General features: G+C 48.7%; 859 protein-coding genes, 11 tRNA genes, 2 other RNA genes, 8 pseudogenes, 1 CRISPR repeat array, 4 riboswitches and 2 other annotated features. Of the genes and pseudogenes, 578 read left to right on the top strand and 302 right to left on the bottom strand.

Going from position 1 to position 919687, the window contains the following annotated elements:
* The first annotated feature begins 84 nt into the window (after positions 1 to 84).
* The 4 genes from J5W02_RS00005 to J5W02_RS00020 all read left to right on the top strand — a co-directional run bounded on the left by J5W02_RS00005 (position 85) and on the right by J5W02_RS00020 (position 2586).
* Positions 85 to 160: transfer RNA gene (locus J5W02_RS00005), tRNA-Asn, on the top strand.
* A 460-nt stretch (positions 161 to 620) separates the two neighbouring features.
* On the top strand, positions 621 to 1238 hold the full coding sequence (locus J5W02_RS00010) for an HAD family hydrolase (RefSeq protein WP_219938333.1): 618 nt from the start codon (positions 621 to 623) through the stop codon (positions 1236 to 1238).
* A gap of 10 nt (positions 1239 to 1248) precedes the next feature.
* The gene (locus J5W02_RS00015) at positions 1249 to 1971 is read left to right on the top strand and encodes a 5'-methylthioadenosine/adenosylhomocysteine nucleosidase (protein WP_255575489.1); all 723 of its coding nucleotides are present in this window, start codon (positions 1249 to 1251) and stop codon (positions 1969 to 1971) included.
* Positions 1972 to 1986: 15 nt separating this feature from the next.
* Positions 1987 to 2586 carry a cyclase family protein gene (locus J5W02_RS00020; protein ID WP_219938335.1) on the top strand — a complete coding sequence of 200 codons (600 nt, stop codon included), beginning with the start codon at positions 1987 to 1989 and terminating at the stop codon, positions 2584 to 2586.
* Between the two features lie 52 nt (positions 2587 to 2638).
* On the opposite strand, the gene lexA is transcribed toward J5W02_RS00020, so the two are convergent.
* Positions 2639 to 3220, bottom strand: coding sequence for a transcriptional repressor LexA (gene lexA / locus J5W02_RS00025; RefSeq protein ID WP_219938337.1), 582 nt, complete (start codon positions 3218 to 3220; stop codon positions 2639 to 2641).
* 339 nt (positions 3221 to 3559) lie between these two features.
* On the opposite strand from lexA, the gene J5W02_RS00030 reads away from it, so the two are divergent.
* From J5W02_RS00030 to J5W02_RS00045, 4 genes are all read left to right on the top strand, one after another.
* Positions 3560 to 4288 carry a M23 family metallopeptidase gene (locus tag J5W02_RS00030; RefSeq protein WP_219938339.1) on the top strand — a complete coding sequence of 243 codons (729 nt, stop codon included), beginning with the start codon at positions 3560 to 3562 and terminating at the stop codon, positions 4286 to 4288.
* 271 nt (positions 4289 to 4559) lie between these two features.
* Entirely contained in the window at positions 4560 to 4997 is a 438-nt protein-coding gene (locus J5W02_RS00035; protein WP_255575490.1) for an adenine nucleotide alpha hydrolase family protein, read from the top strand.
* Positions 4998 to 5162: 165 nt separating this feature from the next.
* Complete coding sequence (locus J5W02_RS00040) at positions 5163 to 5837, top strand: HAD family hydrolase (RefSeq protein ID WP_219938343.1); 675 nt, start codon at positions 5163 to 5165, stop codon at positions 5835 to 5837.
* Between the two features lie 3 nt (positions 5838 to 5840).
* Positions 5841 to 6671 (top strand): FUSC family protein, encoded by an 831-nt coding sequence (locus J5W02_RS00045; protein WP_219938344.1) that lies wholly within the window; start codon positions 5841 to 5843, stop codon positions 6669 to 6671.
* Positions 6672 to 6704: 33 nt separating this feature from the next.
* On the opposite strand, the gene J5W02_RS00050 is transcribed toward J5W02_RS00045, so the two are convergent.
* The 6 genes from J5W02_RS00050 to J5W02_RS00075 all read right to left on the bottom strand — a co-directional run bounded on the left by J5W02_RS00050 (position 6705) and on the right by J5W02_RS00075 (position 14457).
* Positions 6705 to 8090, bottom strand: coding sequence for a penicillin-binding transpeptidase domain-containing protein (locus J5W02_RS00050; RefSeq protein ID WP_219938346.1), 1386 nt, complete (start codon positions 8088 to 8090; stop codon positions 6705 to 6707).
* Complete coding sequence (locus J5W02_RS00055) at positions 8090 to 9766, bottom strand: FtsW/RodA/SpoVE family cell cycle protein (protein ID WP_255575491.1); 1677 nt, start codon at positions 9764 to 9766, stop codon at positions 8090 to 8092. Before J5W02_RS00055 ends, J5W02_RS00050 begins: the two co-directional genes overlap by 1 nt.
* Positions 9767 to 9903: 137 nt before the next feature.
* Positions 9904 to 10758 (bottom strand): pyridoxamine kinase, encoded by an 855-nt coding sequence (locus tag J5W02_RS00060; RefSeq protein ID WP_219938348.1) that lies wholly within the window; start codon positions 10756 to 10758, stop codon positions 9904 to 9906.
* Between the two features lie 69 nt (positions 10759 to 10827).
* Complete coding sequence (locus tag J5W02_RS00065; protein ID WP_219938350.1) at positions 10828 to 11496, bottom strand: acyltransferase; 669 nt, start codon at positions 11494 to 11496, stop codon at positions 10828 to 10830.
* 73 nt (positions 11497 to 11569) lie between these two features.
* Positions 11570 to 12673, bottom strand: coding sequence for a hypothetical protein (locus J5W02_RS00070; protein WP_219938352.1), 1104 nt, complete (start codon positions 12671 to 12673; stop codon positions 11570 to 11572).
* Between the two features lie 398 nt (positions 12674 to 13071).
* Positions 13072 to 14457 carry a TrpB-like pyridoxal phosphate-dependent enzyme gene (locus tag J5W02_RS00075; protein WP_219938354.1) on the bottom strand — a complete coding sequence of 462 codons (1386 nt, stop codon included), beginning with the start codon at positions 14455 to 14457 and terminating at the stop codon, positions 13072 to 13074.
* A gap of 465 nt (positions 14458 to 14922) precedes the next feature.
* Between J5W02_RS00075 and rlmD the strand changes: the two genes are divergently transcribed.
* From rlmD to J5W02_RS00100, 5 genes are all read left to right on the top strand, one after another.
* On the top strand, positions 14923 to 16296 hold the full coding sequence (gene rlmD / locus J5W02_RS00080) for a 23S rRNA (uracil(1939)-C(5))-methyltransferase RlmD (protein ID WP_219938356.1): 1374 nt from the start codon (positions 14923 to 14925) through the stop codon (positions 16294 to 16296).
* Between the two features lie 183 nt (positions 16297 to 16479).
* Positions 16480 to 17088 (top strand): hypothetical protein, encoded by a 609-nt coding sequence (locus J5W02_RS00085; RefSeq protein ID WP_219938358.1) that lies wholly within the window; start codon positions 16480 to 16482, stop codon positions 17086 to 17088.
* A 439-nt stretch (positions 17089 to 17527) separates the two neighbouring features.
* On the top strand, positions 17528 to 18388 hold the full coding sequence (locus J5W02_RS00090; protein WP_219938360.1) for an RES family NAD+ phosphorylase: 861 nt from the start codon (positions 17528 to 17530) through the stop codon (positions 18386 to 18388).
* Positions 18389 to 18819: 431 nt separating this feature from the next.
* The gene (locus tag J5W02_RS00095; protein ID WP_219938362.1) at positions 18820 to 19758 is read left to right on the top strand and encodes a hypothetical protein; all 939 of its coding nucleotides are present in this window, start codon (positions 18820 to 18822) and stop codon (positions 19756 to 19758) included.
* A complete protein-coding gene (locus tag J5W02_RS00100; protein ID WP_219938364.1) occupies positions 19737 to 19961 on the top strand; it encodes a DUF2188 domain-containing protein in 225 nt (74 codons plus the stop codon). The genes J5W02_RS00095 and J5W02_RS00100 overlap by 22 nt, the downstream gene beginning before the upstream one ends.
* 41 nt (positions 19962 to 20002) lie before the next feature.
* On the opposite strand, the gene J5W02_RS00105 is transcribed toward J5W02_RS00100, so the two are convergent.
* The 45 genes from J5W02_RS00105 to J5W02_RS00330 all read right to left on the bottom strand — a co-directional run bounded on the left by J5W02_RS00105 (position 20003) and on the right by J5W02_RS00330 (position 58464).
* On the bottom strand, positions 20003 to 21577 hold the full coding sequence (locus tag J5W02_RS00105) for a recombinase family protein (RefSeq protein ID WP_219938366.1): 1575 nt from the start codon (positions 21575 to 21577) through the stop codon (positions 20003 to 20005).
* Entirely contained in the window at positions 21564 to 21995 is a 432-nt protein-coding gene (locus J5W02_RS00110; RefSeq protein WP_219938368.1) for a recombinase family protein, read from the bottom strand. The genes J5W02_RS00105 and J5W02_RS00110 overlap by 14 nt, the downstream gene beginning before the upstream one ends.
* Positions 21995 to 23557 carry a recombinase family protein gene (locus J5W02_RS00115; protein ID WP_219938369.1) on the bottom strand — a complete coding sequence of 521 codons (1563 nt, stop codon included), beginning with the start codon at positions 23555 to 23557 and terminating at the stop codon, positions 21995 to 21997. The genes J5W02_RS00110 and J5W02_RS00115 overlap by 1 nt, the downstream gene beginning before the upstream one ends.
* Positions 23558 to 23617: 60 nt before the next feature.
* On the bottom strand, positions 23618 to 23830 hold the full coding sequence (locus J5W02_RS00120) for an SHOCT domain-containing protein (RefSeq protein ID WP_219938370.1): 213 nt from the start codon (positions 23828 to 23830) through the stop codon (positions 23618 to 23620).
* 132 nt (positions 23831 to 23962) lie between these two features.
* Positions 23963 to 24688, bottom strand: a complete 726-nt coding sequence (locus J5W02_RS00125) for an N-acetylmuramoyl-L-alanine amidase (protein WP_219938372.1) — start codon at positions 24686 to 24688, stop codon at positions 23963 to 23965.
* A 22-nt stretch (positions 24689 to 24710) separates the two neighbouring features.
* Positions 24711 to 26183 (bottom strand): hypothetical protein, encoded by a 1473-nt coding sequence (locus J5W02_RS00130; RefSeq protein ID WP_219938374.1) that lies wholly within the window; start codon positions 26181 to 26183, stop codon positions 24711 to 24713.
* Positions 26180 to 26608 carry a phage holin family protein gene (locus tag J5W02_RS00135; RefSeq protein WP_219938376.1) on the bottom strand — a complete coding sequence of 143 codons (429 nt, stop codon included), beginning with the start codon at positions 26606 to 26608 and terminating at the stop codon, positions 26180 to 26182. Before J5W02_RS00135 ends, J5W02_RS00130 begins: the two co-directional genes overlap by 4 nt.
* Positions 26609 to 26686: 78 nt before the next feature.
* Positions 26687 to 29041, bottom strand: coding sequence for a phage tail protein (locus tag J5W02_RS00140; protein ID WP_255575492.1), 2355 nt, complete (start codon positions 29039 to 29041; stop codon positions 26687 to 26689).
* A gap of 14 nt (positions 29042 to 29055) precedes the next feature.
* Positions 29056 to 29559, bottom strand: a complete 504-nt coding sequence (locus J5W02_RS00145; protein ID WP_219938379.1) for a hypothetical protein — start codon at positions 29557 to 29559, stop codon at positions 29056 to 29058.
* 15 nt (positions 29560 to 29574) lie between these two features.
* Positions 29575 to 31503, bottom strand: coding sequence for a siphovirus ReqiPepy6 Gp37-like family protein (locus tag J5W02_RS00150; protein ID WP_219938381.1), 1929 nt, complete (start codon positions 31501 to 31503; stop codon positions 29575 to 29577).
* Positions 31504 to 31505: 2 nt separating this feature from the next.
* The gene (locus tag J5W02_RS00155) at positions 31506 to 32357 is read right to left on the bottom strand and encodes a phage tail family protein (protein ID WP_219938383.1); all 852 of its coding nucleotides are present in this window, start codon (positions 32355 to 32357) and stop codon (positions 31506 to 31508) included.
* 13 nt (positions 32358 to 32370) lie between these two features.
* On the bottom strand, positions 32371 to 35115 hold the full coding sequence (locus tag J5W02_RS00160) for a phage tail protein (RefSeq protein ID WP_219938385.1): 2745 nt from the start codon (positions 35113 to 35115) through the stop codon (positions 32371 to 32373).
* Positions 35116 to 35129: 14 nt separating this feature from the next.
* Positions 35130 to 35270, bottom strand: a complete 141-nt coding sequence (locus tag J5W02_RS00165; protein ID WP_219938386.1) for a hypothetical protein — start codon at positions 35268 to 35270, stop codon at positions 35130 to 35132.
* Positions 35271 to 35317: 47 nt separating this feature from the next.
* Entirely contained in the window at positions 35318 to 35728 is a 411-nt protein-coding gene (locus J5W02_RS00170) for a hypothetical protein (protein WP_219938387.1), read from the bottom strand.
* 12 nt (positions 35729 to 35740) lie between these two features.
* Entirely contained in the window at positions 35741 to 36331 is a 591-nt protein-coding gene (locus tag J5W02_RS00175; RefSeq protein WP_219938389.1) for a major tail protein, read from the bottom strand.
* 3 nt (positions 36332 to 36334) lie between these two features.
* Positions 36335 to 36676 (bottom strand): hypothetical protein, encoded by a 342-nt coding sequence (locus J5W02_RS00180; protein ID WP_219938391.1) that lies wholly within the window; start codon positions 36674 to 36676, stop codon positions 36335 to 36337.
* Entirely contained in the window at positions 36673 to 37104 is a 432-nt protein-coding gene (locus J5W02_RS00185; RefSeq protein ID WP_219938393.1) for an HK97-gp10 family putative phage morphogenesis protein, read from the bottom strand. The genes J5W02_RS00180 and J5W02_RS00185 overlap by 4 nt, the downstream gene beginning before the upstream one ends.
* The gene (locus J5W02_RS00190; protein WP_219938395.1) at positions 37104 to 37439 is read right to left on the bottom strand and encodes a head-tail adaptor protein; all 336 of its coding nucleotides are present in this window, start codon (positions 37437 to 37439) and stop codon (positions 37104 to 37106) included. The genes J5W02_RS00185 and J5W02_RS00190 overlap by 1 nt, the downstream gene beginning before the upstream one ends.
* A gap of 2 nt (positions 37440 to 37441) precedes the next feature.
* Positions 37442 to 37759 carry a head-tail connector protein gene (locus J5W02_RS00195; RefSeq protein ID WP_219938397.1) on the bottom strand — a complete coding sequence of 106 codons (318 nt, stop codon included), beginning with the start codon at positions 37757 to 37759 and terminating at the stop codon, positions 37442 to 37444.
* Positions 37760 to 37778: 19 nt separating this feature from the next.
* Positions 37779 to 38138 (bottom strand): head fiber protein, encoded by a 360-nt coding sequence (locus tag J5W02_RS14850; protein ID WP_219938399.1) that lies wholly within the window; start codon positions 38136 to 38138, stop codon positions 37779 to 37781.
* 12 nt (positions 38139 to 38150) lie between these two features.
* Positions 38151 to 39359, bottom strand: coding sequence for a phage major capsid protein (locus J5W02_RS00205; RefSeq protein ID WP_219938401.1), 1209 nt, complete (start codon positions 39357 to 39359; stop codon positions 38151 to 38153).
* A gap of 20 nt (positions 39360 to 39379) precedes the next feature.
* A complete protein-coding gene (locus tag J5W02_RS00210; protein WP_219938403.1) occupies positions 39380 to 40102 on the bottom strand; it encodes a head maturation protease, ClpP-related in 723 nt (240 codons plus the stop codon).
* Positions 40099 to 41358, bottom strand: a complete 1260-nt coding sequence (locus tag J5W02_RS00215; protein WP_219938404.1) for a phage portal protein — start codon at positions 41356 to 41358, stop codon at positions 40099 to 40101. Before J5W02_RS00215 ends, J5W02_RS00210 begins: the two co-directional genes overlap by 4 nt.
* A gap of 16 nt (positions 41359 to 41374) precedes the next feature.
* Complete coding sequence (locus J5W02_RS00220) at positions 41375 to 42976, bottom strand: terminase large subunit (RefSeq protein WP_219964399.1); 1602 nt, start codon at positions 42974 to 42976, stop codon at positions 41375 to 41377.
* A gap of 131 nt (positions 42977 to 43107) precedes the next feature.
* Positions 43108 to 43335, bottom strand: coding sequence for a DUF7678 domain-containing protein (locus J5W02_RS00225; protein ID WP_219938406.1), 228 nt, complete (start codon positions 43333 to 43335; stop codon positions 43108 to 43110).
* Between the two features lie 12 nt (positions 43336 to 43347).
* Complete coding sequence (locus tag J5W02_RS00230; RefSeq protein ID WP_219938408.1) at positions 43348 to 43527, bottom strand: hypothetical protein; 180 nt, start codon at positions 43525 to 43527, stop codon at positions 43348 to 43350.
* Between the two features lie 122 nt (positions 43528 to 43649).
* Entirely contained in the window at positions 43650 to 43826 is a 177-nt protein-coding gene (locus J5W02_RS00235) for a DUF5049 domain-containing protein (protein WP_219938410.1), read from the bottom strand.
* Positions 43816 to 44052 carry a DUF4314 domain-containing protein gene (locus J5W02_RS00240; protein WP_219938412.1) on the bottom strand — a complete coding sequence of 79 codons (237 nt, stop codon included), beginning with the start codon at positions 44050 to 44052 and terminating at the stop codon, positions 43816 to 43818. The genes J5W02_RS00235 and J5W02_RS00240 overlap by 11 nt, the downstream gene beginning before the upstream one ends.
* Complete coding sequence (locus tag J5W02_RS00245; protein ID WP_219964460.1) at positions 44042 to 44890, bottom strand: virulence protein; 849 nt, start codon at positions 44888 to 44890, stop codon at positions 44042 to 44044. Before J5W02_RS00245 ends, J5W02_RS00240 begins: the two co-directional genes overlap by 11 nt.
* Positions 44891 to 45250: 360 nt before the next feature.
* Positions 45251 to 46483 carry a site-specific DNA-methyltransferase gene (locus tag J5W02_RS00255; RefSeq protein WP_219938414.1) on the bottom strand — a complete coding sequence of 411 codons (1233 nt, stop codon included), beginning with the start codon at positions 46481 to 46483 and terminating at the stop codon, positions 45251 to 45253.
* Complete coding sequence (locus tag J5W02_RS00260; RefSeq protein WP_219964400.1) at positions 46480 to 47040, bottom strand: P27 family phage terminase small subunit; 561 nt, start codon at positions 47038 to 47040, stop codon at positions 46480 to 46482. The genes J5W02_RS00255 and J5W02_RS00260 overlap by 4 nt, the downstream gene beginning before the upstream one ends.
* 96 nt (positions 47041 to 47136) lie before the next feature.
* Positions 47137 to 47505, bottom strand: a complete 369-nt coding sequence (locus tag J5W02_RS00265; protein ID WP_219938416.1) for an HNH endonuclease — start codon at positions 47503 to 47505, stop codon at positions 47137 to 47139.
* 114 nt (positions 47506 to 47619) lie between these two features.
* A complete protein-coding gene (locus J5W02_RS00270) occupies positions 47620 to 48039 on the bottom strand; it encodes a DUF1492 domain-containing protein (RefSeq protein ID WP_219938418.1) in 420 nt (139 codons plus the stop codon).
* A 1-nt stretch (position 48040) separates the two neighbouring features.
* Positions 48041 to 48259, bottom strand: a complete 219-nt coding sequence (locus tag J5W02_RS00275; RefSeq protein ID WP_219938420.1) for a hypothetical protein — start codon at positions 48257 to 48259, stop codon at positions 48041 to 48043.
* Between the two features lie 73 nt (positions 48260 to 48332).
* The gene (locus J5W02_RS00280; RefSeq protein ID WP_219938422.1) at positions 48333 to 49697 is read right to left on the bottom strand and encodes a DEAD/DEAH box helicase; all 1365 of its coding nucleotides are present in this window, start codon (positions 49695 to 49697) and stop codon (positions 48333 to 48335) included.
* A complete protein-coding gene (locus J5W02_RS00285; RefSeq protein ID WP_219938423.1) occupies positions 49678 to 49959 on the bottom strand; it encodes a VRR-NUC domain-containing protein in 282 nt (93 codons plus the stop codon). Before J5W02_RS00285 ends, J5W02_RS00280 begins: the two co-directional genes overlap by 20 nt.
* Before the next feature lie 126 nt (positions 49960 to 50085).
* Complete coding sequence (locus tag J5W02_RS00290) at positions 50086 to 52359, bottom strand: phage/plasmid primase, P4 family (protein WP_219938425.1); 2274 nt, start codon at positions 52357 to 52359, stop codon at positions 50086 to 50088.
* Positions 52359 to 52682, bottom strand: a complete 324-nt coding sequence (locus J5W02_RS00295) for a hypothetical protein (RefSeq protein ID WP_219938427.1) — start codon at positions 52680 to 52682, stop codon at positions 52359 to 52361. Before J5W02_RS00295 ends, J5W02_RS00290 begins: the two co-directional genes overlap by 1 nt.
* Complete coding sequence (locus tag J5W02_RS00300) at positions 52666 to 53103, bottom strand: DUF7768 domain-containing protein (protein WP_219938429.1); 438 nt, start codon at positions 53101 to 53103, stop codon at positions 52666 to 52668. Before J5W02_RS00300 ends, J5W02_RS00295 begins: the two co-directional genes overlap by 17 nt.
* A gap of 82 nt (positions 53104 to 53185) precedes the next feature.
* The gene (locus tag J5W02_RS00305) at positions 53186 to 55126 is read right to left on the bottom strand and encodes a DNA polymerase (protein ID WP_219938431.1); all 1941 of its coding nucleotides are present in this window, start codon (positions 55124 to 55126) and stop codon (positions 53186 to 53188) included.
* Between the two features lie 58 nt (positions 55127 to 55184).
* Positions 55185 to 55346, bottom strand: a complete 162-nt coding sequence (locus tag J5W02_RS00310) for a hypothetical protein (RefSeq protein ID WP_219938433.1) — start codon at positions 55344 to 55346, stop codon at positions 55185 to 55187.
* A gap of 14 nt (positions 55347 to 55360) precedes the next feature.
* A complete protein-coding gene (locus J5W02_RS00315) occupies positions 55361 to 55936 on the bottom strand; it encodes a DUF2815 family protein (RefSeq protein ID WP_219938435.1) in 576 nt (191 codons plus the stop codon).
* Between the two features lie 13 nt (positions 55937 to 55949).
* The gene (locus J5W02_RS00320) at positions 55950 to 57077 is read right to left on the bottom strand and encodes a DUF2800 domain-containing protein (protein ID WP_219964401.1); all 1128 of its coding nucleotides are present in this window, start codon (positions 57075 to 57077) and stop codon (positions 55950 to 55952) included.
* Positions 57078 to 57130: 53 nt separating this feature from the next.
* A complete protein-coding gene (locus J5W02_RS00325; RefSeq protein WP_219964402.1) occupies positions 57131 to 57481 on the bottom strand; it encodes a DNA ligase in 351 nt (116 codons plus the stop codon).
* A 290-nt stretch (positions 57482 to 57771) separates the two neighbouring features.
* Positions 57772 to 58464: an RNA polymerase sigma factor gene (locus tag J5W02_RS00330; protein WP_255575493.1), complete on the bottom strand. Its 693-nt coding sequence runs from the start codon at positions 58462 to 58464 to the stop codon at positions 57772 to 57774.
* Between the two features lie 250 nt (positions 58465 to 58714).
* Between J5W02_RS00330 and J5W02_RS00335 the strand changes: the two genes are divergently transcribed.
* The 52 genes from J5W02_RS00335 to J5W02_RS00590 all read left to right on the top strand — a co-directional run bounded on the left by J5W02_RS00335 (position 58715) and on the right by J5W02_RS00590 (position 119136).
* Entirely contained in the window at positions 58715 to 58912 is a 198-nt protein-coding gene (locus tag J5W02_RS00335) for a helix-turn-helix domain-containing protein (protein WP_219938437.1), read from the top strand.
* A gap of 48 nt (positions 58913 to 58960) precedes the next feature.
* Positions 58961 to 61633 (top strand): type I restriction-modification system subunit M, encoded by a 2673-nt coding sequence (locus J5W02_RS00340; protein ID WP_219938441.1) that lies wholly within the window; start codon positions 58961 to 58963, stop codon positions 61631 to 61633.
* Positions 61627 to 62856: a restriction endonuclease subunit S gene (locus J5W02_RS00345; protein WP_219938443.1), complete on the top strand. Its 1230-nt coding sequence runs from the start codon at positions 61627 to 61629 to the stop codon at positions 62854 to 62856. The genes J5W02_RS00340 and J5W02_RS00345 overlap by 7 nt, the downstream gene beginning before the upstream one ends.
* A 15-nt stretch (positions 62857 to 62871) precedes the next feature.
* A complete protein-coding gene (locus J5W02_RS00350; RefSeq protein WP_219938444.1) occupies positions 62872 to 66018 on the top strand; it encodes a type I restriction endonuclease subunit R in 3147 nt (1048 codons plus the stop codon).
* The gene (locus tag J5W02_RS00355) at positions 66018 to 68591 is read left to right on the top strand and encodes a YgjP-like metallopeptidase domain-containing protein (protein WP_219938446.1); all 2574 of its coding nucleotides are present in this window, start codon (positions 66018 to 66020) and stop codon (positions 68589 to 68591) included. Before J5W02_RS00350 ends, J5W02_RS00355 begins: the two co-directional genes overlap by 1 nt.
* A 125-nt stretch (positions 68592 to 68716) precedes the next feature.
* Positions 68717 to 69712, top strand: a complete 996-nt coding sequence (locus tag J5W02_RS00360; protein WP_219938448.1) for a restriction endonuclease — start codon at positions 68717 to 68719, stop codon at positions 69710 to 69712.
* A 70-nt stretch (positions 69713 to 69782) separates the two neighbouring features.
* Positions 69783 to 70694 (top strand): HNH endonuclease, encoded by a 912-nt coding sequence (locus J5W02_RS14820; protein WP_219938450.1) that lies wholly within the window; start codon positions 69783 to 69785, stop codon positions 70692 to 70694.
* A 148-nt stretch (positions 70695 to 70842) separates the two neighbouring features.
* The gene (locus J5W02_RS00370) at positions 70843 to 75432 is read left to right on the top strand and encodes a DUF3883 domain-containing protein (RefSeq protein WP_219938452.1); all 4590 of its coding nucleotides are present in this window, start codon (positions 70843 to 70845) and stop codon (positions 75430 to 75432) included.
* A gap of 330 nt (positions 75433 to 75762) precedes the next feature.
* Complete coding sequence (locus J5W02_RS00375; protein WP_219938454.1) at positions 75763 to 76056, top strand: MGMT family protein; 294 nt, start codon at positions 75763 to 75765, stop codon at positions 76054 to 76056.
* Between the two features lie 140 nt (positions 76057 to 76196).
* Positions 76197 to 76727 carry a VanZ family protein gene (locus J5W02_RS00380; protein WP_330659639.1) on the top strand — a complete coding sequence of 177 codons (531 nt, stop codon included), beginning with the start codon at positions 76197 to 76199 and terminating at the stop codon, positions 76725 to 76727.
* A gap of 35 nt (positions 76728 to 76762) precedes the next feature.
* Positions 76763 to 77167, top strand: a complete 405-nt coding sequence (locus J5W02_RS00385; RefSeq protein WP_219938456.1) for an iron chaperone — start codon at positions 76763 to 76765, stop codon at positions 77165 to 77167.
* Positions 77168 to 77169: 2 nt separating this feature from the next.
* Entirely contained in the window at positions 77170 to 77373 is a 204-nt protein-coding gene (locus J5W02_RS00390) for a hypothetical protein (protein ID WP_219938458.1), read from the top strand.
* On the top strand, positions 77370 to 77717 hold the full coding sequence (locus J5W02_RS00395; protein WP_219938460.1) for a DUF2200 domain-containing protein: 348 nt from the start codon (positions 77370 to 77372) through the stop codon (positions 77715 to 77717). Before J5W02_RS00390 ends, J5W02_RS00395 begins: the two co-directional genes overlap by 4 nt.
* Positions 77718 to 78060: 343 nt before the next feature.
* The gene (locus J5W02_RS00400) at positions 78061 to 79278 is read left to right on the top strand and encodes an ROK family transcriptional regulator (protein ID WP_219938462.1); all 1218 of its coding nucleotides are present in this window, start codon (positions 78061 to 78063) and stop codon (positions 79276 to 79278) included.
* A 5-nt stretch (positions 79279 to 79283) separates the two neighbouring features.
* A complete protein-coding gene (locus tag J5W02_RS00405; RefSeq protein ID WP_219938464.1) occupies positions 79284 to 80114 on the top strand; it encodes a Cof-type HAD-IIB family hydrolase in 831 nt (276 codons plus the stop codon).
* A gap of 43 nt (positions 80115 to 80157) precedes the next feature.
* The gene (locus tag J5W02_RS00410) at positions 80158 to 81735 is read left to right on the top strand and encodes a sugar ABC transporter ATP-binding protein (protein ID WP_219938466.1); all 1578 of its coding nucleotides are present in this window, start codon (positions 80158 to 80160) and stop codon (positions 81733 to 81735) included.
* Positions 81722 to 82969 carry a sugar ABC transporter permease gene (locus J5W02_RS00415; RefSeq protein WP_219938468.1) on the top strand — a complete coding sequence of 416 codons (1248 nt, stop codon included), beginning with the start codon at positions 81722 to 81724 and terminating at the stop codon, positions 82967 to 82969. The genes J5W02_RS00410 and J5W02_RS00415 overlap by 14 nt, the downstream gene beginning before the upstream one ends.
* Positions 82970 to 83025: 56 nt before the next feature.
* Entirely contained in the window at positions 83026 to 84165 is a 1140-nt protein-coding gene (locus tag J5W02_RS00420; RefSeq protein ID WP_219938470.1) for a substrate-binding domain-containing protein, read from the top strand.
* 383 nt (positions 84166 to 84548) lie between these two features.
* On the top strand, positions 84549 to 85517 hold the full coding sequence (locus J5W02_RS00425; protein ID WP_219938472.1) for a carbohydrate kinase family protein: 969 nt from the start codon (positions 84549 to 84551) through the stop codon (positions 85515 to 85517).
* 281 nt (positions 85518 to 85798) lie between these two features.
* Positions 85799 to 88195: a GH36-type glycosyl hydrolase domain-containing protein gene (locus J5W02_RS00430; protein ID WP_219938474.1), complete on the top strand. Its 2397-nt coding sequence runs from the start codon at positions 85799 to 85801 to the stop codon at positions 88193 to 88195.
* Positions 88196 to 88247: 52 nt separating this feature from the next.
* Positions 88248 to 89663 (top strand): phosphoglucomutase/phosphomannomutase family protein, encoded by a 1416-nt coding sequence (locus J5W02_RS00435; RefSeq protein WP_219938477.1) that lies wholly within the window; start codon positions 88248 to 88250, stop codon positions 89661 to 89663.
* A gap of 291 nt (positions 89664 to 89954) precedes the next feature.
* The gene (locus J5W02_RS00440; RefSeq protein ID WP_219938479.1) at positions 89955 to 91709 is read left to right on the top strand and encodes a sensor histidine kinase; all 1755 of its coding nucleotides are present in this window, start codon (positions 89955 to 89957) and stop codon (positions 91707 to 91709) included.
* A gap of 107 nt (positions 91710 to 91816) precedes the next feature.
* Positions 91817 to 93133: an ABC transporter substrate-binding protein gene (locus tag J5W02_RS00445; protein WP_219938481.1), complete on the top strand. Its 1317-nt coding sequence runs from the start codon at positions 91817 to 91819 to the stop codon at positions 93131 to 93133.
* Positions 93134 to 93222: 89 nt separating this feature from the next.
* The gene (locus J5W02_RS00450; RefSeq protein WP_219938483.1) at positions 93223 to 94110 is read left to right on the top strand and encodes a carbohydrate ABC transporter permease; all 888 of its coding nucleotides are present in this window, start codon (positions 93223 to 93225) and stop codon (positions 94108 to 94110) included.
* A 13-nt stretch (positions 94111 to 94123) separates the two neighbouring features.
* Complete coding sequence (locus J5W02_RS00455) at positions 94124 to 95020, top strand: carbohydrate ABC transporter permease (protein ID WP_219938484.1); 897 nt, start codon at positions 94124 to 94126, stop codon at positions 95018 to 95020.
* Positions 95021 to 95146: 126 nt separating this feature from the next.
* Positions 95147 to 95911, top strand: coding sequence for a response regulator transcription factor (locus J5W02_RS00460; RefSeq protein ID WP_219938486.1), 765 nt, complete (start codon positions 95147 to 95149; stop codon positions 95909 to 95911).
* A 167-nt stretch (positions 95912 to 96078) separates the two neighbouring features.
* Positions 96079 to 96600, top strand: coding sequence for a putative immunity protein (locus J5W02_RS00465; protein ID WP_219938488.1), 522 nt, complete (start codon positions 96079 to 96081; stop codon positions 96598 to 96600).
* Positions 96601 to 96671: 71 nt separating this feature from the next.
* Positions 96672 to 96863, top strand: a riboswitch (cobalamin riboswitch).
* A 92-nt stretch (positions 96864 to 96955) separates the two neighbouring features.
* On the top strand, positions 96956 to 98491 hold the full coding sequence (locus J5W02_RS00470; RefSeq protein WP_219938489.1) for a cobyric acid synthase: 1536 nt from the start codon (positions 96956 to 96958) through the stop codon (positions 98489 to 98491).
* On the top strand, positions 98457 to 99518 hold the full coding sequence (gene cobT / locus J5W02_RS00475; protein ID WP_219938490.1) for a nicotinate-nucleotide--dimethylbenzimidazole phosphoribosyltransferase: 1062 nt from the start codon (positions 98457 to 98459) through the stop codon (positions 99516 to 99518). Before J5W02_RS00470 ends, cobT begins: the two co-directional genes overlap by 35 nt.
* 63 nt (positions 99519 to 99581) lie before the next feature.
* The gene (locus tag J5W02_RS00480; RefSeq protein WP_219938491.1) at positions 99582 to 100124 is read left to right on the top strand and encodes a bifunctional adenosylcobinamide kinase/adenosylcobinamide-phosphate guanylyltransferase; all 543 of its coding nucleotides are present in this window, start codon (positions 99582 to 99584) and stop codon (positions 100122 to 100124) included.
* 14 nt (positions 100125 to 100138) lie between these two features.
* Positions 100139 to 100909, top strand: a complete 771-nt coding sequence (locus tag J5W02_RS00485; RefSeq protein ID WP_219938492.1) for an adenosylcobinamide-GDP ribazoletransferase — start codon at positions 100139 to 100141, stop codon at positions 100907 to 100909.
* 29 nt (positions 100910 to 100938) lie between these two features.
* Positions 100939 to 101322: a bifunctional adenosylcobinamide kinase/adenosylcobinamide-phosphate guanylyltransferase gene (locus tag J5W02_RS00490; RefSeq protein ID WP_219938493.1), complete on the top strand. Its 384-nt coding sequence runs from the start codon at positions 100939 to 100941 to the stop codon at positions 101320 to 101322.
* Positions 101295 to 101906, top strand: coding sequence for a histidine phosphatase family protein (locus tag J5W02_RS00495; protein WP_219938494.1), 612 nt, complete (start codon positions 101295 to 101297; stop codon positions 101904 to 101906). Before J5W02_RS00490 ends, J5W02_RS00495 begins: the two co-directional genes overlap by 28 nt.
* A gap of 11 nt (positions 101907 to 101917) precedes the next feature.
* The gene (cbiB, locus tag J5W02_RS00500) at positions 101918 to 102907 is read left to right on the top strand and encodes an adenosylcobinamide-phosphate synthase CbiB (RefSeq protein WP_219964405.1); all 990 of its coding nucleotides are present in this window, start codon (positions 101918 to 101920) and stop codon (positions 102905 to 102907) included.
* A 9-nt stretch (positions 102908 to 102916) separates the two neighbouring features.
* Complete coding sequence (locus tag J5W02_RS00505) at positions 102917 to 103957, top strand: pyridoxal phosphate-dependent aminotransferase (RefSeq protein WP_219938495.1); 1041 nt, start codon at positions 102917 to 102919, stop codon at positions 103955 to 103957.
* Positions 103954 to 104589 carry a precorrin-8X methylmutase gene (locus J5W02_RS00510; RefSeq protein WP_219938496.1) on the top strand — a complete coding sequence of 212 codons (636 nt, stop codon included), beginning with the start codon at positions 103954 to 103956 and terminating at the stop codon, positions 104587 to 104589. The genes J5W02_RS00505 and J5W02_RS00510 overlap by 4 nt, the downstream gene beginning before the upstream one ends.
* 2 nt (positions 104590 to 104591) lie before the next feature.
* On the top strand, positions 104592 to 105713 hold the full coding sequence (cbiD, locus tag J5W02_RS00515; RefSeq protein ID WP_219938497.1) for a cobalt-precorrin-5B (C(1))-methyltransferase CbiD: 1122 nt from the start codon (positions 104592 to 104594) through the stop codon (positions 105711 to 105713).
* Positions 105710 to 106468, top strand: a complete 759-nt coding sequence (gene cobM, locus J5W02_RS00520; protein ID WP_219938498.1) for a precorrin-4 C(11)-methyltransferase — start codon at positions 105710 to 105712, stop codon at positions 106466 to 106468. Before cbiD ends, cobM begins: the two co-directional genes overlap by 4 nt.
* A complete protein-coding gene (locus tag J5W02_RS00525; RefSeq protein WP_219938499.1) occupies positions 106465 to 107520 on the top strand; it encodes a cobalt-precorrin 5A hydrolase in 1056 nt (351 codons plus the stop codon). The genes cobM and J5W02_RS00525 overlap by 4 nt, the downstream gene beginning before the upstream one ends.
* The gene (gene cobJ, locus J5W02_RS00530; RefSeq protein ID WP_219938500.1) at positions 107510 to 108241 is read left to right on the top strand and encodes a precorrin-3B C(17)-methyltransferase; all 732 of its coding nucleotides are present in this window, start codon (positions 107510 to 107512) and stop codon (positions 108239 to 108241) included. Before J5W02_RS00525 ends, cobJ begins: the two co-directional genes overlap by 11 nt.
* Positions 108238 to 110256, top strand: coding sequence for a precorrin-6A reductase (gene cobK / locus J5W02_RS00535; RefSeq protein WP_219938501.1), 2019 nt, complete (start codon positions 108238 to 108240; stop codon positions 110254 to 110256). Before cobJ ends, cobK begins: the two co-directional genes overlap by 4 nt.
* On the top strand, positions 110253 to 111611 hold the full coding sequence (locus tag J5W02_RS00540) for a cobyrinate a,c-diamide synthase (RefSeq protein ID WP_219938502.1): 1359 nt from the start codon (positions 110253 to 110255) through the stop codon (positions 111609 to 111611). The genes cobK and J5W02_RS00540 overlap by 4 nt, the downstream gene beginning before the upstream one ends.
* A complete protein-coding gene (cbiQ, locus tag J5W02_RS00545; RefSeq protein WP_219938503.1) occupies positions 111595 to 112389 on the top strand; it encodes a cobalt ECF transporter T component CbiQ in 795 nt (264 codons plus the stop codon). Before J5W02_RS00540 ends, cbiQ begins: the two co-directional genes overlap by 17 nt.
* The gene (locus J5W02_RS00550; protein WP_219938504.1) at positions 112390 to 113211 is read left to right on the top strand and encodes an energy-coupling factor ABC transporter ATP-binding protein; all 822 of its coding nucleotides are present in this window, start codon (positions 112390 to 112392) and stop codon (positions 113209 to 113211) included.
* A 23-nt stretch (positions 113212 to 113234) separates the two neighbouring features.
* The gene (locus tag J5W02_RS00555; RefSeq protein ID WP_219938505.1) at positions 113235 to 113987 is read left to right on the top strand and encodes an energy-coupling factor ABC transporter permease; all 753 of its coding nucleotides are present in this window, start codon (positions 113235 to 113237) and stop codon (positions 113985 to 113987) included.
* On the top strand, positions 113984 to 114301 hold the full coding sequence (locus J5W02_RS00560; protein WP_219938506.1) for an energy-coupling factor ABC transporter substrate-binding protein: 318 nt from the start codon (positions 113984 to 113986) through the stop codon (positions 114299 to 114301). The genes J5W02_RS00555 and J5W02_RS00560 overlap by 4 nt, the downstream gene beginning before the upstream one ends.
* Positions 114274 to 115077 carry a sirohydrochlorin cobaltochelatase gene (locus J5W02_RS00565; RefSeq protein WP_219938507.1) on the top strand — a complete coding sequence of 268 codons (804 nt, stop codon included), beginning with the start codon at positions 114274 to 114276 and terminating at the stop codon, positions 115075 to 115077. Before J5W02_RS00560 ends, J5W02_RS00565 begins: the two co-directional genes overlap by 28 nt.
* A gap of 44 nt (positions 115078 to 115121) precedes the next feature.
* A complete protein-coding gene (locus J5W02_RS00570; RefSeq protein WP_255575497.1) occupies positions 115122 to 116030 on the top strand; it encodes an ABC transporter substrate-binding protein in 909 nt (302 codons plus the stop codon).
* On the top strand, positions 116017 to 117024 hold the full coding sequence (locus tag J5W02_RS00575) for a FecCD family ABC transporter permease (protein ID WP_219938509.1): 1008 nt from the start codon (positions 116017 to 116019) through the stop codon (positions 117022 to 117024). Before J5W02_RS00570 ends, J5W02_RS00575 begins: the two co-directional genes overlap by 14 nt.
* Positions 117017 to 117835 carry an ABC transporter ATP-binding protein gene (locus J5W02_RS00580; RefSeq protein ID WP_219938510.1) on the top strand — a complete coding sequence of 273 codons (819 nt, stop codon included), beginning with the start codon at positions 117017 to 117019 and terminating at the stop codon, positions 117833 to 117835. Before J5W02_RS00575 ends, J5W02_RS00580 begins: the two co-directional genes overlap by 8 nt.
* On the top strand, positions 117828 to 118574 hold the full coding sequence (gene cobI, locus J5W02_RS00585) for a precorrin-2 C(20)-methyltransferase (protein WP_219938511.1): 747 nt from the start codon (positions 117828 to 117830) through the stop codon (positions 118572 to 118574). The genes J5W02_RS00580 and cobI overlap by 8 nt, the downstream gene beginning before the upstream one ends.
* Before the next feature lie 196 nt (positions 118575 to 118770).
* The gene (locus J5W02_RS00590) at positions 118771 to 119136 is read left to right on the top strand and encodes a DUF4180 domain-containing protein (protein WP_219938512.1); all 366 of its coding nucleotides are present in this window, start codon (positions 118771 to 118773) and stop codon (positions 119134 to 119136) included.
* Between the two features lies 1 nt (position 119137).
* Here the strand turns inward: J5W02_RS00590 and J5W02_RS00595 are convergent, their stop codons facing one another.
* Entirely contained in the window at positions 119138 to 119608 is a 471-nt protein-coding gene (locus J5W02_RS00595) for a pyridoxamine 5'-phosphate oxidase family protein (protein ID WP_219938513.1), read from the bottom strand.
* A gap of 165 nt (positions 119609 to 119773) precedes the next feature.
* On the opposite strand from J5W02_RS00595, the gene J5W02_RS00600 reads away from it, so the two are divergent.
* The 3 genes from J5W02_RS00600 (at position 119774) to J5W02_RS00610 (ending at position 121681) form a co-directional block, all read left to right on the top strand.
* Positions 119774 to 120007 carry a hypothetical protein gene (locus J5W02_RS00600; RefSeq protein WP_219938514.1) on the top strand — a complete coding sequence of 78 codons (234 nt, stop codon included), beginning with the start codon at positions 119774 to 119776 and terminating at the stop codon, positions 120005 to 120007.
* A 335-nt stretch (positions 120008 to 120342) separates the two neighbouring features.
* Positions 120343 to 121263 carry an aspartate carbamoyltransferase gene (gene pyrB / locus J5W02_RS00605; RefSeq protein ID WP_219938515.1) on the top strand — a complete coding sequence of 307 codons (921 nt, stop codon included), beginning with the start codon at positions 120343 to 120345 and terminating at the stop codon, positions 121261 to 121263.
* Positions 121256 to 121681: an aspartate carbamoyltransferase regulatory subunit gene (locus J5W02_RS00610; RefSeq protein WP_219938516.1), complete on the top strand. Its 426-nt coding sequence runs from the start codon at positions 121256 to 121258 to the stop codon at positions 121679 to 121681. Before pyrB ends, J5W02_RS00610 begins: the two co-directional genes overlap by 8 nt.
* Before the next feature lie 53 nt (positions 121682 to 121734).
* Here J5W02_RS00610 and J5W02_RS00615 read toward each other — a convergent pair whose 3' ends face one another.
* On the bottom strand, positions 121735 to 122499 hold the full coding sequence (locus tag J5W02_RS00615) for a helix-turn-helix transcriptional regulator (protein WP_219938517.1): 765 nt from the start codon (positions 122497 to 122499) through the stop codon (positions 121735 to 121737).
* Positions 122500 to 122847: 348 nt separating this feature from the next.
* On the opposite strand from J5W02_RS00615, the gene ptcA reads away from it, so the two are divergent.
* From ptcA to J5W02_RS00695, 16 genes are all read left to right on the top strand, one after another.
* Entirely contained in the window at positions 122848 to 123864 is a 1017-nt protein-coding gene (gene ptcA / locus J5W02_RS00620; protein ID WP_219938518.1) for a putrescine carbamoyltransferase, read from the top strand.
* Positions 123865 to 123936: 72 nt separating this feature from the next.
* Complete coding sequence (locus J5W02_RS00625; RefSeq protein ID WP_330659640.1) at positions 123937 to 125319, top strand: APC family permease; 1383 nt, start codon at positions 123937 to 123939, stop codon at positions 125317 to 125319.
* Positions 125320 to 125344: 25 nt separating this feature from the next.
* A complete protein-coding gene (gene aguA, locus J5W02_RS00630; RefSeq protein WP_219938519.1) occupies positions 125345 to 126460 on the top strand; it encodes an agmatine deiminase in 1116 nt (371 codons plus the stop codon).
* Between the two features lie 117 nt (positions 126461 to 126577).
* Entirely contained in the window at positions 126578 to 127957 is a 1380-nt protein-coding gene (locus tag J5W02_RS00635; protein ID WP_219938520.1) for an APC family permease, read from the top strand.
* Positions 127958 to 127989: 32 nt separating this feature from the next.
* Entirely contained in the window at positions 127990 to 128928 is a 939-nt protein-coding gene (arcC, locus tag J5W02_RS00640) for a carbamate kinase (RefSeq protein WP_219938521.1), read from the top strand.
* A gap of 263 nt (positions 128929 to 129191) precedes the next feature.
* The gene (locus J5W02_RS00645; RefSeq protein ID WP_219938522.1) at positions 129192 to 130580 is read left to right on the top strand and encodes an aspartate ammonia-lyase; all 1389 of its coding nucleotides are present in this window, start codon (positions 129192 to 129194) and stop codon (positions 130578 to 130580) included.
* 81 nt (positions 130581 to 130661) lie between these two features.
* Positions 130662 to 131408 (top strand): copper homeostasis protein CutC, encoded by a 747-nt coding sequence (locus tag J5W02_RS00650; RefSeq protein WP_219938523.1) that lies wholly within the window; start codon positions 130662 to 130664, stop codon positions 131406 to 131408.
* A gap of 57 nt (positions 131409 to 131465) precedes the next feature.
* Entirely contained in the window at positions 131466 to 131924 is a 459-nt protein-coding gene (locus tag J5W02_RS00655) for an Lrp/AsnC family transcriptional regulator (protein WP_219964407.1), read from the top strand.
* Between the two features lie 246 nt (positions 131925 to 132170).
* Entirely contained in the window at positions 132171 to 132638 is a 468-nt protein-coding gene (locus tag J5W02_RS00660) for a divergent PAP2 family protein (RefSeq protein WP_255575498.1), read from the top strand.
* Between the two features lie 76 nt (positions 132639 to 132714).
* Positions 132715 to 133779: an acyltransferase family protein gene (locus tag J5W02_RS00665; RefSeq protein WP_219938525.1), complete on the top strand. Its 1065-nt coding sequence runs from the start codon at positions 132715 to 132717 to the stop codon at positions 133777 to 133779.
* A gap of 143 nt (positions 133780 to 133922) precedes the next feature.
* Positions 133923 to 134402, top strand: a complete 480-nt coding sequence (locus J5W02_RS00670) for a DUF4489 domain-containing protein (protein WP_219938526.1) — start codon at positions 133923 to 133925, stop codon at positions 134400 to 134402.
* A 320-nt stretch (positions 134403 to 134722) separates the two neighbouring features.
* Positions 134723 to 135904, top strand: coding sequence for an iron-containing alcohol dehydrogenase (locus J5W02_RS00675; RefSeq protein ID WP_219938527.1), 1182 nt, complete (start codon positions 134723 to 134725; stop codon positions 135902 to 135904).
* 42 nt (positions 135905 to 135946) lie between these two features.
* Entirely contained in the window at positions 135947 to 136792 is an 846-nt protein-coding gene (locus tag J5W02_RS00680; RefSeq protein ID WP_219938528.1) for a transketolase, read from the top strand.
* A gap of 1 nt (position 136793) precedes the next feature.
* Entirely contained in the window at positions 136794 to 137738 is a 945-nt protein-coding gene (locus J5W02_RS00685) for a transketolase family protein (RefSeq protein WP_219938529.1), read from the top strand.
* 135 nt (positions 137739 to 137873) lie between these two features.
* The gene (locus J5W02_RS00690) at positions 137874 to 138638 is read left to right on the top strand and encodes a threonine/serine exporter family protein (RefSeq protein WP_219938530.1); all 765 of its coding nucleotides are present in this window, start codon (positions 137874 to 137876) and stop codon (positions 138636 to 138638) included.
* Between the two features lie 3 nt (positions 138639 to 138641).
* Positions 138642 to 139082 (top strand): threonine/serine exporter family protein, encoded by a 441-nt coding sequence (locus tag J5W02_RS00695; RefSeq protein ID WP_219938531.1) that lies wholly within the window; start codon positions 138642 to 138644, stop codon positions 139080 to 139082.
* A gap of 117 nt (positions 139083 to 139199) precedes the next feature.
* Here the strand turns inward: J5W02_RS00695 and pap are convergent, their stop codons facing one another.
* On the bottom strand, positions 139200 to 140681 hold the full coding sequence (gene pap, locus J5W02_RS00700; RefSeq protein WP_219938532.1) for a polyphosphate:AMP phosphotransferase: 1482 nt from the start codon (positions 140679 to 140681) through the stop codon (positions 139200 to 139202).
* 221 nt (positions 140682 to 140902) lie between these two features.
* On the opposite strand from pap, the gene ruvC reads away from it, so the two are divergent.
* From ruvC to J5W02_RS00790, 18 genes are all read left to right on the top strand, one after another.
* Complete coding sequence (gene ruvC, locus J5W02_RS00705) at positions 140903 to 141418, top strand: crossover junction endodeoxyribonuclease RuvC (RefSeq protein ID WP_219938533.1); 516 nt, start codon at positions 140903 to 140905, stop codon at positions 141416 to 141418.
* A gap of 21 nt (positions 141419 to 141439) precedes the next feature.
* Positions 141440 to 142042: a Holliday junction branch migration protein RuvA gene (gene ruvA / locus J5W02_RS00710; RefSeq protein ID WP_219938534.1), complete on the top strand. Its 603-nt coding sequence runs from the start codon at positions 141440 to 141442 to the stop codon at positions 142040 to 142042.
* A gap of 160 nt (positions 142043 to 142202) precedes the next feature.
* On the top strand, positions 142203 to 143219 hold the full coding sequence (gene ruvB / locus J5W02_RS00715) for a Holliday junction branch migration DNA helicase RuvB (RefSeq protein ID WP_219964408.1): 1017 nt from the start codon (positions 142203 to 142205) through the stop codon (positions 143217 to 143219).
* A 34-nt stretch (positions 143220 to 143253) separates the two neighbouring features.
* A complete protein-coding gene (glmM, locus tag J5W02_RS00720) occupies positions 143254 to 144603 on the top strand; it encodes a phosphoglucosamine mutase (RefSeq protein WP_219938535.1) in 1350 nt (449 codons plus the stop codon).
* Positions 144604 to 144664: 61 nt separating this feature from the next.
* A complete protein-coding gene (locus J5W02_RS00725) occupies positions 144665 to 145528 on the top strand; it encodes a class I SAM-dependent methyltransferase (RefSeq protein WP_219938536.1) in 864 nt (287 codons plus the stop codon).
* Entirely contained in the window at positions 145525 to 146427 is a 903-nt protein-coding gene (locus J5W02_RS00730; protein WP_407928336.1) for an energy-coupling factor transporter ATPase, read from the top strand. The genes J5W02_RS00725 and J5W02_RS00730 overlap by 4 nt, the downstream gene beginning before the upstream one ends.
* On the top strand, positions 146414 to 147280 hold the full coding sequence (locus tag J5W02_RS00735) for an energy-coupling factor transporter ATPase (protein ID WP_219938537.1): 867 nt from the start codon (positions 146414 to 146416) through the stop codon (positions 147278 to 147280). The genes J5W02_RS00730 and J5W02_RS00735 overlap by 14 nt, the downstream gene beginning before the upstream one ends.
* Positions 147273 to 148088: an energy-coupling factor transporter transmembrane component T family protein gene (locus J5W02_RS00740; protein ID WP_219938538.1), complete on the top strand. Its 816-nt coding sequence runs from the start codon at positions 147273 to 147275 to the stop codon at positions 148086 to 148088. The genes J5W02_RS00735 and J5W02_RS00740 overlap by 8 nt, the downstream gene beginning before the upstream one ends.
* A 37-nt stretch (positions 148089 to 148125) precedes the next feature.
* Positions 148126 to 148875: a tRNA pseudouridine(38-40) synthase TruA gene (truA, locus tag J5W02_RS00745; protein WP_219938539.1), complete on the top strand. Its 750-nt coding sequence runs from the start codon at positions 148126 to 148128 to the stop codon at positions 148873 to 148875.
* 1 nt (position 148876) lies between these two features.
* A complete protein-coding gene (locus tag J5W02_RS00750) occupies positions 148877 to 150115 on the top strand; it encodes a DUF5711 family protein (protein WP_219938540.1) in 1239 nt (412 codons plus the stop codon).
* 75 nt (positions 150116 to 150190) lie between these two features.
* Positions 150191 to 150709 carry a CvpA family protein gene (locus tag J5W02_RS00755; protein WP_219938541.1) on the top strand — a complete coding sequence of 173 codons (519 nt, stop codon included), beginning with the start codon at positions 150191 to 150193 and terminating at the stop codon, positions 150707 to 150709.
* A 16-nt stretch (positions 150710 to 150725) separates the two neighbouring features.
* Positions 150726 to 151337, top strand: coding sequence for a CDP-alcohol phosphatidyltransferase family protein (locus tag J5W02_RS00760; protein WP_219938542.1), 612 nt, complete (start codon positions 150726 to 150728; stop codon positions 151335 to 151337).
* 47 nt (positions 151338 to 151384) lie between these two features.
* Complete coding sequence (locus J5W02_RS00765; protein WP_219938543.1) at positions 151385 to 153673, top strand: ATP-dependent Clp protease ATP-binding subunit; 2289 nt, start codon at positions 151385 to 151387, stop codon at positions 153671 to 153673.
* An 82-nt stretch (positions 153674 to 153755) separates the two neighbouring features.
* A tRNA-Gly gene (locus J5W02_RS00770) sits at positions 153756 to 153829 on the top strand.
* Positions 153830 to 153838: 9 nt separating this feature from the next.
* Positions 153839 to 153915, top strand: a tRNA-Arg gene (locus J5W02_RS00775).
* Positions 153916 to 153921: 6 nt separating this feature from the next.
* A tRNA-His gene (locus J5W02_RS00780) sits at positions 153922 to 153998 on the top strand.
* A 47-nt stretch (positions 153999 to 154045) separates the two neighbouring features.
* Positions 154046 to 154121: transfer RNA gene (locus tag J5W02_RS00785), tRNA-Gln, on the top strand.
* 88 nt (positions 154122 to 154209) lie between these two features.
* Positions 154210 to 154285 (top strand) — tRNA-Lys (locus J5W02_RS00790).
* Positions 154286 to 154500: 215 nt separating this feature from the next.
* Here J5W02_RS00790 and J5W02_RS00795 read toward each other — a convergent pair.
* Positions 154501 to 154860: a hypothetical protein gene (locus J5W02_RS00795; protein ID WP_219938544.1), complete on the bottom strand. Its 360-nt coding sequence runs from the start codon at positions 154858 to 154860 to the stop codon at positions 154501 to 154503.
* Positions 154861 to 155118: 258 nt separating this feature from the next.
* On the opposite strand from J5W02_RS00795, the gene J5W02_RS00800 reads away from it, so the two are divergent.
* The 5 genes from J5W02_RS00800 to J5W02_RS00820 all read left to right on the top strand — a co-directional run bounded on the left by J5W02_RS00800 (position 155119) and on the right by J5W02_RS00820 (position 161277).
* Positions 155119 to 157092 (top strand): alpha-amylase family protein, encoded by a 1974-nt coding sequence (locus tag J5W02_RS00800; protein ID WP_219938545.1) that lies wholly within the window; start codon positions 155119 to 155121, stop codon positions 157090 to 157092.
* A 58-nt stretch (positions 157093 to 157150) separates the two neighbouring features.
* Complete coding sequence (locus J5W02_RS00805; protein WP_219938546.1) at positions 157151 to 158431, top strand: 2-hydroxycarboxylate transporter family protein; 1281 nt, start codon at positions 157151 to 157153, stop codon at positions 158429 to 158431.
* A gap of 68 nt (positions 158432 to 158499) precedes the next feature.
* Positions 158500 to 158997, top strand: a complete 498-nt coding sequence (locus J5W02_RS00810) for a YhcH/YjgK/YiaL family protein (RefSeq protein WP_219938547.1) — start codon at positions 158500 to 158502, stop codon at positions 158995 to 158997.
* Positions 158994 to 159875, top strand: coding sequence for a 2-hydroxy-3-oxopropionate reductase (garR, locus tag J5W02_RS00815; protein ID WP_219938548.1), 882 nt, complete (start codon positions 158994 to 158996; stop codon positions 159873 to 159875). The genes J5W02_RS00810 and garR (J5W02_RS00815) overlap by 4 nt, the downstream gene beginning before the upstream one ends.
* A 247-nt stretch (positions 159876 to 160122) precedes the next feature.
* Positions 160123 to 161277, top strand: a complete 1155-nt coding sequence (locus tag J5W02_RS00820; protein ID WP_219938549.1) for a glycerate kinase family protein — start codon at positions 160123 to 160125, stop codon at positions 161275 to 161277.
* 73 nt (positions 161278 to 161350) lie between these two features.
* Here J5W02_RS00820 and J5W02_RS00825 read toward each other — a convergent pair whose 3' ends face one another.
* Positions 161351 to 162058 carry a GntR family transcriptional regulator gene (locus tag J5W02_RS00825; RefSeq protein WP_219938550.1) on the bottom strand — a complete coding sequence of 236 codons (708 nt, stop codon included), beginning with the start codon at positions 162056 to 162058 and terminating at the stop codon, positions 161351 to 161353.
* Positions 162059 to 162265: 207 nt separating this feature from the next.
* On the opposite strand from J5W02_RS00825, the gene J5W02_RS00830 reads away from it, so the two are divergent.
* Complete coding sequence (locus tag J5W02_RS00830; protein ID WP_219938551.1) at positions 162266 to 162616, top strand: hypothetical protein; 351 nt, start codon at positions 162266 to 162268, stop codon at positions 162614 to 162616.
* Between the two features lie 31 nt (positions 162617 to 162647).
* Here the strand turns inward: J5W02_RS00830 and gloA2 are convergent, their stop codons facing one another.
* A complete protein-coding gene (gene gloA2 / locus J5W02_RS00835) occupies positions 162648 to 163040 on the bottom strand; it encodes an SMU1112c/YaeR family gloxylase I-like metalloprotein (RefSeq protein WP_219938552.1) in 393 nt (130 codons plus the stop codon).
* A 218-nt stretch (positions 163041 to 163258) separates the two neighbouring features.
* The gene (locus tag J5W02_RS00840) at positions 163259 to 166729 is read right to left on the bottom strand and encodes a glycoside hydrolase family 3 protein (protein ID WP_219938553.1); all 3471 of its coding nucleotides are present in this window, start codon (positions 166727 to 166729) and stop codon (positions 163259 to 163261) included.
* A 319-nt stretch (positions 166730 to 167048) separates the two neighbouring features.
* Between J5W02_RS00840 and J5W02_RS00845 the strand changes: the two genes are divergently transcribed.
* Complete coding sequence (locus J5W02_RS00845; RefSeq protein ID WP_219938554.1) at positions 167049 to 168260, top strand: ROK family protein; 1212 nt, start codon at positions 167049 to 167051, stop codon at positions 168258 to 168260.
* 112 nt (positions 168261 to 168372) lie between these two features.
* On the opposite strand, the gene J5W02_RS00850 is transcribed toward J5W02_RS00845, so the two are convergent.
* From J5W02_RS00850 to J5W02_RS00860, 3 genes are read right to left on the bottom strand one after another with little or no spacing between them, the layout of a single operon-like run.
* Entirely contained in the window at positions 168373 to 169326 is a 954-nt protein-coding gene (locus tag J5W02_RS00850; protein WP_219938555.1) for a transketolase family protein, read from the bottom strand.
* A 1-nt stretch (position 169327) separates the two neighbouring features.
* Positions 169328 to 170173 carry a transketolase gene (locus J5W02_RS00855; RefSeq protein WP_219938556.1) on the bottom strand — a complete coding sequence of 282 codons (846 nt, stop codon included), beginning with the start codon at positions 170171 to 170173 and terminating at the stop codon, positions 169328 to 169330.
* A gap of 14 nt (positions 170174 to 170187) precedes the next feature.
* Positions 170188 to 171858 (bottom strand): ribulokinase, encoded by a 1671-nt coding sequence (locus tag J5W02_RS00860; RefSeq protein WP_219938557.1) that lies wholly within the window; start codon positions 171856 to 171858, stop codon positions 170188 to 170190.
* Between the two features lie 321 nt (positions 171859 to 172179).
* On the opposite strand from J5W02_RS00860, the gene J5W02_RS00865 reads away from it, so the two are divergent.
* The 8 genes from J5W02_RS00865 to J5W02_RS00900 all read left to right on the top strand — a co-directional run bounded on the left by J5W02_RS00865 (position 172180) and on the right by J5W02_RS00900 (position 180388).
* Positions 172180 to 173046 (top strand): MurR/RpiR family transcriptional regulator, encoded by an 867-nt coding sequence (locus tag J5W02_RS00865; protein ID WP_219938558.1) that lies wholly within the window; start codon positions 172180 to 172182, stop codon positions 173044 to 173046.
* A gap of 29 nt (positions 173047 to 173075) precedes the next feature.
* Positions 173076 to 173573: an ureidoglycolate lyase gene (locus J5W02_RS00870; protein WP_219938559.1), complete on the top strand. Its 498-nt coding sequence runs from the start codon at positions 173076 to 173078 to the stop codon at positions 173571 to 173573.
* 37 nt (positions 173574 to 173610) lie between these two features.
* Complete coding sequence (locus J5W02_RS00875; protein ID WP_219938560.1) at positions 173611 to 174387, top strand: SDR family NAD(P)-dependent oxidoreductase; 777 nt, start codon at positions 173611 to 173613, stop codon at positions 174385 to 174387.
* Positions 174388 to 174424: 37 nt separating this feature from the next.
* Positions 174425 to 175915 (top strand): FGGY-family carbohydrate kinase, encoded by a 1491-nt coding sequence (locus tag J5W02_RS00880; RefSeq protein WP_219938561.1) that lies wholly within the window; start codon positions 174425 to 174427, stop codon positions 175913 to 175915.
* 4 nt (positions 175916 to 175919) lie between these two features.
* Complete coding sequence (locus tag J5W02_RS00885) at positions 175920 to 176783, top strand: class II fructose-bisphosphate aldolase (RefSeq protein ID WP_219938562.1); 864 nt, start codon at positions 175920 to 175922, stop codon at positions 176781 to 176783.
* A gap of 54 nt (positions 176784 to 176837) precedes the next feature.
* The gene (locus J5W02_RS00890) at positions 176838 to 177809 is read left to right on the top strand and encodes a sugar ABC transporter substrate-binding protein (RefSeq protein WP_219938563.1); all 972 of its coding nucleotides are present in this window, start codon (positions 176838 to 176840) and stop codon (positions 177807 to 177809) included.
* A gap of 121 nt (positions 177810 to 177930) precedes the next feature.
* Positions 177931 to 179424, top strand: a complete 1494-nt coding sequence (locus J5W02_RS00895; RefSeq protein ID WP_407928337.1) for a sugar ABC transporter ATP-binding protein — start codon at positions 177931 to 177933, stop codon at positions 179422 to 179424.
* The gene (locus tag J5W02_RS00900; RefSeq protein WP_219938565.1) at positions 179408 to 180388 is read left to right on the top strand and encodes an ABC transporter permease; all 981 of its coding nucleotides are present in this window, start codon (positions 179408 to 179410) and stop codon (positions 180386 to 180388) included. The genes J5W02_RS00895 and J5W02_RS00900 overlap by 17 nt, the downstream gene beginning before the upstream one ends.
* Positions 180389 to 180496: 108 nt before the next feature.
* Here J5W02_RS00900 and J5W02_RS00905 read toward each other — a convergent pair whose 3' ends face one another.
* From J5W02_RS00905 to J5W02_RS00920, 4 genes are all read right to left on the bottom strand, one after another.
* Positions 180497 to 180844, bottom strand: coding sequence for a cupin domain-containing protein (locus tag J5W02_RS00905; protein ID WP_219938566.1), 348 nt, complete (start codon positions 180842 to 180844; stop codon positions 180497 to 180499).
* A gap of 144 nt (positions 180845 to 180988) precedes the next feature.
* Positions 180989 to 185788, bottom strand: a complete 4800-nt coding sequence (locus J5W02_RS00910; protein WP_219938567.1) for a beta strand repeat-containing protein — start codon at positions 185786 to 185788, stop codon at positions 180989 to 180991.
* A 928-nt stretch (positions 185789 to 186716) separates the two neighbouring features.
* Positions 186717 to 188003, bottom strand: a complete 1287-nt coding sequence (locus J5W02_RS00915) for a sensor histidine kinase (protein WP_219938568.1) — start codon at positions 188001 to 188003, stop codon at positions 186717 to 186719.
* Positions 188000 to 188737, bottom strand: a complete 738-nt coding sequence (locus tag J5W02_RS00920; protein ID WP_219938569.1) for a LytR/AlgR family response regulator transcription factor — start codon at positions 188735 to 188737, stop codon at positions 188000 to 188002. Before J5W02_RS00920 ends, J5W02_RS00915 begins: the two co-directional genes overlap by 4 nt.
* A 284-nt stretch (positions 188738 to 189021) precedes the next feature.
* On the opposite strand from J5W02_RS00920, the gene J5W02_RS00925 reads away from it, so the two are divergent.
* Complete coding sequence (locus J5W02_RS00925) at positions 189022 to 189993, top strand: hypothetical protein (protein WP_219938570.1); 972 nt, start codon at positions 189022 to 189024, stop codon at positions 189991 to 189993.
* 111 nt (positions 189994 to 190104) lie between these two features.
* Here the strand turns inward: J5W02_RS00925 and J5W02_RS00930 are convergent, their stop codons facing one another.
* The gene (locus J5W02_RS00930; protein ID WP_219938571.1) at positions 190105 to 191514 is read right to left on the bottom strand and encodes an SLC13 family permease; all 1410 of its coding nucleotides are present in this window, start codon (positions 191512 to 191514) and stop codon (positions 190105 to 190107) included.
* A gap of 33 nt (positions 191515 to 191547) precedes the next feature.
* On the bottom strand, positions 191548 to 192891 hold the full coding sequence (locus J5W02_RS00935) for an FAD-dependent oxidoreductase (protein ID WP_219938572.1): 1344 nt from the start codon (positions 192889 to 192891) through the stop codon (positions 191548 to 191550).
* A 216-nt stretch (positions 192892 to 193107) separates the two neighbouring features.
* On the opposite strand from J5W02_RS00935, the gene J5W02_RS00940 reads away from it, so the two are divergent.
* From J5W02_RS00940 to J5W02_RS00955, 5 genes are all read left to right on the top strand, one after another.
* Positions 193108 to 194331, top strand: a complete 1224-nt coding sequence (locus J5W02_RS00940) for a PucR family transcriptional regulator (protein ID WP_219938573.1) — start codon at positions 193108 to 193110, stop codon at positions 194329 to 194331.
* A gap of 16 nt (positions 194332 to 194347) precedes the next feature.
* Positions 194348 to 194473: a hypothetical protein gene (locus J5W02_RS14615; RefSeq protein ID WP_255575499.1), complete on the top strand. Its 126-nt coding sequence runs from the start codon at positions 194348 to 194350 to the stop codon at positions 194471 to 194473.
* A 97-nt stretch (positions 194474 to 194570) separates the two neighbouring features.
* Positions 194571 to 195302: a sigma factor gene (locus tag J5W02_RS00945; RefSeq protein WP_219938574.1), complete on the top strand. Its 732-nt coding sequence runs from the start codon at positions 194571 to 194573 to the stop codon at positions 195300 to 195302.
* Positions 195299 to 196411, top strand: a complete 1113-nt coding sequence (locus J5W02_RS00950) for an anti-sigma factor domain-containing protein (protein WP_219938575.1) — start codon at positions 195299 to 195301, stop codon at positions 196409 to 196411. Before J5W02_RS00945 ends, J5W02_RS00950 begins: the two co-directional genes overlap by 4 nt.
* 215 nt (positions 196412 to 196626) lie before the next feature.
* Complete coding sequence (locus tag J5W02_RS00955) at positions 196627 to 196908, top strand: zinc-ribbon domain containing protein (RefSeq protein ID WP_219963781.1); 282 nt, start codon at positions 196627 to 196629, stop codon at positions 196906 to 196908.
* Positions 196909 to 197049: 141 nt separating this feature from the next.
* On the opposite strand, the gene J5W02_RS00960 is transcribed toward J5W02_RS00955, so the two are convergent.
* Complete coding sequence (locus J5W02_RS00960; RefSeq protein WP_219963782.1) at positions 197050 to 197967, bottom strand: prohibitin family protein; 918 nt, start codon at positions 197965 to 197967, stop codon at positions 197050 to 197052.
* A 175-nt stretch (positions 197968 to 198142) separates the two neighbouring features.
* On the opposite strand from J5W02_RS00960, the gene J5W02_RS00965 reads away from it, so the two are divergent.
* Entirely contained in the window at positions 198143 to 198883 is a 741-nt protein-coding gene (locus J5W02_RS00965; protein WP_219963783.1) for a hypothetical protein, read from the top strand.
* A gap of 318 nt (positions 198884 to 199201) precedes the next feature.
* Here J5W02_RS00965 and J5W02_RS00970 read toward each other — a convergent pair whose 3' ends face one another.
* Positions 199202 to 200965 carry a PrpR N-terminal domain-containing protein gene (locus J5W02_RS00970; protein WP_219963784.1) on the bottom strand — a complete coding sequence of 588 codons (1764 nt, stop codon included), beginning with the start codon at positions 200963 to 200965 and terminating at the stop codon, positions 199202 to 199204.
* Positions 200966 to 201138: 173 nt separating this feature from the next.
* Here J5W02_RS00970 and pdxA point away from each other — a divergent pair, with 173 nt between their 5' ends.
* The 4 genes from pdxA to J5W02_RS00990 all read left to right on the top strand — a co-directional run bounded on the left by pdxA (position 201139) and on the right by J5W02_RS00990 (position 205408).
* Positions 201139 to 202161, top strand: a complete 1023-nt coding sequence (gene pdxA / locus J5W02_RS00975; RefSeq protein ID WP_219963785.1) for a 4-hydroxythreonine-4-phosphate dehydrogenase PdxA — start codon at positions 201139 to 201141, stop codon at positions 202159 to 202161.
* Between the two features lie 28 nt (positions 202162 to 202189).
* Positions 202190 to 203542: a four-carbon acid sugar kinase family protein gene (locus J5W02_RS00980; RefSeq protein WP_219963786.1), complete on the top strand. Its 1353-nt coding sequence runs from the start codon at positions 202190 to 202192 to the stop codon at positions 203540 to 203542.
* Positions 203543 to 203718: 176 nt separating this feature from the next.
* Positions 203719 to 204687 (top strand): 2-keto-3-deoxygluconate permease, encoded by a 969-nt coding sequence (locus tag J5W02_RS00985; protein ID WP_219963787.1) that lies wholly within the window; start codon positions 203719 to 203721, stop codon positions 204685 to 204687.
* 112 nt (positions 204688 to 204799) lie between these two features.
* Entirely contained in the window at positions 204800 to 205408 is a 609-nt protein-coding gene (locus J5W02_RS00990) for a class II aldolase/adducin family protein (protein ID WP_219963788.1), read from the top strand.
* 47 nt (positions 205409 to 205455) lie between these two features.
* Here the strand turns inward: J5W02_RS00990 and J5W02_RS00995 are convergent, their stop codons facing one another.
* Entirely contained in the window at positions 205456 to 207381 is a 1926-nt protein-coding gene (locus J5W02_RS00995; protein WP_219963789.1) for a methyl-accepting chemotaxis protein, read from the bottom strand.
* Positions 207382 to 207581: 200 nt separating this feature from the next.
* The gene (locus J5W02_RS01000) at positions 207582 to 208748 is read right to left on the bottom strand and encodes an AI-2E family transporter (protein ID WP_219963790.1); all 1167 of its coding nucleotides are present in this window, start codon (positions 208746 to 208748) and stop codon (positions 207582 to 207584) included.
* Positions 208749 to 209030: 282 nt separating this feature from the next.
* On the opposite strand from J5W02_RS01000, the gene J5W02_RS01005 reads away from it, so the two are divergent.
* On the top strand, positions 209031 to 210857 hold the full coding sequence (locus tag J5W02_RS01005) for an ABC-F family ATP-binding cassette domain-containing protein (protein ID WP_255575500.1): 1827 nt from the start codon (positions 209031 to 209033) through the stop codon (positions 210855 to 210857).
* 64 nt (positions 210858 to 210921) lie between these two features.
* On the opposite strand, the gene hypE is transcribed toward J5W02_RS01005, so the two are convergent.
* From hypE to J5W02_RS01090, 17 genes are all read right to left on the bottom strand, one after another.
* Positions 210922 to 211908 carry a hydrogenase expression/formation protein HypE gene (hypE, locus tag J5W02_RS01010; protein WP_219963791.1) on the bottom strand — a complete coding sequence of 329 codons (987 nt, stop codon included), beginning with the start codon at positions 211906 to 211908 and terminating at the stop codon, positions 210922 to 210924.
* Complete coding sequence (gene hypD / locus J5W02_RS01015; protein ID WP_219963792.1) at positions 211905 to 212945, bottom strand: hydrogenase formation protein HypD; 1041 nt, start codon at positions 212943 to 212945, stop codon at positions 211905 to 211907. Before hypD ends, hypE begins: the two co-directional genes overlap by 4 nt.
* Positions 212942 to 213220 (bottom strand): HypC/HybG/HupF family hydrogenase formation chaperone, encoded by a 279-nt coding sequence (locus J5W02_RS01020; protein WP_330659641.1) that lies wholly within the window; start codon positions 213218 to 213220, stop codon positions 212942 to 212944. Before J5W02_RS01020 ends, hypD begins: the two co-directional genes overlap by 4 nt.
* Complete coding sequence (hypF, locus tag J5W02_RS01025; RefSeq protein WP_219963794.1) at positions 213172 to 215445, bottom strand: carbamoyltransferase HypF; 2274 nt, start codon at positions 215443 to 215445, stop codon at positions 213172 to 213174. The genes J5W02_RS01020 and hypF overlap by 49 nt, the downstream gene beginning before the upstream one ends.
* Positions 215442 to 215783, bottom strand: coding sequence for a hydrogenase maturation nickel metallochaperone HypA/HybF (locus tag J5W02_RS01030; protein WP_219963795.1), 342 nt, complete (start codon positions 215781 to 215783; stop codon positions 215442 to 215444). The genes hypF and J5W02_RS01030 overlap by 4 nt, the downstream gene beginning before the upstream one ends.
* Before the next feature lie 30 nt (positions 215784 to 215813).
* Positions 215814 to 216176: a 4Fe-4S dicluster domain-containing protein gene (locus J5W02_RS01035; protein WP_219963796.1), complete on the bottom strand. Its 363-nt coding sequence runs from the start codon at positions 216174 to 216176 to the stop codon at positions 215814 to 215816.
* Between the two features lie 7 nt (positions 216177 to 216183).
* Complete coding sequence (locus tag J5W02_RS01040) at positions 216184 to 217263, bottom strand: hydrogenase large subunit (protein ID WP_219963797.1); 1080 nt, start codon at positions 217261 to 217263, stop codon at positions 216184 to 216186.
* 18 nt (positions 217264 to 217281) lie between these two features.
* Entirely contained in the window at positions 217282 to 217617 is a 336-nt protein-coding gene (locus tag J5W02_RS01045) for an NADH-quinone oxidoreductase subunit C (RefSeq protein ID WP_219963798.1), read from the bottom strand.
* Positions 217618 to 217619: 2 nt separating this feature from the next.
* A complete protein-coding gene (locus J5W02_RS01050) occupies positions 217620 to 218075 on the bottom strand; it encodes an NADH-quinone oxidoreductase subunit B family protein (protein WP_219963799.1) in 456 nt (151 codons plus the stop codon).
* A 17-nt stretch (positions 218076 to 218092) separates the two neighbouring features.
* Complete coding sequence (locus J5W02_RS01055) at positions 218093 to 218956, bottom strand: respiratory chain complex I subunit 1 family protein (protein ID WP_219963800.1); 864 nt, start codon at positions 218954 to 218956, stop codon at positions 218093 to 218095.
* 1 nt (position 218957) lies between these two features.
* A complete protein-coding gene (locus J5W02_RS01060; protein ID WP_255575501.1) occupies positions 218958 to 220862 on the bottom strand; it encodes an NADH-quinone oxidoreductase subunit 5 family protein in 1905 nt (634 codons plus the stop codon).
* Positions 220863 to 221223: 361 nt separating this feature from the next.
* Entirely contained in the window at positions 221224 to 222924 is a 1701-nt protein-coding gene (locus tag J5W02_RS01065; RefSeq protein ID WP_219963801.1) for a B12-binding domain-containing radical SAM protein, read from the bottom strand.
* Positions 222925 to 223112: 188 nt separating this feature from the next.
* Entirely contained in the window at positions 223113 to 223667 is a 555-nt protein-coding gene (locus J5W02_RS01070) for a rubrerythrin family protein (protein WP_219963802.1), read from the bottom strand.
* Between the two features lie 56 nt (positions 223668 to 223723).
* Positions 223724 to 224017 (bottom strand): hypothetical protein, encoded by a 294-nt coding sequence (locus tag J5W02_RS01075; RefSeq protein ID WP_219963803.1) that lies wholly within the window; start codon positions 224015 to 224017, stop codon positions 223724 to 223726.
* 259 nt (positions 224018 to 224276) lie between these two features.
* Complete coding sequence (locus J5W02_RS01080; RefSeq protein ID WP_219963804.1) at positions 224277 to 224651, bottom strand: desulfoferrodoxin; 375 nt, start codon at positions 224649 to 224651, stop codon at positions 224277 to 224279.
* A 75-nt stretch (positions 224652 to 224726) separates the two neighbouring features.
* Entirely contained in the window at positions 224727 to 225542 is an 816-nt protein-coding gene (locus J5W02_RS01085; RefSeq protein WP_219963805.1) for a family 1 encapsulin nanocompartment shell protein, read from the bottom strand.
* A 23-nt stretch (positions 225543 to 225565) separates the two neighbouring features.
* Positions 225566 to 225940 carry a demethoxyubiquinone hydroxylase family protein gene (locus J5W02_RS01090; protein ID WP_219963806.1) on the bottom strand — a complete coding sequence of 125 codons (375 nt, stop codon included), beginning with the start codon at positions 225938 to 225940 and terminating at the stop codon, positions 225566 to 225568.
* Between the two features lie 332 nt (positions 225941 to 226272).
* On the opposite strand from J5W02_RS01090, the gene J5W02_RS01095 reads away from it, so the two are divergent.
* The 7 genes from J5W02_RS01095 to J5W02_RS01125 all read left to right on the top strand — a co-directional run bounded on the left by J5W02_RS01095 (position 226273) and on the right by J5W02_RS01125 (position 234352).
* Complete coding sequence (locus J5W02_RS01095) at positions 226273 to 227130, top strand: response regulator (RefSeq protein WP_219964412.1); 858 nt, start codon at positions 226273 to 226275, stop codon at positions 227128 to 227130.
* On the top strand, positions 227130 to 227591 hold the full coding sequence (locus tag J5W02_RS01100) for a chemotaxis protein CheX (protein ID WP_219963807.1): 462 nt from the start codon (positions 227130 to 227132) through the stop codon (positions 227589 to 227591). Before J5W02_RS01095 ends, J5W02_RS01100 begins: the two co-directional genes overlap by 1 nt.
* A gap of 272 nt (positions 227592 to 227863) precedes the next feature.
* Positions 227864 to 229717, top strand: coding sequence for an autotransporter outer membrane beta-barrel domain-containing protein (locus J5W02_RS01105; protein WP_219963808.1), 1854 nt, complete (start codon positions 227864 to 227866; stop codon positions 229715 to 229717).
* Between the two features lie 212 nt (positions 229718 to 229929).
* Positions 229930 to 230835 (top strand): DUF2156 domain-containing protein, encoded by a 906-nt coding sequence (locus J5W02_RS01110; protein ID WP_219963809.1) that lies wholly within the window; start codon positions 229930 to 229932, stop codon positions 230833 to 230835.
* Complete coding sequence (locus J5W02_RS01115) at positions 230826 to 233108, top strand: GNAT family N-acetyltransferase (RefSeq protein WP_219963810.1); 2283 nt, start codon at positions 230826 to 230828, stop codon at positions 233106 to 233108. Before J5W02_RS01110 ends, J5W02_RS01115 begins: the two co-directional genes overlap by 10 nt.
* A gap of 32 nt (positions 233109 to 233140) precedes the next feature.
* Positions 233141 to 233662: a transcription repressor NadR gene (locus tag J5W02_RS01120; RefSeq protein WP_219963811.1), complete on the top strand. Its 522-nt coding sequence runs from the start codon at positions 233141 to 233143 to the stop codon at positions 233660 to 233662.
* A 99-nt stretch (positions 233663 to 233761) separates the two neighbouring features.
* Positions 233762 to 234352 (top strand): hypothetical protein, encoded by a 591-nt coding sequence (locus J5W02_RS01125; RefSeq protein ID WP_219963812.1) that lies wholly within the window; start codon positions 233762 to 233764, stop codon positions 234350 to 234352.
* 4 nt (positions 234353 to 234356) lie between these two features.
* On the opposite strand, the gene J5W02_RS01130 is transcribed toward J5W02_RS01125, so the two are convergent.
* The 6 genes from J5W02_RS01130 to J5W02_RS01155 all read right to left on the bottom strand — a co-directional run bounded on the left by J5W02_RS01130 (position 234357) and on the right by J5W02_RS01155 (position 240173).
* Entirely contained in the window at positions 234357 to 235481 is a 1125-nt protein-coding gene (locus J5W02_RS01130; RefSeq protein ID WP_219963813.1) for a GerAB/ArcD/ProY family transporter, read from the bottom strand.
* A 9-nt stretch (positions 235482 to 235490) separates the two neighbouring features.
* Positions 235491 to 235712: a hypothetical protein gene (locus J5W02_RS01135; protein WP_219963814.1), complete on the bottom strand. Its 222-nt coding sequence runs from the start codon at positions 235710 to 235712 to the stop codon at positions 235491 to 235493.
* Positions 235705 to 236847: a Ger(x)C family spore germination protein gene (locus J5W02_RS01140; RefSeq protein ID WP_219963815.1), complete on the bottom strand. Its 1143-nt coding sequence runs from the start codon at positions 236845 to 236847 to the stop codon at positions 235705 to 235707. Before J5W02_RS01140 ends, J5W02_RS01135 begins: the two co-directional genes overlap by 8 nt.
* Positions 236844 to 238346 carry a spore germination protein gene (locus J5W02_RS01145; RefSeq protein ID WP_219963817.1) on the bottom strand — a complete coding sequence of 501 codons (1503 nt, stop codon included), beginning with the start codon at positions 238344 to 238346 and terminating at the stop codon, positions 236844 to 236846. The genes J5W02_RS01140 and J5W02_RS01145 overlap by 4 nt, the downstream gene beginning before the upstream one ends.
* Before the next feature lie 129 nt (positions 238347 to 238475).
* The gene (gene spoIIID / locus J5W02_RS01150) at positions 238476 to 238724 is read right to left on the bottom strand and encodes a sporulation transcriptional regulator SpoIIID (protein WP_219963818.1); all 249 of its coding nucleotides are present in this window, start codon (positions 238722 to 238724) and stop codon (positions 238476 to 238478) included.
* 165 nt (positions 238725 to 238889) lie between these two features.
* Positions 238890 to 240173, bottom strand: a complete 1284-nt coding sequence (locus J5W02_RS01155) for a PucR family transcriptional regulator (protein WP_219963819.1) — start codon at positions 240171 to 240173, stop codon at positions 238890 to 238892.
* A 523-nt stretch (positions 240174 to 240696) separates the two neighbouring features.
* Here J5W02_RS01155 and J5W02_RS01160 point away from each other — a divergent pair.
* From J5W02_RS01160 to J5W02_RS01225, 14 genes are all read left to right on the top strand, one after another.
* Positions 240697 to 241713: a phosphotransferase family protein gene (locus J5W02_RS01160; RefSeq protein WP_219963820.1), complete on the top strand. Its 1017-nt coding sequence runs from the start codon at positions 240697 to 240699 to the stop codon at positions 241711 to 241713.
* A 22-nt stretch (positions 241714 to 241735) separates the two neighbouring features.
* A complete protein-coding gene (eno, locus tag J5W02_RS01165; protein ID WP_219963821.1) occupies positions 241736 to 243040 on the top strand; it encodes a phosphopyruvate hydratase in 1305 nt (434 codons plus the stop codon).
* Positions 243041 to 243127: 87 nt separating this feature from the next.
* On the top strand, positions 243128 to 244168 hold the full coding sequence (locus J5W02_RS01170) for an MtaA/CmuA family methyltransferase (protein ID WP_219963822.1): 1041 nt from the start codon (positions 243128 to 243130) through the stop codon (positions 244166 to 244168).
* 333 nt (positions 244169 to 244501) lie between these two features.
* Positions 244502 to 245539, top strand: a complete 1038-nt coding sequence (locus J5W02_RS01175; protein ID WP_219963823.1) for a Bug family tripartite tricarboxylate transporter substrate binding protein — start codon at positions 244502 to 244504, stop codon at positions 245537 to 245539.
* Positions 245540 to 245628: 89 nt separating this feature from the next.
* On the top strand, positions 245629 to 246126 hold the full coding sequence (locus J5W02_RS01180; protein ID WP_219963824.1) for a tripartite tricarboxylate transporter TctB family protein: 498 nt from the start codon (positions 245629 to 245631) through the stop codon (positions 246124 to 246126).
* 14 nt (positions 246127 to 246140) lie between these two features.
* The gene (locus J5W02_RS01185; RefSeq protein WP_219963825.1) at positions 246141 to 247664 is read left to right on the top strand and encodes a tripartite tricarboxylate transporter permease; all 1524 of its coding nucleotides are present in this window, start codon (positions 246141 to 246143) and stop codon (positions 247662 to 247664) included.
* Positions 247665 to 247696: 32 nt separating this feature from the next.
* Positions 247697 to 248350, top strand: a complete 654-nt coding sequence (locus J5W02_RS01190; RefSeq protein ID WP_219963826.1) for an RraA family protein — start codon at positions 247697 to 247699, stop codon at positions 248348 to 248350.
* A 237-nt stretch (positions 248351 to 248587) separates the two neighbouring features.
* Positions 248588 to 249220 carry an aldolase/citrate lyase family protein gene (locus J5W02_RS01195; RefSeq protein ID WP_255575503.1) on the top strand — a complete coding sequence of 211 codons (633 nt, stop codon included), beginning with the start codon at positions 248588 to 248590 and terminating at the stop codon, positions 249218 to 249220.
* A 134-nt stretch (positions 249221 to 249354) separates the two neighbouring features.
* Entirely contained in the window at positions 249355 to 250239 is an 885-nt protein-coding gene (gene garR, locus J5W02_RS01200) for a 2-hydroxy-3-oxopropionate reductase (RefSeq protein WP_219963828.1), read from the top strand.
* A 13-nt stretch (positions 250240 to 250252) separates the two neighbouring features.
* Complete coding sequence (locus J5W02_RS01205; RefSeq protein WP_219963829.1) at positions 250253 to 251149, top strand: dihydrodipicolinate synthase family protein; 897 nt, start codon at positions 250253 to 250255, stop codon at positions 251147 to 251149.
* 22 nt (positions 251150 to 251171) lie between these two features.
* Positions 251172 to 252131 (top strand): D-2-hydroxyacid dehydrogenase, encoded by a 960-nt coding sequence (locus tag J5W02_RS01210; RefSeq protein WP_219963830.1) that lies wholly within the window; start codon positions 251172 to 251174, stop codon positions 252129 to 252131.
* Between the two features lie 274 nt (positions 252132 to 252405).
* Complete coding sequence (locus J5W02_RS01215; RefSeq protein ID WP_219963831.1) at positions 252406 to 254280, top strand: sigma 54-interacting transcriptional regulator; 1875 nt, start codon at positions 252406 to 252408, stop codon at positions 254278 to 254280.
* 74 nt (positions 254281 to 254354) lie between these two features.
* The gene (locus J5W02_RS01220) at positions 254355 to 255488 is read left to right on the top strand and encodes a glycerate kinase family protein (protein WP_219963832.1); all 1134 of its coding nucleotides are present in this window, start codon (positions 254355 to 254357) and stop codon (positions 255486 to 255488) included.
* Positions 255489 to 255508: 20 nt separating this feature from the next.
* Positions 255509 to 256399, top strand: a complete 891-nt coding sequence (locus tag J5W02_RS01225; RefSeq protein ID WP_219963833.1) for an aldo/keto reductase — start codon at positions 255509 to 255511, stop codon at positions 256397 to 256399.
* 196 nt (positions 256400 to 256595) lie between these two features.
* Here the strand turns inward: J5W02_RS01225 and J5W02_RS01230 are convergent, their stop codons facing one another.
* From J5W02_RS01230 to J5W02_RS01265, 8 genes are all read right to left on the bottom strand, one after another.
* Entirely contained in the window at positions 256596 to 257237 is a 642-nt protein-coding gene (locus tag J5W02_RS01230; RefSeq protein ID WP_219963834.1) for an RpiB/LacA/LacB family sugar-phosphate isomerase, read from the bottom strand.
* A 53-nt stretch (positions 257238 to 257290) separates the two neighbouring features.
* Complete coding sequence (locus J5W02_RS01235) at positions 257291 to 258217, bottom strand: transketolase family protein (protein WP_219963835.1); 927 nt, start codon at positions 258215 to 258217, stop codon at positions 257291 to 257293.
* Between the two features lie 4 nt (positions 258218 to 258221).
* On the bottom strand, positions 258222 to 259034 hold the full coding sequence (locus tag J5W02_RS01240; protein WP_407928349.1) for a transketolase: 813 nt from the start codon (positions 259032 to 259034) through the stop codon (positions 258222 to 258224).
* Positions 259035 to 259064: 30 nt separating this feature from the next.
* Positions 259065 to 260063 carry an ABC transporter permease gene (locus J5W02_RS01245; protein ID WP_219963837.1) on the bottom strand — a complete coding sequence of 333 codons (999 nt, stop codon included), beginning with the start codon at positions 260061 to 260063 and terminating at the stop codon, positions 259065 to 259067.
* Between the two features lies 1 nt (position 260064).
* Positions 260065 to 261567 carry a sugar ABC transporter ATP-binding protein gene (locus J5W02_RS01250; RefSeq protein ID WP_219963838.1) on the bottom strand — a complete coding sequence of 501 codons (1503 nt, stop codon included), beginning with the start codon at positions 261565 to 261567 and terminating at the stop codon, positions 260065 to 260067.
* A gap of 154 nt (positions 261568 to 261721) precedes the next feature.
* The gene (locus J5W02_RS01255) at positions 261722 to 262705 is read right to left on the bottom strand and encodes a substrate-binding domain-containing protein (RefSeq protein WP_219963839.1); all 984 of its coding nucleotides are present in this window, start codon (positions 262703 to 262705) and stop codon (positions 261722 to 261724) included.
* 73 nt (positions 262706 to 262778) lie between these two features.
* Positions 262779 to 263537, bottom strand: coding sequence for an SDR family oxidoreductase (locus J5W02_RS01260; RefSeq protein ID WP_219963840.1), 759 nt, complete (start codon positions 263535 to 263537; stop codon positions 262779 to 262781).
* Positions 263538 to 263575: 38 nt separating this feature from the next.
* Positions 263576 to 264547: a C-terminal binding protein gene (locus tag J5W02_RS01265; protein ID WP_219963841.1), complete on the bottom strand. Its 972-nt coding sequence runs from the start codon at positions 264545 to 264547 to the stop codon at positions 263576 to 263578.
* Between the two features lie 501 nt (positions 264548 to 265048).
* On the opposite strand from J5W02_RS01265, the gene J5W02_RS01270 reads away from it, so the two are divergent.
* From J5W02_RS01270 to eda, 3 genes are all read left to right on the top strand, one after another.
* On the top strand, positions 265049 to 265735 hold the full coding sequence (locus J5W02_RS01270; RefSeq protein ID WP_219963842.1) for a GntR family transcriptional regulator: 687 nt from the start codon (positions 265049 to 265051) through the stop codon (positions 265733 to 265735).
* Positions 265736 to 265829: 94 nt separating this feature from the next.
* Positions 265830 to 266756, top strand: a complete 927-nt coding sequence (locus J5W02_RS01275; RefSeq protein WP_330659643.1) for a sugar kinase — start codon at positions 265830 to 265832, stop codon at positions 266754 to 266756.
* 33 nt (positions 266757 to 266789) lie between these two features.
* Positions 266790 to 267752, top strand: coding sequence for a bifunctional 4-hydroxy-2-oxoglutarate aldolase/2-dehydro-3-deoxy-phosphogluconate aldolase (eda, locus tag J5W02_RS01280; protein WP_219963844.1), 963 nt, complete (start codon positions 266790 to 266792; stop codon positions 267750 to 267752).
* 158 nt (positions 267753 to 267910) lie between these two features.
* Here the strand turns inward: eda and J5W02_RS01285 are convergent, their stop codons facing one another.
* On the bottom strand, positions 267911 to 269626 hold the full coding sequence (locus J5W02_RS01285; RefSeq protein WP_219963845.1) for a HAMP domain-containing methyl-accepting chemotaxis protein: 1716 nt from the start codon (positions 269624 to 269626) through the stop codon (positions 267911 to 267913).
* A gap of 79 nt (positions 269627 to 269705) precedes the next feature.
* A complete protein-coding gene (locus J5W02_RS01290; protein WP_219963846.1) occupies positions 269706 to 271118 on the bottom strand; it encodes a phosphoglucomutase/phosphomannomutase family protein in 1413 nt (470 codons plus the stop codon).
* A 248-nt stretch (positions 271119 to 271366) separates the two neighbouring features.
* On the opposite strand from J5W02_RS01290, the gene J5W02_RS01295 reads away from it, so the two are divergent.
* From J5W02_RS01295 to J5W02_RS01385, 19 genes are all read left to right on the top strand, one after another.
* On the top strand, positions 271367 to 272425 hold the full coding sequence (locus J5W02_RS01295) for an ABC transporter substrate-binding protein (protein ID WP_219963847.1): 1059 nt from the start codon (positions 271367 to 271369) through the stop codon (positions 272423 to 272425).
* A 167-nt stretch (positions 272426 to 272592) separates the two neighbouring features.
* Positions 272593 to 273678, top strand: a complete 1086-nt coding sequence (locus tag J5W02_RS01300) for an ABC transporter ATP-binding protein (RefSeq protein WP_219963848.1) — start codon at positions 272593 to 272595, stop codon at positions 273676 to 273678.
* Positions 273675 to 275345 (top strand): ABC transporter permease, encoded by a 1671-nt coding sequence (locus tag J5W02_RS01305; RefSeq protein ID WP_219963849.1) that lies wholly within the window; start codon positions 273675 to 273677, stop codon positions 275343 to 275345. The genes J5W02_RS01300 and J5W02_RS01305 overlap by 4 nt, the downstream gene beginning before the upstream one ends.
* Before the next feature lie 116 nt (positions 275346 to 275461).
* On the top strand, positions 275462 to 277249 hold the full coding sequence (locus tag J5W02_RS01310; RefSeq protein WP_219963850.1) for a cache domain-containing sensor histidine kinase: 1788 nt from the start codon (positions 275462 to 275464) through the stop codon (positions 277247 to 277249).
* A complete protein-coding gene (locus tag J5W02_RS01315) occupies positions 277242 to 278030 on the top strand; it encodes a response regulator transcription factor (RefSeq protein ID WP_219963851.1) in 789 nt (262 codons plus the stop codon). Before J5W02_RS01310 ends, J5W02_RS01315 begins: the two co-directional genes overlap by 8 nt.
* 23 nt (positions 278031 to 278053) lie before the next feature.
* Complete coding sequence (locus J5W02_RS01320) at positions 278054 to 278653, top strand: HAD family hydrolase (RefSeq protein WP_219963852.1); 600 nt, start codon at positions 278054 to 278056, stop codon at positions 278651 to 278653.
* Positions 278654 to 278929: 276 nt separating this feature from the next.
* Entirely contained in the window at positions 278930 to 280249 is a 1320-nt protein-coding gene (locus tag J5W02_RS01325) for a RuBisCO large subunit C-terminal-like domain-containing protein (protein WP_219963853.1), read from the top strand.
* A gap of 456 nt (positions 280250 to 280705) precedes the next feature.
* Positions 280706 to 282271: an FGGY-family carbohydrate kinase gene (locus J5W02_RS01330; RefSeq protein ID WP_219963854.1), complete on the top strand. Its 1566-nt coding sequence runs from the start codon at positions 280706 to 280708 to the stop codon at positions 282269 to 282271.
* A gap of 101 nt (positions 282272 to 282372) precedes the next feature.
* Entirely contained in the window at positions 282373 to 283209 is an 837-nt protein-coding gene (locus J5W02_RS01335; RefSeq protein WP_219963855.1) for a hypothetical protein, read from the top strand.
* Positions 283210 to 283420: 211 nt separating this feature from the next.
* Positions 283421 to 284392 carry a sugar-binding transcriptional regulator gene (locus J5W02_RS01340; protein ID WP_219963856.1) on the top strand — a complete coding sequence of 324 codons (972 nt, stop codon included), beginning with the start codon at positions 283421 to 283423 and terminating at the stop codon, positions 284390 to 284392.
* 378 nt (positions 284393 to 284770) lie between these two features.
* Entirely contained in the window at positions 284771 to 286090 is a 1320-nt protein-coding gene (locus J5W02_RS01345) for a RuBisCO large subunit C-terminal-like domain-containing protein (RefSeq protein ID WP_219963857.1), read from the top strand.
* Positions 286091 to 286311: 221 nt separating this feature from the next.
* Positions 286312 to 287754: an NAD(P)/FAD-dependent oxidoreductase gene (locus J5W02_RS01350; protein WP_219963858.1), complete on the top strand. Its 1443-nt coding sequence runs from the start codon at positions 286312 to 286314 to the stop codon at positions 287752 to 287754.
* A gap of 31 nt (positions 287755 to 287785) precedes the next feature.
* Entirely contained in the window at positions 287786 to 289057 is a 1272-nt protein-coding gene (locus J5W02_RS01355) for an NAD(P)/FAD-dependent oxidoreductase (RefSeq protein WP_219964413.1), read from the top strand.
* Between the two features lie 8 nt (positions 289058 to 289065).
* Positions 289066 to 289440 carry a DUF1667 domain-containing protein gene (locus tag J5W02_RS01360; RefSeq protein WP_219963859.1) on the top strand — a complete coding sequence of 125 codons (375 nt, stop codon included), beginning with the start codon at positions 289066 to 289068 and terminating at the stop codon, positions 289438 to 289440.
* Positions 289441 to 289742: 302 nt separating this feature from the next.
* Positions 289743 to 291302, top strand: coding sequence for an FGGY-family carbohydrate kinase (locus J5W02_RS01365; RefSeq protein ID WP_219963860.1), 1560 nt, complete (start codon positions 289743 to 289745; stop codon positions 291300 to 291302).
* A gap of 66 nt (positions 291303 to 291368) precedes the next feature.
* Positions 291369 to 292880 carry an iron-containing alcohol dehydrogenase gene (locus tag J5W02_RS01370; RefSeq protein WP_219963861.1) on the top strand — a complete coding sequence of 504 codons (1512 nt, stop codon included), beginning with the start codon at positions 291369 to 291371 and terminating at the stop codon, positions 292878 to 292880.
* A gap of 52 nt (positions 292881 to 292932) precedes the next feature.
* Positions 292933 to 293751, top strand: coding sequence for an HAD-IIA family hydrolase (locus tag J5W02_RS01375; protein WP_219963862.1), 819 nt, complete (start codon positions 292933 to 292935; stop codon positions 293749 to 293751).
* Positions 293752 to 293793: 42 nt separating this feature from the next.
* A complete protein-coding gene (locus J5W02_RS01380) occupies positions 293794 to 294600 on the top strand; it encodes an HAD-IIB family hydrolase (RefSeq protein ID WP_219963863.1) in 807 nt (268 codons plus the stop codon).
* A 319-nt stretch (positions 294601 to 294919) separates the two neighbouring features.
* A complete protein-coding gene (locus J5W02_RS01385) occupies positions 294920 to 296740 on the top strand; it encodes a glycosyltransferase (protein WP_219963864.1) in 1821 nt (606 codons plus the stop codon).
* A 62-nt stretch (positions 296741 to 296802) separates the two neighbouring features.
* Here J5W02_RS01385 and J5W02_RS01390 read toward each other — a convergent pair whose 3' ends face one another.
* From J5W02_RS01390 to cbiM, 5 genes are all read right to left on the bottom strand, one after another.
* Positions 296803 to 298830 carry a methyl-accepting chemotaxis protein gene (locus tag J5W02_RS01390; RefSeq protein WP_219963865.1) on the bottom strand — a complete coding sequence of 676 codons (2028 nt, stop codon included), beginning with the start codon at positions 298828 to 298830 and terminating at the stop codon, positions 296803 to 296805.
* Positions 298831 to 299085: 255 nt separating this feature from the next.
* Positions 299086 to 299262 carry a DUF1540 domain-containing protein gene (locus tag J5W02_RS01395; protein ID WP_219963866.1) on the bottom strand — a complete coding sequence of 59 codons (177 nt, stop codon included), beginning with the start codon at positions 299260 to 299262 and terminating at the stop codon, positions 299086 to 299088.
* A gap of 85 nt (positions 299263 to 299347) precedes the next feature.
* Positions 299348 to 300133, bottom strand: a complete 786-nt coding sequence (locus tag J5W02_RS01400) for an energy-coupling factor ABC transporter ATP-binding protein (protein WP_219963867.1) — start codon at positions 300131 to 300133, stop codon at positions 299348 to 299350.
* A gap of 5 nt (positions 300134 to 300138) precedes the next feature.
* On the bottom strand, positions 300139 to 300927 hold the full coding sequence (locus J5W02_RS01405; RefSeq protein ID WP_219963868.1) for an energy-coupling factor transporter transmembrane component T: 789 nt from the start codon (positions 300925 to 300927) through the stop codon (positions 300139 to 300141).
* Between the two features lie 23 nt (positions 300928 to 300950).
* Positions 300951 to 301949 carry a cobalt transporter CbiM gene (gene cbiM / locus J5W02_RS01410; RefSeq protein WP_219963869.1) on the bottom strand — a complete coding sequence of 333 codons (999 nt, stop codon included), beginning with the start codon at positions 301947 to 301949 and terminating at the stop codon, positions 300951 to 300953.
* A 444-nt stretch (positions 301950 to 302393) separates the two neighbouring features.
* Here cbiM and J5W02_RS01415 point away from each other — a divergent pair, with 444 nt between their 5' ends.
* A complete protein-coding gene (locus tag J5W02_RS01415) occupies positions 302394 to 303020 on the top strand; it encodes a flavodoxin family protein (RefSeq protein WP_219963870.1) in 627 nt (208 codons plus the stop codon).
* A gap of 62 nt (positions 303021 to 303082) precedes the next feature.
* On the opposite strand, the gene J5W02_RS01420 is transcribed toward J5W02_RS01415, so the two are convergent.
* The 3 genes from J5W02_RS01420 to J5W02_RS01430 form a co-directional block, all read right to left on the bottom strand.
* Positions 303083 to 303907, bottom strand: coding sequence for an undecaprenyl-diphosphate phosphatase (locus J5W02_RS01420; RefSeq protein WP_219964414.1), 825 nt, complete (start codon positions 303905 to 303907; stop codon positions 303083 to 303085).
* A 141-nt stretch (positions 303908 to 304048) separates the two neighbouring features.
* Positions 304049 to 304807: a protein-glutamine gamma-glutamyltransferase gene (locus tag J5W02_RS01425; RefSeq protein WP_219963871.1), complete on the bottom strand. Its 759-nt coding sequence runs from the start codon at positions 304805 to 304807 to the stop codon at positions 304049 to 304051.
* On the bottom strand, positions 304804 to 305805 hold the full coding sequence (locus J5W02_RS01430; protein WP_219963872.1) for a hypothetical protein: 1002 nt from the start codon (positions 305803 to 305805) through the stop codon (positions 304804 to 304806). The genes J5W02_RS01425 and J5W02_RS01430 overlap by 4 nt, the downstream gene beginning before the upstream one ends.
* A gap of 222 nt (positions 305806 to 306027) precedes the next feature.
* Here J5W02_RS01430 and J5W02_RS01435 point away from each other — a divergent pair, with 222 nt between their 5' ends.
* From J5W02_RS01435 to crcB, 10 genes are all read left to right on the top strand, one after another.
* Positions 306028 to 306813, top strand: coding sequence for a phosphopantothenoylcysteine decarboxylase domain-containing protein (locus J5W02_RS01435; protein ID WP_219963873.1), 786 nt, complete (start codon positions 306028 to 306030; stop codon positions 306811 to 306813).
* Complete coding sequence (gene coaBC, locus J5W02_RS01440) at positions 306810 to 307349, top strand: bifunctional phosphopantothenoylcysteine decarboxylase/phosphopantothenate--cysteine ligase CoaBC (RefSeq protein WP_219963874.1); 540 nt, start codon at positions 306810 to 306812, stop codon at positions 307347 to 307349. Before J5W02_RS01435 ends, coaBC begins: the two co-directional genes overlap by 4 nt.
* A gap of 84 nt (positions 307350 to 307433) precedes the next feature.
* Positions 307434 to 307985 carry a DUF2318 domain-containing protein gene (locus tag J5W02_RS01445; RefSeq protein WP_219963875.1) on the top strand — a complete coding sequence of 184 codons (552 nt, stop codon included), beginning with the start codon at positions 307434 to 307436 and terminating at the stop codon, positions 307983 to 307985.
* 144 nt (positions 307986 to 308129) lie between these two features.
* The gene (locus J5W02_RS01450) at positions 308130 to 309998 is read left to right on the top strand and encodes an urease accessory protein UreH domain-containing protein (RefSeq protein WP_219963876.1); all 1869 of its coding nucleotides are present in this window, start codon (positions 308130 to 308132) and stop codon (positions 309996 to 309998) included.
* A 20-nt stretch (positions 309999 to 310018) separates the two neighbouring features.
* Positions 310019 to 310162: an LDCC motif putative metal-binding protein gene (locus J5W02_RS01455; protein ID WP_219963877.1), complete on the top strand. Its 144-nt coding sequence runs from the start codon at positions 310019 to 310021 to the stop codon at positions 310160 to 310162.
* A gap of 99 nt (positions 310163 to 310261) precedes the next feature.
* A complete protein-coding gene (locus J5W02_RS01460) occupies positions 310262 to 310954 on the top strand; it encodes a response regulator (RefSeq protein ID WP_219963878.1) in 693 nt (230 codons plus the stop codon).
* Positions 310929 to 312347, top strand: coding sequence for a sensor histidine kinase (locus J5W02_RS01465; RefSeq protein ID WP_330659644.1), 1419 nt, complete (start codon positions 310929 to 310931; stop codon positions 312345 to 312347). The genes J5W02_RS01460 and J5W02_RS01465 overlap by 26 nt, the downstream gene beginning before the upstream one ends.
* Before the next feature lie 212 nt (positions 312348 to 312559).
* Entirely contained in the window at positions 312560 to 315133 is a 2574-nt protein-coding gene (locus J5W02_RS01470; RefSeq protein WP_219963879.1) for a PAS domain S-box protein, read from the top strand.
* Between the two features lie 106 nt (positions 315134 to 315239).
* Positions 315240 to 316256, top strand: coding sequence for a phosphate acetyltransferase (gene pta / locus J5W02_RS01475; RefSeq protein WP_219963880.1), 1017 nt, complete (start codon positions 315240 to 315242; stop codon positions 316254 to 316256).
* A 491-nt stretch (positions 316257 to 316747) separates the two neighbouring features.
* Positions 316748 to 317125, top strand: a complete 378-nt coding sequence (gene crcB / locus J5W02_RS01480; RefSeq protein ID WP_219963881.1) for a fluoride efflux transporter CrcB — start codon at positions 316748 to 316750, stop codon at positions 317123 to 317125.
* A 61-nt stretch (positions 317126 to 317186) separates the two neighbouring features.
* Here the strand turns inward: crcB and J5W02_RS01485 are convergent, their stop codons facing one another.
* Positions 317187 to 317633: an RrF2 family transcriptional regulator gene (locus J5W02_RS01485; RefSeq protein ID WP_219963882.1), complete on the bottom strand. Its 447-nt coding sequence runs from the start codon at positions 317631 to 317633 to the stop codon at positions 317187 to 317189.
* Between the two features lie 241 nt (positions 317634 to 317874).
* On the opposite strand from J5W02_RS01485, the gene cysK (J5W02_RS01490) reads away from it, so the two are divergent.
* Positions 317875 to 318807: a cysteine synthase A gene (gene cysK, locus J5W02_RS01490; protein ID WP_219963883.1), complete on the top strand. Its 933-nt coding sequence runs from the start codon at positions 317875 to 317877 to the stop codon at positions 318805 to 318807.
* A gap of 91 nt (positions 318808 to 318898) precedes the next feature.
* On the opposite strand, the gene J5W02_RS01495 is transcribed toward cysK (J5W02_RS01490), so the two are convergent.
* Positions 318899 to 319345 (bottom strand): flavodoxin family protein, encoded by a 447-nt coding sequence (locus tag J5W02_RS01495; protein WP_219963884.1) that lies wholly within the window; start codon positions 319343 to 319345, stop codon positions 318899 to 318901.
* 219 nt (positions 319346 to 319564) lie between these two features.
* Between J5W02_RS01495 and J5W02_RS01500 the strand changes: the two genes are divergently transcribed.
* The 3 genes from J5W02_RS01500 to J5W02_RS01510 all read left to right on the top strand — a co-directional run bounded on the left by J5W02_RS01500 (position 319565) and on the right by J5W02_RS01510 (position 323319).
* Positions 319565 to 319975: an RrF2 family transcriptional regulator gene (locus tag J5W02_RS01500; protein WP_330659664.1), complete on the top strand. Its 411-nt coding sequence runs from the start codon at positions 319565 to 319567 to the stop codon at positions 319973 to 319975.
* Positions 319976 to 320159: 184 nt separating this feature from the next.
* A complete protein-coding gene (locus J5W02_RS01505) occupies positions 320160 to 322064 on the top strand; it encodes an acyl-CoA dehydrogenase family protein (protein ID WP_219963885.1) in 1905 nt (634 codons plus the stop codon).
* Positions 322065 to 322113: 49 nt separating this feature from the next.
* Positions 322114 to 323319: an FprA family A-type flavoprotein gene (locus tag J5W02_RS01510; RefSeq protein WP_219964417.1), complete on the top strand. Its 1206-nt coding sequence runs from the start codon at positions 322114 to 322116 to the stop codon at positions 323317 to 323319.
* A gap of 41 nt (positions 323320 to 323360) precedes the next feature.
* Here the strand turns inward: J5W02_RS01510 and J5W02_RS01515 are convergent, their stop codons facing one another.
* Positions 323361 to 324266: a LysR family transcriptional regulator gene (locus J5W02_RS01515; protein WP_255575504.1), complete on the bottom strand. Its 906-nt coding sequence runs from the start codon at positions 324264 to 324266 to the stop codon at positions 323361 to 323363.
* A 123-nt stretch (positions 324267 to 324389) separates the two neighbouring features.
* On the opposite strand from J5W02_RS01515, the gene J5W02_RS01520 reads away from it, so the two are divergent.
* The 3 genes from J5W02_RS01520 to J5W02_RS01530 are packed head-to-tail and all read left to right on the top strand — an operon-like array spanning position 324390 to position 326088.
* Positions 324390 to 324962: a chromate transporter gene (locus tag J5W02_RS01520; RefSeq protein ID WP_219963887.1), complete on the top strand. Its 573-nt coding sequence runs from the start codon at positions 324390 to 324392 to the stop codon at positions 324960 to 324962.
* Entirely contained in the window at positions 324959 to 325528 is a 570-nt protein-coding gene (locus tag J5W02_RS01525) for a chromate transporter (RefSeq protein WP_219963888.1), read from the top strand. The genes J5W02_RS01520 and J5W02_RS01525 overlap by 4 nt, the downstream gene beginning before the upstream one ends.
* 14 nt (positions 325529 to 325542) lie before the next feature.
* Positions 325543 to 326088 carry a hypothetical protein gene (locus tag J5W02_RS01530; RefSeq protein WP_219963889.1) on the top strand — a complete coding sequence of 182 codons (546 nt, stop codon included), beginning with the start codon at positions 325543 to 325545 and terminating at the stop codon, positions 326086 to 326088.
* A gap of 305 nt (positions 326089 to 326393) precedes the next feature.
* Here J5W02_RS01530 and J5W02_RS01535 read toward each other — a convergent pair whose 3' ends face one another.
* The 4 genes from J5W02_RS01535 to J5W02_RS01550 all read right to left on the bottom strand — a co-directional run bounded on the left by J5W02_RS01535 (position 326394) and on the right by J5W02_RS01550 (position 329964).
* On the bottom strand, positions 326394 to 327368 hold the full coding sequence (locus tag J5W02_RS01535; protein WP_219963890.1) for a sugar-binding transcriptional regulator: 975 nt from the start codon (positions 327366 to 327368) through the stop codon (positions 326394 to 326396).
* Between the two features lie 18 nt (positions 327369 to 327386).
* Positions 327387 to 327737: a PTS glucitol/sorbitol transporter subunit IIA gene (locus J5W02_RS01540; RefSeq protein ID WP_219963891.1), complete on the bottom strand. Its 351-nt coding sequence runs from the start codon at positions 327735 to 327737 to the stop codon at positions 327387 to 327389.
* A gap of 80 nt (positions 327738 to 327817) precedes the next feature.
* Positions 327818 to 328690 carry a class II fructose-bisphosphate aldolase gene (locus J5W02_RS01545; RefSeq protein WP_219963892.1) on the bottom strand — a complete coding sequence of 291 codons (873 nt, stop codon included), beginning with the start codon at positions 328688 to 328690 and terminating at the stop codon, positions 327818 to 327820.
* 14 nt (positions 328691 to 328704) lie between these two features.
* Positions 328705 to 329964: a zinc-binding dehydrogenase gene (locus J5W02_RS01550; protein WP_219963893.1), complete on the bottom strand. Its 1260-nt coding sequence runs from the start codon at positions 329962 to 329964 to the stop codon at positions 328705 to 328707.
* Positions 329965 to 330263: 299 nt separating this feature from the next.
* On the opposite strand from J5W02_RS01550, the gene J5W02_RS01555 reads away from it, so the two are divergent.
* The 18 genes from J5W02_RS01555 (at position 330264) to J5W02_RS01640 (ending at position 349164) form a co-directional block, all read left to right on the top strand.
* The gene (locus J5W02_RS01555) at positions 330264 to 330656 is read left to right on the top strand and encodes a transcriptional regulator GutM (RefSeq protein WP_219963894.1); all 393 of its coding nucleotides are present in this window, start codon (positions 330264 to 330266) and stop codon (positions 330654 to 330656) included.
* A 36-nt stretch (positions 330657 to 330692) separates the two neighbouring features.
* The gene (gene srlA / locus J5W02_RS01560; protein WP_219963895.1) at positions 330693 to 331220 is read left to right on the top strand and encodes a PTS glucitol/sorbitol transporter subunit IIC; all 528 of its coding nucleotides are present in this window, start codon (positions 330693 to 330695) and stop codon (positions 331218 to 331220) included.
* The gene (gene srlE, locus J5W02_RS01565) at positions 331217 to 332206 is read left to right on the top strand and encodes a PTS glucitol/sorbitol transporter subunit IIB (RefSeq protein ID WP_219963896.1); all 990 of its coding nucleotides are present in this window, start codon (positions 331217 to 331219) and stop codon (positions 332204 to 332206) included. The genes srlA and srlE overlap by 4 nt, the downstream gene beginning before the upstream one ends.
* 185 nt (positions 332207 to 332391) lie before the next feature.
* The gene (locus J5W02_RS01570; RefSeq protein WP_219963897.1) at positions 332392 to 333042 is read left to right on the top strand and encodes an HAD family hydrolase; all 651 of its coding nucleotides are present in this window, start codon (positions 332392 to 332394) and stop codon (positions 333040 to 333042) included.
* Positions 333043 to 333112: 70 nt separating this feature from the next.
* The gene (locus tag J5W02_RS01575; protein ID WP_219963898.1) at positions 333113 to 333376 is read left to right on the top strand and encodes an HPr family phosphocarrier protein; all 264 of its coding nucleotides are present in this window, start codon (positions 333113 to 333115) and stop codon (positions 333374 to 333376) included.
* Between the two features lie 79 nt (positions 333377 to 333455).
* On the top strand, positions 333456 to 335087 hold the full coding sequence (gene ptsP / locus J5W02_RS01580; protein WP_219963899.1) for a phosphoenolpyruvate--protein phosphotransferase: 1632 nt from the start codon (positions 333456 to 333458) through the stop codon (positions 335085 to 335087).
* Positions 335088 to 335621: 534 nt separating this feature from the next.
* The gene (cas3, locus tag J5W02_RS01585) at positions 335622 to 338033 is read left to right on the top strand and encodes a CRISPR-associated helicase Cas3' (protein ID WP_219963900.1); all 2412 of its coding nucleotides are present in this window, start codon (positions 335622 to 335624) and stop codon (positions 338031 to 338033) included.
* 14 nt (positions 338034 to 338047) lie between these two features.
* Complete coding sequence (gene cas5c, locus J5W02_RS01590; protein WP_219963901.1) at positions 338048 to 338767, top strand: type I-C CRISPR-associated protein Cas5c; 720 nt, start codon at positions 338048 to 338050, stop codon at positions 338765 to 338767.
* Entirely contained in the window at positions 338768 to 340627 is a 1860-nt protein-coding gene (gene cas8c / locus J5W02_RS01595) for a type I-C CRISPR-associated protein Cas8c/Csd1 (RefSeq protein ID WP_219963902.1), read from the top strand.
* 2 nt (positions 340628 to 340629) lie between these two features.
* Positions 340630 to 341490 carry a type I-C CRISPR-associated protein Cas7/Csd2 gene (gene cas7c, locus J5W02_RS01600; protein WP_219963903.1) on the top strand — a complete coding sequence of 287 codons (861 nt, stop codon included), beginning with the start codon at positions 340630 to 340632 and terminating at the stop codon, positions 341488 to 341490.
* On the top strand, positions 341480 to 342151 hold the full coding sequence (gene cas4, locus J5W02_RS01605) for a CRISPR-associated protein Cas4 (RefSeq protein ID WP_219963904.1): 672 nt from the start codon (positions 341480 to 341482) through the stop codon (positions 342149 to 342151). The genes cas7c and cas4 overlap by 11 nt, the downstream gene beginning before the upstream one ends.
* The gene (gene cas1c / locus J5W02_RS01610) at positions 342148 to 343179 is read left to right on the top strand and encodes a type I-C CRISPR-associated endonuclease Cas1c (protein ID WP_219963905.1); all 1032 of its coding nucleotides are present in this window, start codon (positions 342148 to 342150) and stop codon (positions 343177 to 343179) included. The genes cas4 and cas1c overlap by 4 nt, the downstream gene beginning before the upstream one ends.
* A gap of 3 nt (positions 343180 to 343182) precedes the next feature.
* Positions 343183 to 343473 carry a CRISPR-associated endonuclease Cas2 gene (cas2, locus tag J5W02_RS01615; protein WP_219963906.1) on the top strand — a complete coding sequence of 97 codons (291 nt, stop codon included), beginning with the start codon at positions 343183 to 343185 and terminating at the stop codon, positions 343471 to 343473.
* A gap of 159 nt (positions 343474 to 343632) precedes the next feature.
* A CRISPR array of direct repeats spans positions 343633 to 345873; the repeat unit is 33 nt; unit sequence GTCGTCCCTCCCACGAGGGACGTGGATTGAAAT.
* Positions 345874 to 345894: 21 nt separating this feature from the next.
* The gene (locus J5W02_RS01620) at positions 345895 to 346620 is read left to right on the top strand and encodes a restriction endonuclease (RefSeq protein WP_219963907.1); all 726 of its coding nucleotides are present in this window, start codon (positions 345895 to 345897) and stop codon (positions 346618 to 346620) included.
* Between the two features lie 21 nt (positions 346621 to 346641).
* Entirely contained in the window at positions 346642 to 346863 is a 222-nt protein-coding gene (locus J5W02_RS01625) for a YdbC family protein (RefSeq protein WP_219963908.1), read from the top strand.
* A 73-nt stretch (positions 346864 to 346936) separates the two neighbouring features.
* Entirely contained in the window at positions 346937 to 347347 is a 411-nt protein-coding gene (locus J5W02_RS01630; protein WP_219963909.1) for a peptide deformylase, read from the top strand.
* Between the two features lie 125 nt (positions 347348 to 347472).
* Entirely contained in the window at positions 347473 to 348153 is a 681-nt protein-coding gene (locus tag J5W02_RS01635) for a DUF2461 domain-containing protein (protein ID WP_219963910.1), read from the top strand.
* 261 nt (positions 348154 to 348414) lie between these two features.
* Positions 348415 to 349164 (top strand): GNAT family N-acetyltransferase, encoded by a 750-nt coding sequence (locus tag J5W02_RS01640; RefSeq protein WP_219963911.1) that lies wholly within the window; start codon positions 348415 to 348417, stop codon positions 349162 to 349164.
* Positions 349165 to 349255: 91 nt separating this feature from the next.
* On the opposite strand, the gene J5W02_RS01645 is transcribed toward J5W02_RS01640, so the two are convergent.
* On the bottom strand, positions 349256 to 349450 hold the full coding sequence (locus tag J5W02_RS01645; RefSeq protein ID WP_219963912.1) for a capping complex subunit for YIEGIA: 195 nt from the start codon (positions 349448 to 349450) through the stop codon (positions 349256 to 349258).
* The gene (locus J5W02_RS01650) at positions 349443 to 350402 is read right to left on the bottom strand and encodes a YIEGIA domain-containing protein (RefSeq protein WP_255575506.1); all 960 of its coding nucleotides are present in this window, start codon (positions 350400 to 350402) and stop codon (positions 349443 to 349445) included. The genes J5W02_RS01645 and J5W02_RS01650 overlap by 8 nt, the downstream gene beginning before the upstream one ends.
* A 77-nt stretch (positions 350403 to 350479) precedes the next feature.
* Here J5W02_RS01650 and J5W02_RS01655 point away from each other — a divergent pair, with 77 nt between their 5' ends.
* From J5W02_RS01655 to J5W02_RS01685, 7 genes are all read left to right on the top strand, one after another.
* Positions 350480 to 352813, top strand: coding sequence for a xanthine dehydrogenase family protein molybdopterin-binding subunit (locus tag J5W02_RS01655; protein ID WP_219963913.1), 2334 nt, complete (start codon positions 350480 to 350482; stop codon positions 352811 to 352813).
* Positions 352810 to 353643 carry an FAD binding domain-containing protein gene (locus tag J5W02_RS01660; protein ID WP_219963914.1) on the top strand — a complete coding sequence of 278 codons (834 nt, stop codon included), beginning with the start codon at positions 352810 to 352812 and terminating at the stop codon, positions 353641 to 353643. The genes J5W02_RS01655 and J5W02_RS01660 overlap by 4 nt, the downstream gene beginning before the upstream one ends.
* 3 nt (positions 353644 to 353646) lie before the next feature.
* A complete protein-coding gene (locus J5W02_RS01665; protein ID WP_219964419.1) occupies positions 353647 to 354120 on the top strand; it encodes a (2Fe-2S)-binding protein in 474 nt (157 codons plus the stop codon).
* Positions 354121 to 354179: 59 nt separating this feature from the next.
* Positions 354180 to 354827, top strand: a complete 648-nt coding sequence (locus tag J5W02_RS01670; RefSeq protein WP_219963915.1) for a hypothetical protein — start codon at positions 354180 to 354182, stop codon at positions 354825 to 354827.
* Positions 354815 to 355453, top strand: a complete 639-nt coding sequence (locus tag J5W02_RS01675; RefSeq protein ID WP_219963916.1) for a nucleotidyltransferase family protein — start codon at positions 354815 to 354817, stop codon at positions 355451 to 355453. The genes J5W02_RS01670 and J5W02_RS01675 overlap by 13 nt, the downstream gene beginning before the upstream one ends.
* Complete coding sequence (locus J5W02_RS01680; protein WP_219963917.1) at positions 355389 to 355862, top strand: nucleoside-triphosphatase; 474 nt, start codon at positions 355389 to 355391, stop codon at positions 355860 to 355862. The genes J5W02_RS01675 and J5W02_RS01680 overlap by 65 nt, the downstream gene beginning before the upstream one ends.
* Before the next feature lie 262 nt (positions 355863 to 356124).
* Entirely contained in the window at positions 356125 to 356910 is a 786-nt protein-coding gene (locus J5W02_RS01685; protein WP_219963918.1) for a hypothetical protein, read from the top strand.
* Positions 356911 to 356991: 81 nt separating this feature from the next.
* Here the strand turns inward: J5W02_RS01685 and J5W02_RS01690 are convergent, their stop codons facing one another.
* On the bottom strand, positions 356992 to 357876 hold the full coding sequence (locus J5W02_RS01690; RefSeq protein WP_219963919.1) for a LysR family transcriptional regulator: 885 nt from the start codon (positions 357874 to 357876) through the stop codon (positions 356992 to 356994).
* Positions 357877 to 358049: 173 nt separating this feature from the next.
* On the opposite strand from J5W02_RS01690, the gene J5W02_RS01695 reads away from it, so the two are divergent.
* The 9 genes from J5W02_RS01695 (at position 358050) to cphA (ending at position 368910) form a co-directional block, all read left to right on the top strand.
* On the top strand, positions 358050 to 359093 hold the full coding sequence (locus J5W02_RS01695) for an isocitrate/isopropylmalate dehydrogenase family protein (RefSeq protein WP_219963920.1): 1044 nt from the start codon (positions 358050 to 358052) through the stop codon (positions 359091 to 359093).
* Positions 359094 to 359188: 95 nt separating this feature from the next.
* Positions 359189 to 360004: a sugar phosphate isomerase/epimerase family protein gene (locus J5W02_RS01700; protein ID WP_219963921.1), complete on the top strand. Its 816-nt coding sequence runs from the start codon at positions 359189 to 359191 to the stop codon at positions 360002 to 360004.
* A 102-nt stretch (positions 360005 to 360106) separates the two neighbouring features.
* Positions 360107 to 361408, top strand: a complete 1302-nt coding sequence (locus J5W02_RS01705; RefSeq protein ID WP_219963922.1) for a CitMHS family transporter — start codon at positions 360107 to 360109, stop codon at positions 361406 to 361408.
* Between the two features lie 123 nt (positions 361409 to 361531).
* Complete coding sequence (otnK, locus tag J5W02_RS01710) at positions 361532 to 362809, top strand: 3-oxo-tetronate kinase (protein ID WP_330659645.1); 1278 nt, start codon at positions 361532 to 361534, stop codon at positions 362807 to 362809.
* Positions 362802 to 363401 carry a class II aldolase/adducin family protein gene (locus J5W02_RS01715; RefSeq protein ID WP_219963924.1) on the top strand — a complete coding sequence of 200 codons (600 nt, stop codon included), beginning with the start codon at positions 362802 to 362804 and terminating at the stop codon, positions 363399 to 363401. Before otnK ends, J5W02_RS01715 begins: the two co-directional genes overlap by 8 nt.
* A 48-nt stretch (positions 363402 to 363449) precedes the next feature.
* On the top strand, positions 363450 to 364103 hold the full coding sequence (locus tag J5W02_RS01720; protein ID WP_219963925.1) for an aspartate/glutamate racemase family protein: 654 nt from the start codon (positions 363450 to 363452) through the stop codon (positions 364101 to 364103).
* A gap of 266 nt (positions 364104 to 364369) precedes the next feature.
* On the top strand, positions 364370 to 365494 hold the full coding sequence (iadA, locus tag J5W02_RS01725; protein WP_219963926.1) for a beta-aspartyl-peptidase: 1125 nt from the start codon (positions 364370 to 364372) through the stop codon (positions 365492 to 365494).
* A 4-nt stretch (positions 365495 to 365498) separates the two neighbouring features.
* On the top strand, positions 365499 to 366314 hold the full coding sequence (locus tag J5W02_RS01730) for a cyanophycinase (protein WP_219963927.1): 816 nt from the start codon (positions 365499 to 365501) through the stop codon (positions 366312 to 366314).
* Positions 366304 to 368910 carry a cyanophycin synthetase gene (cphA, locus tag J5W02_RS01735; protein ID WP_219963928.1) on the top strand — a complete coding sequence of 869 codons (2607 nt, stop codon included), beginning with the start codon at positions 366304 to 366306 and terminating at the stop codon, positions 368908 to 368910. Before J5W02_RS01730 ends, cphA begins: the two co-directional genes overlap by 11 nt.
* Positions 368911 to 369079: 169 nt before the next feature.
* Here the strand turns inward: cphA and J5W02_RS01740 are convergent.
* Positions 369080 to 369155: transfer RNA gene (locus J5W02_RS01740), tRNA-Val, on the bottom strand.
* A gap of 151 nt (positions 369156 to 369306) precedes the next feature.
* Here J5W02_RS01740 and J5W02_RS01745 point away from each other — a divergent pair.
* The 7 genes from J5W02_RS01745 (at position 369307) to alr (ending at position 379213) form a co-directional block, all read left to right on the top strand.
* Positions 369307 to 370161 carry a patatin-like phospholipase family protein gene (locus J5W02_RS01745; protein ID WP_219963929.1) on the top strand — a complete coding sequence of 285 codons (855 nt, stop codon included), beginning with the start codon at positions 369307 to 369309 and terminating at the stop codon, positions 370159 to 370161.
* A gap of 106 nt (positions 370162 to 370267) precedes the next feature.
* Complete coding sequence (locus J5W02_RS01750; protein ID WP_219963930.1) at positions 370268 to 371149, top strand: metal ABC transporter substrate-binding protein; 882 nt, start codon at positions 370268 to 370270, stop codon at positions 371147 to 371149.
* Positions 371150 to 371160: 11 nt separating this feature from the next.
* A complete protein-coding gene (locus tag J5W02_RS01755; RefSeq protein WP_219963931.1) occupies positions 371161 to 371901 on the top strand; it encodes a metal ABC transporter ATP-binding protein in 741 nt (246 codons plus the stop codon).
* Complete coding sequence (locus J5W02_RS01760) at positions 371898 to 372746, top strand: metal ABC transporter permease (RefSeq protein WP_219963932.1); 849 nt, start codon at positions 371898 to 371900, stop codon at positions 372744 to 372746. The genes J5W02_RS01755 and J5W02_RS01760 overlap by 4 nt, the downstream gene beginning before the upstream one ends.
* Before the next feature lie 91 nt (positions 372747 to 372837).
* Positions 372838 to 374064: a DUF1015 domain-containing protein gene (locus J5W02_RS01765; protein WP_219963933.1), complete on the top strand. Its 1227-nt coding sequence runs from the start codon at positions 372838 to 372840 to the stop codon at positions 374062 to 374064.
* A gap of 175 nt (positions 374065 to 374239) precedes the next feature.
* The gene (locus J5W02_RS01770) at positions 374240 to 378007 is read left to right on the top strand and encodes a phosphoribosylformylglycinamidine synthase (RefSeq protein ID WP_219963934.1); all 3768 of its coding nucleotides are present in this window, start codon (positions 374240 to 374242) and stop codon (positions 378005 to 378007) included.
* An 18-nt stretch (positions 378008 to 378025) separates the two neighbouring features.
* Positions 378026 to 379213 (top strand): alanine racemase, encoded by a 1188-nt coding sequence (alr, locus tag J5W02_RS01775; protein ID WP_219963935.1) that lies wholly within the window; start codon positions 378026 to 378028, stop codon positions 379211 to 379213.
* Between the two features lie 114 nt (positions 379214 to 379327).
* Here the strand turns inward: alr and J5W02_RS01780 are convergent, their stop codons facing one another.
* On the bottom strand, positions 379328 to 379681 hold the full coding sequence (locus J5W02_RS01780; protein WP_219963936.1) for a hypothetical protein: 354 nt from the start codon (positions 379679 to 379681) through the stop codon (positions 379328 to 379330).
* Positions 379682 to 379775: 94 nt separating this feature from the next.
* Positions 379776 to 381296, bottom strand: coding sequence for a lipopolysaccharide biosynthesis protein (locus J5W02_RS01785; RefSeq protein ID WP_219963937.1), 1521 nt, complete (start codon positions 381294 to 381296; stop codon positions 379776 to 379778).
* Positions 381297 to 381377: 81 nt separating this feature from the next.
* Between J5W02_RS01785 and J5W02_RS01790 the strand changes: the two genes are divergently transcribed.
* Positions 381378 to 382250 (top strand): MerR family transcriptional regulator, encoded by an 873-nt coding sequence (locus J5W02_RS01790; protein WP_219963938.1) that lies wholly within the window; start codon positions 381378 to 381380, stop codon positions 382248 to 382250.
* 155 nt (positions 382251 to 382405) lie between these two features.
* Here J5W02_RS01790 and trpS read toward each other — a convergent pair whose 3' ends face one another.
* Together trpS and J5W02_RS01800 are read right to left on the bottom strand one after the other, a co-directional pair.
* Positions 382406 to 383422: a tryptophan--tRNA ligase gene (gene trpS / locus J5W02_RS01795; protein WP_219963939.1), complete on the bottom strand. Its 1017-nt coding sequence runs from the start codon at positions 383420 to 383422 to the stop codon at positions 382406 to 382408.
* A gap of 18 nt (positions 383423 to 383440) precedes the next feature.
* Positions 383441 to 384634 carry an aminotransferase-like domain-containing protein gene (locus J5W02_RS01800; protein WP_219963940.1) on the bottom strand — a complete coding sequence of 398 codons (1194 nt, stop codon included), beginning with the start codon at positions 384632 to 384634 and terminating at the stop codon, positions 383441 to 383443.
* Positions 384635 to 384832: 198 nt separating this feature from the next.
* On the opposite strand from J5W02_RS01800, the gene J5W02_RS01805 reads away from it, so the two are divergent.
* A complete protein-coding gene (locus J5W02_RS01805) occupies positions 384833 to 387172 on the top strand; it encodes a SpoIIE family protein phosphatase (protein ID WP_255575507.1) in 2340 nt (779 codons plus the stop codon).
* Between the two features lie 241 nt (positions 387173 to 387413).
* On the top strand, positions 387414 to 388082 hold the full coding sequence (locus J5W02_RS01810) for a YjgB family protein (RefSeq protein WP_219963941.1): 669 nt from the start codon (positions 387414 to 387416) through the stop codon (positions 388080 to 388082).
* A 55-nt stretch (positions 388083 to 388137) separates the two neighbouring features.
* On the opposite strand, the gene J5W02_RS01815 is transcribed toward J5W02_RS01810, so the two are convergent.
* The 4 genes from J5W02_RS01815 to J5W02_RS01830 all read right to left on the bottom strand — a co-directional run bounded on the left by J5W02_RS01815 (position 388138) and on the right by J5W02_RS01830 (position 392612).
* Positions 388138 to 388908, bottom strand: coding sequence for a TatD family hydrolase (locus J5W02_RS01815; protein WP_219963942.1), 771 nt, complete (start codon positions 388906 to 388908; stop codon positions 388138 to 388140).
* Between the two features lie 7 nt (positions 388909 to 388915).
* Complete coding sequence (gene metG, locus J5W02_RS01820) at positions 388916 to 390859, bottom strand: methionine--tRNA ligase (protein WP_219963943.1); 1944 nt, start codon at positions 390857 to 390859, stop codon at positions 388916 to 388918.
* Between the two features lie 189 nt (positions 390860 to 391048).
* A complete protein-coding gene (locus tag J5W02_RS01825; RefSeq protein ID WP_219963944.1) occupies positions 391049 to 392191 on the bottom strand; it encodes an LCP family protein in 1143 nt (380 codons plus the stop codon).
* 163 nt (positions 392192 to 392354) lie between these two features.
* The gene (locus J5W02_RS01830) at positions 392355 to 392612 is read right to left on the bottom strand and encodes a hypothetical protein (RefSeq protein ID WP_219963945.1); all 258 of its coding nucleotides are present in this window, start codon (positions 392610 to 392612) and stop codon (positions 392355 to 392357) included.
* Positions 392613 to 392802: 190 nt separating this feature from the next.
* Here J5W02_RS01830 and J5W02_RS01835 point away from each other — a divergent pair, with 190 nt between their 5' ends.
* On the top strand, positions 392803 to 393156 hold the full coding sequence (locus J5W02_RS01835) for a helix-turn-helix domain-containing protein (RefSeq protein WP_219963946.1): 354 nt from the start codon (positions 392803 to 392805) through the stop codon (positions 393154 to 393156).
* 301 nt (positions 393157 to 393457) lie between these two features.
* Here the strand turns inward: J5W02_RS01835 and J5W02_RS01840 are convergent, their stop codons facing one another.
* From J5W02_RS01840 to J5W02_RS01860, 5 genes are all read right to left on the bottom strand, one after another.
* The gene (locus J5W02_RS01840; protein WP_219963947.1) at positions 393458 to 395077 is read right to left on the bottom strand and encodes a peptide ABC transporter substrate-binding protein; all 1620 of its coding nucleotides are present in this window, start codon (positions 395075 to 395077) and stop codon (positions 393458 to 393460) included.
* A gap of 169 nt (positions 395078 to 395246) precedes the next feature.
* On the bottom strand, positions 395247 to 396758 hold the full coding sequence (gene gpmI / locus J5W02_RS01845; protein ID WP_219963948.1) for a 2,3-bisphosphoglycerate-independent phosphoglycerate mutase: 1512 nt from the start codon (positions 396756 to 396758) through the stop codon (positions 395247 to 395249).
* Positions 396759 to 396790: 32 nt separating this feature from the next.
* Complete coding sequence (tpiA, locus tag J5W02_RS01850; protein WP_219963949.1) at positions 396791 to 397558, bottom strand: triose-phosphate isomerase; 768 nt, start codon at positions 397556 to 397558, stop codon at positions 396791 to 396793.
* A gap of 105 nt (positions 397559 to 397663) precedes the next feature.
* Positions 397664 to 398857 (bottom strand): phosphoglycerate kinase, encoded by a 1194-nt coding sequence (locus J5W02_RS01855; RefSeq protein ID WP_304518465.1) that lies wholly within the window; start codon positions 398855 to 398857, stop codon positions 397664 to 397666.
* 130 nt (positions 398858 to 398987) lie between these two features.
* The gene (locus tag J5W02_RS01860; RefSeq protein ID WP_219963950.1) at positions 398988 to 399488 is read right to left on the bottom strand and encodes a tRNA (cytidine(34)-2'-O)-methyltransferase; all 501 of its coding nucleotides are present in this window, start codon (positions 399486 to 399488) and stop codon (positions 398988 to 398990) included.
* Between the two features lie 115 nt (positions 399489 to 399603).
* Here J5W02_RS01860 and J5W02_RS01865 point away from each other — a divergent pair, with 115 nt between their 5' ends.
* Positions 399604 to 399786: a hypothetical protein gene (locus J5W02_RS01865; RefSeq protein ID WP_219963951.1), complete on the top strand. Its 183-nt coding sequence runs from the start codon at positions 399604 to 399606 to the stop codon at positions 399784 to 399786.
* A 79-nt stretch (positions 399787 to 399865) separates the two neighbouring features.
* Here J5W02_RS01865 and J5W02_RS01870 read toward each other — a convergent pair whose 3' ends face one another.
* From J5W02_RS01870 to J5W02_RS14800, 7 genes are all read right to left on the bottom strand, one after another.
* Positions 399866 to 401110 carry a type II secretion system F family protein gene (locus tag J5W02_RS01870; protein WP_219963952.1) on the bottom strand — a complete coding sequence of 415 codons (1245 nt, stop codon included), beginning with the start codon at positions 401108 to 401110 and terminating at the stop codon, positions 399866 to 399868.
* A 17-nt stretch (positions 401111 to 401127) separates the two neighbouring features.
* Positions 401128 to 402171 carry a type IV pilus twitching motility protein PilT gene (locus J5W02_RS01875; protein ID WP_219963953.1) on the bottom strand — a complete coding sequence of 348 codons (1044 nt, stop codon included), beginning with the start codon at positions 402169 to 402171 and terminating at the stop codon, positions 401128 to 401130.
* Positions 402172 to 402182: 11 nt separating this feature from the next.
* Positions 402183 to 403859 carry a GspE/PulE family protein gene (locus J5W02_RS01880; protein ID WP_219963954.1) on the bottom strand — a complete coding sequence of 559 codons (1677 nt, stop codon included), beginning with the start codon at positions 403857 to 403859 and terminating at the stop codon, positions 402183 to 402185.
* 11 nt (positions 403860 to 403870) lie between these two features.
* A complete protein-coding gene (locus J5W02_RS01885; RefSeq protein WP_219963955.1) occupies positions 403871 to 404647 on the bottom strand; it encodes a prepilin peptidase in 777 nt (258 codons plus the stop codon).
* Complete coding sequence (locus tag J5W02_RS01890) at positions 404647 to 405213, bottom strand: hypothetical protein (protein WP_219963956.1); 567 nt, start codon at positions 405211 to 405213, stop codon at positions 404647 to 404649. The genes J5W02_RS01885 and J5W02_RS01890 overlap by 1 nt, the downstream gene beginning before the upstream one ends.
* Entirely contained in the window at positions 405210 to 406802 is a 1593-nt protein-coding gene (locus J5W02_RS01895) for a type IV pilus biogenesis protein PilM (protein WP_219963957.1), read from the bottom strand. Before J5W02_RS01895 ends, J5W02_RS01890 begins: the two co-directional genes overlap by 4 nt.
* A 158-nt stretch (positions 406803 to 406960) precedes the next feature.
* Positions 406961 to 407380 (bottom strand): prepilin-type N-terminal cleavage/methylation domain-containing protein, encoded by a 420-nt coding sequence (locus tag J5W02_RS14800; RefSeq protein WP_219963958.1) that lies wholly within the window; start codon positions 407378 to 407380, stop codon positions 406961 to 406963.
* Between the two features lie 261 nt (positions 407381 to 407641).
* Here J5W02_RS14800 and J5W02_RS01905 point away from each other — a divergent pair, with 261 nt between their 5' ends.
* The 11 genes from J5W02_RS01905 to ptsP (J5W02_RS01955) all read left to right on the top strand — a co-directional run bounded on the left by J5W02_RS01905 (position 407642) and on the right by ptsP (J5W02_RS01955) (position 422657).
* Entirely contained in the window at positions 407642 to 409372 is a 1731-nt protein-coding gene (locus J5W02_RS01905; protein WP_219963959.1) for a hypothetical protein, read from the top strand.
* Positions 409362 to 409811 carry a type IV pilus modification PilV family protein gene (locus J5W02_RS01910; RefSeq protein WP_219963960.1) on the top strand — a complete coding sequence of 150 codons (450 nt, stop codon included), beginning with the start codon at positions 409362 to 409364 and terminating at the stop codon, positions 409809 to 409811. Before J5W02_RS01905 ends, J5W02_RS01910 begins: the two co-directional genes overlap by 11 nt.
* The gene (locus tag J5W02_RS01915) at positions 409808 to 410332 is read left to right on the top strand and encodes a hypothetical protein (RefSeq protein ID WP_219963961.1); all 525 of its coding nucleotides are present in this window, start codon (positions 409808 to 409810) and stop codon (positions 410330 to 410332) included. Before J5W02_RS01910 ends, J5W02_RS01915 begins: the two co-directional genes overlap by 4 nt.
* Positions 410333 to 410625: 293 nt before the next feature.
* Positions 410626 to 411834, top strand: coding sequence for a hypothetical protein (locus tag J5W02_RS01920; RefSeq protein WP_219963962.1), 1209 nt, complete (start codon positions 410626 to 410628; stop codon positions 411832 to 411834).
* Between the two features lie 96 nt (positions 411835 to 411930).
* Entirely contained in the window at positions 411931 to 413250 is a 1320-nt protein-coding gene (locus J5W02_RS01925) for an MORN repeat-containing protein (RefSeq protein ID WP_219963963.1), read from the top strand.
* An 18-nt stretch (positions 413251 to 413268) separates the two neighbouring features.
* Entirely contained in the window at positions 413269 to 414612 is a 1344-nt protein-coding gene (locus tag J5W02_RS01930) for a hypothetical protein (protein ID WP_219963964.1), read from the top strand.
* 347 nt (positions 414613 to 414959) lie between these two features.
* Entirely contained in the window at positions 414960 to 417761 is a 2802-nt protein-coding gene (locus J5W02_RS01935) for an Ig-like domain-containing protein (protein ID WP_219963965.1), read from the top strand.
* A 331-nt stretch (positions 417762 to 418092) separates the two neighbouring features.
* Positions 418093 to 419406: an MBOAT family O-acyltransferase gene (locus tag J5W02_RS01940; RefSeq protein WP_330659646.1), complete on the top strand. Its 1314-nt coding sequence runs from the start codon at positions 418093 to 418095 to the stop codon at positions 419404 to 419406.
* Positions 419407 to 419447: 41 nt separating this feature from the next.
* Positions 419448 to 420641 carry a DHHW family protein gene (locus tag J5W02_RS01945; RefSeq protein ID WP_219963967.1) on the top strand — a complete coding sequence of 398 codons (1194 nt, stop codon included), beginning with the start codon at positions 419448 to 419450 and terminating at the stop codon, positions 420639 to 420641.
* A gap of 114 nt (positions 420642 to 420755) precedes the next feature.
* Positions 420756 to 421013, top strand: a complete 258-nt coding sequence (locus tag J5W02_RS01950; RefSeq protein WP_219963968.1) for an HPr family phosphocarrier protein — start codon at positions 420756 to 420758, stop codon at positions 421011 to 421013.
* A 15-nt stretch (positions 421014 to 421028) separates the two neighbouring features.
* A complete protein-coding gene (gene ptsP, locus J5W02_RS01955) occupies positions 421029 to 422657 on the top strand; it encodes a phosphoenolpyruvate--protein phosphotransferase (RefSeq protein WP_219963969.1) in 1629 nt (542 codons plus the stop codon).
* Between the two features lie 74 nt (positions 422658 to 422731).
* On the opposite strand, the gene J5W02_RS01960 is transcribed toward ptsP (J5W02_RS01955), so the two are convergent.
* A complete protein-coding gene (locus J5W02_RS01960; RefSeq protein WP_219963970.1) occupies positions 422732 to 424702 on the bottom strand; it encodes a heavy metal translocating P-type ATPase in 1971 nt (656 codons plus the stop codon).
* Positions 424695 to 425066 carry an ArsR/SmtB family transcription factor gene (locus tag J5W02_RS01965; RefSeq protein WP_219963971.1) on the bottom strand — a complete coding sequence of 124 codons (372 nt, stop codon included), beginning with the start codon at positions 425064 to 425066 and terminating at the stop codon, positions 424695 to 424697. The genes J5W02_RS01960 and J5W02_RS01965 overlap by 8 nt, the downstream gene beginning before the upstream one ends.
* 506 nt (positions 425067 to 425572) lie before the next feature.
* Here J5W02_RS01965 and J5W02_RS01970 point away from each other — a divergent pair.
* The 11 genes from J5W02_RS01970 to J5W02_RS02020 all read left to right on the top strand — a co-directional run bounded on the left by J5W02_RS01970 (position 425573) and on the right by J5W02_RS02020 (position 436392).
* Positions 425573 to 426490, top strand: a complete 918-nt coding sequence (locus J5W02_RS01970; protein WP_219964422.1) for an ABC transporter permease — start codon at positions 425573 to 425575, stop codon at positions 426488 to 426490.
* 21 nt (positions 426491 to 426511) lie between these two features.
* Positions 426512 to 427570 (top strand): ABC transporter permease, encoded by a 1059-nt coding sequence (locus J5W02_RS01975; RefSeq protein ID WP_219963972.1) that lies wholly within the window; start codon positions 426512 to 426514, stop codon positions 427568 to 427570.
* Between the two features lie 11 nt (positions 427571 to 427581).
* The gene (locus tag J5W02_RS01980; RefSeq protein WP_219963973.1) at positions 427582 to 428592 is read left to right on the top strand and encodes an ABC transporter ATP-binding protein; all 1011 of its coding nucleotides are present in this window, start codon (positions 427582 to 427584) and stop codon (positions 428590 to 428592) included.
* The gene (locus J5W02_RS01985) at positions 428589 to 429557 is read left to right on the top strand and encodes an ABC transporter ATP-binding protein (protein ID WP_219963974.1); all 969 of its coding nucleotides are present in this window, start codon (positions 428589 to 428591) and stop codon (positions 429555 to 429557) included. Before J5W02_RS01980 ends, J5W02_RS01985 begins: the two co-directional genes overlap by 4 nt.
* Positions 429558 to 429624: 67 nt before the next feature.
* Entirely contained in the window at positions 429625 to 429774 is a 150-nt protein-coding gene (locus J5W02_RS01990; RefSeq protein WP_219963975.1) for a hypothetical protein, read from the top strand.
* 80 nt (positions 429775 to 429854) lie between these two features.
* The gene (locus tag J5W02_RS01995; protein WP_219963976.1) at positions 429855 to 431303 is read left to right on the top strand and encodes a peptide ABC transporter substrate-binding protein; all 1449 of its coding nucleotides are present in this window, start codon (positions 429855 to 429857) and stop codon (positions 431301 to 431303) included.
* Positions 431304 to 431699: 396 nt separating this feature from the next.
* On the top strand, positions 431700 to 432884 hold the full coding sequence (locus J5W02_RS02000; protein WP_255575509.1) for an ABC transporter substrate-binding protein: 1185 nt from the start codon (positions 431700 to 431702) through the stop codon (positions 432882 to 432884).
* Positions 432885 to 433001: 117 nt separating this feature from the next.
* Positions 433002 to 433883, top strand: a complete 882-nt coding sequence (locus J5W02_RS02005) for a branched-chain amino acid ABC transporter permease (protein WP_219963977.1) — start codon at positions 433002 to 433004, stop codon at positions 433881 to 433883.
* Between the two features lie 3 nt (positions 433884 to 433886).
* Positions 433887 to 434912 carry a branched-chain amino acid ABC transporter permease gene (locus J5W02_RS02010; RefSeq protein WP_255575510.1) on the top strand — a complete coding sequence of 342 codons (1026 nt, stop codon included), beginning with the start codon at positions 433887 to 433889 and terminating at the stop codon, positions 434910 to 434912.
* 3 nt (positions 434913 to 434915) lie between these two features.
* Positions 434916 to 435677 (top strand): ABC transporter ATP-binding protein, encoded by a 762-nt coding sequence (locus J5W02_RS02015; RefSeq protein WP_219963978.1) that lies wholly within the window; start codon positions 434916 to 434918, stop codon positions 435675 to 435677.
* Positions 435678 to 435687: 10 nt separating this feature from the next.
* Positions 435688 to 436392: an ABC transporter ATP-binding protein gene (locus J5W02_RS02020; RefSeq protein ID WP_407928350.1), complete on the top strand. Its 705-nt coding sequence runs from the start codon at positions 435688 to 435690 to the stop codon at positions 436390 to 436392.
* Between the two features lie 40 nt (positions 436393 to 436432).
* Here J5W02_RS02020 and spoIID read toward each other — a convergent pair whose 3' ends face one another.
* Positions 436433 to 437506 carry a stage II sporulation protein D gene (spoIID, locus tag J5W02_RS02025; protein WP_219963980.1) on the bottom strand — a complete coding sequence of 358 codons (1074 nt, stop codon included), beginning with the start codon at positions 437504 to 437506 and terminating at the stop codon, positions 436433 to 436435.
* A 392-nt stretch (positions 437507 to 437898) separates the two neighbouring features.
* Between spoIID and J5W02_RS02030 the strand changes: the two genes are divergently transcribed.
* The 3 genes from J5W02_RS02030 (at position 437899) to gap (ending at position 441398) form a co-directional block, all read left to right on the top strand.
* Positions 437899 to 439272 carry a citrate/2-methylcitrate synthase gene (locus J5W02_RS02030; RefSeq protein ID WP_219963981.1) on the top strand — a complete coding sequence of 458 codons (1374 nt, stop codon included), beginning with the start codon at positions 437899 to 437901 and terminating at the stop codon, positions 439270 to 439272.
* A gap of 20 nt (positions 439273 to 439292) precedes the next feature.
* Complete coding sequence (locus J5W02_RS02035; protein WP_219963982.1) at positions 439293 to 440279, top strand: DUF1129 domain-containing protein; 987 nt, start codon at positions 439293 to 439295, stop codon at positions 440277 to 440279.
* A gap of 102 nt (positions 440280 to 440381) precedes the next feature.
* Positions 440382 to 441398 (top strand): type I glyceraldehyde-3-phosphate dehydrogenase, encoded by a 1017-nt coding sequence (gene gap / locus J5W02_RS02040; RefSeq protein ID WP_219963983.1) that lies wholly within the window; start codon positions 440382 to 440384, stop codon positions 441396 to 441398.
* A gap of 154 nt (positions 441399 to 441552) precedes the next feature.
* Here gap and J5W02_RS02045 read toward each other — a convergent pair whose 3' ends face one another.
* From J5W02_RS02045 to J5W02_RS02055, 3 genes are all read right to left on the bottom strand, one after another.
* Positions 441553 to 442032, bottom strand: coding sequence for a PTS sugar transporter subunit IIA (locus J5W02_RS02045; RefSeq protein ID WP_219963984.1), 480 nt, complete (start codon positions 442030 to 442032; stop codon positions 441553 to 441555).
* Between the two features lie 94 nt (positions 442033 to 442126).
* A complete protein-coding gene (gene nagE, locus J5W02_RS02050) occupies positions 442127 to 443596 on the bottom strand; it encodes an N-acetylglucosamine-specific PTS transporter subunit IIBC (protein ID WP_219963985.1) in 1470 nt (489 codons plus the stop codon).
* Positions 443597 to 443643: 47 nt separating this feature from the next.
* On the bottom strand, positions 443644 to 444471 hold the full coding sequence (locus J5W02_RS02055; protein ID WP_219963986.1) for a PRD domain-containing protein: 828 nt from the start codon (positions 444469 to 444471) through the stop codon (positions 443644 to 443646).
* 535 nt (positions 444472 to 445006) lie between these two features.
* Here J5W02_RS02055 and glgB point away from each other — a divergent pair.
* The 7 genes from glgB to J5W02_RS02090 all read left to right on the top strand — a co-directional run bounded on the left by glgB (position 445007) and on the right by J5W02_RS02090 (position 453097).
* Positions 445007 to 446977 (top strand): 1,4-alpha-glucan branching protein GlgB, encoded by a 1971-nt coding sequence (gene glgB / locus J5W02_RS02060; RefSeq protein WP_219963987.1) that lies wholly within the window; start codon positions 445007 to 445009, stop codon positions 446975 to 446977.
* 16 nt (positions 446978 to 446993) lie between these two features.
* Complete coding sequence (locus J5W02_RS02065) at positions 446994 to 448217, top strand: glucose-1-phosphate adenylyltransferase (protein ID WP_219963988.1); 1224 nt, start codon at positions 446994 to 446996, stop codon at positions 448215 to 448217.
* A complete protein-coding gene (gene glgD / locus J5W02_RS02070) occupies positions 448217 to 449332 on the top strand; it encodes a glucose-1-phosphate adenylyltransferase subunit GlgD (RefSeq protein ID WP_219963989.1) in 1116 nt (371 codons plus the stop codon). Before J5W02_RS02065 ends, glgD begins: the two co-directional genes overlap by 1 nt.
* A gap of 39 nt (positions 449333 to 449371) precedes the next feature.
* Complete coding sequence (glgA, locus tag J5W02_RS02075; protein ID WP_219963990.1) at positions 449372 to 450805, top strand: glycogen synthase GlgA; 1434 nt, start codon at positions 449372 to 449374, stop codon at positions 450803 to 450805.
* Between the two features lie 44 nt (positions 450806 to 450849).
* Positions 450850 to 452127, top strand: a complete 1278-nt coding sequence (locus J5W02_RS02080; RefSeq protein ID WP_219963991.1) for a glycoside hydrolase family 3 N-terminal domain-containing protein — start codon at positions 450850 to 450852, stop codon at positions 452125 to 452127.
* A 26-nt stretch (positions 452128 to 452153) separates the two neighbouring features.
* Entirely contained in the window at positions 452154 to 452561 is a 408-nt protein-coding gene (locus J5W02_RS02085; RefSeq protein WP_219963992.1) for a hypothetical protein, read from the top strand.
* 323 nt (positions 452562 to 452884) lie between these two features.
* Positions 452885 to 453097: a hypothetical protein gene (locus J5W02_RS02090; protein ID WP_219963993.1), complete on the top strand. Its 213-nt coding sequence runs from the start codon at positions 452885 to 452887 to the stop codon at positions 453095 to 453097.
* Between the two features lie 92 nt (positions 453098 to 453189).
* On the opposite strand, the gene J5W02_RS02095 is transcribed toward J5W02_RS02090, so the two are convergent.
* Positions 453190 to 453894, bottom strand: a complete 705-nt coding sequence (locus J5W02_RS02095) for a helix-turn-helix domain-containing protein (protein ID WP_219963994.1) — start codon at positions 453892 to 453894, stop codon at positions 453190 to 453192.
* 171 nt (positions 453895 to 454065) lie between these two features.
* Here J5W02_RS02095 and J5W02_RS02100 point away from each other — a divergent pair, with 171 nt between their 5' ends.
* From J5W02_RS02100 to J5W02_RS02120, 5 genes are all read left to right on the top strand, one after another.
* Positions 454066 to 454770: a histidine phosphatase family protein gene (locus tag J5W02_RS02100; protein WP_219963995.1), complete on the top strand. Its 705-nt coding sequence runs from the start codon at positions 454066 to 454068 to the stop codon at positions 454768 to 454770.
* A gap of 55 nt (positions 454771 to 454825) precedes the next feature.
* Positions 454826 to 455072, top strand: a binding site (T-box leader).
* A 72-nt stretch (positions 455073 to 455144) separates the two neighbouring features.
* Positions 455145 to 456845, top strand: a complete 1701-nt coding sequence (gene leuA / locus J5W02_RS02105; RefSeq protein WP_407928351.1) for a 2-isopropylmalate synthase — start codon at positions 455145 to 455147, stop codon at positions 456843 to 456845.
* Positions 456846 to 456858: 13 nt separating this feature from the next.
* On the top strand, positions 456859 to 457932 hold the full coding sequence (gene leuB, locus J5W02_RS02110) for a 3-isopropylmalate dehydrogenase (RefSeq protein ID WP_219963996.1): 1074 nt from the start codon (positions 456859 to 456861) through the stop codon (positions 457930 to 457932).
* Between the two features lie 119 nt (positions 457933 to 458051).
* Entirely contained in the window at positions 458052 to 458771 is a 720-nt protein-coding gene (locus J5W02_RS02115; protein ID WP_219963997.1) for an AzlC family ABC transporter permease, read from the top strand.
* Positions 458768 to 459085: an AzlD domain-containing protein gene (locus tag J5W02_RS02120; protein WP_219963998.1), complete on the top strand. Its 318-nt coding sequence runs from the start codon at positions 458768 to 458770 to the stop codon at positions 459083 to 459085. Before J5W02_RS02115 ends, J5W02_RS02120 begins: the two co-directional genes overlap by 4 nt.
* Positions 459086 to 459255: 170 nt before the next feature.
* Here the strand turns inward: J5W02_RS02120 and J5W02_RS02125 are convergent, their stop codons facing one another.
* Positions 459256 to 459744, bottom strand: coding sequence for a deoxycytidylate deaminase (locus tag J5W02_RS02125; protein ID WP_219963999.1), 489 nt, complete (start codon positions 459742 to 459744; stop codon positions 459256 to 459258).
* Between the two features lie 314 nt (positions 459745 to 460058).
* Here J5W02_RS02125 and rsmA point away from each other — a divergent pair, with 314 nt between their 5' ends.
* Positions 460059 to 460916, top strand: coding sequence for a 16S rRNA (adenine(1518)-N(6)/adenine(1519)-N(6))-dimethyltransferase RsmA (rsmA, locus tag J5W02_RS02130; RefSeq protein WP_219964000.1), 858 nt, complete (start codon positions 460059 to 460061; stop codon positions 460914 to 460916).
* 29 nt (positions 460917 to 460945) lie between these two features.
* Positions 460946 to 461179 (top strand): hypothetical protein, encoded by a 234-nt coding sequence (locus J5W02_RS02135; protein WP_219964001.1) that lies wholly within the window; start codon positions 460946 to 460948, stop codon positions 461177 to 461179.
* Between the two features lie 46 nt (positions 461180 to 461225).
* Here J5W02_RS02135 and J5W02_RS02140 read toward each other — a convergent pair whose 3' ends face one another.
* From J5W02_RS02140 to J5W02_RS02160, 5 genes are all read right to left on the bottom strand, one after another.
* Entirely contained in the window at positions 461226 to 462455 is a 1230-nt protein-coding gene (locus J5W02_RS02140; protein WP_219964002.1) for a homocysteine S-methyltransferase family protein, read from the bottom strand.
* A 34-nt stretch (positions 462456 to 462489) separates the two neighbouring features.
* On the bottom strand, positions 462490 to 464184 hold the full coding sequence (gene argS / locus J5W02_RS02145; protein WP_219964003.1) for an arginine--tRNA ligase: 1695 nt from the start codon (positions 464182 to 464184) through the stop codon (positions 462490 to 462492).
* On the bottom strand, positions 464153 to 464617 hold the full coding sequence (locus J5W02_RS02150; protein WP_219964004.1) for a DUF1934 domain-containing protein: 465 nt from the start codon (positions 464615 to 464617) through the stop codon (positions 464153 to 464155). The genes argS and J5W02_RS02150 overlap by 32 nt, the downstream gene beginning before the upstream one ends.
* 65 nt (positions 464618 to 464682) lie before the next feature.
* Entirely contained in the window at positions 464683 to 465495 is an 813-nt protein-coding gene (gene murI, locus J5W02_RS02155; protein WP_219964005.1) for a glutamate racemase, read from the bottom strand.
* Between the two features lie 29 nt (positions 465496 to 465524).
* Positions 465525 to 466598, bottom strand: a complete 1074-nt coding sequence (locus tag J5W02_RS02160; RefSeq protein ID WP_219964006.1) for a D-alanine--D-alanine ligase family protein — start codon at positions 466596 to 466598, stop codon at positions 465525 to 465527.
* Positions 466599 to 466865: 267 nt separating this feature from the next.
* Between J5W02_RS02160 and J5W02_RS02165 the strand changes: the two genes are divergently transcribed.
* The 8 genes from J5W02_RS02165 (at position 466866) to rplL (ending at position 471255) form a co-directional block, all read left to right on the top strand.
* Positions 466866 to 467657, top strand: a complete 792-nt coding sequence (locus J5W02_RS02165; RefSeq protein WP_219964007.1) for a DUF7674 family protein — start codon at positions 466866 to 466868, stop codon at positions 467655 to 467657.
* A gap of 181 nt (positions 467658 to 467838) precedes the next feature.
* Positions 467839 to 467988 carry a 50S ribosomal protein L33 gene (gene rpmG / locus J5W02_RS02170; RefSeq protein WP_219964008.1) on the top strand — a complete coding sequence of 50 codons (150 nt, stop codon included), beginning with the start codon at positions 467839 to 467841 and terminating at the stop codon, positions 467986 to 467988.
* Positions 467989 to 468008: 20 nt separating this feature from the next.
* Positions 468009 to 468242 carry a preprotein translocase subunit SecE gene (secE, locus tag J5W02_RS02175; RefSeq protein WP_219964009.1) on the top strand — a complete coding sequence of 78 codons (234 nt, stop codon included), beginning with the start codon at positions 468009 to 468011 and terminating at the stop codon, positions 468240 to 468242.
* Positions 468243 to 468262: 20 nt separating this feature from the next.
* Positions 468263 to 468784: a transcription termination/antitermination protein NusG gene (nusG, locus tag J5W02_RS02180; RefSeq protein ID WP_219964010.1), complete on the top strand. Its 522-nt coding sequence runs from the start codon at positions 468263 to 468265 to the stop codon at positions 468782 to 468784.
* Positions 468785 to 468905: 121 nt separating this feature from the next.
* Complete coding sequence (gene rplK / locus J5W02_RS02185; protein ID WP_038323170.1) at positions 468906 to 469331, top strand: 50S ribosomal protein L11; 426 nt, start codon at positions 468906 to 468908, stop codon at positions 469329 to 469331.
* A 59-nt stretch (positions 469332 to 469390) separates the two neighbouring features.
* Positions 469391 to 470086, top strand: a complete 696-nt coding sequence (gene rplA / locus J5W02_RS02190; RefSeq protein WP_219964011.1) for a 50S ribosomal protein L1 — start codon at positions 469391 to 469393, stop codon at positions 470084 to 470086.
* A 42-nt stretch (positions 470087 to 470128) separates the two neighbouring features.
* Positions 470129 to 470277 (top strand) — a sequence feature (ribosomal protein L10 leader region).
* Between the two features lie 33 nt (positions 470278 to 470310).
* Positions 470311 to 470847: a 50S ribosomal protein L10 gene (gene rplJ, locus J5W02_RS02195; RefSeq protein WP_219964012.1), complete on the top strand. Its 537-nt coding sequence runs from the start codon at positions 470311 to 470313 to the stop codon at positions 470845 to 470847.
* Between the two features lie 33 nt (positions 470848 to 470880).
* Positions 470881 to 471255, top strand: a complete 375-nt coding sequence (gene rplL / locus J5W02_RS02200; protein WP_219964013.1) for a 50S ribosomal protein L7/L12 — start codon at positions 470881 to 470883, stop codon at positions 471253 to 471255.
* Positions 471256 to 471385: 130 nt separating this feature from the next.
* Here rplL and J5W02_RS02205 read toward each other — a convergent pair whose 3' ends face one another.
* Complete coding sequence (locus tag J5W02_RS02205) at positions 471386 to 472738, bottom strand: D-alanyl-D-alanine carboxypeptidase family protein (RefSeq protein ID WP_219964014.1); 1353 nt, start codon at positions 472736 to 472738, stop codon at positions 471386 to 471388.
* A 154-nt stretch (positions 472739 to 472892) separates the two neighbouring features.
* Between J5W02_RS02205 and J5W02_RS02210 the strand changes: the two genes are divergently transcribed.
* The gene (locus J5W02_RS02210; RefSeq protein WP_219964015.1) at positions 472893 to 473582 is read left to right on the top strand and encodes a metallophosphoesterase; all 690 of its coding nucleotides are present in this window, start codon (positions 472893 to 472895) and stop codon (positions 473580 to 473582) included.
* 77 nt (positions 473583 to 473659) lie between these two features.
* Here the strand turns inward: J5W02_RS02210 and recG are convergent, their stop codons facing one another.
* The 4 genes from recG to J5W02_RS02230 form a co-directional block, all read right to left on the bottom strand.
* Positions 473660 to 475687, bottom strand: coding sequence for an ATP-dependent DNA helicase RecG (gene recG, locus J5W02_RS02215; RefSeq protein ID WP_330659648.1), 2028 nt, complete (start codon positions 475685 to 475687; stop codon positions 473660 to 473662).
* A 4-nt stretch (positions 475688 to 475691) separates the two neighbouring features.
* Entirely contained in the window at positions 475692 to 477356 is a 1665-nt protein-coding gene (locus J5W02_RS02220) for a DAK2 domain-containing protein (RefSeq protein ID WP_219964016.1), read from the bottom strand.
* Positions 477357 to 477538: 182 nt separating this feature from the next.
* The gene (locus tag J5W02_RS02225; protein ID WP_038323180.1) at positions 477539 to 477799 is read right to left on the bottom strand and encodes a stage V sporulation protein S; all 261 of its coding nucleotides are present in this window, start codon (positions 477797 to 477799) and stop codon (positions 477539 to 477541) included.
* Between the two features lie 126 nt (positions 477800 to 477925).
* A complete protein-coding gene (locus J5W02_RS02230; RefSeq protein ID WP_219964017.1) occupies positions 477926 to 478690 on the bottom strand; it encodes a TIGR00282 family metallophosphoesterase in 765 nt (254 codons plus the stop codon).
* A gap of 498 nt (positions 478691 to 479188) precedes the next feature.
* Between J5W02_RS02230 and J5W02_RS02235 the strand changes: the two genes are divergently transcribed.
* From J5W02_RS02235 to J5W02_RS02245, 3 genes are all read left to right on the top strand, one after another.
* Positions 479189 to 479527, top strand: a complete 339-nt coding sequence (locus tag J5W02_RS02235; RefSeq protein WP_219964018.1) for a P-II family nitrogen regulator — start codon at positions 479189 to 479191, stop codon at positions 479525 to 479527.
* Positions 479517 to 479810 (top strand): hypothetical protein, encoded by a 294-nt coding sequence (locus J5W02_RS02240; protein WP_255575511.1) that lies wholly within the window; start codon positions 479517 to 479519, stop codon positions 479808 to 479810. The genes J5W02_RS02235 and J5W02_RS02240 overlap by 11 nt, the downstream gene beginning before the upstream one ends.
* Positions 479811 to 479913: 103 nt before the next feature.
* Positions 479914 to 481470 (top strand): ammonium transporter, encoded by a 1557-nt coding sequence (locus J5W02_RS02245; RefSeq protein WP_219964019.1) that lies wholly within the window; start codon positions 479914 to 479916, stop codon positions 481468 to 481470.
* 207 nt (positions 481471 to 481677) lie between these two features.
* Here the strand turns inward: J5W02_RS02245 and rny are convergent, their stop codons facing one another.
* Entirely contained in the window at positions 481678 to 483225 is a 1548-nt protein-coding gene (gene rny, locus J5W02_RS02250) for a ribonuclease Y (RefSeq protein WP_219964020.1), read from the bottom strand.
* 583 nt (positions 483226 to 483808) lie between these two features.
* Between rny and thrS the strand changes: the two genes are divergently transcribed.
* The 9 genes from thrS (at position 483809) to J5W02_RS02295 (ending at position 494594) form a co-directional block, all read left to right on the top strand.
* The gene (gene thrS, locus J5W02_RS02255; protein ID WP_219964021.1) at positions 483809 to 485749 is read left to right on the top strand and encodes a threonine--tRNA ligase; all 1941 of its coding nucleotides are present in this window, start codon (positions 483809 to 483811) and stop codon (positions 485747 to 485749) included.
* Positions 485750 to 486093: 344 nt separating this feature from the next.
* Positions 486094 to 486167: transfer RNA gene (locus J5W02_RS02260), tRNA-Gly, on the top strand.
* A gap of 676 nt (positions 486168 to 486843) precedes the next feature.
* The gene (locus tag J5W02_RS02265) at positions 486844 to 487875 is read left to right on the top strand and encodes a hypothetical protein (RefSeq protein WP_219964022.1); all 1032 of its coding nucleotides are present in this window, start codon (positions 486844 to 486846) and stop codon (positions 487873 to 487875) included.
* Positions 487875 to 488177 carry a hypothetical protein gene (locus J5W02_RS02270; RefSeq protein ID WP_219964023.1) on the top strand — a complete coding sequence of 101 codons (303 nt, stop codon included), beginning with the start codon at positions 487875 to 487877 and terminating at the stop codon, positions 488175 to 488177. Before J5W02_RS02265 ends, J5W02_RS02270 begins: the two co-directional genes overlap by 1 nt.
* A gap of 37 nt (positions 488178 to 488214) precedes the next feature.
* On the top strand, positions 488215 to 488430 hold the full coding sequence (locus tag J5W02_RS02275) for a hypothetical protein (RefSeq protein ID WP_219964024.1): 216 nt from the start codon (positions 488215 to 488217) through the stop codon (positions 488428 to 488430).
* 17 nt (positions 488431 to 488447) lie between these two features.
* Entirely contained in the window at positions 488448 to 488663 is a 216-nt protein-coding gene (locus J5W02_RS02280) for a hypothetical protein (RefSeq protein ID WP_219964025.1), read from the top strand.
* 176 nt (positions 488664 to 488839) lie between these two features.
* Complete coding sequence (locus tag J5W02_RS02285; RefSeq protein ID WP_219964026.1) at positions 488840 to 491197, top strand: LuxR C-terminal-related transcriptional regulator; 2358 nt, start codon at positions 488840 to 488842, stop codon at positions 491195 to 491197.
* A 224-nt stretch (positions 491198 to 491421) separates the two neighbouring features.
* Entirely contained in the window at positions 491422 to 491667 is a 246-nt protein-coding gene (locus J5W02_RS02290) for a hypothetical protein (protein ID WP_219964027.1), read from the top strand.
* A 14-nt stretch (positions 491668 to 491681) separates the two neighbouring features.
* The gene (locus J5W02_RS02295) at positions 491682 to 494594 is read left to right on the top strand and encodes a DUF5018 domain-containing protein (protein WP_219964028.1); all 2913 of its coding nucleotides are present in this window, start codon (positions 491682 to 491684) and stop codon (positions 494592 to 494594) included.
* Between the two features lie 72 nt (positions 494595 to 494666).
* Here the strand turns inward: J5W02_RS02295 and J5W02_RS02300 are convergent, their stop codons facing one another.
* From J5W02_RS02300 to J5W02_RS02335, 8 genes are all read right to left on the bottom strand, one after another.
* Positions 494667 to 495443: an LPXTG cell wall anchor domain-containing protein gene (locus J5W02_RS02300; RefSeq protein WP_219964029.1), complete on the bottom strand. Its 777-nt coding sequence runs from the start codon at positions 495441 to 495443 to the stop codon at positions 494667 to 494669.
* Positions 495444 to 495514: 71 nt separating this feature from the next.
* Complete coding sequence (locus J5W02_RS02305) at positions 495515 to 496171, bottom strand: TasA family protein (protein WP_219964030.1); 657 nt, start codon at positions 496169 to 496171, stop codon at positions 495515 to 495517.
* A 110-nt stretch (positions 496172 to 496281) separates the two neighbouring features.
* Positions 496282 to 497439 (bottom strand): TasA family protein, encoded by a 1158-nt coding sequence (locus J5W02_RS02310; RefSeq protein WP_219964031.1) that lies wholly within the window; start codon positions 497437 to 497439, stop codon positions 496282 to 496284.
* Positions 497440 to 497464: 25 nt separating this feature from the next.
* Positions 497465 to 498157 carry a SipW-dependent-type signal peptide-containing protein gene (locus J5W02_RS02315; RefSeq protein WP_219964032.1) on the bottom strand — a complete coding sequence of 231 codons (693 nt, stop codon included), beginning with the start codon at positions 498155 to 498157 and terminating at the stop codon, positions 497465 to 497467.
* Positions 498154 to 498813 carry a signal peptidase I gene (locus tag J5W02_RS02320; RefSeq protein ID WP_219964033.1) on the bottom strand — a complete coding sequence of 220 codons (660 nt, stop codon included), beginning with the start codon at positions 498811 to 498813 and terminating at the stop codon, positions 498154 to 498156. The genes J5W02_RS02315 and J5W02_RS02320 overlap by 4 nt, the downstream gene beginning before the upstream one ends.
* Positions 498814 to 498840: 27 nt before the next feature.
* Positions 498841 to 499359 (bottom strand): hypothetical protein, encoded by a 519-nt coding sequence (locus J5W02_RS02325; RefSeq protein WP_219964034.1) that lies wholly within the window; start codon positions 499357 to 499359, stop codon positions 498841 to 498843.
* Between the two features lie 35 nt (positions 499360 to 499394).
* Positions 499395 to 499679 carry a hypothetical protein gene (locus J5W02_RS02330; RefSeq protein ID WP_219964035.1) on the bottom strand — a complete coding sequence of 95 codons (285 nt, stop codon included), beginning with the start codon at positions 499677 to 499679 and terminating at the stop codon, positions 499395 to 499397.
* 208 nt (positions 499680 to 499887) lie between these two features.
* The gene (locus J5W02_RS02335) at positions 499888 to 501126 is read right to left on the bottom strand and encodes a BTAD domain-containing putative transcriptional regulator (RefSeq protein ID WP_219964036.1); all 1239 of its coding nucleotides are present in this window, start codon (positions 501124 to 501126) and stop codon (positions 499888 to 499890) included.
* A 290-nt stretch (positions 501127 to 501416) separates the two neighbouring features.
* Here J5W02_RS02335 and J5W02_RS02340 point away from each other — a divergent pair, with 290 nt between their 5' ends.
* The gene (locus J5W02_RS02340; protein ID WP_219964037.1) at positions 501417 to 502142 is read left to right on the top strand and encodes a LytR/AlgR family response regulator transcription factor; all 726 of its coding nucleotides are present in this window, start codon (positions 501417 to 501419) and stop codon (positions 502140 to 502142) included.
* 43 nt (positions 502143 to 502185) lie between these two features.
* Here J5W02_RS02340 and J5W02_RS02345 read toward each other — a convergent pair whose 3' ends face one another.
* The 3 genes from J5W02_RS02345 to J5W02_RS02355 all read right to left on the bottom strand — a co-directional run bounded on the left by J5W02_RS02345 (position 502186) and on the right by J5W02_RS02355 (position 504001).
* On the bottom strand, positions 502186 to 503061 hold the full coding sequence (locus tag J5W02_RS02345) for a patatin-like phospholipase family protein (RefSeq protein WP_219964038.1): 876 nt from the start codon (positions 503059 to 503061) through the stop codon (positions 502186 to 502188).
* A gap of 562 nt (positions 503062 to 503623) precedes the next feature.
* Positions 503624 to 503779 carry a hypothetical protein gene (locus J5W02_RS02350; RefSeq protein ID WP_219964039.1) on the bottom strand — a complete coding sequence of 52 codons (156 nt, stop codon included), beginning with the start codon at positions 503777 to 503779 and terminating at the stop codon, positions 503624 to 503626.
* Between the two features lie 27 nt (positions 503780 to 503806).
* Positions 503807 to 504001: a hypothetical protein gene (locus J5W02_RS02355; RefSeq protein ID WP_219964040.1), complete on the bottom strand. Its 195-nt coding sequence runs from the start codon at positions 503999 to 504001 to the stop codon at positions 503807 to 503809.
* Between the two features lie 210 nt (positions 504002 to 504211).
* Here J5W02_RS02355 and J5W02_RS02360 point away from each other — a divergent pair, with 210 nt between their 5' ends.
* The gene (locus tag J5W02_RS02360; RefSeq protein WP_219964041.1) at positions 504212 to 505543 is read left to right on the top strand and encodes a DEAD/DEAH box helicase; all 1332 of its coding nucleotides are present in this window, start codon (positions 504212 to 504214) and stop codon (positions 505541 to 505543) included.
* Between the two features lie 67 nt (positions 505544 to 505610).
* On the opposite strand, the gene J5W02_RS02365 is transcribed toward J5W02_RS02360, so the two are convergent.
* Both J5W02_RS02365 and J5W02_RS02370 read right to left on the bottom strand, forming a co-directional pair.
* Positions 505611 to 505832, bottom strand: coding sequence for a hypothetical protein (locus J5W02_RS02365; protein ID WP_219964042.1), 222 nt, complete (start codon positions 505830 to 505832; stop codon positions 505611 to 505613).
* 96 nt (positions 505833 to 505928) lie between these two features.
* Positions 505929 to 506990 carry a sporulation protein gene (locus tag J5W02_RS02370; protein WP_219964043.1) on the bottom strand — a complete coding sequence of 354 codons (1062 nt, stop codon included), beginning with the start codon at positions 506988 to 506990 and terminating at the stop codon, positions 505929 to 505931.
* 106 nt (positions 506991 to 507096) lie between these two features.
* Here J5W02_RS02370 and J5W02_RS02375 point away from each other — a divergent pair, with 106 nt between their 5' ends.
* From J5W02_RS02375 to htpG, 38 genes are all read left to right on the top strand, one after another.
* Complete coding sequence (locus J5W02_RS02375; protein ID WP_330659649.1) at positions 507097 to 507348, top strand: YabP/YqfC family sporulation protein; 252 nt, start codon at positions 507097 to 507099, stop codon at positions 507346 to 507348.
* A gap of 9 nt (positions 507349 to 507357) precedes the next feature.
* Positions 507358 to 508539 carry a sporulation protein YqfD gene (locus tag J5W02_RS02380; RefSeq protein ID WP_219964044.1) on the top strand — a complete coding sequence of 394 codons (1182 nt, stop codon included), beginning with the start codon at positions 507358 to 507360 and terminating at the stop codon, positions 508537 to 508539.
* 114 nt (positions 508540 to 508653) lie between these two features.
* Positions 508654 to 509613: a PhoH family protein gene (locus J5W02_RS02385; RefSeq protein WP_219964045.1), complete on the top strand. Its 960-nt coding sequence runs from the start codon at positions 508654 to 508656 to the stop codon at positions 509611 to 509613.
* A gap of 5 nt (positions 509614 to 509618) precedes the next feature.
* Positions 509619 to 510128, top strand: a complete 510-nt coding sequence (ybeY, locus tag J5W02_RS02390; RefSeq protein ID WP_219964046.1) for an rRNA maturation RNase YbeY — start codon at positions 509619 to 509621, stop codon at positions 510126 to 510128.
* Between the two features lie 2 nt (positions 510129 to 510130).
* Positions 510131 to 510613: a diacylglycerol kinase family protein gene (locus tag J5W02_RS02395; protein WP_219964047.1), complete on the top strand. Its 483-nt coding sequence runs from the start codon at positions 510131 to 510133 to the stop codon at positions 510611 to 510613.
* A 12-nt stretch (positions 510614 to 510625) separates the two neighbouring features.
* Complete coding sequence (era, locus tag J5W02_RS02400) at positions 510626 to 511549, top strand: GTPase Era (protein WP_219964048.1); 924 nt, start codon at positions 510626 to 510628, stop codon at positions 511547 to 511549.
* A 235-nt stretch (positions 511550 to 511784) separates the two neighbouring features.
* Positions 511785 to 512537 (top strand): DNA repair protein RecO, encoded by a 753-nt coding sequence (recO, locus tag J5W02_RS02405; protein ID WP_219964049.1) that lies wholly within the window; start codon positions 511785 to 511787, stop codon positions 512535 to 512537.
* Between the two features lie 126 nt (positions 512538 to 512663).
* Positions 512664 to 513308: an AzlC family ABC transporter permease gene (locus J5W02_RS02410; protein WP_219964429.1), complete on the top strand. Its 645-nt coding sequence runs from the start codon at positions 512664 to 512666 to the stop codon at positions 513306 to 513308.
* On the top strand, positions 513305 to 513640 hold the full coding sequence (locus J5W02_RS02415; RefSeq protein ID WP_219964050.1) for a branched-chain amino acid transporter permease: 336 nt from the start codon (positions 513305 to 513307) through the stop codon (positions 513638 to 513640). The genes J5W02_RS02410 and J5W02_RS02415 overlap by 4 nt, the downstream gene beginning before the upstream one ends.
* Before the next feature lie 58 nt (positions 513641 to 513698).
* Positions 513699 to 516065 (top strand): endonuclease MutS2, encoded by a 2367-nt coding sequence (locus tag J5W02_RS02420; protein WP_219964430.1) that lies wholly within the window; start codon positions 513699 to 513701, stop codon positions 516063 to 516065.
* Positions 516066 to 516152: 87 nt separating this feature from the next.
* Entirely contained in the window at positions 516153 to 516770 is a 618-nt protein-coding gene (locus tag J5W02_RS02425) for a hypothetical protein (RefSeq protein WP_219964051.1), read from the top strand.
* A 121-nt stretch (positions 516771 to 516891) separates the two neighbouring features.
* Positions 516892 to 517254 (top strand): YlxM family DNA-binding protein, encoded by a 363-nt coding sequence (gene ylxM, locus J5W02_RS02430; RefSeq protein WP_219964052.1) that lies wholly within the window; start codon positions 516892 to 516894, stop codon positions 517252 to 517254.
* A 16-nt stretch (positions 517255 to 517270) separates the two neighbouring features.
* On the top strand, positions 517271 to 518596 hold the full coding sequence (ffh, locus tag J5W02_RS02435) for a signal recognition particle protein (RefSeq protein WP_219964053.1): 1326 nt from the start codon (positions 517271 to 517273) through the stop codon (positions 518594 to 518596).
* A gap of 67 nt (positions 518597 to 518663) precedes the next feature.
* Positions 518664 to 518906 carry a 30S ribosomal protein S16 gene (rpsP, locus tag J5W02_RS02440; RefSeq protein WP_219964054.1) on the top strand — a complete coding sequence of 81 codons (243 nt, stop codon included), beginning with the start codon at positions 518664 to 518666 and terminating at the stop codon, positions 518904 to 518906.
* A gap of 17 nt (positions 518907 to 518923) precedes the next feature.
* Positions 518924 to 519157: a KH domain-containing protein gene (locus J5W02_RS02445; RefSeq protein WP_219964055.1), complete on the top strand. Its 234-nt coding sequence runs from the start codon at positions 518924 to 518926 to the stop codon at positions 519155 to 519157.
* 90 nt (positions 519158 to 519247) lie between these two features.
* Positions 519248 to 519344, top strand: a riboswitch (THF riboswitch).
* Positions 519345 to 519409: 65 nt separating this feature from the next.
* Positions 519410 to 519964 carry a folate family ECF transporter S component gene (locus J5W02_RS02450; protein ID WP_219964056.1) on the top strand — a complete coding sequence of 185 codons (555 nt, stop codon included), beginning with the start codon at positions 519410 to 519412 and terminating at the stop codon, positions 519962 to 519964.
* Between the two features lie 47 nt (positions 519965 to 520011).
* On the top strand, positions 520012 to 520527 hold the full coding sequence (rimM, locus tag J5W02_RS02455; RefSeq protein ID WP_219964057.1) for a ribosome maturation factor RimM: 516 nt from the start codon (positions 520012 to 520014) through the stop codon (positions 520525 to 520527).
* The gene (trmD, locus tag J5W02_RS02460) at positions 520517 to 521284 is read left to right on the top strand and encodes a tRNA (guanosine(37)-N1)-methyltransferase TrmD (protein WP_219964431.1); all 768 of its coding nucleotides are present in this window, start codon (positions 520517 to 520519) and stop codon (positions 521282 to 521284) included. Before rimM ends, trmD begins: the two co-directional genes overlap by 11 nt.
* 256 nt (positions 521285 to 521540) lie before the next feature.
* Positions 521541 to 521804, top strand: coding sequence for an HPr family phosphocarrier protein (locus tag J5W02_RS02465; protein ID WP_219964058.1), 264 nt, complete (start codon positions 521541 to 521543; stop codon positions 521802 to 521804).
* A 95-nt stretch (positions 521805 to 521899) separates the two neighbouring features.
* Complete coding sequence (gene uvrC / locus J5W02_RS02470) at positions 521900 to 523756, top strand: excinuclease ABC subunit UvrC (protein ID WP_219964059.1); 1857 nt, start codon at positions 521900 to 521902, stop codon at positions 523754 to 523756.
* A gap of 68 nt (positions 523757 to 523824) precedes the next feature.
* On the top strand, positions 523825 to 524373 hold the full coding sequence (rsmD, locus tag J5W02_RS02475) for a 16S rRNA (guanine(966)-N(2))-methyltransferase RsmD (protein WP_219964060.1): 549 nt from the start codon (positions 523825 to 523827) through the stop codon (positions 524371 to 524373).
* Positions 524373 to 524861 carry a pantetheine-phosphate adenylyltransferase gene (gene coaD / locus J5W02_RS02480; RefSeq protein ID WP_219964061.1) on the top strand — a complete coding sequence of 163 codons (489 nt, stop codon included), beginning with the start codon at positions 524373 to 524375 and terminating at the stop codon, positions 524859 to 524861. Before rsmD ends, coaD begins: the two co-directional genes overlap by 1 nt.
* Positions 524862 to 524865: 4 nt before the next feature.
* The gene (locus J5W02_RS02485) at positions 524866 to 525339 is read left to right on the top strand and encodes an ATP synthase subunit B family protein (protein ID WP_219964062.1); all 474 of its coding nucleotides are present in this window, start codon (positions 524866 to 524868) and stop codon (positions 525337 to 525339) included.
* Between the two features lie 236 nt (positions 525340 to 525575).
* Complete coding sequence (gene mraZ / locus J5W02_RS02490; protein WP_219964432.1) at positions 525576 to 525995, top strand: division/cell wall cluster transcriptional repressor MraZ; 420 nt, start codon at positions 525576 to 525578, stop codon at positions 525993 to 525995.
* A 15-nt stretch (positions 525996 to 526010) separates the two neighbouring features.
* Entirely contained in the window at positions 526011 to 526937 is a 927-nt protein-coding gene (gene rsmH / locus J5W02_RS02495; protein WP_219964063.1) for a 16S rRNA (cytosine(1402)-N(4))-methyltransferase RsmH, read from the top strand.
* Positions 526938 to 526978: 41 nt separating this feature from the next.
* On the top strand, positions 526979 to 527476 hold the full coding sequence (locus J5W02_RS02500) for a hypothetical protein (protein ID WP_219964064.1): 498 nt from the start codon (positions 526979 to 526981) through the stop codon (positions 527474 to 527476).
* A gap of 130 nt (positions 527477 to 527606) precedes the next feature.
* On the top strand, positions 527607 to 529826 hold the full coding sequence (locus J5W02_RS02505) for a penicillin-binding transpeptidase domain-containing protein (RefSeq protein WP_219964065.1): 2220 nt from the start codon (positions 527607 to 527609) through the stop codon (positions 529824 to 529826).
* A gap of 26 nt (positions 529827 to 529852) precedes the next feature.
* Entirely contained in the window at positions 529853 to 530353 is a 501-nt protein-coding gene (locus tag J5W02_RS02510) for a hypothetical protein (protein WP_219964066.1), read from the top strand.
* 81 nt (positions 530354 to 530434) lie between these two features.
* Positions 530435 to 531442 carry a phospho-N-acetylmuramoyl-pentapeptide-transferase gene (gene mraY, locus J5W02_RS02515; RefSeq protein ID WP_219964067.1) on the top strand — a complete coding sequence of 336 codons (1008 nt, stop codon included), beginning with the start codon at positions 530435 to 530437 and terminating at the stop codon, positions 531440 to 531442.
* A gap of 111 nt (positions 531443 to 531553) precedes the next feature.
* Complete coding sequence (gene ftsW / locus J5W02_RS02520; protein WP_255575513.1) at positions 531554 to 532789, top strand: putative lipid II flippase FtsW; 1236 nt, start codon at positions 531554 to 531556, stop codon at positions 532787 to 532789.
* A gap of 213 nt (positions 532790 to 533002) precedes the next feature.
* Complete coding sequence (gene murG / locus J5W02_RS02525; protein WP_219964068.1) at positions 533003 to 534124, top strand: undecaprenyldiphospho-muramoylpentapeptide beta-N-acetylglucosaminyltransferase; 1122 nt, start codon at positions 533003 to 533005, stop codon at positions 534122 to 534124.
* A 64-nt stretch (positions 534125 to 534188) separates the two neighbouring features.
* The gene (gene murA / locus J5W02_RS02530) at positions 534189 to 535442 is read left to right on the top strand and encodes a UDP-N-acetylglucosamine 1-carboxyvinyltransferase (protein WP_219964069.1); all 1254 of its coding nucleotides are present in this window, start codon (positions 534189 to 534191) and stop codon (positions 535440 to 535442) included.
* Between the two features lie 22 nt (positions 535443 to 535464).
* Positions 535465 to 536403 carry a cell division protein FtsQ/DivIB gene (locus J5W02_RS02535; protein WP_219964070.1) on the top strand — a complete coding sequence of 313 codons (939 nt, stop codon included), beginning with the start codon at positions 535465 to 535467 and terminating at the stop codon, positions 536401 to 536403.
* Positions 536404 to 536576: 173 nt separating this feature from the next.
* Positions 536577 to 537668, top strand: coding sequence for a cell division protein FtsZ (gene ftsZ, locus J5W02_RS02540; protein WP_219964071.1), 1092 nt, complete (start codon positions 536577 to 536579; stop codon positions 537666 to 537668).
* 368 nt (positions 537669 to 538036) lie between these two features.
* Entirely contained in the window at positions 538037 to 538960 is a 924-nt protein-coding gene (locus J5W02_RS02545; protein WP_219964072.1) for a magnesium transporter CorA family protein, read from the top strand.
* Positions 538961 to 539052: 92 nt separating this feature from the next.
* Complete coding sequence (locus tag J5W02_RS02550) at positions 539053 to 539583, top strand: FumA C-terminus/TtdB family hydratase beta subunit (RefSeq protein WP_219964073.1); 531 nt, start codon at positions 539053 to 539055, stop codon at positions 539581 to 539583.
* A gap of 2 nt (positions 539584 to 539585) precedes the next feature.
* Positions 539586 to 540761, top strand: a complete 1176-nt coding sequence (locus tag J5W02_RS02555) for a cation diffusion facilitator family transporter (RefSeq protein WP_219964074.1) — start codon at positions 539586 to 539588, stop codon at positions 540759 to 540761.
* 121 nt (positions 540762 to 540882) lie between these two features.
* Positions 540883 to 542766 carry a molecular chaperone HtpG gene (htpG, locus tag J5W02_RS02560; protein WP_219964075.1) on the top strand — a complete coding sequence of 628 codons (1884 nt, stop codon included), beginning with the start codon at positions 540883 to 540885 and terminating at the stop codon, positions 542764 to 542766.
* A gap of 97 nt (positions 542767 to 542863) precedes the next feature.
* Here the strand turns inward: htpG and J5W02_RS02565 are convergent, their stop codons facing one another.
* From J5W02_RS02565 to J5W02_RS02575, 3 genes are read right to left on the bottom strand one after another with little or no spacing between them, the layout of a single operon-like run.
* Positions 542864 to 545443, bottom strand: coding sequence for a transglutaminaseTgpA domain-containing protein (locus tag J5W02_RS02565; RefSeq protein WP_219964076.1), 2580 nt, complete (start codon positions 545441 to 545443; stop codon positions 542864 to 542866).
* Positions 545440 to 546627: a DUF58 domain-containing protein gene (locus tag J5W02_RS02570; RefSeq protein ID WP_219964077.1), complete on the bottom strand. Its 1188-nt coding sequence runs from the start codon at positions 546625 to 546627 to the stop codon at positions 545440 to 545442. Before J5W02_RS02570 ends, J5W02_RS02565 begins: the two co-directional genes overlap by 4 nt.
* Positions 546628 to 546636: 9 nt before the next feature.
* A complete protein-coding gene (locus J5W02_RS02575) occupies positions 546637 to 547575 on the bottom strand; it encodes an AAA family ATPase (protein ID WP_219964434.1) in 939 nt (312 codons plus the stop codon).
* 159 nt (positions 547576 to 547734) lie between these two features.
* On the opposite strand from J5W02_RS02575, the gene J5W02_RS02580 reads away from it, so the two are divergent.
* Positions 547735 to 548457: an NAD-dependent protein deacylase gene (locus J5W02_RS02580; protein ID WP_219964078.1), complete on the top strand. Its 723-nt coding sequence runs from the start codon at positions 547735 to 547737 to the stop codon at positions 548455 to 548457.
* A gap of 30 nt (positions 548458 to 548487) precedes the next feature.
* Here the strand turns inward: J5W02_RS02580 and J5W02_RS02585 are convergent, their stop codons facing one another.
* From J5W02_RS02585 to J5W02_RS02610, 6 genes are all read right to left on the bottom strand, one after another.
* Complete coding sequence (locus J5W02_RS02585; protein WP_219964079.1) at positions 548488 to 548955, bottom strand: DUF4358 domain-containing protein; 468 nt, start codon at positions 548953 to 548955, stop codon at positions 548488 to 548490.
* Between the two features lie 12 nt (positions 548956 to 548967).
* Entirely contained in the window at positions 548968 to 549822 is an 855-nt protein-coding gene (locus tag J5W02_RS02590) for a GDSL-type esterase/lipase family protein (RefSeq protein WP_219964080.1), read from the bottom strand.
* Between the two features lie 178 nt (positions 549823 to 550000).
* Positions 550001 to 550321 (bottom strand): DUF1540 domain-containing protein, encoded by a 321-nt coding sequence (locus J5W02_RS02595; protein WP_219964081.1) that lies wholly within the window; start codon positions 550319 to 550321, stop codon positions 550001 to 550003.
* Positions 550322 to 550435: 114 nt separating this feature from the next.
* Positions 550436 to 551821, bottom strand: coding sequence for an MATE family efflux transporter (locus J5W02_RS02600; protein WP_330659650.1), 1386 nt, complete (start codon positions 551819 to 551821; stop codon positions 550436 to 550438).
* A gap of 109 nt (positions 551822 to 551930) precedes the next feature.
* Positions 551931 to 552767, bottom strand: a complete 837-nt coding sequence (locus tag J5W02_RS02605; protein ID WP_219964082.1) for an OmpA/MotB family protein — start codon at positions 552765 to 552767, stop codon at positions 551931 to 551933.
* 14 nt (positions 552768 to 552781) lie between these two features.
* Positions 552782 to 553585, bottom strand: a complete 804-nt coding sequence (locus tag J5W02_RS02610) for a motility protein A (RefSeq protein WP_219964083.1) — start codon at positions 553583 to 553585, stop codon at positions 552782 to 552784.
* A 281-nt stretch (positions 553586 to 553866) separates the two neighbouring features.
* On the opposite strand from J5W02_RS02610, the gene J5W02_RS02615 reads away from it, so the two are divergent.
* From J5W02_RS02615 to J5W02_RS02630, 4 genes are all read left to right on the top strand, one after another.
* On the top strand, positions 553867 to 554238 hold the full coding sequence (locus J5W02_RS02615; RefSeq protein ID WP_219964084.1) for an MmcQ/YjbR family DNA-binding protein: 372 nt from the start codon (positions 553867 to 553869) through the stop codon (positions 554236 to 554238).
* Positions 554239 to 554691: 453 nt separating this feature from the next.
* Entirely contained in the window at positions 554692 to 555738 is a 1047-nt protein-coding gene (locus J5W02_RS02620) for an ABC transporter substrate-binding protein (RefSeq protein ID WP_219964085.1), read from the top strand.
* A 21-nt stretch (positions 555739 to 555759) separates the two neighbouring features.
* Positions 555760 to 556677 carry an ABC transporter permease gene (locus J5W02_RS02625; RefSeq protein WP_219964086.1) on the top strand — a complete coding sequence of 306 codons (918 nt, stop codon included), beginning with the start codon at positions 555760 to 555762 and terminating at the stop codon, positions 556675 to 556677.
* Positions 556655 to 557464: an ABC transporter ATP-binding protein gene (locus tag J5W02_RS02630; protein ID WP_219964087.1), complete on the top strand. Its 810-nt coding sequence runs from the start codon at positions 556655 to 556657 to the stop codon at positions 557462 to 557464. The genes J5W02_RS02625 and J5W02_RS02630 overlap by 23 nt, the downstream gene beginning before the upstream one ends.
* Before the next feature lie 93 nt (positions 557465 to 557557).
* Here the strand turns inward: J5W02_RS02630 and J5W02_RS02635 are convergent, their stop codons facing one another.
* Positions 557558 to 557989, bottom strand: coding sequence for an RrF2 family transcriptional regulator (locus J5W02_RS02635; RefSeq protein ID WP_219964088.1), 432 nt, complete (start codon positions 557987 to 557989; stop codon positions 557558 to 557560).
* On the bottom strand, positions 557973 to 558422 hold the full coding sequence (locus J5W02_RS02640; RefSeq protein ID WP_219964089.1) for an RrF2 family transcriptional regulator: 450 nt from the start codon (positions 558420 to 558422) through the stop codon (positions 557973 to 557975). The genes J5W02_RS02635 and J5W02_RS02640 overlap by 17 nt, the downstream gene beginning before the upstream one ends.
* Before the next feature lie 285 nt (positions 558423 to 558707).
* Between J5W02_RS02640 and cysK (J5W02_RS02645) the strand changes: the two genes are divergently transcribed.
* The 8 genes from cysK (J5W02_RS02645) (at position 558708) to J5W02_RS02680 (ending at position 568977) form a co-directional block, all read left to right on the top strand.
* Complete coding sequence (gene cysK / locus J5W02_RS02645; protein ID WP_304518466.1) at positions 558708 to 559640, top strand: cysteine synthase A; 933 nt, start codon at positions 558708 to 558710, stop codon at positions 559638 to 559640.
* Between the two features lie 339 nt (positions 559641 to 559979).
* Positions 559980 to 560672: a response regulator transcription factor gene (locus J5W02_RS02650; protein WP_219964091.1), complete on the top strand. Its 693-nt coding sequence runs from the start codon at positions 559980 to 559982 to the stop codon at positions 560670 to 560672.
* Positions 560650 to 562080, top strand: coding sequence for a sensor histidine kinase (locus J5W02_RS02655; RefSeq protein WP_219964092.1), 1431 nt, complete (start codon positions 560650 to 560652; stop codon positions 562078 to 562080). Before J5W02_RS02650 ends, J5W02_RS02655 begins: the two co-directional genes overlap by 23 nt.
* Before the next feature lie 70 nt (positions 562081 to 562150).
* A complete protein-coding gene (locus J5W02_RS02660; RefSeq protein ID WP_219964093.1) occupies positions 562151 to 563107 on the top strand; it encodes an NAD(P)H-dependent glycerol-3-phosphate dehydrogenase in 957 nt (318 codons plus the stop codon).
* 176 nt (positions 563108 to 563283) lie between these two features.
* Complete coding sequence (locus J5W02_RS02665; RefSeq protein ID WP_219964094.1) at positions 563284 to 564132, top strand: Mrp/NBP35 family ATP-binding protein; 849 nt, start codon at positions 563284 to 563286, stop codon at positions 564130 to 564132.
* 234 nt (positions 564133 to 564366) lie between these two features.
* Positions 564367 to 564822 carry a MarR family winged helix-turn-helix transcriptional regulator gene (locus tag J5W02_RS02670; RefSeq protein ID WP_219964095.1) on the top strand — a complete coding sequence of 152 codons (456 nt, stop codon included), beginning with the start codon at positions 564367 to 564369 and terminating at the stop codon, positions 564820 to 564822.
* Between the two features lie 13 nt (positions 564823 to 564835).
* Positions 564836 to 567079, top strand: coding sequence for an ABC transporter ATP-binding protein (locus J5W02_RS02675; RefSeq protein WP_219964096.1), 2244 nt, complete (start codon positions 564836 to 564838; stop codon positions 567077 to 567079).
* Positions 567076 to 568977: an ABC transporter ATP-binding protein gene (locus J5W02_RS02680; protein WP_219964097.1), complete on the top strand. Its 1902-nt coding sequence runs from the start codon at positions 567076 to 567078 to the stop codon at positions 568975 to 568977. The genes J5W02_RS02675 and J5W02_RS02680 overlap by 4 nt, the downstream gene beginning before the upstream one ends.
* 69 nt (positions 568978 to 569046) lie before the next feature.
* Here J5W02_RS02680 and abc-f read toward each other — a convergent pair whose 3' ends face one another.
* Complete coding sequence (gene abc-f, locus J5W02_RS02685; RefSeq protein ID WP_219964098.1) at positions 569047 to 570528, bottom strand: ribosomal protection-like ABC-F family protein; 1482 nt, start codon at positions 570526 to 570528, stop codon at positions 569047 to 569049.
* Positions 570529 to 570923: 395 nt separating this feature from the next.
* Positions 570924 to 572477: a recombinase family protein gene (locus tag J5W02_RS02690; protein ID WP_255575514.1), complete on the bottom strand. Its 1554-nt coding sequence runs from the start codon at positions 572475 to 572477 to the stop codon at positions 570924 to 570926.
* Positions 572478 to 572969: 492 nt separating this feature from the next.
* Here J5W02_RS02690 and J5W02_RS02695 point away from each other — a divergent pair, with 492 nt between their 5' ends.
* The 5 genes from J5W02_RS02695 to J5W02_RS02715 all read left to right on the top strand — a co-directional run bounded on the left by J5W02_RS02695 (position 572970) and on the right by J5W02_RS02715 (position 575974).
* Positions 572970 to 573290 (top strand): PadR family transcriptional regulator, encoded by a 321-nt coding sequence (locus tag J5W02_RS02695; RefSeq protein ID WP_304518469.1) that lies wholly within the window; start codon positions 572970 to 572972, stop codon positions 573288 to 573290.
* Positions 573274 to 573621, top strand: a complete 348-nt coding sequence (locus J5W02_RS02700) for a DUF1048 domain-containing protein (protein WP_219964100.1) — start codon at positions 573274 to 573276, stop codon at positions 573619 to 573621. The genes J5W02_RS02695 and J5W02_RS02700 overlap by 17 nt, the downstream gene beginning before the upstream one ends.
* A 9-nt stretch (positions 573622 to 573630) precedes the next feature.
* Positions 573631 to 573981: a DUF1048 domain-containing protein gene (locus J5W02_RS02705; protein ID WP_219964101.1), complete on the top strand. Its 351-nt coding sequence runs from the start codon at positions 573631 to 573633 to the stop codon at positions 573979 to 573981.
* 277 nt (positions 573982 to 574258) lie between these two features.
* Complete coding sequence (locus tag J5W02_RS02710) at positions 574259 to 574795, top strand: Chromate resistance protein ChrB (protein ID WP_219964102.1); 537 nt, start codon at positions 574259 to 574261, stop codon at positions 574793 to 574795.
* A gap of 9 nt (positions 574796 to 574804) precedes the next feature.
* Positions 574805 to 575974: an MFS transporter gene (locus J5W02_RS02715; RefSeq protein ID WP_219964103.1), complete on the top strand. Its 1170-nt coding sequence runs from the start codon at positions 574805 to 574807 to the stop codon at positions 575972 to 575974.
* 222 nt (positions 575975 to 576196) lie between these two features.
* Here J5W02_RS02715 and J5W02_RS02720 read toward each other — a convergent pair whose 3' ends face one another.
* Both J5W02_RS02720 and J5W02_RS02725 read right to left on the bottom strand, forming a co-directional pair.
* Positions 576197 to 576724: a nitroreductase gene (locus J5W02_RS02720; RefSeq protein ID WP_219964104.1), complete on the bottom strand. Its 528-nt coding sequence runs from the start codon at positions 576722 to 576724 to the stop codon at positions 576197 to 576199.
* Positions 576725 to 576741: 17 nt separating this feature from the next.
* Positions 576742 to 577278: a flavodoxin family protein gene (locus tag J5W02_RS02725; protein WP_219964105.1), complete on the bottom strand. Its 537-nt coding sequence runs from the start codon at positions 577276 to 577278 to the stop codon at positions 576742 to 576744.
* 124 nt (positions 577279 to 577402) lie between these two features.
* On the opposite strand from J5W02_RS02725, the gene J5W02_RS02730 reads away from it, so the two are divergent.
* Complete coding sequence (locus tag J5W02_RS02730; protein WP_219964106.1) at positions 577403 to 577729, top strand: winged helix-turn-helix transcriptional regulator; 327 nt, start codon at positions 577403 to 577405, stop codon at positions 577727 to 577729.
* Positions 577730 to 577878: 149 nt separating this feature from the next.
* On the opposite strand, the gene sigK is transcribed toward J5W02_RS02730, so the two are convergent.
* The gene (gene sigK / locus J5W02_RS02735) at positions 577879 to 578526 is read right to left on the bottom strand and encodes an RNA polymerase sporulation sigma factor SigK (protein ID WP_219964107.1); all 648 of its coding nucleotides are present in this window, start codon (positions 578524 to 578526) and stop codon (positions 577879 to 577881) included.
* Positions 578527 to 578653: 127 nt separating this feature from the next.
* Here sigK and J5W02_RS02740 point away from each other — a divergent pair, with 127 nt between their 5' ends.
* Together J5W02_RS02740 and J5W02_RS02745 are read left to right on the top strand one after the other, a co-directional pair.
* Positions 578654 to 580030: an MATE family efflux transporter gene (locus tag J5W02_RS02740; protein WP_407928339.1), complete on the top strand. Its 1377-nt coding sequence runs from the start codon at positions 578654 to 578656 to the stop codon at positions 580028 to 580030.
* Positions 580031 to 580122: 92 nt separating this feature from the next.
* A complete protein-coding gene (locus tag J5W02_RS02745) occupies positions 580123 to 580620 on the top strand; it encodes a hypothetical protein (RefSeq protein WP_219964109.1) in 498 nt (165 codons plus the stop codon).
* A 67-nt stretch (positions 580621 to 580687) separates the two neighbouring features.
* Here J5W02_RS02745 and J5W02_RS02750 read toward each other — a convergent pair whose 3' ends face one another.
* Positions 580688 to 581593 carry a CFI-box-CTERM domain-containing protein gene (locus J5W02_RS02750; RefSeq protein ID WP_219964110.1) on the bottom strand — a complete coding sequence of 302 codons (906 nt, stop codon included), beginning with the start codon at positions 581591 to 581593 and terminating at the stop codon, positions 580688 to 580690.
* The gene (locus tag J5W02_RS02755; RefSeq protein WP_219964111.1) at positions 581590 to 581979 is read right to left on the bottom strand and encodes a metal-dependent transcriptional regulator; all 390 of its coding nucleotides are present in this window, start codon (positions 581977 to 581979) and stop codon (positions 581590 to 581592) included. The genes J5W02_RS02750 and J5W02_RS02755 overlap by 4 nt, the downstream gene beginning before the upstream one ends.
* A 174-nt stretch (positions 581980 to 582153) precedes the next feature.
* Between J5W02_RS02755 and J5W02_RS14925 the strand changes: the two are divergent.
* From J5W02_RS14925 to J5W02_RS02780, 6 genes and pseudogenes are all read left to right on the top strand, one after another.
* Positions 582154 to 582693: pseudogene (locus J5W02_RS14925) on the top strand (ATP-binding cassette domain-containing protein); the annotation flags it as partial.
* Between the two features lie 54 nt (positions 582694 to 582747).
* On the top strand, positions 582748 to 583752 hold the full coding sequence (locus J5W02_RS14930; protein ID WP_456237058.1) for an ABC-F family ATP-binding cassette domain-containing protein: 1005 nt from the start codon (positions 582748 to 582750) through the stop codon (positions 583750 to 583752).
* Positions 583753 to 583868: 116 nt separating this feature from the next.
* Positions 583869 to 584735 (top strand): MurR/RpiR family transcriptional regulator, encoded by an 867-nt coding sequence (locus J5W02_RS02765; RefSeq protein ID WP_219964113.1) that lies wholly within the window; start codon positions 583869 to 583871, stop codon positions 584733 to 584735.
* 173 nt (positions 584736 to 584908) lie between these two features.
* On the top strand, positions 584909 to 585358 hold the full coding sequence (locus J5W02_RS02770; protein ID WP_219964114.1) for a MarR family winged helix-turn-helix transcriptional regulator: 450 nt from the start codon (positions 584909 to 584911) through the stop codon (positions 585356 to 585358).
* Positions 585359 to 585388: 30 nt separating this feature from the next.
* Positions 585389 to 586768, top strand: a complete 1380-nt coding sequence (locus J5W02_RS02775; RefSeq protein ID WP_219964115.1) for a citrate/2-methylcitrate synthase — start codon at positions 585389 to 585391, stop codon at positions 586766 to 586768.
* Between the two features lie 260 nt (positions 586769 to 587028).
* Positions 587029 to 588822, top strand: a complete 1794-nt coding sequence (locus J5W02_RS02780; protein WP_219964116.1) for an aminopeptidase P family protein — start codon at positions 587029 to 587031, stop codon at positions 588820 to 588822.
* A gap of 50 nt (positions 588823 to 588872) precedes the next feature.
* Here J5W02_RS02780 and J5W02_RS02785 read toward each other — a convergent pair whose 3' ends face one another.
* The 6 genes from J5W02_RS02785 to J5W02_RS02810 form a co-directional block, all read right to left on the bottom strand.
* Entirely contained in the window at positions 588873 to 589637 is a 765-nt protein-coding gene (locus J5W02_RS02785; RefSeq protein WP_219964117.1) for an amino acid ABC transporter ATP-binding protein, read from the bottom strand.
* A gap of 10 nt (positions 589638 to 589647) precedes the next feature.
* Positions 589648 to 590289 (bottom strand): amino acid ABC transporter permease, encoded by a 642-nt coding sequence (locus J5W02_RS02790; protein ID WP_219964118.1) that lies wholly within the window; start codon positions 590287 to 590289, stop codon positions 589648 to 589650.
* Between the two features lie 185 nt (positions 590290 to 590474).
* Positions 590475 to 591332 (bottom strand): amino acid ABC transporter substrate-binding protein, encoded by an 858-nt coding sequence (locus J5W02_RS02795; protein ID WP_219964119.1) that lies wholly within the window; start codon positions 591330 to 591332, stop codon positions 590475 to 590477.
* A 215-nt stretch (positions 591333 to 591547) separates the two neighbouring features.
* Positions 591548 to 592342 carry an ABC transporter ATP-binding protein gene (locus tag J5W02_RS02800; protein WP_219964120.1) on the bottom strand — a complete coding sequence of 265 codons (795 nt, stop codon included), beginning with the start codon at positions 592340 to 592342 and terminating at the stop codon, positions 591548 to 591550.
* Positions 592339 to 593313 (bottom strand): ABC transporter permease, encoded by a 975-nt coding sequence (locus tag J5W02_RS02805; protein ID WP_219964121.1) that lies wholly within the window; start codon positions 593311 to 593313, stop codon positions 592339 to 592341. Before J5W02_RS02805 ends, J5W02_RS02800 begins: the two co-directional genes overlap by 4 nt.
* A gap of 72 nt (positions 593314 to 593385) precedes the next feature.
* Positions 593386 to 594414 carry an ABC transporter substrate-binding protein gene (locus tag J5W02_RS02810; protein WP_219964122.1) on the bottom strand — a complete coding sequence of 343 codons (1029 nt, stop codon included), beginning with the start codon at positions 594412 to 594414 and terminating at the stop codon, positions 593386 to 593388.
* Positions 594415 to 594744: 330 nt separating this feature from the next.
* Here J5W02_RS02810 and J5W02_RS02815 point away from each other — a divergent pair, with 330 nt between their 5' ends.
* The 14 genes from J5W02_RS02815 to J5W02_RS02875 all read left to right on the top strand — a co-directional run bounded on the left by J5W02_RS02815 (position 594745) and on the right by J5W02_RS02875 (position 608915).
* Positions 594745 to 595632, top strand: coding sequence for a phosphate ABC transporter substrate-binding protein (locus J5W02_RS02815; protein ID WP_219964123.1), 888 nt, complete (start codon positions 594745 to 594747; stop codon positions 595630 to 595632).
* A gap of 8 nt (positions 595633 to 595640) precedes the next feature.
* Positions 595641 to 596987, top strand: coding sequence for a phosphate ABC transporter permease subunit PstC (pstC, locus tag J5W02_RS02820; RefSeq protein WP_219964124.1), 1347 nt, complete (start codon positions 595641 to 595643; stop codon positions 596985 to 596987).
* Entirely contained in the window at positions 596977 to 597849 is an 873-nt protein-coding gene (gene pstA, locus J5W02_RS02825) for a phosphate ABC transporter permease PstA (RefSeq protein WP_219964125.1), read from the top strand. Before pstC ends, pstA begins: the two co-directional genes overlap by 11 nt.
* Positions 597850 to 597853: 4 nt before the next feature.
* Entirely contained in the window at positions 597854 to 598609 is a 756-nt protein-coding gene (pstB, locus tag J5W02_RS02830) for a phosphate ABC transporter ATP-binding protein PstB (RefSeq protein ID WP_219964126.1), read from the top strand.
* 73 nt (positions 598610 to 598682) lie between these two features.
* Entirely contained in the window at positions 598683 to 599348 is a 666-nt protein-coding gene (phoU, locus tag J5W02_RS02835) for a phosphate signaling complex protein PhoU (protein WP_219964127.1), read from the top strand.
* 10 nt (positions 599349 to 599358) lie between these two features.
* The gene (locus tag J5W02_RS02840) at positions 599359 to 600054 is read left to right on the top strand and encodes a response regulator transcription factor (protein ID WP_219964128.1); all 696 of its coding nucleotides are present in this window, start codon (positions 599359 to 599361) and stop codon (positions 600052 to 600054) included.
* A 12-nt stretch (positions 600055 to 600066) separates the two neighbouring features.
* A complete protein-coding gene (locus J5W02_RS02845) occupies positions 600067 to 601800 on the top strand; it encodes an ATP-binding protein (protein WP_219964129.1) in 1734 nt (577 codons plus the stop codon).
* A gap of 293 nt (positions 601801 to 602093) precedes the next feature.
* Positions 602094 to 604898, top strand: a complete 2805-nt coding sequence (locus J5W02_RS02850; protein WP_219964130.1) for a cation-translocating P-type ATPase — start codon at positions 602094 to 602096, stop codon at positions 604896 to 604898.
* A gap of 21 nt (positions 604899 to 604919) precedes the next feature.
* Entirely contained in the window at positions 604920 to 605570 is a 651-nt protein-coding gene (locus tag J5W02_RS02855) for a potassium channel family protein (protein ID WP_219964131.1), read from the top strand.
* Positions 605571 to 605583: 13 nt separating this feature from the next.
* Positions 605584 to 606243, top strand: a complete 660-nt coding sequence (locus tag J5W02_RS02860; protein ID WP_219964132.1) for a potassium channel family protein — start codon at positions 605584 to 605586, stop codon at positions 606241 to 606243.
* 91 nt (positions 606244 to 606334) lie between these two features.
* Positions 606335 to 607669, top strand: coding sequence for an FAD-dependent oxidoreductase (locus tag J5W02_RS02865; RefSeq protein WP_219964133.1), 1335 nt, complete (start codon positions 606335 to 606337; stop codon positions 607667 to 607669).
* On the top strand, positions 607662 to 608546 hold the full coding sequence (locus tag J5W02_RS02870) for a tocopherol cyclase family protein (RefSeq protein ID WP_219964134.1): 885 nt from the start codon (positions 607662 to 607664) through the stop codon (positions 608544 to 608546). Before J5W02_RS02865 ends, J5W02_RS02870 begins: the two co-directional genes overlap by 8 nt.
* A 69-nt stretch (positions 608547 to 608615) precedes the next feature.
* The gene (locus J5W02_RS14625) at positions 608616 to 608750 is read left to right on the top strand and encodes a hypothetical protein (RefSeq protein WP_255575515.1); all 135 of its coding nucleotides are present in this window, start codon (positions 608616 to 608618) and stop codon (positions 608748 to 608750) included.
* A 12-nt stretch (positions 608751 to 608762) separates the two neighbouring features.
* The gene (locus J5W02_RS02875) at positions 608763 to 608915 is read left to right on the top strand and encodes a hypothetical protein (RefSeq protein ID WP_219964135.1); all 153 of its coding nucleotides are present in this window, start codon (positions 608763 to 608765) and stop codon (positions 608913 to 608915) included.
* Between the two features lie 143 nt (positions 608916 to 609058).
* On the opposite strand, the gene J5W02_RS02880 is transcribed toward J5W02_RS02875, so the two are convergent.
* Together J5W02_RS02880 and J5W02_RS02885 are read right to left on the bottom strand one after the other, a co-directional pair.
* Positions 609059 to 609229, bottom strand: coding sequence for a hypothetical protein (locus J5W02_RS02880; RefSeq protein WP_219964461.1), 171 nt, complete (start codon positions 609227 to 609229; stop codon positions 609059 to 609061).
* 168 nt (positions 609230 to 609397) lie between these two features.
* Positions 609398 to 610873, bottom strand: a complete 1476-nt coding sequence (locus J5W02_RS02885) for a glycoside hydrolase family 25 protein (RefSeq protein WP_219964136.1) — start codon at positions 610871 to 610873, stop codon at positions 609398 to 609400.
* 528 nt (positions 610874 to 611401) lie between these two features.
* Here J5W02_RS02885 and J5W02_RS02890 point away from each other — a divergent pair.
* Both J5W02_RS02890 and J5W02_RS02895 read left to right on the top strand, forming a co-directional pair.
* On the top strand, positions 611402 to 612985 hold the full coding sequence (locus tag J5W02_RS02890; protein ID WP_219964137.1) for a peptide chain release factor 3: 1584 nt from the start codon (positions 611402 to 611404) through the stop codon (positions 612983 to 612985).
* A 28-nt stretch (positions 612986 to 613013) separates the two neighbouring features.
* On the top strand, positions 613014 to 613976 hold the full coding sequence (locus tag J5W02_RS02895) for a bile acid:sodium symporter family protein (RefSeq protein WP_330659651.1): 963 nt from the start codon (positions 613014 to 613016) through the stop codon (positions 613974 to 613976).
* Positions 613977 to 614064: 88 nt separating this feature from the next.
* On the opposite strand, the gene J5W02_RS02900 is transcribed toward J5W02_RS02895, so the two are convergent.
* Positions 614065 to 614439 (bottom strand): VOC family protein, encoded by a 375-nt coding sequence (locus J5W02_RS02900; protein WP_219964139.1) that lies wholly within the window; start codon positions 614437 to 614439, stop codon positions 614065 to 614067.
* A gap of 116 nt (positions 614440 to 614555) precedes the next feature.
* On the opposite strand from J5W02_RS02900, the gene J5W02_RS02905 reads away from it, so the two are divergent.
* From J5W02_RS02905 to J5W02_RS02915, 3 genes are read left to right on the top strand one after another with little or no spacing between them, the layout of a single operon-like run.
* Positions 614556 to 615305 carry a Crp/Fnr family transcriptional regulator gene (locus tag J5W02_RS02905; protein ID WP_219964140.1) on the top strand — a complete coding sequence of 250 codons (750 nt, stop codon included), beginning with the start codon at positions 614556 to 614558 and terminating at the stop codon, positions 615303 to 615305.
* A gap of 24 nt (positions 615306 to 615329) precedes the next feature.
* Positions 615330 to 615839 carry an HD domain-containing protein gene (locus J5W02_RS02910; RefSeq protein WP_219964141.1) on the top strand — a complete coding sequence of 170 codons (510 nt, stop codon included), beginning with the start codon at positions 615330 to 615332 and terminating at the stop codon, positions 615837 to 615839.
* 1 nt (position 615840) lies between these two features.
* Positions 615841 to 616776, top strand: a complete 936-nt coding sequence (locus J5W02_RS02915; protein WP_255575516.1) for a TIGR01212 family radical SAM protein — start codon at positions 615841 to 615843, stop codon at positions 616774 to 616776.
* 44 nt (positions 616777 to 616820) lie between these two features.
* Here the strand turns inward: J5W02_RS02915 and J5W02_RS02920 are convergent, their stop codons facing one another.
* Positions 616821 to 617549: an MBL fold metallo-hydrolase gene (locus J5W02_RS02920; RefSeq protein WP_219964143.1), complete on the bottom strand. Its 729-nt coding sequence runs from the start codon at positions 617547 to 617549 to the stop codon at positions 616821 to 616823.
* Positions 617550 to 617573: 24 nt separating this feature from the next.
* A complete protein-coding gene (gene mltG / locus J5W02_RS02925; RefSeq protein ID WP_219964144.1) occupies positions 617574 to 618560 on the bottom strand; it encodes an endolytic transglycosylase MltG in 987 nt (328 codons plus the stop codon).
* Positions 618561 to 618695: 135 nt separating this feature from the next.
* Here mltG and J5W02_RS02930 point away from each other — a divergent pair, with 135 nt between their 5' ends.
* On the top strand, positions 618696 to 619517 hold the full coding sequence (locus J5W02_RS02930) for a mechanosensitive ion channel family protein (RefSeq protein WP_219964145.1): 822 nt from the start codon (positions 618696 to 618698) through the stop codon (positions 619515 to 619517).
* A gap of 91 nt (positions 619518 to 619608) precedes the next feature.
* Here the strand turns inward: J5W02_RS02930 and J5W02_RS02935 are convergent, their stop codons facing one another.
* The 3 genes from J5W02_RS02935 to J5W02_RS02945 all read right to left on the bottom strand — a co-directional run bounded on the left by J5W02_RS02935 (position 619609) and on the right by J5W02_RS02945 (position 623400).
* Positions 619609 to 620889, bottom strand: a complete 1281-nt coding sequence (locus J5W02_RS02935; protein WP_219964146.1) for an O-acetylhomoserine aminocarboxypropyltransferase/cysteine synthase family protein — start codon at positions 620887 to 620889, stop codon at positions 619609 to 619611.
* Positions 620890 to 621199: 310 nt separating this feature from the next.
* Positions 621200 to 622429 carry a class I SAM-dependent rRNA methyltransferase gene (locus tag J5W02_RS02940; protein ID WP_219964147.1) on the bottom strand — a complete coding sequence of 410 codons (1230 nt, stop codon included), beginning with the start codon at positions 622427 to 622429 and terminating at the stop codon, positions 621200 to 621202.
* 26 nt (positions 622430 to 622455) lie between these two features.
* A complete protein-coding gene (locus J5W02_RS02945) occupies positions 622456 to 623400 on the bottom strand; it encodes an L-lactate dehydrogenase (protein WP_219964148.1) in 945 nt (314 codons plus the stop codon).
* A 251-nt stretch (positions 623401 to 623651) separates the two neighbouring features.
* Between J5W02_RS02945 and J5W02_RS02950 the strand changes: the two genes are divergently transcribed.
* Positions 623652 to 624038 (top strand): hypothetical protein, encoded by a 387-nt coding sequence (locus J5W02_RS02950; RefSeq protein ID WP_219964149.1) that lies wholly within the window; start codon positions 623652 to 623654, stop codon positions 624036 to 624038.
* Between the two features lie 134 nt (positions 624039 to 624172).
* On the opposite strand, the gene J5W02_RS02955 is transcribed toward J5W02_RS02950, so the two are convergent.
* Positions 624173 to 624865: a DUF554 domain-containing protein gene (locus J5W02_RS02955; protein ID WP_219964150.1), complete on the bottom strand. Its 693-nt coding sequence runs from the start codon at positions 624863 to 624865 to the stop codon at positions 624173 to 624175.
* 128 nt (positions 624866 to 624993) lie between these two features.
* Here J5W02_RS02955 and pglX point away from each other — a divergent pair, with 128 nt between their 5' ends.
* Positions 624994 to 628254 (top strand): BREX-1 system adenine-specific DNA-methyltransferase PglX, encoded by a 3261-nt coding sequence (gene pglX, locus J5W02_RS02960; RefSeq protein WP_219964151.1) that lies wholly within the window; start codon positions 624994 to 624996, stop codon positions 628252 to 628254.
* 16 nt (positions 628255 to 628270) lie between these two features.
* Positions 628271 to 628924 carry an HAD family hydrolase gene (locus J5W02_RS02965; protein ID WP_219964152.1) on the top strand — a complete coding sequence of 218 codons (654 nt, stop codon included), beginning with the start codon at positions 628271 to 628273 and terminating at the stop codon, positions 628922 to 628924.
* A 44-nt stretch (positions 628925 to 628968) separates the two neighbouring features.
* On the opposite strand, the gene J5W02_RS02970 is transcribed toward J5W02_RS02965, so the two are convergent.
* Complete coding sequence (locus tag J5W02_RS02970; protein ID WP_219964153.1) at positions 628969 to 629742, bottom strand: hypothetical protein; 774 nt, start codon at positions 629740 to 629742, stop codon at positions 628969 to 628971.
* A 180-nt stretch (positions 629743 to 629922) separates the two neighbouring features.
* Between J5W02_RS02970 and J5W02_RS02975 the strand changes: the two genes are divergently transcribed.
* From J5W02_RS02975 to J5W02_RS02985, 3 genes are all read left to right on the top strand, one after another.
* Complete coding sequence (locus tag J5W02_RS02975) at positions 629923 to 630360, top strand: YaiI/YqxD family protein (RefSeq protein WP_219964154.1); 438 nt, start codon at positions 629923 to 629925, stop codon at positions 630358 to 630360.
* A 97-nt stretch (positions 630361 to 630457) separates the two neighbouring features.
* Positions 630458 to 631879: an NAD(P)/FAD-dependent oxidoreductase gene (locus J5W02_RS02980; RefSeq protein ID WP_219964155.1), complete on the top strand. Its 1422-nt coding sequence runs from the start codon at positions 630458 to 630460 to the stop codon at positions 631877 to 631879.
* Between the two features lie 119 nt (positions 631880 to 631998).
* Entirely contained in the window at positions 631999 to 633018 is a 1020-nt protein-coding gene (locus tag J5W02_RS02985; RefSeq protein WP_219964156.1) for a hypothetical protein, read from the top strand.
* A gap of 31 nt (positions 633019 to 633049) precedes the next feature.
* Here J5W02_RS02985 and J5W02_RS02990 read toward each other — a convergent pair whose 3' ends face one another.
* Entirely contained in the window at positions 633050 to 633733 is a 684-nt protein-coding gene (locus tag J5W02_RS02990; RefSeq protein WP_219964157.1) for an SGNH/GDSL hydrolase family protein, read from the bottom strand.
* 104 nt (positions 633734 to 633837) lie between these two features.
* Positions 633838 to 634833, bottom strand: a complete 996-nt coding sequence (locus tag J5W02_RS02995) for an asparaginase (RefSeq protein ID WP_219964158.1) — start codon at positions 634831 to 634833, stop codon at positions 633838 to 633840.
* 214 nt (positions 634834 to 635047) lie between these two features.
* Here J5W02_RS02995 and J5W02_RS03000 point away from each other — a divergent pair, with 214 nt between their 5' ends.
* From J5W02_RS03000 to J5W02_RS03045, 11 genes are all read left to right on the top strand, one after another.
* A complete protein-coding gene (locus J5W02_RS03000; RefSeq protein ID WP_255575551.1) occupies positions 635048 to 635713 on the top strand; it encodes a response regulator transcription factor in 666 nt (221 codons plus the stop codon).
* Positions 635710 to 636714: a sensor histidine kinase gene (locus J5W02_RS03005; protein ID WP_219964160.1), complete on the top strand. Its 1005-nt coding sequence runs from the start codon at positions 635710 to 635712 to the stop codon at positions 636712 to 636714. The genes J5W02_RS03000 and J5W02_RS03005 overlap by 4 nt, the downstream gene beginning before the upstream one ends.
* Positions 636715 to 636816: 102 nt before the next feature.
* Positions 636817 to 637584, top strand: a complete 768-nt coding sequence (locus J5W02_RS03010) for an ABC transporter ATP-binding protein (RefSeq protein WP_219964161.1) — start codon at positions 636817 to 636819, stop codon at positions 637582 to 637584.
* Positions 637574 to 639616: an ABC transporter permease gene (locus tag J5W02_RS03015; protein WP_219964162.1), complete on the top strand. Its 2043-nt coding sequence runs from the start codon at positions 637574 to 637576 to the stop codon at positions 639614 to 639616. The genes J5W02_RS03010 and J5W02_RS03015 overlap by 11 nt, the downstream gene beginning before the upstream one ends.
* Before the next feature lie 169 nt (positions 639617 to 639785).
* Positions 639786 to 640499, top strand: coding sequence for a DNA alkylation repair protein (locus J5W02_RS03020; RefSeq protein WP_219964163.1), 714 nt, complete (start codon positions 639786 to 639788; stop codon positions 640497 to 640499).
* Positions 640500 to 641165: a M48 family metallopeptidase gene (locus J5W02_RS03025; RefSeq protein ID WP_219964164.1), complete on the top strand. Its 666-nt coding sequence runs from the start codon at positions 640500 to 640502 to the stop codon at positions 641163 to 641165.
* Between the two features lie 73 nt (positions 641166 to 641238).
* Positions 641239 to 642474 carry an aminopeptidase gene (locus J5W02_RS03030; protein ID WP_219964165.1) on the top strand — a complete coding sequence of 412 codons (1236 nt, stop codon included), beginning with the start codon at positions 641239 to 641241 and terminating at the stop codon, positions 642472 to 642474.
* Between the two features lie 225 nt (positions 642475 to 642699).
* Complete coding sequence (locus J5W02_RS03035) at positions 642700 to 642933, top strand: FeoA family protein (protein ID WP_255575519.1); 234 nt, start codon at positions 642700 to 642702, stop codon at positions 642931 to 642933.
* Positions 642930 to 644936, top strand: a complete 2007-nt coding sequence (feoB, locus tag J5W02_RS03040) for a ferrous iron transport protein B (RefSeq protein WP_219964166.1) — start codon at positions 642930 to 642932, stop codon at positions 644934 to 644936. Before J5W02_RS03035 ends, feoB (J5W02_RS03040) begins: the two co-directional genes overlap by 4 nt.
* Positions 644937 to 644952: 16 nt before the next feature.
* The gene (locus J5W02_RS14855; protein WP_407928340.1) at positions 644953 to 645102 is read left to right on the top strand and encodes a FeoB-associated Cys-rich membrane protein; all 150 of its coding nucleotides are present in this window, start codon (positions 644953 to 644955) and stop codon (positions 645100 to 645102) included.
* 133 nt (positions 645103 to 645235) lie between these two features.
* Complete coding sequence (locus tag J5W02_RS03045; protein ID WP_219964167.1) at positions 645236 to 646591, top strand: APC family permease; 1356 nt, start codon at positions 645236 to 645238, stop codon at positions 646589 to 646591.
* A 150-nt stretch (positions 646592 to 646741) separates the two neighbouring features.
* Here J5W02_RS03045 and feoB (J5W02_RS03050) read toward each other — a convergent pair whose 3' ends face one another.
* The 6 genes from feoB (J5W02_RS03050) to J5W02_RS03075 form a co-directional block, all read right to left on the bottom strand.
* Complete coding sequence (gene feoB, locus J5W02_RS03050) at positions 646742 to 648889, bottom strand: ferrous iron transport protein B (protein WP_219964438.1); 2148 nt, start codon at positions 648887 to 648889, stop codon at positions 646742 to 646744.
* An 85-nt stretch (positions 648890 to 648974) separates the two neighbouring features.
* The gene (locus J5W02_RS03055; protein WP_219964168.1) at positions 648975 to 649211 is read right to left on the bottom strand and encodes a FeoA family protein; all 237 of its coding nucleotides are present in this window, start codon (positions 649209 to 649211) and stop codon (positions 648975 to 648977) included.
* 166 nt (positions 649212 to 649377) lie between these two features.
* A complete protein-coding gene (locus tag J5W02_RS03060) occupies positions 649378 to 649671 on the bottom strand; it encodes a Dabb family protein (protein ID WP_219964170.1) in 294 nt (97 codons plus the stop codon).
* 50 nt (positions 649672 to 649721) lie between these two features.
* Positions 649722 to 650141: a PPC domain-containing DNA-binding protein gene (locus J5W02_RS03065; RefSeq protein WP_219964173.1), complete on the bottom strand. Its 420-nt coding sequence runs from the start codon at positions 650139 to 650141 to the stop codon at positions 649722 to 649724.
* A complete protein-coding gene (clpB, locus tag J5W02_RS03070) occupies positions 650138 to 652762 on the bottom strand; it encodes an ATP-dependent chaperone ClpB (RefSeq protein ID WP_219964174.1) in 2625 nt (874 codons plus the stop codon). Before clpB ends, J5W02_RS03065 begins: the two co-directional genes overlap by 4 nt.
* A 30-nt stretch (positions 652763 to 652792) precedes the next feature.
* Positions 652793 to 653458 carry a hypothetical protein gene (locus tag J5W02_RS03075; protein WP_219964175.1) on the bottom strand — a complete coding sequence of 222 codons (666 nt, stop codon included), beginning with the start codon at positions 653456 to 653458 and terminating at the stop codon, positions 652793 to 652795.
* A gap of 210 nt (positions 653459 to 653668) precedes the next feature.
* On the opposite strand from J5W02_RS03075, the gene J5W02_RS03080 reads away from it, so the two are divergent.
* The gene (locus tag J5W02_RS03080; RefSeq protein WP_219964176.1) at positions 653669 to 655231 is read left to right on the top strand and encodes a putative bifunctional diguanylate cyclase/phosphodiesterase; all 1563 of its coding nucleotides are present in this window, start codon (positions 653669 to 653671) and stop codon (positions 655229 to 655231) included.
* 30 nt (positions 655232 to 655261) lie between these two features.
* Here J5W02_RS03080 and J5W02_RS03085 read toward each other — a convergent pair whose 3' ends face one another.
* The 3 genes from J5W02_RS03085 to J5W02_RS03095 form a co-directional block, all read right to left on the bottom strand.
* Positions 655262 to 655606 carry a GIY-YIG nuclease family protein gene (locus J5W02_RS03085; protein ID WP_219964177.1) on the bottom strand — a complete coding sequence of 115 codons (345 nt, stop codon included), beginning with the start codon at positions 655604 to 655606 and terminating at the stop codon, positions 655262 to 655264.
* Positions 655607 to 655608: 2 nt separating this feature from the next.
* A complete protein-coding gene (locus tag J5W02_RS03090; protein WP_219964178.1) occupies positions 655609 to 656088 on the bottom strand; it encodes a DUF6530 family protein in 480 nt (159 codons plus the stop codon).
* Between the two features lie 124 nt (positions 656089 to 656212).
* Complete coding sequence (locus tag J5W02_RS03095) at positions 656213 to 657058, bottom strand: YitT family protein (protein ID WP_219964179.1); 846 nt, start codon at positions 657056 to 657058, stop codon at positions 656213 to 656215.
* Positions 657059 to 657259: 201 nt separating this feature from the next.
* Here J5W02_RS03095 and J5W02_RS03100 point away from each other — a divergent pair, with 201 nt between their 5' ends.
* The 5 genes from J5W02_RS03100 to J5W02_RS03120 all read left to right on the top strand — a co-directional run bounded on the left by J5W02_RS03100 (position 657260) and on the right by J5W02_RS03120 (position 661841).
* Positions 657260 to 657667, top strand: a complete 408-nt coding sequence (locus J5W02_RS03100; RefSeq protein ID WP_219964180.1) for a Fur family transcriptional regulator — start codon at positions 657260 to 657262, stop codon at positions 657665 to 657667.
* A gap of 32 nt (positions 657668 to 657699) precedes the next feature.
* Entirely contained in the window at positions 657700 to 658242 is a 543-nt protein-coding gene (locus J5W02_RS03105) for an NADH peroxidase (protein WP_219964181.1), read from the top strand.
* Positions 658243 to 658493: 251 nt separating this feature from the next.
* Positions 658494 to 658988 (top strand): COG2426 family protein, encoded by a 495-nt coding sequence (locus J5W02_RS03110; protein WP_219964182.1) that lies wholly within the window; start codon positions 658494 to 658496, stop codon positions 658986 to 658988.
* Between the two features lie 14 nt (positions 658989 to 659002).
* On the top strand, positions 659003 to 660253 hold the full coding sequence (locus J5W02_RS03115; protein ID WP_219964183.1) for a BaiN/RdsA family NAD(P)/FAD-dependent oxidoreductase: 1251 nt from the start codon (positions 659003 to 659005) through the stop codon (positions 660251 to 660253).
* Positions 660254 to 660263: 10 nt separating this feature from the next.
* Positions 660264 to 661841, top strand: a complete 1578-nt coding sequence (locus J5W02_RS03120) for an NAD(P)/FAD-dependent oxidoreductase (RefSeq protein ID WP_219964184.1) — start codon at positions 660264 to 660266, stop codon at positions 661839 to 661841.
* A gap of 164 nt (positions 661842 to 662005) precedes the next feature.
* Here the strand turns inward: J5W02_RS03120 and J5W02_RS03125 are convergent.
* The 3 genes from J5W02_RS03125 to J5W02_RS03135 all read right to left on the bottom strand — a co-directional run bounded on the left by J5W02_RS03125 (position 662006) and on the right by J5W02_RS03135 (position 662725).
* A tRNA-Ser gene (locus J5W02_RS03125) sits at positions 662006 to 662095 on the bottom strand.
* A 41-nt stretch (positions 662096 to 662136) separates the two neighbouring features.
* Positions 662137 to 662225, bottom strand: a tRNA-Ser gene (locus J5W02_RS03130).
* Between the two features lie 113 nt (positions 662226 to 662338).
* Positions 662339 to 662725, bottom strand: coding sequence for a putative ABC transporter permease (locus J5W02_RS03135; protein WP_219964185.1), 387 nt, complete (start codon positions 662723 to 662725; stop codon positions 662339 to 662341).
* A gap of 215 nt (positions 662726 to 662940) precedes the next feature.
* Here J5W02_RS03135 and J5W02_RS03140 point away from each other — a divergent pair, with 215 nt between their 5' ends.
* The 4 genes from J5W02_RS03140 (at position 662941) to J5W02_RS03155 (ending at position 668266) form a co-directional block, all read left to right on the top strand.
* Positions 662941 to 665187, top strand: a complete 2247-nt coding sequence (locus tag J5W02_RS03140) for a bifunctional diguanylate cyclase/phosphodiesterase (RefSeq protein ID WP_219964186.1) — start codon at positions 662941 to 662943, stop codon at positions 665185 to 665187.
* Between the two features lie 159 nt (positions 665188 to 665346).
* Positions 665347 to 666099, top strand: coding sequence for a glucosamine-6-phosphate deaminase (gene nagB / locus J5W02_RS03145; RefSeq protein WP_219964187.1), 753 nt, complete (start codon positions 665347 to 665349; stop codon positions 666097 to 666099).
* A 101-nt stretch (positions 666100 to 666200) separates the two neighbouring features.
* A complete protein-coding gene (locus tag J5W02_RS03150; protein ID WP_219964188.1) occupies positions 666201 to 667580 on the top strand; it encodes a Sapep family Mn(2+)-dependent dipeptidase in 1380 nt (459 codons plus the stop codon).
* Positions 667581 to 667591: 11 nt separating this feature from the next.
* Positions 667592 to 668266 (top strand): HD domain-containing protein, encoded by a 675-nt coding sequence (locus J5W02_RS03155; protein WP_219964189.1) that lies wholly within the window; start codon positions 667592 to 667594, stop codon positions 668264 to 668266.
* Between the two features lie 104 nt (positions 668267 to 668370).
* Here the strand turns inward: J5W02_RS03155 and J5W02_RS03160 are convergent, their stop codons facing one another.
* Both J5W02_RS03160 and J5W02_RS03165 read right to left on the bottom strand, forming a co-directional pair.
* A complete protein-coding gene (locus J5W02_RS03160) occupies positions 668371 to 668844 on the bottom strand; it encodes an HD domain-containing protein (RefSeq protein WP_219964190.1) in 474 nt (157 codons plus the stop codon).
* Positions 668845 to 668958: 114 nt separating this feature from the next.
* Positions 668959 to 669213 (bottom strand): AbrB/MazE/SpoVT family DNA-binding domain-containing protein, encoded by a 255-nt coding sequence (locus tag J5W02_RS03165; protein WP_219964439.1) that lies wholly within the window; start codon positions 669211 to 669213, stop codon positions 668959 to 668961.
* 136 nt (positions 669214 to 669349) lie between these two features.
* Between J5W02_RS03165 and J5W02_RS03170 the strand changes: the two genes are divergently transcribed.
* The 4 genes from J5W02_RS03170 to J5W02_RS03185 all read left to right on the top strand — a co-directional run bounded on the left by J5W02_RS03170 (position 669350) and on the right by J5W02_RS03185 (position 673326).
* Positions 669350 to 669973, top strand: a complete 624-nt coding sequence (locus J5W02_RS03170) for a nucleoside recognition domain-containing protein (RefSeq protein ID WP_330659653.1) — start codon at positions 669350 to 669352, stop codon at positions 669971 to 669973.
* Positions 669966 to 670487 (top strand): spore maturation protein, encoded by a 522-nt coding sequence (locus tag J5W02_RS03175; protein WP_219964191.1) that lies wholly within the window; start codon positions 669966 to 669968, stop codon positions 670485 to 670487. The genes J5W02_RS03170 and J5W02_RS03175 overlap by 8 nt, the downstream gene beginning before the upstream one ends.
* 9 nt (positions 670488 to 670496) lie before the next feature.
* Positions 670497 to 672350 (top strand): ferrous iron transport protein B, encoded by a 1854-nt coding sequence (gene feoB / locus J5W02_RS03180; RefSeq protein ID WP_219964192.1) that lies wholly within the window; start codon positions 670497 to 670499, stop codon positions 672348 to 672350.
* Between the two features lie 211 nt (positions 672351 to 672561).
* A complete protein-coding gene (locus J5W02_RS03185; RefSeq protein ID WP_219964193.1) occupies positions 672562 to 673326 on the top strand; it encodes a type III pantothenate kinase in 765 nt (254 codons plus the stop codon).
* Between the two features lie 138 nt (positions 673327 to 673464).
* On the opposite strand, the gene J5W02_RS03190 is transcribed toward J5W02_RS03185, so the two are convergent.
* Positions 673465 to 674643: a DegT/DnrJ/EryC1/StrS family aminotransferase gene (locus J5W02_RS03190; protein ID WP_219964194.1), complete on the bottom strand. Its 1179-nt coding sequence runs from the start codon at positions 674641 to 674643 to the stop codon at positions 673465 to 673467.
* Between the two features lie 351 nt (positions 674644 to 674994).
* Here J5W02_RS03190 and J5W02_RS03195 point away from each other — a divergent pair, with 351 nt between their 5' ends.
* The 6 genes from J5W02_RS03195 (at position 674995) to J5W02_RS03220 (ending at position 681662) form a co-directional block, all read left to right on the top strand.
* Entirely contained in the window at positions 674995 to 675597 is a 603-nt protein-coding gene (locus J5W02_RS03195) for an acyltransferase (protein WP_255575522.1), read from the top strand.
* Entirely contained in the window at positions 675598 to 676725 is a 1128-nt protein-coding gene (locus tag J5W02_RS03200; RefSeq protein WP_219964196.1) for a DegT/DnrJ/EryC1/StrS family aminotransferase, read from the top strand.
* A gap of 18 nt (positions 676726 to 676743) precedes the next feature.
* The gene (locus J5W02_RS03205; protein WP_219964197.1) at positions 676744 to 678063 is read left to right on the top strand and encodes a nucleotide sugar dehydrogenase; all 1320 of its coding nucleotides are present in this window, start codon (positions 676744 to 676746) and stop codon (positions 678061 to 678063) included.
* 92 nt (positions 678064 to 678155) lie between these two features.
* The gene (locus J5W02_RS03210) at positions 678156 to 679256 is read left to right on the top strand and encodes a Gfo/Idh/MocA family protein (protein ID WP_219964441.1); all 1101 of its coding nucleotides are present in this window, start codon (positions 678156 to 678158) and stop codon (positions 679254 to 679256) included.
* Positions 679257 to 679272: 16 nt separating this feature from the next.
* Complete coding sequence (wecB, locus tag J5W02_RS03215) at positions 679273 to 680367, top strand: non-hydrolyzing UDP-N-acetylglucosamine 2-epimerase (protein WP_219964442.1); 1095 nt, start codon at positions 679273 to 679275, stop codon at positions 680365 to 680367.
* Positions 680368 to 680405: 38 nt separating this feature from the next.
* Complete coding sequence (locus J5W02_RS03220) at positions 680406 to 681662, top strand: glycosyltransferase family 4 protein (protein ID WP_219964198.1); 1257 nt, start codon at positions 680406 to 680408, stop codon at positions 681660 to 681662.
* Between the two features lie 44 nt (positions 681663 to 681706).
* Here the strand turns inward: J5W02_RS03220 and J5W02_RS03225 are convergent, their stop codons facing one another.
* Positions 681707 to 682270, bottom strand: a complete 564-nt coding sequence (locus J5W02_RS03225; protein WP_219964199.1) for a uracil-DNA glycosylase — start codon at positions 682268 to 682270, stop codon at positions 681707 to 681709.
* Positions 682271 to 682438: 168 nt separating this feature from the next.
* Between J5W02_RS03225 and J5W02_RS03230 the strand changes: the two genes are divergently transcribed.
* Complete coding sequence (locus J5W02_RS03230; RefSeq protein WP_407928352.1) at positions 682439 to 682999, top strand: PduL/EutD family phosphate acyltransferase; 561 nt, start codon at positions 682439 to 682441, stop codon at positions 682997 to 682999.
* A 79-nt stretch (positions 683000 to 683078) separates the two neighbouring features.
* Here J5W02_RS03230 and J5W02_RS03235 read toward each other — a convergent pair whose 3' ends face one another.
* The 3 genes from J5W02_RS03235 to J5W02_RS03245 are packed head-to-tail and all read right to left on the bottom strand — an operon-like array spanning position 683079 to position 684844.
* Positions 683079 to 683879, bottom strand: coding sequence for a YhfC family intramembrane metalloprotease (locus tag J5W02_RS03235; RefSeq protein WP_219964201.1), 801 nt, complete (start codon positions 683877 to 683879; stop codon positions 683079 to 683081).
* 55 nt (positions 683880 to 683934) lie between these two features.
* Entirely contained in the window at positions 683935 to 684570 is a 636-nt protein-coding gene (locus tag J5W02_RS03240; protein WP_219964202.1) for an SdpI family protein, read from the bottom strand.
* Entirely contained in the window at positions 684560 to 684844 is a 285-nt protein-coding gene (locus J5W02_RS03245) for an autorepressor SdpR family transcription factor (RefSeq protein WP_330659654.1), read from the bottom strand. The genes J5W02_RS03240 and J5W02_RS03245 overlap by 11 nt, the downstream gene beginning before the upstream one ends.
* A gap of 195 nt (positions 684845 to 685039) precedes the next feature.
* On the opposite strand from J5W02_RS03245, the gene ffs reads away from it, so the two are divergent.
* The 6 genes from ffs to ssrA all read left to right on the top strand — a co-directional run bounded on the left by ffs (position 685040) and on the right by ssrA (position 688808).
* Positions 685040 to 685138, top strand: an RNA gene (ffs, locus tag J5W02_RS03250) — signal recognition particle sRNA small type.
* Positions 685139 to 685214: 76 nt separating this feature from the next.
* Positions 685215 to 686864: a DNA polymerase III subunit gamma/tau gene (gene dnaX / locus J5W02_RS03255; RefSeq protein ID WP_219964204.1), complete on the top strand. Its 1650-nt coding sequence runs from the start codon at positions 685215 to 685217 to the stop codon at positions 686862 to 686864.
* 21 nt (positions 686865 to 686885) lie between these two features.
* Complete coding sequence (locus tag J5W02_RS03260) at positions 686886 to 687236, top strand: YbaB/EbfC family nucleoid-associated protein (RefSeq protein WP_219964205.1); 351 nt, start codon at positions 686886 to 686888, stop codon at positions 687234 to 687236.
* A 2-nt stretch (positions 687237 to 687238) separates the two neighbouring features.
* The gene (gene recR / locus J5W02_RS03265; RefSeq protein ID WP_219964206.1) at positions 687239 to 687841 is read left to right on the top strand and encodes a recombination mediator RecR; all 603 of its coding nucleotides are present in this window, start codon (positions 687239 to 687241) and stop codon (positions 687839 to 687841) included.
* A gap of 76 nt (positions 687842 to 687917) precedes the next feature.
* A complete protein-coding gene (smpB, locus tag J5W02_RS03270; RefSeq protein ID WP_219964207.1) occupies positions 687918 to 688382 on the top strand; it encodes an SsrA-binding protein SmpB in 465 nt (154 codons plus the stop codon).
* Positions 688383 to 688460: 78 nt separating this feature from the next.
* Positions 688461 to 688808: a transfer-messenger RNA gene (gene ssrA / locus J5W02_RS03275) on the top strand.
* A 266-nt stretch (positions 688809 to 689074) separates the two neighbouring features.
* Here the strand turns inward: ssrA and J5W02_RS03280 are convergent.
* Positions 689075 to 689950, bottom strand: coding sequence for an AraC family transcriptional regulator (locus J5W02_RS03280; protein ID WP_219964208.1), 876 nt, complete (start codon positions 689948 to 689950; stop codon positions 689075 to 689077).
* A 512-nt stretch (positions 689951 to 690462) separates the two neighbouring features.
* Between J5W02_RS03280 and J5W02_RS14860 the strand changes: the two are divergent.
* The 25 genes and pseudogenes from J5W02_RS14860 (at position 690463) to J5W02_RS03405 (ending at position 714547) form a co-directional block, all read left to right on the top strand.
* Positions 690463 to 691534, top strand: a pseudogene (locus J5W02_RS14860) (IS3 family transposase).
* Positions 691535 to 692156: 622 nt separating this feature from the next.
* Entirely contained in the window at positions 692157 to 692975 is an 819-nt protein-coding gene (locus J5W02_RS03290; protein ID WP_219964209.1) for a ParA family protein, read from the top strand.
* A complete protein-coding gene (locus tag J5W02_RS03295) occupies positions 692932 to 693861 on the top strand; it encodes a ParB/RepB/Spo0J family partition protein (protein ID WP_219964210.1) in 930 nt (309 codons plus the stop codon). Before J5W02_RS03290 ends, J5W02_RS03295 begins: the two co-directional genes overlap by 44 nt.
* Before the next feature lie 66 nt (positions 693862 to 693927).
* Positions 693928 to 694515 carry a hypothetical protein gene (locus J5W02_RS03300; RefSeq protein WP_219964211.1) on the top strand — a complete coding sequence of 196 codons (588 nt, stop codon included), beginning with the start codon at positions 693928 to 693930 and terminating at the stop codon, positions 694513 to 694515.
* A 43-nt stretch (positions 694516 to 694558) separates the two neighbouring features.
* A complete protein-coding gene (locus tag J5W02_RS03305) occupies positions 694559 to 695149 on the top strand; it encodes a hypothetical protein (RefSeq protein ID WP_219964212.1) in 591 nt (196 codons plus the stop codon).
* A gap of 66 nt (positions 695150 to 695215) precedes the next feature.
* The gene (locus tag J5W02_RS03310; protein ID WP_219964213.1) at positions 695216 to 697078 is read left to right on the top strand and encodes a DUF5057 domain-containing protein; all 1863 of its coding nucleotides are present in this window, start codon (positions 695216 to 695218) and stop codon (positions 697076 to 697078) included.
* A 29-nt stretch (positions 697079 to 697107) separates the two neighbouring features.
* A complete protein-coding gene (locus J5W02_RS03315; RefSeq protein WP_219964214.1) occupies positions 697108 to 697989 on the top strand; it encodes a DUF6017 domain-containing protein in 882 nt (293 codons plus the stop codon).
* A 57-nt stretch (positions 697990 to 698046) separates the two neighbouring features.
* On the top strand, positions 698047 to 698400 hold the full coding sequence (locus J5W02_RS03320) for a DUF7768 domain-containing protein (RefSeq protein WP_219964215.1): 354 nt from the start codon (positions 698047 to 698049) through the stop codon (positions 698398 to 698400).
* A 1-nt stretch (position 698401) separates the two neighbouring features.
* Complete coding sequence (locus tag J5W02_RS03325) at positions 698402 to 698614, top strand: hypothetical protein (RefSeq protein ID WP_219964216.1); 213 nt, start codon at positions 698402 to 698404, stop codon at positions 698612 to 698614.
* A 36-nt stretch (positions 698615 to 698650) separates the two neighbouring features.
* Positions 698651 to 699142 carry a PcfB family protein gene (locus J5W02_RS03330; RefSeq protein ID WP_219964443.1) on the top strand — a complete coding sequence of 164 codons (492 nt, stop codon included), beginning with the start codon at positions 698651 to 698653 and terminating at the stop codon, positions 699140 to 699142.
* Positions 699139 to 700929 carry a VirD4-like conjugal transfer protein, CD1115 family gene (locus J5W02_RS03335; protein WP_219964217.1) on the top strand — a complete coding sequence of 597 codons (1791 nt, stop codon included), beginning with the start codon at positions 699139 to 699141 and terminating at the stop codon, positions 700927 to 700929. Before J5W02_RS03330 ends, J5W02_RS03335 begins: the two co-directional genes overlap by 4 nt.
* Positions 700930 to 700972: 43 nt before the next feature.
* Complete coding sequence (locus J5W02_RS03340) at positions 700973 to 701188, top strand: Maff2 family mobile element protein (protein ID WP_013485766.1); 216 nt, start codon at positions 700973 to 700975, stop codon at positions 701186 to 701188.
* Between the two features lie 122 nt (positions 701189 to 701310).
* A complete protein-coding gene (locus tag J5W02_RS03345; protein WP_407928353.1) occupies positions 701311 to 702120 on the top strand; it encodes a VirB6/TrbL-like conjugal transfer protein, CD1112 family in 810 nt (269 codons plus the stop codon).
* A gap of 16 nt (positions 702121 to 702136) precedes the next feature.
* The gene (locus tag J5W02_RS03350) at positions 702137 to 702547 is read left to right on the top strand and encodes a DUF3848 domain-containing protein (protein ID WP_219964219.1); all 411 of its coding nucleotides are present in this window, start codon (positions 702137 to 702139) and stop codon (positions 702545 to 702547) included.
* Entirely contained in the window at positions 702548 to 703006 is a 459-nt protein-coding gene (locus tag J5W02_RS03355; protein ID WP_219964220.1) for a PrgI family protein, read from the top strand.
* Positions 702906 to 705311: a VirB4-like conjugal transfer ATPase, CD1110 family gene (locus tag J5W02_RS03360; protein ID WP_219964221.1), complete on the top strand. Its 2406-nt coding sequence runs from the start codon at positions 702906 to 702908 to the stop codon at positions 705309 to 705311. The genes J5W02_RS03355 and J5W02_RS03360 overlap by 101 nt, the downstream gene beginning before the upstream one ends.
* A gap of 35 nt (positions 705312 to 705346) precedes the next feature.
* Positions 705347 to 707074, top strand: coding sequence for a C40 family peptidase (locus tag J5W02_RS03365; protein ID WP_219964222.1), 1728 nt, complete (start codon positions 705347 to 705349; stop codon positions 707072 to 707074).
* A gap of 20 nt (positions 707075 to 707094) precedes the next feature.
* Entirely contained in the window at positions 707095 to 707340 is a 246-nt protein-coding gene (locus J5W02_RS03370; protein WP_219964223.1) for a DUF4315 family protein, read from the top strand.
* Complete coding sequence (locus J5W02_RS03375) at positions 707327 to 708037, top strand: DUF4366 domain-containing protein (protein ID WP_219964224.1); 711 nt, start codon at positions 707327 to 707329, stop codon at positions 708035 to 708037. Before J5W02_RS03370 ends, J5W02_RS03375 begins: the two co-directional genes overlap by 14 nt.
* Positions 708034 to 708213, top strand: coding sequence for a hypothetical protein (locus tag J5W02_RS03380; RefSeq protein ID WP_219964225.1), 180 nt, complete (start codon positions 708034 to 708036; stop codon positions 708211 to 708213). Before J5W02_RS03375 ends, J5W02_RS03380 begins: the two co-directional genes overlap by 4 nt.
* Positions 708194 to 710254 carry a DNA topoisomerase 3 gene (locus J5W02_RS03385; RefSeq protein WP_219964226.1) on the top strand — a complete coding sequence of 687 codons (2061 nt, stop codon included), beginning with the start codon at positions 708194 to 708196 and terminating at the stop codon, positions 710252 to 710254. The genes J5W02_RS03380 and J5W02_RS03385 overlap by 20 nt, the downstream gene beginning before the upstream one ends.
* Positions 710251 to 710553 (top strand): immunoglobulin, encoded by a 303-nt coding sequence (locus tag J5W02_RS03390; protein WP_219964227.1) that lies wholly within the window; start codon positions 710251 to 710253, stop codon positions 710551 to 710553. The genes J5W02_RS03385 and J5W02_RS03390 overlap by 4 nt, the downstream gene beginning before the upstream one ends.
* A gap of 83 nt (positions 710554 to 710636) precedes the next feature.
* Entirely contained in the window at positions 710637 to 713084 is a 2448-nt protein-coding gene (locus J5W02_RS03395) for a YodL domain-containing protein (protein WP_219964228.1), read from the top strand.
* Position 713085: 1 nt separating this feature from the next.
* Complete coding sequence (locus J5W02_RS03400) at positions 713086 to 713307, top strand: transposon-transfer assisting family protein (RefSeq protein ID WP_219964229.1); 222 nt, start codon at positions 713086 to 713088, stop codon at positions 713305 to 713307.
* A gap of 130 nt (positions 713308 to 713437) precedes the next feature.
* The gene (locus J5W02_RS03405) at positions 713438 to 714547 is read left to right on the top strand and encodes a phospholipase D-like domain-containing protein (RefSeq protein ID WP_219964230.1); all 1110 of its coding nucleotides are present in this window, start codon (positions 713438 to 713440) and stop codon (positions 714545 to 714547) included.
* A 72-nt stretch (positions 714548 to 714619) separates the two neighbouring features.
* Here J5W02_RS03405 and J5W02_RS14645 read toward each other — a convergent pair whose 3' ends face one another.
* Positions 714620 to 715405 carry a hypothetical protein gene (locus J5W02_RS14645; protein ID WP_255575524.1) on the bottom strand — a complete coding sequence of 262 codons (786 nt, stop codon included), beginning with the start codon at positions 715403 to 715405 and terminating at the stop codon, positions 714620 to 714622.
* Between the two features lie 22 nt (positions 715406 to 715427).
* Here J5W02_RS14645 and J5W02_RS14650 point away from each other — a divergent pair, with 22 nt between their 5' ends.
* Entirely contained in the window at positions 715428 to 715781 is a 354-nt protein-coding gene (locus J5W02_RS14650; protein WP_255575525.1) for a TnpV protein, read from the top strand.
* 119 nt (positions 715782 to 715900) lie between these two features.
* A pseudogene (locus J5W02_RS14865) lies at positions 715901 to 722041 on the top strand (DEAD/DEAH box helicase family protein); the annotation flags it as partial.
* 20 nt (positions 722042 to 722061) lie between these two features.
* Here the strand turns inward: J5W02_RS14865 and J5W02_RS03415 are convergent.
* Positions 722062 to 722322, bottom strand: coding sequence for a hypothetical protein (locus J5W02_RS03415; RefSeq protein ID WP_066647768.1), 261 nt, complete (start codon positions 722320 to 722322; stop codon positions 722062 to 722064).
* A gap of 66 nt (positions 722323 to 722388) precedes the next feature.
* Here J5W02_RS03415 and J5W02_RS03420 point away from each other — a divergent pair, with 66 nt between their 5' ends.
* The 3 genes from J5W02_RS03420 (at position 722389) to J5W02_RS03430 (ending at position 723910) form a co-directional block, all read left to right on the top strand.
* Positions 722389 to 723150: a DUF3849 domain-containing protein gene (locus J5W02_RS03420; RefSeq protein ID WP_219964232.1), complete on the top strand. Its 762-nt coding sequence runs from the start codon at positions 722389 to 722391 to the stop codon at positions 723148 to 723150.
* Between the two features lie 2 nt (positions 723151 to 723152).
* Complete coding sequence (locus J5W02_RS03425; RefSeq protein WP_219964233.1) at positions 723153 to 723491, top strand: plasmid mobilization protein; 339 nt, start codon at positions 723153 to 723155, stop codon at positions 723489 to 723491.
* A gap of 128 nt (positions 723492 to 723619) precedes the next feature.
* Positions 723620 to 723910: a CD1845 family protein gene (locus J5W02_RS03430; RefSeq protein ID WP_219964234.1), complete on the top strand. Its 291-nt coding sequence runs from the start codon at positions 723620 to 723622 to the stop codon at positions 723908 to 723910.
* 194 nt (positions 723911 to 724104) lie between these two features.
* Here the strand turns inward: J5W02_RS03430 and J5W02_RS03435 are convergent.
* Both J5W02_RS03435 and J5W02_RS03440 read right to left on the bottom strand, forming a co-directional pair.
* A protein-coding gene (locus J5W02_RS03435) for an IS3 family transposase (RefSeq protein ID WP_219964235.1) occupies positions 724105 to 725279 on the bottom strand; the annotation gives its coding sequence in 2 pieces (ribosomal slippage) (positions 724105 to 725037 and positions 725040 to 725279; 1173 coding nt in all).
* Positions 725280 to 725326: 47 nt separating this feature from the next.
* A complete protein-coding gene (locus tag J5W02_RS03440) occupies positions 725327 to 726535 on the bottom strand; it encodes a hypothetical protein (protein WP_219964236.1) in 1209 nt (402 codons plus the stop codon).
* A gap of 250 nt (positions 726536 to 726785) precedes the next feature.
* Here J5W02_RS03440 and J5W02_RS03445 point away from each other — a divergent pair, with 250 nt between their 5' ends.
* The 8 genes from J5W02_RS03445 (at position 726786) to J5W02_RS03480 (ending at position 737611) form a co-directional block, all read left to right on the top strand.
* The gene (locus tag J5W02_RS03445) at positions 726786 to 728192 is read left to right on the top strand and encodes a relaxase/mobilization nuclease domain-containing protein (protein ID WP_219964237.1); all 1407 of its coding nucleotides are present in this window, start codon (positions 726786 to 726788) and stop codon (positions 728190 to 728192) included.
* 284 nt (positions 728193 to 728476) lie between these two features.
* Entirely contained in the window at positions 728477 to 728689 is a 213-nt protein-coding gene (locus J5W02_RS03450; protein WP_219964238.1) for a helix-turn-helix domain-containing protein, read from the top strand.
* 25 nt (positions 728690 to 728714) lie between these two features.
* Positions 728715 to 729920 carry a three-Cys-motif partner protein TcmP gene (gene tcmP, locus J5W02_RS03455; RefSeq protein ID WP_219964239.1) on the top strand — a complete coding sequence of 402 codons (1206 nt, stop codon included), beginning with the start codon at positions 728715 to 728717 and terminating at the stop codon, positions 729918 to 729920.
* Entirely contained in the window at positions 729917 to 730675 is a 759-nt protein-coding gene (locus J5W02_RS03460; protein WP_219964240.1) for a radical SAM protein, read from the top strand. The genes tcmP and J5W02_RS03460 overlap by 4 nt, the downstream gene beginning before the upstream one ends.
* 114 nt (positions 730676 to 730789) lie before the next feature.
* Positions 730790 to 733543 carry a type I restriction-modification system subunit M gene (locus J5W02_RS03465; RefSeq protein ID WP_219964241.1) on the top strand — a complete coding sequence of 918 codons (2754 nt, stop codon included), beginning with the start codon at positions 730790 to 730792 and terminating at the stop codon, positions 733541 to 733543.
* A gap of 1 nt (position 733544) precedes the next feature.
* A complete protein-coding gene (locus tag J5W02_RS03470; RefSeq protein ID WP_219964242.1) occupies positions 733545 to 734285 on the top strand; it encodes a restriction endonuclease subunit S in 741 nt (246 codons plus the stop codon).
* Positions 734264 to 734821 (top strand): restriction endonuclease subunit S, encoded by a 558-nt coding sequence (locus J5W02_RS03475; protein ID WP_219964243.1) that lies wholly within the window; start codon positions 734264 to 734266, stop codon positions 734819 to 734821. Before J5W02_RS03470 ends, J5W02_RS03475 begins: the two co-directional genes overlap by 22 nt.
* Positions 734822 to 734836: 15 nt before the next feature.
* Positions 734837 to 737611: a type I restriction endonuclease subunit R gene (locus tag J5W02_RS03480; protein WP_219964244.1), complete on the top strand. Its 2775-nt coding sequence runs from the start codon at positions 734837 to 734839 to the stop codon at positions 737609 to 737611.
* 56 nt (positions 737612 to 737667) lie between these two features.
* Here J5W02_RS03480 and J5W02_RS14660 read toward each other — a convergent pair.
* Together J5W02_RS14660 and J5W02_RS03485 are read right to left on the bottom strand one after the other, a co-directional pair.
* A pseudogene (locus tag J5W02_RS14660) lies at positions 737668 to 738669 on the bottom strand (glycoside hydrolase family 3 N-terminal domain-containing protein); the annotation flags it as partial.
* Positions 738670 to 738963: 294 nt separating this feature from the next.
* A complete protein-coding gene (locus J5W02_RS03485) occupies positions 738964 to 740007 on the bottom strand; it encodes a GntR family transcriptional regulator (RefSeq protein ID WP_219964245.1) in 1044 nt (347 codons plus the stop codon).
* 286 nt (positions 740008 to 740293) lie between these two features.
* Here J5W02_RS03485 and araA point away from each other — a divergent pair, with 286 nt between their 5' ends.
* The 4 genes from araA to J5W02_RS03505 all read left to right on the top strand — a co-directional run bounded on the left by araA (position 740294) and on the right by J5W02_RS03505 (position 746161).
* Positions 740294 to 741769 carry an L-arabinose isomerase gene (gene araA, locus J5W02_RS03490; protein WP_219964246.1) on the top strand — a complete coding sequence of 492 codons (1476 nt, stop codon included), beginning with the start codon at positions 740294 to 740296 and terminating at the stop codon, positions 741767 to 741769.
* Positions 741763 to 742476 (top strand): L-ribulose-5-phosphate 4-epimerase, encoded by a 714-nt coding sequence (gene araD / locus J5W02_RS03495; RefSeq protein WP_219964247.1) that lies wholly within the window; start codon positions 741763 to 741765, stop codon positions 742474 to 742476. Before araA ends, araD begins: the two co-directional genes overlap by 7 nt.
* The gene (locus J5W02_RS03500) at positions 742476 to 744083 is read left to right on the top strand and encodes a xylulokinase (RefSeq protein WP_255575526.1); all 1608 of its coding nucleotides are present in this window, start codon (positions 742476 to 742478) and stop codon (positions 744081 to 744083) included. Before araD ends, J5W02_RS03500 begins: the two co-directional genes overlap by 1 nt.
* Positions 744084 to 744379: 296 nt before the next feature.
* A complete protein-coding gene (locus J5W02_RS03505) occupies positions 744380 to 746161 on the top strand; it encodes an alpha/beta hydrolase (protein ID WP_219964249.1) in 1782 nt (593 codons plus the stop codon).
* Between the two features lie 623 nt (positions 746162 to 746784).
* On the opposite strand, the gene J5W02_RS03510 is transcribed toward J5W02_RS03505, so the two are convergent.
* The gene (locus tag J5W02_RS03510; RefSeq protein ID WP_219964250.1) at positions 746785 to 747297 is read right to left on the bottom strand and encodes a hypothetical protein; all 513 of its coding nucleotides are present in this window, start codon (positions 747295 to 747297) and stop codon (positions 746785 to 746787) included.
* A gap of 385 nt (positions 747298 to 747682) precedes the next feature.
* On the opposite strand from J5W02_RS03510, the gene J5W02_RS03515 reads away from it, so the two are divergent.
* The 5 genes from J5W02_RS03515 to J5W02_RS03535 all read left to right on the top strand — a co-directional run bounded on the left by J5W02_RS03515 (position 747683) and on the right by J5W02_RS03535 (position 757702).
* Complete coding sequence (locus J5W02_RS03515; protein ID WP_219964251.1) at positions 747683 to 753472, top strand: beta strand repeat-containing protein; 5790 nt, start codon at positions 747683 to 747685, stop codon at positions 753470 to 753472.
* A gap of 116 nt (positions 753473 to 753588) precedes the next feature.
* Entirely contained in the window at positions 753589 to 755328 is a 1740-nt protein-coding gene (locus J5W02_RS03520) for a histidine kinase N-terminal 7TM domain-containing protein (protein WP_219964252.1), read from the top strand.
* Positions 755306 to 755980: a response regulator transcription factor gene (locus tag J5W02_RS03525; RefSeq protein WP_219964253.1), complete on the top strand. Its 675-nt coding sequence runs from the start codon at positions 755306 to 755308 to the stop codon at positions 755978 to 755980. Before J5W02_RS03520 ends, J5W02_RS03525 begins: the two co-directional genes overlap by 23 nt.
* A gap of 341 nt (positions 755981 to 756321) precedes the next feature.
* Positions 756322 to 756684 carry a type I restriction endonuclease subunit R, EcoR124 family gene (locus J5W02_RS03530; RefSeq protein WP_219964254.1) on the top strand — a complete coding sequence of 121 codons (363 nt, stop codon included), beginning with the start codon at positions 756322 to 756324 and terminating at the stop codon, positions 756682 to 756684.
* Between the two features lie 19 nt (positions 756685 to 756703).
* Positions 756704 to 757702: a restriction endonuclease gene (locus tag J5W02_RS03535; RefSeq protein ID WP_219964255.1), complete on the top strand. Its 999-nt coding sequence runs from the start codon at positions 756704 to 756706 to the stop codon at positions 757700 to 757702.
* 333 nt (positions 757703 to 758035) lie between these two features.
* Here the strand turns inward: J5W02_RS03535 and J5W02_RS03540 are convergent, their stop codons facing one another.
* The 4 genes from J5W02_RS03540 to J5W02_RS03555 form a co-directional block, all read right to left on the bottom strand.
* Positions 758036 to 758983, bottom strand: coding sequence for an alpha-hydroxy acid oxidase (locus J5W02_RS03540; protein ID WP_219964256.1), 948 nt, complete (start codon positions 758981 to 758983; stop codon positions 758036 to 758038).
* 218 nt (positions 758984 to 759201) lie between these two features.
* Complete coding sequence (locus tag J5W02_RS03545; RefSeq protein ID WP_330659670.1) at positions 759202 to 760074, bottom strand: EFR1 family ferrodoxin; 873 nt, start codon at positions 760072 to 760074, stop codon at positions 759202 to 759204.
* A gap of 28 nt (positions 760075 to 760102) precedes the next feature.
* A complete protein-coding gene (locus tag J5W02_RS03550; RefSeq protein ID WP_219964258.1) occupies positions 760103 to 760525 on the bottom strand; it encodes an RrF2 family transcriptional regulator in 423 nt (140 codons plus the stop codon).
* A 188-nt stretch (positions 760526 to 760713) separates the two neighbouring features.
* A complete protein-coding gene (locus tag J5W02_RS03555) occupies positions 760714 to 761052 on the bottom strand; it encodes a winged helix-turn-helix transcriptional regulator (RefSeq protein WP_219964259.1) in 339 nt (112 codons plus the stop codon).
* Between the two features lie 224 nt (positions 761053 to 761276).
* Here J5W02_RS03555 and J5W02_RS03560 point away from each other — a divergent pair, with 224 nt between their 5' ends.
* Positions 761277 to 762791 carry an MFS transporter gene (locus tag J5W02_RS03560; protein ID WP_219964260.1) on the top strand — a complete coding sequence of 505 codons (1515 nt, stop codon included), beginning with the start codon at positions 761277 to 761279 and terminating at the stop codon, positions 762789 to 762791.
* Between the two features lie 256 nt (positions 762792 to 763047).
* Here the strand turns inward: J5W02_RS03560 and J5W02_RS03565 are convergent, their stop codons facing one another.
* Entirely contained in the window at positions 763048 to 763686 is a 639-nt protein-coding gene (locus J5W02_RS03565; protein ID WP_219964261.1) for a TetR/AcrR family transcriptional regulator, read from the bottom strand.
* Positions 763687 to 763868: 182 nt separating this feature from the next.
* On the opposite strand from J5W02_RS03565, the gene J5W02_RS03570 reads away from it, so the two are divergent.
* From J5W02_RS03570 to J5W02_RS03600, 7 genes are all read left to right on the top strand, one after another.
* The gene (locus J5W02_RS03570) at positions 763869 to 765326 is read left to right on the top strand and encodes an MDR family MFS transporter (RefSeq protein ID WP_219964262.1); all 1458 of its coding nucleotides are present in this window, start codon (positions 763869 to 763871) and stop codon (positions 765324 to 765326) included.
* Between the two features lie 15 nt (positions 765327 to 765341).
* Positions 765342 to 766688 (top strand): radical SAM protein, encoded by a 1347-nt coding sequence (locus J5W02_RS03575; RefSeq protein ID WP_330659655.1) that lies wholly within the window; start codon positions 765342 to 765344, stop codon positions 766686 to 766688.
* A gap of 56 nt (positions 766689 to 766744) precedes the next feature.
* Complete coding sequence (locus J5W02_RS03580) at positions 766745 to 767377, top strand: cytidylate kinase-like family protein (RefSeq protein ID WP_219964263.1); 633 nt, start codon at positions 766745 to 766747, stop codon at positions 767375 to 767377.
* Between the two features lie 44 nt (positions 767378 to 767421).
* Positions 767422 to 767506, top strand: a riboswitch (cyclic di-GMP riboswitch).
* Between the two features lie 496 nt (positions 767507 to 768002).
* A complete protein-coding gene (locus tag J5W02_RS03585) occupies positions 768003 to 768428 on the top strand; it encodes a sigma factor-like helix-turn-helix DNA-binding protein (RefSeq protein ID WP_219964264.1) in 426 nt (141 codons plus the stop codon).
* A gap of 539 nt (positions 768429 to 768967) precedes the next feature.
* On the top strand, positions 768968 to 769153 hold the full coding sequence (locus J5W02_RS03590) for a hypothetical protein (protein WP_219964265.1): 186 nt from the start codon (positions 768968 to 768970) through the stop codon (positions 769151 to 769153).
* Between the two features lie 125 nt (positions 769154 to 769278).
* Positions 769279 to 770943 (top strand): recombinase family protein, encoded by a 1665-nt coding sequence (locus J5W02_RS03595; RefSeq protein ID WP_219964266.1) that lies wholly within the window; start codon positions 769279 to 769281, stop codon positions 770941 to 770943.
* Positions 770927 to 772585 carry a recombinase family protein gene (locus J5W02_RS03600; protein ID WP_219964267.1) on the top strand — a complete coding sequence of 553 codons (1659 nt, stop codon included), beginning with the start codon at positions 770927 to 770929 and terminating at the stop codon, positions 772583 to 772585. The genes J5W02_RS03595 and J5W02_RS03600 overlap by 17 nt, the downstream gene beginning before the upstream one ends.
* 95 nt (positions 772586 to 772680) lie before the next feature.
* Here J5W02_RS03600 and J5W02_RS03605 read toward each other — a convergent pair whose 3' ends face one another.
* On the bottom strand, positions 772681 to 774114 hold the full coding sequence (locus J5W02_RS03605; protein ID WP_219964268.1) for an SLC13 family permease: 1434 nt from the start codon (positions 774112 to 774114) through the stop codon (positions 772681 to 772683).
* Positions 774115 to 774194: 80 nt separating this feature from the next.
* Positions 774195 to 775406 carry an MFS transporter gene (locus J5W02_RS03610; RefSeq protein ID WP_219964269.1) on the bottom strand — a complete coding sequence of 404 codons (1212 nt, stop codon included), beginning with the start codon at positions 775404 to 775406 and terminating at the stop codon, positions 774195 to 774197.
* 234 nt (positions 775407 to 775640) lie between these two features.
* Between J5W02_RS03610 and J5W02_RS03615 the strand changes: the two genes are divergently transcribed.
* The 17 genes from J5W02_RS03615 to J5W02_RS03695 all read left to right on the top strand — a co-directional run bounded on the left by J5W02_RS03615 (position 775641) and on the right by J5W02_RS03695 (position 790151).
* Positions 775641 to 776534, top strand: a complete 894-nt coding sequence (locus J5W02_RS03615) for a LysR family transcriptional regulator (protein ID WP_219964270.1) — start codon at positions 775641 to 775643, stop codon at positions 776532 to 776534.
* A gap of 117 nt (positions 776535 to 776651) precedes the next feature.
* Positions 776652 to 778595: an oxidoreductase gene (locus J5W02_RS03620; protein WP_219964271.1), complete on the top strand. Its 1944-nt coding sequence runs from the start codon at positions 776652 to 776654 to the stop codon at positions 778593 to 778595.
* A gap of 365 nt (positions 778596 to 778960) precedes the next feature.
* Positions 778961 to 779251 carry a transposase gene (locus J5W02_RS03625; protein WP_219964272.1) on the top strand — a complete coding sequence of 97 codons (291 nt, stop codon included), beginning with the start codon at positions 778961 to 778963 and terminating at the stop codon, positions 779249 to 779251.
* On the top strand, positions 779248 to 780102 hold the full coding sequence (locus tag J5W02_RS03630) for an IS3 family transposase (RefSeq protein WP_219964273.1): 855 nt from the start codon (positions 779248 to 779250) through the stop codon (positions 780100 to 780102). The genes J5W02_RS03625 and J5W02_RS03630 overlap by 4 nt, the downstream gene beginning before the upstream one ends.
* A gap of 475 nt (positions 780103 to 780577) precedes the next feature.
* A complete protein-coding gene (locus J5W02_RS03635) occupies positions 780578 to 781228 on the top strand; it encodes a CatA-like O-acetyltransferase (RefSeq protein ID WP_219964274.1) in 651 nt (216 codons plus the stop codon).
* A gap of 109 nt (positions 781229 to 781337) precedes the next feature.
* Complete coding sequence (locus J5W02_RS03640) at positions 781338 to 781919, top strand: helix-turn-helix domain-containing protein (RefSeq protein ID WP_219964275.1); 582 nt, start codon at positions 781338 to 781340, stop codon at positions 781917 to 781919.
* 368 nt (positions 781920 to 782287) lie between these two features.
* Positions 782288 to 783337: a GNAT family N-acetyltransferase gene (locus J5W02_RS03645; protein ID WP_219964276.1), complete on the top strand. Its 1050-nt coding sequence runs from the start codon at positions 782288 to 782290 to the stop codon at positions 783335 to 783337.
* Positions 783338 to 783375: 38 nt separating this feature from the next.
* Positions 783376 to 784011, top strand: a complete 636-nt coding sequence (locus J5W02_RS03650; protein ID WP_219964277.1) for a DUF1905 domain-containing protein — start codon at positions 783376 to 783378, stop codon at positions 784009 to 784011.
* Positions 784012 to 784099: 88 nt separating this feature from the next.
* Positions 784100 to 785137, top strand: a complete 1038-nt coding sequence (locus tag J5W02_RS03655; protein ID WP_219964278.1) for a C45 family autoproteolytic acyltransferase/hydolase — start codon at positions 784100 to 784102, stop codon at positions 785135 to 785137.
* Between the two features lie 149 nt (positions 785138 to 785286).
* Positions 785287 to 785706 carry a YjdF family protein gene (locus J5W02_RS03660; RefSeq protein ID WP_219964279.1) on the top strand — a complete coding sequence of 140 codons (420 nt, stop codon included), beginning with the start codon at positions 785287 to 785289 and terminating at the stop codon, positions 785704 to 785706.
* A 44-nt stretch (positions 785707 to 785750) separates the two neighbouring features.
* Positions 785751 to 785942 carry a hypothetical protein gene (locus tag J5W02_RS03665; RefSeq protein ID WP_219964280.1) on the top strand — a complete coding sequence of 64 codons (192 nt, stop codon included), beginning with the start codon at positions 785751 to 785753 and terminating at the stop codon, positions 785940 to 785942.
* Positions 785943 to 785992: 50 nt separating this feature from the next.
* Positions 785993 to 786598 carry a hypothetical protein gene (locus tag J5W02_RS03670; RefSeq protein WP_219964281.1) on the top strand — a complete coding sequence of 202 codons (606 nt, stop codon included), beginning with the start codon at positions 785993 to 785995 and terminating at the stop codon, positions 786596 to 786598.
* Between the two features lie 75 nt (positions 786599 to 786673).
* Positions 786674 to 787135, top strand: a complete 462-nt coding sequence (locus J5W02_RS03675; RefSeq protein WP_219964282.1) for an effector binding domain-containing protein — start codon at positions 786674 to 786676, stop codon at positions 787133 to 787135.
* A 141-nt stretch (positions 787136 to 787276) separates the two neighbouring features.
* On the top strand, positions 787277 to 787933 hold the full coding sequence (locus J5W02_RS03680) for a CatB-related O-acetyltransferase (protein ID WP_219964283.1): 657 nt from the start codon (positions 787277 to 787279) through the stop codon (positions 787931 to 787933).
* Positions 787923 to 788618 (top strand): alpha/beta hydrolase, encoded by a 696-nt coding sequence (locus J5W02_RS03685; RefSeq protein ID WP_219964284.1) that lies wholly within the window; start codon positions 787923 to 787925, stop codon positions 788616 to 788618. The genes J5W02_RS03680 and J5W02_RS03685 overlap by 11 nt, the downstream gene beginning before the upstream one ends.
* Before the next feature lie 369 nt (positions 788619 to 788987).
* Positions 788988 to 789251, top strand: a complete 264-nt coding sequence (locus tag J5W02_RS14870) for a DUF6608 family protein (protein WP_407928344.1) — start codon at positions 788988 to 788990, stop codon at positions 789249 to 789251.
* 555 nt (positions 789252 to 789806) lie between these two features.
* The gene (locus tag J5W02_RS03695) at positions 789807 to 790151 is read left to right on the top strand and encodes a carbohydrate kinase family protein (protein ID WP_330659671.1); all 345 of its coding nucleotides are present in this window, start codon (positions 789807 to 789809) and stop codon (positions 790149 to 790151) included.
* Between the two features lie 428 nt (positions 790152 to 790579).
* Here J5W02_RS03695 and J5W02_RS14670 read toward each other — a convergent pair.
* Positions 790580 to 790777: pseudogene (locus tag J5W02_RS14670) on the bottom strand (IS3 family transposase); the annotation flags it as partial.
* A gap of 13 nt (positions 790778 to 790790) precedes the next feature.
* Between J5W02_RS14670 and J5W02_RS14675 the strand changes: the two are divergent.
* Positions 790791 to 790925, top strand: a complete 135-nt coding sequence (locus tag J5W02_RS14675) for a hypothetical protein (protein ID WP_255575563.1) — start codon at positions 790791 to 790793, stop codon at positions 790923 to 790925.
* A gap of 191 nt (positions 790926 to 791116) precedes the next feature.
* Here J5W02_RS14675 and J5W02_RS03700 read toward each other — a convergent pair whose 3' ends face one another.
* Complete coding sequence (locus J5W02_RS03700; RefSeq protein WP_330659656.1) at positions 791117 to 791542, bottom strand: glycosyltransferase; 426 nt, start codon at positions 791540 to 791542, stop codon at positions 791117 to 791119.
* Positions 791543 to 791612: 70 nt separating this feature from the next.
* Between J5W02_RS03700 and J5W02_RS14875 the strand changes: the two are divergent.
* A pseudogene (locus tag J5W02_RS14875) lies at positions 791613 to 791762 on the top strand (helix-turn-helix domain-containing protein); the annotation flags it as partial.
* 284 nt (positions 791763 to 792046) lie between these two features.
* Here J5W02_RS14875 and J5W02_RS03710 read toward each other — a convergent pair.
* From J5W02_RS03710 to J5W02_RS03730, 5 genes are all read right to left on the bottom strand, one after another.
* Positions 792047 to 792958 carry a LysR family transcriptional regulator gene (locus J5W02_RS03710; protein ID WP_219964286.1) on the bottom strand — a complete coding sequence of 304 codons (912 nt, stop codon included), beginning with the start codon at positions 792956 to 792958 and terminating at the stop codon, positions 792047 to 792049.
* A gap of 125 nt (positions 792959 to 793083) precedes the next feature.
* Positions 793084 to 794256 (bottom strand): AEC family transporter, encoded by a 1173-nt coding sequence (locus tag J5W02_RS03715; RefSeq protein ID WP_255575529.1) that lies wholly within the window; start codon positions 794254 to 794256, stop codon positions 793084 to 793086.
* A 39-nt stretch (positions 794257 to 794295) separates the two neighbouring features.
* Complete coding sequence (locus J5W02_RS03720; RefSeq protein WP_219964287.1) at positions 794296 to 795459, bottom strand: amidohydrolase family protein; 1164 nt, start codon at positions 795457 to 795459, stop codon at positions 794296 to 794298.
* Between the two features lie 32 nt (positions 795460 to 795491).
* Positions 795492 to 796805 (bottom strand): GntP family permease, encoded by a 1314-nt coding sequence (locus J5W02_RS03725; protein WP_219964288.1) that lies wholly within the window; start codon positions 796803 to 796805, stop codon positions 795492 to 795494.
* Between the two features lie 139 nt (positions 796806 to 796944).
* Positions 796945 to 798276: an enolase C-terminal domain-like protein gene (locus J5W02_RS03730; RefSeq protein WP_407928345.1), complete on the bottom strand. Its 1332-nt coding sequence runs from the start codon at positions 798274 to 798276 to the stop codon at positions 796945 to 796947.
* Positions 798277 to 798974: 698 nt separating this feature from the next.
* On the opposite strand from J5W02_RS03730, the gene J5W02_RS03735 reads away from it, so the two are divergent.
* The 3 genes from J5W02_RS03735 (at position 798975) to J5W02_RS03745 (ending at position 803009) form a co-directional block, all read left to right on the top strand.
* A complete protein-coding gene (locus J5W02_RS03735; protein WP_255575530.1) occupies positions 798975 to 800504 on the top strand; it encodes a spore germination protein in 1530 nt (509 codons plus the stop codon).
* Between the two features lie 5 nt (positions 800505 to 800509).
* The gene (locus J5W02_RS03740; RefSeq protein WP_219964290.1) at positions 800510 to 801643 is read left to right on the top strand and encodes a Ger(x)C family spore germination protein; all 1134 of its coding nucleotides are present in this window, start codon (positions 800510 to 800512) and stop codon (positions 801641 to 801643) included.
* A 244-nt stretch (positions 801644 to 801887) separates the two neighbouring features.
* On the top strand, positions 801888 to 803009 hold the full coding sequence (locus tag J5W02_RS03745) for a GerAB/ArcD/ProY family transporter (protein WP_219964291.1): 1122 nt from the start codon (positions 801888 to 801890) through the stop codon (positions 803007 to 803009).
* A gap of 353 nt (positions 803010 to 803362) precedes the next feature.
* On the opposite strand, the gene J5W02_RS14880 is transcribed toward J5W02_RS03745, so the two are convergent.
* Entirely contained in the window at positions 803363 to 803521 is a 159-nt protein-coding gene (locus J5W02_RS14880) for an integrase core domain-containing protein (RefSeq protein WP_219964448.1), read from the bottom strand.
* Positions 803522 to 803526: 5 nt separating this feature from the next.
* Between J5W02_RS14880 and J5W02_RS03755 the strand changes: the two genes are divergently transcribed.
* The 12 genes from J5W02_RS03755 (at position 803527) to J5W02_RS03810 (ending at position 813595) form a co-directional block, all read left to right on the top strand.
* Positions 803527 to 804231: a hydrogenase small subunit gene (locus J5W02_RS03755; RefSeq protein ID WP_330659672.1), complete on the top strand. Its 705-nt coding sequence runs from the start codon at positions 803527 to 803529 to the stop codon at positions 804229 to 804231.
* A 17-nt stretch (positions 804232 to 804248) separates the two neighbouring features.
* Positions 804249 to 804485 (top strand): hypothetical protein, encoded by a 237-nt coding sequence (locus J5W02_RS03760; RefSeq protein WP_219964293.1) that lies wholly within the window; start codon positions 804249 to 804251, stop codon positions 804483 to 804485.
* Between the two features lie 796 nt (positions 804486 to 805281).
* A complete protein-coding gene (yhfZ, locus tag J5W02_RS03765) occupies positions 805282 to 806184 on the top strand; it encodes a GntR family transcriptional regulator YhfZ (RefSeq protein WP_219964294.1) in 903 nt (300 codons plus the stop codon).
* Between the two features lie 26 nt (positions 806185 to 806210).
* Complete coding sequence (locus tag J5W02_RS03770; RefSeq protein WP_219964295.1) at positions 806211 to 806558, top strand: PRD domain-containing protein; 348 nt, start codon at positions 806211 to 806213, stop codon at positions 806556 to 806558.
* 20 nt (positions 806559 to 806578) lie between these two features.
* Positions 806579 to 806944 (top strand): DUF2620 family protein, encoded by a 366-nt coding sequence (locus J5W02_RS03775; protein WP_219964296.1) that lies wholly within the window; start codon positions 806579 to 806581, stop codon positions 806942 to 806944.
* 33 nt (positions 806945 to 806977) lie between these two features.
* Positions 806978 to 808282, top strand: coding sequence for a YhfT family protein (locus tag J5W02_RS03780; protein WP_219964297.1), 1305 nt, complete (start codon positions 806978 to 806980; stop codon positions 808280 to 808282).
* A gap of 95 nt (positions 808283 to 808377) precedes the next feature.
* Positions 808378 to 809280, top strand: coding sequence for a phosphotriesterase family protein (locus J5W02_RS03785; protein WP_219964298.1), 903 nt, complete (start codon positions 808378 to 808380; stop codon positions 809278 to 809280).
* A gap of 26 nt (positions 809281 to 809306) precedes the next feature.
* The gene (locus tag J5W02_RS03790) at positions 809307 to 810419 is read left to right on the top strand and encodes an aminotransferase class V-fold PLP-dependent enzyme (protein WP_219964299.1); all 1113 of its coding nucleotides are present in this window, start codon (positions 809307 to 809309) and stop codon (positions 810417 to 810419) included.
* Positions 810420 to 810424: 5 nt separating this feature from the next.
* Complete coding sequence (locus tag J5W02_RS03795) at positions 810425 to 811579, top strand: alanine racemase (RefSeq protein WP_219964300.1); 1155 nt, start codon at positions 810425 to 810427, stop codon at positions 811577 to 811579.
* A gap of 19 nt (positions 811580 to 811598) precedes the next feature.
* Positions 811599 to 812807 (top strand): phosphopentomutase, encoded by a 1209-nt coding sequence (locus J5W02_RS03800; RefSeq protein WP_219964301.1) that lies wholly within the window; start codon positions 811599 to 811601, stop codon positions 812805 to 812807.
* 50 nt (positions 812808 to 812857) lie between these two features.
* Positions 812858 to 813115 carry an HPr family phosphocarrier protein gene (locus tag J5W02_RS03805; protein ID WP_219964302.1) on the top strand — a complete coding sequence of 86 codons (258 nt, stop codon included), beginning with the start codon at positions 812858 to 812860 and terminating at the stop codon, positions 813113 to 813115.
* Between the two features lie 63 nt (positions 813116 to 813178).
* A complete protein-coding gene (locus J5W02_RS03810) occupies positions 813179 to 813595 on the top strand; it encodes a hypothetical protein (protein WP_219964303.1) in 417 nt (138 codons plus the stop codon).
* Between the two features lie 290 nt (positions 813596 to 813885).
* On the opposite strand, the gene J5W02_RS03815 is transcribed toward J5W02_RS03810, so the two are convergent.
* Complete coding sequence (locus tag J5W02_RS03815; RefSeq protein ID WP_219964304.1) at positions 813886 to 814137, bottom strand: hypothetical protein; 252 nt, start codon at positions 814135 to 814137, stop codon at positions 813886 to 813888.
* Between the two features lie 1040 nt (positions 814138 to 815177).
* Here J5W02_RS03815 and J5W02_RS03820 point away from each other — a divergent pair.
* The 5 genes from J5W02_RS03820 to J5W02_RS03840 all read left to right on the top strand — a co-directional run bounded on the left by J5W02_RS03820 (position 815178) and on the right by J5W02_RS03840 (position 820769).
* Positions 815178 to 816827 (top strand): peptide ABC transporter substrate-binding protein, encoded by a 1650-nt coding sequence (locus J5W02_RS03820; protein WP_219964305.1) that lies wholly within the window; start codon positions 815178 to 815180, stop codon positions 816825 to 816827.
* A 93-nt stretch (positions 816828 to 816920) separates the two neighbouring features.
* Positions 816921 to 817856: an ABC transporter permease gene (locus J5W02_RS03825; protein ID WP_219964306.1), complete on the top strand. Its 936-nt coding sequence runs from the start codon at positions 816921 to 816923 to the stop codon at positions 817854 to 817856.
* Positions 817853 to 818785, top strand: coding sequence for an ABC transporter permease (locus J5W02_RS03830; protein ID WP_330659657.1), 933 nt, complete (start codon positions 817853 to 817855; stop codon positions 818783 to 818785). The genes J5W02_RS03825 and J5W02_RS03830 overlap by 4 nt, the downstream gene beginning before the upstream one ends.
* Before the next feature lie 21 nt (positions 818786 to 818806).
* Positions 818807 to 819808 (top strand): ABC transporter ATP-binding protein, encoded by a 1002-nt coding sequence (locus J5W02_RS03835; RefSeq protein WP_219964307.1) that lies wholly within the window; start codon positions 818807 to 818809, stop codon positions 819806 to 819808.
* Positions 819801 to 820769 (top strand): ABC transporter ATP-binding protein, encoded by a 969-nt coding sequence (locus J5W02_RS03840; protein ID WP_219964308.1) that lies wholly within the window; start codon positions 819801 to 819803, stop codon positions 820767 to 820769. The genes J5W02_RS03835 and J5W02_RS03840 overlap by 8 nt, the downstream gene beginning before the upstream one ends.
* 14 nt (positions 820770 to 820783) lie before the next feature.
* On the opposite strand, the gene J5W02_RS03845 is transcribed toward J5W02_RS03840, so the two are convergent.
* On the bottom strand, positions 820784 to 821668 hold the full coding sequence (locus tag J5W02_RS03845) for a MurR/RpiR family transcriptional regulator (RefSeq protein ID WP_219964309.1): 885 nt from the start codon (positions 821666 to 821668) through the stop codon (positions 820784 to 820786).
* 144 nt (positions 821669 to 821812) lie between these two features.
* On the opposite strand from J5W02_RS03845, the gene iadA (J5W02_RS03850) reads away from it, so the two are divergent.
* The 4 genes and pseudogenes from iadA (J5W02_RS03850) to J5W02_RS14885 all read left to right on the top strand — a co-directional run bounded on the left by iadA (J5W02_RS03850) (position 821813) and on the right by J5W02_RS14885 (position 826000).
* Positions 821813 to 822943: a beta-aspartyl-peptidase gene (iadA, locus tag J5W02_RS03850; RefSeq protein ID WP_219964310.1), complete on the top strand. Its 1131-nt coding sequence runs from the start codon at positions 821813 to 821815 to the stop codon at positions 822941 to 822943.
* A 99-nt stretch (positions 822944 to 823042) separates the two neighbouring features.
* Positions 823043 to 824119 (top strand): M42 family metallopeptidase, encoded by a 1077-nt coding sequence (locus J5W02_RS03855; RefSeq protein ID WP_255575532.1) that lies wholly within the window; start codon positions 823043 to 823045, stop codon positions 824117 to 824119.
* 28 nt (positions 824120 to 824147) lie between these two features.
* Positions 824148 to 825551 carry a Sapep family Mn(2+)-dependent dipeptidase gene (locus tag J5W02_RS03860; protein ID WP_219964311.1) on the top strand — a complete coding sequence of 468 codons (1404 nt, stop codon included), beginning with the start codon at positions 824148 to 824150 and terminating at the stop codon, positions 825549 to 825551.
* Positions 825552 to 825782: 231 nt separating this feature from the next.
* Positions 825783 to 826000, top strand: a pseudogene (locus tag J5W02_RS14885) (DMT family transporter).
* A 494-nt stretch (positions 826001 to 826494) separates the two neighbouring features.
* Here the strand turns inward: J5W02_RS14885 and J5W02_RS03865 are convergent.
* A complete protein-coding gene (locus J5W02_RS03865; RefSeq protein ID WP_219964312.1) occupies positions 826495 to 827190 on the bottom strand; it encodes an alpha/beta hydrolase in 696 nt (231 codons plus the stop codon).
* 55 nt (positions 827191 to 827245) lie between these two features.
* On the opposite strand from J5W02_RS03865, the gene J5W02_RS03870 reads away from it, so the two are divergent.
* On the top strand, positions 827246 to 827596 hold the full coding sequence (locus J5W02_RS03870; RefSeq protein WP_330659673.1) for a zinc ribbon domain-containing protein: 351 nt from the start codon (positions 827246 to 827248) through the stop codon (positions 827594 to 827596).
* Positions 827597 to 827721: 125 nt separating this feature from the next.
* Here the strand turns inward: J5W02_RS03870 and J5W02_RS03875 are convergent, their stop codons facing one another.
* A complete protein-coding gene (locus tag J5W02_RS03875; protein WP_219964313.1) occupies positions 827722 to 828201 on the bottom strand; it encodes an SF0329 family protein in 480 nt (159 codons plus the stop codon).
* A gap of 234 nt (positions 828202 to 828435) precedes the next feature.
* Between J5W02_RS03875 and J5W02_RS03880 the strand changes: the two genes are divergently transcribed.
* From J5W02_RS03880 to J5W02_RS03935, 12 genes are all read left to right on the top strand, one after another.
* Positions 828436 to 829299, top strand: coding sequence for a hypothetical protein (locus J5W02_RS03880; protein WP_219964314.1), 864 nt, complete (start codon positions 828436 to 828438; stop codon positions 829297 to 829299).
* 171 nt (positions 829300 to 829470) lie between these two features.
* Positions 829471 to 829956, top strand: a complete 486-nt coding sequence (locus J5W02_RS03885) for an HTH domain-containing protein (protein WP_219964315.1) — start codon at positions 829471 to 829473, stop codon at positions 829954 to 829956.
* 12 nt (positions 829957 to 829968) lie between these two features.
* Positions 829969 to 830655 (top strand): WG repeat-containing protein, encoded by a 687-nt coding sequence (locus J5W02_RS03890; protein ID WP_219964316.1) that lies wholly within the window; start codon positions 829969 to 829971, stop codon positions 830653 to 830655.
* Positions 830655 to 831074, top strand: coding sequence for a hypothetical protein (locus J5W02_RS03895; RefSeq protein ID WP_219964317.1), 420 nt, complete (start codon positions 830655 to 830657; stop codon positions 831072 to 831074). The genes J5W02_RS03890 and J5W02_RS03895 overlap by 1 nt, the downstream gene beginning before the upstream one ends.
* A 62-nt stretch (positions 831075 to 831136) precedes the next feature.
* On the top strand, positions 831137 to 832378 hold the full coding sequence (locus J5W02_RS03900; protein ID WP_219964318.1) for an MBL fold metallo-hydrolase: 1242 nt from the start codon (positions 831137 to 831139) through the stop codon (positions 832376 to 832378).
* A 2-nt stretch (positions 832379 to 832380) separates the two neighbouring features.
* Positions 832381 to 832734, top strand: coding sequence for a hypothetical protein (locus J5W02_RS03905; RefSeq protein ID WP_219964319.1), 354 nt, complete (start codon positions 832381 to 832383; stop codon positions 832732 to 832734).
* Positions 832692 to 833003 carry a hypothetical protein gene (locus J5W02_RS03910; protein WP_219964320.1) on the top strand — a complete coding sequence of 104 codons (312 nt, stop codon included), beginning with the start codon at positions 832692 to 832694 and terminating at the stop codon, positions 833001 to 833003. Before J5W02_RS03905 ends, J5W02_RS03910 begins: the two co-directional genes overlap by 43 nt.
* Before the next feature lies 1 nt (position 833004).
* Positions 833005 to 833973, top strand: a complete 969-nt coding sequence (locus tag J5W02_RS03915) for an SMI1/KNR4 family protein (protein WP_219964321.1) — start codon at positions 833005 to 833007, stop codon at positions 833971 to 833973.
* Between the two features lie 126 nt (positions 833974 to 834099).
* Positions 834100 to 834435, top strand: coding sequence for a hypothetical protein (locus J5W02_RS03920; RefSeq protein WP_219964322.1), 336 nt, complete (start codon positions 834100 to 834102; stop codon positions 834433 to 834435).
* A gap of 67 nt (positions 834436 to 834502) precedes the next feature.
* Positions 834503 to 835297 carry a hypothetical protein gene (locus tag J5W02_RS03925; RefSeq protein WP_219964323.1) on the top strand — a complete coding sequence of 265 codons (795 nt, stop codon included), beginning with the start codon at positions 834503 to 834505 and terminating at the stop codon, positions 835295 to 835297.
* 57 nt (positions 835298 to 835354) lie between these two features.
* Positions 835355 to 835879 (top strand): hypothetical protein, encoded by a 525-nt coding sequence (locus J5W02_RS03930; RefSeq protein ID WP_219964324.1) that lies wholly within the window; start codon positions 835355 to 835357, stop codon positions 835877 to 835879.
* Positions 835880 to 836342: 463 nt separating this feature from the next.
* A complete protein-coding gene (locus J5W02_RS03935; RefSeq protein WP_219964462.1) occupies positions 836343 to 836507 on the top strand; it encodes a hypothetical protein in 165 nt (54 codons plus the stop codon).
* Positions 836508 to 836598: 91 nt separating this feature from the next.
* Here J5W02_RS03935 and J5W02_RS14890 read toward each other — a convergent pair whose 3' ends face one another.
* The 7 genes and pseudogenes from J5W02_RS14890 to J5W02_RS03965 form a co-directional block, all read right to left on the bottom strand.
* Entirely contained in the window at positions 836599 to 836691 is a 93-nt protein-coding gene (locus tag J5W02_RS14890) for an IS3 family transposase (protein ID WP_407928346.1), read from the bottom strand.
* A gap of 29 nt (positions 836692 to 836720) precedes the next feature.
* Positions 836721 to 836986 (bottom strand): annotated as a pseudogene (locus J5W02_RS14895) (transposase); the annotation flags it as partial.
* 29 nt (positions 836987 to 837015) lie between these two features.
* Entirely contained in the window at positions 837016 to 837549 is a 534-nt protein-coding gene (locus tag J5W02_RS03945; protein ID WP_219964325.1) for an IS3 family transposase, read from the bottom strand.
* 239 nt (positions 837550 to 837788) lie between these two features.
* A complete protein-coding gene (locus tag J5W02_RS03950; RefSeq protein WP_219964326.1) occupies positions 837789 to 841067 on the bottom strand; it encodes a X2-like carbohydrate binding domain-containing protein in 3279 nt (1092 codons plus the stop codon).
* 44 nt (positions 841068 to 841111) lie between these two features.
* Positions 841112 to 841477 (bottom strand): hypothetical protein, encoded by a 366-nt coding sequence (locus tag J5W02_RS03955; protein ID WP_219964327.1) that lies wholly within the window; start codon positions 841475 to 841477, stop codon positions 841112 to 841114.
* A 168-nt stretch (positions 841478 to 841645) separates the two neighbouring features.
* Positions 841646 to 843589, bottom strand: coding sequence for a sensor histidine kinase (locus J5W02_RS03960; RefSeq protein WP_219964328.1), 1944 nt, complete (start codon positions 843587 to 843589; stop codon positions 841646 to 841648).
* Positions 843589 to 844314: a LytR/AlgR family response regulator transcription factor gene (locus tag J5W02_RS03965; RefSeq protein WP_219964329.1), complete on the bottom strand. Its 726-nt coding sequence runs from the start codon at positions 844312 to 844314 to the stop codon at positions 843589 to 843591. Before J5W02_RS03965 ends, J5W02_RS03960 begins: the two co-directional genes overlap by 1 nt.
* A 630-nt stretch (positions 844315 to 844944) precedes the next feature.
* Here J5W02_RS03965 and J5W02_RS03970 point away from each other — a divergent pair.
* The 13 genes from J5W02_RS03970 (at position 844945) to J5W02_RS04030 (ending at position 855908) form a co-directional block, all read left to right on the top strand.
* Positions 844945 to 846867, top strand: coding sequence for a BglG family transcription antiterminator (locus J5W02_RS03970; RefSeq protein WP_219964330.1), 1923 nt, complete (start codon positions 844945 to 844947; stop codon positions 846865 to 846867).
* Positions 846848 to 847978 carry an amidohydrolase/deacetylase family metallohydrolase gene (locus J5W02_RS03975; protein WP_219964331.1) on the top strand — a complete coding sequence of 377 codons (1131 nt, stop codon included), beginning with the start codon at positions 846848 to 846850 and terminating at the stop codon, positions 847976 to 847978. Before J5W02_RS03970 ends, J5W02_RS03975 begins: the two co-directional genes overlap by 20 nt.
* Positions 847950 to 848321 (top strand): PRD domain-containing protein, encoded by a 372-nt coding sequence (locus J5W02_RS03980; protein ID WP_219964332.1) that lies wholly within the window; start codon positions 847950 to 847952, stop codon positions 848319 to 848321. Before J5W02_RS03975 ends, J5W02_RS03980 begins: the two co-directional genes overlap by 29 nt.
* Positions 848318 to 848686, top strand: coding sequence for a glycine-rich SFCGS family protein (locus J5W02_RS03985; RefSeq protein ID WP_219964333.1), 369 nt, complete (start codon positions 848318 to 848320; stop codon positions 848684 to 848686). The genes J5W02_RS03980 and J5W02_RS03985 overlap by 4 nt, the downstream gene beginning before the upstream one ends.
* Position 848687: 1 nt before the next feature.
* Positions 848688 to 849011: a DUF4312 family protein gene (locus J5W02_RS03990; RefSeq protein WP_219964334.1), complete on the top strand. Its 324-nt coding sequence runs from the start codon at positions 848688 to 848690 to the stop codon at positions 849009 to 849011.
* Positions 849004 to 849717 carry a DUF4311 domain-containing protein gene (locus J5W02_RS03995; RefSeq protein WP_219964335.1) on the top strand — a complete coding sequence of 238 codons (714 nt, stop codon included), beginning with the start codon at positions 849004 to 849006 and terminating at the stop codon, positions 849715 to 849717. Before J5W02_RS03990 ends, J5W02_RS03995 begins: the two co-directional genes overlap by 8 nt.
* A gap of 13 nt (positions 849718 to 849730) precedes the next feature.
* Complete coding sequence (locus J5W02_RS04000; protein WP_255575534.1) at positions 849731 to 850381, top strand: DUF4310 family protein; 651 nt, start codon at positions 849731 to 849733, stop codon at positions 850379 to 850381.
* A gap of 25 nt (positions 850382 to 850406) precedes the next feature.
* Positions 850407 to 851513, top strand: a complete 1107-nt coding sequence (locus J5W02_RS04005; protein ID WP_219964336.1) for a DgaE family pyridoxal phosphate-dependent ammonia lyase — start codon at positions 850407 to 850409, stop codon at positions 851511 to 851513.
* A 4-nt stretch (positions 851514 to 851517) separates the two neighbouring features.
* The gene (gene dagF, locus J5W02_RS04010) at positions 851518 to 852252 is read left to right on the top strand and encodes a 2-dehydro-3-deoxy-phosphogluconate aldolase (RefSeq protein ID WP_219964337.1); all 735 of its coding nucleotides are present in this window, start codon (positions 851518 to 851520) and stop codon (positions 852250 to 852252) included.
* Between the two features lie 16 nt (positions 852253 to 852268).
* Complete coding sequence (locus tag J5W02_RS04015; RefSeq protein WP_219964338.1) at positions 852269 to 852529, top strand: HPr family phosphocarrier protein; 261 nt, start codon at positions 852269 to 852271, stop codon at positions 852527 to 852529.
* 137 nt (positions 852530 to 852666) lie between these two features.
* Positions 852667 to 852864, top strand: coding sequence for an acetyl-CoA hydrolase/transferase C-terminal domain-containing protein (locus J5W02_RS14900; protein WP_407928347.1), 198 nt, complete (start codon positions 852667 to 852669; stop codon positions 852862 to 852864).
* A gap of 83 nt (positions 852865 to 852947) precedes the next feature.
* A complete protein-coding gene (locus J5W02_RS04025) occupies positions 852948 to 853130 on the top strand; it encodes a hypothetical protein (RefSeq protein WP_219964339.1) in 183 nt (60 codons plus the stop codon).
* A gap of 834 nt (positions 853131 to 853964) precedes the next feature.
* Positions 853965 to 855908, top strand: coding sequence for an endonuclease MutS2 (locus tag J5W02_RS04030; protein WP_219964340.1), 1944 nt, complete (start codon positions 853965 to 853967; stop codon positions 855906 to 855908).
* Positions 855909 to 855970: 62 nt separating this feature from the next.
* Here J5W02_RS04030 and J5W02_RS14905 read toward each other — a convergent pair whose 3' ends face one another.
* From J5W02_RS14905 to ku, 4 genes are read right to left on the bottom strand one after another with little or no spacing between them, the layout of a single operon-like run.
* Positions 855971 to 856126, bottom strand: a complete 156-nt coding sequence (locus J5W02_RS14905) for a zinc ribbon-containing protein (protein ID WP_255575535.1) — start codon at positions 856124 to 856126, stop codon at positions 855971 to 855973.
* A 43-nt stretch (positions 856127 to 856169) separates the two neighbouring features.
* Positions 856170 to 856517, bottom strand: coding sequence for a hypothetical protein (locus J5W02_RS04040; RefSeq protein WP_219964341.1), 348 nt, complete (start codon positions 856515 to 856517; stop codon positions 856170 to 856172).
* Positions 856502 to 856840: a four-helix bundle copper-binding protein gene (locus J5W02_RS04045; RefSeq protein WP_219964342.1), complete on the bottom strand. Its 339-nt coding sequence runs from the start codon at positions 856838 to 856840 to the stop codon at positions 856502 to 856504. Before J5W02_RS04045 ends, J5W02_RS04040 begins: the two co-directional genes overlap by 16 nt.
* A gap of 55 nt (positions 856841 to 856895) precedes the next feature.
* A complete protein-coding gene (gene ku, locus J5W02_RS04050) occupies positions 856896 to 857714 on the bottom strand; it encodes a non-homologous end joining protein Ku (protein ID WP_219964343.1) in 819 nt (272 codons plus the stop codon).
* A gap of 120 nt (positions 857715 to 857834) precedes the next feature.
* Here ku and ligD point away from each other — a divergent pair, with 120 nt between their 5' ends.
* From ligD to J5W02_RS04065, 3 genes are all read left to right on the top strand, one after another.
* Positions 857835 to 860276 (top strand): DNA ligase D, encoded by a 2442-nt coding sequence (ligD, locus tag J5W02_RS04055; RefSeq protein ID WP_219964344.1) that lies wholly within the window; start codon positions 857835 to 857837, stop codon positions 860274 to 860276.
* A 344-nt stretch (positions 860277 to 860620) separates the two neighbouring features.
* The gene (locus J5W02_RS04060) at positions 860621 to 861028 is read left to right on the top strand and encodes a VOC family protein (RefSeq protein ID WP_219964345.1); all 408 of its coding nucleotides are present in this window, start codon (positions 860621 to 860623) and stop codon (positions 861026 to 861028) included.
* 105 nt (positions 861029 to 861133) lie between these two features.
* Positions 861134 to 861748, top strand: a complete 615-nt coding sequence (locus tag J5W02_RS04065; RefSeq protein ID WP_255575536.1) for a YdeI/OmpD-associated family protein — start codon at positions 861134 to 861136, stop codon at positions 861746 to 861748.
* A gap of 119 nt (positions 861749 to 861867) precedes the next feature.
* Here J5W02_RS04065 and J5W02_RS04070 read toward each other — a convergent pair whose 3' ends face one another.
* Positions 861868 to 862206 carry a hypothetical protein gene (locus J5W02_RS04070; RefSeq protein WP_219964346.1) on the bottom strand — a complete coding sequence of 113 codons (339 nt, stop codon included), beginning with the start codon at positions 862204 to 862206 and terminating at the stop codon, positions 861868 to 861870.
* 527 nt (positions 862207 to 862733) lie between these two features.
* Here J5W02_RS04070 and J5W02_RS04075 point away from each other — a divergent pair.
* The 9 genes from J5W02_RS04075 to J5W02_RS04115 all read left to right on the top strand — a co-directional run bounded on the left by J5W02_RS04075 (position 862734) and on the right by J5W02_RS04115 (position 873819).
* Positions 862734 to 863906, top strand: a complete 1173-nt coding sequence (locus J5W02_RS04075) for a polysaccharide pyruvyl transferase family protein (protein WP_219964347.1) — start codon at positions 862734 to 862736, stop codon at positions 863904 to 863906.
* Positions 863903 to 865453 (top strand): lipopolysaccharide biosynthesis protein, encoded by a 1551-nt coding sequence (locus J5W02_RS04080; RefSeq protein WP_219964348.1) that lies wholly within the window; start codon positions 863903 to 863905, stop codon positions 865451 to 865453. The genes J5W02_RS04075 and J5W02_RS04080 overlap by 4 nt, the downstream gene beginning before the upstream one ends.
* A gap of 4 nt (positions 865454 to 865457) precedes the next feature.
* Positions 865458 to 866618: a Coenzyme F420 hydrogenase/dehydrogenase, beta subunit C-terminal domain gene (locus tag J5W02_RS04085; protein WP_219964349.1), complete on the top strand. Its 1161-nt coding sequence runs from the start codon at positions 865458 to 865460 to the stop codon at positions 866616 to 866618.
* Between the two features lie 688 nt (positions 866619 to 867306).
* Positions 867307 to 868356 (top strand): 16S rRNA (cytosine(1402)-N(4))-methyltransferase RsmH, encoded by a 1050-nt coding sequence (rsmH, locus tag J5W02_RS04090; RefSeq protein WP_219964350.1) that lies wholly within the window; start codon positions 867307 to 867309, stop codon positions 868354 to 868356.
* Positions 868357 to 868861: 505 nt separating this feature from the next.
* On the top strand, positions 868862 to 869311 hold the full coding sequence (arr, locus tag J5W02_RS14825) for an NAD(+)--rifampin ADP-ribosyltransferase (RefSeq protein WP_330659674.1): 450 nt from the start codon (positions 868862 to 868864) through the stop codon (positions 869309 to 869311).
* A gap of 168 nt (positions 869312 to 869479) precedes the next feature.
* On the top strand, positions 869480 to 870361 hold the full coding sequence (locus J5W02_RS04100; RefSeq protein WP_219964352.1) for a DegV family protein: 882 nt from the start codon (positions 869480 to 869482) through the stop codon (positions 870359 to 870361).
* Between the two features lie 87 nt (positions 870362 to 870448).
* Complete coding sequence (locus J5W02_RS04105; RefSeq protein ID WP_330659659.1) at positions 870449 to 871393, top strand: RluA family pseudouridine synthase; 945 nt, start codon at positions 870449 to 870451, stop codon at positions 871391 to 871393.
* A gap of 155 nt (positions 871394 to 871548) precedes the next feature.
* A complete protein-coding gene (locus J5W02_RS04110) occupies positions 871549 to 872076 on the top strand; it encodes a GNAT family N-acetyltransferase (RefSeq protein WP_219964353.1) in 528 nt (175 codons plus the stop codon).
* Between the two features lie 258 nt (positions 872077 to 872334).
* Positions 872335 to 873819 (top strand): C69 family dipeptidase, encoded by a 1485-nt coding sequence (locus tag J5W02_RS04115; RefSeq protein ID WP_219964354.1) that lies wholly within the window; start codon positions 872335 to 872337, stop codon positions 873817 to 873819.
* A gap of 50 nt (positions 873820 to 873869) precedes the next feature.
* Here J5W02_RS04115 and J5W02_RS04120 read toward each other — a convergent pair whose 3' ends face one another.
* The 3 genes from J5W02_RS04120 to J5W02_RS04130 all read right to left on the bottom strand — a co-directional run bounded on the left by J5W02_RS04120 (position 873870) and on the right by J5W02_RS04130 (position 876056).
* Entirely contained in the window at positions 873870 to 874205 is a 336-nt protein-coding gene (locus J5W02_RS04120; protein ID WP_219964355.1) for a hypothetical protein, read from the bottom strand.
* A 263-nt stretch (positions 874206 to 874468) separates the two neighbouring features.
* Positions 874469 to 875392: a DUF2935 domain-containing protein gene (locus J5W02_RS04125; RefSeq protein WP_219964356.1), complete on the bottom strand. Its 924-nt coding sequence runs from the start codon at positions 875390 to 875392 to the stop codon at positions 874469 to 874471.
* A gap of 145 nt (positions 875393 to 875537) precedes the next feature.
* Complete coding sequence (locus J5W02_RS04130; RefSeq protein ID WP_219964357.1) at positions 875538 to 876056, bottom strand: hypothetical protein; 519 nt, start codon at positions 876054 to 876056, stop codon at positions 875538 to 875540.
* A 353-nt stretch (positions 876057 to 876409) separates the two neighbouring features.
* On the opposite strand from J5W02_RS04130, the gene J5W02_RS04135 reads away from it, so the two are divergent.
* The 4 genes from J5W02_RS04135 to J5W02_RS04150 are packed head-to-tail and all read left to right on the top strand — an operon-like array spanning position 876410 to position 881535.
* Positions 876410 to 877051 carry a TetR/AcrR family transcriptional regulator gene (locus J5W02_RS04135; protein ID WP_219964358.1) on the top strand — a complete coding sequence of 214 codons (642 nt, stop codon included), beginning with the start codon at positions 876410 to 876412 and terminating at the stop codon, positions 877049 to 877051.
* A gap of 34 nt (positions 877052 to 877085) precedes the next feature.
* Positions 877086 to 877790, top strand: a complete 705-nt coding sequence (locus tag J5W02_RS04140; protein WP_304518468.1) for an ABC transporter ATP-binding protein — start codon at positions 877086 to 877088, stop codon at positions 877788 to 877790.
* Positions 877784 to 880141 carry an ABC transporter permease gene (locus tag J5W02_RS04145; RefSeq protein ID WP_219964359.1) on the top strand — a complete coding sequence of 786 codons (2358 nt, stop codon included), beginning with the start codon at positions 877784 to 877786 and terminating at the stop codon, positions 880139 to 880141. The genes J5W02_RS04140 and J5W02_RS04145 overlap by 7 nt, the downstream gene beginning before the upstream one ends.
* Positions 880142 to 880146: 5 nt before the next feature.
* Positions 880147 to 881535, top strand: a complete 1389-nt coding sequence (locus J5W02_RS04150; RefSeq protein WP_219964360.1) for an efflux RND transporter periplasmic adaptor subunit — start codon at positions 880147 to 880149, stop codon at positions 881533 to 881535.
* Between the two features lie 220 nt (positions 881536 to 881755).
* Here the strand turns inward: J5W02_RS04150 and J5W02_RS04155 are convergent, their stop codons facing one another.
* From J5W02_RS04155 to J5W02_RS04165, 3 genes are all read right to left on the bottom strand, one after another.
* Complete coding sequence (locus J5W02_RS04155) at positions 881756 to 881917, bottom strand: DUF6132 family protein (protein WP_219964361.1); 162 nt, start codon at positions 881915 to 881917, stop codon at positions 881756 to 881758.
* A 236-nt stretch (positions 881918 to 882153) separates the two neighbouring features.
* Positions 882154 to 883584 (bottom strand): sensor histidine kinase, encoded by a 1431-nt coding sequence (locus J5W02_RS04160; protein ID WP_219964362.1) that lies wholly within the window; start codon positions 883582 to 883584, stop codon positions 882154 to 882156.
* On the bottom strand, positions 883585 to 884268 hold the full coding sequence (locus tag J5W02_RS04165) for a response regulator transcription factor (protein WP_219964363.1): 684 nt from the start codon (positions 884266 to 884268) through the stop codon (positions 883585 to 883587).
* 199 nt (positions 884269 to 884467) lie between these two features.
* On the opposite strand from J5W02_RS04165, the gene J5W02_RS04170 reads away from it, so the two are divergent.
* Positions 884468 to 884896 carry a DUF2680 domain-containing protein gene (locus J5W02_RS04170; protein WP_219964364.1) on the top strand — a complete coding sequence of 143 codons (429 nt, stop codon included), beginning with the start codon at positions 884468 to 884470 and terminating at the stop codon, positions 884894 to 884896.
* Positions 884897 to 885253: 357 nt separating this feature from the next.
* Here J5W02_RS04170 and arsA read toward each other — a convergent pair whose 3' ends face one another.
* From arsA to J5W02_RS04210, 8 genes are all read right to left on the bottom strand, one after another.
* The gene (gene arsA, locus J5W02_RS04175; RefSeq protein WP_219964365.1) at positions 885254 to 887032 is read right to left on the bottom strand and encodes an arsenical pump-driving ATPase; all 1779 of its coding nucleotides are present in this window, start codon (positions 887030 to 887032) and stop codon (positions 885254 to 885256) included.
* Positions 887033 to 887044: 12 nt separating this feature from the next.
* On the bottom strand, positions 887045 to 887419 hold the full coding sequence (arsD, locus tag J5W02_RS04180) for an arsenite efflux transporter metallochaperone ArsD (protein WP_219964366.1): 375 nt from the start codon (positions 887417 to 887419) through the stop codon (positions 887045 to 887047).
* Between the two features lie 79 nt (positions 887420 to 887498).
* Positions 887499 to 887825, bottom strand: coding sequence for an ArsR/SmtB family transcription factor (locus J5W02_RS04185; protein WP_219964367.1), 327 nt, complete (start codon positions 887823 to 887825; stop codon positions 887499 to 887501).
* Between the two features lie 176 nt (positions 887826 to 888001).
* Positions 888002 to 890530, bottom strand: a complete 2529-nt coding sequence (locus J5W02_RS04190; protein ID WP_219964368.1) for a cation-translocating P-type ATPase — start codon at positions 890528 to 890530, stop codon at positions 888002 to 888004.
* Positions 890531 to 890641: 111 nt separating this feature from the next.
* A riboswitch (NiCo riboswitch) is annotated at positions 890642 to 890735 on the bottom strand.
* A gap of 168 nt (positions 890736 to 890903) precedes the next feature.
* The gene (locus J5W02_RS04195) at positions 890904 to 891443 is read right to left on the bottom strand and encodes a flavodoxin family protein (RefSeq protein ID WP_219964369.1); all 540 of its coding nucleotides are present in this window, start codon (positions 891441 to 891443) and stop codon (positions 890904 to 890906) included.
* 2 nt (positions 891444 to 891445) lie between these two features.
* Complete coding sequence (locus J5W02_RS04200; RefSeq protein ID WP_219964370.1) at positions 891446 to 891766, bottom strand: carboxymuconolactone decarboxylase family protein; 321 nt, start codon at positions 891764 to 891766, stop codon at positions 891446 to 891448.
* Positions 891767 to 891771: 5 nt separating this feature from the next.
* Positions 891772 to 892941: an iron-containing alcohol dehydrogenase gene (locus tag J5W02_RS04205; protein WP_219964371.1), complete on the bottom strand. Its 1170-nt coding sequence runs from the start codon at positions 892939 to 892941 to the stop codon at positions 891772 to 891774.
* A 15-nt stretch (positions 892942 to 892956) separates the two neighbouring features.
* Positions 892957 to 893367: a cupin domain-containing protein gene (locus tag J5W02_RS04210; protein WP_219964372.1), complete on the bottom strand. Its 411-nt coding sequence runs from the start codon at positions 893365 to 893367 to the stop codon at positions 892957 to 892959.
* A gap of 116 nt (positions 893368 to 893483) precedes the next feature.
* Between J5W02_RS04210 and J5W02_RS04215 the strand changes: the two genes are divergently transcribed.
* Together J5W02_RS04215 and J5W02_RS04220 are read left to right on the top strand one after the other, a co-directional pair.
* Entirely contained in the window at positions 893484 to 893930 is a 447-nt protein-coding gene (locus J5W02_RS04215; protein ID WP_219964373.1) for a MerR family transcriptional regulator, read from the top strand.
* A 383-nt stretch (positions 893931 to 894313) separates the two neighbouring features.
* Entirely contained in the window at positions 894314 to 894640 is a 327-nt protein-coding gene (locus J5W02_RS04220) for a hypothetical protein (RefSeq protein ID WP_219964374.1), read from the top strand.
* 237 nt (positions 894641 to 894877) lie between these two features.
* Here J5W02_RS04220 and J5W02_RS04225 read toward each other — a convergent pair whose 3' ends face one another.
* From J5W02_RS04225 to J5W02_RS04235, 3 genes are read right to left on the bottom strand one after another with little or no spacing between them, the layout of a single operon-like run.
* Entirely contained in the window at positions 894878 to 895987 is a 1110-nt protein-coding gene (locus J5W02_RS04225; protein ID WP_219964375.1) for a GerAB/ArcD/ProY family transporter, read from the bottom strand.
* 9 nt (positions 895988 to 895996) lie between these two features.
* Complete coding sequence (locus J5W02_RS04230) at positions 895997 to 897214, bottom strand: Ger(x)C family spore germination protein (protein ID WP_219964376.1); 1218 nt, start codon at positions 897212 to 897214, stop codon at positions 895997 to 895999.
* A 24-nt stretch (positions 897215 to 897238) separates the two neighbouring features.
* The gene (locus J5W02_RS04235) at positions 897239 to 898747 is read right to left on the bottom strand and encodes a spore germination protein (RefSeq protein ID WP_219964377.1); all 1509 of its coding nucleotides are present in this window, start codon (positions 898745 to 898747) and stop codon (positions 897239 to 897241) included.
* A gap of 163 nt (positions 898748 to 898910) precedes the next feature.
* Between J5W02_RS04235 and J5W02_RS04240 the strand changes: the two genes are divergently transcribed.
* On the top strand, positions 898911 to 899300 hold the full coding sequence (locus J5W02_RS04240; RefSeq protein ID WP_255575537.1) for a rhodanese-like domain-containing protein: 390 nt from the start codon (positions 898911 to 898913) through the stop codon (positions 899298 to 899300).
* Positions 899301 to 899410: 110 nt separating this feature from the next.
* Here the strand turns inward: J5W02_RS04240 and J5W02_RS04245 are convergent, their stop codons facing one another.
* Positions 899411 to 899950 carry a hypothetical protein gene (locus tag J5W02_RS04245; protein ID WP_219964378.1) on the bottom strand — a complete coding sequence of 180 codons (540 nt, stop codon included), beginning with the start codon at positions 899948 to 899950 and terminating at the stop codon, positions 899411 to 899413.
* A 350-nt stretch (positions 899951 to 900300) separates the two neighbouring features.
* Between J5W02_RS04245 and J5W02_RS04250 the strand changes: the two genes are divergently transcribed.
* Positions 900301 to 901191 carry an AraC family transcriptional regulator gene (locus J5W02_RS04250; protein WP_219964379.1) on the top strand — a complete coding sequence of 297 codons (891 nt, stop codon included), beginning with the start codon at positions 900301 to 900303 and terminating at the stop codon, positions 901189 to 901191.
* Between the two features lie 180 nt (positions 901192 to 901371).
* The gene (locus tag J5W02_RS04255; protein ID WP_219964380.1) at positions 901372 to 902190 is read left to right on the top strand and encodes a Cof-type HAD-IIB family hydrolase; all 819 of its coding nucleotides are present in this window, start codon (positions 901372 to 901374) and stop codon (positions 902188 to 902190) included.
* Between the two features lie 52 nt (positions 902191 to 902242).
* On the opposite strand, the gene J5W02_RS04260 is transcribed toward J5W02_RS04255, so the two are convergent.
* Positions 902243 to 903631, bottom strand: a complete 1389-nt coding sequence (locus J5W02_RS04260; RefSeq protein ID WP_219964381.1) for a glycoside hydrolase family 18 protein — start codon at positions 903629 to 903631, stop codon at positions 902243 to 902245.
* Positions 903632 to 903911: 280 nt separating this feature from the next.
* Between J5W02_RS04260 and J5W02_RS04265 the strand changes: the two genes are divergently transcribed.
* Together J5W02_RS04265 and J5W02_RS04270 are read left to right on the top strand one after the other, a co-directional pair.
* Positions 903912 to 904889 (top strand): Gfo/Idh/MocA family protein, encoded by a 978-nt coding sequence (locus tag J5W02_RS04265; RefSeq protein ID WP_255575538.1) that lies wholly within the window; start codon positions 903912 to 903914, stop codon positions 904887 to 904889.
* Between the two features lie 111 nt (positions 904890 to 905000).
* Positions 905001 to 905795, top strand: coding sequence for an NYN domain-containing protein (locus tag J5W02_RS04270; RefSeq protein WP_219964382.1), 795 nt, complete (start codon positions 905001 to 905003; stop codon positions 905793 to 905795).
* 52 nt (positions 905796 to 905847) lie between these two features.
* Here the strand turns inward: J5W02_RS04270 and J5W02_RS04275 are convergent, their stop codons facing one another.
* The 5 genes from J5W02_RS04275 to J5W02_RS04295 are packed head-to-tail and all read right to left on the bottom strand — an operon-like array spanning position 905848 to position 910561.
* Positions 905848 to 906570: an ABC transporter ATP-binding protein gene (locus J5W02_RS04275; RefSeq protein WP_219964383.1), complete on the bottom strand. Its 723-nt coding sequence runs from the start codon at positions 906568 to 906570 to the stop codon at positions 905848 to 905850.
* Positions 906557 to 907375 (bottom strand): ABC transporter ATP-binding protein, encoded by an 819-nt coding sequence (locus tag J5W02_RS04280; RefSeq protein ID WP_219964384.1) that lies wholly within the window; start codon positions 907373 to 907375, stop codon positions 906557 to 906559. The genes J5W02_RS04275 and J5W02_RS04280 overlap by 14 nt, the downstream gene beginning before the upstream one ends.
* On the bottom strand, positions 907372 to 908460 hold the full coding sequence (locus J5W02_RS04285) for a branched-chain amino acid ABC transporter permease (protein WP_219964459.1): 1089 nt from the start codon (positions 908458 to 908460) through the stop codon (positions 907372 to 907374). The genes J5W02_RS04280 and J5W02_RS04285 overlap by 4 nt, the downstream gene beginning before the upstream one ends.
* Before the next feature lie 4 nt (positions 908461 to 908464).
* Complete coding sequence (locus J5W02_RS04290) at positions 908465 to 909358, bottom strand: branched-chain amino acid ABC transporter permease (RefSeq protein ID WP_219964385.1); 894 nt, start codon at positions 909356 to 909358, stop codon at positions 908465 to 908467.
* Between the two features lie 30 nt (positions 909359 to 909388).
* The gene (locus J5W02_RS04295; RefSeq protein WP_219964386.1) at positions 909389 to 910561 is read right to left on the bottom strand and encodes an ABC transporter substrate-binding protein; all 1173 of its coding nucleotides are present in this window, start codon (positions 910559 to 910561) and stop codon (positions 909389 to 909391) included.
* Between the two features lie 493 nt (positions 910562 to 911054).
* Between J5W02_RS04295 and J5W02_RS04300 the strand changes: the two genes are divergently transcribed.
* Entirely contained in the window at positions 911055 to 911840 is a 786-nt protein-coding gene (locus J5W02_RS04300) for a bactofilin family protein (protein ID WP_219964387.1), read from the top strand.
* Positions 911841 to 911930: 90 nt separating this feature from the next.
* On the opposite strand, the gene J5W02_RS04305 is transcribed toward J5W02_RS04300, so the two are convergent.
* The 6 genes from J5W02_RS04305 to J5W02_RS04330 all read right to left on the bottom strand — a co-directional run bounded on the left by J5W02_RS04305 (position 911931) and on the right by J5W02_RS04330 (position 915939).
* A complete protein-coding gene (locus J5W02_RS04305) occupies positions 911931 to 912722 on the bottom strand; it encodes an amidohydrolase family protein (RefSeq protein WP_219964388.1) in 792 nt (263 codons plus the stop codon).
* Positions 912723 to 912793: 71 nt separating this feature from the next.
* A complete protein-coding gene (rpsR, locus tag J5W02_RS04310) occupies positions 912794 to 913048 on the bottom strand; it encodes a 30S ribosomal protein S18 (protein WP_219964389.1) in 255 nt (84 codons plus the stop codon).
* Between the two features lie 44 nt (positions 913049 to 913092).
* A complete protein-coding gene (locus J5W02_RS04315; RefSeq protein WP_219964390.1) occupies positions 913093 to 913548 on the bottom strand; it encodes a single-stranded DNA-binding protein in 456 nt (151 codons plus the stop codon).
* Positions 913549 to 913566: 18 nt separating this feature from the next.
* Positions 913567 to 913863, bottom strand: a complete 297-nt coding sequence (gene rpsF / locus J5W02_RS04320; protein ID WP_219964391.1) for a 30S ribosomal protein S6 — start codon at positions 913861 to 913863, stop codon at positions 913567 to 913569.
* 120 nt (positions 913864 to 913983) lie between these two features.
* Positions 913984 to 914859, bottom strand: coding sequence for a UTP--glucose-1-phosphate uridylyltransferase GalU (gene galU / locus J5W02_RS04325; RefSeq protein WP_219964392.1), 876 nt, complete (start codon positions 914857 to 914859; stop codon positions 913984 to 913986).
* 18 nt (positions 914860 to 914877) lie between these two features.
* Entirely contained in the window at positions 914878 to 915939 is a 1062-nt protein-coding gene (locus J5W02_RS04330; RefSeq protein ID WP_219964393.1) for an RING finger protein, read from the bottom strand.
* Between the two features lie 334 nt (positions 915940 to 916273).
* Between J5W02_RS04330 and prfB the strand changes: the two genes are divergently transcribed.
* Positions 916274 to 917401 (top strand): peptide chain release factor 2, encoded by a 1128-nt coding sequence (gene prfB, locus J5W02_RS04335; protein ID WP_219964394.1) that lies wholly within the window; start codon positions 916274 to 916276, stop codon positions 917399 to 917401.
* 33 nt (positions 917402 to 917434) lie between these two features.
* Here prfB and J5W02_RS04340 read toward each other — a convergent pair whose 3' ends face one another.
* The gene (locus tag J5W02_RS04340) at positions 917435 to 918427 is read right to left on the bottom strand and encodes an ATP-binding protein (protein ID WP_330659661.1); all 993 of its coding nucleotides are present in this window, start codon (positions 918425 to 918427) and stop codon (positions 917435 to 917437) included.
* Positions 918424 to 919440 carry a DnaD domain protein gene (locus J5W02_RS04345; protein ID WP_219964396.1) on the bottom strand — a complete coding sequence of 339 codons (1017 nt, stop codon included), beginning with the start codon at positions 919438 to 919440 and terminating at the stop codon, positions 918424 to 918426. The genes J5W02_RS04340 and J5W02_RS04345 overlap by 4 nt, the downstream gene beginning before the upstream one ends.
* A gap of 171 nt (positions 919441 to 919611) precedes the next feature.
* On the opposite strand from J5W02_RS04345, the gene J5W02_RS04350 reads away from it, so the two are divergent.
* Positions 919612 to 919687, top strand: a tRNA-Gly gene (locus tag J5W02_RS04350).

Below are 919687 nucleotides of genomic sequence, written 5' to 3' on the forward strand. Positions count from 1 at the left end.
CGAACACGGAAGTTAAGCTCACTGGTGCCGAAGATACTTGGCTGGCAACGGCCCGGGACAATAGGAAGGTGCCAACACAAATATTCCTCAATAGCTCAGCCGGTAGAGCATGCGGCTGTTAACCGCAGGGTCGTTGGTTCGAGTCCAACTTGGGGAGCCAGAAAGCCGTCCGTGAAACCGGACGGTATTTTTTTGTCTGGCAGGACTCGAACAGGGCGTTAAGAAAACAGTCCTGTGTACTGTTTTTAGCCCGCGGCCCGCAGGGCGAGTCCAACTTGGGGAGCCAGAAAATCACTTATCGAAAGATGAGTGATTTTTTTGTATTATTCTGCAGCATTTTCAGATCCTGCCGGATTTTCAACCGCATGGTCGCTTTTGGGGGAAAACTTTTAAAACATTCGATGGAACATTCTTAAAATCCTCGATGACTGCAAGTAAATGGGAAAAGGCGGGATCAAAAACGGCGTATCTTCCACATTGATTATAAATTATCAAACTGTCCCCGTAAAACTTGACAGATATCACTCGCATCCCTATAATGAGGGTACAAGAATATAAAATATTGCTGGTACGGACGGACCTACCCAAACGAACAACTGATTTAGAAAGGTAATATGCTGATGAATTATACTCATATCGTTTTTGATGTTGACGGAACTTTACTCGACAGTGAGGATACGGTTCTTCTCTCTTTTCAAAAAATGCTTTTTATCATACAGGGTAAGATGTATCCGTTGGAGGAGCTTCGCTTCTGCCTCGGAATTCCCGGGCATGACACACTGGAAAAGATGAAAGTGGAACCGCTTGAAGATGCTTTCCGTATGTGGGGCGAATTCGAGCAGGAATTTTCTTATACGATGAAACTGTTTAAAGAAATTCCTTCGGTGCTTCTGCAGCTGAAGAAGAACGGAATTGAGATGGGAATTATTACTTCACGCACGCGGGAAGAGTTTGAGGCCGTGGTTACTCCGTTCGGCGCCAACCATTATTTTAAACATATTATCTGCGCGGAGGACTCGCCCGGCCACAAGCCGGATCCCGCGCCGATGCTCAGGTATCTGGAGCTTACCGGAGCAAAAAAGGATAGGGTACTGTATATCGGAGATTCTATTTATGACTGCAGATGCGCACAGGGGGCGGGCGTAGATTTCGCGCTGGCTTTGTGGGGCTGCCGTTCTCCGGAGGGAATCTGCCCGGAGCATGCTTTGAAAAATCCGCAGGACATTTTTTCTTTATAAATGATAAAATATGAAATTTAGTCAGGAAAGTGCTGGTGTAGATATGATTGGAATTATCGGTGCCATGTCGGTGGAAGTGGAAAACCTAATTGCGGTAATGACGGATAAAAGTACGCAGACAATCAGTGAAGTGGTTTATTATTCCGGAAAAATAGAAAATATTGACTGCGTTGTCGCCAAATGCGGAGTTGGGAAGGTCGCATCCGCGATTTGTGCGCAGACAATGATCCTGAATTATCACCCCGGCGCGGTAATCAATGTTGGCGTTGCGGGCGGTATCGGTGAGAATATTCATATCGGCGACATTGTCGTTTCCAGCGGTCTGGTGCAGCACGACATGGATACCACCGCTATTGGGGACGAAAAAGGGCTGATTAGCGGACTGAATATTGTCATCGTCCCTGCGAGCAGCAGGCTGGTCGATTTGGTTGTTTCAACGGCAAAGCAGATTTACGGTCAAGGCGTGCATGTCGGGGTCATTGCGACGGGTGACCAGTTCATCAGCAGCGGCGACAGGCTGAAGGAAATCGCGCGGGAATTCGGCGCTTCCGCGTGTGAAATGGAAGGCGGAAGCATTGCGCAGGTTTGCTACATCAACCATGTGGATTTTGTGGTGATCCGCGCAATTTCAGACAACGCCAACGAGGCGGCGAACATTGATTTTGCCGCTTTTGCGATTTCCTCCGCGCATAAGACCGCGGAACTGATTATGAAAATATTGCCCTCCATCTAAAAAGGAGTGTAAGACATGAAGATGATCGACGTGTCGCGTGAGCTTTTTTCCACACCGGTCTACCCGGGGGATCCGGAGCCTTACCGTGATCCTGTGCGCCGGATGGAGCTGGGGGACGTCTGCAATCTTTCAGGTTTTTACACGGGGTGCCACAGCGCCACCCACGTTGATGCACCGCGTCATTTTATAGAGGACGGCGATACCATCGATCAGATCGACCCGGCGCGTCTGATCGGCTCCTGTACCGTTGTAGAGGCACGCGGCGTCATCACCGGCTCTGACATTGACGAGATCGTACCTTGTGCTCAGAAAATGATTTTGTTTAAGGGGCAGGCATTTCTTTCCCAGAGCGCCGCATTTGCGCTGACGGCTGCGGGTGTTACTTTGGTGGGTACGGACGCACTCAGCATTGAAACAGACAAAGACGATGCTTTTCCCGCACATAAAGAACTGCTGGGAGCGGGTGTACTGATTCTGGAGGGACTGGAGCTTTCAGAAGTGGAACCCGGTGATTACCGGCTGATTGCTCTTCCGCTTCTTCTGGGCGGAGCAGAGGCTTCTCCGGTAAGGGCGGTTCTGATTAGTGAAGAGAAGCTCGATTTTGACAGGTCATAAATAAAACAGGGAGGAAATCGATTTCGATTTCCTCCCTGTTAATTTTTTCTGGCTAATAATATCGGAAGACGGCGACGACTTTTCCCAGAATCAAAACATCCCTGGTATAAATCGGCTGGTAGTCCGGGTTTTCCGGCTGAAGGCGGATTCTGTCCTTTTCGCGGAACAGACGCTTTACCGTTGCTTCGTCTTCAATCAGGGCAACCACGATTTCTCCGTCAAGCGCGGTTGGAGTTTTCAGAGCAACCACGATATCTCCGTTGAGGATACCGGCGTCCTTCATACTTTCGCCGCGTACGTTCAGCGCAAAATATTCCTCGCCGGTGTAATGGATGGGTGCGAAGGGAACATATCCCTCGACTTCCTCAACAGCCAGAATCGGCTGACCGGCGGCAACCTTTCCCACGATGGGAACCTGTATGGTGCTCTGCTCCCCTGCAAGATGAATTGCGCGGTTCAGACCCGCGTCACGGCTGATATAACCGGCGCGTTCCAACGTTTTCAGGTGAGCGTGTACGCTGGAGGTTGACTTCAGCCCGGTTGCGCTGCAGATTTCGCGCACAGTCGGCGGAAGCCCGTTTTCGGCCCGGCTTTTTAAATAATCGTATACTTTTTGCTGGCTTTTGGTTAACATTCCGCAGCCCTCCCGTGTGTTTGGCTTTTATAGACATTATACCACATTTTTTCAAAAAATCAAACAAATGTTTGGGATATTAAAAATTCATAAGATATTCATAGCTATGTAACAACTGAATTCCGCCACGCGATATAATAAAGACGTAATCAAGGATATGGAGCCGCACCATTACTTGATACATGTTCTACCCTCCTCAATATACCCCTCAAGCTAATGAAAAAGGACCCAGTCGAGTTGGATTGGGTCTTTTTTCTTTTTTATATTTTTCTCATAAAAATGTCATACGCCGAATATAACGTTTCATTTGTGGCCAAAATATATTCGGAGGTGGCACGAATGAGTAATTTACATCTGTTAAACAACAAATCACAAAAGAATAACTCCAAGGGATTTTATATTGCGCTTGGTGTGTGCTTAATTGCGGTTGGTGTTGCGGCCTGGACTACCTATGACAGTGTGGTCAACTATGCGGCTCCCGATGAGGGAACGACAAGCAGTGCACAGGCACAGCATACAAATGAAACGGTAAGCGGAATCAAGGTGATCGCAGGGGAGACTTCTTCCACCGCAGAACCCGCCCAGTCGGAACCGGCAAAGGAAGAGCCTTCTCAGGCGCCGTCCGCTCCGCCGTCATCCGCAGTTCCGGCCAAACAGACCACGGCCAGCGTTCTGACCTTTACCAGTCCGGTTGAAAAAACCGTGGCGCTGAAATTCAGCGGCGAAAACCCTGTTTTTTCCACGACGATGAAGGACTGGCGTGTGCATAACGGCACTGATTTCAGCGCTAAGACGGGCACCGCCGTAAAAGCGATTGCAGACGGTACGGTCAAAAATGTTTATACGGATGACCTTTACGGCGTAACGGCGGTCATTCTGCACGGCAGCTACGAGACGTATTACTGCGGTCTGGACGCTGTGAGCGTTAAAAAGGGCGCGGCAGTCAAACAGGGCCAGCAAATCGGCACGGTCGGAACGATTCCGTGTGAAAGCGCAGATGCCGCTCATCTGCATCTTTCCATGAAAAAGGCCGGAAAGTATGTTGATCCCCTTTCTGTCATAAAATAACTTGCCCCCGAACCCTTACGATTAGGGGCGAAAGAAGGCTGCAGAACAAATGGCTTCTGCAGCTTTTTTATTTTATCTCAGTTTTGAGATTTGTAAAATCCGACATTTTGTGATATTATGATAGCGGAAGTGATAGATCTTACAAAAAATGTCGAAATTTTATTTAACACTTTGTTAATGATTTATACACTTTCTGTTACCATAACAGTAATCGATTCCAACTATACTAAGGATGGTTGGAAAATACGAAATTCGGAAGGGAGGCACAGTATTGAAAGACAGGAACACAACCCTCGTGTGCGTAACGGGTCAGCGTGACTGTGACAGACTGATTCGGGCCGGCAAAAAAATTGCCGAAGAGAGTTCCACTTCTTTACAGGTACTTTGTGTGCAGCCAACCTCTGCGGGATTTGAAACCAGCTGTGAAGAGCTCGAATATCTGCGTCAGACTGCGCGTGACGCACAAGCGGAAATGACCGTTTATTTTAATGACGAAGCGGCATTAATCGCTGTAGGGTTTGTAAAACAAATCGGTGCAATCCATATTGTAACAGGAATGGCGGAAGCACCGGTTAACGGATTTGTAGAAATGATTCACAGGCTTTTGCCCAAGATTCCGATCTCAATGGTGGCAAAAGAAGGAACGATTTATAATATTTGTCCCTCGGGCAAAAAACAGCAGACGGTTAAACTTTTAGTCCAGAATTAGTACATAGACGGGTGCCGGGGCTCTTGCTCCGGCGCTCTTTTTTGTCTGTTTCTATGGACTGTTTCCGTTCGGAACGGCTTTGGGGACTAGAAAAGGCTTGCAAATTGTTACAAAAATGTTTATTATTATAAATACATTTGTTATTTTGAATTGCAGGGTGATTGTTTGTATAAGGCATGTATTTTTGATTTGGACGGAACGCTGGCAAATACGCTCGCTTCCATCGCCAATTTCGCGAATACCGCAATGGAACAGTGCGGCTACAAGCCGATTGAGGTGGAAAAATACAAGTATCTTGTCGGGAACGGGACGGACAGGCTGATGCACGCCATGCTGGACACTGCGCTGGGAGCTCAGGCCTACACAGAGGACGACATCCTCAAAATGAGGCGGATCTACGATGATCTGTATGAAAGTGATCCTACCCGCCTTGTTACGAACTACAGCGGGATGCATGAGACGCTGGAAAAGCTGAAAGCCGAGGGAATCCGTATGGCGGTGCTTTCCAACAAGCCGCACAACTGCACCACCGCGATTATTGACGCGCTGTTTCCACAGGGAACCTTTGACCTGTGCTACGGTCAGCGGCAGGAGGTAGCGCGCAAGCCTTCCCCGGAAGGCGCTCTGCTGATTGCGGACGAGCTTTCTGTCCGCCCGGAAAACATCCTCTATATTGGGGACACCAACACGGATATGAAAACTGGTGCCGCCGCGGGTATGGATACGGTGGGCGTGCTCTGGGGCTTCCGGACTGAAGAGGAATTAAAGGAAAATAATGCGAATTATATTGTTGACAGACCGGAACAAATTTATGATATTGTTGCTGGCCGCATGAGGTGACCGATGAAGTGGCTGATAAATCTTCTTAAGACTGAGCACCGGCTTGGATTCCGGGTAGTCAAAACGGGCATCGCCGTTACCTTGTGCGTGGTGGTTTCTGTTTTTTTAAAGCTGGACGAGCCTTTTTTTGCCGTAATCGCCGCCGTTGTGACAATGGGGAAATCCATTGACGCGTCCATTAAAATGGGAAAAAACAAGCTGATCGGCGTATTGATCGGCGCTGCGGTCGGGTATGGTTTTGTCATGGTTTCGCCGGGAAACGCCGGACTCTGCGGAGTGGGGATTATCCTTACTCTGTATCTCTGCCATCTGTTTAAGCTGTATGGAGCCGCGACCCTGTCCTGCTTTGTGTTTGCCGCCATGATGTTTCAGGTCGGCACCGCTTTTAACTGTATTGCGGGCAGTGTGATCGGTATTGTGATTGCAATTCTTGTCAATCTGGTAATCATGCCGCCGAACTATGCGGAAGAAATCAAAAAATCTTTTGTTCAGCTGTGCGCTCAGGTGGAGCAGGCGATGGAGAACGCCGCTTCGTTCTGGCAGATTGACACCTGCGCGGTGGACAGCGCGATTCAGAAGCTGAGTTACAATGTCAAAATGTATATTGCGCAGGCAAAATTTCTGCGTTGGAACGATGATGAGGTTTTTGCAATTTCCTGTAAGATTTCCACTTATAAGATGATTCTGGACGAGCTCAAGGCACTGGAAGTCATGGAGCTGACGGAAGAGTCCGTAAAGTCCGGCGGGGAAGCGGAAATCGTTTACCGCTACCATATGGATCGAATGCAGAAGCTTTACGAACACGCACTTTCCGAAACGGAGGAAGCCAAATAAAAAAATGACCTGGAAAGGTCATTTTTTTATTGCCTATTTGATTGTTTTTGCCGCCGCGGTCATCAGTGCGGAAGCAACCTGCCCGGCGGAACTCATGCCGCTTTTTGAATTTTCCACCACGACCGCAAACGCAAGCGGCGTTTTTTCATTGGAGGAGAATCCGACCATCCAGCCGTTCGGCTTTTTTCCTCCGCCCACTTCCGCCGTACCGGTTTTGGCACAGACGGCAAGGCCGGGGAAGAGTCCGTCTCCGTAATAGCTGGTCACATTGTAGCGCATATACGCTTTCAGTTTTTCGGCGGTTTCCGCTTTGAGAAGCCGGCTATCCGTCTGGGTGTGCCCGCTGCGGACGGTCAGGCCGAACGGAGCCGTAATGCTGCCGATCATATACGGTCTGACCGGTACGCCGTCGTTCGCGATGGCACCCATCATCACCATCATGTGGAACGGATTGGTCAGGTCGGTGTACTGCCCGACACCGGACCAGCCCAGCTCGTTCGGCTGCGCGCCGTCCACCTTGTAAATGCTTTTGCTGGTGGAGATCCCGTCCAGGTCAAAGCTGCGGTTAAAGCCCATGGAATTTGCCATGGCGGTCATTTTGTCCGCGCCGAGCTCGATGGCAATCTGCGCAAATGCAACGTTGGAAGATTTCGCCAGCGCGTTTTTAAAGTTGAGCTTTCCGTAGGAGGCGACGTCGGTAATCTTATTGCCGTTGATGGTAACGCTGCCGTTGCATTCCCAGGAGCGGCTGTCCAGATCGGCAATATTTTCAATTGCCGCGGCGGAGGTCACCAGCTTGAAGATGGAGCCGGGGGTATAGGAGGAGGAGAGCACACGGTCAAGATAGACCCCGTCGTATTTTCCGGTTTTATCCGTGTCCAGATCCTTTGGCGGATTGGAAGGATCAAAATTCGGTGTGCTGACCGAGCAGAGCATTTCTCCGGTTTTATAGTTGTAGATGGCGACCGCTCCGCTGCTGCTGCCCAGTTTCTGCAGCGCAAGCTTGCAGAGCGTGCTGTCCAGTGTCAGCCTGATGTCGCTGCCTCCGCTTTTCCCGGTTGGGGTGGCCAGCCCGGTGATGAGATTGTACCCTGAAAGCTCGGAGCGGTAATTGTACTGAATGCCGGTGGAGATATAGCCGTTGCTGTCGCCTACGGTGTGGAGCATCGCGCGGCGGACGGTTTCATCATTATTGTATACCCGTTTGCCATTTTCGCTCTTGGCAAGCACAACATTGTTCCGGTCAAGGATTTTTCCGCTGTTGGCAAGCTGGCCGCCGGTGGTCAAATGCTTGTTAAACGGCTGCATGGCCCAGTTGCCGCCCTCTGTGACGATCCCGTACAGGAATACGCCAAGACCGAAAAGAAAAGCCATGCCCAGAATATAAAGAATTAAAGAACGGGAACCCGTTGTTTTCATCAGCTTTTCCTCCTTGCCGCGTAGGTGCGCTCATCGCTCGCCTTGATGAAGGCCAGCAGCCCCCAGACTGCCACCATACTGGAGCCGCCCATGCTGATAAAGGGCAGGGTGACGCCGGTCATAGGCAGAACATCCGTCGCGCCAAAGACATTCAGACAGGTCTGGAACAAAAGCATGCCGCCCGCGGCGCAGGATGAGATGGAGTAGAAGGTGGAGCGGCTGCGCGTAACGTCCGAACGCGCGTAGAACATCAGGAAGGCAAGCGTCAGCACGATGATGACTGCCAGAAGCATGCCCAGTTCCTCACAGACCATACCGAAAACAAGGTCGCTGGTGGACGCGAACACACTTTTCAGGGAACCGTTTCCGATTCCCAGTCCGAACAGCCCGCCGCTGGCGGAGTAGCTCAGCACGCGCGTCTGCTGGTAGCCGGATTCGTTCACATGCTCCCAGACATGTCGCCATGCCTCAAAGCGCTGCGCGACATAGGGCTTGAACTTCAGAATCAGGAACGCGCCGAATACCGCCACCGCGCAGATCAGCGCGATGGTGCGCACGCTTCCGGAACGCATGAAGGCAATAATAAGAAAAGTGACGAAAAAGACACAGGCAGTGCCGAAGTCGCGCATCAGAAACAGCGAGCCCATGCACACGGCGGAAAACCCGATAAACCCCGTCAGGTTTTTTGCCGTCTGAAGTCTGTCCAGTGTGGAAGTGCCGACAAAGACAAAGGCGATTTTAATAAATTCCGACGGCTGTATGCTGACGGGCCCCAGGCTGATCCAGTTCCGGGAGCCGTTGTGCTCCCGGGCAAGAACCAGATTGGCGGCAAAAAGCAGCACGGCTAGAATTCCGATTGCCAAACGCCAGCGCATGACCCTGTCCAGATCGCTGAGAAACCAGATCATGGTACAGAACAAAAGAATGCCGCCGAAAAGCGCGCCGAGCTGAAGGTAGGTGTTTTCCACTCCGGTACCGGAAATCAGAAGAATACCGATGCTGCTCAGCAGGAACGCGATGGTCTCCAGCTCAAAGCTGACATGTCCCAGTCCCTTCATGGAAAACAGGTACAGCAGCCATTCCATTGCGAAGATTGCACCGAACGGCACAGCGGGAAGATAACTGAATTTCCCGCCCCCAAAGCATGCCTGTATACACAGAAGCAGCTGCACAAAGGTCGTGGCGGCCAAAAGTCCGGCCGGCGACGCGGCGTGCCGAACCGTGCGCTTGGGCTTTTTGCTGTTTTTGACATCGCTTGTCCGCTTCAGCATCAGCGCGGTGGAGCCCATGGCAATCGAGTCCCCCGGCAGGATCTGCATTTTGTCCTTGACTTTGGTGCCGTTGACAAAGGTGCCGGATTTTGACCCCGTGTCTGTGACAATCCAGCCGCTTTCCCGGCGCATCAGGACGGCGTGGTCGCGGCTGACGGTGGGATCCTGCAGAACAATGTCGCAGCTTTTGCTGCGGCCGATGGAATTTTCCCAGTACAGTACGGGAATTGCTTCATGTGACACCATGTCTTCCAAAATCACAACGGGGTCTTCCCGTCTGCGGCCGCGTTTCATGGACGTAAAAGATCTCCAGATGACGATGATCGAAATCAGCGGGACGATGATTCTGAAAATATATAGAATCAGTTGAATGATATTTTGGACAACAGGATTGTTCAGCGTCAAAAAAACGCCTCCTTCCGTTTTGTGGGGGAAAACCCCTTTGTATCCAGATAAGAATAGTATTTACTGCTATATTATACAATTATTTATTGGCAAAGTAAACGGAGGGAACACAGTGTCCCCTCCGCGGTTTTGGCTGTCTATTCCGTTATTCCCAGTTCGCCCATGAATTTCAGGAGCCCTGCTTCAAAGTTGACGCCGTACCGGGGGTCGGTTCCGGCTTCTCTGGTTCGCCGGATGCAGCCCGCCGTAAAGTCGGCGGCGATCTGCAGAGCAATTTCCAGATTTTTTCCGTTCAGCAGACCGGACAGAAGGGAACTTGCAAAAATGTCGCCCGTTCCGTAATAATGTCCGTGAATTTTTTGGGAAAATGCGTAGCTGACTTTGTCCGTGCTGCGGTTGTAGCCCGCCGCGCCCAGAAGGTCGGGGCTGAACCAGACCCCGGTGATGACGACCTGACGCGGGCCCAGTCCGCTTAAGCGCCGCAGCAGGTTTTCCACATAATCGCGGGTATAGGGCCCTTCGTGGTATTTTTCACCCAAAAGAAACGCCGCTTCCGTAAAATTCGGTATAATCAGGTCGGCCTTTTTGCACAGGTTTACCATTCCCTCCGCCATCCGGGGAGTGATCGTCTGGTAAAGCCTGCCGCCGTCCGCCATGACAGGGTCAACCATAATAAAGGTTTCCTCTGTTTTAAACGCGTCAAAAAAATCCGATACAATGGAAATTTGTTCATACGACCCCAAAAAGCCGCTGTAAAGCGCTTCAAAGCTCAGGCCGAGCTGCTTCCACTGTTTCTCGAACCCGGGCATGTCGTCTGTCAGATCGCGGTAGGTAAAGCCCTCAAGATCCCCCGTATGAGAGGAAAGCACGGCGGTCGGGACGGGACAGACCTCGATTCCTGCGGCAGAAAGAATAGGGAGTGCAACCGTTAGGGAGCATTTTCCAAATCCTGAAAGGTCGTGAATCGCTGCGATCCTTTTTTGTTTGTTCATTCTATCACCTCACAAGTATTACATTAATCATATGGAATTTCGGGGTGAAAAATGTAAAAATCCCGGCAATTAAATTTTATTGGCGATCTCGCCGGCATGTTTGTAGATACTTCTTGCGGGAATGAATCCGCGTACCATGGAGAGGGGGTAGACGGTACTGTCCTTTCCCACAACGGTGCCGGGGTTCAGTACGGAGTTGCAGCCCACTTCCACGCGGTCGCCCAGCATGGCGCCGATCTTTTTCAGCCCGGTTTCCACCCGGTCGCCGTCGGCGCTGATGACGACGGGCGTCTTGTCGGATTTAATGTTGGAGGTAATCGAGCCCGCGCCCATGTGGGATTTGTAGCCAAGAATCGAATCCCCCACATAGTTGTAGTGCGGTACCTGAACTCCGTCAAAAAGAATGACGTTTTTCAGCTCTGTGGAGTTGCCCACCACACAGCCCGCGCCTACCAAAGCGTTGCCGCGGATAAACGCGCACTGCCTGACTTCGGTGTTCGGCCCGATAATGGCGGGGCCGTTGATGTAGGCGGAATCAAATACCCTTGCGGTCTTCGCAATCCATACGTCATCGCCGCGCCGGTCGTATTCCTCCGGGGAAAGAGCGGCGCCAAGCTTTACAATAAACTCGCCGATTTTCGGAAGCGCTTCCCATGGGTAAGTCAGTTTATCAAGCAGCGGGGCCGCTGCTGTGTGAGTCAGGTCATACAGACCATGAATGGATATTTTGTCAGTCATTATAAAATGCTCCTTCGTCTCTATTATTACATCCATTATATTTTGATTTAGAGACAAGGTCAATCGTACAAGGTCATTTTATGAGCTTTTTTATTTTCAGCAAATCGCCGGTCTGCAAACCGCGGCCGCTTTTGTCCGCAAGGCTGTCGTCACTGATTTTCGCCGCTTCCAGGTATGGCCCGGAAAGGGTTGGAGTCCCTCCCACTTCGGTTTGCGTAAAGTATTCGTACAGCAGGCGGCAGTCGTAGTCCGTTATGGTGCCGGAGCCGTCCAGGTCACCGGGAATGACCGCGGTGCAGGCGCTGACCGTTTTTCCGTCCTTCATTACGACGACGGTGTGACCCGTACCGATAGTTCCGCTTTTTATTTCTTTTTGATTACTGGAAAAAACACGAAGGTTTTGGTTCAGGCCGTTCGCGTCGAGTTCGCTTTGCAGGCCTTCCACAGTCACGGGGCCGGGGTAATCGTAGTTTTCGATTTTGGACGGTAAATCCGCGGGCATCTCATTCACGGAGGAAGATGTGGGAGCGGAGGATTCCGGAGCAGAAGATTCCGGAGCGGAAGAAGCCGGGGCTTCTGGTTCGGAAGAGCTTGGTTCCGGGTCAGGTGCCTGCGGGCTGATGACGCCGTTGTTGTGCGCTGCATCAAAAAGAAACGCCGCTGCGGGGGTGCCCGCATTGATCTGCTCCCCGGCGGGGACGGTGACAAGAGTTACCCTGTCCCGGTCGTCCGCACTGAAATCCCGTGAAAAGTCACAGCGGACATTCAGCACCTGATTGAGGATGCACTTTCCGGTGCTTAAATCCAGACGCCCAATCAGCGCACAGTTTTCCGTGACAGGGGAGTTTCCGGCCAGATACAGGTAATTCCCGCACAGGCAGGCGGCCTCGTAGGCAAACTTAATGGAGGTTGGTCCGCGGACGGAGCTGTAATCAAGCTTTCCGCCGCTGTCAAGAAGGGCGGCCTTCGTGCTGGATAATGAATCCGTACTGATTAAAACGAACCCGGTTCCCGGTCTGTGAAAAAACTGCTGCCTGTCCGCATAGTACAAACTGGGTTCAACAGCGCTGATGTCAGGGTAATCCTCCGCATAGCAGGCAACGGTCAATGGCACCAGTATTGCCGCGCACAGGCATACCAAGCCGAAAATCATCCGTCTTAGCCGCCGAATTTTCATATTTCTACACTCCTCGACAAATTTATTTCTTAAATGCATTATACAAAAGAGAAATACCGAAGAGGAATAATGTGAAAATATTTCAAGAGACTGCGCGTAAAAATAAAACAGGAACCGATATGCACCGGTTCCTGTTTTTGGGGAGGAGTTGTATTGAAAAGGTCGTGACAAATCCTTGCCACAGTCTTGTAAACTATTTTATATTGGATTCATTTCTTTTTCTGTGATTTTATTATAGTACCCGCGTTTCTAAGTGTCAATCAATAGATAATCGATTTGTCAACAATCTCTTTATTGTATAAAACGCAGTTTTTTGCAGTTCATATTTAGTTATTATTGACGATAAATTTTCGTGAATTATCGTAAAATGAATCCTGCAAAATTTATATCGCCGTATTTTACTGCTCCTGAATCCCGGGAATTGTTGGTAAAGAGTCAAAACCGGGCTTCAGATCCTCGTCTGTCGGAATATAATCCGTCATGGTGTGCTCCAGATAGGCGGTATAAGCAGCCATATCAAAGTAGCCGGTTCCGGTCAGCCCGAACAGGATGGTTTTTTCCTCGCCGGTCTCCTTGCATTTGACGGCTTCATCAATCGCGCAGCGGATAGCGTGCGCGCTTTCCGGAGCGGGGAGGATGGTTTCCAGTTTGGCAAACTGTACGGCTGCGTCAAATACCTTGGTCTGTTCCGCGGAGCGCGCCTCGTCAATGTAGCCGTCGTGGTACAGCTTGGAGATAATCGGGGACATGCCGTGGTAGCGCAGGCCGCCCGCGTGGTTCGCCGAGGGAATAAAGCCGCTGCCCAGCGTATACATTTTTGCCAGCGGGGTGACCTTTCCGGTGTCGCAGAAATCATAGGCGTAGCGGCCCCGGGTCAGGGATGGGCAGGAGGCGGGTTCCACCGCGATAAAATACGGATTCTTTTTGCCCAGCAGCTTATCCTGCATGAACGGTGCGATCAGTCCGCCAAGATTGGAACCGCCGCCCGCGCAGCCGATGACAATGTCCGGGTATTCCCCAAGCAGTTCCATCGCTTTTTTGGATTCCAGGCCGATAATCGACTGGTGCAGAAGAACCTGATTCAGCACCGAACCCAAGACATAACGGCGGTTAGGGGTGGAGACCGCTTTTTCAATGGCTTCTGAAATTGCGCAGCCAAGACTGCCGGTAGTATCGGGGTCCATTTCAAGGATTGCGCGGCCTACCTGAGTGGTATCGCTGGGGCTGGCGACCACATTGGCACCGAAGGTCTGGATAATCGCCTTGCGGTACGGCTTCTGGTTGTAGGAGGCCTTTACCATGAAGACATCCAGATCCATTCCGAAATAGGAGCAGGCTTCCGCCAGCGCGGTACCCCACTGACCGGCACCCGTTTCGGTCGTCAGGCCGGTCAGACCCTGTTTCTTTGCGTAGTAAACCTGCGCAACGGCAGAGTTGAGCTTGTGACTGCCGGAGGTATTGCTTCCCTCAAACTTGTAGTAAATCTTTGCCGGGGTATCCAGATACTTTTCAAGAGCATAGGCCCTGCAGAGCGGAGAAGGGCGATAAGCACGGTAGACATCCAGAATTTCTTCCGGAATATCGAAATAAGGGGTGGTACTGTCCATTTCCTGTTTTGCCAGATCTTCGCAGAAAATGGGGTAAAGCTCCTCCGTCTGAATCGGCTTTAAGGTGCCGGGGTTCAGCATCGGGTCGGGCAGGGACTTCATGTCCGCGCGGAGATTGTACCATTGTTTAGGCATCTGCTCCTCGGTTAGAATCAGTCTGTGCGGGATGTTTTTCATGGTGATTCTCCTTTCAGGTAAAAAATATTATGAGCGAAAAGGGTATAAAAAAACGCCCTTGCCCCTAAAACTTAGGGACAAGAGCGATTGCTCCTGCGGTACCACCCAGATTGCGCGAAAGCGCCTCTTTTTCCGCGCACCATCATGCGCGCTCCCTTGGTAACGGGCGGAGTTCCCGTCAGCGGCTACTCGTTCCCTTTCGCGCTGCCCTCGTAAGTCCATTCCGCAGACCCCGCCATACCGCAATCACACCGCCTGCGGCTCTCTGAAAAAGCGCTTTGCCTGTTTACTACTCTTACTCATCGGTTTTTTATCTTGTGCATTATTATATGCGGGTATTTGTCACTTGTCAAGGATTGTTTTTATATTTTGCGAATTTTCAGCGGTATTGTTTTTATACGGGTATAATGTTAAAATAATGGAATTAATAAGGGTGGCTGAATATACGATTTTACGGGGGAGAACATGGAAATTAAAAAGAATGATATAGTAGATATGGAAATAACCGGATATACGGCGGAAGGAAACGGCGTAGGCCGCTATCAGGACATAGCGGTGTTTGTGCCGCTTGCGGCGGCGGGGGATAAGTTGCGCGTAAAAATACTTAAAACGGCCAAAACTTATGCTTTCGGCCGTATTGATAAAATCGTGACCGCGTCCAAAGAGCGCGTACCGATGGACTGTGCCCAGTTTGCACAGTGCGGGGGCTGTGTGTACCGGCACATCGCCTATGGTGCGGAACTGAAGGCGAAGGAGCAGCGTGTGCGTGACGCCATCGAGCGCATCGGCGGATTCCATGATGTGGCGATCAATCAAATTGTCGGCGCAGAAAATCCCGACCGTTACCGCAACAAGACGCAGCTTCCCATTGGCCGGGGCCCCGGAAACGAAGTAAAGCTGGGCTTTTTTGCCAGCCACAGCCACCGGCTTATTCAATGCTCGGAATGTCTTCTGCAGCCCGATGAATTTACAGCGGCTATGGAGGGGTTTCAGGAGTGGGCGCGCCAGAGCGGTGAGGACGTCTACGACGAAGAAACCGGTAAGGGCAGATTAAGACATCTGTACCTGCGTCGTGCGGGTGCAACCGGGGAAGTGATGGTCTGTGTGGTTGTCAACGGCAACGGCGTACACTTTGAACCGGAGCTGGTGGAAATATTAAAGCAGAAAGTCCCGGGGCTGAAAAGCGTGATTATCAATGTCAACCGGGAACGAACCAATGTGGTTCTGGGTAAAAAATGCCGCACCGTTTGGGGCGATGACTATATTACCGATACCCTGTGCAGGCTGAATTTTCATATTTCTCCCATGTCGTTTTATCAGGTCAACCGTGACCAGGCGGAGCGGCTTTATACGCTTGCGGGCGAATATGCGGGACTGACCGGAAAAGAAACCCTGCTTGACCTTTACTGCGGAACCGGAACCATCGGTCTTTCCATGGCTAAAAATGCCGCACAGGTAATCGGCGTGGAAATCGTTGAACAGGCGGTGGAAGACGCAAAAAAGAACGCGGAGCTGAACGGAATCACCAACGCGGAGTTTCTTTGTGCAGACGCCGCCAAGGCCGCGTCCATGCTGAAAAACCGCGGAACCCGCCCCGATGTGGTCGTGCTGGATCCGCCGCGCAAGGGCTGTGACGCTTCCCTGATCGACACCGTCGCGGAAATGGCACCGCAGCGCGTGGTCTATGTCTCCTGCGATCCCGCCACCCTTGCCCGCGATCTGAAGCTGTTCGCGCAGAAGGGCTACGAGCCGAAGATGGTTACTCCCGTAGATATGTTCCCAAGGACGGCACACGTTGAGACTGTGGTTCTGATGACGAAATGTGGTTTGGATGAGTAATGAGGCAGATAACCACTATGATTTGGAATTGGAATGTGATTCCAATGTAGTAAAAAACCAAGGAGAATATTATAAAAGGCGTATAGTGACAGTTTATTAGAAATTATAAGTAATAGCTTAAATGCCAGAAAATCAAGCCGAAGTTTTTCATTCACCACAGAATATAGCGGAGGTAAGAAAATTATGGAAAAAAGATTTGAAAATATTCTGGTCATAAAAAGCAGAAAGAATGAAACCGCCTTTTTGATAATTGCACTGCTATTAATATTAATATCTAGCGGTTTGGTTGGATGTGCAAGTAAAGAAGTTAAAAGTGAAAGCAATTCCCAGGCGTCAATAGTCAAAAACACTAGTACCCCAACGAATAAATTGCCAAGTGAAAATATTACTGATAAACCGGGTACAGAAGTAAACCAGTCAACTCTAACGCCTGAAAGCCATAGTAATAGTTCGCAAGAGCGCAACCTCAGCGATTATTTAAATAGCGTTGATTCAGTAAGGTTTCAGGAAACAGTTTGGCAATTCGCTAAAGCATATTTTTCCTCTGATAAGGATGAAATAAAGAAATATTTAGCAGACGGAGTAAAGCCGGAGGTTTGGAAAGTCAATGCTTATGATAAATTGACCCGCTTAATCTTGAAGTGGAATCCAGAAGAATTATCAAAAGATAAAATAATGGATGTTCAATATGAGTTTTTATTTAAAGGCGATGATTCCTGTATGTATTTAGGAATGGTATTGAAATATCAAAATGATAAGTGGCTGGTTCAAGAGTATTATCTGGAAAAATAGCATTTATTGTAGTTTCGGGTGAATTGCTAACAGGCTAAAAAAGCTTGAGCTTTTAGATGAGTTTTTCGAAAATATGCCCCCGCCAAGGCCTTACCAGCTAAAGCGGCATCTTTTTTGACCGTTCAAGCCATGTTGAGACGGTAGTATTGATGTCAAGAGTAAAAGAGCGAGAGTGTGAAAAAACCTTATAAATCAATACTTTTGACACACATGGTTGTGAATCCCATTGATTGAAAACAAGATTTTTTCACTTCGCGGGAATAAGTCCATAATGGCCGTGTTTGATAGTTAAGTGGTCAGGTTAGATGTCAGCGCTTTGTGACTGTACAGGTTAGATGTCAGCCTTCGCGAGTGGACGATTTAGATGTTTTTTCAGAATATTTTAAGGTTGTGTGGTTAGGTTGGATGTTAGATAAATTCATTTAATGAAGGAGGTTTTATGTCACAAATTTTTGATTTTAGCAACCGAGAATCTGTTGAATCAACCATGAAAAAAACATGGAATGATTTTAGGACTGCTTTTGCACGGGGTGATTTAAAATACGATGAAGTTGAAAAAGCAAAAAAAGTAACTTTTCTAAAGGTGTTTGACGATCTCTTTTGTAATCATGGCGGAATAAACTATTTGACAAAATCATTAGGTGATATTAGTAAATATTCTCTTGGACGTGGTGCAAAACTAAAAAAAGATGAGCGTATTGATTATGAAAGGTTTATACCGAAAAATGAGTATATTACAGTTGATAACCGATTTAGCCCGGCAGGTATAGAATGGTTATACTTAGCATTAGGAAGTCAAGACTCTATTCAAGATGTTGCAAAACGCGAAATAGGAATTTTATCTGGAGATCGTTTTGGTTTTTGCTACTTCAATATAAGTAATTCGTTTTATGAGAAAAAGGTTGTTGACTTAACAGTGGCAAACGAGATTGAATTTGATGACATTAATCGCAGTTTAGAAAATTTTGCTAGTAATTGTATGCAAGAAGAAATTAAACAAACCCTTATGACTAGAAAAATTACTACGACAACGGAAAAAGATGAGTTAATAAAAAAACTTATGAAATGGTGTGTATTTACATACAGCAAATTGTTATCTGAGCAAATCTTTTTGCCAGTTGAAACTAATGAAAAAAAGTTAGAATATACACCTTTTCAAGCTATGGCGAAATATTTTATTACATTAGGTTATACTGGTATAATATATAGTAGTACCGTTTACCCAGACGGCAAAAACATAGTCCTATTTGACAAAAATATGGCATATCCTGTAGACACAATCATTGATATCATAGTATAAAAGAATCCTGTTAACCGTTATGGTGGCAGGATTTATTCATTAACCTACCGTTGGTTCGGACTCGTCGTATAAATTGCTCGCCTGTAATTTATTTATACATTACGGGTCGGTGTTTAAAAACAAGACACAATATATAGTATAAATCGGGTTGCTGTGCACTAAATATTGACATTTCGCTAAATGAACTATATAATATAATTACTGACAAAAGCAAATGAAAAAGCCTCATTGAGCTTTGGCTCTCAATAAGGCTTTTGGGAAACAATTTAAAGTGCTATTGTTTCAATCAACGTATAACCATTATAGCACTTTTTAGGCAGCACGTCAATGTTTCTTGCTAAATTATTGCCAAAAAGGATGTGTAGTATTTCTTGGCACAGCTCTTTTGCTTTGTGTATATATAGATATTTACAAAGTAATGGAGGAGTTAAATGTTAATAAAACAAAAAAGAATTAATTCTTTAAGGCACTTTTCGTTACTAGAAAAAGAATCAACGTTTAGGCTAATAGTTAATAATGTGGAGCGTTTCCCAGAAAAACTTATAGAGTTTGGGTTTAAATCTGATTCAAAAGCTGGTACAAAAATACTTCCCGCTGTTGTTAACAGATATGCACTAAAAAACGCTGAGCAGTACACTACAATCAATAGATCGCTCCCTAAGGAGGACTATTACCAAACAGTGTATTGGACTAGAACAGAATGGGCGGGACGAGGGGAAACCCGTGAAGTAACAGAGTTTACTGACATTAAGCGCCAGAGATACCATCGCGATTTTCACTTGCCTTTTTCCGTGGAATTTACTCTTAGTGAAGATAATGGGAATAAATTTATTTGCTCTGATGAAATAATTCTAACTGATGATAATTCAGATAAAATTATTAATACTGTTAATTTGTTGTTATTGTTCTTTGGAGAATGTGAAATTACATCTAATCAAATTGCATCCAATAGTAAAGTCATTTATGTATCATGGGATATTTTACCCGCAGGAAAATATCCTTGGAGTAAGGTTAAATCTGACATCGAAACGATAATAGAAAATAGAAATACTACACAACAGCATATGATGCTCAGAAATTGCGAAGCAATAAATAATCTTGGTCCAGATTTCGTAGCATATGGTCGTGCTGGGTTTAAAGGGTATGCAGTCTTTGGATTTACTAAAAAAAACTTATACATTTTAGAAAGTGTTATTCCTAATAATGCAACTTATATTTTTGAAAATGATTGGGAAGAGCTATCGAAACTATCTAAGGCTGAAATACTTAATTTTAAGTTGCATAAAGCTCGAATTGTTCATAATGCAAATTGGGAAAAAGAATTTGAAAAAATTGTGGAGGAATTAAAATGGGAAAAAATCAGCATGTAACACCTCATCCGGGCGGTGGATGGCAAGTTAAAGGTGCCGGTAACGAGAAGGCAACGGTAAGAACCTCCCGGCAATCTGATGCTATTACCGTTGCAAGAAATATCGCTATAAACCAGCAATCAGAAGTTGTTATTCATCGGCCTAATGGACAAATAAGAGAAAAAAATTCTTATGGGAATGACCCGTTTCCGCCTAAAGGCTAAGGAGTAGCAGGTGTCTTCAAAGGCACCTGCTATTTTATCAGTTAGTCGCATCCACCTACATCCACCGTCAATCCGGACTTGAACTCCACAGTAAACATATCCTCGTAGACTGTGACCTTCTCAATCAGACGCCGGACAAGCTGCTCGTTGTATTTGGCGAGGGCTGTGGATTGCTTCTTTAGGAATGTGCTCATATCGGCCATACGCTTCTTTAGCTCATCGCGGTTGGCGTTATCGAGGAGTAGCTTTTGCTTCTGGTCGCGCAAACGGTGTATTTCGTCGCCAACCTTTTCATAATCCGCATTTGAAGTGGCCAGCTTCAGAAGCTCCGTCTGCAGTTCTTCGAGCCGCTTGTCGATATCCGTCAGTTCCTTGTCACTTTCGCGGCTTATGACGGCAGCGATGTTGTCCCGCAGAGTAGTGAGGAAGCTGTCCTTGTCGCAGAGCGCATGATTGATAGCGGTGACGATTACCTGTTCAATTTGACTTTCCGGCACTGTCCTAGCATCACAGAAAAGACCGGTGTTTTCCAGTCGGCTGGCACAGCGCCAGACGATAGACTTTTTGCCTCGGTTGTTCCAATGTACCCTGCGAAAAACCTCGCCGCATTTGCCGCAGATGATTATCTGTGAAAAGACGTGGTTGCTGCTGAAGGTTCTTTTCTTCCCGCTCGGGCTGGTGTGGACAATTCGGCGGCGGATAAGCTCCTCCTGCACCTGCATGAATACTTCACGCGGGATGATGGCCTCATGGCTGTTTTCTACATAGTACTGTGGAACGATGCCGTTGTTCTTGACCCGCTTCTTTGTAAGAAAATCGACTGTGTATGTTTTCTGCAAAAGAGCATCACCAGTGTACTTTTCATTCCGCAGAATATTGTTAATGTTGCTGGTGTGCCAGCGCTCATTGCCTGCTCCGTTCAGGATACCGTCAGCCTCTAAGCCACGGGCAATCTTTAACATGCTCGCGCCTTCAAGGTATTCCCTGTAGATGCGCTTTACGATTTCGGCTTCTTCCGGCACAACCACCAACCGCTTATTCTCATCCTTGGTATAACCGAGGAACCGTGCGCAGTTAACTTGAATTTCGCCCTGCTGGTAACGATACTGCAAGCCCAGCTTCACGTTCTGACTTAAGGACTGGCTTTCCTGCTGAGCGAGGGAGGCCATGATGGTGAGCATAACCTCGCCTTTAGAATCCATGGTGTTTATGTTTTCCTTCTCAAAATAGACCGGAATGTTCTTGTCCTTTAGTTGGCGGATATACTTCAAACAATCCAGTGTGTTTCGAGCAAAGCGGCTGATGGACTTTGTGATGATCATATCGATATTGCCGGCCATACACTCGTCAATCATGCGGTTGAATTCTTCGCGCTTCTTAGTATTGGTACCGGAAATGCCGTCATCCGCAAAGATTCCCGCCAGCACCCAGTCAGGGTGTCCTTGTATGTAAGCGGTGTAATGTTCTATCTGTGTTTCATAGCTTGTAGCCTGCTCTTCACTGTCCGTTGAAACACGACAGTAAGCAGCCACTCGGAGCTTCGGCTTTTCTTCATCTTTACTCTTGAGCGCGTGCTTCCTTGCTGGAATCACAGTGACACTCTTACTTACTGTCATTCTTGTTCACCTCCATTTCGATTAAACTATAGGCGTATTCCGCCTGACCGAAGGGGTCGTCGAGTTCCTCTGTTCCTTCTTTCATGCGGAAGGTGGTAGGATAGACGACCTCCTTTACTTGTTTGGACTTTTTGGTACGGCCGAGTCTTTCCGCCCGCATAATTCGTTCCGCCTCGGCAGTGTTGAAAGTGTCTTTGTCAATTATAGCCGGATAAAACTCATCACCTAAATATCGTTTGTTGCGGAGAATCCTGCCAATGCCAGAATGGAAGCCTTTAATACCAGCTTTCTTGGCGGCTGTTGCCAATGAATCGCCGCTCAGGTAAGATTGGAACAATGTTTTTATCTGCTCTGCAGCTTCTTCATCAATTACGGCTTTTCCGTTCTCAATGCGGTATCCGAATGGTGTGTGTCCCATTATTTCACTATCCTTTCTTTCAGCGTAATGCCACATTTTAGTTCAAATCCAATTTCCGTCCTCGAATATACATGAATCCGATCTACAAAGCGGGTAAAAATTTCACCGTCAAAGCTCGTCAACATTGATGTCCTGGATGTAAACTGCAGCAGAGCGCTGACCTCGCTTAGGTTCTGAAAGTCGTTATTTAGAAATCGTGTTATGGATTCCTTCTGACGGCGTAGCCGTTCTGCCTCCTGCAGCAGTTCATTATTGCTCTTATTATAAATGGCTGGCTCAAGATAGCCTTTGGTCATCAGCCCAACCAGTACATTTCGCTGTTCCGCGTTTTCTTCTAGCTTCTTGTCAAGGGCGCGGATATTTTCCAGAGTTTCATCGGAATTTATTCCGCGCAAGCTAATGAGTAAAGGCTTCAGGACAGTTTCATGTCCGAAAATGAGCTTGTTCATCATGGTGACAAAGGCATATTCAATATCGGACTCCGGAACGTATTTCATTGAACATTTTTTGATGTCTGCTATATGAGTGGAGCAGCACCATGCGTATGGATGCTTGCCACTCGTATGAGTCCTTCTTTTGAAGGTTCCGCCGCACTGACCGCAGATTATTTTGCCTGAAAATGGATAACGGTTTTGATATTTCTTACTTTGCTTCTCCAGCCGTTTTTCTTTACCGCGTTGTTCGATAATATCCTGTGCGGCTTCAAATTCCTCATGACTGATAATCGCCTCGTGATGATTCCGAATTAGGTATTGATCTTTTTCTCCATGGTTGTTATGGCGGTTGAAGTGCTCGTCAGTATAAGTCTTTTGGAAAACGACATCGCCAGTATATTTTTCGTTACCGACCATCCCGCGTATCGTTGTTGAAGTCCAGTGACCACCTTTTTTGGTTGGTATCTTTCGCCTGTTTAGGTCGTCAGCAATTTTGTTGGTACCTTTACCGGCTAAAATCTCAGAAAAGATAAGACGGACAATTTTAGCTTGAGATTTATTGACAACCATTTCTCCGTCCACATTATCGTAGCCGTAAGGTGGATAGGAAATTTTATAGGTGCCATTCTGAAACCTGCGCTTTATCGACCATTTGTTGTTTTCGGCAATGGAGAACGATTCATTTTCAGCCAGTCCACTCAGGATTGACAGCATGAGTTCGCTTTCCATTGACCCCGTGTTGATATTTTCTTTCTCAAAGTAAATGAAAACGCCAAGGTCGAGCAGTTTTCTGACCAGTTCCAAGCAGTCTGTCGTGTTCCGGGCAAAGCGGCTGATAGACTTCGTTACAATGAGGTCTACTTTTCTATTTTCACAGTCGGCAATCATTCGTAGTAACTCAGGCCGCTTTTCCTTTTTGGTGCCGGTGATGCCCTCGTCATAATAAAGTCCGGCGAACTCCCATTCAGGATTTGCATTGATATAGGACTCGTAGTGCTTTATTTGAGTATCCAGACTTTCGAGCTGCTCATCGCTGTCGGTTGACACACGGCAGTAGGCCGCAACACGTAGCTTGGCCTGCTCAGTTAAATCAGTTGTGTTTTGAGCTATTTTCGTTACCTTTTTCAAATTCTCACCTCCTTGGTCAGTGTGTCATATTACCTCTGAAACGAAGTTATATCAACGATTTCAAGGCATAATCTCAGCAAATAATGGTGAGAAAGTTTTGCGGTTCAATTCGGTTATCTTGTTGAATTCCGACAAGGTAATTAAACCTTTCTCAAGCATAGAAGTGAGTATTTGCTGTGCTCTCACATAATCAACCTCACGCTGCAATTGCTCCTGTGGAACAGGTTTCTTCTCATAATTGATTTCTGGTATTGCACAAGTAACATTAGTCATGTATTTCTCCTCCAGTCTGTGAATCTCTGTCTTCACTACCCACTGGAGGTGAGAGAGCCTTTTTGACGAAAAATAAGCAAAAAAATAACGCCGATTAAAGGACAGAACCCTCAATCGGCATCATCATGTGTGTTATTCGCTGTATTTGATGAAGGCATCGGTGAAGCCAGCCGCCTTGACCTTGCTGAGCATAGCATCGGCATTCGCCTTGACAGAAAACGCGCCAAGCTGGATACGGTAGTATTTCTTCGGTGCAGTCGATGTGACGGGAGCGGGTGCTTCCGTTGTTACCAGCCCAGCTTTTACATCAGCACGAAAAATAACCATGTTCTTGCCGTGCTTCGGGAACCAGTGCATCACATCGCCGTGGTTGCTGGCAATCCCCAGCTTGTAACCCTCACTATGGCAGATGATGTCCTTTTCCGTCAGTCCGTACTGTTTGCAGAGATATACACAAAGCTCGACTGCCTCTGTGTATACTTTATTGAAATAAGCCACATCAGTCAGGCTGTCCTCACAGATCTCAAATGAGATATGCGTGTCGTTGCCGGAGCCCTTGGAACCGCTGCCGCAGTGCCAGCCGCGCATATTCCACGGCAGGGTCTGATATGTGGCAATGGAACCATCCGCCAGCTTGCCGATAAAGGCATGGACACAGACCTGCCGACCGTCCGGTGTGTTCTGGTTCCAATGGTTGCCGTACTGGTTTTTGCCCAGCAGTCCGTCATCCGGTCCGACGTAACGTTTCAGATTCGGGTTATTGGCTCCGGTGGAGTGGACCATAATTCCTTTTGGGTTAATTGATCTACCTGTTTTGTAGCAGGCGTTATTCGTCAGAATGAGTTTATGCAGGTTCATGAAAAGCACCTCACAGTTCAAATTAGTTATCAGCCGCAAGTGCGGCTGGATACAGATGATACGTAAACTTCAAGTCGCAGTAGGCAGTGGCCGACGTGCCATTGCTGCCAATACGGATGTACAGTCCATAACCGGCAGGCACACGGCTTTGCCGCATGGCGATCTGAACGTGCTGAGCCTCAGCGGAACTGTCCGAACCAATAGGCGTGCTCCTTGAGATTCGAGTAAATGTCTGCTCGTCGTTTGAAATATAAAAATCCAGCTCTTTTTCGCTTGTATCCGATTGACGGCAGATAGTGACCAGGTGGCAATCATATGGCACTGGGATAAGAGGGTCGTCTTGACCGCCGATTACCACACTACCTATGGGCAGAATTGTGTGCAGAGGGCCTCTGACGCTGTTTGCACCACCCGATCCGGTGGTATTCCCCGACAAGACATACCGCAGGTGTGGCATACGAGTGAAAGCGTTGATGGTTGACGTCGCGGTGGAGGTGAACGTCAGGGCGGTGTTGGTGTCCTCGGACTTTTCCAACAAAAACAGGCTTTCTCCGGGGACAATGGATATATCACCTACGGAAAACCGCTGTTTTGTCCAGTAACCCGTACAGGTAGGATGCGGATTTGTTCCGCTGCCATAGGTAATGTTCGCCGCATCCTGGACACCCCTTATGGCTTCGGCCAACTTTTTCACGGTGCTGCTGAGATTGCTCTGAACCAGTACCTGCACGGTATTTGCCGCAGGGATGCCCAAAGCTGAAACAAACGTATAGGTCACGCTGTCCAAGACCATATTGTTGCCCGCCGAGATGCCAGTAAAGGTGATGGACGCTCTCCGGCTCGCCATGTCCGGTGCTGAGGCTGTTTCAACCGGGTGCAGATGGTTGAGGATAATTCCAGTTCGGGTATACAGCTTGTCGCGCATGCTCAACATTTCGTTGTGCGTAGTATTAAGAAGTGTATGGCTGTCATTTAGCAGCCCGTGTGAGGTATTGAGCAACGTATAATTGTCGTTCAGTAATCCGTGCGTAGTGCCAAGCAAGGTGTAGTTATCATTTAACAGGTTGTAGGTGAGATTGAGCAGCGCATAAGCGTCGTTCACATCGATTGCCGCAAGGGCAGAAAGCACCTGATTCAGCCATTCTTGTGCGGGAGGCTCCGGCGGTTCGGCAATACCGTCCGAAAGAGCCTCCTCCACGATGGTGAGCACTCGCGCGCTTTTCCCGACCACATCTTCATGGGTAACCCTGATTTCCAGCTGTCCCACACCGACGATTTCGGTTTCAGCCGTGCCGGGTGACCAGGTCAGCACGCCGTCTGAGTAGCTTGTGACCACGGGATAGGCAATACCGTCCGGCCGTTTATATATGGCAGTCAACGTCTCGCTGGGATATTCGTTGCCAAGCAAACCGGAGACATCAAACTCCAGCTTGCGGAAATGGTTCTCTCCACGCCGACCGATGAACACCGTTGCAGACTTTTTCAAATCAATCATGCTCCATCACCCGGCTTTGTTGAATCGTCGCTCCGCCCGTGAAGCTGTTCCAGAGCTGCCTTGAGCTTGTCGGGGATAGGTAATCCCAGGTGCGCCGCGTTCTCCAGCATGGACACGCCCTCATTGGAGCAGTAGAAAAAGATAACGGCGGTGCGAATAACCTCGCCGTTTCCGATGAGATAGATGTCCATGATATGCCCGACACCCACCATTGCGAAAATCAGCACCTTCTTGCAGATGCCCTTAAAGCCGACCTCGCTGGACAGCTTTTTGTCAGCGATGGCGCACATGACACCGGTAATGTAGTCCACGATTACGAACACGAGCAGCGCGTAGAGGAAGCCATCAAAGCCACCGAAAAACCAGCCAAAAAAGCCGCCTATTGCTGCCACTAATACTTGAATCCAGTTCCATACTTCTTTCATTTACAAAACCTCCGTATGTGAATTTTGGTATATAAAAAGCGCTCCCGCCGTAGCGAGAACGCTGAAACATATATCCGGCTACAGGGACAGGAGCAGTTCCTGCAGCTGGATCATGACCGCAGCTTTTGGCCGGCCGGTCCCAATGGACAGCCATGTTACAGGCGGGACATCAAAGACTGATGAGGAATCAAAACCGTTGATCACCGTAATGACAGGCTCGATGGCTTTTCGAAGCTCCGTAATATGGAACGGCCAGTTTTTGACCGTGGTTTTTCCAGCGGCAATGTCCTCATTCCAAATTGTGGAGGATAGACCGTAATAGCTCCGCACTGTGTTTACAGCCATTCGGAGCGTCTTGATATGCGCTGCCTTAACATGAGTTTCGTTCGCGGTGATTGTCTCAAACGGCGTCGGCAGCACTGTAAAAGTCCGCACAACCTCCGGACTTGCCGACTCGATATCACTATCAAGGCAGCGGATAGTAATCGTGTGGTTTCCAGCTTCCAAAGTTTCTGCTTGATATATTGTTTTAGCACCGTTGCCGAGATAGCCGCTCGTGGAAAACCTCTCGGGATTGTCTACGCTGTTAACCCAAGCACCCGCATCGATTTTAACTTCTACAATCTGTGACTGTCCGTCCGGCTCGATGCCTGTTGTAATCATAAAGCGTGGAGTGGAATTATAGATGGAACTGCCGGATATCGGACAGACGATAAAGGGAGCAGTCGGAGGACTGTTTTTCTTCACTGTTCCGCTGACTACATAAGAAGAAACAGCGTCTAAGGTATCGGTTACGCTGATTCGGTAGCGGGTATATGTTCCGATTATCTGAGAGGCATTCGCTGAATACGTCCCCGAGGTGGCACTTGAAACGACGGTAGTCAGTGCTTCGTATGCTGACCAATTCGTTCCGTCCGTGGAGGTGGCCCGCTGAATGACATACTGTTTAATGGTACTGGTTCCCGGCGCTGCTCCGCTCCACGCAAGGGTTACGGTGTTTCCTTCATAGATCGCGGGCGCGGCGGTAAAGGATACCGGAGGCGTTGGAAGTGTATTTTTGCGAACAGTATTGCTGGACACTGTCCAATCAGAGTAGTAACTTTCACCGGCAGCGCCTTGTGTTCGCACTCTGAACTGACGGTAATTGCCCCTCGTGACGGGAGGACTGACGCTGACACTATTGCTTGTGGAGGTAGTGTTCACAGTCATCAGGGCTGTCCAATCTCCCCAGTTGATGTTGTTGGAAGAGTCACAATATTGAATTTCATAAGATGTTATAGCATTGCCTGCGCCGTCAGACGCACCGCTCCACGAGAGGGTTACGTTTCCTTCAGCCAATGCCGCGCTAACTGAGCATACTGTTGGCGCTCCACAGGCCGTGACGTCGCAGTAGATACTGTTGCTGATTTTTTCTACTGAATAAACATCAAATGTGTCTATCGTCCAAATACCAAATTGCGTATAAGTTCCCGGCGTGCTCGATACAGACGGATTATAGCTACCTCCGCTGGCCGACAATGTCAGTGTGACAAGCACATTCCACGCGCTCCAGGTGATATTGTCCGTCGAGGTACGTCTGGCGATCTGGTAGCCCTTCACCGCACTGGTTCCTCCTGATGCACCGCTCCACGTCAGTGTAATTGTCTCGTTACTGTATACTGAAGGAGATGCAATGGCTGAAGTCGCCGGTTTTGGAGCGGTATTTCTGCGGACGGAGTTCGTGGATACCTTCCATGCGGAGTAGTAGCTTGCTCCTGCCGTTCCGCGTGTTCGCACTTGGAATCTACGGTAATTGCCTCTTGTGGAAGGAGGAGATGTAGCCACACTGCCGCTTGTCGCGGTGGTGTCCACAGTGGCCAGCGCTGTCCATGCTCCCCATGTGGAATTATCTGTTGAATCGCTGTACTGAATCTCATAACTGGAAATTGCATTGCTTATGCCGCCCAACGCTCCACTCCATGAAAGTGTAACCCCGCCTTCCGAAAGTACAGGGCTTACCGAACAGGAAGTCGGTGCGGTGCAAGCTGTGGTAAGGAGCGCTGAACTTAACACCGTATAGCTTGAGTTGTCGATTACACCGGAAGAAAGCGACATTCTTCCGTCCGACACCACCTTAAAGCGCACACCCTGTGTGGCGTTTCCCGTTGTGGAAGCACAGGTGACTGTAACATACCTAAGCCTCGGAGTAGTCCCGTCCCAATCGTCTCCGTCCGCCGCCTTGATGCGCACTTGTGCAGATGAGCCGTTTACGGTCATGGTACAAAGCAAAGCATAACCGCTGTGGATGTATGAGCCCGAGGAACCCAGCGCAGCGGAGATGGTGAAGTTATAGGTCATCTGGCTGTTGTTCGGACGGCTCTTCGTATAGGTTATGGTGTAATGCACGGTCGGGCCTGAACCCGCCTGCAATGATATGCCATTAATATCTGCCATTGTCCTTCGCCTCCTTATTCATAGAATGCCGTCACAAGAGAGTTGACCAGCCCGCAAAGGCTGGTGTTCAACCTGGTATCGGTAATGTTATTCGCGGCGATCGACGTGGCGGCAGCTGGTATCAGTACATCTGCGATACCAAGTTCATAAACATCACTGGTCCTTGTCAGTGCCGGAGCCGATGGTGTAGCAGCGGGTGTACCAACGACGACGGCAAGCTGCATATTCCGGCTGACCTTGCTTAATCGAACCACAACCCGGTCAATTCGGGGATTGCTTCCGTTTGCCGTGGTGAGCGGTATATTTAAGGTGTCTGTATTCTCATACCGATACCCATTAATCCACGCGCTGCCAGCTGCTACGCTCACCGCCAATCCGCTTCCCGGAGACACTTGAAGATTTGTAGCCACCGCATAAAATACACCGTTTGAGACAAGGCTTCCAAAATACGATGCAAAATCCGCCGCGTCATAGATTCTGTCTCCATCCGATGAGTTGAAAAATCCGCTTTTCTCCATATTGATTTCCTCCCGTTAAGCTCTTGCGTAAGAGCAGGATATTAGATAATAGCCAGTGGGTAGCGTGGATGCGGCGGCATTCGCCACAACCCCGCTCGCATTGATTGTAATCGGCATATTGGTACCATTGCCACCCACCGCAGTCGCTACCGAGCGTACCGTCGAATAGGGGTAAAAGTTAGCGTTCGTGATTGTTAGAATTGTGCCGCCGGAGGCAACACCTGAAGAACCCACATTGATCTGCATTCCGATTGAAACAACACCCTTATTCACAAATGACATATTATAGCCCATGCTCACGTCGCTACCAAGCGAGTAAGTGAGGGATGTATCAGCTTCCTGAGCCATCTTTGCAGTAGTGACACCACCGTTTGCGATCCTCGTGCCTGACACCGGTGCGTTATAGACGTTGTTAATGCTGGCAGCAAATGTGCTCCCCCGAACTGCGGCAGCTATGTCTGTAAGTGTGCCGAGCGGGAAGCTCAGCCAGTTCGCAGTGCCCGACGGATTGTTGTATACGAACAGGGAAATTACATAAAACGTCATGGTATTGCGAGATATAAAGAAACCCATTGCTCTCTGGTAACCGGTCCCCGTGCTGTCACCGTTGTGTTTTACCAGAAAGACATGCCCGTCATCACTCGGCTGGTCGCTGAATTTATTGCCGCTCCATGAAGTGAAATAAAAGGCTTCTCCTGCTGCCATGTTGTGAAGAGCATACTGGCCGGCCGATATAGTACCCGCACCCACGTTGATTTCAAGCGCGGGTAGCTTTCCGAACAAATTGTTCACAGTAGCAGTAAAGGTTTCTCCTTGAATATCCGGGTCCACCTCCGACAGATCTCCCAGCGTTTCCGCTACCTGAGCTATACCGGTCGGGGCCGATAACGCCGTTTTGACCGCACTCATGTCGGAACGGATCTTCTGTGCGATTGTAAGCTCAGCCTTTCCGAATACAACGCTGATGTTCAAACCGTCTGCGTCATAGTTTTCTTCAACTTCGGTGATGCGCGTCGTCATCGATACGCCCCATGCCTTGGAGATTACTTTGACGGTCTGTCCAAGGTCGAAATCAGTCTTGTAGGTTAAGTTGCCGTGGGGGTTCACAGAGGTATCGAACGAATAACGAATTCCCTGTTCGCTCAGCTTGCTCTGTCCCCGGAAAATCAGTGCATCATTATAACCTGTACCGAAGTCAGCCTCCTGCAGGTCTTTAGCGTCCACAAAAATTTCGCGCCGGGTCTCGCCGGAGCCGCTTGTAATGGCGGCAAATGTTCGGCTTTCTCCCTCGCCTTCGCCGCCGATTAGAGCAGTGTTGGCATAATCTGTCGCGCTCTCTGTATAGCTCTGTTCCGTCAGGTTCTCATATTCCTTGGAGAACACTGCTTGAGAATTAACGCCCTTATACAGCGTCACGGTAAAGATACGTGTAGCCGGAGTAAATACGGTTTTAATTCCGATATCCGAGGCACCGCATAGCTCCGTCACTGTATCCATCAGGTTCCGGTACGATATCTGGGTGCTGACGGACACGCCCAGATTCGGGGACGAGAAGACGATGCCATCGATTTTCCTTGCCGCATCAGAGGGGCTGAGGAGGTTATGATTTATTAGCTGCTCAACGCAGTCGGAGAGATCTCCGGATAGTACTTCGGTTTGCCATAAAATACGGCGGGAGAGTAATGATGTAGCAAAGCGGCCGCTTGCGGTAATGATTTCTTTTTCCGCCTGAGCCATTTCAAGATGCTCAATGATACCGGCTTCCTCATCATCGTTCTTCCAGATGAAGTTTCCTTCTTGTAGAAGTGCAGTGTTTTCCGGCGTCGCGATAGCCTTCAGTTCAAAGGAGCCGCACTGTGAGTAACGTCTCGTCCATCGCAGGTATTCAAAGGACTCTACGATACCTGTAAGCTCCCGGTTTTGGTTGTAGATATACAGTTCCATACTCACACCCCCAAAAACTGCGGACGGTAATATATGCTGACCTCCAGCAGATCCATATTGACTGAAGCATCGTAGCGCAGAGTATTGACTCCAGCGGCGAGCTGAAAGAACGCTGAACCGGTATCCAAAAGTGAGAAAGCGTTTGTCACCGTTGTACCGTTGACGCTAACGACGCGCTTGCCTGCGAAATGGGTGTATACCCGCAGCTCGTCTCCTGCACTCATCGTCGTAAGGAGACGGATGTACTCCCCAGTGTCCATGTTCAGCAGTTCAGGATTCGTCACCGTTCCCAAAGCTTGAAAAATGATCTCACAGCCACAAGAAACGTCGCCAATATTGTCTACCGTGATAATCTGACTGGGCTGGCGCATTCCAAATTCCATGCCGCTTTCGGGTAGCTCCAATTCAAATTCGAACATCGGTATCCAGGACGCCAGTTCTTCACGCACTTCATCCTGTGTCTCAAAGAAGGGCGACGGGCAGAGCAGACTGACAAAGAAGCTGGGTATCCGCTGCCGCGTGGAAATCGTAAAGCCCGCCTCCTCTACAACACAGGCAATTTGCCGCTCCCGGTACAGAAGCGTTCCACTCACCTTGGGGCTGAATATTTGAAGAAAGCGGTGCCTTTGCGCATAGGCTTCATCAGGCGTGCCTGCTATGACTGTACCTTCCAGCGTAATATTGCGCATATCCAGCGTAGAGGAGATGTAAAAAGCGCCGTCCTGATCCGGCGCTTTGAAAGTGTTAACGGTCTGGCGTATGTCGCCTATGCCGTCTATCTTTGTAAGGAAATACGGGCGGCCTTGTTTGAGCGTAATGCTTTTGCCGTCTGCATTAATATAAGTTAGTTCCATAGCCGTCCCTCCTTTAATATTCCAGTGCCAGCTTGCGTGAGAGGTTCTTGAATTCCCGCGCTAGTTCCTTTTCAGACAGCGCCTTGGGCGTGACCACGGAAATGCTCTGATTGATAGTGGTGCCGGCTGCGCTCAGTCCTCTGGCGTCCCGGGCAAGGGAGCCGGATAAGTTGAGCCCGGCATCCACATCGAAGTCAGTGGGAATAGCGTTCTTCATATCCTCGCCGACGCGTCCCATAGCCCGCTCGAAGCCCACACCGATGCCGAGGCCTATATTTTCACCGAGTCCGGCAAAGAGAGTGGACGGAGAATTGATGCCGAAGAATTTCTTGATCTTGCTCATCACGTCCCCAAAGAAGCCGGATATCTTCTCCCACAGCCATGCGGCCGCGTCGTTGATTCCTTTCCACAATCCCTTGATCAGTTCAAGTCCGGCCTTGGCCAACTCGGGAACGCTTTTCACAATTGCCTTAACGATGGCAACGATGATCTGAGGTATGGCCTTTACGACCTCCACGATGATCGTCGGAAGGTTCGCAATCAGAGCCACCAGCAACTGCACACCTGCGAGAATAATCTTGTCAATGTTCCCAAGAATGGCACTTACCAGCGAAGTGATGATCTTGGGGATCGCCGCCACGATGGTAGAAATAATCTTGGGTAGGTTATCAATGAGGGCGATGAACAGTTTGATGCCCGCGTCGACGATCAGTGGTATCGCTTCAAATACAGCGGTCAGGATACTGTCGATGATTTTTGGTATAGCCTCTACAATCGCGTCGATGATTTCGGGCAGTGCCTCCACCAGAGCGGTCAGCAGGTCAATGCCCGCCTGTACAATCTGCGGCAGTGCGTCCAACACAGCACCAACGATTCCGTCGATGATCTGTGGCACAGCTTCCAATATCTGCGTGATGATAGTGGGGAGCGCCTGAATGAGAGATACGAAAAGCGCCACACCCGCCTGCACGATTTGGGGTATATTCTCGGTGATCACCGTGACCAGCGCCTGAACTATTTCCGGAATAACTGCGACAATCTGAGGAATAGCGTCGGTGACAAACTGGACAAGCGCGTCTATGACGGCTGGCAGAGCCTCGATCAGCACCGGGATCGCATCGACGATGCCATTCGCCAGACCGAGCACCAGCTGAAGTGCCGCGTCAAGGAGCAGAGGCAGGCTTTCGATGAGGGCCGTCACGATCTGGGTTACGGCAGACACGGCGGCCGGGATAAGTTCGGGCAGCGCCTGCGCGATGCCGTTGACCAACGTAGCGATCATTTGCACGGCTGCTTCCACGATGGCGGGAAGATTGGCGATGATGCCGTCCACTAATGCCAGAACAAGCTGGAGAGCGCCTTCTGTTATACCGGGTAAAGCGGAAATCAAGCCTTGAAGCAGGGTCATGACAATCTGTGACGCCGCATCTACCAACATTGGAAGATTGTCCATGATTGCTCCGCCGATACTGGATACGATGCTCATTGCCAGCTCGATGATCTGTGGGAGCTGCTCCATGATCATGTTTACCAGACCACCCACTGTATTGCCGATCACCTCGCTGATCTTCGTCCAGTCGCCGTTGGCCTCATTCAACCCCCGCGTGAAATCACCCAGCAGGCTCACGCCGTCGTCAGCGAGAATCTGCAGTTGTGGCAGGAGCACCATGCCGAGGGCGTTCTTGGCTGCTTCGCCGCCGGACTTGATCCGCTGCATGGAATCGTCGAACTTGGCGAGGGCCTCCAGCGATTCCTGGCTCATAACGGCACCCATCGACTTGGCTTCTTCAGTCAGCTGCTGGATTCCCTCCGACCCCTGTGCGATCAAAGGATTCAATTCCCGAGCAGATTTGCCGAAAAGCTGCATGGCAAGGGCATCCCGCTCGGTCTCATTGGACACATTCCCCAATGCATCAATAGCTTCCCAATATACTGTCTCCGAATCGCGGAGGTTGCCGCTGGCGTCGGTGACGGATATACCCAGCGCTTTGTATGCTTTAGAAGCTGCACCGGTACCATCTCTGGCGGAGGTCATGGAACGGACATTCCGGGCCATGCTGCCTGTCAGGGTTTCCATCGAGGTGTCTACCAGTTCGGCCGCGTACTGATACGCCTGAAGCGATTCGGTGCTCATGCCGGTGACGGTAGACATGGTGATAATATCGTCTGCATACTGCGATGCGCCAACGGTCATATCCGTCAGGGCTTTGGCCGCTCCGACTGCAGCTGTACCCACTGCTGCAAACGCAGCTCCCATCGCAACTCCGATGCCTTTGAGCACCGAGCCAAGTTTTTCAAGTTTATCGGAGGATTTCTCCACATCGGTGGTTGACTCTTCGACAATGTTTCCGAATTCATCGACTTTCTGTCCGGCATCGTTATAACCGCGATTAACATCCCGGAGAGACTTCTCGTTATCCGCAAGTTCGCCCTCCATACCGTTGAGTTCGGCCTGCGCCTTGTTCAGCTGTATCTGCCAGTTCTGCGTGCGCTTGTCGTTTTCTCCGAAAGAGGACGTGGCATTATCCAACGCAGCTTTCAGCGTGGATATTTTTTCTTTCTGGGCGTCGATTTCCTTGTTTAGAACCTCATTCCGTGAGGTGAGCGCTTGCACAGACTTGTCGTTTTTATCAAACTGACTGGTGACCAGCTGCATTTCCGAACCAAGAACCTTAAAGCTCTGGTTGATATCCGAGAGCGCTTTTTTGAACTCACGCTCGCCTTCGACACCGATTTTTAAACCGAAATTATCTGCCATACATACTCACCTCCCTAAATGCCCGGCGGAATGATATCGTCTATCGTTCGGGTTTTCTTCGGCTTCTCAATACCGATAAACTGCTTATGGCAGGCCCATAAGTCCAGAAACAGGCCGATGGGCATGAGCCAGAAATCCTCCGCACCCATACCCATCTGTACTGTTCCGTAATAATAAAGCCGGGTAAAGACCTCTGCGTCCGTTACCCGACTTCCACGTTTTTTGATTGATTTTCCTCTTCGCTTTCTACATTGCGCTTGGTGCCCCGGAACATGGCTTCCGTGATAGCGTTTTTGTATGCCGCCAGATCGAGGGGCGAGGTGAGAAGCTCAATCTCATCTTCTGTCAAAAGTTCCTGAAGGTCGTCCTTGTTTTTAAGGTTGTGAATCAAGATAGACTGGTTGGCAAGAAGAGTTAAAAGCCACACAATCTCATCCAGCGCCATCTCAAAATTTTCTGACTTCATAAGCTTTTCACCGAAGTTTTCAAGCCCGCCGTATCGGCCTGCAATCGCCTTTGTCGCGCGGGTGGTCAGTACCAGTTCATACGCCTTGCCGCCAATATTGATAGAAGCGCTTCTTTCGCCCAAATCTGATAAAATGACATTATTCATTCTGCATCCTCCTTACGGTGCCGGTGTGTAGACCGGTTCGTAAACCTCGGTAAACCAGCCGGTAATTGTAGCGGATGCGACTCCGGCGTCTCCTTCGGTAACCTCGGCTTTCCATGGGTGTTTGCCAAAGGCGTCCAGTTTGTTCCTGCGCATGACTGTTCCTTCAATAGTAGGCGTGGAGAAAGTGATGGAATCCGCCTTGGTTTGCAGGTTTGTCGCTGGTAAGCCGAATTTCACACGGTAAAGCCAGAAATAGCGGTATGTGCCGTTAGCCTTCTGCGCACGGAATCCTACCGCGACAGGTGTCCCCACATTTTCGCTTGCTGAGATAAGCACGCCGTTGTCGTCTGTGGACGCACCGGTCAGATCAGCTGCAGCCGCAGGACCGATGTCGTCTACGCCGAGGGTGAGCGTACCGCTGTTGAAGTCTTTCACTACCTCAGCTGCGCCATCATCGGCGTACAGTATAGCTTCCACCAGTTCCACCGAGAGTTCGGCGGTGATGGCTTTGGCGAGCACAAGAGGTGTGGAGTAGGTTTCTTCACCGTTGGAATCCTCGGTGATTTTTGAATAGTACAGTTTGTCAAGACCGATTGTCGCCATATCTTAATCCTCCTTCAAATCACAATGTTTTGCCACATCAATGGCGTAATGGTGGTACCCGGTATCGTCCTCATGGCCGATATACCGGCGGTCGGTAATCGTAAATTCAGCTGCCAGAAGCAGCGCTGTTATCTGCTTTTTCCTTTGGATGTAATTGCCTTTGGAAAACAGCGAAATCCGCACTTCAGAGATATCGAATAGCGGGGCGTTATCCCCAAACAGGGCAAATTCGTCTGTCAACGGTGTGAGTACGAGGTACTCATCGGGAGGAACGCCGGAGAAAACTCCCGTTTCCACAGGAAGGACAGGAGAAAGTAACGTGTTCAATTCTGTTAAAATGCTCATATTCCGTCGACCTCCTCCTGAAGCTTTGTCTTCATGGTTTCAATGCAGGCGTTTTTGCTCTGCGACTTTGCCGGTTTCAAAAAAGGCTTAGGCGGCTGACCGGATCTGCCGTATTCGAGGATGTTGGCGATTTTAGCGTTGGAGTCTCCGTCAGAGCGCGGCTCGGCAAAACCGATCTTCACATCCCAGTTGCCGTCCCGATTCTGCATGGCTGGAGAAAGTCCGAGGGAACGTTCCAATTCGCCTGTGGAGCGACTTTTTTCCTTTGTGCCGCTGCCGATTACGGCAGATAGATGGTCCTTTACTTTATCGAGAACGACATTTCCACCCTCCTCCAGCACCTTGGGGATAATCATATCTGTTTTCTCGGCAAGCTTCGAAACCTTAAGCATAAAGTCCTCGGGCATCTTAATTTCTGCTTTTGCCATTACCTCACCGTTCCTTCCTGTTTTTCCGCAAGCACCTCAATGTACATTCCGCGCCCGCGAACATCCTCAACGCTGACAATGCGGTAACGCTCGTCGCCACAAACGATAAACACCGAGGTAGTGATTGCTACATTGGGTATCTTTCGGAAGCGGAAAAGGGACGTCGCTTGGCTAAATGCTGCCATATTTGCCCATCGTTCGTTTCCGTGGCGATCTTCTTTATATGCGCGGATGGAAGCAACAATTTGGTCACCCTTGGCAACAAATCCGTCCGCATCCTTAACCGGGGCGCTGGAGACGATATCAATAGAGGTATTCATTTTTCCATAGCTCATTATCACACCTTCCAATTCCGGTCAAGCCGAAGAAGCAGATTGACAGTATCCCATACCTGCTGGCCGGCCTGCACGCTATCCGCAAAAAAGCCGCCTGTGCTGCCGTCCCGGCTTTCGTAAAAGAAGGACGACAGCATGATGACGGCTTGCTCTGTGGTAGGCGGCATGGGAGTTTCCTCGTAATATCCCTTAGGAAAATGCTGGTAGCTTTCGGCATAGGAGACAGCGGCGGCAATATAACTGAGCAACAGGCTGTCGTCTTCGTCGTATGACAAAATGAGGTGTGCTTTGACTTTGGGGAGAAGGTTATTTGCCGTCATGCCATCCGCCTCCCTTCGGTCATTCTTCGTCTGGGACCATCAGACCCGCCGCTTTCAGCTTGGCGAGAAGAGCATTGAAGTCAGCGACCAGACCAGTGGCATCAGTGGCAGTGCTGTCCGCCTGATTTGCAGCCGCAGGTATCTCGGGTACGACTGGATATGTTGGAACATAGAGGATTCCGTCTTCACCAATTTTGACGGGTACAGTGTCGGTTTCCTCCTTTGCAGCTGCTTTCACACCACCGAGAGCGGTTGCTGAAGCGGGCGCAGCAGTGGAGGTAAGCCCCGTTACCGAGGCTCCCTCCTTAATTTCAAGCGTTCCGCCGATTACGGTTTTCTCGCCGCCCTGTTCGGTGTAGTTTTTCGTGTTATAACTCATACCGCACCTCCTTTAAGCCTTCTGCTGGAGTACCTTGATAGCCTCCGGCAGAATGAGTTTGCCGTCAACACGCTGCGTGGCAACAAAGCCTACCTGACCGGTTGCAGCGTAGAGCTCATTGAGTCTCTTAAACACACGCCCCTGGCGGTCGGCTACCCAGTAATAGCTGAAATCTCCGAACACGATAGTCTTAGCGGTCGCAGCAATAGCGGGCACATATGCCGAGGTATACAGCGGACGGTTCAAAATGGTATCAGGAGTACCGGCCTGCAGAGAGGGCTGCCAGAGATACTGACCGTTGCCGTCCTTCAGCTTGCGGATCGCCTTTACAGTGGCATCGTTCATGACGAACACCGCTTTGTTTCTATAAGGTGCTTTCAGCGAATAGAACAGGTCAAGCACCTCTTCAATAGTGATAGCCGCAGCGCCTGCTGTGGTCACACCGACTTGAGCACCACCGGTTACAGCGAGGATACCGGTCGGTTTACCGGAGCCGTCTCCCGTGAAAAAGGCTTCTTCTTCCTTGCTGCCTATACGCCTTGCGAACTCTCTTGAAATATATGCTTCGAGCGGAAATACACTGTCGTTCAGCAGCTCCTCGGAAACCTTGATCATCGTTCCCAGCTTGTAAGCGCCGATGGAAACCTGACCGAAGCTGTCATCACTATCGAGGATAGCGCCTTCCTCATCGATCCAGGAGGCTGTACCCTTTGAAGCTACGACCGGAATCTTACGATCCCCAGAGGAAGTAGTAATGACCTTTGCCAGTCTGCGGAAAATGTTCTCTTCATCAAGAGCCTCTACAAGGGTGCGTTCGAACTCGTCCGGGACAAGGTATCCGCCTTCAGAATCGGTGCCGATCTGCAGAGCATTTTTCACGATAGGATCAAGGCCCTCACCGGCGCGGGTACGCATTGCATTCCAGAATGCTTTTCTGTACTCATCAGATGCTCTGCCTGTTTTGGTTTCCATACCGGGAACGGCAGGCTTGCCCGTGAGAGGTGTGTTCAGAGGTTTTGAAAGCTCGCGGTCAAGGGCTTCCTGCTTTTCAAGGCGGTCAATTTCTTTTCCGAGAGCGACTACGTCGGCTTCCATTTTCTCATAGGTAGCGGTGTCTTCAGGGGAAACCAGACCGTCAGTACCGCGCTTGGTATCGAGAAAAGCCTTAGCGGCTTCCCATGCCTTGGCGCGCTTTTCGCGCAGTTCAAGAATTTTGTTCATTAATATTACCTCCATAAAATTTAGTGGGAAATTAAAGAGAGCCGCTTCTCAAGCCAATCTGCAGGAGTGGCTTTGGCGACATCAACGGGTGTTCCTTTGTTCTGTTTGGGTATCTTGGGTTTGACCTTGTTAAGCAGCGAGTTTGTTACTGCTCGACGACTGAAAGCATAGGTGATGTCGTCCGGCTGAATCCGCTTTTTCTCATCTTCCAGAATGCCGTCGGCAAAGCCTAATTCAATTGCTTTGTTGGCATTTAGCCAGGTTTCAGCATCCATAAGGTGAGAGAGCTTCGCCCGGGACTGTCCGGTTTTGATTTCATAGGCATTGATGATGCTTTCTTTGACTTCGTCCAGCATGGCGATGGCTTTCTGCATTTCTTCGCTGTCGCCGATTGCGATGGTAAGCGGGTTATGCACCATCATGAGGGCTGTTGGGGCCATCAACACCTCAGTTCCCGCCATTGCGATAACGCTTGCTGCCGACGCTGCAATACCATCGATTTTTACAGTGACTTTGCCCTTGTAATCCATGAGCATGGTATAGATCTGACTCGCAGCGATACAGTCCCCACCGGGAGAGTTGATCCAAATAACAATGTCACCCTCTCCAGCATTAAGATCTGCTTTAAATGCTTTCGGGGTGACATCGTCGTCGAACCATGACTCTTCGGCAATTGTGCCGTCCAGATAGAGTGTTCTGACACCGGAATCTTCATCCCGTGCCCAGTTCCAGAATTTCTTCATTTGGTTGTTTCCTCCATTCCTTTTGAATTTGCGAACGCACCCGCGTCCTGTAATTTGGTCATCGCACCGTTGATGAGGTAAAGATCGCCGCCAAGTTCAGCAGGGATGCGGTCGAGGTTTTCAAGTTCACGGATATCGTTCGCGCTCATCCATCCGTTTTGTCTTGCGGTCGCATAACCGCTCATACGGCTTTCGTAATCGCCTCGCAGAAGTCCGTCTACGTTGAACTTGATAAACACTGTCGGTTTTTCGCTGTCGAAAAGCAGGGCGCGGCACATGGACTGCTCCCAGCGCACCACCCACGGGTCGAGCGTGTATTTCACAAACTCAAGGCTCTGCTGCTCGATGTTGCTGAAGGATGATTTTTCAAGGTCAGCGAGCATATGCGGAGGCACTCTGAAAATACGGGCAATCTCATTGATCTGAAACTTCCGTGTTTCCAGGAACTGCGCCTGTTCCGGTGAAATCCCTATGGGCTGATACTTCATGCCTTCCTCGAGTACGGCCACCCTGTGTGAGTTGGCTGAACCTTGGTAGGCGGCATTCCAGGATTCCTTGACTTTCTGTGGATCCTTAATCGTGCCGGGATGTTCAAGCACACCGCCCGGTGCGGCACCATTAGCAAAGAACTTAGCTCCGTATTCCTCTGTGGCGATTGCGAGGCCTACCGCGTTCTTTGCCATTGCGATGGGCGAATAGCCAACCAGACCGTCAAAGCCCAAGCCCGGAATATGCAGGACATCGGCAGGGGCAAGATAAACCTGGTTGTCTTTGCCGAATGAAGGTACATCCTCCGAGCTGCGCTGATATAAATAGAAAAGCCGGCCGTTTGCATCACGGTCGACTGTCATCTTGTTCGGCATCAGCGGATAGAGGGAAATGACCTCACCCTTAGCATTACGTATAATCTGCGCATAGGCATTGCCCCATAATAAAAGATGACTCATCAGCGTTTCTCGGAACGCAAATGAAGTCATCTCCGGATTTGGCTCGTCATGGAGCAGCTTATATAACGGGTGCTTCAGGTATTTTTCTTTGCCGCCACTGTCGTTGTACTTATACACATGAAGCGGAAGACCCGCCAGTGTTTCGGAAAGTATCCTCACGCAGGAATAAACAGCAGTCATCTGCATGGCAGTATGTTCGTTGACCGGCTTTCCTGAGCTTGTGCTCCCAAAGAAGAAGTCGTAGCGCCCGCCGCCAAGGGCATCCTTAGGCTTGTCACGTGCTTTGAATATTCCTTGAAAGATGTTCATAGGCATTTACCTCCAATCAAAAAACGAGCAGTCCGCGTGTGTCATACACGCTTTCGCTAGTAACATTGCCGCACCGTATTGCCCGGTCCAGTGCCATTATGGTGGCGACTGCACCATCGATTTTCTCTGTGGATTTTTCTTTGTCCGCTTTGATATTGCCCGCTGGGTCGGTGCGGATATAGATGTTATCCATCATCCAACGCAGTACCGGGTGACCGCCGTGAGCAAGTTTCTGTTCCAGAGTTAGTTTCATCAGTTCTTTTGTGGGCGGACTCATATCTTTGAAGCCCTGACCGAACGGAACAACTGTGAAACCCATGCTCTCAAGGTTCTGCACCATCTGCACAGCGCCCCAACGGTCGAAAGCAATTTCACGGATGTTGTATTTCTCGCCAAGTTGCTCAATGAACTTTTCAATGTATCCGTAATGGACAACATTACCTTCGGTGGTTTGCAAATGGCCTTGTTTTTTCCACACATCATAATTCACATGGTCTCTGCGTACACGCAAATCGATGTTGTCTTCCGGTATCCAGAAGAACGGAAGCACGGCATACTTATCATCCTCGTCCATCGGCGGAAAAACCAGCACAAAAGCAGTAATATCGGTGGAAGAGGAAAGGTCAAGACCTCCGTAGCAAACCCGGCCGCGTAAGGTTTCCGGGTTAACCGCAAAAGCACAGGCATCCCATTTGTCCATAGGCATCCAGCGTACAGCTTGTTTGACCCACTGATTCAAACGAAGCTGGCGAAAGCTGTTCTCCTCGGCGGGATTCTGTCTTGCTGATTCAAAAGCTGCTTTGACTTTATCCATGCTCACCGTAATGCCGAGAGAAGGGTTTGCTTTTTTCCATACCTTAGGGTCCGCCCAATCATCCTCTGGCGCTGCACCATAGATAACCGGGTAGAAGGTTGGGTCATGTTTTCTGCCGTCGATGATATCCAGCGCCTTCTGATGCACCTCCCAGCAGATGCTGTTCTGGTTATCTCCGGCGGTGGTGATTAAAAAATACAGCGGCTGCATTCTCGCATCACCGCTGCCCTTGGTCATAACATCAAATAGTTTTCGGTTCGGCTGGGTATGCAGCTCGTCAAAAACGACACCGTGGGTATTAAAACCATGCTTGTTTCCAACGTCAGCGGACAGCACCTGATAGATGCTCCCGGTCGGTTGATAGATAAGCCGTTTCGTTGCATCAAGTATTTTGACGCGTTTGGAGAGTGCCGGACACATTCGCACCATATCTGCCGCCACATTGAACACGATGGACGCCTGATTTCGGTCTGCAGCGCAGCCGTAGACCTCGGCGCGTTCCTCTCCGTCGCCACAAGTGAGCAGGAGTGCCACAGCAGCAGCAAGCTCTGATTTACCCATCTTCTTCGGAATTTCCACATATGCGGTGTTGAATTGTCGGTAGCCATTGGGCTTGAGTGTTCCAAAGATGTCACGAATAATCTGTTCCTGCCAGTCGATAAGCTCAAAAGGTTTACCGGCCCACGTACCTTTGGTATGTGAGAGAGCTTCGATAAAAGCAACAGCATAATCGGCGGCGGCTTTGTCGTAAATCGAATCTGTAGATTTAAATCGTGTCGGTTTGTATTTCTTAAGCTTCCGTATGCTGACCACCTCCTTCCGAGCATAAAAATAGACCTGTCAAATGCAACGTTTGCAAGCGCAAGCCTTCAAGATTTCTGTACGAGATACAGCCCCATGCAGGGCTGAACCTCGGTTATTTTATTGGAGCGGGTTTAGTGGTTATCGCTGTGAAGGAGAAGCTCAAGGGCAAGCTGTGTAACAGGGTCGGTTGGCTTGATGTCCCAACCTCTATCGTAGTTGCAAACAACCTCGCCGTTACGCTTGAGCATCAACTTGCTGATTCTGCCGCCTTCAATGCCAAATTCTGAACCCTCGTCGTATTGCTTCATCCAGTAATGAAAAACGCTGTCGTGAATTTTCAGGCTTCCTTCTTTCCACATGGCTACGTCCTCCTAAAATCTCTTGATGCTGGCGTTGCCGTCGGCGTCAAAGCTCACGTTGTAGCGGATTTCATAACCGTCAGTATTCTTGGTAATCACCCGGATGCCGCCCTCAAAGGCGGTGTACATTCTGTCGATTTTCTCGCCCTGTGGCAGTTGGCTTTCGATTTGCTTAATTTGTTTTTCGGTCATGGTGGTGTGCTCCTTTCGTTTTTGTATGTGTATATTCGCTCTAAAAGCACACGATAGCAAGACAATTCAAAGAAATATTACGGCATATAAGCACCAAAAATCCGAGCCTAAAAATGTGTATATTATGCTTCGCCAGTTAGGATGAAACGGGCATATTCCTTGCGGTTTTCTTCGAGATACACTACCAGCTCGTAGAAATCCATGTCGATTGCGATGCGCTGAACTGTGCTGACATCAAACATATTCGTCAGACCTGTGTCACGGATAGCCAGAATCTGCTTACGTACTTTATCTGTCATCGTCACACCTCCGGCAAATGTCCTCGCCATAAACTACTTGAAGCGTACTGCCGTTGTCCCACGCAACGCCCAAGCTGCCAATGTCATCGACATACCGAACGGTGCCTTTTGTGCCGATTGGCGGCGCTTGAGGATCGTCCATGCGTAGGAGTTCCACACGGCAACCAACCGGGTACTGTTTGCGGATACGCTCAACGGTTTCTCTTGACGGAAAATTATTGCTCATCGTCGTTTCCTCCAAAAATGGTCTTAATTTCGGCGCGTACAGCAGGGTCGGATTTGGCTTTGTCGAGGTCTTCCTGCGAGAAGATTTTCTTCTGACCGCTCTTGAAAGCAGCACTGCCAGTAAGGTTGCGGAGCAGAATTTTTCGTTCATCTTTGTACTCGTCGCCGATGAATCCAAGCCGCAGGAGAAAGCAGCGAAAAGCGTATTTGTCGTTGTCGGTTTCTTTTTCCTTGGCAGTGACACGCTTTTGCACCCTCGCCATCTCGCAGAGGGCCGTGACGAAATGCGAGTATGCCTTGACTGCGTCCGGGTCGGTGCCGTCCTCAAACCACGGGAATCTAACCTTGTCATCCGTTATTACAAGTTCAAGCATTTTCGTACCAAGCGCCTTTTTGATGAGGCTGTCTTTGCTTTCAACCAACCGCTTGAGGTTTTCAAGAGCGGTGTCGGTGAAGGAGGAGCGCGGTATTTCAATTACCAGACCGATGTTGTCATAGGGTTCGGGGACATCGCTTGCTTGCATACCGTTTTCTCCCTGAAAGTTTTCATGTCGGGTGCGTCCAAGTCCCAGTTCTTCACGGCCATCCATCCTTAGGTCTTCAAAGGCAATCACCTCATCTATCTGTCTTTGCATGGTTTCGGTAATGGTTGAGTTTGGATTGACATACCGTCCGGGGTTGTGTTGGTCGATATCCGGAAACTCATCAATCGCACCCAAGCCGCCAAGTCCGCTCTCGTAGGTGTCGGGTTCATCGTAGAGGCGGCTTTCGCCGTCTGCAACAAAGCCCTGTTGGTGGAGTGCGTCTTCAAGTTCGAGGTTATCGGGACCAGTAAGCACTCCTGCCTTATCGATGTGATATTTTCCGACCTCGTAGGCAAAGGTAGGAGCACCGAGGTAGTTAGTTGGAGCATCAAGCGCTGTACTGATTGTGCCAACCAGTGATTTGCGTTCACTGCCAGTAACATTATAATTGAGTTTCATTTTTCAAACCGCCTTTCTTTAAACCGAATTTATTCGGCTTCGGTACATACATTAATCACTCTGAATCGCTTATATAGCAACGGTTTTATGCGATTTCTGTGTAGAATACTGTACCGATTATTTGGCGGTTTCTTGTGTAGATAAAACAATACCGGACAGGCAAAATATACAAATGGCATGGCATCCTTTCCGTCGAAAAGTGAGATGAGCAGATGTTTACTCATCAACAGTTATATCCGCATATTTCATCGTGACACCATCGCGGATAACAGAAACGGCATCAGCACTGCCAATCTGCTCAATATAACGTTTTACAATGACATCGCAGTATTTCTCATCAAGTTCTATAGTGAAGCAAATTCTGTCGGACTGCTCACAGGCGATGAGGGTGGACCCGCTGCCGCCAAAGGGGTCGAGCACGATGCAGTTTGTGAGGCTACTGTTCAAAATAGGATAGGCCACAAGTGCAATCGGCTTCATGGTGGGGTGATCGGCGTTTTTCTTTGGCTTATCGAACTCCCAGATGGTGGTCTGCTTACGGTCGGCGTACCAGTTGTGCTTGCCTTTTTTCTTCCAGCCGAACAACACAGGCTCGTGCTGCCACTGATAAGGAGAGCGTCCCAGTACCAAAGACGGCTTTTTCCAGATACAGCACCCGGAAAGTTGAAAGCCTGCATCCGCGAATGCCTTGCGGAAATTCAAACCTTCGGTGTCAGCGTGGAATACATAAATAGAAGCGTCATGTGCCATTACTGCCTCGGTGTTCGTAAATGCCGCCAGCAGAAAGTCATAGAACGCTTCGTCACCCATATTATCGTTTTTGATCTTGCCGGCCGTACCTTCGTAGTTGACGTTGTACGGTGGGTCAGTTACCACGAGGTTCGCGAGCTTTCCGTCCATCAGATTGGTGAAGGTGTCAGCCTTGGTTGAATCGCCGCAGGCCAGCCGATGCCGACCGAGAAGCCACACATCACCGAGCTTTGTAATGGCTGGCTTTTTCAGTTCTGCATCAACATCAAAGTCATCGTCTTTAATGCCGTCCTTAAGTGAATCCTTGAAAAGGTCATCGATTTCAACAGGATCAAAACCCGTGAGCGATACATCAAAATCTGCACCCTGCAAATCTGCAATAAGCAAAGCCAGCTTGTCTTTATCCCAGTCCCCGCTGATTTTATTGAGTGCAATATTGAGCGCTTTTTCCTTTTCAGTATCCATCTCGACCACCACACACTCGACTTCTGTAATACCCATGTCGAGTAGTACCTTCAGCCTCTGGTGTCCACCAACGACATGTGACGTGGTCTTGTTCCATATAACGGGTTCAACATACCCGAATTCCTCAAGCGAACGTTTCAACTTTTCATATTCCATATCGCCGGGCTTTAGGTCTTTACGTGGATTATAGTCAGCGGGGATGAGCAGCGCAGTTTGTATTTTTTCAATTATCATGGCTTTTTGCCACCTTTCCGAGCATTAAGTAAACGTTCCATCACATCGTCCTGCGGATTCGTACCGCTGTACTCGCCGGTGCAGTTTTCCTTGACGATCTGAAAAATCTCCATCCATAGGCGGTTTGTCTGATTCATATAGTTCTGGCCCATCGCCACATACGGACTTTGAATCGCATTGCCTGTTGTAGGGTGCTTTGCTAAAAAGCCGTATTCAGTAACAGATTCCTCGCATTGAATCCATCGAGCCACGCTCATGGCGTAGCGTTCAAGAAGCTGCGGAGAAACAAGCACCGCACAACCTCGCTCGTTCAGCCACGTCCATGTGGATTTATATATCTCGCTTGCGACGAGTGTTTTGCCGTCCTTCTGTACAGCTTCAAGCATTTTATTTGGCTCAGGCATTTCAAGTCCTTTGAGATCTGCTGTATCCTGAAATTCCATCACGGTCAGTTTTCTGCCGCTTGGATTGCCTTCGGCTATTTTGTCGGCTAATGGCTTCTTTTTTGCGCCCGCGCCGATACGAGCACCGCCACGATTAGTACCGTCTTTTGCCAAAAATATCACCTCACTTAGCGGGGTTGGGGCTATTCCCCCGTTTGAAACTGCGTTTTTCAACACGAAGCCCCACGCCGCTGTCCGCTTAAAAAAGTTTTAGAGATTTGACCGGCCCCACCGGTCACCGCTCTCGACAGTGATTCGAGAGTGACAGGATTTACAAAGAGCCATGAGATTGCTCTTCTCATTGTTGCCGCCTTTGGAGAGCGGAAGGATGTGGTGGACTTCCTCTGCGGGTGTCAGCTTGCCTTGCTTCTGGCATCCCTCGCAGAGAGGGTGCATCTTGATGTAGCGATCACGGATTCGTTTCCAGCTTCTGCCGTAGCGCTTATTGGACTTGGGGTCACGCTCGTACTGGTTGTACTGTTTATCCATGACCTTCTGATGCTCGGCACAGTATTGCTCACATGCAGCGAGCCGACCGCAGCCGGGGTAGGCACAAGGACGTTTTGGCTTATATGGCATTGGTTCACCTCCTTGGGTATATGAAAAGCCCTGCGGGATTGCTCCCACAAGGCTTACTACATTTTACTTCCGCATTATAATACTATCATAAGGAACAGGTATCATGTGGTATCATCAGGTATCACGATGGAGAATTGCATCACAAGTGTCTAATGCGCCAGTGTGTAATTTGTATAAATGGTGAATGCTGTAGTTCATATCGACAGCAATCTGCTCCCAACTCATGTAGCAAAGGTAGCGTTTTTCCAGAAGGGTCTGAAATTCCGTGTTTTCAACGGATTTCACTAGTGCAACAATGTCTCGCTTAAGGTCAACAAGGCGGTCTATGTCACGGTTGATTTCCGCCTGTAAGTCAACAATCTTTGCAACAGCGTCTGCCATCGTGGAAGTAGCACGGTTCGGATTACGCGGCATGCCTGTAAGAGTGGAGGTTGCTTTTGTAGCCAGCTCGTTCAGTGCTTGCACCTGCTCCAGCTTAGAGTTTATGCGCTGATCAAGGCGGTAGGCTTGGGAGAGGTATTCTCTTGCCCTCATACTACGCCACCTCCTTACGGAGCCTGTTCATAAGCATTTCAGGATCGATACCTGTCAGAAGCCCAAACCAGCCCGAACGGAAGAAACGCTCAACTTCATCTTTGCTGATGGCCGCATCCTTATCATGGGGACTGTATCGAAGGGTGCCAAGAGCCTCCCGATAATCCTCAACGGCTCTCAGGATGATAGCATTTGCCAAGTTTTCATAGGGTGTGTTCATAATCTGTACCTCCGAATTTTTATTCCTCTCGGATTGGCACGGATTGTCTCAGGGACAATGTCCCTCATTGTCATCAAATTTTCAAATTCGCCTTTACGGCATTAATCAGGGCTGTCTGAGTTCGATCCTTGGTGGAGAGTGCCTTCAGTATCCGACTGTCTATGGTGCCCTTCGTAATGATATGCTGCACTACAACAGTATCCGCAGTTTGGCCCTGCCTCCATAGGCGGGCGTTGGTCTGTTGGTAAAGCTCAAGAGACCAGGTCAGCCCAAACCATATGATGGTGGAACCGCCGCTTTGAAGGTTGAGTCCGTGTCCGGCAGAGGCGGGATGTACCAGCGCCACAGGCAGTTCACCGGCGTTCCATCTGCGGATGCTCTCCGGAGTATCAAGCTTGGAAAAAGGAATGTGGAGTTTGTGCAGTCGCTCGGAAATTCTGGCAAGATCGTGCTTGAACCAGTAAGCTACAAGCACTGGCTTGCCGTTCGCTGCCTCAATTAAATCCTCCAGCGCGTCCAGCTTGCGGTCGTGAATATAGACTATTCCGCCAACATCGTCATAGACAGCGCCGTTAGCCATCTGGGAGAGCTTATTTGACAGGGCGGCAGCATTGGCAACGGTGATATCGCCATCCGGGAGCTGCAGTACGAGATCGTCCTTCAAAATGTTGTAGTGTTCCTGTTCTTCCTCGGAAAGCCGCACCTCATATTCGCTGCTGACGAGCTCCGGCATCTGTAGATGGTCGGTGGACTTCATGCTGATGGTGATATCCGCGATTTTGCTGTAGATTGCTTTTTCTGCGCCGGGCAGCGGTTTGTAGGAGTATATAATCTGGCCGTTCCGCTTGTCCGGCATGAAATAGTTGGTGCGATACTGACCAATAAAGCGGCCAAGGCGCTGGCCCATGTCCAGAAGCCTGTACTCAGCCCACAGATCCATGAGACCATTCGCGGAAGGGGTGCCGGTCAGTCCTACAATGCGGCGGATGCGCGGGCGAACCCTCATCAGTGCCCGGAAGCGTTTTGCCTGATAGCTTTTGAAGGAAGACAGCTCGTCGACAACCACAGTATCGAAGTCAAAGGGTACACCGCTGTCCTCTATGAGCCACTGGATGTTCTCCCGGTTGATAATGCAGATGTCCGTCTGCTGTAGGAGCGCCGCTTTGCGTTCAGCTTCGGTCCCAACCGCTATGGAATAAGTCAACAGCGACAGGTGGTCCCATTTCTGAATTTCGGAAGGCCATGTATCTCGTGCCACACGCAGTGGCGCGATAACCAGAACGCGATGGGCCACGAAGCTGTCAAACAACAGGTTTTGGATAGCAGTAAGAGTAATGCTTGTCTTGCCAAGGCCCATATCCAGCACGACTGCCGCGATGGGGTGCGTCTCGATGTAATTGATGGCATAGGTCTGGTAGTTATGTGGCTCGTATTTCATCAAGAATCCCTCCAATCTGACCGGCGTCGTCCAGCACAAAAACCTTAAAGCCCAGGTTTCGCAGCATCCGGTGTCTGGCTTCCTGCAAAGGGCGCGGCGCCTTTCCTGGAGACTTGACTTCCACGAAGGCCATGCGGCCATCCGGTAAAAGTACGATGCGATCCGGCATGCCGCTCATGCCCGGCGAAACGAACTTCAGAGCCAGACCGCCCGCCTGCTTTACCATCAGGGTGAATTTTTGCTCGATTTCTTTTTCTCTCATGACCGTTTTCTCCTTACAAGTGACCTCGGTGTATGTCATTTACTGAACTTTTTCTTATTGAGTTTTTTATACTCTTAAGAAAATTTTTTCTAATAGACCTTCGTCGAGGTCACTTGATTATTTCTTTTACTGTAGAAAGTTCTCAAAATCTCCATTATCGATTTTGAGCCGAAGCCCGGTAAATAGACGTCTGCCATCACGGACAATCCGCTCAAAGCCAGCTTTTTCAAGTGCAAAGTAAAAATCTGCCGTGCTGCGGACATATTCGTTTGTGTCAATGCTGTAATTTCGATACGCCTGATACAATGCACCGGAGCTTTCACGGAAACTGGGATCAAGCTCACATTTGTCGTCGAGAAAATGGCCAAACCAATCGTTCTGCGCCCGATATTCATCAATTGCTTTCTGCACGCATTCCGGAACGGGAATATTGTAGTCTAGCGCGATAACCTTCTGAGCACCTTCAATGATCCACGACAGAATGCTCTCTCCGGCATTGTTATAAAGATATTCGCCGTAGTTCTTGATGTCGTTGGAGCCTTTAATTTTAGCATTGAACGGAATCACGATCAGCCTGCGCCAGATGCCGTCGTCGGAAGCGCTAACCTTAGGAAGATGGTTTGTATAGAGTACCAACGTATGGCAGGGTGTAAAGCTGAACGGATCTTTATACTTTTTCTCTGCGAAAACGTCATCGGTAGAGCACAGCTGCTTGACAGTGGAATCGTTGAGTCGAGCGCCTTCCTGCATTTCGGCTGCGATTAACAGTCGCTTGCCCTTGACCTCGGCCAGTTCCGGCTTGATGTTGCGGCGACAGCCAACCGTCAAAGTGTCAGCTGAGATGTTGCCGCTGTATAGGCCCAGCACACGAGAGACAGCATTCCAGAAGGTTGACTTGCCGTTGCGCCCGCAGCCATAGGCAATGATCAGCGCCTCAACATAGACCTTGCCGATGGCGGCAAGACCGCAGATCATTTGCACATAATTGATGAGCTCCTGATCTTTGCAGAATATGAGGTCAAGGCTGTCATGCCAAAGCTGCTCACCTTTATTGCTGGGTGAGACTGAAGTGATTTTGGTGATGTAGTCAGCTGGCGAGTGTTCCCGTGCACCTGCTACACCTTTACGGAGATCGTAGGTGGCTTCCGGTGTGCAGAGGAGAAAACAGTCCGCGTCCAGATCACGCGGGGAGATCTCCAGCATCGGTCGCGCTTCTTTCAGCGTTGCGGTGATGTTCTTAGAGTCGCGGCGGCGAATCGCAAATGACTGATAGGCTTTAGCCGAAAGAAATTCGGCATAGGCTTCGGACTGCGCGTCGTTGAATAGGGCTTCAGCTTTTGCTTTGGAGGTCGTATCTAGAATGCTCTGTGCTCCACAGTCAGTCAGCTTCTTGGCGGCGGCCAGTAGGTCTTTCGTCGCTTCTTCCAGTTGTCGGCGGGTAAGCTCATGGGCGACCGCTTGTGCACCGGGCTCAGTTTCTTTCCAGTAATGTTCCGTGTAACGGATAAAATGCGTTGCCGGGGAATAGCGTAGCTCGCCGGAGAAGTGTTTCGCCAGCACCTCGGCTTGCCCGACGTCAGAGAAATCCCCAGGTTTATACGAGGTATCGTCGTTATAGACCTCCGGTGGAACATAACCGTCCTGCTGTTGTACTTTGGCGTAAAACCGCTGGGCACTGTGCCATATGGTTGAAAGCTCGGAATCCTCCAAAGGCGGTGTGCATTTAGCAGCTTCATCAAGGAAGCATTGGTATGCCTCCGCGCTGTCGCCATATTTCTTGATGACCCGACCGGCAAAGCGTGACATGGTGGCATTGCGGCTGCCTTCCGGGATTATCAGACTGGCCCCATAGCCGCCAGCCATATCCGCGTCAAAGTCGTCGTTCTCCAGAAACTCGGTCAGATTCATGTTGCCGGGAAAGAGCTCAACCTCGACATTAGTGGTGCCGAAGAAGAAACGTGCCGCATCCAGCGCCTTGTTATCGAAGTACGGAAAGATTGAGTTGACCAGCTTCTTCATGTCGCTGTAAGCGGCCGCATCAGTCATACGTGTGATGGGGAAAAGAATATGGAACTTCGGCCGGGCGGGCTTTCCGTTTTTCTCGCGCATGTTGTAGCGGCTGTAATGGACTGCAAAGCAGACATCTGGGAAAGCGGCGGCGACGTCAGTCGGCAGGACCCAATCGGCAGGGTCCTCTGAGTGGTCGTTGTCACAGTCGACTGGAAGGCAGTCCGCGCCGAGAAAGTTGTGGCCGCTTCGATAACTGTTTTTATACTCAGCGCAGACATAGTCGTGGCAAACTGCAGCTCGCAGGCTGTCCTCATCCGTGACCTCAGTTTTATTGGGATAGGAGCAGTTGCCGGGGTTGCCGATGATATCGGCACTATACAGGGTGAACATCAGTCATGCACCTCCTTTGCGCCATCCTCCAGCACCTTGGTGATGAATTTGAGCGCAGTGATGATTGTTTCGAGCTCACAGTCGCCGCCGAGGGTAACTTCGAAACCTTCATCACCATAACGGCCAAGTGGACGCACTTGAATATCTGTGCCACCTTCATTCTCAATTCGGAAATAGGTGCGGCTGCCATGTCCTGTATCGCCGCCCTGATAACCGTTCGTGCCGGCTTCGACTTCGAGAACATTGGCGCTTACGATTTCACGTTTATAAGTAGGAACTTCTATGCCGCCGATGCGGCGTATACCTTCAGTGATTGCAAACATCTTGTACCTCCTCCAAATCTTCTGTGAAGTAACGCAGGCGGTAGTTTTTCCACCTGGCTCTTTTGATCTCTACCTGCATGCCGGGAGAGATAGCGCTGCCGAACACCCACACTTCGGAGCATTTGCTCATGAGAGCATTTCCAAAGAACCATCCCAGTTCACGTTCCTGCGGGTCGGTGTCGTCCATAAACTGCGGAAAGAGCAGATGTGGTGCTACCGGTATGAACCCATTGTCCACAGCAAAACGGCAATAATCCCGCGCAGCTTTTACATTTTTTTCGATGTCTCCCGCATAGGGAGAGCAAATATATACGATTGGCCGGAATGCGCGGAGTGCGCGTTCCTCTTTCTCGATTAGCGACAAGGCTTCGTAGGCGGTTGGGTCAGGATAACCTTCGCTATTACGTTTATCAATACACATTGTGAGCCTCCTTTCACGATGGGCTGTCATCGCCCGTCTCTACTACCCACTGGAGGTGACAGCCCGCTTTTGACGAAAATAATCAGTCTTTTTTATAGAAATTTATTTCGTACCCATCAGCACGGAGCAGAAGTCCCTTCGCCCACGGTGGTGTTCTGCCCATCTGTTCGCAAACTGCCTGAAGAGACATACTCGGCTCGGCTTCAATGACGATTTCGTCGTGGATGTGCATGACAATCGAGCAGTTCCGCAGTGTCTGCATGGCATAACTTAGAATGTCGCGCGATGTGGCCTGCACAATGTTTTCCACGAATTTTGGACCGTAGGAATCGAGGCGTTCCCATTTCTTTGTGCCGCCGACGCCTTCATAGGTGATACACTGTCCGCCGAACTTGTTCTCGCCAATGCGCGGCTTCACATAAGATAGTCTCCGGCCGGAAGGCAGCGTGATAAAGAGCATCCCGCTTTGGCAGGAGAACATGATGCCATGCGTAATGTTGGTGTGCTTGTTGCGGACAACCTCAAGCGCAGCTCGGTCAACATCCCACCAAAACTTCACGATATTCGGGTTAGCCTGCCTCCACGCATCAACCAGCAGAGGAAGCTCGTCCTCGGTTAGTCCCATTTCCAGAGCGCCCATCGCTTTCAGTGCACCGACAGAACCGCCATAACCGAGCGCCAATTCTGCGATTTTGCCTTTTTGACGCAGGTGGCCGTTGACGCCATGTTTCTCAACTGAAACCTTGAACATCTGGCTGGCGCTGGCGCAATAAATGTCGCCGCCCTTGGCAAAGACATTTTGACGCCACTGTTCGCCAGCCAGCCATGCAATCACGCGGGCTTCAATTGCCGAAAAATCAGAAACGATGAACTTCGCGCCGGTACGTGGAATGAACGCAGTACGGATAAGCTGCGAGAGCGTGTCCGGTACATCTTCATACAGAAGCTCCAGCGCATCGAAATCTCCGCAGCGTACAAGGGCACGGGCCTGCTCCAAGTCGGGAAGATGGTTCTGCGGCAGGTTATGCAATTGAATGAGTCTGCCTGCCCAGCGTCCGGTTCGGTTGGCACCATAAAACTGGAACATACCGCGAGCACAACCGTCGGCACAGACGGCGGCTTCCATCGCCTGGTACTTCCGCACCGACGATTTGGCAAGCTGCTGTCGAAGGGAGAGGGCATGTCCGAGTGGTTCTGGTGCGGTTTTCAAAAGCTCTGCAACGGCTTTCTTTCCGAGCGTATCCGTTTCCAGCCCGTTATACGCAAGCCACTGCTTCATCTGCTGCACAGAGTTTGGATTATCCAGTTCGGTCAGCTTTTTCATAGCCGTAGTGAGCTGTTGCCGAGACTTACTGTCCATGTCAATGGATTGTTTGACCATCACCATATCCAGGGCGACGCCACGGTCGTTTATTTCCTGATCGAGGTGGTATTCATCCCACAGGCGATCTGGCACCGGAAACTTAGAGAGCTTCTCTTGAACGGACATTTCCGTTTCCACATCGCAGGTGTTATACCGCTTGAAGGTTACCCATTTGTCTGGTGCATGATATGGACGATTGCGGGTGCGGCCGTCATTAGATTTTGTAGGAGTGCAAGGCTGGCAGAAATATTTAATGAGGTCTTTGCCTTCGGTGAGTTTCTGCTTCTCGAGCCCCAGCACTGCACCTACACCTTCCAGCGACAGCGGCAGACCCATCGTCGCAGCCCATACCATTGAGCAGCGCCACTGGGACGGGTCGAGATATTCACCGGTCGGCAATCCAAGGAAGCGGGAGAGGCAGATACGTTCGAAATTGGCATTGAAGGCCCATTTTGTTACAGTCTCGTCAGTTAGTGCAGTCGTGATTACCTGTGGGAGCTTCTCCCCGCAGGCAAGGTCAATGACCTGAACAGGACCACAATCTGCGCTAAAACCGAACAGAAGAATCTCGAAGTCAGGAGCTTCTACATATTTATAAACACCGCATTTGGAGAGCGGTGCGCTGCTGTAGGTTTCAATATCAATAGAGAGTGTTTTCATAGGATTGTCCTTTCATGGAAACAAGGGCGGCAGAGAACGAGTCCCTGCCGCCGCGTGTTTACTCCGTTTTGATAGAAGTATCCTCGTCTTTCTGGCGTTTGCGGCGTTTTTCTTGGATCTCTCCTACGGCGAAGATGATAATCCCCACAAGGTTTCCGATTAAGTAGCCGACGGTGGCTCCGAAGCACACGGAAAGCATCATGCTTTGAATTTCAGACATGTCAGCCACCTCCATCAGGACAAGAAATCGTCGTCGTTCCCGGACGCGAAATCGTTCTCAGCGCTGGTCTTGCCGCCAAGAGGCTCTCCGGCGCGGATGAGCTGCAGATTATTGAGGCCGCAGGCAATACCCTTGTTGCCGTTGCTGTTGAAGGCATAGAAATTAATGCTGGCGCGGCCGTACACACCGGAATACACCTCAGAGCGGGTTATGACAGGGTTGCGATCCGCGTCTACAATGCCGGGTGCTGTCGTGGAGTTGGCATTGATGAAGTAAGCGTTAGCATAAGCCGGATCATCAGGGCGCTCGACGTCACCGTCTCGAAGCGGGTTTTTGATTGCGGCCAGAGGCGGCACAGTCTTGCCGTTGCCCTTGAGCTTGGACTCGCCTTCGCGATAAGCAGCTTCGATGGCAGCCTTCAGCTTGGCGACGGTCTTGGTGTCGGACTTTGGAATAATGAGGCTGACACTGTATTTCGGAGTACCGCCGTTGATGGATTTCGGCTCCCAGACGTTGGCATAGGACCAGCGGGTATCGGGACCGGTGATAACTTTCATGGGGTTGTTGACCTTGTTCGCATTGTTAGACATATGATTGTCCTCCTTAATTTTCATTAAAATCGGCTGCTGCCGTTGACATTGCCGGACGTTTATCGCTCTCCGGCACAAGTGTGGGTTTGCCTTGCGGCTTTTCAATGTAGGGACTTAAGAGTTCATCAAAGCGGGATTTTCCGAGCAGTTTCTGCATGGCTGTGACACCGAGCACCTTTCGCTCATACGGATCGAAGCCTGCGCGCTCGACGACATCAGCGACAACCGCGTCGTTAACGTATTTCCTGTTGGAACGGCCCTCGACCAACTTCCAGCCACTCCATTCTTTGCCGCTGATTGCCTGTTGCAGGGCGTATTCCTTGATGTCCGAGGCCCACGAGACAAGCTCATCCACCTTAGAGAGAATATCCTCGATGTCCTCATCTGTGAGGAGCGGCGGAAGCTTGAACTCATACTGCGCCAGAGCAAGATTCGCCTCGGCGCGGGCGCAGCAGTCGTTCTTTGCCTTACAGAAGCCGCACCACTCACCACAGAGGAAGTTGCCGTCACCAGCGAAAGCGAGCTCAGCGGTGGGCTTAAGGACTTCGTCAGCCCAGCGGTACAGGTTATCTTTGGATATTTCATAGGTGCTGACGTTGTCTCTACGCGGTTGGTAGATGGTCATGCTGACCGTTTTGATGTCGTAGATTTTGTCAAATAGTTCTAGTGCACCGAGGGCATAACACATGAGCTGCGGATTTTCCTCTGCTCGGACGAGCACGCCAAGCCCATGCTTGTAATCACAGATTTTTAGGGTGACATCCGCGATAATTAACGCATCCGCCGTTCCGAATCCGCCCTCCACCCAGCGTGAAAAGTCGACGCGCTGTTCGATGAGCACCACCGGATCGGTACAGACCTGCTTAGCGGCTTCGACCTGTTCAAGTACATAAGCGGCATAACCAGTGGCGCAGTCGTTCATTTCCTCATTGAACCATGTCAGGTTTTCGGTCGGATCATCGGCTGGGAGCCCCAGCGCCTTGCGGAGTTTGTACTCGCAAAGAGCGTGGGCATCGGTCCCTTCAGCGGCGTAATCGCTACCCTTGTCCTCGTAGCTTTCACAAAGCCGTGCGGAAGGCGGGCAATGGAGCCAGCGGTCAGCGCTGGATGCGGAGAGAATTGCATGTCCTTTAGGTGGCATCTCGTCGTCGCAAGCTTCATATCGCTCGCTTCCGTGAAAACACGAAAGCTCGTTCATTCCGCTGCTCCTCCTCTCCCCAAAGAATCTGTGGATTCTTCGGGGGCCCCGATATCCTCCACCTTGGCAAGTAGCGCCTTGTAGTTGGCAGGATCAAGCTGCGAGAGCTTATCCGCACCGAACTTTTGAAGCAGCAAGCGAATCTCGGCGGTGTGTCCTTTACGGGATTTTTCTGCGAGCACGGCTCTCACTTCTTCCAGTGTCAGTAACGGCTCTGATGCGGGAGCTTCTTCGGCCGGCTCATTAGCGCTAAATGCCTCAGCCAGCCAGTTTGCCACGTCGCTAATAGCGGCAGCAGCGTTGCGCAGTTCTTCGATAGACGCAGCTATTTCGCTCATTTTGCTCATCTGCTTTTTCTCCTTCCATGTGTTGACTCTGATCAGCAAGTATTATGAGTTTTCTTGCCAGACGTTTGGACACGACACTGATTGCGGTCAGAACTTCAATAAGCTCCCCGTCTACAGCGCGGGTCCGGGTATCGGTTCCGTTCATCTCGTTCACCTCCTTGGAAGGAGCAGTTGTCGTTTTTGCTCTTTCCACTACCCACTGGAGGTGAGGAGGTCGTTTTGACGAAGAAAACGAAAATATTTTGAAAAATATCTCCGACCGTCTTATGGGGCGGCCGGAGATGTAGGATTTAGAATAGGTCCGGGTATTCGCGCTGCAGGAGTTCTTTGGCCTTTTTCAGGCGGGAAAGAAATGTAGTACGTGGGACGCCAATTTTGTCAGCTATCTCCGCATCGGACAATCCAGACATACGCAGGTCGCCAATATGACGGGCTTCCGGCATGATTTCAGCGAGACGATGGAAGAGCATGTCCAATATGATCTGGTCGGTAACGACATCTTCGATGCTGTCGCTTGGATCGGCGAGCTTGTCCAGCATGGAGAACTCCTCGCCGTCGCTATTTTGGTATGTAAGGTCAAGTGAAAGGTTGTCCCCCGGTGCGTGGAATTTACAGATGAGGCAGTCGCCGTCGCACATCCAGTGCTTGTCCTTGGGGCACATACACTGGCGATGCGCCTGGGCGCGTTTTCTGGTAGCCCAGATGTCGCGATAGTAGGCGTAGTACTGCGTCTCAGTGACTTCGACCCACTGCTTGTCATGGGGCAGGTAGATCTTGTAGATACGGGTTTGGCTCTGATTTGCTTCGTTTGTCATTAAAAATTCCTCCGTTTTTCGATTTCTCGAAACGGAGGAATCTGCAGAGCTGACCTGAAAAATGGCAATGTTATGCCGTCCGCAGTCCTGACGGATTACTCCGTTTCGGATTGCAGCTTCCTGTTCAGTAGTCAGCCGTTTGTTATTCTTTTGTCCACCTCGTTGCACTGAACCATCTGTGATCAGCAGATGTACTACAAGGCGGTGTGGCCTCAGCCACTACAACAATTATCTCAGTATTTAACTCCAAAACCCCGGACATAGCTATGTCCGTTTTTTGTGCGCGTAAATAGAAAAGAATAGTATGATAATATCAACAAATAACAGAAAACCCATTGCAGTTTACATGCAATGGGTGTATTATATATTATTGAGTAGGTGTACTTACTGGCGATTTACAGCTTCGAGAGGTGGAAAAATGGAAGAAATCTTAAATGATAAATGGATTAGCATCGAAGAGGCTGCGGATTACTTGGGTGTCAAGCCCGTTACCGTTCGCGGATGGATACGCAGTGGTAAAGACATACCCGCACATAAGATAGGAAAGCAGTGGAAATTTAAACGTTCTGAGCTTGATACATGGGTGAAAAGCGGAAAAAGTGCAATTGAAAATTGAGCACAGCAAATCACTAAAAAACCCCGGTAAACGAAGGAGAATATAAACATGGCGGTTAAGAAAACAGAATTATACAGCTCCCTGTGGGCGAGCTGCGATGCGTTAAGAGGAGGGATGGACTCATCTCAATATAAAGACTACATATTGACGTTGCTTTTTATGAAATACGTCACTGATAAATTTAAAGGGCAGAAATACGGAGATCTTACTGTATTTGATAAAGCCCATGATCCAAATCCAGACCCAGAGAAAAGAACCGGTTGTTCTTTTGATGACTTTATCGCGCTTAAGAACAATAAAAATATTGGCGAAGGCATGGATAAAATAATCGCTCGGCTGGCTGAAGTAAACGATAGCCTGAAGGGTGTTATCGACATTGCCCATTTTAACGACGAGCAAAAAATTGGTGTAGGACAGGAAATGGTAGATAAGTTGACAAAACTCATTGCTATTTTTCAGCGTCCAGAACTGAATTTTACAAAGAATAAGGCCGAGGGCGATGACATTATTGGCGACGCTTACGAATATCTGATGCGTAACTTTGCCAGCGAAAGCGGTAAGAGCAAGGGCCAGTTTTATACTCCGGCTGAAGTTTCTCGTATTCTTGCCAAGGTAATTGGTATTGACCGTTGTAAGAATCATGATGCTTCTATATGTGATCCAGCATGTGGCTCTGGATCACTGCTTATTCGAGCTATGGCAGAGGCACCGTTTGATATAGATGGCTGTGGTCAAGAAAAAGATAGCTCGACTGCTGGCCTTGCCAAGATGAATGCTGTACTACATAACAAGTCATGGATCACCATCCGTAGCGGAAATACATTCTCAAATCCTCGCTTTATAAAGGATGATGACGCTTCCGAGCTACGCCGCTTTGACTATATTGTAGCCAATCCACCATTTTCTATGAAAAACTGGACCGACGGTCTTCAGGAGTTCGGCCGTTTTGACGGTTATGGCGACAGACCACCAGAAAAGAACGGTGACTATGCTTGGCTACTCCATATACTGAAAACGCTGAAGAACGACGGTAAGGCTGCTGTTATTTTGCCGCATGGTGTACTCTTCAGAGGAAACGCTGAGGAGACCATTCGTCGTTCCATTATCGATAAAGGCTGGATTAAAGGTATTATCAGCCTCCCGGCAAACCTATTCTACGGTACCGGTATTCCTGCTTGTATCTTGATTATTGATAAAGAAGGTGCCGCAAACCGTCAGGGCATTTTCATGATTGATGCCAGTCATGGCTTTGTTAAAGATGGAAATAAGAATAGGCTGCGCGAACAGGACATTTATCGTATCGTCACTACCTTTAACAAGCAGATTACAGATGACCCGAAATATGCTCGGCTTGTGCCGTACAGCGAAATCAAGAACAAGAGAAACAACTACAACCTTAATATCACAAGATACATTGATTCTTCTGATAGCGATGATGTACAAAATATCAATGCCCACATTAATGGTGGTATTCCAGCCGCTGACATTGATGGGCTGAGTAAATATTGGAAAGTATTTGACTCCCTGAGGGAATCTCTCTTTGCGGAAATGCGCCCCGGCTTCTATAAGTTGATTGCGGATAAAGACAAAATCCGGCATGTGGTTTATAGCAACGAGGCATTCGCCGCTTATGGCGAGCTGGTGGACAAGGCTTTTGTGCAGTGGAAGGAATATTCTTATCCTCAGCTTACCAGCATCGATGAGGAGCTTGAAATCAAGGAGATGATTGTTGACCTTGCTGAGGAGCTGATTACTCTTTATGAGCCGCTGGAGTTACTTGATAAATACGATGTGTATCAAGTGCTTCTGGCGTACTGGAACGAGGTCATGAACGATGATGTCATCATGATCGCCACCGATGAAAAGGGCTATGCACTGGCTCGAGAGACTGAAAACATCATGGGCGAATATACCTCCGGCAAAAAGAAAGGCGAAGAAAAGGTTGTTGGCTGGGAGGGCAAGCTTATTCCGAAGGCGATTATTGCTGATGCTTTCTTTGCAGCAGAAAAGGCCGCCATTGAAGAGATGGAGGATTTGGTGGCACAGACAGAAGCAAGAATTACCGAACTTATCGAAGAAGCGGATGAGGACTCCGTCATTACAGAGATTGCCGAAGACGGCAAGATCAAAGCTAAAGATGTGGATGCCAAGATTGCCGAAATACTCAGTAGCGTTACCACACCGGAGATAAAAGCGCTTGAAGCCATGTATGCCATATGGTCCGACATAAGTAAGAAAGCAGACTATACCGCTTACATTGCTAAGCATCCGCTATGCAGGTGTGTCCTTAACGATAAGGGCACTACCAGCAAGAGTGCAGTGTATGGAAAAATAAAAGAACTACGTGCAACGGCTCCTATTCCGGCAGCTTATACCGAGGATTATGAAACACTGAGCGCAGTAAGCGGGCTGCTTTCCAAAGTTGATGAGTATACAAAAACGGTGAAAGCTCTTTATAAGGAACTGGATGAAAAGTGCAAGGCTCAGTATAAAAAGCTGACCGATGAAGAAATCATTGATCTACTGGTAAACAAGAAGTGGTTTAACACTATCGCCAATGGTATCAATGAGCTATACACAGCCATCTCTCATAACTTAACAAATAGAATCGTCGTATTAGTTGAACGCTATGAACATACCTTACCGGAGCTTTCAAAAGACGTTCATGATTTCGATTCTAAGGTGAAGTCACATCTGGAAAGGATGGGATTCACATGGTAAAGGAAGGTTACAAACAAACAGAAGCAGGCTTTATACCTGAGGATTGGGATACGATTACCTTTAGGGAATGTTTTGATGTGCTTCCGAATAATACGCTTTCTCGTGCAGAGCTGAACTACAACAGTGGCAAGATAAAAAACATCCATTATGGTGATGTGTTGATTAAGTTCCCGGAGATACTGGACTGTGAGCGTGAAACGCTTCCGTTTGTAAACCCGGAATGTGTTTCCAAGCTCAGTACAGCCGTGCTTCAGGACGGCGACATTATCATTGCGGATACTGCCGAAGATAATACTGTTGGCAAAGCAACCGAAGTCATCGGAATTGGAGAACAACGCATTGTATCTGGTCTTCATACAATTCCTTGCAGGCCAAAACAGAAAGATCGCTTTGCTCTGAAGTGGCTAGGCTATTATGTAAACCATCGTGTTTACCATGATCAGTTGCTGCCCTTTGTCACCGGCATTAAGGTTTCTTCTATATCAAAAGGGGCTATAGCTGATACGGTTATTGCCATACCAAAAAAAGATGAGCAAAAACACATTGTTGAGGTACTCTCTGATATGGACAATCTCATTATTAGCCTTGAAGAACTTATTGTAAAAAAGAAGGCTATTATGGAAGGCGCAATGCAAGAGCTGTTGACAGGCCAGTGCCGACTTCCGGGATTTGAGGGAGAGTGGAAGAACTTTGCTCTCAGTGACGTTGCCACAATCGTGATGGGACAGTCGCCAGATTCAAAATATTATAACGAAGTGCAAGGAACTCCCCTTGTTCAGGGAAATGCAGATATAGAGAACAGGAAAACCATTATTCGTTTTTACACTACTTGTGTTACAAAGCAAGCATACAAAGGCGATATTATTTTTACAGTTCGCGCACCCGTTGGGAATGTTGCACATGCGACATTTGACTGTTGTCTTGGCAGAGGTGTGTGTGCCTTTAGAAATGCATCGCAGTTTCTATACCACCTTTTAGTATACAAACAAGAATCTTGGTCGGAACTGTCAACAGGATCAACGTTTGATTCTATTAACTCAGATAATTTAAGTAAAGTAGAGTTCAATATGCCAATAGATGAGGGTGAACGCGATGCTATCGCTGAGGTGCTAACCTCTATGGATTCCGAAATAGAATCCCTTCAGTTAAAACTTGAAAAATACAAAAAAATGAAATCTGGCATGATGGATGAGCTTCTCACCGGAAAGGTCAGGTTAGTGTAAAAGGAGGAATAGTAGATGAGTATTGGCGAGCCTGAAAAAATTACACAAGCAAAGGTCACGGGTTTCTTCAAAGACAGAGAAATTTTGGATTACACTTACTTAGGCAATTTGGAAGATAAGGCAAACGCGAATATCAAAGAAGACCTTTTACGCGCTTATCTCCATTCCTGTGGTTACGATCAAGTACTGATTGATGGCGCTGTGAATCAACTTGTCAAAGCGGCAGGAGATATGACTCGCGGTATTTATGATGCAAATAAGACCGTCTATTCACTACTGAAGTACGGCGCAAAAGTGAGGCCATCACCGGAGATGGCACCTAAGACGGTTTATTTCCTGGATGCCGACCACCCGACAAACAACCATTTCGCAATTGCTGAAGAGGTAACGATTGTTATGACGCAAGAAAAGCGTCCGGACATTGTTATTTATCTGAACGGCATCGCTGTTGCGGTTATTGAGCTTAAAAAGAGCAGCGTCTCTGTTTCCACCGGTATCCGACAAAATCTTACCAATCAGAAGGACAGCTTCATCCAGCCATTTTTTTCTACGGTGCAGTTCTGCATGGCAGGCAACGAGACCGAAGGACTGCGTTATGGCACTTTGCTGACAAAAGAAAAGTTTTATCTGGAATGGAAGCCAGATGGTTTCCATGACCATAAGGATGAGCGCACTGAAACCGACATCCGTATTGATGACGAGTGTGCAAAAATTAGTAATAAACTTCTGCGCCAGCTCTATGCCATGTTTGATAAGGAACGGTTCATAGACCTGATTGAGAACTTTATCGTCTTTGATAAGGGAATTAAAAAAGTATGTCGCTATAACCAGTATTATGGAATCAAGCGGGCACAGATGCGCCTTGCCAAAGATAAGGGTGGTATCATTTGGCATACCCAGGGAAGTGGTAAGACTCTGACAATGGTCTGGCTCTCTAAGTGGTTGTTAGCACACGGTTACGGCAAAAATCCGCGTGTGCTGATTGTTACCGATAGAGATGAATTAGACGAGCAAATTGAAAAGACATTCAAAGGGGTCGACGAAAGCATCACCAGAACTACAAGCGGTCAAGATTTGATTGATAAACTAAATTCTTATGATGATTCACTTATTTGCTCCCTTGTCCATAAGTTCGGCAAGCGAGGCGGTGAAGCATCGGAAGCCGACTATGATAAATTTATCGAGGAAATTATGAAGAGCTTGCCGGAAAGCTTCGAAGCCAAGGGTAAGCTGTATGTATTTGTCGATGAATGTCACAGGACTCAGTCTGGCAAGTTGCACGGCGCTATGAAAGCGATTATGCCGAAAGCTATCTTTGTTGGTTTCACCGGTACCCCACTGTTGAAAAAGGATAAAAAGACCAGCATTGAAGTGTTCGGCCCGTATATCCATGCTTACAAATATGATGAAGCTGTACGAGATGGAGTTGTTCTGGATTTACGCTATGAATACCGCGATATTCCTCAAGACCTTTCTTCACAAGATAAAGTCGATCTATGGTTTGATACAAAGACAAGAGGTCTTTCTCCACGCGCCAAGGCGAAGCTAAAGGAGAAATGGGCTACAATGCAGAAGGTTTACAGCTCCCGCTCTCGCCTTGAGAAAATCGCATGGGACATCATTGAGGACTTTGACCTGAAGCCACGTCTCATGGATGGTAACGGCAATGCCATTCTCGTTGCTGATTCCATATATTCTGCGTGTAAATATTATGAGATATTCCAGAGTAGAGGTTTTAAGAAGTGCGCGATCATTTCTTCCTACACACCGAATGTGGGTGATTTACGTACAGATACCGTCAGCGATGAAGATGATACAGAGACCTTTGAAAAATACGAGATCTATCTGAAGATGTTGGGTCTTGACCCTGAAAATCTTCCGGAGAAGTTTTCCATACAGAAGCGTGTTGAGGATTTCGAGGAAGAAGCAAAGCGCAAGTTTGTAGAAGAGCCCGCAAATATGAAGTTGCTAATCGTTGTGGACAAGCTTTTGACCGGTTTTGATGCTCCACCTTGCACATATCTTTATGTGGATAAGAGCATGCAGGATCATGGCCTTTTCCAAGCCATCTGCCGTGTAAATCGTCTGGATAACGACAGTGACAGCAAGGATTTCGGCTATATCGTTGACTACAAGCAACTCTTTGGCGACTTGAAGTCTGCAATGGATACATATACTTCTGGTGCCCTCTCCGGTTATGATGAAGTAGATGTCGCCGGTCTGATTAAGGACCGCGGCAAGGAAGCTATCGCGTATTTCAAAGAGACTTATGACGAACTGGAAGAACTGTGCGAAGGAGTCGAGGAGCCGCGCGAAGATATCCAGTATCTCCATTATTTCTGCGGCGCATCTGGCACCGACGAAGAGACACAGGAAATTTATGCCCGCATGAGAGAAAAACTTTACCGTCTAGTCAGCCGCCTCGTACGTGCTTATGCAGAAGCGAAGCCGTATCTCACGGAGGTGTACACATCAACCGAAATTAATGCTTATGAGGATAGGGTCCGTTTCTATATTGAGCTTAAGCAGGCTATCGGTAACGACAGCGGCGACTTCCTCGATTTTAAAGCATATGAGCCGGATATGCGTAAGCTTATAGACAACTATATCATTGCCTCTGAGAGCGTAAAAATCGGTGACTTTGATGATCTTACCTTGCTGGACTTTATTAAGAACAAGGGTAAAGATCTCGACGATGATGATAAGCCAAAGAGCACTAAAGATGGTGCCGCAGAGGCTATTGAAAACAATATTCGTCGTAAGATCGTGGAGAAAGTCACGGTTAATCCGAAATACTACGATAAGATGTCTGCAATTCTTGACAAGCTGATCGAACAGAGACATCAAGGCGTTATAGCATATTCTGAGCAGCTTGCCCTCTACATTAAGTTGGCAAAAAATGTTGAACACCCGGAAGAAAATGAGGATTATCCTGAAAGTATCCGTAATAGTCGGGCATTGCAGGCAATTTATGATAATGTTGGTGAAAACGAGGAACTTGCAATTAGAATCCATAAAGCTGTGCTCAAAAGCAAGTTGCCTGGATTTAGAGGAGACTCTGTTAAAGAACATAAAATTCAACGTGAACTGTTTCGGGTCCTAAATGATGATGATGAAGTAGCGCGCATCTTTAAGATTATCAAAAAGCAGGAGGAATATTGATGCAGATTGTCATTTCGGGAATCCCGATTAATGTGCAAAAAAAGAATATAAAGAACATGCATCTGTATGTCAAACCTCCAGATGGGCATGTCATTATTTCTGCACCTCTTACTATGGATGATAAAGCGATAGAAGTCTATGCCCGCACAAATGTAAGCTGGATAAAAAAGCAGATTCGGAAGTTTCAGGAACAGCCTCGAAGCGGTAAACGCCAGTATGTTTCTGGCGAAACCATCTATATCTGGGGAAAACAGTATTTCATAAAGTTCGTGCCAGACAGTAAAAAGAATAGTTTTGCCCTTCAAGGAGATCATGTTATTCTCTCAATGAGTAATGAAAGTACTGTCAAGCAGCGTGAGAATTATATTCACGAGCAATATCGCATTCTTTTAAAGCAGGAGATTGAGCGTCTGTTGCCAAAGTGGGAGCAGATTACGGATCTTCATTGTGAAAGCTGGCAGACAAAGTATATGGTCACCCGCTGGGGCACCTGTAACACAGAAAAGAAAAAGCTGTGGTTTAATCTACAGTTGGCCCAGAAGCCAATTGAGTGCCTAGAATTCGTTATCCTGCATGAGCTGATACATCTTCGGTCCCGAAAGCATGATGCTACGTTTATTGAATACATGGATTTGTATATGCCGAACTGGAGAGATATTCGCAACGAACTGAATGAGCGTAAGCTGGATTATTATGATGCACACGATGAAAGTCCACTCAAAAAGTTGATCAACACCGAGCGGTATGATGAAATCAAGGACGCCGCTCTCGCTTATTTGGAAACAGATCCAGAACTTGATAAAAAAAAGTACAATGTGGCGCTCTCAGATATCGAGATAGAAAACGTCGTACATATCGAGCAGCCATACGAAGGCACTATTGCTTTTGATGTTATTGTTTCATGTGATGTTGAGTCAATTGATCGTAATGGAAAGGGACAACCATATTTTTCCGAGAAATGGTTGAGCATTCATTGTGAGGTTTCCATTGGTATCGAGCTCTCTAATTTCTCGATTGTAAATGTCGGCAAATGCGAGGTTCAGGAAGAAAACGGAAATGACCGTTTTTCCGGGGAGCTTGTTCCAATTATTACTCGTGATGATTTTGATCAGGAAGCAACGCTTTTCCTTGAAAAATTCTATCCCGACGCCTTAGAAAAACCGGTGCCAGTTCCTATCAGGCAAATTGCAGAGAATATGAATCTCACTATAATCGAGGATACACGGCTTTCAGAAGAACTCTCTATCTTTGGTATGGTCGTGTTTGAGGACGGCAATATCGGTGGGGCCAACAAAGATGTACTAGTGCGTAAAGCAAAACGCGGGACCATGTATATAGACCCGCGCGTATATTATGAAAAAACTTATGGCACCGCCAACAGTACCATAGCTCATGAGTGTTATCACTGGTACAGGCATCGACCATACCACGCCCTCATGAAGATGATTGGTGCCAAGGATGATGTTGGGAAAGTAATACAGTGTGCTATCCAAGCAAATAACAAAGACACCGAAAAGTGGAAAGCTATAGACTGGATGGAATGGCAAGCTAATAGTGTAGTTCTTAACATCTTGATGCCTTATCAGACATGCAGAATCGTAATTGATAAGCTTCTAAAAGAGTATGTTGAATCAGTGGAAGAAGCATATAAACAGCAAGGCTTGGAAACCGTTATCGATAGAGTTGGCGAGTACTACGGCGTATCGCGACAAGCTGTAAAAACTCGTATGCGTCAGTTGGGATACTCCATCATTGATGGTGTTTACACATATGTAAACGGTCATTACATTCCGCATTTTTCTTTCAATGCGGAAGCTGTCGGCAGAAATCAGACCTTTACAATTTCTGCTACAGACTTATTCAAAGCGTACTGCTGTAGCAAGGAATTCAGAAAAATTATTGATTCTGGAAATGTTGTCTATGTCGATGGTCACCTCTGCGTAAACAAACCAGAATATGTGGAGATAGGTGACGACGGCACTTGTCATATGACAAAATATGGGCTGGCCCATGTAGACGAGTGCTGCTATTTATTTGATCTTGGCTATACATACGAGTCTAAATACCAGGGACTAAAAACTTACGCTCAATTCCTGACAAAAACAAATCCGCAACTGTCAGCCCGTGAGTGTTCTTATGACCCGACAAACGTGCATAACCAGGCGTTGAACGCCTTGATGGACAATGCGCCTCAGCGGTCTAATGCGCTTCGAAGGTATCCAGGGTCGTTTGCTGAAACCTTGGTACAGTTGATGAATGAACGTCATTTGTCAAATAAAAAGCTTGCTGACTTATCTCTTGTTGGAGAGAAGACAATCCAGCGCATACGCAATGATGAGGAATATCCGACATCAAAACAGACAGTGCTTGGGCTTTGTGTCGGCTTGAAATTATCGCCAGCTGAGGCTGAAGATTTTTTCGCTAAATCTGATTTTAAGTTAAATACTACAAAAACGGAAGACTACATATATAAGTGTATTCTTGGCTCGTGTGCTGTAAACTCAATTTATGCAATAAATGAAATGTTAGAAGCACATGGGGTTCCGCAATTGGGTAGTAGCTCGCAGGAGTAAGGAAAGGCATAACCAAATCTAATGATAAAAGTGAGTAGATAGAGTGCGATGTGCAAATGGAATAATAAAATTCCATCTAAACCCGACATTTCGAACTGAGTGGAGTGGGATAAGGAGGACTTATTATGAATAGCAACGAAGAAAAGCGAGTGTGGGGTATCCATACTATGAATGATGCCCTTTTCTTAAATGATAATGTTATTGCTATTGGTTGGAGAGAGATGGGTGATTTAAAGCAAATCGAAGGAAACAGAGAAGCGTTTAAAGAGCGTTATAACAAGGTATATCCTGATTCAAAAAAAGGTGCTGTAGCAAATGGCGTGGGAATGCTATACCGTTTTGTTTATGATGTGCAAATTGGAGATTACGTTGTCTTCCCGTCCAAAATAGATCGCCAAATAAATATTGGTACCGTTGAGAGCGATTATATATACAATCCGAATGCAGAAGAATATGTTCAGCAGCGTAAAGTAAAATGGCTGAAACATCTTCCTAGAACGTCATTTTCACAAGGAGCTTTGTATGAAGTCGGTTCTGCAATGTCTTTTTTTGCAGTAAAGAACTATGCCGATGAGTATTTAGGTGCGTTAGATAAAAGTTTCAAAAAGGCTGTAATTTCGTCAGAAGACGATGAAAGTGTCGGGGCTACAGCAGATGACATAGTTGAAACTACAAAAGACTATATACTCAAAGTATTAAGTAAGAATCTTAAGGGATATGAACTTGAAGAATTTGTTGCTGATTTATTGACCGCGATGGGATACCGGACGTCAATTTCGGCTCATGGCGGTGATAGCGGAATTGATATAACAGCATACAAAGATGAGTTGCCTCCTCGCATTTTAGTGCAGGTCAAAAGCCAGGATGGAGATATAAAAGAAACAACCATTCAATCGCTAAAGGGCGCAATGCGAGAGGGAGACTATGGGTTGTTCGTTACATTGTCTAATTACACGAAAAACGCGCAGAAGTATCTTGATAGCGTACCGATTATTCGCGGTATTAATGGAACCGAACTTGTGGATCTAATTCTGAAGTATTATGGGAACCTAAGTGAGAAATATAGACGAATGATCCCACTGAAGATGGTATATATACCAATGCCTAACGATAAAGAGTAAAGTTTATATGATTCTTGTCTGTCTAATATACAGAGTAAGGAATTCGCATATGAGATGAGAGGTGTAAAACGTGAAAATATACGTTGGAATAACCGATAAAGATTGGTATGAGCAACTTAAAGCTCAGAAACCAGAAGAGGTGAATTTCTGGAAGCCAGGATCGAGTAATTTTAAAGCCCTAGAGCCCAACGATATGTTTCTATTCAAATTACACCATCCTGCAAATTTTATCGTTGGAGGCGGTTTTTTTGTACGCTTTTCGCTATTACCTTCTTTCCTCGCATGGCAAGCTTTCGGAATGAAAAATGGTACAACCTCATATGAAGAGCTTCAGAAGAGAATAAAAAAATACCGTAGTCGTAATGGAATCAACAGTGATAACGCCCCAATTGGGTGTATCATACTTACTGAGCCGTTCTTTTTTGACGAGCATGACTGGATTCCAGTGCCTATAGATTGGAATCCAAACATTGTACAAGGAAAGACATATGAAACAACCACGGAACTTGGCAATCACTTATATTGCCAGATTCACGAAAGGCTTCAGTTGTGCAATAATGCGAACTTCAATGATCAGAAATCAAGGTATGCTGAATCATTGACTATGCACAGACTTGGTCAAGGCACTTTCAGGATAGTGGTGACAGAGGCCTATCAGCGTAGGTGTGCCATTACTGGAGAAAAAACGCTTCCTGTGCTAGAGGCTGCCCACATCAAACCCTTTTCTGAAAACGGGCCTCACGATATAAAGAACGGATTGCTTTTACGCTCCGATTTTCACACACTGTTTGATGATGGATACATAACGATAAACTCCGATTTTGTCATTGAGGTAAGCAAAAGGCTTAATGAGGATTATGGCAATGGAAAGGATTATTATAGATATCATGGTAGTAAACTGCAGTCAATGCCGTCTTCATCAGTCGAGCTTCCCTCACAGGAATACATAATGTGGCATAACGAACATTGTTACAAAGGGTAAATAGATAATGAATGACAACAATTAAGTGTAAGAGCATTACCGAAAGAAGACGGTCCTGCAAAGGTTTGTAGATTCGGTGAAAAGTGCAGGAGTAGGCTGTAAGAAATTCAAAAATGCAATGGCTAAATGAGGTTAGGAGAATGTTTAAATGAACGATAAAGTAACACACGCAATAGATACTATGAAAAAGGGCTATGCTCTTGACCCTAACCGCATATTAGCTGATTATAGAAAAGAAACGGCAGAAATTAGAGGGTATCATGGCCGTGAACTGTTAGAACTGCTCCAAAATGCAGTCGACGAACTCGGTGGAACAGATGACCGCTCTGTTGCTATAATATTAAAAGATAATGTGCTGACAATTAGTAATAACGGAAGCGTATTCACTTTTGAAGGCTTTATTTCGTTAATGTATTCGAACCTCAGTCCGAAGCACAATAAGAATGATTATATCGGCAATAAAGGTACAGGATTTCGCTCTATACTTAACTGGGCAGATCGTGTCCGCATTTATAGTGGTGATTTGTCTGTGGAATTTTCAGAAATCCATGCACGGGAAACGCTGACTGAGTTGCTTGAAAACGCTAATGTTGCTGAGTTTTGCAAAACACATGATGATGTACAGCTTGCGACACTCGTTGCACCTCGGTTGATTAAGCCTTTAAAAGACAAAGAATACGATACAGTAATTGAGGTCGCATTAAAAGATGACGTTGTTGATAAAGTGATAAGTCAGCTACAACAAATCAACTCAAAAACGCTTTTGTTTTTAGAAAAACTTGAGAAACTGACAATAGAATATAACGGAGAAATTTATATTTATAAAAAGATCATTTCTGAACGTGAAAACGGTATTAGAGACATACATATTACCACAACCAGAAATGGCGAGACCGTCGAAACAGACGATTGGTCTATCCTATCTCGAGAGGGCATCTTTGAGAAGCAAAAATATGGCGTGATGGTCGCATTTAAAGAAGATATGTCTGTTGTTCCAGACGTTTTATACAGTTACTTTAAGACAAAGGTACAATTCCCCGTTCATGCGCTTGTTCACGCAACGTTTGACCTAAACGCAGACAGAAATCACCTTAATGAAACAGAGGCGAATAAGTACATACTCAAAACTATTTGTGATACGCTAATTGAACTTGCACTACTGACAACTTCAGAGAGCGTGAATTATGCTCCTCTTGCCCTGCTTTCAACAATAAGAGATTTTCCTAATGAGTTAAGTTGGGACGATTTTTCTATTAGAGATTATTATCTTGAAGTGGTTGCTGCAAGCAAAGTATTTCCCACCATAGATAGCAAATATATATCGTTTGCTGAAAAGCCAAGATTTTATGATAGTAATATTGCCGATTTATTGAGCGGTGATGTATTTGCTACGTTAATGCCTCCAACGGATAATATTTCTATAAGAGCTATGTTAAAATCCATTGCAAAGTATAAAAAAACAAGTTTGCGGTATCCATATGGCGAAATCACAACTGGCATCAATGTTGTTTTACCGTCGTTTCAAATCAAAGAGAGGGCAGCATTATGGCTTGCATTTATAAACGAATATAAGAATGATATTTCACCGGAAAATAAGCCGCATTTTGTGTTGGACAGTCGAGGTAATTCTGTAACTGACGATCAACAAGTATTTTTACCAGCAGAAAATGTTGAATTTTCCTCACCGCCTGATTTTACGAAAATTGTTTTTATGAATAAAGACCTCGTAAGTGCTTTGCGTGACCTACAAGGCAAAGAAAGCACATTAAGAGGTCTTGCCATTGAACTCTCGAAATTCAATGTTCGAGAATATAATCTTGCAAACATTATTAACGCGGTAATTTCTCGTTTAAAAAGCCGTACACATCAAACAAGCAAGAAAACACGCGGGTGTTACGAAGAAACTATCGAGTGGCTATGGAAATTATGGAAAGCTAATGTTTTGAAAAACGAAATGGTTGCTTTAACAACAATTCCATTGATAAATCGTAAGGGTGAAGTTAAAAACGCAAACGAATTATATTTTGGACAAGAGTTTGGCAACGCAATAACTGAAAATTTGTTTGATAAAAATGATGCCCTTTTTGTTTCAATACCAAAGCGAATATCTTTAACTGATTTGACAAAACAACAGTACATGGAATTTTTGACGGCGTTAGGTGTCTCCCAGTTTCCTCGAAAGACTAAAGTACAAATCCGTCCAGTTCCAGAAGCGTACAAAGAAATTATATACAGAAGTATAAAAAAATACCCGTTGCTCGCAGAGGACAATCGCTATAACAACGAACAAGAATTTCGCAACGCAACTCTTAGATATGTTGAAATTGTTACTGTTGAACATCTTAATGAAATACTTGAAAAGGCAAATACCAAAAGCATAATCGATTGGATTCGACACGACGAGAACCTTCGCCTCTTGCTATCCGAATATGAGCCAAGCACAAGCCGTGCTTATGTTGATAATTTGTATCAGCAAAAATTCAGAGCCATTAGCGGTGAGCAGTTAGCTTCATACCTTCATTTTACCTTTGCAACGAGCAAGTGGATAGAGGTTGATGGTATCAGGTATTCTCCGAAGCAGTGTTTATTGGTGAGTAAAGTCGGCACATTATTTGCGCCAATAGTTGTCGCACCTAATTTGGACTTATTCATAGATAATCATAACCGCAAAATTTCGGAAACAAATGCTGTTCAGGATATTTTGGAACAGATTGGTGTCGCGTCTGATTATTCAGTACTTGACACAGGAACACTTTATTCATTGTTGCTGGCAATACCCCAAGCCGACGAAAACGGTGATATAAGTAAGGCACTTTATACATCCATTTTAAAGTCTGGCGGTCTAAGAAATTTCGACCCTAACAACGGAAAATATCGTGAATTTTTACAAAACGGGAAGGTTTATTGCAAAACTTCAAAAACATATATGGCGATAAAGGATGTGCGCTATCTTAATGAAAAGACGGTAAGTCGTGAAATACTAAAGGATTTTAATTTGATTGCTATACCCAGCAGACAAAATCAAGAAAATATTAAGCGTTATTTTGGAGTGTCGTCATTAAAAATCAAAGGGTCTGTAGTCGGCGATCCGACAATTCACCCAGAGAGCGCTGCCTTTGAACAAGATTTTAATGATTTTATATGTTATGCTTTTTGCTCTCGCGTGGATAGCGCAAAGCAGAGTGAGATTTCCACCGTGAAGTCCTTGAAGGTTCGTTTGTGTACCAATATAAAAGCAGACTATGGCAAAGGAGAAGTTGAATTAGGTGAAAGCTCTTATATCAGGGGAAAAAACTGTGTTTATGTTCAAGCACCTAGAAATGGTGGTAATTTAAAGCAGCTAAAGAGTAATGTTGATTTCTGTTCCGCAATTGCCGAACTTTTTATGACAGCCATTGATATTCAGGATGACACTCTTTTCGGGTATGTACGCTCTTTATATGAGAAGGAGCCGCACAATCGCAATGCTTTAATCCTACACGATTATGATGATTTAAGCATTCTCGAAAGGTCTCGCGATGTCTTAAATCGCACACAATCAGAAAAGGAAATGTTTCTTTCAGCTTGCATCCTTATCGCCGGCGAAGATATCATTGCATCAATTGAAGCAGACATAGACTCAATAAACTTTGCTGATTTTAACTCAACGGCAAATGCGGGGGCGCTTATTAATATTTTAAGCAGACTAAATGTTGATATTGAATATTTTAATGAAAAATCTGAAGTAAGCATAGACTTAACACCTTTTTATTTAGAGTGTTTACAAAAGAGGTCCAATGATGAATTCAATTCATATAAAAACGGATTGTTTGCAATGCTAAAAAAAGAGTCCATTAGTGTACAACGTACATTCTTGAAACAATTGGATGCATACAAAATGTTTGTTTTCAACCCGCCTAACAGCATCAATTACGATTGGAACGCTGAGTTTTTAAAGCACTTTGGAAATATAATTTCATCAGTGTCTAATGAGGACGCAAACTCGGCTTGGAAAACGAATAAGGAAATTTTTGTGAAAGATAAAGATATGCTCATAGTTAACGATATGTTCGTTGATTCAGAATTGGAGAGCCTGTTGTACTTCGGCAATTTTGATGAGTTAAACCAGGCATACAACTCCAGAAAAACGGAGATTGATAATGCTAAGGCACATGAATCAAGAATATTAAGCGCTACGTCCGCGCCCCCCATCCCGATTATTTCGGTTGATGTTTCTGCTCCACCGAACAATATAAACAATAATACAGGGCATACAACCCGTTCTGGTAATCGCTTGGCGGGAATGAAGCGTGAACGCAATATATCAGATTGGGGAGCGTTTGCCGAGAAACTCGTATATGAACAAATGAAATCTGTTTTTCGGAATGTGGTATGGGTATCGGAGAACGCAAAAAAAGAAGGGGTCAACCCTGATGGCATAGGTGGCTTGGGCTATGACCTCAAGTATTCTAATGAAAAAGGTGAAACCATTTATGTAGAAATAAAGTCTACTACCGGGACTGAAATTGCATTTGTAATTACGGAAAATGAACTGAACTTTGCAGAAGCACATCCGCACCAATTTGAGGTCGTATTGGTTACTGCGTTAATGAATGCCAACGAAAGAAAGATTTATAGACTTGTAGGTTTATTTAATTATGCAGATGGCGAAGACCGTTTTTGTAACTCGAAGTTTAGCATCACGGGAGATAACTATACGGTACATTGTCAGATTGATTCGGGAAACAAAAATGCATAACCTGCCAAGAATCAATTACTTCTGCTGGGCATTTTCCAACGTATACGTGGATTATCTATTAACTAAATAGCGGAGGTTATACTGCGTAGGGTAACATATAGTTCCGGCAAACTATGCGTCAACTGGAAATGTGTCTGAACAAACTTATTCCCGCGAACGGGCAAAAACTATTGACCTGTTCCCGCGAACCGATAATACCCATAAAAACCATGCTCGACCTATTCCCGCGAACAGGCAAAATGAAAAATACAGACCAGACATCAATCTGATGCTATCGAGGCATGTGGAGTGCTGCTGTTTGCTGGAACGTTCGATTAAGGAGTAGATATCATGTCCCCATTCTTTAAACAAGTATATGGCATTGTAGAACAAATACCTTGTGGGAGGGTGGTCTCATACGGTCAGATTGCGTGTATGTTGGGGCGACCCCGTGCGGCACGAGAGGTCGGATGGGCCATGCGATGCTGTCCTGACGGGTTGCCTTGGCAGAGGGTGGTCATGAAGGACGGTACGATTACGGGTGGTATTTATGAGGATATGCGCAGAGAAATTCTTAAAACCGAAGGAGTGACATTCCTGCCTGACGGCCGCGTTGATATGAAGTTATGCAGTTGGTTTGGCTGACCGCGGCGCTGTTAAAGCGATAAAATTTTACATCTTCGACAAGGATATACCAGCTTCGAGCGACATCATTATTGTCTACTCAAGTCATACGGGAGTCTGCTGTTTGATTGAGAAGGCATAAAGCCTTACAATTAAGGAGTGTGATTGATATAAAACCGGGAAAACGAAACACGCTTACACTCGTGTTATTTGCAATTTATTTACTGGCGTTAACTTGGCTGATTCTCTTCAAACTGCAATTTTCTATCCCGGTAACGAAAGAAGGACGAGTTGTCAATCTGATTCCGCTTTTGGGGTCTTTCGGGAACAATGGCGTGATTCGCTTTGCCGAAATCAGAGTGAATATTCTCGCTTTTATCCCTTTGGGAATCTATACTTGTATGCTGAAAGCGAAATGGCCTTTCGTGAAAAAGGTCCTTGCAATCGTTGGATTAACTTCTGCTTTTGAAATAATACAATTTATTTTTGCAATCGGCAGAGCCGACATCACGGACGTTCTTAGCAATACGCTCGGAGGGATCATCGGGATTGGCATTTACGCCTTGCTGTCCAAGGCTTTGAAAGGCAGGACAAACAAAGTTATTACTGTACTTGCCGCGGTATTCACCGTTTTGGCAGTATTACTTGTCGCTTTGCTATTAATAAGTCACCGATGGGTGATTATCAAATAGAGATCAGTAACACAATATTAAGGAGCGTGAATGAAATGTGGAAGTGCCCGAAGTGCGGACGTGAGTTCAAAAACACGGAGCAAGATCACTTTTGCGTGAAACCGAACAGCATTGACCAATACATCGCCGTACAGCCGGAAGATGTGCGGCCTCTGCTGCAAAGTATCCGAGAAACCATCCGCGCAGCCGCGCCGGAAGCCGCTGAGAAAATCTCGTGGCAGATGCCGACTTTCTGGCAAGGTGAGAACCTCATCCATTTTGCGGCGTTCAAAAAACACATCGGGCTGTACCCCGGCGGCGAAGCCACAGCCGAATTTGCGGAGCGGCTCATAGGCTATAAGACCAGTAAAGGAGCAATCCAGCTTCCGATCGGCAAGCCGATTGATTACGAACTCATCACCGACATTGTGCGGTGGAGGGTAAAGCAAGCGGAGGGATAAGAATGGCGGAATTTACAGCCGAAGAATTAAGCGAAGCGCATCGTGCCTTGCTGTCCACGCTCCATAAGTGCGAGAAGATAGACGCCGCGAAACTGGGTAAGTCACAGCAGACTCTTCTTGAACGGCGAATCGCCGCCCTGAAGGTTGCACTGACATTGATCGAAAAGGAACAAGCCCAAAAAGAACCGGGAGAGAAAATGCTATGAAACCAAGAATATTTACGACTGCTTTTTCTAAAGTCTACCCGCTGCTCGTTCAAAAAGCGGAGAAAAAGGGCCGCGCAAAAGCGGAAGTCGATTTGGTCACTTGCTGGCTGACGGGCTATGACGAGCATGGCTTGCGGGCGCAAATCGAGAAAGAGGTTGATTACGAAACGTTTTTTGCTGAGGCCCCGCAAATCAACCCAAACGCCCATAAAATCACGGGAGCAGTCTGCGGCATTCGCGTTGAGGAAATCGAAGACCCGCTTATGCAGAAAATTCGCTGGCTTGACAAACTGGTTGACGAATTGGCAAAAGGCAAGCCAATGGAGAAGATTTTGAGGAGTTGAGGCTGTGCTCTTGGGGATGATGAAGTCAAAGAGCCGCCACCTCTGTTCGTCTTGTCAAAACGCATGATGGTTACCATAAAATACAGTCTTATAGGAAAGAACAGGAAGGCCGTCCGCAATATTTGCGGACGGCCTTCCTGTTTTTACCCTTATTCATATACACACGCTGTCCATTGGATGCTGAAAGGAGCACGGCTTAGCTCTGGAAAGCAATTAGTACAAAAATAATTAACTTTTAAAAAAAATACTTGACATGTTGATGTTCATGAATTAATATATTAACAGAGTGAATGAATTAACTGCGTGTATACAGTCTAAAGCGAGTAAAGGACGGAAAGCGAAAATGACAGGTGTTATAGGGAAAAATAATAGTGATTTAACGGAAATGAATCGCTCTGCCGTTGTAAGAATCTTACAGCAGCAAGAGGTGTGTTCCCGGGCGGACATTGCCAGACAAACGGGTCTTACCCAGGCGGCTATTACAAAAATAGTAGCGTCGATGATGGAGATGGGCATTGTATCTGAAGTGGGAATTATAACGGGCAGCGACAACCGCCGCTCAATCGGGCTCAAACTGAACGCCGACAAGCATCAAATCATTGGGGTGAAGTTTGCAAGACAGATGTTCGCGGTGGGCGTGTTCGATATTTCAGGGAAAATATACTTCCAAACCGAAACAAAGTATCCGTTTGAGGAAGATCCCCAAAAGGTTCTTTCTGCTATGAAAAAGCAGATTCACGAAATGCTGAACAAATATGAAAATGTGGTTTCCATTGGGCTTGCTGTTCCGGGGCCTTACCTGAGGGATGAAGGCCGTATTGCGGTAGTGACCCAAATGTCTGCCTGGCACACGGTCAATTTTATAGAGGAATTCAAGGAAGAGTTCAATAAGCCCGTTTTTATAGAGCATGACGCAAACGCGGGCGCGTTGGCTGAGTGGCTGTTTGGAGGGCACACCCAGCCGCTGCATACGCTGGCATATTTTCTGGTAGGCGACGGCGTGGGTGCCGGTATTATTGAGCGCGGACGCCTTTTTCTGGGTGTGCAGGGCACTGCTTGTGAAACCGGGCACATTAGTGTGGACGTCCACGGCCCGCGCTGTGAATGCGGGAACTATGGCTGCTTAGAAATGTATTGTTCGGCTCCGGCCATATTGAAGAAAGTGAAGGAACGTGTGCCGGAATGCCTTCCCAGCGAAAATCCGCAAAGCAGCGACGCCTGCACCGCCGTTTTTGAAGCGGCCCGTGCCGGCAATCAAAAAGCGATGGATATAGTGCGAGAGACAGCGGAGTATATCGGTTACGGCTGCGTTACTCTGATAAACGGCTATAACCCCGACATTATTATTATTGGCGACGTCGTATCTCAGGGAGGGGATTTGCTGCTGCCGATTATTCAGGAAGTGGTAAGGCAGCGCGTGATTCCCGAGCTGCACACCAAGGTGCGGATTAAAATATCCGACCTCAAGGTGGATCCCACCCTTTACGGCGCAGCCGCAACAGCGACGGACAAGGTGCTGCAGCTGCCCAGTAAGTTTTCGGCAGCCGGAAAAAGGGGGTAAGATCAATGATTGCTCCCGAAACAATGCAATATAAAATGGTCTTTTGCGATATTGACGGGACTCTCATAGACTCGGAACACCGTGTTTCTTCGGGCACCATACAAAAAATACAGGAGCTCTATCATATCGGCATCCCTTTTATACTTGTTTCGGCGCGTATGCCCTCGGGAATTTTCCCTTTGCAGCGCGAATTGGGAATAAAAGCACCGATTGTTTGTTACAGCGGCGCACTGATTCTCAATGAATGCGGGGACCCGGTCAGAACAGCTGGGATCGACCGTGAAAAAGCGATTCTTATGGATAGCTTTGTGAAAAGAAAATGGAAGCAAGTTTGCTGCAGCGCGTATTGCCACGATGACTGGATTGCAGACAATGTTCATGACAAATGGATTTTGCAGGAACAAAGCATTACGGCGTCGGTGCCGAAAGAAGGCAGGATTTCCGACTTGGTTCCGCAAAAAGGGCATATACATAAGCTTTTGTGCATGGGAGAAGCCGGGGCGATAGCGGACCTCGGCAATGCACTGAAAGAAAATTTTTCGGGCCTTTCCATTTACCGCTCCAAAGACACCTATCTTGAAATTATGGACGGATCTGCCTCAAAATCGGGCGCGGTCAAGTATCTTTGCAAGGCCTATGATATTCCCATTGAGGCTACCGTATCCTTCGGCGACAATTTTAATGACATGGATATGCTGCTTGCCACCGGTACCTGCTTTGCAATGGGAAACGCGCCGGCGGAGGTAAAAAGGCAGGCGCGGAATGTGACGGCAGACAACGACCACGAAGGTGTGCTCGCAGGACTTGAACAGTTAATATTCGCAAAAAACGTTTAATAAATTTTGCTCGCAGAAATGCAAGCGTATGGGGAGTGAAGTTATGGAACGTCCCTTAATCCTGCAGATGCAAGGTATTACCAAGCTCTTTCCGGGCGTGCGTGCACTCGACGATGTCACGCTGGAGGTACGTCAAGGCGATATTCACGCAATTTGCGGAGAAAACGGCGCGGGAAAATCAACTTTGATGAATGTCCTTTCCGGTGTTTATCCTCACGGCTCCTATGAAGGCAAGATTATCTATATGGGGAATGAAATTGCTTTCAGGGACATTAAAGAATCGGAGAGAGCGGGAATCGCAATTATTCATCAGGAGCTGACAATGATTCCGGAGCTGTCCATTACCGAAAACATTTTTTTGGGAAACGAGACAGTCAATCACGGGCTGATTGACTGGGACACCGAACGGCGCCGTACAGCCGAGCTGCTTGAGAGGGTAGGGCTGACGATTGACCCCGGCACCCTGATTAAGCACTTGGGCGTGGGTCAGCAGCAGCTGGTGGAAATTGCAAAGGCGCTTTCCAAAAATGTCAGGCTGCTGATTCTGGATGAGCCGACCTCCGCGCTCAACGAGACCGACTCTGCGAACCTGTTCGAGCTCATGCGGGGCTTAAAAAGCAGGGATATCACCTGCATTATGATTTCGCACAAGCTCAATGAAATCGCGGAAATAGCCGACGCCGTCACAGTCATTCGCGACGGACGCACTGTCGAAAATTTCCACGTTAAAGAAGGACAGATTGATGAGGACTGTATTATCCGCGCTATGGTGGGGCGTTCCATCGAAAACCGATACCCCTCCCACGAATCCAACCCCGGAGAGGTGATCTTCGAAGTGTCCGACTGGCGCGTGGAAGACCCCGATATTCCGGGACGGCTGATTTGCAAGGACTCCAACTTCTTTGTCAGAGCGGGAGAAATCGTAGGGTTTGCCGGACTTATGGGCGCGGGAAGAACGGAACTGATGCGATCTATCTTTGGGAGAAACTACGGCATCTACCTTGGCGGTTCTATCAAAATCAAGGGCAAGGAAATTCGTGTTGCTTCGGTTTCCTCCGCTATCCGTCAGGGCATTGCCTATGTGCCGGAAGACCGTAAAAATCTGGGACTCAATCTGATAGATACCATCCGCATTACTACTGTTTCGGCAAATCTAAAGGCAATACTGCGCGGCAGGCTCCTTGATTTGGATAAGGAATTTCAGGTTGCCGAACAGCAGCGCTCTTCCTTAAATGTCAAAACGAACAGCGTTAACAGCGGCGTGTCCACCTTGTCCGGCGGGAACCAGCAAAAGGTTGTTCTGGGCAAGTGGATGTTTACTGAGCCGGAGGTTCTGATTCTTGACGAACCCACCCGCGGGATTGATGTTGGCGCCAAATATGAAATCTATCGCCTGATTCAGAAGCTTGCGGATCAGGGGAAAGCAGTTATCATCGTTTCCTCCGAGCTGCCCGAGCTGCTTGGGATATCGGACAGAATCTACACCGTTTTTGAAGGAAGCATCACCGGCGTGTTAAACCGCCAAGAGGCCAATCAGGAAAAACTCATGAGAATGATGACAAATACCTCTAAATTGGATTCGAACTCGGAAAGGACGGAAATGCTTTATGAGATATCTTAAGAAAGTACTTGGCGGCGGACTGCGGCAGTACAGCATGGTGATTGCTTTAGTGGCACTTACCCTGATCTTTAATATTACTTCGGGAGGAAGGATGATTACCTCCTCCAACTTTCAGAACCTGATATCCGGTAATGCGTATGTGTTGGTACTGGCGATAGGAATGCTGATGGTGATTGTAATCGGACAGATCGACCTATCTGTCGGCTCGGTGGCCGGATTCTCCGGAATGGTGATGGCTCTTGCGGCGCGGGACCTTGGATGGCCGTGGTGGCTCGCGGTGCTTCTCAGCCTTGCAATCGGCGCTGCTGCCGGAGCGTGGCAAGGGTTCTGGCTCTCCAGATTCGGGATTCCCGGCTTTATTACGACCTTGGGCGGCATGATGATTTTCCGCGGCGGCGTCATCTGGATTTCCAAGTCCATCTCGGTGCCGGCACCGACGGAACTCAAAGTGTTTGGCTCTGGGTATTTGCCCGAATGGGGCCCTGCTTTTACAGGAATGAACAACTCGACACTGCTGCTGGGCATCCTTGCGATCGCCGCTTTCGCTTTTACACAATTACGCCGGCGTAAACGTTCGGCAGCTCTGACCGGAAAAACAGAGGAGCTTTGGCCGGTGGTGGTTCGGATTATTTTGGTTGCTGTTGTCATTGGTTACATAACATGGATTTTCGGTACCGGGCGTACCGGCACATCGTTCCCCATACCGGGTCTGATCCTTGTGGTTTTGGTCATCATTTATAATACCATTACTCAGCGCACCAGATTTGGCCGCCATGTCTACGCGGTTGGGGGCAACAAAACATCGGCTGCGCTGTCCGGTGTGAATGTTCAGAAAACTTATTTCCTCACGATGCTGAATATGTCCCTGCTTGCGGCTTTGGCTGGAATTATGTTTGTGGGCCGGTCAACCGCGGCTGGTCCGTCGGATGGAACCGGATGGGAAATGGACGCCATTGCGTCGGTCTTTATCGGCGGCGCGGCTGTTTCGGGTGGTGTTGGAACCATTACTGCCACAATGGTCGGCGGACTGGTGATGGCCGTTCTCAACTCCGGGCTGATGCTCATGGGTGTCGGTGCTGACCGTACTCAGGTTATTAAGGGCTTTGTACTGCTTGCTGCGGTTGCTTTCGATGTTTTCAACAAGCAACAGGGCCGCGCATCCATCATAGGAAGACTGTTTCCCGCAAAGGAAGGCAAACCTCAAGAAGCTAACCCTGCCAGCAGCGATTCGTGAAAAACTGATGGCCGGGCCTTGCATATTAGTCGAAGGACTTAAAACAGGAGGTTAATATGAAAAAGAAAAAGTGTCTATCTCAGATTCTTGTAGCATCGCTCATCATGTCAATGGCACTGACCGGCTGCGGCGGAGCACGGCAGGCCGAAAGCTCTGCCGCCCCTGCGGCTGAATCGGCCGCATCGGTTGCTTCAGCCCCCGCTGCTTCAGGCGCTGCCGGATTTGCCGCGGACTCAACCATTGGTGTTGCGCTGCCCTGGCTTGGCACCCAGAACTGGAAAGAAGCCGATGAAATGTTCAGAACCCAGTTGGCAGCGGCTGGTTTTAAGGCAATCGTTCAGCACGCGGACAACAAGGTTCCTCAGCAGCAGCAGCAGATTGAGTCTATGATTCAGAACGGCGCCAAAGTCATCGTCGTCGGCCCTGTCGACGGTTCACAGCTCGGTTCGGTTCTGGAAGAAGCAAAGGCGGCCAACATCACTGTGATTGGTTATGACCGTCTCATTGAAAACACCACCGGTATTGACGGTGTGGTACAGTTTGGCAGTGTAAAGACCGGCGAACTGCAGGGTCAGGCTCTGCTCGACGGACTGGCAGCTAAGAAGGGCAAGGGCCCGTACAACATCGAGCTGTTCGGCGGCGGACCTGCCGACCCCAACGCTCCCAACTTCTTTAAGGGCGCCATGACAGTGCTCCAGCCCAAGATTGACGACGGTACGCTGGTTGTCGTATCCGGTCAGAAAGATTTTACCCAGTGCGCAACTTTGGACTGGGATAACTCCAAAGCTCAGGCCCGTATGGACTCCCTCCTCTCCGGTTTCTATTCGAAAAAGGAAATTGACGGCGTTCTTTCTCCCAATGACGGCATCGCCCGCGCGATCATTACCGCGTCTGAGCAGGCCGGTCAGAAGATTCCCGTTGTTTCAGGCCTTGACGCCGAGAACGAGTCTGTTGAGTGGATTTGGTCGGGCAAACAGTATTCTACCGTAGCCAAGCCAACCGACCTTCTGGTAGGCAAAACGATTGAAATCATCAAGTCTCTGCAGGCAGGCAGTGGGATGCCCGCACCCACCACAAAAGTGAACAATGGCAAGACGGACGTCGGTGTCTATGAGCTTGCTCCGCTTGTTGTTACAAAGGAAAATGCAAAAGAGGTATTTGCGAAAGACGCCGGCCGCCTGGCACTCTTGAAATAGGAAATTCTAAGACTGTATGCGTAAGTGAGAAATGCCGCCCAGACGGCCCATCTATGAATACAGGTTCTGGGCTCTTGTTGGAGGACGGCAAAGGATTATCCTTTGCCGTCCGATTTGTAGGCGCGGAAATTATTGATGAATTGAGCATTCATATGAAATTGCAGTGGTGTCAGATGATATTGCTTTGGGCGCAGGGATGAACCCGCTTGAGAAAATTCCCGACAATCGGAAACATAATTGAAATCGGCACTTCTTTTGTGCTAAAATAAAACGCAGAGCATGCATTTGACTGTGCAGTCGGAGCAATGGCCGCAGCTTGCGGGCTTCTGCCGCGAAACCGACGCAGACTTCAAACTGTATAAATTTTTTTCGGGAGTGATTGAATGTTCGATTTAGTCGCGTTGGGTGAGCTACTGATTGATTTTACATACCACGGCAGAAGCGAAAACGGGATGCGCCTGTTTGAGCAAAACCCCGGCGGAGCGCCCGCAAACGTGCTCTGCGTCGCCTCGAACTTAGGCTTAAGCACTTCGTTTATCGGCAAGGTGGGCAAGGATATGCACGGAGATTATCTGCGCAGGGTTCTTGAAGAAAGGGGCGTAGACACCAGCGGGCTGATTAGCGCGGAGGATGTGTTTACGACACTTGCGTTTGTTGAGTTGTCTGAAACAGGCGAGCGCAAATTTTCCTTTTCCCGCAAGCCCGGTGCGGACACTTGCCTTTCAGTGGGCGAGGTTAAGCGCGAGTTGGCAGAAGGGTGCAGGATTTTCCACTTCGGTTCCCTCTCACTGACCGATGAGCCTTCGCGTTCTGCGACAATAGAAGCGGTGAAAACCGCAAAAAAGGCCAGAGCCATTATCTCTTACGACCCGAATTACCGTGCTCCGCTCTGGAAAAGTGAGGACGAAGCCGCCAAGATCATGCAAAGCGTCCTTCCTTTTGCGGACATTGTAAAAATCAGCGACGAGGAAGTCGGGCTCATAACAGGCGAATCTTCTCCCGAGGCCGCCGCCGAGTCTCTTTTCCAAAAAGGGATCTCCTGCGCGGTGGTTACGCTTGGCAGCAACGGCGCCTATGCCGCAGTGGAAGGCGCGTCCGCGCTTGTTTCCGTTCCCGATGTTCCGGTGGTTGACACCACAGGCGCCGGAGACGCTTTTTGGGGCGGATTTCTCTATAAGCTGACCGTGAGCGGGCTTCGCCCCAATGAGCTTCGGGAAGCACAACTCCGGGATTTCACCGAATTTGCCAACGCGGTCGCCTCGCTGTGCGTTCAAAAGCGCGGGGGGATACCGGCAATGCCTACAATAGACATGGTCAGGGATTTTCTTGGACGAACAGGGAAACCCCTGTGAAACGCCGCAGTAAAGCCGGTGGCAATATTTGTATGCGGAAGGAAACAAGGAAAAATCGGAAAAGACTTCAATAAAGATTTCCCAATGGTTCAATGAAAACAAGGATGTAAAAAAATAAGGCAAGGCACCCTGCGTCGGATTTCGCAGAGTGCCTTGCTCGTTTTTGTGCTCTTTCTAAAGCTATACAAGAATATACAATTAAGTACAACATCTGTTATTTATTCAATTTTGGATCTGTTCTATAATGGATTCAGAATAGAGACCAAAGGAGAATTGGGAGAATGAGGTACGGTTATTTTGACAATAAAAATAGGGAGTATGTCATTGATCGCGTAAACACACCGGTTCCATGGACAAATTATATCGGTGTAAACGATATATGCGCTGTTCTCAGCCAAACCGCAGACGGTTATGTTTTTTATCAATCTCCGCAGTACCACCGCATTACGCGCTTTCGCCCGAACGCGCCGATCAGCCGCCCCGGACATTATGTGTATCTTCGTGATGACGACACCGGCGAGTATTGGAGCATTTCGTGGCAGCCTGTCGGAAAAGATTTGACCAAAGCGAAATATGAATGCAGGCATGGTCTTTCCTACTCGAAATATCGCTGTGATTATCAGGACATTTCCGCCTCGCAGACCGTGTTTATCCCTCTGAATGAGCCGGTCGAGCTCTGGGATGTGGTGCTGAAAAACAACGGAACCCGGCCGCGTCGGCTCAGCGTTTATTCTTACCTTGAGTTTTCGTTCCATCAAATCGATATGGACAATCAGAATTTTCAGATGAGCCTGTATGCCTCGGGTTCCAGTTATGCAGACGGCATCATTGAATATGACCTTTATTATGAAGAATTGGGGTACCAGTGGTTTACCTCCAGCTTTGAACCCGACGGATTCGACTGTCTGCGCGACAGTTTTTTGGGCGCTTACCGCGACGAAAGCAATCCGGTTGCGGTCGAAAAAGGGGAATGCTCCGGCAGCTTTGAAAAAACGGGCAACCACTGTGCCGTCCTGCAAAAGAAACTTGTTCTGCAGCCGGGGGAGGATGTTCGGCTTACCTTTTTGCTGGGTGAGGGAAAACGGGAAGCGGCCGTTTCCGTAAGAAAAAAATATTCTGATCCGGCCAACGTGGACAAAGCGTTTTCCGATCTTGCGGCTTTCTGGGAGGAAAAGCTCGGCAAGCTGCAGGTCGGCACTCCAAATCAGGGAATGAACACTTCGTTAAACATTTGGAATTTATATCAGTCCGAAGTAAATATTCTATTTTCGCGTTTTGCCTCGTTTGTTGAAGTGGGCGGCAGAACCGGCCTGGGCTTCCGTGATACCTCCCAGGATGCGATGACCATCGCGTCGTCCAACCCGGAAAAGTGCAGGAAGCGCATTGTTGAGCTTTGCCGCGGTCTCACACAACAGGGCTACGGGCTGCACCTGTTCCAGCCGGAGTGGTTTGACCCTAAGCTTCGGGGAAAACAGCAGAGCTTCAAATCCCCGACTGTGGTTCCCACTCCCAGCAGGGAGGAAATGATTCACTCCATCAAGGACGCCTGCTCGGACGACGCACTTTGGCTGATCGCCGCAATCAGCGAATACATTAAGGAAACAGGGGAAGTTTCCCTTCTGGATGAAACGGTTACCTACGCCGACGGCGGAGAGGATACGGTCTATCAGCACATGATGCGGATTCTTGATTTTTCCGACAAACAGGTTGGCGCCACCGGCATTTGCAAGGGACTCCGCGCCGACTGGAATGACTGCCTGAATTTAGGCGGTGGGGAAAGCGCCATGGTTTCTTTCCTGCACTACTGGGCAATCCGGCATTTTCTTGATTTGTCCCGATTTATCGGAAAAACGGAAGAAACGGAAAAATATGAAAAGATGGCCGCAAAGGTGAAAAAGGCATGTAACGATAACCTGTGGGACGGGGAGTGGTATATCCGCGGGATTACCGCCAATGGCAGGAAAATCGGTACCCATAACGATCAGGAGGGCAAGGTACATATTGAGTCCAACACCTGGGCGGTTTTTTCCGGTGTGGCTGACCCTGACCGCGCGGTCAAGGCGATGGATTCCGTTGATAAATACCTCTACACAAAATATGGTTTGATGCTCAATGCGCCGTCCTATACAAAGAGTGATGACGAAATTGGGTTTGTCACGCGGGTCTATCCCGGCGTGAAGGAAAACGGTTCGATTTTCAGTCATCCGAATCCGTGGGCGTGGTGTGCGGAGGCGACCCTTGGACGGGGTGACCGGGCAATGAAATTTTACAATGCCCTGCTGCCCTATAACCAGAATGATGAAATAGAAGTCCGGCAGTCGGAGCCCTATTCTTACTGCCAGTTTGTAATGGGAAAAGACCATACCGCCTTTGGGCGGGCAAGGCATCCGTTTATGACGGGCTCGGGCGGCTGGGCTTATTTTGCCGCAACCAGGTATCTTCTGGGCGTCAGGCCGGACTTTGACTGCCTGATTGTTGACCCGTGCATTCCAAAGGATTGGAGCGGCTTTGACGTTACCCGCGTCTGGCGCGGCGCGGCCTATCAGATTCATGTTGAGAATCCGAGCGGTGTCAGTAAAGGGGTAAAAACAATAGAGCTGGACGGGAAAGCCGTTTCCGGCGGAATTCCGGTGCAGAAAGCGGGAACACAGCACCGGGTGAAGGTCGTTATGGGATAAACAGCTCGCCGTGCAGAGCAGTTTGGTGTACGGAGAAAAGTGCGGTGAAGATATGATTAAATTCGGAACAGGCGGATGGCGCGCAGTCATCGGCGAGGAATTTACCAAAGCAAATGTTCAGCTGCTAACGGCTGCGATTGCCAAAAAGCTGAAAGATCAGGAAAAAGCTGCGGGCGGATTTGTTATTGGATATGACCGGAGGTTCCTGTCGCAAGAGGCGGCCAAATGGGCGGCGGAGGTCATGGCGGGGGAGGGAGTCCCCTGCCGCTTGATCGACAGGGAATCGCCTACTCCGTTAATTATGTTTACGGTGCAATATTATGGACTGCCTTACGGCATGGCGGTAACCGCCAGCCATAATCCCGCCATCTACAATGGGATCAAGGTTTTTATGAAGGGCGGACGGGATGCCGATGAAGTTCTGACAGGGCAATTGGAACAGTACATAAAAGACATAGACCCAACTGAAATTAAGCGGATACCGTTTGAGGACGGGGTAAGAAACGGCATGATTGAGCTGATCGATCCGATGAATCAGTACATTGACAGCATTATCCGTTCCATTAACATGGACGCGATTCGAAGCCGCAGCCTCAAAATTGCACTGGACCCGATGTACGGGGTCAGTAAAACGGCACTGCAGACCATCCTGCTCACGGCACGGTGCAATGTAGATGTTATTCATGAGCGGCGCGACGCGCTGTTTGGGGGCAGGCTGCCCGCGCCGAACAGCAAAACACTCGCCGGGCTGATGAATTATGTGGAGGAAAACCACTGCGACATTGGAATCGCAACCGACGGCGACGCGGACAGACTCGGTGTCATTAACGACAGGGCGGAGTTTTTGCATCCGAACAAGATACTGGTGATGCTCTATTATTACCTCATGAAGTTTAAAGGGTGGCACGGTGCGGCGGTGCGAAACATTGCCACAACCCATCTGCTTGACCGCATTGCAGAGGATTTTGGAGAAACCTGCTATGAAGTTCCGGTGGGATTTAAATATGTTTCTTCAAAAATGGCGGAAACAAACGCGATTATCGGGGGGGAATCCTCCGGCGGGCTTACCGTGCGCGGACATATTCAGGGCAAGGACGGAATTTATGCGGCTTCACTGCTGGTGGAAATGATCGCAACCACGGGCCGTGGCCTGTCGGAGATATATAAGGAAATTACCGACCAATACGGGAGCTGCGAAATGGATGAACGTGACTTTCGCTTTTCACAGGAAGTAAAAGAGAAAATAACGGGAATTCTGCTTCACGATAAACTGCTGCCGGAATTTCCGTACGAAATCGAAAAGGTATCCTATATGGACGGCTGCAAGGTTTACTTTAAAAATAAGGGCTGGATTATTGCGCGTTTTTCCGGCACAGAGCCGCTGCTGCGGATTTTTTGTGAAATGCCTACCCTCAAGGCCGCGCAGGAAACCGGCGATGTTTTCAAACAATTCCTTTCTCTTTCATAACCACTCCTCCCCAAAGGCAGCCGCAAATTACGGCTGCCTTTTTCAGACTGACGACAAAGTCGCGCAACCGCAAAATTGCAAAGCAATGTGCTTTCTGCGCTGGCTGCGCTAGCAAATTCCGGTCACATACAGAGAGTATGCTTCCTCATTTGCTACGCTTGCCGCCTTGACTTGCACGATTTGTCGCAGTTTGCTTTTTTGAAAGGTACTATTTATAATTGACGAAAATATGAAACCAATATAGAATTATACTATCAATCTGTTTTGAATCTATGGAAGCGGAGAACAGTTATGAAAATGAGGACGGAAAAGAATTCCCGGAAATTCTCTCTTAAGTGGGGGCTGGTCGGTATCATTATCGCATGCTGGATTTTGCCGATTGGCTTAATCAGCGCCGCGACCGGATATTACATTACGCACAATATAAACGATCAGATTACGGGAACAATCACTACCTCCGCAAATAATTCGTTAAAAATCGCGGTCAATCAGCTTGATTCCGCAATCTCCTCCTCCAGGTATGCTTCCTATAATCCGACCATCAGAGATGCCTACGGCAGTTTTAACCGAACAGGGGATGCCAATGAACTCTACGACCGGGTTACGGCGTTTTTATCGCAGCAATACAAATACGACGATAAGTTTTTAATAACGGCACTGTATTTCTGTAAGAAACCGGACAATGTTTATTACACCTTTAACGCAACCTACAACGCCACCTCCGCCGTACAGGAATACCGCAATCATGCGCATGAAAAAGTGCGGGAACTGTCGGAAACGCTGGGAAGCAATATCGGTTTTATCAATGCCGACGGAAGGATTTATATGGTCAGAAATATTCTTGACGGGGATTATAAGCCCTACGCGGTGCTGACCATGCAGCTGGATACCGCGAGCATGTTTGCCGGCATTAAAAATATTGTTTGGGGAAAGGACACGACCCTTTGGCTCAATGACACGCCGGTGGTACTGAACGGAGAACAGCTGACACCCGACCGTTTGGGAATTGTGCTGAAGTCAAACAGCCAGACGTTCCGGAATATCGGGGGCCGTACCTATCTTTATGGAATGAACCAGACGGGAGTATACCGGATTTCCTATGTAATTGCGGTGGACATTTCTCCGCTTGCGGCGGAGCTGAACAGATTTAAGATCATCCTGATCTGGATGGGAATTCTGATCGTTCCCCTGCTCGCCCTTGTCATCTGGTTTTTTACCCGGAACGTGTCACGCCCGATTGACCGGCTGATCGTGGAGGCGGGAAATATAGAGGAAGGGAATTTCGGCGTTCGGGTGGTAGGCGAGTCGCAAAGCATTGAATTTCAGTACCTTACGGACGCGTTTAACAGCATGTCGTCCAAACTGAAATATCAGTTCGACCGGATTTACCGGGAGGAACTGGCTCTGCGTGATGCCCGCATCATGGCGCTTCAATCGCAGATCAATCCGCATTTTCTGAACAATACACTGGAAATTATCAACTGGGAGGCAAGACTCTCCGACAATGTGAAGGTTTCCCGTATGATTGAAGCGCTCTCCACGATGCTGGACGCCGCTATCGACCGAAAGGGCAGGCCGGTTGTCCATGTTTCCGAAGAAATGATGTATGTGGACGCGTATCTTTACATTATTTCCGAACGGCTCGGGAAACGGCTGACCGTAAAAAAAGAAATCGACCCTTCTCTTTTGGACTTGTACGCGCCGCGCTTAATTATGCAGCCGATTATCGAAAACGCTGTCGAACATGGGATTCAACCGCAGCAGAAGGGAGTCATTGTCATCCGTATTTTCCGCGAGGGGGACAATCTGATTCTTGAAGTGGAGAACGACGGAGCGATGACGCCGGAGGATGAAAGCCGCATAAAGGCTTTGCTGTCGGATGAATACGATGCCGCAAATGAGAGCTCAAACAATCTGGGCATCCGCAATGTAAATCAGCGTTTGAAGATTCTTTATGGGGAAAACAGCGGACTTTCAATAAAAATGAACAGTTATGGCCATACAGTTTCCAGAATCGTTATTGCTATTAACCAATCCAAACAATAATATGCAACAAATGGCAAGATTGTCTATTATGTTTTTAGTGGCGGAAGCGTAATATAGTATTCACTGGAAAGCATACAGCATATTTCAAATAATATGGAGGTTGTTTTATGAAAAGGGTAATTGCGTTAGTCCTTACAATGGCGCTCAGCGGCGCAATGCTGGTCGGATGTCAGAGCACACCCGCGCCCGCGGCGTCCCAGGCCGCTTCTCAGGCAGCGTCTTCCGAGGCGGCGAAACCGGTGGAAATTACAGTTGTAACATCATACGGAGGCGATGACGGTAACCGGGCAAATTATGAATCTGCGTACAAGGCCTATGAGACGGCTACCGGCAACACGGTAAAGGATGCCTCCGGTACTTCCAATGAAGAGTGGAAATCCAAAATCATGGCTGACTTTGAGACAGGCGCCGAACCGGACGTACTCTTTTATTTTAACGGCGTGGATGCGAACAAGCTTGTTCAGGGCGGCAAAGTAGTCAGCATTGATGAAATCCGCAAGACGTATCCCGACTACGCGAGCAATATGAGGGATGATCTTCTTGGCGCGTCCCCCGCGGACGGCAAAAACTATTCCGTCCCGGTAAACGGTTACTGGGAAGGATTGTTTATCAACAAGAAGGTTCTCAAAGACTGCGGCGTGGAAGTTCCCGGTGCGGATTACACTTGGGACCAGTTTTTGAAAGACTGCGAGACAATTAAATCAAAGGGCATCACCCCGATCGCCTGTTCTTTACAGGAAGTTCCTCATTACTGGTTTGAGTACTGCGTGTTTAACCACGGCACATTGGCAACTCATACGAAGCTTCCCGCTTCTTCCACAGATGAGATCGGAAAAGTCTGGACAGACGGTCTCAATGACATCAAAACGCTTTATACAAAAGGCTACTTCCCAAAAAACACCACGACGGCAACAGACGCGGAAACCTTCCAGCTGATGGCTGACGACAAAGCTGCTTTCGCAATCGACGGTTCCTGGAAGATCGGCTGGTTCCAGGAAAATGCAAAGAGTATTGATGACTTTACCGTTACATATGTACCGGGCGAAAACGGAAGAAAATCCACGGACATCATCGGTGGTCTGTCCATGGGATATTATATTACCCAAAAAGCGTGGAGCGACCCCGCCAAGCAGAAGGCATGCGTTGATTTTGTAAAAGCAATGACAACGGATGAAGTGGTCTCCACATTCGGCGCGACGGCAGTTACCGCATTAAAGAACGGTACGGCCGCGAAAAGTGATACCGATTCTCTGGAAAAAGCGGCTATGGCCATGACAAAGGGGGCAACCGGAATCGCTCCCGCCACACAGGACGGTTTGATTCAGACAGCGCGCACCGCGTTGTTTGCGGACATTAAGAATATCGCAACCGGAAAAACAACGGCTGAAAAGGCAATTGATGCCTGCCTGGCAATTAAGAGCTAATTATTTATCTCACATATTTTCCTGTTCAATGTTAAAGACCGGAGAGTGGTGTATCAGCTCTCCGGCCTTTTTAAAGAGGGCGATGATCAATGAATTCTACGATTTACAAAAAAAAATCACCGTTGGCGGTATTCCTGATTCCCGCGTTCCTGTTTATGGCGCTGTTTCTCTACTACCCTTTTGCCATGAATATCTACAACAGCTTTTGCAATATCACGGGACTCGGTACGGCGGCGGTGGGGTTTAATTCCCCCTGGTATCTTAATTATACAAAACTGTTTCGGGACCCGATTATGAATACAGCACTGGTCAACACCATGCTGCTCATGCTTTTGACAATCATTTTTCAGGTTGGGATTGCGCTGCTGCTTGCGTTGCTGATTGACAACATTAGAAAGGGCACTCAGTTTTTCAGGACCGTGTACTTTTTTCCGATTGTCATTTCCGCTACGGCACTGGGTCTTTTATTCAACCTGATCTTTTTATATGACGGCGGCATGGTAAACCAGCTGCTGACGAAGTTTGGCGCAACCGATATGATCGACTGGAAGGACGAAATACATTACCTGTTTACAATGATGACGCCGGTGATGTGGCAGTATGTCGGATTTTATTTCGTTATTATCGTAACCGGACTGAATAATATTTCACCGGACATTTACGAAGCCGCAGAGATTGACGGTGCAAGCGGATTCAAACGGGTTCGCTATATTTCGCTGCCGCTCCTGCACAATGTTCTTATCACCTGTCTGATTTTGGCGGTGACAGGCGCGCTGAAGGTGTTTGACCTGCCGTGGATTATGATGGGCGCGGGAATGCCGATGGATAAATCGTGGCTGACCGGAACGTACATGTATAACCAGACATTTACCATGGGCGACGTGGACTACGGCTCCACTATTGCCATTGTGATTGTCGTCATCGGTGTTGTAATTTCGCAGATTGCAAACCGAATTTTCAAGGAGAAAGATTATTAGGGGAGGGGAAAAGATGCACACAGCAAATACACAGGAACCCGCACGGCCACACGGTGTCCGTCGCAGGGGAAAGCCGGGGGAAATTCTTATTTACATCGTTCTTTCCCTTTGGGCGGTTACAACCATTTACCCGTTTCTTTGGGTAATTATGAACTCGTTTAAGCTGAAAGGACTGATTCGGTCCGATTCTTTTTCTGTTCCGGTGGGGGACAGCTTTACATTAGATAATTATAAGACGGCTTTTGACCGTGTGGATATTTTCGGAGCCTATAAAAACAGCCTTGTCATTTCAATCACTGTTACCGTCGTGGTCGTTCTGCTGGCCGGGTTTGCGGCATACGGCATGGCACGCTATCAATTCAGGGGCAGAAATATCCTGCATTCCCTGATTATTGCGAGTATGATGTTCCCGGTTTTCTCCACGATTATTCCGGTTTTCCGCATGATGTTCGGCTGGCACATCGTCAACACCAACAGCGTGGCACTTTCTCAGCTCAGCGTCATTTTACCGCAAATTGCGGGAAATCTTTCCTTTGCGATTGTCGTTCTCATGGGATTTATGAGAGGGCTGCCGATTGATTTGGAGGAAGCAGCCTATTTAGAAGGATACAACGTTTATCAGATCTTTTTTAAAGTAATCGTTCCGATTGCAAAGCCGTCCTTTGCCACAGTAGCTATTTTCACTTTCCTATGGTCCTATAATGATTTGTTTACACAGATGTTCTTTTTACGGTACAAGGATGCCTTTACGATTACACGGCTGCTCAATGAAATCACGTCCATTGCCGGCGTAAATTACGGCTTAATGGCGGCCGCGGTCGTTCTGGTCGTAGTACCCGTACTGGTAGTTTACATATTCCTGCAGAAAAATATTATCAAAGGAATGACGGCGGGGGCGATCAAAGGTTAAAGGGTATCCATATTTGAATGATAATTCAGCATACAACGGATATGTTTTTTGTTGATACGAAAAATATATCCGTTTTTTCTGTGTTCTGTGCTATAATTTCAGTATAATGATTCGGAGGCATTCAGTATGTATAAAGTAATGATTATTGATGACGAAGATATTATTGTGGAAGGTCTTAAAAAAGTGGTCGATTGGGCGAAATATGACTGCGGGGTGGTCGCCACCGCGTCGGATGCAAAATCCGGCGCAAAAGCGATTCGGGAAAATAATCCGGATATCCTGTTTACAGATATCAAAATGCCCAATATGGACGGGCTCACCATGCTGGCCGGGCTCAAAGGGGAATTTCCCAACATGCAGATTACCGTGCTCACGGGATACCGGGACTTTGAATATGCAACGCGGGCAATTCATATCGGCGTAACAAGATTTCTGCTCAAGCCTTCTAAAATGAATGAGCTGGAGGAAGCGCTTCAGGTCATGACGGAAAATTTGAGAAAGCAGCAGAAAGGAATACCGGAATCAAAAGAGGAGCCCACGGAAGAATTGCAGGAAACAGACTCGGCAAACAACTTTATTGTTCGGAAAGCTTTAAAATACATAGAACTTCATTATGCAGAGAAGCTAACGCTTACGGAGCTCGCGGAAAAAGCATATGTGAGCCAGTGGTATCTCAGCAAGTTGCTAAACAAATATACGAATAAGAGCTTCTGCGACCTGCTGAATCAAACCCGAATTAAGAAAGCGGAAGAGCTGCTGCAGAACCCTTCCTTGAAAATTTACGAAATTTCAGACGTGCTGGGGTTCAATGACGTCAATCATTTTTCGCGGGTTTTTAAAAAGATTAAGCAGATGTCACCCAACGAATACCGCAACGCTATCTATAAGTAATCATCTGCCGCCAACGCCTGCGGGTTCTTATGTTAAGACTACCTCTTGAGGCAGAAATTTATAAAAATTCTTATTTTAACCGTGGACAAACGCCCAGCAGACAGGGACTTTGCAGGATTGCAAAATGGTGCGGTGAAACGTGAATCACTCTTGATTGGAGGAGACGTATGAAAAGAAAGATGCTAAGCGACTGGGAGGCACCGTATAGCCAATCGCTTATGAAAATCATTGAAACTCAGAGCAAGGTAACGCTTGCGCATTGGGCGGTTGATTATGCCGAGCGGGTGATACTGCCGCTTTGGAGCAAGTTCAATTCGGATGATCTGCGTCCGCAAAACGCTTTAAACGCCGCCAGAGAGTGGCTGTCGGGTGCAATCAAACTGCCGCAGGCAAAGGCCGCAATTCTTGAGTGCCATTCGGCTGCCCGCGAAGCGGAAGGAAATCCTGTTGCGCAGGCTTCGGCGAGGACAATCGGCCAATGTGCGTCGACCATCCACTCGGCAAGGCACTGTATCGGGCTTGCATTTTATGGAGCGTTAGCGGTCGCTTATGACCGACTTGGAACCGACGCGCCGTGGGAACAAATCGAGCAGTGCGCCGCCGAAGAGTGCGGACGTATGGAAGCCGCACTGCGTGCCGTTGCCGTGGAGAACGAGCCAAACCCGGCGAAAATCGCTTGGAAATGCTGACGAGAACCCGCCGGGCGCAAATTAAAATAATGCTGGTAAAATGATGAAAATTATATTATAATCAGTGTAATAAAATTGAATGCAGTTAAGGTGTCAGACAAGCGAAAGCTTTGTTCTGATGAAAAGGGAAACAGGTGCAAGTCCTGTACGAACTCGTCACTGTGATAAGGGAGTTGCGGCAAAAAACCACTGATGAAAATCGGGAAGGCGGCCGTAAACGATGATCTTTCAGCCAGGAGACCTGCCTTAAACGGAGCAACTACAGCCACGAGTAACTGGTCTGGAACAGATAAGGTAAGTTTGATGATGCCTTTTGATACCTCCATGCCTTTGTGGCAATGGAGGTGTTTTTATTATGGCGAAAGTAATCATGATTCAGGGGACGATGTCGAACGCGGGGAAAAGTTTGCTTACGGCCGGCCTGTGCAGGATTCTGAAACAGGACGGGTACCGTGTCGCCCCCTTTAAATCCCAGAATATGGCGCTGAACTCCTATATCACGGAGGAAGGGCTGGAAATGGGCAGGGCGCAGGTAATGCAGGCGGAAGCGGCAGGAATTGAGCCGTCCGTCCTGATGAACCCTATCCTGTTAAAGCCTACCAACGACGTGGGTTCCCAGGTGATTGTCAACGGGGAGGTAATCGGCAATATGAGCGCGAAAGATTACTTTGCTTATAAAAGACAGCTGATACCGGATATTCGCAAGGCTTTTCACGAGCTGGAAAAGCAGGCTGACGTGATTGTGGTGGAGGGCGCGGGCAGCCCGGCGGAAATCAATCTGAAGGAAAATGATATTGTCAACATGGGGCTGGCGGATATGCTGGATTCCCCGGTGCTGCTGGTAGGGGACATTGACCGCGGCGGCGTTTTTGCCCAGCTGCTCGGCACCCTGATGCTGCTGGAGGAACACGAAAAGGCAAGGGTAAAGGGGCTGATTATCAATAAGTTCCGGGGGGATCCATTTATTCTTGAACCGGGAATCGCTATGCTGGAAGAAAAAAGCGGCGTGCCGGTGATTGGGGTGGTTCCCTATATGGATATTTCCGTGGAGGATGAAGACAGCCTGACAACCCGCTTTGACACAAGGAAAGAGGCGCAGATCGATATTGCGGTCATCCGTTTTCCGCGAATTTCCAACTTTACTGATTTCTCCGTGTTTGAACAGATCAACGGGGTTTCCGTTCGCTATGTGGATTCCGTTTCTCAGCTGCACCGTCCGGATATGATTATTCTGCCGGGCAGCAAAAATACAATGGGCGACTTAAAGTGGATGCGACAGAACGGGCTGGAAGCGGCAATTAAAAAAAGAAACGGAGAAAGTGTCATTTTCGGTATCTGCGGCGGGTATCAGATGCTTGGGTGCACGGTTTCCGACCCTAACGCAGTGGAAGAGGGCGGTACGATGCACGGGATGGAGCTGCTCCCCGTGGAAACCGAGCTGGAAACCCAAAAAATTCGCACCCGGGTGGAAGGAACCTTTGAAAAGGTTTCCGGAGTTTTCTCCGGATTGTCCGGAAGGAAAATCAGGGGATATGAAATCCATATGGGTGTCAGCAAAGCGGCGGAGGGATGCTCCCCACTGTGTACGCTTACAAATGTGCTGGACGGCCGTAACAAAGAGGACGGAGTCGCTGGGGAAACGGTTTACGGAACCTATGTGCACGGAATTTTTGACGAAGGGGAAATCGCCTCCGTCATGGTAAGTGCGCTTGCACAGCGAAAGGGACTTTCCGTGGAAAACGGCCTGACGATGGATTACGGAGCCTTTAAGGAAACTCAATATGACAAGCTTGCAGATACGCTGAGAAAGCATCTGGATATGGACGGAATTTACCGGATTTTAAACGGAGGAACCTATGACAAAAGAAGCATTGACAAAGTTGAAAATTGACAAGCCTAACGAAGCGGCCCGACAAAGGGTAAAAAAAATCTGGGACGGGATTGCAAAGCCCCTGGACGGACTGGGGCAGTTTGAAACAATCGTCGCTCAGATTGGGGCAATCACCGGAACGGCACAGATTGACCTTAGCAAAAAGGCCGTGATTGTGATGTGCGCGGACAACGGCATCGTAGAGGAGCAGGTGAGTCAGTGCGGACAGGAGGTAACGGCGGTCGTTGCTTCCAGCATGGTTCGGGGGAACACCTCTGTCTGCAAAATGGCCAAAAGAGCCGGGGCGGACGTCATTGCGGTGGATATCGGAATCAACCGCAAAGAGGAAATTCCGGGGCTGATTCAGAAAAAGATTGCCCGCGGAACAAAAAATTTCCTGAAGGAGCCGGCCATGTCGGAAGCAGAGGCTTTGCAGGCAATTGCGGCCGGGATGGAAATTGCGGAAAAATGCGGCCGTCAGGGCTACCGGATTCTTGCGACCGGAGAAATGGGAATCGGCAATACTACCACCAGCAGCGCAATGGCGGCGGCACTGCTGCAATGCGATGCGGAAGAGATCACGGGAAAGGGCGCCGGACTGAGCAGAGAAAAGCTCGCGCATAAACGGGAAGTGGTCAGCCGGGCGCTGGACAGGTACTGTTTTAAGAAAGACGAGGCTCTGCGGATTCTGGCGAGCGTCGGCGGGTACGACATCGCCGGGCTTACGGGTGTCTTTATCGGCGGGGCCATCTGCCATATTCCCGTCGTAATCGACGGAGTTATCAGCGCGGTGGCGGCTCTCACGGCGGAACGCCTTGTTCCAGGGGTAAAAGATTACATAATACCATCCCATATCAGCAGGGAGCCCGCGGCAAAGAAAATTTTTGAAGAGCTTGGGGTTCACCCGGTCATTGACGCCGGACTGGCTTTGGGGGAAGGAACCGGCGCGGTCATGATGTTCACCCTTTTGGACACGGCGCTTGCAGTGTACGAAAATCAGACTACTTTTGACGACATCAGCACGGAGCAGTATGTCCGGTTTGAATAAGGCGGGAAATCCGTTTTACAGGAATCAATCAACAGCGCCGCAGTGCGGCGGCAGGGAGAAAAAATGACGGTGTTGATTACGGGCGGCAGCGGCAGCGGGAAGTCCGCGTACGCGGAAAAAACGGCGGTTTCGCTGGCCGGACAAAGCCCTTTGTATTATCTGGCGACCATGAAGATTTACGATGACGAGGGCAGAAAAAAGGTGCACAGACATCGTGATCTGCGGGCGGGAAAAGGCTTTACGACCATTGAGCAGCCGACCGATCTCCCAAAAGCCGTAACCGGGCTGAGCCGGGGAAAAGGAACGGTACTTTTGGAGTGCCTTTCCAATCTGGTCGCCAATGAAATGTTTCCCGGCGAAGAAATCTGTTCCGGCGTAGAGGTGGAACAGCGGGTGTGCAGGGGGATTTGCCTCCTTGCACAGAAGGCGGAGCATCTGGTGATCGTTACCAACAACGTCTTTGAAGACGGCATCCGGTATGAGGATACAACATGCGCCTATATGGAAGCGCTCGGCAGGGTCAACACATTTGCCGCGGGTATAGCAGACTCGGTGGTGGAAGTGGTGGTTGGAATTTCGGTTCCGGTGAAAGGAAAATTGCTTTAGATGGGAGTAGAAAGATGTCTGTTTTAAGATCAATGATTATTTCCTTTTCCATTTATTCCAAAATACCCGTTCCTCAGCTGGAGTGGGACGACCGGGATATGAAATACGTCCTTTGCTTTTTTCCTTGGGTCGGCGCGGTCATTGGCGTTCTCACCGTGCTGTGGGGCACGCTCTGCCGTTCTTTGGAGCTGGGAACGGTGCTGTACGCGGCGGTGGGGACGGCGATTCCGATTCTGATATCCGGGGGATTCCATGTGGACGGCTTTATGGATACGATGGACGCGTTCCATTCCTACCAGCCGCGCGAAAAAAAGCTGGAAATTTTGAAGGACTCCCACATCGGGGCGTTTTCTGTTATACAGATTGTAATTTATTACCTGATTTATTTCGGAGCGTATTCGGAAATTGACCAGCCAAGGGCGCTGGCGGTGGTCGGTACCGGGTTCTTCCTTTCCCGCACTTTGAGCGGAATCGGCGTGGTGACTTTTCCAAACGCGAAAAACGAAGGACTTTTGTTCCTTTTTTCCAGTAAGGCTCATGAAAAAACCGTGAAAATTTCTCTCTATATTCAGCTTGTACTCTGTGTGGCCGCAATGCTCTGGCTGTCTTTGTGGACGGGAATCGCTGTGACGGCGGGAGCGCTGCTCACCTTTTTCTACTACCGTCACCGCTGTTTTCGGGAGCTTGGGGGAATTACGGGGGACACCTGCGGTTATTTTGTAACGGTCTGTGAAGGGGTCACCGTAGTGGCCACGGCAATCTGCTGTATTGCCGGGCTGGTGTAACACAGGGACTTGATGGAAAGGGGCAGAATATGGAATTATATATCGGAGGATACGCACAGGGAAAATTAAATTATGTTCTGAACAAGACGGGGATTCCGATCAGCAAAGTGTACGACGCCGCCGAAACTGTGCCGGGCTGCTCCTTAACGGAGGCCGCGGTCATTAACCATTTTCATATTCTTGTAAAGAATTTTTTGCTGGAAGGGAAAAATCCCGAGGAATTTATTCGGAAAATTCTGATTGAAAATCCCGGGTTGATTATCATCAGCGACGAAGTCGGAAACGGGATTGTCCCTGCGGACGCACAGAAACGGGAATACCGGGAACGGCTGGGAAGGCTCCTTTGCAATTTGGCGGAAAAAGCGGAGAGGGTGGAGCGGATTCTATGTGGAATCGGGCAGAAAATCAAATAATGCTAATCCTGATCCGGCACGGGGAAACTCCTTCCAACGCGCTGGGCAGATATCTTGGCCGTACCGAAGAGGATTTGTCCGCCGCGGGAAGGGAAAAGCTGCTGCAAAACAGGCAGTCCGGAAAATATCCGCCCGCCGAAATCGTGTTTTCAAGCCCTATGAAACGCTGCATACAGACCGCCGGGCTTGTTTATGACTGTGCGAACCCTTTTGTAATTGAAGAATGGCAGGAAATAGACTTCGGGCGCTTTGAAGGGAAAAATTACCGGGAACTGAGCGGAAACGCGGAGTATCAAGCGTGGCTGGACAGCAACGGAGAGCTTCCCTTTCCCGGCGGGGAGAGCAGGGAAAACTTCATTGCCAGAAACCGGCGCGGGCTGGAAAAGGCGGCGAAGGAACTCGCAAAAAGGGCGGCCGCCCCCAACGCGGTTGCCGCTGTTGTTCACGGTGGGAGCATGATGGCGCTGTTAAGCACTTTCTGCGGAGGAAATTACTTTGATTATCAGTGTAAAAACGGAGAAGGTGTCCTTTGCCGGTTGACCCTGACGGACGTTCCCGCATTGGAGCTTTTGAGAAAATTATAGAGGATGGAACAATGGTTTATCATATTACAGCGTTTTTTGTGGGGTTCGTTCTGGATCTGATCTTCGGCGACCCGCACTGGCTGCCCCACCCGGTTCGGCTGATCGGTAAGCTGATTGCCGGACTGGACCGTGCTCTTTTGGGCGATGTTGACGGAAGAGAACGGGACAGCAAAAAAGAATTTCGACTGGGAATCTTACTGACCGCTTTGGTTTTGCTGTTTACCGTGACGGCAGCGGCGGTGATTCTGTATTTTGCTTACCGGTTTTCCACCATTTTGGGGACGGCTGTGGAAAGTATCATGACCTATCAGGCGCTTGCAACAAAATGCCTCAGGCAGGAAAGCATGAAGGTTTACGAAAAGCTGAGGGAAAACGATCTTCCGGGCGCCAGACGCGCGGTTTCCATGATTGTGGGGCGCGACACCGCGGTGCTGGACGAAACCGGAGTAGCCAAAGCTGCGATTGAAACGGTGGCGGAAAACACCTCCGACGGGGTGATCGCGCCGATGCTTTATCTTGCCCTTGGCGGGCCGGTACTGGGCTTTTTCTATAAGGCGGTCAACACCATGGATTCCATGGTCGGGTATCAAAACGACCGGTATTTGTACTTTGGCAGAGCCGCCGCCAAGCTGGACGACGCGGTGAATTTTCTGCCCGCAAGAATCAGCGCGGTGCTGATGACCGCCGCTTGTACCCTTGCCGGTAAGGATTGCGACTCAAAGAATGCGTGGAGAATTTACAGGCGGGACAGACGAAAGCACAAAAGCCCCAACTCCGCCCACACGGAAGCCACCTGTGCCGGGGCGCTGGGCATCCGACTTGCGGGGGACGCCTGCTATTTCGGCAAGCTGGTCAAAAAGCCCTTTCTGGGAGATGCGCTCAGGCCGGTGGAGTATGAGGATATTGTGCGGGTCAACCGCCTGCTGTATCTGACAGCGGGTCTGTGCGAAGGCGTCTGCCTGCTGCTTTTATGTCTCATTCAACTTTTCTTTTTACAATAGGAGGAATTTATGGTTCACGGCGGCGACATTTATCGGAATCAAGTCCGTATCGATTTTTCTGTCAATAGTAACCCCCTCGGAATTCCTGATTCCGTAAAGTCCGCGCTGCACGAAGCGGTCGGGCACTGTGAGCAGTATCCGGATATCCGCGCACAGGAACTGACGGACAGCGTTTCCAAAATGACGGGGGTTGAAAAAGAACACATCCTTTTTGGGAACGGCGCTTCGGAATTGTTTCTTGCCGTTATTCATGCCGTGCAGCCAAAACGGATTGTCATCCCGGTTCCTTCTTTTTTCGGGTATGAAAAAGCGGCATCCGCGTCGAACGCGCAAATATACTATTACGAAATGCAGGAATGCGCGGGTTTCGCTCTGAATGAGGGAATTCTGAAGGAACTGACCGAAGAAACGGATCTGCTGTTTCTGGCCAACCCCAACAATCCGGTCGGAAATCTGGTCGACAGCGCATTGCTGGAAAAAGTCGCGCGGGTCTGCCTTGAAAAAAAGATTACGGTGGTGCTGGACGAATGCTTTCTGGAATTTACCGGGGAGGAAGAGCGTCTTTCCTATAAAAACAGAATCACAGACTACCCAAATATTCTGGTGGTTCGCGCGTTTACTAAAATCTTTGCCATTCCCGGGGTCAGGCTGGGCTATCTCTTCTGCGGCGACCGGGAGCTGAAGGAGAAAATAGAAAATCAGCTGCCGGAGTGGAATCTTTCTGTTTTCGCTCAGGCTGCCGGGACTGCGGCGTGTTTGGAAAAAGAATATGTGGAAAAAACCGCCGGGTATGTAAAAACGGAGCGGGAATGTCTTACCGCTGAGCTAAAGCGGCTGGGGATCCGGGTGCATCCGTCGGCGGCGGATTATCTGCTGCTCAATACGGATCTGGATTTTTATCATTTCCTGTTAAGAAAAGAAATTCTTGTCCGTGACTGCGGCAGCTACAGAGGGCTGCAAAAAGGATACTACCGCGTTGCGGTAAAAAACCACGGGGAGAACGAAGCACTGATCCGCGCGGTGGAGGAACTGATGAGGGAAAAACATTGAACAACATAGAATTTATATTGCCGGAAGAAATTGAGAAGCGCAGCTTTGAAATCATTTCAAAAGAGCTGGGGGAGCGCGGCATTTCCTTAAAACCGGAGCAGGAAATGGTGATAAAACGCGTCATCCACACCAGCGCTGACTTTGAGTACGCACAGACGCTTACATTTTCAGAGGGAGCGGTGGAAAAAGCAAAAGAACTGCTTCGAAACGGCGCGGATATTGTAACGGATACCAATATGGGGCTTGCCGGGATCAACAAAACCGTGCTGGCCCGTTACGGCGGCGCGGCCCATTGCTTTATGGCTGACAAAGAGGTTGCCGAACTGGCAAGACAGCACCGCACGACCCGGGCGGCGGTCAGTATGGAAATGGCGGCCAAAATCGAAAAGCCGGTGATCTTTGCCGTAGGAAATGCGCCCACAGCGCTGATTCAGCTTTATGAAATGATCACCGCCAAATCTTTCCGACCGGCGTTCATCATCGGGGTACCCGTGGGATTTGTCAACGTGGAAGCGGCTAAAGAATTGATTTTAACGACAGAGGTACCTTATATTGTGAACCGCGGCAGGAAAGGCGGCAGCAACGTGGCGGCGGCGGTCTGCAACGCGATTCTCTATGAGCTTGGGAGATAGTTATGCGGTACGGATTTACGACCGGGAGCTGCGCGGCGGCAGCGGCCAAAGCAGCGGCCTACATGCTTTTAACCGGGAAAGAGAAAAAGACCATCACGATTGATACCCCGAAAGGGATTCCCTACAAGGTGGAAGTAGAGGAGATCATCCGTCAGGAATCCACGGTTTCCTGCGCGGTCAGAAAAGACGGCGGCGACGACCCGGATATGACCACCGGAGCGCTGATTTTTGCCTGTGTTTCTTTCAGTGATGAAACCCCGGAGGAAAACCGGATTACGATTGATGGGGGACAGGGAGTCGGCAGAGTGACCAAACGCGGACTTGACCAGCCGGTCGGCAGCGCCGCCATCAACCATGTGCCAAGGGAAATGATTGAAAAGGAAGTAACCGAAGTCTGCCGCCTGACCGATTACCGGGGGAGCCTGCGGGTGGAAATTTCCGTCCCGGACGGAGAGCGGCTGGCGGAAAAGACGTTTAACCCCCGACTGGGCATCACCGGCGGAATTTCGATTCTCGGCACCACGGGGATTGTAGAGCCGATGAGCAGTCAGGCGCTGCTCGACACTATCCGGGTGGAGCTGAATGTAAAGAAGGAAGAAGGGTACCGCGTAGCGGCGGTAACCCCGGGAAACTACGGTCAGGCGTTTATGAAGAATGTTTACGGATATGACCTTGACCGAAGCGTGAAGTGCAGTAATTTTATAGGGGATGCCATTGATATGGCGGCAGAGGCGGGATTTACCGCAATGCTTCTGACCGGGCATATCGGAAAGCTGGTGAAGCTTTCCGGCGGGATCATGAACACCCACTCCAAAGAAGGGGACTGCCGGATGGAGCTGATGGCGGCCGCTGGAATCCGGGCGGGAATTTCCGCAGCGACCGCAGGAAAAATCCTTGACTGTGTCACCACGGAGGAAGCGCTCAGAATACTGGAGGCCAATGGGAAACAGGAAAAAACGATGGATATCCTTCTGGAAAAAATCTGTTTTTACCTCAATAAACGAGCCGCCGGAAGACTTCGGATCGAATGCATTTTATACTCCAACGAATTCGGGGAACTGGCAAAAAGTGACGGAGCAGAGGAACTGCTGCAAATCATAAAGGAAACGGGTGAAAAGGAATGATCTATTTTGTAGGAGCCGGAACCGGGGCGGTCGATTTAATCACCGTAAGGGGAAAACGGCTGCTGGAAACAGCGGATGTCGTGATCTATGCGGGTTCGCTGGTCAATCCGGAGCTTTTAAAATATACAGGCGATCACTGCGTGGCTTATAACAGCGCGGAAATGACGCTGGAAGAGGTTGTAGAAGTCATGCGCCGGTCGGAAGAAGCCGGAAAGACCACAGTTCGCCTCCACACGGGCGACCCCAGTGTTTACGGGGCTGTGCGGGAACAGATGGACGTTCTGGATTCGCTGGGGATTTCCTATGAAAGCTGTCCGGGAGTCAGCGCATGTTTCGGCGCGGCCGCGTCGCTCAATCTGGAATACACCCTGCCGGGCATCTCCCAAAGCCTGATTATTACCCGTATGGAGGGAAAGACCCCAGTACCCGAGCGGGAGAGTATTGAAAGCCTTGCTTCTCATGGGACGTCCATGGCAATATATCTCAGCGCCGGGATGCTGAAAGAATTAAGCAGGCGGCTGCAAAAAGGCGGTTACCTGCCCGAAACGCCCGCGGCCATTGTCTATAAAGCCACCTGGCCGGACGAAAAAGCCTTTGTCTGTACCGTAGAAACTCTGGAAGAAACGGCAAAAGCCCACCGGATTACGAAAACAGCGCTGATTTTGGTTGGGGACGCCGTTGCGCATCAGAATTACCAGCGTTCCAGATTATACGCGCCGGATTTTGAGACGGAATTTCGAGGGAAACGGGAATGAAAATCAGTATCATCAGCTTTACCGCGAAAGGTGCCGCGCTGGCGCAATCCGTAGGGGAAAAGCTTCAACAGGAAATGGAAACTGCCGTTTATACCAAGCACAGGGGTCTGCCTGACAGCCTGAAAGCCGTGTATGTGGAACAAAATCTTTCCCGGTGGGCGGGGGGACAGTTTCAGGCGCACAGCGCCCTGCTCTTTATCGGAGCCTGTGGCATTGCCGTGCGTGGGATCGCGCCCAGTGTCAAGGATAAGCTGGAGGACTCCCCCGTATTGGTCATGGATGAAGCGTGCCGGTTTGTGATTCCGCTGCTGTCCGGGCATTTCGGGGGCGCAAATGAGCTGGCTGAAAGGATTGCGCAAATGACCGGGGCGGTTCCGGTCATCACAACCGCCACCGACGTGAACGGCTTGTTCGCGGCGGACGCCTTTGCCCGCAAAAACAAGCTGTCTGTCTGTAACCGGAGCGGAATAGAAATCGTTTCTTCTTCGCTTCTTGCAGGAAAAACCGTCACCATGGCTGTCGCTGGGACTTGCTCGGGAAGCTGGCCGGAGGAACTGACGCAAGTTCCTTATCCGGTGGACGGCAAAGCATCAGTCATAGTTTCTCCTTTTACGGGTGATGCCGAAAAAGCGGATTTGCAGCTTTGTCCCAAAGCTTATGTGATTGGAATCGGCTGCAAACGAGGCAAACCTTTTTCAGAAATAGAAGAAGCAGCGGAAAAACAGCTTAGAAATGCCGGAATTAGGTGGGAAGCTCTGGCGGCCGTTACGTCGGTTGACCGGAAAAAGGACGAGCCGGGTTTGCTGGAATTTGCAAAGAAGCACCGCCTTCCTTTCCTGACTTATTCCGCGGACAGCTTAAACCAAATCAGCGGCGATTTTTCCTCCTCCGCTTTTGTAGAGGAGCAGTTGGGCGTGGACAACGTCTGCGAGCGCGCGGCGGTGGCGGCCAGCGGGGAAAGCGGAAAGCTGATTATCCGAAAATATGCTGAAAATGGAATCACAGTCGCCATAGCGGAGAAAAAATGGAGTGTAAGTTTTAATGAAATATAAAATTTATATTGTGGGAATGGGGCCGGGCAAGGAAGAAATGATGACCTTTCAGGCGGTACATGCGCTGGAAGCAAGCGACGTCATCGTCGGGTACCCGGTGTACCTGAACCTGCTGGAAAATCGTTTTCAGGGAAAAGAACGGCTGTCCACACCGATGACGCAGGAGGAAAAGCGCTGCCGTATGTGCTTTGAGGAAGCGCTGAAAGGAAAGACAGTGGCGCTGATTTGCAGCGGGGACGCCGGTGTCTACGGGCTGGCTTCGCTGATGTATGAAATCGGGAAGGACTACCCGGACTGTGAGCTTACCGTCATTCCCGGAATCACCGCCGCCAACAGCGGCGCCGCCTGCCTTGGAGCTCCGCTGAATCATGACTACTGCGTGATTAGCCTGAGCGATTTATTAACCCCGTGGGAACAGATTGAAAACAGGCTGCGCGCGGCGGCGCAGGGTGATTTCTGCATTGCACTCTATAATCCTTCCAGTAAAAAGAGAGCGGATTACCTGCAAAAAGCGTGTGACATCCTGCTGGAGCGGCTGGAAGAAAGCCGGGCCTGCGGGTATGTGGAAAATATCGGTCGGGAGGGAACCCGAGCGGTTACCTGCACTTTAAAGGAACTGCGCGACAGGCAGGTCAATATGTTTACAACGGTGTTTATCGGTAATTCCCAGACTCAGCTGGAGGATGGAAAACTGGTAACCAAAAGAGGGTATCGCCTATGAAACAGATACTGATTTTTTCGGGAACGACGGAGGGCCGTCGGCTCGCGGAGCTGCTGTGCGCAAACGGGTTAGAGTGTACGGTCTGTGTGGCCACGCAATACGGGGAACTGGTGATGGAAAAAAGGGCGGGGCTGACCGTTCATCAGGGCAGAATGACGCCGGAGGAGATGAGGAGCTTTCTCAGCTCGGGGGATTTTCTGGCGGTGGTGGACGCCACCCATCCCTTTGCGACCGCCGTTTCCGAAAATATCAGAAGCAGTATGGCGGAAAGCCCGATTCCCCTTCTGCGCTTACAGCGGGATACGGAATATCTTCCGTCAGGCGAAAAAAACATTTTCCGGTTCCCCACGCATGAAAATTGTGCAGAGGCCTTAAAAGAGATACCGGGCAATATCCTGCTGACCACCGGCAGCAAGGATTTAGCTGCATATAGCGAAAAAAAAGAGCTTCTTCCCCGTCTATACGCAAGAGTTTTGCCCTCCCTAGAGAGCCTTTCCCTCTGCTATGAAAACGGGATTGAGGGAAAGCACATTCTTGCCATGCAGGGGCCTTTTTCGGTAGAAATGAATGAAGCCATGCTCCGGCAGTACGATATCCGTTGTATGGTGACAAAGGAAAGCGGGGGAAACGGCGGTTTTCCGGAAAAAATACAGGCCGCCCGCAGCACCGGAACAAAGGTGCTGGTAATCGGCAATCCAGAAAACGAGCAGGGAGATTCCTTTGAGGCAGTATGCGCAAAGCTGGAAGACCTGACTGGGAAAAAATTGCGGCAGGATAACCGGATGCAGATTGCCCTGATCGGTGTGGGAATGGGGAACCCCGCCATGCTGACAAAGGAAGCGGAACGAAAAATACAGGGGGCGGAGCTCCTCTTTGGCGCGCGAAGGCTTCTGGCGAAAATTCCGGGCCCGGCGGAAAAAGTACCCTGTTACCTCGCGGAGGAGATTTTACCGTATCTGAAAGAAAAAGCGGTGAAAAAGGCAGCTGTCCTTTTTTCCGGTGATACCGGTTTTTACAGCGGAGCGCAAAAACTCTACGCCACCCTGCAAAAAGAAATCGGGAAAGGTGCCATCAGCGCACAGGTGGAGCTTCTGCCCGGAATTTCCAGCGTATCCTGCCTTGCCGCAAAGCTGGGAATCAGCTGGCACGACGCAGAAATTGTAAGCATTCACGGAAGAAGCGCCAATGTGGCCGATGCGGTGCGGACGAACCCCAAAACGTTTTTGCTTGTGTCCGGCCTTGTGGATATGAAAGCGCTTGGCGCTCTGTTTCATGGGATGGAAAATATCCGAATCACAGCGGGCTATCAGCTCTCCTATCCGGAGGAAGAAATTCTGCGCCTAAATCCGGCGGACTGCGCGGCGCTTGAAAAGGACGGGCTTTATGTTTGCCTGATTGAAAACCCGCAGGCAGGGAAACAGCGGCTGACTCACGGATTCCCGGACAGTGATTTCCTTAGAGATCGGGTACCGATGACAAAGGAGGAAGTGCGCGAGGTTTCCGTCTGTAAGCTCCGCCTTACCCGGGACGCTGTGCTTTATGACATCGGAAGCGGCACGGGTTCCGTCGCGGTCGAATGCGCGGCACTATCCGACCGGGTACAGGTATATGCCATTGAAAAGAAGAAGGAAGCAGTATTGCTCACGGAGCAAAATCGGGCGAAATTTGGCCTGACCAATTTGACGGTGGTTGAGGGCGAAGCACCATCGGCGTTTGAGGGGCTTCCCGCCCCGACTCACGCGTTTTTGGGCGGCACCGGTGGCAACATGAAGGAAATCCTTGCGGCGCTTTATCGGAAAAATCCGCAGCTCCGCGTGGTGGTAAACGCCGTTACGCTGGAAACCCTCGGCGAGATCACCGGATTGCTGAAAACCCTGCCTGTGGAACAGGAAGAAATTGTTCAGATTCAAGTCGGCAGGGCGGAGACGGCGGGCAGGTATCATCTGATGCGCGCGGAAAATCCGGTTTTTATCATTTCATTTACTTTTGAGGGAAACGGGGAAAAAGACGAATGAAAGCACCCAGAATCATGATTGCGGCGGTCAGCAGCGGCAGCGGAAAAACGCTGATTACCTGTTCGCTGTTACAGGCTCTGCAGGACAGCGGGAAAAAGACGGCCGCGTTTAAATGCGGTCCGGATTTTATCGACCCCATGTTTCACCGGAAAGTACTCGGCGTTCCCTCCCGAAATCTGGATTGCTTTTTTACCGATGAGAACACGACAAAATTCCTGTTTCTTGAGGATGCCTCGGGCAAAGACATTTCCGTAATCGAGGGTGTCATGGGACTTTACGATGGTCTGGGCGGCATCCGGGAAGAAGCTTCCTCTTACCATCTGGCAAAGGTCACGAAGACGCCGGTGATTCTGACGGTCGATGCCCACGGGATGGGCCGGTCGGTCATCCCCCTGATTGCCGGGTTCTTACAGTATGACACCGCCCACCTGATTCAGGGCGTCATCTTGAACCGTACCGGAAAAATGTTTTACGATCTGATAAAACCGGAAATTGAAACGCAAACCGGGATTCCGGTACTGGGGTACTTCCCTGTTCAAACGGAAATAAAACTTGAAAGCCGCCACCTCGGCCTGCAAATGCCGGAAGAAATACAGGGGCTTCGCGGTCAGCTGAAAAAAACGGCGGAAGCCTTTCAGGCAGCCGTTGATCTGGAAAAGCTTCTGGCGATTGCGTCGCGGGCGGAGGAGCTCGAAGCCGTCGCGGTGCCTGTCCCGGTGGAAGTTCCCGGGGTACGGATTGGAATTGCCATGGATGAAGCCTTCTGCTTCTATTATGAAGATAATCTGCGCCTGCTCAAAAAAGCCGGGGCGGAGCTGATTCCTTTTTCGCCGCTGCGGGATAAAAAACTCCCTGAGCAACTGCACGGGCTGATTCTGGGCGGAGGGTACCCCGAGCTGTACGCGGAGCAGCTGGAACAAAACGTGGGAATGCGGCAAAGCGTGAAAGAAGCCGTCAAACATATGCCCTCCATTGCGGAGTGCGGCGGTTTTTTGTACCTGCACGAGGCAATGGAAAATCAGGAGGGGAAGAGCTTTTCCATGGCGGGAGCAGTGAAAGGAAATTGCCGCTATACGGGAAAGCTGGTTCGTTTCGGGTATATCGGTATCCATACGGAAGCGGAAACGTTCCTGCCAAAGGGCACGGAAATTCGGGGACATGAATTTCACTACTTTGACAGCACGGACAACGGGGACTCCTGTCTGGCAAGAAAACCTGTGTCGGGCAGGGAGTGGAGCTGTGTTCACGCCGGAAAAAACCACTGGTGGGGTTTCCCCCATCTGTATTATTATTCAAACCCGGACTATGTGACTCGCTTCTTAGGGAGGGCTAGAAAATATGCACAGAAATCATGAACAGATCACAACGGACTGCTATTCCTATCTTTCCGCCCTGGGAGAATGGAATACGGTTTATAAAGTCGTTTTTTCCGTGGGGGCGCTGGTGACGGTCATTGCCGCTGATTCCGTCGGCATTTCTGCTGTGACTCTGTTTTTTATGATGTTTCTCAGTGTGGGCGTAGGAAAAATCCCCGGAAGGGATTATTTTCGATTGATGAAAGTTCCCGCAGCCTTTATTCTGCTGGGTGGCGCGGCGATTGTGGTTCAGTTTGGCAGCGGGGACGGCAGCCTGTTCCGCACTGGTTTTTTTTGGACGAATCTGTTTATTACCGAAAGCAGCCTGAGTTTGGGGCTTCATGTGACCCTGAAGGCATTTTCGGCGGTAAGCGCGCTGTTTCTGATGACGCTGTCCACCCCGATGGGGGAAATCATTTCCGTTTTCAGAAAAATCCGTGTGCCGGTTCTGATTTTGGAGTTAATGCATCTGATTTACCGCTACATTTTCATCCTGTCTGAAACCAATCAGCGCCAAAAGGACGCCGCCGGGTCAAGGCTGGGGTACTGCGACCTGACAACGTCCCTGCGAACCTTCAGCGGAGAGCTGGCAAATCTTCTGATTATGTCCATGAAGAAGGCCGAAACATATTACGACGCAATGGAGGCGAGAGGCTACGAAGGAAACGCTCTGTTCTGGGAAGAAAAAAGGCCGCTCACAGCCAAACAGCTGCTGTACGGCGGACTGTATCTTGCAATTCTTGCAGGTGCTTTCTGTCTTGTGTGGAGGAGGGGTTGAATGAAAGAAAAAATTCTGGAGGTAGACCATCTTTCGTTTGCCTATGACAACAATCACAATGCGCTGAAGGATATTTGCCTTGCCATTTATAAACAGGAAAAAATTGCCGTTCTTGGGGCAAACGGGGCGGGAAAAACTACTTTTTTCCTGAACCTGAACGGGGTCAGGGAACCTTCGGGCGGGGAAATCCGTTACCGCGGCGAAACGGTCGGCAGGAAAAACATCAATCAGCTGCGCCGGAACGTGGGGATCGTCTTTCAGGACGCGGACAGCCAGATCATCGCCTCCACCGTAAAGGCGGAGGTTGCCTTCGGGCCGCTGAATATGAAGCTGCCCAGAACAGAGGTGGAGGAAAGAACACTCAGTGCCATCAGGGAAATGAAACTGGAAGACTGCGTCATGCGGCCGCCCCACTATCTGAGCGGCGGCGAAAAGAAAAGGGTCAGCATTGCCGATATTCTGGCAATGAATTGTGAAGTCATGGTGTTTGACGAGCCCACCGCTTCCTTGGACCCGGTCAACGCGGAAATTTTGGAGGAAGTACTGGACAAGATGGAGCAGCAGGGAAAAACCGTTTTGCTTTCCACGCACGACGTGGACTTTGCCTACCGTTTTGCCCAGCGGGTTCTGGTGTTCTGCGGCGGAGAACTAATCGGCGACGGGTCGGTGGAGGATATTTTCCGCAACGAAGCGCTTCTGCGGAAAGCAAACCTGAAAAAACCTGTTCTGATGCAGCTTTACGACCTGCTGTACGCAAAGGGGAAAATCAGCGAAGTAAAGGAGTGCCCCAAAAGAATCTCCGATTTTGCTTCGCTCTTATAAATAAGGAAAAGAGAGGGTTGAATATGACAACAAAGCAGAAAAAGCTGATTGGATCAGTGGCGGCTCTGTCAGTGGTTTTGGGGGTTACTCCGAACGCCTATGCCATGCACATTATGGAGGGCTACCTTGCGCCGCAGTACTGCATTGCGTGGGGAGTGCTGTGCATTCCTTTTCTGGTAACGGGTTACCTTTCGATCAATAAGAAGCTGAAGGAAAACAGAAAGAACATTACGCTGCTGGCTATGGCGGGCGCGTTTATTTTCGTAATTTCCTCCCTGAAGATTCCGTCTGTAACGGGCAGCTGCTCCCATATGACGGGAACCGGGCTCGGCGCAATTTTGTTCGGGCCCTCCGCCGTCAGTATCCTTGGCATTATTGTCCTGCTGTTTCAGGCGATTCTGCTTGCTCACGGCGGACTCACCACGCTGGGAGCCAACACTTTTTCCATGGCGATTGCCGGGCCGCTCCTAAGCTACGGAATTTTCCGACTCTGCAAAAAGCTGAACATAAATCAGTATTTTGGCATTTTTCTTGCTGCTTTTCTGGGGGATTTGTTCACTTACTGCGTTACCAGCGTTCAGCTGGCGATCGCTTATCCTTCCGCACAGGGAGGAATTATGGCTTCAGCCGTCAAATTCCTCGGCGTATTTGCTCCGACGCAGCTGCCGCTTGCGGTTTTGGAGGGAATCCTGACGGTTCTCATTATGATCGCGCTCAAAACTTACGCGGACCCGGAATTGAAAATGCTGAAACTGGATTTGGGGGAGATAAAATGAGCAGGACGAAAAAAACAGTGGTTGGGTTAATCATTGCGGCGGTATTGATGATGTTTGTTCCGTTGTTTGCTCTAAAAGGCGCTGAATTCGGCGGCTCCGACGACGCGGGCAGCGGCATGGTGGAGCAGATTGCCGGAAACTATCAGCCCTGGTTCACGCCGGTGCTGGAAACCGCGATTCACGGCGAGCTGCCCGGCGAGGTGGAAAGCCTTCTGTTCTGCTTGCAGACGGGCATCGGGGTCGGAGTGATTGCCTTTGTAATGGGACGGCTGGTAGAACGCAAAAAATGGACAAACGGAAAGGGAAACCAATGAAGCAGGGAATTCTGATTGTCAGCTTTGGAACCACTTACCGGGAAACCAGAGAGAAAAATATTGAAAAAATTGCTCAGTCGGTTCGGGAGGCATTCCCGGGCCGGGCGGTTTATCAGGCGTATTCCAGTAATATCGTCAGAAGCGTCCTGAAAAAAAGGGACGGCATCGTTATCAGCAATGTGGAAGAGGCTTTGCGGCAGATGGCCCGCGACGGAGTCACCAACGCCGCCGTTTTGCCAACCCATGTGATTGACGGTGTTGAAAACAGCAAAATGCAGTGTACAATAAAAGAATGCAGCGAGTTGTTTTCTGAAATCAGAACAGCCCGTGCGCTTTTAGGCAATGAAGAAGATTATCCCCTTGTCGCCGGAGCGCTGTGGCAGGAAATCGGGAAAACGGCTGGAAACGACCCGGTAGTACTGATGGGTCACGGTTCCGCTCACGAAGCGGACAAAAGCTACGAGGAGCTGGAAAAGCAGTTAAGAGCCCGTTCCGGGAAAGAAATCTACATAGCTACGGTGGAGGGTACCGTTACAATTGAGAACGTGATCGGACGGATGAACGCATCCGTGGAAAAAAGAAAACGCGTGCTGGTGCTGCCGTTTATGCTGGTGGCAGGCGACCATGCGGTCAACGATATGGCGGGAGAAAAGGATTCCTTTGCGTCGAAACTGAGAGCAGAGGGTTATAAACCGGAATGCGTCCTGAAAGGAATCGGGGAATACGAGAGCATCCGTAATATCTACATCCATCATTTAAGAGAGGCTATCGGGTAAAAAATATGCAGGCAACAGGAAAAATAATAGCGTTCGCATTAGGTTTGTGTCTTCTTTGCGGATGCGGGAAAATAGAAACCAACTCAGTTAAATCCGCGCCTTCGCCGTCTTCGGCGGCAAGCGCCGTTACCTTCACCGACGACCTTGGATATCAGGTAACACTAGAGCACCCTCAAAAAACGGCGGTATTGTCCGCCAGCTACGCGGACGCCTGGCAGCTGGCCGGGGGAACCGTTTCGGCTTATACGGATGACGCAAAGGGTACGATAGAAATAAAAGACGGCATGCTCAACCTGGGAAAACTCAACACCCCGAACATGGAGAGCATGATTGCAAATAAAATTGATTTTGTGATTTTGTCCGGCACAATTTCAGAGCATGTCAAGCTGAGGGAGACTTTGGAAAGCGCCGGGATTAAAACCGCGTATTTCAAGGTGGAGACCTTTGAGGATTATGGAAGAATGATGAAGATTCTGACCGACATTACCGGAAGAGAAGATTTGTATCAAAAGAATGTGGCGGAGCTGCAGGCGGAGATTCGGAAACAAACCGCAAGGGCGGACGGCAGTAATCCGACGGTGCTGTTTCTGCGGGCGTATTCCACCGGGGTAAAGGCCAAGGGCAGCGACAGTATGACGGGCAAGATGCTGAAGGATCTGGGCTGCGTGAATATTGCCGACCAAAAGAGCAGTCTGCTGGACGACCTGAGTATGGAGGCGATTGTAGCCGCGGACCCGGATTTTATCTTTGTGACGACGATGGGGGAATCCCAGAAAGCCGCGCTCGGCATGGTCAATCAGCTTCTGATTTCCAATCCCGCGTGGAGCGGGCTGACGGCGGTTAAGGAAAACCGCTATTATGTGCTGCCGAAGGAACTGTTTCATTTAAAGCCAAATAATCGCTGGGGAGAAAGCTATCAGATATTAGCGGACGATTTGTATGGAAAAAAGTAGACAATCGATCAGGGCAAAAAAAAGAATAGGGTTGATGCTGCTCCTGCTCCTGTTAATGATCGTGGTAGGAATTCTGGGCGGTTCGTCGCGAATTACCCTCACGGATTTTCGGGAGCTGTTTTCCGGACAGGAACTGACGGCTGCCGGACGGATCATCCTGTATGTCCGCCTGCCCCGGGTTGCGGGTGCTGTCATTGCCGGAATGGCTCTGGCGGTGGCTGGGGCGGTAATCCAGACCGTTCTGAACAATCCGCTCGCCGGGCCGAACATTATCGGGGTAAACTCCGGGGCCGGATTTGCGGCCGTTCTGTGCGGCGTTCTGTTGCCGAAATCGTACCTTGCTTTACCGGCTGCGGCGTTTGCCGGGGCTTTTCTGACTGTTTTATTTGTTTTTTACCTTGGCAAAAAGACAGGCTCCTCCAAAATAACGCTGATCCTTGCGGGCGTAGCCATCAACAGCTTTCTGGGCGGGGCAACGGATGCGGTCAATACGTTTAGTCAGGAATCGCTGATTGCGGCCAACGCGTTTAAGATCGGCGGGCTGAACGGAGTCAACGCCAATATCCTGAAATTTGCGTCCATCCTTGTCATCGTCGCCGTTGTGGCGGTGCTTCTTTTCCATAACGAGCTGGAAATATTGTCGCTGGGGGAAGAGACGGCAAAAACGCTGGGACTGCCGGTTTCTTTTTACCGTTTCCTGTTTCTGATGCTGGCGGCTGTCCTGTCCGGTGCGGCGGTCAGTTTTGCTGGCCTTTTGGGGTTCGTGGGACTCATCGTTCCCCATATCGCGCGGTTTCTGGTGGGAGAGGAATCGAAGGATTTTATTCTTTCCTCCGCGGTTCTGGGCGCTCTGTTTTTACTGATCTGCGATACCATAGCCAGAACGTGCTTTGCACCGTTTGAACTGCCGGTAGGCATTATTTTATCTTTTGTGGGCGCGCCGTTTTTTATCTGGCTGCTGTTCCACCGCAAAAGGAGGAACCGCAATGCTTAGGCTCGAGAACGTTTCCGCGGGCTATGGAAAAGTACCGGTCATCAGCAATATTAACGCGGAGTTTGAAAAAGGTCGGATTACCACCATCATCGGGCCCAACGGGAGCGGAAAAAGCACTCTGCTGAAGGCCATTGTCAGTCTCTGTGAGGTACAGCAGGGCACGGTGTATCTGAAAGGGGAAAACAGAGAGAAAATCGGGGACAGAAAATTTGCGCAGCAGGTCTCCTATTTGCCGCAAAGTCACACCGCCGGCGCCATAACCGTCGGCAGAATGGTGCTGCACGGCCGGTTCCCCTATCTTTCCTATCCCAGACATTACGGGAAAGAGGATTACGAGTGCTGCCGCAGAGCAATGGAGAGAATCGGAATCCTTTCGCTGCGTGACAAAAAGGTGGATGAGCTTTCCGGCGGGCAAAGACAAAAGGTATATCTTGCAATGGCGCTTTCGGGGGAAACGGATGTGTTTTTGTTCGACGAACCGACCACCTATCTTGACATCCGCTATCAGCTGGAGCTGCTGCACCTGATGGAGCAGCTGAAAGAGCAGGGGAAAACGGTGGTAACGGTTTTGCACGATCTGGACACGGCAATGCGCGTTTCGGATTCCATCCTTGTGATGCAGAACGGGAAAATCGTGGAGAAGGGAACTGCGCAGGAAATCCAGAGCAGCGGGATTATCGAAAAGGTGTTTCAGATCACGGCGCAGAGTTTCGTCGATCACGAAGGGAAAAAGCACTTTTATTTTGAACAGAAAACTTCCCTGCCCCCTTCTTTCAATATCATTCAGAAAGGCTCAGAAAACGATGGGTAAAATATTATACGGAATCGGAGTGGGTCCGGGCGACCCCGAGCTTCTCACCGTCAAGGCGCTGCGGCGGATCGGGGAAAGCAATGTGATTATCCTGCCGGGGAAAACAAGGGAAGAATGTTACGCCTATCAGATCGTGAAACAGGCATATCCCGAAATAGAGAAAAAAGAAATCCTTTGCCTTCCTTTTCCAATGATTAAGGATCACGCGCTGTTAAAAAAGGCGCATGATGAAATATTTTATAAAATAAACGGGCTTTTGCAGGCGGACAAAACGGTGGCGTTTCTCACCATCGGCGACCCCTGCGTGTATTCCACTTACAGCTATGTTCACCGCCGGGTGTTGGAAAGCGGGGGAAGGGCCGTCATTATCAGCGGAGTGCCGTCTTTCTGCGCGGCTGCGGCAGCGCTTGGAATTTCCTTGGGGGACAACCGGGAGGAAATTCACATTATTCCCGCTTCCTATGACATAAGCCATACCCTCGAGCTAAAGGGAACGAAAGTCTATATGAAGTCCGGAAAAAAGCTGGATGAGCTGAAAGCTTTGCTGATGGAGTCCAAAGAAGCCGACAGGCTGGAAATTTACTCCGTATCAAACTGCGGGCTGGAAAACGAAACGGTCAGCACCGGACTGGAGAATCTGGATACGCAAAGCGGCTATCTGACGATTGTTATCGTAAAGGAAAAGATGAAAAAGGAATGTCCGGAAAATTATGATCTCCTTGTAAAAATGATGAAATAGTCCTTCAAATTGGGAATACGAGCCGGGCTTCCGTAAAGAACTCCCGATATGACTATATCGGGAGTTCTTCTATCGCTTTATTTGTTTTGTAGAACCCGTGGCTTTTAAAGCTATAGGCAATCGTCAAAGCGGCTATTCTGTGGTATACTGACACAGAAATCAGGAATCGTGACAGACATTTTTAAGGAGGAACAATATGAATACTCAAATCAAAGAGAAGAACGGTGTGAAAATTGCGGCGGTAAACAGTGGGGAACCGTTTATCTCCGATGCACAGTCCGCTTTGGACTGGATGATGTCTGTACAGTATGAAACGGGATGCCGCCGCATGACAGTCAATAAAGAGGCGATTGATGAAAAATTCTTTATTTTAAGTACGGGTCTGGCGGGTGACATCCTCCAGAAATTCATCAATTATCATGTGAAGTTTGCGGTCTACGGTGATTTTTCAAAATACACCAGTAAGCCCCTAAAGGATTTCATTTACGAAAGCAACAGGGGAAAGGATATTTTCTTTGTAACAACCGAAGAAAAAGCATTGGAGAAATTAAGCAAAGTATGACTTATAAATGCTCCTTACAGGCCAGCTCGGACACTTTCAGCTGAAAGACGGCAACGGCTCTGACGGCGGTATCCGGGAAGGCCCAGTCGCTTTTGTCGGAATAATGCGCCATAATCAGCTGCAGGGCGGCTTTCTTTTCCTCAGCGTCGGTTAAAAGGCTGACCGTTCCTTGACCGATCACACTCTGATAGCGAAAGGAATAGTCGCACGCCGTTTCACCGCCGGTCACTTCGTGCTTTGTGTCCAGCTCAAAGCCGGCGCGGCCGGTTTGGTTTATCAAATCGATTTTTCTGCCTTCTTTCGCTCCGTGAAAATAGAAGCTTCTTTTGCCGTCTGCGCTTGCGTATCCAAAATTGAGGGGAACAATGTAAACTCCGTTTTCATCGGCGAACCCCAGCCGGCAGCAGTCGCAGGCCAAAATGATTTCGTCTATTTTCCGCGGGTCGGTAATTTCTCTGTCCTGTCTTCTCATAATCAGTACCTCCGTTTAATTTAAAAATTTTAATGCGTATTTAGATATTTAAAAAATTCACCACATCCTGTTGTAAAAAGCCGTTCAATGGGCAAAATACTTTCGGAAGCCGCTGAAATTCGGACTTCCGATTAAAAAAGTTGAATTAAACAGGAGATGTTGAAAATGTTTACCGAGGATAAAGAATTGAATGATGCAAAGAAAGCAAATCAAAAAGCGAAACAGGGCAATATGTCAAGCTATTCCAATTCTACTGACCCGAGCCTGCAGGAAACCAGACAGCTGAATCAACAGTCCGCAACTTCCGGTTCGAGTTCCAGCTCCAGCAGTTACGGAACCAGCAGCGAGGAAGAGGCAAAACAGTTGAATCAGAAATCAAGGCAGAACAAAAGCAAATAATCCCTAGCCGTTTTTTCACAAGTCACGCAGGTCGATTTCAGAATCCTCTGCGTGACTTTATTTTATGCAATCATGTGGTGTTTGTCCAGCGGAAATACGCAACAGGCTTGCGGACAGAGCCGCTTAATCTTCTGACGATTAGATAAATATGATAATTAATATTTTATAAAATTGGCTGTGTTTATCCATTATTACCATAGACATGGGCTCAACGGTAGTGTATACTAACAAATAAAATTTATCCGTTTGTATTGAGCTTCAGGGCACACTTTGAATCCGCTTCAAGGTGTGCTTCTTTTAGGGAATCCGGGTAAATTGGAAGCGTGGAGGTATTTATGAGACATTTGATTGACCCTCTGGATCTATCGGTTGTTGAAATTGACCGGCTTTTGGATTTGGCCGACAAGATCGCCGAAAACCCCAAAGATTATTCTCAGGTCTGTTCCGGAAAAAAATTAGCCACTTTATTTTATGAGCCTAGTACACGCACCCGTTTAAGCTTTGAAGCTGCAATGCTTAATATGGGAGGCAGTGTATTAGGCTTTTCTTCTGCAGACAGCAGCTCCGCCGCGAAGGGCGAGAGCGTAGCCGACACCATCCGTGCGGTCTCCTGTTATGCCGATATCTGTGCCATTCGCCACCCAAAGGAAGGCGCTCCGCTCAGAGCTTCCAATTATTCCAAAATACCGGTCATCAATGCGGGGGACGGCGGACATCAGCATCCGACGCAGACGCTGACGGATTTAATGACTATTCGGGCGAAAAAACACAGATTGAATCATTTAACAATTGGACTGTGCGGCGATTTAAAATTTGGCCGTACGGTTCATTCTTTAATTAAGGCTCTTTCCAGATATGAAAACATCCGCTTCGTTCTCATTTCGCCAGAAGAACTCAGGGTGCCGGACTATATCATCGACAATGTTCTGAAGGCGCAGAACATCCCCTACGAGGAAGTGGAGAACATAGAGGACGTGATTTCACAGCTCGATATTCTCTATATGACCCGGGTGCAGAAGGAGCGCTTCTTCAATGAAGAGGACTACATCCGGCTGAAGGACAGCTATATCCTGACAACGGCAAAAATGAAGAACGCGAAGCCGGACATGGCCGTCCTGCACCCGCTGCCCCGTGTAAACGAGATTGCGCTGGAAGTGGACGACGACCCCCGGACCGCGTATTTCGATCAGGTTCAAAACGGGGTCTATGTGAGGATGGCACTGATGATGACGCTTCTGGAGGTGGAACATGCTTAATATTGACAGCCTTGAAAAAGGAATTGTACTCGATCACATCCGCGCGGGCAGCAGTATGAAAATATACGATTTGCTGCACCTTGCCAATCTGGACTGCTGCGTTGCGGTCATTAAAAACGCAAAGAGCAGTAAGTTCGGTAAAAAAGATATTATTAAAATTGAGGGCGCGGTCGATATTGATCTGGATATTTTGGGCTTCATCGACCATGACATTACCGTCAATATCATTGACAATGGGAAAATCATAGAAAAAAAGCAGCTGGTGCTTCCCAAAGTCATCAAAAATGTGATAAGATGCAAAAATCCAAGATGCATTACCAGTGTGGAAGAGGAAATTGACCATGTATTCCATCTTACCGACGATCATACCCAAAAGTACCGCTGTATTTACTGCGAACAGGAATATCAGGATAAGTAACCGGACGGAAAAAAACCTCTGCTGCAGCGTTACTGGCTGCGGCAGAGGTTTTGTTATTTTCCGCAAACGACCCGTACCAGCTGGGACCGGTTTGAGACGTTCAGTTTTTCAAAAATATGAGCGACGTGTTTTTTTGTCGTATTGTCGGAAATAAACAGCTTTTCACTGATCTCGCTGTTGTGCATGCCAATGTTCAGCAGCTGCAGAATTTCGTACTCCCGCTGTGTCAGCCGGTATTTCGTCATCATATCGCTCTGAGGAGAGGTAGAAGCCTTATAGCTGATTCCGTTTGGAAAGATCTGCCGAAAGCGTCTGCAGAGGTGATCGTTCAGAATATTGCACACCTCCAGGTCATGGTCGGTAAAATCACCGGTTTTTTTGTTTCTCATCAGCGTTACGGAGCCGAACAGCGTGCCGCTTTCTACAATACTGGAACCGCCGCAGTAAAAAACATCCATGGGCTTGAGCCATTCATTGCAGAACAGCGATTTTTCCCGCAGTTCGTCCGGCAGCAGGTCCGTGTCCCGATACACGATGGGGGCGTCCTGGGAAAGCGCCCACACGGCGTAATCCAGGGACTCAAAGTGGTGGTAGTAGCTGTCCAGATTTGCGTCCGACATATCCACCGCAATCGGATCAAAGAATATATGATTGTCTCCTTTGCTGTCGCCAAGGTCAAAAAACGCTTTCTGATAAGGAACAAGCTTTCTGATTCTTTCCAGGAAATCCCCCCGCAGCGCGACAAGGTTGTTACAGCTGTAGATATTGGCGATCATGTGGTTGATTTGACACCACTCATCATGTGATAATTCGGCCATAATTTCCAACTCATTCCCTTCATATAGTTTTTAAGCATAATAACCCTTTATATAATATTCTAAAATAAAAGTCATGTCAAGACCCATAAAGACTGCTTGGATTTTTGTGAAAGCTGCATATTATCGTTATAATTCATGATAATGATGTACAATTTGAATTCCTGATCTTTTGGGGATTCCAACAAAATATCACCCGAACGGGTGATATTCAGTGTAAACAGGTGATTTTTAGGGTGTTATACCGCAGAGTAATTGTTTGTTTGGCGGGTAAACCCTTATAATAAAGTCGCAGCCGAAAGAGAGGGTTCTCTTTTGGCACAGTAAAACATGATTTGGAGGAATGAGACCATGGCGAGAATGAAGAATTTTGTCGACACCACGGACTTTACAAAAGAAGAATTGATGGATATCATCCATTTGGGGCTGAAGCTTAAAAAATGTGTGAAAGCCGGATATTATCCGCCGCTTTTAAAGAACAAAACACTGGGTATGATTTTTGAACAGTCATCCACCAGAACCAGAGTTTCGTTTGAGACCGCAATGGAGCAGCTCGGCGGCCACGCACAGTACCTGGCTCCCGGGCAGATTCAGCTGGGCGGGCATGAGACAATCGAAGACACCGCACGCGTGCTTTCCAGACTGGTTGATATTTTAATGGCCAGAGTCGTAAGGCACAAGACGATTGTTGACCTTGCCAAGAACGCCACCATTCCGGTGATTAACGGCATGTCCGACTACAATCATCCCACACAGGAAATGGGCGACGCCATCACGATGCTGGAGCATCTGCCACAGGGTAAAAAGCTGGAGGACTGCAAGGTGGTCTTCGTGGGCGACGCCACTCAGGTCTGCGCATCCCTCTGCTTCCTTTGCACCAAGCTGGGTATGAAATTCGTGCAGTTCGGGCCGAAAGGCTTTCAGCTCAGAGAAAACCATATTGCCATTGCAAAAGAAAACTGCAGGGTTTCCGGCGGCAGTTTCCTGATTACAGAAGATGCGAAGGAAGCTTTAAAGGACGCGGACTTTGTTTACACGGATGTTTGGTACGGTCTGTATGAAGCGGAGCTTTCCGAAGAAGAAAGATTAAAGATCTTTATGCCGAAATATCAGGTGAACAAAGAACTGCTTGCGCTGGCGAGCCCGCATGTTAAGTTTATGCACTGCCTGCCCGCGACAAGGGGCGAGGAAGTAACCGACGAGGTCATTGACTCCGACTGCTCCGTTGTATTTGACGAGGCGGAAAACAGACTGACCGCCATGCGCGCACTGCTTGTTTACTTCCTGAATCCTCAGCCGGTTAACGAATATAAGGCGGCGGCCGCGAAAAACGAGCTGGAAGAGTTTTTGGCGAACAGAATTTTTTAAAAAACGGCGGAGGAGCCGTAAAGATAAAGGTACCTGTTTTGGTAGAACATAACAAACATAGGGGTGATTTTTGTGGAAAAGAAAAAGTTTAAACTGTTTGACGCCATTTTGTCGGTAATCTGCGTTGTGTTCGTTGCGGAAGCGGCGGCGCCCGCGGCGGCAATCGGAAATTCCCAATTTTTCTGGTGGATTTTCCTCATCGTCGCGTTCCTTTTACCCTACGGCATGATTGCTTCGGAGCTTGGAACCACCTACGACGATGAAGGCGGCCTTTACGACTGGGTGCGCAGGGCTTACGGTGACAAATGGGGCTCCAGGGTCGCGTGGTACTATTGGGTGAATTTCCCGCTCTGGATGGCTTCGCTTGCCGTCATGTTCCCGTCAACCATCAACTTTATCACCGGTTCGGAAATGGGCGTTCTGCCCAGTATCCTGATTGAACTGGTGTTTATCTGGATTGTCGTATTGCTGAGCTTTTCGCGTGTCAGCGACAGCAAATGGGTGCTGAACCTTTCCGCATTTATTAAAGTGCTGATTGCCGTCGCGCTGGGCGGGCTGGGAATCTATGTTGCGGCTACCCGCGGCGCGGCCAACGAATACACGGTTCAGTCCATGCTGCCTTCACTTGATCTGAACAGTCTTTCCTATATTTCCGTAATCCTTTTCAACTTTATGGGATTTGAAGTCATTACGTCCTTTGCCTCTGATATGGAGAACCCGAAAAAGCAGATTCCGCAGGCAATTATTGCGGGCGGTATCGCTATTGCGGTCATTTACATTTTCTCCTCCTTCGGTATCGGCGTCGCCCTGCCGGCGGATCAGATCAGCACCTCCAGCGGCCTGATGGACAGCTTCCAGCTTCTCCTCGGTGAAGGCGGCGGAGCGTTCCTTATCATAGTAGCCATCCTGTTTCTGGTCACTCTGTTCGGCAATATGGTGTCCTGGTCCTACGGGGTAAACTATGTGGCGGATTACGCGGCAAAGAACGGCAGTCTGCCGAAAGTCTTTGCCCGTGAAAGCGCGAAAACCGGGATGCCTACCGGAGCCGCCGTCATGAACGGCATTGTGGCAAGCGTTTTGGTCGTTGTCGCACCGTTCCTGCCGAGTCAGGATCTGTTCTGGAGCTTCTTCGCCCTGAACGTGATTACTCTTTTAATGTCTTACATTCCTATGTTCCCGGCCTTCCTGAAGCTGAGAAAAATCGACCCGGACAGAGAAAGACCGTTTAAGGTTTCCGGCGGAGCGTTAAAGCTAAGACTGATGGTCATTGCTCCACTGGTGCTGCTGATTATCTCCATCGTACTGTCCTGCGTACCGCTGAACACTTCCGCGGATGAGCTTTCCGCAAAGGGCCCGCTCCTGGTCGGTACGCTGATTGCCATAGCAATCGGTGAAATCATCTGCCGCAGGTCTTCAAAAGTGAGTGAGCAGGAATCGGTTCAGAATATCAAGTAAATATAATTCGAAAGGAATTTAACATATGAAAACAATTCATCAGAATGACTCCACACCGAAAAAAGATGGATACAGAATGCCCGGAGAATTTGAAAACCATACGGGTACCTGGATGCTGTGGCCGGAACGCACGGACAACTGGCGCAACGGCGCCAAGCCCGCCCAGCAGGTTTTCAGCAATGTGGCAAAGGCAATCGCACAGTTTGAGCCGGTGACCATGTGTGTCAATCCGGACCAGTATGAAAACGCCAAAGCGATGCTCGCGGACTGCGACACCATCCGCGTGGTCGAAATGACCAGCAACGATTCCTGGATTCGTGACTGCGGCCCGACCTTTGTGGTCAATGGTAAAGGCGGCGTCCGCGCGGTTGATTGGGACTTTAACGCCTGGGGCGGTTTGTACGACGGTCTGTACTTCCCATGGGATCAGGATGCGCTGGTTGCTTCCAAAGTTTGTGAAATAGAGAAAGTCGTCCGCTATAAACCGGAAAACTTTGTACTGGAAGGCGGTTCCATTCATGTTGACGGGGAAGGCACCGTGCTGGTAACGGAGTCCTGCCTGCTCAGTCCCGGGAGGAATCCCGACCTTAAAAAGGAGCAGATTGAGGAAAATCTGCGCGAATACCTGAACGTGGAAAAGATCGTCTGGGTAAAAGAAGGCATTGATCCGGATGAAACCAATGGGCACATCGATGACGTCGCCTGCTATGTGCGGCCCGGCGTGGTGGCCTGTATCTGGACGGAGGATAAAAACGACCCGTTCTATACCATCGCCCACGAAGCCTATGAACTGCTGTCCAATACCGTGGACGCCAAAGGCAGAAAACTGACGGTCTGCAAGCTTGATTTGCCAAAGAATCCGGTTCGCATCACGCTGGAGGAATCCAAAGGCGTGGATGTTGTGGAAGGAACCCTGCCCAGAGAAGAGGGCGACCTTTGCCCCGGTTCCTACATGAATTTCCTGATTGTTAACGGCGGCGTCATTGTCCCGCAGTACGGCGATGAAAACGATGCGCTTGCACTGAGCCAGATACAGGGGATGTTCCCGGACCGCAAAGTGGTCGGCGTGCTGACCCGCGAAGTGGTTCTCGGCGGCGGCAACATCCACTGCATTACCCAGCAGCAGCCAAGCGGAAAATAATAATTCTGTCCCTATGCAGGCGGGGATGCATTCATTGTCTATGCATCTCCGCTTTTGCATTCCGTATGGTTTTCGTTTTGCAGCCATACAGACTTTTGCCGATAAGAGGAAATAGGAATGACTCAATTGCCTGAGAAAAAGAAATTTAAAATGTTTGATGCCGTTTTGGCTTCCGTCTGTGTGGTCATGACGATTGAAGCGTCGGCCCCCGCCGCAAAAATGGGGAATTCCCAGTTCTTTTGGTGGGGCATTCTGATTCTGACTTTTTTTCTGCCCTACGGACTGATTTCCGCAGAGCTGGGAACCGCGTATCAGGGTCAGGGTGGAATTTACGAATGGGTGAAAAAAGCGTACGGGCCGCGGTGGGGATCGCGGGTTGCCTGTTATTACTGGTTTAACTTCCCGGTTTGGGTCAGTTCCATCGTCCTTCTTTTTACGGAAATTTTATGTTCTGCTTTTCATTTAAATATTGGTACCGGCGGACTTGTCGGAATTGAACTTTTACTGATCTGGCTCGTCACTTTGTTAAGCTGTTTCCGTGTCAGTGACAGCAAATGGATTTTGAATCTGGCTGCGGTGTTTAAGGCGGTCATGATGCTTTTTTTGGGCGGATTGGGATTCTATATCGCGTTTCATAAAGGAGTGGCCAACCCGTTTACCCTTCAGTCCTTTTTACCGTCGTTTGATTCACAGGGACTTTCCTATGTGATTGTCATCCTGTTCGACTTGGTCGGATTTGAGGTTATCACAACCTATACGGATGATATGGAAAGGCCGGACAGCCAACTGCCGCTTGCCATCAAGCTGGGCGGCGCTCTGATTATTTTCTTTTACGTTCTTGCCGCCTTTGGAATCAGTGTCGCCATCCCGGTGAATGAGCTGAGTGCTTCTACCGGAGTGATTGAAAGCTTTCGCATCCTGCTGCACCGGACGGACGGCATCCTGATCGGACTGATTGCCGTTATGTTTCTGTACGCCCTGTTTGCCAACCTGATTTCGTGGTCGCTGGGGGTAAACTATGTACTGAAATCCGCCGCTCAGGATCACAGCCTGCCCGGATTCCTGGCGGCGGAAAGCAAAAAAAACAAAATGCCCGTAGGGGCCGCGGCGGCAAACGGGATCATCTCCAGCGCGATTGTCGTGCTGGGGGCGTTTATGCCCGACTCGGATGTTTTCTGGCAGTTTTTCGCAATGAACATGATTGTTCTGATGATGTCCTATGTGATGATGTTCCCGGCATTTTTGAAGCTGAGAAAAATTGACCCGTCCCGTCCGCGCCCGTTCAGGGTAAAAGGCGGTATGCTGAAGCTGAAGCTGATGGCCTATCTGCCGATGTGCCTGATTATTTTATCCATCGTTTTTACCGTATTGCCGCTGAACCTCAGCAGCGAAGAACTGAACGGTAAAATTCCGCTGATGATTGGCAGCGGACTGGTGATAGCAATCAGCGAATGGATTTCGTACCAAAGTACAAAAACGGAAGAAATTGTAAAGTAACCTTGTAAACAACTTTGTTTTGGAGGATATCTATGTCAAGAATTGTAATTGCCCTTGGAGGCAATGCTCTGGGAAACAACGCACAAGAGCAGCAGCGCATGATTGACGACGCTGCGCCTTCGTTAATCGGCCTGATTAAGCAGGGCCATGAAATTATTGTCAGCCACGGCAACGGGCCGCAGGTTGGCATGATTAACCTTGCCTTTGACAGCGCTTCTCAAAAGACGGATAAAATTGCAAAGATGGAGCTGCCCGAGTGTACGGCAATGAGCCAGGGGTATATCGGCTACCATCTGCAAAAAGGAATATTAAAGGAGCTCAAAAGAGTGGGAATGCCCTGGCACGTTGCTACCGTCGTCACTCAGGTGGAGGTTGACGGAAACGACCCTGCGTTTGCTCACCCCTCAAAGCCGATCGGTGCGTTTTACGACGCGGAAACCGCTGAGGAAATGATGCGGCAGCATCCGGAAACCGTGTTTGCGCAGGATTCCGGGCGCGGCTGGAGGCGGATGGTGCCGTCGCCCAAGCCGGTCAGCATTGTGGAACGGGACTCTATTCTGAATCTTCTGGATCATGAGTTTATCGTCATTGCCTGCGGCGGCGGCGGTATTCCGGTTATAAAGGACGCCGACGGAAACTATCAGGGTGTTTCTGCGGTGATTGACAAGGACTCTGCCTCTGCGGAACTGGCGGACGCGGTGGGCGCGCAGTACCTGTTCATTTTGACCGCCGTGGACAAGGTGGCGGTCAACTGGGGAAAGCCGGATCAGAAAAATCTGGACGAAATGACGGTGGAACAGGCGCAGAAGTATTGTGAGGAAGGTCAGTTCGGCGCTGGCAGCATGCTGCCGAAAGTGCAGGCGGCCATTCAGTTTGTAAAATCGGGAGAAAACCGCAGGGCGGTCATCGCCTCCCTTGAAAAAGCACCGCTTGCCATGCGCGGACTCAGCGGAACACTGATACACGCGTGATCTTACGGTCAAATCAGCATTGGTTATTCCGCCTGTATTTTACAGGCGGAATTTTTTGTTCCCGTGGATCAGCCTTTCTTTATTAAGGAATCCGGCCGATAAACTTTTTAAATAAATCAGACATGCGCGAATTCGATATTTAATTTTCCATTTGCCTTTCGCAGTTTACTCAATGTCCCTGCGGTGCTATTCTCATACAAGGCCAAAGAATACATATCATAATCCAATAACGGATTTTTTACGGGAAGCAGGAGGATATCAGTATGGACACAAGGGTGGAAAGCGATTCGATAGGCAGCATGGAAATTCCTTCGGATGCGTATTACGGCGTACAGACTTTACGGGCAAAACAAAATTTTTATATTACCGGACTTCAGATGAACAGCCGGTTTATCAACAGTCTGGCACAAATCAAAAAAGCGGCGGCCGTTACCAACCGCGACGCCGGAAATTTGGACGAAAATATTGCGGAAGCGATTATCTGCGTGTGCGACGAAATTATTGCGGGGAAATGGCACGACCAGTTTATCGTGGATCCGATTCAGGGCGGCGCGGGAACGTCGGCCAATATGAACGCAAACGAAGTGATTGCCAACCGGGCAATCGAACTGCTGCACGGGGTCAAGGGAGATTATTCGCTGGTTCACCCCAACGACCATGTCAATATGTCCCAGTCGACAAACGACGTGTTTCCCACAGCGGCAAAGCTGACGGTGCTGTCACAGATTCCAAGAATTTTATTCCAGCTTAACAGGCTGAAAGAAGCGCTGAACGAAAAAGGAAACGAGTTTGACGGGATTGTTAAAATGGGACGCACACAGCTGCAGGACGCGGTTCCCATCCGGCTCGGTCAGTCGTTCCGCGCCTATGCTTCAGTCGTGGAGCGTGACAGAAAACGGCTGGAAAAAGCGGAAAAGGAAATGCAGTCGGTCAACATGGGCGGTACGGCGGTAGGCACCGCGATTAATGTCAGTCCGGTTTACCTGAAAAATATTGCGGAAAATATCAGCAGACTGAGCGGTGTCAAGGTTCAGCAGGCACAAGACCTGATTGACGCTACCCAGAATCTGGACGGTTTTGTGTCGGTTTCCAACTCGCTGAAAACCTGCGCGGTCAACCTTTCCAAAATGGCAAATGATCTGCGGCTGCTTTCCAGCGGGCCGAAAGCGGGAATTGCGGAGATCAATCTACCTGCCAAGCAGAACGGCTCGTCCATTATGCCGGGGAAGGTCAACCCGGTTATTCCCGAAGTGGTCACGCAGGTGGCGTTCAATATCATCGGAAATGATATGGCCATCACCATGGCCGCCGAAGCTGGGCAGATGGAACTGAACGCGTTTGAGCCCGTTTTGTTCTACAATCTTTTTGAGTCGCTGACGACTCTGGAAAACGCGGTCACCACCTTTGTGGACAACTGCGTTTCGGGGATTACCGCCAACGAAAGCCGCTGCAAAGAATTGCTGGGGCAGAGCGTGGGGATTGCCACGGCTCTTTGCCCTTATATCGGCTATAAAAAGTCCGCTGAAATCGCAAAACAGGCTCTGCGCACCGGCAGGCATGTGGAGGAAATCGCGCTTGAGGACGGGCTGCTTACAAAACAGAGCTTGGACAACATCCTGAACCCGAACACAATGACACAGCCCAGAATGTAAGGAAAAGGTTGACGCAGTACCTGCCCGGGGGTAAAATGAAAAAAGAAAAGTTTGAATCTGCAGAAAGATGGAGGATCCGGGATGAAAGACTACATTTTAGAGGGCTGTGTTGATTCGGTGGAATCTGCGGTTGCCGCGGAAAAAGGCGGCGCAAACCGGCTGGAACTGTGCGGAAATCTGATTATTGGCGGCACCACGCCGGACATCAATCTGTTCCTTGCGGTACGCGAGAAGGTATCTATTAAGATCAACGTGCTGATCCGGCCCCGTTTCGGCGATTTCTGCTACACGGATGAAGAATTCAACATCATAAAAAAGGATGTTGAAATGTTTCGGGAACACGGCGCGGACGGCGTAGTGATCGGAGTGCTGCAGCCGGACGGAAATCTTGACCTTCCTAAGATGAAAGAACTGATGGCCGCCGCGGGAGATATGAGCGTTACTCTGCACCGCGCGTTTGATGTCAGCAGGGATCCGTTCCAAACTCTGCAGGATGCAAAAGACCTGCATATCAGCACCATTCTGACCTCCGGTCAGAAAAATACCTGCTATGAGGGCCGGGAACTGCTCGCGCAGCTGGTGGAAAAGGCGGCCGGGGAAATTGATATTTTGGTCGGCAGCGGTGTGAACAGCGCACAGCTGGAGGAAATGGCCGCCGTGACCAAGGCGAAGTCGTTCCATCTTTCCGGCAAGAAGAATTTGGAAAGTGCCATGACTTACCGCAAAGAGGATGTCAGTATGGGGCTGCCACTGATGAGTGAATTTATTATCTACCGCACAGACGCGGGTGAAATTGCAAAAGCAAGGGATATTTTACAGCGACTGTAAGGCGGCTGGAATTCAGGCCGGTGTGCCTGTGCTTCTGCTGTGGGGGAGACGGAAATGTTGGATAAAATAGACAGAAAATTGATTATGCTCTTGCAGTCCAATGCAAGGATATCGGTGAAACGGCTGGCGCAGGAGGTTTTTCTGTCCGCCCCGGCGGTGTCGTCCCGGCTGGAGCGGCTGGAAAAGCTGGGAGTCATCGCGGGCTATACGGCTACGGTCGATTATGTAAAGCTTGGGTACCATATTCTGGCGTTTATTAATCTGGAGGTGGCGCCCAGCGAAAAGGTCGTTTTTTATCCGTTTATTCAGCAATGTCCGAATGTGATTGAGTGCAACTGCATTACTGGAAATTATTCCATGTTGATTAAAGTTGCGTTTCCCAGTACGATTGAGCTGGACACTTTTGTCGGTCAGCTTCAGCAGTTTGGGCATACGCAGACACAGATCGTTTTTTCCACGCCGGTTCCGCACAGGGGAGTAGCTCCGGTAGAGGACGCGGAAAAATCGCCGCTGTAAATACATACGGCAAACAGGAGAGCATACCGGCGTTTTTTCAAACATTGTTTGAAAAGGGTCTGCGGTATGCTTTTTTTATAAAAAGCTAAAGAAAAATACGAAATGGGATGAAAAGTTTTTGCTTTATAATGCGGTAGATGGTATAATTAAATAATCACTGTAAAAGCAACAGTATCCGCGGCCGCGGGCGGCGTTTGGATATTCGAATACTTTGAAAGACGGGGATTACAGATGGTATTGAGGTTTTTGACATACAATTATTTAATTATGATCGGCATTATTTCGTGGATGTCGGCGCAGCTGATTAAAACCATCATTTTTTTATGCAGAAACAAACGGATTGATTTTAAAACGCTGTCCGGTTCCGGGGGAATGCCAAGCGCCCATTCCGCGCTTGTATGTTCCGTAGCTGTCGGTACGGCGCACGAATACGGTTTTGGTTCCCCGTATTTCTCCCTTGCCTTTACTCTGGCCGTGATTGTCATGTACGACGCCATGGGCGTGCGGCGCGCGGCGGGACAGCAGGCGAAAGCCATCAATGACCTTGTGGAATATCTGAAAGACAACAAATGCAATCTGCCGGATGAAGGAAAATACCTCAAGGATTCCGTTTGCCGGCTGAATGAATCGCTCGGCCATACTCCGCTGGAAGTTTTCGCGGGGGTTGTGCTGGGGGTCTGTGTCGCCGTCGTTTCCATCATCTGGTTCCGCTGACGGGTCGAACGGACTGTAAAAACAAGAGGGTGCAATATTGAGTCAAATCTCCGGAAATACAAGAAAAAATCGAAATATGAGTATTGAGCTTCTGCGGATTCTGCTGATGCTGATGATCGTGACCCTGCATTATCTGGGGCACGGGGGGATGTTGGATGCGGTTTCTCCGGGCGGCGGAAGATATGTCTTCGTCTGGACACTGGAAACTTTTTCCTACATAGGCGTAAACGGGTTTATTCTGATTAGCGGCTACTATCTTGCCGGCTCCGCTTTTAAGATGAAAAAGCTGATCGGCCTGATAATACAGATTGTTTCAACTTCTGCCGCTATTTATCTGATCTTTGTGGCAGCGGGCCTGGCCCCCTTTACGAAGGGACAGCTTTTCGGAGCTTTTTTCCCCGTCATCACGGGGAAATACTGGTTTGCCACCAGCTATATTGCGCTTTACTGCCTGTTCCCGTTTCTGAACATGGTTGTGAAAACGGCGACAAAGCAGCAAATGCAGATTCTGGTTTTTCTGCTGAGCGCAATGTTTTGCTCGTGGAACGCCTTTTTTCCGCCGCTGACCATTATGAGTACCAACGGCGGTTACAATGTGGTCTGGATGGTGTGCCTGTACTTCTTTGCGGCGTACCTTCGGCTTTACTGGGATCATCAGGTCAATAAATTCCTTTATCTGGCGGGGGCGGTTCTATGCTGTGTGTTTGTTGCTTGGAAAAAGTGTACGGGCAGCGACGCTTTCCTGTCCTACGTTTCCGTGCCGATTACGCTTGCCGCCATTCTTCTGTTCCTTTTCTTCCGGGAGGCTTCCATTACAAACCGGGCGGTCGGAAAAGTGATTTCCTTTGTGTCGCCGCTGACGTTCGGTGTATATCTTATCAGTGACAACACCTGGGTGCGCAGGATCCTTTATACCAATATTCTGCACACTTCCCTTTATTTTGAATCGTCGAAAATCGTTTATATGATTCCAGCTTCCGTTCTGGGAATTTTTGTAGTAAGCATGCTGCTGGAACAGGTCAGAAAGCTTTTGCTGCAGCCGTTTCTGGAAAGCGCCGCTTATCAAAAATTCTGCGACTGGATTTCGGGGCTGAAATTTTTGCAGGGCTACGCACAGAACGACAACGGCCGCGCCGCCTGACCGCCCCCAAAACGATTTTTTCGAGCACGGAGAATCCCCCCCTGCGCCGTTAAAAATGTGGAGCAGAGAGTGTACATACTGCCTGAAAGTAGCATAGTATAAAGCGGAGAACGTTCCCTAAAACTATATGTTAGGTGGATTATATGTACAATTATCAAAGTGGCGCTTGTAATTCCTGGAATCCTTATTCCAATCAAAGGAGACAAGTTGCTTTAAACGCATCAAGCGGCGGAGTCGGTCCGCTGCCGATCATCACCACATTGTTTGCCGAGCCGCTCAACGTGGTATCCACGACGATTGACACAAGCGGCATGGGTCCTACAAACAATCTGCTTCATTTCAGCGGCATCGTCAATCTGCCCTTGGGGATTTCCGTAACGCTGAACTTCCAGATTCGCCGTTCCGCCAGGGACGGGTCTATCGGCGTAGGTTCAACGTATACTTTCTCGACTCTTGTGGATGTTCTTGAAGCGGAAGCCTTCAGCTTCCAGTTCTTGGATGAGGAAGTGGAGCCCGGTTTCTACACTTACTCCATAGAACTCTCGACCAATTCCATTATTGATATAACGCCGGGTGCTTCGGTCAATAATGCAGTCCTTAGCGTCCTTGCGGTAGCGGATTAGCCTTCGACCCGCGATCAGCCGTACAAAGCAGCCTGAAAACCGGCGTACTTTGGTGCCGCCGGAAACGTATCGCGGCGGAAAGTAAGGTTAAGCGGAAATACTAAACAGTAATACAGCCACCCTTTAAACGATTGTTTACTGGGTGACTGTTTTTTTATTTTCTGTATTTTGTGAACAGGTACCACCAATGCCGGAAAAGCATTTGACAGAATACCGAAATCGTGTAAAATATAACATAGATAATAATGGGGAAGTGGCGCTGATGATTAGGTTAGGCATTACTTTCTTTATCAATTGAATTTAAGAAAGGATGGGATCGGATGAAAAATTTTACCTTTTACTCTCCTACCGAGGTTATTTTCGGTAAAGATACCGAGCTGCAGGTTGCCGATGAAATTAGAAAGCACGGCGGCACGCGAGTCCTGACTGTATACGGCGGGGGCAGCGTGGTGAAAAGCGGACTTTTGGAAAGAGTGGAAAAGTCGCTGGAAAAAGCCGGACTGCCGTTCACTTCTATCGGCGGAGTCAGCCCCAACCCCCGTCTTTCCCTTGCCAGAGACGGCGTGAAGAAAGCGGTGGAATTCGGCGCTGACTTTATTTTGGGCATCGGCGGCGGCAGTGTACTCGATACGGCAAAGGCCATTGCCCACGGCGCTGCAAATCCGGAGACCGATATCTGGCTTTTCTGGAAGAAAACAGCTGTGGTTACCAAAAGCAGCCCTGTCGGAGCAATTCTGACTATTTCCGCCGCGGGAAGCGAAACCAGCGATTCGGCGGTGCTGACCAATGGGGATACAGGGGAAAAGCGCGGCCTGAACACTCCGTTTAACCGGCCGCGGTTTGCCATTATGAACCCGGAGCTGACCTATACGCTTCCTCCTTTTCAGCTTTCCTGCGGAATTGTGGACATCATGATGCATACCATGGACCGTTATTTTACGCTCACGGAGGGAAACGAGCTTACGGATGAATTTGCCGAAGCCCTTCTGCGTGTGGTGATAAAAAACGGAACCAAAGCCATGGAAAATCCGCACGACTATGACGCAATGAGTGAGCTGATGTGGTGCGGCAGCCTTTCCCACAACGGTCTGACCGGCCTTGGCGCGGTGATCGATTTTGCTCCGCACCAGCTGGGGCATGAGCTGAGCGGAAAATTCGACGTGGCGCACGGCGCCAGTCTTTCCACTATATGGGGTTCCTGGGCCAGATACTGCTATCAGACGAAACCGGAGCGTTTTGTCCGTTTCGCGGAAAAGGTCTGGGGAATTTCCGGGGGCAGCGCAGAAGAAGTTGCCAACAGGGCGATTGATACAACCGTTGCATTCTTTGCGTCCCTTCATATGCCCACCTGCTTTACGGAGCTGGGTATCGGTATGCAGAGCGAAGAGGTGCTGGGCCAGATGGCGGACAGCTGCATGTTCTTTGGCAAGCGGAAAATCGGCGGGTTCCGGGTTCTGGACCGTGACGACGCTTTCCGGATCTATCAAATGGCGAACCACTAAAATCGGCGCAGTTGGTAAAACTACCCGAAGGAGGAATAATATATGAACAAAACGGAAAAGAAAGAATTGCAGAAACAGGCGTGCAAAGTGAGAATGGGTGCAATCGAGGGCGTTTACAACGCCAAATCGGGGCATCCGGGCGGAAGCCTTTCGGCTGCCGACCTTTTTACCTACCTTTATTTTAAGGAAATGAAGGTAGACCCGCAAAATCCCAAGGATGAAAACAGGGACCGCTTTGTGCTTTCCAAGGGACACTGTGCCCCGGGACTGTACGCAACCCTGGCTCTGAGGGGCTATTTCCCGATGGATGAAATGAAGAAGCTGCGCCATATCGGCGCGATGCTTCAGGGACATCCGGATATGAAAGGCACACCCGGTATCGACATGAGCACCGGTTCGCTCGGACAGGGTGTTTCCGCCGCCTGCGGCATGGCGGCCGCGGGGAAAATGGATCATAAGGATTACCGTGTGTATTCCATGCTGGGAGACGGTGAAATTGAAGAGGGTCAGGTCTGGGAAGCGGCGATGTTCGCGGCTCATCAGAATCTGGACAACCTCTGCCTTGTTGTGGACAACAACGGACTGCAGATCGACGGGACTGTCGCCGAAGTCGGCGGCCCGGAGCCGATTGATGAAAAATTCCGTTCCTTTGGCTTTGATGTTCAGGTGATTGACGGACATAATTTCGATGAAATAGAAACCGCCTTCAACCACGCAAAGACCGTCAAGGGCCAGCCGAGCGTAATCATTGCAAAGACCGTCAAGGGAAAAGACGTATCCTACATGGAAAACCAGGTGGGCTGGCACGGTACCGCCCCGAACGCAGAACAGTATGAAACGGCCATGCAGGACCTGAACAAGGTGCTGGCCGGATTGGAGGTGGAATAATATGGCAGAAATGGTGAAAAAGGCAACAAGAGAAAGCTACGGCGAAGCATTGGCGGAGCTGTCTGAAAAATATCCGCAGGTGGTCGTGCTGGACGCGGACCTTGCGGCTGCGACCAAGTCGGGCGTCTTTAAAAAAGCTTGTCCGGAACGTTTTATCGACTGCGGTATCGCGGAGTGCAACATGGTGGGCGTGGCCGCGGGCCTTGCCGCCTGCGGGAAAATTCCGTTTGCCACATCCTTTGCGATGTTTTCAACAGGACGCGCCTATGAGCAGGTGCGCAATTCCGTCGGATACCCGAAACTGAACGTAAAAATCGTCGGCTCCCACGCGGGGATTTCCGTCGGTGAAGACGGCGCGACTCACCAGTGCAACGAGGATCTTGCGCTGATGCGTACCATTCCCGGTATGGTGGTGCTGAACCCGGCCGACCACTATGAGATGAAAGCCGCCGTCAAAGCGTCAATTGAGCACCAAGGCCCGGTTTATATCCGCCTTGGCAGACTCGCCGTCAGCAGCTTCAACAATTCCGACGACTACAAATTCGAACTTGGCAAGGGCATTACTCTGCGCGACGGAAAGGATATCACCATCGTTGCGACCGGCCTGATGGTTTCCCGCGCTCTGGAAGCGGTCAAAACGCTGGAGGAGCAGGGCATTGACGCCAGACTCATCAACATCCATACCATTAAGCCGCTTGACCGCGAGCTGATTGTCAAAGCCGCGAAGGAAACCGGCAAGATCATCACCGTTGAGGAACACAATGTCATTGGCGGACTGGGCGACGCGGTGTGCGACGCGCTCTGCGAAGAGTATCCGGTTCCGGTTATCAAAATCGGCGTAAACGACGTTTACGGTCATTCCGGCCCGGCGGTTGATCTGCTCGACGAGTTCGGCCTGAACGCCGCACATATTGTTGAAGTAACAAAGAAAGCGCTTCAGAAATAAAATAAGCGGTCCTGATATTAAGGAAGGGGGCGGCCGGAATTTCCGGCCGCCCTTCGTTCATATTGTTTGGTACCCGAAAATATGATAGAATACAATCGGTTTCAAATGGGAAGATATTTTCAAAGGGTGTTGTGAATGAATTATGACGATCTGATTACGCTGACAACCGACGTGGGTTGCCTTTTGCTGGCAAACGGCGCTGAAATATACCGCGTGGAAGAATCCATGCAGCGTATTTTCCGGGCTTACGGGGTGGAGACCGGGGAAATTTTCGCGATTCCCACCTGTATCAATGTGACCATCACCACGCCGACGGGCAAGCCGGTTACCCTGATCCGGCGCATCCCCGTGCGGGGAACCAACCTTGATAAGGTGGAAAGAGGAAACGACCTCTGCCGGCGGATCTGCCACGATCGGCCGGACTTCAGAGCGGTTCGCCGCGAGTTGGCTCAGATTGAGCGCCGGCCGGTTTACGGACTGCTGTTTCAGATTCTGGCGTTTGCGATGGTAGCGTTTTTCTTTACGCTGTTTTACGGCGGGGATTTTACAGACGCGTATTGGGCTATGTTCTGCGGAGCGGTGATTAAGATCGTGTGTCATAATATGAACCGTTTCCATGCAAATTCCTTTTTCGTAAATATCGTTGCCAGCTTTGCGGCCGCGGCGCTCGCAATGCTTGCGGCGCAGTTCAATTTTGCGCTGGATACGGATAAGGTTATCATCGGTGCGCTGATGAACCTTGTTCCCGGAATCGCCATCACCAGTTTTATGCGCGACTTGATTGCCGGGGATCTGATGGCGGGACTGATCCGCTTTACGGAAAGTATGCTGGTCGCTACCGCGATTGCAATCGGAGCGGGTATTGCGCTCACAATGACGCGCATGATATGGGGGGTGTAAAGAATGAGTTTTCTACCCTGCCTTTGGGCGTTCTGCGCCTGCGTCCCCTTCGGAGCGGTCATGAACCTTCACGGCAAGACCCTGATTTTCGCGTCGGTCGGCGGCGGAATCGGCTGGGTTTTCTATTTGTTAAGCAGCCCCGTACACAGCGACATCATGCAGTATTTTATCGCGACCATCGCCATTTCCATTTACGCGGAAATTATGGCGCGGGTTTTCAAAATGCCGGTTACGGGATTCCTGCTGGTTGCGCTTCTCCCCATGGTGCCGGGGGGCGGCATTTATTACACAATGGAATATTGCGTTATTGGAAATAATTCCATGTTTATTGAAACCGGACTTCACACACTGGGCATTGCGGGCGCGCTGGCAATGGGGATTTTGCTGGTATCCTCCATTGTCAGACTGTGGACAATGATTGCAACGGAAAATAAAAAAGCATAAAAAACAGGCGCGGAGGGATGTTGAACAAATCATCCGGCCGTGCCTGTGTTTTTTATAGGAAGTCCGCAGGGCTGCCAGCTGGATACCCTGTTTGGATGAAAGAGTAGTTGGCGGAGATTAAAACCGTTTCCGTATGGCGTCGGTAATGATTTCCAGCGTTTGTATCCGCCCGTATTTTTTATCCTGCGACTCTATGATGTGCCACGGGGCGAATTTCGTTGAGGTATTTTGCAGCATATCGTTGACGGCAGTTTCATATTCCTCCCATTTCGAGCGGTTGCGCCAATCTTCGTCCGTGATTTTCCACTGCTTGGACGGAGTATTCTGCCGCTCCTGAAAGCGCTTCAGCTGCTCGTCTTTGTCAATCTGCAGCCAGAATTTAATGATGACCGCGCCCCAGTCGTGAAGCTGCTCCTCGAACTCATTGATTTCTCTGTACGCACGGCGCCAGTCCTCCTCGGTGCAGAAGCCCTCAATTCGTTCCACCATGACGCGCCCGTACCAGGAACGGTCAAAAATCGCGATGTGCCCGTCCTTGGGCAGGCTTTTCCAGAAACGCCACAGGTAGTGGCGGGCAGCCTCTTCCCGGTCAGGTGCCGCAATGGGGATCACTTCGTAGCCTCTTGGGTCAAGCGCCTGCGCAACCCGTCGGATGTTCCCGCCCTTCCCGGCGGCGTCCCACCCTTCGTAGACGATGATGACGGGCACTTTTTTCCGGTACAGTTTTCCGTGCAGTTCGCTCAGCTCGTCCTGCAGCTCGTGCAGGCGGGGCTTGTACCCCTTTAAGTCCAGTGTTTTATCAAGGGGAATTTCCGCAAGCTTCGGCATCGGCAGAAGCGGAGAATCTCCGGTATCAATGGGGCTGTCGGTTATCGCTGGTTTTGCCTGTCGCTTCAAAGCCGCGTTGATGCAGTCCACCACGACGGTGCGAAAAACTTCCAGCTCCGCGGCGGTTTTATCCATGCCGGACACAACGTGCCACGGCGCGTTTTCCGTGGAGGTGCATTCCAGCATCTCGTCAAACACTCGGTAATAGTCCTCGTACCGACGGTTGCGCTTCCAGTCTGTCTCTGTCACGCGCCACTGCGTATTTTTGGAGCTTTCCAGCTGTTCAAACCGCTTTTTCTGCTCCTTTTTGCTGATGTGCAGGAAAAATTTGATTATCAGATAGCCGCTGTCCGTCAGCTGGCGTTCAAAGGCTTTAATATCGTTCATGCGGCGCAGGTTTTCTGTGTCGCTGATAGGATCCTCCAGTCTTGCAACCGAAACATCCCGGTACCAGCTTCGGTCGAGCACGGTAATTTTGCCCTGCTCCGGAATGTTCAGCCAGTGCCGCCACAGAAGCGGTTCGCGTTTTTCCCGCTCCGAAGGCTCCGTAACGGAATACACCTTGAAGCCACGCGGGTCAAAGTTCAGAATCAGGCTGGAAATCAGACTGCCCTTTCCGGCCGCGCCCCAGCCTTCAAAAAGAATGATGACCGGCAGCTTGTTCTGCTTGATCGGCTGCTGCAGGGCGGCCAGCGCCGCTTTCAGTTCCTTTGCCTGCTGCTTGAAGTCGTTTTCAGATATTTCGGTTTTCAGGTCTGCTTTTTCCAGCATAGGGACACCTCCTGCCTTTGTACTGATTATATACTAAAATTTGATAAAAACAAATATAACTTTGACGAAATTACCGATAAACACCTGCCCTGAAAGTGCCCTGTTACACTTCACTATTGAAAATGGATGTGGTATAATAAAACGGATATTATGGGTTGCCCCGGCGATGGCGCTGTTTCCGCCGGCGGCAGGGAAACCGGCGTAAAGGGGGCGGACGACAAATGATGATACTTGGAATTGACCCCGGATACGCTATTGTGGGTTACGGAGTCATCCGGGCGGAGCGCGGAAGGTTCCAGCCGATGGAACACGGCGCGGTCGTTACACAGGCGGGCGAGGATTTTAACCGCCGACTGGAAATCATTTATGATTCGCTGGAAAAAGTAATGGCCCACTGGAAGCCGGACGCCGTAGCCATAGAAAAACTGTATTTTCAAAACAACCAGAAAACGGCGATCGGCGTGGCGGAAGCCAGAGGAGTCATCCTGCTGGCGGCGCAGAAGGCAAAGATAGAGGTTTTCGAGTATACGCCGCTGCAGGTAAAAATGGCGGTCACCGGCTACGGGCAGGCAATGAAGCCGCAGGTGATGGAAATGACAAGACGGCTGCTCTGCCTGAAAGAGGTGCCGAAGCCGGACGATACCGCGGACGCACTCGCCATGGCGATCTGCCACGGGCAGGCGGCGGGTTCTGTTTTCCGCCAGAGGATGCTGACCCGTACGGACTGTTTCAAATAAAGGAAAAGCAGGAGCAGAAAAATGTTCTACAGTTTAAAAGGAAGTTTAATTCATATGGAACCGGGACTCGCGGTCGTGGAGTGCGGCGGGGTCGGCTTTAAATGTCTGACAACGCTCAGTACCCAGCGCACGCTGCCCGCCGTTGGGGAGCAGGTGACGCTGTACACGCACCTGAATGTCCGTGAGGACGCGCTGGACCTGTTTGGGTTCGCGACTCTGGGGGAGCTGAACTGCTTTAAAATGCTGACGGGCGTCAGCGGAGTCGGCCCGAAGGTAGGTCTTGCCATCCTTTCCGAGCTTGCCCCGGAACAGGTCGCCATGGCGGTCGCCACCGGCGACAGCAAAACCCTTACCCGTGCCAGCGGGGTGGGCGCCAAGCTTGCGCAGCGCATTACGCTGGAGCTGAAAGACAAGGTCAAAGGAATGCAGACCAGCTCGTCGGCTTTTGCCCCGGCCGGAATTGTCTCCGCTTCGTCGAACGCGGGCGCCGCGGTCAACGCACTGACGGTACTCGGCTATTCGCCCACGGACGCCGCAGCGGTTGTAGGCCGCTTTGACAGCGCGCTGCCGGTGGAGGAACTCATCCGCCAGTCGCTCAAAGCGATGGGCAGCGGGATGAAATAACTTTTATTTTATTAAAAGAAAAATAAACACAAACGGAACTCTCAAAGGGAACTAAAACAAAAGAGCTAATAAAAATAAGGAGCCCCCGAAGTGCAGAAGGAGGGAGAACCGAAAGTTGAATTACGAAGACAATACAAACGACTATGATTTTGAAAACCGTATGGTAGCTCCGGAGTACGCACCGGAGGACGCGGAAGTGGAAAATCCGCTGCGGCCGAAGGTACTTTCGGAATATATTGGACAGGATAAAGTAAAAGAAAACCTTTCTGTTTTTATAGAAGCGGCAAAACAGCGCAAAGAGTCGCTTGACCATGTGTTGCTCTACGGCCCGCCGGGACTCGGCAAAACGACGCTTGCCGGGATTATCGCGAACGAGCTGAATGTCAACCTACGGATCACGTCCGGCCCCGCGATTGAAAAGCCGGGCGATCTGGCGGCGCTTCTGACCAACCTGAACCCGGGCGACGTCCTGTTTATTGACGAGGTGCACCGCCTTTCCCGCAGTGTGGAGGAAATTTTGTACCCCGCAATGGAGGACTACGCGCTGGACATCATTACAGGAAAGGGTCAGATGGCGGCTTCCTATCATCTGCCCCTGCCGAAATTCACGCTGGTCGGGGCGACTACCCGCGCCGGGCAGCTTTCCGCGCCGCTTCGCGACCGGTTCGGCGTCGTGCTCCGGCTGGAGATGTATTCCCCGCAGGAGCTTGCCCGAATTGTAACCCGAAGCGCGAAAATTCTTGACATCCCCATAGAAGCGGACGGCGCGCTGGAAATTGCCTCGCGCTCGCGCGGGACTCCGCGTATTGCCAACCGCCTTTTAAAACGTGTGCGTGATTTCGCGCAGATCATCAGTGACGGCGTGATTACCTACCATTCGGCGAAGGTTGGACTTGACCGGCTGGAAATTGACGAAATCGGGCTGGACGCAAACGACCGGCGCATGCTGAGCACACTGATCCGCTTTTACAACGGCGGGCCGGTGGGGCTGGAAACGCTTGCCGCCGCTATCGGCGAGGAAGCCGTGACCATTGAGGATATCTATGAGCCTTATCTGATGCAGATCGGATTTTTAAGCCGCACTCCCCGCGGGCGCTGCGCCACTCACGCGGCTTACCTGCACCTGGGTCTGACCCCGCCGGGCCGGGAGGAAGACAGCCAGCAAAAACTGTTCTGAATTCAACGATAAAACATATTAGGAGTTGTTTATAATGGGAAGACTTTTTGGTACGGACGGTGTCAGAGGAATCGCAAACAGCGAACTGACCTGTGAAATGGCTATGAATATCGGCCGCGCGGCGGCAATGGTACTGACGGACAACAACCACAGGCATCCGAAAATCCTGATCGGAAAGGATACCCGCCTTTCCTCGGATATGCTGGAAAGCGCGCTCACCGCGGGCCTTTGCTCCGTTGGGGCAAACGTAGTGCAGCTCGGCGTCATCCCCACCCCGGCGGTTGCCTTTCTGGTCGGAAAATATAAGGCGGACGCCGGCGTCATGCTGACGGCCAGCCACAATCCCTGCGAATTCAACGGCATTAAGATTTTCAGCGGCGACGGCTACAAGCTGCCGGACGCGCTGGAAGAGCAGATCGAGGCGATTGTGCTTGACCATGCGCAGAAGCCGGTTTGTCCGGTCGGCGGCGATGTGGGAAGCGTTACCCGCGCGGAAAATACGGTTCGCGATTACATTGACCATATCAAGAGTACGGTTCCGTTTTCCCTGGACGGGATGCGTATCGGCATCGACTGCGCTAACGGTGCGGCAAGCCGCACGGCGGAAAAGCTGTTTACCGAGCTGGGGGCAGAGTGCCATATGCTGGCGGATGCTCCGGACGGCGTGAACGTCAACGAGAACTGCGGTTCCACCCATATGGAGAACCTGATGTCCTTTGTCAGGGAAAATCATCTGGACGCCGGTGTTGCCTTTGACGGCGACGCGGACCGCTGCCTTGCGGTTGATGACAAGGGTCAGCTGGTGGACGGTGATTTCGTGATGGCGATCTGCGCCGCGGATCTGAAGAGCCGGGGAAAGCTCAGCAAGAGCACGGTAGTCGGCACCATTATGACCAATATGGGCTTTAACCGTTTTTGTGACGACAACGGGATCAAGTTTGCCGCCACCAAGGTAGGCGACCGCTATGTGCTGGAAGAAATGCTGCTGGAGGGTTACAATTTCGGCGGCGAGCAGAGCGGGCATGTGATCTTCCTCGACTTTGCCACAACCGGAGACGGAGAAATGACGGCGGCACAGTTGTTAAGCATTGTGCACCGCAGAGGGGCAAAGCTCAGCAGCCTTGCCACTTTGATGACACGTTATCCCCAGATCATTGTCAATGTGGAAGTCAGCCCGGAAGGAAAACTGCGTTTCTACACCGACGACAAGGTCAAGGAAGCCATAGAAAAAGCAAAACAGCAGCTGGGAACCAGCGGGCGCATCATTGTCCGGCCTTCCGGCACGGAGCCGCTGCTCCGCGTGATGATCGAGGGAGAGGATCCCGAATTTATCAGCGTGCTGGCTAATTCCGTGGCCGATGTGGTGCGCGACAGGCTGGCGTGAGCCATTCTTTATCGAGATTGTCTGAAAGAAAATGAATTCATAAGATAGAGTAGGGAACAAATTGAGAACTGCAAACTGGAAGGATTACGAACTGCTGGATACCTCTGCGGGGGAAAGGCTGGAGCGCTGGGGCGACATCGTCCTCATCCGGCCTGACCCGCAGATTATCTGGAATACGCCGAAGGCACACCCCCTGTGGAATTCGGCTCACGCGCATTATCAGCGCTCCTCTACCGGGGGCGGAAGCTGGCAGGAACTGAAAAAGGTGCCTCCCATGTGGAAAATCCGCTATGGCGAGCTGACTTTTCAGCTAAAAACCATGGGCTTCAAGCACACGGGTATTTTCCCGGAACAGGCTGTGAACTGGGATTTCGCAATGAAAAAAATTACGGAAGCAAACCGGCCGCTGAAGGTGCTGAACTTGTTCGGCTATACCGGCGCGGCAACGCTGGCCTGTCTGAAGGCCGGGGCGCAGGTCTGTCATGTGGACGCGTCCAAGGGCATGGTTGCGTGGGCAAAGGAAAACGCCGCCGCCTCCGGATTGGAATCCAGCCCGGTACGCTGGCTGGTGGACGACTGCGTGAAATTTGTTCAGCGGGAACAGCGCAGGGGAAACACCTACGACGGCATCATTATGGACCCGCCGTCCTACGGGCGCGGCCCGGGCGGCGAGGTATGGAAGCTGGAAGAACAGCTCTATCCGCTGGTGGAAATGTGTGTGCCGATTCTTTCGGAGCACCCTCTGTTCTTTATCCTGAACTCCTATACGACGGGGCTCTCCCCGGCGGTAATGGAGTATCTGCTGGGCGTGCTGATTCAGAAAAAATTCGGAGGCCGCGTTTCCTCGGACGAAATCGGTCTGCCGGTTACCGGGAGCGGACTGGTGCTGCCCTGCGGCAGTACCGCGATATGGGAAAGTAAATGAACGATAAACAGGTAGGTACGAAAATGGATTATATCAAAGCGGACAACATCTCCTTCAGCTATGACGAGCCGGAAACCGAAGAGCAGCGCGAAGTCCTGAAGGGCGTTTCGCTCGGGATCCGCAAAGGCGAGTTCGTAGCTCTTCTGGGCCATAACGGTTCGGGAAAATCCACCATTGCCAAGACGTTTAACGCAATGCTGCTGCCCAGCGGCGGCAAGGTGTATGTGGACAATATGGATACGATGGACGAGAGCGTACTCTACGAAATACGCCGCCGCGTCGGTCTGGTGCTGCAGAACCCGGACAACCAGCTTGTTGCGAGCATTGTGGAGGAGGATGTTGCGTTCGGCCCCGAAAATCTGGGCGTACCGCCCGATGAAATCCGAAAGCGGGTGGACGACGCGCTGAAAGCGGTGGAAATGTATGACTACCGGCTGAACGCGCCGTACAAGCTTTCCGGCGGGCAGAAGCAGCGCATCGCCATTGCGGGGATTATCGCCATGCAGCCGGACTGCATCGTGCTGGACGAGCCCACCGCAATGCTGGACCCGCGAGGACGTACCGAGGTTCTCAACACCATTCATAAGCTGAATCAGGAAAAGGGAATCACCATTGTCCTGATTACGCATTATATGGACGAGGCCGTACAGGCCGACCGTGTGATTGTCATGGACAGCGGCAATGTTCTGACCGAGGGCACTCCGCAGCAGGTTTTTTCTCAGGTGGAACTGCTCAAGAAGCATCAGCTGGACGTGCCGCAGGCCACCGAACTGATTTACCGCCTGAAAGCAAGCGGGTTTGACCTTCCGGACTGCGCGCTGACCATTGAGGAATGTGTCGCGGCGCTTGAGCCGCTTTTAAATAAAGCATCTTTAGGAGAAACGTATGCCGATCATTGAAACGAAAAATCTGACTTATACTTACGGGGAGGGGACTCCCTTCCGCAAAACCGCGGTGGATGACGCGAACGTTTCCATTGAGCAGGGCGAGTTTATCGGGGTCATCGGGCATACCGGTTCCGGGAAGTCCACCTTCATCCAGCAGCTCAACGGTCTGCTGCGCCCCACGTCCGGCACCGTGCTTCTGAACGGAAAGGACATCTGGGCGGAACCGAAAAAAATCCGCTCCGTGCGCTTTCAGGTCGGTATGGTCTTTCAGTATCCGGAGCATCAGCTTTTTGAAGAAACCGTCTTAAAGGATATTTCGTTCGGCCCTGGGAACATGGGGCTGGATAAGGATGAAATTTTGAAACGCGCGCGCTGGGCCGCGGATTTTGTCGGCCTGAGTGACGAACTGCTTGAAAAGAGCCCGTTTGAGCTTTCGGGCGGGGAAAAGCGGCGCGCCGCCATCGCGGGCGTCATTGCCATGGACCCGGAGGTGCTGATTCTGGACGAGCCCACGGCGGGACTTGATCCCCGGGGCCGCGACGTGCTTTTAAGCCAGATCGTCAGTTACCACGAGGTACGGCACAACACGATTTTGCTGGTATCCCACAGCATGGAGGACATTGCCCGCACCGCTGACCGCGTTCTGGTGATGAATTCCGGTAAGGTTGCCATGTTCGACAAAACGGAAAAGGTGTTCGCGCGCGACGCGGAGCTGGAGACAATGGGTCTTCGCGTGCCGCAGATTACAAAAATTATGGCTGTTCTAAAGGCAAAGGGCTATCCTGTTACCACTGTTCTGACCATTGAACAGGCGCTGCGGCAGCTGATGCCGCTTCTGGAAAGGGGGAGCAGGAAGCATGGTTAGAGATATTACGCTCGGGCAGTATTTTCCCGGAAAGTCCTTCATTCACCGCCTTGACCCGCGCGTGAAGATTATCATTACCTTCGTTTATATCGTTTTTATTTTTGTGGCCTCCAATTTTGAGGCCCTGCTCACCATGTCGGCTCTGATTCTGGGAATTTTGCTGCTGTCGGGCGTCCCGCTGAAACAGTATTTCAAAAGCCTGAAGGCGATTTTGTTCGTGGTGATTTTCACTTCCATACTGAATCTGTTTTACGGTGGGGGCCGGGTGCTTTGGAGCCTGGGATTTGTTCAGATAACAACCGGCGGCGTATCCAACGCCGTCTTTATCACCATCCGCATTGTCAGTCTGATTCTTTTCAGCTCCGTCCTGACCTTTACCACTTCCCCCACAGAGCTGACCGACGCGCTGGAGCGGATAATGAAGCCATTAAAGGTGTTTCACGTCAAGGTGCATGAAATTGCCATGATGATGACGATTGCGCTGCGCTTTGTGCCCACTCTGCTGGAAGAAACCGATAAAATCATGAGCGCACAGAAGGCGCGCGGCGCCGATATGGAAAGCGGCGGCCTGATGCAGAGAATCCGGGCGCTGATTCCCGTGCTGATTCCGCTGTTCGTCTCCTCTTTCCGCCGTGCCTACGACCTTGCCATGGCAATGGAATGCCGCTGCTACCACGGCGGCGAAGGCCGCACGAAAATGAAGGTGCTGCATGTAACCGGTCTGGACGCGGTTGCGGCTGTGCTGACGCTTGTCGTCTGCGCGGCAGTGATTTTCTGCAGCGTCTATTTCCCGGCGGCTCTGCGCTGATGAGAAAAACGAACCGCATGGAGAAAGGAGCGGCTATATGAGAAATCTGCTGCTGAATATTTGCTACGACGGTTCCCGCTACCACGGCTGGCAGATCCAACAGAACGCCGTTTCCGTACAGCAGGTCTTTCAGGAAGCGCTCTTTCGGGTCATTGGGGAAAAGCCCGATATCAAAGGCTGCAGCCGCACGGATTCGTTTGTGCATGCCCGGCAGTACTGCATCAGCCTGAAGACGGAGCATTCCATTCCGTGTGAACGGCTGGTCGGCGCGCTGAACCATTTTCTGCCCGAGGATATCGCAGTTCTGAACTGCCGGGAAGTATCCCCCGACTTCCACGCGCGGTATTCCTGCAAGGGAAAGGAATACATCTACCAGATCTGGAACAACCCGGTGCGCGACCCCTTTTTAAATCACCGCGCGCTGCATTACTGGTACAGTCTGGATGAAGCGCACCTGAATGAAGCTGCCGGATTTTTTGTCGGTACCCACGATTTTACGTCGTTTTGCACCATGGACGCGCGGGAGCGCGGCAATATGGAGAGAACCGTCACGAAAGCGGAGGTAAAAAGGGAGGGTGACCTCGTTACCTTTACTGTGGCGGCGGACGGTTTTTTATATAATATGGTACGCATTATGGTTGGTACGCTTCTGCGTGTGGCGCAGGGTAAGCTGGAACCGGAGGACGTTAAGCGGATTATTGAGGCCAAAAGCCGCACAGAGGCCGGCCCCACCGCGCCGCCCTGCGGATTGTTTTTAAACCGTGTTTTTTATGAGGATGTGAAATAACATGAGCGACAGGGGGCAGCGGTTCGACACAACCGAAATAGACACCGCCAAATACCAGCAAAAGACGGAAAATCGCAGACAGAAGCGCCGCAATCGGCGGGAAAGCCGCGTCCCGCGCTGGGTCTATAGAATTATTGTCATTCTGATTCTTTGTGTGTTTACCATGCTGATTTGGTTCAACCGCAACAACCTGACTCCGTCCAATGTGCTGGAATGGGTGCAGAACAGCGTTGTCGGTATGGGGATCGGCGACGGGTTTCCCACCAAGATTGCGGGGAATACCGTTTTAAAGGGGAACTTTCAGTCAGTCAATAAAGAGGCGGTTATTGTCAGCGATACTGCCCTGACCGTTCTGAATTCCACGGCAAAAGCCGTAGTCAGCCGTCAGCACAGTTTTTCCCGGCCCGTGATGAAAGTAAACGGAAACCGGATTCTGATCTACAGCCTGGGGGGAAAAGGATACCGGATAGAGACCCAGAGCAAAACGCTTTTCAAAGAGGACGATCCGCAGGATATTCTTGCCGGAACACTGGCCGCAAACGGCCGTTACGCGCTGATTACAGAGGCGGACGGCTATCTGGGGTGCTTGACCGCCTACACCGCGGACAACAAAATTCTGTTCCACTACTGGTTTTCCGATTATTACCCAACTGCCGTCGCGCTGAGTCCGGACGGCACAAAGGCGGCGGTGGCCGCCGTTGGTGCGAAGGACGGCACCATGACCTCCGCGGTGTACCTGCTCAATTTCAGCAACAGCAAACCGGTGGAACCGGCCGCGGTCTATCCGGAAAATATGATGATGGATATTTCCTGCAGTGACAACGGTACGGTGACCGCAGTCGGGGACCGGCTGACCGCTGTGATTGGTGCGGATGGAAAAACAAAAACAAATTTTGATTATCAGGGACTGCATCTTGCTGCATATAGTATGAATAACGGGAAGACCGCTTTGGGGCTTGCCCCTTACGGGAGCGCCGGAAACGGCAAGCTGGTTGTGCTGGACGACACCGGCACCGCGGCGGCATCCGTGCCGTTTGCCAAATCGGTGGACTCCGTTTCGCTTTACGCGGACGCGATGGCTGTCCTCTCACAGGGACAGGTGCATTTTTACTCCGCCACGGCGGGTACTTCGACCGGCACCTGCGACGCGGGAAGCGACGCCCGGGCCATTGCCCTTCACGACGAAACCTCGGTCTATATTCTGGGTGTTTCGGAGATTCGTTTGGCTAACAGTAAATGAGTCCCTTGTAGTTCCCTGTTTTTTGTGCTATATTAATTTTTATATAAAAAACCAACTGGGTCATGGAGGGGAAAATTGGGCACAATATTTGATGTGGCTTTTTGCGCGATTGCCTTGTATTTTGTGATTTCAGGCTTTAAAATAGGGTTTGTCCGGTCGCTGGTGGGTCTGGTTGGTTCCGTTTTTGCCATTGGTGCCGCGATTGTGCTGTCCAATTACCTGACGGGCGCGGTTTGCATTTATCTTGCAAAGCTGAGCCCTGTGACAATGTTTGGCCGCACAGCGGTTAAAGTAATATCTATAATGGTGCTTTTCGTGATTTTTCAGCTATTGGTTCAAATGACTTCCCGTGCGCTTGACGCCGTCTGCAAATTACCGCTTCTGCATGGGGTCAACTCTTTGCTTGGCGGTGTGTTTGGGCTGGTCAGGGGCGCCGTGGCGGTTGTGGTCATTTGTGCCGTTCTGCAGCTTTCCCTTCCGTTTCTTACCGCAAAGTTCCCGCAGATTCCGAAAGATGGCGTTGCACAGTCCAACATTTACAAGTATGTATACGCACATAATCCGGTATACTTACTGTACCAGGCGGAAATTTAGAACGAGGTAAATATGAATGAAAAACAGGAACAAGAATATTAATATACCAAACGGGCTGTCGGTTTTACGAATTATTTTGATCGTCCCGTTCGTTTATTATTTTATGCGCAATCAGCTGCTTCAGGCGGCGATTGTACTGATTGCTTCCGGCCTTACAGATATGTTTGACGGAATGATCGCGCGCAGGTTCAACCAGTTCACGGAGCTGGGGCAGATGCTCGATCCGCTTTCCGACAAGCTGACGCAGGGCGCGGTTGCGATTTGTCTTGCGATTGAGGAGCCGGTTCTGATTCCGCTTCTGGGAATCTTCGTTTTAAAGGAAGCTGTTATGGTCATTGCTGCCTGCTTTTTGATTAAGAAAAACAAAAGGCCGGGCGGTTCCAAATGGTACGGGAAGGTTGCGACCACCCTGTTTTATATTTCCTTTGCCGTGATCGTGGCGATGAGGGGCATCTGGAAAATTCAAGATCTGACTGTGACCATTATTTTGCTTTCCATTACCGCCGCGTTTATGATTTACGCATTTGTCCAATATTTTAAAATGTACCTTTTCATTCTGCATTCCAACGATCCTAAGGACAGCATGAATCTGGATGAATTGATGGATAAAAAATCAGCCAGAAAATAAATGAGCGAATGAATCTATTTTTTAAAGAGAAGAAGTGATCCATGTTTATGATGTGTTCGAGATGCCATAAAAGGCCGGCGGTTGTGTTTATTTCGCCGACGGTCAATTCAAAGGAAAGCCAGGGACTCTGCCTTGTCTGCGCCAAGGAGCTTGGAATTAAACCCGTCAATGATCTGATGGAGAAAATGGGAATTACCGAGGAACAGATGGAGGCAATGGAGTCGGAACTGAACGAACTGATGGCCGCAAATGCGGATGGCTCTGAAGATGAGGAAAGCGGAGACGACGGTTTTGTTCCGGGTGGCGCCGCGACTTTTCCTTTTCTTCAGAATATTTTTTCCGGCAGCGAAAGCAGTCCGGACAAAGTTCAGAACAGCGAACCGATCAAAAAAGACAGAAGAGAAAAAAAGAAAACAAAAAGGAAGCATCTGGACGCCTATTGCACCAATCTGACGGCAAAGGCACAGGCCGGGGAAATTGACAACATTATCGGCCGCGACAAGGAAATTTCCCGTGTCATTCAGATTTTGAGCCGCCGTACCAAGAACAACCCGTGCCTGATCGGCGAACCGGGCGTAGGAAAAACCGCCGTAGCGGAGGGCCTGGCCCTTCGTATAGCTAAAGGCGCCGTCCCCGCAAGGCTGATGAAGAAGGAAATCCATCTGCTCGATTTGACGGCTCTGGTTGCCGGCACCCAGTTCCGCGGCCAGTTTGAAAGCCGTATCAAGGGCCTTGTGGAAGAGGTAAAGGCCGAAGGGAATATTATCCTGTTTATCGACGAGGTGCACAATCTTGTCGGTACAGGCGACGCGGAAGGCTCCATGAACGCCGCCAATATCCTGAAGCCCGCGCTTTCAAGAGGCGAAATACAGGTAATCGGCGCTACCACGTTTGTGGAATACCGCAAGTACATTGAGAAAGACGCCGCACTGGAAAGACGTTTCCAGCCGGTAACCATAGCGGAACCCTCCGTAGAGGAGACCGTAGACGTATTGATGGGCATTAAATCCTATTATGAGGCGTATCATCGTGTCCGCGTGCCGGAGCAGATTGTGCGCAAGGCCGCGGTTCTTTCCGAACGGTATATTAATGACCGTTTCCTGCCGGATAAGGCGATTGACCTTCTGGACGAGGCCTGCGCCTGTGCCGCTTTGAGAAATATTTCCATGGCGGATTATGATTCGGCGAACTTTGAACTGGAAAAGCTAAAGGAGCGCGAGGAAGAGCTTGCCGCCGACGATGTTCAGCCGGATTATGAAAAGCTGGCTGAAGTTCGCACCGATATTTCCAGACTGGAAGAGAAGACGAGACAGTTAGCCCCCCTTGCTCTGGGAGCAGAGGTGGAGGAAAAAGATATCGCGCGTGTGATTGAGCTTTGGACCGGCATCCCCGCAAGCAGGATTCAGGAAAACGAGCTGAAAAAGCTGTCGGATATCGAGGGCGTTTTAAATTCGAAGGTGATCGGCCAGCAGGAAGCGGTAAAGGCTGTTTCGGCGGCGATCCGCCGCAGCAGGGTACAGATCAGTCCCCGCCGCAGACCCGCGTCCTTCATCTTTGTAGGCCCCACAGGCGTGGGAAAAACAGAGCTGGTCAAGGTGCTGTCAAAGGAACTGTTTGACACGCCGGAAACACTGATACGGCTTGATATGTCCGAATTTATGGAGAAGCATTCCGTTTCCCGTATTATCGGCTCGCCCCCGGGCTACGTCGGCTACGACGAGGCCGGTCAGGTTACGGAAAAGGTCCGCCGCCGCCCGTACTCGGTTCTGCTTTTTGATGAAATTGAAAAAGCACATCCCGATGTGATGAATATCCTTCTGCAGATTTTGGATGAAGGGCATATCACCGACGCACACGGCCGCACTGTTAATTTTGAAAATACCGTTCTGGTCATGACTTCCAACGCGGGCAGCGAAAAGAAGGAAGGTACCCTTGGATTTGCCAAGAATGACGCAGATGTTACCCGTGAAAAAGCAATGAAGGCTCTCTCTGACTTCCTGCGCCCCGAATTTTTAAGCAGGGTAGATGAGGTTATTATTTTCCGTTCGCTCAGTGTAGACGATTTTGAGGCCATTTCCCGCCTGATGCTGAATGAATATGTCGACTCTCTGAAGGAACGCGGGATCCGTCTGGTTTATGACGATAAGGCGACCCATTACCTTGCGCAGCATGCTTTCGGCGGAAAGAGCGGCGCCAGAGACCTCAGGAACCTGATCCGCCGTCAGGTGGAGGATAAAATCGCATCGTTAATTGTGGAGAATTACGGAGACGCCATTACCGGAATTGCTGTAACCGCGGATGAAAAAGATGGAATTATCCTGAATGTTTTAAAATAAATTTTAAAAATTTGGAGGAACGGTCAATAACGTGTTGACATTTGCCACTGAACTATGCTACAATAATAGCCGTCGCTAAAATGCGAGTGTAGTTCAGTGGTAGAACTCCAGCCTTCCAAGCTGGTCGTGTGGGTTCGATTCCCATCACTCGCTCCATGGGCATATGCGCCAATAGCTCAGCTGGATAGAGCAACTGCCTTCTAAGCAGTAGGTCAGGGGTTCGAGTCCCTTTTGGCGCGCCATATATGGTGGATGTAGCTTAGCTGGTTAAAGCGCCAGTTTGTGGCACTGGAGACCGTGGGTTCGAATCCCATCTTCCACCCCATTTAGAAATTGGCGCGGGGCAGAACTGAGTTGTTCCGCGCTTCATATTGGGCTGTAGCCAAGGGGTAAGGCAACGGACTTTGACTCCGTCATTCCGTAGGTTCAAATCCTGCCAGCCCAGCCAATAGGGCCTGTCTGCGGGCGTTGTACGCGGACAGGCAATAGATATTGACATTAGCTTCCAAAGCTGATATAATATACAAGTTGTTTATGAATCATTAGCTCAGTCGGTAGAGCACTTGACTTTTAATCAAGGTGTCCGGGGTTCGAATCCCCGATGGTTCACCAAAATAAAAGAGCACCCGCAGGGGTGCTTTTTATTTTGCCATTGGGGTGAGAACCCCGCGGTGCAGGTAGGGAGAAAAACAAAGCGAAAATTCATTTTGTTTCGGCGGGCCTATCAGAAAGTTTTCTCCATCTTGATGGGGACAGCCGGCGCCGGAGGCGCAAAAAGGCGCGGTGCGCCCGCGGGTGGAGCGTGCCAACACCCGATCTCCGATGGTTCACCAAAATAAAAGAGCACCCGCAGGGGTGCTTTTTATTTTGCCATTGGGGTGAGAATCCCGCGGTGCAAGGTAGGGAGAAAAACAAAGCGAAAATTCATTTTGTTTCGGCGGGCTTATCAGAAAGTTTTCTCCATCTTGATGGGGACAGCCGGCGCCGGAGGCGCAAAAAGGCGCGGTGCGCCCGCGGGAGTAGCGTGCCAACACCCGAATCCCCGATGGTTCACCAAAATAAAAGAGCACCCGCAAGGGTGCTCTTTTATTTTGCCATTGGGGTGAGAATCCCACGGCGCAGTCGGGGAGAAAAAAACAAAGCGAAAATTCATTTTGTTTCGGCGATGTGTCAGAAAGTTTTCCCATCTTGCTGCGGACAGCCGACGCTGGAGGCGTAAAAAAACAGCAAATTTAATCGTCATTTTCTTATATTTTCAAATTGACGGTGACACACTTGTGTAATATTAATAAAACCGAGCTAAATTATTTAGAAACTTTACAACTATACAAATGATCGCCACAACGATATAATGTATACAAAGTTATCGATAATTTACTATATTTTATGATTATTCTTAAAATATACATATTATTGTATACAATAATTAGGAGGAGAGTGTTGCTATGGCTTGGTGGCTGGAAAACAGAATGCGTATGATCCAGAATAATCTGCGCGACATTGATGCGCAAATGGACATCGATTACGAAATTCAAAAACTAAAAGAGTTTGGGGCGAATGTTGTTCAGGTGGGATGCGGGGGAATTACTTCTTTCTTCCCCTCGGAACTGGACTGCCAGTATCGTAACCCATACATGAAGGGCGATTTTTTTGGTGAGTTGATCCAGAAGTGTCACGAAAACGGAATCCGTGTGATTGCCCGTTTTGACTTCAGTAAAACCCATGAAAGCTTTTATTCACTTCATAAGGACGACTGGTATGTAAAATCCATTCAGGGAGAGCCGATCCGCTATCATGACACGATTGCAACCTGCGTAAATGGAAAGTACCAGCAGGCGTGTTCCCATGAAATTTTAAAGGAAGCATTGATAAAGTATCCGATTGACGGCGTTTTCTTTAATATGTTCGGGTACATAAACAGGGATTACAGCGGCAACTATACCGGAATCTGCCAGTGTGATTCCTGCCGCAAAAGATTTAAGGACATGTACGGATACGATTTGCCAATTAAGGAAGACATGAACGACCCCGTATATCGGCTTTATAAAAAATTCCAGATCGAAACCGTTGAAGATATTCTGGATAAAATCCGTACCACAGTGAAAGCGATCAATCCGGACATCGCGGTCAGCACATACAATCACAACGGCGTGGATATTATTCGCAATGAATCAAATTCTGCGGTTGACCGTCCGTACCCGTTCTGGGTTTATCAGAGCTCTCTGGACGTGTCGGAAGTTGAGGGTACATTTGACGACAAGGTTTCCTCAAACTGCTTTATCAATGCTGTGGATCTTCCGTATCGGTTCATGGGTGTGTCCAAGTATCTGGGTCAGATCCGTCTTTATGAAAACATCGCGAGCGGCTCGGGGCTAGACTGGTGCATTATTGGTTCTTTCGAAGATTACCCTGACCGGGAAAATTACGAAAGTGTAAAAGAAGTTTTTCATTTCCATCAAAAATACGAAAAAAAGTATTTTGGAAACTTCACTTCTCAGGCCAGAATTCTTCTTGTCAACGCCAATCCCATTTACCAGGGCTCTATCAGCCGCGAATTCCTTGGCATTTTCAAAATGCTCAAGGAAGAGCACCGTCTGTTCCGCGTTGTTGAGAGATTCGCGCTTGACCGGGTTGCAGATCAATTGGATCAGTATGATGTCGTTATTATTCCGGGAATTCCAAAAACCGGCAGCAAAAAGTTTGACAAGGCCATAGAAAGCACAACAGCACGCGTCATTGCGACTGGGTTGTCCTTTGAACAGCAGCCTGAAATTCTCAGCAGCGTGTTCGGAGTTGAACTGGGCGATGCTCTCGAACCCATCCGCGGTACTTACATGATGACAGAGCCGAAATCAGTGTTTAAGAGCTTTGAAAACAGGGATTGGGTGTACCTTGATAAGGAATTCCGCTGTATGAAGGCAGACGGCGAAAATGAAAAAATCCTGCCGCTTGTCAAAGCTGCCAGATTTGGTCCTCCGGAGCGCTGCTTTGGCCACGAGGCTTGCGATCTGTACTGCGTTTCCATCAAAAACGGCAGAACTGTCTATTTCCCCTGGCAAGTCGGCACGTTATATTTTCAGCATGGTTATGAGGATTTTAAATATCTGTTACTGAATACCATTGACCATGTTGTTCCGAATAACAACCCGTTTGTCACAAACGCGCCCAAAAATGTAGAGGTATTCTTTGATAAATGCGAAGAAAACACCTATATTGTACAGTTTATTAATCTTTCGGGCTTCAACGGAACAACGTTCTTTGAACCGAACCCGATTCATGACTTGGAGATTTCGTTCCCGGGACTTGAACCCACAGAAGTGTTTGAACTTGGGCAGGACGCTCCCCATGTGCTTCCGATACAGAATCGGATCCATATCGACAAACTAACAAACTATCGGGCCTTCATCGTCAAAATCTAAATCATTTCACTGCAAGGATTATATAATCGAGGGGATGAGTCAATTGAATTCGAAACTGATGGAAAAAACTAATATTATGGGACTCCCGTGGCCGGTTTTTCTTTTGTGCACAGTTGTTACGCTGATAGGCGCTTACACGGGTATTTTCCCGAAGAACACCGTCGGGGTTGTTCTGTTTTTGTTTATCGGAGGAACCATTCTCCAGTTTATCGGGGCGAAGATCCCGGTTTTTGGCAACTATCTGGGCGGCTCAGCCTTGCTGCCAATGTTCGGCGGTGCACTTCTTGTGGCTTTTAATTTACTTCCCAGTGGCATGTATGACCAAGTGAAGGGTGTGTATGACTCCGGCCTCCTGGATATACAAATTGCCGCGCTGATCTGCGGAAATATCCTGGGCGTAATCAACAGCAAAACTTTGAAAGCGGCTTCGCTGAAATATCTGCCCATGATTTTTCTGTCTCAGATTGCAACGGTTCTGTTTGTCGTAATGGTCGCTTTTGTGTGCCGGTTCGACATCAACCATTCCCTGTTTTATGTTTCACTTCCGTGTATTGCCGGCGGAACAGCGGGTGCAATTCTGATTCTGCCTCAGATGTTTGCAGGATATCTGGGCGTTGAGACATCCGCGCTCGTTGGGCCCATGGTCGGGGCACTTGTTATTTCGAATATTCTGGCCATTGTTGGCGGAGGCCTGCTGAATGGATTGGGTAAAAAATTCCCGAAACTCAGCGGCAATGGTCAAATCATTCACGATCCTGAAATGGAGAAGAAGATGAGTTCCGCTCCGAAACGTCCGGATTTGAAAGATGTTGCACAGCTTGGTACTGGTCTTATCATAACACTCGCCTTTTATCTTCTGGGCTACATTCTGAACCATTTTGTTCCCGCATTGGCAACGTATGTTTGGATGCTGATCCTCTGTGCGGTTGCTAATCTTACAGGGATCATTCCAGAAGAAATTCGCGATTGCACCGTGTATTTTTTAAACTTTGTCATCAAAAATTTTGCGCATATCTCCTTGTTTATTCTTGGTATTGTCGCCATCGATCTAAAGGCGGCCGCTTCGGTGCTCTCAATCCAGAGCTTTATTATCATTTTTGCTACGGTTTTGGCAATGACATTAGCACCAATGCTGCTAGCGAGACTGTTTAAATTTTATCCGATTGAGGCCGGTATGACGGCGGGACTTTGCTCCTGCAACATTGGCGGCACGGGTGACCTTGCCGTTTTGACCGCAGGTGACCGCCTGTCCCTCATGCCGTTTGCCAGAGTTTCAACCAGCATCGGCGGCGCTATGATGCAGATTGGCGCAGGCCTCCTTGCAGGATTTTTATTGTAATACTCAATCGACTTACCAGACCGAATTTTCAGCAATCGCACCAAAAATAAATAAATCAGGAGTAATAAATGATATTCGGTAATCTTAACACAAGTGATAATCTGACTATTTATCCGGAGGTCTTACAAAGAGCGATCCACTATTTGGGGGACCACGAATTGGCGGAAATGGATGAAGGGGTCTACCCTCTGGATGAATCGATTACCCTCAAAATACAAAATCCAATACTATGTCCCAGAGAAGGGAAATATCCTGAAGTACATCGTGAATACATCGACATCATGATGGTCTTAAAAGGGAAGGAACGACTGTATTTTTTTCCGGACACAAAAGGAAATCAAATACACGAAGTCATTCCAGAACGGGATCTCACATTCTATGAAAGCAGCAAAGAAGTCAATGAAAACACACTGGTTCTTTGCCCGAATGATTACGTCATTTTTTTTCCATGGGATGCGCATATTCCTTTCTGCACAGTTTCTCAGGAAGAAAATATAAAAAAATGTGTTCTCAAAGTTAAAATGTCTGCATTAGGAAAACTATCTGAAAAGGAGTCTTTAAAATGAAGGTTGGGTTTATAGGGCTAGGAATCATGGGCAAGCCAATGGCGAAAAATTTAGTCAAAGCCGGCTACAGCCTGATCGTCAGCAACCTGACGGAAGGTCCCGTGAACGAACTGGTTGCCATGGGTGCGCAAAAAGCCGGTTCCCCCAGCGAAATTGCCCGGCAGTGTGACGTGATTCTGACTATGCTTCCGAATTCACCACAAGTAGAAGAGGTTGCGCTGGGTAAAAATGGTCTGATCGAAAGCATGAAGCTGGGATCGGTCCTGATCGATATGTCTTCCATTAATCCAATGGCTTCAAAAGAAATATCCGCAGAACTTGCGAAGAAGGGCATTCAGATGTTGGATGCGCCGGTGAGCGGGGGAGAGCCCAAGGCGGTCGATGGAACTTTAGCCTTTATGGTTGGCGGTGAGAGAGAGGTTTTCGACCGATTCGAAGAACTTCTTTCGAAGATGGGCTCCTCCGTTGTTTACTGCGGCGGGATCGGCGCAGGAAATGTGACAAAGCTGTCAAACCAAATTATTGTTGCGGTCAATATCGCAGCTGTTTCGGAGGCTTTCATGCTCGCAAAAAGGACGGGGGTTTCTCCGGAAACAGTTTTTAACGCGATAAAAGGTGGACTCGCGGGCAGCACTGTCATGAACGCAAAAGCTCCCATGATGATTAGCGGGAATTTTGATCCGGGGTTTCGGATCGATCTGCACATTAAAGATCTGAACAACGCGCTGGCAACAGGTCATAGCGTCGGTTCTCCTCTTTTGCTGACCGCAGAAGTCATGGAAATGCTTCAGACCCTCCATGCGGACGGCCACGGTTCCGAGGATCATAGTGCCATTGTCAGGTATTATGAAAAAATTGCAGGCGAGACGATCCGGTAAAAGCAACTCCGAAAATATATTTCCGGACGGAACTCATGATGTTCCGAAGGTGAACAGCATTCTGTGCCGTCAGGCGTAAAGTCTGGCGGCACTTTGGTAAGTTGCAAGAAGGAAACCGCCCGAAATCCATACCGGAAGACAAATTCGCATTTTTAATCAACACGTTATTGAACAAGCCAGATTAAAAAAGTAAAAAAGGAGCGTATGATTGCACTGCAGACAGCGATGTGCATTGATAGGACTGTTTATGAAAAAGATTTTATTGATTCCGGACTCCTATAAAGGAACGATGTCCTCCAGAGAAATCTGCGCCATCATGGAAAAATCTATTCACTCGTTCTTTCCGGATACGGAAGTCGTCAGTATACCGGTTGCCGATGGCGGCGAAGGCAGTGTGGATTCTTTTCTGTCCGCCGTAGGGGGGGATAAAGTTGAACTGACCGTGAAGGGGCCTTATTTTGAGGACATACGCAGCTTTTATGGCCGGATACATGACAGTATTGCCGTAGTGGAAATGGCGGCGGCAGCCGGCCTGCCGTTGGTCGAAGATCATAAGCATGCCGAACAGACCACGACCTACGGGGTAGGCCAGCTAATCGAACATGCTGCCAGGGCAGGCTGCAAAAAAATCATTGTGGGCCTCGGCGGCAGCGCCACAAACGACGGAGGAGCCGGTGCCGCAGCCGCTTTGGGTATCTGCTTTAAAAATGCGGAAGGCAAATCCTTTATTCCCGTCGGCGGTACCCTGGACCAAATTGTTTCCATCGACGCGAGCGGAATTAGCCCTTATCTGGCTGGAGTAGAGGTTGTTACCATGTGTGATATTGACAATCTCCTGTGCGGGCCTCAGGGTGCATCCGCCGTATTTGGTCCCCAGAAAGGCGCCGACGAAGACATGGTTAAGCTTCTGGATGCAAATCTGGCGCATCTGGCTGAAATAGTGAAAAGGGATCTTGGGAAAGATGTTGCGAACCTTAAAGGTGCCGGTGCCGCAGGAGGAATGGGCGCCGGTATGGTGGCATTTTTCGGCAGCAAGCTGCAGATGGGAATTGAGACAGTACTGGATACTGTCGGATTTGATTCCCTCCTCAAAGGGGCCGATTTGGTCTTCAGCGGCGAGGGCAAAATCGATTTTCAGTCGCTTTGCGGCAAAGTGATAATCGGTGTTGCACACCGGGCCAAAAAGAAAAACGTTCCATTAATCGCTGTTGTCGGAGATATCGGCAACCAAATAGAAGAGGTTTACAAGGAAGGCGTTAACGCTGTTTTCAGCATCAACCGTGTGGCGGTTCCGTTTACGGAAGCTCGGTTACGCAGTAAAAGCGACCTGAGGCTTACTATGGACAGCATTATGAGGCTTCTGACCCTGAAGAATCGATCCGACTGCAATCTTCTGAAATAATCTTATGGAATACAGAAATCCCCGGTGCAGAATCAAAAATTCCGCACCGGGGGATTGTGTTTTTTCTCATATTTCATTGTTGGTCCGATTGATGTGTAAGCTGATTGTATGCAATTGCTTTCTTTACCAGTGATTCCGTACTTTTATAAAAGTGAATCTCCATGTATTTTTTGGCGAGCTCGCTGTCTCTGGATTCCATGGAACTTATAATATCCGCATGTTCTTTGCAGGTTTGAGCAATCCTTTCCTTTTTAAACGGAATAAACTGTAGAACCATCGATGTCTTGCGATATACTCCGGCAAGACATTCAATCAAAATCTGATTCTGGCTAGCCTGCGCGATCAGGGTGTGAAACTGTAGATCCAAATCACATGATTTCTGAGGATTTATCTCATCAAAATTGCTCATGGTTTTATTGATTTTTTTCAATTCATCAAGCTGTTCCTGCGTAATATGAGGTGTAGAGTCAAACACAGAGATTTGTTCCAGAACGCTGCGAATTTCATACAGATGCTCCACATCGTCCACTCCAAGGGTTGCCACCATCACCCCGTAATTGGGATTGTGCGTTACAAATCCTTCGGACTGTAAAATACGGAATGCCTCACGAACGGGAGTTCGGCTGACTTTCAGCCATTTGCACAGATCCGCTTCCCTTAGCTTGTCTCCCGGCCTTAACCGCCCGCTGATGATGCTTTCTCGGATTTTTTGCGCCGCAACCTCTGATGTGGATTCCTGAACCGTTTTCGTCGTGTCGTTTTCGGGCATCAGCTGATTCACCCCTTTGACTTTGTATACAATATTCTACCACTTTCCATTTGCAGATTCAATAAAATCTTCGTTGAAAATGGATTGCAATTTGTCTGATAGCGGGTTAAGCTTTTCAAACTTTGCCCCGCAGGGTGCCTGTGTTATTGCTTTTTGGAATAAAACTGATATAATAGAAGGTGATTCCTACCAAAATTATTTATCTGAAGGGGATACAGTATGAGTATAAATGGAATAGCAACACGATATCAAAATCATGCAACATATAGCACTCCTGGCGCAAAGAACAGCAGTAATACAAGCACGTTTGACTTTCAAAAAGAAATTACGAAATGGGAAAGCCGAATCAAGGAAACTCTCGATAAAGAGAAGGAAAACGACAGAAATGGCAGTATTCAAATGTCGGAAGAAAAATGGCGTACTATAATCAAAAAAGTGGATAGCGCAATTGATACTTATCAAGACAATATAAAAGAGCAGAAACAAGAAGACAAAAAACAGCTGGAAGAGAAAATTGGGGCGCAAAAAGATATTACGGATCATATCATTCAGAGCCGAGTCGTGAATTGACGGAAAGATGATGAGCATCTCAGTTAAAATATCAACTTTGATAAATTTCTATCGGAAGATCGTCTGGATCTCGAAAAAATGTATATTTTTTGTTTGTGAATTCATCAATCCGTATGGGTTCGACCTCCACGCCTTGCGCAAGCAGAAACGAGCAAACTTTGTCGATGCTTTCTACCTCAAACGCAATATGCCGTAAACCGGCAGCTTCCGGACAACTCAAACGTTTAGGCGGGGACGGAAATGAAAATAATTCTATGTTGCAGCAATCGTTGATTTTCAGATCGAGTTTGTAAGAATCCCGTTCACGGCGATAAACCTCGCGGATAACAGGCAGGCCTAAAAGCTCCACATAAAAATTTTTTGACTTCTCATAATCTGAGCAAATAATTGCAATATGATGAAGTTTATTAAAAATTGATGGCATATAACCCTCTTCTTAGTTCTATAAATAATTAGATTATGATGTTTTTCAGAGACACATTTTGCTAATTTTATACTTTTGATTATCATTATAATATAAGGGCTGCTTATATTCAACATTCAGAACATAAGCGGCCCTTTGTACTTGATGTCAACAACACACCCCCGATGGAATTTACCATTGGGGGTGTGCTTATAAAGAGAAACTCGCTTTTACATTTTTTACGCTATTGTTGCGACTGCAACAGGGTTCTTCTCGGAGTTAATATAGAGTCCCGAAGATCCTCCCGCTTTGCCGATCGGAATAATTCTGAAGAAATAGTCATTGCCGGAAGATCTAACGAATTCCACTCTAAAGATTCCTGCTGTACCGGGTACAATAGTCGGGCGCGAACCCGCAGTCAGTTTTATCACATAGGAAGCTCCGGATTTTATTTTGAACGGGTGGGTCGTATCGCTCTTTACTGTCGACACCGGCGCTTCAACCGTTGCGGCAAAGAGTTTAACACCGTCTAAATAAATACCGGCCTGCGTACCGGGCTGACCAATTGGAATCAGTTTAATAAAATAAATCTTACCGTCTGTTGTTGTCATCTGTACCTCAAAAACGCCCGCAGTACCCGCAACAATCCTTGGCGGCTGGCCATTTTCGCTGGTAATCTTAACAGTATAGCTGCCCTTAACGCGAACATCGGTTGTCGTATCGGTGATGAAGGTACCCGTGCTTGTTGTTATCACAGATCCGATTATTGTTGGGCCTGTGGGGGGTGTGGAACTGGTTCCGGAAGTTTTGGTTCCGCCTGAATGGTGTCCGGAGTTATTGCTGCCGGTTACAGATGATTTTTGAGTTTCAACATAATTGGGAAGTTCGAACTGGGATGAATATGATTTTGGCTTCAAATTATATTTTTTTGCAAATTGCGACGATTGCATAACAATGTTCAGAATATTGGCAACACTCTTTTGCAAATCGCCTTTTGTAATGTATGGCTGTTTGTATTCGCCGGCATAAGTAGTGTGGCCGTCAACAACTGTTGTCACATACTTATCCGCAGTATATTTTTCGCTCGACTTATGGCCTTCGTTGAGTATCGGGACAAAGCTGTTCCAATTCTCGACTTCCTGTTCACCGAACCAGGGGCTTGTAGTTTTGGTTAATTTTATGGTGCCGTCTTCATTAAACAACGGTTCGACAATACTGGCCGCCTGAATAATTTTGGTTTGTGATCCGCCGGGCTGAATCATGTCGTTGCCGGCATGCATGGATTCCCCAGCATCAGCCTGGCAGCCCCAGTCAGTCATAATCAGGCCTTTAAATCCCCACTCACCGCGTGGAATATCTGTACAGGTTTCATAGTTTGCTGCTACGTACTTGCCATTTAACTGATTGTAGGAAGTCATAATCGCCATCGGTTGTGCTGTTTTTACTGCGATTTCAAACCCTTTCAGGTAGATTTCGCGCAGCGTTCTTTCAGATACGATATTATTTTCGCTGCTGCGGTTATTCTCCTGATTATTTGTAAAGAAATGCTTGATGGTAACTCCGATACCCGGATGGGACTGAACACCGAGTGTTTCTGCGGAAGCACACAGCCCGGTAACCAGCGGATCTTCCGAGAAATATTCAAAGTTACGCCCGCAAAGCGGGTTTCTGTGAATATTCATACCCGGTGCAAGCCACAGAGTAACCCCATATTCGGACATTTCGGTACCGATTGCCTTTCCGACCTGCTGAACCAGGTCGCGGTCCCATGTCATTGCGAGTAAGGTGCCGATTGGCCATGCGGTGCAATATTGGTAATAGGTTTTTTCCTTGTTATCGTCATTGGCATCTTGACCTGTAAATTTTTGAGTAAGTCTTAGGCCAGCCGGGCCGTCGGAAAGAATCATGTTGCTAATGCCGGAATCCCAATAGAGCTTAGTCGTTTCTCCGGCTGCGCCGGGAACAGAGTCAGACGAGGATCCAATCACAGGAGTGCCGGATTGTCCCCATCCTATTCCGTTTACAATATTCGCCATTTGCTCAAGGCTCATCTGAGCAACGAATTCCTGCATCGTGATGTCTTTGTCATAGACATCTTTCAAAGTTAAACCGTCCTGTTTTTCCACAGTTTCTGTAACTTCATAATCAATACCGGAATCTTTTGCTTGGCCATCAACATCTCCGGAATCCTTATCTCCGGAATCCTTGACTTCGTTTTCTAAAAGATACGTTGTGACTGTTTCATCAGAGTAGGGCGATGCATGATCTTCTGTTTCAAAGTCTTCCGCACTTAGCGCAATGACCTTTGCCGTCTTGATTTCTGCCGCTTCGGACGGATAAGAATATGGCGTTTTATCCTGAGAAGAGATTTCCTCCAGCTCTTCCTCCGGTGTCAGCTGATTGCTAAGCTGTTCCGTGGTGACATCGTTGTCCAGACGTACGATTGCCCCCACATGGGTGTTTCTGGATGAATTGCCTGCACGAATGATATAGTCGCCTTTTTCCATAACATAAGAAGCGGAATCGGTGTCATAGGAAGACATCTCCGTCGTAAGATAGGAAATCGTCAGGGTTTGCTTCTGGCCCGGCGCCAGCAGATCGGTTTTTGCGTAGCCGGCAAGCTCCTGATACGGTTTTTCCAGAGTGCCCTCAGGCGCGGAAAAATAAACCTGAACCACTTCTTTTCCCGAATAGGTACTTCCGGTGTTTGTTACGGTCGCTTTTACCGTAACATTCTTTTTTGTCGCGGTAACGGAATCGATTTTCGTATTGAATGTGGTGTAGGATTTACCGTAGCCGAATTCATATTGGGGGGTGATATTAAAGGTGTCGAAATAACGGTAACCAACATAAATACCGTCCGTATATTCCTCTGATTTAGTGTTGCCGTCATTTGAGCTGAATGTTTCCGAAGATGAATAATCGGAATACTCCTTCGCCCATGTGTCCGTCAATTTTCCTGACGGCGTAACTTTACCGGAAACAACGTCGGCAACCGCGTTGCCCGCTTCCATCCCGGGCTGAGAAACCAAAAGCAAAGCATCCAGGCCGGGTATTTCATCGAAGAATTTTGTGTCGATTACACCGCCAACATTTAACAGTACAGCGACATTCTTAAAGTTGGCACCTAATTTCGTCAAATTTTCGGTTTCATTCTCCGTCAGCAGGTAGTCGCCTTCCTCATTTTTACGGTCGGAGCCTTCTCCGGAGTTTCTTGCAATCACATAGACTGCCGTATCCGTGGATTTGGAAGACGCAATCTGATCGTCGGTAATTTCAGTGTCCGGCAGAGAAAAAGCACTAAACATACCGCCTGACCAGTTGGCTTTTCCTTCTTCGTAGGCGGCATCATAGGCATTCAGCCATGCGGTGGAAGTAATTTCATAACCGGCTTTTTTAAATCCCTCATCGATTGAAATAACATACCGTTGATTAACATCTCCGGAGCCGGTTCCGCCTTTAACGGTGTGGCGGGCTCCACTGCCGAACAAAGCTATTTTCTTGTTTTTTGCAGTGATTGGTAAAACGTTGTCTTTATTTTCCAGAAGAACCATTCCTTGTGCGGCTGCCTGTCTGGACAACTGTGAATTTGTTGTTTCCCGATCCGATACTTCACTGGACGTACTTGCCGCAGATGCGCTGGTGCATATACCAACAACCAGCGTCAACACAAGCAAAAGCGCACACGCAGATTTTGAAATCCTTTTCATACACTCTACCTCTTTCCATAATTATAGTCTCCTCCAAAGCTGAGCTGCTGTATTTTTCACCTCCTTGCCATTTTTTTATTCTTAGAGACGCTCTCACAACTGGTTGCATCTCAGAATAAACAATGTTCTCAATTATTTGTTTAATTTATATATTCAATTTATTATTATTAATATTAAAACAAAACTATTGCAAAATTTTAATAAAATATGGTATTATTTTATATAAATTATTTTCCCTTTAATGACAGATTCTCTATGATAATATTATTATTTTGAACTGCGGGTATGATTTAGACAAACAGTAGGATTGGGAGCTAATATGGAACGAAAAAAAAGTTTTAATCAGGAAAAAATACAGATTGTAAACCGTTCTCTGGTTCTTGACCTCATCCGGCAGCAAACAATATGTTCCAGATCTACCCTTGCCAGCCTGTCCGGATTAAGGCTAATGACGATTACAAATATCATCAATGAGTTGATGAGCTGCGGGCTTGTAGTTGAAACAGGGTTGATGAGCGGCAACAGAGGAAGAAGATCCGTTGGTCTGAAGTTAAATGACGACAAATATAAAGTCATCGGTGTACGCATGACCAGATCTGTTTTTTATGTAGGCCTGTTTGGACTGTCTGGTCAGATCTGTAAAAAAAAGGAATATAAGGTTTCCCACAATGAGGATGTTGAGGTCACCATCGCCAGGATTCGCTCTGCGATTCAGCTTACTCTGAATGAAAACAGGGACTGCTCCGTACTTTCTGCCGCAATTGCTATCCCCGGGCCTTACAGGGAAGACATAGACCGCCTGCTGTTTGTTACCGAATTGCCGGGCTGGCAGAACTATCCGATAAAGGAAGCACTGACGAAAAATCTGGGAATTCCTCTGTATATTATTAACGACGCGGATGCCAGTGCGTTTTCCCAATACTGGTATCGCGATAAGAAGTATCTGATTTATGTTCTGGCCGGACAAGGAATTGGAAGCGGATTGGTGATAGATGGGAAGCTTGCCCGCGGCAGCACTGGCCTTGGAGGCGAATTTGGCCATACCAGTATCAATTTTAATGGACCAGAGTGTTTCTGCGGCAATCATGGATGCATAGAAAAATACTGCTCTCTGCTGGTTTTGTACGAAAATATTAAAAGCCGCCTGAAAGCAAAGGAGCCATCCTGCCTTTTCATTGACAATATAACCACAGAAACAGTTTCTGTGGCCGTTAAGAACGGAGATCGTGTGGCCTGTGAGGAATACAAAAAAGTGTGTGCTCTGCTGTCAATAGGAATTGTGAATTTAGTCAATCAATTTAACCCTGATATCATTGTACTGGGAGACGAACTGACACAAATAGATCCGGATTTCATGTTGTCTATTGTGAATGATAAAATAAAACAATGCATTCAACCTCTGACTCAAAAAGGCTTAACTGTAGAAATCAATCCGCTTTCCGAAAACCCCTCCCTGCTGGGGGCTGGGGCCATTGCCGCACAGCATATGATTGATGATCCGTCTTGTATCATGAATCAATTGAGAAGATAGATTTTAAACTGTTACTTAAATAAAAAAACAGTCAAAACCTCCGGCTTAGGCCGGAGGTTTTGACTTGTGGTGAAAAATTATAATTACTTGAAATTTTATAGTAGGTCTTATTTTATAATGATCGTTTTGTAATGGCTTTCTTCGTTACTTCAACAATATGTGCAGCGTTTAAGCCGAACTCGTCGAGCAGATCAACCGCCGGGCCGGAATGGCCGTAAACATCGTTTACGCCGATTTTGATAACCGGAACCGGATACTCTTCGCAGAGCGCGTCACACACCGCATCGCCCAGACCACCGATGACGTTGTGCTCCTCAACGGTAATGATCTTGCCGGTTTCCTTCGCAGCTTTGACAATAAGCTCGCGGTCAAGCGGCTTAATGGTATGGATGTTGATGAGTCTGGCGTCAATGCCCTGCTCCTCCAGTGTTTTGACCGCTTCCAGAGCGCGGGAAACCATCAGGCCGGTCGCGACGATGGTGATGTCCTTTCCGGCGCGCAGAGTAATGCCCTTGCCAAGCTCGAATTTGTAGTCGTCGGAATTGTTGAAGCTGTTGACGGCGAGTCTGCCAAGGCGGATATAAACCGGGCCGTTGTGCTCGATTGCCGCTTTGACGGCCGCCTTCATCTCATAGTGGTCAGCCGGGTTCAGCACGACCATACCGGGAATGGTACGCATCAGCGCAAGATCTTCGTTGCACTGGTGGGTTGCGCCGTCTTCGCCGACGGAAATGCCCGCGTGGGAACCGACGATTTTTACGTTCAGTTTCGGATATCCGACGGAATTGCGCACCTGCTCGTAGGCGCGGCCGGTTGAAAACATCGCAAAGGAAGTGGCAAACGGGATTTTGCCGCAGGCGGCAAGGCCCGCGGCCACGCCCACCATGTTGCACTCCGCAATACCGCAGTCGATAAAACGTTCCGGACAAGCTTTTTTAAAGACGCCCGACTTGGTCGCAGCCGCAAGATCCGCGTCCAGCACGACCACCTGCGGATATTTTTCAGACAGCTCAGCCAGCGCTTCGCCGTAGCTTTCTCTTGTTGCCTTTTTCACCATTTCTGCCATATTATTCCGCCTCCAATCCGGCCAGCACCTTGTTCAGGTCCTGCATGGCCGTTTCATACTGTTCTGCGTTCGGGGCGGTACCGTGCCAGCCCACCTGGTTTTCCATGTAAGATACGTCTTTTCCCTTGACGGTCTTTGCAATGATTACGCTCGGCTGGCCCTTGACGGTCTTTGCATGGTTGAAGGCGGCTTCTATTTCATCGAAATTATGCCCGTCAATCACCTGAACATCAAAGCCAAAGGAACGGAATTTTTCATCAATCGGCTCCGGGCCACCGACTTCGGCGACAGTCCCGTCGATCTGCAGCCCGTTGTTGTCCACAACAAGGCAGAGGTTGTCCAGATTCTGATGCGCCGCGAACATCGCCGCTTCCCAGACCTGACCCTCTTCAATTTCACCGTCTCCCAGCATGGAATACACACGGTAATCCTTATGATCCATTTTTCCCGCGGCCGCCATGCCGCAGGCGGCGGAAACACCCTGCCCGAGCGAACCGGTGCTCATGTCGATACCGGGTGTGCCTTTCATATCCGGATGCCCCTGAAGCATCGCGCCGATATGACGCAGTTTCTTCATTTCGTCCATCGGGAAATAGCCCCTCAGAGCCAGGATTGCGTACAGTCCCGGGGCACAGTGTCCCTTGGAAAGCACAAAGCGATCCCTGTTTTCATCCTTTGGATTTTTGGGGTCTACCTTCATTTCCTTAAAATAAAGGTAGGTAAAAAGGTCGGCAGCCGAAAGGCTTCCGCCCGGATGCCCCGATTTGGCGTTATAAACGCCCTCGATTGCACCCATTCTCACTTTGCACGCCTGTTTCTGCAATTCTTTCTTTTCCGTTTTGTTCATACTTGGCACTCCTATCACTGCTGACCGCCGAATTCTACAAAATTTCCGAATTTCAAAAACTTTTCATAAGTTTTTGCATAGGCGACGACATATTCTTCACGGGGGTAATAGTTCGTTATGTAGTCTTCGCAAATATGGGCTTGGGCTTCCGGAATGGAGGGATAAATTCCGGCGGCAACCGATGCATAGATGGCTGCGCCGCGTGCGCAGGCCTGAGTTGCTGCGGAAATGTGAATCGGACGGTTAAGAACATCTGCCATCAACTGCATGGAATAAGAAGATTTTCTGGCAATGCCGCCGACCGCAATGATTTCTTTGATTTCTATGCCCGCCGATACCAAACTGTCGAAAATAGTTTTGGAACCAAAACACGCTGCCATTGATAAGGCTTCAAAAATATCGGGAGCTTCCGTACCAAGCTTTAATCCATATATGCCGCTTTGAAGTGTTTCATTGATATTTGGATATCTTCTTCCGTTAAACCAGTCCAAAGCTACAATACTGGATACTTCGGGGACGGAATGTATATTTTTCTCAAGCGTGGAAATCATTTTTTCCTGCAGTTCTTCCGTTAATTTTTCTTTTTGCTCGTCTGTAATAAGGGAAGTATGGTTTAAAATATTGTGTGTTGGCCACATCAATGTTTTGCGGAGCCATGCAAAAATGTCACCGAATGCCGCCTGACTGGCCTCGATTCCTACATAGCCCGGTATGATGGAGTCCTCTGCCTGCCCGCAGAGCTGCTTTAAATTCTTGCCTTTCAGATTATCGTATTTTTCAATCAGCATATCGACTGTGGAGGTGCCCACAACTTTTACAAGGGTGGTTGGTTTGATGCCGGCGCCTACCGCTCCGGCATGCGCATCAAAGGAACTTCCGCCCACAACGGTTTTCTCACTGATTCCCAACTTGTCGGCCCATTCTTTTGATATTGTTCCGAGACAGGTTCCAGCATTTTGCGGGCCGCTGCCGTAATGTCTTGTAACGACTCCCAGATAAGGATCAATGCTGCTCAGGCAATCCGTTGGAGGCAGACCGTTAAATTCGCTGTTCCAAAGTGCTTTGTGACCGGCAGCGCAGGAACAGCGGTACATCGCCAGAGGGTCTGTGCGGTGAGTGAGAACAGCCGGAATCCAGTCGCTGTGCTCCACCCAGGACCAGGCTGCTTCTTTCACGCGCGGATCAATACGCGAAGTATGAAGTATTTTGGCCCACCACCATTCGGAACTGTAGGTGCCTTGAAATTTCAGATAATCAACTCCGTGGAAATTGGACAATCTATCATTAATCTCCTGAGCTTCTTTTATAGCGGTATGGTCCTTCCATAAATGGAACATCGCGTTGGGGTTTTCATGGAATTCATCCAAAAGAGCTAAGGGAACACCCTCCCTGTTTACCGGACAGGGAGTTGACCCCGTCGTATCGACGGAAATGGCATAGACGTGTTCGCCTGCGCTTGGCCCACATGCAAGAACGGCCTGTTTAACACATTTTTCAAAAGATTCCAGATAATCCAGCGGGTGCTGTCTGAATTGATAATTTTCCGGTTCGCAATATTTTCCTTCCGCCCACCTTGGATATGCGCATACGGCTTCCCCATTTGTTTCACCCGTTATAGCGTTTACGACGATAGCCCGAACAGAGTCACTCCCAAAATCCGCACCGATCACCAATTTGGTTTCCATGAAACAGTCCTCCTTATATTATACGGCTGAATGCGTGAAATAAAGATTCAACCAATATGACGTTTGCCTAAAAAACTCACTTTTCACATTAAATATAATCTACAGAAAGAATGTTGTCAAGCAAATAATGAATTAAATATTCAAATTTGATTCGTGAAAATAATCAATTACAATAAAAAAGCATTAATTTTTTAAAATCTATTGACATTTTACGCAAATAAAGATATTATAGCTGCAGACGAATGAAATATTCATTCAAAATGAATTTCAGCGTAAAATTGGAAGGCAGACTTCTAATGAGGTTGATAAGGGATGATCGGTATGGATAATATTGGCGTTGAAAATATCGGAACTCTGGTATTGGTGAAAAACATGCAGCATAAGCTAACATCCCAGCAGAAAAAAGTGGCGATGTATGTGATTGCAAACCCTGCAAAAACGCTGGATTTGACAGCGGCGCAGCTGGCAGAGGAAATCTCGGTCAGCGAGGCAAGTGTTGTTCGTTTTTCAAAAGAAATCGGTTTTAAAGGGTATTACGAGTTCAAAATTCATCTGGCAAAAGATTTGGGCGCAGATAATGAACAGCCGGTTCCTGAAAGTATTTTAAGAACGGACAGTTCCATGGATGTGTTTCAAAAAATTATGGCCTCTGAACAAGAGGATTTGAAGTACACTACCGAAATGCTGAATAAGGATGATTTCATTAAAGCGGTAGACATGATTAATAAAGCGGAAAAGATCGCCTTTTTCGGAATAGGAAGTTCGTATGTGGTCGCTTATGACGCTTTTTGGCACTTTTCCAATATCGGGAAAAAGGCTCAGGTGGAGCAGGATCAGGGCGCCCAGATATTATTGGCTCAGTCACTGGGAAAAAACGATTTGGCAGTTGCCATTTCCCTGTCGGGAGAATCAAAGATCACCAATTTAAATGTGAAGATTGCACATTCCAACGGCGTACCGGTTATCAGTTTAACCCAGAACTCAAAATCTGAAATAGCGCTTTTTAGCGACTGCGTGCTATTGACATACAGTAAAAATTATCAGACGCACGATTTGGCAACTGCGTCCAGAATCGCGCAGCTGGCAATTTTAGATGCTCTCTGTACCGGAGTAGCGGTTAAAAACTGGGACTATGCGTTGGAATATCATCACAACATTTCCAAGTTGATCCGATCTCAGCAATTTTAATATGTTTTAATAAAAGAAAGGATGAGAAGATGAGAAAAATTAAGGCACAAGAGTTAAGTGTGGCGGCCTTTGCTCCGTTTGGATCCTATGTGAGTGTTACGGATCCAACAACAAACAATTTAGGGGAAGGGTCGTGTACATTTTACCGTGACCCGGTTTCCATGCATGTGTCTCCGGGCATGGAGCTGACTTTTTCCATTCTTAAAGTACAGAAACCGGATAAAATTATTGTTAAGGCAAGTGAATATCACAATTTTACAGCAGAGGCCTGGATGCCGGTTAACGACGATGCAATTCTTTATGTCGCACCCGCAAGCAACCTCAAACCGGTTCCGGAGGAAACAGTTGCTTTTTATGTCCCTCAGGGAACACTGGTGAAAATGAATACCGGTGTTTGGCACTATGCGCCTGTTCCCGTTCATAAGGAATTTGTCAATCACCTGATCGTCTTACCGGAAAGAACGTATGCGAACGACTGCCATGAAGTACAGTACGACGAAGCGGATTGGATTGAAATTGAAGTCTAGTCAATCATTTTAATATCATTGTATAGGAGAGTAGAAAATGAGTGTTCAGGAACTTTTTAATTTAAAAGACAGAGTCACAGTCATTACAGGCGGGGGGCAGGGCCTTGGCAAAGAGATGGCTCTTGCACTTGCAGACGCCGGATCCAATATTGTGATTGCACAAAGAAATATGAAGACAGCGGAACAGGCCAAAGCGGAAATAGAGGCGCTTGGCGTAAAATGTCTGACAGTGAAAATGGACGTTACAAAGCCGGACGAAGTTGATGCGATGGTAAGTGCCGTGCTGAAGGAATTCGGAAAGATTGACGTGCTTTTCAATAATTCCGGCGTCTGTATCCTGGGTGATGCGGAAAGCATGCCGTTGGAGGATTGGAACACGGTTATCAATACCAATTTGAATGGTTGTTTTATCGTTTCTCAGGCGGTAGGAAAAGTGATGCTGAAGCAGGGCAAAGGAAACATTATCAATGTTGCTTCCATGTCGGGCATGATTGTCAACACACCGCAAAATCAGTGTTCTTACAATGCCTCAAAGGGCGGTATTATCATGCTGACTAAGAGCATGGCAACAGAATGGGCACAAAAAGGCGTCAGAGTAAATGCGCTTTGCCCGGGATATATGCGTACGGAAATGAGTGAAGAACATTATCAGAGCAAAGACCCAATGATAGACAGATGGTTCAGCATGACGCCGATGGGAAGATCCGGTGTGCCGTCTGAGCTGCGCGGCATTGCGGTATACCTTGCTTCAGACGCTTCCAGCTACGCCACGGGTGCCACCTATCTGGTGGATGGCGGTTATACGGCCTGGTAATCTATTTTGAACTTTTGTTGCAGGAGGGACCATAGTAATGTTGCTGATGGGCATAGACATTGGAACCACGAATTGCAAATTACACATTTATGACCAAAATGGAGATTATGTTGACGGGGCAAAATTCAGTATGGTTAGCAATGCAGAAGATTATGATTCGGACTTTGTATGGAATAATCTAAAGGATTGCATTAAAAAACTTGCGACAAATAGAAATCTGGGACAGCAAATTGTTGGAATCGGTATCAGCAGTCAGGGTGAGTCCGGATTGCTGATAGATAAAAATCATGTTCCTTTGACCCGTGTAATACCTTGGTACCACACGGGCGCGCAGGAAATTGTAGAAAAAGACAAGGGGAAACTTGACAGTACTGAAATTTACCAAATTACAGGGCTGGATCCCCATTATATTTTCAGTTTGCAAAAAATCAGATGGCTGAAGGAACACCATTTTTCCGAATATCAAAATGCATTTATGTGGCATTGTCTGAATGACTACATAGGGTTCATGCTTACAGGACAGGACCGAATGGAATATTCGTCGGCGTCGCGTACAATGGCGTTGGATATTGCGGGACGTCGGTGGTCCGACAAAATATTTGAGCTTACGGGTATTAAAAAATCACTCATGCCGGATTTAATTGAATCAGGTTCCCCATTGGGAAAAATCACTTCGGCAGTAGCCCGCGAGTTGAATATTAATCCGGAAGCGGTTGTTACACTTGCGGGTTTTGACCATATGGTAGGCTGCTTTGGAGTGGGGGCAAGCTGTCCCGGCACAGTGGTGGCTTCCATGGGAACAACGGAATCTGTCTGCATGATAGAGAAATCTGTAGAGCTTGGTCAGTCTTTTAACGGGTACCTATGGGGTGATAATGTCATTAAGGACAAGTTCTATAAAATAGGCGGAATTCCGTGCGGCGGCCGTACGATTGACTGGGCGATTGAGAATATATTAAACGCGGATATCTGTGAGGATACCTATAACTTGTATTCCCAAAAATGCAGAGAGAGCTCTACCGGAAGCGGAGGGGTTGTCTTTCTGCCTCACCTTAACGGCTGTTATACGCCTGAAATGAACAGCGACGCCAAGGCGATGTTTACAGGAATTACACTGAATACCACAACAGCGGATTTGCTCAGAGCTGTGATTGAGGGACTTTGCTATGAATTCAGAGTGGTCTTAGAGCAGGGCAAAAAAAGCGGGATTGATGATATCCTGGCCATCGGCGGAGGAACAGCAAACCATTTTTGGCTGCAGTGTAAAGCCGATGTTCTAAATATTCCCGTAAGAATAGTGGAGGTAAAAGAAGCGGTTACCTTCGGCGCCGCACTTTTAGCAGGACATGCTGCAGGTGTTTACTCTGAAAACCAGAACATTCTGGTAAAGACGAAGAAAACTTTTTATCCTGACCCCAAGGCGCATGCTGTCTATGAGAAAATCTATCAAAAAGTATATAAGAAGCTCTATGCCACAAATATACAAATCACGTCAGAACTTGACAATATTTTAAAGAAAGGTGGATGAATCATTGGGTCTAGTTACAATGGATGCTGTACTGAAAAAGGCAAAAGAGGGAAATTATGCAGTCCCTGCTTTCAATGTCTGTAATCTGGAATTTATCAAAACCGTTATTGAAACAGCTGAAAAAATGAATTCGCCTGTTATTGTAGCCACACATCCCGTAGAGATTGAGTACGCGGGAATCGATAGAATCAGCTCCATGGTTCAGTCTTTTGCCAGAAAGACACATATCCCGATCGTACTCCATCTGGATCACGGTGATACATATGAAAGAGCGGTAGACTGTATTGAACATGGGTATACCTCTGTTATGTTTGACGGCTCTGGGTTTCCGTATGAGGAAAATATAAAGCGGACACAGGCGGTTGTTAAAACAGCGCATGCACAAAACGTCAGTGTGGAAGCGGAGCTTGGACTGATCGGCGGAAACGAAGGAGATGCCTTAACCGAAGCAGGGGGCCTCAGCAGGGACAACCTGACTAATCCGGAACAGGCGGCGGATTTTGTTTTGAAAACGAATGTCGATTCTCTTGCGGTAGCAATTGGTTCGGCACATGGATTTTATAAGGGAATTCCGCAGATTGACGTCGACAGACTTTCCCAAATCCGTAACAGGGTTTCCATTCCTCTGGTTTTGCACGGGGGCTCCGGGATTCCGGACGAAATTATCCGTGACTGTGTGAAAAATGGAATCAGTAAGCTGAATATTGCTACAGAACTGAAATACGCCTATTACCTCGGCATTTTAAAGTCCATCAAAGAAAACCCGGACGAGTTTGATCCGAGAAGCGTGTTTGCCGTTGCAATGAAAAATGCGGAAGACCTGGTCAGGCAAAAAATTGAGTTGCTGGGTTCCGGGAACAAAGCATAAATGGTGAATTATATATTGATTATATAATTATTTATTATTTGGAGGAGTTTTAAAATGAAAAAGTTTCTATCCATTGTATTGGCATTGGCAATGACGGCAGCTCTTTTAGCAGGCTGCTCAGCAACGGGTTCCCAATCGGCTGCGGCAGGTTCGGCGGCACCATCTCAGGCGGCAGCCGGAAGTGAAGCGGCTAAAACAGTTAAGGTTGGCGTTTCCGTTGCAAATTTAGCCAATTCTTTCTATCTGGAAATCAAAGAGGGTCTTGAGAGCTCGTTAAAAAAGGGAGATCAGCTGATTATTACCGACGCGAACCTGGACAGCGCAAAGCAAATTAATGACATTGAAGACATGGTACAGCAAAAGATGGACATCATCCTTGTTGACCCTGTTGATTCAAAGGGAATTAAATCCGCTTTGGATTCCTGCGCAAAAGCGAATATTCCGGTTATCGCTTTCAATTCCCCGGTAGACGATGTTGACTTAGTAAAATCTACGGTTGCATCCGATAACTATATGGCCGGTGAGTTAATAGCAGAGGCGCTTGCAAAATCAATCAATGAAAAAGGCAATATTGCCATGTATAACTATAGCGTTGTTAAGGTCTGTAAAGACAGAGGAGACGGATTTGAAGCCGGTATCGCGAAATATCCGAACATAAAAATTGTGAACAAGCAAGAAGGCAAACCGGCAACAGACGCTTCCCTTCCTGTTATGGAAAATATCCTGCAGGCCAATCCCGACATCGTCGGAGTGTTCGCATTAAACGATCCTGCCGCAATCGGCTGCATTGCCGCCATTGAAAGCGCCGGGAAAATTAATCAGATCAAAGTCGTTGGTGTTGACGGTTCCAAAGATGGCAGAAATATGATTACCAATGGGAAAATGCTTGCTTCCGCAGCACAGTTCCCCAAACAAATCGGCTCTGTAAGCATTGAAACCGCATATAAGATTTTGGCCGGAGAAAAGGTTGAAGCCGATATAAAAATCCCGGTTGAGCTGGTTGATAAATCAAATGCTGCAAATTAATTAAAAGCGATTAAAAAACGGGCAGGTAAATAATGTAGGATTATTATCTGCCCGTTTTAATTTCAAACTCTAATTTCTGACTCACAAAGGGGCGTAAATGATGGATGAATATATTCTTCAAATGGAAAATATCAATAAAGCTTTTCCTGGAGTAAGAGTTTTGCATGATGTGAGTTTTTCAGTAAAACAAGGAGAAGTGCATGCCCTTATGGGAGAGAACGGCGCTGGAAAATCAACGCTGATGAAAATACTGGGCGGTATTTACAGCATGGATTCCGGAAAAATCAAGGTGAACGGAGAAGGCGCTGCAATCAGCTGTGTGGCGGATGCACAAAGATATGGCATCAGTCTGATTCATCAGGAGATTTGCTTAGCTAACAACCTCTCTATCGCGGAAAATATTTTTATGGGCAGAGAAATTACAGGAACAGTCAAAGGCTTTTTGAATTTTAAAGCGATGGTATCAGAAGCACAGAAAATCTTGGATTCCCTGAATATGAAAATTGACGCAAGAACACGCGTTGGGAAATTGAGTATTGCTCAGCAGCAGATGGTCGAGATTTGCAGGGCGCTTTCCACAAATGCAAGGATTATTGTTATGGACGAGCCGACGGCATCTCTGAGTAATAAGGAAATTGAAAATCTCTTCTTACAAATTCAGAAACTAAAAGCAGCGAATGTTGCAATTATATATATTTCTCACCGTATGGACGAAATATTTAAGATTGCAGACACCATTACCGTTTTAAGGGACGGTGAGCGTGTAGGCAGTATGACTACGCAAGAGCTGAGTCCTGATACGCTGATTAAAATGATGGTTGGCAGAGGGCTTAAAGAGGTGTTCCAAAAAGTCAAGCTTAATATTGGTGAGGATCTGTTAAAGGTTGAAGGATTCAACAATCAGTATTTAAAAAACGTCCATTTAAACTTGAAAAAAGGTGAGATTCTTGGAATTTCGGGATTAGTCGGAGCAGGAAGAACCGAACTCGCCCGAGCCATTTTTGGGATTGACCCTCTGGATTCAGGAAAAATCTTCATCGACGGCAAAGAAGTAAAAATTAAATGTCCCCAGGACGCGATTCAGCACGGGATTGCGCTTGTACCTGAGAGCAGAAAAGAAGACGGCCTGTTTTTAAATCAGACGGTATCATTTAATACGACAATATCAATTCTGGAGAAGTTTATCCGGTTTATCCATACGGATCATAAAAAGGAAAATGAAATTCTTGATAATTATATCAATACGTTTTCCATAAAAATGTCAAGTAGGAATCAGCTGGCCTTAGAATTGAGCGGTGGAAACCAGCAGAAAATTGTCATTTCCAAGTGGCTGGCCACGGAGCCTAAGATTTTAATTCTTGATGAACCCACCAGAGGAATCGATGTAGGTGCCAAGGCGGAAATTTATCAGATGATGTATCAGATTGCACAGTACGGGGTTTCCATTATTTTAATATCCTCGGAACTGCCCGAAATTATCAATCTGAGCAGCCGTGTCGCCGTTATGCATGAGGGCGAATTAGTCAAAATCATTGATATGGAAACAGAAGAAATTTCTCAGGAAAAAATTATGTATTACGCCGCAGGAGGATGGAATAATGAAAATAGTAAATAAATTGGCTCTGTCTGATAAATCCTCGAATCCGGTTATAAATTATCTGAAAGATAACGCGGGAACGTTGATCGGATTGGCAGGGTTAACGCTGATACTTTCTGTTACAACCACAATGTTTCTGGCCCCGGATAATCTATTTAATATTTTGCGGCAGGTATGTACGAATGCTACGCTTGCGTTTGGCATGACTTTTGTGTTAATTATCGGAGGAATCGATTTATCCGTCGGGTCTGTTTTGGCGGCGAGCGGAGTTACCGTTGTAATTCTTCTGGAACGGGGAATGCCGTGTATCCCTGCAATATTCATCGGCGTTTTAATGGGGGCCGTGTTCGGCCTGATTAATGGATTGATTATTGCTTACACAAACATGCCGCCGTTTATTGTTACCCTTGCAACACAGATGGGAATCAGGGGCATATCTTACATAATTACCTCGGGAAGATCCGTTGCCAGCACCGATCCGCAGTTTAATGCGATAGGGAACGGATATTTAGGCCCCATACCGATTCCGGTTTTGATGGTTGCGATTCTCATCATTCTTTCCTCTGTTATTTTAAATAAGACAAGATTTGGCAGAAGAATGTATGCTACCGGAGGAAACATAGAAGCCGCTACTTATTCCGGAATTAAAGTGAAAACAGTTCAGATATGGGTTTATACCATCTGCGGCATTTTGGCGTCCATAGGCGGTATTGTACTGGCCTCCAGAATGTATTCCGGTCAGCCGACCGCAGGGAATGCCTATGAAGGAGACGCAATCGCCGCCGCTGTTCTGGGCGGAACAAGTTTTAACGGCGGTATTGGAACGATTGGCGGGACACTGATTGGTGCGCTGATTATTGGCGTTTTAAATAACGGCTTAAATCTGCTGAAAGTTTCGTTTTACTGGCAGCTTGTCATTAAGGGGATCGTCATTTTAGCGGCAGTATATATTGATATCTTAAAAAAGAAAAAAAATAAATAAAGTCATGTTTTTTGAGACGATACTCATCAAAATAAAAGAGCACCCGCAAGGGTGCTCTTTTATTTCGCCATTGGTGGGGAGAACCCCGTGGGTAGAGTGTGCCAAGGGTCAGCTCTTGTACAGGTCCCCGCTGTTTTCCTTGTTTAGAGTACCGTCGAGTTCAATCATCAAAAATTTTGTCAATTCTTTAACAACAGGCCTGTGCCTCGTTCCTTTTGGGACAATAATCAATTCGCCTTCATCCACTTTTATCAATCCTTCATCGACTTCCAGGTGAAAACTCCCTTTGATAACATAAAATAATTCATCTGAATTCTCGTGAACATGGAAATCCAAAGTGCGATTTTCTACATTTACAACGCTGAGACTATGCCCGTTTAACCGACCGATTTTTTCGTATACATACAGTTTATCAACAGCATCTACCGCTGACTTGAGATTCACTTTTTCCAACATAATTACCCTCCATTTATAGATTACAGGGGTTACACTCCCATTGTATATAAACATTAAGCAAAGTTCAAGGAGTCCTTTTAACTGCGAATTACTTCTAAAAAGGGATGGATTTATCAAAATCCACCCCTTTAAAATTACAATGCCTTAAAAGATTGCTGTCTGTCTCCAGGAATCTCCGCTTGGCTTTACACCGTTTTTCACAATAAGCCGAACGGACGCATGGGCTTTGGTAATCAGTCTATTTTTATCGTCGTATACATCAAACATAATGTATGTCAGTCCCGGTGTTAAGCCGGTCACTTGATAATTGCCATTTTTTAACTTTGTAATCGTTACCATTCCCCGAGTGGAAGAGTAAACCTTAACAGTCGTATCTTTTGCATTTGTCATCTTGATACCAATTTCGTATTTACCCTTTACCGGCATGATGTAGCTTTTGGTGTCAAGCGTCAGCGAACGAACTGCATTCGGTAACAATACATAATCGGAGCAGTGGCTGATCTGTACGGTTACATTTCCATCCGCGTCTACGGTGTAGGCGTCTTTTCCGAGCGATTCGATTTGCTGGGTGGTTGGATTGTAGTAATAGAAGTAAAGCGTCTGCCCCGGTTTAAAACCTTTTTCCAGCGCGGAGAATTTTACACTGGCTACCGACGGCAGCAAACCGCTGTGGTCAAAGGAAAGCACCATGCCCTTGTTGGTCGGGGTAATCGCATTGACTTTCGGGACTTCCGTGGTAAGGTGCACGCTCATGGAAATATTGACGTCCGTCATAGGAATGGCGGATTTTGCCAGATCTTCCCCCTTGAACGTCCAACTGTAGGCGAGCTGCTGCGTATCGGCGTCTTTGATCTTTATGGTTACATCGGTCTGATTTACTTTTGCCGCCTCAAGAATTTCCTTGTTGGCATTGATAGTAACCGCGGCGTTTTCGACGGTGCCTTTTGCCACTTCGGACGGTACGGTGATGGTAAGATCAACGTCTTTTTTTGCAGTCAGCTGCTGCACGATTGCGTCCGTGGGTACATTTATCGTAACGGCTGCCTTTTTCGTTGTATCTACCGTGTTCCCGTTTGTGGAAGTTAAGGTGTTGTCCACGGTAACGCTTGGGACTCTTGTTTCAATACTGGTTGTGTCCCCGTTTGTACTGACGCTCTCCGGTCTTGTGGTTACGGTTGCGGTATTGCCTGTCGTATCAACTTTTGTCTCTGTCTTGTCGGTATTTACCGAGGAAGAAGTGCTGCCGGAGCTGTTTTTATCGGAACTCGTACTTTTCTTTTTCACGGTTACTTTAATTTCCGGGGCGCTCACGGAGCTGTCCAGAACATAACCGCTGTCGACATAGCCGCTGTCAAGCACGGCCTTAAATGTATAAGTGCCGGGAACATTCTGCTTATATGTGCTGCAAACCCAATCGGTAACGGCAATCCATAGGTTGGAAATTTCAGCTCCCATTGCTTTGATTTTTGCAGGAAGGTTCAGGGAAGCAAGCTTTGTACCGTAAGGTACCGTTTTCGTTGCATAATCCAACAGAAAGCCTGTGATTGTATGAGTCGGCGTGTCACCGCCGGTTGCTGCTTTTACGGTAACGCTGATTTCTGTTGTCAACTCCACATCGTTTGTATTGACAACTCCTGACGGAAGGACAACAGTTCCGGTTACCGTAAAGGTTTGTTCCGTTTTTTTGGATTTATCGTAGTCCGAACCTGCAACATCCCAATGTACTTCGGCGTCGACATCTCCGTCATCGGTGGTTAATACAACGGTTTCCGGCAACCCGAGGGCGGCTGCCGTCTTTGCCGTACCGTTGGTAATCCCTGTTATGGAGTCAGGATCAGCGATGCTCAGCAGTGTTTTGTCAATGGGGGACACAGCATCAACGGTAAACGCCGCCGCGGAAACAGCTGCCGAGCCATTGTAGCTTACAGCGATTACCACGCTTTGTGCTGAGTCTTTCTGTGCAATCGGTGTAAAGGCAAAGGTGATGGTCTGCGTTGACTCGTCCCACGAAAAATCGCTCAGAGGCAAGTTGGATGCCGTACTGCTGTCAACCTTGCAGGTCGCGGAAAAATCTGCTGCAGTCGGTGTAACCGAAGGCACTTTGTCAAGCGTTACAGTGATTGTTCCGTTTGTTGCCTCAACGCTGTCAACAGCTGCCGTTACCGGCAGCGCCGGCGTCGTAAACGTCTGATCCGCTCCGTTTGTGGTCCCTCCGGCACTCACTGCGACCACGCGGTAATGATAAGTGGTATTGGGCTGCAGATCTGAAAGAGAATAACTGACGGAAGTGGAGGACGTACCCGTCACCGGACTTTGCTTCGCTGTCACGCTGGTGCCGTAATCGGTTGTTTCTCCGTATTGAAATGTCACGGTGGTAGACGCGTTGTTTGCGTTTACGGTTCCGCTCAGCGTCGCGGCTGTGTAAGAAATATCACTTGCGGCGTCGGTTGTTACGGTCGGCTGGGCTGCCGGGGTGGTGAAGGTTTTGTCTTCTCCGTTGGAAGCACCGGATAAGTTTGTTCCCACAACACGGTAATGGTAGGTTGTATTGGGAGTCAGTCCCGAAAGAGAACAACTGACGAAGGTGGAAGACGTACCCGTGACCGAGCTTGGCGATGCCTCTATGGTGCGGCCGTAGCTGGCCGTTTCTCCGTATTGGAATGTCACGGTGGTCGACGCGTTGTTCGCGTTTATGGTTCCATTCAGCGTCGCAGCTGTGTAAGAAACAGCACTTGCGGCGCCGGTTGTCGCGGTCGGCGGGGCAATATAAGTAAACTGATCGGAACTGCTTGTTACGCTCGTGCCGCCTGCGGTAGTCACCGTAACGTGTACCGTGCCGGAACCGGCCGGAACGGTCGCGGTAATCTGGGTAGCCGAATTAATCGTATAGCCGGCTGCGTTGACCGTGCCGAATTTAACAGCAGTCGCGCCTGTCAATCCGGTTCCGGTGATGGCAACGCTGGTTCCGCCAGTGGCAGGGCCGCTTGTCGAGGAAAGCGATGTGACCGTCGGCGCGGCAATATAGGTAAACTGATCGGAACTGCTTGTTACGCTCGTGCCGCCCGCGGTAGTCACCGTAACGTCTGCCGTGCCGGAACCGGCCGGAGAGGTCGCGGTAATCTGGGTATCCGAATACACCGTAAAGGCGGTTGCGTTGGCAGCCCCAAATTTAACAGCACTCGCGTTTGTAAACCCGGTTCCGGTGATGGTAACGGTGGTTCCGCCAGCGGCAGGACCGCTTGTGGGGGAAATCGCTGTGACCGTCGGCGCGGCAATATAGGCAAACTGATCAGCGCTGCTTGTTGCGCTCGTGCCGCCTGCGGTAGTCACCGTAACGTCTACTGTGCCGAAACTGGCCGGAGAGGTCGCGGTAATCTGGGTGGACGAATTCACCGTAACGACGGTTGCGTCGGCAGTGCCGAATTTGACAGCGCTCTCGTCTGTAAAGCCGGTTCCGGTGATGGTAACGCTGGTTCCGCCGGAGGCAGGGCCGCTTGTTGGAGAAATCGCTGTGACCGTCGGCGCGGCAATATAGGTAAACTGATCGGAGCTGCCTGTAGCGCTCGTGCCGCCCGCGGCAGTCACCGTAACGTCTACTGTGCCGGAACCAGCCGGAGAGGTGGCGGTAATCTGGGTGGACGAATTCACCGTAACTCCGGTCGCGCTGGCAGTGCCGAATTTGACGGCACTCGCGTCTGTGAACCCGGTTCCGGTGATGGTAACGCTGGTTCCGCCAGCGGCAGGACCGCTTGTTGGAGAAATCGCTGTGACCGTCGGTTTAACAATATAGGCAAACTGATCGGAACTGCTTGTTACGCTCGTGCCGCCCGCGGTAGTCACTGTAACGTCTACTGTGCCGGAACCGGCCGGAGAGGTCGCGGTAATCTGAGTATCCGAATCCACCGTAAAGGCGGTTGCGTTGGCAGCCCCAAATTTAACAGCACTCGCGTTTGTGAACCCAGTTCCGGTGATGGCAACGGTGGTTCCGCCAGAGGCAGGACCACTTGTCGGGGAAATCGCTGTGACCGTTGGCGCAGCGACAAGATAGGTAAACTGAAAGCCTGTTGCGCTCGTACCGCCCGCGGCAGTCACCGTAACGTCTGCTGTGCCGGAACCGGCCGGAGAGGTCGCGGTAATCTGAGTATCCGAATTCACCGTAAAGGCGGTTGCGTTGGCAGCCCCGAATTTAACAGCACTCGCGTCTGTGAACCCGGTTCCGGTGATGGTAACGCTGGTTCCGCCAGCAACAGGACCACTTGTCGGGGAAATCGCTGTGACCGTTGGCGCCGTGTTTGCCTCGGTAACGGTAATTTGAATCGTCCGAGAAGCGCCACCATCTAAAATTAAAGTAAATAGATAAGTACCCGGAGTTGAAGCCTCAAACCCTATCGTTAGATCGCCGTCACTATCCATGGCGTGGTCATTATCACAGGGCATTGGGTAATGATCGTAACCTGAACCCCCTCCATCGAGAAACGCAGACGCGGCTGCGGGGTCCCCGCCGTTATAAGCAGTAAGAGATTTCATATAAAAGTTTGTCAATTCAAGGTCTTCACCTTCAAAAATGTCGGACAATAGCATGCCCCACTGTTCAATTGTTGTGATTTTGCCCTTAAAGTTTACCGCTGCCACAGTAATTGGTACGGTTATATCTACGGTGCTTGTTCCATCACTTACAGCTACTTTTACCGAAGTCGTTCCCGCCGCAACACCGGTCACAGTAACGGTCCCGCCGCTTAAGACCGCTGTGGCTACAGCAGAATCCGGAACAGCCGCAATGCCTGTTATGGACAAGGGATCATTGTCAGCATCCTGCGCAATATCAGCAGCGGTAAATTCTGCCGTACCGGTGCCGATTACCGACTGAGTAGGAACGGTACTCTTTGCTGTCGGCGCAATGTTGGGCGCCACAATATTAAGCTTACACGGAATATTATCTTCCATTGTATTTTGTACTTCAATACAATATGTTTTTCCATATTCAAGAAAAGCGGTAAAGGAGACATGCCCCATTTGATCATCATTTAGATCTTCCGCTATAATTGAACTATTTTCCCAAATACGGGCAAAAGTGCTCGAACCAAGATTGCTGGTGGCATCTGATGTTGAAATGATATAGGTGCCAGTCTGTAAAGGCGAAAATCTATAATAACTTGGAGCAACAACAGTCATTATTTCCGTGGTTCCTGAGTAAACCGAGGGAGCACTTTCCTTCTCCGTAGCTCCTTCAAGGGGTATCGCATAAGCTGGTAACGCCATCGAAGGAAACAATCCTATCAACATTGCCATGGTTAAGAATAATGCTATAAATTTTTTCATTTTTACGCCTCTTTCTCATTGGATTATGGTTTCATGTTTATTCTCTCAATATATTTTTGGCTGGTCTTATAAAAAGCTTTGTGAGAGAGTTTTTCTCATATTCTTTTCTATCTCCTATTTTAATATTTTTTTCGGCCAGTAGCACACACCTACGTCCAGTGAGCGGGGCTTGTCCAGATGAAAGTCGGAACATCGGCAGTACCAGCATTGCTGTATTCCATCCGGAGTATTGGATCTCGGCTCAAAAGCCGGACAGACTTGCCGTGGCCACACATTGCCCTCTGCATTAGGGGCAGAGAGGGGCGCGTCTTCCTGTCTGTGCCGTCGGTTATCCATCGTATCACGCTCCTTCAGACAGAAATATAGGGATAATATAAATGATTCATTATTGTCGGCCGGATGGTCGGCGTGGAGCAATCCGTGTATTGGATTTTACCAGAAAATACCATATAAAAATAAAAAAATGAGCCTTTGCACTTAAAAGACTCATTTTTACACTTAAAAACTTATATTCACTTAAAATTTGCTTTTGATTCAACGGATTTATCTGTTCTCACGCCAGCAGACGAACCCGAAAAATACCCTTTTCAATGGAATAGATTAGCTCGCCGTCATATTTCTTTGCAAAGGTGATGACGCTTTTGCTGCCTAAGCCGTGACCCTCTTCATGGGTGACGGGACAGCCGTTTTCGTCAAGGGCAGTATCCTCTGTACATGGATTGTCCATTTCTAAAAGCAGCCTTCCCACATAGCGGCAAATAAAATTGATATATAACGGTTTGCTGCCCGATTGTTTTAAGCACGCCACAATGGCATTTTCCAAAAGATTTGACGCCACCATGGAAAGCTCCAGCGAATCCACCGGAAGGTCGTTTGGAACATCCAGCTCAATCACTGTGGGAATGCCCGACTGCTCTGCAAGCTCTGCATAATGGCAGACAGCGGCATTGACAACAGGATTTTCACAATAAACCTTGCCAATCTTGGGTGCCGTCTGATCCTGTTTTTTCAGAAGGGCGACAGCCTCACGGCTTTCCCCTTTCTCCAAAAGCTCTAAAAGCATATTGTTGAAATGGCGGCGGTCATGGGCGGCAAGGCTGTTCTGCGCCGACACCTCCTCCATCAGTGTAAGCCGTTCTGCCATATTGCCGGCGGCTAATTGCAGATATTCCCGCTCCGCCTGCATTTTTTGATTCTCTTCTTTCACCTGATACTCTTGCTGAAGATATTTGATGGACAGAAAAATAGAGCAGTAGGCCGCAAGTCCGATAAAAATCACTAAAAGCAGCGGAACAGCCTGTTCGGTCAGGGTGACAACAATGTCATCCGAGGAAAGAACATAGTAATTAAATGTAATGTAAATGCCCAGCGCCACAGCGAAATACGCCGTCCAATGCTTCACTGCCTGCCGATACAGCGGGCGCACATAGCGCGACAGGACCAGCAGAAATGCGCCGAACAGGATCACGCGCAGCAGCGAGTTTGCGTAGACGGGAAACGGCAATTTCCTTGAGCCGATAAAGCTGAGGACAATCACGGCGTCGCTGATGTTCTGGACGGTGAGGTAGGAAAACAGCCACTGCATAAAAGTGTCTTTAAACAGCGGCCGCACAACGAAACACAGCACCGCAAACAAAACAATGTCAAGCTTTGAAAGCAGGGTCAGGTTCCCGCTGAGGTAACAGAAAATCGCCGTGCCCAAGTCGGCGGCGAGAACGCCGAGCATGGTCAGCCGTGTAATCTTTTTTGAGTACTTCGGCTGCAAAAGCGTCATCATCAGCAGGACATTGGCGGTGGTAGAGACCGCCGCCCGCACCAGGTCGGGAAGAAGCTGGATCATCGCTGTCCCTCCTTAGGCATCAGGTAGTTCATATAGGCATCCCGCACTGCGGGGTATTGCTTTGCCGCAATGGGGACCGTTTTGCCGCCGCACAGCGTAAAGCTGTCCTTGGCAAAACGCTCTACCCGCCGCATATTAATGAGGTACGAGGTGTGACATTGTAAAAAGTGAGCATCCTTTAAAACGGGCATGCTGTATTCCGCAAAACTTTCCCGAATGGTACGGCTGATGATCTCCTCGCCGTTTGTCAGGGTGAAGATGACAGCATGGCTGCGGTATTCGCAGCAAAGAATATCTGACAGCCTTAATACCCGAAGACCGTCAGTGGTTTTAATCGTAACGGTCTGCTCTTCGGACAAGTCTGTTTTCGAGATGGCAAAAGTGAGTGTGTCGAACAGCTGCTGTTTATCGATCGGCTTAATCAAATAGTTGACGGGGCTTGCGGCATAGGCCTGTAAAGCAAATTGAGGCTCGGCGGTGGCATAAATAATTTGAGCCTCGCGGTCAAGGCGGCGAATTTCTTTGCCAAGTTCAATGCCGCTGACCATGGGCATGACAATATCCATTATGTAAAGATGAAAGCTCTCGGTTCCAATGGCGGTCAGCAATTTGTCAGAGTGAGAAAATTTTTTTACCTCTGCTTCCAATGTGTGGGCAGCAAGGTACTCGGTTATGTATGCGCTGATAATTTCCAACTCTCTCGGCTTGTCGTCACAAATGGCGATTTGCAGCATTGTCGCACCTCCTGCAAAGCGGCATATCCGTCTTAATTTATGCAAGAACGAACGCCGTAAGCATTATCAATAGTCTTTGAAACCATTATATCATGTCGAAAGCTGCAAGTCTATCGTTCTATATATGCAGGCGGGATCAACTTACGATCGAACAGCAAGCAAGAGGCTGCCGCAAAACAGCTTATAGCTATTTTTCCCTCAAATAACCTTTCAGTATGAAATCAAAGCAACAAGAGATAATAGGAATAAAATAAGGAATTATTATGGAGGATATTTAATCTCATATGAAAAATAAAATAAAATGCAAAAAAATTTTATCCATATTACTTGTATTCATACTTGTTCTGCTTACTGCGTGCAGCAGTAAAAGCTCTCAGCAGTCTTCTGAAGCGGAGTCTTCTAAATCCGGTTCGGAGTCGGAAGAAGTTCCTTCAGATTTAACCGAGCTTGAAAATAATATTGAAATGATCGAGCAAACTCTGGATGGGCCGTCCATTCAGACAAAACCAATGCAGCAGGCCGGTCAAAGCACGCAGTCCGGCGAAGGTGCGCAGTCCGGAGATGATGCGCAGTCTGGCGGGGGTGCACAGTCTGGACAGAGCGATCAAAGCCAGCCAGGGAGTCAAAGCTCGCAGCAGGGGCAGGGACAGCAGCAGAGCCAGCCGTCAAGTTCTAGCCAACAAGATCCAATAGAAAAAATTCCTGCAATTGTAGATAAAATGCACTATCAATGGAATAATCTAATGCCTGTAGCGATTAAAAAAGGGGCCAATAACGATTTGGTAAATAATTTCGGCAATAGACTAAACGATCTGTCCAGCACGGTTGTCAGTAAGAATAAGATGAAAACGTTGATAGCTGCAAATCAACTTTATGTCTATATACCGGATTTATATTTGCTTTTCAAGTCAAAGCTCTCACCGGAGATAAAGCGGGTCCGGTATTATTCCAGAAGCGCCATTCTGAACGCGTCAAGTGCCAACTGGACTCAGGCCGATTCGGATATGAGCAGTCTAAAATCCGTCTGGGCCGTGTATAGAAATAGCTTAAGCAAAGATCAGCAGGATAACGCAACCAAACTTGACTTATCTATCAATGAACTTGAAAAGGTGATTAAAGAAAGAAAGCAGCCATTAATTGCTATAAAAGGGAAAGTTGAGTTTTCAAACATTCAAGCTTTGGAAAAGGCGACTCAAAAAGAGTCCGGAGGACAATCCGGCGGCCAGCAGTCCAGTGAAGAACAATCCGGCAGTTAGCAAATCACTGAGTGGGTCTTTGAGCTGGTTTTTGAATCAATAATGGGAGCAGGGACGTCGAAATACGTCCCTGCTCCCACTTTAGTCTATACCTAGTTTTTGGAATTTTGCTCAGAGAATGCCGAGCAGATGCCAGAAAGGAATACAGGCCCAGAACCCCAGAATATTCAAAGCCATGTAAATATAAGACAGCTTGCTGATTGCGGGGAAGGAAATGTTTTCTTCCCCGCCGCCGGCAGAATAGCCGATGAGAAACAGACCGTTTTGATAAATTACATTCCAGGTCAGGATGGATGTGAAGACAACCATAGCACAAACCCAGGGACTGATGCTCATTGCCTGAGCAAACGGGATCAGCAGAACCACAAATATGGTAATGCTGGAAACCTGGTCTACATAAATAAACCGTATCAGGTAAATGGCAATTGCTACTACTGTAATAAATATGAATGGATTTCCGGTGAACAGGCCGATGTATGGCGCTAACTGTTTGCTGATGTAGGTTTGGATTTTGAGTTCGTTAAGGACGCTGCCAAAACTAATCATACTTCCTACCATAAACAGCATATCCCAGGGGATTTTTGTTTTAAAATCAGAAACGTCAATTACATTGGTAATCAGGAATATGAGAAGGGCCAACACGGCAACAACGGTGCTGTCAACGTTAATGACTTTCTGTAATGCCCACAGGACAACGGCAATCAGAAACACCCCAAGAGTCAGTTTTTCATTCATGGTCATGGGGCCCATGCCGGCCAGTTCCTGATTCACATAGTCTTTAGAAAAGTGCTTTTCTTCTTTTGGCCGATACAGAACCCAAATACTAATCAGGCAGCCCACTGCGACCACAATTCCCCAGGGCAGCATGCTGATGAACCACTTAATCCAGCTGAATTGAGCCTGTGTTTGGGCCGGAAGTAAACCAAATGCTATGTAACCGAAAAAGTTCGCGCTGATAAAGCAAACACTCATCAGCATAAACCCTGTGACCACAGCAAGGAAGAGGCCGTGCATTCCGTTGCTCTTTTTCTCGTAGCCCATAGCCTCGCCTACGCTTTCAGCAATGGGGATTCCCATGCAAAGCTTGGCGGTTGCACTGGGAATAAAAGGATTGATGATGATTCCCGAGACAATCAGCCCCAGAACTTGTCCTTTGTAAGTAGGCGAAAACAGCTTCATGATGGAGTAAGCAAAACGTTTCATCAAACCGGTCTTGGTAAGCGCCAGACTCATGCCAAGCGCGGCCAGCATAAACCACCAGGTAGAACTGGAAAAACCGGAGTACGCATGAGTAAACGGGACAACCCCTGTCAGCGCGAACAGTGCGCACATCAGCATAGAAGTAATAAAAATACTGAAGACCTGAAAAATCCAATAGGTAATTGCCCAAAGAGTAATTCCAAGTGCGACCATTGCCGGATGGGTCAAACCTTTAGGAACTGGCAGGCAGACGAAAACAACGGCAATCACAATGCCCAGAACAGCGCCTAACACTCGCTTAGCATCTGTTTTTTTCAACATGAACACTCCCTCTATTTTAGCGTCTCAAGCTTATTAAATTTTCGGAAGGTATACTCCTTGATTTCTCAGAATTTCCTGCAGCTTAACAACGTCAATGTCGCGGGGCTGTTTGCCGGACTGAACCGCAAGATAAGCAGCGGCGCCGGAAGCTTCTCCTGTTGCTACGCTGTGCGGAATTAAATTCAGCCAGTTATGAGCGCGGACATCCGCACTCAGGCATCGTCCTGCCGCAAGAAGATTGTCCAGCTTTTCAGGAACCAGAGCTCTGAACGGAATGCTGAGGGCGGATTCACCGTCCGGTTTGTTAAAGCTGTGCATTGCCGGAGTGACAGCAACCGCATCTGAAAATGTCTTTCCCTGCTTTAAGTCGTCAAATGTAATTTGATATTGTCCTTTCAGTCTTCTGGAGTAGCGGCAGCCGACAATGGATGCAATATCCATCAGGTAACAGTCTTCAAAACCCGGCAGTTCTTTCCGCAAATAGCGGACAACATCTGGGATGGCCTTTTTAATCTTCATTTCCACATAGGTAAGGTCTTTAATCTTCATACTGTTTTTTTCCGGAATCCAGTTGTTTACCCACATGTTGTCGTTGCGGTTGGAGGGAATAGGCAGCAGTTTGTATCCCGCCACTTCATTTAAGCGCTGCAGCTTCTGGGCGCACTCTTCCGGAAATGCGACTTTGTAGGCTGCGTATTTTGCATAGTCTGTGTCGGCAAGGCGGAAACATTCCGCCATATTGGAATTACGGATCGTAGGATCTATGCTATTGTCAAACTCGGCGCCCGCGGAGGCAAAAATATCTCCTTCGCCGGTCGCGTCAATGACTACTTTGGCCAAAACGGCTTTTCGTCCTTCTTTACTTTCAAAAAAGACACCTTTCAGTTTTCCGTCGTCCATAAATGCTTTAGCCGCCCAGCAGTGGAAGTAAACGGTGACCTTTGCTTCTTCTACCATGTCGTTTAAGACGATTTTCATCAGCTCCGGGTCAATAAAAGTGGTATACATTACTTTGTTGTTCCACACGGCGCCAAAATAATTGGACCATTTTTTAACCAGTTCCGAATTGGTGCTGCCTGCTTCGCGATCCTTGGGTCCGAATACAGCGTCCGGGTATTTCCCAAGACGCGTCATCCATTCTTTTTGGATTCCCAAAACCTTGTCGCCGGTACCGTTGTCAAGATTTGGAATCATACAGACCTGACCGCCGGTAACAAGACCGCCCAAAAAACCGTATCTTTCCAGCAAAATTACTTTCGCACCGTTTCTTGCAGCCGAAATGGCAGCGGCGCTGCCTGCAGGACCACCTCCTACGACTAATACGTCAGCCTCGTCAAATACTGGAATTTGAGCCTGCGGCTCGAGTACTGTTTTCATAAAGTCAAACCTCCCCAAGCTATATTCTGTGAATGGATGAATATAGCTTATTTAAAATTTAGTTATTGTGTTCAAAATATATAAAATATCCTCATAATTATGGAACATTTTGTCCTATGTTCCTATTATATCATTGCAAATTTTGTTTTACTATGCTAAACTCTGAGAAAAGATTCAGTTTTGTATCCTATAAATAAAGGATAAGGTGAAAACAAGATGCCTGAATTTGTAAATAATGACCAAATTAAGCTCGAATTGTACGAATCACTGCAAAAAAAAGACATGATGGCAGAGCTTGCAAACCTGTCATCACGCTATTTAGGCAATCCTGTGTTCCTGATGGATGCGGATTGGAATGTTGTTGCTGTCAGTGAAAATGCACCGAAAAATGATCTTGTGCAACGCATTAAAAGCCGCGAAGGCACTTCTTTTATGGAATATGCGCGCTGTGTGACGGAAGCAATTGACAGCGTACGGCTTCAGCCGTATATTTTGGATTCTCCGGCCGCGGGGCAGCGGCGTATGATCGTGCGGGCTTATTGGGAAGGGTTTTATCAGGGACATCTTACAATTTTAGAAAAAAACCGGCTGCTGACGGAAGTGGATGAACCGCTTGCAATGATGATTGCACAGGTTTATGCTCTTGCACTCAGAATACAAAAGGCAAAGGCTTTTCCGCTGCCGGATCACGCCTGGACAAAGTTGCTGCAGGATCTTCTTACTCAAAAGCTGTCCAGACGCACGGAATATGAGTTGCGCCTTCAGGTTTCCACCACGTTGTATCTGCCCTCCAGAATGAAAATCTGCCGAATTGATTCGCGCAGTGGAAATATTACCGCAGACATGTATCAAAAAATAGTCGGATGCCTTGAATCCAGAAAAGATTATGTGGCAACGGCACGATATGATGGCAGTATTGCCTTGCTTGTAGATATCACCAAAGGAGACGGGCCGCTTTCTTCCGAAAAGGAGATTCTTGAGCTTGCATACAAAAATGCCGTATATTTTGGAATCAGCAGTGAATTCAACGATCTTTTCTATGTCCATCGCTATTTTGAAGGAGCGTCACGGGCTGTTTTGTTTGCAAAACGCTGGGGAATGCAAAATCCGGTTCAAAATTATGATGACTGTAAGCTTTATGACTTAATGACGGATGTCCATCCGCCAACCGGCAATCTGAAACAATATGTGGCGGATGCGATCCTTTCCATGATTGAGTATGATGAGAAAAATTCCACTCAGTTTTACCATACGATCAAAACATATTTTGATTGCAATCAAAACGTGTCACAAACAGCGGATAAGCTCTATATTCATAAAACAACCCTTACCTATCGTTTAAACCGCATGCAGATACTCTTCCACATTGATTGGAAGGATCCCTCTCAACTGCTTTTTTTGCAGGTTTCTATTTATATCATGGAAATTCAGCTGACATGAATCACATTTGGCGGGGATGTCACAGAAGCCCTGCGACGGCAGGCCGTTTGGGCCACAGGGGCGCAAGAGGCTGGACGACGACCCTATTGCCGTGAATTGTAGCGCTGCGCTCTCCTTCTATATGTTTCCGCCGGAGTATTGAAAAGCCGCAGGCAATGTTATACAATAACGAAATAACATAGTGAGGAAATTAATGTCAGTGACATATAAGCTCACATATGCTTGGAGGGTGTAATGAATTGGAAGACTTTGATCGTAAAGCGGTTCGGGCTGCCAAGGACGCACAATCAATGGACGAGTTTCTTCTGGAAAGCGAGCCGTTTATATTAAAGTGTGCATATTCCGCAACTCATCAATATATAACAAAAAGTGATGATGAATGGTCGGTAGCTTATTTTGCATTCTCAGAATCAGTTAAGGAGTATTCTATTGACAAAGGAAGCTTTCCGCAGTTTGCGAAACTGGTGATACGCAGAAGGTTAATTGATTATTTTCGGTCGCAGTCAAAATATCATGTGGAAGCCTCTGTTAACCCATCTGTTTTAGACTCTGAACTGGATGAACAGGAAAACGCGGACGGCCTGAATATTGAGGTCAAAAAAGCCATATACCATTCGGTTCAAAGCGGCGCTGAAAATTCCTTGAAAATAGAAATCGAGTCGGTTAATCAGGTGTTTGCTTCCTATGACTTCTCATTTTTTGACTTGAGTGAGTGCTCGCCCAAAGCGCAAAAGACGAAAAAGGCCTGTGCAAAAGCGGTCGTATACATAATTCGAAATCCCATTCTTCTGAATGAAATGAGAAAAAACAGAATGCTTCCGCTGAAATTGATTCAAAATAATACGGACATACCCCGAAAAATATTAGAACGTCACCGAAAATATATTATAGCGGCGGCAGAGATAATGACCGGTGATTATCCCTTCCTCGCTGAGTATATGCGATTCATTCGAGAGGAGCTGCACAAATGAAAGCATGTGTTGTTGAAATCAGGAAAAATTTCGCTGCTGTTCTGACGGATGATGGTTGCGTAATGAATGTTAAAAACAGGAATTATACGATTGGACAGGTGATTGATTTGAAAAAGAGCACCCTTCATTTTTCGGTGAAAACAGCGGCTGTGGCAGCATCCATTGCGGTTTTGCTTGTGCTGAGCGGTGTGACTGCGTGGGCTTATTACACACCATCTTGCTATGTCAGTCTTGACGTAAATCCGTCTATCGAGTATTCAGTGAACAGGTTTGACAGGGTTTTAAGTGTACAAGCCGTTAATAATGACGGAGCGGACATTATAAGCAATCTGGATCTGAATAATCAAACCATTGACGATGCGATTAAAAGTACGGTAGATCAGATTCAGTCGGAAGGCTATTTCAAAGATTCCGGTGGTATTATTATTTCCACCTCGAGCGACAACGCACAAACCTCCGAGGAATTAGCGGAGGATTTGCAGAATGTTGCAATTGAGGCAACAAAAGATTCCGGTGCTCCCGTAGAAGTGGAAGCAATCAGCGTGGGCCGTGAACGGGTGTTGGAGGCGCAAAAGCTCGGTACAACTCCAGGAAAGCTTAATTTAGTACAAAAGCTGCAGAAAAGTGCCGGAAACGAAGATATCAGTGTGGAAGAATGGCTGAAAAAACCGGTAAAGGATATTATGAAAGCCATAAAAACCGCAAGGCAGGAATCAAAATCAACAGATGGTTCCAGTGAAGATCCGGTGGATTCGAGCAGTTCGTCAAGTGCTGAAGGGGTAGTCAGCTTTGAAGCAGAAGCGGAATCACAGGCTCAGAGCAGCTCTGCTGAAAGCAAAATTTCATCAAAAAAACCAGCGGGAAATCCGGCGGCCGAAAGTAGGCCAAGCAGTAAAGCGCCCCATGGTTCCAGTGCTTTGCCGAATGCTAAGAATGAATCCAAAGTCTCTGAGAATAAAAATAGCAGTTCAGACACGTCTGTAAAGAAAAACAGCGATGTAGATACAGATAAAAGCGGCCAGTCGGGCGGGAGCGGCAATTCCAACGCCAATACCAATGCATCCGAAAAAGGAAACAGTAAGAGTAAAAATGGAAACAGCAAAAAATAAGATATCTACATAGTCACTCTGTATCATCCCTTTCTGTACTGTGCTAATCTGGCTTCTGTGCAGTAAGGGATGAATATTATATGAGGGTAAATCCTCATATTACTGCTTGCCGCAATTTTTAAAATTTCTATTTGACATTCTGCATAAAATAATCTATAATTATCATAATGCTTACCTTGTAGGCATATATTTAGAAATTGAGGTAATTTACTCACATGTACGAAGACAAAACATTGATTTGCAAAGACTGCGGGGCCGAATTCGAATTTACTGCAAGTGAACAGGAATTTTATGCATCCAAAGGTTTTACAAATGAGCCGCAAAGATGCAAAGCTTGCCGTGATGCGCGCAAAAACGCAAAAGGAAATTCAAATGGCGGTAACCGTGAGATGTTCGAAGCTACCTGCGCATCTTGTGGAAAAACTTGCAGAGTCCCTTTTAAACCTCGTGAAGATCGTCCTGTGTATTGCAGCGATTGCTTTGCAAACAGAAGATAATATAAATAAGGTTTTAAGTGTGCCTCTTTGGAGGCACACTTTTTTTGCAGTCAGGCGAGAAAACGTTCCTGATTTCTATAAATAAAAGAGCACTCACAGAGTGCTCTTTTATTTTGCGGATTTTGATTTTGTTTAAAGAGTTTATTTGTCCTGATTCTGCGGTGTACTGGCAATCACGGAGCCGCCCTGCACAGTAACCCAGCCGAACTTCTGTCTTGCTTCCATTTCCATTCTTTTCAATAGCTCGGGGGTGATTGACTGGGAGATGATTTTGTTGGAATCGGCCTCAGCCTGCGCCTGAATCAGCTTTGTCTCCGCTTCAATTTTGGCCTTATCCTTGTTGGCCTGAGCTTCCACCACGCGCTTTTGGGCTTCCACCTCAGCCTTCAGTTTTTCCTGCTCGGCCGTCTCTACGGCCTTTTTGGCGACCGCTTCATCCTGAATCGCTTTTTCTATGACATTTCCGGCATCCGTGTCATCAAAGTTAATGGAAACAAACGTAATCCCGTTTTCCGCCAGCCGTGCTTTCAGGTCTGTTTCGACTTCCTTGTATAAATTATTGCGCTTTTCGCCCAGAACTTCCATAATGTTGTAGTTTGTTGAAACAGATTCAATACTTCTTTGAACAAGCGGCGCAATCAGATTCGTTGATACATTTTCAAGGTTCCTGTATTGCTTGAATACTTCAAAGGCCTTTGAGCGGTCGACCTTGTATTTCACATCTATAATCATCGTAATATACTGTGCATCTTTTGTTTGACCGGAGATATTCTCAAGCTTTTTTGTCTGGACCTCCGTGTTGATCTGGTAGACTTTATCGAAAACTCCCTTAAAATGAACCCCTTCAGACAATGTGTTTTCACTTACCCCGTTGAACGGGCTGTAGGAAACTCCCACACTGTTGGCAGGAATAATCGCCACGCTCGCGGCGGCAACGCTGAGCAATAATGGAATTACCGCAAGAATTACATGGGGCAGCCCGATTTTTGCTCTGGTTTTTATGTAGAACAGTACCAAAGCCGCTAAACTTAACACGATTCCGATTAAAATAATGATCATTTCTCTTTTTCCCCTTATCAACGAAATAATTTCTTTTTTCATTTTACCTTAATCCGGTCCGGGGAGTCCATGTCCAAAATTTGGATAATCTTTAACTTCCCAGGGGTTGGAAAGAATTACCTTTGTGAATATATTATGAATTCAGTATAATTTAAGAAAAATGGAGAAAGAGTGATTGCAGATGCACCAATGGTTCCTTTCCGTAAATGGTTCAGAACATGAAATTGTGTTTGAAGGATTTAAGATTTCCGGTAAGACAAAGCTCCGTATCGACGGGATTCCAATGCTGTATTCCCCCTTTATTGTAAAAAAAGTGGGATTTTTTTGCCCTTGTGAAGTGGACGGAAGCCAGATCATCATCAGGTTTGATTTGAAAAATCATCCGGTTGGGCTTATACAGGATGGTTTTTATCTGGATACGGGTGCGCCGATGGAAGAAGATGTGCTGTCCGCTTTTCGTGCTGTCGCGGAAGCCCAGAATCCACTGGTTGCCAATGACAAGGCGGGAATGGGCGCATTTCTGACATTCGTCGGGCTTACCTATGTCAACCTGGTTCTGATTTTTGTAAACGCCCCTTTTTCATTCCCTTACAGTGCTACCGTGCCGCAGCTTATTCTGGGGGTCGCGTTATCTCTGACCGCTGAAACTCCGTCAACGGTTATTTTTGCTGCCGGTATTTTAATTTCGCTGTTTTTCACTTCGGTGTACCTGATTTTATATCTGCTTGCGAAGAAGAGATTTTGGCCCGTTGTAGCCACTTTTGTCCTGGTGCTGCTGGACACATTTGTCGTTATTTATCTGTCTCTTGACGATTTTTCTTTCTACATAATCGACATTTTGTTTCATGCGTGGCTGATATGGTCGCTGGTAAAGCTGATATCCGCGAGAAAAAAGCAGGTACGGCAGATTGGTTGAACCAAATAGGAAAGGCGCATTGAAACAATTCAATGCGCCTTTCCTTCGTGCGCTCGCAGTCCACAAAGACCATAGAGGATAAATTGAAATTTAACATAACCTTGACAGCGCGTTCATGGTATTTTAACAGAAGACCGGTACAATAAAGACATCAAACAAAAACACTGTCACACTGATGGGCATGGACGGAATACCGAACCATAAAAAGGTGGCAGACAAACAATAAGTGCCTTCTGAAAGGCTTTATATATAACTTTTTCATACTCTCCTCTCAACAACCGCTCCGTAAGGAGCGGATTTTTTTTGTCCAATTCCGTTTTATTTTAGGATACGCCAGAGTGTTGTACGGCTGATTCCAAGCTGTTTGGCAGCCTTGGTTTGATTCATACCATTTGCAAGCATAGCCTTCTGTACTGCTTCAAATGTGAGTTCCTGCAATGTATGCATTTTCTCTGAATCCCGCTCGTATTTTGCTTTTTTATTTCCAATAGTTTCGTCGTGCAATATTGAAATAGTATCCTTTGTAGTAACATATAGTCCCTGTGTTAAAACAAAAAGCTGTTTCAATACTCTTTTAAACTGTTTGACATTATCGTACCAGTCAAATCCCTGCAGGTACGACATAGCCTCCGGTTCGAATCCTACTATATTTTGTCCTAATTCCTTGTTCATTTCATTAAGGTAAAGGGTTGCCAAATTCGGAATATCTTTGATCCTTTCCCTCAAAGGGACAAGATACAGCGGAAAAGATCCCAGCCGGCTCACCAGCATTTCGCACAGGCGGTTATCCAAAGATTCGGCAATTTTGCAGGTAATTGAGAAAATAACCTTATTGTTGCGTAAACAGGCTGACTGCTGTAGAAAATCAACAAGCTCGTCAATGTATTTTTTGTTTGTAAGGTTCAGCTCTTTAAAATAAAGCGTAACATGTGTTGAATATAGCGGAGAGGTGGTATTGCGAAACATATAATTGATTCCGTATTTATCAAGCTGTTTACAGTCCACTACATACAGTAAATTGTTTCTGTATTCGGAATTATCATAGATGTAATCCGCTAACCTGCTTTTTCCGGTTCCCGATTCCCCGATGATGACAACGGGATCATTGGCATTACTGTAGGCTTTCACCTTTTGCCTGAACGGCAAATTGCACAAGTCATCATAAAAGATGTTGAAAAAATCTTTGCTGAGGTTACTTGTGTTTTTAATCATAATTCCCGGAATATGTGTTTTTGTGTTTTCCAGAGAATGTTTGATTTCAAAAAAAAGAAAAGGCTGACCGTCAATTTCTGAAAGAATCCCTTTGAACAGGTACGGCTGCTTGTCGACCATCTTCAGCTTTGAGATTTCTTTTTCCTGAAGAAGTGTGGGAATCATGTTTTGTGCCATCTGAACCAGGCAGCTGTTTGCAGCGCAGTTAAACGTTTCAACCGGTTTTCCGTCTTTACTGAATACGACATGGATTGTTTCGGTTATATGGACGTAGTGCTCTAAGAGGGTCAGCTTGTTTTCCGCTTTGTTCAGTGACTCCAGCATGGATTGCACAGTGCCAAGGCATTGCGTTAAGGTTTGATAGCTTGTGGTCAGCATAATGTTTGTAATCCCGCATTCATTGCAGATTCTGCTTTCTTCCGGCGTGGTAATGATAAGGGAATATCCTTCGCTGTGGAGCTTTTCAGCGGTTTTGCAGACATCGTCTTCCTTCCCCAAAGAAGAAGTCCCTACGTTCAGTCCCGCCAGATTTAAAATATTTTCCGCCCGTTTTGACAAATCGGATGGGAGCATCAGAATGCTTTTTCCCATGTATCCGTGCGCCAATTTTGCCGCTGCCAAAATATCGTAGTCCGAGACGGGCATTTCCACAACCGGCTTGTTACAGGTTCTTTTTAGATCGTTGTAAGCGTCTCCCTGGGCTACGATCAGACGGTATTCCTCTAGGGATTTTGACAGAAACGCCGCACCGCTGACCGGGTTCTCGTAGTCCGGCCAAAGGTCAGCTTCAAATCCGGAGAAACAGGATAAAGCGGACTGCAAAACTTGCGTAATTCCCTTATAGGGCAGGATGAACAGTATTTTCTGCAAATTGCTGCGCCTCCAAGTGTTCAATATTGAAACATATTTTTAGAGTTTTAAAGAATGTTTTAGTAATTTTATATAACGTTTCATATTGTAACAGATAACTGTCTGGTTGTCACTACCCAAATGAAAAGAAAGACTTTAAAATGCAGATATACTAAAACATTGAAGGAGAATCTATGGTGTATACAGATAAGCGTCCAATCATTTCAATAACAATGGGAGACCCCGCCGGGATCGGCCCTGAAATTTGTGTTGGCTGTTTTGGCAATGCGGAAGTTTTTGAAAATGTCCGGCCTGTCCTGATTGGCGACGAGGAATTGCTAAAGCGTGCAATGCGTTTAAAGAAATGTAATGATAAGATCAATTTTGTCAAAGACCCTAAAGAAGGAAAATATGAGCTTGGAACAATTGATTTCCTGCCGGTTTCCTGTGAAGCGGGAAGAAACTTCACTTATGGGGAACCAAGCACGGACGCTGCGATTTGGGCCTACCATTTTTTTGAAAAAAGTATCGAATTAGGTAAAAACGGGCAGGTAGACGCAATATGTACCGCTCCAATCAATAAAGAGATGATGAAAAAAGCCGGTTTTGCCCAAACCAACCACACCTCCATTCTCAAGCATTTTTTCCCTGAGATTGTTTCCACCTCGATGTTCCATTGCCGTGAATTAAAGGTTTTTCATTATACAAGGCATATGTCGCTGCGCAATGCACTGGACGCCATCAATGTGCCCGGACTGGTAAAATCCCTGCATAGTGTTCAAAATGTCATGCAAAGCATCGGTTATGAAAATCCCCGCATCGCTCTTGCGGCGGTTAACCCCCATGCTTCGGACAACGGTTTATTCGGCAGCGAAGAAAAAGATTATTTGAAGCCCGCAGTAGAACAGTGCCGAAAAGAAGGAATCAATGTAGTAGGGCCGATTCCCGCCGACGCGGTGTTTTATCAGCAGAAAAAGGGCCTTTATGACTGTGTTCTTTCCCTGTACCACGATCAGGCGCTGATCGCCTGCAAGACGTATGACTTTGAAAAGACGGTCTCCTTAACATTTGGTTATCCGTTCGTACGCAGTACCGTAGACCACGGAACAGCTTATGATATTGCAGGAAAAAATATTGTGAACAGCGATAATATGGATTCGGCTGTCTTAACGGCGGCATATTACTGCAAAAAGCGAAATGAGTTAAATCAAAAATAACAGAAACATGGAATTAGGAGAAAATCTGATGAAAAAACTGGGATTAATCACTGATGATATGACCGGCACCATGACCTGCGGCGTGTTGCTCGCAAAAGCCGGTATTCAGGCATGCTCCTATTTTTCTCCCGATCATCTGGCAGGCGCTGAAAAACAGGAAGCAGTCATCATTAGCGCAAACAGCAGAAACCTGCCTCCCGAACAGGCGAAGCAAAACGTGAAAAGAGCATATCGGGCGCTTATCGCTCAGGGCGCGGCGTATTTTACAAAGCGGATTGATACCACTTTTCGCGGCGGAATCGGGTATGAAGTGGACGCACTGCTGGAAGAGATGCCGGAAGACACCATTGCCGTTATGGCGGCGGCGATGCCGGACACCCATCGTGTTGTTGTTGGGGGATACTCAATCATTGACGGGGTTATCCTGACGGAGACGGGCGCGGCCAGGGATGTCCTTTCACCGGTTAATCAGGCCCACATTCCAACCTTAATGCGCAGTCAGAGTAACAATCAGGTTGAAGAAATCAATATTAATACCGTGCTGGCGGGACAGGATGTTTTGGAAGAAGAATTATCCGCCAAGAGATCGGCGGGCGGCAAGATCATTGTGATTGATGCTTTAAGTACGGAACATCTGCATACCATTGCACACGCAGTTTATAAACTCGGATGGAATGTTTTATGTGTCGACCCGGGTGCTTTTTCGCAGCAGCTCGCCCTGTGCCGCGGATTCGGAAATCCGGAAAGAGTTCCCAAACAGCCGGGGAATTTGATTGATTTGGAAAGCTGTACAGGAAAGGTGATTGTTGTCGCCGGAAGTGCCACAGATGTTACCCGTAAACAGATCGGTGTGCTTTCCGGTGAAAGCTGTGCGGAAAGTGTATCCGTCGATGCTTCTGTGCTGATCCGGAAGGATCAAAGGGCTGAAGAAGAAATTGAGCGTGCGATTTCGCGCGGAAAAGAATGCGCTGAAAAGGCAGGCTGCAAAGTTTTAATTTTTGAAACGGCGGTATCCGGCAAAAAGCTGGTTTTAAAAGAGGAAGAGGAACGCCTGGGGCTGAAAAAAGGAGAAGCATCCGGAAATATCAACGCGGCTCTGGGGAAAATTGTAAACGCCATCATCAGTATGCCGGAGATGAAAGATCAGCTGAACGGCCTTTATATGACCGGCGGTGATACCCTTGTTACCGTTTTGCAGGCAATCGGAGCGGCCGGAATCCGGCTGATCGATACGGTTATCCCGCAGACCAATCTTGGCGTGATAATTGGAGGAGCGCTTGAAGGAACTTCTATTGTTGGAAAGGGTGGGATGATCGGAAAAGACGATACGGCGATGTTAGCGGTCAACCGCTTGTTTTTTGAAACATCAGACAAGAAATAGCAGAAAGGCTGTATTGCTTGACCGATGGATATCTATGCCAAAAGGCAGTATCACGATGGAGGAGGGTAGGTAAGATTTGTTCAAGCTGGCCATAAGATCAAATTTGTATTTCAGTTAAAAAGGAATCTTTTGTGCGGAATAGTGGTCTGCACGGAAACATCTGAGGAGGAATTGTAATGATAATGAGATTCATGAAAAAAGTACCTGCTGGATTAATGGTCGTTCCTTTAATTTTAGGCTGTCTTGTGAACACTCTTTTCCCGGAAGCACTGAAAATCGGCGGAATCACCACAGCGCTGTTTTCAAAAGCAGGCTCCGCGACCGCTCTGGGAATGCTCCTGTTCTGCATGGGTACCAAATTGCAGCTGAAAGAAATGCCGGTCGTTCTGAAAAGAGGCGGACTGCTTCTATTTTCCAAATTTGCAATAGGCGCCGCGCTGGGAATTCTGGTGGGTAAGTTCTGCGGTCCGGCCGGCTTCCTGGGACTTTCCAGCTTAGCAATCATTTGTGCAGTTACCAACAGCAACGGCTCTATCTTTTTCGCCCTTATGACAGAATACGGCGATGAGAAAGACTGTGCCTGTATGCCGATTCTTGCAATCAATGACGGGCCGTTCTTAACGCTGGTTGCCTTAGGCTGCAGCGGCTTGGCCAATATTCCCGTAAAGGCGTTGGTGGCTGCGATTATTCCGATTTTAGCCGGTATGATTTTAGGAAATATAGATAAAGAATTCAAGAATTTCTTTGGAGCGGCATCGAATGCCCTGATTCCGTTCAACGGTTTTTCACTGGGTGCCGGAATCAGCCTGATCGATGTCATTAAGGGAGGACCCTCCGGTGTTCTTCTCGCTTTCCTGACCATCTTTGTCGGCGGTATCTTCATTGTGCTCTGCGATAAGTACATAGGAAGAAGACCCGGGTACGCTGGTTGGGCAGTTGCGACAACAGCGGGAAATGCCGTCGCGGTTCCGGCGGTAATCGCCACCGCGGACGTGGCGTTACAGCCGTTGGTTGCATCGGCAACCGTGCAAGTTGCTGCATCGACCGTATTGTCAGCCATTATTGTGCCGTTTATTGTCGGCTGGTGGGCAAAAAAATACGGTTGTCCTCAGTTCCCTCTTGAGAAGACGGAAAAGGCTTCGTAATCCTTTAGGTATAGCCAAAATAACGGTTAGACCACTGCGCGATGAAATAAAAACCTCTGGGTTAATGCTGAACAATGCATCAATCCGGAGGTTTTGTAATAACAAATCTAATATGAATAGGGTGACAGAAATAGTCATGCAGTTGGATGAAGCAAAACAGCAGGCGGTCTGGGTAGCGCACAGCCTGTTTAACAGAAATAAGGTCAGCGGATCCTGTGCGAACCTCAGCTTCCGCTGTGACGACAAAATTTATATAACGGCAAGCGGCACTTGCTTTGGAATATTAAAAGAATCGGATTTTGCTGTTGTTGATCTGGAGGGAAATTCTCTTTCCCGCCTGAAACCGAGTATAGAGTTTCCTTTGCATCTTTCTTTATACCGGAAATCAGCAGATATCGGGGCTGTTCTCCATACACACAGCGTTTATTCTGTTCTGTGGAGCTTTCATCCCGCGGAAAACGAGAGCGACTGTGTTCCGGAATATACTCCCTATTTAAAGATGAAAGTGGGGACTGTAGGATTAATCCCATATGAAAAGCCCGGTACTGCAGAATTGTTCCGGGCCTTTCAGAACCGTCTGCAACTGAGCGACGCTTATCTACTGAAACAACACGGACCGGTTGTCTGCGGAAAAAATATGATGGACGCTTTTTACGGTCTGGAAGAACTGGAGGAAAGCTGCCGAATCGCTTGGGAGCTGCGGGGCCTTCCCCGTGAATAACTGACTCGGATTTTCATCGGGAGCTTTCTTTACACATTGCCGGCGCACTATCCTGCGCTCTCCTTCAGGCGGAATCTGGATAAAAGGTCGGTCAGAGTATTTGACTGACCGAAGAGTTCTTCCCCCGCGGCGGCACTTTTTTCCGCCATGAGGGAAATGTTCTGAATCGCGTCTGAGATTTGTGAAATACTCACCGTGGTCTCCGCGACAGAATCCGCCTGTGCATCCGATGCCTCTGCAATCTCATTAACAAGTCCGAAAAGCGTCTCCGATTTTTGCACGATGACCTGCAGGGATTTTCCCACCTCATCCACAGCTTCGGAGCCGTGTGCTATTGCGGAAACGGTATTGACAATCAACACGGACGTATCTTCTACGGCATGAGTACTTTTTCCCGCCAGATTGCGAACTTCATCTGCTACTACGGCAAAGCCTTTGCCGTAAACCCCGGCACGAGCCGCCTCCACAGCGGCGTTCAGAGCCAGTATGTTTGTCTGAAAGGCGATTTCGTCAATGGTTTTGACAATCAGCCCTATTTTCTGTGAAGTCTGGGAAATATCCTTCATAGCGGCAACCAGCTGGTCCATTTTTCGGTTTCCATCCTGAATATCCTGCACGATGCCGGACAGCATGGAATTTGCCTGGCGGGCGTTTACGGCGCTTGTCTTCGCATGGCCGGAAATTTCATCAACGGATGCGGAAAACTTTTCGATGGAGCAGACTTCCTCTGAAGCGTTCATAGCAAGGGCTTGAGCTATCTCAGAGGTCTGTGCCGCAGAGGTGTCCACCTGTATGGCGACCAGGCGAATTTGTGAAAGCGTCCGGTTCAGACCGGAAAGAATTTCTTCTGTTGCCGTCCGTATTTCATGGAAATCTCCGGGATAGGCGGCGCTGCTTTGGCGGGACAGGTCTCCAAGGGCAATCGCATTCAAAATCATACAAAGATCTGTGATTATTTGGCGGAGACTCTCCGACGTCGTGTTGAGGGCATTCGCAATTCTGCCGGTCTCATCCTGAGATTTCACTTCGAGACAGATGTCCAGACCTCCGCCGGATATTCTTTCAATGCCTTCCGTTACCTGCATCACCGGCCTGGTGATATCCCCGGCAATCCGAAAAGCAAAGAAGAGGGCAATGAAGAAAGACAGAAATCCGACGCCGATCATCAGGGAAATGGCAGTGGGTACGCTGGACATGAACTCTGAGCGGGCTTCCGAAACATTTACGGACCATCCGTCCGTTCCTGAAATGGGAGCGTATGCGCCGAAATATTGCTGACCGTTCTTTTTGTAAAGGGCAAATCCTGTTTTTCCCTGAACCATGTTGGCTTCCATTTTGGCGACAACAGGATCGGATTTGCTGGTTTTTTCCATTGCATCAGCGGCTGAATTGCTTTGTACCACTTTTGTGCCGGAATGATTGAGAATGTATGTACTGCCAAGATTGCCTACTTTCACTTTGGCGGCAACGTCACCCAGTGAATTGTACGGGATTCTGATGAGAATGACATGCGGCGCAGAGGGATAGGCATAGTCGAAATGTGTTTCTCCGCCTTCCGTGACAGGGCCGCTTAGATAGGGGACTCCATGTGTTGCCTGTAAAAAGGCCTGATTTTCATGGTAGTCGTTGCCGTTCAGGGTGGAAATACCGTTCTCCTTGACGATATCCACCTTTATCAGACCGTTTTCCTTAACCAAACTGTTAATATACTGTCTGGTGGCGCCGTAATCTGCTCCGACAGTATTTTTAATCATTGCGACCGACTGTGCCATAATTTCATACTGCCTAAGCTGTGCGCTGATTTCGGAAGAGACGATGCTCGATGTTTTACTCAGCGTTTTTTGCAGGGACTGCTCCGTGGAGCGGACAATGAAGAAAACCGAAAACAGGCACAGAACGCTGACCGTGCAGAGAATAATGAGTGCTGTAAACCGAACAAGCTTATTTTTTATTGTGGTCTGTCTAGTACGCAAAATATGACACCTTTCCCATTATTTAGTATTTTTTAACGGTTTCAGTATATCATTTTTTGCCGCTGCTACACGCGATTACCCCTGATTTTAAGGAAGAATTAACCTGACATTAACATGGAAGAGAATTTCTTTGATATCGTGATTGTGCTGATATCAAAAGGGGAAGCATTGTCAAATGCTTCCCCTTTTGATAAGCTGATTTACTCTTCCTTTGGCAGCTGACGTTTCAGCTTTTTCTCTTCCAGCCGTTTATTTACATTTTCACGCAGCAACGTGTACATAACAGCGCAGAGCGGAATGTTGACCAGCATCCCCACAAGGCCGAACGCGTTGCCGCCAATGGTGACGGCTGCCAGTACCCACAGCGCCGGCAGCCCGACTTTGGAGCCGACCACACGCGGGAAAATCAAATTGCCTTCCAGCTGCTGGAGGACAACGAAGAATACGATGAACCAGACCGCCTGAATGGGGTTGACAACCAGAATCAGTAGGGCTCCGATACAGGTGCTTAAAAACGCCCCGAAAATCGGAATCAGCGCCATAAAAGCCACGATCACAGATACGAGCAGGGCGTAGGGGAAACGGAAAATCTGCATGCCGATAAAGCAGAGCGAACCGAGAATGCAGGCCTCCGTGCATTGACCTGCAATGAAATTGGAAAAGGCGCGGTTGGTCAGGCTGCATACCCGCACGATGGTTTCCGCCGGTTTTACGGGGAAATACGCGAACAGGAAACGCTTTGTCTGGGCCTCCAGCTTCTCTTTCTGGACAAGAATGTTAATGGAAAAGACCAAACCAAGCACCAGCGTAATCAGCGCATGGAACAAGTTTGCGGCGACGGTTACGGTGGAACCCACCAGCGTATTGGCGAGCTTTTGTCCGTACTGCGCCAGCATCTGACTGATATTTGTCCAGTCGATCCGGATATTGCTGACATATTCCCTTACAGCCGGGTATTTGTTTTCCATTGAGACCAGATTGTTTTGAAGCTCTGTAAAAAAGCTCGGAATATTGTTGGTCAGGCTGGTAATCGTGCGGACAAGCTCCGGAATCAGAATCAGCAGAATCAAAGCGATAATTCCGATGACGATCAGGAAAGTAATCAGGATACTGATTGAGCGCCGCACTTTTGGCCAGTTTTTGGTGTAGCGGCGGTTAATGGGCGCGAGCAGACGGCTTTCAACCTGCCGCATCAGGACATTGAGGATGAAGGTGATGGCAAGGCCGAGCAGAATTGGTTCAAAAATACCGGCAACAATCCCGGCCAGTTCAGAAAAACGGTATAGATTTTTCAGCCCGAGATAAAGCGCAATGCTGAACGCAATGAGCAGGGCGATTTTTTTCATATTGCTTTTGTTGAGTTCCATTTTTGTTCCTTTCCAACCTGCCGGTGGTCTGTGGTACGAACTGACAGGATGTCCCATTTAACTGCATTATACCATAACCCGCATCAATAGAAAATGGCCGCTTCAGAAAGCTTTCCTTTTTATTTTAGCACAATTTTTCCGGTAATATCTGAAATCGGGTAAATTTAACAGGATGATTATGGCTTACGCGGTTTTCATTCGGAGCTATCTATGTTATTATTTAAGATATTATGATAAATGGCCAATGGGTGGTGCCGGCTCGCGGAGCTGGTACCATTCCAGATGATTGATACAGGAACAGAGGATAAGATTGTGCTATTGTTATCTGCGGAAAAAATAAGAAAAAGCTACAGCGAAAAAATCCTGCTCAAAGATGTTTCTTTGGGAATTCAGGAAGGGGATAAAATCGGAATTATCGGAGTAAACGGTACCGGCAAGAGCACCCTCCTGAAAATTATTGCGGGGCAGGAAAGCCCGGACAGCGGTACGGTCAGCAAATTCGGCGGGGTTCGTGTCGGGTATCTGCCGCAGAACCCGGTTTTTCCGGACGGCATCACGGTACTGGAACAGGTCAGGCAGGGGATTGCGCAGCAGCAGAGGGAATCAAAGGAGTTTGAGTGCAAAGCAATATTGACCCGGCTTGGCATTACGGATTTTGACGCGCCCGTCAGCCGGCTTTCCGGCGGGCAGAAGAAGCGCGTTTCCCTTGCGAGCGCCCTGGTCACCACGGTGGATGTGCTGGTACTGGACGAGCCTACCAACCATATGGACAACGATATGGTCGACTGGCTGGAAAACTATCTTGCCCGCTACAACGGAGCAATGATTATGGTAACGCATGACCGGTATTTTCTTGACCGTGTTACCAACCGGATTGTGGAGCTGCAGGACGGGAATCTCTACAACTATCAGGCAAACTATACGAAATACCTGGAACTGAAAGCGGAGCGGGAAGGTATGGAGGCCGCCAGCGAGCGCAAGCGCCAGAGCCTGCTCAAAAAAGAACTGGAGTGGATTCAGCGGGGCGCGCGGGCGCGCAGTACGAAACAGCGCTTCCGCGTGGAACGGTTTGAGCAACTGAGCGCGCAGGAAGTCAAATCGGAACAGGAAAAGCTGACGATGAGCTCCGTGAGCTCGCGGCTCGGCAGGAAAATCATTGAAATAGACGGAATCGAAAAACACTACGGGGACAGACAGCTGATAAAAGGGTTTTCCTACAATCTGCTGCGCGGGGACCGTATTGGAATTATCGGCGCAAACGGGTGCGGAAAATCAACGCTTCTGAAAATAATCACCGGGCAGGTTCTGCCGGATAACGGGACGGTTACTGTTGGGGAGACCGTGCGCGTGGGTTTCTTTTCGCAGGAATGTGAAGAGATGGATACCGGTCTGCGCGCAATCGACTACATTAAAAATATTTCTGCGGAGATCATGACCCCGGAGGGAATGCTGACCGCTTCCCAGCTGATGGAAAAATTCCTTTTCGGGGCCAATCTGCAGTATTCCGTTATCGGCCGCCTTTCAGGCGGCGAACGCCGGAGACTGTATCTGCTTGGGGTTCTGATGCAGGCGCCGAATGTCCTGCTTTTCGATGAACCGACCAATGATCTGGACATTCAGACCCTTACCATTCTGGAGGACTATCTTCAGAATTTTTCCGGCGCCGTTGTTGTGGTGTCGCATGACCGGTATTTTCTGGATAAGGTTGCGGAGCATATTTTTGCTTTTGAAGGCGGAGAGATCCGCGATTATACCGGCGGTTATTCCGACTATCTGGCGGTCAGAAAGCCGGAGCCGGAGGAACCCGCCAAAACAAAAGAGAGCAAACCGAAACCGGCATACCGTGAAAAGCCGACCAAACTTAGGTTTTCCTTTATGGAACAGCGGGAATACGGGGAAATTGACGCGGTCATTGCGGAGCTGGAAGAAAGAATCGCCGCCAAAGAGCGGGAAATGGCCGAGCAGGCCAGCAATTATGTAAAACTTCCGGAACTGATTGCGGAAAAGGAAGCGCTACAAGCCGAGCTTGACGCCAAAACCGAGCGCTGGGTGTACCTGAACGATCTGGCCGATCGGATTGCGGAGCAAAACGGTGAAGAATCACCGTAAATCAAAAAGGGCTGTTGCAAAATTTTTATTTTGCAACAGCCCCTAAAAATATTTCTATAAGCCTTTAACAGATTCGCGGTAATCCTTCGCCGTACAAAACGGTAACAATACGGGTTCCCCCGATGGGGGTTTTCAGCAGAACCGTTCCCGACTCGCCGGAAACGACCTTGCCGATGATGGCCGCGTTTTCTCCGTACCGGCTTTTTTTCAGGCATTCGAGCGCTTTTTTTGCGTCCTGCCCGGCTACGACGACGGTCATTTTTCCTTCGTTTCCCATATACAGAGGGTCAAGGCCCAAAATTTCACAGAACCCCCGTACCTGTGCCGAAACGGGGATGGCTTCTTCTTCCAGCTCCATGCAGCAGGCGGAAGCACCGGCAAATTCATTCAGCACCGTACCCAGTCCGCCTCGGGTAACGTCACGCATGGCCTTTACCTTTACACCGCTTTCCAGAAGCGTGCTTACCATTTCATTCAGAGGAGCACAGTCGCTCTGAATGGTATTCTGAATATTCATCCGTTTGCTAAGAATGGCCGCGTGGTGGTCGCCCAGATTGCCCGAAAGCAGGATCATGTCGCCTTCTTCGCAGGAAGACGCGCTGAGCGAAACATCCGGCGGTACAAAGCCCACGCCGGCGGTATTGATATAGATGCCGCCCTTACCCTCTACGACCTTGGTGTCACCCGCTACAATACAGACTCCGGCTTCCGCGGCGGTTTCCGCCATGGAGGCCGCTATTTTTTTGAGGTCATCCGTGTCGGCGCCTTCCTCCAGAATGAATCCGCAGGTAAGGTAACGCGGCTTTGCGCCGCTCATCAAAAGATCGTTCACGGTACCGCAGACGGACAGCCTGCCGATATCCCCGCCGGGAAAAAACACAGGAGTGACAACAAAGCTGTCCGTTGTCATGGCGATTCTCTCCGCGCCGGGAACGACCGCGGAATCCTCCATTTTGGCCAGAACAGGGTTATGAAAGTGTTTTTCAAAGATATCTTCTATCAGCTCGGAAGTGGCTTTACCGCCGCTGCCATGCGCCATGGTTATTTTCATGATCGTTTCCTCATATTTGTAAAATAGTTGAAGCAGCTTCCTTCCATGGAGACCATACAGGCGCCCTGCGGCGTCTGAGGGGTGCAGGCGGAACCGAAGAGCGGGCATTCGTTTGGAGAAATTGCTCCGGTCAGCACCTGAGCGCAGCGGCAGTGGGCGTTCGCCCCGTGGTCGCCGTTCAGATTTTTGCTGCCCGCGTCGAAACGGGAATATTCTTCCCGCAAAAGAAGGCCGGAATCCGGAATGATACCCATGCCGCGCCACGAAGCGTCACAGGGAGAAAAATATTTTTCCACCATTTTCTGCGCGGTTTGATTGCCTTCTTTGGTTACCGCACCGGGATACAGATTCATCACGCACGCGCTGCCGCGCTTTCTGACAAGAGCGTAGATCGCCGCCAGAATCTGCGGCCCCTCAAAGCCGGCGACCGCAAACGGAAGTCCGTATTTTTCGGAAAGAGGCTGAAAAATATTGCTGCCGGTAATCACACTGACGTGACCCGGTGCCAGAAATCCGTCTACACCGCCCTGATTTTGGCAGATCCAGTCAATGACCGGGGGCATGGTTTTCAGGGAAGTCAAAATTTTCACATTGGAAATTCCCCGCGCCACCGCTTCTTCAAGGAGCATGGCATAAACCGGGGCTGTGGTCTCAAATCCGACTGCCGCGAAAATATAGGTACGCCCGGGGTCATTTGCCGCCAACTTCAGCGTATCCAGCGGAGAATAGACCATTTCCACGTGACCGCCCGCGGCCTTGGCATCATTCAGACTCTGGCTGCTTCCCGGTACGCGCAGCATATCCCCGAAGCTGACGACCACATTTTCCGGCTCCATGCAGAGCGCGACCAGCCTGTCGATATAGGCGGTGACCGTAACACAGACGGGGCATCCGGGGCCGGAGATCAGCCGGATGGCCGGGGAGAGCATCCCCGCGATGCCGCAGCGGGAAATCTGTGCCGTGTGGGTCCCGCAGACCTCCATCAGCCTCAGTGGCGGCCCGTCATACGTTTTTAAATAAACTTGAATGTCCGTCATAGTTCTTCTATTTCCTTCAAAAGCTCCTCCAGCGCACTGCGGTCCTGCTCCGTAAGTACCTGCAGAATACATCCCGCGTGAACCAGAACGCTGTCGCCCGGCTTGATTTTGACCAGGCCGGCCTGTGCCTCCATCGTATTTCCGCTGAAATCTACGGTCGCTTTTGTACCGTTCACTTTAACAACCCTGCCGGGCAGTGCAACACACATGGCAATCTCCTTACCGGTTAAATCCTCATTTTTTCGCGTGAATTTTCCGCCTGTGCGCAGATCCACGCCTGACCCAAACAGATACCGCCGTCGTTGGACGGTACGGCGGAATTTAAATAAACCTGAAAACCGTCCGCGGTCAGCCGGTCACGGCAGTCCTGAAGAAGAAGAAGATTCGCGAATACACCGCCGCTCAGCGCCACGCGATTTTCTCCGCTTTCCTCCCGGATGTTTTTGCACAGTGCCGCAACCATTTCGGCAAGCGCAACATGAAACCCAAGCGCAATGCGGTTTTTATCCTGTTTTTCGGCGACGGACTGCAGAAGCTGGCGGATAAAATCGGCCTGATCTGCCTCCCATTCACATTCGGAATTCTGACTGAGGGCCAGATGAAACGGAATCGGCTCCTCTCCGGCGCCTTTTGCCGCGGCGGCGGCGTTTTCCAGTGCGATGGCGCACTCACCCTCGTAGGAATTTTCTTCTTTGATGCCCAGTATGGCGCAGACCGCGTCAAACAGCCGTCCCGCACTGGAGCTTTCCTGTGTATTGACCTGATGCCGGAGGGCAGCTTTGACAAACGGAAAGCGTTCACTGCCGGATTCTTCACCCGCCGCGAACCGGTAGCAGTCCGAAGTCAGCACGGCGTTTTTTGCCGCCGCGTCGCCGCCGCACAGCAAAACGCGGCTCAGGTGTGCCCGGCGCTCAAAAGAGGAACCGCTGCACAGCAAAAATTCGCCGCCCCAGATCGTTCCGTCGGTCCCGTAGCCGGTGCCGTCGAAAACGACGCCGATACAGCCGTCTAGCCGGTGCTCCGCCATAACGGAGGCGGCGTGGGCGTGATGGTGCTGAATGAACACAGGACTTCCCAGTCCGAAATCTTTTACAATCCTTTGTGCCAGCAAGCCCGACTGGTAGCCGGGGTGCAGGTCACAGGCAATTTGCTGCGGAGAAATCATTAGCAGCTGTTCCATATGTTTCAGGCCGAATTTGTAATTCTCATAGACGCTGTAATTTTCAAGATCGCCGAAATATTGGCTCAGATAGGCACGGTCGCCGCTGAGCAGGCAGAAGCTGCTTTTCAGGTCGCCGCCCATGGCGAGAACCGGATGTTCCACGCGCTGTTCCAGTACGACGGGCAGGGGAGCGTATCCTCTGCTGCGGCGTAGAATCTGGGGAACTGAGCATGCGACCCGTGCCACGGAGTCATCCAGCGGAGTTACAATTCGGCGGGTATTATACAGAATTCCGGAAAGATAAGGGGTGTCCGACCGCATCATGTCGTCGTCCCGGTAGATAATCGGCTCGTTTGTAAAATTTCCGCTCGTGACGATTAAAGGGCCGCAGGCATCGGTCAAAAGCTGATGAAGACCGGTACAGGGCAGAAAGGCACCGAGAAAACGGCTTTCTCCACAGACCCCGGAACAAAACACATTTGCGTCTTTGTTCAGCAGCACAATGGGGCGAGCCATAGAAAGCAGCAACTTTTCTTCCTCTTTATTTATATTGCAAACCTCGCGGATTCTTTCCAGATTGGGGAACATGACGGCGAAAGGTTTCTTTTCCCGTCCTTTCAAAAGACGCAGGCGTTCCACTGCGTCTTCCTGATAGGGCGAACAGACAAACTGGTACCCGCCCACCCCTTTTACAGCCAGAACAGTCCCGTTTTTCAGTAAGGTAATCGCCTGCTCCAAAGCGTCCTGCTTTTCCAGCGTCATTCCGCCGGTGAGAAGATGCAGCTGAGGGCCGCAGCTGTGGCAGGAGATTGTCTGGGCGTGGCGTCTGCGTCCGTCCCTGTATTCGCGGGCGCAGTCGGGGCACATGGTGAAATCCTTCATCGTGGTGGTTTCGCGGTCATAAGGGAGCGTATTCATAATACTGTATCTTGGCCCGCAGGAAGCACAGCTGATAAACGGATACCCCCGGCGACGGTTTTTAGACGAATACAGCTCTTTTCTGCATTCGTCGCACATAGGCAGATCCGGCGGAATCATCGGCGGTTCTGTTTCTTTCTTTGCGGCACGGCCGCTTTTCAGAATGGAAAAGCCGTCAAACTGCTGTTCCGGCATCGGTTCCGTACGGATGTTGATTACCTGCGCGCCGTCCGGCGCGCTGTGCTGAAGGCTGTATAAGAACTCCTCCAGCCGCTGCTTTTCCCCGGAGGCGGCAATTTCAACAATCCCGCCGCTGTTGCGTACCGTACCGGAAATGCCCATCCTGTGTGCCAGACCGGCTACAAACGGGCGGTATCCCACACCCTGTACGATACCGGAAACGGTAACAAAAACGTTCATTCCATTTCAATACTTTCTATTTTCACTTCTCTGCCAACACCGCTGGGCTCTCCCTGAGTGCCGCATTTGGGGCAGGAAAAGTCAAAACGCTTCCGCTCAAACAGCTCGTTGCATGTGGGGCAGCGCAGTTTGGACTTAATGGACTGTACGCTCATCTGGGCGCCTTCGCAAACGGTACCCTTGGATAAATCCTCAAAGTACATCTGGATGCTTTCTCCGGAGTATCCGGAATCTTCCCCTACCGCAATGTTAATCTTGGTGACCTTGTTTTTTCCTGCCGCTTCTGCTTTTTCAGTGGCTTCCTTCAGAAAATCGGCAGCCTTGTGATAATCGTGCATGACAACTTGCTCCTTCTATTTCAAACTATTTTAAGACGCGTTCTGATTTTCTACCGGAGCCTTGGAAACGGTTTCAATGGTCTTACGCTCCGCGGGCTGCGTATAGCTCTGAAGCATGGAAAGACATTTTTTGGGACAGCTTTCCACACAGTAGCCGCACTGAATGCAGCTGAAGCGCTGAATGGACCAGCTTTTCCCCGCCCGGTCTACCTGAATAGCGCCGGTCGGGCACTTCTTGGAACAGATTCCGCACAGCACACAGGTTTCCACATCATTTTCAATGTGTCCCCTCGTGCGCTGCGGGTAATTCCTTGGCTGCTCCGGATAAGGACGGGTAGCCGGTTTTGAAAACAAATTGTGCAGTTCAATTTTTGCGAAAGTCAGTAAGCTCATTGTTTCATCACCTTTCGGTACAGCTGATGCAGGGATCAATTGTTAAAATTAAAATCGGAACGTCGGCAAGCTGACAGCCCTTCAGGGTTTCCAGCATTCCCGGCAGATTGGCAAAGGTTGGAGTGCGTACGCGCATACGGTCCAAAAACTTTGTGCCGTTTGCTTTTATATAGTAGATTGCTTCGCCGCGCGGCTGCTCCACCCGCATGAAATATTCCCCTTCGGGGAATCCCTTGACCGGCACGGCAACTTCGCCGTTCGGGATTTTTGCCGCCGCCTGACGGATGATATCGATGGACTGGAAGATTTCACGGATACGCACGTCGGTGCGCGCGTAGCAGTCGCCGACTTCGCTCGTAATCGGCTCGAACTCCAGATTTGGGTAGGCGGCGTAGCCGAGCTTGCGGGTGTCGCGGCTGATGCCGCTGGAGCGCATAAACGGGCCGACAGTGCCAAGGTCAAACGCCTGCTGTTTGGTCAGAAAACCAACGTCGCGCAGACGGCTGTTGACCGCGGAATTGTTCAGAAAAGTTTTCACAAGCTCTTTCAGGCTCCGTTCCATATCGGCAAAAACGCCAAGAAATTCCCGGATCATGTCATTATCCATATCCTTGCGCTGGCCGCCGATTTTGTTGACGGAAAAGATCACGCGGCCGCCGGTGGAATATTCAAACATGTCCAGCACCTTTTCGCGCATTCTCCATGTTTCCATAAACAGGCTCTCAAAGCCGAACGCGTCAGCCAGCAGGCCGAGCCATAAAAGGTGGCTGTGAATCCGCGACATTTCGCACCAGATGGTGCGCAGATATTTGGCACGGGGAGGGATTTCCACTTCCATGATATTTTCCACCGCTTCGCAGTAACCCATTCCGTGCATAAAGCTGCAGATGCCGCAGATTCGTTCCGCGACATATACATATTCGTTAAAGTCCTTTTTTTCAACCAGTTTTTCAAGACCCCTGTGGACAAAGCCGATGGAGGGGATGGCCTCTACCACCTTTTCGTCTTCCAGCACCAGATCCAGATGAATCGGTTCCGGAAGGACCGGATGCTGGGGGCCGAACGGTACAATGCTGCGTTTGGACATCTGGTATCACTCCTAGATTTATTTAAAAGGTGTTTTCTTTTCCGTACGGTACAGGGTACCCTGATAATCCAGAGAAATCATCTTAATCGGTACGCCGAAAAGATCGTGAATTTCATTTTCATATAAAAAAGACGCGGGATAAATTTCGGTGACGCTGGGGATTTCCACGTCCTCGCCGATGCAAAAGCGCAGGGTATATAAATCCAAGTCCTTCCCAAACGAATAGGACATCTCGTAGCCTTCCTCAATTCTGGTGGCACAGATCTGCACCAGACGGCAGCCGCTGCCTTTCATCTTTAGAACTTCTTCCAGCAGCCCCTCGGGGGAAATGGGGATGATGATATTTTCGGGCATGATTAAGCCTCCTTGTGCAATGCCGCCGCATTGCGTTTTTTCAGTTCACGCTTTCTGTCCAGAAGAGCGATTGCCTTGACCACGCCGTCAATAATCGCTTCCGGTCTTGCGGCGCAGCCGGGAACGTAAATGTCCACGGGGATCACTTTGTCCACACCGCCCAGAATATTGTAGCATTCTTTAAAAATACCGCCGTCACAGGCACAGATGCCTACCGCTACAACGACCTTGTTTTCCGGCATCTGGGAATAAATCTGTTTTACCACCGCTTCGTTTTGGCGATTGATGCCGCCGGTAATTAAAAGAATATCGGCATGTTTCGGATTGCCGGTATTGACAACGCCAAAGCGTTCCACATCATAAACGGGAGTCAGGCAGGCCAGCACCTCAATGTCGCAGCCGTTGCAGCTGGAGCCGTCGTAATGCAGCAGCCAGGGGGATTTTGATATCTTCATCATTCTCGATAGCGCCTCCCTTAATAAACGAGCGTCAGCACCAGCAGGTTAATCCCGCCGGCGACCAGTGTTACCAGCCATGTGGAGCCGAGCATCTTATCCCATTTGACACGGGGGAAAAGATTGTCGACAAATATTTCAAGAAAATAGCACAGAATGCATACCGCTACCGCCGCAAGGATGCTCCACCACTCCAGGTTGATGATGAAAAGCCCCACAAAGCCCAGCAGAAGCACGTCTTCATACCAGCCCGCCAGCTCCACGAGCGCCAGAACATTGCCGGACAGCTCGGTCGTCAGGCCTTTTACCATCTCTTGATGAGCGTGGTGCGAGGTGCTGATATCGAAAGGCGATTTGCGCAATTTAATAGTAAGAATATAAAGAAAGCCGAAAAACATACCCGGAAGAACGGCAATTACGGGCGTGGCGGTATGGACAATTTCGCTTACATTGAAGCTGCCCGTCGCAATATAGAACCCGATTGCAGCCAGAAGCATCATCGGTTCATAGGCCATCATCTGCACCAGTTCCCTCTGTGCGCCCATGGCGCTGTACGGGGAGTTGGCGGAGGAAGCGGACATGATTAGAAATACTTCCGCGAGGGTCAGCGCGAAAAAGACTAGCAGCAGGTCGCCGCCCGCAAAGAAGATACAGCCGGTGAATATGACGAAAACAAAGAATCCGCCGACCAGAAAATCCTGCACGCCGTTTACCACAACAGACTGTTTGGAAAAAAGTTTATGTAAATCGTAGAAAGGCTGCAAAAGCGGGGGACCCTGGCGCCCCTGAAACCGCGCGCCTATTTTTCTATCAAATCCGGAGAGCAGACCGCCCAGAACCGGTGCCAGAATCAGAAAAAGGACGACTTTTATCATAATCTGCATCTTAGATTACACCTCCAATTGCAACGATCATCAGGACAATCAAGCCGGCGGAGGCGAGAACCAGCGAGGGCCTCAGGATCTTCTTTTCCCCAAAAAGATCCTCCATATACCAGTTTGCAAGGTACATAGACGTCTCCTGACCGAAGGAATCCGTAAAGTGGCGGTCGTCGCCGCTGTTGGCGCCGCCCATATAGGAGATGACAATTTTATTTTCTTTGCCGAAGGTCAGCAGGCGCACCATGACGGGCAGAATCACAATGGTGCACAGCATCAGGAACATCGTCTTGAGGTCGCTGCTGCTGATGACCGCCGCGAGATTTTCATGGAACATCTGCACCAGGAACGGCTGCACCAGATAGGTGGACAGCAGCGGGAAAGATACGCACAGGGCAATGACCAGAAACGCGAGTGTGTAAATGGAAAACCAGTCGCTCTTTTCCAGTTTGTCCGGCAGCCGTTCGGAACGGTGGATGACCGCAACCAGCTTGCCAAGCCATTTTCCCCAGTAGAACAGGGTGCTGGCGCTTCCGAATACAAGGAAAATGACCAGCAGGATACTCTTGGAGTCCACGAACGCCTTGAGCGCCGCCCATTTGGAGATCAGCATCCCGAAGGGGGCAAGGAACATTCCGGAAATTCCCACGATCATCACAAAAGCCAGCTTCGGCAGCTTGACGATCAGACCGTGCATATCTTCAATATTGCGGCTACCGGTGCTGTTTTCCACCGCGCCGACCGACAGGAACATCAGTGATTTGGATACCGCGTGGAATACCAGAAGCAGGATGCCCGCCCACACGGCTTCATGCAGGCCCACGCCCGCGCACGCGGTAATCAGGCCCAAATTGGAAATCGTGGAGTATGCAAGGACTTTTTTGCCGTCGCTCTGCGAAATGGCAAGCAGAGAAGCCGCAAAAAAGGTAAATCCGCCAATGGTGGTAACCATGATTCCCGCAAGATTGCCGTACAGTGCGGGGGAAAGGCGAATCAACAGGTAGACGCCCGCTTTGACCATGGTTGCGGAGTGCAGCAGGGCAGAGGTGGGCGTGGGTGCGACCATGGCTCCCAGCAGCCAGCGTGAAAAAGGCATCTGCGCGCTTTTGGTCAGCGCGGCAAAGGCCAGCAGAATCACGGGGATGATTGCAGTCTGACTCCCCGTCCCCAAAGTGACCAGATCCTGTATATTGGCAATATCGAGCACCATCGAGCTGTAAAGAATGGCGACGGCAAAGCCCAGGCCACCCAAAAGGTTCATCCAGAGCGCGCGGAAAGAGTTCCGAATTGCTTCTTCCGACTGATTATAGCCGATGAGCAGGAAGGAGCAGATGCTGGTGATTTCCCAGAAGAAGTAAATCCAGGTCAGATTGCTGGAAAAAACAAGTCCGAACATGGCTCCTAAAAAAACAAAAAGCATTGAGAAGAAAAAAGAAGACCGATCTTTATATTCCGGGTGGTGTTTATGGTATTCCCTGATGTACCCGACCGCGTAAACACAGATCAGACAGCCGACCACACCGACGACCATACACATGATTACGGTCAGATCGTCCACCACAATATGGCTGCCGCCTTCTGCGGAACGGCCGGACAGCTCCATCCAGGCAATGGGCAGGGTCTGTGCCGCCGAAAGAAGCGCGGCGTAGTATTGCTTGTGCCGGAAAGAGTAGTAAAACACAAGCCCCATCAGCCCCAATTCCGCCAAAAGCATTCCTTTGTCCAGCAGCTGGGTTTCTACAAGGTAGGACTGGTTTCTTCCGTTGCACAAGGCGCTGACGGAAAAGGCCGTTACCGTCACTACAATCAAAACGCAGCTAGCAAATACGAAGAGATCCCGCAGTTTTCCAGGTTTGAGCATGGATAGAATCAGAGCTGCAATAAATGGAAAGACCATGAGTGAAACAATCATTGCGATAAAACCACCATTTCTCCATATTAACTTTTCCGTACAATTTACTAATTCAACAACACTTTTCCCCAGCGTGATAAATAAATGTCATAATTGTAACAGAAGCATGTTTAATAATAATCAAAAATCTTAGGAAGTGCAACGTCAATATTTACCCGTTTTATCCTGATTTTGAAATGGATTTTATCTATATTTAAAAAGATATAAATTTCTTTATACAGGAAACGGTTGTTTTGTGACAATAATTTATCAATAGGAATCATTTTAAATAAAATTGATTCAACTTTATTGCAATTATTTTCCATATAAAAAATGCATAAAAATCGGCTTGCTGAACAGTATTCATGTTCAGCAAGCCGCCTCATAGGGTTACAGTACCGGGATAAAATTCTTTTAAATAAAATTCTCCGTTAATGGGGTTCCTATTTTGATAGTCCGCGTAGGCAAGGCAGTGTTCGGAATACAGGATTGCGCACCCTCTCTTGACTCCTTTTGGAGTGGGAAATTCGTTTTCCAGTTCGCGGACTGCTTTGCCCAGTGAGGGGTCACGAACATAAAGAATGGGCGGAAGTTTGCCGGAAGCATTGGTGGACAGGCGGTCGCGAACCATTTTATCGCGAAGCACTTCTTTGTCAATGCCGTTCTGTCCGCTGAAAAAGGTAAAAACCAGTGCGATGTATTCATCCAGCGGGATTCTCTCCGTGCCTTTTTGCGCGGCAAAGGCCCCAAATCGTCCGAACAGCTCAAAAGGGGTCATTCCGCTTTCTTTCAGCAGATAGGCGAGCGTTCTGGGGAAGCGGCCGCTGTTGTACAGCCGCTCCAGTGCGTCCTCTGTTCGGTGCAGGTTTAGAAGCTCTTCTTCCGAAAGCCAGGGTGTGCGTGTGATCTCATACGGGGGCTGCGAATCGTAGGAGCAAGGGAATTCCTCCGGATTTTCTCTCATCGGCGCCCCGTACAGCAGCTTTAAGAAACCGAGCTGCAGCATATTGGGGTTCAGGCCATAGGCAATGTTGAAGCTTTCGGCAAAACTGGCAAGATCTTCGTAGGGAAGGCCCGCAATCAGGTCGATATGAATATGCATGTTGGCGTTGGCAATCAGCCGGAGAATGTTTTTTTTCAGCCGTTCCACATCCGTTTTTCGGTTGATGGCGGCGAGCGTTTTGGGGTTGAAGCTCTGCAGTCCGATTTCAAGCTGCATGGCGCCTTTCGGTGCCTGCGCCAGAAGGTTCAGGGTATCTTCATCCAGAATGTCGCCCGCAATCTCAAAATGGAAACAGACCCCGGCGGGGATTTCATTTCCATAGTTTTGAATAATAAAGCGAAACAGTTCATTTGCCCGCCTGCGGTTGGCATTGAACGTACGGTCCACCAGTTTGACCGTCTTTGCGCCGCTGCGGGCCAGAAGCAGCAATTCCTGTTTTGCCCTGTCCAGATCAAAGAACCTGGCGCTGCCGCACCGGCCCGAAAGGCAGAAAGCACAGGAATAGGGGCAGCCGCGGCTGGCTTCCAGATAGGCGATGCGCCCCTTCAGCGCGTCCAGGTATTTCGGGGTGTAAGGGGAGGGCGGGTCCTCCTCCGGAGTATGGGGCGGGACGATCACAGCCCGTCCGTCCCGGCGAAAGCAGACCCCGGGGATGTTTTCGGCAGCATCTCCGCGGCTGACTGCGTTCAGCAAAAGGGCGAAGGGCCTTTCCCCTTCACCGGAAATCACATACTGCACCAAAGGTTCCTCATTCAGCAGCTTTTCCGCGCAATAGCTTACCTCCGGCCCGCCCAGGACAATGACGGCGCGCGGCAGGCTGTTTTTTACAAGATGAATCAGCCGCTTTGTAGCGGAGATATTCCAGATATAACAGCTGAAGCCAATTACCTGCGGGTTCAGTGCCAGAATGCGCTGCGCGACAGCTTCCAGCCGTTCATTAATAGTGCCCTCCACCACTTCCGCGGTGATTCCGGGGACGCAGTAGGCGTCCACTCCCGCCGAAAGGCACCACGGCGCGAGAGAGGAATGGATATATTTGGAGTTTAAAACGCAGATGGCTGCGGTGATTTCATTTTTCATAATGTCAACCTTCTTTTCCGTCGATTTGCTTTTGCGGCGGATGTGTCCATTATACCATAATTTTTGTTCTGCCGTCAGTATTCCCCGCTGAGCAAACTCTGCGCATTGACGAAAAAAGGAGGATGCCTTACCATAAGACATCCTCCTTTTACCGGAGCGGCTGTTCTGTTTTTAGTATATTTTTTCGATCAGAACTCTACATACATTTCTTTTTTGGCTCCGCAGATGGGGCAGTTGTCAGGAGCGCCGTCCAAAATCGTGTGGCCGCAAATCGGGCAGATATAAACGGATTTCAGTTCCACGTCCTTGCTTTCCTTTGCGGCGTCCTGCGCTTTCTGAAACAGTGCGGCGTGAATCTTTTCTGCTTCCAGCGCAAAATGAAAGGAACGTGCGGCCCCGGTTTCGTTTTGGAATTTCGCGGCGCTCAGGTACACAGGGTACATTTGCTCCACCTCGTGAAGCTCGCCGTTGATTGCTCCCTGCAGGTTTTCCACCGTTTTTCCGGTTCCGAAGACTCCGCCTGCGGTTACCGCGGCATCGGCGGTAGTGCCTCCGATTTCACGGAAATGGTTTCCAGCGTGTACTCTTTCGGCGTAGGCGATTGCCTCAAACAGTTTTCCAATGTTCGGGAATCCCTCTTTGCGGGCTACCTCCGCCCAGATCAGATATCTCATATGTGCCATGCTTTCTCCGCCGTATGCGGAATGAAGAAAATCAGAAGTCATTGCATTTTTTACAGACATCACTTTGTTCCTCCTTTATTGTCGTTAGGTGAATTTATATTAAAATGTTTGCTGTGCTATTTCGCTTCTGCCGGCTGCAGACGACGGCGGTAAGAATCTCCCTTTTTTAAGCTGCTCAAGATTCTGGACAGGGCCGACGCAGAAGCAGAAAGGGCGGCTGTAAACGAGACGCCGTTCATGTTGTTCAGACGGTAGGCGGCGGAGTCCATTTCAGAAACGCCGTTCATATTGGCGTAGCGGAAGAAAATATCATCCCGGTCTGAAAAGGCATTCATATTGCTGATGCTGAAAATCAGTGCGTTTGTTCCGGAGATACCGTTCATGTTGTTGATGCTCAAATTGTTTCCCATAAGAAATCCTCCTAAATTAATAATAATAATTATTATTGTTTTATATTTATAATATACTCTTTATAAAAAGAAAATACAAGTGTTTTTTCAAAAAAAATCCGCATGAATTGTATTTTGATTTTATGCAATAGGTAGACTGTGTTTTGACTAAAGTGGGACGGTTCGCCATAATTTTTTTAATATAGAAGAAAAGGCTCTGCGGTCTGTGACCCGCAAAGCCTTTTTTGGATTGAGAAGTATGGTTCAGGAATGAGAAGAATTAAAATTCTGCTTTCCACAGGCCGTGCAGATTGCAGTACTCATAAACCGTGCCGGAAGCAACCTCCTTGAATTCCGCTTTCGGCTCCATGCCGGGTTTCAGATAGGTGATTTCCACTTTGTCGTCCGTGACAAGAGCAATCCACTCAATGTGGTGCTCGGGCAGCATGGGATGGAGAACGGAACCGACGGATACCTTGATTTTTCCGTCTTCCCTGGTGACGACCGGTACATGCTTTTCCTGTGCGGCGTCCGTGGTGTTGGCTTCCAGTTTGGTCATTTCCTGACCGCAGCAGGTGAGTGTTCCGCCGCCTTCCTTAATAAGAGCAACCATATTTCCACACAATTCACAACGATAAAAAGCAACCTTTGACATTTTACATTTCTCCTTTATTTGTTATTATTGAATAATGATTTGTAAAGCTGGCTGGGTTTACACAGCTCTGGGAATTTATTCAAAAGCCACGACGGCTTCTTTGCGTTTGATGCGCGGCAGTACCGTTTCCAGGATGCGGAAGCGATGATTCAGGTCTTTTTGCTCCAGATACGCCGTCGCCAGATCCTGGCCGATTACCAGGTCCATATAGCGGGGCTCCGAGCAGACAAGAACCGCTTTTTGGGTACCGAGTACAGGGGAGCTGAACACATTGCCCTTGAAAAGCTTGCTGATCCGCTCGATTTCCAGCAAACCTGTGCCGGGCTGAATCCGCTGCAGCTTCATGAAAAGATCCGGGCTGACAATCAGCGCGTATGTACCGTAGATACTGTTGGATGCGAACCACTCCAAACCGGAAACAAGGTCGGTAAAGGCGTTTTCCTCGGCGCCCCAGTCGGAGCGTTTGATTTTGTGGATCCCCGGCGCCGTCAGCAGTCCTTCATATCCGTTGGCCTCACTGCCGAAGAAAATCAGACGGTCTTCTTTTCTGGCGCAGGTTTCCGAGGAATAGGATGCGGCGGAAAGGTCGGCAGGATAACCGGTCTTCCGGTCGCTTTCCAAATCTTTTGCTAAAAGTGTAAAGTCATCAAATATGGTCGGGAGCTGAACATATTTTCTGCCCTTTGTGGTAATCAGACCGTCCGCCTCGGCTTCGTCAACCGATTGGGAGTCGTCCACTCGGATACTGTCTGCGCCAATCCCCAGCGGGCCGTAAATATGCAGAAACTTTCTTCCGGTCAGCGCGGCACGGGCCGCGGTCACTACTTCAGAATCGATTTTCTCCCATAATTCTGAATCAATCGGTGCGTTTTCTCTGGATAAGTAACTCATTAAGAATACCTCCTGTCATTCTGTTATTGGTTAAGCAAGCCGCCGACGGTCAGCGGTGCGGATGGTTCCGTGTTCTGTTCGGCCGGCGGTGCCGCGGCAAGCCCGAGCTCTTCCAGCATTTCTTTTACCTCCGATTCGCCGGAAGCAAACAACTCGGCTTCTTTGGGGTCCAGATGCCTTAACAGGGTCATTAATTCCCCAATATGCGCTTTTTCCTCGTCGCGTATATCGCCGATTACCTCTTTGGCCATCACATTGTCCGTAGCCTGCACATGTGCGTCGTAAAGATAAATTGCTTCCAGTTCGCCGGCAATATCCAGCCGGATAGCCTGAATCAGTTCTTCCATTGTCATTTTCCGTTCGACATTCCCTTGAAAGGGATTTGCAAAAGCTGGCATTTGTTTGACCTCCTAATATAGTAATAATAACTGTTATTGTTTTTGCTGTTATTAATATACACCTCTTTTTCTGAATTTGCAAGTACCTGGAATAAAAAAATTAAAATATTTACAAAAAAAATAAAATTGGACATTCTGCCACTGAGTACGGAAAAGCAAAGGAAAAAGCTGCCTAACTTATTGCGGAAAGTCAGCGGGATTTTTTATGGCTGCAAGAATTGAAAAATACAAAAAAATACATTATACTTTAAAATATGACAAAATTTGAGACCGATAATTTCCAATATGATAAGAATCCATCCACTAAAATTATAGAAAAAGCTGGGATGAATGTGAAAGAAATTAAGATTGTAGTAGTCGATGATTCTCCTTTTTCCGTGGCTATGCTGACCAACATCCTCATTTCCAGAGGCTTTGTTGTCGCGGGCAGCGCGAATTCTCTGGAAGAGGCCGTAGAGGCGGTAACCACGCTGAAGCCGGACATTGTTACCATGGATATGACAATGCCGGGCGCGGACGGGATTGAATGCACGAAGGCCATTCGTGCCGTCTGCCCCCATTTGAAAGTCATTATCGTAAGTTCCATGATGGATGACGAAATTGTACACAGAGCACAGAAGGCAAGAATCTCCGGTTATGTGCAGAAGCCTGTGGATGAAGAAGAACTCTGCCTGCTGATTCAGAGAATTATGTCCGACGACGAGCTGTTTTTACAGCTTGACGGTTTGTATTACAATGCGTTTCGCGAAGCGCTGGCCGACACGTTTAATAAGTTTTTCAAATCTGTCCCGGACTTTCAGGAAAAACAGACGACAAGGGAAGAACAGGTTTCCAGGGGGATGTCGGTTGTCATGGGCATTATCGGGAAATACGGCGGCAGAATGATTTTGGATATGTCAGAAGAAGCTGCGGAAAACATAGCGAAATTTCTGCTGAAAAAAGAGGAAGTCACAAAGGACCAGATTGTCAATGTGATGGGAGAAATCTCTAATATCGTGGCTGGGAATGCCTGTTCGCTTCTGAATAAAAGCAATTCTCTTTTCGGACTGCGCGTAGCGCCCCCGACAATTGTTTACGGGGAATGTATTAAAATTTCCAAAACGGTGCTTGACACGGTTTCTTCCGCCAAGGCAGAGACGGACTTTGGGGAAGTTTATTTCAATGTAGGTTTTAACAGGGGCGTGAATTGATGAATAAAGATTACACGGAGTCATTTTCCATTGCTTTTCTCGACGTGATGCCGCAGCTGGGAATCACGGATGTTCAACTTAAGGGGGAAACGGAATGTGGTCACTTAATCCGTTCTCCCGGTGTGGTCGTGGTCATCGGCATCACAGGCGACCTTCACGGGAACGTGTATTTTACCATGCAGGAAAGCTGCGCAAACTCCATTGCTTCCACCATGATGGGTGGAATGGAGGTTCTCCAGTTTGATGAAATGGTGCAGAGCGCGGTGTCGGAGCTCAGCAACATGCTTGCCGCGACAGCCTGTACGAACCTGTCGGAAAAAGGGATCGGTGCGGATATTTCAACCCCGACCCTGATTCACGGCGATTTTACGGCGGATGCCAGCCTGAAGCAGGCAAGCTGTCTGGAAATGCTGGTGGGTGAAAATCTGTTTGGCATTTATCTTTCCTTGGAAACGAAATAAACTGGTACATTAATTATATTAAAAAGGATTCACAGCAATACGCCGTGAATCCTTTTAATTTGATTTTATATTGTGATTTCAGGTTCTTTTCATTATAATAGGAATATGGTAAATTTTCCCGAATTGTAGATTCCGTGTGGTTGAGGGGGAATTTTATGGGCTCCGCGGGCGAAATCCCGCCCTTCACAAATCGGGAATCACGCCGATATATTTGATAATAAGGTAAAAAAGAAGCCGAAATGGGTTTGCTTTGCTCAGAAGGAGGAATTTTATTGAAAAAGATCATTTCAGTTTTTCTATCGCTGGCGGTGATCGTTCTGTCGGTGCCGGTGGCTGTACAGGCAGCGACCGATGCGGAAATTATTGACAAGCACGGTGCGAAAACCTACCAGGGAACTGCTTCTGCCTGGAGCACTGCATGGAATGAAGACAGTTTTACGGAAGTGACCGGCTCCAATGTCACCGCCAACAACAGCCTGACCATTAAGGCGGGCGAGGTCAAGGACGTTACGGTGTCCGGCAGCAGCAGTAAGGTGACGATCAGCGGCGGTACCGTGAGCGACGTTGTCTGTGACGGTTCAGCGGAAGTTTCGGGCGGCACCGTAAACTCTCTGCAATCGAACGGAGACATCACTCTAAGGGGCGGCACGATTAAACACGATGTAGAATCCTATCAGAAAGTGACAATCAGCGGGAAAATTGCAATCGGCGGTTCCGTGCTGGGGAATGATGTGGATATATCCAGCGGCAGCTCCGGCAGCTCGCTGTCCGGTTCCATTCAGGCCGGCGGAGTTATTTCTCTGGCCGGAAACGGAATGAAGATCAAAGAGATTAGCGGGGAAGATACGGCAACGCTGAGCCTTAAAAATTACAGCGGCAAGCTTCCTGTTTTAACGGATCTGGGAACGATCTCGGTGGATGCCAGCAGTACGGTGACGGCAAACGGAAATGTGGAGGCGGGCAACTTAACCATTGCCGCAAAGGGCGAATTCGTGACTGCCTCCTTGCTGGATCTGGATACGCTGACAGGTCCGGGCACTCTTTCCTTTAACACCGGCAAACTGACGGTACATAACAATATTTCGGAAAAACCCCTTCTGAATTTCAACAACTCTGCCAGAAACGGACAGACGGCCTTTAAAGCTGACAGGGGAATGGTGGGAGAGGACGAGGTTCTTTTGTATGATTTTGAGCTGGAAAGAGAAACGTCCGATGACGGTGATATGGATGAATTTGTGTTGTCCAGTACGCTCAAAGAGGGCGTTACCCTGAGTAAGTCCGCCGTTGCGCTGGACGGAAAAAATTCCGTCACGGTTCAGGCAAGTGTGAAGCCTTCCTTCTCACAGTTTGCGGAAGGGACAAAACTTGTCTGGGAAATGCACGGAGAAACCAGCGGGTTCACCATCAGCTCAAACGGACTTTCCTGTCAGGTTTCCGCAAAGGGCACGTCCTCTGATTCTTATAAAGCGACTCTGGTTGCTTATTTGGTAGATAAAAGAGGGGACAGACTGGCGGACTACAAGTCCGACTCCTGCACTCTCTCCTATGGAACACCGTCGAATTCAACCGGTTCTGACCTTACGCTGGACACCTATGCCGTTACCATCGGCGCGGGCGGAACCTACTGGGTTCTGGCAATTACGGATTCCAAAACGGCTCCGGTCGCCATGTCCTATAACTCTTCCGTGGCAACGGTGGGCGCCGCTGCGGCCTACAACAAAAACGGAAAAGTCGGATGGCTGTTTCCTGTAACCGGGGTTGCAAAGGGCGGAGTAACCATCGACATTGCCGGACAAAAGATGATTACCACCATTGCCGCGGGCAGCGTGGTGGTGGATACCGCTTCCTACACCATGGGCCCGGGCGGAAAATATTTTATCGGTGTTAAAATCAGCGGAATCGACCGCAAAAACGTCAATGTTCATTCCCAGAACGCCTGCACGATGGTTCAGTACGCCGGGAAAAACAAAAGCGGGCTGGATCTGTATGCGGTGACCGCGGGTCAGACCGGGGTCGGGGCCGTCATCTTTGAAATTGTCGGCGGCCAGTCGGTACAGACACAGATCACGGTAGCAAACGGCGCCAAGCCGCACGGCGTAAGCGGAAGGCTGATTGCCGCGGCGTAACGGTAAAAATATTCCACAGAAAAACAGGGAGCATATCCGGAAAAGTCCGCGGAACAGGGCTTATTCCGCATATGCTCTTTCCGCTTTTAAAAAATTCTGTCGGCGGGTTAAGTACGCCTTGCGAAAAAAATTCTTGACCGCAGGCTGAAGTTTTCGGTTTTGTGGTATAATAGAAATGATCCTCAAAAGAAAGAGATTAATAAGGAGAATTTATGCTTTCATTCAAACCAATTGAAGCTGACAATATTGTGGAGCTATCCAAGTATTTCCAGCACCAGCAGTTTAGGACCTGTGACTATTCCATTGCGGGTATCTTTATGTGGAGAAAATTTTTTTACAGTGAGTATGATATCTATGAAAATATGTTGCTTTTTAAAGTTACATATATTAATGGAGCGGTCGCGTTTACTTTTCCGGTTGGCCCCGGCTCGGTGGACGGTGCGCTGACGCAGCTGGAAAATTACGCAAGGGAAAACAGCATTCCTCTCTGTTTCTGCACGGTACCGCTGGATGCGTTTTCCATACTGGAAAAAAGATACGGCGGTAAGGTTTCCCAAACAGAAAACCGTGACTGGTTTGACTACCTGTACCTGTGTTCCGACATGCAGACGTTTGCCGGAAGAAGATTCAGCGGGCAGCGCAACCATATCAACAAGTTTAAAAAGCTGTATCCGGACTACCGTTATGTTCCCATTAACAACGGAAACATAGACAGGGTGGCTGAATTTTTCGGCAGCTACGCGGAGGAGCATATTAAGGACAACCCCATTGCCAAAGAGGAATCCTTCCGGGCTAAAGAAATCCTGCCGTATTTCGAGCAGTTCGGGCTGCGGGGAGGATTTATTGAGGTCGAAGGAAAAATCGTGGCCTTTTCCGTGGGTGAAATTGTGGGGGATACCCTTTTTGTTCATATAGAAAAGGCACTGAAGGAGTATGAAGGCTCTTATCAGGTCATGGTAAAGGAGTTCGCCGTTCATGAGGCAGATGAGAGAGTAGTTTATATTAACCGCGAGGAAGATATCGGCGACCTGGGGCTCAGAACCTCTAAGCTGTCTTATCACCCCGTTCACATCCTTGAAAAGTATTTTGTGACAGTGGAGGAATCCGCATGGAAATAACCGAGATTTCCGAATCCGACTGGGAGCAGGCCGCCGATCTGGCGGTTTCCTGCTTTATCAATGATTTATATTTTCAGAAGATGATCCCGGAGGAGCAGGAAAGAAAATCGGAATTAAAGAAAAATTTTTTAGATGCCGTTACTTACTGCGGCGCGGAAAACGGGGCGTTCGGCATTAAGGAAAACGGACGTCTGATTGCCTTTATTCTGTTTTTTGATTACGACCGGCTGAACAAGTCCAACCCGCAGCAGATGTCCCGCTTTTTTGGGTATGATGCGAGCGGTGGGTCCCGGTTTCAGCTGACCCATCCGACCACTGTATCGGATCAGAGATTCATTCAGCTGAAGGCGGAGGAATGCGGCGTGCGCACGACCTACCTCCTTTCCCTCGGCGTTGACGAGCCGTACAGGCGCGCGGGGCTGGCCACGAGGCTGGTACGGTTCGTGCGCGAAAGCTATCCGAACCATTCTCTGCTGAGCGACATTTCCAATCCGGAATCCATTGGCCTTTACAAAAAGCAGGGCTTTCAGATCAGGGAAATGAGTGAAAACTATTACTGGGTCAAAGGTGATCCCCTTCTGGACAGCGCCGGTGCGGAAAATGCGGAGCAGATTTATCTGGCGCTTCCCAATGAAGAAACCCTGTCCGCGGTGTTCGGCAACGAACAAATTGCGTTTGAAACTGCGGAAATATTCGGCTATCGGGTGGAAAAAAACAGCGCCGGTTACAGCTTCCTCAAAGAACCGTCTGCGTGCTGCCGGGCGGTCATCGCTCCAGTGAGCAGGGAACAGCTTTTTTTGTACCAGAAAACGATCTGCCTCGCCAACAACACGGAGGAATATCGCTCCGGGGGCGGGAAGAATTATTTTATTTATTACCGGACGTATCCTTATGACAATCCGGTTCTTTATAATGGTTTACTAAACGAAATGCTTCGTACCAGGCAGTCGGAGTGGAGCATAATTCCGGACGTGTATGTGAGTTTCCCTATTGAGTACAGCAGCATTTCCGCTCTGCAAAATGCCGGGCAGGGAAAGTACGATAAAACGATTGCACAGCTTTTGGATCTGCTCGATTTTCGCACTCATTTCGAGTCCGGAGTGCCAAAGCAGAACAGTTTGCCCAAAAACGGCAGCAGCTTTAAGGAACGCATCAGACGGTACTACCTTGGAAAGATCAAAATCGTGGTTGCGGGGGAGACCACGCCGGAGACTTATCTGACCGGCGGTGAAGAAATCGGCCGTCCCGCTTTTGTTGATCTGATTCTTTCCGTTGACCGACAGAGCAGCTGCGGCGTTGTTTCCGTGGCATCGCTATCCTGTCCGTTCCTGCTCAGCCATTTTCTGGACAGTATTGTCAGAAACCAGTTTACGGTGAAAAAGGACAACGGGGATACCGAGAATTTTTACGAATATCTGGAGCGCGAGTTTCAGGTGCTGAAGAGAGGAACGCCAAAGGCCTTTGTCACGATTCCCAACAAGCGCGGCCAGATTCAAAACAACGAGCTGGCGTCCCTGCTTTTTACGGAGACCATTTATCAGCAGGGGGAAAACATGGGAAGGGTCATAGACCGCGATGTTGTCCAGATAGTGGAAAATGAGCATGGAATGGCGCAGTATGAGTATGCGCACGGGTATGCGTATTCCAATATTTTTGTGCAAATATCGGACACTTTCCCGTTTGAAATAACCAATCGTATCGAGTTTGAATCCATTACTTTGTTTTACATAGAGCTCCTGATGTTCGAAGAGTCCGCCATCGTCACCACCAGCGAGAAAATTGTAGATTTCCTTTCGCCGGACGGCGGCCATACACCGAACGAGGTTCTCTCAAAAACACATCAGATTTTTGATGAATACTCCCGGACGATAGAATTCTGGGATATTCAGGTCAACTATCCGTCCTCCAAAAAATCGCTGGCCATGCTGCGCAATGCGTTCCGCATTGATGAACAGCTGCAGCGGCTGGAAAGAAATCAGAATCAGCTTCAAAGGGTGTTTGATACCCAGCGCGACCTTTTGGACAGGCTGGATTCTTCCAATCTGAATTATATCCTGCTGTTTTTCACTCTTCTGCAGGTGCTTGCCCTGCTGGTGCCGGGAATTTTTACAACCGGAGGAATTTTTACGGAGCAGAAAATTCTTGCGTATCTGTTTTTAGCGGCGGGGCTGTTTGTTTATGTAAAATTGAAAAACAGGATTCTGGCAAGAAGCGTTCGGGGAAAGCGCTCCTGGCGGAAGAAAAATTTTGAAGATAAACATCAGAGCGATTGATGCAATACAAAAAACTGAAAAGAGGGATACCGATGGATGCAGCGCAGAGACGCCAGGCAATCCTTGAACTTTTAAAACAAAGCACACAGCCGGTCAGCGCTGGTACCATTGCCAACCGGTTTCAAGTGAGCCGCCAGGTGATTGTGGGCGATGTTGCTCTTTTGAGGGCGGGAAATTCTGCCATTTCCGCTACCCCGCGGGGATATATTCTGGCGGATGGCGCAATGGAAAGCAATCAGCTGACCCGAACCATTGCCTGCCGGCACAGCAGGGAAAACCTCGCGGAGGAACTCTACACGATTGTGGACAACGGCTGCGGTTTAATTGATGTGATTGTGGAACACGCGGTTTACGGCCAGATTTCCGGTCAGCTGCATATTTTTTCCCGTTACGACGCGGACTGCTTTTTGGAAAAGCTGTCGAAAGATCACGCGTCGCCCCTGTGCGACCTCACGGGCGGCGTACATCTGCACACCATTTCCTGCCGGTCAGAGGAAGCCTATCAAAGGGTGCTGGCCGCATTGAAGGAGAAAGGAATTTTGTTTTCCAAATAGCAGCCTCTTGACAAATCTCGAAATAATCTTTACAATACTAATTGCAGGTGTCAAGACATATGTAAAGTTAAAAGCAGAGGATTGTCAAAGGGGGATATTATGAGAAATAGCGAAACGAAATTAATCAGTATGGTGATTGCGGCGCTGTTATGCGCGATCGGCATCGTCATCCCCATGTTTGCGCCGAAAATTATTTTAGAGCCGGCTTCCTTTACTCTTGCCAGCCATGTACCGATTTTTATTGCTTTGTTTATTTCACCGCCGGTAGCCGCTGCGGTCGCTCTTGGAACGTCGTTTGGCTTTTTGTTTGCCGGATTTCCGATAGTGGTCGTACTGCGTGCGCTCAGCCATGTGGTCTTTGCGCTGACAGGCGCGCTGCTTTTGAAAAAGAAAGAGGACATGCTCTCTACCGCTGGAAAATCAACGCTTTTCGGATTGCTTTTGGCAATGATCCACGCTGTCTGTGAAGTGACAGTCGTAACTTTGTTTTATTTCGGAAACAATATGCCGAAAAATTACTATACCAACGGCTATTTTATGTCCGTGCTCCTGCTTGTCGGGGTCGGCACCGTTATCCACAGTATGATTGATTTCGGAATTGCTCTGTTTGTGTGGAAGCCGCTGAGCCGTGTGATTTCCATTCCCGTCAGCGCAAAGGCCGTGCTGAAAAGAGAAGCCGCCGTAAAATAAAAGATTACGATCCTTCCGCTTCCTTGTTGGGGGCGGGAGGATTTTTTGTTTTTGTACGATTCTTTCTTGCCCTGATTTCCGCGCCGATCAGAATGACGACGGGCAGGAGAACCAGAAAAGGAATTGCGTAAATTTCATATATTTTGATCGACTCCATCCATTCAATCGTGTTCTCATAGAGCATACCCGACAGGGTGACCATCATTAGCCCGCAGGGAACTACAAAGAGCTTCTGATCCTCTGCATTCAGCAGTTTCGTCAGTCCAAGAGATGCGGAATACACGCAGACAGCCACTTTGATAAAACCCGCCAGCATCAGATTGACGCCGATTAATACCTCTATGCGGGAAAAAAATTCGCCGATGGAAATGATGCTGACCGCTTCGTAGGAAGGAAAGTAAAACATAGTTACGGAGGGAAATCCCAGTATCAGAATGTTTCTGATGTTTACAATCAGAATAATTGCGAGCGTCCAAATCATTCCCTGAAAATATACCTTGGACATTTTTACCTGATTGTCGACCGCGGACAGAAAGGATAGACAGATAATGATTTCTCCCAGCGGCAGTATGCACACAGATAAGGCACTGCTGAGCAGCGTTTTCATGTCGGTGTTCATAATCGGCTTCAGGTAACCCAAATCCATGTCTTTGATGCTGAGCACAAAGGTGACGAGGATGGAAGCAACCAGAATGGGGAAAGTGTATTTTGAAATTCTGCCAATGTTTTCCGGGCCGCTTTTTACTGTCCACACAGCCAGAAGGATGATAAAAAATAAAATTGCCGGTTCGGGGGTTTCCGGCATATTCAGCACATGAATGAAGGTGGAAAAAACATTCAGCACCAATGCGCCGAGATGAATAGAATACAGCACATAGATCAGCGTTATGACCCGGCCGAAAATTTTCCCGAAAACCGCAAACAATATTTCGTACAGATTTTTGCCCGGATACAGAGTGCTCAGGCGGATATATAAAAACATAAGGGGAAGAAACAGGATTCCTGCAAGCAGAATGGCAATCCAGGAATCCTGTTTGGCTTGTGAGCTGGCTCCTATGACAACAATGCTTCCCATCCAGAACATAAACAGGGTGGCTTCGATTTGTTTTGCCGTAATTTTATGATTCATGATCTACCTCTAATGAATAATTGACGTAACGATATTCCCAATGAACTTGCTGGGACTTGGAAGATTGGCACCAAAGCTCAGCATAATATCGGCCGTCAGGGTGAGAATGTAAACGGGGACAGCGACAAACAGTGCCTTCTTGTCTTTTTTTCGGATCATCGGAATCAGGTCAAAAACAATCAGAATACTGTAAAGGATAAGAAAAACAACCATGGATTCCATATCATTCACCGGCCTTAATTGTTGATTTTGCTACCGCTGTATTAAGGATTTTTACATCGGCGGTTACGGATACCTTCAGTGTTGGGAACAGTTCCCCCCATTTTGGTTTTTCCTTTTCCCAGTACTGGGGGTCGCTTTGATAAACTAAAGACCCAAATCCGAAAATATCGCTGTCGTATTTTGTCTGAACGGTCTGTATTGTGCCGGTAATGTCGGACTCGAGCATTTTATTGGCTCTTTCTTCGACCTTTTTCAGTCCTTCGAGTGTATCATAGCTCTTTGAAGTTTCATCTTCCGCAAGGGCACATGCCGTTTTAATATTGATTTGAATAGTAACAAGCTGATTAACAAAAACGGGCTTTATTTCCGTTTTGCTCTCTTTGATTTCCAGTGTGATTTTTTGACCGCTTGCATCGGGACTGACCAGCAGCAGGCCGCCTTTGATCTGATTTTTAATGAACAAAAGGTCTTTTGACTGATTTCGGTCCAAAAATCCCACCAGCTTATCTTGTTTGAAAACCGCAGTACCGGCCAGCTCAAGAGTCGATGCTGCCTTTTGCTTTGCTATTTTGATGGATGGAAGAAACAGAGAACTTCCCTGTCCCTCCAGTAGATTGTTGGCCTGGTACAATCTGATCTTCGGGGCTTCCGCCAGGTTTGCCGTATTCTGATCCAGAATCTGGTTGAGTTCCAAACAGATGAGATGGTCGGTTAGCGGTTTTTGCTGAAGAATTTCACCGGCGGTCTTTTCTTCCGAAATCATCGGGTGCAGAGTTATCCTTGGCTCGGTATCGCGAGTAACAAAATCCAACAGCGGGGCAATTCCCTCTGATGCGAGTTCTTTGCTTATCAAAATAATTTTGCAGTCGCTGAACATCAGCTTCTTCTGACTTTTGCTGATTGCGTTCCTGACTGCGTCAAATACAGTGTCCCCGTCGGTTTCCAGCAGCTTGGAACCCATATTTTCACTGGTCAGATCAAGAAATTCGAAAGTCAAATGATATTTATGCCCGTCTGTTCCCTTATCGATCGCAAAACCGGAAACCATGGCGAGAGTCTCTATTTCACGGTAATTCCAGCAGCCGTTCAGGAAAAACATGCTGACAATCAACAGCAGGACGCAAAGTCTTTTTCCTGTCTTCATTTTCTGCTCCTTGAAGCTTCCCTCGTCTCATTGGGGGAAAGATATTTCGGTCTCTTTTTCATAAACCACCACGGAGCGCGGACAGTAATGTCTTTTTTGTCCTGTAAAGTGCTCGCGTAGGTGCTGCTCATAATAGGAATACCAAATGAGTTCAGGTTAAAAAGATGAATCAGCAGTCCCAGCATTCCATACATATAACCGTAAAGCCCCAGAATGGACGCCATGCCCAGAAGGATGAAGCGCAGTAGAATTGTAGCGCCTTTTACGCGGGGAATCATCAGGCCGGAGATTCCGGTCACCGCCACGACAATAATCATCGGGGCGCTGACGATTTTTGCTTGCACGGCTGCCTGACCGATGACCAGCGCGCCCACAATGCTGAGGGCCTGTCCCATCATTCCGGGCATTCTGGCGCCGGACTCCCGCAGCATTTCAAACACCAGAAGCATCAAAACAGCTTCCACCACCGTGGGGAACGGAACTCCCTGCCGGGCTTGCGATATGCTCATCGTCATTGCAAGAGGAAGTATTTCATGATGGAAGGTCGTCAAAGCGAGGTAGATCGCCGGTACGCCGGTTGACACAAAAAAGGCTAACAGCCGCAGCATTCGGCCGAAGGACGCAAAGTAGTAATTCAGGAAGTAATCTTCGTCGCTTTGAAAATTTTCTATAAACAGGAACGGCATCGTCAAAACAACAGGGGTGCCGTCCAGTACCAGGGCCACCCTGCCTTCCAGCAGCTTTGCCGCGACTATGTCCGGCTTTTCCGTGCTCCCGATTGTTTTGAACGGGGAGTAGGGGGCGTCGTTAATAAATTCAGTCAGGTAGTTAACATCCAGAGTGCCGTCGATGGAGAAGGATTCCAGCCTTTTTTTCAAATCTGCAAGGACATCCTTGTTTACAACATTTTCCAGATAACAAATGCATGCCTTGGTATTTGACCGGGTTCCAAAGGACTCGAATTCCATTTTCAGATCCGGCGTTCTGATTTTTCTGCGGATTAAAGAGAGGTTTGTCATCAGCGCCTCTGTAAATCCTTCCCGGGGGCCGCGAAGAACCTTTTCATTTTCCGGTTCGGAGATGGAACGGCTGCTCCATCCCTTGGTGTTCAGAATCAAAAATTTAGAAAATCCATCCATCATTAAAATGCAGTCGCCGTAAATGATCGCCTGCAGAATCTTTTCGGCGTCGGATTCCTGTTCCACCGAGTTGGAAAGCATGACCTGCTTTGCGAGAATATCCAGCGTTAAGGATTCACGCTGCTCCGGCTTGTAGTCAACCAGAGGTTTGATAACGTCCTCGTTGACCAGCTTGTTATTGACCATCCCATCAATATATACAAGACAGAATTCTACGGATGGAACCATCGGATTTTCGATCTCTCTGAAAGTAAGGGTCTCGTCATTCTTAAAAATCTGCTTCAACAGCTCCATGTTGGAGCGGACACTGTCCGTAAAAACAATGTCCTCATTCTTTTGTTTCGAGCTTTCATTTCCCATTTTTTCACCTTCCGGACTCAAACAAGTCACCGTTAATATTTGTAGCGCCGGAAAAATTATGCATTTTCTGCTTTTGGTATAGAAAAACCCGCGTGCACAGTTTCAAAAAACCGTGCGTGCGGGTTTTGTTTATGCTTTTTTGTATTTCAACCTTGTAGCCATTCCGCCGCGGATGTGACGCTGCGCCTTGTTGATTTCAAGGATTTGCTTAACCTGTTTGTATAACTGGGGGTCTACATATTTCAAACGCTGCGCCACATCCTTATGTACGGTACTCTTGCTGACACCAAACTTTTTTGCTGCGCCGCGCACGGTGGTCCTGTTCTTAAGAATGTATTCGCCGAGCTCTACGGCGCGCTCCTCAACAATACCTTTCACTGTTCCACCCTCCAAACGAATCCGATTAGTAAATAATTATGCGGGGAGGAGGGGAATTAGTACAAAGAAAGGGGGCGTGCCGGAAACTAAGCAGATGTTCCTGAAAGACCATGAGGGATTGCCAACCGGAGAACAGCCGCAGCGTTTTATGCAGACAGAATTCATTTAATTATCAGTACCGTCCGCAGCTTCTTCCTTATCGTTAATATTCTCCACGGATGAAGCGGAGCCCGATGCTTGATTCATGCGGACATAGGTAGCCAGCATTTTTACCATAAAGGCGTCCTTAAAGCTGGTATAGGGGTCAAGCCCGGTCAGTGCCTTCAATTTTTTCATTCGGGCAGTAATGGTATTGCGATGGAGATATCCCTGCTGAGAGGCGTGGGAGATGTTCATGCTGTTTTCTACCAGTAAATCGGCGCAGTCAAGCAGTTCGGTTTGCACCACTCCATTTTTTTTAGTCAGTTTAGCCAATACCGGTTCAATAATTTTATTTACCAGTTGGGTGGGAAGGGACTGACATACATTGTCAAAAAGGATATCGTCCAAAACAAAAAAACCAAAGCTGTCATTCTTTTTCGATACAATATTAATGATGTTCTGAGCCTCATGGTAGCTCTTATGAATGTCCTCCACAGAAGAATATAAATTTCCATAGGCTATCCTGAATTTATAAGTATTTAAAGTGGAAAGAGAATCCGCTATGCTCTTGCAAATTTTATCAATTGCCAAATACACTTTGGAAATGTCACTGCTGGGATTAAAAGATTTGATGATTACAATATTTTTTTCTTCGTAGATGGTGTATAAATCCTGGGAATTAAGATACGGATTGGATCGGACCAGGTTTAATAATTGCTGATTGCTTTTTTCAATGGACGGCTGATACCCCAGATTAAGATTAATATTGAAATATTTGTTTTGTATGTACTCTAATTCAATAACGATGACGGTTCTGTAAAGGTACGGGACAATTTCAAGTTTATTCATGCTGGAAATAATGGAATTAACATCCGGCCTGTCTTCCAGCAAAGAATAAACCAAAGAAATCTGCTGGTTCTGACTGTTGACAATAGAATGATTAAACAATTCGAATTCCAAAGCTGATTCAACGGCGGCCTTTAATATGGCTCCAATACTGGTTACTTTCTTATAAGCGTCTTTTATAATAATGGTTCCCCAAAGCTTATTCTCTAAAAAAAGCGGGACGCCATAGGTGACGATTTGATCCTGCTCATTTTCAAACCGGCCCATAAGCTCACTGTTATCAATGATGGAAGAGCGTTTTAGGTTAAGGATATATCCGGCGGTAGTGCTTAGCTCGCCTTCCCGCGATTCATTGGTTGAAGCGAGAATTTTGGCGTTATTGTTGGTAATAGATACGGTTCCTGTAATAAAAGATTTATACTTTTCAAGCAATGCCTTCAAATATTTTTCTGTAATCAGCATAATGCGCCTCCGGTATTTTGATGGGCTATATCCGTCATACCATTTTTATTTAAAAAAATCAATAAAATGCACAGACTTGGATTTCAAATATGCTGTTTGCATTAGATCATATCAATTATATCTTATTGGAATATCATCAAAATTTGATATATGCAAAATACACACAATAATATTGGACGAATGTGCTTATTGCATTGATTATAAAATTATATATTCTCATTGATCACAATAAAAATTATTCCATGCAAAAGGCACAAATTTTTATGATATGTGTGATATTTTATAGGATTTGCATACAGATATCCGATTGAATTGTGAAGAATGTTTGTATACAATTAAAAATTAGTTGATCAACTTAATCTACTGGCAGGACGGTTTTTATTGATACTCTTCTGGTTATACAGCTGCTTTAGTAAGATAAAATATACCTTCCTATCTTTAGCTGATGGATGCAGATTTAAAAACGATTGATGCGGAATTCGAAAAGTGCGTTTTACAATTAAACATAAAAGAGGTTTCTATTATGATAGATATCGGCGTTGAAAAGATATTGAAAGAATATTTAATTACAAAAGGATTTGTTGCGGAGGACGGCAAAGTTTCCATTCGGTATTTTGACGGAGGAGTGTCCGGAACGGTAGCACTTGTCAATTTTGATGGCAAACTGATGCTGGTTAAACAGGCTCTGCCCAAGCTGAAAGTAAAAGAAAATTGGTTTTCCAACCCCAAGCGTATGCTGATTGAAAAGGATGGAAACGAGGTTTACTACTCTATTGTTCCGGAAAACACACTAAAGGTCTATTTTTACGACGAAGAAAATTATATCTATGGCAGGGAAGCCGCTTCGGAAGATTGTAAAATGTGGAAAACAGATCTGCTGGAAGGTTTACTGGACTTTCAGGTTGCAGATAAAGCCATCATGACTCTGGCAAAAATTCATGAGGCAGTTGCAAAAGATGAAGCACTAAAGGCCAAATTTTCAGATAAGAGTTTTTTCTATGATTTAAGAATATCTCCCTATATTGAGAGTGTAGTAAAAAAACATCCCCAGCTGGAAGCCTATGCCGCCCCTATCTGCAGGAAATTGATGGAATCATCCATCACGCTGGTCCATGGCGATTACAGCCCTAAAAATATTTTGGTAGAAGGGAGAAAAATCTATGTACTCGATTTTGAGGTAAGTCATTGCGGACATCCGGCGTTTGACTTGGCTTTCTTGGCAAATCACTTTTTGCTTAAATCCGTTAAAAACAAAGAACTGGCGCCATCTTATCTTAACATGCTGCATTTTATGCTGCACCGTTATTTTGACTACATAACCTTTATGGATCGGAACGAACTGGAAAAAGATACGATTCAGCTGCTGGCGCTGCTCTTTCTGGCACGGGTCGACGGAAAGTCTCCTGTGGAGTATATCGATCTGGAAAGCGATAAGAATATTGTTCGCCAGACGGCATTTGAGATGATCTCCTCTGGATGTGACACCTTTAAACAGGCGATTTCTATATTGGACAAATTCAACAAAGATATTCAGATATAATAAAGTGGTGAATGAGGGAACTATGACAGATTTTAGAATTCGAGAGATAAAAGCAAGGCAAATTTTTGATTCCAGAGCCAACCCAACAGTTGAAGTGGACGTTATATTGGAAAACGGAATTCATGGACGTGGAATTGCCCCTTCAGGTGCGTCTACGGGACAGTTCGAAGCATTGGAGCTCCGTGACGGCGACCCGGCGCGTTTGGACGGGAAGGGTGTATCAAAGGCGATACATAATGTACTATCGGTCATTGCGCCGGCTCTGATTGGGATGGATGCCCGCAACCAGGCGGAAATTGACCGAAAGATGATTGAGCTGGACGGAACACCGAACAAGTCCAATCTTGGGGCCAATGCGATTCTTCCATGTTCCATGGCGGTTGCGTATGCCGCAGCCAATGCAATGGGACTGCCGTTATTCAGATACCTTGGCGGAGCAAACGCGAAGGTGCTACCCGTACCAATGATTCAAATTATCGGAGGGGGAGCACATGCTGTCAATTCCATTGATATACAGGATTTTCTGGTTATCCCGATGAGCGCGGTGAATTTTGCACAGGCGTTTGAAATGGTGGTTAATGTATATAATGCTGCAAAAAAGGTGTTTACCGAACACCAAAAACCTTTGTCCATAGCGGATGAAGGCGGCTTTTGGCCCACAGATTTCAAATCGAATGAAGAAGGCCTCATTCTTCTGACCGAAGCAATTCATAGAGCAGGATACAAACCGATGGAAGATATGGCAATCGCGCTGGATATTGCTTCAAGTGAGTTTTACAACGCAGCCGACGGCACTTACACTTTCCGCCTTGAAAACCGGACATTCTCCAGAGAAGAGTTTGTCGAATTGCTTTGCGGCTGGGCAGAGAAATACCCCATCGTCTCCATTGAGGACGGCATGTCCGAGGTAGACTGGGAAGGTTATCAGCTTCTTACGAAACGTTTGGGCAATAAAATCCAATTAATTGGTGACGACTTATTTACGACTAACCGGGCAAGAATCCAAAAGGGAGTGGACATGGGCGTCTGTAATGCGGTACTGATTAAGATGAATCAGATTGGTACCATAACAGAAACGATGGACGCGATAGAACAGACTAAGTCCAGCGGCTACCTGCCGGTCATATCCGCTCGTTCGGGCGAAACAGAGGACGCCACAATTGCTCACCTGACTGTGGCGGCCAATGCGGGCCAGCTAAAAGTAGGTTCGGTAGCCAGAAGCGAGCGTGCGGTAAAATGGAATGAATCTATCCGCATTGAAGAATTCCTTGGCGAGGGCGGAGTATATTTGTCAAAGCATATTTTTGACAGAGTCATTAAAGAATAGCGGCTGTCCCCATTTGGACAGGCATTCAGCAGTCGGCGCGGGCGGATTCTTCAGCGGTACAGAATACAAAAATAGGGTGGTTATGATATGCAAAAAAATTCTATGACTCCCCGTGAAAGAGTCTTTGCGGCAATTGAAGGGCGCCCGTTTGACATGTATCCGGCGATCACACCAACATCGGTTGCAACGATTGAAAGCATGAAAGCGGTGAATGCTTTTTTCCCCGAAGCCCACACTTCCCCCTATGATGCGGTGAAACTGGCGGAAGCCGGCCATGCTCTGTTGGGCTTTGATTCAGTAATGCCTTATTATTCGGTGCATCTGGAGGCGGCGGCTCTGGGCTGCGAATTGAACTGGGGTACTTCTTATTCAATGCCTGTCATTACGAAAAGTCCGGTTAAAAATCCAGACGATTTCAGTCTTCCGGCCAACATTATGTCCAGACCGGAAATAACCAAAATGTTAAAAACAATCAGGCTGCTTAAAAGCAGAAACAGTGACGATACAGCCATTATTGGAAAAGTAATTGGGCCATGGACACTGGCGTATAACATCTACGGTGTGGAAAATTTGATTTTGGATACTATTTTGGAACCTGAACGGACAAAACGCTTTATTGCAAATCTGGCTCAGCTGCCCATACAGTTTGCCAAAGCTCAATTTGAGGCGGGGGCGAACCTTGTAACTTGGGCGGACCATGTAACCGCCGATTTAATCAGCCCAAAAATATATGAGGAGTTTGTTCTGCCCATCCATAAAAAAGCTGCATTTTCTCTTTCACAATACGGCTATATCGTTTTGCATGTTTGCGGAAATGTGATGGATCGCTTAGATTTGTTTCGCCAGTCAGGGTTCAAAATTTTTCATCTTGACTCACGAAATGATATTCGCAAGGCGTTGGATATTGTAGGAGATGAAATGGTTTTAACCGGCAGTATTAATAATCCTGTTACACTTGTGCAAGGGAGCCTTTCAGATATTCGCAAAGAAGTGGAAGCCGACCTTTCCGCCGGTATTAAATTGATTTCACCTGAGTGCGCAGTACCCTGCAATGTATCAAACCAAAGCTTAAAAGCAGTCGCAAAATATGCCCATGAGAGAAAAATTCAAGTTGTCAGTGCTTTATAATTTCATTCAAATGAAATAATTGCACGGCTGATTGAATTGAAATCATTTCAGATAATGAACGATCTATGGATTCATACAAAATTAAAATTATGTTTGTTTACAATATGAATTGAAAACAACCTCAAAATCATTAAACTAATAGAAGAATGAATTAAGGATTAGTGGACGCACGAGTTCACAGGCGCCCCATGAAGCTGGCTTTGGGCAGAGATGACCAGACGCGGATAGCAAATATGTACATAATGTCAGCAGGCTTAAAAACGAAATTAGTTTGTTTTGTTTAGTGCGAAATAGAACAAATCTAATATATAAAATGAAAAGAGGAGCAATGAAATGAAAAGAAAAAATGGATTCCTAGCTTTTGTTTTAGCAGCATCTATGATGGCATCGCTGGTTGGCTGCAGTGGCAGCAACACCGCATCTTCTGCCGCTGCGGGTCAGGCTTCTGACACACCGGCAGCTTCAGCCGCTGCTAAGTCTGATTTCCCGAAAAAACCGATTCAGATTATCTGTCCGGTAAAAGCGGGCGGAGACACCGACCGTAACGCCCGTTCTCTGGCGAAAGCTCTGCAGAAGTATTTGAACACGACGGTGGTTGTCACCAACGTAGACGGCGGTGCTACCGTTATGGGCATGCAGCAGTGCCTGAATTCAGATCCTGATGGTTACACGCTTGTTGTCAACGGAACCGATATCTTCGTACCTAATATGATGGGCACCACAGATATTAACCTTGACAGTTTTAAAACAGTCGGAATTCCTGCAATTGACAACAGTACTGTTCTGGCAGTGAATAAAGCATCCGGTTATAAAGATTTGAAAGATCTTGTAGAAAAATCCAAAGCGAAACCGGATTCCATTGAGTATGGCGGAAAAATCGGCGCGACCAACCAAATGTGCGGCGTTGCAATGAACACCGAATGGGGATCAAAACTGAAGTTCGTCGACGTAGGCAACAATGCCGCAAAAGTGACTGCGTTGTATGCTAAACAAACTGATGTAATCAACCTTTCCTATTCAGTCGCTAAAGATTACTTTACCAGTGGCGAATTTGTTCCTCTGGTCTTACTTGGATCAGAAAAGAATGATCTTCTCCCCAATGTTCCGCTGGCATCTGATTCAGGCTACAAAAATGTTGACTTCAGTAAGTTCTTCTGGGTTGGCGCACCTCCGAAAACTCCGGATGATGTTATCCATGTCCTTTCCGCTGCGGTAGAAAAAGCAAGCCAAGATCCTGATTTTGTTGCAGATATGAAAGCAAATTATCTTACCGCACAGTTTAAGGGAGAGAAAGAAGCACAGGAATACGCAGATAATTTCTATAAAGAGACAATGCTGCCGTACAAAGACGCTTTCTTAAAGGCTCAGTAAGCTTCTAACTCTATATTCGGCGTTTGATTTCCAGAGCCGGCTTTTGACCGGCCCTGGAAATCATAATAAATTAAGAAAGGGTGTGTCATTTGAGTAGTACTAGAAAAAACATTTTTTCGGGAATATTTTTTCTGCTGTTCGCTGCTTTTATCTATATAGAATCTAATTTCATTAATCTTTCTAAAGCAGACCCGATCGGACCGCAGTTTTTTCCAAGAGTTATAGCGATTGTAATGGCAATACTGGCAGTTGTTCAAATAGTAAAGAATTGGGTTGTGCTGAAAAAGGAAAAGGTGCAGCAAACAGACGAAAAAGCGGAGACAAAAAAATCTTCGTCAAAAATGGCGTTTTGGCTGACAGTGGCAATGCTGATTGTGTATCCGCTTGTCATTCAATATGTAGGATTTATTATTTTAACAAGCGTCTATCTTTTCTGTCAGATTTTTTTGCTCCTCCCGGAGGGTTCCATCCGGAGCAAAAAGAATGTGATTAAAGCGGCTATTATTTCTGTGGTCTTCACAGTTTGTGTATATTTCTTGTTTACCAAAATGTTTTTGATATTCCTGCCTTCAGGTTTATTAGGATAAGAAGGGGTGTATTTATGCAATTAATTAGTGGCTTTATATCAATTTTCCACCCGTTGACTCTGGCACTCATCGTGGGGGGAGTTATAGCGGGCATCATCTTTGGGGCGATTCCTGGAATTTCAGCGTTTACGGCACTTGCCATTATGATGCCGCTGACCTTCGCAATGGACCCGATTAACGGAATTTCATTCCTGATTGCAGTCTATGTAGGCGGTGTTTCCGGCGGTCTGATTTCTGCGATTTTACTTGGAATACCGGGTACGCCTTCCTCAATCGCCACTTGTTTTGACGGATATCCAATGGCCCAAAAGGGAGAAGCAAAGAAAGCAATGGGCATCGGTGTTCTGTATTCCTTTTTAGGCGGTACCTTCAGTGCGATTGTTCTTGTATTTTTAGGGCCCTTGATTGCTATGGTTGCCCTGCAATTCAGCCCATATGAATATTTCGCTGTCATTCTGTTTGCACTGACTACCGTTTCCTCTCTTGCAGAGGGTGACCTTGTCAGAGGACTGCTTTCCTGTCTGCTCGGTGTTTCGCTGGCATTCGTTGGCATGGATAAACTGAGCGCTTACACCAGATTTACGATGGGAATTAATGATTTGGGAAATGGATTCAGTCTGGTTCCGCTGCTGATTGGAGTATTTGCCGTATCCCAGATCATGGGTGCTGCGAAAAACAGATGCAAAGAAAAAGAAAAACAGGAAAATGTTCAGGAAAAAGTTGAACAGCGCAAGGTAAAAGGATTTGGCATCTCCATGCGTGAATTTATCGATGAAGGGTATAATGCAATTTCTTCCGCATTGATTGGCCTGGTAATCGGTATTCTGCCGGGAATCGGCGGCAATGTATCCAACCTGGTTTCTTACGCTTATGTAAAAAAGCATTCCAAACATCCCGAGAAGTTCGGAACAGGAATTATGTCCGGTATTGTGGCTTCTGAAACTTCCAATAATGCTGCGGTCGGCGGCGCGCTGATTATTCTGCTGACCTTAGGAATCCCAGGCGATAATGCTACTTCTATGATCCTTGCAGGCTTTCAGCTGCACGGACTTGCTCCCGGGCCGCTGCTGTTTTCAACCGGATCCGCTCTGATCTATGGTATTTTTGCCGCGTTTATTTTGGCCAATGTTGTAATGCTGATTACAGAGTTTTACGGTCTGCCGATTTTTGCAAAGGTCCTTTCCATCAGGACGGAAATCCTGATGCCAATGGTGATTGCGGCTTGTTTTGTCGGATCGTTTTCCTCAAACAGCCGGATATTTGATATTCTGGTAATGGTCATCTTTGGCTTCATCGGTTATATCATGAAGAAGTTCAAACTGCCGCTTGCTCCAATGGTGGTCGGATTCATTCTGGCTCCGTTACTCGAAGAAAATCTGCGCCGTTCGCTCATGCGTACCGGTGGCAGCATTATGCCGATCCTTGCCTCTCCTCTTGCAGACGTGTTCTTAATTCTGACTGTAGTCATGGTGGTTCTGGCTATCCGGGGAGAAATTAAAGATTCTAAGAAGAAAGACACAGCCGAAGCGACCGCCTGATTGAATCAGGGCAAAGTAAGGAGTAGTACATAATGATTGATGAGCAGGTTAAATTTTTAAAGAATACAGAAACAGGCGCTATTACGGATGCAATGAATTTAATCGGTGTGGATGGCTGGATGAATGATATTTACCCTGTTTCTTCTGACATGAAAATATGCGGAAGAGCATTTACCATCCAGTTTTCCACCGTACGCGATAAAGAACAGAAAACATTCAATATCTTTGAAGTGCTGGATATGTGCGAACCGGGCGATGTAGTGGTTGTTTCTGCCCACAGCACAGGTTCTACCATTGGGGAAAACATCATGCATGCACTGACCAATAAAGGACTTGCGGGTATGGTTCTCGACGGCAGAACCCGCGACTCCAGTGTGGTTGCCACGATGAAAACACCGCATTTTTCGTGTGGACCGGCGATCAAATTGGCACCGAATTTTAAAATTACCGCTGTTCAGGTACCGGTTTCTTGCGGAGGTATGATTGTTGAACCAGGCGATTATATTGTTGGAGATTGTGACGGCGTCATAGCGCTTCCTCAGGCTCGAATAAATGATGTAATCTATCAGACGGAAATGGTAGCCAAAGTGGAATCAGAACTGGAGCAGGCACTCAATAATAATGTTGAAATGTCCGGCGTTGCTAAGATTTCACAGAAAAAGAAAAGTCCCCGCCAGCCGAACTGAAAAGTTTTGCACGACGTAAGGCTATCCTTACATGAATTACTAAGTTTAAGGTTTACTTGAGAAAGGTGTTTTATTATGAAAGAAAATAGATTGCGATATTTATTGAACCACAATTTACCGTCAGTGAGCACAAGGCTGCTAAGCACTTGGCCGCTCATTACTGAAGCTGTCGGTTCGACCTCCAATTTCGATTACATTGAGTTTGTTGCAGAATATTCTCCATTTAACCAGAGCGATATGGAAAATATTTGCCGGGCAGCTGAACTGAACAATATGTCTTCCATGATTAAGGTGGATTTTCAGAACAGGGCTTTTGTTGCCCAAAAGGCCCTCGCATCCGGCTTCCAGGCGGTTCTCTTCACCGATCACAAAACCGCAGAAGAAGTGAAAGAAACCATGTTTGTCATCAGACCGGACACACCGGAGGACAAAGGCCGGTTTGGCCGCCCCAATAGAAGGTTTGTAGGATTTTCTCAGGGGATCCCGCAAATGGATTACGCCAAGATGGTAAGGGATACTGTCGTGGCTATTATGATTGAGAAAAAAGAGGCACTTGATAATCTTGACGAAATTTGTTCTGTGCCGGGAGTAGATATGGTTCAGTTTGGACCGTCTGATTATTCCATGAGCAAGGGCTGGAACGCAGGCGAGCATGTAAGTGAGTATAAAGCGGCAGAAAGAAAGATGATTGAAATTGCGCTGAAGCATGGGGTTCAGCCGCGGTGTGAAATTAATGCGCCGGAAGAAGCGCAATACTACCTGGATCTGGGAGTAAAACACTTCTGCCTTGGCGATGAACTTCGTACCAACCTGAACTACTGGAAAAACTCCGGCGGAGCGCTGCGGACGATCGTTGACTCTTTAAAATAATGTGAAAAGAACCAATCCGGCGGGCATACGCCGTGGCATTGATTCCAATTGCTGAAAACAATACTTTGCCTTGTTAAGTGGCATTGAAAAGAGAATTGATCTCTATCAACAATTGAAGAAATGAGGTATTTTTTATGAAAATCGGATTTATCGGATTAGGAATCATGGGGAAACCCATGGTAAGAAATCTGCTGAAAGCCGGCCATGAAGTTATTGTATTTGATATTACAAAAGCTAATGTGGATGAGGCGGTGTCATCGGGAGCAAAAGCTGCAACTTCGTCTAAAGATGTTGCGGAGCAATGTGCTTTCATTATTACCATGCTTCCGAATTCTCCTCATGTTAAAACGGTGGTAATGGGAAAAGACGGTGTGTTGGAAGGGGCAAAACCCGGCACCATCTTAATTGATATGAGTTCTATCGCACCGCTTGCTTCACAGGAAATAGAAAAAGCCTGCCAGCAAAAAGGTGTAAAGATGATCGACGCCCCGGTGAGCGGCGGCGAGCCGAAAGCAATTGACGGTACAATGTCAATTATGGTTGGCGGCGATAAGGCTGTTTACGATCAGGTTTATGATGTGTTAATGACGATGGGCGGCAGTGCGGTATACTGTGGAAAAATTGGCGCGGGCAATACGACAAAGCTGGCCAATCAAATTATCGTCGCTGTCAATATCGCAGCGGTGTCGGAAGCTTTCATGCTGGCCACCAAAGCGGGTGTGGATCCTAAGCTTGTGTTCGACGCCATCAAGGGCGGACTTGCAGGCTCTACCGTAATGAACGCAAAAGTTCCGATGATTCTGGACAGAAACTTCAAACCCGGATTTAAAATCGATCTGCACATTAAGGATTTGAACAATGCACTGGAAACCGGTCACGGCGTGGGGGCACCCCTTCCGCTTACTGCCGAAGTCATGGAGATGCTTCAGACGCTTCATGCGGACGGCTGTGGGCAGGACGATCATAGCGCCCTTGCAAAATATTACGAGAAAATCGTAGGAAATACGGAAATCCGCTAAGGAGGAAAAATTTTTGAATACGGATTTTATGAGAGGGATCGTTGTTCCGCTTCTGACCCCTATTGATAAAGATGAGAGAATCGATGAGACCAAGTTAAGAAAAATGGTCGATCATGTCATTAAAGGCGGCGTACTTGGTATTTTGGCGTTCGGAAGCAATGGTGAGTTTTACATGGTGGATGAAGATGAAAGTGAGCGCGGCCTGAAAATCATCTTGGATCAAACCAAGGGCAGAGTTCCGGTTTATTACGGAATTGGGGCAATAAAAACAAGAAAGTGCATCCAGCTGGCGCAGATGGCGGAAAGAGCGGGAGCTTCGGCGGTATCTATCTTGCAGCCGATGTTCCTGAAACCGACGGATGACGAACTGTATGAGCATTTTAAAGCAATTGCCCAGTCTGTTCCCAATACGCCTGTGCTGCTGTATAATAATCCCGGCAGAACCGGATATACACTATCTGCAAATTTGGTTAACAGACTGTCGCATGAAGTAGAGAATATTGTTGGCATTAAAGATTCAAGCGGTGATATGACCCAAACCAGTAATTTTGTCAGAATTACCAGAGACGTAAACTTCAAAGTCTTTGGCGGCAAAGATACCTTGATCTTCAGTGCGCTTGCAATAGGAGCTGCCGGCTGCATTGCCACTACGGCAAATGTTTTTCCGGAACTTGTCACATCAATATACGCCAGATTTTCTAAAAAAGATTATGAAGGTGCTTTGGAGGCGCAGTATAAACTTGATCCTGTCAGACTGCTGATGGACAAAGCAAGTTTTCCGGTTGCCACAAAAGACTATGCAAATCTTACGGGATTGGATGTCGGCGAGCCATACAGACCCAACCTTGCCACTAAGGGTGCTTTACTTGAAACAATGCAGAAGGAATTAACAGCAGCCGATTTGCTGTAACCTGCCGGAGAGGACACTAAGGATGAAAATAGTAATTTTGGATGGCTACACGGAGAATCCAGGCGATTTGAGCTGGGAAGGCTTTGAAAAACTGGGTGAACTGACCGTGTATGACCGCACACCCGCGGACAAAATCGTTGAGCGCATTGGCGGCGCGGAGGCTGTAATTATCAATAAGACTCCAATCAGCGCCGAAACATTCCATGCTTGCCCAAACATAAAATATGTCGGTGTTCTGGCAACGGGCTACAACGTGGTCGACGTGGCGGCCGCAAAGGAAAAGGGAGTGGTTGTTTCCAACATCCCGACTTACGGTACCGCCGCCGTCGGACAGTTCGCAATCGCGCTTTTGCTTGAAATCTGCCATCACATCGGCGAGCATTCCGCTGCTGTTATGCGCGGTGATTGGGCTTCCAATCAGGATTGGTGCTTCTGGAATTATCCGCTGATCGAACTTGCCGGCAAAACAATGGGCATCATCGGTTTTGGAAAAATCGGTCAGAGTACGGCAAGAATTGCGCAGGCGCTTGGGATGAACATCCTTGCGTTTGATGAGTATAAGAACCCGGCACTGGAAAGCGAAACCTGCAAATATGCTGCTCTTGATGAACTGTTGGCACAGTCTGATGTGATTTCCCTGCACTGTCCGCTTTTCCCATCGACAGAGGGCATCATCAACAAAGACAACATTGCAAAGATGAAGGACGGCGTGATTATCCTGAATAATTCCCGCGGCCCGCTGATTGTAGAGCAGGATCTGACAGACGCGCTGAACAGCGGTAAAGTTGCCGCCGCGGGTCTGGATGTTGTTTCCACCGAGCCGATTCAATCGGACAACCCGCTTTTGAAAGCAAAAAATGTTATTATTACCCCTCATATTTCTTGGGCTCCGAAAGAGAGCCGCCAGCGCTTGATGGACATTGCGGTTAAAGATCTAGATGCGTTTCTTTCCGGCAATCCGATTAATGTCGTGAATAAATAATAAAGTTAGACAAGATAGAGTACAAAATGTCTTTGGTACAGTAAAAAAGTGCGTTTCCGAACCGTGGAAACGCACTTTTCGGTTCAAAAGATGAATGAAAACAGCATTCCGCTTGAATCAGATTTGTTTCATATGCTGACATTTGTAAAATTGAGGCTTTTATTCTCTGATATTTTTATTTATAATGAAAAACAATACAATATTAAATGTAGATTTTGACCTCCGAGGTGATTACAGTATGTCCAATCTGGCTTTTTTTGCGTATAGGGCGGAAATGATTGAACAGGCACGTGCAGCATCTGTAAAAATAGGATTACCGTTAAAGGAAGTAAAGCTGGTTTCTACTGCAGATGTAGTCAATGAAGCGAATCTCTGTGTGAAAAATGGGATTGATATTATTATTGCGCGCGGCGCGCATGCCTTGCTCATCAAGCAGTACACAAATATCCCTGTGGTGGAGATTGTCCTTACCAGTCAGGAACTGGGACTGCTGATTACACAGGCGAAAGCAGTCCTTCATAAGGATAAGCCTACGATTGCATTTATTGGACCTTATAATATGTTTTGCAACATGGATTACTTTGGCCAGATTTTTAATGTCCATGTACTGCCCAGCTATGTGCGGAATGTGGAAGACCTGACATCTGCTGTTGATATCGCTGCTGCAAACGGAGCCGATCTAATTATTGGCGGAGACTGTGCGATTAAGCGCGCTCAGGAAATCAATATGCGGTCGCTTTTTCTGGCCTCCACTCAGGATTCCATTGATGAGGCGTTACGAGTTGCAAAAATGGTTGCTTACGCGACAGATCTGGAAAAAAAGACCAATGCGGAGTTATCGGTTTTGTTGAATTATTCCTTCAATGGAATTGTAAAAACGGATAACAATGGCTGCATCGTGATTTTTAACCATATTGCCAAAACAATATTTCGATCAGATTTGAGTGACAAACAGATTATCGGCTTGCCGCTGACAAAGCTGATCCCCGACTTTCACGAGGATACACTGCAGCATGTCCTGAAAGAAGGGGATGAAATTTATTCGACTTATATGACTCTGAATCACCATAAGGTGATGGCGAACCTTGTCCCAATTAAGGTAAAAGAAACGATTGAGGGCGCTATTTTTTCTTTTCATGAGATCAAAAAGCTGGCGGAGATTAATGATAAAATTCATCATGAATTGTATCAGGCAGCTTGCGTTGCCCAATATAATTTCAGCCTTGTAGGCGAGAACAGCGACGTCATTGGCCGTGTCATTCAAAGTGCCAAATTTTTCGCCTCCAGCGATGCTCCCGTACTAATCAGCGGTGAAGAGGGAACAGAAAAAGAAGTTTTCGCGGAGTGTATCCACAATGCCAGCCTGCGCAGTAATGCCGCCTATGTGTCTCTTGACTGCTCAGCCATGAGTGAAGAGGAACAAAAAAATGCTCTGAGTGACGATGTTTCATCCGGAAAGGATTTTCAGCCAAGCCCCCTCCACATCGCCCAACTCGGTACCCTTGTTCTCTCGCATATTGAAAAGATGACACCGGTTTGTCAGCGAATCCTGTTTCGTATTTTGCAAAACAAAGTACTGTCTTTTGAAAAAGGAGACGCAAAAAGGATCTATAATATTCGTGTCGTTGCCACAACGGACCAAAATCTTTGCACACTGACACAGCAGGGCGGGTTCAATGCGGAATTATATTATATGCTTAGCACCCTCACTTTGGAGATACCGCCTCTGCGTGAAAGACCGGAAGATATTTCTTATTGGGCTGAAGAATTCCTGAAAGAAAAATGCAGCCGGTATTCCCGTTTTCTTTCGTTGACCGCCGGCGCTCAAAAAGCCTTGTGTGCCTATCCGTGGCCGGGAAACCTGACACAGCTCAAGAGTTTTTGTGAGCGATTGGTCGTTACTGCACCGAGACGTTCTGTCGATGAAACTTTCATCAACTCTTCACTGGAATCCATATACCCGACTGCTCATTACCGGACCGCGGAGGGTACCAAGGTCATTTATCAAGATCCGAGGGCGGCAGACCTCATGGCGCTGTTAGCCAAATATCATGGAAACCGCACTTTGGTCGCCCGTGATATGAATATCAGTACCACTACGCTTTGGAGAAAGATGAAAAAATACAATTTGCCTTCCAATTACAAATAATGTCTATGTGGTCAGGAAGTTAGTTTAAAATGATGAACGGCGATCTGACAAATGTTCAGTGTGGAGGATAAAACATGAAAAAAATTTTACTGATACCCGATTCTTTTAAAGGGACAATGGATTCCTCTTCCATCTGCTCAATTATGAAAGAGCAAATTTTGAAATATTACCCTGAAGCGGAAGTCATTTCCATTCCGGTGGCCGATGGCGGAGAAGGAAGCGTAGACGCCTTTCTTTCCGCCATGGGTGGGGAAAAGCGCAGGGTTACCGTTACAGGCCCGTTTTTCAAACCGGTCGATTCTTTTTACGGTGTCGTCAATAAGGACACGGCTGTTATTGAAATGGCCGCCTGCGCGGGGTTGCCGCTTGCGGAAAATCATCTTGATCCCTATACTGCCACAACCTATGGCGTCGGTGAACTGATTGCCCATGCCGCACAGTCCGGATGCCGAAAAGTGATTGTGGGCCTTGGGGGGAGCTGTACCAATGATGCCGGAGCAGGTATGGCCGCCGCGCTGGGGATTCGGTTTTATAATGCTGACAATCAGGCGTTTATCCCTGCAGGCGGTACGCTGAAGGAGATCAAACGCATTGATCCTGCCGGCCTGCTTCCAATCTTAAAGGATATCGAGATCATCGCCATGTGCGATATTGATAATCCGCTCTATGGGCCGACCGGCGCGGCTTATGTGTTTGCTCCCCAGAAAGGCGCCGACGAAGCTGCTGTTATTGAGCTTGACAGCGGTTTAAAAATGATAGCGGAAAGAATCCGAAAAGACCTTGGCCAGGATGTTTCAGAACTTCCCGGCGCCGGTGCGGCGGGCGGCCTTGGGGCGGGATTTGCCGCGTTTTTACACGCCCGCCTCCAGCCCGGGATTCAGACTGTACTGGATACCGTACAGTTTGACAAGCTTCTTGAAGACGCGGACATGGTATTTACCGGAGAAGGAAAGCTGGACACACAAAGTCTTCGCGGCAAGGTCGTAATCGGTGTCGCTCAGCACGCGAAGAAGTGGAATGTGCCTGTATTGGCTGTTGTGGGCGATATTGGAGACGGCGTTGAGCAGGCTTACGAAGAAGGTGTTTCCGGCGTGTTCAGCATTAACCGTGTCGCTGCTGACTTTAAAGAAGTCAAACATCGCTGCAAGAGCGATTTGGCCCTCACTGTGGATAACCTAATGAGGTTTCTTGTTCGTTTGGGATATTAAAATATAAAGGAAGGGTGTCTATGGAAAGCACAGAATTGGATATTATTGGGGCGGATTGCGCGCGCTCCGTGATTCTTCCCGATGGCACGGCGGTTCCCGCACTGGGGCAGGGAACATGGCATCTGGCGGAACACCCGTCTAAGCGCAGCCGCGAAATCGAGACGCTGCAGACCGGCGTGCGGCTGGGCATGACATTGATTGATACCGCTGAAATGTACGGGGAAGGAACTTCGGAAAAGCTTATTGGAGAGGCAATCCGGCAAGTCCCCCGGGAAAAACTGTTTTTGGTGTCGAAGGTCTATCCTCACAACTCCGGACGGAGCCATATTTTTGAAAGCTGCAAAAATACGTTAAAACGCTTAGGTGTCTCCAGTTTGGATTTATATTTGCTGCATTGGCGCGGGCGGGTGCCGCTCGCTGAAACAGTTTCCTGTATGGAAGAACTGATTCGCATGGGACTGATACGCCGCTGGGGCGTTTCCAACTTTGATCTGGAGGATATGAAAGAACTTTGGAAGACTCCGGGCGGGAACCGCTGCGCGGTCAATCAGGTTCTTTATCATCTTGGTTCCAGGGGAATCGAGTATGACCTGATTCCCTGGATGGATTCTTACCATGTGCCGGTTATGGCATATTGCCCGCTTGCGCAGGCGGGGACGCTGCGGCGCGGCCTGCTGGAAAGCTGTGCAGTAAAAGAAGTGGCCCTGGCGCATAATGCTGCGCCTGCACAAATTCTCCTGAGCTTTGTCATGCACAGCGGTAAAGTAATTGCAATTCCGAGGGCCAGCTCTCCTGAACATGTATCTGAGAACGCAAAATCAAGGGTAATCGAGCTAACCCAGAAGGATTTAGAAACGCTTTCTCGGGATTTTCCACCGCCGCGGCATAAGGTACCGCTGGATATGCAGTGAGCCAGTGCCGGCAAAAATAAAATGAATTCAAGTTCTTAAAGATAGATATAAAATTTTTCGCCTTTCATCTTAAATGGAGATGGAAGGCGAACCTCTTAACTGTTTTAGAAGGTTACATAAATGTGGCGGCGGCAAAAGAATGCGGCCATCACAAAAGTGATGGCCGCATTGTGGTGATAAGTCAGAATATTCGGCTTTATTCGCCTACAACTGATTTTACGAATGCGGTAAGAGCTTCGTCCTTGCTGTTTGCGTAGAAAAGCTCTTTAAAGTGTGCGCCGCCAAGAGCGCCCTTCAGCAGTTCCTGATCGATGCCCTTCAGGCAGGTAATCAGGTCATGGAAATTGTTTGCCCGTACGGCGTCAAGAATCTTCTTGTTGCTGCGCTCGACCTGCTGCTTTTCCTTCGGGTAGCCGCCGCCGCTTTCGCAGCCGAACAGCTTTTCAAAGACATATTCCAGATTGCACTCCGCACCCCAGCCGAAGCCCTTTGCAAACGGCATGGAAATTGCGTTGCCGTCGTTAATCTGGGCAAACATGAACGCGTCGCTCGGATCAACCACATAGCCACAGATTACGCCGGGAAAGCTGTTGAGCGCGAGCATGGCTCCTTCGCCGGTGCCGCAGCCGGTAATGACATAGTCGGCTGCTCCGCTGTTCAGCAATACGGAAGCCAAAATACCGTTCTGCACATAGGTCAGCCATTCTTTGTCAGTGCCGGTATACATACCGTAATTGTAAACCGTATGGCCCATCGGTTCGACTACCTTTTTCAATACGCTGCAGATCAGTTCGTTTTTTGGAGCCTGACTGTTTTCATTTATCAGTGCTATTTTCATGATTTTTCTCCTTTATTTCCTCGGGCTGCATCAATTTGGTCCAAGGGATTCTTTTATAAAATGGATTCTATTTGTTTCAATACAGAATCAGTATCTAAACCGTATTCGCGCAAAAGGTCATCCGGCTTTCCGGATTGGCCGAAACGGTCCTGCACTCCGATTTTTTTGAACCGGAAATCGCCTTTGCCGATCAGCACGCCGGATACCGCATCTCCCAGGCCGCCGATTACGCTGTGTTCTTCAATGGTAACCGCCTTTTTGCACCGGGCAGCGTAGTGCAGAACGCACTCTTCGTCGATTGGCTTAATGGTGTGGACATTGACTACCGCAGCGGATACTCCGTTTTCTGACAGTCTGTCCGCACATTCCAGAGCAGTGGCCACCATGATGCCGCAGGCGAAAAGAACGACATCCTCGCCATCCCGCAGAACATTGGCTTTTCCAATTTCAAACGGCATCTCCTGCTCAAACACCGGCGACGCGGGTCTTGCAAGACGCAGATAAGCGGGGCCTTTCATAGCCGCAACCGCATTGACAGCGCGCTTCGCTTCCTTCGCGTCGCACGGTACAATCACCGTCATGCCCGGGATCACGCGCATCAGCGCAATGTCCTCGATGGCCTGATGGCTGCCGCCGTCCTCACCAAGTGTGATTCCCGCGTGCGTCATGCCCAGCTTTACGTTGAAATTCGGGTATGCAACGCTGTTGCGCACCTGCTCATACGCGCGTCCCGCGCCAAAGATGGCAAACGTGCTGCAGAATGGAATAAATCCCATCGTGGAAAGGCCCGCGGCCATGGAGATCATGTTTGCTTCCGCTATACCGCCGTTAAAGAAACGTTCGGGATATTTTTCGGCAAAGCCGTTGGTCATGGTTGCGTGCGCAAGATCCGCGTCCAAAACAACGATCTTGTCGTTTTCAGCGCCAAGGTCAACCAGCGCCTCGCCATAGGCGGCTCGTATTGCTTTTAATTCACTCATTGTATCAGCCCTTCATTTCTTCGAGCGCGGCATCCCGCTCGGCGGGAGACGGTGATTTCCCGTGCCAGCCCACTTGATTTTCCATAAAGGAAACCCCTTTTCCTTTGACCGTATGCGCCAGTATGCATTTCGGTTTTCCCGGTCTTGCGGGGATTTCCAGCGCGTCGATTACCTGACCGATCTCGTTGCCGTCGGCCAGCTCGATTACGTCAAATCCAAACGCTTCAAAACGGCTGCGCAGATTGCCCAGAGCCATGACCTGGTCGTTGGTACCGTCGATCTGCAGTCCGTTGTTGTCGATCATAATCGTAAGATTATCCAGCTTGTAATGAGCCGCCGCGGTACATGCTTCCCAGACCTGTCCCTCCTGCAGTTCGCCGTCGCCGAGAATGGTATAAACCTTTTGAGGGCCTTTGGCCGCTTTGGCTCCCAGCGCCATTCCTACGGCAATGGAAACGCCCTGGCCGAGCGAACCGGTGGAAGCGTCCACGCCGGGGACTTTTTTCGCGTCCGGATGCCCCTGAAGAATACTGTGAAGCTGACGGAAGTTCTTAAATTCAGCTTTGTCGAAAAATCCCATTTCCCCCAGAACCGCGTAGTAACAGGGCGCCGCGTGCCCTTTGCTGAGGACAAATCGGTCACGGTCCGGATCGTCCGGATTTTTGGGATCGACTCTCATTTGCGTATAATAAGTTGCGGCGAGCAGCTCCACCATGGAAAGGGACCCGCCCGGATGCCCGCTGGCCGCGCCGGCGATCATTTCAATGATGTCGCGGCGCAGCTGCATGCATAGGGAAACAAGTTGTTGATTGTCCAGTTTTTTCATCCTAAATACCCAGCTTCATTTTTATTTTTTCAGGGTACGGGCTTTTTTCAGATAATCGATATAGACCGCTCCCAAAATGACGCATCCTCTTACAACAAACTGCCAATAGCTGTTGATGCGGAGAAGATTCATACCGTTGTTTAAGACGCCGATAATCAAAGCACCGACGACTGTACCGCCAAGGGTACCGACACCGCCGTTAAAGCTTGTACCGCCCAGAACCGACGCGGCAATCGCGTCGCGCTCAAAGCCTTCGCCTACGGACGGCTGGCCGGAATAGAGGCGGGCTGCAAGAACGACGCCGGCAAGAGCAGCTAACATACCGCTCATCATGAAAACGCGCATCTGAACCGATTTGGTGTTGACACCGGCATATTTTGCTGCTTCCGCGTTTCCGCCTGTAGCGTAAACGTGGCGTCCGAATCCGGTGCGGTTCATAATAAAGAACAGAACTATGAAAACAAAGGCGACCACGAATACCGGGGTTGGAATTCCAAACAGATCGCCGGTACCGATCAGGTTAAATGTCTCGTTGGTACATTGGGTGGGCTGACCGCCGGTTACGACATATCCAACGCCGCGTATAATAATCTGTGTGGAAAGAGTTACGATAAAGGGAGGGATTGTTGTATGTGAAATGACATATCCGTTGAAAAGTCCGAGCAGCGCGCCAAAAACAAGCGCCGTCAGGATGCACACGACCAGCGGAAGCCCGGCGTTTGCCAGACGTACTGTAATAACACCCGCAGCCGCGGCGCACGAACCGACGGACAAATCAATTCCTCCGCAGATCAGCACGCAGGTAATTCCGAATGCAATTAAAACGTTTACACAGGACTGCCGCAACAAGCTAAGCAGATTTGTAGAAACAAGGAAAGTGTTTGTAGTGATGGAAAGCGCGACGCACAGCGCCAGCACCGCGATAATAGGAGCCAGGTTACGTCTCAGCCAGTTTACTGCTACGTTTCCCGTTCCACCGCTTTTCAATGCTGCGGAGTCCGGATGGTTTGTATTACCCATTTTATTTGTTTCCTCCTTCCACTGCGTAGGACATGATAATCTCCTGAGAGATTTCGTCTACATCAGGGTCTAATATCTTAACAAGTCTGCCTTCGCTCATAACCGCAATACGACTGGAGTTATTAATGATCTCAGGCAATTCGGACGAGATCATGATAATAGATACCCCTTCTTTGCTCAGGTCGCTCATCAGCTTGTAGATTTCCGCCTTTGCGCCCACGTCGATTCCGCGGGTCGGTTCATCCAGAATCAGAACCTTTGGCTTAGACGCCAGCCACTTTGAAATGACAACCTTCTGCTGGTTTCCGCCGGAAAGCTCACCTACCATTTGGTTGACGGATGCCATGCGTATCGAAAGTTTATTCTGGTATGTGGAGATTAAATTCGCTTCTTTTTTACGGTTGATTCTGAGATTATTGATAAATTCCTTCAACACCTGAAAAGTAAGGTTCACCGCAATGCTGTGGCCTAAAAAGAGTCCCTGTCCCTTGCGGTCTTCGGGGACCAGCGCAATACCCGCGCGAATTGCTTCCTTCGGACTGGAGATAGACACTTTTTTTCCTTCGATCCATACTTCGCCGGAATGGATTTTATCGATTCCGAACAGCGCAAGCGCCGTTTCCGTACGTCCCGCACCCACAAGTCCCGCAAAACCCAGAACCTCGCCTTTTTTCAGGTCGAAGGTGACATCCTTCACAACTTTGCTGCACAGTCCTTTAACCTGCATCAGCGTCTCGCCGCCCACAGCCCGTTCCTGACCGTAGATTTCGTCAAATTTGCGGCCGACCATCATGCTAATCAGTTCTTTTTCAGTTGCTTCCGATGTGTTTTTCGTTCCGATGAATTTACCGTCACGCAGCACGGTGACCGTGTCACAGACCAGGAAGGTTTCCTCCATACGGTGCGAAATGTATATGATGGCTACATTTTTTTCCTTCAGCATTTTTACCTGTCGGAAAAGATCCTCTACCTCGGCCTTGGCCAAAGAGGCGGTAGGCTCGTCCATAATAATCACTTTTGCGTTTTCATTAATGGCACGCGCAATTTCCAGCATCTGCTGTTTCGCAATCGACAAGCCCGTGATCTGGCGGTTTGTCGGCAGATCGATTCCCATTAGATCCAGTGCAGCGCGGGTATCGCGGTGCATTTTGCGCTGGTCGATCAGCCCCGCTTTTGTTTTGGGTTCCTTGCCAAGGAAAAAGTTTTCAGCAATCGTCATGCTGGGAACATTACTGATTTCCTGGTGGATAAAGCTGATGCCGTTACGGCGGGCATCATCCACAGTATTAATCTGTACCGCTTCTCCGTCTATCTTGATATTGCCTTGATCGGCATGGTAAATACCGCCGAGAATCTTCATCAAAGTGGATTTTCCGGCACCGTTTTCCCCCATCAAAGCACGCACTTCTCCCGGTTTAATGGAGATCGATACGTCATCCAGAACTTTGTTGGAGCCAAATGACTTAAAAATATTATTCATCTCAAGGGTATACTCACTTGGCATTGAATCACTTCCTTTTACTGCTTGCCGCCTGAAAAACGGCATTTACTTTGGAAAGAGGCAAATGAAGTTTACATAATTATTTGCGTAACCGGTCACCAATCCGCAAAGAGGTGACCGATCACGCCTGACATATAATCTGAAAACTGTTTTTTTATTAGCCTACGTTGCTGGCGTCAATAATGGACATCGGCATAATGACATTTGCTTCTACCTTTTCGCCGGCAACGAGTTTGTATGCGGTTTCTACTGTGGTACGGCCAATACCGCTCGGATCCTGAGCAGCGGAAGCGACCATTTCACCTGCACGGATAAAGCCTTTTCCTTCGTCGGAACCGTCTACGGATACAACCTTGACATCCTTAATTTTTCCTGCTTCTTTCAGCGCTGAAATCGCACCGCGGGCAGTAGGATCGTTAATGGTGAAAACGCCGTTAAGATCAGGGTAGGCGTTGATGAAGTCAACCATGATCGGCTGGGAGTAGTCAGCGGTTGCTTTTTCTACGTCTTTGCTCTGAAGGATCTTAATGTCAGGATAGTTTGCCTTGATTTCGTCTTCGAAACCCTTCTGACGGGCATGGCAGGTCGTTGTTGTGCTGAAAGTGATTTCAACAACATTGCCTTTGTTATTTAAGGCTTTTGCAAGTGCCTGAGCGCACATATGTCCGGAGGCTTCGTTGTCGGAAACAATGGTGCTGGCAACCAGTTCAGGGTTCTTAACGCCTACGTTAAAAGCGATGACCGGCACGCCGGCTTTCTGGCAGGTTTCAAGGGTTGCACGGACGCCGTCTGAATTGATGGGGGACAGGCCGATTACGTTGCAGCCTTGATTAATCAGATCGATAACGTCGTTCATCTGCTTGTTCTGGTCACCCTGGGAGTCCATAACCACAAGGCTGTCGTCCGGGCTCTTGAGTGCTTTCTGCATGCCTTCTTTAATCTGTACGAAAAATACGTTTGTGAGGTTCGGAACGGAAATGCCGATTTTGAGCGCTTTTTTATCAGTGGTTTTGCCCGACGCCGCGCTCGCAGCCGCACTGCCCGCCGCGCTGGCCTGTGATGAGGCCGTGCTGCTGTTTCCGCAGGCCGCCAGAGATAAAACCATAGCGAGTACCAGAATGATTGCACCTAATTTTTTCATTTTAAAGCTCCTTTTCATTTTTGTTTCTCCTCCTAGCAAATTATCATTATACCCGGTAAGACGGTATTATAAATCAGCAGCCAAGGTAACCGCCGTCTACCGGAATAATTGCGCCACTAAGATAATCGGATGCATGGGAAGCCAAGAAAACCGTTACACCCTTGAGATCGTCCGGCGTGCCCCAACGGCGTGCCGGTATGCGGTTTGTGATTTCAGCGTTGCGGGTTTCGTCTTCGATGATTTTCGTATTCATCTGCGTTGCCATATAACCCGGAGCAATTGCGTTTACATTAATTCCGTCTCTGGCCCATTCGTTAGAGAGTGCTTTGGTGATTTGGGCGACGCCGCCTTTACTGGCAGCGTAGGCCGGAACGGTGTAGCCGCCGAAGAAGCTGAGCATGGAAGCAATATTAATGATTTTTCCGCTCTTCTGCTTAAGCATTTCGCGTCCGGCAAGCTGGCAGAGCATAAAAACGGCGGACAGGTTGATGTTCAGCACCATATCCCAGTCTTCAATTGAAAAATCCTCCGACTTGCTGCGGCGCTGAATACCCGCAGCCGGAACAAGAATATCGATTTTCCCGCCAAGCTTTTCCAGCGCTTCAGAGAATGCGCGGTTCAGTTCGTCACGGTTGCCAAGATTGGCGCGGACGGCGTGTGCTTTGAATCCACGCTCGCAAAATTCCTTAGCGGCGGCTTCCGTGCCGGCTGAAATGTCGATAATCACAACTTCGGCGCCCGCTTCCATTAAGCCTTCGGCTATTCCATGGGACAGACCCGAAGCGGCACCCGTTACGATTGCTTTTTTTCCAGTTAAATCGAATAAGTTCATATTTTTTCCTTCCTTTTCAGCTAAGAGTGGCTCCATGATTACTTTCCGACGTCTGTGTTAACAACATTGAGAAGGGGCTGGTCCAGAGCACCCCGAGCGGCTTCTTCCGCCACCTTGCGTTCCAGCTCGATTGCGGACTCTTCCGAGTACCAGGCAATGTGCGGAGTTGCAAGAAAATTGGGAAGGCTCAGAAGCGGATTGTCTTTCGCAATCGGTTCCGGGCTGAAAACATCACATGCCGCCCCGGCGATTTTTTGATTGGAAAGGGCGCTGAACAGGTCCTGTTCGTTAATGATGCCACCGCGGGAAACATTGATGAGATAAGCGCTGCTCTTCATCTTCTCTAACTGTGCGGCCGCGATCAGATCGCGGTTTCCGTCCAGAGGGCAATGTACGGAAATAATGTCGGAACGCTCCAGAAGTTCATCCAGACCGACCATTTCCATATAGTCTTTCGTACGGCCTGTCTTTTGCGCATATTCATCATAGGCAAGGACTTTCATTCCGAAAGCTTTGGCTCTTTCCGCAAAAGCGGTGCCGATCCGTCCTACGCCGATTACGCCGACCGTCTGTGTGGATAGCCGGTAAATCGGGATTGCTTTTTGGTATTCCCATATACCGTTTTTTACATTGTCATTGTTAAAAACAATTTTTCTGGCAAGAGCCAAAGCAAGCGCCATTGCATGATCCGCCACTTCGTACATTCCGTAATCCGGTACATTGCAGACCTTAACACCGTGCTTTGAGGCAGCTTTCAGATCAATATTATCCACACCCACGCCGTAACGCACAATTACCTTGAGGTCCGGCAGATTTTCAAACACCTTTTCTGTAAAGGGGGCATACTGGTTAATCACTGACTTAAACCCTACGCATTCACGAATCAGATCGTCTTCCGTCTTACATTGAAGCCAGGGCGCTTCCAATCCGGCCGCTTTCAGCACTCCGGCTTCCACCGCAATACTGTCATGGTCGCAATCTGTAATCGCCACAAGATTCCGATTGGCCATTCGCTACACTCCTTTTTGAATTTTAAATCTAAAATTTGATTTCGATTCATATTATATCGGTGCGTGGATAATTGCGCAATAGTGAAAATCAATGAATAAATTTTTAATATAATAGTTAAAATAACTAAAAATACGATCATATCTGCCTTAAAACTCTTCTATAATTCGTTTAATTATATAATACAGGTTCAAAAAGCATTTTCAAGCATATTAAACATTTTGCTGGAAATACAACAAATAAATACTTGATTTTTATAGAAATTATTTATATAATAGATTTCGATATTAAATATAATATTTTATATTTGAAGGTTTATTAACAACTTATCTATATAATATTGACATTTTTTAATGACATATTATCTCGTTTGTGATAAAATAAACAAGTTGTTAAAAAATTCCAATTGTTTTAAGGCAGGCTGCTGACAGCCGTTTCAGCCTAAAAATGAATGCGAAGAAAAATGGATGCGCTTCTGCGCTGTCATCCATAGGAGGTCAAGTATGGAAAAGCAACCCCTTTCTTTATTGGAATGGGCTTACGCCCAGATCAGGGATCAAATTATGTCCGGCGCAATGGAGCCGGGCAAAAAAGTCGTTGTCAATCAAGTCGCCGAGAGTCTTTCCATCAGTCCTACCCCCGTCAAAGAAGCGATGAATCGTTTGGTGGCGGAGGGGCTGATGGACATGCTGCCCCGCCGCGGCTTTGTTGTAAAACAGCTAAGCATGGACGAAATCCACAATATAATGGATTGCCGTATTATGATGGAAACCTTTGCGGCGGTGCCGGCGGCTGAAAATTTTCACGCACATCCTGAAATTCAGGTAAAAATGCGCGAGGTATTGAGAAGGATGGCGGATATTCAGGCAAATGATTACGTTACGGCCAACCAGTACGAACAAATTTATCACGGAAGCATTATCAGGCTGACGGAAAACCAGAAGCTGGCGGAGCTTTACAATATGCTGATGGGCGTAAGCTTTTCTTTCCTCGTCTATGCTTCCTCCAGGCATCCGATGGAACGGCACGAAGCCGCCCATCAGGAGCATAAGCTGATGTATGAATGTCTGGAAGAGGGCGAGGGCAAAAAGCTGGAGATCCTGATCCGCACCCATCTGGAAAACACGATGAAGCTTTACGAGACGTTTTTACCGGCTTATACAAAAGATTCCAATGTATCCACATTTTGATTTTGCACGCCCTGCCTCGCGGCTTGGGCAAATCACGTTCAATATTTTGATTGAATTTCAGAAAGGACTTTATTTTAAGATGTCAAAAGGTATTATGTTGATCGGGGAACCGATGGGGCTGTTTATCGCGCAATCCGAAGGCCGTCTGGAGGATATCCCCAGCTTTTCCTGCGCCGTTGCGGGGGCCGAATTTAATGTTGCGGTGGGCATGACCAGGCTTGAACTTTCCGCAAGCTATCTTACAAAACTGGGACGGGATCCCTTTGGAAAACAAATCGTAAAAGCGCTGGAGTGCAATGGAATCAAAACCGATCTTGTTTCCTGGAGCGCGGACCACAGCACCGGTTTCATGATGAAATCCATGGTTTCCTCCGGAGATCCCGATATCTTTTACTTTCGTAAAAATTCCGCAGCGTCTACTTTGAGTGCCGAAGAGATTGCTCAGGTGGACTTTTCCGGCTATCAATGGGTGCATGTTACCGGAATTCTGCCGGCACTTTCCCAGTCCACCAGAGAAGCGACAATGTCTTTGCTGGAAAAAGCCCGCGAAAACGGGCTGACTATTTCTTTTGACCCCAATCTTCGCCCTCAGCTTTGGGCCAGTCAGCAGGAAATGGTACAGGTACTTAATGAAATAGCGGCGAAAAGCGACATTGTTCTTCCCGGCGATTCGGAAGGCCTTATCCTTACCGGAAGCAGGGAGCCGGAAGCCATTGCGGAATTTTACCTGAAACTGGGGGCTAAAACTGTGGTGGTCAAGCAGGGATCTAAGGGAGCCTATGCCGCACAGGGGGAAGAACGCTTCTTTGTTCCGGGATTCCCCGTGGAAAAGGTGGTCGACACGGTCGGCGCGGGGGACGGGTTTGCTGTGGGAATCATCAGCGCGTTAATGGAAAATCTGCCGCTGAGGGAAGCAGTGCGCCGTGGAAATGCAATCGGTGCCATTCAGGTAATGTCCCGCGGAGACAATGAGGGATTGCCAACCAGGGAACAGCTGCAGCGTTTTATGCAGACGAAATAAATAGGACTATTATTAAAGAAAGAGGAACCGATTATGAAAAACCTGATGGATATTATTACGGGCGCCGCCCTGATGCCGGTAGTTGTCATCGACGACCACACAAAATCTGTGGAGCTAGCCAGAGCACTGTGCGCAGGAGGGATTCCCGTGGCGGAAATTACCTTCCGCACGGATTGCGCCCGGCAGGCAGTGCAGGAGATTGCTGAAAAGGTACCGGAAGTCACTGTGGGAGCCGGTACGGTACACACGGTGGATCAGGCGAGAAGTGCTGTGGATGCCGGGGCAAAATTTATCGTAACGCCGGGCTTTGTCCCCGACGTGGTAGAGTGGTGCCTGGAAAACGATATTCCCGTGATTCCCGGCTGCTCCAATGCAACCGACATAGAGGCCGCTCTCCGCTTTGGTCTGGATACCGTTAAATTCTTCCCGGCCGAAGTCAGCGGTGGAATCAAGGCTCTGAAATCATTCGCAGGCCCTTATCAAGGTCTCCGATTCATCCCCACAGGAGGAATTGATGAAAACAATGTCGAAGAATACCTCTCTCTGTCTAATGTAGCCGCGTGCGGCGGTTCGTGGATGGTGCCGAAAAATTTGATCGAAGCGGGGGATTTCAGCCGGATTGTCAGCCTTTGCAGGGAAGCCGTTCGCAGGGCGTTCGGTTTTGAACTGCTGCATGTCGGCGTTAACACAAAGGATGCTCAGGAAGCGGCCAATATAGCAAACGACTTTGCCAATCTTCTCTCCATTCCGGTTAGAGAGTCCACGGGTTCTTATTTTGCCGGGACGATGTTTGAAATTATGAAGCGTCCGTTCCTGGGCAAAAATGGGCACATTGCCATTCAGGCAAACGATATGGAGCGTGCGGTCCATCATTTTGAGTGCATGGGAGCGGAGTTGGATATGAATTCGGCGGTGCGCGACGAAAAGGGCGGCCTGATTGCCATCTACTTTAAAGAGACAATCGGCGGGTTTGCCATTCATCTGAGGAGAAAGTAAGCTGTTCGGCAAAAAAGTCCGGCAGCTGGAACGAACCAAACCGAAAAAAGACTGAAGAATCCCCCAATCGTAGACAACAAACTACGATTGGGGGATTCGTTATATCAGCGATTCAGACTAAGGGAATGGTGCTTTTCTCGACCGTGCCTGTGGATACCTCAATTGCTGCATTCAAATGTTAGTTTGTCTGCCGCCATGGATTTTAAGGTAAACTGATTTGCCAGTTTTTTCAGCGATTGTGCCTGCGCGGAAAGTTCTTCGCTTTCCGCGGCGCTTTCCTGCGCTGTGGCGGAATTGGTCTGCACCACGTCCGAAATCTGTTCCACTCCGACGGTTACCTGAGCAATTGCTCTCGATTGCTGATTTGTGGCGGATGAAATTTTCTCAATGGTACCGGTTACTTCCTTAGCGCTTTCCACGACCCGAAGCAGGGATTTTGCCGTCTTGTCCGCAATCCTGGTACCGTGCTCCACCTGTTCCATAGAAGCGGTGATGTAAGCGGTCGTGTCTTTTGCGGCCCGCGCGCTTTTGCTCGCCAGATTCCGCACCTCGTCGGCCACTACGGAAAACCCTTTTCCTGCGGTGCCCGCCCGGGCCGCTTCCACGGCGGCGTTCAGAGCAAGGATATTGGTCTGAAAAGCAATATCCTCAATGGTTTTTATGATTTTTCCGATCTGGCTGGAGGATTCGCTGATGCTGTGCATGGATGCGACCATTTCGTCCATATACCGGTTGCTCAATTCTATTTCTTCAAGAACGGTATTTACATTCCCGCTGACACCGGCGGCCTGTTCCGCGTTCGACCGAACATTTTCGGATATTTCCGCAATGGTGGCGGTGAGTTCCTCTACGGAGCTGGCCTGTGCGGCCGCGCCCTGCGCCAGGGACTGAGCGCCCTGCGAGACCTGACCTGCTCCTCCGGAGACCTGTTCCGCCGCCTGAATAATCTGTCCGAGCGTTTGATTCAAAGAAAGCAAAATACTGTAAAATGATTCCTTGATTTCCATGTAGCCCCCGATATATTCCAGGTCGGTGCCGACGGTCAGATTGCCGTGCTCCATTTCACAGAGCATCCGTTTAATGTCGGCAATATATTCCCGGATGGCGGCAGACGATTTTTCAAAAGCGGCTCCCAGCTGGCCGATTTCATCGTTTGATTTGGTCTGAATGGTAAAATTCAAATCCCCGGCAGCCAATTTGTCGGCGGCATCCGCCATTTCTTTCAGCGGCTTTCTGATTCCACGGGACATTTTCAGCGTGATGACTACGGACAGAAGGACAGCCAGTAAAATAGCGGAAAGGATGATCCCCTTTGCCACGGCGGACTGTACTGCCAGGCTGGCTGACAGCTGCCGCCCGCTTTCCGTCTTTTCACTGACCAGCGCACTGGTGTCGGTAAATATTTTATTGGCGAGCGGGGTAGCCTGTTTGCTGAGAATGTTCTGGGCGTCATCCATGCTGCCGCTTTTTACAAGATCAACGATCTGCGACCGCAGGGATGCATATTTTTCTAAATTCTCACTGATGTCGTTGTAGAGGCTGATCTCCTTTTTGCCGGTCATGCTGCCTTTCATATTTTTAAACCAGGTGTTTACCTGATCATTTGAGGTTTCCAGCTGATTCATATAGGAATTCCGGTCTTTTACATCTGTTGTGTAAAAAATATCGCGGAGTGTGGCGCTGTTGTCTTTGAACCCTGTATTGAACAGACCGACTTCCCCCTGACCAAAACCGTAGTTTACCAGAGCGCTGCTGTATTCTGCCTCTGTGTTGGCTACTGCGAGAAACCCGACAATACCGCTCATGCTGCAGACGATCGTTACAAAAATAAAAGAAAGTGCCAGTTTTCTGCCGATCTTCTTATTTTTCAACATTTTTACATACCCTCTTCAATCGTGTTTCCGTTCTTTCACTCTGCCAGCCGGAATCAGCCATGGGGTCAGCTTATTCTATTCATAACCCCAGAAAGTCACGGAATACGCGGCTGATGCGTTCGGCTTCGGCAGCGTTTTCCATTTCGCAGAAAATACGCAGCACCGGCTCGGTTCCTGAAAAACGGCAGATAATCCATCCTCCGTTTTTAAAATAAACCTTGCATCCGTCCAAGTAAGAGATTTTTTCTACCGTCAAATCGAACAGCGGCAGTTGTTTTTCTTCAAAAAGCAGTTTCTGAAGTTCTTCCTTCCGCTCACCTGTCATCCGGCAGTCAAATTCGTCCATGACGAAATTACCGTATTTTCGGTGAATTTCGTCGAGAATGTCGCGCAAAGATTTGCCCATAACGCTCATCATCTCCACCAGCAGAGAGCCGGCGTAAACGCCGTCCTTACCGTGAATGTGCCCGCGCACGGTCAGCCCGCCGGAGGATTCTCCCCCAATGAGCGCGTCGGTTTCCTCCATTTTGGAGGAGATGTGCTTGAAGCCGACCGGAACCTCATAGCTGGTTTCTCCAAAGCTCTCCGCCATCCGGTCAAGGCAGTGAGTGGTGGCAATGCTGCGCACGACGGCGCCTTTCCAGCCCTTGTATTCGTGAAGATAATAGTAAAGCAGGACAAGAATATCGTTGGGATGGATGAAAGTGCCGCTGGAATCAATCAGGCCGATGCGGTCCGCGTCGCCGTCCGTGGCAATCCCTAGATCATAGCCGTTCTGCACTACCATCTGGGCTAAATGAGTCAGCGTCGAGCTGTTCGGCGCGGGAAGCCTTCCCCCAAACAAAGTATCATGCCGGTCATGGATCACTTCGACATTGCAGCGGCAGGTCAGCAGAATGGTCTGCAGGGTTGTTTTGCTGACCCCGAACATGGGATCAAGAAGGATTTTCAGATTTTTTTTCTTAATCGCTTCAATATCAATAACATTCAGAATGCTGTCGATATAATGGTTTTGCGGGTCAATTTCCACGATCAGCCCGTCTTCAACCGCCTTTTCGTATTCCATCGTGCGGATTTCCGAAGGGCGGATACCGGAGATTTCCTTCTCCACCCGGTCAGTGACCTCTTCCGTCGCGTCGCGCCCGCCGGAAGTAAAAAGCTTTACCCCGTTGTATTCTGCAGGGTTGTGGCTCGCCGTAACCGCCATCCCGTAGGCGGCGTTTTCCTGTAAAACCTGAAACATAATCAGGGGTGTCGGAGCGTCATGGTTGATGAGGTGCACCCCGATGCCTTCTGCCGCAAGAGTGCAGGCAATCCATTTTGACCCTAGATCGGACAGAAACCTGCGGTCGTACCCAATGACAACCGGATGGTTTTCCAAATGGTCTTTTTTTATCATTTTTGCTAAGGCTGCGGAGAGCAGTTCCAGATTGCTCCGTGTAAAGTCCTCACCGATAATTGCGCGGAATCCGCCGGTACCAAATTGAATCATATATAACCCCTCCCGTAGAATCTGGGGTTATTCTATCATTGGAAATTTCAATTTTCAAGATTGAATGCTTACAAATTGCACAGTTTTATGCAAAAAACTCTATGGTTTTAGTGAACATGTTAGAATCCTCTACAAAAGTACAGAATCGTCACATTGTATTTGCCCAGTCAAGATGCAATAATGAATACAAGATAACGCGGGGCAAGGCCCCCAGAATTCAAAATTTTTACGAACAGAGGGGAAGAGTTATGAAAAAGTTTTTCAGCGCACTTTTGGCAATAACCATGCTGGCCGGCGCATTAGCCGGATGCGGCAGCCCGGAAAGTGCATCATCCCAGGGTAAAACAGATGCCAGTCAGGCGTCGGAACAGCAGGCGTCAAATTCCAAACATGTTACGGTATATTCTCCGCATCCGGCTGACCCGCTGAATGCAGGAATCAAGGAATTCCAGGAAAAGACCGGCATTACAGTCGACTTGGTTGCCGCCGGTACCGGTGAACTGCTCAAACGTGTGGAGGCGGAAAGCGACAGCCCGCAATGCGATGTGTTTTGGGGCGGCGGAGCGGACTCCCTTGCGGCATACAGCAAATATTTCGATAAGTTTACCCCTGCCGAGATGGACAGCATTGACAAACAGTACGTCAGCAAAGACGGTCTCTGGACCGGTGAGTCCCCGCTGCCGATGGTCATTATGTATAATAAAAAGCTGGTCGGGGCAAACGATGTTCCGAAGGGCTGGGGCGATTTGATCGACGGCAAATTCAAGGGAAAGATCGCTTATGCGGATCCTGCAAAATCCGGTTCTTCCTACACCATCCTTTGCACCATGCTGACCGCGTTCGGCAAAGATGACGGCAAGGGCTGGGACTTCATTAAGAAGTTTGTTTCCAATCTGGACGGAAAAATCCTCGGTTCCTCCGGCGACGTTTACAAAAAAGTATCCGACGGCGAGTACAGCGTTGGCTTAACGCTGGAAAAGGAAGCCATTAAATATGTGCAGGCCGGAGCGGATGTTGGCATCATTTATCCGTCGGAAGGCACCTCGGCTGTTCCGGACGGTATTGCGCTGGTTAAGGGCTGCAAAAACAAAGAAAACGCCGAAACTTTCATGAACTTTGTTCTCAGCAAGGAATGCCAGACCATGATGGCGACCGACTTTGCCAGAAGAGGCGTTCGTCTGGACACCCAGGTTCCGAAGGATCTTCCGGAAATGAAGGACGTTAAACTGTTAAATTACGATTTTGACTGGGCTTCTTCTCAGAAAACACAGATTATGGAACAGTGGAAAGAGGTAGTTGTCGGTTAACTGCGGAAATGCGGTTTTGACAAATTCCACGCAAGTCAGGAGTCTTTGCGTGCAGGCGTTAAAAGCAGATGAGCGCCTGCACGCTTTCTATCATACGCCGGAACCGTCCGGCGCGGATGCTTTGGGAAAGCGTGTGTAACAGTGTTAGTTTAAAGGGGTTGAACAAATTGAGCCATGGTGTAAAAATTTGTAATGTAATAAAGAGATATGATGATTTTATTGCAGTAAATGATATTTCATGTGAGATCAAACAAGGTGAGTTTTTTACGCTGCTGGGACCTTCCGGCTGTGGCAAAACCACACTGCTTCGAATGATAGCGGGGTTTAACACAATTGACGGTGGAAAAATTTATTTTGATAACAAAGTAATTAACGATATAGAAGCCTATAAGCGCGATATTGGCATGGTGTTCCAGAATTACGCTATTTTTCCGCACATGACGGTCTTTGACAATGTTGCGTACGGACTGAAAGCGCGCAAGCTGCCGAAAAGCGAGATTGAACCCAAGGTAATGGAGGCTCTGGAGCTGGTGCAGATTAAGAATCTGAAGGACAGAAAGCCGTCCGAGCTGTCCGGCGGCCAGCAGCAGCGCGTTGCCCTTGCCAGAGCGATTGTCATTAAGCCGGGCGTTCTTCTGATGGATGAACCGCTTTCCAATCTGGACGCAAAGCTGAGGGTGCAGATGCGCACGATTATCCGCAAGCTGCAGAAAGACCTGAATATCACCACCATCTATGTCACGCACGATCAGGAAGAGGCGCTGGCGATTTCGGACCGGATTGCCATTATCAATGCGGGCCGCATCATGCAGATTGACACGCCCGCGACCATCTACAAAAAGCCACAGAATTCTTTTGTTGCCGGATTTATCGGTACCTCCAACTTTATGGAAGGGAATGTTGTACGGCTGGACGGCGATAGCACCGCTCACATAAAGCTGGACGCCGGATATGACTTTTCGCTGAAACTGAAGAAAGATCTTCAGGGGAAAATTAAGATTTCGGTTCGTCCGGAACAGTTTATTGTCGATGACGAAAACGGATCAGGCATCCCCGGTGAAATTCAGATGTACACCTTCCTCGGAGATTTCGCCAACTATGAGATCAAACTCGAAAACGGGCAGGTCGTACAGGCGAACGAATACACGAAGGATATTGATTTTGTCCGTGATATCGGCCATAAGGTGCGCCTGAGCTTTCATCCGGAAAAAATCAGCGTGTTTAACGAAGAAGGAACCGAGGTGTTTTCATGAGCACCGAAAATACTTCTCATAGAAACTTTGCAAAGTACTTTAATTTCTGGAATCTTGTAAAGTACGGTTCCATGCTTTTGCTGCTGGTGTTTCTGGTCTATCCGTTCTTTTCCGTTATTTTTCACAGCTTTCTCGGCAGTGACGGAAAATTCACCCTGAAATTTTATCAAGTTTTCTTTACCAAGCAGTATTATTACCGTACCCTGTGGAACAGCCTTGCGACTTCCGGGGTATCTACGATTCTGGCCATCATCATCGGTGTTCCGCTTGCGTACATAACCAGCCGGTTTAACGTGTACTGGAAAAAATGCATCAATATGCTGATTATCATGTCCCTGATGTCCCCTCCGTTTATCGGCGCCTACTCCTGGATTATGCTGCTCGGCAGAAACGGGCTCTTTACGAACGCGTTTGCGAAAATCGGTATCATCACACCGCCAATTTACGGATTCGGCGGAATTGTACTGGTGTTTACCCTCAAATTCTTTCCCTATGTTTATTTATATGTTTCCGGAGCCATGTCGAGCATTGACCGTTCTCTGGAGGAAGCAGCCGAAAACCTCGGCTCCAGCAAACTGAGAAGAACACTGACCATCACCATGCCGGTCATTATGCCCACACTCGCAGCAGGCGCCATTATGGCTTTTATGTCGTCACTGGCGGACTTCGGTACCCCAATGCTGATCGGGGAAGGCTATAAGGTTCTGCCCGTTCTGGTGTACGAGGAGTACATGAGCGAAATGGGCGGCAACGCCAATATGGCGGGAGCGCTCAGCGTCATTATTATCTGCTGCTCCACCGCGGTTCTGCTGATTCAGAAATATGTGGTGGCACGCAAAAATTATGTGATGACCGCGCTTCGCCCCCCAATTGTGGAAGAGCTTTCCAAGGGCAAGCGGATTCTGCTGACCGCACTGTGCATGCTCGTTGCCGGTGTTGCGTTTTTACCGCAGATCGTCGTAATTGTTACGTCCTTTATCAAGACGAACGGGCCGATTTTTGTGCAGGGCTTCGGTCTGGACAGCTATGAAAAAATCTTCTACAAGCTGTCCAAAAACATTACCAATACGTTTACGTTCTCCATCATAGCAATCATCATTATTATCATTTTCGGAATGCTCCTCTCCTATCTGGTCGTCAAAAAGAAGAGTAAAATCAGCAGTACGCTGGATTTGCTTCTGATGTTCCCCTATGTCATTCCCGGCGCGGTACTCGGTATCAGCATGCTCGTCGCGTTCAACAAACCTCCGCTCATGCTCTCCGGCACCGCAGTCATTATGATTATTGCGTATGTCATCCGAAAAATGCCTTATACCATCCGTTCCAGCAGTGCGCTGCTGTACCAGATTGATCCCAGTATTGAGGAAGCGTCTATTAACCTTGGCGTATCCCCCATGCGCACTTTCTTTAAAATAACGGCGAGGATGATGGCGCCCGGCGTACTGTCCGGCGCGATCCTGAGCTGGATTACCACGATCAATGAGCTGAGTTCCAGCATTATGCTCTACAGCGGAAAAACGGCGACGATTTCGGTCGCAATTTATACCGAAGTTGTCCGCTCCAGTTTCGGCACGGCCGCAGCGCTGGCGTCGATTCTGACGGTGGCCACCATTCTGTCGCTGCTGCTGTTCAACTGGGTCAGCAAGGGCAGGGTTTCCGTGGTCTGATACAAAGGAAAAAAGGGAGCAGGCAGAAAATGTCAGCTCCCCTGTTTTTGTAACAGGCTTTCCGAATGCCGGAAACCATTGTATAATGTTCTTAATAGATTGTGGATGGTGAGGATATGCGTTCTGAGAAGAAGTTAAAAATAAGCTTTTTTGCGCGGCTTTTTATTTGCTTTGCCGTAATCAGTATTGTACCGGTTGCGGTCTTGGGAACGCTTACCTACATCATTTCCTCCAATGTTTCTTTGCGGAACGTGGAAAACCAGTCCTCGAAAACCGTGAATAACGCCGCGATGAGCCTGCAGCAGACGATCGGCGAGTACCGGTCCGCGCTGTCGTATTTTTGTACAGACAGTGATACCGTACAGAAAATCAGCAATTCTGACGTTACCCCGGAGCAGAGCACCAGCATTTATCAGAAAATGTATATCCTGCTGGCGGGCAAGTCGTCCAATGTAACGATGCACTTGATTAAGGCGGACGGAACCTTTCAGATTTCCACCTCTGTGATACCGGAAGCCTACAACATCCGAAACCACCGGGAGTGGGGAATCTTCCGCGAACTGAACGAATCCTACGGGACCGTCATGTATTCCAACCATTATGTTTCGCCAAGCGGAAAGAACTACTGTATGTCGGTGGCCAACACCATCCGGAAAAATGGGAAAATCATTGCCTACGCGATTCTCGACATTCCGTCGGATGTGTTTCAGACCGCGCTTGACACGGTCAACGTATCGCTTCCCATCCGGTATGCCGTTGTGGATCAAAACAACTATTTCCTTTATGACGAGATCTTCAGCGGGCAGAACCAGATTTTTATGGATATGAACTTCCGCAATCAAATGCTGCAGGCACAGGACAGCAAAAAACTCTATCTGGAAAAGCCGAAGCGCATCATCACATGGGATGTCACCCCCGGGGACTACCCCCTGCGCGTCATGTCCTCGGTCCCGATTGAGCTGGTCGTCATCAACAGCAATTACATTATGGACACCGCCATTGCGGTTGCGCTGGGCGCCATTTTCCTGTGCGTGCTTATTTCGCCCATGCTGGTGCGCAGCCTGACCAAGCCCCTGAACGCCATTATGAGGACCATGGACAAGGTTCAGAACGGCGATACAAACGCACGCGTCGTCGTACACAATGATGACGAATTCGGCTATATCGGGCGCAATCTGAACTCAATGCTTGACCGATTGAATGAGCTGTTTGCCACCAATCTGGAAAAACAGAACCGGCTGCGCCTGGCGGAGCTGAAATCCCTGTACTCCCAGATCAATCCCCACTTTCTTTACAACACGCTGGATTCCATCAAATGGCTCGCCAAGCTGAACGGCGTGGACGATATTGTGCTGATCGTTTCCCAGCTGGGAAAGCTTCTGAAAAACAGTATCCGCAACCAGAAAGAGTCCGTGCAGATTTCGGAGGAAATCGGGCTGGTCGGCAGTTATCTTTCCATTCAGAAAATACGGTATGACGACAAATTTGATGTTTCCATACAGGTGAATGAAGAGATTATGGACTGTTATGTTCCGAAATTTATTATTCAACCGATTGTTGAGAACGCGATTATTCATGGCATTGAAGATAAAATCGGAAAAGCGCACTTAATCATCCGCGGCTGGCGGCAGGACGACAAAATTATCTTTCAGGTGGAAGATGACGGTGTGGGGATCAGCGAAGAAAAGCTGAACAGCATTAAAAAATCCGCCCACGCGAAAGCGCTTGACAGCGACAGCATCGGCATTGCAAACGTAGACAAAAGAGTCAAGCTGTATTACGGTCAGGATTACGGGCTAAAAATACAAAGCAAAGAAAATGTCGGCACAATCACACGGATCACAATGCCTTTTTCAACGATACCGCTTGGAAATGAAAATATGGGAGGTTCCGATCATGATTAGAGTCGTCGTCGTTGAGGATGAAGTTCTGGTGAAGAAGGGTCTGATTTTGACCACGGACTGGCAGAAATACGGATGTGAAGTAGTGGGGGAAGCCTCCAACGGGATAGAAGGTGTCCGGGAAATCGAGCGCATCAGGCCCGACATCGTGATTACGGATGTCCGTATGCCCGGACTTGACGGGATCGGCATGATCGAGCAGGTCAAGGCTGCAGGGCTGAAGCCGGAGTTTGTAATCATCTCGGGATACAGTGAGTTTGATTACGCCCGAAAGGCGGTAAAGCTGGGCGTGCGCGATTTTTTAGTGAAACCGATTGATGACGAAGATCTTGACGCCGCACTGAAAAGCACCTGTGAGGCCGTCCATGACAAGCAGCGGATCAACAAAATTCAGGATAAAATGAATGATGTTTCAGACAGCCGGGTCATGCTGTTCAAGGAGTACCTGCTGGATGAAAAAAAGGATAATGACTATGTTGCCCTTGCGGTAAAGCATATCAACTCAAATTATCAGAAGGACATCAGTGTGAAAAGCGTAGCCGACAGCCTGTTTATCAGTGAGAGCTATTTGAGCCGTCTTTTCAAAAATCAGGTAGGCCAGACCTTTGGGGATTATCTGGCTTATTACCGCATTAAAAAAGCATGTGAACTGTTAAAAAAACCGAACGGAAAAATATATGAAGTTGCTAATCTGATCGGCTACAAAGACCAGCGTTATTTCAGTATGATTTTCAAGAAACTGGTGGGGGTCACTCCGAAAGAGTTCCGCGAAGGTCTGGATTAAGTATGAGAAAGGCATGATAACCGATGATAAAAAATATGGTGTTCGATATGGGGAACGTACTGCTCGCCTATACCCCAGACGATTATATGAAAACAATTACGCAGGATGAAGAAGCCGCGGCCGCAGTGCTCAAAGAGCTGTTTCGGTCCGCGGAGTGGGAGCAACTGGACGCGGGCAGTATTACGGAGGAGGACGCCGTCGCTCAGGTCTGCGCCAGAATCCCGCAGTATTCCGATGTGGTGCAAAGGGCAATGGACAACTGGCACTCCGATTTGACGCCGATGACAGGGATGCCTGAAATTGTGGCACGGCTAAAGGAAAAAGGCTATCGGATTTATCTGCTTTCCAATACCAGTCTCCGCTTTTATCAATATCAGGATAAGGTGGATATGTTCCGCAGCTTTGACGGATTTATTGTTTCCGCAAAAGAAAAGCTGGTCAAACCGGATGTTGCCATCTTTGATTGCCTTTGTGAGCGGTACGGCCTTCAAAGCGGCGAATGCCTTTTTGTCGACGACCTGCAGCAGAACATTGACGGAGCCCAGAAAGCGGGGTTCCACGCACATCTTTTCCGAGGGGCGAAAGAGCTTTCCCGATATCTTGAAGAAAATCACGTCCTTTAAAAATATCCCTTCAGAAAAAATCATTTTTCTGTATGTGACCGCTTTAGTTCAATATGTGATTAAAAGCCGTTCTTTTCCTCTTAGGAGGAAGGGAACGGCTTCTTTACTTTTTGAAGGTTTCTCCTTGCTGTTTTACAAAAACCGTCTGTGAAAGATCAGCCTAAATTTTTAGATATTATTGAAATAAATTTCAATATTTTCTTATGATTTTTAGGTAGTTATAATAATGCCATAGGAAATACATAGCCGTAGAAAACAAAGAAGGAGTGAACAATTATGTATATTGATCCTATTATTATTCAATACCCGGAAGCACTGGAAAAGGACCGTTTTGTCATCGCAACCTATTATTGCGCAACAAAACGGAACACCAATATGATGAAGTTTGCTGCCGCTTTGGCATGTGAGCAAACCTGCGGAACCTGGATTCAGGTACCACAGGAAACCGCCGAGGTGCGTGAGAAATGCATAGGTAGGGTAGTTGGTGTATATGAGACGCCCGCTTACCAGATTGAAATTCCGAATGATGTCGAAGAAAGACATTTTATTATCCGTATCGCCTATCCGACAGGCAATTTCGGCAATGCACAGTTTGCCATGCTGTTGAGTGCCGTCATCGGCAACATTTCAAGCTCAGGGAAAGTAAAGCTGTTAGACCTTGAGTTCCCGGATTCTTTCCTGAATGAGTTCCAGGGCCCGAAATTCGGCGTACCGGGCATCAGGAAACTTCTCGGTGTTTATGATCGTCCGCTGCTGAACAACATGATTAAACCCTGCACGGGTCTTTCACCGGAAGCAACGGCGGCGCTGGCGTTTGAATCTGCCGTAGGCGGCGTGGATGTAATCAAGGATGACGAGCTGATCTCCAATCCTGTTCACTGCCCGTTGGTAGAAAGAGTAAAAGCGGTCATGGCCGCTCTGAAACGCGCGGACGAGGAGAAGGGCGAAAAGACGCTCTATGCCTTTAACATTACGGACAAAACAGAGAATCTGAGAGACAATGCATACAGAGCCATTGAAGCCGGAGCAAACGCACTGCTGCTTAACTATAACTCGGTCGGACTGGATGCAAGCAGAATGATCGCCGAGGACAAGAATATTAATGTTCCGATTTTGGGACATTCCGATTATACAGGTGCGGTTTACGAGTCACCGTGGTCCGGTATGAGCGCGACACTGATTGGCGCGACACTGCCAAGAATGGCCGGTATGGATATGATTATCGCGTTGACACCATACGGCAAATTCCCAATGATGATGGACACGTTTGTGGACAGCGGATACAAGATGCTGTCACCTCTGGGCAACCTCAAGGCGGTATTCCCAATGCCGGGCGGCGGCACGACACAGGGTCATGTGGAAGACGTTGTCAAGAAGTTCGGCAACGATGTTATGATCGCGAGCGGCGCCGGCATCCACGGCCATCCGATGGGGCCGAGGGCCGGAGCAAAAGCATTCCGTCAGGCAATCGACGCCGCTGTGTCCGGGCAGAACATGCTGGAAGCGGCAAAGCAGCACAAGGAGCTGCAGGCGGCGTTTGACGCTTGGGGCTACTATCAGGAAAGCAAAACAGGAATCTTTGATCTCAAGGGCTGATTTGTTTTCACCGATACCTTAGAATAGTGATATTACAAGACAGTTGAATGTGCCGGTGTGCGCATTCAGCTGTCAGATTTAAAAATAATATTTCGAAATTGAACAATAGAGTTCATAATTTTGGATAAACAACAATGGGTCACTTTCCGTATTGCGCTTATTTAGTTAGTACCAATATGGAAGGTGCCTTTTCCTTATATTTGTTTACAACTACCCAGTTAGAAAAGGGTGCTGCTTCATGGCTCCGTTTATGGGGATGAATCGGAACAGATTGGCAACTTTTCTGTGACAATAGCTTAGTCCCGAAACCATCTGAAACCATTCAGAGTTAAAGATGGATGTAATAGATTGGGAGAAAAGTTTTTTAAAAGGGTTGGAGTTGGTTACAGCAGGGCTTCTTAGTTGGGTCAGAACTGAAGAAGTGCAGTAAAAAAACAAATTACGGGGGGAATTGTATTGAAACAGAAAAAATACGTAGTTGGCGTAGACTGTGGAACAACAAGCAGCAAATCTTTTGTTTTTGATCTGGAGGGCAACTGCCTGGGCTCGGGACAGATCATGAATCCTCTCATTTATCCGGCGGTTGGACGGGTAGAGTGTGACGGACCGGAACTTATTAAGGTATTGCATGAGACAACCAGGCTTGCCATTAAGAACAGTGGTGTTGATCCGGAAGAAATTGCCGGGGTAAGCTTCGACATGTTCCGCTGTACCATGGTGACGCGCGATCGGAACGGTGGATTTACCACGCCGATCATTATCTGGCAGGATCTGCGCAGCGCCGAAATGCTCCCCAAAATGAGGGAGCAGCTTGCGGCTGCGGGAATGACGCCGGACGACTTGTACGATATGTGCGGGATGCCGCTGGGCGGTGTTAATCCGTCCGGAAAATTGCAGTGGGTAAAGGAAAAGAAACCGGAGTCGTATGAGAATGCTGTCAGAATCCACACTATGATGGGACTTATGACAAAAGCTTATGGTGCCGACGATTATTATGATGACATCAATGACACTCCGTGGCTTCAATTGAACGGACCGGATTTTCAGTACAGTGAAAATCTGTGTAAGGTATTTGGGGTGGACATTGGCAAACTTGCTCCTCTGAAAACGACGGGAACGATCATCGGAAAGGTATCTCCCGAAATCTCGGAAAAGACCGGACTTGCGGTTGGGACTCCATTGGTCATGGGTACAGGCGACCAGCAGGCGGGATGCCTCGGCTGCGGCTGCGTCAAGGAAGGCACAGGCTATGCCTGCGGCGGTACGGCGGGTATTACGGCTGGAAAATCCACCAGGTTGCTGAGGGATCCGGCAAAGAAATGCTACATACTGGGAACACCTGATGGAGCATGGGTCATGGAGGGGCAGGCGAATGCCGCGGGCAGCGCTTTCAAGTGGTTTAAGGGCGAATTCTGTGATGTGGAAAGTATGACCGCGAAGTACCTGGGGCTGGAGGCATATGACTTTCTGACGAAAGCGGCCCAGAAGTCCGGCCCGGGTGCGAACGGATGCTTCTTCCTTCCCTACCTGCAGGGGGCGAACACGCCCAATTACAACGCGGATGCGCGCGGCACTTACATAGGGATGACCTTTGCCCATACGAGGAACGATCTTGTCCGAGCGACGATGGAGGGGATCTGCTTCGATATCCGCGATATGCTGGAAGCCATGGTCAAAGGAAATGTTCCCAATTTTGATGTTGTCCGGCTGACCGGGGGAGTCGCCCGGTCCGGTTTCTGGTGCCAGATGCAGGCCGATATTTACAACAGACCCTGTGAGACCGTGGCGGTGGAAGAGGCTACGGGACTTGGGTGCGCCATGGTCGCGGCTGTCGGTGTCGGAATTTATCAGGATTTTGAGGAAGCCGCCGAACACATGGTCAAGGTTACAAAACGCTACGAACCGAATCCAAAAAATGTTCCAATTTATGAAGATGCTTACCAGACCTGGAAAAAAGTGTATCAGGCGCTCAACGGAGAAGCCTATTCCGCCGTTACGGCGTTTCAAGAAAAATACCGCTGAGCGATCCGTAAGAACCGACGGAAGTTTCCCGCAGTTTGTAAGGATCGGGCGGAAGCTTCCTTATACGGATTTTATCAATCTATATTACAGGAGGAATGAAAATGGTAAACGCTGTTAGTGTGATAGGAGCATTTGCAGGAGGATGTATTGGAGCGCTGGTCGGAGGAAACCCGGCTTTTGTCATCGCGGGTATTGTCGGTGTCACTTTTCTTTCTATGGGAAACGTGCCGGCGGCAGCGGTTCTGCAGCAGACTGTGGAATACACGCTGTTCACCCCATGTATCTGTTTTGCGGGCGGCGTGGCGGCGCTGGCCTTTGCCGCCAATAAAAGGAAATACGATATTAATGGCTTGAACCTCAATAAAGCGCTGGGTTTTACAAAGGACCCGATGACGGTTTTGGTTGGGGGAATTTTCGGCCTGTTCGGTTTTCTGTGCCTGAACCTGGCCGTCTATTTCAAGCTGCCGCTGGACGCGGGCGCTTTGACGGTGATGCTTTCCGGATTTATCGTCAGGCTGCTGTTCGGCAACCGTACGATTGTAAATCCCAAATTAAATGAAAACCTTCTTTTTCATAAGGAAGGCATCTCTCACTGGGTCTTTAAATTACTGGTCGGTCTGGTGGTTGCGGCCGTGGCTGCCTATGCCGTCCATCTGACAGGCATTGCGACGACCGGATTTTACATCAGTGCCCTTTCTCTTATCTTTTTCCTCAGGGACGGCGATTTTCCCGTTACCCACCATGTTACCCTGATCGCGGGCTACGCGACCCTTCGCTCCGGCAGCGTGCTGACAGGAGTCCTGTTTGGGGTGCTTGCCTGCATTGTGTTTGAACTGTATCAGAATATCATCAACTCCAATGTGGACTCCCATATTGACGCTCCCGCGTCCACGATCGCTACTTTAAGCCTCGTTATATTCACTGTCTTCCCTGCCTGAGCGAAAACGCCGGGCATTCAGCTCCTATATGCCGCCTCATCGGTCATTGGCCGTGGGGCGGCAGGAGCGTAATTTGTAAAATAAGATTTTTCCCAAAATTCAGACATGATTGTCATTATACAATAATTGATAGATATAATCAAAGTAGACGCTGTTCAATACCTAATGGTGGATTTTTATGTGCCGGATATCACTATGGGAGGAAAGAGTAATGAAAAGCGAAGTGTACAATCAGTCTGTTTGCATTATGGATTCCGTTGCGTATCTGTACTACATTGAAAAAAGGACTCTTGCAGAAATTTCGCAGGATTTGGGCATTTCCAAGCCTACCGTCTCGCGCCTTCTGAAGAGAGCGGTAGACGAGGGCGTCATTGAATTCAAAATTTCCAAGCCGTTTGCGGACTGCATTGATCTGGAGAAAAAAATCATGAGCCGCTACGGTCTGAAATCGGTGATCGTCGTCCCGGTATTGGAACCGGAAAAGCTTCTGAATCCAGAGGAGACCAAGAAAAGGGTCGCTCTGGAAGGGGCCCGCTATGTACAGCGGATCGTTACGGACGACGATATTCTCGGCATGAGCTGGGGCGGTACGATGTATCATCTGATCCAGTATCTGAACCCCTGTCGCAAGGTGAACGCCAAAGTCATCACAATGCACGGCAGCATTGCCGACTGCGACGAAAAGCTGGCGGTCAACAACCTTGTACGGCGTGCCGCCATGGCCTTCGGCGGAAAAAATGTATCGATATGCGCGAACGGCCTTGCCGACAGCAGGGAACATTGCCATCAGATTCAGGATGACGCGAAATTCCAGAAAATATTTTCCTTACTGAAATACATTAATATCTCCGTAAGCGGGGTCGGGGTGTTTTATCCCAGCGTGGATTCCCTGCTGGCTTCCTCCGGATATCTGAAGCCCCATGAAATGAAGGAACTGATTGAGCAGAAGGTTTGCTGCGACTTTGCTCTCCGTTTCATCAACAGGGACGGTCAGGAGTGTGAAAGCAGCCTAAAGGACAGGACCCTTTCCATCTGCCTTGATACATACAGGCAGATTCCCTGTAAAATCGTGGTGGCCTCCGGCAGCAAAAAGGCGTATGCCATCCGTGCCCTGCTGAAGGGAAATCTGGTCGACGTTCTTGTCATTGATTACTATCTTGCAAGCGCCCTGAACGCGCTTTGAAAGAGGTCGGAAACGGGTGCGGGTACCTCCCTTCTCACTTTGTATCCGTGTCTGTTTATATAGATGATGTTTTAAAATATTGGTTTGAAGCACCTTCCCGTGAAAGTAAGACCTCCTTTGAAACATCCTTGCAATATTGCGGGTTTTCTGATTTCGTTTCAGAAAACCCGCAATTTGTTATCGTCTGTTTTCTGGGCTGGCGGGGGTCATTTTGGGAGGCTTATACACCATGTAGCAAAGGTGGCGAACAGGATGGGACAAGCCTAAATTTTAGATAATATTGAAATAAATTTCAATATTTTCTTATGATTTTTAGGCAGTTATAATAATGCCATAGGAAATACATAGCCGTAGAAAACAAAGAAGGAGTGAACAATTATGTATATTGATCCTATTATTATTCAATACCCGGAAGCACTGGAAAAGGACCGTTTTGTCATCGCAACCTATTATTGCGCAACAAAGCGGAACACCAATATGATGAAGTTTGCTGCCGCTTTGGCATGTGAGCAAACCTGCGGAACCTGGATTCAGGTACCACAGGAAACCGCCGAGGTGCGTGAGAAATGCATAGGTAGGGTAGTTGGTGTATATGAGACGCCCGCTTACCAGATTGAAATTCCGAACGATGTCGAAGAAAGACATTTTATTATCCGTATCGCCTATCCGACAGGCAATTTCGGCAATGCACAGTTCGCCATGCTGTTGAGTGCCGTTATCGGCAACATTTCAAGCTCAGGGAAAGTAAAGCTGTTAGACCTTGAGTTCCCGGATTCTTTCCTGAATGAGTTCCAGGGCCCGAAATTCGGCGTACCGGGCATCAGGAAACTTCTCGGTGTTTATGATCGTCCGCTGCTGAACAACATGATTAAACCCTGCACGGGTCTCTCACCGGAAGCAACGGCGGCACTGGCGTTTGAATCTGCCGTAGGCGGCGTGGATGTAATCAAGGATGACGAGCTGATCTCCAATCCTGTTCACTGCCCGTTGGTAGAAAGAGTAAAAGCGGTCATGGCCGCTCTGAAACGCGCGGACGAGGAGAAGGGCGAAAAGACGCTCTATGCCTTTAACATTACGGACAAAACAGAGAATCTGAGAGACAATGCATACAGAGCCATTGAAGCCGGAGCAAACGCACTGCTGCTTAACTATAACTCGGTCGGACTGGATGCAAGCAGAATGATCGCCGAGGACAAGAATATTAATGTTCCGATTTTGGGACATTCCGATTATACAGGTGCGGTTTACGAGTCACCGTGGTCCGGTATGAGCGCGACACTGATTGGCGCGACACTGCCAAGAATGGCCGGTATGGATATGATTATCGCGTTGACACCATACGGCAAATTCCCAATGATGATGGACACGTTTGTGGACAGCGGATACAAGATGCTGTCACCTCTGGGCAACCTCAAGGCGGTATTCCCAATGCCGGGCGGCGGCACAACACAGGGTCATGTGGAAGACGTTGTCAAGAAGTTCGGCAACGATGTTATGATCGCGAGCGGCGCCGGCATCCACGGCCATCCGATGGGGCCGAGGGCCGGAGCAAAAGCATTCCGTCAGGCAATCGACGCCGCTGTGTCCGGGCAGAACATGCTGGAAGCGGCAAAGCAGCACAAGGAGCTGCAGGCGGCGTTTGACGCTTGGGGTTACTATCAGGAAAACAAAACAGGAATCTTTGATCTCAAGGGCTGATTATTTTTCCGCCAGCCTTAAAATAGTGATGTTACAGGACAGTTGAATGTGCCGGTGTGCGCATTCAGCTGTCAGATTTAAGAACATGTTTTCCCAAACGGAGGATATTGCCTTTTATCTTGGGGCAATAGGGGCCCCGTTTACCCAAATTGCGGTGTTGACTTTGATTCATAAGTTTTCTGGCCTGCTTATGAGACGAAAAGGACGGAGGAGTAATCATAATGTATGATGTTGTAATCATCGGCGCCGGGGTCACCGGGTGCTGTATTGCAAGGGAATTATCACGGTATCAGCTCAATGCGTGTGTGGTGGAAAAGGGTGATGATGTTGCGTCCGGCACTTCAAAGGCGAACAGCGGAGTCATCCATTCGGGGTTTGATGCAAAGCCGGGCTCACTGATGGCGAAATTAAATGTGGAAGGCAACGCTCTTCTCTGGAAATTGGCGGAAGAACTGGATTTTCCGGTGAAGAAGAACGGTGCTCTGGTGGTTGCCACCGACGAGGAGGAAATAAAGCATCTGGAGCTTCTGCTCGATCAGGCCCGTCAAAACGGAGTTCCGGGCGTACGGATCCTTACCCGTGAGGAAGTCATGAAAATGGAGCCCAACCTTACGGATAAAACGGTGGCTGCTCTTTACGCGCCTACGGGTGGAGTGATCGACCCGTTCAACCTTGCCATTGCCATGGGGGAAAATGCCAATGTGAACGGGATGGAATTCCGGTTTGAGACGGAGGTTCTGCAGATCCATAAAAAGGGCGAAAAATACGCGCTGGAAACCAATCACGGAACCATTGAGACGAAGTGCGTCGTCAATGCGGCCGGTGTTTATGCGGATAAATTCCACAACATGGTGAGCGAAGAAAAAATACATATTACCGCGCGCAAAGGAGAATATCTGCTGTTTGACAAAACGGTGGGGGACCTTTTCACCGCTTCCGTTTTCCCAGTTCCGGGAAAAATGGGGAAGGGTATCCTGATTGCGCCCACCGTCCATGGGAATTTGTACGTCGGCCCCACCGCCAACGACGTGGAGGATAAGGAATCAATCAATACCACACAGGATATCCTGCAGCTTCTGACAGAAAAGGCAAAGGCCAATCATTTGTCCAAGAAGGTGATTCCCATGAATAAGGTGATTACCTCTTTCGCGGGCCTGCGTGCGCATCAGGACAAACATGATTTCATTGTGCAGGAGGTTCCGGATGCCGAGTGCTTCTTCGACGCCGCGGGAATCGAATCCCCCGGACTGACCAGTTCGCCCGCGATTGGGGCAATGATGGCAAAAATGGTATCCGAAAAGCTTAACTTAAAGAAAAAAGAGAAATTTGTTTCAACCAGAAAAGGCGTCTTAAAGCCGGAAAAGCTTACGGATGAGGAAAGAAATCAACTGATTAAGAAAAATCCGGCATACGGTAATATCATTTGCCGTTGTGAAATGGTTACTGAAGGAGAAATTGTGGACGCAATTCACCGGCCTTTAGGTGCAAAATCCATGGACAGTATCAAAAGAAGAACCCGCGCGGGCATGGGCCGGTGTCAGGCCGGCTTCTGCACACCCAGAACGATGGAGGTTCTTTCGAGGGAACTGGGAATCGGCATGACCGAAATTACCAAAAAGGGCGGCGGCTCCCAGCTTGTTGTCGGTAAAACCAAAGAACTGTAAAAAGGTTCACGGAAGAAAGGCATGATGAATGATGAAGTCATATGAAATTGTTATCATCGGCGGGGGACCCGCCGGGCTTGCGGCAGCTTTGGAGGCAAAGGAGTCGGGCGTCGATAGTATTCTGATTCTGGAAAGGGACAGGGAACTCGGCGGGATTCTGAACCAGTGCATCCACAACGGGTTCGGACTGCATACTTTTAAAGAAGAACTGACCGGACCGGAATACGCTTATCGGTTTATTGAGAAGGTTCTTGAGGAGAAGATAGAGTATAAGCTCAATACCATGGTTATGGATATTACGCAATCTAAAATCGTTACCTATATGAACAAGACGGAAGGTTTGGTACATATTCAGGCAGAGTCGATCATATTGGCGATGGGCTGCCGGGAAAGACCCAGGGGAGCACTGAATATCCCCGGATTCCGGCCGGCCGGCATTTTCTCTGCGGGAACCGCCCAGCGGCTTGTCAATATGGAAGGCTATATGCCCGGCCGGGAGGTTGTCATTCTGGGTTCGGGAGACATCGGACTGATTATGGCGCGGAGATTGACGCTGGAGGGTGCCCATGTCAAGGTGGTTGCTGAGATCATGCCGTATTCGGGCGGATTGAAGCGGAATATTGTACAGTGCCTCGACGATTTCGGCATTCCTCTCCGGTTAAGCCATACCATTGTGGATATCCGGGGGGTTGACCGTGTGGAAGGTGTCACCATCGCACAGGTGGATGAACACATGAAACCTATTCCGGGGACCGAGGAGGACTACGACTGCGATACCATTCTGCTTTCCGTGGGCCTGATTCCGGAAAACGAGCTGTCAAATAAGATAAACGTTCAGATGAACGCTGTTACCAGCGGGCCAGTTGTCAATGAAAGTCTGGAAACCAATATCGAGGGTGTATTTGCCTGCGGAAATGTCCTTCATGTGCATGACCTGGTGGATTATGTTTCTGAAGAAGCCGCTTTGGCGGGAAAGAACGCCGCGAAATATGTACTTGGAAAATTCGACGGTCAGGAAGCTCCCGCGCACACAGTTACGCTGGAGGCGGTGGACGGGGTTCGCTACACCGTGCCGAAAACCGTGAATATCGGTCGCATGGCGGATACGGTCAAGGTGCGTTTCCGTGTAGGAAACGTCTTTAAGGACAGTTATGTCAGCGTTTATTATGATGATGAACGGGTACTGCACCGCAAAAAAATGATTATGGCTCCGGGGGAAATGGAGGATATTACTCTTGACAGGAAAAGACTGCAGGAATATCCCGACTTAAAGAAAATTACCGTTAAGATCGAAAGGGAGTAAGGAGCATCATGGAGAAGAGAGAACTGATCTGTATCGGCTGCCCGCTCGGCTGCATGATTACCGTAAATATGCAGGATGGTAAGGTGGTGAAGGTAACCGGGAATACCTGCCCACGCGGAGAAAAATATGCTTTGAAGGAAGTTACATGCCCAACAAGAATTGTAACGTCTTCGGTAGGGGTTTCCGGCGGGGACATTCGTGTGCTGTCAGTAAAAGCAAGGGAAGCGGTTCCCAAAGATAAAATATTTGATTGTGCAAATGCTTTAAAATCCATCAAAGTGGCCGCTCCGGTCAGAATCGGAGATATCGTTTTGAAGGACGCGGCGGGGACAGGGATTCCTTTTGTGGCTACCAAAAATGTAAAATCCGGCGGTACCCTCTGAGATAACCCGGTTATCTCCTGCTTCTGTCACTGTGCGGCGGGGCCGCATACAGTGTGATTTTTCCTCAGCCTTATTACACATTTATTATTAAACACAAATATCGTTGTACAAATATGGAATGATCCACTCGGGGAATGAGCCTAACAACAGGTTTTATATGGGTTGGAATTAGTTACAGCGGAGCTTTTCGGTTTGGTCAGGACTTGTAAAGCTGTGTAAATTTTAAGGCAAACCATCAAATTCTGCGGGCATTGTGGCTGCGGTAAAAGTATTGAAAAGGTTGATAAAGGGAGGAAAAAACAATGGCGAAATATTTAATTGGTCTGGACAGCGGAACAACGGGACTCAGGAGCAAGATTTATGATTTGAGCGGGAACGTAATCGCGCAGGGATACCGAGAGTATGATTGTGTTTATTATAAACCGGGATGGATCGATCAGGACATCAACATGATGGTCGAAGCGATGTACGACTCGCTGGCGGAGGTTGTGGCAAAAGGGAAAAAAGCCGGAGTGGACCCCAATGAAATTGCGTCAATCGGCTTATCTACCCAGCGTATTCTACATATGTATGTTGATAAGAACGGCAACGTCATGCGCAACGGCATGGGAATTTCCTGGCAGGATTCCCGCTGTGAGGCGGAGGCAAAATGGATGAGTGAATTCGGCGACGAATACACTCAGATTACGGGTCTTCCAGTAGGTACCGCATGGGGAAGCGGTAAAGTGAAATGGGTTTTGAATAACGAGCGGGAGACTTATGAGAAAGCTTCCAAAATTCTGACCACGCAGGAATATTTTCTGTATAAGCTCGGCGCAAGAGACGGCTGGTTCCAGGACTGGTCGAACGCTTCTTATTTTGGGCTGCTCGATGTACAGACAATGGAGTTCAGCGACCCGCTTCTGAAACGGTTCGGCATCAGCAAAGATAAATTGCCCCGTCTGGTCGGTTCCGGCTGGCAGGTAGGAACAATCGACAAGTATGCGAGCGAGCGCACCGGGTTACCAATCGGTATGCCGGTTTGTACCGGCGGCGGTGACCAGCAGTGTGCCGGAATTGGCGCGGGCGTCATACATGAAGGTCTGTGTGAGGTGACCTTTGGGACCTCCGGGGTCAGTTTGGCCGCTCTCGATACACCTAAGCACGATCCCAACAAGAAGGTTTCCCTTTCGGCTGCTGCTTTCCCGGAAAAGGCGTGGGAGTCAGAAGGACTGCAGATGGCGGCCGCCAGCAGCTACCGTTGGTTCCGCGACACCGTCGGTCAGGTATGCAAGATGATTGAACCAATTACACAGACCAGCCCTTACCAGATTCTTGACAGACACGCGGAAAAGGCACCCGTTGGCAGCAACGGCGTCATCTTCCAGCCGTATCTGGCCGGGTCCAACTGTCCGAACTACGACGGCACGGCCCGCGGCGCTTTCCTGGGACTTAGCTTTAAGAGCGATTTCGCATCTCTGGCGCGCTCGGTGCTGGAAGGCGTAACCCTGGAAGCCAGGAGTGTTTTGGAGGCGTTCTATTCCTTTATAGATATCGATGAAATCATCCTAAGCGGCGGCGCGACTAACTCCAAACTTTGGTGCCAGATTCAGGCGGATGTTTACAATCGTCCCGCAACAATGCTTAAGGAAGGCGAATGCACGGTTATGGGCGCGGCTATTTTGGGCGGCGTGGGCGCCGGCGTGTTCAAGAGCGTACAGGAAGGCGTAGACACAATGGTTAAGAAGGTAAGTACCTATGAGCCAAATCCGAAGACAGTACCGCAGTATAACGAACTGTACGACTTGTTCAAGACCGCCTACAGCTCGCTTGCGCAGGGAGATTTCTATCAGAAACTAAATAATTTTACTGAAAATCATTAATAGCATTTCCGGCTGCGAAAGCCTGAAAACGACTTTCGCAGCCCCGCAAAAAGGAAGGAGTTCATCATGTTAAATCGATTAATGCCTCCCGTATTTAAGTACGACGTTGGCAATATGAAGGATTTGAATGAGCGGATTAAACGCTGGCCGGATTACGATCAGATTCCGAAAATAGATCTGGAGGACGTGATCGTCGGCAAGGACGCTATTGAGCAACTGCCTGACGCACTGCAGTCTTTGCATGTCCAGGCCGGGCAAAGGGTGCTCGCGGTAATGGACGAGACGGTCATTCTCCGCAAGGGAGAAAAAGTAAAGGAACAGGTACAGGCGCTGCTGAGCCACGCCGGGTACGCTGTTGAAAGGCTTGTCCTTAAGGGGGACGAGTACGGGATCGTTCACGCGGACGCAAACCAGGTTCAAACGGTTCAGTCGCATCTGGATAAAACCTGCGCGGTCATTTCCATCGGCTCGGGAACCGTTACGGATATTGCAAAGCACGCATGCTTTCTTTATCGAAATGAAAACAACTGTGAACGTATTCCACTGATTTCCTTTATGACGGCCAATACGGTACCGGCCTATACGTCCTTTTCCTCCATCATTTCCAAGGACGGTGTCAAACGGACATGGCCTTCCCGTACACCGAACATAGTTGTGATGGACGTACAGACTCTGATGGATTGTCCGCTGCACTATACAGTGGGTGGCGTGGGCGATCTTTTTCCGGTGTTTGGTGCTTTCGCGGATTGGTATCTGGCCGACTGCATGGGTACCGCAACGGTACTGGACGGCTGCTGGCGTATTGTGGACGACATCAAAGAGCTTTTGATTCCGTATATGGAAGAAGTGGCCAATCGGTCTTTTGTCGGAATGGAAGTATTGGGGAAGTGCCTGTTGGTAACCGGGCTCACTATGACGTTTGCACGAGATTCCGTGCCGGTTTCCGGCTATGAGCATGTCATCAGTCATATGCTGGATATGACTGCGAATTACGACAAGAGAAAGACAGGGGTACACGGTCAGCAGGTGGGCGAATCGCAAATTCTCGCTTTAATCAATATGGAAAAGCTCGTCACCCGTCTTAATAGAAAACTGGCGGATGAAGAAATCGATATTAGCAATTGCTATCCTTCAGAGGAAGAAATGAAGAAAAAGGTTCTGGATACATTTCAGTCAATCGACCCCTCGGGAAAAATGGGCAGCGAATGCTGGAACGATTACAGCCAGAAGCTGAAAAAATGGAACGATAACCGCCCGAAATTTGAAGCCTTCTTAAAGGAGTGGCCCAAACACCGCACCGTTCTCAAAGAGCTGCTTCCTCACACAGCGCTTGACTGTGCACGGGCGTTGAATAAAGCGAAGCACCCACTGCTTTTTGACGAGCTGGACGCGCCTGTCACGGAAGAACGCTTCCGTTGGGCCATGCGCTGTGCCAATTTAATGCGCAAGCGCTTTACTTCCGCTGATTTGACCTATTTCCTTGGATGGTATGATGAGGATTGGGAAAATGACATTATCAGCCGATATTATGAAATAGTGAGAACTGTGCGTGCTGAGAATTCCTCGGCGGCACACTGATAAAATCAGACTTCTTGACGCGGGGAAAAGAGGGAGTCTTTGGAGGTTAACCATGAGCGACAATCGTATTAAGGTAAACGCGGATCCAGACCATCTTCTGGACAGAATTAAATGCTTTGCGCTGGATATGGACGGAACGATCTATCTGGGAGAACAGTGGATAGACGGTGCAAGGGACTTTTTGAACCGGGTGGAAGAAACTGGACGAAAATATGTTTTTATGACCAATAACTCTTCTAAAAGTGCGGATGTATATTTTGATAAGCTGGAGCGTATGGGGTTGAAAATTCGCCCTGAGCAGCTGATTACCTCTGGTCATGCGACCGTGGATTTTCTAAAGAAAAATTTTCCGGGCAAAAAAGTTTTCTTGCTGGGGAACCCCATGCTGACCGCGGAGTTTGAAAAAATGGGAATTCCGCTGGACGACGAGCATCCGGATTTGGTTATTACAGCTTTCGATACCTCTCTGGATTACAAAAAAATGTGCAAGGTCTGCGATTTCGTCAGAGAGGGGCTTCCGTACATAGCGACGCATCCGGATTTTAACTGCCCGACGGAGACCGGGTTTATTCCGGACGCTGGTTCCATTCACGCCTTTATAGAAGCTTCTACCAAACGCCGTCCAGACAAGGTAATCGGAAAGCCGAACCGTGAGATTGTAGAGTATACGCTGAAAATGACCCATTGCACGGAAAAAGAGACCGCTATGGTGGGTGACCGTCTGTATACGGATATTGCGGCCGGGGTCAACAACGGGTTGACGGGAATCTTTGTTCTCAGCGGCGAGGCACAGCTAAAGGACCTTCCGGATTCGGATGTCAAGCCTCATCTTATTTTTGATTCCGTCAAACAGATGATTCCCTGTTTGTAAAACCGATCTTTGTCATAAATCATTGAAAAGGGGGCGTTAGGAATGTCCATCAAATTGATTGCACTGGATGTTGACGGAACCCTGACCGATGAAGCGGGCAGAATCAGTACGGAAAATGCTTCCGCGGTAAAAGCGGCCATGGAATCCGGAATTCAAGTGATTCTGTCTACGGGCAGACCGCTTCAGGGAGTAGAGTCCATCTGCCGGGAGCTGGGGATGAACGGCCCGCTGATTCTGGGAAACGGGGCGCTGGTCCTGTCGGGAGATGAAGTATGGTATCAGGATTTTCTGGACCCGGAGGATTTGCGCTCTGTTTACGAACAGGGGATTACGGTTGGCGGCATCTCTATGCTGGCCTTCCAGCCAGAGATCATCCCCTTCTGGTTTCCGCAGGATATGGACAAAAACTGGCTGTCGAATATTCTGGATTCATTCCGGCTTTACAAGCGGTTCGATGTTCCTACACCGGCCGACCTGCCGCTTGAGCGGGTAAACAAGGTCATGTTTTTGGGTGACGCGCAGTCGGTCGCACAGGCGCTGGCCACATGGCCGGAGAAAATCGGGCATCTTGCGGCGGGTCGTTCCTACCCCTATTTGGGAGAGGTCAATACGCCGACGGCCAACAAGGGCAAAGCGCTGTCCATTGTGTGCGGGCGGCTGGGGCTTTCTCCGGAGGAGGTCATGGCGGTCGGGGACGGCGAAACGGATTTGCCCATGCTCGATTTTGCGGGAACAGCGGTATTTGTTCACCGGGGCTCCGCAATTCCGCCGCTGCCCGGTGGAGTGATTGTGGTTCCAACGGAAGAGCGCGATCGCGGCGTCGCCTGGGCGCTGGCGCACTGTATATGATTTTTTGGTTTTCTCAGGCAGTTGTAAATTTTGTACTTTTCATCCTGATCTTTTATCTTCTTTTAGAATTTGCGCACTGCCCTTTTTTAACAGGCTGCCGGTCCGTTCTGACGAGCGAATAGGCGGCCTGCTTTTTTATAATATAAAAGTGTGTGCGAAAAAATATCGGATGACAGAAAAATTAATTGAACCAGATATCTTCCAAATTCATAGAATGATAGTGAATATATTGAAAGCCTGAAGGAAACAGGCCCGCATTTTTGCGTTTCAAAACCCCGTACTCAGGCATTTTCAGAAATCCACAGGGAGTGATGCAGATATGGGTCGTAAAAGAACTCTCAGCCTGTGTGTCATTGTGAAAGAGGAAGAAAATACCATAGAAGGCTGTCTTGAAAGCGTAAGGGATCTCGCCGATGAAATCATTCTGATAAATACCGGTTCATCCGAAATCAGTGGGAAAATCACAGAAAAATTCGGGGCAAAGGTATATCCTTTTCCATGGAACGGCAGTATCAGCGACGCCAGAAATTATTCCATCGACAAAGCGGGAGGAAAGTGGGTGCTGCTGATGGATTCCTGTGAGGTATTTGAAAGAAGCGGACGCGAAGCGCTGATGGATTATGTTCAGAACTCGAAAACCCACGGATGCCATTTTACGGTTCTCAATTTTTCGGAAAACAGCAATGACGGCTCGCGTCAGCCCTTGGCAAATACCCTGCGTCTGCTGCGGAACAACGGAATTTACTGCTTCCGGGGGAAAATACATGAACAGCTCTTCAGAAAAGACGGCAAGAAGATCGCCAAAGGACTGTTCGAACGGAAGAATTTCAGAGTTTACCGGTTCGGCTGTGCGGATGAGAGCGCAAAGGAACGGCTGGAAAGGAAACGGAACTGTGCTGTCCTGATGAGTGAACTGGAAGAAGATCCGGAAAATCCCTTTCTCCTGTTTCATCTGGGGAATGAATACCTGTCGAATTCCGATTATAGAAACGCCGTGCTGTTTTACGACAGAGCGTACGCCGGAATGGAGGAATCACAGCCTTACGCATCCCATCTGGTTTATCGGCGCGCAGCTGCATATTATCATCTAAAGCAATATGAATCCTCTCTGAAAGCGATTGACGAGGCGCTCGCGCTCTATCCCCAGTGCACCGATTTGGAACTGCTCCGGGGGACGGTGTATGCGGAGTGGGGGAGATATACGTTGGCGATCGACAGTTTCCAGCGATGCATGCAGATGGGGGATTCCCCACCGGAGCTGAGGCTTGCCGGGGACAGTCCGGCCGGTCCGCTTTTATCGCTTGCCGGGTTGTACGTCCGCCTTTGTGATTATGAGAAAGCGCTGAATTGTTACAAACAGGCAGTTTTACAGGACACCGTTCATTATCAGACCCTGTACTCCGTCGGTCATGTACTGAACCTGATATATGACGATAAGAGAACCGCCGTTGCAAAGCTGACGGCGTTTTTTGCCAATCTGGATGACCCGCCGAACCTGATTGTACTGACGGATATTCTGATTGAAGAAAGGCTGTACGCCTACGGGGTTGTCTATTGGGATATTCTTGAAAAACAGCCCGGCTATGAGCAGGACAAAACATTTTTGAGGGCAAAGCTGTATTTTTATACACAGGAGTATCAAAAGGCCCGTGACCTTTTTGAGCCTCTGGTCATTACAAACACAGCTTGTTCCGTTTTGAGCAGGATTGGGGAAGAGAGCGCAGAGTACCTGTTTTTGCTGACTTTGATTCTCGACACCGGCGACACCGGAAAATGGATTCGTCTGGCGGAAAGATACTGTGACGGAACAACCGTGCGCACATTCCGGCAAATTTGGAACGTATACCGGGAAAACAGCGAGCAGGCTTTTTATAAAGAGGAAGATTGGAACAGCGTTTTAAACACAGTGACGGTTCTTTTTGGCCGGGTTATTCGTGTGCGGGAGTTCCATCTGTTTCAAAAACTGCTGTATGTTCTAAATGACATAGACAGTCCTGCGGCACTGACCGCTCTGGCCGGCGTGTATTTTGCCAATGGCTACGACACGCTGGCGGCTGACCAGATTGTGCGTTCAGTCAAAGAACTGAATTATCTGGACACCGCGGGGCTGAATATTCTGCTTCGTACAAGCAGAAAATAGAAAATTTCTGGGAAGAACGACAGCCGGCCGCTGATGCGGCCGGCTGTCGTTCTTTGTTTTTGTTAATTCTCTTCGAGGGATGATGTTTTGAAACGTTCCACCAGCATTTTCAGCATCTGCGCCTGTCCGTTCAGTTCTTCACTGGACGCCGCGCTTTCTTCCGAAGTGGCGGAATTGGTCTGTACAACCGCGGAGATCTGATCTACACCGGTTGTAATCTGATCGATTGAAAGAGCCTGATCTTTGGAGGCTTTGGAAATTTCATCAATCAGCTGAGTTGTTTTCTGGGCACTGTCAATCACCAGACTGAGCGACTGCGCCGTTTCCTGAACGATCTTTGTACCGTTGTTTACAGAGTAAATGGAGTTTTCAATCAGTGTGGTGGTGTTTGCCGCGGCTTCGGCACTCTTGCTTGCCAGATTTCTTACTTCATCCGCCACAACGGCAAAGCCCTTGCCCGCGGAACCCGCGCGCGCCGCTTCCACGGCGGCGTTTAACGCAAGAATATTGGTCTGGAAGGCAATATCCTGAATGGTTTTAATAATCTTTCCGATTTCGCCGGAAGACTGGCTCATATCCTCCATAGCCGCGACCAGCTTCTGCATCGACTCATTTCCGCGCTGAATTTCCACGGAGGTCTGTTCCGCAAGTTGGCTCGCGTTTGCCGCGTTGGAGGCGGTCAGATTGACCTGACCGGCGATTTCTGTAATAGAAGCGGACAACTCCTCTATTGAGCTTGCCTGTTCCGCCGCACCCTGTGCAAGCGCCTGTGACCCGTCTGCTACCTGACCGGAGCCGCTCGCGACCTGCTCCGCGGACTCGTAAATCCCCGAAAAAGTTTTTACCAATGTAGTTTTAATATTTTCCAGCGAATCTTTAATTTTGGAGAATTCTCCGACATAGTCGCATTGTAATTCAAAGGCAAGGTTGCCCACGGCAATCTGATCCAGAACCGAGGAAACCTCCTGAATATAGAGGATATATTCCCTGAGCCGGTCGACCGTGCGTGAAAAAGCTTGGGCAACCTGGCCGGTTTCATCTTTGGAGGTAATGTGGAGATCAACGTCCAGATCTCCGTCCGCAATTTTCCCCGCGGCGACCGTCAGCTTTTTCAGCGGGAGAATAATGCCTTTGGATACCAGAACAATCAGCGTCATCAGAATGAGCAGAGCGATTCCAAAAATAATGTAGACCGACATCTGCACCGCATTGTATTTTTCATTGAATTCTTTTTCCGGCAGGCCTGTTGTTACAGTCCAGCCTGTAGCTCCTATGGGGGACACATAGCCGTAATTGGTCTGATTCATAGCCGTGTATGTAATGGCTCCCGCAGTTTTGTTTTGAATTGCTGTGACAAGATTTTTGGACATATTGCTCTCGGAAACATTTTTATCATTCATTTCCTTGTCCGGATGATAAATGAATTTACCATCGTCCGTTGCCAGCATATAGAATCCAGTGTTACCCAGCTTATAGCCCGACACCATGGACTGCAGGTTCTTTATGCTGAAATCGATCGCGGTCACACCGATCAGGTTTTTGGTCCCTTTCTGGTAAACCGGCGCCACCACACTGACAGTCCATTCATTGGTATGTGCGTCCTGATACGGTTCCGTCAAGATGACTGTTTGCTTTTCCAAGAGCTCTTTGTACCAGGAGCGTTCCGTAATCTTCCAGTCCGCTCCGGATAAATATCCATCCGACTGTGTATATTGGCTGGAATCCACATCTGCAATCCACGAAATGACGATATTGTCCGGGTCGCTTTGCTTTACACTGTCCATCGAACGCTTTACGTTGTGGTACTCTTCTGTTGAAGTAAGGACGGTGCCGGGACCCGTTTTCAAAAAGATATCTTCGTATTGTGAGTTTGCAGCCATCTGAGTTGCAACTTCAGTATATTGGGCAAAATAGGCTTCAATCTGGTAGGAGGCAGCTTTGGAGTCTGTGGTGACCTGGTTATTTGTCAGCTGGGTAACCGTCTGCTTCACAGTGGTCAACACAATCGCCGCTGTTACACAAAACACAACTGCTACCGGAAGGACAACAAAGAGGAACATTTTGAATAGTACGCTTCTTTTTGGTTTCATGCCTGTATCACACTCCCTGCGTTATTTACAGGAAAACAAAATGGGGAACAGTAATCCTGTACTCCTTTTATCGGTTTATCTCACTAAAAGATTTGGGCGAAATCCTTGTTTTTTTAAATTTAGCACGTTTACCATTTCACATGTTTTTGGCATGAAAATTTTGGATATTTAAGATGCTGTTAATGTTTCAACAGAAAGAACCGAATGAGCAAAAAATGTTTTTTGCTCATTCGGTTCGGATTCGATTTGTTATTATTACTGTTTCACCTGAAAAGACTCGCAGTCCGTGCACTCTTCCACGGTCGGATTTGCCTCATGGGTACCTACTTTAATGCAGTCAAGGCTGCAGTAGTCCTGATTCTGGCAATGATATTCGCACTGGTCAACAGTACACTGAATGCTTTGATTGGCTTTTTTATCATTGTTCATCATTTTGAAAGACCTCCTTTCCAACAGATATTTTATCCGTAAAAATGTAAAATATCAGCTGGAAAGAGTTCGCAGAAAATGAAATCCGTCAAAACGGATGAATATGAAAATGCTGGTGCCCGGCACCCGGATGCTTATGATAAAATTCATCAATCAGATTCACTTTTTTCAAAAGGTCAATATCTTCCAGAAGCTCCTGTGCCGGTTTATCTGCGGCAACGGTGTGTTTTTCATCAAACAGCACCGCTCTGGTGGCGATTTCCTGAACCATCTCCAGATCATGTGTGGAGGAAATGAGCGTTTTCCCGGCTTTGTGCAGCTGAATCAGAAAAGAGACGAACCATCGCCGCGTCCGCGGGTCCAGTCCGTTCAGCGGTTCATCAAAAACAAGAACCTCCGGGTTGAGCGCCAGCACACAGGCAATGGCCACTTTCTTTTTTTCACCGCCGCTCAGATGATACGGCTGGCGGTGGCGAAAATTCTGAATGCTCAGAAGCGCGAGGCAATCTTCCACACGCTTTTCCACTTCCGTTTCCTCCATGCCCATTTGACGCGGGCCAAAGGCAATTTCGTCATATACGTCGGAGCAGAACAGCTGTGTGTCTGAGTTCTGAAAAACAAAGCCGACCCGCTGATGAAAGTGCTTGGAAAATACGGCGTCCTGCATTTTTTTCTGCGTAATACTTTCTCCGCCGAAAAGGTATTCCCCCGTGTCGGGAAAGATAATGCCGTTCAAAAGCTTTAAAAGGGTGGACTTGCCGCTTCCGTTGACTCCCATCAGGGCTACGGATTCCCCTTTTTCTATCCGCAGACTGACGCGCTTCAGCGCGGGGATTCCCTCATAGGAGTATGAGACATCGTTTAACTCAATCATTGATTTCATCCTAAATATACAAAAATGGTGATTAACAAAATATGAACCACGATATAAAGAAAATCTGCTGGGGTAAAGCGAAAACGCCGGCGTACACGGTAACTGCCGGTAAATCCCCGGCATTCCATCGCGGAGTACATATCCTCCGCCATTTCCTTCGATTTCAGGAACATCGTTCCGGCAATCCCTGAAAGAGAGGAATATTTTTCGACGTTTTTCCCGACCGATCTTAATTTCAGCGAATAAAACAGATCCAGAGACAGCTCGCCAAGCATGACGATATACTTGATGGTAATGTCCAGAACAAAAATAAAAATATCCGGGATAAAAAAGCTTTTCAGCGCGCCGGTAACGGCGTGCCATCCGGTAGTGTGGGACAGAATCCCGACCGCCGTGACGGTTGCCAGCGTTTTTAATGGAATCATCACAGGGCTGTACCGGTTCCCCATCAAAAATGCGGGCAGAAGAATCAGAAATGAGAAAAAAGAAATAATCAGGCCCGCTTTTATGACCCGGATAATCCTGTCGGCGGACATCAGGCTTAAAGCTGCCAGCAGATAAGCCCCGACGGCGGCAAGAAACCAGATGTTTCTGGAAACGGAAAGCAGCACAATCAGCAGAAACGTACAGGCCACCTTATAGACCGCATGTACGCTGTGCTTTCCGCCGGTGTAGCCGCTTTGTGCCCGGATGCGCGAAAGGATGCGCAGCAGGGAGAGGATACTTTTATCAATAAAAGTATCCCTGTCGGGAAGCGGTTGATAATTTTCATCCTTCAGCAGCCATTCGGGCATATCTTACGAGTTCCTTCCAAAGTTTATTCGTGAACGCTGTGGTTGGCTTTTTTCAGCGAAGAAATAATTTTAAATAAAATCAGCAGAAGGGCAACGCCTGCTACCGCGGAAAGAATATATCCCGCTATTTCGGGGATTCCGCCGACCGAGTAGTCGGGCATCATCGCTTCAAAGCTGAATCCGTTCTGCATCCCCTGTGGAATAAAGCCAAGTGCCTGACCGTTGGAGACAACCTCCTGAATTTCGTCGGCGCCCCACTCGCCCCATGCGGTGCCGGTGGCCAGAAGGCCGAGCGGTGTCATCAGAATCAGAGCGGCGAGCAGACCGTAAATGGCCTTGCTTTTTTCTTTTGCTCCTTCATAGATTGTGCCCGGAGAAACCTTTTTAATGAATGCGAAAATAGCAACGGTAAATACCGCTTCCACAACGCCGGCAACGAGCAGATGGGGAATCAGCATGGCCGGGATGGAAACAGACAGGGGGTACGGACTGTACAGGGCGTGACCCGCCGCGTCTTTGAACAGAAGCGGTTGGATTCCGAATTCAATGGCGGCGCAGAGCGCGGCAGCGTTGATGCCTATGTACGAACCGACGGCAATTCCAATAAACTCGCCTTTTTCGGTGCGCACTCTGTCTTTGATGAATTTATAAACAAAATATCCGACAAAAGGAAGAACAAATGCCATATTGAAGCAGTTTGCGCCGAATGAAAGGATTCCGCCGTCCCCAAAGAACAAAGCCTGTATCAGCAGTGCCACCGAAACGGAAATACACGCCGAAAACGGCCCCAACAGAATCGCAAGAAGGGTTCCGCCGACCGCGTGACCCGTAGTACCGCCCGGAAGAGGAACATTGAACATCATCATCAGAAAGGAGAAGGAAGCGCCGATCCCCAGAAGAGGCATCTTTGCCTTTGTAATTTCTTTTTTTACCTTTTTTACGGAAAGCGCCCACACGGGAGCTACCGCCGCACCCAGAGCCGCGCAGGTGGAAGGACTCAGATAATTGTCAGGAATATGCATGTTGTTACCTCTCAATCACAAAAAAATAACCCAAAAAGAAACTACTTCAGTAGTTGCTTCTTGAGCTCATTACATTCAATAAAAAAATGTCAGGTGTAAGCCTTCATGACTTACAATATCTGTAATAATATCACAGGGGAAGGCGTTTGTCAATTGGGGCTCGGCGGGGCATCTAAAAAGCGGAGAAGAAATATTTCAAAATTCCTCATTATTTTATTGACAAGATGTTTTTCAGAGAACATAATCTAATTGGAATAGATCGTTGACGTATTGCGTTTCCAAAAATCAGTCTGTATTCCTGTGTGCAGATCAAACCGGGCCGGTTGCTGTAATCGGCCCGGTTTGGTCGCCTTTTGGCAACGCTGTTTCCGCGGCAATTGTGATAGGTATTCTCCGCCGGATGCGGGGAATTATTGAAAATACAAACAGTACGGAGGGTTCACAATGAAAGTCATGTTAATCAACGGAAGTCCACACGAAAAAGGCTGCACTTACACGGCTTTGTGCGAGGTCGCCGGGGAACTTGAAAAAGCGGGCGTTGAGACCGAGATTTTTCAGGTCGGCCAGCAGCCGATCCGTGGCTGTGTCAGCTGCGGCTTCTGCAAAAAGAACAAAGGCAACAAATGCGTGTTCGGCAATGACCCCGTAAACGCCGCGCTGGAAAAAGCAAAGGATATGGACGGCTTCATTTTCGGGTCCCCCGTTCATTACGCGTCGGCATCCGGAATGATGACTTCTTTTCTGGACCGGTTTTTCTACGCCGGAACCGTTCTGAAGTACAAGCCGGGCGCGTCCGTTGTCAGCTGCCGCCGCGGCGGCGCAACGGCTGCGTTTGACCAGCTGAATAAATATTTTACAATTTCCAGCATGCCCGTTGTTTCTTCTCAGTACTGGAATATGGTACACGGCAACACGCCGGAGGAAGTGCGGCAGGATCTGGAGGGGCTGCAGACCATGAGGACGCTGGGCAGAAACATGGCCTGGCTTTTAAAATCCATTGAGGCCGGAAAACAGGCGGGAGTTTCGCTTCCGGAACCGGAAGAGCCGCAGATCACGAATTTTATCCGGTAAGCTCGCGTAAACAATCATAAAAATTGCCTGTACCGAAAGGGAACAGGCAATTTTTTATAAGATTATTTCCCCGCCAGCAGGAAATACAGAATAACCACGAGTCCCAGAACAATCCGGTAATAGCCGAACGCTTTGAAGTCATGCTTTTTAATGTAGCCCATCAGGAACTTGATGGCAAAGACGGAAACGAGGAACGCCGTAATCATTCCGGTTGCTAAAATCATCCCTTCCGCGGGGGTAAAGGCGAACCCGAACTTCAGCATCTTGATTAGGCTTGCTCCGAACATCACGGGAATCGCAAGGAAAAAGGTGAACTCTGCCGCAATGCTTCTGGAGGTCCCGATCAGCATAGCGCCGATAATAGTGGCCCCGGAACGGGATGTGCCGGGGATCAGCGCCAGAATCTGAAAGATCCCGATAAAAAAGGCCGTTTTATAGGTGAACTGAGAGAAATTGCGGATGGCCGGTCTCTTGTTCCGGTTGCGGTTTTCGATCACGATAAACAGTACTCCGTAGAGAATCAGGGTCACGGCCACGGTCTGATAGTTGTAAAAGATTTTGTCAATCTGATCGTTAAACGGAATGGCAACAGCGGCAGGCAGACAGGCAACGATTACCTTCAGCCACAGGTCAACCGTTTCCCTTTTTTGGATTGCGGTCTTCTTGGGGGAAAAGGGATTCAGCTTATGAAAATACAGTACGACGACCGCCATAATGGCACCGAGCTGAATGACTACCAGAAACATTTCCTTAAACGCGGGGGTTATGTTCAGTTTGATAAATTCATCCGCCAGAATCATATGGCCGGTACTGCTGATTGGCAGCCACTCGGTCAGGCCCTCTATAATTCCGAGAAGAAAAGCTTTCAAAATATCGATTAAGACCACTGTTATCACTCAAATCTTAAGTATTTATCGGGGCGTAAAGCCCGATTGTTTTCTATTATAAAATACTTATCTGTCAAATACAAGCAAATTAAAGCGCCGTCCCGCGTTTTTACGGGGCGGCGCTGAGTCTAAGCAGGGATGTCAGGCGGCGGCACGGCGGGAAATCCCGTAAAGCCGCTTGAAATTGGGCCTTCCGGCCGAATCGAGCAGATGGGCTTCTTCGTCCGCGTCCTCGCTCCGATTTTGGTTAAGTGCGCGGATAATCTGTTCAGCGCTGCGGATGCCGATTCCGTGCCCGTAATACTGATCTCCGCCAAGGTCAATGACGTTTTCTCCCTGCCACTGCGGAACCAGCGGGTCTACATCCGGATTCGCAAAGTACCGGCGGTCCCCCGGCAGATAGACGTCTCTTTTCACGATATAGCCCACTTCACGGAGAAGCGGGTCAATGTGGTGCCAGTTCATCAGTTCGATTTTCGGGAAGGTCTTGTCAAACAGAGTATCTCCGAAAACGGTCAGCAGAGCTTTGTAATAAACGATCATCATCGCGGTCGCGCACTCCGTACCGTACTTGGAGCCGTTTTCGTAGATATCCATAATCGCTTTGGACGGTTTCACGCCGCTTTTCAGCAGGAAACCGCCTTCCTCCGTCCTTTTCCAATAGTCCGGGTTGCACCGGGTTTCGCGGAAAATTTCAAATCCCATTCCGCTCCGGTAAAGCTGTTTAGAGGCTTCCATGATTTCCTTGCGCAGTGTCAGCTCAAATTTCAGCTGATCCACAGAGTCGTAGGTGTTGTTTCCGTTGGCCGCAAGCTGGTCAAGAATCGCTTTTTCCACGCCGCCCGGCGCGTATTCTCCCACACTGTCCGGCTGAACCGTATTTCCTGCTATCACAATCATACCAGTTCCCTCCGGCCATACTTGGCGATGTCAATCTGTCTGCCGACCGGATACTGCATCCATTGGCTCCAAGACGACTGATTCTGAGAATGCAGGCTGCTGGAAAAGGTGGCGAGAACGGCCTGCTCCTCTCCTTTGGCTTCGTGGAACTGTTCCAGATTGGCCAGCTCTTCTTCGGTCAGCGGCGTCAGCGGTCTGTTGTAGCGGGGAGAGATATCCTTACAAAGGTACTTTGCCTCCTGATTTACCCCGCAGACACAGGGCGCGTTGGTCAGCTGAAGACTTTCCCCTGTGAAATAGACGTAGGGGCTGTTTTCATCGAGCCATGCAAGGTAGTCCTCGTACTGCTTTTGCTTGTCTCTGTTCGTGTTGAGCGGCGTGTTTTCCGGAATATTCAGCAGCAGGCGCGCCAGCTCCACATCCTTTCTGCTGGGCGAACGCAGCCTTGACGCAAGGAGTCTGAGCGACTGGGGGTCACGCGCCTGAAAGAACGCCCAGACCATGTCGTGATTGTAGACTCCCCTGCGGTTGCGGCGGAAAATTAAATCCGCCATGACCGGCAGAACCGTTTTTTCGTGGTGTGTTTTAACCAGCACGGACGCGGTAATGTCCAGTACCTGGTCAAAATCGCTGCTCAGCCCGTCGTCCGCTGCCCCGGTGTTGAGCATCCAGAGCATCGCGGAATGGACTTCCTCGCTTTTTAAGGAAATTTCGCTTCCCGTTCCGTCCGACGGATACTTTGCGCTCATGATTTTTTGACATATGTTCAGCGCTGTGCGGTTGCGCCCACTGAGCTCCCGGTACAGGCCGCGCTCCCTGATTTCCGGCTGCAGGACAAACAGGGTCGCAAAGAGCAGCCGGTCGTCGTTGATGAGTCTGACGGCGGTTTGCCGGTTGCCCCTTTCCGTTCTCAGAAGGGTGTTTTTGCAGAAGTTCGCTCCCCGCGCGCGTCTGATACGGTCCAGATAGCCTGTGGAACCGTTATTGCCCGAATTCATCTTTATCGCGCTTCTTTCCATATACGGAATAGCCCCTCGGGGCCTTCCTTCCATAATATTTTGAAAGCGTGTTTTTGGTTTCTGCGATTGATGGAGTAAACGGTAAAAAAAGAAGAATTCTAATACGGTACCCCGATAGCCCTACAGCGGTTGACAAATTTTGCAAAATCATATACATTAAATCCATAGTAAATTTATATGGATTAACAAGGATGTGAGCGCTTGAATTTCATTGTTACCGCGGGCGGTACGCGGGAAAGGATCGACGCGGTCCGTACCATCGCGAACGAGGCGACCGGTAAACTGGGCAGCCTGATTGCGGATGAACTGAACAGCAGGCTGGCCGGGCAGGAACATACCGTCTATTATCTTTGCGGCACGGGTTCCTGTCTTCCCAATACACAGGACGGGAACATCCGCGTCATTCCCATTGAGGGGACGGACAGTCTGCAGGAAACGCTGATCGGCCTTTTGAAAGAGAAAAAGATCAGCGCGGTGATTCATTCCATGGCGGTAAGCGACTATAAGGTAAGCTGCGTGACCACACCGGAACAGATTGCGAACGCGCTTGCGGAAAAATTCCGTTCTGCCGCGGCCCCGCATACAGAAAAAGAGTGGGAGCAGGCGGTCAGAGAAGCGTTCTTTTCCAGTCCGATCAGCGCGAAACACAAAATCAGCTCCGACCTGAAACATCCGGCGCTGGTACTCGAAAAAACACCGAAAATTATCGGCCTGATCAAAGACGCCAGTCCCCAAACTCTTCTGGTCGGGTTTAAGCTGCTCAGCGGGGTAAGCCGAAAAGTGCTGATCGATACGGCGTATCATCAGCTGAAAAAAAACCGCTGCACTTACGTTCTTGCCAATGATATGGATTCCATTGAGAAAGGAAACCACGAAGGATTCCTTGTGGATGAAAGCGGAAACTATACGGCGTATTCCGGTAAGGAACAGATTGCGAAGGGCGTTGCGGACAGTGTACTGAAAAAGCTGATGGAGGTTAAGAAATGAAAAGCATGATATTGGGAGTGACCGGAAGCATTGCGGCGTATAAAGCCGCCGATCTGGCTCACCGCTTTTATAAACAGGGATATGAGGTAGAGGTAATCCTCACCAACGGCGCCACAAAATTCATCACGCCGCTCACCTTCCGCAGCCTGACGCAGAACCGCGTGTATACGGATGTGTTTCAGGACGATTTTCCGCATGAAATCAAGCATATCTCCCTCGCGACCAAAGCGGACGTTGTGCTGATCGCTCCCGCTACCGCCAACATCATCGGGAAAATTGCCTCCGGCATTGCGGACGACATGCTTTCCACCACGGTGATGGCCGTCAAGAATAAACCGGTGCTGATTGCGCCGGCGATGAACACAAATATGTGGGAAAATTCTATTGTGCAGGATAATATTGCAAAATTGAAAAAATACGGATATCAGTTTATAGAGCCGAAGGAAAGCCTTCTCGCGTGCGGAACCCTTGGAAAAGGCGCGCTCGCCGATCTGGACGATATCTGTAATGCGGTAAACGCCGCGGTCAATCCGTAACGTTTCACGTTCCATTCCATCTTCATAACTTCTCCACAATCTGTTGATAGAATGAAGCCAAAACAGATCAGAGGAGTGCATAAAATGGCTAAATTTTCAAAATCTGCGCCCGGCCGGAAACCAGCCGTGCAGAAAAAAAGCAATCAGACTCTTTTTATCAGCATCGGCCTTCTGGTCCTTGCTGCCGCCGCTTTTTTCCTTTTTAAAGGACTGAGCGCACCTAAAACGGATTCTCCGTCCGGAGCGGCCTCTGTCGGTACGGCACAGACGGGCTCGGATGTTCAGATTACAAAAAGCGAAATTACCGAAACAGCGAAATTTATTCCCTATAACGCCGACGGAACCAGCATGGAGCTGATTGCCGTGAAAGCGCCTGACGGCACCGTCAGAACAGCGCTGAATACCTGTCAGGTCTGCTATGATTCCGGCAGGGGGTACTATGTGCAGGAGGGCGACGAGCTTGTCTGCCAGAACTGCGGCAACCGCTTTCAGATCAGTCAGGTAGAAAAACAGAAAAACGGCTGCAATCCCGTGCCGATTTTGGATGACAGCAAAACGGACGACGGCACGACGATTACCGTTTCAAAAGATTATTTGCAGCAGAGCAAAGCTTTGTTTGAAAATTGGAAAAAATGATGCGTCAAGGAGCAGAATCGCCGGCAGGCGGTTCTGCTTTTCTGGTACCGGGCGTTTCCGGTAAAATTCAGGCCGCATCTTCATAAAATCTTCACAGCGGGCTGATAGGATGCAAATACAAGATTATGAAACGGGAGAAATGATATGGAACGGAAGCTGGCGCAAAAAACACTGAACATAGATGGGATGACATGTGCGAACTGTGCTCTGAAAATTGAAAGCACACTCGGCGGGCTTTCCGGTGTGGAAAAGGCTTCAGCAAGTTACGGCAGCGGAACAGCCACCGTCGTTTACGACCCGGAAATCATCAGCCTGTCAAAAATCATTGAGGAAATCGAGAAGCTGGATTATCATGTAATAGACGGCCAAACTCCAAAGAGCGGGAATCAAGAAAGCGCTGTAAAAGAAAAGCCGGAAGGTATGGCTGACAAAAAATTCGTCAGCCAGCTGATTGGAATCGGGCTGCTCCTCTTTGCGGGCTATTTGATTATTCAAAATACAGTCGGTCTGAATTTTATTCCGGAAGTTTCCCAGAACATGGGGTACGGCATTCTGTTTGTGGTCGGTCTGATTACTTCTCTGCACTGTGTGGCAATGTGCGGCGGAATCAATCTTTCGCAGTGCGTTTCTTACCGGTACGGCGAAAACGAAACGGGAAAATGGGCGAAGCTGAAACCCAGCCTGATGTATAACGCGGGCAGAGTGCTTTCCTATACGGTTGTGGGCGGTGTTGTCGGCGGTCTGGGTTCCGTTGTCAGTTTCTCCGGAACGGCAAAGGGAATCGTCGCGATTCTGTCCGGCGTATTTATGGTGATTATGGGTCTGAATATGCTCGACCTGTTTCCGTGGCTGCGGCGATTTGTCCCACGGATGCCCAAGTTCGTCGGCAGCAAAATTTACCGCAATCAGGGAAAACGCGGACCGTTCTATGTGGGGCTCCTGAACGGGCTGATGCCCTGCGGCCCGCTGCAGGCTATGCAGATTTACGCCCTCGGCACGGGGAGTATCCTGGCGGGCGCGTTGTCCATGTTTGTGTTCAGCCTCGGTACGGTGCCGCTGATGTTCGGCTTCGGTGCGCTCAGCTCTTTCCTGAGCAGTAAATTTACTCATAAAATGATGAAGGCCAGCGCCGTTCTGGTAATGCTTCTGGGTATTGTCATGCTGAACCGCGGCTTTGCCCTGTCGGGAATCGGGTTTCCCGGTGTCTCCGCTTCGGCGGCCGGGGCGGACAATGTTGCCAGAATCGAAAACAATGTGCAGACCGTATCCACCACGCTGCAGTCCGGCAGCTACAGCCCGCTTGTCGTGCAGAAGGGCGTGCCCGTAAAATGGACGATCAAGGCCGACGCGGATTCGCTGAACGGCTGCAACAGAACGATCACCATCCCACAGTACAATCTGACCAAAACGCTGGAGCCGGGCGATAACGAAATTGAATTCACCCCGCAGGAGACCGGCAATATCACCTATACCTGCTGGATGGGGATGATTCGCAGCAATATTACGGTCGTGGACGACCTTGCCAATATCAACCCGCAGGACGTCCGGCAGGACTCCAACCCTCTGTCAGGCGCGCTTTCCGCGGGCGGGTGCTGTGGCAACACCCCCGCGAGATTTGCGAACGGCGGCGTTCCGACTGACAGCATCGGTGTTGCCAAAATCAGCGGCAAAGAGCAGGAGGTGACCGTCAAAGTGGACGACCAGGGCTATACTCCCGCCGTCGTTGTCCTGCAAAAAGGAATTCCGGCCAGAATCAAATTCGACACCGCCCGGCTGAATTCCTGCAACTATCTTGTTGCTTTCCCCGAGTACGGCGGTCAGCTGGATTTGAATTCGGATAAGGAAACGCCGCTGATTACGCCCGTGCAGGATTTCACTTTCCAGTGCGGGATGGGAATGCTCCATGGCTATGTGAAGGTGGTTGACGACCTGAGCAAGGCGGATCTGGATGCGATCAAAGCCGAAGTACAGAATTATGTTCCCGCGAGCGGCGGTTCAGGCTGCTGCGGATAATCAGGAAAGAAGGAATTTGAATGCTAAGAATTTTTAAACGGATGAAAGCTTCTTTTAAGCGCTCCTTGGATCGGATGGCAAAGGAAAACCAGAAGCAGTTCGGCGGCGGTGTTCCGGATTGCTGCAAGATGAACAGTCAAACCCAGAACAACACCCGAAAATAACATACATGATTACGGAATTTTTCAGCAATCGTGGTATAATAATCAAAACGGCAGGCTCCTTTTTGAAAAAGGGGCTTTTGTCATTGGAGGGAAAAGCCTGTGAGCCGGAACGCAAAGCGGATTTTAATTGTGGACGATGAACCGAAAATTGTGGAGGTTGTCAAATCCTACCTTGAGAAGGATGGATTTGCCGTACGGGGAGTTTTCAGCGGGAAAGAAGCCTACGAAAGCTTTGGAAGGGAAAAACCGTCCTTAATCATTCTTGACTGGATGCTTCCCGACACGACGGGGGAAGAAATCTGCCGGACACTGCGGCAGAAATCGGATGTTCCCATTATCATGCTGACCGCGAAGGTGGAGGAAGAGGATATTCTTCGCGGACTGCAGATCGGTGCAGATGATTATGTGACCAAACCGTTCAGCCCCCGTCAGCTTGTGGCAAGGGTAGAGGCGGTTTTACGCAGAACGGAAAGCGATTCCGCTCCGATTCTCTCTTTTCGCGGGGGAGAGCTGACCGTGGATATGGACGGGTACGACGTCCTGCTGAGCGGCCGGCCAGTGGGACTCACCCCCAATGAATTTAAAATTGTCTGTGCGCTGGCCAGGCATCCGAACAAGGTATTTACCCGCGAGGAGCTGATCGCCATTGTCAGCGGTGATGATTTCAACGGATTCGACCGGGTCATCGACACTCATATTAAAAATATTCGCCAGAAGATCGAAACGGACACGAAAAATCCGAAGTATATTCTGACGGTTCACGGGGTTGGCTATAAGTTCGGAGGTGATTGAGCTGAAATACAGTTTAAAGTCAAAATTGTCGTTTTCCTATGCGGTGATGTCCCTCTTGATGGTCGCCCTCATCAGCTTTTGTATCAATGTTCTTCTGCAGAGCCGGTTTCAGGACTATGTCATCAAAGAGCGTGAACAAAAAAACACCGAAATCGTCAGTATGATTGAAAAACAGTACAATGGACTGAACGGCGGATGGAACACCGGCACCATTGAAAATATCGGCGTGAGTGCGCTGGAACAGGGGGTCATTGTCCGGCTGAAGGATGCAAAAGGGAAAACGGTCTGGGATGCCACCGTCCACAACAACGGCCTTTGTGTGCAGATGCTTACCCATATGTCCGAAAATATGAACAGCCGCTATCCCGGTTTCAAGGGTGGGTACGAGCAGAAAACGTATTCTTTGAAATCCGGAGGGCAGGAGGTCGGTCACGCGGAACTGGGGTATTACGGCCCTTATTATTTTACAGACAACGACATCGCTTTTTTAAACAGTCTCAACTCCATCCTGATTGCAGTTGGTGTTTTGTCGCTGATTATGGCGCTGATTTTAGGCGCGTTTATGGCAAAGCGGGTAAGCGGGCCGATTTCCAAGTCCATCCGTGCCGCGGGGCAGATTGCAAAAGGGAATTTTCAGCAGAGAATAACGGAAAGTTCCGGAACAAGGGAAATGGCGCAGCTGACGGATACGATCAACCATCTGGCGGATTCCTTGGAAAAGCAGCAGGATTTACGAAAGAGAATGGCTGCCGACGTCGCGCACGAACTGCGCACACCGCTGGCAAATCTGCAAAGCTCTATGGAAGCGATGCTAGACGGAATTTGGGAGCCCAGCGAAGAAAGGCTGGAGAGCTGCCACGAGGAAATCATCCGGCTGAACCGTCTGGTCGGCGATCTGGAAAAACTGGAACGGTATGAAGCGGAGAATGCTTCTCTTACGATCAGCGTGTTTGATCTTTCCGGGATCAGCCAGTTGATTCTGAATAATTTTGAATCGGAATTTCGCAAAAAAGGCATCGCCCTGCATTTTGAGGGAAAGTCCGTGACCGTTCAGGCGGACAGGGACAAAATCACTCAGGTCATTACCAACCTGGTTTCCAACGCGCTGAAATACACCCCGGAAGACGGGAATGTGAGCGTGAGCGTACAGGAATCGGAGCGCGGCGCGGAGCTGTCCGTAGCCGATACAGGCAAAGGAATTCCGCCCGAAGACCTTCCGTATATTTTTGAGCGGTTTTACCGGGCAGATCGGTCACGCAACAGGAGGACCGGCGGGCTTGGATTGGGGCTTACCATCACAAAAGCCATTGTGGACGCCCACGGCGGAACCATTGAAGTGGTGAGCGAGGTTGACAGGGGGACAACCTTTACAGTTACCCTGCCAAAAGACTGAAAACAGCTGCAAACCGGGTAGTTGTTCGGCCGCAACAATATTCTTGGAATTTATGACAAATTCCCCCTTTAATTTTCAGATAATACGATAAGTATTTATTTTTCGACTTGTCTTTTCAACATATCTATTTAATGGTATAATTTTCCTAATTCTATTTTTCATCCGCAAACGTATCCCTTTGTGCCAACCGCTACGCGAAAGGACTGTTGAAGATGACGGATCAATTTATGCAGGTTTTACTAAGGCGGCTCCCGTTTGGCTATGCATTCCACCGGTTGCTTCTCAACGGGCGGGGTGAAGCGGAGGATTCCTTGTTTCTTGATGTGAACAGCGCTTTTGAAAAGATGACGGGGCTTTTGAAAGGCTCCGTTATCGGAAAGAAAGCAACGGAAGTATTTGCCGGTGTAAAGGCAGGCAGCTTTCATTGGACAGCATTTTATGCGGATGCGGTTTCCACAGGAGAGACGCGTGAAACCACACAATTTATCGATATTTTTCAGAAATGGTTTAAGGTCACGGCGTTTTCTCTTCAGGAGGAATACTTTGTCACCATTTTTCAGGACGTTACTGCGGAAATGCAGAACCTGCACCAGCTGAAAAAACAGACAAAGCAGATTGAAACGGCTTATCGCGATCTGGATATTATTTTCAACAGTACCCATGACGCGATGTTTCTGGCGGAGTACAAAGACGAAACATTAAATTATATTCGCCTGAACAGCGCCCATCAAAAGCTTTCCGGGTTCCGCCCTCAGGATATACAGGGGAAAACACCCGTTGAAGTGTGGGGGACAGAGATCGGACCGGGAATTCAGGAAACCTATCTTCACAGCATGATGTCCGGGATCAATAAGACCTACGAAGAAAAGCTGGTGCTGAATCACGGCGATACTTATTTTTTGACCAGTTTGACTCCTGTTTATGAAAATGGGGCGCCGAAATATCTGGTTGGGTCAAGAAAAGATGTCACCGAGCTGAAAAAGATGGAAAAAGACCGGGACGAGCTTTTGCTGCGACTGGAATCCATGTTTAATGAGCACTCGGCCGTGATGATGATTATTGAACCGGAAACAGGGAAAATACTGGACGCAAACCCGGCGGCCTGCACGTTTTACGAATACTCCCGGGAAGAGCTTCTTACGATGGACATCCATGAAATCAATGTGATGCCGAAAGAAGAGGTGGAAAAGCGCCGTTCGTTGGCGCTGAACGGCAACAAACGGTATTTTCTTTTCCCGCACCGCCTGAAAAGCGGGCAAATCCGGCTGGTGGATGTTTATTCCTCCCCAATCAGGTATGCGGGGCAGACACAGCTCTTTTCCATTATTTTTGATGTAACGGACCGAGAAAGATACCGGGAGGATCTGTATTTTGAAAAAGAACTGCTGAGTACTACGCTGGAATCTATCGGTGACGGAACGGTCACGACGGATATTATCGGAAGGATTACTTCCCTGAACAAGGCCGCGGAAGAGATTATCGGGTGGAGCGATCAGGAAGTAAAAAACCATCCCTTTAAAGATATTTTTAAGCTGAAAAGCGAGGAAACGGGAAAACCGGTGGAGGATCCGGTTTCCAAGGTTTTGCTGACGGGCAAGATTATCGGTCTTGCAAATCATACCGTACTAATCAACAAGCAGGGAATTCCCGTCCCCATTGCGGACAGCGCCGCACCGATCAAAAACAAAAACGGACAGACTTTCGGCGTTGTGATGGTTTTTCGTGATGTGACAAAGGACAAGGAGCAGCAGGAGCAGATTCTTTTCCTCAGCTACCACGATCCGCTGACGGGCCTTTATAACCGCCGTTTTCTGGAAAGGGAAATGGAACTGCTGGACGAGCCGTCCCGGCTGCCCTTGGCGGTCATCATGGGGGATGTCAACGGGCTGAAGATAACCAACGATGTTTTCAGCCATGAGGCGGGGGACAGACTTTTACAGAAAGCCGCGCACATTTTGATGAGCAACTGCGGCAGAGATGATGTGATTTCCAGATGGGGCGGGGACGAGTTTCTGATTTTGCAGCCAAATACCACCATGGAGGCGGCACAGGAAACCATTCAGAAAATGAAGAGCCAGTTTGCCCCTGCCAGCGAGGGTGAGTTACACCTGAGTGTTGCACTGGGCTGCGCGGTAAAAACAAACCCGGAGGAGTCTTTGCAGCGCGTGCTTCAGGAAGCGGAGGAAAGCATGTACCATCAGAAGCTTCTGGAAGGGAAAAGCTACCGGAACAGCATTATTAATACTCTGCTTGCCACTCTGTATGAAAAGAGCATGGAAACGGAGGAGCACGCGGAACGGCTGAGGGACACCTGCCGTGCCATCGGTTCCGAATTTAAATTCTCTGAAGAAGAGATGAGCGAGCTTTCGCTTCTGGCTATTCTGCATGATATCGGCAAAGTGGGGATTAATCAGAACATTCTGCAGAAGCCGGGCCCGCTCACGCCGGAGGAGTGGGAGGAAATGAGACGTCATCCCGAAATCGGATACCGCATTGCGCAGAATACTCCGGAATTGATGGTGGTGGCGGAGTACATTCTTTCCCACCACGAGCGTTGGGACGGAAAGGGTTACCCAAGGGGCATCAGCGGGGACAATATTCCGGTACAGTGTCGTATTTTAGCTGTTGCAGATGCCTATGACGCAATGACAAACGACAGGGTATACCGCAAAGCGCTGAAGCATGAAGAAGCCATTTCGGAACTGGAGCAAAACGCTGGGACGCAGTTTGATCCTTACATTGTCGAGCTTTTTGTCAAAACAATGAATGAGTATCCATTTGCTTAAAAGAGGAACCGGCCGTTTTCGCGCGGCCGGTTTCTTTATAAAAGTGCGGATACGGGGGATTGTAATATCGGGATATGAGTGCTATAGTGAAAAAGAAATATTATCAATGAGCAGAAAGGTGATAAGCATGGAATTTATCGAAAGTATTATTGAAAGAGCAAAACAGACAAAAAAGACGATTGTCCTGCCGGAGAGCGACGATATGAGAACCCTGCAGGCCGCTGCGGAAATTCTGGAAAAAGGAATTGCCAACCTGATTCTTGTCGGCAATAAAGCGAAAATTGAAGCGCAGGCCGCGGGTCTGGATCTTTCCAAAGCACAGTTTGCTGATCCCCTGACTTCTTCCAGCCGGGAGGATTATATTCATACATTTTACGAGCTCAGAAAAGCAAAGGGCATCACTTTGGAGCAGGCCGAAAAAATTATGTCCGATCCTGTTTTCTGGGCTGTGATGATGGTTAAGAAAGGTGACGCGGACGGAATGGTTTCCGGTGCGGCGCACTCCACGGCGGATACCATCCGCCCGGCGCTGCAGATCATTAAAACCGCACCCGGCGTCAAGCTCGTTTCCAGCTTTTTCGTCCTTTCCGTTCCGGACTGTGAATACGGCAGCAACGGCAACTTTGTATTTGCCGACTGTGCGCTCAATATCAACCCGAACGCGGACGAGCTTTCCGAAATCGCCATCGCTTCGGCGAAGTCCTTTAAAGAAATGGTCGGTGCTCAGCCGAAGGTTGCCATGCTTTCTTTCTCCTCTTATGGAAGCGGCAAGGATGAACTGGTGGAAAAAGTAGTGGAAGCGACCAGACTGGCAAAGGAAAAAGCGCCGGAACTCACACTGGACGGCGAATTGCAGGCGGACGCTGCGCTGGTTCCGAGCGTGGGCCAGTCCAAGGCAAAGGGAAGCAGCGTGGCCGGTCAGGCGAACGTTCTCGTATTCCCGGACCTGAACTGCGGCAATATTGCGTATAAGCTGGTGCAGAGACTGGGTAAAGCAAAAGCTTTCGGACCGGTGCTGCAGGGAATTGCAAAGCCGGTCAACGACCTGTCCAGGGGCTGCTCCGCAACGGACATCGTCGGTGTTGTCGCCATGACGGCGGTGCAGGCACAGGCTCAGTCCTGAGTTTACAAGAATACAGAATACTGGAGGCCGCGCGTTTTACGCGCGGCCTTTTTGCGCAGAAAAATACCGCCTTTTTACGGGCGGTATTCTAAGAAAGAAGAGAAATATGAAAAAGATATTGGAACCCTCATCTGAGGTACTTGTAATTACTTTTCCGGCCCTTGCCCTGACGATTCGCCACAATCAAAGACCGGGATGCCAAATGTATTTGCGATGATTATAGTATAGGCATATTATGTGTATTTATGGTGAAGCTAACTTGAAAATTTTAAGAATTTCCATATATTTTTCAATACGGAATCGCGATAAGACGATAGAGCGGAAACAAGAAAATCAGTTTGTTTGGCTTAATGCTATTTTTACAAAAACAGTTTGGCGGTTTATTCTATAATAAATCAGGGAAAGTCTCTTCACAAAGCAAAGCTGACGGCTTCTGCCTTCAAACAGGAAAGCGGAAGCTGTCATTATTTCTGTAAGGTGGGTATTCATATTTGAAATGGGATAAAATTCTGATTGTCGGTTTGGGCGGATCACTCGGCGCAATGCTGCGATATATGATTTCCGACGCAACGGCTAAATATTTGGGGAATTTTCCGCTGGGCACATTAATTGTCAATGTTTTGGGCGGATTTTTAATCGGTTTTATTATGGAGATCAGCGAGGGTTCCTGGCCGGTTCCCGCTCATGTCCGCATTTTTTTGACCACCGGAATTATGGGTGGGCTGACAACCTTTTCCACTTTCAGCTACGAAACGGTTTCCATGCTGTCGGATGGGAAATATCTGTTAGGCGGAGCAAACGCCGGGCTGAATCTATGTCTTGCTTTGGCTGCCTGCTGGGCCGGAAAAGCGGTTGCCCGGATGCTGTGAGATTGATTTGTAAAAAAATGACCCGAAAAGACGTTGAAATACGCCTTTTCGGGTCTGATTTCTAAATATAGAACATAAATCCGGCTTCCTGCGTTCGCTTGTCCACATCGTCCGCAATGTCGTAAAGCGAAATTTTCTTCAGTTCCGCCTCGATTGCGGCATCAATTACGGAAAAAACACATTGCTGCATGGACTGCTCCATAACCGGGGCTTTCTTTTCCACCGATTCTTCCGTTTTTTCAAACAGAGACTGTTCCAGCGCCCGCAGAATTTCATACACGTTTATTTTTTGTGGGGGCATTGCGAGCTTGTACCCGCCCTGCGCTCCTTTGACGGCAATCACCAGTTCGGCTCTTTTCAGCAGGGAAAACACCTGCTCCAAATAAATTTTGGAAATTCCCAGTTTTTCCGATATGCTCACAATCGTAATGCATTCATTGGCGTTATAATTTTGACTCATGGTAATCATGGCGGCCAGTCCGTATCTTCCTTTTGAAGAAATTCTCATGGGTTTCTCCTTTTAAAGATAAAAATTTTATAATACCTATTTATCATATCTTGAAAGAAGGAATTCGTCAAGAGGAGCGCGGATTTTCCTGTTTGCCGCAATGCCTGTGAAAGATTTTCGGTCAGGTTCCCGCGAGGAATATCTTTACCGCACTTGACAAGGTGGCTCCTTCAGGCTAAACTGTTTATATATTAAACATATATGAAATTATATAAATCGTTTAAATGGAGGTCTTTTGTAAATGCAAAAAATTTATCATAGCCTGACCGATCTCATAGGGAACACCCCTTTGCTGGAGCTTTCAAACTTTGAAAAAAAACATGATTTGAAAGCGGCAGTCGTTGCAAAGCTGGAGTATTTTAATCCCGCTGGAAGCGTCAAGGACAGAATCGCAAAATCTATGATCGACGATGCGGAGGAGAAGGGGCTTTTGAAGCCGAATTCCGTCATCATTGAGCCAACCAGCGGAAATACCGGCATTGGTCTTGCCTGTGTCGCTGCCGCCAGGGGATACCGCGTGATTCTCACCATGCCGGAGACAATGAGTATGGAACGCCGCAATCTGTTAAAGGCTTACGGCGCGGAGCTTGTCCTGACCGACGGCAGCAAAGGAATGAAGGGCGCGATTGATAAGGCGGATGAGCTTGCCAAAGAAATTCCGCATTCTTTTATTCCCGGCCAGTTCGTAAACCCCTCCAACCCCCAGACGCACAGGCTTACAACCGGACCGGAAATCTGGCAGGATACCGAGGGCAAGGTTGACTTCTTTGTTGCGGGAATCGGGACCGGCGGCACGATTACGGGAACCGGGGAATACCTCAAATCCCAGAATCCCAATGTGAAGGTGGTTGCCGTGGAGCCGTTTGATTCCCCGGTTCTTTCCGAGGGAAAAGCCGGACCCCACAAAATTCAGGGGATCGGCGCCGGATTTGTTCCCAAGGTGCTGAACACGAGCATATATGATGAAATTATCAAAGTGAAAAATGAGGATGCTTTCCAGACCGGAAAAGAGCTTTCTAAAACGGAGGGCCTGCTTGTCGGCATTTCTTCCGGCGCGGCACTGTGGGCCGCCGCAGAGCTTGCAAAACGTCCGGAAAATTCCGGGAAAACAATTGTGGTGCTTTTGCCGGATACCGGGGAAAGATATTTATCCACCCCTCTTTTTGCGGAATAACCGCTCAAAACAGAACAGGCCGGGCAGTCGTCGACTGCCCGGCCTGTTCCGCTGTCACCCGGTACAGCTTACCGGGAGAATCTTTTCAGTTTTATTTGACCATTTTCAGAACAAAGTTTTTGGCGTCCTCCAGATCTTTGTCATTTGGGTGCCCTTTGGAAATGCCGCCGATCAGGGCTAACGGCCCATATGTGTCAAATCCCTTGCAGCCAAAGTCACCGGCTATGACGGCGCCCCGCTTTTCCAAAAGTTTATGGAGCGCGCCGTGGCTGCCGGTTCCGCCCCTTCCGCTTGTGGAAAATGCAAAGACGGTTTTGCCGCTGAGGCTGAGTCCTTCTACTGCGTTCAGCAGTCCGCTGTAATGTTTTCCTTTGTCGATACCTGCGCCGAATCCAACGATTTCGTATTCCGAAAGATTTTTATCCTTGACCTCGCTCGCTTTGCAGAGCTCAGCGCCGGAAGCTCCCGCCATGGCGGAGGCGATTTTTTCTGTGTTGCCGTGATGATAAGAGTCGTAAACAATCAGACATTTTTTCAAGGGAATCCCTCCTGGCAGTGTAATCATATGACTTGTATCTATGATAGTATGATAATCCGGGAGTTGCAATATCCCCCAAGGAAAAAATATGTAAAAGCAGTTTATTCTGTTTTGCAAAGAAAAATCCGGATATAAACTTGACAATTTATGTCCAGAATGCTACACTGTTGACAAAGAACAAAACTTCCATTTTTTGGAGCGGAGGGGTTTCAACTGCTGATTACCAGAGAAACGGATTACGCGCTGCGTATTTTGCGGGCGATGGCAAGCGGAGAACAGGTTACCACCGGGGACATCTGCAAGCGGGAACTGCTTCCGCAGCAATTTGTATATAAAATACTCAAGAAGCTGGAACGCGCGAATTTGGTTCAGATTACACGCGGGGTTGGCGGGGGCTGCCGGCTAGTGGCGGATCTGAACAACGTAAGCCTTTACGACTTAACGGAAATCATGGACGCGGAAAAGCTGATTAGTGCCTGTATGCAGCCCGGATTTCAGTGTGCGTGGCAGCAGAAATGCAGCACTCCCTGTACGGTTCATCGGCAAATTTTCCGAATACAGGAAATTCTCGACACGGAGCTGCGCGCGGTAAGTCTGCACCGGATGCTGCTTCAGGCGGAAGATGAGTGAAAAAAGTACTTCGGTCAGCGCGGCATTTTTTTACGATAAAACTGGATAAACTTTGTCAAGTATAACTGTTTCGCGGGGGTCTGATTTTCCGGCCTGCCGCATTTCATTGCGAGTTCCGCTTGATAAATCTTATTGCTGATTCATAAAATGAAATATAAATGGTTAATCAAAGGGAGGAGTCAATATGTCTTTTAAAACGACAGAAGATCACGAAGCTCTCCGTGCGAAAGTCCGGGAGTTTGCGGAGTCTGAGGTGAAGCCGTTGGCGTTCCTGCTGGACAAGGAAAACCAGTTTCCCGAGGAGATTGTAAAAAAACTGGGTCAGATGGGGCTGATGGGGATTCCCTATCCAAAAGAGTGCGGCGGTGCGGGGCTGGACATGGTCAGCTATGCCATTGCCGTGGAGGAGCTGGCTCGGGTGGACGGCGGTACCGGCGTTATTCTTTCGGCTCACACCTCACTGGGTTCGTGGCCGATCTTTGCCTACGGTACAGAGGAGCAGAAGCAGAAATATCTGGTTCCGCTTGCCAAGGGCGAAAAGCTGGGTGCTTTCGGTCTGACGGAACAAAACGCGGGGAGTGACGCGGGCGGAACAGAAACCACCGCAGTGCTGGACGGCGACCATTATGTTTTAAATGGAGGAAAGATTTTTATTACCAATGCCGACAAAGCGGATACCTATGTGGTGTTTGCCATAACCACTCCGGACATCGGCACCCACGGAATCAGCGCGTTTATTGTGGAAAAAGGCTGGGAGGGATTCACTTTCGGCGACCACTATGACAAGATGGGCATCCGCTCTTCCTCCACTGCGGAGCTGGTTTTCAACGATGTGAAGGTTCCCTGTGGAAATCTTTTAGGAAAAGAGGGGGACGGTTTTAAGATCGCCATGTCCACTTTGGACGGCGGCCGTATCGGAATCGCCGCGCAGGCGCTCGGCATTGCGCAGGGTGCTTACGAAAGCGCGCTGGAGTATTCCAAGGAGCGCGTCCAGTTCGGCAGACCCATCTGCCAGCAGCAGATTATTGCTTTCAAATTAGCCGACATGGCTACCAAGCTTCGCGCGGCCAGGCTGCTGGTCTACAGTGCCGCCGAGCTGAAGGAAAACCACGAGCCCTATGGGATGGAATCCGCCATGGCCAAACAGTACGCTTCCGATGTCTGTCTGGAAATCGTGAACGATGCTCTCCAGATTTTCGGCGGCAACGGATACCTCAAGGGGATGGAAGTGGAGCGCGCCTACCGCGACGCAAAAATCTGCACCATTTACGAGGGTACCAACGAGATTCAGCGGGTGGTGATCGCTTCTCATATTATTGGAAGGATGCCGAAAGATGCGGCTCCGTCAAGCGCTCAGCACGGCCCTGTCACCGGTGTGCGGAAAAAGATGATCCTGAAGGAGGGGACCGCCGGGGAACGTGTAAACGCGCTGGTGGAATCCTTAAAGGCGGATGGTTATGACTTTACCGTGGGCATCGACATTGATACGCCCATCGCTCAGGCGGAACGGGTGGTGAGTGCCGGAAAGGGAATCGGCGCAAAAGAAAACATGGAATTGGTAAAAGCCCTTGCCATTCAAGCGGGCGCCGCGCTCGGCTCCTCCCGTCCGGTGGCGGAAACACTGAAATATGTGCCCTTGAACCGGTATGTGGGGATGTCGGGCCAGAAATTCAACGGCAATCTGTACATAGCCTGCGGCATTTCCGGAGCCGGCCAGCACCTGAAAGGCATTAAGGACGCTACGACCATCGTTGCCATTAACAACAATCCCAACGCGCCTATTTTCAAAAACTGCGACTACGGGATTGTGGGTGATCTGCTGGAAATTCTCCCGCTGCTCTGTGCCGCTCTGGATAACGGGGAAGACAAGAAACCCGCTCCACCAATGAAGAAAATGAAACGCGCCGTACCGAAGAAGGTCAAACCGTCATGGCACACCTACGTTTGCAACGGCTGCGGTTACGAATACAATCCCGCCGTGGGTGACCCGGAAAACGATGTACGCCCCGGAACCCTGTTCGACGCCATTCCGGACGAGTGGATCTGCCCGGAATGCGGCGAGGAAAAAGACCAGTTTATTGAAGTCTGACCAGCGGAAAAGCTGAGAAACCATGATTTGTATCAAGGAGGATTGAATGATGCATTGTGTCAGAAAAGTAACGGAAAACCTTTATTGGGTCGGGGCCAACGACCGCCGGCTTTCCCTTTTTGAGAATATTCATCCTATTCCGCGCGGCGTTTCCTACAACTCTTACCTGCTGCTGGATAAACAGACGGTTTTGTTCGACACGGTGGACTGGTCGGCCTGCCGCCAGTTTTTAGAGAATGTGGAGTACCTGTTGGACGGAAGACCGCTCGACTATCTGGTTATTAACCATATGGAGCCCGACCACGGCGCATCCATAGAGGAAATTCTGCTGCGCTATCCCAAAACAAAAATCATCAGCACAGAGAAAGCATTTATGCTGATGCGGCAATTCGGTTTCCACATTGACGGACGCATGGAAGAAGTGCAGGAGGGGGACACCAAGTCCTTTGGAAAACATGTAGTGACATTTGTGTCCGCGCCGATGGTGCACTGGCCGGAAGCGATGGTGACCTTCGATACCACCAACGGAGTGCTTTTTTCCGCCGACGCCTTCGGTTCGTTCGGCGCTCTGGACGGAAAGCTCTTTAACGACGAGGTGAATTTCGACCGCGACTGGATTGACGACGCCCGCAGATATTACACCAATATCGTCGGAAAGTATGGGCCGCACGTTCAGGCTCTTCTGAAAAAGGCGGGCGGGATCGACATCAAGATCATCTGTCCGCTGCATGGGCCGGTCTGGCGCACGGATTTGGGATATTTCCTTGATAAATACGGTCACTGGAGCAGCTATGAGCCGGAAGAACAGGGCGTGATGATTGTTTACGCCACCATGTACGGAAACACGGAAAGTGCCGCGGGCGTACTTGCAGCCAAACTGGTCGAAAAGGGAATGACCAATGTCGTCATGTACGACGTTTCCAATACCCATGTGTCCTACCTGATCTCGGAAGCCTTCCGGCTCAGCCATATTGTACTGGCCTCCGTTACCTATAATCTGGGAATTTACCCGGTGATGCATAATTTCCTGATGGATATGAAGGCGCTCAATCTTCAGAAACGCACCGTCGCGATCATGGAAAACGGCTCCTGGGCGTGCAAGTCCGGAACCCTGATGCGTGAGTTCCTTGAGAATGAGATGAAGGATATGAACGTTTTGGAGGAGAAGCTTACGCTGAACTCCGCCATGAATGCAGACAATCTGCCGGATATGGACGCCCTTGCCGACGGCATCATTGCGTCGATGAAGAAATAATCCGTAAAGTTATAACAAATATCCTTAAAAAACCGCCGGAGTTAAAACTCCGGCAGTTTTTCTCTGTTCCAGGACTCTTGATTGTTTTCTCCCCACTTCTTGCAGAGATCTATAAACTTTTTTGCTGCCGGGGTCAGAAATTTATTACGGTGGTAAATAATCATGAACTGCCGCTGAAAAGATAATCCCTCTACGTTCAGCCGGCGCAGCTTTTGGTGGTTCTGGTAGCTGGGCAGCAGCTTTTGAGGAAGCACCGAAAAGCCCAGCCCCTCCGCAAGTGCGTTGACAATCGCCTGTGTGCTGGTGCTTTCCCACGCCGGGGTCATCAGGTAACTGTTCTGGTGTAAAATATGCTCTGAAAGTTCGCGGGTTCCGCTGTTCCGTTCCCGGCTGAGAAAGGGATAGTCCTTCAAATCCTGCATACGGACAAGTTTCTTTTTGGCAAGGGGATGCTCCTTGCTGCAGACAACTACCAGATCATCCGTGCAGAACGGTTCAAACTCAATGTTCTCATAGTGCACATTGCCTTCAATCAGTCCGAAGTCAACCTCATTGCGGAGAATCTTTTCCTCCACTTCTTCAGAGCTGTCCACAGCTACGAAAACGTCAATCTGCGGATAGAAATCTTCAAATTGCCGGACGAGCTTAGGAATCACAAGGTTGCCGATTGTAATCGATGTCCCGATTCGCAGCTTTCCTTTGGTGTCCCAGTTCTTGATGGTCGTCTCCATCTCCTCAAACAAAGAGACAATATGGAGCGCATAATCAAAAAGCCGCTTTCCCGCCTCTGTGATATACAGTCTTCGTGACAGGCGTTCAAACAGCGCAACTCCGTAGTAGTCCTCAAGCTCGCGGATGGCCACACTGACCGCGGGCTGGGAAAGATGCAGCTTTTCCGCTGCTTTTGTTACGCTGTTTTCCTGACTGACGGTAAGAAATATCTTCATGTGTTTTAGGGTCATCCGCGCTCTTCCTTTACATTTATATAAAATTTAATATATAATTGATAATATAATACTATTTTACTTATGTAATTTCAAGCGGTATACTGTAGGGGAAGGAGGGAATTTATGAAAAAAGATCTAAAATTTTTCTGGAAACTATTTACGTCGACTTTTAGCCTCAGTGCCTTTACCTTTGGCGGCGGGTTTGTGATTGTGCCACTGATGAGGAAAAAGTTTGTACAGGAGCTTCACTGGATTGAGGAAGAAGAAATGCTGGATTTAACGGCAATCGCTCAATCTTCGCCCGGCGCCATTGCGGTAAACGCCGCAATTTTAATCGGGTACCGTCTGGCCGGATTTTTAGGGGCCCTCATTACTGTCGTTGCCACCGTTTTGCCGCCGCTGATTATTCTTTCAATTATTTCCGTAGGGTATACGGCGTTTCGGGACAGCGTAATTGTCAATTACGTTTTAAAGGGTATGCAGGCCGGTGTGGCGGCGGTCATTGTGGATGTTGTCATTAACATGGCGCAGGAAATCGTAAAGGAAAAGCATGCCCTGCCGATTATCGTTATGGTGGGTGCTTTTATTGCAGCCTGTGTTTTCAAAGTCAATGTCATTTATATTGTACTGGCCTGTGGAATCATCGGCGCCTTTTCCGTGCGGAAAAAGAACCCAGCAAAGGAGGGTGAAAAATGATTTATCTGCAGTTGTTCTGGAGCTTTTTCCAGGTTGGACTGTTCAGTATCGGCGGAGGTTACGCGGCGATGCCGATTATACAGAATCAGGTCGTCACCCAGCACGGTTGGCTTTCCATGACGGAATTCGCGGATGTAATCACAATTTCGCAGATGACTCCGGGACCGATTTCCATTAATTCGGCTACCTTTGTAGGAATCCGTATTGCCGGAATCTGGGGAGCTGTAATTGCCACGGTGGGCTGTGTACTGCCGTCGTGTATCATTGTGCTCACTCTCGCGTTTATTTATTATAAATACCGCAATTTGACTTTGGCACAGGGAATTCTCGGCGGTCTCCGCCCCGCGGTAGTGGCAATGATTGCATCAGCCGGTCTTGCTATTCTGGTGCTGGCATTCTGGGAAGGGAAACCGGTGTCTGTAAATCCACAGGATCTGGACTGGATTTCCATCGTCCTGTTCTCCATCTGCCTTTTTGTATTACGGAAATGGAAAAGCGACCCGATTATCGTTATGTCGGGAGCCGGATTTGTTGGTTTGTGCGCTTACTATTTTCTTGGAAGATGAAAGAGGGTGTTGTGGTGAAATTATTTATCAAAAATCATTTGTTTAAAATGGTGGCCTGCGACCAGGACGGCCGACCGCTTTATCATATCAAAGGAAATCCGCTAAGTCCGAAAAAAGTAATTGCTGCCAAAGACAAAGTTCTTTATTGTACAGATATCATCAGCATGGAACCCCATCATTCTGACGAAGAAATTCCTGCCAGAGAGTATATTGTCCGCAAGAAATCCGACAATAGGGAACCTGTAATCACGGCTACGGTGAACTATGAAAATTCCGAATCTAAAAAGCGCCGCAATTTTCCGCATAAGCTGCCGCGTGCGGAACGTCTGAAGGTACAGATCAAGGATGCAGGGCCTTCCAATATGACGATACAAAGGCAAAAGGATGGTTCCTGTGTGTTTTACAATCAGCAGAATCAGCCGGTAGGAACCCTTTCCGAGTATCGTCCGCTGCGCGGATATGCTCTTGAAAGCAGCTTCATTGCGGACGGAGGACTGCTCTGTGCTTTGTTTGTGCTTACGCGCTACATGGCTCAGGAAGAGGAATTGATTGTGGTCTGATTTTAATATTGCAAAGTTGATTTGGCAGACAACTGTCGTCTTGAACTGCACCCAGTTTGTTAGACATGTGATGAAGGAAACATGTCTTAAGAAAAGGGGTGCAGTTTTTGTATGGCGAAAATTCCGTCCTGTATTTTTTGTTCGGTGTTCTTTTGGCATAAAAAATCACCCCAATCGTTATTCAGTATGTTATAACTGTTTAACTTTTGGGGTGAAGTATTATTCAGCTTTTTTTATTTTGCCATTGGGTCGGAAATCCTGCGGCGCAGGCCGGAGAAAGGCAAAAGCTCCGTTTTCAAATCTTGTTAACGCAAATCATTCGGATATTGCTGGGTACTGACATGCAGAAGCTTCTTTGCAGTGGTGATGTCGGTGATTAACGTGTCAATCAATCGGTAGCGGATGGCGATATAAATGCTCTCAACTTTTTCATCTCCACCGGCGACCCCGATCACTTCGGGTATCTTCTTGATTTCATCCAAGCTCAGCGACATCAGCTGTTGGTTCCATTTGCAATCCACCAACTGACCGCGCTCGTTAAAAAAATTGAAGGAAATGTCCCCTTTTATCAAATCGCTGACATTGTCGGTATACTTATCCATGCCGTGCAGGTAAGCTTCTGTCATTTCAAAATAGATGGGAGAACTGCCGAGGCCAACGATGGCGATGTCTGCGTTTCTCGCGTTATCCAGCACCTCCTTGATGAAGTGCTGCTTCATCAGGACCTGCTTGGCCTCCGGAGAATCGACGATGACAGGGGCATGGAGCTGCATGCTGTCACCGCCGCACTGGCGCGCAAAAATCTCGGCGATGACATTCGCCTGAGTGTCTCGGTCATTGCGCAACAGCCCGCCGGACAGCGGCACGAACGTCACGTCCGGAAACGGAACCGGAGAGGTAAAGCTGTTGGCCAGCGCGAAATTGGTCGCGCCCGATGATACTGCCACCAGCTTCACCGAGTGCATGCGTCTGAACAGGTATTTCGCCGCGGACTGTCCCAGCCGTTTCTTCGGCTGGTTGCTCTCGTCCACATTGACACAGATGACATCGTGAAGCTTGAAGGTCGACTTTAACTGATTTTCCAGCACATGGTAAGGCCGCACGCCGGCGTCATGGATAATCACCTGCACAATCCCGACAGCGCGCGCTTTTGTCAGCAATTTGGAAACCAGCGAGCGGCTCATGTTGTATTTCTTCGCAATTTGATCCTGCGTCAGGTAATCGTCATAATACAGATGCGCGATTTCCACCAGCAATTGCGTATCGTCGGAATTTGCCATACTCTAATCCCTCACAGCCTACATGAAAACAATCGAACTACCGACTTTGACATCCGGAACACCGGCCGGCGAGAGCACAATTCCCCCCGGAAGTGAGTCCTCCGTCGGATCAAACACCAGCGTCATATGCCCCAGACGGCTGAAATTCTCATTCGCCACCTCGCCAACCTGCTCGATGGTGTACTTTTTATCGTCAAACAGAATGTATCCGCCTGGACGCAGCATTTCGCCGCCCAGCTCGCTTTCAAATTCGTGGATGATACAGGAGTCCTGAAGTTCCTCGGGGCAATTCTTTCCAAATAGCACCAGCATAGGGCTTTCGTCAAATATGGCATCCGCTCCGATGGCGGTCACTGTTGTTTTGAACATTTGCATCATACTCCTTTCTATAATTATATTATAGCGCAGCGCTTCAAAAAAGAAAAGCAATCCATCATCGCAGTGCGAATTTACTTGCCGGCAAACACGCGCATGGCGCGCAGAACATCCGCTTTCATGGCGCTTGTAGCGCAAAGCGAGATTGCGTCGAAAAACAGCGCGGCATGGTCTGCTGTCAAATACTGCTTGACAGCCTCGCCGCCGGCCTTATTCATATAGGTGTAGTAATTGATCTTGCAAATGCCGTTCTGGATGGCAACTCTGTAGTCCGCGTCAGAAACGCCGGACCCGCCGTGCATAACAAGTGGAATACCTGCCGCGTCGCGGATTTTACTGACACGATCCAGATCCAGACGGGGTTCGGTGAGATACACGCCGTGTACAGTCCCGAACGCGACGGCCAGACAGTCGACGCCGGTTGCATCCACGAAGCGGCGAGCCATATCCGGGTCGGTATATATATCGTCGAGGTTATTGTAGTCATCGGCGCTGTCGGCGGTTGTGCCCTCACCGACAACAACCTTTGACGTAAAGACGTGGCCGAGCTCCGCTTCCACAGACACTCCCGAGGCGTGTGCAATCTTCACGATCTCCGCTGTCTGAGCAACGTTTGTGTCAAAGTCCTTCCCGGATGCGTCATACATCACGGACGTGAAGCCAAGCCGGATGGCCTGTACGCAGCGCTCATATGAACTGCCGTGATCCAGATGCACCGCAACCGGTACGGACGCGCGCTTGGCGTAGTGCAGCATCAATGGTGCGATCTCGTGCATGTCGATGATATTGTCATGACTCTGCGCGTGCTGCAGGATGACGGGACATCCAAGTTCCTCGGCGGCCGCGATAATGGCGCGCACGCTCTCCAATGTGGTGCCGTTGAACGCACCCACTGCGTATTTCCGTGCTTTTGCATCGGCTAAAACATCTTTAAGATTGGCTAGCATGATTATGATACCCCCTATTTCGTTGTGTCAACATTGTAGTGTTCAAGCAGAATACGCTCCGCCTCTGCGCTCCAGCAGCCTTTTGCACGATCGCAGGCATCCGCGAGTTTGCCGAACAGCGGGTTCTCCGCGCTCAATTTGCGGAAATCCGCAATTGCGGTCAGCGGCAGATCGATCTGCGTGTAAATCAGCTTTTTGCCGCCTGGAATCTGTGGCAGGTTCAAGGTCGTTTCGATTGCGCTGTTCAGTCCGCCAATATGTGTCAGCATGACAGTGGGGTTAATGCGCCCTTCATCCGACAGACGAATCGCGTCAAGCAAGTCCTGATTGGTGCTTCCGGTGAAACCGACATAATGCGTTTTAGCATAATGGATGTTATACATGTTGATCGTTGCGGACAGGTTTTTGTCTACGGGGCCGGAAAAGAAATTCAGGCATCCGTCGGTTGCCAGCACCTTGTCTGCCTGCTCAATCAATTTCTGCACGGGAGCATACACAAAGACATCGTCGTATCCCTTTCCACCGCTGAGGCTCAGCAGATCGCGCACGACATCATTGCTTTGTGCCGCATTGAAAAACACAAGCCGCTTGTTGTTGCGTGCGGGCAGTACGGTCTGGGCGCGGGCAATGCGCTCTTCAGAAACATCGACAGCTACGATGAGCGCCGGACCGTTTTCCAGCTGCAGCGCGTAATCGATAGCGGCGAGCCCCATCGGACCGCAGGCACCGAAAATAATTAGGTTTCCCTGCGGCTTGACGCCCATCGCGTGCTCGTGGTTCACATCAGAGGTGTGGTACATCCGGTTGTATCCCGCGATTACACATGCGATCGGTTCAGCCAGTGAAGACTGGAAGAAAGACTCCCCTTTGATCGGTATCAGGCAATTGAGTTCCATAACCTCGTTCGGGATCACACCGTAGGTACAGTCACCGCCAAAATAGGAGTATGAGTAGCCGGGGGTAATGAATGTTCCGTTAAAATTCAGGGAAGGCTGAATCGTGAACCGCTGGCCCGGCCGATATTTGTCCTTCCATTTGGCGCCCACCGAGATGATGACACCTGCCATTTCGTGGCCGACGATAACCGGATTTTCAGCTAAGTTGTCCGGCGCCCGCTTATGTGCGCCGCCCTGCTGAACCAGCTTGTATGTAGACATACATACGCTGTCTGTCATAATCTTTGCGAGAATTTCATCATCCCTGATTTCAGGTAAATCAAATTCTTCCACACGCAGGTCCTTTGCTCCATGGAGCCTGATTGCTTTTGTTTTCATGTATGTACCTCCAGATAATATAATGTTGTTATTCCCATGGTGGAATGATTGAGCATGCTTAATGACACTATAATAATAGCGACTGATGATTAGGGTTGTCAATTATTTGTGATACATTGGAACATATGTGATAACTATTTCGAAATTCAAATCAGTTATTTAAAAAAACTGTAGAATTTGTTCAAATATTAAAGATGATGTTGACATTTAATGTGCAATACTATAACATCATGAGCAAGTCAGGACATGATATGAAAATGGGAGAAAGGAGAAAACGAGTGGAAATGGGGGGTGATTCTATGACGATACTGTTGGGCGGATTGTTCTTGGCAATGGTATTGCAAGCATTTTTTGCATACAAACAGCTAAAGACCATGTACAGCACGCTGGGGCAGATGAAGCGGGAACATGCCGGTTCGGGATATCTGGCAATGGGGAGTGCGAAATCCAGAATTCCATTCCGAAAAGGCGTGGCTGTCATTATCGTGGTGGATGAAGCAGGAGTTGTCGTGGACTATCGTGAAATGCAGGGCAGAACCGTGTTCGCAAAATTTAGGCGGAAGGCGGAATTGATCGGCTTGACAATGGAGTCGGCAGTCAGCCGGGCGGCTGAGAAAATGAGAGTGGAAGCCTTGAAAAAGGCGATTGTGCTGATTGATGAACAGCGCAACCGGCAAACTGCCACATTGTAACAAGGATCAAACTGATAGGATTTAGGAGGGCGTTTTATGGATTTCTTAGTAAAATTTGCAGAGGTCTTTACCGGCGTGTTCCAGGCCGGAGGAAAAAACTTGACAGGACTAATCACGGGGATCCTGCCCACATTGCTGGTACTTTTAACAACGATCAACGCGCTGATCAAGCTGATCGGAGAGGAACGCGTCAATAATTTCGCGAAAAAACTGACACGGTTCCGACTGCTGCGCTATACGCTTTTGCCAATCATGTCGCTGTTTTTCCTGACAAATCCAATGTGCTATACAATGGGACGGTTTGTCGAGGAAAAGGAAAAGCCGGCCTTTATTGACGCATGTTTCTCGTTTGCGCATCCAATACTCGGAATTTTCCCGCACGCTAACCCGGGGGAGCTGTTTGTATGGGCCGGCATCTCCGCGGGCATTACAACGCTGGGGCAATCGGCTATGCCGCTGGCGGTACGGTACTTTATCGTAGGTATTATTGTGATCTTTATCCGTGGCAATGTGACTGAGCTTATTACAACGCTGATGATGAAGAGAAAAGGGGCGGCGAAATGATGACGGCAGTAAAAGTAACAAAAGGTCCCGGGGGCTGGGGCGGCCCGTTTACAGTACAAGAGACCGAAACCCGCAAAGTCGTAGCGTCAATCACAGGCGGCGGCATTCATCCGCTGGCTCAGAAGATTGCGGATTTGCTGCATGTTCCGGCCGTAGACGGCTTTAAGGAAAAGGTCGAGCCTGATACCATGATTATTGCTGTCGTAGACTGCGGCGGAACACTGCGGTGCGGCGTATACCCAAAGCTCGGGGTCAAAACGATTGACACCCATCCGATCTCACCGTCGGGCCCGTTGAGCCGCTACATAAACGAGGGCAATTTTGTATCGGGGGTTGTCGAGGAGAACATCAGCCTTGTGGAAACTGAAGAGACCGATACCACTGCCAAGACAGCTGCGAAGGCTGCTTCAGAACCAAAAGCAGCGGCGGCGGAGGTGCCGGCAGCCTCCTCAAAAGGAATGGTCGGGTTTATAACCAATTCCGGGCGAGCAATTGGAAACGTCGTGAATATCTTCTATCAAGCCGGCCGTGATTCCGTTGAAATCGTATTGAAGAGTATCCTGCCGTTTATGGTATTTGTCAGCATCATGGTCGGTATCATCAATTACACAGGGGTTGGCAATGTTCTTGCAAACGCTATTAAGCCGCTGGCCGGAAGTTTGCCGGGACTGTTGGGGCTGTCCGTTTTTTGTGCGATCCCATTTTTGTCCCCCGTATTGGGGCCGGGTGCGGTCATCGCGCAGGTCGTCGGAGTATTGTTGGGGGTTCAGATCGGAAAGGGCACGATTCCGCCATCCTACGCTCTGCCCGCGCTGTTCGCAATCAATTCTCAGGTCGGCTGCGATTTCCTGCCGGTCGCATTGACATTGGCAGAGGCGGAGCCGGAGACAGTGGAAACCGGTGTTCCGGCGATGCTTTTCTCCCGGCTCATCACGGGCCCCATAGCTGTATTGGTGGCGTTCCTTCTGAGCTTCGGACTTTATTAAACAAAACTGTTGAGAAGACAGGGATGCCCGGCAATGCCACCAGGAAAAATGCTGGAAGGCGTTTTCCTGGTGGTACGCCTAAAAAGCCAATGGAAAGCTGTTTCGAAAAATAACGGACGTGTAAACCGAGTACATAAAAACGCACAACCCTGCAAAACAGAGTATGTTTCAAGAGGTAGTATGGTATGAAAATAAAAGGCGTAATATTTGATCTGGACGGAACACTTCTTGATTCGATGGGTTATTGGAAGAATTTACGCATGGAATATTTGAAAAGGAAGAAAATCAATTTTCCACCGGGACTGGAACATACCTTGGTTAAAATGGGTTCTATGGAATCCGCGCAATATCTTCACATGAGATTTCATCTTGCGGATTCCGCGGAGGATATTAAGAACGAATTTGATGAGGAAATGACCTATCGGTATGAAAACTGTATCCGGCTAAAGCCCGGAGTGCTGGAAGTGCTGCAGCGGCTCACTGATAGGGACATCAAATTTTGCGCAGCCACTGCTACGGACCGTGCATTAATAGAAAAGCCGCTTAGAAGATTAGGAATCTATGAGATGTTCGCCGGAATATTGACCTGCCAAGAAGTCGGATTTAATAAGATGCATCCCAATATTTGGCGGGAGGGCCTTAAAATCCTTGATACGACACGCGATAATACCATTGTTGTAGAGGACAATATTCAGGCAAGCCGTACTGCAAAGGCAGACGGGTTCACAGTATACGCAATCTATGATGAAACGTCTAAGGACGAAAAGCAAATGCTTCAAGTACTTGCGGATCGCTATTTCAATTCATTTGAAGAGTTTTTAGATGATCTAAAGTAATGAAGCGATGGAATACGATAGTCGGAGAGACCTGTATGGCCTGTTTATTCAAATGATGAGAGGAATCAATATGGTAAGTCAAAAAGTGAAAATTCAACTAAAATACGGACTGCATGCCCGACCGGCCGGTACATTGGCAAAACTGGCGCAGCAGTATCCATGCGATGTCAAAATGCAGTTAAATGAAAAAATATTCAATATAAAATCAATCATGGGCGTGATTTCCGCTGGAGTAAAATGCGGTACGGAAGTCGAACTGATCTGCAATGGAACAGATGAGCGAAAAGCATTGCATGAATTGATTGGTGCGATTCAATCAGGTCTGGGAGAATAACAGAGATTTCATAAAATGGGCGGGGTTCATATAGCCCTGCCCATTTGTTTTCATATATGAATTCTAAGGAGGAAAAGGTATGACGGTTCTAAACGGGAAAGGCGTATTGGATGGGATTGCAATTGGGAAAATTGTGTTCTATCAGCGCAAAGGGCAGGAAGCAGTTAAACGTCATGTGGAAAATACGGAGGAGGAGCTCCGCCGCTATCAGGACGCAAAGGAGCAGGAAGCGGCAGATCTGAAGAAGCTGTATGAGAAGGCGCTCCATGAAGCGGGAGAGAAAAGCGCCAAGATATTTGAAATTCATCAGATGATTCTGGAGGATATCGATTTTTGCGATGCGATAACGGATACGATCAAATCGGAGCGGGTCAATGCGGAATATGCCGTGAAAAAGGCATGTGATACATATATTCAGACAATTTCCGCTATCGACGATCCTTACCTGAAAGAACGCGCCGCCGATATCAGGGATATATCGCAAAAGCTGATTGGAATCCTTACCAATTCTGAATCAGACACTTTTACATCGGAGGAACCTGTTATTATTGCCGCAGACGACCTCACGCCAAGTGAGACAGTGCAGCTGGATAAATCAAAAATACTCGCTTTTATTACCATAAACGGTTCGGTCAATTCCCACACTGCAATCCTTGCGCGGAGCATGAATATTCCCGCCGTGGTTGCCGTCGGAGAGGAACTAGGCTTGAAATATAACGGAAATAACGCAATTGTGGATGGAGCCTCCGGCCGGATATATATTGCACCGGACGCTGAGACGGTGAGACTTTTTTCTGAAAGGAGAGAAGCGAAAAAGGCGGAACAGGAACAGCTGCATTCTCTGAAAGGCAAAAAAAGCGTTACGATGGATGGAAAGGAAATTAATATTTATGCAAATATCGGCAGACCTGAAGACGTAGAGGCGGTTCTGCGCAATGACGCGGAAGGCATTGGGCTGTTTCGCAGTGAGTTTCTCTATCTTGGCAGAGAAACGTATCCAACCGAAGAAGAACAGTTTCAGGCTTATCGGTCGGTGGCGGAAAACATGCAGGGAAAGCAGGTTATCATCCGTACTCTGGATATCGGCGCGGACAAGCAGGCGGACTATTTTGAAATGCCAAAGGAAGCAAACCCCGCTATGGGCTGCCGTGCCATACGTATTTGCTTAACCAGACAGGATATTTTCAAAACACAGCTAAGAGCTTTGTACCGCGCTTCTGCATTTGGAAACATCGCAATCATGTTTCCCATGATTATTTCCGTGGGAGAGGTCAGGGCGATAAAGCAGATCATACATGCTGTCCAACTTGAGCTTTCCGGAGAAGGGGCAGCGTATAATCCGGAAACGAAGCTTGGTATTATGGTCGAAACTCCTGCGGCGGCTCTTATCAGCGATGAGCTTGCAAAGGAAGTGGACTTCTTCAGCATCGGTACCAATGATCTGACTCAATACACGCTGGCGATCGACAGGCAGAATCCAAGTCTGGAACATTTTTATGACGCACATCATAAAGCGGTGCTGACTCTTATCCGGATCACGGCTGAAAATGCTCACAAAAACGGTATTTTCGTAGGGATCTGTGGTGAACTCGGGGCGGATCTTTCCCTGACGGAAACCTTTTTAAGGATGGGAATTGACGAGCTTTCCGTATCGGCACCCTGTGTTTTGCCATTGCGAAAAAAAGTCATGGAAACCCGCATGGATCGTTAAATATTTCAGTGCAGGACCATATTGGTTTTGGGGTTATCTTTGCTTAATTCCAAGCTCTTACTGAGAACTATCGACGATTCTCCTGACAAGTATCGTTTTACGATCGCAAGCTTTTCTTCCCGGCTGTGAAAGGTATATCCTTTGCGCATGACTCTCACCTCATTTCTTAGTATACAACAAAAGATAGGAGACACGGTTTTTCGTGTCTCCTATCTTTATACCATTTCAATCATAAAAATCCGGTGGTCTTTTTGTATCCGGCAGGGATATAGAAGATGTGTTTTTTCTCTATGAGATCAGCATTTTAAAATTTGCCAAAAAGACTGAAATGAAGATTTAAAAAATAAAGAATATATCAGATCCAGCTTATTATTTGGTAATATTTGGTTGTATTAGATAAAAAATGAAAGTATAATGGAGAAAAAGAATATGACAAATTGGAAATTTTAATCTGTCAGCCCGATATATTTTTCTAATTAGATTAAATATATGACATTGTCAGCGAGTTTAGATGAGAAAAAGATTGGTGATAATATGGCGAAAAATCTTGCACATATCACTGAAATTGGTGGGAAAAAAATTGAGCAATCTGTGTTGACCCATTCTCTTAATGTGGCCAACTATGCAGCAGATAAGCTGAAAAGCATGAATCTCTATCATACTGCGTATCTGGCCGGCCTCTTGCATGACATGGGGAAATGCACTGGCAAATATCAGAATTACCTTGAGAAAGCTTCGCGCGGAGAAAACGTTGTTAAAGGAAGTGTGAACCACACCTTTTGCGGATGCATCTATCTGCTTCAACATTACCACACGGGCAGGCCGCAGGGCTTTGACACCATGACCTGCGAAATTCTTGCTTACACAATCGGCTCTCACCATGGGGAGTTTGATTGTGTTACGCTTGAAAATACCAGCGGTTTTGAGCACCGGCTGAACAAGGATGCCGCAGAAATAAGCTATGATGAGGCGGTGCGCAGTTTTCTTGCGGAATGTGCGTCAAGCGAAGAAATTGACCGCCTGTTTTTACTGGCACAAAACGAAATTACCGCGTTATTTCAAGCATTTAAAGCATGTTTTGGGAAAGACAGAGCACAAATCAGCTTTTTAATGGGACTGACAGCTCGTATGGTCTTATCGGCGGTCATAGACGGTGACCGTCGGGATACAGCGGAATTCATGAGCGGCTCAAAATTAGATTACCGTGACGTCTCAAAAGCATTGTGGTCAGATCAAACAGCATTCTTTGAGAAGAGAATCGCGAGCTTTGCTGCGGCAACGCCCATTAACCGGGCGAGGAACCATTTTTCAGAGCAGTGCCGTGATTTTGCGCAGAATTATGGCGGCGGCATTTATCGGCTGACGCTGCCCACCGGAGCAGGTAAAACACTTTCGGCGCTGCGCTATGCACTTTATCATGCAAAAACGTACGGCAAAAAGCGTATTCTGTTTGTCATTCCACTCCTGAGCATATTAGAGCAGAACAGCGCTGTCATCCGCAGTTACATACAGGATCAAAGCATTTTGACAGAGCACCATTCCAATGTGGTTAAAACGTTCGAAACGGTTAAGGAACTGGACAGATATGAACTTCTCACCGAAACGTGGGAATCCCCCATCATCATCACCACGCTGGTGCAGCTTCTAAACACGCTGTTTTCAGATAAAACGACCGCCATACGCCGCATGAGCGCGCTGTCCAACGCGATCATCGTCATTGACGAGATTCAGTCTTTGCCGAAAAAGACAACCAACATGTTCACGATGGCGCTGAATTTTCTGGCCTATGCCTGTGGCGCCACTATCGTGCTGTCGTCCGCGACCCAGCCTTGCTTTGACGAAACCGTCATGCCGCTGAAATATTCCGTTCCGGCTGATATTGTGCCTTATGAAAAAGAATCCTTCGAGGTGTTTAAACGGACGAAGATTGTCGATAAAACATCGCCCTACGGGATATCGGTAGAAGAACTGACCGATTTTTCGGCGGATTTATTAAAAACGGTTTCCTCGCTGCTGATTATCTGTAATACAAAAGAAAGCGCCTTAAAGCTTTACATCCAATTAAAGCAACAGTGCAGCGAATACCGGGTTTTTCATCTTTCGGCTTCGATGTGCATGGCGCACAGAACGGATACGCTCGTCCGCATCAATTCCGGCTTAAAAAACAGAGAAAAGACACTGTGCATCTCCACTCAGCTGGTCGAGGCGGGCGTGGATTTTTCTTTTGAAAGTGTTATCCGCGTGGCGGCAGGGATGGACAATATTGCGCAGGCATCGGGGCGCTGTAATCGCAGCAACGATTTTGGCGGCATATGTACTGTGTATGTGGTGAATTTTAATCAGGATGCTGAAAAGCTGGGCATGCTGCACGAGATTGAAGCAGCCCAGCGGTGCGCCGGGCTGCTACTACATAGATTTACCCAAGACCCCAAGCCCTATGCATACGACCTGTTAAGCGCAGAAAGTATGGCGCAATACTATCAATTCCTTTTTAACGACATCGATATAAAAGGAAAATTCAGTTACCCGCAAAAGCTGTCCTACGGCACTACCGAAAATTTGTTTGACCTGCTTGCGGATAACAGATTGCATATGGAACGGCCGGAGTTTAAAGGCAGGTATTTTTTGAATCAGTCGTTTAAAACCGCCGGGGAGTGTTTCAAGGTTTTTGATGAAAATACAACAGAGGTTATTGTCCCGTATAATGCCGAAGCGAAAGAGATCATAGCGGATTTATTTTCTCAAAAAGCCGCCTACGATGCTGGATTCCTGAAAGCGTGTATTGAAAAAGCAAAACCCTATACCGTGCAGATTTTCGAATACCAGAACAGAAAGCTGCAGGAATACGGAATGCTTTCATCAGAAAATCAAGGACATTTCACCGTATTAAACGAGCAGTGCTACAATGCCGAAACCGGATTAGTCATAGAAAACTTTATTTTTTGAAAGGAGGCATTCAAGTGCAGCACGAAAATATTGTCGAATTTGAAGTCAGTGGAGATTATGCTTTATTTTCCGACCCTATTACCCGCGTAGGCGGAGAAAAATTTACTTATCAGGTGCCAACCTACGAAGCGATGAAGGGAGTTTTGCAAAGTATTTATTGGAAACCGACCATCATATGGATTGTCGATTCCGTGCGTGTAATGAACCAGATACAAACCGAAACCAAGGGGATTCGCCCAATCAAGTATAGCGAAGGCGGCAACGATCTTTCCTACTATACTTATTTAAAGGATTGCCGTTATCAGGTGCGGGCGCATTTTATCTGGAATGAAAATCGGCCGGAATTAGCGGGAGACCGCAACGAGAACAAGCACCACAATATCGCTAAACGCATGATTGAACGCGGCGGGCGGCGGGATGTTTTTCTTGGGACACGGGAGTGCCAGGCCTATGTTGCGCCTTGCCGCTTCGGCGACGGCGAGAGCTTTTATGACGATACGCCGCAGTTGGATTTCGGCATGATGTACCATGGCATTACCTATGCCGACGAGGCTTATTCGGATGAAACCAAGGGGAAGATGACCGTGCGGCTGTGGCGGGCCGTTATGAAAAACGGCGTGATTGATTTTATCCCTCCTAATGAATGTATCCACCGTCCGGTGCGGGAAATGTATATCAAGCCATTTGGAGAAGAACTGAACAATTTTGCACCGGTAGAGTCGGAGGTGATTTGAATGGCATGGATGAACACGCTTTATCAAACCTATGAGGCAAATGCCCACATGGCCGGAAAACGGGTGGAGGGCGCACCGCTTTCACTGGTCGCTCACATGACGGCCAACGCGCAGATTGAAATCCTGATTAATCAGGACGGCGTATTTTGCGGCGCGCATTCTGTGGAAAAAGAAAATGCCAAAACGATCATTCCGGTGACGGAAGCCTCCGCTTCGCGTTCGAGCGGGGATGCGCCGCACGCCTTGTGCGACACCCTCTCCTACGTTGCCGGAGACTTCGGGCAGTATCTTTCGGACAAAAAATTGGCCGGTAAAACAGATAAAAAATTCGAAAAATATATTACTGCGCTGCAAAGCTGGGCGGAATCGCCTTTCTCACATCCAAAGGTAAGAGCCGTTTATGCCTATGCGGCCCAAAAACAGACGACACGGGATTTAATCCTGTCAAAGGTTCTTGAAACCGCTAATGGAAAGCTTTCAGATAAAAAGGTCAGCGGGTCTGCCTATGAAAAAGCGCTCGTGCGTTTCAGAGTAGTGGACAGCGAGCCGGATGCCGTTTGGCAGGATGAATCGCTCTTTCACTGTTACACCCAATATTATGTCAATTCACAGAGCGGTGAAAAGGATATCTGCTACCTTACCGGAAAAACCGATACCATATCGGTGAACCACCCGAAGGGCATTGTCGCCGCCAATTACGGCGCAAAGCTGATTTCTTCTAACGACAAGGATAATTTCACCTTTCGCGGGCGATTCAGTACTTCCGAACAGGCTTGTACCGTCAGCTATGAAGCCACACAAAAGGTACACAGCGCGCTGACTTGGCTGGCAGCCAGACAGGGCGTTACGGCAGGCACACAGGATAAGCGCACTTATATCTGCTGGAATCCGAACGGGAAAAAGGTGGTTGACCTTGAAGACCCTTTTGGACTGGAGGACGACGACGAGCCGCGTGCTTACACCGAAGAGGAATACAAAAAGCGCCTGATGAAAACCTTGAATGGATACCGCGGCGAGCTGGACAACAACGATGAGATTGTTGTAATCGGTCTGGACGCCGCGACAACCGGTCGCCTTTCCATCACCTATTACAACGAATTGAAGGGCACGGATTTTTATGACCGTCTGACCGACTGGGGTAAAACCTGCTGCTGGTACTTTACAAAGTTTTCGCTTGAAAAAAAGCCCTATGCCGCAGTACTGACCCCGCTGACAAAACAAATTGTTCTCTGCGCTTTCGGAACCGAACAGGGGAACTTTTTGGAGATAAGCGACAAGGTTATGAAAGAACAGTACCAGCGAATTCTTTACTGTATGCTGGACCGGCAGCCGCTGCCGCGGGATGTTGTTCACGCGGTCGCCCAGCGTGCTTCTATGCCGCAGGCCTATTCCTACGGCAACCGTGAACGGATTCTTTCAACGGCGTGTGCGCTGATTGCCAAATATTATAATGACAAAGGAGTGAATGTAAAAATGGCACTTGACCATGAAGACACCGACAGAAGCTATCTTTTCGGACGATTGCTGGCCGTGCTGGAAAAGACGGAGCGTTCCGCTTTTACAGTGGGTGAAACGCGAGAAACAAACGCCATCCGCCTGCAAAGCGCCTATGTCAATCATCCCATGAGCACATGGAGAATACTGGAGGACAAATTGAATCCGTATTTTCAGCGGATAAATCCGGGCTCAAGAAAATACTATAAAGATCTTATCTCAGAAATCACTGAAAAAATTGTCGTTTCCAATGCGGACATGCTAAACCGCCCGCTTGAAGAACGATATCTCATCGGCTACTACCTGCAGCGAGCAGAGCTTAATGCGTCACGCAGCAAAGACGAAAATAAAAAGGAGGATCAATAATCATGAAAGTACTTGAAAACAAGATCGACTTTGTGGTGCTTGTTTCGGTGACCAATGCTAATCCCAACGGAGACCCCTTAAACGGCAACCGTCCACGCACAACTTACACCGGAAATGGAGAAATCTCAGACGTTTGCATCAAAAGAAAGCTTCGCAATCGGCTTCAGGATATGGGCGAAAGCATTTTTGTCCAGTCTGACGAGCGCTGCGACGACGGATTTAACAGCCTGAGCGAACGCGCCAGTAAAACCATTACCGCCTATGATTCTAAAGATGATTATGCTGCACAGGCTTGTAGAAAATGGTTTGATGTAAGAGCCTTCGGGCAGGTCTTCGCTTATAAAAAAGGCAAGGATAAGGATAAAGAAGGTGTTTCAGTCGGTGTGCGGGGACCTGTGTCAATCCATCAGGCAATCAGCGTTTCTCCTGTGGATATCAACAGTATGCAGATCACCAAAAGCGTCAACAGCGAGCCGACAGAAGACGGCAAGAAAAGCTCCGACACGATGGGCTCTAAACATATGGTGGAATTTGGGCTTTATAAAATTAAGGGTGCCATCAATGTGCAGCTTGCCGAGAAGACTGGCTTCACCGAAGAGGATGCCGAAAAAATTAAAGAATGCCTGCGCACTCTTTTCATCAACGACAGTTCCTCCGCCAGGCCGGATGGCAGTATGGAGGTTGTTAAGCTTTACTGGTGGAAACACAATAACAAGATTGGGCAGTATTCTTCTGCCAAGGTACATAACACGCTGCAAATCAGCCAGAGGGACGGGGTGACATATCCCAGATCCGCACAGGACTATGAGATCACGCTGACGGCGCTTGAGGGCCTTGAACCTGAAATGATCGATGGCATATAACGAGGAGGATTTCCTGATGCTGTCAGGTATACAGCACTTTGCGTTTTGCCGTCGGCAGTGGGCCTTGATCCATATTGAACAGCTTTGGGAAGAAAATCTGCAAACGGTTGAGGGCGATCTGCTGCATGAAAACTGCCATGACGCCTATTTTTCTGAGAGCAGAAAAGAAGTGCTGATCTCTCGGGGCATGCCGATATTTTCCCGAAGTCTGGGCGCCAGCGGAGAATGCGATATCGTTGAGTTCAGAAAATCTGCCGATGGCATACCGCTGCACGGTAAAGACGGCCTTTATACCGTTTATCCGGTAGAATATAAGCATGGCGAACCCAAGGACAGCGATATTGATATTCTCCAGCTGGCGGCGCAGGCGGTTTGCTTGGAGGAGATGCTAAGCTGTGAAATTTCTAGCGGGGCGATATTTTATGGCAGGACAAAACGTCGGCAAAAAGTTGAACTGACAGGGGATTTAAAGGAGCGGGTCGGGTGCCTGTTTACCGAAATGCACGGTTATTTTCAGCGCGGATATGTCCCCAAGGTCAAACCGACCAAAAGCTGCAACGCCTGCTCGATTAAAAACCTTTGCCTGCCGAAACTGTGCAAAGTAAAATCCGTAAAGGATTATCTGGAGCAGAATCTCGGCGCCGAGGAGGCACAAACATGAAAAAACTTTTGAACACCCTTTATGTAACGACAGAAAACACCTATCTCGCTTTAGATGGAGAAAATGTTGTAATTCAAAGCGACGGCAATACACTGGGGCGGCTGCCGCTGCATATGATTGACGGCATCATGGCTTTCGGCTATATTGGCGCAAGCCCTGCACTGATGGGCAAATGCGCCGAGATGAACAAGTCGCTGGTGTTTCTAAAGTCCAGTGGGCGGTTTCTCGCGAAAGTCACGGGAAAATCCTATGGAAACATCCTTCTTCGCCGGGAGCAGTACCGCATCTGCGATAATGAAGAGCGTTCGCTGACTATTGCCAAAAATATCATCTCGGCAAAAATTGCAAACTGCAACACCGTTCTAAGCCGTGCTGTGCGCGACCATGCCATGCGGATTGACACCGACAAATTTGCTCAGGTTGGCGGGGTGCTTCAAAGCGGAAAGGTTAAATCCTATCATGCGCAAAGCGCCGACAGCCTCCGCGGAATCGAAGGTGAATGCGCCAATCTTTATTTTTCTGTATTTGATGCCATGATTTTGCAGCAAAAGGACGATTTTTTCTATCATGCACGGTCACGCCGCCCGCCCATGGACAATGTCAACGCGATGCTTTCGTTTTCGTACAGCCTACTTACTTCTATGTGTGTCAGCGCTTTGGAAGCGGTTGGTTTGGACGCTTATGCCGGTGTTTACCACACAGAAAGGCCGGGAAGATGTTCTCTGGCGTTGGATATGCTGGAAGAATTCCGCGCGTGTTTCGCAGACCGCTTTGTTCTTACGACCATAAATAAAAGAAGTATTTGCGGTAAAGATTTTGTTGAAAAAGAAAGCGGTGGTATTCTACTCACCGACGATGGACGAAAAAAGTTCTTATCTCTATGGCAGCAGAAAAAGCAGGAAGAAATCATGCACCCCTTTCTGCAGGAAAAAGTTGAGTGGGGGCTTTTGCCATATGTACAGGCTATGCTTCTGGCAAAATATGTTCGCGGGGATATTGACGAATACCCGCCGTTTATCTGGAGGTAGGCGATGCTTGTTCTTATAACCTATGATGTAAATACCCAAGACGCTCAGGGCGGCAAGCGGCTGCGCAAGGTGGCGAAAGCTTGCGTCAACTACGGGCAGAGGGTACAAAATTCTGTTTTTGAATGTCTTCTATCTCCCGCAGAATTATGCATTGTAAAAAATCAACTGCTCAATATCATGGATAATCAAAAAGACAGTTTGAGAATTTACAATCTGGGCAACAACTATAAAACGCGTATCGAACATTATGGTACCAAACAAACATATTCCCCGGAAGATCCTATGATTTATTAGCACGAATAGTAAGTACACATAGAATTGCAGGGATATTCGCGCCTGAATTTTGGCTAGTTTCTTCCAATAAAGGACTCTGAGTATACCAATGCCCAAATTTATATATTTATCATTACTAAAGAAACGGAATCAACGAATAAGAAATTTGTTGATTCCGCAGTCGTCCCTCCCACGAGGGACGTGGATTGAAATTTACCCCTGCGCAACCACTGAATAATCTTGTATGGTCGTCCCTCCCACGAGGGACGTGGATTGAAATACTTTAAAACTATTAAGACGGCTAAAAATCTTGAGTCGTCCCTCCCACGAGGGACGTGGATTGAAATATCTATGACTAACAATGTTTGATGCTCTCTGAACGTCGTCCCTCCCACGAGGGACGTGGATTGAAATTGCTTGCCGCCGGACGTATATTTGGCACAATTGGTCGTCCCTCCCACGAGGGACGTGGATTGAAATCTGTTTTGAATGACTACGATTATATTTGTGTGCGTCGTCCCTCCCACGAGGGACGTGGATTGAAATTCACCTACTCAGTACCGGAGAAATAACCAACCGAACGTCGTCCCTCCCACGAGGGACGTGGATTGAAATTTCTTGCCGGTGAAAGCCTTTTTACGCCAGCAAGTCGTCCCTCCCACGAGGGACGTGGATTGAAATTGTTTCTTTGGTAACATCGAAATATTCGACTTTTGTCGTCCCTCCCACGAGGGACGTGGATTGAAATACTGCATTCAGCAGTTGAAAAATCATTGTAAAAGTCGTCCCTCCCACGAGGGACGTGGATTGAAATGCGGCTCCTGTTGAATCGGTGCGCATTGTTCTGGCGTCGTCCCTCCCACGAGGGACGTGGATTGAAATCAAAAAACTTTCTCACGCTCCGCAAGCCAGTGAAGTCGTCCCTCCCACGAGGGACGTGGATTGAAATAATCTCAACAAGCAAATTTGCCTGTGCCGCGATAAGTCGTCCCTCCCACGAGGGACGTGGATTGAAATATGTTGCTTGACAAATTTCCTTATCTCCGGGTAGTCGTCCCTCCCACGAGGGACGTGGATTGAAATTACATTAATCACCATTTTAAAGTGGTGAAGATTGGTCGTCCCTCCCACGAGGGACGTGGATTGAAATCGTATCGTATTTATAAGCCATCGTCATGGCGTAGTCGTCCCTCCCACGAGGGACGTGGATTGAAATCGTTTGGACTTGTGTCTGCCTTGACTGCATAAATCGTCGTCCCTCCCACGAGGGACGTGGATTGAAATACCACCGGACTTGATGTAGAGTAGGATGTTGCAAAAGTCGTCCCTCCCACGAGGGACGTGGATTGAAATGCTCAGATTTGGGAAGTAGGGTTTCATTGCCCTGGTCGTCCCTCCCACGAGGGACGTGGATTGAAATCACTTCAGCGGTCAGCGCCGGAATATCGGTGCGGGGTCGTCCCTCCCACGAGGGACGTGGATTGAAATTTTCAGCGTCGGATCGTCGCCTTTGCCGGTATCGTCGTCCCTCCCACGAGGGACGTGGATTGAAATTATGTGGGGAAATGTTTGGACTTGATATTATCCGGGTCGTCCCTCCCACGAGGGACGTGGATTGAAATCACCTTGCCCGTTTGGATATTGCCTGTGATGATGTCGTCCCTCCCACGAGGGACGTGGATTGAAATTTTGAGCTCCGCAACATAAAGTTTATCTTTCATGTCGTCCCTCCCACGAGGGACGTGGATTGAAATAGAGCCTTCCGGCTTTGGCAATGAGGGGCAAAAGTCGTCCCTCCCACGAGGGACGTGGATTGAAATCTATCAGCTATCATGAGAAGCGCACAGACGCCCTGTCGTCCCTCCCACGAGGGACGTGGATTGAAATTTATCTCTTGCCAACAGTGAAAACAATCGTTATCGTCGTCCCTCCCACGAGGGACGTGGATTGAAATTGGAAGTGGTGAGTTTATGGATTGGGAATTAAGCAGTCGTCCCTCCCACGAGGGACGTGGATTGAAATATTCCTCCTTTATTGAGTATTTCCATAATATTATGTCGTCCCTCCCACGAGGGACGTGGATTGAAATCCGGTAAAAGCCTGATACCAGTAAGCTGTGGCGGTCGTCCCTCCCACGAGGGACGTGGATTGAAATTATGAATCCAAAGGCTGGATGATCGGAAAAAACAGTCGTCCCTCCCACGAGGGACGTGGATTGAAATCAGTACCATTTCCCCTTGACTTAGCTTTGCGTACGTCGTCCCTCCCACGAGGGACGTGGATTGAAATTGCTTGCCGCCGGACGTATATTTGGCACAATTTGTCGTCCCTCCCACGAGGGACGTGGATTGAAATCAATTTGTCACATTCGATTTGCTTATTCCTAACGTCGTCCCTCCCACGAGGGACGTGGATTGAAATTCGTGGTCGTAGTAATACTGGATGCTTTACACCAAAGGACAACTCAATCTGCAGGCAAGCGGCATTGAAACCAAAGAGACAAAACATAGTATGGAACAGTCCGGAGATATGCGGGAAGTACTGCCGGATATTATTTCATTTCTGCAGAATGAAACGAACCTTACCCGCCGCACAATCGTGCGTATCTTGACAGAGAGCAAAACCCTGCCTCTGTTTAAAAAGAACCCGCAAACCTATATGGATGAGGCAGCCAAGATGATTGTCCGCAAGATGAGGTTGTTTCTGGTTGACGGCATCAAATACACGAAAATCGGCGACAGTGAATTTTATGCACAGGAGTTGTTTGAGAGCGAAGAGCTTTCCGGCTATCTTTCTAAGAATATGGTGAACAGCACAAAATCTCCATTTGAGTATGTAGTTTATGATTCAGGCAAAGAACTTGAGTTTGCAGAGAAATTTGAAGATAATGAAGATATCAAAGTTTATGCGAAACTCCCGGACTGGTTTATCATCAATACCCCTTTAGGTGGTTATAATCCGGACTGGGCAGTTCTTGTCAATGTTGACGGTGAGCAGAAGCTCTATTTTGTTGTGGAAACCAAGGGTAATATCAATTCAGAGGCTTTGCGGCCGACCGAGTTAGACAAGATTGAATGTGGCCGCAAACACTTTGAAGCGTCGGGCAACACGATCCTATTTAAAGAGGCAGACGATTTTGATAAGTTCATTGAAAATGTGAGAGCTTGAAACTTTTAAGGAGAAATAGAAATGTCGGATATAAAATATGAAATCAGTAAGGAACTCGGCGTTTTATCGGAAAATGCAAAAGGCTGGAAGAAAGAGCTAAACCTGGTCTGTTGGAACGAGCGCGATGCAAAATACGACATCCGCGATTGGTCGGAAGGACACGAAAAGCTTGGCAAAGGGGTTACATTGACTGGCGAAGAAATCAAGAAACTGCGTGATATTTTGAATAATATAGATTTGTAAGTGCTTTCGTTCCTTTGCGTGATTTCATACGCAAAGGGACAGGCGGTCATTAGAACAGAATACGGAGAACGGTATGATTAGAGAAATTTGTAAAGATACCTTTATTTTAGGAAGAAAATCTGTGCCGGCAACTAAGGTTGATATGCCTGTGGTAGAGGATCTTCTGGACACGCTGAAAGCGAATGCGCATCGGTGTGTCGGTATGGCGGCGAATATGATTGGTGTCAGTAAGTGCATTATTGCGTTCAGTGTAGGGACGATGAACATCCCTATGATTAACCCAATTATCATAAAACATGCTGACCCGTATGAAACTGAGGAAGGCTGTCTGTCGCTGGACGGCGTACGAAAGACCACTCGCTACCGGTCCATTGAGGTGGAGTTCCTCGATCGAAATTTTGAGAAACAGAAGAAAACCTTTACTGGCTTCCCTGCGCAGATCATTCAACATGAGGTCGATCACTGCAATGGGGTCCTGATCTAAAGTTGATTGACAAGCGAAATGGCTCAAACCAAAATCATGCAGTTTAGAGGACGCGCTGAACTTCTCAGTTTGTTTATAACATTCGTTGCAAACACCACCAGATTATATATAAACGGGGTAATTGTATGAATACAACTGCTATCTTATCGTACTTATCAGATTTGGAACTACATAACGAGAGAGAATGGTACCATGGACATAAAACGCAATATCAAGAAGCAAATACAGAGTTTATTGATTTGTTGCGGCAGCTTATTTTGGAAATTGGTAAAACAGATTCCAGTGTACTCTATAACGACCCTCATGATTTAACTTTCAAGTTAGTGCGTGATACACGCTTCAGCCATGACAAGTCACCGTATAATCCGAACTTCAGAGCTCACATTTCCTCAAAAGGAAAGCTGCCGATTCCGGTTGGCTACTATATAAAAATTCAGCCGGGTAATCGTTCATTTTTAGGAGGTGGATTGTTTGCCGACATGTTTAAAGACGCCACAAACATGGTTCGGGATTATATTGCCGCGCATGGCGTTGAATGGCAGACGATCATCGATGAAAAATCTTTTTCAGAGACATTCAGTGTGAAGGGTGAATGTTTGAAAAACGTTCCTCGCGGTTACGACCCGGCGCACCCGCAGGCAGAATATTTAAAAAATAAGTCTTGGTATTTGGAATATCCTGTTTCAGACGATCAACTTCAAAAGGATTCCTTCATTAACTTTGCGGCAGATATATTGATACGCATGCAGCCATTTAACACTTTTTTAAACAATGCACTTATTGACTTTGTTATGCCAAAGAGATAAAGCATATTCTGAGCGCAAAGTGTCGTCTTCCCTGCCCTTCAAGCAGCTTGTTGTATATTCTTAAAGGATACAATCCTGCAAATTTAGCCACCGGATATCGAAAATCCGGTGGTTTTTGTGATTTGTAATTGTATTAGACGAAAAATGAAAGTATAATAAGAAAAAATATGATAGTTGAAAATTATAATCTGTTCATCCGATGGGAGTCTGACTAATTTAATTGGATTTAAAACAGAAGTTTAGATTTGAAGTGAGGTACACATGAATACTGATTTTGTAAACTTAACAGCAGAAAACCTTGTCAATGAGCATTTATGCTGCATTATCCGCAGCAAAAAGCCCCATCCAGGGATTGAAGCAAAGCGGCAATGGCTTTCGGAGCGACTAAAGGAAGGCCATGTCTTTAGAAAGTTAAATGAAAAGGCTACGGTTTTTATTGAATATGCTCCTCTTGAAACAGCTTGGGTTCCCATAGTTGGTGAAAACTATTATTATGTCTATTGCCTATGGGTTTCTGGTATTTACAAAGGAAAAGGATATGGGAAATCGCTGATGGAGTATTGTTTGGCTGATGCTAAAGAAAAGGGCAAATCCGGCATTTGTATGCTCGGAGCAAAAAAACAGAAGTCTTGGCTTTCTGACCAATCATTTGCGAAGAAGTTTGGCTTCGAGGTTGTTGATACGACTGATAATGGATATGAATTGCTTGCACTTTCTTTTGACGGAACAACACCAAAGTTCGCGCAAAATGCTAAAAGTCAAGAGATTGAAAGCAAGGAGCTAACAATTTACTATGATATGCAATGCCCCTATGTCTATCAAAATATTGAGATGATAAAACAGTATTGTGAAATGAATGACGTTCCTGTATCTTTCATTCAAGTGGATACGCTGCAAAAAGCAAAGGAATTGCCTTGTGTTTTTAATAATTGGGGTGTGTTTTATAAAGGAAATTTTGAGACAGTGAATTTGTTAGATGTCGCATACTTAATGAGAATACTGAAAAAATAAAAAACAACCAGTTTCTCACTGTTTTTTAATTAAGCCTGCTATCACAATAGCAGGCTTAATTAATTTTTATTTCAGACTTGGAACACAATTTCTATTTTTCCTGACTGATTAAAATATAATCCCCTGTACTTAATTGGACCACATTTGCCCGAAGGGCACGGGCAAGCTCAACCGTAATTTTTTTTTGTATGTCAATCTCCTGTATATACAAGGTAAGGGGATCCCCGCCTAAAACCCGCTTTTCGTCTGCAGTAACATAAACCAGTATTTCACTCGATTTACCCATTATGAGAACCTCCGCTGTTTTTCATGATTCGGTCGATCTTTCTGCTGTTTTCCAAAATCGGGGTATGCTTAATTGCTTTTATTACTTTCTCCGCATCATAATTAATCGGAATAAACGAGATGATTATTTTTCCGGTTTCAAAGTTTTTTCGAAGGAACTTATATCTTCTCACCCCTAATATGCGAATCGCCTCAAACAGAATTGCCTGACGCTGGCCGTAATTCTCCAAAGTAACTCTGCTTTTGGGGTCGTCTGGGGTGATTACAACCGCAATTCCTTTGCTTAAAAAAAGCTCTCTGCTGCGGTCTGTCCCAAGGTAATTTGTAACATACATGCCGTCGACATATAATTCAGAACCTCTGACTTCAATTTGACCCAAATTAACCTCACAAATTTCACCGACCGTTTTTCCTTTTGTAAAACGATAAATAAGAACCATCACAACAATTCCTGCGACTGCTCCGCAAAGGATTGAAACGACGATGTTTGCATTCCGCAATGCTTCCATAACAAGTACCGTTGCCAGCGAAGTAATTAGCGAGATATAATTTCTCGATTCAAACGTTTTGGCGATTCCGTCTATATACGCCTCTCCCCGTTGCGTGTATTCCGTATGCTCCAATTTTCCCAGGCTTTCCCGTTCTGCCACCCGAACATCGCGAAATTGCTGCACCGCAACTGTCAGAAAAGTCACCGCAACAAAATCTCCAGCCAAAAGCGCCGGAATGGCTACCGAACCGAGCGTGGCGGCAACAAATCCGAGAAATATATTGTTAAAAAAGGCAGTGGGATACGATGGTACCTGTCTAAAATCCACTTTGAGCGTAACAAGCCGTGCAATCGTTCCTATAATAATCCCGGTTGAAATCATATAAATATCCAAACTGTTCATCAATTTTAATGTTTCCAATATTACACCCCCATGACCATATTGTTTGCCTTTTTTATCCAATTAAACTTGGGGATAAATGGAATAATTTTCAGCTTCCAAGGTAAGATAAGTTTATCGCAATTTGGAGGGATGAAGAATTGGGTTCGATTGGGGTTGGACAAACGGTCATTCGGAAAGAAGCCTGGGAAAAAGTGACCGGGCAGGCAAAATATACGGATGATTTTATCTCGAATGATACTTTAACCGCTCAAATAGTTACCAGCACTTATGCGCATGCAAAAATACAAAAGATTGATGTATCCTCCGCTGCGTCCCTGCCGGGTGTAAAAGCCATTTTGACCGGAGAAGACTATCCGATTCTGTTTGGACAGCTGATAGAAGACCACCCTCCCCTGGCAAAGGGAATAGTGCGGTATTACGGCGAACCGGTTGCGCTTGTAGTGGCCGACAGCGCTTTTACCGCCGCGAAAGCTGTCGCAATGATACATGTTTTCTATGAGCCGCTTCCGGTAATCGGTTCCCCGTCGCAGGCAGTGGCCGCAAACGCGCCGCTGGTACATGAACAAATGATTCTTTATGAAATAGCGCAAAAGGATATTTATCCAAAGTATAATACAAATATTTGCGATCAGAAAAAGATCCGAAAGGGCGATGTAGAAAGGGGCTTTACACAATGTGACTGCATTGTAGAAGCAGAATTTCATTTGCCGCAGTCCGATCACATTGCGATGGAAACACGTTCCGCCCAGGCAAGAATTGACGCAAGCGGTACCGTTTACATTAAAACCGCATCGCAGTCCCCTTTTAACGTTAAGAAAATCATCAGTAAAGTTTTCCAAATTGACCAGAGCAAAGTAATTGTAGAGGTTCCGTTTGTGGGGGGAGGCTTTGGCGGGAAAGCCCCAGTACAGCTTGAAATTCTTGCTTATATTGCCTCCGCTTCGGTAGGCGGAAGAGCCGTCCGCCTTACGAATTCACGGGAAAACGATATGGTTTCCTCTCCGTGTCGAATGGGACTGGAAGCCAAATTCAAACTCGGCGCCACGAGGGATGGGATGCTGCAGGCAGTACAGATGGAATATTTGCTTGACACAGGCGCCTATTCAGACATTGGCCCAACATTGATTAAGGCCATTATAGTAGACTGCACCGGCCCTTATAAAATTGACAATGTATACTGTGACGCATTCTGCGTGTATACCAACCACCCTTATGTGACTTCATACCGGGGATTTTCACACGCCTCCAGCGCGTTCTGCATCGAGCGTATGATGGATAAGCTTGCACAGAAGCTAAACATGGACCCCGCGGAACTGAGGTACAAAAACGCGCTTCGGCCGGGCTGCACTTCTCCTACACAAGTTGAAATTACCTCCAGCAATTTCGGTGATCTTAATTCCTGCATTTCTAAATTACAAGAAATTATTAACTGGTCGGAAGGAACCCGCGTTGAAGTCGGGGAAAATAAAATACGGGCGAAAGGCATGGCCTGCTTCTGGAAAACCTCCAACTCTCCTACCGATGCGGTTTCCGGTGTATTCTTAACATTCAACACAGACGGCAGCATTAATCTGAACTGCGGATGTGTGGAATGCGGCCCCAGCATGAAAACGACCGCGGCACAGATTCTATCGGAAAAATTAAAAATGGATATTAACCGTATTCACGTCAATATGGATGTGAATACAAAATACAGTCCTGAACACTGGAAAACGGTTGCCAGCATGACGACCTACATGGTTGGACGGGCGGTTCTGCGTGCGGCAGAAGACGTGATCCGCCAACTGTCCAGTCTTGCTGCCGTTGTGCTCCGCTGTCCTCCGGAAGACCTTGAAGTGGCATACGAAAAGGTCTACGTTCGGCATGACCCGTCGCTTTTTCTACCGCTGAAAGAACTTGTACACGGCTACAAATACCCAAATGGCAACTCGGTGGAAGGTCAGATTTTAGGGCGCGGAAGTTTTATTATGAGCGACCTTAATGTGCTTGATCAGGAAACCGGAAAAGGAAAATCCGGCCCCTTCTGGACTGTTGGGGCTCAGGCAGTGGAAATTGAATACGATGAAAAAGAATATACGTACCGGTTTGTAAAAGCAGCAACCGTAATTGACGCGGGCAGGGTGCTGAATCCGAAAATGGCGGAAGGGTTAGTCAAAGGCGGCATGTGCATGGGGCTTGGACTAGGCAGCCGCGAGTCTTTTTCTTATGACGAGGAAGCAAGAGTTCAGGACACCAGTCTAAGGACTTATAAAGTGATGCATTTTGGAGAAACCCCTAAGTACCTTGTCTCTTTCGTTGAAACCCCCCAGATTGACGCACCTTATCATGCGCGCGGCATTGCGGAACACGGAATTATCGGAATTCCTGCGGCTTTGGGCAATGCCCTTTCCGTCGCTGTGCATGCAGAACTGGATGAGCTTCCGTTGGTACCTGAAACGATCTGGCACATGAAAACCGGAGGTATCCTATGATACCATTTGAATTTGATTACTATAAACCAGCTTCCATACGGGAAGCAACCGAGGCATTCACACTGTTGGATACCGCCGGGAAAAATCCGGTCTATTACGGAGGCGGCAGTGAGCTAATCAGTATGGCCCGTTTGGGAAACCTGCATTTTGGTTCAGTAATTGATATAAAAGAAATTCCGGAGTGCAAAATTTTGGGCTATGACCAGGACAATCAGCTCGTTCTGGGTTCTGCTCTGACATTATCAGATATATGTGAATCAAAGCAATTTCCTCTTTTAGAGAAAACCGCCGGAAGAATTGCTGACCACACGATGCAATGCAAAATCACTTTGGGCGGGAACCTGGCTTCCACCCTGATTTATCGTGAAACAGTACTCCCTTTGTTGTTGGTTGACAGCAAAATCACTGTTGCGGGAATAGACGGAGTCCGTGATTTCCCAATCAGCCAAATTTTCGAGAAAAGGCTAAATCTCCCTAAGGGATCGTTTGCTGTTCGAGTGAGCACAAAAAAGGGAATGATTAGTTCCCCGTATTTTCACATAAAAAAAACAAGAAACGAAAAAATAGATTATCCGCTTATGACCGTAGCAGGAATTAAAACCGGCGGCCAACTGCGTATCGCATTCAGCGGACTGATGCCTTACCCCTTTCGCAGCGTACGGGTAGAAAATATTTTGAATGATACAAATGATAACTCGGTTCGGGCTATGGAAGTGGTAAACCTGCTGTCCGATAAAATTCTGGATGATCTTAACGGATCCTGCGAATACCGTAAATTCGTATTAAAAAACACCATTCTCAATGTATTGGATACGATGAAGGAGGTTTGAATGATGTTTTGTCTGCAGGGGAAAAGTCTTGTTACAATCAATGTAAATAATGACGATCATGAACTGCTGATTCGCCCGTCCGATATTCTCTTAGATACCCTCCGGGATCAACTTGGCTTGACCGGCGCAAAGCCCGGCTGCCAAAACGGCGACTGCGGGGCGTGCACTGTGCTGGTCGACGGGTGGCCGGTCAAATCCTGCCTGATGCTGACAGCCGAAGCGGTGGGGAAGAAGATAACTACGGTAGAAGGCCTTAAAGATGCACCCATTCAAAAAGCCTTTATTGAGCAATTTGCATTTCAATGCGGTTATTGTACTTCCGGGTTTTTAATGGTCTGCTACGCGCTGGCAAATATTCACCCGAATCCGGAAGACATTGTAATTGATGAATGGCTGCAAAGCAATATCTGCCGATGTACAAGCTACGAGGAGATCGGAACTGCCATTCGCTCCGTTTTAGCCGGGAAAATAAAGTAATATTTTTTTCTTAACATTCATAGCTTATACAAACTCAAAATGAGGGAAGTGAATGAATCATGAAAAAACAAATCGAGATCGTTTTATTCTGGGGCTCCTTATGGGGGATTGAGGAAGCAACTCTGGGACATGTCCTGCATCTTCTTCCAGTCAATATCGGATGGCTTTTCTGGTTTCCACTGGCATATTTGTTTATGTTTCTCTCCTATCAAAAAACACATTATATTACTTCTATTTTATGGACGTCGGTAATTGCAGCTGCCATCAAGTTAATTGATTTATTGCTTCCGATACGAATTGATAAGGTCATAAACCCCACCGTATCAATTTTATTGGAGGGGGCCGCGGTATTTCTTTTGATTAAGGTAATGAATTCGCGCACATCAGCCCCCAAATACTTCTTTGTTATTCCGTTTGCTTCCAGCCTTCTCTACCAGTTATTTTATATTATTTATATTTCCATTGTACCGCTGCTTTTTACAGCTATTCCCGCAGCGGCCGGTATCTCTGCTTATTTGGACTATGGTTTGCACGGCATGGTAAACGGAATTTTGTTAGTCGTCATTTCCGCATGCTGCGTTCAGGTGATAAATAGAAAAGGAAAGGGACAACAAACAGTAAGGCCGTCCATGCAATTCTCCGTTTTGCTTTCGGTTTTATCCTATTTGCTGCCGGCGATTGCTTTATTCGTACAATGGAAAATGTAATTGGAATTATTTTAGCCGCCGGGTACTCATCCAGAATGGGTGAATTTAAAATGACGCAATTTCTGTCGGGACTTCCGGTCATTGAACATCCGATTCAAAACATGTATGACACCTGCAATAAAATTCTGATCGTTACTGGTTTTCAATTTGAAAAGTTACGGTATTTAGAAAAAAAATATCAGAAGGTAAGCCTGGTTTTTAATCCGAATTATTCTGAGGGGATGTTTTCTTCGGTTCTTGCCGGGTTAGCGTATTCCGAGGCCAAACGGTATGTTGTTATGCCGGGGGACTGCCCGGCTGTGCACTCAAAAACATTTCGTGATTTAACCGCCTTCAGCGGAGATATTTGTCTTCCGAGTTACCTCGGAAAAACCGGCCATCCGGTTATGATAAGCAATTTCGCCCGCAAGGAGTTATTAAGGGGTTCGTTTCTTACCCTGGAGCATTTTATAAAAAGTCACCCATACAAAGAAATACCGGTCAAGGATGCGGGGATTCTTATGGATCTGGATAGCCCGGAGGATTTTAGAAAGCTGGAAACGTTTTTGAGGGTCAGAAATCATGATGACAGTGATAACAGGCGATATCAACAGCGGAAAAACAACAGTATTAATCAATCATTATAAAATAAATCGGCAGGGCGACGGATTCGCTCTGCCAAAATTTTCTATCCCCGGCAGAGCGGCCGGGCAGAAAATCATGCGCTTATCGACCGGCGAAAAGAAAATATTGTCTTATTCCAATGGGTTCGAGATTTTAAACCCGTCAGAAGCTTTTCGCTACAAAAATTACCATTTCACAAAAAATGGAATTGCCTTTGCAAATAAAATCGCAGCAGATATCATTAACAATAATACAAATCCGGTGTATCTTGATGAAATTGGCCCGGTGGAACTGATGAAAAGCGGGTTTTATTACATTGTATTGGCAATGCTCGACCATAAAAAGGATATGTTTCTTGTGGTTCGCTCCACTTGCTTGGAAGACGTGTTAAATCTATTTCATATTCATGCTGACCGTATCATTGCTCTTTAGCCATTACCACAAAATCCATGCACAAGTCTTGAATAATTGGCTCTAGTTGCTTAACTTGGATCAATGTTTATACACATATGAAATATGTTAGGAGGATTGTTGTATGAAAAAAAGTCTAAAAGTAACCTCTCTGATTTTGGTATGCATGTTGATAACCTGTGTCTTCGGAATCACTTCTGCTTTCGCGACGAGTATAAAGTTTTTGAGCTTCTACCCCACCGGAACTCATACCATTGATGTCAATCAACAGGATTATTTTCAGGTGCTTTCCACCGCGGCGGAACCGCCGACAGTAAAGATAGGCGATACAACAAAGCTGAAAGTTGAATTTGACAAACAAATCGGAACCGCCACGCCGCAAAAGTATCAGTACAAATACGTGGGGTTAAAGGCAGGAAGTACAACCGTTACGCTCACATCGAAAGATGGCTTAACCGCAAAAGAAACTTTCACAGTGAAAAGCTCGAATGCCAATGATGTAGTCATCAAATCCGACACCACGGACAATCTCTTTATGAAACCGGCAAGTTCCTATACTCTGAAAATCACCTGTGCGACCAAGGGTGGAAAAGCTACTAAGCCAATTGTTACGGTTGGTGACAACAAGATATTGAAAGTAGAATATTTAAAGAAGAACGGCAGTAATTTCTACTACAAAATCACGGCAATCGGAAAAGCAGGGCAATCAGCCGGCCTTTATACTGCAGCAGCAGGAACAAAGGCTGTTAAGCAGTTTACTGTTATCATTACAAATCAAGTTATCAATACGTCTAAAAATATAAAAATAAAATGTGACACGACCAAGGATTTCGGTCTTAAAAAAGGAGCAAGTTATATTTTTAAAATGACTTCTGCCAATGGGGTTATGCCGATTTTTACAGTGGGAACAAAAGGGCTTTTTCGTTTTGAACTGATCAAAAAATCGGGTGATGATTATTTTTATAAAATTACCGCTGTCGGAACAGCGGGCAAGTCGGCAGGAATTTACACGACAATACCAAATGAAAATCCGGTCAGACAATGCAAGGTGACGATTTCGCACATCTAAATCTGTATTTAACAACGCCGCTTGGGTTTAGTCCCAAGCGGCGTTTTGTTTATTTTCCGGCCTGTCAGCCGGCAACGATAATTATCCGAACATACCCGGACCCTCAAAATAGTCCAGGCAAAAAAGCCGGAAGGAACGCACATGATTTTCATCGTCCGACTCATCACGGTGAATCATCCAATTATTTCTTGTAACCGGATTCCCGTTTTTATAATAAAGTGGCTGATATGATATGTTATCCTGAATATCCTTGAAGAAATTATCCGTTAAAAAGATCCCGTAGCCCAGGCCGCGCTTAATCATTTCGATACAGGTTTGACCTGATTTCAGTCTCATGGCAATATAAGGAGTTTCCGCAAAATGTTCATACCACCAGTTTTCTATCATGGTTTGAGCGGGGATATCCGCGTAAAAATCAATTCTGGGGATTTTGGGAATTTCTGATAAAGTTACGGGAGTCTTGCTGACGATATAAGCCTGATCGATTCCGATTAAATGTTTGTTCAGGCTGGCCATGTGATCGCCGCGCACAAATCCGATTTGTACATCCCGGTTGTAAACCAGCCTTACTACTTCACTGCTGTAACCGGTGACCACTTCAAAATCTACAAGCGGATGTATTTTTTTGTAACTGTAAAGAAGGTCTGGCAGCATATAGCAGGCCAATGAGTTGGAAATTCCGATGCGCACTGTGCCAAACACATCGTTTTTCATGCGGTTTAATTTTGCTTGGATCGCCGCGTAGTCATCGAGCATCTTTTTCGCGTGCTGTGCAATCAGCTTGCCTTCGGAAGTAAAAGTGATCCCTTTTGAGCTCCGCTTCACGATGGTGGTGTCGAATTCTTCCTCAATCTTTTGAATTCTTCTTGTCAGTGCCGGTTGTGTCAAATACAGTTTTTCAGCGGTAGTGTTAATACTTTTGTTGCTATAAAGAGTATCGATTATCAGACAGTCGTTCTGATTCATAAAAATTCCCCTTTCTAGCTCTTTGTATATTTTACATTATATCAGCAACTTTTATTTGCTTCAATTGTTTAATATGCAAATAACTTATAGCGTTCTATACATCAATTGCATTTCACAGTTTAAAAAATATATGAAATAATACAGTTAACCTATTATGAATTGGAGGTACAATCATGAAAATTGGTGTATTGAAAGGAAATGGGATCGGGCCTGAAATTGTTCAAGCGGCACAATATGTCGTCGATGCCTGCGGCCTGGATATCGAGTGGTTTAATATTCCGATCGCGGAAGAAGCCATTGAGGTATATGGTCATCCTGTTCCACAGGAGTCTATCGCTATGCTTCGCGACGTCAAAATCGCATTGAAAGGGCCGATCAGTGTTGAAAAAAAGCTCGGCCGTGTGACGTGCATTCATGACGACGGCTCGGAACATATCTATCCTTCTTTTAACAACGCTATCCGAAGGGAACTCAATCTATTCGTATGCATGAGACCGTCAAGGGGGGTTCCCGGAATTTCCGGAACGCACGATAAGATGGATCTTGTTGTTATGCGTGAATTGACGGAAGGCGTATACAGCGCAATTGAACACAGAATAGGCAACGTAGCCGCGGAATGTACCAATTTAGTCACCCGGGAAGCCACCGAGCGCCTTGCAAGATTCAGCTTTGAGTTTGCCAGAAAAAACAACCGCAAAAAAGTTACTTGTATTCATAAAGCCAACGCAATCAGCATTACGGACGGATTCTTCCTGGAATGTTTTCAGGATGTGGCAAAAGAATATCCCGATATTGAATCCGACGATTATTTCGTGGATGCAACCACTGTTTATCTGTTAAAGAAACCGAGTATGTTTGATGTGATTGTTACAACAAACCAGTATGGAGATATTCTTTCCGACTTGTGTGCCGGTTTAACGGGAAGTCTGGGACTGGGAGCGGGAGCGAATATTGGACTGAACGGGGCTGTGTTTGAAGCCGCGCACGGTTCCGCGCCCGACATTGCCGGAAAGGGAATCGCTAATCCGACCTCTCTGATTCTTTCCGCTGCATTAATGCTTCGCCACATTGGGGAAGAGAAAAGCGCAAAGCTTGTGGAAGACTGCACCAGGGCTGTACTCACCGGCAGACAAATTCTTACGGCGGACCTTGGCGGAAACGCTTCCACAATGCAGTTTGCCGACGCTGTTGCAAAAGAAATTCAGAGAGTAAAATAATCGAGACCCTATTTCAAAAAGAACGGACAGTTGGGAGAATGCAGCGGAATCAGAACAATCCGCTGCAGGACAGGAAAACCGTGGGGTGAAAAATTATGAAGCTGGCATATCCTATTGCGACTCCGGAAGTGTCAAAATCCATGATGTCATTTTGCGGGGACTTCAAACAAAACATAGCAAATATAAAAGCCATTGGGTACTGCGCGTTGGAGTTGATTGTCAGAGACCCCGAAGAGATGGACAAATCTTCAATTTGCAGGATGATTGACCAGAGCGGTTTGAAAGTAGCCGCCCTGGGATGTGGCCCAGCGGCCTTTGAAGATGGTTTAACATTGCTGAACCCTGATAAAAGGGTTCGTGAACGGGCGCTTACCCGAGCGATGGAAATCGTAAATTTTGCATCCATCTGGGGAGCGCCGGTCTGTATAGGCAAGTATCGCGGCCAACTCTGGACCAGCAGGGAAAAAGAGGCCATGCAGGTGCTGTCTGAAGCGGTCATGAAGATTGCCGCCTTTGCAGAAAAGAAAGGTGTCCAAATACTGATGGAACCACAGAACAAAAGCAATCTCAACAGCTTAAACACAACGGCGGAAACGGTTTCTTGGATTGAATACAGTCATATTCCCAATACAGGAATCCTGTATGATACTTTTCAGGGGAATTTAGCTGAAGTGTCGGTAGGCGCGGGAATTCTGAATGCAAAAGGAAAGATTGGATTTGTCCATTGTTCTGACAGCGGCCGTAATCCCCCCGGAACGGGCAATATTTCTATTTCAGACGCTTTAGCGGTACTGAAAAGCACGGGCTATGACCGCTATCTATCTATGGAGATATCCCAAAGGCCGGACAGTTTTACCGCTGCAGAACTGGCTTACAAGTCAGTTAGTTATATTCTTAATTATATCATTTGATTTTTTGATTTCTTATGTGTTGAAAAGTGTATCCCCATTCGGGCGGTCGGCAAAAAGAGTGAATCTATTGCCGAAAAATATTAAAGTAGGGAGTGTAGGACCATGACATTGGCATTATTGGGTTATCTAACGGTAATCGTATTCCTGGTTGTTATTTCCTCAAAAAAAGTCAGCCCGCTGGTTACGATCGTTGTTGTACCGACTATATTCGGACTTATCGGCGGATTTGGTATGGAAACCTTTAAATTTGCACTGGACGGAGTCAAAGGCGTGGCATCCACTTTTTCCATGATTCTGTTCGCGGTCTTGTATTTCAGCATTATGGTGGCAGTTGGACTGTTCGACCCAATGATGGACAAAATCCTGTCCATGGTAAAGGGCGACCCGGTCAAGATTATGGTTGGAGCCTCTCTGATGGCGGCGATTGTTTCCTGCGGAGGAGACGGTTCCACAACTTTTCTGGTTACCTGTACGGCAATGGTACCTATTTTCAATAAATTGAAAATGAATAAGCTGTATCTGGCATGTGTCATCATTATGCAGAATACGATTCTGAACCTGCTCCCCTGGGGAGGCCCTATGGCGAGAGTGGTCTCGGTTCTGAACGTTGACGCAGGTCAGCTGACGGCAATGATGGCGCCCGCAATGGCGCTTGGTATCCTCTATAGCCTTGGAGTGGCCTATTATCTGGGTGTTAAGGAAAGAAAAAGACTTGGTATCAGCAACCTCGGCATCGATATCAGCGAACTAAAGGTTGAGGTATCCCCCGAAGAGTTGGCTTTAAAACGCCCAAAGCTGTTCTGGGTCAACCTTATTGTCACGTTAGTGGTGGTTGCCGTACTGCTGCTTGGCATGATTCCTGCAACCATGTGTTTTGCGGTGGGCACTATGATCGCGCTGACAATCAATTTTCCAAATATTAAAGAGCAGAGAAGTGTCATCAACCAGAACGCTTCTGAAATAATGAATGTGGTCATCATGGTGGTTGGCGCCGGTGTTCTGATGGGTGTTCTGAACGGTACCGGCATGTCCGACGCAATTGGGAAGAGCCTTGTCAGCCTGATGCCTGCGTCCATGTCAAAATACTTCGGCCTTGTGATCGCCTTTATCAGTGCGCCGGGAACGGTTGCTTTGAGCAATGACGCTTTTTATTACGGCGTTATGCCCGTCCTGTCCCACACAGCAATAGCGTACGGCTTTACGGAACTGCAGATTGCGTTTGCGTCCATGATTGGTCAAGCATTCCATCAGCTGAGCCCATTGGTCGCGGCCATCTATTTGTTAATTGAGCTTACGGATATCAATTTGGATAAATATCAGAAATACACATTTCTGTGGTTCTGCGGCCTGTTTGTGATCTATCTTGTCTGCGGAATCTTTTCAGGCAACCTGATTCTCGCATAATCTAATCTGTGCCATATGTTTGCTTTTGTCTCTCAAAATCTACATATGTGTAAGAGGCCTGCTTATGGGCAGCAGCTCATTTGCAGGCTCTTTTTTAAATTTGAAATACCGGAGGAACAAAAAGTGGAACAAAACATTCGATTCGGCTGTATAGCCGACGATTTTACCGGTGCCAGCGACGCCGCGTCTTTCCTTGTAAAGGGCGGCGCAAATACGCTGCTTTTTAGCGGGGTGCCCGCTGATGACACGATGATACCGGAAGGGACGGACGCGGTAGTCATTGCCCTTAAAACACGGACGGAGGAAACCAAAAAAGCGGTTGAAGAATCGCTTCATGCTTTGCAGTGGCTGATTTCTAAGAACACGATGCAATTTTATGTGAAGTATTGTTCAACATTTGACTCGACGCCCAAAGGGAACATAGGACCCATATGTGACGCGTTTCTTCAGATGCTGGACGTCTCCTATACGTTGCTCTGCCCCTCTCTTCCGGTCAACAAACGAACGGTACAGTCGGGACATTTGCTTGTGGATCAAATTCCGCTGAATGAGACACACATGCGTCATCACCCTCTTACCCCCATGTGGGACAGCTATCTTCCAAACCTGATGCGAGGGCAAAGCGAGTATCCATGTGTCGTTTTTGACGAAGCTTTCATGAAGGGCGATCGGAATACCATATTCCAGGAAATCGACCGGCTGCAAGAAATGCATGAACGGTTTTATCTGATTCCCGAATATCAAACGGATGAAGATGCAAAACGGATTGTGGAGCTTTTCGGAAGCCTCAAACTTCTTACCGGTGGTTCAGGGCTGATGGAAGAACTGGGTAAAAAAATCAGCGGAGGTTTTTCGTCTGGATCGTCTGCGGATGACCATATAGGGGGCAAGGCCTTGATGATGGCCGGAAGTTGCTCTGTGGCAACACAAGCGCAGGTTCAGCATTTCCTTTCCGGCGGGGGATATGGAATTATGCTGAGTCCCTCAAAGCTTTTATCAGGAGAGCAGACCGCAGCGGCCGTATGGGAAGAAATCCTTCGGTCAGGGAGGAACGAGGTACTTGTTTATAGTTCCGGAAGTTATGGGGAACGGGACAGCTCCGAAGGAGCCAATGAAGCGGAGGCGGATGTACTGGAAAGAACGATGGCAGAGCTTGCGAAGCGTGCCGTGCGGGGAGGCTTTGGCAGGATGATTGTGGCAGGAGGAGAAACCTCCGGAGCGGTCACAAAAGCTCTTGGTTACAATGCATACCGTATTGGGGAGAGCATCGCTCCCGGTGTTCCCGTAATGACTCCGCTGTCCGCGCCGGATAAGCGCATTGTGCTGAAATCCGGAAATTTCGGACAGGAAGATTTTTTTGAAAGGACTCTTTTAATGACTGGAGTAACTCAAGATGAATAAAGAAGAATGTGAACTTGCAGTCAGCGATGCGCTGTGGATTGCTCATACACTATTCAACCGGAATAAAGCCACAGGGTCTACCGCAAATCTGAGCTTCCGGGCAGGTGAATATATCTATGTAAGCGGTACGGGTACCTGTTTTGGAAGATTGAAAAAAGAAGAATTCGCAATTATGGATCTTCAAGGAAATCATCTTGGAGGGGTCAAGCCCAGCAAGGAATATCCGCTGCACCTGTTATTCTATCAAAAAAACAAAGACATTGGAGCAGTCCTTCATACCCACAGTTTCTATTCCACTTTATGGTCCTGTTACTGCGAAGAAAAGGAAGGTTCGGCAATCCCCCAATATACCCCATATCTTGAAATGAAGCTTGGGCCGGTTGGATTGATTCCGTATGCGCCTCCAGGCTCACAGGAGCTATTTGATGTTTTCGCAAAGAATTTAAATGACAGAAGAGGGTATCTTCTGCGAAATCATGGCCCTGTCGTTGGCGATAAGGATTTACTTTCCGCGTTTTATGCTTTAGAAGAGCTGGAAGAAAGCGCCCGGATTGCATGGCTGCTTCGAAATGAAAGTATCGGGACACTCTGAAAAGGAAATCAAAATACGGATTGGCTCATTGATGGAAAGGAGATCTAAATGAAAAGAATCGGGGTCATCAGCGTTACTCTGAATGCAATATATCCCCTCATGCAGATTTTTTCCGAGCAAACGGGGAAGTACGGTGTAAAGAATTATCTGGATGAAGGCTTGCAGGAACTTGTGCAAAAGGAAGGGGGAATTACGGATCATAGTTTCAATAGAATGGTTGCTCTGATGACCAAGGCGGTGGAAGACGGTGCAGATGGAATTCTGCTTACCTGTACTGTCTTTACGCCATACATAGAGCGGTTACAACAATTGTTTTCCGTACCGGTTATAAGTGCTGATGGTGCAATGCTCAGAGAAGCGGCTGAAGCCAATAAAAAAACAGCTATTCTTTGCACATTCCCGGCTTCGGTTCAATCATCTGCGGAAATGTACCGTTATTATTGCAAAGAATTGGATATAGAGAATAATATGGATGTTTTCTTCCTTGAAGATGCTGCCTTGGCTATAAAACACGGCAATAAAGAAGAACATGACCAATGTATTGCCAGAAAAGCCATGGCGTTGGCAAGAGATTATGATTTAATCGTTTTGGCTCAGCTGTCCATGGCTCCGGCTAAGGTGCTGTTAGAGCATTGCCCGAAGCCTGTGTTTACCAGTCCTTCCAGTGCAGTCAATGCGCTAAACCATGTGTTCATAGTTTGACGTGGCAAATGTTTTTTATAACAAAAGGGCAAAAGCATAACTGCTTTTGCCCTTTTGTTATTATGGTGGACGTTATAGAACTCGAATCTAATTTAATAAACATAATCAAGAGATTTTTAAACAATTGTAAATGTATGATTTCTATTTATTCAATATTCCAATTCTTAATTTAGCCAATGATGGTTCAGTTAAACATCCTTGCAACCGTTGAATATTTCAGTATATCGTAGACATAATAGAAGCAATTTATAAATTGGACTGATAAAATGATTTTATTGAAGAATATAGAATGTTATAGCCCGGAGCCACTTGGAAAAAAAGACCTTCTGATTGCCTGTGATAAAATTGAAGCGCTTGTCCCGGCGGACAAGTTCTCCGATAACCCGCTCATCGAGACACAGCTCGATTGCAGCGGATTATTTGCGTTTCCCGGAATCATCGACCAGCATGTTCATATTCTTGGGGGTGGAGGAGAGCAGGGATTTGAAAGCCGAGCCAAAGAGCTGGATGTCAGCGATATTCGAAGTTCCGGCGTCACCACGATTGTGGGGCTGCTGGGTGCCGACGGTACAACAAGAACGCTGGAGAGTCTTTATGCGAAAGCAAAGTCGCTGGAGGCGCAGAATGTAACGGCCTATCTGTATTCGGGCAGCTACACGGTGCCTCCTGTTACCTTTACCGGAAACATCACGCGGGATCTTGTACTTATCGACATGGTGATCGGAGCGGGAGAAATCGCCGTTTCTGATTATCGCTCATCCTGCCCAACCCTACCGGAGCTTCTCCGCCTCGCATCGAACACATATCTTGGCGGAATGTTAGGCAAAAAAGCCGGTGTCGTGCATTTTCACATTGGAGATGGCAAAGACGGACTTACACCGCTCAAAAAAATATTGGATCAATCCGACCTGCCAAAAGAAGCTCTTGTTCCCACCCACACAAACCGGAACCCATTTGTTTTTAAGGAAGCGATGGGCTACTGCAGCGCGGGCGGATACATCGACCTTACGGCTGGGGAATCCGCAGGTATCGCAGTACCCGATGCCATTCATAGGCTGCAGAAAGAGGGAATTAATCTTTCGCGTGTGACCGTGAGTTCAGACGCGGGCGGCAGTATTCCGAGCGGCGGCGTGGCAAAAAATCAAGCGCTCTTCGACGACCTTGTCGCGTGCATCCGTTCCGGAATAAGTCCGACGGACGCATTTCGGCTAGCAACGGAGAATGTCGCCAAGCTTTTAAAACTTTACCCCCAAAAGGGTACCCTTCAAGAGGGCAGCGATGCGGATATTGTGATCCTGGACGAAGAATTCCATATTCGGATGCTGTTCAGCAGGGGAAAGTTAGTCCTGCAGAACGGTATGAAAGAAATAAATAACAAGACCGAGGAGTAGTGCAATGGAGGATATTGTGAAGGGCTTCCTGATTATTATCGGCGGAGCTGAGGATAAGACGGGAAACAGCATCATCTTAAAACAAGCGCGGCAGATGCTGAAAGACGATGAGCAGCTCACCATCCTGACAACGGCGACGGAAAAACCGGAGGAGGCGGGAGAAAAATACCTTAAGGTCTTCAATCGCCTCGGTATTACAAACATCCACGTCCTTAACATCAACACCCGTGACAATGCAGACGATGAGAAGTACTGTGCGGTACTGCGTTCCTCCCGCTGTGTTTTTATGACGGGCGGCGATCAGCTGCGCATTACGAGCATTCTTGGCGGTACATTGGCAAGCAGCATACTCGAAGAAATTTATTATTCCGGCGGTATCGTCATGGGCACCAGTGCAGGCGCTTCTGTAATGAGTTCCACAATGATTGTGCAGGGTCTGGACAACGAGCCTGCTAAAAAATGCACGCTGAAAATGGCACCGGGACTTGGACTCGTGAACAGTATGATTATCGATCAGCACTTTGACCAGCGCGGCCGCTTCGGGCGGCTGCTGTGCGGAGTAGCGGAAAACCCGCGTGTTTTCGGAATTGGCATCGACGAAGACACCTCCATTAAACTCTACCCCGATATGCATTTTGAGGTAATCGGTTCCAACGCCGTCACCGTCATTGACGGGAAGTCGATTCAGAGTTCAAACGTTTCAGAGCTGAACCAAGATGAAATTCTTGCTATTTTTGGTGTCACCGTGCATGTACTGCCCCAGGGCTATGGTTTTGACCTGAATAACAGAAAGGTTTTACGACTGAAAGATGAGAACTGACAAAATTCATATCAATGATTTTACCATCTACAGCGGAAGAAATATTTACAGTCACCGGCCTATTATGAAGATGATTGTGGACATTGGAAAATACGGCGAAATTCCTACCAGCCAGATACCGGGCTTCAACGAAAAGCTGCTCGCCTTGTTCCCCGGGCTTCGGACAAACGTCTGCGGATTAGGGCATGAAGGCGGATTTCTCGAACGGCTTGAAGAAGGAACCTACATGGCTCATGTTCTGGAGCATGTTGTACTTGAAATGCAGGCAATGGTCGGTTATGATCTTCATTACGGAAAGACAAGAACCATCAAAGAGCCATCCGTTTATTACCTTGTGTATGAATATGAAAATGAAGTGTGCGGGCTTGAGTGTGGAAAAGCGTCTGTCTTTATTTTGAACCATCTTCTGGAAGGCAAAGAAATAGAGATTGATGAATTTATCGAATATTTAAAACGCGCCTCGAGCGAAGCGGAGCTTGGGCCAAGCACAACGGCAATCGTAAACGAGACTAAAAAGCGGAACATTCCTGTTACCTGCATCGGGAACGACAGCCTTGTCCGTCTTGGATACGGAAAATTCAGCCGGCTGATTGAGGCGACGCTGACAGATGCAACTTCCTGTATCTCGGCGGACATTTCCTCCAACAAACAGTTCACAAAATTCCTGCTTAGCGAGCATCAGATTCCCGTTCCCTACGGCAAAGTGGTGTTTTCTGAAATTTCGGCTCAAATGGTTTCTAAACAAATTGGATTACCGGTTGTCATTAAGCCGTTCGACGCGAATCAAGGCAAGGGAGTACACCTCAACTTAAAAAACAAAAATGAGATTATAACCGCCTTTAAGGATGCTTCTAAGTACAGCAACGGAATCATTGTGGAGCAGTACATTTCGGGACGGGACTACCGCGTATTGGTAGTGGGCGGCAAAGTTTGCGCCGTTGCTGAACGTTTGCCCGCGCTTGTGATCGGCGACGGCGAACACACCGTAGAAGAACTGGTAAAAATAATTAACCAAGATCCGCGCCGCGGGGAGCAGCATGAAAAAGCGCTTACCAAAATCCGGCTGGATGCCGTTGCGGATAAATTGCTTAAATTGAATAATATGACACGAGAAAGCGTTCCCGCTGCAGGTGAGGTTGTGAAGCTGCGCGGAAACGCAAACCTGAGTACGGGCGGCACCGCCGTTGACTGCACCGACATGATTCATCCCGACAATGCCGATATCGCAGTACGGGCGGCAAACGCAATCGGCATTGACATTGCAGGAATTGACATCGTAACAGAGGATATCTCGAAGTCGGTTTATGACACTGGAGGAGCGGTTGTAGAGGTCAACACCGCACCGGGCATTCGTATGCACCTCTACCCAAGCAAAGGTACGCCCCGAAATGTCGCCGAAGATATCGTCCGCCTGCTATTTCCGGATGACAGCGCCGCTCATTTCCCCATTGTTTCGGTAACAGGAACCAACGGAAAAACCACAGTTGTGCGCCTGATTTCCCATGTGCTTTCAGCTGCGGGAAAATCTGTGGGAATGACCAGCACATGCGGCACTTATGTGAATGACCGATGCATCTGCCGAGGCGACAACTCCGGTCCCAGAAGCGCCCGGGCATTGCTCTCTAACAAGTCAATTGACGCGGCGGTACTGGAAACCGCGCGCGGCGGAATCGTGCGCGAGGGACTGGGCTATGATCTTGCAGACGTCGGTGTTATCACTAACATCACCAGCGACCATCTTGGGCTGGACGGTGTTAATACACCGGAAGATTTGGCGTTTGTCAAATCACTCGTTGTGGAAGCAGTCAAGGAATCTGGAGCTGCTGTACTGAACGCAGAGAATGAACTGACGCCTTTTGTCCTTGAACGCGTGAAACACAGGGTTATCTTTTTCTGTAAAGACAAAAATGCCGCAGAGCGATTTTTAAAGCCTGGTCAGACCGTTGTATTTGTGCGGGACGGCATTCTTGCGGCTGAAGAAAACGGGCGGCTGCAAACCATCGTTTCCGTTTCGGAAATCCCAATTACGATGCAGGGAAAAATCGAATGCAACATCGAAAACTGCCTTGCCGCCGCAGCAGCGCTTTACGCGTTGAAAATTCCGCCGGAAACAATTGCTGAGGGTTTTAAAACCTTTGAAAACAATACCGGCCGCTTCGAAATTTTTGAGCGGAACGGTGTTCGCGTTATGATGGACTATGGTCACAACCCTGCCGGATACCAGCAGGTGCTGAAAACGTGCCGTGCACTTGCATCCGGCCGCCTGACCGGGGTAATCGGCATGCCGGGCGACCGGCCGGACGACGCCATGCGCGAAGTTGGAAAGCAATGTGCCGAGGTCTTCAGTCGTATCATCATCAAAGAAGACGAAGATCTTCGTGGGCGTGTTCCCGGAGAAGTGGCTGATGTTTTCCGCAGAGCAATCGAAGAAACCGGATTTCCCTCAGCGGATTTATCCGTCATCGAAAACGAACTAAACGCACTAAAAAGCGCAATGGCAAATGCAGTACCAGGTGACTTCATTGTTGTGTTCTATGAAAAATACGCAAGAATAAAGGATTATCTGGAGAGCATAGGTGCCCGAAAAATTTTTTAATCAGACTACGCGTTTGAAAACATCTATGCCATGCGATTCGAACTGCCGACAAACCGGTACAACCGATTGTACAAAAGTAATTCTAAAACCGTAAAACAGGAACTTAGAAATCAATAAAATTTTTATTATATAAAAGGAAAAGGCAAGCAGAAAAACTGCTTGCCTTTTATGGTGGACGTTATAGAACTCGAATCTATGACCTTTCGCACGTCAAGCGAATGCTCTACCAGCTGAGCTAAACGTCCATATCTTTTGAGTGCTCGATTATTATAACGTAATTTGCTTTAAAAATCAATATAAAAATTCAAAAAAACTCATTTTTATTTCCTTCGCTTGTTTTCGACCGGGGATTAGCCTATAATAAAACATAAATATTTTTGATGTGAGGTGTTTGCTATGCCGATAGGTCTTGTACTGGAAGGCGGAGGTATGCGCGGAGCATATACGAGCGGAGTGCTGGAAGTCTTCCTGAATCATGGAATCGAATTCCCAAACGTTTACGGCATTTCAGCCGGCGCCTGTAATGCGCTCAGCTACATTTCCGGACAGAAGAATAGAAATTACGATATTTTCTACCAATATATCAGTGATAAACGATACATGAGCGTCGAGAACTTGAACCGTACTGGTTCTTTGTTTGGATTTGATTTTATTTTCGGAGAGCTTTTTCACACTCTGCTGCCGTTTGATTATGAATCCTTTTTTAATTCCCCGATTGATCTGAAAGTAGGCGCCACCGACCTGAAAACCGGACAGACCGTCTTCTTTGACAAAGCAACTCTGGATGAGAATTTTACCGCGGTCAAAGCCTCCAGCTCGCTGCCTTTTATTTCCAACACCGTATCCTACCGGGGGCATGAGCTGCTGGACGGCGGCTGCGCAACCCCAATTCCGATAGAACGCTCCCTTTTTGACGGCAACAATCTGAATGTGGTTGTACTGACGCGTGACAGCTCCTACCGGAAAAGCCCGAAGCCGGAATTTCCGCGCGCGGTGCTTCGTGTCAAATACGGCGAATATCCCAACTTCGTCAACACCATGCAGATTCGGGCGGAAATTTACAACAATGAGCTTGAAGTCTGCCGTAGACAGGAATCGGAAGAGAAAGCTGTGATTGTACGGCCAAGCAGGCCCATCGTTACGGGACGGTACGAAAAAGACCCACAGACTCTGAAAGCGATTTATGAAATGGGCATGAGCGACTGCGAGAAAAAGCTTCCTGAAATCTGTGCTATGATGGAACGTGCATAAATAATAATGAAGGGACGGATTTATCCGTCCCTTTTAACTTGACAACAGCCTGAGAACGGTCTATATTATAGATTGCAAATGATTTGCATTTAAGGAGGCTCTTAACATGATAAAACGGGTTGCTGCCGTAATTTTGGCGGCTGCCATTATGGTATTGTCCGTGGGGTGTGCCGGAAGAACGGAAAAAAATATTCGTTTCCGGGTAGTAACCTCCTTTTATCCTTTATATATTATGGCACTGAACATTACCGAAGGGGTCCCCGGTGTGCAGGTGGATAATATGGCAGGGCAGCAGACAGGGTGCCTGCACGATTATCAGCTGCAGTCCAAGGATATGAAAAACATTGAACAGGCGGATGTATTTGTGATTAACGGAGCAGGCATGGAAAGCTTCATGAGTAAAGTCACTTCTCAGCTGCCAAATCTGAAGGTGATCGATTCCAGCAAAGGCATTGAGCTTTTGACGGATGAAAGCGGGGAAGAAAATCCGCATATTTGGGTTTCTATTTCAAACTACATCCGGCAGGTTTCCAATCTGGAAAAAGGCCTGTCCCAGGCCGACCCGCAGAACGCCGAAGCCTACCGGAAAAACGCACAGGACTATCTGGCAAAGCTGAGCGTACTGCGCGACCAGATGCACCGCGAGCTGAGTCATATTACACACAGGGATATCATTACTTTTCACGAAGCCTTTCCGTATTTTGCCGAAGAATTTGACCTGAACATTGTAAGCGTGGTCAACCGTGAACCTGACAGTCAGCCAAGCGCCCGGGAACTGGCGGAAACGATTCGGCTGATTCGGGGCAGCGGAGTGAAAGCCGTCTTTGCGGAGCCGCAGTATCCGAAATCGGCCGCTAACATTGTGGCGAACGAAAGCGGGGCAAAGGTTTATTCACTGGACCCGGCGGTAACGGGGGAAGACAGCAAAGACGCCTATCTGAACGCGATGGAGGGCAACCTGAAGACGCTGAAAGAAGCGCTGGATTAAAGGGGAATGACATGGATACTTGTAAATGCAGCACACAGATACGCAACCTTACGGTAAGAAAACACGACGGGGTGATTCTTCACGATGTTTCCTTTGACGTGCATCACGGGGAAATTCTGGCTTTGATCGGGCGCAACGGCGCGGGGAAAACCACGCTGCTGAAAGCACTGCTGGGGCGTATTCCGTATACGGGAACCGTTGTGTTTCACAATTCCAAGGGGGAACAGATCTCTAATCCGCGTATCGGGTATGTTCCGCAGAATCTGGTGTTTGACCGCTCCATGCCCGTCACGGTCGGCGATATGCTCTGTTCTAACATGGGCGGGATGCCGGTCTGGCTGGGTCATAAAAAAGAAAAACTGAATCAAGCCCGCAAGCTGCTTGCCACGGTCGGGGGGAACCCCTCGCTGTTAAACAAAAGAATCGGCAGCCTTTCCGGCGGCGAGATGCAGCGCGTTCTGCTCGCATTTGCGCTGGACCCCAAGCCGGATCTTTTGCTGCTGGATGAACCGGTTTCTGCGGTGGACCGCAGGGGAATTGAGGTTTTTTATGACCTTGTTACCTCTATGCGCGCGGAACATCAGATGCCGATCATTCTGGTGTCCCATGACCTTTCCCATGTAGAGAAATACGCGACGCGGGCCGTCCTGCTGGACCGCACCGTTCTGGTCAGCGGCAGTGTCCGGGAAGTAATGAAAACGCCCGAAGTGCGGGAAGCTTTTGGGCTGAAGCTGACCGGAGGTGTAAAATGATGAGTACGGTATATTATTTGATCGACACGTTTCTTCCGTTCGAATGGACGGAATTCAGCTATATGAAAAACGCTCTGCTTGCCGTTTTGCTGATTACACCGCTGTTCGGGCTGGTCGGAACGATGATTGTAAACAACAAGATGTCCTTTTTTTCCGATGCGCTGGGTCACTCCGCGCTGACGGGGATTGCCATCGGCGTGCTGATGGGTATTGACAACTATCTGATCTCCATGATGGGCTTTGCGCTGTTGTTTGCGCTGTGCATCTCGGCGGTTATGGATTCCGGTACGTCATCGGCGGACACGATTATCGGGGTGTTTTCCTCCACCGGGCTGGCGCTCGGCATTGTGCTGCTGTCGGCTTCCGGCGGTTTCGCGAAGTATTCCGGTTATCTCATCGGCGATATTTTAACGGTACAGCCCGAAGAAATCGGTATGCTTGCTGGAATTTTGGTGGCTGTTACCGTGATTTGGTGCCTGTTTTTCAACCGGCTGCTGCTGACCAGCATCAACGCTGATCTGGCAGCGAGCAAAGGAATCAATACCCGTTTTGTTGAAAAGCTGTTTGTGGTGATCGTAGCGGCCATTGTAACCGTATCCATCAAATGGGTGGGTGTGCTGATTATCAATTCCTTGTTGGTTCTTCCGGCGGCTTCGGCCCGCAACCTTGCAAAAGGGATGCGCTCCTATCACCTGATTGCCATCGCCATTTCACTGTTTTCCGGGGTAAGTGGGCTGATTGTCTCTTACTATACGGGTACGGCTGCGGGCGGAACCATTGTGCTGATTGCGGCGGTGATCTTCTTTTTCAGCTATTTTCTTAACCGGGCTCGGGCTAACAACTGAAACAGGTTGCGCATTCCATCAAAAATGTGGTACTATTTTATTACTGAACAGGCGATGCCTTGAATTTTGTAATAGAACAGGAGATTTCTGAATGTTGCACCCTTATTTTAAACCCGCGGATATCCTGCTGCCAAAGGAAGTGCCGACCGAAAACTGGTGTGTGGTTGCCTGCGACCAATATACTTCCCAGCCGGAGTACTGGCAGGAAGCGAAAGAGGCAGCGGGGGATTTTCCGTCCACCTATCATATGGTATACCCGGAGTGTTATCTGGAAACGACCGACGCGGAGCAGTACGCCGCCGGAATCAACGCGGCCATGGAACGCTACCTCTCAGCCGGCGTTTTTCGTGAGGTGAAGAACAGCTACCTCTATGTGGAACGTACCCTGGCGGACGGGAAAATCCGCCACGGGGTCATGATGGCGCTTGATCTGGAGCAGTACCGGTACGAGGCGGGCAGTAAAACGCCCATCCGCGCGACGGAGGGGACAGTGCTGGAACGGATTCCGCCCCGTGTAAAGATTCGCCGCGGCGCTCCGCTGGAGCTGCCGCATATCATGATTCTGATTGACGACCCCGAGCGCAGTGTGATTGAGAAGATCAATCCCTCCGATTTGACCCTGGAATACGAAGGAAAGCTGATGCAGAACAGCGGGAGCATCCGCGGTTTCCGCCTGAATTCGGCTGCTGCTAAAAAGCTGGAGAACGCGCTCTCCGTACTTCCGGTTCGGGACAATCTGCTTTTTGCCGTGGGCGACGGCAACCATTCCCTTGCAACTGCCAAGGCCTGCTATGAGGAGCTGAAAAAAACGCTGCCGTCGCAGGAAGCAGAAGTCCACCCCGCGCGCTGGGCGCTCGTGGAGGTCGTGAACCTGTACGATGAGTCCCTGCAGTTTGAGCCGATTCATCGCGTGATCTTCCAGACCAATCCGGAGGAGCTGATGAAGGAGCTGTACCGCTTCTACGATGTTTCCGACGTACCGTGCGAGGGACACCGGATTACCTGTCTGCTGGGCGGAAAGAAGAAGGACATCTGGGTAAAAAATCCGCCGTCCAACCTTGAAGTGGGGACACTGCAGAAATTTCTGGATGCGCGCCTTGTGCAGGTAGGCGGAAAGATGGATTACATACACGGTGTGGAGGTAGCGGAAAAACTCTGTGCCGGGGACAGCGATTCCATGGCATTCTTTCTGCCGAAAATGGAAAAAAGCAGCCTGTTTGAAACGGTTGCCGTCGACGGGGCCCTTCCGCGGAAAACCTTCTCCATGGGTCATGCCTGTGACAAGCGCTTCTACATGGAGTGCCGTAAAATTAAATGAACCGAAACAGTGCCGGCGGGGAAATTTTCCCGCCGGTTTTTTTGCTTGCAAAACGTAAAATTTTATGGAAAATGTCAATGTTTGAATAGCCTCTTTATAATGGAAAACAATTGTGTTACTATTAAAAATAAAGTATGTTGAATCGGCTGCTTACGGGCGGCGGAACGGGGGAAATATGTCTGGCGTAATCAGAGTATTTGTGGAAAAGAAACCCGGCTTCGATGTTGAAGCACAGCACATCAAAACCGACCTTGTAAACAATTTGGGCATGGCTTCTATTGAGGAGCTCAGGCTGATTAACCGGTACGACGTATCCGGTCTGACCAAAGAAGAATTTGCCGCCGCGAGGGGAACGATTTTTTCCGAACCCAATGTGGACGACGTTTACGATGAAGCGGTTCCGGTTCCGGAGGATTTTGCCGTGTTTGCCATGGAATATCTTCCCGGACAGTATGACCAGCGCGCGGACTCCGCTGCGCAGTGTGTCCAGCTCTTAACACAAGGCGAGCGCCCGCAGGTGGCAACTGCCCGTGTGATTGCCGTGAAGGGCAATTTAAGCGAAGAAGAACTGAATAAGATAAAAAGCTATCTGGTAAACCCGGTGGAAAGCCGCCTTGCCTCTTTAGCAAAGCCCGAAACCCTCGATGTGGAAGCGGAGGTACCGCCGGACGTCGCTCGTGTGACGGGCTTTATCAGTTGGAGCGAAAGCGGGCTCAAAGCTTATTACGGGTCTATGGGCTTTGCCATGAGCTTTGAAGATCTGGTATTCTGCCGCGATTATTTTCGCAGGGAAGGCCGTGATCCCAGTGTGACGGAGCTGCGCGTGATCGACACCTACTGGAGCGACCACTGCCGCCACACTACCTTTTCAACAAAGCTGGAAAATATCACGATTGAGCAGTCGGCCGTCAGCGGTGCGATTGAAGATGCATTGAAAGCGTATTATGAGGCCCGTTCCGAGGTGTACGGCGAAACCGACCGCCCTGTTTCCTTAATGGATATGGCGGTTATCGGAATGAAGCTTCTGCGCAAAAGGGGACAGATCCCCGACCTTGACCTCAGTGAGGAAATCAACGCCTGTTCCATCGAGGTGCCGGTCACCGTGGACGGAAAAGAAGAAAAGTGGCTGGTGCAGTTTAAGAACGAAACCCATAACCACCCCACGGAGATCGAGCCGTTTGGCGGCGCGGCGACCTGCCTCGGCGGTGCCATCCGCGACCCGCTTTCCGGCAGGGCATATGTTTATCAGGCAATGCGCGTGACCGGCTCCGGCGACCCGCGCGTTCCGTTTGAGGACACGCTTGCGGGCAAGCTGCCGACCCGCAAAATCACGACGGGCGCGGCGCAGGGCTACAGCTCCTACGGAAACCAGATCGGCCTTGCGACCGGACAAGTAACCGAACTGTACGACGCCGGTTATGTCGCGAAGCGTATGGAAATCGGCGCGGTCATCGGCGCGTCTCCCAAGGAGAATGTCGTTCGCTTTGTGCCGGACGAGGGCGACATTATTGTGCTGCTGGGCGGGAGCACCGGGCGCGACGGCTGCGGCGGCGCCACAGGCTCCAGCAAGGCTCACACCGAGCAGTCCATTGAAGTCTGCGGTGCGGAGGTGCAGAAGGGCAACCCGCCGACCGAACGGAAAATTCAGCGCCTGTTCCGCCATCCGGAAGTCGCACAGAAAATCAAACGCTGCAACGACTTCGGCGCGGGCGGCGTCTGCGTCGCCATCGGCGAGCTTGCGGACGGACTGAAAATTGACTTGAATAAAGTTCCCAAAAAATACGAAGGACTTGATGGCACCGAGCTCGCCATTTCGGAATCGCAGGAAAGAATGGCGGTCGTGCTTGCCCCGCAGGATGTGGATACGTTCATTGCGGCGGCAAACGAGGAAAACCTCAACGCACAGGTGGTTGCCATTGTTACCAGAGAGCCGCGCCTGCGCATGACTTGGCGTGACGACACGATTGTAGACATCAGCCGCGCATTTCTGGATACCAACGGTGTGACTCAGAAAAACAGCGTGACCATTGAAGCGGTAGATTCCGAACGGTATTACCGGAATTTAGTGCCGGAATGCCTGAAAAACAAATCACTTGCAAAAGCGTTTGAAGAGAACCTCTCCCGGCTCGAGGTCTGCGGCCAGAAAGGCCTTTCCGAGCGGTTTGACGCAAGCATCGGCGCGGCGACCGTGCTGATGCCCTTTGCCGGAAAATATCAGCTGACCCCGGAAGAGGCAATGGCGGCGAAAATCCCCGTTATGCACGGCGAAACGGACGACGCCACCGCAATGTCCTACGGCTATATCCCGGGTATCGCGCGCTTCAGTCCGTTCCACGGCGCGGCCTGGGCGGTCACGGAGAGCCTTTCAAAGCTAGCCGCAATCGGCGCCGATCCGCTGAAAGCCAGACTGACCTTTCAGGAGTATTTTGAAAGATTGAATACCGACCCGAAGCGCTGGGGCAAACCGACCGCTGCGCTGCTGGGCGCGCTGAGCGCGCAGCTCGGCATGGGGCTGCCGGCCATCGGCGGCAAGGACAGCATGAGCGGCAGCTTTGAGCAGCTGGACGTACCGCCCACGCTGGTCAGCTTTGCCGTAACTATGACAAAGGCAAGCGGAACCGTTTCCGCTGCGTTTCAGAATCCCGGCGCGAAAGTGGTTCTGCTCCCCCTTCCCGAAAATGAGGACACTTTGCTGCCGGATTGGGAAAAGCTGAAAGAATACTACGCGGGAATTTATAATATGATTCACCGTCAGCGTGCGGTGGTGTCCACTTCCGTTGTCAAGGAAGGCGGCGCCGCGGCTGCGGTTGCAAAGATGTGCTTCGGCAACAAGTTGGGCTTTGTGTTCGATAAAGCGGCTATGGATGAGAAAACACTGTTTGCTCCTGCCTGCGGTGCGCTGGTTGTAGAGCTTGCAAAAGATTGTCAGTTGGATGAAAAATTCCATCCGGTTGTTTTGGGTAAAATAACCGAACAACCGCAGATGATACTGGGAAGCGACAAGTTGGAAATCGAATCGCTTATTCAGGTGTGGAGTGGCACGCTGGAAAAGATTTTCCCAAATCAGGCTCAGGAGCAGCCTCTTATGAAGGAAATTCCGCTCTATACGGAACGCTTTGCAAACGCACCTGCCATCAAAGCCGCAAAGCCGCGCGTGTTTATTCCGGTGTTCCCGGGAACCAACTGCGAGTACGACTCCGCGCGTGCTTTTGAGAACGCGGGTGCGCAGCCGGAAATTTTAGTCGTAAAGAATTTGACTTCCGCCGATATTGAAGATACAATTGAACGGATGGAAAAAGCAATCCGTCAGTCTCAGATCATCATGCTGCCGGGCGGTTTTTCCGGCGGCGACGAGCCGGACGGCTCCGGAAAATTTATTGCGACCACCTTCCGCAATCCGAAAATTGCCGAAGCGGTCAGCGACCTGCTGAAAAACCGCGACGGTCTGATGCTCGGTATCTGCAACGGATTCCAGGCGCTCATCAAGCTCGGTCTTGTTCCCTACGGAGAGATTACGGACCCGAGTGAGGACGCGCCGACCCTGACGTTCAACACCCTTGGCCGCCACGTTTCCCGTATGGTGTATACGCGTGTGACCTCCGTCAAATCCCCGTGGTTTGCGGGTGTGGGCGCGGGCGATGTGTTTGCCGTGCCGGTATCCCACGGAGAAGGGCGCTTTGTCGCCAGTGACGCAGTGATGAATCAGCTGATCGCCGGCGGCCAGATTGCGACCCAGTATGTAACCCCGGACGGAACTCCCAGCGGCAGCATTGAGTGGAACCCGAACGGCTCCGTCTGTGCGGTAGAGGGGATTACCAGCCCGGATGGGCGCATTTTGGGCAAGATGGCCCATTCCGAGCGCAAAGGAAAAGACCTGTATGCAAATGTTCCCGGAGCGAAGGACCAGATGATCTTTGAATCAGGAGTAAAATACTTCAAGTAATACGGGTGAAAGAATAGAATGAGTGAATTTTTCAGAAGAACCTGGGCCGAGGTCAGCCTTGACGCAATTGACCACAATTTTAAGATGATTCGCAAACAGCTCAAGCCGGAAACGCTGGTTTGCTGTGTGATTAAGGCGGACGCTTACGGCCACGGAGCGGAGACCCTTGCCAAGGAATATGAAAAGCTGGGCGCGGACTGGTTTGCCGTTTCCAATCTGGAGGAGGCAATACAGATCCGCAGCGCCGGAATCCGCCTTCCGATTCTGGTTTTAGGTTATACGCCCCCGTGTATGGCCGCACAGCTGAGTGAGCTGAACATTGCGCAGACTGTCCTTTCCGTCGGTTACGGCGAGGCGCTTTCCGCTGAGGCGGTCAAGGCGGGGGTTACGGTGCGCGTTCACATGAAGCTGGATACCGGCATGAGCCGTATCGGTTTTCTGTACCAGAATCCCGTCCGGGATGCCGGTGTGATCGATGAGATGGAAAAGGTCTGCAAACTTCCGTCGCTCGACCCGGAGGGCATTTTTACTCATTTCGCCGTTGCCGACGAGGGAAACGACGGACGCGGATATACCCTCATGCAGTTCGATAATCTGATGAAGGCGATTGCCCTGCTGGAACAGCGCGGCATCACCTTTAAAATCCGCCACTGCGCGAATTCCGCCGCAATATTCGATTATCCGGATATGCAGCTGGACATGGTGCGCCCCGGTGTGATTCTGTACGGCCTGATGCCGTCGGATATGATGAAGCATACCGTTGAGCTGATGCCCGCAATGGAGCTGAAAAGCATTGTGTCGCTGGTAAAAACCGTGGAGCCGCAGACCAGCGTCAGCTACGGTCGGAAGTACATCGCGAAAAAACAGATGAAAATCGCGACCGTGCCAATCGGGTACGCGGACGGTTACCCGCGCCACCTTTATATCAAGGCGAGCATGCTTGTGCGCGGCCACAAAGCGAAAATTATTGGCCGGGTGTGCATGGATCAGCTGATGCTGAACGTCACGTCCATTCCCGACGTAAAAGAGGGCGATGTTGTGACGGTGTTCGGCCGCGACGGAGACGCCTGCGTTACGCTGGAGGAGCTTGCCGGGTACAACAACACCATCAACTATGAGCTGGTCTGTATGATATCAAAACGCGTGCCGCGCATCTACTACAAGGACGGAAAAGAAGTCGGCGAGCTGAATTATATCTGCAAATAAATATCAGCAAAAATACCGTAAGCCTCATAAAGGCTTACGGTATTTTTATGCTCTTCCGAGAAACACAAACATCCCTCTATTAAGATGCCATATATCAGCTTCAAGCGGTTTCAATTAATCCCTCAAGCCAACGCCAATAAAATCATAAGAGTATTGATCCAGAAATACGCATACCGGCCCTAGGCTGACCTCATGCTCGTCGGTTTGAAACGTAATCATGTAAGTATCTTTTCCTTTTGTACTTACTACGCCGTTTGGCCCTCCGACCAGATAGCCGGCGGAGTCGTTTGATTTTTCAATTTCAATTTTTGCATTTTCCCAATCCACTATGGTTTTTTTGGTATTTTCACTCAGGTTTTCGTAGGCAGTCCGAATGATCTCCTGATCCGTTTTGACCGTTAAGCCGCATCCTGCCGTTTGCAGGAACACAAGCATGAATAAGCAAACAGACAGTATTCGCTTGTTCATAGCCACACCTGCCCTTCTTCCTTCTATACAATGTATTATATCATAGAAAGAAAAAAGTGCAATATTGTTTACGGTTCTGAAGTTTAGATCGCCGTTATTCTTTGCCTGATTTAGGGAAATGAACAAAGCCCTTTAAATATTGGAATTCGCGGGTGTTCCAGAAGAGAACCAGATAAACCGTGTTGGGAACAAGAAGACAAATCACGCCTTTTACGGCGAAAGCCGAAAATCCTGCATCCGGCAGGAGGGAACAGCACAGATAGGTGAAATACCCAACCAGCCCTGTCAGCACGGAGTAATAAAGGTACCGCGCAAAATACGTTCTGACCGGGCGGTGAAATCCGTGCCGGAACAGAACCAGCGGTTCCACCCAAAAGTCAATGGTCATGGTGCTGATAAAGGTTCCGATGAAAACGCCGATGATGCCGTACCGCTGGGCCAAAATGATGGAAAAGATCAGGTTGACCGCCGCTTCTAAAACCGCCTTGTACCGGTCGTACCAGAACAGGCCGAACGCGTCGCGAAAGGTCAGCGTCGCCTGCCGCATGCCGGTGACAAAAAAGTTGAGGGAAATTACAAAAACAATGGGCAGGGCGAACAGAAGATTCTCTCTTCTTGTCCACAGGGTAATAAACGGATTGAAAAGACAGAAGAGACTGATCGAGCAGAAGCTGAAAATCCAGAAACACGCAAAATTGATGGAAAGGTATATATCGTAAGATTTCTTTCTGTCCTCCAGCGCACCCAGGTTTCCTACACTGGCGGTAATTCCGCCGAAAATCTGCGAGGTCAGCCCGCGCAGAGTGGTTGTTATCAGGTAATAGTTGGAGTAGATTCCCACGCTGACGATGCCCGAAAAGCGGGAAATCAGCAGAATGTCGGTGCCGTTGACCACCGTACTGCCTATTCGGTGCATAAACATGGCGCGGATATTTTTAATAATGGAAGACTTATCACTTTTGCTGAGCTTTTCTTTTTCGTACTGTTTTAGGTATGGGTACATTTTATCCGCCTTGCGCGCAAGGAAAAAGTTCGTGAAAAAGCTGAACAGAATCTGAACGCAAAGGTACAGAATAAAGTTACGGGTTTGAAACAGAATGGCAATTTGGAGGATGTTCTGCAAAATGCAGAAGCCATACTGGTACAGAGTGCAGATATAATTTTTCTGGTCGGCCATGATAATAGACTGTTTATAGGAAAAGAAATAGGTGATGACCGTATTGAAAATATACAGCAGATAAATCACAGTCAGGTCCGGGATTCCGGGATCGTTTTTTATAAAAAGCGGGTAGAATGGGGTAAAGGCAAGACCCGCAATGCCGACAATCAGCCCGATGGTGTGGTAAGCCCTTCGGTACAGAGCCATCAGCGCCCCGATTTTTTTGCGGTCGTTCTGCGCCAGCGGTTTGTACATGCTGAAAATGATCGCGGTGCCCACGCCCAGCTCTGCCAGAGAAAGCAGGGTTAGGATATTGCTGAACAGCCCGCTGATCCCCAGATACGCTTCCCCAAGGGTTCGTATAAAAATGGTGCGGCACAGAAAGCTCAGCAGAATGCTGAACAGCTGGCTGCCGACATTGACAATAATATTCTTGATGGAATTTTTACTGCGCATAGTTCACAGCCCTTCTTTACAAAGAAATGTATTGACTGATACCCTGGGGAATGGTATATGATGAATTTGGGGTGATTTTGAATGTTAATCAAAGAAGTTTGCAGGGAATGTAAGCTTACCAAGAAAGCGGTTGAATATTATGAAAAACAGGGCCTGATTCAACCGGAAAAAGGCGAAAATAACTATCGCAATTACAGTGAAGAGGATCTATCCATACTGAAGAAAATATCTGTTTTACGGAAACTGGGGGTCGGTATTCCGGATATTCAATCGATTCTTACCAGCAAAAATAAGGCTGCGGCTCTATCCAGATGCAAATATCTTATGAACTTGAAGCTACAGAAGACAACTGCACAGCTCAAAGGGATAGAACAATTCATAAACAACGATAATATTGATGAGGAATTGGAATATATACAATCCGGCACGGAAGAATTTTTTACGATCAAAGAAAAGCTGGTACAGGCTTTTCCCGGAACTTACGGGATATATCTGTGTGTTCATTTCGGCCGGTTTCTCAATGGAAGGATTGACAGCAGGGAAAAAGAAGACGCATACCACCGAATAGTCGATTACCTCGATGGCGTTGATGATCCTGATTTTTCACCCGAATTGCTGGAATACCTGCAAAGCTGCTATACGGAAATAGATATGGAAAAAATGAACAGTGCAGTCATCGCCGCGATTGATAATATTGAGGATTATATTGAAAATAATCAGGATACGTTGGAAGAGTATTTAAAAATACGGAATTCAGAGGAATACAGGAACTCAACAGCATATCAAATACAGCAGCAGTTTCTGAAATTTCAGCAGAACAGTGGCTACTATAGTGTTTTTCTTGCAAACTTAAAAATACTGAGCCCATCTTATTGCGCGTATATGGATAAGCTCGAAAAAGCCAATCAACAGTTTATGGATAAATTTCCGCAGTCAAAGGATTTGTATCGCTAATGCCTTCAACGGTGTTCTTCGAAAGGGTATATTTGACCGGTATTCCCCATTATATATCAGATCAGCCAAATATGAAAGCAGAATTATGTAAATAAAGCAAGCAGGGACGGCACCGTTAGCGGTGCCGTCCCTGCCGTATTCAATGCCGTATCGGATTAAAAGCTTCTGGGAATGAAGCCAACCTTTTTCATGGCCTTGTTCAGAGTGTGCACGGAAATGGAAAGCGCTTTCTGCGCGCTTTCGGTATAGCATTTTTCTAGGTAATCCTTATTTTTAATATAGTCGGCGTACCGTTCCTGAATCGGCCGCAGATGCTCTACGACGGCTTCGCCCACAGCAGTTTTAAAGTCACCGTAGCCTTTGCCCTCAAACTCTTTTTCAATTTGCTCGTTGGAAAGCCCGGTTACGCAGGAGTAAATGCCCATCAGATTGTTGATGCCGTCCTTGCCTTCGCCGCAGCGCACACAGGCTTCGCTGTCTGTGATGGCGCGTTTGCATTTCCGCATGATGTCCTCCGGCTTGTCCAGAACGGCAACGTAGGCGTTGGCGTTTTCGTCGGATTTGCTCATTTTTCTGGTCGGCTCCTGCAGGGACATGACGCGCGCGCCCTGTTTGGGGATATAGGCGTCCGGTACGGTGAAGGTCTGACCATAAATGCCGTTAAAGCGTTCCGCAATATTGCGGGTAAGCTCCAAATGCTGTTTCTGGTCGGCTCCCACGGGAACAAGATCCGCTTGGTACAGCAGGATATCCGCCGCCATCAGGCTGGGGTAGGTGAACAGGCCGGCGTTGACATTGTCGGCGTGCTTGGCTGATTTGTCTTTAAACTGGGTCATCCGCTGCAGTTCGCCAAACTGGGTGTAGCAGTTCAGAACCCACGCAAGCTGGGCGTGAGTGCAGACCTGACTCTGGATAAAGAACGGGCTTTTTTCCGGGTCAATGCCGCAGGCCAGCAGAAGCGCATACGCCTCCAGCACATTGCGGCGGAATTTTGCGGGTTCCTGACGGACAGTGATCGTGTGCAGATCCGCCAGAGCAAAAATGCAGTTATATTCATCCTGCAGGCTGATCCAGTTTTTGAGCGCTCCCAGGTAGTTACCGAGGGTAATTGTGCCGCTCGGCTGTATTGCGCTGAATATGACCTTTTTGCGCTCGGTATTGACTGTTTCCATTTTTGAATGCCTCCAAAATTAATTCCTGATGAGTTCGCGGGCAAGCTCGCCCAGAATTTGAATTCCCTTTAACAGCTGAATGTCTGTGGGAGTGGAAAAATTAATGCGGAAGGATTGGCACGGATCGTTCTCGTTGGTCAGGAACGCGTTGCCCGGCACCACACACACCTTACGTTCCACCGCCTGTTTGCAGAAATCGATCATATCGACCCCGTCCGGCAGCGTGCACCAGAGAAACAGGCCGCCTTCAATCGGCTGATAGGTCACCATCGGCGCCAAATATTTGTCCAAAGCGCCCGTCGCTATCGCTGATTTTTTCAGGTAGACCTCGCGCAGCCTTTTCAGCTGTGCGTCAAAGTCATATTTTGTCATCAGCTCATGGCAGACAATCTGCGACCAGATGTTGGTGTGTACATCCTCGCCCTGCTTGCAGACGATCATTTTCTGTAGAATCTCCTGCGGCGCGATCGCGTAGCCTACGCGCATACCGGGGGAGATCACCTTTGAAAAGGTACCGGCGTAAATGACGATGCCGTCTTCGTCAAGGGATTTGACGGCTTCAATGTGTTCCCCGTAGAAACGCAGGTCGCCGTAAGGGTTGTCCTCCAGAATCAGAACGCCGTATTTTTTGGCCAGCGCGTAAAGCTGCCTGCGCTTTTCCCAGCTCATGGTGATTCCGGACGGGTTCTGAAAATTCGGGATGGTGTAAATGAACCTGACATTTGCTTCTTCCTGTAATGCCTTCTCCAGCTCGGTCATGTCCATGCCGTCGCTTTCCATGGGGATTCCGCGAAGGCGGCAGTTGTAGGAGCGAAAGGTGTTCAACGAGCCGATAAAGCTCGGCGCTTCACAGATTACCACATCGCCCTCATTGCAGAGGGATTTTGTCGCAAGGTCCATCACCTGTTGAGCGCCGCTCGTAATCAGAATATTGTCAAAATCACGGCCTACGCCGTGTGTTTTTTTCATATAGGAGGAAAGATGCTCGCGCAATGGCGCATAACCCTCGGTGATGCTGTACTGCAGCGCATCGATGGGGCGCTCCGACAGAATCCGTGCGGAGATTTCACTGACTTCCTTAATTGGGAATGCTTCCGGCGCAGGATTGCCCGCAGAGAGGGAAATAACACTGGGGTCGGACGCATACTTAAAAATTTCCCTGATAGCCGACGGTTTCAGCGATAAAACGCGGTTGGAAAATTGGTATTCCATATTGTCACCCTCTCATTGATATTGGTTTTTATTTTACCACAGAAATCGGCTAAAGACTATAAAAAACCGTACAATTTATAAAAATACTTATAAAGCGATTGGAAACGCCATTTTTTTACGGCGCGTTGTGACATCAGCAATCATATACATATAGTATAATAATTTTTAGCAAAAAATGGACAAGTTTCCAAATAATGTATGGCGGTGATAGGAATGTTAAAAGCAAAGACGGGGCATATCAGCTTTACAACAGCGGCTTTGGATCCCACAAAGGCTGTGGCCAAGCAGCTGGTTTATTTTACAGTGGCGCTGCTCTGCTCACGGGGGCTGGTATTCGGCAAATACGCACCGTTCGGTGTTGCGGCGGTTGCGGCGTTTCCGTACTCCGGAATTTGGAGTGTGGTGCTGGGTAGTACGGCTGGGTATCTGATGCCTTCGTCGGCGTCCGTGCCGGTGCATTATATTGCGGCGGTTTTGGCTGCCGCGGCAATCCGCTGGACGCTCAATGACCTTGTAAAGCTGAAAATGCATCCGGTGTTTGCTCCTGCGGCGGCGTTCCTTCCGGTGTTCTGTACGGGAATGGCGATTGTATTTGTCAATGGCTCCGCTTCTGCGACCGTGGCCATGTATATGGCGGAAGCGCTTCTTGCGGGCGGGATGGCCTATTTCTTCGCCCGTACCTCCAAACTGATCGGCTCCGGCAGAACGGTGGGCACCCTGAACGCGCAGGAGATTGCCTGTGCGGCGCTTTCGGTGGGCGTGGTGCTGCTGTCGCTTTCCAATTTGACAATCGGTCCGGTTTCCCTTGGGCGTGTTCTGGCAATTGTGGCAATTCTGTTCGCCGCGCGTTACGGCGGTGTTTCCGGCGGCAGCGTGGCGGGCATCGCGTCGGGTATTGTGTTCAGCCTTTCCACTACGGGCCTGAATTATCTTTCCGGCGCTTATGCGCTCGGCGGGATGATGGCGGGTGTCTTTTCCCCGGTGGGGCGGCTGGCGTCTGTGGTTGCTTTTATTTTTTCCAACGCTGTCGCTTCGCTTCAGGTCGGAAATCAGGAAGCAGTCATCGGGGGACTCTACGAAGTGATGATTGCGACCATTTTCTATATGCTGCTGCCCCAAAAAATTGGTGCGCCGCTGATCGGCATGTTTTCTCATGCCGACGATACATCCCGCTCCGACGGCCTTCGCCGTTCCGTCATTATGAAGCTTGACTACGCCGCAAAGGCGCTGGGCAGTGTTTCGGAATCGGTGGAAGAGGTATCCAAAAAGCTTTATACCGCGTGTGCGCCGGACATCAACGGCGTATATAAAAAGACAATTGAGGACGTCTGCTGCAGCTGCGGGTTAAAAGTTTACTGCTGGGAGCGGAATTACAGCGACAGTATGAACGCGTTCAATGATCTGACTGAAAAGCTCAAAGTCAAAGGAAAAATAGACCGCACTGATTTCAACGCGCAGTTTGCAACTCACTGCAGCAGGCTGCCCATGGTTCTGGACAGTGTCAACAGCAATTACAATGAATTCATGATAAGAGACGCGGCGGACAGCCGGGCACAGCAGGTGCGGAACATGGTTTCCGACCAGTTTGTCACTACCAGCAACATGCTGGAGGATATGGCGGCCGAGCTGGAGCTTTATGAACAATTTGACTTTGCGGCGGCGCAGAAGGTCGGGGAAGTCCTGCGGGGGGCGGGGATCCTGCCGATTGACGTGAGCTGCCGCACGGACCGCTTCAATCGAATGTCGATTGAAATTATCACCGCTCAGCTGGACGGTGTCCGCCTGAATAAAGCCGAGCTGACAGCGGAAATTTCTCGCGTATGCAGCCGAAAATTCCAGCAGCCCTGTATCAGTACGGTCAAAGGAAAGTGCAGGTTACAGATTTCTGAACGTCCCCTGTACCGGGTACAGGCCGGATGCGCCCAGCATTCCTTTGGCAACCGGCAGATCTGCGGGGACAGCTGGGATACTTTCTCCGACGGCAACGGGCGGCAGATCGCAATTATCAGCGACGGAATGGGGACGGGCGGCCGCGCGGCGGTGGACGGTGCAATGGCGTGCGGGATTCTTTCACGTCTGGTCAAAGCCGGCATTGGATTCGATGCTTCGTTGAAAATTGTGAATTCCGCATTGATGGTGAAATCGGGCGATGAGTCGCTTGCAACCATTGATTTGGCGGCACTGGATCTGTTTAACGGAAACTTGGAGTTTATGAAGGCCGGCGCGCCTATCAGCATCCTGCGCAAATCCGGCAGGGCAGTGGTGATTGATGCGCCCAGCCTGCCGATCGGTATTCTGAACGAGATCAATTTCACCAAGTCCTCCGACAGCCTTTTAAAAGACGACCTTCTGGTTTTGCTTTCCGATGGGGCGCTTGCCGCGGGGGACGACTGGATTTGTGAATCGGTGGAAAAGTGGAACGGTCAGATTCCGCAGGAGCTGGCGGAAGAAATTGTGACGCAGGCCATTGCCCGCCGTACGGACGGACACGACGATGATATCACGGTTCTAGTCATGAAAGTCAGAGAAAACGAATAGAGAAAATACCTCCTTAAAAAGTTACAGGGTGGGAATTTGCTTCCCACCCTGTTTTTTAACGCTCTTTCGGTGTATAATGAATCTGTAGGATTTGTAATAATCAGGAACTTTCCCTGCTAAATTACAGAAACTTTCGCGAGATTATCCTAAAGCTATCCAACGGAGATCTTCCCGCATTTTTCAGAGAAACGCGGGGCAACCGCCATAGTGCGGAATCATGATGAAAAACAGGAGTATTATTATGACATTCAACGTGAAAAGAACACTGGCGGCCTGTGCCTGTGCGGCGTGTACGCTTGCGGTAATGACAGGCTGCTCCAATTTCAATTCTTCCGGCAGCTCACAGGCTCCCTCTTCCGTTCCGGCAACTTCACAGACAGTTTCGTCCGCTGCCTCCGAGGCGAGTTCAGCGGCGGCTTCTTCCCAGCCAATCGACGCTCAGGCAACCCTTCTTAAACTGATGAAGGAAACAGCCGAAAAGGGAAAAGTTATCAACTGTGATTTTGCGGTTCAGAGCAATGTGATTGAGGATGTGCAGGAGAAGTGGGGCAAGGAAGATCAATCCGAGTACATTTCCGCCGCCAAGGGTACCTATGCGACTTATTCCAAAAAGGGATTTGTGTTCGGTTTCAACAAAGGTTCCCAGTTGTTTGAGGTTCGGTCATTTGACAGCCAACTGAAAGGAATTACCCTTTCAAAGACTGAAGAAATTTTCGGTAAGCCGGATTATGACGTGACTTCCGGTAAAGACAGAATTATCGGGTATGTTGTCAGCAAGGATTATAAAATGCTGATGGTTTTCCCGAACCCGAAAGCGAGCGGAGAGGACGCCGTACTGGATCATTACTCGGTATTCTATCCTGCCGGTACGGTCAACATGATGGCCGACGATCACGGCCGCCAGTGGTAACCAAAAACTGAACAACAAAAAAGGAAGCCGTTAAAACGCGCTTCCTTTTATTTTTCTATGCGATGTGAAAAAGTGTCTCTGCATTTTTACGCGTAACTTTTAAGATTTCCTCTGCGGTGATTCCCCGTATTTCTGCAATCCGCGCGGCAGTGTAGGCAATCAGGGTGGAATCATTGCGTTTGCCGCGGTACGGAACCGGCGCCATATAGGGGCAGTCCGTTTCCATCAGCATGCGTTCCAGCGGAATGGCGGCCGCCACTTCTACCGGTACGCGGGCATTTTTAAACGTCACCGCTCCGCCCAGGCCGATGTACATGCCGAGCCGTACACACTCCATAGCCATTTCCACGCTTCCGGAAAAGCAGTGCACCACGCCGGAGGGCTTGTGCCTGCGGAGAATTTCCATGGTGTCTCCGTGTGCGTCGCGGTCGTGCACAATGATCGGCAGATGATGTTTTTCCGCCAGAAGAATCTGGTTTTCAAACGCGGCTCTCTGAACGTCCTTCGGTGCGTTTTCTTCAAAATGGTAGTCAAGGCCGATTTCTCCGACGGCAACGACCTTGTTCTGCCCGGCCAATTCTTCCAGCTGTTCCAGAAAATTTTCCGGCGTGTCTTTTACACACTCGGGGTGGACGCCCACGGCGGCGTAAAAATACGGATAGTCCGCTGTCAGCCGGACGGAGGCGCGGGAAGAGTCCAGATCCGCTCCGCAGTTTATTACGCTGTAAATCCCGCGTTCGGGCAGTTCGGCAAGAAGCGTATCCCGATCACCATCAAAGGCCGAATCGTCGTAGTGCGCATGGGAATCGAAAATATTTTTCAGCATATCCATATCAGCGGACTTTGCTTCCCGCGGGAATTCCGTCCACGAAAATCACTTTTACGTCTTCTCCGGCATCCGCGGCAAGAATCATGCCCTGACTTTCCACACCGCAAAGCACAGCCGGCTTCAGGTTCGCAACCAGAATGATACTGTGTCCGGTCAAATCTTCCGGCTGATACCATTTCGCAATGCCGGACGCAACTGTCCGCTGGCCCTCTCCGTCGTCAATCGTCAGCTTCAGCAGCTTCTTTGCACGCTTGACCGGTTCGCAGGCAATGATTTTACCTACCCGCAGCTCGACCTTTGCAAAGTCGTCGATGCCGATCTGGGCAATGCCTTCGATTTTCTTTTCAGAGGCTGCTTCCTTCTTTTCTTCACTGGGGTTGGGGATCAGTTTGTTCAGTTCCTCGATTTCCTTGTCCACGTCAATACGCGGGAACAGGGTTTCCCCTTTGGAGATGACTGTGTCGGCAGGCAGAAGCCCCCACTTTGCCGAGGCTTCATAGGTCAGGACATCGTCCTTTGCGCCGAGCTGCGCCTGAATTTTCGGTGCGGTTTCCGGAATAAAAGGGGTAATCAGAATGGATACAATACGAAGGCTCTCACAGAGATTATAAATGACCGCTGCAAGGCGCGCGCGCTTTGCTTCGTCTTTTCCCAAAGCCCACGGCATGGTCTCATCGATGTATTTATTGGTTCGGGCAACCAGCTTCCAGATTTCGGTCAGCGCGTTGCTGAATTGATAGCCCGCGATGGCGTCGTCGCATTTTTGGCGAAGAGAAAGAGCCATCTGGATCAGTTCGTCGTCAATGGGAGCGCTTTCACGCTCGGCGGGAATTTTACCGCCGAAATATTTTTCGGCCATTGCGGTGGAACGGGAAAGAAGGTTGCCCAGGTCGTTCGCAAGGTCGGAGTTGATGCGGTTGATTAACGCCTCATTGGTGAACACGCCGTCCGCGCCGAACGGAATTTCACGCAGTAAGAAATAGCGGATGGCGTCCACGCCGTAGCGGTCGCACAAAATCACCGGGTCAACCACGTTGCCCTTCGATTTGCTCATCTTGCTGCCGTCGCCGAACAGCAGCCAGCCGTGACCGTAAACCTGCTTCGGCAGGGGAAGGTCGAGCGCCATCAGCATGGCGGGCCAGATGATGGTGTGGAAACGCACGATCTCTTTGCCGACAAAATGCACATCCGCCGGCCAGTATTTTTTATAATCGGAATCATCGTCGGAGCCGTAGCCCATTGCGGTGATGTAATTGGTCAGAGCGTCCAACCAGACATACACAACGTGTTTCGGGTCAAAATCAACGGGGATTCCCCATGTGAAGCTGGTGCGGGAAACACAAAGATCTTCCAGTCCCTGCTTAATGAAGTTAATCATTTCATTTTTACGGCTTTCCGGCTGGATGAAATTCGGCTGATCCTCATAGAGCTTTAACAGCCTGTCCGCGTATTTGGAAATGCGGAAGAAGTACGCTTCTTCATTGGCCATTTTCACTTCCCTGCCGCAGTCGGGGCATTTTCCGTCCTTCAGCTGAGTTTCCGTCCAGAAAGACTCACACGGGGTGCAGTACCAGCCCTCGTATTTTCCTTTGTAAATTTCCCCTTTGTCGTACAGTGCCTTGAAAATCTTCTGAACCGCTTTGACATGGTAATCGTCGGTAGTGCGGATGAAGCGGTCGTTGGAGATATTTAAAAGCTTCCATAAATCCTGAAAGCCGGCGACAATTTTATCGACATATTCCTTGGGGGTAACACCCTCTTTTTCGGCGTTGATCTCAATTTTCTGGCCGTGTTCGTCCGTGCCGGTCAGAAACATCACGTCGTAGCCCTGCATTCGCTTGTAGCGCGCAATGGCGTCGCTGGCAACGGTGCAGTAACTGTGGCCAATGTGCGCCTTACCTGAGGGGTAGTAGATGGGCGTTGTGATGTAAAAAGTTTTTTTATCCATTTTTTAGCCTCCAAGAGAATAGTATTCTCAAATAAAGTGATTAATTCTAATATTATACCATTATTTTCATCATTAGTGAATATAAAATAAAGAAACATGGAAGACTTACCCGTTGGAATCATAAAAATTGTCGAAAAAATACCGCTCCGAAATTGAAATCAATCCCGAAGCGGTACAATGATAATATGATTAATCTGAAACGGTATTGGATTCGCCGGCATCGGCGTCTTCTCCATAGAGGAAAGTTCTTAAAAGGCTGCAGTTCTGGGGCAGATCCGGATCAAGCACCTCACCGACTCCTTTGATAGTAGGTTCAGTGTAGGTGTTCAGGTTGGGAATATGCATGGTTTTCATCGGATAGTCGGTAACAGAGCCCGCCATGGTGGCAAGGTACATCAGCTCCGAATCGGTCAGGTTCGTTTTGACCAGCGGCAGAAAGTCATTCATCAGGCTGTTGATCTTGATCGGACCCAGACCTTCCAGCTTTTTAATCATGAGCTCCATGACCTCGCGCTGCCGGCCAGTGCGGCCGAAATCGCTGTCTGTTTCACGGATACGGGCGTAGTACACGGCAAGCCGTCCGTCCAGATGATTTACCCCGGGTTTGAGGTGGCTGCCCATATTCCGGTTTTCCGCGTCACAGAGCTTTTGGTCCATCTTGATATCAAGGCCGCCCATTTTGTCTATAATGGAAGCAAAATTCTCAAAGTCAACGGAAATATATTTGTCAATGTTGATTCTGAAATTGTTTTCCAAAGTCTGCATCGTCAGCGCCGCGCCGCCTTTGGTATAGGCTGCGTTCAGCTTCTGTTTTTTCATAGTGGGGATTTCAACGTATAAATCGCGCAGAAAGGAAACCAGGCGAAGAGTTTTATTTTTAGAGTCAATGGAAATCAGCATGGTAGTGTCGCTTCGGCTGCTGTTTCCGTCATCCCCTTTATCGGTGCCGATCAGCAGAATGTTGGTAATCTGGTTGTCCGAAATAACACCCCACGCGGGTGCGGCACTGGGCTGTTCTATATATTTTGAGGTGTTAATGTCCTCAGAGCGGTCTAATTTTGACATCAGAAACTTTCCATATACAAAAACACCCGCGCAAACAATCAGAATCAGACACAGCAGACTGACGAAGAATCTCTTCAGGCCGCTTTTCTTTTTGGCGTATCGTTTGCCGCCGTGCCGTGCAGGTCGGCTGGTGCTGTAAATGTCGCGGTCAACATAGTGGTACCGGTCGATTTCACCGGTGTCATAGTTTCCTCTTTTCCCCGCGTTTCGCGGTCCCGAAGCAATATCCCTACGCTGCGACCGGCTGTCGCGGTTTTGTCTGTTCATACTTCACCTCAAAAACGTTAATACACAAAGCAGTCTTATTCTATTGCAATTCCGAGCGCATGTCAATAGTTATGTAAACCAAAAAAAAAGAAAGCGGAATTGCCCCTGCTTTCAGTACGTTGTTTTTAGGTTAAAAAGAGAGTTAAAAAGAGCAACAGGAAGATCAGCTGTGATCGTCGTTATCATCGTATTTTTTTTGCAGCTCTTTCACATAATATTCTTTGGCGGAAGCTGCCGTTTCAAAACTTAAAGGTTTCATAAATATGTATGAGAGACTGGTGCTCCAGTCCTCAGCAGAAAACAGATTGGGATTCATGCTTTCCACTACGGGCAAAATAACGGCGCTGTTTTCCGACAGTCGAATATTCGAAACATACAGGCTGCACGACTCAGCAAGGTACTCTACCATCTTTTCACTCATTCACACATCGCCTTTCCTGGTTATAAACGGTAACAAAAATCCTGTAATAGAATTACCATATATCATTATATTAACGTTTTGTTACTTAGTCAACATATTTACACAAGTTTCAGCAAATTTAGTAACTGTTTGTTACATAAATTGCGTGTAAATTTCCTAAACTGTATAATTTCCGTAAGGGGATGATAAAGTGGTTGCTCGAAGAATAAAGGAGCTTCGCACGGAACATAAACTCACTCAGAATGACATAGCAGCCCTTTTGAATATATCACGAGAAGCATATTGTATGTACGAAAATCAGAGAAGACAATTGAATTACGAATCCCTTTGTATTCTTGCCGATTATTATCATGTGACACTGGATTATCTGTTTGGGCGGTCTGATCGGCCGGATTTGACCGGGCCGCTCGGGAGTGAGGAAAAACTGCTGCTTGAGTATTACCGGGCCATGGACCAGCGGGGACGGGAAAATGTCATAGGAATGGCCAAAGTGGAATATCAACGGCGAGCAAAGGAAAGTGATTTTTCGGAACCTGCAATATGATTCAGATAAAAGAATTATTCGTATAAGGAACGCTATGAAAGTTCACAGAATATTCACGGCTGATTTTGTGTTTTTGCTATAATAGATTGATAAAAGCAGGAAGGATAAAGGAGGAGATCGGAATGCAGAACCGTAAAGTATCGGAACACCATATCGATGTGCGCAAGCTGCTTGTTCGCGTGGTGGCGATCCTCTGCGCGGTGGTGATTGTTGGCTCCGCGCTTCTTGTTGCTTTCAGCTAAACAGCATTTTAACAGGACAAAAGGCTTCAGCTCACGAGCTGAAGCCTTTTTCTTTGACTTTATTCTTTTCCGGCTTGGATAAAATCGACACCGGCACCGTATGGGTGGAATACAACCCCGGTAACACCCTCCGCGGCGGCAAAATAATGTTTTTCATAATACAGAGGATAAAATACACCCTGCTCATTCAGGTATTTTTCTGCATTTGCAAATATCGCAGCGGAATCGGCCCCGCTGCTTTTTTCCGCACTGTCCAGAAGGGCGTCGTAAGCGGAATCCCGCAGTAAGGCGGGATTACTCTGTCCGCCGCTCTTAAACAAGGACAGTACCGCAAGCGGGCCGTCGCTGGTGGGCTGAACGGGACACAGTGCAATCTGGTAGTTGCCCGATTGAATGCGGGAAGCCAGCTGATCTGCGGAGAGCGGCTCCATATTGAAATAATTGTGGAATTGAACATTCCACGCGGCAATCATTTCATTGAGCATCAGCTTTACGTTCGGGTCATCCGGGCAGATGACGGTTACGCTTTTCAGCTCGGAGAGGGATAGTTCGCTCAGGCCCGCAGCAAGAAGAGAAGCGGCGTTTTTATCCTGCTTTAAATAAAATGAGCTTCCGCCGGCCTGACTGCGGTACGGTTTGCCCAGCAGAGAGGTGGAAGGGGTAATGATATCGTCCGCGGCGGACATATTTTTTGGCAGATGCTGCAGCACTTTCGCGCGGTCAAATGACTGAATGAACGCCCGCCGGATATTTTTGCTTTTCATCAGTTCGGACTGTGTATTAAAGCAAAGCCCCCAGGTGGTGTCCTCAAAAGAGGTAATGGTGCAGCCCTGCGCCTTAGCGGAGGCGGCCTGACTGCCGGTAACGGCAATTGCGTCTACCGTACCGGATTTCAGTGCCCCGACCGGGTCGGTGATGGCGTTATCCTTGTTTTGCACGGTAAATTTCAGATTGGCCGGCAGCGGCTTTTGCTTGCCTGTGTAAGTGTCTGAACGGACAAGATTCAGATACTGGTTGTGAGTCCATCCGTATTTTCCGTCTATTTCAAAGGGGCCGTTCCCAATCAGATATTTCCGTTCCAATCCGTAGCGGCCCGAAGTACTTTCAAAAAATTTCTGGTTGCAGGGCATAAAGACCGGCGCCGCGGTGACAGCGGGAAAATCGGGATAGGAGTAGTTGAGTTTTACCACCAGCGTACGGGCGTCCAAAGCGGTCACGCCAAGCTGATCGGCGGACACGGTGCCGGCGTTCACCTCTCTGGCGTTTTTGATGCAGAACATGCGGGAACAGGTCGGCGAACCGGTTTGCGGCAAAAGTGCCCGCCGGAACGCGTAGACAAAATCCTGTGCGGTTACGGGCGTTTTTTTGTCGTCAGACCATTTTGCGCCGCTGCGCAGGGTAAAAGTGAACACCGTGTCGTTTTCACTGCTGACCCATTTTTCCGCAACACCGGGATAGGGCTTATTGTCCGTTCCAAGACGCACCAATCCCTCAAACAGTGCGTCTATCGCCACAACGGCGGCACTGTCCGATGCGATCTGCGGGTCCAGTGTTTTTGGTTCCGAGGCAAGGTAGTAGTTGATTTTTTTATTGGCGTTCTTCGGTTCACTTTTTCCGCAGCCGGAAACAGAGAACAGTATGGTAAGGCAGAGCAAAGCTGCCGTTATTCTTTTCAGCAATCGTTGAGTCACCCCTTATTTTACGGGATTTCATAATTTTATCATTTTTTTTCGGCTATTGCAACGAGGTTAACATCATTGTTATATTTTTCTGCTTTGAACAGAATTCATTCTGAGTAAAACAAAAAAGCTCTTTCCCTTTTGGGAAAGAGCTTTTGGCAGCAAGAAATTATTCGATAATGCTGACTCCGTCCATTTCAGACGGCTGGGGCAGATCCAAAATTTTGAGCATAGTCGGCGCAATGTCCGCCAGTCTTCCGCCGGAGCGGAGGGTGCACGGGTAGCCGATCACACAGAACGGAACCGGATTTGTGGTATGTGCGGTAAACGGAGAACCGTCCTCTTCGTACATTTTGTCCGCGTTGCCGTGGTCGGCGGTAATCAGCGCTACGCCTTCCATTTCGGAAATGGCGTGGATGACCCTGCCCACACAGGTGTCAACCGCTTCTACAGCAGTCTTGGCGGCGCTGAAGATGCCGGTGTGGCCCACCATGTCGCAGTTGGCAAAGTTCAGGATAATCACGTCGTATTTCCCGCTCTTAATACGGTCTACTAAAGCGTCCGTAACTTCATATGCGCTCATTTCGGGCTGCAGGTCGTAGGTTGCAACTTTGGGGGAGTTTATCAGAACGCGGTCTTCGCCGGGATACTGTTTTTCCACACCGCCATTGAAAAAGAAGGTGACGTGAGCGTATTTTTCTGTTTCGGCAATCCGTAGCTGGGTCAGACCGTTGTCGGAGATATATTCACCGAAGGTGTTCTTCAGTGACTGGGGCTTAAAGGCCACCGTTACATTCGGCATGGTTGCATCGTACTGTGTCATACAGACATAGGTGAGCGGGAAGAATCCGTTTTTGCGCTCAAAGCCCTGAAAGTCCGGATCAACAAAGGTACGCGTGATTTCACGGGCACGGTCGGGGCGGAAATTAAAGAAGATGACGGAGTCATTTGCTTTGACGGTGCCGCTCTTCACACAGACGGTTGGTACGACGAATTCGTCGGTCACTTCCTTCTGATAGGAATCCTCTACGGCCTGAACCGGGTCTTCACACTGAATTCCTTCGCCGTACACCATGGCGGCGTAAGCTTTTCCCACGCGCTCCCAGCGGTTGTCGCGGTCCATCGCGTAGTAGCGGCCCATCACGGTGGCAATTTCACCAACGCCGATTTCCTTCAGCTTTGCAGCGCACTCGGCGACATAGCTTTTTCCAGAATCCGGGGGAACGTCACGGCCGTCCAGCAGAGCATGAATGTACACTTTTTTGCAGCCGCGTTTTTTGGCCAGTTCAACCAGTGCATAAAGATGCTGGTTGTGGCTGTGTACGCCGCCGGCGGAGAGCAGTCCGATCAGGTGCAGGGCGCCGTCGTTTTTCACTGCGTTATCCGCAGCGGCAAGAAGGGCGGGGTTTTCAAAGAAGTCACCGTCCTGAATGGATTTTGTAATCCTCGTCAGTTCCTGATAAACAATGCGGCCCGCTCCAATGTTGGTGTGACCCACTTCGGAGTTTCCCATCTGCCCGTCCGGAAGACCTACGTCAAGGCCGGAAGCGCCGATTTGTGTTATTGGGTTATTTGCAAAAAGACGGTCTATGTTTGGCGTGTGTGCCGCTTTGATTGCGTTGCCGCTCTCTCCGGCAATTCCAAAACCGTCGAGTATCATCAGTATTAAAGGTTTTTTCATGTCTTTAACCAATCCTGCCTTTCGGAATAATTTTACCTGCTTGCAGCTTTTACAATTTCCGCAAAGTCGGCCGGTTTCAGGGAAGCTCCGCCGATCAGGCCGCCGTCAACATCGGGCTGGTCGAGCAGTTCCGCTGCGTTTTTGGCGTTCATGGAACCGCCGTACTGAATGGTGATTGCGTCGGCGCTTGCGGTGTCGTACAGTTTTGCAACGGTTGCGCGAATCACGGCGCAGACTTCGTTTGCCTGCTGTGCGGTAGCGGTTTTGCCGGTTCCAATTGCCCAAATCGGCTCATAAGCGATAATAATTTTCTTCAATTCATCTTTGCTGACGCCGCCGAGAGCGATTTTGGTCTGCATGGCGACCAGTTCGTCGGTGATTCCCTGTTCGCGCTGCTCAAGGAATTCGCCCACGCAGAGAATAACGGAAAGGCCGTTGTCCAGAGCCGCGCGGATGCGCTTGTTTACGGTTACGTCTGTTTCACCGAAATAGGTTCTGCGCTCGCTGTGGCCGATAATGACATACTGAACGCCGGTGGAGGTCAGCATGTCGGCGGAAATTTCGCCGGTGAAAGCGCCGCTTTTCTCCCAGTGGCAGTTCTGTGCGCCGATGCCGATGTTGGAGCCCTTTGCGGCCTCCAGCGCGGCGGCAAGGTCAATGTAGGGAACACAGGCAACAACGTCGCAGTCCGCGTCTTTTACCAGAGGTTTGATTGCCTCGATCAGTTCGGTTGCCTCGGCAGGTGTTTTGTTCATTTTCCAGTTGCCGGCGATAACGGCTTTTCTAAGCTTCTTGTTCATAAAGCATTTCTCCTTTAAAAATATTCAGCGTTTCCGCAATTTTTTATTTTGGGGATTTTGCTATAAATGCGGCAGACCGGCTGCCGCATTTTTGCGTTCTGTATTTTATTTATCGTTCAGACATGCAATGCCGGGCAGCTCAAGACCCTCAAGGAATTCCAGGGAAGCGCCGCCGCCGGTGGAAATATGGGTCATCTTTTCGGCAAAGCCGAGCTTCTCAACCGCAGCCGCGGAATCGCCGCCGCCGATGATGGAAATCGCGCCGCTGTTGGCAACCGCTTTTGCAACCGCAATCGTGCCGGCAGCAAAGTTGTCCCATTCGGAAACGCCCATGGGTCCGTTCCACACAACGGTGCCGGAGCCCTGAATGGCTTCGGAGAACAGGACGGAAGTTTTCGGCCCGATGTCAAGACCCATCCAGCCGTCCGGAATCTTGTCGGAATCGACAATTTTATGGTCTGCGTCCGGCTTGTATTCCGTAGCAACCACGTTGTCGATCGGGATCAGGAATTTAACGCCCTTCTCTTTTGCCTTTGCCATCATGTCCTTTGCGAGCTCAACTTTGTCGTTCTCGCAGATGGAAGTGCCGATGGAGTAGCCAAGAGCGTTCATAAAGGTGTAAGCCATGCCGCCGCCGATAATCAGAGTATCGACTTTGTCAAGCAGATTGGTAATGACGCCGATTTTATCAGAAACCTTCGCGCCGCCCAGAATAGCGACAAACGGGCGCTTCGGATTGCTGAGAGCGCCGCCCATGATGGTGATTTCTTTCTGAATCAGGTAACCGCAAACGGCGGGCAGATAAGCCGCCACGCCCGCTGTGGACGCGTGGGCTCTGTGCGCGGTGCCGAACGCGTCGTTGACATAGATTTCAGCCAAAGATGCGAGCTGCTTTGAAAATTCAGGGTCGTTCTTTTCTTCTTCTTTGTGGAAACGGACGTTTTCGATCAGTTCCACTTCTCCGTCTTTTAAGGAGGCGGCTATGCTTTTTGCGCTGTCTCCGACAACGTCTGCAGCCATCTTTACTTCCTGACCAAGTACTTTGGAAAGGTATTTGGCAACAGGCGCAAGAGAGTATTTCATGTTGAACTCACCCTTCGGGCGGCCCAGATGGGAGCAGAGGATGACCTTTGCCTTGTGGCTGACTAAATACTGAATCGTCTTCAGTGCCTCATCAATGCGCTTTGAGTCGGTGATATTGCCCTCCGCATCAAACGGTACATTGAAATCGCAGCGGACGAGTACCCGTTTTCCGGCAACATCAATGTCCTCCACGGTTTTTTTGTTCAGATAGTTCATGCATAGCACTCCTTTATATTATGATAACAGAAAATACAAATTACCTCCGCTATTATACAATAATCCGTCGGTAAATTCAAGCATATTGCGGGCTGAAACAGTCGTTTTAGAAAAGTTTGTTAAAAAAGTATCACCACTGATATTCTCTTAATTGCCCTTTGCACAAAAGCTCCGGATATCCCCATTGCCGCAGAACCTCGTAAACACCTACCGCCACAGAGTTGGACAGGTTCAGGCTGCGCGCAGCGGCGTTGTCAATCATCGGAATCCGTACGCAGCGGTCGGGGTTTTCGTGCAGCAGTTTTTCCGGCAGGCCCGCGGTCTCTTTTCCAAAAAACAGATAGCAGTTGTCGGGGTACTGCACGTCCGAGTGGATATGCTGTGCCTTGGTTGAAAAAAAGTAAAAATCACCCGAATTTTTGCTGAAAAAATCGGAAAGGCTATCGTAATAGGTGATGTCCAGCAGATGCCAGTAATCCAAACCGGCGCGTTTCAGTTTTTTGTCGTCAATCCGGAAGCCCATCGGCCCCACAAGGTGCAGCCTTGCTCCGGTTGCGGCGCAGGTGCGGGCAACGTTGCCGGTGTTTTGGGGGATTTCCGGTTCGACCATGACAATGTTCAGTGTTGACATAGGAGACTCCTTTATTCAAAAAATTTGGCATTAATTTTCAAATATAAACGGAAGGAAAGAGGGGATGATATTGAAAGGCACTGGTTCTATATTTTCAGTCGGGAGGTTTTACGTTATGTATAAAGAAACGATGGGATTTGTCAGGGGAATCGGCACCGGTATGGTAGCCGGCATCGCGGTTGCCTCCATGGGCACTCGCATGATGAAGAATAACCGTAAATTGAGACGCAACGCCAACAAAGCTATGCACGCGGTAAACGGCATGTTTGACGACGTCCAGGGTATGTTTAAACAGTAATCGGCAGTATCCTAAAAAAGCGACAAATTTCAAAAGACATCGGCGGGGAATACCCCGCCGACAGTTGTTTTATCGGATTTTAACTGCCGGAGATCACGCTGTATATACTGAACATGGGGACTACAATCGAAATGACGACTGTGCCGACGATTACCGCGATGATAATCGTCATGGCCGGTTCCAGCGCGCTGGTCAGCTTCTTGGTGGATTCGTCCGTCTGCTGCTCATACATGGAAGCCATTTTGTCCAGAGTTTCAAACAGCATGCCGGATTCTTCACCGACCTTAATCATGGAAACGAGCAGCGCGTCAAAAATTGGGAATTTGGCCATGGAAGCGTTAATGGAGGAGCCGAACTTCACTTCGGAAACGATCTGTGTCAGCTGTTCCTTCATATAGCGGTTCGGGATAACGTCGCGCGAAATCTCAAGCGCTTTTACAATATCCACACCCGATTCCACCAACGAAGACATAATGCGGCACAGACGGGCAATATAGGACTGCCTCATCAGCGATCCCACCGCCGGAATCCGAAGAAACATCCTGTCCATTGCGGTGGCAAACGGAGCGTATTTCTTTTTCAATATAATAAAGGTAAAGATGAGAATAAAAACGACCAGCAGGATAAAATACCATTTTGCCATAATAAAGGACGAAAGAGCCATCACAAATCTTGTAATGACCGGCAGGTCGGTATTGAATTCCTTGAAAATATTTGCAAAATTGGGCAGTACGAATACATTCATAATCATCATGAGAAGCAGGGTGAGACACAAGAGGAAAATCGGGTATCCGGTAGCGCCCTTCAGTTTGGCGGTCAGCTCAATTTCCTTGTCCAGAATTTTTGCGCAGCGTTCAAACGCGGTGTCCAGCCGTCCGTTTGCTTCTCCTGACTGAATGATGTTGGTGACGATTTTCGGGAAAGCCCTAAATTTGGCCATGGCTTCGGAGATCGGGATGCCGGTATACAGATCGCTGTTCATCTCTTCCAGAATCTGTTTGACCTTTTTGTCCTTTTCGCCGCTGATGAGAACTTCCATGGCCATGGAAAGGGACACGCCCGCTTTCATCATGATTCCCATCTGATTCATGATGGTAAGCAGCTTTTTCTTTTTTATTTTTGCTTTATGAATGTCGGAACCGGTGATTTCCATTTTCCAGATGGAGGTGGGCTCGGCCTGCGCCTTGTTTTCGCCGCCTGTCAGGGAAAGTGCGGTCAGACCTTCGCTCTGCAGCCGGGCAATTGCGTCGGCTTTGCTGTCGGCATTGAGAAAGCCGTGGGATTTCTTATGTCTATAATCAACCGCCGTGTATTGATACCGCAATAAAATTCCCTCTTACCTTATGAATTTCGGGCGCCTGCGGCGAAGCCGAATTCCCCGGCGGTGCCGCTTGTAATAATCCCCCGCCTCACCAGGTCGTCAACGCTGCGTTCCAGCGTAATCATTCCCTGACTGACGCCGGTCTGAATGGATTGCGCTATATTTGCCGTTCGGCCCTCACGGATCAGGTTGCTGATCGCGGAGTTAATAAACATCATTTCAAAAGCGCCGACGCGGCCCTTGCCGTCAGCGGTGGGCAGCAGACGCTGGGAAATAACACTCTTGAGCACCAGCGAAAGCTGGATTCTGATTTGCTGCTGCTGCTCGGGCGGGAAGACGTCGATCAGGCGGTCGATGGTTTTTGCCGCCCCGATGGTATGCAGGGTGGAAAGTACCAGATGTCCGGTTTCCGCCGCGGTAACGGCAATGGAAATCGATTCCAGATCGCGCATTTCGCCAACCAGAATGATGTCAGGGTCCTCACGCAGGGCGGCTTTCAGCGCCCGGGCGTAAGAAATGCTGTCCGAGCCGATCTCCCTCTGATTGACGATGCTGTTTTTAGGGGTGTGCATGTACTCAATCGGGTCTTCAATCGTAATAATGTGACAGTGCCTGTTTTTGTTGAACTCGTTGATAATGGCCGCCAGCGTGGTCGACTTGCCGCTCCCGGTCGGGCCGGTCACCAGTACAAGACCGTCCTGCAGTTCCAGAATACGGCTGATGGAATCCGGAAGGTGCAGCTCTGCAATCTCCGGTGTATTGGCGTTGATAATACGCATTACCAGTGTGTCGCCGCGTACCTGACGGAACGCGTTGATACGGAAGCGGCCGCAGCCGCTGATTTCCGCGGAAGCGTCCATGTCGCCTGATTTTCGGAATTCCTCATATTTCTCAGGAGGAAGGCATTGGCGAATCATTCCGTCCGCTTCCTCCGGCGTCAGCGCGGGCAGGTCAAGAAAATGCATTCTGCCGTTAATGCGGTAAGCGGGCCGGTTATTTGTGGACAGGTGAATGTCCGAAGCATGGCTGGAAACGCCGTCTGAAACAATTTTTAAAAAATCCATCTTAGTTAGCCTCACATTTGCAGGGAATAAACCTCCATCATTTCCTGTACGGAAGTTCTCCCTTCTATTACAATTCTCTTGATATTGTCGTCAAGTGTGACCATGCCCTCTTTCACAGCGGTTTCCCGAATTTGATCCGTGCTTTTTCCGCTGTTGATGCAGGCTTTGATCCCGGAGGAAACGGGCATAATTTCATGAATGGCGGTTCTTCCGCGGTAACCTTTGCCGCTGCAGTAGCTGCAGCCCTTCGCCCGGTACAGCTTCAGCTGGGTGCCTTTGGGTTTTCCCAGAAGTTCCAATTCACTGTCATCCGCAAGGTATTCTTCTTTACAGTGGGGGCAGAGGGTTCGAACCAGCCTCTGCGCGATGACTCCCAGTACGGAGGAAGACACCATGTACGGCTCCACGCCCATGTCTATCAGACGGATAATGGAGCTGGGCGCGTCGTAGGTGTGCAGGGTGGAGAGCACCAGGTGCCCGGTAATGGCCACGCTGCTGGCGATTTCGGCGGTTTCCGTGTCGCGGATTTCACCGATCATCACCACGTCGGGGTCCTGGCGCAAAATGGAACGCAGCACGGCGGCGAAGGTCAGGCCGGCCTTTGCGTTGATGTCCACCTGTGTGATATTCGGGATAATCATTTCCACTGGGTTTTCTACGGTGACAATATTGATATCCTCACGCATGATCTCTTTCAGCGCGGTGTAAAGGGTGGTAGATTTACCGCTTCCGGTCGGGCCGGTCAGCAGGATGATGCCGTGGTTGTTGCGGAGCAAGGCATTGAATTTTTCAAGATTCTCCGGCAAAAAGCCGATCTCTTCCTTCACCAGTGAAAAACTGAGCGCCGTGGTGATACGAATGACCACTTTTTCACCGAATACGCAGGGAAGGATGGAGATTCTCATGTCAATATCCTTGCCGCCGATTCGGTAATTGATACGGCCGTCCTGCGGAATGCGTTTTTCAGCGATGTTCATCCCGCCGATAAACTTGATGCGGGAAACCACAGAGGGAATCAGTTCGGCGCTGGTTTCCATGTAAAGGCTCAGGCGCCCGTCCACCCTAAAGCGGATACGCATGGACTTTTCCTCGGGTTCAATGTGAATGTCGCTCGCTTTCAGAAGAACGGCCTGTTCAATCATATTATTGACGAAACGGATAATCGGCTGATCCGTCCCGCTCTGGCCTTCCATCTGATCGAGCGGGATATCCGGCTGCGCAACGGAAAGCTCCCGCGCGGCGGCAAACGCTTTCTGCGTGGTGTACAGCTCGCGGATTTTCGTTTCCAGCTTCTCTCGTTCCGCAATGACAGGATTCACCTTTAATTTGGTGTAGATGCCGATGTCGTTAATCCCGTTGTAATCCAGCGGGTCGGCAACCGCCACGGTCAGGATGCTGCCGGAGCGGCTGATCGGAACAATCAGATTGGAGCGCGCCAGATCTTCCGGCACCAGTGAGGAAAGAGAAGGATCCACACTGACGGAAGACAGGTCGAGATAGGGAATGGAAAGCTGTTTTTCCAGCGAGCGGATAATCTGCATTTCCGTAAGAAAACGATTGTCAATCAGAATTTTCCCCAAGCGCACATTGGTGCCCTTTTGGCGCTCCAAAGCCAGCTGAAGCTGCTCTTCGGTGAGCACTCCGGAATTTATTAAAATCTGCCCAAGCTTTAAATTCGTAATTTTCATGATAGGCTCCTTTACATATTCAGCAAAGACATATACCAGACGATAAAGGACTGAATCTGGCAGTGAAATGTCATAAACAAAAGCAGACTGAGACACAGATACGGCCCCAGCGGAATAGACAGATCCCGCCGGAACCGCTTGCGCAGCAGCAAATAGAGGATATAGAAAAACGCAAGGAAAATGGTCATAAAAAATACGAGGAAGAAATCAGGAAATCCCGTCAGGATTCCCGCGGCGGCGAAAAGCTTCACGTCGCCGAAACCCATCGCTTCTTTTCGGTAGACGATTCTGCCCACGGCGGCAAAAAGAAACAGCAGAACAAGGCCGGCGGCTCCGCCGTACAGCGGAGAAAGCCAGTTTGCGTGAAACAGGCGGCTGCCGCTGAGCAGGTCGTACAGAGAAACGGCGGCGAAAATCACAAACAGAACCAGTGTGAACTGATCGGGAATAATAAAATATTTATGATCCGCTTCCGCAATCATTAAGAGAACAACACAAGCGGCACAAAAAGCATAAAAGTAAAGAATATTCCCTTTATACTGAAAGTAGGTGATAATAAACGACAGAGAAAGGACAACCGTCATCCGAATTCCGTACGGCTTGAAAAAAAGCCTTTTGCGGTAGAGGTCATCGCCCGGCTGTTCGTCGTAGTCACAGAACCACCTTGCCGGCAGCGCGTTGAACAATCCGACACTAAGGTTTGCCAGGACGGCTGCGGTGGGGATACAGAACAGGCAGACAACGAAGTCGTAAACCCGCTGTGCATCCGCTAAATTCAGCGAACTCATTATTTGACACCTTCGGCAAAGTAATACAGGGTCATGGTAAGCACAGCGTCGACTTTTCCGGTATTGTCCGATCCCGCCGTGTATTTTACATGATTGACGAAATAGACCCCTTTGGATTCCTTTTCAAAATAACCGATCAGTGCGGGCAGCTGTGCCTGTGTGCACAGGACATTCAGTTCGACGGATGCCGTGTAAAGCTGTTTTCCGCTTGCGGCGGTTTTGCCCTTTTCGGCCTGCTCCGCGCCGACATTAATGCTTTTCAGGGTGACACCGGAGGAACCGACAATTTTTCCGATATCCTCGGCAACATTTTTTCCCGTTACGGTCGTATCGGCCTTTTCTTCGTTCAGCTGTGTTTTCAGGCCGTCTATCTTCTGCTGCAGGTCGCTGAACCGGGCCGACTGCAGCTCATAGGATTGTACCAGTTCCAGATTGCTGAGGTGCTCTTCGTTCAGCGTGGAAACTTTCTGGTTCAGGGGTAAAAATACATAATTGACGTAAAGCAGCAGAATCAGGGAAAAGCCGAACAGATAGAGCAGTACGCCGGATACCTTGATACTTTTCATTGCTGTCCGCCCTCCTTGCCGCCCGATACGGAAGGAGTAAAGTCCTTCACCTTTAGGGATACGCTACAGGTGCAGCCGCCGTCAGTGCCGATATCGACCCGGAACGGAACGGCAATTGAAAAATAGCCGTTGGACTCCACCTGATTCTTAATCGTCAGATAGCCGTTATAGTTTGCGGTCGTAAAGGTAAGGGCGACGGTGCCGGTCATATTATCCAGATCGCAGCTGTCCACCGATTTTGCTTTTGCGGTAATCTGGCTGATTAACTGGCCTGTCATTTCTTTTGCGTTGCTTTTGCCGGAAGGAAGCAGCTTTTGGTCATTTTTTAGTTTGGAAAGCCGCTGTTCCAGTTCGCTTTGTTCCTGCAAAAGGTCTTTTACCGCCTCATATTTGGAACCGTTCAGAGAAGAGTTGTCCTGCGCCTGCTGTTTCAGCGCGGACAGGTAAACAATCGGTTCCAGCGCCATGACCCCAACGGCGAGCAGAGTGATAAGGACAAGTACGGCTACATTTGCTGCGTGTGTACTGGAGATTGCCTTTACCAGAAGCAAAAAGTCAATGTCCTCCGATTTTTTGGCGGACAGAAGTCCGGCTTCCGAATAAAAAGCGGAGGGCTGGAAGCCCGCCCTTTTTGCGGCCGCGTTGAGCGCGGGCTGGGGGACGGAGCACGAAGCGACGTTTTCGATTGGGATGTCCAGTTCCAGCTTGGCGCAGAATTCATCAAACTTGGGAACAATCGAAAGACCTCCGCACAAAATCAGCCGGTTCAGTTCCAGACGTTCACTGGAAAGTACCATACGGATATTGCGGATAGCCTCGCTGACGCAGGCGTCCAGCAGATCGGAAATCTGCTGTGCAGCCGTTTCATCGTTTTCCACTGTGAATCCGTAAGCAGTCACGCTTCTGACCGCGTCTGCAAAGGATACTGAACGGTTTCTCATGATGATTTCTACAATATCGTCAAACACGGTTTCAAAGGTTCGCTGAAAAACGGGCATTCCGTTTTGAAAAAGGACAAGCCGCGTTTTTGTATAGTCAAAATCGAGCAGGGCAATTGTCTGATTCCGTTCGGCCGGAATTTTTTTGCCCGCGTGCAGTAAGCCGCTGATGGGGGGTACAATCTTAATGACGTGAAGGCCGTATTTTGAAAAGTTCTTCCGGATTTCGCCAAGCAGTTTGGTTTTAACCGCGAACAGGGAGCTTGTCAGTTTTCCGGTCATCGGATTCACGCGATTGTATTCGTAGTTCTGGATCATATACTCGTCAACGCCGTCCTGAAGCACCGTTTCGGCTTCCAGTTCCGCCAGCTTGAGCAGATCCTTCTTTTTACACGGCAGGTGCTGGTACTCTTTGCTGATGATATGGTCGTCTTCCAGACAGTAAATAATTTTATTGGTTCCCATTTTCACCGATTTTGCGCATTCCTGCACATATCTTGCAAAAGCGGGAAGATCATTGCATTCTTTTCCGTCACGCATGCTTTCGGGAAGCTCAAAGCACTGAGGCAGTCCAAAGACCGGCTTGCGTGTATATTTTACCCAGGTCAGATACAGTGCACTGCGGGTAGTTTGCAGCAGAATAACATTCAAAGCGGCTGACACCACACTTTTCTTATTTCAATGACGATCTCCCTGTATTATACAATATCCTATTATTTGCGACAATAGATTTTTTCATGTACAGCTAAAACAAGCCCCGGTTTCCCGGGGCTTGACATAGTAAAAGTCAGCAAATAAGTTTCCCTTATTTAGCTTTCTGCGTCCTTATTTTCTAACACGGATTTCAGAGTAGTAGTGGTATCCATAACGATTTTTACGCCGTCATCCTTATTGGCCGAAATTTTCACCTTACCATTTCTGATACGGTAGTTTCCGCTGGTTTTAATAGTGGGAAGCTCAGGAATTCCTTCTTGTTCTAGAGCCGCTTTAACTGTAACAGTATCCGCATCTACATCCCAAGTTTTAGCAGTTGCTTCCGCCTGAGCGGATTTGAGCGCCAGTTCTACCGTCTGCGCGTTGGCTTTGTCTACATTTGTATTCGCAGTTGAAATAACATTGCTGACAGTCGGAATGGCGATAGCTGCCAGAATCGCGAGGATTGCAATGACAATGACGAGCTCGACCAGAGTAAAGCCTTTTTTGTTATTTTTTCGCAAGGTTTTTACCATGTTTGTCCTACCTCTTTTTTGTTTAATTTTCAATAAAAAACGAAAATTAGAGACCGTTTTTATATTTCTAAGTTTGATTATAGAACGGAATACTTTTTCTGTCAATATACTCCATTCTTTTACAAAAAATTGTTTTTTACTGCACCCAATTTTTTCATAAAATATCTTAATTCTACAAATATGAAAATCCTTGCGCTCTTTCTTTAATCAGGCTATAATCAAGATGAATCTTTATACTTTTGAAAAGTGAGGTGCAGGCGGATGAAAACAGGTTCCAAACGGGGCGCTGCTTTGGCGTATGTGATCGTGACTTCGGCGGTCTTAATGATCCTGGCAACTGCTTTGGTGTTCAGCGCAAAAGTGAATCTGGATTCCGCCACCAACAGCCGGGAAGGGCGCCAGGCGTATCTGGACGCAAAGTCCGCCATTGAGTACGGCCGTGCGTATGTGCTGCAGAATCCCGACGTGGGCAACTTCACAATTGTAAAAACTTCCGGAAATCCGGGCTTCAAAATCGGTGCCGCCGGTGCCGCGGACGCGGTGGCTGAATATTCCAGTGAAGATAAATTGATTACGGCCAGCGCGAAATACCGCTCTTCCGATCGCGTCAGAAAGCTGGGCTACCAGTTTACGACGGAGGAAACAGGGGAAGGGGAAGAAAGCGGGGTAAATGAATTTTTATTAGCAGGGACAAACTATGGGAGCAATGTGGCTTATTATAACTGGTGGGCTCCGTCCATGTATCCGCAAAAGGTGTCTGACTATCCTGTTTTTATAAGTAACCGTCTTCAGGTATTGTCGGGAGAACATTTTTTAAAAGCACCCAGTATGATGCTTTTCGGTCTGAATGCAGATCATAGTATTATGTGTGATAATGCGTCCCGTGCTGAACTGACCAGTGATGCAATTTATTTTAATAAAGACATTCTGGGAGCACACCCCAATAAAGGAGATGTCAACGGTGCACCTCGCCTGGTTATAAAGAATATTACACCGGATCGCGGAGTGATCGTGTTTGGAAAAGACTGCAGAATTTACGGGCCGAACGATATTGTTATTAAGGAAGGCTGCTATTCTTTTCAAAGCGGTGTCGATCTGTTTAAACTGACAGATGACGAGTCGTCTTCTAATTATAAATACAAGTTGCTAACTCCTTTGGATGAGACTCCCGGCTATGCCGCAATCAGTGAAAGCATCCTCGAAAGTCCCGAAGAAGTTTTGAGTGGTGATGCGCAAAATACAGCGGAAAGCGGGCACGGAGCGGATTGGAGCAATTACGGAAAAATTGTCGGGACTCTTTCTCCTCCGGACAAGGGCAAAGGAAATACTCCGCGATATGTCATTTATAAGAAGAAGATTTCTGATTCAACAAAGATTAATAACGGACAGCCCATTATTGTGAATTACAATTCAGGAATTAACAACTATGAAAATAAAATTATCTATTGGTATCTGAATGATGTCAGCATATGGGGAAACGCTCTTTTGGGAAATGATGACCAAAACAGCAACGAATATTATACAAATGTTTCCAATGTTTATCTGGGGAAAGAAATCAATCTTCTCTATGTCAACGCCAGTACGGATTTTAAAATTCCGGAATATAAAACGGTGGTCTTTAAAGCTGACAGTGTCACGCTTAATACCAAACACAGTGACACGGAAGTCGGCACTGGAAGCACCCAGCCAAAAATTACGCATTCCGGAAGCGCCGCTCGGCTTATTATAGAAGCGCAGGACCCCAGTGACAGCGTTCGGTTGCATGTTCCGAACACCCTACAGGTTGAATATAACGATCAGAATGGAATTGTGCGCAAATATCAGATCAAAGCCGGTTGGTATGACGTAACACAAATCAACTTATTCAGTGACGACGCAAAAGAATTTTTTGAAAGTACAGAACCCGAAGAATCCAGCGGATCAAGCGGCTCCGGCGGCTCCAGCGGCGGAGGAACGGAAATTACCGGAGGTGTTTATACCGATGGTGAATAAGATGCTTTTGAATTTCAGGAGCAGAAAAGGGACGACTATGGTGGAGGTTCTCGCCGCGGTTGTGATTCTTGCGCTGGTTGTTACGGCGGTGCTGTCGACGATCGGTTTTTCGCAGCGGACGATTCTTTCCAAAAGTACGGAAAGCGGCGCGGCCGCACAGGCGCAGGAAATCGCGGATGCGCTCATTACAAAATTGCGTACAGCGGACGTTGCTTCGCTGAAAACTGCCGATGTGCTTGGAGCGAAATATGTGGATGACACCAGTTTTCCGGATCCGTCTTCCGCGAACGATAAACAGTTTACCTTTGTTTACGGGAAAAACGACACGGATGGAATTGAGGGTTACCAAATTAAAACCGCCGTTTATTTTAAGGGCGGTAACGGAAGAAAATGTGTGCAGATGACGGCGTTTGCGGCAAAGGACGGTGGCGCGTCATGAAAAAACTGCACGAAAAAAAGGGTATGACACTGGTAGAGCTGATTATTGCGGTGGCTTTCACAGCCATCGTGATTGCGGCAGCGTGCGCGGTGCTTTTTTTAGGCGGGAATTTTTTCAAAAGCGGTACGGTAAGCGCCGCCAATCAGCAAAGGGCTTCTCTTGCGGAAACCTATATCCAGCGGTATGCCTCCACCGCGTTTAAGCTCTCTTCCTCCAAGGAAATGGACGTCGGCGGCGTGGCTTTTACTCTTTCGGACAACGTACTCCGCGTAACCAAACAGACGGTTGAAGGGGGTACGGCGTCTTCGGAAGAGGTGGCCTCCATTGAAGGAATCGGCCGGGTGGAATTTCAGCTGGAAGGTACCGTCCTTTCCTATAAAATTATCTCTCAGGACGGAACCTATACCCTTTCGGGCGGGACGGTTTTGAACAATTTTATCAGCGGAGACGCGGCCAGTCTGACCGGCAGCAGCGGCGACTGTCTTTTTATGGATTTGACGGCTCCTGTGTCTTCGGAGTAATTTCCAGACTTTCGAAATTTGGGTAAATTATTGCAGAGCTTCTCTTTCCCTAACCGTGCAGATGTGCTATAATATAGTAATTAATACCAAAAACATGGTGGCTCTTAAGTATTTATTGGCATCATCGTAAGTTGGGAGCAGAGTATATGAATGCTAAAAGCATGAAAAAAGCATTACTGTTTAATGATTTTTTATCGACTCTTTCAGGGGAGCCGCTTGAAATCAAGTATAAGCATTTGGCTCACATCTTTCGCGTTTCAGAATCCACAGTTTCGAAACTGAGACATGCAAAATTGAATAAAATGCCCGCGGGGATGCACCCGGACATTATCGGCGCCAGCTTTGCTCAGGGAATCGTGCAGTCGTTCGCACCCTCCGGCAGCACGGTCAGGCGTTTTTCAGCGTATGCCCGTTTACTTTGCAACGGATATTTGGTATCCGAAAATCTTGAAAAAGCGGCGGTCCATCTTTCCGGGCTCGGTACAGTGGACGACGATGCCGCGAAAAAACTTTACACGGTTGAGATTCCGCAGTTTATCCGCAGCTGTTACGAAGAAGCCTACGCCAACTCTGAAATGGACTTTTCGGGCTGCATGGCTTCGCGCTATTCGGTTCAGTCCGACATCCTGTATCAGAAAATATGTGATATTGTCAACCGTGACACCTTTGACGACGACAAGCTCAAGCAGCTTTTAAACGTTGTTTACGCGGCCAATCTTCGGCATCAGCTCAATCCCATCATTGACGGCCGGTCTGTGGTTGACCTGGTGCACCGGTTTGTGCAGGATCAGACTTGCAAACCGTTTTACAATTTCGTTCACCGCATGGAAGTGATTTCTGTCAACGAAGACGCGCAGCAGCTGAAACGGACGATCAAAGGGCGCCAGCAGATTGTACTCCAGAATCTGAATCCTCAGGAGATTGTGCTGTGCCAGTCCTTGAATTACTTTGTGGATCTGCCCGACCAGGAAATTATTGCAAGGGCTTTTCGTATGGTCACCTGTACCATCAACCATATCCCGATTGTTCAGTATCTGAACATGCATGAAAACACGCAGTATACCAGCGCGGAACAACTTCTGACCGTCCGCCATGTGAGTGACAGCGTTGGCGGAACGACCAATACGGAACTGCTTTTCCGTTTTAACCTGTATCCGGGCATGGTTGGGGAAACGGTCAACATTTATTATGAGTGCTGTCTTGTTACACCGTTTATCAAAAATATTTCCTGCAATTACAGCTTTTCACTGCTTTACCCCTGCAAATTTTTAGAGCATGAGTTTGCGCTGGATGCGAAAACCAAAGAAAAATGGGGTGTTCAGGTTAAGCTTTTTACACCGATGACGACCAGCGCCTGTACTTCTGAAAACCCCGACGAGACCACGGTGCTGAGCGGGGGAACCAGCGACCTGAAGCGAATTACCTTTTACGACTGGGCGATGTCCGGCACCGGATATTGGCGCAATATCTATGAACTGAAATATGCGAACGGAAAATCCTAGGATCACAAAATTTCGATTCCGGAATTCCTATTGCATGCTCCCGGCAATATCCTATATAATAGTAGAAAGCAGATGCATGAAGGGGGGGGACTTCCGATGTTTTATACGGTCAGTTACAGGCGGTATGACGGCAATATCCAAAATCATGCCGTTCTTACAGATGTGCGGCGCAGCTATCTGGAAACTCGCAAAAGAGAGTCCGGTAAAATCCATGGCTGTCTGGACGGGATGGATTTTACCGTCCGATATAAAATAAGACCGAAAAAATTCATCTGGATAAAAACAAGCGGACAGACCGCTCTTCAAAAAGCATATTATCAAAAGTACGGATATTACATATTGACCCGTGACAGAGCGGGAGAAACCGTCAGCAAAGCGCGCTTCGGCCGGGATCACACCTGGCTGCAGACAGCTTATTATAAAGGTGATACCGCACACCCGGAAGCGGTTTTAATGCCGAAAGAGGGTACCGACGGCCTCGTTTTACTCAGCCTTGTTCCGGAAACGGGCAGATATACGCGCACAGCGCTTTTTCCAAGCGAAAGCTGCGGCGCGACCGCGCGGCAAAGTCTGGTCAACACCGTGGCCGGGGAGCCGGAGGTTTTTGCGGAAACGGAAAAAGGCGGATTTTTCTACTGCCCTTTCAAAGAGACGGAGCGCCGCATGGCGGTTCTAAAGGATCTCAGCTCCGGCAAAGAGAGCCCGGTACCGGAATGGCCGGTTGAAAAAGAGGAAACGGTTCCTTTTTCCTATATTGAAAATGACCGACCCGTTGCCCCGCCGCCGGCCGAAAAGCCGGAACTGCCGCTGACACAGGCGCCGGAAGAGCCGGATTACGCCGCCGACCATGAGCTTTACAGCACGGAGGAACCGGCCGCGCCGCCGACCCGTTATTCGGTAGCCGGGAAGGGGCTGAACGGCGGGACACAGGTCAGCGACTATATTCCCCTGCGTGTGGAGCGCGGCACGAAGCGGATCGTCATCAGCGCGGAGGAAAGCTATACCTATTTCGGTAAAGTGATCGACGGCCTCCGGCAGGGGCGCGGACGCACTCAGATGCAGAACGGCTGTACCGCCTATGAAGGCGATTACCTTGACGACAAGCGCGACGGCTTCGGCGCGTATTATTACAAATCCGGTAAAATCTGTTATGTAGGCGGATGGAAAGCCAATAAGCGGGAGGGGGTAGGGGTATCCTACAGCTCCAAAGACGGCTCCATTTTCGTCGGCAAATGGAAAGACAATATTCCCACCGGCAGCGGGGCGGCTTTTGACGCGCAGGGTAGGCTGATTTATACCGGCGAGTGGAAAAACGGTCTGCGCCACGGGCACGGGACGGAATATAAGGACGGGGAAGTTGTCTTTACGGGTGAATTCCGTGAAGATCAGTATTATTCGGGATATCAGCATATTTAGGTGACTGAGGGTGTGGAAATGCGGAGTGTAGAATTGCATCAGATGAACCGCGGCGAATGCGTTGTGCTGCGGGGAGTGGAAAAAAATATCCTGATGGTGGACTGTGGGGAACCGGCCTGCGGCGTTTCCGGCCTGATGAAGCGGTACGCCGCAGTGACGGCCCGCGGCTTGCTGCTGACTCACTGGCATGAGGACGGCCTGCTGGCGCTGGATCGGATTCTCCGCGTAAATCCCGACTATTTTCACCGGATTTATTTGCCCGCTTCCCCCTGCGATAAGCGGGGAAGGCCGCTGATGCTGGAATTCGCGCTGTTTGCGCATGTGTTTCAGGAAGAGCGGGAAGGTGTCTTTGACCTCAACACCGCCGTGCTGAGGCTTTTTCCGGTTCTTTCGGGGAAAGTAGGCGCCGGGCGCATCACCGCCTTACAGGCGGACAGAAGCTTTCGCTTTGACGGCGTGGAGTACGACGTACTGTGGCCGGCTGAAAAGGCTTTCCCGTTTACAGACCTGTTTTCTTCCGCGGTTGAAAATATGAACGTCTGCCTGTCGTCGCCGTTTCTGCCGGGGGCTGCGCAGGAGTTTTTAAAGCTGAAAGAAGAATTCTGCGCCGCGTATACGGCCTGCTGCCGTACTTTGCCCATGGAGCAGACAAGCGTTGACCGCATGACGGAATTCTATAATAGGATAGAGAAAATGATTCCGCGGCTACGGGCGCTGCCGCCCGCGCAGGATATTAAAGAGATCCTTGGCCGTCCGACCACACAGGCTGCTTACGCGTTTGAGTGCCGCGCGGCCAGCGTGATTTTCCACAATCGGCGCAAAAGCGAAGCCAGCACGGACGATATTCTGATGACCGGCGCCGCCGAACCGGAAAGCATGGACGCGGTTTCTTCGCGGCTGTATGGCGGCTACTATATCTTAAAAGCGCCCCGGCACGGCGCCGCCGGCGCGTGGAGCCATATTTTCGGTGAAATCAGCGCCGCGCATATTTTGATTATCCATGGGAATAACAGGGAGCAGGAAGAAATTGCGGGCGAATATATCGATCTGCCCGGCATCCGCCACTGTACGGACAGCACCGGCTGTCCGTGGCTGCAGAGCAGCGGGTGTTCCTGCAACCGGATGAGCTGCTGCTATGATTTGCCCCGCCCCGGACTGACGATCAAATGCCTTTTCTGCCAGGGCCCGGAAGCTGTCGCGCCGAGCGCGACGGAGGGGGTCAGCAAGCACAATCTGCCTGAGAGAATCGCCGTAGGCGCGTGCCGACCGCATGGTCCGGCATGCAAAATTTTGGTCATTTCTTCCACGGGTGCGCGCTCGTGCCTGTGCGATGGAAAACCGGCAAATATTAACTGGATGTGAACAACTTGGAAAATTCCCGTACATCATTTTCCTGTTGTACCAATGTTTTCCAGACTTATGGAGAAATATGGCTTGAATACTGGAAAATCCTTAGATATTGTGTAAATTTTATTAAAAAATATGTCCATTATATACTTGACATTGATTACCAAATATCTTATAATCCAATTAAACATATGAGTGGTGGTTGTGGCTGCGGCTATGCCAAACGCATCATTGGCAGAGTGTACCACAAAACCATTGCGAGTCAGGGGAGAAAATCTTAACACCCATGGCGAACATGTATGTTAAATTCTCATAGCACACGCAAATACGCAAAACGAACTATTTTAAGGAGGACAAAAAGGATGAAAAAAATCACAGGAAAAGTAGTTTCTCTTGTGCTCGCATTAGCACTTGTAGTAACTAGCTTTTCGGCAAACTTCGCTTTCGCTTCTACGAAGACGATAAGCGGAACAATCAGCGATACTCTGAACGATGACCTCTATCTTGTCAACAAAGACGGAGATAATGCTGAGTTCAATTTGGCGAATTGGTTGATCGATTCAACGCATCCCACACTTGAGACCAAAGAACATGGTGCAGCAAGTGATCCGACAATCTCAGCTATTTCTCATGTTTCCGGCGACAAGCTGGTTTCTGCGGACATTGATGAGGACGCAGGCACTGCATCCCTGAAACTGAAGAATAAGTCCGGTACAGAAGTGATTTCCGTTCTGTATTCCGGCAGCTACACTGACCCGGATGACGACGATGATACTGAATACACCGTTAAGGGCAGAGCAAACCTCACAATCCATGTCTATGATGAGGGTGACATCGTATTCGGCGAAGTGCCGGCTACTCTTCCTACAGATGGCAGCGGACTGGATGATTTCGAAACTTTCGCCATGAACAAGAATGCCACAAAACAAATCGGCATTTACAAGGCTGTTCAGGGTGCTAATTCTGCTGCAACTTTTGAAGAAGTACAGCTGGTCACAGCAAAAGAAGGCGTTACTTTTAACACCGGTGCTACTACTGACAATGTTTATTATTATGAAATGACCAGCGGCGACAGCGATGTCCATGTTGGCACACTTCAGTCAACTACGGCAGATGGTACTGCAGACTCCGTATTAACTGCACAAGTTGGTAGAGGAACACTAGCTGGTGGTTTGTATCCCGACGATGCAAAAACCGGTACGGTTACCATTAATGTTAAGAAAATGGTTTTAGACGATGATGGCACTTACAAGGCTTCTAAAGAATCCGATGATAAGTATACCTTAAAGACAAAAGTCGATAAGAAGGTTGCTGTAGGAGCTATCGCAGGATATGATAAGGCTGTCAATTATAGCATTAAAAAGGGTTCTGGCTCAACAACAGTTCTGTCTGGTACTGGTTTGACAGATACCAATGTCAAGGATTGTGAAGTTGTATTCCCAAGTTCTTCCGATACCGATTACTATAAGACCAATGCTTATACAGGTGATGTAAGTGTAGGTGAGAAGACAAGCGTTACCAAAATTTCCGGTGAACTCGGAACATTGAAGATCTCTGACGGTAAAGTCGGCACTGTTGCAGTTGATGTAGGCAATGTTGATGTAACCGGCGGTAAGGTCGGCGATATTACTACTAAAGACGGTAACGTTGATATCAATGGTGATGACGCTGTTGTCGGCAATATCAATACAAAAGACGACACAGCTGCTGTTGTAACGGTTGATGCAGGTACTGTTGGCGACATTAAGACCAAGGGTCACGTTGATGTTACTTCCAACGATGAAGATGTTGATGTTGCTGTTGGAACAATCACAGCTCCTTATGCAACCATTACTTCTGATGACGCGAAACTGGCTATCAAAGGCCTTGTAATCAGCGATGATAATGGCAAAACCACAATCGTGGGCCAGAGCAAACTGACTATCGGCTCCATTGATGCGGATTACTATGACACAGAATTTGCTTTTGGCGATTCCGATGAGTTTGTAGGAACAGTTCCTGCTCCGAAGAATGCAAAGAACGCAACCATTTCCACTGATAACGAAGACACTGTTCTGACTGTAACCGGTGCTTTAACTGCTGATACAATCGATGTTGGCAGTGACACAAACGTAACCTTCACAGACGCTGTTACCGTAAAGAATGTTGACGGCGACGGCACAATGAAGATTGCAGCTGGCAAACTGTATGTCAGCGACAGCGCTTCCAGCGTAACACTGAAGCTTTCTGACACAACTCTGGCTCCTGGCACAACCGTCTTCAAGGCTGACAAAGATGCAGTTGATGTTGACGATTTCGATACTTTCGGCTATACGCTCGATGTATCCTCCGGCACAGATGTTGATACCTTCAAGATTAAGACAATTTCCTTTGCTGGTATCGCAATCAACAAGACCTCCTCTTCCATTGCGAAGGGTTATTCCGAAACCTTTACAGCTTCCGCTTATCCGTTCGGCACATCCCTGCCGACCGGTGCAACCATCAAGTGGGAACTTGACGGCGGCAGCAGCGATGTCTTCACACTGACAACTTCTGGCAACACTGCCAAGGTTGATGTTGTAAGCGTCGACAAAGATTTCGCTTCTGAAAACAAGACCACTCTGACCGCTACTCTGTATGATGCAGACGGCGATGAGATGGACGATTATGATGCAGCTACTTGCGACGTTACAGCTCTTGCAGTGCCGGATGCTACTTCCGACACAACTAAGGACTTCTCAGTTGCAAAGGGTTCCTCCTATCAGTTCAAGATTACTTCCGCAACAGCTCCGACCTTCACAGTTGGTACTCCTGGTGTCTTCACAGTAGCTCTTGCTTCCAAGAATGGCAACGATTACTTCTACAAGATCACAGCTACCGGCAATGTTGGCGCTGCAACTGGTGTATACCTCAACGGAACAAAACTCCTTGTTGCTACTGTAAAAGCTCCTGCTTTCACAACAGACACAACGAAGGACATGACCGTTAAGGGTTCTTACACGCTGAAAGTTACTGCAACTGCTACACCGACCTTCGCTCTCGGTACCGCAGGCGTCTTCAAGGCAGAGTTCGTTTCCAAGACTGGCAACGACTATCTGTACAAGATCACTTCTGTCGGCGCAGCTGGCGCAAAGACTGGCGTCTATGTAAACGGCGTTAAGACTTTTGTTGCTACTGTTGGCTAAGTAATCTTACAGCACAGGCAATCTCTTAATTAAATTATTACTATCTCAACAAAATAAGTATAGTTGTATTTGCGTAGCGGCGGTTTGGGCGAAAGCTCAGGCCGCCGCTTTGTGCTATATTTTTGAAAAAATGGAACCGGTAAGTTGTATGCGCGTAGGGGAATTGCACAATACTTTGCTGGGATTCTTACTTGAAAAAAAGTCCTGGATAACGTAAAATAGAGGTATTATAAAAACGCAGGGGAACAGAAAAATGATATTCAGCAGTTTATTTTTTATCTTTGTTTTTTTACCGGTGGTTTTGATCGCCTATTTTTTGGTACCGCGAAAATTGAAAAACCTGTGCTTGTTCCTGTTCAGCCTTGTTTTTTACGCGTGGGGCGAACCCGTTTATGTATTTCTAATGCTGTTTACTACCCTATTTGACTATATTGCAGGATATTTTATCAGCAAGTATCGGGAAGAAAAGAAAAAAGCCCGTATTTTCCTGATTATCAGCATTTGTGTCAATTTGGGGCTGCTCGGCTTTTTCAAATATTCCGGGCTTTTGGTGGAAACCTTCAATTCCATTTCCGGCTTATCCCTTCCGCTGCCCGCGGTGGCACTGCCAATCGGCATTTCCTTTTATACCTTTGAATCACTGTCGTATTCGATCGATATTTATCGCGGCGAGGCACCGGCACAGCGAAATATCATTGACTTCGGCGCATACATTTCTTTTTTCCCGCATCTGGTGGCCGGGCCGATTGTTCGCTACGAAGATCTGGCGGCGCAGCTGCAGAACCGGCAGGAAACGCTGGAAAAGTTTACTTCTGGCGGCAGACGCTTTTTGGTCGGTTTATTTAAAAAGGTGTTGCTTGCAAACAATCTTGCCATGCTTGCCGATAAGGTGCAGTACATGGGTAACCCCAGCACCCTGACCGCGTGGCTTGGTATGCTGGCGTTCACCTTCCAGATTTATCTTGATTTTTCCGGGTATTCCGATATGGCGATCGGCCTTGCGGGGATGTTTGGCTTCCAAATCCCTGAAAACTTCCGGTATCCGTATATTTCCCGCAGTGTTTCCGAATTCTGGCGCCGCTGGCACATTACACTGGGAACCTGGTTCCGCGAGTATGTTTATATTCCGCTGGGCGGCAACCGCTGCTCAACAATCAAGAATGTACGCAACCTTGCCATTGTCTGGGTGCTGACTGGAATCTGGCACGGTGCCAGCTGGAACTTTGCAATTTGGGGCGCTTATTACGCAGTATTAATTATCTGTGAAAAGCTGTTTCTGCAGAAATGGCTTGACAAAATCCCCGCGTTCTTCCAGTGGTTATACAGCTTTTTAGCCGCGGTAATCGGATGGGTATTCTTCTCGTATCTGGACATCCATAAGGCTTTTGGCGTCATTGGAGCGATGTTTGGATTCGCCCCCGGCGCGGACAAGCTTGGCGTTTATTCCTTGATTACCTACGCACCGCTGCTGATCCTTGCGGCGCTCTGTAGCTCCACACTGGTCGGAACCTTGACAGAGCGGCTTCGTAAAAGCGGAACACCGGGCAAAATCATCTGGAGCCTTGGCTTTATCTGCCTGTTTGTCATGTCGATGACCTTCCTGGTGGATAATTCCTATAATCCGTTCCTGTATTTCCGTTTTTAAGGGTTGTGCAGAATGACAAATGTGTATTGTAAGAGGATAATATGAAATTATTTTTGAATATAAAAGAGAATATCAAGAAGTGTGAACTGGAATCCGTTGCAGTCACGGTTGTTTTGTTCGTGACGATTCTGGTTGGCTCCCTGTACCTGATCTTTGCGCCGAAACAGGATTTTTCAGAGGACGAAAACCGTGTGCTGGAGTCTGCCCCAAAGGTGTCATTGACTTCTCTGGCGGACGGTTCCTTTATGGATTCGATTGACAGCTACGTCGGCGACCATTTTATGCTCCGCAAAGCGAGTATTGCGCTTAACACCCGTATCCAGCTTTTCATGGGGAAACGGGACCTCGGTTCCAATTACAGCCGCACTCCTGCGGAGGGCGGCGTGTATTTCGGCAAAGACGGCCATTTGTACGAAGTCCTTTTGCCTAACCGAACCGACATTTTTGCGCGCAACGTTGCGGCAATGCAGCTGTTTGCTGAAAAAACATCTCTGCCGTTCTACTTTATGCCCGTTCCCTCCGGCGCGCAGGAGCAGCAGGACAGGCTGCCGTTTTCGGCGCCCAGCCACGACCAGCACGAAGAGCTGGAATCGATTCAGGCCGTTGCCGGACAGAACACGAAAGTGATAGACGTTTTTGATACGCTGAGTGACAGCACAGGAAACGATTATTATTACAAAACAGATCACCATTGGAACACATACGGCGCTTACAAGGGCTATGAGGCGCTTGTAAAAGCCATGGGCATTACACCGACGCCGCAGGATGATTTTGAATTTGAAGAGGCATCGGATTCTTTTTTGGGAACGCTGTACTCAAAGGCGATTTTGAACACTCAGCCGTCAGATGTGCTGTATCTTCCGGTCTATAAGAAAGCTTCTTCCGTCACGCAGCAAACAGGAAAGCAGCAGAGCGACAGCCTTTTCTGGAAGGAATATCTGGAGAAAAAAGACAAGTATTCCGTATTTCTCGGCGGCAACCACAGCGTAGATGTGGTCAGAAATCCCGCCGTTACCAACGGCAAAAAGCTGCTGATTATCAAAGATTCTTACGCGAACAGCATGGTGCCGTTTCTGGCGACAAATTTTCAAGAGATTCATATTATCGATCTCCGCTATTACACGCAGAATATCTACGATTATATCAGACAAAATAAGATCACGGACACGACGGCAATCTACAGCATTAAGCAGCTTTGCGAAGTGTTGGTTGCAAATAAGTTAAGCGCACGTTAAAATCAGTCATTGACAAATTGTGAAAAATTGGTACAATGAATTTAGTTATTATTACAAAACAGAAAATCAGACTTTGAAATAGGAAACAATAAAATTTTAGAGAGGTTGGTTAGTGTGCAGACGTTTCAACATATTATCAAGGATGAAGTGGGGCTTCATGCAAGACCGGCTGGGATGCTTGTAAAACTGGCATCTTCCTGCTCATCAGACATCAGCATTACGTTTGAGTCCAAAAAAGTGAGCGCAAAAAAATTGTTTGCCGTTATGGGTCTTTGCGCAAAAAGGAACGATGAAATCACCATTACGGTTGAGGGTGAAAATGAGGAGGCGGACTGCCTGCAAATAAAAGAATTCTGTGAACAAAATCTGTAAGGCTGGTGGTAACTGATGAAAAAAATACACGGTATCGGCGCGTCAAAGGGTTACGCAATCGGGAAACTGACTCTTTGCGTCAATATTGACGATCATATTCAGAAAAGAAGCATAACGGACATTCCAGCGGAGCTGTCAAGGCTTGACGCTGCCAAAGATGCGGCGGTAGAGGCGCTCAACGCCATTTACATGAAAGCGATTAAGCGTGTCGGCGAAGCGAATTCCATGATTTTTCAGATACATATCATGATGCTTCAGGACGAGGACTATTTCAACACCATTCAGGATGCGATTAAAAATGAAAAGGTAAACGCCGAATATGCCGTTTGGCAGGCCGGCAGACAGTTTTCAGAAATGTTCTCACAGATGGAAGACGAATACATGCGCGGCCGTGCCGCCGACGTCCTCGATATCTCCAAGAGGCTGATTCGTAATCTTGACAAAACTCTTGCCAATGGATTGGACTGCCTGACAGACCGGTCCATTGTTGGTGCGGTTGACCTGATGCCCAGCGAAACCGTACAGATGGATAAGAATCTGGTCCTCGCTTTTGTAACGCGCGAAGGCTCCAAAAGCTCTCATTCGGCAATTTTGGCCCGAACCATGGGGATCCCAGCCGTGGTTGGGCTTGCGGACGGCTACAGCGAGCTGACGGACGGAATTTCCATTATCGTTGACGGTGCTGCCGGGGACGTTATTCTTGAACCGGACGAGCAGACTCTTGCACAGTACCGGGAAAAACAGCAGGAATTCGCAAGTTATCAGCATGAATTGGCTCTGCTGAAAGGAACCAAGGCGGTTACAAAGAACGGTACCGTCATTGAAATCAATGCGAACATCGGGCATCCGGAGGATGTTTCAATGGTCCTTGAAAACGACGCGGACGGCATCGGCCTTTTCCGCAGCGAGTTTCTTTACATGGAGAGCAGCAATTTCCCGAGCGAGGAAGATCAGTTTCAGGCATATAAAAAGGTACTGGAGAAAATGGGCGGAAAGCGCGTTATTATCCGTACACTGGATTTGGGCGCGGATAAACAGGTACCTTACCTTGATATCCCCCATGAGGAAAATCCGGCCATGGGCTACCGCGCAATCCGGATCTGCCTGGACCGCCAGGAGCTTTTCATCACCCAGCTCAGGGCGCTGATCCGCGCTTCGGCTTTCGGAAAACTGGCCATCATGTTTCCGATGATTATTTCCGTTGAAGAAGTCAAAAAGATTAAGGAAATCGTGGAAAAAGTGAAAAAAGATCTGACGGAGGAGAACATTGCATTTGCTCCGGACTTTGAGCTAGGGATTATGATAGAAACGCCCGCTTCGGTCATACTGAGCGATCTGCTGGCAAAAGAGGTTGATTTCTTCAGTATTGGAACCAATGACCTGACCCAGTACACGCTTGCGGTAGACCGTATGAATCATACCATTTCCAAAATGTTCGATTCCCGTCATCCCGCAGTACTGCGCATGATTGAAAAAACGGCGGAAAGCGCAAAGAATGCCGGTATCTGGGTGGGCATCTGCGGGGAATCCGCCGCGGATACCGCGATGACGGAATTCTACGTTAAAATCGGCATCAGCGAGCTTTCGGTTACTCCTTCCATGGTGCTTGAACTGCGCAAAGCGGTACAGCAGATTGAATTGTAAGTTTCCATTGTAAAAACAGACAGCCTTCCGCTCAAACTGAGCGGAAGGCTGTCTTGCTGTGCAGAGTGGTTTCATCATCGGAATTTCAGAATTCGGGTTGCGTTGAGAACCGTAAGGATACAAACGCCCACGTCGGCGAATACGGCCATCCACATGGGGGAGTAGCCAAGAGCGGCGAGAACCAGCACCAATGCCTTAAAGGCGAGTGCAAAGAAGATATTGAACCGGATGATGCCCATCGCGCGTCTGGCGATTCGGATGGCAGGAGCAAGCTTGGAGGGTTTATCCAGTGTCAGTACAACGTCGGAAGCTTCTATGGCCGCGTCGGTGCCAAGTCCCATCGCGACTCCACAGTCGGAAGCAGCTAGGACGGGGGCATCGTTAATACCGTCGCCCACAAAAATGGTTTTTCCGGTTTCATTGCGAATGCTTTCCATCAATGACACTTTGCTTTCCGGAAGCAGTCCGGCGTGGTATTCCGTGATTCCGCATTCCTGCGCAGCGGCGGCAGCGGAGTTTTCATTGTCACCGGTCAGCATCACCACACGCTTTATTCCGATTTCTTTCAGCATCTTTACGCCTTCCGCAGCGTCGGGTTTGGCGGTATCATTCAGTTCCATACTGCCCTCTACAACGCCGTCAATCGCCACAAAGATAGAAGCCGGTGCATAACTCTCCATATTAAGTCCGTTTTGCTCCAGAAGATGTCTGCGCCCACAGACTACTTTTTTGCCGTCAATCACCGCAACAACACCGTGCCCCGGAATTTCCTCCGCCTGGTCTGTGGGAAGAAGTTCTATTCCTGCTGCGGCTTTTATGACTGCTTTTGCGGCCGGGTGGGTACTGTATTGTTCCGCAGAAGCAGCGATCCGCAGCAAATCGGCTTGTGGAAGGCTGCCGAGGGTGGTTACTTTGTTCAGTTTCAGTTCGCCGCTGGTCAGCGTTCCTGTTTTGTCAAACACAACCGCGTCGGTCAGCGCAAGGGCTTCCAGAAACCTTCCGCCTTTAATCAACACGCCGTTTTTGCTTTCGGCCCCGATGCCTGCGTAAAAACCAAGCGGGACTGAAATAACCAGTGCGCACGGACAGGAAGCTACCAGAAACACCAGCGCACGGTAAAGCCACACACGGAACTCGCCGAGTCCAAACAGAGGAGGCAGCACCATCAGCAGGAGTGCAAGGGCCATTACCAGAGGAGTGTAGATTTCCGCAAAGCGGGTAATCAGTTTTTCGGCTTTGCCCTTTCGTGCCGCGGCGGATTCCACCATGGCGATGATTCTGGAAGCCGCCGAGTTTTGCAGGTCATGGGTTACTTCAATGGTCAGCGGCCCCTGCTCATTCATCATGCCCGACAGGACTTCAGAGCCGGCAAACGCATCCGCCGGCGCACTTTCGCCCGTCAGCGCGGAGGTGTTCAGTGTAGAGTTACCGGAAAGAACGATTCCGTCCAGCGGAATTCGTTCAAAAGGGTAAACACGAATCGTATCGCCGATTTGAACGCTTTCGGCAGAAACAATTTCTTCGGTTCCGTCAAGCACTCTGCGCGCGGTATCCGCTCGGATTTCGGCAAGTTTTTCAATGCTGTCGCGCGAACTGTCTACCGCTTTGTCTTCTATCATTTCTCCCAGCTGGTACAGGACGGCCACCATTGCCGCTTCAAGAAACTGTCCCAGACCAAAAGCCGCAATCACCGCGACCGCCATTAATGTTGTTTCATCCATTCTCAGTTTCAGAAGGGAACGCCAGCCGCTTCGAAATACACGCCAGCCGGATAATATAATCGAGACCCCGAACAGAATTGCCGTAATCAGCGGGGGAGTCTGAAAGATATGTTCTGAGAGGAAACCTGCTGAAAAAAACAGCAGCGAAGAAATCATTTCGATTTTAAATATATTCGGGTTCTTCTCTTCTTCATTTCCGCAGTGTCCGCAGCCACAGCCGCAGGCTAAGGGAGGCTGATCTTTCTTTGTGTCCTGTTCATGCTCGTGCTCGTGTTCACAGCAGGCACAGCGGGTTTCGTGTGGTTGATTATCAAATTCATGCATGCGGGTTTTCCTCCTTTACATGGTTCAGGCCCTGTTCAAACAAGAGCCGGACATGTTCATCGTCCAGCGAGTAGAAGGAAGACTTTCCTTCGCGCCTTACCCGTACCAGGTGTGCGCTTCGCAGCAGACGAAGCTGATGGGAAATGGCAGATTGTCCCATATCCAATATTTCCGCTATGTCACAGACGCATAATTCGCTTTCAAACAGTGCGCAGATAATTCGTACTCTGGTGGTATCGCCAAAAACCTTAAATAATTCCGCAAGGGCAAACAATGTGTCCAGGTCAGGCATATTGTGCAGTGTTTTTTCGACAAGATTGGGATGAATGCATTTTTCTTCGCAATAATCGGTTAATTCTTCCATTTTAGTAATCACTCCTGTTCATATGAACACATATTCATTTGTTTGTTTTATTATATTCCGCTGTTCTGATTTATGCAATAGTTTTTAAGAATTTTATTTCTTAGATATTCCTGCTAAAAGGCAAGATTCCAAATTGTGGTATAAAAGAAAAAGACCTGCGGCAATCAATTCGGTTGATTCAGGGTTTGGTTGAATATTGGAAAAATAAATATGCAAAAGTCTCTACTTATTCAGAATCCTAAACAGAATTAACTTGAATTTTGAATTGATAATTGATATAATAATGCAATAGAACATGTCTTGTAGGGCACGCCTTGTGTAGGTGTGTCCTACAAAAGCATTTTAAGGTAAATAATAGACTCTGTTGAATTAAGGGTGTTTTTGTGGTATAATTTCGAATTGTATTCTCTTCTTTTAGAGTTTGAGTTTGCCTGTAGTGTTTATTCTGTTACCCGCAACATGAGGTTGCCTTTGCAAATAAACAGGAATTTTAAGGAGTGGCTGTAGTGACAAACTATGTGATAAAGCGTATTGCCTATGCGCTTTTGACAATTTTTCTGATTTCTGTCATCACCTTTGCGCTGATGAACATGATTCCCGGCGGTCCATTTTTGAGTGAGAAAGCGGTTTCACCGGCGACCACAGAGGCGATGAAGGTGAAATACGGATTGGACAAACCGCTGTATGTCCAATACGGAAATTATATGAACAATTTACTTCACGGCGATTTTGGTATTTCATTGAAGCAGAAGGGCCGGACGGCTAACGACATTATTACTTCAACTTTTCCCATTTCCGCCAAACTTGGCGGAATTTCGATTTTTATTGCGCTGTTTTTAGGGCTGACCATGGGCTCCGTGGCGGCGCTGAACAGAGGCAAGTGGGCTGACAGCCTTCTGATGGTTATTTCAACGCTGGGGATTGCGGTACCTTCCTTTGTCGTTGCAACCTTTCTGATGATGACTTTTGGCGTTAACCTGCACTGGCTGCCGACCATGGGGCTGAAAACCCCTTTGCACTATATCCTGCCGGTTGCCACGCTTTCCTTTTACCCCATGGCGTATATTACCCGGCTGATGCGTTCCAGTATGCTTGACGCGTTGAATCAGGACTACATACGCACAGCAAAAGCAAAAGGCGTAAGTAAATTCTCCATGCTGTTCAAACATGCCCTGAGAAACGCGATTATCCCAATTATCACTTATGTGGGCCCGCTGCTTGCCTATACGGTGTCCGGCAGCTTTGTGGTTGAGAAGATTTTCAACATTCCCGGCCTTGGCCGCGAATTCATCAACTGCATCAGCGGACGTGATTATCCCATGGTAATGAGTACGACTATTTTTCTTGCGGTGCTACTGGTTTTAATGAATGTCCTCGTGGATATTTGCTACAAACTGGTTGATCCCAGAATTAAATTGAAGTGAGAAAGGCAGGGAAGCACAGCAATGGAAGATATTAAGTTCAAGAAAAACCCTTTCAGCTTGCAGCTAAACGCAGAAGATTTTTTGCCTGCCAGCTCTGAAGATAAAGCACAGCTTGAGGTCATGCGTGAAAGTACGACCTACTGGAAAGACGCAATGCAGCGTCTGCGCAAAAATAAAGTGGCTATGGCCGCAATGATTGTCATTTTGTTTGTTCTGATTTTTGCATTTGTGATTCCGAATTTTTACCCCTATCAGTATGACCAGCAGGTTCGCGGAAGCGAAGATTTAACACCGATGCAGTACTCTCAGTCGGAGATCCAGAAGATGGAAGCCGGCGAGAAAGTATTCCCCCATATTTTTGGAACCGATAAATTCGGCCGTGACCTTGGAATCCGCGTAATGGTCGGCGCCAGAATTTCTCTTCTGGTCGGATTGATTGCCAGCGCGCTGGTCCTGTTGATCGGCAGTATTTACGGTGCGGTGGCGGGATATTTTGGCGGTAAGGTCGACATCATCATGATGCGAATTGTAGATATTATTTATTCCATACCGGATATCTTGATTATCATCCTGCTGCAGGTTTCGCTGAAGGAACCGCTGAATGCGCTGTTTGCCAGCAATCCTGCTTTTGCGGGACTGCAGAAGGTCGGCGTAGGTCTGATTAGTATTTTTATTACCTTCAGTATGCTGTACTGGGTTGGAATGGCCCGTATTGTACGCGGACAGGTTATGTCGCTGAAGGAACAGGAATTTGTTACGGCGGCCAAAGCGTTGGGCGCTTCAAACGGAAGAATCATTCAAAAGCATCTGATCCCCAACTGCATTGGCACCTTGATTGTTACAACGACTCTCCAGATTCCGTCCGCCATCTTTACGGAAGCGTTTTTGAGCTTTTTGGGTCTGGGTGTTGCCGCGCCGATGGCAAGCCTTGGATCGCTTGCTTCCTCGGCAATTGACGGAATCACGTCTTATGCTTACCGGTTGACCATCCCGGCAATTGTCATCAGTTTAATCATTCTTTCATTCAATCTTTTTGGCGACGGCCTGAGAGATGCGTTTGATCCAAAGCTTAAGAAATAGGAGATTTGATAATGAGTTCTAATTGTTTGCTTGATATAGAAAATCTTCAAGTTTCCTTTTTTACCCCCGCCGGAGAGGTAAAGGCCGTCAGCGGCGTATCCTATACGCTTGACCACGGCGAGGTGCTTGGAATCGTTGGAGAATCCGGAAGCGGAAAAAGCGTTTCCGCTTACACCCTGATGGGAATTATTGCCGACCCCGGTAAAGTAGTGGGCGGTACCGTTGAGTTTAACGGGCATCATATTGAAAAAATGAAGGAAAAAGAATTCCGGAAAATGCGCGGCAGTGAAGTCAGCATCATTTTCCAGGATCCGATGACCTCTTTAAACCCGGTTTATACCATTGGAAGCCAGCTGACGGAAATGCTGCGCCTGCACACCGACAAAAGCAGAGCAGAGTGCAAGGCAAGGGCCATTGAGCTTTTGGGGCTGGTCGGGATGAACGAACCGGAAAAACGCATGAAGCAGTATCCGCATGAGTTTTCAGGCGGTATGCGCCAGAGAGTGATGATCGCTATGGCGCTGGCCTGTGAGCCGAAACTGCTGATTGCAGACGAACCCACCACAGCGCTTGACGTTACCATTCAGGCTCAGATTCTGGAGCTGATGGTGGAACTGAAAAAGAAAATTAACATGTCGATTATTTTGATAACGCATGATTTGGGCGTCGTTTCCGACGTTTGTGACCGCATTGCGGTCATGTATGCCGGCAAGATCGTCGAAATCGGCAGTACGGACGATATTTTTTATAATCCGAAGCACTGCTATACGGTCGGCCTTTTGAACTCCGTTCCGAAAATCCACGAGCAGGGACACGAAAGGCTGATTCCGATCGAGGGAACCACCATTGACCTTCTGAACCCGCCGGCCGGATGTCCGTTTGCCTCCCGCTGCAGCCAGTGCATGAAGATCTGCCTGAAGCAGATGCCGGAGTTTACCGAAATTTCTCCGGGTCATAAAAGTGCCTGCTGGCTCTTGCAGAAAGAGCAGTTTGAAAAAGCCGGGGAGGGAAATGCGCAATGAGCGAAAAGCTGTTGGAAGTTCAGCATCTTCAGCAATATTTTCCGGTAAGCGGAGGTATATTCAAGACAAATTATGTGCAGGCTGTTGATGACGTAAGCTTTTATATTAATAAGGGAGAAACCCTTGGACTGGTTGGAGAAAGCGGCTGCGGAAAAACAACAACGGGCAGAACAATTCTGCGGTTGTACGAGCCGACCGCAGGAAAGATTTTCTATAACGGCGTCGATGTCACAAATATTGATTTTGCGCCTTACCGTAAAAAAATGCAGATCGTTTTTCAGGACCCCTACGCTTCTTTGGATGCCCGTATGACGGTCGGCGACATTGTCGGCGAACCGATTGATATACACAATCTGGCTTCCAGCCGTAAGGAGCGCAACGACAGAATTCTTTCCCTGCTGGAAAGGGTGGGTCTGAACTCCGAGCACGCAAACCGCTATCCCCATGAATTTTCCGGCGGACAGCGCCAGAGAATCGGAATTGCGCGCGCGCTGGCGGTCAACCCGGAATTTATCGTGTGCGATGAACCGATTTCCGCACTGGACGTTTCCATACAGGCGCAGGTTGTCAACATGTTTGAGGATTTGCAGCAGGAACTGGGCCTGACCTATTTGTTCATTGCCCATGACCTTGCCATTGTAAAGCACATCAGCAACCGTATCGGCGTTATGTATCTTGGTAAGCTCGTTGAGCTTGCGGACAGCGACTCCCTCTACGAGCACCCGATTCATCCCTATACGCAGAGCCTTCTTTCCGCCATTCCGATTCCGGACCCGAAGATGAGCCGCGCGAAGAAGAGAATTGTGCTTGAGGGCGACGTTCCCAGCCCGCTGAACCCGCCTTCCGGCTGCCGTTTCAGAACCCGCTGCCCGTACGCAACGGAACAGTGTGCGGCGGAGGTTCCGGAATTCAAAGAGTATGAAACAGGTCATTTTGCGGCCTGCCACCGTATCGGTGAGTTTTAACAGATTTTAATTTGCACTGCAAGTTGAAATATCGAAGAGAGAAATCATAAAAATGGAGGGATTATCTATGACAAAGAAATTGGTATCTTTGGTACTGGCGCTGTCTTTGATGGCCTCGGCTTTTCAGGCTGCGGCAGCAACACAACGGCATCGTCCGGAACCGCTGCAGAGGGAAGCAAAGCTTCTGCAGAAGCAAAAACCCTTACTGTCTGTGTAGGCGCGGAGCCTGCAACAATTGACCCGGTTCACAATCAGACGGTCGACGGCGGCACTCTGATCCTGCATGCTTTTGAAGGCTTGACTAAGCATGACAAGGACGGCAAAATTGTTAACGGACAGGCAAAAGACATTAAAGTAAGCGACGATCACCTTACCTATACAGCTACCCTGCGTGACGACATCAAATGGTCCGACGGCAAAGCGGTAACAGCGGGAGACTTCGTTTACGCGTGGCAGAGAGGCGTAGACCCGAAAACAGCTTCTGAATACGCCAACATTTTTGACCCGATCAAAAATGCCACCAAGATCCGCAACGGCGAGAAGAAAGCGGATGGTACCGCTTATGCTCCGTCCGAACTCGGCATTGTAGCCAAGGACGACAAAACACTGGAAATTACTTTGGAAGCACCTTGTGCTTACATTATGGAACTGTTCACCTTCCCGACCTATATGCCTGTCAGAAAAGACATTATAGATGCAAAGGGCGATCAGTGGACACAGGACCCCACAACCTATGTCAGCAACGGCTGCTATATGCTGAAGGACTGGAGTCATAAAGAAAGCATGACTTATGTCAAGAATCCGAACTACTATGACAAGGATTCCGTTACCAATGACACACTGAAATTCATGCTGATTGAAGACGATGCTGCGCAGTTGGCTGCGTATCAGAACAATGAAATTCAGTTTGCTTATCAGTTCCCTGTGGATGAAATTGCCGCATGGAAAGATAAGCCGGATTATCACACCATTAACCAGCTGGGCACTTATCTGGTTTGCTACAACACCCAGAAAGCTCCTTTCAACGATCCCAGAGTCAGAAAAGCTCTGTCCCTTGCCATCGACCGTAACTACCTTGTAGAAAAAGTTACCAAGGGCGGCGAAACTCCTGCCGACGCCATGGTTTCCACCGGCGTAACGGATCAGGATGCTTCCAAGCAGTTCCACGATGTCGGCGGCGGATACTATTCCGTAAAGCCGGAAGATTATGAAAAGAATGTTGCCGAAGCCAAGAAACTGCTTGCAGAAGCAGGTTTCCCGGACGGAAAAGGCTTCCCGGCATTTGAATATATCTTCAATACTTCCTCCAAGCATCAGTCTGTTGCAGAAGCTCTGCAGAATATGTGGAAGACCGAGCTGGGAATCAACGCCACTCTGTCCTCTCAGGAATGGGCAGTCTTTGTGGACACCCGTAACAAGGGTAACTTCAGCGTAGCCCGCCACGGCTGGCTCGCCGACTACAACGACCCGATTTCCTACCTCACTCTGTGGGTAACAGGCGATGCTAACAACAGCGGTAAATACAGCAACAAAGACTACGACGCTCTGATAAAGAAAGCGCTGTCTACCGATGATAACTCTGTCAGAATGCCCGCCATGCACGACGCGGAAAAAATTCTCATGGACGACATGGGTATTGCTCCGCTGTTCTTCTACACCCATCCGTATCTGATGAACACCAACCTGAAGAACTTCTATGAGTCTCCGCTTGGTTTTGACTTCTTCATGTATACGACAGTAGAATAATTTTCACAGACAGAAACAAACGAAAGGCGTTTCCCTTAACGGGAAGCGCCTTTTTTGTGCATATTTTTATTGTTATGAATGATGCGGGGGCGTTACACTGCATCAGAACAAAATTTTACTGGTTTAAAGCGATAGTTAGCCGATAAATTTGCAATATTATATACTCAATATTTCATTTATATAAGATCAGAGATTAAAAAGCAAATAAAAACTGTTGAATTATACGATTTTTAAAAATAAGACGAATAATCGCAAATATGCAGTTGCAAATTTGATTCATCAGTAGTATAATCAAAAACATTAGAATATTAAGGTCAGGGCATAAAGTCGGGTTGTTTCCATGATCCGGCTGCAACATAAAGATGCAAAATGACTATTTTACTTGGGAGGTAAAACATGATGAAAAAGCGTTTATTGGCAGCTGTTTTGGCGGCTGTAATGCTTTCTGCTTCTGCGACAGGCTGCGCCCAGGGAGGCGGAAACACGGATTCTGCGGCTGCGGGCAGTGCTGCGGCAACTGGTGAGACAATTAAGATCGGTGGTCTTGCACCGCTAACCGGAAACGTATCTGTTTACGGTATTGCTACTAATAACGGCGTTAAGCTTGCTGTAGATGCGATTAATAAGAACGGCGGTGTTCTCGGCAAGAAAATCGAATACATCTCCTATGATGAAAAAGGCGATGCAATCGAAGCGGTTAACGCTTACAACAAGCTCGTACAGGATGACAAGGTAGTTGCGCTGGTTGGCGACGTTACTTCCAAACCGACGATTGCGGTTGCTCAGAAGGCTGTCAAAGACGGTCTGCCGATGATTACTGCGACCGGTACCGCTGCGGACATTACAAAAGCCGGCGACAATATCTTCCGCGCCTGCTTTATTGACCCGTTCCAGGGCGAACTGATGGCTGCCTACGCGGCACAGAAGCTCGGAGCAAAAACCGCCGCTATCATCTACGACAACGGCGACGACTATTCCACCGGTGTTGCGGACGCTTTTGAGGCTGCCGCGAAAGAAGCCGGCATGACCATTACCAACAAAGAAGCTTATCAGAGCGGCAGCGTCGATTTCAAATCTCAGCTGACAAAGATAAAGGCCGGCAATCCTGATGTTGTTATGGTTCCGGTTTATTATTCCGATGTAGCGCTGATTGCCGTACAGGCAAAAGAAATCGGCCTGAGCGCGAAGCTCCTCGGCGCTGACGGATGGGACGGCGTTCTTGAGAAGATTGACAAAAGCAATCTTGACGCTGTAAAGGACTGCTACTTCTGCAGCCAGTATTCCGCGGAAAGCACCAATCCGGATCTGCAGGCTTTCCTGAAATCATACAAGGCAGCCTACAATACGGACGCGAACATGTTCGCTGTTCTGGGTTATGATGCCATGGGCATGATGGCCGCCGCAATCAACAAAGCCGGTTCTACCGATTCCGACAAGATTGTTGCAGCGCTCAAAGGGCTTGAGTATAAAGGCCTCACCGGCAACACCACATTTGATGAAAACCGCAACCCGGTCAGAGAAGCTGTTATTACGACCATTGCGGACGGAAAATATAAATTTGTTGAGAACTTTAAAAAGTAAGTTTACCCATTCTGTTAGGAATTAAAAAGGGGAAAAGAGGGTGAAGAAATTCGCCCTCTTTTCGGGTTTTTGCGAATAATATCAATGTTTTAATATTAATGCAGGAGGGTGCGGTTTATGGATTTCTTTTCGCAAATCATCAATGGTCTGGGCATCGGCAGTATTTACGCGCTGGTCGCTCTGGGCTACAGTATGGTTTATGGTATCGTACAGCTGATTAACTTTGCTCACGGCGATATCATTATGGTAGGAGCTTATGTCGTATTTGTTATTATAGTCATGATGGGTCTTCCTTTGTGGCTTGCGGTATTGGGCTCAATTATTTTCTGCGGCATCGCCGGTGTGCTCATAGAGCGTATTGCGTATCATAGGCTTCTGGTCCGGGACGCACCCAGAATTTCCCTGCTGATTACCGCAATCGGGGTCAGCATCTTTTTACAGAACCTTTTTCAGCTGCTGTTTGGTTCCGATGCGAAATCAATGCCGAGAATGTTTTCCTTCAGCCCGCTCCAGCTGGGCGGTCTGCAGATTACTTCTTCGACCGTTCTGAATATTCTGGTTTCTGTTATTATGATGGCGGGGCTGCAGCTGATGGTCAGCAAAATGAAAATCGGCAAAGCGATGCGCGCGACTTCCGAAGATGCTGGTGCCGCCAAACTGATGGGGATCAACACCAATACCACCATTGCCTTTACATTCGGCATCGGCTCGGCTTTGGCATCCGCAGGCGCGGTGCTTTACTGCAATACTTATCCGCAGATTAAACCGATTATGGGCGGTCTTTTGGGTCTGAAAGCGTTTGTCGCCGCTGTGCTCGGCGGGATCGGCAGCATTCCCGGCGCGATGCTGGGCGGTTATCTGCTGGGCGTTGCTGAAAGCCTGACCAACGCCTATATCAGCAGCAACCTGACGGACGCTGTTGTTTTCGGCATCCTGATTATCGTCCTGCTTGTAAAACCCGCGGGATTGCTTGGCAAAAATACAAGGGAGAAGGTGTAACAGATGTTGGGTATTTCCAGAAAGAAAAAGATTTCCTATGTTGTCAATCTGGCAATTGTTATTCTCCTGTATCTGGTCTTTACCATGCTGATCCGTCAGGGTATTGTAAACAGTTACTATTCGGATATTATGAATATGATGTGTATCAACATCATTATGGCCGTTAGCCTGAACCTGGTAACCGGTTTGCTGGGCCAGCTGGTTCTGGGCCACGCGGGATTCATGCTGGTGGGTGCTTATACAGCTGGTTTGTTCACAATTCATTCCGGGCTTCCGCTCCCGGTCGCATTCCCAATCGCGCTGGTACTGGGCGGACTGGTTGCGGCAATTTTCGGTGTCATCATCGGTGTGCCGGCACTTCGCCTGAAAGGCGACTATCTTGCGATTATCACCTTGGGGTTTGGTGAAATTATTCGTGTAATTGCCAATAACCTTACCATCACCAACGGTGCAAAAGGCCTTTACGGCATTGATTCCTTAAATTCACGGCATAATCTGACGGCGATGTTTACCTATATTTTCTTTATTGCTGTTTTGACTATTTTTATCAGCTTCACCTTCGGGACCTCGCGCCACGGACGTGCTGTTATTTCCATCCGTGAAGATGAAATTGCCGCGGAGGCTTCGGGTATCAACACAACCTATTATAAGCTGCTCGCTTTCATTCTGGCAGCATTCTTTGCCGGAGTTGCCGGCGGCCTTTACGCTCATCAGATCGGCTTGATCGATCCCTCAAAGTTCGATTTCAACCGTTCTGTGGAAATCCTCGTAATGGTTGTTCTGGGCGGCATGGGTTCCATTACCGGTTCCATTATTTCCGCAGGCGTTCTGACCATTCTGCCGGAGGCCCTGCGCGGTTTTGCAAGCTACCGTATGCTGCTTTACTCTATCGTATTGATTTGCGTCATGCTCTTCCGCCCCACGGGTCTGCTTGGCCGCAGCGAATTTTCATTGATGAAAACTGTGGATAAAATCAGAGGTGCTGTCAAAGGCAAAAAACAGGACCCGGCTTCAAATAAGGAGGGCTAACTGATGTCTGTACTGGAAACGAAAAACCTTGGAATTGCTTTCGGCGGCCTTCAGGCTCTTGAAGATGTGCATTTTTCTATCAATGAAGGAGAAATTATTGGTCTGATCGGGCCGAATGGAGCAGGAAAAACCACCGTGTTCAACCTGCTGACCGACGTATATATGCCGACACAGGGCGTCATTGAGCTCGACGGCAACAACATTGTAGGTAAAAAAACATACCAGATTACACAGAACGGAATTGCGAGGACCTTTCAGAATATTCGTCTGTTCAAGGATGCTACCGTGATTGATAATGTAAAAATTGCGATGAACAGCCAAATGAAATATTCCGTTCTGGCGGGAATGTTCCGTCTTCCTTCCTACCGCAGGGAAGAAAAGGCGGTTTCAAAACGGGCTCATGAGCTTTTAGAGGTTTTTAACTTGGACGGGTATGCGCATGATTCTGCGAAAAACCTTCCCTATGGCAAGCAGCGCAAGCTGGAAATTGCCCGTGCGCTGGCAACGAATCCGAAGGTTCTGCTTCTTGACGAACCTGCGGCCGGCATGAATCCGACCGAAACTATGGAATTAATGGAAACCATCATGCTGATCCGCGACAAATTCCATGTTGCGATCCTTTTGATTGAGCATGACATGAACTTTGTTATGGGTATCTGCGAACATATTGTGGTTTTGGATTACGGCAGAATTATCGCAGAAGGTACCGCAGAAGAAGTTCGCAGCGATCCGAAAGTCATCGCTGCGTATCTTGGAGGGGAATAATATGGGAGTAATGCTGTCGGTTAAAAATCTGGATGTTTTTTACGGATCCATCCATGCCATTAAAAATATTTCCTTCGATGTGCAGGAGGGAGAAATCGTTACCCTGATCGGCGCAAACGGTGCCGGAAAGACCACAACGCTTCACTCCATTTCCGGACTGGTCAAGCCGAAGAACGGTGAGATCAATTTTATGGGGAATGATCTTCGTACGACGGAGCCCCACAAAATTATCCGGCTTGGACTGGCTCAGGTTCCGGAAGGAAGACGCATTTTCGCAAAGATGACGGTGCTGGAAAATTTGGAAATGGGTGCATATATCCGCAACGACGGCGATAAAATCGAAGACGATTTTGAAAAGCTGTTTGAACGCCTGCCCCGACTGAAGGAGCGCCGCAAGCAGATTGCCGGGACACTCAGCGGCGGCGAACAGCAGATGCTTGCGATTGGACGCGCACTGATGTGTAATCCGAAAATGCTCCTGCTGGATGAACCGTCCATGGGGCTTTCTCCGCTTCTGGTCGGTGAAATTTTCAATATTATTCAGGATGTAAACAAGTCGGGCGTTACTGTCCTTCTGGTGGAGCAAAACGCCAAGAAGGCATTGGAAATTGCAAATCATGCCTACGTTCTTGAAACGGGCACAATTGCCATGGAAGGCGACGCAGACGAGCTGGCAAATGATGAAAAGGTTCGAAAGGCTTATCTGGGCGGCTGATATTTCGAAGAAAAGGCGGAAGCAATTGCTTCCGCCTTTTCTATGTACTGACAGTTGTAAGGGTGGTAGTGGGATAATACCAGGCCAAAATCTGCTTGTAATCGGAACCCTGGGACGCCATGTACTGTGCGCCGACCTGGCTCATGCCTACGCCGTGCCCATATCCTTTTACCACAAACGTGAATGTATTGTTTTTACAGGAGACGGTAAAGTTTGCCGAGCGCAGGTTAAACGCGTTTCGTGCGTCGTTTCCGGTTACGGAGACGCCGCCGATTTCTATGGTTTTCACGGAGCCCGCCGTGGTACGGGCAATGCTGCCGACCCACTTGGCCGCGTCCGCACCTAAGTTTGCTTTCGGCGCGACTTTCAGCGCGGCTGCCTTGAACTGGTCGGCGCTGAGCGTAACCGTGGTCTGGTATCCGCTGGAAAAGACATCTCCCGGACTGGCCACGGAAACCAGATAGCTTCGCTTGCCGCCCCAAATGTCCTCCGATGTTTCTGTATTTCCGGAGGAGATGGCATAATAGGTTGCATCCGCAAGATCGTCCCCGCTTTTCAATACCTGTCCGTAGACGGCGTTTACCACTTGAGTGAGCTTGTTATAGTATTCGTTGAAATTGGTTCCCCAGCGCTCCTGCATCTGCGCATTGGTGACGTAGATTTGCCACCCCTGAGTGTCCGCGGAAAAATCCGCGCCTTTTAGCGCGGCCGTGGGAGTGGTTCTCTCCTGCTCACGCAGGCGGCTGTAATAGGTGTACGCTGCGACTCCCTGCGCTTTTAGCGCTTCCGGCGAGGATTCCGGTGACATTTCGGTGGCAATCGCGCCGTAGAGAAAGCTTCGGTCATCCACTGTTAAGATCTGGCTGCTTTTCGCATCCAGTATTTTAAACTGCGCTGTGCCCTGAGCGGCGGGTGCAGTGCTCTGCGGCGTCTGTGACGTTGGCTGAGACTGCGGTTTTTCCTGTGATTGATTCTGTTTCTGCGGCGGTACGGACGAAGCCGCCTTGCTGCTCGGCTTGTCTGTCTTGTCCGGGATTTTCGCGCCCAGTGACAAGAAAGGAATCAAGAACATCAGAAAAAAAAGCAGAAGTCCCAGTAAGGTTTTGCCTTTCATTTTCAACCACCATTTCTCCGTGCAGTAAAAAATTTTGCTGAAGCAGCGGCCGAACCCTGCACGGAAGATGTTTTCGGCCTGTTTCCGATTTGGCTGGTCCGTTTTCTGAACATGGGAGCTACCGTATTACATTTTACATGAGCGTATTAAAAATTATTCATAAAATTATAAATATATTTCTACAGGAGAGCGATATGACAAAAAAATGAAATTTTTAATTGTTTTTGTTGCAAAAACAATTAATTTGCATGTAAACTTACTTGACTTTGATTTCCGGGTGATATATATTATATGCTAGAGTATTTATACGAGATAGTAGGTTGCCGTCGGTTCTTCCACGCGGAGCAGGACGGCTTTTTTGCTGAATTTGTGTGGAGAAATGGTGTGCTTTAATGGCAGAAATTGTACTTGAACAGGATAATCCGGGCTTAAAAAGCCTATGTGATGAATTCAGGGCGAACAATAAGATTCCGCCTGAAAAATTTGAATTATATCAAGTGAAACGCGGTCTGCGCAATCCTGACGGCACCGGCGTTATGGCCGGCCTTACCACCATCTGTAACGTACACGGGTATTTGATTGCGGACGGTGAACGCATTCCGGACGAGGGCAAGCTGACTTACCGTGGAATTGATCTCAGAGATATTGTGGAAGGCTGTATCGCAGAGAAGCGTTTTGGCTTTGAAGAAGTTGCGTGGCTTTTGCTCTTTGGCGAGCTGCCAAGCACGGAGCAGCTGCAGACGTTCTGCAAAACCCTCAACAGCTACCGTGAGCTCCCGGAATATTTTGCGGAAGATATGATTATCAAAGCGCCTTCAAAAAATATTATGAATAAATTGGCTCGTTCCGTGCTGGCACTGTATTCGTATGACGAAAATCCGGATGATACTTCCCTGCAGAACAACATGCGTCAGGCTATCCAGCTGATTGCGCGGATGCCTACGATCATGACGTATGCCTATCAGGTAAAACGCCGTCACTTCGACAAGCAGAGCATGTATTTCCATCCGATTGATCCTTCCCACTCCACGGCGCAGGCTATTTTGAACGCGATTCGTCCCGACCGTGTGTTTACAGACGAAGAAGCGAAACTGCTGGATCTCTGTCTGATTCTGCACGCGGAGCACGGCGGCGGCAACAACTCTACTTTTGCGGCGCGTGTGCTTTCTTCCACCGGAACGGATATTTATTCCTCCATGGCGGCCGCGATCGGTTCCCTGAAAGGACCGAAACACGGCGGCGCGAACCACAGGGTCATGATGATGATGAACGAGATCATGGAGAATGTGCACAATTGGGAAGACGAGACCGAACTGGAAAACTATCTTGAAAAAATTGTCCGCGGAGAGGCCTGTGACCATTCCGGGCTGATTTACGGGATGGGACACGCGGTCTATACGCTTTCCGATCCCCGTGCGGTCATTTTGAGAACAAAAGCGCATAAAATGGCTGAAGAAAGAAATATGCTCAAGAAATTTGAGTTGTTCGAGAGAGTGGAAAAGCTCGCGCCCAACGCTTTTGCGCATGTCAAAGGGGAGATGAAGGTCATTTCCGCCAATGTTGACTTTTATTCCGGGCTGGTTTATGAAATGCTTGGAATCCCGAGCGATCTGTTTACGCCTCTCTTTGCTGTTTCCCGTATTGCGGGGTGGTGTGCTCATCGCATAGAAGAGATGGAGACGTGCGGAAGAATTATGCGTCCGGCGTATCGTTCTTTGTCCAAGAGCAAGCCTTACATATCCCTTGACCAAAGAAACGCTAAATAAAGTTGGAAGGATATCACGCCATGAATATTAAGAACGCCTGGATCGTATTTGCAGTGGCACTGCTGGTTACACTGCCGACCAGGATGTATCAGATACTGTTTTTAGTGGATCAGGACACCGGCTTTTATACCGATGGCATGAAAACCACCGCGTTTGTTTCCGCCGGACTTGCAGCGGGCGTCATTTTACTGATTGCCATGTGTTTTATGGATAAGAGCGAAAAACCGAAATACAGCCCCATCAGGAGTATTCCGGCGGCGGTTTTCGGCGTTCTGGCCGGACTGGGGATCGTCCTCCAGTACGCCGTTGGCATCTTCACTTCAGGGGAATCCCAAAACCCGCTTCCTTCCCTGATTCTGGCACTGGTCGGGATTTGCGCGGGTGCGGTGATGATTCTGACCGCCTACCAGTTTGCTACAGGCGGCAACACCTTTGAAGCCCACCCGATTTTGGCGCTGGTTCCGTCCGTGTGGGGCTGCGTCAGCCTTGTTTCGCTGTTCCTTACCTATGTGGCGGTGGTCAATGTTGCGGAGAACATCTACGACACATTTACGGTGATCTTTCTGCTTCTGTTCCTGTTTGCTCAGGCAAAAATGTTTGCACGCATAGAGGATGAAAAAAGTGCAAAACTAGTCTATATGTTTGGTTTGCCGGCGGCGCTGCTTTTGCTGGTAACCGGAATACCGGGTACGGTCATGGTTCTTTTCAATATCAAGAGTGCAGGGACTTTCCCGGTTGGCCTGTATCCGGTAAATATTCTTCTTGCACTTTATGTGATTTTGTTTTTGGTGCAGTATTCCAAGGAAAAAGTGGACAGGCTTCTGCCCGCCGCTGAGGCTCTGGACGAGGAACCTCAGGTCAGTGAAGCGGTTACCGGTACGCCGGACACGGATGAGCGGGAGGAAGAAGCGCCGGGTCAGGAAAGCTGCCTGGAATTTTTGGGAAAGGCATACCACAGTCAGCTACAGTTCTGTGAAGAGATTAAAAGTCCTTTTTTTCACAATTGAAATAAAAAAAGTTAGTTAAATTTATGTCAGATGACTTGTAAAATATCTTAAAATGCTATAAAATAGGATAAGAAAGATTAATTTTTTCAGGAGGTATATTTTATGTCTATTAAGATTGGCATCAACGGGTTTGGCCGTATTGGCCGCCTGGTCTTCCGTGCAGCTGTCGCTCAGCCGGAAACATTTGAAATTGTCGGTATCAATGATCCGTTTATTGACGTTGACTACATGGTTTACATGGTAAAATACGATACCATGCACGGCCACTTCCAGGGCGACATTTCTGCTGAAGACGGCAAGCTTGTTGTAAACGGCAGAAAGATCAGTGTCTTTGCCGAGAAGGATCCTACCCAGATTCCGTGGGGCAAAGTTGACGCTGAGTATGTTGTAGAGTCCACCGGTGTGTTCTGCACAACCGAAAAGGCTTCCGCTCATATTGCAGCCGGCGCAAAGAAAGTTGTTATCTCCGCACCTGCCAAGGATAATACCCCGACTTTTGTCTGCGGTGTTAACCTCGATGTTTACACAAAAGACATGAAGGTTGTTTCCAACGCTTCCTGCACAACGAACTGCCTTGCTCCTTTGACCAAGGTTATCAACGATAAGTTCGGCGTTGTAGAAGGCCTTATGACTACGGTTCACTCCACCACCGCCACCCAGAAGACCGTTGACGGCCCTTCCAGCAAAGACTGGAGAGGCGGCCGCGCTGCAGCCGGCAACATTATTCCTTCCTCCACCGGCGCTGCAAAGGCATGTGCACTTGTTATTCCTGAAGTAAAGGGCAAACTGACCGGTATGTCCATGCGTGTTCCTACCTTGGACGTTTCCGTTGTTGACCTGACTGTCAGCCTTGCAAAACCGACTACTTACGAAGAGATCTGCGCAGCTGTTAAAGAAGCTTCCGAGAACGAAATGAAGGGCATCCTTGGCTACACTGAGGACGCAGTTGTTTCTTCCGACTTCCTCGGCGATTCCCGCACTTCTATCTTTGACAAGAATGCCGGTATCATGCTGAACGACCACTTTGTCAAGCTTGTGTCCTGGTACGACAATGAGTGGGGCTATTCCAACAAGGTATTAGACCTGATTAAGCACATGAACTCTGTAGACCATAAATAAGATACCTCATATCTGAAATCTACGGAAGTCTTAGCACCCCACAGCGGGCAATTGCCTGCTGTGGGGTGCTTTTTATTGCGGGCAAAACAAAAAAAGGAATGTCCGCGTATTTGCGGAACATTCCATTTATTTTCCAGATTAATGAGAGGCTGATCTACTGTTTGACGAAATTCATGACAACCGATTTTCCGCCGGAAACATTGCCTTGCTTGCATTCAAAGCTTTTGACGGTGTCCAGATTGGTAATAATGCAGGGGGAGATGGTGCTGTAGCCTTTTTCAGTAATTGCCTGAATATCCATATCCATTACTTTTTCCCCTGCGGCAACGTGCTGGCCGACCTCTACATGGCAGGTAAACCCTTCGCCGTTCAGTTTAACGGTGTCGATTCCAAGATGAACCAATACTTCTATTCCATCGTCACTCTCTATTCCGATTGCGTGGAGCGTATGCGCGATTTGTGCAATTGTTCCGGATACGGGCGAATAAACCTCGTTTGCTGTGGGCTGGATTGCAATTCCGTCTCCTAATATTTTATTCGCAAATACAGGGTCAGGTACTTCAGCTAATAGAATGACTTTTCCGGTTTGTTGGGCTAAAATGGTTCGTTTTTTATTTTTGCCGAATAATTGCATGATTGACCTCCGATGTTACTTTCAACGAATTAAGATGTAAAGGGTGTTTTCCTCCCCCAAAAACGGGGGAGGAAAACAAAAGGGGAGAGAGTTATCAGGCCGTCGCGTGGTCATGGCCGGGCAGGTATTTCTTCATTGCGTCAACCAAAAGCTCCGCCTTGGTGCCGACGATGATCTGGGTTACCTGGGTGCCTGCTTTCATGACGCCGGAAGCGCCGAGTGCCTTGAAATCTTTTTCATTCAGCTCTTTGTTGCTGACAAGGGTCAAACGGATACGGGTGATGCAGGAATCAATTTCTTTAATATTCTCTGCACCGCCGAGCGCCGCTATGTATTTCTTTGCAATATTATCAAAGCCCTGGTCGTCAACCAGTGCGGAGAAGCTGCTGGTTTCCTCGTCGTCTTCACGTCCGGGAGTCTTCAAATTGAATTTCTTGATGAAGAAGACGAACAGGAAGAAGTAAACAACAGCGAATACAAGGCCGACCGGAATAATCATCCAGCCGTTTGCCGCCTTGGTCCAGTTGATGAGGTAATCGAAAAGACCTGCCGAGAAAGTGAAGCTGTCGCGGATGCCGAGCATGTTGCAAACGACCAGGGAAAGACCTGTCAGAGCGGCATGCAGGACAAACAGAACAGGCGCGAGGAACATGAACATGAATTCGATCGGTTCTGTTACACCGGTCAGAAAAGCGGTCAGTGCAACGGAGAAAAGAGCGCCGCCGACAACTGCTTTATTTTCTTTCTTGGCGCAAACATACATCGCCAGAGCAGCCGCAGGAAGTGCAAACATCATAATCGGGAAGAAACCGGCGGTAAATACGCCGCCGTGGGGGTCGCCGGCAAAGAATCTCCACAGGTCGCCGGAAACGGCTTTGCCGTCAGCGCCGGTGTAAGTGCCGAAATTAAACCAAACAGCTGTGTTTACAACATGATGCAGGCCGAAGGGGAGAAGCAGTCTGTTCAGGGTGCCGTAAATGAATTCCCCGAGTCCGCCGCTGCCGGTCATCCAGTTTGCAGCCGCGTCCAGACCCTTCTGGAAGGTCGGCCACACGGTGCCGAGCAAGCCGCCGAGCACAAGAGAAACACCGCCGGTAACAATTGGAACAAAACGTCTGCCGCCGAAGAAAGCAAGCCAGTCAGGCAGCTTGGCACTGTGGAACCGGTTGTAGCAGAGACCGGCGATTACACCGGCAATGATGCCGCCGAAATGTGCCATGTTGATTTCGGTGATTCCTTCAGGAAGACCTGCCGCCGGCATGAAAAAGCTGCCAATCTGCAGGGCATGATTAACGGCTTGACCAGCCGCGTTCAGTACGAAATAAGCGACTGCGCCGGCCAAACCTGCCGCGCCGTTATTGTCCTTCGCAAGACCTACCGCAATACCGATTGCGAACAAAAGCGGAAGGTTGCTGAACAGGGCGTTGCCGGAATCCGCCAAAAGGGGAATGTTGAGCATATCGCTCTGTCCGAGTCTGAGAAGAAGGCCTGCGATTGGAAGCGATGCAATAGGCAGCATCAATGCCTTGCCAAGTTTTTGGAGTGCCGCTAAAACTTTTTGCATTGTTTTTCCTCCTAAAAAATATATTCAATCGAGCTCCCTCGAATTGGTTACAACTGTTTCAGCTTTTCAATATCCACTGCGATGAAAGAGATCGCATCCTCACTGAGCTGAACATCCATTTCCTCAAAAATCATTTTTGAAACCCGCAGCGCCACCTTGTAGGAATCGAGCAGACTCAGCTTGACTTGCTGGTTCAGCTTCATGACAATCGGGTTGTGATTCATAGTCAGCGTAACCAGGCAGTGCAGGGAAAGCAGAAAACTTTTTGCCGGCGCGTGGGTGTTATCCAGCTCTTTGCCAATGGTTCTTCCGACCATGTTAAGAATTTCGCTGTAAACGCGGGTGCTCTTCATTGCGGCGCGGATATGGCGGTTTTTTCGGGCGGAGTAGAGATGGAGCGCAATAAAGCCCGTTTCCCCGTCCCCAATTTCCACGCCGATCCGCTCTTTGATGATTTCGGCTGCGATCTGCGCGGTTTCATACTCCTGGCTGTAAAGGATCGCGATTTCGCCGCAGAACGGGTTGTCAATCGGCAGCCCCATATGTAAGCACTCAACCGCAAACGTGATATGATCCAGTAAAGCGCCGTACAGCTTGCTGTTGTCAATATGAAGCCTTTCGCGCGCCACCTCTACAATTTCTCTGGTGACCTCCTCCACTTGCTGAACCTGGGAGTCAATCTGTTTCAATTTTGCTGAATTGACGCTGTCGTCATGAATATAGAATATTTTTCGGTCTTCCGCATCATCGTGAAGCCTTTCGCCCACTTTTTTGCCGAACCCGATTCCTTTGCTCATCAGGACGACCTGATTTTCCTCTTCATCCTGCGCCAGAACCGCGTTGCTGTTCAGAATTTTTGCCACCTTGTAATTCATTTGCATCCCCTCAATGTGAATTGTGATTGAGATGAGGTCCGTGTACCAATGTGTGGACAGATTTCGTCAGAATTCTCACAGAAAAACAAAAGGCATAAACTACCATGAAAATTTAAATTCCATGAAAGTTTATGCCTGATCGAATCAGTTACACACTTTTTAATATTCTTTTAACAACTTCTATTATACCGATCGCTTGCCGTTTGTCAATATAAAATTTATAATTAATACATAAATTTTATTCACGACCCTGCGTCAGTTGTTGAATTTAACCATTTTTTGCAGGGGATTTTTAATTCATATTCACAATTATTTTTGAAAAGCAGCGCTTGGACAATGTAAATCAAAAAGCAGGTGCTCAGTTTGGCTGTTACAGGTCGAAAAAGGCTGATTTTATAACAAAATAGCCAAAATTATTAAATACACACAACATTTATTACAAATAAATAACGAAAGTATTGATATTTTAGGAATTTGTGATATGATAAATTCATTAATAAAAGGAACGATGAAACCCAGAAGGGAGTTATTTAAAATGCAAAAAGAAAGTGCATCAAATGACGGAAATCTGCCGCTTTATTTGTTCCATCAGGGAACTAACATAAAGGCCTATGATTTTTTAGGAGTACATAAAACGGTACAGGACGGAAAAGAATGCATGGTTTGCCGCGTCTGGGCGCCGAATGCCGAGGAAGTCTCCGTAGCGGGGGACTTTAACGACTGGCAGCAGGGCGAATATCCCATGGAAAAGATCAGCGACGGTGTGTGGGAGTGTATCTTGCCGTTTGTCATGCGGCAGTACCAGACCTATAAATTCTGTGTGGTCGGTGCCGACGGAAAACAGACCTTTAAAAGCGATCCCTACGCCTACCATTTTGAAACCCGTCCGGGAAACGCTTCCAAATATTATGATATTGAGGGCTTTAACTGGAGCGATACGGCCTGGATGAAACATAAGGCGGCGAAAAAACACTACAGTCAGCCGGTAAATATTTACGAATTGCACATCGGATCCTGGCGCAGATATCCGGACGGCAATGTGTTTTCTTACGATAAGCTGGCCGATGAGCTGGTTCCTTATGTAAAAAACATGGGGTATACCCATATTGAGCTGATGCCGGTTACGGAGCATCCGTTCGACGGCTCCTGGGGGTATCAGGTTACGGGATATTTTGCCCCGAGTTCCCGGTACGGGGAGCCGAAGGAATTTATGAGTTTTGTGGAAAAATGCCACAAGGCGGGAATCGGCGTTATCATGGACTGGGTGCCCGCCCATTTTCCAAAGGACGAGTGCGGACTCGCCCGGTTTGACGGCACGCCCTGCTACGAATACAGTGACCCGCGCAAGGGAGAGCACAAGGAGTGGGGGACTCTCGTTTTTGACTATGGCCGGAATGAGGTCATCAGCTTTCTGATTTCCAGCGCGGTATTCTGGCTTGAAAAATACCACATCGACGGAATCCGTGTTGACGCAGTTGCGTCTATGCTGTATCTTGATTACAGCCGTAAAGACGGGGAATGGGTGCCCAACAGGAATGGCGGCAGGGAAAATCTGGAGGCAGTCGCGTTTCTGCAAAAGCTGAACGAATCGGTTTTCGAGCTGTTTCCCGAAGTGATGATGATTGCGGAAGAATCCACATCATGGCCGATGGTTTCCAAACCAACGTACTGCGGAGGGCTGGGTTTCAACTATAAATGGAACATGGGCTGGATGAACGACATGCTGCATTATATGTCGCTCGACCCGATTTACCGTTCCTTTAACCATGACAACATTACCTTCTCTTTCTTCTACGCATTTTCAGAGAATTTCATTCTGCCGATTTCCCACGATGAAGTTGTTTACGGAAAACGTTCCCTTATTGAGAAAATGCCGGGGGACGATGCACAGAAATTTGCGGGTGTGCGGGCGTTTATGTGCTACATGATGGCCCATCCGGGGAAAAAGCTGATTTTCATGGGTACCGAATTCGGTCAGCGCAACGAATGGAATTATGAGCAGGGCCTTGACTGGCTTCTGTTAAATAAGCCCGAGCATCAGGTGCTGAACGATTTTTTCAGGAGTCTGAACCACTTTTATTTGGAGACGGCGGCTTTGTGGGAGGTCGATTTTTCCTGGGAAGGATTTTCTTGGATTTCCAACGACGATTATACCCAGAGCGTCATTGCGTTCCGCCGCATAGACAAAACGGGGAATGAGGTAATTGCCGTCTGCAATTTTCTGCCCGTCCAGCGCGCACCGTATTCCATCGGCGTCCCGTTTGAAGGGATCTATACGGAGATTTTCTCTTCCGACAGCGCCGAATTCGGCGGAAACGGAATTACAAACGGCAGCAGTATTCACTCTAGTTCAAAACCAATGCATGGGTTTGAACAGTCCGTTGAACTGATCCTGCCCCCGCTTTCGGTTATCTTTCTGAAATGCCGCCGCAAAGCAAGAACCCCAAAAAAATCTGCGGCGATTACCAAAACAATAAAAATTACACGCAAAGCAGCAAAAAAATAACAGGGAGGATCATAAAATGTTGCCAAAACAAGAAGTGGTTGCCATGCTGCTGGCCGGCGGTCAGGGCAGCAGACTTGGCGTATTGACGAAATACCTTGCAAAACCGGCGGTGCCCTACGGGGGGAAATACCGTATCATTGATTTCCCGCTTTCCAACTGTGTGAACTCCGGCATTGAAACAGTGGGTGTGCTGACACAGTACCAGCCGCTTGTATTAAATGAGTATATCGGAAGCGGCCAGCCCTGGGATCTGGACAGCATGAACGCTGGGGTGCGTGTCCTTCCGCCTTACCAGCGCGGCAGGAAGTCGGACTGGTACAAAGGTACGGCAAACGCGATTTATCAGAATATTCAGTACATAGAACGGTATAATCCTGAATATGTTGTCGTTCTTTCCGGCGATCATATCTATAAGATGGATTATTCAAAAATGGTTGCCTACCATAAAGAAAAGGAAGCCGACTGCACCATTGCCGTCATCGAGGTTCCGATGGACGAGGCTTCCCGGTTCGGTATTCTCAACACAAACGAAGACGGCTCGATCTATCAGTTTGATGAGAAGCCGAAGGTGCCGAAAAGCAATCAGGCGTCTATGGGCATTTATGTTTTCACCTGGAGCAAACTGCGCAAATATCTGGAATCGGACGAGGCCAACCCCAAATCCTCCAACGACTTTGGAAAAGACGTTCTGCCGGCGATGCTCAACGCCGGAGAGCGGATGTTTGCTTACCGTTTTGAGGGCTACTGGAAGGATGTCGGCACCATCGACAGTCTGTGGGAATCCAACATGGATCTGCTCAATCCAAAGATTCCTCTGGATTTGAGCGAAGAGGACTGGAAAATTTACTCCCGTAATCCGGTCATGCCGCCGCACTACATAGCCGGCGGAGCAAAAGTGCAGAATTCGCTTGTGGCGGAGGGCTGCAACGTGTACGGGGAAATTGATTTTGCCGTACTGTTTGCCGGCGTCTACATTGCGCCGGGCGCGGTTGTCAAGGATTCTATTATCATGCCGGGTTCCCGGGTCGAGGAAAACGCCATTGTCCAGTACGCGATTGTATCTGAGAACTCGGTCATCGGCAAGGGCGCCGTGGTGGGAGCCCGCCCGGAAGATATTGAAAACAAAGACGAATGGGGTGTCGCCGTTGTGGGCGACGGCTGTGTGATTGCCCCCGGCACCACCGTGCCGCCAAAAGCGATGATTGACGCGGAAACACTGGCAGAGGAGGCGGAAAAGTAATGCGTGGAAATAATGTGCTGGGACTGATTTTTTCCAATGTGCACGAGGAACGGATGCGTGAGCTGACCGAAAAGCGGACTATGGGCTCCGTGCCGTTTGGCGGAAGATACCGCCTGATTGATTTTCCGCTTTCCAACATGGTGAATTCGGGGATTAACAAGGTCGGCGTGATTACCAAGAGTAATTACCAGTCCTTAATGGATCATCTCGGCTCCGGGAAGGCGTGGGACTTATCCCGCAAAAGGGAAGGACTGTTTATTCTTCCTCCCTTCAGCGGAGAGTGCAGCGTAACCAACAGCCGCATAGAATCGCTTTCCTCCATCAATACTTTTCTTGCGAATTCCAGGGAAGAGTATGTGATTGTTTCCGACAGCGACGTGATCTGCAACATCGATTTTACAGACGTCATGTCCTCCCATATCCGGCATAACGCAGATATTACGGTGATATACCGCTCCGGCAAACTGCCCGAAAAAATCTGCGATCCTACGGTTTACACCATTGACCCGGACAACCGCGTGCGCGACATGCTCATCAATCCACGCACCGACGGGGAGTGTAATTACGGGCTGAGCATGCTGCTGATGAAGCGGGAGGCGCTCATTAAGATCGTCGCGGACTGTGTCAGCCGAAACCTGTATAATTTCAAACGCGATTTTCTGCAGCGCAACATCGCTAATTATCGTATTTTCGCCTACGAATTCAGGGGATTTACCCAGACGGTCTGCTCCATGAATTCCTATTTTGAAGCCAACATGTCCCTGATGCTGCCGAAGGTACGGTCGGAGCTGTTCAACGCCGACCGGCCGATTTTTACAAAGGTGCGCGACGATATGCCCGCGCGCTACGGGCTGGGCTCCAGCGTGACCAACTCTCTCATTGCCGACGGCTGCGTGATTGAGGGCACGGTGGAAAACTGTGTGCTGTTCCGCGGTGTCCACGTCGGCAAAGGAACCAAAATAGAGAATTGCGTGGTCATGCAGGACAGTGTCATCGGCCCGAACTGCCGGCTCAGCTATGTTGTCATGGACAAAGACGTGGTCATTAAAAACGACCGCTCTCTGCTTGGCTTTCAGTCGTACCCCGTATTTATCAGCAAAGGCAGCGTGGTCTGATGTTGCCGGAACCGACATTTCATTTAGGGAGGCTTAAAAATGAAAGTATTATATTGCACCAGTGAAGCAAGGCCCTTTGCGGCTACCGGCGGGCTGGCGGATGTGGCGGGTTCCCTGCCGCAGGCGCTCCGGCTCCGTCTGATCGGCTGCCGCGTGGTAATGCCGCTGTATGAGGACATTCCGCAGGAGCTGCGGGAAAACATGAAATTTATCACGAGCCTTTCCGTTCCGGTCGCCTGGCGCCGTCAGTACTGCGGCGTGTTTGAGGCAAAGGCCGGCGGGGTGATTTATTATCTGATTGATAACCAGTATTATTTCAAGCGCCACGGACTGTACGGACATTACGACGACGCGGAGCGTTTTGCGTTTTTGTCGCGCGCGGCTCTGGAAATGCTTCCGTATATTGATTTTAAACCCGACGTGATTCACTGCAACGACTGGCAGTCGGCTCTGGTTCCGATTTATTTCAGTATTTTTTATGCAAATAATGACTGGTACAAGGGAATAAAAACCGTTCTGACAATCCACAATATTCAGTATCAGGGAAAATACGGTAAGGAACTGGTGGAGGATGTGCTGGGAATTCCGCAGTCCGACATGTCGGTACTGGAATACGATGACTGCATCAACCTGCTCAAGGGTGCAATAGAGAGTGCCAACCGTGTGACTACGGTCAGCCCGACCTATGCGCAGGAAATCCTTGACCCGTGGTTTTCTCATGGTCTGGACAGCATCTTAAAGGCGCGCGAATGGAAGCTCTCCGGGATTTTAAACGGCATTGACACGGTCAGCTACGACCCCGCCAACGACGCCGAGCTTTACGCTCCCTTTACAGCGGAAGATCTTTCCGGCAAGGCGGAAAACAAGCGGAAACTGCAGGAAAGGCTCAGCCTCAATCAGGAGGCGGATACCCCATTAATTGGCATGGTAACGAGAATGGTCTCCCATAAAGGGCTTGACCTTGTTAAGGAAACGCTTGACAGGCTGATGAAGGAAACCAATACGCAGTTTGTGATTTTGGGTTCCGGCGACTGGGAATACGAGAGTTTCTTTAAGGAAATGCAAAATCAGTACCCCGGCAGACTTTGCGCCTGTTTTGGTTTCATTCCGGAGCTTTCGCGCAAGATTTACGCCGGTTCCGACATCTTTCTGATGCCGAGCAAGAGCGAGCCCTGCGGGCTTGCTCAGATGATTGCGCTGCGCTACGGTACCATTCCGGTTGTCCGCGAAACGGGCGGGCTGAAGGACTCTATCAAGGACAGCGGCGACGGAGAAGGCAACGGGTTTACCTTCCAGTCCTATGATTCCGGTGATATGCTGTATGCGGTCAACCGCGCGCTGGAGGGCTACGCCAATCCGGAGGGGTGGAATATTCTGGTGGAACGCGCCATGAAATGTGATTTCAGCTGGGGACGCTCCGCAAACGAGTACATTCGCCTGTACCGCGAACTGATGAAAGAAAATCAATCCTGATTTTCCGTCCGCCGCGGCGGTCTGACGGATGAAGAGGATACACAATGAGACAGGCAGAATCTAAAAATAAGAGGAAAATCCTTTTTTCAGCAGCGGGAGTCGTTCTGGCTCTCGCTGCCGCGTTTTGGGTCTATACACTGGGGAATCCTTCCGGGATTCCTTTTCTGCCGGGTGCTTCGTCGGGCGGGGAAAGCTCCCATACGGCTGTTTCTTCGGCGGGATTTTCCGTTTCGTCGCGTCCGGCACCGGCGGTGAGTTCGGCCGCACCGGCGGCCGGCAGCGCGGAAGTTTCCCCGATTGACGGAATTTTTGCGGATTACGGTGTGCCCGCACAGAAGAAGCTGGAGTCGATGAGCCTGAAGGAGCGGGTGGGGCAGGTGTTTGTTTTTCGCTGTCCCCAAGCGGGCGCGGCTCAGGCTGCCGCGGACTATCAGCCGGGCGGATACTGCCTGATGGCTTCGGATTTCAGCGGTAAAACCACAAAACAGGTACAAACCGTGCTCCAATCCTATCAGAACGCAAGCAAAACCGGAATGATTCTCTGTACGGACGAGGAGGGCGGAACGGTTGTCCGCATCAGCAAGTATCCGGCTTTCCGTAAAACCGCCTTTCAATCCCCGCAGCGGGTGTTCCGGCTTTCCGGCCTGAACGGGATTTACGACGATACCGTGGAGAAAGCCCGGCTTTTGAAAAAGCTGGGGCTGAATCTCAACCTTGCGCCCGTATGCGATGTTTCCACCGATTCGTCCGATTTTATTTACAATAGGACATTCGGCAAAAATGCTTCTAAAACAGCGGATTTTGTCCGGGTATCCGTCAGCGCGTATAACAGCCAGAACCTGTCCTGTACGCTGAAGCACTTTCCCGGCTACGGCAGCAATGAGGACACCCACACCGGGATTGCCTACGACAAGCGCGACTACAGCGTGTTCCAGAAGCAGGACTTTGTTCCGTTTGCAGCGGGAATCGACGCGGGTGCGCAGTGCGTGATGGTTTCGCACAATATTGTGAACTGCATGGATCCGGCCCGCCCGTCTTCTCTTTCGCCGAAGGTGCACGACATCCTGCGAAAGGAACTCGGATTTACGGGCGTGATTATGACCGACGATCTCTCCATGGGTGCCATTGCGGATTTTACGGCGGGGAAAAATCCCTCCGTCGCCGCTTTTACAGCGGGAAATGATATTCTGCTTTCCTCCAATATGGTACAGGATTTCAACGCACTGTACGCCGCGGTACAGAATGGAACCGTCAGTGAGCAGCGCCTTGACGAAAGTGTGCTGCGTATCCTTGCATGGAAGTATAAAATGGGTATAATATAAAAGACAGATAAAAGGGAGGAAATGACATGAACCTGAATGAACAAGAAAAAAATCTCCTGATGGATATCAGAAATTCAAAAAGATATCCGATTGTGCGTTTGGAGCTGCACAGCTCCGAAAACGAAGACGCGGTTTCCACCGCACTCAACTATGTCCGAATCACCGACCCGTCGGATTCTATGGAAACGGTCAAGGAGCGTTCCGCCGCGCTGAAAAGCCTGATGGAAAAAGGACTGGTCTTTATTGACTATACGGTGCGTGTGTGGGTATCGGGCGATTATGACGTCTACTATAAGAGTGAAATTTATGAGCTGCTGTGCCATACCGTGATGGAAGGCGCCAAGCAGCCCGGCGCGCTCTTCAACCTGCCGTATATGCGCAAGGGCTACGCTACCCTTACGCTGAAAGGTGAAAAGGCCGTAAGGCAATTGTAAATGATGGGTAAAATATTTTGGCTGCATCGGTAAAAACGATGCAGCCATTTTTAGGTTTTATTCTGTTTTCGGAAACAATTTCCTGCTTCGCTGACAGGTTGAGAGAATTAACATAAAAAAATATTTAAAAAAGCTTGGAAAAAAGTGTAACAAAACAAGGGGGTCAGTCGTTAATGTAATAGAAAGAAAAATAAAAGCCTTTAAATGCATGGCGCGCGACACGCATTAAAAAATGATTCTCGTTGGAAAAACAGATTTGTTATCCCATTAAGGCGTGAGCCACTAACACAGTTATGGGAACAGTTTCATTTAGGGGGCAAAAGATGAAAGCAAATTTATGGAAAAAAATTTATTTTGCCGTTAGTTGTTGTATAGCAATTATTATTATTTTTTCGCCGACGCTTATTTTAGGACACGGATATAGTGAATATATCAATATGGGTGTAGTGTTGGCAGGTGAAGTTGTTATGAGAATAACAACGCTCATGGTTGGCATGCTCGTTATTTATGACTCCATAAAAACGTATCTGAAATGATTTTCGTTGGGGATACAGCTTTTCAGGGAAAGCAAAAAACCGGCCTGCCAGTTTGGCGGGCCGGTTGCAATTTAAGTCGGATATGTTATAATTTATTTGCCGGGCTTCTTTGCGCCCATCAGTGATTCCGCGTTTTGAATCAGGTTAAACAGCGAGCTGGAAAACAGCGGATACTCTTCCGATATTTTTTCCGGCGAGAGCACAGGCAAATCCGTTTTGTCCAGTCCTTCCATATCGTCCGCGTTTTCTCCGCCGGCCAGACAGGCCGCGTTGGAATACGCGATTTCCATTGCCGCGCTGGAACGTCCGTCGCTCAGCTTCTGCGGAACGGAAAAAAGGCCCTGCGGATTTTTAGGGTTTGCGGAGTACAGGAGCCGGAAGCTTCTGTATACGGAAATATTCAGGTACGCCGATACTTCCGCGGTCAGCGACTTGTTGCCGCACTTCTGCAGCGTACTGAAAATAATATTCATCGAATTCGCAAGCAGCTTTTTGTTCAGAACGGGCAGAAGGCTGCCTTTCAGGATATTTTCCTTGCCAATGGCGTCCGGTTCCGGAATATCATCCACCTTAATGGTGGCCCCGCTGCGGTGCGGAGTCCTTCCGAGAAGGTAATCACAGGAAACATCGTAAAACTCAGCGGCTTTCACCACAAAGTCCAGCCCGCATTCACGGATTCCTTTTTCGTAATGAGAAAGCAAAGCCTGAGAAACATCCAGTTCCTCGGCCGCCTTTTTTTGACTTAACCCACGTTCTTTACGCAGCAAAGTAATAATTCTTGGGAAACTGTTATTCATTGAACTATCCCCTGTCGAAATATGGAAAAATTAACGCCTTGTAAAGTATATAACAAATATAACACTTTGTAAAGCCGCTAGATATCGTGCTTTTTCGCTCTGCGTCTACATGTATCTATGTTTTTCGCATTTGTCAAGACCTGAGAAGAAAAATTTTAAAGGAGCCAAAAAATGAAATCTTACACCATCCATTTAATCCGTCACGGAATTACAACGGGGAACCTTCTTGGCCAGTATGTCGGCCGTACGGATCTGCCCCTTGCGCCGGAGGGGATCGCTCAGCTGGAGGATCTGAAACGGCATAGCGCCTACCCGCCCGCACAGGTGTTTTACTGCAGCCCGCTCAAGCGCTGTCTGCAAACCCTGCAAATTCTTTACCCCGGAGCGGAGCCTACCGTGGTCGACGGCCTGCGCGAATGCGATTTCGGCGACTGGGAGGGAAAAACCGCGCAGGAAATCGCAACGGCTGATGAAAGCTTTACTCACTGGGTGGGAAGCGACGAGGTGGTGACTCCGCCGAACGGGGAATCCGGCGGCGCGTTTATGCAGCGTGTCTGCTTCGCGTTTGAATCCATTGTACAGGAGATGATGCGCTCCGGAACGAGCAGCGCCGCGATCATTGCCCACGGGGGCAGCATCATGTCCATTCTCTCCGCCTATGGACTTCCGCGCGCCAATTTTTACGATTGGATGACCAATAACGGCTGCGGATACTCTCTGCGCATCACGCCGGGACTGTGGATGCGCTCCATGGTGGCAGAGGTTTACGAAACCATTCCTCCGCGTCAAAAATCCGCGCAGGATGATGAAAGGCTGGTCATTGACCTTGCCCGGGAAGCTGCCGACCGCGCGTTTGGGAAAAAAGAGCAGGAATAAATTTAATCCTTGACAAAGGGACCCGCATAAAATATAATAGTAAATAATTTAATACGCAAAAGCGATGAAGGGAAAAAGACATCGGCTGAAACATTGCAGAGAACCGGCGGATTGGTGCGAGCCGGTGTGGAGGTCTTTGTGGATAGCTCATCCCGGAGCCGCCGTCTTCGATGCGGAAATAGCGGAGGAGCGGACGCAGTGGCAGCGTTAAAGGCCGGAGCCTTGTTAGAGGCTTGCTGAGGGCTTCCGCTTTGCGGAGCCAAATTTGGGTGGTACCGCGGATTTGTATATTCGCCCCGAACACAGAATTCTGTGTTCGGGGCTTTTTTTATACCACCGAACAACCTATGAAATTGACAAAGGAGTGTTGGATGATGTTTGAAGGCTGCAAAAAGTATATTCCGTTTCAGCCGATCAGCCTGCCGGACCGCCAATGGCCCGACAAAGTTATTGCAAAAGCGCCGGTCTGGTGCAGTGTGGATATGCGGGACGGGAATCAGGCGCTGATTGACCCGATGAATCTGGAGGAAAAACTGCTGTATTTTCAGACTCTTGTGGATATTGGCTTCAAAGAGATTGAGATCGGCTTTCCGGCCGCCTCAGAGACGGAGTATGAAATTCTTCGCGCACTGATTGAGCGGAACCTGATTCCGGACGATGTGACCGTTCAGGTACTGGTTCAGGCAAGACCGCACTTGATTTATAAAACCTTTGAAGCAATCAAAGGCGCAAAAAATGTCATCGTTCATTTTTACAATTCTACCTCAACCCTGCAGCGCAAGGTGGTTTTCCGCACCGACATGCAGGGGGTTATCGACATTGCCGTGGAGGGCGCAAAGCTGATTAAAGAGCTTACTGACGAGGAAATCAAAGTAAGCGGCGCGAATATCCGCTACGAGTATTCTCCGGAGAGCTTTTCCGGAACCGAAATTGACAATTCCGTGCTGATTTGCGAAAAGGTGATGGAAGTGCTCGGCTCCACGCCCGAGAACAAACTGATTTTGAACTTGCCCAATACGGTCGAAATGAGCACTCCGAACTGCTACGCCGACCAGATTGAGTATTTCTGCCGGCATCTGAAGAACCGCGAAAGCGCCATTATCAGTTTGCACCCCCACAATGACCGGGGAACCGCTACGGCGGCGACCGAGCTGGGACTGATGGCGGGAGCGGACAGAGTGGAGGGGACCCTCTTTGGCAACGGAGAGCGCACCGGTAACGCGGATGTGATGGTGGTTGCCATGAACCTGTATTCCCAGGGGGTGAACCCAGGACTCGATTTCTCCAATATGCGAGAAATTCAGGAAGTCTTTGAAAAATGCACCAAGATGAAAATTCACGAGCGTCATCCGTATGTGGGCGATCTGGTCTTTACGGCGTTCTCCGGTTCTCATCAGGACGCGATTAAAAAGGGCGTTGAGTATATGGCGCACAGCGGCGGCAGTTACTGGGAAGTCCCGTATCTGCCGATTGATCCCGCCGACGTCGGCCGCGAATATGAGCCGATCATCCGCATCAACAGCCAGTCCGGCAAGGGCGGAGCAGCCTTCATTATGCAGCAGAATTTCGGCTATGAACTGCCGAAAGCCATGCACCCGGAATTCGGCGCAATGGTAAAAGCCGCCTGCGACGAAGCGGGCCGTGAGCTTCAGCCGGATGAGATTTTCACTATCTTCCGCAAAGAGTTTCTGGAAGTCAATGCGCCCTACAACCTTAAGCAGTATAAACTTTACGAAGAAAACGATATCAGCGGGGACACACAGGTTCACTTTGAGGGAATCATCCGTTTCGGCCATGAGGATCATCATGTGAGTGCCAGCGGGAACGGGCCGGTCAGCGCATTCTTCAACGCGCTCAAGTCTGTCGGCATCACCGACTATCAGTTCGTTTCCTACCGTGAACACGCCATTTCCAGCGGCGCGGACAGCAAGGCGGTTTCCTATATCCAGCTGACCGCGCCGGACGGCAGCCCGGTGTTCGGCGTAGGGATTGACAACAACATCAGCCTTGCTTCCATCAAAGGCATTATCTGCGCAATTAACCGCACAAAGAATGCCGCTGAAAAAGAATCTTAAAGGGGGAACCACCATGAAAAACTACAAAATTGCCCTGCTGAAGGGCGACGGAATCGGCCCTGAAATTGTGACACAGGCCGTGAAAGTTCTGAACCGTGCCGCGGAACGGTTCGGGTTTACAATTTCCTATGACGAGGCGCTGCTGGGCGGCAGTGCGATTGACGCCACCGGAGTACCGCTTCCGCCGGAAACCATTGAAAAATGCAAAGCTACCGATTCTACTTTGCTCGGCGCGGTCGGCGGTCCCAAATGGGATTCTCTTCCCGGCAATTTACGCCCGGAGGCGGGGCTGCTGGGGATCCGCGGTGCGCTCGGACTGTTCGCCAATCTGCGCCCGGCGAAAATCTTTGAGCAGCTGCGCGAAGCTTCTCCGTTAAAAGCGGAAATTATCGGCGACAATCTTGACATCATGGTGGTGCGGGAACTGACCGGGGGAATTTATTTCGGCGAGCGGGGCCGCAGAACAGTCAACGGCGCTGAAGCGGCTTACGATACCGAGATGTATTCCGTACCGGAAATCGAGCGCATTGCGCGCGTGGGCTTCCGTATGGCGGAAAAGAGAGACGGCAGGCTTTGCAGTGTCGATAAAGCCAATGTGCTGGAATCCTCCAGACTGTGGCGCGCGACAGTTGCAAGAATCGGAAAAGAAGAGTATCCTGATATCAAACTGTCCCACATGTATGTGGATAACTGCGCCATGCAGCTTGTGCGTAACCCGAAACAGTTTGACGTGATTGTTACCTCGAACATTTTCGGCGACATCCTTTCCGATGAAGCGTCCATGATTAGCGGGTCTATCGGAATGCTGGCTTCCGCCAGTCTGAGTGAAGGAAAGTCCGGCCTGTATGAGCCGATCCACGGCTCCGCGCCGGATATTGCAGGTACGGGTTTAGCCAACCCGCTGGCAACCATTCTTTCGGCAGCGATGATGCTTCGCTACTCGCTGGAGGAACCGCAGGCGGCACAGGCAATAGAGGACGCGGTGTCAGAGGTGCTCAAAACCGCGCGTACCGCAGATATCTCTGCCGAAGGAATTTGGCAGGTCACCTGCGAGGAAATGGGCGATATGGTCTGCGGATTGCTGTAAATTTTGTCACAATTAGTATTATTATAAACATATATTACAAATGGTATAACTATTTATCATTAAAACATGAATTTTCTCCTCACAAACAGCAAAGGAGACATTAGTATGGGAGCACGGAAATGCACGGAACAGAGACTTTGACATTTAAAAAGGGACTGAAGGACGGGTTGCCGATCTGCCTGGGGTATATCAGCGTTTCCTTCACGTTCGGAATGATGGCGACGCAGGGCGGGCTGCCGCTTTGGGCGGTGATGCTGATTACCATGAGCAACATGACCAGCGCGGGGCAGTTTGCCGGAACGGAGCTGATTCTGTCGGGCGGGCTGTATCTGGAACTGGCCGTAACCACGTTTGTCATCAATATCCGCTATATGCTGATGTCTCTTTCCCTTTCGCAAAAGGTGGACAGTGCCATGACTTCTTTGCAGCGGCTGGTTCTTTCCTTCGGGGTTACCGACGAAATTTTCGCCGTAGCTATGAAACAGGACGGGAGCATCGGGGCGCGGTACCTTCTGGGGCTGATCCTCACTCCCTACACGGGCTGGACGCTTGGAACCCTGCTCGGCGGCACCGCTACCGGTTTGCTTCCGGTCAGTGTCCGCACCGCGCTGGGCATCGCAATCTACGGAATGTTTCTTGCCATTATCATTCCGCCCGCAAAACATACGCGCCCCATAGCGCTGGTTATCGCCATTTCAGTGGCCCTGAGCTGCCTTTTCCGGTGGACGCCGCTCCTAAATCGGATTTCCGGCGGATGGGTCATTATTCTCTGCGCGGTCGCCGCGTCGGCCTATGCCGCACTGCGTTATCCTGTGGATGATCCGGAGGTGCTGGAATGAATGTTCAGAGAATCCTGATCTGCACGCTGATTATGGCAACGGTTACCTATTTCATCCGTATGATTCCGTTGGCGATTTTTAAGCAGAAAATCCATAACCGGTTTATCCGGTCGTTTCTGGCCTATGTGCCCTATGCCGTGCTGGCGGCCATGACTTTTCCGGAAATACTGTATTCCACAGGGAATCTGTATTCCGCAGTCATCGGTCTTGCCGCGGCGCTGATCCTTGCGTATCAGGACAAGGGACTTCTCACCGTTGCTCTGGGTTCCACCGCCGCCGTTTTTATTGCGGAACAGGTGATGAGCTTCTTTTAACGTGAATTCATGGAAAATGCTTGGTAAAGATAAAATGCTTTACAAGATTTACAGATTTTTGCGTATCCACCAGGAAAATATCATTGAAAAGGATATTTACTTTACACAATGAGAGCATAAAATTGGGCATAAAAAAGCCGCTGCATCCGCAGCGGTTTTTTATGTAATCCTCAGTATCCGAATTTTCCGCTGAGGGATTCGTCATTGTCAACCCATTCCTGCACATAAACGGAGCAGAAAGAGTCCTTGGTGTTCCGCGCAACCACACGCGTGATGCCGGCGTTGATAATCAGCCGTTTGCACATGGAGCAGGGCGACGCGTTTTCCACATACTCGCCCGTCTTGGCGTCTCTTCCGACCAGATACAGCGTGCTGCCGATCATGTCGCGGCGGGAGGCGCTGATGATGGCGTTAGCCTCCGCGTGGACGGAGCGGCAAAGTTCATAGCGTTCCCCGCGGGGAACCCCCAGCGTTTCGCGCACACAGACGCCGGTATCGATGCAGTTGCGGCGGCCGCGGGGTGCGCCCGTGTATCCGGAAGATACGATCTCGTCATGCTGAACAATAATCGCGCCGAAATTCCGGCGCAGGCAGGTTCCGCGTTCCAATACGGTCTCAGCAATATCAAGGTAATAGTTTTCTTTGTCTGTACGGTTCATTTTTATGCCTCCCAGTCCTTTATTATAGCAATTCCATTTCAGTTTGCGAGCCGAAACACGTTCCTCCCCCGCCGAAGGCGGGGGAGGAACGCAACCTTGTTGCACAATCAACTGGAAATGCTGTAGTAATCCTATCATATTGTATTTTCGACAGATAATCAATGGAAATGAGACAATTTGTGTGATATAATCATTGAATAAAACAGTTTGAGCCGTTTTAAGAATATGATAAGGCCATAGGGGAATTTTAACGTGGGATGACAGTGGTCGGGCGGCCTTCAAAGTTCACACAGAAAAAGATATGGGGACAGAAAATGGATTTATCGGATATCAGAATCATTAAAAATATACTGGCGCGCCATGGCTTCAATTTTTCCAAATCGCTTGGGCAGAATTTTTTAATCAACCCGGAAATCTGCCCGCGCATGGCGGCGGAGTGCGGCGCGCAAAAAGGAGTCGGCGTACTGGAAATCGGGCCGGGCGTCGGGGTGCTGACCGCCGAGCTTGCAAAGCGGGCGGACAAGGTCGTTTCCGTAGAGCTGGACAAAAGACTGCTGCCGGTTCTGGACGACACACTTGCGGAATACGGCAATGTGAAAATCATCAACGAGGATATTTTAAAAACCGATCTGAAAAACCTGATTGAGACGGAATTTTCCGGCGGAGAAGTGGCCGTGTGCGCCAACCTGCCGTACTATATTACTTCACCGGTCATTATGCGGTTTCTGGAGGAGCGGCTGCCGATCCGCTCCGTTACGGTCATGGTGCAGAAGGAGGCGGCCGAACGTCTCTGTGCTTTGCCCGGAACCCGTTCCTGCGGCGCGGTGAGCGCGGCGGTGCGTTACTTTGCGGAACCGGAAATCTTATTTGAAGTAACCCGGGACAACTTTTTTCCGCAGCCAAACGTCGATTCGGCGGTTATCCAACTGAAAATCCGCAAGGAGCCGCCGGTCAAAATCAACAGGGAAAAAGATTTCTTTGCTCTGGTTAAAGCTGCTTTCGGCCAGCGGCGCAAAACGGTACTGAACTCTGTTGCCGCCGGGCTTTCCATGGACAGAACGGCGGTCGCGTCCGCGCTGGAAAGAGCGGAAATCGTCCCAAACGCGCGGGCGGAACAGCTTACGATGGAACAGCTTGCGGCATTGTCCAACGAAGTATTTTCAGACGAATGATTTTTTAAGATAAGGACGGAGGGCTTTTTATGAGCGACGGGAAACTTGCGGTTCTTTTTTTTGAAGCCGGTATTGCACTGACGCTGATTTCCATGGTGCTTGGTCCGTTTGACATCACCGGCTGGGCACTCGCCGCCGCGTCCGTGGCCTGTTTTGTAGCGATCGCCGGGATGTATCTGGCTTTCAGCAGCTGGAACGAGCCCGATGAAGACGAAGACCGGCCGGAAGGGGAGCTGCATGCCCCGGAAGATCACAAAAACTGAAATAAGCACAAAAACCCGGAAGCCAGACGGCTTCCGGGTTTTATCATTAATATACGATCGCGCCGTATTTCGCCGCAAGCGGCTCAATCAGTTCGATTTCAATGGGACAGGCGGAATCGACAATCAGCCGTCCCTGAAAATACCGGAGCGCCGCGTCAAGCACCGGCAGGCTGTCGCAGTAAACAGCAATGGGCAGACGCGTCATCGTGCTGTTTTCGCTTAACAGCATCGCGTCGTCCAGACTGTTGACCTCTACCAGAGCTGCGGTAACCTGTTCGTCATCCAGATCAATGAGATCCTCTCCAAGCGAACTGGTACAGGAAATCGGTTCGCTGAATACAATATCGTCTCCCAGAAAAAATGCTTCGCGTTCATTGGCGGCGGCGTAACAGTCCGGCTCCTCCGGAATTACCGGCGGGCCGAATTCCTTTGCCACCTGCGCCAGCGCTTTCAGATGCTCCGCGGTGGAACCGCAGCATCCTCCGACAATCCGTGCCCCTGCTTCCATCAGCCTGCGCATCTGGGCGGCAAACTCATCGGGGGTAAGGATTCCGCTATTTGCGGGAGAATTCCACATGGGTACCCCGGCGTTCGGTTTTGCGATGATCGGCACGCTGATATGGGGTGCAACCTGCTTTATATGCTCCAGCATGGGTTCCGGGCCAAAGGAGCAGTTCAGGCCGATGGCGTCAACCTCCATGGCCTGCAGAGTGATGACGGCCGGCAGAAGGCTTCCTCCCGTCAGGGTTCGTCCGCTTTCGTCCACGGTGATGGTTACGAAAACCGGCAGGTTGGTCGTCCTCGCGGCCAGTACCGCAGCGCGCATATCGGCAAGCGAGGTCTGCGTTTCGATTACGATAAAATCCACACCCGCGTCGTCCAGCGCGCGGATTTGTTCGCGGTAAATGTCGTAAATATCATCGAAATCCGCATCGCCGAAGGGCGGGACAAACAAACCGGTGGGGCAGACATTCCCTCCCACCAGAACCCTGGCGGGCTTCGCAACGCTTTGCGACAGCGCAACCAGCCTCTGATTGATGTCCGCAACCTCCGCTTCCAGACCGTAGCTGCTCAGGCAGGCCCGGTTCGCGCCGAAAGTCGGTGCATAGACTGCCTGTGCGCCCGCGGCGATAAAGCCGCTTTGCAGCCTGATTAGTTTTTCGGGATTTTCCAAAATCCATTTTTCCACACAAACGCCGCCCGGCATTCCGGCGGCGGCCAGATTTGTGGCGGTAGCGCCATCCAGCAACAGGGGAAGATGAAATGGGAAACTCATTTATTCTTCATTGCTCCTAACATGTTCAGCCTGCTTACATGCTTTCCGGTGCGGAAATCTTAAACATGGAAAGTACGTTGCAGATCACAGTGGAAACCGCGCTGCAAAGAAACATTCTTGCGGCGGTCAAACTTTCATTTTCACCTTTTACGCGGCATGCATTGTAAAATTTATGGAAGAGCGTAGCCAATGTAATGACATAGCGGGTGATTCTGGCGGGATCATAGTCCTGTGCCGCCGCTACAATTTCGCCCGTAAAGGCGGAAAGATGCCGGATCAGTTCAATTTCCTCGGGTGCGGTTAAAAGTGCCAGCTCCTCGTCGGTGCAGTCGCGCGGGGTGATTCCCTCTGCGGCAAGTGCCTTGAAAATGCTGCAGATTCTCGCCCGGGCGTACTGTACATAATAAACCGGGTTCTGCGCATCCTGCTGTACGGCAAGATCAAGGTCAAAATCCATCTGAGAATTTGCTTCCCGCATGTTGAAATGGAACCTTGCCGCGTCTACCGGCACCTCTTCAAGCAGGTCGGCGAGCTGAATCGCTTTGCCGGTACGTTTGCTCATCCTTACGACTTCGCCGCCCTTTACCAGCCTTACCAGCTGAATCAGTACGACGTCCAGCTTGCTGCCGTCCAGCCCGATCGCATCCATGGCACCCTTCATTCTGGCCACATGGCCGTGGTGGTCGGCGCCCCAGACATCAATGCATCGATTAAAGCCGCGCTTTGCAAATTTATTTCTATGATAAGCGATATCCGCCGCGAAATAAGTTGGATTTCCGTTCTGGCGGACCAGAACTTCATCTTTTTCCGCACCAAAATCCGTGGCGCGGTACCAGATCGCACCGTCCTTTTCGTAGGTCAGGCCTTTTTCCGTCAGAATCTGAATGGTTTCTTCCAGCTCGCCGTCGTTGTGCAGGCGGCTTTCCAAAAACCACTCGTCGTAGACAATCCCGTATTTTTTCAGGTCGTCCTTCATTCTGGCAATGTTCTTCGGGAGCGCAAAATCCACCAGCGCTTTTTTCAGCTCTTCAGGGTCGGCGTCCACATAGCTGTCGCCGTGTTCCTGTGCAAATTCAGAGGCCCTCTCGCGAATATCTTCACCGTGGTACCCGTCCTCCGGAAATTCAACGGCATCCTCGCCCTGAAAGATCTGCAGATACCGCACTGCAAGGGAACTGCCGAACTTCTCAATTTGATTTCCCGCGTCGTTTACATAGAATTCACGCCACACGTCGTAGCCCGCAGCGTCAAGAACCGAAGCAAGGGAATCGCCCAGCGCACCGCCGCGCGCGTTGCCCATGTGCATGGGGCCGGTCGGGTTTGCGGAGACAAATTCGACCATGACCTTTTCTTTTTTACCGAAATCACTGCGGCCGTAAGAAGCGCCGCTCTGTGCAATATCTTTCAAAATTTCCGAATAGAAACGCTGATTCAGAAAAAAGTTAATGAATCCGGGGCCCGCAATTTCAAAACGGTCAAAAAATGTGCCTTCCAGCACGATATGATCCGTGATGAGCTGTGCAATTTTTCTGGGAGCAAGACGGAACGCCTTAGCGGAAACCATGGCCGCGTTCGTCGCCCAGTCACCGTGGCTGCGGTCGGCAGGCACTTCAATTGCGAAGGGGGGCATTTCCCCCTGGGGCAGGTCGCCGCCGGCCTGTGCCTTTTCCACCGAGCGGAGAATTGCGTTTTTCAGTTCACTGGTCGCCTGTAACACTATTTTTGACATCTTTGTTGTTTGCCTCCTTGACCGTAATGAAGAGTTCGTTTAAGCTTGATAAATTGGAGTTGATATCCAGCGTATAGTTGACTTCCAGATTTCCGCCCATTTCTCCAAGACTGGATTTTACCCTGCTGGTGAAAACACCCACCATCATATTTCCAAATCCCGTGTCGTACTGGCAAAGGTGGCGTTTCCCGTTTTCCAGAATCAGGCGGGTGCTGTCGGCTCCGCCGCGCATCAGGGTCACTTTCGAGTTGCCGTCGACTTTCAGCACGGAAGTCTGCGCCGCGTTGTGGTTATCCGCGTCGTATTCCTTATATACAATGTATTGGCTGTTGCCTTTTTTGACATACGAACCAAGGGTGGTCAGTTCAATTTCGCCGGTTTCATCGTCTATTTTCTGCCGGCCGATAATGGAAATCAGGTAATTTTCCAGCATTTGTTTACTCCTTGCAAATTTATTCCGCGGGCCTTTTATCAAGAGTTTTGCTTGATAAACCAGGCCTAGTACAAATCAATATTCACATGGCTGACCTCACGCTTGATATCTTTCCCAAGAAAGATCCCTGCAATTTGAGAGAAGCCTTCCATCCTGTCGCTGACGTAAAACGAGCAGTCGCCTTGTGTGCTTCTGCCACACAGAAGCCCCCGCTCCTTCAGCATGGCGGAGCAGTACAATGCGGTTTCCCGTCCGCTGTCGATCAGAGTCACGCCGCTGCCCATCACTTCGGAAATGAAATGCCGAATAATCGGATAGTGTGTGCAGCCCATAATCAGGGTGTCAATCCCCGATTCCCTCAGCGGGGTCAGGTAACGCTGCGCAACCAGGCGGGTTACCTCCTCGTTTTCGGCGATCCAGCCGTTTTCCACCAGCGGGACAAACAGCGGGCAGTCGCGGTCGAAAACCTCGATTTCAGGATCGATTGCGGAAAGTTCGCGGCGGTACGAACCGCTGCGGATGGTTGCGGTGGTGGCAATCACTCCGATTTTCTTATTTCTGGTGCTCGCCGCCGCCGCAATTGCGGTCGGTTTCAGCACTCCGGTGTAAGGCAGGGACAGGCTTTCGCCGATTCCACTTGCGACCGAACTGACGGTACCGCAGGCGGCGATAATCATCTTCACATTTTTCGATTCCAGAAACGCCGTGTCCTGCGCGGCGTATTTCGTGATGGTTTCGCGGCTGCGTGACCCGTAGGGAACGCGGCCGGTGTCGCCGAAATAAATGATGTTTTCATTCGGCATAATGCTTAACAGCTCTTTTACGGCGGTCAGCCCGCCAAGCCCGGAGTCAAAGACACCGATTGGTCTGTTGTCCATTCTATTCCATCGCTCCAAAAAGATTCAATTTAGTACTGTGTCCGAATTTCAAAAGAAAGCGACACCAGTTTGTCGAGCAGTTCGCTGTAGGAAACGCCGGAGGCCTCCCAGAGCTTTGGGTACATGCTGATGGAAGTGAAACCCGGCATGGTGTTCAGTTCGTTCAAAATGACCTCTTTGCCGTCGCGTACAAAAAAGTCTACGCGGGCCAGGCCGGTGCAGCCCAGCATATAATAAGCTCTGCAGGCGGTTGAGCGAATCTCCTCCACAACCGCTTCATCCAGATGAGCGGGAATATAGAGCTGGGATTTTCCTGATTTATATTTGTCGTCGTAGTCGTAAAATTCGGCGGAAGCTGCGATTTCGCCGACAACCGAAGCCTCCGGCTCCGCGTTGCCCAGTACGGCGCATTCAACCTCCTGACCGACAATGGCTTCTTCCACAACGATTTTATCGTCTTCCTTTGCCGCCCTGGCTACCGCTTCGTCCAGCTCGGCTTCGCAGCTTACTTTGCTGACCCCTACGGAGGAGCCCGCGTTCGCCGGCTTTACAAAGATGGGGTAGCCCAGTCTTGCGTCGATTTTCCGCTTGATTTTTTCAGCGCCGGTCTTATATTTCTCGGCGTAAAACCACAGGTATTTGGCCTGATGAATCCCTGCCGCGGTCAGCAGGGTGTGAGTGACCGCCTTATCCATGCAGTCGGCGGAGGCAAGCGCGCGGCAGCCAACAAACGGAATTCCGCTCAGCTGCAACAGTCCCTGCACGGTGCCGTCTTCTCCATTTTTACCGTGCAGGACGGGGAACACGCAGTCCACCTTGATGACGTCAAAACCCATTTGGCCGTCGACGACAATTCCGCGGATGCTCCTGTCGGGAGAAATAAACGCGGGCTGGTTCAGCGGGTCATGCTCCCAGCGCCCGTCGGCGATTTCCTCCGGGGAACCGCTGAAAAGATACCAGCGTCCGTCCTTCGTAATACCCAGACAAACAATTTCATATTTTTCTTTGGGAAGGTTGTTGATAACCGAAGCCGCGGAAATGCATGATACTTCATGTTCGGATGAGCTGCCGCCGAAAATGACGGCAATCCTCTTTTTATTCATAATAATATCCTCCAAAGATCTGCTCTTTTCCTATTTAATAATATACATAATCCTACAAATACATATCATACCACAAGGCTTTTAGCGGTGCAATTGGAATTTTGTTAAATTGTATGGTGACAAAAAAGTGTTTATGTAGTATAATTTATAAACATTGAGAGTCATACTATTATCGGTTAAATATAAAAGGGAAATTCAGGGACACGCTGCGTTTGCGCCCTGTGCGGGAAAGCGGCGGGCAGAAATACAAATTCAGGAGTGATTTGTTTGGAGCAGAAGGCATTTGACCTGATTGCTGAAAAAGTCGGCGCGGTTTTAGACGGACAGGGGTTCGTAAGAACCGGTGAGGTACAACAGGATGGCGAAGGCCGTTCAGTGCTGTTTAAAGGGGAGAATACCGCTTACAGTATTCTGTATAATCAGGGAAAAAAGCGCTTTGAGCTTCGAACCTGCGATGCCGAGGATGGGGAGCCGGACTTAAAATGGAAATCCATTTCCATTTGGCTTTTTGACCCGGAAACGGACAGCCTTTCCGAAGCGGACAGCATTGTCAACGATTTCGTCGAAACCATTGAGGGCCCTAAGCGTCTGGCAGCGGCCAAGACGAAAAAAAAGCGCAAGAAGGACGATGAGAACAATGCAGACCCGTTGTTTTTCTTCAATCGCTTCGTGGGTATTTTCCCAGAGCTGAAAGATGAGCTCAACTATGAAAAAAGTCAGTATGACGAAGTCCGCGCGGTTCACTTCGCAAAGGAATCTCTGGTACCGAAAGTGGACATGCTCTGCTCACAGAGCGGCAGAACGGACAGCATCAAGCGCTGCTGCGATCTTCTGAACGACATGTACGCCAACGGCGACATGGATGTGCGTTCCATTATCACGATTGTGGTCTTGAACGGTTTAAGCAGCCAGTCGGTTGAAAATATGAAGCCGATGTTCACGGACGACCTGAAAAAAGGCTTTACAGCAGGGCTGAAATTCAAGGGGAAAGTGGTAAAGCCCGCAAAGAAAAAGAAAGAAAAAAGATTTGTTGCTGCAAATCTGAACGACATGAAATAAACGGAACAAACGGGACGGGCAAAATCCGCCCCGTTTTCTAAAAAAAACTTGACATATTTAGAAGAAGTATGCTATGATGTTTATACCTCATAAAGGGGTTATTTTTTTGCGCCCTTTTAAGAGGGAGGCTGAGGCCTTAAAAAAGGCCTAAATATTTTTCCGTATAACGGGAGGTGCCGTCATGAGAGTTAAAGTTACATTAGCCTGCACAGAGTGCAAACAGCGCAACTACAACACAATGAAGAACAAGAAGAATGATCCGGACAGGCTTGAGATGAACAAGTACTGCAGATTCTGTAAGAAACACACTCTTCACAGAGAGACGAAGTAATCCGGACGGAGGGACGAAAAATGGCAGATACAACAAAAAAAGAGAACTTTTTTGCCAGGGCGAGCAAAAACACCTCAAAGTTCTTGCGCGACTGCAAAAATGAAATCAAAAAGATTGTATGGCCCACACCAAAAGCAGTTTTTAAGAATACCGGTGTCGTTTTGGCAACAATATTTCTGATCGGACTGTTTATTTTTGGACTCGACACGTTGCTCATGAACCTGCTTGGATTGATTATGAATGTTGCAAAGTAGGATAAGCGGAGGAAATTACGATGCCTGAAGACGCAAAATGGTATGTTGTTCATACCTATTCCGGGTATGAGAACAAGGTAGCCTCTAATCTTGAAAAAACTGTGGAAAACCGTCAGCTCCATGATTTGATTCAGGAAATCCGTGTGCCGACGGAAACTGTTACCGAAATCAAAGATAACAAAAGGCGCGATGTCGAGCGCAAAATTTTCCCCGGTTATGTCTTGGTGAAGATGCTCCTTACCGATGAGTCATGGTATGTTGTCCGCAACATCAGGGGCTGTACGGGCTTTGTCGGTCCGTCTTCCAAACCCATTCCGCTTACGGATGAAGAAGTGGCAAAACTGGGCGTTGATCAGAAAGAAATTGAGGTTTCTTACAGTGTCGGCGATTCCGTACACATCATCGACGGTCCGCTTGAGGGCTTTGTTGGTACTGTGGAAGAGGTTGATGTCGACAAAAACCGCGTTCGTGTTACTGTGTCCATGTTCGGGCGCGAAACACCGGTTGAGCTTGAGTTGGATCAGGCTGAAGCGATGGAATAAAATCTATTCACAATAATTTGCGGGAGACCGCTTATTATGAGGGGCATTGCCCCTGTGGGAGGAACGGATAAACTGAATCATCCGCTCCGCCATCTACCACGAATTTTGGAGGTGCAAACAAATGGCTCAAAAGGTTACGGGCTTAATTAAGCTCCAAATACCTGCTGGCAAGGCTACCCCGGCGCCGCCTGTAGGACCGGCTCTTGGTCAGCACGGTGTCAACATTATGGCGTTTACAAAGGAATTCAATGAGCGCACAAAAAATGATGTAGGACTGATTATTCCGGTCGTCATCACCGTTTATGCGGATCGTTCGTTTACCTTTATCACCAAAACCCCGCCGGCTGCTGTCCTGATTAAAAAGGCTTGCGGCATTGAAAGCGGTTCCGGTGAACCCAACAAGAAAAAGGTAGCAAAGATTACACGCGAGCAGGTCAGAAAGATAGCTGAGACAAAGATGCCTGACTTAAATGCAGCTTCTGTTGAGACAGCCATGAGCATGGTTGCCGGTACAGCGCGCAGCATGGGCATTGAAGTCGTAGATTGACACCCGGGTGGGAGGAACTTTTCTACTCCGATTTTACCACTCAATAGGGAGGAAAACCAATGAAACACGGTAAAAAATACGTTGATAACGTGAAGCTTGTCGACCGCACAAAGCTTTATGATGCAAACGAGGCTCTTGACCTCTGTGTCAAGACCGGAACATCCAAGTTTGATGAGACCGTTGAAGTCCACGTCAAGCTCGGCGTTGACAGCCGTCACGCTGACCAGCAGGTTCGCGGTGCAATTGTACTGCCGAACGGTACCGGTAAAAAAGTTCGCGTACTGGCTATCTGCAAAGGCGACGCTGCCAAAGAGGCGGAAGAAGCCGGTGCGGAGTTTGTCGGTGCCGAAGAAATGGTACAGAAAATCCAGTCTGAAAACTGGATGGATTTCGATATTCTGATTACTACTCCGGATATGATGGGCCTTGTCGGCCGTTTAGGTAAGGTTCTGGGCCCCCGCGGCCTGATGCCGAACCCGAAAGCCGGTACGGTTACCCGCGAAATCGGCAAAGCAATTGCCGACGCCAAAGCAGGTAAGATTGAGTACCGCCTTGACAAGACCAATATTATCCACTGCACGATCGGCAAAGTTTCTTTTGGCGGCCAGAAGCTGCAGGAAAACTTTGACGCTCTGCTCGGCGCAATCGTAAAGGCAAAGCCGGCCGCTTCCAAGGGCCAGTATATCAAGAGCTGCGTCGTAGCTTCCACCATGGGTCCCGGCGTCAGAATCAACCCGAACAAGGTTGGCGTCTGATTCCAAAAGGCTTGACAGACTGCTGAGTCTGTGATAGTATAATATTCGCTGTTCTTTCATCCAAAGACAGCAGGCGCATACGCTTAATGGGTTTTCCCCAGCCTGCCGAGGATAGAGGCCGATACGCATTGTATAATGATGTATTTACGCCCTTTCCGCGGTATTGCGGGAAGGGCTTTTTTATTACTTTCGCGCCGCATTTCAACTGACGGAGGTGAATACATTTGCCAAGTGAGAAGATTTTAGAGCAAAAGAAGCAGGCGGTTGCCGCTTTAACCGAGAGTCTGAAGGGTGCCTGCACCGGTGTCATCGTTGACTATAAGGGCATTACGGTTGCTCAGGACACAAAGCTCCGTAAAGAGCTGCGTGAAGCCGGCAGTGATTACATGGTTGTTAAGAACACTCTGCTGCGTCTTGCATTGAAGGACGCCGGAATCGATGGTCTGGACCATGTTCTTGAGGGTACAACCGCACTTGCAATCAGCAAGGACGATTACGTTTCCAGCGCAAAGATCCTGGCTAAATTTGCTGAAACCAGCAAAACTTTTGAGCTCAAAGCCGGATTTGTCGACGGCGGTGTCATTGATGCCGACGGAGTCAAAGAATTGGCGGCCCTGCCTTCCAAAGAGGTTTTGGTTGCAAAGGCTCTGGGTGGCTTGAACGCTCCTATTACGGGCTTCGTTACTGTGCTTAACGGCACACTGAAGGGCTTGGTGGTCGCTTTGAACGCAATCGCGGAGAAGCAGGCTGCTAACGCATAAGTTTAATAATTAAAATTTTGGAGGTAATTAACAATGTCTGATAAAGTTGTAAAATTAATTGAAGATGTAAAATCCCTTACTGTTCTTGAGCTTTCCGAGCTCGTAAAGGCTCTGGAAGAGGAGTTCGGCGTTTCCGCTGCTGCTCCGGTTGCTGTTGCTGCTGCTGCTGCTCCGGCTGCTGCTGCTGCTGAAGAGAAGACCGAGTTCGACGTTATCCTTAAGAACTGCGGCGCAAACAAGATCCAGGTCATCAAAGTTGTCCGTGAGATCACAGGTCTTGGCCTGAAGGAAGCAAAAGAAGTCGTTGACAACGCACCGAAGGCTGTCAAAGAAGGCGCTTCCAAGGACGACGCAGAAGCCATCAAAGCAAAGCTTGTTGAGGCTGGCGCAGAAGTCGAAGTTAAATAATTTCACTTCCAATACAAAAAGCCCTGCTGTTTAAAACAGCAGGGCTTTTCCTATATCCGGGTGCTTTGAAGAAAAGCCTGTCCCCAAAAAATCCCCCGGCACTGCCGGGGGATTTCGCTTTGTTATTGGTTTACATTTTTCTGTATTTCTTTACTCTGCGCAGATTCTTTCTTTTACGGTTGTAGATCAGTGCGAGGATGATGTAGATAACCACCAGCAGAACGATGATCGCCGCAATAGCGATAAACCATGGGGAAGTAAAGATTGCCTTAACGGTATTGGCGGAATGCAGCAGTTCACTGCGCTCGATGCTTTCCGCCGCCACCAGATTGACGGTTGTCAGCTGCTGGTTGGCGTAGCTGAGGGTTGCCGTTCCAATGACCTGCCCCTTTTTGACCGGAGCCGTGACGGAATCCGGAATGTTTTTGGTAACGATGACACTGCTTGCTGAAACATTCATAGGAAGCATTGCCGAGTAATCCTTTTCGGCGACCAGAAGCAGCCGGTCTTTGTTCCAGGCATCTTTCAGTTTGACTTCGCCGATGGATTCTTCACTGTTCAGTATGTTTTTCAGTTCCAGATTTTTAAACGCCCACTGGTACAGTTTTTTGGTATCCACCAACTCACCGCGTGTCTTGATCTGGTTGCCGCTCGCGTCTACGGACGGCGCGCCGAGCGCCACACACAGATAACTGTAGCCCTCCGCGGTGGCGGAAGAAACCAGACAGTAGCCGGATTCATCGGTATGTCCCGTTTTAATTCCGCGCGCATACTGGTAATAATACTGGCTGCCGGTATTTTTATCAATCAGCAAGTTGGTGGTGGAAAGGTTGCGGAGCATTCCCGCCTCGGGACCACCCACCGGTTTATAGGAAGTGCGCGCCTGCGAAGTGATCTCCGTGAAGTGCGGTAAAGTCATCGCGTATTTTGTTATCAGGTACAGGTCGTGGGCGGTTGTGTAATGGTTCTCGTCGTGAAGGCCGTGCGGGTTGGAAAAGTGGGTGCCGGTACAGCCCAGCTCTTTTGCCTTTGCGTTCATCATATCGACAAAGGCGTCGACATTGCCTTTCCCCACATAATCGGCCAGGAACAGCGCCGCGTCGTTACCGCTCGGTACCAGCATACAGTTCATCAGCTGCAGGGCGGTCAGCTCGTCGCCGATTTTGATGTTGGACATGGAACTTCCCGTTCCAAGAAGTGTGTCCATTAACTCTTTGGTAATCGTTATTTTCGTGCCTTCCAGATCCTTAATATGCTCACTGGCTACAATAAATGTCATAATTTTCGTAGTGGAAGCAGGTTCCCGCCGGGCGTCCGCGTTTTTCTGATAGACGACGGTGTCCGTGTCCAGGTTCACCAGTTCTATGGCGGCACAGCTCGGGTCAAAATCAATGTTAAACGTGGCCGCGTTTGCCTTAACGGGCGAAAATACGACCAGTACGATCAAGACGGCAACAGACAGGAATTGGCGCATTTTTTTCATGGAACTTTTTCCTCCGATGTGATATTATATGTGTAAAGTCAAATATTTTATCAGGTTCGAACAGACCTGTAAATTAGTATAACAGCATTTCTGCAAAAGATAAAGGGCAGTTTGGAAATGTAATTAAATTGTAAGATTTTATGGAGGAATTACAGTGATTTACATAACGGGGGATACTCACGGCGAAATGTGTCGTTTTGACTCGGGTCAGGCGAAAAAGCTGAAAAAGGGGGACACGCTGATTGTATGCGGGGATTTCGGCTTTCTCTGGGACGGCGGCCCGAAAGAGGAAAAGAACCTGAAAAGGCTCGGCAAGAAGAAATATAACATTCTTTTCCTTGACGGAACCCATGAAAACTTTGACCTGCTCGAACAGTATCCCGTATCCGAATGGAACGGCGGAAAGGTACAGAACATCAGTGGCAATCTGTATCACCTGATGCGCGGTCAGGTCTATACCATAGAAGAGAAGAAACTGTTTGTATTCGGCGGCGGCGAAAGTACGGAAAAACAGATGCGTATTGCCGTCGGAAAATGGTGGGAGCGTGAAATGCCGGGTATGGAGGAAATGGGAGAGGGCGTCAGAAACCTTTCCGCGGTCGATATGACGGTGGACTACATCCTGACTCACGAACCCGCTCCAAGGGTAATGTCCAACACAGTAAACCCGAAAGAAACCACGAGTCAGCTGGAGGCGTATTTTGAACAGCTGGCAAAACAGGTAAAATTCGATAAATGGTTTTTCGGTTCGATCCATGTTGACCGAAAAATTACCGCTAAAAATTACGCGGTGTTCAACGATATCATCCCCGTGGAACCGCCGCAGTATAAAAGATTTCGATAAATTACATAACCGGCCCCGTATCCAGTTGGATACGGGGCCGGTTTTTCAGCAGGGGGGGCAATAGTGCTTTCCCTTGCTCAATCCGTCATATTTTCAAACAGCTGCTTTACTTCCGCGCGCAGTCCGCGGTGCTGCGGGAGCTCCAGGTCGGCGTCTTCGTTCAGAATGCCCTGCGCAACGGACTGGGCTTCTTTCAGCAGATCCATGTCGTGGATCATATCGGCAATTTTCAGATCGGGCAGTCCGTGCTGCCTGTGCCCGAAGAAATCACCGGGGCCGCGCAGCTTCAGATCCTGTTCCGCAATTTGAAATCCGTCGTTTGTAGCACACATGGTTTTCAGGCGGGTCACGGTTTCCTCGTTCTGCGCGTCCGAGATCAGAATACAGGTGGACTTGTACTGGCCGCGCCCCACGCGTCCGCGCAGCTGGTGGAGCTGGGAAAGGCCGTACCGCTCCGCGTTTTCAATCAGCATCACGACCGCGTTAGGCACATCCACGCCGACCTCCACAACGGTCGTGGAAATCAGAACCGCGATTTTTCCCTGTGAAAAATCCGCCATAACGGCTTCTTTTTCCTTCGGTTTCATTTTTCCGTGAAGCACGCCGATGGGATAGCCGCGAAGCCACTCGTTCCGCACCTTTTCCGCATATTCGTTTACACTCGCCATATCGTTCTGGCCTTCGTCGATCATCGGACAGATGATATAGCACTGTCTGCCTTCGTCAATATGTTTTTGGATAAAGCGGAAGGCTCTGAGCCGTTTGTCGCTGGTTACCGCATAAGTATCGATTTTCTGTCTGCCGGGCGGCAGTTCGTCCAAAATGGAAATATCCAGATCACCGTAAATCATCAGCGCAAGTGTGCGGGGAATAGGAGTCGCGCTCATGACCAGCATATGAGGATGGTCGCCCTTGGAGGCCAGCGCGGCGCGCTGAGCCACACCGAAGCGGTGCTGCTCGTCCGTAATCACCAGACCCAGCCGCTGAAACGCAACGCCTTCGGAAAGAAGGGCGTGCGTGCCGATAACCAGCTGGATTTCTCCGGTGAGAAGCCCCTGCAATACTTCCCGCTTTTTTGCGGCCGGCATGGAGCCGGTCAGAAGTGCCACGCGCATGTCCCGCAGCAGGGCGGACAAAGAAGCAAAGTGCTGTTGCGCCAATATTTCCGTGGGTGCCATCAGTGCCGCCTGCATCCCGTCCGCAACGGCGCAGAAGCAAAGTGCCGCCGCAACCGCTGTTTTTCCGGAGCCTACGTCACCCTGAATCAGGCGGTTCATCGGGAATCCGCTCTTCATATCCGCCACGGCTTCATTTACAGCCCTTCTCTGGGCCTGTGTGGGCTCAAATGGCAGTAATCCGTAAAATACCTCGGAACGGTCATGCTCAAGGCTCAGAGGGCTCACAACGCGACTGCGGCCCTTCAGACGGAGAAGCCCCAGCTGCAGAATCAGCAGTTCTTCAAAAATTAGGCGCTTGCGGGCAGTTTCCACGGCCGCCATGTCCTGCGGCAGGTGAATATTTTCCAATGCATCCCGCAGTGGGCAAAGACCGTACTTTTCCCGGATTTTTTCCGGAATAGGGTCGCGTATTCTGTCCGGCAGCAGGTCAAAAGCGCTTCTGACCGCGTTTTCGATCATACGGCTGGTTAGTCCCTGTGTCTGCCGGTATATCGGGCGGACGGGTGGACAGACCTCCGCGCGGACAAATTCCGGCGTCGTCATTTCCCGTTTCAGAAAATTGGCGGTTACTTTTCCGTAAAACACATATTCCTCATCTGCTTTGAGCATGGACGGGATGTAGGGATTGTTGAAATAGGTAAGCTCCATATCACTTTCGCCGTCGGTGACCTTTACCTTGCAGATCATCATTCCGGCGCGGATTCTTGTTTCGGTCGGCCGTTCCAGAACGGTTGCGCGGATTGCGCAGGGTTCGTTCAGCGGCGCCAGGCGAATCGGGTAGGGGCTGCTCAGATCTTCATACGCGCGGGGGTACAGGCGCAGTAAAGCGCCGACGGTCGGCGCGCCAAGCTTTGCAAACAGCTTGGCGCGCTTTTCGCCGACGCCTTTCAGGTCGCGGATATTCCGTTCAAATAAAGAACGCATCATCGCATCATTCTATAGAAACAATAAAGTAATACACCGGCTGACCGCCGTTGACAAGCGTAACCTCGGTTTCGTTGCCGACCTTGGCTTTAATCCGGTTGTAAGCTTCGTTTGCCTGTTCTTCCGTGACGTCCGCTCCGTAGATGATGGTAATAAACGAAGTGCTGCGGGTTACCATGGAGCGAGTCAGTTTGCTGCAGGTATGGACAATGTCCTTTTCAATCAGTTCCAGCTTGCCGTTGTTCAGGCCAAGAATGTCGCCCGCTTTGATTTTGTGTCCGCCAAACTCGGAATCGCGCGCGGCAAACGTAACGGAAGCGGTCGCTACGCTGGAAGCGGCCTCCATCATACCGACCGTGTTTACTTCTGTAGTGGCGTCGGGGTCGTAGGCAAGCATGGCGGAAAGCCCCTGCGGGATAGTGCGGGTGGGCAGAACAATCACCTTGCGGTCGTTCACAAGAGAAATGGTCTGCTCGGCCGCCATAATAATGTTTTTGTTGTTCGGCAGTACCAGCACAGTTTTTGCCGGGGTCGCCAAAATAGCGGCCAGCAGGTCGTTTGTGCTGGGATTCATGGTCTGCCCGCCGCTGACAACGTGGGCACAGCCCAGGTCGGTGAAAAGGGTTTTCAGTCCTTCACCGGCGGCAACGGCAATAAATCCAATATCATTCACAGGTTCCGCGGGTTCCAGGGAAACCGCAGCCTTTGCTTTGGCCTCTTCGTTTGCCTCAGCGGCCTTCCTGTGCTGTTCCTTCATGTTTTCTATTTTCACGGTAAGAAGCTGGCCGAAAACCAGAGCCGACTGCAGCGCGCTGCCCGGTTCTTCCGTATGCACGTGTACCTTGATGATGTCGTCGTCATCCACCAGTACCACGCAGTCGCCGATGCTTTCCAGATAGCTGCGGAGATCCTGCGGATCTTTCTTGCACTCGGGGTCGCGTCCCACGATAAATTCGGTGCAATAGGTAAAGTTAATCTCCTGATCGAATTCCGCGGCGGCATTTCTGAAAAAGTCGGTTTCAGCCGATTGCTCTTCCGGGGAATCCGCTTCGTTTGTAATCATAGTACCGTCTTTAAATACGCTCAGCATACCGTCAAGGATATGGCAGAGCCCCTTTCCGCCGGCGTCAACGACACCTGCTTTTTTCAGTACGGGCAGCAGTTCCGGTGTTTTTTCCAGTGCTTCGGCAGCGCCCTTGCAGATTGCGCTCCACACATAGACAGCATCGTCGTCAATGGCGGCTGCAGCCTTGCCTTTTTCACTGGCAACACGGGAAACGGTCAGGATGGTGCCTTCCGTCGGTTTCATAACAGCCTTGTAGGCCGCTTCCACGCCAACGCCCAGCGCATTGGCAAGATCGGCTCCGCCGACTTCTTCCATTCCTTCAATGCCCTTGGAAAATCCGCGGAACAGAATGGACAGGATCACGCCGGAGTTGCCTCTGGCGCCGTGCAGCATGGCGGACGCCGCGGCGCGCGCGACTTCGCCCGCGCTGTTGCTGGTGTTATTTTCCAAATCGCGGGAAGCGGAACTCATCGTCATAGACATATTGGTTCCCGTATCTCCGTCGGGAACAGGAAAAATGTTCAGTTCATCGACCGATGTTTTATGCTTTAAAATATTATTAGCGCCTGATATTATAGCGTTTCTCAGGTCAGTTCCATTTATCACTATTCAGCACTCCCTAAAATTCACTTGTTGCATTACCTTAATTTTCATCTTAATATTATATCATAGTGCACTGATAGATTCAATCTTAAATTATTTAGCCCAAAATTGCGGAACACATCCTCCGATTTTTTATCAATAAAAAATATCCTCACACGATGTGAGGATATAGATATGGGCTGAAGCTATCTGGGTTCAACAATTAACTTGATCGCCGTGCGTTCCTCGTTGTCAATCACTACACTGGCAAAGGCCGGGATGCAGACAACGTCGATTCCGGAAGGGGCAAGGTATCCGCGTGCGATCGCAATGGCCTTTATAGCCTGATTGGCGGCGCCTGCGCCGACAGCCTGCAACTCGACGGACCCTGTTTCGCGAATCACTCCTGCGACTGCGCCCGCAACGGAATTTGGCGCTGACTTTGACGATACTTTCAATATTTCCATAGGCCATCCTCCAGACTATGCAAAATGATAGTATCATCATAAATCGAAATACAAAGTTTTGCAAGTAGTATTTACCAAAAAGTTGTAAATTATGAAAAAAAAACTGTAAAAACCAACAAATTAAAATTATTGAATCTGAATTCGCTCCACAGAGACGGTTTTTCCGGTTTTTTCATCAATCTGGAACAAAGTGCATTCCATCTTACAGTCGCCTTCAGCCAGCGCAAATCGGACCGGCATTTTGGTTCTCATTTTCTCGATAACCAGTTCCGGTTTTACCCCCAGTACGGATTGGATAGGGCCTGTCATACCCAGGTCGGAAATATAGCCGGTTCCCTGCGGAAGCACGCATTCATCCGCCGTCTGAACATGGGTGTGCGTACCGAAGACCGCTGAGACGCGCCCGTCCAGGTAGTAACCGAAAGAACGCTTTTCTCCGGTTGCCTCCGCGTGAAAATCAATCAGCGTGATTTTGGGCATCTCCTTGAGCAGACGGTCAGCCATGTCGAACGGAGAGTCCAGACTCTCCATGTAGATGGTGCCCATCAGGTTGATAACTCCGACCTGTATTCTGCCCATATCCACAATACACGAGCCTTTCCCGGGAACCGATGCCGGAAAATTCGCGGGGCGAAGCAGATATTCACAGGAATCGTACAGCTCGTAGCTTTCCTTTCTGCGGAAGCTGTGGTTGCCGGAGGTAATCACATCCACGCCGCTGTCAAATAAAAATTGGACGGAGACAGGGGTAAGTCCATTGCCGTCGGCAGAGTTCTCACCGTTTGCAATGACCAAATCGATGCCTTTCATCTTTTTGAATTGGGGAAGATGCACGCGCAGAAAACGGCAGCCGATACTGCCCACGACATCGCCAATCGCAAGTATATTCATTCTGAAAGCCTACCTTCTATGTGGACGCCCCCAGAATTTCTGCGGGCTAAACCGTATTAAAATTATTGTAGCAGTTTATTTTTAGCAAGTAAATCCCAAATTAAAGATGATTCTGCCCAATATCTTTATTAATCTGGAAATCATTTGTAAATCCTTACAAGAAATTTGTGCGGAAGAATCCGGTTTTACAGCAATTACGCCGAATATAAACAAATTGTTAACAAAGGGTTGACTTTATCTGTTTTCAGAGTATGATAGGTTACAATTATTACAATAACTCAATAAGCAATTTTATTTTTTTAAATTGGTTCACTCTCCAATTTTTGCGGAGTATTATTTAATAATGGCAAAGGCGCCGGTATTCGTTTGGAACGGATACGGCGCCTTTTTTTGATCCCTTGGGTGGTAAACTGATCCCCTTAATACGGCAATGGTGCCGGTCTCGAGTAACTCGAGACCGGCATTTTTGATTTTATTCTTTAGAAAGGGATGGCTGCAATGAAAAAAGTGGAGCTGATTATCAGGCCGGAAAAACTGGAGGACGTGAAGGAAATCTTTAACGAGCTGCAGATTTACGGTATGACCGTCGCAATGGTGTCCGGGTGCGGTCACCAGAAAGGCAGAAAAAAGGTGTACAGAGGAACGGAGTTCAGCATCAACCTTCTGCCAAAACTGAAAATCGAGACAGTAGTTCATGACGAAGTGGTGGATCAGCTGATTTCAAAGGTAACGCAAAAAATCAAAACGGGAGAAGTCGGCGACGGCAAAATTTTTGTCTACGGCGTGGAACAGGCGGTCAGAATCAGAACAAGCGAGAGTGGTGAAAATGCAATCTAAACAGGGAGCACCTCCCGTCGGCACGGGGAAAAAGATAATTCTTGCGGTGCTGTTTTTCACTGCCGGAGCAATCTGCGCTTCCGGTGTTTTCTTTTCGGTCTACAGCTACCTGAACGGTGTCAGCCTTCAGGTAATGAATACCAGAGTTTCCGGGATTGTTTTTGGAGCAGTGGTGTTTTATCTGGGCGTTCGTTATATTGTGTCTCTGTTTTCCTTAAAAGCGGAACTGTATGAGCCGACATCCAGATTTTCCTGGGATCATTTCAAAAAGAAAAAGCAATAGCAGTCAATTATTGCATCCGGGTACTGTCAGTGAACATTTCCTTTCCTCCGCCGGCGGCAAAGGCGAAGAAAGGAATCTAATTTATTAGAATTGGGGTATTGCTATGAAAAAAGTAATGAAAATTCTCGGCCTGACTTTTGTGATCGCTATGGCAGCCTTGCTGGTTTCCACTGCGGCATTTGCCGCTGCGGATCCGACAGGTGCATCCTATGCAGCTTCCAGCGGGTCGGAAACAATTGCAGACGTTGCCGCAGCGGCGAACAAAGCACAGTTCAGTGCGAATTTCGTATGGGTCATGATTACCGGTTTCATGGTGTTCTTTTTCCAGTGCGGTTTTGCCATGGTGGAAACCGGCTTTTGCCGCGGGAAAAACGCGGCTCACACCATGACAATGAATTTCATGGTGTTTCTTGTGGGCGCGGTTGGCTACTTTCTTACCGGCTTTGCCTTTCAGTTCGGCGGCTCCGGCGGAGCGGCAGGACTGGGAACGGGAGGAGCGGCGCTGAACGGACTTCTTTCCATTCCCGGACTTGGCGGAATTCTGGGGTACAAGGGGTTCTTTTTACAGTCCGGCAATACATATGATGCCGGAATTTATGCTCTCTTTTTCTTCCAGATGGTGTTTATGGATACTACCGTTACCATTCCGACCGGCGCCATGGCGGAACGTGTGAAATACTCGGCGGTTGTTATTTCCTCCTTCTTTGTATCGATGATTTATTATCCGCTGTTCGGCAACTGGATGTGGGGCGGCGGCTGGATGGCGGCGCTTGGCAAAAATTTCGGCCTCGGTCACGGAGCGGTGGACTTTGCGGGTTCCGCGGTGGTGCATTCCATGGGCGGGATGATGGCCCTCGCGGGTGCCATCGTCATCGGGCCGAGAATCGGAAAATTTAAGAAGGACGGCACGGCAAGGGCTTTTCCCGGGCATCATATTCCCATGGCGATTGTCGGCACGATCATCCTGTTTTTCTGCTGGTTTTCCTTTAACGCCGGTTCCACGCTGAACGCGGGGGATTTCCGACTGGCCGTTGTCGCTACCAACACGATGATTGCCGGCGCGGTCGGCGGTCTGGTGGCGATGTTCTATATGTGGATGAAATATGGGAAACCAGACCCTTCCATGACCTGCAACGGCGCGCTGGCCGGACTGGTCGCCATTACAGCTCCGTGCGCGTTTGTGAATGGAATCATCGCTTTCTTAATAGGAGCAGTCGCGGGAATTCTGGTATGTGTCGCGGTTCCCTTTGTTGAAAACAAGCTAAAAATCGACGATCCGGTCGGTGCAATTTCCGTTCACTGTGTAAACGGGGTGTGGGGCGTTATTTCCTTGGGCCTTTTCGCGGACGGAACCTACGGCGACGGAATCAACGGGGTGGCAGGCGGAGTGAAAGGACTGTTTTACGGCGATGCCGGGCAGTTTGCCGCGCAGATGATTACCGTTGCCGTTCTGATCGTCTGGGGCTTTGGACTTTCTTTTGTGTGGTTTCATTTTCTGAACAAGGTGTGGGGCCTCAGAGTGAAACCGGACGTAGAAATTGAAGGGCTCGATATGGAAGAAATGGGGGCAGTGGGCTATCCCGATTTTGTGATTCAGCAGTCCGAACTCGACAATGTTTCTCCTGACCCAGTCATCATCCGAAAATATGTAAAAATGTAAATTCTCTCTTGCACACAACATCATTCGTTATTTAAGAAAAGGCCTGCGGAAAAAAATGATTCCGCAGGCCTTTTCCCATTTCTTTATGCTCAGTACAATTAAAATGGGGAACAGCATATGCTGTTCCCCAAAAACTTCTCCCCAATGCGCCGGTACGTCCTATATTACGTTCCGCCGCTTATGCGCCAAGAAGTACGTTTCGTCAAGTTACTTTGCGTACTCAATCGCGCGGCTTTCACGAATTATGTTTACCTTGATCTGTCCCGGGTATTCCAAGTCGTTTTCAATCTTGTTGCAAATGTCTCGAGCTAAAAGCACCATTTTGTCATCGCTGATCATTTCGGGTTTTACAATAACGCGGATTTCCCTGCCTGCCTGAATTGCAAAGCAGCGTTCAACACCTTCAAATGAGGAGGCAACTTCTTCGAGTTTTTCAAGGCGTTTAATATAGTTTTCCAGGTTTTCACGCCTTGCTCCCGGTCTTGCGGCTGAAATCGCGTCGGCCGCCTGTACAATGCAGGCGATTACTGTCTTGGCCTCCACGTCGCCGTGATGAGCATGAATTGCATGGATAACGGTTTCACTTTCCTTGTATTTGCGAGCCACGTCAACACCAATGTCAACATGGGAACCTTCAATTTCATGGTCGAGCGATTTGCCGATATCATGCAGCAAACCGGCTCTGCGTGCGATTGTAGGGTCCAAACCAAGTTCGGAAGCCATCACACCGGATAAAAAAGAAACTTCCAGCGAGTGGTTTAAAACATTTTGCCCGTAACTGGTGCGGTAACGCAACCGACCCAGCAGTTTAATCAGCTCGGGGTGGATTCCATTCACTCCGGCCTCAATCACAGCACGCTCACCTTCCTGCTTGATGGTGGCATCCACCTCGCGGCGTGCCTTCTCTATCATTTCCTCTATTCTTGCGGGATGAATCCTGCCGTCCGCGATCAAACGCTCCAGCGCGATGCGGGCTACCTCACGGCGAACAGGCTCAAAGCTGGAAAGAGTAATTGCCTCCGGCGTATCATCAATAATCAGATCGACACCGGTCAGAGTTTCAATTGCGCGGATATTTCTTCCCTCGCGCCCAATAATACGGCCTTTCATCTCATCGTTTGGCAGCGGAACAACGGAAATTGTAGCCTCTGCCACATGATCCGCCGCACAGCGCTGAATTGCCATAGAAATGATTTCACGCGCGGATTTGTCGGCGTCTTCACGGGTTTGCTGGTCAAATTCCATCAGCTTGACGGCTTTTTCGTGGGTAAGCTCGTCTTCAAGGTTTTTCAGCAGGTAATCCTTCGCCTGATCGACGGTAAAGCCGGAAATCCGCTCCAGCATATCGAACTGGCTTTTCTTAACGGCTTCTGCTTCCGCAAGCCTTTCATCCGCCTGTTTGTTTTTGTTGGTCAGGATTTCGTCCTTGGCTTCCAGACTTTCCATTTTCTTATCCAGGGTTTCTTCTTTTTGCTGGATGCGGCGTTCCTGACGCTGTACTTCTTTTCTGCGTTCGTTCAGCTCGCGCTCCGACTCGTTTCTTAAACGGTGGATTTCATCTTTGCCCTCTAAAACTGCTTCTTTCTTTTTGGCTTCGGATGACTTAATCGCATCGCTGATGATCCTTTTGGCTTCCAGCTCAGCAGAACCGATAGTGAACTCCGCCTGCTTTTTCCGATGAGCAATTCCGCCCAAGAATGCAATAATACCTGTAATAACCGCACAGACCAGCGCGATTATGATACATGTAAGCAAACTAACAGTGTTTGTGGTCAATTGTTGGCACCTCCTTGTCTTTCTTACTTTTTTAATATTTAAGTTTAAAATTAGTTAAGATGGGTGCGTTAAGCCCATGAATGCATATAAGTGCATCTTATTCATAATTGTATTACTTCTGGTACCCTAATGTCAAGAAATATTGCGTTCAATCGATACAAACTGTTCATATTATTTAAGAACGATGGTCGTTTCAGTCACATTGTTTTAAAAAAAACTGTATAATACTGACAAATCGTATCACTGTCTATTGACATACTCTATTTGCAGTGCTATTATAAATAATATATAAAAATATGTAAAAAATGTTGACGAGGAAGCCTTAATGCCGATGAAATTGCAGCAGAGAGCGCACGCAGCAGCTGAAAGCGGGCGCGCAGTTGACAGAGAGGAGACCGCCTCTGAGTGTGTGCCGAACGCAGGTTGCCAAAGGCATGCCGGGTAGCACCGTTACCTGCTGCAATGAGAGCGGATTTTTGTCCGCTGAAATTGGGTGGAACCGCGAGCGATAGCCTTGCCCCTTTTTGGGGTAAGGCTTTTTTTATTTGAAGGAGTGAAAGATATGGTAAAAGTAACATTGAAAGGTGATGCCAAAGAATTCGAAAGCGGCATTACGGTGGCGGAAATTGCAAAATCAATCGGAATGGGCCTCTACAAGGCTGCATGTGCCGGTAAAATAGACGGAAAGGTAGTGGACCTGCGAACACCGGTTACCGGTGACTGCGAACTGGAGATCCTTACCTTCGACAGTGAAGAAGGAAAGAAAGCCTACTGGCATACTACCTCCCATATTATGGCGCAGGCGGTGAAAAGACTGTTCCCCGGCGCCGGCTTTGCCATTGGCCCGGCTGTGGACAGCGGCTTCTACTATGATATTGATCTAGAACGCTCCCTGACTCCGGAAGATCTTCCAAAGATTGAAGCGGAAATGAAGAAAATTATCAAGGAGAATATTCCTATTGAGCGCTTTGAGCTTACTCCCGCCGAAGCCGTTGAGCTGATGAAAAAGGAAAACCAGCAATATAAGGTGGAGCTGATCGAGGAGCATTCCGGCAAGGGAGAAAAGATCAGCTTTTACCGTCAGGGAGACTACACCGATTTGTGCGCGGGTCCCCATCTGATGAGCACCGGCTGCGTAAAAGCCGTTAAGCTGACCGCGAATACGGCGGCTTACTGGCGCGGAGATTCCAAAAATAAAATGCTGCAGCGCATCTACGGCATTTCTTTCCCGAAGAGCAGTGAGCTGGAAGAATATCTGGCGAAAGTGGAAGAAGCGAAAAAGCGCGACCATAATATCCTTGGCCGTCAGCTCGGCTACTTTACCACCAGCGACCTGATCGGGCAGGGTCTGCCGATTTTACTGCCGAACGGCGCGCGCGTGATTCAGCTTCTGCAGCGCTTTGTGGAAGACGAGGAGCAAAGCCGCGGCTGGCTGCTGACAAAGACGCCTTATATGGCGAAAAGCGACCTTTACAAGCTTTCCGGCCACTGGGATCACTATAAGGACGGCATGTTCGTTCTTGGCGACGAGGAAAAGGATGAGGAGGTCTTTGCTCTTCGCCCGATGACCTGTCCGTTCCAGTATCAGGCTTACCTGAACAAAAAGCGCTCTTACCGCGATTTGCCGCTGCGTTATAACGAAACTTCGACCTTGTTCCGCAACGAAGCTTCCGGAGAGATGCACGGGCTGATCCGCGTCAGACAGTTTACGATTTCCGAAGGACATCTGATGTGCACACCTGCCCAGCTGGAAGAAGAATTCAAGGGCTGTCTGGAGCTTGCCATTTTCATGCTGAAAACACTCGGTCTTTACGAGGATGTTTCCTACCGCTTCTCCAAGTGGGACCCGAATGACCGCAAGAAATACATTGGCACGCCGGAACAGTGGGACGAAGCGCAGGGCGTTATGCGCAAGATTCTGGATCATCTGGAGATACCGTATGTGGAGGGTGTCGGTGAAGCTGCTTTCTACGGTCCGAAGCTTGACATTCAACTTAAAAACGTGTTTGGCAAAGAAGATACACTCATCACCATTCAGATCGACCAGATGCTGGCCGAAAAATTCGGAATGGAGTATACGGACGCGGATGGAAAGCAGAAGAATCCCTACATTATCCACCGTACTTCCATTGGCTGCTACGAGCGCACGCTGGCCCTGCTGATAGAGAAATACGCCGGTGCGCTGCCCATGTGGCTGATGCCCGAGCAGGTCAGGGTTCTGCCGATCAGTGACCGCCTGCAGCCGGAAGCCGATAAGGTAGTGGCAAAGCTGAAGGCAGTCGGCCTGCGGGCAACCTGCGATACCAGAAGCGAAAAAATCGGATATAAAATTCGTGAAGCACAGCTTCAGAAAATCCCCTATATGCTGATTATCGGGGACAAAGAAGCGCAGGAGGGAACCGTGGCGGTTCGCAGCCGCAAAGATGGAGACATTGGCTCTATGGATGTTGCTGCATTTGTTGCAAAAGCAATTGAGCAGGTTGCCGAAAAGTCCAAGGATTGATTTCCTTTTTGTCCAGGGCCGGGTGGATTACCATCCGGCTCTCTTTTTGTCTGCCGCTGGAAAACGCATCTGAAAATTATGTTTATGTCAACCTTTGCAACTTTTTATCATTCCACACTTTTCTTTCCACCGGTTAAATGATAAGTTGAAAAACGGAGAATTCCCCGATTTTTGTTTGCCGGAACTGTTGAAAACTCTGTTGAAAATGTGGAAGAAATTCTTTATTATGTGCATATAGAAATATTATGCTTGGATTTATGTAAAGTAAAAGAGAACGCAATGAAATTTTGAAATGAAACTTTTCACTTGATTCTTCAAAAATTTTATGCTAAAATAGGGAACATGCGGAAGTGGTTCAATGGTAGAACATCAGCTTCCCAAGCTGATGACGGGGGTTCGATTCCCCTCTCCCGCTCCAGAAAAAAGCAGCCCGGCCGATAGGCCGGGCTGTTTTTTTGCGGGCAGAGGAGGAAGAGAACCCAGGCGCAAGTGCGGAGAAAAAGACAGGCGGCAAGAGCGCAAAGAACGAGGGAGGGACTCGCGGAACGCGTATGGATGTACGACCACCCGATTCCCCTCTCCCGCTCCAGAAAAAGCAGCCCGGCCGATAGGCCGGGCTGTTTTTTTGCGGGCAGAGGAGGAAGAGAACCCAGGTGCAGGTGCGGAGAAAAAGACAGGCGGCAAGAGCGCAAAGAATAAGGGAGGGACTTGCGAAACGCGTGTGGATGTACGACCACCCGATTCCCCTCTCCCGCTCCAGAAAAAGCAGCCCGGCCAATAGGCCGGGCTGTTTTTTTGCGGGCAGAGGAGGAAGAGAACCCAGGCGCAGGTGCGGAGAAAAAGACAGGCGGCAAGAATGCAAAGAACGAGGGAGCTACTAGTCTGCGAGATATGATATCAAAATTCAGACGGCGTGAAGACAGCTTGGTAAGATTTAGAACAACGTAATACATTTTTAAAGAAGTTTAGCAATTAATTGAGAAATTTGACTATTTGTGATATTCTATTCTTAAAAATAAACGATCATCGATAAGCTGAAAGCTTTCTTTGAAAAGTATTTCGAAGTGGCATAAGCAGCAGAAGGAGAAAAGAAAATGGATAAATTTAATGTACCGGACGGCTCAAATGCCGACTTAACCGTTTTAGATTCAGAAGACATCTCTCCGTATGATGCTGCATACCCGGTTGTACTTCTTGCTGACGGAATGAAAAAAAGACTTGCACAGGCTGAAACTGCGGCAGAGCGTGTTTACAGAGCAGTTGTAAAACAAGCCCCCGAGATAGCGCAACTTCAGCAATCAATGAGGAAAGGATACAGGCTTGTCGTAGATGCATCAGAGAGCACACTAAAAGCAATCGAGCAAGGAAAAATTAAGCTTACTGCAGAAAATGGGAAAACATATGCACAGCTTTTAGATGCAAAAGGCCGTTACAGTACAAAACTTCCAATAAAAAAAGAAGTATTTGCAAAAGGAATCGACCCTGTCCAAATAGCAAATGCCATGCAAATGAAGGCTTTTCAGGATCAAATCGAAACAATTACTGAGCAAATATCTGTTATTGACCACAGCGTCCGAGAAGTGATACAAGGGCAGCAAAATGACAGAATAGGTCTTTATTATAGCGGCGTGGCACTTTATGTGGAAGCTCAGAATGTAACCGATGGCGATATGCAGCAAGCTTTGATGGCACAATCTTTAAGAGCTTTATCAGAAGCCACTTTCCAGCTTTTGCTTACCATGAAAACAGACATTCAATATCTGACTGATAGAGAATATGAAACTGTAAGAGGAAAACGAGCTGAATTGATTGGTAGTCGTATAAGCAACATAAATCAATCCTTTGCATTTATCCATCAGGCAACTCTTCTTCATGCAGCCATCTATTGTAATCAGGGAGAGCTTCCTGCCATGTTAACAGTTCTTGAAGAATACTCCCGCTTCATCGAAGGCACGGTGGCAAAGAATGCGCCTTTGTTGGCTCAGTGTGATGTATCTGATAATGGAACGGAGAATGGTATTTGGAAATCAAGAGCCAAATTGCAACTTGATGTAGCAGAAATCGCCAAGCAGTTGCGTAATCCCGAAAAAACTATGTATTTAGGCATAGTGGAGGTGAATGAATAATGGGAACGGTTAAAGGCTGCATAAATGAAAACTGTATTGCAAGGCAGAAGAAAACTTGCTACAAAAAGACAGATGAGTTCTGCTCAAAATGCGGTAACAAACTTTCTTATGTTTGCGCTGACTGCTTTAAACAGTTACCAGACGATTCCCAAAAGTATTGTATAACCTGTGCTGCTAAGCGAAAAGACACAAAGGACACTGTTAAGAATGCCGTGGGAAAAATCGGTGGCGGCGTTTTTGCTGTAGGTGGTATCGTATTATCCGCAGGTAAAGTTGTTGCTGATGTTATAAGGAAAAAATAAGGAACCGGTATTATCGCACATTCAATTATATTCCTTTATGGATGCGTTCAATAGCCTAATTAAAAAAGAGAGAGTAGGTTACGATGCCGTTATTAAAGCTTTGGGTGATACTACAGAACTGGTCGCCAGGCAGAAAAACGGTGCGGCGAGATTAGGGCTATTGCTGAGAATACCCACCGGTACGTTGAAGAAAATGCACATGAGGCAATTGCTAGCATTATTACCAACAACAATACGAGAGCCAAGTGGTTAAGCGTGAAACCCCTCAAGGTGAAACTTGATGAAATTGATGCGCAGAAAAGTAACCATATTACAACAGGTGAAAATATACACCGCTTGATCGAAACACTCACGTACAATGAGAAAATATTGCCTGAGTTTAACGAAGATGTATGGTTTGCTGTTGTAGAAAAAGTGGTTGTATATAATGACAGCAGTCTGATTTTCCACTTCAAAGGCGGGACAGAATTGCCGTGGAAAATTTAATATATATAATAGTAACTCCTGCAAGGTCTGGTATTTTAGTGTGCCGACTTTTTGGGAGTATTTTCGTTTATATCAAGCAAATTCCACAACCATGATTTTTCCATTTCTGTACTTTAGTATAGCGACAACAGTGAACGTGTTGTATAATGGTTAAAAAAAGAGGAGGTGTGTTTTCAATGGATACAAGGCAGATTGTAGGACGACCGGCCCTATATGAATCGTTTGAAAGGGAATTACTCAATAAAAAAGCAATTTATATCAGCGGACATACAGGCTGGGGCAAGACAACGGCTGTTCTTGATTGGCTGGAGAAGGCACACAAAAGTTACGTCTATCTCTCTGCAAAGCAGGAGGATTTTTCAGAAAGTATTACTCAGATATCAGATAAACTGATTGTCATAGATGATTTACACTGTATTACCCAGCCTCAGGAGGAACAGCTGATTGTAAGCGCTATGACCATGAACGCAGACAGCCGCTTTGTCCTAATTGGGAGAAGCGCGCTCCCAGCATATCTGAAGCCATTTCAACTGACGGCGCAGCTGGAGTGCTATCATCAAGAATCCCTGCGCTTTAACCGTTCTATGATTTCTGATTTACTTGCGCTGTATAAACTAACCGACCCATTCCTTCCCGCACAGGTGGAAGCGGCAACAAAGGGCTACGCAATGGGAGTCTGCTTTTTAATAAATCGACTTGCAAATGGAGAATTGATGAGCACTCAGACAGTGGAACGGGCAAGAATTGATATTTTTGACTGCTATGATGAGATGCTGTTTAAACACTGGGACTCTGATCTTCAAAAGTTTTTACTGCATATGGCTCCTTTTGATGAGTTTACAGAGAAGATGGCCGGTATGGTAACAGGCCGGAAAAATGTGATGTCTATTATCACATTGGCATTGTCCGGCGGAAGTTATCTTACTTTTATCCCTCCTGATACTTACTCGGTACATCCATTGTTCCACAAATACCTGATCCGTAAGCAGCACCTTGCATGTTCCAGAGATTTTATATATGCCACTTATCATAATGCTGCTCTCTATTATGAATTGGAAGATGATATTGAAAACGCACTGAAATATTATCAGTTAAGCGCCGATACCGAAAAAATATCGGAGCTGTTGATTCTTAATTCTCAGCGGCATCCCGGCAACGGCCATTATTATGAAACGGAAATCTATTACCGTGCCCTGCCGAAAGACACCATCCTTGCTTCTCCTGAGTTGATGAGCGGGATGTGTATGCTGTGCTCTCTGCGCTGTCAGCCCGAAGAAAGCGAATATTGGTTTTCAGAATTGGAACATTATGGGGAGATGTTGGAGAAGCAGGACAAAAATTATAAGCTGGTGCAGAGCAAGCTGTGTTACCTGAGAATTGCCCTGCCTCACAGGGGAAGCAAAAATATTACAGCGATCCTTCTTAATGTAGCAAAAGCATACAGCACAGGTTCCTTTCGGCTCCAGGAATTTTCCGTTACCAGCAATCTGCCAAGCGTACTAAACGGAGGGAAGGATTTTTGTGCGTGGGTCCGGCATGACAGGCAGATTTACAGGCTGATGAAAAAACCCTGCGAATTACTTCTCGGAAGATATGGCGTAGGGATTGCCGATGTTGCCCTTGCGGAAAGCCTGTTCGAAAAATGTACCTCCGACAACCTCACGGAGGTGATGATGCTCGCAAATGCGGGGCAAAACGCGGCCTCCTTTAAAGGCACGCTGGAAATGGAGTTTGCTGCAATCGGTATTTTAAGCCGTATGATGCTGATGCAAAACAATCTTCCCTCCGCTTACGCTTTGCTGGACAATATCCAAAACCGTGCGGAAAATGAAAAAATGCAAGGATTGACTGATAATATAGAAGCTTTACGCACCATGCTTTTATTGGTGGAGGGGAAAAGCGATGAAGCGTTTGTCTGGCTGCGAGAAAAAGCGCCGGATGAAAATGAGAACTTTCGTATTATGGAACGTTACCGCTATTTGGCAAAGGTGCGGTGCTATCTGACAACAGGGAAATATACCGATGCGCTTCAGCTTTTGAGCAGGCTTTTGGATTATTTCAAAAGCTACGATAGAACTTACGGCCAATTGGAGGCGGGAATTCTGCTTGCGATTACCCAGTACCGCATGGGGCAGGACGGATGGCAGAAAACGCTTGATGACACTCTTGTACAGTGCGAGAAGTATGGATTTATCCGCTTCGTTGCGGAGGAAGGCGCCGCCCTTTTGCCCCTTTTGCAAAAAGTAACGCTTTCCACAAGCGCGGAATATGCGGAACTTGTTTTAAAGGAAACAAGGTATTACGCTCTGCTTTATCCGGATTATCAAAAACCGAAGCAGATACTTGCGGAATCGCTGACTGATACCGAAAAAACAGTTTTGCGCTTGTTGTGCAAGGGACTTTCCAATGATGGAATTGCTGAATTGATGGGCGTTACCCTGCGAACGGTGAAATTTCACACAGGGAACTTATACGCTAAGATGGGAGTAAAAAGCCGCACGCAGGCGATTCAAAATGCGGCTGATCTGTTGTGATAACCAAAACGATATAACAGGATATCAAGATAATTAAATTATTGAAAAACAGCTGTTTGATTTCGGTTAGGCAGCTGTTTTTTTTGTAAAAAATTATTAAAAATTTACAAAAACCTGTACTTTGGTACGGCGACAAAAATGGGAACGCCCTTTATAATATAAAAATGGAAAATTTACCAATGATAGGCAACGTAAATACGACATGTCCGGTTAAGGAGTTTGCTATGAGATTTCAACGTGGTTTTCTTATTTGTGAAGATGAGGGTGAATACTTTTTTGCCCGTGACGGAACCAAAAAGGCTGTTTCAAAACGATATGAATCCATCATCCAAACGATGAAAAGCGGCGTAACGGCGGAAACGGAAATCATCGGCAAACTGATACAAAACGGAATGTCGGAAACGGAGGCCGCGCTTTTATGCGCCGAATTCATAATCGAATACTCCGATGCATTGGAATCGGAACAATAGAAAGAGGGAAAAATATGAAACAGATTACGCAAAAAGCATTGTCATTGTTACTTACCCTTGCCATGCTGTTCGGCATGGTGCAGTCTGCGGGCGTGACCGCGTTCGCGGCGGAAAACGATAGTGTTTGCGACTCGGGTTCTTCTCAGGATTCCGGGGTACCGGCAATGCTGCTCGCAGGAGTGCAGACATCAGAAAGTTGGAACGATCATCCGGCCAATTCCTTCGACGGGGGCAGCGGCACGCAGGATGCCCCTTACCAAATTGCCACGGCTGAACAGTTGTCAAAGCTTGCCGTTGATGTGGCAGATGGGAACGCTTATAACGGCACCTATTTTTGCCTTACAGACGATCTCGATTTGAGCGCGTATCGCTGGAACCCCATTGGGCTGAGAAAATGGGATTCAGAGGGAAATTCGATTACTGCCCCTTTCGGCGGCGTCTTTGACGGAAACGGCAAAACAATCACCGGACTTTATGTGGACGAAAGTGGCGATAGGTATGCCGCCGGTTTATTCGGCTACATTCAGGAGGATATTCACGCCGAGAAGTGCGGAGGAACACCGGAAGTAAAAGATCTCACAATTACAAATGCCCAGATCTATTCGAGCGAGTCCGGCCTTGCTCACTCATATTCCGGCATATTGGCAGGCCAGGCTATGATAAATGACGGTCAGCGGATCGTAATCAGTAATGTGAATGTTTCCGGTTTTGTCGACAATGAGATGATAAATGGGAATAATTCATCCGGTGGCCTGGTTGGTGACGCGTGCCGCGTTGATTTCACCGGATGCAGCGTCAACAAAGTGACGGTCTCCGGTGCTTCGAACAGCGGCGGTTTTGTCGGCATAGACTCTAACTGTACCTTTACCGACTGCTCTGTTTCCGGAGAAGTGTCAGGAACATGGGCAATTGGCGGATTTTCTGGCTTTTCCTCGACCAGCACAGTTGATGACGTACAGACGCAGTCTATATTCAAAAAATGTATTTCCACTGGGAATGTAACTGCCACAGACTGGCGCGTGGGCGGCTTTATCGGATATGCACAGTACGGCAAGATTGATAATTGCGCGGCCATAGGCGACGTGACCAGCGAGGTAACCGGTTGGAAACCAAAGGCTGGCGGATTTTGCGGAGAGATTATGACGGCCGCCATTGGTAAAAGCTATGCTGCCGGTCAAGTGGTCTGCGACCATCCTGACATCCAGGCCGGTGGCTTCATCGGCTATGATAATGGCGGTACGACAACAGCTTGTATGTTTGACGCAACGAAAAATCCATCTCTCACCGGTGTTGGTCAGACGGAAATCGAAGGATCAAACGATATTAAGGCCGATTCTTCTTCTTCCGTTCTTTCCCAAATTTGCACCGATGTTCTCACCGGCCACGATATTTCCAAAGTTGAAGCAAAGGCAGCGACAGAAACTGAAAACGGCAATATTGAGTACTGGTACTGCAGCTTCTGCGGAAAATATTTCAGTGATGAATCTTTGACTGAGGAGATCAGTGAGGAAGATACCATTATTCCCGCCACTGGAGGAAATTCAAAGCCGAAAGCCACAGATAAAGCAATTGGCTCTTTTGCAATTGGTTCAAGAACAGGCAAGGTTAATGAAGCCAATCATACCGTAGCGGTCACCGTTCCCTACGGAACAAACCTTACGGCATTAACCCCAACAATCACCGTGAGTAAGAACGCTGCGGTTTCTCCCGCGAGCGGGGTGGTGCAGAGCTTTACAAAACCGGTAACTTATACGGTTACTGCAGAAGACGGCACTAAGCAGAGTTATGTTGTTACCGTAACAGTTGGTTCAAAGCCAAGCTCAAAAGGAAATCCTTCTTCCGGTTCTTCAACCACCCCAAGCGCAACCATAACGACCAGTACCAACCCGAATGGCGGCACGGTCACGACGGTAACTCCAGCAGCGAATACTGCTCCGACCGTTTCCGGAAACCGGGCTGCTGTTTCCGTCACGGTTCCGGCAGAGGTATCATCTGTGATTACTTCTGCGACAGCGGAAAGACCGGCACAGGTACAAATTGACGTGCCAACCGCTTCTGTTGTAGGACAGTTACAAAACAGTGCGGTTCAGACAGTTGATATGACCGTTACAGTTCCGGCGGAAGTTGCGAACAACACCAACGCAAATGCAACGGTAACCATTCCTACGGCACTCGAGGTTTTGCAAGCGGCAAAAGATGCCAAAAAGGATGTTACTGTATCTGTTGTCAACGCAGCTACCGGAAAAGAAGCTTATAGCTGGACTTTTAAAGGTTTGGATTTGGCAAGTTCCACAGCGGCGGTTAAAAGTGTTGACCTTGCTTTGAGTGTGAAAACTACCGCCGAAGTTTCAAAGGTGAACGCCGTCACGCCAAACAATCAGGGGCTTGTACTCAATTTTGCCAGCAGCAACGGTGTCCTGCCAAGTGCGGCAACAGTTAAAATCAACGTTGCCGACAAGGGCTACAAAGCAGGGCAGACTCTGTATTTCTACTATTACAATCCCACTACAAAACAGCTGGAAACATTAGGAGCTACGCCTTACACGGTTGACGCAAACGGTTATGTGAGCGTAACCATTACTCACTGTTCCGATTATGTTCTTCTTCAAAAGGCAGCTCACTCCATCACGCTTGACACCACAAATTATAGAATGCCTCCTAAGGGCAGCTACCAAATCGGTTCAAAGCTGGTGGGCGCAGACGGTACGACGCTGAAAGTATATTCAACCAACAGCGGCATTGCCGCAGTGGCAAAACTTGCAAACGGAAACTACCGGGTAACCGGTAAAGGGACTGGTACAGCGTACATCATGTATGACGTGTACGACAAGAAGAACAAGAAGCTCACCCATGCTTCCGTTAGGATTAACGTGGTCAAGGGTACGAAGCCGTTCGGAAGTTCCGCAAGACAGACCGGTATATTCTAATTAGAAAAAACAGCCCGACCGACAGGCCGGGCTGTTTTACAAAAAGTGTTTTGATTATTTCATGAATGATACTTAGCTTTGCCGCCGTCTTCTTAATGAAAGGATTGCAACAATTGCAATCATTCCTGCGGCAGTCCCAACAAAGACGACCGGTTTTACAGAACGTTCACCGGTTTTTGGGCTGGCTTTGGGTGTTGAATCGTCCGGTACGGACACCGTTTCTTCGGAAGATGTCCCAACGGTCGGAACACTCTCCGCACCGATGATTTCGGTTGGTGTAATGACATTGCCGGCATAGTCGCCGCCACCGCCACCGCCGCCGCCGCTGGTAGTACTGTAAACAGTGGTAAAGACCCACTTTACCTGCATAGAAGACCCCTGGTATTCGTTTCCGATTCCTTCGCCCGGAAGATCAACACTGAAATCCAGCGTTTTGCTTGTGCCCGGGCTCATCGTTCCCAGAAAGATGGAATCGTCTCCGGAAGCTTTTCGGAAGTGCTCGCCTTGCGCAAGGTATGTGGCTCCGTCTTTCACGGTCAGCAGCATTCCGTCCGCAAGAGAAGCACCGTTTGGAGCGGATTCCGATTCGATCTGCGTCTTCATATACACTTTCAGATTATATCGTCCGGAATTGGTCAGCAGCAGGCGAGAAGCTTTGGTGTCACCGGGGTTCAGATTGCTGATGTCAGCCGCGGGATCCGGGGCAGTAATGCTCAGACCGCTGCTTTGACCGTTATTCTGGTACCCTGTGGCAACCCCTTCCGCCTTTGTGTGAACCATGCCGGGGACAAGGAGGGCGGCAACCAGAAGCGCCATAAAGAATTTCGCAGCTTTTTTGGTTCTCTGCATTGTCGGTTTCCCTCCTTCTCTCATCAGTTAAAAATACGTTTTTTAGAGTGTAGTCGTGTAACTTTCAAACCTTAAGTAGGATTGGAAGGAACAGCTGCGGGAACGGTCTCAGAAGACCAACTTACCAGATCCTCATGGGTGGCCTGAATGAGTTCAACAGATGAGGCACCCATCTTTAAGAACTTGCCCTGATAATCATTGTTTGTAAGAAGGCCATCAAAGCGGCCAGTAAATGTGAGATCAATTTGTCTTTGCAGATCTGTGCCGGCCGGGTAAGCTTCACCATCTGCCTTTGTTCCGGGAATTACGCCCGGTTTGCCTTCAAGAATTGTTCCGGTGTAATAAATATAGCCGTCCGCGTGTTTTTCCCAATCTGGAGGAAGTGTTACTTTTACGTTATCAATGGACAAACCATTATCTTCTGTATCTTCTGTGTGATCGTACCAGCCAATTGTTGGAATCTTGATTCTAAGTTTTACGGGTTTTGTGCCTTCATTGATAATTGTCAGACTTCCGGTAAAAGTATCGCCGGGGTTAATGTTATCATGAGTAAACCCACCTATCGTAAGGTTATTGGAAGAGTCACTCAGTCTTACCGTACCTGCTTTAAAAGTCGCACCTTCTACCGTTTGGGAATCCGTGAACCACGCCATTGTGGAGCCGCCAACCAATGCTACTGTCAGACCGACTGCAAGGACACTCGTTAAAATTTTTGTCTTGAAATTCATTTTTCTTTCCTCCGTATAAATTATTTTGTTTGAGATACCGGGTGTACCGTGTTCCGCGGGGATGTATTTCTGCGTCTGCGTCTTGTTAGGGCAGGCGTCAAAAACGGTGTTTACTCTGCGGGAGTACTGCTGTTGTACCCATCAAAGCCGTCCCAATTCCATTCGTCGCTGTGCGAATACTGAATCGCCTGGAAGGTGGGGGTTACCACAAGCCGTGCGTTCTGATATTCGTTACCGGCCTCCGTACTGAGTGTAACGGTCAGATCGAGCGCTGCGTTTGTTGGCTGACCGGCTGCCTCGGGCGTTTCACCGCCGTAGGTTCCCCTTAGCCCTTCTTGGTCGCAATAATAGAAATCACCAACTTTTGTCCAGCCTTTTGGATTACTAAGAATCACCATACTGGGATCTGCATCTGTCAGAGCGTCAGCTGCTTCCCAGGATTGCGTCTCTTCATTCCATGTTTCCCAGTGGGATTCCAGCTTTACCCGCACATCGATGTCCTTGGTGCCGGAATTCTGAACGTAGAAAGCGAGCTTGTTTGTGTCGCCCGGGTTCCAGTTGACTTCATCAAGAATATTTCTGCCGCAGATGTAGTCAATATCAAATCCGTCTTCACTTTTATTCTTTTTTCCGTTGGGCAATATTTTCAGCGTGGTGTCGACCAGCTTGACATATTTGGCGTTCGGTATCGGAATGGCAACCATACTGTCGTGGAAATTCCCTTTGGGGTCCGTCTGGTTTGAAACGGTTCCGGCAGGTTTCCAGTCAGTGCCGTCTGCACTTACGAAAACATCAGCTGTTTCAACATAATCTTTCTGGCTGTTGTTCCAGGTACCTTCCACAACCAGAATATCGCCCTTGAGAAGTCCTGTTTTCAACTCGACGGTAATGTCGCCGCCAAAACCCATGCTGTAGAGCTCATCTTCGCTGGGGCTGGTGCTTTCATCAGCTCTCGTCAGAATCGCGTCTGGAAAGCTGCGTACTTCCGTATTCAATTTTGGAAGGGGGGTATCGTTTTTTCCAGTTCCTCTGTGAACATCATAGACGCGCAGCGGTGCCGCGTCTTCGTAGTAAATGGGATTGCCTTTTTCATCGGTATCATTAACAACGGACTGACCTGCCTGGATTTTCACCGTGCCGGCGGTAAATGTGGAGCCTGCGACTTCCTTCTGGTCGGTAAACCAGGCCATGGTTCCGCCGCCGACTAAGGCGACTGCCGTTACGACCCCAACGATTCCCGTCAGAAGTTTCATTCTTGGTTTTGTCATTGTAGATCCACTCCTCCTGTTTTGCTTAACTTGATGGATTCTGTTCATCCTGGTCATCAAGGCTTTCGTCCATCGCCATCAAAGTATGGTCTGCGGAACTTTCCACCTGAGTAGCTAAGACGTTAAGAGTAAGATTCAATTTAAAATTGTCGAGAACAGCTCCATTGTTGTTTACCCGGAATTTAACGTCAAAAGTTACTGATTTTTCCGGCTTTACAGCTGTTTGAGTTAATTTCTTTCCTTTGGAACCCTTTGTATACAAATAACTGTCTTTGCTGGCGCCCTTTTTAGACATAGTCCATCCGGTGACTGATTTTGGAAGAAGGATCTTCGGTGTGGGAGAAGAGGAGGATTTTTCCGCGATCCGTTCCCATTCCGGGGACAAATTTGCCTGCAAAGTAACCGGCATTGTACTTTTATTGGTAATGGTCCATTGAACGTAATACACTTTGTCTTTGATGGGATCACAATCCGGAGTACAATCGGGAGTACACTCAATCTGAAAATCGGACTCCTCAACTTCGGCCAGATCCTTGCTAGGGCCACCTTTTTCTTTACTGCCCTGTTTGGTTACTTTGACCATGATCGCGGCGTGACCGGTAGAAATGTTTGCCGAGGGGGACTGTGTGTCTGTAAAGTAGGCGGCAGTGGACCCCCCTACCAGACTGAACGTGAGAATCACAAGGAGAACGCTCATAAAAACAGATTTTTTTATCATCGTTCCTCCTTTCCAACGGCTTGCGCGGTGATTTCCTGAGGAATACTTTCTTCTTTGGCCCGCTTTTTAGAACCAAAATAAGTTTGGAATAAGCTGCGGCATTCGAAGAAAAGCAACAGCGCTCCGGGAACGATAATCAGCAGCAGCAGTCCGTTCTTTGTCTGGGCAAAGTTCATGAAATAGCCAAGATAGGGGAGTGTAAAGCTGACTTTTCCAATCAGATTTTTTCCCGGAATGGGGTCGGGGTCGTTGGTACGATTCGCGTCCCCTTTGGTGAGAAATTCCAAGCCGTTTGGCGTTTGATTGATTCCAACCACCCTGTGCGTAGTCATTTGATCGCTTCCTGCGAACCCTTTAAAAGTAATAATATCGCCCTTTTTAATCTCGCCGGTATCAACTGGTTTGACGAAGGCAACGCTGCCGGTGTCAAACTGAGGAGACATACTTCCGCTGAGAACGACCAGCATATAGTGACCCGCAATTTTTGGAGCTCCGCCGGTCATTTTGCTTCTTACCATGAAAAACAGCATGAAAGCAATCAGAACCATTAATAGTGCAAAAAACACATTCCCGACCGTTTTAAGTATTTTTAAAGTGAGTTTGTGCGCGTCAATCTTCGGTGCAGAAATTTCTGCTGTTACTGTTTCAGGTTCCATTTTTACCTCCCAGGCAAAACGCCTTTTTTATGATTCCGCTCCGCTCTGAGTGGATCCTTGGGTTTCGGCGGTACTGTTTTGAGCTTCTGAAGCTGCTACACTGTTTTCATGAGTACCTTCCTGTACCGGTGAGCTTTGAATTTCGGAGCGGGACTCTGTTTCGGGTTGGGATACCGTGCTTTCCGGCGCGGTTGCGGCTGAGCTTGGAGCCGTGCTTTCCGGCGCGGTTGCGGCTGAGCTTGGAGCTGTGCTTTCCGAACTGCTCGCGGCAGAACTTGCCTGGGCGGCTGCGGAAGAGCTTCCTTTAAGCTGGGTGCCCGGTACAGCGTTCAAAGGGGATTCTTCCTCCGTGTTAAAGACAAAAGTGGCTGTGGCGCTGCCGGAAGCAGTAAAATTCGCTCCCGTCTGCAGGCGGGGGAGTGTATAACACAGGAAAGCCGTGCAGATGACGGCCAGAAGCAGAAATTTCCAAATTGTTTTAACAGAGAGCTGATCCGAATTTTGGGTTTGCTGCCGATTGCTCCATGATTTCCCTGCTCTGCGCATCCGTACTTCCTCCTTTATACTTTATGTAAAACACCCTATAGAGCGGTTTTAATGTGCTTTATGGGGTAATCCGCTTCCTCACTGTCGCTGGGAAAATCCCAGGAACGTAATTGAGATAAGTCGCTGCGGCTTTGCCGGATTCCCGTTTCAAGCAAATGAAAAAGTTCCAGGCTGCTTCGGAACGGAACGTATTTGTCTTCTTCAAGCCATCGGATATAGCCCTGTACGCTGTAATGGTCGGAACGAACGATCCTGATTAAAAAAGTGGGAGAGGAATCAGAAATTCTTCTGACGACGTTTGTTTCCTGACAAGGTTTCATAATGGTTTCCTCCGCACTCTCCTTTTTGATTTGTCCCCATTATAACAGGTGTCAATTTCATTACGAGGTTAAATGAATTTCATTTTCCGCACACTGGAATTTATTTCCAATTACAAACGAGGCACAATTCAATTACAAAAATAAAAAACGCCTTGTAAAGGGAAAAAACCCTCACAAGGCGTAGACATTTGTCGAATAAATCCGTATTTTATCGGTTGATTTGTTCGAGGTAATGGGATGGGATATCGCTGAACGATTTGAATTCCATGATGACCGTCAAAAATCCCTTTCCGACCTGGGTGTCAAAGCGTTTCTGGATACGGGAGCCGATCAGCATCAGTCCTTCCTGTTTCGTGTCTGTCAGCAGCAAAATCATCTGGTACTGGTTCCACTGGGTAAACACGTCTCCTCTGCGCAGGGAATCCTCCAGAATCTGTTTAAGTCCCTGACAGGCCGCTTCTATCCGTCCGGGGAAAAGCTCGTTTCCCGCGCCGGAGATGGTGGCAAGTCCCAGAAAAGCATTCCGGCCGCCTCGTATCCGGCGGCGTTCTTCAAGATTATAAATGATACGGAAATATTCCAGATCACAGTAAAGAGCGCCTTCCGGATCATCACACTGGGTAAAGTTTTTGCTCAAATCGGATAAGTCTGCCCGATGAACGTTCTGCTCCCCTGCGGTGATCCGCCGGTAAATACTTTTCATAGCGGAGGATGGTTTGACGGAAAGCTCACGGCACATTCGCTCGGTAATATAATTGTAGTGGCTCAGCGCCACGCTGTATTCGTTCTGGGCCAGAAGAGCCTCCAAAAAGCACAGGTGCAGCGATTCCTCCAGCGGTTCATGGCACACGGCCTGCTCAAAGTACTCTACAATTTCCGAGTGGCGTCCCTGCGCTTTCAGCAATTTAAAAAGACGAAGCAGTGACTGCACATAAAGCCGGTCGTAATGGGTGTGAAGAGGGAACGTCCACTCACAGTTGGGGCTCTCTGCCAGAAACGCGCCCTTATAAAGATGGACTGCCTGTTCATACAGTCTGATTGCCAGATTGGGATCGTCCAGCTGCTTTAAGTCGGCTTCCTTAATATTTCTTTCAAAGGCGTCCGTGTCGACCGTACAATCTTTCCCCACGTTAAAAATATAAAAACCGCTGTCAAAAACAAGACTGAAAGGCGTATCTCCACTCCCGTTTTTATCAAGCAGTTTCTCTTCCTGCAGGATTTGCCGCAGGCGAAAAATCTGGGTTCGAAGGGTGTTTTTGGAATCCACAAGATCAGCGTCGTCCCACAGGTTTTCCACAATATTATCCGGAGAAAGCCGTTTTCCCCTGTTTGCCATGAAATATTTTAGCAGTTCAAGGCTTTTGTGGGATCTCCGGTTTCCGGTAAAAAGTGATCTTCCGTCCTTCTGAATATCCCATCCGCCCAGCGTAAATACTTCCACCGACATTTGATTTCCTCCATCCTTTGGCGTCCTAACCGACTGCGTCTCTGCACAAGTGTCCGCTGTTTTTCTGCTCAACATGTCATTCTCTGTTCACATTATTTTAAGATATATCATAATGGAAAATTATGGGAATTATATATTTTTTGTGTGAATGGTCAATATTAAAGAGTGAATGGTAAAATAAGTAAAATATTTTCGGCTATTTTTCCTATAGAAGATATTACGACCAAATGATATGCTGAAAAAGCAAAAAAGCTTCCGCTTTTAATGACGGACGGGTTAGGAGGAAGAGTATGCGCTATCGAATTGCCATTTGTGAAGATGACACGGAGTGTGCCGCAAAGCTGAAAGAAATGATTAAAGAAATTATGACCGAACGGCGAACAGAATATCTTTGCGAGAGGTACGCTGACGCAGAAAATTTGACGTCCGCCCTGACCGATTCCCCAAAATATCAGATTCTTTTTCTGGACACAGTACTCAATGGAAAGAGCGGAGTGGAATTTGCCAAAAAGCTGCGGCAACAGGGAGTTCATTCCCCTATCATCTTTCTGTCATCCAGTTCTGCTCCCGCACTTTCTGCCTATGCCGCCGAGCCGACGCATTTTTTACTCAAGCCCGTCATGAAACAGGATCTGAACACGGCGCTTTGTCGGGTTTTCCGCCAGCGGGAGAGCAGCTTCGTCTGCATGGTGAAGACTTCCGACGGGGAAATCGCTGCGCTTTCGGCCAATGATATTCTGTATCTGGAAGTGTATGATAAAGTGATTCTGGTGCATTGCAGGGGAGGGAATACCCTGACCGCCGCCGGGCCGCTGACGAATTTCTGCGGGCAGCTGCCGGCCGGGCGGTTTTGCGCCTGCCACCGCTGCTATGCCGTTGATTTCGCCGGGGTCAGGCGGCTGCGTAGAAACGAATTTGTGCTTGAGGACGGAACTGTCATTCCGGTTGCCCGCCGCAGATTTGACCAGGTATTGTCGGCGTGGAAAACTTATATCAATGAAGAAAAAATGAAATAAACGGAGCCCTCACGAAAAGGAGAACTCCGTTTTGCTGTTGGCTTCATGCCCGGGGCTGCTTAAAAATTGCCTTGATCGCGGTCATGCTCATCTGCGCCGCTTCATATCCCGCATCCAGGCACCGCTCCATTTCGTCAAAGGTCAGCAGGCCGGATTCCTTGGGAAGCTGCGGTTTTAGAAGCAGCTTTTCTCCGTGAGAGTTTAAATCCTTCAGCCGCGTGCTCATAATGGATAAGGAGTGTGTGGTAATGTCAATAATATTCTTTTTATCGGGCATCTCGTAATTCTTAGTGACGTCGACCGCCAAAACATTGGATTCGCCCGCCGCTATGAGAAGATCCACAGGCAGGGTGGTTGTTACGCCGCCGTCGACCAGACAGAGATCCCCAATGGTTTTCGGCTGAAAAACGGCGGGAACCGCCATGCTTGCTCGTACCGCCTGACAGACGGGAATATCTGTTTTCCAGCTTACCCCTTCCACGGCGGAAACGTTTTTGATGGAACTTGCGTACACAACGGTTTCTCCCGAATTGATATCCACAGCCGGGATAATCGTTGGAATATCCGTTTCTGTAATGTTTTTATTGTCCGTATTTTGACACAGATATTTTTCCAGCCGGTTCCCTTTGAACAGACCGGTAATGTCGATTTTATGATGCAGCAAAAACTGCGGCACTGCTTTTAACAGGTTGGCAAAATCCGCATCACATAAGTACATACCGGTTTTGGACAGCTCCCTTACCATCCGTTTAAGTCCCCCTGCGTCCGTGCCCGTAGCGTAGAGTCCCGCTACAATGGCTCCGGCGCTGGTTCCGGCAATGGAGGAAGGAAACATCCCCGCTTCTTCCAGCGCGAGCAGAACACCCACATGCGCGGCTCCTTTTGTACCTCCTCCGGAAAGTGCAAGCCCAAAAGACATTTCTGTTTCACCGACTCTCTTAAAATGATAAACTTGCTTAGTAAAGTATATTAGAGAATCGGGAAAAGGGTTCGGCTTCTAAACGACGGTCCCTATGGACAATACGCAATCAGTTTTTCCTTGAAAAGCCCAGCGCGGATAAAACGGTCACTGCCGCACCGCACGCGGTGATGACAATGCCAATGATGAAGCTGGCTACAGACAGTCCTTTTTTCAACAAGATCACCTCTGCTGCGATTATACCTCAAACGGACGGATAAGAAAAGAGAAAAAAGCAATGGCGCCCGTTGTCAAGCGGGCGCCACACGTTCGCGGTTAATCTAAGGAGGCAGAAATTACGCAATCAGAAACAGCCACACCAGCGGCGTCTGCATCATCAGCGCCGCCGGCCCCGGAAAAAAGTTGTGACACATTTCGAACCATCCCCCTTTGGCGGGTTCGTATTATACTATGAAATCAGGGGACAGCTTGTCAATATGAAAGTAAGGAATGCACTGTAATGATAATGCCGGAGCCCCAACGGTATTTCGAAGGACTCCGGCGCAAGACGGGTTTGTGTATTTCATTGTTTCTGAGTAAGATTTTCGGCGATTCTGCGAAGATCTTCTTCGCAGCAGACTTTGGGGCCGGCCTGTTTGATGTTTTCCTGCACAAATTTCGGCAGGGATAAGAAATATTCGTTTTTATCCAGATTTTCAGCAAAATGATTGTCAGACATATTTTTCCTCCACTCGTTGTCAGTATTTTACAGGGTCCTTACAAATTCCTTCATGCTTTCCAGCTCACCTGTCAGCGGTACGCCGATGACCTTTGACAGAGCCTGGTTCAGTTCCGAGTACTGGTCGCCGTTCACGAGGATTTGTTCGGATTGATGATCCTTCAGCAAGGTAATTCGGCGGTCAAGTTCGTTAATCACCGCCTGCTTGATGTCTTTGCTCATGAAAGCACTTCCCTTCGCGGTTAGTATGTGTTTGGCTGGCAAAGATATTCGTATATCCCGATCTCCGCAAGCCCGGGAAACTCCGTTTCCGGCGGCCATTAGACTAATGCGAAAAGTTATGCTATAATTTAAAAAACTTGAAAATATAGAACATGGTAGTGAAAACAATAAACCGCCAGGTTATCTATAAATATAAATTTAGGAGTAAACATGAATTTTAAAGACCTTAACCTAAGTCACAGAATTTTAGATGCACTTGAGAAAGAAAACTATTCCGTGCCGACGCCCATACAGGAACAGGCGATTCCGATTGTGCTGTCCGGCAGGGATCTTCTGGGCTGTGCACAGACCGGAACCGGAAAAACGGCGGCGTTTGCCGTGCCGGTTTTACAGCATTTAATCAATTCGGAGGAGAAGAGCGAACCGCGCAAAATCCGCTCCCTGATCTTAACCCCGACAAGAGAGCTTGCCGTACAGATCTATGAAAACTTCCGCTCCTACGGGCGGTACACCCGTCTGCACACCTGTGTGGTATTCGGTGGCGTTTCCCAGAAAATGCAGGTGGAAAAACTGCGCCGCGGCGTGGATATTCTGGTTGCCACTCCGGGCAGGCTGAACGACCTGATGAATCAGGGGTATGTCCATTTGGAAAACGTGGAAATCCTTGTGCTGGATGAAGCTGACCGCATGCTGGACATGGGCTTTATCGCGGATGTAAAGAAAATCATTGCGAAAATCCCCAAGAAGAGACAGACGCTCCTCTTTTCGGCGACCATGCCCAAAGAAATTGAAGAAATGGTGAACACCATTCTGGTTGATCCCGCCAAGGTGGAAATTACGCCCCCCGCGACAACCGTGGATATGATTGACCAGTCGATCTATTTTGTGGATAAGGACAATAAGCGCAAACTGCTGGCTCATCTTCTGGAGGACAGGTCCATCCGTTCCGCGCTGGTGTTTACCAGAACGAAGCACGGAGCAGACCGAGTTGTCAAAGATCTGGAAAGAGCCAACATCAACGCGCAGGCCATCCATGGAAACAAATCTCAGAACGCCCGTCAGACGGCGCTGAACAGCTTTAAGAACGGCAGCATCCGCGTGCTGGTGGCTACGGATATCGCGGCCAGGGGAATTGACATTGAGGAGCTTTCCTGCGTGTTCAACTACGACCTTCCCGAAGTGCCGGAAACCTATGTGCACCGCATCGGCCGTACCGGCAGAGCGGGTTTGAGCGGCACGGCTGTTTCTTTCTGCTGTATTGACGAAAAATCGGATTTACGGAGTATTCAGAAGCTCATCGGCAAAACCATTCCGGTGGTGGAGGACAACCCCTATCCCATGCTGATTACCACCCCTACTCCAAAGTCCGAACTGCGCCGCCGGCGTTCGGCGCCTCCGGCTGCCGAACCCAGGAGAAAGGCTTATGCCCCGAGGGAGGCCGCGGGAAAAAACGGAGCCTTCGAAACCGCTAAGGGCAAGCCGCCTGTAAAAAAATATACGGATAAACCCAAATGGAAAAAGTCGTATTCCCGCAAGGGCTGAAAAAGGACCCGGAAAAGCGTCATTCGCTGATCCGGGTCCTTCTGCTGCCGGCCGTAACCCGACAGAGCTAAAGTTTAAATTCATCCGCGCTGTGCGGCTTGAGCGCCGGAATGCTGACCGGCGTGCGTTTCAAAGGGTCATAGACAAAACGGCTGCAGCTTCCGTCTGGTTCCAGGTACCGGTCAAATTTGCACACGCTCGCCCCGTCAAAGTCGGAGCTGTTGGCACAGTGCCTGCAGTCTGTCTCTATGTGATTTCCAAAAAGCTTTGCTTTCTTTTTTCCAAACATGTTCCTTCTCCTAAAGGCTTTTGTGTCCGCGGTAAACGGGTACGTTTTTGAGTTTTCTGCATGATTCCAGAAAAATCTGACAATATTATTATAACATTATTGTTCTTTCATTTCCAGTTTTTCACGCGGAAGACTGAAAATCAGCGCCGCACAGAGCGCAATCAGCGCGGCGGCTGCGGGAACGGAGCCGGAAAAGCCGCCCGCAAGCTGCTGGGTCGTTGTGCTGAACACTTCGACATCCTCCGGAAAGACGCGCAGCAGAGCCCAGGTGAGCACCGCGGCGGTAACACCGTGCAGCAGGCGGAACAGCATAAAACGGAGCAGGTTTACCCGGATGCCGGAAACGGCGGAAAGAACCTGAAAATGAACGCAGATTCCTCCCCAGCCGATGGCTAGGGACACAGCCCACAGCGGCACTTTCAGTTTTGCAAGATCGGAACAGCCGCCCGTGACCTCCAGCAGGGCAGAAAGCGCCGCGCCCGCGCGCGGCTCCGTCACCCACTGGCGCAGCAAGTTCAGAAAAGCCGCAAATAAAATGACGAAGCAGCACATATTAATCATGGCGCGTGCCGCGTCTGCTGCAGACAGAATCAGGGCGTCCGCCGCCCGGTTTTTTACCCGCTTTTTCACTGCCCGCGCAGAGGGGAATTCGTCTTCCGCGCCGATACTGCACATGACGCTTAAAATCAGGGAAGCGGCAAGCTGGGAAACCAGCAGAATCACACCGGAGCGCCCGTTGTGAAGAAACCCGATCCCAACGGCGGTAATGACGAACGCGGGGCCGGAATTTACGCAGAAGCAAAGCATGCGGGAGGCTTGGTTTTCACTGATGGAGCCGTTTTCGTAAAGCGCCGCAATGCTGCGGGCGCCGGTGGGATAGCCGCCGACCGCGCTCATCAGGATGCTTGCCGCGGAGCTGCCCGGCAGCTTTAAAACGGCACGGCACGGCGCTTCAAACACGCGGCCGATTTTTTCAGACAGTCCGCTTTTTACCACAAATACCGACAGCACCATAAACGGATACAGCGAGGGGACTAGAATCTGCAGGCAGTATCCGATTCCGTTTTTGGCCCCGGCCGTTGCCGGCGCGGGAAAAACCAGCAGCAGACAGGCGGCCAGAAATGTTGCGGTCAGCAGCAGACCCTGCTTTATTCTCATGGCGATCCACCCTTTCATAACTTTATATATATGATGCCGCGCGGATATTTACGCCGCCCGCCGCATAGGCTTTATAGGATAAATTCGATGTAGGGCGGGGATTCAAGTGGAGAAAAAAATCAATATCCGCAAGCTGACTTCAACAATGCAGATGCCCACTCATATGGAGATAAACGGAAATCAGGAAGTCATTGTCGACGGCTGCAGCGGCGTGCTGGAATACGACACCGACGTGGTCAGAATCAAGACGGGAAAACTCATTGTGCGCTTTGCAGGGCGCGGTCTGGTTATTAAATGCCTGACTGCGGATTCCCTGGTGGTAACGGGTTATCTGACCGGAATTGAGTTCTGTGTGTGAGGTGACGGGATGATTTCTTTACATTTGACGCGCTGGCTTCTCGGGTATGCGCGGTTTTCCGTTGTCGGCGGCAGCCACGAGCGCTTTTTGAACAACTGTGCCCGTTCCGGCATCTATCTTTGGGACATCACGGGGGGGAAGGACGGCGGGGCCTGTGTTGCCGTACAGAGTTACCGCGCTCTGCGTCCCTGCGCGCGCAGAGCAAACGCGAAGCTGAAAGTCCGGGAGCGCCACGGCTTTCCGTTTGCTACCAAGGGAATCCGCAAGCGCAGGGGGATTCTGGCGGGAGCCGTTCTGTTTATGGTGATCGTACAGCTGCTGTCGTTACATGTCTGGAGCATCGAGGTGGCCGGAAACTCCTCCATCCCCACGGAACAGATCGAAGCGGAACTGGTGCGCCTTGGCGTGACGCCCGGCACGCTGAAATCGAAGGTACAGCCACAGATGCTGCAGCAAAAGCTCATGCTGGAATTCCCACAGATCGGCTGGCTTTCCGTCAACACCAGAGGCTGCTCCGCACAAGTCCAGTTGCAGGAAAAGGTCGACCGGCCGCTGATCGTCGGGAGCCAGGGAGAGACAGTCTGCAATATCAAGGCCGCCCGTACGGGTCAGATCGTTTCCATGAACGTCTTTACCGGCACCGCGCAGGTCAGCAAGGGCGACGCGGTAGTGGAGGGACAGCTGCTGATTAGCTGTGTGGTTGAGGATAAACTCGGCTATATGTCCCTGCGTCACGCGGCGGGAAAAATTATTGCCGAGACCTCCCGTTCTCTTACGACGGAGGTCGACCTGAAACGCGCGGAAGTGAACCCCACCGGAAAGACACTGACGCGCAGATGCCTGTACCTTTTCGGCGCGCGGGTGCCGCTCACCTTTGCAGGGAAACCGGAAGGGGAATACCGGGCGGAAGGAGTGCACACCGACCTGAAGCTGATGAACGCCGTTCTGCCGCTGGGGTTTTACGAAGAAAAATGGACGGAGGAAAAATCGCGGCAGATCACGCTGACGAAGGATCAGGCGATTGCCGAAGCAAAGCGGCTGATGGAGCAGAAAAAGAAGGAAGAACTGAAGGACGCAAAGATCCTTTCCGTCAGTGAGGACACTCAATTTACCGATTCCAGACTGATTTACGCGATCAAAGTAAAATGCGAGGAAAATATTGCGCAAGAATCGGAAATATTAATAAAATAGTAAGATTTTTAGTCATTAATCATGGTGACTTAACAGGTTTCCTGTGTTATAATAAACCTAATTTATCTGAGGGAAGGTTTTCCACCTCTGGGCAAATCTTCAAAAGGTGATAGAATGTTTGAGCAAAGGATCAATATTGACCGCATGGAGCAGGCGGTCGCTCTTTTCGGCAACTTTGATGAAAATATCAGACTGATTGAAAAAGAGTACCATGTGGGCATTGTCGGGCGGGGAAGTGAAATCAAGGTTTCCGGTGACCCCGAGGATGTCGCGCTGGCCGTTCGCGCAATTGACAGCCTGCTGTCCCTCGTCAACCGGGGCGAAGCTTTAAGCGAGCAGAATGTCCGCTACTGTATTTCCCTTGTCAATGAAGGCAGTGAAGATAAAATTGAAACGCTTGCAGGGGACTGCATTTGTATAACGTCCAAAGGAAAGCCGGTCAAGGCCAAAACACTCGGGCAGAAAAAGTACTGTACGGCGATTAAAAGCCACACGATCACTATTGGAGTCGGTCCCGCGGGAACCGGAAAAACTTATCTGGCCGTGGCCCTTGCCGTTACGGCGTTCCGCGCGCAGGAGGTCAACCGGATTGTGCTGACTCGCCCCGCCGTGGAAGCCGGAGAAAAGCTGGGATTTCTTCCGGGAGATCTTCAGCAGAAGGTAGACCCGTATCTGCGCCCGCTGTACGATGCGCTGTTTGATATGCTGGGGGCGGAAACGTACCAGAAATATGTGGAGCGCGGCAACATTGAGGTGGCTCCGCTCGCGTATATGCGCGGCAGAACCCTTGACGACAGTTTTATTATCCTTGACGAGGCGCAGAATACCACCCCGGAACAGATGAAAATGTTCCTCACCCGTTTGGGATTTAATTCCAAAATGGTAATTACGGGGGATATCACCCAGATAGATCTTCCGGACGGCCGCAGGTCCGGCCTGAAGGATGTCATTAGGATCCTGCGTGATATCGATGATATTGCACAGGTTCGATTTAACGAAAAAGATGTCGTACGCCACAAGCTGGTGCAGGACATTATTAAAGCATATGAGAAAAACGAGGAGGCCGGGCATTAAAGATCATGGAAAAGGTGAGAGTAATCATTGAAAATAAGCAAAAAGAGGTTAAAATTCCTACGGGTTTGCGCATGCTGGTACGACGCTGCTGCAACGCTGTGCTGCGTATGGAAAAATTTGGTTCACCCGCAGAAATCAGCGTCACTTTTGTAAATAACGAACAGATTCATGAGTTGAACAAACAGTACCGCGGAAAGGATGTTCCGACCGATGTGCTTTCTTTCCCCATGGGGGAAGACGGTGTGTATGACATCAACCATTCCACCGGGGCGAAAATTCTGGGTGATATCGTCATTTCCATGGAAAAAGCGGTGGAACAGGCGGAGCGCTACGGCCACAGCCTTGAGCGCGAGGTGGGCTATCTTTCGGTGCATTCCATGCTGCATCTGCTTGGCTACGACCATGAGAACGGCGGAATCCAAAGAGTGCATATGCGCGAAAAAGAGGAACTGGTTATGACTCAGCTGGGCCTGCCCGGCACAAGCAGTTATGTCTTGGACGAGGATGAGGAGTAAGCTTGCGGTTTTTTAAAAGCTTTAAGTATGCTTTTCGGGGAATCATCTACTGCATTAATAATGAGCGGAATATGCGGATACATACGGTGGCTGCACTGTATGTATTTGTCTTTTCGTTCTTTTTTGAAATGTCACGGACAAGCTATGCCGCTGTTTTGATTGCGATCGCAATGGTAATCACCGCCGAGCTGTTCAATACGGTAGCGGAGGAGCTTTGCGATATGGCGGCGGCCAGCTTTCATCCGGTTGTACGGATTATCAAGGATATGGCGGCGGGCGCGGTGCTGATTTCTGCCGTTTTTGCGGCTGCGGTCGGTGTGTGTGTCTTCTGGCAGCCTGCGTCTTTTGCCGGAATCCTCCGTTACTTTGCTTCCAGCCCGCTTATGCTTTTGCCGCTTGCGGCGGTGACCGCAGTGTGCATTGTCTATATTGTTATGGGACCCATCGGTATTCGCGACTATATCAGAAAAAAACGTGAGAAATAAGGAGAGAATTCCATGGTGGATCAGAAAAATGAAAAATCCGCTTTTATAGCGATAGTAGGCCGCCCCAACGTGGGGAAATCTTCCCTTTTAAACGCAATGATCGGGCAGAAGGTCGCTATTGTTTCCAATAAACCCCAGACAACGCGCACCCGTATTATGGGTGTTCTGACAAGGGGAGAGTATCAGCTTGTCTTCATAGACACTCCCGGTCTCTTAAAGCCGCATAATCAGCTTGGGGAATACATGGTGCGCTCCGTTACGGAATCCGTTTCCGGCGTGGACGCATGCCTGTTGGTGGTGGAAGCGGGAAAGAAAATTTCCCCCGCGGATCAGGCGCTGATTGAAAGATTCAAGTCGCTCGGTATCCCCGCAATTCTGGCGATCAACAAGATCGACCTGCTGCAGGACAAGAGCGTTTTAATGTCACAGATATCCGAATTGTCTGCGTTATATGATTTTGAGGCCGTGGTGCCGGTTTCGGCAATTGACGGAAACGGAATCAAAGACCTTACCGGCGAGCTGGAAAAGCTTGCGATGCCCGGCGGGCATTTCTTTGAGGAAGATACGCTGACCGATCAACCGGAGCGTGTTCTGGCTGCGGAAATTATCCGCGAAAAGCTGCTTCGCCTCTGCAGCAAGGAGGTTCCCCACGGCATAGCCGTTGTGGTGGAAAATATGCACGAGCGCGGGGACAAAAGCGGCATCACCGATCTGGAGGCTACCATTTTTTGCGAAAAAGAAAGCCACAAGGGAATTATTATCGGCAAGGACGGCGCGATGCTGAAAAAAGTCGGCACGCTGGCCCGCACCGACATGGAGCGTTTTTTTGACTGTAAAATCAATCTGAAGCTTTGGGTAAAGGTGAAAGAGGACTGGCGCAATCGCACCGCGGTTCTGCGCAGCCTTGGGTTTGACAGCAACTCCTTCAACAGTTAGGCAAAGCACATTTTTACAAAAAAATTTGTCTGATTATGGGGTTAATTCATTTATTTACCGCTCATATAAGCTGAATTAAGGCAAATACTTAATTTAGTAAATTGAAAAGGAGCGGGAAATATGGATGAACAGACAGCGTGGAATTGTTTTCAACATACCGGAAATGTAAGCGATTATCTGATCTACAGCCAATGTAAACACAGTAGTGAAGAAAGGCAAATGCGGGAGGACGCAGATGCAGATAGAGACCAAAGGCCTAATCATCAGGGAGAATTCCGTGGGTGAAAGCGACCGCCTCGTGACTGTACTTACAAGCGGGGAAGGGGTTGTGCGCGCATTTGCCCGGCAGGCCAACAAAGTAAAGAACAGCAAGCTTTCCGCGACGCAGCTTTTCAGTTATTCCCGCTTCACAATTTTTAAGGGGCGGGATAAATACATAATTGACGACGCGCAGCCCATTGAAGTTTTTTTCGATCTTCGCAGGGATATTGAGCGTCTTTCCCTTGCCCAATATTTTTGTGAGCTGGCGGGTGCGCTGGCGCCGCAGGAAGCAGAGGCCGGGGATTTTTTGCGTTTAATGCTCAATTCCTTTCACTTTCTCTGCAAGGGGTCAAGGCCAAATTCGCAGATCAAGGCGATTGTGGAAATGAAAATGCTTTCGCTTGCGGGCTATATGCCCAATCTGGTGTGCTGTTCCGGCTGCTCGTGCTACGAAGCGGAGGAAATGTTCTTTCTTCCGCGCAAAGGGCTGATCTATTGCCGGGACTGCTTTTCGGATTTTACGGAACCCGCCGTTCGGCTGAGCCGCGGGGCGCTGACCGGACTGCGCCATATTATTTACGCCGATTTTGAAAAGCTTTTTTCCTTTGGCCTGTCAAAACAGGGCTTGAAGGAGCTTTCCGCGGCGAGCGAACAGTATGTTTTATCCACGTTGGAGCGCAGCTTCAACACGCTGGAATTTTACAGACAGATGAAAACGGAAGACTAGCCCTGCCCGAAAGCATTTGCGAATCTTTACAGACAAGGCTACTATGAATGAAAAGAATGATTGGGGGAAAACCTTTTGAAGCATAAAAGCGCGCTCCGCGCGGCTTTCCCGCACACCATTCCGGTGATGCTCGGATATCTCTTTTTGGGCGCAGCCTTCGGAATCCTGCTGAACAGCAAAGGGTACGGCTGGGGCTGGGCGGTGCTGATGAGTGTGTTTATTTACGCGGGATCCATGCAGTTTGTGGCAATCGGACTTTTGTCCGGCCCGTTTCTGCCGCTGCAGGCGGCACTGATGACCCTGATGGTCAACGCGCGGCACACCTTTTACGGAATTTCCATGCTGGAAAAGTTTAAAAGCATGGGCAGGAAAAAGCCGTACATGGTTTTTTCTCTGACAGATGAGACTTTTTCCCTGCTTTGCAGCGCCCGCGCGCCGGAGGGTGTGGACGAAAACCGCTTCCGGCTCTGGGTTTCCTTTTTGGATCAGATCTACTGGATTGTCGGCTCCGCGGCGGGCGGCCTGATCGGCTCTTTGGTTTCCTTTAATACAAAAGGGATTGATTTTGTTATGACGGCGCTGTTTACGGTTATCTTTTTGGAACAGTGGGAAAATAACAGGAATCATATTCCCGCTCTTGTCGGGCTGGGCGGCTCCGTCCTGTGTCTTGCCGAGTTCGGACCGGGGAATTTTATTCTGCCTTCCATGGTACTGATCGTAGCTATTCTCAGCCTTTTCAGAAAAGCCTCTGAAAAGGAGGAAACCGTATGACCATGACATCCGGTCAGGCGCTGATCCTGATCTTTCTCATTGCGCTGATGACGCTGTTTACCCGCGCCCTGCCGTTTCTCCTGTTCCCGCAGGGGAAGGAAACGCCGGCGTTTGTCCGCTATCTGGGCAAAGTCCTGCCCTGCGCGGTGATGGGGATGCTGATTATCTACTGTCTGAAAGGAGTCTCCGTCTTCTCCGCGCCGTACGGTGCGCCGGAACTGATTTCCGTTGCGGCGGTGATTCTGCTGCACAAGTGGAAGCACAGCACGCTGCTGAGCATTGGGGGAGGAACCCTTCTTTACATGTTTTTCATCCAGTTTGTATTCATATAAAGGATAAAAAGAACTACATTTTCATAGAAATAGGTAGAGGTAACTTATGGAAGATACAATGCAGAGACATTACAGAGCTTTGGAGCTCGATAAAATACTTAAGCTGTTGGCTGCCGAAACGGCGTGCGAGGACGCTCAGGAACTTGCCTTGCAGCTTACTCCGTCCGTTTCCCTTTCCGAGGTGCAGCGGCTTCTGGCCGACACGGACGAAGCCTTTACGCTGATGGCCCGGTTCGGCGCTCCGTCCTTCGGGGGGCTTTACAACACAACCAATTCGCTGCGCCGCGCGGAAGCGGGCGGTACGCTCAATATGGCGGAGCTGCTGCGCATTGCGGGCGTTCTGCGCACCCTGCGCGCCATTGTGGACTGGCGCGGGAAAAGCGCGGGGGTAAAAAGCTGCCTTGACTGGCGGTTTGACTCCCTGATGCCCAATAAATACCTGGAAGACCGGATTTACGGTGCGATTCTCTCCGAGGAGGAAATGTCGGACAACGCATCCGTTCAGCTTGCGGCCATCCGCCGCAAAATCCGTTCCGCGTCCTCCCGCGTGCGGGAACAGCTGGATAAAATGATTCGTTCCCCGCTTTATCAGAAATATTTACAGGACCCCATTGTCACCATGCGCGGCGGCCGGTTTGTCGTACCGGTCAAGGCGGAATGCAGAGGGGAGATCGCCGGGCTGGTTCACGATACCTCCTCCAGCGGCGCCACTGTGTTTGTGGAGCCGATGGGTGTTGTGGAAGCCAACAATGAGGTGCGGGTGCTGCAGTCGCAGGAACAGGCGGAAATCGAGCGGATTCTGGCCGAACTTTCGGCGGAGACCGGGAACTTTTCCAGCGGGATTATCAGCGGGTACCACGCCGCGGTGGAGCTGAACCTCATTTTCGCCAAGGCGAATCTGGGCTATAAAATGAAAGCCAGCCTTCCGGCGGTGAACGACAGGGGAAAGATTCTGCTGAAGAAGGCGCGCCATCCGCTCATTGATAAAAACAAGGTCGTTCCGACGGATATTGAACTCGGTATCCATTTTGATACGCTTGTCATTACCGGCCCCAATACGGGAGGAAAAACAGTATCGCTGAAAACCGTGGGACTTCTTACGCTGATGGCGATGTGCGGACTGATGCTGCCGGTGGCGGAAAACAGCGAGATTTCCGTTTTTCATCAGGTTCTGGCGGATATCGGCGACGAGCAGAGCATTGAACAGTCTCTGTCTACTTTCTCCGCGCATATGACCAATATTATCCAGATCATCGGTCAGGCCGATGAATCCAGTCTGATTCTGCTGGATGAACTGGGGGCAGGAACCGACCCTGTCGAAGGTGCGGCGCTCGCCATGGCAATTTTGGAATCTCTGCGCAAAAAGGGTGCGCGGGTGGCCGCGACCACTCACTACGCGGAACTGAAAGCCTATGCATTGCAGACGGGCGGCGTGGAAAACGCCTGCTGCGAATTTGACGTAAAGACGCTGAGACCCACTTACCGGCTGCTGATCGGCGTGCCGGGGCGTTCCAACGCGTTTGCCATTTCCCTGCGACTCGGGATGGAAGAAGAAATTGTCGAGCGCGCGAAAGAACTGGTATCCAGTGAGAACACGCGGTTTGAGGACGTGGTGCAAAGCCTGGAAACCAGCCGACAGAAGCTGGAGGGCGAGCGCTCCAAAGCGGAGCAGGCTCATCTGGAAGCTCTCCGGGCGCAGAAGGAAGCGCAGGAAATCCGCAGCAGCATCCAGGCCGAAGCGGACAAAGAAATAGAAAAGGCCCGTCAGCAGGCGGCTCAGCTGGTTTCCCGCACACGCGGGCAGATTGACGCCCTTCTGAACGAAATGGAAGAACTGAAAAAGCAGCAGAATAAAACGCTTTCCGCCGAGCAGAAAGCAAAGCTGAAAGCGGGGCTGCGCACTTTGGAGGAAGCGGCCGACCCCGTTCACGGCAGAAAGGACGAGGGCCCGTATGTGCTGCCGCGTCCGCTGCAGGTGGGCGATACGGTTTTGCTCTACGACATTGACAAGCAGGGAACGGTGCTGCAGCTGCCGGAGGGAAACAGTCAGAATGTTCTGGTGCAGGCGGGCATCATTCAGACGAGGGTGCCGCTTTCCAACCTGCGGCTGGTGCAGGAGAAAAAGGTGAAGGAAAAGCGCAGGACTGTTACCAGAAATGTGACGGGCAGAGCACAGGCGAAGGTGACGACCGAGCTTGACCTGCGCGGGCAGATGACTGACGAAGCCATTATGAATGTCGACCGGTTTATTGATTCGGCGCTGCTCAGCGGCATTGAGCAGCTGACGATCATTCACGGAAAAGGGACGGGAGCTCTGCGCGCGGCCGTGCAGCAGCACCTGAAAAAGCATCCGAGTGTACGCAGCTACCGGCTTGGCGTGTTCGGAGAAGGAGAGGCCGGCGTAACCATTGTAGAATTGAAATAAACTGCTCATCGAAAAGAGGGGGAGATTGCTCTGATTACGACTCAAACCCGAAGAAAACGTCCTCTGATCGTCCTGGGGTCTGTCATTGTGCTGCTGCTTGCCGCGGCCGGTATTCTGTTTGTACTGGCGCTGAACGACCCCAATCCGCCTCTTGTCCCGGCAGGGCAGACGGATACTTCCGCGGTGGCCGCCAAGCTTCTTGTTTCGGCCGGCAGCGGAAAGCCGGCGGAGCTGACCGGGGAAGAAGTCAGCGCGCTGATGACCGAAAAGCTGGCACAGAACGGCCGGGACGCCGTTTCCGGGGTGCGGCTAACCGTCAACAGCGACAATACCGTCGGCGCCTATCTGCCCGTTACCTATCAAGGAATGAAGCTGGGTGTCAGCGCCAATCTGACGGTTGGTTGGAACAGTACGAAAAACAATATCCGTGTCGTGGTCAACTCCATGAAAGTCGGCCGTTTGCCAGTCAATCCAGCCTGGATACTTCCAAAGGTCTCGGACTCTCTGCCAAAGGGAACAGAGCTGGAAGGCAATGTCCTGTATCTGCCGCCGCAGATGTTCGGAACCTATGAAATGCCGAACGACGCACCCGGGAACATCAGCGGGCTGGAAGTTCGCGACGGAAAATTCCTGCTGAATTTTACCGTGGACATGGCAAAACTGAAGGATTACCTTTCGGAACAGCTGAAATCTTTGCTTCCATAATTGCGGTAAAAATAAAAAGCGCGGCGCTGTGTCGTTTTTCCTATTGACAAGCGCCGCGTTTTATTGTATAATTCGTAACTGTAAAGTTAATTACTTTACAGGCTGAATGGAGGGGTATCGGATGTCGAAAAATCTGGAAATATCGTTATTGCTTGATTTTTACGGAGATATGCTGACCGACAAACAGCGTGAGGTAATTGAATATTACTATAACGAAGATTTATCTCTTTCCGAAATTGCGGACAACCAGGGCATTACCCGTCAGGGGGTGCGTGATTCCATTAAACGCGCCGAGTTTCAGCTGCTGGACATGGAGGAGCGTCTGGGATTGGCCCGCCGTTTCCGTGAAATGAGAGACGGGCTGGAGCGCATCGGTTCCGCCGCCGAACAGATTAAGGAATACAACGAACATTATATATATTCTAACGAGCTTGAAAATAACGCAAAGCTGATTCTTGACATTTCTCAAAAGCTTTGCGAATAGGAAGGAGGGGCCCCTGTTGGCATTTGAAGGTCTTGCCGATAAGCTGTCGGCCGCGTTTAAACGGCTGAAATCAAAAGGAAAACTCAATGAAGCCGACGTAAAGGAAGCAATGCGCGAAGTTCGCCTTGCCCTTTTGGAAGCCGATGTAAACTACAAGGTTGCTAAAGACTTTACCAATACCGTCAGCGCGCGTGCCGTCGGCACGGAGGTTATGGAAAGCCTGACCCCGGCGCAGATGGTGATTAAAATTGTAAATGAGGAACTGACCGCTCTCATGGGCGGAAGCGACGCAAAGCTTGCCAGTCCTCCGTCCCCTCCGACCATTATCATGCTCTGCGGTCTGCAGGGCGCCGGTAAAACCACCCACGCGGGCAAGCTCGGGCTGATGCTCAAGAACAAAGGTCACAGACCCCTTCTCGTCGCGTGCGACATTTACCGACCCGCCGCGATCAAGCAGCTGCAGGTCGTCGGCGAAAACGCCGGTGTTCCCGTTTTTGAAATGGGGCAGGAAGACCCCGTAAAAATCTGTAAGGCCGCCGTCAGACACGCGAGGGATTACGGCAACGACATGGTACTGATTGATACCGCCGGCCGACTTCAGATTGACGAAGTGCTGATGAACGAGCTCAAGAACATAAAGAATGAGATCGGCCCGCACGAGATTCTCCTTGTGGTGGACTCCATGACCGGTCAGGAGGCTGTCAATGTTGCCAAAACCTTTGACGAGCTGCTGAATATTACCGGTGTGATTCTGACCAAGTTGGACGGCGACACCCGGGGCGGCGCGGCGCTTTCCGTGCGCGCGGTAACGGGCAAACCGATTAAATTTGCCGGTACGGGCGAAAAACTGCAGGATCTTGAAATTTTCCACCCGGATCGTATGGCGTCCCGCATCCTCGGCATGGGCGACGTTTTGACGCTCATTGAAGAGGCGCAGAACAATCTGGACCGTTCCGCGGCGGAAAAGACCGCCCAGAAGCTGATGCAGAACAAGCTGGATTTCAACGATCTGCTCGATCAGCTGGCTCAAGTCAGGAAAATGGGCCCGCTGAAAAATGTACTTTCCAAAATGCCCGGCATGGAAAAGCAGCTGAAGGACGTGGACATTGACGACCGTCAGATGGACCGTGTGGCCGCGATTATTCTCTCTATGACCCCTGAGGAGCGCAGCAAGCCTTCCGTCATCAACCCTTCGCGCAAACGGCGTATGGCCGCGGGCAGCGGAATGAAGGTGGAAGACGTCAATCGGCTGATTAAGCAGCTGGAGCAGATGCAAAAGCTGATGAAACAGATCAAGGGCCGCGGAAAGCGGCGTTTCCCCGGCATGGGTATGCCGTTTTAACTGAATTCATCCAAGAAGGATTTCCCTTTTGGTGAAGATATTGATCAATTTATGGAGGTGAAACATCATGTCAGTAAAGATTAGATTACGCAGAATGGGCGCCAAAAAAGCTCCTTTCTATCGTATAGTTGTTGCAGATTCCCGTTACCCGCGCGACGGCCGTTTCATTGAAGAAATCGGCTACTACAATCCGCTCGAGGAGCCATCCGTTGTAAAGGTAGATGCTGAAAAGGCCAAGAAATGGATCGCCAACGGCGCACAGCCGACAGATACCGTGAAATCTCTGTTCAAGAGCCACGGCGTACTGTAATCGCGGAGGGTGAAACAATGAAAGAACTGCTGATTGCGATTGCACAGGGACTTGTCGAAGATCCGTCCGCCGTCCGTGTGGACGTTGACGAGCCCAGCGAGGAAGGAACCGTTGTTTATCATCTGCACGTTGCCGAAGACGACATGGGCAGAGTGATCGGCAAGCAGGGCCGCATTGCCAAAGCGATCCGCATTGTCATGCGCGCCGCCGCTACCCGCAGCAACGGCAAAGTTTCCGTTGAAATTGACTAAGCGTTCAAGCAGGGCTGCAACTGTGCTGTTGCGGCCCTGCTTTGTAAAAACGCGCCGCCCGGTGTAACGGGGCGAAAAAAATAAACCTATGGCAGAGTAGAATTTTGTGCGTTAAGTGCCGCCTGAACGGGGAGTTGTCAGGCGGACGAAAAGGAAACTTGCGGTACAAAATTCGCATCCCGCTGCTGCATACTCTGAGGAATCCCTCTTTTATGTAGCAGATGAATACACAACATAAAGGAGGAAATTTCTTTGAGTTTTTCTTTTCAATCCATTCGATCATCCGTTCGTGAGCTGAAAAATGTAACAACCATTGCCGTGTGCGGGCTGTTAATCGCCTTAAACGCCGTTCTGGGCGTTTTTACGGTGCCGGTTTCCGACGTTTTACAGATACGTTTTTCGTTTCTGACCATCGCTACCTCGGGTTTCCTGTACGGCCCGGTTGTCGGCGGCATGGTAGGGGCTATCGGGGACGTAGTCAATTATGTGCTTCGCCCGTCAGGCCCGTTTTTTCCCGGATTTACCCTGAACGCGTTTCTTTCCGGGTTTGTTTACGGACTGATTCTATACAAAAAACCGGTGACGGTATGGAGGGTTCTGGCCGCGAACACCATTGTAATGGTTCTGGTCAATTTTCTTCTGAATTCCCTGTGGCTTTCCATCATGTATGGCAAGGCCTTTCTTGCGGTTCTCTCCGTACGCATCGTAACCAATCTTATTTTACTCCCGATCAATGTGGCCATGCTTTATACACTTCTGAAATTTGTTCAGAAAATTCCCGTCCCGCGCCTTAGAAAAACGCACTAGTGTATAAAAGCTGCTGCGGGGAATCCTATCGATTCATGGAGGACATTATGGTTAATCAGTTTTTGGAGGCGGGCAAAATTGTGGGTACGCACGGCCTTCAGGGAGAACTGCGCGTAGATCCCTGGTGCGATTCAGCCGAATTTCTGGCTCAGTTCAAAACGCTCTACTGGGACAAAGGAGCTCAAGAGCTGGAAGTCACCTCTTCCCGCGTCCACAAAACGCAGCTGCTTTTAAAACTGAAGGGGATCACTACCATTGAGCAGGGCGACACGCTGCGCGGCAGAATCATTTACATCAGCCGCGAAGATGCAAAGCTGGACAAGGGCCGCTATTTTATGCAGGATCTGGTCGGGCTGGAGGTTTTTGACGCCGATACCTGCATCTACTACGGGACCCTGACGGAAATTATGCGCACCGGTGCGAACGACGTTTATCAGATAACGTCGGAAAATAAGAAGAATTATTTGATTCCGGCAATACCGGAAGTAATTATAGATATTAATATTACTAATGGTAAAATGCAGATCAGGCCGCTTAGGGGGATTTTTGATGATGCGGATTGATTTTCTGACCCTTTTTCCCGATATGTGTGAGGCGGTCATGTCCGAAAGCATCATTGGGCGTGCGCGCAGAAAAGGCGCAATTGAGGTGTACTGCCACCAGATCCGTGATTTTGCATATGATAAACATAACAGAGTTGACGACTGCCCCTTCGGCGGCGGCATGGGCATGCTGCTGATGGCGGAGCCGATTGCCCTGTGTATTGACGACCTGATTGAAAAGCTGGGGGAAAAGCCCCATCTTGTCTACCTGTCCCCCCAGGGGAAAACCCTGACCCAGCAGCGGGTCAAGGAGCTGGCGCAGCTCCCCAATCTTGCGCTGCTGTGCGGCCATTACGAGGGAATCGACGAGCGCATCATCGACCGGTATGTCGATGAGGAAATTTCCATTGGGGATTATGTGCTGACGGGGGGCGAGCTTCCGGCACTGGTACTGGCGGACTCTGTCTGCCGAATGATCGACGGGGTTCTTTCCAGCGAAGAATGTTTTCAGGAGGAAAGTCATTTCAACTCCCTTCTGGAGTATCCGCAGTATACCCGTCCGGCGGTGTGGCGCGGGGCAAAGGTTCCGGACGAACTGATGACGGGGCACCATGAGAATGTACGGAAGTGGCGGCGGCAGCAGTCGATTCTTCGGACTTTGCACAAACGGCCGGAAATGCTGGAAAAGGCTGATTTGACAAAAGAAGACAGGGCATTCTTGGAAAAACTGCTTTCCGAAACGGAAAACGCCGGCACGGAAAGCGAAAACGAAGGATAATCCGGGCGAAAAAAGGAAACAGTATAGCAGAGAAAACAAAAGTTTTCAACAATTATGGCACATTGCACAAATCAATACCAAACATAATCCTCCCGATTCGGTCATCAATCCAAAGTTTTTTTATTTTGTTGACGGTATGCTGAATTGTGATATAATAACTGTGAATCATATACCGATAATGATGTTAACTGATACTTTTAATTTATTAATTTATGGTTTTGCGGAAATGACTTTCTGTTTAGGAGTGAATGAAGTAATGTGTGTTAAAGAAGTACTGGTTCAGAATCAAGTGCGCCTTCATGCGCGCCCGGCTACATTTTTTATTCAAAAGGCAAATGAATACAAGTCCTCTATCTGGGTGGAGAAAGAGGAAAGACGCGTCAACGCTAAGAGCCTTTTGGGCGTTCTGTCCCTCGGCATTGTCGGCGGGACCACCATCCGGATTATCGCAGACGGAACGGATGAAGAAGAGGCAGTAAACAGCCTTATCGAATTGGTTCAGTCCGGTTTTACCGAGTAATTTGTTCAGCCAAACAGCACCGCTTAACCGGCGGTGCTTTTTTGTATTTACGACCCGTTTAAGGCACTTCGGGTTGTGTGGAGTGGAGGGATACCATGACAGATCATGAAAAGCATATCAAGGAGCTTCGAAGCCGCGCCATGCGTCTTCCGCTCAGCCCCGGTGTCTATATCATGCACGACAAGTCGGGCAAAATTATCTATATTGGCAAGGCAAAGGCGTTAAAAAACCGTGTCAGCCAGTATTTCGGCTCGGAAAAGAACCATGACGAAAAGGTTCGCCGCATGGTCAGCAACGTGGAGTATTTCGAGTATATTCTGACGGACAGTGAATTCGAAGCTCTTGTGCTGGAGTGCAGCCTGATAAAGCAGCACACGCCGAAATACAACATCCTGTTAAAGGATGACAAGGGCTACCATTATATTAAAATTACTGCCGGGCCGTGGCCCAGAATTTCGCAGGCGAAGCAGGTTCTTGACGACGGCGCGAATTATATCGGCCCCTACGTCAGCTCCTGGGCGACGAAGGAATCCATTGATGAAGCGCTCAAAATTTTCCGGCTGCCGTCCTGCTCCCGCAAATTTCCGCAGGACATCGGCAAAGCGAGGCCGTGTCTGAATTATTACATTAAGCAGTGCTGTGCGCCGTGCCGCGGAAGAATCAGCGAGCAGGAGTACAACGAGTTGGTGGAGGAGGCCATTGATTTTCTTCGCGGCGGAAGCGCAAAGAGTATGCGCGAACTGGAGAAAAAGATGAACGAAGCGGCCGAAGCGCTGGAATTTGAACGCGCCGCGCGGATTCGTGACCGGCTGACGGCAATTAAACGCATGAGCGACCGCCAGAAGGTGGTGGCTGCGCGTGTGCCGGAGCAGGACATCATCGCGCTGGCACAGGGTGCGGACACAAGCTGCTTTGAAGTTTTTCGTTTTCTGAACGGACGCCTTTGCGACCGCGAAACCTTTTTAATGGGTGAAACGGGGAATCCCAAAACGGCACGCGGGGAATTTATTGAACGTTATTACGCCATGCGGGACCGGATTCCGCCGCGCGTCTGTCTGGACGGCCCGACCGAAAATACGGAGCTGCTGGGGGAATGGCTGAGCCGGAAGGCGGAAAGAAAGGTAACGGTTTCCGTACCGCAGAAGGGCGAACAGGCCCAGCTTGTAGAAATGTGCCGCAACAACGCGGCGGAGCAGGTGGCGCAGGCTACGGGGCGGACTGTGCGGGAAGCCTCCGCTCTGGACGAGCTTGGCCGTCTTCTGGGAATGGAACAGCCGCCCATCTATATTGAATCCTACGATATTTCGAACCTTGCCGGCAGCGAGAACGTGGCGGGCATGGTCGTATTTGAAAACGGCAGGCCGCTCAAATCCGCTTACCGGAAATTCAAAATCAAAACGGTGGAGGGTCAGGACGATTACGCTTCCATGAAGGAAGTCCTTGAGCGCCGCTTCCATGAATATTTTGACGCACAGGGAAAAAATAGTACGGAAGGATTCGGACGTCTGCCGGATCTGATCCTGCTCGACGGCGGCAAGGGACAGGTAAGTGCGGTCAGACCCGTGCTGGAAGCCTCCGGACTTCAGGTTCCGCTTTTCGGCATGGTCAAGGACGACAAACACCGCACCCGCGCGATTGCGACGGACGGCGGCGAGATTGCGATCAACTCCAACCGGAAGGCTTTTACGCTGGTTTCTTCCATTCAGGACGAGGTACACCGTTTTGCGATTGGATACCACAGGCAGGCGCGCAAAAAAACAACGATTTCTTCCGAATTGACCACCATCGAGGGTGTCGGCCAGACCCGGGCTAAAGCGCTTTTAAAGCACTTTAAGACGATACGGGCAATCAAAAACGCGGATCTGGAGGAACTGGCCGCCGCACCCGGTATGACGAAACCGGCGGCGCGAAATCTGTTCCAATATTTCCATCCCCAAGAGGAAAGAAGTTGACACGGCGCCCTGTTAATGGGATAATAACGGTTATAGGATTATTTTGTAAATTTTAAGGAGATTCATATATGAGAGTTATCACCGGGTCTGCCCGCGGTTCGCGGCTGACCACACTGGAGGGCGACAGCGTCCGCCCCACGCCGGAAAGGGTAAAGGAGGCTCTGTTCAGCGCCCTTCAGTTTCAGATTGAGGGCAGAAGAGTGCTGGACCTTTTTGCCGGTTCCGGTCAGCTGGGAATTGAAGCACTGAGCCGCGGCGCAAAGCAGGCGGTGTTTGTGGACGCGAGCAAAAATTCTGTTTCTGTTGTTCAAAAGAATCTGGAGCATACCGGCCTTTCTGAAAACGCAGTGGTCAAAACCATGGATTTTGCCGCCTTTCTGCTGCAGAACCGGGAGCACTTTGACCTAGCGTTTCTCGACCCGCCCTACCGGACAGGCCTGCTGCAGCGCGCACTGCCGTTGACCGCGGAAGTGATGAATACCGGCGGAACGATTATCTGTGAGCATCCGCGCGACGAAGAAATGCCGCAGGAAGCGGGGAATTTTGTCCTTGCTCGCAGTTATCGCCACGGGAAAATCCAGCTGACCCTATACAGACATAAGGACGTGACCGAATAATGAAAATCGCTATCTGTCCGGGTAGTTTTGACCCGGTTACATTAGGCCACATGGACATCATCAACCGGTCGCGCAAAGTTTTTGACAAGACCATTGTTGCTGTTTTGGTAAATCCGGAAAAACACACGCTGTTCACTGTGGACGAAAGAATAGAGCTTTTAAAACGCTGTACCCGCGGCATGGATGACATAGAGGTGGTTGGTTTTGACGGGCTTCTTGCCGATTACGCCCGGGAGCGCGGCGTGACGGCGATTGTCAAGGGACTGAGGGCTCTGTCGGACTTTGAATATGAGTTTCAGCAGGCTCTGACCAATAAAAAGCTGAATCCCAATCTGGAAACCATGTTCCTGACGACCAGCGCCGAAAACATGTTTTTAAGTTCCAGTATTGTCAAACAAATTGCCCGCTTCGGCGGAGATATTTCTAATTTTGTGCCGGAGTGTATTTTGAGCGATATTAAAGAAAGATTGAGTTTAGGGGAGGCATAGCATTATGAGCGAGTTAAATACCGAAGACCTGGTCGACGAACTTTACGATATGGTGGATAAAGCGTGGAGCTTTCCGCTGAGCCGCGGACGTGCGGTGCTGGACGGTGACGAGATCAAACAGATTCTTGACGAGATCCGCGAAAGTTTTCCGCAGGAAATCCGTCAGGCAAAGGCGATCTGCGCGGACCGCGCACAGATTATCAGCGACGCGAAGCGCGAGGCCGAAACCGTCATCCGGGTGGCGGAGGAACGTGCCAAGGCCATGGTTAATCAAGACGAAATCGTCAAACAGGCGCAGCAGAAAGCAAACGACCTGCTCAGCCAGGCGCAGACGAAATTCCGTGAAATGCGAAAGGCCTCCAATGATTACATAGACGACCTGATGAAGCGTACGGATGACGGTCTTGCCGCCAACCTTTCGGAACTGCGTCAGACCAGACAAAATATAAAAGCTTCGCAGCGTTCCGGACAAAATTAAGCATAATTTTTATATTTCTGCAAAACCACGATACAAGATCTTGTACCGTGGTTTTTTTATGCACCAAAATAGGATTTTACGCGAAAAAACAAGGGAAAATGGTTGACATAATCAAAAAAATAACAGTTGCATTTTAAATATAAATACGTTATAATCAAAACACAAGTGGTGAAAGGTGGGGGTAAGTAGCACAAAGTGGTTTTCAGAGTGTGCTTTTACCCGAAAAGTGGCTTGCGATGTTAATCGGCGAGTACCAACATAATATAGACACCAAGGGCCGTGTGATTGTTCCGGCCAGATTCCGTGAGGATCTGGGCGAGCATTTTTATATCACAAAAGGGCTGGACGGCTGTCTGTTTGTTCTTTCACCGGAGGAGTGGACAAGGCTTCAGGACAAGGTAAAGGCGATGCCGATTTCCAAGGCAAGGGGCCTTCAGCGCTTTTTCTTTTCCGGCGCGGCGGAAGTCGAACCGGACAAGCAGGGGCGTATCCTCATTCCGCAGGTTCTGCGTGACCACGCGCAGCTTACCAAAGACGTGACCTTTATCGGTACGTCGAGCAGGGCGGAAATATGGGACAGCAAACGCTGGAATGATTTCAATTCCACTTTGACAGAAGAGAGCATAGCCGAAGCAATGGATATGCTTGAGCTTTAAGCGGGTGGTATCAGTATGGAATTTCTTCATAAACCGGTTTTGTTTGACGAAACCATTGAAAGCCTCGACATTCATCCCGACGGGGTGTATATTGACGGGACTGCGGGCGGCGGGGGCCATTCGCAGGCGATTGCGGATAGGCTTACAACGGGAAAGCTTCTTTCCATTGACCAGGATCCCGACGCAATTAAAACCGTTACCGAAAGGCTGAAGTCCTACAGCTGTTCCGTAATCTATCAGGCGAACTTTTCCGAAATGGCCGAAGTGGCGGCAAGCTTAAAGCTTACCCCTGTTGACGGCGTTTTACTCGATATAGGCGTTTCCTCCTATCAGTTGGACAACCCGGAGCGCGGGTTCTCCTACCATTCCGACGCACCTCTTGATATGCGCATGAGCCAGACGGGCGTTTCCGCCGCGGATCTGGTCAACAACCTGTCATGGCAGGAGCTTGCGCAGATCATCAGCCGCTACGGCGAAGACAAAAACGCCCGCAGCATTGCGAAAGGAATTGTAAAGGCACGGGAAGAAAAACCAATTGAAACTACCCTTGAACTGGCGGAAGTTATTAAGGAATCCGTTCCCGCAGCGGTTCGCCGCGAACAGGGACATCCCGCCCGTAAAACCTTTCAGGCGCTGAGAATTGAAGTCAACGGAGAACTGGACAGGCTCTCTCAGGGGCTGGACGCCGCATTTTCTATTTTAAAGCCCGGCGGAAGGCTGGCAGTGATTACGTTCCACTCTCTGGAGGACAGAATTGTCAAGCAGCGCATGGCTTTGTGGTGTACGGGCTGCACCTGCCCGCCGGATTTTCCGGTGTGTGTGTGCGGAAAAAAGCCAAGGGCGGAGCTGCTCTACAAAAAGGGACTTGCGCCGAGTGAAGCGGAACTGGAACAGAACCCCCGCAGCCGCAGCGCAAGACTCCGCGTCTGCATTAAACTGTAATAAATTTCTTATTATCATTCAGTATGACAGGAAGTGAAAATATGGCTTCTCCAAACAGCAACGAAGCTTATGATTTTGCGTTGTTTGAACCCAAACGACAGCACGAAGAACCTCAGAAAAAAAGCAATATTATTGAACTTCCAAAAGAAAAACTGGAGCAGAACAGAAGGGTAAAACTCAATCCTTTCCGTGTCGTGTCTACTTTTCTTGCGTTCGGCATTATGATTAGCATTGTGGGAACCATGGTATACGGGCAGGTGCAGCTGACTGAACTGACCGAGAATCTGAATGCCGCGACAAAAACGCTGAATGAGAGCGAAAGCGTTTATACGCAGCTTCAGATGAAATCGGATTCCCAGCTTTCCCTGCAGACCGTGGAAAATTATGCGACCAACAAGCTTGGCCTGAAGAAGATTGAGCAGAATCAGGTGGAGCCGATCGCCCTTTCCAAAGGGGATAAAACGCAGGTCGTTCAAAACAGCGGGGATGATAACTGGCTCACTTCGCTTTGGAACTCTATCCTGCAATTATTGTCATAAAAAAAATAATTGATAAATAAGTATTACTACCCAAATTTGTTGAGATGTTTGGTTTGGTATGCAAAAAAGGAGAGTTGAGAGCAGATCTTGACTCTCATTTTTGTAATATAGCTTTTCGGGAGGAGCAGCAATGGCAAAAGGTACGACAATCAGAATGTGGCGCCGCACGATCTTTGTACTGGTCGTGCTGATTGCCGTGGGATTCGGTGCAATTATTTTCAGCCTTGCCAGACTGCAGCTGGTGGAAGGGGAAAGCCTTCAGACCCGCGCGGTTGACCAGCAGCTGAAAGACACCTCCATCAGCGCCCAGCGCGGCACCATCTATGACTGCAACATGAAGCCGCTCGCCCAGAGCGCAACGGTTTGGAAGGTAGTGCTGGAGCCTGCCTTCATTACGGATAAAAACCGGGAGAAAATCGCGGACGGCCTGTCAAAAATCCTGGGCATGGATAAAAACGAGATTATGGAGCGCAGTAAGAAAAAGACGTATTACGACGAACTGAAGCGCAAGGTGGAAACAGATGTAAAGGATGAGGTCCTTAAATTCAAGTCGGACAATGAAATCGGCAGCGGAATCCGGCTGATTGAGGATTATAAGCGATATTATCCGTACGGTGCGTTCGCGGCCTCCGTACTGGGATTTACCGGAACGGACAGTCAGGGACTTTACGGAATTGAGAAGCAGTACGACAGCTATCTGACCGGCGTACCCGGTAAACTGGTTACCGCCAAAAACGCCATTGGAACGGATATGCCTTTCCAGTACGAGCAGAAGGTAGAAGCGCAGAACGGTTCCAGCCTGGTGTTGACCATTGACGAAGTGGTACAGCACTTTCTTGAAAAGAACCTGCAGGAAGGCGTTATTACCAATAAGGTCGGCAACCGCGCCTGCGGCATTGTCATGAACGTAAAGACTGGCGCGATTTTGGGGATGGCGGTCAAAGGGGACTTTGACCCGAACAACCCGTTTACCGTAGCCGACCAGACGGAGGCCGCGCAGATTGCCGCAATGCCCGAAGGAACGGCAAAAAACGATGCGCTGAAAGCAGCTCGGGAAAAACAGTGGAGAAATAAAGCGGTCAGCGACACCTATTATCCGGGTTCCGTATTTAAAATGGTGACGGGTTCCTCCGCAATGGAGGAGGGGGTAGTCAATGAAAACTCGACCTTCTTCTGCAGCGGCTCCATCAAAGTTTCCGACCGTACCATTCACTGCTGGAGATCTTACGGCCACGGGAGCGAGAACTTTGTGCAGGGACTCTGCAATTCCTGCAACCCCGTCTTTGTGCAGCTGGGTGAAAGACTGGGGCCCGACAATTTCTTCAAATATTTTACTGCTTTCGGCCTGACGGCCAAGACGGGAATCGATCTGCCCGGTGAGTCGCGCAGTATTTTCTATACCGCGGCACAGCTGAATCCGGTTGAGCTTGCCACAGAGTCGTTCGGACAAAACTTCAGTATTACGCCGATTCAAATGATTACCGCCGCTGCGGCGGTCGCCAACGGCGGCTATCTGGTGCAGCCCCATGTGGTCAGCCAGATTGTTGACGCTGACGGAAATATCGTCAAAACGGCCGACACAACGCCGAAGCGTCAGGTAATTTCCACGGACATATCGCAGCGTATGTGCAAAATTCTGCAGACCAACGCGACCATCGGTACGGCGAAAAACGGCTATCTGCCCGGTTACCGTGTCGGCGGAAAAACCGGTACGTCCCAGAAGATGGATGTGTTCCAGAAAACGGGAACCATGCAGTACATTGCTTCTTACTGCGGGTTTGCTCCCGCAGACGATCCTCAGGTTGCCATGCTGGTCTTCTATGATGAGCCCCACGGGGACAGCTACTACGGCGCAGCCGTAGCCGGCCCTGTTTTCTCCAGAACGATGGAGGAAATTCTGCCGTACCTCGGCGTAGAGCGCAAATATACCGATACGGAGCTGGCAAAGCTAGATGTGACCGCTCCGGACGTTGTTGGGAAAACCGTTGCACAGGCCAAAGCGGATCTTGTCAAGATAAAGCTGACCCCGAAGGTTTACGGAAGCGGGGAAAAGGTTGTTTCTCAGGTTCCGGAGCCGGGCAAGACGATTCCGCAAAACGGCACGGTGGTGCTGTTTATGGATGATTCGGGCGCAAGCAAGACGGCCACGGTGCCGAAGCTGGTCGGACTTTCTCTTTCCGCCGCCAACAAGAGGGCCGCGGATGCGGGAATCAATATCAGTATCTCCGGCGCGGCGCTGACCAACGGCAACAACCCGATTTCCAATTCGCAGAGTATTGCCGAGGGCACTAAAGTGGCGCCCGGGACGGTTGTGACCGTCGGATTTATAGAGCCGAATCAGGTGGAGTAATCATTTTGCGCAGGGGGATGACAATTTTGGCAAACTTTTATTCAGCGAAAAAACTGATTGCTGTCAGCGATAAAAAAGGGCATACTATTTCGATATTAAAGGATATATTGAAATTTTGCGGCCACGAAAACTATTTGCCTGCGGTCGCGGAGAATCCTGTCCCGCAAGACGTCCAGCGTGCGGTTCTGCTCCTTTGCGACGCGCAGTGCCCTCCTGTGGAAGGGTTCGCGGTCTGCGTGGCGGACTACGCCTTTTCCGCCATGCCCGAAATTGCCGCCCTGAAGCCGCTTACCTATTCTACTGTCAGTGACAGCGCCGATTTCACGGCAAGAAATATCCGCAAGCTGTCGGAAGGGTTTTCCGCCTTTGAAATGATTGGGGTCGGGGTGATCGGCAGGGTTCGGCTTGCCACGGAAAACTCCGACTGGGTCGGTCCCGCGCTGGCCGCTGCGGCGGCCGCCATCGCCTGCGGAATTCCGTTCGCCGAGGTTCTTGACGCATTGAACAGCCTTAAAATCGGGGATTAAAAAAACAGAAGAATTATGGTATAATATTACGTCCGCATTTTCAGTGCGGGCTACAACGATAAAAAGGTGGAGTCAGAACATATGAATTCGGTTTGGATCATTTCCGCGGTTATTCTGTCCTTTGGGATTACCGCTCTGCTTGGCAGGTGGATGGTGCCTTTTTTGCATAAAATCAATTTCGGCCAGACGATCCGTGAGGTAGGCCCCAAATGGCACCAAAAGAAGAACGGTACCCCCACCATGGGTGGTTTCATGTTTATGATAGGGATTGTTATCGCCGTTCTGACCTGTGTTCCGCTGTACTTCAGCGTAACCGAAAAGAATTCTCTGGAAATGATGATGAGAACGAAAATCTTTGGCGGATTGCTGATGGCGATCGGCTTTGGAGCGGTCGGCTTCTTCGATGATTATATCAAGGTTGTCAAAAAACGCAATCTGGGACTGAATGTACGGCAGAAGCTCGTTCTCCAGTTTGTAATTGCGGCCGCATATCTGTATTCCTTGCGTCTGGCCGGAAGCACCTCTGTCACCCTGATTCCGTTTGTGGGCAGTGTGAACCTGGGCATCTGGTACTGGGTGATTGCGCTGCTTGGTATCGTCGGAATGGTCAACGCCGTCAATTTTACGGATGGAATCGACGGATTGAACGCGACGGTTACTTTTTTTGTAAGCCTCTTTTTTATGCTGATTGCCGGAATGATCGGCATTCACGGTATGAGCATCTTTGCCGCCGCGTCGGCGGGCGGCTGCCTGGGATTTCTTATTTGGAACATGAACCCGGCGAAAGTCTTTATGGGCGATACCGGCTCGCTGTTTTTGGGCGGGATTGTGTGTGCCCTTGGTTTCGGGCTGAATCTTCCGATTTTGATTTTGCCGCTCGGCATTATCTATATCTGTGAAATTCTTTCCGTTGTGCTGCAGGTATCTTACTTTAAGGCGACACACGGAAAACGCCTCTTTAAAATGAGCCCGATTCATCACCATTTTGAAATGTGCGGTTGGGGAGAACTGAAAATCTGCCGTGTGTTCGGTTTGGTGACGGTTCTGTTCGGCATTGGCTCCGCTTTGCTTGTATATTACGGATTTTGACGGATATTTTCTCTACAGATGCACAGCATTGAAATTATGACAAATATTTTGTTTCTCATATGTTTAAATAAACAGGAATGCACGCCCTGAAAACGGGGAAGGGGGGACACCATGACAAAGACAAAAGAAAAACAGCATGCCGCCCCCCGCGGGTCCCGTAAGGCTGAGGCGGACCGGGATACCAAAGAGCCGGCAACAAGCGGAATCCGAAAAAAATTTCGGATTTTTTCCGTGCGTTCAGGCATGGATATGCCTTTTCTGTTTTTGATCCTTACCCTGCTTGTCATTGGTCTGGTGATGCTCTTTTCGGCGAGCTATGCCAACGCATACTACCGCCACGGGAGCAGCTACTTTTTCATCAGCCGTCAGGCCTTTTTTGCAGTACTGGGCGTAGCCGCAATGATTTTTATTTCTTATTTCGATTATCATCATCTGCACAAGTTTGCCATTCCCATTCTCCTTGTTTCGTTTATGGCGCTGGCGCTTGTGCTTTTCACGCCGCGCATCAACGGCGTTCACCGCTGGATTGATCTGGGGCCGTTAGGGCAGTTCCAACCGTCCGAAGTTGCCAAATTCGGAATGATTCTGGTGTTTTCCCACTTAATTTCCCTGAATTTTAAGCGAATGGACACCTTCCGGTACGGCGTTCTGCCGTATATTCTGATTCTTGGCGCCACGGTCGGTCTTTTGGTGCTGGAGCCCCATATTTCCGCTACCGTAATTATGGTAATTCTGGCAGGGGTCATGCTGTTTATCGGCGGGGTGCGTCTGCGCTGGTTCGGTCTTGCGTTTGGCGGGGCGGGCGCGGCGGTTGCGTATCTGGTTCTCTTTACACAGAAATTCAGCTACGCCAACGACCGTATCGTTGCCTGGCTGGACCCGTTTTCCACGGCGAGCAAGGCGATTATGGAGGATACCTGGCAGACGCGGCAGTCGCTTTACGCCATTGGCTCCGGGGGACTTCTGGGGCTTGGTCTTGGCCAGTCAAGACAGAAGTACCTGTATTTGCCCGAACCGCAGAACGACTTCATTTTTGCGATTGTCTGCGAGGAACTGGGTTTTATCGGGGCGTTGATTATCATCATCCTGTTTGCCATGCTGGTCTGGCGCGGCATCAGCATTTCGCTTAAAGCAAAAGACAAATTCGGCATGCTGCTGGGCATCGGTCTGGTGGTACAGGTCGGACTGCAGGTCGTTCTGAATATCGCCGTTGTAACCAACACCATTCCGAACACCGGCATCAGTCTTCCGTTTTTCAGTTACGGGGGTACCTCGCTGGTCATTCTGCTGGCGGAGATGGGGATTGTGCTTTCCATCTCACGAACGTCGGCCATTGAAAAAACTTAGCATCCGCCAGTGGCGGCCAATATAAAGAGAGTGTCGAAAAACTGTCAGGCGTCGAGAAATCGTGCAAGACAAGACGGCAAGCGCCGCAAATAAGGGAGCATACTTGTTGTATGTGACCGCAATTTGCAAGCACAGCCAACGCAGTAAACAAAATTGTAAAACAATTTTGCGGTTGCGCGACTTTATCGACAGCCTGATAAAAGAGGTATTGCCATGAAAGTATTATTTGCCGGCGGCGGCACCGCGGGACATATCAACCCGGCGCTTGCCATTGCCGGATATCTTCGTGAAAAGGAACCGGACGCGCAGATTTTGTATATCGGCGCAAAGGGCGGCATGGAGGAACGGCTGGTTCCCGCCGCTGGTTTTGATTTTCAGAGTATCACAATTTCCGGTTTTCAGCGTAAGCTGAACTGGAAAAACATCAAGAAAAACGTGAAGACCGTGGTGCATGTTTTCACCTCCAGCCGGGAAGCCAGAAAAATCATTCGGGAATTTCAGCCCGATCTCTGTGTGGGCACCGGCGGCTATGTTGCCGGGCCGGTTCTGCGCGAAGCGATGAAGCTGAAAATTCCGTCGATTATCCACGAGCAGAACGCGTTCCCGGGTGTGACCAACAAAATGCTGTCCAAACACGCGGACAAAACCATGCTTGCGGTGCTGGACGCTCAGAAATACCTTGACCCTTCCGCCAAATGCGTTCTTACCGGCAATCCGGTAAGACAGGCTGTTATCCGCGCAAACCGGGAGGAATCCCGCAAAGCACTGCATCTGGACGAGCGTCCGCTGATTCTGTCGTTCGGCGGCAGCCTCGGCGCACGCAAAATCAATGAGGCAGTTGCGGATTTGCTGGTCAAAAGCGCCAAAACGGGCCGCTTCCAGCATATCCACGGCTACGGTCAGTGGGGCGGATGGTTTCCGGATCTTTTGAAAGAAAAGGGCTTGAATCTTTCCGAGCATCCCGAAATTGACATCCGGGAATACATCAACAATATGCCGGAATGCCTTGCCGCCGCAGACCTTGTGATCTGCCGCGCAGGTGCAATTTCGCTCAGCGAGCTGCAGGCACAGGGGAAAGCGTCTGTTCTGATTCCGTCTCCCAATGTGGCGGAAAATCATCAGTATCACAACGCGATGGCTATGGTCAGCCGCAACGCGGCCGCCATTCTGGAGGAAAAGGATCTTTCCGGCTCGGCGCTGTGCAAAATGGTGGACGACCTTTTCCAAAAGCCGAGAACCATCCGGTCTCTTGGGGAAAATGCTCACAGCATGGCGATCCTTGATACGAATGAACGAATCTACAAAATTATGAAAGAGGTTCTCGCGGGCATCTGATAAAGCAATCACAGCAGAACAAAAGACCGCATAGTATGTGATTAGACTATGTGGGGGTGTTGTTATGTCAGAGCTTTTAATACAGGGACCGAATAAATTACAAGGAGAAATCCATATTCACGGCGCGAAAAACAGCACATTGCCTCTTATGGCGGCTTCTTTACTCTGCGGCGGTCAGTGCATACTACATAACTGTCCTATTTTGTCGGATGTGGACACATCCCTGAAAATTCTGCGATACCTGGGCTGCCGCGTGGAACGTTCCGGAAGTGACGTTGCCATTGATCCAACCAGCGCGAATGAATACGAAATCCCGGATCTTCTGATGCGGGAGATGCGCTCCTCTATTATTTTTTTGGGCGCAATTGTCAGCAGCATGGGCAGGGCGGAGCTTTCCTTCCCCGGCGGCTGCGAACTGGGGCCCAGACCCATTGACCTGCATCTTCTGGCGCTGCGCAAGATGGGGGTGGTCATTGAAGAGGACCACGGCTGTCTGAAATGCAGCGCACCGAACGGCATACAGGGAGCCTGTATCAATCTGTCGTTCCCAAGCGTGGGTGCGACAGAGAATATCATTATCGCGGCCAGCCGCGCAAAAGGAACTACGGTTATCACCAACGCGGCGCGGGAACCCGAAATCTGGGATCTGGCCGACTTTCTGAATTCCTGCGGTGCCAAAATTCAGGGCGCCGGAGAAAGCACCGTCGTCATTGAAGGGGTCAAAAGCCTGACCGGGTGCGAACACAGCGTGATTCCCGACCGCATTGCAGCGGCGACCTACTTAACGGCAGCCGCAATTACCGGCAGTACGCTGACTGTTGCGAGTGTAATCCCCGAACATATTGCTCCCGTTATTCCGGTTTTTGAAGAGTGCGGGTGCCAAATTGATGTTCTGGATCACAACATTAAAATTACGGCGCCGAAACGGCTGGGAAGAATTAAGAGTGTCCGGACGATGCCGTATCCCGGGTTTCCAACCGACGCACAGGCGCCGGTAATGGCAATGACCACACTGGCGGACGGAACCAGTATTTTTGTTGAAAATATCTTTGAAAGCCGATATAAGCATGTTGGAGAACTGATGCGTCTGGGAGCTACCATCAAGGTGGAGGGACGCGTGGCCATTGTGGAAGGCGTCAGCCGGCTTTCCGGCGCCCCGGTGGAGGCCGCGGATCTGCGCGGCGGAGCCGCCCTTGTCGTAGCGGGGCTTGCGGCGCAGGGCACCACACTGATTTCGGGCCTGAAGCATCTGGACCGCGGCTATGAAAGTATTGAAAAAAGCCTAGCGCTGCTTGGGGCAGACATTAAAAGAATCTAATCCCACTACCGGAGGATAACAAATGGACAGGAACCGAAAAGACAGGAAGAATCCCATTCCGCGTGTTTACGATAAGAACAGCGGGGAATACCGTCCGGTTTCCGATTGGGAAGAACAGGGCGGCGGGCGAAAGGGAAAGTACGCCACGCCCAAGAGCAGGGCGGATACCCGGAAACGGCGCAGACGCAGGTTCCTTCTCCTGTTTTATATTTTCCTGTTTCTTGCGGTGATTGTGGGGGCGGTTGTTGTATCCCTGACAGTTCTGTTTAAAATAGAAGCGATTGAAGTAGTTGGCACCTCCCGCTATCCGGCGCAGGCAATTGTGCAGGCGGGGGGGATTCAAAAAGGGGAGAACCTGTTTCTGGCCCATACAAAAAATGCGGCGGCTTCCATTGAGCAAAAGCTGCCGTACATTGGTACGGCAAAGGTTTCCCGGCGGCTGCCCGCAAAAATTGTGATTGAGGTGACGCAGGAAGCGGTTTCCGGCGCGATGGAGTACAAGGGAAAGTACGCAGTGGTCAGCGCGAACGGCAAGGTGCTTGAGCTTGCAACGAAGATGCCGGAAAATTGCACTTCCATCAAAGGACTCTCCCTTTCCAAGGCTGAGGTGGGAAAGGACATTGTTTACGGGGACACTTCCCAAAAAGAGACTTTTCAGGAGCTGAGTGCCGCTGTCACCAACAACAAGCTTGGAAAAATTACGGAAATGGACTTCAGTAATCCTTATAAAATCCTAATCGTTTATGATGGACGCATTATTATGAATTTAGGCTTGCCGTCGGACTTTGACTACAAGATCCGATTTGCGAAAAGTATTTTGGATGCGGGAAAAATAAAGGATAATGAACGCGGTACGCTGAATCTTTCTGTGGCAGTGGAAGAAAACAACGCTTTCTTTGATCCAAACTATTCGGTAACCTCTTCCTCAGCGGCTCAGTCTTCACAAAATAGCAGTGGTTAATTCTTATAATGAATATTATTATAACCGGATTATACTATACTTAATAAGATAGAATTTTATTGAAATTGTGACCAAATCGTGTTAAATTAATATTGAAATTAAAAAATGATGTTTGCGCCGCGGTAGTCCGCCGGACCGCAGACAATAGACGTATATTAAGGGGGATGCAGCACATGTCTTTCGAAATTGACAATGACTTTGACAACATTGTGCAGATTAAAGTAATCGGTGTAGGCGGCGGCGGCGGAAACGCCATTGACCGCATGGTCACTATGGGCGTTCAGGGCGTTGAATTTATCAGTGTCAATACTGACAAACAGGCGCTTTACCGTTCCAAGGCAACACAAAAAATACAGATCGGCGAAAAGGTTACGCACGGAAAGGGCGCGGGCTCCAAACCGGAAATGGGTCAGAAGGCCGCAGATGAAAGCCGTGAGGCGATCGCAGCCGCCATCCGTGGCAGCGATATGGTGTTCATTACCGCCGGTATGGGCGGTGGGACAGGTACCGGTGCCGCTCCGGTTGTCGCAGAGATTGCGCGCGACATGGGCGTATTAACGGTTGGAATTGTGACCAAGCCTTTCGATTTTGAAGGCCGGCGCCGTATGGAGCAGGCTGAAAGCGGAATTACCGCTCTGCGCGAACATGTGGACTCCCTTGTTGTCATCCCCAACGAAAGACTGAAGCTGGTCAGCGAACAGCGCATTACCCTTATCAATGCATTCTCTATTGCCGATGATGTTCTCCGCCAGGGCGTACAGAGCATTTCCGACCTGATTAAACTGCCGGGTCTTGTTAACCTTGACTTTGCGGATGTAACCGCGGTGATGAAGGACGCAGGCTACGCGCACATGGGCGTGGGCAGGGCTTCCGGCAAGGATAAGGCGGAAACCGCCGCCAATATGGCAATTTCCAGCCCGCTTCTTGAAACCGCCATCAACGGCGCCAAGGGCGTCATTATCAATATTACCTCTTCCCCGGACATCGGCTTGGATGAAATTGAAACGGCTTCCTCCATGATTGCCGCGCAGGCGCATCAGGATGCCAACATTATCTGGGGCGCGGCGTTTGATGAGAATATGGACGACGAAATGAGCGTCACCGTCATCGCCACCGGTTTTGCCACAAACAATGGAACCGTGTTTGCCCCGAACAAGTCCGAGCAGGAAGTAAAGAAGGACGAGCCCGCACAGCCGGTGAGCAAGGCAAACCCGATTGATGACGAGGACTTTACCGACATTATGTCGATTTTCAACCGCAAATAATTTGCTCTTCGGATTTTGGGCAAAAAGTCTCTGATTTCTACATAGCGGTGTTTTTGCCGCGGGGCAGTAGCTTTTATCAGTTTCGGCGGGTACGGTTTCGTATCCGCCGTTTTTTCATTTTATAAAACTAACAAAAAATTTGGGCATAATTGCCCTAATTCACTCAAAATTAGCCATGTAGAGCATTTTAGAACAGATTTGAACAAATATTGCTCAAAATACCCGGATTGCTCTTGTAATCTCGTGATATTGTGATATAATAACTTTTGGAATAAAAGAATCCGAATTTGAACATACTGGGGGTGGCATTGTGAAACCTGACCCTTTAAGTCGACATTTTATAAAATTTAATAAAGGAGATGAGCGCAATGCTATCCTATTACAAGACAATCAACGGCCACATCTCGCCGATTCCTTCCTGTGAGCCCGGATGCTGGATTAACTGCGTGGCACCAAATGATGAGGAAATCAACAACCTGATTGCGGATTTTCAGATTGAACCGGACTTTTTTCGGGCGGCTATGGATGAAGAGGAATCTTCCCATATTGACAAGGAAGACGAATGCACCCTGATTATTATTGACATACCGGTCATTGAGAAAACCGGTAAGAATATTACCTACAGCACGACGCCGGTCGGCATGATCTTAACGGAGAAAAACGTGATTACAGTATCCACCAAAGAGAACCCGATTATCAATGAATTTACGGATGACGTTGTCAAAGGCGTTCAGACCAACATGAAGACCCGCTTTGTTCTGCATTTTATGCTTCGTGTGGCATCGAGGTACCTGCAGTATTTAAAACAGATCGATAAAATCAGCAATTTTGTGGAGCGCGAGCTTCGTAAATCCATGAAAAATTCTGAGCTGATTCAGCTTTTGGATATAGAAAAATCTCTCGTATATTTTTCTTCTTCGCTCAAAGCGAATGAGATTACCATTGAAAAAGTCATGCGCGGCCGCGTTGTCAAGCTGTACGACGAGGATCAGGATCTGGTCGAAGACGTATTGATTGAAGTAAAGCAGGCCATAGAAATGTCAAATATCTACCTGAACATTCTTTCCGGTACGATGGACGCATTTGCTTCCGTGATTTCCAACAACCTGAACATGGTCATGAAGGTGCTGGCCTCCCTGACCCTTTTGATTTCCATCCCGACCGTTATTTCCGGTATTTACGGGATGAACGTCACCGGAATTCCGTTGACGAACTTCTGGTTCCCGGTATCGCTTTCTCTTGTTTGCATGGGGATTGCCTATTTTATCTTGAGAAAGAAAAATATGTTTTAATCCGTTCGGGTATATGCTATAATGAATAATAATAAAATAAATTGATAGGGAACTGTACTGCAGTTCCCTATTCTGATAGTTGTGAGGTTAGCATGGACAGATTGAGGATTCATACGGATGATATGGAGCAGGCCGCCAAAACCCTGCGCGCCGGGGACAAAATTCTGTTGAGCGGCACGATCTACACCGCGCGGGACGCCGCGCATAAACGACTGTTTGGGATGCTAGACAAAGGGGAGCCGCTCCCGTTTACCCTGAAAAACGCCTCCATTTATTACGCGGGTCCAACACCCGCGCCGGACCACTTACCCATTGGCGCTTGCGGGCCGACCACTTCCTCGCGCATGGATGTGTTTGCGCCCCGTCTGCTTGACCTGGGACTGAAATGCATGATCGGCAAGGGCGGGCGTTCTCCGGAAGTCATGGAAGCCATCCGGCGCAATCAGGCGGTGTATCTGTGTGCCATTGGCGGTGCGGGCGCGCTGGCGGCAAAATGTATCCGTTCGGTCAAGGTGCTTGCATTTGAAGATCTTGGCTGTGAATCTGTAAAAGAGCTGCAAATAGAGGACTTTCCGCTGTTTACGGCAATCGACTGCTGTGGAGGCAGCCTTTTTGAGGTGTAGCTATGTTTCAGTTTTTGATTCGCTGTTTTGTTAAGGACTATCAAAAAACAGATGACAGCACGGTGCGGGAGCGTTACGGAAAATTTTCCGGCGCGGTCGGGATCGTGACGAATATCCTGCTGTTTTTTATGAAGATTACAACGGGAATCGTTTTTCACAGCATCGCAATTACCGCGGACGCCATCAACAACCTTTCGGACTCCGGCTCCGCCGTTGTGACGCTGGTGGGCTTCAAGCTGGCGGGGAAACCGGCCGATGAAGAGCATCCGTACGGTCACGCACGCATTGAATATCTTTCCGGCTTGATTGTGTCGTTTGTCATTCTGATGGTTGGCTTTCAGCTGGTTCAGAGTTCCTTCGATAAAATCATGAACCCGGTGGACGCCGAATTCAGTTTGGTTTCCGTCGGTGTACTGCTGTTATCTGCACTGATTAAACTGTGGCAGTGCCTGTTTTATAAAAAGGTTGGGAAAACCATCGGCTCCTCCACCATTTCGGCAAATGCGGCGGACAGCCTGAACGATGTGTTTGCCACCCTGTCCGTTCTGGCAGGCATTCTGATCACTTATTTTACGGGCTTCAATCTTGACGGATACATGGGTGTGATTGTCGCTCTGTTCATTATGATTACGGGAGTGCGTCTGATTGTTGAAACGAGCAATCCGCTTCTCGGCATGGCGCCTTCAAAAGAATTGGTGGATGATATTTACGCTAAGATCATGAGCTACGACGGGATCTTGGGAATCCATGACCTCAACGTCCACAATTACGGGCCGATGCGCTGCTTTGCCTCTGTCCACTGCGAAGTCTCCGCCAGTCAGGACATTATGGTGAGCCATGATATTATCGACAATATTGAACGCGATTTTCTACAGGAAAAGGGAATACACCTTGTAATCCATTTGGATCCGATTGTCACGGACGACGAACGCACCAATCAGCTGAAAAAACAGGTTGCGGAGATTATCCGCAGCATTTCGCCCGAAATCAGTATGCACGATTTTCGGGTAGTGTGGGGCACCACTCACTCCAATCTGATCTTTGACATCTGCGTTTCCTTTGCGTTTCCCATGAGCGACAGCGAGCTGACCCGGCGGATAACGGAGGAAGTCGACAAGCTGGACCCAAACTATTTTGTGGTTCTTACCGTAGACCACAGCTATGTTCCGGAGCCGTAATGCCCGTCCGCAACAAAAAATTAACAATTCACCTACTTGCATTTTCCAAAAGCTTGTATTAAAATTATTTTAGCACTTGAAAGATTTGAGTGCTAAAATAATGGACAGAGGTAGGTTGATTATGGCAGTAAAACAGTTTAAAGCGGAATCCAAGCGTCTCTTGGATTTAATGATTAATTCCATTTATACCCATCGGGAAATTTTTATGCGCGAGCTGATTTCCAATGCCAGTGACGCCATTGATAAGCTGTATTACCGGACGCTGAGCGACGGCGACACCGGACTGAACCGGGATGATTTCTGCATTCAGATTATTCCGGATAAAGAAAACCGCACGCTGACTATTACCGACAACGGCTGCGGCATGACGAAAGAAGAGCTGGAAAACAACCTTGGCACCATTGCCAAAAGCGGCTCGCTGAACTTCAAAAAAGAAAACGAGCAAAAGGAAGATATTGAAATTATCGGCCAGTTCGGCGTGGGCTTCTATTCCGCATTTATGGTCAGCGAAAAAGTGACCGTCATCAGCAAACCTTACGGCGCAGAACAGGCTAATCGCTGGGAAAGCAGCGGAACCACCGGGTATACCATGGAGCCCTGTGAAAAAGCGGACCACGGCACCGAAATTATTTTAAAGATCAAGCCGAATACGGACGACAACAACTACGACGAATATCTGGATTCCTACACCATCAGGAACCTTGTAAAGAAATATTCCGACTATATCCGCTACCCGATTAAAATGGATGTAGAGAAAAGCCGCCTGAAGGAAGGCAGCAAGGACGAATACGAAACCTATACCGAAAATGAAACGCTGAACAGCATGGTTCCTATCTGGCGGAAAAATAGAAATGAAATCACCGAAGACGAATACAATGAATTTTACAAGAGCAAATTCATGGATTACGTTAATCCGATCAAGGTGATTCATTCCAGTACCGAAGGAACCGCAACCTATAACGCGCTGATGTTCATTCCCGCCAAGGCGCCGATGAACTTCTATACGCGGGATTACGAAAAGGGGCTTCAGCTTTACTCCAACGGCGTGCTGATTATGGACCGCTGTGCGGATCTTCTGCCGGACTATTTCAGCTTTGTGCGCGGCCTTGTTGATTCACAGGATCTTTCACTGAATATTTCCCGTGAAATGCTTCAGCATGACCGTCAGTTGAAAATCATTGCAGGACGTCTGGAAAAGAAAATCAAGTCCGAGCTGGAAACGATGCTGGAGAACGAGCGTGAAAAATACGAAGAATTCTTTAAGTATTTTGGGTTGCAGTTAAAGTACGGCATTTACCAGGATTACGGCATGCACAAGGACGTGCTTCAGGATTTGCTGCTGTTCTACTCTTCCAGTGAAAAGAAGCTGGTTACCCTTAAAGAATATATTTCCCGCATGAAAGAGGAACAGAAATACATCTACTATGCCAGTGGGGAAACCACGGATAAGGTGGATATGCTTCCGCAGACCGAGGCCTTGAAGGACAAGGGCTACGAAATCCTTTATCTTACCGACAATGTGGACGAGTTTGCCCTGCGCATGCTGATGAAGTATGACGACAAGGAATTCCGTTCCGTTTCTGCCGATGATCTGGGACTGGAGACCGAAGAGGAGAAGAAGGAAGCCGCAAAGCAGGTCGAAGAAAACAAGGATCTGCTGACTTTTATGAAGGATTCCCTTGACGGCAAGGTCAAACAGGTAATCCTGTCACAGAAACTGAAAACTCACCCGGTGTGTCTGTCTACGGACGGCGCGATTTCCATAGAGATGGAAAAAGTGCTGAACGCCATGCCGACCGACGAAAAAGTCACGGCACAGCGCGTGCTGGAGATCAACGCGAACCATCCGGTTTTCGCAAAGCTCCGCGACCTGTATGAAAATGACAAGGATACCCTGAAGGAGTACGCGTCCCTGCTGTATACACAGGCCCTGCTGATTGAGGGCGTCAGCATAGACGACCCGGTCGCGTTTTCCAATCAGATCTGCAGCCTGATGACAAAATAAATATCGATGCAAAGAGAAGCACCGGGTGTGGAGTAACAATCCACACCCGGTGCTTTTTTGACGTTTTCAGCAGGAAAGAAGCGGTTGAGCTGTGGCACTAAATCAGATTATCCACATATTTGAATGCGAACCGCTTTGCCCTTGGCAGCTGTTCGTAGCAAGTACGCGCCGTCTGTTCCGCATAGTTTACCATTCTGGTTCGTTCCTCTTCCGTAATGCCCTGACGGCTGAACCGGGCCTTCAGCGCGAGACCGCTGATTTCCTCGCTGATTTCTCCACCGTATTTCTCCAGCTTTGCAAGATAAACATAAATCGCAACAGCGGCTCTGCTGGCGTCTGTAAGCGCGAATGTCTTTGAACGGCGCTTTATTACAACTCGGCGTTTTATCACTGTAGAGACAATCAGAAGGGTAATAGACGCGGCGATAAGGACTAGCGGCAGAGTGGTAGTGCTTAAATCCGGGTTCCGCTGCGGTGCCACGCCGGGGGCGGAGCTCGCGGAAGAAGACGATTCGGTTTGCGCGGGCTGGGAAGAGGCGGTTTCCGGTTCGCTTTGCGCCGCGCTTTCCGGGGGTGCGCTGCTGGTTTCCGTTATGGCTGCCGGGGGCTGGTTTACCGGGTTGTTATCCTGTGTTAAGCTTTTTGCCGGATCAAAACCGGGCGTAACGTCAAACGGCTGCCACCCCAGTCCCGGGGAATAGAACTCCACCCAGGCGTGTGCCCGGCTGTCGGGAATATTTGCCCAGCCGTCGTTTCCCACATTCAGGTAGTCCCCCGCCGTGACAATATAGCCTTCCGCATAACGGGCCGGGACGCCCATTGCCCGCAGCATGACGGTGGCGGCAGTGGCAAAATGGACGCAGTAGCCCTCATGGCTCTCCGACAGAAAATAATCGGCAAAATCCATGCCCTGCGGCGGCTTTTTCGGCGAAAGAGTATAGTAGCAGTGATCGCTCAGATATTTTTTAACCGCGTTGGAAATGCTGCTTACAGACGCGTAGGAGTAGGAACTGGTTAAGTCTTCTGCAAAGAAACTTTTCAGCCGCTCGTCCTGTTTCATCAGATTCAATATTTTTTCTTTTGTGCCCTGCGGCAGCTGCGTATATTTGTCGTACAAAAAGAGCCGGTAATCCTGTTCCGCGCTGACAAAGGTTTTCTTTTCCCCTTCCAGACCGTTCAAAAGGCTGTCCGGCAGCGTGATTTTGTAATAATCCGCGATATTTGTGGAGTTGAGTCTGCTCAGGTGGTTTTGTGCAATCAGGTAAGCCTGCGCATCCCTTGTCCTGAACAGAGAATTCGGGGCCAGCGATAAAAGCATCTCCTTTGGGGAGGACTGGCTTGCCTCTTCCGACAGGGCATACGCATAAAGGCTGTATTCACCGGTGCCGAAAAGAGTGCCGGAGCGGATAAACGCGTCGTTAATAAACCGCACACCGGAAATCTGCTGCGGGGTGGTCGTCAGGTTATACGGCGCATAGATGCATTGTTTTGCCGCCGCGACATTCTGAACCTGAATCCCAAACGGTCGGAAATTAGGATTGTTTTGGCGGCGGGTCAGGATGGCGTATTTTTCGGACATGTTCTGAACGTTCAGCTCGCTGAGCTTTTGATTAATGCCGGTATAATCGGAATCCGGCAGCAGTTCCCAGCTGGAGCCGGTATAGACACTTCCGGCAAAGCTTTTCAGGTAGAGGGGATACGGCCGGTCCGTCTTGACGCGAAGGGCGGTTTTTCCGGTGAATTCCACCCGACCCGCCCCGGACAGGTCTACGTGGGATACGTTTCCGGCAAAGGCTTTTCCGCCGTTGAGCAGGCTGTCGTCCGTCGCGGTGTTAATCATGTCAGTACGCAGCTTTTCCGCTGTCTGGGGATGCCGGTAGTTTTGCGGCGGAAACACTGCCAGAATCAGCGCAAAGCTCAGAAGAACCGCCGGAACCGCCAGCAGTCCGCTTCTGGAGGACACCGCGTCGCTTTTCACGGAAAAGCCTTGCTTTCTCTTGGAAGAATCCTTTTTCTTTTCAGCGGACAGACGGGAAAGAACCATCAGTGTCCAGCAGAGGAACAGCAGTAAAACAGCGGGGAAATAGGGAGTTATCGTAAAAGCGAGCGCAGAGAGCAAAAGCGGAAAAGTGGCGGAAAAAGCCAGCCAGAAGCTTTTTCGCCTGATTACGGCGCTGCTTGTCAGCCCCGTGACAAGGAACAGGATAATCAGCACAAACAGGGTGCACAGCCGGGAATACTGCGCAGGCGGAGCCGAAACAAGGTAGATGGGGAACTCATAATCGGAATGTTCCGCGTAGGCTGTCATCATTCGGTTTACGGTAATCAGAAATCCCTGAAAAATCGATTGGCGCAGGTACCAGACCGCTGTGCAGTAAGCAAAACAAAACGCAAAGAGAAGCAGGGGCTGGAAACGCTTTAACGAGTCGATGACGGCGAAGGCGGCAGTAAACAGCAGGGTGTAGGCAAATACCGTCAGCGGCAGCACAGGGAGCGAAAATGCGGAAATAAAGCACCAGCCCGCGCCAAAAACACCGGACAAAATGACGAGCAGCCGAAACACCGTGTTCAGAACGGGGGACGGCGCCTGTCCGCTCAGGCGGGGCGGTGAAATATTCAAGCCGGAGGCGTCCGGCAGCTGATTTTCTGTATTCATGCGGCTCACCTGTTCCTTCATAGAATCAGGCCGGAAAGGCTCTGCTGTATTTTTTCGGGATAGATCGTTATGACTTCCGTGTTCATCGCGTGCAGAGCGTCCGCCAGCCGAAGCTGTTCACTGTCTGTTTCGTCACCGACCCACAGCACAGTAAGTTTTTCTCCGCTCGGCCGGTCGCAAAGCTCCGTAATTGCTTCGGTCAGCTTTCCGGTAATATAAACAGCGTGGGAAAAGCCGCCCGATTCCTGCTCTGTTTTGCCGCGGGACTTTAAAGCATACGATTCTTCACGGTAATACTGTGCGGAAAGCAGGCTGTTCAGCAGGGAAGCCAAATCCTCATCGCTCTGAATCAGTGCCGAATTCAGGCGGCCTTCCTCCTTACCGTACCATTCCACTCGGTGGCGGATCTGGTTTTCCGTAAAGAAATGAGATAAAGAGGCGGCCGTTTCCATCAGTGCGTCCAGTATTCTCATATCCGGCGCAAGCAGCTCCAAAATGATAACAATCCCACTGTCTACTGGAAGGCTGAATTCCTTTACCATCAGCTCGTCCAACTTGGAACTGAGCTTCCAGTGGATACTGCGCAGGCGGTCGCCGCTGCGGAACGCGCGCACGTCAAAAATTTCAGACGAGTCGTCGCCCGGCTTTTCTTCCGAATAGGTATTGTTTTCCGTACCCGCGGTAGCCGTCATGTCGACGGAGGAGTCGATCGGGTGCACCCGGGGAGCCACAAAGAACTCGGTTTGCAGATTCGTATTTTTTTTGATGCAAAACATTCCCAGCGGATCATAGTACTGAAGCAGGGTCAGTTTTACCGCGATCCGGCCGCAGTACCGTGACTGCATCCGGTATTGTGCGGTTTGTTCCGAGCGGGCGTTTGCCGGGGTGGATAGGGTTTGCTCCTGCTTTTCTCCGCTCAGTATGTTTTCAAAGGTAAAATGCATTTTTACCCGCAGAAGAGGGAACACGGAAGTGTTCCTCAGTGTTACATACACAGGGAATTCCTGATTTTTATAGGGGGTGGCATTTTGTGCCGTCAGTTCGATTATTGTGCCGCGCACGGCAAATGTCAGAAACAGCCGGGAAAACAGCGGCAGGACAAGAATAAAAATCAGCGTAAAGAAGGACAGATATTCCTTGAAAAAGATGAAGAACAGAACCGCGGCGGCAAGTACGGCGCAGTAGGAAGCACGACAGCGGAACATGGCGCGCCCCTATTTCTGCGCGACGGCGGGCGCGGGGACATCCCTTAAAATATCCCTGAGCAGGCCGGCTGCGGTCACGTTGCCTATTTTCGCCTGGGGCTTTAAAATAATCCGGTGCTCCACCACATCGGCGAAGACGGACTGCACATCCTTGGGGACCACATAGTCCCTGCCGGACAGGTAGGCGCTTGCCTGTGCCATCTTTACAAGAGCAATGGAGCCGCGCGGACTCGCGCCCAGCCGGATCAGGCTGTTTTCGCGCGTAGCGCTTACCAATCGGGCAATGTATCCGTATAAATCGTTTGAAAGATAAACGGTATCCGTCTCGTTCTGCATGGCGAGGATTTCCCGCGCGTCGGCAGCCTTTTGCACCGATTCCAGCGGGTCGTCCCCCTGTTTGCGCTTCAGAATCTCAATTTCGTCCGACAGCTCCGGGTAACCCATGGTCAGGCGTACCATAAAGCGGTCGAGCTGGGAATCCGGCAGCATCTGCGTGCCTACGGAACCGATGGGGTTCTGAGTGGCGATTACAATATAGGGCTTCGGCGTGGGGTGGGTGGTTCCATCCACCGTAATGCTGCCCTCTTCCATTACCTCCAGAAGAGCGGACTGCGTTTTGCTGGAGGTACGGTTGATTTCGTCAGCCAGAAACAGATTGCACAGGGCCGCACCGGGCTTGTACTCCAGTGAGCCGGTCGCCTTGTTGTAGATGGAAAATCCCGTTACGTCGGTCGGCATTACGTCCGGCGTAAACTGAACCCGTTTATAATCCAGTGACATTGCCTTGGAAAAGGCGAGAGCCAGCGTGGTTTTTCCGACTCCAGGGATATCCTCCAGAAGGATGTGTCCCTGCGCCAGAATCACCATCAGCACTTTCCGGATAATCACGTCTTTTCCAACGACTGCTTTTTTTACCTCGTTGATGATTCGCGCTGCCTTTTCCTGCATTTTCACATCCACCGCCCGTCTTTTTATTCTGTATTATTATAGTCGAAATAAATCATTTATGCAAATATGGCTATTTTTTTGCTTTGAAATTTTCTCTTGAAAAATTGCCGCCATAGGTGCAATATAAATATAGAAGTAGCAAAGAACGGAGGCTTCGTAATGGAACAGAATATTGAAAAGCTGCAGAATATGATTAGCGACAGCACACGCATTGTGTTTTTCGGAGGGGCGGGCGTGTCCACTGAAAGCGGGATCCCGGATTTCCGCAGTGTGGACGGTTTGTATCATCAGCACTACCGTTATCCGCCGGAAACCATGCTGAGCCACAGCTTTTATGAAACACATACGGAAGAATTCTACGATTTTTACCGGGCGAAGATGCTCTGCCTGACCGCGAAGCCGAACGCCGCGCACAAAAAGCTCTCTGAACTGGAGCAGGCGGGAAAACTGACCGCGGTGGTTACGCAGAATATTGACGGCCTGCATCAGATGGCGGGGGGCAAAACGGTCTATGAGCTGCACGGTTCCGTCCACCGCAATTACTGCCGGCGCTGCCACAAGCTATACGACGCGGAGTTCATATTGAACAGTACGGGAATCCCGACCTGTTCCTGCGGCGGCACCGTGAAACCGGATGTCGTTCTGTACGAAGAAGGTCTCAATCAGCGCACGCTTTACGGCGCGGTGGAGGCGATTGAGCGCGCGGACATGCTGATTATCGGCGGGACTTCCCTTGCGGTATATCCGGCCGCAAGCCTGATTGACTACTACAGCGGGGATCGTCTGGTTCTGATTAACCGCACCAGTACCCCGCAGGACCGCAACGCCAACCTGCTGATTCAGGGAAGCATCGGCGAGGTGCTCAGTCAGATCAAAGTATGAAAAAGAGGTGAGGACAGTGTCCTCACCTCTTTATTTTTTCACCGCTGAATCGTAGATCTTATTCAGTTCCTCGTATTGGGGGGAAACAATCATGCTGACGTAATTTCCGTTCTGGTTGACGCCGCATTTTTTCAGCATGGCGTATTCTTCCGGCAGATAGTCCTTCATTTCGGTTTCCTTCTGCTGGTAGCGGGCGTCCAGCTTTTCCTTGATACGCTTTGCCGCGTCAGCGTCTTTTCCTTCAAGAAAGATGATTTCGTCGCCCTTGATTCCAGTAGAATCAACATAAGCGGAGAACTGCTTGACATCGGCGGAATCAATTCCGTAATTCGGCATCAGATCCTCGGCGGATAAATCCATCATTTCCTGATTGGTGAGCTTGGCCTTCATTCCCTCCATCACCTTGGGCAGATCGGCCTGTTTTGTCCCGCCGCCGCCACACGCAGCCAGGGAACATAACATTGCCACCGTAAGCAGCAAAGATAAAAGCTTTTTCATTGGTATTCTCCCTTATTTCACAGTATGCGTCAAAATGTAATCAATCCATACCTGACAGGCCTTGTCGGTAAAGTGGATTCCAAGATTGTCGGGGTCGCTGCAGTACTCGGGAATCAGGTTGCCCTCGCTGTTACGCATGACCGCCGCAACATCAATGTAGTAATATCCGTTCTTTTTGCACATTTCAGCTAATTTTGCGTCGTAAGCCGAAAGGTTCGGATTGTTCAGAGTTGTCATCTGCTGTTCCTTGATAATCGGGGTTGCGGACTGAACAAATATTTTCGCCTCAGGGGATTTCCCCTTGATTTTTCCGATCAGCTTGGACATGTTGTCCACAGAACCGTCTATGCCGTAAAGGGCCAGATCATTGGCACCCAGCATGATATAGACTTTTTTTGCGCCCATGGCCGCAACATTGTCCTCTAAAAGTGCCTTGTTTCCGTTGTAGGATGGGTGAATGGAAGAAGTGTTCAGGGGTTTCAGCGCGTTTCCGCTGCCCATGCTGCCCGCGGCCAGAAACTGTGCTTTGCCGAAAAAGCTCGGATCGGATTTGCGTTTTGCAGTAACATAATTTTTCAGCTTTAAGGAAACGGAGTCACCAATGAACACCGCGTCGTCAAGGTAGCTTGCGTCCGCTTTGGCGCTTGCCTGAACCGCGACGGAATCCTCAGGCTGGGACGAGGTGACCGGCGCCTGTGAAGATGCCTCCTGTGAGCTAACCGCGGAAGAAACCTCGCTCTGTACCGCGGAGCTTGCCGGAGCCGAACTGGAAACGTTCGGCTGATTCTGCCCGCAGCCGGACAAAACCAGCAGCCCGGCAGCCAAAAGGGCGATTCCCGCTTTTCCATAGTCTTTATTATGATTCATATTTACACCTTCTAATCAACAAGTAAATTGATAAAAACAGTATATCATATGTACGCCTGTATCACAACAATTGTTACAAAATATGACAAGAAAGAAACAGTTTTCAAATCCTGCAAACAGAAAATGAGCGGAACCTTACGGCACCGCTCATTCCTTCTGTTATCTGACCGCGTCAAGCTTATTTATTCTCAAAGCTTGCACATTCTGTAGCCGATTGTGAGTGGGCACTGCTTCCGCAGTGCACGCTGATTTCGTTCGCGCCGCAGCGTTCATTGGAATTGAACCGGCAGTTTTCCGCTTCACAGTAAATATCCAGGGAAGTGTTTGGAAGCGAGCAGCCTACGGAATTCTGCGCGCCTTCCGTCGCGTCAAGAAAAGACGAACAGCAGGTTTGTTCACTGCTGCCGGCCTGACGGCCGCTGACCTGAATTTCCGGTCTGCAGCAGAAATTGTCCCTGTTGTTTGCACAGGTCATTACGTCGCAATGTAAATTTGGCATAGTCGGCACCTCTTTCAAAAAATCACTTTCCCTATTCTGTGCCGACTTGGAATTTTTATACAGAACTGCCCGCAATGTTTTCTCTGAACCGATGGGACAAAAGGCGGCGTATGCTTAAATCATGGCGTTTTCCGATTCAATCCCGGAATGGACAACGCTTTTATTTTTCCACCGTCCCATCTTATAGTAGGTGACGGTAATGACCGCGCCAAAGAACCAGCCGACCGCGTAGGACAGGTAGATATACTCTTTGCCCCAGTGCTGGGCAATCAAATAGGCGACCGGCACTCTGGCAAACCAGAGCGAAACAAAGGTAGAGACCATAGGAATCGTCATTTCACCCGCACCGCGCAGGACGGCGTTCAGGGTAAATAAAAGCGCCAGCAGGGCATAGAACGGAAGGACACCGTGCAGGTAGGCGACTCCGCCGCCGATGACCTCAGGATTCTGGTTGAACATGCGCATAAACAGGGCGCTCAGCGGGTAAATCGCCGCGCTGATGACAATACTGGAGCCTATGGAAAGGACTAGCCCCGAACGGGTGCCGGTTTTTACACGGTCAATCCGGGCCGCGCCCACGTTCTGCCCCACATAGGTGGTTACTGCGGTGGAGAAGCTCTGGATGGGCATAAACGCGAAAGTGTCGATTTTGTTTGCACCGTTAAATCCCGCCATGAAGGCAGAGCCGTAAGAGTTCACCAAAGCCTGCATGACCATGATGCCAATAGAAAACAAAGCCTGCTGAATGCCCGAAGGAATTCCGAGCTTCATGGCCTTTTTAAACAGAGCGGGGTCAAATTTGAATTTGAACACTTGAATATGAATAAACGAAAAATTTTTGTTGATAAACCAGATTCCAAATATCCAGGAGCAGAACTGGGCAATGATGGTGGCAAATGCCACCCCGAATACTCCCCAGCCGAAAGCAACCGTAAAGAGCAGGTCAAGGATAATATTGATGATCGTTGCAATCAGCAAAAATAAAAGCGAGGTTCGGCTGTCCCCGAGCCCCTGCAGAATACCCGAATTAATGTTGAAGCCAAGATTGCCGATCATGCCCACGAATACGACGATCAAATAAACCTTCGCCATGGCAAGGGTACCGTCGTCCGGTACCTTCATCAGCTGCAGGAGGGGACCCCCCAGCACAATGCCGATGATTGTCAGAGGAATCGTTCCAATCATCATCGCCGAGTAAATGGTATTGATGGTGTTTTCCACACTGTCAATATCTTTGGCACCGTAAAACTGAGAAATCATAATCGTGGCGCCGATTCCGAGTCCCATGAAAAGGGAACTCAGCATAAAAATAATCGGAAAGCCTGTGCCGACGGCGGCAAGTGCTTTTTCACCGACAAAATTACCTACCACGATACTGTCAACCATGTTGTAGAGCTGCTGAAAAACGTTGCCGATCAGCAGCGGAATGGAAAATGCAAAAATCAGCTTGTACGGATTCCCTGAAGTCATATCCGTAACGCCGGCCAGAGATTTTTTCACGAACGATTCTCCTTTTTCATATCTTCTTATTATGAGCATATTCATTTATTTTACCATAATATCTGTGATATGAGAAGAGATTCCCTTCCATAATAATCTTAAATCTCTTTTATTTTGCCTGACTTTCGGTTTTGCCCGCGGGATTTTTGACCACGGTTATTTCCACCCGGCGGTTTTTTGCTCTGCCTTCTTCAGTTAGGTTGGACGCAATGGGTGAAAAGTGGGCAAAGCCCTCTATGGAAAGCTTGTCCTCTTTCATCCCGTAACTGACAAAGCTGTTCATTACCGTAATGGCGCGCTCCGTGGACAGACGCCAGGAAACCTGGTCGCTCGCGATGGTATGTTCGCCCACGTCCGCGGTGTGCCCGCTGATGGTAATATAGTCAATTCGGTCATACACCTGCGACAGTGCTTTTTCAATTTCGTGAAGAACCGGTTCACTGGTGGGCAGCATTTTGGGGCTATCCGGAATAAACATCAGAGTATCTTTCAGGTGGATTTTTACATAGGTATCCGAATTGACAAGGCCCACCGAGTTTTCAAGGTTATTTTTCTTTACATAGCTTTGCAGAACACCGTAAATCTCATCCAGTGCGTCGGGATTGACTGCGGATCCGCCGTAGCCGTTTCCTGATCCCGTACCGTTTCCCGTTTCTGTACCGGTGCCTGTGCCGGTTCCCGTTCCTGTACCGGTGCCTGTGCCGGTTCCGGTGCCCGTACCAGTACCAGTACCCGCGTATGCCCCGGCGCTTGTGGTGGGGCTGTTTCCCAGTGCCGTGCCGAAGTTTTCGGCCATCTGCGCCACTTTTTTTGCATCAACGGTACTCATGGAATAGAGAATAATAAATAAAGCAAGCAGAAGAGTAATCATGTCGGAATACGTCAGAAGCCATCTCTCGCTGTTCTCTTCTTCTTCATGCTCTGTCGCCACATGTTTTTTAGCCATAATTTCCCCCAGACTTATTTCTCAATTCCTTCTTTATACTTCTTCTCGCCGCGCGGGAAGACCTGATAATAGACGGAAAGCTTGTTTTCAATACTGCGCGAAGATTCTCCGCGTGCGATCATGCAGATTCCCTCTGTCATCATTTCCCTTAAAATCTGCTGACGTTTCAAAACGCCCTTCAGGCGGCTGGCAAAAGGCATATAAAGCAGGTTGGCAAAAACAACGCCGTACAGGGTGGCGATGAAGGCGACACCGATGGAGGCGGTAAGCGATTCGGCGTCGGTCATATTCGAAAGCACCTGAACCAGACCCATAACGGTACCGATAACGCCCATAGTGGGGGAAAAACCGGCTGCGCTGGTAAACACGGATATTTCCATCTGCTTCTGTGCCGTATAGGCGCGAATATTTGACTCAAGGGCGTACTGAATTTCCTCGTCGGATTTCATGTCGAGCGCCAGTACCATACCGGCCTTCAAAACAAGGAACTCACTGCTGTTCAGCTCGGCATCGTTGATTAGCTCCTGTAGCTTCAGAATTCCTCCCTGCCGGCAGGCGTCGGCCATAAAGGTGATTTTCTGAATCACCTTGGTTGGGTCGCCAATGGATTTGTTTGAAAAAGTTCCAACAAGGGACTTGAGTGCCGACACAATATCGGAAAGTTTATAGGACAGTACGACAGCACCTATGGTGCCCCCGAAAACAATGACAATCGGGCTTAACAGAAAAAGAGAGCTTAAAACTCCGTGTTCCAGAGTGTAGCCCATAATCAGCGAACCAAAAGCAATGACGATTCCTAAAACGACCGAGATATCCAAACAAATTCCTCCGATATTTTAAAATGTCTGCCGAATTTTATTTACTTATTTCTTATAACGCATCATTCGACAGAAATCTATTTTTTACACTAATAATATCGACAGACCTAGTCAAATATGTAGCTTAAAAATGGCGGAATTCCTTTTTCTTAATGTAATCTTTATATAATCTTTATGGAGGCTGTGATCTTGACTTTGCGGAAAAAACAGCTACAATTTGAAGTAGCTTCAAACTGGGATAAGGTGTTTATCCGTTTGAGAAAGCAGGAGGAAAGTGCAGAATGCTGACGAAACGCGGGCTGATCGAATTTTGCCTTACTTTTCCGGGTGCGTATGAGGATTATCCGTTTGATGAAGACTCCGGGGCGGCCGGGGCGTGGGCTGTCATGCGTCACCGGGTTAACAAAAAAGCTTTTGCCTTTATTTATGAACGCGGCGGGATTGTCAGCATCAATCTGAAGTGCGATCCTATGTACGCGGATCTGCTGCGCGGCACCTATTCCGCGGTGACTCCCGCCTACCATATGAACAAGGTTCACTGGAACACGGTAAAAATGGACGGTTCCGTTCCGGAAGAAGAAATTTATGCATGGATCGGCCAAAGCTATGATCTTATCAGGCCCAAAAGACCCAAAAGAAAAAATAGTGCTTGACAAGTTCCTGCGTTTTGCATATAATAGCTGTCAAAGAGAATAAAGACCACAAACCGATGATTGAGAGTAGTAAGCAGGCATGTTGCTCGCGTAGAGAGCCGCAGATGGTGGGATTGCGGAGGAGTACGGCAGGCTGAATGGACTTATGAGGGCAAAATGAAAAGTGGAGCAGTCGGCTCTGCCCAGTAGCTTTTGACGGGAACTTCGCCCGTTACCAAGGAAGCATACATCATGGAATGTCGTGTATGGAGTGAGCGGGCGGTTTATACCGTCAATTTGGGTGGTACCACAGGAGTGAATGCTCTTGTCCCTGTTTTCAGGGGCAAGGGCTTTTTTTATTCCCAAAACGAGTTAAGGAGTGACGGAAATGGCAATGTACGGAAAGCGATGGCGAGGATGTATCAATCAACCATATCAAAAACGAAACAACTTAACTTTTAGGAGGAAACACCAATGAAAAACAATAGAAATCATGCAGTTAAAAAAATGATGGCGGGCGTTCTTGCGGCGGCGATCGCGGCGTCCTTTACGGCCTGTTCATCCGGTACGGCGGCAAGCTCCGCGGCCGCTTCTCAGGCACAGAGCCAGAGCGGAGCAAAGAACTTCAAGGTCGGCGTGATTCAGTACGCAACCCATCCGTCGCTTGACAACTGCTACACCGGGTTTAAAGCAGGTCTGGAAGAAGCCGGCTTCAAGGACGGCGGCAATATTACCATTGATTTTCAGAACGCTCAGGGCGATAACGCGAACGGCGATCTGATCGCAAAAAATATGGTTTCCAAAAAATATGACATGATTATGGGCATTGCCACACCGGCAGCCATGTCTGCGTACAGCGCGGCGAAGAGCACCGATATTCCCGTTGTGTTCACGGCCGTTTCCGACGCGGTCGCCGCGGGAATCGTAAAGTCCAACGAAAAGCCGGAAGTGAACTGCACGGGTTCGTCCGACGTGCTTCCGCTGGAACAGCAGATGAAAATGATCCGCGCGTTCCTTCCCAACGCGAAGAAAATCGGAATTCTCTACACCACCAGCGAGCCGAATTCCGTTTCCCAGCTCGCACAGTTCAAAGAGCTTGCTCCCAAATACAATTTTGAGATTGTAGACGTCGGCGTGACCAATGCCTCTGAAGTTGCCGCCGCAGCCGCGACAGCAGTTTCCAAGGGCGTTGACTGCATCAATAATTTTACCGATAATAATGTTGTCGACAATCTTTCCTCCGTTCTTCAGGCGGCCGGCAAAGCAAACATCCCTGTTTTCGGTTCGGAAGAAGAGCAGGTAAAAAACGGCTGTCTCGCATCCCAGAGCATCGACTATGTCGCTCTGGGGAAAGAAACCGGTAAGATGGCGGCAAAAATCCTGAAAGGGGAAGCAAAAGCTTCCGAAACACCGGTCTATATGGTCAAGGACTGCACCCCTGTCTACAACAAAGCGGTCATGGAAAAGCTGAAACTGACCCTTCCGTCGGAATACTCCGGCGCAACAGCGGTAACAAAATAACAGAAAGCTGGTAAACTCTCCATGGATATCATTCTGGGTCTGGTTGTCAATGTGCTGGAAGAGGGGTTCATTTACGGGATCATGGCCATTGGCGTATACATTACCTACCGTGTTCTGGGATTCCCGGATTTGTCGGTGGACGGGACCTTCCCACTTGGGGCGTGTGTCACGGCGGCGCTGATTACCGTTGGGATCGACCCCTGGCTGGCCTGCCTGATTGCCTTTGTTTGCGGCGCCGCCGCGGGCTGCCTGACTGGTTTTCTGCATGTCAAGCTGGGAATTACCGACCTCCTTTCCGGTATCCTTGTGATGACCGGGCTATGGAGCGTGAACCTTGTAATCACGAAGGGCAGCGCTGTGATGCCGTTTTACGATAAGAGCACCATTTTCAATTCCGGATTTTCCGGCGCGCTGGCGAGCGTCCTGCCGGAAAACTACCGGGTAGTGGTTATCGTGGCGGTTTCCTGTATCATTGTGAAGCTTCTGCTGGATAGTTACCTGAAGACAAAATCCGGTCTTCTGCTCCGCGCTTCGGGGGATAACGCACAGTATGTCACCTCTCTCGGCAGGAACCCCGGCGCGATGAAGATCATCGGCCTTGCCATCGGCAACGGCTGTACGGCGCTTGCGGGCAGTATCTTAAGCCAGCAGACGGAGTCCGCCAGTGTAGCCAGCGGTACGGGTATGGTGGTAATGGCGCTTGCGTCGGTCATTATCGGAACGAACCTTTTCCGCAAGTTCAGATTTATGAAGGCCACCACGGCGGCGGTCATCGGCGCCATTATCTACAAGGCATGCCTTGTGATTGCCATGCAGCTCGGCCTGCCGACCAACTATCTGAAGCTTTTGATGGCGGTCATTTTTACCGTCGCTCTGATATCCAACAATATGTTCATGGGGAGGGGGAAAAAGCAAAATGTCAATCCAACCCAAATCTGAAACAGGCGAAAGCTTTGTCAGCATGAAGCATATTTACAAGACCTTCAACCCGGCGTCCGTCAACGAAGTCGTGCTGTTCAGCGATTTCAATCTTGAAATTGAAAAAGAGCAGTTTGTTTCCGTCATCGGCAGCAACGGTTCCGGCAAGACGACCATTCTCAACATCCTGTGCGGCAGCATTGCCATAGACAGCGGCAGCGTTTCCGTGAACCATCGGGAAATCAGCCGGCTGAAGGAATACCAGCACTCCAAATTTATCGGCCGCGTTTTTCAGGACCCGTCAAAGGGTACCTGCCCGGAGCTGACCATTCTGGAAAATATGGCGCTGGCGGACAACAAAGGCGCTTCCTTCGGGCTGCAGCTCGGGGTGAATAAAAAGAAGATCGATTTTTACCGTTCGCAGTTGGAGCTGCTCAAGCTTGGTCTGGAAGATAAGCTCAACCTGCCGGTGGCGAGCCTTTCCGGCGGCCAGCGGCAGGCGCTGGCACTTTTGATTTCCACTATGACGCCGATTGATCTGCTGATTCTTGACGAACACACCGCGGCGCTTGACCCGCGTTCCAGTGAAAACGTGATGGAACTTACGGAACGGTTTGTCCGTGAAAAGAAACTGACCACACTGATGGTCACCCATAATTTGAAATTCGCCGTCAATTACGGCGACCGGCTGGTCATGATGCACCACGGCGGAATTGTGGTGGATGCTGCCGAAAAACAGAAATCGGCGCTGGCCATCAAGGATCTGACGGATAAATTCAATGAAATCAGCGTTGAGGTCGGGAACTGATTGTAACGCAGATACAATTACGATAAATAAAAGGAACGTTCCGCCTAACCGTTTTCGGTCAGGGAACGTTCCTTGTTTTTTATAGATATATATTTACAGTTCGGAGCAATCCGCGGAGGTATGCCGGGCTTCAATATCCTTCAGCACGTCCTCCAGTGTAGTACCGGTCAGCACCTCGTCCACACCGCGGTCAATCACATCCCAGACGTTGCGGTTCAAAAAGCTGCGGATTTCGGTTTTTTCACCCAGATTGTCATAAACCGACATGTCGCCTTCCAGTACGGTCATAATATCCCGAAGCGTGATTTCGCTTGTCGGTTTTGCCAGTACATAACCGCCCTGCGCACCGGCAATTCCTATTACGATTCCCGCCCGTTTGAGCGAAGCAAAAATACTTTCCAGATAATTAAGGGACAAATCCTGCCGCAGAGAAATTCCGGAGAGAGAAGCGCACCCCTCCGTACTGTTCATAGCTAGGTCAATCAGGGCGCGCAGCCCGTATCTTCCTTTAGTCGAGATTTTCATGGGCCTCGCCTCCGTTTTCTGCAATATATCTTTCTTTCAGTTCCCGCAGCGTCAGTTTGTCGGCCGTGTCGGATATTGCCGAGGAAATCCGTATCCAGACATTCCGGCTTACACAGTTTGACCGTACCTTGCTTTTGCAGGCGGAAAGACTGTGGATACATTCGACCGGTACCATATTGCCTTCCATGGCGCGTATGATCTTGCCGACGGTAATTTCATCTTGGTCTTCATTCAGAACAAAACCGCCTTTCGAGCCCCGAACGGTGGATACCAGTTCGGCTTTTTTCAGACTGAAAAAGATCTGTTCCAGATATGCCGCGGAAACTTGGATTCCCGCGGACAGTTCCTTGATGCTCAGCAGTTTTTCATTGCCGAAGATCGCCAGATACAGCATTCCTTCAAGCGCATAGCGGCTTTTTGTAGAAAGTTTCATAGGTCGCTCCTCATTTTGTAATTCCTTATTCAGTATCATACTATGTTATCACAATCGTTGCAATAAAAACATTACTTTTCCTATTGACATTCTCATATATCGGTTCTATAATAGAATCAAATCAAATATATTACTAAACAGATATGTTTTATAACGATTGGGGGAATGTTGGTGAATCGGCTGTTTTTTCTTAGGGCGGGGCGCAATATTTATTGTAGCAGCTTGCCAAATATTGTTTATGCCCCAAAAAAATACTATACTGTCAATATAAACTGCTAAGGAGAGATGATTATGTCTATAGCCAGAAATTTAACCGAACTGATTGGCAACACTCCGCTTCTGGAGCTGACCAACTATGAAAAAGCCAAGGAACTGGACGCCACGGTTGCGGCGAAGCTCGAATATTTTAATCCCCTTTCCTCTGTCAAGGACAGAGTCGGGTACGCGCTGATTAAAGATGCGGAAGAGAAAGGCCTTATTAATAAAGATACCACCCTGATTGAGCCTACCAGCGGCAACACCGGTGTCGGCCTTGCGTTTGTCGCGGCGGCCAAGGGGTACCGTCTGATTCTCACCATGCCGGAAACCATGAGCATTGAGCGCCGCAGACTGGTCGCCGCTCTGGGTGCCGAACTGGTTCTCACCGAGGGAGCAAAAGGCATGAAGGGCGCCATTGCCAAGGCGGAAGAGCTTGCGAAGGAAATCCCGAACTCGTATATTCCCGGCCAGTTTGTGAACCCGGCAAACCCGGCGATTCACCGCGCGACGACAGGCCCGGAAATCTGGCGCGATACGGACGGTAAGGTCGATATCTTTGTGGCCGGTATCGGCACCGGCGGCACCATTACCGGTGTCGGCGAATACCTGAAGTCGCAGAACCCGAACGTAAAGGTCGTCGGTGTGGAGCCTGCCTCGTCTCCGGTCATTTCCGAAGGAAAATCCGGCCCGCACAAAATTCAGGGAATCGGCGCGGGATTTGTTCCGGACATTCTGAACACCGACATTCTGGACGAAGTGATTACCGTTGCCAATGAAGACGCTTTCGCCACCACAAAGGCTCTCGCTTCCAGCGAAGGCCTGCTCGTCGGCATTTCCTCCGGCGCCGCCACATTCGCGGCGACCCAGCTTGCGAAGCGCCCGGAAAACAAGGGGAAACTGATTGTTGCGTTGCTGCCGGATACCGGCGAACGCTACCTGTCCACAGGCGTTTTTGACTGATTCATACCTTTGCTGACAAATCCATTTTAAGCAGCTGCGGCAGATTTCATTCGTCTGCCGCGGCTTTTTTATTTTCTCCGGCTCCCAGAAACCGTACATCATAACCGTTTCGTGCGTTTTTGGGGGAATAATTGATTGGCGGGATTAAATGTATTTTTTATAATTTTATTATTGCATAAAAACACTGTTCCTGCAAGCCCGTTCCGTGTTACAATACCAATATAAAAGACCGGTTTTCGCGGGAATTGCGGCAAATATCGCGGAACTGTCACAGAGTCTTCACAATATTAGGGTAAGATTACGATGTATCATAATCATTTAAAAGCGGGGGCGAACAGCTTGTATCATATTTTAGTAGTGGACGACGAGGAAAAAATAAGAGAACTGATTAAAAAATATGCCACCTTTGAGGGACATACCGTTACCGAAGCCGGGGACGGAATGGAGGCGGTTTCCATTTGCCGAAGCCATCCCAATGATTTTGACATCATTCTGATGGATGTCATGATGCCGGAATTGGATGGTTTTTCCGCTGTACGGGAAATCCGTAAATACAGCGCTACTCCTGTGCTGATGCTCAGTGCCCGCGGGGAGGAATACGACAGAATCCATGGATTTGAGCTCGGTATCGACGACTATGTCGTTAAGCCGTTTTCCCCGAAGGAACTGATGCTGAGAATTCATGCCATCATCAAGCGCGCCAGTCCGGAGAGCGGCGCGGCGCAGAAGGACGTTCAGCGGTTTGAGGGTTTGACCGTTGACTTTACGGGGCGGATAGTCACCGTGGACGGGGAAAAGGTTGACTTGTCTCCCAAGGAGTACGACCTTCTTTTCTATCTTGTGAACAATAAGAACATTGCTTTGACACGGGAAAAGCTGATTACCAATGTATGGGGCTATGACTTTTACGGGGATGACCGTACATTGGACACGCATATCAAGCTGCTTCGCCGCAGCCTGAAGGATTACAGTAAATTCATCGTCACGTTACGAGGGGTGGGGTACCGCTTTGAAGTTGAGAGAACACTTTAGGCGAATCGGGATTAAATGGCGTATCTTTGCTTATTTCGCCGGTTTTACAGCAGTTATTCTGGTACTGCTGTGGGTGTTTCAGGTGGTCTTTCTGAACAGCTTTTATAAAGCAATTAAAACACGGGAAATCAGGACGTCGGCCCAGACAATCGCGAAAAATATCGATTCCGACGATCTGTCCGCCGTGGTGCAGAACCTTTCCCAGAGAAATCAGATCGGCATTATTGTTTCCGACCAGAACGGGGTCACCTACTATAAGGAGGATTCCCTGCCCAACAGCGTTATCAGCAGGCTGAGCCTGTTCAACCTTGCACAGGTTTATGCGGCGACAGAAGCGCAGGGCGGTACTTATTTCGAACGGCTGCCGCGCAGTTTTTCAACGGAAACTTATCAGCACCGGCTGGAACCGCCGAAGATTGAGAGCATTATTTACGCTCAGATTGTGGAGAAGAAGGACGGCACGAATCTGATGGTTCTGCTGAACTCCACGATTTCGCCGATTGATTCCACGGTCAACACCCTGCGGGTTCAGCTCATCTGCATCACTGTCGTCATGCTGATTCTTTCCCTTTTGCTTGCTCTGTTCCTGTCCAGAAAAATCTCCACGCCGATTATTAAAATCAACGCGGCTGCAAAAATTCTTGGAACCGGGCAGTACGACGTAACCTTTGATGAGACGGGCTACCGGGAAATTTCGGAGCTCGGGCAGACCCTGAATTACGCGGCGAAGGAGCTGTCCAAAACGGAGGCGCTGCGGCGCGACCTGATTGCCAATATCTCCCACGATCTGCGCACGCCGCTGACGATGATTACCGGATACAGCGAAGTCATGCGCGACCTGCCGGGGGAGAATACGCCCGAAAATGTGCAGATCATTATCGACGAAGCCACGCGCTTGACCACTCTGGTCAACGACGTTCTGGATATTTCCAAACTGCAGTCCGGCACCCAGCCGCTCAGCAGGGAGGACTTTAACCTGACGGAAAGCATCCGCACAATTTTACAGCGGTACTCTAAGCTGACGGATTACAACATATCCTTCCATGCAGATGAAGACGTGACAGTCAATGCCGACGAGCTGAAAATTTCCCAGGTCGTCTATAACTTGGTCAACAACGCCATTACCTACACCGGCAAGGACAAAGTCGTTGAAATTACCCAGTCAGTGCGGGACGGCAGGGTGAAAATTTCCGTGCGTGACACCGGTGAAGGGATTCCGCAGGATAAACTCAACGACATCTGGGATCGTTACTATAAAGTAGACAAGGAACACAAGCGCGCCCAGATCGGTACCGGACTGGGGCTTTCCATCGTAAAGTCTATTCTTGACATGCACGGCGGTGCGTACGGCGTACAAAGTCAGGAAGGCAGCGGAAGTGTGTTTTGGTTTGAACTGGATATCCTGTGAGGATTGTTCCTGATTCCTCCTTTTTCACTGCCGCACAATATGGTATAATAAAAAAGAAGGAGGCGATGGAATGAATCTATCAGTCATCGGCTGCGGCAGATGGGGCAGCTTCTTGGCGTGGTATCTGAACAGATTGGATCATCGTATTACCCTCTATGGGCGCGCGGGTTCTCATAACATGAAAATGTTCCGTGAGACGCGCACCAATGGATTGGTTACATTGGATAAAGAAATTGAGCTTTCGGAGGATCTGGCCGAAACGGTGAAAAAGGCAGAGATTCTGATTGTTTCCGTGGGAGCGCAGAGCTTCCGTTCCCTGATGCAGCAGTTGTCCCCGCTCAGCCTGAGCGGAAAGACGATCGTACTGTGCATGAAAGGTCTGGAAGCGGGTACGGGCAGGCGGCTGACACAGATTGTGGAGGAGTACGCGCCGAAGGTACCCTGTGCCATTTGGGTCGGACCGGGGCATGTGCAGAATTTTGTGAAGGGCATTCCCAACTGCATGGTGATTGACAGCCGCAGTATGGAGATCAAGGAATATCTGGTCAAGGCGTTTTCCAGCGACTTGATCCGTTTTTACTACGGAACCGATCTTTTGGGCAACGAGGTAGGAGCGGCCGCCAAAAATGTCATCGGCATTGCGGGCGGTATGCTGGACGGACTGAACCGCACTGCACTGAAGGGCGCTTTGATGTCCCGGGGGACAAGGGAAATTGCCCGTCTGATTCAGGCGATGGGTGGCAATGAGATCACCGCTTACGGGCTCAGCCATTTGGGCGACTACGAAGCGACCGTTTTTTCGGAATTCAGCCACAACCGCAGGTTCGGGGAGCTGTTCGTCAAGGGCGAAAATTACGGCGAACTGGCCGAGGGTGTGGCAACCACCACGGCTCTTTTGAGGCTGGGGGAAGAGTACGGCGTGGAACTGCCGATCTGCCGCGCGGTGGACGTGGTCATTAACGGGAAAAAGGACCCCAAAACCGTTCTTTCCGACCTGTTTCTGCGCAGCCTGAAAATGGAATTCTGAGTTTTTTCACTGTCTCCCTCCGTTTAACCGGGGGAGATTGTTTTTAGGGCGAGTCTGCTATAAATATTTTGGGGATAAAGTTGACAAATTTGGTATATAATCTTACAATATATCTGTTCTAAGATCGGATTCTGCGGCTTGCCGCAAATCGTATTACTGAAAAAAGGATGATTATGATGAGCGAAGAAAATTGTACGCATAATTGCGATTCCTGCGGTGAGAATTGTCCGTCACGCGGGGCAAGCCCGGCTGATTTTCTGGAAGCCCCAAACGCAATGAGTAAAATTAATAAAGTGATCGGCGTAGTCAGCGGAAAAGGCGGAGTTGGCAAAAGCATGGTGACTTCTATGCTGGCCGTTCTTCTGAACCGCCGCGGCAGTCACACGGCTATTCTTGATGCGGATATTACCGGGCCGTCCATCCCCAAAGCGTTCGGTATTCACCAAAAAGCCATGGGAAGCGAACTGGGTCTGCTCCCGGTCAAAAGCAAAACCGGAATTGACGTGATGTCCGTCAACCTTCTGCTCGATGAGGAAACCGCGCCGGTCGTCTGGCGCGGCCCGATGATTGCCAATACGGTTAAGCAGTTCTGGACGGATGTGATCTGGACGGATGTGGACTACATGTTTGTCGACATGCCCCCGGGAACCGGCGATGTGCCGCTGACGGTTTTCCAGTCCATCCCGCTGGACGGTATCATTATTGTTACGTCTCCGCAGGAGCTTGTCTCCATGATTGTCGCCAAAGCGGTGAACATGGCAAAAATGATGAATGTGCCGATTATCGGCATTGTGGAAAATATGAGCTATGTGAAATGCCCGGACTGCGGAACGGTGATTAAGCCGTTCGGCGAAAGCCATGTGGAAGAAATCGCCGCAAAATTCGGACTGAAGGTTCTTGGCAAGTGCCCGCTCGACCCCGAGGTCGCGAAAAACTGCGATACAGGTCTGGTAGAGCTGGTCAATGCACAGTGGCTGGAAGGCGCTGCCGACGCGGTGGAACAACAGCCTGCAAAATCCAAATAATTTATTTACGGCAAGATACAATCCGCCCCCTGAACTGATTTCCAGTTTGGGGGGCGTTCCTTTTTTGCGTCATAACCTGCCAGAATCCGGTAAATATATGGATAGAATGTAAACAATGCGTAAAGAACGAAAAAAAGGGCTTGATTTCTGACAAAGATTGCGTATAATAATATTTCATGTAGTTAACTATTAATGTACTTAATATTCATGAATGGAACAAAGGAGGGCGAATGTATGGACCAGACGGAAAAGGAGAAACTGTTTGAGGCAATGCACAACCTGAAAAGGGCCCACGCGTGGGGGCCGCAGATGGAAGGGGCGTCCCGCGGCGAGTATTTTACCCTGCACATGATTCATCGGCTTACGGAAGAATCGGGCGAAAGCAATCCCGGTGCAAAGATCACCGATTTGAGCCGTTCGGCGCAGATGAGCAGGCCCGCCGTATCCCAGATGCTGAACACTTTGGAAAATAAGCAGCTGATTGAGCGCATCATGGCAAAAAGCGACCGGCGTGTTGTCTATGTCAAACTGACGCGGTCGGGGGAAGAACTGCTTCAAAAAAGCCATGAGCAGTTTCACTTCTGGTTTGACAGAGTGGTAGAAAAGCTTGGGCCGGAGGATACCGCGGAACTCACCCGGCTTGTCACCAAGCTGCGTATGATTATGGAAAATCTGCGGGCAGATCAATGAAAGGATATACTATATGAACAAACTGGCGAAATACTTAAAGCCCTATACGCTCATGATTCTTGTATCGATCGCTCTGCTGTTCGGGCAGGCGATGGCGGATTTGAATCTGCCGAATTACATGTCTGAGATTGTCAATGTCGGCATTCAGCAGAGCGGCATCGAAGACGCCGCGCCCGAAGCGATAAGCGCAAAAGGGCTTCAATTTATGACGAATTTTATGACGGAGGAACAGAAAAAGACGGTAGCAAGCAGTTACACGCTGGTATCTTCCTCCGGTTCGGGCGACAGCTACAACGGCTACGTCGGGCAATATCCTCTGCTGAAAACAGAGGATATCTATGTGCGCGGCAGCGTTGACAGCGCGACCCTTACAGAACTGAACCGGGTGTTCGGTGAATCGTCCTGGACTTTTATCAATACCATGAAAGCCCTTGCGCAGCAGTCCGGCAAAGGCCTGACGGATTCCGAAAACGGGAAGACTGATGTTTCGGAAATGGATTTCAGTAAGGTGTACACGCTGGAGCCGATGCTGACAAGACTTCCTGCCGGTGTGATTGAAAATGCGAGGAGCGAAGCGCTGAAGAATTCTGAATCCATGCTGGTGCAGAGCGGAACGGCAATGTGCAGAAGCTTTTACCGGGAACTGGGCATGAATCTCTCCGGCATCCAGACCGCCTATATTCTTAGAATGGGGCTTCTGATGCTCCTCATCGCGCTTGCAGGCGGCGCGGCGACCGTTATGGTCGGTTATTTTGCCGCAAGACTCAGTGCCGGTGTGGCGCGGGATTTGCGCCGCGCGGTATTCAGAAAGGTAGAAAGCTTTTCCAACCGCGAGTTTGATGAATTTTCAACCGCTTCTCTGATTACGCGTACCACAAACGATGTTACGCAGGTGCAGATGCTCCTGATGATGGGCGTGCGCATGCTTTGCTACGCCCCGATTATGGGAGTCGGCGGCATCATCATGGCGGTGCGCAAATCGGTGTCCATGAGCTGGATTATTGCGCTGGCCTGTGTGATTCTGGTCAGCATTATTGCAATCGTGTTCGGTGTTGCTCTGCCCAAATTCAAAATTGTGCAGCAGCTGGTTGACCGGCTCAATCTGGTTTCCCGCGAAAACCTGAACGGCCTGATGGTTATTCGTGCCTTTGGCACACAGAATTTTGAAGAGGAGCGGTTTGATATTGCCAACCGTGACCTTACTAAAAATTCACTGTTTGTCAACCGCATCATGGTGTTTATGATGCCGGTGATGATGCTGATTATGAATGCCGTCACCATCCTGATTGTCTGGGTGGGTGCGCACCAGATTGCAGACTCCGCCATGCAGGTCGGTGATATGATGGCTTTCATGCAGTACGCCATGCAGATCATCATGAGTTTCCTGATGATTTCAATGATGTTTATCATGGTGCCGCGCGCGGCGGTGTCCGGCAACCGTATTGCCAAGGTGCTTGATGTGGAGCCTTCCATTCAGGATCCGGAACATCCCGCATCCTTTGACGGGAACCAAACCGGTTATGTCGACTTTAAAGATGTTTCTTTCCGGTACAGCGGCGCAAGCGAAGATGTGCTTCAGCACATTACCTTTACTGCCAAACCGGGTCAGACGACCGCGTTTATCGGTTCCACCGGTTCGGGAAAAACGACCCTCATCAACCTGATTCCCCGTTTTTATGACGTGACCGGCGGCGAAGTGCTGGTGAACGGCGTCAATGTAAAGGATGTCTCGCAGAAAGAACTGAGGGATCAGATCGGCTATGTGCCGCAGAAGGGAATCCTACTCTCCGGTACCATCGATTCCAATCTGCGTTACGGCGACAAAGATGCGGCGGAACAGGATATCCGTACCGCGGCTGAAGTTGCCCAGGCAATGGAATTTATCTCGGAAAAGCCGGAAGGGCTTGAGTCGGAAATCGCTCAGGGCGGCGGAAATGTTTCCGGCGGCCAGAAACAGCGCCTTTCCATTGCGCGTGCGCTGGTGAAAAAACCTCCGGTTTATATTTTTGACGACAGTTTTTCCGCATTGGATTATAAAACCGACGCTGCTCTTCGGCTTGCGCTGAAAAAGCACACGGGGCAGAGTACTGTGTTAATTGTGGCGCAGCGTGTCAGCACCATTATGAACGCGGAACAGATCATTGTTCTGGACGAAGGGAAAATCGTAGGGATCGGTACGCATAAGGAGCTTTTGAAATCCTGCCCTACTTATTATGAAATTGCGTCGTCACAGCTTTCAAAGGAGGAACTGGCATGAGTAAAACGACCTCCCAGCCACGCAAACCGATGCAGGGCCACGGTCCCGGCGGTATGATTATGCACGGGGAAAAAGCAAAAGATTTTAAAGGAACCTTCAAAAAGCTTGTCCGCTACATGGGTACCTATAAATTTTCTCTGATTACTGTTCTTATTTTTGCCGTGGCGTCCACGGTGTTCTCCATTTTGGGGCCGAAGATTTTGGGGAAGGCGACCAACGCGCTGTTTACCGGAATTATGAGTAAGGTTACCGGCACAGGCGGCGGCATTGATTTCGGCTACATCGCGAACATCATGCTGTGGCTGATTGGGCTGTATCTGATTAGCACTCTGTTTTCCTATGTTCAGGGGTATATCATGACCGGCATATCCATGAAGGTGACCTATCAGCTTCGCCGCGAAATTGCGGCAAAAATTCAGAAGCTTCCCTTTCAGTATTACGATTCTACGAGCAACGGCGAAGTGCTTTCCCATATTACGAACGATGTGGATGCCATCAGCCAGAGCCTGAACCAGAGCGTTACGCAGATTATCACCTCCGTAACGACGATCATCGGGATTCTGATTATGATGCTGTCCATCAGCTGGCAGATGACGCTGGTCGCGCTGTGCATTATCCCCGCTTCCATGACTTTTATCCTGACCATTCTCAGAAAGTCGCAGAAACATTTTATAGCGCAGCAGACCTTTCTTGGCCATGTAAACGGCCACATTGAGGAAATGTACTCCAGCCATGTCGTGGTCAAAGCGTTCAACGGCGAAGCGGAGTCCGCCAAAACTTTTGACAGCTTCAATGACACCCTTTATACCTCCGCATGGAAGAGCCAGTTTATGTCCGGTATGATGATGCCCGTGATGAGCTTTATCGGCAACCTCGGCTATGTCGGAGTTTGCATTTTGGGCGGATACCTTGCCGCCAACGGCAGGATTTCCGTGGGTGACATTCAGGCGTTTATCCAGTATGTGCGCCAGTTTACTCAGCCGATGACGCAGGTCGCAAATATTTCCAATGTTCTGCAGCAGACCGCGGCGGCGGCGGAGCGCGTGTTCGCGTTTCTGGAGCAGCCGGAGGAAGTGCCGGAAAGCAGTTCGCCGATCAGCGTCAACACCGGCCACGGGCCGGATACGGAGCTGAATGTTCACATTCAGGGAAGCGTGCAGTTCGCGCACGTTCATTTCGGCTATCATCCGGATAAGATTATCGTCAATGATTTTTCAGCGAATATCAGGCCGGGGCAGAAGGTTGCCATCGTCGGTCCGACGGGCGCCGGAAAAACCACCATGGTGAAGCTTCTGATGCGTTTTTACGATGTGAACGAAGGCGCGATTTTGGTCGACGGTTACGACATCCGCGATTTCCGGCGCAATGACCTGCGTTCCCTGTTCGGCATGGTGCTGCAGGACACCTGGCTTTACAACGCCAGTATCGCGGATAATATCCGTTACGGCAGGCTGGACGCCACGGACGAGGAAGTGATTGCGGCGGCGAAAGCCGCGCAGGTGCATCATTTTGTTCGCACTTTGCCGGACGGCTACAATATGATTCTGAACGAAGATACCAGCAACGTGTCGCAGGGGCAGAAACAGCTTTTGACCATTGCGCGCGTCATTCTGGCTGATCCGCAGATCTTGATTCTGGATGAGGCGACCAGCAGCGTGGATACCCGTACAGAGATTCTGATTCAGAAGGCGATGGATAACCTGATGAAGGGACGTACCAGCTTTGTCATTGCGCACCGCCTTTCCACCATCCGTGACGCCGACCTGATTCTGGTCATGAAGGACGGCGACATTGTGGAGCAGGGGAACCACGAGGAGCTGCTCGGTAAAAACGGATTTTACGCCAACCTGTACAACAGCCAGTTCGTCAAGCCGGAAGCGCTTGAGGCGGGCGTATAAGTCAGCAGATATAAAGAACAGGCGGATGGCGGTCATTGACCGTCATCCGCCTGTTCCTATTTATCAAAATTAGCGAAAATCGACACGGCGGGTAGCCACCCTGTCGACGAAAGAGCTGTCATGTTCCACAAACAGCATGGTGGGCCGGTGTGCAAGGATGAGTTCTTCTATCTGCATCCGGGACAGAATGTCAATGAAGTTGAGAGGTTCATCCCAAATATATAGATGGGCCTGTTCGCACAGACTTTTTGCAAGGAGCACTTTCTTTTTCTGACCTCCGCTGAAGTCCGCCATGTCTTTTTCAAACTGTACCCTGGAAAAGTCCAGTTTACGCAGAATGGCCTTAAACAGACTTTCATCAATCCGGCTGTTTTCCGCGTAATCCTTTAAACTGCCTTTCAAAAAGGAAGTGTCCTGCGGGACATAAGAGATAATCAGGTTTTTGTCCATCTGCACAGTGCCGGTGAAGTCGATTTTTTCTCCGGTCAGCAGTTTGAGAATGCTGGATTTTCCGCAGCCGTTTTTGCCGCACAGTGCAATTCTGTCGCCGGGGCTGACCGTAAAGGAAAGCCCACCGCATACCTTTCTTTCTCCGTAAAAGACACAGAGGTTTTCCAGCTCGGCCATACGGCTCTTCGGGTATTCCAGCGGCCTGATAGACAGGCTTTCTGCCGTTTCAATATTTTTCAGAAGCTTTGCCTTTTCCTGTGCCGCTCGTTCCCTGCGTGCTTCAATTGCGCCTGCGCGTTTCATCATTTTGGCGGCTTTGTGGCCAATGTAGCCTTTGTCCGGCTTCAGGCCGGAGTTCAGGCTGCCGATTTTTGTTTTTTCTACCTTGTCCGACCATCCTGCAGTCCGCTTTGCGGCGTCGGACAGTTGAGTGATTTGTTTTTTCAGTTTTGCATTTTCTTCGGTTTCGTACTGATCCTGCATTGCCTTGTTTTGCAGCCAGGAGGAAAAATTCCCCTTTTGAACCTCAATGTTTGTTTTGTTGATGGACAGCACGTGGTCAATGCAGCGGTCAAGAAACGCGCGGTCGTGAGAAACCAGAATAAATCCCTGTTTCGTGTTCAGATAGTTGCCGACGATCCGGCGGGCTTCCATATCCAGATGATTCGTCGGCTCGTCGATCAGGAGAAAATGGTTGTCGTTTAAAAACAGTGCGGCCAGTAACACCTTGGTCTGTTCGCCGTTGCTCAATGTCCCGAAAGGGCGGTATAAAACGTCCTGGGAAACGTCCAGCAGGGACAGTTCCCGGTTCAGCTGCCAGAGCTCTGCTTCCGGACAGATACGGTTGACTGCGTCCAGTGTATCCAGTGTTTTGTCGGGAACATCAAAAGGAAAATAGTCGAACGGTACGGAAGACGAAATGGTTCCGGTATATTCGTACTTTCCCTGCAAAAGATTTAAAAAGGTAGTTTTTCCCCGTCCGTTCCGCCCCGTAAATCCAAGCTTCCAGTCGGTATCGATCTGGAAGGAAACATTCTCAAAGATGGTATCGTAACTGCCGTCATAGCAGAAGGTCAGGTTGCTGATTTGTATCAGCGACATAAGCATACACCTCCGATAAAAATAAAAGGCCTGCAGGAAAGCGAATTCCTGCAGACCGAAAATACAGCGCCGAACACTCCGTGCCGGTTGGCGCAGATATGTTCTGAACTTTATTCCGAGTATGAGATTTGCAACTTTCCTGCTTACGCACAGCAAAACAAACAGCCAAAGGGCTGCTTCTTTTGGGGTACACTATTTAATTCATAGTCAGCAAGAAAAATTGCGCATCTTTTCAACTCCAATTCTTATCGTTGTAACCATAATATATCATGGGCGGATTGCTGTGTCAAGGGAATATGTAATCAGTCATTTTGTAAAGCGCTTATACAAAGCGCCGAGTGATTTCTTTTCAATACGCGATACATAGGAGCGCGCTTATGGTAAGTAAGTTGCCTCTAAGAAATCGCCTCCGGCTGGCGGAAGCGAAAATGAATGATAATCTGTTTGTCTTCGGTCAGCTCCACACGCTCAATCAGGCTGACAAGCAAATCTCTGCTGCAATACGCGGTGTCGACAAAACGCTTTACAAGCTGCTTTGCAATCTCTGTTTGCTTATCGGGAGAATCATCCGGCGTATCAATCTCCGAGAGCTTTTGCTCGAGCGCAGACCGTTCTTCTTTAACCTTCCGGTAAATGCGTTCAAAATCCTGATCGTCCAGAAGTCCTGTCAGCTTATCCATGTACATTTTGTCGAGGTGAGCCGTTAGGCTTTCTATTTTACCCTGCAACGCGGCAATCTCATTTTCATGATCTTTCGTTTGCCGCGCTTCCGCAAGCGCCTGTTCCGCTATCGGAATCAACTCTTCTGCATGGAAATACGGCTGACATACTTCCCGTACTTTTTGTAATACCGCATTGGTCACAGTTTCTTCCTTGATGGAATGACAGGTGCAGACACCGGCCTTCGTGAAGCGCTGATAGGTACGGCAGACAAAGTATAGACAATCCTTACCTTTGGCGTTCGGGCGGTTGATGACTGCCAGCGGATAACCGCATTCGTGGCAATAAATCAGTCCCTTGAGCAGAAAATCATAAGTGCGGGAACGGGTCGTTTTGCGGCTGTTCACCATGCGCTGTACCTTGTCAAACATTTCAGGGTCGATCAGCGGTTCGTGCGTACCCTCCACAACAATCCAATTTTCACGCGGCTGCCGGATCGTTTTTTTCGATTTGTAGCTGATCTTTTTGCTGCGCCCCTGAACCATGTTGCCGATATACGTTTCATTTTGCAGCATATCGGAAATCCGTTCGCTGCTCCACCTTCCGGCGTATGGCCCGACGCGTCCCTGATTTAATCCGGCGTAAGATGCCGGAGTCGGAATTTTCTCCGCGTTGAGCTGAACCGCGATTTGCCGACAGGACATTCCCGTGAGCGCCATATCAAAGATGCGCCGCACGATTGGTGCCGTTTCCTCGTCAATGATGATTTTATTTTTATGATGCGGGTCCATTTTGTAGCCATATCGGGGTTTTCCTCCGATAAATAATCCCTTGCGCTGCTTGTCGTGCTTGACACTTTTGATTTTTTTTGAGATGTCTTTCGCATACATGTCGTTCATGATCGCGCGGAACGGCGTGATGTCGTTGGCGGTGCTCTCCACGCCCGTATCGATTCCATCCAATAAAGATATGTAACGCACGCGGTTTTCCGGAAAATACCGTTCCATGTAGTGCCCGGTCATGATATAGTCACGGCCAAGACGGGAGAGGTCTTTGGTGATGACCATATTGACCTTACCGGCCTCAATATCCGCAATCAGCCGATTGAAGCCTGGCCGGTCGAAATTTGTGCCGCTCCAGCCGTCGTCTATATAAATGTCAAAGACGTCCAGCTGCCGCTCTTGTGCAAAGGTTTTGAGCATGGAGAGTTGGTTGTTTACGCTTTCAGATTGCCCTTCGTTATCATCCTCTTTGGATAACCGAATATATAGTCCTACTTGATAGTCCATTGGATTGCATATTTCTAAAGACATATACTGCCTCCGCAAATAAGTGACCGTTCATGATGAATATCATACATGTGATGTCGCCGGCATTGCAGGTTTGCGGCCATCCCGCGCAAGTTCCCGCTGAAGAAAGAAACGAAAGGAACGAAACAGTATTTGGCAAGCCGTCTCTCCTTTGTCCGGAAAGACGCATGTCACTGTTATCTCAGGCTTACTCATCAATCTGCCCCCTTTATGCTGCGATAGTAAAAGGTATGCAAATCCGTGTAATTTTTGCCTGTCCGTCAAAAAAGAACCGAAATAGGAAACAGCCGCACTGTATATTTCCTATTCGCACATGTTAAATTTTGACGGTGAGATTCCTCCTTTGCGTTGAAATGAAATTCATTATCAAAGCAACCGCTATTGACAAATCAGCTATTATGCGTTACTATATAGCAGTAGTAAGTTATACATAATAGCAAAGAGGTGATTGTACTGGAAAACCTAACGGAAATGCTCAAAGGCGTGCTTGAGGGCTGCGTCCTTGAAATTATAAGCCGCGGTGAAACCTACGGCTACGAAATCACGCGGCGGTTGAATGCCCTCGGCTTCACAGATGTTGTGGATGGAACGGTGTATACCATCTTGGTTCGATTTGAAAGAAGCAAGCTGGTAGATGTTACAAAAAAGCCTTCAGACATGGGCCCGCCGCGAAAGTTTTTCGCGCTCAACGACGCGGGGCGTGAGGAACTGCGGAAGTTCTGGGAAAAATGGAAGTTCCTATCATCAAAAATTAGTGAGTTAAAGGAGAAAAGTAATGAATTTCTGGGATAAAGTTACCGGCAATGATATGACAAAAGAGTTGCAATCTTTTGAATCGCGAGCCAAAAAGCTGCCGGCTGATTATCAAGCGGCATGGGAAAACATGAAGGCCAGTCTTTGGCCGCACTCAGATTTCACCGGCCGCAACCTCATGCCAATTCTTGACGGTGTGCTTGGCCTGTTCGAAGAAACGGCCGCTGACGGTCAAAGTGCCCAGGAGGTTTTGGGTGACGATATCAAAGGCTTCTGTTCAGCGCTGGTCGGCGAAGATGGGGCAAAGTCTTTTCGTGACAAGTGGCGCGAGCAGCTCAACAATAATATTGCTAAGAAATTAGGGAAATAGGAGGATAAAATGAGCATACAAGATATGATCGAAGGTAAAAAAGAGTGGCGGGCGCACATGGCGCGTGTCAAAGCGCTCCCGCAGGATTATCAGATTGTTTATAAAGAAATTCAAAAATATCTCTTCAAGGTCGGCCCTGTTGAGCTAACCGAAGGGACGGGTCTGCTCTCAGGAATTGTCGATCTCTTTGAAGGGGATGCGGCCCTGGGGAAAGGCGTACTCGAAGTGACGGGCAGTGACGTAGCGGCTTTCTGCGACGATCTAATCAAAGATTCAAAAACTTACGCTGACATCTATCAGGAATCTGTTGACCAGGAAGTTAACAAGGCCATGAAGAAGGCTACGGATAAAACAAAGTAAAAGATAAACGGAAAGCAGCATGAAATTTGATCGGCAAACCATTTCTATCGGAGGACTTGTAACCAAGGCCTCCGATATTTTTATGGGTGGACAGGTCAAGCCCTGTATACTCGGCGTAGCTCATATTTCGTAGCTGTCCGCATAATGACAGGAGGCCGGTTCCCCGGATTGTTTCCTTAAAATATGGAATGATTTATAATATTCTATTGTAACCGGTATTACAATGTGATATTATTTTGTCTGTAACCAGTATTACATTTAATGAGAAGGCGATTTTGTGAATCAAAGAGAATGGAGCGCTATCAATTATACGCTGCCAAGGGAGCCGTCAAGGGCGCGGGTATCCATATGGAGAAAGCTGAAAAAAATCGGGGCGATCAGTATCCAGCAGTCCATGTGGATACTGCCTTTGAGCGATGAAAATTATAATCTGCTTAATGATATCAAAGATGAGGTTTCCCGGAACGGCGGCGAGGCATTTGTCATGACGATCTCGACAGACGAGGATGGGGAAAAAAGAATCATTAATAAATTCAACGCGGCAAGAGATGAGGAATATGGAGAACTTCTGGAGCAGTGCGAGGAATTTTTCAAAGAGATCGACAAAGAGACGGCCAGAAAGAACTTTACGTTTGCTGAAATCGAGGAAAACGAGGAAGAACTTAATAAACTGAAACAATGGTATGAAAAAATAGCCGCGCGGGATTCTTTCGGCTCGCCGCTTCAGGAAAAAGCAGAATCAATGCTGGCGAAATGTGCGGATATTCTGGATGGTTTCTGTGACAAAGTATATGAATTTAATGAGAAAGCGTAGGGAGCGGAAATGAAGCAGAAAAAAGTGGTATCCAATATTGTGCTAATCGGGCTTGTCAGCCTGTTTGTTGATATGAGTACCGAAATGGTCTATCCTTTGGTTCCGCTGTTTCTGACCGCTACGCTTGGTGCGTCGCCCGCCATCGTAGGGATCATCGAAGGAATTGCCGAGAGTATTGCATCGCTTCTCAAGGTATTCAGCGGCTACATCGGGGATGTGCACCACAATAAAAAGCGTCTTACTTTTATTGGTTATTCGACGTCTGTCTTGTATAAGGTGTTTCTTCTCCTTGCAGCATCATGGCCCGGCGTTTTATTGGCGAGAGTCATTGACCGCACCGGAAAAGGCATCCGCACCGCACCGCGCGATGCTCTTGTAGCGCAGTCAAGTGACGGCAAAAAACTCGGAGGAGCGTTCGGGCTGCATAAGATGCTGGATATGGCCGGTTCCTCTCTTGGCGCGCTGCTCGCTTATTTTTTCGTTGCAGCCAACGTTGGTTTTCACCAGGCGTTTCTGCTTTCCATCATCCCGGCGGTGATTGGAATTTTGATTATTTTTTCCGTCAGAGAAGACAAAAACGGTGTTACAGCAAGTGAGAAGCTCACTTTGAAAGGGCTAAAGCTTGATAGAAAGCTGAAAATGTACCTTGCTGTCATATTTGTTTTCTGCCTCGGCAATTCATCAAACACGTTTTTGCTTCTGAAAGCTCAAAAGCAGGGCTTTTCAGCGTCACAGGTCATGCTGCTGTATCTGATTTTCAATGTGGCCGCCTCCGTCCTTGCCATTCCGTCAGGCAAATTATCCGACAAGTTCGGCAGAAGCAGGATTCTTGTGCCGGGTTACCTGATTTACGGCCTTGTCTATCTCGGCTTTGCTTTTCTCTCCGCCAAGTCCACTATCTTGGTTCTGTTTATCGCATATGGCGCGTACACCGCGTTTATCAGCGGCGCGGAAAGGGCTTTTATTGCTGAAAATGCGCCGACAGGATTAAAGGGAACCGTTCTTGGGATTTACGGAATGCTGCAAGGTGTCGGACTGCTGTTGTCGTCAATCATAGCCGGATTCCTTTGGGACAGAATAAATTCCGGCGCTCCGTTCCTGTTCGGCGGCGTTCTTGGAATTATTTCAGCCGTCCTGATAGAAATTACACTTGGAAGGAATAATAGTGTTACGGAGTAAAAATGATACCGGGGTGAGGGGATGGAACCGAAAAGGGCTGGGGGGACAAGATAGCTGACGGGCCCGCGATGCTTTGGGCAACCGATGGCTTTTCGCTGATTGCAGGCTTCGATTTTCTCCTTTCTGATTGGCGCACAAAAAAGGACAACCGATTTCTCGATTGCCCTTACATGGTGGCAGTTATTTACTTTGAGATGCTGGTATTCCGGCTTCGTGCGCTCTTCAGTCTGCGTAAAACACATGATTTTCCTTGCGAGGCGCGGCTTGGGGAATCGGCCCGTCGGGATAGCCCAGCACACAGTGACCGATACCCTCGTATTCGCCTTCGATCCCAAGAGATTTGAGAATTGCTTTGCCCTCGTCGCTTTCGAATTCTTGCTTCGCCCGGTTAATCCAGCAACTGCCGATACCGAGGGAATGCGCCGCCAGCATCAGATTACCCATAACAAGGCTGCCGTCGTAGACGCAGTTCCTCCAGTTTTTCTCCGCCAGCACAATGAGCACGACAGGTGCGCCGTAGAACGGGTCGAAATCCGGTTCCCAGCCGCCGATCTCCGAATTCATCTTGGAAAGCCTGTCACGCAGTTCCTTGTTCGTCACGGCGACGATGATGGCCGATTGCCTGCCCATCCCGTTGGGGGCATAGGTACCCGCCCGGATGATCTTGTCGATAATTTCCTTCGGCACGGAGTCCGGCTTATATTGGCGGATACTTCTTCTTTCTTCCATTGCTTTCAGCACTTCGTTCATGTGTAAAACCTCCATGTTTACAGATTTTTTCCCAATTTATATGCTTGCTGTGGATAGTCGGTCTTCTCAATATCCTTCCGATCAGAACAATCGTAAGCCAGTACTTTTCCGCAGTCCTGCCATTTTAGATAGTGGAGCATTTCCTGGTAGCTGCCTACAATACCGTTCATGATTCGGGGAGCCGCATCGGCAACGGTCACGAGCAGCACCGCCTTTTTCCCAGAGCCCACCAAATCATTGTCAATACCGTGGAAGCGGTCGATGACGGTTTTGATTTGCGCGGATGCACCGTGATAGTACAGCGGCGTAACAAAAACCAATAAATCCGCTTTCTTCAATTCCGGGTACAGTTTCATCATGCCGTCTTCAAATACGCACGGAAATTTACCACATTCGCATTTATCACAGCCAATACAAGGATGGACTTCTTCAAATGCCGCATCAAAACGAAACACTTCGTGTCCAACTTCTTTTGCGCCTTTTATAAACTGCTCAGCCAGCAAAGCTGATGTTCCGGCTTTATGAGGGCTGCCGGTAACCATCACAATTTTCATAGATCGTACTCCTTTCGGATGTTGCACTGTGGATTGCACTCCGTTGTTCCTTATTGTATAATAGTATAAATCAACATACAAGTATGCACTTTATTGACGCATACTATCTCAGAGGGAAGTATAAATGGAAAATTTAGATGGCTATACAAAAATATCGGACACTCCATACGGTTACACACTAAGCATTATAGGCGGCAAATGGAAGATGATTATCCTCTATCTGCTGTCTAATCATAAAGTGGTTCGTTATAATGAATTACATAGAATGATTGGCTCGATTACCTACAAAACACTAAGTGTTCAACTGAAAGAGCTGGAAGCAGACGGGCTGATTGTGCGCAAAGAATATCCACAGATACCGCCAAAGGTGGAATACAGCCTTTCTACCAAAGGGGAATCCCTAATCCCGATTATGGATGCAATGTGCGATTGGGGACATGAGCATCAATAACGCCGATTAATCTACCCGCAAATTAAATACTAAAACAGGGCGTTCCATTCATTGAAGCGTCCTGTTTTATTGTTATAGCTTGTCTGCTTCATAATTCAAAAATTGATGAATAACCGCATCGATTTTTATGTATGATACCACTGCTTACATTAAGCGCGCTCGGATACATAGGAGCGGGAAATGCCCAGTTTCTGCGCCACTTCGCGCTGGGTCAGCGGACTACGTCCCGTCAGACCGTACCGCAGTTCAATAATGGTCTGCTCTCTGGGGGACAGTACCTCACGAATATACCTCTTGAGCTGCTCGGATTTGATTTTACAGTCAAGGTTGTCAACGATGTTGTCTTCCGTGGCCATGACATCCATCAGTGTCAGCGCGTTTCCGTCCTTATCGGTGTCGATCGGTTCGTTGATGGAGATATCCTGCGCGGTCTTTTTGGAGGAGCGGAAAAACATCAGCACTTCATTTTCAATGCATCGGGCCGCATAGCTGGAAAGGCGGATTCCCTTGCTGCTGTCAAACGTGTTTACCGCTTTGATTAACCCGATGGTTCCAATGGAAATCAGATCATCCTGGTCGTTTGAGTTGGCGTAGTATTTCTTGATGATATGGGCGACCAGACGTAAGTTGTGTTCAATCAGTTCATTCTTTGCCTTCAGATCCCCGTTTTTCAGCCGTTCAAGACAGTCCCGTTCCTCCTGTGCCGTAAGCGGTCTGGGGAAGGAACCCGAGCCAGTGACGTGAAGAATAAAAAACAGCAATCCGGAGAGCGCAAATCCAAGTACGGCACCAATCATATAGCCACCCCTTTCTATTGTCGTTTGTCATTATATGCCCCGTCTCCCTTGTCCGTTGCAAGTCCGGTGAGGGGCGGCTTTTTTATTTGCGTAAACGGAGTTGAAAAAGAACGAATGATCGTGTAAAATGAATGAGATAAACAAAGGAGTGAAATTTTTGGAGAAAACAGAAAACAAAATGGGTACGATGTCGGTTTTTCCGCTAATCATATCCATGTCGGTACCGGCCATGCTGTCAATGCTGGTACAGGCTATGTATAACGTGGTGGACAGCTTTTTTGTTGCAAAAGTAAGTGAAAATGCGCTGACTGCGGTTTCACTCGCATTTCCAATACAGACTTTGCTGATTGCCCTTGCGGTGGGTACCTCCGTCGGAATTAATTCCCTGGTATCGCGCCGGCTGGGAGAGCGCAGGCAGGAAAAAGCAAATTCCGCCGCTACGCACGGGATTCTTTTGGGAGCGTTTAACTGGGCAATTTTTGCGTTGGTCGGGCTGCTTTTTTCAGAGCCATTTTTCCGCAGCTTTACGGCAAATGAAGAAATCATAACCATGGGCACCCAGTACATGAGTATTGTGTGTATCGTTTCTATGGGTGTTTTTATTGAAATTAACATAGAAAAAACGCTTCAGGCCACCGGAAATATGATTTACCCCATGCTGTCCCAGATTTTGGGGGCTGTTACGAATATCATTCTGGACCCGATCTTTATTTTCGGATTGCTGGGAGTACCCAAAATGGGCGTTGCAGGCGCGGCGATTGCTACCGTGATCGGTCAGATTTTTGCGATGCTGTTTCTGATTTATATTATCGTAAAAAAAGATCATCAGGTAGTTATCAGCTTCCGGAACTTCAAACTTGATTTTTCAACCATCAGAGATATTTATTCCGTTGGTTTCCCGTCCATCATTATGCAGGCGATCGGTTCCGTTATGGTGGTTGGTATGAACGCGATCTTAATCGGTTTTACGGAAACGGCGGTCGCTTTGTTCGGAGTGTACTTTAAGCTGCAGTCCTTTGTATTTATGCCGGTTTTCGGCCTGATGCAGGGGGTCATGCCGATCATCGGGTACAACTTCGGCGCGCGCAGACGCGACCGCCTTTTATCTACCGTCAGAATCGGTTCCATCATTTCTGTTGTGATTATGGCAATTGGCACCGCTTTGTTCTGGCTGATTCCGGACAGGCTTCTGCTGATTTTCAACGCATCCCGGCTGATGCTGGAAATCGGTGTTCCCGCGCTGCACACCATCAGCATCTGTTTTGTACCGGCAGCGCTGGGAATCATGTTTTCAACGGTCTTTCAGGCTGTCGGCAGCGGCTTTAAAAGCCTGATTATCTCTGTGCTGCGGCAGCTGATCGTGCTTTTGCCAGCTGCGTTTCTGCTTTCAAAAATCGGCCTGCCTTTCGTCTGGTACGCTTTTCCGATCGCCGAGGGTGCATCGTTGATTGCAAGTATTGTGTTTTACCTTCAGCTATACAAAAAAAGGCTGAAAACACTTTGATTATTGCTCCGCAGTATGTTAGAATAATGATAATTTACATTGTATGATTGTGGGTGTCCGCGCAGCTGCGGAGCAGATCATATGCAATACAGGTGATAAAAGTGCAAAACGGGCAAAGACAACGGACTACTGCCAACTCCCAGAGCATTATCTATTTGAGTTCCATTAAAAGTGAAACTCTGAGAGGGCATGTTTACAGTGAATATTACAAAAAAATCCTGCCGTTTCGCAATGAGTGCGAGCTTTTGCGCGGAATGGACGATCTCTTTGACAGTATATCCTTTCCGCAGGCCTCTTTTGAGGGCCGAAAATTTGAAGTGAAGAAACCCAAGCCTATCATAGAAAAGGTGGATGACGCTGTGGATGAGATCATGAATAAGATCCTGAATGAAAAGCCGATAACCTTTGTTGTCAACGTTCAGTACCGAAAAAACGCTACCTGGCAGGGGACGATTACCTGGGTTGAGCAAAATCAGACCGTCCGTTTCCGGAGCGCGCTGGAAATGCTGAAGCTGATGGAGCAGGCGTCCCTGGACGGCGCTGCACCGGTCGTCAACTGGAGCGGCAAGAATTCCGGCGGATCAGAATAAAATAAGCAGAACCCGGGACAGTGTCATGAAATTGACCATCCCGGGTTCTTTTTTGATGCTTTATCGGCTAGTTCAGCCATTTTTGTTCAAGAGTCTTCATCATTTCTTCGTATTTTTCCGCGCATTGCTGCGGATTTGCGTTTTCCAGCGATTTTAGACAGGGGGAAAGGTAAGTCTCCCAGATTTCCCGATACTCAGTCCGGCATTTTTCAGACCGGTCAATCCTGTCTACAATCATGGGTGCAAAAAGGTAATATTCACCGATTTTGGCTTTGCCCTGCGGGGTAGCCGCAAGCCAGCTGTCGCGGAAATGTCGGAAGGCGTTTAGTTCGGGGCAATTGTCTCCTTTTCCAAGCGAGGAGCAGACCGCGGTGGTGATAAAGCACAGCTTTTTTCGAAAACCGCTGCTGATGGTTTCATAGTTCGATTTGCCCAGCGGATTTTTCGGGTAATGCTCGTTCCAAATCCTTAAAAAGCTGTCCGCCAGCGCTTCCGCTGCGGGTGTGTGCTGTTCCAGCATAGCCGGAACCGTGAAAGCGACGATCATATAGCGGTATTCGAAGAGCCGCGGATCGCTTTCCTTTTTAATTCCGTCTTCCGCTATTTTTTTCTGAAAACGGTCAAATAAAATGCCCGCAAAAAAGTCGGGCGCTTCGTCATTGCCCGGCGCGGCAAGACAGTACGCTTTGAGCGCGGGGGAAATCAGCTCGCGGTAATTTTCAAATGCGGTGGGGTAAACGTTCTGCTTGACGTTCTTTAATCCGTTTTTCACGGTAAAAATTTCTTCATTTAAAAGAGAGAAGGCTTCATCCATCAGCCTTTGATAGTCATTTTCCTTTGCGCGTTCCGATTCGGAGAGCAGGGATTTTACATGGATGGGCTGCGCGCAGTACATGCACACAATCTCTTCCGCGTCCTGTGGTACCTGCAGCTCTTTTTTGCAGTGGGGACACTGTGCGGTGATGTAATTCATACGGTACCTCCGTCGTTTTTGTGTACCTGCGTAAAGTGCTTGATACGGTCAAAGCTCTCTTCACTGATAATATGCTCAATCCGGCAGGAATCCTGCAAAGCAATGTCGCTGCTGACCCCGAGGGTCATTTCCAGAAACTGCGCAATCAAAGTGTGGCGTTCATAAACGGAACTCGCTTTTGTGCGTCCCAGCTCCGTCAAAACCAGATTGCCGTTTGCTTCCATGGTAAGATAACCCGCTTCTTTTAAGATGCTCATGGCACGGCTTACGCTCGCTTTTGTAAATTCCAAGTAGTTGGCAACGTCAATAGAACGGACATAGCCGTTTTTATTCTGTAAAATCAGTATTGTTTCCAAATAATTTTCGCCCGATTCCTGTATTTTCACCGGTATACCTCCTAATTGGCGCGAAAATGCGGTCCGTATTTTTCATATTGTAGCATTGTTCCTCAAAAATGACAAGCGTTATTGCGATTAGTTTATAATTTCCGCTATATTTTTCTGAGCGGTTTTATGTTAAAATAATAAAATATATATTTATGTTTTCACATTGGAGGAACTATGATTACTGTATCCGATCTTGGCCTTGCGTTTAACGGCCAAAACCTGTTTTCCCATGTTAATTTGCTGTTCACTGCCGGGAACTGCTACGGTGTCATCGGAGCGAACGGCGCGGGAAAGTCTACTTTTTTAAAAATTCTTTCCGGCGAACTGGAGCCTTCAAAGGGTGAGGTTGTTATTGATCCCCGTCTGCGGATGTCCGTGCTCAGTCAGGATCACCACGCCTATGACTCCTATACCGTTTTTGAAACTATTCTGATGGGCAACGCGCGTCTGTACGAAGTAAGACAACAAAAGGACGCTATTTATGAAAAAGAGAATTTCACCGATGAGGACGGGATTCTTGCCGCGGAGCTGGAAGCGGAATTTGCCGATCTGAACGGTTGGGACGCAGAAACCGAAGCCGGAAAGCTGCTGCAGGGTCTGGGTCTGGACAACGCGCTGCTGGATACCGTGATGGGTACCCTCACGGGTACGGAAAAGGTACGCGTCCTGCTTGCGCGCGCCCTGTTCGGGCAGCCGGACATCATCCTTCTGGACGAGCCTACCAATGATCTTGACAACAAATCCATTGCCTGGCTGGAAAACTTTTTAATGGATTATGAGGGAACGGTCATCGTAGTGTCCCATGACCGTCACTTCCTCAATAATGTCTGCACCCATATTGTCGACATTGATTTCAACAAAATCAAGATGTATGTCGGCAACTACGATTTCTGGTATGAGTCCAGCCAGCTGATGCAGCGCGTGATGCGCGACCAGAACAAGAAAGCGGAGGACAAGATCAAGGAACTGCAGAATTTTATTCAGCGCTTTTCCGCAAACAAATCAAAGTCCAAGCAGGCGACGTCCCGTAAGAAGCTGCTTGATAAAATCTCCGTTGAGGAAATGCCGGCGTCATCGCGCAGGTATCCCTATGTCGGCTTTACGATGGACCGTGAGCCGGGCAAGGAAATTCTTGAGGTCACCAACCTTTCCAAAACCGTTGACGGGGTGAAGGTGCTGAACAACGTCAGCTTCCGTGTGAACAAAGGCGACAAAATTGCCTTTGTCGGCTCCAATGAAATCGCCAACACTACGCTGTTCCGAATTCTGATGGAGGAGCTGGAGCCGGACGAAGGCTCTTTCAAGTGGGGTGTTTCCACCAGCCAGTCCTATTTCCCGCAGGATAACTCCGCCTACTTCAACGGCTGCGAGGAAAGCATCCTAAAATGGCTGGAGCAGTATTCCAAGGATACGACGGAAACTTATCTGCGCGGATTTCTGGGGAAGATGCTCTTTTCCGGAGAGGACGTTTTAAAACCGGTAAATGTGCTTTCCGGCGGTGAAAAAGTTCGCTGCATGCTCTCCCGCATGATGATGTTCGGCGCCAACGTGCTTGTGGTCGACCAGCCGACCAACCATCTTGATCTGGAATCCATTACCGCCGTGAACGACGGCCTGACGGATTTCAAGGGCGTGGTGCTGTTTGCTTCTCACGACCATCAGTTTGTTCAGACGATTGCGAACCGTGTCATTGAAATTACGGATGACGGCATTATTGACCGTATCTCCACCTATGATGAATATCTGGAAGCGCGCGACGGCATCCTCTCTTAATCGATTTTATATAAGCCGGGGATGGACAAACCCGGCTTTTTGTTTTAAACTGTTTTTATCAAGCCGAAGGCTCCGGAACGGAGTCCCGGCGATACGCTGCAAAAGGGGACGGAAAGATGGCAAACGGGGAATTTCTTTTAAAGATCAATTCGCGGTATAATCTTTTTACAAAGGCCGAAAAAAAGGTGGCGGATTATGTCTTGCAGGACCCGAAACGGGTTTTGTTTCTATCCATTACCGACCTTGCGGAAGCGTGTGAGGTGGGGGACACCAGCGTTTTCCGCTTCTGTAAAACGATGCAGCTGCAGGGCTACCAGGAATTCAAAATGCTGCTTTCCCTCAGCATATCGGACGAGGAGGACAGCAGCAGCATCACGACGATGCTGTCCGGAAAAATTACGCAGGAGGACACCATTGAGGATGTGGCCAAAAAGGTTCTGCAGACCAACATTAACGCGCTGAACGAAACCTATTCGCTGCTGAATTTTGAGGAGCTTTCCCTCACGATTGATTATATGATCGGGGCAGGGCAAATTTATTTTTTCGGCGTGGGTTCCTCTCTGCTGACCGCTATGGACGCGGTGGACAAATTTGTGCGCATTACTCCGAAGGTTCACAATTACGCCGACGCGCATTTACAGGCGATGGCGGCTTCCATCCTTTCCCCGGAAGATCTGGCGTTCATTATCTCCTATTCCGGTGCGACAAAAGATACCATTCAGGTGGCGCAGCAGGCAAAAAAAGCCGGCGCAAGGGTGGTCTGCATCACCCGGTTCGCAAAGTCCCCGCTCACCGCCTATTCCGATGTGGTGATTTTGTGCGGCACGAACGAAGGCCCGCTGCAGGGCGGCTCCACTTCGGCCAGAATTAGCCAGATGCTTCTGATTGACCTGATCTATATGGAATACTTTAAGCGAACCTATGAGAAGAGCAGCGCCAACAAGCAGAAAACCTCCGGAGCGGTGTTAAAGAAACTTTATTAATGGGGTATTCCCATACAAATGCCTCCGCCGTCCGGCGGGGGCATTTTTTACGTTTTTCCAAAATTAACACTACGTTCACAGAATTGCGGTTGAATTCTAAAGCAAAAATAGTTATACTATAAAAATATAAACAAATGTTTATTATCATGAAAAGTTTACTAAGGGTGTTTAAAATGGCAAATCAGTATGTACAGGCCGATGATGATATCTTTCATTTTCTGGTATTTGTTCACAGAACATTGGCAAAACCGTTTGAAGATCATTTCAGGGGAAAATTCACAAGCCTGCAGCTGAACGCGCTGTGCGTTCTGTGCGCTGGCGAGCCGATGACAATGAGTGAGCTGGCTGCCAGCTTGCATACGCCGCGTCAGCAGATGAGCCGCATGATTGAAAAGCTGTATGAGGAAGGCCATATTGTGCGCAGTCTGGACAAAAGGGACAGACGAAAAATACGAATTTCCGTTTCGGAGGCAACCGCCAAAGAAATCCGTGATGGACGCGAAGAATTCGACAAAGCACTGAAATTGGCTATGGAAGGTTTCAGTGAAGCGGAATACAGAGATTTTAACGCCGCAGTTCGTATCGTAAACAGAATTCTCACCAAAATTCCCCAAAAGGATTAGCGTATAATGAAAGAAAAGGAGATATGAAATATGGAGAGAAACGGAAACGCAGATTTCTTTACGGTAACTCCCGCAATTTTGGAGCTTACCGACCTTTGTAAGAACCACAGTACGATCGATCCCTCGTTGTTCGCCAAATATGACGTGAAACGCGGTCTGCGCGATATTAACGGAAAAGGCGTTCTGACCGGTTTAACGGAAATATCGGATATCATTTCCTCCAAGGAAGTCGACGGAAAAAGCGTGCCCTGTGAAGGAGAGCTGTATTATCGCGGCATGAATATTCAGAATATTGTACGCGGTTTTATAGCGGAGAACCGCTTCGGCTTTGAAGAGACGACTTATCTGCTCCTGTTCGGCGAACTGCCGACAGAGGAAAAGCTGGAGGAGTTCAAAAAGCTGTTGTCCAAATACAGAACCCTGCCGACTAATTTTGTGCGCGACATCATTATGAAGGCCCCCTCGTTCGATATGATGAACACACTGGCAAGAAGTGTGCTTACCCTTTACGCTTATGACGAAAGGCCGAACGACACCTCTCTGCCGAACGTGCTGCGCCAGTGTCTGGAAATGATCGCGCTGTTCCCGCAGCTTGCGGTTTACGGTTATCAGGCCTACGCCCACAATATGGATCCAAATTACAGCTTCTTTATCCATGCCCCCAAACCGGAGCTTTCCGTGGCGGAGAACATTCTTTACATGCTGCGTATCAATAATCAATATACCGCGCTGGAAGCCCGTATCCTTGACCTTGCGCTCGTTCTGCACGCGGAGCACGGCGGCGGCAACAATTCCAGCTTTACCACCCATGTGGTGGCTTCTTCCGGAACGGACGCGTACTCGGTCATTGCGGCGGCGCTCGGTTCCCTGAAAGGGCCGAAGCACGGGGGCGCGAACATCAAGGTCATGATGATGTTTGAGGATATGAAGCAGAATATTGACGACTGGGAAGACGAGGATAAGGTTGCCGACTATTTGAGCAGGCTGCTGAACAAGCAGGCCTTCGATCGGGCCGGTTTGATCTACGGGATGGGTCACGCGGTATATTCGCTGTCCGACCCGCGCGCCAATATTTTCAAGAAATTCGTGCAGAGCCTATCCGAAGAAAAGGGCCTTACCAAAGAGTATAAGCTTTATTCTCTGGTTGAGCGTCTTGCTCCGGAAGTGATCGGGCGCGAGCGTAAGACCTATAAGGGCGTCAGTGCGAACATCGACTTTTACAGCGGGTTTGTTTACCATATGCTCGGTCTGCCGCCGGAACTGTTTACGCCCGTTTTCGCCATGGCGCGTATTGCCGGATGGAGCGCGCACTTAATGGAGGAACAGATCAACGTCGGCAAAATCATCCGACCCGCATACAAGAGTATTTCCGCCCACAGGGCCTATGTTCCCCTCCACGAAAGATCATAAAATTTCATACGGCGGGCACTTCGGTTTTACGGAATGCCCGCCGCTTTTTCGTTTGTCTTTCCGGTGGATAAACTTGACAATACCTCCGATTAAGCCTATACTTTTTTATATTCTGAGGTTTCTTTTGTCCTTTTTCAAAAAGCTGTTTTTACCGATTTTGACCGCCCGATGCGGCGCCATTTCATGAAAGCGGCTTTCTGTTTTCAGACCGTGCAAACAGAAGGGAAATGTCATTTTATAGAGTTAAGGAGTAATGTATCATGAACAGCGTAAATGAAAGACTTGCCGCGCTGCGCAGCCAGATGAAGCAAAACGGCGTGCAGGCGTGCATCGTGCCTTCCGCCGACCCGCACATGAGCGAATATCTTCCCGCTCACTGGCAGGCCAGAAGTTATTTTTCGGGCTTTACCGGCTCCGCGGGAACTCTGGTTGTGACGGAGACGGAGAGCGGCCTTTGGACGGACGGACGGTATTTTATACAGGCAGCGCACCAGCTGGAGGGCAGCGAAATCGTCCTGTACCGCATGGCGGTCAAAGGGGTGCCGACCTACACGGAATTTCTGGCCGATAAACTGGAAGACGGTGAGACGGTCGGATTTGACGGCAAGATGCTTTCCGCGGCTTCCGTTGAAGAAATGCGGGAGAAATTTGCCGACAAAAAGCTGAAGATCAAAGCGGTTGACCTGATAAAGGATATTTGGACGGACAGACCGGACATCCCCTCTAGCAAAGTGTTTGTTCATGATGCAAAATATGCCGGTTATACCTGCAAAGAGAAACTGGAGCAGATTCGGGAAGAACTGAAAAAACAGCATGCGGACGGAGAAATTTTTACCAAGCTGGACTGTGTGGCCTGGCTGATGAATATCCGCGCGGACGACATAGAATACAATCCGCTGGCGGTTTCCTACGCAATGGTTTATTCGGATTCCGCTTATTTGTTTATCAATACCGCGCGCGTTCTGCCGGAGACGCTTTCTTACCTGAAAGAAAACGGTGTGACGGTCAGGGAATACGAAGAGATCGACCGTGCGCTGCAGGAAATCCATACGGACAGGACGATTCTGGTAGACCCCGTCAATGTCAATTACGATCTGTATATGCTCCTGAAACAGAACAGCCATGTGACTGTGAAAGAGGGGGGAGATACCGTTATTGCGCTGAAGGGCGTCAAGAATGAAACGGAGATCAAAAATATCATCGAGGCTCACATCAAAGACGGCCGCGCGCTGGTTGAATTCTGTGTGAAATTCGAGAATATGATGAAAAACGGAGAAACCGTTACCGAATGTACCGTGTGCGACATGCTCAGGGAATACCGGGCAAAGCAGCCGAACAACATGGGGGAGAGCTTTGGCACTATCGCGGCCTACAACGCAAACGCGGCCATGATGCATTACAGCCCGAAGCCGGAAACCTGCAGTACGCTGAAAAATCAGGGCTTCCTGCTGATCGATTCCGGCGGGCAGTATCTGGAAGGTACCACCGACATTACCCGTACCTTCGTTTTGGGACCGATCAGCCGCGAGGAAAAAGAGCATTACACCTATGTCCTGAAAGCCCATATCGCACTGGCAATGGCTGTGTTCCTGGAGGGCTGCACCGGCGGGAACATCGACATCCTCAGCCGTGTGCAGGTGTGGAAGCACGGCATCGACTACCGCTGCGGTACAGGCCACGGCGTAGGAATGTTCAGCGGGGTGCACGAGGGCCCGCAGAACATGAGAATCAGCAACAATGTCGCCTTTAAAAAGGGCATGACGATTACCAATGAACCGGGAATATATGAGGAAGGCAAGCACGGAATTCGCACGGAAAACATCATGCTGGTCACCGAGTTTGTCAATAACGAATACGGCCAGTTCCTGAAATTTGAGCCGATTACCTATTTCCCGATTGATACCGCGGGAATCCTGACGGAGCTGATGACGCACGAGGAGCTAGAATGGCTCAACAACTACCACCGTTTGGTCTGGGAGAAACTTTCTCCCGGTTTAGACGGGAAAGAGCTTCAGTGGCTGAAAGACCGCACCCAACCGATTCAAAAGGCATAAAACAAAGCCGCGCTTCACATTGTGAAACGCGGCTTTTTCATACCCAGATGTTATTCTTCGTTGAAGCGGGATAAAAATGCTTTTGTGCGGTCGTTCTGCGTATTTCCGAAAAGTTGTTCCGGGTTTCCCTGCTCAATTATTGTTCCGTTGTCCATAAAAACCACATAATCGGCCACATCCCGGGCAAATTTCATTTCATGGGTGACAACCACCATCGTCATATGCTCCGCGGCTAGCTCGCGGATGACCTTGAGAATTTCTCCCGTCAGCTCCGGGTCAAGCGCACTGGTCGGCTCGTCAAAGAAAAGGATATCCGGGTTCATCGCCAGCGCGCGGGCAATGGAGACGCGCTGCTGCTGTCCGCCGGAAAGCTGGCAGGGGTACGCGTCTGCTTTATCCGCCAGATCCATTTTTTTCAGCAGCTCCGTTGCGGCCGCCTCTGCTTCCGCCTTCGACCGGTGCAGGACGCGGATAGGCGCTTCCGTAATATTCTGCATGACCGACAAATGGGGAAACAGATTAAAATTCTGGAAGACCAATCCGATATGCAGCCCGATTTTGCTGCACGCCGCTTTGTCCGAATAGACAGCCTTACCGTCCGCGCCGTTTTTCACCAGCCGTTCGCCGCAGATGGTAATCTCGCCGGAATCGACTGTTTCCAGTTGGGTGACGCAGCGCAGCAGGGTACTTTTTCCCGAACCGGAAGGTCCTATAATCGCAAGCACCTGCCCCTTGGTTACTTCTATTGAAATTCCGTTAAGCACTTTCGTGCCGTCAAAGCTTTTACAGATGTTTGTCGCAGTTAAGATATGCATTTCCATCCTCCTAACGGTAGTAGTTCAGCTTGGTTTCGGCCATTGTAAAGCAGCGGGTGACCACGCCGTTCATGACAAGGTAGAACGCGCCGGCAATTACCAGCGGGGTCATGTTGACCGCCGAGGAAACCCAGTTGGAGGTTACCTTGAGCAGTTCAACAATGCCAATGACCTGTGCCAGGGAAGTGTCCTTGACCAGTGTGATAAACTCGTTGCCCATCGGCGGGATAATGTGCTTTACAACCTGCGGCAGGATAATGCGGAAGAAGGTCTGGCTGCGGGTAAAGCCGAGTACTTTAGCCGCTTCGTGCTGACCGCGCGGAATCCCTTCGATTCCACCACGGAAAATCTCCGCAAAATACGCCGCGTAGTTTAACACAAAGGCGACTTCCGCCGCCAGAACACGGTTAAGCTGAATGCCGATCAGGGGCTTCAGGGCGTAAAAGAAGAACAAAAGCTGCAGCATCAGCGGTGTTCCGCGCATCAGCAGTATGTAGAGTCTGACCGGAAGATTGATGATTTTGACCTTTGTCATGCGCCCTTTGGCAACAAGAAGGCCAAGCGGCAGGGAAAAAATGAGCGTAATGAAAAAAATACGCAGCGACATGAGCGTTGCTTCCAGCATTTGAGTTAAAAGCACCTGATAATTCATGAACGCGACCTCCATAAAATGATTGTGTAAAAAAAGCCAAAGGCACAGAACCGGACAGAGTCCGGCTCTATGCCGCGCGGGGGAGAAAATCTGTTTTGTCTTTCTGAGTGAAGAGAGTTCTCAGACGACAGCTATAAAACGATTCTTCGGTTACAGTATCCCTCAGAATGCAATGTGAAAGCGCTCTATTTTTCTACGGTGGTCACATCTTCACCGAACCATTTTTTGGAGATTGTCTCCATGGCGCCGTCTGCCGCCATTTCCTTCAAAACGCCGTTGAGCTTTTCGGTTAAAGCACTGTCCGTCTTGCGGAATCCGATGACATAATCCTCCGTGGCAAGGGAAGCGTCCTTACCGTCTTTATCCTGAAGCACCTTATATGCGTTGGGATTGTTGGTCAGATAGTAGCGCGCGACCACTTCGTCAATGCTGATTGCGTCAATGGTGCCGTTCTGCAGTTCCAGAACCGCTTTGGAGTAGTCGTCGATCTGTACGACGGATTTTAAGGTTTTTTTGAAATCCGCGTTTTCATTCAGTGCCACTTCCGCGGAAGAGTCCGACTGTACGCCGATGGTCTTTCCGGCCAGAGATTCAAGTCCCTGATAGGTGGAATCTGTTTTCACCAGAATGATCTGCTCATTTTTCATATAGGGAATGCTCAGGCTGAATTCCTTTTCACGCTCATCGGTTTTGCTGAAACCGTTCCACAGACAGTCGATATTGCCGTTGTTCAGTTCGGCGGTTTTGCTGTTCCAGTCAATCGGCTGTGTTTTCAGCTCGATGTTCAAACGCTTGCAGGCTTCTTTCGCAAGGTCAATATCAAAGCCAACCAGCTCACCGGTTTTGGTATCCACATATCCCATGGGAGGAAACGCGTCGTCAAGGCCAAGCACCAGCTTGCCCGCTTTTTCAACTTTTGTCCAGGATTCGTCCGCAGCAGGCGCGGAACCCGTACTCCCGGCGCTGCTGGCGGCGGCGCCGCCGCAGGCTGCGCAGGAAAGAGCAATGCCGGCCGCTAATAATAAAGATAATATTTTTTTCATTTATAATACCTCACTTCTCTTCGTTTGCCATGTTCAATGATAGTATTTTACCTTATTAGCACGCTAAAGTAAAGGGGTATTTTAAAATTTGGCGATATTGTACCAATCACAGCCGGTCATTTCCGCCCGATATACCGCGATATGGACAAAGAATTCCTATATAAAGGGCGGAACAGGCACGGAGATCATTCTCCGTGCCTGTTCCGTGAGAATTTTTAAGAAAGAAGCATCCTGTCGTTGTCCATGGCGTCCCCGCTCATGGTTTCGAATTTTTCCAGAAGGTCCTTTACCTGCAGGTTTTTCTTTTCCTGACCTTTGATGTCGAAGATGATTCTTCCTTCATGCATCATAATCAATCGGTTGCCCAGCCGGATGGCGTCTTTCATATTATGGGTAACCATCAGTGTGGTCAGGTTGTCCCGACTGACCATTTCGTCGGTCAGTTCCAGTACCTTGCGCGCGGTTTTGGGATCCAGTGCCGCGGTATGTTCGTCAAGCAGAAGAAGCTTTGGCTTCTGAAGGGTAGCCATCAGCAAGGTCAGCGCCTGGCGCTGGCCGCCGGACAGCAGCCCCACTTTGCTGGAAAGTCTGTTTTCCAGTCCAAGCTCCAGTGTTTTCAGCTTTTCCTGATAGACGGATCGCTCGCTTTTTTTGATTCCCCAGCCCAGCCCGCGCTTTTTTCCTCTGCGATATGCCATGGCAAGGTTTTCCTCAATGCCCATTTCCGCGGCGGTGCCCATCATCGGATCCTGAAACACGCGCCCCAGCAGCTTAGCACGGCGGTATTCCGGCTGTTTGGTCAGGTCGGTATCATCTAGGATAATCTGACCGCCGTCACAGGGGAAAACGCCCGCGATCAGGTTGAGCAGCGTGGATTTTCCGGCGCCGTTTCCGCCGATGACCGTAATAAAATCACCGGTTTCAATGGTCAGACTTAAATCGACCAGTGCCTTTTTTTCGTTAATGGTGTTTGCGTTGAAGGTTTTGCTCACTTTTGTCAGTTGAATCATTTTGCTTCCCCTCCGTTCGCGGCAGATGTCCTTGCACTTTTTCTGAAACGCGCGATAAAATTCTGCCATTTTTCAGCCAGATTTCTAAAGAATGCAGGGGATTTCCGCTTTACAACCGGAACCGCCAGTGCAACCGCAACCATAATGGCGGTAAGAAGTTTCAAGTCCGTAGACTTCAGGCCGAACCAGAGGACAAGGGCGATAATCACGCGGTAGATTACGGAACCAACGACCGCGGAAATCAACTTGTAGGCAAACGAGAAGCGGTTGCCCATCAGCACCTCGCCAATAATGACGGACGCAAGGCCGATCATGATGGTACCGGTGCCCATGCCGACGTCCGCGTATCCCTGGCTCTGCGCCACCATCGCGCCGGACAGCGCGACAAGGCCGTTGCTCAGCACCAGCCCAAGAATTTTGGTTTTGTCGGTGTTCACGCCCAGCGCGCGAACCATGTATTCGTTGTTGCCGGTCGCACGGACGGAGCAGCCGATTTCCGTACCGAAGAACCAGTACAGGAACCCAATCACAGCGGCGGCGAAAAGGAAGCCGATGATTAGCGAAATGATATTTACGCTGAGTGCCGGGTACAGCCCGGTCACCGTGGTGATGATGGTGGAAATGCCGAGAAGGGGAATGTTGGCCTGACCCATGATGCGGATATTGATGGAGTAGAGGGCGATCATGGTCAGAATTCCCGCCAGAATCCCCGGGATTTCCAGTTTCGTGTGCAAAAAGCCGGTGATAAAGCCGCAGACCATACCGGCTGCTAAAGCGAACAAAAGCGCCAGAAAAGGGTTCATTCCGTGAGAAATTAAAATTGCCGTGACCGCGCCGCCGGTAGCAAAGCTGCCGTCAACCGTCAGGTCGGCAAAATCCAATACCTTAAAAGTGATATAAACGCCAAGAGTCATGATGCTCCATAGAACACCCTGCGCCGCCGCGCCTTGCAATGCCTGTAATAGACCCATGATAAATTCTCCTTAACGCAACATGAGCGATAGGGGATTTTCCCCTATCGCCTTGCTGTTCTTTTTTGGTGTTTATTTGCTGGCAGTGCTCGCGGCACCTGCCTTATCCAGCAGTTCCTGCGGGATGGTCACACCGATTTTCGCGGCGACTTCTTTATTGATGGTCAGGTCGCAGTTGGTGGAATACTCAATCGGCATATCCGCCGGTTTTGCGCCGTCTTTCAGAATTTTGACCGCCTGTTTTGCGGTAATTAGGCCAAGGTCATAGTAATTGATGCCGTATGTAGCCAGTCCGCCGTTGTCCACCATGCCGGATTCGCCAACGATAATCGGCAGCTTTGCGGGCTGTGCAACCATCGAAACCGTTGCCATGCCTGCGGCGATCATGTTGTCGGTCGGGGCGTAAATTGCTTCCACCTTGCCGACAAGGGACTGAACCACCTGCTGAATCTCATTGGAATTGGATACTGTAGCGTCCACTGTTTCCAGCCCGAGTTCAGCCGCGCTCTTTTTGGCGATTTCCACCTGGAATTTGGAATTGGTTTCGCTGGAGCAGTACAGCATGGCAACCTTTTTTGCGGTGGGAATCAGCTGCTTTAACAGCTTCATCTGTTCGGCTACCGGAGTCAGGTCGGAAGTACCCGAAACGTTTCCGCCCGGCTTTTGATTGGAAGCGACCAGTTTGGCGTCCGCGGGGTCGGTGACTGCCGTGACCAGAATTGGAATGTCTTTGGTTGTGTTTGCCACTGCCTGAGCGGCCGGGGTTGCAATTGCAAGGATCAGGTCGGACTTGTCGTTTACAAGCTTGCTTGCAATGGTTTGACAGTTCGCCTGCTCGCCCTGCGCATTCTGATAATCCAGAGTAATGTTCTGGCCGTCAACGTAGCCTTCTTTTGCAAGGCCGTCTACAAAGCCTTTGTACGCCGCGTCCAGTGCGGGGTGCTCTACAAGCTGAACAATACCGATTTTCAATTTCTTTTCAGCCGCTCCGGAAGCTGCCTGTGACCCTGCAGCCGCGGATGAAGCGGGACTGCTGGAGGAACAAGCTGTGGCGGAAAGCGCAATCAGGCCGGATAACAGCAATGCGAGTGTCTTTTTCATGAATATACCCATCCTCTCGCTTAATTCTATTTTATCGCTTTAAAGTCATGCATACTTCATCGCTTTAAACTGATTTTTAAATTTTACAATATTTTTGCCGGTTAGTCAATCTTTATTTTTACTAAATATTCAAGGGGAAACTTTTGAATTTGGTCAAAGGTGTGTCGTCTAAAAAATATATTGTTTCGGATTGAGTTTCAGCGGCCGAAACGGATGGCATATTTATTTAAATTCAATCTAAACTATGTTTAACAGGGATTTAACATTGAATTCGTACAATAACAGTGTGCTAAAGAGACTGAAACATAATTTTTAGGAGGACTGTCCAAAATGAAAAAAATCATCTCTGCTGTATTAACAGCCGCGATTCTGGGCTCCGTATTTGTGGGGTGCAGTTCAGAAATTGAGGGAACCACTTCCAACGCTTCTGCGGCGGATACATCCAATACAGCCGTTTCTGAAAGCGGAGCCGCTCCTACTGAGCAGCTGAGCGGTAAACTGACATTGAACGGTTCCACTTCTATGGCGAAAGTATGTCAGGCACTGGGCGAAGCGTTCCAGGCGAAATATCCGGATGTTACGGTTGAAAAAAGCGGAACCGGTTCCGGCGACGCGGCAAAAGCAGTCAGTGCAGGTACCGCTTTGATCGGTGACCTCTCCAGAAAGATGAAGGATGAGGAAAAACCGGGAGATTATGAAATTGTACAGGTCGCCATTGACGGAATTGCCATTGCGGTCAATAAGGACAACAAGGTTTCCGGCCTGACTTCCGAACAGATTGCAAAGATCTTTACAGGGGAAATTACAAACTGGAAAGACGTTGGCGGCGAGGATGCCAAAATCACGGTGCTTGGCCGTGAAGCCGCAAGCGGTACCCGCGACGGGTTTGAGTCCATCTTCAAGGTAGCAGAAAAATGCAAATATGCCGCGGAACTTTCTTCCACCGGCGAAGTTGTTACCAAAGTAAGCAGCGACAAGGGTGCGGTCGGATATGTCTCCCTTGACTCTGTAAACGACACCATTAAGGCGGTCGATGTGGACGGTATCAAGGCGACCGAAGAAAATATCGTAAGCGGAAGCTACAAAGCACAGAGACCATTTATTGAAATCTACAAAAAAGGTACCGACAGCGATCTTGTAAAAGCATGGTTTGAATTTATGAAATCTGATGAAGGACAGGATGTCATCAAGAAAGCCGGATTGGTAACAGTAAAATGAGCATAGCAATGAACAGTGCAGAGAATGCGCTGAAAATCCAAAAAAAGAATAATGTGAAAAAAGGCCTGGCAATTGTGTTAGGCCTTATTTCCGTTCTCGCATTTTTTCTTCCGTACATTCAGTTTGTTTTTAAAAATACAACATACGTTGTCAGCGCTTTTCAGCTTGCAACGATAAGGGGCTTTCGGGTGCATGGACCGGCACTCAGCGGCCTTGTGACGATTCCGTTCCTTACTAGAATTTCGGTGGTCGCGGGCGTGCTTCTCCCGATTGCGGGAATCGTCCTGCTTTTCCTGAAAAGACCGGTGATGGCCGGCACCGCGTTTGTATTGTCCGGCATTACTCCTCTGATTGTACTGATTACCACGTCCAGCATTCAGACGGCGGTTACTCAGCTGAATATCAGCAAAATCTCCATCGCGTACCTGTGGCCGTCTATTTATATGCTGGCGGGCGGAATTGTCTGCGCGATTCTTTCCATCTGGACACAGGGAACGGAAAAGCTTGCGGAATCTATTTTTCTGGTTTTTTCCTGCGTGTCCGTCGGCTCGGTCATCCTGATTACCGTTTACATTTTTGCGGCGGGATCACCCGCCATTTTACAGATCGGTCTGGGGCAGTTCCTGTTCGGCAGAACATGGAACGCGGAAGCGGGTGTCTTCGGTATCCTGCCGCTCATCTTGTCGTCCATTGCGGGAACGGTGGGTGCTATCCTGCTGGGAGTCCCCGTTGGAATTCTGACGGCCGTGTTCCTTGCGGAAACGGCAAAGCCCCGGCTGGCCCGCCTTGTCCACCCGGCAATTGAGCTGCTGGCCGGAATTCCTTCCGTAATCTATGGCTTTTTCGGCATGCTGGTGATTGTTCCGGCTATCCGCAGCTTTCCTCCCTTCCGGAATCATACCATCGGCGACAGTCTGCTGGCTTCCATCCTGATTCTTGCCATTATGGTGCTTCCTACGATTGTCAGTGTAACGGAAACCTCCTTAAAAGCGGTGCCGCAGGCTTACCGGGAAGCGTCTTTGGCGCTGGGGGCGACGCCTACCGCTACCATTTTCAAGGTCAGCATTCCGGCGGCCAAATCCGGAATCCTTGCGGGCGTTATCCTGGGCGTAGGCCGTGCCATCGGCGAGACGATGGCCGTGATTATGGTCGCGGGCAACGTTGCCAATATGCCGTCTATTCTGGGAACGGTGCGCCTTTTGACCACCGGTATTGCTATGGAGATGAGCTATGCGTCCGGTTTGCACCGTCAGGCGCTTTTTACCATCGGACTGGTGCTGTTCGTGTTTATTATGATTGTCAATATCAGCTTTACCTATATCTCAAAGAAGGGGGTGCAGATGGATGCCGAGTAACTCTCTTTACGGAAAAAGGAAGCGTCCCTTTGACACGTTCCTCAAGGTACTGATTAATACGGCCGCCGCGGTTACTGTTGTTGTGCTTTTGGGAATTATCCTGTATATTCTATTTAACGGAATTTCTTATATTTCATGGAAGTTTATTTCCACGGCCTATTCGGAGACGAATGACGCTTTAAAGGGCATACTGCCCATGATCATCAACACCATGTATATTGTGGTTATCACCCTGCTGATTTCGGCGCCGATCGGCATTTCCTCGGCAATCTATCTGACGCAGTACGCAAAGCAGGGCAGACTGGTCAGAGCCATCCGTTTTACCACGGAAATTCTGTCGGGAATTCCCTCCATTATTTTCGGCCTGTTCGGGTACACGGTGTTCTGCATCCTGTTCCGTCTGCAGACGTCGATTCTGGCCGGATGCCTGACCATGACGCTGTGTATTCTGCCGACGATTATCCGTACCACGGAAGAGTCCTTACTTTCCGTGCCGTCGTCTTACAAAGAGGGAGCCATGGCGCTCGGCGCGGGCAAGCTGCGCGTTGTGATGGGCATTGTTCTGCCCTGCGCAATGCCCGGTGTGCTGACCGCCGTGATTCTTGCCATGGGCAGAATCGTGGGAGAAAGCGCGGCCCTGCTGTTTACCTCCGGTTTGTCCTACAATATGCCGAAAGGATTCCTCAAACAGATCTTTTCAAGCGGACGCACACTGACCCTGCATTTGTATCAAACCGCGCGCGAAGCCACGTCGCCCGACGCCATGCATATTGCCTTTGCCACGGCGTCCGTACTGCTGATTCTGGTTTTTTTACTCAACCGGCTCGCGGGACTTCTCTCCAGGGCTCTCAGGAAAGGATAGAAATATGGAAACTAAAATTTCAATTCAGGACTTAAATTTATTTTACGGCGATTTTCAGGCGCTGAAGGGGATCGGTATGGAGATACCCAAAAATAAGGTAACAGCCTTTATCGGCCCTTCCGGCTGCGGAAAATCTACCTGCCTGAAAACAATCAACCGTATGAACGATATGGTGGAAAACTGTAAGATTACGGGAAAGGTAACCATTGACGGCGAGGACATCTACGATCCCCGCACCGACGTCACCCTGCTGCGCAAACGCGCCGGCATGGTTTTCCAGAAGCCAAACCCGTTTCCCATGACGCTGTACGACAACATTGCCTACGGCCCTCGCGTTCATGGAATTAAAAACAAGCAGAAGCTCGACGAGATTGTGGAGCAGTCGCTCAGAAGCGCGGCACTCTGGGACGAAGTGAAGGACCGGCTGAAAAAATCCGCGCTCGGACTTTCCGGAGGGCAGCAGCAGCGTCTGTGCATTGCCCGCGCTCTGGCCGTGGAGCCGGATATCCTTCTGATGGATGAGCCGACCAGCGCGCTTGACCCAATTTCTACTCTGAAGATTGAGGATCTGATGGACGACCTGCGCGCAAAATATACCGTCATTATCGTTACTCACAACATGCAGCAGGCTGCGCGTATTGCCGACCGCACCGCGTTTTTCCTTCTGGGTGAGATCGTGGAATACACCGATACGCTTTCCATGTTCAACAACCCGAAGGACGAGCGCACGGAACGCTACATTACGGGACGCTTCGGCTGATTTTCAGACCGCGGCGTTCGGTTGCCTATGGCTATTTAAAAAGGAACATTGTATAATATGAGGAGGAAATATCATGCCGAGAAAAAACTTTGACCGGGAGATTGCGAATCTGATTGCACAGATGACCGATATGGGCAGCACGGTCAACCAGCGGATAGAGGACACCATTACCGCACTGCGCACCATGGACCTGGAAAAGGCGGCGGAGGTTGCGGGCAGCGACAATGAAATTGACCGCATTGAGCACAATATCGAAAAAATGTGTATGAATCTGATTGCGATGCAGCAGCCGATCGCCTCGGATCTGCGGGTCATCGCGGCCTGTCTGAAAATTCTGACGGATATTGAGCGCGAAGCCGACCAGTGCGCGGATATCTGCGATATCCTCACCATCGGCGAGTTGAACACCAACAGCCTTGCCATCACTCATGTGGTACAGATGCTGGAAGCGGCGAACGATATGTTCCGCCGGGCGATGGACGTCTTTCTCAGCCGCGACGTGGAAGCGGCGCGGAAGGTCTGCGAAAGCGACGATATTGTGGACGGTATGTTTTCAAAAATCATTCTGGAGGTCTGCGGCATCATTACGCAGAATCCGCAGAACGTCATGCGGGAGGTAGACCTGCTCTTTATTTCCAAGTATATTGAGCGAATGGGCGACCACGCGACCAATATTGCCGAATGGGTGATTTATATGGAGACAGGGGTGCATCCCGACCTGAATACCAAGGAAACGTAAGGAGGAACACATGGCTTTAGTTTATATTGCGGACGACGAACTGAATATCCGCAAGCTGGTTTCCTTCGGACTGAAGGACAGCGGGTTTGAAACCGCGGAGTTTCCGGATGGAACACAGCTGATGAGCGCTGTCCGGCAGCGCGCGCCGGACGCGATTATTCTTGACTGGATGATGCCGCAGCCGGACGGTCTGGCCGTTTGCCGGATGCTGCGGGAAAACGCGGCTACCCGCTCAATTCCGGTGCTGATGCTGACGGCGCGGGGCGAAGAGATCGACCGTGTGCTGGGGCTGGAGCTCGGCGCGGATGACTATATCGTAAAACCGTTCAGCATCAAGGAACTTTGCGCGCGCGTGCGCGCCGTTTTAAGAAGAACCGCTCGGCAGGAGGATCCTGCGGAGCAGGTGCTGACAAGTGGCGACCTCACCGTCGACATCACCCGGCACAGCGTGACCAAAGGGGAAACCCTTGTGGAACTGACTGTCAAGGAATTTGATCTGCTTGTTATGCTGATGAAAAACAGCGGCAAGGTACTTACACGCGACACGCTTCTTGATAAGGTGTGGGGGGTAGAGTATTACGGCGACACCAGAACGGTGGACGTTCATGTGCGCTACCTGCGGCAGAAAATAGAGAATAACCCCGACGACCCGGTCTTTATTCAGACGGTGCGCGGGGTGGGGTATAAATTCAGCGGACAGAATTAGTCGGAGGCTGCTATGAAAAAGAAGTTGATGCTCAGCAACGCGGTTATTATTGTAGTCGGCTTTATTGCGGCTTTTTTGGTTGCCGCCCTTCAGATCCAGCGCCAGTATCAGATTGAGTTTACCAGAAGGCTCGACACCGCGCTGAGCATTTTGTCCACGCAGCTGGATGAGATTGAAAGGAATCCTGAAACCGCCGCGACCAATGTCGGCATTGAACTGGAAAAGACCGGTCAGGAAATGCGCATCAGCATTATCGATCCGGACGGGAAAGTGACCGGTGACAGCGCGAAGGAAGAAATCAACCAGAACCACAGCAACCGGCCGGAAATTATTCAGGCAAGGAAAAACGGCCGCGGCTACGATACGCGTATCAGCGCAAGCCTGAACCAGCGTTATTATTATGAGGCTGTTTATGTGAAAGACCGGTTCTTTATCCGTGCCGCGCTTCCCACCGCAGACCTTGACAGGGTTCTGTACCGGCTGTGGACGGTTGCCGCACTCAGCATGCTGCTGGGCATCGCCATTGTCTGTATTGTGACCGGCATTCTCGTCTACCGCGTTACCGAACCGCTCAAGCAGCTCACCGGCGCGGCAAGGGAAATCTCCGGCGGTGATTATACCAGCCGTGTCACGGGCAGGTACGAGGATGAGGTGGGGGAACTTGCCTGTTCCTTCAACGTGATGGCACAGAGTACCGAATCGGCCGTTTCCCAGCTGGTCAGCAAGCAGAATCAGCTGGAGGGTGTGCTTCAGGGAATGGACGACGGTGTGCTTGCGGTCAATGCCGAAAATGAAATCCTGTTTTTGAATCAGAGTGCGCGGCGCCTGCTGGAAAAGCAGAGCCTTGCCGAAAAAGAAAGGCTGGAGGGCAGTCTTCTAATCAGTAAAATCGCCAATATGATGAAGCATGCCATCGAAAGCGCATCCTCTGGGAAAGAGACGGTGCTCTGCGGGCCGAATGAAAAGCAGTTCACCGTTTATGTATCGCCCATAGTGGGACAGGAGGAGCAGTCCGCCCTTGCCGTTATCACCGATGTCACGCGGATGCACAGGCTGGAGCAGATACGAAGCGAGTTTGTGGCGAACGTTACCCACGAGCTGAAAACGCCGCTGACCTCCATCCGCGGCAGCATTGAGCTTTTGAAAAGCGCGGACAGGGACGAGGATACCCGCCGCTATTTCTACGATGTGCTGGACATAGAAGCAGAGCGCCTTCACCGTCTGATCGACGACATGCTTGCTCTGTCACAGATTGAAAATGCCAGGGAAGATCCTTCCGTGCGCCGCTGCAGCGTCCGTCAGGAGTTGGAGCAGTGCATTGACAGGCTTGCCCCTCTGGCGGAGAAAAACAAAGTACAGCTTACGCTGGACGCCGACAGCACACTGTTTGTGGCCTGTTCTCCGACAAGGCTTCAGCAGATGTTCGGCAATCTGATTGAGAACGGAATCAAATACAACAAACCAAACGGCAGCGTTTCCGTTACGGCGCGCCGTCAGCGCCAGACGGCGGTCATTCAGGTGAAGGATACCGGAATCGGAATTGCGCCCGAACACTTCGACCGGCTTTTTGAACGGTTCTACCGCGTGGACGCCAGCCGTTCGCGCGAAATCGGGGGAACCGGGCTCGGGCTTTCCATTGTTAAGCATCTTGCCGCCCTTTATGGCGGGGAGGTCGGTGTGGAAAGCGAGGTCGGCAAAGGCAGCACCTTTATTGTGCGTCTTCCTCTTCTGAAAAACGAAGCCTGAGCATTTTTATCCATTGTACCCGCCTGCCATTTAAAATAGAGCAGCAACCTCCGGTTTAGCCGGAAGTTGCTGCTTTTTCATTTTCATTCATCTTTATACGCATATTAATATTGTATTAAGATTGTGCCTTTCAAATTGTAGATTGAATAACGAAGGTTTATAATGATTTCCTACCAGCGGGGAAAGACCTATTTTAGTACTAGATCTTTGTTCTCACTATTCTTCACCGTTCTTTTCCGGCATTATAAACTTTTATTCTTTTAGAAAGAAGGATTGGCAAACAATTGAGTACAATGGACAATACATCGGGTAATCAAGAAATCATATATAAACTTCCCGTAGATAAAGCTTATGCGGCTCTGGGAACAACTCTCCAGGGGCTGACGCAGACACAGGCGCAGGAACGGCAGAGGGAACAGGGGAAAAACCTGATTAGTTCCAAAAAGAAAAAATCTGCTGTTCTTACGTTTCTGAGCAACTTTACGCATCTGATGGCTGTGCTGCTGTGGGTGGCCGGCGCGGTAGCCTTTTTTGCAGGGATGCCGGAACTGGGAGTAGCCGTCTGGATGGTCAATGTCATTAACGGCGTTTTCAGCTTCTGGCAGGAAAGCCGTGCGGACAAGGCTACGGAAGCGCTCAAAAATATGCTGCCCTCGTATGTGCGTGTGATTCGCGGTGGAGAGGAAACGAAAATTCTGGCCGAAGATCTGGTAACAGGCGATATTATCCTTCTGGAAGAAGGGGATAAAATTTCCGCTGATGCCCGTCTGGTCGAATGCAATGATCTGCAGGTGGACCAGTCCACCCTGACGGGAGAGTCCAACCCTGTACGCAAAACAAAAGATGCCGTATTGAGGGATGATCTGACGCGGGCGGAAACGCCGAACCTGATCTTTGCGGGCACCAATGTTTCGGAAGGCAACGGAAAAGCCCTTGTTATCGGAATCGGCATGGGAACCGAATTCGGCAAAATTGCCGATCTGACTCAGAACATGGAGAAAGAAGAAAGTCCGCTGCAAAAAGAACTGAACCGGCTGACAAAACAGATTTCCATTATCGCCATCATGTTTGGTATTCTGTTTTTCCTGGCGTCATTCTTCTTTGTCAACGAACCTTTTGCCGCGTCATTCGTCTTTGCATTGGGAATGATCGTCGCGTTTATACCGGAAGGGCTGCTTCCCACAGTTACCCTGTCCCTTGCAATGGCTGTGCAGCGTATGTCTAAAAGGAACGCTTTGGTGAAGAAGCTTTCCTCTGTGGAGACGCTCGGCAGTACATCCGTGATCTGCACGGATAAAACCGGTACGCTTACACAAAATGAAATGACGGTCAGCCATTTATGGCTGGCGGAAAAAGAATTTGAAGTAACCGGCGTCGGTTATGAACCCAAGGGGGATATTCTGGAAGGCGGGAAAAAAGTCACTGCCCGCGACAATCAGGATCTGAACCTTCTGCTGACGGGCGCTGCCCTTTGCAGCAACGCCCGGCTGCTGCCGCCGAATGAGGAATCAGCCCGCTACACTGTGCTGGGCGACCCCACAGAAGCCTGTCTGGGCGTTGTAGCGGAAAAAGCGGGGATAGACGTCCATAGGCAAATGGAGCTGACTCCCCGCTTACGGGAGCTGCCCTTCGAGTCGCGTCGCAAAAGAATGACGACGATTCACCAGCTGCAAAAACCGATGGATGGTACCGATCGTATCGCGTATGTGAAGGGTGCGCCCAAAGAGGTTATGAAGCTAAGCGAATCTATCCTCGTGAACGGTCAGGTTCAGCCGATGACGGAGGAAATGCGCCGGAAGATCATGGAGGCCAACGACGGATATGCCTATGAAGGACTGCGCGTTCTGGCGGTCGCCTATCGCCTTCTGCACAAAGAAGACAATATTCCGAAAGCAATGAGTGCCTACACTCCTGAAATCATTGAACAGAACCTTGCTTTTGTGGGATTGGTGGTCATGGCTGATCCCCCGCGTCCGGAAGTTGCCGCCGCTGTGGAGGAATGCCACCGCGCCGGTATCCGTATTATTATGATTACCGGAGATTACGGTCTGACGGCTGAGAGCATTGCAAAACGCATCGGCATCGTGAAAAGCCCTAATCCGCGTGTGGTGTCGGGGCTGGAACTGGAAGAGCTTTCCGACGAGAAATTGAAGGAATATCTGAAGGATGAGATCATTTTTGCCCGTGTGGCACCGGAGCAGAAGCTTCGTGTGGTGTCCAATCTTCAGCAAATGGGCGAGGTTGTGGCTGTGACGGGCGACGGTGTGAACGATTCCCCGGCGTTGAAAAAGGCCGACATCGGAGTGGCCATGGGCATTGCCGGAACGGATGTGGCAAAAGAAGCGGCGGATATGATTCTGACCGACGACAATTTTGCTTCGATTGTCCATGCGATTGAAGAAGGCCGCGCAGTTTACAGCAACATTCGGAAATTCCTGCTCTACATTCTGAATTCCAACATGCCGGAGGCAGTTCCTTCCGCTATGTTCCTGTTTTCCAGGGGCGCCATTCCGCTTCCACTGACGGTTATGCAGATCCTTACCATCGATTTGGGTACCGATATGCTGCCGGCGCTGGGACTGGGAACGGAAAAGCCGGAAAAGGGGATTATGGATCAGCCCCCGCGTAATCAAAAAGAATCTTTATTGACAAAAAAACTGGTTGTCAAGGCATTTTTGTGGTATGGTTTATTAGGGTCCATTGCTTCGGCGTTTTCTTACTTTTTTATCAATCTGCAAAACGGCTGGCCAAGAGTGCCGCTTGCGGGTGGAGTGGACCCGATTTATATTAAGGCAACAACCATGGCGCTTGCCGGTATTGTTTTCTCGCAGATCGGGGCAGCGTTTAACTGCCGCACAGAAAAGCAGTCCGTTTTTCAGGTTGGGCTGTTTAGCAACAAACAGGTGAATTTCGGCATTGTCTTTGAGGTAATCCTGATTATTGCGCTGATTTTCCTGCCACCCCTGCAGTCCGTTTTCCATACGGCACCGCTGAATTTGCAGGATTTTATCATTTTGTGTGTATGGCCTCCGGTAATTCTGGTGCTTGAAGAGGTAAGAAAGGCATTTCTGCGAAAGAAAAATGCCAGACGCTATTAAAAAAACAGAGAGGTGAACGGCATGAAAGTGATCGTAGTAGGTTTAGGAAGAATGGGGACGGGAATCGCCCTCAATTTGACGAAAAAAGGCCATCAGGTAACGGTAATCGATTCTAATCCGGATGCTTTTAAGAATCTTGGCAAGGAATTCAGCGGCAACAAAGTAACCGGTATCGGATTTGACCGGGATGTACTGAATAAAGCCAGGATAGATCAGGTAGATGCTGTAGTATCCTGTACGGCGAGTGATGAAGCCAATGTTGTAATTGCAAGGATCGCCAAAAATATTTACCGTGTTCCCCGTGTGGTGGCGCGCCTTTATGACTCGAACAAGGCGGACCTGTACCGGCGGATCGGAATCCAGACCATTTCCACTACGGCGTGGGGCATTGAACGGGCGACGGAGCTCCTGATGTACCATCAGATGGACAGTGTGTTTGAAATTGGGAACGGAAACGTAAACATTGTGCGCATTGAGGTTCCCCCCCTCTTGGTCGGCCATACGGTCAAGGAGATTACGGCGATCGGGGAAATACAAGTATCCGGTGTCAGCCGAAGCAACAAAACATTTATTCCAACCACCGGTACCGTTTTTGAAGCAGAGGACATTCTGCATATTACAGTGATTGCTTCTGCTGTTGATAAACTGAAATCGATGCTGGGATTGGCATAAAGGGGGAATTAAAATGAAAGTCATTATCGTAGGCGGAGGACAGGTGGGTTCTTATCTTGCTTCCCTTCTGCTTTCCAATGGCCACGAGATACGGGTGATAGAGCACCGTGAAAGCGTTTTTCAAAAACTGGAAAAAGAACTGCCGCACGACACGCTGGTGTTCGGCAACGGTTCAGACCCGGAAGTACTGGAGAAAGTGGGCATCGCTACCGCAAATGTAGTCGCTGCCGTTACCGGTGCGGATGAGATCAACCTCGTGGTTTCCACCCTTGCAAAGATGGAGTTTGGCGTACCCAGAGTGGTGGCCAGAGTCAACAATCCTAAAAATACTTGGTTGTTTAACAGCGGCATGGGTGTGGATATCGGCGTGAATCAGGCGGAACTGATGGCGCATTTCGTAGTGGAAGAAATGAACATGAAGGATATGTTCACAATTCTGAAGCTCAACCGCGGAGATTACGCGATCGTCCAGATGAAGGTTCAGCCAAATTCAAGGGCCGTCAATCATTTGCTGAAAGATTTGTCCATTCCGAAAAAAACGGTGTTGATTGCCATAACGCGCGACAATGCCACCCTGATCCCGAAAGGGGACACTCAAATTTTAGAGGATGACGATATTCTGGCACTGACCGACAGTGAGAGCCGCGAGGCGCTGAAAGAAATCTTCGGATAAAAATAGAATCAAAAGCCGTCGGAAATAAAACCGGCGGCTTTTTTGCATATTACATTCCTTTCGGTAAACCTTAATTCCGGAGGGATTTAAAATGAAATCAATTTGGAGTGAAACCTGCACTTTCCCAAAAAGAGATCCGCTGAAAAATGACATTGTGGTAGACACCGCAGTGATTGGGGCGGGTATGGCCGGGCTTCTGACCGCTTACCTTCTTCAGGAGGAAGGACAAAAGGTGGTTGTTTTGGAAGCGGCGGAAACCGCGAGCGGAGTCACCAAAAACACTACGGCAAAAATCACGTCTCAGCATGATTTAATTTATGACAGCATGATTCAGGATTTTGGAGAAGAAGCCGCCGGGCAATACGCCGCTGCCAATCAAAAAGCTGTGGAAAAGTTCCGGACAATCATTACAGAAAGCAAAATTGACTGTGATTTTGAAAGTAAGCCGTCCTTTGTTTACTCCCTTGACCGGGAAGAGGAACTGAAAGCTGAAGCACAGGCGGCGGAAAAACTGGGAATCCCAGCGGAATTCACTACGGAAACCGATCTTCCGTTCCCGGTTCTGGCGGCGGTGAAATTCAGCAATCAGGCTCAGTTTCATCCGCTGAAATTTCTGAACTCCATTTCTTCCGGCCTGACAATTTTTGAAAACACCCGAGCGTTGATTGTTCGCGGAGATTCCATTATCACAAACCGGGGCAGGGTAACGGCGGATCATATTGTTGTTGCCACGCATTTTCCGATTGTCAATGTTCCCGGATGGTACTTCGCACGGATGCATCAGGAACGTTCCTACGTCATCGCGCTGAAAAATGCGGGTCAGCTCAAGGGCATGTATATCGACGCCGATCCCGACGGCTATTCCTTCCGCAGCTATGGTGACTATATCTTTCTGGGCGGGGCCGGGCACCGCACCGGCAAGCACCCGGAATCGGGCTGTTACGAAAAGCTGCGCAAAGCGGCAAAACAGTATTTTCCGGAAAGCGAGGAAGTTTGCCACTGGTCGGCGCAGGACTGCATGACATGGGATAACCTGCCCTATATCGGGCAGTACGCTTCTTCCACCCCAAACCTCTATGTGGCGACGGGATTCAAAAAATGGGGCATGTCCACCTCTATGGCGGCGGCCATGATCCTGACGGATACGATCTGCGGACGGGAGAATGAAGAAGCGGAAGTTTTTTCTCCCCAGCGCTTTCACGCCGCGGCCTCCGCTAAAAATATGATGACCGATTTCGGAACTTCCGCTGTGGAACTGACGGCCGGGCTGTTTTCACCGCCAAAAAGAAGATGTGCGCATTTGGGGTGCCGTCTGCAGTGGAATCCGGATGAAGAGACATGGGACTGCCCCTGCCACGGGTCAAGGTTTACCGAACAGGGAGACTTAATTAGTGATCCAGCGCTTAGAGGGATAAAGCATGACTGATTACCGCTCGCTCCACAGGCATCGCTCTTTTTTTGAAGGCTGGTATTTCAGGCATCAGGGTGCGGACGGCGCTGTCGCCTTTATTCCGGGTGTCAGTATCAGTAAGCAGGGGAAAAAGAGCACCTTTGTTCAGGTAATCACAAAGAGCGGTTCTTTTAATCAGACTTATCCTTATACTGCTTTCCGCGCCTGCCGGAAAAATTTTTCCGTGCGTATCGGCAGGAATGTTTTTACCGAAAAAGGGGTTCATATTGATATGAACGGCCCCGGCCTGCACTGTACGGGCGAGATCCGCTACGGCCCGCTTACGCCGATTTCGTCGGATATTATGGGCCCGTTTCGCCTGATTCCGTTTATGGAGTGCAATCACGGGGTTATCAGTATGAAGCACAGCCTGACGGGTTCCGTCACTCTGAACGGAGAAAGCATCAGCATGGACGGGGGAATCGGTTATATTGAAAAAGACTGGGGAAGTTCGTTTCCCTCAAGCTACCTTTGGGTACAGTGCAACCGGTTCTCCGACTCCTCCTGCAGTGTGATGGTTTCTATTGCGGAAATCCCGTTCTGCGGCACTCGTTTTCAGGGGTGCATCGCCGTTGTTTGTTTTCAGGGCAGGGAATACCGTTTTGCCACCTACCGTGGGGTGAAAATCATCCGCTGCTCGGAAACGGGATTTATCCTGAAACAGGGAGATTATTTGCTGGAGGCAGACATTCTTTCTAAACCCGCCCATCAGCTGCTTGCGCCCCAATCGGGAGAAATGTCGCGGGTGATCCGTGAGAATATGTCTGCCGCGGCGCGCTTTCGCCTGTATGAAAATAATCTCCTTCTCTTTGACCTGACCGGTGACGAAGTCGGATTTGAATATGTAAAATAGCACCCGGTGTACGAAATCTGCATAGCGTATTTCCCGTTGCACATAATAACAGCAAAGGGGGTGGATACTTTGCCGAAAGACAGTCAGCCGGACAACAAACAAAACCGGATGAAAAAGGCGAACGGACAAACGCCGATCACTCGGGAAAATCAGAATCAAAATAAAAACGCCAAAAAGCAGTCCATTAAAAATAACGACGTGTAAGGGGGAAGAATCTTGGCAAAAGCAGGGATGAGACGCCCGGACCCAAAAGAACCGCACGGAACGGAAAGCAATCATAAGACGCATATCCCGAAAAATGATGTGCAGCCTGTTCCCGAGCTTCAGGGAAAGGCAAAGCACACTAAGGAAAGAGCCCCGCTTATCTAGCGGGCAGCAACTTTTATGTAGACCGGGCGAGGTTTGAGCCTCGCCCTAACAGGGTATATATCCATGCACAAGGCACGTTTTTATAATTCATGATAAATGCCCCGCCACTCATATCTTCTCCGCTCCGGGCGGAGATATAACTGTCAATTTTTGTTTATTAGGTTCTGCACATAGTCCTGCATTTCCTGTTTGGACTGAATTTCGTGTGTATGCTGGACTATTTGCTGCTGTTCCGGCTGCGGAAGAGCGGAAAAGTACTCCATCGCCTGCACATTTTGGGCGAGTGCCATGCCAAATCCCAGCGGAAGCTCCACAGTTATCACCTCCCTGATTAGTGTTTGCCCGGTGTGTCAAATCATTCAGAACAATTTTAAAACAAAACCTCAGCCGGAAATAAAATAATATTCTATAAAAGAATTTATAAATTCAATAAAAAAGGCGGCGGAGAATTCTCCGCCGCCTCCTATGTATTTCAGAAGCTTTTATGCCACGGTTATCACACACTGGCGAACCGCCTGCTGGCCCGGAAGTGTGGAATAAACGCCGGTGCAGCCGGCGCTTACGCCGCTGATTTTATAGTAGTAGCTCGAACCGACTTTCTGCGTCAAGACGGGTTTGAGCACACTGCCGTTTCCCGTTGTGAAAACCGGTGTGGCGCTTGTGCCATTGGGTGTGAATTTAAACTGATAGGTCGCGCCGCGTTTGATTGTGAAAGGGTGGGTCGTGTCGGAAATTACTCCGTTCGCTTTTCCGTTTGCGGTAAAGCTGGCGGAAAGACTGCCCAGTGTGGTAGTGATTTCAGCAGCACCCTGGTTCACATTTGTGATTTTATAAAGATAGCCGCCCGTGGTTTTCTGGTAAAAAGCCACGCTTACCGACGAAGGGTTGGAAGAAACCGCCGTGGGTCTGGAGGCTGAATTGGTGGTGATTTTATAGATATAGGAGCTGTTGGAGCCGAAATTATACGGATAGGTTGTGTCCGACTTAAAAGTTGTGTCGGGAGAAACCTGGGAAGGATCTTCAACAGGAGTCGTAGGCTGATTGACGGAGGAGTAATCCACATAGGAATAGTTCTGGTCAACTGCGCCGCTGATTCCGGGAACGGTTGCGGAGCCGTATTGCCACATGGTGTACGGATTGCTGTATTTGGCCACATCCACGCCCCAGTGCGCCACCCATTTGTCATAGGGGTCAAGAATGGAGCTGGCAAGATTGGAGTTGTAGATACTGGGGGAGCTGTAAATGCCGGCCTTGTAGCCCGCGCTTTCAATCGCAGAGCAGAAGGTCTGGGCAATGCTGGACAGAAGCTCACGCGAAAGAACGCGCTGAGTACTGTCTTCAATATCGTAAAATACAGGGTAGTCGAGTTTGCGTCCATTTAAAATGCTGAGGCACATCCGCGCTTCTTCGGCTGCCGCCGCCACGGTGGTCGCATAGCTGAAATGATAGACGCCTACCTTGATCCCGTTTGCGGTTGCCCCGCTGTAGTTGGCATTAAAATAAGCGTCGGTTTGCTGATCCCACATTTCGCTGCCGTAACCGGTGCGGATGATGGCGAAATCAACGCCGCTGCTTTTTACACTGCTCCAGTTAATATTGCCCTGCCATGCGGAAACGTCGATTCCCTTCAGCACAACATGAACGTTGCAGGTGGCGGTCTGGCCGTCGCTGGTTGTTGCCGTAACGACTGCTCTTCCCAGTCCTGCGCCCGTTACCGTATTTCCCATTACGGTCGCCACGTTCGGGTCGCTGGATGTCAGGACAGCATCGCTCATAATGCATCCCATAACGGAAGCCGTCAGAGAGGCGCTTTCGCCGATTCTTAAAGCCAGTTTGGTGCTGTCCAGGGTCATAGGTGCAGAGGTAATCGTGCTGGTGTCCGTCGCGTAAGCGGCGGTTGTGCAGAGTGATGCAATCATCGCGAGCGCCAATACGAGAGAGACGAGCTTTCTTTTCATAGTTTTCCTCCAAATTGTTTTCGTTGTTCCATCATGTTTTACCCACTGAAATACGCAACAAAGTATGCATTTTTCTTCTCGGTCTTGAAGTAGCAATACTGCACAATACAGCAGGAACGATTTCATATCAATTATATTTTTAATTACTAATTATGTCAAGTAAGTATACTAAAAAACACCAATGCCTAAAATGCGTCAAATTTCCCAAAAAGAACAGCAAAACAGAAGAAAAGAAGCTAAAAATGGCAGTTTATCTGCGTATTAATGGAATACGGTCTTTCATACGCGGTTTTTTCCGTTGCTTTCTGGGTTTAATTACCATTTTGTTTTTTCCTGATCTTTTCAAGCACGGCAAAATTATATTTGATTATTTTCCGTAAATGCTTTACAATGAACAAGTGTATTTTTACAGCAATTCCGTTTCAGTTTGCGAGACAAAACACGTTTCTCCCCCGCCGAAGGTGGGGGAGAAACGCAAACTTTTTGTAGAATCAACTGAAACTGCTGTAGTTGGTTGGAGGAAGTAATTTGTCAAGTTATGTAAATGAGATTAAGAGAAGAAGGACATTCGCTATTATTTCCCACCCTGATGCGGGGAAGACGACCTTAACGGAGAAATTGCTGCTTTACGGCGGGGCGATTACGCTGGCCGGTTCTGTTAAGGGAAAAAGGACGGCGAAGCACGCTGTTTCCGACTGGATGGAAATTGAAAAGCAGAGAGGAATTTCGGTTACTTCTTCCGTTATGCAGTTCAATTACAACGACTACTGCATTAATATTTTGGACACCCCGGGTCATGAGGACTTTTCAGAGGACACCTACCGCACCCTGATGGCTGCGGATTCCGCTGTCATGGTCATTGATGCCTCGAAGGGCGTTGAAAAGCAGACCCGTAAGCTGTTTAAGGTCTGTACGCTGAGGAATATCCCTATTTTTACATTTATCAATAAAATGGACAGAGAAGCCAGAAGCCCGTTTGACCTTCTGGAAGAGATTGAACAGGAGCTGGGAATCCGGACTTTTCCCATGAACTGGCCGATCGGTTCGGGTAAAGAATTCAAAGGGGTCTATGACCGCAGTAAAAAAGAAATTATCGCCTTTACTGCCAACAACGGACAGCGGGAAGTGGAAGCGACTGAGGTCGACATTAATGATGAAAAACTGGAAGCGTTGATCGGAGAAGATCACCGCAAAATTCTGGTGGATGACATTGAGCTTCTGGACGGGGCGGGCGGCGAGTTCGATCTGGAAGCTGTCCGAACAGGCAGGCTTTCCCCTGTTTTCTTCGGTTCTGCGCTTACGAATTTCGGTGTAGAGCCGTTTTTGGAAGAGTTTTTGAATATGACGACGTCTCCCTTGCCCAGAGAGGCGGACACCGGCCTGATCGACCCGGTTACCAATGAGTTTTCCGCCTTCGTCTTTAAAATTCAGGCCAATATGAACAAGGCGCACCGCGACAGAATCGCTTTTATGCGCATTTGTTCGGGCAGGTTTGAAAAAGGCATGGAAGTCATGCATATGCAGGGCGGCAAAAAGATGAAGCTTTCCCAGCCCCAGCAGCTGATGGCACAGGACAGGGAAGTGATTGACGAGGCGTACGCGGGCGATATTATCGGCGTGTTCGACCCGGGCATCTTTTCTATCGGCGACACCATCTGCACCCCGCCACAGAAATTTCTGTTCAGCGGCATCCCGACCTTTGCACCGGAGCACTTTAACCGTGTCCTGCAGGTGGATACCATGAAAAGAAAGCAGTTTGTCAAGGGAATGTCACAGATTGCGCAGGAGGGCGCCATCCAGATCTTTCAGGAGCTGGGCGGCGGTATGGAAGAGGTGATCGTCGGCGTGGTGGGTACCCTTCAATTCGACGTTCTGGGATACCGCCTTAAAAATGAGTACAATGTGGATATTCGCATGGACGGCCTGCCGTATCAGTATATCCGCTGGATTGAAAATGAAGAGCTTGACCCCAAAACCCTGAACCTTACATCCGATACGAAACGGATACAGGATTTGAAGGGGAACCGTTTACTTGTTTTTGCGAATGAGTGGAGCATCCGCTGGGCGGAGGAGCACAATAAGGAACTGAAGCTGGCGGAATTCGGCAGATAACAGCGAATACAGTATGGGAGGGACTCTTGTGCGGTTTTTAAAGAGCTTTAATGCGTTTATTGAAAAGTGGATGGCATTGGTTACGCCGCTTTGCCTTCTTACCGGGGTGATTTTTGCGGATCAGTTCAGCCGCATGCTGTTTTTGGTTCCCTATATCTTTGCGTTTATGACCTTCTGCGGCAGCCTTGGCTCTAAATTTTCCGACATTGGGAAGGTGGTACAGCACCCGTTGCCTCTCATTCTCTCCGTGCTGATTCTCCATCTGCTTCTGCCGTTTCTGGCGCTCGGAGCGGGCAGCCTGCTTTTCCCGCAAAGCCCTTATATCATTACCGGCATGGTTCTGGAATTTGTGGTACCGAGCGCGGTAGTCAGTACCATGTGGGTATCCATCTATCGTGGGAGTACTCCGTTTACGCTGTCCCTGCTGTTGATTGACACGCTGCTGGCACCGTTTTGTGTACCGTTCAGCTTACGTTTGTTTGTCGGTTCCAGCGTGCAGGTGGATGCGTCGGGGATGATGAAAGAACTGCTGCTGATGGTGGGCATTCCGGCGCTGGTGGGGATGACGCTGAACCAGCTTACGCGGGGCTCGGTTAAGCAGACCCTTTCGCCCAAGCTGGCGCCGTTTGGAAAAATCGCATTAATACTCGTGGTTTGCGCTAATTCCTCTAAAGTAGCGCCTTTTATTCGCCATATGACGCCGCAGCTGTTTGCGGTAGCCGGGGTCATTCTGCTGCTCGCCGCGGCGGGATATGCTCTGGGGTGGGCCGTTTCGGCGGTGCTGAAGCAAAAGCGCGAGCTTGTCGTGTCCATGTCGTTCGGCTGCGGGATGAGAAATATCAGCGCGGGCGCGGTGATTGCCGCGGCGTATTTTCCGGCGGAAGTCATGTTCCCGGTGATGATCGGTACTTTATTTCAGCAGATACTTGCCGCCAGCTTCGCGCAGCTTTTGAAAAAGCATTATGGATTGCCCGGCGAAGATGCCTGTTGAGCAGCGGATTTCTACATATGCAAAACGCGCCCTGAACGGATGGAAAATCCGAATCAGAGCGCGTTTTTTTACCGGTATCGCTATAGGTTCAGTCCCTGTCTTCCGCCAGAATTTCCAGCCAGTATCCGTCGGGATCGGAAATGAAATACAGGTCCATGTCATGGTTTTCGTAACAGATGCAGCCCATTTCCTTGTGCAGGGCATAGGCTTCCGCCTTGTCGGGCACACTGAACGCAATGTGAATTTCGTTATCGCCCAGATTGTACGGCTCTTTGCGGTCACGCAGCCAGGTCAGCTCCAGCTGATGCTCCGTCTGGCCGTCCCCGAGAAAAGCCAGAATAAACGAGCCGTCCGACGCGGTTTTGCGTTTTATTTCTGTCAGCCCGAGCGCTTTTTTGTAAAACGCAATGCTTTTGTCTAAATCAAATACATTCAGATTGTTGTGAAGAAATTTCGCTTTCATAAAGACACCTCCGTCCGTTATGGGTTTATTATATTTCATATCCGGCAGCTTTTCAATATCGAAGTGTTGAAAACCGATGCGTCAGGTTGTTTTTTCGGCGGTTTCAGGCTATAATCATGCTGAGCCGTCTTGTAAAAAAGGCTCTTGAAACACCTCTGAAAGGAAGTGGTTTTCGTTTGAAGAAATCCGTCGGTGTACTGGAAAAATGCGTATTGTTTCACGGAATTACTACTGAGGAAATCTCTCAGATGCTGAACTGCCTTGCTCCGCGGCAGGCTGAGTATGTCAAGGGCGGAATCATCGCACAGGCCGCCGGACTGATGCAGGAAGTCGGAATTGTGCTCGACGGAACGGTCGCTGTCACAAAAGAAACCCCAATGGGAGAACGGATTGTTCTGAACAAAATCCAGCCCGGGGGCATCTTTGGAGAAGTGGCGGCGCTGTCGGACTTTCAGCGTTCTCCGGCGACGATTTTCGCGCTGGAAAAAAGTACGGTGATGTTTATCCGGCCATCCAAAATTCTGGTGCCCTGCAGCCATATCTGCCGCTGGCATACCCGGCTGACAGAAAATCTGATTCACATTGTGGCGGACAGGGCGCTGTACCTGAACCGAAAAATTGATTTTCTTACCATTAAAAGCATGCGCGGCAAGCTGTGCACCTACCTTTACGAGCAGTACTGCAAGTCGGGAAAACCGCGTTTCACCCTGCCGTATAACCGCAATGAACTCGCGGATTTCCTCAATGTTTCCCGCCCGTCCATGTCGCGGGAGCTTGGCCGGATGCGCGATGAAGGGATTCTCTCTTTCCACGGGGACAGTTTTGAACTGCTCGACGTGGAAACCGTAAAAAGTTATGTGCAGTAGGCGGAAACGAAAGGATGGGAGACAATGAACAATCTGAGCAATACCATTCTGAAAGCGATGATAAGCTATAATGTGGGAGACCCGAAAAGGGTACAGCACGCGCTGAAGGTGTACGCGTTTGCAAAGTCCATTGGCGAACTGGAGGGACTGGACGGAAATACGGCGGAAATTCTGGAGCTTGCCGCCATCCTTCACGATATCGGAATTTGCAACAGCGAGAAGAAATACGGTTCCTCCGCCGGAAAATATCAGGAGCTGGAGGGCCCGCCGATAGCAAAAAAAATCCTTCTGGACGCCGGTGCCGAACAGGCGGTGATTGACCGGGTTTGCTTTTTGATTGGCCACCATCACACCTATACCGAAATCAGTGGTCTGGACTATCAGATTCTGGTGGAAGCTGATTTTCTGGTGAATCTTTATGAGGACGGCATGGGTAAATTGCAGGCACAAACTGTTTTGCAAAAATATTTCAAGACGAAAACGGGCAAAGAATACCTTACAGAAATGTATTTACAGTCCGAAGCGGAGGAATGATTTGAAAAGCCCTTTTCTTTATTCCAACGATAATAAACGATATCATACCCTGAGCTATCACCTGAAACAGCGGTTTGACCGGCGGGTTTTCAAAGCTGTGATCGACGCGGGCTTTACCTGTCCTAATCTGGACGGTTCCAGGGGCTTTGGCGGCTGTACTTATTGTTTATCCGGCAGCGGGGACTTTACCCACGGAGCGGACAGGGACGTTGCCGAGCAGGTGCGCATGGAGCTCGATCGGGTGCGCGAAAAAACGCCCGGTGCGGATGTGATCGCCTATTTTCAGGCGCACACAAACACTTATGCGCCGCTTTCCAGACTGCGGGAACTGTATGAATCCGCCCTGAGCGTTGACGGCGTGTGCGGCCTCAGCATCGCCACGCGCGCGGATGCTCTGGAACAGGAGACGATGGATTATCTGGCGGAACTTTCCCAAAGGACGTACCTGACGGTGGAACTGGGGCTGCAGACCGTCCATGATGCTACCGCCGAAAGAATCAACCGGTGCCATACTTATTCCGAATTTGAAGAAGCTTTTCAGGCGCTCAAATCCCGCGGAATCCGTGTCTGTGTACACCTTATCAACGGACTTCCTGGAGAAACTCCGGAAATGATGCTCGAGTCTGCCCGGACGGTCGGTGAGCTTGAGGCGGACGCGTTGAAAATCCATCTACTGCAGATTATGAAGGGGACTCTCATGGAGCGCCAGCTTGCCGCAGGGGAAATGATCCCCATGACCCGGGAGGGTTATCTGGACGTTGTCTGCTCTCAGCTGGAGGTTCTGCCGCCCGAGACGGTGATTGAACGGATCACCGGCGACGGCGCTCACGACAAACTGATTGCGCCGCGCTGGGGCGTAGATAAAATCGCCGTGCTCGGCGGAATAGACCACTCGCTTGTCCAAAAAGACACCTGGCAGGGAAAGCGGTATCCATAAAAAAAGAGCGCCCTTTCAACGAAAAAGCGCTCCGAATCATCTTTTTATGCTTCTGATTTCTGAAACGAAATCAGTTCTCCCCTTCGGGAAAAGAATGCAATTTTCTCGCGGTAGCTTTCGGTGCGGCTGTCGGCTTTCAGCTCCTCAAAAACAGAAGTGTTTTCGCTGAAATGCATCGGTACAACCAGATCTGCGCCCACGGTTTTCATAAAGTAATCCAGACCGCGCAGAGCATTGTCTTCCAGTCTGGGGTCGGCGGGGACAAAAGCAATGTCGATTTTTTCGTCTTTCAGCGTGTCAATCTGTTCCCGATAACGGCGGGTCATTTCGCTGTTGTCGCTGTCGGGTTCCCCGTTCCAGTACCAGTCGTTTAAATCCCCGGCGTGATAAATGCACAGTCCGTCCGCCTTGACAAGAAACGCCACGCCGATATCTGTGGATTCAAGCGTTCGTACGCTCAGGTCGCCAAGGTCATATTCTTTGCCGGGGCTGACTTTGATTACGTCTTCCTGTGTTTTAATGTCGTCGGACAGGATATATCGGATATTGCCGATGGTTTTGCGCCAACTGAAAATCTTGGGATTATAGTGGTCGGGGTGGCTGTGAGAGACAAAAACAACCACATTCTGATCCTCAGTTTCCTTCGGGTCAACGACTCCCTTGTCAGAACCGCAGCCCTTCGGGGAATCTAGATAATAATCAAAAATAAAAAGATGGCTGTCCGTTTTCAGAGAAAATCCGCTGTTGTAAAGGTACCGGATTTCGGTTTTCATATCCATTCTCCTTCCTTTTAACGGTTACTGCATGCTTCCACCTTCTATAATGCCCGCTTTGGTCAGGTTTTGCTTGTGTTCCTCATAAGTTTTTGCGTAGTAGTAATTCCCGCTTGCATCCGCGGCAAAATAAAGGTAGTCGGTGTCCGCCGGGTTGACGGCGGCGTTCAGAGCGGCCTTGCCGGGATTGCAGATGGCGCCGGCAGGCAGGGCGGGGCATTTTCGGGTATTGTAATAGGAGTTGTACCGGTTGATGTCGCCCGTAAGGTTGGGCTTCAGATATTTTTCAACATAAATGACCGTTACATCCGCCTGCAGCTTCATACCGGCTTTCAGCCTGTTGTGAAACACGGAAGAAACCTTTGCCATTTCGTTTACATTTCCAGATTCCTTTTCAATAATGGAGGCAAGGGTGACGACCTGGTCGGTGGTCATACCGGAGTAGCTGTAGTTGCCGCCGATTCTGCTTTCCGCATTTTTCAGCATTTTGCCAAGCGCGTCCTGCGGCTTCATATCTTTGTAAAATTCATAAGTATCGGGGAAAAGGTAGCCTTCCAGCTTATAGCAGCGGCTTGCGCTGGACCCCAGCTTGCCGATCAGGGAGTAATAGCTGAAATCGTAGGAGTTTGCGGTGCTGAGCAGCTCGCTTTTTTTGCAGACGCCGTTTGCTTCCAACCGGTCGCCGATCTGGGAAAGCGTGTATCCTTCCGGAATCACCACGCGCACGGTCTGGGCCTTTTCCGGCTGAGAAGAAGAGGCGGGCGCGGAGGAGGTGTTCTGCTTTTGGGAGGAGGCTCCCTGCGAAGTAACTGCTCCCGCAGAAGAAACAGCCGAAGAAAGTACAGAACTGCTTACGGTACTGTCAGAGGAGTCCGGCACGGAGGAATCCGATTCACTGACCACGCTGCTGCTTGCCTGACTGGACACCGTGCTGCTGGTGTTGCTCTTGGAGCAGGCTGAAAAAGAAAAGCAGACTGCCAGTGCAGTCAGCATTGCTAGATATTGCTTCATTCTATTTAATCACCTTTATTCCTTTTCTATTATTTTATAACCTTTTCGCCTATAATTCAATAGAATGTTCCATTTTTTGACATCACCAAAAACAGGAAGCCGTCTTAATCAACTCACTCACAGGAGGTATTTTTTATGGGATTCAGCTTTGAAAAATACAGTCAGAACTTTCTTCTTCTGCTGGAATCGTCGCTGCCAAAACTTTTTGGTGCGCTGTTGATTCTGGCAATTGGCTGGTGGCTCAGCAATCAGGTGGTTCGGCTGATGTTCCGAGCCATGTCGCGTTCAAAAACAGACACCGGCTTTGTTACGTTCATCAGTTCCCTGACCAAAGTACTGCTGAAGACGATTGTTTGCATTACGGCGGCGGCCCAGCTTGGCATGAACGTCGGCTCGATTATTGCCGCGGTCGGCGCGGCGGGTCTGACCATCGGACTTGCCGTAAAAGATAACATGGCTAATATTGCCTGCGGCGCGCAGATCATCTTTACAAAGCCGTTCCGCGTAGGGGATTACATTCTCTTTGAAGAAACGGAGGGAACGGTGGAGCGCATTGAAACCATGTTCACCACCCTGAGAACCTTTGACAACAAAGAAGTTGTGATTCCAAACGCCAAAATCACCTCCGGCGTCATCGTCAACTATTCGGCCATGGCGACCCGCCGTCTGGACCTGAAATACCTGGTCGGCTATGACGAAGATCTTGCTGAAGTAAAAAATCTGCTCAGGGAACTGGTTGAGCAAAATCCCATGGCTCTGACCAGTCCCGCTCCGCTGATTGTCGTCGGTGAGCACCGCGACAGCGGTATTACGGTGGAAGTCCGGGTCTGGTGTAAAACGCAGGATTATCTTACACTCTATTTTGCCATGCAGGAAAAGGTGAAGCTTGCGTTTGACAAAGCGGGAATTCGTATCCCCTACAATCAGCTGGATGTCCATGTTAAGCCCGGGGAATAGAAAAATACGATAAAAACTGCGAAGAGCGGCAGCCCTGTTTGTACGGGGCTGCCGCTCTTTTAAAAATTCTGCTGCACCGGAGGCACGCGTCTTACGCCAGCGCCTGCTGCAGGTCAAACAGAATATCGTCTATGTGTTCAGTACCGATGGAAAGACGGACGGTGTTCGGCTTGATGCCGGACTGGAGCAGTTCGCTTTCGTTCATCTGGGAGTGGGTGGTGCTCGCCGGGTGGATGACCAGTGATTTTACGTCGGCCACATTTGCCAGCAGGGAGAAAACCTCCAAACGGTCAATGAAGTCTTTGGCTTCCTCAGCGCCGCCCTTGATCTCAAACGTGAAGATGGAGCCTGCGCCATTGGGGAAATATTTGTTATATAAAGAGTTGTATTTGCTGTCCGGTAAGGCGGGGTGATTGACGCGTTCCACCTTGGGGTGCTTGGAGAGAAAATCCACTACCTTCAGAGCGTTCTCAACATGACGCTCCACGCGCAGGGAGAGGGTTTCAAGGCCCTGCAGAAGCAGGAAAGAGTTAAATGGGCTGATGGTCGCGCCGGTGTCTCTCAGCAGGATCACGCGGATTCTGGTTACATAGGCCGCCGCGCCGACATCTTTTGTAAAGCTGATGCCGTGGTAGCTCGGATCGGGCTCGCTCAGCCACGGGAATTTGCCGGAGGCCGCCCAGTCAAAATTCCCGCCGTCCACGATGACGCCGCCTAATGAAGAGCCGTGGCCGCCGATAAATTTTGTAGCAGAATGCACCACAACGTCCGCGCCGTGCTCAATGGGGCGCAGCAGGTACGGTGTGGCAAAGGTGTTGTCTACAATCAGGGGAATTCCGTTTTTGTGGGCGACAGCGGCCACCGCGTCAATGTCAATGACGCTGGAATTCGGATTGCCCAGCGTTTCGATGAAAATCGCTTTTGTATTCGGCTGAATTGCGTTTTCAAAGCTGCCTTCCGAATCCGGATCGACAAATGTGGTGGAAATGCCGAAAGCCGCGAGCGTATGTTCCAGCAGATTGTAGGTTCCTCCGTAGATGGTGTTCGCGGATACGATATGGTCGCCCGCGTGAGCGATATTTTCAATCGCATAGGTGATGGCCGCCGCGCCGGATGCCGCTGCCAGCGCCGCCACACCGCCTTCCAGTGCGGCAATGCGCTGCTCAAACACATCGGAGGTGGGGTTCATCAGTCGGCCGTATACGTTGCCGCCTTCGGTCAGGCCAAAGCGCGCGGCAGCCTGTGCGGAATCCTTAAAGACAAAGGAGGTTGTCTGGTAAATAGGAACCGCTCTGGCATCCGTTGCGGAATCCGGCTTTTCCTGTCCTGCGTGTACCTGTATTGTTTCAAATTTATATTTTCTTTCGCTCATTGTTGTTACTCCTTCTGCATATTTATTTCAGTATTTCGAAATATCGGGTAATTCCCGGTCTTATTTTCTGTTACAACGGCAGGAGGCGCACATTCGCTCATGCAGAAAGAGGGGACGGTTCTGGTTGTTTAAACGGTACTTTTTTGTTTTCATAGGGCTCCTCCTTTTTGTTAATATTACAATACATATAATATTAGTAATATATTGTTGACATAGTACTACGATAAAGAAGAAATGTCAAGAGCTTTTCTTAAAAAGCGACCCGGAGCACAGGCATAAAAATTTCTGCGCTCCGGGTCGTATGAAAGTTTCAGGTAATCTGGAAAATGTAAAATTTAAGGTAATTCGTTTCGGGTACGCTCCATAGAATGGGGTGGTCGGGGGACTGCTGGCGCGCTTCGATCTGACTGAGCGACACCTGAGCGTCGAACGCCGCACTGCGCAGCATACTGCGGAAAAGCTCCTCCGTCATAAAGTGGGAGCAGGAGCAGGTCGCGAGGTAGCCGCCGCGGGGCAGCAGCTTCATAGCGCGCAGATTGATCTCCTTGTACCCCTTCATCGCGTGGTCAACGGTCTGACGCGACTTGGTGAAGGCCGGCGGGTCGAGAACGATTAAGTCGTAACCGTCTTTTTTGCCCATTGGCATCTGCGGAAGCAGGTCGAACACGTTGGCGGTCTGGAAGCTCATTTTTTCCTGCAGCTGGTTGCGTTTGGCGTTTTCCTCCGCCATGGCGACCGCGTCGGCGGAAATGTCCACCGCGTGAACGTGTTCCGCGCCGCCCTTCGCCGCGTTCAGCGCAAAGGAGCCGGTGTGGGTAAAGCAGTCCAGCACGCGCTTGCCGCGGCTGATTTTTGCGACCGCCTGCCGGTTGTATTTTTGGTCAAGGAAAAATCCGGTCTTCTGGCCGTTTTCAAAATCCACGGCGTATTCAATTCCGTTTTCCGTAATGGTTGTCTGCGTGGTCTGCGGCGTTTCCAACCCGGCAATGGGGAAGAAGCTTTTATTTTGCTGCATTCCTTCCAGTTCGCGGATGGCAACGTCGTTTCGCTCATAAACGCCGTTTATGTTCTGGCCGTCCTCCTTCAGAATCTTGCACAGCAGGGGGAAGAGAACCGGTTTCAGCTTTTCCATGCCGAGGGAAAGTGTCTGCGCGACCAGAATATTGTTGAAGCGGTCGACCGTGAGCCCGGGAAAAAGGTCTGCTTCACCGAAAATGATCCGGCAGCAGGAGACATCGTCCCCCATCACGGTTTTGCGGTATTCCCACGCGTGGCGCAGGCGGCGTTCGAAGAAGGCTTCGTCAAAGACGTCGTTCGCGCTGCGGGAAATCAGCCGGATTCTGATTTTAGAATGGTCGTTGATAAAACCGGTGCCAAGGTATTTTTCGCGAATGCTGAACACATCGACCAATGCGCCGTTTTCATAGGCACCCTCGATCTTGAGAATTTCCGTGTTGTAAACCCACGGGTGACCGGATTGAATGCTGTTTTCTGCCTTGCGGGTTAAAATGATCTTAGGGTAAGTTCTGTTTTGCTTCATGAATTTTCCTCACAACCTGATTATTTTTACAGTTGACTGCTGAATTCCCGGATGACCGCCACGGATTTTTTGAACGTAAGCAGCTCCTCGTCGGTCATACGCACCTCAACAACCTCTTTTACACCGTTTCTTCCCAATACAGCCGGAACACCCGCAAAAACGCCGTTTTCTCCGTACTCGCCGCACAGCAGCGTGGAAACAGGGATAATCCTGCTTTCATTGTAAAGAATCGTTTTGATGATTCCGGCGGTTGTAGTGGCGATTCCGTAATTGGTGTTGCCCTTGCGGTGCAGGATTTCCCACCCTGCGTTGGCGGTTTCGTGAACCATCTGCTTCAGGTCAGCACCTTTCAGCCGATCCTGATTGTCGGCGACAATATTGAAAAAATCTTTTCCGCCAACGGTTACGCGGCTCCACGGCACCATTTGGGAATCGCCGTGCTCGCCCATGACCGTACAGTGTACGCTTCTGGGGTCTACGTCGATCTTCTGGGCAATCAGGCATTTCAGCCGGGCGGTGTCCAGTGCGGTACCCGTACCGATGACCTGATTTTTCGGCAGGCCGGACAGCTGGTAGATATAGTAGGAGATAATGTCCACCGGATTGGATATTACGATGAAAATGCCGTCAAAGCCGCTCTTCATAATGGGGCCGACCATGCTGTCAATGATCTTCTTGGTTGTCCCCAGCATATCCAGACGGTTCTGCCCCGGAACATAGGGGGCGGAGGCGGTAATCACAACAATATCGGCATCGCCGCAGTCTTCATAGGTACCGGCGCTTACCCGGACATTGCGGTTCAGGTACTCAATGCAGTGCCGCAGATCCATTGCCTCGCCGACCGCTTTGCCCTGATTGATGTCTGTCAGGACTACGTCGTCGCAGATCCCCTGCGTTACCAGGCTGAACGCGGTGGAGGAACCTACGGCTCCCGCGCCGACAATGACAACTTTACTTTTATTGATAATCATAAAAAGGGCCGTTCCTTTCATAAGGATGCAATTATGGATTTATTATAACACGAATTTGCTCTCTTACAAGTAAGCCGCGCGGCTTTAATTTCCGTTCTTTCCGTTCGAAAAAATACAGATTTATTATTTTTTGCAGCCGTGGTTTACAGTTTTGTAGCAACCACTTACAGATCTGTTGCTTTTCTTGATTTCACGGTCGGCGGGTACTATGATAAATTTGTAAAGTGAAACTGAATAGGGGAGGAATTTCAATGAAAATGAGGAAGTTTGCGTCGGCTGTTGTCTTAGTGGTTTTATTGACAATTCTGACCGCCTGTTCAAAAGCCGGACCGGCTCTGAACAGTAAACCGGAAATTTTTCAGCCCACACAGTCGGTACAGAATATTGACCGCAGCGAAGCGGTAAACGTCATCAAAAACATGATCCGCATGGATTATACCAAATACAAGGTTGACCTCATCGACAGCAATTTTGAGTATAAAGGGAACCAGTACTATCAGTTCCTGATTTCCGACAGGAACGCATCCATCGAGCCGTCCATTATTGTCAGCAAGCACAACGGAACAATTCTTTGCTATTACCCTGACAACACGGTGACAGAGGTCTATCAGGACGGAGTGTTTAAGTCCAAATGTTAAGTAGCCCTGCATTCGAACAAGCGCGTTGCTTTTTGATCCATGAACCGTCTTGCCGGGCAGAGGAAAACAAAGTGGAAAAGATGAAAAGGCCGCTGCCGAAATTTTTTGGCAGCGGCCTTTTATGGTACACTGATTTATGCAATTCCGACTACCCGTTTGATAAAATAGTACAAAAAAGGAACCAGAATGGCCGGCAGCATATTGCCGACCTTAATTTTTTTAATCTTCAGCATGTTGAGCCCGATTGCCATAATCAGCACGCCCCCGACTGAGGAGATTTCCCGAATCATTTCGTCGGTCATCAGGGCCTTGAGTGAAGAAGCCAGCAGCGTGATGGTTCCCTGGTAAAGAAAGACGGCAACAGCAGAAAAAAACACGCCGAAACCCATGGTGGAGCTGAGGAAGATGGACACAATGCCGTCCAGTACCGACTTTGCGAACAGTGTCTGGTGGTTGCCGGTAAGCCCACTCTCAATGGAGCCTACAATCGCCATGGAACCAACACAGAAAAGAAGGCTGGCTGTTACAAAGGCTTTTGCCACGCTGCCGTCCGTGCTGGAAGTCCTGCTTTCAATCAGCTGTCCCAGTCCGGCAAGCCTGTCTTCAATTTTCAGCGCTTCTCCGACAATGCTGCCAATGACAAGGCTGAAAATCAGCAGCAGAAGGTCGTTCGTTTTGATAGCGCCCATTACCCCGATGAGCAGGACGGACAAGGCGACCCCGTCCATAATCGTCTCGCGGTAGTTGCTGCGAATACCGCTTTTCAAGATCAGCCCCAGCCCCGTGCCCAGCACAATGGCCAGCGCGTTGACAATCGTTCCCAACATGATTCAGCACTTCCCATTTCTTCATATAGCATTAATCATATATCATTTTGGGAATCCGTGTCAATAAGATTAACTTTTTGATGAAGATATGGTATGATAGACTCATTCAAAAGGAAGGGGATGGGAAGGTGAATAAGGCGGCAATTAAGGCCTTTGCGGTTGACGCGAGGGAAAAACTGATCGCATCCGTTTCCCGCCGTGCCATTGAACTGACGGCACAGAAAGAAAACCCGTTTCCTGACCTGACACAGGACATTGAGACCATCGGGTTTAAGGATGTGGTGGAGGAGGTCGCCTACACCTGGTTTATCCGTTTGATCGGTGTTCGGTTTATGGAGGTCAACGGCTATCTCCCGGGCGGGGTGCGTGTTCTCTCCTCTGAAACGCCCGGACGGAACATTCCGGACATCCTGGCACCCGAACCGCAGAGCAACCAAACAGACGAGCGCTTTACCGCGGTGTTTTTCTCTGTCTGCCGCTCGCTTACGAAAATCCTGCCCGAATATTTCGGGAGCGACTGCGGTTATTTGGAACCGCTTTTGCAGCTTTCCTTTTCCCAAGAGGGAGGAATTGTCCGCAGCCTGGTGGACGGAATCTCGGAAGAGGACTTTCGGGAAGCGGTCGAAATTATCGGCTGGCTGTATCAGTATTATAACGACGCCCGTCGGAGCGAGGTTATCAGCCTTTACGGCGGCAGGGTGAAAAAAGAGGATGTTCCGGCGGCTACGCAGTTTTTCACCACCGACTGGGTCGTGCGCAGCATGGTGGACAATTCTCTGGGCCAGTACTGGCTGGAGCGGAATCCGGGCAGCGCGCTCAGAAAAAAGCTGGAGTTTTATCTGGGTGCGGAAAGTGCTTCTGTTCAGGAGCAGATGCCGCCGCAGGAGCTGAAAATTCTTGACCCCTGCATGGGCAGCGGCCACATTCTGGTTTACGCGTTTGACCTGCTGATCGAGATTTACGGGGAATGCGGGATTAGCCCGCGTGACGCTGCGGAGCTGATTCTTCGACGCAACCTCTGCGGCTTTGACATTGACCGGCGTTCCTGGCAGCTCGCCTGCTTTGCTTTACTGATGAAAGCGCGTCGGTACAATGAAGAGATCCTGAATCTGGGCATTCCTCTCAACCTTTATGTGATCCGGGAAGGCACCGGCATCGGAGAAAATTTGCTCTCTTATGTGGCGGACGGTGACGACCAGCTCGGGGATGACCTGCACAATATTCTTTCAGCCCTTCACGGTGCCGCGGAGTACGGCAGTCTGCTCCGCGTCGAGCCGGCTGATTTTGACCGGATCTTCCGGCGGCTGGAGGCAATCCGGCAGGAACCGTGCGACAATCTGTTCAGCATTGCCTATCGGGAGGATACCCTTAAAAAACTTCTGCCGATTCTGCGGCAGGCCCGGGCCATGGCGGAGAAATACACGGTTGTGGCAACCAATCCGCCCTATCTGAACAGAATGAACAAGAAGCTGAAATCCTATATCAACCAGCATTACCGTGACTATTCGGGAGACCTGTTCTCCGTGTTTATATACCGCAATTTTGATTTTTGTACGCCGGACGGCTACTGCGCGTTTATGTCACCGTTTGTCTGGATGTTTATTAAATCGTATCAGAAATTAAGGGAATATATTATTCAGAATAAATCTATCTCTTCACTGATTCAGCTGGAGTACTCCGCCTTTGACGAAGCTACCGTGCCGATCTGTACCTTTGTGCTGAAAAACGGGCCGGAAAACAGGCCGGGGGTATACCTAAAGCTTTCCGATTTCCGCGGCGGAATGGAAGTTCAGAAACAGAAGGTGATGGAAGCGGTGCGCGACCCGCGCTGTGCCTATCGCTTTGAGACTTCAGCAAAGCAGTTTGCCCGGATTCCCGGGATGCCGATTGCCTACTGGGCGGGTGAAAAGCTGGGGGAGATCTTTTCCTCCGTCCAGCCCCTTGCCGAAAACGCGACGGTTACGAACGGTCTTTTTACCTGTGACAACAAGCGCTTTTTGCGATTTTGGTATGAAGTTGACCCCGAAAGCATTCATTTTCACTGTACTGACCGTGCCGACTGCCTGCAGGGCAAAAGAAAATGGTACCCTTATAACAAGGGCGGAGACTTCCGTAAATGGTACGGCAATCAGGAATATGTCGTGAATTTTCAGAATTTCGGGCGTGAAATCAGCGAGTATCGCGTCAAATCGGGACAGTCTGCTTCCTTTCCCGGTCAGAATTTTTATTTTGAACCAAGCGTATCCTGGTCGTTCGTCAGCTCTTCCAAATTCGGGGTGCGGTATTACCCGCAAGGCTTTGTGTTTGATATCGCCGGGTCTTCCGTTTTTCCCAATCGGGAGGAGGACTTGTATTATATCCTTGGATTTTTGTCCAGCAGCTGTGCTTTTGCCATGCTGAACCTGATTAACCCCACACTGAATTATCAGGCGGGCAATATCGCCAGACTTCCGCTGCAGATGGAGGAGAGCATAAAACAGCGGGTAAGCCGGCTTGTTGCTGAAAATATTGCCATTTCCAAAGAGGACTGGGATTCCTTTGAAACCAGCTGGAATTTTGATGTCCATCCGCTGATTCACTTCAGAGCGGAAAGGGAGAGCAGCAGAATTTCGGACGCCTTTGCGGCGTGGAAGAATTTTACAGATCTGCGCTTCAGCCGGATGAAGGAAAACGAAGAAGAGCTCAACCGGACTTTTATTGAACTTTACGGCCTGCAAAACGAGCTGTCGCCGCGGGTGGAGGACGGGGACGTTACCGTCCGCAGGGCGGATCTTGCCCGTGACATCCGCAGTTTTCTCAGCTTTGCGGTTGGCTGTCTGTTTGGGCGGTATACCGTGCCCGGCTTTGACGCGCGGGGCGGCACGGATGTTCTCCCGGTTACTCCGTATCTGGAAAACGACCTTGCCGGACGGGTGGTCTCCTTTGTAAAGCTCGTGTTCGGTGAGGAAACGCTGGACGAAAATCTGGCCTTTATCGCTTCCGCGCTCGGCGGGAGCGGGAGTGCAAAAGAAGTCATCCGCAGCTATTACCAAAATGAGTTTTACCGGGAACATATCCGTATTTATAAAAAGAGGCCGATTTACTGGCTGCTGGACGGCGGCGCTTTTCAGGCGCTCTGCTATCAGCATCATTACGATGAAAACACCCTTGACCATGCGCTGAGTTTCCTGGAAAAAGCGGAGTCCGGTTTGGAACAATATGTACAGAAGGAGGCGTTCACCCCAAAGCAGAAGGAGAAACTGGCAGCACAGCTTACTGGGCTGCGGGATTTTGGCAATCGGCTGGAAATTGTGGCCAAAAAGAAAATCCGTATTGATTTAGACGACGGTGTGCTGATGAATTACACGAAAGTACAGGGCGGGGAAACACTCTTCCCACCAATCAAATGATAAGTGAGGTTTCTACATGATAAAAGCAGTGGTACTGGATATGGACGGAACAATGTTCGACACCGAGCGCCTTTGCGCCGAAGGGTGGAAAAAGGCCGGGGAAGTGCTTGGCTGCGGCAATGTGATGGAATTGATTGAACAGGCCATGGGAGTCAGCGCCGCCGCCGAAAGAGAATTGTTTCTTACGAAATACGGGCCGGATTTTCCGTTTGATGAATTCAGAAAAATCAGTGCGGACTACAGTAAGGACTATATTCAAAAGAATGGCGTCCCCGTCAAGGAAGGCCTAACTGAACTGTTGGACTATTTAAAGCGGGAGGGTTACAAAATCGCGGTCGCAACCTCCTCTTCGCGCAGCAGCACCATGAGCCATTTTGAAAGAACAAAACTCACCGGATACTTCGATCAGATCATCTGCGGGGACATGCTTGAAAAAAGCAAGCCCGATCCCGATATTTATCTGAAAGCGGCACAGGCTCTGCAGGTTTCGCCGCAGGAATGCATGGCGCTGGAGGATTCCCCAAATGGCATTTTCTCCGCTTACCGCGCGGGGATGAAGACTGTTATGATTCCGGATACGGTGCCGTCCAATCCGGAGCTGGAAAAAATGCTCTTCGCTTGTGTACCCACTCTTCACGGGGTAATTCAGCTTCTGAAAAACTGGGAATAAGGCAAAGAAAAAAGCTGTCGTTTTTACGGCAGCTTTTTGCATATTCAGTTTAACCGTTCAATTTTGGTTACCGTTACAGCCCTTGTGCTGTTGCCGTCTATTGCGCCTTCATAGTAGATTCTCAGCCTTTTCCCCAGCTGCAGTCCGCTGCCGGAGCTGTCAAAATCGCCGCCTTCCTTTAAGAAGGTAATCGAGCGGCCGTCGTCCGTTTTAATGGTAATGGTCTGGGTCATGACTTCTTCCAGGGTGCCGTCCACAGTGGCAATGCCGCCGGAGGAAGCATCCGCGCCCAAAATCTGGAACCGGTTCAGAACGTCGCTGTCCGGCAGAACCATACTGTTGTAAAGATCCGACTTTGCTCCCACTTCATACGGGGAGTTTTTCGGCAGAGTAAAACAGTAGACGATGTCCTCTTTGGTTCCCAGATAGGTGGGCTTGGGGTCAAGTGTTTCGCCCTTCGTTTTTTCCCACCAGTCTTTTGATACAATCAGAATCGTAAGCAGTGAGCACTCTTTGTCATCCTGAAAAAGGAAATCCACTTTTGTATATTTTGTGCCGTCGTCCGACATGGTTTCAGTTGTAACCGCCGGGGTGTAATTTTTATCCTCCCAGCTGTCGGGAACCGCAAATGAAAAACTCAGCTTGTCGTTTGTATAAAACTTTTGAATGGCACTGCTTTTTGCGCTGCTTTTGGCTCTGATTTCGGACGGAGCGGCTTTGGCGAGCATGACGGCGGGCGCTTCTGCTTTTGACGCGCATGCAGTCAGCAAAACCAGCAGAGCCGATAGAAACAGCAATAAAAGCTTTGGTTTCCTCATAAATCTCCTCCATTCGGGCATAACTTTACAGCTACATCATATTCCGTGGCTTTGTAAAAGTCAATTATGGTATAACAATTGTAATAAATCATTACAATTCTGTTATATTTTAAAATCAGCCATCCACAGAGAATTCGTGATATAATAAAGCTGGAAAATTATTGAAGGCGGCGGTTGCTGATGAACATTCTGGTGGATGCCGATGCCTGCCCGGTCAAAGAGATTATTGTCCGGCTGGCAAAAAAGCAAAAAGTACCCGTGACCATGCTGACAGATACCAGCCATCTTCTGGATGACGGGTACAGCAGGGTAATTACGGTGGATAAGGGTCGGGACAGTGCGGATATCCGTCTGGTTAATCTGGTAGAGGACGGGGACATTGTTGTCACCCAGGACTTTGGCGTGGCGGCCATGGCGCTTGCCAAAGGCGCAAAAGTTCTGAACCAGAACGGTATGGTCTACGACAATTCCAATATGGACCGCCTGCTGTTTGAACGCGCGCTCGGCCAGGAAATGCGCCGTGCGGGAGTAAGAAGCGGAAAGATCAAAAAGAGAACAAAACTGGACGATGAATCGTTTGAACGGGCGTTTGTACGCATGATTAACGAAACTATTTGACAAACTAAAATTATATGATATAATACCATTGTTTTGCCTGCAGCACAAAAATCCTATTTGGAAAATTGCTAGAAACAGGAAGCGTGAGGTTACAAATATGTACGATTATGATTTGATTGTGATTGGTGCCGGCCCTGCCGGCATTTTTACGGCTCTGGAAATGGACAAGCTTGCACCCGAAAAAAAGGTGCTGGTTGTGGACAGCGGCAGCACGATTGACCGGCGTACCTGCCCGGCCAGAACCTCCGGGCAGTGCGCCCACTGCAAGACCTGCAACATTATGAACGGCTGGGCCGGTGCCGGTGCTTTTTCGGACGGAAAGCTTTCCCTCTCCGAGGAAGTGGGCGGTAATATTACAGACTATATGACGGTGGAAAAAGCGCGTGAACTGATTCACTACGCCGACGACGTCTACCTGCACTTCGGCGCGCCGGACAAGGTTTTCGGAAAAAGCGACAAGTTTGCGGAGAAGGTGTCCTATGAAGCGCGCAGGGAAAACATTCAACTGATTCCCTGTCCGGTTCGCCACATGGGCACCGAGTATTCCTTTGAAGTACTCAGAGGAATGTACCGCTACCTTTCCGAAAGACCGAATTTTGAGTTTCGGGAGTACACCACAGCGGATTCCATTTTTGTGGAAAACGAGAAAGCGGAGGGCGTTTGGCTGGTAAACCGCGCCGGGGAGCGCACCCTTGTCCGCGCGCCCTATGTGATAGCCGCACCGGGACGCGGCGGCGCCGAGTGGCTGGCCCGCATTGCCCAGGAAAACAAGCTCGCCACTACCAATAATGAAGTGGACATCGGTGTGCGTGTGGAAGTGCCCAACGCCGTGATGGACCATCTGACCAAAAATCTGTATGAAGCCAAGCTGGTTTACTATTCGGATACGTTTGAGAATAAAGTGCGTACGTTCTGCATGAACCCCGGCGGCATTGTCAGTGAAGAACATTACGACGGCGGCATCGACGGCGGAATTGCGGTTGTGAACGGCCATTCCTATGCCGATGAGGACAAGCACAGCGAAAACACCAATTTTGCCATGCTGGTTTCCACCCGGTTTACGGAGCCGTTCAATCAGCCGATCGAATACGGCCGATATATTGCGCAGCTCGGAAACATGCTTACCGGCGGCGGAATCATGGTACAGCGCTTGGGCGACCTGCTACTGGGCAGACGTACGGACTACACAAGGCTGAAAAAATCCACCACGGTGCCGACCTTGAAAAACGCGGTGCCGGGCGATTTATCCTTTGTACTGCCGCACCGCCACCTGACCAGCATTGTGGAGTCGCTCCGCGCGTTTGACAAACTGGCCCCGGGTCTTTACTCCAAAAACACCCTCCTTTACGGGGTGGAAGTCAAATTCTATTCCTCCAAGGTATCGGTCAAAAAGAATTTTGAAACGGAAATTGAAAACCTTTACACAATCGGCGACGGAGCGGGCATTACCCGCGGGCTGATGCAGGCTTCCGTAACCGGCGTAGTGGTTGCGAGAGATATTGCGAAAAAGCTGAGCTGAATTATTTTGAAAGTCTGAAAAGCGGCAAACCCGTTGGAACTGGGTTTGCCGCTTTTATGCATGTCTTAAGAATCCCGTCATATAATGTGATAAACAATCAATGGGGGGAGGACGAATCTTTGCCGGATTTTTCTTTAAATTATTTTATTGGGTCAAACAGTTCAAGAGGGTATGTCAGCTTTTTTCAATCGAATTTCGGCCGTCTGAAAACGGTTGTTCGCCTCAGCGGCTATCCGTCCATTATCGTGTCGGACATCGTGAGCAACTTGTGTTCCGCCGCGCGCGACAGCGGCTGTCACGCGCAATTAATACATAACTGTCTGGACAATTCCATGGAAGGGGTTATTATTCCGGAAAAAAACGCGGGAGTGATTAATTTTCCGTTTTACAGCGAAGAGGAATACCCGGTTGCGGCAATTCTCAATGACGATAATTTGAGCCAGACCCACGTCTGTCTGGCGTCCGCAGGGCGGCATTTCGCTGCCGCGCGGGAAATTCATGACAAATGGGAACAGATTTATATTGCCAATATGGATTTTGACGCCGCCAACCGGCTGGCCGCCCAGACGATTGAAAAAGTGGTCGGCGGTAAAACACTGGGGAAAAAGGGTGCACAGATTCACCGCTATTTCGGTGCGGCAACCGTAAACGGCGCCTATGATTATATTGACAACCTGACGGAAGATCTTGAAAAACGGTATTTTATCAAAGGCCGGCCCGGTACCGGGAAATCGACTTTTCTAAAAAAAATTGCGGAATATGCCACCGCGGCGGGTTTCAACACGGAAATTTATCACTGCGCGTTTGACCCGAACAGCCTTGATATGGTGATTCTGCGGGAGCTGAGCGTGGCGCTGTTTGACAGCACCTCTCCGCATGAGTATTTTCCTTCCCGCCCGGACGACGAGGTGATTGATATCTATAAGGCCGCGGTTACAGATAAAACAGACGAAAAATATCGCACGGAAATTACGGCCATTATGGTGGATTATAAGGCGGAAATCGGGAAAGCGACGAAGCAGCTTGCCCGCGCAAAACGATACTACGACGATGTGCAGAGGATTTTTCTCTCCAAACTCAGCGCCGAAGCACTCGGCATTGCGGAAGAAAGAATTCGCGATACTGTCTTTGGCAGTTAAAAAAGAACCGGCGGAAATTTCCGCCGGTTCTTTATGCGTTGGCAATCGCGTAGCGTTCAATGGTTTCTCCAATCAGCCGGTGCCCGTTTTCATTGGGATGAATTCCGTCTTCACAGATCAGCTTCTGGTAGTTCCCGGTTTTCAGGAATGCGCTGCTGATGTCGATCAGCGGGACGTTGTGCAGGATTGCGAGCCGGTTGACGGCAAGATTATACATTTCGTGCCAGCGGTAGATAAACTCCACATCGCCGAGCCAGCGCAGGATGTTTTCCGGATTCAGCCCGCGTGAGATCCACGCAAAGTACCGTTTCGCGTCAATCGGAGGAAGGGAAAGCAGGACGGGTCGGCCGCCACACGCCCTGACCTCATCGATCATCCGGGAGTAGTATTCTTCAAACACGGAAACCGGGGTGTTCGGAACATGGTCGCTCTCAGGGGAAGCCGAAATCTCCGACCAGTTAAAATCACAGTCGTTGCCGCCGAATTCCAGTACCGTGTAGTCATAGCGGTTCAGTTCGGTTTTGTGTCTGTCCAGTACCTCGCCGCCTTTTGTGACGGTGCAGCCGAATTTGGAAAAATTCCGAATCGCGATATGATTGCTTTTTTCAATCCTGCTGACAAAACTGTCCTTCAAAAGAATATATTTTTTAAGGACACTGTCAAAAACAATGCCCTTGGCTACGGAATCGCCGAAAACACAGACAGATTGAATCACAACAGCACTCCCTTCGTAATTGTAATAAATGTGTTATATAGTATTAAATACTATATAACACATTTATAAGAATGTCAATATTATAACGCAAAGAGTGCGAAATATTATGTTAGGCTGATTTCCCCTACAAAATTGGTGGCAAAAACCCGCTTTACCTCTTCGGATTTTTCTGTTTGCCCCAAAGCCCACATCAGCTTGGTGACCGCTGCCTCCGTCGTCATGTCAAAGCCCTGGACAACGCCGCTCTGCAGCGCTTTCTGTCCGGCCTGATAAATGGTGAAGTCGCTCCGTTCGTACAGGCACTGGCTGCAAACCACTACGGAAATACCGTATTCCACGATTTTCTGCAGCTGAGCGATCAAATCACGGCGGATAAAATTCAGCCCGCCCGCGCCGAACGCTTCAATCACAATTCCTTTATAATTCATTTTTAAAAGCATGTCGAATATTTCCGGGTTAAGGCCGGGAATGAGCTTCATCAGGAAAACGTCGGTGCAGAGCCGGTCTTCCAGAACGAATCCCCCCTCCATTTTCGGGAGGATGCTTTCATTGAACTTTAATCCGCCCGCGTCTACCACAGCGGCGGGAGGACAGTTGACGCTTTCAAAGGCGTCAAAGCCCGTGGTGCGCACCTTTACCGCGCGGGTACCCAAAATGACCTTGCGGTCAAACGCAAGATAGACGCCCGGCTTTTTGGAGCAGGCCATTGCGAAAGCGCAGCGCAGGTTTTCCACACCATCCGTCAGCGGGTGCCGGATCGGCAGCTGGGAACCGGTGATGACCACCGGAATGGGAACGTTGCGCAGCATAAAAGACAGGACTGCGGCGGTGTACGCCATGGTGTCCGTACCGTGGGTCAGCACAATTCCGTCGTAGTTCGGATATTCACGGGCAATGGTACGCGCAATGCACTGCCACTCTTCCGGCTGAATGTTGGAGCTGTCAAGCTGAAATAAATCTTCAACTTCCACGTCATATTCTGCAGTCAGCCCGCCGATAAAATCGGCCAGCTGCTGGCTGCTCAGCGACGGTGCAAGCCCTTCATCCGTCTGTTCGGAGGCAATGGTTCCGCCGGTGGTAATCAGCAGTAATTTATTCATGGTAACACCCCGATTATTATGATGAATAGGATTTACAATATACTATCATTAATAGAAACGAAAGTAAATGAAGCGATCTCTAAAATCAAGAAAATTCCAAAGCCTTTTTCGCGCAGCTCCTACAAAAGCGCCGATTGCTTCTCAGGGCGGAATCCTCTATAATGGGAACCAGGCAAAAGCAGTCAATCATATTTACTGGAAAGGGCGGATTTGTTTGTCCTCTGTTTTTATAGTGGAAGATGATGAAAAAATCAGAAGGGAACTGACAAGGCTTCTTGAAAAATACGGATATACCTGTGCTTCTTCGGGAGATTTTGCCCATATGCCGGAAGTAATCCTGCGGGAAAACCCTCAGCTGGTTCTGCTGGACATCAATCTGCCGGTTTACGATGGGTACCATATCTGCCGGGAAATCCGGCGCAGCTCCCAGCTCCCCATTATCATCGTAACCAGCCGCGACAGCGATGTGGACGAGCTGATGAGCATGAGTCTGGGCGCGGACGATTTTATCACCAAGCCTTACAATACGCAGATCCTGCTTGCGCGGATTGCGTCCGTTCTAAAGCGCGCTTATCCTGCGGAACCGGCCAGCGTGCTGGCTCACCGCGGGCTGGAGCTTGACCTTTCACGCGGAACCGCTCGGTTTGGGAGCAAGGAAACGGAACTTTCGAAAAATGAGCTTCATATCCTGCATTTGCTTTTGCGCAACCGGGGTCGGATTGTTTCCCGCGACGAGATGATGAACGACCTGTGGCAGTCCGAAGAATTTGTGGATGACAACACGCTTACGGTCAACATTAACCGGCTGCGCAAGAAGCTGGAAGGAATCGGCGTACACGATTATCTGACGACCAAACGGGGACTGGGGTATCTGGTATGAGCCTGAAAAATTTTTTAGCCGACAAAGTCTATCATTTGATTTTTGTGCTGCTTACGGCTTCCTTTGCGGCTGTGTTACTGGCTGTTCTGGGGGTAGGAATCTACGCCGCCGTATTTGTCCCCCTGCTGTTTCTGGCGGGGGAAGCGGCTGCGCTGACACTGGAATTTCTGAGGAAACGGGCGTTTTATAACGAACTGCTCCGGAACCTTGAAAAGCTGGATAAAAAATATCTGATCTCCGAAATGCTGGACGAGCCGTCTTTCTGCGAGGGAAAGCTCCTGTGCGAATGCGTGAAAACGGCCTGCAAGGCTATGAATGATGAGATAGCCGGGTATCGCCACGCTTCTCAGGAGTACCGCGAATATATTGAAACCTGGGTGCACGAGGTGAAAACGCCGATTTCGTCCAGCAAATTGATGATAGAAAACAATAAAAATGAAGTGACCCTCAGTTTAAATGAGGAACTGACGAAAATAGAAAATTATGTGGAACAGGCGCTTTTTTATTCCCGCAGCAACCATGTGGAAAAAGATTACGTCATTAAGACCACAACCCTAAAAGCGCTCGTCGGTTCGGCGCTTAAAAAGTATTCCGCCGCGCTCATAGAGGGAAGAATCCGCGTGGAAACCTCCGCTTTGGATAAAACGGTGTATACCGACCTGAAGTGGACGGATTTCATCATCGGCCAGATTCTGATGAACTCTGTAAAGTACAGGAGCGGGGAGCCGGAAATCAAGATCTATGGACTGCAAAATCAGAACAGTGTGACACTGATGATTGCCGACAACGGTGTCGGAATTCCAAAAAAAGATCTGGGCAGGGTGTTCGAAAAGGGCTTTACCGGCGAAAATGGAAGAACCTCTGCCAAATCAACGGGAATCGGGCTTTACCTCTGTAAGAAGCTCTGTGATAAACTCAATCTCGGCATCTCCATTGCTTCCACAGAAGGGAAGGGAACCCTTGTCTCCATTGTTTTTCCCAAAAGCAATATGTTTGAGTAGCGGAAACCTTACAAAACTGTAAGCTTGCCGTAAGATAAATCAATGGTTCATACCGCAAAATTGTATTATACTGTTAATACAATTTGAAAAGGAGAAAATGAAATGCAAAAAATTCTGACGGTTGAGCACGTTGAAAAATATTACGGCAATAAAGGCAATCTGACCAAAGCGGTAGACGACATCAGCTTTGAGGTGGAGAAAGGGGAATTCGTCGGCATCATGGGCGCGTCCGGCAGCGGAAAAACAACGCTTCTGAACTGCATTTCCACTATCGATTCCGCAACGGCGGGGCATATTGTCATCGACGGGATGGACATCACAAAGCTGAATTCCAGAAAGCTTTCCAAATTCCGCCGGGAGCAGCTTGGTTTTATCTTCCAGGATTTCAACCTGCTGGATACGCTGACCGCGTTCGAAAATATTGCGCTTGCGCTGACAATTGTAAAAACTCCGGTTGGGGAAATCGATGTCCGGGTGCATCAGGTGGCAAAAGAACTGGAAATTGAGGATGTGCTGAAAAAGTACCCCTATCAGATGTCGGGCGGGCAAAAGCAGCGTGTCGCCTCGGCCCGCGCCATCGTGACCCGCCCCGCCCTGATTCTGGCGGACGAACCGACGGGCGCGCTCGACTCAAAATCCTCCCGGATGCTGCTGGAAAGCTTTGAAACGCTTAACAGCAATCTGCAGGCGACCATCCTGATGGTGACGCACGATGCGTTTACCGCCAGCTACTGCCACAGGATTCTGTTTATCAAGGACGGCCGGATTTTCAATGAACTGGTGCGCGGCGAAGATACCCGCAGGCAGTTCTTTAATAAGATCATTGAAGTGGTGACCCTGCTCGGAGGTGACAATTCCAATGTTCTTTAAACTGGCTTTAAAAAATGTTACCAAAAGCATCAGGGATTACACCATCTACTTTTTAACCATGACGTTCGGGGTATGCCTGTTCTATATGTTCAACTCCATCGACTCCCAGAAAGCCATGCTCAATATCAGTGCCGTTCAGAATAAGTCGATGGAAATGCTGACCCAGTCTATCGGCTATGTTTCCATTTTCATTTCGGTCATTCTGGGCTTTTTAATTGTGTACGCCAACCGCTTTTTAATTCGGAGGCGCAAAAAAGAACTCGGCATTTACATGACGCTTGGTATGGAAAAGGGTAAAATTTCGCGCATTGTCGTTCTGGAAACCTTTTTCATCGGCGTGTTTGCCCTTGCCATGGGTTTGGTGGTCGGCATTTTTGCTTCGCAGTGGCTCAGCGTTGTTACCGCCAAAATGTTTGAAGTCAGCATGAAGGCGTTTCAATTTACCTTTTCTTTCAATGCGTTTTATAAAACGCTGCTTTATTTTGGCATTATCTTTCTGATCGTTATGATTTTCAATACCATTTCCATTTCCAAACTAAAGCTGATTGATTTACTGACAGACGGCAAAAAGAATGAAAAACTGAAAATTAAAAGGCTGTGGATTTCCGTCGTTCTGTTCCTTGTTTCCGTTGTCTGCCTTGGCGCGGCCTATTATTTCATTAATAAAAACGGAATGCTGGAAGTAAACGGAATGTTTACCGCATCGATTGTGTTGGGCTGCGTTGGCACGCTGCTGTTCTTTCTGTCGCTTTCGGGCTTTCTGCTGCGGGTGGTGCAGGCCAACAAACGCCTGTACTATAAAAATATGAATATGTTTATTCTGCGGCAGATCAACAGCAAGATCAATACGACTTTTGTTTCCATGTCGGTCATCTGCATCATGCTGCTGGTCACCATCGGAACCCTGTCAACCGGCATGGGGCTGGCGGATGTTTTAACAAAGGGTGTGAAGGAATCCACGCCTTATGACCTCACTTTTTCCTATGAATACCAAAGGGATAACACAAAAACACCGATCAACGATATCGCAAAGAAAATGGAGGATGACAAAATAGACCTCGGCCGTTACGCAAGGGAATACGCGCAGTTAAATTATTATTCTTCCGACCTGAAGTACGGTGATTTTCACTTTGACGATTCACTGCTCCGGCAGTATTTTGGTTACGACCAGATCAAGTTGGTCAACAAGTACCCAATGCCGATTATTTCGCTGACCGACTATAACCGCGCCGCCAAAATGCAGGGCAAACCGGAGATTTCTCTCAAAGACGATGAATTTGCCGTAAACTGCACGCTTTACCAATTTCAGCCTGCGATTGAGTCTTTCCTGAAAAACAGCGGCAAGATCGTTTTGAATGGCAAGCAGCTTACAACTGCGGGAAAAACTGCCTACCGCACCGCCCTGCAGACATCCATGTCCCAGACAGATTCCGGTACGCTGATTGTGCCGGACGCGATGATAAACAGCCTTTCGCTTCAAACTGAAGTCCTCAACGTGAATTATAAAGTCGGTGTGAACGAGCAGGAGCTGCTGCAAAAGCTGGAAACAGTGTACAGCGAAGATGCTGTGGAAAGCGGAAAGATTGTGCGGCCCTATGATATGGAACTTTCCAGAGCTCTCATTTTTGAACAGGGGGCCGGATTAAAAACGGTAGTTTCCTATCTCGCGATTTATATTGGGCTGGTCTTTCTGATTACTAGCGCGGCGGTTCTTGCCCTGCAGCAGCTTTCAGAGGCTTCGGACAACGCGGAGCGCTATGGGCTGTTACAAAAGCTGGGCGCGGAGGAGAGCATGGTCAACCGCGCGCTGTTCAGCCAAATCGCCATTTATTTCTTCATTCCCCTTTCGCTGGCCATCGTCCACTCCTATGTGGGAATCAGGGTTGCGAACAATGTGGTACAGATGCTGGGGCATCTGGATATCATGGGCAATACCCTGTTTACCGCCATGATTTTCCTTGTGATTTACGGCGGATATTTTCTCGCAACTTATTTCGGCAGCAGGAGCATGATTCATCAAAGGCAGAACTGATATGATTATTATTTTATTTATCAAACTGCTGCTGATGTATTTTCTTTCCTGGTGTGGAAGATTATTTTAAGCCTTTCTTTTCAGCCGCCGGCTATTTTGCCGGCGGCTGTTGTCTTTGTCCACAAAAGAATATATAATAAAATTACTAAATTTTGACTGAGGAAACACTATGCTGAATGATTTTGTATACACCGATTATCCTTCTCTTGCCCGGCACCTGCAGTCGCTGGCCGACGAGCCATACCGCAAAATGCAGTATAAAATTGTCCCCGGGGTGGAGCATATCCTTGGCGTGCGCGTGCCCAAACTGCGTGCGCTGGCCAAACAGATTGTGAAAGGCGGTTGGCGCGCCTGCCTTGCCGACCTGCGGGACGCCTCCATGGAAGAAATCATGCTGCGCGGGTTTATTATCGGCTACGCTAAAATGGAGCAGGACGAACTTTTTGCTTTGATTGCGGACTTTGTACCGAGAATTAACTGCTGGGCGGTGTGCGACGGCTTTTGCTCCACTCTGAAAGCGGCCGCGCAGGACCGGGAAAGGCTCTTCGCCTTTTTGCAGCCGTATCTGCAAAGCAGCAGGGAATACGAGCTGCGCTTTGCCGTGATTATGCTGATGGACTATTTTATCACCGATGATTCTATCGATGCGGTTTTGAAAATTTACTACAGGGTGCGTCATGACGGATATTATGTTAAAATGGGCGTGGCGTGGGCGCTGTCCGTCTGCTTTGTAAAATATCCCGAACAGACCATGGATTGCCTGAAAACGGGCGGTCTGGACGACTGGACATACAACAAAACGCTGCAGAAAATCGTGGAATCCTTCCGTGTGGACGACGAAACCAAGGCGGTCGTCCGGGGGATGAAACGCAGGGCGAAATAAATGGAATATCAGCTGACCCGTTCCCGGCGCAAAACCATTGCCATCTGTATTGACCGGGACGGCAACGTAACCGTTCGTGCCCCGCTAAAGGCCGGCGGGGCATTCATCGATCGCTTTATCACCGAAAAACAGGCATGGATCGAAGAAAAATCCGCACAGATGGCGGCAAACGCGCAGTCCCGGCGGGAATTCAGCGTTTCCCCCGGTTCGACACTTCCTCTGATGGGGAAGGAGTATCCGGTGCTGTCCGGTGAACGCGTCGCCTTTGACGGTGTATCCTTCTACCTGCCGGAAGAAGCTTTTGATACCCTGAAACCGAAGCTGATCTGCCTGTACCAGTCGATTGCGCGGGATTTCCTTTCCCGCAGGACGGATTTTTTTGCAAAGCAAACCGGCTTTCAGCCGACCGGTGTGCGGATTGGCTCAGCCCGTACCAGCTGGGGTTCCTGTTCCGGGAAAAACCATCTGAGCTATTCGTGGAAGCTGATTCTGGTACCTCCGGAGCAGATCGACTATGTGATTGTCCACGAGCTGGCGCATACCGTCGAGCATAATCATTCGCCGCGCTTTTGGGCGCTGGTAGGGCAGATACTGCCGGATTATCAGCTGCGGCGAAAACAGCTGAAGCTGTCCGCACTGGAACTGCAGAAACAGGGTTGGGATTAACGCAGCCCGTTGATTTCGCATAAACCGCTTTGTAAGGGGAACATTGAACATTAAAAAGAATAGAGGGTATTTTATGATTAAAGAGGAAATCTTGCGTAAATATGCGCGTCTGGCGGTCTGCATGGGGGTTGCTGTGCAGCCGGGGCAGCTGCTGGTTCTTACGTCATCTGTCGAGTGCGCGTATTTTACCAGGCTGTGCGTAGAGGAAGCGTACAAAGCAGGCGCCGGGGAAGTGCTCGTCCTTTGGAACGATGAGGCTGTCACGAAACTTGCGTTCCAGAATGAAAGCACCGAAACACTGTCCCGCATTGCCCCGTGGAAAATTGAACAGAAGAAGAACTGCATCGACCAAAAATGCTGTTTCCTGTACGTCGAGTCGGCGACTCCCGGTCTTCTGGCAGAAATCGACGGAAAGAAGCTTCAAACAGTCCGCATGGCGAAAGAAACCGCGTTTGAACCGTTTGAGTATTATACGGTGGCGAACTATGGTCAATGGTCCATTGTTGCAATCCCCACCGTTCCGTGGGCGAAAAAGGTCTTTCCGGAGCTCAGCGATGAAAAGGCTCTGGAAGCTTTGTGGAACGCGGTTCTTACCAGTGTCCGGGTTTCGCAGGACAACGACCCGGTCACCGAGTGGCAGCGGCACAATGAAGAGCTGCAGCATCACTGCGACTTAATGAACGGATTCCGCTTTCAATCCCTTCATTTTAAAAACGGACTGGGAACGGATCTGACGGTCGGGTTAATCAAAGACCATATCTGGGCCGGCGGCTGCGACAAGGCGAAAAACGGCGCGGTTTTCAATCCGAATATGCCGACCGAGGAAGTCTTTACCATGCCGGATAAATATCGGGTGGACGGCCGCGTATACGCCACAAAGCCGCTCAGCTATCAAGGGAAACTGATAGAAAATTTCTATCTTGATTTTCAGGATGGAAAGGTTGTGAGTTTTCACGCGGAAAAAGAGGAAGATACCTTGAAAAACCTTGTTGGGTTTGACGAGGGCAGCAGCTACCTTGGAGAGGTGGCGCTGATTCCGCATGATTCGCCGATTTCACGTCTGGGGATTCTTTTTTTGAACACACTCTTTGACGAAAACGCTTCCTGCCATCTGGCATTGGGGGCGTCTTACCCGGACAACTTGAAAAACGGTACGGAGCTGAAGCGGGAGGAACTGGACAGGCTTGGTTCCAATTATTCCAAAATCCACTGCGATTTTATGTTTGGCAGCGCGGACATGGAGATTACCGGCACCACATGGGACGGCAAACAGGTCGGCGTATTTCACAGCGGAAATTTTGTTCTATAACAGATGAGAAAAGGCGGCTCGCTTTTGCGGCCGCTTTTTTTACGGTTGAGAGAAAAAATCAGAAAAAGAATTTTAAAAGCGGCGTTCAAAAAATATTTGACAATTAGTCACGGCTTACTTGACAAAGCCTGCCGGGTAGACTAAAATATAATGTGTTAGCAGAGGCTAACACATTATGCTTGAGGTGTATGATAACGAAATAAAAATCAGATGATGGAGGCTCTTATGACCTTAGATGAACTGAAAATCGGCCATAAATCAAAGATTATTGAAGTGGGAGGCGAGGGCGCACTGCGGCGCAGACTGCTGGATATGGGATTAACTCCCCACACAGAAGTTATGGTACGAAAGGTTGCACCGATGGGGGATCCGATTGAAATCCATCTTCGGGGCTACGAACTGACCATTCGAATTGACGATGCAAAAAAGATTGAAGTGGAAGGGACGTTAGACCGATGATTTTTGCGCTTGCCGGCAATCAGAACTGCGGAAAAACAACGCTGTTCAACCAGCTCACCGGTTCCAACCAGCATGTGGGCAATTTTCCGGGGGTAACGGTTGAGCGAAAGGACGGGGTGATCCGCGGCCACCACGACGTAACGGTGGTGGATCTTCCGGGTATCTATTCCCTTTCCCCCTATACCAGTGAAGAGATTGTCACCCGTGATTTTTTACTGAACAATCATCCCGACGGGATTATCAATATTGTGGACGCTACAAACATAGAACGAAATCTTTATCTTAGTATGCAGCTGATTGAGCTGAACCTTCCGATGGTTATTGCTTTGAACATGATGGATGAGGTCCGCGCCAATGACGGGACCATTATTATAGAGAAATTCCAAAAAGAACTGGGCGTGCCGGTCGTTCCCATTTCCGCAAGCAAAAATGAGGGGATTGACGAATTGATCGAAACGGCAATCAGCACTGCCGGAGCAAAACAAAAACCCAAACGCCAGGACTTTTGCACCGGCGCAGTACATAGGGCCATTCATTCCGTTGCCCATCTGGTGGAGGATCACGCGGAGCGGATTGGTGTGCCGCCGCGATTCGCGGCAACAAAGCTGGTCGAGGGCGACGCCCCCATGATGAATGCGCTTAGCCTATCGGAAAACGAAAAAGACATGGTGGGTCACAGCGTGACGGAAATGGAGAGCGAGCTTGGTACCGACCGGGAAGCAGCCCTTGCGGATATGCGCTACACATTTATCGAGGGGCTGTGTAAGGATACCGTTGTGAAAATGGGGGAATCCAAAGAACACCGGCGAAGTGTTGCCATTGACAACATTCTCACTCATAAGTATTTAGCAATACCGATTTTTCTTGCCATTATGATGCTGGTTTTTTATCTGACCTTCGGGGTGATCGGCAGTGCGTTGAGCGATCTTCTTTCTTTCGTAATTGACTTTGTCACCGGAGCGGCCAGTGCAGGTCTGACCGCGTACGGTATTAACCCGGTCGTACATTCCCTGCTGATCGACGGGGTGTTTGCCGGTGTGGGAAGCGTACTTTCGTTTTTACCCATCATTGTGGTGCTGTTCTTTTTCCTCTCTATTCTGGAGGACAGCGGTTACATGGCCAGGGTGGCCTTTGTCATGGATAAGCTCCTGCGTAAAATCGGACTTTCCGGCCGCAGCTTTGTGCCGATGCTGATCGGCTTCGGCTGTTCCGTCCCGGCCATCATGGCGACCCGTACTCTTTCCAGTGAGCGTGACCGCAAGATGACCATCCTGTTAACGCCGTTCATGAGCTGCAGCGCCAAGCTCCCGATTTACGCAATGTTTACCGTTGCCTTTTTCCCCAAGCATCGCGCGCTGGTGATGATCGCGCTTTATGTAACCGGAATTGTAATTGGAATTATCAGCGGACTGATTCTGAAAAGCACGATTTTCCACGGAAAACCGGTGCCCTTCGTTATGGAACTGCCCAATTATCGCTTCCCCAGTGCGAAAAGCGTAGCGCTTTTGATGTGGGATAAAGCCAAAGATTTTCTGATGCGCGCATTTACCGTGATTTTTGTGGCAACCATTATCATCTGGTTTCTTCAGACTTTTGACACGCGCTTCAACGTGGTGGCCACGAGTGCCGACAGTATGCTCGCCGGAATCGGTAAGTTGATTGCGCCGCTGTTTGCTCCGCTGGGTTTTACCGACTGGCGTGTTTCCACCGCTCTTATCACCGGATTTACCGCAAAGGAAGCGGTCGTCAGCACACTGGCGGTTCTGACCGGAACCAGCGTTTCCAATCTGCCGGCCGCGCTGGCTCAGCTTTTTACTCCGCTGACCGCGTGGTCATATCTGACGTTTACTCTGCTTTATACGCCCTGTGTGGCGGCAATCAGCGCCGTCCGGCGTGAAATGAACAGTACCAAAAATGCGGTGGCCATGGTGTTTTATCAGACAGGCGTTGCCTGGATCGTAGCATTTTTGGTTTATCATATTGGCCTTTTGATTTTCCATTAACGGGGAAAGGAGCTTTATGCAGCCGATTGATTATGGGATCCTTGTGGTGGTTGTAATCCTGCTGGTGCTTGCTGTCCGGTATGCTTACCGGCACAGAAACGAATGTTGCGGAAATTGCAGCGGCTGTTCTTCCTGTCACGCATGCAGCAAAAAGAATAAGAAATAGGGATTCATCTCTCTTGTGTCTTACGGCAGAAGAGAGATTTTTCTTTCTAAGATACTATTCAAATGCGGCGCGCTGTGATAGAATAGAAACGCTGCAAAATGGCAGGCAAAAATGTATGGGGAGATAATAATATATGGAACAGACAAGGCACCATTACGGGCTATTCACTACGGTTACCATGATTATCGGTATTTGTATCGGCTCCGGAATTTTCTTTAAGAGCGACAATATTCTGAAAGCTACCGGGGGAAGCGTTCCGCTTGGTGTGCTTGTCTTCGTGCTGGGTGCAACCAGCATCATTTTCGGCGGACTCTGTATCAGCGAGCTGGCCTCCCGAACAGACCGCCCAGGCGGAATTATCACCTATGTGGAAGAGTTCGCGAGCGAAAAGCTTGCCTGCGGAATGGGATGGTTCCAGATCTTTGTGTATTTCCCCACCATTGCCGCGGTTGTTTCCTGGGTGGTAGGCATTTATATCTGTCTGCTGTTCGGATGGGAAGGAAGTCTGGAAAATCAAATGCTGATCGGGTTTCTTTTTTACACCCTCACCTTTGTAATGAACTCCCTGTCCGCCAGACTGGGCGGCGGGTTCCAGAATTTTTCCACCATCAGCAAAATGATTCCTCTGGCGATTATCGCGGTTTGCGGCCTGTTTTTCGGGAATCCCGCGAAAGGCTTCCAAAGCATTTCTCCCAGTACGCTGGGAGGTGCGGCGTGGCTGTCCGCTATTGGGCCGATTGCCTATTCCTTTGACGGCTGGTCCATTTCCACTTCCATTGCGCCGGAAATCCGCGATTCCAAAAAGAATCTACCGCGTGCGCTGATTATTGCGCCGATCATTATATTGATTACTTATGTCGCGTATTTTATCGGTGTTTCCAGCCTGCTTGACCCTCAGAAAATCATAGAACTGCAGGATGCTCATGTTTATATCGTTGCCCAAAACCTGTTCGGCGGTTTTGGCGCGCAGATCATTTTAATCTTCGTCATTCTTGCGGTAATGGGTACTGCAAACGGCATTGTTCTGGGATATATCCGTCTTCCTTATTCCATGGCCATTCGCGGACAGGGAATGTTCCCGTTTGCCGAAAAGCTGTCCAAACAGGATGATAAAAACGGGATGCCGGTAAACTCCGCAATTTTCTGTTATGCCATTACCACTTTCTGGGCGGCGATTCATTTTATTACCGTCAAATTCGGACTGCTCCCCAATTCTGATGTTTCTGAAATTTCCATCGTCATGAGCTATATTTTCTATATCATCCTTTACTACAAGGTTTTTACACTCTATCGCGCGGGGGAGATCAAAAGTGCTTATAGAGGAGTCGCGGTTCCTGTTTTGGCGACACTCGGATCCCTCTTTATTCTTTCGGGAGGACTGCAGAGCAAGCTGTTTTTCCTGTACGCCGCGTTCTGCATTCTGGTGGTGCTGTTGGCTCTGTTCTACTACAGGAAGCACCACGCCGATATGTCAGTTGGTACGAAATAATTGAGTATGTCCGGTGAGTACAGCGGGTTATTCATTGTTAAAACATAAAACATGCGCGTTGATTGGGCTTTAGCCCATGTCAATGCGCATGTTTTTATTGTAGGAGATTATATGCAAATTGTTTCTTAAACTCATATCAACAGATTTTTGCTAAATCAGCCCCAAAAGCCTGACGAAGCTTGCAAAGAGGAAACAGATCACCATGCCGGTAACGGTGGGAACCGCAAATGAAACAGCCGTCCATTTCCAGCTTTGCGTTTCCTTTCGGATTGTCAGGCAGGTTGTAGAGCACGGCCAGTGCATTAAGGAGAACAGCATCGTGCATACGGCGGTCATCCAGGTCCACCCGTTATTGAGAAGAAGGGTTTTGAGTTCTTCCAGACTGCTGAACTCCATAATACTGCCCGTGGACATATACGCCATAATGATAATGGGTACCACAATTTCATTGGCGGGGAATCCCAGGATAAATGCGAGCAGGATCACTCCGTCCAACCCCAGAAGATGTGCGAACGGGTCAAGAAATGTGGAGCAGCGGAGCAGCAGGCTGATTCCTCCCACATGGATATTTGCCATCAGCCAGATTATCAGTCCGGCAGGTGCGGCCACAGCGACCGCCCTGCCCAGAACAAACAGGGTACGGTCGCAGATGGAACGGACGATGACCTTTCCAATCTGCGGCCTGCGGTAGGGGGGGAGTTCCAGCGTAAAGGAGGAGGGAATTCCTTTCAGAATCGTGACGGACAGAAACTTTGAGATGGCAAATGTCATGAATATGCCCAGAATGATCGTTCCGGTCAGCAGACAGGTGGAAAAAAAGGACTGAAACGGAGCGGATACGGTCCCGACAAAGAACATGGTAATAATCGCAATCAGGGTGGGGAAACGCCCGTTGCAGGGAACGAAGCTGTTGGTAATAATGGCAATCAGCCGTTCGCGCGGGGAGTCGATAATCCGGCACCCGGCCACTCCGCAGGCGTTGCACCCGAATCCCATACACATTGTTAAGGCCTGTTTGCCGCAGGTATGGGCCTTTTTGAAATATTTATCCAGATTGAAAGCAATCCGGGGCAGGTAGCCTAAATCCTCCAGCAGGGTAAACAGCGGGAAGAAGATTGCCATAGGGGGCAGCATTACCGACACGACCCAGGCAAGTACGCGGTAAATACCCATGACCAGCATGCCGGTAACCCACTCCGGCGCCCCGATTTGCTTGAAAAATACGAGCAGAATATCCTGAAAGCGGAACAGAATATCCGAAAGCAATGAGGATGGGTAGTTTGCGCCGGTAATGGTAATGTAAAAAATCAGCATCAAGAGGAGAATCATGAGCGGATATCCGCTCCATTTGCTGGTTAGAATCCGGTCGATTTTTCTGTCCCTTTCGTTGTAGGTACTGGATTCAAACGATACCGCGTCAGCGCAGATTCCTTCCGCGGTAATAATCAGGCAGGACACGATCTGGTCGCGCAGCACCTCGCCGCTCAGCCCATTTTCTTTAAGGAATTGTCTGGCCTTCCGGATTTTCAGCGCGATGCTCTCTTCCTCCGCTAAGTTAAAGCCCAGATAGTCACTCATGCTTTTTAAAAGGCTTTCGTCACAGTCGATCAGCTTTAAGGCTGCCCAGCGGGCATTCAGTTTGTCTCCCAGACACGCTTTTACCGCAGGCTCCACAATGGAGATGGCTTCTTCAATCGGCGCGGTGTATTTCAGCCGGATTGGATTGATGAAATTTTCCGTTTTCAGGCTGCCGACTGTTTCCATCAGCTTTCCCAGTTTTTTTCCGCTCCTGGCCGTAACACCGACTACCGGAACGCCCAAATCCTTTTGCAGGCTGCCAAAATCAATATGAATATGCTTCTTTTTGGCTTCATCCATCAAATTGATACAGACCACTACATGATCGGTGATTTCAATGGTCTGCAGTACCAGATTCATGTTCCTTTCCAAACAGGTTGCGTCACAGACGACAATGACCGCGTCCGGATTTCCAAAGCAGATGAAGTCCCGCGCTACCTCTTCTTCGGCGGAATGCGCCATCAGAGAGTATGTACCGGGAATGTCGACCATGATATAATTGGTACCGTCAAAGGAGCATTTTCCCTGCGCGTTCGTTACGGTTTTTCCAGGCCAGTTGCCTGTGTGCTGGTTCATGCCGGTCAGTGCGTTGAAAACGGTGCTTTTACCTACGTTGGGATTTCCGGCCAGCGCGATGACTCTGTCATCGGGATTATTTTTGTTTATGGTAAGGCCGGAGTCAATCCACTTGATTCCGGTCGGTTTTGCAGCCAATCCAATCACTCCTTCATGATATTGTTTATGGAAAAGCAATTCTGCAAATGCAAATTTTCAATTGTATTCACAGAATTGCATTTAGTCCGGATTAATTGGCACTAATCATCACGTTTCTGCTGTCTTCCTGTCTGAGCGCAATTACCGCGCCGCGGATTAAATAGGCAATGGGGTCGCCCGAAGGACTTTTTTGAAGGCATTCGACCTGTGTCCCTTCAATTAATCCAATATCTTGAAGCCGGCGTCTCATGCTTCCGGTTGAGCTCAGCTTTTTCACAGTGGCGGTTTGACCGACGCTTAGGCTGTTTAACGTACTGATTTCATTCAATTCAGAAGCCTCCTTGCATTTTGAATGTTTTCTTTCCTCTTACACTATAATATTGGTGAAAATGATTTTTGTACCATTCAAAAGCCGAATATTCGTCATGAAACGAAAGAAGCAGGGCAGGCAGCCGACCGGCTGCCTGCCCTGCTTCTTATTAAGAATGAATCTGTTAAATTTCGTAGTCGACGCAGTCTCTGCCGCAAACGTGTGAGTGGACAATTTGTTTGATGGCAACATGCGCGGGGTGGTTCTGGTACTTATCCTGTGCTTCCTTTGTTGTGAATTCACAGTATAAAATCAAGTCAAAAGTACCGCCGTTGTAATTGCGGCCGACTTCAATCCCGGTCAGTCCGTCCACCACGCCCAGCAGTGCTTTGAATCTTTTCTGAAGATCATCTGCAACCGCGTCAATGTTTTTCTTGGCTTCTTCTGTCAGTGTCCATAGAACAATGTGTTTTACCATCGTAATTCTCCTTATTTGTTATTAGATAATATAAAATTAGTTGCTGTGATTTACAGATCAAATAAGTTTAGTCCGGTAACCTCATCCGGTTTCCGTCCCACGGAACCCTTTAAAGTGTGGATAAACATTTCGCAGGTACCGCTGATTACGGCCTCACTCAGATGGCCGCCAAACGCACGCCCTTTTTCGTCGGCAAAGCTGGCGTGCAGGTGCAGATAACTCTCTCCGTCTTTTTCGGTTACGTTGCCGACCAATGCGGTCATTTCCATTTCCCCGTCAAAGGTGTTGCTGCAATATTTTTTTTCCTCCACACGGTAAAGGCCCACGACCACATGATCCACCGCGCCCAGAGCGGAGATACTGGCGAGTTTTACGTTTTCCTTTTCACAGATAGTTTTGATACTTTGAACAATTTCCTCACCGCGGTCGATCCGGGCAACGATTGTGTCCCCAAAAGTCCTGTACATCATGATGGCAAATTCCCCGTTTCATTTTCTTTTACCATAAGCTTACCGCCATCATAGTCAATTGTCAACGTTGTTTTGGGCTTTAAGTCATGAGAGAGGATGGACTTTGCAATCAAAGTTTCCACCTTGCTCTGAATCAGTCTCTTGAGGGGCCTTGCGCCGTAGACCGGGTCGTAGCCCTGATCGGCAACATATTCTTTGGCCGCCGGGGTCAGGATAACGTTCAGCTGTTTTTCTTCCAGGCGTTTTTGCAGATCGGCGATTAACAGATCCACAATTCGGTCGATTTCCGGTCTTGTCAGCGGTTTGTAAAACACGATTTCGTCCAGACGGTTTAAGAATTCCGGCCGGAACTGCTGCCGGAGCATGGCTTCAACCTGTGCCTTTGCTTCTTCACTGATCTGGCCGTCCGGCTGAATTCCTTCCAGAATACTGCTGGAACCCAGATTAGAGGTAAGAATGATGATGGTATTTTTGAAGTCCACCGTTCTGCCCTGAGAATCCGTGATTCTGCCGTCGTCCAGAACCTGCAGCAGAATGTTGAATACGTCGGGGTGTGCCTTTTCCACTTCATCGAACAGCACGACGGAGTAGGGGTGACGCCGAACCGATTCGGTCAGCTGGCCGCCTTCCTCGTAGCCGACGTAGCCGGGAGGTGCTCCGATCAGGCGGGACACGGAGTATTTTTCCATGTATTCGGTCATATCAATGCGCACCATGTTATGCTCGTCGTCGAACAGTGCCTGTGCCAGTGCTTTGGCCAGCTCTGTCTTGCCTACGCCGGTGGGGCCGAGGAACAGGAACGAACCGATCGGCCGGTTTGGGTCCTGAATACCGGCACGCGAACGGAGAATGGCTTCCGTCACTTTTTCCACGGCTTCGTCCTGCCCAATCACTCTTTCGTGCAGAATGTCATCCAGCCTGAGGAGTTTTTCGCGTTCGCCTTCCATCAGCTTGGAAACCGGAATGCCGGTCCAGCGGCCGATGATTTTCGCAATTTCTTCGTCGGTGACTCTGTCGCGCAGCAGAGAATCGGAAGCCTGCGCCTTTTCCGCAATTTGCTCCTCCGCTTCCAGCTGCTTGGTCAGCTCGGGAAGCTTGCCGTATTTATATTCAGCGGCTTTGTTCAGGTCATAGCTGCGCTCCGCCTTTTCGATTTCCGCGTTGACTTTTTCGATTTCCTCACGCAGCCTCTGCACCTTGGAAATGGCCTGTTTTTCGTTTTCCCACTTTGCTTTCATTTCCTTGAATTGTGCGCGCAGGTCGGCCAGTTCCTTCTGAATTTCTTTCAGATGTTCCTGAGAAAGAGAGTCCGTTTCTTTTTTCAGCGCCGCTTCTTCAATTTCCTGCTGCATGATTTTCCGGGAAATTTCATCGAGTTCCGTCGGCATGGAGTCGATTTCCGTGCGCACCATTGCGCAGGCCTCATCTACCAGATCAATTGCCTTGTCCGGCAGGAACCGGTCGGAGATGTAGCGGTTAGACAGGACTGCGGCTGCAATCAGCGCCTGATCCTGAATTTTAACGCCGTGGAAAACCTCGTATCTTTCCTTCAATCCGCGCAGGATGGAGATGGTGTCCGCAACGCTGGGTTCTTCCACCATGACCGGCTGAAAGCGGCGTTCCAGAGCGGCGTCTTTTTCAATATATTGATGGTATTCGTTCAGCGTAGTCGCGCCGATACAGTGCAGCTCGCCGCGTGCAAGCATCGGTTTCAAAAGATTGCCCGCGTCCATGGAGCCTTCGGTTTTTCCCGCACCCACAATGGTATGCAGCTCGTCAATAAAGAGGATGATTTTACCCTCGCTCTTTTTAACTTCATTCAGGACGGCTTTGAGCCGTTCCTCAAACTCGCCGCGGAACTTTGCCCCGGCAATCAGCGCGCCCATGTCCAGAGAAAACAGCTTGCGCTCCTTCAGGTTGTTCGGTACATCGCCGCGCACAATCCGGATGGCAAGGCCTTCCGCTATGGCGGTTTTGCCCACGCCGGGTTCGCCGATCAGTACAGGGTTGTTTTTAGTCTTGCGGGATAGAATGCGGATGACATTCCGGATTTCGGAATCCCTTCCGATGACCGGGTCCAGCTTGTGGTTTTTCGCGAGCTCCACCAGGTCCTGACCGTATTTTGACAGAGAATCATAGGTTTCTTCCGGGCTGTCGCTTGTCACACGAGTATTGCCGCGCACGGTGGACAGTGCGGTGAGGAAATTGTTCTTATTGATGCCGAAGGTGTTAAAGACAGACTGCACCCCGGAGTTTGGATGGTTCAGGATTTCCAGCAGAATATGTTCTACCGAGACATATTCGTCCTTCATGCGTTCGGCTTCCTTTTCCGCGCCGACCAGCGCCGCGTCAACATCCGCCGAAACGTAGACCTTTCCCGGTTCGCGTCCCGGCCCGGTCACCCCGGGCAGCTTCGCAACCTGCTGCTCTACATTGCGCAGAACCGCTTCCGGCTGAATATCCATCTTTTTGAAAAGCTGGGGGATCAGGCCGTTTTCCTGCGTTAAAAGCGCCTGCAGCAGATGCTCTTCTTCAATCTGCATATTGTTGTGTTCTATTGCGATGTTTTGCGCTTCCTGGATTGCTTCCAGTGATTTTTGGGTAAATTTTTGAGCGTTCATAAAAGGATACCTCCTTGCTCATCTTTTGTGTCAGATGATAACACTGCTTTTGATATATTGGATGTATTTCTTTTCAAGTGCCGCCAGCGCGTTCCCCGGTTCGTCCAGATGGGAGAAATACAGCTTCATACAGGTGTCGAAAACATGAATGTAATCCGAAATCGCGGCCGCGATGGCCTCGTTCGTGTGCCGGGCGCTGTCCTGCGGCAGAAGGAACTGCCGGGCGCACCGTCCGGGTGTAATTTCACAGAAAACCTTTCCGTGGGGGAACAGGGAACCAATGTACTTATTTTCCAGCGTAAACCAGAAATCAAAGAAATCGTTTAAAATCGCGATCAGTTGGCTGCTCTGTGTCCTCATGGAAACGCGCAGCTCTCCGACAGTTGGTTCGCACGTTCGGTACAGCTCCAACATATAACGGATAGTGGGCTTGTATCGGTATCTCAGTGCGCTGCGGATAGAAATCATTGCGTCGCTGGGCTGGAGCTGTACCTGAAAGCTTTCCCAGTCGGACATTGTTTGCTCCACACTTTCAAAAATATCCCGCATGCGCATTTCCGGGGTGGAGTACGAGCAATATTCTGCCAGAATCTGGTTAATCAGGTTGCTGCGGCTTGTTTTCTTTTCATATGCAATTTTATCGATCGCGTCTACAACTTCATCAATCAGTACCAGACTGTATACACTTCGTTCCATGAAATTCATTCCAATCTAACATTGTCGATACTTTAATTAAAATTATATACAGATTATATAATTTGTCAATACAATTATATAATATTAATTGCAAATATTAAAAGCGAAAAATTTTCGATTTCGGAATTTGCATTGTAATTTGACGTATTTTGTAGTATTCTAAAAGAAACTCATTAATTTTCCATCCTACTGTTGATAGGCGGTGCACGATTGAAAAAACAATTCAGAAAGTATTATTCAAAATCGCTGTTTGTGGCCGCTGTTTCCATTATTTTTGTCTGTCTCACTGCGGCCGCCAATGAAATGAACCTTTATCATATACTCAATGTTTCCAATCAGCCGTATCTTCAAGAAATAACTCATCAGATTATTGCCCGCGACGCGGTGATCTCTGCCGCGGCGGTGCTGGTTTACTGCGGGCTCCTTTTCTATATCTGCCACAGCCGCAGGCAAAATGAGAGCAATCTGGAAAAGATGGCCTATTACGATAGTCTTACCGGCCTTTCCAATATTTATAAATTCGAGATGGACGTGGGGGAGAAGCTCGCTAAGAATCCCGCGGGCATGTATTGCATCTTCGTCTGCGATCTCAATAATATGGCGGTAATGAACGATCTTTACGGCCACCAGGCCGTGGATCAGCTTCTCTGCCGACTTGCACGGGCAATGACGGATGTTCTCAAGGAAGGCGGACTGTGCGCAAGAAATAAGGACGGCTCGTTTCTGGTGTTTCTACAGTGTAAAAACGATCAGGAAGCCATTGAATTCCTTCACTGCTTTTCCGCAAGGGCACACCAGATCAGCAACGTTAACTTTTTTGAAAAACAGGCGTTTTCATTTGGAATTTACCGTATTCGCGACAAAAGCATACCGGTTCGGAAAATGATCGACAGGGCCAGCCTTGCGCGCGAAACCACCAGCCTAAACAGCAACTACGCCTTTTTCGATGAAGCGATGCGCATGGAAATGAAGCGGAATCGGGAAATGGAAGATCAGATGGAGGAAGCGCTCAAAGAAAACCAGTTTACGGTGTATTATCAGCCGAAATACAGGCTGCCGGAAAGCACCGTCTGCGCGGCAGAAGCGCTGGTGCGCTGGAACAGCCCGAAATACGGCATGCTGCAGCCGAGCGAATTTATTCCGATTTTTGAAAAAAACGGGTCGATTATTGATCTGGATCTGAATGTTCTCAGCCAGGTTTGCCGTCAGCTGCGGGAATGGCTGGATAAGGGACTGACCCCTCCGCCGATTTCCATCAATATTTCAAGAATGGATTTATACCGATCGAATTTCGTGGACAGCATCTGTCGTCCGCTGAATCAGTATGAAATTCCGCCGAACATGATAGAACTTGAATTGACAGAAAGCGCCGTTTTCAGCAATATCCGGCTTTTTGTCACCCTGACGGAGGAACTGCACCGGATTGGCTTCCGCCTTTCCATGGACGATTTCGGGACGGGGTACTCCTCGCTGAATACCCTGAAGTGTCTGAGGCTGGACACACTCAAACTGGACCGCGGATTTTTCGTTGTCTGTGACGAAGAGGAACAGCGGCGGTCTGAAATTATCGTCAATCAGATGATTGGAATGGCAAAACAGCTGAACATTACCACTGTGTCTGAGGGGATTGAAACGGAGCAGCAGGTCGAATTCCTGAAAAAAGCGGGATGCGACCAGATTCAGGGCTTCTACTTCGCAAAGCCGATGCCGGTTGAAAATTATGAGAAATTGGTTTGGCAGCAGGAATATCACAACGGAAGGGTCGGTGCTTAAGCACCGACCCTTCCAATTTTCTCTTCCGTTTTAGTATAGCTCTTTTTCGGCGAGTTTTTCCGTCCACAACTCGTACAGAGTGTCGAGATCCATTTCAAACTCCGCCTGCGTCTGGGTTTCCTTTTTTGTGAGTTCTTCCAGAATCTCAAAATGAAAAGCGTTGATTCCGTATTTTTTCCAATCGTCCCGCAGCTTCAAATTCACGCAGCTGCCCGTTTGCCGGGAAAAGGAAAAACGGTTTTTACTGCCCTGTAAATCATAAGAGGACTGAAGCAGCATTTTACCCGTTTCTTCGTTTACAATCGCATACACGCCGCCGGTTATTTTTCGCTCCTTGTACGCTGCCGCCAGTTCTTTTTTGTTTTGCTTATCCATTGTCAATACCCCATATCCTTCAAAATGCGGGCCAGTGTTTTCAGCCGCTCACTTAAAAATTCATCGTTATTGCTGAGAGCCTGTGAGAAAAGCCGGATGTCTTCGTCTATCATCGGGTTGTCCGTACAGACGGAAACGGTCATGGCGTCACCCTGCAGGCCAATGCGGTCGATCGTGGTGTGTTCCGGGTCGTACAGCTTTTCAAAGCGGTACGCTTCGGAAAAATACTGCTTTGCCCGGCAGACAAGAATGGCGAGGTCAATTACGCGGTGAAGCGGCAGCTCTTCCGACTGACGCGACCATTTCTCGCCTGTGTACCGCCACACCTTAGCAGAAATATCCACCTTGCCCCGGTCGTTCCACTGTGCAAGACCCAAAGAAAGCCCCTTGGTGTCGGAATGGTACGCGTTGTGCCCGTCAATGTTTTCGTAGTTTTCAGAGACGATGACGGGTTTGTGCTTTAATGTTGCGGGAATTTTCATAACCTCACCCCAAATATTATTTAGTAAATTAGTAAATTACTAATTCATAATAGATCAAACCAATAAAAATGTCAAATAAAAAAGCGAAACGGGGTGCCCCGTTTCGCTTAGATAGCCTTTTGCGTCAACCGTGAAAGCCTTTGCCGATAATTTCGCTGGTGTTGGAAATCAGGATAAAGGCGTCCGGTTCCACGGTTTTGATATATCTTCTCAGCTGTACCGCCTGCGGACGGCGCATGGCGGTAAAAATAATATATTTGTGTTTATGGGAAAAGGCTCCCTCCGCGTCGCAGACGGTGGCGCTCCGTTTCAGTTCGTTTACAATATAGTGGCAGATGATTTCCGGGTTGGAACAGACCACATTGAAATACTTCGCAAGGTTAATGCTTTCAATTACGTTGTCAATGGCAAGCGATTTTGCCAGCAGGCCAAAAGCGGAGAACAGCGCAGTCTTGATGTCAAAAACCAAAAAGGCGGACAACGTTATCAGCACGTCGCTGTAAAACAAAGCGTGGCCAATGTCAAAGGTCGTGTATTTCTGCATAATCAGTGCGGCAATATCCGTTCCGCCACTGGAAGCATCCATGTTGAACAGCAGCGCGGAGCCAAAAGCCGGCAGCGCGACCGCAAACACCAGTTCCAGCATCGGCTGGTCGGTCAGCGGTTTGCTCATCGGGTAATAATGCTCCAGCCCTGACAGGCACAGCGAAAGTAAAAGGCTGGAATAGACCGTCTTGATTGCGAATTTTTTTCCTAAGAAGAGAAAACCCAGAATCAGGAGCACCACGTTCATAATCAGGTTGACGTTACTGGGGGATATGGGCGTGACCCTGCCAAGAACGACCGAAAGGCCGGTAACGCCGCCAAAAGTAAAATTGTTTGGGAATTTAAAAAAATAGACTCCCACTACAATCAAAAGTGTGCTGATCGTGATTGCAAAATATTCCTTTATCGTTGTTGCGTATTTCATAATATCCTCTTTATCTGTCCCACTTTTTTCAGTCCATGCTTATTGTATCAAAAAACAATGATAAATCAACCGATAATCTAAGTTTGGGAATAAAGTTTTTCAATAATTCAGAATTTTTTTCAGAAACCCCTTTACAACCCCAAAAGGGTGTGCTAATATATAAAACAAGAACAGTAATCATTATTAATTATGGAGAGCGATATGGAAAAGAAACAAAATTTCAGCCGAAAGCGCGAAGCGATTTTAAACGCAGTCAAAAATACGTCCATTCATCCCACTGCGGAGTGGGTTTACCAGACATTGAAGCCTGTTTATCCTGATTTAAGCCTTGGCACTGTTTACCGGAATCTGGCTCAGTTTAAAAATGACGGCGTAATCGTAAGCGTGGGAACGGTGAACGGGCAGGAAAGATTTGACGGCAACACGCAGCCGCATACGCATTTTATCTGTTCGTCCTGCGGGGCTGTGATCGATATTCCCGGCGAACCGGTATCTCTCAAATCCACAGATGAAATTGTTCGAAAATATCATATCGTGGTCGATTCCATAGACGTTCAGCTGCACGGATTGTGTGAAGAGTGCTTACAAAGGCAGACGCCTTTAAAATAATTTATAAATTCAATGATATGGAGGAAATGAAAATGAAAAAATTTGTATGTTCAGTATGTGGTTATGTTTACGAGGGCGAAGAAGCCCCTGATTTTTGCCCTCAGTGCAAAGCTCCCAAAGAGAAGTTTGTAGAGCAGACCGCCGACGCTCCTTTTGCCTGTGAGCATGAAGTCGGTATTGCAAAGGGGATCGACAAAGAAGTGTATGATGGTCTGGTTGCAAACTTCAACGGCGAATGCTGCGAAGTCGGTATGTACCTTGCCATGTCCCGTCAGGCTGACCGCGAAGGTTATCCCGAGGTTGCCGAAGCGTTTAAGAGATATGCTCTGGAAGAGGCCAATCATGCTTCCCGGTTTGCGGAGCTGCTCGGTGAAGTCGTAACCAACAGCACCAAGAAAAATCTTCAGATGCGTGCGGACGCAGAGGCCGGCGCATGCTCCGGAAAGCTTGACCTCGCAAAGAGGGCCAAAGAACTGAATTACGACGCAATCCACGATACTGTACATGAGATGGCAAAGGATGAAGCCCGCCACGGCGCCGGTTTCAAAGGTTTGCTCGCAAGATATTTCGCATAAGCCATCGTTATCTCCTTTCCTTTTTCTCTCGGCCGGCACAGCTCATTTGAGCTGTGCCGGTTTTCTGTGTTTTGTTCATGAAAAATTCACCGGATTCTTGAGGACTTTTCAGAATGAAATGTTACCATTCATAACGTCAGTAGAAATTGGCAGGATGATTAAAGGTTCCTGAGACAAGTGATTTTGAAAACCGCTTGCCATTTGCTTGTGAAATGCCTTATACTGTAAATAATAAGCCGAAGGAGAATCAGATGGATCAAATTGTAAAAAATGTTGTAGAAGGATTAGGCACGTCGTCTTCCAGCGAACTGATTATTTTTGTCGTGTCTATGCTGCCCGTTTTAGAGTTAAGGGGCGGAATTCTGGCTGCCGGAATGCTGAACGTCGATATGGTTCGGGCGCTTATTATCTGCATGGCAGGAACGCTGCTGCCAATCCCGTTTATTCTTCTTTTTATACGCCAGATTCTGGACTGGATGCGCAACACCCGGTTCGTAAAACTGGTGCATCGTCTGGAAGAAAAAGCGGAACAAAAAAGCCAATCCATAGAAAAATACAAGACCTTCGGCCTGTTCGTTTTTGTGGCAATTCCGCTCCCGGGCACCGGCGCGTGGACCGGCGCGCTGATAGCCGCGCTGATGGGAATGCGTTTTCGCCATGCCATGTTCTCGATTATTGCGGGGACATTGACGGCGGGAATTATCATGTGTTTCATCTCATATGGGATGCTGGGACGGATTTGGTAACTCGGGAGGGTAACATGAATTCTTATGATCTTGCGGTCATCGGCGGGGGAGCATCCGGGCTGATGGCGGCCGTGACTGCGGCGGAAGAATGCGCCAAAAACCGGATTTCCGCGAAAATAGCAGTGCTGGAAGCCAATCCGCGCGTTGGGAAAAAACTGCTGGCTACCGGAAACGGACGCTGTAATTTAACAAACAGATATGCCGATGTCACCCGGTTTCACGGCGATGCCGGTCTTGCGGCACCCATGATCGAAAACCATACGCCGCAGAAGCTGATCGAGCGCTTTCTGTCATTTGGACTGCTTTGCAAAGAGTTGGACGAGGGTCGGGTATACCCAAACAGTCTGCAGGCTTCCGCCGTGCTCGATGCTCTGCGCCTCCAGATGGAACGGCTGAAAGTGGAAACCATCTGCGATTTTCCCGTGACCGCGGTTAAAAAGTCCGGTTCCGGGTTTGATATTTCTTCCTCTTCCGGGCAGATCCGCGCAAAGCGGGTCATTCTTGCATGTGGGGGAAAAGCCTATCCGCAGCTGGGCTCCGACGGAAGCGGATATCAGTTGGCGTCGTCTCTGGGTCACAGCGTCACGGAGCTTTTTCCGGCTCTTGTTCAGGTGAAAACCGACCCCCGCCGCGCCAAACCGCTGAAGGGGGCGCGAAGCGCCGCCAGTGCAACGTTGTTCTTAAAAGGGAAACCGGTTAAGACAGTCAGCGGGGAGGTTCAGTTTACGGAAAACGGGCTGTCCGGAATTTGTATTTTTGAGCTTTCCCGCCAAATTGGACAGGCCGGTGCCGCCGGAAGACCGGAAATATCCCTTGACCTGCTGGCGGAGTATTCCGTTGAGCAGATTGTTCCCATGCTCACAACCAGAAAAGAAGCGCTGGGCGACCTGCCGGCGGCTGATCTGCTGAACGGCTGTGTCAACAAATTGGTGGGACGCGAGGTGGTTCGCGCCGCGCTCTTCCGGGTGCCGGAGCATGCCGCGTATTTGAAGAGGGAGGAGCTTTCCGCCGTTGCCGAAAGGGTAAAGGATTTCCGTTTCGATGTGCTGGGGACGCTGTCCTGGAAAGATGCCCAGATTACGGCGGGCGGAATTCCGCTGCGGGAAACGGACGAAAATCTGCAGTCTATACTGTGCTCAGGACTGTATTTTGCAGGGGAATTGTTAAACATAGACGGGGACTGCGGCGGTTTCAACCTTCACTGGGCGTGGAGCTCAGGGATTACCGCGGGAAGTGCCGCCGCTCTCTCATTACGAAAGAAATAAAGGGGATACCATGTACCGAATCTCTGAAATCAGTATAAAGCTGGACGGAACCGAAGAAGATCTGAAGCGGGAAGCCGCGGCTCGTCTGAAGGTTTCCCCCAGTCAGATAAAATCTTTGAAGCTGTATAAAAAATCCGTAGATGCCCGTAAAAAGAACGATGTGCATTTCATCTGTACGGTGGACGTGGAATGCGCTCAAAACGGCAATCCGAAAGACCGGAAAATAACGGAGACTGAGCCGTATCAATATCGACTTCCCGTCGGAAAACCGCGTGAAACCCGCCCCGTTGTCGTGGGCTTTGGCCCGGCGGGGCTTTTTGCCGCGCTGATTCTGGCGCAGGCGGGACTGCGGCCGATGGTATTTGAACGCGGAAGCGACGTGGACCGCAGAAAAGAGCAGGTCGAGTCCTTCTGGCAAACAGGACGACTGGACTCAGAAAGCAACGTCCAGTTTGGAGAAGGCGGAGCCGGGACTTTTTCAGACGGAAAGCTCAACACCGGAACCAAGGATTCCCGTGCCCGCAAGGTGCTGGAGGAATTTGTCGCTGCGGGTGCTCCGCAGGAAATTCTGTACCTCGCAAAGCCGCATATCGGTACGGACAGGCTTCCCGGCGCGGTCAAAAATATCCGTGAGCAGATTCTTGCGCTCGGTGGGGAGGTGCACTTTGATACCTGCCTGCAAAATATCATCATAAAAGACGGCAGAGTGGCCGGTGTGGCGGTAAAGCCGCACGGCGCCTCTGCTTATACCGTGGATACAGACTGTGTGATTCTGGCCGTCGGCCACAGTGCCCGGGATACCTTTGAAATGCTGTATTCTTTAAAAATACCGATGGAACAGAAGCCCTTTTCCGTGGGCGCCAGAATTGAGCATCCACAGGAACTGGTTAACCGCTCCCAGTATGGCGGATTTGCGGGTCATCCCGGTCTTGGCGCGGCGGATTATAAGCTGGCAGTACACCTGAAAAACGGCCGTGGCGTTTATACGTTCTGCATGTGCCCGGGCGGTCAGGTGGTCGCCGCCGCAAGCGAAGAAAATCGCCTAGTAACGAACGGAATGAGCAATTTTGCCCGTGACGGAAAAAATGCAAACTCTGCTCTGCTCGTCAGCGTAGGGCCTGAGGATTTCGGCAGCGAACATCCGCTGGCCGGCGTGGAGTTTCAGCGCAGGCTCGAAGAAAAAGCGTTTCAGCTTGGGGGCGGAGGCTACCGCGCTCCGGTTCAGCGGGTCGGGGATTTTCTGAGACGCGTGCCGTCTAAAACGACCGGCAGCTTTCAGCCCACCTATCAGCCCGAGGTGACCCCCTGCAGCCTGGACGACTGTCTGCCGGACTTTGCCGCCGATTCCATGCGGCAGGGTATTCTAATGATGGATCAAAAGCTGAAAGGGTTTTCGTACCCGGACGCACTGTTAACAGCGGTAGAAACCCGCAGCTCGTCGCCCGTGCGGGTATTGCGCGGAAATTCCATGCAGTCCATAGGTGTGGAAGGCCTTTATCCGTGCGGTGAGGGGGCGGGGTACGCCGGGGGGATTATTTCCGCCGCGGTGGATGGAATCAAATGCGCGGAGCAGATCATTACAGGATGACTCCCCAATAACACAAGGTGCCCGTTGGATTCATTTCCAACGGGCTTTTTTTATTCGAGTGGCAATAGAAGAAGCAATCGACTTCATCTGCTAATCAATATGAATCATTTTTTGATAAGTTAAGCAAACAAAAAAGCCGCATGAACGTAGCGTTCATGCGGCTTTGGCGGAGAAGAAGGGATTTGAACCCTTGCGCCAGTTACCCGACCTACTCCCTTAGCAGGGGAGCCCCTTCACCACTTGGGTACTTCTCCTTATTGGTGAAAACAAAGCAAAATATGAAGTTTCTTTTAATTGGCGGAGAGGAAGAGATTCGAACTCTTGGTCCCTTGCGGGATCACTAGTTTTCAAGACTAGCTCCTTAAACCACTCGGACACCTCTCCATCACAAGTGCGAGAATAATAATATCATATTTAAGGGCATTATGTCAATGCATTCCATGAAAATTCTTAAACAAATATCCGCCTCCGTTAATTGTAAGGAGGCGGATGCATTGCTATTCAGCAAGAAAAGGGGCCTTTTCACACAGTCCGCAGAGCCCCATTGCGGGAAGGGTAGCCACAAACCACAGCAGGGAAAACGGTACGCAGATTTGCCCCATAATGTTCATTGGCAGCGCGGAATAATCCCACACGTTCATTTTCAGCGCAACATTGACCAAAAGCCCGGTAGCGAATTCCACTGTAGTGATGATTCCCGAACCGATTAAACATTTTGCGGAAATCGGGCTGCTTTTCATACGGTGGTTGCAGACGCGGTCAATCAGGCATAAACACAGTCCGCCTGCCGCGGCCATGGAAATGTCGGTCCTTCCGCGGCAGATAATTTCCAGAGCCGGATATACGGTTCCACCCGTTAAAAATAAAAACGCATTTTTCTTCATCCTCTATCACCCCACTTTGCGTCCACTGAAATTGTTTGCAGGGTAAACAATTTTATTCGTACCGGCTTAAATTTGGAAAATAATGTCCGATATATTATTATCACATAATTTCTGAATGTTTTTATGCTAGACTTTTCATCTGAGACAGACACACATTTTAGTAATATCAGAAATATGATTCAATATTGCGAAATTTGTCGAAAATGGGTGAATAAATGAAGTACCAGAGGAATAAGATCATTCTGATTATTGCCGTTGTGGTCGCGGTTTTAATGATACTTGGGCTTGGGTTTGTGATGGGTGTGCGCGGGATTCTGACGAGAAGTACACAGACCTCTCTTCAGAAAATTTCCGAACAGGGTGCCAACGCGGTACATGTTGCAATTGAAGGAAATCTTGATGTACTCAGTGCCCTTTCAGAACAGAACGGGCTTACAGAGGGCAAGCAGGAACAAATGAGGATCCTTTCTGATGAAGCCAGAAGAAAAAATTTTGTGCGGGTGGCTTTTGTCGACAGATCCGGCCATGCAATTACCAGTGACGGCAAGGAAATCAGGATCAACGAAAGGGACTATTTTAAAAAAGCGATTGCCGGCTACGCCAATATTTCCGGTGAGCTGTACGACCTGTTTGCACCTCATAACAAGATCATTGCGTATGCGGTGCCCGTTATTCGTTCCCGAAAAGTGGTAGGCGCGCTGGTTGCCACCACGCCGGACGATGAAGACCTGAATATCATGGATCACATTGCCGTTGATTCGGATTATTCGATCTACATTATTTCCAATACCGGACAGATGATTTCCAACCGGAACGGCCAGGAGCGATTTGGAAACTTCTTTCAGTATATCGGGCCTCAGTCGTCCCAGCGGGAAATCAGCGCAATGAGAAGAGATTTTCTGTCGATGCGTTCCGGAAAAGGAGCCTGCACTGTCAACGGAACCGCTAAGTTGGTTGGGTACAGTAGTATCCCCCAAACGGACGACTGGATGTTTGCTGTGCTGGTGGCAGAAAGTAAAATCATGGCACCCGGCTATCAGATCATGGTCATGAGCGCAGTTTTGCTGGGACTGCTGATCTTGGAATTCATTATTGCCGCCATCGGCTTTTTCAAGTTCAAAAAAAGCAGCTACGAAGCAAATGTGCGGCGAAAAGAAGATATCAGCTACTACACCTATACCGATCCGCTGACCAATCTGCCGAACCGCAAGGGAATAGAAAAAAATATATCCGAATGGATTAAGTTCTCCCGGGCGAATGGAAAAAACGGGGCTGCATTTTTTCTGGACATCGACAACTTTCAGTCGGTCAACAATACTTTCGGCATTGAAATCGGGGATTCGTTTCTTGCTTCCGCGGCTGCCCGCCTGGCTTCCGTAGAAGGGGAAAATATCATGCTCGGAAGAATCGGCGGAGATGAATTTGTCCTGCTGATTTCCAATGTAAATACTTCGGAAGAGCTTGAAAAATACGCAAAAGATATTTTGAATTTGTTTAAGGAACCCTTTTTGATCCACGGCAATGTCATTCAGCTGTCCTGCAGCGTTGGCGCCATCCTCTTTAATTACCGTGAAAATATGAAGAATAATGGATTCGACGAAATTATCAACCGGGGCGAATTTGTTCTGCATGAGGCAAAGAGTAAGTCAAAGGGCAGCTACGCTCTGTTCAACGACGATTTCGGGATTACGATTGACCGTCAGCATCAGATGGAACGCGAACTCAAGCTGTCCATCCACAATAACGAGCTCTGCTGCTATTTTCAGCCGCAGTACGACTATGAAAAGAAGTCCATTGTGGGATTCGAATCTCTGGCTCGCTGGCACAGCGCCAAATTTGGAATGGTATCGCCGGTAACGTTTATCTCCATGGCGGAAAACACTGGCTTTATCAAGGAACTGGGGCGCTTTGTCGTTGACCAGACCTTTGCTTTCGCAAAAACCATTCAGGGCCGCGGGATTCGCGTGTCTTTTAACGCTTCCCCGGTGGAGCTTTTGCAGGCTGACTATGTTAATTATGTAATAGAACGCTTCTGCTACTATGGGCTGACTCCCGGCAGTGTTGCGATTGAGGTTACGGAATCCTCGCTGATTGAATCGTTTGATGAGGTCATTAAAAAATTTAAAATATTGAGCGGCTATGGGATTTATGTATATCTGGACGATTTCGGAACGGGATTTTCTTCGCTCACTTATCTGAAAAATCTTCCCATCCATTCCGTGAAAATCGATAAAAGCTTTATCGATGAGGTGGTGACCGACCGGGTGGGACGCGATATTGTGGACATGATTGTCCGTCTGGCGAAAAGGCTGAATCTAGAAGTCATTGCGGAGGGCGTGGAAACTCAGGCACAGATCGAGTGCATCTACGACTGTGGATGCAGAATGATTCAGGGCTATTTCATCAGCCCGCCGGTGCCTTGGGAAAGAGCGTTATCTTTGTTGGATGTAATGCATAAATAATGGACATACTGCGGGGTGAGATTGATTGATTTTGCCCCGTAGTTTTTTTTGCTTTTTGTGCTATAATTTGATTTAGAAAAGAAATTTTCATAGTTTTACGCTACAAATAAAAATAATTTTTATTTGGGAGCTTAACCGGGATATGAAAGGAAGAGTCATATGAAAATCATCAGCGCACCGGATTATCAGAGCATGAGCCGAAAAGCGGCCAACATTATCTCTGCACAGGTCATTCTGTTTCCCAATTCGGTTTTGGGTCTTGCCACCGGTTCCACACCGCTCGGCGTATATCAGCAGCTGATAGAATGGTATAAAAAGGACGACATTGATTTTTCAAAGGTTCACAGTGTTAATCTCGACGAATATTGCGGTCTGTCCGGCGAGCATGAACAAAGCTACCGTTACTACATGAATACAAACTTTTTCAATCATGTAAACCTTCCGATTGAAAACACCAATGTGCCTAACGGACTGGCAAAGGACATTGACGCGGAGTGCAAGCGATACGATAATGTTATCACCAGTCTGGGCGGCATTGATCTGCAGCTTCTGGGCATCGGCCATACCGGCCACATCGGGTTTAACGAACCGGACGATGATTTTGACAAAACGACGCATTGCGTGAAACTCAATCAGAAAACCATAGAGGCCAATGCGCGCTTCTTTGAAAACGCGGCGGAGGTTCCGCAGCATGCTCTTACCATGGGAATCAAGGCAATTATGCAGGCGAAAAAGCTGCTGCTGGTTGCCAACGGCTCCAGCAAGGCGGAAGTTCTCTGCCGTTCCCTCTTCGGGCCGATTACCCCGGAGGTTCCGGCGTCCATCCTTCAATTGCACAACGATCTGACGGTTGTTGCGGACGCAGAGGCGCTTGCGGTGATCCGTCAGCAGTACCCTTCTGCAATCGGCTAAAATTTAATCCGGATTTTACAGGGTGGACTGAGGTTCACCCTTATTTTTTGGCATTTTTTGTGCTATAATAAGTGCGACATAACAGGAAAGGAAGAATATCCGTGAGTTTTGGAAGTAAGATTTTAAAGTATCAGGAAGAGATCATACATGATTTGGCGGAACTGGTCACCATTCCGTCCGTACGCAGTGAAGCCAAAGAGGGAATGCCGTTTGGGGAAGAACCCGCAAGGGCGTTGAACCGCATCCTCGAGATGGCCGCTAACATGGGCTTTGCCACGAAGAATGTTGACAATTACGCCGGCCACGCTGAATACGGCGAAGGCAGCGAGGTCGCCGCGGTGGTTGCCCATATGGATATCGTACCGGCAGGAGAAGGCTGGGACACCGATCCGTTTACTCTCACAAAAAAGGGAAACCTTTACTATGGCCGCGGCACGGCGGACGACAAGGGAGCCGCGGTGGTCGCTCTCTATTGTTTAAAGGCTCTGAAGGATGAAAATATACAGCCGAAGCGCCGTCTGCGCGCTATTTTCGGCGCCGGCGAGGAAACCGCCAGCAACGACCTTGAAATGTACCTGCAGTCGGAGCAGATGCCCGTAATGGCGTTTACCCCGGATTCGGAGTACGGAATCTGCAACCGTGAAAAAGGAATTCTGCGTCTGACCGTTTCTTCGAAGGAACACACTTCGGCGGTGGTTCGTCAATTTTCCGCCGGTACCGTAGTCAATGCTGTTCCCGCAAAGGCAAAGGCGGTTGTCATGTGTACGGAGGAAGTGTTGGCAAAGTTGCAGAGTGCCGCTGATCGGGTGGAAGGCGAATTCCACTTTGAAAAAACGGAGGATGGAACGGAGATTACCTCAATCGGCACAGCCTCCCACGCCATGCAGCCGCAGGAAGGCTTTAACGCCGCAACGCATCTGATGAAACTTCTGGGCGAGGTCTTCTCTGAAGAAGAGCTTGGCGGACTCATCAGCTTTGTCAACAGAAGCATCGGCACCGAGCTGCACGGCGAATCGCTCGGCGTTAATGTCAGCGACAAGGAATCCGGCCCCCTGACCCTGAATGTGGGACTTGTCGGGATTTATGATGACACCGAATCCATCGGTATTGATATCCGCTACCCGGTTACCGCAAAAGGAAAGGATGTTTTTTCCTCTATTGCGGCAAGCGCGCTGCAGTACGGGCTGGAAACCACGCTGAATCAGGAAAACAAGCCCCTTTTCCTTCCGGAAAGCAGTCCGTTTATCACTCTGCTGCAGGATTCCTTTGCCGCGGTGACCGGCAAACCGGCGGAGGTCTACGCCACCGGAGGCGGCACCTATGCCCGTGCGTTTGAGGGCCGTGCCGTTGCGTTTGGTCCGTTTTTCCCGGATGAACCCGACCGCCGTCTGCACAATACCAATGAAAATATTGACATTGACCGCTTTATGGTTCACGCACAGGTGTGTTTGGAAGCGATGTATCGCATGCTGACACAGTAAACGGAGTATCAATGGGAAATTATAATCACGTCACGATAGAGGACATTTTAAAGAATGAAGAAATTAATGCGTATATTACCAATGGCAACGAGAATTTGGGGGTAATCGGTTTCACCGAGCACGGCTTTGCCCACGCAAAGCGCTCTTCCAATTACGCAAGCTATATTTTACGGACGCTTCATTACGACGACCGAACCTGTGAACTGGCGGCCATCGCGGGTTACATGCACGATATCGGCAATGTGGTCAACCGTGTTGACCACGCCCAGAGCGGTGCGCTGATGGCGTTTCAAATTCTGAACCGGCTTGGAATGCCGCCGGCCGAAATTGCGCTGGTCGTTGCTGCCATCGGTAATCACGACGAAGGAACCGCTGCCGCCGTTAACCCGATTGCCGCGGCGCTGATCCTTTCCGATAAAGGGGATGTACGCCGTACCCGCGTCCGCGACAAAGAAACAGTCAGCGCGGATATTCACGACCGTGTCAATTACGCGGTGGAGCGCGCGACTACAGAGGTGGATGCCGAGCAGAAGACGGCCACGCTCAACATTACGATTGATACGCAAATCTGCCCCGTTATGGAATATTTTGAAATCTTCATGACCCGTATGGTGCTTTGCCGTCAGGCGGCCATGTTCCTTGGGCTGCAATTTGAGCTGATTATCAACGATACCCGGCTTCTGTAGCCGGATTGGTAGCAAAACGCAACACAAAAAGAGACCCGGACAGGCGTTTCCAAACGCTTCTCCGGGTCTTTTCTTTTTCTTATTTATCATGCAGGGTAGATGTTTCAACGGGAAATCAATGCGGGGTAGATTCTCAAGATTTCAATAAGGGAACAGAATTTATCCGAAAGGCTGACGATCAGCGCCTCTTTGCATTTCGGCGGAGTGATGGTCAGCGGCCACATGTGCTTCACGATGATTTCCTTCTCACAATCGTTGAGCGTAAAATGCGCCTCGGCGTTTTCAAGCGCGGTCAGGGGATGTTTGAAACCGTGAAGCCCCTTTGGGTTCTTGGTCACATGCCAGTCGTACAGAAAGAAATCATGCAGCAGTGCGCCCCGGATAATGCTGCGGCAGTCGGCGTTCAGATTCAGTTTTCTGCACAGGCAGTAGCTGTAATAAGCCACAGAAATACTGTGGTCCAGACACGAAATGTTCGCGTGCTGAATATAAGTCCCCATCTGCTGAACGAACTCCGATTTCAGCAGCTCCAGGGAGCAGTCGGTAAAATATTGTCTTTCCTGCTGGGATAATTTCATTTTGCCATCTCCGCTTTAATATGGAATATCCTTATCATAATTCTTTTTTTCGTTCCTATCAAGCGAAAATTAAAAAAACAGCCGCCCCGCAGCGCGGAGCGACTGTTTTTGCTGTTATTCTTCCAGTCTGTTTGCGATTTTTTTCATGCATTCGTGGCAGACATTATGGCCTTTAAACGTGGCAACGTCATTCATGCTGTTGCAAAAAATGCAGGCAGGCTCATATTTTTTTAGAATGATTTTGCCATCCTCATCAACAAAAATCTCCAGAGGATCCTTTTCGTTTATGTTAAGGGTTATTCTGAGCTCCTTCGGCAACACAATTCTCCCTAATTCGTCCACTTTCCGTACAATACCGGTAGACTTCATTTTCTTCATCACCTTTCACTTTAATATGGGCTCTCAACTATTCGCTTTAACGACAAAATTATAGTATATTTTTCCAAAAATGTCAATTAAATGCATGTTTGTTAAGAGAAAAAATATGTGATAAGCTTAAAAACTCGTGAATACATATAATACGGGAACAACCCAGAAAGGGGTGAGCGCACTGCTGAATTATATTTGGGCGGGCCTGATTTTGCTGAGCGTTATCTGTGCTGCCGTGACAGGACGGATGCCGCAGCTGTCCGCCGGGGTGATGAGCGGGGCGGCCGGCGCGGTGGAACTGGTTCTTGCCATGATGGGCATGATGTGCGCCTGGACCGGTCTGATGAAAATCGCGGATGCCGGCGGGATTACGCTGATGCTGTCCAAGCTGTTTGACCCGCTGATGCGGCGGCTTTTTCCTTCCTGCAAGAAGGGTAGCCCCGCCGCGAAGGCAATCTGCATGAACGTTACCGCAAACCTGCTGGGACTTGGCAATGCCGCTACGCCGATGGGAATTGCCGCCATGAAAGAAATGGCAAAGCTGAATCCGACACAGACCGCGGACAATTCCATGGTGATGTTTGTGGTCATCAATTCCGCGTCCATCCAGCTGATTCCCACCTTTATGGGAACCCTGCGGGCACAGTACGGCTCTCCGGCTCCGTTTGACATTCTGCCGGCGGTGTGGCTTACTTCCGTTTGCGCACTCGGCGCGGGGATTACGGCCGCAAAGCTTCTGGAGGGAAGGAAACGTGGATAAGCTGGGCGTGTACGCCATTCCCACTGTGGTTTTCCTGATTGTTGTATTTGGGCTGATGCGGGGGGTACCTCTGTTTGATACCTTTGTCGCCGGGGCGAAGGAGGGCTTCTCTTCGTCCATTTCCATCCTGCCGTCCCTTGTTGGGCTGATGATGGCGGTGGCGATGCTGAACGCCTCCGGCGCTCTGGATATTCTTTCTTCACTTTTGGCGCCTGTTGCCCATTTTCTGGGGCTGCCGTCAGAGGTGATGCCGCTTGCGCTTATCAAGCCGGTGTCCGGCAGCGGCGCAACGGCGGTTCTGGCACAGATTTTTAAGAATAACGGCACCGAAAGCTTTGCCGGGCGTGTCGCTTCGGTCATGTCCGGCTCTACGGAAACGACCTTTTATGCCATCGCCGTTTATTTCGGCGCGGTCGGCATCAAAAAAACACGCCATACGATTCCCGCGGCGGTGACTGCCGATCTGACCGCTTTTATCGTATCGGCGCTGACCGTCAGACTGTTTTTTCATTAAGGGCTGACTATGAAAAATCGTAAACAAGCAAATCACTATACCGTCGCGCTGGCGGGAAATCCCAATTGCGGGAAAACGACTCTGTTCAATTCCCTGACCGGTTCCACAGCTTATGTGGGAAACTGGCCCGGCGTAACCGTGGAAAAAAAGAGCGGCAGCGCCCGTTTTGGCAGCGATACGCTGGAAATTGTAGACCTGCCGGGGATTTATTCGCTTGTGCCGTACTCGCCGGAGGAGGCGATTGCCGGAAGGTTTCTTGAACAGGAAAAGCCGGATTTAATCATCAATATTGTTGATGCGTCCAACATTGAGCGGAACCTTTACCTTACGACACAGCTGATGGAGCTGAATATTCCGCTCGTGATCGCGATGAATATGATGGATGTGGTGAAAAAACGCGGGGATTCGGTTGACTGCGGGCTTTTGTCCGAACTGACCGGAATTGCGGTCGTACCGATTTCGGCGTCAAAAGGGGAGGGGCTGTCCGAGCTTTTGAAAGCGGCGGACAGCGCGGCAAAACAGCCGGCCGCCTACCATCATATTCCCAGACCGGGAGCCGGCTCTAAAGATCCGGACACAGCGCTGGCCGACGCGCGGTACCATTACATAGGGGCAATTACGCGAAGAACCGTAAAAAAGCACAGCGCGTCGGTCAAGAGCGCCTCGGAAAAAATTGATCTGATTGCAACCAACCGCTTTCTGGCGATTCCGGTGTTCTTGCTGCTGATTGTTTTTATTTTCTACATCACCTTTGGATCCGTAGGATCCTATCTGGTGCATGGCGTTGAATTTTTTATCTCAAACTGTCTTTCCCCGCGCGCGGATGCCGCACTCGCGTCCGCCGGCGCTTCGCCCTGGGCGCGCAGCCTGGTTGTGGACGGAATGATAGCGGGAGTGGGGGCGGTGCTGAAATTTCTGCCGCAGATCCTGCTGCTTTTCCTGCTGCTCTCCTTGTTGGAAGACAGCGGCTACATGGCCCGTGCCGCCTTTATCATGGATGCGCCGATGCGCCGCATCGGCTTGTCGGGACGCGCGTTTGTCCCGCTGCTGATGGGCTTTGGCTGTACCGTTCCGGCGGTGATGGGTACGCGGATTTTGGAAAGCGAAAAGGATAAGCGGCTGACGATTCTGATTACGCCGTTTATGTCGTGCAGTGCGAAAACGCCGGTTTATTCCCTGTTCATTGCAGCGTTTTTCGTCGGAAACCGGCCGCTTGCCATGTTTTTGATTTATTCCTTCGGCATCCTCGTCGGCCTTTTGTCCGCACTGCTGTTTAAAAACAGCATTTTAAAAGGAGATCCCGCGCCGTTCGTCATGGAGCTGCCGGATTACCGGCTGCCTACGGCACGAACCATCTGGCTCCATGTCCGGCGCCGGGTGGGCGATTTTCTGCAGAAAGCCGGTACCACCGTGTTTATTGCGACGGTGGCGGTTTGGCTTCTTCAGTCCTTTACCGTTGGGCTGCAAATGACAAACGACAGCTCCAACAGCATCATTGCCACGGTTGGCAAAGCGGTTGCTCCCGTTTTTACGCTCTGCGGCTTTGGCTCCTGGAAGCCGGTTGTTGCGCTTCTGACCGGGTTAGTCGCCAAAGAGTCCGTTATCAGTACCATGAGCGTATTGTATTCGGGCAGCCTGACAGACGCTCTGCACGCGAACTTTACCACGCTGAGCGCGTGCTCCTATTTAATTTTCGTACTGCTCTATACGCCCTGTGTCGCGGCGCTGTCCGCCGTACGCCGGGAGATGGGCAGCCTGAAATGGACGGCTGTTACAGCCGTTTACCAGCTGGTCACCGCGTGGTACTGGTCCGCAATGTTTTATCAGTGCGCTGTTCTGATTCAGAATTTATTCCGTAAATAAGCCCCGTCATAACCCGAGGCATTTTTTATGTTATTAGGTCGGTTTCCCATATCGTCTGGAAAAACACAATGAGATAAAAATCACACAAATTAGATTATACAGGGAAAAAATTCCTTTTGCAATAGCCGTTAAATAATTATCAAATTAGCATTGCATCTTAAAAAAAACCTTGGTATAATTTGAGAATGTGAAAAAGATAGGGAGTACGAGTATGATTCTGACTTTGGATATTGGCAATACGAATATAACAATCGGTGTTTACGACGAAGAAAAGCTCCTGTTTGTTTCCCGCATGGCGACCGACTGCTCCCGCATGGAGGATCAGTATGCCATTGAGCTGCGGGATATTCTGGATATCCACGGCGTTTCACTTTCTGATATTACGGGCGCGGCGATCAGTTCCGTCGTTCCGCCGCTCACCGCGTACATCATGCGGGCCATCCGCTATCTGACCGGGGTGGATCCCATCAGTGTAGGGCCGAACACCAAAACCGGAATCAAGAGCAAGATTGAACACCCGGAGCTGACCGGTGCGGACATCGTTGTCGGCTGTGTCGCCGCCGGTAAAATGTTTGACGGGCCGTGTATTGTTCTGGACATGGGGACAGCGACCACCTTTGAAGTGATGGACAGGGATAAAAACATGCTTGGCGGTGCGATCATTCCCGGCGTGGGGATTTCACTGGACGCCCTGACTCACCGTACCGCGCAGCTGCCGCGCATCAGTCTGGAACCGCCGAAAAGCGTCATTGGGAACAATACGATTGAAAGTATGCGTTCCGGCATCCTTCTGGGAACCGCCTGCATGATCGACGGCATGATCGAACGTATGGAAGCGGCCCTTGGGGAAAAATGCGAAGTAGTCGCCACCGGAGGCCTATCGCGTGAAATTGTACCCCTTTGCAAACGCAGCATCCATTTCTGTGACACGCTGCTGCTCGAGGGGCTCAGAATGATTTATGAGGATAATAAATAGGAATCCAAAAAAGAAGCGGGGCTGTGCAGCGTTACACAGCTCCGCTTCTTTGTGCCGGGTCGCTTCAGAACCGCCCGGCTTCCATTAGGTATGATTGCAGGATCGCGCGGAATGCATGAGAGCATTCCTAAGGATCGCTTATTTGTGGTAGGTTTCTACGATATCTTTCACAGCGTCGATGACATACTGAACTTCCTCATCCGTCATGGTTGGGTAAAGCGGCAGGGAGATCAGGCGGTCAAAGTGCTTTTCGGCGTTCGGAAAATCTCCCTCTTTGTAGCCATAGCGATTCGTGAAGGCGCTCATATAGGTTACCGGAATGAAATGAACGCTGGTTCCTACGTTGCGCTCGTTCAGCTCAACAATGAACTGGTCGCGGTCTATAGTCAGCAGTTCGGGGACAATGCGCACGACATACAAATGCCAGCAGTGTGTGGTGTAATCGGGAACATACGGCGGGTCCATCGCGTCAATTTTGCCGAATGCCTCCTGGTATTTCGCAGCGATCTTCAGACGCGCCGCCTGCATTTCCTCCAGACGGGCCAATTGCTTTAAACCAAGGGCAGCCTGAATATCAAACATGTTGTACTTGAAGCCGGGCTCGCAGATGTCGTATTTCCAGGTGCCGCCCTTGGCGTAGCGGTTCCACGCATTTTTGCTCATTCCCTGTCCTGCGAAAATGCGCGCTTTCCGGTCGATTTCATCGTCGTCCGTGACCAGCATGCCGCCGTCGCCCGTGCACAGGTTCTTCGTAGCGTAAAAGCTGTAGGAAGCAGCACCCTGCAGCTTGCTGCCGATCAGCCTGCCTTTGTAGCGGCTCCAAAGGGCGTGCGCCGCGTCTTCAGAGACAAAAAGGCCGTGTTTGTCGGCAATTTCATAAATACGGTCAAGGTCGCAGACCTGTCCGCTGTAATGTACCGGAACAATCGCCTTGGTTTTCGGTGTGATTTTCTTTTCAATCTCGTCCGGGTCAATGCAGGCGGTTTTGAAATCCACATCCGCGAAAACGGGGGTTGCTCCCGTATGGATAATCGTGTTTGCGGTGGACGCAAAGGTCATCGGGGTGGTGATGACTTCATCGCCGGGGCCGATGTCTTTTGTCAGCAGCGCCACATGGAGTGCCGCCGTGCAGGAGTTCATGGCGATTGCGTGCTTCGCGCCAAGGTACTCTGCGAATTCCTTTTCAAATTCGTTGGTGCGGGGGCCTTTCGCCACCCATCCGGATTTCAGGGTGTCAACCACTTCGTTGATTTCCTGATCGGTGATGTTTGGCAGATTGTATGGAATGAATTTTTCTCTTTTCACGAACTGACTCATGATTTTCATCCTCTTTTTTAATCGTACTTTTCTTTAAAGTCTGGCAGTTTGTCATAGCGTGCTTCCAACAGGGAAAAATCCTTTTCTCTCTTCGGCAAGCGGGAAAACATCTTCGTTTTCCGCAAAGAACAGAAACTGCCGCAGTAATCAGTTTGACCAATAAATCAAAGTAAATGATAATACGATTGATAGTTAATGTCAACTATATTGCTTCGTGAAATATTGACTAAAAGCCCGGTTGGTTATATAATGTACAAGTTATAGCAGAATAATTTTTAATTGCGGCGAATGGGCGGATCAGGCAAAATCAGGAGGAAAAAATTTTGCCTATCCATAAGATTTTACCGCAGTTTGGTAAAGAATGGTGTTAATGTGAACAGCAAGGAAGATTTTTTTGTACATCCCAGCGCGTGTGTGGATGACGGCGCAGAAATTGGAAACGGTACAAAAGTATGGCATTTCTGTCACATCGGCGGCGGTTCCCACATCGGTGAAAACTGCTCCATCGGGCAGAACGTATTTGTGGCCCCGGGAGTAAAAATCGGCAGTTTTTGCAAAATACAGAACAATGTATCCATCTATGAGGGCGTGGAACTGAGCGACTACGTTTTCTGCGGGCCCTCTATGGTGTTTACCAATGTTCAGCGCCCGCGGTGCAAATATCCCCAGCGCGGCGCGGCTTTTTATGCCCACACCCCCATTGGGGAGGGCGCCAGCATCGGTGCGAACGCCACCATCGTCTGCGGCCACAGAATCGGCAGGGACGCGTTTATCGCGGCCGGCAGTGTTGTGACCAAGGATGTTCCGGACCATGCGATCATGATGGGCAATCCCGCCCGTCAGCACGGATGGGCCTGTGAATGCGGGGAAAAGCTCCCTGATAATTTAGTCTGCCCCAAATGCGGGAAAACGTATGTGCAGGCCGAAAACGGCCTTCAGGAGGAAACAAAATAAATGGAAAAGATTGCTTTTAATGACCTTGGCGCGCAATACCGCCATTTAAAGGACGAAATTGATAAAGGCATTGCCGACGTAATCAGCGACTGCCATTTTATTTCCGGCCCGCAGACGGAAGAGCTTGAAAAAGAGCTCTGCAGCTACACAGGGCGCAAGTACTGCGTAAGCACCAGCAACGGTACCGACGCTCTTCTGATGCCTCTGATGGCAAAGGGGATCGGTGCGGGCGACGCTGTTTTCGTACCGGCGTTTACCTTTTTCGCCACGGCGGAAGTAGCCAGCTTTTTAGGAGCGACCCCCGTTTTCTGCGATGTGGATGAAGATACTTTCAATATGAACCCCAAATCTCTTGAAAAGCAGATTAAAAAAGTGCTGGAAGAGGGCAAACTAAAGCCAAAGGCCGTCATTGCGGTTGATCTGTTCGGCCAGCCGGCTGACTTTACGGAAATTGAGCCTCTTTGCAAAAAATACGGCCTTTTCCTGATGGAGGACGCGGCACAGGGCTTCGGCGGGGCAATCGGCTCCCGGAAAGCCTGCAGCTTCGGCGATGTTTCCGCAACAAGCTTTTTCCCGGCCAAGGCGCTTGGCTGCTACGGCGACGGCGGCGCGATTTTTACGGACGACGAAGAAATCTATCGGCTGCTCGTCTCTATCCGTGTACACGGCAAGGGATCTTTTAAATATGAAAATGTGCGTATCGGTTTGAACGCAAGGCTGGACACTCTGCAGGCGGCCATACTGCTGCCGAAGCTTCATGAGTTTGACAAAGAGACACAGCACCGCAACTGGGCTGCTTCCCGCTACGCCGAGCTTTTGAAGGACAAGTACCGGGTGCCGGTTTTGAAGGACGGATTTTTCTCCAGCTATGGATATTATACGCTGAAAGCGGAAAGCGAAGAGCAGCGCTCAAAAATCATGGACGCTCTGAAGGCGGCGGGAGTTCCCACCATGATTTATTATCCTCTGCCTTTGCATCTGCAGAAGGTTTATGCGCCGCTCGGCTACCGAGAGGGCGATCTGCCAGTGAGCGAAAAGCTCAGCAAAACGGTTTTCAGTCTGCCGATGCATGGCTATATCACAGAAGATGTTATCAATTATATTTGCGCGACGCTGCAAAATATCTGATTTATGAGGAGAATACAAATGTCAAACGTGAAAACTGAGTTATTGAATAAAATTCAGGACAAGTCCGCTGTGGTCGGCATTGTCGGCCTTGGGTATGTCGGACTTCCCCTCGCCGTTGAATTTGCAAAGGCCGGTTACCGGACCATCGGCTTTGATGTTCAGTCCCAAAAGGTTGATTCCGTCAACGCGGGCCAGAACTATATCGGCGACATTGTGGGCGATACGCTGAAGCATGTGGTGGAGAGCGGAGCTCTTTCCGCAACCAGCGACTTTTCTTTCATCAAGGATGTGGACGCGGTGGCCATCGCCGTCCCTACTCCGCTGGACAAGTATCAGCAGCCGGACATCAGCTATGTAAAGGGTTCTACGGAATCCGTTGCGAAATACATGCACAGCGGGATGGTAATCATTCTGGAGTCCACTACCTACCCCGGAACGACCGAAGAGCTTTTGAAGCCAATCCTTGAGGCCAGCGGTCTGAAATGCGGCGAGGATTTCTACCTTGCCTTCTCGCCGGAGCGTGTGGATCCGGGAAACAAGCAGTATAAAACCAAAAACACCCCGAAGGTTGTCGGCGGCGTCGGCAAAGACGGCACAGAGGTTGCCGCGGCGCTGTACCGCAATGTGCTGGAGGGCGGCGTATACGAAGTTTCCTCCCCCGCTGTTGCTGAAATGGAAAAGCTTCTGGAAAACACTTACCGCAACATCAACATCGGCCTTGCAAACGAAATGGCGATTATCTGCAACCGCATGGGCATCAATGTATGGGATGTCATCGACGCGGCGAAAACAAAGCCGTACGGTTTTCAGGCGTTTTATCCGGGACCGGGACTCGGCGGTCACTGCATTCCGCTCGACCCGTTCTACCTTTCCTGGAAAGCCCGCGAGTTCGACTACCATACCCGCCTGATAGAGACCTCCGGTGAAATTAATACCAGCATGCCGGAGTACGTTGTGGACCGCGCGATGAAGGTTCTGAACCGCAACAAAACAGCGATGAACGGCGCGAAGGTTCTTGTGCTCGGCGTAGCCTATAAATCGGATATCGACGATTACCGCGAAAGCCCGGCGTTGAATGTAATCGATCACCTGATCGAAGAGGGCGCGGACACGACTTACTTTGATCCTTATATTTCGGAATATAAGCATAAGGGCGTTATCCATACCGGCGCAAAAGAACTGACGGACGATCTGCTGAAGAGCGCGGATATCGTCATCATCTGTACGGCGCACGCCTGCTTTGACTATGACCGGATTCAAGAGCTCTCTAAAGAAGTTTTTGATACCAGAAACGCCATGAAGGACGTAAAAGACCGTTCCAATATTGAGCTTTTATAAAATATTTCCCCCGTTTCCGAAAAGTGACGGGGGAATTTTGCGTGGAATAAACAGAGACGTTTTGGAAAATAATGTAATAAAGGGGAATGAAGATGAAGAAACTTCGTTTTGCATTGATCGGCTGCGGCCGCATTTCAAAAAATCATATTGCAGCGGCGGTTGCAAATGCCGAGACCATGGAGCTTGCCGTCGTTTGTGACCCAGTGCTGGAAAACGCCGAGAAGAAAGCCAACGATTATTTAGAAGCGACCGGCGTCAAACCGGTTGTTTACGCCGATTATAAAAAGGCCCTGAGCGAGCAGGAAATTGACTGCTGCGCGATTGCGACAGAGAGCGGTTACCACGCGGAAATCGCGCTGTACTGCATCCGTCTGGGCAAAAGTGTCCTGATTGAAAAACCGATGGCACTGAGCACCGCCGACGCGGAGCAGATGATCCGTGAGGCAAAGGAAAAGGGCGTGGCCCTCGGTGTCTGCCACCAGAACCGTTTCAACGCGCCGATTCAGGAGCTTCACAAAGCGATTGATGACGGCCGTTTCGGCAAGCTGGTCAGCGGAACCGCGTGTGTTTTCTGGAACCGCGGCATGCCCTACTATGAGCAGGCTCCCTGGCGCGGAACGTGGGCGCAGGACGGCGGTACCCTTATGAACCAGTGCATCCACGATATTGATCTTCTCCAGTGGAACCTGGGTGGCGAGCCGGAAACCGTGATGGCGATGACCGGAAACTACCTGCGTGATATTGAGGCCGAGGACTTCGGAGCAATCCTGATCCGCTTTAAAAACGGCGCGATCGGTATTGTGGAAGGCACCGCCTGTGTATACCCCAAAAATCTTGAGGAGACCCTTACAATTTTGGGCGGAACCGGTACCGCGGTCATTGGCGGAATTGCCGTCAACCGTGTGGAGACCTGGAACTTTGAAACCCCGGCGGAGCAGGATTCCCGCATTGCCGCGCTGGCCGGAACGGACCCGAAAGATGTTTACGGCAGCGGCCACAATCTGCTGTATGCCAATTATATTCACGCAGTCAATACCCACACCGATCCGTTGGTAAGCGGCGAAGAGGGAATTAAGGCCATGAAGATCATTCTGGCCGCCTACAAGTCCCAGAAAACGGGCAAAGCGGTTCCGTTTGAGGGCCTCAGCTTCTCCACGCTCGACATGGACGATTCCGACGTCCGCTGCCGCTGAGCCGGGGGAACGGATGATGAAAATTGTAACCGTAGTCGGCGCCAGACCCCAGTTTGTAAAGGCGTCGGTAGTGTCGGCGGCACTCAAGCCGGTTTGCACAGAGGTTCTTGTCCATACCGGCCAGCACTATGACCGTAATATGTCGGACGTGTTTTTTGAGGAGCTTGCCATTCCCAGACCCGCCTACAATCTGGGTGTCGGTTCCGGTTCCCACGGACATCAAACCGGCGAGATGCTGATGAAAATCGAGGATGTAATTCTGGAGGAAAAACCGGATGTCATGCTCGTTTACGGCGATACCAATTCTACGCTGGCGGGCGCTTTGGCCGCTTCCAAGCTGCACATTCCGGTCGCCCATGTAGAGGCCGGACTGCGCTCTTACAATATGCGCATGCCGGAGGAGCAGAATCGCGTGCTGACCGACCATATTTCCAAATGGCTTTTCTGCCCGACACAGACCGCGGCGGACAACCTGAAAAAAGAGGGCGTCACCGCCGGCGTTTCCGTTTGCGGGGACGTAATGCTGGATTCCGTACTGCATTTTCTGCAGGTCGCGAAGAGCAACCCTTCCAAAACCGATGTTTTTGCCCAGCTCGGCATCGAGCCGAAAAACTACCGCCTTGCCACTCTGCACCGCGCGGAAACGACCGACGGCGGGATTGACGCAATCATTGCCATCTTTCAGGCCTTTGAGCAGCTTCCACAGCTTGTCGTGCTGCCGATTCACCCCAGGACACGGCCGCTGGCGGAAAAGGCGATTGTACAATGCGGTTTCCGGAACATCAAGCTGATCGATCCGGTCGGCTATCTGGAAATGCTGCTTCTGACCTCCAATGCCTGTCAGGTTATGACGGACTCGGGCGGCCTGCAAAAAGAGGCATGGTTTATGAAGGTGCCGTGCATTACGCTGCGCGGCGAAACCGAATGGGTGGAGACGCTCAAGGGCAACTGGAATGTTCTGTCTGCGCTGACCACGGAGGATATTTACAATAAGGCAATGCACACAGTGGTAGACGAGGCCGCCCATGAGCAGATGCCCTTCGGGGACGGAAACGCGTCGCAGAAAATCGCGGATGTCCTGTCGCGCGAAATGGGCGCTGTCCGTCCGTAGACCAAACGCAATTCCTGTAAAAGGTTAAGAGGTAATTTATGAATATCATTTACATCAATCACTACGCCGGTTCCGACCGGCACGGCATGGAGTTTCGCCCGTACTTTATGGCGAAGCGCTGGGCCGCCGCCGGGCACAATGTGACGATGGTCGCCAGTTCCTACTCCCATCTGCGCACCGTGAATCCGGATCTGCAGGGAAAAAAGACAATGGAGGAAACGCTGGACGGCGTCCGCTATTTCTGGATTGAGGGACCCGAGTATCACGGCAACGGCATGGGGCGTATTCGGAATATGCTTTCTTTCCTGCACGGACTGTATCAGTATGCCGACCAGATCGCCGCACAGGGAAAGCCCGATGCAATCATTGCGTCTTCCACTTATCCGCTGGACATCTATCCCGCGCACCGGCTGGCAAAAAAATTCAATGCAATGCTGATTTATGAGGTGCATGACCTGTGGCCGCTCAGCCCAATCGAGCTCGGCGGAATGAGTCCGCACCATCCCTACATCATGCTGATGCAGGCTGCGGAGGATTATTGCTACAAGCACAGCGATTACGTTGTTTCCCTTCTGCCAAACGCAAAGGAGCACATGGTGGAACACGGGCTGAAGCCGGAAAAATATATCTGTATCCCTAACGGAATTGTCAAGAGCGACTGGGAAAAGCCGATGGCGGACCCGCCGGTTTATTATGAGCTCTTAAAGCAGTTCCATGACGAAGGCTATTTCCTGATCGGCTACACCGGCGCGCACGGAATTGCCAATGCGCTGGACAGCTTTGTGGAGGCGGGGGAGAAGCTTCGCGGCAAGAAAATCAAGCTGATTATGGTCGGTCCGGGCCCCGAGCGCGAGCGGCTCGCACAGCGGGTGGTCGACATGAACCTGCGCGATGTTGTCGAAATGCTGCAGCCGGTCAAACGCGACCAGATCCCCGAACTGCTCAGCCAGATGGACGCTTTATACGTTGGCCTTCAGCGTCAGCCGCTGTTCCGTTTCGGAGTCAGCCCTAACAAGCTGATGGACTATATGATGGCCGGAAAACCGGTGATTTTCGCGATTGAAGCCGGGAACGATATGGTAAAAGACGCCAAATGCGGGATTTCCATTCCCCCGGAGGACAGCTCCGCCATTGCAAAGGCCGCCAAAAAGCTTGCTGGTCTTTCCAAAGCGGAACTGAACGCTATGGGTCAGCACGGCAGGGAGTACATTCTGAATAACAATGAATACGACGTTCTTTCACAGAAATTCCTGGATGTATTTTCTATGCCTTATGAACCGAAACAAAAGAGCTGATTGCTTTTTATAAACAAATGGCAGCCTGTCGGCTGCCATTTTTCTTATAGATCAAGTTCTTTTATTTTGTCACGCAGTTTGATAAAATCGTCAAACGCTTCAGGCTTGTTGTTGGGATTGCGCAGAAGTGCGGCGGGGTGGAGCGTAGCCATCATCAGAACGCCGCTGCGCTCAAAGAAAATGCCGTGCTCCTTTGTAATTTTGATGTCCGGCTTAATGATTTTCATAGCGGCGATACGGCCAAGGCACACAATGATTTTCGGTCGGATCAGCGCCACCTGATTACGCAGCCAGTCAATGCACATCTCCTGCTCTTCAGGCAGCGGGTCGCGGTTTTTCGGCGGCCTGCACTTGACAATATTCGCAATATAAATGTTTTTATGCCGGTCAAGATCAACGGCGTCCAGCATTTTGTCAAGCAGCTGCCCGCTCCTTCCCACAAAAGGCTCTCCCTGTAAATCCTCGTTTTCCCCGGGGCCTTCACCAATAAACAGGACCCCTGCTTTTTCGTTTCCAACACCGAACACAACATTGGTCCGTCCGTTGCAAAGGCCGCATTTGCGGCATTCCAGACAAGCGGATTTCAATTCATCCCAGTTATCAAACAATGCGGTATCCACCTTCCTATTTGAATCCCTTTTATTATAACATGATTATCGTAGAATCGATATTGTATAATGCTTTTTTGTATAGAAAATTTGAATATTTTGCGTTACAATGTTGAAGTGACTATTGAAAAATGAGTAAATTAAGGACTGGAGATGTTCATCTTGAAAATGATCGTAGAAACGTCGGCGCGTCACATTCATCTGACACAGGAAGATCTGGAAACCCTGTTTGGCAGCGATGTTCAGCTGACTCCCAAAAAAGCACTGTCACAGGTCGGGCAGTTTGCCTGCGCCGAAAAAGTAGAGGTTGTCGGCCCCAAAGGTTCCCTGAAAATGTCCATACTCGGGCCGGTTCGCCCTGAAACGCAGATTGAAGTTGCCAAAACGGACGCCCGTACGCTCGGAATTGACGCCCCTATCCGTATGTCCGCCGATCTGGAAGGAACCCCCGGATGCAAAGTGATCGGGCCGAAGGGCGAAATTACTATTGACCGCGGTGTGATCGTTGCAAAGCGCCACGCTCATTTTACCCCGGATCAGGCTGTGGAATTCGGAGTAAAAGACGGACAGAACATTCAGATCAAACTGAGTTATAACGACCGTTCCCTGATTTTCGGTGATGTCATTGCCAGAGTCAGTAAAACGGCGGGACTTGCAGTCCATATTGACACCGATGAAGCCAACGCGGCGGGACTTCCCGGCACGGTAGACGGCGAAGTCATTCTTTAATTTTTATAAAAACAAAGGCCGGAGCATTGCTCCGGCCTTTGTTGACATCTGTGAGCCTTCAATTTTTGGGGAAACTTCATTAGGCTTTCAATGCCTGTGAATACGGTACCTCTTTGGGAAATTCCGGCTTCATCCTGAGAATCAGGAACAGCGCGGCAAGCGCTATTGCGAAGGCAAACCCTTCTCCGGCCCAGACGTTTACAGATCTCGTAAGTGCGACTGAACCGAAATCAAGCACCGCGTGAGCGGCAATGGCAAAGAAGTAATACCGGACTTTCTTTTCGTTTACCCCTTTGAAGATCAGCACGCTGGCGAAAATATGGAAAGTGACCGCGAACACGCGTTCCAGAATTCCCACATAGATCAACGGGGGTGTTGCCGATGTCATAGCGGACAGAAGCTGCTGAGCCGTGGCAGAGGGAAGCTTTGCAGCTATGGTACTGAAACTGCCGTTGTTAATCATTACTGTATAGATGATGTTGTTGATCTGAGCCATTCCGGTTAATAAAATGACCTCACAAAAACCGTGCCCCAGTCCAAACGCGAGCGCGTCACGAAAAGCGCGCTGCTTTTTCAGAAAGCAGCCCGCACAAAGGTATCGCGCACTTTCTTCAAAAAGCCCCGCGGTAATGGAGAGCATAACCAAGTACGGGACAGTGTTCAGTGCAAAGGATTGGAACCAGCTCTGCGTTCCTGCAGCCTGCAGCAGCGGGATCCTCAGGCAGATCTGAGACACGAAAAAAGCCGCCGCACCCAGAAACATGGGCTTGGGAGATATGATTTTTTTCACGCAGAGAATCAGTAGAAGAACGACCGGAAGCAGCAGCTCGGCGGCCGCCGCAATCAGAAAGGCGGCAAAAACAGAGGATGAAATTGTCATAAAAACATCTCCATTTATAGAAATTATTGATTTCCTAAAAAACGGGAACCGTGCTTCAGTTTTTCTCTTTTCGGAAAAGACAGTAGGAATATATTGCCGGAATCACGCTCAGCAGAAGAATTGCAGCGAGCAGCAGCGCCTTATACGGTAAAAAAGCGGAAATGATAATCACCACGCCGCCCACAATCCACACAAAGCCGGCAAAACGGTGTGTTTTCCTCCAGTTTTCTTCGCTGGCCAACGTCCACGGCAGTTTGATCCCCATCGTATAATTCGGCTTGCATTTGGGAAGATAGTTGCCTAAGACGGCGATTACAATCCCGACAAGGGCAGTAATCAGGACACTGATATTGAAGTCCTTGTACAGCACTTTCGCAATGACAGAAGCCTGCGTCACGTTGGCGATGATGACAACCAGCCATCTGGAAATCAGCTTCATCTGCGGCGACCGGTCAATATTCTGCCTTTTGGGGTCGGCGGAAATACTGAAATTCACGAATATCCCGCAAGCCAAAAGAATGGCGGGAATCCCAAACGCGGCGAAAAAGCGGGAAGAGTAGCCGTTTACATTTCCGGCGGCATCCCAGTGCGTGGGCATCGTCTCCGGCAGCCGGGAGTAGAAGGCCGCCGAAAGAAGGAAGGGAAACACCGCGGCCAGCCAGTACAGGTATTTGCCGATCTTATTTTTCATTGCGTTTATTCTCCTTGTCTAAAAAACCTTGGAACCAATTCATAACCTCTTCAAAGACAGATAGATTCAGTTCATAATAAATAAACTTGCCGGATCTGCGGTCTGTAATTAAATCCGCGTTTTTTAAGATGGTCAGATGGTGGGAAACGGTTGCGCCGGTCATATGGAAATGTTCTGAAATTTCCCCGGCGGGCAGCGCGCCGCCTTTCAGGATATTCAAGATTTCCCTGCGCGTCGGGTCGGAAAGAGCTTTAAACGTCTCTGGAAAAGACACGGCATCGGCTCCTTTCATTTAGAAATTTATCTAAATGTATAATACCATGTTTTTCTCGGTTGTCAACATGAATTTTCAGGAAGCAGGCGGGGCTGTTCTAAAAAATAGAGGTTGTCTTTTTGGGCCGAATCGTTTATAATAGGATAGTCGGAAATGAGAAGCAAGGCAGAAATGCATGCAATAGGATATGCAGGCGGGCGGGCTCTGTACGGCGGGACGCCATGAACCATGTCAGGCGGGGAACCGAGCAGCATTAAGTGGACTGCCCCGCGCGATACAGGCGGTCTGTTCGTCTGCATATCCTAATGCATGATAAACCGTTTTGATAACGGTCTGTCTTGCTTTCAATTTGTCTGGGGGTGGTGTTCGCATGTATCAGGTTCTGTACAGAAAGTGGAGGCCAAGGGTCTTTGCCGATGTTGTCGGTCAGCCCCAGGTCACCGTTACGCTGAAAAATGAACTGATGGCGGGCCGTATTGCCCATGCGTATTTGTTTACCGGTTCCAGGGGAACGGGAAAAACGACCTGCGCGAAAATTCTGGCCAAAGCGGTCAACTGCCTGCAGCCGGTGGACGGCGACCCCTGCGGCGAATGTGAAATCTGCCGCGCGGCAGACGCCGGTTCCCTGATGGACATTGTGGAAATTGACGCGGCCAGCAACAACGGCGTGGACAATATCCGTTCTTTGCGGGAAGAGGCCAACTTTACCCCCGCTGCTGCGAAATACAGGGTTTATATTATCGATGAGGTGCACATGCTCTCCACGGGAGCGTTCAACGCGCTGCTCAAAACGCTGGAGGAGCCGCCCGCACACGTCATCTTTATTCTGGCCACAACAGAAGTACACAAGCTGCCGGCGACGATTTTGTCGCGCTGCCAGCGTTTTGATTTTCGCCGCATTCCGCCAAACGAAATTGCGGAGCGTCTTACTTATGTGACTCAGCAGGAGAGTGCGGAGCTTGACCCGCAGGCCGCTCTGCTGATCGCCCGTCTTGCCGACGGGGCCCTGCGCGACGCGCTGTCCCTTTTGGATCAGTGCCTGGGCCGCAGCAAAAATATCACGGTGGACGTAGTGAATGAAACCGCCGGTCTGGTTGGGCGGGAGCACCTTTTTGAATTGACCGACGCCATAAAGCAACATGATTCCGGCACTGCGCTGGAACTGATTGACCAACTGCATAATTCTTCCAAGGATATGGCAAGGCTGTGTGAAGAACTGTCTTCCCATTTCCGGAATTTAATGCTGATTAAGACCACAAAAGACGCCCACGGCATGATCGCCGTACCGGACGCGGAATATGAAAGTCTGACAAAACAGGCGCTTTCTACGCCGCTTGCAGCCATTCTGCACGGGCTGGATACCCTGCAGTCCGCACTGGAGCGGATGTACCGCGGGGGAGACAGGCGTATTGAGTTTGAAATGGCGATGATCCGCCTGTGCTCGCCGGAGCTGGACTCCACGGCGGAAGCGCTGATCCGCAGGATCGAAGCGCTGGAACGCGGCGGAGCTGCGCCGAAGCCAAAGTCAGTCAGAGCGGAAGCGGAACCGGAAAAGAAACCGGTGACCAAGCCTCAGGAGAGCATCGACGAGAGTCTTTTGGCGGCAATGCCGCCGGAGGAACAGTCGGAACCACCCGCTGAAAAACCGAACGCTTTTGCCGCGGAGCCGAAAAAAGAGACGAATGGCCTTCAGAAGGAAGCAAGACGCCTTTCCGAATGGCCGGAAATTCTTCAGATATTAAAAAATTATTCCCATACCATTGCGGCTGCGTTTAACGGTTCCGCCGCTTATATCAGCGGAGCCTATGTGCTGATTGATGCACCGAACGACATGGCGTTCCGTTTGCTGCGGGAGCCGGCCCAGCGCGACAATATGCGCAAGGCGATTCAGCAGGTGACGGGAAAAACCTACAATCTGGGCCCTTACAAAGCACACGACAGCGAAAAAGCACGCGATCCGCTTGCCGAGCTGGCCGGGCTTGCTGAGAGCGAGGGCATTCAAGTCATAAAAAATAATTAGGATTTACAGGAGGAACTTTATATGAAAGCAAGATTGCCACAGGGATACGGCGGAGGCGGAGCTTCCAATTTGCAGCAGCTTGCCCGACAGGCACAGAAAATACAGGAAGATATGGATCAGGCGACAGCCGAACTGGAAGTAAAAGAATATTCCGCCACAGCAGGCGGTGATGCCGTAAAAGCAACGGTATCGGGTAAAATGGAAGTGAAAGCCATTGATATCAAACCGGAGGTCGTTGATCCTGAAGATGTGGAAATGCTTTCCGACCTTGTTCTTGCCGCGGTCAATGAAGCGCTTCGCGCTGCTGCTGCCGACAAGAGCGAACGCATGGAGAAAATCTCCGGCGGGATTAATATGCCCGGTATGTTTTAACGATGCCATCCTATAATGTGGCGCCTTTATCGCGCCTGATTGAGCAGTTTGAGCGGCTGCCCGGCATCGGACATAAGAGCGCGCAGAGGCTGGCTTACTATGTGCTCGGCCTTTCCAAAGAGGGCGCGCAGAATTTTGCAGACGCCATTATGGACGCTCACGAAAAAATACATTATTGTAAAATTTGCTGTAACTTGACCGACCAGGAGCTTTGTCCTGTCTGCCGCAATGAGGCGAGGGACAAATCCATCATCTGCGTGGTGGAGGATCCCCGGGACGTGATCGCGCTGGAGCGTACCAACGAATTTAACGCGACCTATCATGTGCTGCACGGCGCCATTTCTCCCCTCAGCGGAGTCGGCCCGGATCAGCTCTGCATCAAGGAGCTTCTGGCGCGCGTAAACAGCGATGAGATAAAAGAAGTCATCATGGCGACGAATCCGACCGTAGAAGGTGAGGCAACCGCCATGTATATTTCGCGCCTGTTAAAGCCGCTTGGTGTCAGGGTGACGCGGCTTGCTTACGGAATTCCTGTGGGCGGCGATCTTGAGTATGCGGACGAAGTGACGCTTACCCGGGCAATTGAAGGGCGCAGCGAAATATAGTTGACATAATGCTTGACATTTTTTAATGAGTATGATATGCTCATATACCAACACGACGGCTGGGAGGCTTTTTTATATGGCAAAAGATAATTTAAAAACTTTAGCGCAAAATAAAAAAGCCTTTCATGACTATTTCGTGGAGGAAAGCATGGAGGCAGGCATTGAGCTCTGCGGAACAGAGGTAAAATCGCTCCGCAAGGCGCAGGTGAACCTGAAAGATGCGTGGTGTTCCATTGTAAAGGGCGAGCTTCTGGTTAACGGAATGCACATCAGTCCGTATGAGCACGGCAACATTTTTAATCAGGATCCGAGGAGAGTCCGCCGCCTTTTAATGCACAGACGCGAGATTATGCGTTTGTTCGGTCTGGTTAAACAGGACGGCTATTCTTTGATTCCGCTTTCCGTTTACCTGAAGGGTTCTATGGTAAAAGTGCAGGTCGGCCTTTGCAAGGGTAAAAAGCTGTATGACAAACGTGCCGATATGGCGGAAAAATCCGCAAAGAGGGACATTGACCGCGCGATCAAGGAAAGAAACCGTTAGAAAGATTTTTGTATTTTTTTCTAAAAAATGCGTGTATAATAGAACCAGGCAAGCAAGTTTATCTGTCGATAAAAATATGGGGATGTAAAGGTTTCGACGGGGATTGTGAGCCTTAGTAAGCGAGTAGCGGCGCGGAACCGCTTTAAAAGCCGCAAACTTAAAATTAAACGACAACAATACTGTTGCGTACGCAGCCTAATTAGGCTGCCGTCCTTACCGAGTACACCGCGGCTCGGATAAGGGCGTCGATTAGCGGTGAACGTGAATTGGGTGACGTCTTTATCCCAGTCATGACTTAAAGACTACTGATCCGCAGAGCCTGCCTTTGGGCGCTGCGGGGAGGGAATGTTAAATCAACGGCTACACTCGTAGAAAGCTTTGGTAAGTGATTTTCGGACACGAGTTCGACTCTCGTCATCTCCACCATGGAAATAAATAGCATTAATTCCTTAATTTGGAATTAATGCTATTTTTATGATGCTTATCTAAGTGTTTTCTTCAGTATACCACCGCCTCGATGTATAAGTTATTGATCTACTACGAAGTTCAGTAGATATTTTATTCTCTTTATTCATAGCTGAATTGGAAAATGTCGCACTGAAAATTAGAATTTCATGTGGCCTTACTGCAGCGAAAGTGCACCGGACTTGAGGGCGGTAATGAAATCAATATTTCGTAGAGCCATCGCGTATTTAACTTTCAATTTTACGAACAGGAATCCATATCTCACTCTTATAATCTGGTCTGCTCGTGTCAGGGCTTTCATTCCACAGCAGCTCAGGTCCTCCAGTCAATTCATATCCTGATGCTGGGAACCATTCAGAGTATATTTTAGCCCATGTATTCTGAATAGCATCTGGGAAAGTACCAATCACTTTAAATACCGCCCAAGTAGATGCTGCGACATGCAGGATATCATAGGCGTTTAAAATCGTTTGAGAAGTTGCTACGCCAATAAACTGATCATACTCGGAACCTTCTATGGTTCGCTCTTGGAAATTTGTGGAAACATTGAGTATGCCTTTCGGCTCAATGTCGCATAAGCCTTTAAGTTCGGCAATAATTTGAGGGGTCAGTCTCTGGATCAAAGAATCCATCTGCGGATTAATGCCTTTGAATTGCAGTGTAATTCTCTTTTTGAAACCTACAATATTAAATTCGTCCTTTTCGACAATGCGATAATTCATTTCAATTCCTCCTCTAATTGTTAATTGGAAAGTCATGGGTGGCAATATTTTAAGTCCGGTATTTTCTTTTTTGGCTTGAGATGGAGTTACTCCATGCATTACTTGAAAAGCTTTGCTAAAAGCTTCAGGTGATTCATAGCCAAGTTGTAATGCTAAATCAATGACTTTTACTGGTTCAGTTTGTAACAATATCCCTGCTACGGATAACCGTCTGCGGCGAATATATTCACCTAATGGCATTCCTGCAAGAAAAGAAAACATTCTGCGGAAATGGTATTCTGAACAACCAGCTATGCGCGAAATCTGATTTAGCTCAATATTGCACATTAAATTCAGTTCAATATATTCCATGGCTTCATTAAATTGAGCTAACACATTCATACTAAATTCCTCCTTCCGGTATTATCATACCTAAATTCATAGATAAAGTCCTGTTGTTTTTGTTGCAGATAATCACAGTTTTTAAACGTCCGAACTTTCAGCGATATTTCTGTCGGTTAATCGACTTGCTATTGAAAGCATATCTCAAAATTCGATCATAAGTTAGAATAAGAAATGTAAATAATCAGAGGATTATAAAGAGATTATTTGTCAAACAGATTTTCCTGTATATAAAATAGATTCACCCATTGCGAAAGATGGATCATTGGCGAATCTAACATTTAGCTATATGCACTTTTTATTGAGGCATAGAAGTAACACTAACATTCCATTAATGAAATAAACGTGTTCGGATTTAGCGCGGTTATCTCCACCATCGCCTTGGAACCCTCATGAATACTGGGTTTCAAGGCCTTTTTGTATTAAGACCCCCGGCTGTGCCGGGGAGTTCAAAAAAAGCTTTAGTGTTCCATATAACAGAAAAACTCCTTTTGATATAATAAAGCTGCGGTCTGCCAACTGCAACAGGAATATCAAAAGGAGCAGCGGTAAAATTAGCACAAACTGAGGATAAATCTGTCCTCGACACAGCAAAAGGACTTGGCATTAGCCCCAGCAGTCTGCGCCGTTGGATCAACGAATATGATGAATATGGAGAAAGTGCGTTTCCGGGCCATGGAAACGCACTTTTTAATTCTACATATGAGATTAAGAAGTTACAAAAGAAAAATGAAGAACTGCAAATGGAGAATGAACTATTAAAAAAACTCCAGGCCTTCTTGAAGCAAAAGAATGTGTGAGATTTCAATTTTTGAAAGAAAATCAGAAAAAGTATAATATCAAGAAGGCTTGCAGAATTTTGAAAATCTCACGTTCCGGGTATTACGAATACCTACACCGGCGCAAGAGCAAAAGATCCATTGAGAATGAGGCTCTGGCAGAAATGATTTTAGATATTTTCAAAGAGAACGAAGGCCGTTACGGTTCACGTCGTATTCAGAAAGTGTTGTTACAGCGCAACATTAGAATTAATGAAAAACGAGTCTCCCACATCATGAGCGGGCAAGGGTTAATCGCCAAAGGAGCGAAGAAGCTATATCGTTATTATCCCAACAAAACCCAATATGAAGAACGGGAAAACATTCTGAACCGAGTTTTTTCAGCTTCGCAAAAGAACCAAATTTGGGTTGGAGATATTACATATATTCCTACACGGCATGGATTTCTTTATTTAGCCGTATTTATTGACATCTTTTCACGCAAGGTAGCTGGTTGGTCAATGGATACTAAAATCAAAGACGGCTTAGTTATGGCTGCTTTTTATCAAGCTGTTGGCCGTGAACACCCGCAAGAAGGACTTATTGTACATACGGACCGTGGTTCGCAGTATACATCACAGCGCTTTCAGTCCTTACTTCTGCGATATGGCTGCAAACAGAGCTTGTTCAGGATGCTGATTATGACAATCCTGAACAAGCCCGCATGGATATTTTTAAATACATTGAAACCTACTACAATACTAAACGGATTCATTCTGCGTTGGGTTGGCTAAGTCCTATACAGTTTGAAATACAAAATTCTTAAATGCTTAACTTTCTGTCCAGTTTTTCTTGACCTTCCCAACCTGTTGTAGAATTAAAAATACAACAGGGGGCGTTTGTATGACAAAAACCAGGGGCCACTTCAACAGCCGGGGGGTAATTTCGTTTTGAGCTGTTTTGCAACAGTCTCTTACATTACAAACCAATCTTTGAACATGCGTTATTCGGGAAGGTGAAAACGAAAAGGCAAAAACTCAGTATTCATGCGGGTTTGCGGCGAAGTGGCTCTCGGCCAAACCCTCTCTCAAACCTGAAAAAACCGGCTGAATGACGAATTGCATATCATTTTAGGACGTTCCTGCTTATGGAACGTCCTTTTTTATTGTAGCTTCAGCGCATAAAACCACCAGCTCTGCTGGTGGAATGAAACGCTTATAGCGATTTTCGTTTTTTCGGAGCGAAGCGGAGAAACTGACAATTCCATTTACTGTCGTAGAACCATAAGGCTTACGAATATTGCCCGTTCACGGGCCGTAGGGCGTGTAATGCGATTGACAGTATTTCGGTGCGTCTTGAGACGCGTGCCAGTACTATGCCCTTTCAGGGCTTGTGCATACCACGCGTTCAACGCGTGGTTTTGATTTCAGCGGGAGGTGAAAAATCACATGACCAATGTAATTGCCGTTGCCAACCAAAAGGGCGGCGTCGGCAAGACCACGACTTGTGCCAATCTCGGCATCGGGCTGGCGCAGGAAGGGAAAAAAGTGCTTTTGGTGGACAGCGATCCGCAAGGTTCCCTGACCATCAGTTTGGGCAATTCCCAGCCCGATCAACTGTCCGTGACGCTGGCGACGGTGATGGGCAAGGTGTTGAACGAAGAACCCATCGACCCCGGCGAGGGACTTCTTCATCATGATGAAGGCGTAAACCTGATGCCCGCCAACATCGAACTGTCCGGTATGGAGGTTTCGCTTGTTAACGCCATGAACCGCGAAAAGGTTCTGAAGCAGTATCTGGACGGAGTGAAGCACCAATACGACTATGTGCTGCTGGACTGTATGCCCTCGCTGGGGATGCTGACCGTCAACGCGCTGGCCGCAGCCGACAGCGTGCTCATTCCCGTTCAGGCGCAGTATCTTCCGGCAAAGGGCCTTGAACAGCTTTTACAGACGATCAACAAGGTTCGGCGGCAGATCAATCCGAAGCTCAAAATCGACGGTATTCTGCTGACGATGGTGGACAGCCGTACCAACTATGCCAAAGAAAGCAGCGTCCTGCTGCGTGATACCTACGGCTCAAAGCTGAAAGTATTTGACGTGGAGATTCCCCATTCCGTCCGCGCCGCCGAAATCAGCGCGGAGGGCAGGAGCATTTTTGCCCACGACCCGAAGGGCAAGGTTGCCGAGGCGTACCGTGAGCTGACGAAGGAGGTGCTTAAAATTGAAAAGCAGCGCCAAAAACATAAGTCTGAACAGCTACGATGATATTTTTTCCACGGAGGAAACCCGCGAGGACGCCAAGCGGGAAAAGGTCACGGATATGCCGCTTTCGGAGCTGCACCCGTTCCCCGACCATCCGTTTCAGGTGCGGGACGATGATTCCATGAAAGAAACCGTGGAAAGTATCAAGGAATACGGCGTATTGGTTCCCGCCATTGTCCGTCCCCGTGCGGACGGCGGCTATGAGCTTATTTCCGGCCACCGGCGTAAACACGCCTGCGAACTGGCGGGGCTTCCCACCATGCCGGTGATCGTCCGCGATTTGGACGATGACGCCGCGACCATTATCATGGTTGACAGCAACATCCAGCGTGAAAATATCCTGCCGAGCGAACGGGCCAAGGCGTACAAAATGAAGCTGGACGCCATTCGGCGTCAGGCCGGGCGACCGTCCAAAGAAAATTCCCGACAACTTGTCGGGAATTTAGAAAGTGCTGCGATTGTAGGAAAAGAAGCTGGTAAAAGCGGCAGACAGGTGCAGCGTTTTATCCGGTTGAACGAGCTGACGCCGCAGCTTCAGCAGATGGTGGACGATAAAAAAATCGCTATGACCCCCGCTGTGGAGCTGTCGTACCTGAAACCGGAGGAACAGACGCTTTTGCTCGACACTATCGAAAGCGAACAGGCCACCCCCTCGCTTTCGCAGGCCCAACGGCTGAAAAATTTCAGTCAGGAGGGTCATCTGAACGAGGACAGTATGCTGGCAATCATGTCGGAGGAAAAGAAACCGGAAAAAAACGACCTGACCATTAAGGCGGATAAACTCCAGAAGTATTTTCCAAAATCGTATACCCCGCAGCAGATGGAACAGATCATTATCCGGCTGCTGGACGGATGGCAGAAAAAGCGGCAGCGGGATCAGGAAAGGTAATAACCGTCGTTTCAGGCGTTCCGAAAGGAGCGCCTTTTTTTATGTCTTGATTAAGGAGGAAACCGCATGACAACTGAACAAGTCAACGAAAGTAAAGGTAAAAAGGAGGATAAAAAGCGAAAACGCAAGTGGCCGTACATTCTTGCGATTCTTCTGCTGTTGCTGCTTCTCCTGCTGCTTTTACTGCGGAGCTGCGGAAATCAGCACCCCTGCCCAAACCCGCCGCCGTCCAGCTCCGTTCCCTCATCGTCCGCTCCGTCGCTGGACGATACCGAGAGTGCGAAACCGGGAAGCAGCAGCACCCCGTCACGGCAGGAAATTCTGTCCCGGCTTCAAAAGCAGGAAGTTACCGTTACCGACAAAGTGAGCGCGCAGGCTTCCTTTTCCAGCGGTGCGAAAGGCAGCACCGGTACATGGGAAGTGGAGAATCCCTCCTCCAACACCGTCATTATGCAGTGTGAAATCGTGTTGAACGGCGAAACCGTGGCGAAATCCGCGCCGATCTATCCGGGGCAGCACATCGACGGGCTTACCCTGTCCCGTCAGGTTTCATCCGGGAATTACAGCGTGATGGCGACGATTCGGTATTACAACAAGGATACCAAGGCTTACCTCGGAATGGCCGACTACAAAATCCGTCTTTCCGTTTCGTAATCAACCGCTTTTGCGGTTGAAATAAAAGTATGGAGGTTTTCAAATGAAAACCAGATTCAAAAGAGTTCTCGCGGGCATCGTCACCTTTGCCGTGCTCGGCGTGACGGCGGCAGTCCCGGCGTTCGCCGCCGACAAGACCGACACCGGTACGGGCAGCGTCACGGGCAACGTGACGATCAACGGCTCCATCTCGCCGCTGACCATTTCCGTCACCCACCCGATCAACGTGGCCTACGCCATCAGCCCGGACGCCGAAACTTTTACCGCGCCGGACATCACCGTGACCAACAACACCAAAGTTGCGGTGATCGCCACGGTGGAATCCCTGAAAGCCGCTTCGGGTGGAACGCTTACCTTCACCGACGTTGACCCGTCCGCAAAAGCGTGGCGCTCGCTCAACCTTGCGGATTCCAAAAAATACATCGCGCTCGGCATTTCTGCAAAGGCCAATTCCGGCTGGAACAGTGGGTATAGCACTTCCACCCATTGGGCGGTGAACGATTCGCCGTTACAGGTTGGGACGCTGAATCCGAGCACTTCCGGCGCGTTGTTCCTGACAGCAGATTACGGCCTCGCCTTCGACGGGGCGTACACGGCCAACCATCAGCTTGTTTTTCAGTTCCAGCTCGCATAAAGGCACAAGTGGGAATCGGCCGGGATTTTCCCGGCCGACCTTCCACGCCGAAAGGGGGATTTTTATTTGAAACAATCATTCAGGCGGCTTTTTCTCGCGCCTCTGCTTGCCGCCGGGATTCTGCTGTCCGGTGCTTCACCCGCATTTGCGGCCTCCGCCGCATCGGTTCTGACACTGACCGCGACGCCGAACCCGTCCGGGAACTTTGTGGCGCTGAACTGGACAAACAGCGACAAAAGCCAGCCGTACAGCTACATGCTCTATTCCAAGTCTGCGCATGAATCGACTTTTCAGAGCATCCCTGCCAAAGACAGTGCGAAGGTTTTGAACATCTATCCCGTTGTCGATCCGACCGTTTCCTTTACGACATGGCAGGGCAAAAGCTACACCCTGCCGAAATCGGCGTCTCTCAAAATGTGGATGGAAACGCCGAACGAATACGATTCCAAGGGATACGGCAAGGGCCTCATTTCCGTGGACGCCGTGTCGATTTCCGATTTCAACGCGAACCCGGACGCTTATCTGAAAAACGCAGACGGCAGTTACAAATACGACGTGCTGTATTTCGGAGCATGGGACGCTTTCGCCAGTCAGGATTTGTCCGCCGTAGCGGAAACCAAGACCGACGCTTTTATCAAAACCGGGCGCGGCGTTCTGTTCGGGCATGACACGATGGTGGACAACGATACGATCTCCATGCCGAACTTTTTCAAACTCGCGCACTACTGCGATATTCAGACTATCCCGCATTATACCGTGCTCGGAAGTTCGCAAATCAAGGTTTCCAAGAAGGGTCTGCTCACTAACTATCCGTGGACAATCGGGGACGTGGGCACGGTTCTGAATGTTCCGATGTCCCATTCCAATCAGCTTGCTTTCGGGGATGTCTGGATGACGTATCAGCAACCCTACACTTACCCCAACAGCGCGGAGGCAACCGGTTCCGGCGGGCAGGGCACCAACACCTTTTATCTCACCAGTTGGTCGAACTGCGCCATGATTCAGACCGGCCATTCAAACGGAGAGGCCACGCCGGACGAACAGCGCGTTACGGCCAATACTCTGTTTTACCTCGCTCAGATCACGACCGACACAAGCTGGAACGACCACAAGGGGCAGGATTTGGACGCGCCGGACGAACCGGCGATTTCCGGCGTCACGCACAATTCCGACCGGACACAGTATACCGTCAATTATTCCTCGCAGGACAACGCGACGGGTTATCAATATTATGTGGAGGCTACCGGACAGAACGACGGCGCGAAGTACGATTCTCCGGTTATTTCAACATCCCTAAAAGCCGGAATGAAGGGATATTCCATCGTGGTGGACGATAAGTCCGATACCGTCCCGGACGGGAGTATTACGACTACATTAAACAGCTATACTTTCTCCCGCCCGTCCGGCAGCAGCTTTTACATCCATATCGCCGCCGTGGATAATGCCGGAAACATCTCGGCTGTCGCGCACTACCATACGGACGAACTGGTATCCGTGACCCATCCGGTCAGCATCAGTTACGCGATTGATCCGAACAGCAACACGCCGTTTACCGCACCGGACATTCCGATTATCAACAATTCCACATTTCCCGTCCAAGTTTCCGTCACGGGCCTGAAAGCGACCTCCGGCATCGGTGACGCCGCCCCCACGTCCTATTCCGACTGGAACAGCCTGACGGTGGCGCAGACCGGAAGCGAAATCGCGCTCGGCGTGGGAATCAACAAAACAACCGGTTCAGGCTGGACGGCGGTTGACCGGACAACGCCCGTTTACACAGGCGACCTTACGTCGGAAGTTCCGTTGGGGACGCTCGGCGCGAACGGAGCGTCAGGAAATCTTGCGCTTACCGCTAAATTTGGTCTGGCATGGGCAAAGGCAACGAACGTGTCCCATGAGCTGACGCTGAATTTTACGATTGCGGACTGAATCGTCCGTATAGAAGGGAGTGATACAAAATGGCGGTTTTTCGTGTGGAACGGACGCGGGATTACACGGTCATGAGCAACCATCATCTGAAAAACAGGGCCTTGTCCCTAAAAGCGAAAGGGCTGCTGTCCGTGATGCTCTCCCTTCCGGGCGATTGGGATTACACCACGCGGGGCCTTGCATCCATCTGCCGTGAGGGAGTGGACGCCATCGGAAAGGCGCTCAAGGAGCTGGAGAACGCGGGCTATATGGAGCGCCGTCAGCTTCGCGGCAAAGACGGACGCATCACGGACACCGAATACACCATCTACGAGCAGCCGCACAAGCCGCCGGGTACGCCTTTCCCGGATACGGATTCACCAGATACGGAAAAGCCGTATCTGGATAACCCGGATATGGGAAAACCGGATACGGAAAATCCCGCGCAATTAAATACTAAGGGAACTAATCTCCCTAAAAAATCAAATACGTATGGAGCAAGTACGTATCAATCCAATCCGGCAGACCGAAAGCCGGAAGCCGACGCCCCGGCTGATGCGATGGATGCGGCGGATGCCTACCGCGAAATCATCAAGGAGAATATTTCCTACGACGTCCTGCGTCAGCGGTGCGACCCGGAGCATCTGGATGAAATCGTGGGCATCCTGCTCGACACCGTGTGCAGCCGGAAAAAGGAAATCCGGATCGCCGGTGAGGACATGCCCGCTGAAAAGGTGAAAAGCAGGCTTTTGAAGCTCGACGACAGCCACATCGAATATGTGCTGGAGTGTCTCGACAAAAACACCACCGACGTCCGCAACATCCGAAGCTACATTCTGACCGCGCTGTATCAGGCTCCGACCACAATCAGCAACTATTACTCGGCGCTGGTCAATCACGACATGTACGGAAGCGGCCCGCCCGGACGGTAAACGCCCTGCGCGGGCTGTTTTTATGACCGACAAAAATCAGAAAGGAGTAATTGTTTCATGAAACGCCCCCTCGCATACATCACCGCCCCGTGGGGCGCGGATGAAATGGAAAACACCGAGGACGCGGCAGGGTATTGCCGCAAGGTCTACGACGCGGGCTTTTCGCCTATCTGCCCGGTCCTGTTTCTGCCGCTTTTCCTCAACGACGCCATTCCGCAGGAACACAAGGACGGCATCGACATTGCCTGCAACTTTCTGCGCCGTGCTCATGTGCTGGTGGTCTGCGGCAGAAACGTGGACGAAACCGTAAAAAACGATATCGCCACGGCGGAACGGCTGCATATCACGGCCACCACACTGGACGGCATCCTTACCGTCAAGGGACAGGGCCGGGAAAAGGAGCAGAGGTAACGTGCCGGACTATCAGAAAATGTACCACTCGCTGTTCAACGACGTGACCGACGCCATTTCAAAGCTCCAGCAGGCGCAGCAGAAAACCGAGGAAATGTACATGGACAGCAAGGAAACCGTCCTCACCCCGTTCTTGAAAAAGAGCGAGGAACAGAAAAATGACGGCAAACCGACCCCGGCAAAGAAAAAACCGCCCTCCCACGACGAACGGTAACGGAAGACGGTTTTCTCATGACAGGAGGTGTTTTGTTTGCAGGAAGAAATCGAAAACCGCTCCGTGACGCTCATCATCAGCGGCGCGAAGCTCTCGGGCCGGGTACTCAAAGAGGCCATAACCAAATATCTGGCTCACCGCAGGGATAAGAAGTACGCGAAAGCCCGCGCCGGTCCCGTGATCCCACACGGCAGGCAGACGGTAAAGCAGCTTGTCGGGCAGAACGCAGGCGTGTCCAACATTGAGATCACCGATAGCAACATCCGTTCCTTTGACCGCGTGGCGCGGAAATACGGCGTGGACTACGCCGTCAAAAAGGACCGCAGCGTGTCGCCGCCAAAATATCTCGTCTTTTTCAAGGCGCGGGACGCGGACGCGCTCACCGCAGCTTTTACCGAGTTCACGGCCAAAACGGTGAACCGGGCGAAAAGGCCCTCCGTCCTCTCGCGGCTCCGTCAGTTCAAGGATCTGGTCAAGGCGAATACCGTTGACCGGGTGAGACATAAGGAACAGGAGCGGGCGCGATGAGTGAAAAAACAAAAAAGCTGCTTCTGATGAATCTGCCCTACCTGTTCGTCGCATTGTTTGCCACCAAGTTCGGGCAGGCGTGGCGGCTGGCCGCAGACACGGACGCTTCGGGAAAGCTCCTGCATCTGATGAACGGCCTCACCGCAGCGTTTTCCTCTCCGCTGCCGAGCTTTTATCTGGCCGACCTCGGCGTGGGCGTATTTCTCGCCGCCGCCCTCCGGCTGGCGATCCACGTCAAAGGCCGGAACGCCAAGAAATTCCGCAAAAACGTGGAATACGGGAGCGCCTGCTGGGGCAAGGCCGAGGATATCAGGCCGTACATCGATCCTGTTTTTGAAAACAACGTCATTCTCACGCAGACGGAACGGCTTACTATGAACAGCCGTCCGAAGGACCCCAAGACGTCCCGGAACAAAAACGTGCTGGTCGTCGGCGGCTCCGGTTCCGGCAAAACGAGGTTTTTCATCAAGCCGAACCTGATGCAGTGCGATTCCAAGGACTATCCGACAAGCTTCGTTGTTACGGACCCGAAAGGCAGCATCATCGTTGAATGCGGAAATCTCCTGCGGCGCAGGGGCTACCGCATCAAAATCCTCAACACCATCAACTTCAAAAAGTCGATGCGTTACAATCCCTTCGCGTACATTCACTCAGAAAAAGACATTTTAAAGCTGGTCACGGCGCTGATTGCCAACACCAAAGGAAACGGCAAATCCGGAGATGACTTCTGGGAGAAGGCAGAGACTCTCTTTTATACGGCGCTCATCGGCTACATCCACTACGAGGCCCCGGTCGAAGAACAGAATTTTGCCACGCTGATCGAATTCATCAACGCCTCAGAAGTTCGGGAAGATGATGAGGAATTCAAAAATCCCGTGGATCTCATGTTCGAGGCGCTGGAAAAGGAAAATCCGAATCACTTCGCCGTCCGGCAATATAAGAAATATAAGTTGGCGGCGGGCAAAACAGCGAAATCGATCCTGATTTCCTGCGGCGCAAGAATGGCGCCGTTCGACATTCAGGAGCTTCGGGACCTGACGGCCTACGACGAGTTGGAGCTGGACACGCTGGGCGACCGCAAGACCGCCCTGTTCATCATCATCTCGGATACCGACGATACTTTTAATTTTTTAGTTTCGATGGCCTATACGCAGCTTTTCAATCTGCTGTGTGAAAAGGCAGACGACGTGTACGGCGGGCGCTTGCCCGTTCACGTCCGGTGCCTGCTTGATGAATTTGCCAACATTGGGCAGATCCCCAAATTTGAAAAGCTGATTGCCACCATCCGCAGCCGTGAGATTTCGGCCTGCCTTGTTTTGCAGGCGCAGAGCCAGCTCAAGGCCCTGTACAAAGACAACGCCGACACGATCATCGGCAACTGCGACAGCGCCATCTTCCTCGGCGGTAAGGAACGCACGACGTTGAAAGAACTGACGGAATCGCTTGGGAAAGAGACGATCGACACCTACAATACCGGAGAAAATCGGGGGCGCGAGGTTTCCCACAGCCTCAATTATCAAAAATTGGGGAAGGATTTAGCTTCGGTCGATGAGCTGTCCGTCCTCGACGGCGGCAAGTGCATCCTTCAACTTCGCGGCGTCCGGCCCTTCCTTTCGGACAAGTACGACATCACAAAGCATCCGAACTACAAATACCTGTCCGATTACGATCCCCACAATGCTTTCCATATTGAGAAGTTTCTGTCCACCAAATTGAAACCGAAACCGGACGATGTGTTCAACACGTATTCCGTTGACCTCTCCGGGGACCCGAAAGCCGCAGAATAGCGGCTTTTTTCATATATACAACTTAAAAAACGGAGGTAGTATTATGAGTTTCTTTCATTCCGCAATCGGCGTTCTCCAGACCCTCGTGATTGCCCTCGGCGCGGGCCTTGCCATTTGGGGCGCAATCAACCTTCTGGAAGGTTACGGTAACGACAATCCGGGAGCGAAATCGCAAGGCATTAAACAGCTTATGGCGGGCGGCGGCGTTGCCCTGATCGGCATTACGCTGGTTCCGCTGCTCTCCAACCTGTTCGGCTGATGCCGACGCCAAAACACTCCGCGCCCCCATTCACGGGGGCGCGGGAAAGGAGTTGATGCCGTTTGGATTTCATCAAGCAGCAGATTACCGAATGGCTGAAAGAAATACTGGTCGGCGGCATCATGAACAACCTGTCGGGCATGTTCGACAACGTAAACAGTCAGGTCGGGCAGATTGCCTCTCAGGTCGGAACGACGCCGCAGGCGTGGAACACCGGCATTTACAACATGATTCGGACCCTGTCCGAAAACGTCATGATGCCTATCGCGGGCCTGATTCTCGCGTTCGTCATGACGTTGGAGCTGATTCAGATTATCACCGACAAAAACAATTTTCACGATATTGAAAGCGCCGTTTTCTTTAAGTGGATTTTCAAAACGGCCTGCGCCATCCTCATCGTGACCAACACATGGAACATCGTCATGGGCATATTCGACGTGGCGCAGAGCGTGGTCAACAGCGCGGCGGGAATCATCGTTTCCGACACGTCCATCGACATCAGCTCCGTCACGGCGAACCTTCAGACGCGGCTCATGGCCATGGACCTCGGCCCCCTGTTCGGGCTGTGGTTCCAGAGCATTTTCGTGGGCTTTACCATGTGGGCGCTCACGATCTGCATTTTCATCATCGTGTACGGGAGGATGATCGAGATCTATTTAGCCACTTCCATCGCGCCGATCCCGATGGCGACGATGCTGAACCGGGAATCGGGCGGCATGGGGCAGAACTATCTGCGCTCCCTGTTCGCGCTGGGATTTCAGGGCTTTCTCATCATAGTCTGCGTAGCGATTTATGCCGTTCTGGTAAAAAGCATCAGCGTGAGCACGGATATCAGCAAGGCAATCTGGACTTGTATGGGCTACACGGTGCTGCTGTGCTTTACGCTTTTTAAGACCGGAAGCCTTGCAAAATCCATCTTCAACGCGCATTGACGGAGGTGATATTTCAATGCAGGACAAATTACAGGAACTTCTTGACCGACTGGACGCCAATCTTGAGGATTTTCGGAAAACGTGGGAATCCAGCGATAAGGCAAAGCTGATCGACGGTTCCCGCGAGATCACCGCGATTAAGGACGCCCATTATTATCTGACCGAAAGCCACGGCTTTGAACCGGAGGAAATCGACTATCTTCTCCTATTTGAAAACCCTTTACAGGTGGTCGCGGACAAATGGCTGGAACGCACGGAGGATCTGAGCGATTTCAGCTTTGCGCTCGACGAGGTGTTTGACAAGCGGGACGCGCTCCGGGATTACGAACGGAAAGAAAAGCCGTCCGTGCTGGAACAGCTCCGAAAAGCACCCGGTCCTACGCCTGAACCGCGTGAAAAATCCGCGCCAGCGAAGGAGGCGCGATAAATGGCTTATGTTCCCGTACCCAAAGACCTGACCGCCGTGAAAACGAAGGTCCTGTTCAATTTAACAAAACGGCAGCTTATCTGTTTCGGCGGAGGCGCGCTCATCGGCGTACCGCTTTTCTTTTTGCTCAAAGGGCCTGCGGGCCTGAGTGCCGGAGGCGCTTCCCTCTGCATGGTACTCGTCATGCTGCCGTTTTTCCTGACGGCAGTCTATGAGAAAAACGGCCTGCCGATGGAAAAAATTGTCCGCAACATCGCCCGGGTGCTGCTTCTCCGCCCAAAGCAGCGACCGTATCAGACCAACAATTTTTACGCCGTGCTCGCGCGGCAAAGCAAACTCGACAAGGAGGTGCGTCGGATTGTCAGTAAAAAAGCAAAAACCGGCCGCAGGACGGTCGTTGTCCCGCGCCGAGAGGCGTCAGATCGAAGCCGCCGTCGCAAAGGCGCGGCAAACCGATAAGAAAAAGCAGTCGGCGCAGGACAGCATCCCGTTTCAGCGGATGTTCCCGGACGGAATCTGCCGCGTGACCGACAGTTATTACACGAAAACCGTTCAGTTTCAGGACATCAACTATCAGCTCAACCAGAACGAGGACAAAACCGCCATTTTCGAGGGCTGGTGCGATTTTCTCAACTATTTCGACAGCTCCATCAAATTCCAGCTCTCGTTCCTGAATCTTTCCGCAACACGGGACAGCTTTGCGAAAAGCGTCACCATCCCGCCGCAGGGCGACGATTTCGACAGTCTGCGCTCGGAGTACACGGAAATGCTCCGGAATCAGCTTGCCAAAGGCAACAACGGCCTCATCAAAACCAAGTACCTGACCTTCGGCATCGAAGCGGACAGCCTGAAAGCGGCCAAACCCCGGCTGGAACGTATCGAGATCGACATTCTGAACAACTTCAAGCATCTCGGTGTGACAGCCGCTTCCCTGAACGGCGCGGACCGCCTGCGGCTGCTGCACGACATTTTCCGCATGGACGCACCGGAGCCGTTCCGCTTTTCGTGGGACTGGCTGGCCCCCTCCGGCCTCTCCGTCAAGGATTTCATCGCTCCCAGCTCGTTTGAGTTCAAAAGCGGGAATCAGTTTGGCATGGGGCGTCAGGTAGGCGCGGTGTCGTTCCTGCAAATCCTCGCACCGGAGCTGAACGACCGGATGCTGGCCGATTTCCTCGACATGGAATCCAGCCTCATCGTCACCATGCACATCCAGTCCATCGACCAGGTGAGCGCCATCAAGACGGTGAAGCGGAAAATCACGGACCTCGATTCCATGAAGATTCAGGAGCAGAAAAAGGCTATCCGTTCCGGGTACGACATGGACATCATCCCCTCCGACCTCGCCACCTACGGCGAGGAAGCGAAAAAGCTCTTGCAGGATTTACAGAGCCGCAACGAGCGCATGTTCCTCGTGACCTTCCTCGTTCTCAACGTGGCCGAGAACCGGCAGCGGCTCGACAACAACGTGTTTCAGGCAAGTTCCCTCGCGCAGAAATACAATTGCGCGCTGACCCGTCTTGACTTCCGGCAGGAGGAAGGGCTGATGAGCAGCCTGCCGCTCGGTTTGAATCAGGTGGAAATCCAGCGGGGCCTGACCACGTCGAGCACCGCTATTTTTATTCCCTTCACCACGCAGGAACTGTTCCAGACCGGGCGCGAGGCGCTGTACTGCGGACTGAACGCGCTTTCCAACAACCTCATCATGGTTGATCGGAAGCTGCTGAAAAACCCGAACGGCCTGATCCTCGGCACACCGGGCGCGGGCAAATCCTTCGCCGCCAAGCGGGAAATCGTCAACGTGTTCCTCGTCACGAACGACGACATTATCGTCTGCGACCCGGAGGCTGAATACGGCCCGCTGATCGAACGCCTGCATGGGCAGATCATCAAAATATCGCCCGCGTCCACCGATTATATCAACCCGATGGACATCAACCTCAACTATTCCGAGGAAGAAAACCCGTTATCTTTGAAATCGGACTTCATCCTGTCGCTCTGCGAACTGATCGTCGGCGGCAAAGAGGGCTTGCAGCCGGTGGAAAAAACCATCATCGACCGCTGCGTGAGGCTGGTGTACCGGAATTACCTCAGTGACCCGCGCCCGGAGAATATGCCGATTTTGGAGGATTTGTACAACGAACTGCGGCGGCAGGACGAAAAAGAAGCGCAGTACGTCGCCACGGCGCTGGAAATCTACGTCACCGGCTCCCTTAACGTGTTCAACCACCGCACGACCGTCAACGTAAAAAACCGCGTCGTCAGCTACGACATCCGGGAGCTTGGAAAGCAGCTTAAAAAAATCGGGATGCTCATCGTGCAGGATCAGGTCTGGAACCGCGTCACCGTCAACCGGGCCGTTGGAAAATCCACGCGCTACTATATCGACGAATTCCATCTGCTCTTAAAAGAGGAACAGACCGCCGCCTATTCCGTGGAAATCTGGAAGCGGTTCCGTAAGTGGGGCGGAATTCCGACCGGCATCACGCAGAACATAAAGGACCTGCTTTCCTCACGGGAAATTGAGAACATCTTTGAAAACTCGGATTACATTTACATGCTCAATCAGGCGTCCGGCGACCGGCAGATTCTCGCCAAGCAGCTCGGCATTTCGCCCCATCAGCTTTCCTACGTTACCCATTCCGGCGAGGGCGAAGGGCTGCTGTTCTACGGGAACGTCATTCTGCCGTTTATCGACCATTTCCCGAAGGACACGGAGCTGTACCGTATCATGACCACCAAGCCGCAGGAAGTGGCAGCAACATGAGTGCTCCTATTCAGCGGGATCGGAGGTGATACGGAATGGAAAAACGAGCGCCCCGCCTGCAATTCAAGCAAGAAGAACGGACTGATCCCACGCTAGAAAAGCCCATCTGGAAAGTAGACAGGGCTACGGCGAAAGCTAATCAGGCGCAGGCAGACATTCCGAAAAAGAAAGTCCTTCGCAAGCAGCGCACCTTTGATAAACCCACTGGTAAAACAAAGGTGCGCTTATATTTTGAGGAAGCGGACAAAAAAAAACCGTCCAAGCTCACCCACGCCGTCCGGGATGCGCCCGGAAACGCCGCTCTGATGCAGTTCCACCGGGAAATCCGGCAGTCCGAGAATGAAAATGTCGGAGTGGAGGCCGCGCACAAAAACGAGGAAGCCGCTGAAACGGGCGGGCGTCTGATGCGCAGCGCCCACCGTTCCCACAAGCTGAAACCCTACCGAAAATCGGCCAAAGCGGAAAAACGGCTTGACCGCGCCAACCTCGGTTATTTGCAGAAAAAGGCCGCGCGGGACAATCCGCAGCCCTCCGGCATTCCTTTGGCCCACTGGCGACAGAAGCGGGCTGTCAAAAAACAGTACGCCGCCGCGAAACGGACCGGGCAGTTCGCTGGATCTGCCGGGAAAGCCGCCGGAAACACCGCAAAGGCGGCAAAGGCGGCGGCGCGGGAAAGCAAACGGGCGGCGGCTTTTTTCGCGCGGCACCCGAACGGTTTTCTGATCGCCGCAGGTGTTTTTCTGGTACTGGTTCTGCTTTTTAATGTCCTGTCCTCCAGCTCGGTTCTACTGGAAGGGGCGCTGTCCGGCGTCGCCGCGTCCACCTATCCTTCCACGGACGACGCCATGCTCGGCGCGGAAGCCGCTTATGCCCAAAAGGAAGCGGACCTTCAGAACGAAATCGACCATTATCAGGAGCAGCACCCCGGCTATGACGAATATCATTACAGCCTCGATAAAATCGGGCATGACCCGTATGTGCTGGTTTCCATCCTGACCGCGTGGCACGGCGGCGAATGGACGCTGGATGAAGTCCGGGACACGCTTTCCGCGCTGTTTGCAAAAGAATGTCAACTGACGCAGAACGTAGAGACGGAAACCCGAACCCGCACGGAAACGGATACGGTGACGGACCCGGACGGCACGACCCATACCGAAACCTGGCAGGTCCCCTATACTTACACCGTCTGCAACGTGAAGCTGCACAACGAGGATTTGTCCCATCTACCCATCTCCATCATGAACGAGGATCAGGTCGGCGTGTACTCGATGTACATGTCCACTCTCGGCAACCGGCCCGACCTGTTCCCCTCGTCAACCTATCCGAACGCATCCACCCTCAAGACGCCGACGGAGTACGACATTCCCCCGGAGGAGATGACGGACGCTCGGTTTGCCGCCATGATGACGGAGGCGCAGAAATACATCGGCTACCCCTACGTCTGGGGAGGCAGCAGCCCGAAAACCTCGTTCGACTGTTCCGGCTATGTGTCGTGGGTGATCAATCACAGCGGATGGAGCGTGGGGCGGCTCTCAGCGCAGGACCTCTGCGACATCTGCACGCCGGTTTCTCCTGCCGATGCCAAACCCGGCGACCTGGTATTTTTCACCGGGACCTACGACACTCCCGGCGTGTCCCACGTGGGTATCTACGTCGGAAACGGTATGATGCTCGCGGCGGGGGACCCCATCGGCTACTCGAATATCGAAACAAGTTATTGGCAGAGCCATTTTTACACGTTTGGGCGTTTACCGAACCCATAAACAGATTGGAGGAATCAACCGTGAATTTGAAATTCAAAAAAATCGACGCCGAGTATGAAAAGAACGCAACAAAAATCTCCGCGCTGCAAACCCGGCAGAAGGAACTGGAGAAGCAGCGCCGGGAGATGGAAAATCTCGATATTGTCGGCCTTGTGCGGGGCATGGGCATGACAGCGGAGGAACTCTCCGCGCTCATGAAAGCATCCCGCGAAAATCGGCCCGTATCCGATCAGAATAAGCAGGAGGAAAATCATGAAGAAATCTAAAATCCGCATACTGGTTTGCCTGATGGCCGCCGTGTCCTGCACGGCGGCCTTTTCCGTCAACGCCCTCGCAGCGACTCCGACGACGAGCAGCACCGGTTCCGCGCAGAGCGGCACGGCATCGTCGGAGGCGTCCATGAAGCCTCTGACGCCGGACGGGGCCGGAACCGTGATCGACAATGTGACAAACGAGGACGGAAAGGAGTTTTTCACGATCACCACGCCGAGCAAGCACGTCTTTTACCTGATTATCGACCGTCAGAAAGATGCCGAAAACGTCTATTTTCTTGACGCCGTGACGGACAAGGACCTGCTTGCGCTGGCAAAGAGCGACAACGAGGACGTTTCCGGTTCTTCTTTGTCCAATACTGTTTCCACCCCGGAGGCATCCTCCGCGCCGACCGTATCGACGCCCACGGTTTCGTCCAACTCTCAGCCGGGAAAACAGAACAGCAGCGCCGGGATAGCGGCGGTCGCCGTGCTTGCGGCCGTTCTCGCCGGTGCGGCGATTTGGTTCTTCAAATTCCGCAAGCCGGGTAAAAAGGACAAAAACAAGCCCGACCCGGATGATTACGATTACGCCGAGGACGGGGATGAGGAATCCGAGCCGGATGATGAACCGGAAGCTCCTGACGAGGAAGCAACGCAAAAAGACGGTTCCGAATCATCCGACGGTGAAACGGAGCGTGAGAACGAATGACTTTTTTCACCGACAGCCCTTTCGAGCGGATGATGGTGCAAAAGCCCCGGTACAGGCGGGAGGAACGGCCTCCCGCCCCGCCGAAAGGCCGTCCTGACCGTTCCCGTGACTGTTACCGCGATCTTATCATCACGCCGAAACGAAAGGGGAATGAAAATGCGGCTTGTAATCAGTGAAAAGCCCTCGGTTGCTCAAAGTATCGCCGCTGTGATCGGCGCGAAACAGCGCGGCGACGGGTATCTGGAGGGTAATGGCTACCTCGTTTCATGGTGCCTCGGCCACCTCGCGGAGTTGGCCAGCGCCGACGCCTACGATGAAAGATACGCCAAATGGCGGCGCGAGGATTTACCCATTCTGCCGGAAAACTGGCGGTTTACCGTAAGCGGTGATAAACAAAAACAGTTCGGTATTCTCCGTACCCTAATGCGCCGCGACGATGTGGATGAAGTCATTAACGCCTGCGACGCCGGACGCGAGGGTGAGCTGATTTTCCACACCGTATACGACATGGCAGGCTGCTCCAAACCGATGAAACGGCTCTGGATTTCATCCATGGAGGATGAGGCCATCCGGCAGGGCTTTACCAATCTGAAACCGGGCCGCGATTACGACGGTCTGCATCAGTCCGCGCTCTGCCGCTCCAAAGCCGATTGGCTGGTAGGTATCAACGCAACGCGCCTGTTCAGTGTCCTTTACCACCGAACCCTGAACGTCGGGCGCGTCATGTCCCCGACGCTGGCGCTCATCGTGCAGCGGGAAGCGGAAATTTCCGCGTTCCAACCGGAGCCGTTCTACACGGTCAGCCTCGACTGCGGTGCCTTTGCCGCAACCGGCGACAAGCTGAAAGCGAAGCCGGAGGCCGAGGCTATTGCCGCTGCCTGCAAAGGCAAAACGGCTATCGTCAGGGCCGTGGAGCGGAAAGAAAAAGCCGAAAAAGCTCCCGCGCTTTACGACCTGACCACTCTCCAGCGCGACGCCAACCGACTGCTTGGCTACACGGCCCAGCAGACGCTCGACTATTTGCAATCGCTGTATGAAAAGAAGCTCTGCACATATCCCCGCACCGACAGCCGGTTCCTGACAAACGATATGGAAGGGACCGTCCCGGTGCTTGCTACCGCTGCCACCGGTATTTGCGGCACGGATGTTCCTGAAAACCTCAACGCCGGTCAGGTCTGCGACAGTACGAAGGTCAGCGACCATCACGCTGTTGTTCCCACCTCCGTCGCGGGCAAAGCGGATGTTTCCGCGCTGCCCGCCGGGGAGCGTGAAATTCTGCGGCTTGTTTCGCGGCAGCTTCTCTGCGCGGTCGGCAGTGCGCACCAATACGCCGAAACCGCCGTCACGCTGGACTGCGGCGGGTACAGCTTTACCGCCAAGGGCAAAACGATCCTCGTTCCGGGCTGGAAAGCCTATTTGCAGGAACAGGCCGACAAACCCCTTCCGGAACTGGCAGAGGGACAGGACATCCCTGTTTCCTCTGTTTCCGTCAAGGAGGGAAAAACCTCGCCGCCCAAGCATTACACGGAGGACACCCTGCTTTCCGCGATGGAGACGGCAGGCGCGAAGGATATGCCGAAGGATGCGGAGCGCAAGGGCCTCGGCACCCCCGCCACCCGCGCGGCCATTCTGGAAAAGCTCGTCGCCACCGGCTTTGTGGAACGGAAAAAGACCAAGAAAACGGTCAACCTCATCCCGTCGCAAATTGGCGTGTCGCTTGTCACCGTCCTGCCGGAACAGCTTCAATCCCCGCTGCTGACCGCCGAATGGGAGAACCGGCTCAAGCAGGTGGAGCGCGGCAAACTGGAACCGGACGCTTTTATGAACGGGATTTCATCCATGCTCCGGGAGCTGATACAAACCTATACGCCGGTCAGGGGCGCGGAGGTACTGTTCCCCTCCGGGCGTGAGAGCGTTGGCAAATGTCCCCGCTGCGGCGGCAGCGTGACCGAAAGCAAGAAAGGCTTTTTCTGTGAAAACGACGGTTGTCGGTTTGGGCTATGGAAGGACAACCGGTTTTTCGCCGCCAAGAAAAAGACGCTGACAAAAGCTGTCGCCGCCGCGCTCCTGAAGGACGGGCGCGTGAGGCTCACCGGCTGCTATTCAGAAAAGACCGGAAAAACCTACGACGCCACGGTGATTTTGGAGGATACCGGGGAGCGCGTCAATTTCAGGCTGGATTTTGATACGGGGACAAAAAAGCGCGGCGGATCATGAAACTTACCAAATATGAGCGGGAGACGATCATCTGCTATAACGAGGAAGAAGCGACGGCCAGCGTTTACACGCACAATAAAAAACTCATCCAAAAGCTCAAACGGCTCTCGGAAAAATACCCCGACAAGGTGAAACCGGAGCGCCCGGAGCATCGCGGGGCCGTCAGCTATCTTGTCCCCAAACGCTGTGTTTCCGTCCGGGAACCGTACAGCGACAAGAGGCGCGAAGCCGACAGTTTGCGGGCCAAAACAGCGAAAATACGCCCTCCCGACAGGGGCATACGCTCCGAAAATGAATAATGAGCGCGCTCCCGCATAGGTTTATCCCGGCCTGTGCGGGGGCGCGCTTTTTTCAATTCTATAAGCTGTGAAAGGAGCACACTATGGCCGAAAAAAATAAGGAACGGCTGAAAGAAATCACCGACAGCATTGAGCAGGGCATCAAAGACTTGTTCCAGAGCGACCGATACGCACAGTACCTCCGCACCATGTCCCGGTTTCACCGCTACTCCGTCAACAATACCATGCTCATCTACATGCAGAAACCCGACGCAACTTTGGTTGCGGGCTTTAATAAATGGCGCGATCAGTTCAGCCGAAACGTGATGCGTGGCGAAAAAGGCATTAAAATCATCGCGCCCACACCGTTCAAAAAGAGAATCGAGGAAGAAAAGCTCGACCCCGACACTAAGGTTCCCATGCTGGACGCGGACGGCAACATCATCATGGAAGAAAAGGAAATCAAAATCCCCATGTACAAAGTAGTGGCGGTCTTTGATGTGTCGCAGACAGAGGGAAAGCCGCTGCCGACGTTGGCCAACGACCTCACGGGGAATGTGAAACAGTTTGGATTTTTCATAGAAGCGCTGAGGCGTTCGTCCCCCGTTCCGCTTGCTTTTGAAGCGATGGAGCCGAATGCGGACGGCTATTTCAGCGAAAAAGACCAGCGCATCGCCATTCGGACGGGTATGAGCGAGGTACAGGCCGTCTCCGCCGCCGTCCACGAAATCACTCACGCCACGCTGCACAACTATGAACAGGCCCGGCTTGCCGCTGCCAAGAGTGATGAAACCGCCGAACCGCCCAAACCGAAGGACCGGCACACCGAAGAAGTGGAGGCCGAGAGCGTTTCCTACGCCGTCTGTCAGTATTACGGCATCCAGACCGGTGAAAACAGTTTCGGTTATATCGCCTCTTGGAGCCGCGACAAGGAATTGCCGGAGCTGCGGGCTTCTCTGGAAACGATCAATAAAACCGCCTCCGGCCTGATTTCCGATATCGACCAAAATTTTCGCGAGGTCTTAAAAGAGTATGATCCCGTTCTGGAACAGTTTGCCGGGGACGTATATCAGTATACGGCCTCCGTGATGGAGCCGCCGTTTCCTTTGAATTCCATCGAGGAAGAAGTCCCGGCCACCGTGGAAGATTTGAAAAGCGGTTACGGAAAAGATACCCGTGCGGCTATTCTCAATGCCGCCAAGATCGAGGACGCGACGTCTCCGGGCGAGTTGCTGCGGCGGCTGGATGAAATCGAAAAGATTTACCCGCCGAGGGAAACCGAGGCGGTGTATCTGCTGGACAACGCCGCCTATCTTTATTTGAAGGAAAATGAGGACGGATACGGCTATACCCTTTACGATAAAGCGAGCCTGCAGGAAACGGCAAGCGGGTTTGCCGACGAGGGCGTCAGTTCCATCCCGACCGCTTACGAACAGGCGCTTGCCCTTGAACACCTGACCCCAGCGGCCTCGAAAAAGGTTCCGCTTGACATTCTTCGTGATATTGCCGCCGTGCGTGAACAGGACGTTCAGGATTACATCCGTGAAAATAATTTGAGTGACCATGAGCAAATTGAGCCGGAAGTGCAGACAGCGCCCGACCAGCCGAAAGCGGCGGATATGCTGCCGGACACGCCGGAGCTGGCGCTCGACGAATATCCCATGCCGGATTCGGACCTGACCGTGGCCGATCTGGAAGCCTGCGGGTATCTGTACGGAGACCTGCTGCCGCTATCCAAAGACCGGGCGCTGGAGCTTTTTGAACAGGACCTCACCGTTTACATGACCGGGGACGGCGGCGCAAGCATGGCGTTCGATCCGGATGAGATTCAGGCGCACAGAGGCCTGTTCGCCGTTAGCCGCGAGGAATGGGAGGAAAGCTGGGAGTTTTCATCCGCTATAGAGGACCGGATGAAGCATCAGGAACAGCGGGAAGCCGCTTTCCTGAAAACTTCTCAGGACGCTTTCGCCATTTATCAGGTCAAGAGCGGCGACAAACTGCGGGACATCCGCTTTGAGCCGCTGAGCTGGCTGGAATCCAAGGGCATTTCCGTGGATCACGGCAATTATGATCTTGCCTATACCGCCCCGCTTACCAATACCGGCAATACGGAGGAAAAACTAGCCATCTTGTGGGACAGATTCAACAACGATCATCCCGCCGATTATCACAGACCGAGCCTGTCCGTCAGCGACATCGTTGCCCTCAAACAGAATGGCGTTGTATCCTGTCATTACGTTGACAGCTTCGGCTTTCAAGAGATTCCGGCCTTTCTGGAACCGGAAAATTACCTGAAAAGCGCGGAAATGTCGATGGAAGACGATTACGACATGATCGACGGCATCATCGACAACGGAAAAAATCCCACCGTCGCGGAACTGGAGCAGCAGGCCAAAAACGGTCAGCCGATTTCTCTTCTTGAGCTTGCCGAGGCATCTCGGCGGGAAAACGACGAAAAGAAAAAATCCGTCGTGGAACAGCTCAGAAACCAGCCGGTCAGCCGGGAGCACAAAAAATCAGCGCCAGACAGAGGCGCAGAAATGGAGCGGTGATATGTTTACCAATGATGAAATCAATCTGATGTGCATTTACAATACTGGGACGCGGGAGGGCCTGATCACAGAGTTGACACAGATGCGAGGCTATCTTGCAGCGGAGGAAACGGAGCTTCTGGCCCTAACGGATTCCGCGCTGGAAAAACTCCGGAATATGAGCAATACCGAATACGCCGAGTTTGACCTGCTCCCGAATTTTGAAAGAGAAAATGAAAAGTAGATACAATTTTATGGTGACATTGTTTTGAATAGACATTATACTGATAGATAAACAGGAATTTGGCGACAACATTGTGTGCAGGCTGTGTAGACCATCTAGATCATCAATGCGGGCAAGGAGGAACCACCATATGGAACTTTCGTTTAATGGCGGAAGGTTTGTATCACTCGATGGGGATTTGAACTATAGAGAGGTTCTTAAAGATTTTCCGACTGCGAAAGTCATCAGAATTATTACGTATAACATCTCTAAGAATCAACGATACGATGCGCTTCTGGACTCACTGAAAAACGTAGAAGCAGATGTTCAAATGATAACAAATGTGCCTTCACGCATGACTGAATATTATAATACAGACGCTGGTCGTAGAATGCGCTCCACTGCAAGACAGAATATCCAGATTTATATTTCAAAATTGAATCCAGATAATTTTCCAGGCAAGTTTACTCCGTTATTCAATGTCCAAAATCACGCGAAACTGATTGGTACGGAAAATATTCTTTATATCGGTTCAGCAAATTACTCTAATGAAAGCAAAGATAATATTGAGGCAGGAGTTCTGATTGAAGACAAAGATTTCATTCAGGAATTATATACTGAGTTCTTCGATAGGGTACGGAAAGATTCCTTATCTTATTTTGATGAGAATTTCAGTTCCTTCCAGCTTTTTATTTTGTCCCTTTATGCAAAATTCCAGCATCACCATCGTAAGATGCTAGAAGATTTGTATACAGACTATATGAGAACCAAAATGGTTGTGGCGGACTCGGTATTTATGGATGTAAGCGACCTTGAAGCACTTTATAGAGATCTCGATGAGCTTGATTCTGTATGTGGAGCTGCAGATGACACTTACGATGAAGAGGACGAAGAATATAATGATGATCTTGAACAACTCAAAGAGCGTTTTGACAGACTTGACATTGAATGGCTAAAGGAAACAATTTCCGAAGGCGGTACACTGTATCGACTCGTTGCTTTCAATACAGAAGATGAAGCTAATGATATCATGGAAAGAGAATATGCATCAGAGGCCTACGACGAAAAATTAGGCACATACGTTGAAAAAGCTATGGATAATGCGGCCGAAATATACTCCTCTTTGCATGATGCTTTTTCTGAGGAATCGGAGGGCTTTCTTTCAGAAATTGAGAAAATCTTATCTGCCTTAGAAGCTGCTATACGTTTCACAAATAGATGGAAAGCAGCAAAAGTAAATCCGGAGATTGACAACACCTGATTTGTTGTCATAACAATTCAATTTGATCGTGTCACCAAAACGGAAAGAACAGCCTTCGGGGCTGTTCTTTTTTTACCCAAAAGACCGAAAGGATGATTTTTTATTATGCCGAGTAATGTGCAGGCTCTGGCACAGATGGCCGACCGCGCGGCGACGCAGATCACCGCCAGTCACGAAAGCTGGACGGATTTTCTGAAAACCGCCGCGCGGCTCTACAAATACCCGTACCATGAGCAGCTCATGATCTATGCCCAGCGCCCCGACGCTACGGCCTGCGCCGGTTATGAAATCTGGAACGAAAAAATGCGCCGGTATATCCGGCGCGGAAGAAAAGGGATTGCGCTCATCGACGCATCCGGTGACAAGCCGAGAATCCGGTACGTCTTTGATATTTCCGACACAGGAGACAGTGAGAATTCCCGCCGTCCTTATCTTTGGCAATATCGCCCGGAACATGAGGACGCGGTTACGGCAGCGCTGGAACGGGAGTATGCCGTTTCCGGCGAAAAAGGTCTTGCCTACCAGTTGGAGCAGATTGCCGGACAGTTGGCAAACGAATATCGGCAGGAGCATCAGTACGACATTCTTCACATCGTTGACGGTAGCTTTCTGGAGGAATATGATGAGTTCAACATCGGAGCACAGTTCCGAAGCGCCGCCTCTGTCAGCATCACCTACGCGGTTTTGTCCCGCTGCGGGCTGGAACCCGACGAATACTTTGAGCATGAGGATTTTCTGAGCATCTTCGACTTCAACACGCCCGATACCGTCGCCGCCCTCGGCACGGCAGTCAGCGAAGCAAGCGAAAAGGTACTGCGGCAAATCGAAGTCACCGTTAAAAATTACGAACGCGAACATCTCGCGGAAAGGAGCGCCACACATGGAGAACAACCTGACCTACACCAAGAACGGGGATTACCTGATTCCGGACCTGACGATCACGGAGCCGACGGAGAGCATCGGGAAATACGGGAGGATGCGCAAAAATTACCTGAAGGAGCACCGTCCGGTGCTGTACAACAGCCTGTTGTTGTCGGAGAAGCTGTACCCGCACCTGTTGGAGATCGAGCGGACGGCAACGGCGCGGCTGGAGTGCATGATGCCGGAGCTGATGAAGTCGGCAGGCGTGACGGAGAGCCTGAAAGCCTCCGACCCGATGCGCTGGGTGGGCTTCATGAACGACCTGAAAGCGCAGGCCGAGGAAACGATACTGACGGAGCTTATCTACAGCTAAGTTTCTTCCCGTCGGAGCAGGAACAAATACAGCGGATCGACGAAGCGGAGAGCGAAAAGCCCTCCGCTTTTTCTGTACCCGCACCGCAGAAGTCGGAAAAAAGCGGTACGGCCCAAGCCGACATTGACGCCGCTCTTCAGGAATGGAACGGCAGTACCGAAAGTAAACGGGCCGTTGTCGAATATATGCGGGAACATGCCCGCGACAAGGACACGGCGGCATTTCTGCGCGCCGAGTACGGCGACGATCTCCCGGCCTTCCCCGTAACCGTAGGCCGCACATCGACGGATTTGCCGTGGCCGAAGGTGCAGCGGCGAATCGCCCAGCTCATCCGGGAAAATCGTTTTTACACACCGGAAGAACAGCCCGCGCCGCCCGATTTGAGCGATCAGCCGATCACCCGTACCGGCGACACCATCGAAAACGGCATCACTTTCCATAATGTGGTCTTGTCACTTTCCGGCGAGCAGAGGGAGGATGTCCAGCAGGCAATTCCCGAGAACGCCACAATCCCTCTGCCCTACAAGGTGGGCGACACGGTATATCTGGACAATAAGCCCTTTGAAATCACCGACATCGGAACTTCCGACGTCCAGCTCCACGACCCGGCGCTTGCCTATCCCATTTTTCGCGCAGAGAGCCGGGAGAACTTTGAAAATATGCTGCGCCGGGATTCCCGGAATGGCCCCATTACGGAATTTCTCGCTGCGGATTTGGAACACACGGAGGCCGATCTGCGCGAAGCCCTGACTTCCGGCCTGCTGGAACAGCGGGACAAGGAGCATATCGCGGGGTATTTCCGCGAAAACGAGGGCAACACCCGCGTGGCCCAGCGCCTTTCCCTAACTTACGCCGGGACTTCCGATACGATGGAGCTGACCACCGGCGAGACGGCGGATCTCTTTGCCACCACCACGGGTTTTGAAATCAATATCCACGACAAGTACAACAGCAAACGGAGTGCCCGTTGGGAAGAAATCGCCCCTATCCTCCGCGCCCTGTATCAGCGGGAGCAGGACGGCTTTTCCCATGAGCCGGTCCTGCGGGAGCCTGCAAATCTGGATGGCAAACCGTTTTATCAACCGGGCGGTCACGCGGTACTGGATTATGGAGGGCAGGAACTGTCCGGCACCGTGGGCTATGCCGGGGAAAAGGACGTTCGCATCGACACCGGTCCCTATTCGTGGAGCCATGAAGTGGTCAGCCGCGACGCCTTTGAAAACGGCATCCGGCAGGACGAACGCAACGCCGCTCTGTTTACGCCGGAGCAGCCCGCCGCCGAAAACTTCCGCATCACCGACGATCATTTGGGCGTGGGCGGCGCAAAAACCAAGTATGGGTACAATATCGCCGCCATCCGCAACCTGAAAACCATTGAGGCCGAGGGCCGCACGGCAACGCAGGAGGAACAGGAAACCCTCTCCCGCTATGTTGGCTGGGGCGGCATCCCGCAGGCGTTCGACCCGGACAACGCTGCATGGTCAAAGGAGTATACCGAGCTGGTCGGCGCGCTGACCGCCGAAGAATACGAAATGGCGCGGGCCTCCACCCTGAACGCCCACTACACAAGCCCGACAGTTATCAAGGCCATCTATGAGGCCGTGAAAAATCTCGGATTTCAAACAGGCAACATTCTGGAACCGGCCTGCGGCGTCGGCAACTTTTTTGGTCTGCTGCCGGATAGCATGGCGGCATCCCGGCTCTACGGCGTGGAACTGGACAACATCACAGGGCGGATTGCCAAGCAGCTTTACCCAAATGCCAACATCACTGTGGCGGGCTTTGAAACTACCGAGCGGAAAGATTTTTTCGATTTGGCGGTTGGCAACGTGCCGTTCGGCAGTTACAAGGTTTCCGACCGGGCCTATGACAAGCTTGGCTTTCCCATCCACGATTATTTCTTTGCCAAAACGCTCGATCAGGTGCGTCCGGGCGGCGTAATCGCGTTCGTGACCAGCCGGTACACGATGGATAAACAGTCTCCGGAAGTGCGGCGGTACATCGCCCAGCGCGCGGACTTGCTGGGCGCGATTCGTCTGCCAAGCAACGCTTTCAAGGCCAACGCCGGAACAGAAGTCACCACCGACATTCTTTTCCTCCAGAAACGCGATCGCCCCATCGTCATTGAGCCGGATTGGGTGCATCTCGGCCAAACCGAAGATGGAATACCCGTCAACAGCTACTTTGCCGATCATCCCGAAATGGTGCTGGGAACCATCAAATGGGACGATAAGATGCACGGCGATAAAAAGGAAACGACGTGCGAACCATTCCCTGACGCCGATCTTTCCGAACAGCTCCACGAAGTCGTTTCCCATATTCAGGGACAGGTCACGGAACTGGATACTCCCGATCTCGGTGAAAATGAGGAAATCGACGATTCCATCCCGGCAGACCCCGACGTGAAAAACTATTCTTACACGGTCGTGGACGGCGAGGTGTACTACCGGGAAAATTCCCGCATGGTGCGGCCGGAGCTGAACGAGACGGCCAAAGCCCGCGTCATGGGCATGGTGGAGCTGCGGGACTGTGTGCAGAAACTTATTAACCAGCAACTCGACGAATCTGCTTCCGACGCGGAAATCCATAAGACGCAGGCCGAACTCAACACTTTATATGGCGCTTTTTCTGCGAAATACGGTCTCATCAACTCGCGCGGCAACAGCCTCGCGTTTTCGGAGGATTCCTCCTACTATCTGCTCTGTTCTCTGGAAGTGATTGACGAGGACGGCAAGCTGGAGCGCAAGGCCGACATGTTCACCAAGCGCACCATCCGGCAGCGGAAAATCGTCACTTCCGTGGACACGGCGTCGGAAGCTCTCTCGCTCTCCATCGCGGAAAAGGCGCGGGTGGATATGGATTACATGGCATCCCTCACCGGCAAAACGCCGGAGACGCTGGCCGACGAACTGCGGGGCGTTATCTTCCGCGATTTTGGCGAACAGGACCCGGCGAGCGTTCCAAAAGCCTTTTACAAGCTGGACAATATTCCATTCGTCACCGCCGATGAATACCTTTCCGGCAACGTGCGCCGCAAGCTTCGGCTGGCCAAGGCCCTCGCGGAAATGCGGCCCGACCTCGCGGAGAAAATATCGCCCAATATCGAGGCGCTGGAAGCCGCCCAGCCGAAGGACCTTGACGCCTCGGAAGTCGAGGTGCGCCTCGGCGCTACATGGATCGACAAGGAGTACATTCAGCAGTTCATGGAGGAACTACTCAACCCACCGTCCGGTGTGCGCGACGGCATCCGGATAAACTATTCTTCCTTTACAGCAGAGTGGGCCATCTCTAACAAAAACAGCGTCGGGTACAACGACATAGCGGCTTACGTCACCTACGGCACCGACCGGGCCAACGCCTACCGGATTCTGGAGGACAGCCTAAATCTCCGGGATACGCGGATTTACGATACCGTGACCGACCCGGACGGCAAGGTGCGCCGCGTCCTCAATTCCAAGGAAACCACCCTCGCCCAGCAGAAGCAGCAGGCCGTCAAGGACGCTTTCCATGACTGGATTTGGCGTGATCCGGAACGACGCCGGACGCTGACGAAAAAATATAACGAGCTGTTCAATTCCAGCCGCCCGCGTGAATACGATGGGCGACATCTTGTATTCCCCGGCATGAATCCCGAAATCAAGCTGCGGGATCATCAGCTCAACGCCGTGGCGCACCAGCTTTACGGCGGGAACACCCTGCTGGCGCACGTCGTGGGCGCGGGCAAAACCTACGAAATGATCGCCGCCGCAATGGAGGGCAAGCGGCTGGGGCTGTGTCAAAAATCCCTGTTTGCCGTGCCGAACCACCTGACGGAACAGTGGGCCTCCGAATTCCTGCGGCTGTACCCTTCGGCCAACATTCTTGTTACTACCAAAAAGGATTTTGAGAAACGCAACCGTAAGAAGTTCTGCGCCCGGATCGCCACCGGCGACTACGACGCGATCATCATGGGACACTCGCAGTTTGAAAAAATCCCCGTCTCTCTGGAACGGCAGAAACGGCTGATTCAGGAACAGATTTGGGAAATTGAAAACGGGCTGGAAGAACTCAAGGACAGCGGCGCGGAGCAGTTTACCATCAAGCAGTTGGAGCGCACCAAAAAGGGACTTGAGGCCCGGTTGAAGCGGCTCAACGACAACTCCCGCAAGGATGATGTCGTGACCTTTGAGCAACTCGGCGTGGACCGTCTGTTCGTGGATGAAGCGCACAACTACAAAAATCTGTTTCTCTACACAAAAATGCGCAACGTGGCGGGCCTCTCCACCACCGACGCGCAGAAGTCCAGCGACATGTTTCTGAAATGTCGGTATCTCGACGAAATCACGCACAGCCGAGGCGTCGTGTTCGCCACCGGGACGCCGGTCAGCAATTCAATGACGGAATTGTATACGATGATGCGCTACCTCCAATATGAAACCCTGAAAGAGCAGAATCTCGTCCATTTTGATTGCTGGGCCTCAACGTTCGGAGAAACCATGACGGCCATCGAGCTAGCTCCGGAGGGGACCGGATACCGGGCGCGGACGCGCTTTGCCCGGTTCTATAATCTGCCGGAACTGATGCTGCTGTTCAAGGAAGCAGCGGACATCAAAACCGCCGACCAGCTCAACCTTCCCACGCCGAAAGCCGTATACCACAACGAAGTCGCGCAGCCCTCGGAAATCCAGAAAGAAATGGTGAAAAAGCTCTCGGAGCGCGCCGCCGCCGTCCATTCCGGTTCCGTTGACCCGCATTTGGACAACATGCTCAAAATTACGTCGGACGGGCGCAAGCTCGGCCTCGACCAGCGTGTTATCAACCCCATGCTCCCCGACAATCCCGGCAGCAAGGTCAACATGTGCGTCAATAACGTCTTTCGCTTCTGGCACGACGGGCAGGACAAAAAGCTGACGCAGCTTGTTTTCTGCGATATTTCTACTCCCAAGGGCCGCGCCGCCGCCAAGGAAAACCGGGCGGTCCGGGCTGGTGGAAAGCTCGCGGGCGGCACGGAGCTTCACGCTTTGCAGGATGCCACGCCGGAGGCCGATGCGCCGGAAGCGTTCAGCGTCTACTCGGACATTCGCGACAAGCTCATCGCGCGTGGCGTTCCCTCCGAACAGATCGCGTTTATCCACGACGCCGATACCGAAATAAAGAAAAAGGAGCTGTTCGCAAAGGTCCGTGCCGGACAGGTGCGCGTCCTCATGGGCAGCACCGCCAAGATGGGGGCCGGGATGAACGTGCAGGACCTTTTGATTGCTTCTCACGATCTGGACTGCCCGTGGCGTCCCGGCGATCTGGAACAGCGGTCTGGACGCATCATCCGGCAGTACAACACCAATCCCGAGGGACACATTTTCCGTTACGTCACCGAAGGGACATTCGATTCGTACCTCTGGCAAACTGTGGAAAATAAGCAAAAATTTATCTCGCAGATCATGACAAGCAAAAGCCCCGTTCGCTCCTGTGAGGACATCGACGAGACGGCGCTCTCCTACGCGGAAATCAAGGCCCTGTGCGCCGGGGACGAGCGGATCAAAGAGAAGATGGACCTCGACATGGACGTGGCCAAGCTGAAACTGATGAAAGCCAACCACCAGAGCCAGCAGTTCCGGCTGGAGGACAATCTGCTCAAATATTTCCCGGAGGAAATTGAGCGGAATAAAGGCTTCATCAAAGGGCTGGAAACGGATATGGCGACGCTGGAAGCGCACCCGCACCCGAAGGACGGATTTGCTGAAATGGTGGTGCGGGGCGATTCCCTCACCGACAAGGACAACGCCGGTGCCGCCATTCTGGAAGCCTGCAAAGAAGTCAAGGGGCTGGAGCCGATAGCAATCGGCAGCTATCGGGGCTTTACCATGTCTCTGTCCGTGGAGGGTTTCGGACAGGATTTCATCCTCACCCTCAAAGGGCAGATGAGCCACCGCGTCACGCTGGGCAAGGACGCGCGCGGCAATCTGATCCGCATCGACAACGCCCTTTCCGATATGCCGAAGCGGTTGCAGAATGTTTACTCCCAGCTTGATAATCTTCATTCTCAGATAGCGGCGGCAAAAGCCGAGATCGGCAAGCCGTTTCCGCAGGAAGCGGAGCTTGCGCAAAAGAGTGCCCGCCTCGCGGAGCTGAACGCCCTGCTGGACATCGACAGCCGCGCCCCCGCCCAGCGGCAGGCATCGGAGGTTCTGGAGAAAAGCGAAAGGCCCTCCGTGCTGGAGAGCCTGAAAACGCCCTGCGTCTGCGGGACGGGAAAAAAACTGAAACATGAATTGGCCCGATAAGAAAAGACTCCGGCACGGAATCATTTTGTGTCGGAGCCGTCATTTCGGGCGGCTGCGGCTTTTGCCCTGCGTTTCTGCTTTTGTTCGGATTTCTTCCGGCGCTTTTCATCTATTTCATGCAGCCAAACGCTGACCGGCGCTTTCCACGGCTCGCTTTTATTGGGGATGTTTTTGACGAGGCTGCGCGGATTCAGGCCGAGCCTTTTCGCCAGTTCAATGTCCTCGTTATTCAGGCGGCATTTCTTTTTCGCGTCCTGCCACATCTGTTCACTGTATGCCATTTGCACACCCCCATTTCCTATCGCAAATTATATCATAAATCAGGACAAAAAATCAGGAGGTTAAAAATGAATACGATACCCGTCTACAAATATCCCGCCGCCTATGCGCGGGAACATGGCGAGATAGAACAATACCGCGTATCCCACAAGGCGAACGTGGCCTGCAAGGGTGCAATTGAAACGGCCATCCGGGACAATTACCGCAATAATTGTCTCGGCAGCGACACCGCAAAACAGGTCATTGCCGAGTTTGGATTTGACCGCACTCTCTATGTGCTTGCGAACACTGTCCGCGAGAAAGATTGGGATGGGCGCATTGACCGCAGAAATAAGGATTGGGCGCGGACAATTCCTGTCTTTGACGATGAGAACGGCTTTGGGGATAATCGAAACCGGGAATTTATCGTAGATAGAGCGCATCCCGGTCTGGTAGACCTTTTCATCAATCAGGCGCGGCGCGAATATCTGTTGACCCAGCCTCTGACCAAAGAGGACATTCAGTCGGAGGCCGCGAGGCTTCTCCGGCGTCTGCAATCCGAACGTGAGCCGAACAGTCCCAGCGGGACGCATTTCATGGCGCAGATTTCGCCGGATTTTTTGATCCGCGCTTCCACCAAAGATCAAGACCGGCTGTTCGCGCTGCTGCCGTTCAAGTCCCTGTCGTTCTCCGCGCTCAACGACCGGAAAGGGATTTTCGCCTTAATCCAGAAGGGTGAAAACCGCGACCAGCCGCTTCGCCAGCGCAAGCCGTCCGTGCGAAAAAAGCTGGAGAACATTAAGGCGGCAGATACGCCGTCCTCCGTTAAGCGGGACGCCCCGGAGCGTTGACGATGGCAAACAGGGAACGGAAAGTCCAGCTCAAATTCCGCGTTACTTCGCAGGAGCGTGAAATGATCGAACAGAAAATGGCACAGCTCGGTACGAAAAATATGGCGGCGTATCTTCGCAAAATTGCTATCGACGGGTATGTGGTGAAGCTCGAACTACCGGAGCTGAAGGAGATGGTTTCCCTCCTGCGCCGGTCCAGCAACAACCTGAACCAGCTTACCAAGCGGGTGCATGAAACGGGGCGCGTTTATGACACGGATTTAGAGGATATTGTCCAAAATCAGGAACGGCTGTGGCAGGCGGCTACTGATATTCTCGCCGTGCTTGCAAAATTAAAATAGGGACGTATGTTCCGAAAAGCGGGGCGGTTTACGACGTGTAAGCCGCCCCATTATTTTTTTGCAGCATCCTTGTAAAAAAATATTCAGAGCAGTATGGTGGTATCAGAAATAAAAAGGGGGCCGATTTTATGAGGCTGATACTGAAAATACTCGTCGCTCCGGTCATTGTGGTTCTGACCGTTTTCGTCTGGATTTGCTCCGGTCTGCTGTACTGCTCGGCATGGGTATTTGGCCTTGCTGGAACGGTCCTCGGCATCTTCGGTGTGCTGACACTGATTACCCATCAGGTTACAAACGGGATCGTCCTGCTGGTGATGGCGATCCTCGTCAGTCCATACGGAATTCCGATGGCGGCGGCATGGCTGCTCGGCAAGATACAGGATTTGCGGTACGCGATTCAGGACCGGGTTTATGGTTGAAGAAGAGAGTCTCAGAATTAAAGGGCGCGGAGTCTTTGGAAAGCTCTACGCCCTTTAATCAGTTGTAAGGAGTAAGTGTAAACAAATTGGGAAGCTCCATCATCACCTAAAGCTTCACGGTTTACTCAAAATGCATGAGACAACTCAGATAAAATATCTTTTGCACATTCTTCGCTGCAGTTACTTTGTAATGGTCAAGCATTTTTGTAACACAACTGTCTAAATTGATTCAATCCATACCTTGCCTCATAGGGCGTTCGATAATCGTTGTAAGAGTGAGGGCGAACCTGATTGTACCAAACATAGGCGAATTCTGAAACAGCATGTGTCAATTCTTCATCGGTTCGAAAGTTGAAGCGATTGATCAATTCTGCCTTGAAAGTATTGTAATAACGTTCCATCGGAGCATTGTCATAAGGACAACCTGCGGCGCTCATACTCTGCGTGATACCGTGTTGCCGACAATAAAGGATAAATTGAGCGGAAGTAAACTGGCTTCCCTGATCGGAATGCAATATCAAATTCTGGGGTTTCTTTTTCTGGGAATGAAGGGCTTTTTCAAGAGTCATAATCGCTAAATCGCTCGTAATCCATTTGCCTGTTTCACTTGCGACCACGCTGCGGTCATATAAATCAATGATGGTACAGTTATAACGCATGGAACCGTTCGTAAGAAAAACATATGTAAAATCCGTACACCAGACCTGATTGGCTTTGTCTGCCACAAAGTTTCGTTCCAGCAGGTTTGGAAAGATTTTGTGGGCATGTCCCTTTTTGTACCCAGGCCGCTTACGGCGGCAGACACACTGCAGATGGAGCTCTTTGTTCATATATTTGTGAACCGTAGTTTTACTTAAAAATATCTGATCCCTTGCAAGAAAAACACGCATGCTTCTGTAGCCAAGAATTCCGCCGAATTCATGATAGATATCCTTGATTTTACGGCAAATCTCACTTTTCTTTGCACGGTAAGCAGCCTTGGCTTGTTTCAGGTAATTGTAGTATGCGTTTGGAAATATTCCCATTCGTTTTAACAGCCAACGGGTTCCGAAATGTCTCTGATGTTTCTCGATGAACCGATATGCCACTAATCGATTTCCTTCGCAAAGAATGCCGCTGCTTTTTTTAGAAAGTCGTTTTCCTTTTCAGCTTCTGCAAGTTTCTTCTGAAGCTGCCTAACTTCCAGCATTAATTCGTTTTCAGACTTTGCGGCATCATTTGTTTGGCATTCTTCACGGTAAGCGCGAATCCAGTTTGAAACGGTAGCGTGACAGATTCCGTATTCGGCAGCAAGACTGGCAATTGTGCGACCGTCCTGGATATGTAGTTTTACAACTTTCTTTTTGGTTTCCTCAGTAATTGTTTGCATGGCGTACTCCTTTTCTAATAGACATTGTAATCCATTAGGCAGGAGCGTTACAAGTTCACTATACCATTACACTTACACCATTTTGCTATTTTGGATTGATGTTTCTCTAACTTTGAAATAATTTCTAATATAGTGTGAGTAATACTCTCGCTATAAGTATAGAAATTTTGAAGATTATCATTCTTCATTTCTATAAATTTGTCATCTAATTTATTTACTTTCTCATATAATTCACTTATAGAAATATATAAGTCGCTATCACTTAATAAAACTAATTCTGTGCTATTGTCCTTCCATTTTTGGCTATTCATATTAAATGTATATTTTTCGATAAAGCTATCTGTGGCAACCAATTTATAGTACTTTTCACAAATATCATATAATCTTCCTTCGAAGCCATCAGTTTTTTCAAAACCCTTATAATACAAATCAAAAGTATCTTGATCAAATTGGCCTTCTTGGACAACATCTGAACTTATCTTAAACAGAACTAACTTTTCATACAAAAGGGCTACATCTGATTTATCTTTGTTTTCTTTCGTATTAAAATCTTTTATGCCGTTATAAATATATTTCAATATTTCAAAGTTGTTTTCTGATATATCATTTTTTGCAAATAAGTTCTCAAATGAATTTCGCTCTATGAAGGATTGTATTTGTATGAATTCTTTGTAAATATCTCTATCTTGATTCTTTTTTAATTCAATTATATATTGCTCTCTTTCATCTTTTAATTTTGAAACTATATGTATTTGCTTTGCTTCTAAATATTCATCATCATAAAATCTAAGCTCTTCAGTTTCGATTGCAGAATTGATACTTTCAATCTTCTGTGCCAAAATATACAAACAGTTTGGCTTTTCATATAACTTATCATTATCAAAGTAGAAATAATCAGTCTTAACCTTTTCCAGTTTGTTTAACACTTCAACTAGCAACTCTTTACAAAAAGCCAGCGGGAACTCTAACTCTTTATTTAGTATAACCTTTTCTTCATATTCAGATGTAAAATTCAGTATAGAGCCATTGTTTTCTAATAGTTCTTTTTTCACTAGCTCAATCTGTATAAATAGCCTGTTAAATTCTTTACGTCTGGTTGCTCTTTCAGCCAGTGCATAGGATATCCATGCTGCTAAAATTGGAACTACAACTCCAACTAACAATTCTGTAAGTGGAAGCTTATTTATAAAATCTAAGAACATGCTAAACCAATTAGATCTTGCAGAAGTAGCAACTTGCAAAACAACAAAGTACATTTTATTCTTCCTCTTTCAAAGCGCTTAACTGAACCTGTTGCTATTATCTACACTTAACCACAAATTCTATGATAGCTCATTTTCAATTCGGGAAATTATTACATACATTATATCAGATTCAATAACAATTTGTAAGGTATCCACATGACCTTTGCCTTAAAAAGAAATAATTGCGACTGATCGGCTATTTTCTTAATGCTTTTCTGGAAGCTTCATCGCTTCCTTTTTTTATTTACAGGGAGGAGTGTTTATGGCAACCACGCGGCTGATGCCGCTACATACGGGCAAGGGCCGGGACGTTTGCACGGCAATCAGCGACATTATTGATTATGCAGAAAACCCGGAGAAAACGGATTATGGCAGGCTTATCACCGGCTATGAATGCGATAGTCGGACAGCCGACGCTGAATTTCTTTTTTCCAAACGGCAGTATGCCGCGCTCACCGGCAGAACGCGCGGCGCGGACGATGTGATCGCCTATCATCTCCGGCAGTCCTTTGTCCCCGGCGAGATTACACCGGAGGAAGCAAACCGGATCGGCTGTGAGCTTACCAGACGCTTTACGAATGGGAACCATGCTTTCGTTGTCTGTACCCACATCGACAAACACCACATCCATAATCATATCATCTGGGATTCCACGTCCCTCGACTGCACACGGAAGTTCCGAAACTTTTGGGGAAGCACCAGAGCCGTGCGGCGGTTGAATGATACGCTGTGCATTGAGAACGGCTTGTCTATCGTGGAAACTCCGAAGCGTCACGGCAAGAGCTACAACAAGTGGCTGGGCGATCAGGCAAAGCCCTCCAACCGGGAAATTTTGCGTGTGGCAATAGATGCATCTCTTGCCCAGAAGCCTGCCGATTTTGACGCGCTCCTGAAGCTCTTGCGGAAAGCCGGATATGAAGTCAAACCAGGAAAAATTTCTTCCCTGCGCGGAAAGAATCAGAAGCGGTTTATCCGGCTGGATACGCTCGGCAGCGGCTACGGAGAAACGGAATTGCGAGCCGTCCTCTCCGGCGAAAAGGCACAAAAACCGCGTAAGGAAATCATCCGGTCTGTGTCTGAGAAACAAGTCAATCTGCTGGTGGATATTCAGGCCAAACTCCGCGCCGGAAAGGGCGTCGGTTACGAACGCTGGGCAAAGGTGTTCAATCTCAAACAGATGGCGCAGACGGTGAATTATCTCACCGAACACAGCCTGTTGGAGTACGATGCGCTTGCCTCTAAAACGACTTCGGCTACCGCCCGGTACAACGAACTTTCCACACAAATCAAAGTAGCTGAAAAACGTCTGGCAGAGATCGCCGTTCTGAAAACGCAGATCGTCAATTATGCCAAAACTCGCGACACCTACGTTGCCTACCGCAAGGCGGGGTATTCAAAAAAGTTTCTTTCGGAGCATGAGAGCGACATCCTTTTGCACAAGGCGGCGAAGAAATCGTTCGACGAGCTGGGTGTGAAAAAATTTCCCACTGTCAAGAGCTTACAAGCCGAATATGCGGCGATACTGGCAGAGAAAAAAGCGGCCTACGCTGATTATCGCAAGGTCCGAGATGAGATGAAAGATCTGTTGACCGTCAAGGCCAATGTGGATCGTTTACTCGGCACCGACAGGTGCCAAGAGGAGAAAGAAAAAGAGCATGGGCAGCGTTGAGCTGTCCACGCTCCCGGAAGCACGCGGAGAATGGGTAGTTGCAGAGATACACGTAAAATAGAAATACATTCTAAAATGCCCAAATAATGCAATTGCAAACTAATTTATGCTCACTAATGAATGATCGTAAGGGTCTGAATCCGTTTAGCATGTCATAGCAAAATTCAATATTTCGTAGAAATAATTCAAGCGTTTGTAAAGAAGAAGCATTGATTATGAATTGCTGGCGCGATATAATATTTTTGTGCTTTTTTACACCAACCATTTTCAAAGAGGTGATTGAAATGGCTATTAGCTATAAAAAACTCTGGAAGCTGCTGATTGATAAAGATATGAAAAAAAAGGATTTACAAAGGCTGGCGGGCGTAAGTTCTGCTTCTATCACAAAACTCGGAAAGAATGAGAACGTAAATACAGAGATACTTCAAAAAATTTGTACGGCGCTGAGCTGCGATATTAGTGACATTATGGAAATGTTACCTGATAACCACAACTAAAGCCGTTATATGCGAGGTAGATTGTATGGCGAAGAAAAATGATGACTTTTTTAAAGTTAAAAAACCATGGTCTGAAGTGAAAGATGAGCTTCTGGGCTGCTATCTGAAGCCATACATTCAAAAAATACTTCACACCCAACGTCCTATCATATATGTTGATTGCTTTGCTGGTAAAGGAAAATTTGAAGACGGAAAACCCGGATCACCTCTTATAGCATTGAATACCATACAGGGCTGTTTAGGCTATACCAAAATGAATGACTGGAACATTAAGCCCTTTTTCATTGATGTAAACTATGCAGATGATCTACGCACTAATCTCACGGAATATGGTGAAGTTGGTATCATTTCAGGACGCTATGAGGATGAAATTGAAAAACTGCTTTCAGACAAATCCGGATGCAACGTCTTTCTCTATATCGACCCTTATGGAATTAAGGCTTTAAACTATGGGCTATTTCAATCGTTTTCAACACGGTACAAATTTAACAGCATCGAGCTTTTAATCAATATGAATTCTTTTGGATTTATTCGGGAAGGATGTCGTGTCCTAGGGGTTCCTTTTGAAGATGCATCAATATTTGAAGACTTGATCGAATATGAAAGTACAAAACTTGAAGCAAACGAGAAATCTGTTAATGTGCTTAATAATATTGCAGGTGGTGACTATTGGCAAGAGATTATAAAAGCAAAAAACCGAAATGAAATATCCGTTTACGAAGCTGAAGCGCAATTTGCTGAACAGTATTGCGATCGGTTACGTCAAAATTTTAAATATGTACTTAATATGCCTTTGAAAATCAAACGCGGACAGCTTCCAAAATACAGAATGATTCATGCCACAAATCATGTTGATGGTTGCCTTTTGATGGTTGATAATATCTGCTGCCGCTGGCAATTAATGAAAGATATTCAAGATGGGGGACAAATGCAACTGTGGGAAGAAAACTATAATAATGATATGGTAGATGAGGAAGACATCCGTAAAAAAGTGGTCGAGCACGTTTCTGGGTATTTTTCGTTTTGCAGACTCAACATTGTTCTTGCAGACTTTTTTATGAAATATGGGCCGATATGCAAAGCAAGTGTGGTTAAATCGGTATATAAAGATTTGGAAGATCAGGGGATGCTTGAAGTGCAAAGGACTCCGGCATATACCAAGGGAGGAAAGCCATCTTCTTTTTTTGCAGATGAAAAAAAACAGAGAACAGAAATTAGGTGGCATTCATGAAGACAATCACTAGAAAAACCATGTTATACAAAACTGGTGTGGAGTATGGCGACTATACAATGAATCACGTGCAAGGATGCTCCCATGGTTGCAAATATCCTTGTTATGCATATTTGATGGCAAAACGTTTCGGAAAAGTATCTTCTTATGAGGATTGGATAGAACCGCGCCTCGTAAGTAATACTCTAGAAATTCTTGATAAGGAAATTCCTAGGTTAAAAAATAAAATCAAATCTGTTCAATTGTGTTTTACTACTGATCCATTCATGTGCGGATACGATGAGATAAAAGAAATGAGTCTTGCTGCAATACGTAAGCTTAATAATGCTGGAATCAAATGCTGTGTTCTTACAAAGGGAATACTTCCGATTGAACTTGCAGAATACTCAAAAAATAATGAATATGGAATCACCCTCATTTCATTGGATGAAGACTATCGTCAAAGGATGGAACCGGGTTCTGCTCCATATCAGGACAGACTTGCCGCACTACAGGCACTACACGACAGAGGGTTTTATACATGGGTAAGTGTTGAACCGTACCCAACGCCAAACCTTATTGAACAGGACATCCACAATATACTGGATGCTATCAATTTCGTAGACAAGATTATTTTTGGCCGGACAAATTATAGCAAAGACATTACTGCTTATAAGAGGCATAAAGATTTTTATAACGAACAAGCCGCCGCAGTTGTTGCTTTTTGTGAAGAGCGACATATTGCTTATCATATTAAGAGCGGAACAATCACCTGATATCGGTAATAGCCTGTTTCATGGCACATTTACCTGTGGGCATTATGAGGTATCGGTACAGACTAGGATTCCTTAAGCAATGTGCACGGCTTGAGGAACTTAAGGAGAGCAGCGATGAACAAGCAACAATTAGCGTCAAAAATCTGGGAATCAGCAAACCGGATGCGTTCAAAGATCGAAGCAAATGAGTATAAGGATTATATTCTTGGCTTTATTTTCTATAAATTTCTATCAGATGAGGAAATTGGCGTTCTAAGAAAAGATGGTTGGACAGATGAGGATTTGAAAAAACTTGTCGAAAGCGATGATGAATCTGTTGGCTATTGTCAGAGTCGGCTCGGCTATTTTATCTCTTATGAGAATCTGTTTACAACCTGGCTTAAAAAGGGCAAAGATTTCAGCGTGGCAAATGTCAGAGACGCTCTTTCTGCTTTCAGTCGCCTGATCAGTGATTCACACAAGAAGGTATTTAATAAGATTTTTGACACCTTGCAAACCGGTCTGAGCAAGCTCGGAGACAGTGCGGGGTCACAGACGAAAGCGATCAGCGATCTTTTACAGCTCATCAAAGACATCCCTATGGATGGGAAGCAGGACTACGATGTTCTTGGCTTCATCTATGAGTATCTGATTAGCAATTTTGCAGCGAACGCCGGGAAAAAGGCAGGCGAATTCTATACGCCTCATGAGGTTTCCCTTCTCATGTCTGAGATCGTCGCAAATCACCTGAAAGGCAGAGAAAAAATCGAGATTTATGACCCTACAAGCGGTTCGGGTTCTCTGCTTATTACGATTGGCAAAAGCGTTGCAAAGTATATTGAAAACAAAAAAAATATCAAATATTATGCGCAGGAGTGGAAAGAAAACACATATAACCTTACTCGAATGAATCTCGTTATGCGCGGCATTATTCCTGATAATATTGTAGTGCGTTGCGGTGATACCTTGGAAGATGACTGGCCCCTATTTGATGATGCGGACCCCGCAAGAACTTATACCCCGTTGTATGTGGATGCAGTTGTATCCAATCCGCCTTATTCGCAGCACTGGGACCCTTCAAATAAAGATACGGACCCACGCTATAAACGTTATGGTATGGCGCCAAAAAGCAAAGCTGACTATGCGTTTCTGCTGCATGATCTGTATCACATCAAACCAGACGGTATTATGACCATTGTTCTGCCGCATGGAGTTCTTTTCCGTGGCAGCGAAGAAGGAAAAATCCGTAAAAATCTCATTGAGAACAACAATATCGAGGCTATTATCGGCCTTCCTGCCAATATCTTCTTTGGTACCGGCATACCGACAATTATAATGGTATTAAGGCAGAAGCGACCGGATTCGGATGTCTTGTTTATCGATGCCTCCAAGGGGTTTATCAAGGCAGGCAAGAACAACAAGCTGCAGGCGTCGGATATCAAAAAAATCGTTGATACCATCGAAGGCAAAAAGACGATTGATAAATATTCGCGCCTTGTAACTAAGAAGACAATCCGTGAAAATGACTATAATTTGAATATTCCGCGTTATGTGGATTCGTCGGATGTCGCTGAATCATGGGATATTTATGCCACAATGTTCGGCGGGATTCCGAATGCTGAAATTGAACTACTGAAAGATTACTGGACGGCTTTCCCGCAGCTCCGGAATGTGCTGTTTCAAAATGACGGTACGCCCTATTCTTCCCTTGCGGTCAGCGACGTAAAAAAAGCTATTTCCGACAGCAGCGATGTAAAAGACTTTATTCGCACATTTGAAACTGCTTTCAATGATTTTGACGGCTATCTGGATTCTGAGCTGATTGAAAAAATGCAGGAGCTGAACATTACACAGGAAGAGGCTGCTATCAGCGAGAATATTTTCGGTCGCATCGCCGCGATACCGCTGATAGACAAATATAAGGCATATCAGTTGCTTGACGATGAATGGAGTAAAATTTCCACCGATTTAGAGATCATCCAAACTGAAGGCTTTGCCTCCACAAAGCAGGTTGACCCCAATATGGTCATCAAGAAAAAGGACGGCAAGGATGAAGAAGTGCAGGACGGATGGATCGGCCATGTGATTCCCTTTGAACTTGTTCAGACCACCTTGCTGAAAGAACAATCTGCCGAAGTAAAAGCAAAGGAAAAACGTCTGGAGGATATTACTGCCGAGTACACGGAAATTATTGAGTCATTCTCAGAAGAGGAAAAAGTCGGCGATTTCCTGAATGATGACAATGACGCCTTTGTCCCGGCCGAAGTCAGAAAAAAGCTCAAAGAAATCTATGAAGACGCGGATTCACCGGAACTTTCCGGCCTTTACGGATACCTTTCGCTAATAGATAAAAAAGAGAACAAGTCGGCAAAGCTGCAATATATCGCGGAGCATACCGAGGTGGATTGGTCGGCAATTGAGGGCAGCGGAGTTTATGCCAAAGGCAAAGTGACCGCGCGAATTAAGGCGTTGCAGGAAGGTTATACCTTCCCGGAAGATTCTTTCGAGGCCAAATTGGTTCAAGCGGTGTCTTTGATGGATGAGGAAAAAGATCTCAAGAAGGAAGCAAAAGAGCTTGCTGCCGCGCTGCATTTGCTGACGAAAAAGACGATTGAAAATCTTTCGGACGAGCAGGCTTTGGAACTTCTGTGGCTGAAATGGATCAGCCCGTTGTCCGCCTCTCTTCATGCGATGCCCGTCTCTATTATCAATGATTTGGTTCACTCCATACAAGCACTGGTTGAAAAGTATGCCGTGACCGGTTTGGATCTTGAAACGCAAATCAAAGAATCGGAAGCATCTCTTTCCGCGATGATCGACGATTTGCAGGGCAGTGAGTACGATAGGAAGGGCCTCAGCGAATTTCAGTCGCTGTTAAAAGGTGAGTGATATGGCTGAGAAGAAAAAACCAGATATAAGGTTTAAGGGATTCAAGGATGATTGGGAACAGCGTAAGCTTGGGGACACGCTTTCCAGCCTCCAAAACAATACGCTTTCAAGGGCGGAATTATGTTGCGAAAACGGTGCTGCAAAGAATGTGCATTATGGCGATGTGCTGATAAAGTTCTGTGAGTATTTGGATGTCAGTAAAGAAGACCTTCCAATGATTGCGGATGACTCTGTTGTCGCAAAATACAAAGCCTCATTTTTGAAGAACGGGGACGTAATTGTAGCCGATACGGCAGAGGATGAAACCGTCGGAAAATGCAGTGAACTAGCGGGCATAGACGGTGACATTATCCTCTCCGGTTTGCATACGATTCCATATCGTCCGCTGTTTGGCTTTGCGTCTGGATACCTTGGATACTATATGAATTCTGACTCATACCACAACCAGCTTTTACCACTTATGCAAGGCATAAAGGTTACTTCTGTTTCTAAATCTGCGATGCAAGATACAACAATTCGTTATCCGAGATCGACGGACGAGCAGGCTCAAATCAGTGCATATTTCCGCAACCTCGACTACCTTATCACCCTTCATAAGCGCAAGTATGAAAAACTGCAAAACTTCAAAAAAGCGATGCTGGAAAAATGTTCCCGAAAGATGGCGCGGATGTGCCGGAGATTCGTTTTAAAGGATTTACTGATGCTTGGAAACTGCGAAAGTTGGGAGAACTGGTACAAATAAAAGATAGTGCTAGAGTTCCTAATGAATTATGGGTAGAGTCTGGTGTCCGATATTTGCGCTCCAGTAACTTGGAGAATAGTGGAGAAGATAGTGAGTTGTTTATCTCGATTGGTGCATATGAAGATTATAAATCAAAGACAGGTGCACCAGAGCGCGGTGATGTATTGTTTAATAGTGGAGGTAATATAGGATTGTCGCTATTAAAGACCGACAATGCGCCAGTTTATGTACAAGGTGGAGCAATTTTATATGCTCGTACATCACAATCAAAAGAAGTAGATGGAGGCTATCTTAATGTATATTTTAGTACACCTCGGATGGGAAAATATATAGATATTTCATCGGCAGGTGGAACGATAAAACATTTCACTTTGAAACCTGCAAATGAGGCACCATTTATATTCCCTGATATAAATGAGCAAAGGAAAATTAGTGAATTTTTTGTACAGTTAGACAACCTTATTACTCTTCAACAGCAGAAGTTGGATAAATTGCAGAACATTAAGTACGCATTGCTGGATAAAATGTTTGTTTAAATCAGGAGGCAGAGTATGACATTCAATAACGAAGCCGGTTTTGAGCATGCTCTTATCAGCCTGCTTTTTGAAAAGGGCTGGGAGCCCGAAGTATTAAAGTATAAAACAGAAGAGGATTTGCTCCGAAACTGGGCCGAAATTCTCTTTGAAAACAACCGTGATGTCGATCGCCTAAACGACGCTCCGCTGACGGATGGGGAAATGCAGCAGATTATCGAACAGCTCAATCGTCTGCGTACGCCCCTGAAACTGAACGGCTTTATCAATGGAAAAACGGTCTCGATCAAGCGCGACAATCCCAACGATACGCTGCACATGGGCAAGGAAGTCAGCCTGAAAATCTATGACCGTCAGGAAATCGCCGCCGGGCAAAGCCGCTACCAGATTGCAGAGCAGCCGATTTTTTACGCGAAATCCGCTATGCTAAATGACCGCCGGGGCGACTTTATGCTCCTTATCAACGGGATGCCCGTTATACATGTTGAACTGAAAAAGAGCGGCGTCTCTGTCAGCCAAGCCTGCAATCAGATTGAAAAATATGCCCATGAGGGTGTGTTCACTGGGCTTTTTTCTCTGGTTCAGGTATTTGTCGCCATGGAGCCGGAAGAGACGGTTTACTTTGCCAACCTCGGACCGGACGAAAAATTCAACAAGGACTACTATTTCCATTGGGCTGATTTCAACAACGAGCCGATGAATGACTGGCGCGATATCGCCTCCAATTTGATTTCTATTCCGATGGCTCATCAATTGATTGGCTTTTATACCGTTGCAGATGATACCGACGGCGTTTTGAAGGTCATGAGGAGCTATCAATATTATGCTGCCAGCGCCATTTCCGACCGCGTTGCGCGTATCAAATGGGGCGAAGGCGATATTCACGGAGGCTATATCTGGCATACGACTGGCTCCGGCAAAACCATGACCAGTTTTAAATCCGCGCAGTTAATTGCCGATTCAAAAGATGCAGATAAGGTCGTTTTTTTGATGGACCGTGTGGAGCTCGGTACTCAGTCCTTACAGGATTATCGGGGTTTTGCAGACGATTCGGATTCCGTGCAGGCAACGGAAGACACTAATGTTCTTATTGCTAAGTTGAAAAGCGATGATCCGGCCAATACGCTGATTGTAACTTCCATTCAGAAGATGAGCCGAATCAAAGAAGAAAGTCCCGTTAATGGGCACGATATTGCGTTGATCAATGACAAGCGCATCGTTTTCATAATTGATGAGGCGCATCGCTCTGTCTTTGGAGAAATGTTGCGGATAATCAAAGAGACATTCCCATCTGCTGTTTTCTTTGGATTTACCGGTACTCCGATTCAGGTGGAAAACCAGAAAAAAATGAGCACTACTTCGGATGTGTTTGGAAACGAACTGCATCGATATAGTATTTCCGATGGCATTCGCGACAAGAATGTTTTGGGATTCGATCCATATCAGGTCCTCACCTATAAGGATATCGACCTGAGAAAGGCTGTGGCGCTGGAAAAGGCAAAGGCTGCAAACGAAGCGGAAGCTTTAGCAGACCCAAAGAAGAGAGAAATTTATTATTACTATCTCGATCATACCAAAGTTCCTATGGCCGGGTATAAGCAGGATGACGGGAAATACATCAAAGGCATTGAAGATTATATCCCCACTTCCCAATATGAACAGGAGAAGCATCAGCAGGCCGTCATGAAGGATATTCTTGATAACTGGACCATGTTAAGCCATGGCAGCAGATTCCATGCACTTTTTGCCACGAGCAGCATTCCGGAAGCAATTGATTATTATCGGTTGTTCAAAGCGCAGAACACCGGGCTGAAGGTCACAGCACTGTTTGACCCAAGCATTGACAACAACGGTAAAGGAATTATAAAAGAAGACGCTATCATTGAAATCGTAAAAGACTACAACCATCGCTATGACCAAAATTTCAAGATGGAAACCTATGCTGGCTTTAAAAAAGACATTGCCTTGCGGCTGGCTCATAAAAGGCCCTATCTGGCAATTGAAAATACGTCTGACCAGCAAATCGATCTTCTGATTGTAGTGGATCAGATGCTTACCGGCTTTGATTCAAAATGGATTAACACTTTATATGTGGACAAGGTTTTTGTTTATGAAAAGCTGATACAGGCTTTTTCAAGGACCAACCGTCTATATGGCCCTGAAAAGCCATTTGGGACAATTCGTTATTATCGCTATCCCTATTCCATGAAGCGGAACATCGAAGAAGCATTTAAAATGTATTCGGGTGACAAACCTCTTGGCCTGTTTGCCGACAAACTGGAACAGAACCTGAACAAAATGAATTCCATCTTCGATGAAATCGCAATGTTGTTCAAGTCTGCTGGAGTTGAAAACTTTGAAAAGCTTCCTGCTGAAAAATCAGAAAAGTCCAAGTTTGCTAAGCTATTCAAAGGCTTTAACGCGTATCTGGAAGCGGCAAAAATACAGGGATTCACTTGGGAAAAGCTCTCGTATCCATTTACGCAGGACAATGGGACAAAAACGAGCGTTGATCTCCATCTGGATGAAACGACCTATCTAATTTTGGCGCTCCGCTATAAAGAACTTTTTGAAAATTCCGGAGTTGGGCCTATCGACGAAGTGCCTTATGAAATTGATACATACCTTACCGAAATCAATACCGGTGTAATCGATGCCGATTACATGAACTCCCGCTTCACAAAGTACCTCAAAATGCTACAATCGGGAGAAGAATCCGAAGAGGTACTTGATGACTTGCACAAGTCGTTTGCAACATTGACACAAGAAGAGCAGAAATACGCCAATCTATAGTCTTTAATCGCATCCATCGAAAGATCGTCTGTCATAATGATTCCTGTGAAGTTCAGTTCATTCCTTAAAATCTGATGCACCACGGGTGAAAGCGAGGCAGGGACATCCTTTTCCATACAATTGACGATCGTATGTGCAACCAAAATACTTTCCGCACCCGCGTTTATTCCGTCCTCAAACGGAATAAAATCACTGTTTGCGAATGAGCTGTAAGGGCGGTTGTCGATAGCAATGCCGGTATGTGTATTCTTATTGTTTCCATATCCGGGAAAGTGTTTAAGAGTAGAAGAAAGTCCAGATTCCTGCATGGCATCTACCACCGTTGCGACATATTTTCCGGTCGCCGCCGCTGGCTGACCAAACGCCCTCGAATAGATATAATCGCGTGGGTTTAGTGATACATCTGAATCGGGAGCAAGGTTCAAATTAAGTCCCAGTTTATTTAAAAGAGCAGCTTTGTTCAAAGTATCCGAGCGTATTGCAGAAAGGCCCCCATGTGCGTAAACCTGTTGAGGCGACTGAAATTTTTTAATCGAAAGCTTTGGGTTGCTGCTGATTCGAACTACAGTTCCGCCCTCTTCATCGACCGCCGTCAGCATAGGAATATCTGATGTGCTTTGATATAACTTAATAGTCGATATAACCTGCTCTGCCGTTTTGTTTTTAAAATCCTGCTCAAACAGGATGTATCCTCCCAAGTGATATTTCTTAATACTTGTAGCAGCACTTTGCGAAGGGCAGCGCGCTAAAATCATCTGGCCGATTTTTTGCTCGAGAGTCATCGTGGAAAGCTTTGAATACGCTTTCGTATAATATTTAGAGAAAATCCCGTTGTCATTCCATCCGTCCGGAATGTTTTCGGCAGAATTGTCACTGGCGCCTGAATCCGGTCCTGGAGTAATATTCGAAGCCGAACTTTGAGGCTTGCCTTGGGAAACAGTGCTGCCAATTTCAGAAGTTATTCTGTCCTTAAAGCAGATTAAAATTGTTGCCCCTAATCCAAAGACGAAAAGGACTATTAAAAACGTCAAAGTAAATTTTTTCATATACAATATCATTCCAAATCAGGCTTTAATAATATGTTTACTCATATTATAGCGATTGAAAAGTTGATTAGCAACTGTACTGTCAGATATAGGCTATTGTTTGCTTCAGTTCCTAAAGAGTCTTTTATAAGGACTGGATGAATCAAAGGCCGTGACGATCTTATCAGGGCCGCTGTTTGGATAGCAAATAAAAATAAAAAGAAAGACTGTGGCAGTGTCAATTCAAATTGAGCTGCAGCAGTCTTTCTTTTTTGCTATTTTTCAGTGGCGGAAACGCCGTATCAGGGAACAAGTACTTGTTAACATTCATTCCCATGAAAGAACAGTGCTTTTTTCCGTATCGCCGTTCATAAGGCCAATCAGCTTTTTGGTTGCCTGCAGGCCAAGTATCTCCTTCGGATGCTGCAAAGAATAAAAATCCAGATTGCACTGCTGCGGAGATATAGTTCCATCGAAAGAACGAAGAGCCGTAATTTTCTTATTTTGAAAGTTAATCAGTTCAAACGCCTGCAAAGTAATTTCATCATTATAGCATACGACTGCCGTACATTCTTCCGGCAGGCAGGACTGGGAAAGCTGCTGACTAATTCCGAATTTCGTCTCTGTGTTAAACCAAAGAACATGTTCGTCGTTTACCGGAATATGATTGTTGACTAAAGCGTCCATGTAACCGGAAAAACGACGCATACCCTGTATATCGTCACTTTTGAAAATACCCCCGATAGAGGTATGGCCTTTTCGAATTAAATCGGATGTGAGTTCGTAGCCACCTTGATAATCATCCGTTACAACATAAAGAATGTTGCTATGCTTTGTTTCCAGGAGCTGAGGATAATAACCGTTGAAAAAGACCAAGGGGATGTTGCTGTCTGCAAGCGAACGATAGAAAGTCAGATTCGGATTTGGAAGCGCGGTTTTGGTTCCTTCCACGATAACTCCGTCGACATCATGAGCTGAAATATTCTCCAAAATATCATGTTCTTTCGCAATACTGTTGTTCGTGGCTTTCAGCAGGATGGAATAACCGGCTGAAGTTGACGTGGTTTCAATCCCGCGAAGGATGGACGGAAATATATAAGTGCTGATATAGGTAGTAATAACAGCAATACGCATTGTTTTTTTAAGCGGCAGCGCAGAATCGGATATAAAGGAACCGCTGCCCTGAACTTTGTAGATAATCTTGTCTGACTCAAGTTTGGCGAGCGCCTGACGAACAGTTTGCCTGCTGCATCCATATTCATTGGCAAAATCCAGTTCTGTTGGCAGTTTATCCCCAACAGAATAGTCCCCATTTTTAATCCGGTCAGTAATGGTATTATAAAGTTGTACGTACTTATTCTTCGAACTCATTGCGGTCACACTGTCTTTCTATCTCTTATGAATTACATTATAGTCCTAATATCCTTAAAATACAATACGCAAAGCAAAAACGTACAAATTTGTATTATTGATTATTTTTTACAATACATATTTAAAAATTGTGTATAATTTTGTAGCTTATCCATTGTAATATGCGATAAACTTATAATTTGCACTATAATTTGTATTGCATTTTACTTATTCTCATGCTAATCTTAAGCTACAAACACAAGCTACTATCAAAGTAAACAATAAAAAATTATTTGAGGTGAAGAATATGAAAGAAACGACCGAAAGGTCATTCTGGTTTGTGGTTGGATCCCAATCATTGTACGGACAAATTGTTTTGGATACAGTATCACAAAGAGCAGAAGAAATGGCCGGGGAAATGTCGAAGTGCCTACCGTTCCCTTTGGTTTATAAGGGAACGGTGAAAAGTTCTGCAGAGGCAACACAGCTGGCGAAAGAAGCAAACTGGGATGACAGTTGCTGCGGCGTCGTTACCTGGTGCCACACTTTTAGTCCAAGCAAAATGTGGATTGAGGGTCTTCATCTATTACAGAAACCTTACTGCCATTTTGCTACACAGTATAACCGGTCCATTCCCAACGATGAAATTGATATGGATTTCATGAATCTCAACCAAGCGGCGCACGGCGACCGTGAGCACGGATTTATCGGTGCGAGAATGCGCCTGGCGCGCAAGGTCATCATGGGTTATTGGAAAGATGAAAGACCTTTAGATGAGCTTGGCACGTGGATGCGCGCCGCTGTTGGGTACAAGGCCAGCAGAGAACTGAAGGTGATGCGCTTTGGAGACAACATGCGCGAAGTTGCGGTTACAGAGGGCGACAAGGTCGAAGCGCAAATCAAATTCGGGTGGCAGGTCAACACTTGGCCGGTTGGCGCGTTGGTGGAAGAAATAAATCGCGTTAGCGAAACCGATGTTGACGAGAAAATGGCAGAATACGCCGAGCGCTATGAAATGGCCACCGAGAATATCGACGCGGTACGGTATCAGGCCAGAGAAGAAGTTGCCATGCAGCGCATATTCGACCGGGAAGGCATGCACGCCTTCAGCAATACATTTGAAGACCTTTACGGTATGAAGCAGCTGCCCGGACTTGCCAGCCAAAACCTGATGGCCAACGGTTACGGCTACGGCGGAGAAGGTGACTGGAAAGTCAGCGCGATGACTTATATTGTCAAAGCGATGACCAAAGGGTTGAGCGGCGGCACGGCATTTATGGAGGACTATACATATAACCTGGAACAAGGCAGAGAGTATTCCCTCGGTGCTCATATGCTGGAAGTCTGCCCGTCGGTTGCGGCGCAAAAACCGCGGATTGAAGTACACCCGTTGGGAATCGGAGATCGCGAGCCGCCTGCCCGCCTGGTGTTTGAGGGGCATCCCGGCAAAGCCATCGTGATGACACTTATTGATATGGGCGGCAGATTCCGCCTCATCATTCAGGATATTGAATGTATAAAACCGCCTTTCGATATGCCGAATCTTCCGGTAGCCCGCGTTATGTGGAAAGCACAGCCCGATTTATGCACCGGCGCGAAGCTTTGGATTATGGCGGGCGGAGCGCACCACAGCGTTCTAAGCTATGATGCAACCGTCGAGATGATGACGGACTGGGCGGAAATGAACGAAATTGAAGTCGTACACATCACAGAAGGATCGACGGCCGAAGGGCTAAAACAGCAGCTGTTCCTCAATGACCTCGCATGGAGGCTGAAATGCTAGAAGAATTGAAAAAGAGGGTTTGCAGCGCGAATCTCCTTCTCCAAAAATATGGTCTTGTCACATTCACATGGGGTAACGTCAGCGGAATCGACAGAGAGTCGGGCCATATTGTGATTAAGCCGAGCGGAGTGGAGTATGAGACGATGAAACCGGAGGATATGGTTGTCGTCAACCTGCGCACCGGTGAAACTGTCGAGGGCAGGTATAAGCCATCGTCGGACACAGACACCCATCTGGTACTTTACCGGGAATTTTCTCACATTGGTGGTGTTGTACATACCCACAGCCGGTGGGCAACCACTTTTGCGCAGAGCGGACAGGGCATTCCTCCGCTTGGAACAACTCACGCCGACTATTTTTACGGTGAAATTCCATGCACAAGAAAGATGACGGCGAATGAAATCGTCGGCAGTTACGAGTTGGAAACCGGCAAAGTGATTGCGGAAACATTCCGGGAACGCTCATATGATGATATCCCCGCTGTTTTAGTTCACAGCCACGGTCCTTTTGCATGGGGCAGCGATCCGGAAAACGCGGTGCACAATGCGGTCGTTCTGGAAGAGGTCGCATGCATGGCATGGCAGAATCTTCTCCGGGACAGCACCCAGCCAGACATGCAGGCGGAGCTGCTCGATAAACACTACCTCAGAAAACATGGCGAGCATGCTTATTACGGTCAAAGCACGCCGGGGGGGCGTAAATGTTAATGAATGAAATTGATCAGATAAGACAAGAACTGGAATGCGGGCAAACCTGCCTTGGAATTGAACTGGGATCCACACGGATTAAAGCAACGCTTATCGACAGCAGTTTTCATACTATTGCCGATGGAAATCAGGATTGGCAGAACCAGCTTGTAGATGGAATTTGGACATACTCTCTGGACAGCGTTTGGGAGAACCTGCAGAAATGTGTCGCCAGTCTTATGGAAGACGTATGGAGCAAATATGGAATAAGGCTGAGAAACGTCGGTGCAATTGGCATTTCGGCAATGATGCATGGCTATATGGCTTTCAACAAAAGCGGAGAGCTGCTGGTTCCTTTTCGCACATGGCGCAACACAATTACCGATGAGGCGGCAAAAAAACTGACCGACCTGTTCAGCTTTAATATACCGCAGAGGTGGTGTATTGCCCATCTGTACCAGGCAATGCTGAACGGTGAACCGCATGTTACACAAATCGATTACCTGACAACCCTGGCAGGATATATTCACTGGCAGTTGACAGGCAGCCGGGTAATTGGAGTTGGGGACGCGAGCGGAATATTCCCGATTGACAGTTCTGCCTGCGATTACAACGCGGGAATGGAGCAGCAATTCAACAGCATTGCAGCGGAAAAAGGTTATCCGTGGAAGCTGACAGATATTCTGCCCAAAGTGCTGACTGCAGGGCAAGATGCGGGGAAACTTACACAGGCGGGTGCCAACCTGCTTGATCCGACAGGAACACTTCGGGCGGGTATTCCTTTCTGCCCTCCGGAGGGAGATGCCGGAACGGGTATGGTGGCGACCAACAGCATTAAAAAGCGGACAGGCAACGTCAGCGCAGGGACCAGCATTTTTGCCATGGTGGTTTTGGAAAACGCGCTGCAAAAAGTATATCCGGAAATTGACCTTGTCACGACGCCAGTCGGCGAAGCAGTGGCTATGGTACACTGCAACAACTGCACCAGCGACATTGACGCGTGGGTGAAACTGTTTCTGGAGTTTGCGGCAATTGCAGATGTGCCAATAAGTAAGCGGCGTGCCTATGATCTTCTTTATAATCAGGCGCTGAAAGGCGACACTGACTGCGGCGGACTGGTTTCATTCAACTATTTTTCAGGCGAGCCGATAACGGGATTTGATGAAGGCAGGCCGCTCCTTGCAAGGTTCCCGGACGCCGACTGGTCCCTCGCAAACTTTATGCGGGCGCAGCTGTATTCAGCCTGTGCTACGCTTCGGTTGGGAATGGATATCCTGTTTTCAAAAGAAAATGTCCATATAGAAAGCATTACAGGACACGGTGGATTTTTCAAAACCCAGTGTGTCGGGCAGCGCATTATGGCTGCAGCGCTTAATACACCGATAACCCTGCTCGAAACGGCGGGAGAGGGCGGCCCTTGGGGAATGGCGGTTTTAGCCGCATTTTTGCTTAAAAAAAGGAAAGACGAGTCATTAAGCGAATATCTTGATTTCTGTGTTTTTCAAAACAGCGAAAAAAACACGGTTCCGCCCGATACGGAAGAAGTTAGGGGATTTAATCGGTTTTTGCAGGCGTATAAAAATTGTCTTCCGGTGGAAAAAGAGGCAGTGCTGCGGTTATCCAGGTAAACATCTCTGTTATACAGAGAAAACAAAATCATAAGGTTCATCGTGATTTTTCTCCGAAAATAGATTTTGTTAAAACGCCAGCCTGTGTAACCACGGCATAGTACACTGCAGAAACTGTGCGATCAATATTGACGTATGGGTAAGATTCTTCGGCAAATCCAGCGGATTTTTTTTGCATTAGCTCTGTTCCGTTCTTGCAGTAAAGTCAATATGATAACGAGGAGGAAATGGTTGCTTATCATGACTTTACAATCTGTTCGAGAAAGATAACATAATAAAAGAGGAGAAAGCAAAAAATGAGAAAAAAAATTAAATGGGTGGCTATTTCTCTTGTCGTAGTCCTAATAGGAGTAATTTTATCAACACTGATTGGTACAAATTTCGGCAAGACCAAGATTGAGCATCTGCAGCTTGTCGATAAGGCAGGCTACCGTGTATCCGCAAATCTCTACATACCGAAAACAGCAACAAGCACAAATCCGGCTCCTGCGATGATAGTGGTTCCGGGCGGTGACGATGCGGCTGATTCAATGTCCCCTTGGGCAGATGAGTTATCACGCCGCGGCTATGTAGTAGTCACCGTTGACTATTCAGGGGAAGGCGATACTGAAGTCAATCCCAACGAACAGTATTTTTCGGCAGCAAACGGTGCAATGGAATTAGATACAGCGTATGACTATATCTCTAATTTGGCCTTTGTTGATAAAAATCAGATCGGTGTTGGCGGACATTCTATGGGTTCGATGTATTCCTTCAGGCTTGCTTTAGTGCGTCATGTTAAGTTTGTAGTTTCGGACGTAATATATAACGACAAATTACCGGACTATAATTTCAATTTCATTCAAATTTGCGCTACACATGATGAAGGTATTTTGGGAAGAGTTAGTAAGATTGAGGACTTGTATACTGATAAATTCCTCTGCAGCCTCTTCGGTACAGATAATATTACTCCCAATAAAGTTTACGGTTCATGGCAGGACTCAAACGCCCGCGTCCTTTATACTGTAAATCAAACGCATCCTGACGACATGGTCAGAGGCCAGTTTATAGAAAAAATGTTGTCCTCTGTTATGAAATCTGCAGATGCTCCAACCCCTATCAATCCGGACAACCATATATATGCCTGGAAAATTGTCGGCATGATAATTGCAGTTATTGGTATGGGCATGTTCCTGTTCAGCTTGGCTGGTGCTCTTCTTGAAACGGCTGAATTTGGAAAACTAAAGCTGTCAAATAATAAGCAGATTGCTGGCTTAGCATACAAAAGCAAAGCTTGGTGGATTTACGCCGTAATTTTATCTCTTGTCCCCGTGATTACATTTTTCCCGGGTACAGCGGTCGGCAACTCCATGACTTCAAATAATCTGTTCAAGCTTGGAACGACACCTAACGGATTCATGGTTTGGTCTTTGTTCAGCGCAGTTCTTATGCTGGCTCTTTTCTTTGTGTTCCATTTTACTGTCGGGAAAAAGCAGGGCGGTAACCTGAGCACATACGGTTTTGGGACAATTGAAAACAAAAACAAAATAACACTCGCTTATATTGGAAGATCTGCGCTGTTTGCAGTGATTCTATATGCAAGTGCCTATTTCCTGATGTATCTGATTTATAACTATGCAAAGACGGATCTTCATATTTGGACTGTAGACATGCGCCCGTTAGCTTTGCAGCGCATTGAAACATTCCCATGGTACTATTTAGGACTGTTGCCCTACTTTGTTACTTCCTTACTGGCTGGTAAGGCGCTCAGCTTTGGCAATGAAGATGACAGCAAAGGAAAGAGTCTGTGCAAATCAGTAATTTTTGGAACAGTTATTGGTATGATTGCTCTGGTGGCACTTTATATCGTACATGAAGTATACCTCCGCAATGGTACTAGCGGTGCATTTTATAAAGGTCATTTTGCTAATTTCTATATGACTTCATTGGAATGCATGATTCCTGAGTTTGGATTTGCGTCTGCTCTGGCATTGTACATCAACAAAAAGACGAAAAATAACTTTGCGGGTATCTTCATTGGAGTTGCTTTGGTAACATTCTTTATAATAACTTCAAACGCTCTTTCAATGATTATTTAATAAATCGTCAATACCATTTTCATAAACTGCGATGTTGTCTGTTCTGTACTGATTTAAATGTCATGTCTACTATGGTCTCGTGACAGTCAACACAATATTAAGCAGGGATAGGTACAAAAACTGTACTTATCCCTGCTTTTTTTACATACCTAAAGACCGTTTTCACGGTCTGATCTTATCGATGTTAAATTCTCCGATTGTTGTAAGTCCGCAGGTTCGACTCCTGTCAGAGTAGAGAAAAACGCGTTTTGCATCCTGCAAATTTTCAATTTGCAAGGCAACGGGCTTTTCACAATCACTTTCAAAAGGCCCGTCAGTCCGCATAGATACCGGTTTCACGGATTATGTAACTACGTTGTATGATAGACTGTCTTACTAGTACAATTTAATTCAGGACATAAACGGGCGCACAAAAAAGCCCTCCACAAAGGTGAAGGGCGCGGATTGTCTCCAGTGCAGCTGGAGCAAATATCCTCCGGTAAAACGGCGCGGAAAATCCGCAATCTGCGGGGTAAATCAGGGTGATATCCACGATTAACAGCGCTTCTTAATGCAGCTGCTACTCGGAAAGACTTTTGAAACAGTGTTCATGGTGTTCCGCCGGCAAAGTGCCATTGCAATCTTTATCCGTGAAACTGGTGATCGTGGTCATGGCCGCAGTGAGCGGCGGCAATCTGCTCTCCTGCCTCGGTCAGGGCTATGCTGCCAAGCTCCAGTACAGGGGTATTGCCCAGGAAATTGGGTCTGGTGGCTCCCTCCGCCACCGTTTCGCGGAAGTATGCGTAAAGCGCACTTTCTTTGTATTCCTCATAGTCGTATCCGTTCAGAGGAATGTCGTAATCCAGGGTGATAAGGCCCAGGTCTTCCAGATTTTGCAGGAAGGCCCCTGCCTCCTTGACTGTCTTCATGTCGTCTGATGCCGAGCACAGAAAAACCGGTGCCAGGGCGGTCGAGACAAAATCCACCTCCCGGCTATCCGTTACAGTAAACCGGGCCACGGGTAAATAATGTCTGTGGTGGAGTTGATGGAGAAATTCCCTTTGACTTTCCGTTACCTCAACCGGCGTGTCATTTGTATCAGCTTTGCGGGGGTGCTCATGGCCGCAGCCGCAATTGCAGTGTTCGTCGTGAGTCATTACTGTCCTCCTGTCTCTTTTATTTTGTGTAATTATCATACACAATTGGAGTAAAAAAGTCCACATCCATTTTTCACGTATAAGCGTGCTGTTTACTGAATTTGTTTGTTGGGTAAAGCAAACGCCCTCCACAATAAGAAGGGCGTGAACTCCTCCCGTTCAACTTTTGATAAATCATGACAATCATGTAACATGATGCTGAAATCGCAGTAAGACAGATAAATTTCCTTCTCAGACTGTACTTTCGTACATTGCGGAAAAATCTGGCGTTTTATAATTATTTATGATGAAAAATGTTACATATACTGATAGATTGTAAACAGTTGCCGTACTTTGCAGAACGCCATTCACGTATGCGGCCTGCGGAGTTTCTGACGGAGGAAAAATGAGAAAGTTAAAACAATTCAAAAAGGGCCTTGCCGTTGCGATAGCCATGCTGATGGTTATCACTATGCTGCCTGATGGCATATTGAAAGTCCGGGCGGCTGAAGGTGATAAAACCACGTTGTATATTGACGACGGGGCCATCTCCATTTCCGGAGACACGGCTAGTTACAATTCCGGCTTTTATACGGTAACCAACGCAAACGGGTTCATCATTACGCAGCACAACAGTGCGTCGCCCACCTTCTGGGATATTTCCGTGACGTGCGGCAATGCGGATATCACGCTGCAGAATGTGAACATCAATGAATATCTCAATGGAATACATTATTACAAGCCCGGATTTAACATTGCACATGGTGCGTCGGTGAAGCTTACACTCAGCGGCAGCAACATTCTGAAAGGCGATAATTCATGCGCCGGCATCTTTGTGCCTTCCGGAGCGGAGCTCACCATCAACGGCACCGGCAGTCTGACAGCCATCAGTGGGGGAAACGGCGCGGGTATCGGCGGCAGTAACTCCCCGGAATATGGTATAGGCGATACCAGCGGCGATGACTGCGGAACGGTAAACATCGCGGGCGGAACGGTAACAGCTACCGGCAACTACGGCGGTGCGGGCATCGGCGGCGGAGAATATACAGGCAGCGGTGGCACGATAAACATCACGGGCGGCACGGTGACGGCTACCGGTAATGGCGGCAGCGCAGGAATTGGCGGCGGAGAATACCTTGGCTCCGGAGGTAATGTCACCATTTCCGGAGGTATGGTAACGGCTACCGGCAGTGACGGCGGTTCGGGCATCGGCAATGGAAAAAACGGAGGAAACGCCGGCACCACCGTTATAACGGGCGGCTCGGTGCACGCTGCCGGCGGCGTGCGGGGAATTGTACAGGATGCTTCCGGACACACGGAGCATTGCGTAACAGTGAATGCCGGTACAATAATCGGCGCATCCGAAAGCCTGACCGCTTCAGTACAAGGCAGTTCGTTCAGCTCAATGCAGACCGACGAAAGCGGAAAGCTCTATTTCTGGATGGATGAAAATGCAACGGATCTGGCAACTGTGCAGTACAGCTCGGCTTTTTACAGGCTTTCGGTGCCCGTCGGCACAGCCGATACCAACGCAACGCTTAGCAGCGCAGATCAAATGGCCGTGCTCGATCTTTCACAGGAGAGCATTACCATCGGTGCTTCCTCCATCACGGCGAAAAACACAAACAAGCAGGATGCAGGCTTATGCTCCAACGGTTATGTCATCACACAGAGCGCGGGTGGCAGCACGACCAACACCATTACTGTCACCGGTGGCTCGCAAAAGATAACGCTGCAAAACGTGGATGTTGAAAATTCCGCCGGCAGCGCATTTTCCATTGCCTCGGGCGCGGCGGTGAATCTCTCGCTTTCCGGCGCTAATACATTAAATAGCATAAGCGGAGATGGGATAGATGTCCCACTCGGGGCATCGCTTGATATCGTCGGAGGTGACAGTCTTACAGCCGCAGGCAGTGCCAATAATGTGGGAATCGGAGACTGCGAAAACTGTGGTACGGTTACCATCGACGGCGGCACGGTGACGGTAAGGGGTGGCAGCAGCGGTTCCGGCCTCGGCGGCGCTTACTACGGCGGCATCGTACTATGCTCAATTACCATCAACGGCGGCACGGTTACCGCATATGGTGGTTATTCGAGTCCTGCCGCTATCTTTGGCGCGATCGTCATCAACGGTGGTACTGTTACCGCTATAGGAAGTGGCCCGGATAGTAATACCACCGGCAGCGGCATAGGTGGTTTTGGATCTTCAGTGACTATTAACGGCGGTACGGTCACAGCGAGAGGAGGAGGCGGCGGCGCGGGAATCGGCGGTATGACATGCCCGGTGACTGTCAACGGCGGCACGGTGGACGCATACGGCGGCAGCGATGGTGCTGGGATCGGCGGCGTCTACTATATGAATGATTACACGGTAAATATCACCGGCGGCACGGTTACGGCACACGGCGGTTACTCAAACGGTGCGGGAATCGGCAGCGGAAGCGGAAATCTTGTTTGGAGCAGCGAAACCGGAGGTACTGTGAATATTTCCGGAGGATTCGTGAAAGCTTACAGCGGCCAGCAGAGTGCCGGAATCGGTGGCTCTCTCAACATCTCAGGTGGAACGGTAAATATTTCCGGTGGTACCGTAGAGGCCTATGGCGATCGCACTTCAGGCATCGGCGGCGGCAACCGCAATACCAGTGTAGAGGCAACCATTACCGGCGGTTCGGTGAATAGCAGCATCCAAGGTACGCCGACAAACGGTGCAAATTCCGTTTACCTGACCGCCGTTTCGATCCCCGCCGGAACAGACGTGAGCAATCTGTCACTTCTGCAGAACGGCAGCAAGTATACCTATGGATATAAGAACATGCGGACCGACGGGGCAAGCCGCGGTAAACTTTATCTATGGCTGCCCGCCAATACGGAAACTGCGGCGGACGTAACAACAGACGGCGGCAGCTATAATGGGTATTATGGCAGCGTGGGTACCGGCAATAACAGCACGCTCAGAATGAACCAGAGTGTGCTTTCAATCGGAGGCATTACCGGCGGCGGAATATATACATACGGAAGCGTTCCGGCTGTTACAACCGGCGGCGGAAGCGGCGCAGGAAACGTAACTTATACTTTTACCGGCACGGATTACTATTCGGCCAGTGAGCCGACCGGCGTAGGTATTTTCAGCGTCACGGCCCAAAAGGCAGAGGATGCCTGCTATTACGCTTCTACAGCCACTGCATCCTTTACCATCGTGCCCAAAGAACTTACAGGTTCGGATGTCACGGTCACAATTCCGACACAGGAATACACCGGCAGCGCCCTGACGCCCGATGTAAACGTTGCGTATAACGGCGCCGTGTTGACAGAGGGGACGGACTATACCGTTTCTTTCATAAACAATACGAATATTGCGCAGAGTACGGATCAAGATTCTCCTGCCGCGGCGATCACATTTATCGGAAACTTCTCAGGCAGCATCAGCAAAGCTTTTACTATCGAGGCCAGGCCTGTTATCAGCGTTTCCCACGTCCCGGACAATCTTGATGAATGGTCTGCAAAAATAGACTTTACCGTTGAAGCAGCGGCGGGAAGTTCCGGAATAAAAAGCGTGACTGTCAAAAAAGATACGGATGAAACGTCCACTGATATACAGGATACTCTCAACGAAGGGAAATATTCCTTTACTGCAACGAAGAATGGGTCATATATATTCACAGTGACAAGTAATTCCGGCTTTACGGCATCTCAAACTGTGGAGGCGAGCAAAATTGACACCGCGGCGCCTTCCGTCGGAAGTATATCCGGCAACCCGGAAAGCCCTGAACAATCCGCCGCGCTCAGCGTGAAGGTGACGCCCGGCGTCTCCGGGATTGGCAGAGTGAAAGTCAGCCGTTACGGCAGCGGGCAGTGGACAGTTTTGACGGGCGTTCCCATTGCTGACACTGCAAATGCGGATGGAAGCCATACCTACATATATACCGTAACAGAAAACGGCACTTATAAATTTACGGTCACGAGCGCGGCGGGCGTTTCAACAGACAGCAACAGCGTAAACGTGACAAAGATCGACACTGTAAAGCCGACGGTCAGCGTCAGTGCAAAAAAAGCCGATGGCAGCGACTATGCCGGCGGCACATGGGCGAATCAGGATGTCACACTGAATGTTTCCAATACGGCTTCTAACCTTGGAACAACCGGGTTTGAATACAGCACCGACAGCGGCGATACATGGACAGCTTTTGACGGCAGTATTACCGATTTGGATGAGTGTACAAAAACCTACTCCTTCCGTACGACAAGCGCAAGTGGAATTGTAAGCGATGTCAAGAGCATCACTGTCAAAATCGACAAAACCGCGCCAACAAAAACGACCGTCGGCTTTAAACAGAATCCATTTAAAACGGTCTTACATTTTCTGACGTTCGGAATTTTCTTCGGTGATACGGTGGATGTTAATTTTTCAGCAGCCGACAACGGCAGCGGAATAGATCATTATGAATATCAGGTTGTGGCGAAAGATGATACTCCGGGCACATCATGGCAGACGGGTTCTTTGAACATCTCGCCGGAATTCAAGGGGACCGTGTATGTCCGCGCGGTTGATAAAGCGGGCAATACGTCCGGTATCGTAACGAAATCGCTTGTCGCGGACAAAACGGCGCCGACAATTGCAGTGCCTCAGACAACTCTTTTGACCACCAGCCCGAATGCTTCGATTCCCGCTGCCGTGGAGGACAACGGCGCAGGTGTGGGTACCGTCACTTATCAGGTAAACGGAGGTTCGGTACAAACCATCGATGTGACAGATGGTGCCGCTGATTCTCTTGGGATATATAGCTTTTCAATTGTCAGCCTGCCGGACGGAGTCTACGACGTAGTGATAAATGCGCAGGATAATTCGGGAAATTGCGCGGATTCAGTAACAGTGCATGTGAACAAGGACACCACACCAAAGGTAACTGACGTGACGGTTATGCCGAGTCCGGCTTCGGTTGATCATGGTGCGGCGCAGATCTTTGCAGCCGCCGTAACCGGCATCAACAACCCGCCGACTGACGTGATATGGACCGTTTCCGGCAACAGAAGCAGCGGTACGACAATTGATGCAAACGGCAGGCTGACCGTTGCGGCTGACGAGTCGGCGGTAGCCCTTACCATTACGGCAGCTTCCGTCTATGATAAAACAAAGAGTGGCCAGACCGCCGTTACCGTGAACACGGCAGACCAGACCGGATTTTCTTTTGCCTCTTCCTCTGTTACAAAAAAACGCAGCGACGAGCCGTTTACCGTTGATGCTGCCGGCGGGCAAGGCAATGGATCTGTGTCTTACATGGTGACAAGCGGGGCTGATGTAATTTCGATAAAAGGCAATACCGTGACCGTCAAAAAAGTGGGTACAGCCGTCATCACCGCCACGAAAGCAGCGGATGGCAGCTTCCGGCAGGCAGCGGCCGCAATGACCGTGTATATCGGCAGGGGAACGCCTGATGTCTCGACGCTGCCCGCGGCTTCGGGAATCAATGTTGTCGGCAAACTTTCGTCGTGTGAATTAACAGGCGGCAGCGCCGATGTGCCGGGAACTTTTGCGTGGACAAATCCTGATACGATTGTAACGGAATCCGGAAATTATGAAGCGACCTTCGCCCCCGCGGACACGACGGATTATTACAACCGCCCCTGCATGGTAAGAGTTACTGTCAATCCGGTTATCTGCAGCAGCTTATCAGACGTTTCCTTCGACCTTACCGGCGTAACGCTCCCGAACGGAGTGACTTCCATTTCGGTCGGCAGTTTCGTTGAACCGAAATCAAACGTAAGCTCAGTTTATTCAATTGTTGAAAACCGAATTGTAAGCGGGAAAAAACTTGAAGGCCTGACGGTTTACAATTTGAAATTGCTCGACCAGAATGGTAACCCGATTGAAGCATTTACCGGCAAAATCACGGTCAGAATCCCGATTCCGGAAGGCTTTAGCGGTGACCTGCATGTCTACTGGTACAACGATTCCGACGGGACGGTGACCGACATGAACGCAAGACAGGAAAACGGGTACCTTGTGTTTGAAACCACTCACTTCAGTTATTACGCCGTTGCGGAACTTTCTGTAAAAGCTTCTTCAGGTTCCGGTACGATCCCGAATCCGGATACCGGAGACGGTTCGTTCCCACTTGTTCCAATAGCACTGCTGGGTATTTACGGATGCGGGCTGGCTGTTGTCACCAAAAGCAGACGATTTAGGACAAAACAGTAAGCCTTTCGGAGACTTATTTCATTATTCGGGATAAACTGGATTTTCATCTCATTCGGCGATATAATTGAATCAGGAAAAATTCTTCTTTCAATTAAAAAACCGAAAGGATGGGGAACATGCGTTTTCAGTATATTTCCTACCTATGGCCACTTTTGATATCTTCGTCCGTCACGGTTTTGCTCTGTGTGTATGCGTTTATCCGGCAGAGGCACTCGAAATGTGCTGTCAGCTTTATAGTGAGCATGCTGCTTGTGACGGTCTGGTCTGCCGGAAACGCGCTGGAGATGGCCGGAGCCGATCTGTCCACCAAGTTATTCTGGGCGAATGTCCAGTATTTTGCCTACTGTTATTCGCCTATCGCTCTGCTGGCCCTGAGTATGCGCTTCACCGGCTACGCCAGGTGGCTGCGAAACCAGAAGTTCCGGTGGCTTTTGTTGCTGCCTTCAGTTATTATCGTTTTGGTCTGGACAGACGGCTTTTTCGGGCTGATGCGGTATAACATTCATCTCAGCTATAGCGGGACTTTCCCGGTGATTGCGAAAAATTACGGCCCGGCCTTTTATATCCATGCAGTTTACGAGCATGTCATCAATATTACCGCTATTGTGATGCTGATACGGGCGGTAATTTACCGAAAAACGGTTTACCGCAAGCAGGCCAGTATCCTTCTTATCGGCGCAAGCCTGATCGTATTTCCCAATCTTTTTTACATAACGGGGCTGAGCCCTGTCAAAGGATTCGACCTCACACCGGTCTTTTTCGGCCCCGCCGGAATGCTGATGGCCTGGGCAATTTTTCGTTACAAGATGTTCGACCTGGTGCCGCTTGCCCGCGCGACAGTTATGGAGACCATGGATACAGGCGTTATGGTGACGGATCTGCAGGGCAGAATATTGGACATCAACCCCGCGTTCGAAAAAATCATGGGAACATCCGTAAAGGCTGCTTCCGGCCGGGAAACAGCGGTAATCTTCCGTGATATTTCCGAATTTGCAAGTGCCTGTGCCGCCAGAGATACGGCGCATATAGAGTTTTCTGTCAAAACAAACGACGGCATACGAATTTACGAAGCCGTTTTTTCCCCTCTTGCCGATGGTAAAGGAGCTCCGATAGGAAGGCTTGCCATGGTCTATGAAATAACGGAAAAGAAAAGGGAACAGCAACGGTACCTGGAACAGCAGCGCCGGCTTGGCGCCGCGCATGAGAAGGAACGAATGGCCAGAGATCTGCACGACAACCTCGGTCAGGTTTTGGGGTTCATCAATCTGCAGGCACAGGGCATCCGTCAGGAACTGGTGACGGTCGGCGTCGACACCGTCAGCGACAAGCTGGACAGGCTTGTCGAGGTCACCCAGGCGGCACACGACGAAATCCGTGCGTATATCACAAGTGCCAGAAACCTGTTGCCTTCCGACAGTGATTTTCTGGAATCTCTCCGGAACGACATTTTGCAGTTTGAACAGCGGAGCGGCATACCGACTGAGTTTGTCACAAACATCGATCTGGCTGATATTGACCTTGCACCGCAGATTCAGCTTCATCTGCTCAGCATCGCGAAAGAGGCACTCAACAATGTGCAGAAGCATTCCGGGGCTGATCGTGTGAAGATTACTATCTCACGTAAAAAAGGGATATTGTTGTTATACATAGAAGACAACGGACGAGGGTTTACTGTTTCAGACAAGAACGACAGAGCCGGAAAAGCATTCGGGTTGAGCATCATGAGAGAACGCGCGGTGGAAATCGGTGCGGTGCTCACCGTCGAGTCCGCTCCGGGGAAAGGCTGTAAAGTAGCCTTGTCACTGCCAGTTTCGCAGAAAGGGGAAAATGCCCATGAAACTCATGCTGGTGGATGACCACCCTTTGTTTATCGAGGGTCTCAGCTATCTTCTGGAGACCTACGGTTTCGAAGTTTCTGGTATCGCAAATTCAGGCAAGGAAGCTCTCGAAAAAGCGCGGATTCTGAAACCGGACGTCGTTCTAATGGACATCAAAATGCCGGATCTGAACGGAATCGACACACTGAAGCTGCTCAAGGCCGAATGGCCGGAGATGAAAATCGCCATGCTGACGTCATCGGAAGAAGACGAAGACTTGTTTGACGCAATCAAGTACGGCGCATCGGGGTATTTGCTGAAAAGCACAGGCGCAAAGGAACTTGCGGAACTTCTTCACGGCCTCGAAAACGGTGAGGCGTTCCTTACCCCGGCAGTTGCCGAGCGAATCCTTCAGAATCTGAAGCGGCTGAACACGGGTGAGAAAGAAGGCGCCCGTCAACCTGCTGAACCGGACATTGAAGAGTCGCATCTCACCGAACGGCAGCTTGAAATATTGGAGATGGTGGCGAAAGGCGTCACCTATAAGGATACAGGTACCGCCTTTGGGCTTACCGAGCGGACGGTCAAATACCACATGGGGAGAATCATCGAACTTCTGCATCTGGAAAACCGGTCGCAGGTAATCGCCTATGCCGTAAAGATGGGGATTGTTCAGAAACCTCATATATAAAGGAAATAAATCTGTCACACAAAAAGTACGGGAATTTTTATAGTTCCGCTGTACTTTTTTTGTCAGACGGTACTTTGCCCATCAATGATCGCAGAAAATATCTGGTTACCTGGCTCATTGCCAGAGAAATTGTTGTTTGAGCTTTAGACTGAAGCAAACATTGTTTGAGAGTATAAAGCGGAATATTTGCGCGCTGCTTACGGTGTAAAAAATAATGTCGAATATTATGGAATGCTGTACTAAAGTACATTGCGCGGTTTATGTGTGGGGCTTACAATAAAACTGTGCCTGTCCCAAATGAAGGGATGCACGAATATTCTCACTGTTTTCAGAGAAAGGGAGTGAAACAATTCCTCCGTGATGTTCAGAGAGGCGATGTAACTGTTGAAGACGGCAAAACACTCCGGGATTATATTACAGAGTATCAGACAAAAGCAAAGAATGACCAAATACATAGATTTTCTGCAGCAACTGGAGTTGATGAAGAAGCACTACGTAAATTCATGCAACTCCATGTGACACAAGTTGATATTAATGCATTTGGACGATTCGACCAATTGAAAGATACGGTTGATTGGTCTGTTGCAAAAGCTTATCTGGAAAGAGTGGAAGGCGAGCCTGTTCCAATGCGTAAAGTCCGCATGAAGATTGACAAAACGCTTCGCCAATTCATCTTTAAAGATGGTTTTGATATTGACGATTAGCATTAAGGAGAAGATCAAAATGGATGGCAATGATGAAAAGCGCGTATGGGGTATTCACACCATGAACGATGCCCTTTTCTTAAATGATAATATTATCGCCATAGGCTGGAGAGATATGGGTGACTTAAAGCAAATCGAAGGCAACCGCGATTCATTTAAAGAGAGATACAATAAGGTATATCCTGATTCAAAAAAAGGCGCTGTAGCAAATGGCGCAGGAATGCTGTACCGTTTTGTTTATGACGTGCAAATTGGAGATTATATTGTCTTCCCGTCTAAAATAGATCGCCGAATCAATATTGGTACTATTGAAAGCGACTATATATACAATCCGGACGCAACAGAGTATGTACAGCAGAGAAAGGTAAAGTGGTTGAAGCACCTGCCAAGAACATCTTTTTCGCAGGGCGCGTTATATGAAGTTGGTTCCGCACTGTCATTTTTTGCTGTAAAAAACTATGCTGATGAATATCTGAACGCATTGGATAAGAGTTTTCAAAAAGCTATGATCTCATCAGAAGACGATGAAAGCGTCGGTGCCACAGCAGATGACATCGTTGAGACTACAAAAGATTATATACTCAAGGCACTAAGCAAAAATCTCAAAGGATATGAACTCGAAGAATTTGTTGCCGATCTATTGAGTGCAATGGGATATCGGACGTCAATTTCTGCTCATGGCGGCGACAGTGGAATTGATATAACGGCATACAAAGATGAACTGCCACCTCGCATCTTGGTGCAGGTCAAGAGCCAGGATGGCGATATTAAAGAAACTACTATCCAGTCGCTGAAAGGTGCCATGCACGAAGGAGATTACGGCTTGTTCGTTACACTTTCGTCATATACAAAGAACGCACAAAAATACCTTGAAAATACACCTATCATCAAAGGTATTAACGGCACCGAGCTGGTTGAACTGGTTCTAAAATATTACGACAGTCTGGATGAGAAGTACCGTAAAATGATACCTCTAAAGATGGTTTACATTCCCGTCTCCAGAGACGATGCGAGCTAATCAAGAAATGAGGCAATGTTATTCAAACCGAGTGGCAACCTTTTTATCGAACGGACAGACACACGGGTGGAATATTAACGATATACAGTTCATGCTCCTTTAATATTTGAAGCGTCCGCAGGACGTGCAGCCGCACAATTTATTGTGCGATCAAAGGGGGTTGGGGGCGCTGCCACCAACAAGCAAAAGGCCGGTTTCCGTGGAAGCGGAAGTCGGCTTTTTTAGCTTTGTGGGTACCACAAAGCATTGCTTGCCAATCTTATCGGCACATGCCGATAAACGCTATGAGTTTGGTCCCATGCAATGTTTTAATTACTTGATAGTTAGAACCCATCAAGACCATATTAAACTGGGCTCAATGTCATTAATATTTTGGCAGCCGGTAAGACTTAAAGTCCGCCGCAATTCTTCATTCGTACCTTCGAGAATTTTCCGTACACCTTCCATCCCCTCACAGGCAAGCCCCGCAACCACAGTACGCCCTACAAGAACTCCGGTCGCGCCTAAGGCCAATGCTTTAAAAACATCAGTACCTCTGGTAATTCCGGAATCGACGATAATAGGGATCTTCTTATCAATGATTTTGGCGATTTTCGGAAGTGCCTTTAACGGAGGTACGGCGTAATCCAGTACCGATCCGCCGTGATTAGAAACTACGATTGCACCTGCGCCGATATCCAAAGCTTTCTGTGCATCCTGTACGCTCAAAACCCCTTTTAATATAAAGGGTAGTTTTGTGGCCTGCACAAACTTTTTGATTTCATTGAGCGTTCTTGGGCCCAAAATGTTCGACATGACCCTACTGTCTCCAATTTCTCCTCCGAAGAAATAGTCGATATCCATCCCGACGGCAAAAGCGCCATTCTTTTCCGCCTGGTGAATTTTCTCATAGATTAGGTCAGTATCCTTGTATGGTTGGACAACTTTAATGGTTTTGGCTCCGGTCCCGATGATCGCTTTCAACTCTGCCTCGTCGCCTGTTCCAACCCACATGACCGTGTTTGCCGCCGCAGCCCCTTTTGCAATTTCAACCATACTATTTGGATAGACACCGTTAAGGCCCCCTAATGCGGCCACCATGACAGGCGTGGAGAAAGTTCCGCCAAAGAGTTTCATTTCCGTTGCAGCTTCTACCGCGTCGATCAGTCTTGTTTCAATCGCCAAAGAATCAATGTACTCTCTGTTCAGTCTCAGTCCGTTTGCTGTTTCAGCACCGTTCTTGCCGCCAATGCCTTTTTCCGCAAGTTTCTTGTTGCCGTCTTCCAATAATTTTCCGATCAAAGAACTTACCTCATTTCTGTATCATTTTTTTAAACTGCTGAATAAACTCGTCTTTTAAGAATCTACAATCACAATCCGTCTGGCTCACACGACTGGCATAGGATGTAATGCATGAATTATTCACCTCCTTCGCTTGATCATCAAGGTCCAGCCTCGGGCCGTATTCCTAGATTAATTTAAGTTTCATGCTGATAGAACGGAATAAATCAGAACTTATCTTATTCTATGTAATTTCTGTCGGCCGAGATGTCTGCGATTGAGACATGGGGATTGTGATACCGTTTCCGTTTTTCGGTTAGATTGAAATTCCTAATGAAGGGATATTTTTCTTTCATCTCCGGACTGACTTTATAATTGATTGCTTTTTTAGGACAATAACCGACACACGACATACAGAAATTGCATTGATGCATGAAGGAGGGCTTCCCATCCTTCATCAAAATGTTATTGCAGGGACAAACTTTTGTGCAGGTGCCGCAACCCACGCATTTATTCGTAACGACAAAACCTCTGTCGGCTTCGTGCAGCATGTTGGTATACTTCTCACTCGATGAATACATCATCCGAATCAGAGCGGAAGCCCGTGGATATTTTCGAAATTTCTGTTTAGCGATTTCAGCCGAAATGACGGTGAGCCTTTTCTCCGTTCTGGGAACCCAAAGCTTTGGAAACGGCATGGGGGAATAGGTCACCATCGAATTGCCGACGCTGTGCAACGTTCTGCCATAAGAGAGGGATGACCCTTTCTGCCTCAGTAAACGATCCAGCATTTCAAAGCTGTGACCATTAATAGCGGCAAGCGTAGAAATTCCAAAGATATACGCGCCGGGGTTAATTTTAAGCTCCTTTATAAACCTAACCGCCGCTTCCGGCATCGTCCAGAAGTAAACCGGGAAGACGAAGCCAATAATGTCGGCATCCGCTGCGGGGACCTCGGCGGGGTCGCAGCGCATGGAGATGATCTCGGTGTCGGTCAGCGCGGAAGCGATTCGATAAGCGGCCCTCATGCTGTTTCCTGTCCCGGAAAAATAGTAAATAACCTTTTTCGTTGTAAAGCCCCCATTCTTTCTAATAAAATTAATATTTAGTATATCTAGTTAATGGGATAAGATAGACCTATCACCTTAATTTATAGATATCGGCAAGCGTAGTATTTTTCAATGAATCCTTCATGGCCTTTTCTGCATCCTGCAGGCAGTTTATCACTTTTGATTTTAAATCGTCGACCTGCGGATTCTCAATAAAATAATCAAGCTGTGTTTTAAACAAAGGCGTTCCGTGCTCAATTGCCAAAAATACATCCAACAAGGTGATCTCCGAAATCGGCTTCGCCAAAAGGACCCCGCCTTTAGCCCCCTCCTTCGTTGTGGTAATACCCGCAGCATTAAGGCTCTTCAATATTTTTACCACTGTTGGAACGGGAGCCTTTAGACATTCGGCAATTACCTTGGCGGATACAAACTCAAACCGGAATTCCTCCATTTTTACATGGATAAGCAGGAGAATTGAAACCGCCTGTGAAAATGCTGTTGAGTATGCCATCTGTATTTCCCTCCGAACCACCGACAATGTCTTAATAAACTATATATCTCTTTTGTCTATTTGTCAACAGGCCTATTATAGTCATTAATTGAAAACAAGTTAAATCTACAGGCGTAAAATCCGTATATCAGAGATATTGCGCCTGTTTCTTGGATATTTTCTAAAGTTAACTGACCAAAGTCAACAAGTTAGATTTCTCCCAAATCCCTGTTTTCTTTTCCCCACTGAGACATGAGTCTTAATATAGGAATCAGCGTTTTCCCTCTTGCCGTCAGACTATACTCTACCTTTGGTGGAACTTGATTATATTGTTCTCGATGAATGATGTCGCAACTTTCCAGTTCTTTTAGCTGCTGGCTTAAAGTTTTATGTGCAATCGACGGCAGTTTACCCTTTAATTCACCATAACGTATTACTTTATGCTCAGAAATGATAAATAATATGACCCACTTCCATTTCCCACCTGCAACTGACAATGTATAAAGCATGGGGCAATCTTTTTCTGTAATATGCCCATCCGTTACCATAGCGCCATCACTCCTTACTTACTTTCCAGTTAGTATATAACAATAAAGTGCATACTTCACTTTTTCAAAACAATAATATACAATTCAAGCAGAGAAGTCAATCATCAATTAAGAAAAGCGGAGGAAAGGGTATGTGAACTATATTTTCTGTGCGGATAAGGCCATCTGTAAAGTCTCAATCTGTAATTTAATATTTTAAGAAAAGAGAGCTTGGAGGTTTCACTATGTCAATTCGGACAAAGAAGCGGTGTCTATTGATCGCGATGTTTCTTTCGCTTTTTATAGCACTGCTCGATATGAGTATTATTTCTGTTGCTTTGACCGCAATCCAAAGGAGTGTTAAAACGGATTTATCCGGGGTGCAATGGGTTACCGATGCTTATGTTCTGTGTTTATCCTGCCTTATGTTAACAGGCGGCGTACTTGGTGATCGATTTGGACGCAAACGTTTCTGGCTTATAGGCGTTGCTTTTTTTACAATCGGTTCGGCAATTTGTGGGTTTTCTTCCACAATAACAATGCTATTAATCGGGCGCGTCGTTCAGGGAATTTCCGCCGCATTATTGATGCCCGGCACGATGTCCATGATCGTTCAGGCGTATCCGGAGCCTAGGGAAAGAGCAAAAATCATCGGATGGTGGGGAATGTTTGGAAGCTTGGGCACAGCATTAGGGCCGGTGCTTGGCGGCGTTTTAATCAATTTTCTCGGCTGGCACAGCATTTTCTGGATCAACATCCCGCTCGGAATCATCACGCTTGTTTTGGGAGAGGCGTCCGCCAGCGAATCGTCCGACCCGGAGCAAACCTCTCTGGACCCTGCCGGGCAAATTTTTAGTATTGTCTGGATCGGTTCGCTGTCGTTTGCCTTAATCACGGGGCGAGGGTATGGCTGGCTATCCCCTGTCACCCTGATCAGTTTGGGGATCACGGTCATTGCGTTTCTCATTTTTGTCCGTGTGGAAATGAAGCAACCTAAGCCGATGCTCCCAATCAGGATGTTTTCTGATAAGAGTTTTGCCATACCGAACGCGGCCTCCTTTGTCATTGGGTTTGGGTCCTTCGCAGTCTCCCTTTACATCTCGCTGTATCTCCAACAGATTCACGGATATTCGGTTATGTCGGCGGGCTTGCGGCTATTACCTCTTTGCGCAGCTGAGACGATTGTCGCTGTATTTGCGGGACAATTGACGAGTAAGCTGGGACCGCGCATCCCTATGCTGATTGGATATTTTTCGATGGGCATTGGACTTTTAGGAATGTGCTTCTTTGAGGCGGATACCAATTATGCTCTTATCGCCGTTTTCACTGTGATAAACGGGTTGGGCATCGGATTTGCACTTCCTTCCACGACGGTGGCGCTTTTATCGTCGGTTCCTCGTGAACGTTCCGGGATGGCGTCGGCTACGATTAACGCGATGCGGCAAACAGGGGTTGCGCTCGGCGTTGCGGTGATTGGCTCTATCATATCGTCAGAAGCGTTAAATTCTCTGTCAAGCGCGCTTTCCCCTTATCACTTATCCTCATCAGAGAGCGCGAAAACAGCGCAAGCCATCTGGTCAAGCAACGGTTCCTCAGTTCCGACGGCAATACCTGCCAGCTTGGATTCCATTGAAAAGCTTTTTAGGTCTGCTTTTCTGTCGGGATACCATATGAGTACATTCGTGATTGGGCTTGTAACGGTTGCGATGGCGGTCGCTATTATTGGTTTAAAGCCAAAGGCGGAGAATGAATCATCATGATTGTACATCCGCTTTTCCGAACAGTCTTTCGCAATCAACTCAAAATAAAAATGCGTAAGAGAAATCAGCCTTTTGTCTTTAACAAGCCGTTGCTTTAGCGGTTAGAAATCCCCAAAATTTAAATTGCCAGACGGCGGTTTTTGATTTTATTACAAATCCACCGCTTTCTTTTTCAACTGGCGCCTTTGGAGCAGGAGACTCTTATGTTCCAGAAGCCGCTGCTTCCTATATGGGAGGAGTTGTTGCGCGGAAGATTTCAGTTATCTTCATTATCATTGTTCTCCGCCGATTGGTTATTCGATCGGACGACCGGCATAAAAATGTCGTCAACAATCTCCGTTATGGCTTCGTCAGATATGGGTTCCTGCATCGTGATCAGCTCGTACCGCAGTAAATCGAGCGGCAACGAAATAATTCGGGCCGACAATTTTTCAAAGCAGACTTCTCCTCGAATCTCCGCGTTTTTCAAAATCGCCGTCATAGCCACCATCAGTTTGCTCTCCGATCTCGGCTGGATGACCTGCGGCAAGGACGCAATTAAAGAGCCGCCCACAAGCGGTTCCGTCATAAGTCCTCTCATCGTCTGCGCGCCGATGGATTTCAGCGGTGCGGTAAGTCCCCGCAAATAGGTAACCACATCGTCGCGCAGGTTTCCGGTGTTCGGTATTTCATCCGTGATTTTCGGCACATATTTATGCAAGGCGGCAATCACAAGCTCCGACTTGTTGCCCCATCGGCGGTAAAGGACGGCCTTATTTGTCCCTGCCCTCGTTGCGACGCTTTCCATCGTCAGACGTGTATAGCCCGTTTCATAAAGTTCCTCGCAGGCGGCAAGCAGGATTGCATCTTCCAGAGCTTCCCCACGGCGGCGCATGCCTTTCTTTTGTCCGTCCATCTGTTATTTCCCTCCGACTCTCAGAAATAAATATACTTTTGTTGTAGAAATGCACATAAGAAACCTTTATAGTTTCTTGTTTCTATGTTGAGAATGACTATTGTATTCGAGTTGCATTTATTATATCATATTTATATAAGAAACGCAAAATGTTTCTTATATAATGTGAAGGGAGTTTTCTCATGAGTGCAACAAACGTAAAATCATCGCAGGATAAGCTCGACCCAATCGTACTCAGGGCGGCCATTATTCTGGTTGTCGGTGCCCTTGCTCCGCTTTTTGATTCGACGATGGTCAATGTGGCGATCAAAACAATAGCGGCTGATATGAAAGCAACCATTTCTACCGTGCAGTGGATCACAACCGGATACGTTCTGGCGATGGGGCTTACCGTTCCAATTTCGGGATGGGCCACCAAACGATTTGGATGTAAACGGTCCTACATGTTTTCATTGGCGGTCTTTCTGGTTGGTTCCGTGCTTGCCATGCTGTCATGGAACATCCAAAGCTTGATTGGCTTTGCGGTAATTCAGGGAGTCGGCGCGGGATTATTGATGCCGGTGCTAACAACAGAGCTCGTACAGCTTTCAGGAGGACATGGCCTCGGGCGGATCATGTCGATTGTCAGTATTCCCGCTCTGCTCGGGCCGATTCTGGGGCCGGTTTTGGGCGGAATAATCGTCAACGGCCTCGGCTGGCGAGCAATTTTCTTAGTGAATATCCCGATCTGTATTGTAGCGATCCCGCTGGCTGTCTGGGGAATCCCGGCCGACAAATTATTGGAGAAGAAAGCTTCTCTTGATATCATCGGTATGCTTCTGCTCTCTCCCGCGTTTGCCCTTCTAATTTACGGCATTGCTCAGATTGCCAAAAATGGGGGATTAAGCAGTAGTGCTGTCTATGTCCCTCTGATTATCGGTGTCGTTTTGATGGCGTTGTATGTCATTTATGCTTTAAACACGAAACGGGAACCGGTTTTGAATCTGAGACTGTTCAAATCCGTTAATTTTTCCGCGTCGAATATTTTGCTGATATTGACAGGCATTATTACAAACGGCGCTTTGCTGATTCTTCCGCTTTATTATCAAAATGTACGCGGTACAAGTGTTCTGTATACCGGGCTGTGGCTGCTTCCTCAGGGTATCGGTATGCTGCTGACCAGAAGTTGGGCGGCCAAGGTAGCCGACCGCGACGGTTCGCGTAATATTGTGTTGGTGAGTCTCGCCGCTATTGCGGTCGGCACAGTGCCGTTTGCTTTTGCGGGCGCGGACACAAATCTCATTCTTTTGGCCGCTGCTTTATTGGTTAGAGGAGCGGGACTTGGCGGTTTGCTGATTTCCATCATGACGTCCGCTTACATTGGACTTCAAAGGGAGCAGGTTCCTCACGCAAGCATCGCCACAAGAATCTTTCAGACCATTGGCGGAGCTTTCGGATCGGCGATTCTCGCGACCGTTGCCCAGCAGCAGATGACGGGCCACGCCGATTCCGATCTTCACGCGATTTCCCATGCGTTCAACATCTCTTTCTGGTGGGCCATCGGCTTTACTGTGGTAGCGGCGATTCCCACACTGCTTTTGACAATGCGTAAAAAACCAGAGCCGGAAGATGCCACTGCAAAAGACATCGCAGATGAATAAAGGAGGAGTAAAACTATGATGAAATCGGTCAAACAATTAGTCAGTACTGCCGTCATGAACGAGGCGTATCAGTACATGGCGAAGGATCCCATGAAAAATCTGCCCAAAATAATTGATTGGGCCGAAAAGATCAAAAAAGTCGATTATTATCAAAACACGCTGCAGATGTTCCGCGAAATCGCCCAAGACCCGGAAAATAACTGGAATCAGTTGATCCAACGGTATTTCAATGAGCTGAATCCAACCACACAAAAGAAGTTTCTGATTAATTTCATGGTCAACGCCGGTATGGTCGGGCAATCCGTCATTGACAAAAGCAAAGAAAAGTACGACTGCAATGTGCCGTGGGCCATTTTATTCGACCCGACCGCCGCCTGCAACCTGCACTGTACCGGATGTTGGGCGGCAGAGTACGGCAAGGGTATTTCACTTGATTATGCCACCATGCAGAAGATCATCCGGCAGGGCAAGGAGCTTGGCATTTACATGTACATCCTTTCGGGCGGCGAACCTACCGTCCGCAAGGATGAAATCCTCCGGCTCGCGGAGGAAAACGACGACTGCATGTTTCTTTCCTTCACCAACGCGACGCTGATCGACGATGCGTTTGCCTCGGAAGTGGAACGCCTCGGAAACTTCGCATTCGCCGTCAGCGTGGAGGGTTACGAGGAAGAAACAGATATGCGGCGCGGAAAAGGCACCTACCAAAAAGTGATGGATGCGATGGATATCCTTCAAAAGCACGGCATCATCTTCGGGTTCTCTACCTGCTACCACAGCAAAAATACGGAGGTCGTCGGAAGCGAGGAATGGGTGGATGACATGATCGCCAAAGGATGCAAATTCGGCTGGTACTTTACCTACATGCCGATTGGTAAGGATGCGGTGCCTGAGTTGATTGCCACGCCGGAACAGCGGGAATTCATGTACCATCAGGTGCGGAAATTCCGCGCGACCAAACCATGTTTCCTCATGGATTTCTGGAACGACGGCGAGTATGTCAAGGGCTGCATTGCTGGCGGCCGCAACTACTTACATATCAACGCGGGCGGCGATGTGGAACCCTGCGCGTTTATTCATTACTCCAATGTCAACATCAAGGACGTGGATTTGATCGATGCTCTGCGCTCTCCGCTGTTCATGGAATACAAGAAAAGCCAGCCTTTCAACGAGAACCACCTGCGTCCCTGCCCGATGTTTGACAACCCCGAAAAAATTCGGGAAATGGTCAACAAGTCGGGTGCCCATTCCACTCAGCTCGAAGATAGCGAAACGGTCGAGGAATTGACCGCCAAAACGATTCCGGCTGCCGAAAATTGGAAGCCCTTTGCGGATAAATTGTGGGCTTCTCCTCATGAATAATTTATAGTGATTGGTATGTGGCAAAACCTATAAGGAGAAGAAGGGGAGTAATTAGTATGGAAAAGAAATATGTCATCACAATCAGTCACCAGTTAGGATGCGGAGGAGCGTATATTGGGAATAAGCTATCTGAAAAGCTATCAATTCCCTTTATCGACCGTCAGATACTAAAAAGAGTTGCCGATACTCTTAATCTCCCGGAGGAAGATATTGAAGATCGAGAAGAAAAAGAATCCTCTTTCTGGGATGTCTTTTTCCGCGAAGGAGCTATTTCAGCCGAACCAATTTCCATGGTTACGCCGGATTTCATACTAAGCGATACGGAACTTTACGACTTGGAAACGCAATATATCGAAAATATAGCGGACGAAAAATCGTGCATCATTCTCGGACGCGGCGGCAATTACATTTTACGCAATCATCCTTGCCATCTCAGGGTATTCGTATGTGCGGACATGAAGGAGCGCATTCAAAGAGTATCCGGGCTTTACAAAGTCTCGGAATCCGATGCACGCAAAGTTATTGAAAAAAACGACAGAGAAAGGCAGGGATACATAAAGAGTTATACCGGCTGCGACATGCTGAATCTAAAGTATTATGATATTTGCATCAATACATCAGAAATCGGATTAGACAATTCCGTAACAATTATTCAAAACGCGTTAGAGCATAAATCTAGTACTCACTAAATGGTTTCCACGAAAATTGTAACGCTAGCTGACAAGAGAAAAGTAAATATTGTTAGCAAACCCGTCGAAAGACGGCGGCGCAAAGCCACGGGTCTACGGTTTTTAAACTATGACCGCCGAGTTGCAACAAAGAGGTCAAAACCCGCGAAGGTTTGACCTCTTTGTGTTTTTATAGCATCTAGCCAATTTGACCCAACGCAAAAGTTCATATCCTAAAATTGCGAGTAAAGCCGCCGTATTCTTTTTCAAAAACAAGATTACGGAGAGCGTAATAATTGTGCTCATTTTTATCGAGACTTTGGAACAGGAGGCTTTTATGTGCCTTAAGTCGTTGTTTCTATTATGGGAGGAACCGTTACCCTGCCGTAATGGTTTGGCTTAACTGACAGCCTAATCTTTTACAACTTCAAAAAAGTTTCAGAAATAATCGTGGGCGAATACTGCGCTCATTTTCAATCCAACACCTTGCGGGGGCCTCCCCGCACAGGTGCTTTTTTGTTTCTTCTCGCGGTATCGCATGACATGCCTTATCACTTCGAGCCAAAAGATGATTTAGCCCGTTGTCGTTCCCCGCCACCTCTGTTTCGATTTGCCAACCCCAAAAATCGAAATGGAGGAATATAAAATGGTCAAAATCAATCTGCGGAAATACTACCCCGATTTTTACAGCACCGACTGCATTATTGAAGTGCCGGACGAGGTTGCGGCGCTCCTGGGTTCTTCTGAACGGGCTGAAGCTGCCTATTATCTGCGGAGATACCGCCATAAGGCGTATTACTCTCTGGATCGCGGCGACGGAATCGAGCACGACATTCTGTTCGTGTCCCTGTCCCCCTGCGAGATCTATGAGCGCAAAGTGACGGTTGAGCAGCTCCATGCCGCTATCGCCGCCTTGCCGGACAAGCAGGCCAAACGCATCTATGCTCACTACTTCTTGGGGATGAGCAAAAGCGCCATTGCCAAGGCCGAGGGCGTCAGTAAGGCTGTGGTCGGTGACGCTATCGACCGGGGACTTGAAAACATGGAAAAGTTTTTGAAAAAGTCCCTCTAAGCTCACTTACTTTTGCCCCAAAAATGAAAAGGCTTATGAGGGAGTTGTTTTTATTCCTCACTGAACCTTGAAAATTTCATAAGGGACAAGCCGGATACATACCGCAAGCAGCGGCATACAGGGAGCCGGACGGCGGGTGCGCCACGATCTTTTCTTGCGCGGGAGAGGGTGATTGGATTTCAGCGTAACGGAAAGGGAGCGAAAAACACCAGCGCCGCAGGCAGAGCAGCGTCTTTTGGACGCAGGGCGGCTCTGCGGCAATCATCTGTATGTAATGAAACTTCCGTTCAGTCACAGTCCGAGCGTGATAAAACCGTCGCAGGCAATGAGAACGGCCCGCCATCAGAATGGGGGGAGGTGCAATCCCTATGGTAACAGGTACGCCGCCTGTTCGTCCGGAATGTCTGTAAACATAAAAAGCAAATCAAAACAAAGGGACAGCCGCGCCGAAACTCGCCAGCCGTATGGCTGCTTTAACCTGAAATCGGCGCGGCTGTCATCTTTTATATGGGTATGGTTTGGAATGGAGGTGCCTCTTTATGGAACAAGCCACACCATGCGGAAAAGCAAATACCTCTTACAAGGAGATCAAGATCGGGAATACGCTGTATCGCGTGACCAGCGTTTTTTCCGGAGAAAAGGACCTGGGGCATACGCTGGAGCAGCTCGCCGTCCGGCGCGCCATGACAGAGCTTACACCGCCCCGCGTCCCTTCTGTTTCTTAACAATAAAACCCTCTCGGCCAGCCGCATCCTTGCGCGGCGAAAGCTCCCGCGTTATCCTGATGATGTCCGAGAGCCATAAAACCGCACGGGGTATGATGCTAAGATAATCGGGAGGTAAAAGATAGATGATCGCAAAAACATACAACGTGGGCATCTACTGCCGACTGTCCAACGACGATGAGCGTGACGGCGAATCCGCCAGCATTGAAAATCAAAAGCTGCTGCTTCAACGGTATGTCCGGGAGCGCGGCTGGAATGAAATCGACGTATATACCGACGACGGATACACCGGAACGAATTTCGACCGTCCCGGTGTCCAGCGTCTGATTGAGGATGCCAAAGCGAAGCGCATCAACGTGATTTTGGTCAAGGACCTGTCGCGTTTCGGCAGAAACTACATTGAATTCGGGCAATATACGGATTACCTTTTTCCTTCCATTGGGTGCCGCTTCATTGCGCTGAACAACGGCATCGACACGGAGAGCACCAACGGCAGCACCGATGTCATGTGTTTTTTGAACTTATTTAACGAGTTCTACAGCCGGGATACCAGCAAAAAGGTCAAGGCCGTGAAGAAAGCGTGCGCGGAGGACGGAAAATTTCTTGGAACCTATCCCGCCTACGGCTACAAGCGTGACCCTACGGATAAACACCACCTCGTAATCGATGAGGAAACCGCGCCGGTTGTGCGCCGGATCTTCGCCATGCGCTGTCAGGGCATGGGCTTTTGGTCCATTGCCGTCGCGCTCAACGAGGATGGGATTCAGCCGCCCGGAGTGCTGTACTATCAGCGCAAGGGGCGAAGCGACCCGCGTAAAGTCAACCATCAGTGGGCCAATACCACCGTTCAGGTTATCCTCCGAAATGAGGTTTACATTGGTAATATGGTACAGGGCAAGCATGGGACGCTCTCCTATAAATCCCGCAAGCTCGTAACCAAGCCGGAGGATGAATGGATACGGGTGGAAAACACTCACGAAGCAATCATTCCCCGCGGTGTGTGGGACACGGTTGTCAGCATCGACCAAAAGAAGGTGCGGAAATCTCCCGCCGCCGCAGGCCGAAAAAGCATCTTTACTGGCCTTGTCTACTGTGCCGACTGCGGCTTCAAAATGCGGTCCCACAATGAGACGCGCAAGTACAGCGACGGCCATACGCAGGTATTTCACTCCTTCATCTGCGGAAATTACAGCCGCAGCGGGAAAACCGCCTGCACCGTCCACATGATTTATGAGGATGCGTTAAACAGTCTTGTGTTGGCGGATATCCGGGAAAAAGCACAGTACGCGGAGTACGACCGGGACCGGCTCATCGCGCAGATCACCCGTCTGAAGGATAAGGAAACCCGTAGCCGCCTGTCCTCTTATGAACAGGAGCTGAAAACGGCAACCGTCCGCGTTTCGGAGCTGGAAAAGCTGATGCAGAATCTCTATGAGGACAAATGCAAGGGCATTATTCCGCAGACCGTATTTCAGACCCTGATGCAGAAATATGAATCCGAGCGCGCGGAAAAAGCCGCCGCCATCCCAGAATTGGAGCAAAAGGTCCGGGCGCAGCGTGGAAACAGGCAGGACGCTGACCGCTGGACGGATATCATCCGGCGCTATACGGAAATCACGGAGCTGGATGAAACCATCCTGTTTGAGCTGGTGGACCGCATTGAGGTGGGCGAAACTCAAAAGCAGGGCGATCTTCGCGTCTGCGACGTTAAGGTGCATTACCGCTACGTCGGGAATGTGGACGAGGCGCTGACGCAGGAAAAGAGGGAGCGTTATGAAAAAGCTATATAAGGTCGGCATCTACTGCCGCCTGAGCGTGGACGACGCTTCCAATTCCGCAAAGGCGAAAAGCTACATCCCCGCCGACGAATCCGCCAGTATTGAAAATCAGCGGGAAATCCTCTCCAAGTTTGTGATGCTGAACGGATGGACGGAGGTAAAAACCTACGCCGACGACGGTTACAGCGGCTGCAACTTCCAGCGCCCCGGTTTTCTGGAAATGCTGGAGGACGCCCGGAAAGGCGCTATCAATTTGATCCTCGTCAAAGATTTGTCCCGGCTGGGGCGCGACTTTGTAGAGGTGGGCCGATACACGGACGTTGTGTTTCCCTCCATCGGGTGCCGCTTTGTTTCCGTGCTGGACTGTCTGGACACGGAGGGCGACAACACCGATATGCTCCACTTCCGCAGTTTGATGAACGACTACCATTTGAAGGATTTAAGCAACAAAATCAAGTCCGTGCGGTACGCCAAAATGAAAAGCGGGCAGTTCCTTTCCGCTTATGCCCCTTACGGCTACCGCAAAAGCGAGGACGATAAGCACAAGCTGGTGATCGACGAATATTCCGCCACCGTAGTGCGCAGGGCTTTTTCCATGCGGATGGGCGGCGTGGCCTACGGCAAGATTGCCGCCGCTTTCAATCAGGACGGCATCCTCTCTCCGCGCGGTTATTGGCACAGCCTGTACGGAACCGGCGAATGCCGTTACTCTCAGATATGGACCTACGCAACCGTAAAAAATCTTCTGAACAGCGAGGTCTACCTTGGAAACCTGCTTATGAATTATACCGGCTCCCGTTCTTATAAGGACGGCACGATGATTTATAAGCCGGAATCCGAGTGGATACGGTGCGAGGCAACTCATGAAGCAATCGTTATCCCGGAAGAATGGGAGGCCGTACAGGAAATCAATCAGGCTGCGAAGCGCCGCGTTGAGAACAACCGAAAGCCGACCCGGAGTCTTTTCTCCGGCAAGCTGGTCTGTGCCGATTGCAAAGGTCCCCTTGGCGCGAGTACAGAGACACACCGCCGTAAAAATGGCACCGTAAAACGCTATGTTTCCTACTGCTGTGAGAGATACATCCAGTCGGGCCGGAGCGTTTGTTCCTGGCACCGGATATACGAAATGACGCTGGCGCGGATTGTGATGGCTGAAATCAAAGCGGACGCCGAGGCCGTCACTCTGGATGAGGCCGGTGCGGTGGAGAAGCTCAAACGCCGGATGGCGCAGCATGATGAGCAGCGCATGGCGAACACCCATCAGGAAATCGGCAAACTGCGCCGCCGCTTGCAGGAGCTAGAGAGTATGACCGCAAAGCTCTATGAGGACAAGGTTAGCGGAGCGGTCAACAAAAGCACCTTTTCGGTGCTGATAACGAAAAGCGAACAGGAGCGCCTTGTCAAAGCGGAACGCCTTGACGTGCTTCTGTCCGAAGTCAAAAAATCCGATCAGGATGCTGCCGACATTCAGAATTGGGCGGCAATGATACGTAAATATCTGAACTTACAGGAACTTGACCGGGAAACCATCGACGAGCTGATAGACCACATCGAAATCGGTGAACGCACCGTTGTTGACGGAAAGCGCAGGCAGGATGTTAAAGTGTTCTATCGTTTTGTCGGGCAGGTCAACCGGGAACTTGATATGCAATGAAAATAGGCCGTCTTACAGGTTTTGAGTGTTTTTTAGCACGACGTTCCCGGATAATGTATGTTCTTCTACGAAATAGCGGTTGGTCGCTCTTGTTGTTATCCGAACAGATGTGAACTCAGCGGTATTCCGATTACCGTAACGATCAGGTAAGCGAGCATCATCATGACGGCTGAATACCGAATAATCGAACGGGTCGTGATCCACTGCCGGTTGCCATAGATGATTGCGGCGGTAGGAGAACCCGAGGGAAGCATGAAGTCAAGTAGATTTAGAAAGATCATGGAGGGCATAATAACCAGAATGTCAACACCGATCTGCTTCCCAAAGTTATAGGCGATGGGGATAAAAATCACCGCAACTACTGGATTGCTGAGAAAGTTGGTAGCGATCAGCACCAGAAGCAGCATGGAGGCCTGAAAAGCAAATGGTGTCATTCCTGAGAACACCACGGACAGCTTACTAATAAGAAATTTGCTGATCCCTGTTTCTGAACTGGTAAGGGCTGTGGAAATGCACAGTGCCGTACTGAACATAAACAACATGCCCCATATGAGCCCCTTGGATGCAATGGCGTCGATTGGAAAAATTTGCTTTCCGTCCTTCCTAAACACAAGGCATGCCCCGACTACGCAGGCAACGATTCCCGTATTACCGATCGCTTTGAGCAATTGACTCAACATCAAATCTGGAAAAAGATTCGGAAAGGAGAGCAGAACAATGATTAGAAGCATGGCTCCCAGAGCCAGCTTCTGCTCGAAAGAAAAAGACTCCGTGCCGCTTTGTACCTTATAGTTTTCCAGTGGCGACACCGATGGACGTGCGATCAGACGCATAAATCCGTAAAATCCCAGCAACATCAGGACGGAAAAAGTGCCAGAGTAGATCATATACGGAAGATACGCCACTGTTTTGGTCGGGTCAACCGCCTCCAGTATGGCATACATTCCAATGGGCGTGATTTGGAACGGAAAAAAACACATGCCTATGGTAGACGCGATGGCAACCCCGAACAACATGAGAGAGGGCCATTCGTCCTGCGGCTTGAAGCCTACCTCATGCGAAATCTGATACACAATATTCCAGCAGATCAGCATAATTGGGAGACCACCCACCGCCATCGCGGGCACATAGGCGGAGAGCAGCACCAGCAGTGTAATGAGCCATGGCTTCCCCTCCGCTCTTTTCGATGAAATGATTCTAAGCGCAATGGCTTTTGCCACTCCCGTTTGATTCATAATCCCGCTCAGCAGCAGCAAGAAAAAGACGAAGAGCACCGTATCGTTGCTCACTGCCAGCGCAAATGCCTGCTTGACGGTGGTGTAACCACTGCAGCCAAGCAGCACCAGTGCCGCGATGCTTGGCCAAACCATATCTACAGTACTCCAGCCGTATATCGCGCCCAGAACGATGCCCAGAATTTTCATCCCCATGGGGGTGATCGGGTTCGGCGCCGGAAGGTATCCAAGAAAGAGCATTAGGCCCATGGTGATTACACTGTTCAATAAGTAGCCGTTCTTGTTGTTTTTCATAAGTTCATCTTACCTCTTGTCCGCTGCCAGAAAATTCGCTTCGGCAACGAGTGCTGTCCCTGCAAAAGAAACCGGATCGCTTAATATGCTTTGCTTTCTTGCGCTTCGAATTTCTTTATAGCATAGCCCACGGCGACGATTGCAATCACGCCTACTATCAGCTCCATTACGCCCACAAAGCCGTACTTCCAACGGTAGATATCCATTCCTCCGTTGAAGGCCTCCGCGATCGGGTTAACAACATAAGGCGTAATGAATTGAGCAAGATGGATAGCGGCGACAAACAGTCCTGTTGTCATCACATAGAAATTGGGGTTTGTGGACTTCGTGCACAAGTAAGTTCCCTGCGCTACGCAAATATTGTTGCCAAGGCCGATAAAGAAGGCCCCGATCAGGCAGACGTCGATGCTGGGTGCGACGCTGAGAAGGCCAAAGCCCACTGCTAAACAGATTGCGCCAACCCCCAGCGTACCTTTCTTAAAGATCTTGACGAGCCACGCGAGAACAAAGCCCGCTACGATTGATCCGAGAGACACCATAGAAGAGACCAGGCCGGATTTAGCTGCTCCTCCAAGACCCGTGGATTTCATATAAAGTGCAATGTTCAGGCCGATGGAGTTGAAGAATACCATGTATAGAAAAGCAAAGGACAGGGCCGTGATGAGCAACATGTTCGGCTTGAATTTTTCAGTAACTTCACCGCTCTTTTTGATTTTGGCCACCGGCTTATCCTCAGGCAGCAGGATCAAGACCAGTACAATAACCAGAACGCCAATGAGATACATGTAAAACACCGCGGTCCAGGTAATCTCCGCCAGCCAACCCGCGATAATGGTTGCTAAAAACGAGCCGATCGCTGCCACGCTTTCCTTGACTCCGATAAACTTGTTGGCCTTATCGGGCTTTACATAGGTGGCGATGATGGAAACGGCGCAGGGAGAGGCCATGCCAAGACCAAGGCCCATAAACAGGCGCAGCGTTAAGATGGCATTAAAGTTGTCGATAAACAAAAGAGGGCCAAACCCGCCAATGGTGATGATAGCAGAGGAAATGAGCGCGAGCTTCTTTCTCGATATATACTGGCTCAAAGGCCCAGCGAGCAGTGCGCCAATCAAGGTGGGCAGCGCGACACCGCTGATCAGCTGCTGGATGGTTGTGATTGAGAGATTTGGGAAAGCTTCACTGATCAGAGAAAGCGCGGGCTGGATAAACTGTTTCCCTTGCTGGAGTACAGCAAGCAGACAGCCGCATACTACCGCCCGTGTTGTAATATTTTTGGTACTTGTTTCCACAAATATGTCCTCCTCATTATGTTTTATGTGGTGAGTGAGAGCTATTTTAGGTGCAGATGCATTCTAACACATTTGTTAAATTTTGAACAATATCATTTTCATATGACACTATTCCAAATTGTTGTTGCAAATATAAAAAAGTTTTGATTAAATATAGGTAGGTGCAAAATATGTTTTGACCATATGCAATGGTCACACGCATGAAAGAAGGGTTGAAAAATAACTCTACAGCAAATGAAATACATGGTTTCGGTTGCAAACTGCCACAGCTTTTCCCAAGCGTCCCGAGAGTGCTTTGTGGCGCAGACTGCTATTAGTAAACAAATTGCAAATCTAGAAAACGAGTTGAATTGCAAGCTGTTCGTTCGCGGCCAACACAGTGTTGAGCTGACTAAACAGGGAGAAATTTTTCTCAACTACGCCTCTGAAGTGCTCCATATGTGCGACAATGCCGTCCGGGACATCCATATGTCGCAGATCATGGGAAAGAAAAAAATGAGGATCGGTTACAGGGGTCATATTGAAAGGCGTCTGCTGACCGACATCGCGGTAAATTACACGGAGCTTCATCCCGATATCTTCATGACCTACCAATACGTCGGCCTTGAACGGATCCTGCCGTCGCTGCTGTCTCATGAGCAGGACATCATTTTTGCGCCCTATGAGCATGTTCAGGGGGTGCCTCACATCTCAAGCTACCATTTGCTTGATTGCCCCATCAATCTCGCGGTCAGTCTTTCGAACCCTGCCGCGAAACTTGACATGATTACACGCGACGTACTAAAAAATATGAATTTTATATCGCTGGACGTCACCGCCTCTCCGGGCCTCTGCTCCAAAGCGGAAAGGCAGTGGGCACAGCTGGGCTTTCGGCCAAACATTACCTACCATGCCTCCGAAATGGAGTCTGCGCTGCTGATGGCGGAATCCAACGCAGGAGTTATGTTGCTGCCGAAATTGCTTGACGCGTTTGAGCCAAGAAAGCTGAAATATGTGCCCATTGAAGGCTTTGGGTCTTTTGAGAGCCTGTGCATCGCCTGGCTCAGCTCCAATACGGAAGTGGAAACCAATCGATTCATTCAGTTTGTCAAGAAGTGGTTCAAGCAGTATGACTCTTCTGATGCGTGATTCCTTTTTGGCATAGCCGGATAACTTTTTCATGTTTGCCAATCTCGGAAGGTTTGTTACAATAATAACAATGGCGGTGAGAGGCTGTTGAGTGTAATATCTGTTACGGAGGCAACTATGAAAGCATATAAACATCTGTTTAAGCCTATTCGCGTGGGAAGGCTCACATATAAAAACCGTATTCTTCTGTCGCCCCAGAATCCGCACATTTCTCCGAACGGCGACATGATGAGCACTGAATTTATTGAATTTTACAGGAAGTTTGCTCAGGGTGGCGCAGCGCAGATCACCATCGGCTGTACGCCGGTCAACCGCGACCCGCTGGACGCGGTGCGCGGCGGATTCATGCTGCGTCTCGGTTCTGATTCGTCGCACATCGCTCTTGCCCGCTTTGCAGACATGGCCCACATGTACGGCTGCAAGGCCGCCGTCGAAGTATTCGCCGTTGCCAAAGGCGAGATCAAGGCTTATTCCGATCGAGGAGATAAGGGCAAGAATGCCGTAGAGATTATGCCCTCCGACATGAGCGTTAACGAAATTGAAAGGATTGCGGAGGACTTCGCGACAGCCGCCGAGCGCTGTGTAAAGGCTGGCGTGGACACCATTGTCTATCACGGCGCGCACGGTCAAATTTCCGCGGCCTTCTTTTCCAAAGCTTTTAACGACCGTGATGACGAGTTTGGCACGCAGACGCTGGAAAACAGAGCGCGCTTTACCGATCTGGTTCTGGATGCGATTCGCGCAAAGGTTGGAAACAGACTAAACATCGAATACCGCATCAGCTTGGAAGATATGGTTCCGAATTCCCCGACGTTTGACGAGCTGGTGTGGTTCGTCCGGCACATTCAGGACAGGATCGACGTGATCCATGTGTCAAAGGGTCTGCATAACGTCCATCGTCTGGCTCCGTATATGTTTCAGCCTCTGTATTTTGAGCATGGTATCAATCTCGACAACGCCGCGAAACTCAAGGCGCAAGTGGATATCCCTGTCTGTGCGGTCGGCTCCGTTACCATCGACCAAGCAGAGGAGGCCATCGCCTCAGGCAAGCTTGATTTCGTGGCCATGGCACGCGGACTCTATGCCGATCCCGATTTGCCCCGCAAGGCAATGACGGGCCAGGCTGACCGCATCCGCCCCTGTGTGAGATGCAACCAGTGTATCAACAACACGCACACCTACCTTCTCCCCACATGCTGTTCCGTCAATGCCGAAAACGCTCGGGAGGTCATCTTCTCGCAGATACCCGCACCCGCGGGCAGGCGAAAGGTTGCCGTGGTCGGCGGAGGCCCCGGCGGAATGGAGGCGGCTCGAGTGGCAGCTAAACGCGGTCATGAGGTCACTCTTTACGAAAAGGCCGACCATCTTGGCGGTGCGTTCGAAATCGCCTCCATGGCCAGCTTCAAGAGAGATAACCGCAGCTACATCGACTGGTCCTCCCGCGACATTCTGTCCACTCCCGGCATACGGGTCCTGTTAAACACTGAGGCCACGGCTGAAATTTTGAAAGCTGGCGGCTATGACGTGGTTATCGTGGCCAACGGCAGCAATCCGATTTATCCATCCGCCCTGAGGGATAAACAGAATGTCTGCTGGGTCGGTGACGTTGAGCTTGGACACGTTTCCCTGGGCGACAGGGTCGTCATTGCGGGAGCTGGCCTGTCCGGCTGCGAAACAGCCTGGCTGCTTGCAGAGGAAGGCAAGAAGGTCTCGATCATTGATATGCAGCCGCGCAGTCTAATCGGCGCCGGCGGTAGCACGATGAACATGTCGGCACTGATGGAAAAGTTGGACGAGCTTCATGTGGAGCTTCTTTGCGAGACTAAGCTGGAGGATGTGCAGGACGACGGTATTGTGGTCAGCACAAAAGCCGGCTCCCGTAAGCTTTTATGCGACAATGTGGTTCTCGCGCTCGGACTGGTACCTGACACAGCGCTCGGCGAACAGCTCTACCGTGAGCTTGATTGCCAGGTTGTCATGGTCGGAGACTGCATGACGCGTATGGGCACACTGAAAAACGCCGTCAGCACCGGGCATATGGCCGGGTATAACATTTTTTAATATAGAACCTGAAAGAGCTGCTGCAAAGCAGATTACTGTAAAAAAGGTCGAGGCAGCCACACAAAAAAGTGTAAGCTGCCTCGGCTTTTTGCATAAAATATAGCTGTTAAGCAAATTATAATGCCTTGCGTGGCATGGCACATTACACGTCAATTCTGCAATGCTTTCTGATCCTAACAGGTCCGGCACGCTCCTGTGTGGAGGTTTCCGCACTTCCGAAAGGTGCGCTGATTGGAATAGAATTGGTGGCTGAAATCAGGCAATTTATAGATGAAAAGCGGAAGCAGTGAACAGAACCGTGAAAAATGGACATTGAAAGAAAAAGCCTCTAGTCGTAGGATATAACTACGATTGGAGGTTTTCTCATGTCAGGAAGAAAAGGAATGCAAAGGTATAGTGAAGAAACGAAAGAAACCGTTATCAAGGCTTATCAAACAGGGACAAGTGTGTGTGAATTGAGCCGGCAATATGGAATTAGCCGTTATTCGATACAGAGTTGGTGTGGGCTGCGTAAAGAAGTAGAACTTCGCCATGAAGCTCCGTTACCGAAAGGCCGTCCCAACACGAAACCGGAAACACAAGAAAAGACTATTAAGCGCCTGAAAATGGAAAACGAACTGCTACGGAATTTTCTGTCAGCCGTTGGAAGGAAGTGAAGCCAAGATTGAAATATCAAATCATTCACACATTTGTGAAGAAATATCCTGTGTCGGACATGTGCCGTTTTTTTGAGGTCTCCCGTAGCGGATATTATGCCTTCCTTGATCGCAAAGGTTGTCCGGACAAGGACCAGCCACTGGCGGAACTCATCCAGGAGTGTCAGTCTAAAAGAGGGAAAATTCACGGCTATCGCTATGTCCATCTTTGGCTGGCCCGCCAAAAGCATCTACAATACAATCCGAAGACCGTGCTGCGGGTCATGCGTAAATATGATTTGCTCAGTGAGATCCGCAGAAAAAAGTACCATCCATGTGGTGAACAGTTGCATCGCTATGCCAATTTGCTGAACCGAAATTTTAAAGCTGAACATCCGAATTCCAAATGGGTAACTGACATTTCCTACATACCTACCCAGCAGGGATTTCTGTATCTTTCGGTGATTCGAGACCTGTTTGACAACAGTATTGTAGCCTACAAAACCAGTCGACAGCAGACAATCGCGCTTGTTCTGGACACCATCCGCTCCGCCATGGAAAAAGAATCGGTCGCCGGGGAGTTGCACCTCCACAGCGACCAAGGGTTTCAATACACCTCTCAAGCATATTTTAACCTGACTAAAGAATATGGCATTACGCCTTCCATGTCAAGGCGTGGTAACCCCTACGACAATGCTATGGCGGAAAATTTCTTTTCAATTTTCAAGACAGAGTGCATCTACCGACAGACGATTCAGACATTTGATCAGGCTGAAGTTTTGATTGACGACTATATCCATTTCTACAACTTTGAACGTTTGCAACTAAAATACAGGCTGACACCATTTGAAAAACGATGTCAACCTGCGTAATTTTAAGATATTCTACGATATGCTTTTCTTTTACCTGTCTATTTCCCGCGGGGCAGTTCAGCAGTTCCGCTTTTCAAGAAATAAGGGCCTGATTCGATGTACTTATTAAAGAATCCGGTAAAAGATTTTTGATAACGTCTTTATCATTTTCATTTAGTTAACCTAAGAACATTACATTGGCTTAAAATGGTTTTGCTCACATCTGCAGGGCGCTGGCTTACAGCAAGTATTGATACTCAGGCTGGAATATAAATCCATAGGTTTTATCTTCTGATTTGCTTTCCAATCTGGAAATAAATCTGGTCAATTTTCCTACCCAGTACCTTTAATAGGTGCGTTGTTTTTTCCAATGCCATTGCGTGTATCATCGTTCAATGCCAAGCAGATGGTGCACATAAAAGCAGATCAACTCTACGAAGCGTTGGTTGTGAAATGCTCCACCAGACGGTATGGTATGTATAAGGAGATGACATTTATGATATTTACATCTATTGATTTACAAAGCTGGCCTCGCAGACAAGTATTTTACTATTTTTCTAAAATGGCACCCACAGGATATTCTATGACGGTCAAGTTGGATGTTACAGCGTTGTGGAAGACGACCCACCAGAAAGGGGTGAAATTTTTCCCAGCCTATCTTTGGCTCGTCACAAAAAATCTGAACCGGCAAGTAGAATTCAAAGTTGCAGAGAAAGATGGCGTTCTCGGATACTACAATGAATTGACGCCACTGTATGCATCATTTCATGAGGATGATCACACTTTTTCCTTGATGTGGGTACCATACAGTGAGCAATTTTCTGATTTCAACCGTCAGTATTTAGAAAATCAGCGTCTATACCGAGATCATCACGGCGTTCTTGCAGTGCCACATACACCACCCGACAATGCGTATACAGTCTCTTGTGTGCCGTGGATCGGTTTTGAACATTTCGCGGTCCACAGTTACGAGAATAAGCTTTACTATTTTCCTTCTGTGGAGGCGGGAAAAGTGATTGAGCGCGATGGGCGTTTCTGGATGCCGCTCTCATTGACATGCCATCATGCGACAACAGACGGCTGGCATATCAGCCGATTCTTAGAGGATTTGAAATCGGATATGGTCCATTTTGAATGCTATTTATGATGATGGCAGAGAACTGGCTCCAGGATAATTTTCAGCGGGAGAAGGGGTTTACAATGCATAGGCTGGGTTCCCCTGTGTACTTTTTCATATTGATTGGAGGAAAGACAATATGACTTATATTACCGGTGAGACAATCAAAAAGCTACGAGAGAAAAAGAAACTCACACAAAGAGAATTGGCAGAGAAACTGATCGTATCTGACAAAACGATTTCGAAGTGGGAAACAAACAAGGGGCTTCCGGATATCAGCATCTTATCAGAACTGGCAGATGCTCTGTCTGTTTCTGTTCTGGAATTATTGAGCGGCGATATTGCGAAAAACAGCAACATCTCCGCAAACATGAAAAAAAGCAAATTCTATGTCTGCCCTGTCTGCAGCAATGTGATTCATTCGATGGGCGAAGGTGCCTTTACCTGCTGCGGTATTCGCTTGCCGGTTCTTGGAGCAGAAACACCGGATGCAGAACATAAGATTTGCATCCAATATATCGAAAATGAATTGTTTGTGCATTTGGATCACCCGATGAATAAGGGGCACTATATTTCCTTTATCGCGCTTATCACAGATAGTCACATTCAAATGGGAAAACTCTATCCAGAGCAAACGCCGGAGATACGCTTCCGCAGAGCCGGACACGGAAAAATTCTTGTGTTCTGTAACAGGCATGGTCTATTCTCTGAAACGGTGTAAGAAAGTCGTTTTGAAGAGTTATCCCCCCCTTTTTTGCAAAATGGCTCCTTGTGGCTATGAATAGAAAATGAAGCATCCGAAGGATGCGCTGCCGTACAAGCATTGTGCGTGAAAAGGGGCTTGGAGCTTGTTTTCAACAAGCAAACGGAGCCTGTGTTATGACACAGGCATTGCTTGCCGGTTAGTAGAATTTCCTTGGCATAGTGACTCTCTGCTTTGCGGTTCACTGCTTGGATTTCCGATCGTTGGCAATCGAAGTTTGCGTCTCATGAAAAAATTGAGCAATATTCAGCAATGGACTTGAAACCTGCGCACGAATGTATTATAATCATTGCTGAGCAATATTCAGCAATCGGAGGATGGATACGATGGCAAGAAAAGCAGCTACGGACGGCGGGAAGTACAATGACATTGTCAGCGCGGCATATGAATGCTTCTTTGAGAAGGGTTATGACGGCACTTCGGTGCGCTCCATTATGACCCGAGCAGGTGGCGAGATTGGTCTATTTTATTATTATTTTGACAGCAAAGATGATGCGTTCGACCGCGTCCTTGATCGATTCTTTGCCCACTATGAAGCGGACTTTGCCTCGATTGTGGCCCACGGCCGCCGAAACCCTTGCCGGGTCATGCAGGACTTTTTTGAGTACATGGAACGCGAGACGGCAAAGTTTCGCGCAGAATATGCTGCAAAGCTCCATCGAACCGTGCGCTGGGCCATCCGGGAGCACACGCTGGAGATCATTGAGCCGTATCTTTTGCAGGTGGTAGAAATTCAGAGCGGCTATTATCGAATCGCTCCGGCGATTGCGCCCCAGGCTGCAGCCATGTATCTGACCCATGGTGTGGGCAGCTCTATTTTGCATGAAGATACCAACGGATATGTTGCGCGAAGGGGAGATTTCAAGCGGGGAATCAGTTTGCTCATGGGGATGCCCATGGACGAGCAGGAGCTGCGCATCCCTTACCCGGCGACCCTTGATGATATTCCCGGATGGATGGCGCTGGTACATGAAGTCAAAGAAGAGTTCCCCGGACTTAAAGAAGCGGACTACGAAAAGCGGCTTGCAGAATACATTCAGCGCAACGAGGCGTGGGTGATTCGATACAATGGGGAGATCGCAGCTTCGCTGCTCTTTTCCAAAGCGCGGCGGGAACTCGACTTTCTGGCGGTCGCGCCGAAGTACCGGCGCAGAGGTCTTGCAGAAAAGCTTGTGGAAACAGCGGCCGCTCAGTTTCCTGTGGGAACGCAGCTTACCGTTACGACTTACCGTCAAGGAGATGTCCAAGGCAAAGTCGCACGGATGTTTTATGAAGCGCTTGGCTTTGCCCCCAGGGAGGAAGTGACTGTGTTTGACTATCCGTGTCAGAAGTTGGGGTTGACTGTGCCGGACGGCACGCCAGCAAGAAAAATGTAAATTGAGAACAGCGAACGGAAAGATGGAGGTTTCTTGCCATGATACTTGCGTTTCGAACCGCTCTGCGCGTGAATGGAAACCGCTATTATGCGCCTATACCGCTAAATATGTGGGAAAGAACCGGCTTGAAGGGCAACATTCCTTCAAGCGTATGCATACAGGAAAATTCCTTTGAATGCAAATTGGTGCCAAAGGGCGGCGGATTTTACTGGATTCCGGTCGGAAAAGTGATCGCGAGCGCGCTGCCGCAGGAAAAAGAATTTGATGTCACGTTGGAGCTGATTCCTTCCCTGTCAAGGATTAACCATAACAGCCCGTATTCCAGGGAGAATCCAGTTCGAAAAATCGACAGAATACAAACAATTCCAATTCAACCGGGGTTCTGCGGACATTGTTGCGTGGCCATGCTGGCCGGGGTCGGACTGGCGGATGTAGTATCTCTCATGGGGAAAAGCCATGCTTCATGGTCGAAAATTTTAGAGGCACTGGATTACTACGGAATTGCTTATGCGGAAAAGGCTGTATACCCTCGAAAAGAAGCAGTCCGGTTTCCACAATGCTGTATTGTGTACAATGATAGCAGTTTCTTGCTTTGGTACAAAGGAGCATTTTGCGGAGCAACCGACATAGACCTGAGCAAAACGACCTGTTACCTTGAAATTGTGCTGCCGTAAATTGTACAGCCGTTACATCCGGATTTGAGAAATTACCCATAGCTTATACTGCAAGCCATGTGCGCTGGCAAATGAGGAGGAACTTGCTATGTATCATCCGCGGTTAAAAGGAAGTCACTATGAAATGGGGCTTCGTTATGGAGAAATTTTACGAAAAGGCGGACAGGACTTTTCTTTCGTGCTTCAGCTGAGTCCAGGACAGCGAAGCTTTGGGATTGCATGTCTTTCCGTCTGTGAAACAGTTGTGCCGGAGTTGTGCCGGGAAATCAAAGGATTGGCCGATGGCCTTGGGGTCTACTATGAGGATCTGTCCGTATGGCTGCTGACTATGTATGGTCATGACGATGTTCACGGCTGCACCTGCTTCTGCTATACGGATTCCGGCAATACGTTTCTGGCTCGCAACAGCGATATGTTTCCTGAACTGAAAGACACCTGCGAGAGCATCCTCTACCGCCCGGACAAGGGCTACATCTTTTTAGGGCACAGCACATCATTCATTCAGATGGAAGATGGGATCAATGAGCATGGTCTTGCAGCAGGAATCAACTTTTTGATGTCGAAAACATATAAGCCGGGACTCAATACCGGTATGATCGTCCGTCATGTGCTGGAAAGCTGCCGCAATGTAAAAGAGGCCGTCGATCGGATCGGCGCTCTCCCCATCGCGACGACACAGAACATTATCCTTGCTGACCGAGACGGCGATATGGCTGTGGTAGAATCCAGCCCGCAGAAGATTGCCGTCCGCAGACCGCAACGCGGAGACGCGTGGCTTGTTTCTGCCAATCATTTTGTAAGCGAGACCATGCAGGCCGAGCACGCAAACCCGGAAGAAAACTGGTATCGCTCCTGCGACCGATATACAACTGTTCAAACGGCACTTGCATCTCCAGCAGTAAAAAAGGATACGGTATGGGCGCAGAATCTTTTAAGCGGCAAAATGGGGTTTATCTGTCAATACGAGAAAGAGATGAATTTTGATACTCTTTGGTCCGCCTTGTACAATGTGAGCGCGCTTAAGGTATTTTGCGCGGAGGGCAATCCGTCCAAGACGAGATTCAAAGAAGATACGAGACTTGCATGGGGGATTTCAAAAGCAGACTGCACCCCTTCTCACTTGTGACGCATTTTCTCGCGTTCAGCCTGGCTGGATAAAGCAAATATAAGCTACCTTTTGCGCTAGACAAAGGCTTGAGAAAATTGAGGTTGAGCGCTCAGGAGCGCCGGAGGCCTCTTTTGCAATATGTCCGAATGGAGATCGGAGAATAATACATGAACACTTCTGTATCTACGCTGACAATATTATTTGAAGCACCGTTTTGGATTGGCCTTTATGAGCGAGAGTGCGGCGGCCGTTATGACGCCTGCAAAATCACATTTGGAGCCGAGCCAAAGGACTACGAGGTCTATGACTTTTTGCTGAAGAATTGGAGCTCGCTTAAGTTCAGTCCATCCGTTGAAGTTGAGGCCGCGGCCGACAAGCGTGTAAATCCTAAGCGCATGAGACGGCTTATTGCAAAGCAAATCGATAATATGGGGATCGGTACCAAGGCACAGCAAGCGCTTAAGCTTCAGCAAGAGCAAGGGAAGACAGAGCACAAATCCCGCAGCCGTGAGCAGCGAGAGGAAGAGAAGCAACGACAATTTGAATTGCGAGAAGAAAAGCGCAAAGAAAAGCATAAAGGGCACTGAATTTTCGAAATCACGCGCAGCCGTGGCCTGACGACGCTTCTTACATGCGAACGGTATCATCGGAAAGTGTACAAGGAGGGGCCGGGCAGCTTTACGCTCCTGCACCGGAGAATTGGAAAGATCTGTTTGAGAAAGACCTGTTGGATGCCTATTCAGTGACGCCCGATCACTACGAGGATTTCGGAGACGGATTTTTTCAGGTTTATGTGATGATGGAAAACTTGTTCCCTATGTGACAGTCAACTCCCGCACTGACTGGTATCATGGATAACGGAAAGGAACCATAATGAAAAACGTACTGCCCCTTGTTGCTACATTTCTGATTGTCGCTTCGCTGACCGCCTGCGGCAGCGCGCAGCCGGAAATATCGTCAGCGCCATCCGTTTTACAAGCAACCTCCAGCTCGGCAGTTACTCCGGCGGTCTCCAACTCGGCCGCTCCCGCATCATCGGCAGCATCTGAATACGCCTGCTCTGTATCCAATTCTCCAGCGTCTGAGTACACTCCCACAGGCGACTCAAAAAAAGATGCGGCGGCCGCACTAATTTCGGTATTGGAAAGCATCCAGCTGAAGACGACCTGCGGCACGACCGACAGCCATATGATTGCTGTTCGTTCGGCGGCAGCGCTGCTGAATTGGGGCGTCGGCACCGAAATGGCAGAAGAAGAAATTCGAAGTACGGTAATTGACTGGATGGCGGCAAAAGGATACGGCGAATCGGTCGATATATGTAATAAACTTGCACTGGTCGATGAAGCCTACATGGAGCTTCTTGGCGATCATGCGAAAGAGTTGCTGGACTCCGCTGGTTGTGAGAACGCCGCTTACCCCTGGAGCGATCAGCCGGTCGACACCATTGAGGCCGTCATGACCGCCGCGGGGCTGCGGTGACGCAGAGAAAATAAAAGGACCTTGTCCGGTTGGATACGGACGATCACTGAAGCGATATTTGAAAGGAATACAAATATGGAGTACTTACTGAAGGAAATTATGTTGCGGGTGGATAACTCGCAGACGGGAATGGCAAAAATCAACGAGTTGTGGCGTGATGTCGTCAGCGGGAAAATCCCGCTGATGTATGACAGCGCTGGGAATTTCCAGCAGGGGCTTTCCCCTGTATCGAAGTATTCAAACTATGAATCCGATGAGACCGGCGAATATGATCTGAGCATTTTTACAGCAACGGCAGAATTCTTTACTCGGATGGCGCAGAAGGTCGAGGCTGGCGAATATGTGTACTACGACTTTGATGGCGTCGATATCAAAGAAGCTGCAAATAAGGCTTGGTCGCGCGTTTGGGCAGATAAAGAGAACAAAATAATCAGAAGAGCTTTTACGCAGGACTATGAAAGCACAGTACCGGGCGAATACACGAAGGACGGCAAGGCACATTGCTATCTTTATATAGCGGTGCAAACCAACAAGTGAAGCTGTATCACGTCGGCAAGCAGGTGGATTAAAAAGACATAATATTCTTTTATCGAAGAACAGAGGTGGTATGCGGTGAAGCGCTGCATTGGCCATGCCGGAATCGAACACTGAAACAATAAATGTATTTGGAGGCAAAACATGACGATTCCGGCTAATAAGATATATCCCCGTACAGGGGACAACCAAACGATTTATCTGAAAAACGTAATCACCGACCCCAGCATCGAGATCGGCGATTACACCATATATAACGACTTCGTAAATGACCCGAGGGACTTCCAGAAAAACAATGTACTGTACCACTATCCGATTAATCATGACCGTTTGATAATTGGAAAGTTCTGTTCTATCGCCTGCAGCGCAAGGTTCCTGTTTACCAGCGCCAATCACACGATGCGTTCGCTTGCCACCTACACCTTTCCTGTTTTCTTTGAGGAATGGGGACTTGACGTCAAGAACATTATGGACGCATGGGACAACAAGGGCGACATCGTGATCGGCAGCGACGTATGGGTCGGCTATGAAGCCGTAATCCTGCCCGGTGTGACCATCGGCGACGGCGCAATCATTGGTGCTCGAGCGGTTGTAACGAAGGATGTCCAGCCCTATACCATCGTCGGCGGTGTTCCGGCAAAGCCCCTGCGCAAAAGGTTCAGCGACGATACGATCGCAAGCCTCGAATGTCTGCGCTGGTGGGACTGGCCGGAGGAAAAGATTAAACAAAGCCTCACTGCGATACAGTCTGGAAGTATTCGCTTTTTGGAGGAAATCGGGAGGAACTACAATGAAAACTGAAAACTTTCAAATCAATCATATCTCCGCTGTTTTATACGGAGAACCAAGCCAAAAGGCCTGGCTTTTTGTCCACGGTCAGGGCGGCAGCAAGGAAGAAGCTGAGGCGTTTGCCGCAATCGCGATCCCTGCCGGGTATCAGGTTCTTGGCATTGACCTGCCGGAACACGGAGCGCGCAAAGGAAAACAGGACAGCTTTGATCCGTGGTCAGTTGTTCCGGAGCTGCAATCCGTCATTTCGCACATGAAAACTCGCTGGGCCAAAATTTCTCTTAGAGCAAACAGCATTGGCTCTTATTTTTCCATGCTTGCCCTTGCCGATGAACCTATTGACAAGGCGCTGTTTGTATCGCCTGTCGTGGATATGGAAAAGCTGATTATTGATATGATCGGCTGGGCCGGTGTGAGTGAAGAACTCCTTCGTTCCAAAGGAGAAATTCCGACCGATTTCGGTCAAACGCTCTCCTGGCAGTATCTCTGCTGGGTGAGAGAGCATCCGCTGTCAGGATGGCACACCCCAACCGCAATTCTCTATGCGGGGCAGGATAATTTGACCTCGCGGCAAACGATTGCAGCCTTTGCCAAGGCGCACAATACATCGCTTGAAATTTACGAACCCGGTGAGCATTGGTTTCATACCCCGGAACAACTGAAGGCACTTCAGGAATGGGAACGCAGCTGCATTTGAATTGAATAAACAACAATCCGGTTTGTAGAAAAGTTATCGAAGAGCCAGACGCACAGACGCAGAGCCGATAACCACGGGAAAACTCCGTTGGTTATCGGCTCATTTTGGTTTCTGCTGGCCGCCCAATGCGGCTTTCACAGCTGCATTGATGATTTTCATGGATTGTTCATCACAGTAGTGAAAAAACCATATGTGGCCCGCTGCCGGGGCTTCGCGGCTTTATTTTCAACATGGATTTGGAAACGTAGGTGCGAACTGTCTCTTCAACACGGAGCTTGGAAGGGCGATATGAAAATGAAGAAAGCACGGAACCTGTGATTAAAAAATGCAATGTTTTTGTATTGCATAATCTATACAATAGCCACCCTCATGAACAGTGTTTTGTACCTGTCAAACGGAGTCAGAAATGACCCGAACGGCAACTGGCATGAAATAACAAGGGCGATTATTGTATGGATTGGCGTTATTGCCTTTGAGATGGCAACGCGCATACCGGTCAAAAACGTGTTTCTGCGAGCTGCTGCTGCATATATTCCAACGCTGCTATTGGCTTTTTTAGCAGTGTGGTCAACCAGTTTTATTGAGCCACTGGCTTCCATCATTATAATGTCACCAGCGACAACGGGATGGTAGGCAGTCAACCATTCGCTCCATGCTTGCTTGCAGCAGGTCATTTCACGAATGTCCATAATGTCTATGCCCTCTGCTTTCTGCCATAGATTTTTCCACCAATCAATCGAGCGTATCGTCCTTGCTACTTCATCATTCCAGAACGGCTGCATTTCATTGGGAACATTGTTTCCGAATTCATATTTTAGTCCGGGGATTGCCACGGCGATATAGCCGCACTTTTTTACCAAAGGCACAAGTGGCGGGAGTATTTTATCTGTATCGCCAAAATAATAGTAAGCGTCCACTGAGGTAGAGCATACCGACATAACAAACGAGACTATCAGCATAATGAGCAGAGGCGGCACGATATTCTTACCCGCCCCCTGAAATGCGGAGGCAGGCAGTGCAATTTGCAGGATTGCTGAAATCAGTGCGCCACAGACAATAAAACGTCCCACATTTAGAAGCTCCATTCCTCCATGACGGAAAAATCCATCCCCGTTTAACAGCGCGCTGGCCAAGTGTGATTTCAGAAAGGTTTCCATTTTTCTCATCAACGAGATTGAAGGAGAGCAAATTACCGGAGAAAGCGAACCGGATCAGATTCTGAATGTCATGCTGAGTTGGTATCCGGATGCGAAAGTCGTGCTGACGCTTGGAAAATCAGGTGTCGTCTATCGAGATAAAGAGCACAAATATATGCATGGTACCTATCTTGTGGACGTTGTTGATACAACGGCCGCCGGGGACACGTTTACCGGATATTTTCTTGAAGCGTACTTAAATGGAAGCGCGGTTCCGGAGGCGCTGCGCGTGGCATCCATCGCATCGTCAATTGCTGTGTCCAGGAAAGGAGCGTCTGATTCCATCCCTTATTGCAAAGAAGTAATGGAGTCACGTTTGGAACTGGTACAAGAATGAAAGAAGGCTCCCGGCTTTCTAACTATAAATCAGTTTTGGTGTAAATACCGCTTCTTAATTGCCTATGAAGCCTTGATACTAACTTTTTTGAATAAATGCCGAAAGAATACCCGCACCATTACGAATGACCCTTTAGTGGTCATAATGACAAAAGCAGGCTGATGATGTTTCAGCCTGCTTTTGGTTGCGTCTATTTCGTTTTGCTTCTCGATCTGCTATGATATTGTTAATACTATGTATAAATGATTGGAAATTTATCGGGTAATTTTGAACTGCGGATTATGAGCATACTATGTAGCTGATAAAATCGAGCGGTCCGGTACCCCTCATAGGAGTCGGTCCGTTCTTTTTATAAACATTCTAAGTACCTGCCAGTCATTACTATATAAAGCTAGTGAAAACCACTTCGATGGATGGTATTGTGATGGTCAAGCGTTTTTGTAACACAACTGTCTAAATTGATTCAATCCATACCTTGCCTCATAGGGTGTTCGATAATCATTGTACGAGTGTGGGCGTACCTGGTTGTACCAAACATAGGCGATCTCTGAAACAGCATGTGCCAATTCTTCATCGGTTCGAAAGTTGAAGCGATTAATCAATTCTGACTTAAAAGTATTGTAATAATTAATCAAATCTATGACTATTTTGAAAAGAGCGGGTGATGAAATGGTAAAATATAAAAGAAGTTTAAAAGCGTATTTATTATTATGGATAGCATTTTTTATGCTTTTGGGGGCAAGCATTTTTGTTGCACAAAAATGGGCTTATTGAATTTATAATAGTATTTTGCTTTTTCGAAATCCCTTCGTTTGTTGCGTACCAATAGGATACCAAACAATAACGATTGATGACAGCAAGATTAGTTTCAATTTGTGGTTTATAAAATTACGAACATTTTCGTAATCGGAAATTTGTGAAACTAACATGTAGCATGCAGAAGACTGACATGCTCTACTCTAGGCTCAGCCGATGATGAAATTATATAACTCGTCACAAAAATCCTCGTTCGCCATCCATGCAGCAATCTCACGCGCCTTTGCCTTGTAGGACGGGGTGTTCCAAAGGTCAAGTAGCTTGGATTTTAGGTTTTCATATTTCAATTTCGCGCAGTATATCCCTCTAGGACCCGCTCCGGATTCGGCGATGATTTCGTCCCACATCGGTTGATCGACTGCGTGTGGTATCGCCATCGTGGCGCAACCGGCTTTCAGCGAGGAATGGACTGTCCCCGCACCGCCGTGGTGAACCGTCGCATACATCTTGGGAAATAGCCAGTCGTAGGGGACAGATTTCAGGAAAAGTATATTGTCTTTGTCATACGACTGAGGTTCCGCCAAACCGCCGCCGGAGACAGTCAAGATAGCAGGGATGCGGCAATCGCCAAGCACATCTAATAGCAGTTTTGTCTTTTGAATATCGATTGAAGGTTAAAAATGTGTTTTTGAAGAAGGAAAGTCCTACGGAGAAGCAGCAAAAAAATACCAGATAAACAAAAGCATGATTCAAAAATGGGTTGCCGCTTACCGAAAGCACGAAATTGCGGGTATTGAGAAACATCACGGCAATTATTCCGGTGAATTTAAACAACAGGTCGTTAAGATATGCTGAAATCCGGTCTTTCTTTACGCCAGACAGCAGCCAAATATAATGTTGCCGGAAGTAATATCGTGGAAATTGGAAGCGTCTTTACTTGGAGGAAGGGCCGGAAAATTTGTATGTAGACCGCAGGGGTAAATCAAGCTCATAAAATAATAGTTTCCCCATGTAGATCACGCCAAGTCTACATGGGGAAATCTCTAAAATCAAGCCGCGTTTTCATTCATAAATAGCCACACTAACCCCAAGCGGACCATAGCCCCGCCGAAGCGCATGGCTTTGATCCGCCGCTTTGTCTATTGGTTTTCTTTTTCGAAATAATCTTCCGCTAGCTGGATAAAACGTCTCGCCGCATGGCTCAGATACCGGTTTGACCGGTAACAGGCACATAGTGACCAGGAGGGGTGGTCGGAAAGATAAAAGCACGCGATGTCGTCTCGATCCCTCACATAATAATGGGGAAGGATGGAACAGCTCAGGCCGTTTTTTACCATGGAAATGTTCGCCCGGTTGCTGGCTGTTGTAAGAAAAATATTCAGATCCAGTCCATGCCGCGAGAAAATGGAATCAATGATCTTTCTCTGCGTGGATTCCTGATACATCAGGCTGAAGGTCAGACTTTCAAGCTGTTCCGCTTTCAGAACGGTCATTGGCTTTCCGGGGGGAGCCGCGAGCCCGGCCAACGGATGTGACGGCGGTACGATCAGGACAAACTCTTCCTTCAGAAGCGGTTTCAGCGTCAACCCGGGGATATTTTCCGGCGTCAGAGATACAAACCCCAGATCTAGCTCTTCATTCAGCAGCATTTCCAGCTGCTTTTTCACGCCGATTTCCCTAGGAAGGATGACAATTTCAGGGTAAGCCTGATAGAACTCCGGGTAAACGGACATAAACATTTCCATTCCACGCTCCGGGGCAAAAGCGAGGGACAAAGTCCCCTTTTGCCGGTCGGCAAGATCCTGAATCTTGTTGTACGCCTCATTCTTGAGAATCGAAATTCGTTTCGCATAGGAAATGTAGATCTTTCCTGATTCCGTCAGCGAAAAATTGTTACGGGAGCGAACAAAAAGCTGAGTGCCGAGCTCGTTTTCCAGCTTCAGCAGCTGCTGGTCCAACGCGGACTGACTGATAAAAAGTTTGTTGGCGGCTTTTGTGATCCCGCCTTCTTCCGCTATGGTGAGAATAAAGCTGATCTGTTTCGTATCCATATAATCTCTCCGTTTCGCTCTGAATCACGGTACACCGCTTTGCTGTTATCATAGTACGGAAAAAAGCGCAATGCAAGCTCTATCCCGGATAAGGTGAATAGAATTTGATAAAATAACAAATTGCTTTAGAGAAAAAACGTAAAAATTGGAATGGTGAAAAGGCTGAGCAGGGTTGTAACAAAGACACATTTGGAAGCGAAGCTGGCATCTGCACCGTATTTTTCACCGAGAATCGCCGTCGTTGAACCGATGGGCATACCGGTCAGAACGACCGCCACAGCGGTTGCCAGCCGTTCAAACCCCGTGGCTTTCAGCGCAATCAGCGCACACCCCGGCAGAAAGATCAGGCGGACAAAGGAAAGGAACAGAGCATCCTTACTGAAAATTGATTTTAAGTCGACTTCCGCCAAAATGGATCCCACCACAATGATGGAAATTGCCGTGGTGCAGTTGCCCATACCGGCAACGGCGGTATCCACAAAGCCAGGCAGGCGGATTTTCAGCAGCATGCGGGCAAGGCCGAGCTCCACCGCGATGATTCCCGGATTCAGCAAGACATCGCGGACCCAGTTGCAGCTTTTTCCTTTTTGAAACATGGAAACTCCCGTGCTCCACATAAAAATGCGGTTCGGAATAATAAAAATGGAAGCGTAAAACAGCCCGGTCGCGCCGTAAGCGCTCTGAATTACGGGCAGACCGGCAAAGCCGGAATTTGCCACCAGAGTCCCGTAACGCAAGATGCTCGCCTTTTCCTGTGGGTAGCGGCGGTAGATCAGCCACCCTACAAACCATGCAAAAAAGCTCAGTGCGAAAGCCACAGCCAAAATCGCGGCGGCGGAAATCATCTTCTGAGCGGAAATTTCCTGATGAAAAGAATTAAACACCATACAGGGCAAAAGGATCATGACCAGCAGATTGGTGATCCCGCCGCGCACAGACTGCGTGATTACCCCGAGCTTCTGCATCAGATACCCCACGGCAAGATAAATAAACAAGGAGGCCTGAACCCCCGACATCACTAAAAATTGATTCATGATAAAATATGAAAAGGAACAGCCCGGCAGAAATACCCGGTCAGGGCTTTCTGCGGCTGTCCTTAGTTGAACCGGAAAAACGTGAAACACTTTCCCCGGAACAGGTAAATTGTGGCGGAATGCTTTGAAAGCAGTCCGGCGGATGAGGATGCCGGCGCGCGGCAGGGCGCCGCGAAAGTCCCTTTCCGTTCCGCAGGTGGAAAGAGCTGCCGCTCTGACGGGCGGGAGAAGTACCCGCTCGCTGTTGCTGCGGTGAAGAAACATACTTAGCTCCGTTTTTCGGAATCGCTTAGAAACTCAGAATCACAGCCAGAAATCGGTCTGGCAGAACTGAATTTCTCCGGCGCATAGGGTCATCTGCGGAACAAGCAGAACATTACCCTGCAGGGTGTCGTTTTTCCAGTCTTTGTGCAAAACAGGGATATTCTTCTCCTTTAAAACTACAACATCCGCGTAAGCACCCGGCTGCAGCGTGCCAATCTGTCCGGCCATTCCCATAATTTCCGCCGGAACCTCTGTTACTGTTCTCAATACGGTCATGAGATCCAGTCCAAGGGTCAGATATTTTGACAAAACGGTAGGAAGATTCTTGTCGTACGGCGGCATATTAAATTTGTCATTCGTAAGGTCCGAACTGATAATATCCGGTAAAAAGTTTTTAGCCAATGCTCTTTTAGCGGTTTCGATCCCGAAGTTTCCTTTGCCGTTAGCGGCGTCAAACAATACGCCCCGTTTTCTGGCTTGTAGAACGCCAGAATCAATTTCCCCGTTTTCCAGTACCAGATTATTGCCGGAGCCTTGAAAGCAGTGGCAGAAAATGTCACCCGGCCGCAGGCACGAAGCCAGATCTCCCGCGGAAACAGGGGAATTTGTGGTGTGAACACAGACGCGAAGCGCAGTCCCCAGTCTGGCATTGAGCAAATCCGCCAGTTCGACTGTTGCCTTCAAATAATCCATTCCCTTGTCGTCCGGTACTACTCCTCTGGAAAAGCGTATTTTTAGACCCAGAATGTTGTCTCGGTATTTGTCCACAATCCGTTCCATTCGCTCCAGATTGAAAAGCGCCGGATTAAAGTCTTCACAAAGCTTTGGGTCCAGCTGACCGCCGGAATAAACGGTGAGAAAGCTTTTCAGCCTTACCGTCGAAGGAACCACCACGGTTTTGTAAAAAGATTCAAAATTGGCAGTGCCGGAAGTTCCCGCGTCCACCGCGGAAGTCGTTCCCTGCGGAATCATGAAATCAGGCCGGATTGCAATGGCGCTTCCCTCATAAAACACATGCGTATGGAAATCGATCAGCCCCGGCGACACAATGCAGCCGGTCGCATCGATGATATGATCGCATGAAACCGCTTCCCCCTGAGGGTCAACAATCCGGTTGTTACATATCACCAGATCCTGAATCCGGTCTAAGCCAGTACGGGGGTCCATGACCCTTCCGTTTCGTATAATATAACTCGCTTTCATTTTTTTAAATTTCCCTCTCCGTTATAAGATAATCAGATGATTCCGATTGAGCCCAAAATGCACGCGAGAATCGCACAACAAAACGGCATCAGCGCACAGGTAATAAATACATGCTTGTAAGTATCTTTCTGCGAAGTTTTCGCAATCTGGTTACAAACCACAATACCGGAAGCGTGAGGCATAGCATCAAATCCGGAAGAAGCAATACAGACCATGCGGTGCAGGAAGGAGGGATTCAGTCCCGTGGCAATCATATAATTTCCCATGCTGTTCAGGAAGATGTTGAGACCGCCCATGGACGAGCCGGTAATTGCTGCAATCACATTGATGGAAAGCAGAGCCATAATCAGCGGGTTAACGTTCATGCCCAGCAGCCCTTTAACAATCTGAGAATATGCAGGGGAAGCTGAAACAACACCGCCGAAGCCCATGATCGCGGAGGTAGCAATCAGGGCACCCAGGCCGCCCGAAGCCCCGTCGCAGATTGTTTTCTGGATTTTCAGCTTGTCTCGGTACAGGAAGCAGCCGACGACGATCGCCAGTATCATGGAGTAAGCGACCGCATACGAAGAAGGGATTTTTGTGGCTTTCTGCAAAATAAACATTGCTACCAGCAAAAGGATGATCGGCACATAGCATTTCCAGATTGCCGGCAGTTCTCCGTTGTCTGCGGCATTTAAATCCATAATGACTTCACCCTCGTTAGCCGTGAAGTGCTCTCCTTTCGCTTTTGCCTTTTTCATCTGCCAGTTGAGATAAAAATACGCTGAGGCAAACATGACCACGGAACAGATCAGTCCTATGGCGGAACCGGCATAAGCCGTTGTATGAAAGATCGTTGTGGGCAGCAGGTTCTGTGTAGAAGGTGAGCCTGGCAGCATCGCCATACAGACTGTCACAGGAGAAACCATGATGGTTGCAACGATTAATTTCTTTGAAATATCCGCTTTTTGAAACAGAGCAACCGCAATGGGATAGATGGAAAAAGCGATGATAAAAGTTCCGATACCGCCATAAGACAGCACCGTACCGGTAATCATGATGACAAGAATCACATACTTGTCTCCCAAGACTTTCAGTAGGTTGTTTGCAATGCCGATCGATGCTCCGCTGTCACCCATGACCTTTCCGAAAATAGCTCCGAGCATAAAGAGAAGAAACCAGTTTCCAGCGAAAGAACTCATTTGGGCCATAAAACTTTTCGTCAGTGTATCGGTAAGATTCATGCCATTAAATGCAATTACGACCAAAGCGCCCAACAAAGATACAATCGCCATGTGCCAATTTTTCCAAATTGTGAAGATAACTACGGCAACCGCTAGTATTAGTCCAATAATCCCTACCATAATAATTTCCCTCCAGTAAATTTTTTGCTATCACAGAATTCACGAGAAACCGAATACGATTGGCTTACCGAAGTACCAAACGCCTTTTCATTGCAGACTCCTCCCCCTCAAAATACTCTATTGATAAAGCCGGAAAATTTCAGCGCACCAGACAGGGACGTTTCGCATCGAATTTCCAGCCAGGAATCAGGTACTGCATTCCAATGGAATCATTGCGGCCCCCCAGGCAGTTTTCCAGATAGAGCCGGTGCGCTTTTTCTAGCTGACCGCGGTCGATTTCCACTCCGAGGCCGGGCACGCCGCGCCGCACGGCGACGCATCCGTTTACGATTTCAGGGCTCTTTTCACAAAGACGCTCGCGGCCCTCCTGCCAGATCCAGTGGGTATCGATTCCGTTCAGCTTTCCTGGCACCGCTGCAGCCGTATGTGCTACCATCGCAAGGGAAATATCAAAATGATTGTTGGAGTGGCATCCCCAGGTCAGACCGAAATCATTGCAGAGCTGGCCCACTCGGACGCTGCCGGTCATTGTCCAGAAATGCGGGTCCGCCAGCGGGATGTCCACACTGTTCAGCGCGAAGCTGTGCGCCATCTGTCTCCAGTCGGTGGCAATCATGTTGGTGGCCGTCGGCAAACCTGTGGCGCGGCGGAATTCCGCCATGATCTCACGGCCACTGAAGCCGTCTTCCGCCCCGCAGGGGTCTTCACAGTAAGTCAGAACACCGTGCATATCCCTGCAGAGTTCAATCGCATCCTTCAGGAGCCATCCACCGTTGGGGTCCAAAGTAATACGGGCGTTCGGAAATTCCTTTTTCAGCGCTTTGACGCATTCGATCTCCTCCTTGCCCGCGAGCACACCGCCCTTCAGTTTGAAATCCTGAAAACCATATTTTTCATAGGTTGCTTTCGCCAAACTGACAATCGCATCTGGGGAAAGAGCCTCCTCGTTGCGCATGCGGTACCATGCGCAGTCGCCGTCTTCTTCATGGTCATAGGGCAGGTCCGTCTTTTTGCGGTCGCCGATAAAGAAAAGATATCCGAGCATACGCACGCTTTCTCTCTGCTGACCGTCTCCAAGCAGTGACGCCACCGACTCGCCCAGATACTTTCCCAGCAAATCCAGAAGCGGAGTCTGAATGGCCGTCAGGACATGTACTCCGACCCTCAGGTCGAACGTCTGGGTTCCGCGGACATCTTTCTCGTTCCTGCGGGAAAGATAATGGCCGACCGCCAAAACCGTATTTCTATAATCGCCGACTCCGGTGCCCTCGACAAGCGGTTTCACCTCTTCTAGTGCAGAGGTGATCTTCTGACCGCCCGGCACCTCACCCACACCGGTCCTTCCCTCAGAATCCGTCAGAACGACAACATTTCTGGTAAAGTAAGGGGCATGGGCTCCGGAAAGGTTCAACTCCATGCTGTCTTTCCCCGCGACCGGAAACACTTCCATTTTTAGCACAGTTGGTGTCAAGGTTTTTCCTCCTAATAAGTACTGAATCATATTGATTCTAAAATTATTTTTGAGATTTAGACATTTTGCACATATTTTTTCTCAATTTGTTGATGTTATTATTATATCGTTAATTTTTGAATAAGTCAAAACGGATAAACTTATAGATCTATTCAAAATTTCGAATCATGTCACGACGCAGCACTGTATTTGTGCACAGTAAGCACATCCCTCCGACATGGCGCGCCGATTTGGGCGATTCGCCTGAATCAGAGCCATAAAGGATAGCAATTCAACCTAGATATAGTGTATCAATCGAATCATATTGCTTGCCTATTACTCGAAGTGTATCAATTTTTTACAAAGTCCAGAAGCAGCACTAACATTCCATTTACAAAATAAACGTGTTCGGATTTAGCGCGGTTATTTCCACCGTGGAAAAAAATAACATCATTTCCTAATCAAGGAAATGATGTTATTTTTATGTATAACGCGTTTGATTTTGCATTTTAACGGCAATGGCAACATTAAAATCTTACTTGTTTTTATCTCTTTATTATGTTCAGCATGTTTCATTTGTCTCATAAAAATCTACATCTACTATCAGAAGTGTCCAAACACTTAGATGGTGGGGTAGAGATCGTTTTTCTGACGGGGATAGAAGTTAAGGTAGGTGGATACTCAAAATATTGTTAATCGAGTGTTTAGATTATCAAAACATGGAAACAATTTACATGGGTGATATTATGTCTAAAAATATAGAAAAAGAAGCTTTGGATAATTCACTTGATAATAATATAGCTTTGTTTAAAAGGGTATTTAAAGATGACGAGACAGTGATTTTCAGAGAATTCCAAAACAAATGGTTAAAAGCTGCACGGTGTTGTATTATCTATGTCGATGGCATGGTAAATACAGAAATTGTTAACGAAAATATCATTCAGCCTGTACTTCGCAGTGATTTATCAGAAAATATGGAAAGTGAAAATCTGTTAAAAGAATTTCAGAGTAAGATCGTCGTTTCAAATGATGTAAAGACGGAAACGGCGATTGACGCAATAGTGAAATCTGTGGTTTATGGGGATACGCTTTTTCTGTTAGACGGATATGCCGAAGCGTTGGTCATCAGTTCAAAAGGTTGGCAATCACGGTCAATCAGCGAACCGGAGTGCGCAAAAGTCGTCCGTGGGCCAAGAGAAGGTTTTACCGAATCTATCATGGTAAATTTGTCGTTGGTGAGGCGTAAAATAAAAAATTCTGATTTAAAGTTTAAGTTTAAGGAAATTGGAGAAAGGACGCATACAAAGACCTGTATCTGCTATATCAAAGATTTGGCTTCGGATGATATATTGAGTGAATTGGAGCGGCGTTTGGATCAAATTGATATTGACGGAATTATTGATTCCGGCTACATTCAGGAACTGATCAGAGACGCACCATACTCTCCCTTCGAGACGGTAGGCTCAAGCGAAAGACCCGACATTATTGCAGCGAAGCTTTTAGAGGGCAGGATAGCCCTGTTTGTTGATGGAAGTCCCTTCGTTTTATCAGTTCCATATGTTGTTGTTGAGAACTTTCAATCAAATGAAGACTATTATAATAACTACATTTTTGGAAGCATGAATCGGCTTATCAGGGGCTTTACCGCCGTAACCGCAATTACTGTTCCGGCAATCTTTCTGTCAATTGTTGCTTATCATCAGGAAATGCTGCCTACCCCGCTGCTGCTGAGCATCTCGGCTTCAAGACAGGGTGTTCCCATTCCAACCGCGGTGTCGCTATTTCTTATGCTTTTTATATTTGATATTTTACGCGAGGTTGGTATTCGAATGCCGGCTCCAATCGGTCAGGCGGTCAATATTGTTGGTGCGCTTGTATTGGGCCAGGCTGCTGTTGAAGCAAATCTGGTAAGTGCTCCGGTTGTTATTGTAACGGCCTTAACGGGGATTATGACCTTGATTAATATGAATTTTCTCAGCGCGACGATCATTTTTCGCAACTTTTTATTATTGGGAGCTTCGGTTTTAGGAATCTATGGATTTTTTATGTGCATCGTTATTATGTATCTGCATTTAATGAGCATACGTTCTTTCGGTGTACCTTACATGATGAATGTCACGCGAGCGAAAAACAGTGATGGGCAAGATGCATGGATTCGTGCGCCATGGTGGACTATGACCTTAAGGCCTAAAATTATTGCGGCAAAAAACTTGGTCAGACAGTCATCAGCAAAAAGTAAGGAGAAATAGTTAATATGAAAAAAATCAAAATTACCTTTCTGATATTGATAATTTTGATCAATTCAATATTGTTTACGGGCTGTTGGAATTATAGGGAAATAGACCAAGTCTTAATAGTTGCGGGTTTAGCTGTTGATAAAGGGATAAATGATCAATATAAATTTACTGTTGAAATTGCACAGATTAGTGGGGGGAAAGATTCAAAAACAACATCAAAAACGATTACGGCAGAAGGGGAAACCATGTTTGACGCAGCAAGGAACTTGATATCCTTGTCCGGAAAAAGGCTTTATTGGAGCCATGCAAAAGTTATCATTCTAAGTAGGAAAGTTGCGGAGGAAGGGGTGGAAAAAGTTATTGATTGGTACACTCGAGATTCTGAGACAAGGGAAAATGTTTTTCTGTTGGTTTCTGAAGAAGCGACTGCTAAGGAAATATTCGATGTAGAAAGCACCACTGAGGGGATCAAGTCTTTTATATTGGGCGAAATGATAAAAAATCAAGTGAGTTTGAGCAAAGCTCCTATAACGGATATTCTTCAGTATGGAATAGAATCAAAAACGAAAGAAATATCAACAATAATCCCCGCTGTAAGTCTAAAGAAAATGAATGATAAAATGGTAGCTCAAGTGATGGGGAGTGCAATTATTAAAAACAATAAATTGGCAGGCTTTCTAAATGGTGACGAGACAAAGGATTTGAATTTCATTAGAAATCAAGTGAAAGGCGGAGTGTTGACCGAAGAAATGCAAACGGACAATGGACCCGCCTTAGCTTCTCTTGAGATATTTAAAAGTAATACAAAAGTTGTGCCTGCCGCAGATGGTAACAAAATTAAAATAGACTTGAATATCGAAACAACAGTTGCTATTGACGAAATCGAAGGCGTGGAAAATCTTATTAGTGAGGAACAACAATTGAAACTAGAAAAAAGTACCGAAAACACATTAAAAAAACAAATTCAAGAATTAATTAGAAAAGTACAATCAGAATATGGTGCAGATATTTTTGGATTTGGGGAAAAGTTACGAGAAGATAAAGCATCGCAGTGGAAGCGCGTGAGCAACAATTGGGAAGATGTTTTTAAAGATTTAAAAGTCAACGTTGAAACAAAGGTGCATATAAAAAACAGTGCCGTGTTATCATAGATTTTTGAAGAAAGGTGATTGAACGTGATGGCTGCAGTTGCAATTATCGGGTATTTTTTTCTAGCTGTCTATGATTTAATCCCCTTATACAAGCAGAAGCTTTGGCGTGACTTTTGGGTAACTGCCATATTAGGAACCTTTTCATTTACAATTGCCATATTATTGTGCCTGAATGTTAAAATTCCAAGTCCCGAACAGCCGATTCGTGAATTGATCACTTCTATATTCGGAAAGTAGGTTTATCATGCAAAAGGAACAAATTACGGACAAGCAAGCAATTTGTATTTTCATCCCCTTCATGATTGGAAGTACACTCATTATCGGCATCGGAGGAGAAGCTAAAAATGATGCATGGGTGGCCGGAATCGTGGGTGCTATTATGGCTGTTCCCATGTTACTTGTATATGCAAGAATGCTATCGCTGTTCCCAGGGAAAGATTTATTTGATATTCTGAATATAACACTTGGAAAGGTCTTTGGGAAAATTGTTGCTATTATCTACATTCTATATGCTTTTCATCTGGGTGCACTGGTGCTTCGCAACTTTGGCGAATTCATAAATACAGTAGCCATGCCTGAAACACCAATGTTTGTCCCTATGTTCTGCATGGGGATTGTATGTGTTATTGCTGTGCGGTTGGGAATTGAGGTGTTGGGAAGAACTACTACATATTTTCTTCCACTGATATTTTTCATCTTAGTAATTGTGCAATTGCTGGTAATACCTCAAATTCATTTAAACTATTTAAAACCTATTTTAGAGAATGATACAATTTCCATATTGAAAGGTGGATTTTCTACTTTTTCATTTCCCTATGCTGAAACAGTATTGTTTATTGGTGTTTTTGGTTCATTAAAATCAAAAAAATCACCAATTAAGGTCTATCTCTGGGGAACTTTGATTTCCACAATCATCATTATTGTCACCACAATCAGAAACATTGCAGTGTTAGGATCGATGATTGACCGCTTTTATTTTCCGTCTTATCAAGCGGTGAGCAGAATTAACATCGGAGATTTCCTGGAAAGAATAGAAGTCACCGTAGCTATTGTATTTATTTTTAGCGTTTTGATAAAAGGTTCAATCTGTTTATTGGTCGCTTGTAAAGGAATCCAAAAAGTATTTAATCTAAAGGATTACAGGTCGATTGTGATACAGACGGGACTATTAATGGTCTATTTTGCTTATACGATTTATGATAATAGCATGGAGATGAAATATTGGGCCTTTAAAGTTTATTCTTATTATGCGTTTCCTATGCAAGTCATACTGCCCATTATTATATGGGCAGTTGCAGAAATTAAGAGGAAAATAAACAGTTCAGCAGAAAAGGGAGAAGCTATTCCCGAATCGACCAGCAGATAGACTTACAAACCCCACACAAAAGGGTCTATCGTATAGTATCATTAATTTACGTAAGTTGGCACAGATTGTCGTTGTGATTTTTACTGTTATTTAAAATTTTGCTGGTTCGGCGTCTTCATGCCTAAATGATTGATCAAAGTCGATATCAATGATTACTTTTTAGCGGATTAATTCAAAAGGAGAACGAGCATACCACCTATCAGATATACGTGTTCGGATTTAGCGCGGTTATCTCCACCGTGGTAAAAAATAGCATAATTTCCTTAATTTAGGAAATTATGCTATTTTGGTATAAAACGTTTAATTTTGCATTATAACGGTGACCTGCCCCCCCAAACCGTCCAGATAGTAAGTTAGTAATCACCTGAAATTTTCTTGGCATATTCTGTTGGCGTCAAATTATCCAAAGAACTGTGCGGCCGAAGTTGGTTATATTCGTTTCGCCAGCCTTCAATGATTTCTTTCGCCTCATAAAGATTTTTGAACAGGTTTTGGTTTAGGCATTTTTCAATACCTCATAACCAATATGGTGAATCTTATATATAGCAACAGTCTGATGAGCGCGGAAGGGGAGACGGCAACCCAAAAACTGAAGGATGTTATCAATACTCCATACATATTAGCCGTTGAAGGTGCTGTCGCAACAGCAAACAGCGGCTATTACAATATCATTGGATCTATGGACGGAAAACCACTTACAGCTCTTTCCGCAGTCGAATTTCTTGGGTCACGGGCATTACATGTTCTTGCGGTGGGGGCCTGTGCGGTTCATGGTGGAGTATCGGCTGCAAAACCGAATCCGGCTGGATGCGTAAGTGTTACGAGTGTATTGCAAAGAAAAGTTATTCAACTTCCGGGCTGTCCCTGTCACCCCGATTGGTTCACCGGCACACTCGCGCATTTGCTGCTTTATGGAGAACCGGAATTGGATAGCCGGAACCGACCGGTTATGTTCTATTCACAGACAATCCACGACCGCTGTGAAAGAAGGTCTTTTTTTGACAAGGGGATTTTTGCGAAAAAACTGGGCGACGAGGGGTGTATGTTCAAATTAGGCTGCCGTGGGCCCGTCACACCGATTGACTGCCCCATCCGTAAATGGAATGGGCACATTAACTTGCCGGTTGGCAGCAGCACACCGTGCATCGGCTGTGCGCAGTTCGGATTTCCGGATAAGATGGAATCTTTTATCAGCTATGATGTCATAAAATCGGAGGAGTAAAAATTGCCGAAAGAATTTTGATTAATCCGCTTACAAGAATCAGCGGATTTTTGCAGGTGGAAGCGGAAGTTGAAAACGGCGTTGTGAGACAGGCCATGAACAGCGGCCTATTGTTTCGCGGATTTGAAAAAATCCTTCTGAACCGTAGTCCCTTGGACGCAGTTTGTTTTACCCAGAATAATTATTCAGCTGAGCTCGTAGTAGCCGGAACATTTGCAGCGCATGGATGGAATGTTGTCGTACTAAGCCTTTAAAACAGCTTGAATGCTAGTTTTTATTTTGACTTTAATCAAGGTGCCCGGGGTTCGGATCCCCGATGGTTCAACAGAGACAGGTGTGATCAAATGGTCATACCTACTTTTTTCGTCCTGCGGGGGATTCGAACCCGAAAGGGTTTGAGTGTGAAGACATGGCGCCGGTATGTTTTCAGCGAGGAGTGGTGCAGCGGCTCTGCGTAAGTCCGTTTAAAACTGAATATCCTAATTAAAGTGCTTTTATGCTGTCCGCACAAAATGGGGCGATACTTTACTGTCTGGGGTGAAGCTCAAATTTAAGCGGTGTCCATTATTCTTTAGGAGGCTTTCGCCTCAAAGTCAAACCATTGGCTTTTATCAATGCTAATTGACTTTCGCAAAATATTTCCATCAATTTAAAATATTCCCGACAAACATAGCAGTATATAACGGTTATTTTATCCTGAATCGTAAAAAAACAGACTTGATTTGGATTGGTTGAATGTATAAAAAATAGAAAGCTAAAAGAAAAACACGCGTGGAATCAAGGGGAGATATACATTGAATATACAAAATAAAATATATTTTGTAATTAATTTGGCTTTTAAAAAATATTGAAATTGACGATATAACAAAAAATATTTTAACTTAATATGTTTATATTTCATAAAAATTGACTTTGCATTTGAATTATATGACTATGGATATTCCTAAAAAAAGATGCTATAATAAATCCAATATACAAAATAATGTATATTAAGGAACTTTCAGTACGGTTCATAACGAAGGAGGTGATATTTTGCAGGCGGGCAAATTAATGCAAAAGGTCGGAATCATTGTCCAGACACTGGCAGGCAGGTTTATTCCGCTGCAAATCGGCGACCGGATTTCTACGATTGAAGAACTGACCGTGGAGTACAAAATTTCGCGCGGAACTATTCAGGCCGCGCTGAATCTGTTGCAGGAAGATGGGGCGATTGCATTTCAACCGCGGGGCCACATGGGTACTTTCATAACGGAGATTGACCGGCCCAAGCTGCTGGAACTTTCGGGAATTAAGACGATAGTAGGGGTTATGCCGCTCCCTTATTCCAAAAAATACGAGGGGCTGGCAACTGGGCTGTACACCTCTTTGCAGGACAAAGGGCTGAGCGTGGCGCTTGCCTTTATGCATGGATCAAACTATCGTCTGAACGGGCTTTTGGAAGGCCGTTATGATTTTGCGGTGATGTCCCAGCTTACCGCTCAATATTATGTCGAGCGGGGAGAGAACATCTCTGTGCTTGAGAATTTCGGTAGGTTCACCTACGTTGGAAAGCACGTTTTGCTGACACGGGAGGACTGCAAAGAGAATTTCGAAAATTGCAGGGTCGGAATCGACTATTCTTCTGTGGACCAAAAGATGCTGACGCAGTCTTTTTTTGCAGAGAGGCAGGTCGAGTACGTTCCGCTGATTTACAGTCAAATTGTACCGTTCCTCTCCACAGGAAAAATCGATGCCGCCGTGTGGAATTTGGACGACATAGATCTTAAGGGAAACCATCTCCGTTTTGAAACTCTGGATGAAAAGAAAATCAATATTGTCGACACGGAAGCTGTGATCGTTTGTAAAAAGGACAATCTGAGGATTTGCCAGATTATCCGCCAGATGTTGGAGAAGGAAAAGGTTCTCGAGGTCCAGAAGAGCGTGATTGACGGCGAAATATTACCGAAATACTAAAAAAGGAACAGGCAACGATGGATATAATGGAGCGAATTAACCTGATGAAAGAATGCGGAATGATCGACGATCCGGCTTGCGTTGATCTGGTGAGGATTGTTAAAATTTTTAAAGAGGATTTTCAGTTTGACCTGACTGAAGAAAACGGCGGAGTCATGATAACCCATATTGGTGCGGCGATTAACAGGCTAAAGTCTGGTGAAGAAATTGAACCCTTGGGTCGTGAGGTTTTAAAGCAGGCAGAGGAGGAGCCTTCCTATCCTACCGCACTTGCAATATTGGATCAGGTAAAACAGGAAATGGTCTGTAAGCTGCCGGATATCGAACAGGAATTTTTGCTGGTTCATATCTGCAATACTTTGGCGGCCAATTAAAAGAAAGGATGTTCTTGTAAATGAAAATTGCAATCGGCGGACTGAGTAAAAATGTCACAGCGGCTGCGGTTCAAAAATTTTCCGGGGGGAAAATTGAAACCGTGATTACTACAGACATAGGCGCTGTATCAATGCTGAAAAAAGGGGAGGTGGATTATTATTTCGGCGCTTGCGAGAGCGGCGGTGGTGCGGCGATATCAATTCTGATCGGAATGATCGGATACGCCAAGTGCTGCACGGTGGCAAAAAATGGGCAGGTTGTAAAGAAAGAGAATGTGGAAAAGTTTGTGAATGAGGGGAAAATCGCTTTTGGGATGTCGGTGGAAAGCATTGAGAAGACCGTCCCATTATTAGTCGAAGCATTGTTGGAAAAAAGTGGGGAATAGCACAGAACCAAAATATTAAGGAGGAAAGACATTATGACAGGGAATTTTTCGGTACTGAATTTTACAGTGGTAATCATACTGTGTGCATTTACGGCGTTCCTTTCCCACATGGGTATGGCGGTGTTCCACGACGGGCTTCGTCCCGTCATTCCGGAATACATTGAGGGGCGGATGAAGCGTCCCGAACTCGGGAGTATTGCATTCGGACTGAGCGTAGGGTTTATCGCGTCCGTCGGTATCGCGCACACCGTGGCAACCGGACTTTTGAACCCGTGGCTGCTGTTTCTGACCACGGATATTTTGGGAATTATTTCCCCAAAGAAATGGATCGCACCGATTCTCGGCGGTATTTGGGGCGCTCTGACTCTTACAGCCTTGGGCTTCATTAATACGGTTTTGACCGGTCTGCCGGTAAATTTCATCGGAGCTATGGGGGAAATCAGCAACCCGGTCGTTTCCTGTTTTGCACTGTTCCCGCTGATAGCGATTTTCATGCAGTTCAATGCGAAAAAAGGTATTATTTCTACTGTAATCACTTTTGCCGTTCGCATTCTGCTTACAAAATTTGTCCCATCCCTTTCTGCGGATGCTATGGAAATGTTTGTGGGCATCGTACTTCTTATCGGTTTCGCGGTTGTACAGGACAGCAAGCTAAAGCACACCGGTGAAGAGGAAGAAAATGTTTTCTCCGTGCGCACAGCCAGAATTCGGAAAAATATTGTTTTCCTGATGATCAGCGGAGCCTTGATTGCCGTGGCCTGTAATATACATATTTTCGGCGGTTCAGAGGTTTCCATCTATACGCTGGCTAAAGCTTATAAGTCGACAGATCCTGCCACATCTTCCGGCCTGATTCAGCAGGCGGCTCTTTCCGAATTTATGAGAGGCCTCGGTTTCATTCCACTGATTGCGACAACCGCGATTACAACCGGCGTTTATGGTGTTGCCGGGTTTACCTTCGTTTACTGCGTCGGCTATCTGATGCCGAATCCGGTCTTTGCGGCCATCGGCGGTGCCGCTGTCATCCTGTTGGAAGTTTTGCTCCTTGGCTGGGTCGGTAAATTCCTTGGCAAGTTCCCGTCCATCCGTGACGCTTCCGATAATATCCGCACGTCAATGACAACTGTGATGGAGTTTGCGTTGATCATCGGTTCCATTAATGCTGTTGTTAAAATGGGCGGATACACCGGCTTCTTTATTGCGGCTATGATTTATTTCATCAACGAAATGACAGGAAAGCGCATTATGAAGATGGCGATTGGTCCAGTGGCAGCTATTGCGACCGGCGTTATCCTAAATCTGTTGTGCTATGTTGGGCTGTTTGTGCCTATCAAATAAAAAGTAAAGCAATTTAAGCAATCGACAGGCGATCTGGGCAAAATTGCGGAGAGCTCCGCAATTTTGCTGGGTTGTCTTGCAGGAAGGAATATAAAATGATACAAACGGTTCGTGGAATCATTACAAAAGAAGAACTCGGCATCACTATGAGCCATGAACATCTATTGCTGGATTTGAGACCGGTCAGGCATGATGAGGTTTCTATTATCGACGATCTGGAGCTGGTTTCCGGTGAATTGAAGCCGGCAATCGAAATGGGGTGCCGCTCAGTCATTGAGGTCACCACTGTCGACATGGGACGAAATCCGGAAGGGCTTCGCGAACTGTCGAAGAGAACCGGAATCAATATTATCACTTCTACCGGTTTCTATTTGAAAGATTATCACAGCGACTGGCTGCAAAAGGCGCCGGTGAAGCAGTTGGAAGACTTTTTTGTAAAAGAAATTACTGTTGGAATAGACGGAACCAATATCAAGGCCGGAGCAATCGGAGAAGTTGCTTCTTCGGAGAAAATTTACCCCAGTGAACAAAAGGTTCTGACTGCTGCGGCGAGAGCATCTAAACGGACCAACGCGGCGGTGTTCACTCATTGTGACATGGGTCTGCTCGGCTTGGAACAGATTGATTTAATGCTGGGGCAGGGAATGGCTCCGGACAAGCTTGTTATCGGGCATACCGATTTGACGGCGGACGCAGATTATCAGACTGAGATACTGAGAGCCGGAGTGAACCTGGCATTCGACACGGTTGGAAAAAACAACTATCTTTCCGACGAAACGCGTGCGGAAGTTTTGATGCGTTTGCTCGAAGCCGGATGGGAAGACCATTTGCTGCTTTCCGAAGATGTTTCCAAGCAAACTTACCTTATTAACTATGGCGGACGCGGGTACACCGCTGTGCTGGGATATTTCGTACCCCTGCTTTGCGCAAAAGGCGTGGGCGAGGTGCAAATCCGCAAAATGCTTGTGGAAAACCCGGCCAGAATTCTTGATCGGTAAAAACTGATTAAAGGAGGATATGTAAAATGGATACGTTTCCCCTTTCATCCCTTACTTTGGAACAAGCCAAAGCGTTGCAGTTCAGAATTGTTGATATCGCAATGCGGCATTTCGACGGATTTCAGATTTTATCCGAAGGTGATCTCGGTGTTGTAAAGGGAAAAAATAAACCGGAATATACAAGAAAAGTTGAAAATATCATTGCGGAACTTTTTCATGCCGAAGATGCGGTTTTAGTACGCGGCGCCGGGACAGGCGCTATCCGCTGGGGGCTAGCGTCCATTTTAAGACGCGGCAGAAAGCTGCTGGTGCATTCCGCCCCCGTCTATCCTACGACACAGGTTACGCTGGAAACGATGAACGCGGAACCGGTGCGTGCGGATTTTAATTGTACGGGAGAAATCGAAAAAACGCTGGATGAGAACCCCGGTATTACGGCGGCGCTAGTGCAGTTAACCCGGCAGAAAATAGACGACAGTTATGACTGTGGTGAAGTGATTCAAACAATTAAGTCGAAAAATCCATCCGTCAGAATTCTCACGGATGATAACTATGCGGTTTTAAAGGTGCCGCAGATTGGTGTTCAGTGCGGCGCCGACCTATCCGCTTTTTCTTGCTTCAAGCTTTTGGGGCCCGCAGGGGTCGGAGCCTTGGTCGGTAGCGGAGACCTAATCCGATATGTGTGCGACTGTAATTATTCCGGAGGAAGTCAGGTGCAGGGCTACGAAGCAATGGCTGTTCTGCGCGGCATGGTTTATGCCCCCATGGCTTTGGCCGTTCAGGCCGAGGTTGGGGAAGAACTGGTAAAAAGGCTTCGTTCCGGGGAAATCCCCGAAGTGAAAAATGCTTTTCTTGCAAATGCGCAATCCAAGGTGCTGCTTGTAGAATTTCAGGAAGATATTGCGGAACAGGTACTGGAGTGTACGGCAAAACACGGAGCAGCCGCCTACCCTGTGGGCTGCGAGTCCAAATTTGAATTTGTTCCTATGATGTATCGTATTTCAGGCACAGTTCGCCAACAGGACCCCGCGCTGGAAAAACGGATGATCCGCATCAACCCCATGCGGGGCGGTGCGGAAACCGTGATGCGGATTCTTAAGGAGTCGCTGCAGGAAACGAAACAAATGAAAGGTGAATAAATTAAATGTTTTTAAAAAAAACATTGGAACGAAATCGTCCGCTGATTGAGACAGCGGTTAAAATGCATAAGGAAGGACTTCTTTTTCCGGATACTTATTTGGTGGACATGGATGCGCTGCTTGCCAATGCGTCTGCAATTAAAAGTCATGCGGAACAGAACGGGATACATCTCTATTTCATGCTAAAACAGTTAGGAAGAAACCCTGAGATTGCCCATGAATTGATTCAACTGGGTTATGACGGAGCCGTCGCAGTGGATTTCCGTGAGGCTGAGTCCCTCATCGACGAGGGGATTCCAATTGGGAATGTGGGCCATCTGGTTCAAACGCCGCGTGCGGCGCTGAAAAAAATACTGGAATCCGACCCGGAATATATGACGGTTTATTCTTTGGAAAAGGTAAGAGAGATCAATGACATCTGCGAGAAGCTTAGCGTGACACAAAAGCTTATGCTGCGGGTGCTAGGGGAATCCGATACATTGTATTCCGGGCAGTACGGCGGTTTTTCGCTGAACACGCTTGCGGAAACGGTAAAAGAAATCTCTAAATTTAATCATGTTCGCATTGCAGGATTGACTTCATTTCCCTGCTTCCTATTTCAGGAGGAAACCGGGATCATCGAGCCGACCCCGAACGTCGGTACGTTGCAGTCGGCAAAAAAGCTGTTAACCGATTTGGGGCTGGAAATCGAAGCAATGGACATGCCCAGCGTCACCTGTTCCGAAAGTATTCCTCTGATTCGCAAATTCGGCGGGACACACGGCGAACCGGGTCACGGTCTGACCGGAACCACACCTATGCACGCGGTCGAGAACTGTGAAGAAATACCGGCGCTTATTTATCTCAGTGAGATTTCCCATGAATGCGACGGGAAGGCCTATTGCTATGGTGGGGGGCATTATCATCGTTCCCATGTAAAACAGGCGCTGATCGGCGCACCGGAGGAAGGAAAGTTCCTCGATGTGATTCCTCCTACGGATGAGAGTATTGATTATTATTTTGGCCTGAATGGTTCTGCACGGGTTTCCGACAGTGTCGTCATGGCGTTTCGCACTCAGATTTTTGTAACGCGCAGCCAGGTTGCGCTGGTCAAAGGCATTGCAAAGGGGGAGCCCGAGATCATGGGGATTTATACCTCTTTGGGACAAAGGCTGAAATAGGCAGGAAAGGAGAACTTCATTGAAGAAATTCATGATTATTGTTTTGGACGGCTTTGGAGTCGGACAGATGGAAGACGTACCGCGAGTTCGCTCACAGGACACGGGTGCCAACACATGGCTGCACATTCTGGCCCAAAATCCGGAACTCAGGCTTCCTACGCTGGAAAAGCTCGGACTGATGAACATTGCCGGACAGGAATCACCCACGATGAAATACAGCCGCAGTGCGACTTTTGGCAGGGCCAAACTGATGCATACCGGTGCGGACACCTTTTTCGGGCATCAGGAGATTGTTGGGACAAAACCTCAGGAGCCGTTCGGAGAGCCGATTCGGAACCGGATTGAACAGATTCATGACACGCTTACCAAAAACGGGTATCACGTAGAGTATTTTCAGGGTGGGGCCGAACGGATTCTGATTGTGGAGAATGCCCTGACGGTAGCGGATAATGTGGAATGCGACCCGGGTCAGGCGTTTAACGTCACGGCGGCAATCGATACGATTGAGTTTGAGGAAGTTCTGAAAATCGGGAAACTGGTGCGTTCTGTCTCCAAGGTCCCCCGTGTAATCACCTTCGGCGGCCGCGGTGTTACGATTCAGGACATTCTTGCCGCGGTGGAAGAGCATGAAAACGGTTACATCGGCGTCAGCGCACCGAAATCGGGAGTTTACAACCGGGATTACCATTGTGTCCACTTGGGCTACGGGGTTGACCCAGAAGTGCAGGTTCCCACGATTTTGGGCCGGGCCGGTTTTCCGGTAACACTGCTTGGCAAGGCTGCGGATGTGATTCAAAATCCCTTTGGCACAAGCATCTCTATTGTGGAGACCTCGCAGGTGCTTGGGAAAATGATAGAAATCGCGGAAAAAACGGAGGTTGGCTTCCTTTGCTGCAATGTACAGGAAACGGATCTTGCAGGGCATCAGCAGAATGTAGAAAAATATGCGCAGATTCTGGAAACGGCTGACCGGTTGATCGGGCATCTGATGGAAGGAATGGGAGAAGAAGATATTCTGGTTGTCATGGCAGACCACGGCAACGACCCGACAATCGGGCATCCGCACCATACTCGGGAATGTGTTCCCCTTATGGTTTATGGGCGCGCTATCCGGCCGGGCAGCATTGGCACACGCAATACGCTGTCTGATGTAGGCGCTACGGCGGCTGATTATTTTGGGGTGCAAAGGCCGGAAAACGGAACCAGCTTTTTGCCGATGATTCGATAAGCAGACGCAATATCACTCCAATAATATTAATAAAAAGGCAGGTTGAAAAAATGCGGACTTTTCAGTACACGGTCAAAGATCCCGAAGGGCTTCACGCCCGTCCGGCGGGAATGCTTGCGAAATTCGCACAGAGTTGCACTTCTTCTATCAGCATTGAAAAGGGAGGGAAAACCGCAGACGCCAAGCGGCTGTTCGCCGTAATGGGACTGGCAGTAAAGCAAAATGACATTGTTACTTTTACGCTGGAAGGAGAATCTGAACAGAAGGACTGCGCAGATTTGCAATCCTTTTGCGCGCTAACATTTTAGGCGGATGACAGCAATGAAAATGATTCGTGGAATCAGGGCGTCGGGCGAAATGGCAAAAGGGCGATGATATCCTCTAATTCGCTTTTACGGGCACGCAAGCGGTTTATTTCTTCCTCCAATTCGGGGAATTCCACTCTGTATAGAGCGGCTTATATCATCGCTGGCACCGGCGATTCCATCGTTCTGAACACCACGGATTACCAAATTCCGGAAAACGGACGCTACCAGATCGGCGCAAAGCTGGCCGGAAGTAAAGCGGCTTCTGTAAAGGTCTATTCCACGAATGACAAGACGGCGACCGTGACCAGGCTGAAAAAAGGCAATTACCAGGTAACCGGCAAAAGTTTTGGCACGGCATATATTATGTACGATGTGTACGACAGCAAAAACAATCTGCTGACTCACGCTTCCGTCCGTGTGGACGTGAAAAGGGGCGTAAAGCCGAATGGCAATTCCGCAAGGCAGTACGGCATCTTCTAATTGCACAATAATACCAAGATATATGGTACAGGCCCGGATTAACCCAATTCATTGGATTAGTCCGGGCCTTGCTCTTCAATACACTCTGGAAAGCACTCACACAACGCAAAATCAGGCTGCTGTGTGGTATGTGAAAGTAGTACATACAAGAGATTGCAGACCGGCGCAGGCATAAAGAAAAGTCCATATAAACAAAATGTTCCCTGCAAACTTTTATGGCTTGCAGGGAGCATTTTGTTCTTATCAATGCCTTTTCGCATGAAGGTTTAGGAAAAGCACCAGCAATCCATTTACGAAATAAACGTGTTCGGATTTAGCGCGGTTATCTCCACCATAAACAAAAGGACGCCCCAAAGGGCGTCCTTTTGTTTATTACGGAACATGCCCGCAGGCAAACTCCGGCGCAAGGAAAGGGAAACCCGTTCGGTTACGATATCTGCAATCAAAACGAAAGCACTCGCGGAACGCGGGTGAAAACAGCGCCACCCGACTCTCGTCATCTCCACCATCGCCTTGGAACCCGCATGAATTCTGGGTTCCAAGGCCTTTTTGATTTTATAGCACAGCCGAATAACACACATTGTCCTTGCAAGCTCATATTTGAAATGATCCCAACAAGGAGACAAAAAATTTAATTAAACAACCGAAAGGGCTTGTTGCCGTGAATTGAAGTCGGCAAGCCCTTTAGTATTGCCTTGATTCTTCGATTGCTATTCTGTCCATTTGCAATCGCTGCTTTTAACTGGTGGCCTTCCCATGTGAACTGCATCTGCTGACTGTTGATATCCTGATGATAAAGAACTGAATTCCGATGTCGTCATAGGTAATTGTCGTGAGATTCACCATTGTAATTTGTTAGCAGGTCTTTCCATAGGAATGAGATTTGTCAGTATTAGTTCCACAAAATACATCTCCAAACCGTTTTCTCCATTAATCTGCCAATGTCTCCGATTCAATCCTTTGGGGGAAACATCCGCACGATAAAAAGAAACCATGTATGTTTTCGCAAGTAGCTACTTTTGGTTACCACTCATAAAGCGTTTCCTAATCGTCAATCATTTAACAAATAGAAATGCCGAAAAATTTTTGCTCCGGGATTGGTGCAATCCGCCCTCAGTTTTCTTTATATAACTCAGTGCTGTATCTGTTTGTTTCCTTCTGAATTTTGAAAAAACGGGAAATATTTTGCAATGAATTTTTGCAAACTTTCATGTCATATAATTTATCTCCGAATAAAATATAATGCCTAAATAAAAAAGAGTTTGATTAAAATAACTATTTATTTAAAATTAGTATAGCACATTTGCTATAAAATTAATAAATAATCAAAAATAGTAAAGTTTTCGTTGACTTTGTTGCATTCCGATGCTAAAATATTATCAATTGAAAGCGGAAAAGTATTTGGCAAAGGCGTCAAACTGGTTTTTATCATTTTGCAGCCTTTGCTAAATTATTATTCATTATCAGGAATTCATAGCCGCTTTTAACCGATTCTTGGCTCGGAGCTTTCCAGTTTCATTGCGAATCGGGCTTGATGATGAATAAAGTCTCTTCAAAACTTGTGCTTATGAGGTGGTTAACGATGAAAAAGCTCGCTGCGATGCTACTTGCCATGACAATTCTTCTCTCCGGAACGGCCGGCTGTAACTCCTTTACCGGAAAATCCGGTGAAACGTCCGGCGGAACGGAATCTGGAGCCGCGCAGACAAAATCCGTAAGTTTTTACCTGGAAAATGAAATTCCGACCCTAGACCAGTTTGCCGCGTCAGACAACATCGCGTTCAATGTTCTGAACAACATTTCAGAGGGGTTGTACCGTCTGGACACCAACAATGTCCCCCAGCCCGCTCTCGCGGAAAAATGCGACGTTTCGGAAGATAAGCTTTCCTACACCTTTACGCTGCGCGACGGCCTGAAATTCAGCAACGGCGATCCCATTACCTCGAAGACTTTCAAGGAAACCTGGCTTAAACAGATGAAGGCAGACACTAAAAACAACTATGCGTTTATTATGACCGACTACATTGTCAACGGAATGGAATACTCCGAAAAGAAAATGGACGCGGATAAAGTCGGCCTTGAGACGCCGGACGACAAAACCCTTGTGGTGAAATTGAAAGCCCCGACCCCGTATTTTCTTTCCCTTACGGCCTTCGTACCGTACTACGCGGTTGATATGGACTTTTACAAAAATAAAGGTGCTGACTATGCACTGAACAAAGACAATCTTGTTTACTCCGGTCCTTATATGCTGAGCCAGTATGACGCCGCTGCCGGCGCGACATTGGTAAAGAACCCGAACTATTGGGACAAGGACAGTGTAAAAGTCGACACGGTTACCATTAAGATCATCAAGGAGCAGAGCACAGCGCTTAACCTTTATAAAGCGGGTCAGCTCAGCCGAGTAAAGCTCTCTGCTACGGATGTGCCCTCCTACAAGGATGACAAGGAATTTACTACGCACTCCATCTACCGCACCAACTTTATTCAGTTTAATACAACCGCTGAGGGCACAAAAAATGTGAATATTCGTAAGGCACTCAGTATGGCCATCGACAATAATACGCTGATGTCCACCATTTTGAACAACGGCTCCGAAGCCGCGAACGGCGTAGTTCCAAAAGGTATGAGCAGCGGAATTGCTGGAAAAACCTTCGGTTCCCTTCAGGGTACGCTGACGAGCTTTAACGCGGAAAAAGCAAAGGAGTACTGGGAAAAGGGTGTTAAGGAGCTCGGCGGAACAATCCCGCAGATAACGCTTGTTCTGGACGATGACACGGAGAACAAGGACGTCGGCACCTACCTGCAAAGTCAGTTCAAATCGGTGCTCGGCATTGACGTAACGCTCGATTCCAAAACCAAGGAAGCCAGAAGAGCCCTGATGAAATCGGGTAAATATCAGATGGGCCTGAATGCGTGGGGTGCTGACTACGACGATCCGATGACCTACCTGCAAATCTGGACAGAAAATACCAACAGCTTCCGCGGTAACTTCAAGGATACAGACGCCGCGAACGACTACGCAAATCTTATTAAAGCGGCCCATTCTGAAAAAGACACGGAAAAACGTGCCGACTTCCTTCTTCGGGCGGAAAAAAGCCTGATTGTTGACAACGCCGTGGTTGCTCCGCTCTACTACATGGGATCTGCTTACCTCGTGAAATCAAACGTGAAAAACTTGGTGGAACCCAATAGTGGCATTCTGGAACTGAAATATGCCAGTGTAGAATAACCCGGCGGCATTCCACGCAAAAGAGCAGGCTGTTGCGGTGCAACAGCCTGCTCTGCCGTGAACCTGCCGCCTGTCTCAAAAGGAGGAGGCAATTTGAAAACATATATTCTGAAGCGGATCGCGTATCTTTTCGTGACTTTGCTTGTCATTATGACCGCGACCTTCTTTTTAATGCACAGCCTTCCTGGAACACCCTTCGACGAGGATAAGATCAGCAAGCTGAGCCCGGAACAGCAGCGGCAGATCTATGCCAGCTACGGTCTGGATCAGCCCGTCCACGTTCAGTACTTCAAATACCTAGGCAACGTCTTTCAGGGGGACTTCGGGACATCAACGCTGTATGCCGGTCACCCGGTCAGGAACATTCTCATGTCGCGTATCGTTCCTTCCGCCATCGTGGGAATTCAGGCCGTTCTCATTGGACTGGCTATCGGGCTTTTGTTGGGTGTGGTGGCAGCGTACCGGCACAACACATCGCTTGATTACCTGACAATGGTCATTTCCGTGCTGGGAATTTCCGTCCCCAACTTTGTTGTTGCGGCACTGCTGCAATATCTTTTCGGCCTGAAGTGGGGTCTTTTACCGGTTGCATACTGGGAAAGCTACTCATCCTCCGTGCTGCCCTCGTTGGCGCTGTCCTTCGGAGTGATTGCACAGATTGCGCGGTTCATACGCACGGAAATGCTCACGGTACTGCAACAGGACTACATCCTTATGGCGAAGTCGAAGGGACTGAGTCCGGTACGGATTCTTCTGCGCCACGCTCTGCGCAACTCCATGCTGCCGGTGCTTACCATACTCGGCGCCATAACGGTGAACGTGCTGACGGGTTCTCTCGCTGTTGAGAGCATTTACAGTGTGCCGGGCATCGGAAGCCTGTTCGTAGACACTATTAAGGCGAACGACTATTCTACCATAATCGGCCTTACGGTTTTTTATAGCGCATTCTATGTAGTGGTCATCCTGATTATTGACCTTCTCTACTGCGTAATCGACCCAAGAATCCGGCTTGCGTCGGCGAAGGAGTGATACAGTTGCAAAACACGGAATTGACGGACGACCTGTTCTCCCCTGCTCGCTCGGGCGCGGTGGAACGGGAAAAAATATCGCGGCCGATGCGGTCCGGCTTTCAGGACGGATGGTTTCGCCTGAAGCAGAACAAGGGCGCGGTCGCCGCCCTCGCCATCCTCCTTGTTCTGGTGGCTCTCGCGTTTCTTGGCCCTTTACTTACAAAATACGATTACTACACCACAAACTATGGTGCCATTTTCCAGTCCCCAAGTGCTGAGCACTGGTTCGGTACGGATAAATTCGGTCGCGACCAGTGGGCTCGCGTATGGTACGGCACGCGTATCTCCTTGCTGATCGCCGTGGTCGCCGCCACGTTGGATCTTCTCGTCGGCGTGACCTACGGTTCGATTTCCGCCCTGCTCGGTGGTCGGACGGACGCCGTGATGCAGCGAATCGTGGAGGTGCTCGTAGGAATTCCGAACCTGATTATCGTGATTCTTCTGATGATGGTGATGCCGGCTGGCATAGGGACGTTGATTATTGCAATGTCCATTTCCGGTTGGGTCAACATGGCGCGCCTGGTCCGCGCAGAAATCTTGAAGCTGAAAAATCATGAGTTTGTGCTCGCGGCCCGTTTGCTCGACGCCTCCAACGGGCAGATTATTCTCAGGCATCTGATCCCCAACACCGTGGGCGTTATCGTCATCAACACGATGTTTACCATTCCGTCCGCCATTTTTACGGAAGCGTTTCTCAGCTTTATCGGCATCGGCCTTCAGGAGCCGAAGGCTTCGCTGGGCGTTCTCATCAACAGCGGGTTTCAGGTCATCAACAGCCATCCCTACCTGCTGTTCATCTCGGCGATCGTGATTGTTCTGATTATGGTCTGCTTCAGCATTCTTGGCGATGGTCTGCGCGATGCGTTCGACCCGCAGATGCGTGTTTAGCGCGAAAAGGGGGTTCGAAAAATGAGCTTATTGGAAGTCAGCAATCTGCACATCAGCCTGCGCACGCAGGACAGCGTCGTAAAGGCCGTGCGCGGTGTCAGCTTTTCGCTGGAGCCAAAGGACACCCTCGCCATTGTAGGGGAGTCCGGTTCCGGAAAGAGCATGACGGTTAAGGGAATTATGAAACTCCTGCCGAAGGCGGGTCGTGTGACGGATGGGAAAATTGTTTTTGATGGAACGGATATTACACAATTCGGTGAACGCCAGATGCGGAAGCTGAACGGTTCTGAAATTTCCATGATTTTTCAGGATCCGATGACGTCGCTGAACCCGACTATGACCGTCGGAAAACAAATTATGGAGGTGCTACACGAGCACAAAAAAATGAGCGCGCAGAACCAAAAGGCCCGCGCGGTGGAACTTCTCTCTCTTGTGGGCATCTCTTCGCCGGAAAAACGGTTTGGGCAGTATCCGCACCAGCTTTCCGGCGGTATGCGCCAGCGTGTGGTCATTGCCATTGCGCTGGCCTGCGATCCGAAAATTCTCGTCGCGGACGAACCGACCACAGCACTGGACGTGACGATTCAAGCGCAGATTTTGGAACTGATGAAGTCCCTGCAGGACAAGATCAGTACCTCTATTATCCTGATTACCCACAACCTCGGGGTTGTCGCCAATATCGCGAATAAGGTCGCTGTCATGTACGGCGGTGAAATTGTTGAAAGCGGGACGGTGGACGATATTTTCTATGAAGCGCAGCACCCTTACACGCTGGGTCTGATTGCCTCTATCCCGAAAATCCATGAGGAGTCCGTCACTCTGAAGACCATTCCGGGTACACCGCCGGACCTGATCGACCCGCCCGCCGGCTGCCCGTTTGCTCCCCGCTGCGACAAAGCTATGAAAATCTGCCATCTCCGCCAGCCGGAGAATAAGCAGATTAGCGGCACGCACCGCTCCGCCTGCTGGCTGCAGCATTCCATGGCAAAACAAGCGGCCGAAAAGGAGGAGCATCATGAGTGAAGTTTTGCTGGAAGTAAAGAACTTGAAAAAATATTTTCAAGTGGGAAAAGCACAAACCCTAAAAGCGGTGGACAACGTATCCTTTCAGATTTACAAAGGGGAAACCCTTGGCCTTGTGGGGGAATCCGGCTGCGGAAAATCAACGCTCGGCAGAACGATTATGCGCCTCTACCACCCGACGGACGGCGAGGTCTTCTACGAAGGCAAAAAAATCAGCGGATCCGTTTCCAAAGAGGAAAATCACGAGTGCTGCCGAAAAATGCAGATGATTTTTCAGGACCCGTACATGTCTCTTGATCCGCGCATGAAGGTCGTTGACATCGTAGCGGAAGGCCTCAACTCGCGGAACTCTTCCATGAGCAGGGGTGAACGGGAAATGCAGGTGGTGCGGCTGATGGAAATGGTCGGTCTGCAGAAAGAGCACATCGGAAGGTTCGCGCATGAATTTTCCGGCGGGCAGCGGCAGAGGATCGGCATTGCCCGAGCACTGGCCATACACCCGGAATTCATCGTGGCAGACGAACCCATCTCGGCGCTAGATGTCTCCATTCAGGCGCAGGTGGTCAACCTGCTGCGGCAGCTTCAGGACGAGCTGGGGCTAACCTACCTGTTCATCGCGCACGACATCTCCATGGTAAAATACATCAGCAGCCGCATCGGCGTCATGTACCTCGGCAGCCTCGTGGAACTCGCGCCGAGCGGGGCGGTGTTCGACCGCCCGCTGCACCCGTATACGCAGGCGCTTCTGTCAGCCATACCGCTGCCGGACCCAAGGGCAGAAAAAAATCGTAGCCGCATTGTTCTGGAAGGGACGGTGCCAAGCCCCGTCAACATCCCGGAAGGCTGCAAATTTTGTTCGCGCTGCCGGTACGCGACGGACGAATGCAAAAAATCCACCCCGCAGTTCCGTCAGGTGGAGGAAGGGCACTGGGTCGCGTGCCACCGGTATGCAAACCAATAAAGACAACGCGAAGGCTACGTGTTTGAGCTGGAATTCGATTCGTTGATGAAGTGAATGACTTCATGTGCGGATGACACCAGCCGGTCGTAGTCTTCTCCCATTTCCAGCACCACGCCGGAGGCGATAAGGTTCACCAGCTCAATCGGCAGGGAATACGAATTGTAAAATACCCTTGTTGCCGTATTGCACAGGTAATTGATGCTGTTAGGGGTCACAACCGGCGAATCCGGACTGTCCGTAATGGCGGTCACGTTCGCGCCGCGGTACTCCGCAAACCGGACAATGCTGCGCATGGCGGCGTAGTAGCGTGGGAAGGAAATGGCAATGACATGGTCGCCGGGCCTAAGCTTGACGAGGCTGGCCTGTACGCTGTCTATGTCCTCTACACGGACGGGTACGGCACCCGGAATCAGTGGGGATAGGCGGCGGTAAAAGTAATCCGCCATAATGGCGGATACACCCTGTCCGCAGATCAGCACGGTTCCGGCCTGCAGAATCAGACGCGACGTTTTTAAAATCTTCTGCCGGGAGAGTGTATCAAAAAATGCCGTGCTCTGCGCGCGCGCGCCGTCCAGAATCTGTTGCATGACGGCGTCCTTGTCCTTCCGCTCCGCAGCTGGAAGGTCAAGGGAAAAATAGCTGGTTTCCATAGAATTCTTAACGAGGCGCTCCGTATGGGTACGAAAAGCCTGTTTCAACTCCACAAAGCTTGTAAAGCCTAGGCGTTTGCACATACGCAGAATCGTGACCTCCGATACGCCCATGCGTCTACCCAGCTCGCTGAGAGACGCATAGCAAACTTCTTCGGGGTTGGACAACAGCGCGTCCAGAATCTCCTTCTGTTTGCGCGTCAGGTTATCGTAATTCCGATTGATATTTTGAAAAGACTCATCCCTCATGGCTAGGCCTGCTTTCTTCTGTTTTTCTTCGATTAAAAAATATTATAGCGCAAATCCAGGTAAAATGGAAGAACCCGCGGCCTCACCGGCACAGGGAAACTTTAAATACAGCCGCATCTCGCAAAGCGGCAGTCTGGAGCACCTATGTTACTGATTAAAAATATTCGAATTGATCCTGAAAACCCGGCGGAAGTGTCGGACATATTTATCGCGGGAGGCAAAATACAGGCCGTTGGCACAAAGCTTGCGCCTGATCTTCCGAATCTTACCATCATTGACGGGGACGGCAGAACCGCCGTGCCAGGCTATATCGATCAGCACGTCCACATTCTCGGCGGGGGCGGAGAAAGCGGGTTTGCCAGCCGCGTCCCAGAGCTTCAGCTTTCAGAATGCGTACGCGGCGGCGTTTCTACGGTTGTGGGGCTGCTCGGCACTGATTCTCTTACCCGCAGTGTGGAAAACCTGGTGGCCAAAACCAAGGCGCTCAAAAGCGAGGGTCTGACGGCTTTCTGCCTGACCGGCGCTTACGAATTTCCTTCCCCCACGCTGACGGGCACGGTCAAAAAAGACATCGCGTTCATTGATGAGGTCATTGGTGTCAAAATCGCGATTGCAGACCACCGGTCTTCCAACCTCGCAAAAGGGGACCTGATTCGTCTGGCATCGCAAGCGCGTCTGGGCGGCATTATTTCCGGCAAGCCCGGCATCGTCCATCTGCACGTCGGAAGCGGAAAACGCGGCCTAGGCCTGCTGTTCGATATTCTTGAAACGGAAGACTTGCCCATCAGCGTTTTCCGACCCACGCATGTGGGCAGGGTATTCGCGGACGCTGTCCGTTTCGCCGGAATGGGCGGTTACATCGATTTTACCGCGGACGAAGGTGGCGGGGAAACGGCGAGAATGCTTGCGAGAGCGTTCGAGCAAGCTCCCGTTGACCGTATCACGCTCAGCACGGACTCCAACGGAAGCATCCCGAAATGGAACGACCGCAAAGAGCTTCTCCGTATGGGTGTGGGTCAGATTTCCTCAATGCACCGGACCGTGAAGACACTTGTTGAGGAATGCGGGGTCCCGCTTTCGATGGCTTTACGTCCCGTCACAACGTCCGTGGCAAAGGCGCTCGGTCTGGCGGATCGGAAAGGATGCCTTGCCGTCGGTTACGACGCCGACTTGAACTTGCTGGATGACCGACTCAGCCTCAGTATGGTTGTCACGGGCGGAACAGTCATGATGGACGGAGGCCGCGTGCTTCGAAAAGGCATGTTTGAACCGTGAATTCTATCGGGGGTAGGTTGCGTATCCGTTTTATAACAAGTGCAATTCATTACTTTAAAAGAATTTATATACATTATTATACATGAGGAGGAATCGGTTTTGAAAAAAGAAAACATGCTTCGGCTGATTCAGGACATTTCCAATGCAAACGGTGCGTCCGGCTTTGAGGACGAGGTTCTCACCGTGATTCGCAGATACGGGGAAAGGCTTGGGGAATTTTCAGAGGATTCCCTGCGAAATCTTTTCCTTCGGCGTGCCGGAAACCGCGGCGGCCGCCCGGTCGTTCAGCTCGACGCCCACACGGACGAGGTTTCGTTCATGGTGCAGGCCATAAAACCCAACGGAACACTGGTCTTCATTACGCTGGGTGGTTGGGTTGCAAACAACATTCCGGCGCACCGCGTTCGCGTGCGAAATGCGGACGGTGAATACATACCGGGCGTGATCGCAAGCAAGCCCCCGCACTTCATGACGGAAGCGGAGCGAAACGCCCCCGTCGACGTCTCAAACATGGTCATTGACGTGGGCGCAACTTCAAAGGAAGAGGCGATCCGCGATTTTAAAATCCGCATCGGCGAACCCGTGGTGCCGGACGTCGCATATGAATACATTGAAAACCGCGGTCTCATGATCGGCAAAGCGTTTGACTGCCGCCTCGGCTGCGCTTCCATTCTGGGCACGCTGCAGGCTCTGAAGGATAAGAAACTGGATGTCGATGTTACGGCGGGCTTTGCCGTTCAGGAGGAAGTCGGAACGCGCGGTGCCTGCGTTACAAGCCGCACCATTCGTCCGGATATTGCCATCGTCTTTGAGGGTTGCCCTGCGGACGACACGTTCACTGAGGAGTACCTTACGCAGACGGCGATCCGCAAAGGACCGATGCTGCGGCATATCGATGCCCGTATGATTACGAATCCGCGGTACCAGAGATACGTTTTAGACCTCGGCGCAAAGCTCGGCATCCCGGTGCAGGAATCGGTGAGGAAGGGCGGCTCGACCAACGGCGCGCCCATTCATCTTTCCAACGCAGGCGTGCCGGTCGTCGTCGTGGGGCTTCCCGTCCGCTACATTCACACCCATTTCGGCATAGCGGCCTTCTCGGACGTGGAAAACGCCGTTAAGCTCGCGAGCGCGGTGATCGAGTCGCTGAACGCGGACGTCATCCGCTCCTTCTGAACCGAAATTGCAGAGGAGGGATTGAATTATGTATCAAAAGCAGATAAAGGAATATTTCAGGCTTCACCGGGAAGAGCTTCTGCGTGATATTTCGGAGCTCATCCGCATCCCGAGCGAAAAAGGAGAGCCGAAACCCGGTATGCCGTTCGGGGAATTCCCCGCCAAAGCACTGGATGCCGCCGGAAAAATGGCGAAGGCCATGGGATTTTCCGTGCACGATTACGACCGTTGTGTCATTGCGGTCGACCTGAACGACTACCCGAGACAGCTTGATATTCTCGCGCACCTAGACGTGGTCCCGGCGGGCAACGGGTGGTCGGTCACGCAGCCGTTCGAGCCGTTTGTAAAGGACGGGAAGCTGTACGGCAGGGGCGCGGCGGACGACAAAGGCCCCGCGGTCGCCGCCCTGTACGCTCTCAGGGCGGTGCGCGAACTCGGGGTACCGCTAAAAAAGAACGCCCGGCTGGTCCTCGGCAGTGACGAGGAATGCGGCAGCGCAGACATGAAACATTACTACGCGATAGAGCCGGAGGCACCCATGACCATTTCTCCCGACGCGGAGTTTCCGGTCATCAACATAGAAAAAGGGCGATACAGTACATGGGTGAGGGCTTCGTGGAATCAGGACGCAGCACTCCCTCGCATCCTCTCCGCACGAGGCGGTGTCAAGAGCAACGTGGTACCGGACACAGCGGAGGCCGTGGTGGAGGGCCTTTCCGCCGAGAAGCTTTCGGAGTATGCGCAGGCTGCCACGGATCGGACGGGAATCCGGTTCCTGATCCGGGAAGACGACGGTAGAACCGTCGTGGAGGCACATGGTGACTGTGCCCATGCTTCCACACCTGGTGAGGGCAATAACGCCGTTACGGGCCTTATCGATTTTCTTTCCCGAATCCCGTTCGCGGATTCCGAGTGCTTCCGCAGTCTCCGCGCGCTGGGAATGCTATTCCCGCATGGGGACTGGAAGGGCACGGCGGCCGGTGTGGAAATGAAGGACGACCTGTCGGGCGGGCTGACCATGAGCCTGAATCTTTTCGAATACGAAGAAGGTGGACTCAAAGCATTTTTCGACGGGCGCACGCCGGTTTCTGCGACCAATGAAAACCTGAGGGACGTGTTCTGCGCGCGGGTGCGGGTTCTTGGACTTACTCCGGACGGTGCGGATGTTTCTCCCGCCCACCACGTTCCGAAGAACACGCCGTTCGTACGTACGTTGCTGAACTGCTATGAGCAGTATTCCGGAAAAAAGGGTGCGTGCCTTGCAATCGGCGGCGGAACATACGCCCACCGCCTGAAAAACGGGGTCGCGTTCGGCTGTGCTATGCCGGGAACGGACAACCGCGTGCACGGTGCGGACGAATACGCCGTCATTGATGAGCTGCTGCTTGGCGCTGAAATTTTCACGCAGGTGATCATCGACCTGTGCTCATGAAAAGGCACGTTCAAAGCTTTGACATCTTTTCAGATGGATGGTACCATAAGGCATAATTTTATAGAGTTTTGCTGCTGGGACCGGTTCGGGATAAAACACACAGGATACTGTGTTCACGGAAGGATAAAAGCCTGAGAGACATGAAAATGTTTCCAAGGCATTTTTCTTTGTCCGTAAGAAAAGGAGTAAAGAATATGAACTGGATTTTCTAAGTCGCCGCGGGCGGTCGGCCTGAAGTACTCCCATGGATTTACCAACCCGATTCTCAGCGTTCTGACGATGGCGGACATGGATGCAAGCTTTTATTTCCTGTCGTTTTGCTGAAGTACCTTCCCCTTGGAACGGTTTAAGCCGCATGGACGGGAATCGGCACAGTCGGAACCTTTTTCGCTGTGGAAGTGGATTGCGTCAAAATCGTCGACTGTGAATATGTGGTATCATATGCATAGGAGGCAGAAAAAATGGCAAGCAATAACAGTAAGTATTCAGAGAAAATGAGGGGATTTGAACCCAAGGTCGATCCAATGTTTTGGATTTAGCGTGGTTATCTCCAATATGGAAATAAATAGCACAGATTCCTTAATTCGGAGTCAGTGCTATTTTATGGACTGTTGCCGGATTTTGACGATGAGGCTGATGAATGAGATTTTCCAGAAAGTGTGATTACTTATAGCAGAAATTTAAACTGAAAAGTAATAGCTTGGCTATTATAAAGTCAAAACAAGAGAAGGTGCTTATAACCCCTCTTTAATCCGTTCGGCAAAAACATAGATGCGCTCTATTTCAATAGACCGGGTTCATTGCATCAGGCCGACCAGCATATTTTCTTGCCTGAGCGTGGGCCAGCAAGGCCGTTGGAAAGATTTCCACGCCTTCATGACTTCCTGTGCGAAGCTGTGTCAGGAAGACAGAGATATTGCACAGATGGATGGCCCTAAAAATCTTATACGTTTCGCAACTCCCATCCACACAATTTATCAAGCTGCTCCGGAGTATGAAACCAATGCTCGCCCTGCTCGTAAATAGTAAGTGCCGCGCCGTGGGTTTTGCAAAAATCTGCGACGGTTTCGCGAGCGGTCAGATTGTCTTGCCCCCCGTAAAGGATTGAAGTAGGAGCTTTCCACCCGGGAAGCGGATGCTCTCTCACCCAGCTGAGATAATGCCAGGAGAGCGTCTGACCGAAGTTTGTGGGAATCTCGCCTTTGGCGCGAAGCAGCTCCTCGGTCACGCCTGCCCAGCCGATCATATCGAGAATCAGCCGCTCCATATCCACAATGGGGGATACAAGCAAAGCCTTTTCAATAGGCTCGTCGGCAAAGGCTAGCATGGAGAAATACGCGCCGATGCTGGTTGCTCTGAGAGAAATATTAGTCCAGCGAGGCTTCATGTGTGCCATGACAGTTTGCAGTTCCGGTACAACCGCCCAAGGGTCGAAGCTACCCTGTGTTCCTTTGCGTGCCCCGTGTTCCGGCAGATCAACGCCAAGAACCTGATACCCGGCAGGGACGGCGATTTCGGCAAATACCGCGGCTTCCTCTTTGTTTCCCCCCTGACCGTGAACGAACAGCCAGCACTTTTTACTCGTCTCCCCGTACAGAACGGATGGAATTTGTTTGATTTGATAATTTTCAGTTTTCATAGAAATTTTCTCTTTTCTTGTGTGATATTTGAATTAGCTCATATCCAGCCGAATCATCTGCGGCGACTGCGGCGGGGTATACCGCAGTAAGGTATGGCACAGCACATCAAAATACCGGTGCGTTATTTGGCAGTGCAATGCGAAGTTCAAAAACGGAAAGAAATGTGCCACACCCCATTTTTATGAAGACGAGCTGAAAGCTCTTTTTGTAGATGCTTTTAACAGTCTGCTTGCCGATCGGGAAAGTATTTTCGCCGCCTATGAGGAAATCATTGCGGATTTGACTGATAACACTGCCCTCCCAAAAGAAGCGACCGTGGATTGCCTGATTGTTCGTTCCGACACAGAATTTACTTTTCGGTTTAAAGATGGGACGGAATTGCCATGGAACAGTAAAAAGCGGTGACTCAGTCAAAGTTAAAATAATGATTTATTGTCATAATATTTTTTACCCTATGCATTTTACTTCATTGTATGGAATTATGTGCTTGTTGTCAAATTCGGTATCGAAGTAGAAAGGTCTACCGTTAATTATTCCCCCTTTTGGCTTGCGTTTTCTCTCGCGCCCAGAACTTTATCTACGGCAGCGCTGGCTGTTTTTTGGCACAGTTGTCTAAACCGGCGCTTTCCAATTCTCCTGTCTGCGGCCAGCAATAAATTGGTTAAGCCCCAGATATCGTATTGAAAATTCTTTGTAAGCAATTCATTTCTTGGAGTATTCAAATACTCACAGATAAGGTGGGGAATATTTGTTTTAGTATTTCCATAATCAGGATAGATAGAAAAGGGTTCATCGTTCCCGGTATCATGGTTAAGAATATCTGTAAAATCATCTGGATAATTCCAAATGATTTCTCTATTCAGAACAAACCAGTATTTGGGAAACATATTCATGCCGCTGTTCCATCCGCCCTTCTTGCGATAGACGGTGCAGTGGAATTGAAGATCAATATTTTGATCCAGAATGGAATCAATTTCTTTTTGAAGCTTGCTCCAAGGTCTGCTTCTCATGTTGAAAACCTCGTTTCATTTTAGCTTTCTGATAGAGTAAGGACCGCAATCAGCCGTTGCTGATAATCGCGCCGAATCTATTGCAGTACCGTGCAGTTGACTTGCGCTACATTGAAACTATTATATTCCCGGTAGCTTGAAATGAAAGGACAACGGTATGGCGCAAAGATTGATAAATATTTCTGTAGATCTGTCGATATATTTATAAATAATTAGGGAAAGGAAACATACAAAATGTCATTTAAAAGGCAATTTAATAATTTTGATTTTCGAAAAATGGGACAGGAGAGAATATATCAATACATTGGGCCCGAAATTCGATCAGGAGAGATTTTTCCCGCTCTTAGAGATAACCGAATAGATTTTTACTATAATGGGGGTTGCATTTATCAATACAAAAATAAAGGTTTTTACTGCAATCCTGATTACGGCAAATATCTCCACGGGGCAGTTCCTTCCCTGACAGGTGAAAGTGATTATTTTATAGATAGCTTTTCTGATATTAATTTTGGATTATTACATTCCGATTTAAAAAAAGCAATTGGAAAAAAGTTTTCAAATGTGGAACGAAATGCAGAACGGAGTTATTTGAAAAATATTTATGCATATACGTATAGCCGGCAAGGCTCTGCGGTCAAGGTTATTGACATAGAGGTTTATATCGACAGAACCAAATGCGATATGGTATTATGGGACAGTGGGACACAAACGTTGCAATTCGTTGAGGCAAAATTATATGATGACTCCAGACTCTGGGAAAAAGGAGAAAGAGAATTAGATACTTTGGAACAAGTACAAAAATATGAACAGGCCATAAGCACACAGCAAAATGATATCCTTTTACAGTATCAGACATCTATTGGCATTATGAAGCAATTTGGACTTGAGATCGGTCAGATTAGAAATATAAATCCGTCGGTCAAGCTGGCGATTTTTGATGTGAGACGCAGCCGTTTCAATGACGGTCATAATAAAGGCAGAAAAGAGAAAATTGATTCTTTCTATAAGGAAAAGCTAAAGAACAATTTGTATCTTTGCTTTGACAGGCAGCCCGAAGACATAACGCCTGATTTAATATTCAATGGACATTATGAATAGCAAAGGGCTGCTCTGTTGCTGAGCGGCTTTTTCAGTATGATGCCATACATTTGTCTTTTTGCAGCGCAGATTCTGTTCTGCGCTTTTTTTTGAAGAATATGCGACAGTACGTATGTCCTGCTAGTAAAACAATACTATGATAAACTGATGTTTGTAAGGAGGAACCCAAAGATGGAGCTGACAAAAACTTCCCGAATCCTCTCTGTTTTTCACCTGTTCCGGTATTGCAGTGAGGTCTCTTTCAAAGAGATTACCAATTTGCTGCCGGTGAGTGAAAAGACCGTTTACCGGGATATCACGCTGCTCAGGCAGGCTGGTGTTCTGCATATCCGCTTTTCCCAAAAAAGAGGCGCGTTTGTTTTAGTTGATACCGATTTTCATCCGCCGCAGTTTCCCGAGAACAAAACGCGAAAATTGTACCTTGAAAAAATAATACGGTTATGCACGTTAATGGTAGGGCTGGACAGCGACGACCCGATCGTTTGGTATCGGGAGCGCTACCCCCAACTGTCAGCTCGAACACGGCAGCGGGATTTTGCCGAGCTTTTCAAAATCGGATACCGTATTCGTTATGAGCCGACAGACCCATGGGGTGAATCCGGTCATTATGATTATGAGATTCCGGACACCTATGGATTAGAAACGTTTCATACTTGAAAGAAGGATAATATGAAAAAATGCAGCATATATAACGTCTTTGGTAAAAAGGTCGAAGGGGTACTTTCCGGCAACCGTATTTATCCGTCGTCGGAAGACGAATTATTTTACGACCTTCTTGAACCGTTTTTGCTGCCGGTGGAATCCGGTGGTAAATGGGGTCTAATGGACGGACACAGCGGAGCCCTTCGTGTTTCCCTGCGGTTTGATTTCATTGGACTGTTTGTATACGGTGCCTGTCACGCAGTGAAAGACGGCCTGCACGGATATCTGGGGGCACGGGGTGAAGCCGTGCTTCCGTTTGAATACGAGGATGTCGGCGACGAGTCTTCCCCGGATGGATATTTTGCGGTCAAGCGTGGAAAATGGGGCGTGGTGAACAAAAACAATGTGCCGGTTGTGCCGTTTGTTTATGATAGAATTTTTCTGGATAGCTGTGTTGACCGGAATATAGGATGGCTCACCCCCTATTCAGGAGTGACCGCCATCAAAGACGACCGCTACGTCCTTCTTGACAGCAGCTATCAGGTGCTGACGGACAACCTGACCGCATATCCGCGTGGGTATGAAGATTACTTACTGCTGCAAAACGGCAGAAAATTCGGTGTGGCCTGCCGGGATGGGCGGCTCATCACCGATGTCACTCTGCTAAAGAGAGAGGCTATGAATCTGATTAAAAAGCTAGGGAGAGCTTGCTGATGGAAAATATGGAATATTTTACTTTAAGGCTTCCATGTAGTCATGAAGATAAAACAGAATCTCTGCAAACCATGAGAAAGCTCAGCTGTTTTCTGACGGTGGCGAGGGCGGACGGTTTTTTAGCGTTGGAGCCTTTTCTGGAACAGGAAACAGATCTACTGATCAAAGCGTGCCTGCTTGATATTCTGGACGGACTGGACGGCACGGAACTGGAACAGCGTTTCAGAGGATATTTGGCGGCGGGAGATTACCGTGGTAAGGATTTTTTGCAGGCTGTTGTGGTATTAAAGGGATTTCTGCTTCTGCAAGCCTGCCAGACTCCGGAAATTTTCTGGAAAGAACTGCAAGGCTTTTTTGGTGCAGATTTCGCATTGGAGTATCGGGAAGCATTCCGGCTGGAGCAAACGAAGGGAAAATAACAGCAAATCTTGTTAAGAATTTCATGTGAATGAAGTACAGCCAACAAGAAAGGACGAAGCGAATGTATATAAAAATCCACCGGGGAACCGCGCAAATCGGCGGAAACCTGATTGAAATCGGAACAAATCAGACCCGAATTCTTTTTGATGCGGGAACCAATCTTCCGCCTCTTGATGAAAAACAGACGAGTGATCAGATCGAAATTGAAGGGCTTACCTGTGGAGAGCCTGCCTTTGACTGGGTTTTCATCAGCCATCATCATAACGACCACTGCGGGTTGGTGGAGCGGATTTTGCCCGGCATTCCGATTTTTTCCGGGACGGAAACATACCGTATTCTGGATGTTATTGCTGATTTTACCGACAGTCCCCGCCCAAATATCAATTTTCACTTTACAAACTGTCAGCCAATCCAATTGAATGATATGCGTGTAACCCCAGTCGGCGTTGATCATTCCGCAGTGGACGCTTATATGTTCCTGATCCAGGCAGACGGGAAAAATGTCCTCTATACTGGGGATTATCGGGCGGTGGAGAACATTCCGACGGAAATCCGGCGGTTGCTCGGCGTGGCGGGAAAACTGGATGTCCTCATCAGCGAAGGGACAAATATCCGTGTGGGAAAGACTGGACGTGAAGAGGAGCTCCGGGACGAGAGTCAGGTGGAACAGCGTGCTTTCGAGTTGATGGAACAATACGATGGCACAGTATTTGTCCTGTGCTCGTCTACGAATGAAGAAAGAATCTGCGCCATGCATCGGGCTGCGAAATCCGCTAGACGAATGGTATGTGAGGATTTATTCCTGACCGCGGTCCGCGAACAACGGGAAGAAAACACTCTGCGTTTTGTGGCAAGCTATGTGGATGAGGAAAAAACGCCGCGTACCTATGCCTACTTTAACAGGCTTTTTGAGCAGTGGGAGCTGCTGGGAGCGGAAAGTCTCGCCGGAATTCCGGGTAAAAAGCTGATTTTTGTGCGAATATCCATGCTGCCATTCCTGAAAAAATATTTGGACAACCACACCGCATCCGAAAAGAATCTGCTGATTTATTCGATGTGGCAGGGCTATAAGGAAACATCTAAGGTTGAAAAATTTTTGTCTTTCTGCAAAGATCAAAAGATGGAGGTGGTCAGCCTGCATTGCAGTGGACACGCCTATCGCAACACGATTCAGGAGTTCATCCACTGGCTGGAACCGAAAGCGCTCATTCCCATTCACTGCGACGCCGCCGACCGTTCTCAATTTGAATCGCTTCATCCAAACTGCTTGATGCTGCGCGACGGCGAAAGATGGGAGGTGTAAAAATGCTGGAAGGTTGGCTTGCCATTTTATCCGTGATTGTTGTCGTGTCGTTCGGTGTATATTATAATTCATGGTTGCAGCGTACCCATGGGTGCTCCGCGCTCACCTTTTGGAGGGTGATCGGCGGTATTGCGGATTTGCTTTTGTGGCTGGCTGCGCTTGGAGCCGACAGCGCAGTACATGGGGTTATTTTGTTTTTGATCGCGGGAGGCATTTTTCTTCTGCTGTTTTTGGCAAACTATCGTGATTCCAAAAGCGTGCTGCACGGTTTTCTGATGACGCTGTGGCTGATTTTAATCGGCGGAGCGATCACATGGCTTATAGGCGCATTAAGCAATCGGAGCAAAAAGCACTGAGCAGGGACGTGAAAGCCTGTCTAACGGAAAGAAAGATTCGTGAAGACGAAGCGGAAAAGCTGGCAGAGCATTTGCACCGAAACACGGTGAAATCCGTCGCAGTCTGTGTCCATTGCTGCGAAAATGAAACGCTGGATGAGGTAGCCGTGATGCTTTCTTCTTTTTCTTCTCTGCCAGACTTTTCATGGGATGCTGTGAGGCATGACCAAACAGCCGGAATAGGTAGCTATATGGTTGTCCGATATGCTTCCGGGAAAGGGGAAAACTGAAATGAGCCTTGATATTTATGGCTGGATTCCATCTTTAGAGGTAGCTGAACATCTCCGTCAGAACCGGACGTTTACCGTGACGGAAAAATATCAGTTGATTCACGATGCGCCGCGCCCCTTGGAAGAAAAGCTGGAAGCACTTCTGAATTTGGAAGCAGAAGCGTCCAAAGAACGAGAAAAGAAATTCATGAGTCGGGCGATAGAGGTTTATCGGTTGGTACTGCGCTTGATGGAGGAGCAGCCATCCGGCAGCTTTTTCCTTGTAAAAGCTTTTTCTGATACGGATGAATTGGTTGGCGCGATTCCCTATGCCACTTTTACACAGGTATTGGAGCAAGCCGCAAACGACAAAACAGTGTCCTCTTATCTGGCAGAATTCTGGCAGAAAACGACCAATGGAGGCCTTACCAATCCGATTGAATATCATTTGCTCCCATTGAATGGACAACTTAGGGCAACCGATTTTTGGATTGACGATGTATTCGCTCCGAATACGGACGATTTGTTTGACTCCAAACTGTACTTGCGCCGCCTGCTTCCGTTTGAAAACGGCGATTTGTTCTGTCTGGAAGTGGACGGTGTTTCCCGGCATGGTTTCTTTTATCAGGAACTTGACGGCAACGGAACGTTATATGCTTATCTGGGATATCTTCATGACGGGTACTTAGATTCGTTGGAATTGGGGGAAAACGCAGTCCTGACACTGAACTGGACCCGTCTGCATTCCTTTCATGGTGAACTGCCGCCAGAGGAGGGCATCTTGCGTGAAATTGGAGATTTGATGAAGCGGTTAGGACAGCAAGACCCTATGTCGGTTGAAAAACTGTTTTGGGATACGCTTTTTAATCCCATATCTCGGCTGAGAGGAGAGTCCAGCCTTTTTCCTTACCGCATAACGCCTCTGAAATTAGCCGAACTGCTGGAAGAAGCACACTGTGTGAAATATCAAGAATATCTGGAAACTCATTGATTGAAAATTGAGGGAGCTATTATGTACGATAATACAGAGTTGTTCAACACCCCGTAGGTGGCGGCATTACAATAGATGAATTGCCGACACCATGTCTCTATTTAAATAGTAACAGGAGGTATATGAATGGTTGCTTATTTTCTTAAACTCCCATATGATGAATATGTGAGTAAAGTGAAAGAGTTGATGAAGCAAGGAGATCCGGTGATTGAGGAAGATTTTCCTGTTTTTGAATCGACAGCAAAAAAAGTTTTAGAAGAACTGCATGCGGATGCAGACTACAACTTTGTGAATTCGAGAGTTCTCTCCAACTTTTTAGGTTCCTGGGGATTGCCAGGTCCCCTCAAGGATGAAGAATCTTTTGGAATAATCTATGCCACACTTGAGGTTTTGTATACTAACCCTGAAGCAGTTCGGAGGAAAGGAATTTATCTTGCTAAATTAAATCAACCTATTGTTTAATTTAGTATTGGTATAAATCCCAATCTTCCATTTGAGAAGAGAGTCCAGATATTTATCTTACTGTGTAATGAGCAGAACTGCTAAAAGAAGCACACTGTGGAGAATCTCACAGGTATCTGCAACCATATTCATTAAAAGTGAGGGAGCTATTACGCACAATAATAAAGAATTGCTAAACACGCCGCCAGTGACTGCATCAGAAACAGCATCACAGGAAGAACAATTTACAGAATCACAGCCAAAGGCAAAAACGAAGAAAAGGGTTCTTGCAGGTCTAGTTTTCATTGGGGTTCTATATTATTTAATAAAGGGCTTTGACATCAGTGGAATAGCGTTTGTTTTAGGCTTCGCTGCCTGTGGCTGGCTGATTTTTTGTACTGTAAAAGGAAAGCCCAAGATAATCCCCGCGGCTGTTACGATTATTCTTCTTACAATTGCCTTTGCAGTTCCCGGTGTAAACACGGCAAGCATTACACAAAAGCAGCTAATGAAAAACCTGTCTGATGTTATGCAGCCGGTCGGCTATCAACTGGTCGCCACAGACAACATGTCAGGCAATACATATTTGATCTATGTTAAAGACAGTCCGAATGACACACCGCAGCCAAATGGTGTTCAATGCAAGATTACGGAAGAAAGTGGTCGCGTCAAATCTATTATTTTAATTTCTGCAAACGGTTCAAAAGGAATTCCTATGAGTGGGATGAAATTTGTAAGTGCTTTAAATCCAAAATGGTCGTCTGACAAGACAACTGACGCTATGACTGAAATTCTTCGGGGACAAACCATCCATGAGGGAAATATTACTTATATGTTCAAAGATTTAAGAACAACTTCGCAATTCATAATAGAGATGAAGTAAAATTTGTTTTTTATCTGTTTGTGTTGTATTAAATAAAGCTGAAGAAGGAAATGATTTATGCTATTAAAAGAAATTGGACGTTTTGGTGATAATATAGAAAACCTGCGTCCGTCAGATCTGGTGGATGAAGTTCCAATCAATCTTAGAGTAGGCCGTGTAGGAATATTTTGGCATGTTGGAAACAATAAGTGGATCATTCGTACAGCTCCGGTTTTAGACGACACCAAAAATGCAGTTGAAATGGGGCAGAATTTTGATGAAGAAACCAATCCGGATGATCTGCAAATAGATTTTAACCTCTTCCACAAAGATATTTGGACTTCGGAAATCTTACCGAAAAAGCCGGAATGGAAAGATTTTGGTTTTGACCATTTTTCCAGAGGCAGAGTGGTTTTTGAAGTCCTGAAGCATAAATTCGTTATCTATATTCCGAAGTCTCCCAATTTTTCGCAAGAAGAAACATTGTTCTTAGCTGGAAAATTTCAGTTGCCCGTTGGAAGTTTTGGCACCAACAATGGAATTTATAAAAGGAAGAAAGATTTAGAATCATTGGGCAGCGGTGAAAATGAGATACTTTTTTGACTTCTAAAGAAAACACCATTGAACATTTTTATCTGGAGGACTTTTGAAGGCGAGCCAGAAGAAAAGTCGCAATCTGGAATTACAACTCTCCGCAAAAGTGAAACTCTTAAAGCGAAATGAAACTTTCAAAAGGAATCGTTCAATTGTATCAAACTTTAGTTTACTAGGCAAAAAGGCAAACCTGTTTTTATAACATTAGTTATAGGCAGGTTTGTCTTTTTATGGTCAAAAATCCACCAGCTGGAGAATCCCCCAGGATTCTGAGCACTTCCTACCACATCGGATACCTTAGGCACGACAGCCCAAAGCTGGGCGCAGGGGTGATCGTGGTTCCAAATTCGCCGAGGATCGTGAATACGCGGAAGAAACGGCGGATAAAATTGCTGAGTTCGTGTGGTCGCAGCGAGGTGTTTTCCACTACACCGGGAACACCGCCGAACCGGAGGATGCGATCAAGCTGGTCATGGATTACCAGGGAAAGCCTGTCTTTTTGACCGATTCTGGCGATAATGCCACCGCTGGCGGCGCGGGCTACAATACGCTGGTGCAAGGACAACAATTTGCAGCAATCCATGTCCAGGCGAGCAAACTGTTGGAGCAACGCACCGCAGGAGAGCCTGCTTGGTGAAGGATGAAATAGACCTCGTCATGCGTGCTCCCAAACATCGGCGACCTAAAAATCCCCTGCAAAGTGAACTGCCCAGATGCAACGGACAACCCTACCGAATTAATTGCATTGCTTCTTCGAAGGTTTTCAACTTACGTCTGTAAATGCACTCTGTTTTGAGAATGGAGAAGAAATTTTCGGCCATGGCATTTTCATAACAGTTCCGCGTCTTGACATCGAGGGAGTTATGCCGTACTGTTGAGTCAGGGTAAAATATGCTTGCGAGGTGTATTGAAACCCTTGGTCGCTGTGGAGTTGCAGCTCTGCAGCGGCCTCTCTTTTTGAATAGCATCCTTTATGGTTTGCAACACAAGGTTGATAGTCTGCTCTGTGCCAGTGCGGTAAGCCACGATACTGCTGTCATAAAGGTGACGGATTACGGACAAGTACAAAACGCCTTCTTTGGTATGTATGTAGGATATGTCTGTCACCCACTTGGCATTGGGCCTGTCCGCTTTGAAGCTGCGGTTTAGGAGATTGGGTACTTATGTACCTGTTCACCCATGACCTTGTATTTTCTCCTTCTGCGTATCTCTGAAAGTAAGCCATACTTGTTCATCACTTTAAGTACGGTTTTAGGGTTGAGGTTCAAGGATTTCTCCCGAATCAGCCATATGTGGATCCGTCTGTACCCGTATGTTTCACCACACCTGTGCTGACATTCCCGTACCATCCCAGCCAGATGTTCATCCCTTTGTGGCATGTCTATTCGTTTCACATAGTCGTTCTCCGCGCGTAGCCTCTGATTTTCTGCGATCAAGTCTTCTTCTACCTGTTTGGGTGGTTTTGACGGCTTGCCCTTTCCACCACGTCCTCGGCGCTCAAGATACAGTCCTTCTGCTCCGTAGGTCAGGTGAATTCGCTCCCATAGTGCTACATTTTTGTGATCGGTATCAAATATCTTTGCAGTTTCCACGCAGGACAGCTTGTGTTCCTGCATGTATTCCACTACCTGTTGCTTAAATTCTCCAGTATGTCGCTTGTTCGGTATCCCTTTTGGCATAGAAAAACACCCCATTTGTTTCCAGTATATCATACTGTCTAACAAATGGGGTGCAGTTCATTATCCTACGATTGGGGGCTTTTTGCAATGTCCGTTTTTTTGATTCAGTTCAAAGCGTTTTGCAGGGGATTGACCCAATAAATTATGACGAGCAAAGGGATGGATCTTGCAATTATCCGGATTCATTGTGCCCCGTTCAGTATGATATGGGGCGCTGATTAGATACGAATACTGTTGGACTAAGCGACGGATGCAGCCGCGATAGGTGTTTTGTTGGAATTGATATAGAATCCCGCGGCCTGCCCGGGTTTGCCAACCGCCGTAACCTGATAGAAATAATCTCTTACGGATTGCTTTACGAACCTTACCTGAAATACGGAAGAATTTCCTGAAGTAAAGGATGGTTTGGTGTTTGCCGTCAGTCTAAACGTGTAAGCCTTGCCTTTTGTAACTTTAAAGGACGCTGTAGTATCGCTCTTAACAAGAGAAACCGTAGTTCCTACCGTTGCGGCCAGCAGCTTTACCCCATTGATATAAATACCGGCTTTGCTGCCCGGTTTGCCGATGGCCGTCAACCTAAAGTAATAGTCATTGTCGGATGTGCGCACAAGCTGTGTTTCGAATACGCCCGGAGTGCCGACGGTAAGCGAAGGGGCCGCACCGTTTTGGCTCGTGATTTTGAACTGATAGGCACCGTTCACGGAGAAATCCGCGTTTGTATCGCTCACAAAAGCTGTTGCGGCGGTGCTAACCGTCACGCTGGGACTCGAAACTGACCCGTCGGAACTGTGGTGTGAACCGGAACTGCTTCCGTTCGAGGTTCCGACAAGGCTGAACGTGGAAAACGAAGAAGTCGTAAAAGTTGCGGTATAGTGTCCGGCCGTGCCACCGATGGTCAGCGGCAGAGTTTCCTGGGTTCCGTCCGCTTTGGTGTGTACAGCCACATAGGTGAAGCTTGGCCGTAGAATGAAATTGGTCGGGAGCTTTAGGGTGACGGTAACCGGAAACGGAAGCACAGTATGAATCGTTTGGGGCGCGCCGCTCGCTGTCTGTCCTGTCAGGGTAAGGTCAAACACTATTTGGGAGCCCGATGGTCCAAGAGTAGTCGGCTGTTGGATTGTGGACAGGGTCACAGTGTTCACCTTGTTATAGAACAGTAAGATATCGATGAGCAAACCGGTCGCGACTATAGGACTTTTCGGCAGTTCGTCAGGACCGATGAAGCCTGTGGTTACCGGTTCGGGAAGGCTGGGAGGTGTAACACCCAAAGTACTTTGCATCAGTCCTTCCAGTTTCGCAATCTGCTGGGACGGTATAAGAGACTGATCGGAGGAGGGAAGGCAAAGAGCCTGAGCTATCGCACCGGCCACTTCACCGGGAGTGGAGTTTTCAGATAAGCTGCCGATTGCAGTGGACACGGTGCCCGTAGTTGGAGTATAGCCGCCGGCTGTAAGAATTGTGGAGGCAATTGCCGCGTGTCCATGGGTGTTGGGATGTGGGTCAAGATTGGAAGATTTAAAATCTGCGTTCACAAGGGGAATCCCATTTTTCAGCGAGTTCGAAAAGAGAGAATAGTTGTCGATCAGAGTGTAATCCGCAGAATCCGTGGAAAACGCACTGTTTAAAGTCCGAATATAGCCGTCCGCAATGCCGCCGAGGTCCAGTGTGCCGGCACCGTAGGGAAGCTTGATGCCCTCATACGGATTATAAACATTTGTCACATAGATTTTGGCGTTCGGCGCGGCGGCTTTGAGCGCGCTGATGATTCCCAGAAAGTTTGCCGAGAATCCGGAAGCCGCACTCTGGATGTCCGGATTGTTTTTCAAACCGCTGCTGTGGTCTGCGTTCAGTGAGCCGAGAGCGGCTGCCAAAGCTACCGGATCGGATATCTTTAGCGCTGCCAGTGTGGACTGAATGTCTTCCGGATTGCAGCTGAGCTTGCTGGCGACGATGTTTAAAAACGGAAGCAGGATATCGTCCGACCCGATGCTGAGGGTAATCACTTTTGCCTGAGACAGGGAAGCTCCGATCAGCGGGTCGGACAGACCGGCAAGAAGCTCGCTGCTGCGCATTCCGCTTTGCGCAAAAGAACCTGCCGACAGGTGCATAGTGTCACCGACAAGGGTTGGATATGCGATTAGCGGCGGCTTTTGTGAGTTCGGGCTGTAGCCCGGCAGTCCGTACCCGGCGGGAATGCTGTCACCCAGCGCCACATATTCAGGGGCGGCAAGAACGGTGACCTTCAGCGTCGCATTCAGTCCGGCAAAGCTCAGAGACGCCACGCCGGTGGGGAGCGTTTCAAGGTACTCTTTTTTAATTATGACGGTATCGCCGTCTACCGTATAGTCCAGATTCAGCGTCAAATCGGTTGCTCCATTGTGGATGCCGGAAAAGGCGTTGGCGGGATCCAATTTGTAGACTTTAATATTCTGAGGCAAATAACTCAAAAACACTGCCGTTCCGGGGAAAACGGAAGTCTCCGCGGCATTGACCAGCGTGATGCTGCTGCCGGAACCGGGCTCATAAGCTGCCCAGTATTTGCTCTCGTCGTTCATCGTGACAACGACGGGTAAAACGCTGTTGTATGCCGGCAGATTAAGGTAGAGTTTCCCGCTGCCGTCGGTGTAGACGCCGTTCCCGTAGGGCTCTCCGTTGATGCTGACGGAAGATACGGCCGCGTTAATTTGCCCGGGTATGGTAAGCTCATCGGGAGACGGAGAAATGAGGTCCCCTGCGTTGTTCTTGCAGGAGCTTGACACAATCAATCCGCGATGGATGGAGCCGCCGTCGATCACGACTTCAGGAAACGTTCCCGTGTAGTCTAGAGCCACCCCCAGATTGACGGACGAATCGCTCCGGCTGCTGACGATGGTGCCGCCTTTGATGAGAATTTCATCGCCGTCGCCAGAGTGGCCACCGATATCCGGATAGGTATCGCCAAATCCGTTCGTGGCTGTGACCATCCCGCCGTAAATACTGATGGTCCCAAAACTTGTTCCGCTCACGTTGCCAATGCCGGCGGCAACGTCGCTTCCGTTGCCGCCCGTCGCCGTGATTCTGCCGCCGCAGATGGAAATGTTACCGGACGGGCTGAAACTATCGCTGCCGATGCCGGCGCCGTTTTCGCTGCCCGTAGCGGTCAGCTTGCCCATGTTACTGCCGATGGACTGGGCGTAGATGCTCAGGCTGTTGTCCGCCGTGACCTCAATGCCTGCATTGTCGCCGTCACTTCCGTTGACCGTGAGCGACGCGCCGTCCGCGAGAATCAATTTGACATCGCCGGTGACGGTTAAGGTATGGTCAATCTTTACTGTGCCGCTGTCCACCACATACCAGCCACTATCCAGTGTTGCGGTGTCGTTGTCAATTTCTGTAGCCGCTATGTGCTGTGTGTTGCTGTTTGAATCCACATAATAAGTATTTGCTTCCGCCGCAAAAGCCGCTGTCGGCAGCATGGTAAGCACCAGCGCCACTGCCAACAGCAGGCTGCAGGCTCGTTTTTGTACCAGCTTTATCATTTTTGTCCTCCTCGTATCATAAGTTTTCCATGATAATATTTCTCTTAAGCACTTCCCTTCGTGTCATTCGGCTGCCCGCCAGTCGGGAGCCGCGAAAATTTTGGAATCAGACTCCTGACCGCCGCGATATAGGTGTTTTTATTCACCGCCACATATCCGGCGATCCATTCGAAGGGCTTTTTCAGGCTGCCTCTTGGAAGGATGGTCAGAGACTTTCCATCCCCGCTGAGAAGCCGGTCCCCGTTGTCCGGGGGGCGCGCGCCGCCGCCGATTTCCCCGATCACGGTGAAATTTCCGTCCGGGTAAAGTTTTCGCATTTCCTTCACGGTACGGTATGGAAGTTTACTCCCGCTGCGCGGTTCCGTGTAAAGCTTCGCAGATTCCACCCATGGATCAATCCGGTAAAGCATTGCGATCACCTCCCAAATCGATTATACGAAAAAATTTTTCAAAAAACACGGAATGGCGAAATTGGACTTCTTTTCGCCGAAATTGGCATAAAAAATACCCTGCAAAGCATTTTGCAGGGTACAGCAAATTAAAAATAAATATAAAAATGAGTCCGGATAATTGCAGGATCAAACCTCGTCCGCATTGCACGGATTAGGAAACGCGGCCATCAGAGAGAAAACCTTTCCGTCGTTTTCTGCCTTTACAAAGCCCTTATAGGATTCGACAACCTTTTTTATATTCCGCATCCCTATCCCGTGGAATTCTCCGTTTTTGGTTGACAGATAGGAGTCGTCTTTCATTTTCAAGCAGCCGTTGAAGGAATTCTCGACTTTGAACAGCAGTTGGCCGTTTATGGTTCTAACCTCCACCGACATGAACCGCGCGTCCGAATTGAGCAGTTTTTCGCACGCCTCAATCGCGTTTTCCAGCGCATTGCCCAAAACGACGCAGAGATCGCTGTCGCTCACGAAAAGCTGTTTTTGAATGCTGCACGCACAGCGGAACGGAATATTCTCTCTTTTCGCCTTCAGAGAATAATATCCTAGAATGGAATTTGCCACAACATTTTCACAAAACACCGGAAGCGAGTCGGTTTCCGTCTGTTTCGCATATTCGCCCAAAAAGCGGTTCAATTCATCTATGCGCCCCTCCTCGGACAGCCGCTCCATTACGCTGATAAAATGGCGTAGGTCGTGCTTGATCCCGCGGATCTCGTTTATCTGCCCGCTTAGAATGCCAAAATACTCTTTCTGCATGGCAATCTGATTCTCTGCCCGCGCAAGTAAGGAGGAAGATACGGCAAAGTCGTTGTACAAGTCTGCAATACGCAAAGCATAAACCAGACTGAGAATCATCAGATATGCCGAAAACATAATCAGCAGCGTCAGCGACATATTGAAGTAAATGTTTCCATTGATGTAATAGCAGTCGATGATCAGCCCTGAAATGGCAAGGATGACGCCCCCATAGATCAGCAGGCCGAACTTTTTCAGCTGATGCCGGCTGAAGTAGACCTTAAAGAACGAATAGCCCTCCAGAGCAAAGGTAGAGACGGGCAGCAGGACCGTCAGATACCGGTTGTATATGGCGTGTGGGATGAAAAAATACGCCAGATATATTACGGTATAATATAGGGAAAAGAAGACCTTTTCCTTTCTGGAAAAAGTGATTTGGAATTGCTCCTGAACCAGGAATATAAACAAAAATTTGAGCACAAAGGTTACAAAAAACATCAACTGGTTGGCAGTCTCATAGGAAAGATTGAAAAACACTGTTTTTTGCCAGAAACTGTAGAACTCCGTCGTCAGCATGATACGCAGAATCACAAGAAAACCCATGGCCGGAAACCACGGGGAGTGTATATTTTTTCGGAAGGACAGTCCGTATAGGACAATCAGAATGATAAGGAAAGACAGCACGGTTCCGAACAGAATAAGCCGGATGCTGTCTCGATTGTTGTTTTCTCCTACGGTACTGTTGTAATCCTTCAAAACGGGGGCCATGTACAGTCCGGAAAATCGCGTGCTCGCCACCTCGATGACCACCTCATGGGCCTTTCCAGCGGACAGCGTTACGGGGGAGAGCTTTGCCTGAGGAACCGTAAATATTTTTTCGGTATTCTTTGATACAATACCGCTTTCCGTGGTCAATATGCCATCGATGAATACGCGGTACGCGCTGCCGAAATCCGGTATGTAAACGGTGACGGGGTGGGAATAGTCAAGCCTGCGCAGCGTGAGCCGGTAGCTTGCGAACCCATCTGCGGGCAGCCAGCTTCCGTTAATTTTGTACTTCGACCAATAATCCGGCACCTTGATGAGAAAATCCGGTTTGACACCCTGCTGCGGTTCGGTGGCAATCAGGCGATTCCAATAAAATTCCCAGCTTCCGTCCAGAACGATTGTCTGTGAAGAAGAAAGCATCGTACCATTGATGTTTCCGTTTTCCGCTGTCGGAGCACCGGTCAGGTTGTGATAAAACAGGGTATAAACAACCGGCAGATGGGTAAACAGAATCACGAAGATCAATCCTAAAATCAGATATGCTTTCGTATGTCTTGATTTCATCATTACAATTGCACCTTGCCCATATGCGAGAATAAGTACGCATAATACTGATCTTTTGCAGATTTTAAATGCTTTTTGGAAATACCGATCACAACCTGTCTGACACGGAAGTAATTCTCCCCCATTTCGGTGACGAAAGAAATATTCACGATAAAGCTTTGGTGACAGCGAACAAAGGATTGTGTTTGTAGCTCTTTTATAATTTCGTCAAGCTTCCCGTAACACTGCAATGTACTTCCATCTGACAAATGGAACAGTATGAGTTTATCATTGCTTTCTATGTACAGAATATCACGGCAGTTCACGCTGTACGCGATAGATTTGTAGTTGAAACAAATTTTTTGACTGAGTTCCCTCTTGATTTCGTCAATAGCGCGATCAAGCACATGGTACAATCTTTCCCTGTCGAACGGTTTAAGAATATAATTGAATGCGAAGATCTCATACGCCTGTGAATAATGCTCCTTGCTTGAGGAAATAAATATAATTTTAATGTCATTGCTTATATTCCTTATTTTCTGTGCCGTCTTTACTCCGTCTATTTCCGGCATATAAATATCCAAAAACAAAATATCGATTAAGGGGTTGGAATCCAAAAAGTCATCTATCAGCGTTTCTCCGTTTGTATAGGTGATGATCTCAAAAGAATGGTCATATGCGTAAAGAGCATTAGACAATCGCTCGATATCTTCCGCCGTATCATCACAGATAGCAATTTTTATCGACATTATTCCACCCCACTTCCCGTATTTGACATAGCATGATTGTCTTCAGCCATTTTGAGCCGTTCATGCAATCTTTGACGGCATTAGTCTACATGTGAAATGATATGTTACTTCTTAGTTTTCTCATTATAATTATATAAGCATTATAACGAAGCTTGAAAGCGGAATGAAGCCTATACAATTAGCTGCAGTGGCATTCCTATAAAACCAATTATATTACCATCAATTACCAATTACAACAAAATTTGATGGAATCATCCAATTGAATTTCCTCTTTCCATAGTGACTTTGCAGCAAAAAATTATCCCGTGATTTGGATATAGAGCGGTTATCTCCACCAATAAAAATGCACCTGAAAGGGTGCATTTTTATTGGCGAGTATGCCAACAGGGTTATGTGCGAAGCTAGAATAGTTCTCGAGTCTCAGAATTGCAGAAAAAATTTTTATTTTGCAAAAGAATAAGGTAACGTGAGAGGAAAAATATGATAACATAATTTTAACATAAATTTTACACAACCAGTGGATAACTATGTCAATCTGTCCAGTCAGGCAGAAAATATGCGGTCGATAAGAATAAATAGGGATGACTGAAACGGGTTGATTGGGAGGCTTTTAGGAAGGATGGCGACAGAATGAATGGAAAATTGAAACCAAGGCAGTATGAAATACTGAAAATTTTAGTTACTTCTTCCGCCCCGCTGGACATCACCTTTTTCCGGGATGAGCTTAAAAAAAGCGAACGGACCGTATGGTATGACATCAATGAGCTGAAGAAAATTTGTGCGGAAAAAAACGTGGAAATACGCCACCGTTCAAAGTGGGGGTTCTACATACCGATCGAGCAGAAACCCAGGTGTTCGGAAATCATTATTGCCGGGCGGCCTGAAAAGGACGCGGGATTTCTGAAGAGTATTGAAGATGAGCGCATTTTGAACCTTTTCTTTTATTTTTATGTGAAGAAAAGAGACGTTACGGCGGAGTTGCTCGCCAGAGAATTTTATATCTCCCGGTCCACTCTGATGAGGATTATACCGCGATTTGACGAGTGTTTTGATAACCGGGTTCATCTGTCCTCCCTGAAAACAGGGGGTTATGAGCTTCAGGGGGACGAATTTACTATCCGCCATATTCTGGCGGAACGGCTGGCTCAGTATTTTAAGGGAAGCTATACGGCGGAAGACTGGTATCTGCTCTTGCCCGATTTATTGAAAAAATACATTGATCTTCAAAGAATCATTACGATCAGCAATGAAATTAAAAAAGTAAATGAGCAGTATAATGTCTGGATTTCCAACAGCGGTTTTTTGAACCTGCTGTCCTATTGCATCGCAAGCGATATACGCAAATATTTCTGCAACCCCGGGGATTGTTCGGATGATTCGCACGGGTATGCCGAAACTCTTTTAAAAAGGCTGAACAAAAAGATCGACAAAACGGAATTGGGCTATCTGAAAACCATTCTGATGGAAAACGAAATCATTGTCAATATTCAGGAGATAGAGGAGCAGAAGGTCAATTCCAGCCTGAAGAAGATTCTGGAGTTTTTAAAAACGCAGGAAGAAAAAGGCAACTACAAGTTTGATATGACCTCTCTTTTCGATGATTTATACGGGCATCTGAAAAGCTCGTTATTCCTGTTCCTCAACGCGAAGGAGAAAAAAGAGGAGAACTATATTGTTATCCGTGAGGTAAAAGAAAATTACCTTGATTTCTACCGCATGGCGGAAGCGTGTTCCAATATCCTGAAACAGGATTTTTCAATTGATTTTACAGAAACGGAAGTTTGCTATATTGCCGTTTATTTATATAAAAACTGTAAAAATCAGTTAAACAGGAAGAAAAATGTTCTTCTGGTCTGCGGAACGGGCAAGGGCCTGTCGAACCTGCTGGCCATCCGGCTGGGCAATGTGTTTCCCATGCTGAATATCGCGGGACAGGTTTCTCCTTACCAGCTTTCCAATATGAATTTCGGGAAAGCGGTCGACTTTGTTATATCGACTATTCCGCTGAACATCACAAGCATACCGGTGCTGAAAATCTCACAGATACTTCCGATGGAGGACATCAAACGCATTCAGGAATTTCTTGACTACGGCAAACTGGTCGATGAGATTCCCCTGCAGGAGAAAAACCGGGCCTCCTTTAACTCAAAGGACGACCCGTTTGAGATAGCCGGAACCGTTCAGCAGAAAACAGCTTTTAATAATCTGACCTATGCCGCCAATATCATCAGCAAGCTGATTTTGACGCTTTTGGAATACACCTCCAAATTCCCGGAGAATTACAGGATGAGTCAGGATGTGCTTCTCGGTATGGTGATCCATATGAGCATGGCTGTTCCCAGATGGTTTCAGGGCTCCGATCACGATACTCCGCCCGAAATCGCGGAAGAGTACATCAGGATTGCGAATGACCACAAAGTGATTCATGAGATTATGGAGCAGTTTTTTAAACTCGTGGAAAACTCTCTGCAGGTGAGTATCAGCATAGAAGAAAAAATGGCGTTTTTCTTATACATTATAGGAGGAAATGAGGATGAAAGTACTAACGATTAAAAAGGGGAGCCTGATTTCCCCGATTAACGGATATCACAGGGATGTAAAAGATATTCTTGTCAAAGACGGTGTCATCGCGGCAATCGAAGATTCCATCGATCCCCAGGGAACCGTCATCGATGCGCAGGGATATATCGTTACCCCCGGTTTCATTGACATCCATACGCACTGTTACCCAAAGGTATCTCTGGGCATGGCACCGGATGAGCTGGGTATTCGGCGTGGTTCTACGGCAATTCTGGACGCCGGGAGCAGCGGTACAGACAATTACGAGGATTTTCGGGAGAACTATATTGAAAAAAGCGGAACAAAAGTATTTACCCTTTTAAACCTCTCCAAAGAAGGGCTTACCCACGGCCATGAGCTGAGCGACAGGAAGAATATCGATATTCCCCGGCTGAAGGAGATGCTCCAAAAGTATCCGGACAACATCGTGGGACTGAAGGCCAGAGCCAGCGCCAGCGTCGTCGGCGCCATGGGGCTGGAGCCCATCGCGCTTGCGGTTAAGACGGCCCACGAGGTGGGCAAGCCGCTGATGGTGCATGTCGGGAACCGTCCTCCGGAATTTACGGAGGTGCTGGATTTGCTGCAGAAAAACGATGTCGTGACCCACTCTTTCCACGGAAAGGCGGGCGGCATCCTCGACGAAGAGGGGCGTGTGATTCCACAGGCGCACAAAGCCAGGGAAAGGGGAGTCCAGTTTGATGTGGGCCACGGAATCGCAAGCTTTAGCTTCCGCGTGTTTGAACAGGCGCTGAGGGACGGCTTCGACTGCGATATGATCTCCACAGATTTACATATTGAAAATTATAATGGTCCCGTCTACAGTCTGGCGGCTGTTGTCAGTAAGACCGTCAACTGCGGGGAAAAGCTGGAAGACGCGGTGGCCAAGTGCACCAGTGTACCGGCCAGACATTTCGGCTTGAAAGGGCTGGGTGAAATCGCCGTCGGCATGACCGCCGACTTTAACATCATGGAGCTGACGCCCTGCGAGGAAACCGTGCAGGATTCCGTCGGCGACTCCCTGAAGCTGAAACAAAAGCTTGTATTAAAGAAAACAATATACAGTAGAGGTAATGAAAGTGCAATCATGGAACACGCTGTTAAATGACGGTGAACTGGATATCTCCGTAAAAAACGAGTTTATCCGGTGCTATCAGGAAGCAAAGGAAAAATTGAAATCGTATGGGATCGTGATGGATGAAGAGGCGGACTTCATGTTCGCAAATCATATCCTGGCTTTGCTCAAAAGGGTAAAGGCCCGTTCGTTTGTAGAGGATATGGAAGAGGAAGATTTCGAACAGGTTCCCAAGGATGTGTATGACATGGCGGAAGACATTGTTAAGGGTTTGTTTGAAAAAGAGCATCTGCCCATCAATCAAACAGAAGTATTTCTTGTGGCAACCCACATTGAAATTACAATTCAAAAGACAAAAGGAGGAACAGAACAATGAGCGAAAAAAAGGTCTTGGTCGTAATCGGGCACCGTATGGGCAAAGGTCAGGCAGTCGCCCGCGGAGTGGAAAAGGCCGGGGGTACGGCCATCGTGATTCCGGGAATGGCCGCGGACATGAAGCTGGGGGACGTGATGCATGAAAACAATGCGGACCTTGGAATCAGCTTCTGCGGCAGCGGCGGCGCCGGCGCATTGACGGCAAAGACCAAATACGGTTATCCGGCAAAATCCGAACTCCGCACTGTAGAGGGAGCCTGTACTGCCGTGGAAGAAGGGTGTAAGGTAGTCGGTCTGGGCTTTTTGGATGTGGAGGAACTGGGACAAAGACTGGTAGAAACTTACCGCAAAGTCCATGGAGAATAGTATGCTGAACAATTTACCGAACAAACAGCTGCTCAAAGAGATGGAACATGAGCTTGTGGTTACCGCAAGAGGAGATTCCCTGAAGGACGTTACAGGCAAGCTCTTCCAAATTATGAGGAAGCAGATCTTCATGGATATTCAGCAACCGATTATTCAGATGGAAGCCGAGGAAGTCTTTTTTCAAAAAGTGGAAACGAAGACCATAACGGAACATTTTCTGTTCGTTTTCTGGCCGCGGGAAAAAACCACTTATACCGTTACTGCAAGAATCGTGGTAAAAGTTAAATATTTAGATGTTGTGGAGGAGGACCTTACAGATGGTTGAGATTATTATTTATTCACTGATTATTGGGGCCCTGGGCGGAGGCTGCATTGCGGCGGGTGCGGCGCGTATGTTTCACGCACCGGAAATACAGGCGATGGGCGCTTTCCGTACGTTGGGCGAAATGAATGCCTGTAACGGAGATCCGATTGCGCATTTTTCGTTTGGCCTGGGCTTTTTCTTTTCAGCAGCGGCTTCGACTGTTGCAGCCGGAGCGCTGTCTGGAGAAGTATTACATAGAGTTGTTCCAAACTGGAGCGCAGCATCACTCTTAATCAAAAATAAAAATGTTGATGAAACAGTCCGCAATCCCGGAAAGATGTTTATAGCCGGTTCCGTAATTGGCGCGGTCGTGGTTGTTTTTCTGAATACCATGTCCCAGCTGATCCCGGAAAAGCTCTCCATGATTGCGAAAAATGTGTTGACTCCGGCTACAACATGGCTGATTAACCCGGTCATGCCCGCCATCTTCTGGCTGGCTGCCATTGACGCCGGTAAGGTTGTCGGTATGTGGGCAACGGTACTGGGTGGTATTTCTGCACTGGTATCCGGAAACGCGGTACCCGGAATCGTACTTGGAATCCTGATCGGAAAGTCGGCAGAGGAAAGTGGATACAAGAAAAAGATGGTTCAGATTTTGATTGCCATTGTTACTGTTATGTTCATTGCCATTGCTTACTTCAGAGGATTCTTCGAGAAATTTATTTAGGAGGAGACAGAAGATGGAAAACAAAACCTTTATGCAGAAATTTGATGATTTTATGATGAAGGACAGCACCTTCATCCTTCTGGTTATGGGAGCGGCCGCGGCGATCTTCTCAGGAACCTTTATGTTTATTAAGTTCGGTACGGGTGCCTTCAACGACATTTCAATTGTTGCCATGCTGACCGACGGGATGAGCAGCGGGGATTACGCGGCTGCAGCCGGATTTGCCGCAGGCTTCCTGATTGCCCGAGTTCTGGAAGGTCCGCTGGTCGGCTTGATGGATATTGGCGGCAGCCTGATGACCGGCGTAGGCATCGGTATCCCGGCAGTGTTTTTGTCCATGGGCTGGAAGTTCCCGTTTTCCAATTTCCTTTCGGCACTGCTCGTCGGTGCGGTTATTGGACTTGTCATTGGCCTTGCAATCATTATTATCCGTAAAGTTGTGCCGGATGGCATGGCGGTCGGTGGCACCAGCGTTATGATGGGTGCCGGAAACGCGGTGGGCCGTTACCTTGCTCCCCTGATTATCGTTGCGGCGACACAGTACAATGTCTATGCGGGGATCGGAGCGGTCGTGGGAGCGGCGATTTTCTACAAGTGGGGAAAGGAAATGACCGGCGGCGCAATTTTGGGCGCCATGATTCTGGGTGCAATTTTTCTGAAATAGTGAAAGTGATTAAAGAGGAATAAAAATGAGTGTATATCAGGATATTGGATTAAAAAAAGTGATTAACTGCTGTGGGCGCGTAACCCTGCTGGGTGTTTCCACCCTGAGCGATGAAGTGGCCCGGGCCGCGGTCGCCGGGGGACAGTCCTATGTGGTAATCGAGGATTTGATCAACCGTGCGGGCGAGATCATTTCCCAGTACACAGGGGGCGAAGACAGCTGCGTGGCGTCCTGCGCTTCCGCCGCAATCTGTCTTACAGTGGCCGGGTTAATCTCAAAAGGGAAAAAATCAATTATGGACCGTCTTCCGAATTCTGAAGGTATTCCGAACGAAATCGTTCTTCAGAAGGGGCACAGTATCGAATTCGGGGGGACCATGGCGACGATGCTTCGAATTGGAGGCGGGGTGTCGGTGGAAGTGGGCACCGTGAATGAAGTCGTCCCGGAAGACGTGGAAGGAGCCATCAACGAAAAAACGGTTGCTTTGCTATATGTTAAGAGCCATCACTGTGTGCAGAAGGGCATGCTGACTATCGAAACGATGCGTGATATTGCACACCGGCACCAGCTTCCCCTCATCATCGACGCAGCGGCGGAAGAGGATTTCCGGAAATACATTGCGATGGGGGCCGATCTGGTAGTGTACAGTGGGGCAAAAGCCCTCGAAGCGACAACCTCCGGATTTGTAACCGGAAAGAAAGAATATATCGCGTATGCCAAAAAGCAGTATCACGGAATCGGACGTCCCATGAAGATCGGGAAAGAAGGTATTATGGGCCTTTTAAAGGCTTTGGACCGCTATGAAAACAAGGACCGCGAAAAGGAAGTCAAAGAAAATCTGGAAAAGGTACGGTACCTGTGCGACGAGATCAACAGGATTCCCGGCCTGAAGGCGGTTCAGATTCAGGATGAAGCGGGACGGGCGATTTACCGGGCCAGAGTGACGGTGGATACGGCGGTCAGCGATAAAAAAATCGAAGATATTAACCGTGAGCTGCGCGCCGGTGACCCCATCATTTATTGCCGGGCCGAATTTCTGAATCTGGGCGAGCTGGACCTTGACCCGAGACCGCTGTGCGAGGGTGACAAGGAACTGATTGTAAGCAGATTGAAAGAAATTATGAAGGGATGAAATCATGGGAATCAATTACTACCATCATCGTGTATGCCTGAACGTACTGGCCGGAAGCCTGAAAAATGCGGAAGAAATCTATCAGGCGGCGGAAAAACATGTGGAGGTCGGCGTACTCTCCGCCAGCTATCCGGATGTTCCGAGCGCGGTAGAGGATATGAAAAAATACATGGACGTACTGGAGGGGAATCTCTCTGTCGGGCTGGGCGGCGGAAATCCTGCTCAGTGGAAAGCGGTCGCGGAGATTGCAAAGGGCATTAAGGCCAATCACTTTAATCAGGTGTTTTCCGCGGTCGGCTATACAAGGGCAAACGTGGGGAATGAATCCAGCCATATCAATGCCCTCGTGTCCCCTTCCGGAACAGCCGGAATGGTGAAGATTTCCACAGGCCCACTGTCCAAGGACTGTGAACAGCCCGCAGTAATCCCGGTGGATACGGCCATTGCCATGATTCGGGAAATGGGCGGGAATTCCATCAAGTTTTTCCCGATGGGCGGCCTGAAATGCAGGGAAGAGCTGAAAGCGGTGGCGCAGTCCTGCGCCAGAAACCATTTCATTCTGGAGCCAACCGGCGGGATCAGCCCGGATAATTTCCGTGAAATCATGGAAATTATCTTACAGGCGGGTGTGGAAAAAATTATTCCGCATGTCTACAGCTCCATTATTGACAAAGAGAGCGGAAACACGAAGACTGACGAAGTGAAAAAATTGTTGTCGGTCGTAAAAGAATTAATATAAATTAGGATAAGAAGATATGAAAGAATTTACTTATACAATCAAAGATCAATTGGGAATTCATGCAAGGCCCGCCGGAATGCTGGTGAAAGAAGCAAAAAAGTTCGGCAGTGCGATTACCATCCGCAGCAAAAACGGGAAAAGCTCGGATGTTTGCAAAATTTTGAACCTGATGGCAATGGGCATCAAGCATGGCGACGTCATCACGGTACAGGCTGACGGTAAGGATGAGGAAGCTGCCATCTCCGCAATGAAAACACTGGTTACCAACAATTTATAAGAGCGGGTTCTTTATCGTTCATTTCGGGGGACTGGTGATCTCCAGATCTCCCGACTGCCCGCAGCGCTCATTGTGACTCAAAAAGCCGTTGCACAAAGAAGGATATAAACCGTACAGTTTGTCGATCAGGGGCCTGATTGAAGACGGCGGGCAGCCACACACAGTGGTCCGGCACGGGCAGACAGTCGGAGGACGAAAGCGGAAAAGAGGTTCTTCGCCCGAAGATTGTGCCGCTTTTGCAGGAAGGCTCGGTCGTCACCACGCGCAACGACACCGACTATGTGGTGACGGAATACGGCATTGTCTGGGAGCGAAAAAAACTGAATAGACATTGACACAAAAATATGTTGACAATATATTCCAATGATGTTATAGTCCTTTTGAGAGAAACCTTAATACGAGAAAGGGAGTATCACTTATGAGCGAGAAAGAATATGTTGGTACCGGTAAAGGCCTTGGATATTATGGCTCCTCGGATATATATGAAGATAATCAGAAAGTTGGTTCTGAAGCATATAGAACCACTCTGAGCGGAAGAACATACGTTGATGAATATGATAAGGATGGCAATAAGATCGGGTCACATTATACTGATGATTAATCTGGGTTTCACATTTATTACGAACAAGGTTTCTCCCGCGAAGCGATTTTAAACCGCATAGATATGACGATCCCCCGCTGGCCTATTGGCTGACGGGGGATTTTTTATTTAATCATCAAAACTCATTTGATCGTCAAGCCCAAAACGCTTATTAAATAATTAATAAATTCGTCCCAGCTATTACTTATTTTCATTAATGTAATTACACTTGCTATGTGTTTATCCAGATGTGGAATTCCCGTATCATATGTTACTAATTGGTGAAACATAGGTGTAAAACAGAAAGTTGCTACGCCAGTAAACTGATTAAACTCGGAACCTTCTTTGTGGCGCTAGATTAATGATTGACAACAGCTGAAAGCAATGCTATATTATAGTCATATCCCTGATTGAAAGGATGGTTTTCATGTCGGATTTGTCTGTAAAGGTGAACAACAACTAAATAAGTTGTGAAAGGTGATAACAGGCGCAGAATGGATCTGCATTTTTTGTTATGCCTTTCTGATGACGCTGACTTAACAGCGCTGTCGGACATCTACCTTACAGACTGCTTCCATGCGGCTTATTAGCCGTGATATAACCATCCAGTTATATATTTTGTTGCATGAACTATTGAACATCTATTTTCTATGCAACAATGGAGTGTAGTGGGTTTGTCCCATTACGCTTTTTTTATTTATACTGATGAATTATGCCCACAGGAGCATTCTGCCATTTCCAAATAACGCAACAGTCGAGCACTTTTTTCACGTCTCGGAAAAATTACTCTTCGCGTTTTGGAAATGTCGGTAGATGTCACCTGTGGGTATTTTTTTATTGATAGGAGTAATCTAGATGAATTCATCAGAAAAAATATTAGAATACGAGCAAATCAAAGAAATGCTTTGTGACCATGCTCTGTCTGAACGCGCACGTAGGCGGCTAGCTGCATTATCACCTTATATGGATGAAAGTGAGTGTCATCGAAAAATGGATGAAACCACTGCTGCGAGGAAAATCCTTGATGCATGCGGCACACCGCCTTTAACCGCCATGACGCAAGTCGATCAGATTTTGACTCTCTGTCAAGCCGGTTCCATGTTGGTTCCCGAACAGTTATTATCAGTTGTCCAATTTATCCTGTCCTGCAACCGAATCAAGTCCTACCTCAAAAAGGCAGAAATGCTGGACGGCACGATTGCCTGCTATGGAAAGAGCATGTACGATTTGCCTGAACTCCAGCAGGAAATCGAGCGGTGTATCCGCAATGAGCAGGTGGACAGCGCCGCAAGTTCCGACCTGAGAGACGTACGGCGAAAAGTCGAAACAGTCAAGGCACAGATACAAACGAAGCTGAATGATATTTTGCGCAGCAAAAAGCAGTGGTTTTCGGACGACGCGGTCGTGACACGAGGCGGCCGTTTTGCCCTGCCGGTGAAAAAAGAATATAAAAATAAATTTTCCGGAAGCGTACTGGGAATTTCGGGTACCGGCGGCACTTACTTTATGGAGCCCAGCTCTGTGACAAAACTGCAGGAAGAGTTGTCATCACTGCAAATCGAAGAGGAAAACGAAGTTCGCAGAATCCTTTACACGCTGTCTGCGCTGGTAGATGACAATCGTTCTGAATTAATGAGAAATATAGAAGCCGTTGAAACGCTGGATGTTGTATTTGCCAAAGCAAAGCTCAGCGCTCATATGGATGCCGTTCCGGTTTCCATAACCGCCGACCGAAAAATATGCATTCGGAAAGGTCGTCATCCATTGATTGACAGAAACATCTGCGTGCCGTTGGATTTTGAGCTGGACGGCGACTGTTCAGGCGTAGTCATCACCGGCCCCAACACCGGCGGAAAAACCGTCGCTCTGAAAACAGTAGGGCTACTCTCCATGATGGCGCAAAGCGGCCTGCATATTCCGGCGGACGCATCCAGCATCCTGTGTATGCACAATGCCTACCTGTGCGATATTGGCGACGGGCAAAGCATTGCTGAGAATTTGTCCACTTTCTCCGCCCACATGACCAATATCATTGAAATCCTGCGACAGACAACCCGTGAAAGTCTTGTTCTGCTGGATGAGTTAGGTTCCGGCACCGACCCTGCGGAAGGCATGGGAATCGCCATTGCTGTGCTGGATGAACTGCGTGTCAAGGGCTGTCTGTTTATTGCAACCACGCATTACCCAGAGGTCAAGGATTACGCCGATTCTGCCCTTGGCATGACAAACGCGCGCATGGCGTTTGACCGCGAAACCCTCAACCCCACCTATCGGCTGGAATTGGGCAAAGCCGGGGAAAGCTGTGCGCTCTATATTGCAAAGCGCCTCGGACTGCCACCCAGCCTTTTGGAACGAGCATATCAGGAAGCCTATCGGAAAAAGGAACGCAACAGCCCCCTTCCGGATTTTCAGTTGAATTCCGGTTGTGCCGATACGGAACCTGCCGCGCTGCCTGTCTCAAAAATCCAGAAAAGCAAACCGGCAAAGCCCGTTTCCACTCATGCTGTAAAATTCCAATTAGGCGACAGCGTCTTGATTTACCCCGAAAAAAGAATTGGTATCGTATTTCATCAAGCGAACGAGCATGGAGAAATCGGGGTACAGATTAAGGGCGAAAAGGAGTGGGTCAGCCATAAGAGGCTAGAACTAAAAACACCTGCCAGCGAGCTGTACCCGCCTGATTACGACTTTTCCATTGTATTTGATACTGTTTCTAATCGCAAGGCAAGACACGTTATGGGGAAGCGGCATGATCCGAATCTGAGTATCCAGTGTGATGAAAAAGATATCGCCAAATGAAAACGAAGGGGATCCCAAAGAAATAGCCGCCTTTGAGCTGGCACTCAAAGACGGCAGAACCTTCATTGATTAATTACTCTTTGGTATGTTTCATTTCCGCATTTTGGGCAGTTTGGGAGAGAATGGGAATCATCATTGAGCACAACGATTTCACCACATGTTTTGCATTTATAGCGTCCTAGCCCAGGCTTTTCTCCTGCCTTGTCCAACTTGTCCATATAATCGCCTTCTTTCACAACGATATTCTATACGGCGGAGGAATTACTTATTCGGAACCGTGTCATCAGTATTTTTATCTCTAGGATTTTCTTTCGTATTGGTTGCTGATTCAACCGAATCAGAATTCGTATTACTCATTGTGGGGTCGCTATCTCTCGTACTTCCGTTTCGAGCACTTGACTCATCTTCCTGAGGAATAGGCATTGGTATCGGCACAGGAGCCGGGACTGTTGGCATAACCGAATCTGAAACTGGCGAATTTTTATTATTTTTTTTACTATTCATAAATGCATCCCCTTTCGGGATTAGCTTATCCAGCAAATCGGATTTTATTAAAAGCGTTATGTACGGCGAACTTTTGCTCGCCGAAAGTATTACATTGATTGACATTCAATTTCGCATTTATTGCATTCTTCTGCACATCTTTTGCAATGGTCATCTTTAAACATTTCACATTCCTGTGCACATTCATCACAGATTAAAGCGCAAAGTTTGCATAAGTCTACTGCATGACTAGAGCCCATCATCATAAATTTTGCAGCTTCTTGACAAATCGAGATGCATTCATTTAATTTTGCAATACATTTTTCCCTATCAGCTGCATCTGGCTCATTATTACACAGCTGCATACATTCCATGCAAGCCTGTGCACATCTGTTACATGAATCAATGCAAGCTTGGTATTTGTTAGTGCCGTTTGTTACTAAACCCATAGTTAATCTCCTTTAAACGCAGCTTCATGATACTCTCCATTTTTTATATTGGCAGTTAAGCACCTTGCTTTTTTGTCGTCTTCTTTTTCGTGGACTCTTTCGTTGCTTTTCCCTCATTTTGTTTTTCAATACTGGCTTTCAGCGCATCCATAAGATTAATAACTTTTCCGGTCTGCTCCTCGGAACTGGCGGCAACAACATCCTTGCCGGCAATTTTTGTTTCGATGAGTTCTTTGAGCCTGTCCTGATATTCATCTTTATATTGAGACGGGTCAAAAGGCGTATCCATTGAGTTAATCAGCACTTGAGCCATTTTCAGCTCTTGTTCGTTGGGCTGCGGAATATCATAAGACTTTTGCAAATCTTTAATATCATCCTGATAAAACATGGTGGAAATCAACACCCCGTTCTTACGGGGAATAATCGCCATTAACGTGTCTTTTGTCCCCAAAACGGTCTTGCCTACTGCAATTTTCTGCTCATTCATCAGAGCAGACCGCAGAAGCTCAAACGCCTTTTCTCCACCTTTATCCGGCACTGCCTGATAGGTCTTATCATAATAAACGGGTGAAATTTGATTTAATTGTGCGAAGTGCAGGATCTGAATCGATTTTTCCTTTTCAGTCTTGATTTTTTCTATTTCTTCATCCGATACAACGACATAATGTTCCTTGTCATATTCGTAGCCTTTGATAATATCCTCACTTTTTAGCTCTTTCCCGCAATGGGCACAGGTCTTTTTATACCGCACACGACTCTGATCATCTTTGTGCAGTTGATTAAAATGAATATCGTTATCCTGAGTGGCTGTGTACATGGAAATAGGGATTGCCACAAGTCCAAATGAAATAACGGAATGATGTGATACCGGCATAAACTCACCTCGTGTTTAGTTTAACCAAATAGCCGGAAAATACAACAAAAGAATAGATTACGCGAAGTAACAAATAATACCCAAAAGCACGCGATAGCTATTTACAAAAAGGTGATAGATGTGGCTACAAAATTAGAGGAATACAACCGGAAAAGAAATTTTGATAAAACCGAAGAACCTGTGGGTACATCGGAGAATCCCGAAAAACACCTGAAATTTGTGGTTCAGCACCATATGGCGCGCAGGGACCATTTCGATTTTCGCCTTGAATGGGACGGAGCATTATTAAGCTGGGCGGTACCCAAGGGGCCTTCTTATCATCTCCGTGACAAAAGGCTTGCCGTTAAAGTGGAGGATCACCCCTTAGAATACAGAAACTTTGAAGGGCTGATTCCTAAGGGCGAGTATGGCGGCGGAACCGTCATGATTTGGGATGAAGGAACCTGGCAGCCGCAGACGGATGCAGCGGAAGGGCTGAGTAAAGGTTCGCTTAAATTCATACTGAATGGAAAAAGGTTAAAGGGTAAATGGGCTCTAGTCCGAATGAAAGCAAAAGCAGGTGAAGATCGGGACAACTGGCTTCTTCTTAAAGAAAAAGACGGTTATGAAAAAAGCGCCGATGGGATTTCCGAATTTAACACAAGCATCCGAACCGGACGCACTATGGAGGAAATTGAAAAAGGTGAGGGCGAAAAATTCGTACACAATCCTTTTAAGAAGGTAGATGCGCAGCTTGCCAAACTTGTTTCCACAGTCCCGGAAGACGAGGATTGGCTCTTTGAAGTAAAGTATGACGGTTACCGGATTCTTGCGTTTTTAGAGGGCAGCAGCGCTTTGCTGCAAACCCGCAACGGCAATGATTATACGGATCGGTTTCAGGATGTTGCCGATTCCCTCATTGATTGGGCTGCCGGAAGAGCGATGGTTCTGGACGGTGAAATGACGGTTACAGACGAGAACGGTAAGACGGATTTTCAGGCTCTGCAAAACTTTATGAGGAATCCAAAGAGCAAAAACCTAACTTACATCATCTTTGATCTTCTGGCGTTGGACGGAACAGATTTAAGAAATCATCCTCTGATCGAAAGAAAAGAAAAGCTGGAAGCTCTTATGAGGAATTCGCCAAAAAATCTCCATTATAGCCAGCATGTCAAAGGGAATGGGAAAGCAAGCTTTGCCGCGGCATCGCAGGCTGATTTGGAAGGCATCGTGGGCAAGAAAGCCGATTCTGTATACAGTGGTACAAGAAACGGCGACTGGATTAAACTGAAATGTGATAAAAGGCAGGAATTCGTCATTGGAGGATATACCTTATCTGATAAAAAAGCAAGCGGAGTAAGCTCACTGTTGCTTGGCGTTTATGAAGAAGAAAAGCTGGTCTATGTTGGGCGTGCCGGAACTGGTTTGAGCGCCCGCCGCGTTGAGGAACTTGCGAATAAATTTAAAAGTATAGAAGCGGAGTCGTCTCCTTTCAACCCAGCACCACAGGCGAGAACACACGAAAAAATTACATGGATTGAACCACAGCTGGTTGCGGAAATCAAATTTGCACAATGGACGGAAGAAAACCTGTTACGGCAGGCAAGCTTTAAAGGTTTGCGAACGGATAAAACCCCAAAGGATGTTAGAAAGGAAAAAGCGGATAATGAGACACAGCCTCAAGTATCCGCCGAAGATGTGGAAAAGCCCATGGAAACACCCGGAAAAGACCTTATCATAGAAGGTGTTAAGATTACCCATCCGGACAAAATTATGTTTGACGACCCGGATATAATAAAAGCGGATGTCATCCGGTATTACCAAAAAATAGCGGTGCGCATGCTGCCCTATGTATCGCATCGAATTTTAAGCATTGTGCGTTGCCCTAAAGGAATATCGGAGACCTGTTTCTTTAAAAAGCATCCCGGCCCGGGCAGTAAAGGAATCGTCACCGTATCCATTCCAGCGAATGACGGCGAAATGGAAGAATACTTTTATATTGAAAATGTATCCGGTCTTATATCGGAAGCACAGATGGGCACACTGGAATTTCATACTTGGGGAAGCAATGTGGAAAATCTTGAAAAACCCGATGTAATGGTATTTGATTTGGATCCGGACGAGGGAATGGATTTAGCTACGATACGCCAAGGCGTAAAGGATCTGAAAAGCATTTTGTCTGAACTTTCGATTAAGTCGTACCTAAAAACCAGCGGCGGCAAGGGCTACCATGTAGTTGTTCCTTTTAAACCTGCTGCTTCGTGGGATGTGTTTCACGATTTTGCAAAACGCGTTGCCGAAGTAATGGAACAAAAGTGGCCTGACCGCTACACCAGCAACATCCGAAAGGAAAAGCGAAAAAACAAAATCTTTATCGATTGGATTCGCAACGGCAGAGGTGCCACAAGTGTTTCACCCTATTCCATAAGAGCGCGAAAAGGAGCCAGAGTGTCCATGCCTATCGCTTGGGATGAATTAGACACAGTTGCTCCGGACGGTATCAGCATGGCGGATGCATTTCTTAGAATCAGCAAAGACGACCCATGGAAAGATTTTTTTCAAAATAATCAAATATTAAAATAATCCCCTTTATGTCAAAATTCATGTGTAGGGATTAAACCCGCACATGGATTTCAAATACGTGTTCGCTGAAGCAAAGGATGCTTACACAAGTTCTGCATGCATAAGGGTTCGACTAAATCCAAAAGATCTGCTCAATCTGAATAAAATGGTGCATGAATTATTTGCAGATAAACCGGAAATTACTAAGATATTGCAAGAAGCCGGTTTCCTAACCGAAGGTAAAACCATTTGTAATACCTGTGTCCCTCACACTGGGACGGGGGACTGACGTGCTTCTTACGGTTGTGTTCCCAGTAGGTGCAATAGAACAGAAATTATCGTGTGTGAAAAAAGGAGGCTATGAAATGTTAGGTCATTATTTGTTGTTTAACAGGAACTGCGGAGAAGCTATTAAGGCTTATGAAAAAGCCTTTGACGCAAAAGTAATTGAGATTAGGAAATATGGGGATATGCCATCAAATACGAATTTTTCCATTCCTGATGAGGACAAGGAGCTCGTTTTGCATGCAAGATTAGATATCTGCGGAACGGAGCTCATGTGTGCCGACAGTTCTGAACAGAGCCAAAGCGGAACCAATATGTATGTTTCAATTACAACCAAGGATGCGGGTTTTGTTCAAAGAGCGTGGGACCTTCTCAAGCAGGACGGCATCGTATATATGGAGTTGGCCCCATCCTTTTTTGCGGCTTTGCACGGCTCTTTACAAGATAGGTTTGGTATCAACTGGATGTTTACAGCCTTAAAGGAATAACTGCGCCGCGCCCGTGATTTACGAGCGTGTGCTTTTTCCATTGGTCAGATGCAGAATAACCCATAAAATAGTAAACCGGGCACCGGAAGATTAAATAATTCGAGAATGAAAGAAGCGGATTCCTGGATGGCAGACAGAAAAATGAATCCTAAGGTCGATGAATTTTTGTGCAACGCCAAACAGTGGCGGGAAGAATATGAGAAACTGAGAATGATCGCCCTCGACTGCGAACTGACTGAAGAGTTTAAGTGGATGCACCCATGTTACACGTTTCAGAATAAAAATATAATTTTAATCCATGGATTTAAAGAATACTGTGCGCTTCTGTTTCATAAAGGGGCTTTGTTAAAAGATCCTAATGGTATTCTGATCTGCCAGACAGAGAATGTGCAGGAGGGCCGTCAAATTCGTTTTACCGGGATTCAACAGATCCTTGATATGGAACCCATTATAAAAGAATATATTTATGAGGCGATTGAAGTAGAAAAATCCGGTTTGAAAGTGGTCAAAAAAGAAACAGCAGATTTCACGGTTGCCGAAGAATTCCAAAAAAAATTAGATGAAATCCCTGCCTTAAAGATTGCTTTTGAGGCATTGACGCCGGGGCGGCAAAGAGCGTACTTCTTTTATTTTTCCCAGCCTAAACAATCCAAGACCCGAGAGTCAAGGGTTGAGAAATATATGCAGAAAATTCTTGAAGGAAAAGGATTGGATGATTAGTACTCTGTGCAAATTCTCATCCGGACTTTATGGTTTCAGCAAAAACGCCACATCCTATGGAATTCTTCCATGGATGTGGCGCTTTTTTGAAGTGACCAAACTACTGTCTATTCTAAAAACTATTTTTTCGTAAAAAATGTAACATACGGAATCAAATTGACTCTGTTTGCCATCAGTATCCAGACATTGTAAAGGAAGCCAATAAACAGCACAGCTGCCGTTGCGTAATAGTAGATATATTTATGCATATTCTGGTTGCTTTTAATTTGGCGCCGTTCCTGAAGCACTTTTTTCTTTTGTTCCTTATTTTTATAAACTTTCAGACTTTCTGTGTCTTGTAGTACTTCTAACTGCTCACTATCCACACCTACACTGGCAAGCAGCTCTGGGATTACCAAAATAGCTGAAGTAAAGAAAATCATGCCAAAGCGCTGAAACAGGAAGTGCTGACAAGTCATGATATAAAGAAGCCCGGAATAAATTGAGAATATTTTTTTTCAACCGGGAATATATAGCGAAGATATTGAATGTATTCCTAAATTATTTTTAATTGCAAAAAATATTACAATTTTATCTGAAAGTCATTACTATTATAGACAAAATAGGCAAGGCTCTATTACACACAAAAGTTCAATAAAACGAGTAAAAGATTTACTTAAAATTATTCAAGAATGGATAACAATTTTAGAAAGTGCAGACATTATTTTTGAATTAAAGGAACAATTAATAGATTATTTTGCATATCAATATGCAATTACGACGGGGTTATTATTTTATGTAAAAAAAAAGAAATAGTTCTTTTATTACCAGAAATGAAGCAGTATACATTTCTTTTTGAATATGGGATTTCGAAAAAAACTAAAATAGTTAAAGATTTATACAAAATTGCGGGGTATAAATTGACAGGAAAGATACTGGCGTTCTGGATTATTCATAAAGGGAGATTAGAAGTCCATTAATTTTAAAAATTAAAAGGTTGTAAACAATGAAAAAATGTGGGTTAGCGACAATTACCGTTGGAGCAAATTATGGAAATAAGCTTCAAAATTATGCCTTACAACAAGTTGTAAGAAGCTTTGGATTCCAACCTGAAACTATCAGATATCAACCTATATATCCATATAATTCTATTGTAGCTAAAATCTTAAGAAAACTGAAAGAGTGGAGATCTTATAACATAATAGCAGTTTTATTCGATATGAAAAGAATTATAGAAAAAAGACTCTGTAAAATGTTGCATCCAAATGTAGAAAAGAATAGAATGGATAATTTTTCTGAATTTGTACAAACAGAAATAAAAATGGGTAGTCATGAATATTGTTTTAATGATGATTTGTCAATGTTAAACGATCAATATGATGTTTTTATAACAGGAAGCGATCAAGTATGGAATCCTTATTGGGAGGGGGTTAACCCATTCTATTTTTTAACTTTTGCAGATAAAAGAAAACGAATTGCATATGCTCCGAGCTTTGGTGTTGAGGATATTCCCAAAGATCTTAAGGATTATTATCAATCAAATTTAAGCCCCATACCGTATCTTTCAACTAGAGAAGAACAGGGGCAAGAAATAATACAGTCACTAATTCACAGAAAAATACCGGTGCTTATAGACCCCTGTTTCTTACTTGGTCATAAAGCGTGGCTGGAAATAGCCAAAAAGGCAATTTGCAGGCCGGCGCAAGAATACCTGTTGTGCTATTTTTTGGGGGTGAAATCTCATGAACATCATAAAGCAATTGTGCGATTTGCAAAAAAGAATAACTTGACTATTGTTTCTTTAAATGATGTTACTAATCCTAAAGGTTATGTTTGCGGACCTGCTGAATTTCTTGATTTAATTGCAAATGCAAAGGCTGTGTGTACCGATTCTTTTCACGGTACAGTTTTTTCCATTATTTTTAATCGACCTTTTATTACATTTATTAGATCATGCTCAAATAAAAGAGAGTCTATGAATTCCAGAATTGACACTTTATTAAACAGTTTTGGCTTACAGGATTGTTTATTTCAAAGCGATTTAACTTGGGAGAATGTTTTGCAAATAAATTTTAATAAAACTAATTGCATTTTAGAAGATAAGAGAAAATTTGCTTTATCATACTTATCGGATGCACTTAACAATATAAATAATGATATTATTGGTGAAAATTATTGAAATCAAAAATCAATCAGCTAAAAGCGGGTGTAATTCTATCCTATGCTACTATGGCAGTGCAAAGTCTTATTGCCATCGCATACACCCCAGTTATGCTTCGTTTATTAGGGAAAAGCGAATATGGCGTTTATAATCTGGTCTATTCCGTTGTAAGCTATCTGGGTTTGCTGAGCTTTGGCTTCGGCAGTGCATATATGCGCTTTTACTCGCGGTATCAAACGAAACATGATGAAGATAATATTGCCCGTCTGAATGGGATGTTTATATCAATTTTTTCCGTGATTGCACTCATTGCATTGGCAGCTGGCGCTATTTTGACGATGAATTCTGAAGCACTCTTCTCTGGCGGCCTTACGGAACATGAAATTCATACAGCAAAGATATTAATGGAACTAATGGTTTTTAATATTGCAGTATCGTTTCCAGCGAGTGTATTTGATTCTATTGTAACGGCACATGAGCAATACATTTTTCAAAGAATTATCAATCTTCTTCGTACGGTTCTTAACCCATTTCTGACATTGCCGCTGCTTCTGATGGGTTACAAATCCATCAGTTTAGTTGTGGTAACTACCTTCTTAACATTGGCCAGTTTTGCAGTAAATGCTTGGTTTTGTTTTATTAAAATAAAAACCAGGTTCATCTTCAACAATTTTAATTTTATTCTTCTAAAGGAGATTTGGCTTTTTTCTTTTTATATTTTTTTGAATATGCTTACTGATCAGGCAAATTGGAGCGTTGACAAGATTATTCTCGGAAAAATGAAGGGCAGCTCTGATGTTGCTGTTTATTCTATTGGGGCGCAGTTCAATACGCTTTATCTTTCATTTTCGACTGCAATATCTTCCGTGTTTATCCCAAAGGTTAATCGTATTGTAGCGGAAAATGACGATAACAACACGCTAACGGATCTTTTTGCTCGCGTTGGAAGAGTGCAGTTTCTCGTACTCTCGTTTATACTAACAGGATTTATATTCTTTGGAGAATACTTTATTAAGGTATGGGCGGGAAAAGAGTATGCGACTTCTTATATAACAGCTTATCATGTTGCTTTGTGGCTGATGATTCCAGTGACAGTGCCGCTAATACAGAATTTAGGATTAGAAATTCAAAAAGCCAAGAATATGCATAAATTTAGATCTGTAATATATGCGCTTATAACTGTTGCCAATGTGATTATCAGTGTTTTGCTATGCCCTTCTTTTGGGGCCATAGGCTGTGCTATTGGTACTGCAATTGCACTAATTGTGGGCAACGGATTTATCATGAACTGGTATTATTATAAACGTGTCAAATTAAATTTGTATCATTTTTGGAAACAAATCTTAGAGTTTGCTCCGGCATTTATTCTACCCTGTGCTGTAGGAGGGGTGATGAAATACCTGTTGGGTATTGATAGCGTCTTGAAATTTGTGGGCTTGGGACTCATTTATGCACTTGTGTTCGCTTTCTCTATGTGGTCTTTTGGTATGAACAATTCGGAAAAACAGCTGTTTAAAGCCCCATTTATAAAAATAAGGTCGTACTTCGTCAAAAAGGAAATGTGATTTTATGTTATCCATCTTGGAACCTCAAGACTGCTGTGGATGCCATGCCTGTTATAGCATTTGCCCCAAAAGTTGTATCACAATGCGTAGTGACAGTGAAGGCTTTTGGTATCCTCAAATCGATCAAATGAAATGTATTAATTGTGGCTCGTGTGAGAGAGTTTGTCCGATTATACATAAAACGATTATTAATAATAACCCACAGGCCTATGCGGCGTACAATATAGATGAGAACAACAGAATGCAAAGTTCATCCGGTGGTATTTTTACATTGCTTGCAGAAAATATCATTGCTCGAGGTGGTGTCGTTTTTGGTGCGGGCTTTGATAATGAATTTCAAGTGGTTCACAGTTGTGCGGAAACAAGATCTGAAATAAAAGCATTTCGTGGCTCTAAATATGTGCAGAGTAAAATAGGGGAAACCTATAAACAAGTTAGGATTTTTTTGGATGTCGGCAGGCTTGTGCTGTTCAGCGGTACCCCGTGCCAAATCAGTGGACTTAAATCTTACATGGGAAAAGAGTATGACAATCTGTTCTGTCAGGATATTATTTGCCACGGTGTTCCGTCACCAAAAGTATGGAAAAATTATGTTGCCTATCGGGAGGGCTGCTCCGGTACGCCGGTGGGGAGAATCTCTTTTAGAGAGAAGAATGAAAGCTGGAAGAGATACTCCGTATCCTTTCTGTTCAATGATGATACTGAGTATCGAGAAACGTTTGACAAAGACTTAATGATGCAAGGATTTCTAAAAAATATTTATCTTCGTCCTTCTTGTTATCATTGTTGCTTTAAAGGTGTAAACAGGCAAAGCGATATAACGTTAGCAGATTTTTGGGGTATCGAAAATGTTCTGCCAGAATTGTTTGATGATAAGGGTACTTCCTTAATATTTTTGAATTCACAAAAGGGACAGGATCTTTTTCAACAAATTGACGAAAAAATGATTTTCTGCCACGTTGATATTAAAAAAGCAGTAAGCTATAATCCCTCAGCATTTCAATCTTCTAGACCAAGTACAAAGAGAGATGCCTTTTTTAAAGACTTGGACAAACTGCCCTTTGAAGCTCTCATGAAGAAATATTGTGTTGACAGTTACTATACTAAAGCGCGGCATACGATTCATCGCTTTCTAAGTAAAGTCAAGCATATTTTCATCAAATAATGTAGACTAGCTATGTACAGTAGAAGAAACTCAAAAGCGCTTCTGACCTCAATGGAAATCAGTGAAAATGGCCATTTAATCCGTTAAAATTTCCTCTCTGGTAGCCATAAACGACATGATTATGTAGGGGTCATCTCCACCATATGAATGACCTTGGGATCTAGCATTCATGCTGGCTTCAAGGATTTTCCTTTCTTTGAAATAACGGTTTGGCCGTCATTTGCCGTTACAGACAAAACAGCGGATACCCATACTTTTTTGGGTACCCGCTTATTCTATGTCTTTTGAAGTTCAGTACATCGGCGACGGCGGCGAGGCAAGTCCAGACCCTCTCAGCTAAGTAGACCGATGAGGATTTTTTATATATGGGGATATTTGTATTGAGTTTGACGAAATTAGTGCTATTATTAATTTATATATCTGCAAGGTTTCAGCAAACTAAAACCGAACGGCACAAAATGAGCACAATGTGCTGTTCCTCTTCTCTCAGAACTTCGCAGTTGGTTTATTAATTTCGATTCATAAAAGCGATACTACTACATATAAGCGGAATAATGAGCAAGTTAACATAGCAACAGATCTTAGAGATAATGCGACGTTCAATATATATTTAGTGAGCAGTGGAATTCTTGATCGATGTTGCTAAAGAAAAGCAGGGCATCATTAACAGGATAGGAGCAAATGTTTCATGGAAAACCAAGAACAACAGCATAAAAGGCGTGTTCGATACAAAGGAACACATCCGAGAAATTTCAATGAAAAATATAAGGAACTGCAACCTGAAAAATACACAGAAACAGTTGAGAAAATAATTCAAAAGGGGAATACGCCTGCCGGAATGCATATTTCCATCATGGTTGAGGAAATATTGAATTTTTTAGCAATTAAACCGGGCGAAATCGGGTTGGATGCAACATTGGGGTATGGTGGACATACGTCAGCGATGCTCAAACGCTTAGAGAATAAAGGGCATATTTATGCTTTGGATATAGACCCAATTGAAATAGCCAAAACCAGAGAACGCTTAGAAAAAATGGGTTATGGGCCGGATATCTTAACAATTAAGCATCTTAATTTTGCAGATATTGATCAAGTCGTTGCCGAGGCGGGCAAGTTTGATTTTATATTGGCGGATTTAGGCGTATCTTCCATGCAAATTGATAATCCTGAGAGAGGGTTTTCTTTTAAAAAGAACGGTCCATTAGATTTGAGAATGAATCCTGAAAAGGGCGTTACTGGGGCTCAACGCTTAAAAGAGTTGACCCAAGAGGAATTAGAAGGCATGCTAATCGAAAATGCAGATGAGCCTTACGCAAAAGAAATATCCAAAGCGATTATTTCAAAGCTAAGAAGCGGTACTGATATATCTACGACGACGAAGCTTCACGAAATCATCAAAGAGGCGCTTCGATTTATTCCGGCAGCTGAAAGAGATGAAACGGTAAAAAAGTCAAGCCAAAGGGTATTTCAAGCACTTAGAATTGATGTGAACAGCGAATTTGAAGTGCTATATACGTTTTTAGAAAAGCTTCCCAATGCTCTTTCGAAAAACGGACGGGTTGCCGTGCTGACTTTTCATTCAGGTGAAGACAGATTGGTCAAAAAATCATTTAAAATGCTATTTCAAGAGGGTGTTTACAGCAAAATCGCAACCGAGGTAATACGACCGTCGGCAGAAGAATGTAACAGGAACAGCCGTGCCCATTCAACAAAAATGAGATGGGCAATCAAAGTGTAACCTGGGTGGTTTTATAGAATGTGTCGTCTCCCCTTCCCTTACACTTCGCATAATGATCTTGAGAGTATAAGAATGGCAAACTGGAAATTTTATGTCATTGTATTAATAAATGGCTAAAATAGGAAGCTACGAAAAGAATATGCAGGTAACATGTTTCCATGAACGGGGTACTAATGTGGTTTCATAAATTCGGAGGTAAGATTAGATGAATATAAAATTTGATCCCAATAATGCCGTTATTAGACTTTGTATGAGTGGGATGAGCCTTGAGGATAGTGGGAACATTGAAGATGCAACAACGATGTTTTATAAAGCATGGCACGAAGCAACAGACGACTACGAAAGATTTATTGCAGCTTATCATTTAGCTCGTCAACAAAAAATCATTGCAGACAAATTGAAATGGATTGAAGCATCTTTACAGTGTGCGCTAAATATAAATGACGATAATGTTAAGAGTGCATACTCAACGTTATATTTACACATTGCAAAATGTTATGATGAATTGGGTGATTCTGATAATGCATTAAGAAATTATGAATCGGCAAATTTATATAACGGTGCGCCTTCTGATGAAGGCCCATTTTATCATGGAACAAAGGCAGATTTGCAGGTCGGTGATCTACTGATAGCTGGTGGAATTTCAAATTATAAACCTGAGCTCAAAATGAACCACATTTATTTCACTGCTAATGTCAATGGGGCAGGTCTTGCAGCAGCATTAGCGAAAGGCGAAGGAAAAGAACGCGTTTATATAGTAAAACCAATAGGCGAATTTGAAAACGACCCAAATGTTACCGACAAAAAATTCCCGGGTAATTTAACACGCTCTTATCGCTCACAAGCACCTTTAAGAATTATTGGTGAAGAAACAGAGTGGGCGAAACCGACAACTACGGAACGACGCGAATGGCGCGAAAATTTAGCAAAAAGCAAGGGGGGAATTATTAACTGAGCATATTTCAAATGGGTAGATTATGAGTATAATTTGAACTCCCTGAACTTCATAGTAGAGCAGATAAAAGTAAACGAATTCCCGATCTAAGTAACAAGGCAATAAATTAATATTTGAGAGATGAAGCAACTTTTATGAAAGATAGAAGAAGAGAATGGAGACGAGTAAATGAGAAAAACAATATGTCAAATAGTTGACTCTTCAGGAAATCTGCCACGAAAATTTATTGAAGAGAACAACATCAGCGAGATTCCATTCTATTTTAAATTTGATAAACCGAATTACTACCGCGAAAATGTTGATTATAAAATAACCGAGTTTTATAATCATATGGAACAATATCCCAATGAGATTCCAAAAACATCTGCTCCAAATATTTATGATTGGTTGACCGTGTTTGAGGAGCAGTATGCAAGGGGCATTAAAAACTATATTGTTACGACGATTTCTTCTAAACTATCTTCAAGCTTTCAAACTGCTATTTTAGCAAAGCAAATATTTGAAGAAAAAAACACGGATATCCAAATGAAAGTGATTAGTTCAAACACTTGTGCTTGCGGGCAGGCTGCTTTGGAAATTGGAATAGCCAAAATGATTGCCAGTGGCAGAGATTTTGTAGATATTGTTGAGACGATATCTAAGATGGTAACGAGCGTAAGCACACTTTTTGCAGTTAATAGCTTAAAATACATGAAATCCGGAGGTAGAATCGGAGGAGCGACTGTTTTTCTTGGAAAACTAATCGATATTAAACCAGTATGTGAATTTGTGGATGGCGTTGTTCGTCCTATCAAAGCAGTAAGAGGAAGGAAAAATTCACTTAAAACTATGGTCGATGTAGCGGTTTCAAGAATGATTGATATTAATAAAATGATCATCATTATTCAAAATGCGGAATGTCAGGAAGATGCGAGCTATATCATCAATTATCTAGGAGAATTAACCAATTATACTGGTCAAATATTTAAAAGTGATCTAGGGATTATCGTAGGAGCACATTCAGGACCCGGCGCGATAGGAATCGGCTTCGTAGAGAATCCACTGATCTAGATACAAAATTATACTTTCTGAACTTGGTAGTAGGCCAGAATAATATCCGGATCAGATAAGAAAAGCATCGAATAAAAGGAGAAATTTGTGAACAGACAAAAACGAATCTTTGAGCGGCACGAAATTGTTTCAAAACCTGATTTGGAATTTGTGGTATCCGAGCCATGTCGGTTGTTGGATTTTCTATTGCTCAAGTTATCTAATAAATCCAGAAATCATGTAAAATCTTTGCTGACACACGGAGAAGTTTTAGTGAATGGAGCTGTGATTACTCAGTACGATACTGTACTGCACAAAGGACAAAAAATACAAATACATCGATCAGTCACTGAATGGAAAAAGCCGAAAAGTGTATTGGATATTCTATATGAAGACAATGATATCATTGTAATTAATAAACCGGCTGGGTTGCTGTCAATCGCTTCTGACCAAGAAAAGGAACTTACAGCATATCATTTATTGACGGATTATGTGCGGATGAACGACCCAAGAAACCGTATTTTTGCAGTACACCGACTCGATCGTGATACTTCCGGTGTATTGATGGTTGCAAAAAATGAGAGGATGAAACTGGCTCTACAGGATAACTGGGCGGATTTAGTGTCTGAACGAGGTTATGTGGCGGTTGTAGAAGGACAGCTAAAAGAAAAATCCGGTAGAATTCAATCTTGGCTTAAAGAGACAAAAACATTTCTTGTGTATTCAAGCCCGCGCGTCGGTGATGGTTTGGAGGCCATAACCGATTATCAAGTCTTAAATGAAACTGCAGAATACTCTTTGCTGAATATTAATCTAGAAACGGGCCGTAAAAACCAGATTCGTGTGCATATGAAAGATATAGGGCATAATGTCGTGGGAGATAAAAAGTATGGGGCAAAAACAAACCCATTGAAGCGTTTGGGCTTGCACGCATATAAATTAGAGTTTAAGCATCCTTTTTCTGATAAAGTCATGTGCTTTGAAACGCAGTTCCCCAAAAGCTTTACTTCCCTTTTTGTGAAATCAGGTTCAAATAATATTCAGAATGGTTGACCTTTCCTTTTGTGTCGTACTTGCCCTGTAACATTCCACAGTATACCGAATATTGAATGTAAAAGTATGATAAATTTTGGTCAGAGTAATGAAAGCCCAAAAGCTATAATTCTGAAATGAAAATACGAACTTCGTTTAATGTTTAGGGGGTACATATGGAAACTACTATTGAATTGGGGCAAGCAAAGGATATTGATGAATTAGAACAGCTTTACGATGATTTGAATGATTACTTGGCAAAAGGAATCAATTATCCTGGATGGATAAAGGGGATATATCCTATAAGAGAAACTGCAATTGATGGAGTCAAAAGCGGAACTCTTTATGTGGCAAAGCATAATGGTAAAATCATTGGCAGTATTATTTTAAATCATGAACCTGAACCAGCGTATTATAATGCTAAATGGGGATTTGAGACTGATTATTCAGATGTTTTTGTTATACATACATTTGTTGTTCATCCGAAGTTTATGAAATGTGGTGTAGGCAAGGGACTAATGGACTTTGCTGACGAACACGGCATTAAGTCACAAGTTAAATCAATTAGGTTAGATGTATATGAAGGAAATAGACCTGCCATAGAGTTATATGAAAAACGAGGTTTTAAATATATTGATACTGTTGATTTAGGACTCGGTAACTACGGATTGGACTGGTTTAAACTATATGAAAAATTAATATGAGATAAATTGGATTATATTGAGTGAAACGTTCTGACCAAGAATGAAAATGGAATACAGTTTTACAGCCCAAAAGGTTCCCCAAAGATGAGCCGATAGAAAAATTTGTCATAATATGATACAATAGAAGTGTAGAATAATTAACATGAACAAACGGTTCAGCGAGAAACAGATCATCATGATTCTAAAAGAGCATGACACATATGGCCCTTGGAGAGGGGCTCTAAACACTACTACTTTATAATAGCGAAGGACATACTTATGGCTTGTACAACTATTCTGGTCGGAAAAAACGCATCCTATGACGGTTCTACCATGATCGCACGAAACGATGATTCCGGTTCCGGCCATTTTACCCCCAAGAAATTCGTAACGATCCATCCTGAGAAGCAGTCCGCAATCTACAAATCCGTGCTTTCCCATGTGGCAATCGAACTGCCCCAAAATCCCATGCGGTTTACGGCAGTTCCGAATGCCGTAGAAGGCGTGGGCATCTGGGCCGCCAGTGGTGTGAATGAGGCAAATGTCGGCATGACGGCCACGGAAACCATTACTTCCAATTCCAGAGTGCTGGGGGCGGATCCGCTGGTCGAATATCATCCGGCAAAGGACGGGCAGCCTGAAATTGCCGGCGGTATCGGCGAGGAGGATATCGTTTATATTGTTCTTCCTTACGTTCACAGTGCTCGGGAAGGTGTTGAGAGGCTGGGTGGCCTGTTGGAAAAATACGGTACCTATGAAATGAACGGCATTGCCTTTCAGGATGTCAACGAAATCTGGTGGCTGGAGACCATCGGCGGCCATCACTGGATTGCCAGAAAGGTGCCGGATGACGTTTATGTCGTAATGCCGAACCAGCTGGGACTTGACCGGTTTGATCTGGATGATGCACTTACCGAAAAGAAAAACTATATGTGCTCAGCAGATATGCAGGAGTTCATTGAGAAGAACCATTTAGATCTTTCGCTAAACGGAGACTTTAATCCGAGAGACGCTTTTGGAAGTCACGATGATGCGGATCACGTTTACAATACGCCGCGTGCTTGGTTTATGCTGCGGTATTTTAACCCCCGCACCAAAGCATGGGACGGCCCGAATGCAGATTTCACGCCGCGTTCCGATGATCTGCCCTGGTGCATGGTGCCGGAGAAGAAGATCACACCGGAGGATGTAAAATACGCGCTGTCCTCTCATTATCAGGGAACGCCATATGATCCATATGAAGGCCACGGTGATCCAACCATGAAAGGCATCTTCCGCCCGATCGGCATCAACCGAAACGACTTTATGGCTTTGATCCAGATGCGCCCGGACGTCCCAGAGGAGTTCTGCACGGTGGAGTGGATCGCATTTGCATCCAACGCCTTCAATGTGCTGGTGCCCTTTTATGCCAATGTGTCCGTAACACCGGACTACCTTGCCAATACAACAAAGGAAATTTCAACCGACAATTTTTACTGGTCCAGCCGCATGATTGCCGCTATGGCGGACGCATCATACGGTAAGTCAGTATTTCATATTGAGCGATATCAGCTTGCTGTACAGTCCAAGGGACATGCACTGATTAACCAATATGATGAGAAGCTCCGGCTGGAAGCGAATACGGAAAATCGCGCTGTCCTTCGGGAACAGGCTAATCAGGAAATCGCTGACATGCTGAAAAAAGAAACTGCCAATACCTTGGACAAGATTTTATTTGAACTGAGCAGCCAAATGAAGAACGCTTTTTCCAGATCGGACGCTTGATCGAACGAACCGGCCGGGAACAACGAGAAATCTGGCATATATTAAAATGGTCAAGCGGTTACAACCCCATAAAGCTCACAGAATGGATGATCTATACAATCATTTAATAAATCGCGGTAAAATTCCAATGTGTCTTTCAGCGTGCCAAGCCCATGCATCGCTTCAAAATTGGAGTAGTCACTCTCATGATGAGTAAGTTCTATAATTCCTCTTTGCAATAAAGGAATAAATGCTTTTGCTGAACCGATATTTTCCTGATTTAATACTGTCCATCCGCAGGATGCTGAAATAAGATCACGAACAGTCCAAACGATGGGGTGTTTTTCGCCAACCGAAATCCATTGCCCTTCTTTTGTATAAACTCTAAGGAAAACTTGATATTTCATTCGACTGTTTCCCTCCAAAATCGATTTTACTGTTATATACATTCGCCACCAGTATGATCTTTTTTGGGGTGGGTTTTAAAAAATAGCCCCTTTCTGTATGTGAATCAAATAATCGCTGTACGGAAACAAGCCAAGTCGGACACATACATTGAAAAACGGAAGCTGCCACATCTTATTAGGTAGACAGCTTCCAAAGAATATTAGTTATACTATTCAATTTGAATACAGCTTTCGCAGCAGACATTAAGGTGATTCCTTCAAAATCAAACTATTTTTTCAAACATATTAAGCAAACGCAGATAATGATTTGATTCACGAAGGACATGGTCGCCTAATAATGGGATAATAATAGATCGTATTTTGCAGCCAAGCAATCCCTGGGTACCTGCCGTATTGAAATCTCGAATTTTTTCAGTGGCAGCCAAGCTTTCCGTTGTAACTTTTTTCAGCGGAATTGTACGGTCCATCGCCTGTATGGCTTGATTCGTCAGCTGATCGAATTCATTGCCGAAATTATTAGCCGCAACAATCAAATCGTTTTCTGTTGGATCAAGCAATCCCCGGATGAATTTTGAATGTTCTGCCATAATTCGGTTCCAAAAAGACTCTTGTTCATATGCTTCTTTTTCCAGATTGATATCTTCTCTGTTTTGCAGCCTTTGCACCAATGACAGATAGAATTTTGCCTCTCTTAAGATATGGTCAATCAGTAATGGATAATTGACAGTAAACAAATTGCAGGATAGAACATTCGACAAAATGACAGATTTAAACTGAATTAATGAATTTATTAATCTGATTGCATTACTGTTAAGGTAACTTACTCTTTGCTCAAGGATGGAGTTGTTTGCCGTGCTGTTGCCGGCCAAGCCTGCTTCGGCCTGAGTGAGATCAGTTTGTAATGGAACACCCGTATAGTAGGAGGATGCCATTTCTGCTTTTAGAGTATAAGGAGTTATGATTTCGCCAGATTGAAGCACCTCAGGACTTATAACGCCGTTTGAGAGTTCTATCGCGGTAGCAAGTAACGCGTCGAAGGATTTTCTAAATGAATCGGCTTGGTTAGTTAAATTATAATCTTTAGGTGTAAATCCTATTTGGAGAAAGAAAGAATGCTCTTTCATAATCCTGGCAAAAAATAAATGCAAGGCTAGAGACTGCTTTATAAATTGATCGACTGATAACATAATTACCCTTCTTCTATTATTAGAATTGTCTGAGGTTATCATATGAATACATCAAGAATTTGTAATGCCCAGAATTGAGTTAATAAGCGAACGCATAATGCAAAAAAGTCATCCAGACGGATGGCTTTTTTTACGAGAGATAATGTTAATAGAACCTTCTTCTCCTGCGGGTTAATTCCGAGAGCAACAGGATATCGATTAAATCTCTGAACAAGCCTCTTCGCCTGAAACCAAATCCAAACCTAGGTTCACGTTCAAACATTCCAAACCCGCGGCCAAACCCGCGGCCAAACCCTGCGGGCGGATCAGGCGGATCAGGCGGGTCGTCTTTTGCTCTTTTCTCATATTCACGTGTATATTCGGCAATGTCAGGATACATTCGGCATACATCGTCATAAATGCTGTCAGTCATATGTTCTACCATTTCCTGAGTAGGCATTAATGAGCTGAACGTATCCATTTGATCACATACAAGCATAATATATGGTTGCAATTTATAGAAAATTTCAGGATATACCATTTGATTTGCCATGTTTTCCATCATTGGCATGCCTTGTGGAAGATAGTTAGAAGATGGGCCCATCGCCTGCATGTTCATAGAAGGATTTATTATTCCAGAACTATTTGCTGATGCACCCTCATTCGAATTAGCTTGATTTTGCACTTCGTTTCCTCCAGTCAACTTATTGCGGGGCAGCTATTGCATAATATGAATTGAGTGTTTTAATCGTCACATAATACAATAAAAGTTATCGCCTTGGAATCCGCATAAATGCCGGGTTTCAAGGCCTTTTCTTTGACCGATTCCACCCCATGCCGATTGCGCGTTCGGCCGCACTGTGGGGCATGTGCTGAATTCACTGATCCTTCGCTTCTGGTGCGGTTCAGTACAAGGGAATAATTATTTATTTTTCCTCTTGAAAAGATGACGAGATAGTCCTATAATAAAGCCAATGTGACGCATGAGTCATATGACTGGGCAGTCACGATGGCTAATAAATAAAAAGGGGGGGTTTGATGCCCAAGCAGACTTTCTTCAATCTTCCTGCGGAGAAACGGAAGAAAATATTGGACGTCGCCGTAAAGGAATTTGCGGAGCAGGGCTATAAAGGCGCCAATATCTCCAGAATGGTGCTGGAAGCCGGAATTGCGAAGGGCAGTTTCTACCAGTATTTCGAAGACAAGGACGATCTTTATCTTTATATCATCACCACCATGATCGCCGGGAAAAAGCTTGCGATCTACGAAAGGGAAAAAGGGCGGCTGGAGGATTTATCCCTCACAGGTTTTTTGAGGGCGGTTTCCCATCAAATATTTCAGGATTTTATGGAAAATCCCGGTCTGCTGCGCATCGGGGCGGATTTAATGCGGTTGGAGGGGGAACCGGTGTATCAGAAAATCATGGGTTGCTATCCCAAACTCAGCGAATCCGTTTTCATGCCCTTTATCCAGCATGAGATCGGACAGGGCGAGATTTCGGAGAAGGTAAATCCGCGCTTGCTCAATTTCATCTTCATCAGTTTGGGATTATATCTAGCTTATGATTTGAAAACAACGAATGCCGAAACGATCCATGAGGAACTTGTCGATCGGATGCTTGACGATATGGAATATATTTTAAAAAACGGCATTTATACCGATAAGGGGAAATCGATGTGAGCAAATGCTCTGATTTGGAGGGGGAATCCTAAGTTTGGATACGATTTTGCAGGTCAAGGGCCTGACAAAGGAATACCATATGGGCGAAGTGACCGTACACGCGCTGCAGGGCGTGGATTTTACCATTGGCGAAGGCGAATTTGTTGTGATACTCGGGCCATCCGGTTCCGGGAAAAGTACGATTTTAAACATTGCGGGAGGAATCGACGTCCCCACAGCGGGGCAGGTGCTTTACCGCGGGCAGGATATCAGCGGATACAACCAGAAGCGGCTTACGAATTACCGCCGGAATGCCGTCGGGTTCGTATTCCAATTTTATAATCTCATGCAGAACCTCACCGCGCTGGAAAACATCACCTTGGCCGCGGAGATGGCGGCGCATCCAATCGACCCGCGCAAGCTGCTCGCTCAGATTGATATGGCGGAGCGCGGCGGGCATTTCCCGTCGCAGCTTTCGGGCGGGCAGCAGCAGCGCGTGGCGATTGCCCGCGCGATCGCCAAGAACCCTGATATGCTGCTTTGCGACGAGCCGACCGGGGCGCTGGATGTATCCACCGGAATACAGGTGATTCATCTGCTGAAGGATTTTAACGAAACCTACCGCAAGACGGTGGTCATCATCACGCACAATTCCGGAATCGCCGAAGTCGCCGACAGAGTCCTGATTGTAAAGGACGGCCGGATTGCCGGCGACCGGAGCAATGCAAACCCGATCGCTCCCGAGGAGGTGGCATGGTGACACTTTGGAAGCAGGCCGTCCGCGGCGTGTGGCGGGGACGGAAATCCTATCTTGCGTGTATCGTTCTCCTGACGATGGGGATTATGGTTTATGTTTCCTATCAGCTGCTTTATGTCAATCTTTCCTCCGCACAGAAACAATTTTACGCGTCGCAGCGGTTTGCGGACGGGTTCGCCTCGGTGGACGCCATCCCGGCCGGCGCCGTAAAGAACATATCGGATATCAAGGGAATTGCCCGTATGGACTCCTCCATTGTGCTGGACGCGAGGGTGATGGGGCTGAGCGATACCAAAATCGTCACGCTCAGGCTGAATTCCTTTGATCCCGAAGAGCCCGAACGGCTGAACAATTTTGTTCTGGAAAAGGGAACGGTTCCGGAAAACGGCGGCCTTCTGATCGGGCAAACCTTTGCCGCCGCGAACAGGCTTTCGGTGGGGGACACCATCCGCCTGATTGTGAACGGACGGGAAATTGAGCGTCAAATTACAGGCATTGCCCAGAGCCCGGAATACGTTTATGTTATCCCGGACACGGGCCAGCTCCTTCCCGACGACCGTGCGTTTGGGTTCGCCTTTGTCCCGAAGGCTGATCTGGAAGTTCTGGGCAACGGCAAGGGGATTGCCAACCGCCTGTCGTTCCTTCTGCAGAAAGGGGCGACCTTCCGGCAAGTGGAAGCCCCGCTGCGTGAAGCGCTGGAACCGTACGGCCTGCGTTCTCTGACCGCAAGGAAGGACCAGCCGAGCCACGCGATGCTGCAGCAGGAAATCGACCAGCTTGGAAACATGAGCACCAGCATCCCGACTGTGTTTATCGTGATGTCCGTAATGATCTTATACATCATGCTCAAACGCATGATCGAGCAGGAGCGGGTGCAGATCGGCACGCTGAAAGCCTTTGGATTTTCCAATCCGGCCATCGTCCTGCACTATCTGTCCTACGGCGGGGTTACCGGGGCTGTCGGCGGCGCTGCGGGCGTGCTGCTGGGACTTTTGATGACCGGGGGAATGACGAAACTATATCTGGACTATTTCAGCCTGCCTGCCATTCAGGTTCCGCCCGACCCATTTTACATACTGATGGGGCTGCTGATCGCCGTTTTATCGGGGCTGGTCGGCGCGTTCGTGGGGGTCCGGGGCGTGCTCAGGCTGGAGCCCGGAGAAGCCATGCGTCCGCCGTCGCCTCCGGTAGTAAAAAGCGACCTTTTCGTACGGCTTCCGGTTATCCGAAAGCTTCTGACCTCCTACGGGTTCATGGCGGCGCGCAATATTACCCGCAATAAATTCCGCAGCTCGTTCGTGCTGCTGGGCATGGCCTTTGCCTTTGCCATTACCGCATTCATGGCCTCTTACGGCGATATGTTTAAAATACTGATGTTGGATCAGTTCACCAAGGTGGAGGTCTACGATCTGAAAATCACCCTGAAGAATCCCGCCGGAGTCTCTTCCGTGCTGGAGACGGCGGACGCCCTGAAAGGGGTCGACAGCGCGGAAGCGATTCTGGAGCTTCCGGCCGAACTTCATTTGGAGCATCTGGAAGAAACCGTTTCGCTGACCGCGCTTCCCGCCGACGCCAGACTTTACCGGATTTATGACGTCGACAGCGGGCAGACCCGCAGACCGCCGGAGGAGGGCATTCTGCTCAGCAGCACTCTGGCCAAAAAGCTTCAGGCGAAACGGGGGGACGTACTCACCGTGCGCACGCCCTATACCGGCGACAGGGACATTCCGCTGCCGGTCATGGGGGTGGTTCGCACGAATTCCGGTTCCTCCGCGTTTGTCAGTCTTGAAGGCATTTGGAACGCGCTGGATATTCCGCCGACGGTCAGCAGCATCCTGTTGTCCGCAAAAGATCCGCAGGCGATCAAAGCGGAGCTGACGGACATGAAAAACGTGGCCGCCATGACCGACCAGGAGGAGGCTAAGGCAAGCTATACGGATATGTTCAGTACCTATTCCATACTGATGGAAATGATGCAGGGAATCGGGATGATTATTGCTTTCGCCATTATTACAAATACGGCTTCGATTTCTCTTTCCGAGCGGAAGAGGGAATACGCTACCATGCGTGTTCTCGGGATGCATCCGAAGGAAATAGGGAAAGTGGTCAGCTTTGAATACTGGGTTTTGTCGCTTGGCGCGCTGCCCCTGGGCATCCTGCTTACGCGGATGATTAAGCAGGCCATGGCGGCTACGATTGACAGCAATCTGTTTACCATGCCCCTCCATACCTCTCCGGAAAGTTATCTTTCGGCGGCGGTCCTCTGCGCGGCGACGGTGGCACTGTCCAACTGTCTTGCAAGAAGGAGAATATCCAAATTCGACATGGTCGAAGTTCTCAAGGAAAGGGAGTAAGCCTCTTGAAAAAAATTGTAAAACTGGTGCTTCTGCTGCTTGTTGTCCTTGCCGCAGGCGTGGGCGCTTACCTATATAAGACGGCCCCGCTGAAGGTGGAGACGGAGGTGCTCCACCCGGAAACGGCAACGCTGACTTTTACCGAGCAGGGCGATTATGCTTATGACAACCAATACGACGTGTATCCTCTGGTTTCTGGAGAAATCCTCGGTGTGCATGTAAAAAAAGGCCAGACGGTGAAAAAAGGCGACGTCATCGCCGAGGTATACGATCCCGACTATCCCTATCAGATTAAACAGCTTCGGAGCAGCATCAGCGGCTACAATGCCCAGATTGCGAATCTGGGGCTTCAGGAACAGAAGGAGCATGACAACGCCGCCGTAACACTGGAAACGCTGAAGGGACAACTGACTGCCCTGCGCGCCGAGATGGCCAAAAGCGGGGACACCACTCACTCCATTGAAAAGCAGATTCAGGTACAGGCAAACGTTGTGGACATGAACCAGCGCAACGCCGATCTGGCGCACGATTATTACAGAGACGTCCGCGATCTTGACGACGAGACGATCCGTACCGCAAAAGAGGCATATAATCAGGCCAGAAGCACCTTGTACCAGAGCCAGCTTGTTTTGGAGCAGCTTCGGGGCGGAAAACCTTCCGAGGAACTGTATCAGGCGCAGGAGAGCGCTCTGGAAACCCAGATCGAATCCACGTCGGCGCTGCTGGACAAAGGATATTCCTCCGGCATGCGGCAGTATTATCAGTCGCAGATCGAAGCGGCAAAGCTCAGTATCTCACAGATGACGGAAAAAAAGGGCAGGGCGACCATCTACGCGCCGGTGGCCGGCGTCATCACAGACCTGCCGATTCAAGACAAGAATATCGCGGAGCAGCAGGCGCCCGTCGCCAAAATCTCCTCCGGAGCAGTCGTGGAGACTTTTATTCCGGTCAGGGAAATCGACGGGGTAAAGGTGGGCGATCAGGTGGATTTGCTGCTGGATAAACGCATGGGAGAAAAAACGATCAAAGGGCAGGTCTTGCAAATAGAAGGGGAAGCGCAGGTTAAGACGTCTTCCCTCGGCGTGGAAGAGCGTAAGATCAGGGCGCTTATCCAGCCAAAGGAAAATGCTCTGGAAATCGGCTACGATATTGACGTCCGGTTTACCGTGTACACCCGGCAGAACGCTTTGGTCGTACCCAAAACAGCCGTATTTGAAAAGGACGGAGGCGACTGCGTCTGGGTTGTGAAAGACGGAATTCTGGCAGTGAGGAAGGTAACAAAAGGAGTGGACACCCGCGACGGCAGCATCATTGAGAAGGGCCTTTCCGCGGGTGACGCGGTGGTCGTCGACGCCGACAACGAAGGCCTGGCTCAGGGCAAACGCGCGGAATAACCGCACGGCGTTCGGCGGCCTCAGGCTGACCGGCCAATTTGCGGCAGTCCTTTTTTGGTACTCTAAAAGCGCAGATGAAAAATATAAAAATTCGCCCGCAGGATTGATAGGTCAACCCTGCGGGCGTTAATAATATATTAGCTTTTGTTTGCCTTTACTGCATAAAAAGCTCCGTTCATATCGAAATCAACGGCTGAATATCCCTTCTTTTCCTATCAAATTAGAAGAACGAGGTAATCAAAAATCCCATAACAGCCCCGTATAGCATAGAACCGTAGCGGTTTGAGGTGATTGGACAGGTGCCTGTGGGGCATCCAACTTTTTTGTAATAGAGCAGACCTAACAGCCCGCCTATGATAGTCCCAATAATTTTAATAGTCATACTCGTATCTCGATATCAGGAGCGTTAACACCTTTCTGTGACAAGGCACCCACGGGGCAGAATCTGACCGAAGGGCAAAGATGATTTTGTGGACAACGAGCCGTTTCAACAACCAGAGATTTCATTTTATTTATCCTCCATATGATTACCTGTTTGTATATGACCTGATTATAGCGCAATATATCTTTTTGTTCGGTGATTAGGTCACAATAAAACAGAACAAAACCCCTTGCGTTTTAGAATTCAAATCTAAACTCCGTCCCCTGATTGATTTCGCTTCTAATAGAAATGTGAATATTGTGCCTGTCGGCAATTTGCTTTGCAATGGCCAGTCCCAACCCTGTGCCGATTTTGTTTTCCTCTGATTTTACTTTGTAGAATCGGTCGAAAATATACGGCAAATCTTCCTGCGCAATCCCAATCCCATTGTCACGGATGGAGACCGTCTTATCTATTAATGATACGGTGACTACACCGCCTTGGGGTGAAAATTTAACTGCATTGTCCAAAATAATCAGAAACATCTGCCGCAGCCGCCCATAGTCTCCCATTACGGAACACAGGGGCGTTTCTTGTTTTTGCTGAATTTCAATATTTTTCCCTTGTGCCATATGTTGTGCACTGCGTATTGCATCATTGAGAACATCACAAAGACTGATTTGCTGTATTTCAATTTTGAAATCGGTATTCTGCAGCCGTGATAAATCCAATAGATCGTTGACCAGTCTTTGCAGAAACATACTTTCATTCAACATTTGGCGGTGATAGCTTTTTACTTGCTCCGGGTCGGTTACCACTTCATCACAAAGAGCCTCCAAAGAACCGCGGATAACCGTGACGGGAGTCCTTAATTCATGTGAAATATTGGCGACAAAGTCACGCCTGAGCTGGTTCAGCTTTTCACTTTCTCTGCCAGCCAGATCAAGCCGTTCGCTGAGAATATCAATTGCGGCAGCAAGCTCGCCGATTTCATCGCGTTGCCGTACGCCGGTTTTAGCAGTATAATTGCCTGCCGCCAGCAGCGTGGCGGAATTCTTCATCTTCTTCAGCGGCTTTGTAAATTTTGCCGCAAGGATACCGGACAGCACAAGAGTTAGAAGGAATGCGGCTATGATGCTGATAATCAAAATCAGGAAGCCCTGAAAATTTGCTTCATTGATTCCTTCCACCGGTGAATGAAGCAAAAGTGCGCCAACCACTTTTCCGTCGGACAGAATCGGCGTTCCCACTGTTAAAGTAGGCTTGCTTAGAAGTCCGCTGAATCCCTCACTGAATGTTGTTTTATTTTGAAAGACTTCTTTTACTACTTTGTCTGCATCCTGCGGCAGGTCGGAGTACTGATATTGCGCCATCGGGCCGCCTGTAATTAAATCCAGATTTTGATTTACGATCCATACATCGGTCATGGCGATATCGTTCAGAAAACGGAGATAAGCGCCGTATCCCATTTTTCCGCTTCCCATCATCCCATTTCCGGAACCGGAGCCGTCTGCAAAACCGGAAATCGTACCCGCCATCGTTTCCGCGCGCTTCTGCAGTTCCGCTTTCTGCAGCTGCATGGTATGGTTTTTAAAAAGCACCATGAACACGCTGCCGATGATTACAGAAAAGAGCAAAAGTACCACTGAAAAATAAAAGGTGAGTTTCCATGTAATTTTGTTTCTCATTTATTTGCCCTCAAATTTGTAACCAACACCCCAAATGGTTTTAATTTCCCAGCTGTTATGGTCAAATTCATCCAATTTTGCACGGAGTCGTTTGATATGGGAGTCTACGGTTCTGCTGTCGCCGAAATAGTCATAACCCCAGAGACTGCTTAGAAGGTTGTCCCTGGAAAACACCTTGTTCTTATTTGTTGCAAGCGTCCATAACAGCTCAACTTCCTTTTTTGTGAGCGACACGTTTTGCCCGCTGACCGTAACGGAATAATCGTCAAGATTGATATACAGATTATCGAAAGAGCAAACCTGCCGTTTTGAATCGTCTGTGCGGGAAATTCTTCGCATGATTGCACGGATTCTGGCCATAACCTCCCCGGGAGAAAACGGCTTTACAATATAATCGTCGGCACCGATGTCCAGACCCATGATCTTTTCAAAGTCTTCGCCTCTTGCAGTAATCATGATAACCGGTACATTTGATGTCTTGCGGATTTCGCGGCACACTTCAAATCCATCCGTTTTCGGCATCATTACGTCCAGAAGGACAATATCCGGCTGAACCTTTTGGAACAGTTCAATCGCCTCGCTTCCATCCAGTGCGATTTTTGGCGTAAAGCCTTCTTTTTTTGCGTATTCCTCCAAAATGGATGTAATCTGCCGGTTATCATCCGCGATTAATATGGTCGGCATATCGTCACCTCAATCTCTTTAGTAAGTTAATTCTATTATATCATATGATAAAAAGAAGCTGTGACAAAAGTATGTTTTTTGTAAGATATTTGTCACACACTTAAAAAACAGAAAACACAATTTTGCCACACCTTTCCGGTATTCTATAACCATAGCAACAACGAGTTGCTAAATACAAAACAACAGGAGGTCATTTTTAATGACAAAGTTAAAGAAAATCGCAGCTATCGGTGCAATGGTACTTGTTGTCAGTGCAACCTCAATCAGCGCGTTTGCTGCTTCTAAGTACAGCTCTCCAGCCGAGGCAGTTGCGGGACTAACCGGAAAAACAGTAGAGAGCGTTGTGACAGAAAGGTCTGAAACAGGAAAAACTTACGGTACGATTGCAAAGGAAGCCGGAAAATTGGAAGAATTCAAATCAGAAAATCTTCAAATTAAGAAGGATATTCTGGCAAAAAGAGTTGCGGACGGTACTATGACACAGGCAAGAGCGGACGAAATTATCAAAGCAATGGAAGAACGCCAGGCCACCTGTGACGGTACGGGAAACGGAGGAGCAGGCTGCGGAATGGGCGTAGGGTTTGGCCGCGGCAATGGCAGGGGACAGGGCAACTGCATAAACTCATGATATAAAAAATCTTGAATATCTTGGACTAACATCCCGCAGGGTTGACAGAAATGTGACTCTGCGGGATGTTTGCGTTTCATGGGCACTTCATAAAAAATGTGTGATTTGAAACTTTCACCCAGCTAGATGAAACTTTTATAAGGAATCGTTCAATTGTAGTAAAGTTTCGTTTACTAAGCATGATAAAAAACAGCAATATTTCCACAATAAGGAAATATTGCTGTTTTTATATATTTTATTAATCCTCAAAGATGAACTTTGATAGTTCAGCTATTTTTCCCTTTATGATGTTCGCCGTGTTAGAAAAATCCTCTTCAGATTTTCCTGTAGGGCCTTCCAATTCCCAATCTTCCCTTCTCATTTTTTGCTGGATTCATCCTCTTCGCAGAGCAACTCCAACAGCTTTTCGTCTTTCACTTCAAAAGGTTTCCATGGGATTACCGCATACTGGCCTTCTGATATTTCACTGACTTTTTGGATCCATTGGAATTCATTTGCCGCTTTCGCTCTCAAGAATTCACTTTTCGTGTCAGTCATGGAATAGCTTGCGTTGATTACCCACCATTTTACGGTAAGCCCCGCGCGCTTCAAATCATCTGACAGACGCTGAGCCTCATAGAACGGGGTGGCTTCCGCAAGCGTCACAAGGACGACTTCCGTATCATTCGGGTTTTTCAGCCTTGGGAGCAGCTCTTTTTCGGCGGTTGAAACATCGCCGCCGGAGTTCTCAATCTGCTGATTATAGCTCTGGGTGGATTCCAGTAAAAGAATCGTATGTCCTGTAGGGGCGGTATCCAATATGACCGTTTCGTCCTTGCTTTTCGCGACAATATCGGCAAATGCGCGAAATACGGCAATTTCCTGTGTGCATGGAGAGCGAAGGTCTTCCTTCACATATTCAAGGTCTTCTTCGGACATGGTCTGACGTGCTTTTGTGAGTACTTCTTCCTGATATTTTTTCAGTTCATCCTGTTCGTCGATATGGCTGACGGAGATTCCGCTTTCCTGCCCCACAACAAGGTTCAGGTGGTCGGCTGGATCAGTGGTAGCAAGCCGCACTTTTTCCCCCTTCTGGCTTAGGCCGAGAGCAATGGCAGCGGCGACTGTGGTCTTTCCTACACCGCCTTTTCCCATCGTAAATACAACTTTTTTGCCTGATTCATAGATCTCATCAACAATGTCCGAAAGCTGATAGCCATTGGGAAGATTGGATACGGTTCCGGCAGCTCCGCTGCCGGAATAGGACAGCATATGCCTTACATTTTCAATGCCGGTGATATTGTAGGCCCGCAGCGGCACCATGGTAATGGAACGTTTCAAAAGACTGTCCGGGATGCTCTTCAACGCAGTCTGCTGTTTCTCAAACAAAGCGGTTTCCACTTTGTCATTCGTATCATGAGATTCCAGTATTCCGTTGATGACAAGCGTCTGATGATTGATACCCAACGCTCCAAGCTCATCGGAAGCTCTTTGCGCTTCCAGAATCGGTGCGGTTTCCGGTCTGGTAACAAGTACGAGGGTAGTAAGCCCGCCGTCTGCAAGCGTTTCAACCGCCTTTTTATACACTGATTTCTTGCTGTCTAAACCGGACAACTGCCCAAGGCAGGACGCACCGTGTTTGCTTTCACTGATAAACCCGCTCCACGCGGAGGGAAGCTGGAGCATCCGAAGGGTGTGCCCCGTGGGTGCGGTATCAAAGATAATGTGATCGAAGTTTTCAGCCTTTTCATCATCGGTCAGAAATTCCGAGAATTCATTGAATGCGGCAATTTCCACCGTACAGGAACCCGAAAGCTGTTCTTCCATACTTTGAATCACGGAGTCCGGCAGCTTTCCGCGGTACGGGCCAATCACCGACTCGCGGTATTCCGCCGCGGCGGCTAACGGGTCAAGGTTGGCGACAACCAGTCCCGGAACCTCTTTTATTTCTGAACCCTTGTTGTTCAGCTCCAATCCGAATACATCCTGAAGATTGGAAGCGGGGTCGGTGCTTACGAGCAGCACTTTTTTCCCAGAATCCGCAAGAAAGACGGCAGTCGCGCAGGCAATTGAAGTTTTTCCGACGCCGCCCTTGCCGGTAAAGAACAGATACTTTGTCGACGCAGTTTTTGATGGGTTATATTGCTCTATTTTCATGGTTTTACCCTTTCAGCAGCCGTTCGGGCCACAGTTGCATTTGCGGACTTTTACCTTAACCGGAATCGTTTGAATCTTCTCGATCGGAACTCCAAGCCAATTCGCAAACTCCGCATTGGTCGGGTAACCGGATTTCTTTACGATTTTGCCGTCAACAACCGCAATCGGGAGAACACTCGCTCCCTTGCTGTTTAATTCCTGATTGACCACAGTATTGTTTACGAAATCCTGCGGTGCGGAAGAAAGATTGTGACGTTTTACTTCGATTCCGGCTTTCTTCAGGTTTTCTATTACGGCTGCAACCCGAATCAGTTCCGGATTAACGGAAGGTCCGCACACCCCAGTTGAACAGCACATGGCAGGATCGTAAATTTCCATTTTACTCATAACAAACAGCTCCTTATTAATAATTTTCTATGACATAGATATTTTTCAATATCTATAATATGAAAAAAGACTGAAAAGGTTATTCGCAGTCTTGACTTTCCGGATGAGCGTGGCAAATGCAATCGTCTTTAGAACTTATAATATGTTTCCAATATTGTAAAATATTATCCGCAGTTTCCTGATTGATCGTATAGCGCATCCAGGCACCTTCGCGAACGGCATTAATCAGTCCGCATTCGGTCAGAATTTTCATGTGATAGGACAGAGTTGGCTGGGTGATTGGAAAGGATTTGAGAATATCGCAGGCGCACAGCTCTCCACAGGAAAGCATATCGATAATTTTCAGCCGGGTTTCATCCGACAGTGCCTTAAAGAGTAAAGAATAATCCGCATAACTATTTTCCATATAAAACCTCTATTCTTAACATAGACATCCACTAATCATATTCAATATCATCTATATGATAAGGGCAAAGAAACTATTTGTCAATAGGCAAATAGTTTCTTTAACTTATGAGCTTGCAGCTCTCTGATTCAAGCTTCAGCCATTTGTATAGACAGGCAAAGACAGATTTCGGCCACTCATGTCCGTCTGATAGAGCGGATTCCTTTCACAGCTTCATACCACAGGACAGAAACGGCGGAAATGCCTATGACCAGAAAGAACTGGCCGATGGTAAGCGGTGCCAGCTTCAAAATACTGTTTAGCGGCGAATACAGGATAAGAAGCAATCCGGCTATCGTGCCAAATAGGATTGCCCACATGACTTTATCCTTTGCCAGACGATGAATGGACTGAAATATAAAATCGCGGTTCGAGCTGTTCACCAGAACAAGGAACAAGTTGGCGATCATGAGGATGGAAAGACCCATGGTTCTTGCAAGAGAAGCATTTTCTGAATTTTGCTGTAAGAAGGTAAAATAGGTTCCAAACGACGTAGCGAATATGACAAAGCCCTGCATGACACTTTTCAAAAGAATGCCGCGCGTCAGGATCTTTTCATTGGGGTCGCGCGGTTTCCGCTCCATAATGTTCCGCTCGGCCGGCTGACGCTCCAGAACAATGGAGCAGGTCGGGTCGATGATGAGTTCCAGCAAAACCACATGGAGCGGCAGCAGAAACAGGCAGGCCGGGCTGATGCCGAGAAACGGAGCCAGGAGAGCGGAAAAAGCGATCGGGATGTGAATGGTGAACACATAGCCAACCGCTTTCCGAATATTATCGTAAATTCTTCTGCCGTCTCGAATCGTATCCACAATCGTGGAAAAATTGTCGTCCATCAAAATTAGGTCGGCAGCTTCCCGTGACACTTCGGAACCGCGTTTGCCCATTGCGATACCGATATCCGCGTATTTCAGCGCCGGAGCGTCGTTTACGCCGTCGCCTGTCATGGCCACGATTTCCCCGTTTTCTTTGAATGCTCTTACGATGCGCATTTTATGCTCGGGAATCACGCGTGAAAAGATGCTGACATCACGGACACGTCTGCAAAGCTCTTCGTCGCTCATGCCGTTCAGCTCATCCCCGGTAATGATGCGGTCGGAGTTCGGCATACCGATTTGCTTTGCGATGGAACTCGCGGTAATACCGTTATCGCCGGTAATCATGACTACACGGATACCGGCTTTCGTGCACCTGCTGATATCTTCTTTCACCGATTCCCTCGGCGGGTCGGCAAGACCCACCAGACCGCATAAGGTAAGTTTACAGTCGGTAATCGCTGCCGGAATTGTATCTTCACCGGCAGGCTTCCCGATTCCTACCGCAATGACGCGGAGGCCCTGAGAGGATAGCTCCAGAATTTTGTTTTCAGCCTGCTTTCGCTCTTCGTCCGAAAGGGTACAGATCGTCAGAATTCTTTCTGGAGAGCCTTTCGCGGCAATCAGGATTTCCCCGTCGTGCCGCCAGACATGCCCCATCATTTTCAATTCGTTGGTAAATGCATATTCGGTGATGAGGGTTCCGCCGAATAGATGGTCTGTGCCGACACCCTTCTCTTCGCAGTAGGCGATCATGGCTTTTTCCATAGGGTCGTAGGCATTCGTTTCACAGGCTAACCCCATGGTTTCAATCAAGGTATCCGTATCGCCGGCCGGTGCCCAGACATCCTGAACCGACATCTGATTCATGGTGATCGTTCCAGTCTTGTCGACACATAAAACAGATACGGCGCCGAGCGTTTCCACGGACGGCAGTTTTCTGACAAGGGACTGCCGCTTTGCGAGCCGCCACGCTCCCATGGAAAGGAAAACCGTAAGAATAACGGGAAACTCTTCCGGAATCATCGCCATGGCGAGTGTAATCCCGGACAGGATGCTTTCGATAATACGCGCGCTGAATGTGTGATCGGGCAGGTCAAAGTATGTGAAGATGCAGACCAGTGCGAAAAGCACAACGGCAATGATGGAACATGTTTTCACAAGGCTGCCGGTCTGTTTTTGCAGCGGCGTAGGACTTTCCGGGGCCGAGGCAACATTGGCCCCGATTTTTCCGTATTCCGTGGCGGCTCCGATTTTATCGACCTGAACGGCGGCGCTGCCCTGTGTTACAAGGGTGCCCGCATAACAGGCGTCTTTGCGCCAGTAATCCGAACTGGGCTCCGATTTTCCAACCGTCACTTTCCAGACGCCCTCGGCTTCACCGGTGAGCGATGATTCGTCAACACAAAGATCGTTTGCATCGAGAATTACTCCGTCGGCGGGGATTTTTACGCCTTCGGCTATCATCATAAGATCGCCCGGTACCAGATTGGCACTTTCTATTGTTTGCAGCCTGCCGTCGCGGATGACCTGCACATGAGGAGCGGACAAATCCTTCAGCGCGTTCAGCGTCTGATCGGTTTTCCACTCCTGAACGATGTCAATGCTGATGACGCCGACAACAAAGATCAGCATAATCGCGCCGTCGCGCGGTTCACCTAAAAAGAAATAGATGGCAGCGGCGACCAGCAGAAGAAGAAACATGGGTTCACTGATGGTGTGCAGCACTTTGCGGATAAAACTTTGCTTTTTTTGAGGTGTCAGCTCATTTCTGCCGAATTGCTCCTGTAATTTCAGAGCCTGTTCCGTGGTCAGACCCTGTGTGAGAAAAGCTTTCTTAGGGTTTGTCATAACAGTTACCTCCGTACCGCCCTGCGGCGTTTCATAAAGATAGCTCTATGGCACGCTATAAATTCAGTTTATATCCCAAAAGGGTATAAAAAACACACCCATGGAACATACAACTGTCCCACAGATGTGATACAAATCAATCCGTTGCCGTCTCCGGCCCAGCCCCACAAACCTATTGGTTCATCGCCTGCTCAGTTTGTACTGTAGTTTATATGCAGTGCAAAGAGATTTCTACTATGATAGTATATGAAGGATGGTTTGTCAAGGTGTAATTTTAAACTGCAAATTATCAATTTCCAATTTGGCCGCTCTCCGCTCAAAATGCATAGGGACGTTTTCGCATGAGAGAGAGCTGAAAAACAGCTCTCTCATATCAAACGCTCTTTCCCAGTATGTAGATCTCTTTTAAAAGCTTGGTTTGCTGACTTGCTGATCCTGCACCATTGATGCCAACCCCGCGAACAACTCCCGCAAGTTTGGCTTTCTCAAAGCAGTCAATCCACCCCTGCAAGCCCTGTACTGCGCCATCCATCGCACTGTCATTGCCGTCCGCTGCAGTTGCGAGCAGATAAACATCACGAAACGTATAATCGGACGGAAAAAGAGGATTGCAACGATCCAGCAAGGTTTTCATCTGACCGCACATTTCATAGTAATAAATCGGAGTTGCGAATACAAGGATGTGTGCATTTTTGACCTTGTCTGCAATTTCAATGGCATCGTCTTTGATTACACATTTCTGTGTTTTTTGGCAGACAAGGCAGCCGTGGCAAAAGCCTATATTCTTACCGGAAAGGCTGATAAATTCGACTTCGTTCCCGGCATCTTCAGCACCTTTTTCAAACTCCTTGGCAAGATATTCGGAATTGCTGTTCTTCCGGAGGCTTGTGGAAATAATCAATACTTTTTTCATTTTTATACCTCATATATTTCTTTTGCAAAGCGGAACGCTGCCCAGGCTTTCGGCCATCCTGCATAAAAGGCTGCATGAGTCAGAACTTCAGCCATTTCTTCTTTTGTGACGCCATGATTCTTTGCGTTTTGAATGTGAAACTTAAGGGAACTGTCAAGAACGCCGCCGGCCATTAACGCCGTAACCGTTATAATGCTCCGGTCTCTGGCAGATAACTGCTCTTCTCTTGACCAGACCTCGCCGAATAAAATATCGTCATTCAGCTCTGCAAATTTGGGAGCGAAATCACCGAGCTGATCTCTGCCCGCTGTTACCTTATCCAATGCAATCACCTCATGCTTTCTTTTAGAATGCTTACAATTTCACCATGAGTCAGAACCTTGTAACCGCCTTCCAAAATAAAGGAGCCCTTTGCGATTCCGTCCAGCATATCTTCTGTAACGCCAAGTTCTTTCATGCTCATCACCAGCCCGATTTCTTTCATATAGGCTTCCATACGGGTAAGACCTTCACCGGCGATTTCTTCGTCGGTTTTGCCTTCGGGCGATACATTCCAGACGTTTATTGCGTAGCGCTTGAACTTTTGCAGACCGTAAGGCATAATGAACTCATAATACGGAATGGAGATTGCGGACAGTGTCATACCGTGTGTGGCATCGGTAAAAGCCCCGACGGATTGACCAATCATATGCACCATCCAGTCGGTAGATTTGCCCTTTGCTACCAGCGTGTTGAGCGCCCAGGTTGCAATCCACATGATGTTGCTTCTTGCCTCATAGTTTGTCGGATCATTGACGGCAATCTTAGAACTGTGAATCAGGGATTTGAGCAGACCTTCCATGATATAGTCTGAGGTATTGTCGTCTGTGCCGGAAAAATACTGTTCCAGAATGTGCGACATAATGTCAAAGAAGCCTGCAGCCATCTGGTACTTTGGCAGGGTATAAGTGAAAACAGGATTGAGGATGGAAAACTTCGGGAACACATTGTCGCCGAATACATGGCCGATTTTGAGCTTTGCGGCATGATTGGTAATAACCGAGCCGCCGTTCATTTCAGAGCCGGTACCCACCATCGTCAGGATACAGCCGACAGGGATGATTTTATTATCCACATCTTCCATACGCAGGTAATACTTTTCCCATGGGTCTTCCTCGCAATAAGCCGAAACGGAAACAGCTTTTGCATAGTCACATACGGAACCGCCGCCGACAGCAAGAATCAAATCCACATTGCCGTCTTTTGCCCTCCGGCAGCCTTCATACAGCTTTTCGACGGTAGGATTGGGCATAACTCCCGCGTCCTCAAAAATTTCTTTCCCGCACGCTTTCAGAATTTCGACAACCTTATCGTAGATGCCATTTTTCTTGATGGAGCCTCCGCCGTAAACCAGCAGAATATTTTTGCCGTACCCGGAAAGCTCGGTGCGTAGGTTGTCCAGAGAATTTTCTCCGAAGTAAAGCTTTGTAGGGTTTGAATAACTGAAATTTCCTAACATTGTTTTTCCTCCAATTTATTTGAGTTTGTTATATTCGTCTGCATCCACTGGTTCGCACCACTCTGTTTTCCCGTTTTCCGCGGGAACTTCAACAGCCAGATGGGCAAACCAACTGTTCGGTGCCGCACCGTGCCAATGCTTGACATTTGCCGGAATGTTGACCACATCACCCGGATGCAGTTCTCTCGGCGTTTCTCCCCATGCCTGATAATAACCCCGGCCTGCGGTGACAAGCAGAATTTGTCCGCCTCCTTTTTCCGCGTGATGAATATGCCAGTTGTTCCTGCATCCAGGCTCAAAGGTCACGTTCCCAATCATCACCTGATCCATAGAAAGCATATTCAAATAACTCTGCCCGACAAAATACTGTGCAAAACCATCATTTTTATTGCCGATGGGAAACACTTTCCATTCTTTTTCTTCCATTTTTCCTCCTTGTTGACGTAAGCTGTAAAAGCCTGTATAATGTCTTTAAGTTTATTCTACAAGTTAAATCCAACTTTAAGTCAAGGCCTTTTTAAAAATTTTCTGGAGGGAACGCAATGCTGTATACGATCGGAGAAATGGCAAAACAGTTGAACGTAGCAACATCTACACTAAGATATTATGATAAAGAAGGCTTGCTTCCTTTCGTAGAGCGCTCCGAAGGCGGGATGCGAATGTTTAAGGATGCCGATTATGAGTTTCTGAAAATTATCAGCTGCCTAAAAGCAACGGGGATGCAGTTAAAGGATATTCGTGAATTTATCTCTCTGGTTATGAAAGGCGACGAGACAATTGAAGCCCGTCTGGAATTATTCATGAAGCGAAAAGAGGAAGTCGAAAAACAGATGGCTCAATTGCAGGTGACTCTTGATACGGTCAACTTTAAATGCTGGTATTATGAGACCGCTAAAAGGGCGGGAACTACGAATGTTCCAGACAATATGAGCAACGATGAGTTGCCAAAAGAGCTTCGTGCAGTCAGGGCAAGGCTTCGCAAAAAATGAACCAATGAAACTGTTTCTTCTATAGTTACGGGAAGCTTTATCAAGCAATTTTTACGCCCAAAATATCATTAAAAGGATGATCAATCGGTCGTCCTTTTTTTATTTCTGTCTTTAGTAGATGATGCAACAGGAGTATAAAGTTTATAGGGCTTTTCTGAAAATAAGCGCAAACAATGGCCTAAAGTTGATAAGGATCTGTAACCCGCACATACTATCATTGAGTCAGGATTGTAAGGGGAGTGATTAAAATGCAATTTAAACTTAAAAAATGACATAAAAATATACTGTCGGCATTTGTTATTATACTTGGAGGGTTTATTCTCTTTAATATAGCATTTTTGCTTGCCGCGTTTATCATCAATGCTTTACAGAGAATCATCGGAATGCCTCAGGATGCAGCTCCGCCTCTATTGAGCAGAGTATTCTATTTGATATTTATTTTTATAATTTCATTGTTTGTTTTCAAATCTAAACTGAACGATCTCGTTAAGGCAACCTATTTAACAATGCCTCTCATGATTGTTCTTGTAATGGTTGGATTGCTTTTCTATCAGCAGGCTAAGTTTTTCATAGCTGCCATTGGAGCGTTGATCGTAAGTGCTGTGCTTTTATATTTATATAAGAAAAAATTATCCTGGCAATATTATTTTGCAACCTTTTATGTTGCGGTATTGGGGCTTTGTATCATGATTTTTAATATAGAAATTTAGTCCAATGTTAAATTTTATTCGAAATTACCCTGTTGATAAAATATTTTTGATTAGGGCTTTGTCGGACCAAGGAACCGCTTATGGATTTATTCCATATTATTAATCCAACTTATTACAGCTAATATAATACTCATTATTATCATAAACATGGGCATTGCCAAAGGATAATTAATCATGACCTGTGAATCCCAGGGGAAAATATATTTCTCCATATTTGACCTCTTCTTTATACACTCATTAAGAATGAGCATTCTTTTGTTTGACTTGTTTTAATCTTTTTATAGCAACTACGATAAATAGTAAGGCGGGTAAAATATAAAACAACGGTACCCATAAATTATAAGGAAGTATCTTTAGTCCTGCTTCAAAGTGTTCCAGAACGCTTCTTGCCATTGTTAACGCTAGAAATGCAACTGCGGCTGTAACTGGAAGGATAAATGTTTTATAACTTTTTGTTTTTAATAATTTTTGCATTCCATATACTGCAGAAAATATGTGAAGACCTGTTTTAAAAAATGCAGTAGTCAAAAACAAGATAACGCTGATAGAGTCAAGATTTTCGATGAAATCAGAGACCTCTATTTGCTGAACAAGGGTATAAATAGGGTAGAGACTGTTGGAAAAATACTTTTCCGATAAAACCAGAATAGCAAAAATATCGATTGAACATATCAGTAAACCTGAGGTCATGGTAGCGACTAAAGTGTACTTCACAATTTTTTTTTCTTCTTTTACAAGCGGCCAAATCATAGCGAACTCAATGCTTTCCCCAAAGGTCTGTGTTATCCCCAGCGGCCAGACAGCTTTCATAACATTTCCCCAGCCCTTATCCACGAAAGGCTGTATGTTTCTAAAATCAATGATTCCAGATACTGCAATTAGAACGACAACGATCAGATATAAAAAAAGCATAATCGGCATCCAGATCCCGCCGATCCTGGCTAAATTCTCTATACCGCCGTATAAAGCATAAGCAATGACTGCAAGAAGAGCTATCATGATAACAAAATGTGGGGTCAGCGGTAAAATAGTTACCGAAATTAAATCTTTTATATCGCCCATGGCACGACCGGCGTCATAAATGAACAATAAAGGATACATCCATGCAATTGGGGTTCCGATCCACCTGCCAAACTGAGCGGGAAACCATTCTACAAGAGTTAAACCAGGCTGCGATTTCATTAAAAAAAGATATAGTGAAACAGTCAGAACTCCAATCCCTGTCGATATTAGGCAAGAGATCCAGGCGTCTCTTCCCGCAGAGGAAGAAAATCCGAATATAATCGTCGTACCAACCTGAAATAACACTGTCATAGAGAATAACTGATAGGACGAAATTCTTTCCATAAGAACTCCTTACTTAATAAGTGCTTTTTCCTCAATACCCAGAGATTTCGTTAAAAAACCTACATAGGAAATGGTCACACCATAGTTTAAATTGATAGGAAGATTACGAAATGTTTCGTCCCAGTGTGTTTTTAGCTCCGCATTCCATTTCTCCGGATATTTTCTGTGAAAAGCTGCTCCAAACCCATAAATATCCGAGTTAAAATCTTTTTGAACCGTGTTTAGCAATGGCTTTATATTCTGGTTTAATGTATCTTTAAATAAACTTTCGATATAGCTGATTACTTTTGAATCACTTAAATCCAGCTTTGATTCATTTTCAAAGATTCTGCCCTCAATTTTAATGGTTACATCTGCCTCTAATTTATCGTTCTGTATCATTGGTGATATATTTGTACTCGACTCCGGTATTCTTAAGGATACAAATCCGCCTCCTTTTTCTTTCGGAATCGGAATTGTAATACAGCCCAGTTTTGTGCTTCCGTTAAAATTTACAACGCCCTTTAATTTCTGGTCATCCAAAAAACCCAGCAGTTTATCGTTTTTAAAGACGGCCGTTCCTTTAAAAACAACAGCTGGATTTTGTTTTTCATTATCTTTGCTGTCACTGTCGGATTCAAAGGGCCCGGTTTCGAACTCAGGCACCTGAGCTTCAATCCCCTCTTCTGTTATATTGTTGAAAAATTTCAGCAAAGTGCTTTTTGAGCCAAGAACCAGCTGCGTCTTTTTTCGTATGCTTTCCGACGGGAGTTTTTCGTACTCCGTATTTATTTTAAACAGATCAACTGCTTTATCCTTTGTAATAACAACCTCAGTCCGCAGATGCGATTCCCTGTACCTTGTAAAAAAGTCTAAAATACCGGATACTCCTTCTTTTGCCAAATCTTGGCCAATCACGATCACTCGCAGATGTGATAAATAGATTACTTTCGGCAGTTTTGCCTGAATTTTCTGATAGATGTCCAATACACCCGTTCCCTTTTCAGAAAGGAGGATGGTAGCTTGTCCGGTACTTGACTTTTGCTCTGAACCGGAAACGGTGCTTGATATTTTCCCCGGGTTTGTAATTAGCATACTCATAAGAATTTGCCCATCATCCGATTTGTCCAAAGCTACCGCAGATACAATGGCGATTCCATTAATTTCGGTGCTGTCCCAGCACCCGGTAAGACACAGGCTTAAAGAACAGATGAGCAACCAGCAAACCCCTTTTTTCACTCCTTTCATAGCATGCATTCTCCCTCTGGGTTCTTACATATTCTTAGAATTATCTACTCGCTTAACATTTTTCTTTACAATGAATTCGGGCCGATTTTTCATAGCCCATTTGGGTGCGCGGATAAATACGTCTTTTAAACTGGAAAGCGTTAACGGCGCTAAAGGTGCAAGATAGGGAATACCAAATGAGCGAAGGCTAACCATGTGAATCATTATGACCATAATGCCAATAAATATCCCAAATAACCCCAATGTGCCGGCTAAGATCATCATGAGGAAACGCAGTAAACGAATCGATAGGGCTAAATTGTACTTTGGGAAAATAAAGGAAGCAATTCCTGTTAAAGAAACAATAATTACCATTGGCGCAGATACGATTCCAGCCTGAACGGCTGCCTGCCCAATTACTAATGCTCCAACAATACTAACGGACTGTCCCACTGCTTTGGGTAAACGAATACCCGCTTCCCGTAATACTTCAAACGTTATTTCCATAATGAAAGCTTCTATAAGCGCCGGGAAAGGAACATTTTCTCTGGCCGCAGCCATGCTGTAAAGCAGTCTTGTTGGAATCATACCCTGGTGAAAGGTGGAAAAGGCGATATAGAGCGAGGGCAGTGTTAATGCAACGCCGTAATACAAATATCGAATGATCCTGATAAAGGACGCTCCGATATGCCGTTCATAATAATCATCCGGGGCCTGCAGCATTTGTACCAGTGTCTGCGGGGCGATCAGCGCGAAGGGAGTGTTGTCAACCAAAATTCCTATTTGACCTTCCAAAAGGCAGCTGACAAGTTTGTCGGGACGCTCCGTATTTAAAATCTGGGGAAATAACGATGACGGAGAGTCTTCGATGAACTCCTCTATATTTCCGCTTTCCAGTATTGCGTCAACATCTATTTTAGTGATACGATTACGCACCTCGGCAATAATCGTATCATCCGCAATCCCTTTAAGGTAAGTTATTACGGTTTTTGTCTTTGATATTTTACCCACGTTCAATTCTTCGAATTTTAACTTGGGAGTTTTCAGCCGCCTCCTAATCAGCGACATATTGGTTGAGATATCTTCCGTAAATCCATCTCTGGGTCCCCGGATAGCAGGGTCGGTCAAAGGTTCTTGAATGCTTCTTTTCTCCAGCTTTTGCATGTTGATATAAATCGCATCAAGGAGGCCGCTTACCATTAGGACTGTTTCTCCGGAAAAGACTCGTTCTGTAATTTCATTTAGTTTATTACCCGAATCAATTTGTGCGGCTATGATAACTTGATTGATTAATACTTCTTTTATTTTTTTAGAATCCCATTCGTCCGGGATTTTTCCGATCTGATATAGGGGCTTCAGTACGAACTCATCAATTAATTTGGTATCGACTAGGATTCTTGAGAAAATAATGACTCCATCATAGGTACCGCCAATCTTAAATTCCCTGAAGACAATATCGGAACATCCGTCCAAGTCGGTTTTTATGAGCCGTATGTTTTCACCTAAATTATGATTCAAAAGACGATTCTCTTCAGTCCTGTTTTCAGATGGCATTTGCATAGATTTCATCTCGATTTTGTTTTCATTAATCACTAATATTATAATTACCAATTTTACCAACATATACATCATACATTTTGAAGAGGAATGAGCCCGCATCCAACTGTGTGATGTAGTTACGGAAGCGTTATTGAATCTGGGGTATACTAAACACGAAATGAAAAGAGCAGAGAATTTAAAAATCAAGGATAAAAAGGTGATAAAAATGTTTGAATCGTTATTTGGTAAAAAGGGTTATACAAATATTTCTCAGCGCGAGGCAAAAGAGCGGTTGTCACAAGATCAGAATATTGTCCTGCTTGACGTTAGAACACCGGAAGAATATCGGGAAGTTCATATACCCAAAAGTAAATCATTACCCCTAAATCAATTGCCTTCCCAAATTGCAAAAATGGTAAGAGATAAAGACGCCGAAATCATCGTGTATTGCCTTAGTGGCATGCGTGCCGCTTCAGCCTGCAGTGAGCTTGCCGGAATGGGCTATACCAACGTAAGCAATATGGGCGGGATTCAGTCATGGAAATATGAGACTGAGACAGGACGATGACGAAAGTGTTGATTTTCAGATACTTAAAATAATATGCAAAAAAGCCGCTCGAATCCGAGCGGCTTTTTTGCATATTATTGCCGTTGCTGGAGCGAACATTTGAAAGAGAATTATTCATTTCCCTGTGTGAAGCCTGTAATCTGTTTCTGAACGATCTCAAGACTGCCTTCAATAAACCCGTCACGGCGCAGCATGCAGCTTACTCTGTTTGGAAATTGAAGAATATAAAGATTCTTGGTCAAAATTGTTCTCTGGATATCAGAATAAGAGAATTGATTTGTGACGGTTTTGTCTACGATAAACGCCAGATGATCCTGATAAAAAACAATTCGGCGATCGTCTATCCCCTTGGTTATTGTAAGGTGCTGCCGATATCGAATCTTTCCCAGCCACTTCGGAAGGACAAACCGACAAAGAACGGCAATTAATACGCAGATGATAAGTAACAGAATCATTTTTCCGTCAATGACATGAGCGCCATACAATGAGGCAATCAAGCTAATTAGGATAATCAATGATACGCATGCAATCATTGTAAGAAACGCAATCCTCGCTCGTTTTACGACGGTTGCTACCAGCCACTCGCAAAAATCACTTTCCTGCAGTTGCTTTTTGTTAATTGCAATCACTTCACTATTTTTCTCTTCCATTATTTCTCACTTTCCATCACTTGTTTTCTATATCTAACTGCCGATACTTATCTTTTCTATTTTAGTTCACGGCCAAATTTTTATCAACCCGTCTTACCTTTTATCTTAACTATGTAATAATTTTATCAATGTTATGGCGCATGGCTTCCGCCCGCGCCTTTGCCATATAAACTTCCTGGCGGCGACACATTCGGCACATAATCCTTCATCCTCATTATAATAGGCGTCACATACCCGGCTAAAGTAGAATTTCACTGCGCCATACATTCTTTTAAATTCCGCAATTTTGGAACAGCATCTTTTTGATGCTATGGTATACTGAATTTACCGTACGGTTGGAGGAGATGCTGATGGATACCACGGAAATCTTACAGGACATTCTGGAATATGTTGACGAACATATCACGGATACGCTTAGCGCGGAACAGCTGGCGGCCAGAGCTGGTTTTTCCATATGGCACTTCTGCCGGGTCTTCCAGTGGAGCACCGGATATTCTGTTATGGGCTATGTACGGAACCGCCGTCTGGCGTTTGCCGCCTGCGAACTCCATTCCGGTCAGCGAATCCTCGACATTGCTCTGAAATACGGCTTTGAAACCCACTCGGGCTTCAGCAAGGCCTTTCGCCGCTATTTCGGATATTCCCCGGAAGTTTACCGCCGGCACGCGTACTGCGGCCGTCCGGTGCCTCCCAGCCTTCCCAGAATGAAAAAATATTTGATTGGAGGAATTCTTTTGGAACCGAAATTTGTAACCCTGCCCGCTATAAAACTCGCGGGTTTTGCCCTGAAAACGACTTCTGTCGGAGGAGAAAACAGCAAAGCAATCCCCGCTTTCTGGAACGACTATATGAGTGACGGAAGAATGGAAAAGCTTCACTCTGAAAATTTTGTGAAACAGCACGATGAATACGGTGCTTGCTTTCCGGAAAACCCGGAAACCGGTGAGTTTCAGTATGTAATCGGCGTGGAGCCGAAAGAAGGAGCGGTCATTCCGCAGAATTATTACATCTGCGAACTGCCGTGTGCAACCTATGCCGTCTTCTCGACTCCTCCCTGTGACGCTGCGACGTTTGTATCTGCGATTCAGGGAGTATGGCAGTATATTTTCAATGAATGGTTTCCGAAGTCCGGGTACGAATATGCACCGACCTGTGCGGATTTTGAGCGGTACGATGACCGCTGTATGTCCGAGTCCGGAAAAGTATGCGACATCTATATTCCAATTGTAAAGAAACCCTAAAGCATTCCACTCCGTAAGTGGCTGCCTGTGATTCAAATTCAGCTCCTCAACCGGTATTGATCGAAAAAACCTAGCATGGGTTGATTTTTACCAAATCCTTCTTTATAATACATTTATAGATGAATATGAGCAAAAGCTCATATTGAAAAGGGCATTAAAAGGAGAAAGAGGGTTGAAGATATGTCCGTCAAACTCATGGCGCTGGATGTGGACGGTACTCTGACCGATGGAGAGGGGAATATCAGTCCGGAAAACGCCAACGCTGTAAGAGCGGCAACCGCCAAGGGAATCAAGGTGGTTTTGGCCACAGGACGGCCGCTTCAGGGGGTGGAAGCCATTTGTTCGGAGCTGGGCATTCACGGGCCGCACATTCTCGTGAACGGTTCTGTGATTATGTTGGGAGAGGAAGTTTGGGCGGAAAATTGCTTCTCTGCCGATGAGTTGAGGGCCGCTTATCAACACGGAGAACAGCTCGGGGGAATCTCTGTCATGGCTTTTCAGCCGGATATCGTTTGGCTTTGGATTCCGGATTCCATGGACAAAGATTGGATTTCCGACCGGATGGATTCTTTTCAGCTGTATAAAAGAACAGAAGTTGCTTCTTTGCGGGAGCTGCCGCTGGAGCAGGTCAATAAAGTAATGTATATGGGGAATGAACAGTCCATAGACAGGGTGTTTGAAACCTGGCCTGAGGAAATTTCTCATCTGGCTACGGGCCGTTCCTACACTTATGTGGGGGAAATCAATCCGCCAAAAGCCAACAAGGGCGCCGCGCTTGCGTTTGTTGCGGAGAAACTTGGGCTTCAGCCGGAGGAGGTTCTGGCGATGGGGGATGGGGAAACCGATCTGCCGATGCTGCGGTTTGCCGGCACCTCTGTATTTATTCCCCGCGGCTGTGAAGTTCCGAAGATGCCCGGCCGCTTTGCGGTGGTGCCAAAGGAAGAGTGCGACCGCGGTGTTGCGTGGGGCGCCAGCAAATATTTATCCATTCCCTATTAAAAACAGCGGACACTTTTTTGAAAGTGTCCGCTGTTTTTGGTACATCACTGTATTATTTGAGTGTCTGCTTGACCGATTTTATCAGGGTGCCTGTTTTGTCGAATCCAAGATCCCACACGCCGACACCCAAAAGTTTTTTAGAAGCGGAGTACTGTACTTTTTTCTGGATAGAGACGGTGTCTTCGAAGCTGACAAAAGTACTGCCGTCAAAAAGCCAGGGTACCTGCGCGGAAGAATCACGGTATCTTCGGAACGACGATTTACTCAGATATTTTGATTGTACGGTATCGTATCCCACCGGCGATGCGGAAGAGAAGCTTTGCCAAAGCCCATTGTTGGCGCTGCCGGTTCCCTGATAAACGTATCCGTAAAATGGCACGCCCATAATCAGTTTTCCAGCCGGAAAGCCATGATTAAGCCAGCTTTGTACGGCTGCGTCCACACTAGACTTTTCCAGAGGAGACTGTCCGGCGCAAGGGTAAAGCGGGGCATTAAAATCCGTATACGCTTCCCAGGAGCCGTGGAAGTCATAGGTCATAATCATCCCGTAATCCACATACTGCGCGACAGTGGAAAGGCCAATCTTTTTCGCGTAACTGCTGCTTGTCCCGCCGGCGAAGGAAAGAATATAGTGCCTGTTGTCCCTCGCTCCCTGCGAATCAAGCTTGCTGCGCAGTGTTTTCAGCAAAAGACGGAAATTGGCCGGGTCGGCAGAACGCGTAACATTGGAGGAAAGTCCGCCTCCGGTAGGATATTCCCAGTCAATGTCGATCCCGTCAAAGCCGTTCTTTTTCATAAAGCTGACCGCACTGTCCGCAAAAGCGGTGCGGGAAGTCTCTGTCAGTGCAGCGTCGGAAAACCGGCCGGAATCACTCCAGCCGCCGATGGAAATTATGGTCTTGAGTTTTGAATATGTACGTTTTAAGTTTTTCAGTTTTGTGAAGTTGGAATAGTCAATCGATGAATCCGCTGCAGTGACCTTTAAGTTTGTATCGATTTTTGCAAATGCGTAGTTTAGGACATCCAGGCTCGACGCGCTGATTTTATCGGGCGAAAAACCGGAATATGCCGCCCATCCGCCGTAGTAGCCTAACACCATTTTAGACGAATGCTGAAACGGAGGCGATGCTGACGGAGACGCCGCCGCGATGGAACCGGTTCCATTTGACTGGGACTGACCGGGCACCCGGGAAACGCCCGATGAAACACCCGCAGAAGAAATACTGCCGACGGAGGAAGAGCCGGGTTCAGCTGAAGAAAATTCCGGCGATTCGGATGACACTGGAGTGCCGTTCAGGATTTCCGCTGCCGAGCCGGGGGAGGAAGAAATTTCGCTGTTCACTGCAACCTGATTGGAACCGCTCATTCCTGCCGCAGCACCAATCAAAACCAAGACGATTGCCGCGTATAAGAACTTTTTTAAGAAGAAATTTTTTTTCATAAATTCTCCATGTTTTGATTACTTTATTATTATCCTAACATTGCGCGGTAGAAATCTCAAACCTCAATAGATGGAAAAATAAGCGTAAAATTTATCCTGAGTCATCGCGATATCTGTTGAAAACTGACAAATATTATAGTATTCTAAAGATACGGATGTTATGAATTATGGGAATTTCCAAAACGAGAAGCAGGTCGAAAGTCCCGTAGAGTATCATTGTTACTGGTTGGAAGAAATGATAACCAATTCATTTATCACATAAAAGTGGAGGACGACAAGAATGAAAAAACTGAATTTTGCCATTCTGTGCGCCGGGAATATCGCCGGTAAAATGGCAAAAACCGTCTCACGGATGAATGAGGTAACCCCCTATGCAATTGCGGCCAGGGAGCTGTCCAGAGCCCGGAACATGGCTGGCCAATATGGCTTTCAGAAAGCCTACGGTTCCTATGAGGAGCTTTTGAACGACGAAAATGTCGATCTCGTCTATATTGCCTCTCCGCATTCCCACCACTATGAACACGCGAAGCTCTGCTTGGAACACGGAAAGCATGTCCTGTGCGAAAAACCGCTTACCGTGAACCAAAAACAGGCGGAAGACCTGTTCAGTCTGGCGGAAAGCAAACAGCTGTTTTTGTCGGAGGCCATGTGGACTCGTTTTATGCCTTTTGCGGACAAACTGCGCGAAACGCTGGACAGCAGGGTCATTGGCGAGCCCTTAACCCTTACAGTGTCGTTTGGGCAGAATCTGCGTCATATTGAGCGTGTTGTCAATCCGGAGCTGGCCGGCGGCGTTCTGCTTGATATGGGAATTTATCCGCTGACATTCGCTTCTATGTTTTTCGGCGACGATATTGCCCAGATTCAGTCTTCGTGTGTAAAAACCAATCGCGGGGTCGATTCGCAGGACAGCGTGACCCTAACCTTTAAAAACGGCCGGATGGCGGTGCTGAATTTCACTTTTCTGTGTCCTTATGAAAACAGGGCGGTGATTTACGGCGAAAAAGGCCGCATTGTACTGGATCAGTTTTATATGGCACAGTCCATTCAGGTGTACTTAAACGGAGAAACGGAGCCTGAAATCATCAGCCTTCCCCATGACTTTACAGGTTATGAGTACGAGGTGCGCGCTGCGGTCAAAGCCATTGACAGCGGGAAACGCGCCTGTGAGGAAATCCCTCATCAAGAAACCCTCCGCCTTCTGGGACTGATGGATCAGCTTCGTGCAGAGTGGGGAATCCACTATCCGTTCGAATAAATTAGCTGTCCGTACCGTTTGATAATTTCTGCCATATGATTTATACTAATGATTGATGCAACAAAGCGTGGACATACACGTTGATATACAAAAGAAAAGAGAGGTAATTTTATGGCGCAGGATAACCGTTTTGCAGTATTAATCGATGCGGACAATGTATCGGAAAAATATATCAAGTACATTTTGGATGAGGTTTCCAATGACGGCGTGGCCACTTATAAAAGAATTTACGGCGATTGGACAAAACCCGCGCTCGGCACCTGGAAAAATGTGCTTTTGGAATTTTCCATTACTCCCATTCAGCAATACGGCTATACCACAGGAAAAAACGCGACGGATTCCGCTATGATTATCGACGCCATGGACATCCTGTACTCCGGAAATGTGGAAGGATTCTGCATCGTTTCCAGCGACAGTGATTTCACCCGTCTGGCGGTGCGGCTGCGCGAATCCGGTATGAACGTGGTCGGCATGGGGGAAAAGAAAACGCCTTCCCCGTTTATTTCCGCCTGTAATAAGTTCCGCTATCTGGAAGTTCTGGCACATGAGACAACAGCGTCCAGCGAATTGCCCGCGGAAGGGGAAGCCCCGGAAACGGTGGTACCTGAAATGACGCCTTTGGAAACGATCAAAAGTGCCGTAAGGACCATTGTCCAGGAAATCTCCGATGATGACGGCAGGGCGTTTGTCGGGGAAATCGGAAATATGCTGCTTCGCCGCTATCCTGATTTTGACGTCAGAAATTACGGCTTCAAAAAGCTGACCCCGCTGCTTCAGTCCCTGAAAATCTTTGATATTTTTTCGGAACGCAACAGCGACGGCTACAACAGGTTGGTTTATATCAAAGAAAAAAGCGCGCCGGTACAACCGCAAAAACCGAGTACCAAACGGGTTCACAACCGGTAATATCAAAACAGGATACATGACAATGTCATGTATCCTGTTTTTTCACAGTCATTTATTGCTGCGCAAGCTCGTGCTTTTTGTTGCCCAGATAGGCGGCCTTCACTTCGGCGTTTTCCAGAAGCTCCTGTCCCTTGCCAGAAAGCTTAATGCGCCCCGTTTCCAGAACATGGCCCTGATCCGCTACGCGGAGCGCCAGATTTGCGTTTTGCTCTATCAGAAGGATGGTAACGCCCAGTTTGTTGATCTCTTTAATGATCTCGAAGATTCCTTTCACGACCAGCGGAGCCAGGCCGAGCGACGGTTCATCCATCATAATCAGTTCAGGTTTGCTCATGAGCGCACGGCCCACGGCCAGCATCTGCTGCTCGCCGCCGGAAAGGGTTCCGGCAAACTGCCAGGAGCGTTCCTTCAGACGGGGGAAAAGATCATAAACCCACTTAATATCCTCCGAATAATCGTCTTTTCTCATGTACGCGCCGATCTTGAGGTTTTCGTAAACTGTCAGGTTCGGGAAAATACGGCGGCCTTCCGGGACAAGCGTAATTCCGTTGCGCACGATTTCTTCGGAAGACTTTCCGGTTATGTCCTTGTCGTTATAAATGATCTTGCCGCTCTGGGGTTTGACCAGACCGACTACCGTGCGCAGAGTGGTGCTTTTGCCCGCACCGTTCGCGCCGATCAGCGTAACAATGCTCTTGTCCGGTACCTCAAAGGAAATACCCTTGACGGCTTCAATACCGCCGTAGGACACACATAGATTCTCAATTTTCAGCATCGTCGTCCACCCCCAAATAAGCCTCTACCACACGCGGGTTGTTCTGTATTTCGGCGGGTGTACCCTTGCCGATCGTCTGGCCGAAGTCCAGTACATAAATCCGGTCGGAAATTTCCATAACCAGATCCATATGGTGTTCAATCAGGAAAACGGTCAGGTTGAAATCCTGCTGAATCTGTTTGATGGAAGCGGTCAGGTCTTCGGTTTCCTGCGGGTTCATGCCGGCGGCCGGTTCGTCAAGCAGAAGAAGCTCCGGCTTGGTGGCCAGCGCGCGGGCAATTTCAAGGTGGCGCTGCTGTCCGTAGGGAAGAGAACTTGCCACGGCGTCTTTTACGTCCGCCAATCCCATTCTTTCCAGAAGCTCTTCGCTTTCCTCACGCATTTTCTTTTCTGCCCGCACCGCTCCGGGAAGCCGCAGGGTTGCGCTGAAAATGTTGCTGTGCATGGAGAAATGCTTCGCAATGATGATATTGTCAAATACGGAAAGATCCTTGAACAGGCGGATATTCTGGAAGGTACGCGCGACGCCTTTTCGTGTGATTTTGTCCGGACTCATTCCCGTAATGTCCTCGCCGTGCAGAAAGATCTTGCCGCTCGAGGGGGTATAGACGCCGGTAATCATGTTGAATGCCGTCGTTTTTCCAGCGCCGTTCGGGCCGATCAGGGCAACAATCTGATGTTCCCGGATGGTCAGATGCAGATTGTCAACAGCAACGACTCCCCCGAACTGCATGGTCATATTTTCGGTTCTGAGTACGATGTTTTTGTCGATTGTTTCATTGATGCTTTTATTGTCCGGTGTCATTTCGTGCTGCCCCCTTCTGTACTTTTCGGGGCTTTTTTAGACTTCATTTTCCCAAAGAAGTTGAAGATTCTGTCCCAGGTCAGTTCGGTTCTGCCCATCAGTCCCTTGCTGTAGAACAAGACGATAATCATCAGCAGCAGAGAGAAAATGACCATGCTGAAGCCGGGGCGGAACAGAGAAATTTCATAGCCGGCAACGGTCAGGGGCTCGTCAAAGGTACGCAGGAGCTCCAAGCCGCAGGTTACGATGAAAGACGCAATCACGGTGCCGCTGATACTGCCCATGCCGCCCAGAACGATAATCAGCAGGAAATTGTAGGTGAGTGTGAAATAGAACTGCTTGGGGTCGACCGTGCCGAGCAGGGAAGCGTAAAGGCCGCCGCCCACACCGGCAAAAAAACCGCCCACCACAAAGGACATGACCTTGTGCTTAAACAGGTTGATGCCCATTGCCTCGGCCGCGATATCGTCCTCACGGATTGCCTTGAAGGCGCGTCCGTAGCTGGAATTAATCAGCAGCGCAGTCAAAATCAGAATCACAATGGCAACACCGAAGGACCACCACATATTGTTCGCGTTATCCGGAATTTTGTTGATTCCAAGCGCCCCGTTCGTGATACTCTGTAAATTGGTGAGCAGAATGCGGATGATTTCTGAAAAGCCCAGGGTGGCAATCGCCAGATAGTCGCCGCGCAGCCGCAGGACCGGCGCGCCGATCAGGAAAGCCGCAAATCCGGCGATCACGCCCCCAAGAAGGAGCGCCGGAACAAACGAAAGATGAATTCCGGCGATGGCCGGGTTCATGGGTTCCATATAGAAGATCGTGGAGCGCATATCCAGCGGGAGCGTGAAAATCGCGACCGTATACGCACCGATCGCCATGAAACCGGCCTGACCCAGAGAGAACAGGCCGGTAAAGCCGTTAATCAGATTCATGGAAAGGCCGATGATGGTGTAAATTGCGCACAGGTTCAGAATTCTGACAATGTACGCGTCCAGATAGTTGTTTGCGAAATAAATCAGTGCCAGTACAATGACCGCAAGAATCGCGGTGCAGATGATGTTGCGCTTCTTTGTATTATTCATCATATCACACCTTCTCCGTTGTCTTTTCACCGATCAATCCTGTCGGTTTTACCAGCAGAATCAAGATCAGGAGGATGAAGGCGAAAGCATCACGGTAACCGGTCAGCGGCTGGAAGAACGCAACCAGCATAACCTCAATCAGGCCGAGAATAAAGCCGCCCAGAACAGCACCCTTAATGTTGCCGATCCCGCCGATGACTGCGGCGATAAAGCATTTCAGTCCGGGCATAACGCCCATCAAAGGAGATACCTGCGGGTATTTCATACCCCACAGAATCACGCCGACAGCGGCCAGACCGGAGCCGATACCAAAGGTTGCGGCAATCACCAGATTGATGTTGATTCCCATTACGCGCGCAATTTCATAGTCCTTGGAAACGGCGCGCATCGCCATACCCAGTTTGGTCTTGTTGATGACGAACAGGAGGATCGACATGCACACAATCAGAACCACCGGTACGACAAGCGCAACCTTCTGGATAGAAACCGTACCGAGCGATACAGTGGACATCAATCCCAAAAAATCCGGAAAAGCCTTTGGTTTTCCGCTGAAAAGATAAGTGGCGAGATTCTCAAGGAGGAAGGATACGCCGATTGCCGAAACAAGGACGGAATCCTTCGGCGCGTCGCGCAGCGGGCGATAGGCAGCTCTCTCAATCAGCATACCCAGACCCGCGGTCAGCACAACGACAAAAATGCACGCAAAATACCATGGCAGGTGAAAGACCGCAACACCAAAAAAGGTAAAGTAGGCCGCCATCATGAAAATATCACCGTGGGCAAAATTGATGAGGCGCAGAATTCCGTAAACCATTGTATAGCCGACGGCTATCAGGGCGTACAGGCTTCCCACCGCAATTCCGTTTGCCAGATTTTGTAAAAACAGTTCTAGCGTCATAGCACAACATCCCTACATCAAAATTATTCGTTATTTTGAAATTGTAACCGTGTCCTTGTAAGTGAATTTTCCGTTTTTCACTTCTTTGATGATAGCGGAATCTTTGTCAGGATCGCCGTCCGCGTTAAAGGTCAGCTTTCCTGTTGCGCCTTCTACGTCTTTTGTTTTTGCCAGAGCGTCACGGATCGCGGTGGAATCGGAAGAATTTGCTGCTTCAATCGCCTTGATGATGACGAGGTAGGCATCGTAACCCAGTGCGCTGACCGCGGCCATGTTCTTGTCAGGGTATTCTTTCTTATAGGCTTCGACAAACTTTTTACCCTCATCCGTTACCGGAGCGGAATCATCAAAGAAAGTGGAAATGGTAGCGCCTTCCACATCTGCGCCGCCAACGGAGGTGAATTCGTCAATGTCCCATGTGTCGCCGCCGAGGAACGGAACGGTAATCCCCAGCTGACGGGCCTGTTTCATAACTAGGGCGGATTCCGTAAAGTTGCCGGGAGCGAAGATTACGTCAGGATTGGCGGCTTTTACGGTAGAAAGCTGTGCGCCGAATTCCTGGTCGTTGGTGTTGTAGTTAACGGTCGTTACAACAGAGTTCGGGTCGCCTGTCAGTTTGACAAAGGCCTCTTTGAAGTATGTAGCCAGACCGACCGCATAGTCATTGGAAACTTCCTGAATGATCGCAGCCTTTTTCGCGCCGCTCTTGAAGGCGTAGTTTGCCATGACGGTTCCCTGGAACGGATCAAGGTAGCAGACACGGAAGTAGTAATCGTTTCCTTTTGTCACCAGCGGGTTTGTGCAGGAAGCGCCAACCGCAGGGACCTTATTCTTTTTTACAAGATCGCCGGCCGCCATGGAAAAGCTGGAGCCCCACGAGCCGATAATAGCGGAAACCTTGTCTTTTTCAATCAGACGGGCGACAGCTGTGGTGGCCTGTGCCTTGTCGGATTTATTATCCGCAACAACGACTTCCACTTTCTTGCCGAGAACTTCGGGATAGAGCTTGTTGGCAATTTTGATTCCTTCCACTTCGGCTTCACCGCCCGCAGCGTTGGCGCCTGTCAAAGGCTCAAATACACCGATTTTAATGGTGTCGCTGCCGGTTCCCGTGGAACCGGATGCGGTATCCACTTTTTTACATCCCGAAAATGCTGATGCTGTCATTACCAGTGCCAGCAACAGTGCTGCAATTTTTTTCATTTCAAGTTGCCTCCTCAATCAGTTTTATTGTTTTTTGCGACCCATCCGGGACGCCTGTGAACGTTGTGTAAACTTTTTATGATTATATCATGCTAATAAGTGAAATTCAAGCAAAATGAATTTTTCGTTTTACAATCCGGCATTTTTCGCGAAATAATTTGTATATTCACATTATTAAGGAGGTGCGATGAATATCTAAAATTGTGAAAGTGTAAATTTATATATATTAATGTACGCATTATTGTCTTCCAAAGTGTCATTTTATTGTAATATTATAAAAAAAGGATAACCGCCCCCAAAAAACCAATGTGAATTTTTTTTGCACCGTTCCTGCAAAATTATCATCATGGTTCAAATTTATACATTTTATTACAAAAAAATTAAAAAAAATCCAAATAATACTGGAAAAATCTGTAGAAATAGATTATTATTAGAAAGAGTAGAAAAATATGTTTATTATATCATTATAAATAACGTTTTTGGAGGCAGGACGATGGAAGCAGTTAGAGGCAATGATAACAGCAGGTTTGTAAATATTTTGAAAAGAATCTGGGACGGCCCGGATTACGACGTTGCGGAAGAAGTTCCGGCAATAAAGTTTGGTGAATCCAAGATGGTGGAATTTGCCCGCGAGGAAAATGTCGCGGAGTTCAAATTGGAAGTAAAAGATGATGAGCCGGAAGAGCCCAAGTTCAGCGCGCCCAAGCCGATTGAAACAGGCAGACCCGAATTCCAGCCGCTGAAACCTGATTTCCAACCTCAAAAGCCTTATGAACTTCCTGTCGCCAATGATTACAATTCCTCAAAACAGACGACGGTCATTTCAAAGGGAACCGTGATAACCGGTGATATTAAATCCGAGGGCAACCTTGAGGTTTACGGAACGGTTACGGGCGGAATCACGACTTCCGGCAACATCAAGATCAACGGAAAACAGATCGGTGATATTCAGGGCTCCAGCATTACGCTTTCCGCCTGTACGGTTCGCGGCAATATCACCGCCACCGAGGATATGAACATTGACAGCGATTCCGTTGTCATCGGAGATGTCAGGACAAAGAACCTGACCATCAACGGCAGACTGCAGGGAAATATTCAGGCGAAGAACAGCATCGTCTGCCAGAGCAATGCAATCGTGATCGGCGACCTGAAGGCCGGTACCGTTACCGTTAACAACGGCGCGAAGCTGCAGGGCAAGCTGGAAATTTTCAGCGGACAGCTGGGTGACATCAGAATTCAGGACGAGGACAGACCTGTGCGTCCTCTTCCCGTTGAATAATTAAAGATAAAAATAAAAACACAGAGACGGAAATTTCCGTCTCTGTGTTTTTATATGCGCACCTTTTTGTATCCGCTAACAGAAAGCTGCTTACTGAATTTTCAATAACTCCGCTGCATTTTTCCAGTAGATCTTTTCCTTTTGAGCGCCGGTCAGTTTGCTGCGTTCAATGTAGTCAACCTGATCGCAGGCCCGGCTCCAGGGGCAATCGCTGCCAAAAAGAACGCGTTCCGCGCCGTGGCGGTTTACCAGCTGCTCAAATTGCTGAGGCGGACATAAAAGTGCTGACATGGCCGTATCAAAATAAATATTTTTCCCCAGCAGGTGTTCTTCCACTTCACGGAACATTTTCATACCGCCCATGTGTGCGGCAATGACGGTCATGTGGGGAAACAGCTTCAATACCTGCGCAACCGCGGCGGGGGAGGCGTGTACCAAATCCGGGGAAAGAGGATCGCGGCCCGTGTGAAAAATTACCGGCAGCCCGGTTTCGGAAATCGCCTGATAAATTGGAAAGACTTTCGGATCGTCTATAAAGAAATCCTGATAATCCGGATGAAGCTTTACACCGGACAATCCCAGCGATTTGATCCGGTAAACCTCTTCCGCGGCGTCGGGCGCGTCCGGGTGAACGGAACCGAAGGAATAAATGCTTTTATTTTGTACGGAAGCCGCCCAGTCGTTGATGACCCTCTGCTGGGTAGGTTTGGTGGCTATGTTGAGCGCCGCCCAGGCGTCTACTCCCCAGCTGCGGAGCTTTTCTTCCGTTCCGGCAACCGTACCATCCGTGCAGCAATCTGATGGACAGACGGCGGATAGGCTCTTTAGGGCTCTTTTAGCAATATGGTCGGAAAACATATGGACATGAATGTCAATCAGCATAACAGTCCTCCAAAACAAAAGAGCGGGCGCTTTTGCGTCCGCTCTGAAAATTCTATTATCAGCCAGCGGGATCAGTCGCTGCTGAAGGGGAGCAGTGCAAGATGACGAGCGCGTTTAATGGCGATGGTCAGCTCGCGCTGGTGATGTGCGCAGGTGCCGGTTACTCTGCGGGGCAGAATTTTGGCTCTCTCAGAAATAAAGCGGCGAAGCTTTGCTACATCCTTATAATCAATGCTTTCAACTCTGTCAACACAGAAGCCGCAGACCTTTTTACGGCTCTTGCGTCCGCCCGGGCGGCGGTCCTGTCTGTCGTTTCTATCGGCCATGGCAAATATGCCTCCTTTTCTCATCATTATTGGAGAGGGAATGTTTAGAACGGCAGATCGTCGTCTAAAGGCATCTCCTCAAAATCGCCGGTATCACCGCTGGTGTAAGCGGGAACAGGCTGCTCATTGGTAGTTTCTGTCTTTGAATGATAATTGTTGCCCTGCGCTCCCACGCTGTCGCGTTTTGACTCTGCAAAATGCACATTGTCAGCAACGACTTCAAACGCTTTGCGCTTGTTTCCGTCCTTGTCGGTATAGGTACGGGTCTGAATAGAGCCCTGTACTGCAACCAATTGGCCTTTGTGAAAATATCTGCACACAAAATCCGCCGTACTGCGCCACGCAACAACATCTATAAAATCGGCCTGACGATCCGCGCCCGATTTCACATAGGAACGGTCAACGGCAATTGTAAAGCTTGTTACGGAAACATCGTTCGGCGTATGCCTAAGTTCAGGGTCGGCAACAAGTCTGCCCATTAAAACAGCGACATTGAGCATTCAAATCACTCTTCCTTCTTAGCTTTCTTTCTTTATGATGAGAGAACGAAGGACACCGTCGGTAATCTTGTAGATTCTGTCGAGCTCAGCCGTAAATTCGGGAGCACTTGTGAAGTTCACTAAGGTGTAGTAGCCTTCTTCCTGCTTTTTGATCGGGTAAGCAAGTCTGCGCTTGCCCCACTCATCAATGCTGTCGATGGTACCGTTTGCCTCGATCAAATCCTTGAACTTCTGAACCAGAGCGGCAATTGCGTCCTCACCGAGTTTTGTGGAGAGGATAAATACGGTTTCATAGGAATTCTTTACATCTGACATTATTTGCACCTCCTTTTGGACTTTGGCCCCGAAATGAATCCGGAGCAAGGATAGTAAGCCGAAAATTGCGGCTTAACAGAGTAATTATAGCAGTACGGTATGATGAAGTCAAGACAAAATTTATAGTGTCTGACACAGCTCCTTCAGGTAAGCCCTGAACTCCGGCCCGATATCCGGATGTTTCAGCGCCACTTCTACCTGCGCCTGCATAATGCCCAGCTTGTTGCCCATGTCGTAGCGCTTTCCGGTAAAGTCAACCGCAACCATACCCACGGAGCGCGCCAGCGTGCACATGGCGTCGGTCAGCTGAATCTCTCCGCCCGCACCCGGCTGGGTCTGATCCAGAATATCGAAGATATCGGGAGTCAGGACACATCTGCCAAGAATAGAGTACAGGGACATGATTTTGTCCGGAGAAGGCTTTTCGATCATGTCCGTGCAGCTGAAGTAATTGTCATGAATCGGTTCAACCTTCAGGGAACTGTATTTGGTAATCGCTTCGGCTGTTACCTGCTTTACCCCCAGAACACCTTTGCCGAACTCGTTGTAAGCGCGGATCAGCTGGCCGCAGGCGGGGTCCTCGCCAATGATGACGTCGTCGCCGTACAGGACCGCGAACGGCTCGTTGCCGACAAAGGAACGGGCACAGTTCACCGCGTGGCCGAGGCCCCGGGTTTCCTTCTGACGAACAAAGTAAATATTGGCTTTATGAGAAATGCTGATAATTTCCTCTAAAATCTTTTCTTTTTCCGGGCCGCCGCTGGTCAGCTTTGCCTCCAGCTCCGGTACGCGGTCGAAATGGTCTTCAATCAGCCCCTTGCCGCGGTTGGTGATAATCAGGATGTCTGTAATGCCCGAACGGACGGCTTCCTCCACAATGTACTGGATAGCCGGCTTGTCCACAATCGGCAGCATTTCCTTCGGCATGGATTTGGTGGCCGGCAATACGCGGGTTCCCAGACCAGCAGCCGGAATAACAGCTTTTGTTACTTTCATTTTTACACTCCTAAATCGCTATATTATTTGAGGCAGATAGAACACGATCATATAACAGATCAAAAGGCCGATTGCCAGGGAGGTGTTCACGCCGCCCTGCTCCTGCAGCTGAATTGCGGCAAGGGTAGCTTCGGGCGTTTGCTGATGAATCTGCTCAATTTTGCTGACACAGTGCTTTAAGTACCATTTGTTCCCGTTAAACCCAACAACCAGCATAATGATAATCTGGACAATCGCAATAATGGTCGGTACGCAGAACAGAAGAATCTGTTGTACCGGCTGCTGCGCAAGCAGCTCGGACACCTGCAGCAGCTGAGAGTAGGTGGGGGAAACCGTGTCTATGGAGATTCCCTGCTGCTGCATCAGGGTTTCCAGCAGCGGCATGGAAAAGTTAAGAGACACATATGTGGAAATCAAGTACAGGACGGTCATAATCGCGGTGATGACCGAACCGATTTTATATTGTTTGCGGTACAGCATCCAGCCGCCTGAAAACAAAAACGCGCTGAAATTGAACCGGTTTCTGCGGAATCGATGAAGATTCATGAAAACCGGCAGATAATACTGGGTATTGCTCTGCACCAGCTTGGCGACATCCCCGGCCGGAACGTTTCCAATCGGCTCGCTGGGGTTTACGCCGCCCATCGGATCAAAAATAAACGGGACCGGCTGACCCTGCTGGAAAGGAGCACCCATCGGAGGAAAGCCGTTTGGCGGGAACCCGTTTTGAGGGATTCCACCATTTGGCGGAAATCCGGCAACATCCTGCTGGTTCATCGTCAGAGACTGGCCGCAGTGATCGCAGAACATTGCGTTCTGTGAGTTCATACTGCCGCAGCGCGGGCAGCGCTTGGTTCTGCTGTCAGCCGGGTTCTGCGCTGGCTCCGCGGGCTTTGGTTCGTTTTGCGGGGGAGTCCACGCGGCGCTCGTGCCGTGTTTGTCCGAAAAAACGCATTTGCCGGCCTGTGCGTAGCACTCGCGGTGGTAAGGCGCGCCGCACTCCGGACAGACAACGATATCGTCGTCACGGGCAAAAGGCTTTCCGCAGACAGGGCAGTTTAAACCTGTATAGTCAATCATAGTTTATCCTCCCAAAATAGATATCACTCGTGTTATATTAACCTATTGTATATAATTTCAAAAGAAACTTCAATAATATATTCAATAAGTTTTCACCTAATTCACAATTGTCCGCCGGGAAAAGACGCCGCGGGAGCGCACTTCGGGCCTTTGTCCCTGAAATTCGTCTTTACATTATTCACGATATAATCTATAATTAATTACGACCGTTCCCTTTTAATGGCTGAACTCAGACAGGTCTCTTTCCGGCTGACAGCGGGAGAGAAACACGGAGTGTCCCGTCATAAAAATTGGAATTGCCGTAATTAAAGATCATAATTTAAAGGATGATAGTATGCTGCAGTTTGAAGAAATGAAGCTTGCTTTGCAGGAGCTTGAACCGGACTTACACGATCTGGCGGAGGCGCTTGGGCTTGAAAGCATGCGCGAAGAGATTGCAAAGCTTGACGAAAAAGCCGCTCAGCCCGGTTTCTGGGATGATATGGACACTTCGCAAAAGGTTTTGCAGCGTTCCAGTATGCTGAAAAATAAGGCTGCTGCATATGAACGGCTGAAAAATTCCTATGGCGATACGCTTGCATTAATAGAGCTTGCCGACGAGGCGGGCGATCTTTCCCTTCTTCCGGAAGCGCAGGAGGAACTGAAGAAATTTCAGGATGAACTGGAGGCGCAGCGCCTTTCCACGCTGCTGACCGGCGAGTACGACGGCAAGAACGCGATTCTGACGTTCCACGCGGGCGCCGGCGGAACAGAAGCGCAGGACTGGGCGGAAATGCTCTACCGTATGTACTGCCGCTGGGGTGAGCGCCACGGCTATAAGGTGGAGACACTGGATTATCTGGATGGGGAAGAAGCGGGGCTGAAAAGCGCCAGCATTCTGATTGAGGGCATCAACGCCTACGGCTTCCTCAAGAGTGAGGCCGGCGTTCACCGTTTGGTTCGGGTTTCTCCGTTTGACGCCTCCGGCAGACGGCACACGTCGTTTGCTTCCCTGGAAGTCATGCCGGAAATTGACGACGACGTGGAAGTTCAGATCAACCCCGAAGATATTAAGATGGACGTCTACCGCGCGAGCGGCGCGGGCGGCCAGAAGGTCAACAAGACCTCCTCGGCGGTGCGTCTGACCCATATCCCCACCGGGATTGTGGTATCGTGTCAGGTGGAGCGCAGCCAGTACCAGAACCGGGACGTGGCAATGAGAATGCTGAAGTCCAAGCTGGTCGAAATCAAAGAGCGCGAAAATCTGGAACGCATCGAGGACATCAAGGGCGTTCAGAAGGAAATCGCATGGGGTTCGCAGATCCGTTCCTATGTCTTTATGCCTTATACTCTGGCAAAAGACCACCGCACCGGCTTTGAGTCGGGCAATATCAACGCAGTCATGGACGGCGATATCGACGGATTTATCAACGCGTACCTCAAAGCGCAAAGTCTTAATACACTCGGTGAAAATATCGAATAAAAGAAGGGGCTGCATCACGCAGCCCCTGTTTTGTTATGACTGATTTCTCAGCAGCTTTTGCAGCCGGTTGTCCCGGCCGCAGAACAGGACCCGGACATATTCTCCCATGATACGGGAAGCGAAACGATCTGTGTACCGTTCCTGCAGCTCCTGGGTGGAAAGGTTTGTGCTGATAATGGTCGGTTTCTGCGTCATCAGCCGTGTGTTGACGATGTTGTAGATTTCGGCACAGGAAAACGCGGTACGGAATTCCGTGCCCAGATCATCCAGAATCAACAGGTCACAGTCCAGAATGATGCGGTCGGTGTTCCCCTCCTCACGACCGAAATGCTCCCGCTCCAGTTTAGTAATCATGTTGTTGACGGAGCAGTAAACCACGCCGAAGCCTTTTTGAATGGCCGTGTTGGCAATGGCGAGCGAAAGGTGGGTTTTTCCCAGCCCTGTCGCGCCCTGCATGATCAGGCTGGGGGAGGAAAGGGAAAAGCTGTCCGCGTACCTGCGGCAGTTTGCGTACACGCCTTCCATGATGCTGCGCGGCGATCTGGCGTCCCCATCGGTTTTATTGGAATAATATTCCAGGGAAAAGCTGTCGAAGGTGGAAAGCTTCAGCGGTGTCAGCGCGTTCAGGGAATCATAGGCCTGTGCGCGGAGAAGTTTTTTCATGCAGTCGCACATTTTGCCGTCAATGTACCCGGTATCGCCGCAGAGTTTGCAGGAATATTCCGGTTCCAGATAATGCTCCTCGTAGCCGAAAGAATTCAGCTGTTCCTTTAACCGGTTCTGAAGAGCCAGGTTTTCCGCTTTTAACCGGGTAAGCTGTTCCCGTGCGCTGCCGCCGCTCAAAACCGCCCTTGCGGCGATAATTGCCGTACGCGACAGGACGGACTCGATTTCAGCGGCCTGCGGGCAGACGCCGTAAAATGCGGACTTCCGCTGCGCGGCCAGATCCTCCGCCTTTTTGCGGCGCTCCGCCAGAATCTGTTCCGCGCTTTCGTAAATCTCCCTGCTGTAGCCCAATGCAATCACTTCCTGTCAAAATTATCAAAGACGCTGGAACGTTCATATTCCGCAATATCGTAGGAAGTTTTCTGCGGCTTGACACTCTTGCGTGCGGCCGCCCGTTCTTCCTTGTCCTTCTGCGCCTGCTCCAGCGTGGAGATTTGCTCGCGGTTCCAGCGTTCCAGAATTTTATTCATATAATGAATGCTGAATTTTCCGGTATTGTCTACGCTGCGTTCATACGCTTCGTGAATCAGGGGCAGATCAAACTTCCACTGCGTGACCCAGACCGACGCAAACGCCTGCTCTTTGGTAGAAGGTGCGCGGTGGGGAATGCCGGTGGCCTGCTCCACTACGCGCCACGCCTTTTGACTTTCGTCCAGCCTGCGCAGCTTTTCCTCCGCCTTTTCATGGGTGAATATTTCCTCGTCGGCCCAGTTCATGGCCACTTTTTCTATGTAACGGGTATTTGCCTTGCCGATGCTGACCACATACTGCAGCAGCATGATAATCACATCTGCGGGCAGCCCAAAATCGTCGTGCAGCATTAAAAGCATGGCGGAATCCCCGTTGGAAATCAGGCGCCCCAAAATCTGCTCGGCCTCCTGCATCAGGCAGGCAATTTCCGTTGATTCGCCGATCCGTTTCGCCACGAACACATTGTCGGGTTTCTGCGGGCGGGAAAGCAGTTTGTGCGGCCTTTCGGCGGGTGCCGGTTCCGGATTTTCGGGTTCCGGCGCCGGTTCCTCTGCTGCGGGTGCTTCCGGGGCCGCTTCTTTTTCGGCCGGTGTCAGTTCCTGCCCCTTCTGGCAGAAAAGACCCGTCTGCTGCCAGTACAGCATGGCGTCGGCTACGTCGGCCTTGTCAATGCATAGCGCTTTTGCAATCTCCGCCGCCTCAATATTTTCTCCGGCATGGCGAAGTTCCCACAGCAGTACTTTCAGCTGGACGGAACCGGCCAGTTTGATATGTTTATCTACTACGGAGCACGGTACCGCGAAAACGGAATTCCAGTCTCCCAGATTAATGGAATAGCTCATAGAGGGTCACCTTTTCCTAACAATTCGGTTTGTTTTTTATCCTGTTTCTCTCGTCTGTTATTATAGCATAAGGATGCGAAATAGGGAATTGAAAAAAATGTTTTAAAATATTTGGAAAAACCCTTGACAAACAGTCGGGTTTTGTCATATAATTTATCACGCACCAAATCTGCGAATGTAGCTCATCTGGTAGAGCGCCACCTTGCCAAGGTGGAGGTAGCGAGTTCGAGCCTCGTCGTTCGCTCCA

It is taken from the genome of Caproiciproducens faecalis (assembly GCF_019448085.1).
GTDB classification, from domain to species: Bacteria; Bacillota; Clostridia; order Oscillospirales; family Acutalibacteraceae; genus Caproiciproducens; species Caproiciproducens faecalis.

Coding starts and splice junctions, on each gene's coding strand:
- J5W02_RS00010 (WP_219938333.1), top strand. CDS start 621: ATGAATTATACTCATATCGTTTTTGATGTTGACGGAACTTTACTCGAC.
- J5W02_RS00015 (WP_255575489.1), top strand. CDS start 1,249: ATGAAATTTAGTCAGGAAAGTGCTGGTGTAGATATGATTGGAATTATC.
- J5W02_RS00020 (WP_219938335.1), top strand. CDS start 1,987: ATGAAGATGATCGACGTGTCGCGTGAGCTTTTTTCCACACCGGTCTAC.
- lexA (WP_219938337.1), bottom strand. CDS start 3,220: ATGTTAACCAAAAGCCAGCAAAAAGTATACGATTATTTAAAAAGCCGG.
- J5W02_RS00030 (WP_219938339.1), top strand. CDS start 3,560: ATGAGTAATTTACATCTGTTAAACAACAAATCACAAAAGAATAACTCC.
- J5W02_RS00045 (WP_219938344.1), top strand. CDS start 5,841: ATGAAGTGGCTGATAAATCTTCTTAAGACTGAGCACCGGCTTGGATTC.
- J5W02_RS00050 (WP_219938346.1), bottom strand. CDS start 8,090: ATGAAAACAACGGGTTCCCGTTCTTTAATTCTTTATATTCTGGGCATG.
- J5W02_RS00060 (WP_219938348.1), bottom strand. CDS start 10,758: ATGAACAAACAAAAAAGGATCGCAGCGATTCACGACCTTTCAGGATTT.
- J5W02_RS00065 (WP_219938350.1), bottom strand. CDS start 11,496: ATGACTGACAAAATATCCATTCATGGTCTGTATGACCTGACTCACACA.
- J5W02_RS00070 (WP_219938352.1), bottom strand. CDS start 12,673: ATGAAAATTCGGCGGCTAAGACGGATGATTTTCGGCTTGGTATGCCTG.
- J5W02_RS00075 (WP_219938354.1), bottom strand. CDS start 14,457: ATGAAAAACATCCCGCACAGACTGATTCTAACCGAGGAGCAGATGCCT.
- rlmD (WP_219938356.1), top strand. CDS start 14,923: ATGGAAATTAAAAAGAATGATATAGTAGATATGGAAATAACCGGATAT.
- J5W02_RS00085 (WP_219938358.1), top strand. CDS start 16,480: ATGGAAAAAAGATTTGAAAATATTCTGGTCATAAAAAGCAGAAAGAAT.
- J5W02_RS00090 (WP_219938360.1), top strand. CDS start 17,528: ATGTCACAAATTTTTGATTTTAGCAACCGAGAATCTGTTGAATCAACC.
- J5W02_RS00095 (WP_219938362.1), top strand. CDS start 18,820: ATGTTAATAAAACAAAAAAGAATTAATTCTTTAAGGCACTTTTCGTTA.
- J5W02_RS00100 (WP_219938364.1), top strand. CDS start 19,737: ATGGGAAAAAATCAGCATGTAACACCTCATCCGGGCGGTGGATGGCAA.
- J5W02_RS00105 (WP_219938366.1), bottom strand. CDS start 21,577: ATGACAGTAAGTAAGAGTGTCACTGTGATTCCAGCAAGGAAGCACGCG.
- J5W02_RS00110 (WP_219938368.1), bottom strand. CDS start 21,995: ATGGGACACACACCATTCGGATACCGCATTGAGAACGGAAAAGCCGTA.
- J5W02_RS00120 (WP_219938370.1), bottom strand. CDS start 23,830: ATGACTAATGTTACTTGTGCAATACCAGAAATCAATTATGAGAAGAAA.
- J5W02_RS00125 (WP_219938372.1), bottom strand. CDS start 24,688: ATGAACCTGCATAAACTCATTCTGACGAATAACGCCTGCTACAAAACA.
- J5W02_RS00130 (WP_219938374.1), bottom strand. CDS start 26,183: ATGATTGATTTGAAAAAGTCTGCAACGGTGTTCATCGGTCGGCGTGGA.
- J5W02_RS00135 (WP_219938376.1), bottom strand. CDS start 26,608: ATGAAAGAAGTATGGAACTGGATTCAAGTATTAGTGGCAGCAATAGGC.
- J5W02_RS00140 (WP_255575492.1), bottom strand. CDS start 29,041: ATGGCAGATATTAATGGCATATCATTGCAGGCGGGTTCAGGCCCGACC.
- J5W02_RS00145 (WP_219938379.1), bottom strand. CDS start 29,559: ATGGAGAAAAGCGGATTTTTCAACTCATCGGATGGAGACAGAATCTAT.
- J5W02_RS00150 (WP_219938381.1), bottom strand. CDS start 31,503: ATGGAACTGTATATCTACAACCAAAACCGGGAGCTTACAGGTATCGTA.
- J5W02_RS00155 (WP_219938383.1), bottom strand. CDS start 32,357: ATGGAACTAACTTATATTAATGCAGACGGCAAAAGCATTACGCTCAAA.
- J5W02_RS00160 (WP_219938385.1), bottom strand. CDS start 35,115: ATGGCAGATAATTTCGGTTTAAAAATCGGTGTCGAAGGCGAGCGTGAG.
- J5W02_RS00165 (WP_219938386.1), bottom strand. CDS start 35,270: ATGGGTATGGGTGCGGAGGATTTCTGGCTCATGCCCATCGGCCTGTTT.
- J5W02_RS00170 (WP_219938387.1), bottom strand. CDS start 35,728: ATGAATAATGTCATTTTATCAGATTTGGGCGAAAGAAGCGCTTCTATC.
- J5W02_RS00175 (WP_219938389.1), bottom strand. CDS start 36,331: ATGGCGACAATCGGTCTTGACAAACTGTACTATTCAAAAATCACCGAG.
- J5W02_RS00180 (WP_219938391.1), bottom strand. CDS start 36,676: ATGAGCATTTTAACAGAATTGAACACGTTACTTTCTCCTGTCCTTCCT.
- J5W02_RS00185 (WP_219938393.1), bottom strand. CDS start 37,104: ATGGCAAAAGCAGAAATTAAGATGCCCGAGGACTTTATGCTTAAGGTT.
- J5W02_RS00190 (WP_219938395.1), bottom strand. CDS start 37,439: ATGAGCTATGGAAAAATGAATACCTCTATTGATATCGTCTCCAGCGCC.
- J5W02_RS00195 (WP_219938397.1), bottom strand. CDS start 37,759: ATGACGGCAAATAACCTTCTCCCCAAAGTCAAAGCACACCTCATTTTG.
- J5W02_RS14850 (WP_219938399.1), bottom strand. CDS start 38,138: ATGAGTTATAACACGAAAAACTACACCGAACAGGGCGGCGAGAAAACC.
- J5W02_RS00205 (WP_219938401.1), bottom strand. CDS start 39,359: ATGAACAAAATTCTTGAACTGCGCGAAAAGCGCGCCAAGGCATGGGAA.
- J5W02_RS00210 (WP_219938403.1), bottom strand. CDS start 40,102: ATGAAGAAATTCTGGAACTGGGCACGGGATGAAGATTCCGGTGTCAGA.
- J5W02_RS00215 (WP_219938404.1), bottom strand. CDS start 41,358: ATGAACATCTTTCAAGGAATATTCAAAGCACGTGACAAGCCTAAGGAT.
- J5W02_RS00225 (WP_219938406.1), bottom strand. CDS start 43,335: ATGTGGAAAGAAGGAAGCCTGAAAATTCACGACAGCGTTTTTCATTAC.
- J5W02_RS00230 (WP_219938408.1), bottom strand. CDS start 43,527: ATGACCGAAAAACAAATTAAGCAAATCGAAAGCCAACTGCCACAGGGC.
- J5W02_RS00235 (WP_219938410.1), bottom strand. CDS start 43,826: ATGACAGATAAAGTACGTAAGCAGATTCTGGCTATCCGTGACACAGGT.
- J5W02_RS00240 (WP_219938412.1), bottom strand. CDS start 44,052: ATGAGCAATAATTTTCCGTCAAGAGAAACCGTTGAGCGTATCCGCAAA.
- J5W02_RS00255 (WP_219938414.1), bottom strand. CDS start 46,483: ATGATAATTGAAAAAATACAAACTGCGCTGCTCATCCCCGCTGACTAT.
- J5W02_RS00265 (WP_219938416.1), bottom strand. CDS start 47,505: ATGCCATATAAGCCAAAACGTCCTTGTGCCTACCCCGGCTGCGGTCGG.
- J5W02_RS00270 (WP_219938418.1), bottom strand. CDS start 48,039: ATGAGGGCAAGAGAATACCTCTCCCAAGCCTACCGCCTTGATCAGCGC.
- J5W02_RS00275 (WP_219938420.1), bottom strand. CDS start 48,259: ATGAACACACCCTATGAAAACTTGGCAAATGCTATCATCCTGAGAGCC.
- J5W02_RS00280 (WP_219938422.1), bottom strand. CDS start 49,697: ATGAAATACGAGCCACATAACTACCAGACCTATGCCATCAATTACATC.
- J5W02_RS00285 (WP_219938423.1), bottom strand. CDS start 49,959: ATGAGAGAAAAAGAAATCGAGCAAAAATTCACCCTGATGGTAAAGCAG.
- J5W02_RS00290 (WP_219938425.1), bottom strand. CDS start 52,359: ATGTTCACCCTGTATAGTGCCGATATCATCGGCAACCCCGGCAACTGC.
- J5W02_RS00295 (WP_219938427.1), bottom strand. CDS start 52,682: ATGTTTGCAATCACTGAAGGTATACGCCGCATCGGCGGCATAGAAGTT.
- J5W02_RS00300 (WP_219938429.1), bottom strand. CDS start 53,103: ATGTGTATTGATAAACGTAATAGCGAAGGTTATCCTGACCCAACCGCC.
- J5W02_RS00305 (WP_219938431.1), bottom strand. CDS start 55,126: ATGAAAACACTCTCTATTGATATTGAAACCTACAGCAGCGCACCGCTC.
- J5W02_RS00310 (WP_219938433.1), bottom strand. CDS start 55,346: ATGTCTGAAATTCAAAGCATGATGCTTTCCGTGTGCTTCGGAGCCACC.
- J5W02_RS00315 (WP_219938435.1), bottom strand. CDS start 55,936: ATGTCTAACAATGCGAACAAGGTCAACAACCCCATGAAAGTTATCACC.
- J5W02_RS00320 (WP_219964401.1), bottom strand. CDS start 57,077: ATGCCACCTAAAGGACATGCAATTCTCTCCGCATCCAGCGCTGACCGC.
- J5W02_RS00325 (WP_219964402.1), bottom strand. CDS start 57,481: ATGAGCAAAATGAGCGAAATAGCTGCGTCTATCGAAGAACTGCGCAAC.
- J5W02_RS00335 (WP_219938437.1), top strand. CDS start 58,715: ATGGAAGAAATCTTAAATGATAAATGGATTAGCATCGAAGAGGCTGCG.
- J5W02_RS00340 (WP_219938441.1), top strand. CDS start 58,961: ATGGCGGTTAAGAAAACAGAATTATACAGCTCCCTGTGGGCGAGCTGC.
- J5W02_RS00345 (WP_219938443.1), top strand. CDS start 61,627: ATGGTAAAGGAAGGTTACAAACAAACAGAAGCAGGCTTTATACCTGAG.
- J5W02_RS00350 (WP_219938444.1), top strand. CDS start 62,872: ATGAGTATTGGCGAGCCTGAAAAAATTACACAAGCAAAGGTCACGGGT.
- J5W02_RS00355 (WP_219938446.1), top strand. CDS start 66,018: ATGCAGATTGTCATTTCGGGAATCCCGATTAATGTGCAAAAAAAGAAT.
- J5W02_RS00360 (WP_219938448.1), top strand. CDS start 68,717: ATGAATAGCAACGAAGAAAAGCGAGTGTGGGGTATCCATACTATGAAT.
- J5W02_RS00370 (WP_219938452.1), top strand. CDS start 70,843: ATGAACGATAAAGTAACACACGCAATAGATACTATGAAAAAGGGCTAT.
- J5W02_RS00375 (WP_219938454.1), top strand. CDS start 75,763: ATGTCCCCATTCTTTAAACAAGTATATGGCATTGTAGAACAAATACCT.
- J5W02_RS00385 (WP_219938456.1), top strand. CDS start 76,763: ATGTGGAAGTGCCCGAAGTGCGGACGTGAGTTCAAAAACACGGAGCAA.
- J5W02_RS00390 (WP_219938458.1), top strand. CDS start 77,170: ATGGCGGAATTTACAGCCGAAGAATTAAGCGAAGCGCATCGTGCCTTG.
- J5W02_RS00395 (WP_219938460.1), top strand. CDS start 77,370: ATGAAACCAAGAATATTTACGACTGCTTTTTCTAAAGTCTACCCGCTG.
- J5W02_RS00400 (WP_219938462.1), top strand. CDS start 78,061: ATGACAGGTGTTATAGGGAAAAATAATAGTGATTTAACGGAAATGAAT.
- J5W02_RS00405 (WP_219938464.1), top strand. CDS start 79,284: ATGATTGCTCCCGAAACAATGCAATATAAAATGGTCTTTTGCGATATT.
- J5W02_RS00410 (WP_219938466.1), top strand. CDS start 80,158: ATGGAACGTCCCTTAATCCTGCAGATGCAAGGTATTACCAAGCTCTTT.
- J5W02_RS00415 (WP_219938468.1), top strand. CDS start 81,722: ATGAGATATCTTAAGAAAGTACTTGGCGGCGGACTGCGGCAGTACAGC.
- J5W02_RS00420 (WP_219938470.1), top strand. CDS start 83,026: ATGAAAAAGAAAAAGTGTCTATCTCAGATTCTTGTAGCATCGCTCATC.
- J5W02_RS00425 (WP_219938472.1), top strand. CDS start 84,549: ATGTTCGATTTAGTCGCGTTGGGTGAGCTACTGATTGATTTTACATAC.
- J5W02_RS00430 (WP_219938474.1), top strand. CDS start 85,799: ATGAGGTACGGTTATTTTGACAATAAAAATAGGGAGTATGTCATTGAT.
- J5W02_RS00435 (WP_219938477.1), top strand. CDS start 88,248: ATGATTAAATTCGGAACAGGCGGATGGCGCGCAGTCATCGGCGAGGAA.
- J5W02_RS00440 (WP_219938479.1), top strand. CDS start 89,955: ATGAAAATGAGGACGGAAAAGAATTCCCGGAAATTCTCTCTTAAGTGG.
- J5W02_RS00445 (WP_219938481.1), top strand. CDS start 91,817: ATGAAAAGGGTAATTGCGTTAGTCCTTACAATGGCGCTCAGCGGCGCA.
- J5W02_RS00450 (WP_219938483.1), top strand. CDS start 93,223: ATGAATTCTACGATTTACAAAAAAAAATCACCGTTGGCGGTATTCCTG.
- J5W02_RS00455 (WP_219938484.1), top strand. CDS start 94,124: ATGCACACAGCAAATACACAGGAACCCGCACGGCCACACGGTGTCCGT.
- J5W02_RS00460 (WP_219938486.1), top strand. CDS start 95,147: ATGTATAAAGTAATGATTATTGATGACGAAGATATTATTGTGGAAGGT.
- J5W02_RS00465 (WP_219938488.1), top strand. CDS start 96,079: ATGAAAAGAAAGATGCTAAGCGACTGGGAGGCACCGTATAGCCAATCG.
- J5W02_RS00470 (WP_219938489.1), top strand. CDS start 96,956: ATGGCGAAAGTAATCATGATTCAGGGGACGATGTCGAACGCGGGGAAA.
- cobT (WP_219938490.1), top strand. CDS start 98,457: ATGACAAAAGAAGCATTGACAAAGTTGAAAATTGACAAGCCTAACGAA.
- J5W02_RS00480 (WP_219938491.1), top strand. CDS start 99,582: ATGACGGTGTTGATTACGGGCGGCAGCGGCAGCGGGAAGTCCGCGTAC.
- J5W02_RS00485 (WP_219938492.1), top strand. CDS start 100,139: ATGTCTGTTTTAAGATCAATGATTATTTCCTTTTCCATTTATTCCAAA.
- J5W02_RS00490 (WP_219938493.1), top strand. CDS start 100,939: ATGGAATTATATATCGGAGGATACGCACAGGGAAAATTAAATTATGTT.
- J5W02_RS00495 (WP_219938494.1), top strand. CDS start 101,295: ATGTGGAATCGGGCAGAAAATCAAATAATGCTAATCCTGATCCGGCAC.
- cbiB (WP_219964405.1), top strand. CDS start 101,918: ATGGTTTATCATATTACAGCGTTTTTTGTGGGGTTCGTTCTGGATCTG.
- J5W02_RS00505 (WP_219938495.1), top strand. CDS start 102,917: ATGGTTCACGGCGGCGACATTTATCGGAATCAAGTCCGTATCGATTTT.
- cbiD (WP_219938497.1), top strand. CDS start 104,592: ATGCGGTACGGATTTACGACCGGGAGCTGCGCGGCGGCAGCGGCCAAA.
- cobM (WP_219938498.1), top strand. CDS start 105,710: ATGATCTATTTTGTAGGAGCCGGAACCGGGGCGGTCGATTTAATCACC.
- J5W02_RS00525 (WP_219938499.1), top strand. CDS start 106,465: ATGAAAATCAGTATCATCAGCTTTACCGCGAAAGGTGCCGCGCTGGCG.
- cobJ (WP_219938500.1), top strand. CDS start 107,510: ATGAAATATAAAATTTATATTGTGGGAATGGGGCCGGGCAAGGAAGAA.
- cobK (WP_219938501.1), top strand. CDS start 108,238: ATGAAACAGATACTGATTTTTTCGGGAACGACGGAGGGCCGTCGGCTC.
- J5W02_RS00540 (WP_219938502.1), top strand. CDS start 110,253: ATGAAAGCACCCAGAATCATGATTGCGGCGGTCAGCAGCGGCAGCGGA.
- cbiQ (WP_219938503.1), top strand. CDS start 111,595: ATGCACAGAAATCATGAACAGATCACAACGGACTGCTATTCCTATCTT.
- J5W02_RS00550 (WP_219938504.1), top strand. CDS start 112,390: ATGAAAGAAAAAATTCTGGAGGTAGACCATCTTTCGTTTGCCTATGAC.
- J5W02_RS00555 (WP_219938505.1), top strand. CDS start 113,235: ATGACAACAAAGCAGAAAAAGCTGATTGGATCAGTGGCGGCTCTGTCA.
- J5W02_RS00560 (WP_219938506.1), top strand. CDS start 113,984: ATGAGCAGGACGAAAAAAACAGTGGTTGGGTTAATCATTGCGGCGGTA.
- J5W02_RS00565 (WP_219938507.1), top strand. CDS start 114,274: ATGGACAAACGGAAAGGGAAACCAATGAAGCAGGGAATTCTGATTGTC.
- J5W02_RS00575 (WP_219938509.1), top strand. CDS start 116,017: ATGGAAAAAAGTAGACAATCGATCAGGGCAAAAAAAAGAATAGGGTTG.
- J5W02_RS00580 (WP_219938510.1), top strand. CDS start 117,017: ATGCTTAGGCTCGAGAACGTTTCCGCGGGCTATGGAAAAGTACCGGTC.
- cobI (WP_219938511.1), top strand. CDS start 117,828: ATGGGTAAAATATTATACGGAATCGGAGTGGGTCCGGGCGACCCCGAG.
- J5W02_RS00590 (WP_219938512.1), top strand. CDS start 118,771: ATGAATACTCAAATCAAAGAGAAGAACGGTGTGAAAATTGCGGCGGTA.
- J5W02_RS00595 (WP_219938513.1), bottom strand. CDS start 119,608: ATGAGAAGACAGGACAGAGAAATTACCGACCCGCGGAAAATAGACGAA.
- J5W02_RS00600 (WP_219938514.1), top strand. CDS start 119,774: ATGTTTACCGAGGATAAAGAATTGAATGATGCAAAGAAAGCAAATCAA.
- pyrB (WP_219938515.1), top strand. CDS start 120,343: ATGAGACATTTGATTGACCCTCTGGATCTATCGGTTGTTGAAATTGAC.
- J5W02_RS00610 (WP_219938516.1), top strand. CDS start 121,256: ATGCTTAATATTGACAGCCTTGAAAAAGGAATTGTACTCGATCACATC.
- J5W02_RS00615 (WP_219938517.1), bottom strand. CDS start 122,499: ATGGCCGAATTATCACATGATGAGTGGTGTCAAATCAACCACATGATC.
- ptcA (WP_219938518.1), top strand. CDS start 122,848: ATGGCGAGAATGAAGAATTTTGTCGACACCACGGACTTTACAAAAGAA.
- aguA (WP_219938519.1), top strand. CDS start 125,345: ATGAAAACAATTCATCAGAATGACTCCACACCGAAAAAAGATGGATAC.
- J5W02_RS00635 (WP_219938520.1), top strand. CDS start 126,578: ATGACTCAATTGCCTGAGAAAAAGAAATTTAAAATGTTTGATGCCGTT.
- arcC (WP_219938521.1), top strand. CDS start 127,990: ATGTCAAGAATTGTAATTGCCCTTGGAGGCAATGCTCTGGGAAACAAC.
- J5W02_RS00645 (WP_219938522.1), top strand. CDS start 129,192: ATGGACACAAGGGTGGAAAGCGATTCGATAGGCAGCATGGAAATTCCT.
- J5W02_RS00650 (WP_219938523.1), top strand. CDS start 130,662: ATGAAAGACTACATTTTAGAGGGCTGTGTTGATTCGGTGGAATCTGCG.
- J5W02_RS00665 (WP_219938525.1), top strand. CDS start 132,715: ATGAGTATTGAGCTTCTGCGGATTCTGCTGATGCTGATGATCGTGACC.
- J5W02_RS00670 (WP_219938526.1), top strand. CDS start 133,923: ATGTACAATTATCAAAGTGGCGCTTGTAATTCCTGGAATCCTTATTCC.
- J5W02_RS00675 (WP_219938527.1), top strand. CDS start 134,723: ATGAAAAATTTTACCTTTTACTCTCCTACCGAGGTTATTTTCGGTAAA.
- J5W02_RS00680 (WP_219938528.1), top strand. CDS start 135,947: ATGAACAAAACGGAAAAGAAAGAATTGCAGAAACAGGCGTGCAAAGTG.
- J5W02_RS00685 (WP_219938529.1), top strand. CDS start 136,794: ATGGCAGAAATGGTGAAAAAGGCAACAAGAGAAAGCTACGGCGAAGCA.
- J5W02_RS00690 (WP_219938530.1), top strand. CDS start 137,874: ATGAATTATGACGATCTGATTACGCTGACAACCGACGTGGGTTGCCTT.
- J5W02_RS00695 (WP_219938531.1), top strand. CDS start 138,642: ATGAGTTTTCTACCCTGCCTTTGGGCGTTCTGCGCCTGCGTCCCCTTC.
- pap (WP_219938532.1), bottom strand. CDS start 140,681: ATGCTGGAAAAAGCAGACCTGAAAACCGAAATATCTGAAAACGACTTC.
- ruvC (WP_219938533.1), top strand. CDS start 140,903: ATGATGATACTTGGAATTGACCCCGGATACGCTATTGTGGGTTACGGA.
- ruvA (WP_219938534.1), top strand. CDS start 141,440: ATGTTCTACAGTTTAAAAGGAAGTTTAATTCATATGGAACCGGGACTC.
- ruvB (WP_219964408.1), top strand. CDS start 142,203: ATGGTAGCTCCGGAGTACGCACCGGAGGACGCGGAAGTGGAAAATCCG.
- glmM (WP_219938535.1), top strand. CDS start 143,254: ATGGGAAGACTTTTTGGTACGGACGGTGTCAGAGGAATCGCAAACAGC.
- J5W02_RS00730 (WP_407928336.1), top strand. CDS start 145,525: ATGAACGATAAACAGGTAGGTACGAAAATGGATTATATCAAAGCGGAC.
- J5W02_RS00735 (WP_219938537.1), top strand. CDS start 146,414: ATGCCGATCATTGAAACGAAAAATCTGACTTATACTTACGGGGAGGGG.
- J5W02_RS00740 (WP_219938538.1), top strand. CDS start 147,273: ATGGTTAGAGATATTACGCTCGGGCAGTATTTTCCCGGAAAGTCCTTC.
- truA (WP_219938539.1), top strand. CDS start 148,126: ATGAGAAATCTGCTGCTGAATATTTGCTACGACGGTTCCCGCTACCAC.
- J5W02_RS00750 (WP_219938540.1), top strand. CDS start 148,877: ATGAGCGACAGGGGGCAGCGGTTCGACACAACCGAAATAGACACCGCC.
- J5W02_RS00760 (WP_219938542.1), top strand. CDS start 150,726: ATGAAAAACAGGAACAAGAATATTAATATACCAAACGGGCTGTCGGTT.
- J5W02_RS00765 (WP_219938543.1), top strand. CDS start 151,385: ATGATGTGTTCGAGATGCCATAAAAGGCCGGCGGTTGTGTTTATTTCG.
- J5W02_RS00795 (WP_219938544.1), bottom strand. CDS start 154,860: ATGGGAAAACTTTCTGACACATCGCCGAAACAAAATGAATTTTCGCTT.
- J5W02_RS00800 (WP_219938545.1), top strand. CDS start 155,119: ATGGCTTGGTGGCTGGAAAACAGAATGCGTATGATCCAGAATAATCTG.
- J5W02_RS00805 (WP_219938546.1), top strand. CDS start 157,151: ATGGAAAAAACTAATATTATGGGACTCCCGTGGCCGGTTTTTCTTTTG.
- J5W02_RS00810 (WP_219938547.1), top strand. CDS start 158,500: ATGATATTCGGTAATCTTAACACAAGTGATAATCTGACTATTTATCCG.
- garR (WP_219938548.1), top strand. CDS start 158,994: ATGAAGGTTGGGTTTATAGGGCTAGGAATCATGGGCAAGCCAATGGCG.
- J5W02_RS00820 (WP_219938549.1), top strand. CDS start 160,123: ATGAAAAAGATTTTATTGATTCCGGACTCCTATAAAGGAACGATGTCC.
- J5W02_RS00830 (WP_219938551.1), top strand. CDS start 162,266: ATGAGTATAAATGGAATAGCAACACGATATCAAAATCATGCAACATAT.
- gloA2 (WP_219938552.1), bottom strand. CDS start 163,040: ATGCCATCAATTTTTAATAAACTTCATCATATTGCAATTATTTGCTCA.
- J5W02_RS00840 (WP_219938553.1), bottom strand. CDS start 166,729: ATGAAAAGGATTTCAAAATCTGCGTGTGCGCTTTTGCTTGTGTTGACG.
- J5W02_RS00845 (WP_219938554.1), top strand. CDS start 167,049: ATGGAACGAAAAAAAAGTTTTAATCAGGAAAAAATACAGATTGTAAAC.
- J5W02_RS00850 (WP_219938555.1), bottom strand. CDS start 169,326: ATGGCAGAAATGGTGAAAAAGGCAACAAGAGAAAGCTACGGCGAAGCG.
- J5W02_RS00855 (WP_219938556.1), bottom strand. CDS start 170,173: ATGAACAAAACGGAAAAGAAAGAATTGCAGAAACAGGCGTGCAAAGTG.
- J5W02_RS00860 (WP_219938557.1), bottom strand. CDS start 171,858: ATGGAAACCAAATTGGTGATCGGTGCGGATTTTGGGAGTGACTCTGTT.
- J5W02_RS00865 (WP_219938558.1), top strand. CDS start 172,180: ATGGATAATATTGGCGTTGAAAATATCGGAACTCTGGTATTGGTGAAA.
- J5W02_RS00870 (WP_219938559.1), top strand. CDS start 173,076: ATGAGAAAAATTAAGGCACAAGAGTTAAGTGTGGCGGCCTTTGCTCCG.
- J5W02_RS00875 (WP_219938560.1), top strand. CDS start 173,611: ATGAGTGTTCAGGAACTTTTTAATTTAAAAGACAGAGTCACAGTCATT.
- J5W02_RS00880 (WP_219938561.1), top strand. CDS start 174,425: ATGTTGCTGATGGGCATAGACATTGGAACCACGAATTGCAAATTACAC.
- J5W02_RS00890 (WP_219938563.1), top strand. CDS start 176,838: ATGAAAAAGTTTCTATCCATTGTATTGGCATTGGCAATGACGGCAGCT.
- J5W02_RS00895 (WP_407928337.1), top strand. CDS start 177,931: ATGGAAAATATCAATAAAGCTTTTCCTGGAGTAAGAGTTTTGCATGAT.
- J5W02_RS00900 (WP_219938565.1), top strand. CDS start 179,408: ATGAAAATAGTAAATAAATTGGCTCTGTCTGATAAATCCTCGAATCCG.
- J5W02_RS00905 (WP_219938566.1), bottom strand. CDS start 180,844: ATGTTGGAAAAAGTGAATCTCAAGTCAGCGGTAGATGCTGTTGATAAA.
- J5W02_RS00910 (WP_219938567.1), bottom strand. CDS start 185,788: ATGGAAGATAATATTCCGTGTAAGCTTAATATTGTGGCGCCCAACATT.
- J5W02_RS00915 (WP_219938568.1), bottom strand. CDS start 188,003: ATGATCCAGCTTCTTCCCGACCTGGTGCGGGCGGCGGTCTCTACCACC.
- J5W02_RS00920 (WP_219938569.1), bottom strand. CDS start 188,737: ATGCTGCAAATCGCCATTTGTGACGACAAGCCGAGAGAGTTGGAAATT.
- J5W02_RS00925 (WP_219938570.1), top strand. CDS start 189,022: ATGAAAAATAAAATAAAATGCAAAAAAATTTTATCCATATTACTTGTA.
- J5W02_RS00930 (WP_219938571.1), bottom strand. CDS start 191,514: ATGTTGAAAAAAACAGATGCTAAGCGAGTGTTAGGCGCTGTTCTGGGC.
- J5W02_RS00935 (WP_219938572.1), bottom strand. CDS start 192,891: ATGAAAACAGTACTCGAGCCGCAGGCTCAAATTCCAGTATTTGACGAG.
- J5W02_RS00940 (WP_219938573.1), top strand. CDS start 193,108: ATGCCTGAATTTGTAAATAATGACCAAATTAAGCTCGAATTGTACGAA.
- J5W02_RS14615 (WP_255575499.1), top strand. CDS start 194,348: ATGTCACAGAAGCCCTGCGACGGCAGGCCGTTTGGGCCACAGGGGCGC.
- J5W02_RS00950 (WP_219938575.1), top strand. CDS start 195,299: ATGAAAGCATGTGTTGTTGAAATCAGGAAAAATTTCGCTGCTGTTCTG.
- J5W02_RS00955 (WP_219963781.1), top strand. CDS start 196,627: ATGTACGAAGACAAAACATTGATTTGCAAAGACTGCGGGGCCGAATTC.
- J5W02_RS00960 (WP_219963782.1), bottom strand. CDS start 197,967: ATGATCATTATTTTAATCGGAATCGTGTTAAGTTTAGCGGCTTTGGTA.
- pdxA (WP_219963785.1), top strand. CDS start 201,139: ATGGTGTATACAGATAAGCGTCCAATCATTTCAATAACAATGGGAGAC.
- J5W02_RS00980 (WP_219963786.1), top strand. CDS start 202,190: ATGAAAAAACTGGGATTAATCACTGATGATATGACCGGCACCATGACC.
- J5W02_RS00985 (WP_219963787.1), top strand. CDS start 203,719: ATGATAATGAGATTCATGAAAAAAGTACCTGCTGGATTAATGGTCGTT.
- J5W02_RS00990 (WP_219963788.1), top strand. CDS start 204,800: ATGAATAGGGTGACAGAAATAGTCATGCAGTTGGATGAAGCAAAACAG.
- J5W02_RS01000 (WP_219963790.1), bottom strand. CDS start 208,748: ATGGAACTCAACAAAAGCAATATGAAAAAAATCGCCCTGCTCATTGCG.
- J5W02_RS01005 (WP_255575500.1), top strand. CDS start 209,031: ATGATTGATACAGGAACAGAGGATAAGATTGTGCTATTGTTATCTGCG.
- hypE (WP_219963791.1), bottom strand. CDS start 211,908: ATGAAAATAACCATGGCGCATGGCAGCGGCGGTAAAGCCACTTCCGAG.
- hypD (WP_219963792.1), bottom strand. CDS start 212,945: ATGACGGACATTCAAGTTTATTTAAAAACGTATGACGGGCCGCCACTG.
- hypF (WP_219963794.1), bottom strand. CDS start 215,445: ATGAACGTTTTTGTTACCGTTTCCGGTATCGTACAGGGTGTGGGATAC.
- J5W02_RS01030 (WP_219963795.1), bottom strand. CDS start 215,783: ATGCACGATTATCACAAGGCTGCCGATTTTCTGAAGGAAGCCACTGAA.
- J5W02_RS01035 (WP_219963796.1), bottom strand. CDS start 216,176: ATGAGCTTACTGACTTTCGCAAAAATTGAACTGCACAATTTGTTTTCA.
- J5W02_RS01040 (WP_219963797.1), bottom strand. CDS start 217,263: ATGTCCAAACGCAGCATTGTACCGTTCGGCCCCCAGCATCCGGTCCTT.
- J5W02_RS01045 (WP_219963798.1), bottom strand. CDS start 217,617: ATGCCCGAAAATATCATCATCCCCATTTCCCCCGAGGGGCTGCTGGAA.
- J5W02_RS01050 (WP_219963799.1), bottom strand. CDS start 218,075: ATGATGAAGATATCAAAATCCCCCTGGCTGCTGCATTACGACGGCTCC.
- J5W02_RS01055 (WP_219963800.1), bottom strand. CDS start 218,956: ATGCAGATTATGATAAAAGTCGTCCTTTTTCTGATTCTGGCACCGGTT.
- J5W02_RS01060 (WP_255575501.1), bottom strand. CDS start 220,862: ATGATTGTTTCACTCATGGTCTTTCCATTTATTGCAGCTCTGATTCTA.
- J5W02_RS01065 (WP_219963801.1), bottom strand. CDS start 222,924: ATGAAAAATGAAATCACCGCAGCCATCTGCGTTTTAAACTCCAAATAT.
- J5W02_RS01070 (WP_219963802.1), bottom strand. CDS start 223,667: ATGTCTGTAAAAAATGCAATGACTTCTGATTTTCTTCATTCCGCATAC.
- J5W02_RS01075 (WP_219963803.1), bottom strand. CDS start 224,017: ATGGGAAACAATTTGAGCATCAACAACATGAACGGTATCTCCGGAACA.
- J5W02_RS01080 (WP_219963804.1), bottom strand. CDS start 224,651: ATGTCAAAGGTTGCTTTTTATCGTTGTGAATTGTGTGGAAATATGGTT.
- J5W02_RS01085 (WP_219963805.1), bottom strand. CDS start 225,542: ATGAGTTACTTATCCAGAGAAAACGCACCGATTGATTCAGAATTATGG.
- J5W02_RS01090 (WP_219963806.1), bottom strand. CDS start 225,940: ATGCCAGCTTTTGCAAATCCCTTTCAAGGGAATGTCGAACGGAAAATG.
- J5W02_RS01100 (WP_219963807.1), top strand. CDS start 227,130: ATGAATAAAGATTACACGGAGTCATTTTCCATTGCTTTTCTCGACGTG.
- J5W02_RS01110 (WP_219963809.1), top strand. CDS start 229,930: ATGCTTTCATTCAAACCAATTGAAGCTGACAATATTGTGGAGCTATCC.
- J5W02_RS01115 (WP_219963810.1), top strand. CDS start 230,826: ATGGAAATAACCGAGATTTCCGAATCCGACTGGGAGCAGGCCGCCGAT.
- J5W02_RS01120 (WP_219963811.1), top strand. CDS start 233,141: ATGGATGCAGCGCAGAGACGCCAGGCAATCCTTGAACTTTTAAAACAA.
- J5W02_RS01125 (WP_219963812.1), top strand. CDS start 233,762: ATGAGAAATAGCGAAACGAAATTAATCAGTATGGTGATTGCGGCGCTG.
- J5W02_RS01130 (WP_219963813.1), bottom strand. CDS start 235,481: ATGAATCATAAAATTACGGCAAAACAAATCGAAGCCACCCTGTTTATG.
- J5W02_RS01140 (WP_219963815.1), bottom strand. CDS start 236,847: ATGAAGACAGGAAAAAGACTTTGCGTCCTGCTGTTGATTGTCAGCATG.
- J5W02_RS01145 (WP_219963817.1), bottom strand. CDS start 238,346: ATGGGAAATGAAAGCTCGAAACAAAAGAATGAGGACATTGTTTTTACG.
- J5W02_RS01155 (WP_219963819.1), bottom strand. CDS start 240,173: ATGCTGATTACAGAAAAATATTTGAAGGCATTGCTTGAAAAGTATAAA.
- J5W02_RS01160 (WP_219963820.1), top strand. CDS start 240,697: ATGATAGATATCGGCGTTGAAAAGATATTGAAAGAATATTTAATTACA.
- eno (WP_219963821.1), top strand. CDS start 241,736: ATGACAGATTTTAGAATTCGAGAGATAAAAGCAAGGCAAATTTTTGAT.
- J5W02_RS01170 (WP_219963822.1), top strand. CDS start 243,128: ATGCAAAAAAATTCTATGACTCCCCGTGAAAGAGTCTTTGCGGCAATT.
- J5W02_RS01175 (WP_219963823.1), top strand. CDS start 244,502: ATGAAAAGAAAAAATGGATTCCTAGCTTTTGTTTTAGCAGCATCTATG.
- J5W02_RS01185 (WP_219963825.1), top strand. CDS start 246,141: ATGCAATTAATTAGTGGCTTTATATCAATTTTCCACCCGTTGACTCTG.
- J5W02_RS01190 (WP_219963826.1), top strand. CDS start 247,697: ATGATTGATGAGCAGGTTAAATTTTTAAAGAATACAGAAACAGGCGCT.
- J5W02_RS01195 (WP_255575503.1), top strand. CDS start 248,588: ATGGAAAATATTTGCCGGGCAGCTGAACTGAACAATATGTCTTCCATG.
- garR (WP_219963828.1), top strand. CDS start 249,355: ATGAAAATCGGATTTATCGGATTAGGAATCATGGGGAAACCCATGGTA.
- J5W02_RS01210 (WP_219963830.1), top strand. CDS start 251,172: ATGAAAATAGTAATTTTGGATGGCTACACGGAGAATCCAGGCGATTTG.
- J5W02_RS01215 (WP_219963831.1), top strand. CDS start 252,406: ATGATTGAACAGGCACGTGCAGCATCTGTAAAAATAGGATTACCGTTA.
- J5W02_RS01220 (WP_219963832.1), top strand. CDS start 254,355: ATGAAAAAAATTTTACTGATACCCGATTCTTTTAAAGGGACAATGGAT.
- J5W02_RS01225 (WP_219963833.1), top strand. CDS start 255,509: ATGGAAAGCACAGAATTGGATATTATTGGGGCGGATTGCGCGCGCTCC.
- J5W02_RS01230 (WP_219963834.1), bottom strand. CDS start 257,237: ATGAAAATAGCACTGATAAATGAAAACAGTCAGGCTCCAAAAAACGAA.
- J5W02_RS01235 (WP_219963835.1), bottom strand. CDS start 258,217: ATGAGTGAATTAAAAGCAATACGAGCCGCCTATGGCGAGGCGCTGGTT.
- J5W02_RS01245 (WP_219963837.1), bottom strand. CDS start 260,063: ATGGGTAATACAAACCATCCGGACTCCGCAGCATTGAAAAGCGGTGGA.
- J5W02_RS01250 (WP_219963838.1), bottom strand. CDS start 261,567: ATGCCAAGTGAGTATACCCTTGAGATGAATAATATTTTTAAGTCATTT.
- J5W02_RS01255 (WP_219963839.1), bottom strand. CDS start 262,705: ATGAAAAAATTAGGTGCAATCATTCTGGTACTCGCTATGGTTTTATCT.
- J5W02_RS01260 (WP_219963840.1), bottom strand. CDS start 263,537: ATGAACTTATTCGATTTAACTGGAAAAAAAGCAATCGTAACGGGTGCC.
- J5W02_RS01265 (WP_219963841.1), bottom strand. CDS start 264,547: ATGGCCAATCGGAATCTTGTGGCGATTACAGATTGCGACCATGACAGT.
- J5W02_RS01270 (WP_219963842.1), top strand. CDS start 265,049: ATGGAAAAGCAACCCCTTTCTTTATTGGAATGGGCTTACGCCCAGATC.
- J5W02_RS01275 (WP_330659643.1), top strand. CDS start 265,830: ATGTTGATCGGGGAACCGATGGGGCTGTTTATCGCGCAATCCGAAGGC.
- eda (WP_219963844.1), top strand. CDS start 266,790: ATGAAAAACCTGATGGATATTATTACGGGCGCCGCCCTGATGCCGGTA.
- J5W02_RS01285 (WP_219963845.1), bottom strand. CDS start 269,626: ATGTTGAAAAATAAGAAGATCGGCAGAAAACTGGCACTTTCTTTTATT.
- J5W02_RS01290 (WP_219963846.1), bottom strand. CDS start 271,118: ATGATTCAATTTGGTACCGGCGGATTCCGCGCAATTATCGGTGAGGAC.
- J5W02_RS01295 (WP_219963847.1), top strand. CDS start 271,367: ATGAAAAAGTTTTTCAGCGCACTTTTGGCAATAACCATGCTGGCCGGC.
- J5W02_RS01305 (WP_219963849.1), top strand. CDS start 273,675: ATGAGCACCGAAAATACTTCTCATAGAAACTTTGCAAAGTACTTTAAT.
- J5W02_RS01310 (WP_219963850.1), top strand. CDS start 275,462: ATGCGTTCTGAGAAGAAGTTAAAAATAAGCTTTTTTGCGCGGCTTTTT.
- J5W02_RS01315 (WP_219963851.1), top strand. CDS start 277,242: ATGATTAGAGTCGTCGTCGTTGAGGATGAAGTTCTGGTGAAGAAGGGT.
- J5W02_RS01320 (WP_219963852.1), top strand. CDS start 278,054: ATGATAAAAAATATGGTGTTCGATATGGGGAACGTACTGCTCGCCTAT.
- J5W02_RS01325 (WP_219963853.1), top strand. CDS start 278,930: ATGTATATTGATCCTATTATTATTCAATACCCGGAAGCACTGGAAAAG.
- J5W02_RS01335 (WP_219963855.1), top strand. CDS start 282,373: ATGGTAAACGCTGTTAGTGTGATAGGAGCATTTGCAGGAGGATGTATT.
- J5W02_RS01340 (WP_219963856.1), top strand. CDS start 283,421: ATGAAAAGCGAAGTGTACAATCAGTCTGTTTGCATTATGGATTCCGTT.
- J5W02_RS01345 (WP_219963857.1), top strand. CDS start 284,771: ATGTATATTGATCCTATTATTATTCAATACCCGGAAGCACTGGAAAAG.
- J5W02_RS01350 (WP_219963858.1), top strand. CDS start 286,312: ATGTATGATGTTGTAATCATCGGCGCCGGGGTCACCGGGTGCTGTATT.
- J5W02_RS01355 (WP_219964413.1), top strand. CDS start 287,786: ATGAAGTCATATGAAATTGTTATCATCGGCGGGGGACCCGCCGGGCTT.
- J5W02_RS01360 (WP_219963859.1), top strand. CDS start 289,066: ATGGAGAAGAGAGAACTGATCTGTATCGGCTGCCCGCTCGGCTGCATG.
- J5W02_RS01365 (WP_219963860.1), top strand. CDS start 289,743: ATGGCGAAATATTTAATTGGTCTGGACAGCGGAACAACGGGACTCAGG.
- J5W02_RS01370 (WP_219963861.1), top strand. CDS start 291,369: ATGTTAAATCGATTAATGCCTCCCGTATTTAAGTACGACGTTGGCAAT.
- J5W02_RS01375 (WP_219963862.1), top strand. CDS start 292,933: ATGAGCGACAATCGTATTAAGGTAAACGCGGATCCAGACCATCTTCTG.
- J5W02_RS01380 (WP_219963863.1), top strand. CDS start 293,794: ATGTCCATCAAATTGATTGCACTGGATGTTGACGGAACCCTGACCGAT.
- J5W02_RS01385 (WP_219963864.1), top strand. CDS start 294,920: ATGGGTCGTAAAAGAACTCTCAGCCTGTGTGTCATTGTGAAAGAGGAA.
- J5W02_RS01390 (WP_219963865.1), bottom strand. CDS start 298,830: ATGAAACCAAAAAGAAGCGTACTATTCAAAATGTTCCTCTTTGTTGTC.
- J5W02_RS01395 (WP_219963866.1), bottom strand. CDS start 299,262: ATGATGAACAATGATAAAAAAGCCAATCAAAGCATTCAGTGTACTGTT.
- J5W02_RS01400 (WP_219963867.1), bottom strand. CDS start 300,133: ATGATTGAGTTAAACGATGTCTCATACTCCTATGAGGGAATCCCCGCG.
- J5W02_RS01405 (WP_219963868.1), bottom strand. CDS start 300,927: ATGCCCGAATGGCTGCTGAAGGATGAAAATTATCAACCGCTTCCCGAC.
- cbiM (WP_219963869.1), bottom strand. CDS start 301,949: ATGCATATTCCTGACAATTATCTGAGTCCTTCCACCTGCGCGGCTCTG.
- J5W02_RS01415 (WP_219963870.1), top strand. CDS start 302,394: ATGAAAGTCATGTTAATCAACGGAAGTCCACACGAAAAAGGCTGCACT.
- J5W02_RS01425 (WP_219963871.1), bottom strand. CDS start 304,807: ATGATTGTGATAGCAGGAAATACGGTTCAGCCGGACAGTGTGGGAGAA.
- J5W02_RS01430 (WP_219963872.1), bottom strand. CDS start 305,805: ATGAATTCGGGCAATAACGGTTCCACAGGCTATCTGGACCGTATCAGA.
- coaBC (WP_219963874.1), top strand. CDS start 306,810: ATGAAAAGCATGATATTGGGAGTGACCGGAAGCATTGCGGCGTATAAA.
- J5W02_RS01445 (WP_219963875.1), top strand. CDS start 307,434: ATGGCTAAATTTTCAAAATCTGCGCCCGGCCGGAAACCAGCCGTGCAG.
- J5W02_RS01450 (WP_219963876.1), top strand. CDS start 308,130: ATGGAACGGAAGCTGGCGCAAAAAACACTGAACATAGATGGGATGACA.
- J5W02_RS01455 (WP_219963877.1), top strand. CDS start 310,019: ATGCTAAGAATTTTTAAACGGATGAAAGCTTCTTTTAAGCGCTCCTTG.
- J5W02_RS01470 (WP_219963879.1), top strand. CDS start 312,560: ATGACGGATCAATTTATGCAGGTTTTACTAAGGCGGCTCCCGTTTGGC.
- pta (WP_219963880.1), top strand. CDS start 315,240: ATGAGCAGAAAGGTGATAAGCATGGAATTTATCGAAAGTATTATTGAA.
- J5W02_RS01485 (WP_219963882.1), bottom strand. CDS start 317,633: ATGAGAATTTCTTCAAAAGGAAGATACGGACTGGCCGCCATGATTACC.
- cysK (WP_219963883.1), top strand. CDS start 317,875: ATGCAAAAAATTTATCATAGCCTGACCGATCTCATAGGGAACACCCCT.
- J5W02_RS01505 (WP_219963885.1), top strand. CDS start 320,160: ATGTCTTTTAAAACGACAGAAGATCACGAAGCTCTCCGTGCGAAAGTC.
- J5W02_RS01510 (WP_219964417.1), top strand. CDS start 322,114: ATGCATTGTGTCAGAAAAGTAACGGAAAACCTTTATTGGGTCGGGGCC.
- J5W02_RS01515 (WP_255575504.1), bottom strand. CDS start 324,266: ATGAAGATATTTCTTACCGTCAGTCAGGAAAACAGCGTAACAAAAGCA.
- J5W02_RS01520 (WP_219963887.1), top strand. CDS start 324,390: ATGAAAAAAGATCTAAAATTTTTCTGGAAACTATTTACGTCGACTTTT.
- J5W02_RS01525 (WP_219963888.1), top strand. CDS start 324,959: ATGATTTATCTGCAGTTGTTCTGGAGCTTTTTCCAGGTTGGACTGTTC.
- J5W02_RS01535 (WP_219963890.1), bottom strand. CDS start 327,368: ATGGCAAATTCCGACGATACGCAATTGCTGGTGGAAATCGCGCATCTG.
- J5W02_RS01540 (WP_219963891.1), bottom strand. CDS start 327,737: ATGTTCAAAACAACAGTGACCGCCATCGGAGCGGATGCCATATTTGAC.
- J5W02_RS01545 (WP_219963892.1), bottom strand. CDS start 328,690: ATGCTAGCCAATCTTAAAGATGTTTTAGCCGATGCAAAAGCACGGAAA.
- J5W02_RS01550 (WP_219963893.1), bottom strand. CDS start 329,964: ATGAAAACAAAAGCAATCAGGCTCCATGGAGCAAAGGACCTGCGTGTG.
- J5W02_RS01555 (WP_219963894.1), top strand. CDS start 330,264: ATGACGATACTGTTGGGCGGATTGTTCTTGGCAATGGTATTGCAAGCA.
- srlA (WP_219963895.1), top strand. CDS start 330,693: ATGGATTTCTTAGTAAAATTTGCAGAGGTCTTTACCGGCGTGTTCCAG.
- srlE (WP_219963896.1), top strand. CDS start 331,217: ATGATGACGGCAGTAAAAGTAACAAAAGGTCCCGGGGGCTGGGGCGGC.
- J5W02_RS01570 (WP_219963897.1), top strand. CDS start 332,392: ATGAAAATAAAAGGCGTAATATTTGATCTGGACGGAACACTTCTTGAT.
- J5W02_RS01575 (WP_219963898.1), top strand. CDS start 333,113: ATGGTAAGTCAAAAAGTGAAAATTCAACTAAAATACGGACTGCATGCC.
- ptsP (WP_219963899.1), top strand. CDS start 333,456: ATGACGGTTCTAAACGGGAAAGGCGTATTGGATGGGATTGCAATTGGG.
- cas3 (WP_219963900.1), top strand. CDS start 335,622: ATGGCGAAAAATCTTGCACATATCACTGAAATTGGTGGGAAAAAAATT.
- cas8c (WP_219963902.1), top strand. CDS start 338,768: ATGGCATGGATGAACACGCTTTATCAAACCTATGAGGCAAATGCCCAC.
- cas7c (WP_219963903.1), top strand. CDS start 340,630: ATGAAAGTACTTGAAAACAAGATCGACTTTGTGGTGCTTGTTTCGGTG.
- cas4 (WP_219963904.1), top strand. CDS start 341,480: ATGGCATATAACGAGGAGGATTTCCTGATGCTGTCAGGTATACAGCAC.
- cas1c (WP_219963905.1), top strand. CDS start 342,148: ATGAAAAAACTTTTGAACACCCTTTATGTAACGACAGAAAACACCTAT.
- cas2 (WP_219963906.1), top strand. CDS start 343,183: ATGCTTGTTCTTATAACCTATGATGTAAATACCCAAGACGCTCAGGGC.
- J5W02_RS01620 (WP_219963907.1), top strand. CDS start 345,895: ATGCTTTACACCAAAGGACAACTCAATCTGCAGGCAAGCGGCATTGAA.
- J5W02_RS01625 (WP_219963908.1), top strand. CDS start 346,642: ATGTCGGATATAAAATATGAAATCAGTAAGGAACTCGGCGTTTTATCG.
- J5W02_RS01630 (WP_219963909.1), top strand. CDS start 346,937: ATGATTAGAGAAATTTGTAAAGATACCTTTATTTTAGGAAGAAAATCT.
- J5W02_RS01635 (WP_219963910.1), top strand. CDS start 347,473: ATGAATACAACTGCTATCTTATCGTACTTATCAGATTTGGAACTACAT.
- J5W02_RS01640 (WP_219963911.1), top strand. CDS start 348,415: ATGAATACTGATTTTGTAAACTTAACAGCAGAAAACCTTGTCAATGAG.
- J5W02_RS01645 (WP_219963912.1), bottom strand. CDS start 349,450: ATGGGTAAATCGAGTGAAATACTGGTTTATGTTACTGCAGACGAAAAG.
- J5W02_RS01660 (WP_219963914.1), top strand. CDS start 352,810: ATGATACCATTTGAATTTGATTACTATAAACCAGCTTCCATACGGGAA.
- J5W02_RS01665 (WP_219964419.1), top strand. CDS start 353,647: ATGTTTTGTCTGCAGGGGAAAAGTCTTGTTACAATCAATGTAAATAAT.
- J5W02_RS01670 (WP_219963915.1), top strand. CDS start 354,180: ATGAAAAAACAAATCGAGATCGTTTTATTCTGGGGCTCCTTATGGGGG.
- J5W02_RS01675 (WP_219963916.1), top strand. CDS start 354,815: ATGGAAAATGTAATTGGAATTATTTTAGCCGCCGGGTACTCATCCAGA.
- J5W02_RS01680 (WP_219963917.1), top strand. CDS start 355,389: ATGATGACAGTGATAACAGGCGATATCAACAGCGGAAAAACAACAGTA.
- J5W02_RS01690 (WP_219963919.1), bottom strand. CDS start 357,876: ATGAATCAGAACGACTGTCTGATAATCGATACTCTTTATAGCAACAAA.
- J5W02_RS01695 (WP_219963920.1), top strand. CDS start 358,050: ATGAAAATTGGTGTATTGAAAGGAAATGGGATCGGGCCTGAAATTGTT.
- J5W02_RS01700 (WP_219963921.1), top strand. CDS start 359,189: ATGAAGCTGGCATATCCTATTGCGACTCCGGAAGTGTCAAAATCCATG.
- J5W02_RS01705 (WP_219963922.1), top strand. CDS start 360,107: ATGACATTGGCATTATTGGGTTATCTAACGGTAATCGTATTCCTGGTT.
- J5W02_RS01715 (WP_219963924.1), top strand. CDS start 362,802: ATGAATAAAGAAGAATGTGAACTTGCAGTCAGCGATGCGCTGTGGATT.
- J5W02_RS01720 (WP_219963925.1), top strand. CDS start 363,450: ATGAAAAGAATCGGGGTCATCAGCGTTACTCTGAATGCAATATATCCC.
- iadA (WP_219963926.1), top strand. CDS start 364,370: ATGATTTTATTGAAGAATATAGAATGTTATAGCCCGGAGCCACTTGGA.
- J5W02_RS01730 (WP_219963927.1), top strand. CDS start 365,499: ATGGAGGATATTGTGAAGGGCTTCCTGATTATTATCGGCGGAGCTGAG.
- cphA (WP_219963928.1), top strand. CDS start 366,304: ATGAGAACTGACAAAATTCATATCAATGATTTTACCATCTACAGCGGA.
- J5W02_RS01745 (WP_219963929.1), top strand. CDS start 369,307: ATGCCGATAGGTCTTGTACTGGAAGGCGGAGGTATGCGCGGAGCATAT.
- J5W02_RS01750 (WP_219963930.1), top strand. CDS start 370,268: ATGATAAAACGGGTTGCTGCCGTAATTTTGGCGGCTGCCATTATGGTA.
- J5W02_RS01755 (WP_219963931.1), top strand. CDS start 371,161: ATGGATACTTGTAAATGCAGCACACAGATACGCAACCTTACGGTAAGA.
- J5W02_RS01760 (WP_219963932.1), top strand. CDS start 371,898: ATGATGAGTACGGTATATTATTTGATCGACACGTTTCTTCCGTTCGAA.
- J5W02_RS01765 (WP_219963933.1), top strand. CDS start 372,838: ATGTTGCACCCTTATTTTAAACCCGCGGATATCCTGCTGCCAAAGGAA.
- J5W02_RS01770 (WP_219963934.1), top strand. CDS start 374,240: ATGTCTGGCGTAATCAGAGTATTTGTGGAAAAGAAACCCGGCTTCGAT.
- alr (WP_219963935.1), top strand. CDS start 378,026: ATGAGTGAATTTTTCAGAAGAACCTGGGCCGAGGTCAGCCTTGACGCA.
- J5W02_RS01780 (WP_219963936.1), bottom strand. CDS start 379,681: ATGAACAAGCGAATACTGTCTGTTTGCTTATTCATGCTTGTGTTCCTG.
- J5W02_RS01785 (WP_219963937.1), bottom strand. CDS start 381,296: ATGCGCAGTAAAAATTCCATCAAGAATATTATTGTCAATGTCGGCAGC.
- J5W02_RS01790 (WP_219963938.1), top strand. CDS start 381,378: ATGTTAATCAAAGAAGTTTGCAGGGAATGTAAGCTTACCAAGAAAGCG.
- trpS (WP_219963939.1), bottom strand. CDS start 383,422: ATGGAAACAGTCAATACCGAGCGCAAAAAGGTCATATTCAGCGCAATA.
- J5W02_RS01800 (WP_219963940.1), bottom strand. CDS start 384,634: ATGGAATACCAATTTTCCAACCGCGTTTTATCGCTGAAACCGTCGGCT.
- J5W02_RS01805 (WP_255575507.1), top strand. CDS start 384,833: ATGGCGGTGATAGGAATGTTAAAAGCAAAGACGGGGCATATCAGCTTT.
- J5W02_RS01810 (WP_219963941.1), top strand. CDS start 387,414: ATGACATTCAACGTGAAAAGAACACTGGCGGCCTGTGCCTGTGCGGCG.
- J5W02_RS01815 (WP_219963942.1), bottom strand. CDS start 388,908: ATGCTGAAAAATATTTTCGATTCCCATGCGCACTACGACGATTCGGCC.
- metG (WP_219963943.1), bottom strand. CDS start 390,859: ATGGATAAAAAAACTTTTTACATCACAACGCCCATCTACTACCCCTCA.
- J5W02_RS01825 (WP_219963944.1), bottom strand. CDS start 392,191: ATGAACAGACAAAACCGCGACAGCCGGTCGCAGCGTAGGGATATTGCT.
- J5W02_RS01830 (WP_219963945.1), bottom strand. CDS start 392,612: ATGAGTGAAAAGATGGTAGAGTACCTTGCTGAGTCGTGCAGCCTGTAT.
- gpmI (WP_219963948.1), bottom strand. CDS start 396,758: ATGAAAAAACCTTTAATACTGATGATACTCGACGGTTTTGGAATTGCC.
- tpiA (WP_219963949.1), bottom strand. CDS start 397,558: ATGAACAAGAAGCTTAGAAAAGCCGTTATCGCCGGCAACTGGAAAATG.
- J5W02_RS01855 (WP_304518465.1), bottom strand. CDS start 398,857: ATGAACTATCTGAACAAAAAAACCGTGGAGGACATTGATGTTGCCGGA.
- J5W02_RS01860 (WP_219963950.1), bottom strand. CDS start 399,488: ATGTCAACACTGAACATTGTCATGGTCGAACCGGAAATCCCCCAAAAC.
- J5W02_RS01865 (WP_219963951.1), top strand. CDS start 399,604: ATGTATAAAGAAACGATGGGATTTGTCAGGGGAATCGGCACCGGTATG.
- J5W02_RS01875 (WP_219963953.1), bottom strand. CDS start 402,171: ATGGATTTTTTAAAAATTGTTTCAGACGGCGTTTCCAGCCATGCTTCG.
- J5W02_RS01880 (WP_219963954.1), bottom strand. CDS start 403,859: ATGAAAATTACGAATTTAAAGCTTGGGCAGATTTTAATAAATTCCGGA.
- J5W02_RS01885 (WP_219963955.1), bottom strand. CDS start 404,647: ATGAGTTCGCTGAATTTAGCGGATGCACAGCGGGTTTACGACTTCGTT.
- J5W02_RS01890 (WP_219963956.1), bottom strand. CDS start 405,213: ATGAAAAGTATCAAGGTATCCGGCGTACTGCTCTATCTGTTCGGCTTT.
- J5W02_RS14800 (WP_219963958.1), bottom strand. CDS start 407,380: ATGGTAAAAACCTTGCGAAAAAATAACAAAAAAGGCTTTACTCTGGTC.
- J5W02_RS01905 (WP_219963959.1), top strand. CDS start 407,642: ATGAAAACAGGTTCCAAACGGGGCGCTGCTTTGGCGTATGTGATCGTG.
- J5W02_RS01910 (WP_219963960.1), top strand. CDS start 409,362: ATGGTGAATAAGATGCTTTTGAATTTCAGGAGCAGAAAAGGGACGACT.
- J5W02_RS01915 (WP_219963961.1), top strand. CDS start 409,808: ATGAAAAAACTGCACGAAAAAAAGGGTATGACACTGGTAGAGCTGATT.
- J5W02_RS01925 (WP_219963963.1), top strand. CDS start 411,931: ATGTTTTATACGGTCAGTTACAGGCGGTATGACGGCAATATCCAAAAT.
- J5W02_RS01930 (WP_219963964.1), top strand. CDS start 413,269: ATGCGGAGTGTAGAATTGCATCAGATGAACCGCGGCGAATGCGTTGTG.
- J5W02_RS01935 (WP_219963965.1), top strand. CDS start 414,960: ATGAAAAAAATCACAGGAAAAGTAGTTTCTCTTGTGCTCGCATTAGCA.
- J5W02_RS01945 (WP_219963967.1), top strand. CDS start 419,448: ATGAAATTATTTTTGAATATAAAAGAGAATATCAAGAAGTGTGAACTG.
- ptsP (WP_219963969.1), top strand. CDS start 421,029: ATGAAAAAAATACACGGTATCGGCGCGTCAAAGGGTTACGCAATCGGG.
- J5W02_RS01960 (WP_219963970.1), bottom strand. CDS start 424,702: ATGCATGAATTTGATAATCAACCACACGAAACCCGCTGTGCCTGCTGT.
- J5W02_RS01965 (WP_219963971.1), bottom strand. CDS start 425,066: ATGGAAGAATTAACCGATTATTGCGAAGAAAAATGCATTCATCCCAAT.
- J5W02_RS01975 (WP_219963972.1), top strand. CDS start 426,512: ATGGAAGATATTAAGTTCAAGAAAAACCCTTTCAGCTTGCAGCTAAAC.
- J5W02_RS01980 (WP_219963973.1), top strand. CDS start 427,582: ATGAGTTCTAATTGTTTGCTTGATATAGAAAATCTTCAAGTTTCCTTT.
- J5W02_RS01985 (WP_219963974.1), top strand. CDS start 428,589: ATGAGCGAAAAGCTGTTGGAAGTTCAGCATCTTCAGCAATATTTTCCG.
- J5W02_RS01990 (WP_219963975.1), top strand. CDS start 429,625: ATGACAAAGAAATTGGTATCTTTGGTACTGGCGCTGTCTTTGATGGCC.
- J5W02_RS02000 (WP_255575509.1), top strand. CDS start 431,700: ATGATGAAAAAGCGTTTATTGGCAGCTGTTTTGGCGGCTGTAATGCTT.
- J5W02_RS02005 (WP_219963977.1), top strand. CDS start 433,002: ATGGATTTCTTTTCGCAAATCATCAATGGTCTGGGCATCGGCAGTATT.
- J5W02_RS02010 (WP_255575510.1), top strand. CDS start 433,887: ATGTTGGGTATTTCCAGAAAGAAAAAGATTTCCTATGTTGTCAATCTG.
- J5W02_RS02015 (WP_219963978.1), top strand. CDS start 434,916: ATGTCTGTACTGGAAACGAAAAACCTTGGAATTGCTTTCGGCGGCCTT.
- J5W02_RS02020 (WP_407928350.1), top strand. CDS start 435,688: ATGCTGTCGGTTAAAAATCTGGATGTTTTTTACGGATCCATCCATGCC.
- spoIID (WP_219963980.1), bottom strand. CDS start 437,506: ATGAAAGGCAAAACCTTACTGGGACTTCTGCTTTTTTTTCTGATGTTC.
- J5W02_RS02030 (WP_219963981.1), top strand. CDS start 437,899: ATGGCAGAAATTGTACTTGAACAGGATAATCCGGGCTTAAAAAGCCTA.
- J5W02_RS02035 (WP_219963982.1), top strand. CDS start 439,293: ATGAATATTAAGAACGCCTGGATCGTATTTGCAGTGGCACTGCTGGTT.
- gap (WP_219963983.1), top strand. CDS start 440,382: ATGTCTATTAAGATTGGCATCAACGGGTTTGGCCGTATTGGCCGCCTG.
- J5W02_RS02045 (WP_219963984.1), bottom strand. CDS start 442,032: ATGCAATTATTCGGCAAAAATAAAAAACGAACCATTTTAGCCCAACAA.
- nagE (WP_219963985.1), bottom strand. CDS start 443,596: ATGCAAAAAGTTTTAGCGGCACTCCAAAAACTTGGCAAGGCATTGATG.
- J5W02_RS02055 (WP_219963986.1), bottom strand. CDS start 444,471: ATGAATTACAAGGTGGCAAAAATTCTGAACAGCAACGCGGTTCTGGCG.
- glgB (WP_219963987.1), top strand. CDS start 445,007: ATGCAAAAAGAAAGTGCATCAAATGACGGAAATCTGCCGCTTTATTTG.
- J5W02_RS02065 (WP_219963988.1), top strand. CDS start 446,994: ATGTTGCCAAAACAAGAAGTGGTTGCCATGCTGCTGGCCGGCGGTCAG.
- glgD (WP_219963989.1), top strand. CDS start 448,217: ATGCGTGGAAATAATGTGCTGGGACTGATTTTTTCCAATGTGCACGAG.
- glgA (WP_219963990.1), top strand. CDS start 449,372: ATGAAAGTATTATATTGCACCAGTGAAGCAAGGCCCTTTGCGGCTACC.
- J5W02_RS02080 (WP_219963991.1), top strand. CDS start 450,850: ATGAGACAGGCAGAATCTAAAAATAAGAGGAAAATCCTTTTTTCAGCA.
- J5W02_RS02085 (WP_219963992.1), top strand. CDS start 452,154: ATGAACCTGAATGAACAAGAAAAAAATCTCCTGATGGATATCAGAAAT.
- J5W02_RS02090 (WP_219963993.1), top strand. CDS start 452,885: ATGAAAGCAAATTTATGGAAAAAAATTTATTTTGCCGTTAGTTGTTGT.
- J5W02_RS02095 (WP_219963994.1), bottom strand. CDS start 453,894: ATGAATAACAGTTTCCCAAGAATTATTACTTTGCTGCGTAAAGAACGT.
- J5W02_RS02100 (WP_219963995.1), top strand. CDS start 454,066: ATGAAATCTTACACCATCCATTTAATCCGTCACGGAATTACAACGGGG.
- leuA (WP_407928351.1), top strand. CDS start 455,145: ATGTTTGAAGGCTGCAAAAAGTATATTCCGTTTCAGCCGATCAGCCTG.
- leuB (WP_219963996.1), top strand. CDS start 456,859: ATGAAAAACTACAAAATTGCCCTGCTGAAGGGCGACGGAATCGGCCCT.
- J5W02_RS02115 (WP_219963997.1), top strand. CDS start 458,052: ATGCACGGAACAGAGACTTTGACATTTAAAAAGGGACTGAAGGACGGG.
- J5W02_RS02120 (WP_219963998.1), top strand. CDS start 458,768: ATGAATGTTCAGAGAATCCTGATCTGCACGCTGATTATGGCAACGGTT.
- J5W02_RS02125 (WP_219963999.1), bottom strand. CDS start 459,744: ATGAACCGTACAGACAAAGAAAACTATTACCTTGATATTGCTGAGACC.
- rsmA (WP_219964000.1), top strand. CDS start 460,059: ATGGATTTATCGGATATCAGAATCATTAAAAATATACTGGCGCGCCAT.
- J5W02_RS02135 (WP_219964001.1), top strand. CDS start 460,946: ATGAGCGACGGGAAACTTGCGGTTCTTTTTTTTGAAGCCGGTATTGCA.
- J5W02_RS02140 (WP_219964002.1), bottom strand. CDS start 462,455: ATGAGTTTCCCATTTCATCTTCCCCTGTTGCTGGATGGCGCTACCGCC.
- argS (WP_219964003.1), bottom strand. CDS start 464,184: ATGTCAAAAATAGTGTTACAGGCGACCAGTGAACTGAAAAACGCAATT.
- J5W02_RS02150 (WP_219964004.1), bottom strand. CDS start 464,617: ATGCTGGAAAATTACCTGATTTCCATTATCGGCCGGCAGAAAATAGAC.
- murI (WP_219964005.1), bottom strand. CDS start 465,495: ATGGACAACAGACCAATCGGTGTCTTTGACTCCGGGCTTGGCGGGCTG.
- J5W02_RS02160 (WP_219964006.1), bottom strand. CDS start 466,598: ATGAATAAAAAGAGGATTGCCGTCATTTTCGGCGGCAGCTCATCCGAA.
- rpmG (WP_219964008.1), top strand. CDS start 467,839: ATGAGAGTTAAAGTTACATTAGCCTGCACAGAGTGCAAACAGCGCAAC.
- secE (WP_219964009.1), top strand. CDS start 468,009: ATGGCAGATACAACAAAAAAAGAGAACTTTTTTGCCAGGGCGAGCAAA.
- nusG (WP_219964010.1), top strand. CDS start 468,263: ATGCCTGAAGACGCAAAATGGTATGTTGTTCATACCTATTCCGGGTAT.
- rplK (WP_038323170.1), top strand. CDS start 468,906: ATGGCTCAAAAGGTTACGGGCTTAATTAAGCTCCAAATACCTGCTGGC.
- rplA (WP_219964011.1), top strand. CDS start 469,391: ATGAAACACGGTAAAAAATACGTTGATAACGTGAAGCTTGTCGACCGC.
- rplL (WP_219964013.1), top strand. CDS start 470,881: ATGTCTGATAAAGTTGTAAAATTAATTGAAGATGTAAAATCCCTTACT.
- J5W02_RS02205 (WP_219964014.1), bottom strand. CDS start 472,738: ATGAAAAAAATGCGCCAATTCCTGTCTGTTGCCGTCTTGATCGTACTG.
- recG (WP_330659648.1), bottom strand. CDS start 475,687: ATGATGCGTTCTTTATTTGAACGGAATATCCGCGACCTGAAAGGCGTC.
- J5W02_RS02225 (WP_038323180.1), bottom strand. CDS start 477,799: ATGGAAATATTGAAAGTATCGTCAAAGTCAGCGCCAAATTCCGTTGCG.
- J5W02_RS02230 (WP_219964017.1), bottom strand. CDS start 478,690: ATGAATATACTTGCGATTGGCGATGTCGTGGGCAGTATCGGCTGCCGT.
- J5W02_RS02235 (WP_219964018.1), top strand. CDS start 479,189: ATGAAAAAAGTGGAGCTGATTATCAGGCCGGAAAAACTGGAGGACGTG.
- J5W02_RS02240 (WP_255575511.1), top strand. CDS start 479,517: ATGCAATCTAAACAGGGAGCACCTCCCGTCGGCACGGGGAAAAAGATA.
- J5W02_RS02245 (WP_219964019.1), top strand. CDS start 479,914: ATGAAAAAAGTAATGAAAATTCTCGGCCTGACTTTTGTGATCGCTATG.
- thrS (WP_219964021.1), top strand. CDS start 483,809: ATGGTAAAAGTAACATTGAAAGGTGATGCCAAAGAATTCGAAAGCGGC.
- J5W02_RS02265 (WP_219964022.1), top strand. CDS start 486,844: ATGGATAAATTTAATGTACCGGACGGCTCAAATGCCGACTTAACCGTT.
- J5W02_RS02270 (WP_219964023.1), top strand. CDS start 487,875: ATGGGAACGGTTAAAGGCTGCATAAATGAAAACTGTATTGCAAGGCAG.
- J5W02_RS02275 (WP_219964024.1), top strand. CDS start 488,215: ATGGATGCGTTCAATAGCCTAATTAAAAAAGAGAGAGTAGGTTACGAT.
- J5W02_RS02285 (WP_219964026.1), top strand. CDS start 488,840: ATGGATACAAGGCAGATTGTAGGACGACCGGCCCTATATGAATCGTTT.
- J5W02_RS02290 (WP_219964027.1), top strand. CDS start 491,422: ATGAGATTTCAACGTGGTTTTCTTATTTGTGAAGATGAGGGTGAATAC.
- J5W02_RS02295 (WP_219964028.1), top strand. CDS start 491,682: ATGAAACAGATTACGCAAAAAGCATTGTCATTGTTACTTACCCTTGCC.
- J5W02_RS02300 (WP_219964029.1), bottom strand. CDS start 495,443: ATGCAGAGAACCAAAAAAGCTGCGAAATTCTTTATGGCGCTTCTGGTT.
- J5W02_RS02305 (WP_219964030.1), bottom strand. CDS start 496,171: ATGAATTTCAAGACAAAAATTTTAACGAGTGTCCTTGCAGTCGGTCTG.
- J5W02_RS02310 (WP_219964031.1), bottom strand. CDS start 497,439: ATGACAAAACCAAGAATGAAACTTCTGACGGGAATCGTTGGGGTCGTA.
- J5W02_RS02315 (WP_219964032.1), bottom strand. CDS start 498,157: ATGATAAAAAAATCTGTTTTTATGAGCGTTCTCCTTGTGATTCTCACG.
- J5W02_RS02320 (WP_219964033.1), bottom strand. CDS start 498,813: ATGGAACCTGAAACAGTAACAGCAGAAATTTCTGCACCGAAGATTGAC.
- J5W02_RS02325 (WP_219964034.1), bottom strand. CDS start 499,359: ATGCGCAGAGCAGGGAAATCATGGAGCAATCGGCAGCAAACCCAAAAT.
- J5W02_RS02330 (WP_219964035.1), bottom strand. CDS start 499,679: ATGAAACCTTGTCAGGAAACAAACGTCGTCAGAAGAATTTCTGATTCC.
- J5W02_RS02335 (WP_219964036.1), bottom strand. CDS start 501,126: ATGTCGGTGGAAGTATTTACGCTGGGCGGATGGGATATTCAGAAGGAC.
- J5W02_RS02340 (WP_219964037.1), top strand. CDS start 501,417: ATGCGCTATCGAATTGCCATTTGTGAAGATGACACGGAGTGTGCCGCA.
- J5W02_RS02345 (WP_219964038.1), bottom strand. CDS start 503,061: ATGTCTTTTGGGCTTGCACTTTCCGGAGGAGGTACAAAAGGAGCCGCG.
- J5W02_RS02350 (WP_219964039.1), bottom strand. CDS start 503,779: ATGTCTGACAATCATTTTGCTGAAAATCTGGATAAAAACGAATATTTC.
- J5W02_RS02355 (WP_219964040.1), bottom strand. CDS start 504,001: ATGAGCAAAGACATCAAGCAGGCGGTGATTAACGAACTTGACCGCCGA.
- J5W02_RS02360 (WP_219964041.1), top strand. CDS start 504,212: ATGAATTTTAAAGACCTTAACCTAAGTCACAGAATTTTAGATGCACTT.
- J5W02_RS02365 (WP_219964042.1), bottom strand. CDS start 505,832: ATGTTTGGAAAAAAGAAAGCAAAGCTTTTTGGAAATCACATAGAGACA.
- J5W02_RS02370 (WP_219964043.1), bottom strand. CDS start 506,990: ATGAGAATAAAGCAGGGTCTGCTGCTGACCGCAACATTTCTGGCCGCC.
- J5W02_RS02380 (WP_219964044.1), top strand. CDS start 507,358: ATGATTTCTTTACATTTGACGCGCTGGCTTCTCGGGTATGCGCGGTTT.
- J5W02_RS02385 (WP_219964045.1), top strand. CDS start 508,654: ATGTTTGAGCAAAGGATCAATATTGACCGCATGGAGCAGGCGGTCGCT.
- ybeY (WP_219964046.1), top strand. CDS start 509,619: ATGGAAAAGGTGAGAGTAATCATTGAAAATAAGCAAAAAGAGGTTAAA.
- era (WP_219964048.1), top strand. CDS start 510,626: ATGGTGGATCAGAAAAATGAAAAATCCGCTTTTATAGCGATAGTAGGC.
- recO (WP_219964049.1), top strand. CDS start 511,785: ATGCAGATAGAGACCAAAGGCCTAATCATCAGGGAGAATTCCGTGGGT.
- J5W02_RS02410 (WP_219964429.1), top strand. CDS start 512,664: ATGCTCGGATATCTCTTTTTGGGCGCAGCCTTCGGAATCCTGCTGAAC.
- J5W02_RS02415 (WP_219964050.1), top strand. CDS start 513,305: ATGACCATGACATCCGGTCAGGCGCTGATCCTGATCTTTCTCATTGCG.
- J5W02_RS02420 (WP_219964430.1), top strand. CDS start 513,699: ATGCAGAGACATTACAGAGCTTTGGAGCTCGATAAAATACTTAAGCTG.
- ylxM (WP_219964052.1), top strand. CDS start 516,892: ATGTCGAAAAATCTGGAAATATCGTTATTGCTTGATTTTTACGGAGAT.
- rpsP (WP_219964054.1), top strand. CDS start 518,664: ATGTCAGTAAAGATTAGATTACGCAGAATGGGCGCCAAAAAAGCTCCT.
- J5W02_RS02445 (WP_219964055.1), top strand. CDS start 518,924: ATGAAAGAACTGCTGATTGCGATTGCACAGGGACTTGTCGAAGATCCG.
- rimM (WP_219964057.1), top strand. CDS start 520,012: ATGGTTAATCAGTTTTTGGAGGCGGGCAAAATTGTGGGTACGCACGGC.
- trmD (WP_219964431.1), top strand. CDS start 520,517: ATGCGGATTGATTTTCTGACCCTTTTTCCCGATATGTGTGAGGCGGTC.
- J5W02_RS02465 (WP_219964058.1), top strand. CDS start 521,541: ATGTGTGTTAAAGAAGTACTGGTTCAGAATCAAGTGCGCCTTCATGCG.
- uvrC (WP_219964059.1), top strand. CDS start 521,900: ATGACAGATCATGAAAAGCATATCAAGGAGCTTCGAAGCCGCGCCATG.
- rsmD (WP_219964060.1), top strand. CDS start 523,825: ATGAGAGTTATCACCGGGTCTGCCCGCGGTTCGCGGCTGACCACACTG.
- coaD (WP_219964061.1), top strand. CDS start 524,373: ATGAAAATCGCTATCTGTCCGGGTAGTTTTGACCCGGTTACATTAGGC.
- J5W02_RS02485 (WP_219964062.1), top strand. CDS start 524,866: ATGAGCGAGTTAAATACCGAAGACCTGGTCGACGAACTTTACGATATG.
- mraZ (WP_219964432.1), top strand. CDS start 525,576: ATGTTAATCGGCGAGTACCAACATAATATAGACACCAAGGGCCGTGTG.
- rsmH (WP_219964063.1), top strand. CDS start 526,011: ATGGAATTTCTTCATAAACCGGTTTTGTTTGACGAAACCATTGAAAGC.
- J5W02_RS02500 (WP_219964064.1), top strand. CDS start 526,979: ATGGCTTCTCCAAACAGCAACGAAGCTTATGATTTTGCGTTGTTTGAA.
- J5W02_RS02505 (WP_219964065.1), top strand. CDS start 527,607: ATGGCAAAAGGTACGACAATCAGAATGTGGCGCCGCACGATCTTTGTA.
- mraY (WP_219964067.1), top strand. CDS start 530,435: ATGAATTCGGTTTGGATCATTTCCGCGGTTATTCTGTCCTTTGGGATT.
- ftsW (WP_255575513.1), top strand. CDS start 531,554: ATGACAAAGACAAAAGAAAAACAGCATGCCGCCCCCCGCGGGTCCCGT.
- murG (WP_219964068.1), top strand. CDS start 533,003: ATGAAAGTATTATTTGCCGGCGGCGGCACCGCGGGACATATCAACCCG.
- murA (WP_219964069.1), top strand. CDS start 534,189: ATGTCAGAGCTTTTAATACAGGGACCGAATAAATTACAAGGAGAAATC.
- J5W02_RS02535 (WP_219964070.1), top strand. CDS start 535,465: ATGGACAGGAACCGAAAAGACAGGAAGAATCCCATTCCGCGTGTTTAC.
- ftsZ (WP_219964071.1), top strand. CDS start 536,577: ATGTCTTTCGAAATTGACAATGACTTTGACAACATTGTGCAGATTAAA.
- J5W02_RS02545 (WP_219964072.1), top strand. CDS start 538,037: ATGCTATCCTATTACAAGACAATCAACGGCCACATCTCGCCGATTCCT.
- J5W02_RS02550 (WP_219964073.1), top strand. CDS start 539,053: ATGGACAGATTGAGGATTCATACGGATGATATGGAGCAGGCCGCCAAA.
- J5W02_RS02555 (WP_219964074.1), top strand. CDS start 539,586: ATGTTTCAGTTTTTGATTCGCTGTTTTGTTAAGGACTATCAAAAAACA.
- htpG (WP_219964075.1), top strand. CDS start 540,883: ATGGCAGTAAAACAGTTTAAAGCGGAATCCAAGCGTCTCTTGGATTTA.
- J5W02_RS02565 (WP_219964076.1), bottom strand. CDS start 545,443: ATGAAGGAACAGGTGAGCCGCATGAATACAGAAAATCAGCTGCCGGAC.
- J5W02_RS02570 (WP_219964077.1), bottom strand. CDS start 546,627: ATGTTCCGCTGTCGTGCTTCCTACTGCGCCGTACTTGCCGCCGCGGTT.
- J5W02_RS02575 (WP_219964434.1), bottom strand. CDS start 547,575: ATGCAGGAAAAGGCAGCGCGAATCATCAACGAGGTAAAAAAAGCAGTC.
- J5W02_RS02580 (WP_219964078.1), top strand. CDS start 547,735: ATGGAACAGAATATTGAAAAGCTGCAGAATATGATTAGCGACAGCACA.
- J5W02_RS02585 (WP_219964079.1), bottom strand. CDS start 548,955: ATGAAAAAGCTTTTATCTTTGCTGCTTACGGTGGCAATGTTATGTTCC.
- J5W02_RS02590 (WP_219964080.1), bottom strand. CDS start 549,822: ATGAATCATAATAAAGACTATGGAAAAGCGGGAATCGCCCTTTTGGCT.
- J5W02_RS02595 (WP_219964081.1), bottom strand. CDS start 550,321: ATGCCAAATTTACATTGCGACGTAATGACCTGTGCAAACAACAGGGAC.
- J5W02_RS02605 (WP_219964082.1), bottom strand. CDS start 552,767: ATGGCTAAAAAACATGTGGCGACAGAGCATGAAGAAGAAGAGAACAGC.
- J5W02_RS02615 (WP_219964084.1), top strand. CDS start 553,867: ATGCTGACGAAACGCGGGCTGATCGAATTTTGCCTTACTTTTCCGGGT.
- J5W02_RS02620 (WP_219964085.1), top strand. CDS start 554,692: ATGAAAAACAATAGAAATCATGCAGTTAAAAAAATGATGGCGGGCGTT.
- J5W02_RS02625 (WP_219964086.1), top strand. CDS start 555,760: ATGGATATCATTCTGGGTCTGGTTGTCAATGTGCTGGAAGAGGGGTTC.
- J5W02_RS02630 (WP_219964087.1), top strand. CDS start 556,655: ATGTCAATCCAACCCAAATCTGAAACAGGCGAAAGCTTTGTCAGCATG.
- J5W02_RS02635 (WP_219964088.1), bottom strand. CDS start 557,989: ATGAAAATCTCGACTAAAGGAAGATACGGGCTGCGCGCCCTGATTGAC.
- J5W02_RS02640 (WP_219964089.1), bottom strand. CDS start 558,422: ATGAAACTTTCTACAAAAAGCCGCTATGCGCTTGAAGGAATGCTGTAT.
- cysK (WP_304518466.1), top strand. CDS start 558,708: ATGATTATGTCTATAGCCAGAAATTTAACCGAACTGATTGGCAACACT.
- J5W02_RS02660 (WP_219964093.1), top strand. CDS start 562,151: ATGAATCTATCAGTCATCGGCTGCGGCAGATGGGGCAGCTTCTTGGCG.
- J5W02_RS02665 (WP_219964094.1), top strand. CDS start 563,284: ATGAGCGAAGAAAATTGTACGCATAATTGCGATTCCTGCGGTGAGAAT.
- J5W02_RS02670 (WP_219964095.1), top strand. CDS start 564,367: ATGGACCAGACGGAAAAGGAGAAACTGTTTGAGGCAATGCACAACCTG.
- J5W02_RS02675 (WP_219964096.1), top strand. CDS start 564,836: ATGAACAAACTGGCGAAATACTTAAAGCCCTATACGCTCATGATTCTT.
- J5W02_RS02680 (WP_219964097.1), top strand. CDS start 567,076: ATGAGTAAAACGACCTCCCAGCCACGCAAACCGATGCAGGGCCACGGT.
- abc-f (WP_219964098.1), bottom strand. CDS start 570,528: ATGTCGCTGATACAAATCAGCAACCTGACCTTCTGCTATGACGGCAGT.
- J5W02_RS02690 (WP_255575514.1), bottom strand. CDS start 572,477: ATGGACTATCAAGTAGGACTATATATTCGGTTATCCAAAGAGGATGAT.
- J5W02_RS02695 (WP_304518469.1), top strand. CDS start 572,970: ATGCTCAAAGGCGTGCTTGAGGGCTGCGTCCTTGAAATTATAAGCCGC.
- J5W02_RS02700 (WP_219964100.1), top strand. CDS start 573,274: ATGAATTTCTGGGATAAAGTTACCGGCAATGATATGACAAAAGAGTTG.
- J5W02_RS02705 (WP_219964101.1), top strand. CDS start 573,631: ATGAGCATACAAGATATGATCGAAGGTAAAAAAGAGTGGCGGGCGCAC.
- J5W02_RS02715 (WP_219964103.1), top strand. CDS start 574,805: ATGAAGCAGAAAAAAGTGGTATCCAATATTGTGCTAATCGGGCTTGTC.
- J5W02_RS02720 (WP_219964104.1), bottom strand. CDS start 576,724: ATGAACGAAGTGCTGAAAGCAATGGAAGAAAGAAGAAGTATCCGCCAA.
- J5W02_RS02725 (WP_219964105.1), bottom strand. CDS start 577,278: ATGAAAATTGTGATGGTTACCGGCAGCCCTCATAAAGCCGGAACATCA.
- J5W02_RS02730 (WP_219964106.1), top strand. CDS start 577,403: ATGGAAAATTTAGATGGCTATACAAAAATATCGGACACTCCATACGGT.
- sigK (WP_219964107.1), bottom strand. CDS start 578,526: ATGATTGGTGCCGTACTTGGATTTGCGCTCTCCGGATTGCTGTTTTTT.
- J5W02_RS02740 (WP_407928339.1), top strand. CDS start 578,654: ATGAATGAGATAAACAAAGGAGTGAAATTTTTGGAGAAAACAGAAAAC.
- J5W02_RS02750 (WP_219964110.1), bottom strand. CDS start 581,593: ATGAATTACATCACCGCACAGTGTCCCCACTGCAAAAAAGAGCTGCAG.
- J5W02_RS14930 (WP_456237058.1), top strand. CDS start 582,748: ATGGATTATGAGGGAACGGTCATCGTAGTGTCCCATGACCGTCACTTC.
- J5W02_RS02765 (WP_219964113.1), top strand. CDS start 583,869: ATGGCAAACGGGGAATTTCTTTTAAAGATCAATTCGCGGTATAATCTT.
- J5W02_RS02770 (WP_219964114.1), top strand. CDS start 584,909: ATGGCAAATCAGTATGTACAGGCCGATGATGATATCTTTCATTTTCTG.
- J5W02_RS02775 (WP_219964115.1), top strand. CDS start 585,389: ATGGAGAGAAACGGAAACGCAGATTTCTTTACGGTAACTCCCGCAATT.
- J5W02_RS02780 (WP_219964116.1), top strand. CDS start 587,029: ATGAACAGCGTAAATGAAAGACTTGCCGCGCTGCGCAGCCAGATGAAG.
- J5W02_RS02785 (WP_219964117.1), bottom strand. CDS start 589,637: ATGCATATCTTAACTGCGACAAACATCTGTAAAAGCTTTGACGGCACG.
- J5W02_RS02790 (WP_219964118.1), bottom strand. CDS start 590,289: ATGAATTATCAGGTGCTTTTAACTCAAATGCTGGAAGCAACGCTCATG.
- J5W02_RS02795 (WP_219964119.1), bottom strand. CDS start 591,332: ATGAAAAAAATATTATCTTTATTATTAGCGGCCGGCATTGCTCTTTCC.
- J5W02_RS02800 (WP_219964120.1), bottom strand. CDS start 592,342: ATGATTCAACTGACAAAAGTGAGCAAAACCTTCAACGCAAACACCATT.
- J5W02_RS02805 (WP_219964121.1), bottom strand. CDS start 593,313: ATGGGTCTATTACAGGCATTGCAAGGCGCGGCGGCGCAGGGTGTTCTA.
- J5W02_RS02810 (WP_219964122.1), bottom strand. CDS start 594,414: ATGAAAAAGACACTCGCATTGCTGTTATCCGGCCTGATTGCGCTTTCC.
- J5W02_RS02815 (WP_219964123.1), top strand. CDS start 594,745: ATGAAAAAAATCATCTCTGCTGTATTAACAGCCGCGATTCTGGGCTCC.
- pstC (WP_219964124.1), top strand. CDS start 595,641: ATGAACAGTGCAGAGAATGCGCTGAAAATCCAAAAAAAGAATAATGTG.
- pstA (WP_219964125.1), top strand. CDS start 596,977: ATGCCGAGTAACTCTCTTTACGGAAAAAGGAAGCGTCCCTTTGACACG.
- pstB (WP_219964126.1), top strand. CDS start 597,854: ATGGAAACTAAAATTTCAATTCAGGACTTAAATTTATTTTACGGCGAT.
- phoU (WP_219964127.1), top strand. CDS start 598,683: ATGCCGAGAAAAAACTTTGACCGGGAGATTGCGAATCTGATTGCACAG.
- J5W02_RS02840 (WP_219964128.1), top strand. CDS start 599,359: ATGGCTTTAGTTTATATTGCGGACGACGAACTGAATATCCGCAAGCTG.
- J5W02_RS02845 (WP_219964129.1), top strand. CDS start 600,067: ATGAAAAAGAAGTTGATGCTCAGCAACGCGGTTATTATTGTAGTCGGC.
- J5W02_RS02850 (WP_219964130.1), top strand. CDS start 602,094: ATGGACAATACATCGGGTAATCAAGAAATCATATATAAACTTCCCGTA.
- J5W02_RS02855 (WP_219964131.1), top strand. CDS start 604,920: ATGAAAGTGATCGTAGTAGGTTTAGGAAGAATGGGGACGGGAATCGCC.
- J5W02_RS02860 (WP_219964132.1), top strand. CDS start 605,584: ATGAAAGTCATTATCGTAGGCGGAGGACAGGTGGGTTCTTATCTTGCT.
- J5W02_RS02865 (WP_219964133.1), top strand. CDS start 606,335: ATGAAATCAATTTGGAGTGAAACCTGCACTTTCCCAAAAAGAGATCCG.
- J5W02_RS02870 (WP_219964134.1), top strand. CDS start 607,662: ATGACTGATTACCGCTCGCTCCACAGGCATCGCTCTTTTTTTGAAGGC.
- J5W02_RS02885 (WP_219964136.1), bottom strand. CDS start 610,873: ATGAAAAGAAAGCTCGTCTCTCTCGTATTGGCGCTCGCGATGATTGCA.
- J5W02_RS02900 (WP_219964139.1), bottom strand. CDS start 614,439: ATGAAAGCGAAATTTCTTCACAACAATCTGAATGTATTTGATTTAGAC.
- J5W02_RS02905 (WP_219964140.1), top strand. CDS start 614,556: ATGCTGAGCCGTCTTGTAAAAAAGGCTCTTGAAACACCTCTGAAAGGA.
- J5W02_RS02910 (WP_219964141.1), top strand. CDS start 615,330: ATGAACAATCTGAGCAATACCATTCTGAAAGCGATGATAAGCTATAAT.
- J5W02_RS02920 (WP_219964143.1), bottom strand. CDS start 617,549: ATGAAAACCGAAATCCGGTACCTTTACAACAGCGGATTTTCTCTGAAA.
- mltG (WP_219964144.1), bottom strand. CDS start 618,560: ATGAAGCAATATCTAGCAATGCTGACTGCACTGGCAGTCTGCTTTTCT.
- J5W02_RS02930 (WP_219964145.1), top strand. CDS start 618,696: ATGGGATTCAGCTTTGAAAAATACAGTCAGAACTTTCTTCTTCTGCTG.
- J5W02_RS02935 (WP_219964146.1), bottom strand. CDS start 620,889: ATGAGCGAAAGAAAATATAAATTTGAAACAATACAGGTACACGCAGGA.
- J5W02_RS02940 (WP_219964147.1), bottom strand. CDS start 622,429: ATGAAGCAAAACAGAACTTACCCTAAGATCATTTTAACCCGCAAGGCA.
- J5W02_RS02945 (WP_219964148.1), bottom strand. CDS start 623,400: ATGATTATCAATAAAAGTAAAGTTGTCATTGTCGGCGCGGGAGCCGTA.
- J5W02_RS02950 (WP_219964149.1), top strand. CDS start 623,652: ATGAAAATGAGGAAGTTTGCGTCGGCTGTTGTCTTAGTGGTTTTATTG.
- J5W02_RS02955 (WP_219964150.1), bottom strand. CDS start 624,865: ATGTTGGGAACGATTGTCAACGCGCTGGCCATTGTGCTGGGCACGGGG.
- J5W02_RS02965 (WP_219964152.1), top strand. CDS start 628,271: ATGATAAAAGCAGTGGTACTGGATATGGACGGAACAATGTTCGACACC.
- J5W02_RS02970 (WP_219964153.1), bottom strand. CDS start 629,742: ATGAGGAAACCAAAGCTTTTATTGCTGTTTCTATCGGCTCTGCTGGTT.
- J5W02_RS02975 (WP_219964154.1), top strand. CDS start 629,923: ATGAACATTCTGGTGGATGCCGATGCCTGCCCGGTCAAAGAGATTATT.
- J5W02_RS02980 (WP_219964155.1), top strand. CDS start 630,458: ATGTACGATTATGATTTGATTGTGATTGGTGCCGGCCCTGCCGGCATT.
- J5W02_RS02995 (WP_219964158.1), bottom strand. CDS start 634,833: ATGAATAAATTACTGCTGATTACCACCGGCGGAACCATTGCCTCCGAA.
- J5W02_RS03005 (WP_219964160.1), top strand. CDS start 635,710: ATGAGCCTGAAAAATTTTTTAGCCGACAAAGTCTATCATTTGATTTTT.
- J5W02_RS03010 (WP_219964161.1), top strand. CDS start 636,817: ATGCAAAAAATTCTGACGGTTGAGCACGTTGAAAAATATTACGGCAAT.
- J5W02_RS03015 (WP_219964162.1), top strand. CDS start 637,574: ATGTTCTTTAAACTGGCTTTAAAAAATGTTACCAAAAGCATCAGGGAT.
- J5W02_RS03020 (WP_219964163.1), top strand. CDS start 639,786: ATGCTGAATGATTTTGTATACACCGATTATCCTTCTCTTGCCCGGCAC.
- J5W02_RS03025 (WP_219964164.1), top strand. CDS start 640,500: ATGGAATATCAGCTGACCCGTTCCCGGCGCAAAACCATTGCCATCTGT.
- J5W02_RS03030 (WP_219964165.1), top strand. CDS start 641,239: ATGATTAAAGAGGAAATCTTGCGTAAATATGCGCGTCTGGCGGTCTGC.
- J5W02_RS03035 (WP_255575519.1), top strand. CDS start 642,700: ATGACCTTAGATGAACTGAAAATCGGCCATAAATCAAAGATTATTGAA.
- feoB (WP_219964166.1), top strand. CDS start 642,930: ATGATTTTTGCGCTTGCCGGCAATCAGAACTGCGGAAAAACAACGCTG.
- J5W02_RS14855 (WP_407928340.1), top strand. CDS start 644,953: ATGCAGCCGATTGATTATGGGATCCTTGTGGTGGTTGTAATCCTGCTG.
- J5W02_RS03045 (WP_219964167.1), top strand. CDS start 645,236: ATGGAACAGACAAGGCACCATTACGGGCTATTCACTACGGTTACCATG.
- J5W02_RS03060 (WP_219964170.1), bottom strand. CDS start 649,671: ATGGTAAAACACATTGTTCTATGGACACTGACAGAAGAAGCCAAGAAA.
- J5W02_RS03065 (WP_219964173.1), bottom strand. CDS start 650,141: ATGATGTACAGGACTTTTGGGGACACAATCGTTGCCCGGATCGACCGC.
- clpB (WP_219964174.1), bottom strand. CDS start 652,762: ATGAACGCTCAAAAATTTACCCAAAAATCACTGGAAGCAATCCAGGAA.
- J5W02_RS03075 (WP_219964175.1), bottom strand. CDS start 653,458: ATGGAACGAAGTGTATACAGTCTGGTACTGATTGATGAAGTTGTAGAC.
- J5W02_RS03085 (WP_219964177.1), bottom strand. CDS start 655,606: ATGGATAAGCAAAACAAAAAAGAACTGGCGGCAGCGTACAAGGAGCGA.
- J5W02_RS03090 (WP_219964178.1), bottom strand. CDS start 656,088: ATGAAAATTCCCGCAACATTAAAGCACAAACCCGTCATCGTCTCTGAA.
- J5W02_RS03095 (WP_219964179.1), bottom strand. CDS start 657,058: ATGAAATACGCAACAACGATAAAGGAATATTTTGCAATCACGATCAGC.
- J5W02_RS03100 (WP_219964180.1), top strand. CDS start 657,260: ATGGAAAAGAAACAAAATTTCAGCCGAAAGCGCGAAGCGATTTTAAAC.
- J5W02_RS03105 (WP_219964181.1), top strand. CDS start 657,700: ATGAAAAAATTTGTATGTTCAGTATGTGGTTATGTTTACGAGGGCGAA.
- J5W02_RS03110 (WP_219964182.1), top strand. CDS start 658,494: ATGGATCAAATTGTAAAAAATGTTGTAGAAGGATTAGGCACGTCGTCT.
- J5W02_RS03115 (WP_219964183.1), top strand. CDS start 659,003: ATGAATTCTTATGATCTTGCGGTCATCGGCGGGGGAGCATCCGGGCTG.
- J5W02_RS03120 (WP_219964184.1), top strand. CDS start 660,264: ATGTACCGAATCTCTGAAATCAGTATAAAGCTGGACGGAACCGAAGAA.
- J5W02_RS03135 (WP_219964185.1), bottom strand. CDS start 662,725: ATGAAGAAAAATGCGTTTTTATTTTTAACGGGTGGAACCGTATATCCG.
- J5W02_RS03140 (WP_219964186.1), top strand. CDS start 662,941: ATGAAGTACCAGAGGAATAAGATCATTCTGATTATTGCCGTTGTGGTC.
- nagB (WP_219964187.1), top strand. CDS start 665,347: ATGAAAATCATCAGCGCACCGGATTATCAGAGCATGAGCCGAAAAGCG.
- J5W02_RS03155 (WP_219964189.1), top strand. CDS start 667,592: ATGGGAAATTATAATCACGTCACGATAGAGGACATTTTAAAGAATGAA.
- J5W02_RS03160 (WP_219964190.1), bottom strand. CDS start 668,844: ATGAAATTATCCCAGCAGGAAAGACAATATTTTACCGACTGCTCCCTG.
- J5W02_RS03165 (WP_219964439.1), bottom strand. CDS start 669,213: ATGAAGTCTACCGGTATTGTACGGAAAGTGGACGAATTAGGGAGAATT.
- feoB (WP_219964192.1), top strand. CDS start 670,497: ATGAAAAATCGTAAACAAGCAAATCACTATACCGTCGCGCTGGCGGGA.
- J5W02_RS03185 (WP_219964193.1), top strand. CDS start 672,562: ATGATTCTGACTTTGGATATTGGCAATACGAATATAACAATCGGTGTT.
- J5W02_RS03190 (WP_219964194.1), bottom strand. CDS start 674,643: ATGAGTCAGTTCGTGAAAAGAGAAAAATTCATTCCATACAATCTGCCA.
- J5W02_RS03200 (WP_219964196.1), top strand. CDS start 675,598: ATGGAAAAGATTGCTTTTAATGACCTTGGCGCGCAATACCGCCATTTA.
- J5W02_RS03205 (WP_219964197.1), top strand. CDS start 676,744: ATGTCAAACGTGAAAACTGAGTTATTGAATAAAATTCAGGACAAGTCC.
- J5W02_RS03210 (WP_219964441.1), top strand. CDS start 678,156: ATGAAGAAACTTCGTTTTGCATTGATCGGCTGCGGCCGCATTTCAAAA.
- wecB (WP_219964442.1), top strand. CDS start 679,273: ATGAAAATTGTAACCGTAGTCGGCGCCAGACCCCAGTTTGTAAAGGCG.
- J5W02_RS03220 (WP_219964198.1), top strand. CDS start 680,406: ATGAATATCATTTACATCAATCACTACGCCGGTTCCGACCGGCACGGC.
- J5W02_RS03230 (WP_407928352.1), top strand. CDS start 682,439: ATGATCGTAGAAACGTCGGCGCGTCACATTCATCTGACACAGGAAGAT.
- J5W02_RS03235 (WP_219964201.1), bottom strand. CDS start 683,879: ATGACAATTTCATCCTCTGTTTTTGCCGCCTTTCTGATTGCGGCGGCC.
- J5W02_RS03240 (WP_219964202.1), bottom strand. CDS start 684,570: ATGAAAAATAAGATCGGCAAATACCTGTACTGGCTGGCCGCGGTGTTT.
- dnaX (WP_219964204.1), top strand. CDS start 685,215: ATGTATCAGGTTCTGTACAGAAAGTGGAGGCCAAGGGTCTTTGCCGAT.
- J5W02_RS03260 (WP_219964205.1), top strand. CDS start 686,886: ATGAAAGCAAGATTGCCACAGGGATACGGCGGAGGCGGAGCTTCCAAT.
- recR (WP_219964206.1), top strand. CDS start 687,239: ATGCCATCCTATAATGTGGCGCCTTTATCGCGCCTGATTGAGCAGTTT.
- smpB (WP_219964207.1), top strand. CDS start 687,918: ATGGCAAAAGATAATTTAAAAACTTTAGCGCAAAATAAAAAAGCCTTT.
- J5W02_RS03280 (WP_219964208.1), bottom strand. CDS start 689,950: ATGAATGTGTTAGCTCAATTTAATGAAGCCATGGAATATATTGAACTG.
- J5W02_RS03290 (WP_219964209.1), top strand. CDS start 692,157: ATGACCAATGTAATTGCCGTTGCCAACCAAAAGGGCGGCGTCGGCAAG.
- J5W02_RS03300 (WP_219964211.1), top strand. CDS start 693,928: ATGACAACTGAACAAGTCAACGAAAGTAAAGGTAAAAAGGAGGATAAA.
- J5W02_RS03305 (WP_219964212.1), top strand. CDS start 694,559: ATGAAAACCAGATTCAAAAGAGTTCTCGCGGGCATCGTCACCTTTGCC.
- J5W02_RS03315 (WP_219964214.1), top strand. CDS start 697,108: ATGGCGGTTTTTCGTGTGGAACGGACGCGGGATTACACGGTCATGAGC.
- J5W02_RS03320 (WP_219964215.1), top strand. CDS start 698,047: ATGAAACGCCCCCTCGCATACATCACCGCCCCGTGGGGCGCGGATGAA.
- J5W02_RS03335 (WP_219964217.1), top strand. CDS start 699,139: ATGAGTGAAAAAACAAAAAAGCTGCTTCTGATGAATCTGCCCTACCTG.
- J5W02_RS03340 (WP_013485766.1), top strand. CDS start 700,973: ATGAGTTTCTTTCATTCCGCAATCGGCGTTCTCCAGACCCTCGTGATT.
- J5W02_RS03345 (WP_407928353.1), top strand. CDS start 701,311: ATGAACAACCTGTCGGGCATGTTCGACAACGTAAACAGTCAGGTCGGG.
- J5W02_RS03350 (WP_219964219.1), top strand. CDS start 702,137: ATGCAGGACAAATTACAGGAACTTCTTGACCGACTGGACGCCAATCTT.
- J5W02_RS03355 (WP_219964220.1), top strand. CDS start 702,548: ATGGCTTATGTTCCCGTACCCAAAGACCTGACCGCCGTGAAAACGAAG.
- J5W02_RS03365 (WP_219964222.1), top strand. CDS start 705,347: ATGGAAAAACGAGCGCCCCGCCTGCAATTCAAGCAAGAAGAACGGACT.
- J5W02_RS03375 (WP_219964224.1), top strand. CDS start 707,327: ATGAAGAAATCTAAAATCCGCATACTGGTTTGCCTGATGGCCGCCGTG.
- J5W02_RS03380 (WP_219964225.1), top strand. CDS start 708,034: ATGACTTTTTTCACCGACAGCCCTTTCGAGCGGATGATGGTGCAAAAG.
- J5W02_RS03385 (WP_219964226.1), top strand. CDS start 708,194: ATGCGGCTTGTAATCAGTGAAAAGCCCTCGGTTGCTCAAAGTATCGCC.
- J5W02_RS03390 (WP_219964227.1), top strand. CDS start 710,251: ATGAAACTTACCAAATATGAGCGGGAGACGATCATCTGCTATAACGAG.
- J5W02_RS03395 (WP_219964228.1), top strand. CDS start 710,637: ATGGCCGAAAAAAATAAGGAACGGCTGAAAGAAATCACCGACAGCATT.
- J5W02_RS03400 (WP_219964229.1), top strand. CDS start 713,086: ATGTTTACCAATGATGAAATCAATCTGATGTGCATTTACAATACTGGG.
- J5W02_RS03405 (WP_219964230.1), top strand. CDS start 713,438: ATGGAACTTTCGTTTAATGGCGGAAGGTTTGTATCACTCGATGGGGAT.
- J5W02_RS14645 (WP_255575524.1), bottom strand. CDS start 715,405: ATGTTCGCGTTCGTAATTTTTAACGGTGACTTCGATTTGCCGCAGTAC.
- J5W02_RS14650 (WP_255575525.1), top strand. CDS start 715,428: ATGGAGAACAACCTGACCTACACCAAGAACGGGGATTACCTGATTCCG.
- J5W02_RS03415 (WP_066647768.1), bottom strand. CDS start 722,322: ATGGCATACAGTGAACAGATGTGGCAGGACGCGAAAAAGAAATGCCGC.
- J5W02_RS03420 (WP_219964232.1), top strand. CDS start 722,389: ATGAATACGATACCCGTCTACAAATATCCCGCCGCCTATGCGCGGGAA.
- J5W02_RS03425 (WP_219964233.1), top strand. CDS start 723,153: ATGGCAAACAGGGAACGGAAAGTCCAGCTCAAATTCCGCGTTACTTCG.
- J5W02_RS03430 (WP_219964234.1), top strand. CDS start 723,620: ATGAGGCTGATACTGAAAATACTCGTCGCTCCGGTCATTGTGGTTCTG.
- J5W02_RS03440 (WP_219964236.1), bottom strand. CDS start 726,535: ATGTACTTTGTTGTTTTGCAAGTTGCTACTTCTGCAAGATCTAATTGG.
- J5W02_RS03445 (WP_219964237.1), top strand. CDS start 726,786: ATGGCAACCACGCGGCTGATGCCGCTACATACGGGCAAGGGCCGGGAC.
- J5W02_RS03450 (WP_219964238.1), top strand. CDS start 728,477: ATGGCTATTAGCTATAAAAAACTCTGGAAGCTGCTGATTGATAAAGAT.
- tcmP (WP_219964239.1), top strand. CDS start 728,715: ATGGCGAAGAAAAATGATGACTTTTTTAAAGTTAAAAAACCATGGTCT.
- J5W02_RS03460 (WP_219964240.1), top strand. CDS start 729,917: ATGAAGACAATCACTAGAAAAACCATGTTATACAAAACTGGTGTGGAG.
- J5W02_RS03465 (WP_219964241.1), top strand. CDS start 730,790: ATGAACAAGCAACAATTAGCGTCAAAAATCTGGGAATCAGCAAACCGG.
- J5W02_RS03470 (WP_219964242.1), top strand. CDS start 733,545: ATGGCTGAGAAGAAAAAACCAGATATAAGGTTTAAGGGATTCAAGGAT.
- J5W02_RS03480 (WP_219964244.1), top strand. CDS start 734,837: ATGACATTCAATAACGAAGCCGGTTTTGAGCATGCTCTTATCAGCCTG.
- J5W02_RS03485 (WP_219964245.1), bottom strand. CDS start 740,007: ATGAGTTCGAAGAATAAGTACGTACAACTTTATAATACCATTACTGAC.
- araA (WP_219964246.1), top strand. CDS start 740,294: ATGAAAGAAACGACCGAAAGGTCATTCTGGTTTGTGGTTGGATCCCAA.
- araD (WP_219964247.1), top strand. CDS start 741,763: ATGCTAGAAGAATTGAAAAAGAGGGTTTGCAGCGCGAATCTCCTTCTC.
- J5W02_RS03500 (WP_255575526.1), top strand. CDS start 742,476: ATGAATGAAATTGATCAGATAAGACAAGAACTGGAATGCGGGCAAACC.
- J5W02_RS03505 (WP_219964249.1), top strand. CDS start 744,380: ATGAGAAAAAAAATTAAATGGGTGGCTATTTCTCTTGTCGTAGTCCTA.
- J5W02_RS03510 (WP_219964250.1), bottom strand. CDS start 747,297: ATGACTCACGACGAACACTGCAATTGCGGCTGCGGCCATGAGCACCCC.
- J5W02_RS03515 (WP_219964251.1), top strand. CDS start 747,683: ATGAGAAAGTTAAAACAATTCAAAAAGGGCCTTGCCGTTGCGATAGCC.
- J5W02_RS03520 (WP_219964252.1), top strand. CDS start 753,589: ATGCGTTTTCAGTATATTTCCTACCTATGGCCACTTTTGATATCTTCG.
- J5W02_RS03525 (WP_219964253.1), top strand. CDS start 755,306: ATGAAACTCATGCTGGTGGATGACCACCCTTTGTTTATCGAGGGTCTC.
- J5W02_RS03535 (WP_219964255.1), top strand. CDS start 756,704: ATGGATGGCAATGATGAAAAGCGCGTATGGGGTATTCACACCATGAAC.
- J5W02_RS03550 (WP_219964258.1), bottom strand. CDS start 760,525: ATGGCATACTCAACAGCATTTTCACAGGCGGTTTCAATTCTCCTGCTT.
- J5W02_RS03555 (WP_219964259.1), bottom strand. CDS start 761,052: ATGGTAACGGATGGGCATATTACAGAAAAAGATTGCCCCATGCTTTAT.
- J5W02_RS03560 (WP_219964260.1), top strand. CDS start 761,277: ATGTCAATTCGGACAAAGAAGCGGTGTCTATTGATCGCGATGTTTCTT.
- J5W02_RS03565 (WP_219964261.1), bottom strand. CDS start 763,686: ATGGACGGACAAAAGAAAGGCATGCGCCGCCGTGGGGAAGCTCTGGAA.
- J5W02_RS03570 (WP_219964262.1), top strand. CDS start 763,869: ATGAGTGCAACAAACGTAAAATCATCGCAGGATAAGCTCGACCCAATC.
- J5W02_RS03575 (WP_330659655.1), top strand. CDS start 765,342: ATGATGAAATCGGTCAAACAATTAGTCAGTACTGCCGTCATGAACGAG.
- J5W02_RS03580 (WP_219964263.1), top strand. CDS start 766,745: ATGGAAAAGAAATATGTCATCACAATCAGTCACCAGTTAGGATGCGGA.
- J5W02_RS03585 (WP_219964264.1), top strand. CDS start 768,003: ATGGTCAAAATCAATCTGCGGAAATACTACCCCGATTTTTACAGCACC.
- J5W02_RS03590 (WP_219964265.1), top strand. CDS start 768,968: ATGGAACAAGCCACACCATGCGGAAAAGCAAATACCTCTTACAAGGAG.
- J5W02_RS03595 (WP_219964266.1), top strand. CDS start 769,279: ATGATCGCAAAAACATACAACGTGGGCATCTACTGCCGACTGTCCAAC.
- J5W02_RS03600 (WP_219964267.1), top strand. CDS start 770,927: ATGAAAAAGCTATATAAGGTCGGCATCTACTGCCGCCTGAGCGTGGAC.
- J5W02_RS03605 (WP_219964268.1), bottom strand. CDS start 774,114: ATGAAAAACAACAAGAACGGCTACTTATTGAACAGTGTAATCACCATG.
- J5W02_RS03615 (WP_219964270.1), top strand. CDS start 775,641: ATGAAATACATGGTTTCGGTTGCAAACTGCCACAGCTTTTCCCAAGCG.
- J5W02_RS03620 (WP_219964271.1), top strand. CDS start 776,652: ATGAAAGCATATAAACATCTGTTTAAGCCTATTCGCGTGGGAAGGCTC.
- J5W02_RS03625 (WP_219964272.1), top strand. CDS start 778,961: ATGTCAGGAAGAAAAGGAATGCAAAGGTATAGTGAAGAAACGAAAGAA.
- J5W02_RS03635 (WP_219964274.1), top strand. CDS start 780,578: ATGATATTTACATCTATTGATTTACAAAGCTGGCCTCGCAGACAAGTA.
- J5W02_RS03640 (WP_219964275.1), top strand. CDS start 781,338: ATGACTTATATTACCGGTGAGACAATCAAAAAGCTACGAGAGAAAAAG.
- J5W02_RS03645 (WP_219964276.1), top strand. CDS start 782,288: ATGGCAAGAAAAGCAGCTACGGACGGCGGGAAGTACAATGACATTGTC.
- J5W02_RS03650 (WP_219964277.1), top strand. CDS start 783,376: ATGATACTTGCGTTTCGAACCGCTCTGCGCGTGAATGGAAACCGCTAT.
- J5W02_RS03655 (WP_219964278.1), top strand. CDS start 784,100: ATGTATCATCCGCGGTTAAAAGGAAGTCACTATGAAATGGGGCTTCGT.
- J5W02_RS03660 (WP_219964279.1), top strand. CDS start 785,287: ATGAACACTTCTGTATCTACGCTGACAATATTATTTGAAGCACCGTTT.
- J5W02_RS03665 (WP_219964280.1), top strand. CDS start 785,751: ATGCGAACGGTATCATCGGAAAGTGTACAAGGAGGGGCCGGGCAGCTT.
- J5W02_RS03670 (WP_219964281.1), top strand. CDS start 785,993: ATGAAAAACGTACTGCCCCTTGTTGCTACATTTCTGATTGTCGCTTCG.
- J5W02_RS03675 (WP_219964282.1), top strand. CDS start 786,674: ATGGAGTACTTACTGAAGGAAATTATGTTGCGGGTGGATAACTCGCAG.
- J5W02_RS03680 (WP_219964283.1), top strand. CDS start 787,277: ATGACGATTCCGGCTAATAAGATATATCCCCGTACAGGGGACAACCAA.
- J5W02_RS03685 (WP_219964284.1), top strand. CDS start 787,923: ATGAAAACTGAAAACTTTCAAATCAATCATATCTCCGCTGTTTTATAC.
- J5W02_RS14870 (WP_407928344.1), top strand. CDS start 788,988: ATGAACAGTGTTTTGTACCTGTCAAACGGAGTCAGAAATGACCCGAAC.
- J5W02_RS14675 (WP_255575563.1), top strand. CDS start 790,791: ATGACTATTTTGAAAAGAGCGGGTGATGAAATGGTAAAATATAAAAGA.
- J5W02_RS03710 (WP_219964286.1), bottom strand. CDS start 792,958: ATGGATACGAAACAGATCAGCTTTATTCTCACCATAGCGGAAGAAGGC.
- J5W02_RS03715 (WP_255575529.1), bottom strand. CDS start 794,256: ATGTTTCTTCACCGCAGCAACAGCGAGCGGGTACTTCTCCCGCCCGTC.
- J5W02_RS03720 (WP_219964287.1), bottom strand. CDS start 795,459: ATGAAAGCGAGTTATATTATACGAAACGGAAGGGTCATGGACCCCCGT.
- J5W02_RS03725 (WP_219964288.1), bottom strand. CDS start 796,805: ATGGTAGGGATTATTGGACTAATACTAGCGGTTGCCGTAGTTATCTTC.
- J5W02_RS03735 (WP_255575530.1), top strand. CDS start 798,975: ATGGAAACAATTTACATGGGTGATATTATGTCTAAAAATATAGAAAAA.
- J5W02_RS03740 (WP_219964290.1), top strand. CDS start 800,510: ATGAAAAAAATCAAAATTACCTTTCTGATATTGATAATTTTGATCAAT.
- J5W02_RS03745 (WP_219964291.1), top strand. CDS start 801,888: ATGCAAAAGGAACAAATTACGGACAAGCAAGCAATTTGTATTTTCATC.
- yhfZ (WP_219964294.1), top strand. CDS start 805,282: ATGCAAAAGGTCGGAATCATTGTCCAGACACTGGCAGGCAGGTTTATT.
- J5W02_RS03770 (WP_219964295.1), top strand. CDS start 806,211: ATGGAGCGAATTAACCTGATGAAAGAATGCGGAATGATCGACGATCCG.
- J5W02_RS03775 (WP_219964296.1), top strand. CDS start 806,579: ATGAAAATTGCAATCGGCGGACTGAGTAAAAATGTCACAGCGGCTGCG.
- J5W02_RS03780 (WP_219964297.1), top strand. CDS start 806,978: ATGACAGGGAATTTTTCGGTACTGAATTTTACAGTGGTAATCATACTG.
- J5W02_RS03785 (WP_219964298.1), top strand. CDS start 808,378: ATGATACAAACGGTTCGTGGAATCATTACAAAAGAAGAACTCGGCATC.
- J5W02_RS03790 (WP_219964299.1), top strand. CDS start 809,307: ATGGATACGTTTCCCCTTTCATCCCTTACTTTGGAACAAGCCAAAGCG.
- J5W02_RS03795 (WP_219964300.1), top strand. CDS start 810,425: ATGTTTTTAAAAAAAACATTGGAACGAAATCGTCCGCTGATTGAGACA.
- J5W02_RS03805 (WP_219964302.1), top strand. CDS start 812,858: ATGCGGACTTTTCAGTACACGGTCAAAGATCCCGAAGGGCTTCACGCC.
- J5W02_RS03810 (WP_219964303.1), top strand. CDS start 813,179: ATGATATCCTCTAATTCGCTTTTACGGGCACGCAAGCGGTTTATTTCT.
- J5W02_RS03820 (WP_219964305.1), top strand. CDS start 815,178: ATGAAAAAGCTCGCTGCGATGCTACTTGCCATGACAATTCTTCTCTCC.
- J5W02_RS03835 (WP_219964307.1), top strand. CDS start 818,807: ATGAGCTTATTGGAAGTCAGCAATCTGCACATCAGCCTGCGCACGCAG.
- J5W02_RS03840 (WP_219964308.1), top strand. CDS start 819,801: ATGAGTGAAGTTTTGCTGGAAGTAAAGAACTTGAAAAAATATTTTCAA.
- J5W02_RS03845 (WP_219964309.1), bottom strand. CDS start 821,668: ATGAGGGATGAGTCTTTTCAAAATATCAATCGGAATTACGATAACCTG.
- iadA (WP_219964310.1), top strand. CDS start 821,813: ATGTTACTGATTAAAAATATTCGAATTGATCCTGAAAACCCGGCGGAA.
- J5W02_RS03860 (WP_219964311.1), top strand. CDS start 824,148: ATGTATCAAAAGCAGATAAAGGAATATTTCAGGCTTCACCGGGAAGAG.
- J5W02_RS03865 (WP_219964312.1), bottom strand. CDS start 827,190: ATGAAAACTGAAAATTATCAAATCAAACAAATTCCATCCGTTCTGTAC.
- J5W02_RS03875 (WP_219964313.1), bottom strand. CDS start 828,201: ATGAGAAGCAGACCTTGGAGCAAGCTTCAAAAAGAAATTGATTCCATT.
- J5W02_RS03880 (WP_219964314.1), top strand. CDS start 828,436: ATGTCATTTAAAAGGCAATTTAATAATTTTGATTTTCGAAAAATGGGA.
- J5W02_RS03885 (WP_219964315.1), top strand. CDS start 829,471: ATGGAGCTGACAAAAACTTCCCGAATCCTCTCTGTTTTTCACCTGTTC.
- J5W02_RS03890 (WP_219964316.1), top strand. CDS start 829,969: ATGAAAAAATGCAGCATATATAACGTCTTTGGTAAAAAGGTCGAAGGG.
- J5W02_RS03895 (WP_219964317.1), top strand. CDS start 830,655: ATGGAAAATATGGAATATTTTACTTTAAGGCTTCCATGTAGTCATGAA.
- J5W02_RS03900 (WP_219964318.1), top strand. CDS start 831,137: ATGTATATAAAAATCCACCGGGGAACCGCGCAAATCGGCGGAAACCTG.
- J5W02_RS03905 (WP_219964319.1), top strand. CDS start 832,381: ATGCTGGAAGGTTGGCTTGCCATTTTATCCGTGATTGTTGTCGTGTCG.
- J5W02_RS03910 (WP_219964320.1), top strand. CDS start 832,692: ATGGCTTATAGGCGCATTAAGCAATCGGAGCAAAAAGCACTGAGCAGG.
- J5W02_RS03915 (WP_219964321.1), top strand. CDS start 833,005: ATGAGCCTTGATATTTATGGCTGGATTCCATCTTTAGAGGTAGCTGAA.
- J5W02_RS03920 (WP_219964322.1), top strand. CDS start 834,100: ATGGTTGCTTATTTTCTTAAACTCCCATATGATGAATATGTGAGTAAA.
- J5W02_RS03925 (WP_219964323.1), top strand. CDS start 834,503: ATGAGCAGAACTGCTAAAAGAAGCACACTGTGGAGAATCTCACAGGTA.
- J5W02_RS03930 (WP_219964324.1), top strand. CDS start 835,355: ATGCTATTAAAAGAAATTGGACGTTTTGGTGATAATATAGAAAACCTG.
- J5W02_RS03935 (WP_219964462.1), top strand. CDS start 836,343: ATGGATTACCAGGGAAAGCCTGTCTTTTTGACCGATTCTGGCGATAAT.
- J5W02_RS14890 (WP_407928346.1), bottom strand. CDS start 836,691: ATGGCCGAAAATTTCTTCTCCATTCTCAAAACAGAGTGCATTTACAGA.
- J5W02_RS03945 (WP_219964325.1), bottom strand. CDS start 837,549: ATGCCAAAAGGGATACCGAACAAGCGACATACTGGAGAATTTAAGCAA.
- J5W02_RS03950 (WP_219964326.1), bottom strand. CDS start 841,067: ATGATAAAGCTGGTACAAAAACGAGCCTGCAGCCTGCTGTTGGCAGTG.
- J5W02_RS03955 (WP_219964327.1), bottom strand. CDS start 841,477: ATGCTTTACCGGATTGATCCATGGGTGGAATCTGCGAAGCTTTACACG.
- J5W02_RS03960 (WP_219964328.1), bottom strand. CDS start 843,589: ATGATGAAATCAAGACATACGAAAGCATATCTGATTTTAGGATTGATC.
- J5W02_RS03965 (WP_219964329.1), bottom strand. CDS start 844,314: ATGTCGATAAAAATTGCTATCTGTGATGATACGGCGGAAGATATCGAG.
- J5W02_RS03970 (WP_219964330.1), top strand. CDS start 844,945: ATGAATGGAAAATTGAAACCAAGGCAGTATGAAATACTGAAAATTTTA.
- J5W02_RS03975 (WP_219964331.1), top strand. CDS start 846,848: ATGAAAGTACTAACGATTAAAAAGGGGAGCCTGATTTCCCCGATTAAC.
- J5W02_RS03985 (WP_219964333.1), top strand. CDS start 848,318: ATGAGCGAAAAAAAGGTCTTGGTCGTAATCGGGCACCGTATGGGCAAA.
- J5W02_RS03990 (WP_219964334.1), top strand. CDS start 848,688: ATGCTGAACAATTTACCGAACAAACAGCTGCTCAAAGAGATGGAACAT.
- J5W02_RS03995 (WP_219964335.1), top strand. CDS start 849,004: ATGGTTGAGATTATTATTTATTCACTGATTATTGGGGCCCTGGGCGGA.
- J5W02_RS04000 (WP_255575534.1), top strand. CDS start 849,731: ATGGAAAACAAAACCTTTATGCAGAAATTTGATGATTTTATGATGAAG.
- J5W02_RS04005 (WP_219964336.1), top strand. CDS start 850,407: ATGAGTGTATATCAGGATATTGGATTAAAAAAAGTGATTAACTGCTGT.
- dagF (WP_219964337.1), top strand. CDS start 851,518: ATGGGAATCAATTACTACCATCATCGTGTATGCCTGAACGTACTGGCC.
- J5W02_RS04015 (WP_219964338.1), top strand. CDS start 852,269: ATGAAAGAATTTACTTATACAATCAAAGATCAATTGGGAATTCATGCA.
- J5W02_RS04025 (WP_219964339.1), top strand. CDS start 852,948: ATGAGCGAGAAAGAATATGTTGGTACCGGTAAAGGCCTTGGATATTAT.
- J5W02_RS04030 (WP_219964340.1), top strand. CDS start 853,965: ATGAATTCATCAGAAAAAATATTAGAATACGAGCAAATCAAAGAAATG.
- J5W02_RS14905 (WP_255575535.1), bottom strand. CDS start 856,126: ATGGACAAGTTGGACAAGGCAGGAGAAAAGCCTGGGCTAGGACGCTAT.
- J5W02_RS04040 (WP_219964341.1), bottom strand. CDS start 856,517: ATGTCAATCAATGTAATACTTTCGGCGAGCAAAAGTTCGCCGTACATA.
- J5W02_RS04045 (WP_219964342.1), bottom strand. CDS start 856,840: ATGGGTTTAGTAACAAACGGCACTAACAAATACCAAGCTTGCATTGAT.
- ku (WP_219964343.1), bottom strand. CDS start 857,714: ATGCCGGTATCACATCATTCCGTTATTTCATTTGGACTTGTGGCAATC.
- J5W02_RS04060 (WP_219964345.1), top strand. CDS start 860,621: ATGTTAGGTCATTATTTGTTGTTTAACAGGAACTGCGGAGAAGCTATT.
- J5W02_RS04065 (WP_255575536.1), top strand. CDS start 861,134: ATGAAAGAAGCGGATTCCTGGATGGCAGACAGAAAAATGAATCCTAAG.
- J5W02_RS04070 (WP_219964346.1), bottom strand. CDS start 862,206: ATGACTTGTCAGCACTTCCTGTTTCAGCGCTTTGGCATGATTTTCTTT.
- J5W02_RS04075 (WP_219964347.1), top strand. CDS start 862,734: ATGAAAAAATGTGGGTTAGCGACAATTACCGTTGGAGCAAATTATGGA.
- J5W02_RS04085 (WP_219964349.1), top strand. CDS start 865,458: ATGTTATCCATCTTGGAACCTCAAGACTGCTGTGGATGCCATGCCTGT.
- rsmH (WP_219964350.1), top strand. CDS start 867,307: ATGGAAAACCAAGAACAACAGCATAAAAGGCGTGTTCGATACAAAGGA.
- J5W02_RS04100 (WP_219964352.1), top strand. CDS start 869,480: ATGAGAAAAACAATATGTCAAATAGTTGACTCTTCAGGAAATCTGCCA.
- J5W02_RS04110 (WP_219964353.1), top strand. CDS start 871,549: ATGGAAACTACTATTGAATTGGGGCAAGCAAAGGATATTGATGAATTA.
- J5W02_RS04115 (WP_219964354.1), top strand. CDS start 872,335: ATGGCTTGTACAACTATTCTGGTCGGAAAAAACGCATCCTATGACGGT.
- J5W02_RS04120 (WP_219964355.1), bottom strand. CDS start 874,205: ATGAAATATCAAGTTTTCCTTAGAGTTTATACAAAAGAAGGGCAATGG.
- J5W02_RS04125 (WP_219964356.1), bottom strand. CDS start 875,392: ATGTTATCAGTCGATCAATTTATAAAGCAGTCTCTAGCCTTGCATTTA.
- J5W02_RS04135 (WP_219964358.1), top strand. CDS start 876,410: ATGCCCAAGCAGACTTTCTTCAATCTTCCTGCGGAGAAACGGAAGAAA.
- J5W02_RS04145 (WP_219964359.1), top strand. CDS start 877,784: ATGGTGACACTTTGGAAGCAGGCCGTCCGCGGCGTGTGGCGGGGACGG.
- J5W02_RS04155 (WP_219964361.1), bottom strand. CDS start 881,917: ATGACTATTAAAATTATTGGGACTATCATAGGCGGGCTGTTAGGTCTG.
- J5W02_RS04160 (WP_219964362.1), bottom strand. CDS start 883,584: ATGAGAAACAAAATTACATGGAAACTCACCTTTTATTTTTCAGTGGTA.
- J5W02_RS04165 (WP_219964363.1), bottom strand. CDS start 884,268: ATGCCGACCATATTAATCGCGGATGATAACCGGCAGATTACATCCATT.
- J5W02_RS04170 (WP_219964364.1), top strand. CDS start 884,468: ATGACAAAGTTAAAGAAAATCGCAGCTATCGGTGCAATGGTACTTGTT.
- arsA (WP_219964365.1), bottom strand. CDS start 887,032: ATGAAAATAGAGCAATATAACCCATCAAAAACTGCGTCGACAAAGTAT.
- arsD (WP_219964366.1), bottom strand. CDS start 887,419: ATGAGTAAAATGGAAATTTACGATCCTGCCATGTGCTGTTCAACTGGG.
- J5W02_RS04185 (WP_219964367.1), bottom strand. CDS start 887,825: ATGGAAAATAGTTATGCGGATTATTCTTTACTCTTTAAGGCACTGTCG.
- J5W02_RS04190 (WP_219964368.1), bottom strand. CDS start 890,530: ATGACAAACCCTAAGAAAGCTTTTCTCACACAGGGTCTGACCACGGAA.
- J5W02_RS04195 (WP_219964369.1), bottom strand. CDS start 891,443: ATGAAAAAAGTATTGATTATTTCCACAAGCCTCCGGAAGAACAGCAAT.
- J5W02_RS04205 (WP_219964371.1), bottom strand. CDS start 892,941: ATGTTAGGAAATTTCAGTTATTCAAACCCTACAAAGCTTTACTTCGGA.
- J5W02_RS04210 (WP_219964372.1), bottom strand. CDS start 893,367: ATGGAAGAAAAAGAATGGAAAGTGTTTCCCATCGGCAATAAAAATGAT.
- J5W02_RS04215 (WP_219964373.1), top strand. CDS start 893,484: ATGCTGTATACGATCGGAGAAATGGCAAAACAGTTGAACGTAGCAACA.
- J5W02_RS04220 (WP_219964374.1), top strand. CDS start 894,314: ATGCCTCAGGATGCAGCTCCGCCTCTATTGAGCAGAGTATTCTATTTG.
- J5W02_RS04225 (WP_219964375.1), bottom strand. CDS start 895,987: ATGGAAAGAATTTCGTCCTATCAGTTATTCTCTATGACAGTGTTATTT.
- J5W02_RS04230 (WP_219964376.1), bottom strand. CDS start 897,214: ATGAAAGGAGTGAAAAAAGGGGTTTGCTGGTTGCTCATCTGTTCTTTA.
- J5W02_RS04235 (WP_219964377.1), bottom strand. CDS start 898,747: ATGCCATCTGAAAACAGGACTGAAGAGAATCGTCTTTTGAATCATAAT.
- J5W02_RS04240 (WP_255575537.1), top strand. CDS start 898,911: ATGAAAAGAGCAGAGAATTTAAAAATCAAGGATAAAAAGGTGATAAAA.
- J5W02_RS04245 (WP_219964378.1), bottom strand. CDS start 899,950: ATGGAAGAGAAAAATAGTGAAGTGATTGCAATTAACAAAAAGCAACTG.
- J5W02_RS04250 (WP_219964379.1), top strand. CDS start 900,301: ATGGATACCACGGAAATCTTACAGGACATTCTGGAATATGTTGACGAA.
- J5W02_RS04255 (WP_219964380.1), top strand. CDS start 901,372: ATGTCCGTCAAACTCATGGCGCTGGATGTGGACGGTACTCTGACCGAT.
- J5W02_RS04260 (WP_219964381.1), bottom strand. CDS start 903,631: ATGAAAAAAAATTTCTTCTTAAAAAAGTTCTTATACGCGGCAATCGTC.
- J5W02_RS04265 (WP_255575538.1), top strand. CDS start 903,912: ATGAAAAAACTGAATTTTGCCATTCTGTGCGCCGGGAATATCGCCGGT.
- J5W02_RS04270 (WP_219964382.1), top strand. CDS start 905,001: ATGGCGCAGGATAACCGTTTTGCAGTATTAATCGATGCGGACAATGTA.
- J5W02_RS04275 (WP_219964383.1), bottom strand. CDS start 906,570: ATGCTGAAAATTGAGAATCTATGTGTGTCCTACGGCGGTATTGAAGCC.
- J5W02_RS04280 (WP_219964384.1), bottom strand. CDS start 907,375: ATGACACCGGACAATAAAAGCATCAATGAAACAATCGACAAAAACATC.
- J5W02_RS04285 (WP_219964459.1), bottom strand. CDS start 908,460: ATGAATAATACAAAGAAGCGCAACATCATCTGCACCGCGATTCTTGCG.
- J5W02_RS04290 (WP_219964385.1), bottom strand. CDS start 909,358: ATGACGCTAGAACTGTTTTTACAAAATCTGGCAAACGGAATTGCGGTG.
- J5W02_RS04295 (WP_219964386.1), bottom strand. CDS start 910,561: ATGAAAAAAATTGCAGCACTGTTGCTGGCACTGGTAATGACAGCATCA.
- J5W02_RS04300 (WP_219964387.1), top strand. CDS start 911,055: ATGGAAGCAGTTAGAGGCAATGATAACAGCAGGTTTGTAAATATTTTG.
- J5W02_RS04305 (WP_219964388.1), bottom strand. CDS start 912,722: ATGCTGATTGACATTCATGTCCATATGTTTTCCGACCATATTGCTAAA.
- rpsR (WP_219964389.1), bottom strand. CDS start 913,048: ATGGCCGATAGAAACGACAGACAGGACCGCCGCCCGGGCGGACGCAAG.
- J5W02_RS04315 (WP_219964390.1), bottom strand. CDS start 913,548: ATGCTCAATGTCGCTGTTTTAATGGGCAGACTTGTTGCCGACCCTGAA.
- rpsF (WP_219964391.1), bottom strand. CDS start 913,863: ATGTCAGATGTAAAGAATTCCTATGAAACCGTATTTATCCTCTCCACA.
- galU (WP_219964392.1), bottom strand. CDS start 914,859: ATGAAAGTAACAAAAGCTGTTATTCCGGCTGCTGGTCTGGGAACCCGC.
- J5W02_RS04330 (WP_219964393.1), bottom strand. CDS start 915,939: ATGATTGACTATACAGGTTTAAACTGCCCTGTCTGCGGAAAGCCTTTT.
- prfB (WP_219964394.1), top strand. CDS start 916,274: ATGCTGCAGTTTGAAGAAATGAAGCTTGCTTTGCAGGAGCTTGAACCG.
- J5W02_RS04345 (WP_219964396.1), bottom strand. CDS start 919,440: ATGAGCTATTCCATTAATCTGGGAGACTGGAATTCCGTTTTCGCGGTA.